The sequence below is a fragment of the Acinetobacter pittii genome, from assembly GCF_022449185.1.
Classification (GTDB): domain Bacteria; phylum Pseudomonadota; class Gammaproteobacteria; order Pseudomonadales; family Moraxellaceae; genus Acinetobacter; species Acinetobacter pittii_I.
In genome coordinates, this window is sequence record NZ_JAKUKO010000001.1 from 461,372 (window position 1) to 1,296,104 (window position 834,733).

An 834,733-nucleotide genomic window follows, 5' to 3' on the forward strand; every position below is an offset into this window, starting at 1 on the left:
GCACTGTTAGGGACAGCTTTTACAATGGAGCAAGATTTTTATAAAGCTCGATTGCAGGATTATGGAATTGATGTGATTATTCCAAATGAAGAAGATCGAAAGACAGTCCATCGCATTATTTATGAAGAACTTTGTTTAGGTGTGATTAACCCCGATTCTCAGCAAAAGTACATTGCTATTGTAGAGAGGTTTATTGCTGAAGGAGCTCAAGGAATTATCTTAGGTTGTACTGAAATTTGTATGTTAATTGGTGAGCTTAAATTCTCGGTTCCTTTATTTGATACGACTGCCATTCATGCAAAAGAGGCGGTAAGTTTTGCTTTAACTTAAGAAGATAAATTAGAAACAATAAATTGTTAGGAATTAATTTTAAAGATGGAGGATAAATTTTGAAATTTAGATCAAAAATTGATTGGTGGCTTTTATTAATATTTGTTGTGATCACTGCCAATATCGTTATGAAAATTTATGAAGCAAATTATCATTATTCTTTAGCTTCAAATTTTCCGCACTTTATCATTTATAGTTTAGTCATTCTGGTTATTTGGCTTCCCATCTTTAATACCTATTATCTAGTAGAAAACAACACTTTAACTATTAGGAGTTTAGTGTTTCGATGGAAAATTAATATTGATGATATTACTCGCATAGAACCTACTCATAATCCACTTTCCTCTCCAGCATTATCGCTAGATCGGCTTAAAATTTATTATATGAAAGATGGCAGAGTGGCTACAGTAATGATCTCGCCAAAAGATAAAGAGGGTTTCTTAAATATGCTACGCAATAATCCTAACGCTAAGTATTAATGTGTCGTTGATAAATAGAGTCTTTTAAATATCTAGAAAACACTAGTTATGTATTAAAATTTTGAAAATATAGACGGTAATCCTTAGTTTTGTTAAATAAATAAACTATAAGTCTCTCTTCTAAAGCATTAATCTGTGCTTATTGCGAAAAAATAAGAAATGGAGATAAAAGATGCTTACACGTTTTTTAATGCCAATTTTAGGCACTACAGTTGTAGTTCTTGTTGCAGGATGTGCTTCATCCTCTCAATATCCAATTACTGATAGTTATGGGCCAGACCCAAAACTTCCTGAACCTAAATCAAGCCTATTACCAACTGTTAATATAGCTCCAGCAGAAGGCTGGCCGAGTGGGGTAATGCCAAAACCAGCAGAAGGTTTAAAGGTCAAAGCATTTGCCAAAGGACTTGAGCACCCGCGTTGGCTTTATGTGTTACCAAATGGCGATGTATTGGTTGCTGAAACAGATGCTCCGCCTAAACCGGAAGACAGCAAAGGCATTAAAGGTAAAATCATGACCTTTGTAATGAGACGGGCAGGGTCGTCTCATCCGAGTGCCAACCGTATTACTTTACTTCGTGACATCAATGGAGATGGCGTCGCTGATAAGAAAATGGTATTTCTTCAAAACTTAAATTCCCCGTTTGGTATGGCACTGGTCGATAATAACCTATATATCGCCAATACGGATGCACTGGTGCGTTTTCCTTATCAAGAAGGAGAAACTCAAATTACAGCCAGTGGAACCAAAGTATTGGACTTACCGGGTGGTCCTTTAAATCACCATTGGACCAAAAATGTGATTGCTAACCCAGCTGGAACCAAGCTGTACATTACCGTTGGTTCTAACAGTAACGTTGCTGAAAATGGTTTAGATCAAGAAAAAGGTCGAGCACAAATTACAGAGTTTGACATCGCAAGTGGTCAGTCACGCCCATTTGCAACCGGCCTACGTAATCCAAATGGTATGGCTTGGCAGCCTCAAAGTGGAAAACTTTGGACGGTGGTTAATGAGCGCGATGAAATCGGGAGTGACCTAGTACCCGATTATATGACCTCAGTTCAAGACGGTGCTTTTTATGGCTGGCCTTATAGCTACTATGGTCAACATGTAGATGTGCGAGTAAAACCGCAAAATCCTGAAATGGTTGCTCGTGCAATTAAACCCGACTATGCGCTAGGTAACCATACGGCTTCTTTAGGCCTTGCATTTTATGCAGCCGAACTCATGCCACAATTTAGAGGAGGGGCATTGATCGGTCAGCATGGTTCTTGGAACCGTAAACCTCACAGTGGTTATAAAGTCATTTTTGTACCATTTAGAAGTGGCCAACCCTCAGGTCCACCGCAAGATATTTTGACTGGATTCCTCAGTGATAAAGGTAAAGCGTATGGACGCCCTGTAGGTGTAGCAATTGATTTCTCAGGTGCCGTGTTAGTTGCAGATGATGTGGGCAATACGATTTGGCGTATTTCGCCAGTTGCTGAAACAACATATGAGACTCCATATAAAAAATAAATGGTCTGAATCTCATTTTAAGACTTCATTATTTTTATCTTATTTCAACAGTATGAGATAAATAAATATTTTAAAATAACTAACTAATTTGCCTAAATTGTGGTGAATTAGTTAGTTTTCTTTATCTATCTATTTTTAGTCTGAGTTAAATCTGGTTCTTTTTACAATTTATTATTAAATTTTGATAGCATTCGCGTTATACACAATAAGAACTGTATATGAATTATGACCGATCAATTAAGAGCAAAATTTGAGAATTTAGAACTGAACGCAGGTTTAGGAAAAATTAGCGCCTTTATTTCAATGTCACTCAGCTTACTTTGCTTATTTGGTGCATTATGTTTTTTATTTCCCAGTGTATTAACCACCCCAGAACTCCGTCCTATTTACGCAAAACACTATAATCTTTTTTATTATGGCCTCATCACAGGCATTATTGTTAGTGCAGGTTTTGGAGCGTTTAGTGCCATTATCCGTCAAAACCGATATGGATTTTACGGGCTATGTTTTTCACTTGTAGCAGCAGTTTTGGGCTGTGGTGTAATTGAAGCACCCGTTTTGCCAAGTGTACCGTTTTATGCAGGTATCGATTATTTTGTACTAACTTTATTTATTTTAGCGTTCATTTTTATTCCTCTTGAAGGTTTTTTTGCTAAAAATCCTGAACAAAAAATATTAAGGGTAGGATGGGTGACCGATATGAAATATTTCATGGTCAGCCATATTGGGATTCAATTATTCAGCTTTTTAACGGTTATGCCAATTCAATATTGGATTACACACCTGCCTGACAACCCAATTGTACCTTATGTACAAGCTCAGCCGATTTGGCTGCAATTTATCGAATTGCTCATCGTGGTTGATTTTACGGTATATTGGTTACATCGTGCCATGCATGAGGTTAATTTCTTATGGCGCTTTCACGCGATTCATCATTCGACTGAATATATGGATTGGTTAGCATCTTCTCGTTTGCATGTCATTGAAGTGCTCATGACTCGTTTTATTGCGACTTTACCGATTTTCCTGTTAGGTTTTCATACTTCAGCTGTTTTTGCTTATTTAATCTTTATTTCATTTCACGCTATTTTTATTCATTCCAATGTGCGTTTTCGTTTTCCATATTTGCGCTGGATTATCGCTACACCAGAATTCCACCATTGGCATCACTCTTCAGAAAAACCTGCCATTGATAAAAATTACGCTGCTTTTATCCCTCTATATGATGTCATCTTCAAAAGTGTATATATGCCAAATCATTTGGCAAGCGTGTATGGCACGGTAGGTTATAAAATTCCAAATAGTTTTATAAAACAATTTACATGGCCATTTAAAAAGTATGTAAAGCGGTTTTTAAAACCTTGGCGTGACCAATGAAATAAAAAATAGCCTCAATAGAGGCTATTTTTTATAGGCTTATTTACTTTTAAAGTTTTTAAAAATCAGAAGAAGGGCAACAAGCGATAGTAAGATAATAAAACAAATATAACTATTTGCTGTATGCATGAGTCCAACTTTTCCAACAAAATAGCCAGCTAAAATTGCAGGAATACTAAATGCCAAGTAACTTTCAACAAAAAATGCAGCCATAAGACCTGCACGTTCTTCTGGTAAAGCTAGAGGCATTACTGTGCGGATTGCGCCCATAAAAGCTGTACCAAAACCAACTCCGGTAATAATAGAACCGAGAAATAAAACTACTGCACTTGTAAGATTAATTGCTAAAAATAAAACAGTTGAACCAATAGCAATTGAAAGAGTACCTGTTAATAAAATACGGTAATTTGTCGACTTCCTAAGCGTTAATATACCGGCTGCACCTGAGAGTGCTAGCGCCATGAAGGTGATTCCGTTTAACCACGCTGAAGATGTCTCGAAAATTTTTGCCAGTAAAGAGGGCATAAGTGATAAGAAGAAACCACTGACCATCCAAAGAGCAATATTAATCGGACTAATACTCAATAAAGCGCTTTTTGTTTGTGGCGGAATAGCCATATTGGGTTTTAAAGAGGCAAGTGCACCCGATCTTTTCTGGGCTGTCTCTGGAGTAAAAAAACTTAAAATGAGTTCACAAATAAGAAGAAGACACAAGAATTCAAAAACAAGCTGTAATGGTTGGGCAGAGAATTGCAAAATAGAACAAGTTAGAAATATACCAACAGCCATGCCGACCATTGGTGCGATACTATTAATAAGCGAACCCTGAAGCTTACTAAAATCTAAAATTGCTGCGCCTATAGCCGAGACAGCAAGCCCAGTTGCAATTCCTTGTAAGCCCCGTGCAATAAATAACATCGAAACATCTGAAGCAAATAAGAAAAAGCTCATCGAAATAATTTGCAGAAAAATGGCTGCAATAATGACAGGACGGCGTCCAATATAGTCAGACAAAGAACCAATAATCAGTAATGAACCCAGCAGAGTAAAAGCATAAGTTGCAAAAATTAAAGTCAAAGTGACAGGTGTAAATTGCCAAAGCTGTTGGTATAGACGATAAAGTGGAGTCGGTGCACTAGACGCCGCCATAAAAGTCATGAGCGTGACTGTATTAAGTGTCAATGCACTTGCACTATCTAACTGAAAAACCGATCCAGACCGTTTTGAACTTGAATTGTTCATATAAGATGAATAACATAAAAGCGAATATTTAGCTTTTATACATTATTTTTACACTAAAGCAAATCCTTAGCTTTAGTGTATTTTGTATATAAATATAAATATTTATAAATTTTTTGATTCCTTTTACAGAGTTTATAAATGGCAAAAGTTGTTACTGGCTTACGTCCTGGCGGTCGTAGTGAAAGAATTCAAACTGCGGTGCATCAAGCGGTAAAAGAGCTTCAAAAAACCTTAGAGCAGACCCAAATTACCATACCTATGATCGCTCATGAGGCAGGGGTAACACCTTCGACAATTTACCGCCGTTGGGGCGATATTAATCAGCTATTTTCAGATGTAGCCCTAAATGAACTTAAACCTGATATGGAACCAAAAGATTTAGGTTCATTTCAGCTAGATATCACTGCATGGATTGAACAATATTTTGAGGAGTATTCTTCTGAAGTTGGTCAAACATTATTGCGTGATGTGCTATATACAGCCGACTCTTCAAATGCAAGAAAATGTGAAACCTTAATTATTCAACAACTTGATATTATTCAAGCCAGAGCTAAATCGCGTAATGAACTCACTATAAATAATGAAGAAATTATCGAAGCTGTTATTGCTCCTATGCTATTTCGCATTTTATTTACTGAACGTACCTTAAGCTTAGATTACGTCCACATTTTATTGGAACGGTTATTTAACGCTCCCTAATTTGAATTAATTTATTAAAGCCTCTTAGTGGGATTTTTTTAACAAGAACGAGACACTTTATCTTGTTAAAAAATTATATATCAATTTTTCTTATTATTTTTAAACTAAATTTTCATAATTTATAATTTACATGTTTTTTATAAAATCATTTATTTAATAAATGTTGTGCTGGTATAAAACAATTAAACTTCTACAGCCATTTTTGTGCATGTTTTTACTTAAAATATTAAGATTAAATAATGCTTTATATCGAATTTTGGTTGTTTTTTTATTTTTTAAAACTAGAAAATTAAAATGATTTTATATAATTTATTGCATGATTATTGAATTTGACATTTTTTAAATTTATAACACAGGCCGTTTTTTATTCTTTACAATGGCTTTTCCTTGATAAAGCAGCTTGTGGTGCACGCTTTATATTTTATTTTTTTATCCCCATCGAAAAGGTATTTAGATAATGGATTTCAATACCCTTGACCAAGAAACGGTACAGAAAAAACAGAAGTTTCACCAAATTTTGTATGTACAGGTCATCTTTGCAATTATTTTGGGCATTTTAATTGGTCATTTTTACCCAGAACTTGGCGAAAGTTTAAAACCGCTTGGTGATGCATTCATCAAGATCGTTAAAATGATTATTGCTCCCGTCATCTTTTTAACCGTTGTTACAGGCATTGCCAGTATGACAAACATGAGCCGAGTTGGTCGTGTAACTGGTAAAGCGATGCTTTATTTCCTTACCTTCTCAAGCTTGGCGCTTGTGGTTGGTATGATTGTGGCAAATATTATCCAACCAGGTAAAGGTCTTAATATTGACCCTGCTACCTTAGTCAACGACAAAGTAAATACTTACGTTGAAAAGGCGCATGCAACAAATATTACTGACTTCTTCATGAATATTATCCCGCAAACTCTAGTTAGCCCTCTGGCAGGTGGCGAGATTTTGCAGGTTCTATTTGTGGCAGTATTATTTGGTATTTCTTTGGCTGCATTGGGTGACCGTGCACGTCCAATTACCGACTTCTTAAATAACTTAACAGCGCCTGTTTTCTACCTTGTTGGTATGTTAATGAAGCTTGCTCCAATCGGTGCTTTTGGTGCAATGGCTTTTACCATCGGTGCGTATGGAATCGAATCAATTGGTAATTTATTACTATTAATTATGACGTTCTATATTACAGCGGTATTGTTTGTCATAGTGATTTTAGGAGCCGTAGCCCGTTACAATGGCTTCTCAATTATTCATTTAATCCGTTATATCAAAGATGAACTTTGGCTGGTTTTAGGAACAAGTTCTTCTGAAGCAGCTTTACCATCTTTAATGGATAAAATGCAAAAAGCAGGTTGTGAAAAATCGGTAGTCGGTTTGGTGATTCCAACAGGGTATTCATTTAACCTTGATGGTACAAATATCTATATGACTATGGCTGCTCTGTTTATTGCCCAAGCGTGTAACGTAGACTTATCCATTAGTGAACAAATTGCCTTGCTTCTTGTGGCAATGGTAAGTTCTAAAGGTGCAGCAGGGGTGACTGGTGCAGGCTTTATTACTCTGGCTGCAACTCTATCGGTTGTACCGGCGGTTCCTGTAGCAGGTATGGCTTTAATTCTTGGTATTGACCGTTTTATGTCGGAGTGCCGTGCATTAACAAATTTAGTTGGTAATGCTTGCGCAACAATTGTTGTAGCACGATGGGATAAAGCTTTAGATAAAGATCTCTTAGACAAAGCTTTAAAGAACCCTAAAGCACAATAATCTTATAAAAAAATCTGTAGCAGAGGGCAATTTGGGAGAGTAGCCCCGCTACAGATTTTTTGTTTAATATCTAACAATATATTTTAATTAAACCATTCTAAAGTTCTGCAATATTACTTATCTTTCAAAAAGACAATACTGTAATTAAAATCGAGTCGTAAAAAATTATGCTTTTAAGTGATCCTCAAACTCTTCACCTAATTGCATCGCTAATGAATTACCTGCTAAATCACAGGTCACTAAACCATATTCTTTTTTAAAACTAAAAGTAAAACCTTTTCCATCAGCAAGATTTTTAACTGAATACCCTAACTTTTCTAACCAAATACGAAACGCAATCAAATTTTTAGCTTTAACAACCTTTTTCACGTGAGAACTCCTTCTATCCGTGGCATTACATCTTATTTATTAATAGGGTTTTAATTAGATTTTTTAAAGGGGGAAAACTTTGTTTTATTTTGCAACTTGTAAAAAAAGTAAGATAGAGAAAGAACAGTTTTCATTTTTATAAAAATATGGAGGTGTTATGTAACTAAAAAATAAAAACTTTTTATTTAATTGGTTGTTTGTTGATGTGTTTTTAAAAAAAATAAATTCGAGAGAATTTTTAAAAAGATGAATAAATATGAAGATAGTAAATGTAAAAAATAATTACGATCAACGTGCGCTATGCAAAAAGATACAGTTCATAAAATGAAACTGTATCTCTTAAAAGGAGAAGCTTTAACTTTAAAAATTATCTTTAAGTGCACGTAAATGAGCAAAGTCTTCAGCACTTTCTGCACGAAGAAAAGGATTGGTTTCTAATTCGAGTTCAATCGTACTCGGAAGGGTGATTGATCCTTTCTTGCGTAATTCACGGACTTCTTCAGCTCGTTCAGATAAGGCATGGTTATGCGGTTCTATCGTTAAAGCAAATTCGGCATTTGAAAGCGTGTATTCATGCGTACAATAAACTTTGGTTTGAGTTGGTAGGGCTGCTAGACGGCTCAGTGAGTGATACATTTGTTCAGCCGTACCTTCAAATAATCGACCACATCCCATTGCGAACAACGTGTCGCCGCAGAATACAGCATCTAATTCCTCAATAAAATACACAATGTGTCCTAAGGTGTGACCTGGAGTCGCGATAATTTCTACTTTTAAATCATTAAATTTTAGATGGTCGTCATGTTGTAAGGGATGAGTAATTCCCGGAATCTTTGTAAGCTCATCACGTGGACCATAGACAGTAATATTCTGAGCTGTTGTCAGATCTGCTACACCACCGATATGGTCTTTATGCCAATGAGTGAGCCAGATTTGTTTTAAAGTGAGTTGATGATTTTGACAAAATTGAGTCACAAGATCAGCTTCTGTTGGATCAACTGCAACAGCCTCTTGGGTTTCAGTATCTTCTAAAATCCAGATATAGTTTTGGAGGGCATTCTGTACATCAATAAAATGAATTCTATAACGCATTGTTTTATCCTAAAACCAAATCCAAAGAGTAAATAATCACTGTTTTTGATAATAACAGAAAATGGTATTAAGCCACTCACTCAACCTTTTAACGAAAATGACTTATATAAAACAAAAAAGCCCCCATTTAGGGAGCTCTTTATATGAATAATTTAACGGATCGTAGAGAGCCAGTTACCTAGCGTCTGTACAATCTGTACTAAGAGCAATAGAACAATTACTGTTAAAATTACAACGCTTGTATCAAAACGTTGATAACCATAAGAGATTGCTAAGTCACCAATACCACCTGCGCCAACAGCACCAGCCATTGCTGTTGCACCAATCAAACTGATTGTCGCTGTTGTGAGGTTTAAAATGAGTGAACTGCGTGCTTCTGGCAAAATAAAGCGATAAATAATTTGCCAAGGTGTAGCACCCATCGCCTGAGCAGATTCAATAATTCCTTCATTTACTTCGAGTAGGGAAGTTTCAATCAGACGTCCCATATATGGACCAACGTAAATTGTTAAAGGAACAATCGCTGCCCATGTACCAATTGAAGTACCTACCAACAACTTGGTAAGAGGAATCACTGCAATAAGTAAAATAATAAATGGGAGAGAGCGTAACGCATTTACAATTGGGTTGAGTAAATGATAGACAAATCTATTCGGCAAAATACCTTCTGGGCGAGTTACAAGCAGGATAACCCCTTGAATGAAACCCCAAATACCACCAAATAACAGCGCAAAAAACACCATGTGAAATGTTTCTTGTAGAGCTGTTACAAACTGGTCAATTGAAAGAGAACTGTGCCAGAAAGGTTGAGTAAGTTCAGTTAACCACTGTACGATTAAGTCTCTCATACTTGATCTCCTGATTGAACTACACTCACTTCATTTTTTTCTAAAAACTCGATTGCCTGCTTAATCAACTGAGGCTCACCTAGAAGCTGTACAAACATTTGACCAATGACAGTACCGTTAATTTCAGTCATGTTGGCGAATAAGATATTTAAACTAATATCAAATTGTTTAATTAGTGACTGAATCACAGGTTCCTGAGCAGAACGGCCCAAAAACTGTAAACAGTAGATGCTATGGTGATGCTGATTTTCGAGTTGATTTAAAATATTCACAGGCAACTGTTGATGTAAAACAGTTTGTATAAAGTTTTTAGTCGTCGGATGTTGGGGATTACTAAATATATCAATCGTTGAACCTTGTTCAATGACTTTTCCAGCTTCCATCACAGCTACATGATCACAAACAGTTTCAATGACATCCATTTCATGGGTCACCATAACGATTGTGATTTTTTGCTCTTGATTGATTTTCTTAAGTAACTCTAAAACAGACTTGGTTGTTTGCGGGTCTAGGGCAGAGGTTGCTTCATCACACAAAAGAATTTTTGGATGATTTGCCAAAGCACGAGCAATACCAACACGTTGCTTTTGGCCGCCAGAAAGTTCATCAGGATAAGCATCTTTTTTATGCCTAAGATCAATGAACTCCAATAACTCATTTAAGCGCTTTTCACGTTCTGCCTTATTGTAATTCAGCAGACGCATTGGCATTTCGATATTTTCAGCAACCGTCTTGGTTTGTAGCAAATTGAAGTGCTGAAAAATCATACCAATATTTGCACGTTCCTGACGTAATGAACGCGCATCCAAAGCAGTGAAGTCCTTTTGATTAATGATAACCTGACCTTCATTTGGTCGTTCAAGTAAGTTAATCAGGCGGATTAAAGTACTTTTACCTGCACCACTATAGCCAATAATACCAAAAATACTCCCTTCAGGAATTTCCAAATTAATTTGGTCCAGAGCTCGTATGGTTTGGCCTTTAAGCTGATAGTGCTTTGAAATGTTTTTAAATTGAATCATGTCGTCAAAAACTATGCTGAAAAGAAAAAACAGGCAAAGAGTTTTTGCCTGTTTCGCGTTGCAGCTATTATATTACTATTTAGCTTCTGAGAGATAGCTGATTGGTTTGTCTACGTCAACTTTTGTTCCATCAAAGTGTTCTTCAATATATTTTTTAACAGCTGCAGTGTGGTAAAGCTTACCAACTTTTTGCAAGACAGGATCATTTTTACGTGATTCAGCAGTTGCTAGAACGTTGACACTAAGTTTTGTGATTTGATCAATAGGTTCAAAGAACAAAGAATCTTTGAGTACGTTTAAACCTCCCTCGAGTGCTAAGGTATTATTTAATACAACTGCATCAAATTCATTTTTAAGACGTAATACAGTTTCCATTTTGATTGGTTTGATGTTGATCTTTTTAGGATTTTCGATAACATCAATTGGACTGCCCTGAATAGGATTAAAGTCAGCTTTAAGCTTGATTAAGCCAGCAGTTTGTAACAAGAGTAGCGCACGAGATTCGCTGGCAGCATCATCTGGGATTGCAATAATTGCACCTTCAGGAAGCTCTTCAATTTTTTTGTATTTACTAGAATAGATCCCCATTGGCTCAATATAAGTGGTAGAAACCGCTGCAATCTTATCCGGGTTTGAATTATTATATGCAGTAAGATAAGAATAAGCTTGGAATGCGTTCAAATCTACTTCTTTATTTGCAATTGCTGTATTCATTGAAACGGAGTCTGAGAAGTTTTTTACTTCTAACTTCAGTCCAGCAGCTTGGGTTTCAGGTAAAGATGCGATATAACGCCAAATGTCAGCATCCGAACCTGTAGAGGCAATTACTACCTTTTGTACTTTGGTACTATCATTGTTTTGTTCGGCTTGTTGAGCATTTTCTTGTTTGCTACATGCTGTCAATAATACTACTGACATGCTTAAAAAAAGGCTGATCAGCTTTTTCATTTAAAAAAGTCCTGATTAAGATATAGAACAATAACGATTGATCTATATCAATATGAAAAGAGAGGAGTTGGAATTACAACTAGTCTAAACTCTGTGATCTTTTTCTGGGGTTCCATAATTTGCTTGCATATTTAGGCTATAACAGAGGGTAATTGTTTAATAAACAAAAACTGTTTCCCCAAACAGTTCATCCCCAACAGTAGCCAAACGAGCATTCATAAATTTAGAATATTAAAAAACTCTCTACAGGCATAATTTGTAGAGCAAGTCTTTATGGAAATTATTAAAACAGCAGTGTCTGATGACAGTTACAACTATGTACTAATGATAGCAATAAAAATGTAGTTGATATAGAGGGCTTTTTTCTATTTGTTGATATCTTAATAAATCTTATAAAAAATTTATATTATTTTCTTATGCTGGGGGTACAAAATAAAAAAAGCTTCCTAAGTAGGAAGCTTTTTTTATTAACTTTTATTCAGCTTTTTCACGAGCAATTGCGCGATAGCCAATGTCACTACGATATTGCATACCTGTAAAGGTCACTTGGCCGCATACTTCAAGTGCATTAATTTGTGCTTCAAGCACGCTGTCGCCTAGCGCAGTTACACAAAGAACTCGACCACCAGAAGTTACGATGTGACCATCTTCACGAGTTGCAGTGCCTGCGTGGAAAATTTTAGTATCTTCAGGTGATTGTCCAATACCTGAAATTACATCGCCTTTGCGTACGCTATCAGGATAGCCTTCGGCTGCAAGTACGATACCAATTGACTTACGCTCATCCCATTCAGCTTCTTTTGGTAAATTACCAGCAATACCAGCTTCTACCAATTCAACAAGAGATGACTTTAAGCGCATCATGATTGGCTGAGTTTCAGGATCCCCAAAACGACAGTTGAACTCGATCACACGTGGTTGACCTTGTTCATCAATCATTAAGCCAGCATATAAGAAACCAGTGTAGACATGTCCGTCAGCAGCCATACCTTCAACAGTTGGACGCATGATTTCAGTCATAACTCGTTCGAAAATTTCAGAAGTTACCACCGGAGCAGGAGAGTAAGCACCCATACCGCCAGTGTTAGGACCTTGATCGCCTTCAAAAATACGCTTGTGATCTTGTGAAGTTGCCATTGGTAATATGTTTTTACCATCAATCATACAAATGAAAGAAGCTTCTTCACCTGCTAGGAACTGTTCAATTACAACACGTGAACCAGCATCACCAAATTTGTTGCCTGCAAGCATGTCATCAATTGCTGCAAAAGCTTCTTCGTTAGTCATTGCAACGATTACACCTTTACCAGCAGCAAGACCATCTGCCTTAATTACAATTGGTGCACCATTTTTTTCAACATAAGCTTTAGCTGCATCAACTTCCGTAAATACTTCGTAAAAAGCAGTTGGAATGTTATGACGCTTTAAAAAATGTTTAGCAAATGCTTTTGAGCCTTCAAGCTGCGCAGCATATTGAGTTGGTCCCCAAATTTTTAGACCTGCTTCGCGAGCAGCATCTACCACACCATTAACTAAAGGTGCTTCTGGGCCAACAATAATAAGTTCAACATTATTTTCTTTAGCAAAAGCGATAATTGCAGGGTTGTCTAAAATATCAAGCTGAACATTAACGCATTTGTCTTCAGTTGCAGTTCCCGCATTTCCCGGTGCAACGAAAACTTGAGTAACTTTGGTATCTTGCGCGATTTTCCATGCCAAAGCATGTTCACGACCACCACTACCTAAAACTAAAATATTCATTTTTAATTTGTTCCTTAACTTTAATCCTTTTCATCCCCCTCTATTCCTCAAGGTGGAGTTTAGCTCCATTATTGTGGAAAACCCTCCTGAATAAAAGGAGGGTTAGGGAGGACTAAATTTAAATTAATGGCGGAAATGGCGCATACCAGTGAACACCATTGCAATACCAGCTTCATCTGCTGCAGCGATTACTTCTTCATCACGCATAGAACCACCTGGTTGAATGATGCATTTAATGCCAGCTTTAGCAGCATTATCAATACCGTCACGGAACGGGAAGAATGCATCAGAAGCCATTACAGCACCTTCAACAACCAAACCAGCATGTTCAGCTTTAATGGCAGCAATACGCGCTGAGTTAACGCGGCTCATTTGACCTGCACCTACACCAATAGTTTGGCGGTTTTTAGCATAAACAATTGCGTTTGATTTTACATATTTTGCAACTTTCCAAGCAAAGATAAGATCATCAATTTCTTGTTCAGTTGGCGCACGCTTCGTAACTACTTTAAGATCATCTTTAGTGATCATGCCCAAGTCTTGATCTTGAACAAGTAAGCCACCATTTACGCGTTTATAGTCAAGTTGCGGTGCCCGTGCATCAATAGCAGGTAACTCGCCACATACTAAAACACGTACATTTTTCTTAGCGCCAGTTATTTCAAGTACGCCATCAGCAATACTTGGAGCAATAATTACTTCAACGAATTGACGCTCTACAATTGCTTGAGCAGTTGCAACATCTAACTCGCGGTTAAATGCAATAATACCGCCAAAAGCAGATTCTGGATCAGTTGCATAAGCTAAATCATAAGCAGCTTTAATGCCGTCTAAAGAAACTGCAACACCACAAGGGTTAGCATGTTTCACGATGACACAAGCAGGTTTTGCGAATGATTTAACACATTCAAGTGCTGCATCTGTATCTGCAATGTTGTTATAAGACAATTCTTTGCCTTGTAACTGTTTTGCAGTAGAAACTGATGCTTCTTTTGCATTTGCTTCAACATAGAAAGCAGCAGATTGATGTGGGTTTTCACCGTAACGTAAATCTTGTGCTTTATTCAATTGAGTATTGAATGTACGAGGGAATAAGTCAGCTTCACCTTCGGTCTTACCAACGCGAGCGCCTAAGTAAGAAGCAATCATGCCGTCGTATTGAGCTGTATGTTCAAATGCTTTAACTGCTAAATCAAAACGTGTTTCATAAGAAAGTGAACCAGCAGTTTTTAATTCATTAATTACAGTGTCGTAATCAGAAGCATTAACTACAATACCTACTGAAGCATGGTTTTTAGCAGCTGCACGAACCATTGTAGGACCACCGATGTCGATATTTTCGATTGCATCAGGAAGAGTACAGTCAGGTTTTGCAACAGTTGCAGCAAATGGATAAAGGTTTACAACAACAAGATCAATCGGATCAATGTTGTGTTCTTCCATAACTGCTTCATCTAAACCACGACGAGCAAGAATACCGCCATGAATTTTTGGATGTAAGGTCTTAACACGACCATCCATCATTTCAGGGAAGCCAGTATGTTCAGATACTTCTACAACCGCGATATTATTATCTTTAAGCAACTTATATGTGCCGCCTGTAGATAATAGTTCTACCCCTAGAGCTGCAAGGTTTTGAGCAAATTCGACAATTCCTGTCTTATCAGATACAGAAATCAAAGCACGTTTAATAGTCATGATGTTTAATTCAACAATTTCAAGTCTACGGATTAAAACCAATAAGCATAAAAAAATGCCCACGACGTCGTGAGCATTTTATCATTTATTCACTCATTAAACCGTGAGCTTTTAACTTTTTACGTAAAGTGCCACGGTTGAGTCCAAGAATTTCTGCAGCACGTGTTTGATTACCACGTGTATATTCAAGAACTACAGATAAAAGAGGTTTCTCCATTTCTGCTAGCACCATGTCATATACCTGAGATGGTTGCTCACCTTGCAATTGTGCAAAATAATGGCGAACTGCGCGATCCACGTGGATGCGAAGAGCAACATCAGATTGTGCAGTAAAAATAGGAGATTTGCTATTCATGCGAGTTAATCCGAAAATCAAATACTAGCTTGGGTAAAGTAGTATATAAATGTGGTCTAAAAATACGGAGTCCTGTTTTAGATCCTAAAACAGTGACTCTAAAACATAAGAACAATTAGCTTGCCATATTTCTTCGTATTGAATAAAAAATAAGCGTAACAATAATTAAATATTTGTTACAGCCCCCTCAAAAACAAAAAAAGTTAGGCTATGCGCTTAAAGTAGAAAAGCACACATGCTTAACAGTATTTTTTTTGGATTGAGAGCGAGGAGTATATGAGTCAAAGCTTTCGTGGCGCGTATCATACCATTGTCTAGGAAAAAGTGAGCAAATTAACTGCATTTTTTTTTATTTTTTTTTCACTTTTTTTACATTTTAGGGGTGGACAATTTCTAATCGATAATTTACTAGCCTTTTTTTGCTTTTGTTTAGCTCAAATTGGAATCGGAAAGGAGTGTTTGATGGAATGCGTTGAATACCACGTAGGTTTTCAACTAGATATTGTTGAGGAGTTAATATGATTTCCTCTGTTTTGTCTGGTTCTGTTGCAAAAATCAACTTTAGGTTAGGAAGCTCAATACTTTTATCATTCTGGTTGAGCAATATGCCTGAGAACTGGGTATGGTTCGCATCGATCTTGCGGACTTTTAATTTTTCTATATAGATAAGTTGATAAAGTTCTGCTGATTTGTTGCAGTGCAGTATTTGGCAAACGTAATTAAAAGCATGGCTAACGGTTGGGCTTGCATGCATGAGCTTAGGGTTAAACCAGAGAATTTGAAAAGTAAAAACTAAAATTAAAATAAGGTTGGCAGAGCTCCAGAGCGTATAGTAAAGCCAACTATGCTTTTTATTGTTGTCTTGTTCTTGTGGGGATGCCTGCTCAGCTAAATTAAGGTTTGGTAGAGCATTAATAGGTTCATTGTGAAAGTAATTTAAGTTGTTGAGGTAAGTTAAAAGATCAATATTAGAGTTTTCTACTTTTTGGTCAAAGATATCTAATACGTGAGAATGCGTCATATATCTCGTCTGCATTGAACCATTAGCTAAAGTCGTTGAATTGACCATAACTGGCTGTTCAATATTGATTAGATGGGTTAAGGCATTAAAGCTTGAATTACATTTAGGGCAACAAACCATACCCTGAGCAACAGTCAATTGAGTAAGAGATACTTTATAAACTGTTAAACACTTAGGGCAGCGGGTTTGTTTTTCATTCATGAGTTAAAAATCTCAATTTATTGTTTTACGTTTTCCTGAAATGCGACACCAGTTTTCTTCGCGCTTTTCGACATCTAATATATCAAAAAATTCAGAATAAACACGTGAAACATCAGCAACTTGCTCTTCAATCACACCAGCAAGTGCGAACTCGCCCTCAGATTTGATTAAATTTGCAAATTCAGGCGCAAGCATCATTAAAGGTCCTGCTAAAATGTTTGCAACTAAAACATCGGCTTGTTTAGGTGTGAATTCTTGATCAAACTCTTCAGGAAGACCTACATATAGTCGATCTAATACACCATTAAGCTCTGCATTTTGTTTCGTTGCTAAAACAGCTTGCGGGTCAATATCTGTGGCATATACTTTTTTAGCGCCTAGTAATAAAGCGGCTACACCTAAAATGCCTGAACCACAGCCATAATCAATCACGATTTTATCTTTAACGTCAGTTTTACCCAGCCATTGTAAGCATAGGAAAGTACTTGCGTGATTACCTGTACCAAATGCAAGACCCGGGTCTAACTTAATGTTAGTTGCGTTCGCTTCTGGTGGCTCTAGCCATTCAGGCACGATCCAGAACTTTTCCCCAATCTGAATTGGCTCATAGTAATCCATCCATGCGCGTTCCCACACTTGATCTTCAAGTTCTTCATGACGCATAGGAACATCTGGAAGTTGAGCTTTTAAGAAAGCTTCTAAAGTGTCGACATCAATTGGGTCTTGTTCGTCTTGTTGATAGATGCCTGTCACAATAACTTTATTCCATAAAGGTGTTTCACCCGGTAATGGTTCAAGTAAAGCCTGATCTTCAGCATCATCCAGCGTTACGCTTACCGCACCTAGAGACATTAAAAGTGTTTCTGTGAACTCAACTTGTTCTTGATCAACGGTAATGTGTATTTGTAACCACTTCACGAAAAGGACCTAAAAATTTTATTTAAAGGCGTATTGTAGCGGACTAGACCATTTTAAAAAAGAAAGCGGCCCATCTTTAATGGACCGTCTTTGAAAATACTGATGAGATATAGCGGAAAATAAATGACTTCTTCTATACCTATGTCAAAACAGATTAAGGAGCAGGAGCCTTAAATTGTAACTTGCCATTTTCATTTGGTTGGCAAGTACCGTTAAAGGTTACACCGTTGTGATTGTATGAAACCCATTCACCTTGCTGTTTTTTTGCACAGACTCGAATTTGTTTTTGCATTTCGGCTTTGCTCGTGTCAGCAGCATGGGTAAAAGTTACGCCTGAAAAACAAATTAGAGATGCAGTTAAGATTTTTAACATGGTCGTTTTCATTTTGTATTCCTTCTCGTTGCGTTAATTTTAAAGTCATAGAAGTGCTGTACATTTTTTATTCTAAGATGAATTAATTTTAAAAACATTCACTTTGTATTGAATTCATGAAACAAAATGTCAAATCATGTGGCATAGCGTAAATTATGTGAAGACAATTTTGTAATTATGTACATCAATAAGCAGATAATTTTGCTATAATGTTCCGTCTTTTTTTTCTGGTGTTTTTGTACTCATGCACTATCCTAAAGTTTATGATGTTATCGTTATCGGTGGCGGTCACGCAGGTACGGAAGCGGCCCTTGCTGCTGCGCGTATGGGACGACAGACTTTGCTTTTGACCCATAACATTGAGACTTTGGGCCAAATGAGTTGTAACCCAGCAATTGGTGGTATTGGTAAGTCTCACTTAGTCCGTGAAATTGATGCGCTTGGCGGTGCAATGGCTCTGGCTGCCGATAAAGGTGGTATTCAGTTCCGTATTTTAAATTCGCGTAAAGGTGCAGCTGTGCGTGCAACACGTGCTCAAGCTGACCGTGTTCGTTACAAAGCTGCCATCCGTGATATTTTGGAAAATCAAGCAAATCTTGACATTTTCCAGCAAGCAGCTGATGACCTGATTGTTGAAGGCGATACTGTTAAAGGTGTTGTTACCCAAATGGGTATTCGCTTTGATTCTAAAACTGTTGTGTTGACTACAGGTACATTCTTGGGTGGTGTAATTCACGTTGGTTTAGAAAAATCAAGCGGTGGTCGTGCGGGAGATCCTCCTTCTATTGCACTTGCTCAGCGTTTACGTGAATTAAAATTACCAGTAGGACGTTTAAAAACTGGTACTCCGCCACGTATTGATGCACGTTCAGTTGATTTTTCAGTCATGATTCCGCAGCCGGGTGATTTCCCATCTCCAGTCATGTCATTCATGGGTGATGCTTCTATGCATCCTGAACAAGTAAACTGTTATATCACTCATACAAATGAAAAAACCCACGACATTATTCGCGGTGGTTTAGATCGTTCACCAATGTATACGGGTGTTATTGAGGGGGTAGGTCCACGTTACTGCCCATCAATCGAAGATAAAATTCACCGTTTCGCTGATAAAGACTCACATCAAGTATTCTTGGAGCCAGAAGGTCTAGATACACATGAGCTTTATCCAAATGGTATTTCGACTTCTTTACCGTTCGATGTTCAGTTCGAGCTTGTACGCTCAATTCGTGGTATGGAAAACGCTCATATCTTACGTCCGGGATATGCAATTGAATATGATTATTTCAACCCGCAAGCTTTGAAATTTACACTTGAAACTAAAGCGATTAATGGCTTGTATTTCGCTGGTCAAATTAATGGTACAACAGGTTACGAAGAAGCTGGCGCTCAAGGTTTACTTGCAGGTTTAAATGCTGCACGCCGTGCGTGGGAGCAAGAAGAATGGACCCCTAAACGTGACCAAGCTTACATGGGTGTGTTGGTTGATGACCTCATCACGTTAGGTACTAAAGAACCGTACCGTATGTTTACCTCACGTGCTGAATATCGTTTGATGTTACGTGAAGATAATGCGGATCAGCGCTTGACTTCTATTGGTCGTGAACTTGGTTTGGTTGATGATGTTCGTTGGGCTGCTTATTGCGAAAAAATGGAAGCGGTTGAGCGTGAAACCTCTCGTTTACAACATTTATGGGCAGCACCAAATAACCCGATGGGTAAAAAGTTCGTTGAAATGACGGGTGCTGATTTGAGTAAGGAATGTAGTGCGATTGATTTGCTTAAGCGCCCTAATATCACCTTCGGTCAAATTGCTGAACTTACTGGTTCTGAAGTTTCAGAACAAGTGGGTGAGCAAATTGAAATTGCTGTGAAATATGAAGGTTACATTAACCGTCAGCATGAAGATGTTGCTCAATTAAAGCGTCTTGAAGAAACCAAAATTCCTGCCGATTTTGATTATGACGTAGTGTCTGGTTTATCACGTGAAATCACGCAGAAGTTAAAAACAGTTCTTCCAGAAACTTTAGCTCAAGCAAGCCGTATTCCTGGTGTTACACCAGCAGCAGTGCAGCTTGTAATGATCACAATTCGTAAAAACAATATGATTAAGAAAACAGCTTAATCATTTAAATGTACAAAAAGCCCAGTTGAGACTGGGCTTTTTTATTTTCTATTCAAAAAATATATGGAAACTTCCTAAGGAAGAAAAGAGATTTCGCTTCCTCTTTTTCTTATTTCACATATTTTAAGTCGCCAGTTATATTGAATTCACGTTCAAACAAGAGGGCTTTAATCATGACAATGAAATCAATTCGCTACAATGGATATGAAATGGCATGCCAATGCTCATGTTTAAAATAGCGCAAAAGAAAGAGCAGATCAGTTTTGGTGGGGGAGAACACATTGATCTGAAAACAAGTAAAAATATAAGAACAATATAAAATTAAGAAAATTATAATTCAAAATCTAAAGAGAACCTGATGGTTCTCTTTTTTATATCTACTTACTATCAGTTTCAATTTCTCGCACAGCATTATGTACTTGTACTGGCTCAATATGCAGTAATTTCTTACCAAAACTACGTAGCCACCATACTAGTTGAGATGTAAAAGGTACAGTCGCTGAAACTTCTACAATATTTTCTTCAAGTGGAGTAATCGTTTGGTCTTTACTTAACTGACTTTCATAAAAGGTTTTCGCAGTTTGCTCTGTCATGGTTAAGGTGAGCTGAATTGATTCAGTTGGTTGGTTATAGTCCACTCTAAAGCCTAAAGCCCCTGAATCAATATAATGATCAATATCAAAATTAACTGGGTGCAGTGCTCGGCTGTCTAATACTTTTGCTGATTTAAAACGGTGCAGAGCAAATGTTTGCACTTCAGTTTTGTCATGTCGTGTGCAAATTAAATAAATGACTGCACCTTTTTGTACCAAAGCCAAAGGATTTAACACATAAGTTCTGTCTTCACCCTGATTGACTCGTGCCCGATAAACACATTCTATTTGCTTGTCTTGGAGCAAGCCTTCATAAATTGCTTGTTGAGCATTTCGGTCAACTACAGGCGGAATTAACGGTTGGCTTGCCGGAACAATACGTACACGGTTAATCCACTGTCTCACATTATTTTGTGTAGAGAGGCTACGTTTGGCCAAATCGAACCATGGTCCCATCTCATCAAGCAGGCTCGGAGGAAGGAGGTGTTTAAGGTGCTCCTCAACCATCATAAAGGTTACCGCTTGAGAGCTTGTCATGTGAGGTAAGCTTTGAATAGGTGCATCGGATTGCCACCGCCAGCCTTGAGGTACGGCTTTATTGCTCTCTATTGGAAAACGCTGAGCAATTTGATTTAAATCACGCTGAATTGTCCTTAAACTAATTTCAATACCTTCACGCTCAAGCATTTCTTGCAATTCTCGAGTTCCGATCCATTTACCGGTCGGTAGGCGAGACAAGATCTGCCATTGGCGATATAAACTATTCGAAGTTTCTTTTTCTATTACAGACATAAGCGTAATACATCTATATCCAATTGCTTTGGTGTCAACACAATAAAAAATCTTTACAGATTTAGCAAGTTTGTCAGATTCGGTTTATAGCCCGTTGGGCAAACGATGTTAATATTTAGAAGAAAGTTAGAACAATAATGCCGTAAAAGTACTATAGATATATAAGTGGCACTGAAATTGCTTATTTAAAAATGAAATATAGATAAATGATAAGACGAGGTGGTTATGTCAGAACAAGAGCACGAATTACATATTGATAATGATTTTTTTATACAAGAGCAGACAACAACGGCACTCATTGACCCAACCTCTTTTTTAGAACATATTTCTGTGCAAACTAATCTCTTTGAGCAACTCAAATCACAGTTCTTTAATGAGATGCTTGATGATGTAACGTCAAATGGTGCAGCTTCTAAAAAAATTGAACAATGGTTGAGCATCCGTACTTTAGATGAGCTAAAGGAGCTAAATACCCAAGCAAAACAGCATTTTCTTTATCATGGGATTACTTTTAATGTTTATGGTGATAAAGAAGGAACGGAGCGCACTATTCCTTTTGATTTAATTCCAAGAGTAATCGAGAAAAAACAATGGGAAAAAATTACCTCAGGCTGTGCACAGCGTGTTAAAGCATTAAATTATTTCCTAGATGATATTTATCATGGACAACATATTTTAAAAGAACAAATCATTCCCGAAGAACAAATTATGGGAAATGATGCTTTCCAGCCCCATATGCTTAAACATTCTTTAAAAGGAAAAATTTATTCACAAATTAGTGGGATCGATATTATCCGTGATGGTGAAGGGGAGTTTTTTGTATTAGAAGATAATTTGAGAACACCTTCTGGGGTGTCTTATATGATTGAGAGCCGAAATATTAGCCAGAAATTAATGCCTGAGCTATGTACAGCCAATAATTTACAGGGGATTGAGCATTATCCAAAACTTTTAAAAGAAATATTGCAAGAAAATTCTTCTGCAGATCAACCATTTATTGTGGTGCTAACACCAGGGCGTTTTAACAGTGCTTATTATGAACACGCTTTTCTAGCGCGTGAAATGGATGTGCCATTGGTTACAAATCGGGATTTATTTGTAGAAAATGATCAAGTATTTGTCAAAACTATTCGGGGGCGTCAAAAAGTAGACGTAATTTACCGCCGTTTAGATGATGACTTTCTAGATCCTTTAGCATTTCGACCAGACAGTGCTTTAGGCGTAGCAGGTCTTATGTCTGCTTATTTACAAAAAAATGTCGTGATTGCAAATGCACCTGGAACAGGCGTGGCTGATGATAAATCTATCTATCCTTATGTAGATCAAATGATTCAATATTATTTGGATGAAACACCAATTCTAAAAAATGTACCCACTTATCAGTGCCGTAAAGAAGAACACTTAGACTATGTACTTTCTAATCTTGATCAATTAGTCGTTAAGGAAGCACAAGGTTCGGGCGGATATGGCATGTTGATTGGACCCAAAGCAAGCTCATGTGAAATTGATGACTTTAGAAAAAAATTGATTGCGATGCCACATATGTATATTGCGCAGCCTACCTTGGCTTTATCTGTCGCTCCAACTTTAACGACAGGCGGGGTGGCTGAGCGTCATATTGACTTGCGTCCATTTGTATTGAGTTCACCTTATCGTACAGAGATTGTGCCTGGAGGCTTAACACGTGTGGCCATGCAGGCGGGTTCTTTAGTTGTAAATTCGTCTCAAGGTGGCGGTATAAAAGATACATGGGTTGTTGAAACATTACATTCCTGATTGTGGGTTAAAGAGGAACTTTATGGTTTTACTCAATTCGAGTGCGCATCAAATATATTGGTTGGGTCGATATTTGATGCGAGTTAAATTTGCAGCCTCTCATTTACCCTTTATAGAAGATGAGAAAGCAACAAGATTTGCAGCAGCATTTGGTTTGGTCATAGAAAATGCTGAATTACTAAATCACTATATGTTAGACAAGAAGCAAACATTTTCATTACTGAACCAGCTCATTATTGCTAAAGATAATATTCAGGAACTAAGAGGTATTTTGTCATCACATGCTTATGCAGAATTAAATAATTTGATTAATAGGCTTCAAGCTCAACCTGATGCATTGAGTAAAGTAGTCGAACAATGCACGCAAATACTAGAAGCGGAACATGAAGATGTTCGTTTATTTTTGCATTTAGGCCAAAAAATAGAGCAATTTGATATAGAACTGCGTTTTGGAGAAGATTTATCTGTTCTCATATCAGAGCTAAATATTGTGGTGCAACAGCTCGCTAATTTGAATTGGGAAAATATAGATGAAAATTGGCAAGCACTAAAGCAGCAACTTACGTGGGACGCTTACTATACTTTTACACAGCAGTTGGAAAATATGTTTGAGGGCTGATTATGAAATTGATGGTTAATCATCAAACGCATTATAGCTATACTGAAACTGCTCGGAACAGCATTCAGTATATTAAAATGATGCCTCAAACATCGCCTCACCAACATGTTATGAATTGGGCAATTAGCGTGCCGGGTGATAAAACAATAAAGAGAGATATATTTAACAATGTATGGATGACGGCTAGTCAGCGTTATCCATACCAACATCTTACATTTATGGCCCAAGGAATTGTTGAGCTTCAAAATGTAGAACTAGGTTGTGTAGATCTCTCTACACCTACAAATTTGTTTTTGCAGATGACAGGTGCAACTCGATGTGATTCGGAAATGTTGGACTTTGCCAAAAATATTGTAGTGGTTAAGGATCGACAGCATATTGCTTTATTAAGCGAATATATCTTGCAAAAAATACTTTATCAGCCTGAAAGTACTTCGGTTCAGACAACTGCGATCGAAGCATTTCATGCAGGTCAAGGTGTATGCCAAGATCATGCTCATATTTTAATTGCGATGTGTCGTGCGCTACAATTACCTGCACGTTATGTCTCTGGTTATCTATTTGATCAAAACTATCCGCACCTGGCCAGTCACGCTTGGGCGGAGGTATTTTTAGAAAATCAGTGGTATTGTTTTGATGTAAGCAATCAGTTGTTTACACCCAAGCATCACATTTACCTTGCAGTAGGACGTGACTATCTCGATGTGGCACCTATTCGTGGCGTAAGAGAGCAAGGTGGAGTTGAGAACATGATGTCTGTGGTTCAAGTGTTGGCATGTTGAATGTAAAGAGAATGAAATGACCTATTGTTGTGCGTTAAGATTGGAACAAGGTTTGGTGTTTATTAGTGACACAAGAACCAATGCAGGAGTTGACCATATTTCTGTGTTCCGAAAACTGCATACTTTCGGCATTACCGGAGAACGTTTTATTGCCTTGCAAACTGCAGGTAACTTAGCAACAACGCAAGCTGTTATAGGTCATTTACAAAATGCCCTGACTTTGCAGCAAGAGCCTAATTTATATAGTGTTAATACGATGTTTGAGGCGGCTGAACTAATTGGTAAAACCTTAAAAACTGTTTTAGAGGATATTAGTTCGGACACCCAAGAACAAATGAATTATGCCTGTAGTATTTTGGTGGGTGGGCAGATTAAGGGTGGTGACATGCAACTTTATAATGTTTATCCACAAGGCAATTTCATTTGCGCAACTACAGATACACCTTATTTTCAAATAGGTGAAAGTAAATATGGAAAGCCTATTCTGGATCGAGCTTTATATTATGCAATGCCATTAGACGATGCAATACGTTGTAGCCTGATTTCTTTTGATTCGACTTTGCGTTCAAATGTTTCTGTTGGCTTACCACTTGATGCATTGGTCTACATTAAAGATAGCTTTGTTATCCCCATGGGAAAACGAATAACCGAAGATGATCCTTATTTCTCACAGATTAGTAAACAATGGTCAGATACTCTTCGTCGGGGATTACAGGAAATGCCAAAGCCTACAGATGATTACTGGCGATAAATTTTGAATGTTTAAATAAAAAAAATCCAAGCATGCTTGGATTTTTTTTATATTTTATTATTTAAGTGCTTTTACGAGTGGGGCGATTGCTTAATCGACAGAGTAATTCATATCCTATCGTTCCATTTGCATCCGCAACATCATCAACTAAGCGATGTGGACCCCAGAGTTCAACTGGAGTGCCTAATTTTACTTGCATGCCTGTCACGTCGATTGCAATCATATCCATGCTTACTCGTCCTACAACCGCACAGAGCTGTTTATCGATAGCGACATAATTTGGTTTAATATAAGCCCGTGGATAACCATCACCGTAACCTATAGAAACAATCGCGATATCCATTGCTTGCGTGGCACAGAAAGTAGAGCCATAACCGACATGTTCATTAGTTTGAATATGATTGAGTGCAATCACTTCTGCTGAAAAAGTCATCACTGGTTTTAAGTCAAGATCATGAACTGTTTGATCTGCAAAAGGCGAGGCGCCGTAAAGCATGATACCCGGACGAACATAGTCAAAATGTAACTCTGGCCATTTATAAATAGCAGCAGAGTTACAGCAAGAAGCTAAAACTGGATCACAAGCTTGTTTAACTTGTAGAAATTGTTGTTTTTGTTGCTCATTAAGTGGATGGTCTACATCTGCATTTGCGAAATGCATCGCAAGTACACAAATAAATCCTTCAGATTTTAAAGTTTTAATAACTTCAATAATTTCTGGGGTTTTAAAACCTAACCGATTCATCCCGCTGTTAAGTTTAATCCAGACTTTTAAACCTTGGCTGATATATGCTTGTTTGTGTTTAATTAACCATTCAAACTGTTGTTGATGGTGAATGACACATTCAAATTTTTGTTTAATTGCAATTGGCATTTCATCTTCAGAAAATACCCCTTCAATTAAAGTAACAGGCTGCTGAAATCCGAGTTCACGAATTTCTAAACCTTCTTGTAGGCAGGCGACACCAAAGGCATCTGATGCATTTAAGGCTGCTAAACAGTCTTTGATTCCATGTCCATAAGCATTGGCTTTTACCATACTTACAATTTTTGAATTTGTTGCGAGTTGTTTGACACGGTTTAAGTTATATTGAATTGCATTGCGGTCAATATAAACTGTTGCTTGGCGCACCCTTATTTACTCCTTTGGGTAGAGATAGAGCTTATTCTTCATCATCATATTGGCTGTAATACTCAGGAGAGAGATTACTAAATCGAGTATATTGACCTTCAAAAGCAAGACGAACTGAACCAATTGGACCGTTACGCTGCTTACCAATAATAATTTCTGCAGTGCCGGCTTCTTTTGATTCTTTGTTATAAACCTCATCACGGTAAATAAACATAATTAAGTCGGCATCCTGCTCAATCGCACCGGATTCACGTAAGTCGGACATTACAGGGCGTTTATTTGGACGGTTTTCCAGACTTCGGTTAAGCTGAGAAAGTGCGATAACAGGGCATTGCATTTCTTTCGCTAACGCTTTTAAACTACGCGAAATTTCTGAAATCTCGCCTACACGGTTATCACCCATGCCTGGGACTTTCATGAGCTGTAAGTAATCGACCATGATACAACCGATTTTACCATCATGCATTTTGGCAACACGACGAGCACGGGCACGAAGTTCGGTTGGAGGTAGAGCAGATGAGTCATCAATATACAAATGCATTTGTTGAAGCTGCAAAATTGTGCCAGTCACCTTGGTCCATTCATCTGCATCGAGGTTACCAGAGCGTAAATGTCCTTGATGGACTTTACCCATTGCGGAAATAAGACGCATCGCAATCGAGTCTGCTGGCATCTCCATTGAAAAGACCAGAGCAGGTAACTTGTTATATTGCAAAACACTCTCAACCAGATTCATGGCAAAAGTAGTTTTACCCATGGAGGGACGTGCAGCAACAATAATTAAGTCACCAGGTTGCATACCAGATGTTTTGTTATCAAGTTCTAAGAAGCCAGTCGTTAAACCTGTAATATTGCCATCTAATTTTGAAAGCTCATCAAGCTTACTAATTACGTCTGCGGTAACAGAACTAATAGATTTAGGACCAGCATCTTTTTTATTGTTATTGTGCTGTTCTGCTAATGAGAAAATACTTGTTTCAGCTAAGTCTAAAATTTCACTAACACCGCGGCCTTTCGTGTCATAAGCATTTTGTAAAATTTCAGTACTAACTTTAATCATGCTACGAAGCGTAGAAAATTCTTTAATTTTAGTGGCATAAGTTTCTAAGTTATAGAAACTTGAAGGTGAGTCAGCCATGAGCTGCATTAAATATTCTTCGCCACCGATAGCATCAAGTAAATTTTGTTTTAAGAGCCAGTCACTTACTAAGACAGCATCATAAGGTGAGTTTTCTTGTGCTAATTTCTCGATTGCACGAAAAATATATTTATGACGAGTCGCGTAAAAATCATTTTCTTTGAGTACATCATTAACTTGTTCGAAAGATTCGGCAACTGTCATCAGGGCTGCTAAAACAGCTTGTTCAATAGCTAAATTGTGTGGGGGAGTGCGAAACTCTTTAAGTTGGCCTGATTCACTCGTTTTATTTTCTGTTGGAGATGAAAGCGCTAAAGAAGTGGCATTCGCCTGAGACATAATTAGACCTGATGATAAAGAAAGGTGTACACAAGGAGGCTATAAAGCCGAGAACTATCTTAAAACAAAATTAAATAAACTACCTAATTAAAAAACCAATTAAACTGAAGAACTGATCAGGAATTAATATATCTTATTTTAAAATTTGAAACATAAAAAAAGAGCATGCAAAAGCATGCTCTTTTTTTGATGAGAAATTACTCAGATACGATAGTAACGAGAACTTCTGCAACAACATCATGGTGCAATTGGATTGCGATGTTGAATTCACCAGTGTGACGAAGCGCGCCATTTGGTAAACGAACTTCTGCACGGTCAACTGTAAGACCAGCATTCGTTAATGCGTCAGCGATGTCACGAGTACCGATAGAACCGAAGAGTTTACCTTCGTCACCAGCTTTAGCAGTGATAACGATGTTAACTTCATTCAATTGTTCAGCACGTGCTTGAGCAGCAGCTAAAACTTCAGCTTCTTGCTTCTCAAGTTCAGCACGACGAGCTTCAAAAGCAGCAGTGTTAGCTTCAGTAGCTGCAACTGCTTTACCTTGAGGGATAAGGAAGTTACGGCCGTAACCAGCTTTAACTGATACTTTATCGCCTAATTTACCAAGGTTCTTAATGCGTTGTAATAAGATAACGTCCACAGATCACCTCACTTATGGTTGTCAGTGTACGGAATCAAAGACAAATAGCGAGCTTGTTTGATAGCAAGTGCTAATTGACGTTGATAACGAGCTTTAGTACCAGTGATACGGCTAGGAACAATCTTGCCGTTTTCAGTGATGTACTGTTTTAAAGTGTCGATATCTTTGTAGTCGATGTACGCAACATTCTCAGCTGTAAAGCGGCAGAACTTGCGACGACGGTAAAAACGTGCCATTGATGTTCTCCTTATTCAGCTTCTTGAGCAACTTGCTGTGCTTCTTCGCGTTGAGCTTTACGCGCACGCTTTTCTTCAGCACTCTTAGCAAGCAATGACTCTTCAGTGATTGCGTGTTCACGACGGATGATAAGGTTACGAATGATCGCGTCGTTATAACGGAATAATTCTTCTAACTCATCAAGCGTAGTTTGACCACATTCAACATTCATAAGAATGTAGTGCGCTTTGTGAATTTTGTTAATTGGGTAAGCCAATTGACGACGGCCCCAATCTTCTAAACGGTGAATTTGACCTTCAGCTTCTTTGATCTGAGAGATATAGCGTTCAACCATACCTACAACTTGATCGCTTTGGTCTGGGTGTACCAAAAGTACGATTTCGTAATGACGCATTGTCAGCTCCTTACGGTTTAAACAGCCCCTAATAAAAAAAATTAGAAGCAAGGAGTCATAACTTAATAAGTTATGTCGCAAAATTTGCGAAGGCTGAATTATAGGTAAAAGTTCGACTAAAAACAAATCTTTTGATTAGAAAAGTAAAACTTCTTTACTATAAAGAGGAAATCCTCTCTTGTTTAAAAGAGAGGAAGATTTGGAGCAGGGGATTGATAGGTAAAGCTAAAGCTCAAACTTAACAGGGTAATTAATATGACCGAGTACAGGAAAAAACGTTTAGCCCACAATTGATCATTTTCGGCTTTAAATCCAATAACTGATAAATATAACCAATATGCAGTCAAAGCATTAAAGGTAATTAAAAAGAATATATTGGTATAGCCAAAACAATATAACCCATTCAAAACAGCTGCAAATAATAGGATATAGATTACACATTCAATTTTCGTACGGTAAATAGAACGTGCTACAGGCAAAATTGGAATTCCCGCATTTTTGTAATCATCAAAACGATAAATTGCAATTGCCCAAGAGTGAGGCATTTGCCATAAAGCGTATGCTAAAAACAAAAGCAAGGCTGCCACATCAAATTGATGAGTTACTGCTGTATAACCAATAACAGGAGGGCTCGCTCCGGAGATACTACCAATGACGGTTTGATGGATTGAAGTACGTTTGGTCCACAAGCTATAAAAACCGACATAGACAATAAAACCAATCATTGCAAACAAAAATGCATAACCATTTACACCGAACCACAAAATGCTAAAACCAATTACTCCAAGCACTAATGCATATATCAGCGCAACAGTAGGAGAGATTGTTTTTTTAACTAGTGCGCGGTTTTGTGTGCGCTGCATCTTTGTATCAATATCTTGATCTATAACATTATTAACCACACAACCAGAAGCCACAACTAAAGTTGTTCCAAGTAGGGTGAGAAGTAATAATAAGATGTCTATAGAGCCTTGGGCGGCTAAGAAAAAGCCGCCCAAGGTGGTAATGAAATTACCGAAGAGAATTCCTGGTTTAGTCAGGAATAGATATTTTCTCAACATGACAATCAGTTTAGATCATCATATTGTAGTGAAGGTAATTCATAATCCACACAGAACCGATTAAAAGTACGGCGATACATAGGATTGTGTAGATGAATGCAATCATATTCCAACGTTGTTCAGATGATGTATTCATGTGTAGGAAATACACAAGTTGTACAAGAACCTGAGCAACCGCAGTGATTGCAATCACTGTAACTAAAAGCCCACGACTGAAACCACCGGCCATCACCATCCCGAAAGGGATGATGGTGAGGATAACAGAAAGGATAAATCCAACAGTGTATTGCTTAAAGTTACCGTGTGACGCACCAGCAGCATTATGCTCATGACTACTCATTAGAGAACTCCCAGTAAGTAAACGACGCTGAATACACAGATCCAAACGATGTCAAGGAAGTGCCAGAACAAGCTTAAGCAAGCAAGACGACGTGTATTCGGTAAAGTCAAACCTTTAGTTTTGATTTGATACATTAATACAAGCATCCACACTAAACCAGAAGTTACGTGGATACCGTGTGTACCAACCAAAGTAAAGAACGATGATAAGAATGCACTGTGAGTTGGACCGTGGCCTTCATGTACAAGGTGATGGAATTCATAGACTTCCATTCCAATGAACGATGCACCAAAAAGGAATGTAATAAATAACCAAGTGATCACTTGATTTACATTCTTTTTATAAGATGCAAGTACAGCAAAACCAAAGGTTACTGATGAAATCAATAAGGCAAATGTTTCAGTTAACACGAAGCCTAATGAGTCATGGAATAGGTCATATGCGCTTGGAGTGCCTGCTGGAACATGACTGCTTAATACAGCGAACGCAATGAAGAGTGATCCGAAAAGAATCAAGTCACTCATCAAGTATGTCCAGAAACCAAAAACCGTTAAATCAGTATCATCATGTTCATGATGACCATCATGGCCGTGGTTGTCGTGATGAAGTACTTCAGCCATTTCCTTAGTCCTTCTTCAAGTGTTTTTCAAGTAAAGCATAGCGTTCGTTTTCAATACGCTCAACTTCAGCAGCAGGAACGTAGTAATCAACATTCTTAGTGAATGAGCTTACGATCAAGCTAACAACAGCTGCAACGAATGAAACAACAACGAGCCACCAAATATGCCAGATGAGTGCAAAGCCAAGAAGTGTAATGAACATTGCAATGACAAAACCAGCAGCACGATCAGTCGGCATGTGGATGTCTTCATATTTAGTATTACGTGCGTATGCTACACCATTTTCTTTGTCAGTCCAGAAACGGTCAACACCGCTTGCATCTGGTTCATGTGCAAAGTTATAGAATGGAGCAGGGGAAGAAGTTGCCCACTCAAGCGTACGAGCATCCCATGGATCGCCTGTAAGGTCCATGTTGTCTTTGCGCTGTAAGAAACCAACGATGATTTGCATTAAGAAACATGCAATACCAATAGCAACAAGAACAGCACCAAATAATGCAATCGCAAGGTATGGGTCCCACTCTGGGTTATCATATGTATTCAAACGACGAGTCATACCCATGAAACCAAGGATATAAAGTGGCATGAATGCAAAATAGAAACCAAAGAACCAGAACCAGAACGCAGCTTTACCCCATGCTTCATTGAGCTTCCAACCAAACATTTTTGGCCAGTAGTAAATGATGCCGGCAAACATACCAAACACCACACCACCGATAATTACGTTATGGAAGTGAGCGATCAAGAATAATGAGTTGTGTACTAAGAAGTCCGCAGGTGGAACAGCCATAAGTACACCAGTTAAACCACCGATACCGAATGTTACAAGGAAGCCAAGCGTCCATAACATTGGAGTAGTAAAGGTGATGCGACCTTTATACATGGTGAATAACCAAGAGAAGATTTTCACACCAGTAGGAATCGCAATAACCATGGTCATGATACCGAAGAACGCGTTAACGTTCGCACCAGCACCCATGGTGAAGAAGTGGTGAAGCCATACAACGAACGCAAGAACAGTAATCGCGATAGTTGCATACACCATAGACTTGTAACCGAACAACGCTTTACGAGAGAAGGTTGCAACGATTTCTGAGTATAGACCAAATGCTGGTAATACCAAGATATATACTTCAGGGTGACCCCATGTCCAGATCAAGTTCACATAAAGCATTGGGCTACCGCCAAGCTCATTTGTGAAGAAATGGAAGCCGAAGTAACGGTCGAGAGTAAGCATTGCAAGTGTACCTGTTAATACAGGGAATGATGCAATGATTAATACAGCCGTACAAAGTGAAGTCCACGTGAAAATAGGCATGTCCATTAATTTCATGCCAGGTGCACGCATTTTAATGATGGTAACGAAGAAGTTAACACCAGATAAAAGTGTACCTAGACCAGAAACCTGAAGTGCCCAGATATAGTAGTCAACACCTACACCAGGAGAATATTGAATGCCAGATAGAGGAGGGTAAGCCATCCAACCAGTCGCAGCAAATTCACCTAATACAAGTGAAAGCATCATTAAACCAGCAGCACCAGCGAATAACCAGAAGCTTAAAGAGTTTAATAATGGGAAAGCAACGTCACGAGCACCAATCTGTAAAGGTACAGAGATGTTCATCATACCTACAACGAGACCCATTGCTACGAAGAAGATCATGATTACACCGTGTGCGGTGAAGATCTGGTCGTAGTGGTCAGGATGTAAATAACCTTCGCCGCCGCCTTTAGCGAGGAAAAGTTGTAAACGCATCATGATCGCATCGGCGAAACCACGCAAAAGCATGACAACAGATACGATGATATACATGATACCAATCTTTTTATGGTCTACTGTAATAAACCACTCATTCCACAAATATCCCCATTTTTTGAAATAGGTGATACCGCCAAGCACTGCAATTGCACCAATTGCCATAAGGACCATGGTGACAAGTACGATTGGCTCTGTCGGGATAGAGTCCCAACCCAGTTTACCAAAAATCATATCCATGTCTTATTCCCCTTGAGCAGCGTGTTCAGCTGCAGCATGAGTGTCAGCTGTTGCATGTTCAGCAGAGTGGTCAACACCATGATAGTTACTCATATAATGGTTGATAACTGTTTCAAACAGTTTTGGTTCAACTGCAGAGTAATAAGTCACAGGGTGTGGCTTAGTCGGGAACGGTTTCATCGCTTCTGCTTTAGCAAGCGCTTCTTGATCACCAGCAGCTTTAGCACGATTTACTAAATGCTCGATTTGGTGCTTAGAACGATCGCCATCACGTAAGGTTGCCAATTCAGCTTGGTCAAGCGTAGTTTTTTGAACTGCTTCTGGGTTAATGGTTGAACCATTACCTGCTTTAACCGCTGCTACCCATTCGTTGAATTGTTGCTCTGTAACACTATGCGCCTTGAAACGCATTTGAGAGAAACCGTAACCAGAGTAGTTAGAAGAGAAACCACGATATACACCAGTTTCATTTGCTAACAAATGAAGGTGAGTTTGCATACCTGCCATTGCATAAATCTGGCCGCCTAACTGTGGAATGAAGAATGAGTTCATTGTAAAGTTAGAAGTGATTTTAAAGCTTAACGGAGTTTTTTCAGGGAAACGTACTTCGTTAACTGTTGCAATGTTTTGTTCAGGATAAATAAAGATCCACTTAAACTGTTCAGCAATAACTTGAATAGTTAAAGGTGCTTTATCTGATTCTAAAGGACGGTATGGGTCATACTTGTGGGAACCCCACCAAGTTAACCAAGCTAAAATACCAATAATAATGACAGGGATACCCCATACTACAACTTCAATTGCAGTTGAGTGTGCCCATGTAGGTTTATAGTCTGCATCTTTATTTGACGCGCGATATTTCCAACCAAACCATAATGCCATGATGATTGAAGGAATCACCACAAGTAACATTAAATAGATCGCAGTCATCATAAGGTCACTTTGACCTTGACCAACTGGACCTTTAGAGTTTAGAAGTACCATATCACCACCACACCCAGTCAAAAGTGCGGCAAGCGTTGATAAAGACAATACAGCTAAAATCGTTTGTCTCATTTTACAACCTCGGTGAAGAGTCCCATTCCCTAATTAAATATGGGATAGCGATTAAAGTGTCGCATGATTGAGAACGCTAATCCTTAAATTTAGACTTCTCAATTATATGACACCGCTACGTTGTAGGGCATTATGCCTCATATCGACAAACTAAGCTATACATAAAGTAGGCTGAAATAATTGTTTTAAAACCCGATTTTTTTTGTAGGGTATCTAATTTCAAAAGAGCTTTTATTTAAATATCAACTCACTATAGAAAAAAGGAGGCGGGGTGCCTCCTCTTTTTTTAGACATTAAATCAATGAGTCATTCACTATCATTTGATCACTTTTGTTCTTGCAATTTTGTCATGTAAAGCTTGTCGCTTTTGTCCTAATGCAAAAGCGTAGTCAATAATTGTACTGATCGGCATAAACAGTAAGTTTAATATGATAAAAACAATACTTCTTAATAAGAAGATACGAGTTAAATTAACCTTGCTATTGTCCTCAGCATCTACAATTTTAATTCCAACGATTTTCTTGCCTATACTCTGACCAAACTTTGTCAAAAGAACAGCTTGAATTGCAAGCATAATTACGACGTAAAGAAGCATTGAATGCCAAGCTTCTATTGGAATTAAAGTAAAAAGTTGCTGTTGCAATTCGGCAGCTTTAGTCGATGCGACTTCGGCAGATTGCATCTGTTTTTGTAGCTCGAATAATTGCTTATATTGAGCTTCATTAAAGAAAAAAGAAGGAATTGCAGCGATTGGTAACCAAAGCAATAAATCAATAATTTTTGCTAAAGCCCGAGCTGGAATAGATGCAAGTTCATGAACTTTAGGTTCTACACGAATTTGACGAATTGTTTCATTAGTTGATGTATTCGTATTTATTGTAGGTACAGAATAACCGATAGGTTGATATACAAGTTTACCTTGGGTTAATTCTCCTAAAGCTTTCCATTCTGTCATGCCTTCATGCCAAGCTAAATCAGTTAACAAAATTTGTTGACTAGCCAACATTTGATTTACTTGTTCTAAAGTATAAGGCCCAGCTTGTTGATTATTACGTGCCAAGTAAATTTGCATAAATAAAAATTCTCTATTCTAAAGATGAAAAAAGACCCACGGATGGGCCTTTTTTTATAACATATTAGATTTGCTTGATTTTTTCTTCAGCAAGGAAGAACCATGTATCTAACACTGAGTCTGGGTTAAGAGAGACAGATTCAATACCTTGTTCCATTAACCATTTTGCAAGATCTGGATGGTCTGAAGGACCCTGACCACAGATACCTACATATTTACCTGCTTTACGGCAGGCATGGATTGCCATTGAAAGAAGTGCTTTAACAGCTGCATCACGTTCATCAAATAAGTGTGAAACAATACCTGAGTCACGGTCAAGACCTAACGTTAACTGTGTTAAGTCATTAGAACCAATAGAGAAACCATCGAAGTGCTCTAAGAATTGCTCAGCTAACAGAGCGTTAGTTGGTAATTCACACATCATGATTACTTTTAAGCCGTTCTCACCACGTTTCAAACCATTTTGTGCCAGTAATTCAATAACGCGTTTCGCTTCAGATACTGTACGTACAAAAGGAATCATGATTTGAATATTGGTGAGACCCATTTCATCACGAACTTTCTTAAGTGCGCGACATTCTAATTCGAAACAATCACGGAAGTTATCAGATACATAACGGCTTGCACCACGGAAACCCAGCATCGGGTTTTCTTCTTCAGGCTCGTATAACTTACCACCAATTAAGTTTGCGTATTCGTTTGACTTGAAGTCAGACATACGAACGATCACTGGCTTGTCTCCAAATGCAGCAGCAAGAGTCGCAATACCTTCAACCAATTTTTCAACATAGAAATCTACAGGTGAAGCATAACCCGCTGTACGAGTTAAAACCGCAGCACGAGTTTCACGAGGTAGGCTGTCAATGTTAAGTAGGGCTTTAGGATGCACACCGATCATACGGTTAATGATGAACTCAAGACGAGCAAGGCCAATACCTTCGTTTGGAATTTGAGCAAAGTCAAATGCACGGTCAGGGTTACCTACGTTCATCATAATTTTGAACGAAAGCTTAGGCATAGATTCAATTGAGTTGCGTTGAACTTCGAAATCTAAAGCACCTTCGTAAATGAAACCTGTATCACCTTCAGCACAAGAAACAGTTACTTCTTGTCCGTCAGTTAATACTTCTGTTGCGTTACCACAACCTACAATCGCTGGTACACCAAGCTCACGTGCAATAATTGCTGCGTGACATGTACGACCACCACGGTTAGTGATAATTGCAGCAGCACGTTTCATTACCGGTTCCCAGTCAGGATCGGTCATATCTGATACAAGAACGTCGCCTTCTTGAACTTTGTCCATTTCTTTAATTGAGTTAACGATACGGACTTTACCAGAACCAATACGTTGACCAATTGAACGACCTTCACAAAGAACAGTACCTCTTTGTTTGAGAAGGTAGCGTTCCATAGTGCCTACATTTTGGCGGCTTTTTACAGTTTCAGGGCGAGCTTGAACAATATAAATTTGACCGTCATCACCGTCTTTTGCCCATTCGATATCCATTGGAGCACCGTAATGCTGCTCAATGATAAGCGCTTGTTTAGCTAACTCTTGTAACTCATGGTCATTTAAAGCGAATTGTTGACGGTCTTGTTTTTCAACATCAACAACAACAACAGATTTACCCGCAGAACCTTCTTCACCATAAATCATTTTTTGGTGTTTAGAGCCAAGGTTGCGACGTAAAACAGAATGTCTTCCTGCATTTAATAATGGTTTAGATAAGTAAAACTCATCTGGGTTAACGGCACCTTGTACAACCATTTCACCTAAACCGTAAGATGCAGTGATAAATACAACATCACGGAAACCAGATTCTGTATCAAGTGTAAACATTACACCCGCAGCGCCAGTTTCAGAACGAACCATACGCTGAACACCCGCTGAAAGTGCAACGATGTCATGATCAAAACCTTGATGCACACGGTAAGAAATTGCACGGTCATTATATAAAGAAGCAAACACTTCTTTAATCGCAATAAGTACGTTATCAATACCGCGAATATTCAAGAAAGTTTCTTGTTGACCCGCGAAAGAAGCATCTGGTAAATCTTCAGCAGTTGCAGATGAACGAACGGCAACCGCGATATCAGGGTTGCCGTTAGAAAGTGCTGTAAAAGCGGCGCGAATTTCTTGTTCTAAGGTTGCAGTGAGTGGAGTCTCTACAATCCATTGACGAATTTTTGCGCCTGTTTCTGCAAGAGCATTTACGTCATCGACGTTGAGTTGAGCAAGTTCTGCTTGAATTCGAGCGTTAAGACCACTTTGGTCTAAGAACTCACGATAGGCAGCAGCAGTAGTTGCAAAACCACCAGGTACCGATACACCAGCATTTGATAAATGGCTGATCATTTCACCCAAAGATGAGTTTTTCCCACCTACGAGTTCGACATCGTGTTTCCCTAATTTTTCTAGACCGATTACGCGCGCTTCCAAAGTTTTCACTCCACTTTTGCAGTATTAATGTCTATCTTGGCATGAAATTAAAAAAATAAAGTGCTTAGTTGAGAATTATACTAAGCGACAGTCATGTAAGATCAGTTTACTATAAAGATTATATAGCACTAAGACAAATGTTTAAGGAGAATTTTAATGTCAGAAAGTAAACAATTTAAGCGGAGTGTTTTTTTTATTTCTGATGGAACTGCAATTACTGCCGAGACTCTTGGACATTCGTTATTAGCACAATTCCCCAATGTAGATTTTGATATTCACATCATGCCGTATATTACAACTGAAGAGGCGGCAATGGATGTGGTGGTTGAGATTAATCGATGCCAAACCAAAGACGGTTGCCTACCTTTAGTATTTGATACTTTAGTCGATCCGCATGTGCGAGAGATTATTAATACGGCTAAAGCGGTTAATCTGGATGTGTTTGAAGGTTTAATTAGTAAACTTGAACAAGAGCTTGGAACACCGCCAACAACATTGGTTGGGCAGACTCATGCGGTAACCGATTCTGAATATTATAAAGCCCGTATCGATGCTGTTCATTTTGCGCTTGATAATGATGATGGGGCACGTACTCGTCATTATGACAAAGCGGATTTAATCTTAATTGGAGTTTCCCGTTCGGGTAAAACACCGACTTCTATTTACTTATCTCTTCAATTCGGTATTCGTGTTGCGAACTACCCATTAACTGAAGAAGATTTAGATGATAACCGTTTACCAGCAGTATTAAGAGCTCATCGTAATAAATTATTTGGTTTGATGATTGATGCTGAGCGTTTGGTCGCAATTCGTAGTGAACGTAAAGCGAATAGCCGTTATGCAAGTTTTAGCCAATGCCAAATGGAGCTAAGAGCAATTGAAGGGATTTATATTTCAGAAGGCATTAAATATTTAAACGTAACCGAAATGTCGATTGAAGAGATTTCAACTCGTATTTTACAAATGACGGGATTAAAACGTCGTATTGGTTAATTTAATCAAACGTTTATTTTTAACCATTCAATTTATATATCTCATAATGAGTAAATTGAATGGTTATAAATAGCACAGAAAAGTTTTAAATATAAAACAAAATATTATTTAATAGTTTTTATTGGTTACAAGCCTGTATTTCTTTTGAAACCCATTTGTAAAGTTAAATAACACTATTGAAAAGAAGTGTATGTATTTTATTATGCTGAAAAATAGTAATTATTTAATTTTGCTAACTATTTTAGTGAACTGTTTAAAAAAATATCAAATAATAAAAAATGTGAAATAAGTCACAATATTTTTTCTTTGTGTGATTGATTTTTTATTTTAATTATAATTTCCCACCTCGATATGGGACTATCCGATTATCAAAATGCTAAAAAAATGTGTTTTTTCATTGGTATATATCTTGCCTCTAAATTTATATGCCGCTCAAGTGGATGAATTGCGAGAGCAAGCTATTCACACTTACAAAACTGGACAAACTCAACAAGCAATATTGCAACTAGAACAATTGCTAAATAAGTATCCGCATGACCAAAAATTACTAGCTGATTATTTAGTTGTCATGTCAAGTGAAAAAAGAGATTTATTAATTTTTTCTCAGCATTTAGCAAATATTAATTATGTGACTTTTCCAGAATATGGACAATTCCCATTAATACGTAATTTGCGTGATTTTAAACACTTTAAAGATGCAATTGAGTGGTCGAATAAATTTAGTATTCAAAAGACATCTGACGGACAGATTTTATTAGCGGTTCTATATGCTGAGGCTAAAGACTCTGTAAATGCTAAGGTGCATTTATCTGGTATTAAGAGTAAAAATCTTACAGCCGATCAATTTGTTCAAATTGCTTATGCATATCGACTTATTAATTCACCTGTAGATGCTTTATCTGCAATCGAGCAAGCTTATCAACAACAACCAAAATCTTTTGCGGTTTTGCAAGAATATAGTTATGACTTGGCGGCTGTAGGCGCTTATAAAAAAGCTCAGCAGTTGCTGCTTGCCAGCGATAAAAATACGCAAACAGAATCGTTACAGCACTGGTTAAAAGTCAGCGAGTTTTCTCAACGTGTAAATAACGCAATTACTCGCTATAAATATTTGAATCGGGAAGGCATATCGGACAGTGAAGGCTTTGCTGAGCTTGATGCTGTGTTGAAACAAGGTGAGCAAATACAGCCTTTGATTCAACGCTCAGACCCTAATTATTTAAGATTTCATTATGACTATTTATATGCTTTGGACTTTCGTGGGCGTAGCCGTACGGTATTAGATGAATTTACTAAATTAAATGTACCGTTAGAAAAGCTACCGGCTTATGTTCGTCATGCGATTGCGGATAGTTATTTAGCTGAAAGACAACCTAAGCAGGCTGAACTCGCGTTTAAAACTTTACTTACCGAAAAAAACTACTCAGATATGACGGTATATACGGGGCTTTATTATTCTTATATTGAACAAGAAAAATATAAGCAAGCTGAACAACTTTTAAGTGAGGTTGATCGTTTAATCCCTACGTATAAATATAGCCAAGCCAAGGGAGTAGATAAATCAAGCCATCCTGATCGTGATGATTATATTGCTTTACAAGGCATGCATTTAGCTTATGCAAATCATTTGGATAAATCAGAAAAGCATTTTCAAAAACAAGTAGATCTTGCACCTGCTAATGAAGGTTTAATTAACAACCTTGCTCGTGTTGAGCGCTGGAGAGATAAACCGTTACAGGCAAAGCAAACAATTGCTCGTTTAAATGGTTTAACACCCGTTGCTAAAGATACGCGTATTAACCAAATGCAAAATGCTCAGGCTTTAGGAGATATTCCTGAGTGGCGCAAAAGTACAGAAAGTCTTTTGCAATATTATCCTGAAGATAGCGGTGTAGTTAAAAGTCGAAAAGAGTTGGATGATCGTGATAGAGCAACCATCTCGCACTCAACGACTTGGGGCCAGAGTAAAGCAGAAAATAGCGATTCTGTGAGTGGGCAAAATGGCTTAAAAGATCGAGAAATGGAAACTCGTATTAATAGCCCTTGGATTAAAGATAATTATCGTCTATTTGCTTGGCATCAAGATCGTTACGGTGAATACCGTTTTGGTGATGTGCATGACCAACGTTATGGTGTCGGTGCTGAGTGGCAAGCAAATCGTAAGGCATTGTCGGCTATCTTGTCGCAAAGTACAGATGGTGGACAAGCAGGTGTTCGTCTTGATTGGTCACAATGGCTAAACGACCACTGGCAATATCAATTGCAATATGACAGTCAGGCTAATATTCCATTACAAGCAATTGATGCTGATAAGGATGGACAAGCTTACCGTGCTGCTTTGACATGGCAAAAAGATGAGTCACGCCAAATTGGGGCAAGTTATGGCTTAACCGATATAAGCGACGGTAATAAACAACAAGAATTTTCGACTTTTTGGCGCGAGCGGTTATTTGATGCGCCTCATCATATTACCTATGGAACGGTACGTGGATTTTATGGCAGCAATAGCCAAGATGAGACCGCTTACTTTAGCCCAAGTAATCATTACAGTGCTGAGTTGAATTTAAGCCATGACTGGGTCACTTGGCGAGAGTACGAACGCTCATTTAAACAACATTTTGAAGCTGGAGTTGGGCTTTATAAACAAGCAGATTACTCAGCTCGACCAACATATTCTTTGCAATATCAACATCAATGGCAGCTCTCACGGACTTGGCAACTTAATTATGGAGTTGGTTGGCAATACCATCCATATGATGGTCATGATGAACAACATACCTACGGTATTTTTGGATTTGAAGGGCGTTTTTAATGAATAATATGATGTCAAAAATGTTGAGCTGTGTGTTTGCCTCAACATTATTACCCGTACAATTTGCCTATGCCCGCATTGAAACTGAACTACCAAAAAACCATACGGTTTCGTTAACTTTTCATGATGTGCGAGATGACGTACTCAAGGAAGGTGACCGCGATGTTTATGCGATTCAGACCAATAATCTGGCACAGTTTCTCGATTGGCTTAGCCAGTCGGACTGGAAACCGATTCGTCTAAAAGACATTGAAGAGGCGCGTAAGCAAGGTAAAGAATTACCTCATAACTCTATTCTACTGACCTTTGATGATGGTGCTTTAAGTAGCTATAGCCGAGTATTTCCTTTACTGAAGCAATATAAAATTCCAGCAGTTTTTGCTCTTCCAACAAGTTGGTTAAATGGTAATACAAAAGCGGGTTATGAAGCCTATGGTCAAGGTAACTTGGTGAACTGGGCTCAAGTTCGTGAAATGCAAGCATCTGGGTTAGCCGAGTTTGCAAGCCATAGCGATGATTTACATCATGGTGTATTAGCCAATCCTCAAGGTAATGAGCAACCTGCTGCGACTTCTTATGCCTATTTAAAATCGCAATCACGCTATGAAACCGATGCGGAATATCAACAACGCATTTTGCAGGATTTAAAAAAATCGTATGCAGTTTTAAAAAAAGAAGTTGGGGTTAATCCTAAAGCAATTATTTGGCCATATGGCGCCGTGAATGAGCAGTTAGAGAAGCTAGCACAACAGGCGGGTTTCCAGTTTTCATTCAGTTTGGGACGTGATGGCATGAATCGCGTGAGTGACTCAACTTTCAAACGTAGCTTAGTCATTAATAACCCTACAGCCGAACAACTTACAGAAGGCATGTTAAATATTCTGAACTTTGAAGAGTCAGATTTATTTAAGCAGCCACGTCATTTTGTGAGTATGGATTTAAAGCAGTTAGCAGCGCAGCACAATACTCAAACTGATGGAAAACTTGGGCAGTTGTTATCAAAACTCTATAGCTTAAAAAACAATGCTTTAATCTTAAAGCCTTTGGAAGACAAAGATGGAGATGGGCAATATGATGTCGCTTATTTCCCTACAAATAAAATGTCTGTTCAACAAGATATTTTAAACCGTAGTTTATGGCAGGCTCAAACTCGTGCAGGTCAATCTGTAATATTAGAGTTGCCTGCTTATCCGCAAAAAGATAAACCATTTTTAGCTGTAGATTTGGCTAAAGATATTGCACGTTTCAATAGTAATTTAAGCGGTGTTCAGCTTAATGCAGGATCATCTTTAAATTGCGCAATGCAAAAAACAACCGTGCAAGAAAGCAGTTGCATTGAACAATCAAAACAGCTCGAACAACTGAGTGAACTGACTAAGGAAGCGGTCAAACCTTATTTAAATATGAGTAATCAGGCACAGTTTAGTTTATTGCTTACACCTGATTTAGACCATATTGAAAATCTACCTGAGCTTATAAAAACGCTTTTAATGCAACATGATCTAGTCAATTTGAAGTTTGATGTGATTAGTAAGAAAAAACAATTTAATCACTTGTTAACGCTCTTAAATACACTTGATGAAAATGATAAGCAAAGAATAATGCTGACTTTAGTATTACCAGAAAATTCGCAAAAAAATGCTTGGGAAGAGGTTCAGAAAGGACTCTTTTCTATTCAGCGAGTAGGAATCCAGAAATTCGGTATAGATGGCTATGATTTTGAAAAATCAAAAGATGTTCATCAATATTTATATAATCCGCTTAGCCGGAATGCTAGCCCTGTGATGTATCAGCCTTTTGCTGGATTGGTAGAGGGGAAAAAGTAATGAGGGTATTACTTGATATTCTGTTTGCTTTTGCCTTTTTATATCCCTTACTGATGGCTTGGACATGGATGGTAGGGGGACTTTGGTTTTTCTTTAAAAGAGAATACCGCGAACAAGCGCTTCCTGAACCTACAGGTGAAGGATGCAGTATCATCATTCCGTGTTTTAACGAAGAAGCTCAGGTTCGTCAAACAATTCGTTATGCGTTACAAACCAAATATCCTAATTTTGAAGTCATTGCTGTTAATGACGGAAGTAGTGATGGGACCGCCGAAATTCTAGATGAATTGTCAGCGCAAGATTCACGACTTCGGGTTGTACACTTAGCAGAAAATCAGGGTAAGGCTGTAGCTTTAAGATCGGGAGTACTGGTTAGTAAATACGAATATCTTGTGTGTATTGATGGAGATGCGTTGTTACATCCGCATGCGGTACTTTGGTTAATGCAGCCATTTATTAACTTCCCGCGAATTGGTGCTGTAACAGGTAATCCACGAATTTTAAATCGATCTAGTATTTTGGGAAAATTACAGGTTGGTGAGTTTTCTTCGATTATTGGCTTGATTAAACGTGCACAACGTACATATGGTCGTATTTTTACCGTATCTGGTGTGATTGCAGCATTTCGTAAAACTGCACTTGTTCGAGTCGGGTTTTGGTCTGACGATAAAATTACCGAAGATATTGATATTTCATGGAAGTTACAACTCGACCATTGGGATATTCAGTATATTCCACAAGCGCTTTGTTATATCTATATGCCTGAGACATTTAAAGGCCTATGGAAACAGCGTCTTCGCTGGGCGCAAGGTGGAGTAGAGGTTCTTATAGAATATATTCCACAAATGTTCAAACTGCGTGTTCGCAGAATGTGGCCGGTCATGATTGAGGCGCTAGTCAGTATTATCTGGTCTTATGTGATGATCATGATCTTCACGTTATTTTTTGTGGGATTGTTTATTGAGCTGCCTCAGCAATGGCAGATCAAAACGCTTATGCCACAGTGGTACGGTGTAATACTAGGCGGAACATGTTTGATCCAGTTTTTAGTGAGTTTGTGGATTGATCATCGTTATGACCGAGGGCGTTTTTTTAGAAATTACTTTTGGGTGATTTGGTACCCGTTATTTTTCTGGCTACTGACTTTGTTCACAAGTGTCGTTGCGGTACCAAAAACTTTATTTAACACAAAAAAACGTGCCCGTTGGGTAAGTCCAGATCGAGGCTTCCGTGGAGATAACCCATGAAACTTGAGGAAAATAAGGATATAGAGACTTTAGATATCCCTGAATATATTGATCAGCCGAAATATGTCAAAAATAAAACAGCAAACTATACATTACAAACCATTGGCTGGATTTGTTTAATGTGGCTACTTTTCCCATTGGTTTCACTGTTTTTATGGATTTTTGAAGGTCACTTAATTTATGATTACGTCTGGGTAGACCACTTATCAGAAGTTAAGACCTTATTACATTTAGCATTAATGATCGGGATTAGCGCGCTTATTTTAATTTTATGGGCAAGTTATAACTGGATTAGGTTTAGGGGCGAGGACCGACGTGCTAAGGCACCTAATAGTTCTGTAGAATTATTAGCGGCCCAATTTTCAGTTACTTCCGGCATGCTAAATGATTTGCAAGAAAAACAGCGCATCATTTTGTATTACGATGATCATGGTAATTTGCAAAAATATGAGTAAATAAAAAAGCATGGTCTAAAACCATGCTTTTTTACTTTTATGGGATTGCTCTGATAATAATATCAATGGGTTGTTCTATACCATCCATGCTGTGAATAGATCTATTGGTAATTTTAACAATTGGCCATGTTTGCAATTTACAGTTGGGTTTTTGAAGTGCTGCATAATAACTGTCGGATTTAAAAAATACTTTTTTCGTGGTTGCAGTATTGGGAGTCAAAAGACGCTTAAGCCACGGTTCATTTACTTGAGTTTCTAGAAACCGTAATGCCAGTATGCTTTTAACACGATTGTTAAATAATCTGCGGTTTTTGATAATAAGTGGGTGAGTAATTAACTTATGTGTACCCATCTGACTATGGGGTAAAATAAAATGAGGGGTGATTTGGAAGACAGTCACAAATTTTGCTTGCTGACAGATTTTTTCAAGATGGGTCACGCTATCTTGATTTGTACCAATAATCGCGACAGATGAATGTGAAAAGTCAAACTCTTTAATTGATGTTGATGAAATCACTTGACCAGTAAAATCTTCGAAATCTTGAGAGATATTCTGAAAAATCACTGATTTTGAAGTGTTATTTTTAATATTAATACTCATTTTCCAAAAGTCCTTTTGGTTTTTTAAATCATGATGTTTTTATCGTTTTAATATAAATAACCAAGCAGGAAGTTGGGGTAAAGTCTTTTCAGATAGATGGTCATCCCATACTCGAAATCAATTCAAGTATGGGAGCTTGAAGTAAAATTTAATGTTCTGTTTTTACATTCATGAGTTGTGTAAAGCTTTCTAAACGTTTAGCTGTATCGTATACATCACATGTAAAAATAAATTCATCAACATCGTATGTCGCTAACAGCTTTTGTAAGCCAGAGCGAACCGTATCTACACAACCAATTTGCGCCATTGCATAGAAGTTTTCGACAGAAAGTTGTTCTGCTGTATTCCATAATCCCTGCATTGATTCAACTGGTGGTTTCAGCTTCAAGCTTTCACCACGGATTAAACCTAATACACGTTGGTAAGCACTAGTTGCTAAAAATTGTGCTTCCTCATCTGTATCTGCAACAACAACAGGCACACCCATTGAAACATACGGTTTATCTAGGTACTCAGAAGGTTCAAAGTTCTCCCGATAAAGTTGAATCGCTTGACCTAACATACGTGGTGCAAAATGTGATGCAAATGAGTAGGGAAGTCCAAGTTTTGCCGCGAGTTGTGCACTAAATAGGCTAGATCCAAGTAACCAAACAGGAACATGGGTGCTTTGCCCTGGTGTTGCAATAATTTTTTGTCCTGCTTGAGGTACATCGAAATATTTTAAGATTTCGACAACATCTCTAGGAAACTGATCTTCTGTTTCTTGATGGCCACGACGTAAAGCTCGCATGGTGAGTTGATCTGTACCGGGAGCACGGCCTAAACCAAGTTCAATACGATTTGGATATAAAGTAGCAAGCGTCCCGAACTGTTCTGCGACAACTAAAGGGGCATGGTTAGGAAGCATAATTCCGCCTGAACCTAAGCGAATATGCTGTGTATGTGCTGCAATAAAACCGAGTAAGACAGCGGTAGCTGAACTTGCGATACCATCCATGTTGTGATGTTCAGCAAGCCAGAAACGTTCATAGCCTAATTTTTCTGCATGTTGTGCCAATTCTAATGCGTGACGTAATGAGAATTCGATGGTTTTATCATTACGAATAGGAGCAAGTTCTAAGATAGAGAACTTGGTATCTTGAAGTGATCGCATGCGATATTCTCGAATAAGGATATATCGAAATAATACGATATATAGGGTATGATGTATATCGTTTTTTTTCGATATTAAATTTTATCTATCAATAAAAAAGCACCCGGAGGTGCTCTTTTGATTCATATATGAATTATCGGTTTTTGTACCAACCACGGTGTAAGCCATTGTCATGGCGACGGCTACCGCCTTTATAATAACGACGGTCACCATCGTAATATCTACGGTCATCACGATCGTAACGTCCGCGGTCATAACGGTCATCGTAGTTACGATCTTCAGCAACTTTACGACCTAATGCAGAACCACCAGCGGCACCTACTGCTGCACCGATGTATCCACCGTTGGTACCGCCCATATTTTTGCCGACTGTATAACCAGCACCACCACCTAAAGCACCACCAATTGCAGCTTCTGTACGATTACGACGATCACTTGCTGCTGCTGCGCCACCAGCACCACCTAAAGCAGCACCGATTGTTGCGCCTGAGGTACCACCAATACTTTTACCGATTGCAGTACCCACTACACTACCTAAAGCAGAGGTTGCAGCAACACGTGTGCCATTGTCCGCATGTGCAACTGTTACCATAGAAGATGTTGCAATTAATGCACTAGCCAACCAAATATTCATTTTCATCGTAGAACTCCATGTCCTTTTTTACTGGAAGGACAGTTATCTTTATCTTGGGGTAAATGTAATAAAAAATTTCGTGATAATTATGGAGATGCCAAACGGAGATACGAGTGTTTTGTGTCGGTTTGTAGTGTTTGTATTAATTTGTGGATAAACCATGAGCATACGGAATATGAGCGTATAGCTTCATCACAATAAAAAAGCACCCGAAGGTGCTTAAATATCTGTTTGTCAAATTTGATTAGTGATGACGACGGTGTTTTTTCTTCCAGTGTTTAGAAGATTTAGTTGTATAGCGGTCTTTAGAAATTTTATTACCTAAAGCAGAACCACCCGCAGCACCTAAAGCAGCACCGACATAACCGCCGTTTGTACCACCCATGCTTTTACCAACGGTGTAACCGGCACCACCACCTAAAGCACCGCCAATCGCAGATTCAGTACGGTTACGACGGTCGCTCGCAACAGCTGCACCACCAGCACCGCCTAAAGCAGCACCAATTGTTGCGCCAGATGTACCGCCCATACTTTTACCAATTGCAGTACCAGCTACACTACCCAAAGCAGACGCAGCTGCTACATGTGTTGTATTGTCAGCATGTGCCACACTAACCATTGAAGTTGCTAGAACAGCGCTACATAACCAAGCATTTAATTTCATTTTTGACTCCGCGTCCCCAGTTGCAGGACCCTATATCTTTTGTTACGGCAAATGTAACAAAACACTTCTCCCCAAATATGGAGAACCATCTTTTGATTATTGCAGTTTAGTGTTTGGTTTGTATGTTTTCTATTAAAAACGAATGTAAAACCACCAATCTCATTGAAAATCTAGCTCATAGAATGATCGAAAATAAGTATTAAGCATTTGATAGGAACAATATATAAATTAACGTGTTTATAGATAATGAGAAGGCTGTTCTAAAGTTCAAGGAATTAAAGGATTATATATGTCATTTAATCGGCATAATCTGTAAACTATGCGCTATTTTTATGATTTGGCTTATCTTCTTATATTTATCTAGATAAGTTTTTTGGACTTTTGAGATATTTCCTCTTATGAAAGCGTCACTCCGTTTACGACTTGATCAACTCTGTGATCGACATGAAGAACTTACTGCATTGCTTGCAGATGCTGAAGTGATCTCCGATAACAAACGTTTCCGTAAATTGTCTCGTGAACATAGTGATTTATCTGAAATTACCGAAGTTTGGGGCAAATATCGTCAAGCAGAAGAAGATATTGAAACTGCTGAAATGATGAAGTCGGACCCAGACTTTAAAGATATGGCAGAAGAAGAAATTCAGGCCAATAAAGCATTGCTTGAAGAATTAGAAAGCCAGCTCAACATTTTGATGATTCCAAAAGATCCAAATGACTCTAATGCTGCGTATTTAGAAATTCGTGCCGGGACGGGCGGTGATGAAGCTGCGATTTTCTCTGGTGATTTATTCCGCATGTACAGCAAATATGCCGAGGCACAAGGCTGGCGTATTGAAGTCCTTTCTGAAAATGAAGGCGAGCATGGTGGTTTTAAAGAAGTTATTTGCCGTGTAGATGGTGATGGAGTGTATGGTCGCTTGAAGTTTGAAAGTGGTGCTCACCGTGTGCAACGTGTTCCAGCCACTGAATCACAAGGCCGTGTGCATACTTCAGCTTGTACAGTCGCGATCTTGCCTGAAATTGATGTTGATACCAACGTTGAAATTAATCCGGCAGATTTACGTATTGATACTTACCGTGCATCAGGTGCGGGTGGTCAGCACATTAACAAAACCGATTCGGCCGTGCGTATTACTCACATTCCAACCGGTACAGTAGTTGAGTGTCAAGAAGAGCGTTCACAGCATAAGAACAAAGCTAAAGCGATGGCATTGTTAGTATCGCGTTTAGAAAATGCTAAACGTGCAGCAGCAGATGCAGCAACTTCTGAAATGCGCCGTGATTTGGTTGGTTCTGGTGACCGTTCTGAACGTATCCGTACTTATAACTATCCGCAAGGTCGTATGACAGACCATCGTATTAACCTAACTTTATATAAGTTGGATGCGATTATGGAAGGTGATTTAACTGAATTGCTCGATAGTTTACATCGCGAATATCAGGCAGATCAGCTTGCGATGCTTGCACAGGAAAATGGCGGCTAATGAATATTGCTCAAGCGCTTGCAATTCGTGGCGAGCCTGACAGTTATGAACGACAAGAAAATGCTTGGTTACTTGAGCATTTTCTAAAAATCAATTCGCTTGAATTAAAGTTTAGACTTGAGCAAGAGTTAACAGCCCAACAAGAGCAAGATTATTTGGCTGGCCTTGAACGTATTCAAAAAGGTGAACCTTTAGCTTATGTAACGGGTTCACAGCCATTTTGGACCCTCGATTTAAAAGTAACATCTGATACTTTAGTACCTCGTCCAGATACTGAGGTTTTAGTTGAAACTGTTTTAAATCTAAATTTGCCCAAGAATGCAAATATTGTTGATTTGGGAACGGGAACAGGTGCAATTGCGCTTGCATTAGCAAATGAACGTCCAGATTGGCAAGTCACGGCAACTGATATTTATGCGCCTACTCTAGAAGTTGCAAAAGAAAACGCTCAAACACATGCCTTACATCATGTGAAATTTGCTTGCGGTGCTTGGTTTGAGGCACTTGAACCACAACAATTTGATTTAATTGTTTCTAATCCGCCGTATATTGACCCTGAAGATGAGCACATGCAAGCTTTGGCAACAGAACCACGCCGTGCATTGGTTTCAGACCGTCAGGGATTAGCTGATATTGAAATTATTATTTCCCAAGGTAAAAACTGGCTAAAACCACAAGGTTGGATTGCACTAGAGCATGGTTATGACCAAGGGCAGGCGGTTCGAAATATATTTGCTGAGCATGGTTTTAGTCAGATTAAAACCATTCAAGACTATGGCCAAAATGATCGAGTCACGTTGGCATCATTATAAGTAAAGTGGGAGCTATTTAATTTTTGGAGCGAAGAGTAGCTTCTCGATACGCACCTGGGCTAACACCTGTCCATTTTTTAAAAGCACGGTGAAATGCACTTGGGTCATGAAAATTTAGATCTTCACTAATATCTTGAATTGAGTCATTCGTTTTACTTAAGCGTTCAACAGCAATATCACAGCGGATTTCATTTTTAATTTGTTGATAGCTTACACCTTCATGTTTCAGTCTACGTTGAACGGTGGCTTCTGAAATATTGAGTTGGTGAGCTACATCTTTGAGTTCAGGCCATTGTGCAGGGTGGAGTTTCAATAAATGGCGACGAATAAGTACACTCAGGGCATTTTCATTTTTAAAGCGAACTAAAAGATTTTGCGGAGTTTGCTCTAAAAAATCATAAAGCGCTTTTTTATCTTTCTTAATTTTAATATCTAAATAGTGGGCATCGAACTCAACTCGATTTATCTCAGCATTAAATTGAATATCTTCACCAAAACGAACTAAATAGTCCTGAATATCGTTCGGTTTAGCACAACGTACCATAATAGTATTTAAACCAATTCGCTGATCAACTAACCAACACATAAGCCCATGTACTAATATTAAAAAGGTTGCGTAAGTAAACATACGTTTAGGTTGTTCTTGATCATGAATCACTAAATATGCGTTTTGCTGGTCGCGGATGAGTTCTCCATGCATGTCATCTAGAACAAAGTTAAAAAACTTCAAAATATCGTAGAGCGCTTTTTCTAAAGTTTCAGCCGTACTGACGAGTTTAGTCAGTAATTTATAGCTTCCACGACGCATGGGGTGGCTATCCATCCCAAAAAACTCATCGTTCATGGCATTTGCAAGCTCTATCCATAATTGGGCATATGTCGTAACAGGCACACGAGCCTTTGGGGATATCAGCAATTCAGCGGGGATACCTGCTTTATTTAGAATTATTTGTGTATTTAGGCCTTTGGCATAAGCCGCACTCAGTGCTTCATGTACTAGTGCAATCGAAATTGTGCCTTTACTTAAAGAAGATTGGACAACCATGTCAAAGACTCATATTTTCTTTATATATTTCAAGTGAAATACTACATATTTAAAATTTGGATTGATCAAAAGCTGCAAACATTTTGAGGCTTTTTGAAATTGTATCGGAAAACAACAACTTTTACTCTCACTACTAAGTTTAAAGAACATTTCTATAGGACATTACATAATGAAAATTCAAGGGAAACATTTCGTCATTACAGGTGGTGGCTCAGGTTTGGGTGCTGCAACAGCTGAGTATTTGGTCCAGCAAGGTGCTTCAGTTACCTTGGTAGACATGAATGTAGACGCAGGCGAGCAACAAGCGAAACAGTTGGGGCCAAAAGCTGACTTTGTAAGACTTGATGTAACCGATGAAGCTGCTGCTGAACAGTTCTTTAAAGATGTGTTGGTCAAACATGGTCATTTGCATGGTTTGGTTAACTGTGCGGGTATTGGCCCTTCTGCAAAAGTGGTTGGTCGTGAAGGCGTACATGATTTGGCATTATTTTCAAAAACGCTGCAAATTAATGTTACAGGTACATTTAACATGCTGCGTTTTGCAGCAGATGTAATGAGTAAAAACACGGTTGAAGAAGGTGAAGAAGACCGTGGTGTGATTGTAAACACTGCGTCTGTGGCTGCATTTGACGGCCAAATTGGTCAGGCAGCTTATTCAGCTTCTAAAGGCGCTATTGTGGCGATGACATTGCCGATTGCTCGTGAGCTTGCGCGACATGCCATTCGTATTATGACCATTGCACCGGGAATTATGGAAACCCCAATGCTTAAGGGGATGCCACAGAATGTACAGGATGCTTTGGGACAAATGGTGCCATATCCATCTCGTTTAGGAAAACCAGAAGAGTTTGCCCGTTTGGTGGCACATATTGCTGAAAACTCTTACTTAAATGGTGAAGTCATCCGTCTAGATGGTGCAATTCGTATGGCAGCAAAATAATAAAAATAAGGATGCGGAAATGATCTTAAATGCTGAGCAAAGTATGGTTCAGGAGATGATGCGTAACTATGCGCAAAATCAGTTAAAACCAACAGCTGCACATCGTGATAAAACCCATGAATTTCCTGCTCAGGAATTAAAAGATTTAGGTGCACTAGGTGCTATGGGGATGACCGTGCCCGATGAATGGGGCGGTGCCGGAATGGACTATGTATCTTTAGTGCTTGCAATTGAGGAAATTGCCGCAGGCGATGGTGCTATTTCGACAATTGTAAGCGTACAAAACTCTTTGATTTGCGGTATTACACTGGCATACGGTTCAGAGCAGCAAAAACAAACCTATTTGCCAAAATTTGCCTCTGGCGAATGGCTAGGATGCTTTTGTTTAACTGAACCACATGTAGGTTCTGACGCAAGTGCGATTTTATGTAAAGCTGAGCGCGATGGCGACCATTGGGTTTTGAATGGCGTAAAACAATTTATCACCAGTGGTAAAAATGCCCAAGTGGCTTTGGTGTTTGCGGTCACCGATAAACAAGCTGGCAAAAAAGGCATTTCATGTTTCCTTGTACCGACCAATACACAAGGTTACTTAGTCACTCGTATTGAAGACAAAATGGGTCAACATGCTTCGGACACCGCAACCATTACGTTAGAGGACTGCCGGATTCCTTTAGAAAATTTGGTGGGACAAGAAGGTGAAGGTTATAAAATTGCGCTATCAAATTTAGCGGCTGGTCGTATTGGTATTGCGGCTCAATCTGTTGGTATGGCAAGAGCTGCTTTTGATGCGGCTGTCCAATACGCAAATGAACGTAAGGCCTTCGGTGTAGAGCTGGTTCAGCATCAGGCGGTTGGTTTTCGCTTAGCCGATATGGCAACCCAAATTGAAGCGGCACATCAGTTGGTTTTACATGCTGCGACTTTAAAAGATGCAGAGCTACCTTGTTTAAAAGAAGCCTCAATGGCGAAACTCTTTGCATCAACTATGGCTGAGCACGTATGTTCGGATGCAATCCAGATTCATGGTGGTTATGGCTATGTGAGTGATTTCCCAGTTGAGAGAATTTATCGTGATGTTCGTGTAAGCCAGATTTATGAAGGGGCTTCGGATATTCAACGTTTGGTGATCGCTCGTGAAGTTGCTCAAGTTTAAATATGAAATTTTAAAAAATAGTCACTGACTGCAAAAGACCGCAATTGTTATGCGGTCTTTAGCCATTGAGTAGAAATTTTCTAGTTTGAACTCAATTCGATGAAATTCAGAAAGTTAAGTAAAGCCAGTTTTTTTGTTGATTAAAGCTGAGCTTTGACTTCCTCACCAATCAAATAAAAAGTTCCACCTGCAATATAGTGCAGGCTACGAAGTTCTTTTGGTGCATCTTGAAAATGCCAGTGCCCATCTCTAAAAACGCGGCTATCTGCCCATGCACCTACAACAGAACCAATAAATAAATCATGAGCTGACTGATTATGGGGTTCTGGAATAAGTTTACACACAAGCCATGCAATGCAATCTGATACAAGCGGGCTCGTAAGACCTTCTTGATAGAATAACTCAACACCACAATGCTCAAGTTTTTCTGGATCATCCAACTTACTAATTGTGCCAAGTTGATGAGTTAGATCGAGCTGTGCATAGCAAGGAACTTGTAAGGTGAAATAACCACTTTGCTCAACGAGCTGTCGGGTTTTAGTACTTTTATCAAGAACCACGGACACTTTGGCTGGCTTGAATTCTAAGGCACATGCCCATGCGGCAGCCATTACATTGCGATCATCACCATGTTGCGCGGAAACAAGGACAGTAGGACCATGATTTAACAAACGATAAGCTTTTTCTAACTCTACAGGTGCAATATATGATTGCGTCATATTTAGCCTAAGTAATAAAGAAAATAGATATTTCTATTGTTGCAGAAAGCTTCATAGATGCAATGTTGGTAAATAAGCTTTATTAGAATAAAAAAGTTGTTTCTATTTTATAGCTTTCATAATAACGAACTTAGTCATAAAATCACTTGGCTTCTAAGTGAAAGGATTAACGTGTGACCGAGCTTCAAGATATCGATTTTGTAGAGTTAAGTGATGAAGAAATGCATCTCTATAGCCGTCAGATTTTACTTGATGGATGGGATATTGAAGCTCAGGAAAAACTCAAACTTGCTAATGTGCTGATTGTAGGTGCTGGCGGAATAGGCTGTAGCAGTGCGGAGTTACTAGCGCGAGCAGGGGTTGGGAAAATTACACTGATTGATGCAGATACGATCGAGATAAGTAACTTACAACGACAAATCGCATTTGGTCATGAAGATATTGGACGTTATAAAGCTGAAGTTTTAGCTAAACGTTTACAGAAAATTAACCCTTATATCTGTGTTGAATACTATAACGAACGGTTAGACGAACATAACATTGATAGACTTGTTGAACACCAAGATGTGGTTTTAGATGGCTGTGATAATTTTACAACTCGTTATTTGGTAAATGCAGCATGTAAGAAACATCAGGTCGCATTAATTAGTGCTTCAGCAATTGGTTTTCAGGCACAAATGTTTATGGTTGAAGGTGATTCAGCTTGTTATGAATGCCTTTTCCCAAAAGAACAACATGCCAATGATGGACTGCGCTGTGCAGAGTCAGGGGTACTTGCAACTACTCCTGTAATGATAGCGTCATTACAAGCACATCACACATTGCTGTATTTAGGTTTAAATCGTACACCTTTAAAGCAGAAACTATTATTGTGGGATGGTTTAAATATGACACAACGTATTGTTAGTTTTGATAAAGATGTAAATTGTCCACTTTGTCAGGCAAGCTAATCAGTAAATGAAACAAAATTTGCTACACTCAACCTGAATGATTTGGTTTTGAAGAAATATGAAAAAAAATATTTTGTTTGATGGGCTGCGTTCAGTTGCCCGCATTGGTGAAACAGCAGTGGTTGCGGCCAAAGCTGGAATTAAATACGCAACTGAAAAACCAAGTAATGCCAAACTCATGCGGGAGACTTTTGAGTCACTTGGTTCAACTTATATTAAGCTTGGTCAGTTTATTGCGAGTACGCCATCGCTTTTCCCACGTGAATATGTAGAAGAATTTCAAGGTTGTTTAGACCAGACCCCAACACTCCCATTTAGTTATATTCAAGGTGTGCTTGCATCTGAGTTTGAAGGACGTGATTTAAGCCAGATTTTTAGCTATATCGATGAAAAACCATTAGCTTCTGCGTCAATTGCTCAGGTTCATGCAGCTAAGCTGACCACAGGTGAAGATGTTGTTATTAAAGTACAAAAGCCTGGTGTTGAAACTATTTTATATACAGACTTAAGTGTGGTGCATTGGGCTGCCAAGCTACTTGAACGTGCAGTACCAAAGATCAAATTTGCTGCTCTTTCTGAAATTGTTGATGAAATTAAAAGTCGTATGGTTCGTGAAGTCGATTTCATTGAAGAAGCACAAAACTTAGATGATTTTGTGGAATATCTTAATATTTCACAAAATAAAGCAGCGACAGCACCTAAAGTTTATCATCAGTTTTCTACACGTCGTGTCTTAACTATGCAGCGTTTATACGGTGTGTCTTTGACTGACTTTAGTGTCGTAAAACAATATGCTAAAGATCCATCGCAAGTACTGATTACTGCCATGAATACATGGTTTGGTAGTCTCATGCTATGTAAGAGTTTCCATGCCGACTTACATGCTGGGAACCTAATGTTGCTTGAAGATGGGCGTATTGGTTTTATTGATTTTGGCATCGTCGGTCAGTTAAAACCTGAAGTTTGGACTGCATGTATTGCATTTATGGATGCCTTACAAAAAACTGATTATCAGGCAATGGCTGAAAATATGCTGAAAATGGGTATGACCCATAACAAAATTGACGTTCAGGTGTTGGCTCAAGATCTAGAGCGTTTGTTTAATGGTGTATTAATGGCCGATCCGCAACAGATATTGTCTTCAAATCCAGCCGATTTAAATGACATCATGATGGATATGGTAGGTGTAGGCGAACGCCACGGGATTAAATTCCCACGTGATTTTGCTTTATTATTTAAGCAAATGCTTTATTTTGATCGTTTTATGCGCGTACTCGCACCATATACTGATATTTATGCAGACCAGCGTTTGAAAATGGTTCAAAATATGGAACCTGCTTCGTTATTAAAGCACTAAGGTCAGTTTAAATTTATGGATGCCATTATTATTGAAGGCTTGAAAGTTGAGACAGTGATTGGCTGTTTCAACTGGGAAAGACAAATCATTCAACCTTTAATGTTGGATTTAACCATCCATAATGATTTGAGCCGAGCAGCAGAGTCTGACAAGCTTGAGGACACTCTCAACTATGCGCAGATTTGTGAGTTATCGGCTCAAACCATTCAACAAGCTAAACCTGAATTAATTGAACATGCAGCACATTTGGTTTTACAATGTTTGTTTGAAACCTTTCCATCAATTGAAAAAATTACCATAACCATCCGTAAGCCAGCCATCATTGCAGAAGCAAATGCTGTAGGAATTCGTCTTGAACGCACCAGAAACAATTTTTGCGCTCGCCCTAGCGAGTAATTTAGACGCAGATCAGCACTTTACTTTTGCTTATACGCAATTGGCAACATTGGGGAAAGTGCAGTTTTCATCTGTTTATCAAATTCCATGCCGAGATGGTATTGGAGATGATTATTGGAATTCAGCATGTCTATTAAAAAGCACTTTATCGTGTGACCAAATTGAATCTTTTCTAAAGAAACTTGAGTCAGATTCGGGGCGTGTTCGACCATCGCATCATATTTCTTTAGATGTAGATTTGATCGCATGGGGAAGTGATCTGGACCATATGCAATTTAATTCTAAAAAGCTACCTTTGGCACTCGATGTAAAAATTCCTTTATATGAACTTTGGCATTGTAAAACCTTAAAGGTTGATAGCATGATTTATCCAGTCGTTAATTTTAAAGTTTAATACCTTCAAACTAAATTTTACGCAAACTTTACGCAGGCTTTGACTTCCTCAATAGAGAATTTACGGGCATTTTATCGATACTGAAATTCACTAAATTAGTGTTATTTCAGGACAATAAAGATGCTTATAAATTCTCAAATGCGCATCTTGCATCAGTCTGGCATTGTCTTATGCGGACTTAAAACAAATGATATTTCTCCATCTTTCCTTATTTCCAGTTTGGCAAATCAAGCCAAGGGGTACAGAGGAGAATAGCCATGTTAGAACTTATACTTGTTTTATTTATTGCTATTTTTCTAGCATGGTGCCTCAGTAAATATCTATCGAAAGTGATGGCAAATCAGCCGATGTGGGGTGATGGATTATTTCGTTGGATTGAAAATCCTGTATACCGCTTATTAGGTGTATCTCCACAACAACAAATGAATTGGAAACAATATTCTCTAGCATTTGTTGTGAGCTGTATTTTTCTTGCAGTGGCTATTCTTACTATTTTTATGACGCAAGCATGGCTACCATTAAACCCTAACCATGCACTAAATATGAGTTGGGATTTAGCGTTACATACGGTTATTTCATTTTTAACAAACACCAACCAACAGCATTATTCTGGTCAGGCTCAGTTATCTTATTTGTCGCAAATGACAGGTATTGTAGGTTTGCAAGTCATTACTCCAATGATGGGGCTGGCTTTGGTTGTTGCGACCTTAAGAGCTTTCTTTTATCAACGTCCTAGCCATATTGCGGCTGATGTTGCCGAACAGCCAGATCAAATTTTAATTGGTAACTATTGGGCAGATGTAATACGCCCTACAGTCCGTTTCTTGCTTCCTCTCTGTTTTGTTTGGTCATTGTTGCTTAACAGCCAAGGCGTACCAGCAACTTTTAAGGGTGGGCCGGAAATACAGCTTATTGATAAAGCCAATACAGTTCAAACCCAAAAAATTCCATTAGGTCCAGTTGCACCCATGGTTGCTGTTAAGCAATTGGGTAGTAACGGTGGTGGCTGGTATGGTCCAAATAGTAGTGTGCCTTTAGAAAATCCAACACCACTTTCTAATTTATTAGAAATGATTGCGATTCTACTCATTCCACTTACCGTGATTTTTATGGTTGGACATTTTACTCGACGTAAAAAATTTGCCTACTTTGTGTTTGGTAGCATGCTTTTAATGTCAGTTATTTCAGGTGCAGCAGCTGTCTGGTCTGAAAGTATGTCATCGACCGCATCTCAAATTGCTGTAATGGAAGGTAAAGAGCAACGATTTGGACCCGCAGCATCGGCAGTTTGGGCTGCACTGACCACACAAGTGAATAACGGTTCGGTCAATATGATGCATGATTCTTCTGCGCCGCTTACTGGGCTGGTTGAACTCATCAACATGTTGATTAATGCGATTTGGGGTGGTGTGGGCTGTGGTCTGCAACAGTTTATGATTTATCTGTTACTTGCGGTATTTATTGCAGGCTTAATGACAGGTCGTACACCTGAGTTGTTTGGACGCAAAATTGAAGCAGCAGAGATCAAGTTACTTGCGATTATTATCTTAATTCAGCCTCTTATTATTCTGGCTTTTACAGCCTTGAGTCTTAGTATTCCGGGATTATCAGGTATCACAAACCCTGGACCACACGGTATTAGCCAAGTGTTCTATGAATATGTCTCTGCATTTGCCAACAATGGTTCAGGTTTTGAAGGCCTTGGAGACAACACGGTATGGTGGAATGTCACATGTAGTCTTGCTCTTCTTTTAGGACGCTTCCCGACCTTAATTTTGCCATTAATGATTGCGACACGTTTAGCAGCAAAAAGAAAAGCACCCGAAACAACAGGTAGTCTTCAGGTTGAAACTCCAACTTTTGCCTTAACGCTGATTACGATTGTTGTGCTGCTTACCTTATTACAATTTATGCCAGTTCTTGTCCTTGGACCAATTGCCGATCAACTTTTGTTGGTTAAAGGCTAAGGAGGCGAGTGAAAATGAATACACAAACTCATGTAAATAGCCATAAAAAAACCATGGCAGTACCAAGTTTTGAAGTTTGGAAAAATGCATTTGTGAAACTGCTACCGCAGCATGCAATTAAAAACCCTGTGATGGCAATTGTATGGCTTGGAACAGTGGTTACATGCATTAGTACAATCTTAGGTTACACCACGCTGTTATTTGGTTTAGTGGTTACAGCAATTCTGTTTATTACCATTTTATTTGCTAACTATGCCGAGGCTGTTGCTGAGGCTAGAGGTCGTGGGCAGGCATCTTCACTACGTGCAGCAAGAGAAAATTTAACGGCTCGAAGACTCAACTCTTTGACAGACCGTCAAGCGACTCAAGTTGCAGCGACTGAACTTCATTTAAATGATTTCATTGAAGTACATGCAGGTGAGCTTGTTCCAGCCGACGGAGAGATTGTAGAAGGCTTTGCAACTATTAACGAATCGGCTGTTACAGGTGAGTCTGCACCTGTGCTACGTGAAGCTGGAACAGACCGTTCAAGTGTTATTGGCGGAACCAAAGTTCTTACAGATCGTATTGTTGTGCAAGTGACTGCTGAATCTGGTCAAAGTTTCCTAGACCGTATGATTGCTTTGGTTGAAGGCTCAAATCGCCAGAAAACTCCCAATGAGATTGCGCTTGGCTTCTTATTAATGGTGATGACAATCACGTTTTTAATTGTCGTGATTAGCTTGCCATTTATTGCCAAGTATTTGCATATTGAACTTGATCCTGTTGTGCTTGTGGCATTATTGGTCTGCTTGATTCCTACAACCATTGGTGGCTTGTTACCTGCGATTGGTATTGCGGGGATGAACCGCGCCCTCAAAGCCAATGTTTTGGCGAAATCAGGTAAAGCGGTAGAAGTCGCGGGTGACATTGATGTGCTTTTACTCGATAAAACAGGAACCATTACTTATGGTGACCGTCAAGCGACTTCTTTTTATCCTTTAACTTCGGTAACCGAGTCTGAGTTGAGAGCCGCTGCTTGGGTAAGTTCACTTGCCGACCCAACACCAGAAGGAAAATCGATTGTTAAGTTAGCAAAAGAGCATGGTCTAAAACAGCAAGAACCTGAGCAAGCCGAATTTATCTCTTTTAGTGCTTCGACTCGAATTTCCGGTGTGAATTTACCGAATGGTGAGCAAATTCGTAAAGGTGCTTTAGATGCGATCTTGAAATTTGTAGATGAAGATTATTCTCAAGATTTAGAGTTAAAAGCACGTGTTGAACAAGTTGCCAAAAAAGGTGCAACACCATTGGTTGTCGCAAATCAACATCATGTATTAGGTGTGATTGAACTCTCTGATGTAATTAAACACGGCATTAAAGAACGTTTTGCACGCTTAAGAGAAATGGGCATCAAAACCGTTATGGTTACAGGTGATAACCCATTAACTGCGGCTGCGATTGCTGCTGAAGCTGGTGTAGATGACTATATTGCCGAAGCAAAACCAGAAGACAAATTGGCTTGTATTCGCACCGAACAACAACAAGGTCGTTTAGTTGCGATGGTTGGTGATGGAACCAACGATGCACCTGCATTAGCACAAGCTGATATTGGTTTAGCTATGAACTCAGGTACGCAAGCTGCAAAAGAAGCCGGCAATATGGTTGATTTAGACTCAGACCCAACCAAACTACTCGCTGTGGTTGAGATTGGGAAACAGCAGCTGATTACTCGTGGTGCTTTAACAACGTTTTCATTAGCAAATGACGTATCTAAATACTTTGCCATCTTGCCTGCATTGTTTGCTGCTGCGATTCCACAAATGCAAGTATTGAATGTAATGCATTTAGCAAGTCCAAACAGCGCGATTTTATCTGCACTAATTTTTAACGCGATTATTATTCCGCTATTAATTCCAATCGCACTACGAGGCGTCAAGTTTAAACCTTCAACGGCAACTCAGTTATTACGTCGAAATATGTTGATTTATGGAGTAGGCGGTGTGGTTCTGCCATTCCTTGCCATTAAAGCGATTGATGTAGTGATTGTTCAATTATTTGGTTTGTAATCTGGAGTTTGAAATGAAAACTTATGTACAAAATTCAGAAGCAAATTTGGGTCAGACCTTAAGAGCATCTTTAGGATTATTAATTTTTACTCTAGTGGGGTACGGTGCTGTTTACAGTGCTATCGCTACTGGCGCCGGACAGGTTTTATTTAACAATCAGGCCAATGGTAGTTTGATCGAAATAGATCAGAAAGTTGTTGGGTCAACTTTAGTGGCTCAGCCATTTGTCGGGAATGAATATTTTCATCCACGCCCTTCGGCAGCAAATTATGAGCCTATGGCAATGGCGGGTACAAACTTGGCTCGTACTAATCCTGAGTTACAAAAGCAAATCGATGCTCAGATACTCGCAGTGAAAAAACAAGATCACCCAGGCAATGCACCTATTCCAAGTGATTTGGTGACTAAATCTGGCAGTGGTATCGATCCGCATATTAGTCCCGAAGCCGCTAAGTTACAGGTGGCTCGAGTGGCTCAAGCTCGTCATTTAGACCCTAAGGTTGTGGAAGAGCTTTTGCAAAAGCATATTGAACCGATGCAGTTTGGTGTATTGGGGCAAGCCCGTGTTAATGTATTACAGCTCAATATTGCTTTAGATCAATTACAATCTACACATTAACTTAAAAATAAAGTTGTTAGTTTACCGGATGATATCAAGTGCAAAGCAATCGCGAAAATCAGGCTGAGGCCTTATTAAATCATGTCAACAGATATCAAGCCGGTCGACTAACGGTCTTTCTTGGTGCGGCACCTGGTGTAGGAAAAACTTATGCCATGCTTGCCCGCGCCAAAGAATTATTTCAACAGGGCACAGATGTTGTTGTTGGTATTGTTGAAACCCATGGAAGAATTGAAACTCTAAAAATTTTGGAAGGGTTGCCTCAGATTGCTAGAAAAGAAATGCAATATCAGGGGCATATTTTAGAAGAAATGGACTTGGATGCTATTTTACTTAGGCATCCAGAAATTATTTTGGTTGATGAATTGGCTCATCGCAACGTCCCAAATAGTCGTCATGAACGACGGTGGCAAGATATTAATGAGTTGCTAGACGCAGGTATTGATGTATTCACCACCATAAATATTCAACATTTAGAAAGCCTGAATGATGTGGTCTACCAAATTACGGGCATTCGAGTAAATGAAACGGTACCAGATCGGGTATTTGATCGTATTCGAGACATTCGCTTAATTGATTTACCCGTTAGTGAGCTTATTGAAAGGCTTCATCAAGGGAAAGTCTATGTACCAGAGCAAGCAAATTTGGCATTACAAGGCTTTTTTAGCATTTCAAATTTAACAGCATTACGTGAACTGGCAATGCAATGCGTTGCTGAGCATGTCGATTCAGACTTAAAAGAGAGTTATGCCTCAAAGGGCTTGAAATCTATATCGTTGCAAAATGAATTGATGATTGCGATAGATGGGCAAGGCTCTTCTGAATATTTAGTGCGAGCAGGCTGCCGTTTAGCAGAACGTAATGGTGCTACATGGACTGTAGTGAATGTTGCTAGAAGTTTGGACTTTGGGCAGAGTTCAGTGAGCTCCTATAAAAAAGAATACATCGAGATTGACCGTGCGTTTGAGTTGGCTCGACAACTCGGTGGTCGAACCGAGGTTTTATATGGGCATCGAGTTGCGTCAGTGTTAATGGATGCCGCCGTTGATCGAGGTGTTTCCAATCTAGTCATTGGCAAAAGTATTTCACCGTGGTGGTTAAAGTTATTTAAGAAAAATTTAGCTCAGCAATTATTGAATCAAGAAAACTCGATTGCTTTAACGATATTGCATCCAGAACAAGGCACTAAAAAGATTAATCAGCTCGAAAAACCTTCATTTTTATCATTAAAAGAAAGCATTTTTGTTTTAGCTGTGACGTGCGGTAGCATTTTTCTAGCTCACTTCGCCGAAGTTCTATTTGGTATTGAAGATTTCTCTGTCATCTTTATTATTTCAGTTTTAATTGTAGCAACCAAAACTAGAATGCTCGCTGCTGTAGTGGCAGCCTTAATATGTTTCTTAGCCTATAATTTTTTCTTTATTGCACCGCGTTATACCTTTCAGATTTCAGCACACCAAGGGGTGGTCACCGTTGTTGCTTTTTTTGCAGCAGCTTTAATTGCCGGGCGTTTGGCTTCTCAGTTACGCCAGCAAGTTTTATCTTTAAAAGCTGCCAATGCCTACACTACCGTGATGCAAGACTTGGCGCGTAAGCTTTCTAGTGCTGTCAACCTTGAAGAAGTTATGCAAACAGGACGTATGACTTTAGAAACACAACTTCAAACTAAAGTGTGGATTTCTATTCGAGATAAGGTAATTTCTTCTGATATTGAGCTAAATGATAAAGAAAAAGTAGCCGCAGAATGGTGTTTGAAACACAAGCAGCCGTGTGGGCGTTTTACCGATACTCTGAGTCAGTCAAATTGGTGGTTTTTACCTCTTTTAGAACAAAAAAATAGCTTAGGTATTGTGGGAATTTACTTTAAGGATGAAGTGGTTTCCTTAAATTTTGAGCAAAAGAAACTGACTGAAAGTGTAATTGAATACATTGCACAAGCAGTACTTCGAACCCAATTGGTAAATGAGCTTGAACAAGCAAAAGTCACCAGTGAAACAGAGCGCTTACGTTCTGCTTTATTATCTTCGGTATCGCATGATTTACGCTCGCCACTCGCTTCTATTATTGGGGCAGCAGACACACTTGCCAATTTTAAAGCTGAAATGACAGAACAAGACCAACAAGATCTGCTTGAAACAATTCATTTAGAAGGTGAGCGCTTAGACCGTTATATTCAAAACTTGCTTGATATGACCCGTTTGGGGCATGAAGGTCTAACTTTAAAAAGAGACTGGATTGGGGTAGATGAATTAATTGGTTCGGCAACCCGCCGTTTAAAGCGTTATAAACCAGATACACAAGTGGTCGTTCAGTTACCTGAGCAACCGATTAGTTTATATGTTCACCCAGCACTGGTAGAACAAGCTATTTTTAATGTTTTAGAAAATGCCGCAAACTTTTCACCTCCAGATGAATCAGTCATGATTCGTGCTCATCTTGTGTCAGAAGATGAGGTGAAAATAGAAATTGAAGATAAAGGTGCAGGAATCCCTGAAGACGAAAGACACCGCATTTTCGATATGTTTTATACTATGGAGCGTGGAGACCGTGGAAAATTCGGTACAGGTTTAGGGCTAACAATTGTAAAAGCGATTATTGGTGCTCATATGGGTACAATAGAAGCATTTTCAGGGCACCAAAATAAAGGTACTTTAATTCAAATCAAATTACCCATTCATCCAGTAAAAGAATAAGTTGTAAATTCATGATAAGTTCAGAAACATCACCTGTAGAAACACGTATTGTGATTATTGATGATGAGCCTCAAATCCGTAAATTTCTAGACATTGCTTTAAGAACTCAAAAATACAAAACCACGCTCTGTGAAACGGGTTACAAAGGCCTAGAGGCATTGGCAAGCCAAGGGGCTGATTTGGTTATTTTAGACTTAGGTTTACCCGATTTAGACGGAAAAGAAGTGCTTCAAGAATTACGTAGCTGGTCGAATGTACCAGTTATTGTGCTATCTGTACGTGCTGATGAATATGAAAAAGTTGCTTTGCTAGATGCTGGCGCAAACGATTACATGACCAAGCCTTTTAGTGTGCAAGAGCTTTTGGCGCGCATACGTGTCATTTTAAGAAATCAACCGATTCAACAAGAAGCCCATGTATATGACGATGGTTATCTCAAGGTTGATGTCATGCAACGATTAGTTTGGATCGAGCAACAGCCAATTACGTTAACTCGAAAAGAGTTTCAACTTTTGACGTTATTAATGCGCTATCAAGGGCAGCTTTTAACACAGCCTCAGCTTTTAAAAGAGCTATGGGGACCCACCCATCAGGAAGATACGCACTATTTACGTATTTTAGTGGGCAAGTTACGCAGTAAACTGAGGGATAACGCAATTCAGCCACGTTATATTGCTACTGAACCAGGTGTTGGGTTACGTTTTTTAGCTAAACAGAAAAATCATTAATTAGATATAAAAAAAACCTTAGGGTATTTCTCCCTAAGGGTTTGCAAAGTGGTTTATAGTTTTTTTGCTCTTTTTATTTATATATCCCAATGTTGTTCTGCTTCAGTCATTTGACTATAAATACTTTGATATTCAGCCTGTTTAACCGTGTACCAATGTTCGACGAAGTCTGCCCCTAAATACCCTTTTAAAATAAGACTTCCTTTAAATATTTTTAAGGCTTCCGGCTGATTGTTGGCTAATAAAATGTGCTCGTCTGGAAATTTTAAAAGATGTGCAGGTTTTGGCAGTGGTAATTTATGAGATAAGCCATAAGATACGCCCGCTAAAATAGTCGCTGTAACCAGATAGGGATTACAGTCCGCTCCAGCAACACGATATTCTAAGCGTTGATTTTGTACATCTGAGCATGGAATTCGGATTGCAACATTACGATTATTGGTATCCCAATTGGCTTCTAATGGCACATGATGACCAATTTTAAAACGTCTATAAGAATTAATATTAGGCGCTAAAATCGCCATAGATGCAGGCATTAACTCAATTAGGCCACTAATCGCGCTCAATAATTTGACTGAAAGCTCATCTTTTTCTACTTTTGAACTAAATATATTTTCATGGTATTGATTAAGCATGCTCATATGAAAATGCATACCACTACCAGCCTTTGATAAGTTCGGTTTCGCCATGAAACAGGCAGTTAGGTCATGCTTTCTTGCAACTTGTTTTACAATTCTTTTTAAGGCATTAATTTGATCACAAAGCTTCAAGATGTCATGGCTGTGTTGAAGATTTAATTCGTATTGTCCAGGGGATGATTCCGCAACAATAGCGGTAATTTCAATTGATTGTAGTAAGGCTGCTTTTTCAACTTCATCTAGGACTTGTTGGTAGTTATTTGGTGCATCTATATCAAAACATTGGTTTTCTAAACATGTCTCAGATTGTTGCTGAGGTGAGAAAAGGTAAAACTCTAGCTCGGCAGCCATGACAGGGAAATAATTATTAGCATGTAACTGATTTAATAATTTTTTTAATATATTACGTGGTTCATAGCGACATTCTGAACCATCTTCTTCTTGCATTGATAGGTAAAGCTGAGCATTTAATTCTGGGGATAAGGCACTGGGTTGCAAGCTACCTAAAATGGGCAGACAAAGTCTATCTGGTTCACCAATATATTTTCCTAGGCCTGTTTCTTCAATCACTTTTCCATCAAGGCTCATGGCATAAACAGAAAGCGGAAAATAGCATCCATTCGATAGATTTTTCAGGCTCTTAACGTCAATACGTTTGCCACGAATATGCCCGTTTAAGTCATGTAGACAAATATCAATGTGCTGAGTGTGTGGATATAAACTTAAATATTCATCAACTTCTTTTAAAAAAAGATCTGATTGGAAACTACCAGATTGTGTCGGAGGAATAAAATTATCTGATATTTTAAATGCCTTAAAGTGAGGATCTTTTAAGTTTAAATTTGGGTAAATAAGTGTACTCATTATAAAAAACCTTGGTGGTTATTTAGCTAAAATGCTAACGTAGCCTTTGAAGTTAATCTCGTAAAAAAAGAGTAAAATGATGAAAGGTTTTTTCATGGGGTTTATTATTTTTATTTATTAATAATCAATGTTTTGAGTCTAATTTTTATAATAAATTTTTAAAGTAAAATTAGCGTATAAGACCAGTCAGCGCATTACAAAATTCTACGGATTTCTCTTTTTTAAATTAAACAAAGCTAAAAATTTAAGCTACTCATTTGGTGAGATGGTCAAACTGCTTTAAACTTAAATGCTTATCCAGTTAAACATTTATTTATAAATCTTGAATTGAGCAAGGCTTATAAAGCACATGTACTGGAATTTTATTTTTTGCGTTTTTTTAATTTTTATTTTTGAGTTCTCTTAATATGAAAAATATCGGTTTAGCCATTTTAGCAATCAGCCTTTCAGGTTGTGCTGCAATGAGCGTAGAAGAATGTAAGACTGCGAATTGGTCATTAGTGGGTGAGAAAGATGGTTCGAAAGGTTCTTCGCCACGTTTAGATCAATATTACAAAGCATGTGGAAAAGCCAATATTGTTCCAGATCAAAAGTCATATGAACGTGGGTATAAAGAAGGCCTAGGTTATTATTGCCAGCCATCAAATATTTTTTATAACGCTTTAGAAGGTAACGGTAATATTAATGTATGCCCAGTTGAGCAGCGTAATCGTTTAAGACCTTATTATCGAGCAGCTTCCGATTACTACAATGCAAAAAATGAATATGACCGTTATGATGAAAAGTTTAAGCAATATTCTGATAATGCTTACAACGAAAAATTAAAGCCAGAAGAGCGCGAACGCTATCGTAAACTTTTAAGAGAATTACAAATTGATCGTGACCGTATTAACAGAAACTATTGGAACTCAATTCGAGATATCGAACGTTTCAAATATGATCACGGCTTAAAATAATATTTTAAAAAAGGATTGATCTGGATGAGATCAATCCTTTGTTTTTTTAAAGATAATAACTGGTTTTTGTCATTAACTTTGAAATAGCCGTCATCGTAATTTTTACTGCATATGGTAATTCAACACCGCCTGCTTCAAGTGCAGTATGACGGTGATGCAATTCATCTTCATTCATTTGCTCTAAAATTTTACGAGAGCGTTCATCTTGAGCAGGTAACTGGTTTAAGTGATCTTGCAAATGCAGACTAACCTGACGTTCAGTTTCAGCAACAAAACCTAAGCTATATTTATCGCCAGCAATACCGGCAAGGGCACCCATGCCATATGACAACCCATACCAGATAGGGTTTAACAAACTTGTATGACTGTTTAATTCTTTTAAACGGTCTTCGCACCAAGCTAAATGATCTTGTTCTTCAATCGCTGCTTGTTGCATTTCTTGGCGTACATTTGGCAATTTCGCCGTTAATGCTTGCCCATGGTAAAGTGCTTGAGCACATACTTCACCACTGTGGTTAACACGCATTAAACCTGCGACATGGCGAGCATCTTCCACACCAAGTTTTGTTTCTACTGTTTCAGCTGGATTTTGACGCTGTGCTGCTGTTGCACCCGGAACAAGACTACGCAATGCCTGATCAAATGAGTTAATAAGTTGATCAATTCCAGTATAGTGGCGCATAAATTAGTCCTCTAAAGAAAGGTGGGCTGTGGCAAGCATTGGTTTTAGTCTAGCGAGAAGCCAGATACTAAAGATTGCACTAAGTACAGCTGTAATAATAAATAGTATTTTAATATCAATTTTTAAAACACTTAAGATCAAGATTGAAAAAATTGCAGAAGAAACCATAAAAACGGCATTTAGGATGTTATTCGCTGCAACAACACGTGCACGATGTGAACGTGGTGAATAAGCCTGCATCATGGCATATAGGGGAACAATATAAAAACCGCCACTAATCCCCAATAAAGTCACAGCAATCATGACATGATAGTAAACCCAGCCTTGGGTGAAAACGTCTTTTAAGGTAAGTAATGCACCGGTTCTTTCTGGTACAAAAGCTAAACTGGCAGCAAGGTAAAGCGCAAAAACAGTAAGGCCAACTGCACCAATCGGCACCATTTTAATATTAATTTCTGAACCACCAATTTTACGGCAAAGAAGAGAACCCACACCAATACCGACTGAAAAGAAAGTCAGTAACAAACTAACGACATTTTCTGATGCATGAAGGTTTTGCTGGGTAAGCTGCGGAATTTGAGTTAAATAAGTCGCGCCATAAAACCAGTACCATGAGTTGCCTAGCAAAATTGTAAATACTAACGGTAAGCTTTTGGCATATTTAATGGTTTGAAAGCTTGTACGGATAAAATTCCAGTCAATATTTAAGTCAGGTGCAGCAACTTTTTGCGGCAAAATGAAGCGACTAAATAAATAGCCTATGCAAGCAATAGCCACTACGGTGATACTAATCCACAATAAATTACCATCTGATGAGGCAATTACGGCACCACCTAAGATCATACCGAACAAGATCGCCATAGATGTACCAGATTGAAATAGCGCATTACCCGACATTAATTCGTTCGGTTTTAAGATTTCAGGCAAAATTGCGTATTTAATCGGGCCAAAGAAAGTCGAATGCGTACCCATCAAAAATAAAGCAAAAAGAAGTAGCCATAAGTTTCCTAACAGGAAACCCGCAGTACCGATGAGCATAATGATGATTTCTAAAATTTTAATACCACGGACGAGTTGAGATCGTTCGTATTTGTCGGCAATTTGTCCAGCTGTGGCTGAAAAAAAGAAATATGGCAGAATAAACAAGAGGGCTGCTAAATTATTAAGAGTACTTACGGGAGCAGATTGTTGCTGAATCCATCCATAAGTAATCACCAATAATAAAGATTGCTTAAAAACGTTATCATTTAATGCGCCAAAAAACTGGGTAAAAAACATCGGTACAAACCGACGTGAGGTCATCAGGTGCTCATCTTGTTTCATCATGTGCAAACTTCATTGTGTTTTATAAAAAAATGTGACCGAGTGTTAATTTGCATCGAAAACCATGTATGATATTTTTAACGCTTGATTAAATGAAAAATCAATGGTTTTGAGTGAGTTTTACACTCACATTGGTGCGTTTTATTAAAAAATAAGTTTAGAGTTTTCTATGCCTTCTAAAATTAAGTTTAAACAGTCAACTCTCACACATTCTATGCATTTAATTTTAAAAATGCAGGGCATTCCTAAACTTATTTGTAGCAGCTTGTTGTTAAGCGTTTGCGTAACGCCAAGTTTTGCTCAAACTTCTGTTGATAATAGTTCATCAACAACTTTAAATCAGACAGTATCTGATGAGTCAACTGAACAGTCAGCTCAGGTTAATGAGCAATATACTGCTCCAGTTACAGATATCGCTACACTTGTAACCCTAGCTCAGCAGCAACAAGATAGCTTGGCTATATTGCAACAACAAGAACAATTTCCAAATCAAATTGATGAATTTAAGCCGATTACTCTTGATAATCTTGAAGATTTACCCGACTTGCCTGTTGATCAAAACATGGCAAATGAAATTTATAGGGTAGCCGAAGAAGCTAAAAATGAAGCGCAGAACTTTCAAAATGGGACTCAAAAGCAGCCTGAAGTTACTGTAAGTGATGCAACGCAGTCTGAAATACAGGAAATTAAACAGGCACCTGTAAATATTGATCAGCTTATGCAAGAGATTAAGTCTGATAGTAAGATTGTAGTTGAAGCCAATGAGACTGGAAAAACACTGCCTGAATTGACACCAGAAGTCGCAGAACCACCTGAGCAAGCTGGTTTCTTTAAGCGTATTTTAAATAAAGTACGTCCGCCGCGTGCAATTCCGATGGAACAAGTGCCGCGTATTAGCGCAGAGGTAGAAGGCGCTTCAGATGTGTTAGCTAAAAATATTAAAGGTAAGCTTTCAACATTTACTCAAGAATCATTTGAAGACTTCAATGCTGCTTTACCTCAGCTTAGAACATTAAGTAATCAGGCTGCTCAAGCTGTTGGCTACTATAATGCTGAGTTCCGATTTGAAAAATTAAGTCCGAGTCGTGTTCGTGTCAGAGTGACACCAAATGAACCAGTACGAATTAATGAGCAAAATATTGAGTTTACAGGTCCAGGCGAAAAGCAGCCACAATTTCAAGTTATTCGTTTAGTTCCCGATCAAGATGTGGGCGATATCTTTAATCACGGTTTATATGAAACTACTAAAAGCCGTATAGTCGATGCTGCATCTGATAACGGTTATTTTGATGCCTATTGGCGATTGCATGATGTAAAAGTAAGTCAGCCAGAAAATAAAGCCGATATCAATTTGCGCTATGAGACAGGTGAGCGTTATAAATTAGATAAGGTCGAGTTTCGTATGAGCGATCCCTCGAAACCTTTGCCATTAAATCAAAATATCTTAGAAAGTATGGCGCCTTGGAAAGAAGGCGATGACTATGCTTTCTGGCGTGTAAATCTACTAGCAAATAATCTAACTAACTCACGTTATTTTAATTACACTTTGGTTGACAGCATCAAACCAGATCCAATTGAAAAGCAACTTGAGCTACCGCCAGATTTACAAGCTTTGGTCGATGAGCAAAATATTGATGTTGATGAGTCTAATTTACTTTCACCAGAACAACGACAACTTGCGAAGGCACGACAATTAGCGACATCCAATCAAGAAGTTACGCAAAACGTAGTCGATGAAAAACAGTTTGCGGGAACACAAAATTCAAAAGAGACAGAGCCTCAAACAGCGATGTTACAAAGTGCCTCAGTTCAACAAGATGAACAAGAAACTGAGCAGGATCGTTTACAAGCCCAAGCACGTGAAACAAAAAGAATTCCGGTTATTGTGACTTTAAATGCTGACAAGCTAAATAGTTTGGAAACTGGTATCGGTTATGGAACTGATACGGGCGCACGTTTACGTAGTCAGTATCGCCGCGCTATTGTAAATAAATATGGCCATTCTTTTGATGCCAACTTAGAGGTTTCGGAAATTCGTCAATCGATTGATGGACGGTATAGTATTCCCTATAAACATCCGTTAAATGACTATTTCAATATCGTCGGCGGTTATGAGCGTGAAACACGGGATGATATCGGACCGGATGTAAGTTTGTTAACTGAATCAGCGGTTGTTGGTGGTGAACGTGTAATCAAACGTCCATTAGGAAATTGGCAACATACGATTGGTGTTCGTTATCGTTTAGACCGCCTGACTCAAAAAGGTGATGTTGATATTTCGGAATTACCAGACGCGTTTAAAACGGCTGCATCTGAGCAAGAAGCATTATTATTTAGTTATGAAACATCTAAAACCTCAAGTAATACACGTTTAAACCCAACTAAAGCTTTTAAACAAACTTATAAATTAGAACTAGGTAGCGAGAGTTTATTGTCAGATGCCAATATGGCAATTGCGAGTGCAGGCTGGAGATTTATTTATTCTCTAGGTGAAAATGATGATCACCAATTCGTCGGAAGATTTGACCTTAGCTATATCTTTACAGATGACTTTGACAAAGTTCCATACAATCTTAGATTCTTTACGGGTGGTGATCAAACAATTCGTGGATTTGACTATAAAAGTCTTTCTCCAGAAGTAGATGGATATAAAATTGGGGGCCAAGCTTTAGCTGTAGGCTCTTTAGAATATAACTATCAGTTCAAAGACGGATGGCGAGCAGCTGTTTTCTCTGACTTTGGTAATGCTTACGATAAAGATTTCAGTAATCCAGCAGCTTATAGCGTTGGGGTCGGAATTCGCTGGAAGTCTCCAATTGGACCAATTCGTTTAGATGTCGCTTCGGGTATTTCAGATGAAAACCATCCGATTCGTTTACATTTCTTTATAGGCCCACAACTTTAAAAATAAAATTTCATTAGGTTTATTTTATGGCGGAAGTAGAACAGCAGCCCACTTCGGCACCAAGCTCTCCTAAGAAGAAGCGTCGCATTTTGCGTAGCTTCTTGCTGACGATATTGATCATATTGTTATTATTGGCTTCTTCGTTAGTCATCATGATGTCAACGGATCGTGGAAGCCGTTTTTTATTAGATCGGGTTTTAGAAGCTCAGAAAATAATTAAATATGAATACGAAGGCGGAAACTTATTACGAGGCATTATTCTTAAAAATGTGTTGGTGCAATTAAAAGACGTTGATGTTTCATTAGATCGAGCTGATGTAGGCTTAGGATGGCGCTCTTTATTATTAGAAAAAGAAGTACATTTAAGCCATGCAGATGTACGCAACTTGCGAATTATTAATAAAACTCCGCCTTCTGGTAAACCGTTTGAATTTAAACCAATCAAATTGCCATTTGTTTTACGTATAGATGAAGCGGATGTTGATTATTTAGAGCTTAAAATGTCAAGCTCAGATGTAAGTTTTCATGATGTCCATTTGCAAGATGCACTCTGGTCAGAGACCAAACTGGAATTTGAAAAATCTAGTATGGATATGGGTTATCTTTCAGTTAACAACGCAACTGGTAAAATAGATTTCAGTGGTAAATATCCGTTAGATGCCACGGCAGATTTAAGAATCCCATCTTTAAAAAGTTTAAATATTCAAAATATTAAAGTGGCTGCTCGGGGAAGTTTAGATACTATAAAAGCTGGGGTTGCAACCACAACTCCTGATCTATTAACAGGTTGGGTAATATTGCATCCTGTTCGCGATGAAGTTCCAATGCAAGGTGAATTATTACTAAAAAACTATCATTTACCTTTGCTACAAGAACAAAAACTATTTGCAAAAAATGGCGTGATCAAGTTTCAAGGTGATATTAAACAGCTTAATTTGGCACTTGATACAGATTTAAAGGGTGAAAATTTACCTGAAGGTCAGTACAACGCTTTAATGAATACTGATTTAGTTCATCAGCTTAATATTACCGATTTCAACGGCCAAGTTATGAAAGGTGCCGTTAATCTTAAAGGTCTGGTAAATTGGAAAGATCATGTTACTTGGGATATTAAAGGCCGTTTAGATCGCATTAATCCTAAGGACAAAGCAATTCCTCAGGTGGTGCAAGACTTTTTACCACCAAGTTTAGATGCTGCTATTGCTTCAACTGGTTCTTTAGAAAAAGGTACAGAAGTATTTGCTAACGTTGATTTTGACCGTTACGAGTCTTGGAAACTCAAGCTTAATCAGGCACCTGAAAAAAATAATAAACCTCAGCCAATGCTCATGAATGTGGCGTGGGCGAATATAGACCGTGCAATGCCTTATATTGGATGGTTAAGTAGTGACAATGGTCAAGTCGATTTAACATTACGTGATGGTCAACAAGATATTAAGGTTGCTACAAAAGTATATCAGCATGAAAAAACTTTATTGCCAGCAGGACAATATCTAGCCAACCTGAATGTTAAAGATAATATCTTAAATGTTCCTAATTTTAGTTTTGCTGCTGAAAAAGGTAGCTTAACAGGTCAGGCTAAAGTTTTATTACCTACTGAAAAACGTCAGCTCGCTTGGAATGCTTTATTAAATGCAAAAGATTTTAATCCGCAAAGTATTCAAGCAGCAGCGCCGGTCAATCTGTTAAACGGTTCGATTAAGGCAAATGGTTTTGCTAAACCAAACCAGCAAATTATTCAGTTTGAGAAAATTGATTTAACGGGTCGATTGGCTCAAGCCGGTCAAGAGACTGTTAGTTTGGGTGGGAAAAGTACCGCAGCATTATTATTTCATGATGTTAAAGCTGGTGGCGGTTTTAAAGGCTTTGCGGTTAATTATGACGGATCTTTAAAAGCCTTAAAACAGGCAAATGGTTTATTGAAGTTTTCTATAGCGGGCACGCCAGATTTTATTCGAATTAACCAGCTACAGCATGATGGTGTTGCTGGGAAAATCTATGCAACAGGTTCTGTAAATTTAAAAGACCGCATTGCATGGGATATTAATAGTTCATTAGTACGCTTTAAGCCTCAATATTTTGCTTCAACTATTAAAGGCGAAATTTCAGGAAACCTGAAAACTCAAGGGGTTTGGTCTGATCACTTGAAGCGAATTAATATTCAACAATTGAATCTTGCAGGGTTTCTAAATAATAAACCTGTTCGAGGTAAAGGTAATCTATCTCTATTGATGGACTCTAATCAAAATGGCTTTTTACCTCAGCAATTTGAAGCGAATAACTTATTTTTAGTGTATGGACAGAACCAGCTACAAGCTACTGGCAATGCACAAAATCTAAAAATTAAGCTGAATGCGCCAGCACTCTATGAATTATATCCAGGGCTGCGTGGTCGAGCTTATGGTGATTTGAATGTTCAATCACAACCACGTTTAAAAGCAACAGCCAATATTGCCGTAGATGATTTTGCTTTTAATACACTTGTAAGTGTGAAGAGATTGAGTATTCAGGGTGAGCTTCCAACATCGGAAACAACACCGACTCAATTAACCGCAAAGTTAAATAATTTGCGTAGCGGAAATAGACAAATCCAGTCCGCTGAAGTGAATTTGACAGGAACAAGGAAAGCACATTTATTGAAAGTACTCGGCAATAATAGTGTTTCTAAATTCTATGTTCAGTTGGCAGGCGGATTTAATCAAAAGAATGATTGGTTAGGTCAAATCCAGAAAGGAAGTTTTGATTCACGACGAATTCGTCTGGCACAAAATCAAAATGCGCCGGTAATTTTTTCATCGGCGAAATCTGAGCTATATGTGGGTCAACATTGCTGGCAAAGTACTAATAGTCAGCTCTGTTTTGATCAGCCTGTAAGAGTGAGTAAAGCACGAGGTAATGTTTCATTTGTAACTCAGAACATGGATTTAAGCGACTTCGCGGCATTTATGCCAGAAGGCTTAGCGATGACTGGACAATTAAATGGTTACGCTAAGGCATCGTGGGTAAATGGTGGTAATCCAAAACTTGATGCACGTTTAATTACACGTAAAGGTGAAATCGGTTTAGCTGCTGAAGATCCACAAGATCCTGCAACTACTCTGGCTTATGATGAGTTAGGGGTGGTTGCAAAAAGTGTATCAGAGGGTCTGTTATTCCGTGTTGATGTGAAAACACCGGATATTGGTACGGGTTACGCGAACGTTATTATCAACCCATTCCAGTCGTCAATGCCAATGCATGGTGAAGTGGCCTTTAATGATGTTCAATTAAAAGTCTTAAAACCATTTATTCAAGATGTTCGCTCAATGAGTGGGACGCTAGCCTTGGCTGGTAAAGTCAACGGTACATTAACTCAACCTCAGTTTACTGGTGAAATGCGTCTGAAAAATGGTGCGATCAGCATGATTTCTTTGCCAGTAAATCTAACCAATGTGCAGGTGTATTCATCAATTCGACAGGATATGGCAACAATTGATGGAGCGTTTAATAGTGGGCAAGGTGTAGGCTTGCTTAAAGGTAGTTTTGAGTGGAAAGATGCGCCGCGCCTTCAATTAAATCTGAAAGGTGATAATTTACTGGTACGTCAAGCGCCATTAATTACCGCAATTGCCAACCCGAATCTGACACTTGATATGTATCCTTTTGATAAGCGGTTAAGCTTAAAAGGATCTGTAGATGTTCCTCGTGCACGTATATCAATGCCAGAAACAACTGCGCCAGTGATTAATACCTCATCAGATGTTCGCATCGTGCGCCAAGGTCAAGACCCACTTGCAATTTTACGGGCCGCTAAACCTTGGGATATTCGAGCTGACATTTCTGTTAATATTGGAAAACAAGTTATCTTCCAAGGCTTTAACAGTAATATTCCGTTAGTTGGTCGTCTCAACTTAAGCCAACGTGGCTATGAGACTGCAATGAGAGCTAACGGGGCGATTGGTGTCAGCCAAAAAGTGAAAATCGAAGCCTATGGACAAAGTCTAGACTTGAACCGAGCAATTGCCCGTTTTAATGGACCATTGGCTAACCCGACTTTAGATATCGATGCAAATAAAAATGTTCAGGGTAGTATGGTTGGGGTACGTGTTACAGGTACTGCAACATCGCCAAACATTCAGGTCTATAACGATGCAGGTTTATCTGAGCAAGAAGCATTGAATGCGCTTGTGACTGGTCGTATTAATGAAGGTTCGAGTGGCTTGAGTAATGCAGAAGGGTTTAAATCTGATGTAAACAACACCATTGCTGCTGCGGGTATTAGTATGGGCTTGGGTGGTACACGTGCTTTAACTAACCAGATTGGACGTACGTTTGGTTTGAGCGGCCTAGCTTTAGATGCACAAGGTACAGGTGATGATACGCAAGTGAGTTTAACGGGTTATATCACACCAGATCTGTTTATTCGCTATGGTGTTGGGGTGTTTACTCCTGTAAATAAACTCACATTACGTTATCAAATGAATCGACGTTTATACCTAGAAGCAAGTCAGTCTTTAGAAAGAGCGATCGACTTATTCTACAATTGGCGCTTTTAGTTGATTGAAACCAATAATGAATGAATTAAAAGCTCACTATTGTGGGCTTTTAATTTAATAACACCTTCATAACATTTAAAAAAGTTGAGTATTTATCATCTAAAGTATCGTTTATCTTAAATGTAAAGAAACCTTGGATAGGTATTGATTAAAGAAAATTCACTTGAAAATCGCTGTTTTATAAATTAGGTTTCAGAAAGATTAAATGAAATTAGATTGATATACCTTGTTGATAAATACAAATAAGGTGGGTTTTTTCAAGGATATAGTAGTGAATATAAATACTTATGTTGAAATTAAAAATGGCAAGGAAAACGATATCAATGTTAAATATCGTGGCCTAATTCAAAAATTAACAGCAACATTGTCATTGACGCTTTTGTCATTTGGATGGTGCTCCACCGTAAATGCTGCACAACAACAAATTGCTTTAGTAGGAACATGGACATCAATTCCTAATGCACCGCTTGCGCAAAAACCAAAACAAGCTAGTGAAGGCTTATACCAGCTTCAAGTGAATAGCGATGGAACTTTAACTCCTGTTAAAGTGTTGAAAATGAAAAGTCCTTCTTGGATTGTGAAATCGAAAGATGGCCGTTTTGCATATACCACTAATGAAGAAAACGAAGGTGCGGTGACTGCATTATCTATTCAAAAAGGAAAGGTGGAAGTGTTGAACACTGTGGATAGTCATGGTGGACATCCAACACATGCAACAATCAGTTTAGATGGTAAGTTCCTGTTTGTGTCGAACTATTCAGCGTTCGATAAAGGCCGTGGTGGTGTGGCTGTTTTGCCAATTTTACCAAATGGCCATTTGGGTGAAAAAGTACAAAATATTGTTTTTGAGGAAGGTTCTGGCCACGTCAAAGGCCGCCAAGAAAGTGGACATGCTCATTCCACAACTTTCAGTCCAGATGGGAAGTATCTATATGCTAGCGATCTTGGAAATGACAAAGTCTATGCGTTTCGTTATAACCCGAACAAGGCTCAGCCACTTGAAGCGGATACTAACCGCGATGTAACTTTTAAGCATGGTTCTGGCCCGCGTCATATGGTCTTTTCACCAAATGGCAAACATGCGTATGTTACCGCAGAAATGCGAAGTGAAATTGTGACATTTAACGTGCAAGATGGTCATTTGAAAAAAGTGGCTGAGCTAAAACTGATCCACGAAGACAAAACACCTGAATTTAAGAGTGCGAGTGGAATTATCCTTAGCCCAAATGGTAAATACGTGATTGCTGCCAATCGAGGCGCAGACAACAAACTCTTAGTATTTAAAATCCAACAGAATGGATTGCTAGCTAAGCCAGTTGTTTATAAGGCGAATGGTATTGAACCACGTGCTTTCTCATTTGATGCATCTGGTAAATATCTATATGTAACCAATGTTTATAGTAACAATATTAGTTTATTCCGTTTTGACGCAAAAAATGGCACCTTAAAACCAGTTGGTGATGCAGCAAAAATATCAACCCCTACGGATATCAAATTCTTTAATTAATTCAAATCATGAAACAGGCATGTCTAATGCTTAATGCAAAAAACCGAGATTTTGTTATCTCGGTTTTTTATAGCAGTTTTGGCAAAAACGATGATTTTCCGTATGATATGGACAGCAATAATTAGTGTAGTGAAATGATGAAAAAGATTTTATTGATTGCAATGAGTTTGCTCTTTGTGGGTTGTTCAGAAAAGAAACCATTAACACCAGAAGAGCAGTGGCATGGCTTTTGTACTAGCGTAGGAAATGCTGCAAGAAGTATTGTTTTTGATCGTCAACAAGCAATTGAAAAAACTCAGGCAGTTGAGCATGCAAATAAGATTGAAGATGAGATAACCAAAAAATTCATTCTTAATATTATTGAAAAAGTTTATGCAATTCCAAAAGAGGAACTGACAAAAGATCCTCAAGTAATCCAAGAAAAAGTTAGAAAGCAAATGATGGATGAATGTTTGGCAACCCCTCATGACAAAATGCCAAAATATAAATCATTTTAATTGTGGATGAGGTTATTGAATTTTCATCTGGCTGAAGCTCTTTTTGCTTAAAAATAGCTCAATTTTACCCAATATGCTCATTATTTGAACACAGGTATTTAGATACAAAATAATGGGCATCACGGAGAAACACCCCGCGCTCATTAACTTTTACCTTGAACTCTAGTAAACTTTTGTAGTCCATATTACTTGTGAAGCTTTTAAGAAAGCTGGAATTTGCAAGTAATTTTTCAAAAAAAGAGGAATGAACACCGTGCTAGAAGCTTACCGCCAACACGTTGAAGAACGTGCCGCACTCGGAGTCCCACCGAAGCCACTTGATGACGCTCAAACAGCTCAGCTTGTTGAACTATTAAAAAATCCACCAGCAGGCGAAGAAGCGTTCTTGGTAGATTTGCTTGAAAACCGTGTTCCTGCAGGTGTTGACCAAGCAGCTTACGTAAAGGCAGCATTCTTGGCAGCGATTGCTAAAGGCGAAGCAACTTCACCACTCGTTTCTAAAGAACGTGCAGTTTACTTACTTGGCACTATGCTGGGTGGTTATAACGTAGCACCACTTGTTGAACTTCTTGACAATGCAGAACTTGCGGGCTTAGCTGCTGAAGCATTAAAGAAAACTCTTCTTGTATTTGATGCATTCCATGACGTAGCAGATAAAGCAAAAGCTGGTAATGAAGCCGCTAAAGCTGTTTTACAATCTTGGGCTGAAGCAGAATGGTTCACCAGCCGTCCTGACGTTCCGGAAGAAATCAAAATCACTGTGTTCAAAGTAACTGGTGAAACAAATACTGATGACTTGTCTCCAGCTCAAGATGCTTGGAGCCGTCCAGACATCCCATTACATGCAAATGCAATGTTGAAAAACGAGCGTGATGGTATCAACCCTGAAAAACCAGGTGAAGTTGGTCCATTAAGCCAAATTAAAGAACTTATCGCGAAAGGCAATCAAGTTGCTTACGTTGGTGATGTTGTTGGTACAGGTTCAAGCCGTAAGTCTGCAACTAACTCTGTACTTTGGTTCTTTGGTGATGAACTTCCACACATTCCTAACAAAAAAGACGGTGGTGTGTGCTTAGGTTCTAAGATTGCTCCAATTTTCTTCAATACTATGGAAGATGCAGGTGCATTACCTGTAGAAATCGACGTTGCTAACATGAACATGGGCGACGAAGTAGTATTGAAAATTGACCATGCTGCTGCAAAAGTAACTGCTTTTAAAGATGGTGCTCAAATCGCAGAAGCTGACCTTAAAACTCCAGTACTTTTAGACGAAGTACGTGCTGGTGGTCGTATTAACTTGATCATTGGTCGTGGTTTAACTGCTAAAGCACGTGAAGAATTAGGTCTTGCACCTTCTACATTATTCCGTACTCCAGTACAACCTGCTGACACTGGCAAAGGTTTTACACAAGCTCAAAAAATGGTTGGCCGCGCATGTGGTTTACCAGAAGGTCAAGGTATCCGTCCAGGAACTTACTGTGAACCTAAAATGACTACAGTTGGTTCTCAAGATACGACAGGTCCAATGACTCGTGACGAGTTAAAAGACTTAGCATGCTTGGGCTTCTCATCTGACTTAGTGATGCAGTCTTTCTGTCACACTGCTGCGTATCCAAAACCAGTTGACGTAACAACTCACCATACATTACCTGACTTCATCATGAACCGTGGTGGTGTATCTTTACGTCCAGGTGACGGTATTATCCACTCTTGGTTAAACCGTATGTTACTTCCAGATACAGTAGGTACTGGTGGTGACTCACATACTCGTTTCCCAATCGGTATTTCATTCCCGGCGGGTTCTGGTCTTGTTGCGTTCGCAGCAGCAACTGGTGTTATGCCACTTGATATGCCTGAGTCTGTACTTGTTAAGTTCAAAGGTAAAATGCAACCTGGTATCACTTTACGTGACCTTGTACATGCAATTCCTTACTACGCAATTCAAGCGGGTGATTTAACTGTAGAGAAGAAAGGTAAGAAAAACATCTTCTCTGGTCGTATCCTTGAGATCGATTTATCAGAAATGGAAAATGACTTGACTGTTGAGCAAGCATTCGAACTTTCTGATGCTTCTGCTGAACGTTCTGCTGCTGGCTGTTCAATCACACTTTCTGAAGAGAAAGTTGCTGAATACTTACGTTCTAACATCACGATGTTGAAGTGGATGATCGCAGAAGGTTATGGCGATGCACGTACACTTGCGCGTCGTGCTGAAAACATGCAGAAGTGGTTAGATAACCCAAGCTTGTTAAAAGCTGATGCTGATGCTGAATACTTAAAAGTTTACGAAATCGATCTAGCTGATATCAAAGAACCAATTCTTTGCTGCCCGAACGATCCAGATGACGCGAAACTTCTTTCTGACGTTCAAGGCGACAAGATTGATGAAGTATTCATCGGTTCTTGTATGACTAACATTGGTCACTTCCGTGCAGCTGGTCAGTTGCTTGACAAAGTACCAGGTGGTTCATTGTCTACTCGTTTATGGTTGGCTCCACCGACTCGTATGGACGAGCACCAATTAATGGAAGAAGGCTTGTATAACATCTATGGCCGTGCTGGTGCACGTACAGAGATGCCGGGCTGTTCATTATGTATGGGTAACCAAGCGCGTGTAGCTCCGAACACAACTTGTGTATCGACTTCTACTCGTAACTTCCCGAACCGTTTAGGTCAAGGTGCAAACGTTTACTTAGCATCTGCTGAGCTTGCATCTGTAGCTGCGGTTCTTGGTAAATTACCAAGCCCAGAAGAATATCAACAGTACGCGTCGCAAATCGACAGCGCTTCTGCTGACATCTACAAATACTTAAATTTCGACAAGATGAGCGAATATACTAAAGAAGCTGATCAAGTTGATACTAAGAAAATCCAAGCTGCTCAATTGACTTAATACGTCAATTTAGTACAAAAAAGGAGCTGATTATTCAGCTCCTTTTTTATTTAAATGAGACTTTATACTTAATAAGACTTGAAAAATAATAAATAGATCAAATTTTATTTAATGAAAGTGTAAAAATAAATATTACTCTAGATATTAAAACGTTTTTTGCTTTAAAATAATTGCACGAACTTAATAATAATTAAAAAAAATACGAGTATTTTATATAGGGAACTTAAGAATGCTAAAGACAATTGTTGAATTTAAATTTGATGATTATCAATTATATGATCGAAAAGTGTATGCTGGTGAAGGCGGTATTTTAGTTCAAAAAACTGAAGATATTGCTCAGTATATTTTTAGTATATTAAAGAGTAGATATCATTTAAATGTAGAGCTATATAGTGAAAACTGGGGGTGGCAAATTGAGATACCATTACCTGAATTAACAATGTATCTTGGAATTAGTGTTTATGAAGAATATAGCAATGGTTTTGCAATTTTTATTTCTCCGAATACACCTATTTTAAGAAAGTTCCTATTTAGAAAAATTGATATTACTCATCATATTATGTTGCTGCAAAACTATATAAATATTATTTTAAAATCACATCCAGGTATCTACGATGTGATGTGGTGGGAAGAAAATGAATTCCGATGTGCAGAAGTGAATTGAGAAAAAATTGAAAATTTAAGGCCTTAAATGTAGAAGTAAGTGAAACAAAAATTATTAAAGACTATATTGGTGAATAGAAACTAAGAGCTTACTATAGCTACAATATCAAGTGGTCAGATCAATATGCAGAATTCAGCTTGGAAGAGATTGCGTAAGTTCTTTTATAATAATCTTCACAATCATGACTATGAAACGACGGTAAGCAAATGTATTAACTACTTCTTAGTTGCTTTAATTATTGGTAATGTTGCTGCGGTTTTATTAGAAACAGTAAATGATTTGTACTTGAATTATCGTATTTGGTTTGACTACTTTGAGAACATTTCAATCGCAATTTTTAGTATTGAATATTTGTTAAGATTATGGAGTGTTGCTGATCGAGATACGACACAATCCTCATGGAAAACCCGCTTGAACTGGATGAAAAGTGGGGAAGCAATTATTGATTTGATGGCTATTTTGCCAGCTTACCTCAATTTCTTTGTACGAATCGATCTTCGTATGCTTAGAATTTTACGTTTACTTCGTTTATTAAAATTAACACGCTATTTCATTTCACTACAGATATTGTTATGCGTGATTAAACGTGAAAAAGGATCTTTCCAAGCGGTTATTTTTATTTTAATTATCATGATTATTATGACTGCTTCTGGAATTTACATGGTTGAAAACAAGGCTCAGCCAGAAGCTTTTAGTTCAATACCTAAATCTATGTGGTGGGCTGTAGTTACATTAACTACAGTTGGATATGGTGATGTTACCCCAGTAACTAACCTAGGAAAGTTGTTAGGAGCTCTTATCACTATCTTGGGTGTTGGTATTGCGGCTTTACCAGCTGGTATTTTGGCGTCTGGGCTTGCAAATGAACTTAATCAACGTAATCAAAGATTAGAACAAGAGTTTCGAGAATTACTTCAAGCACGAGGCATTGATATTTTACATGATGAAATTGAAATAGAACGTATCCGTCAAAAAGTAGGACTGCCAAAAGAACAGGCGCATAATCTAATTATTCAAATTATGCGTGAAAAAGTATTAGAGGAAGAAGAGTCGATCCGAGAGAAAAAATGTTATTGCCCGCATTGTGGTGGAAAACTAACTGATTAGAAATAATAAGTTAGCCTTTTCTTTAATTAAGCTTTTTTGCTGGCTTTTTCTATTGCAAATGCGATAAGTAAAATGATCAGACCACAGAGACTTAAAACAAAACCTACCCAGATTGGAGCGATCCAGCCCATTTGGTGACTGAGTACCCAGCCACCTAAAAATGTACCTAATGCATTGGCTATATTAAAGGCAGAGTGGTTAAGTGAGGCAGCTAAAGTTTGGGCATCACCTGCGACATCCATTAGACGAGTCTGTAATGCTCCGCCTAACCCCATGACTGTGAGACCAATTAAGAATAAAGATGCGATGGCAGTATAGATATTACTCATTAAAAAACTAGCGACAACAAAAGCGATTGCTGAACTAATTAATACACCCACTATAGTTTTGTTGAGGTTCTTATCTGCAAGCCATCCTGCCACTAAACCTCCAATAACCATACCAATACCCCAGATAGCTAAAGCGAGAGGAACGATTTGGATATTAACTTGTGTGTATTCAGTCAAAATTGGTGAGACATAGCTATAAACAGAAAACATGCCTCCAAAACCGATTGCACCCACTGCTAGTGTTAACCACATGTTGATATTTTTAAGGCCAGCGAATTCAGTTTTTATACTGGCAGTAGCTTGAACTGGGATATTGGGTACAAAGAAGCCAACAGCAATTAAAGTGACGAATGCAATAGTTGCTGAAAACTCAAAACCTGCTCTCCAACCAAAGTTTTGGCCTAGCCACGTTGCTAGAGGAACACCAATTACAGTTGCTACTGTAAGGCCCATCATCATTTGGGCAACCGCAGAAGCTCTTCTTGATGGACCCGCTAGTTCAGCTGCAACTAATGCGCCGACTCCAAAATATGCCCCGTGTGGTAGACCTGCAATGAAACGTGAGACTAAAACAGTTTCAGGTGTATGAGCTAAAGCAGTACAGGCATTTGCAACACCATAAAACAGCATTAATCCAAGCAATAAAGTTTTTCTAGGTATCTTTGCTCCAAGAATAGCGATGATAGGGGCACCAATAACAACCCCTAATGCGTAGGCACTAATAAAGTGACCAGCTTCAGGTACTGTAATATTTAAATTACTTGCAATTTCCTGAATTAGTCCCATTGCGACGAATTCAGTGGTTCCAATACAAAAACCACCTACAGCGAGTGAGAAAATTGCTAAAAAGAGAGAGTAATGTTGAGGTGTGGAAAGAGGAGATTGCGGGGACGCCATAATAAGTTAAGGGAAGACACAAAAAAGAGAAGTATAAGGGAAAAGCGAACAGAATAATAAAAAACTAAAATATTGAGAGAAGGATTACATATTTCTTTTGATATTAAAATTAATTTATTAATGATAATAAGAATTATTTTTATTTATGTATACTGTATCTGCTTATAGTTTGTCTGAATTTTTTAACTTTTTATACAACAGGATTTTGTAATAATGAATAGATTTCTAATGACGTCACTTGCATTGATATGTACAACTGGCTTTGCTCACGAACCTTATGTAGCACCTGTAGCTTATAAAACTGAACAGACTCAAGTACCTGTACTTGCTGGTTATGCGGAAGAAGCATTAAATAGTGAATATGCTTTAAAGGATGCTAAGCTTACTGTAATTACACCTAAAAATGAGCTTAAAACCGTCAATTCAGAAGCCCTGCATAAGTCTGCTACTGTTTTTGATGTAGATCTACCTGAAGAAGGCACATACATTGTTCAAACTCAGGCAAGTTATCCTTTGAAATATGTATACGACCAAAAAGCATGGCATTTATTTTTTGATATGCCCGCTGATAAAGCTCCACCGAAAGCAGAACGTGAATATTTGATTCCGACTGACCTTAAAACCAAAACAATCAAAACAGAACAAGTAACACGTGAGTGGATATTGCAGAGTTATCTTTCTAAAGGAAAAGTTTCAGATATTCAACTTCCGAATACACCGATTAAAGTTAGTTTCTCTGTACATCCTAACCAGATTAAAGCTGCTCAACCTGTTAAATTAACCATAACTGAAAAAGGACAACCTTTAGCTTATGCTGAAGTGAATTTAAGAGAAAAGGGTGCAACTGACAAGCAAGCACAGCAGTTTAAGGCAGGAAGCAACGGTCAAGTTGAGCTTAGATTTCCAAAAGCTGGAGAGTATTTAGTAGAAGTAACAGCTCCTCTAAATTTGAAATTAAAACCCAAAGATCAGAGCTATACGATTATTAGCTTAAATGTAGCACAATAGTTTTTAGAGTTTTAAAAAATAGGCCTTTATTAGGTCTATTTTTAGTTTTAATCTTCTCACTCATTAAAAAATTTAATTTCTCTTAGATACTGATGAAACAAAAATTCATCGCAAATAAAAATAGTGAAATAAAATTCATGTTGAGACAAACTAACTAATTTTATGTTAAAGTGAATAAAATTCATTAATAAAGATTTATCGAAAGTTTTATGGAAAAGCAAATATGAGCTTTTTCCATTTATAGATAAATCTGTTTTTTAGGCATGGGCCCATGTTAGAAATACGCCACCTTAAAACTTTAGTTGCTTTACGTGAGCATGGTTCATTAGTTTCAGCAGCTAATGACCTTTGTTTAACGCCATCTGCTATTTCCCATCAATTAAAAGAATTAGATCATTGGTATGGGGTAGAAGTAGTTAATCGTCGAAGTAGACCTGTTAGTTTTTCTAATGTTGGACAGCGCTTATTAAAATTGGCTGATGATGTTTTACCACAAATCCAGATTACACATAGTGATATCACACGTATTGTGCATGGACAAACAGGTAGAATTATTTTTTCATCGGAATGCCATAGTTGCTTTGACTGGTTAATGCCTTTATTAAATCAGTATCGTCAGCAATACCCAGATGTCGATTTAGACTTCGCTTCAGGTTTTGAAGCCAATCCGCATGAACTTTTACAAAATGCGGAATTTGATTTGCTGATTACAGCAGACCCAATTGCATTAAAAGGAATTGAGTATTTTCCGATTTTTGAATATGAGTCACGGTTAGTCTTATCAAATACTCACCCTTTGGTGCGGGCTGAAAATATTACAGTTCAAGAGTTGGCTGAAGAAGTTTTAATTACTTATCCTGTTGATAAGCACCGTTTAGATATTATGTCTAAACTTTTCATCCCCGCGAATATTCAGCCTAAACAAATACGAACAACAGATTTAACCCAAATGCTTATTCAACTCGTTGCAAGTGGACGTGGTATTGCTGCTTTACCTGATTGGGTAGTGAATGAATATGAACAAAAAGGATGGGTTACTAGTCGTCGTTTAGATTGTGTTTCAACAACAGGTTTAAGACGAACTCTATATGCGGGCTACCGAACTGAAGAAAAAGAGAAAAGTTATTTTGAAGGCTTTTTAAAGCAGTTAGAAAAGTTCTCATTAAAACGAAACGCTTATTATTCTGGCTAAAAAATAATTTAGCCTAAGTGTTAAAAAGGTGCTTTATTGCACCTTTTTCATGTCGATTTCTTATTTGCCAATAAATAAAGAGAGTAAGCCTGCTGCAATTAGAGGACCGACTGGTACACCACGGAGTAAGGCGACACCAGCAACTGTACCAATGAGTAAACCTGCAACTACGTCAGGTTGGCTCGACATTAGTTTTACTCCGCGACCACCTAGCCAGGCGACTAATAGACCAATTGCGATAGCCATAATAGACTTAACACTAATAAAGGATTTTAAAATACTCTCACCACTGAGTTTCCCACTGGCAATTGGAGTGAGTACACCAATGGTTAAAATAAGAATTCCTAAATTAAGACCATGAGCTTGAATATAAGGAAAAAACTCATTTAATGGCGTGATTTTAACGACAATCAACACACCTGCTGCAATAGTTACAGCTGCATTTTGACTTAATAAGCCACAGACAAGCAGAACAAGTAGAACAACTAAATTAACATCAAATTGGGCAAGCATGGCGAGCGGAGGGCATTATAAATAAATGGAATTGTATAATATTTAAGAGTTGGAATGCGAAAGCTTTAAAAGATACAGCTGATTTCAGCTCTTCTTAATTAAAAATTAAGTGTATATCTCTCAATGAGAAGGAGTTTTAATTTTTGGTTACGCTTGGACACAATGTTATATAAATTAACAAGTTAAAAATTATAGCGTTTAAAAAATTATGATATAAAAATAGTCATTACTCATGAGTACAGGATATTTTTATGGACATTATAGATATCAAGATCAAAGATCAGTTTGACCGTATTTATGATGCAAAAGCACAACTAAAGAAAAATTTAGTGGAACATGAAAATGAATCTTTAAAACTAAGCCAACGAATTGAGCATATTATTGTTAATAATGAAATTATTTTGCCTACTACAGAATTATTATTTGAAAGCGAACAGAACGAAAATATTTATCGAGTCATTGAAGAGTAAGGGGCGAGTTGATTTAAGTAGATGAAAACAGTAGCGAGTAGTGTTTAGTAAAAAATGGAAACTACGTTAAAATAACAGCTTAGTTCTAATGAGAAAACTTCATGCTGCTGGAAAAAATTTTACAATCACAAGGGTTTGGTTCACGTAAATATTGTCAGCAGTTAATAAAAAATGGATCTGTAAGTATTGATGGAGAGGTTGTAAGTGACCTTAAGAAGCAATTCTCTCCAGAAAATTTAGAATTTTCTCTTTTTGGGGAAACTTATCAATATCGAGAAAAAGTTTATCTTGCTTTAAAAAAACCAAAAGGTTTTGAATGTTCACACCAGCCTCACCATCATCAAAGCGTATTTAGCCTTTTACCCGAAATCATGATTCAACGTGGTGTGCAAGCCATTGGCCGTCTAGATCAAGATACAACAGGCTTACTTTTACTTACTGATGATGGTAAATATCTTCAAGCTTTAACTCATCCCCGTAAGCATGTTCCAAAGGTTTATCATGTTACGACTATAGATCCAGTTACACCTGAGCAAATTGAAATGCTGAGCAAAGGTGTGAGCCTACATCAAGAAAAAGGTATTTTCGCTGCAACGGATGTAGCGATATTAGAAACGCATCAATTAACCATGACGATTCATCAAGGTGTTTATCATCAAGTAAAAAGAATGATTGCAGCTGTGGGAAATAAGGTAGAAACATTACATCGCTATCAAGTAGGGCAATTGGTTTTACCTGAACTTGAAGATGGAGAATGGGTTTATTTATCTGAACAACAAAAACAGCTCGCTCAAAATATCATTTGAGAAAACAATGGAAGGTTTGGAACTCACTATCTCGAATAAATCCCATTTGTTCATATAAGCGATGAGATTCGTGGTTGCTGCTTTGAGTTTCCAAACTAATCCGTAAAGCATTCTCTTGTTTTGCAAATAAGATTGCTGTATCGATTAGCTGTTTAGCAGAACCTTGACGACGAAAAACGGGCGTAACATAGACATCATCTAAGATATAGTAAGTTGAACAAGCAACTGAAGAAAAACCTAAATAGAGTAAAATAAAACCCGTAATTTTATCGTCTTTAATATGAATGAAGAACACACTTTCTCTATTGTTAAAACGTTGTTTAAGGAAGTGAAGGGATTCATTAAAATTAGAAGAGGCCCCATAAAATTGGCGGTATTCATCAAATAAAACGGCGAGTTGCTCTAAATCTTCAAAAGTCGCTCGTCTAACGATCATTTGACACTCCTTATAACTTATCATTATGTTTTTACAAAGAGAGCATAACGAAAAAAAGAGCTTACTAACGTTAAAACTTGTTTATAAATGCAACAGTGTTAAGTTTTGTCACTCTCACCAAGAAGTGCATTAAGCTCTTCAAATAAATCTTCATGATCATCATCTTCAGTTAAGGTTGATGAATTTTGGTTTAATGAAGACGCTTTTGCTTTTCTCAGTTTTAATAATTGTTCCATATTAATATTCTGATTTTCGATCGCAAAAGGAATAGATTTAGTGAGTACAACTTGTTTAAAAAAAAGTCGTACCGCTTGGGCAGGGGTAATTCCAAGTTGTTTAAAAACAGCAAAAGCCTGCTTTTTTTCTTGGGAGTCAAGTCGAACCTGATAAACTTCTGTTTTTCGCATGAATAACAAAACCAAATGATTTTTAATTTTTAGGAATTTATTTTAAACCATCGCAATGTAATTTCAATGTTTTTTGGCATAAAAAATAATCTTTTTGTCATTACGGTTACATTACAATGTCAATTCAAACTCAGAATTGAAAGACATTCTCTCTTTGGTGAGAGGATCTGTAAATGAAATATGCTTAGCCAGAAGCTGTAATGGTTCCGAGAAGTCATCTTCAGCTTTGTGCTGAACTATGGGATAAAATGGATCATTTTTAATCGGAATTTCTAAGTAATTAAGGTGCACCCGAAGTTGGTGCTGTTTGCCCGTTGTAGGGGTTAAACGATATTTTGCCCAAAACTGATTATGCTCGATAAGTTCAATATAGGTCTCGGTATTTGTTTTTGCATTTTCTATAACCTGCATGGTGTAAAAAGGATGGCCTTTATCTAAATGCAAATATAATGTTTGAGGAAAATTTAAATCTTTTTTATAAGGTGCAATAGCGTGATAAATTTTATTGACTTGGCGCTCTGCAAATAATTGTTGGTAAATACCACGCGACTCAACCCGTTTGCAAAATAGAACAACACCTGCGGTTTCGCGGTCTAAGCGATGAATAGGGGTTAAAAATTCATTTCCTGTTTGTTTTTTTAGCCGCACTAAAAGCGTTTCTTGAACATATTGTCCAGTCGGGCTAATAGTTAAAAAATGGGGTTTATCGACCACTAATAAATCATCATTCTCAAATAAAATCCGATGTTCAAATGGAACGTGGACTTCATAAGCAAGAAAGCGATAATAAAAAATATGGGTGTTGCCGACATATGGACTGGTTACAGTTAATTTATCCCCATTTGCTGCATATATAAGATCGTCTTGAAATCTTTGTTCCCATTCTTCAGTTTTAATGTGTGGAAAGTGACCACAGAGATACTCATAAATAGTTTGAGCATCTGTTCGCATAGGAAGATAGACTTGACTCGCACTTACTCCATCAATCATGGGCGGCAGAAATTCGTTTGGACTAGACATAAGAAAGTGTGAATATTTAAGAAAATTGATATAAAAAAAGCCAACTTCTAGGGCTTAAGTAGGCTTTTAAGGCAGGGCAATGTTATCATATCGATTATTTTGAATCATGTTATGTGTGCTATGTCGTATTCATTGAAATTGGTCTTAAATCATGAAGAAGATACTGAGCGTCTAGCTCTAGCTTTGGCGCAGCATGTTCAGTCGGGTGTAATTTATTTAATTGGGGACCTAGGTGCGGGTAAAACCACACTTACGCGCTATTTCTTACAGGCTTTGGGTCATAAAGGTTCTGTTAAAAGCCCAACTTATACGCTTGTTGAGCCGTATAAAATTAATGATAAAGAAATTTTTCATTTTGACTTATATCGTCTGAATGATCCGTACGAACTTGAATTAATGGGAATCCGTGACTATTTAGATATCACTGATGCGTTATTTTTGTTTGAATGGCCCTCTAAAGGTGGTGATGAAATTCCACAAGCGAATTTCATCATTGACATTCAAAAGTCAGATGATGAGTTGAGCCGGTTCGTAACGTTAACTTTACCAACAGAAAATTTGTACCAGACTTTGCAGGAACAGCTTCATGACTGATGAAAAGCTAACACAACGTCGTATTCATACATTAGACGCAGCGTTAGCGAACCAGATTGCAGCAGGTGAGGTAATTGAGCGACCTTCTTCTGTGGTCAAAGAATTATTAGAAAACTCAATTGATGCAGGTGCAACTGAGCTGATTGTACGGATTGCTCAAGGTGGTTCGACTTTAATCGAAATCATTGATAATGGGCATGGTATTCATCCGGATGATTTAGCCCTTGCTGTCATGCGTCATGCCACAAGTAAGATTAAAACTGCTGAAGATTTACATGCGATTGTGAGTTTGGGCTTCCGTGGGGAAGCTTTAGCTTCGATTGCTGCGGTTTCAAGATTGACTTTGACCAGTAGCCAAGATGAAAGTGGTATTGGTCATCAAGTTGAAGTAAACGGTACAGCATTTGATCATCAAGAAGTACAAGCTGTTGCTGCTCAAAAGGGAACCCATATACGTGTTCAGGACTTATTTTTTAATGTTCCTGCACGCCGTAAATTCTTAAAAAAACCAACCACTGAATTTGGGCATATCGAAGAGATTGTTCGCCGTTTGGCTCTAACGCATTTCGATATACGTTTTGTGCTTGAGCATAATGATAATATAAGAATTAATTTACCTATAGCGGATAGCGGAGAGCTACGTTTTCAGCGAGTTCAGCAATTATTAGGCTCGCAATTTGTACAAAATGCATATTGGATTGATGCTGAAAGTATTAGCATGCGTTTATCAGGTTGGCTTGGTCATCCTTCAGATGCACGTGCACAGGCTGATATGCAATATGTCTATGTAAATGGTCGTATTGTCAAAGATAAAACGATTTCGCATGCGCTACGCATGGCCTATGATGGTATTTTACATGGTCATCAACATTCATCTTATTTACTTTTTTTAGAAGTCGACCCTGAAAATATTGATGTCAATGTCCATCCTACTAAACATGAGATTCGATTTTTAAATCAAAGAGAAGTGCATGAGTTTGTAAGACATTATGCAAAAGAAACTCTCGCACAATTTCAGACAGCGAGTGCTGATCTAGCTCAAGCGATGAAAGCAGATGAAAGCTCAGATTATTCAGTGCAGCCACAGCCCAAATATCAAGAACAATTTTCATTGCACCGCGCAAATGAAACTTTAAATTCAGACAGTGACGCACGAACTCAGCATGCACCGACAGAATTATTAACCGATTTTAACGCTAGTCGTCCGCAAGCTGTTCACTATGCAGATCAAACACCAAAATATAATGGTTCTGCTCAATTAAATAATGCTTTAAAAACTTATTTAGCTCCACTTCGCGACCAACCTGCTAGTTTTTCGGTAAATGAGGATGTTGAGCCAGTTGCTAAAGTAGATGAATTTCCATTAGGTATCGCAATTGCTCAACTGCATGGAATTTATATTCTAGCTCAGAATACAGAAGGGCTTATTATTGTTGATATGCATGCGGCCCATGAACGTATTTTATTACAGCAAATGAAAAATGCTTGGGATAAACCTGAATTTTGGACATCTCAGCAGTTACTTATACCTAAAGTGATTTCCATTAGCCGTATGCAAGCTGTTAGGGTAGAGGAGTTAAAACCTCAGCTTGAGCGCTTAGGTCTGGAAATTGATTTATATGGTGATGAGCAAGTTATTGTTCGGGGTGTGCCTGCCATATTACAAAAAGCTGATTTTGAAAATCTTATTCCAGAGCTTTTGAATGATTTAGATCCAAATGATGAAGCACAAGGATTACTTCAAAAAAGAGATGAGTTGTTAGCTGGAATGGCATGTCATGGAGCAGTACGTGCACACCGACAACTCAGTCTTTCAGAAATGAATGCTTTACTTCGTCAAATGGAACAAACCGAATTTGCGAGCCAATGTAACCATGGGCGGCCAACTTGGCGTGCATTCCCATTATCTCAATTAGATAAATTATTTGCTCGAGGAGAGTAGTTTTACATGTCAAATCAATTGCCCGTCATCAATTTAATGGGACCAACTGCGAGCGGAAAAACCGCTTTGGCATGTGAATTATACGAGCGTGGAAATTTTGAGCTAATTTCTGTTGATTCCGCTCTTGTCTATAAAGATATGGATATTGGCACGGCTAAACCAACTCGTGAAGAGCAAGAACTCTATCCTCATTATTTGATTGATATTATTACTCCTCTGGAAGTCTATTCAGCTGCTCAGTTTGTTGAAGATGCATGTAAATTGATTGATGAAATGCATTCACGTGGCAAAACTCCTATTTTAGTAGGAGGGACAATGTTATATTTCAAGGCATTGTTAGAAGGATTATCTGGTAATCTACCAAGTGCTGATGCTCAAGTTAGAGCTGCAATTGAAGAAAAAGCTCTAAATGAAGGATGGCAAGCAGTTTATGATGAGTTGGTTTCTGTAGACCCTGCTGCCGCTATAAAGTTTAATGTAACTGATAAGCAAAGAATTATTCGGGCACTGGAAGTTTATAAAATTACCGGTGAACCAATTACTAAATTGCAGGCAGAACAACCAAAAAACGTACCATATCGATACATATTTCATAACTACGCTTTACTTCCAGATCGGGTAGAATTACATCAACGCATTGAGCAAAGATTAAGCAAAATGTGGGATATCGGTTTTTTGAGTGAAGTTGAAGCTCTAATTGAAAAATACGATTTAGATGAAAATTTACCCTCAATGCGTTCGGTGGGTTATCGACAAGCACTAGAATTTCTACTAAAAAGTGACCTAGGTCTCAAAAGTAAACGTGAAATGGAGGATAAAGCTTTATTTGCAACACGACAACTTGCCAAACGTCAATATACGTGGTTACGTTCTTTGCAAGAAATACACGATTTTAAAACTTACTTGACGATAAAGCAGGCGAAAGAAGACTTGCGAAACTCTTATGGATAAAGCAAAATTTGCACACTGTCTTTTTATAATTTTTAGTTGAAAAATAAAGATAGTTTTTTTGCGCTGATTTAAAAATTTTTTTTGGAGTTAAAAATGTCTAAAGGTCAAACTTTACAAGATCCGTTCTTAAATTCTCTCCGTAAAGAACGTATCCCTGTTTCTATTTTCCTTGTGAACGGTATTAAATTACAGGGTCATATTGAATCTTTTGACCAATATGTTGTTTTATTAAAAAATACTGTAAGTCAAATGGTTTACAAACACGCGATTTCAACTGTTGTTCCAGCACGTAACCCTCGTCCAGCAGGCGCACAAGGTACAGGCTTCCCAGCACAAGGCGGCACTCAAGGCGGTTTTGGTGGTCAAGGTAGCGGCTTTGGCGGCGGTCAAGGCGGTGGCTTTGGTGGCGCTCAAGGCGGCTTCGGTGGCGCTCAAGGTGGCTTCGGTGGTCAAGGCGGCTTCGGTGGTCAAGGTGGCTTCGGTGGTCAAGGTGGCTTCGGTGGTCAAGGCGGTTTCGGTGGTCAAGGTGGTTTCGGTGGTCATCAAGGTGGTTTTGACAACGATTCTAAATTTGAAGATGGTCAAGACGACGAAAATAATCGTTAATTGAAATCTAAAAAAGAAACCAGTCAGATAATGACTGGTTTTTTTATGTGTATTTAAAAGTTTATTCCAAATATTTAACTGGTCATAGGTAATGATTTGAACATGATAGTTAGTATATTTAAATAAATAGGGCTTTAATAAATGATATTAATATTAGCTGCTGCTTTAAGCAGTGTCTTGGTGTCTATCCTATTAAAAAATTTAAAGAAAAAAGGTTATCAACCACTACAAATGATTGCATGGAACTATGCAAGCGCAAGCCTTCTTTGCTTTTGGTGGTTTCAGCCCGATATTCAACATGTTTCAATACAACATACGCCTTGGTGGCTAATTGTTGCTTTAGGAATAATTTTACCTAGTATTTTTTTATGTCTTGCTAAATCACTAGAATATGCAGGAATTGTTAAGACGGAACTTGCACAGCGTCTTTCAGTTGTTCTTTCTTTACTTGCAGCATATTTCTTTTTTCATGAACAATTTAATGCATTAAAACTGTGGGGTATAGGTCTAGGAATTTTTGCAGTCTTACTTGTATTATTTGGGCAAATCAATTCTTCAGTAAATCACCAATCTCGAAAAGCGATCTTTGCTCTTTTAAGTGTATGGTGTGGTTATGCAGCAGTAGATATTCTCTTGAAATATACAAGTAGTTTAGGTCTGCAGTTTACACTCACTTTAAATCTTATTTTTATTACTGCATTTATATTATCGATTTCATATTTATTGCTACAGAAGACTCAAAAGTGGCAGTTTAAAAGTATGATAGCTGGGTTAATATTAGGAATACTCAATTTTTCAAATATTGCTTTATATGTAAAAGCTCATATTCTTTTAAAAAATTCTCCTGCTATTGTTTTTGCAAGCATGAATATTCTTGTTGTGTTACTGGGAATTTTAAGCGGAGTGATTTTATATAAAGAAAAATTAAAATGGCCTACTATTTTGGGGATTCTTTTAGGAATAAGTGGGGTAGTTTGTTTAGCTAGCGCAATGGCTTGATAGTTCAAGAGAATAGAACCTCTTGAACTATAGAGATTTTTATAAATAAGTGAAAATCACTTCATCTGGCAGACGTGATTTAGGAAGCTTAGCATTAAAGTCATTTTCACTGCGGTAGCCTAGAGAAACAATCACAGAGCTTCGTAAGCCTTTTTCAGTTAACCCGAGCTCAGTATTTAGAACTTCTTCATCAAATCCACCCATTGGAGTTGCATCGATGCCTTCTAAGCCAGCAGCAAAGAGTAGCTGTCCTAAAGCAATGAATGTTTGATTTTCCATCCACCCGAATAAATTTTTCTGTTCATTTCGGTAGAACTCGACGTAGCCATGGCGAGTATCTTTTTGACCTAATTTTGCTTTTTCATCTTTAAAACGGCCACTTAAATCATCTTGCTCAAGTAGTTGATTTAAGTACTCAGATGTAATATCCGTTTTTGTACAGAATACAAGTGTATGTGATGACTCAAGTACTTTAGGAGCATTGTAAGCATACTTTCCTGTTAATGCTTTTGCGATTCGTTCTTTAGCTGCAAGATTGTCTGCAACTACAAAGTGCCAAGGCTGAATATTTACTGAAGAAGGCGTAAAACGTAAAATTTCTAATAATTTATTAATTTTTTCTTGAGGAATTTTCTTTTCAGAATCATATGCTTTTGTTGTATAGCGGCTTTTAACAGAATTCAATAAGTCCATAGGTATGCTCCATATCAATCTTATGGCAATTGAGAGAATTTAATCTTTGCCATCATACGCTATTTTATTCAAAAACATTTCATATGTAGTTTGATAAAGAAATATAATGTTTATATAAAGTTTGAGTAATCTATTGAAAATGATTGATTTAATACCAACAGATGCGAAGAGTAAGTTGCGGGAAATTAGAATTGTGAAAGCTTTTATCATTTTTGCATTTGTTTTGAGTCTTTTGATTTTATACATCGAGTATCAAAAGTATGAATATATAAACTGGAAATTTGTATTCATTACCTGTCTATGTATGATTTGGGATTTTGATTTAAATAACAAAATTAAAGAATTGAAAGCTCAAATAAAAACTGACTAATTTTTAGTTAATAATTCCAGATAACCAATTCAAGCTGTTGTGTATTTGAAGATGGATCAATTTCCAAAATATAAGCTTGATCTTCACGCCAATCGCCAAGAACAATTCGTTGTTTAGCTTCTACCTGATGAATTGAAGGGCGATGGGTATGCCCATGAATCAGTATATCTGCATCTTCTAAAGCAGAAAGTACAGCTTGCTCATTTACATCCATAATTTCATAGCTTTTTTGCTGTTTATCTGCAGAGCTTCTTTTTCGAAAGCCATTAACCAGTTTGGTGCGAAAACTCAGGGGTGTACGGCGTAAAAAAGCCACTAAAAGTGGATTTCGAATAATTTTTCTAAATCTTTGATAGGAAACGTCATCTGTACATAGTGCATCACCGTGTTCTAAGCGGTACTGATGTCCAGCAATAGTGAGATAATAAATATCGGGTAGTAATACACCATTAAATTTATTGAGGAATACTTGATTTAAAGCAAAATCACGGTTGCCTACTTGAAAGTAAACCCGATTTCCTTTTTTGTTAAAGTCTTGTAATGCCTCAACAATTTCATCGAGCCATGGTGCTGAGTAATCATCGCCAATCCAAGCGTTAAACCAGTCACCTAAAATATAAAGCTGTGTTTGTTTATTTTGATAATGCACCAATAAATCTAAAAACCCTCGAACGAGTCGAGGGTGTTCAGGTGACAAGTGTAGATCTGAAATAAACAGATAAGTCACAGCTTATTCCTAAAATTATTCAGAAATAATTTTAGCAGATTCGATTACAACGTTTTCTAAAGGAACGTCAGCGTGGTAACCACGGTTGCCAGTGCGAACACCTTTGATCGCATCAACAACATCCATACCTTCAACAACTTTACCAAATACAGCATAACCCCAACCTTGAGCAGTTTTAGAGGTATGGTTTAAGAAAGAGTTGTTTTTTACGTTAATGAAGAACTGTGCAGAAGCAGAGTGAGGTGCTTGAGTACGTGCCATAGCAATCGTACCAACGTCATTGCTTAAACCGTTATCAGCTTCGTTTTCAATAGAATCACGAGTTGCTTTTTCTTTGAAGTTTTCATCCATCCCGCCACCTTGGATCATGAAGCCATCAATGACACGGTGGAAAATAACGCCGTCATAAAAACCGTCACGTACATATTCTAAAAAGTTTGCTACTGTTTTTGGTGCTTTTTCAGTATTTAGTTCAAGAACAATACGACCTTTATTGGTGTTTAATTCGACTTGAGGAAAACTCATTACATTAATCTCCTAAACATGGGCTTATGACCATGGGTTTTTGGTTGAGAGAAGCATAAGCAAACTGTAAACTACAAGGCAAGTAAAAAACGTTAAAATCTTTGTGAAAAATGAAGATAGCGTTTAAATTTTTCGAAATTTATCTACAAAGAAGTGATTGATACACTATGAAGCCTAATGATGTTGTCTCGAACCTGCCAAATAACCCGACACCGAATACTCATGCCTCTGTCGATTCTGCGCAGCAAGAACAACAGGCTGGCTTAGATTTTGTTCGCCAAGTCATTACTGATGATTTGGCTACGGGACGTGCAAAGCAGATCGTAACGCGTTTTCCACCAGAACCAAATGGTTATTTACATATTGGCCATGTAAAAGCGATTTGCTTGAACTTTGGTGTGGCAGAAGAGTTTGATGGTTTGTGTAATTTGCGTTTTGACGATACAAACCCTGATGCTGAAGAACAAGAATATGTTGACGGTATTGCTAACGATGTGAAATGGCTTGGTTTTAACTGGAATGGTGAACCACGCTATGCATCGGGTTATTTTGATCAATTATATGCATGGGCAGTTCAACTTATTGAACAAGGCGATGCCTATGTAGATTTACAATCTCCAGAAGAAATTAAGTTAAACCGCGGTAGCTTTGTTGAGCCAGGTAAAAACTCTCCATACCGTGATGCATCTATTGAAGAGAATCTTGCTCGCTTTGAAAAAATGCGTAGCGGTGAGTTTAAAGAGGGTGAAGCGGTTTTACGTGCCAAGATTGATATGGCAAGTACAAATGTCCATATGCGTGATCCGATTTTATATCGCGTATTGCATTCAGAGCATCACCAAACTGGCGATAAATGGAAAATCTATCCAATGTATGACTACGCTCATCCATTGTCTGATGCCATTGAAGGGATTACCCATTCGCTTTGTACATTAGAATTCCAAGACCACCGTCCGTTTTATGACTGGATTGTAGAAAAAGTAAAATCTAAAGCTGTTCCACATCAATATGAATCTTCACGTTTAAACGTGGACTACACCATTACATCAAAACGTAAATTACGTAAATTGGTGGAAGGTGGCTATGTAAATGGTTGGGATGACCCACGTATGCCGACTGTGGTAGGGATGCGCCGTCGTGGTTTTACTCCTGAAGGCTTACGTGATTTCTGTAAGCGTGTAGGCGTGTCAAAAACTGACGGTATTGTTGATGTTGCAATGCTCGAGTTCTGTATTCGTCAATCTTTAGAAAATACTGCTGCGCGTGGTATGGCTGTTTTAAGCCCACTTAAAGTGACTTTAACTAATTTACCAGAAGATATGGATCTTACGCATGCTCGCCATCCTAATGTGGATATGGGCGATCGTGTGATTCCTTTAACTAAGGAAATCTATATTGAACGTAAAGATTTTGAAGAAGTACCGCCAAAAGGCTTTAAACGTTTAATTCCTGACGGTGAAGTGCGTTTACGCCATGCTTACGTGATTAAATGTGATGAAGTCATTAAAGATGCAAATGGTGAAGTGATTGAACTGAAATGTTCAATTGACCCTGAAACTCTAGGAAAGAATCCTGAAGGCCGTAAAGTTAAAGGTGTGATTCACTGGGTATCTGCCACTAAAGGGATTCCTGCTGAAGTGCGTATTTACGATCGTTTGTTTACTGAAGCCGCACCTGATGCAGATGATGACTTCTTGGCAAATCTTAATCCTGAATCATTAAAAGTGGTACAAGCTGTCATTGAGCCAGCTTTGGCACAAGCAAATCCTGAAGATCGTTTCCAATTTGAGCGTGAAGGCTATTTTGTCGCTGATCAATATGATCATTCACCAGAGAAACCGGTTTTCAACCGTATTCTTGATTTGAAAGATAGTTTCAAGCCTGAGAAAAAATAAGACGAACAACATGTTGTGAGTAAACAACAGATTTAAAAAAGCCCAACTCAGTTGGGCTTTTTTATTTAGATTTCTTCTCATATTTTCTTTTTCTTTATGATTAATATCCTTGGCAAATTCGCTTAGGTTGGATTAATCACATAAAAATAAAGAACAATAATGATAAGAAGAATAGACGCGAGCGATAAATAGGTATTTACCGTATTAAAGCTTTTAATAAATTTCAGGATTTCCATAATGATTTAACTATTTATATTTGTGAAGAAAAGTATACTGAAGCAGTAGGTTTAATTTAATATAAAATGTCCCAAAAGATAGGTTGTTAGGCTACCTTTTGGTTAATAAAAAAGCATTTAAAATTATTTGTAGTCATAAAAAAGCGATTAACCACTATATCCAATACGTTTTAGAAATTTTTGAATAACCTCAAATGCAGCATGTTCAAGTGCTTGAGCATATTCTAAATTTTCTTCTCGAAGTTTTGGAATAGAAATATTGGCATTACGGAGTTCACATGTATGACCAATTAACCATTTCTCAAAATTTTCTTCTGTTGTTTCAATATGAAACTGCAACGCGAGAATATTATCTCCAACTTCAAATGCTTGATTGGTATAAATCTCTGAACTAGCTAATAACACCGCGTTTTCAGGGAGGTCGAAAGTGTCACCATGCCAATGCAGAACATGGACATTATTAAGCAAAGCAGATAATACCTGATTAGGACGTAAACTTAAGCTTAGTGGACCCCAGCCAATTTCTTTTTGATGCCCTGCATATACTTTTGCACCAAGCGCATGAGCAATCAGCTGTGCACCCAAACAAATACCAAGTGTAGGTTTATCTGCTGCTAGACGTTGTTTAAGTAAAGCAATTTCGTCTTTTAAAAACGGATAATCTTCAGTTTTATAAACCCCGATTGGGCCACCTAAAATAATAGTTAATCCATCGTGTGCAAAAGCAGCAGTTAAATCATCTACACCTGCTTCAAAATAACGGACGCGAAATCCGAGTTGATAAAAGACATCTTCTAATGAACCTAAGTCTTCGAAAGCAAGATGCTGAATGGCATAAATAGTTTTAGGGAAGGCGTTTGTTGTGCTCATACAAATGATTCATAGAAGATCAATAGGTGGAGTATAGCGATAAATATAAAGAAGAAAATATCTGTATAAATCGTCAATACCTGAAAATTGATATTTTTCGTTAAGATAATATTGTTATGCAAAGGATTATCTATTTTTCAATAAATCTCTTTACATATTCCATTGCTTAAAATAATAGCTTTTGAGTTGCCTCAAGACCTATATCTGAAAGTTGATGTTCATCTTTTAAATTAACTCCTGAAAAGCCGAGCTGTTTTGATTTTTCCATTAATGTCATTAAACGTTGTACCGCAACTGGAATACTTAAGCCTGCTGAGCGAACATTAGAAATACAATTACGTTTGGCATCGAGGCAGCCTGAATATGCATTCCATGTGTAGTAAATTCCCATACTGTCAGGAGAGCTTAAACCAGGGCGCTCACCGATTAGCATCACAAGCATGGATGCTTTAAAGATTTCTGCGACTTCATCACCTAATGCAACCCGACTGCCTGTCGCAATTGCAATTGGTGCAAGGCTCCAGTTTTCTTGCTGAATTTGTTCATTCAGCGTCGTAATGAATGGGATAGCATTCGCTTCAATCGCTCTTGCAGAGAGTCCATCACCGACCACAATACAAACATCGTATTGTTGAAGGTCTTCTGTATACCTCTTAATTAACACATCTTTTGATTGATCTGAGAGCTGACGACCTAAATCTGGACGTTTAAGATAAATTTCTTTATTAGGGACATTACTCTGTATATGAATACTTTGCAGCTGCCGTTGTGCTAATTGCTCCGAGAGGTAGGAAACATCCATCTCTTGATAAACCGCATCTTTTGCCTGTGCGTGAGACAACTGGAACTCAAGTAAGGCACGTGTTGGGATGCTACAACCAGCGCGTCCTAATGCAATGCGGGCATCAGTAAATTGTTTAAGTTTTTCCCACTGATCTTGATGGGTGGAGGAAGGGTATTGAATATCACGATTAAGTTTCATAACGTTCTCCCTAATTCATCAGTAGACGAGAGAATTGGTCGGGCATGTGGTCTGCCCAACAGATTTGAGAGTCTTGCTGTTTAAAAATACCTTGCTGTTCAAGCCAAGCGGAAAACTCAGGAGCGGGTTTTAAACCGAGGAGTTGTCTTAAATAGAGGGCATCATGGAACGAGGTGGTTTGATAGTTGAGCATGACATCATCTGAACCCGGAATTCCCATAATAAAATTAATGCCCGCGGCGCCAAATAGAGTAAGGAGAACATCCATATCATTTTGGTCAGCATCAGCATGGTTGGTGTAACAAATATCGCAGCCCATCGGCACACCAAGCAACTTACCGCAGAAATGATCTTCTAAGCCTGCACGTATAATTTGTTTGCCGTTAAAGAGGTATTCGGGGCCAATAAAACCGACGACAGTATTCACTAAAAGCGGGTTATATTTACGGGCCACGGCATAGGCACGCGTTTCTAATGTTTGCTGATCAACACCGTGATGTGCATTGCTTGATAAAGCGCTGCCTTGACCAGTTTCAAAGTACATAACGTTTTGTCCAATGGTTCCGCGCTTGAGTGCAAGTGTGGCTTCATATCCTTCTTGTAGTAAATCGAGTGAAATTCCAAAACCTTCATTAGCTAGTTGGGTGCCGGCGATTGATTGAAACATTAAATCAATCGGCACATTTTTTTCAGCCAGTTGAATACCTGAGCTGATATGGGTGAGTACACAAGATTGTGTTGGAATTTGATATTCCTGAATGACATGATCAAGCAATTTTAGTAGCTCTGACAAATTATGAAGGTTATCTGTGGCGGGGTTAATGCCAATCACAGCATCGCCATTGCCATACATCAAACCATCTAAAATACTGGCAGAAATACCGAGCACATCATCGGTCGGGTGGTTCGGTTGTAAACGGGTAGAAAGATGGCCTTTTAAACCAATCGTGTTACGAAATTGAGTGACTACCTCACATTTACTGGCAACATAAATCAAATCTTGATTGCGCATAATTTTGCTGACAGCAGCTACCATTTCTGGAGTTAAACCTGATGCTAAGGCTTTTAAGCTTTGGGCATTTGCTTCTTCTCCCAGTAACCAATTTCGAAAATCGCCTACTGTAAAGTGTGAAATAGGGGCAAAAGCTGCCAGATCATGTTCATCAATAATCAGTCGTGTAATTTCATCGGTTTCGTAATCGACCACAACCTCATTTAAAAAGGTTTTTAGTGGCACATCGGCCAAAGTCATTTGTGCCGCAACATGTTCGGTTGCATCTCTGGCCGCTACACCTGCTAATTCATCTCCTGAACGTAATGGCGTTGCTTTGCCCATTAAAGTTTTTAGGTCAGCAAAGTGATACTGTTGATTGGCGACAATATTGCGATAACTCATAGTTGCATCCTTTTTTATAGTTCTTGTTCTGCGGCTTTAATATTTGCAAACTCTTCTTCTGGTGTACCTTTCACTAAATGATAACGGCTATAGAATAAAAAGTAAGCAACAAATACGACATAAATAGCGGCAGCAATAAACCAAACTTTCGGATTAACAACAAAGCCAGCAACTACAGCAGCGACTGCTAGAACTAAGGCAATAGTTGAAGTAACGATTCCTCCAGGAGTTTTATAAGGACGAGGCATGTCGGGTTTAGATAGGCGTAGTTTGATGTGGGATAAAAGAATCAACACATAGGAAATGGTGGCACCAAAAACCGCGATTAAAATCAATGAATCGCCTTCTTTGGTCAGTGAAAGCAAGAACCCAATAATACCCGGAATAATAATTGCCAGATAAGGGGCTTTATTTTTATTGGTTAAAGAGAGTGAAGTAGGTAAGTAACCAGCACGAGAGAGTGCAAAAATTTGACGCGAATAGGCATAGATAATTGAAAAGAAACTCGCGATTAAACCTGCTAAACCAACAAAGTTAACAAAAGTCGCAAGCCAAGTGTTGGTGCCATACACTTTAACCAGAGCATCGACGAGGGGAGCGCCAGAATTTTGTAAAGTACTTGCACCTGCTGCGCCTGCACCCAAGAATAAAATGAGCATAGCAAATGCCGTTAAGATGAGCATTGCTCCGATTAAACCGCGTGGAAGAGATTTAGCTGGATCTTTTGCTTCTTCGGCTGCTAAAGGTACACCTTCAACTGCAAGGAAAAACCAAATTGCAAAAGGAACCGCTGCCCAGATACCTAAATAGCCATGAGGTAGAAAACTGCTTGCGCCTATACCTGTACCAACTGGAATATCAAATAAATTTTGTGCATTAAAGTGTGGAATCATTGCCACAATAAATACAACAAGAGCAACAGCAGCGACAAGGGTAATTGCGAACATGATTTTTAAAGCTTCACCGGCACCTTTCAGATGTATGCCCATAAAAATGGCGTAGCAGGCGAGATAAATTATCCAGCCATTAATGCCAAATAGAGATTCGCAATAACCACCAATAAATACAGCAATTGCCGCAGGGGCAATTGCGTATTCAATTAAAATGGCTGTTCCTGTTAAATAGCCCCCAAAAGGACCAAAGGCAGCACGTGCAAAACTATAACCGCCACCTGCTGTCGGCATCATGGTAGACATTTCCGACATAGAAAGACACAGACATAAGTACATAAGCGCAGCGAGTGCAGTGGCAATAAACATTCCGCCCCAACCACCTTGAGCAATACCAAAGTTCCAGCCAGCAAAATCACCCGATATCACATAAGCTACGCCTAAACCAATCAGGAGTAACCAACCAACCGTACCTTGTTTGAGTTGACGCTGAGCAAAATATTCTGCTGATGAGACTTCTGTGCTTGAAGAAATGACGGAAGCTGTTTCTGGTTGATTCATACAATACTCCTGCGAGTGGATTTGTATGAATCAATGCAAAAGCAATGCCTAAATGAAGCTCTTCAGAGAGTAGATGGAGCTTTTTTATTCTAAATGATAAAAATTCAAGCTTAACAACCGTAAATAAAGAAGCCAGCAATCTAAATTACTGGCTTCTTATATAATTAGTCATCTTACTTCTTTCTAGTGTTGATAGTTTGGTATCAACTTGGTGCGAAACTTAGAAGAAGCCCATTGGTTTAGTTGAATAACTCACCAACAAGTTTTTAGTTTGTTGATAATGATCTAGCATCATCTTATGGTTTTCGCGGCCAATACCAGACTTCTTGTAACCACCAAATGCAGCATGTGCAGGGTAGATGTTGTAGCAGTTTGTCCAAACACGGCCAGCTTCAATAGCACGACCAGCTCGATAAGAAATGTGAGCTGAACGTGACCATACACCTGCACCTAAACCATACATGGTGTCATTGGCAATTTTAATTGCATCGTCAAAGTCTTTGAATGTTGTCACAGCAAGTACAGGTCCAAAAATTTCTTCTTGGAAAACTTGCATGCCGTTGTGACCTTTAAAAATAGTCGGATCGACATAGTAACCTTCGCCTACTTCTTTACGGCCGCTACCGCCAAGTAAGAGCTCTGCACCTTCTTCACGACCAGTGTTAATACAACGCAAGATTTTCTCTTGTTGTTGTAGAGATGCTTGAGCACCAATCATCGTTTCAGTATCAAGTGGATGACCAGTTTTAATACGTTTTACACGTTCAACGGCTAACTCTAAAAATTGATCAGCAATACTTTCTTGTACTAAAGCACGAGAAGGACAGGTACATACTTCACCTTGGTTTAAGGCAAACATGGCGAAACCTTCAAGCGTTTTTTCTAAGAAGTCATCTTCTTTATCCATGATATCTTCAAAGAAAAGGTTCGGTGACTTACCGCCAAGTTCTAAGGTAACTGGAATAATATTTTCAGTCGCATATTGCATCACCATTTGTCCAGTTTGAGTTGAACCTGTGAAAGCGATTTTTGCAATACGTGGGTTTGTTGCTAACGGACGGCCAACTTCTGAACCGAAACCATTGACAATATTAAGGACACCGGGCGGTAAAATGTCTTGGATGAGTTCAGCTACTAACAAAATACCCACCGGCGTTTGCTCAGCTGGCTTAATCACGACACAGTTACCAGCAGCTAAAGCAGGTGCCAGTTTCCATGCTGCCATTAAAATCGGGAAGTTCCATGGAATGATTTGACCAACTACACCGAGTGGTTCGTGGAAATGATACGCAATGGTATCTTCATCAATTTCAGAGATGCCGCCTTCTTGAGCACGAATACATCCAGCGAAATATCGGAAATGGTCGATCGCGAGCGGAAGGTCAGCTGCTAAAGTTTCACGTACTGCTTTACCGTTATCCCAAGTTTCAGCAACAGCAAGCATTTCAAGATTTGCTTCTAAACGATCAGCAATTTTTAAAAGTATATTTGAGCGTACCGTCGGTGATGCCTTATTCCATGTTGCTTTCGCTTTGTGTGCTGCATCTAGAGCGAGCTCAATATCTTCGGCACTAGAGCGGGGAATACGTGTGAAAGCTTTTCCATCAACAGGAGATACATTATCAAAATATGCACCCTTTAAAGGTGCCACCCATTCACCGCCAATAAAATTTTCATATTGTGATTTGAATTGAACTTTTGAGCCTGGTTGATTTGGATCGATATAGCGCATATAAATATTCCTTTGCTTTTTTAGGACTAAAGACTAACAAGAACCCTGTCAGTAGGTACTTTCGTACTTTGTATAATTAGGATATAAAGAAGAAGGTTGGAGAAAGGTTGGAATAGAAATGTGGATATATAAGGAATTTACAAATGTTCACAAAAAAGGATTTATTGCAGCAACGGACGTTGATTGATCAACTGCGCACGCAAAATAGTCTCTCTCCTCAGAACGCTGCCAAACTCGGCCAAAGTATTGCAAGCTCGTGGGAACGATCGGCTTCTGCCGCGATTCCTAAAGAGCGTTTTGCTGCTCCATTAGTCGAGAAAAAAACTGCTTCACAAAATGCTTTAGATATGGCTTTAAGCCAATGTGCCGACGACTTACGTCATATTGCAGAGCAATCTTCAATGGTGATTGCTGTCGGTGATATCGGCAGTACGATTATCTGGACGGCACCAAGTGCTCAAATGCAAAGTGCTGCTGAGCGTGTACATTTTGTACAAGGTGGTCAGTGGCGTGAAGAATTTGTGGGCACCAATGCCTTGGCTTTATCTTTAAAAACTCAACAATCAAGCTGTGTTTTTTCAAACGAACATTACATGGAGTCGATTCATGATTGGGTGTGTTATGCCGCGCCGATTATCGATCCATATTCAAAACAAACCCTTGGTGTTGTTGATTTATCAACCACGTGGAAGAACCATAATAGTTTAGGAATTCTGGCTGCTGAACGTTGTGCATCCATTATTCAATCTGCTTTGCTAGAGCAGCAGCGCCAGCAATTACATATCCGTGCATTTTCGACGCCGCAAGTTAAATTTAACGGCAAAAGTTTATTATTAACGCCGCGTCAAATTGAAATTTTAACCATATTGGCACTATGTCCGCATGGTTTAACTTTAGAGCATCTTTATCAGGCGCTCTATGGCGAACGTAAAGTCAGTATGGGTACGCTTAAAGCTGAAATGTCTCAACTACGAGATATTTTGGGTGGTTTACTTGGTTCACGTCCATATCGTTTGCTGGTGCATGTTGAAGCCGATTTTTTACAAGCTGAACAAGCGCTCGATGCGGGATATGCAGCCTCGGCTTTGCAGCTTTACACAGGTGTATTTCTGGCAAAAACTGAAAGTCCATTTTTATGCGCATGGCGCGATTGCCTTGAGTCACGCTTGAGTGATGCAATTTTTAAAACACAAGAAACAGATTTATTACTTAAGCATTTAGCTCATTTCCCTGAAGCAATTGATGCGGTAGAACGCCTTATGGAGCTTTTACCAAGTGAACATCCTGCGCATCAACTGCTGGTGAAATACCTTGACTCACCTAAGCTTAGTTAAGTAATTTTTTGATCCAGCCACTGGAACAATTGTTGATAGACTTGTTCTCGTACTGGCTGGGCCGAAAGGACTAAGTCATGCAATCCATTGTGAATAGAGACAACCGAGACATCACCTTTAATTTTTTTACCATGTTTTTCAATGTCTTTAACGTCTAAAATTACATCGCTTTGAGTTGCATCTGGTCCCCATTTTTTTGGGTTTTTAGTTTGATGCGAATGCATAATCAGTGCGGGAACGTTTAGTTTAACCCCGCGGTGAATCTCTTTTTGTGCCGTATGAATCGCATGTACAAAGCTGAGTTGAACTGTAGGGGCAGAGGTTGGTTTCCAGTCAAGATTAAAGTCCCATTCACCTTTGAGCTGCTTATGAAGGCTGGTGGTGTACCATTTGTTTAATTGGCTTGGGAATTTAACTTTTGGTAGATATTTTCCTACTCGACTTAGCATTGGAATACCAAACTTCTTTTCGACTAGACTTAAATTAAAGTCGTAAAACGGACTATTTGCCCATAGCGCTTTAATAAGAGGATGATCTGGATGATGAGTAGCATAAAGCGTTGCTGTCAAACCACCAGTTGAATGGCCTGCGAGTAAAACATGAGTGTGTTGCTCTTCGCCAATAATCTGTAATGCTTGAGTAATTTCGGCGTTGTATTCATTTAAATCAAGCACGTTATAGAAAATTTGATGAGGCAGCTTTGAGCGGCCATATTTTCTTAAATCAAGTGCATAGAAGTCATAACCATGAGCATTGAATTGCTCAGCCATTTCGGTTTGAAAGAAATAATCTAAAAAACCATGGATATATAGTACGGCTTTTTGAGTAGATTGAGCGGCTTTTTTACGCACTAAGGTTGCTACAACTTTCCCTTCATAATCATCAGGAAAACTAAGTGTGAGCTGTTCGTAACCCGTGCCTAAAATATCTGGAACATAAGTTTGATTAGCTAAAGATGTATTCATTTTTATCGAGCTATTGTAATTAAGACATGCAGAGTATCCTTCAATGAAATGGGCGAATTGTCAATTAGGTTTGGAAAAGGTTGGAGTATAGATTCTAAAAAAAGGGAATACCGCTGGAGCTAAGTATTCCCCAAAAAAGTAAGTCAACGGTCGGAGGGATTTGACTTACTAGAGGGATATGCCATTACATCGGTATTAAAGTGCTGCTTTGAAAATCTCCACAACTTGTGCATGATTTGCTTTACGAGGGTTGGTGAGCATACATGCATCTTTTTGAGCATTATCTGCCATCACTGCAAGGTCTTCAGTTTTTACACCAAGCTCGGTTAAGCCAGATGGAATACCAATTGATGAAGACAGTTTACGAATAGCCTCAATTGCAGCATACGCAGCTTCTGTTACGGTGAGTCCGTGAGTTTTTACACCCATTAACTCTGCGATTTTTGCGTAGCGATCTGGGCAAGCAATTAAGTTAAATTCACATACGTGTGGCAACAAGATTGCATTACATACGCCGTGAGGTAGGTTGTAGAAACCGCCTAACTGGTGCGCCATTGCGTGAACATAACCTAAAGATGCGTTGTTAAATGCCATGCCAGCCAAATATTGTGCATAGCTCATTGCATCACGTGCTTCGATGTTTTCACCATTTGCGACAGCAGGTTGTAACCACTGGCTAATCATCGTAATCGCTTTTTCTGCACAGGCATCAGTAATTGGGTTTGCCGCCGTAGAAACATATGCTTCAACCGCATGTGTTAGCGCATCCATACCTGTTGCAGCCGTTAAACCTGCCGGTTTTGCAATCATGAGTTTCGGGTCATCAATCGCAATGAGTGGAGTACAACGCCAGTCAACGATTGCCATTTTTACGTGAGTATCGGTATTGGTGATAATACAGAAACGAGTCATTTCAGATGCAGTACCAGCCGTTGTATTGACTGCAATCAATGGGGTCATCGGTACTTTACTTTTATCGATGCCTTCGTAGTCACGAATATGACCACCACCCGCAGTGACTAAACCAATCCCTTTTGCACAGTCGTGAGATGAACCGCCACCTAAAGACACAATAAAGTCACAGCCATTGTCGTTATAGGCATTTACGCCATTATGAACATTAATATCGGTTGGGTTAGGTTCTGCGCCTGGGAATATATGGCTTGCAACGCCTGCTTCAGTTAAATAGTTTGCGATAAGATCTGCAACACCAAATTTAAATAAGCCTTCATCGGTCACAATTAATGCTTTTTTTGCGCCGAGGTTTTGTGCCTTTGTACCAATTTCTTTAGCACATCCTGGTCCAAAGAGTGATACGCATGGAATATAAAAACCGTTTGTTTGATCTGCAATATTTTTAAAAGCCATGGAGTGATTCCTTCTTCCATAAATCCATTGTTTGTTATTACAGGTGAGCCTCACCATGGCCTTAGTATTGTGATGTGAAGTTTATTTTCCTACCTACCAAAAACCTACCAAATATTATTTTGTTTTTAATTATTGATTTATATGTGCTTTTTAGAAAGTTTGGCACATTCATTTAAATTTTTCGGGAAAATCGTTAAGCTATGGGCTGTTGAAGATGTACATATGAGATTATGAAACAGGAAACTGCGCTTAAACTGCTTAAAGCAGGTGAAAATGTCTTTTTAACCGGTTCGGCTGGTGCAGGGAAAACCTATACACTTAATCAGTACATCCAATACTTAAAAGCACGTAAAGTGCCTGTGGCAATTACGGCATCTACAGGTATTGCAGCAACACATATGAACGGTATGACCATTCATACATGGGCTGGCATTGGCATTAAAGATCTGTTAACTGACGACGATCTAAAACGCATGAAAGAGCGTAAATATCTCAAGGAACATCTTGAAAATGCGCAAGTTCTTGTGATTGATGAAATCTCAATGTTACACGCGAAACAGCTTAATCTGGTCAATCAAGTTCTAAAATATTTTAAAGAAAGCGACGAAGCATTCGGTGGTATTCAAGTCATTGTGGCTGGAGATTTCTTCCAGTTGCCGCCTGTAGGACGTAATGGTGAAGCCAATCGTGACAAGTTCTGCTTTATGTCAGATGCATGGGTCGAAGCCAAATTCCGCGTATGTTATTTAACAGAACAACACCGTCAAGATGATGAAATTCTGAATCAGATTTTAAACGCTATTCGCGCGCAAAATATTCAAGCAGATCATTTGCAAGCACTGCGTCAATCACGAGCACATGATATTGGTGAGACCTTTACTCGTCTTTATACACACAATATGGATGTCGATAACATCAACTATCAGCACTTAAATGAAATTGATAATGAAGGGCATCAATTCAATGCTGTTTTAGATGGTAATGAAAAGTTATTAGAAACTTTAAAATCTTCAGTGCGTGCGCCAGAAGAACTCACACTTAAAAAGCATGCCAAAGTCATGTTTGTAAAAAATAACTTTGATATGGGCTATATCAACGGAAGTTTGGGTGAAGTCATCGGCTTTGAGGAAGATGACGAAAATGGCTTACTGCCGAAAGTAAAACTGACTGATGGCACGACTTTGCTGGTTGCTCCTGAAACTTGGTCCGTTGAAAATGAAGCAGGCAAAGTGATTGCAAGTTTTCAGCAAATTCCGCTTCGTTTAGCGTGGGCGATTACTATTCATAAAAGCCAAGGGATGACTTTAGAAGCCGCTGAAATTAACCTCATGAACACCTTTGAAAAAGGTCAGGGTTATGTTGCATTGTCGCGCTTAAAATCTTTAACTGGGTTAAAGCTATTAGGGATTAACGAGCAAGCTTTAGAGTTAGATAGTTTAGCTGTCAAAGCCGATCGCCGTTTCCAAGAGCTTTCAAAAGAAGCCGAAGATAACTTTGCAGATGTAGATTTAACGGCTCAACATAAAGCATTTATTCGTCACTGTGGCGGCACCTTGAATGAAACCGAGATCTCTCGTAATGAGAAGAAACTCGCAAAAGGTGGAAAGCAAAATTATGCTACGGCAACTTTAGATGAGACACGTGTGCTGTTTGAAGAAGGCTATGAGATTGAAGACATCGCGCATGAACGTGGTTTAACCCCAGCGACGATTATTAATCATTTGGCTCGACTGCATAAAGAGCAAAAGCTGGATATTTCAGTTGCCCATCCGGGTGAAGAGGTGGTCGAAGAAATTCGTAAAATTTATAAGAAGCTGAAAAAGCGTCAAAATCCAGATCATTTTTCTGATGATGGTTCGATCAAACTAAGACCAATTGTTGAAGCAACCAGCCCTCGAATGGGATATGATCAGGTCCGATTAGCTTTATTATTTATTGAATAAAGTTTAATTCGCTTAATGACTTATTATATAAATTGAGGTGGCTATGCCGCACGTTGTAGTTGATTATTCAGAAAATTTAACTGGATTAAACGCAAAACAATTACTTGAAGAAATTAATACCACACTGATTGAAACAGAGCTATTTAGTCCAGAAGACATTAAAAGCCGTGCGCGTAAAGATGATGTTTTCCTCATAGGTTTGGGAGCGGAGCAGGCTTATATTCATGCAAAGGTCTATATTTTGTCGGGAAGAACGGCTGAACAAAAACAGCTTATGGGTGAGCAGTTATTAGCGGCGCTTAGTAATAAAAAATATCTACAACAAGAGTTTAATAAAGAAATTCAATTGTGCGTTGAGCTTGTCGATATGCCAAGAGAAGATTATTTCAAGCAAGTTGTATAACATTAAAAAGCGCAATTTCAATTAAGAATAGAGATTCGCACTATGTAAAGTAGTGCTATCGAATGAACAGACATCTACTTACTTTTAAAGTGAGTCTAGCGTGATACAGGTATAACCTAGATTATGCCTGTATCTCTAAAAGCTTAATATCTGCATATTGCTCAATCAAGTTGTCATCTAGCATGTGGATGTAATCCATAAAGAGGGTGCTAAAACTTCCCATGGTTTGAGCTTGATTTGCAGCAAGTTTACCTGCAATCGCAAAATGAACATGAGCTGAAAGAGCAGCAATTGTTGGCGTCGTCACAGCGCTATATGCTGCGATTAGAGCACCCAAAGCACAACCAGTTGCTGTGATTTTGGGCTGTAAAGGACTTCCGCCGTTTACTTGAATCACAATGTCTAATTCTTTAGACAAAATATAATCTGACTCACCTGAAATAGCGATACAGTCCGCATGTGCTAATAGTGTATAAGCCTGTTGATAGGCTTGATCACTGCTTAAAGTACTATCGACACCTTTAGATTGAACTTGGTTGCCAGCAAGCGTACTAATTTCTGAGGCATTACCACGAATAACGCTTGGCTTGAACTGTAAAAGCTCGTCTGTCATTTGACTACGCCAAGCTAAAATTGGTCCATAGCCGACTGGATCAAGCACCCATGGAATGCCATTGAGCTGTGTAGTCTTGGCAGAGATTTGCATAGCTTGCATTTGCTCTGAGGTTGGCGTACCCAAGTTAATGCTCAAAGCCGATGAAATTTTGGTAAAACTTTCTGCTTCATAAGGATTATCAATCATGGCAGGTGAAGCACCAGAAGCAAGTAAGACATTGGCTGTATAGTTGGCTGCAACGCTATTAGTAATGCATTGCACAAGAGGTGTTTTTGCCTGCATGTTTTGCCAAGCGTCAATTACCTGCTCAATCAAAGTCGATGCTGATGTCATGTTATTATCCTTATTAAGCCAAAGTGATTGTAGATTTAATGAGTAAAATAATGATCTTGATGCTTACATCTTTGACAAATCAAAGAAACATAATCTGCTGCATCATAATCAACACTTAAATCATTTGAACCACAATGCATACAGCGTTTAACTGAATAAAAGTTTAATCGAGGTTCAATTTTCCGCCATGCTTTCCAGACAGGTTGTACAAAGATCTGTTCGTCGTAACCTAAGAAGCGGTTAAGTAAAATATAACTCATTTTACTGTAGGGAATATTGTGAGGGCGAGGCAACACTGAGGTTTCCCACTTTTCAGCTAAGGCTCTCTCGCGATATTGCTCTAAGGTTTTCTTTAACAAATTGGTGTTAATAAATTTTTCATTACGCGGCTGTAGGGCTTTCTGTTTATAAAGATACTCAAGTGCGGTTTGAATTAAATAATAAATCTGACCAATTGCCAATGAATCCATTAAACGATAGCAAAAAGTTTGAAAATTAGAGCTTCCTGCAATTTGAATGCCCCAAGTTCGGCAATAGAACTGCATAAACTGAATAATCTCTTGATAGAGCACCTGAAAAAGTACGTCTTTTACTTCATCAGCACTACGAAACGGAATACCAAGACTTAAATTTTCATAAAACCAGTAGCGTAATTGCTGGGCAACACTAAATAAACTTGGGTCACTATAACCGTCCAAGCGAATGTTTAAATAAAAGCACTGAGGTTCATCAGCTTGATCTTGGGCGTTTAAAATTCCATCTTTATGGAGTTGCTTAATCAGATAGTTTTGAAAAATCCAGTTTGGTGTAATGGACTGATATTTAATTTTGTCCCAGTGAATGTATTCGTCATGAGCAATATCGTCTCGTGCATAGTCGTCGAGCAGGCTAAGTAAAAAAAGTTTATGCAAAAAACTGAGCTGTTCCAGACTACGTTGAGGTTGCTCTTTTGACTTAAACTGGCGTTGTTCTTGTAGGCGTGTTTGCTGTAAAAGCTTTTTTCGTTGTTTTGTGCATGTTTCACAATGGCAAGTCATTTTCATGTCTTTAAAAACACGGTGCTGACAATGACTGCATTCATGAAACTGAATGTCTTGCTCAAATTGCTCGGCATCTACCCAGTACATTGAAGCTTGGCAGAGAGGACAATGGCTACTTTCATCTAGCTGTTTCTGTAGAATTTGTAAGACCATTTTGCTCCGAACATTTAAAACTATCATGACTGACTTATTATACACAGCCGCATTGCCGATAGCTGAGATTGTCTTTTTGTTTGGTGCAAAAATAGAAAACCTAAAGTCTTTGTTTTAACTTTAGGTTTTCATAAGGGGTTAAAATTTAAAATTAAACAGGGCACGGCAAGCTCTCATCATTCTGTCCAAGCTTTTTGGCATTGATAAGTGCCTGCACTTTTTTACTTGGTAATTTTACTTTACCTAAAGCATCATAAGTATTAACGATAGAGGTCACCTCCTGAGCTGTAATAGAAATACCTTCCGCAGATAAAAACACCGCAATCACATGGTGATCGAGTCCTGCTGCATCTAGATCATGAATCGCTTTAATATTTTCTAAACGATGAAAATGTGCTTTTAATTCCATACTGACACCTCTTGTTCTGATTGAAATATTTATATTGGTGTATTAATGAAGGCAAGAACCATGCCCAAAATGTAAGCTGACTCTAAAAAATGTTAAAAGCTGAAGTTGTTTTATTTTTATTGTATAGATTGATTATATAAGCAACGATTATCGTAATTTTGGTCTAATCTGTGCTAATAAAAGACGATTCTAATTTGAAATGTATAAATGAAGTCCCATTAATTTTATAAAGGTAAACAAACACGGTATGTATGAATGTGTATGATCAAGTTCATAAAATTCGTACAACGGTTTCCGAAAAGTATATAAGGAATAAAGATGAATATTGCGGCACAGCCTCCAGTTCAGGCAGATCAAACAGTTTATTTAAAAGATTATCAAAAACCTTCGTTCTTGGTTGAATCCATTAATCTTGATATTCAAGTATATGATGACAAAACAATTGTTGATTCAACATTAGTCATGCAGCGTCAAACTGCTGGAGACTTGGTGTTATTGGGCCGTGATCTTGAGTTGCAATCTATTCAGCTCAATGGTCAAGATCTTACTCCTGCACAATATTCACTCGACAGTGAACAACTGGTGATCACTGATGCACCAGATGAAGTCATTTTACAAACTCAAGTCATTATTCACCCTGAAACCAACACTCAGCTTGAAGGTTTATATAAAGCAGATGAGTTGTTTGTAACCCAGAATGAACCTGAAGGCTTCCGTAAAATCACGTTCTATCCAGACCGTCCAGATGTACTTTCAGTCTTTACGACACGCGTAGAAGCAGACAAAAAATATCCAGTGTTACTTGCCAATGGTAATTTGCTTGAAACAGGTGAGGTAGGTGAAAACCGCCACTTTGCGATCTGGCAAGACCCGACTAAAAAACCAAGCTATTTGTTTGCTTGTGTCATTGGTGATTTAACTGTTCTTAAAGATCGTTATACGACGTCTGAAGGACGTGATGTTGCTCTAGAAATCTATGCTATTGAGAAAGACATTCCAAAATGCCATATCGCGATGGAAGCATTAAAGCATTCAATGCGTTGGGATGAAGAACACTACGGCCGTGCTTATGACCTCGACAACTATATGATTGTTGCGGTGAGCCAGTTCAACATGGGTGCCATGGAAAATAAAGGTTTAAACATCTTTAATACTTCATGTGTGCTTGCTGATGAAGAATATACGACTGATGCAGCGATTATGCGTGTGCAGTCTGTGATTGCCCATGAATATTTCCATAACTGGACAGGGAACCGCATCACTTGCCGTGACTGGTTCCAGTTATGCTTAAAAGAAGGTTTAACCGTATTCCGTGACCAGTCTTTCTCTGAAGATTTACAATCTGCTGCGGTTCAACGTATTGATGATGTCGCTGTACTTAAATCGCATCAATTCCCTGAAGATGCTGGTCCATTGTCGCATCCACCACGTCCAGATCACTTTGTAGAAATTAATAACTTCTACACAGCGACAGTCTATGAAAAAGGTGCGGAAATTAACCGCATGATGTCGACCTTACTTGGTAAAGAAAAATACCGTAAGGGGACAGATGAATACTTCCGCCGTCATGATGGACAAGCTGTAACGGTAGAAGACTGGGTTGCTGCATTATCTGCAGGTTCAGGTGTCGATTTATCTGCATTTTTAACTTGGTACAACCAACCAGGTACGCCAAAGCTTGAAGCAAAAGGTGAGTACGATGCCGCATCACAAACTTACCGTTTAAGCTTTAAACAAAGCTTAAAAGCACACCCTAAATATCCAAATTTAAAAGCTGTTCCAATTCCTGTTGCTTTAGCGCTCTTTAACGCTAAAACAGGTGAACAATATACATTGCACAGTAACAGTCTATTCGTAAATGATGTTAAAGATGGCGTGTATTTATTTGACCAAGATGAGGCAACCATTGAATTTACAGGTGTGACTGAGCAACCAGTTGTGTCATTGCTGCGTAATTTCTCAGCTCCGGTAAATCTTGTATTTGATTACAGTAATGAAGAATTAGCATTCTTAATTCAACACGAAACCAACGGCTTTAACCAATGGCAAGCAACACAAACCTTGCTCGAGCGTATTTTGCTAGAAGACCATTCTGCAGATGCGTACATTCAAGCTATTCAGAGCACTTTGCCTGAGTTGGTTGGCCGTGACCCACTTTTAGCATCACGTTTGTTTGATGTACCAAGTGAAGGTTATTTGGGTAGTCGTATTGATCAGAACTATGCACCAGCAGATATTCATGTAAAACGTGAAGCCTTGCTTAATCGTTTAGCACAAGAGTTGGGTTCATTCTGGAAAGATACTTATCTTACCCTTGACCCAGATTTGCAAAAAGAATTCTCGTTAGCCATGGGCGTTCGTGCATTAAAAAATATCATGTTGATGATGATGGCTCGTCAAGGCGATCAAACTGCATTTGAATTAGCACATGTGCAATATCAAAACACAGGCAATATGTCGGAGCGTTTAGGTGCGTTACGTGTATTGGTTTGGCAAAATGCACCTCAAGCTCAAGAGGCACTTGCTGATTTCTATGACCGTTTTAAAGATGAAGCCTTGTCTTTAGATCAGTGGTTTATGATTCAAGCTGCAAACCCAAATGCGACAACAGAAACAATTGAGTACCTTACTCAACATCCAGACTATGATTTAACAACTCCAAATCGTATTCGTGCGGTAAGTGGTGGCTTGTCAAATAATCCTGAAAATACTTGGGGCTTTGGTGTCGCTCACTTTATTAATCTTGCAGAGTATCTAGACGAGAAAAACCCGATTTTAGGTTCACGCCTGTTACAGGTGTTATCTCGCTGGTATACGCTTGCAGAGCCTCAGCGTACTCAAGTACAACAAGCTTTACAAGCATTGCAGCCTAAAGTGAAATCTAAAAATGTTTCTGAAACTTTAAATAGCATGCTGAGCGTTTAATTATTTAAAATTACTAAATAAAGGTCTCTAAAGAGGCCTTTATTTTTTTATATCTCATAGCTGTTCAATATTTAAAATAAACAAAACTATCTTTGTCATAATTCATCTGTAGATCAAGTTTTATCATTTTATTTTTATATAAATTATAATCTCTAATAGTTTTCTGAAGGTGCACTTTTAAGAAATAATATAAAATGAAAATTAAAGAGATAAATAATATAAAAATAAATTGGCTCTTGAAAATTATTTAATTTTTTAAAGTTAGCTAAATTTTGAAATATTTATTTAAATTTATCTTAATATTTTTTCTAGTGTTTTTATTAAAATTATTTAAATCAAATATTTATATTTTGTAAATATTGTTTTTTTGTATCCGTAAGATAGGTTTAGGTAAATTTGTTTTATTGATTAGAAATTAAAATAATAACGTGAACATGCATTTTATTTATTTTTATGTATTATGTTGGAAAGTAGGATAAAAAAATAAGCTTTAAAAGAGCAGTCAAATAAAAATGATTGTAAGAATAAGGGTTAAATTTTTTATATCTATTAATTCGACAATTTAGTTTAAAAGGTTTTGGCCATGAAAAAGACTTTTATTTATTTATCAGCAGTTGTTGCAGGAGTATTTTCTCTCAATGCGGCAAATGCAGCTACAGCAACAGGTACATTAACTGTTAGAGCAACAGTAACGAATAGTTGTGTATTGAATACCTCTGCAACTGGCACGACAACAAATGCCGTTTTAGATTTTGGTACATTAAGTTCACTTGCTGGCAATGTTGATGCAGATACCACAACGACTGGTGGTACCTCAATTAAAGTCCTTTGTAATAATACTGTGCCATGGACTTTGTCATTTGATGGTGGTCAGAATGTTTTATCAACCCAACGTCGCATGATCGGTGGGGCGACTAGCAATGAATATATTCCTTATAATCTTTTCTCTGACACAGGACGTGCCACAGCAATTGGTATTGCAACGACAGCCTACAGTGGGACCGGAACGGGTAATGTTCAAACTGTAAATGTGTATGGTCGTATTCCTGCAGGAACAACTTTACCAAGTGCTGGTAGCTATGTTGATAGTGTGACTGTCACGGTAACTTATTAATTTGCATAAATTAGAATTACGTTAGCCCTTTTGAAAGGGCTAATACATTAAAAAAGTTATATTTGAGCAAATCATGAAAAAAAATATTTTTATTATTACGGGATTATTCTTATCTTTATCTAGCTCTATTAACGCCGCAACAATCCGTCTTTCACCTGTAAATGTAGAAATATTAAGTAATCAAAATGCTGCTTCAATTAGTTTATATAACCAGTCAAATGAAAGTGCTGATTTGCAGGTGCGTGTATTTGAATGGAGACAAAATGCTGGTCAAGATCAGTTAATCCCTACGGATGAAATTGTAGTTAGTCCACCATTTTTAAAACTACAACCTAGTGACTCTTATAACTTACGTGTAGTTAGAATTAACCCAGAACCTGTTTCGGGTGAAAAAACTTATCGTATTATTATTGATGAGTTACCCAAGCCAATTGATAGCCGTAAAGCAGCTCAGGGAGTAAATGTATTACTTCGCTCATCATTACCTGTATTTGTAGTGAATAAAGATGCGATTACCAAACTGAGTTGGAAAATTGATGTTAACCAGAACACACCTTCTTTAAATATTAGCAATATAGGTAACCGACATGCGCTGTTAAATAGTCTAACGCTTGTTGATACAACTGCGAATAAAAGTTATCCCATTAAAGTAAATACTGTGAATGGTTATATTCTTGCGGAGAAGTCGAAAAGTTACTCGATTAGTAACTTTACCTACCAACCAAATCATAAATACAGCGTATCTCTAACAGTTAATGGTAAGAAAACCACACTTTAAGAGGCTTATATGAAATACATTATAGGTGTCTTATGTGTTGCGTATTTTCCTGCATATTCTTTTGCCGAACAGTTACTAGATTATACGAATACTGCAGTTCCCAGTGTTCCTAAATCTCTAGCTAACGATAGTAAATATACACAAGTAGGAACGAATGAGCAGGAGCAAGATCTTAATTTCATTCATCTATTTTTAAATATTTCGATTAACTCAAATGCTTCTGAAGATTTGGTTGCTGTAAAGCAATCTAAGGATGGGGAACTATATATTCGATCTGGTACTTTAAAAAAATTAAGAATAAAAATGGATGAAGATATCCCAGATAACCAGTGGGTATGTATTAATGATCTAAACGGAATCCAGTTTAAATATCTCGAAAATGAGCAGTCTTTAAACTTAAAAGTTCCGTCGAACATGTTAACGGGTTACTCAGTTGACTTAAGTGGCCAGCAGATCACTAGTCCTCAGTTACTGAAAATGAAACCCTTAAACGCGGCTATTTTGAACTACAGTCTGTATAACACCATAACCAATGATGAGAATGTTTTCTCAGGTACGGCAGAAGGGATCTTTAACAGTGCAATTGGTAACTTTTCATCAGGGGTTTTATATAACGGTAGTAATAAAACTAGCTATAGCCATGAAAAATGGGTGCGCCTAGAAAGTAAGTGGCAGTACGTAGACCCTGAAAAGATCAGGATATATACCCTAGGGGACTTTATTTCTAATAGCCCAGACTGGGGAAGCAGTGTCCGTCTTGCCGGTTTTCAGTGGTCGAGTGCTTATAGCCAACGTGGAGATATTGTCACTTCGGCGCTCCCGCAATTTTCAGGCTCGGCAGCATTGCCTTCAACACTGGATTTATACGTCAACCAGCAAAAGATTTATTCAGGGTTAGTCCCATCTGGTCCATTTGATATTAAACAGCTTCCGTTTATTTCAGGAAACGAAGTCACCCTTGTGACCACCGATGCAACGGGACAGCAGAGCATTACCAAAAAGCCGTACTATTTTTCCTCCAAGATTCTGGCAAAAGGCATAAATGAGTTTTCAGTAGATGTGGGGGTTCCACGTTATAACTATGGGCTGTATTCAAACGATTATGATGATGCCACTTTTGCCTCAGGTGCGATCCGATACGGCTACAGTAACTCACTGACCTTAAGTGGCGGTGCAGAAGCTTCGACAGATGGGTTGTCGAACCTCGGCACAGGATTTGCAAAAAATATTTTGGGTATTGGCGTGATGAATGCCGATATTGCAGCGAGCCAGTATAAAGATGAAAACGGCTATTCTGCCTTGCTGGGTTTGGAAGGGCGGATCAGTAAGAATATTTCATTTAACACCAGTTACCGCAAAGTATTTGATAACTACTTTGACCTTGCTCGTGTATCTCAAGTGAGATATTTAAAAGAGAACCAGATCAATGCCGAGTCACAGAACTACCTGAACTACAGCGCACTGGCAGATGAGATTTTCAGGGCAGGGATTAATTATAACTTTTATGCAGGCTATGGGATTTATCTGGGCTATAACCAGATCAAATATAGTGACAACTCCTATAAATTACTGTCTACCAATTTAAGTGGAAGTCTGGACAAGAACTGGGGCTTTTATGCATCAGCGTATAAAGATTATGAAAACCACAAGGACTATGGCATTTACTTTGCGCTGCGATATACACCGTCCAGTAAAGTGAATGCGATCACGAGTGTATCTAGTGACAGCGGTAGCCTACGGTACCGCCAAGAAATATTCGGATTATCAGAACCGCAAATTGGTTCATTTGGCTGGGGCGGTTATGTTGAGCTCGATCAGGATGCCAATGAAAACAATGCATCGGTCTATGCGTCTTACCGTGCCCGAGCAGCTTACCTGACAGGACGCTATAACCGATTTGGGGATAATGATCAGGTTGCAGTTTCGGCGACGGGTTCATTGGTTGCGGCGGCGGGACGTATCTTTGCGGCCAATGAAATTGGAGACGGCTACGCAGTTGTGACCAATGCCGGACCACAAAGCCAAATTATAAATGGTGGGGTCAATTTGGGAGAAACTGACAAGTCTGGAAGATTTCTGATTCCTAGTCTCATGCCATATCAAGTGAACCATATTTATTTAGATCCATCGTATCTCCCTCTGAATTGGAATGTTAAATCTACAGATCAAAAAACAGTCGTGGGTTACCGTCAAGGAACTTTGGTTGACTTCGGTGCTCATCAGGTTATTTCAGGGTTGGTGAAACTTGTTGATCAAAAAAATTCACCGTTAATGCCGGGTTATACCGTTCGAATTAATGGTCAGCAAGATGGGATGATTGGATATGACGGTGAAGTATTTATTCCAAACCTGTTAAAACAAAACAAACTTGAAGTCGATCTTCTAGATCATGGTTCATGCCAAGTTGACTTCACCTATAACAGTAATCAGTACTCAACTAAAAAATTGGGACCTTATGTATGTCATTAAATATTATGAATAAGGCTCAAATAGAGAGCTATAAGTTTTTTCCATTGTCTTTAAAATACTTTGTAGGCATTTGCTTATTTTATCTCGTTTATGCATTTTTTAGTCCGGCGCATGCAGCTTGTACGGTAAGTGGGACCACGAATAATACGTTTACCTACACAGCAGCAAATATAAATAGTGATGCAACCGTAAATCTTTCAGGAACAATTACTTGTACGAATTTAGGACTTCCCCAGATTTCTAATTTCATGTGTATGAAAACCGTATTTACGGGAACCACAAATACAATTAACAGTGTTTCATTACCGTATACGGTTACTGCAACTGTAGGTGGAGCTGGGTCTTCTATCACAAACCAAACCTCCAATGTGTGGTATGGCCCAGTACCAACAGTCGCATCAAATAATATTGTGAGCTACTCTGTAAATATAAAAGTACCAGCTCGAACGGGGTCGCTCATTGCATACCCTCAAGGAACATATACGGCTTCGGTTCGGTTGTATTGGGATATGGATCTTTTGGGTTTGTCATGTGGTGATTTACTCGGTGGTTGGGATTCAGGCGATACATTGCTAACAGCGAACTTTGTGGTACCAAGTCTGTGCCAATTAAACTCAACCTCAACTGTAGATTTCGGCAATATTAATGATGTTGGTACGACTAAGCGTGATTACACAGCGCAAGGGGCAGTGAATACAACCTGTAATTTTGGAACGCCATATAGTATCTATTTGGGGGACGGGAATAACCGTATAGCTGGAGGCTTTAGGCGTATGAGCAATAGTAATAATGAATTTATTCCCTATCAGCTATATAAAGATTCTAACTATAGTACGGTATGGGATGCCACGGGAGGCGTAACCAATGTTGGGGGAACAGGGGGGATCTCAAAAACAGGTACAGGAAGCGCTCAAACGACTACTGTGTATGGAAAGATTCCGCAAGGCACTGCCATCGCAAGTAGACCTGGTGTCTATTCTGATAGTGTTGTCGTTACGGTGACTTATTAATCTTTCAAATTTATATGTGGAGCTCTTTTTATAGCAGAGCTCCCTATAATTCAAAGTATATTGCTTAAAAATTGTTAAGATATAAATAATAAAAATCAAATAATTCTTAGCTTTTGGAACTTGTTCGTCATCAAAAACAGTTTGACTTAAAAAAGCATTCTGTATATTTATTGATTAGTTCTAAAAAAGAACTAGATAAAAGGCAATTAAAAATAAGGGTGAATAAATGTCGAATATTATTTTGCATCAATGGGAAATTTCTCCTTTTTGTCAAAAAATTTCAAGAGTTCTGAAATTTAAAGGAATTCCATTTGACATAGTTAACTACAACGGCATTCTTGGAGCGAAAGTTCCTCTGCTAAGTAAGGTGGGCAAAGTACCTGTCATTGATCATAACGGGCAACGGATTCAAGACAGTACTCGAATCGCGCGCTATCTAGATGAAGCATTTCCAGACACACCTCGGCTTTACCCTGAAGATCCAAATCAAAAAGCTCTTGCTGAACTTTGGGAAGATTGGGCAGATGAGTCTCTTTATTTTTATGAAGTCTATTTACGCGTAAATGACTCAGAAGCTTTAGAAGAAGCAATTCGCATTAGTAGTATTGGTCGTCCAGCTTATGAAAAGCCCATGGTAAAAGGTTTTATTTTAGCCGAGTTAAAAACGCAGCTATTCTTTCAAGGCTTAGGACGAATTAAAGCTGAAAATGTTGAAGAAGAATTTATACGACACCTCGACCGTATTGAGCAGGTTTTATCGCAAAGTGAATGGTTAGTTGGAAACAGCCAAACCATTGCAGACATTGCTGTGGTTGCTCAACTCGGTGAAGTGATCCGTACCAGTAAAAAATTTAGTAAAGAAATTTTGAATCGCCCGTTTATTGCATTATGGTATAAAAAACAAACAGGGTGAAACGTCTATGACATCAGCAACACTAGATAAAAAACAAGATTGTGCGGTTGTTATTGGCGTCGGGGCATCACAAGGTATTGGTGCAGCGGTGTGTCGTCTTTTCGCCAAAGAAGGCTTAAAAGTCTATGTTGCTGGACGTACTTTCCAGAAAATTGAAGCAGTGGCTGCCCAAATTCATTCCAATGGTGGAGATGCTGTAGCGTTTCGTTTAGATGCAGAAGATATACACCAAGTACAAGCCCTATTTGACACCATTACAAGTCAAAATGAACGCATTACTGCTGTAATTCATAATGTGGGAGGGAATATTCCTTCCATCTTTTTACGCAGTCCATTGTCGTTTTTTACTCAAATGTGGCAATCCACTTTTCTATCGGCCTATTTAGTTTCTCAAAGCTGTCTAAAAATTTTTAAAGATCAAAATCACGGTACGCTTATTTTTACAGGTGCGAGTGCGTCTCTACGCGGCAAACCTTTTTTCGCAGCTTTTACGATGGGAAAATCTGCCTTAAGAGCTTATGCCTTAAATCTAGCCCAAATCTATAAATCACAAGGCATCCATATTGCTCATGTGATTATTGATGGCATGGTCGATGGCGATAGAGTGAATAAAGCATTATTTGGTCTGGGGCGGTTAGCTCGTCTTACGCGTGGCACTGGCGGACTTAATATTGATGCAATTGCAGAAAATTATTGGATGCTTTACCAACAAACACCTCAGCTCTGGACACATGAGTTGGATTTACGCCCTTATCAAGAAAAATTTTGAGAGACTAAAATGCTAAAAAAAATATTTCAAAAATTTCAAAAAAAGCAGGGCTGTGTTGTAGTGGCTGGTCATGACCTTCAACTGATTGAGCGTGATTTTGTAATTCTAGATAAAAACGCACATTTTCCATTACATCTTTATCAAGTTGTGCATGATTCAACCGCGCAAAAGATGAAAATACATTCTATAAATGATGGCGTGACAGCAGTACATTTAAATTTAGTGAATGCAGATCACTTAAAATGCTTATTGCGTTATATTTCACAACACGGGCATACCATTGAACTCTGTGTATTTCAGCCGAGTTTTTCATCTTCGCCCAATATTGAAGCTTTATCTTTAGAAGAGATTGAACACAGTTGGCAGACCACAGGTTTAAGTGCAGTAAGTGTCGCTCAAGCTGTGATTAAACCTATGCTTAAACAACAGCGGGGCACCGTTATTTTTCTTGGCGCACCCTCTAATCACTCGACCCATTACGATGTGTTAAGCCAAAGCATGTTTGCTAGCATTCGAGCTTTATCGCAGTCATTGGCGAGAGAGTTTCAACCCAAAGGCATTCATGTTAGTTATTGCATGATTGAAAAATGGGAAGGGCAAAACCAGCACTTTACCTCATCTCTCAAGCAAGTATGCCAACACATCTATCAGCAACCTGATTCTGCATGGAGCCAAGAACTTAGCCTATCTTGAAGTTTTACTTTTACATATTGTTAAAATACAGTACTGATCTGAAATGATCATAGAACAATAATTTCGGTAGGTTTTTAAATGGTGAATATAAAGAGTTTTCAGCGAACGGTTCAAGTAGTGTCGACCTTGGCAGCTTTTATGTGTTTTTCTTCACTCGCGCAAGCTTCACAATACACTCAAACTGCTCGTTTAGTTAACGAACGCTTATCTTATATGAAGGATGTTGCAGGTTATAAAGCAGAGCAGCATTTACCTATTGAAGATTTAACTCAAGAAAAGAAAGTTCTGGATCAATCACTTTCTGAAGCCGAATCTTTTGGTTTAAATAGCGAAACAGTAAAGCCATTTATTGTGACGCAAATGAATGTTGCCAAGGCCATTCAGTATCGCTATCGCGCAGATTGGTTATCGAGTCCAGAAAGCAATTGGAAGCCACAAGATTTAGCAGAAGTACGTTTAAAAATTAGTTCTTTGAACACTGAACTTCTAAAAAATATTGCCGATGAACTCAAGAGAAATCATAACAAAGCGCCTCATGGCTGTAGTTATATGTGGCCTGTTCAGCATCCTCAACTTAAAGAAGCCGACAAAAAAGCTTTATGTATGACATTAAATAAAATTAAGTTAAGAAAGCAGTAAAACTTTTACATTTGAAACTTAAGTCTTCATCTTCCACTTGTCTGATTTCATAATTAACATTTTCCCATTGATTTTTGTGCTTTTCGATAAGTAAGCAGGGGAATTGTTGAAAATTATGTCTAAAACTATCATTCATACTTAAGTCTGAAATATGGTTAAAGCATACATTGAATTTAGGGGCGGAAGGATCATGTAAATCTTTAGATAGAATCAAAACAAGGTTGTAGCAATTCATTATATGGTCGTGTTCTATTTTGAATGTGTCTACTTGATCAAAATTAAAAAAATTTCCATTCATTTCGTCTAGGTCTAACATAATTATCCTTATTTTAAAGTAGTGATGAAAATCTATAATTAAGTTGTCGTTCATATTAACTAAAGACAAGCTAATAACGAATTTTTAACCAAGTAATTAAATATTCTAATTCGATGAAAAACAATAATTATTTAACTGTTTTCTAGCCAATATCACATTGACACCCAAAATCTCTCCGATTATCCTTTGCCTGCTGGCCACATTGCCAGCCGACTTTGACAGGTCGGATAGCCAACGCACACGAAAAAGTCTCTCTCTTTTTTGTGGGCATCCCTGCGTGCCCCCTCTGCGGTGGAACGGGAGGGGGACACCTCCGGGTGTGCTGATCTTTTGGCTATCAGTCTGTCAACCTTCTCTCGTTTCACCACCATTATTTGACAGTAATGCGGTGAAATTTCTTTATAGCCAAAGGAGTTCGCTCATGCGTACTATTTCTTCTTTATTTGTCTTTGCCAAAATCTCTCTATTCATTCCACTTAAACAGTCTTTCAAACGGTTTAATCGACTCTAGGTTTTCTACATCTTAAGAATCGTTACGACTAAAAAATCATAGCAACAATAAACCTGAGATAGGCGAGCACACCTTTTTTGTGCCGCTTTTGCATGCCTGTTTTTAGCGCTCAATTTAAGAGTGACAGCATTTCTATCTCATTTACTTACAACAAAAAATTATTTTATACGGTATAAAAATGCCAAATTTAGAAGCATCATTTAGAGCACTTCGCGTGCTACATGCGGCAAGAGATCTGTTTAAACAATATGGGTTTTACATCGGGATTGACCGAATTATTACTGATGCCAAAATTCCCAAAGCCACTTTTTATAACTACTTTCACTCCAAAGAAAGGCTCATTCAGATGAGCTTAACTTTTCAAACAGACGCATTAAAACATGAGGTGTTTTCTATTATTCATTCGTACCGCGAACTCATGGCCTTCGATAAACTCAAGAAAATCTATTTTTTACATACAAACTTAGAGGGCTTTTATCGTTTACCATTTAAAGCCATTTTTGAAATTGAAAAGCTTTATCCTGCGGCCTATAAAAACGTAATTGACTACCGAAACTGGTTCATTAAAGAAATTCATAAATTCCTTTTAACTGTAAAAGTTAACGCTACAGTTGCAGATGCCTACATGTTTTTGTTTGTGATTGATGGGGCAATGGTCCAGCTTTTAAGTGCAAATAAGATCGATGAAAGAGATAAGTTATTAGAATATTTTATGTCGATACTTACTTAAATTGGCGAAGACTTTAATACTTAAAGAAAAGCCCTCCGAAGAGGGCTTTTTATTCAATTTGGTTTAGCTTTAAAAATCAAAAGATGTTTGTAGATAGAACGTACGTGGCAGTCCTACATACTTACCGCCAGTAGAGTCTGTTGAGCGAGTAAAATATTGCTTATCAAAGACGTTTTTGATTCCACCCGCGATTTTTAAACCTTTAACTTGTGAACTTAAGTCATAAGAGGTACGTAGCGCAAAAGTGGTATAACCCGGAATATCTCCATATTTACCATCAGCAGTTTCTTCTGTTTGATAGACATTACTATCTGGAAGATCTGGTGAATGCTGCTTTGACTGCGCAAACATATCCGCATTTAAAGACCATTTATCTACTGTGTAACCTAACCCAACATTACCGACATGACGTGAGTAAAACGGTAGGTCTTTATCTTTAAATTGACCTGCTTCAGCGACTGCTTTGGTGAAAGTATAGTTGCCATATACTTTTAAGCCTTCCAGTGCATCGGATAATTGACCGAAATCATAGCTAATACCTGTTTCGACACCTTTGTGACTGGTTGCCCCTAAGTCTGTCCAAATCCCGTTATTACCAGCATCGCGAACCAATGAAAGCTCTTTATCAAAGTCTAAATAGAACACGGTAAATTCGGCATTTAAACCATTACCGAGATATTTTGTTCCAATTTCATAGTTATTGGATTTTTCAGGATGTAAACCTTCGGTTGTAGCCGTTGCAGTTGTTCCTTCAAGACGTGCTAATTGGCTGTATTGCTGTGGACCGAAAGATACACCAGCGTTTGCAAATATATTCCAATTTTCATTTGCTGAGTACATTACAGACAAACTTGGTAAAAATTCGTCTGAATCAATTTTTGGATAAACAGTATTAGCTTGTCCTTTGTTATAACCCGTGAAGTTATTATGGGTTTCAATTGATTCAAAACGGACACCTGGTGTGATGGTCCAACGGCCGAGTTCCATACGGTTGTCGATATATACCGCATGCGCTTTAGTACCGCCTTCGCTGCTACTACGCGGAGCAAAATCTGGCACTGATGAACCTGCTGCATAAGATGCAGTACGTCCAGCAAATTCAGAACTCTCTTCTTTTAAGTAGCGATAGCCAACCGTCACTTCGTTTTGAGTATTACCTAGTTCATAAATACGAGAGTAACGCGGTTCAATTGCATAGACTTTATAATCGCGTGGAGCAGAATCAAGGCGTTTTTGCCCATTCGCTAGTGTTGTCTCAAGATTACTAGTACGGAAAGAGTCGATGTAGTAACTCAAAACTTCGAAGTTATTTTTTTCATCTTTATGGTTATAACGTAAAGAGACATCTGTACGTCGACCTGCAAAATAGTTCTTTTCACCAGAAGATTGATACGGGTTTTCAGCATATTGCGCCTGAGTTAAGCCCTCTGGCATTTCGCCGCGACCTTCATAATGATGCAGATTTAAAGCAACTGAGTCTTTATCATTAAATTGATAAGCAGACTTTAGCATTACGTCATCGATATCAATCTTGTTATTTGCTTCCCGATAACCGTTTCCTTTAGTCCCTGAATATAGAAGGGCAAGGCCTAAACCATTATCTAAAGTTCCACCCACAAATAGATTAGGGCTCAGTTTTACTTGGTCAGTACCAGAAGCATATTCTGAAGTTAGGCTAACGGTTCCGCTAAAATCTTGAGGAATTGATCGAGTAGCAAAGTTAATAATTCCGCCTACGTTTTGAGGCCCAAAACGAACTGATCCCGCACCACGTACAATGTCAACTGACTCAATATTACCAATTGAAACAGGTGCCAAAGATAACTGTGGCTGACCATACGGTGCAAATGAAAGAGGAACACCATCGACTAGAACTGTTGAGCGAGGTGATAGGCGAGATGCTAAACCACGAACCCCAATATTGAGAGAAACATCACTACCACCTGTTCCACTACTGTCTTGAGCCTGAACTCCAGGAACTTGCTTTAGAGCTTCGCGCAGTGAAGTTGCCGCCGTTTCATCTAAACGCTTACGGTCAACAATAGTTCGAGCGCCAGCATGCTTGTGAACAGTTTCAGCATTTGCTTCTTCTAGCCAGTTACCTTGTGCCTTAATGGTAATAGTCGGTAAAGCACTAGCAGTTGTATCTTCAGCATGTACAGGAAGTGCGAGATAAGTACAAGCAATTCCGATTGCATAGCTAAGCGTAGAAACTTTGAACTTAAAATTTGGTAGTGAAAGAGGGGTTGAGCGGTCCATGTTTATGTATCGAAATCCTAAACGATAATTATAATCATTATAGCGAAAAAGTAACAAAATTTTATAAATGTAATTTAATTTTTTTAGAAAAACTAAACATAGCTTTTCACTAATCATTTTCATAGAACAGCCCTCCGAAGAGGGCTTCAAATTTATTTAAAGTTAGGTTGATTTAAGATTTTGTAGACCTTTTCTTTATATACATCATTAGAAATAACACCTTTATCTCGCTGTTGTTTTAGCGATTTAAACTGTTGGCCACGAATTTCTCTTTGAATACCCACATTATCATGATGTCTAATGTAGTAAAGACTACGCTCATGATCGCTCATATTCACTGTTTCATCAGTAAACGAAGAAGGCTTAGCTTCATTTTCTTGATATTGTTTTGCAATTTCAAAAAAATCTACGTTTTGAGAATGAGGAGAATTAAATGAATTTTGTTGTTCAGTCAGCTGATGGTTCTGAGTGTTAGCATTTACTTCAAGCATACTTTTATGCTGGTTAAATCTAGGGCGGTTATATTCTTGTTTCGTTTGAAATGTGTTTGTTTCAGCAAAGATGGAAGAAGAAAAAAGCCCAATATTTAAAGATAAAAAAGTTAATAAAAATCTATTCATTTCTTTGGGAGTCCAATTGAAATTGAGTAAATCACTGTATTGTAACATTAAAATTTAATTTTTGAAGGTTTGACTTCAAGAGTGCTTGATCAACTGGTAAATAATAAGATCTGTAGCGGAGCGTAAAAGCCAATTTAAAAAGGCTTTTTACACTCATTTTTTTAAGATCGTTTTGAATATTCTTCTTTCAATTTATCCAGAAAAATAAACAGGTTTTGATTCATTCCTTGATAGTCGTGCTTCCTTAATTCTTCACGAGTATTCACAAATTTATAATTGTGAGCATCATTTAACTCGACTTCTGAATGTTGAATCAGCAATTCAACTACTTCTGAAGTTAATTCCATATGACATTGTAGGCCATAAACTAATTTGGAATATTCAATAATCTGTCTTGGGCACCCTGCACTAAAAGCAATAATTTTTGCGTTGGGAGTTAAGCCTGGCATGTCGTTATGCCAATGGCCAACTTCGGTCATTTTTCCTAAGTGAGAAAATTTAGAATGTGTTATTCCGTATTCTGTAAGCATAATTGGAAACTTACCAATTTCTCGCTCAGGGCTGTGTTCAAATTTGGCCCCTAAAGCTTCACCGATCAATTGAGACCCTAGGCATACCCCAATAACCACTTTATTTGCTTCAATTGCTTTTTTAATCATTGCTTGTTCAGCTAATGAATTAAAGTGAGGGCACATATCTAATGTAGTATCGGGACTTTGTGGGCCACCCATTACAATAAGAAAGTCGATATCTTCAACAGAAGTTGGCAAAACTTCATTTAAATACACTCTTGAATAGGTAATTTTGAAGTTATTCATTTTGCCCCAAATTTCATATGCGCCGGGCGCTTCAAAATCTTCATGAATAATAAAATGTAGCCGCATAACAATCCTTAAAATCTAAACGTAAATAGGTAGATCATTGGTTAAAAATCAAGGAAATATTAAAAGTAGAATAGGGCCTTTAATACATCCAGTTTTGAAAACTTATATGGGCCAGATTTATTTGTTTTTTATAGAAGTCGAAATTGATTATTTCTTTTTAAAATACATTCGATATATTTATTGTTAAGTTAAACTAAATTATTCTGGTGTGACAATAGCAGTTCAATTTGTTAAATTGTGTAGCTTTTATCAAAGTGGACAAAATTTATGAAGACATTTTTAGTTATATCTTTATTGGGTTTTGGGCTGATTGGTTGTGCTTCATCACCATATAATTCTCAAGAAAATTATTTGAATAAATCTCCAATAGTTCCAGAGAATAAAGCTTTTAATAGTTTTAAAACACCTGAACATGGGATTTTTACTGATCGAGATGTCTATAATATAAATATATCAGAAAATTCGAATCTAAATTTTCGTTATGAAGTCCCTTTTTAATGAAAATAAAATATTAACTAAAAAAGGGAAGAGCAAAGGTGGCTTCACACCTTTGCTAACTCATAATAATTAATGATTAATACAACCTTTTGGGTGGTTTTTTAAATTCTAAACTGTTAAATTTTAGTTATTGAAAACAAGGTATTTTAAATGAAAAACTTCACTATTGTTGCTTCTTTATTTTTGTTAGTTGGGTGTGCCACAGGTCACAAACAAGTCACTCCTATGCCAGTGGCTGATAATAAAATTATTTCAGAGGCTGAAAAATATAAAAAACAATATCAAAAGAAAATTTATAGAACATGGGATATTCCCAAGTCTTCTACAGGTATGAGTGCAAGCGTTAAAGTCTTTTTAACGGAGACTGGTGAAATTGAGCAAATTATCTTTTTAGATAAAGAAGAGCAAAAATTTAAAACAAGTATTGAAAAAGCTATCTGGCGTTCAAGTCCATTTGTTTTACCATCTAATCCGGAAGTAAGAAAACAAGCAAGAAAATTCAATATTAAATTTCAGGTAAAATAAAATAAGATCTTACTAAACATGAGGAGCGGATTTAAAGGATTTTCATTTATTTATATTAAATTCGCCCCTTTGTTATAAATATCTTTAATACTATTTACTTTAAAATTTTGAGGTTACAGAAATATTAAATATACTAATTAATATTTTTTGATAAACAAAATATAAAAATTAATAACATTTTTATCAAAAAGTTAAAGAAATAAAACTTTAAATACATAGCGAATTAATATAAAAGAATATGTAAATCTAGAAGTTTATCAAGAAAAATTATGAGTGAAGTGAAGAAATCTTTTAAAGAAAGTAAGACTACATCAGTTGTAGCATGGGTTGTGATTTTGTTTGGAATTGTCTTAGGCTTGGCTTTTATTTTGTCATACGGGCAAGTTGAAACTCGAAATGATAATTTAGATATTATTCAAGTATGGTCTAAAGAAATGGTGACTGTTGGTCTTTTTATTATATTTAATGGACTACTTTTCGGTTACTTATTTTTAAAAATCAGTAGTATTTTGAATCACCTTGAAAACAATAAAAATTAAAAAATATCTTAGTAAATTAATATCTTGTATAAGTATATTTCATCTTAAATGGATGCTAAATTAGTATTGGAAGTATTGCTCATCTATAAAAATAAATTGAAAGAAAATTTTTCAAAATCTTCTTTTATTTTGGTTTTTTATGTTGCATGTTTCACATTTTTTAATGTTTTTGATGTGTGCTTTGCTATTAAATTTCAAAAACCTTGTATTTCTTACATTTAGTTTATGAGTTTTACCCCATCTTACATAAAAAAATAATAATTTAAAGAAGTATATAAATATACACATGAGAAGATAGGAGGTTCCGATGCCAAAATATCTAGCAATAGCAGATAAGGTTTATAAAAAAATTAAAAATGACAACTTGTTTTCTGATGATGTAATAGAAAATTTAAATTGTTTGGTTGGGCTTATTCGTAATGCGATAAAAGGGACTGAATTCAAATTAAAGTATAATTTTATTAATTTTGAAGACTGCTTAACCAAGCCCATTGAGCAATGCTCGGTAAAAATTGATTTTAGTCTTATGCCTAAGTTTGATAATGAAGGTGAGTTTATTTTATGGCTTGCAGGATTTATTGAAAGAATCACTGAAGGAGGTAAACCTAAATTTCCTCCTATTTCTCAGTTGGTCCCTCAAGGCTTTAGTATGGTAAATGAAAATATTCCAGTAACTACTTTACCTGTAAAAGAAGAAAATGCAGAAATGATTGTTAATTATTTTAAATCAGATGATTATATTAAAAATAATAAACTACCTTCTTAAAATATATAAAAGTTATAAGCCAATTATCTCTAACAATTTAGAGCTTATGAGCCGCCTTTGAGGGCGGTTTTCTTTGCTATATGTATCTTAAAGTGTTTGTTACATAAATGATGATTGTTTCATGTTGAATGTATCTATTAATTATTTGAGCATGGAATGACACAAGTGAAGTAAAGGATAAATCTCATGATAGATGAAGAAAAACCCTTAAATTTTGACGATGATGAAGAACCTCTTGATTTTGCAGATGAAGAATTTATCGATGATAAAAAAGAGGATGAGTTGTATAATAGCATTACCAAAGATGGCTCTAGTGTCGATCCGGCAGATGATGGTGAGCGGCATATTCGACCTGAAGATGGCGATCCCATAGAAGTCGAAGAATAATCTATAGCCCAATTTTATATTGGGCATTTTAATTTCTAGCGTATTTGGTTGAACAACAACAAACCCTAAATGTTATTCAAAAATTATCCTTAATTACTTAAAAAACATGAAAGTTAAGCAATGAGTCTAGAGATATGAGGCTATATATTTATTAAATTCTTATTCGCAGCCAGAAGTAAAACTATGAGTAATTATATTTATAAATTTGCCAACCAAATCAAACATAACGCTGTACCACCAATTAACGACGTTTTGCTCGCTTTTAAAACATTGAAAGCAATACCAGGTGGATTAACGTTGTTGTCAAAAGTTGTTAGCCGTGTTGCTCCATATTTTCAAACAGTAAATCCAATTATTCAAAAACTAGATGCTGACGTGTGTGAAGCTTTCATCAAAAAGAATAAATCAGTCGAAAATCACATAGGAACAGTTCACGTTATTGCCATATGTAATGGATTAGAATTTGTTATGGGTGTACTAACCGAAGCATCTATTCCTCAACATTTAAGATGGCTACCTAAAGGCATGAGCGTAAATTATGTCGCCAAAGGCGATTCTGATATTAAAGTCGTCGCAACAATTGATGAAGAATGGAAAGTTGGCGATATGCAAATAAAAGTAAATGCCTATAGAGCAGATGGACAGCCTGTAGTTCAAGGGTATATTACACTTTGGGTTACAGAGAAAAAGTAAGATGACAGAGGATTAGATGCAAAAAATATTGGATTATCTTTGCAAGCTTTTTACTACTCAGTCTCGGTTACGTGCCGCTACAAATAGCTCGATTGCTACAGCAACAGACAATGGCGATCAGGAAATTGGTTTTGCGGTAGATGGGATGTCTCTGAGTCAGGAAGGGGTAAACCATATTTGTAATTTTGAAGGATTAAGACTCAGTGCTTATGATGATGGCGTAGGTGTCTGGAGCATTGGTTATGGCACAACCAGATACCCAAATGGTTTGAGCGTTCAAAAAGGCGACACATGTACTCTTGAGCAGGCCAAAGTATATATGCAGCATGATTTGAAAATATTTGAGCGTGCAGTCAATGGCGCTGTAAAAGTTCCTTTAAAGCAAAATCAATTCGACGCATTAGTCTCACTAAGTTATAACATCGGGGCAGGAGCCTTTAAAAAATCGACCTTATTAAAAAAATTAAATTCAGGTGATTACAAAGGGGCCGCAAACCAATTTGATGTATGGGTAAACGCAGGCGGTAAACGTTTGGCTGGATTGGTTAGACGCCGCGCTATTGAAAAGAAATTGTTTTTAGAATCGTAGAGTCTTTTTAATTTTTATAGGCTTTTATCAGAAAAGCCGTTCCGATCTTTAATAAAATCTAGGCATAAAAAAAAGCCTGATGCTACGAATCAGGCTTCAGTATTCATCGACAATAGGAGTTGATGAACAAGACCAATCTAACAGACCTGTTCAGTAAAGGCAAACCGAGGCTTGAATTGCTGAGTCAGATCAAAGTAATTTTTCCAAATTACACGCATTAAAAAAGCCCTTGCTCGAAAGCGAAGGGCTTAGTCATTCATTGATCTACCAATGAACTATATAAGGCTCATCTCATACTAAGAACAGTATAACTGAATTTAAGGGAGCAGAGAAGAAAACCTTATAAATAGCTTTTTCATTCTATTTAAAATTAATTTATTTGAGCGTATAGCAAGTTACATCATTGGTAAATCAATACACAAAACTTGCACTTTGCATTTTTAAGGGTGTGGTATTTGTGTAGGCTCTGATTGGCTTAGGAAATAAAACAATAGCTATCTTTTAACGGTTCAATATAAAGTTTGAACATGTTGAAGACATCAGAAGCTAGATATAAGCAAGGAAGTAAATATGAACTTAATTAGATTAGAAGAACTTTCATTGATGAGTAATGCGGTTTTAACACCTCAATTAAACAATTGGCCATGTATACAATCATCAAATACGGATACTACATATGCTAATAAGAATACAGACAGTTTTTCTGAACAATCTGATAAAAAATTTCATAAAGAATGGCGAAAACAACAAAAGAAAATACTTAAAAATATTCCGAGTAATGCTGTTTTACTCAGCATTAAAGAGATTGTGTAGTTAGATACGAGACAAGTTTATAAAGATATAAATTACAAGGATAAGCTGTTAGCTAAATAACTTTACGTAGGTACACTTGTTAGTCATAACTTATTCTAGAGATATTAATAATAAGCAAATTACATAAGGTAAGACAAACAAATAGAAAATAATAAAAAGGGCAATTCTGTAGAGGTAATTTTTATGGTTAATCTTCATCAGAAATCACTTTTTGATGTTCTGACTCAACATCAAGCTTATCTATACCGAGCATCTTCAAGATCGGTCAATGAACTTCTTAATTTATTTAATTCCGAAACAGTTAATATGCTTACCAAACTAAGTAAGCTGTTAGATGAGCTAAATGAAAAGGAAAAAACCGCATTGGCGGGTGGGCTTTACTCAACAGCCCCATTAAAAGAGATACGTGCACTGATTTCTCAGTGGTTTAATACCACTAACGATGTGCTCATTGAAACTTTTACCATCTCTGCTGTGGCATTGGCTGTCTATGAAGTCAGATATATGTCAAAAATTTTTGGTGGTAAACATAACGAGTTAAAAGGTGAACAGCTCTATAAAGCTGCTAAACGTGTTCCTTTAGCAGGTGGAGCATTGGTGAATGAGTTACTTTCTACAATTGCCGAGGTAGCCCGTCAAAGAGTTGAGTATGCAATTCGGGATGGCCTCAATACTGGAGCGACGAATCAACAAATTATTCAAAGGATTCTAGGGACTAAACGCCTTAAATATGAAGATGGACTACTAAATAGCTCTAAGATTGATATTGAACGAACTGTGCGTACGATTCGAAGTCATATATCCAATCAGGCCTATTTAAACAGCTATAAACAGTTAAAGTTTGAATATGTCAGATTTGTAAGTGTTCTTGATGGCAGAACCTCAAAAATATGTGCAGCCCTTGATAGTCGTGTGTGGGATATCAATGATCCTACAAAAAAAGTTCCGCCTTTGCATCCTCATTGCCGCAGTATTCTAGTTCCAACTCATGAAGATGGTCAGCTAGTTGGTAGCCGAGCCTTCATTATGGATGAAAGAAAATTTAGGGATATTCCTAAAAATGAACGTGAACAGTTAATTGGCCAATTAGATGCAAATATGTCATTTAAAGAATTTTTTAAACTAACAGATGATTTCTTTCAAAAAGAGTGGTTAGGGCCTAAAAGATATCAACTATATAAAGAAGGGGAATTTGATTTTGATAAGTTTTTTGATCCAGAAGGACGGTTATATACACTTGAGGAGCTTAAAGAACTTGATGAACGAGCTTTTAAAGTATTGGGATTGTGAGAGAGAGAGTAGAAGTACTAGAAATAGGATTTTTAGCTTAAATAACTTTTTAGTTTTAACTAAATATACACACTTAAACAATTAGTTGAAAAAAGTTTCAATAATCTAGCCAGATAGCATGTTAATTTTTTCTCAATCATAAAAATTTAGAAAGGATCAAAACATGAAATTTTCCTACCAAGATCTTGCTGGAAATAATATTGAAGTGGAATGTGAAAGTTATATTCATATTCCATCAGGAGCAGCTGTAAAATCTACAGAAGCCGGCAATTACCATATTACTGAAAATTTCAGCTTCTATAAAAAAACTCAAGCTGATTCTGTGCCCATCTATCGATTTGCTATTGATCGTAATTGTAATGTTTTTAATAGCGATGAACTGCCAGCATTAGCTCAAATTGGTAAAGATTGGAAAAGTTTAGACTAGTCTTTAACTCAGCATAAAGCCCTCAGTCGAGGGTTTTATAATGTACCTTAAATGAGTTATTTCTTTTTAAATACAAGTGTTAAGCCTATTAAAATCGCAATCATTCCTATTAAGCCTGCAAGCGGCAGCTTATTTTTTAAAATTAAAAAATCTAAAAGTGCAGTAACAACAGGGACTAAATAAAATAGGCTTGTCACATTTACAAGATTGCCCTGATTTAGAAGACGGTAAAGTAAAAGTTGAGCAACCACAGAAATTAAAATTCCAAGAAATAAAACCGAAATAATGAGTTGTGAATTCCACGTTATTTCAAAATGTTCAAATGGAACTATAAATAAACAAACTAGAAGGCTAACTATATATTGGAGCGGTAAAACATCTGTAGGGGCTTGTTGAATGTTTTTTTGCATGATGGCACCAAAAGTGATACAGATCAGTGCTGCTAAGGCAAAGAATATTCCGATTGGAGCGATAAAAGACATAGTTAAGCTTTTCCACACTAAAAGGATGAGTCCGGCTAAAGCAATCAATAGACCTAATAATCTCTCTTTTTGTAAATTCTTTTCTAAAAGACAAAGCGTCAAGATTGGCTGTATTCCCATGATTGTGGCCATTAAACCAGGGGTGACTCCGTGAGCCATGGCTTTAAAATAACAAATTGAATAACCTGCAATAATCAGTAGTCCAGTTAATAAAACTTGCTTTCGAGATCCATACTTAGGTAAAAGTCTTTTTCTAAAAATAGCAATTAACAACAGAACAAACAAAGCTGTGGCAAAGCGTAGAATTAATAATGCTATAGGTGAGGCACTGTCGAGTCCCCATCGAGTAAAAATCGCAGCACTCCCCCAAAGTAAAACGAAAGTGGATGTCGCACTTTGTGACACAAGCATCTGTTTATTTAGGCGCATAAAACCTCCTCCTAGTGCGTAATACCTGAGAAATACGAAGTGATAAAATTGTGAGTAAGGACAGTGATTAACGAGTTATTCAGTTGTTAATCAATTCACCGTTAGCGACGTTAAAAATGAATTGTTTTAACTTCTTATAAGCTCAGTATGAGAGAGACAATAAATAAAGAAAAGCGCATAATTCTTTTATATACTATTTGAAAATCGAATAGATAAATTCTAATGACTTTAAAAAATTTACAGATTGATTGGCTAAAGTGTTTTGTCACTGTAGTAGATACGGGCTCTTTATCAAATGCAGCACCTGAGTTATATCGATCACAGTCAGCGGTTAGTATGCAATTAAAAAAACTTGAAGAAGCTCTACATTGCCAACTTTTAATACGAACGCACCGACAAATTGAATTAACGTCTCAAGGACAGCTACTTTTAGGTTATGCGCGTCGTATTCTTGACTTACATGCAGAAGCCCAAATGGCATTTCACGGAGATGAGCTGAAGGGGCGTATACGCCTTGGGGTGCCCGATGATTATGCTGCAAAATATTTAACGCCCGTACTGAAGCGTTTTGCTCCACGTTATGGAGGTGTTGAAATTGAATTAATTTGTGAGCAGTCTACTTCGTTAATACCACGGGTAGAAACTGGGGATATAGACTTGGCATTAATTTCGAGAGATAACGCTCGTCAAGGAACACTTTTATTTCATGAACCAATGGTGTGGGTAGGCTCTCCACAGTTTGAACTCTGGCGAGAAGATCCACTCCCAATTGCAGTTTATGAAAGTACCTGTCAAGCCAAAAAAAGCGCTATTAATTCCTTAGCATTACAAGGACGCCGTTATCGGGTGGTATACAACAGTTCAAGTTTAGCTGGTCAAATTGCAGCAGTGGAAAGTGGTTTAGCAATTGCCGTGTTCACACAGTGTAGTGCGCCTGAGCATTTAACTATTTTAAGTGCTGATCATGGCTTAGGACCTTTAGAACCTATGGAGGCCGCTGTTTATCGGAGTCGAGCATCTTTGGAGTCTAAAGCTGTAGATCACTTATATGACTTACTCCTCAAAACGCTCAGGCATTCAGTTAATATTTAATTTAAGTTTATTTTAGGTGCTCGGCTTTGAATTTGTTGAGTTAAATTCAAATGAGCACTTAAAGTCAAAACTAAATAGTTTTACATTTTTGCGCTAAATCTACAAAAAAGCCTAGAAACCTATGCTGATCGTAAAACTAATAAAAAGTATTTATTAACTCATCAATCTGAACAATTCATGAGGTGAAACATGACAAAAATTATAGCGACCTTGGGTTTAGCCGCCTTTATTTCTTTGAGTGTGAGTGCTTGCCAAGGTGAAAACGACACAAAACAGCAAGATAAAACCACAACTCCTCATTCAATGGATAAAGATTCATAATCTAGTTGAATGCCTAAAGCCCATCGTAAGATGGGTTTTTTTATATCTTTTTATTTTTCTTAAAGTGTGATTTGCAACTCAAAATATTTATTTTTAATGGCGCCGTTCAAAATATGTTGACTAATACACTTGGTTTTAAATATATTTAAACTCGACACTAATTATTTTAAATAGAACTCTATATTTAAAGTAAATTGGTTCAAATATCCTCAGATCAGAAATTTAACCTTTAAGTTTGATTATAAAAATATTAACTAATCAAGGAGGTAGGTATGGACGCTAAATTTCATTCTGAAAATGAATATGGTTTTATTTTAAATATATTGAACAACTATGTTGTTATAAAGAAGACATTAAAAGATGATCATTATCCTTATGATTCATTCGGTTATCTTCTTGCTCTTTATCAACCACTAAAAGTCTATATCCCTCAGCTTCCACATCCAAAAATTTATATTGAGGTTGGTGGAATTTCTTATGACAGAATGATTGTTATGCAAACCGATGACGAGGCAAAAGCCATAAATATTTTATTGAGTTTAGGACAACTTGTTGCTTAACAATGAAGTGATATTTAAATGCTGAGTTTAATTTACTTAAGAAAAAGCTTTCTTAAGTAAATTCAAGACAAACCAAAGGCTATAAAATGGTTGTTGGAAAAGAGAACTTAAAGAAATTTTTTAATGTTACTATTTATTCTCATTAAACAAAAATCCTAATAAGATACAAAAAGCCACAAAAGCTAAATCTATAACTTTAAAAGAATTTGTTTATATAACTAAGAATATTAAAAAGTAGGTAATCGTCATGAAAAAAATACTTTTAACAGCATTGGCTGGATTTGCTTTATTAGGAAGTAGTGCCGTGATGGCTAAACCAGATGCAGCTTTATTAAAAGAAGCAACAAAAAATGTAGTCACTGTGGCTAAAGTAAAAAATTTGGCTGATGAATCTGGAGTAACTTTAACTGGTACGATCGTAAAGCATATTGGTGGGGATCATTTTGAGTTTAAAGATGCTACGGGTTCAATCATAATTGATATCGATGATGACTTATGGAAACCTCTTGCACTAAAAGCAGGGGATAAAGTACGTGTTGTTGGTGAGGTAGATAAGCATAGAGTTAAGCCGACTGATATTGAAGTTTTCCAAATTGAGCGTGTTAAATAAAAGCTGATATTTTAAGTAAATATTATTCAAAACCAGTGAAAAAGAAACTCCTATTTTTAGGAGTTTTCTTTTGAAGATAGTAATTTTTATTATTGCGTCGCATTAAAAGCCTCATGGTATTTGACATTCGCTTTTGGAATATTGCCCGAGAAAGTTAGAGCCTGAAAATATTCACTCGGTACATCGGGCAAAATTAGCTCAGGATAATTTTTAAAACCAAATCGGCTGTAATAATTCGGATCACCTAATAAAACACATCCTTGAGCGGCAAGTTGTTTTAATTTTTCTAGTGATTTATTGATGAGAAGAGAGCCAACACCGCATCCTTGTTTATTTGGATGAACTGAGATAGGACCTAAACCATACCAACCTATTTTGCCTGAGCTAATCTCAACCGGAGAAATAGCAATATGTCCAATAATAGACTCATCTTCAATTGCAACTAGAGAAATAGTAAGTTGTCCGTGATCTCTTAGACTATTAACAATAAAATGCTCGGTATGACTTGTGTGCTCAGCATTTTTAAAAGCTGCTTTTGTCAATTCTTCAATGGCTTCAATATCTTCGGCTTGCTCATCACGAATAATAATATTCATTAAAAATTCTTCCAGATTTATGGATTAACCATACGCTTTAACTTTTAAATTCTTATTCTAAAAGAGAAAGGTAATTTAGATTTTCAACATACTTTATTTTTTACTGGTTATAAAAAGCAACTATTACTCATCAAACTCATACATAAAGTAAATTTTTATAAAATTAATTTTAATATAATAATTTAAAGTTAATTCTGAGGGCTGGAAATTGAAAAAAATCATTAAAACAATATTACTATCTACACTAATTTCGACTGTACCATTCGCTGTTATTGCAAAAAATGTAGAGCAAAAAGTTAATTTCTTACAAGGTTCACCACATACCACCTTAACTGGAAAATTTCAGGGCTACGATGATGTAAGGTATAGAGTTTATGCGAACAAAGGCCAAATATTAAAATTTGATATCAATAGTCTGGGGAATTTAGCCTACATTAATATTTTTGCACCTGGTAAGAAGCCAGGTAAAGATAACGCATTATTAATTGGCTCAACTATAGGTTTTAATGGAGAGCTTACTTTACCAGTTGACGGCGATTATATTATTCAAGTTTATCAAATGCGTAATAGTGCTCGTAAAAATAAAACTGTGAAATATACTTTAGACCTCGAGTTATTAAACAAAGTGAAAAAATAATAACTGATGGAATTTACTAGCTCTCAAATGAGAACTAGTAAATTTGAAAATTGGTATATTACTAACGATTATATTAAAGAAAATGACTCATGAATGCCCGAGCTTTCAACAAACAGTTGATCGTGTGAAACGAGCAATACCGCACCTTCATAACTCTGAATAGCATTAGCAAGTAGCTCTCTAGATTCAATATCCAAATGATTTTCTGGTTCATCTAATAACAGAAGTTCAGGTGCAGGGTTTAACTGGCTAAGAGCCAATAAAGCTACTTTTAATTTTTCACCACCACTTAACTGAGACAATAGTTGGGTACCTTTATCCCCACGAATTCGAAGTTGACCTAGCAAATTTCTCCATTCGAGTTCTGAAAGTTCATTATTCATGTGAGATAAATTTTCAATAACAGTCATTTCATCACACAAAAAGCTAAAGTTCTGGTCGAGATAGAAACACTCTACAGATAAGTGAATGTTGTCACAGGGTTGATTGTTCTCTGCATGAATTGCCTTAAGTAAAGTTGATTTTCCAATACCATTTTCTCCTGCTATGCGAATTTTTTGAGCTGCTTGTACAGCTAGATCAATGGGTTTTTGAGTACCATGTTTCAGTTTCAATTTTTTAATCCGCAGAATTTCACCAGATTTCTTTTGAAAAGACGGGAAGACAAACTGTTGAGGTTTAACAGTTTCGAGAAACAATTTCTTATCTTTTAAATCATTTTGACTGTTCGAAATCTGACGTTGGTGTTGAGACTGTATAGCAGCAATGCTTTGGCCTGCTTGTTCCTTTTTAAAGTCGAGCAAAATCTTGGCTTGAGAATTTGATTCTCTTAATTTATTGCCAGCACGCTCTCGTTTTTGAGCTTTCATTAATACATCATGTTGCTTTTGCTTCATGTGCTTAACTTCACGTTGGCTCTGTTGAATAGATTGCTCTAGAGCTGCAATATTGGTTTGATACTGCCCATAAAATTTTTCATAGTTTCCGGTGGTGTGATGTAGACCATGTTCATTTAAATGATAAATATGGTCGACTTCATTTAATAAAGTCCGATCATGGCTAATGATAAGACTACCTGCTGGGTGTTTTTTTAAATGATCGATTAACCATTGTCTAGATTCCTGATCTAGATGATTACTAGGCTCATCAAGTAATAGATAGTGGTCTGATTTTAAAAATAAACAGCTTAGAGCCAATTTGGTTTTTTGACCGTCACTTAAATTTTTAACTGGGAAATCTAAATCTGTTGGTAGACCGGCAGATTCTAAGAGGTTGTTCCATAAAGTGGGCAGGTCCCATTTACCTTCCAATAAATCATAATCATCGAAGTCGGCATTACCTTGTTCAACTCTTTTAAAAGTGTCGTAAATATCTAAGATATCTAAGGCTTCAGCAATCGTCAGTGCCGTCAAACGATGCAATTGAGGTAAATACGCATGTTTTACATGCCAGGAGATTTGCCCTGATGTAACAACTGAATCTAATGCAAGCGTCTCATTTAACAATTGCATAAGCAAAGATTTGCCTTGGCCATTACGACCAATTAGGGCAGAGACCTGATTCGATTCAAGACTAAAATTTAGATGCTTAAACATTACCTTTGAAGGGAACTCTAAGGTAAGTTGCGATATTACACATGCCTGCTGAGTCATAAAAAACCTCATAAATACAGGATGTACAAAATAGGAGAATGATAATTTTTAATAGAGACAGTAAATCACAAAAAATAGTCTATTTTGCACATCAAAAAAAGAAAAAATTGATGAGAAAAAAGACTTACTTCATTGGCGTGACTCACGAAATTGATGGAATAGTGAACTATTCTATAGGGTTTTTTAGTGGGTGTAAAATTTCTATAAGTTATTTTATTAAAAAACCCAATCATAGGATTGGGTTTTTATCTTTAAAGAATTTTACTCTTTTACAACTAAAACTTGAATCTTGGTGCTATTTAAAACATCTTGAGCAAAGCTACCCAAAATTAGTTTTTGGAAACCTTTACGACCGTGCGAACCAATCACAATTAAATCAGAACCTAAGTCTTCTACGGCTTTCAAAATACCATCTGAAGAAATTTCACCTTGGATGATTTGAGTCTCTGCATCAATGCCTTCTTCAGCACATAAAGCTTTAACTTTTGCGAGAGTTTTTTCTGCGTTGGCGCGTGCTTCAACAAAATAATCTTTTACAACAGGTGAGATGTAATAAAAATCTACGCCACTAAAAGGATCTACCGCAACCAAACTAATGGCGGTCAATTTACTACCAAATGCTTTTGCAATGTGAGCTGCTTGTCGAGCTGCTGCTAAAGAAATCTCAGAACCATCTACTGGTACAATAATATGTTGGTAATTCATGATGTTATTCCTCTTATTTACAGTTGTTATATGTATGAAGCTTTTATTAATTAAAGATTAACATATTTCATTCTATGGAGACATCTATTCAATTAAAAGTAATTAAAATTAAACAAAATAAATATAAATCAAATAGTTGAATTGATTTCTTTGCTGGTTTTGAACTGATAAGTATGCTGTAGACCAATAATTGTTAATATTTACATGAAAATTACAAAAAATTACGGTTCATATTTCTGTCATAAAGACGCCGTATAACAAAATAGTAAATTAAAGGGGGGCTAAGAAAGATGGCAGATTTAACAGCAAAGAAAGTCAATAAACTCATTGAAGAGTTTAGTCAAACAGGTAAAGAACCTCAAAAGTTAATCATTGGCTACAAAACTTATGCAAGACTGATGACTGAAGATAAATTTGCAGAAAAAGTTGTTCCTTCACTAGAAGACTCAAAAGAACGCTTATATAAAAACTTAAAAATTAAACTTGTGACTGAAAAGCATTACTTTGAAATCAAATAAAACTTATGTGAATTCCATCACTGTTTATTAAACTAAAGTAACATTAAATAAGTTTAATAACATGATTATTGTATGAAGATACAAATTCATAGTGTAATCAACATTTGAAAACAGCAATCGTTTATAAACTCGATAGAATAAATTGCTTTTATTTTAAGTAGTGGAATAAATTGAAATGCCAACATTCAGTGTAATTATATTTTATATTTTAGCTATATTAGGCGGTATAACAATTGTTTATGGATTAATCAGTTTAAGTGTTTTTTTAATTACAATCGGATTGGCTCTATTATTTGCAGCACTTTTATTAAAAAAAGAGTTTAAAATAGATATTTTATTTTGGCAATAAATATAATATTTATTTGTAATTTAATTTATTTATAAACGTATTTCGATATAACTGACATAAAAAATGTCAGTTTTTTAAAAGATTAAATTAAGTTTTTGTAGAAATATGTGGTTAATGATATTTTTTGATCAAAATAATTAAAATAAAATATAAAAGTAAGAAATTTAAAATTTATTTAAGTATTTAAAAATAAAAAAGTTTCATTTAGGATAAAAGTAAAGTAGTAAGACCATTTTAGCTATTAAACAATAACAAAGTGAGGTAGGCATGACTTATAAGTATGAGTATGCAGGGTTCTGGTTAAGATTTGGCGCAATGATTATTGATAGTCTTATTCTTTGTTTAGCAATTATTCTAGCCGCATGGATTTTTTATCGGGGAGATTACGACCTAGTATTTGTTACAGGCTTAAGTAGTAAGCCACAAAATTATTGGTTTGATCTGATTGTGAACTACGCATTTCCTTTCTTGTATTCAGTTTTATGTTGGTTGTATTTTGCAGGTACACCCGGCAAACGTTTGATGCGATTAAAAGTTTTAGATGAAAAAACAGGTAATAAGCTCACAGTCATGCAGAGCATTATTCGATATATTGGCTATATTCCATCAATTTTAGTATTTGGTATTGGTCTTTTTTGGGTGGCATTTGACGCTAAAAAACAAGGCTGGCACGACAAAATGGCAAAATCAGTCGTAGTAAGAGAGTTATAAGAAACTACACTAAAAAGCGTTCATAGCATTGAAAATAGGGAGCTATGAACGCTTTTTTTATTCGCTTTTTTTGGCTTTAAATTTGAGCACAACAAATACAATAATTCCGACCACCAATCCCCAAAATGCTGAGCCGATCCCGAAGAATTGAATACCCGAAGCGCTACATAAAAAGGTAAATAATGCAGCTTCACGTTCTTCAATTTGAGCAAAAGCAATCGCAATGTTGTGGCTGATCGTACCAAGTAATGCAATACCCGCTAAAGCTACAATAAAAATATGGGGGAAAGACATCAATAAACTTGTGAGTGTTGCAGCAAACAAACCCATTAAGATGTAGAAAAAACCACAGCTTATACCTGCAATATAGCGTTTGCTTGGGTCAGAATGAACTTGGTCGTCTAAGCTTACGGCAGCACTAATCGCAGCAATATTGACGCTATAACAGCCAAACGGTGCAAGCACCACTTGGGTTAAACCTGTCCAGCCAATGAGTTGATTTACATGTGGTTTGTAGCCATAACTTTTGATCATGGCAATACCCGGTAAATATTGAGAAGCCATACTAATTACAAATAATGGTAGTGCTAAACCCAAAAGTGCTGACCAGCTAAAGTCAGGACTAATCCAAACAGGTTTTGCTAAAGACCACTGAATTGTAGGCATATGAAATTCTAAAAAGATAGGGCATAGGGCAATACCAGCAATTACGGTAAATACAATGCTATAACGCGGCCATAATCTTTTTGTAATGACATAAATGCCAAGTAAGGATAAAACAAATGCCCAATCATTTTGTAAACTTGCAAAAAGTGAAATACCAAATTTGAGTAGGACGCCTGCCAGCATGGCACTTGTTAGACTTTGAGGAATGTATGACAGCGCTTTTTGAAAAATACCTGAGAAGCCTAAAATAGCTGTTAGTAAACCACCAACTAAAAAAGCACCAATCGCTTCATTTAAACTATATCCACTACCTGTTGCCATAATTAAAGCAAGACCTGCGGTTGACCACGCCGTCGCTACAGGATATTTAAATTTCCAAGAAAGAATGAGTCCTGATAAGCCAATACCCAAACCCAAAGCCCAAAACCATGAAGTGATTTGTGCAGGTGAAGCACCTAAAGCTTGAGCTGCCTGAATCACTAAAACGGCCGAAACACTAATACCAATGAGAAAGGTAATAAAACCAGCAAATACTGCTGGAATTGAAAAATCTTGAAGAATTTTTTGCATGATACGTGTTCTAAATCCAAGAAAAATTAATAGGCTTCTGCCATTGCTTCCAGTTGGGGTGAATTTAACAATTTTTTTTAAGAAGGTGCTTTCTATCTTTAGGTTAAAAAATAAATAATGTTTTTAAATTATTAAATAATGCTATTATTTGTTTCATAAATAACAATGAATCAAGAATATTATTTTATGGATGAGAAAGCTGAAAATTTAACTCCATTAGAACTGAAAATTATGCGTGCCTTACAGGAAAATGGGCGTTTAAGTAATGCTGAATTGGCAAAACTTGTAGGTATTAGTACATCATCTTGTTGGAATCATACTCAGCGTCTTTTTAAGATTGGAGCAATCTTGGATGTCCGTGCTCGGATCAATCCTAATACGGTTCAACGTGGTACTGTGGTGTTAGTCGGTGTAGTTTTGGATCGTTCAACCCCTGATAGCTTTCAAGCATTTGAACAAGCGTCGGGTGATTTGGAAAATGTTTTAGAGTGTTATCTGGTGGCGGGAGAAGTCGATTATTTCCTAAAAATTCGTGTTAAAGATTTAGCAGCGTTTAACCGATTTCATAGTGAAAAGATTATTGCCTTACCCGGAGTAAGACAAGTCAGAACTTTTTTTGTACTTAATGAAGTTAAAACAGATGGCATGCTGGACTTTTAGCAGTTCATTATGTTTTAACTTTCTAATGCAAAAGTTATTAGATTAAAATAATTAAATCGTTGAGGTTGCTAGTTTTAAACCAAATCCAAAAAATAGAATTCCTACTAAAAAGATTCCGCTTGCAGCAATTTTATGGTTTTCTTTAAAAAATGCCGAGAGTTTAATTCCAGAGAAGATTAATGCAGTTAAATAACTAAAGCTAATGATCTGTAAAATAATTGCTAAAATTAAAAAGCTCAGAGCAGGATAAGCATAATCTGGTTCAACAAATTGAACAAAGAAAGAGAGGAAAAATAAAATCGCTTTAGGGTTGAGTAAACTAATACTGAGTGCTGTTTTATAAGGATGAACTTTATCTAAAGCAGGTAAATCAGCCATTTCTGGTTGAGTTTGATTACGTTGTTTCCAGCGTTGAATACTGCCTTGCAACAGTTTAAAACCTAAATAAGATAAATAAAGTGCACCTGTTAATTTAAGAATGACAAATACCCATGGGAATGCCTTAAGAAGAGACGCAGCTCCGAGTACTGTACATAGCATTAAAATAAGGTCACCGGTGAAAATACCGAATGCACCCATATATCCGGTTTTAATACCATAGCGCGAAGCGATTGACATCACATAAAGAGAATTGGGCCCCGGCAATAACACAATTAGGAATGTACCAATAATATATGTTGTTAAATCTGTTATGCCGAACACGAGAAACCCAATAAAAAACCGATTTTTATCATGATAACAAAAATCGGCAATTTTGTATGAAAAGTGCAGTTTTTTAAGATTTTATTTCCGCATCAATTCCAAAAGACTGACGTAACAAAAGGCTTAATTGGTCACGTGCTTTAATGAATCCATCAACACCGCCTTGTAGAAGCTGGAATGCCATTAAGTCATGGTTAAGTTCATCTTTAAAACTTTGCTCATCTTGAGCTGGTCTAACAATCGCTTCTGCTTGTTTTGCTTGAGATGCATCAAGTGCTGCATCGACTGTACGGTTATCTTGTTCAAGCTGGGTAAGTAAGCTTGGTGAGATGGTTAGCAAATCACATCCAGCTAGACCAAGCACTTGATCTATACTACGGAAGCTCGCACCCATCACTTGAGTTGGAATATTTTGCTGCTTGTAGTAAGTGTAGATTTTCTTAACTGAAACTACGCCTGGGTCTTTTTCGATTGGGTAAGCGTCTACACCTTCAGCTTTTTTGTACCAGTCTAAGATACGGCCTACAAATGGTGAGATTAAAGTCACTTTTGCATCTGCACACGCTTGGGCTTGATGCAAACCGAAAAGGAGAGTGAGGTTACAAGCAATTCCTTCAGCTTCGAGCACTTTGGCAGCTTGAATACCTTCCCAAGTCGATGCGATTTTAATCAGAATGCGAGACTGATCAATACCATAACCTTTGTAAAGTTCACATAATTCATGGGCTTTTTGAATGGTTGCGTCAGTGTCATATGAAAGAGCAGCATCAACTTCAGTTGAAACACGGCCTTCAATCAGTTTTAAAATTTCTACACCAAATTTTACGGTTAAAATATCAATGGTTCTTTCGATTAACTCATCGTTGCTATAGCCTTCTTCTTTGGCTTGATAATAAGCATCTTCAATGAGCTCTTTACTTTCTGGTTGTTCTGCTGCTGCCGTAATCAATGAAGGATTAGTCGTTGCGTCTAATGGACGGAATTTACGAATTGCATCAAGGTCACTACTGTCGGCAACAACGGTCGTTAATGTTTTTAATTGGTCAAGTGCTGTATGAGTCATTGATATTCAACATCTTCAGTAATAAATCTTATGTTTTCTTTATAGCACAAAGTCTATTCATGCTGTCGATATATCAATTGTTATATTTCAAAGAAAAACGTTTAGGTTCTGCATCTAATTTGAAATATTTTTAAGGCAGTGGTTGCATTCGTTGCTTACGGATATGTTCAATCAAAAATCTAGCAGCGGCACCAAGCTCACTTTCTCGACTCCATACCAAGTCGACATAATATTCAAATCGGGGAGTGAAATCTAATAAATCCAATACTTTAAGTTTATTTTTTAATTCAGGATTTTCTTTAAACATTTCTTGAGGAAGTACACCCCAACCCAAATTGCGCAAGATCATTAAACAAGCGGAGTGGTGGTTATCGGTGCGCCAATAATGTTTCGAAAAAAGTAATTCTGGTTTTAAAGTCTCATCTCGGCTTGCAACTACAATTTGTCGTGTAGTGAGGATCTGCTCATAAGAAACCTGATTTTGGCTTGCTAAAGGATGGTTGTTTGAAATAACTGGAATTAAGGCCTCACGTTTAAGCTCTACAAATTGTTCTCTGTTATCTAGGTGCTCGCGTTCAAACATCAGTGCAAGTTGGGCAGACCCGTCTAATAACATTTGCAGTGCATCTTCTTGAGGGGCAGACACAATATTAATTTGTAAGTCTGGAAAACGACTCTCTAAAAGACAAATATAGTCGGTCCAATTAGTGTGTAAAAGTTCCGACACAATCACAAGAGTTAAATTAGCCTCTAACCCTGTACTTAAGGCGCGAGCATGCTGTTTCCATTGATTCATCTCAATCAAAAGCTGAGATGTCTTTTCGTATAAGACCCGAGCCTCGTCAGTAGGGATGGGTTCACGGCCTTTACGGTCAAATAATGTTAAGTTCAGATCAATTTCTAAGTTGGCAATAGACATGCTTACAGCCGAAGGAACTTTGCCAAGTTTACGGGCTGCTGCAGAAAAAGAGCCGGTCTCAATCACGGCTTGAAACATGAGTAGTTGTTCTTGATTAATATTCATCTGTCAAAAAAACTGAAAGAACCTGATTGGATTAATCAATATTATAAAAATAAAATACACATTATCCAAGTAATTATTGAGTATTTAAAAATGTTGATTTCCAAGAGAAGACTCATTCATGCAATCAGTTATGAAGGAATTTTATTGGTCATCATTGCGATTGCATTAAGTTTTATTTTTGATATGCCGATGGACGTAACAGGAACACTCGGTGTGTTTATGGCAGTGGTTTCAGTTTTCTGGAACATGATTTTTAACCACTATTTTGAAAAAGTAGAGCATAAATATAATTGGGAAAGAACGATCCCTGTACGGATTTTACATGCGATTGGTTTTGAAGGTGGGTTATTGCTTGCAACAGTACCGATGATTGCCTATATGCTCCAGATGAGTGTCATTGATGCACTTATTTTAGATATTGGCTTAACTTTATGTATTTTGGTTTATACCTTTATTTTCCAGTGGTGCTATGACCATATTGAAGATAAGTTTTTCCCAAATGCTAAAGCAGCATCACTTCATTAATTCACATAGATTGAAATGAAATAAGCACCCAGATGGGTGCTTATTTTTTTGGTCGATAAATAGAAATTATTTTTCTACAATCGCAACCACACCTTCACCACCTGCTGTACAGATCGAGATTAATGCGCGGCCTGATCCTTTTTGATTAATCAATTTAGCAGCAGTTGCTAAGATACGACCACCAGTTGCAGCAAATGGGTGACCTGCACCTAAAGATGAACCATTTACGTTCAGTTTAGAACGGTCAATTGAACCTAAAGGTGCATCTAAACCAAGACGTTCTTTACAGAATTTTTCATCTTCCCAAGCTTTCAAAGTAGACAACACTTGAGATGCGAATGCTTCATGGATTTCGTAGAAATCGAAATCTTGAAGTTTAAGGTTAGCACGCTTAAGCATACGAGGTACTGCATAAGCAGGAGCCATTAATAAACCTTCTTTAGGACCATTTTTGCCAATGAAGTCAACAGCTGCTGTTTCAGAGAAAGAAAGATAAGCTAAAACTTCATGCCCATTTTCTTTTGCCCATTCTTCAGAAGCAAGCAATACCACAGAAGCACCATCAGTCAACGGAGTTGAGTTACCCGCTGTCATTGTTGCAGTTTCGCCTTTACCGAAAACTGGCTTCAATTTAGCAAGTTTTTCAACTGTGCTGTCTGCGCGTAAGTTGTTGTCACGGTTAAGACCTAAGAATGGAGTCATTAAGTCATCAAAGAAACCACGCTCATAAGCAGCAGCAAGTTTTTGATGGCTGCTTGCAGCGAGTTCGTCTTGAGCTTCGCGAGTAATACCCCATTCCAATGCAGTAATTGCTTGGTGCTCGCCCATTGAAAGGCCAGTACGTGGTTCACCATTGCTTGGCGCATCAAGAAGCTTTTTAAAATCAATTTTTGTTAAGGCTTTAAGGCGGTCTTTACCCGTTTTAGCTACATTGAGCTCAAGTAAAACTTTACGTAAACCATCACCCACAGCGATCGGAGCGTCAGAAGTTGTGTCTACACCACCTGCAATACCTACGTCGATTTGACCAAGCGCAATTTTGTTTGCAACTACAAACGCTGCTTGTAAACCTGTACCACAAGCAATTTGAATGTCATAAGCAGGAGTTTCAGGAGCAAGATCTGTGCTCAATACAACTTCGCGAGTCATATTAAAGTCACGGCTGTGTTTTAAAACAGCACCAGCAACGACTTCACCAATACGCTTACCTTGTAAGTTAAAGCGTTCAACCAAACCATTCAATGCTGCTGTCAGCATGTCAGAATTTGACGCTTTGAAATAAGCAGTATTTGAACGTGCAAATGGAATACGGTTGCCACCAATAATTGCAACGCGGCGAACAGTGTTTTGGCTCATGGTTTTATCCTGTTGAACAGAAGTTTTGGTTTTTGTTGCTTTTGGTGCTGCAGCTACATTTGAAGATGTAGACGAGGTTTCTGAAGCAGCGCTCTTGGTACGAGGGCTACGTGCAGGTGCAGTCGTTGAACGAGTACGTGTCGTTTTTGATGTATTAGTTGCTGCTTTAGGAGTAGTGCTGTTACGCTTAGCCGTGTTAGAAGCCGACTTTGATGTATTTGACACTTTTTCCTGAGCAGAATTCTCGACTGCTGGATTTTCTTGAGTTGTTTTGCTCATAAGGCTTTTCCAAGCATAATAACGATATTCTTGTAAGCTACCTTAACACAATTCAAATAGGCCTGTATTGACTAGAATGACATTGTAGATAGCATTCAGGTCAAGACATCCAAAGATGAAGTCAAGTATGATTTGGAGTAACTCTAATGAACGACTGCTTTCATATTGTTTCTATCCATCTCATAACATAATGAAGCCTGTCGTAGAAAATTCATTTCTTTGAGAGATAATAATCATGACTGATCAATACCAAGCATTTACACAATCTCCTATTGGTAAATTCGTTGTTAAAAATCTGGGTTTACCATCGCCAGTTGTATTAGAGCGTTTTGAAAGTGCTCAGCCAGTAGTGAATGGTGCAGTATTGGTTGGCGCAGCGCCGTCAAGTGTTTTGTCTGGTGCGATTGCACAAGTACTTAGCAATGTTCATGCAGATAGCTATGTAGGCAATAATGTTGCTTTGCAACAAGAAGCTGCAAAAGTTGGTTTAAATTTACGTCCATTCAATGCAGGCGATAAAGAATCAAAATTCAAAGCAGTTGTATTTGATGCATCTGGTATTCAAAACTCAGAACAGTTAAATGAACTTTATAAATTCTTTAATCCGATTGCACGTCAAGTTGCGACTTCTGGTCGAGTGATTGTGATTGGTACAACTCCTGAAACTGCAAAAACTGTAAAACAAGCGATTGCTCAGCGTGCACTTGAAGGCTTTATCAAATCTGTAGGTAAAGAATTTAAAAAGGGTATTACTGCTCAAGTTGTCTATGTTGATGAAGGTGCTGCTGCAAACCTTGAATCAACTTTACGTTTCTTGCTTTCTCCACGTTCAGCTTATGTATCTGGTCAAGTGATTCGTGTTTCTAAAGCAGATGTAGTTGATGTTGATTGGGCAAAACCGCTTGCTGGTAAAACTGCGTTAGTAACTGGTGCAAGCCGTGGTATTGGTGAGGCGATTGCACATGTGTTGGCGCGTGACGGTGCGCATGTTATTTGTCTAGACGTACCACAACAACAAGCTGACCTTGACCGTGTAGCAGCTGACATTGGCGGTTCTACATTGGCAATTGACATTACGGCTGCTGATGCGGGCGAAAAAATTAAAGCTGCTGCAGCAAAACAAGGCGGTTTAGATATTATTGTTCATAACGCAGGTATTACACGTGACAAAACTTTGGCAAACATGAAGCCAGAGCTTTGGGACTTGGTCATTAACATTAACTTGTCTGCTGCTGAACGCGTAAATGACTACTTGTTAGAAAACGATGGTCTAAATGCAAATGGCCGAATCGTTTGTGTATCATCAATTAGCGGTATTGCTGGTAACCTTGGTCAAACCAACTATGCTGCATCGAAAGCGGGTGTAATTGGCCTAGTGAAATTTACTGCGCCTATTCTAAAAAATGGTATTACCATTAACGCAGTAGCACCTGGCTTTATCGAAACTCAAATGACCGCGGCAATTCCATTTGCAATTCGTGAAGCTGGTCGCCGTATGAACTCAATGCAACAAGGTGGTTTACCTGTTGATGTAGCAGAAACGATTGCATGGTTTGCATCAACTGCTTCTACAGGGGTAAATGGCAACGTTGTGCGTGTATGTGGTCAAAGCTTGTTGGGCGCTTAAGCACTTTTAGCTAAATAGGGGTGCTTGTGCATCCCTTTTTTATTCAAGAATCTATAAATTATAAAAGGTTAGGTATGAATACTCGTCATTTTAGCCAGCTACCAAAAGCGGCATTGGCTTATCCAAAAGTAGTGCAAGGTTTAATTTTTAAAAAGCCGAAAGGTCCAAAAATATTACCGCAAGTTGAATATGTGGTAGATAGCCTAGAAATTGATCAAAGCCATCTCAAAGCTTATAACGAAGTATGTGGCTTTCAAAATAATGGCTTTGTACCGGCAATTTATTTAGCGGTACTTTCTCAAAGTTTGCAAATGCACATGATGACGGCAGAAGCCTTTCCATTTCCAATTTTAGGTTTAGTGCATATCCGTAACCAGATTAAACAGACCAGACCGATTGGCGTAACTGAAAAACTCACTTTGTCATGTAAATTTGGGGAACTAAAACCGCATGATAAAGGTGTTCAGTTTGACTTTATTACCACAGCAAAAGTTGGCAATGAAGTGGTGATGGAAGGTTTAACGACTTATTTATCTCGCCAAAAAGTCGAGAAAAGAGTAGGTGAGAAAGCCAAAGAAGAACAAGCACCAGCTTATGTTCCAAAGGCAGAGTGGAATATTTTAGAAAACACAGGTCGCCGTTATGCGAAAGTGTCTGGTGATTTTAATTTAATTCACATTCATGCCATTACTGCAAAAGCATTTGGCTTTAAGCAAGCCATTGCGCATGGTATGTGGAGCAAAGCTAAAGCATTAGCAAACCTTGAATTACCAGATGCTTATGAAGCAGATGTATGGTTTAAGCTGCCAATGTTCTTACCGTCAAAAGTTGAGTTTTTAACTGCCAATGTAGATAAAAAGACTGATTTCTTGATTCGTAATGCGAAATCACAAAAACCGCATGTTGCAGGAACAGTAAAAGCATTATAAAAATATCAGCAGCCTGAACAGAGGTTTGGGCTGCTTTTGAGCAAAATAACAAAAAATGCAAGGAAATTCATGTGATTAAAGAAATTTTACTGGCCGATACCCATAACTATCACGGTATTTTAGATGAACGTTTTATTGATTTAGCTCACCAGTTTAGCCGTCTTCAAGATGCTAGAACAGGACAAGGTGGAGCTGCTTTAGCGGTTTATTTTAGAGGTCAGAAAGTTGTAGATATCTACACCGGTCTAAAATCACAAACCGAAGCTTGGCAACCTGACACATTGGCAGTCTGCTATTCTACAGGTAAGGGCATACTTGCAACTTTAGCGCATATTTTAGTAAGTGAATGTTTTTTAGAATACGACAAACCGATTGCGACTTATTGGCCTGAGTTTGCTCAAAATGGAAAAGAGCAAATGACATTGCGTCATGTGCTAAGCCATCAAAGTGGCATGTTTGATGTGCGAAATATCATCGAAAGTGCGCGAGAAATGCTCGACTGGTCACACATGTTAGATGTGGTCGCGGCGACTAAGCCAAGATTCCTTGCAGGAGAGGGTAATGCTTATCAAGCTTTAACATTTGGTTGGCTTGTGGGTGGTGTACTTGAAAAAGCAACTGGCCAATCTTTAGATCAGCTCATGCAAAAATATCTTGTTGAACCGTTGCAGTTAGACGGCGCTTATTTTGGTACGCCTGCAAATGAGTTGGATCGTGTAGCACGTTTAATTATTCAACCAAAACCAGAAAAACCAGCGTCTACTCAAGTTGAAAAACCTAAAAAGCCACAGACGCGCAAGAGTTCACTCTCTGAAAAAATGATTACATGGACGGGTCAAGACCCGCAAGACTTTCAAGATGCCATGATTCCAAAAGGAATGAAACATCTTAGTTTCTTTAGTGACGAGGGATTGCAAGCAGTCATTCCAGCGGCGAACGGCACTTTTACTGCAAATAGTCTTGCTAAAATTTATGCGATGCTGGCAAATCAAGGTGAATGGGACGGACAGCAAATTATTCGCCCAGAAGTATTTAAAGAGCTCAGCACCATCCAAAGTTATGCACGTGATCGTGTTATGCCAATTCCGATGAATTGGCGCTTAGGATATCACCGCATTATTACCATGGGTAAACGCGCTAAAAATGGATTTGGGCATATTGGCTACAATGGTTCAGGTGCATGGTGCGATCCTGAGCGTGACCTCAGCTTTGCTTATACTCATAACTTCCAGATTGGTTCAATCACAGGCGATTATCGTTTGTGGGGACTGACTCAAGAAGCCTTACGTTGCACAGACCAAATTTTAAAAGGCCGTAAAGGCTGGTTCTAATTTTAGTATTTTAAAGCTGGTATTTTTAAGCAATGCCAGCTCAACATTTATAATAATTCTAGGCGAATAATTGCTTCGGTATGACGCTTAAAATCTTCTTCAGCTAAACCTTGTAAACCAAGTTTATAAATCCCTTCTAATCCGCAAACAAAGGCAATGAGTCGCCATGCAATATCTGTGGAATTAGACCTATTTTTAAATTCGCTTTCTTTTTGACCGCATTCGATCGATTGCACAATAGCTTGATGCCAACTTTGCATGGCGAGATTATACGCTTTTTGTATTTCAATATCTTGTTCAATTAAGAGTTCAGCTTCATTCCATAAACGTAAGTAGGGCTGAAGCCTGTCTATATTTTCTGCACCTAATAAGATGAAGAGTCTTTGAAATTGGCTAGTTGTTTGGAGAGTTTGTTCAATTTCATCAAGCTGTTCCATCAGCTTTAAAAAAGCTTCAGCTTTTAAGTGAGATGCCGAAGAAAAATGATGATGGACTTGTCCGGTAGAGGTTTGTGCTTCTGTTGCGATTCGGCGTACCGTCATGGCTGTAAAACCTTCAGCCAAAGCAATTTGCATGGCAGCTTGCAGAATCATTTCTCTGCGTTGATCGCGATTAAGATAGGCCATGTTTCTTACACCTGACTGAATTCGACACAAACTACATTAAAATTTAAAGTTGGACAAGTGTCCAATTGTGTATATAATAACCGCAATTTGAACACATGTCCAAGTTTTGGATATCGAAGAGCGTTATGCAAAAAAAATGGTTAATCCTCACAATTATCGTCCTCATTTATTTACCTGTTACGATTGATGCAACGGTGATGCATGTTGCAACACCGTCTTTAAGTGCAGCATTGAATTTAACTGCCAATCAGCTTTTATGGGTCATTGATATTTATTCACTGATTATGGCGGGTTTGATTTTACCGATGGGTGCACTCGGTGATCGTATTGGCTTTAAAAAATTATTATTTATTGGAACCGCAGTTTTTGGTGTTGGTTCGTTAGCTGCAGCTTTTTCTCCAACAGCTTACGCGCTAATAGCTTCTCGTGCTGTCTTAGGGCTAGGGGCAGCGATGCTTATTCCTGCCACTTTATCCGGCATCCGTAATGCCTTTACCGAAGAAAAGCAGAGAAATTTTGCACTTGGTCTTTGGTCTACAGTGGGTGGTGGTGGAGCAGCTTTTGGTCCATTAGTCGGTGGTTTTGTACTAGAACACTTCCATTGGGGAGCAGTATTCCTCATTAACATTCCGATTATTTTAGTGGTTCTGGTCATGATTGTGATGATTATCCCTAAACAACAAGAGAAGACTGATCAGCCAATTAATTTAGGACAAGCTTTAGTTTTGGTGGTAGCCATTTTAAGCCTGATCTATTCAATCAAATCGGCGATGTATAACTTCTCGGTACTTACAGTCGTGATGTTTGTGGTAGGCATAAGTACTTTAATCCACTTCATTCGAAGCCAAAAAAGAGCTACAACGCCAATGATTGATCTGGAATTGTTTAAACATCCAGTGATTTCTACCAGTATTGTTATGGCCGTGGTTTCCATGATTGCTTTGGTTGGCTTTGAATTACTCTTGTCTCAAGAGTTGCAGTTTGTGCATGGGTTTTCACCATTACAGGCAGCCATGTTTATTATTCCATTCATGATCGCGATTAGTTTAGGTGGTCCATTAGCTGGAATCTGTTTAAATAAATGGGGACTTAGACTTGTATCTACTGTTGGTATTTTAATAAGTGGATTTAGTCTATGGGGACTTGCCCAGCTTAACTTTTCAACTGACCACTTTTTAGCATGGACGTGTATGGTCTTTTTAGGCTTTAGCATTGAGATTGCCTTACTTGCTTCAACTGCTGCGATTATGTCATCTGTACCTCCGCAAAAGGCGAGTGCAGCAGGTGCCATTGAAGGGATGGCTTACGAGCTTGGGGCTGGTTTGGGCGTTACTATATTTGGGTTAATGTTATCTTGGTTTTATAGCCGTTCAATTGTTTTGCCAGAACAGCTCCCAACGGACTTAATTGAAAAAGCGAGTATCTCGATTGGTGAAACCATGCAATTAGCGTCTAACCTTGAAAATCCTTTGGGAGGACAATTAATTGCAGTTGCGCAGCAAGCTTTTAGCTATGCCCATAGTTGGGTGCTTACCATTTCAGCTATTTGTTTCTTCCTTTTAACTGTATTTGTTTGGTTGAGTTTTCCAAAGAAAGTAAGTTAATGATCTAAACAAGCTTAACAGTTGTGGAAAAAGAGAGAGAAATTTCTCTCTTTTTCTTGTTATAAATATAATTTTTAAATACACATAAATTGATAAAGCTTTCTTCATCTCAGAATATTATTAGTTATTTAGTTCTCATAAAAAGATTATTCTTTAATAAATTTCATATTTTTATTTTAAAATGATTTAGTGGTCATGTAATTGAAATTTAATAAAAAATTAATTGATCAAAAATTGACTATAAAAAACTGGTTTGTTAATCTGCTATTCGAAAAATCTAAAAACAAATAAAAGAGGCTGCTGTGAATTTTAAATTAAAAACATCACTCATTATTGGAGCAATTGTTGCATCTTCACTTGTATATGCCGCAACTGTACTTTCACCAAATCAGAATAATAATAGTGGATCAATTCCATCCGGTTATTCAGATTTAGAATTTAATCTAGCAAATGGGAATTGGGTCAAAAACCTCACTTTACCCACAAGCGCTAATAATTTGGACAAAATTACAATTCGTTCTAGTGCTGCCTATAGTAGCTATTTAGATACTTCTAATACGAATATTCCGTTAGAGGTTTTAAAGATAAATAGTGGAGATGTTTACCAATTCATCTTTAATAGTAGTCAAAATAAATGGATCGCTCAGTTAGCGACAGTGAGTCCTACCAATGGTGCGACCTATGAAGTTGTTCCATTAACAACTGCATCAATGCAAAAAGTACTTATTCAAAATGACAAATGGGCACAAACCATAGCATTACCGAGTGATGTACGTGATGGAACAACCGTACAAGTTGTTTCTACAGCAAGTGCAAGTTCGGACATTGATAAAACAAATTTACTATTCCCGAGCAGTTTTATATTAAAAAATGGATCTGAATATTGGTTTAAATATTATTCTGCTTTAGGAAAATGGGTTCCAGAATATATAAAACCACAGAAGCTAAATGTTCAGCAAATCGGAACATCTTTAGCCGCGGTAAGTAGCCCGCTAACGGAAGTTTCATTTGGAGATGGAAATTGGGTTTCCAATTTCACTCTACCTGCGACTGCAAGTGATCGTGATAGAATTATTATCAAGTCTACAGCGACTTGGTCTGCAAAAATTAATAACACCAATATTAATAGCCAAGCGACTTTAACGCTTAAAACAGGCGATCAATATGAGTTTATGTATGTAAGTGACAAAGGCTATTGGCAGTTGATCTCTTCACCAACAAAGGTGATTGATTCAACGGCAACAATCCCTGCAACTTTACCGAATATGACTCAGCCCACTTTAAAGGTGAAACTGTCTACATTAAATTGGCAGCCGACCTTGCAACTACCTGCTAAAGCTCAAGTCGGAGATAAAGTTGTTATTGTATCAAATGCATCGGCAGACACCTATATTAATGCTGCTAATGGTTTGTCGACAGCAATTAAAAATGGTGAAAATCGCCGTTTTATTTACACCGCTCAAGGCTGGACAGTAGATAGTTATACAATTGATATGTTGTTGGTTTCTAGCCCAGAGGTAAACTCAATTTTAGGAGAAAGCGCTGCAAAACTTAGAATGATTGAAGGCGTAAATTTAACGAATTTAACTGCTGAAAATTCGAATGCGCGTTTTTACTTAAGAGATGTAGGTTACCTAACTTACAAAATTCCTGCTGCCACGTTAAAAGAAGCAATCTCTATTGGACGAGATGACACGACGGTACAAAATGAGCGAAAACGTGTATTGGCAGACGGTGTCTATTATCAAGGTAATGAACCAGGTGATGGCGGTTGTGGTTGGGCTTGGATTAATGCTTCTGCATATAACATGATTGGCGCAAATGATATTGCAGGTTGTTCTTTCGCGGCCATGCGTCATGAAGTCGGGCACAATCTTGGTCTGTACCATAATGGTTCAACTAATATTGGCTCAGGTTTTGCCCATCCGTTAGGAAGTACTGCAATGGGTGGCAATAATATTAATTTCTATTCGAGTCCATATCTATACAACCCGAAATATGGTGTACGTTTAGGTGTAGAAGGAAAAATTGATGCGGTCAGTGTTATTAACCTGAATGCACTGAAAATTTCTCTATATAACTAATTTCTATTTTTAGCTGTAAATAATGAAGAAAAATAAATTGTTAATAGGAACTGCTATCGCTTGTGTGGCGTTAGCAGTTTTAATCTGGTTTGCCTTTTCACAGCAAAGCTCTTCTGCTTTAACGTCGTCTTCAGAAAATGGGCAAGGGACTGGGCAAAAACTGGCAGATAATCAGAATGAATTTGCTCGTCAAAATATACTGAATTTGAGTCCGTCCGAAAAAGAAAGATTGTCTCAGCAACAGATTGTTTTTAATGAAATAGAAAAGGATCAACTACCTTCTAATGTTAATTTTCCACTAATTAAAAATGCAGAAGGTATGGTCATTAAATATGATCCAAGTGTGATTGAACTGAAAAAAGTGGGTGACACTGTTAAGTTCCAAATGTTGGAATATGGCATTAATCGCACTGGCAAAATTGTAGAGATCGAACCTATTGACCAAGATATTGTTCGGTGGACCGGTAAATTTGATCAGGGCGATCCGAATCAGAATTTCTTTACCATTACTCAAAGTCAAAAAGACCACTATACAATCATGCAAATTTTTACCGAGAAGGGGAATTATTCGGCTGAAATTAAGGATGGTGTGGGGCTCGTGCAAACGATGGATGAGGGTGTTACAGATCAGGAGTTACACCATGATCATCCTTAGACAAATAAACGGTTCTGGTAGAGAAAAGAAGCCAGTTCGCAGTTTATCTGTACGGATATGAGCTTTATGCGTTCACACTCTTTTAAAAACAAAGTATGCTTATGCCTGTAACAAGGAGCATACATGTATCAAGTACTTGCTAGAAAATACCGTCCACGTAATTTCAATGAGTTAGTGGGGCAAAACCACGTTTCTCGTGCATTAAGCAGTGCATTGGAACGCGGTCGTCTTCACCATGCTTATTTATTTACAGGAACGCGTGGTGTAGGTAAAACTACAATTGCACGTATTTTAGCCAAGTGTTTGAACTGCGAAACGGGTGTGACTTCTACACCATGTGAAGTCTGTGCAACGTGTAAGGCAGTAAATGAAGGCCGTTTTATTGACCTGATCGAAATCGATGCGGCTTCAAGAACAAAAGTAGAAGATACACGTGAACTTTTAGACAACGTTCCGTATGCGCCAACGCAAGGACGTTTTAAGGTTTACCTGATTGACGAAGTACATATGCTATCAACGCATTCTTTTAATGCGTTATTAAAAACACTAGAAGAACCACCAGAACACGTTAAGTTTCTGTTTGCAACGACTGACCCACAAAAGCTACCGATTACGGTCATTTCACGTTGTTTACAATTTACTCTACGACCTTTAGCCGTTGATGAAATTACCAAGCATCTTGGCGCTATTCTTGAAAAAGAGCAAATTAATGCTGATCAGGATGCAATTTGGCAAATTGCAGAATCTGCCCAAGGTTCACTGCGTGATGCATTATCTTTAACTGACCAAGCCATTGCTTACGGGCAGGGTTCTGTACATCACCAAGATGTTAAAGAAATGCTTGGTCTAATCGACCGTACGATCATTTATGATTTGATTTTAGCGATTCATCAAAATCAACGTGAGAAAGTTAGTCAGCTTTTATTGCAATTTAGACATCAGGCGTTAGACGTTTCACTTGTGCTTGACCAGCTCATTTCGACATTGCATGAATTGGCAATTTTGCAATATCTACCTGATTTGAGTTTGAAATATAGCGATGAAATCAATCGCAAGATCATGCAACTGTCTAAGCTGATTTCTGCTCAAGATTTACAGCTATATTACCAAATCGCATGTAAAGGTCGTTCAGACTTGCAACTTGCCGTGACGCAAGAGCAAGGTTTTGAAATGTGTGTTTTACGTTTGTTGGCATTCCGTCCTTTAGCACCAAATGAAATTGTGGTGTCAGAGCCTGTTCAACAAAATGGACAAGCAGAAGTAGGTCTAAATTCACAAGCTCAGCCAACGGTCCAAGAGATTACTCCAGTAAATACGGTTCAACCTGTTGAAGTTATTAACCAGCCCGCTATGGTTGAACCTGAACCTGAACCTGAACCTGAACCTGAACCTGAACCTGAACCTGAACCTGAACCTGAACCTGAACCTGAACCTGAACCTGAACCTGAACCTGAACCTGAACCTGAACCTGAACCTCAGTCTAATCAGGATTTAATGGTATTTGACCCAAATCATCATGAGTTGATTGGGCTTGAGTCAGCAGTTGTTCAAGAGACTGTTAGTGTTCTGGAAGAAGATTTCATTCCGGTACCAGAACAAAAGTTAGTACAAGCTCAGGCAGAAACCCAAACAAAACAAATTGAACCAGAACCAGCTTTTGCTACTGAGCCTCAAGGTTTGTTTGAGACATCTAGCGCTGAATTTTCTCTTGATCAAGATGCGCCTATAACTCCTGATTTGTCTTCTGAACCTGTTATTGAGCAGCAGTCATTGGTGCAGTCTGAAGTTATTGTTGAAACAGTTGCCGTTGTAAAAGAGTCTAGTGCAACTGATCACGGTCAGTTGATGCCTCAAGATATCTTGAAGCTTTCTCCTCAAGTTTTGGAAGGTGAGTGGACACTCGAAAAGTGGGAATATTGGTTTAGAAATAGTCAGCTTTCTCCAGCCGTTCAAGAACTTGCTCAACATGGTGTGATGACTGGTGAAATTGGTGGCAATACTATTTTCCATATTCCTCAAGAATATGAAAATATGCTGACCCAATTACAACAAGGCCTTATTGATGCATTAAATGAGCAATGGCCGAATACTCAGTTTACAGTTGAATATGGTGCTTTGAATACATCTACTCCCTATACCATTCAAAGTGCACGTAAAGAAAAAGCCTTTCATAGAGCAGCTGAGCTATTACAGCAACAGCCAGTGATTAAGAGTCTCATAGAAACTTTTGATGGCGAACTACAAAATATTCAATTAAAGCCTTAAATTCATCTGATTTTTGATCTGGTGCAGAATATGAAAATAATAGACTTTTCATATTTTTCACTGGATTGAAATATTTGGGTCATGTCACTGTCATTGTACTTTTCTATGTTAGCCATTTTAGATTTTAAATGGACTATATATCGTCATGAAAAGGCAATGCACTGGAATAAATTGTTTTAAATATTCATATTTTTTATTAATCGGCGCGATTCTGCTGAGTGGTTGTAACGACTCGGCAAATGATAATTCAAATACACCAGATACAGGTAAAAAGCCTGTAATGCGCTGTGCTCCATAAACTTAAATAATAAAAAGAACCTGATCATGATTACACGTCGTAAATTTTTAAATTACTCTTTAAATATGGGTTTTGGTGCTGCGGCATTGGCAACTTTCCCATCTAGTATTCAAAAAGCTTTAGCAATTCCTGCAAATAATAAAACTGGAACCATTCAGGATGTCGAGCACGTTATTATTTTAATGCAGGAAAACCGATCTTTTGACCATTACTTCGGAACATTAAAAGGCGTTCGAGGATTTGCTGATCGTTTTACGATTCCTTTGCCAAGTGGCCGTCGTGTTTGGGAGCAGCTTAGAAGTAATGGGCAAGTTTTAACGCCTTTTCACTTAGATGGTACAGCCAATAATGCACAGCGTGCAGATGGTACGCCACATACTTGGAACGACAGTCAGCTGGCTTGGGACAATGGGCGTATGGCGAATTGGCCAGCTCATAAAACTGATATATCCATGGGTTATTTTAAAGAAAAAGAAATTCCATATCAGTTTGCGCTTGCGAATGCTTTTACGATTTGTGATGCCTACCATTGCTCTATGCACACTGGAACAGATGCAAACCGTTCTTATCATTTAACGGGTACAAATGGTGCAACACCGACCAAGCGTTCATTTGTAAACAATGAGTGGGACTGGATTGATGGTAACTCAGCGACGGCAGACCGCGGTTATACATGGAAAACTTACGCTGAGCGTTTAGAAGAAGCAGGGGTAAGTTGGATTTGTTATCAAAATATGCCAGATGAATGGGGCGATAATATGTTGGGTGCATTTCGTTCGTTTAGAAAGGCCAACATTGCATCTGGCTATCCTGTTTCAAGTGGCGGCGAACCGAATAAACCATATGCGGATACGGGTCAAAAACTACCTTATAAAGCCTATGATGCTGCGACCGATAATGCCAAAAATCCACTTTATAAGGGCATTGCAAATACGCTACCGGGCAATAAACCAGAAGAATATCTTGACACTTTTAAACGCGACATTCGGGAAGGTAAATTACCTCAAGTGTCTTGGATTAATGCACCATCAATTTATTGTGAACATCCAGACCCTTCAAGCCCAGTTCAAGGAGCTTGGTTTATTCAAGAAATTATTGACGCTTTAACTGCTGTACCAGAGGTTTGGAGTAAAACAGCACTACTTATTAACTTTGATGAAAATGATGGTTACTTTGACCACGTACCGTCACCATCAGCTCCATCTCGACTCAAAAATGGCCAGTACGCAGGTAAATCGACACTAAGCAATGCGGATATGCAGGACGAATATTTCGATCATGCTGCACCTGAAGGAAGCCATTCTCAACCTACACCTGATGGACGCGTTTATGGTCCAGGTCCTCGTGTTCCGTTATATGTGATTTCCCCATGGAGCCGTGGTGGCTGGGTGAACTCGCAAGTGTTTGATCATACGTCTGTGCTTATGTTTTTAGAAAAACGTTTTGGTGTAAAAGAGCCGAATATCAGTGCGTACCGCCGTGCAGTGTGTGGTGATTTAACTAGTGCATTTAACTTTAAAACACCAAATGCAGATATTTTACCGCAGCTGAATGGTAAACAAACACGTGTGCAAGCAGATGAGTTAAGAGAAAATCAAGAAGCTTTACCAGCTGTACCTGTACCCACGGATACAAAGTTACCGATTCAGCAAAGTGGTATACGTCTTTCACGTGCGTTACCTTACGAGCTACACACAAGCGCACGCTGTAATACTGATGGAAAAGTGCAATTGATTTTCTCTAATACGGGTACGCAAGCAGCGGTTTTTCATGTTTATGACAAGCTCAACTTGGAGCGTATTCCAAAGCGTTATATTGTCGAGCCGAATAAGACTCTAGATGATGTATGGGACGCTTTAAAAGATAATTTAGGTCGTTATGACCTATGGGTACTTGGTCCAAATGGCTACCATCGTCATTTCAAAGGGGATACTCAACGTATTGTTGATAGTAGTATTAAACCTGAAATTCGAGTGTGCTATGACATTGCGAACGGTGATGTTTATGTCGAACTTATGAATGATGGTACTAAGGATGCAATATTGACGGTAAAACCTTGTGCATATCGACAAGATGCGCCATTACAACTTACCGTAAAAGCGGGACAGGTTGTTAAACAACATTGGGCGTTGGCTGACGTGGGACATTGGTATGATTTTGAAATCACGAGTCAGAGTGATCCTTATTATTACCGACGTTTTGCTGGCCGAGTTGAAACGGGTGAAGACTCTTTTAGTGATCCCGCAATGATGTAAGTTTAGGTGGGCAAAAAGAAAAGATCATTTTCTTTTTGCCCCATTTTTTATAATAAATAACTTTTTAAAGTTTCACGAACTGACTCAGAAATTGGCACAGTCTTACGCGTTTCTCGATCAACAAACACATGCACAAAATGTCCTTGAGCTGAGGCTTGGTCCTGACCTTGTTTAAAAATTGCCAATTCATAGCGCAATGAAGTCGTACCGATTTTACCAATCGCAACACCTACTTGAATAATTTCTGGAAATGATAATTCCTGAAGAAAACTACAAGCTGAATCAACCACTAAGCCAATTGATTTTGCTTTATGAATATCAAAACCTGTTTTTTGAATAAGCAATGCATTGGCGGCTGTATCGAAGTAGCTATAGTAAGTCACATTATTCACATGACCATAGATGTCGTTATCTGCCCAACGCGTTTGAATGTCTAAAAAGAACTTAAATTGATCACGAGTTTTTAAAACTGGTTTAGTCATTAATGTATTGCCTGATAAATTGCCAAAGCAGCGGCTTCTGTCATGTCACGTGGGTTATTTTGTAGTAAACGGGTTTGCAACATGGCATCTTGAGCAAGTCGAGGTAAGCTGGACTCGTCAATACCCAAATCACTAAGTCTTAAAGTCAAACCACTACGGTCTAAATGGTTCTGCATATGGTCAATAAACAGATCACATAAACCATCGGTGCTGCCATTACTATATGGGTCGAGCCATTGCATAAGCTCTGCATAGTATTTTTTTGCATTTGGTGCATTAAATTTTAATACTTCAACCAGTACTAAAGCATTGGTATGTCCATGCGACAAATGAAAATGACCGCCCAATGGGTAAGCTAAAGCGTGAACAGCAGCAACGGGTGAGTTTGCAAACGCTTGTCCCGCGAGCATTGAACCAAAAAGCATGTTTTGACGTGCTTCTAAATCATTACCATCTTTAAGAACTTTCGGTAAGTTATGGTTTAACAATTTCAAAGCATGCTTGGCTAAAATATCTGTATAAATATTTTTTTTATGTTTAGAGGTATATGCCTCAATAGCATGTACCATCGCATCAATACCTGTTGCAGCGGTAATATGTGCTGGAAGATTTTGAGTGAAAGTAGCATCAAGAATCGCAGTGTCGGCGTATAGTACTGGAGAGACAATCCCCATCTTTGTCGTCTCACCTGTAGTGACAATTGAGATTGGCGTTACTTCTGAGCCTGTACCGGCTGTAGTAGGAATCAAAATAAGCGGAAGGCGAGCTGTAGTGACCTGATTCACGCCGTACATCTCTTGCAAACTTTGGGTTTGGTTAGGGTGGGCGAGTAAAGCAATAATTTTTGCAACATCTAGCGAACTACCACCACCAAAACCAATAATGACATCAACATTTTGCTGTTTTGCATAATTGGCTGCATCTAGTACTACTTGTTCTGGTGGGTCAGCCTGTACATCTGCATAAATGTCATATTCAATATTGAGCGTATCTAAAATTTGAAGAATGGGTAGATGTAATTGATTTTTGATCATGCCTGCATCGGTGACCAGTAATAACTTACGGTAAGCTTTTGATGACAAAACATTTTGTAATTCTTGTATAGAGCCTAAGCCAGAGATGATGTTTGGAACAGTTTGAAATTGAAAATGGCTCATATACGTTATTTCCTTATTCTTGAAAATTATTGTTGAACGGTTCTATAAGATTCAATCTTTAAATAACTTAGCATAAGACACTTTAAAATAAAGTAGTTCTGGGGCAATTATATTGAGTGGTGTATAAGATGAGCACTGTTTTTATGTGCTCTAAATCGGATATTCAGGCGATGCACAAGTTATTTAAGAAGCCATTGAACGGTGGGCTTTTTGTTATTTATACTGTTTGGTAGATTTTCTGGTAAGCTTCTAATTCATATAATGCCTTAACAATTTATAATTTTATCGGTTCTAAAAAGTGAAAATTTCTAAAACTTTTCTTAGTATTATGGGATGTACGTGTTTGATGCTTAGCTCGGCTGCAATCGCGAAAACCAGCTCTAGTGTATATTCGCCTACAAAAGGTGTAATTTGTGACAAATATATTTGTGCTGACAAAAAAGGTGTTTCTAAAAAGCTTACAGCTAAATATTTAGGCACTTATAAAGCGAATAAAGCCTTCTCTCAAGGTGATTTTGATACTTCAGCGTTTACGCTCTCAAACGGTATGTTCTGTGATACTAAAACAAAACTATGTCATGTTGATCGATACTTTGAGAATGGGCATCGCAGTAAAATTGATAGAACTATGACAGATAAGCTTTTTAAAAATAAATAATTTTTCTATTGCAGAAATGAGGTAAATATCTCTGATAGATGAGTCTATCAAAGTAGAATTAAATCGCAAAAGACCCCGCTAACTATCGACTAATGGCGGGGTTTTTTATTATTAAGTATTTCTGTAATATCAATTTAATAGTATAGGGTGAAAAAATACTAAATGATCAGGGTTAATAATTAATAAGGGAGGGTTTAGTTTTCGGTGGGATCTTTCTGATTGGGAAGGGAAAAAGGATCTTTTTATTATTAAGAAAAAACATAATTTTTAGGTGGAATTTAAATAGTGATGTACACAATTAGATATGTTCATCGGAACAACACTTACTATATTGCTTCGAACAATGAAGGAAATTTTATTATTCTTGAGTCACTTGATTCAGAGTTTCGTATGGGCCATCAAATTTCATATGATGGTGAAAAAGTATTTAACCTGACACTAAATGATGAAACGGATGCAGTCATTAAACTTGAGAGTAACGAAAAAGGAGCCTATGAGTACTTACATTCAGTTAAGTAAATAAGCTTTTTTATTCTTAAGTATTTCTGTAAGATCCTTCCGTTGCTTTAAACAACAATAAACCTGAATGATCAGCGCAAAAGTCATAAGGGGAAAGCCTACTTGAAAGAGTAGGCTTTTTTTATTTCTTTATAAAAGCATACTGAGGACTTTATGATCAGGGTAGCTGAGTTATAAAAATTTATTTTTTGCTATGAATGAGCTTAAGTTCCAAATTCTTAAAATCTATAACTTGATTAGAAGAATCAACAAGTTTTAATTTAAGTTCATCATCAGTACTCTTATTAAAAACTTTCACCACATCTTTACCAGATTCAATGAAATTACCGCCAGATTCAAGCATGGCCAGTAAAACAATATTTAGACTTTTGCCTTTTTTAGTGAGTAAGTATTCTTTACGTTCCCGTACTCCAACTTCTTTATAAATTGATAATTCAAATATTTCTAATTGGATGAGATGCTTTAGACGATTAGATAAAATTTGCTTTGATATGCCTGTATTTTCTAAAAAATCATTAAATTTTGTTACCCCATAGAAGGCTTCTCTTAACAAGAGAATCGTCCATCTGTCATTCAATATTTCTGTAATTTTGAAGATCCCGCATACATCTACTGGAAATTTATGATCTGGAATAATTTGATTTGACATCAGAGGGAGCTCCAATTATTATGAGTCTATAATTTAGACCTAGCATTAATTCAGGTAGCATTATGCCATTTATAAATATACAAACTATAGAAGGTTTACTAGATAAAGATAGTAAGGCTGAGCTTTTCAAGCGAATAACGGATTTATTTGTAGAAATAGAAGGAAAGGGAAATCCTGCTTTTCGAGAACATGTCTGGATAAGAATTGATGAGCATCCTCCTGAGCATTGGCAATTAGGCAGCTTAAGGCCTACGAAGGAAATGATTGAATTAATCACTGCATCAAAGTGATGTTTGTAAAGCCCTATAAATTAGGGCTTTATTTTTATTTAATTACTACAAGAAGTACAAGATTAGCTAATTTATCGCCTGATTTATCAACTTTTAATCTATTGATAAACATTATTTTCCTTTTCAACCCAAGTGAGTTTTGACAAAATGCAACAAGTCACAATGGTCAATTCGGTTCTCGCAAGCTTATAGTCTGTTAAGATTGTGCATGACCCTTTTTATTTTTATGTAATTCAAATGTTTGGAAGTAGTTTCTAATGGAAACACAATATAAGGTGTTATGTGTCTGTTTAGGAAATATTTGCCGTTCTCCCACGGCTGAGGTGGTTTTCAGACATTATTGTGACGCACATCAACTCAATGTCATTGTCGATTCAGCTGGAACGAGTAATTATCATCCAAATAAATCGCCAGATCAGCGTAGTCAGTTGCATGCTCAGAAAAGGGGCTATGACCTATCATCTTTACGTGCAAGACAACTTTCAACCCAAGACTTTTTAGAGTTTGATTTGATTTTGGCAATGGATCATCAAAATTTTGAAGATATACATGACGTGTTGCAAAGAGCCGTTTCTCAATATGGCGCACACCAAATTCGTGCAAAAGTAGCTTTAATGAGTGAGCATGATCCTGAATACCCACAACAAGCGTTGCCTGATCCTTATTATGGCGGTGCTGATGGTTTTGAACGTGTACTCAATCAATGTGAGTCCAGTAGTTTGGCGTGGGTTAATATTTTAAAAAAACAATTGAATGTTTAAGAATAGGTTTTTCAATACAATGCAAATTCAAAATCAAGTACAGCTTAAGCCATTCAATACTCTAAGTTTAGATGCAACTGTTTCTCACTATACTAAAGTTGGCAATATTCAAGATATTGAAGCAGCTTTAGAGTTTGCTGAGCAGCATCAGTTAAATGTACTTGTATTATCGGGCGGTAGTAATATGTTATTGCCGCAGCAGATCAACGCTTTAGTGATCCATCTTGATATTCAGGGAATTGAAGTTTTATCAAACAATCATGATTTTGTGCGGGTTAAAGTAGGCGCAGGCCAAGTCTGGCATGATTTTGTTTTATACAGCACTGAACAGAACTGGTTTGGTTTGCAAAATTTAGCTCTTATTCCGGGCTTAGTTGGTGCTTCACCGGTACAAAACATTGGGGCGTATGGGGTAGAAGTAGGCGAGTTTATTGAGTCAGTACAAGTGTATGACCGTAAATTGAAGCAAACTCAGACAATTTTAGCGGCCGACTGCCATTTCGCCTACCGCCATAGTATTTTTAAAGATGATCCGAACCGTTACATTATCACGCATGTCACTTTTAAATTGCTTAAACAGCCGCATTTAAAACTTAACTACGGCGACTTGAAACAAGCAGTTGGAGACAATCAGACTGCCGAAAATTTACAAAATCAGGTCATCCATATTCGTCAAAGTAAACTTCCTGATCCAAAAGAGTATCCAAATGTCGGGAGTTTCTTTAAAAATCCGATTGTTAAACCTCAAGAGTTTGAACGTTTAGTCACACAATTCTCAACAATTCCACATTATCCTCAAGCTAACGGAAACGTTAAAATTGCAGCAGGATGGTTAATTGATCAGGCGGGTTGGAAAGGGAAGCAACTCGATATGGTAGGGATGTTCCATAAACAGGCATTAGTTCTGGTGAATTATGCCAATGCATCTCTAGCTGATGTAAGGAAAACTTATCAGGCTGTACAACATGATGTTGATCAGCTTTTCCATATTATGTTAGAACCAGAGCCTGTTCTTTATAACAGTTTAGGTTTAATTGAAAATCATACGGAATAGTTTTATGCCAAAAGTACACTTAATGGTACGTTTAGTACAAGTAGTCACCGTGCTATTTGTACTTTTAGGCTGTTTCGTGGTTTTTTTATATTCGCCATTTTATTCAAAACTTATTGTAGCTGGGCTTAACTATTTTGTACCTGTTGATGTTAATCAAGTCGCTGCTGAGAGCCAGAGACAGGCTGCATTAAGTGAGCATGATAATTTAGAGCCAGGTTCGAATTTATGGATCGCTCGTCAGGCCTATTTAAAACTGACGGAGCAAGCGTTACGTGAAAAAAGAACATCTGATCTGACCTATATTCAAGAGAATTATAAAGCCTTGCAGCAAATTATTCTTTTAGAAGAAAAGGAGGCGGATTCGGAAGAGCAAGCAGCATCTGTAACGGTTCCTTTAGTCGCTAAAAACTCAGAAATTGACGCCGCAGATGAGGCGAGTAGTCCTGTTGACGAAGCACTTTTTATTAATAGTTCTGAAAATAAAGCGCTTACTGAGCAATATACAGAGTTTTTAGCAAGAAAACCTGTGGTGCCAGAGCATCAAAAAGCTGTCAGTGAACCTGAACAAAAAGTCGAGTATGTGCGTAAAAATCCATTACCAGTACAACCTAAAAAGTTATCAGAACCTTATGCAATTGTTGTGTTGGGGGGCGGATTAACCTTAGATAAAAATGGTAAGGATATTGTTGTTAATGGCTATACACGATTGCGATTAGAAAAAACTTTAGAAGTTGAAAAACAAAATCATCTGCCTATTGTGCTTAGCGGTGTAGAAGCACCTTATATGCAATCTTGGTTAAAAGAGCGCGGTGTTGATGCAAAGCTATTAGAAAAGCGTAGTATGAATACATGTGAAAATACCCGTTTTAGCTCTTTATTGCTTCAGAAAAAAGGCGGGGCACCAACAGTCATGTTGGTTACAGATGAATATCATATGCCGCGTACACGCCGACTGTTTGCTTTAAATGGTATAGAAACTATTCCTGTTGTAGCTCCAATGCCAACTCCACTGACACGTTGGCAACCAAGTGTGCAAAATTACGATCATAGCCGCCGTGCAAATTATGAATTACTTGCGACAATTCGCGACATGTTGTTTGGCTCAAGTGATTGTCGAGAGGTTCCTTAATGTCAGATATTCCATTTCTCAATCCTGCCGTATTAAAACAATTAGATTTACCGGTTCCTAATCGTGATCTTACGCCACAGGTTTTGAGTCCACTTAACTTAAATACATTAGAAGAACCTTCTCGTGATTTGCTGGCCTACCGCAAATTGTATGGTTTACATTTACTTGAATGTGACCATTGGCAAGGTTATGTTCAAATGCCTTTATTCCGTTTGCATGTGCAAGTTTTCAAACCTAAAGTAGAAAAAATACAAGGTACAGTTTGTCTATTGCATGGCTATCTTGAGCATAGCGGTATTTACCAGCCAATTATTCGTGAAATTCTTGAGCAGGGCTTTAGTATCATTACTTATGATTTGCCGGGGCATGGATTAAGTGATGGTTCACCAGCCAGCATTAAAAACTTTGATCATTACCAGCAAGTTTTGATGGCTGTTTATCAATATGTGAAACATGCAGATCAGTTACCTAAACCATGGGTCGGTATTGGTCAAAGTACGGGTGGAGCAATTTGGATGCATCACTTATTAGAATATGCTGAAAAACGCCAAGATCCGATTGTAGATCGAGTACTTTTACTTTCTCCGCTAATTCGCCCCGCAAAAACCGCATGGTGGCATAACCCCGTTGGATTAGGCATTATTCGCCGTATTAAACGTCAAGTGCCAAGGCATTTTAGACGTAATAATCATAATCCTGAATTTTTGCGTTTTATTCGTTTAAAGGATCCTTTGCAACCCCGAATGATGGGCATGGACTGGATTTTAGCAATGTCAAAATGGATGCAGGAAATGGAAGAGCGACCTGCTTGCCGTATCCCAGTCTGGCTTGCACAAGGTGCTCTCGATCAGACTGTTGATTGGCGATACAACATTGAATTTATTCGTCGTAAATTTAGACTCCAAACGTTGTTAATGCTTGAAGAAGGCTCTCATCAATTAATTAATGAACGTGCAGATATACGTGCGGCATTAACAGGATTGATTCCAGCCTTTTTGCATGCAAAGCCAAAACATTTTTATTATTAGAAAAATAATGCATCTATCCAAAATTCTAGATAGATGCATTATTTAATCTTTGTAGTTTATTTTGAATTTTGATAAAGCTGCATAAAGTTTTTATAAACCGAAGACTGCTTTTGTGGACTATACATATTGCGCTCGATTGTTCCTTTATCTGTTTTGATTAAAACATTCACATTTTGAGCATTTTTAAATTCTTGTAGGAATTGACTTGGAATAACAAAGTAAGTGGTTGAATGTTTAGGTACTAATCGGCTCACATTTGTCTTTTCAGTGGCTTGAGCTGGTTCGTAATTGAATCGTTTGCCATCAATATCAAAAGTCAAAGCGTTAATATCGTAAAAGTTATAACTACTACTTAAATGAACATCTACTCGAAGCTGATTTTTTTGATTTTCGTTCCATTTAACCAATAAGCTTGGGCATAGTTCAGTTGGTGAGCAGTTTAGTTGACCAGCTGTCTTTACCTCTTTAGGAGCTGGTGTACTAACCTGTGTGGTGCTACACGCTGCAGTAAGTAGACATGAACCCAATAAGAGTAGAGATTTCTTCATCATATAAATTCCAAGATCGTATGTTTAATATTATTTATGTTAAGAGTAATAAATTTTGACATAATTTAACGCGTAGTTGGACCTAAAAATACAAATGGTTTTGCAATTTTAAAGGAAGAGGTGGCATCACCTGCATAGATATGGCTTTGATCAGGTCCTAAATCAAGTCTACGTGTTTTACCATCTTTAAAGTTAATCTTTTTTAAGTCAACCCAAAATACATTTGGTGAAAGAGCGGATTCAAAAAAGTAGAGCATCTGTTTGTGATCGGCAACAGTTCGCCAGCGAGTCGAAGAGATATTAGGTTCTTCTTGAGTATTTAATCCATAGGGAACAGATGCATTGCGAATCACACTAAATACAGATGCTTGTGCTTGTTTTGTATTATCATTTTTAGGAATAGCATTAATGTAAAATGATGCACGTGCAAAGCGATCAGATGCTCTGTTAGTACCGGGAAGCATAATCGTTCCGCCAATTTGCTTCCAATATTCAACAAGTGCAAGTTGTTTATCGAAAGTAGGTGAATTGGTCATGACTTGATAGCTTCGGCTATGGTGAATCACTTGTTTTCCACCAATATATTCAATAATTGCGCTATCACCTGTTTTATCAGAAATAGATAAATGTAAGGTGGTGAGCCGTGTTTCACCGGGAACATTGTCTGTAATAATAGTATAGGGTTCTTTTTCTAAGGCCTTAACGGCTTCATCTACAGTTGCAAAATTATCGAGTACATATTGAGCCCATGCTGCAATACTTAATAAAGGCTTATCTGTCTTTTTTGCATCTGGGTATTCAGACTCTACTAACCATAAAATATTAGCAACCAAACCTGCTTCATTCATTCCATCTGTTGTGGAAACTTCATAACCTGTAGCAATTACACTTCCATATTTCGACGTCCATTTTATTGAGTTGGGACCAGCACTACCGTCACGGCTAACCCCGCTTGGCATAATCCATAAGTTGGTACCTGTATCAACCTTCCAGTCCATTGAGCGAGCAGTAATAATATGTTGATTATTACCTAAATATACGGCACGTGTACAAGCAACAGCATAGCTACTTAAGCCTACAGCGATTGCAACAAAAGAAGAGATGAATGTTTTTTTCAACATGATGAGGTACCTTCTTGTTATAAGCATTAAAAAATTTTTATTAAATAAAATTAAAATGTGTACGTTATTTATACTTTTATATTAGGTGAAAAATCTATTAAATACAAATTAAAAGGGGAATAAAATTTAAGCAAAAATCACATATTAGTTTTAAATATGGAAGAGCATCACACTATAAAGGTGATGCTCAACTTATAAAAATTAATATAAATTAAAAATGATTGGCATCAGCCATATTCCACATTCGATAGTAGAAATTATCATCGTCATTATTAAGTTCAGATTGTAAAAGTTCACCTTCTTTTAAGAAAAAATGCAACTGAGCATAGTTCTTAATTTCACGGTCATTTACTCGCTGAGCCAAATGATGAGCTTTAATATCAGAAGGATGGCGTAAACCTGCTGCAGCAATCATTTCTGATAATGCATGCAAGGTATTTTTATGAAAATTAAATACTCGTTCTGCTTTGGTTGGTACATCAATTGCTTTTTGACGATCTTTGTCTTGAGTCGCTACACCCACAGGGCATTGGTTGGTGTGGCAGCTTTGTGCCTGAATACATCCAACTGCAAACATGAAACCACGTGCTGAATTAACCCAGTCTGCACCGAGTGCAAAAGTGCTAGCGATATCAAAAGCACTAATGATTTTACCACTTGCGCCAATTTTAACTTGATCTCTTAGTCCTGCACCCACAAGAGTGTTATGCACAAAGCGTAAGCCCTCTCGTAATGGGGTACCAATATTGTCACTAAACTCAATTGGTGCTGCACCAGTACCACCTTCAGAACCATCTACAACAATAAAGTCAGGAACAATTTTTGTTTCAAGCATTGCTTTAACAATACTCATGAATTGCCAAGGTTGGCCAATACACAGTTTAAAACCAACTGGCTTGCCACTAGATAATGTTCGCAGCTTCTGTAAGAAATGCATCATTTCAATTGGGGTAGAAAAACTAGAATGCTTAGCAGGAGAAATACAATCATGATCGCGTGAAACGCCACGGATTTGGGCAATTTCTTCGGTAATTTTATGCTTAGGTAAGATACCACCATGGCCCGGTTTTGCACCTTGTGAAAGCTTTAATTCGATCATTTTGATCTGTGGCAATTGAGATTGTTTAGCAAATTTTTGCTCGTCAAATTTTCCATCTAGGGTACGACAACCAAAATAACCACTGGCAATTTGCCAAACAATATCTCCACCATTTTCGAGATGATAAGGGCTTAAGCTACCTTCACCAGTATCGTGATAAAACCCACCTAATTGCGCTCCTTTATTGAGTGCTCGAATTGCATTGGCACTTAAACTACCAAAGCTCATGGCAGAGATATTCATAATGGATGCACTATAGGGTTGAAGGCATTGTGCATTACCCACCTGAATGCGGAAGCTCTTTGGATCAGCTGGTGGGCAAGGGCTTATTGAGTGGACAATAAAGCGGTAATTTTCTTGATAGACATCAATGATTGAACCAAAAGGTTTATCTGCATTTTCGTTTTTAGCACGTTGATAAACTAAGCTTCGTTGCATGCGAGAAAAAGGTAGAGCATCTTGATCCGCTTCAATAAAGTATTGACGAATTTCGGGGCGTATATCTTCAAACAAAAAACGAAAATGTCCCATAATTGGGTAATTTTTTAAAATAGAATGTTTATTCTGCAAAACATCATAGAGGCCTAATAGGCTTAAAGCGCCTGTAACTACCCATAAACCATTAAGGAGAGTATCAGAAATAAAATAATAGATACTATGAGGGGTATAGACGGTTCGAAACCATGTGATGCTGAGCGCAGTAAAAATACATAAAAACCAGAGAGAATGGCGCGAAAAGAATGTATTGAGAAATTTATGTCGAATGATTTGTGCTGGACTCGCCATATTGGAACAAATTCCTAATGTTTTACTGATACATACCTTGCCAAGAAGGAGCTAAAACCACAAGTATGGAATTGTTAGCTTAAGGACGGTATAACAAAATCCAAAGATTATTGGGTTTGATTTTTCATTTAATTTTTAGAAATATTTAAGCTAGTAATACATAATTTTCTTGGTGAAGTCTTATCTTTAATCACTGAAATTTCTAAAAAAGTTTAAAGATTTAATAAAATACTTAGATTTATTATTTATAAATTATTAATTTCTTATTCTTTTTAAATATATAGAGCAATCAGATGCTTACCTTTTGTTCTTAATTTTTTTGACCAAAGATTAAAAAAATATAAAATGCTAAAAGTGATGGTAAACTTTAACTAATGAAAATTTATAATTTTTTTAGAAAAACTAACAAAATTTCAATGAAAGTATCAAAAATTAATATAAAAGCGTGATAAAGCATGAAAAAGTTTATAATTGAGAAATTCATCAAAAGTGGAATTATTAATTGATATTTAGAATGAAAGCTTTGTTAGTGTTTTTGTTGTTTTTTTGTATTATGCGCCGTAAGTAGAGTAAAAAAAATAATGCTTTGAAAAATCAATCAGAAAAATTAATGATTGTGATGGGGAAGGCGAGTTTTTACATCTATTAATTTTATTGGCGTAATGTAAAAAGGTTTTTAACCATGAATAAGTCTCTCATTTGTTTATCAGCAATTGCTATGGGGTTAACGTCTATCAATGTTGCAAATGCAGCTAACGCAACCGGTACACTAACTGTTAAAGCAACGATTACAAACAGTTGTGTTCTCAATACTTCTGCAACAGGTACTACGTCAAATGCAATTTTAGATTTTGGCACTTTAAATTCGCTTGCGAGCAATGTAGATGCGGACACTACAACGACAGGTGGGACTGCAATTAAAGTTTTATGTAACAACACTGTACCATGGACTTTGGCTTTTGATGGCGGTAAAAACGCTCAATCTACTCAACGTAACATGATTGGTGGGGCGACTAGCAACGAATATATTCCTTACAACCTTTTCTCAGACACAGGACGTGCCACCGCAATTGGTATTTCAACAACTGCTTATAGTGGAACAGGAACTGGTAATGTTCAGACAGTGAACGTTTATGGCCGTATTCCTGCTGGCACTACTTTGCCAAGTGCGGGCAGCTATGTTGACACTGTGACTGTAACAGTGACTTATTAATTTTTAATAAGTTTGCTTATGTCATTGCTAGCTCTTTGTAAGAGAGCTAGCTCAATCTGAGAAAAGTAGTTCTGGGCAAATCATGAAAAAAAATATCTTTGTTGTTACAAGTTTATTGTTATTTTTGCCTAGTATGCTAAATGCAGCATCAATTCGCCTTTCACCTGTTAGTGTTGAAATATTGAGTGATCAGGCTGCATCTTCCATTAGTTTATATAACCAGTCAAATGAAAGCGCTAATTTACAGGTGCGTGTATTTGAGTGGAGACAAAATGCTGGTCAAGATCAACTCATTCCTACGGATGAGATTGTAATCAGTCCACCATTTCTAAAACTACAACCTAGTGACTCTTATAACTTGCGTGTCGTTAGAATTAACCCAGAACCTATGTCTGGTGAAAAAACCTATCGTATTATTATTGATGAGTTACCAAAACCAGTTGATAGCCGTAAAGCTGATCAAGGGGTTAACGTACTACTACGTTCGTCATTACCTGTATTTGTAGTCAATAAAGATGCGATTACTAAAATAAGTTGGTCAATACAACAAGAACAAAATAGCGCTTATCTCACCATAAGTAATGTTGGTAATCGACATGCGCTTTTAAATAACTTAATACTTGTAGATACAACAGCAAATAAAAGCTATCCCATTAAAGTAAACACCGTGAATGGTTATATTCTTGCCGGGAAAGCGAGAAATTTTAATATTAGTCCTGATTTTAAATTTCAAGCAGATCATAAATATAATATTTCATTAAATATTAACGGTAAGCAAACATCTCTTTAAAGAGGCACATATGAAATATATCGTAAGTGCCTTATGTGTTATGTACTTGCCGATTCATGCTGCTGCTGAATCATTACAAGATAGTACCAATGCTGTCTTACCAACTATTCCAGAAGTTGTGAATTCTGCTCATCAGGCCTTTGGTTCTGATCAGGGATATATACAGCTATTTTTAAATATTTCTGTTAACTCAAATGTTTCAAAAGACTTAATATCTGTACGGCAAGATCAAGATAGAAAATTATATATCCGCTTTCGTGACTTAAGAACTTTAAGAATAAAAATGGATGAACATATCCTAGATAACCAGTGGGTGTGTATTAATGATTTAAACGGAATTCAGTTTAAATATCTCGAGAATGAGCAGTCTCTAAACCTAAAAGTTCCATCGAATATGTTAACGGGTTACTCAGTCGACTTAAGTGGCCAGCAGGTCACTAGCCCCAATTTGCTAAAGATGAAACCTTTAAACGCAGCTATTTTGAATTACAGCCTGTATAACACCATAACCAATGATGAGAATGTTTTCTCAGGTACGGCAGAAGGGATTTTTAACAGTGCAATCGGTAACTTTTCTTCAGGGGTTTTATATAACGGTAATAATGAAAATAGTTATAGCCATGAAAAATGGGTACGACTGGAAAGTAAGTGGCAATATGTCGACCCTGAGAAGATCAGGATATATACCCTAGGGGACTTTATTTCCAATAGCCCGGATTGGGGAAGTAGTGTCCGTCTTGCTGGTTTTCAGTGGTCGAGTGCTTATAGTCAACGCGGTGATATTGTCACCTCGGCACTCCCGCAATTTTCCGGCTCGGCAGCATTGCCTTCAACACTGGATTTATATGTCAACCAGCAAAAGATTTATTCAGGGTTAGTGCCTTCAGGCCCATTTGATATTAAACAGCTTCCATTTATTTCAGGAAATGAAGTCACCCTTGTGACTACCGATGCAACCGGACAGCAGAGCATTACCAAAAAGCCGTACTATTTTTCATCGAAGATTCTGGCAAAAGGCATTAATGAGTTTTCAGTAGATGTGGGGGTTCCACGCTACAACTATGGACTCTATTCAAACGATTATGACGATGCCACTTTTGCCTCAGGTGCGATCCGATACGGCTACAGTAACTCACTGACTTTAAGCGGTGGGGCAGAAGCTTCAACAGATGGCCTGTCGAACCTCGGTACAGGATTTGCCAAGAATATTTTTGGTATTGGGGTGATCAATGCTGACATTGCAGCGAGCCAGTATAAAGATGAAAACGGTTATTCTGCCTTGCTGGGTTTAGAAGGGCGCATCAGTAAGAACATTTCATTTAACACCAGTTACCGCAAAGTATTTGATAACTATTTTGACCTTGCCCGTGTGTCTCAAGTGAGATATTTAAAAGATAACCAGATTAATCCTGAGTCACAGAATTACCTGAACTACAGCGCACTGGCCGATGAGATTTTTAGGGCAGGCATTAACTATAACTTTTATGCAGGCTATGGGGTTTATCTGGGCTATAACCAGATCAAATATAGCGATAACTCCTATAAGTTACTGTCTACCAATCTAAGCGGAAGTCTGGACAAGAACTGGGGTTTTTATGCATCAGTGTATAAAGATTATGAAAACCATAAGGACTATGGCATTTACATTGCGCTGCGATATACCCCATCTAGTAAAGTGAATGCGATCACGAGTGTATCTAGTGACAGCGGTAGCCTACGGTATCGCCAAGAAATATTCGGTTTGTCAGAACCAAAAATTGGTTCATTTGGCTGGGGCGGTTATGTTGAGCACGATAAGGATGCGAATGAAAACAATGCCTCGGTCTATGCGTCTTACCGAGCACGGGCAGCTTACCTGACAGGGCGCTATAACCGATTTGGGGATAATGATCAGATTGCACTTTCAGCGACGGGTTCATTGGTTGCGGCGGCGGGACGTATCTTTGCGGCCAATGAAATTGGAGACGGCTATGCGGTCGTGACTAATGCTGGGCCAAAGAGTCAAATTTTAAATGGTGGTGCTAACTTAGGCGAAACTGACAAATCTGGCCGATTCTTAATTGCGAATTTAAGACCCTACATGTCTCATCATATCTATCTAGACCCATCATATTTACCTTTAGAGTGGGAAGTTAGCTCTACGAATCAGACAGCGTTTGTAGGTTACCGTCAAGGAACTTTGGTTGACTTCGGTGCTCATCAGGTCATTTCAGGATTAGTGAAACTGATTGATCAAAATAATTCACCGTTGATGCCAGGTTATGCTGTTCGAATTAATGGTCAGCAAAATGGGCTGGTTGGCTACGATGGTGAAGTATTTATTCCAAACCTGTTAAAGCAAAACAAACTTGAAGTTGATCTTCTAGATCATGGTTCATGCCAAGTTGATTTTGTGTATGAAAAAAAGCAATACAGTGCTAAAAAATTGGGGCCTTATGTATGTCGATGAATATTGCTAGCTTTAACCAGCCGACAACTTTGAAAGCTCTTTCATTTATCCTGAAATATTTTTGCGGAATGAGTTTGTTAAGCCTGATCTTTATATTTTTTAACTCTGCACATGCAAGTTGTAACGTTACAGGGACAACTTCTGGTACATACACATACACTGCTGCAACAATTAACAATGATGCAATTCTGACATACACAGGGACAATACGTTGTTATGGAGGACGTTCAACACCAGAAATTTCAGGTTATATGTGTATGAAAACCGTCTTCAATGGAACAACGAGTAGCAATAATAGTGTTTCATTGCCTTATACGGTCACTGCTACTGTGGGTGGGGCTGGGTCGTCGACTACCAATCAAACTTCGAATGTCTGGTATGGGCCTGTGAAAACAGTTTCTTCTAATAATAATGTTATTAGTTACTCAGTGAATATAAAAGTACCCGCCCGTAGTGGTTCACTCATGGCATATCCTAAAGGAACCTATACTGGTACAGTTCAGCTATTTTGGGATATGCAAGCAGGCTCTAGCACAGTGTGCGAAGGTGATGGTGGCGGAGGTTGGGACTCAGGTAATACCACTCTAACTGCTAATTATGTTGTGCCAAGTTTATGCCAAATAGATTCAACATCAAATGTTGATTTTGGAAATATTAATGATATAGGTAAGACCAGTCGAGATTATACAGCTCAAGGGGTGGTGAATACGACTTGTAATACTGGATTGCCATACAGTATTTATTTAGGGGATGGAAATAACCGTATTGCTGGTGGCTTTAGGCAGATGACAAATGGTAGTGGTCAATATATCCCGTATCAGTTATATCAGAACTCGAATTATAGTGCGGTATGGGATACTACTGGTGGTGTAAGCGCAGTTGGAGGTTCTGGAGGTGTTTTTAAAACAGGTTCGGGCAATTCTCAGGGTACAAATGTCTATGGAAAAATTCCGCAAGGTACCACTATTGCAACAGCTCCGGGTAATTACTCAGATACGATCGTTGTTACAGTAACTTATTAAGAGTTTTTTGATTCTAAGATTGGATATTTTGCCAATGTTTTGATTGGCGGAGATGAATAATAATTAGTTTTTAAAATTGATATTTAAGCTAAGCTTGACTTAAAGGTATAGTTTAAAAAGGGCTTTTATTTATAAAATTTGGTGTTTAATTGTTCTAATTTAAAAGAGACAGATAGGTTTTTTTAAACAATAGGTAGGGGTGATAGGTAGTTAGCGGTAATGTTGTTTCAGGATGAGTAAAAACAGAAAAAGACAAATTAAAAAAATAAGAAAAAACATCTGATAAATATATACCTTATGAATATTAAATGTATTTTTACACAAGTTAACAGATTGTACAAATTAAATTACAGTTCTCTTTTCTTTCTTTATTTTTTCTTATCAATAAAAAATACTTATAGAGATAAGTCGATTCTCAATAATTTAATGATTTGTATTGGAAAACAAAGTGTTAAAATTGAGAGGCTGAGATGCTCTGATATGTTTAATTGTATTTTATTCGGTGAATCTACGAATTGAAATTTGTGGATGCTTAGTAGTACTAAAGACAAATGGCTACATGCGTGACAGCTATCCCGAATTTTAACCTCATGAAAATACAAAGGTTTATAAATTGTTTCAACCACTTACTATCCAAACTCGACTTGGTGGATTCTACTTCTTTTACTATTCCATCGTGGGCACATTCATGCCTTATTGGAATTTATATCTTCAAGATCAGGGATTTAATTATCAAGAAATTGGTGTTTTATCCTCAATTGCGATTGTAACGCGTTTTTTTGCACCTTTAGTTTGGGGTTGGATTGCTGATAAATCTGGTAAGCGGATGTTACTTGTTCGGATAGCAACTTGGATGGAATCTTGTATATGGTTAGCTATTTTTATAGTGCCAAATACTTTTCAATCAGTTGCTTTGCTTATGCTTATTTTTAGTTTCTTTCAAAATGCGATTTTAGCTCAATTTGAAGGGGTGACTTTATTTTGGTTGGGTGATCAAAAAGCTAAACTTTACGGCAAAATTCGTAAGTGGGGATCGGTTGGGTTTATTGTTGGGGTATTCACTATTGGGGCAATTTTAGAAATAGTGCATATTTCAATGCTCCCAATTTTACTATTAATTATCGCGTCGCTGGCGTTTATTTGGTCTTTCACAATCCGCGAACCTGATAGCGCGCCTACTTCCCAAAAACATTTAGAACCTTTACTTCCTGTACTTAAACGCCCAACAGTGGCTGCATTTTTTGCAATTGAATTTATTCTACTTTTTTCACACGCGCCTTTTTATAGTTTCTATAGTAATTTTCTGAAATCTTTGAATTTCAGTACGACTGAAATTGGATTTTTATGGGCCATGGGCGTTTTTGCTGAAATTTTTATGTTTTCAATTGCCTCAAAGATTTTTCAATGCTTTTCGTGGCGCAGTTTAGTCATTGTGTGTCTGCTGGTGACGAGTATACGTTGGATGCTAGTTGCAGTATTTTCACATTATTTTATTGGTCAACTTTTTGCGCAGTGTTTACATGCCTTTAGTTTTGGTTTATTTCACTTGATTGCAATGAGAGTTATTTTTCAAAACTTCTCTGCTGGACAGCAAGGGCGTGGACAAGCACTTTATAGCACCATGTGGGGGTTAGGTGTAGCTTTTGGTAGTGTTCTGGCTGGGCATTTCTGGAAAACTTTTTCTGGTGAACTCATCTTTATGTGTGCCAGCGTGGTTGTGCTCTTAGGTTTGTGCTTTGTAAAGTGGCTTCCGAAACAAGTCGATTCTTCAACCGCCTAAGTTTGAGATAATGCAAAATAAAGAATTTATATTGAAAAAAGCAAGTAAATATAAAATTGTTTGATGACTTGTTGTGACACGTTACAGTTGAAAAATATTGTTTTTATATGGTTATGGAGCAATGATTTTCTAAAAAAATATGCTAACTTAACTCCATGCGTTTAATGATTAATAAATCTATGAAAAATATTTATATTATTGGATTATTGTGGGCTTGTTCTGGTTTGGCTGTGGCAGAAACAGTGACAGGGCAGCCAGTCGAACAACCCGTTCGGACTGCAAGTAATCCTAATGCTATACGTATTGTTACGCGATCTGAAATTATGGGATTATGGGGGATGGAAATTCCAAATAATAAAAAATGTGTAGAATATTATAACTTTCGTAGTAGTAATGATGTAGTGATCAAAAGTGGTCAGGAATGGTCTTATGGTATTTATGAATATCAACCATCTGATGACCCTAAAGAGCAGCTAGCCGCTTTAGTAATGCAAATTAAATTTGACAATAATAAAGTAGATTGTTCTGGTCAGAAACAAGACCAAACAGGTGATGTCTCACAATATTTTGTACAATGGAAAAACGACCATACAATCAATTTTTGCTCGACAGCTAAAGGTGAGCAGTGCTTTGCGACTTTACGTCGGGTATTACCATAAAATTATAGATATTAAAAAAGCCTCTTAAAAATAAGAGGCTTTTTTTATTATGCAGTTTCAGCTTTCTTTTCTTCGACTTGTTTTAACAAGTGTTTTTCAAGGTAATGGATATCCATTGCTTGAGAGCAGAAACTCTTATCTTGCAAAATTAGATCTTTATGTAGAGGAATATTTGTTTTAATTCCCGTAAGGATCATTTCATCTAGTGCTTGACGCATACGAGCAATTGAAGTTTCACGGTCTTTACCATGAGAAATCAATTTAGCAATCATAGAGTCATAGTAAGGTGGAATGCTGTATTCTGGGTAGATATGAGAATCTAAACGAATACCAGCACCGCCTGGTGCGTAGAAACTTTCAATTTTACCAGGTGAAGGTAAGAAGGTTGTTGGATCTTCTGCATTGATACGGCATTCAATTGCATGTCCTTGAACTTTGATATCTTCTTGTTGAAGCTCTAGTCCTAGGCCACCAGCAATACGTAACTGCTGTTCAATAATATCGACACCAGTAACCATTTCAGTTACAGGGTGCTCAACCTGAACACGAGTATTCATTTCAATAAAGAAGAATTCACCGTCTTCAAATAAGAATTCAAACGTACCAGCACCACGATACTGCATCAACTGACATGCATGAACACAAGCTTCTAAAATATCAGCTCGAGCTTGCTCTGGTAGGTTTGGTGCAGGTGCTTCTTCTAGTACTTTTTGATGGCGACGTTGTAATGAACAGTCACGGTCATATAAATGGATTGCATGACCATTACCATCACCAAGAACTTGAACTTCGACATGGCGAGGTTTTTGTAAGAAGCGTTCCATGTAAACGGTATCATCACCGAACCACATTTCTGCATCGCGCTGCGCTGCTTGAACTGATTCAAGTAGTGTATCTACACGCTCAACAATACGCATACCACGACCACCACCACCAGAAGCCGCTTTAACAATAAGCGGGAAGCCGATTTCTTTCGCTTCTGCCAAGGCATTGTGGATGGTTACTGCGTGGTCACAACCTGGTACAGTAGGTACGCCAGCTTTTTTCATGGCAACAATCGCAGAAACTTTATTCCCCATAAGGCGGATATGTTCTGGACGTGGACCAATAAAAGTGAAGCCTGAGCTTTCTACAATTTCAGCAAACTCAGCATTTTCTGAGAGGAAACCATAACCCGGGTGAATAGCATCAGCACCGGTAATTTCTGCAGCAGTAATAATTGCCGGGATATTTAAATAGCTATCACTACTTGCGCCCGGACCAATACATACTGCTTCATCAACAAAACGTAAATGCATCAAATCCTTGTCGGCATCTGAATAGATACCAACAGTCTTGATTCCTAATGTTTTACAAGCCCGGGTAATACGTAAAGCGATTTCACCACGGTTTGCAATTAAAACTTTTTGCAACATAGACGTCCCCGGGGTAATTACGCGCGATAACGGAATAAAGGTTGACCGAATTGGATAACTTCACCATTTTTCACTAAAATTTCTTCAATCACGCCACTTTGAGTTGCTTCAATTGGGTTCATGATTTTCATTGCTTCAATAATACCCAAAGTTTCACCAGCAGATACTGTTTGACCTACTTTAACAAATGGTGCTTCACCTGGGCTTGGAGCAGCGTAGAACACGCCAACCATTGGAGAAGTTTCAACTGCTCCACGCGGTGTTTTTGCAACTGGTGCTTCTGCAACAGGAGCAGCCGGAAGTGCTACACCAGCCGCAGCAACGACAGGATTGCGACGAGTTAAAGCGATTGATTGATCACCTTCTTTAACTTCGATCGCTTGCAAGTCAGACTCAATCATTAAATCGATGAGTTTCTTAATTTTGCGGATATCCATGGGCGACTATTCCTAAACTAGTTTGGGTTAGATGGTTGAATTTTTTCAATAGCGTAATCGAGTGCAAAACGATAGCCTTTTGCACCTAAACCACAAATCACGCCAATTGCTTTATCAGATAAATAAGAATGATGTCGGAATGCCTCTCTTGCGTGGACATTCGACAAATGTACTTCAATAAATGGAATGGCAACGCCAAGTAGGGCATCGCGTAGAGCAACAGATGTATGGGTGAGGGCTGCAGGGTTAATAATAATAAATTCTACGCCTTCAGTTTGTGCTTGATGAATACGATCAACAATGGCACCTTCCCAGTTGCTTTGAAAAGTATCTAATGTGAGTGAAGCTTGTTGAGCTTGGCTAATAAGTTGTTGGTTAATATCATCTAAAGTAAGATGACCATATACTTCTGGTTCGCGTTTTCCCAGCAAATTCAAATTCGGTCCATGAATCACCAAAATGGTCGAACTCATTCAGATTGCTCCAGCTCTAAAGTTGCAAATATTCTTTGCAAGATGTCTGCAAAGTTTGCTTATTATGGCATATGTTTCTACAATTTTTTTATAATTTGTTTTCATCGTCGCAGAAAGGGTATACCAAATTCGGCTTATATATTGTAAATTTTGCGATGATTTAGCAATGTTAAAAAATGACAAAATTTCAAGTAATTTAATGGAGCTTATTTTAAACTGAATTGACAAAAACAGTTCATGTATTTTGTGTAACGGCTATAGAGTTCTCTCCAATCACTAATAGCTCATTCCATCGAGTTAGATAATTTTTTGAACGGTGAAATTGTTTCATGTGCCAAGATGGATTACGGGAATGATAACCGACTTGTAAATAGTGACTGCCAAATCGGTTACGAACTGTGCTGAGTGTTCGCATTAATTGTTGTCTTTGCTGAATCAACTCAAGAGGTTGCCATAAATCATCAATGTGATGTTGACGGGGATGCAAACCACAAAATAAAACTCCAATCTTAATGTATTTTTTATTTTCTTTATATAAAACATCTATTTGCTGCATAGCTGCTTTTGTTAATATGCATAAATCATCTGTTGCATAATTTAAGCCTATCGCTTGAGAAGACGCTTTTTTATAAGGTGGTTTATCTATTTTTTCATAAAGCATGACTTGAACGCAGACACAGAGCTGTTCTTGTTTCATTAAACGGCGATGAGCTCGGTTAAGATGAAAAATAAGTGCTTGCTTAATAATTTCAATACTGGATAAAGCTTGAGCAAAACTACGTGATGCTAAAATTCGTTTGGTGACAATTGCAGGATCGTCGAGTTGAATACAGGATTGGCCTTTTAGCTCACGAATGGTACGCGCCATAACCACAGAAAAAGCTTTTGCTAGATGATGCTCATTGGCAAAAGTTAAGTCTAAGCATGAATGAATCTCATAACTCCGTAATTGTTTGACTAATTGATAGCCAATTCCCCAGACTTCTTTGACTGAAGTGTGTTGCATGAGGTCTTCAAGAAGCAAAGGGTCTAAAGTAGTGAAATTACAAATTTTATTAAAGCTTGGAATCTTTTTAGCATAGTGATTGGCTAATTTTGCTTGAGTTTTTGAATATCCGATGCCAATACAGCAAGGTAAGCTTAACCAATTTTCTAGAGTTTCTACGACTTTGGCACAGTAAGAATGGATATCTAGAGATTGAAGGTAGGGGGTAAGGCGAATAAAGCATTCATCAATAGAATAAGCTTCTAAATCATCGGGCGAGAAAAACTCACCAAGAACTGAAAAAAAGCGACGTGACATTTCAGCATATAAAGTGTAGTTGCTTGAATAGACCTGTACACCTGCTTGAAGAGCTTCTTGTTCGATTTGATACCATGGGATACCCATTTTGATACCCATATTTTTTGCTTCTTCACTACGTGATACAACACATCCGTCATTATTAGAAAGTACTACGACTGGTAGGCCAATAAGTTTGGGATTAAATAGTCGCTCACAACTCACATAACAATTATTAATGTCTACGAGCGCGTAAATTTCGCGGTGTGAGATTTCCATTATGATTCGCCCCCTTAAAAATATTGGTAAAACTACATATTGATATTGTTTTCATAAACACAGTGATGGGGAGTGTAGGATGAAAAAGTTGTATCTTGAATATGTAACAAAATCAAGTTAACAAAATTTTTAGCAGAATGCTAGGGTGGTTCTGTGGGGTTGCCTCAGGTTAATAATGGAAAAAATAGATAAGAAATTAATATTTTTAATAAAAAAGGAGATCGCATGGATCTCCTTTTTGTGACACATTCAATGTCAGTTTTTGATTACCATTTATGGCTATAAGAAACTTTCAGCGTTGCGCCATTTGCCACTAAATGGCTAGTGTTATTACCAGATCTTAATAATTGGCTATAGAGAGGGTAGTACTTGCGGTTAAACATGTTCTCTAAACCAATCGTCACAGTGTCTTTTTTGTTAAGCGCAAAGCTACTGATTAAATCTGCTGTTGTATAAGTTTTTACATCATAGCGACCAAAACTATTTTTGCCATTTAAGCGGTAGTCTTCTGAACCGAAATAAGTGGCTTGTAGGCGGTTGGTCCAAGTTTCAGTTGGGCTATAAGAAATGTAAGCTGTGAGTTTTAATGGTGGAATACGGAAGCCTGTCATGTCTTGTTCGGTACCGTTTTGCGGTTTTTCACGGCCTTTCATCCACGTAACGCTACCACCAGTTCCCCAAACATTAGCATCATCAAGATAATCAAAAGTTGCTTCAACACCAGTGACTTTTTCTTTGGTTCTAGCAAGTACTAAACCATTGTTGAACGATTGCACAGCACCTAGGTCGGAAGTGGAGTGGAAGACCGCTAAACTTGAAGAGAAGTTATTGAAGTTTCCTTTCCAGCCTAACTCGTAGTTATCTACTTTTACGGGTTCTAAGAATGACGAACCAAGGTTAAAACCTTCACCAGCATTACGAATAATCAAACCAACATCAGGTAATTGGAAACCTTGGTTAAAAGATGCATAAATCGAGTGTTGGTCATTTGGAGAGAAAGTCACGTTAGCATTGTACAACCATGCATCAGCTTTCACTTTTCCGCCCTCAACGGTGTAAGGGTTGGGCTTACCTAATTGTGATAAAGGAACAAAGCTATCAATTTGGGCATAGCTGTCTTCATAACGCGTACCAGCTTCTGCTGACCATTGGTCATTAAAGCGGTGTTTTAACTGTATAAAACCACCTATACTTTGCGTGGTGAGTTCAGGTAAATAAATAAGTTTGCCAATTTTTACAAACTCTAAGCCACCAGATTGATCATAAATGTCAGGATCGAAAATATCTAAAGGCATTTCGCTTTTTTCGCGGCTAAAGTCACCACCCCAAACCAGTGAGGTGTCACCTAAAAACTCAAGTGGTGTAGTAACAGTTAAGCGGCTACCGAGTACATTATTTTCTTGATAAATCTGATCGACTTGCTTACCACGATTCGCATTTCCACGCGCATCAAACGGTGAAAAACGTGTAAAGAAGTCGCGGTAATAAATTTGAGCATCAACCTTATTGCCAAAAAAATCTTTATGGTTGTAAGTCAAATTGTATATTTGGTTTTCATTTTTATTTTGGTCTTTAAGCTTTAAGCCTTTAATTGCTTTTGCTGGTACAGTTCCAGCAGCGGCATTCTTAACACTTGGATCAGATGCATAGTCTGAATCTTGCTCCGCATTATAGTAGTTTGCAGCGAATTGTAGGTATTGGTTGTCATCAATATGATAACCAAGTTTACCACCTACGCTGTAAGCATCGGCATCATATAAATCGCCTTGACTTGGTTCCGGTGCAACACGGTCACCACTTGCATCGTACGGACTACCAATACGTTGGTAACCAAAGTCGAGCGCATAGTCAAAAGCGTTAAAGCTGCCTGTGAAATATTGATGAATATTGCCACTTAAAGCATTAGAACGGAAATTCGTTAATGGCGTTTGTAGTCCAATAACGGTTTTTGCTGTAGGTTCACCACCAGCCGCTTTCGTAGTAATTGAAATAATACCGCCCGCAGCACCGCCACCATAAATTGCGTTACTGCCGCGAATTACTTCAATGTTCGCAATACTTTCAGGATCAATTGCTGAAAGTCCGCGTGATGTGTCACGTGTAAGGTTCATCGGCACGCCATCGACCAAGATCAGGGCATTACGACCACGTAAAGTTTGACCATAATCGGTAATAGTTCGGCTTGAGTCGGAAAGGCCCGGTACGGCTTTTGCTAAAACGGTTGCAATACTGCCAGATGAACCATTTTTTAAAAGCTCAATTTGTTTTTCATCTAGCTTAGTCACTTGCTTGGCAGAGGTAGAAAGTTCATCTGCGCGTGAAGCAGTAATTGTAATTGTCGGGAGTGCTTCAGGCTTTTTTTCAACATCTGTTGTCTCAGAGGCTGAGGCTGCAAAGGCCGAGTTTGAGAGAAAGATGGCCCCACCAAGTGAAAGGACTGGAATGATATTTTTAACTTCAGATTTCCTCGTAAAAAGCTTATTACTCTTCTTATTTCCCATTGTCTCGCCCTGAGAGTGATTTTAAATTGTCAGGATTATAAATGAGAATCATTGTAATTAACAATATTGTTCATTGCTATAAAATAATATATTTGAAATTTATTCAATCAATTAGGGGAATTGGTATTTATTCCCCTAGAAGGGTTTGAACAGTGATTAGATTTCTTTAAAAGTATTGAGGTGATTTTGATGGGCACGGCGAATAATGCTTCGGTCATCACCAAGTACAAAAAGCTGAACGGATTGTTGTTTCCATGCCACAATATCTTCAGGTTGTCGGGGAATAGCACAGAAATGCTTTTGACTATTTTTAGTCTTTAAATACATCTCTTGAACTTTTTCTTTCACTTTTGGATGGCTAGATTGCCATGGCATTCCCATCGATTGAGAAAGGTCGGCAGCACCTTCTAGAATAATATCAATACCTTCAACTTTTAATATTTCATCTAGTTGTTCTAGTCCTTCCAAGCTTTCAATCATGGCAACGACAGCCGTTTCGTTTGCTGCGTGTTGAACAAAACTAGCTAAATCATCCATGCCGTATCGATTTAACCTTGTCGAGTTGAGTCCTCTTTGACCAAGCGGCATATAATGACAATAGTTCACGGCTTCTTGTGCCTGCTGAGCATTTTCTATACGCGGAAAAACAATACCCGTTACTCCTGCATCGAGCAGAGGTAGAACTAAATGGTTGGCGTTTAACGGCACTCTTACAAACACATCAAGACTCATAGCTCTAGCGGCTAAAATCATGGTCTCGACTTGAGACGTACTAAATAAAGTATGTTCCAAGTCGATAATAATAAAATCATAGCCCGCAAGTGCCAGTTGCTCGACATTAATCGGAGAAGCTACGGAACAAAATATTCCATAGAGCGTCTCACTATTTGCTATTCGTTTCTTAAAAGAAATCGAATGCTTATTCATATTCAATTTCCTTAATTAGGCTGAGTGGGTTTGGCGTGGTTTGTACTCTTAAACGAATTTCCGGAAGAAAACGACGGCTTGCGAGCTGTTCAATATCGATGGTGTCATCTGTAAAGTTAAACAATTCATATCGTTCCGCAAACTCTGGGTGAGCTTCTTTATGCTGATTAATAATGCTTCTTAACATGGTCCAGAATTTGATTTCATCGAAGTCATAATGTTCATTTAAGAAAATCGCTAACTCAGCCAGATTTACAAACCAAAGCGCATCTTGGGTAAAGTCTCTTAACTCATTTGGAGAATGGGTTTCCAAGAATGAGTTCGGGTTAATCTTGGCATGTTCTTTTGGAGCATCTTGTAAGTTAGGTAAAAGCTCGGGCTCACGTAAAAGATGACGACTAAAACGAATTCCATCGTGGAAATCTTTCAAGGCAGCTTTAACGGGTAAACCATTTTTATGAATCAGTACCATGTTTTGTGCATGTGACTCTAAAGCGAGGCCGTGGCACCATAAAATATGCATGATTGGTAAATAAGCATTGGTGAGTAATTTTTCTAACCAGAACTCGATACCGTACTCTTGGATCCACTCATCGATTAGAGGTTTTTGGTCTGTATCAACTTGCATTAAACCTGTTACTGGAGTGGCAGATTCACCTTCTTTTAAGTAGCTGTAAATACTTTCGCGCCAAATGCAGGCGAGTGCGCCGTATTGAACAGGTAAAGCAATCGGCTGGTTAACTGAAAGACCGCCAATCTCTCTTAAAATAACAGGCTTGCGCTGTTTTTCTAAAATAGGGTCTTGCTCAACAATGTTATAAAGCCAGTCACTCATTCTTGCCGCATTTTGAACGGTATGCGGTGCCAATACACGAGAGGTAGAAGTATTGACCAGGTTCATTGCCAATTTAAGAGAAAGCGCTGAGATGTCGCTAATATTCGATAAAGTTCGAATCGATTGCTGTGGCAAGTAAGTCGGACCTTCAATATCTAACGGGATGATCAGTTGGTTGCTAATCGCATCTTGATAATATAATTCAATAATTTTATCCCACTGCCACGGGTGAATTGGGGTGAGGATATAATCTTTAAAATCTACATTTTGCTCTTTCAACTGATCATTAATGGCTTGTAGATCTTTTTCTGAAAAATGCTGTTTATAAAGCTGCTCTAAGTTAATGGTTTCACTTAAAACCAGTTTGCATAAACTGTTATGAGTTGCCACCCATTGAACCGTAAAGCCTTCAGAAAGCTCAGGTGCATATTTTTGATTTTCTTTTAAATCAAAGCCGATACGTGACTTAAAGCTTGGGTGATATAAATGTGCATTAGTAATCCGTGCTTCTTGTTCTAAATAAGGCAAGGTTCTTAAAGGTTGAGCTGGGGCTTGGCTCAAAGTTTGCGCATGTTTAACGTAAGTTAAATTGAGCTCATCATTAAAGTTTTGCCATTTAACAGGGTCTGCTTCAATAATATTTTTTAAATCGGCAAGTAGCGTTTTTAAGCTAGGACGAGTTTCAGCATCTAAAGTAATATTAGAACGGACTAAGCTTGAAGGATCTAACTTAATTCGTTTAAAACTAAAATGTCGTTTGGCCGCGCAAGTATAAAAAACGGTATCGGAAATATAAAACTTGATCTGACCTTTAGAAAACTCGTATTTAAAAGTATTTTCAAAAATGAGTGCTTCTAATAATTGACTCATTACGCGATTTTCCGCGAGGGTTTTATAATTGGTTTGTTGTGTTGGTTGAAGAGGGCAAAGTGCTTCTGCGCCGCGATATTTATAAATAGGGTTTTCAACTTCAATCCAGATTGGATTGCCACCACTGTGGTAGAGCGTATTTAACATATTTGCCTTAATTGGTAATGTGAGTGAATTAATTAATAAATCGCGGTACTGCTGACCTTTGGTGCTAAAATTTTCTTGTGTGAGCGTAAGGCGGGTAGCTTGCCAAAGTTCAGATTCTTCAATGGCCGTAACGCGTGCAATTGCACTGATGAGATGAGCAATGTGATTGATCACGAGGTAGTATTTTAAAAAGATCCATGCATCTTTCTGAGAGAACCAAACGGTACTATCTTCAGAAATAGATGAGTCGTCTTCTATCATTTCTGGAACAATGCTAATACCTTCCATATCTCGAAGAATAAGACGATGTGGATAGCCATTTTTAAATTCCATTAAACTGTTTTGCATGTGCGCTTCTACGCTAATGCCTTTGTTTGCAAACAACTCAATTAATGGAATGAGTGAAACTTTAACGTACTGTTTCCACCAGAAAGTAATGAAGTCTTTCGCGTCTTTCGATTGTAGATTTTGGTTGGGTGCCGCTTGCTGAATAATGCTTAAAAGCGGGATTTCATGGTTTTCATTTTCTTCAACCAAGCCACCTAGCATTCTGGTATTTTCTAATACCTCTGGCGTGAGTCCTGCTCTATAAAGAATGCCAAATGAACTTTCAAGCTCTGGAATTTTGACTGTTTTTGCCTCTAATTCCGGCAGAATCACAAGGTCTGGATATTGCTCATTAATCTTGTGATTAATAATAATTTTGCTCGCATCAATCGCGCGTTCCATCTCATCCATTGGGTTATTACGAATGAAACTGGTAATTCGTACATCAATTGAAAGCTTTAGGAACAGGTTCGATTGAGGTAACCACACGGTACGAACAGATGAGGTTGGCCATACGGTTTGACCTAAAGCTCCCAGATAGATCACGTCTTGGTTATCTAAATATTTCTTTAAAGATGGATGTTGAAGTAAAAAGTTGGCTTGCCAAGGGTGGGTTGGCATTAGCTCGTAATTTGCTATGTTTTCTTGCAAACGCTCTTTTGCAGTTTCTAAAACTTCATCTTCAATACGATGAGAAGACTGTTCTTCACTTACAAGCTTTTGGATTAAAGAAGAATGAATTGCAAAGTAATGAAGTTGGAAACTTGCGCCTAACTCAGGGCTATACTTTTTCATGTCTTCTTTAGAGAAACCTAAATTGGCTTTAGAGGTCACATGAAAAGGGTGACCATATAACATGCCTTGTTCGGTTGCCTGAAAACCACTTAACGCTTTAGTTACTGTTTGGGAAGGCCTATTTTCTAAAAAGAATTTTGTATTTTCGATACTATTTACAATATCGGAGTACAAATTCTTATTTTGGTTTTTATCTTTAAATAAGCTATTCAGTTCATCTGTAATCAGCTTCACTAATTTTTTAGGGTCGATTAGCGAGTCAAATGTATTGTCGCTTAAATTTTGCAGGGTAAAACCACGTTGATATCTATGATAACCAGTGGTGGATAGATACTGAACTGCACCATAAACAATCGTATTAGATGCATTAAAAGTATAAGCAAAATACAGGGTGTCTGGGCGCTCTGCATACAGTGTGAATAAAGGAGAATCTTGAGCTGGGATAATATGCTTTTCAAGATTTACTTTGAGTTCACGAAAGAAAGTATTCAGGTACTGTTCGAAAAGTTTATAAGACCATGCATCGGTTGTAATAATTGAGTTCATTCTTGTGCCTCTTCTAAAATTGTATCCATTAAGAATCTGTTCAAAATCACCACTAATCCTGCACCGATAAAAAATAGTGAGGTGCAGATTAATGCAGCAGTAATATTGAAAAATGAGTAGGTGAGCGTGATGGTGATTGGGCCAATAAGTTGTCCTAAGACAAAGGCACTGTTAGAAATACCAATCACTTTTCCTTGGCTTTGAGTGCCGGCTTTTAGAGAAATTGTGTGTAAGATCGAAGGAATAAGGGCTGCAAAGCAGAAGCCTTGTATGAGTCGTAATACAAGAATCAGCCAGAGATTAGAAACCCATATCAATGCGAATATCGTGATGCCGCAAATTAAAGATGCGTAAATGAAGTTATTAAAAGAGTCTCCTTTATCATCATTTCTTTTCCCCCAATAGGTTGCAGCAATAAAGGCTGCTCCCCATGAAAGCGCATGAATGGTTCCCGTTAAACTCGCAGCAGATAACGATGAGTGAGTGCTTTGGCTTATTTCACTAATATACAGAACGAAGCAAGACACCAAACCAAAGCCACCGGCTTGAACCAAAATGCCGGCGCTTAACCATGAAAAAATCGTTCTATCAAAGAAAGCTGGAAGCTTAGATTTCTCTTTAGGTTTTGAAGCCTCGGTTTTAACGGGATTAGTTAATACAAATGACGCGATCACAATGAGTGTCATCACAACAAATGCTGTCGCGTTGAGTAATACTTCAACCCGCCATTGATCCATAAATATTCCGCCGAGCACGGGACCACATAAGCAAGCGAGCGCTACGCTACTTTGTAGTTGCCCAAAAGCGGCGCCTCGTTGTTGCTCATTGGAAAGATATGAAACGTAAGCATTTAAAATGACTGAGAGACCGCAAAACCCGAGTAAAATTCGCGCGAAAATAAACAGGTATAAATGCTGGGCGCTCGCCATGAGTAGTATTGAAATACAGAAACCAGCCAGAGAAAATAACAAGGCTTTTTTATGGCCGAATGTGTCGGATAGGTGACCCACAATCGGTGCTGTAAATAAACTGCCAATAGCCGGAGCCGCGAGTGCCAAACCTGCCCAGATAGTGGGAGCACTCATATGCGCAGTCAGTTTTTCCATATAGAGCGGCATGATCGGAATAAGCACCATAAGCCCGAAAGTGGAAAAAAACTGACAGAGCAGAATAATGAAATGATCTAGGCGAGATGAGCGCATGATTTAGATATCCATGGTCTCATAGCTAGAAACAGATAAGCTGTGATAAGGGTTTGGCGTAGTTCCAATTTTACTTGGCATGCCTGTTGAGTCGCTTTCTTGCGCAAGTAAAGGCGTAAGTAGCTGTTTGAATGGCCAAGTTTTATTGTCAAAAAGATAGGTTTGAATTTGCGATTTTGTTTGTTCTGAAATAGGTTGGGTTTCTACAAAATCTTGAATAATATCTTGAACCATCTCCCAAAAATCACTTTCTGTACGATCCGTATATTTCAAGGTAGCTAAAGCAATTGGGTAGAGATTAATTTGAATCCCTAAGGTAATGAAGTAATTAAATAATTCCTCATTTTTAGTAAAGATAAGATTGTTTGGTGTGCTGGTATCGATGGTATAAATCGGAGGAGTAAAACCACTTTCTTCAATGGCTGTGGTACATATTCTTAAGGTATCGTGGTCACGCAAAACAAAGAATTTAAACTTATTATTTTCATAACACACCATGGTGTTTTGCCCGTGGCATTCAGGCATGATTCCTTTTGCCCAAAGGGTTAAGAATGTTTGAATAAAATGAACACTTAAGTCTTTTAGTAATGACCATTTGTCACCTTCAATGCCTAAAGTTTCCCAAGGGTCGACATACGTACAGCTTAAAGCTGACATGGTGATTGGCGTGACATTTTTGTCTTGGCAAAAGTCGGGTAAATGTCTGACTTGGCAGCCGATTACACCTAAATTCTTTACAATAGGCTCTTGTTTACCGAGCACCCACCAATGTGTTTCATTGCTCAAAAAGAGGCGATTTTTTATTAAAGCAGTTTCATTAATGACTTCATTTAAAAAATCATAAGCCGTATGCCCATTCATTAAATAACGCCCTGGCATAGAGCGGATTGCACCTAATGTTTTGGCATTGGTCGAGAGTTTTAAATGCAGAGTAGGGTTTGCGTTGTGAATAAGGGTTCTTAAAGAAGAAGTCGGTAAACCAATTCTGGTGACATGGTTTAGGTCAATACCGTCGTACTTATTTTCTTCAAGCTTTAAATAGCGGTGTTGAGTCTTTAACAAAGGTAGGGCTAAGTAATCATCTGAAAGCTCAGCCATTTTGTCAGCAATAAGACTTTCCTCAACTTCTGTTAACAGAAGCTCTTTATGAGGAATCGACTCCATATTATTGATTACGTCATTTTTCTTAAATGCCCACCAATACACCTCAATTTCTTTTTGAGTTATGAGTGGGGCAAGTTCACCTTTTGAGTGAGCGAACGGATGAAATGGACGATCAGCTACCAGTGATAGCAATTCACTGGTCATTAAAGGCGAAGAAAATGAAAGGGCTGACTGTAAAATTTGAGGAATTTTTTCAGCCGTTACTAAGTTATCTAGCCAATAATCAATCGCTTTTTGATGGTGTGGAGATGGCCACCAAGTTGCTTTGGTTAAATAGTTAAAAACTTCAGAAATAGAAATTTTAGAAGTTGTATTGCTCAACACGTTATGAAGCAAAACTTCGGGTTGGGTAACATAGAAAGGATTTACACCATCTACTTTTAAACAGCTGAAATAGAGTTCCAACTCATCATTGAGAGTAATTGCCAGATAAGGCTTTTTATAGGAAATATGATCTCTAAAATCTCCATAATTCTCCATGTAGAGTGCATCTATCGTTTTTTGTAGTTGTGCTGTGTAAATCCGATCTAACATTTTAGTTATTCCTATTCTTATAAAAGCGGTAGAACCGTGCCAACGTTTTGTTCTTGTGCAGCATTGAAGAACCATTTAGCGCAGACAATATCGTCAATCGCCATGCCCATTGGGTTGAGCAAAATGATTTCATCTTCGTGTTCGCGGCCGTTTTTATGACCAATAATGATGTCGCCAAGTTCAGCATGTAGTTTTTCACGGCTGAATAAGCCATCTTCAACTAGCACATTGATGACTTTCTTTTCTCGGTTTGATTGGTCCCAGTCATCTACAATCACTTTGTCGACTTTTAAGAAGACTTCAGGCTCGATATCCATAATTGAAATATTTGAAACAAAGCAGCCTTTTTTTAGCCACTCAAATGGAATGTAAGGTTTATCTGAAACTGTGCAGGTAATCAGCACATCTGCTTGCTCAATTGCAGACTTAGCGCTGTCATGAATTTCAATTTCTAATTGCGGATATTCCGATAAGAACAACGCTTTGAGTTTTTCAGCCGCTTCAGGGTTTACATCAAATAAATGGATTTTTTTCACTTGAGCATATTGTTCAAGCACAGTCTTAATCTGCATTTGAGCAATCGGTCCGCAGCCAATTACAGTAATGTCTGAAAAGTCTTTTTTTGCTAAATATTTAATTGAGACACCAGTAATTGCCGCAGTTCGCATGGCACTGATGAGGCTGCCTTCCATCACTGCAACTGGATAATTTGTTTCTGAGTCATTTAAAACAATTAATGCACTAGCACGCGGAATATTGAATTTTTTAGGGTTATGTTGTCTTGAACCAATCCATTTGATTCCAGCAATCGGGTCGTTGCCGCCTAAATAACAAGGCATTGCAATAATACGGTCGGCAATATGGTCTGCACCTTGCCAACGAAGGTACGGTTTTAAGGGTTGTACAAACTGTTTATTTGCATGCAGGGTTAAACCTTCAGTAATCGCTTCAATAAATGAATTACTATGATTTGCGCCAAGATTTAATAAATCTGATTGACTTAAATAGCGAAGGGTAGCCAAATTGCTCATGAATATTTCCTATGGAGAAGGTTAAACAATATTTTGTAAAGTAAGATTTTCTTGGCGTCGTAAGTTTCGATTGAAGTGACGCTTCTTGATCATTTCGAACCATTCATCTTCATAAACCAGATCGAGATAACGATCGCCACGATCGGGCAACAGTGTTAAGACGCATGAACCTTCTGGAATGGTTGGAATCAGCTTTTTGATGGCTGAAATAGATGAGCCGCTCGAGCCACCTGCAAAGATTCCTTCATGTTCAAGAAGTTCTCTGCAACCCAGTGCCGATTCATAGTCATCTACATAAATGACATCATCAATTTCATCGGGAGAGAGGAGAGCCGGAACAGTGCTTGCTCCAATGCCAGGAATTTCGCGTGGACCAGATGTACCACCAAATAAGACAGAGCCAACAATATCGACAGCGATGACTTTTAATTCGGGGAACTTTTCTTTAAGGCGACGAGATACGCCCATAATCGTGCCGGAGGTACTTGCTCCAATCACGAGGTAATCAATCTTGCGATCAATTTGATTTAGGATTTCTTCTGCTTCACCAAAATAATGGCTTTTCCAGTTATTTGGATTTGCATACTGATTAATCCAAACAGCATTAGGAAGCTGTTGGCAGAGTCGTTTTACAGTGTCAATTCTGGTTTTTAAATAACCGCCGTTTTGGTCTTTTTCAGAGACCATTTCGATATTGGCCTTGTAGAGCTTCAACATTTGTAAGTTTGCTGAGGCAATTTTCGGGTCAATAACGGCAGTAAATTTTAATCCATATATTTTGCAAGCCATTGCAAGCGCAATCGCTAAGTTCCCTGATGAACTTTCAACAATATGACTATCTTTATTAATAACTCCAGATTTCAGGCCTTCCTGTAGCATGAATAATGCTGGACGGTCTTTAATGCTTCCTCCTGGATTTAACAATTCCATTTTCGCAATCACTGAGATCGATTGATGCGTGAATAGCCTTGATAATTGTAGTAGTGGCGTTTTACCTATGCAGTCGAGAATATTTTCATGGATCATGGTAGATCTTCTCAGGTTTTTATGTGGTGTGAATGATAATGATTATTAATTTAATTATTATTACCATTTGTGCCATGATTGTTGCGGTTTGTAACTCAAAACAGGAGCGACTTAGAGGATTTTTCACTAATTTTTTTTATCTAATTATTTGAATCGTAATATTTAAGTTTTACAAAAGGATTAATAAATAAATCTTTTTAAATATAATGACATAGGCAATAAATTACTTTAGAGCTAAAAAAATTAATTTAATTAAGACAGATGCGAGAAATTATTTTGAAGAAATAAAATGAAATTTATGACCTCACCCGCGTAATTGATGCATCACTATTCTGTAGTGAGCATGGGTAGATTTAAGGCTTAAAGAAGAGATAAATATTTAAAGACTGACTTAAGATGCTTTGAATAATGAACTGAAATTGATCAAGTGGCAGTTATTGATATGAAAATGTCTGAAAATGATACGCTTAGATAGATATGATCATTTCCATAAGCGCTATATTTTCAATGGATGAGTTGAGCCTAGAAAATATAGTAATGCGTGTTTCGCATTTTGTCTTATGGGTCTTTCAAGCTGTCTTTGTCATAAAAGACAGCTTTTTTTTATGGCGATTTGATAAGTAGAAAAGTTATGAACGATAGCGTTGTTTAGCTTGTTCATAAGCCTCAAGATTAATGCATTGAGCACCCAAGCTTGTGATTTGTGCTTGGTCGAGTTGAAGTTCATCCCATTTTTGCATTTGCTCGAGCAGCCAATAAAAGTCTTCTACTTTTGGAAGTGCACTTTCTTTTACTAAATGACGGACAATATCCTGAATCATATAATATTTGTCGACATGGACTTCTTCTGAACAATGGAAGCGAACAATTCCAAACTCGACCAATAATTTTAAAATTGGAGCAAAGTCTTCTAACTCACTCAATTCTTGTTGAGCTTTCATAATTGCTGTGGTGAGTGCAACTAGTGTTTGTGGATGCTGTTCAGCCCATTCTTGAGTTACTGCTAAAACCTTGTCAGCCACAGGTGGAATAATGTTTTGACTTGAGCAAATCATTTTACTTAAACCTAAAAGCTCACCTTGAGTATTCCAAGGTTCTCCGACACAAAAACCATCAATCACATGTTTGTCTAATGCTTCGACCATATAAGGTGGCGGTAATGTTTTAAGCTGGATAGATTGTGCAAGTTCAGGGTTTGCTAAGGCGAGCCACTCTCTTAAACAATAATGATGAATAGAATGCTTAAATACATGAGCTAAAGAAATGGAGTGACCTTGTTCGAGATAATCTGCCACTTTTTGCGCTGTTACTTGAGCCGTATCATTTTTTTGAATTGCAAGTTGATGAGTAAGTTTTTGGCTTAAGCTAATAAAAGCACGGTTTTCACTTAAAACGAGTGATGTTTGTAGTGGCGTGCCAATTTGATCTGTGCCTACTGCCGCTGCAGGTAACATTGCAGATAAGCAATGCGCTGCATCTAATAGACCAAAAGCAAGACGGTCTCGAAGACTTGCCCATGATGCTTCTTTAACTAAAGTGACATCTAAACCCACCTCTTCAAAGAAGCCTCTTTGTTTTGCCCAAAGCAATGCAAGACAATCAAGCAAAGGAATATAGCCGAGTTGTAATTGAGTCTTTTCTAATGTGCTCATTTATTCATCCTTTAGTTGATTGTTGAGTAATTTTTGGGCATCAAGTAACCGCCGTGCCATTTCTCCAATCGTTATACGGTGACTCATAGCATTTTTTCTGAGAAGTTGGAAAGCTGTATCTTCAGGCAGACCGTGGAGTTGCATGAGTAACACTTTGGCCTTTTCAACATCTTTACGATCAGCCAGTTTTGTTTGAGCCTCTTTTAAGTCACCTTCGAGTTTTTTGTGTTTTTTATATTGCTCAATCGAGATTTCTAAAATGGTATGTAAGCGGGCAGGATCTATGCCATCTACAATATAAGCAGTTACTCCCGCATCGATGGCTTGTTTGATGGTGTCTTTATCTGAATTTTTAGTGAACAGGACAGTCGGTAGGTCATAGCTACTCACACAACTTTCAATAATGTCACGATGAGGATGATCCATATCGAGCAAGATCACATCGGCTTGTAAATGCTCGAGACGAAAAATATTTAAATGGTCCAAAGTAAGGCAAGCGACCACTTCAAAATCATTTTCAAGCAGACTTTTTCTTATATAGTCTGCTCGCGCATGATCATCATCAATAAGGGCTATTTTGAGTTTTGGCATAAGTTCAGAAAATCAGGCTAAGAAAATGCGCCAATTCGACGCGTTTTTTGTTATCAGGTTTTAAGCAAGATTAGTGCCATCCAAAAATCAACAAAAAATTCAGTTTAAGTGGCATTTCAGCAAGCTAAACAATGAATGTGGTCAGTCTTGGTGCAAAAATACGATTCATTTTGTGGCAAGACATATTTTTATTTCAACTATGTAAGTGTACAGCGATGGGGCAAATAGAATAAGACATTATTTTTATAAGATAGCTGGGTGAATTATATCTATTTGAAATTAAATATAAAAAATTAATAAATTAAATTTATATAAGAATTGGCATGCAAAATGCTTACTTAATTACAGGTCGAAGACGACCATAAGTTTTAAAGACGGCCAACGATGTCCGTTCTGATCGAATTTGTGAGTGCAACTGTGCACACAAAGAATTTACGTTCAGTCGGAGTGAAGGCCATGTCTTTATTTTTATTGCATAAAAAAGTTACATCTGAATTATCTAATTTTTCAGTTCCAGCGATGCGAGCCTTCTCTATGAGGGGGCTCGCTTTTTTTATTTCTTTTTATGACTTTGCTGTGCATTGGGTGTCATTAACGAGTGGGAAAAATGGATTCCAAGCAGCTACATGCTTTGTGAGATTGATTTGCTTCTCGGTAGAACACAAGGCAAAAAAACAACGTCTATTTGAGAACGCAATAACGCAGCTTAAAAGCAACGTGATTTGAGGAGAAACACTATGAAATTGGTAATGATTGGTCATGGTATGGTGGGCCACAAATTCATCGAAGCCATTTTAGAAAAAGCAGATGATGAACTGGAAATCACGATTCTCGCGGAAGAACCTCGTATCGCATATGACCGTGTACATTTGACAGAATATTTCTCTGGGAAATCAGCAAAAGATTTATCTTTAGCACGTTTTGACTTTGCTGATGCTCATGGCATTGACTTACGTCTAAATACCAAAGCAACTGCAATTGATACAGCTGCACAAACAGTCACAACCAATCATGGTGATGTCATCAGCTATGACAAATTGGTGTTGGCAACAGGTTCGTATGCATTCGTTCCACCAATTCCAGGGAATGACCGTGAAAACTGCTTTGTTTACCGTACCATTGAAGACTTAGATGCGATTCGTGCAGCGAGTCTCAATGCAAAAACAGGTGTAGTGATTGGTGGTGGTTTACTTGGACTTGAAGCTGCAAAAGCTTTACGTGATTTAGATCTAGAAACGCACGTTGTTGAGTTTGCGCCACGTTTAATGGCAGTTCAAATTGATGATTTGGGCGGTAAAGTTTTACGCCGTAAAATTGAAGACCTTGGTGTAAAAGTTCATACACAAAAAGCGACTCAATCTATTGAATGCGGTGACAGCACAACTCATGTAATGAAATTTGCAGATGGTAGCGAGCTTGAAGCAGATGTGATTTTATTCTCTGCAGGGATCCGTCCACGTGATGAACTTGCACGTAACAGTGGTCTCGCGATTGGTGAGCGTGGCGGTATTGTCATTAATGATTACTGCCAAACTTCAGATAACAATATTTATGCCATTGGTGAATGTGCGCTTTGGCAAAATAAAATTTATGGTTTGGTTGCACCGGGCTATGACATGGCGCGTATTGCAGCAAAACACATTTTAGATGAAGAGTGTCATTGCTTCGCTGGTGCAGACATGAGCACTAAGTTGAAGTTGATGGGTGTGGACGTTGCCTCTGTCGGTGATGCGCATGCCATGACGCCGGGTGCATTAAGCTATTTCTATGCAGATGAGCATGCACTGGTTTATAAAAAGATTGTTGTAAATGCAGATAAAACCAAATTGCTGGGCGCGGTTTTGGTGGGCGATGCCAAAGAGTACAACGATCTTTTACAAATGATGTTAAACGGTCTGGCTTTACCGGAAGTTCCTGAAAGCTTAATTATGCCGGGATTTGAGCAGTCGGCAGGAAAATCTGGTGGTAGCGGTGTAGATTTACTTCCAGACAGCGCAACCATTTGTTCATGTAACAACGTATCAAAAGCAGACATCTGTCAAGCAATTAGCGATGGTTCGACCTCTTTAGGTGCATTAAAGAAATGCACCAAAGCAGCAACAGCCTGTGGTGGCTGTGCACCATTAGTGACACAAGTGTTGAAGTCAGAGTTACAACGTCAAGGTGTGACTGTAAATAACCACATTTGCGAACACTTCCCGTACTCGCGTCAAGAGTTGTATCACTTGGTTCGTGTCAATGAAATCAAAACTTTTGATGATTTGATTCATCAACATGGTCATGGTTTAGGGTGCGATATCTGTAAACCTGCTGCGGCAAACATTTTAGCCTCTTGCTGGAATGATTTTGTACTTGAGCCAAGCCATGCAGGCTTACAAGACAGTAATGACTACTATTTGGGTAACATCCAAAAAGACGGTTCTTACTCGGTTGTACCGCGTATGGCAGGTGGTGAGGTGACTCCAGATGGTTTAATCGCGATTGGTCAAATTGCGAAGAAATATAACTTGTACACCAAAATTACTGGCGGTCAACGTGTTGACATGTTCGGGGCGCAAGTTCATGAGCTTCCATTCATTTGGGAAGAGCTGAATGCTGCGGGCTTCGAGTCTGGTCATGCTTACGGTAAATCATTGCGTACCGTGAAATCTTGTGTGGGTAGCACATGGTGCCGTTACGGGGTAGACAACTCGGTTGGTTTAGCGATCGAGCTTGAAAACCGCTACAAAGGTTTACGTTCACCGCATAAATTAAAAATGGCAGTGTCTGGCTGTACTCGTGAGTGTGCGGAAGCGCAAGGTAAAGATGTAGGTATTATCGCGACCGAAAAAGGGTGGAACCTTTATGTCTGTGGTAACGGTGGTATGAAACCACGTCATGCCGAGTTACTTGCATCTGACCTTGATAAAGCAACGCTCATCCGTTACATCGACCGTTTCTATATGTTCTACATCCAAACAGCAGACCGTTTACAACGTACGAGTGTATGGCGCGACAACATGGAAGGTGGCTTAGATTACCTTAAATCTGTAGTTGTGGATGATTCACTTGGTTTGGCTGCCGAGCTTGAACGCCGTATGGAACACATTATTGGCACATATCAAGACGAATGGCGTACTGCGGTGGAAAATCCTGAAGTTCGCAAACGCTTCCAAACGTATATCAACGCAGGAGCAAATGAACAGGCTGATCCACACATTCAATTTACAACTGAACGTGGTCAAATCCGTCCATTAACCGAAGCTGAACGTTCAGAAGACCGCATTCCAATGGTTGAAGCATAAAGGAGAACTTATATGAATATTGTACAAGACAAAAATATGCTTCCTGATGATCAATGGATTGATGTGTGTGCACTCGATGATTTAACCCCAAACACGGGTGCAGGAGCGCTAGTGGGCGGCCAAGCGGTAGCAATCTTCCGTGTAGGACATGAAAAACGTGTTTACGTGCTGAGTAATAAAGATCCATTTAGCCAAGCGAATGTGATGAGCCGTGGGATTATTGGTGATTTACAAGGTGAGCGTGTCATTGCATCGCCAATCTATAAACAACATTTTAGTTTGGCAACGGGCCGTTGTTTAGAAGATAAAGACCAAAAATTGGCGGTTTACCCGAGCAAAATTGTTGATGGTCGTGTTTGGGTCAATGCGGTGCCGCAGAAAACTTATATTACCAATACAGGTGTATCACAAGACAAACTTAAACTGGTGCTGATCGGGAATGGCTTGGCAGGGATGCGTTGTCTAGAAGATTTACTTGATATGGCACCAGACCGTTATGAAGTTACGGTGATTGGTGAAGAACCATGGGGGAACTATAACCGTATTATGTTGTCTCCGGTTTTATCGGGTGAAAAAACCATTGAAGACATTATGTTGCATCCACCAAAGTGGTACGACGATAAAGGCATTAAATTTATTGCCGGTGATAAAGCCGTAAAAATTGATCGTCCGCGTAAAGTGGTTTACACCGAAAAAGGCCAGACAGTTGATTATGACCGTTTGATTCTGGCAACAGGTTCGGCACCATTTATTCCACCAGTTCAAGGTGTCGACTTAAAGGGCGTGTTAACTTTCCGCGATATTTATGACGTTAACACCATGATTGAATACTGCGGTTCAAAAACCAACGCCGTGGTGATTGGCGGTGGTTTACTTGGTTTAGAAGCGGCGTATGGTTTAAAGCAACGCGGTATGAATGTCACAGTCTTGCATTTGATGGACCGTATTATGGAGCGTCAACTTGATGGGCGTGCAAGTCAGTTATTACGTCATAGCATTGAGCAAAAAGGCATTCAAATCATTACCGAAGCCAATACCGAAGCGTTAATTGGTGATGAAAACGGTCATGTCAAACAAATCCGATTGAAAGATGGCACAGTTTTAGATACAGACCTTGTGGTGTTCGCTGTAGGTATCCGTCCGAATATTGCTTTGGCGCAAAGTGCAGGATTACGTTGTAATCGTGGTGTATTAGTGAATGACACCATGCAAACATTTGACCCAAGTATTTATGCCGTGGGTGAGTGTATCGAACATCGTGGTCAAACTTTCGGTTTGGTTGAACCATTGTGGGGGCAAGCTTTTATTTGCGCGACCCATTTAGCAGAGCATGGTAGCTTAACCTTTAAAGCACCTACAGTACCGACTCAGTTGAAAGTCAGTGGTGTCGATGTATTCTCGGCTGGTAATTTTGAGCCGAAAGATGATTATGAAGATATTATCCTGAACGATGAAAAACGCCAGATTTATAAGCGTATTATCATTCAAAGTGATCGGGTAATCGGTGCAGTATTGTTTGGTGATACTGAAGATGGTATGTGGTATGCAGAGTTAATTGCAGATCAAACCCCTGTTTCTTCATTTAGAAATAAACTGCTATTTGGTCGAGATTTTGCATTAAAAAATGCAGGCTAAATAGGGAAAGGAGCAGTTATGAATAGTATTCCAAGCGTTGAAGTTGATAGCTCCGATCATGTTGCAAAAACAATCAAAACAACATGTCCATATTGTGGGGTGGGTTGCGGTGTTAGCGTAAACGTCCAACAAAAACCTCAAGGACCTCTGGTACAAGTTGAGGGGGATGCTGAGCATCCTTCCAACTTTGGACGCTTATGTATTAAAGGTAGCCGTCTTGCGGATACTTTGGGGTTAGAAACACGTGTTTTACAACCAATGATGGGGCGCAAAGCTGATCGGATGGTAACGACATGGGATGCGGCAATCAATAAAATTGCCGATAAATTCCAATCTTGTATCGACCAATATGGCCGTGACAGCATTGCATTTTATGTTTCAGGTCAGCTTTTGACTGAAGATTATTATGTAGTAAATAAGTTTGTAAAAGGCTATTTGGGCACAGCAAATATCGACACCAACTCGCGCCTTTGCATGTCATCTGCGGTGGCAGGTCACAAACGTAGTTTCGGTGAAGATATTGTGCCTGCAAGTTATGAAGATTTTGAACATGCAGATATAGTGGTTTTGGTCGGTTCTAATACCGCATGGTGCCATCCTGTGCTGTATCAGCGGATTATGCAGGCTAAAAGCCACAATCCCGATATGTTTGTGGTGGTAATTGACCCACGTTTTACCAGTACTTGTGAGCAAGCGGATTTACATTTACCGATTTTACCGGGCCAAGATGTCGCATTGTTCAATGGCCTATTCCAATATCTATATCAAAATGGTCATGCCGATCAGGCATTTGTAGAGGCTTATACCGAAGGTCTGCAAGATGTTTTGGCAAGCAGCCACCCAGAAGCCGATATTGAATATGTGGCAAAGCGTACAGGTATTGCACTCGATAAATTACAGCAGTTCTTTGAGAAATTTGCTCAAACTGAAAAAGTAATTACCCTATTTTCAATGGGTGTGAATCAATCAAGTCAGGGTGTGAATAAGGCCAACAGTATTATTAATTGTCATTTACTAACAGGCAAAATTGGTAAGCTTGGTGCTGCACCATTTTCGATGACAGGTCAGCCCAATGCGATGGGTGGTCGAGAAGTGGGTGGCTTAGCCAATATGTTGGCTGCACACATGGATCTGGATAATCCATTACATCAAAAAGTAGTGCAAACCTTTTGGGATAGCCCATTTATTGCAACTCAAGCTGGCTTAAAAGCAGTTGATTTATTTAATGCGGTTGAAGCCGGAAAAATTAAAGCCATCTGGATTATGGCAACTAATCCAGTGGTGAGTTTACCAGATGCCGATCAGGTGAAACGTGCTTTAGAGAAATGCGAATTGGTCGTTGTGTCAGATATCTGTGCCGATACGGATACTACAGCTTACGCCGATGTGTTACTTCCAGCTTTAGGTTGGGGTGAAAAAGATGGCACAGTGACGAATTCTGAGCGTCGTATTTCACGTCAACGTGCTTTTTTACCTGCGCCGGGCGAAGCGAAAGCAGATTGGTGGTCTGTTAGCCAAGTCGCGAAAAAATTGGGCTTTAAAGGTTTTGACTTTGCGAGTGCAAGTGACATCTTTAATGAGCATGCAGCGTTATCTGCACAAGACAATGCAGACATGGATTTGCGAGAAGAGAGTAATAATTTTCGTTATTTCAACCTGAAAGGTTTAATGAATCTGAATGCTGATGAGTACGATGCTCTACAACCAGTGCAATGGCCAGTATGGGATAAAAACCAAGATGCTAAAGCCGTTCAACAACTGTTTGGTAAGGGCCAGTTTAGTCACAAAAACACCAAGGCAAAATTGATTCCGACTGTTGCAATTAATCCCGTACATGCAATTTCAGAAGATTATCCGCTCATTTTGAATACGGGGCGTATCCGTGACCAATGGCACACCATGACTCGTACTGGTTTGTCACCAAATTTGACCAGTCACCGCGCTGAACCATTCTGTGAGATTCATCCAAGTGATGCTTTGAAGTTTGGCGTACGTGATCAAGGCTTAGTAGAAGTTCGTTCGAAATGGGGCAGTTGTGTACTACGTGTGACCTTCTCATCGGGGGTACGTCGTGGGCAAATTTTTGCACCGATTCACTGGACTGAACAGGTTGCATCCGACGCCCGCATTGGTAAAGTCGTTAATCCAGAAGTTGATGCAATTTCAGGTGAACCTGAGTTCAAACATACGCCTGTAACTATTCAGCCGTTCTATACCACTTGGCAGGGCGTGCTCTATATTCGTGAAGGATACGATTCGCATATTCAAGAATCGCTACATCACTGTGCATGGTGGACCAAGGTCAAAATGGTTAAAACCAATCGTTATGAACTTGCAGACCGCCAAACTTTTCATGATACTCAAAAGAATCTGAAAAGCTTTTTACCATTTGCCGACGAAACCTTTGAATGGTTAAGCATAGAAGATATTTCTTCACAACTGAGCCATAGCGTTATTTTGAAAGATGGCATTGTAATTGCAAGTCTATATATTGCACCGCCAGATTTATTGCCAGACCGTGACTGGGTAGCAAGTCTGTTTAAACGAGAACGTTTGAGCGCCTTGCACCGAAAAGCTTTACTAGCGGGTATGCCAATGTCGGCTACTAATAATGATGGGCCTTTAGTGTGTAGTTGTTTTAAAGTAGGTAAGAATAAAATTATCGACGTGATAAAAACACAAAACATTACCCATGAAAAACAGGTTACTGCATGTTTAAAAGCAGGTGGGAACTGTGGTTCATGTTTACCTGAAATTCGTGGCTTGATTAAAGCTTGCCAACAAGAGGTGGAAGTGTGAATAAGGGATATCCCGTAACTGATTTAGTCATTTTGGCGGGTGGACAAGCCCGCCGTATGAATGGTTTAAATAAGCTGTTGCAGCAATTTGATGGCGATACGCAACTACTCAAAATTCATCAAAAACTAAAGTCATCTGTATCTGAAATCTGGGTGAATAGTCATCGTGATTATTCGATTTATCAAAGTATTGTGCCTGATATTAAGTGTTTTCAAGATGATGCAGCAGGTTTTTTTGGCCCGCTTATGGGTATGAAAAGCGCCTGGTCACATGTAAAAGCAGATTATGTTTTGTTTATTCCTTGTGATGTGACGTATATACCTACACAAGTCGTTGCGAAATTACACAGCGCACTACGCAAAAATAAACAAGCTCAGGCAGCCTATGTTTCAATTAATGGGGATGCTTTATACCCATTTTGCTTATTAAAGCGTGAAAGCCTGATCACGATAAGAGAGCAAATTAACAAACAACGATTAAGTTTAAAAGAGTGCTTTAAGCTTTTACATGCACAAGTCGCCGTATTTCAAAAACAAAACTTATTTTTTCATAGCATTAACTCTTTGGATGAGCTTCAACAATATAAACAAATCAATGCTTTTAAAGAGATATTTACAGCGAGTTAAACATTAGATTCTATCAATTTACAAACTAAAGTGATGTTATAAACAAATTTTAGAATGATGCGTTCTTGACTATCTAATATATAAGTTCTATTTTGGAACTTGTTATTTTCATTCTAGCCAGATGTATAAAAATAAATGGAGCCAGAAAAATGATGGACGCAGCTCAGCAAAGTAAAACAGATGTGACTGCATGTATCTTATGTTCTAGAAATTGTGGTTTAAGTGTTGAAATTAAAGATAACCAGTTTGTCAAAATTAAAGGTGATCCCGAACATCCTTTTTCTCAAGGTTACGTTTGCCAAAAAGCTGCCAGATTACAGCATTACCAGCAACACGCAGACCGTTTGACTACACCTTTAAAACGTCAACCTGATGGATCATTTCAAGAAGTGAGTTGGGATGTAGCCATAGAAGAAATTGCTGATTGTTTAGTTCAGATTAGAGATGATTTTGGCGGGACTGCTTTTGCTTCTGTTGGGGGCGGCGGTCAGGGTAACCACCTCGGCGCAGCGTATGGCCGACAGCTTTTGCTGGCCATGAAAAGTTATTATGCTTATAACTCTCTTGCTCAAGAAAAAACGGGTGATTTCTGGCTCAATGGCCGCCTATTCGGTAGTCAGGCTTGCCATACCACAGAAGATGTTGAACACGCAGATTATGTACTTTTCATTGGGACAAATCCTTTTCAGGCCCATGGCATTCCTAACGCGCGAGACACACTAAAACATATTAAGAAAGATCCGAATCGAACCATAGTGGTGTTTGACCCGCGTGTTACCGAAACGGCCAAACAAGCAGATATTCATGTGCAGCTAAAACCAGGGACTGATGCTTTTTTAATATCGGCCATGATTGCGATCATTATTAAAGAAAAGCTTTATGATGCAGCGTTTGTTGAGCAACATACGCACGGTTTTGAAGACGTAAAAACAGCATTTAGCCGTGTGCCGATTGAAGACTATATTGCCAAAGCAGATGTTCCAGTCGATTTGATTTACCAAGTCGTTCGAGATTTTGCCAAGGCGAAAAAAGGCTGTATACGTATTGATTTAGGCATTCAACATACTTTAAATACTACATTAAACGGATATTTAGAAAAACTACTGTACTTACTGACTGGAAACTTTGGAAAGCAAGGTACCAATAATCTGCATACCATGTTTATTCCAATCTTAAGCGATACAGATGAAAGAAAGCCTAAATATCGACGTAGTGTTTACCATAAAATGTTCCCCATTTCTGGGTTCTTCCCGCCTAATATTTTACCCGATGAAATTTTAAAAGCAGGGGAAAAGCGAATTCGTGCTGTGTTTGTAGATAGTTGTAACCCGTTATTAACTTATCCTGATACACCAGCTTATGAGGAAGCATTTAAAGCATTAGATTTGTTGGTTGTGGTGGATGTTGCTATGACAGAAACAGCGAGACTTGCAGACTACATTTTGCCTGCTCACACTCAGTTTGAAAAATGGGAATTTACGGGCTTTAATCTTGAGTTTCCTAAGAATGGCTTTCACCTAAGACATCCGGTATTGGCTGCTCAAGCAAATACTTTACCGGAAGCCGAAATTTATACTCGATTACTGGAAGCTATGAATGCTATACCGAAGAATTTTCCAATTTTAGAAAAAATAGCTTCAGTCGACTCGAAAAAAACAGCCTATTTACCGTATTTGTCGGCATTAGGACTCACTTTTGCACGACACAAAAAATATATTCCTTTTGCAGCTTCAATTATCTATCGTACTTTAGGTAAGCAGTTAGAAAACTCAGCTGGTTCAGTTGCTTTTTTATTGCCACTTTCTATTCAATATGCTGTGTTACACACCAAAGCGGTAAGTCGTGCAGGTTATAAAGGTAATCCGTTAACACAAGGTGTCAAACTATTTGAACAGATATTAAAGCAACGTTCAGCTATGGTGTTATCGCAACATGAATATGATGAAGTCTGGAAACTGGTAGCTTATAAAGATAAGAAAATACGTCTAGCTATTCCCGAGATGTTAAATGAGCTCGCAAGCTTGAAAAGCCATAACGTTAATGTTGAAGAGTTTCCTTTCATTCTTTTGTCGGGTGAGCGACGTAGTTATAACGCCAACCAAATTTACCGTGACCCAGCATGGCGAAAAGTAGATGCTGAAGGGGCTTTACGAATTCATCCTGAAGATGCAGGGGCCTTAAATGTAGCTATGGGTGATCAAATCAAATGTATCTCACAACATGGAGAAATTCAGGTTACTGTAGATTTTGATGAGGGAATGCGAAAAGGAGTTGTTTCGCTTCCACATGGTTATGGCATGCGCTTTCAAGGTGGGGAACCAATTGGACCACAATTAAACATGCTCATTTCTGGTGAGCATTGTGATCCTTTGTCTAAAACGCCGTACCATAAATATGTACCCATCCGTTTAGAAAAGTGTTAGAAATAAAGTAGGGGATATAACAGGTTGACGCCGCACTGATTTTGTAAAGCTTTAAAGTTTGAGCTAAAACGGTACGGCTGAAATTTCAATTACAACCCGAAAAGTTATGGACGATAAATAGAATTGGAACAAATTTTGCAATAAAGACCAAAGCACTACTAAGGCGCAATTTTAAAAGTTTAATTGCTCATAATCAGTGCTTGCAATATTTGAACTGTTCTCGATATGAGTGCAAATAATGAAACAATATCACTCTGAAACTGCGCCAATGCTTTTGCAAGATCAATATGGGCGTATCAAGCGAAAGTTACGTATTTCAGTAACTGATCGCTGTAATTTTAAGTGTGTGTATTGCATGCCTGAACATCCTGAATGGCTAAATAAACAAGATTTGCTTAGTTTTGAGGCGCTCTTTCAGTTTTGCAGTTTTATGGTGCAACAAGGTATTGAAAGCATCCGTATTACGGGTGGTGAACCATTAATGCGTCAAGGTATTGTTCATTTCGTTCGCGATTTACAAGCTTTAAAAGCATTAGGTTTAAAGCGTATTTCAATGACCACCAATGGACATTATCTTGCAAAATACGCTCAGCAATTAAAAGATGCTGGACTAGATGATTTAAATATTAGTCTAGATAGCCTAGATCCAATTCAATTTAAAGAGCTCACTAAGAAAAAGTTAGAACCAGTTCTTGAGGGTATTCAAGCTGCAAAAGATGCAGGGCTACCTTTTAAAATAAACTGCGTGTTAATGAAAAATAAAAATGACGATCAAATCCTACCTATGGTGAGATGGTCAATTGCTAATCATATTCCGCTACGTTTTATTGAGTTTATGCCGCTTGATGGTGATGCACTCTGGTCAAATAAAGATGTGGTGAGTGAAGCAGAAATTTTACAGACATTACAACCGGATTATTCGGTACAAGTCATCGAGCAGCAACATGAGCCAGCGCGTCAATATCTGCTTAATAATAGCTACGCTCTAGGCATCATTTCTACAATTACTCATTCATTTTGCCACCAATGTGACCGTATACGACTAACTGCACAAGGTGAGCTATATAACTGTCTATTTGCACAGCAGGGTTTAAATATTAAGCCGCAGCTTCAAGCATTGGTAAGTAAACAACATACGCCAGAATTCGATATGTATATCCAAAATTTAAAGAATTTGGTCCATCCATATATTTGGCATAAAGCTAAAGGTTTTCATGCCTTACAACATCAACAAACCCGTAAAATCAGTATGCATATGCTTGGGGGATAAATGCAGCAATCTATCCAAATTAAAATCGAATCATTTGGTGCAATTGAAAAATTGCTTCCACAAAATCTTTCGATCGTTTGTCCTACCAATATTTTAGTGAAAGATGTCTTAGATCAAATTGTGACTTTACATCCGGAATGTACACAGGCCATGGAAAAATGTGCATGTGCGATAGAGGATAACGTTATAACCAGACAATCTGCCTTAAGTGAGCCGTGTACTTTGGTTTTATTATCACCAGTTGCAGGAGGCTAAGCTATGCGAGATTTTGCACGTATACAAGAGCAGGCTTTAAGCCTAGATATTTTTGATCCTATTGAATCATTTCCTGAATGCGGTGGAATTGATATTTTTATGGGTACGGTTCGTAATCACCACGAAGGTAAAGCGGTTAAGGCCTTGAAATATACCTCGTATAAACCGCTTTCTGAAAAAATGATACGTGAAATTGAACTGGAAATTGAGAAAAAGTATCAGGTATCTTATGTGCGAGTGGTTCACCGGATTGGACATTTAGATGTCGGTGAAACAGCGATTATTGCAATTGCTTATGCAGCCCACCGCCGTGAAGCTTTTCAAGCATGCGAAGAAGCGGTTGAGCGAGTAAAACATGAAGTGCCTGTGTTTAAAGAAGAGTTCTTTACAGATGGCACGAGTCATTATGTAGAGGGCTGCTGTATTCGTAAGGATGCACCGCACGAACACAAGCATCACCATCATGCCGGCCATGAACACTCACATTGAAATAAGCAAGACTAGGATAAATAATGAAAAACGTAGGAATGAAGCCGGAAAGTTATCGTGTTGCTGAAGCACAAGCAATTTTATATGCACCACCGCACTGTATTGAATTATTAAGACAAGGGAATACGGAAAAAGGTGATGCATTAAAAACCGCACGTGTTGCAGGAATTTTGGCAGCAAAACGAACTGATGAGCTGATTCCTTTATGTCATCCACTGCCGATTTATCGGGCAGATGTTGAATATGAACTAGAACATGATTTTGTAAAGATCGTTGCCGTAGTTGAAACCATTGGTCCAACTGGCGTAGAGATGGAGGCCCTAACGGCTGCAAGTCTCGCAGGTTTAACCATTTACGATATGTTAAAACCACATTGTGAACCAGAAGAACTCTGGATGGACCAATGTAAATTGCTTAAGAAAAAAGGCGGTAAATCACACTTTAAGCGAGTTCTTCGTCAGCCTGTTTCGGCTGCGGTTATTGTGTTGTCAGACACCGTAGCAGCGGGTAGAAAGCCCGATACTGCCGGAAAATCTGTGGTTGAAACTTTAACCGAAGCAGGATTCGATCCAATTCATTACCAAATTTTGCCAGATGAAGCGGATACTTTAAAAAACTTAGTGCTTGAGTTGAGCAAATCATATGCTTGCATTATGACGGTTGGTGGAACAGGAATTGGTAAGCGTGACATTACAGTTGATACGCTAGAACCACTTTTAGAACGAAAGCTAGATGGCTTAATGGAAGCTGCTCGTTCATTTGGACAAAAACGCACGCCATATGCTGCAATGTCGCGTGGCGTAGCTGGTTTTATTGATCGTTCTTTAGTGGTGACTTTACCGGGAAGCCGTGGTGGAGCAAGCGAATCAATGGCAGCTATCTTGCCAGCATTAGTGCATATCTTTGATGTTTGCCGTGATTTACCACATCCGGGAGGCTATGAGTAATGACTGGTTGTGGTGCAGAACGTGGGTTGATTAGCGTAGATGAAGCAATTGAGCTGATTAGTAACCGACCTAAAAAATTAGGTTCAATTCAGCAACCTCTTCAAAATAGCCTAAGTAGGTATCTTGCTAAAGAAATTTATTCAGAAATTAACCTACCAAGCTTTTCTCAAAGTGCTGTGGATGGCTATGTACTTTGTTGTCATGCTGAAGATTTAAATAATCAAAAGTTTCAGGTTACTGGCGAGATTCGTGCCGGAAGCGAAAGTCATGACACTCTGAGTGAAGGTCAAGCGATTCGCATATTTACGGGCGGTAAAATTCCTGAAGGGACAACGCATGTAGCGAGGCAAGAAATCGTATCGGTTGTTTCGCCTCAAGAGATTTGTTTAACGGAGCATATACGTCCCCAAGCTGATATTCGTTTTACTGGCGAAGAAATCCAGCAAGGGCAGTTACTTGCACAAATTGGACAATTTTTGAATATTGGAAGTTTGGCTGCCTTAAGTATGGCGGGTGTACAAACGGTTGACGTTTACCGTGCGCCGAAAGTTGCTGTTTTGATCACGGGTGATGAAGTTGCCGAAACAGCAGAAGATCTAGCTGAAGGTAAAATCTTTGATGCAAATGGTCCATTACTAAAAGCTTGGTTTGAAGATTATGGTTTAGATGTTGAACTCATTCATGTGGCAGATGAGGCAGCACAGGTCACACAATATTTCGACCAATTAAAAGATAGCCATGATGTGGTTATAACCACAGGTGGAGTCTCTGTAGGCGACTATGATTTTGTTCGGCCATGTGCTCTTGAAGTTGGTTTTGAACAGATATTTTGGAAAGTAAAACAAAAGCCAGGTAAGCCACTCTTTTTTGCTGAATATTTTCATCCAGAATCAGATCACCACTGTTATTTACTTGGGTTGCCCGGTAATCCTGCTGCGGTCTATGTGTCTATGCAGGTTTACGGTAAAGCATTGCTTGACACTTTACAGGGAAACTCGGCAGGACCAGATTGGTTTAGTGCGATTTTAGATCACGATTTAAAAGAAGATGGGCGGGAACGGTTTCTAAGAATGCATGCCTATTTTGACAATGGACAACTCAAAGTTAAAAGTCTGGCAAAACAGCAATCACATATGCTCAGTAATTTAATGCAAGCCAATTGTCTGGTCCGAATTCCGGCAAGTGCAAAATTGGAAGCGGGTTATATATTGAAGGGCATATCTATTTCAAATTAATAACCAGTAATGATAAATATAACTCACTATATAACTGAGTGAGTTATATTTATTAAGCAATTTTAAATAATAACTTTTAATTTTTTATAATGAAAATTCTTTCATAAGCTTGATAAGAAGTTATTTTAATAATGAATCTTGCATAAATCGTGCTAAGTGGTTTAGGGTATAAACAATAGGGCCATTAGGCTAGGAAATATCGAGGAACGCATAAAGATGAAATGGGACGACATCGGTGATCAACCTTGTTCGGTTGCTCGTATGCTATCAGTGATTGGCGATCGATGGACGATGCTAATATTACGTAATGCTTTTATGGGAATACACCGTTTTGACGATTTTCAAAAATCATTAGGCGTAACTCGTCATGTCCTTTCGGATCGTTTAAAGCGTTTGGTTGAATATGAAATTTTAGTCAAAGCCCCTTATTTTGATCGTCAGGAACGCTTTGAATATAAATTGACTGATAAAGGTTTTGAACTTTATCCAATTATTTTGTCTATGGCGAATTGGGCTGATAAATGGATGGATCAAGGTTTAGGCAAACCTTTAGAATATCGTCATAAAACGTGTGGTCATAAATTTGAACCAGTCATGGTATGTTCGGTTTGCCGTGAACCTTTACATGCAAAACAAGTTCAGGTTTCAGCAGGGCCGGGTTATTTTGCATATATGCAGCAAAAACAGAAACAAGCTTAATTTCTTTTACTACCAATTATAAAGACTCTTGTTGAATCGCATCAGCTAGAGTCTTATAGATATGGTCATGATCTGACTGGGTTACATTAAAGCGTATGAATTGACCAGCATTGGAAGCTTGGCTAAACGCATTTCCTGGTGCAAGAATAACCTGATGATTAATACAATATTTTGCAATTTCTGAAGCTTCAACTCCCTTTGGCAAATGACACCAAACAAAAATTCCAGCTTGAGGCTTAATCCACGGTTTTATACCCAAAGGTTCTAACTGCGTAATGGTATCGTGCATCGCTTTTGCTAATCGGACCTTTAATAATTCTATATGTTTACGGTAAGATCCATCTGTTAAAGCACTTAATAAAACTTCAGCCGATACACCATTGTGAGAAAAGCTTGTGGCAATTTTCAGGTCAGTGAGCTGATCAATCCATTCTGGTTTAGCAATAATATAGCCACAACGAATAGATGCTGATAACGTTTTAGAAAAACTTCCAATAAAGATTACACGTGAAAGATTATCCAAAGCAGCAAGCCGAGGAGCAGGGCTATATTCAAAATCTGAGAAAATATCATCCTCAACAACAATCAAATTTGATTGTTCAATAAGTTTTAATAATTGATGCGCCGTAGAAAGAGAAAGTACTGCACCAGTTGGATTGTGAATTCCTGAGTTGGTGATATAAAGACGTGGATTGTAAGTCCCAATTGCTTCTTTAAATGCCTCTAAGTCAGGACCTGTTGGTGTGTAGGGAATACCAATAACCTTGACTTGATGAACTTTAAGTAATGCATGAAAGTTAAAATAACAAGGATCATCAATGAGAACGACATCATCGGGCTTTAATAAAAATCGGCAAACCAAATCAATGGCTTGAGTTCCTGAGTCTGTTAAAAGTACTTGATTAAGATTTGCATTGATACCTTTTGCTTGAGCACGTCTTGCCAGTAAATCACGTAGAGCTGGTAATCCTAATGGCGTTGAATAACCCATCAAACAATCATCTGGGCTTCTTGCAGCCGACCTTAATGCTTTACGAATACTATCTAATGGCATCCAGTCATCAGGTAACCAACCGCAGCCGGGTTTAAAAACATCTGATTTTGCTTCTAAAGATTGACGTGAAATCCATAATGGATCGACTGAGCGATCTAATTTAGGACCTAATTCGCTTAAAGAAAGAGGGGCAAGCGGACCAACAATATAAAAACCAGATCCAGTTCTTGATTCGATTTTGCCTAGAGCAATTAATCTTTCATAGGCTTCTACAACCGTTGATACAGAAAATCCAAGGTTATTTGCTAACTTACGAACGGAGGGTAAGCGTGCTCCAGGCATTAAAGACCGATTTTTTATTTGCTGTTCAATCTCTGAAATGACAATTTCAATTTTGGTTTTGTTCTGGTTCATTGACTTATAATCCGAACTGTACTGGTTATTAATACATAACAGTTCTTTAAAATTGTACTGCTTTGTATCTGGTTTATTCACCTTAGCACAGCTTAAATTCTTCGTATAGTGACGGAGAAAATTATGAATAGGTTTATGAATGGCTGGGTGAATGGTTTTATTGGCGTGGCTATTTTTGCGGGATCACTACCAGCTACACGCGTAGCCGTAATGGGTTTCGATCCTGGTTTTCTAACTGCGGCACGTGCGGCAATCGCAGGTATTTTAGGTCTTATTCTTATTTTGGTTTTAAAACAAAAAAAACCAGCCAAGCAAGATTGGTGGCCTCTTGCCATCGTTTCTTTAGGCGTGGTGATAGGTTTTCCTCTATTTACAGCGCTTGCTCTGCAATACATGAATGCGGCTCATTCAATCGTTTTTGTTAGCCTTTTACCCCTCGCAACTGCAATATTTGCTGTGTTAAGAGGCGGCGAAAAACCTAATCAATTTTTCTGGATATTTGCAGTCTTAGGGAGTGCGGTTGTCTTCACTTATATGTTTTTGATTTCTGGTGATACCTCACTTGGGATAGGAGACTTTTATATGTTGATGGCGATCATTTTTTGTGGCTTTGGCTATGCAGAAGGCGGTGTACTTTCAAAAAAAATTGGTGGATGGCAGGTTATTTGTTGGGCGCTTATTTTGTCACTACCTTTTATGCTATTTTTGACTATTTTCTATATGCCAGCTTCATTTCAGAACATATCTACATCAGCTTTAGTAGGTCTTATTTATGTGTCTTTATTTAGTATGCTGATTGGTTTCTTCTTTTGGTACAAAGGGCTTGCGCAAGGAGGAATTGCTGCGATTAGCCAACTACAACTCTTGCAACCTTTAATGGGATTAGGTATTGCTGCAGTCTTGTTACACGAACAAGTAAGTTGGTCAATGTTGGTGGTTACAGCAGCAACGATTTTATGCGTCGCTGCCGCCAAAAAGTTTACCTAATTTTATAAGCAATTTGCTGGTTTAGGGATCCCTGCTAAACGACTTAAGTGACGCGCCACTAAACCAGTATTGAATTGTTGCTGTAAAACTGCATTATTAATATCTGGACTAACTGTTTTCATTAAGAATTTAATGAGAGGACGAGTTGCTGGAGAGTGTCCAAACTGTTGATAAAACTGACGTACAGCTGCTAAAACTTCAAAATGCCAATCGGTGAGTTCAAGATCAAGCGATTTGGCAAGTTCTTGCGCAACTTCAGGATTCCAGATTGTGTAATCAACCAAATGACCATCTTGGTCTAATTCTAAATTCATGAAACCAGCCTAAATATATTATTTAAGAGAAATACAGCGATTAAACGTTAAAACCAGATCAGCAAATTGATCGTAATCTAATACATTTATCTGAGCTAAAGTATCCGTATCGATTAAATTTTTTTCGATGCTTAAACATGAAACAGATTCAAATGGTTGAATCATTTCAGCAGAAAGGTGTGCAGTTGCATCACCCATAAAAACAACTTGATCACCTACCTGAAAAAGATTGCGTAATTCATCAATAATCTTCGGCGTAGAATGGTAAGAAGATTGCACAAGATAAAGTGTTGACGGATTCATTAAACTTACACCTTTATCTACCAATATAGAACATGATCAAAAGATTGAATAAACTCAGCATTCAACTGAACGAATTCAATCTCTTGTTCGGTTTTTTGTACAAGAGGATGCTGCTGATTTTTACTTTCAATCAGAATTGGGCTCAAGTCGTAGAACTCAAAACTTTCGACCATATTTGAGGCCACTTTGAAAGCCTGACGAAACTGATCAAAGCTTAAATCATTTTGCAAAAGACTAAGAGCAGCATCTTTCAATAATACTTTGACTGGTGAGCCAAAGGTTGCTAAAACCATAGTAGCGGAAAGGCTTTCATTGATTTGAAGACTGGTTAAATTGGCTTGACTTAAAATGACGAGTACAGATTTCACACAATATACCTTTTAAAAGCAACAATCTAAGCAAACAAAGTAACTTAAAATTGAATAAGACGAGATGCTGACTGTACTGCATCAGCAAGTTCACCTAACCCGACAAGTTCAAAGTCTTTGGCAAGGTTGTGATGAGTAAGGTGATGGCGACTGGCATTTTCTGCATCTGTAATACCACGAGCGAGGGCAGCACTCACACAAACAGGAAGACGAATAGCAAGCTTTTGCCATTCATGCGTTAAATTACGCTGGTCGTCAGGAACCCATTGAAAATCATTAGCAACCTGCACGCCATCTTGGTAAAAGAATACACGGAAGTCTTCATTTTTACTTTTGAGTGCCTGAGCAAGTCCTAACGCATGCCAAGCATGAATGGAAGTAGGAGCAGAGGTAATTAGTAGTAATGTACTCATTGAGAATTCACTATGGTCATACGTCTAAATGGGCGTAGATACATTAAGAGAAAGGTAAGTATACAATGATTTTAGTGACAGGTGGTTTAGGCTTTATCGGTTCACACATTGCGTTGAGTCTAATGGCTCAAGGGCAAGAGGTGGTAATCGTCGATAATTTGGCTAATTCAACCTTGCAAACTTTGGAACGGCTAGAGTTTATTTCTGGTATGTACGTTCCATTTGTCAAACTTGATGTACGCAATACACCAGCGCTGAATAAGGTGTTTGAGCAATATTCAATTGATGCAGTTATTCATACTGCCGGATTCAAATCAATTGAAGAATCTAACCTTAAACCTCTTGAATATTATAATGATAATGTTAGTTGCATTATGAGCTTGCTTCGTGCCATGCAACGTACGGGTGTTCGTCACTTCATTCATCTGTCTAGCCTTGCAGCTTATGGGAAATCTGGCTTGCAATTGAGTGAAACAGAAGAATTTAATTATGCTTATCCTAATCCCTACATTAAGTCTCAACAGATGATTGAAGAAATTATCCGTGATACTTATAAAATTGACCATGAGTGGAAAATTGCGATCTTACGATTGTCTAATATCGTAGGTGCATTTGAACATGGGGTACTCGGAGAGTATGTCGCTCAGCTCCCTAAAAATATTGTTCCGCTTGCGATGCAAGTCGCAGCAATGCAACGTGATTTAATTGAATTACAAGATCAAGCTGAAACGTCAGATCATACGACTGAACGCAGTTTTTTACATGTTTTAGATTTATGTGAAGCAGTCATTGCGAGCTTACATTGGCTGCGTGAACAAACGCATTGTTGCGAAGCATTTAATATTGCACATGAGCAAGTTCATTCAATTCGTCAATTACTCGATGAAATTTCACAAGTTACTCAAGCTGAAGTTCCTACACAATCAGCAATTTATAAACATGTTGAGTTAGATCAAGTTGGGGCTAATATTGGGAAAGCAAAAACACTATTGCAATGGACACCGAAACGCCCATTAAAACAAATGATCGAAGATGAATGGCGCTTTTATCAAAATACTTTAAATGGAAGATAGGAAATGATTCTTATTTACAATACTGGTATGCTTGAGTACGATATTCAAAATTAACTAGCCAGAGCAAACACTTGCTTCAGCCCGTGAGTTCTTTATTGAAATAACCGAGGTTTCTATGCAAACACGAATTGAACATGACACTATGGGTGAGGTTGAAGTTCCAAATGAAGCATTGTGGGGGGCACAGACTCAACGCAGCTTACAGAACTTTAAAATCGGGCAGGAACGATTACCCCGTGCCATGATTCGAGCGATGGGTTTGGTAAAAAAGGCTGCTGCAATAACCAATGCTGAACTTGAACAACTACCACAAGATTTGAGCCAATATATTGTGGGCGCGGCTGAAGAAGTCATTGATGGTAAATGGGATTCACAGTTTCCTTTAGTGGTCTGGCAGACGGGTTCTGGTACACAAAGTAACATGAACTGCAATGAAGTGATTGCCAATATTGCAAATCAGAAATTAGGGCAAGCCTTAGGTGCTCAAAAGCCAGTACATCCAAACGATCATGTCAATCGTGCTCAATCAACAAATGACTCATTTCCAACGGCCATTCACGTGGCAGCAAGTTTGCAAATTAATGAATTACTCATCCCTGCTGTAGAGCAGCTCAAAGCGACTTTGCAAAAAAAGTCAGATGAGTTTCAGGATATTGTCAAAATTGGCCGTACCCATTTGCAAGATGCTACTCCATTAACCTTAGGTCAAGAATTTAGTGGCTATGTATCACAGCTTGAGCATGGACTGGTTCGACTACAACAAGCTTTGAGGGGTTTATATGAGTTGCCATTAGGTGGCACAGCGGTAGGTACAGGCTTAAATGCACATCCTGACTATGCAGTAAAAGCTGCAGCTCAGCTTGCATTACTTACAGGTTTACCTTTTGTAACCGCGCCTAATAAATTTGAAGCATTAGCAGGGCGGGATGCTGCTGTTTTTGCATCAGGTGCATTAAAAACTTTGGCTGTAAGCTTAAACAAAATCGCGAATGATATTCGTTGGTTGGCAAGTGGACCACGTTGCGGTTTTGGTGAAATCCGTATTCCAGAAAATGAGCCTGGTTCAAGCATTATGCCTGGGAAAGTAAACCCAACACAAAGTGAAGCAATGACCATGGTTGTTGCACAAGTGCTTGGAAATGATACGACCATTAACGTAGCAGGTGCTTCAGGTAACTTCGAATTAAACGTCTTTATGCCAGTGATTGCTTATAACTTATTGCAATCTATTCAGTTACTTGGTGATGCATGTAATAGCTTTAATGATCACTGCGCGGTGGGAATTGAGCCTAATCGCGATAAGATTGATCACTTCTTGCATAATTCTCTGATGCTAGTTACAGCTTTAAATCCAGTAATCGGCTATGAAAATTCTGCAAAAGTTGCAAAGACTGCTTATAAAGAAAATAAAACTTTGAAACAGGTAGCTGTTGAGCTTGGTTTGGTCACAGCAGAGCAATTTGACGAAGTAGTTAAACCTGAAAAGATGGTTTCACCAAATAGTAAGTAATCTATCTAAAAATAACGATATTTTTAGAAACTCAATCAATAAAAAGGCACTTTTGAGCTATTTCAAAAGTGCCTTTTTATTTTAGTAATTCGAAATACTTAACTCCTATGAAAACTTGGGTTTTGATAATCTTATAGTTCAGGATAAAAGTTCAGCCGTTCTCATAGTGTTTAAAAAATTGAGAAATATAGTGAGAGGAAGCTATGTTAAGTAATCTTTGGAACATTTTCGGCTTCTCGTATTTCTTTTGAATGTTTTTTGACTCAGCTCAATTTATTACTTTTGTGTTAAAAAGTGCTTTTAATCACAAAATTTATCTTAAAATCCGTAGTTTTACTAATTAGATTCTGGTTTCTCTATGGGAAATTTAACAATTTTAGGTGAAGCACTAGAAAGTGCAGAAATCTTGAAAAATGTTCAATATCATATTAAGGACAACAGATTACCTATATCATTAAAAGATGATTTGAATAAGCAAGTTATTGAAGTTGAAAATTATTTTGGAGAAGATGATTTTGAAAAACTAGAAGTTAAGAAAAATAAAATCAATATATGGACAGGAGTTCTTGCGGTTCCAATATTGATTTATTGTATTGCATTATTCTTAAGTCGATATGTACATAACTTTGGTATCAATATTGATGTAGATGTCATAAATCATATGTTATTCGATAACATATTTAAATATATGTGGATTGTCATAATTTATGCAGTCATATTCTTTGGATTGATTGGATACTTTTATATACTTAACAACCAAAGCAAAAAATTAATTGAAAAGAATGTGAATAAACTTCTTAGCTAAATATGTTTAAAATCTTTAAGCATACAATATGCTGTGCATTCGGTTATCTGTTTGTACAGATAAACCATTAATAAAAGTGTACGAGCTAATATTTATATAAAAGCCCTCAAATGAGGGCTCTTTTGTGGTGGAAGGATTTAGCATGTATCTTGAAATTGGAAAATATCAAAGTAAGCCGTCTATGTATTCCCAACCATGAGATTTCATAGCTTCAAACTTCTTTTTTAGCTCTTCTTTTTCGTACTCATGTATATCGCGTGCTAAAAGAACATGATATGAGTTAGATTCTGGTTCTATAGTCACTTCAATAATCTCTACTGGTTCAATCACTCCACTCTCAGTTAAACCAGAGTCTATAAAACACATTCCTTTTACAGGAATAACAGTACAATCATACTCCTTGGAAATAAAATAATTATTTGCTGAAGCGGAATACGTACGTGATGCTCTAACTTTCATATGTACCTCCTTCAAGCGTAGAAAGGGAATGTTTTAGTCTGGCGTGCTTCTATAGTTATTTCTGTTTAATTTATATAGTGATTTTATTTTTTACTTCAATATTCTAATTATAGTTTTTTTTATTAGCATAAAATGCTGTTAGCTATAATTTACAAGTAAGGTATTAAAAAACTTATGAATCAAAAGCCACTCTCAGTAGTTTTAATTCCTGGTTATATGCTTGATGAATCTCTGTGGAATGAAGTCATAAATGAGATGCCTAAAGAGTGGAGTATATCTCGAGCTACTTTAAAACAAGGGCGAACCATAAGGGAAATTGCTCAAAATATTGCTGAACATGCGCCAGAAAGCTTTGTACTGATTGGATTCTCACTTGGAGGATATGTCGCTAGATCTATAGTGGAGCAATTTCCTGAAAAAGTTAAGGCACTTATTTTAATTGCCTCTTCACTACGCTCAGATACAGAAGAGCAGAAAAATCAAAAGTTAACGGCGATTAAGCTTAACTCGGGGAAAAATTTCCATGGACTAAGTTCAATATCGATTGAAAAAACACTTCATCCATCAAATGTTCAGAATCGTGCTCTCGTAAAAAGAATCCAAGAGATGGGCAGGATCCTAGGTTATGAAGAGTTCGTAAAACAATCGATGTTAGATAGAAGCTCTTATGATATGAGTAAGATCGCATGTCCAACTTTAATTATTTCTGGTGCTGAGGACCAGCTCCGCTCCAAGGAAGAAGCCATAGAATTATTAGATCAATTGCCACATGCAAAGCTTGAGATAATTAAAAATACGGGCCATATGATTCCGATTGAACAGCCGAAAGCATTGGTTTTAGTGATTTTAACTTGGTTAAGTACTTATCTTTCATGAGGGCCTAACTTTCGTTTTCTTCGTCAGAATCTTGATAATCTTGAAAACTTGATTGCCAAGTTTGATTTTTTGATGAACAGTTGCATGATCAAGCTCATCCCATAACTCAAATGGGAAAAACTCCGAACTATGATCAAATATCCATAACCATTGATAGCTATTGTTAAGGGTATTCTTATCAAAACGAACATCTTGAACTTTGACAATTTTAAACTGTTTATGATGTTCATCTTGAAGAATAACTTCATGATTCTCCATTAGACATCCACGCATTAAAAACAATTTTCAAGTGTACTAAAATTAATAGTGTCTGATTAACTTGTTAAGTTGGCATTAATTTACAAAAGATTTCGGGTTGTTAAAGTTTGTCATTTTCAAAAAGAAAATAATCTTTACTTTTGAAATACAAGGTTTTAATTAGGTTACATTGTAAGAAATGTGTGCAAATGTCAGAATGTACAGTGAAATCTATCTTCGAGTATCGCTATGAGTTTAATAGGCTTTATGTATGCAAGTAAAACCAATAGTGAACATAGTCAAATAAAACAAGATTTAATTGATATTCTCACTGAAGCAGTCAAATTCAACTCACATAATGATATTACAGGAGTACTTTACTATGGTAATGGATACTTCTTACAGTATTTAGAAGGTGAGAAAGAACAAGTCGAATCGCTATTTTATAAATTAATTTTGAAAGATTCGAGACATCAGAACTGTGAAATCATCTTTTCAGAACCATCCGAACAACGTCTATTTAAACATTGGAGTATGAAATTTGCTCCCATTAACACGAAAATAAAAGAATTCTTTCATCATCATCATGTTGATGAGTTTAATCCTTATCTGCTTAACACTACATCTATTCCATCTTTTATTGAATTGCTTGTAGATCAACCAAACCATAAAGTTGATCAATATCAAGGTTAATCAAAATCAGGAATTGCAGTAGATTTTTAATTATCCTATGTAAAATTAAGCTCTCTTCGGAGAGCTTTTTATCACGAAGGTTGAAACTTTCACTAATTAATGGCGAATTGGCGTTGAATAAGCCGTCATAATTGTTAAAATGCCCACCTTGTCCTGTTTTTATATTGTTTTTTGTTTTGCATTTATTTCGCAAAGTTAGAGATAAAATTATTAAAAACAGCTGCTTAGTTAAGGATTTTTGAATGCTCTCTATTTATTTGACAGATACCCAACAACACGTGCAATTTAATGATTATCCTAGTGATCAGCCGGTTAAGTTTCTGTTAAATCTTAAAAAGATTTTCCCAAGTACAGCGGATTTATTATTACCAGTTTTACCTGAAGATAATGATTTAGAAAACGTAACGTGGGAATCAACCTCAAAAGATTTTGAAGTCTTTAAAAAGCTATTAGCGGGATGGGGTGTGATTGAGCTTCGTTTAAATGCAATCACTGCTTATAAAGATAAAAACTTTGCAAATGAGCTAGTGAAACAAGCACAGGTAAAACGTAAGAAAACAGCGCAAAAAAATCATCAGCTTTCTTTAGTTGCTTTGGATTATATTTTTATGCACGAAGTTCATGCATTGATTGATGCTGAGCTGGTCACTATTGGTGAAAAATTCTACTTACCAACCTTGCGTGAGCAATGGAAGGGTACGGTTTCAGACCAAGTGCTCAACGGAAAACTCTAATTTTAGTGCAAAAGGTGAATTTATAAAAATTCACCTTTTTTATTGTTAATTAAATCAATAGCTTATATTTTTAAGATTGCTTATACAAAAGTTTACAAGAAAAGAATGCGTTTTTTCTAATGTGGCAGATACATTGCTTATATAAATACAAAATTATTGCGGGAGAGAGGTTCATTAAGAACCCGCCGAAGGAGCAACAAGCCCGGAAACTCTCAGGCAAAAGGACTGTAATAATTAAAAAATCTGGAGAGAAGCTTAGATTTATAAGAATGGAAAACAATAACTTATAAATTATAAACTCACCGAAGGGGAAGATCTAAACGTTAAAAGGTAACGTTGGGGTCGAAACTCTCAGGTACCAATGACAGATGGGCTGTACTGATGAAATGTTCTTACATTTCTGAGGAGTCTGTTATGCCACATGTTATTGTGATAGGTGCGGGAATCACAGGGGTTACCTCTGCTTATGAATTATCGCAACTGGGTTATCAAGTCACAGTGATTGATCGACATTTATATCCTGCAATGGAAACATCATTTGCCAATGGAGGGCAATTATCGGCCTGTAACGCCGAAGTATGGAACCAAAAAGCCACCGTGATTAAAGGCTTTAAATGGATGAGACAAAAAGATGCTCCTCTATTGTTGAACCCTTCATTTAGTTTGCATAAGTATAGTTGGCTAGTTGAATTTCTATCACATATTAAAAACTATGAAGCGAATACAATTGAGACGGTCCGTTTGGCATTGCTAGCTCGTAAGCGTTTGTTTGAAGTTGCTGAAAAAGAGCAGCTTGAGTTTGATTTGGAAAAACGTGGAATCCTCCATATGTATCACAGTAAGGCTGACTACGAGATTGCTAAACAAGTTAATAACGTATTGAACAAAGGTACATTGGAACGCTATTCGGTTTCACCTGATGAAATGAAAACAATAGAACCATCTTTGACGGGTGACTATTTCGGTGGCTATTACACACCAAGTGATGCGACGGGTGATATTCATAAATATTCAACCTCTTTAGCTGAGAAGACTAAAGAATATGGCGTTCAATATAAGTTCGGCCTAGAAGTTATGGATATTAAGTGCAGCGCAGACAAAGTAGTCGTAACTTGTCAGCCAAGTGCGGAGCATCCTTATCTAGTTGAGTCCGATAACATTCAGCTGGAAGGTGATGTACTTGTGGTTTGTGGTGGTGTAGGGAGTTATCAACTTGCCGATATGATTGGTGAGCGAGTAAATGTGTATCCAGTAAAAGGTTACTCAATTACAGTGCAATTAAAGGATGAGCACAGTGTAAAGAATGCTCCTTGGGTGAGTTTGCTAGATGAAAGTGCAAAAATTGTGACTTCTCGTTTAGGTAAAGATCGACTACGTGTGGCAGGGACTGCTGAGTTTAATGGCTATAACCGCGACATAAGGGCTGATCGTATTCAACCATTAGTGAATTGGGTTAATCGTAACTTTGATATTTCAACAGAGCATGTGGTGCCTTGGGCAGGGTTGAGACCTATGATGCCGAATATGCTGCCTGTTGTTAAGCAATCTAAACAACCTCGTGTTTTTTATAATACAGGGCATGGGCATTTAGGTTGGACTTTGTCTGCGGCAACCGCAGTTTTAGTCAGTCAGGATATTGCACAAAAATATCCTGTGTAGGAACTAAAAAGCCAGTGTTTAAGCACTGGCTTTTATTTTAAGCATTAATCATATAAGCGGTAGATTCCTATGAAACGCTCACAGCCTTTTTGCTGAGTTTTTACCTTCAGTAAAGCTTTTTGAAAATTAAACTGATATTTACAGTTGTGCTCATTGTCTAAAATTTCACTTTTTTGTTCAGGTGAACTATAGGCCATCAATGAGACCGTTTGGGTTTCTTTGCGGTTATTTGGATTGCGGTATGCTATCCCTTCAATCTTAATTTTATCTTTCGCGAGCTGATGGACTTGAATGTGTACAGGCTGATTTGCTATATGTCCATTCTCAAATTTAAGATAATGCTGGGTAAGCGTTTGCTTAAGCGATGCATAAAAATTTAAGTCATCAGTACGTAAATCAAACTGTTGTTGAATACATGTATTACTCTTACATTGCTGAGTATGTTTAGACCATAACTTTTGTGTATCCTGTAAGAGCTGTAAGGGGGCATCAGTAACTAAATATGCAGAAAGATATTTATTATTGAGTTCTTTTCTTGATTCACTAAATGTTTTTGAGCAGATTTTAAGCTTAGCTCCAGTATTAGAGCAGTCTATTGATTCTGCAAAGACAAAAGGTGAACATAAACAACTCAGTGTCACGACAAAACTTAATCTTTTCAATTGATTCATATCAGTATTAGACAGCATGATCGCTTATACTTTCAGTCTACTTTGCTAGGTGTACTATAGCGAAACAGAACGTCTGAATACAAGATTTCTTAAGTTTTTATGGAAGGTAATAATTTAATGGTTGCTCAGATTCGTATTGGACAAGGAATGGATGTACATGCTTTTGAAGAGGGGAACTTCGTTACATTGGCGGGTATTCAAATTCCACATACACATGGTTTGAAAGCACACTCTGACGGTGACGTTGTACTTCATGCGCTATGTGATGCTTTATTAGGTGCTTTAGCGCTTGGAGATATTGGACAACATTTTCCTGATACTGACCCAGAATACAAAGGCGCAGATAGCCGAGTATTGTTAAAGCATGTTTATCAATTAATCTTAGACCGTGGTTATCAGTTAAATAATGCTGATATTACGGTGGCTTGCGAGCGTCCAAAATTAGCTAAGCATAATCTAGAAATGCGTCAAAGCATTGCTGATGTTCTAAATGTAGATATTAATCAAATTAGCATTAAAGCAACGACAACCGAAAAACTTGGATTTACCGGTCGTCAAGAAGGTATTTTGGCTACAGCGACTGTTTTAGTCTCTCATCACACCAAGTGATCGGCCTGCTGCAAAGACTGTTGAAGTTCTAAAGTTGCCTTACGGCCTTGTAGCTGTAAGGTAATACTATGGATGAGTCCAGTCCAAGTCTCATTAGGTTCCCAAATTTCGTGTAATAAATCCTGAGAAGTCGGCATATCCATATTCATATGAAACTGTCTATAGACATACATGAGGCAACTTACGCGTTTATTTTTGGCGCAATGTAACCAAACAATTTCATTTTGCACTAAATGATCAATCAAATCTAAAACTAATAAGCACTGCTCAGCAGAAGGCATCTCCCAATCAATTGGAATATGAATATAATTTAAACCTAGGTCTAAACAAATGCGGTCTTCATTTTCAAGATGATTTGAAGCATTAGTTAAAGCAAGGTTAATGACTGTGCTACAACCAAACTCTTTAATCAATTTTAGTTGTTCAGCAGAAGGCTGGGCCGAGCTAAATAAATGTTCATGAATAATCGAAAATGCGGGAATTTGAGATAATGATTGTTCAAGGGTTGTCATGATCGCACTCTACAAGAGTAGGCTTAGCTTATTGTGTAGAATGTTATACACGATTCTAGAGAATAGTTGAAATACAGCCTGCTTATATATTCGGCAACGTTATCAAATTTTTAAAAATAATTAACTGGAAAAGTACAAGTCTTATAAAATAAAAAACAGCATTATTAAGATGCTGTTTTTTTAACTCAAAATTTAAGCTTTTTTTAGATTTTCATTCAATAAAAATTCGACTAAAGCTTTTTGAGCATGGAGACGGTTTTCTGCTTCATCCCATACGACTGCATTTTTATAATCGAGCATGGTTTCAGAAATTTCTTCGCCGCGATGAGCAGGTAAGCAGTGCATGAATAAACAATCTGGGTGAGCAAGGCTCATTAATTTTTCGTTAACCTGAAAATCAGCAAAAGCTTTTTCACGAAGTTTTTGCTCTTCTTCTTGGCCCATGCTTGCCCATACATCAGTCACAATAAGGTCAGCATTTACTGCTGCATCTTCTGCATTATCATAAAGCTCAACGCAATGACCAAACTCGGCTAAAAATTCAGGTTTAGGTTCATATCCTTTTGGCGATGCAATTTTGAGTTTGAAGCCCATCATGTGCGCAGCTTCAATATATGAATTACACATATTGTTGCCATCACCAATCCAAGCAACGGTTTTGCCTTCAATGCTGCCGCGATGTTCAATATAAGTTTGTAAGTCAGCAAGTAACTGGCATGGATGATGATCATCAGTTAGGCCGTTAATTACAGGAACTTTTGAATAAGATGCAAAACGTTCAACAATGTCATGACCGAAAGTACGAATCATCACAATATCAAGCATACTTGAAATTACACGTGCTGAATCTTCGATCGGTTCACCGCGGCCTAATTGTGTGTCACGAGGCGATAAAAAAATCGCACTACCGCCAAATTGGTTAATACCTGCTTCAAAGGAGATACGTGTACGTGTACTAGATTTCTCAAAAATCATTCCCAATACTTTACCGACAAAAGGTTGGTAGACCTTATTATCATGTTGCATCTTTTTAAGCTCGCTTGCGCGTTCTAAAATGCGATTAAGTTCTAGAGTGGATAGATCACGTAAAGTCAGGAAATGTCTTAGAGCCATGTAGCTACTCCATAATAATTGTTTTGAAATATAACAATTATCTGTTGTTGGCTGGGTGGATGTGGGAAAAAGAAGTCTACTATACTATAAGCATTTTAAAATGCAAAAGAATTAGACTTTATGATGGCCCTTTAAGAAAATATCTACACAATAATTAATATAATCAATAACTTCCTTCTCATTAGGTGGAAGTGGCATTCCCATAATCATTCGCCATTCGATGTCACGTAAAATTCCAAAATACATTAAAGAGGAATAATCAGGCGATTCACAAAAAATTTCTTCGGCTTGGTGAGAGATCAGAAGTGCCTGAGCAATAGTATTTTGTACGTCTAGAGCGCACTTTTCATATAGATACTTGCTCAAAGTTGCATTGCATTGTGTTTGCTCAATAACTAGACGCAAAAAAGCGATGTGTTCAGGTTGAATAATATGAGTATAAAAGCGGATCAGGGTTTGAACTAAATAATCGCGTAGAGAGGCTTGCGAAGGCTGAAATGGTACGCAAATATCTTTAAAGAACATTTCGCGGCGATAATCGCAAATTGCTGTGAATAAACCATCTTTATTGCCAAAATATTTATATATTGAAGCTTTTGAACCGCCCGCATGATTAACAATGTCATCAAGAGAAACAGCATCATATCCTTTATCCAAAAACAACTCGGTTGCACTTAGCAATAGAGCTAAACGACGTTCAATACCGCGACGTGTTTGGGGTTTGTCACATATTGAATGATGTGACTCAAGGACTGGATCATGCATATAATTTCATAACAACGTTTAACTTTGCTTATCTAGTATAGCAAAACTATCTTTAGTGATGGTCATAACCATTTTTTTAGATCATATGCTGAACAGTAAGTAATTAATTCAAAAAATAAACTAATAGAAAATATACGCTTAGTGTGGGTTGTATAAGGGTTTAATGATGTAATCTTATGTTTTATATTATATTTTAATAAAAAATTGCTAATAAAAACAAAGCGGCTAAGAAAGACTTAACCGCTCTGAAGTTAAATAATGAGATTTCTAGGCTTCGGTTTGAGTAACCTTGTGCTCATCTTCTTCGTCATCATCTGCAGAATCCATCCCAAGTTCTTTTAACTTGCGTGTTAAGGTATTGCGGCCCCAACCCAATAATTCCGCTGCGTGACGTTTGCGTCCACGTGTTTGTTGCAAGGCTGCGTTAATCAACGTGCGTTCAAACATGGGGGTAGCAATATCCAAAATTTTCATTTCACCATTTTTAAGCTTTTGAATAGCCCATTGATTCAGTAACTCATCCCAGTGGTGTAGAGAAATACGCTCAAAAGAAGGTGCTGGTTGACTAGAATCATTATTCTTTTGCAATGGAACTTGTTTGAGCTCAGAAGGTAAATCTTCCGGATAAACTTCACGGCCAGTAATCATTACAGTTAACCAGCGACACGTGTTTTCAAGTTGTCGTACGTTACCGGGCCACGGTAACTGTTGCATATAGTCCGTTGTTTCAGTGCGTAGGATTTTTGGACTTACGCCAAGCTCTTTACCAGCACGCGCAAGGAAATGCTGCGCAAGCATGGGAATATCTTCACTACGGTGGGCAAGCTTAGGAATGTGAATACGAATCACATTTAAGCGGTGATATAAGTCTTCACGGAAGCGGCCTTCGTTTACTAGCTTTTCTAAATCTTGATGTGTTGCTGCCACGATTCGAACATCAACTTTAACTGGAATGTGTCCACCTACACGATAGAACTCACCGTCAGCGAGTACGCGAAGCAATCGAGTCTGAGTTTCAAATGGCATATCACCAATTTCATCAAGGAAGAGTGTTCCGCCATTTGCCTGTTCAAAGCGGCCTTGATGCTGAGTATTCGCCCCTGTGAAAGCGCCTTTTTCATGACCAAATAACTCGGTTTCAATCAAGTCTTTTGGTATCGCAGCCATATTTAAAGCAATAAAAGGCTTAGCACGGCGTGGGGAGTGCTTGTGTAAAGCGTGAGCAACTAATTCTTTACCTGTACCAGATTCACCATTAATTAAAACAGTAATATGAGATTGAGATAAACGGCCGATAGCACGGAAAACTTCCTGCATTGCCGGAGATTCACCAATAATTTCTGTTGATTGAAGAGGTGAGGCTGTTTTTGTAGCTTCTTGCTGTTGTAGTTTATTAATATGCAGGATCGCGCGATTGACTAAAGCTAAAGCTTCATCAATATCAAAAGGCTTTGGTAAATATTCAAACGCGCCTGTTTGATAGCTTGACACAGCAGACTCTAAGTCAGAATGTGCTGTCATAATAATGACAGGTAAATCTGGATGAGTGTTTTTGACTTTAGATAAAAAAGTTAAACCATCAATTCCAGGCATGCGGATGTCAGTTAAGATGACATCGGGAGCATCATGGTGCAAACGTTCAAGCGCAGTTTGAGCTTCTTCAAAATTGGTAACATCAAAACCTTCCTCTTTAAAGGTCTTTTCCAATACCCATCGCATGGCGCGATCATCATCAATAACCCATATTTTATTTCGCGACACGGTCTGACTCCCAAGGTAAATATAAGCTAAAAATTGTTTTTCCAGGAACAGATTGGCATTCAATCATTCCGTTATGTTGATGCATAATATTCTGTGCAATACTCAGGCCAAGCCCAGTACCTTTTGCTCGTCCAGTAACCAATGGATAGAATACTGACTCCAAAATACTTTCAGGAATGCCTGGTCCATTGTCCTCTATATCGACTCGCACTGTAGATCGATTTAGTACACCGTTAATCGTGACAAGACGTTGTATACGTGTACGTAGAATTAACTCCGGTTCGTGATCGATAAAAAATGCTTTGTTTTCTGTTATGGCTTGAATTGCATTTACACTAATGTTGAGCATGACTTGTATTAACTGATCACGATCGGCATTAACATCGGGTAAAGACAAATCATAATCCCGTATAATTTTAATTTTCTTCTTTGTCTGGTTGGCGATAAGTGAACGTACTCGCTCCAAAGGCTCGTGTACGTTAACATTTTCATAACTTGGGAGTTGTCTAGAACCCAACATGGTATCTGCCAAGTTAGTTAAACGATCTACTTCATTAATAATGACATCTGTAAATTCAGCATAACTCTTATCGTTTAAACTGCGAGCGAGTAATTGAGTTGCACCACGAATACCTGCAAGTGGGTTTTTAATTTCGTGCGCAACGCCACGTACAAGCTGCCTAGCGACCTGATGTTGTTGTACCAGATTTTCTTCTTTAGAAATCTTTAACATACGATCAATCGGGTTGAGCTCAATCAAGAGTAATGGATGATAACTTTTACCTGCATTTAATTGAGACACTGTGTAATCAACATGAAGGTCTTTAAAGTTGACATTAATAACCGCTTCTCGACGAGTATAAGGTTGACCCGTTTTTATGGTGTTTAATAAAGCTTCATGTGTATTAAAAGTATCATCTGGTGCATGAAGTAAGTTCAAAACCGGCTGTCCTGAAGCTCGAAGCAAACTAATATCAAAAAGTGCTTCGCAGGCAGAATTTAAGTAAAAAATATTCAAGTTACTATCGATCAATAAAATCGCAGTAGTTAAGTTGTCTACCAATAGGCGATAGTCGATAGGGTTGTGTTGATCCATTAGCGAATCGTTCCTGTCTTAAAATAGCGCAATGGCATCTTCATTGGTTATCGGATTTTCACCGTTATAGAACATGAACGATGCAAAATATACGCCAACTTTGTTTATGGGTTATTTTAAAGTTTTAAAGTATTTAAAAACGCGCTGAAATCGGTCTTTATATCGGTTGATCAAAACTGATGGCTTGAATATAGATAATAACATGATCCAACTTGGTGCAAAGATGAGTTTTGGTGCAAATGTTGGTCGTATTTTGGTGCATTACACAAAGAGTAGGCTTTCCACCTATGCTTGAGACAAGAAAAGACATACAATACGCGCATTCAAGTGGAGCGCAGATTCATGAAGACCCCCAAAGTCGGTTTTGTTTCTTTAGGTTGTCCTAAGGCATTGGTAGATTCTGAACGAATTTTAACTCAGTTAAAGACTGAAGGTTATCAAGTTGCATCAGATTATGATGGTGCTGATTTAGTTGTTGTTAATACCTGTGGTTTTATCGAATCTGCGGTACAAGAGTCGCTAGATGCAATTGGCGAGGCCATGAGTGAAAATGGTCGAGTAATCGTTACTGGATGCTTAGGTAAAGACGAAGAAAAAATTCGTCAAATGCATCCAAACGTTTTAAAGGTTACTGGTGCGGCAGCTTATCAAGATGTAATGGAAGCTGTACATGAATATGTACCAGCGCCACCTAAACACAACCCGTTTATTGATCTTGTTCCTGAGCAAGGTATCCGTTTAACACCAAAGCATTATGCTTATTTAAAAATATCTGAAGGCTGTAACCACCGTTGTACCTTCTGTATTATCCCAAGCATGCGTGGTGATTTAGTATCACGTCCAGTTGGTAGCGTATTAGAAGAAGCGGCTGCATTAAAACGCGCAGGTGTGAAAGAAATTTTAGTTATTTCACAAGATACTTCAGCTTATGGTGTAGATACTAAATATAAGCTGGACTTCTGGAATGGCCAGCCTGTTAAAACAAAATTCTTTGATATGTGTGAAGCACTAGGTCAACTTGGTATCTGGGTGCGCTTACATTATGTTTATCCATATCCACATGTTGATGCGGTTATTGACTTAATGGCACAAGGTAAAATTTTGCCATATCTTGATATTCCATTCCAACATGCAAGCCCGCGTATTCTTAAGTTAATGAAGCGTCCGGCTCACAGTGAAAATACACTCGAAAAAATTAAATTATGGCGTGAAAAATGCCCGGATCTTGTGATTCGCTCTACGTTTGTAGTGGGTTTCCCAGGCGAAACTGAAGAAGATTTTCAAATATTGCTCGATTGGTTAGTTGAAGCTGAACTTGATCGTGTTGGCTGCTTTACCTACTCACCAGTAGAAGGCGCTACGGCAAATGACTTACCCGATCATGTGCCTGAAGAAATTAAGCAAGAGCGTTACGAGCGCTTTATGCAAGTGCAGCAACAAATTTCTGCTGCTAAGTTGCAAAAACGTATTGGTCAAACGATGACTGTATTAGTCGATAGTTTGGAAGATGAATATCCTGTTGCTGTTGCACGTTCTTATGCCGATGCTCCGGAAATTGACGGTAATGTCTTTGTAGAAGATATCGATAAGAGCACTATTCAACCAGGCGATATGTTGGAAGTCGAAATCACCGATGCGGATGAATACGACTTATTTGCAAAGTTAATTAAAATTAAGTCGGTCTAATCGATAACGATTCAAAAAAGCATTCAGTTTAAGAGGTTTTGGAGCAAACTCATGGCGGAAACAATTAGCCCCCGTTATTCACGCATTTTATTAAAACTATCTGGTGAAGCATTATCAGGTAACAAAGACATGGGTATTGATGCCCAAGTTCTTGATCAAATGTCCCTTTCAATTGCTCACTTGGTTGGCTTAGGTGTGCAAGTGGGTATCGTTGTTGGTGGCGGTAACTTGTATCGTGGTAGTCAGTTGCAAAAGGATGGTTTGGTTGGTCGTGTAACAGGCGATCAAATGGGTATGCTTGCAACTGTAATGAATGGCTTGGCTATGCGTGATGCATTGGTTCGCCGTAATATCAGAACTCGCCTTATGTCTGCATTACCAATTGGTACAGTAGTAGAGTCTTATTCAAGTCGTGATGCTATCCGTCACTTGAGTCAGGGTGAAGTTTGTGTTTTTGTTGCTGGTACGGGAAATCCATTCTTTACGACTGATACGGCAGCTTGCTTACGCGGAATTGAAATTGAAGCAAATTTAATTCTAAAAGCGACCAAAGTAGATGGCGTATATAATAAAGATCCAAGTAAATACGAAGATGCTGTTAAATATGATCATTTAACCTTTGATCAGGTATTAGATGAAAAACTTGGTGTTATGGATTTGACAGCTATTTGTTTATGTCGTGACCATAATGTGCCATTACAAGTTTTTGATATGAATAAATCAGGTGCGCTATTGTCAGTAGTCATGGGCGAAAAAGAAGGTACACGCGTTACTAAATAATGTACGTGTTGACGAAAGCTCTTTATACTAGCGCTAAATTAAATTTGTTAAAACATCCTTGAATAAATAAGTAAGGTAGATCATATGATTAACGATCTGAAAAAAGACAGCGAACAGCGTATGTTGAAAACTCTTGAGTCTTTGGAACTCGGGTTTGCGAAAGTTCGTACCGGCCGTGCACACCCATCAATTTTAAATGGGGTAATGGTTCCTTACTACGGTTCTGATGTGCCTTTAAATCAAGTGGCAAACGTTGGGGTTGAAGATTCTCGTACACTTCTTGTTCAGCCATTTGAGCGTACAATGGTTTCAGCTATTGATAAGGCAATTCGTGAGAGTGATCTTGGTTTAAACCCGATTACAGCGGATGCAATTCGTGTACCTTTACCTGCATTAACTGAAGAAACACGTCGTGATATGCAAAAAATTGCGCGTAGTGAAGCTGAAAATGCAAAAGTTGCAATTCGTAATATTCGTCGTGATGTATTAGGTGATATCAAAGCATTATTAAAAGAGAAAGAAATCTCTGAAGATGATGAGCGTCGTGCAGGTGACGATATCCAGAAAATCACTGACAAATATGTTGCAGAAGTAGACAAGCGTCTTGCAGCGAAAGAAGCAGAATTAATGAAGGTCTAAATTTTATGACCGATTCAGAAGAGTATCATCTTCCTAAGCATGTTGCCATCATCATGGATGGCAACAACCGCTTTGCAAAAAAAAATCAAATGCAAAAAGGTGATGGACATCGAGAGGGTAAAAATGTTCTTGATCCTATCGTTGAACATTGTAAAAAAACAGGTATTCATGCTTTAACGGTTTTTGCATTTTCAAGTGAAAACTGGAATCGACCACAATTTGAAGTCGATCTGCTTATGAAGCTTCTTGAAGAAACTATTCATGAGCAAATACCTCGCATGAAGAAATTTAATATTGCTTTGCGTTTCATCGGTGATCGTTCCAGATTACCGTCACACCTAGTTGCCTTAATGGAAGATGCAGAGCAACAGACAGCACACCATAATACTATGACCTTAACTATTGCAGTGAGCTATGGTGGGATGTGGGATATTGCAAATGCAGCAAAACAAGTTGCTGAGGCAGTTTCCCGTGGTGAATTTGGTGCTGATCAAATAAATGTTGATTTGTTCGGAAAATATGTCAGTCTAAACGATCTGCCAGCTGTGGATTTATTGATCCGTACAGGTGGAGATTATCGCATATCTAATTTCTTGTTATGGCAAGCAGCGTATGCGGAACTGTATTTTACTGATACTTTATGGCCAGAATTTACAGTAAAAGAATTCGATCATGCATTGAATGTTTTTTCAGGGCGTGAACGTCGTTTTGGCAAAACCTCTGAACAAATTCAGCAAGAGAAAATAGAGAACTTATAATGTTAGAGCGGATTGTTACCGCATTGGTACTTGTCGCAGTTGTTTTAGGCTGTATGTTTGCTACGCAATCACATTATCCAATGTTGGTTCTTATGATTGTAGCAGCAGGGGTTGCGGGGTATGAATGGTATAAATTAATGCCCCATGAAACTGTAAATGCTGTAAAACCAAAAGCTTGGTGCTACGGTCTGCTTGTTGCATTCGTTTCAGGCGTTGCTCTATTTTTCCATGATATTGCATTACTGTTGTGGTCAGCTTCAATTTTGACTTGGCTTGTAAGCGTTTATTGGGTCAAATCCTTTCCTGAATTTGATGGGTGGTATAACGCTACTCTATATGTAATTGGCATTATTTTAGTTTGTGCTGCGGTAACTTCAATTTTTGTTGTTTGGCAAAGTTCCCCATGGTGGTTAATGTATCTGTTCTTGCTTGTGTGGGGTGCAGATAGTGGTGCTTACTTTGTCGGCCGTAAATTTGGTAAAAGAAAATTAGCTCCAACCGTTAGTCCGAACAAATCAGTAGAAGGCTTGTATGGTGGTATTATCACGACCATACTGGTAATGTTGGTTGTGCAATACCAATACCTAAATTTAACTTTAATTCAGCAAATTTTGTTTCTTATCTTGTCACTGATTACAGTATTCGGTTCAGTTTTAGGTGATTTATTTGAGTCGATGATTAAACGTCGTGCTGGTATTAAAGATTCTGGACGTGTGCTACCTGGTCATGGTGGTGTTTTAGATCGTATTGATTCTTTACTTGCTGCAGCCCCGATCTTTGCAACGGGAATGTATATATTAAAACTTATTGGTGTAGATTTATAAATGACACAATCTGTTTGCATATTGGGTGTAACCGGTTCCATTGGGCAAAGTACCTTAAAAATTTTAAATCAACATCCTGATAAGTATTCAGTATTTGCAATTTCAGCTCATAGTCGAATTTCTGAATTGGTTGATATATGTAAACAATTCCAACCAAAAGTTGTAGTTGTTCCAAAGCAAAAAGTTGACGAATTAGCAGCTTTATTTGTAAAGAATGAATTACAAAATATTGAAATTCTGACTGATCAGGAAGGGTTGGTAAGTATCGCATCTCATCCAGATGTTGATGTAGTTATGGCCGCAATTGTTGGAGCAGCTGGTTTATTACCAACATTAGCGGCTGTAAAAGCTGGTAAACGTGTATTGCTTGCTAATAAAGAAGCTTTGGTCATGTCTGGTGAAATCATGATGCAAGCAGCACGTGATCATCAGGCATTATTATTACCAGTAGATTCAGAACACAACGCTATTTTTCAGTCATTACCTCATAACTATTTAGAAGCTGAAAGAAATGGACAACCGCAACAGGGTGTATCAAGAATCTTATTGACCGCTTCAGGTGGACCATTTTTAAACCATTCGTTAGAACAATTAGAAAAAGTTACTCCTGCCCAGGCTTGTAAGCATCCCAACTGGTCTATGGGACAGAAAATCTCAGTTGACTCAGCTACTCTTATGAATAAAGGGTTGGAGTTGATCGAGGCGTGTCATTTGTTTTCAATATCTGAACATTTTGTTACAGTTGTCATTCATCCACAAAGTATTATTCATTCTATGGTGCAATATGTTGACGGTTCAACATTGGCTCAAATGGGTAATCCAGACATGTGTACACCGATTGCCCATGCATTAGCATGGCCAGAACGTTTACAGACTAATGTTCCCGCTTTAGATTTATTTGAATATTCTCAGCTTAATTTTCAAGCACCGGATATCAAGAAATTTCCAGCACTGGATTTAGCCCGTCAGGCAATGCGTGCGGGAGGGCTGGCACCTACTATTTTAAATGCTGCAAATGAGGTTGCCGTTGCTGCATTTTTAAAGGAACAGATTGGATTTACAAATATCCCACAAGTGGTAGAGCATACTTTGCAAAAATTGGAAAACTCAGTTGCTGATAATATCGAGTCTATTTTGAATAAAGATGAAGTAGCACGACATATAGCACAGCAGTATATATCAAGTATAGGAGGCTGAAATGAGCACATTATTTATGATTGCAGCAGCAGCTCTCTTGCTCGGTCCATTAATTGCAATTCATGAGTTCGGTCATTATTGGGTGGCACGAAAACTTGGTGTTAAAGTTCTAGTTTATTCCATCGGTTTTGGTCCGACATTACTTAAATGGACATCAAAAAAATCTGGAATTAAGTACCAACTTTCAGCTTTACCTTTAGGTGGTTATGTAAAAATGCTCGATGAGCGCGAAGGTAATGTTGCAGAGCAAGATTTACCTTATGCATTTAACCGTCAAAAACCATGGAAGCGTATAGCAATTGTTGCGGCTGGACCTTTAATTAACTTGATTTTTGCTATTTTACTTTTCTGGATTTTATTTTTACCAGCACAGGAACAACTAAATACAAGAGTGGGTAAAGTTATACCCAACTCGCCGGCTGCAATAGCTCAACTACAAGTAGGTGACAAGATTATTGCTGTTGACGGAAAGGAAACGCAAACTTGGGAAAAACTTAACTTTGCTTTGATTGATCGTGTAGGTGAAACTGGTAGCTTGAATATCGATGTAGATCGTGCAGGTACTGAGAAAAATATTGTTTTACCAATTAAAGACTTTTTAAAAAATCAGAATGAATCAGCTCTAGATGTATTAGGCTTTTTACCATATCGTCCCGTTATTCCCGCTGTTGTAACTGAGTTGACTGCAGATGGGGCAGCGATTCGTCAAGGCATGAAAGTCGGTGATCGTATTGTTTCAATTAATGGTCAAGTAATGAAAGACTGGTTTGATGTTGTGGAAGTTGTGCAACATTCACCAGAAAAATTACTTAATATTGATGTGCTGCGTAATGGTCAACTCGTTCATTTGCAAGTCATGCCTCAAGGAAAGCGTGACAATATGGGGCAAGTGAGCGGTGTCTTAGGTGTAAAAAGTGATGCAGGAAAAATTACAATTCCTGACGAATATAAGCAAACAATTCAATATACTCCATTACAAGCTTTCCAGATGTCACTAGAGAAAACTGGTCAAATCTCTAGCATGATATTGAGTTCAATAGTAAAAATGGTTAAGGGATTGATTGGTCTAGAGAATCTTTCCGGACCAATTACAATCGCAAAGGTAGCGGGACAAAGTGCAGAAATGGGATGGCAGACTTTTATCTCATTTATGGCTTTAATGAGTGTAAGTCTTGGAATTTTAAATTTATTGCCAATTCCAATGCTTGATGGTGGACATCTTGTTTATTACATTATTGAAGCTATTCGTGGCAAGCCTGTTTCTGAACAAATACAAATGTTTGGTCTAAAAATTGGTATGGTACTGCTCGGTAGTATGATGCTTTTAGCTTTATTTAACGATTTTATGCGTTTGTAAACGTATATGGATTTATAACTTACTGGAAAAACTGGCATGCGGCACACACATTTTTTAATGCCTTTGGCACTTGTTAGCGCTATGGCAGCGGTACAACAAGCATATGCAGCTGATGATTTCGTTGTTCGAGATATTCGTATAGATGGTTTGGTTCGTCTTACTCCTGCAAATGTTTCTACCATGTTGCCAATCAACAGTGGCGATCGCGTTAATGAACCGATGATCGCAGAAGCAATTCGAACATTGTATGCCACTGGACTTTTTGACGATATTAAAGCATCAAGAGATAACGATACTTTAGTTTTTAATGTTGTAGAGCGCCCAATTATTTCAAAACTTGAATTTAAGGGTAACAAACTTATTCCTAAAGAGGCGTTAGAGCAAGGTCTCAAAAAAATGGGTATTGCTGAAGGAGAAGTTTTTAAGAAGTCAGCTTTACAAACAATTGAAACCGAATTAGAGCAGCAATATACTCAGCAAGGCCGTTATGATGCTGATGTAACTGTTGATACGATAGCTCGCCCAAATAACCGTGTTGAACTTAAATTAAATTTTAATGAAGGTACGGCAGCTAAAGTTTTTAATATCAATATTATTGGTAATACTGTTTTTAAAGACAGTGAAATTAAACAAGCTTTCGCAGTTAAAGAAAGTGGATGGGCTTCAGTTGTAACTCGTAATGACCGTTATGCTAGAGAGAAAATGGCAGCGAGCCTTGAAGCTTTGCGTGCGATGTATCTGAATAAGGGTTATATCAATTTTCATATCAATAACTCACAGCTTAATATTAGTGAAGATAAAAAGAATATCTTTATTGAAGTTGCTGTTGAGGAAGGTAGTCAGTTCAAATTTGGTCAAACCAAGTTCTTAGGTGACGCACTTTATAAACCTGAAGAGTTACAAGCTTTAAAAATCTATAAAGATGGCGATACTTATTCTCAAGAAAAAGTAAATGCTGTTAAGCAATTGTTATTGCGTAAATATGGTAATGCTGGTTATTACTTTGCAGATGTGAATGTTGTTCCGCAAATTAATAACGAAACGGGGGTTGTTGACTTAAACTATTATGTAAACCCAGGTCAGCAAGTAACCGTACGTCGTATTAACTTTACAGGTAACAGTAAAACTGCCGATGAAGTATTACGTCGTGAAATGCGTCAAATGGAAGGCGCTTTAGCGAGTAATGAAAAAATCGATTTATCGAAGGTTCGTTTAGAGCGTACAGGATTCTTCAAGACTGTTGATATTAAACCAGCTCGTATTCCAAACTCACCAGATCAGGTGGATTTAAACGTAAATGTTGAAGAACAGCACTCGGGAACTACAACATTAGCGGTAGGTTACTCACAAAGTGGTGGTATCACATTCCAGGCAGGTTTGAGCCAAACTAACTTTATGGGAACGGGTAACCGTGTTGCGATCGATTTATCTCGTTCTGAAACTCAAGATTACTATAACTTAAGTGTTACCGACCCTTACTTTACAATTGATGGGGTGAGCCGAGGTTATAACGTTTACTATCGTAAAACGAAACTAAATGATGACTATAACGTTAATAACTATGTTACCGATAGTTTTGGTGGTAGTTTAAGTTTTGGTTATCCAATTGATGAAAACCAAAGTTTAAGTGCTTCGCTTGGTGTTGATAATACTAAAGTAACGACTGGTCCTTATGTCTCTACTTATGTCCGTGACTATTTGTTGGCAAATGGTGGCAAACCAACTGGTAAGTCGACTTGGTGTCCAAGTGGTAAGAATGAGACTGATCCTAGCACACAGAAACCAATACCGGATACATGTGAAGGTGGGTTTGAAGACTATAATAGTGCTTTCGAAAGTGAATTTTTTACCTATAACTTAAACTTAGGTTGGTCATATAACACCTTAAATAGGCCAATTTTCCCAACTTCAGGTATGTCACATCGTGTTGGTCTAGAAATTGGTTTACCTGGTAGTGATGTGGACTATCAAAAGTTGACTTATGATACCCAGGCATTCTTACCAATTGGTAAATCAGGATTCGTACTTCGTGGTTATGGTAAGCTTGGTTATGGTAATGATTTACCATTCTATAAAAACTTTTATGCGGGTGGTTATGGCTCAGTTCGAGGATATGATAACAGTACACTTGGACCAAAATACGCAAGCGTAAATTTACAAGAAACCAGGCAAAATGATAGTTCACCAGAAGAAGTGGGTGGTAATGCTTTAGTTCAGTTTGGTACAGAGCTTGCATTACCATTACCATTCAAAGGTGATTGGACTCGTCAAGTGCGTCCGGTTTTATTTGCTGAAGGTGGTCAAGTTTTTGATACTAAATGTGATATTAATAATACTGCCTACGGAACTAAAGGCATGAAGATTAATGGTCAGCAAATTGATGATGTTAGAAAATATTGTGAAGATAACTATGGTTTTGATTTAGGCAATATGCGCTATAGCGTAGGTGTTGGCTTCACATGGATCACCATGATCGGACCATTATCTCTTAGCTATGCATTCCCTCTAAATGATAAGCCTGGTGATGAAACTAAAGAGATCCAGTTTGAAATCGGTCGTACTTTCTAAGTACGACTTGACTAAACATGCAATAAGGACACAAATTTAAATGAAAAAATTAAATATATTAATGTTAGGATTAGGTTTGACAGTTTCTGCCATGACTAATGCTGCCGGTTATGGCGTCATTGATCTTGCTAAAGTTGTTGAAAGCAGTACTTATTTGAAACAACAAAATGCAAGTTTAAATCAATCAGTTAAGCCAACCACAACTCGTCTTGAGCAGTTAGGTAAAGAATTAGAAGGTCTTCAACGTCAAGCCCAAACTCAAGGGCAAAAAATGAAAGAAGATGATATCAAAAAGCTTCAGGCGCAATATCAAACAAAACTCAATGAATTTAACTCAACTCAACAAGGTTTGCAGTCTAAAGTTCAAACTAGCTTGCAAGGAATGAACTCAACTTTCGAGAGTCGTGTGAAGCAAGCAGCTGAACAATTACGAAAAGAAAATAATCTTGACTTTATTTTGAATAAAAATTCGACTGTTGCCTATGACGCTAAATATGATTTAACTGATAAAATGATACAAAAGGTTAATTCAATGAAATAAATTAATGAAAGTGCAACATTATCGTTTAGATGAACTAGCTCACCTAGTGAATGGTGAGTTAGTCGGTGCGGGTAGTCTTCAATTCATAAACCTAGCAAGTTTAGAAAATGCTGAACCTTCTCATATTACTTTCGTAAATGGCGAAAAGTATATTGATCAAGCAAAGGCTAGCCGTGCGGGTGCGTACATTGTTACAAGCTCTATTAAAGAACAGCTTACTGATAAACAAAATTTTATTATTGTTGATAATCCATATTTAGCTTTTGCCATACTTACGCATGTTTTTGATAAAAAGATCACATCAATAGGTATTGAAAGTACTGCTCAAATTCATCCTTCTGCAATTATTTCTGAAAAAGCATATATTGGTCATTACGTTGTAATTGGTGAAAATTGTGTAGTAGGAGAGAACACGATTATTCAGTCTCATACTCGTCTGGATGATAATGTAGAAATTGGCAAGGATTGTTTTATCGATTCTCATGTCACCATTACTGGTGGTTCTAAATTACTTGATCGTGTTCGAGTTCATGCGAGTACTGTAATTGGTAGTGAAGGCTTTGGCTTTGCACCGTATCAAGGTAAATGGCATCGTATTGCACAATTAGGTTCAGTTATCATTGGTAATGATGTCCGCATTGGATCAAATTGTAGTATTGATCGAGGGGCACTAGATAATACAATTTTGGAAGATGGGGTAATTATTGATAATCTTGTGCAAATCGCACACAACGTTCATATTGGTTCCAATACAGCTATTGCTGCTAAATGTGGAATTGCTGGAAGCACTAAAATTGGCAAAAACTGTATTCTTGCAGGCGCCTGTGGTGTGTCTGGTCACCTTTCAATCACTGATAATGTGACTTTAACTGGAATGTCAATGGTCACAAAAAATATTTCTGAAGCAGGTACCTATTCTTCAGGAATTGGATTGTTTGAAAATAGTCATTGGAAAAAGACAATTGTACGCTTACGACAATTAGCAGATGTGCCATTGACCCAAATCACTAAACGACTTGATCATATACAAGCTCAAATAGAGTCTCTTGAATCAACTTTTAATTTGCGTAAATAGAATATTATGACCGAGTCAACTACACCTAAATTTGCCATCCCTGAATTACCAATGCAGATTCAAACGATTCGTCAATATTTGCCGCATCGTTATCCATTCTTATTGGTTGATCGTGTGACTGAAGTTACTGACAATAGTATTGTTGGTTATAAAAATGTTTCTATTAATGAAGAGTTTCTGCAAGGACATTTTCCAGAATACCCAATTATGCCGGGTGTTCTAATTGTAGAAGCATTAGCTCAAGTTTCGGGCGTTCTAGGTTTTATCATGAACAATGAGACGCCAAAACCAGGTTCTTTATTCCTCTTTGCTGGTGCAGAAAAGGTAAGATTTAAAAAACAAGTAGTTGCTGGCGACCAACTTGTATTAAAATCTGAATTAGTAATGCAAAAACGCGGTATCTACAAATATAACTGTACGGCTACCGTTGACGGTATAGTAGCAACAACCGCTGAAATTATGATTTCACACCAAAAAACAGAGCAGGCATGAGCAATCACGATTTAATTCATTCTACGGCCATTATTGATCCATCTGCAGTGATTGCTACAGATGTTCAGATAGGACCTTATTGTATTATTGGTCCGAATGTGACGATTGGCGCTGGCACTAAATTACATTCACATGTTGTAGTTGGTGGTTTTACCAAAATTGGCCAAAATAATGAGATTTTCCAGTTTGCAAGTGTTGGTGAAGTTTGCCAAGATTTGAAATATCAAGGTGAAGAAACTTGGTTAGAGATTGGAGATCATAATCTAATTCGTGAGCATTGCAGTTTACATAGAGGAACTGTACAAGATAATGCTTTAACTAAAATAGGTAGTCATAACTTATTGATGGTTAATACGCATATTGCACATGACTGTGTTGTTGGTGATCATAATATTTTCGCAAATAATGTCGGTGTTGCTGGACACGTCCATGTCGGTGATCATGTCATTATTGGTGGTAATTCGGGAATTCATCAATTCTGTAAAATCGATTCTTACAGTATGGTTGGTGGAGCATCTTTAATTTTAAAAGATGTACCAGCTTATGTTATGGCATCTGGTAATCCAGCACATGCGTTTGGTATTAATATAGAAGGTATGCGCCGAAAGGGTTGGTCTAAAGATACAATTCAAGGGCTTAGAGAAGCTTATAAATTGATTTTTAAATCAGGACTGACTTCTGTTCAAGCCGTTGAGCAGATTAAAAATGATATTCTTCCGAATGTTCCAGAAGCTCAATTATTAATTGACTCTGTTGAGCAATCAGAACGTGGTATTGTGCGTTAAGCTGAGATATTCAAAAAAAGACACCGCAATCTGCGGTGTCTTTTTTCTTAAAAACTTTTATTTATTAAAAAATTTGGCTTCTTCAGAGTTTGGATACTGACTTAAGATTTTGGTTTTATATTGATTTGCTGAAACAGTATTTTTATCTACATCCTTAGCAATACTGTAGAGTTGATAAAGTGCGCGAGAAGCTTTACTAGAATTTGGGTATTGGGTAGCGACTACATTGTAGTTCTTTTTAGCTTCATTATAATTTACTGGATCAGTTGCTAAATTAAACTCAGCTAACCAAAAATAGGCATTTCCTGTGTAGATGCTATTAGGATGATTTCTGATAAAGTTCTGCATTGGAGCAATCGCTTTTTTTGCTCCACCTTGTTTGTAGGCATCCAAAGCAACAGTATAAGCTGCTTTTTCAAGTTCTAGAGGGTTTGACTGATTTTGCGTAGCAGGCGGTGAAGCTGGTTGCGTTACTTGCGTTTGTGAAGGGGAAGTAACTTGACTTGCAGAAGCTGTAGTACTTACTGCTTTATTGTCGGTAGGTGGAGCTTCTGAGCTTCCAGTAACTGTAGCATTACTATTTGCTGTATTGTCTGATGTTGCACTTTCTGGATCTACTTTTTGATTAAGTAATTCCAAACGTTGGTCTAAATCAGTATAGCGATTAGATAAATCTTTTTTCAATTGTTCAATATCATTCGATTGTTCTTCTAACTGACCGCGTAAAGTACGTATATCATTTTCTAATTGTTGGTTTTTTTGCATCAATTCCCAATTTAAATTACTAGGGACTGAAGCGTTATTCGATGAGGTGTTAGTTGAACTACCACCACTTTGACTTAAACCGCGCGATTCAATTGGAATATTGGCATAGAGAGAAGTAGTGCTCATTAAGGCAATAAATAATAAAGAATGCTTCATCAATCGCATGAGTATAGGTCCATAATTTTATGTAAAAGCTAACTTGAGAAGGGAATATGTAAACTATTCACATTAGCTATCTAAGGTTTTAATTGATCATTGCAATTAAAACAGCTAACAATATAAATGCAAGAATAGTTTACAATCTTCAAGCATATTTTATTCAAAATAAGTATCAAGAAAGAATATAAGATAAGAGATTCTAGGAATTTATATGTTTTTGACGATGAATTAATCAATTGAAACATAAACTTGCTTAAAATTGAGAAGAAGGCTTGCAACTCTTTTAAAAATCTCTATACTCTGTTTTGCAATGGTAGCCCCGCTGGTGGCTTCGCAATTGTACTCTGTGAACCCCGCCAGGACCGGAAGGTAGCAACGGTAGCAGATCTATGATGTGCCGAAGTTTTGCTAGTGGGGTTGCCACCATCTTCTAATCCGATCTCCGTTGGATTGCCTTCATAATTACATCTAAATCAAATCCTCTATATTGCAAAAACCGCATCTGTTTTGCTTTAAGTTTAGGATCTTTTTCTACTTCTTCACCAAACTTTTTCACTTTAAGTTGATAAGCCTGTTCCACCCAATCAATGTTATGAATTTCATCTGCAATTAAATCATTTTCAATTTGTTTAGTTTTTAAAGCTTGTTTGATGCGTTTTGGTCCTTTGCCTTTACGAATTTGGCTAGCCAATGTTAGTTCTGCAACGCGTTGGTCACTTTGATAATTTTGCTCAGATAACTCTTCAACAAGTTGCTTAACCTCTTCAGGATTTTGTGCGTAACGATTCAACTTCTCGATAAGTTCTGCTTTCGAGTAATCTCGACGAGTCAATAACGCAAAAGCATATGAGCGCAAACGTTGACCTGTAAGCAAAGCGCGTTGTTGGGGCTGTTCTTCTGTTCTTTTGAACATATTTAATATTTCCTTGTAAAAAACGCCCCGAAGGGCGTTTTAAGACGTATAAGCGGTAATTAAGACTCTAATAGAAGATCTTCTTCTTCATCTTCCACCTGTACAGCACCATTAGTACCCGTAGTTAGCAGTTGTTCACGGATAATCTTTTCAATTTCTCCAGCCATTTGAGGATTTTCTTCAAAGTGGCGGATAACATTGTTTTTACCTTGGCCAATTTTATTGCCTTGATACGAATACCAAGCACCTGCTTTTTGCACGATATCTTGTTGTACAGCTAAATCTACAAGTTCGCCAAGCTGGTTTGTACCTTTACCGTATAAGATTTGGAAAATAGCTTCTTTAAAAGGAGGAGCCATTTTGTTTTTAACAACTTTAACTCGAGTTTCAGAGCCGATGATTTCATCACCTTCTTTGACCTGACCAATACGGCGGATATCTAAACGTACAGAAGCATAAAACTTCAATGCGTTACCACCAGTCGTAGTCTCAGGGCTACCAAACATTACACCAATTTTCATACGGATCTGGTTAATGAAAATAACCATACAGTTCGAGCGTTTAGCGTTACCCGTAATTTTACGTAATGCCTGACTCATTAAACGAGCTTGTAAGCCCATGTGAGAGTCACCCATTTCGCCTTCAATTTCTGCTTTAGGAGTAAGAGCCGCAACTGAGTCGACAACGATTAAATCAATTGCACCAGAGCGAACTAGCATGTCTGCAATCTCAAGTGCTTGTTCACCGTTATCAGGTTGCGATACAAGTAGATTATCAATGTCCACGCCCAGCTTACGTGCATATTGTGGATCTAATGCGTGTTCTGCATCGATAAATGCACAAGTACCACCAGCTTTTTGACATTGTGCAATCGCTTGGAGAGTCATTGTGGTTTTACCAGAAGATTCTGGACCATAAATTTCAACGATACGACCTTTCGGTAAACCGCCAATCCCCAATGCAATATCTAACGTCAAAGAACCTGTAGATACAGCTTCAACTGCTTGAACAGTGTTGTCACCGAGACGCATCACCGTATTTTTGCCAAATTGCTTCTCAATTTGACTTAGCGCGGCTTGTAATGCTTTGCTTTTATTCTCATCCATCTCAAAAACCTCAATACTCTAAGTTCATCACGTTTAACCCAAGTGGATGCATTGAATCTCAACTTGTTTCACAGGGCTAATAGTGACAGATTTTTTCTATAGCTTCTATGTGTTGTCTGTGTGTGTGCGACACAACTCGACGTTTTTATTCATCACCATACGACCAGTGTTGATCATTGTCCTGTTTAAACCGATTAATCTGTCTACGATCCTTTTTACTCGGTCTATGATCAGGTCGAGCAAGATTATGCAATTTTCGTTGGGATGCAATCAACTCCCGTCTAGCAATACTTACTTCTGTTTCTTCATAAAGTTGCTGGGCAACTGGTGCTGGACCACGTGTGTTCGAAAGCGCTTTTACGACAACGATTTTTTTATCAAAACCTTGTTGAATAATCAGTTCCATTCCAACACGAATTTCTTTGGAAACTTTTACACGCTCATTATTGTGATGTACTTTACCTCCTTCGATTGCTGCTTTAGCAATTGAACGAGTTTTAAAAAAACGAGCAGCCCATAACCATTTGTCGATACGCATGGTCTCTACAGCATCGTTTTCAAGCGATTTTGACATCATTATCCTTTCTATCAATTTGATTCAATATAGACAGCAATTCTGTAAGTCGATCTAGTGCTTTATATTCTAAATCTTCATGCTTTCTTGCATTCTTTAGACTTGAGGGCTGCAAGATAGTAAACAAGTGCTTGATACCAAATTTTTCAGCTGTTTTTAGTACAGGAGCTGTATCATCAATAAAAATGGTTACGTCTGGGTCAAAAGGGTGTAATTTTTGCAGCTCTTGCCAAAAATGAATATCTTCTTTTGCATAACCAATTTGTTCACTCGAAACAATTACGTCAAAGAAGTGTTCAATTGCAATATTATCGAGCTTTAGGCGCAAGCTTGCACGGTCAGCATTTGTAACTAACCAACAACTATATCCTTGTTCTTTCAGTTCTTGCAGAAGCTCAATACAACCAGACCGAGCTTGAATTTTTGTCTGAAATTCTTGCTGTAATTTGAGTACATCAACGCCTACAGTTTTGGTCCAATAAGCTGATGAATACCAAACAAGCGTATGTCTATGTGATTGATAAAACTGATATAGTGTTTTTTGGCTCTGGGTGAGCGGAAGTTGATGTATCTCTGCATGTCGCTTAGGAAGACAATCATTCCAAATGAAATCATCAAAAGCGAGATCTAATAGCGTACCATCCATGTCAAACATTACGATTTTAGACATATCTAAATATCTCCAAAATCATTTAAAGCAAATTTTTTAAGACACATTTACCATATATCCTTTTAAAATCATTAATTAAAGAAACTTCGAGATATAAAATTAATTTAAAACTCCACCCATTAATTCTTTCAAAAGGTATTTTGATTAATGTGATGGGTAGGGAGGATAAATGATTTGAAAATTATAGCGTGTAATTTTGCAAAACAGGAAACAATAATAAGTGCTTTTTAGTGGATAATTTTCCTATGTTTGAAGTAAAAATAATGAGGTAAAGTTTTATAATTAAGAAATCTTAAAAGTCATCTATATTTATGGTTAATTTTGCTTACATAGGATACGTATTGACATACATTTTATAAATTGAAGGATACTTGTTTAAAGTTATATTTAAAATTAACCCTAATAAGAATTTAGAGAAAGCAATGAAAATTGGATTTATTGGCGGAGCCAATGACGGTATTGTAATCAATGCTGCTGATGGCCTTGATACTTATAAGCTTGAATGGCATTACAAAGCAGAAAAGCACTGTGAAGCACAGCCAACATTAGGTCTTAATGGGCCTGAGTATGATTACTACAACCTCTTAATACTAAGAAAAAATAAAGAGGCTAAACTCTTTTATGTACTCACTACAATGGGAAAAGATGATATCGCGAGTAAAATCCATGAGTATTGGGAGTGCTCTACATCTGTTGGCTATGATTTCGATGATTAAGAAAATTTTTATTAATAATTTAAAATTTTGACTTTAATCAAAAATTAAATGAAGAGCTCGTAATTTCATATAACACATGTGCTTTTAGGTGGTGATGGAGAGGAACCTTGGGATGATCAAAGTTTTTAACTTTGTGCATCCCAAGTCTTTCCATGACAGCTTGAGAGGGTGTATTTATATTAGCGGTAAATGAAACGATCTTATCTAAATTCAGTATATTAAAACCATAGTCTAAAGCCGCTTTTGCTCCTTCAGTTGCATAACCTTGTTTCCAGAATTCTTTTGCAAGTCGCCACCCGATTTCCACACAAGGAGAAAAGTCAAATTGTTCAGGTTGGCTATGTAAACCAATAAACCCGATAAATTGATGGGTTTCTTTTAATTCTACTGCCCAGAAGCCCCAACCATTTTCATTAATGAGAGATGAAATTTTTTGGATTAAATTAAGGCTTTCTTGGGGTGTTAATAGAGTTGGGAAAAATTGCATAACATCTTGATCTAAGCCCATTGTTATAAAAGGCTCAACATCACTTTCTTCCCACTGTCTTAAAATTAAACGCTGAGTTTCGATCATGACATGTCTCTTTAATTAAAAATAAGGGATCAAAGTGGTTTTTGCACAATCTTTTGTAAAATGATCTTGGAATTGATGCTCACTACACCTTTTATTTTATTTAAGGTATTAATGACGAAATGAGAAAAAGAACTCAAATCTTTGGTCGCAACGTGTAAAACATAATTAGATTCGCCAGTAATAATATATGCATTAATGACTTCATCAAAATTTTTGATCTGACTTAAAAAGAAGTTGTGATCATTTTCTGTAAGTTGGGCAAGCTTTATTTCGACAATTGCCTCAATTTTTATACCTAGTTTTTCATAATTAACTTTCGCTTGATATTTTTCAATTACACCATTGCTTTCTAAAATTTTAACTCGCCGATGACAAGCTGAAGCCGAAAGGTTAACGAGATCGGCCAGTTCTTGGTTACTTAACCGAGCGTTATCTTGTAAATATTTTAAAATTTTAAGATCGATTGTATCTACATTCATTTTCGAATTTCATCCATGTTTTTTAATTTTAATTCGAATTTTATACGAAAATAGTAAATTTTAATCAAATATTATCGAATAAATCGAAAGAATTAGCGTGATAAAATTCAAATACAAAGGAAATGTTGAAAATAGGTGAAATAACAAATGATTACTCACGAACAATGCCTCTATTGGGATCAGGAAGATGAACTCAAAAAGTTTAAAGACGAATTTGCACTGCCAGAAAATGTCATTTATTTAGATGGTAATTCTTTAGGCGCAAGACCAAAAAAATCATTAGAGGTTGCTCAGCATATTATTGCAAAAGAGTGGGGTGAGGACCTCATTAATAGTTGGAATAAAGCAGATTGGTGGGGACTACCGACTAGACTCGGAGATAAAGTCGCGCAGCTTATCGGTGCTGAAAAAGGTGAAGTGGTTATTTCAGACTCAACGACCCTAAATTTATTCAAAGTTTTATCAGCAGCGGTAAAAATTCAAGCTGAAAAATTTCCGGAACGTAAAATTATTGTTGCAGAAAAAGATGCCTTTCCAACCGATATTTATATTATTGAAGGCTTTATCGATTTGATTCATCAGGGTTATCAAGTTGAATTGATTGATGGCACCGATGATTTATCTCGTGTTCTAGCAAAAGATGTTGCGGTAGTTGTTCTTTCTCATGTGAATTATCGGACTGGATATTTCTATGATATGGAGTCTATTAATCAACAAATTCACGCTAAAGATGCTTTGATTATTTGGGATTTATGTCACTCGGTTGGTGCAGTGCCTATGGATCTTAATCAGAGCAATAGTGATTTTGCGATTGGTTGTACTTATAAATATTTAAATGGTGGCCCAGGTTCTCCAGCGTTGTTATGGGTAAATCGAAAGCATCGTGATCAGTTCTGGCAACCTCTCTCAGGCTGGTGGAGCCATAAGAAACCTTTTGATATGGCTCAGCACTATGAACCAGCTAACAGTATTCGCCGTTACTTGTGCGGAACTCAACCCATTATTTCTATGAGTCTAATCGAATGTGGTGTCGATATTTACTTACAAGCTGATATGCAACAAATACGTGAGAAATCACTCAAATTAACTGATTTGTTTATTCAACTTGTTCAACAAGAATGTGCACAGTTTGGTTTTGAACTGATTACACCTTTAAATCATAAATATCGTGGTAGTCATGTCAGTTATAGGCATGAGTTTGGCTATGAAATTATTCAGGCGCTTATTGCTCGTGGTGTGATTGGGGATTATCGAGAGCCGGAAGTATTACGTTTTGGAATTACACCTTTATATCTAGGATTTGAAGATATTTGGAATGCCGTACAACAACTTAAGCAGATCATGCTGAATAGTGAATGGAAAAATGAGCGTTATCTGGTGCGTAGTGAAGTGACCTGATCGTTAAAGATCAATATTAGAAAATGGCTAGGAGGGCCTATGAGCAGTTTTGATGAAATACAAAATCGAGAAGCGGGTTTACATAAAAAATTATCCGCAAAACAGATGGGAATGATTGCAATTGGTGGAGCGATTGGTACAGGGCTGTTCATGGGAAGTAAGTTCGCAATTAGCTTTGCTGGCCCTGCCGTCATTGTGAGTTATGCCATTGGTGGTTTAATCGCATTTGCTATTATGGCTTGTTTGGCTGAGATGACGGTTCAGCATCCTACATCAGGCTCATTTGGGGCATATGCTGAGCATTATGTAAGTCCGCTTGCTGGGTTTTTAGTCCGTTATTGTTATTGGGCATGTATTGTATTAGCGGTTGGTACAGAAATTACAGCAGTTGCGGATTATATGAAATTATGGTTTCCACATGTAGATTCTTGGGTCTGGATTGCCTTTTTCTCGCTAACCTTACTTGTTGTTAATGCCTATAGCGTTAAAGCTTTTGGATTAGTTGAATATTGGTTTTCGACCATAAAAGTCTTTGCAATTATAGTATTTATTCTTTTAGCAGTTGGTATTTTGACCCAAAGTCATGGAGGAACAGCTCAGGTTCTCTCTAATTTAACCGAGCATGGAGGCTTTTTTCCTCATGGTTTTAGTGGAGTCTGGATTGGTGTAATCATTTCAATATTTAGTTATTTAAGTATTGAAATGATCGCTGTTGCAGCAGGTGAGGCTAAAGATCCGGAAAGAGCTGTTAAGAAAGCTTTTAAAAGTACTGCAATTCGCTTAATCCTATTTTATCTACTGTCTTTATTTCTCATTGTGGCACTTGTTCCTTGGACAACTTTAATTGGAGCCGATGCGACCAGCCCTTTTGTGATGGTAATGAAAATTGTAGGCATTCCATATGCGGACAGTATTTTAAATTTTATTGTAATTGTCGCGGCCTTATCAGCCATGAATAGTATGTTGTATATCTCAACACGTATGCTATTTAGCTTGTCACGAGCAGGAGATGCACCAAAACTATTTGGCCGTATTAGTCATAATGGCGTACCAATTAATGCGTTGTTATTGTCAGCAGTAGGTATTGGAGTCGCGAGTATTGTTTATACGATTAACCCAGCTTCTGCTTTTCCGATCATGATTGCTTTATCTATGTTCGGTGCACTGTTCACTTGGGGCAGTATTTTTGTTACCCATATGTTTTTTAGAAGGAATATGGCACGAAAAGGAGAACAGTTAAAATTTAAGGTTCCAGCGAGCCAGTTAATTTCACTGTTGGGATTAATCGCAATTTTAAGTATTACGATCACAACGTGGTTTACCAATGAATTTAAGTCAACTTTACAGTTTGGAGTCCCATTAGTTGTTGTTCTTACATTTTTCTATTATTTAAAACGTTCATCAGCCAAGCTTGCTTTAAATGCTCATGAAGAATCGTTGAAGTGAGAGACCTATGCGATCATATGATAATTCTAGAACCGTAGCGAATGAACATGAAATATTGGTAGAATTTAAAAGAACAAGCTTGTTGAGCTATCAAAAATTTACCCATATCGCAGATATTCAATATGGGACGCACCCAAGGTCAACTTTAGATTTATTCCCATTAGGGCAAGCCAAAAAAACTGTTATTTTTATTCATGGTGGTTATTGGCAATGGTGTGATAAATCAGATTTTGCATTCATCGTACCGTATGTTCTAGCCAAGGGGGCACAGTGTATTCTTTTAGAATATGATCTAGCCCCACAAAGCAAAATTTCAGATATTGCTTCTCAAGTTAATCAAGCTCTCGATTTTATTCGAGAGCAAGACTGGAGAACTGATGAGGTAGTTTTGGTTGGGCATTCGGCAGGGGCGCATCTGGCTGCTTTGTCATTAGGTCATCCACTGATATCTGAGATGGTTTTGTTAAGTGGAATTTATGATCTGGAGCCTATACAAAGTACACATTTAAATCATGCACTCAATCTTTCAAACGAAGATATCTTAAAATATAGCCCTGTTCATCAGTCAAAACCTATTACTACTCCATGTTCAATTTTCTGTGGTGAACTCGAACTTGACGAGTTGAAATGGCAAAGCCAAAATTATTTTGAAATGAAGAAAAGGCAAGATCAGCATTTTGTTTCTTTCAAGCTTATTCCTGAAATTAACCATTATTCTATTTTAAATCACTACTTTAATAATATTTTAATTTAAGTGCTTGAAATAGAATGTAATTGAGTAAAGAAAAACAGATTAAACTTATTAGAATATAAAATGTGAGATAAATCACAACTCAACCTAATTTTTATAAAAATTAAGTATCCTTATTGACCTGACTATAGAACTTAATTAGATTAAAAAGATAGTGCTTTCTCACTAAGCGGCAAAATGTTTAGCTGTTGTTTAGTTGAGTTTCAAGTCCGTAGCTTCCCAAGATGCGGACTTTTTTATTTGATTTTTAAAAACAATTAGATAAATCGAATTTTGTTCTTGGATATGGCGATAATATCTATTTAATGATTAATATGAGTTAATCACATAGCTCTCTGCTAAATAAGAAACAAATTAGTATTTGCTTTTCATTATTTAACTGGAATTATCATTTAATTAATGGATTATATAAAATATATTTTACCAAACTGACAGAGTGTGAGATTACGCTCGGAACTTCATGAATTTGTCATATAGGTTAGATAAATTAAAAACAGAAAAATAAAAGAGAGAAGGCTATAGCACATAATTTAATAATATATAGCATCTTTAAATAAATGGTTTAGTCGGCTCTTATGAGTTGGCTTTTTTATTTTTAAAGGAGTGTTAATGAAAGTACAGTATTTTGAAGGATGCATGTATAAACATATGTGTCCTGCTTGCGGATATCTTCATTATATTCCTGTACATTATCCTTTCTCTAATGGTAACCAATGGTTTTTTAATGGTAATTTGGAAAAACCGACATTTGATCCCATCATAAGTATAAATGAATACTGTAACTACTTTATTAAAGATGGCTTTATCGAATATAGCGTTAATTGTAGGCATCATTTAGCTGGTTGTAAGATTGAGCTGCCAGAACTAAAATTAAAAAACTATAGAATATAATTGATTTTGGTATTTATTAACTATGACCATTTAAAGGACTGCACATTTCCTTAATTATCACATATTTTTGCAATATATCTTTACATATTTGATACTGAATATATATAGTTTAAAAAATTGTAAATCTATTTTAGTTGAAGGCTATATTATAATTTGCAAGAATTTTCATAACTTACTGTTTTTTTATTTTTATTTATGGATATCTTGAAGTTTTTAAAAAGCTTTAATACAACTGGAACATATCTTATTATTTCTACATTTATATTGTTTTTAATGATTATATATTTTTACATTGTACAGCCTACCTAAATTAAATTATAAATAAAATAATCATTTATTCTAAAATATTTTAAGTGTTAATTTATTTGAATTGGTTCTCACTTTTAATTTAAAAAAGATAATAGCATTGTGTGAATCCAAGTTTTATGAAAACATGACGTGGTCATAATATATGGAGAACATAATAAAAATTCCTTTCTAAAGATGTTAATCCCTAAATATAAAGACTGTACTGATCATAACAATGATGTCTAAAGTAAAAAATATGGAGATTTTCTATGAAGTTTTGCCAAGTTTCGACATTTCTTTTAGCAATAGCGCTGTGCCATTTAACCTATGCTGCACCAGCTACACCAAATTCTGTATTAAGCTCGTCTGAAGCAAAAGGAATTATTAAAAATCAATATATTGTTATTCTTAATAAGGATGTGGGTTCTTCTAACGAGTTTGCACAAGGTATTGCGAAACAACATGGTGGGAAGGTATTACAGACCTATGATGCTGTACTTAAGGGATTTGCAATTTATTTACCCGATGTTGCCGGTACTGCTTTTGTTGAAGCAATGAAAAAAAATCCGAAAGTCGTTTCTGTTGAAAATGACACAATCATGAAAATTGACGCGACTACCCAAAGCAACCCAGATTGGGGACTAGATCGTATTGACCAAAAAAACTTACCTCTAGATTCAGCCTATTCGTACTTACAAACAGGTTCAGGTACAACCGCTTATATTGTTGATACAGGAATATTGTCTACACATCAACAGTTCTCTGGACGGGTATTAAGTGGCTATACCGCGATATCTGATGGTAATGGCACAAGCGACTGTCATGGTCATGGTACACATGTGGCAGGAACAGTTGGTGGTAGTACCTATGGGGTTGCCAAGAATGTAAGCTTAGTACCCATTCGGATTTTAGGATGTGATGGGTCTGGTGCTTCGAGTAACGTGATTGCTGGTTTAGATTGGATATTGAAAAATGGTAAAAAGCCAGCTGTAGTGAATATGTCTTTAGGCGGTGATGCGAACACATCCCTAGATAGCGCAGTAGAAAATTTATTTAATAATGGTTATGTGATGGTTGTCGCTGCTGGAAACTCGAATACAGATGCTTGTAGTACTTCACCTGCCAGAGTAAGTAAGGCAATTACTGTTGCGGCTACAGATAGTACAGATACTCGAGCTAGTTATTCTAATTATGGAAGTTGTGTTGATATTTTTGCGCCTGGAAGCCAGATTAACTCTTCTTGGATTGGGAGTAATACAGCAACTAAAGTTTTGAATGGAACTTCAATGGCAACTCCACATGTTGTCGGTGTCGTAGCTGAAATGTTGCAAAGTACGCCTACCGCAACACCTCAGACAATCTCGAACAATCTTTTAAACCAAGCAAGTAATAATGTAGTAAAAAATCCTTCAGGTAGCCCAAATCGGTTGCTATATAAATCTCCTCAGTAAAAGCAGTTATTTAAATTAGAAAAGGTCCCGAAGGACCTTTTTTAGATTTTTGCATGAGTACCATATTTATCAATCATGATTGAGCTGGCTTCATTTAGACCGCGAACCGTTACCTTCACATCGTTCTTTTGAAATTTATTCACAACTGAATCTAACATGGCAACTGAAGTCACATCCCAAATATGTGAGTGGGTAAGATCAATAATGATTTCTTTAACATCTTCTTTAAAGTTAAAACTTTGCATAAATTTTTCAGATGAACTAAAAAATATTTGACCTCTTAACTCGTATAGACGAGCTTGTTCTTCGAATGAAGTTTCTATACGAATATCATTTTCAAGTTTATTTGCTAAGAAAAGAGCTGAAAGTAATACGCCAGTTAATACACCTAGCGCTAAGTTATGTGTAGCAACCACTACAATAACCGTAGCGATCATAACGACATTACTACTTTTAGGATTATTTTTAAATTGAGTCAGAGAGCTCCATTCAAAAGTACTAATCGACACCATAATCATGACAGCAACCAGAGCAGCCATAGGAATCACTTTTAACCAATCACTTAAAAACACAACTAGAATAAGTAAGAATATTCCCGCGCAAAAAGTGGATAAACGTGTACGACCACCAGATTTTACATTAATCATTGATTGACCAATCATGGCACAACCAGCCATGCCGCCCATAAAACCTGAAGCGATATTAGCAATACCTTGACCCTTACATTCTTGAAATTTATCACTAGATGTATCTGTCATTTCATCAACGATTGTTGCAGTCATCATCGATTCAAGTAAGCCAACCGCGGCAAGGGCTAAAGAATATGGAAGAATAATAAGGAGGGTTTCTAAATTTAAAGGAATATTCGGAATCAGAAATATTGGCAAAGTGTCTGGTAATGATCCCATATCACTCACTGTTCGAACGTCAAATCCTAAAAAAATAGCGAGGAATGTGACTACTACAATACAAATAAGAGGTGACGGAAAGAACTTTCCAATTTTTGGAATATACGGGAAAAGATAAATAATTCCCAAACCAATAGCTACTAGTAAGTAGACATACCATGTCACGCTTATTAATTCTGGTAATTGAGCCATAAAGATGAGTATGGCAAGGGCATTAACAAATCCAATGACCACCGATTTGGAAACAAAGCGCATCAGTTTGGCAAGTTTAAAATATCCGGCCAAAATCTGTATGACACCAGTTAATACTGTCGCAGCGAATAAGTATTGAAGCCCGTGTTCCTTTACGAGCGTTGTCATAACCAAAGCCATGGCACCCGTAGCTGCCGAAATCATAGCTGGACGACCGCCTACGAAAGAAATAATAACGGCAATACAAAAAGAGGCATATAAACCAACTTTTGGATCTACACCCGCAATAATTGAAAATGCAATTGCTTCTGGAATTAGAGCAAGACCAACAACAAGACCAGAAAGAATATCTGCACGGACATTAGAGAACCATTGTTCTCGGACATTCGATAACATGAGAAATAGCCTAAGTTTTAAAATTTTGAAAAGGCTAGTGATGTGATATACCAACACAAGCGACTACACCACATCACTAAACAGTGATGAGTTATTTACAATGATCAAGGGTAAATAAACTTAAGGTGGCGTAAGTGTCATAGGTATAGAAATTTGAGGCATTTAAAAGTGCCCGAAGAATAGCATAAGTTTTTAAGCTTGACTAATCTAAGCCTGCCAGAACGAATTAATCATATTTTTTTCATTTCAGATTTTGGCATTGAAGTAAATTTATTCGAAGGCATATCTAAGAAAAATTCTTTTGCTTCAGAATGAGGGCAGTTGAGCCAATCATTTCTAAGATCATCAGGTATTACAATAACTGAGCGTTTTTCGTCATCAGGTTTATGAAATTGTTTCATGAAAGGGTGGTGATCAGCATTAATTGTTAATAGTGACATTGACCTAACTTTCTGTTCATCTATGAGCGTTTCCTCAAAGATTGCAGCAAGTGTAAAAGGTTGCCCATCTTGGCGGAAAATACCATACCTATGTGCTTTCCCATTGATATATTTAGGTTCATAAATAGCTTCAACAGGAATAAGCGCAAACTGGTCATTTAACCAAGCATGTTTAAAAGAGCGCTTTTGTTCTACTGTTTCTGTTCTGGCATTATACGTTGCATATTTGAATGCGATTTCTTTGGCATAAGGGGGAAGCATTCCAAATTTAGCTTTTCTCCACTCAAGCTTATTTTGATGAGATAAAATGATTGGACAATCATCACTCGGAAAAATATCCATCTTATATTCAAAGATTGGCTCGAATAAATCTAATTGATGGGCGTGTGTTTTCTTAATAGGTTTAAAATTTGCACACATAAGATATCCTTGGTTATAAAGTTTTTCTTTAATTACAGCTTCTAACTTTTATCTTTTACTGATGTATGTTTTTATAATTAGAATTGTCTCTTTAAGTATTAATTTTTAACTATCAATAACTTCGTTAATAAGTGTTTATCTAACTGATGTCTATTTCAAAAAAATCTAGATATAAAATAGATAAACCATAAAGTTAAGTTGCTCATCTTATAGAGAGTTTATTCAGTTTTAATAGCTACTTTTATGCAACAGAGCCTTTCAGAAATTTAGATTTTAATAGATTTGTTATTCATCATAATACAAAACATATAGAGAACTTGTACAAACCGTTGGGCAAACGTTTAGAAAATCTCGGAAAATTTTGACAATTTATAAGGTGGACATATGAATAAACATTTACTGGCAAGAATTGCTTTATTAGGCGCTGTTCAGCTAGTTACACTCTCAGCATTTGCTGATGTTCCTCTAACTCCATCTCAATTTGCTAAAGCGAAATCAGAGAACTTTGACAAGAAAGTTATTCTATCTAATTTAAATAAGCCGCATGCTTTGTTATGGGGACCAGATAATCAAATTTGGTTAACTGAGCGCGCAACAGGTAAGATTCTAAGAGTTAATCCAGAGTCGGGCAGTGTAAAAACAGTTTTTCAGGTACCAGAGATTGTCAATGATGCTGATGGGCAGAATGGTTTACTAGGCTTTGCCTTCCATCCTGACTTTAAAAATAATCCTTATATCTATATTTCAGGCACATTTAAAAATCCGAAATCTACAGATAAAGAATTACCGAACCAAACGATTATTCGTCGTTATACCTATAATAAATCAACAGATACGCTCGAGAAGCCAGTAGATTTATTGGCAGGATTACCATCATCGAAAGACCATCAGTCTGGTCGTCTTGTGATTGGCCCAGATCAAAAGATTTATTATACGATTGGTGACCAAGGGCGTAACCAGCTTGCTTATTTGTTCTTGCCAAATCAAGCACAACACACGCCAACTCAACAAGAATTGAATGGCAAAGACTATCACACCTACATGGGTAAAGTACTACGCTTAAATCTTGATGGAAGTATTCCAAAAGATAATCCAAGTTTTAACGGGGTGGTTAGCCATATTTATACGCTCGGACATCGTAATCCGCAGGGCTTAGCATTCACTCCAAATGGTAAATTGTTGCAGTCTGAACAAGGCCCAAACTCTGACGATGAAATTAACCTCATTTTCAAAGGTGGCAACTATGGTTGGCCGAATGTAGCAGGTTATAAAGATGATAGTGGCTATACTTATGCTAATTATTCAGCTGCTGCCAATAAGTCAATTAAGGATTTAGCTCAGAATGGAGTAAAAGTAGCCGCAGGAGTTCCTGTGATGAAAGAATCTAAATGGACTGGTAAAAATTTTGTCCCACCATTAAAAACTTTATATACCGTACAAGATACCTACAACTATAACGATCCAACTTGTGGAGAGATGACCTATATTTGTTGGCCAACAGTTGCGCCGTCATCTGCTTATGTCTATAAGGGCGGTAAAAAAGCAATTACTGGTTGGGAAAATACATTATTGGTTCCTTCTTTAAAACGTGGCGTTATTTTCCGTATCAAGCTAGATCCAACCTACAGTACGACTTATGATGATGCTGTACCAATGTTTAAAAGCAACAACCGTTATCGTGATGTGATTGCAAGTCCAGATGGGAATGTTTTATATGTGTTAACTGATACAGCTGGAAACGTTCAAAAAGATGATGGCTCAGTAACAAATACATTAGAAAATCCAGGATCTCTCATTAAGTTTACATATAAGGCTAAGTAATACAGGCCATTAAAAAACCGATCTATTAAAGATCGGTTTTTTAGCTTTAGAAAACTATTCAGTTACGACTAATACCGGTAAATGAATTTCTCCTAAAAGGGCTTGAGTCACACTTCCTAAGAAGAACTTTTTAAACCCTTTTCGCCCATGCGAACCAATCACTAATAAATCTGCTTTTAGCTCATTAGCTGCTTTAATAATTTCTGTATGGATTGTTTGACCCTCAACAATTTTTGTTTCAACAGAAATTCCATGTTGGTTAAATTGTTCTTTAGCTTGGTCTAAAATACTCTGAATCGATGCTCTAGCTTTATTAAAATAATCCTGTGCTAATTCTGTACTATCGATGAACTCTACAGAAATGAAAGGATCTATGGTAAGTGCATATACTAGAGTCACTTTACTGCCAAAGGCCTTAGCAATTGCTGTTGCATGATTGACGGCAATAAGTGAAGTAGGAGAACCATCGACTGGAACCAAGATATGGTGATAACTCATATATTGCTCCTTATTGTCCTGTGACAATGTATGGTGCGGAAACACCGAAATTATTGTCTTTATGCCTATATTATGAACAGTTTTTTTAAAATTATTGTTTATTTTTAGTATGAATAAAAACTAAAAGGTTTATTAAACATCTTATTTTCAAAGATTGTAATGACTTTCTAAGTAAGGCTGATTTTGTTTAAGTATGGAAATAACCTGAGTAGCATCTATAGCAGATTCAAACAAGAACCCTTGGCCTATGCTATAACCAAATTGTCGAAGCAGTTGTTCTTGTTCTGGAGTTTCAATTCCTTCAGCGATAAGCCCAAGTGATAAATTTGGAGCGAGTAAACCAATTGCTTGGACAATCGCATAAATTGATGGGTCATGTTGCATCTTTTGGATAAAGCTGCAATCTACTTTTAAACTGTCAATCGGGTAATCGCGAATATGAGTTAGCGATGAAAAACCAGTACCAAAGTCATCAAGTGCAATACGTACCCCATGCTGTTTTAATTTATTAAGTGCACGGATCACATATTCCGAGCCTCGGTCACCTAGCATGTGTTCGGTGACTTCCACTTCAATATAATGCATCGGTATTTGAAATTGATTAATCTTTTTCAAAAGTCTCTCAGCATAATTATCTCTTAAAAATTCAACTGGTGCGGCATTTAGTGAAACAGGGAGAGGGGTAATACCAAGATTTATCCATTTGGCGATATCACGTAAAACTTGGTGTTGCATCGTTTCACCGATCTTACTCGCTAAATTATAATCTTTAAACGCTTCCGCAATTTGTGCAGGGTAGCCTCTTTGAGCTGAGGTTGTATGCCATCTTAATAAAGCTTCAAACCCCACTACACGATGGGTTCTTAAATCTACTTTAGGTTGATAATATGGCTGGATGGTATGATGACGAATTAGTTGACGAGCTAAATTAAGCTGAGAGGCGACTGTTTCAGTCATTTGCATCATGCATGGATCATACATGCGAATACCGCCACGACCACGTGCTTTTAAATCATGCAATGCCATATCGGCACAACTGAGCAGACCTGACTGATCTACGGCATCTTGCGGATAAATTGCGCAGCCAATGCTCATCCCACCATTTAAGACATTTCCTAAATAGGTAATCGGCTGATTTAACTGTTGAAGTAAAATGGCTGCTAACTCTCGGACATCGTTTTCAGAATTGAGATTATTAATAATAACCGCAAATTCGTCTCCACCTAACCGCGCGACAAAGCACTTTTCATTATCTACACAATGACTAAAGCGCTTGGAGAGAACTTTTAATAGATGATCGCCCGCGCTATGCCCTAAAGTATCATTAATATGTTTAAAGTGGTCGAGGTCAATTAAAAGTAACCCTACACTTGTTTGAGTGTCTTTTGAATATGAGAGAGTACGCTTAAGTTGAAATTTAAATGAACGCCGATTATATAATCCGGTCAGTTCATCTCTCTCACTCATATTCCTAAGCTGGTTTTCTGCCAAATGTTGTTGAGTAACATTGCGTGAGACACAAAGGATTTGTCCAATTTCACCATTTTCCCGATGAATCGGGGTAAGCATATTATCCCAATACTCAGGATTGTGATCTGGTAAGCAGCTCATTCCTGCAAATCTAGCAACTTTACCTTGAAGAGCTTTTTTCAAAGCGACTCGACCGCGTTTACGAATATGCGGTGGTAATAGTTCGAGCCATTTCATTCCAAATTCTGTTTCATCAACAGGTACACCTAAAGCGAGGCATCCTGATTTGTTCATGTGAGAAAGTGTGCCGTCTACGTTCAGAACTTTAATGCAATCTACACTGATATCTAACATCTGATTTTGTATTTCAATATTCTTCAGTAAATTTTGTTGTTCTTGTATATCGTGGTCTATATCTAAAAAGCTGACATACCATTCATTATTTTGAGATGAGCTACGGTATTTAGATGCTTGGATCGATAGTTTGCACCATCTATGTTGGTTTCCAGTTTCTAAAAGTCGACATTTAAATTCTGCTCTTTTTTGTAGGCGAATTGCTTCGAGCCATCTATTTTTGACTTCATCTAAATCAGCAGGATATATATAATCTAGCCATCGCTGTGGCAATGGAGAAAAAATATCCAGCCAATATTCTTTACACTCTACATTGCAATATAATATCAAGCCATTTTCATCACTAACCCAAGTTGGTAATGGAATTTGCTCAACAATAAAATGCTTTTGGGTGTTGTTCGACATTGAAGTCATAACATGCCTAGAATGATTGCAAGCTGGTTAATCTCTTTATTAGCCCTTATTGTAATCTTTCTGTAGTAAGCAAAACAGTAATAAATAAACTTTGTGTGTATTTTTTTTGAACTAAAATTGAGTTAATAAAATACAAATATACTCAGTATTTAATTTATGTTTTTGTTATTTATTGATTTTTATTAAGCCTTTACTCAAAAATACTTATGATTTTTTTTGTAAAAAGACTTATTAAAACATGGGCTTATAAAAATTTTAATGTATTTGTCTTAATAAAAATCAACTTAATAAGGAATAGGAGTAAAAAATAAGAATAAAAAAGTTATTGAATCAAATTTTATTCATATTGAGTAAAGAAAAAAATTCTAACGGATTTTAAATAAATACAATAATCACTATTAAGTTTACAAAATTAACATAAAATAATGACTTATATTATCGTAAAATTCTCTCTGTCAAAAAGGATATATATTTCCTTTTTGTGCATTTTATAGCCTACATTTTCCCCAAGATGTAGGTTTTTTTTATGCATAATTTTTATAGATTTTAATTATTAAAAATAAAAAAAGCCAAAATGGCTTTTTATACAGTTTCTGGTTTTTTCAACTGTTGTTGAATGTAGAGATTCATATAGTACTGTTCGATATAATCATCAGCGTAGTTGTTTGCTAAGGTTTTTGTTGCGACTTGCTCATGTTTTAAATAGCAGTTTGATTCAAGATCTTTCTCGAGTACCCACCAGCTACGGTTAATGCGACGTACCTGAAATTTGTCACTTTTGTATTTTCTTTTAGCCATTTTCCGAAATTTGCTATTCAGTTATTGAAAGAGAATTTCTACTGGAGTTAAGAGCTCAAGTCAACAGATGGAAGGTTAATTGATTATTTTATGTAGGATGCTATTTCTCTTAATATCAAAGTAGAGACATTAAAATAGTTAAGCTCTCATTATGAGAGCTTAACTATATGTGTATAAATAGATTCTTATTTCATCTTAGCGAGAAAGGTTCTTTAAAAGTAATTTTAAACTTTCCATCATTTTTTCTAACTGCAAGGGAGTAATACCTTCAAAAGACTGCTCAAGTACTACACTTGTTAGATCATTAATCTTGTTGATCATTTCAGTCCCTTTTTCGGTAAGTACTACACGAGTAATACGACCATCAGTTTGGCAAGAGTAAGTTTCAACCAAACCTTCATCTTTCAAACGATAAACAATTTTTGTAGTAGTCGACATTTTTGAAATAATCATATCTGAAAGTTCAGAAACACTCGCATGGGGCTTGCTGCTTAAAGCCAACATGATGCGTCGACGTGAGTTATCTAAACCATATTTTTTTAAAGCATTATCAATGTTTTGTACATATTGAGCATGTACTTGAGTAATCCAATAATATGGAAAATCTTCAAGAGTAAAAGATTCTGTTGTAGGTAAAAAACGCGCATACTTCTTTGTCATTGACTTTTCCCCATACCTTGGTGGATCGCATTCCTGGTGAACTATCTTTAATAGTTGAAAAATATAGTTTCATCAAGCAAGTTATAGCAGGACTTTACTTGATGAGCAAAAGTTATATAGCTTCATTTAACAATGACATGGTTCAATTGTCCTTATCTTTATAAAGCGTTCCTATAACTTTGCGAACTTTAAATACTCTTCAGCTATAATCAAAGATTATTAAAGATAAAAACTGCTTAGCAGGGCTGTACCTAAAACTCTTTGAGTAGATATGTAAGACTGCATCTAAGCTTGCTTGATCGTTAATTGAACGATATTGCTTGCAAGGGCATCGTAGAAAAAAAATTATGATTTGACCGTGGCATTGAACGAGAAAGTTTTTGTCTCTAAAGTCATAACTATGAAAAATTAAGATATTTAAATATAAAATATTTATATAGATCAATATTTTATATTGTTTTAATATTGGCAAAATTTACCATACATTTAACATGAAACATCTATTATTTAATAAAATAAAATTGGTTTTTTATTTTAAATAATTGATTTTTATTAATAAATTTTAAACTTAATTTAAGGTAATAAGTTTTTAAAAGGGAGTTTTTTTGTCTATAAATTATATTTCAGTAAGTGATTAATTGTTAAACTAAAGAATTGTATTTTAATTGTTATTTTTTGTTTCATTTATTATAGTGCATATTCCAATAAATATTGATAACTCTTTTGGTTAATGATGAAAAAATTATTACTTACTTCGTTTATTGCTTTAACTTTAGGAATTAATGGTTGCGCAACTATTGTTTCTGGTTCTTCGCAAACACTTACTTTCACTAGTGTTCCTGAGTCTGCAACAATTGAGATTAAAAATCGTAAAGGAATAAAAATCCATACAGGACAAACTCCAGCAACCGTAAGTTTGAAAAAGGGAGCAGGTTATTTCAAACCAGAAAGTTATCAGGTTACTTTTAGCAAAGCAGGTTACCAAAGCAAGACTGTAGAAGTTACTGGGACATTGAGTGGTTGGTATTTTGGTAATATTATTTTTGGCGGATTAATTGGTATTTTAATTGTAGACCCTGCAACAGGTGCGATGTTTAAATTAGCCCCTAAAGATGTGAGTGCTGTTTTAGAATCTCAGAATTTATCTGCTAAATCGCAAAAAGAACCAACTTTAACTGTAATGTTGGCAGAAGATGTGCCAGCACAGATTATGGCAAGAGCTATTCAGATTCAATGATTTACGTCTTAGAAAATTAATATTAAATAGTTTTCGATTTAAGTTTCATTTGTTGAAGCTTCAATGAAAAAAGGGAGAATTAATTTTCTCCCTTTTTTCATTATGCAGTAGTCACAATTTTTTCTTCTATTTTTTTCTTAACAATCGCATAGCTTATCCCTGTAACAATACTACCTGCTGCAATAGCAGCAAGATATAACCAAGCATGATTAATCGCATTAGGAATTAAAAGAACAAATACACCGCCGTGAGGAGTAACCAACTCACAATGGAATAGGGCAACGAGTGCTCCAGTCACAGCTCCACCTAAAATACATGTTGGGATTACACGCATTGGGTCTTTTGCTGCAAACGGAATAGCACCTTCAGAAATAAAACATAAACCTAAAACGAAAGCTGCTTTTCCGGCATCTTTCTCTCCTGTACTAAATTTATTTTTAGCAATGAAAGTCGCAATAGCCATACCAATAGCAGGAACCATGCCGCCAGCCATTGTAGCTGCCATAGGCATATACGTGTTTGTTGTCAGCAGCCCAACAGTAAAAGCGTAGGCTGCTTTATTGATTGGACCACCCAAATCAATACACATCATGCTTGCTAATATAATTCCCATTAACACAGCATTTGTTGTGCCCATATTATTTAAGAAATCTTTCATTAACTCGAAAATATGTGCTACAGGTTGTCCAACCACATAGAACATAATCAGACCAACAAATAATGTACCTAATAATGGGATAATTAAAATCGGTTTAAGTGCCTCTAAACTTGTAGGGAGTTTAAGTTTTTTAGCAATAAATAGTGCGATATAACCCGCAAGAAAACCTGAAACAATACCGCCTAAAAAACCTGCTTGTAACTGAGAAGCAAGTAAGCCGCCAATTAAACCAGGTGCGAGGCCAGGACGATCAGCAATCGAGTAGGCAATATAGCCAGATAACATTGGAACCATAAGCATAAATGCTGCGGCCCCAATTTGTTTTAATATAGCTGGTAAGCTGCCTGCTTGCTCCGCTGCATTGAGACCAAAGCATAAAGAGAGAGCAATTAAAAGACCTCCTGCCACCACCATAGGTAACATATAAGAGACACCAGTTAAGAGATGTTTATATACGCCAACTTTTTCGGTTTTATCTTTGTTTTCTGCAGAAGTTTGTTGCTTACCTTGTTCTAAAACTTGAGCAGTGCTGATTGCCTCAGCAAAAGCTTTATCTGTTTGCTTTAGAGCAAAACCTGTACTACATCGATAAACACGTTTACCTACAAAACGGTCTGTATTAACTTCAATGTCAGTCGCAAGAATGACGATGTCCGCATCAGCAATAGCTTGAGGTGATAAGATATTTTTTGCGCCAACGGAACCTTGAGTTTCTACTTCAATCTCATAACCGAGCTTTTCTGCGCCTTGCTGTAAAGCTTCGGCTGCCATAAAAGTATGCGCGACACCCGTAGGACACGCAGTGATCGCAACAAATTTTTTAGCTGTAGTTGCTGATAAGCTATTATCATTTTGCCAGTCTTGAGCAGATTTAAAATGATCTAAAGCAGTTTGAAGAGCTGAATCAGTATCACTTTTGATCTCTTCAATGTTAATGAAAGATAAAGGGTGTGTACCAAAAATATTAAGATTTTTCGGGCGTTGTCCAACAACGATAACTTGGTCAAAGCTTTCATTCACCTCGAATTCATCAAGCGAAATAATGCTGTTTTGATAACCCTGTTGAGACGCGACTTGTGCAAGCTTCCGAGCTAAAATCAAAGCATTGACTTGCTGTTGCGGACTATTAATAACAAATAATAAACGTTTAGCAATTGGCATCAGATTCACTCAATGAATTGATTATTGTTTGGGCTTTTAATTGGTTTAGCTTTTCAGTATTAGGAATACGAAAGCCTATTTGTGTTACAGCGTGGCTTGCAATTGCGGTAGCAGTCTTTAATGTTTCTTCGGCAGAGAAGCCACCCAATAAGCCATGAATCATCCCTGCTAAAAGAGAGTCACCCGCACCAACTGTACTTTTAACTATCACTTTAGGTGCTGTGGCATGAAGTGGGTGAGTGTCATTTAACCAGTTTACACCGTCTTCACCCATCGAAATAACGACATGCTTAATTTTAGCTAAGTTTGCAAAAAGTTTTTTTTGTTCAGCATAGGTTGTAGCAGGAAGCTGATAACTTTCTACTAACTCATCTGTATTTGGTTTAATCATCCAAGGTTGACATTCAATTGCAGCAACCAACGCTTTACCACTTGTATCAAGTGCAACTTTTTTTCCTTGCTGTTGAATGAGCTTAATAAGTTGCTGTAACTCATCAACACTAAAACCTTGTGGAAGGCTCCCGGCAATGGCAACCACATCTACCAGAGGCAAAATCATTTCAATTTTTTGGAAGAGGTGCTTCTTATCTAGTTCAGATACGAAAAAACCTTTTCCATTTAAATCCGTCATTCGTCCTGAATGTTCAGCAATTTTTATATTTTGGCGAGTTTCACCTTCAATATAAATAAATTCAGATTGAAATTGAGCTTCTTTAAAATGGTCATCGAAAATCTGTCTATTTGTTGCTCCTAGAAAACCAGAAACAACAACTTCATGCCCCAAATCTTTTAAAACTTGTGCAATATTTAAACCTTTGCCTGCCGCATGTATTTCTACAGATTCTTGGCGGTTTACTTGACCTATCTGTAACTCTTTGAGTTGTATAGTCACATCAATTGCAGGATTTAAAGTAATTGTTAAAACTTTAGCCATTACCATTCCTAATCTTTACATTTCTTGTTCGGATAACTGACGTACAGCAGTAGCGCTATCACATTCAAGTGCACGCTTTGCAAGCACTTGAGCTTGACTGTAGTTAAGTGTACGAATTTGGGCTTTAACCAAAGGAATACTATTCGGTGACATACTAAGCTCATCCACTCCTAAGCCCATCAGAATGGGTACAGCTTTTGGATCGGCTGCGAGTTCACCACATATACCAACCCATTTACCATACTTATGTGCAGCTTTTACAGTTTGATCAATCAATTGCAAAATACTTGGGTGGAGGCCATCTGCTTCAGCCGAGAGGATAGGGTGACCACGGTCAATAGCTAAAGTATATTGAGTTAAGTCATTTGTTCCGATACTGAAAAAGTCCACTTCTTGCGCGAGAATAGGTGCAAGTAAAGCAGCAGAAGGAACTTCTATCATAATACCAACTTGTAAGTTAGCGCATGGATGTTCAGCTTTAACCTCATCAAGAATAGCTTTTGCAGCACGCCATTCTTCCACACGGCCAATCATTGGAAACATGATTCTTAGAGGGCGATCATCTGCAGCTTTAAGCAAAGCAATAAGTTGTTGACGCAACAGATCTGGCTGTCTTAGCGTTAAACGGATACCTCTTAGACCTAAAAATGGATTTTCTTCTTCAGCAATTGGAAGGTAAGGGAGTGGTTTGTCACCACCTACATCTAGCGTACGTACTACGAGTGTTCGGCCCGCTAGAGCATCTAAAACAATACGATAATCTGCTTCTTGGGTAGCTTCGCTCGGAGCGCTACTATGCGCCATAAAAACAAGCTCAGTCCTGAGTAGGCCAATGGCTTCAGCGCCACATTCTACCGCATGGGCTGTTGCTTGAACTTTTCCTAAATTGGCAGCAATTTCGATTTGATGTTGATCTAAAGTAATTGCAGGTTCTTGGCTATGACGTTCAGCTTCTTCACGAATTTTTTTCTGAAGCTCTCGTTCTTGTTTTGCTTGTTCGATTTGTTGAGCATTGGGATTTAAGATAAAAGCTCCAGTATCTCCATTAATTAAAAGAGAACTTTTTTGCTCAATATCTAGTACTTGATCACCAGCCCCAACAATTGCAGGGATACCTAAAGCACGAGCAACAATAGCACTATGTGCACTTGCACCACCTACAGCTGTCAAAATACCTGCTACACGATCTTTATTAAGTCGGGCTACATCACTTGGTCCTACGTCATACATGATCAGTATATAAGGTTCTTTAGGTTCTTCGATGATGACCTCACCGCAAAGTTGAGCCAAAACGCGATCACCAATATCACGTAAATCTGTAGCACGTTCAGCTAGTAATCGATCTGGTAAAGCTGCTTGCTCTTTGGCTGCTGCTTCAATATGTTCATGCCATGCAGCAGGGGCTGAAAGATTTAAGTTAATCTTTTGATAAACACCATTAATCAGATCTGGGTCGTCAAGCATTTCCAAATGTGCTTGGAAGATTTGCTTAATCTCAGCCACTTCAGATTTTGCAATAACTTGGTGAATATTGTTTTTAACAGCGTGAAGAGCAATATCAAGTTTTTCTTTTTCTACTTTGACACTTAAACCCATACGTTCATATTGGTAAACCTTAGGTTTAATTACATGTACAGGGCCAAAAGCTAAACCGCTTGAAGCAGCAATTCCTGTATTTGTGCTAAGTGGTTTTGAATGGCTTGGGATTTCACTAGATTGCTCTATTTTGATGTCTGGAGATTGTATAGGTTCAACTTCTTCACCTAAGCCTTGTTGCACTGCCAGAATAACTTTATCTAAAGCTTCAACAGCATCTGTTTCTGGCTCGGCAATGAAACGTAAAGTTTGGCCACGTTTACATCCCAAAGCCAAGAGGCGCGTCAAACTTTTGGCAGAAACAAAATTACCTTCGTCCACTGCGACTTGAATATCACCTTGAAAACTTTTTGTTAAGTTCACTAAATGAGTCGCTGGTCGAGCATGTAATCCATGGGCATTAGCGAGTACAACCGAACGATGAGGCCAATCTGGAATAGCATCTGCACCAATGATTTTAGCAATTTCATTTGGTGCTTGTGTTTGGTCTAATTGTGCAACTTGCTCTGGATTAAATAGAATATCAATCAGTCGATTAAATCTCTGACTATCTAATTGCTCATTGGCAGCTATACACACTAGCGTGTTTAATTTTTTTCCGTTTAACTCTAAAGCATGGCGAGGTTTTACAATGCTGATCGCTGGTTGTTGAACAAACTTATTACTTGAAATAGACCAGATTTGATCTTGTAGTTGAATAACTTGATCAGGATCAAGTGAACTTAGAAAACCGCACTTTACGAAATTGTGCTTTTTTAGAATCTGAGATGCAGACCAAAATAAATCTTCAATATCTTGAGATTCAATTTCAGTTTGAATTAAATTCTCATGCAAAGTTAAAGATAATGGTTGAGCTTGTAAGATTTCAATAATTTGTTCAGGTTTTTTAGCATTTTTTACCTGTTCACTTACATCATGCATTAAAGCTCGAGTTAATATTTGTAGAACTTGTAAATGTTCATCAGATTTTGCTGCAATAACAACAGCTAAATAAATTCTGTTTTCACCATCCCATATAATTCCTTCTGGAAAATGAGCTAAACGGATACCTGTTTCTAGAATAAATTCGCGCGATTGGGGTGTGCCGTGGGGAATAGCAATGCCTTGACCTAAATAGGTGGCACTTTGTTGTTCCCGATTGATGAGTCCTGTAATGTAGTCAGGTGTAACTAACTCATCTTTTACCAATATATCTACTAGACACTGTAATGCATGCTTTTTATCAACAGCATGTTGATTCATATGAATATGTCGAGGCTCTAGTGCTAGCATACTTATCCTTGAACAATTTCTTTGGTTTAGCTAAACAGAAAAAAAGAAGCTGTTTGTATTAAAAATAGGTTAGTTTAACCGTTTTTAAACAACAGCTTCGTATAAATAACGATAGCAGAACTTTAAAGCTATATCGACGTATTTACGTAAATAATGCTTGTTTTTAATACAAAGGAATAGGTGAGTAATATATTTTGATTTCTTATGATAATTATTAGGTTAATAAACTAACTTTATAAAAGAAGTGGGTATTAATATTAAAAAAACCTCTATACCGGATTACGGGTATAGAGGCAAAAGTAAAAGATCAATAGATTAGTGTTGGATTTCCTGTTCTAAAAGTGACCACAAGTTTTGATGTGATTTTTTAAACATTAGCATGTGCCCAATTGATTTATGCCCAAGTTTCATGGGATCTAGCTCTAGCATTTTTGTAGGTGCATTAGGATAAAGTTTTAATAAATCTTCAACGTTACGCTCGGTTGCAATTTCATCGTCACTTGCCCAAATTGAAGTAATAGGGCAGATAATTTCACTATGAAAATCATGATGGATTGTTTTACCTATAGCATTTTTCACATAGCCAGGATGGCTGCAAAATTCTCGCCATTGTTGAGCGACTTTTTTTGGTAAGTTTTCTCCCATTCCAATAAATTGAGTTGCACCATAACCTTTAAAAGCACTAGAAATTGGAAAGATGACATTGAACATTACCGGTGCTAAAAACTTGGTTTTACCTTTAAGACCTTTTACATGGCCAGTGGAACCTGCAACCGCGATAACTTTTGCTACTTTATGAAAATTAGGAACAATTCCTAATAACTGCCCACCAGCACTGTGGCCAAGAAGGGTAACTTGTTCTGCTTTAGTTTTTTCTAATAACGTATCAATCGCACAAGGAATATCGAGAACTCCCCAATCATTAATACTTGCTGTACTTTGCTTCAAAGACCCGTGTAAGGAGCCTCCAATTCCACGGAAATCAAAGCTTAATACGTCATATCCTTGTTCGCTTAACCATGTAGCAAAAGAATGATAGAAGTTTTTAGTAATACCTGTTGCAGGACAGATCAACACGGGATTTGCTGATTTTGGGGATTGAGCTGGATAAAAATGTGCAGCAAGTTGATAACCATCTTTACAGGTCATCCAAAATGATTCAAAAGTGTTATCCATAATAGTTCGTAGTGATTGGTTTATTGATATCTTTAATTTACACGAGTTCTGAAATGAAACTTGATTAAAATGTGACTATAAAGTCAATATTTATGTTATATAGCTCATTAAATTTGAATAAAACAAATAATTGGAAAAATATGGATTTACCGAAAGCTGTACAGCTCGCAATTGTATTTAGTGGCATATTTTTATGGATAGGGATGTTAACCGGGGTATGGAAATATTGGCAAATACGCCGTTCAGAATTAAGTCGTGCTCATTATTATGTGGATATAGCTCATCGAAGTAGTTTGTTATATGCAGCTGCTAGCCTAATTTTAGCTGTGTTAAGCTATTTTACTGTTTTAAATGAAAATATTACTTTATGGTGTGTGTTCGCAAATATTCTATTTTTTAGTTTTTCAATTCTGGTTTATATCATACATGGCTATTTACAGGACACAACAAATCAATTCAAACGTCCTCACAAGCTAGGTCGTTTTAGCTTACCTTCATGGATGATGTCTTTAATGATGGTGGGATTAATTGTGACTGAATTGGTAGCTACAGCTATTTTAGTTATCGGAACAATTTTTTTATTTTTAGGTGCATAAAAATGGATGATTACTCATCCATTTTTTAAGTATTCGAGTTTTGTTGACTAAGACGTCTTTTAGCTAGTTTTCGCATCTTATGGTCGACAAAGGCCCACACACAAAATATGAAAGAAACAACCATCGCATACATAAAGTATTCGGGTTTCAGATTTCCTTTAATCATACCTTGAAACAGTAAAGTCAGCATAAGAGCAAGCGGTGTTACTCCATAAACAACTGAATCTTTGCTGTTCAGAGTGTTAATGAAGACTTGTTTGTTGAAATGTAATGATAACATCTCCATCCCTCCTTGTGGTTGCGCTAAAACCGAATGTTTTAGTCAAGAATAAGTTTAATGTTGTACTTCTATTTTTAATTCAATTCAATAGTGAATAGAAAATTTTTTGAACAGTTTTATAAAAAACTCTATGTTTATAAAAGGTTAAGGTATTAAAAAAGTAAATATTAAATATTTTTATATAAAATACTTAATATTTTAGAAAAGAGAAAATATTTTAATGAAAAGTGTAATAATTTCTCTTTTCTATCATTTCAGGTTAGCTGTTTTGTTTTTTTAAAAATTTATCAATCGCATGTTGAGCAATTTCTGCATCTTCAAAAGATTGGACACCAGAAACGCCAATCGCCCCTAAAATTTGTCCGTCATAAATAATGGGTTTTCCACCTTCTAACATTCCTTGAGCACTAGGCATACTTAAAAAACCTAAGCGTCCACTTTGCAAAAGTTCTTCATAAAATTTTGAAGGTCTACCTGATATTGAAGAGCATTTTGCTTTTTCTAAACATAAATGTGAGGATAAAGGTGAAGCACCATCTAAACGCTTCATCAACAGTAGAGAACTTGTTTCATCAACAATAGCGATACTGACTTTAAAGTTGTGTTCAATTGCATATTTTTGAGCTTCTTCCATTAAAAACTCTGCATCTGCTTGTGTTAGGTAATATTTACTTTTCATTGTTGCTCTTCTTTCCTAGTAAGCTAAAAATTATTTTAGTGTAATTTTACAGTAAAAACTGATTATATCTATAGTTGATTTGTCATTGAAAGTAGTGTGGAAATAAAATGCCGGTTGGGTAAACTCAGCATTTTATTCAATATATAAAATCATGTTTGGGTAAAACTCGATTTCAAAAAAGACACTAGATTAAATGTTTTTAAATTTAACTTTGTCGATAATTACGGTAATTGCTAGAACAACTAAAGATGGGATCAACCAAGCTAAATTTTGTTCATTTAAAGGTAAATGTTGAAGAAAATTAGGTAAATAATCACCAAAACCAGCAACTTTAATACCGTCAATAATACCGAAAATTAAAGCAATACTTGTTACTGAACCAACAATAAAAGAAGGTTTGTGCCAAAATTTCCAAAAGAAGCTCAGCATAATCACAACAATTGCTGGTGGATAAATTGCGCTTAAAACAGGTACTGATACAGCAATAAGTTTGGTTAATCCAAGATTAGAAATAATGAAAGAGAAACCAACTAAAATGAATACTAAAAGTTTGTAAGGCAATTTAGTTAGCTGAGCAAAATACTCACCGCAAGCACAAGTTAAGCCAATCGCTGTCACCATACATGCTAGAAAAATTAGTCCAGTTAAGAATAATGAACCCATATTTCCAAAAGCATGTTGAACATATGCATGTAAAATTACTGCACCATTTGCTGCATTTGGTGCTACTTCATGACTACCTACACCTAATTTGAATAAGCTTAAATAGACTAAAGTAAGACCCGCACCAGAAATAAGACTAGCAATAATCGCATACTTAGTGACCAGTTTTTTATCGGTAACACCACGCGAATAAATCGCTTGAATAATTACGATACCGAATACTAATGCGCCTAAAGTATCCATAGTGAGATAACCATTTACGAAACCTTCTGAAACTGGAGATTCAACGTAATGGTTGATTGGAGCAGGGACGTAACCCGCTGGGATCATCACTGCTGCAATGCCTAAAATTGCTAAAGCAATAATTTTTAGCGGAGCAAGCACATGGCCCACGGTATCCAATAACTTGTTTGGATAAAGTGAAACTACAGTTACAAATGAAAAATAAATTGCGCTATAAATTAAAAGGCTACTACTTGATGTTCCAAAATAAGATGAAAAACCAATTTCATAAGAAACAGTAGCTGTACGTGGAGTAGCAAATAAAGGGCCTACTGATAAATAACAGACAACAGTTAAAATCAGACTTGCTACTCGACCAAGAGGAGAGCTAATAATTTCAATGGAACCCTGCATACGAGAGAGTGCCATGATGGTAATTACAGGTAGACCAACTGCAGTAATCAAAAAGCCTATAGCGGCTAGCCATACATGATCACCGGCTTGTTGAGCGACAATGGGAGGAAAGATAATATTGCCAGCCCCAATAAAAAGAGCAAAGGTCATAAAACCTAGGGCAATAATATCTCCAGTACGAAGATGTTGCATAAATTAAAATTAATAAAAAAAGAAGGAATTTTAGAGCAAACGAGAGCATGATCAAGCGGTATTTTATGTGAAAAAGATTTTTTTTAGAGCATGAAAACCTTTAATAGATATTAAAAATATCAATTGGTTAAGGTATGTATTTGAAAAACCATTGAAAGAAATTAGGAAATCATTTTTTGTCTCTGACTTTTTAAAGAAACTATGCAAAAATAAAAGTATGAATTTCTATTATGAATGTTGAATATTTGGGCATTTAATGCTTCCAGCCTATCCTATATCCGTTCTAGAATATTCTAAATTAACTTACATTTTTGTAGGCGTGGTAAAAAGCAGTGTCTACGAGGATAAAACTGAATGAGAGCTTCTACTGTTACAATAAAAACTGAACAAGATCTGGAAAAGTTAAGAGTTTCTGGACGCTTGGCTGCACAAGTTTTAGAAATGATAGGGGCATATATTAAACCGGGTGTATCTACTGAATATTTAGATAACCTGTGTAATGACTATATTGTAAATACTCTAAAAGTTATTCCTGCGAATGTGGGATATCATGGTTTTACTAAAACAATATGTACATCAGTAAATGAAGTAGTTTGCCATGGAATTCCGTCACCGAATAAGATTTTAAAAGATGGCGATATTATTAATATTGATGTCGCAATTATTAAAGATGGCTATTTTGGTGATACGAGCCGCATGTATTTTGTGGGTGATGTAAACCCGCAAGCAAAAAAACTGGTTGATACAACTTATGAAGCAATGGTTGCTGGGATTCATGCTGTTAAGCCAGGAGCTACACTAGGCGATATTGGTTATGCTATTCAGTCGGTTGCTCATCGAGAAGGCTATAGTATTGTTCGAGAATATTGTGGTCATGGGATTGGTAAGGTTTATCATGAACAACCCAATGTTCTACATTATGGACAGCGTGGCCAAGGATTAGTATTAAAAAAAGGTATGGTCTTTACGATTGAACCGATGATTAATGCGGGTAGACCACAGGTTAAAGAGTTAAATGACGGATGGACAGTTATTACTCAAGATCTTTCGTTATCTGCGCAATGGGAACACATGGTTGCTGTAACTGATACTGGCTTTGAACTCTTAACACCTTGGCCTGAAGGTGTAGGAAACTATCCTGCAATTTAAAAATAAAAAAGTTCGATAATTATCGAACTTTTTTATTTTAATTCATTTTAATGCTCAGAAAGATGTTCTACCAAATAATCAATAAACACGCGTACAGCAGGTAGTAACCCTCGGCGTGATGGATATACGGCATGTAATATACCGTGAGGAGCTTTCCATTCCGGTAAAATTTGTACAAGCTGTCCAGATTTTAGAAAATCTTCTGCTGCGCTCTCAGGTAGTAAAGCGATTCCACAGTTTTGACTCGCTAATTGCGCCAACATATGGATATTTGTACCCATTACGATAGGGCTGACTTTGATTTTCTTTTGCTGATTGTCCGGTCCATGCAAAAGGAATTGCTGATCAAGATGTTCTTCAGATAAGCTTAAAATGCGATGTTCGCTCAGCTGTTCAGGCGTTTTTATATCTCCAAATTCATTTATATATGCCTGGCTTGCGAATAGGCTTTGTTCTATAAGAGCAAATTGTCGAAGAACTAAACTTGGGTCATCATCTAGTTTTGAGCGAACACGTAAAGCAATATCAATTCCTTCATTAATGACATCTACTCGACGATTGCTGACCATAAGTTGCAAACGAATTTCTGGATATTTTTTTAAGAAAGCAGGCAAAATTTTAGGCAGTTGATTTTGAGCAATATCAACAGGAACACTAACCTTTACAACACCTCTAGGTTGAATACTTAAATGATCAACCAAATCATGAGCAGCCTGTGCAGCATTCATCATGACTTGAGCATGTCTATAAATATCCATCCCAATATCTGTAACAGCAAAATGACGAGAGCTGCGTTGAATCAGGCGAACACCTAAGTTTTCTTCTAGGCTATATACACGACGACTTAGTTTTGATTTTGGTATATCCGTTACACGCTCAGCGGCACTAAAACCACCATGCTCAACGACGAGAGCAAAACAATAAAAATCATCAAGATCAGTGAGCATTAAAATATCCTATTTCTGCAACAACCATGATTTTACCTTATTATTTTTGCAACGATAATTCTTAAACTAAATTTTTTGTAATTAAAACATATACTAATATATTTCCTTTAACTGAGAATTTGAAATTATATTGTCATTACAATGTAATTTTATTGTATGTTTTTTGATGAGTGGTTCTAGCCTTTTCTAGAACTTTCAATTAATTTCTTTTACACTACAATTTTCTATTCTTTTCAAATCTAATGCACTATCAATTAATTGAACTTAACCATGCTTCTGCGAATATTGAATGTCCATTTTGCAAACAAGCAATAATTGATTGGGCGCAAGAACAATATCTTCAGCCATGTGAACATACTTTATTTATTGCTATGGATTTGGGGTTTGAATTTATTGCTGATCGATTTGAAGAGTGTATGGATCAAAATGTGGATGAGTTGCACGAAGATCCGAATATGAATATTTTTGAAGCTCTCACGACAACAACTTATGAAAATCTAATTATTTTAAAATCTGATTTAGGTGTGGAAAATTTATTTCGCTACGTCGGGGTAAGTGATCGTTAAAATTGAGAATATAAAAAAGCCAATCTATTGATTGGCTTTTTCATTATTTACGCTTCTGGCGCTGCGCTGTATTGTTCAACTAATGGTTTTAATTCGCCATTTTGGAACATTTCGAGCATGATATCGCTACCGCCAATAAGTTCGCCATTTACCCAAAGTTGCGGGAATGTAGGCCAGTTCGCAATTTTTGGTAATGTTGCACGAATATCAGGGTTTTCCAAAATATTTACATATGCAAATGGACGACCAATTTGACTGAGCGCCTCTACAGCACGTGCAGAGAAACCACATTGTGGAAACTGTGGAGTGCCTTTCATGTAAAGTAAAACGGGATGCTTCGCAATTTGATCGCGGATTAACGCTTCAGTATCACGTGCTTGTTCAGTCATAAAGAGATCCTCAACTAATCTAGCAGCATTATAGGGGGTGTTTACATCGCTTTGCAAACCACCTGATTACTTAAAGTTGCATTGAATATTCAATATTTTATTGTATAAACCGAAGCGATAGCAAAAAGCGGACGAAATTTTAGATAAATGAGTGATGAGACTTTTCATTAGAGCAAGTTTTTGCTTATATAAACCCTTCTTAAAACCTCATACAGACAGAGTTCGTTATGAATGATATTACCCTAGCTCCAATACAACCTGATCAACCATCACATTTAATGGCTACTTATGGTCGCCAAGCGATCAGTTTTGTACGAGGCCGAGGGGCATATCTATATACCGAAGATGGTACAGAGTATTTAGATGCTTTAACTGGTATTGCTGTATGTGGTTTAGGTCATGCGCATCCAGTCATTGCAGAAGCAATTGCTGAACAAGCTGCAACACTTGTGCATACCAGTAACTTATTTGAGATTCCTTGGCAAACGGCTGCTGCTCAGAAGCTTGCTGAAGTTTCGGGAATGGAAGAGATCTTCTTTTCAAACAGTGGCGCTGAGTCAAATGAAGGCGCCATTAAAATTGCTCGTAAATTTGGTACTCAACAAGGTGTAAGCTCCCCAAAGATTATTGTGGCAGAGCAATCATTTCATGGTCGTACCTTAGCAACACTTTCAGCTACTGGTAATAAAAAAGTACAAGATGGTTTTGCTCCTTTAACCAATGATTTTATTCGTGTGCCATTTGGTGATGTGGAAGCAATTCAAGAAGCTGCTTTGCAGCACCCAGATATTGTTGCGATTTTGATTGAACCTATTCAAGGTGAGGGTGGTATTAATACAGCACCTCAAGGCTTTAGCTATCTTGAAGAAGTCCGCACCATATGTAATCAACATAACTGGCTAATGATGCTAGATGAAATTCAAACAGGTAACGGCCGTACCGGTAAGTATTTTGCTTATCAGCATACTAACATTGTGCCCGATGTTCTTACCACTGCGAAAGGCCTTGGTAATGGCTTTCCAGTAGGTGCTGTAATGACACAAGGTAAAGCTGTTGGCTTATTAGGACCTGGTAGCCATGGGTCTACTTATGGTGGTACAGTGCTAGGTTCTCGTGTGATTTATACAGTAATTGATACAATCCAAAAAGAGAATGCTGTAGAAAATGCGGCAGTTGTTGGAGGTTATATTGTTGATCAATTACGTGCGCAGTTGGCACATAAAGATGTGCAAGTACGTGGCTTTGGTATGATGATTGGTATTCAATTGCCTAGAGACTGCGCTGAGCTCGTTGCAATAGCTCGAGATCAACATAAACTTATTATTAATGTTACAGCTGGTTCAGTAGTGCGTTTATTACCACCAATTAACATGACTCAAGCACAGGCTGATGACTTGCTAGAGCGTTTAGTTACTTTAATTAATAACTATCTTTAAGTTTTTACAACAATAAAAAATGGGCATATATATGCCCATTTTTTATATGAAATAATTAACCTGAGATGTACTGTTTTAATTGTTCAATGAGGTTTTTCTGATCTTCCATCGCAGCTTTTACTAAGTCGCCAATAGAGATAAAACCAACTAGTTTTTCATTGTCTAATACAGGTAAGTGGCGTAAGTGACGATCTGTCATAAGCTGTAAGCACTCTTCAACTGTATTGTTTAGGCTTACTGTAAGTACTTTAGATGTCATAATTTCAGCAACTGTAGTGCTATATGATGAACGTTCCATAAGCGTCACTTTTCGCGTGTAGTCACGTTCAGATAAAATTCCGACAACTTTTTCGCCCTCAGCTACGACGAGTGCACCAATTCCTTTATCCGCCATAATCTTAATTGCTTCAAGGACAGTGGCTTCTGGAGAAATTGTAAAAATATCTTGCTCTGCTTTGTTCTTGATTACTTGTGCAACGATTGTCATTTCTTCTGTCCTGTGTTTTATCATTTTGTTTTAAATTAGCTTGATTTTATAAAAATGCAAAGACTTGATAGTCATTCAAATACAAGTTTTACACTCAAGCGTTCAAAAAGCATTCTAATAGAGATTAAGAACCTAAAGAAAATTTTACGCTCCTTGCCAATTCGGATGTTTGAAAAAGAAATGCTGCATTTGCTGTGTAGATAACTTTAATTTTCTATGAGATGAATTAAACAGAGCAGGAGTAACGTTGAGTCGAGTTAAAGTTGGTAGCAAAGACTCATGGAAATCTTTAGGTGTAATTCTTCTTGGTTTGTAATGAGGCCAATGCTCTTTTGCGTAGCGATGTGCTTGCAAACCATTAAGCCAAAAAGGAAAAATAAAGTCTTCCTGATCTGATTTAATTGCCCATCCTTGATGAAATAATCCCCAAAGAACCCCGCAATACATCATGGTTCTTAAAATATAAATCTTAATCATCAAGTCTCTTGAAACCGGTTGTAGATTACTTAAACTTTTCATTGTGAATTTAAAGGTTCTAACTTGTCTTGCTTATTATAAAAAAATCAGATGACATTTCAGTTTAAACAGGTATCAAATCGTAAACAAATATTCCAACTGTGAAATTCATGTCCTTTACTTAAAGCGGCTAAAGCCTGTGGTGTAACTTGATACAAACCAAGTCCGTAGTGAATTATATTTAGAGAAATTTTTATACAGGCATAAAAAACGCCACCTGAGCCACGACTGAAGTGGCGAAGTAAAGCTTTAGATAAATTGCTAGTTTTACTTATTTCCAGACGTAAAAAAAACGCCACCTAAGTGACGTTTCTTTATGCTTGCATTGTGGCTAACTTTTGCCAATATTGTGCTTTAAGTGAGTCACGTTCAACACGGAAACCTTGATAATACAATTCTGCTAAAAACAGAGCAGCTTTACCGTGCCCAGCGCGAGCAACTTCTTCTAACTGTGCAACTGCATCCTGAAAATTCATTTGAGAGTGAATTGTGTTTACTGCAGTTGCGTACACATGTTCTAAATCATGATGAGAGATACGTTGAATCATAGAAAACTCCTTATTGTAATTATGATTACTTTTTCTAAAGGCCACTGCCTTTAAATTAATTTAACTTAGAATTATTAAACTAATATTACAAATTAATGGATTTGTCAACTATTGGTGCATACCAGTTAATTCACTATTAGGATACATGATTAAACATTATTCACAAATAATTTTGAGTAAAATCAATATGAGAATAAAAGACAAGGAGAATAAAATATGACAAATACTATCGATGGCTTTGTTTTTGATACTCCACCTAGAGAGGAACAAATCATAGAACTAGCCCATTATCATCGTAAACTATTAGATGAAGCGATCTTTCATCAAGAGATCCATTTAGGGGATTATTGTCTTGCTCAGCGCAAAAGAGTATTTGACTTTGCACGGCATTTGGAACCTGCACAAAAAAACTGGTTTTATCAAGTTTATGATGGTGAACTGAGAAAAATTGCCGACGAAGACGAATTGCATCCAGCCGATGCTGAAGAAGGGTTAAGTATTTTTGCGATGTTTTTAGTCTTGGTGATTATTGCAGCAATTTTATACTTTTCCGTCATTCGTTCACTAATAAGCTAAGTATTATTATCCAGTAAGGTACGATTCTTGGCCTTACTGGATGTTTGATCTTGTGCTTATGAGTATTGAACCCTACACTACACTAATTCGAGGTAGGTCATGCTCATATTCAAACAAAATTTTCTTAAATTAAAGTCTGAGTTAAAAGTTGATCAATGTTTTAACCTATTTGTGGTTATTGTCATTGGCTGTATTTTTGTGCTGTCATATTTAGCATTACTTCGGCCTATTAGTCCGGAACAATATCAACGAATTATACAACTCTCTCATCAGGCTACTTATCCTAAAACTCAGGATATGGCTGAGCTGCTAATAGCTCAATCAGAAATTCATAGAGCAGAGTATTTAAAGTTAATGCATGCATATCAATTTGAAGGTGCTCATATTAGACAATATCCAGCACTTGCTCAGGAAGATACTCAGTAAATGGGTTAATCAGGCTAAATCTTGGTTTCCAAAGCTTTTTGAGCACTATTGTGGCAGGCAAAATTTAGAATTTATGCTAAACTTTATCTTTTTAAACGCGCTGCTTTTCAAGGAATCCGCATGGAGCAACAATCGAATATGCAAAATAAATTCTTGATAGATGCTGAGATCGGTGATGACGATGTCACATTACCTAATTTACCTGCTATCGATGTTCCCATCGTTGAATCTCCTGCTAAATCACAAGAAAATATTGAAGTAGCCAAAGACGAAGTAGCTTCTACAGAAACAGCGGCTGAACAACCAAAAACTGGTTTTTTTGGCCGGATGAAAGAAGGCTTAACCAAAACTCGTCGTAATTTCGCTGATGGTATGGTCAATATCTTGATTGGTGGAAAGGAAATTGACGATGAGTTACTTGAAGAAGTCGAAGAGCAATTATTGGTTGCAGACATTGGTGTTGAAGCAACTAAAACCATCATTACCAATTTAACAGAGCGTACAGCTCGTGGTGATTTGATCTATTCCCACTCTTTATATAAAGCGTTACAAGAAGAGTTAGTTGCTTTGTTGACTCCACGTGTTAAGCCATTACATATTGACCCTAATAAATCACCGTATGTGATTTTGATGGTTGGGGTAAATGGAGTAGGTAAAACTACAACTATTGGTAAATTGGCTAAACGTTTACAAGGTGAAGGTAAAAAAGTGATGTTGGCTGCTGGTGATACATTCCGCGCCGCAGCAACTGAGCAATTACAGATCTGGGGTGAACGTAACGATATCTCTGTAGTAGCGCAAGGTCATGGAGCTGATAGTGCTTCTGTTATTTTTGATGCCTTTGAAAGTGCTCGTGCTAAAGGAATTGACGTATTAATTGCGGATACGGCAGGTCGTTTACATAATAAGAGTAACTTGATGGAAGAGCTCAAAAAAGTTAAACGTGTTATGCAAAAAATTGATGCAACTGCACCTCATGAAATTATGTTGGTAGTAGATGCAGGAACAGGTCAAAACGCGATTAACCAAGTACAAGAGTTTGATCAAGCTGTAGGTTTAACGGGTATTACCATTACCAAGTTGGATGGAACAGCTAAAGGTGGTGTACTCTTTAATATTGCAAGCCGCACCCATGTGCCAATCCGTTTTATTGGTGTAGGTGAAAAAATTGATGATTTAAGACCATTCTCGGCTAAATCTTTTGTTGCTGCGCTGTTTGAAACTGATAAGTAAATTGCTTGGTAACCCTAAAAAGCTTCACTAAATCGTGAAGCTTTTTTTATATGTATATCTTTTATTATTGTTGCGAAAATAAAACGAACTGTCATATTTTTAATGCTGATTATGAAAAATGACTTTAATACACTGTACTCATTCCCAAACAACGACCCTTGGTCAAATCAATAGGTAGGAAATAACAAAATGTCTACTTTCTTAGATAAAATTAAAAACCGTCGTACAATTTATGCAATTGGTAAAAACGTTGCATTAGATCGCACTAAAATTGAAGAAACTATCCGTGAAGCAGTTAAACATAGTCCTTCAGCTTTTAACTCACAATCTTCACGTGTAGTGACACTATACGGTGAATCTCATGCTAAATTCTGGAATTTAGTTCGTGAAGCGTTGCGTAAAATTGTTCCTGCAGAAGCTTTTGCTGGTACAAATGCAAAAATTGATAGCTTTGTAGCTGGTGTTGGTACGGTTTTATTTTATGAAGACCAAGCTGTTGTTAAAAGCTTACAAGAGCAATTCGAACTATATGCAGATAATTTCCCAGTATGGTCTGAACACTCAAGTGCAATTGCTCAATTTGCAACTTGGACTGCGCTTTCAGAGCTTGGTTTAGGTGCATCTTTACAGCACTATAACCCAATTGTCGATGCAGACGCAGCTGAAGCATTTGATGTTCCTGCAACTTGGAAATTACGTGCTCAATTAGTATTTGGTTCGGTTGAAGCACCAGCAGGTGAAAAAGCATTTATTAATGATGCTGATCGTTTCAAAACTTTCAATTAATTTAATTGAAATTAAAAAAAAGCACCTATTTTAGGTGCTTTTTTTATGTTTTTAGAATGAATAGGAAGAATACATAAAACGAAAATTTATGAAATTCAAATGCATATTTCAAAATAATAAATCAAGAAATTAGTCGATAACTGCTTTGTCATAAAATAGTCACAATCATATTGCATATTGCTCATGATTTAATAGCTTATCAAACACAGAGAAAGAGACAGATGACTTTAAGATTAGGTGTTGCTGCAATTGGTTTATTACTAAGCGGTTCGGTATTTTCAGCAGTTACAATTACAGCACCAGAGGAAATTGTAATCCTTGCGGTGAATGGTCAGGAAGTCAACTCTGGGTTATTTCGTTCATCTAAAAATAATTATAAAGTTGATGCTGGTGAAACAAGTTTAAGTGTGCGCTACCAAGAATACTTTGAACATTTAAGCGGGGAGCATGACATTGTTAAATCAGGAGTAGTCACAATTCAAACTCCAGCACTCAAAGATGGGCAAACTTATAAGCTCAGAATGGTAGATGCACCAAAGCAATTTGAACAAGCGAAGAAATATGCTGAGCAACCAACGGTGGCTTTGTACAGCGCAAATAATGAATTAATCGTACAACAAACTGGTGCAAACAATGAGGCAAAACCATGGTTTGCAACTGGCTTGTTGGGTAAAGTCACTGACTTTACGACTAAATCATCTAAATCGCAGCCTGAAGCAGTGTATGCCTCTGCTAAACCTACTTCTGCTCAGGTGGCTGTACCAGCTCCAACATCTATGCCTGTAACAGGCGTAGCACAAACGAATGATCAACGTTTAGTTGAAACCTGGCAGAAAGCTTCTAAAGCTGAGCGTCAAAAATTTATGGCATGGTTAGCTGAACAATCAAATTAATTAATTGCTATTTAAAATAAAGCCGATTTAATATCGGCTTTATTTTTAGAATTTTTACAAATAGCCTAAGTATATTTTATGAATAATTTAAATTTCCGTTTAGCTCAATTTTCTGATATTCCACAACTGGTAGCTTTAATTAATAAGTCCTATCGAGAACAACAAGATAGAAGTTGGACAACAGAGCTAGAGTGGGTAGAAGGGCGACGTATTACAGAGCATCAATTAGAAGAACAACTACAACTTAGGGATTCAACATTAGTGGTAGCGGAAACTTCTGCTTCTAGGCTTATTGCTTGTATTGGGCTTACATTTGAAAATAATCAGGTTGAGATTGGAACATTTTGTACTGATCCTCAAGTTCAAAATATGCGAGTGGGTCGATCTGTTTTAGAATATGCAGAGCAATATGCATTGAAAAAAAATCCCCATCTGACCAGCGCCGTAATGTATGTGCTAGATGTCCGTTTTGAATTAATCGCTTATTATGAAAGACGTGGATATATTAAAACGGGTAATAAGCAGCCATATCCGGTTGAAGCAAATGTAGGGGTGCCAAGGGTCCCTATTAAATTGGTTGAAATGAAAAAAGACCTCAGATGAGGTCTTTTTGATTTAGGTTAGAAACCAGATGTAATAACCTAAAAGCATGAGAGGCCAAGCTACCCATGGGCTAAATAGCCATTTCCATAACCAGAAGTTGGGTACGAAACCCACTCCGTAAATAAATCCACCAGAAATACCAATCATGACCAGCATAAGCTGGCTATGATTGTAGTGTCCATTAGCATCTAGCATGAGTGAAGGATAAACCAACAAAATTGCAGCAAGGGGCAATGCCAACAGAAAAGAAAGGGCCATTGCAAATGCTTGAGCTTTTCGATGATTTGATGCTGTCATTGCTTTTGCCATCATTTATTCCTCATCTAAATCTTGATGATGTTCGATATAAAGCGCGCTGAGTACACCCGCAAAACATGCCATCAAAATGCCTAGGATCCATGCGAAATACCACATAGTCTTCTCCTTAATACAAGCTATGCGAGTTTGACTCGATATGTTTGTTAGTGATGACTCCCCACATTTTGTAATAAGACCAACTGGTATAGATCAAAATAAGAGGAACAAAAATGCAGGCAGCAACCGTCATAACGCCTAAAGTAAGGTGACTTGATACAGCATCCCACATTGTCAAGCTAGAGTTAGGATTGATACTAGATGGAAGTAGGAATGGGAATAGGGCAAAACCGGCAGTTAAAATTGCTCCTACAATCATTAAACTTGTACCAGTAAAACTTAAGCCCGCTTTTGCTTTTGAAGATGCAACAATTGCAATGATTGCGCCTAAGATGGCAAGAACAGGGGCAACTTTAGTAATTGGATAGGTGCTGTAATTGTTCATCCAACCTGGATTGCTATTGGTGATCACCTCTTTAGCTAAAGGGTTGAGCGCAGCATTTGGATCTATAGCAACAGCATAGCTATAACCTGGCACTTGCCCGAAATACAGCCATGCTCCAATTACAAGGAAACAAATTAAAAAGATAATTGCCATAATTTGAGTAGCTTTAGCAGAGCGTTGCTTTAAAGCTTCATCAGTACGTAGCATGAGCCATGCACCGCCATGTGCACACAGCATAGACAGACTTACCACACCGCAAACTAAAGCAAAGGGATTAAGAAGGGCAAAAAAGCTGCCTGTATATTCAGAGCGTAAAGTGCTATCTAAACTGAAAGGAATACCTAAAAACAAATTACCGAAGGCCACACCAAACACAAGCGCTGGAACAGCACCACCGATGCATAGACCCCAGTCCCACGAATTACGCCATTTGGTATTTTCAAGTTTAGAGCGATAATCGAAACCTACTGGCCTTAGGAAAAGGGCAAATAGAACTAACAAGAGTGCCCAGTACATGCCTGAGAAAGCGACTGAGTAAACCATTGGCCATGCAGCAAATAGTGCACCACCCGCTGTAATAAACCACACCTGATTACCATCCCAGTGTGGGGCAATCGTGTTGATTGCAGCACGGCGCTCACTATCGGTTTTTCCAACGAAAGGCATGAGAGCCATAGACCCCATATCAAAGCCATCAGTCAGAGCGAAGCCGATCAGAAGTACGCCAACTAACACCCACCAAATGATTTTCAATAATTCATATTCAATCATGATAAGGCCTCCCCATTAACCGCTGCTTTCGGTTCTTGCTTTTCAAAATGATATTTGCCAGTGTGTAGAGAGCTTGGTCCTAAGCGAGCAAATTTGATCATTAAATACATTTCAATAATCAAAAGAGCAGTGTAGAACGCTGCTAGGGCAATAATCGAACCCCATACATCACCAGTACTTAAGCTAGAAGTAGAGAGATGGGTCGGTAAAATTTCACCAATTGACCATGGTTGACGACCGCCTTCAGCTACATACCAACCAGTTTGTGCAGCAATCCAAGGAAGTGGCAGTGCAAACAATGCGTATTTAAGTAACCAAGGTTTGTTTTCAGCATTTCTTTTTGCTACAGCCCAAGTCGCTAAAATGAAAAGTAATAGCATTAAGAAGCCAGAGGCAACCATTGCGCGGAAAGAGAAAAATAGCGCTGTAACATTTGGAACAGTATCTTTTACAGCAGCTTTAATATTTTGCTCGCTTGCATCAACTACATTGGGTGCATATTTCTTAAGAAGTAGACCATAACCTAGATCTTTTTGATTTTTTTCAAAAGACGCTAATAACTCTGGTGAGCGATCGCCTGCACGTAATTTTTCAAGTTCAGCATAGGCAAGCATACCGTTACGAATACGGACTTCATGCTGCTGCATAAGGTCTTTAAGACCAGTAACTTCTTTGGTTATTGAACGAGTTGCAATTAAACCCAATGCATATGGAATTTTAACTGCGTAATCTGTCCGCATCTCTTCATGGTTTGGTATACCAAACAAAGTAAATGGAGCAGGAGCAGGATGAGTATCCCATTCGGCTTCGATCGCAGCGAGTTTAGTTTTTTGAACATCACCGAGCTCATAGCCAGATTCATCACCTAACAAAATCACAGAAAGTGTAGATGCAAGGCCGAAAATGGCAGCAATTGCGAATGAGCGGCGTGCGAAAGGAAGATCACGTTTTTTAAGTAAATAATAGCTTGAGATGGCGAGTACAAAAATCGCACCAGTTACATAACCCGCAGATACAGTGTGGACGAATTTCACCTGAGCTACAGGGTTAAAGATAAGCGCGCTGAAATCAACTAATTCCATACGCATTGTTTCGAAGTTAAATGCAGCACCTACAGGGTTTTGCATCCAACCATTCGCCACTAAAATCCAAAGCGCTGACATGTTGGATCCGAGAGCGACTAACCATGTTACACCTAGATGCTGAACCTTACTTAAACGATCCCAGCCGAAGAAAAATAAACCAATAAATGTAGACTCAAGAAAGAATGCCATTAGGCCTTCAATTGCTAACGGAGCACCAAAAATATCACCTACATAGTGTGAGTAATAAGCCCAGTTTGTTCCAAATTGGAACTCCATGGTTAAACCAGTTGTTACCCCTAAAGCAAAGTTAATACCAAATAACTTTCCCCAAAATTTAGTCATATCCTTGTAAATTTCTTTACCGGAAATGACATAAGTGGTTTCCATGATGGCAAGGATAAATGCCAAACCTAGAGTTAAAGGGACGAAAAGAAAGTGATACATTGCGGTCATCGCAAATTGAAACCGCGAAAGATCAACCACGCTTTCAGAAATCATCAACGTGTCTCCTTAATATGGGAAATGTTATCGCCGGCAATATGCTCGGCGACCTGATTGTCAAAATTTTTGGGGATGGTGGGAGCATCAAACCAAATATGTTTGATCGTTAAGAGAAGCACTATTTTTATTATTAGAATAATAGTGATTTCTTTAACTAAACGACCATTAAGATTTTTAAAATTAAGGCTCATAAATTAAACCTCATTTGATAATAATTTTATTATTAATCAAAATATAATAAAAATAAACATTAAATATATTTAAAATGAATATTTAAATAATTAGTTTATGTAAAACAATGGCTTATTATTTTAAAATAAATATCATACTAAAATAGTTTGAATTAATTATTAATTCCTACTAAAACACTTGTAAATAAAAATATAAAGTTTATTAAAACAGTTTGTTTTTATTTAATACCAACTAAAATAGTTGTATATAATATTTATTAACTTTATTTCAAACTAAAATGGTTGGAATAATAAATAATTAATTAAAAAGAGAATAATAAAATATAGGCGTAATGAAGCCTGCAAAAAGCAGTAAGTAAATAGAATAGTAGTGAGAATTTAATCGGGGGCGAAAAGATCGTTTGATACAGAAATTTTCTTGGCTACATAATGGCTTTTATGCACTCTTACAAGGATAACTTGAGAGTATAATTCGAGTTCGCCGTATTCTGGTTCGACTTGAACGTAATGAAGCTGGCCGAATTCATCACGCACTCGCGCTTGGGCAGAAAATCCAGGTCTAGCATTATCACTGGAAACCGTCGCTAATCGTCCTAAAAGATTATAGTTTGTATGAGTAAGCTTTGGTTTAATTACTTGGTCAAGGCAGTGAATCATGAATACAGTAAAAAAGATTGCGATAACAAGAGCTGGAACGATTAAATAAAATGGTGAAATAAAATAATGCTGGATTGCAAAGAAAGAGAGCTGTAAAAAATAACCCGCAAAACTAAAATTGATAAGTAAAAAAACGAAAATTAAAGCTTTAGAAAATTTAACGTTAAGTAGGGGTGAGTTAGAAAGCCAAACAGGCGCAATTTTTTTGAGTAATTGACTTGGACGAAGTCCAATATACATACCAATGGTTTCTACCACGCTGAGTAATATCAAAGCCACTACACTTAAGTGAAATGGCATAAGATAATAATTGAAAAAGAAATCAGCCATGGCAGAAACTCTAATGTTGATCGCTTCAGTCTACGATATAGATACCGCCATCTGAATGTACTTTAATCTCAACTTTATTTAAAAAATCACCTAAACATGGTCCTGAGATACATTCGCCTGTTTCCACGGTAAATAAAGCACCATGGGTAGAACATTGAATATATTCTTGGTCTTGATCAAGAAATTGATTTTCTAAATATTCAAGCTCTGTTTGCAAGTGAGGGCATAAGTTTTGATAAGCATAGAATGCGCCATCACGTTGCGTAATGAAAATAGTCGTTCCTTGTAAAGTGTCAAAAGCTCTAGCTTCACGCTCAGGAACTTCTTCCGTCATACAGATCCTTTCCATTTCAAGCACATTCCTTCTGAAAATTTTCAAGAAGTTTAGCATAATCATTAATTGCTAAACGTGGGCCAAACTGAGAAACAACCTCACTAGAAATCAAGACAGCCAACTGTGCAGCAGCATTCAAATCTTGATGATGGTTTAGGGCGTATAGGAATGCGCCTGCAAATGCATCACCCGCACCATTGGTATCAACGGCTTCTACATGACGGCCTGCCACATGGAAATGTTGAGTAGAGTTAGAAACTAAAGCACCTTTAGCACTTTGTGTAATGACTACTGTATGATTTTTAAAACGTAATTGAGCAAGAGCATCTTCAACAGTTGCTGTATCTGTATACATTAAGGCTTCTTGTTCATTACAAAATAGTAAATCTACGCCATCATCCATGAGCTCTTCTAAGCCTTCGCGAGCGTATTGCACCATGGCAGGATCTGAAAGAGATAAAGCAATCTTAACGCCATTTGCTTTTGCAATTTCTCTGGCTTGCTTTACAGCTTTGCGCGCTGTTTCACTTGTAGAAAGATAACCTTCAATATAAAGCCATTTTGCTGTTTTTAACGGTTCAAAGTCGATTTGATCTTTAGAAAGTTCAGCTGTGATGCCCAAATAAGTATGCATTGTACGTTCAGAGTCAGGGCTAATGAGTACCATGCAGGTACCTGTCACGCCTTCACTGATTGATTTTGGAGTGGTTTGGATGCCAGCTTCATTTAAACCTTGCAGATAAATTGAACCTAAATCATCGTTACCAACGCGGCAACCATAAAAAGCAGTTCCACCTAATGCACTAAAGGCTACAGTCGTATTCGCAGCAGAACCACCACTTGCTTGACCTTTATAATCTTGATGCTGTTTTAACTCTGCATAAAGAGCAGACTGAGTGTCGCCATCGGACAACTGCATGGTGCCTTTTTGCAAACCTTGTTGACTAAGAAAATCATCAGACACTTTAAATTCTTGGTCGATTAATGCATTACCAATTGCAAAAAGATCTACAGTTGCCATATGTGTTGTCACAAAATAAAAAAATCAGGTTGCTAAGTTTACACCATTGCTTGGATTTGCTGTAGTTTGTTGAATAAAATTCAGTTAAATCAAAAATTAGTGGAAAAATATTGTTGTGTAAATATTCTCTAGATTCGAAAATAGCTCGTTGAAATAAAATTGATCAGCTTTTTTATTCAATGTCTATCATATACATAGAATTAAAAGCTTTTGTTCTGTTAGGATAAAACATTCATGGCTATGTGCTTGATATCAAAGCTGTGCCAATGAAAACTAATACTCAACAAAAACATAGTATTTTACTTGGCTTTTGTTCGTCAATCTTAAGCTGACTCAGGCTATAATGAGACTTATTCACTTATCCGATATGTTAGGAGATCACATGACTGTAGATGTCACTGAAACCATTTCTCAAACTGTTCACCCTGCGTTTCAGTTGCTACGTCAGCACCATGTAGAAGCATTAGATATTTTAGTGTCTGAATATAAGCATAAAGTCACAGGTGCGGTGCATTATCACTTGGCAACTGATTATGATGAAAATGTATTTCTTGTTGCTTTTAGAACCCAGCCTATGGACTCTAAAGGCACGGCACACATTTTAGAACATACGGCTTTGTGTGGATCTGAAAAGTTTCCGGTACGTGATCCATTCTTTTTAATGATTCGTCGTTCTTTAAATACTTTTATGAACGCGTTTACAGCAGCAGATTGGACTGCTTATCCATTCGCTACTCAAAACAAAAAAGATTTCCAAAACTTACTTTCTGTTTATCTTGATGCGGCATTTGCTGCAAATTTGAATCCACTTGATTTTGCTCAAGAAGGTATTCGTATTGAACTGGAAAATGGTCAACCTGTATATAAAGGTGTTGTTTTTAATGAAATGAAAGGTGCAATGAGTGCGCCGTCTGATCAACTTTATCATCAGTTGGCCCATCATTTATTCCCTGAAACCACCTATCATTACAACTCAGGTGGTGACCCGAAAGATATTCCTGATTTAACGTATGAGCAGTTAGTCGATTTTTATAAAGTACATTACCACCCAAGCAATGCTGTATTCATGACCTTTGGTAATCAGACAGCATATGAACTACAAGAGCAGTTTGAAAAACTAGCTCTACACAAGTTTTCTGCGGGAACAACTTTATACTCTAAGCCTGAAAAACGTTTAGCTGCACCAATTGAAGTAACAGAGAACTACGGTGTTGATAGTGATGATTTAAAAGATAAAACTTATCATGTTCTATCTTGGTTATTACCAGAAGCAAATGACATTAAATTGCGTTTAGGAATGCGTTTAGTCGAAGGGATTTTATTAGAAAATTCGGCTTCGCCACTTCGTCATTACTTAGAAACTTGTGGTTATGCTCAATCAACAGGTCCATTAATGGGCGTAGACGATAGTAATTTTGAAATGACTTTCTACTGTGGTGTTCAAGGTTCAAACCCAGAACATGCACAAAGCTTTAGAGAGGGTGTTTTAAATATTCTGCGTGAGGTTGCTGCAAAACCAATTGATAGTAATTTAGTCGATGCAATTTTGCATCAAATCGAGTTACATCAACGTGAAATTAATGGTGATGGTACACCATATGGTTTAAGTCTAATCTTAAATGGTTTAAGTGGTGCGATTCACCATAATGATCCAATTCAAATTTGGGATGTCGACAGCGCAATTGCACAGGTTAAAGAAGAGTTGAAAGACCCAATGTGGCTATCAAATCTGATTCAAACACATTTGCTCGACAACCCTCATCGCGTACAGATGACTTTAGTTCCAGACCCAACCAAGTCTGTAAAAGAGCAAGAAGCGGAAAAAGCTCGTTTAGCGGCTATTGGTGAAAAGCTAACAGATGCTGATAAGGCTGAAATCATTGCTAAAACTAAGGCCCTAGAGGAACGTCAGGACACTCCTGATAATCTTGAGTTATTGCCAAAAGTAGGTTTGGAAGATGTACCTGCTGACTTGCATATTGTACAAGGTCAGTTACGCGAAATTATTTGTAATCGTATGGATATGCCGTTGAACTTGTACCATGCGGGTACTAACGGCATTTACTATCAACAAGTACTTATCCAGATCCCTGAAGATATTGTGAAGTCACCTTACTTCAATTTGCTTTCTATTTTGATGGGTGAAGTAGGTGCAGGCGAATATGGCTATCTTGAACTACAAAACTTGCAAACCGCTGTAAGTGGTGGTTTAGGAATGGGCGCTTCTTTACGTAGTAAAGTTGACGATAAAGATAAAATTAGTGCTTGGTTGACTTTAACGACTAAATCGTTGACTCAGAAATTTGATGCAATTCATTTATTAAAATTAGCATTTGAACAGCTTCGATTTGATGAGAAAGAACGAATTATCGAATTACTGCAACAACGAAAAACACGTTGGCAATCTCGTCTTTCTGGATCAGGTCACAGCTATGCGATGCAGATTGCTTCTCGTAACATGAGTGCCCTGGCTCAACGTGACTATCAAAACACGGGTTTAGGTGCATTGAACTGGTTGGGTGAGCTTGTTACTAAAATTACCCAAGATGATGTCGCTTACGATGAGCTGATTGCAGAATTAAAACGTATTCATAGTAAGTTGTTGCAAGCACCTAAACAGTTCTTACTTGTGTGTGAAGAACATCAATCTGAACGTTTGGTTGAAGAAATCCAGAATGTTTGGGATAAGTTGAATGTTGATACAGCTACAACCGAGTTAACTCAAGTAGAACAAGCTAATGATAATAATCATGAAGCATGGTTAATTCAGGCCAATGTTCAATTCTGTGCTTCTGCATATCAAGCCGTAGAAGTATCGCATCCAGATGCAGCTCCATTAATGGTATTGGCAGCTTATTTACGTAACGGATTCTTGCACAGTGCTATCCGTGAAAAAGGTGGTGCTTATGGCGGCGGTGCTAGTTATGATGGAAATGCATGCTCATTCCGTTTCTTTAGCTATCGTGACCCACGTTTAGCAGAGACGTTTAAAGACTTTGAAGCAAGCGTGCAATGGTTATTAAATACAGAGCAACAACCTCATCAGCTTGAAGAAGCAATTCTTGGTTTAGTGGCAAGTATGGATAAACCAGGCTCTCCAGCAGGTGAAGCGATTACAGCATGTTATGCATTGTTGCATGCGAGAACACCAGCTTTCCGCCGTACTTTGCGTGAAAGATTGTTGCATGTAACATTGGATGATTTAAAACGTGTTGCTCGTCAATATTTAGTAGAGCAAACTCCTGTAAAAGCTGTAGTTGCGCCATTTGCTAAACGTGATGAATTGCAGCAATTAGGTTTTACCATTCAACAAGTTAATTAAAATAAAAATGGAGATTGAACATGGCGTTCAAACAATTTGAACGCACATCTTTACAGCTAAGCATGGGAATCGTGCTTAGCTGTTTATGTGCGTCTGTAACATATGCTGATACCTTAGCTCCAGCAAACCCTGCCACAGTTGATGCATGTGTTGCTCTTGCTTCGAATGCCGATCGTCTGGCTTGTTACGACTCTGTATTTAAACCAGCAGCTCTACCTGTTGTGCAAGCCGCGGTAGTACCTGAGCCTGTTAAAAAAATCGATCAGCCCGCTGTTCAACCAGAAACATTTAAAGAGAAGGTGGTAGATACGGTTAGTAATATTAAAGTGATTGGTAAAGCGCCTACACTTGAACCTACTACTTCTTTGCTAGATCAACGTTGGGAGTTATCTGAAAAAAGTAAACTCGGTGTTTGGAATATTCGTGCTTATCAGCCAGTCTATTTACTACCTGTATTTTGGACCAGTGACAAGAATGAATTACCTACTAGTCCAAATCCAAACAATGTAGAAAATACAGCTCAAAATTTGAAATCGACCGAAAGTAAGTTTCAGCTTTCTTTGAAAACCAAAGCTTGGGAAAATATTTTTGGAAATAATGGTGATTTATGGGTGGGTTATACTCAATCTTCACGTTGGCAGACGTTCAATGCTGAAGAATCTCGCCCATTCCGTGAAACGAACTATGAGCCAGAAGCAAGTTTAATGTTTAGAACGAACTACGAGTTGCTTGGTTTAGATGGGCGTTTGCTCGGGGTTACCTTAAATCATCAGTCAAATGGTCGTTCAGATCCATTATCTCGTAGCTGGAACCGTGTCATCTTTAATGTTGGATTAGAGCGTGGTAACTTTGCTTTAATGCTTCGTCCATGGATTCGTCTTGAAGAAGATAGTAAAGACGATAATAACCCAGATATTGAAGATTACGTTGGTCGTGGTGATTTAACAGCGTTTTATAAGTGGAAGCAGAATGACTTCTCTCTCATGCTGCGTCATTCGTTGAAAGGTGGTGATGACTCTCATGGTGCTGTGCAATTTGATTGGGCTTTTCCAATCAGTGGCAAGTTACGCGGACATTTCCAGTTGTTTAATGGTTATGGTGAAAGCCTAATTGATTATAACCATCGAGCAACTTATGCCGGTCTGGGTGTATCGCTCTTGAATTGGTATTAAGACTCTATAAAAAGCCGCTTTTAAAGCGGCTTTTTTATTATCCGATTTGAATGTTGGCTTGAGGGTGTTTGAGTCGACTCTTTTTAGGAGTGGCAATTAAGTAGGCGAGTGTTAATGGTCCAAGTCGTCCAGCAAACATGAGTAGGCTTAAAATGAATAAACTACCATTATGTAAATCTGGCGTGATTCCACGAGAAAGACCCACTGTACATGCGGCCGAAACAACCTCAAAAAGCAAATTCATAAAATCTGCTTTAGGCTCTAAAAGCAAAAGAATAAAGAAGCCCATAAAAATTAGTATACTCGTAATAGCAGTTACCGCTAATGCTTTATAGGTTGTTTCATGAGAAACAGAATGATTAAATATTCTAATTTCATCTGTACGGCGTAAAAATGAAATTACACTCAGCACTAAGATGACAAAGGTTCCAACTTTGATTCCACCCGCTGTACTCAGTGAACCACCACCAATAAACATTAGTAACATCATCAGTAGTGAGCTACTGTTGGTCATTGCACCTGTATCAATAGTATTAAACCCTGAGGACCGTGGAACTGTTGCTTGAAACCAAGCATTTAGTGCTTGTTCACCTGAGTTTAACATCCCTAACGTTGCCGGATTTTGAGCTTCTAAAGCCCAGATTAAAATAAAGGCAACTAAGTTAATAATTGCAATGGTTATCAGAATAAGCTTGCTATTTGGTGTTAGTTTTTTCCATCTTTTATTTTGCTTAATGTCCATGAGTACTAAAAAGCCAAGACCACCCAGGGTATAAAGGATGCTAATAGTTATACAAATAATATAGTTACTTTGAAAATTCATTAAACTATTGGAAAATAGTGAAAAACCCGCATTATTGAATGAGGAAATGCTGTAAAAAACTGCATAATATAAACCACGTGCAAACCCGTATGTTGGGGTAAAAGCGGCGGTAAGAATAACTGTACCAATTAGCTCAAAAATAAGAGTATAGGCAACCACTCCTTTAGCAACAAAGGTAACTTTAGATAGGCTCGTTTGCCCAAGACTATCTTGAGCCATCATTTGCTGTTTAAGACCAACTTTGGGGGACAAGCTTAATGCGGCTAATATTGCAAAAGTCATAAATCCCAAACCGCCAGACTGGATCAGCAATAGAATGATAGTTTGCCCAAAGAGAGTAAAAGACTCATGAATATTTAAAACGGATAGGCCAGTAATTGTAACCGCTGAGGTGGCTGTAAAAAGCGCATCCATCCAGCTAACATTACCAGTGTGTGCAAATGGCAATTTAAGCAATAAAGTGCCAAAAGTAATAAAGCCTAAAAACCCTAACGCTAAAAGTGAAGGCGGGCTTAAATTTAACGTTTTATGGGGCTTGGGATATATAGACATATTCTTGAGTTCGTTTTCTTATATGAAGCAGTTAGAAAGTTTCTTTAACTGAGGTAGGTGACCTTCTAAAATAAGAATATCATGTGTTTGCAAAGTGAAATTTTCTTCAGTCTCAAACAAAATCTGTTGCTGTCTTTTCACGAGCAATGTTTTGACTTGAGGCGCTTGCTGCATAATGCCATATAAATTGATGCCATTAAGTTTATCTGGGATCTCAATTTTTATAATGTAATGGTCATCTTCTAAAGACATATAGCGACTTACCATTGGGTAATTCAGAGCTTGAGCAACTCTCACCCCCATATCTTCTTCAGGGTGAATAATTTTATTGATATTGAGGTGTGACAAAATGGTGTGATGAGCTTTGGTTTTTGCTTTCACCCAAATTTTATCAATGCCGAGATTTTTTAAGTTCAGCACACACAAAATACTGGCTTCAATATCTTCACCAATTGCAACAACGACCGCATCACAATTTTGAATATTCAATTCGTCAAGCACATGTTCATCGGTAGCGTCAGCAATGACGGCATGAGTTAAAACGTCAGCAAGATTTTCGACATTCTTTTTTACCGTATCAATGCCAATAACATCATGATTTAATTTTGTGAGTTCTTGAGCTACCGTTGCTCCAAAACTACCTAAGCCAATGACTGCGAACTGTGCCATGTTGGTCCTTTTTTCCGAGTTAGATCATTATTTTTAAGGATATTTTCTTTAAGATAAAGAGAAGCAATGTAAAGATGCCAGAAATATAAAAAGAATTGTATAAAAAAGCCGACAACTATGTCGGCTTTTTATCAAAACTAAAGATTATTTTAAGAAACGTTTATAGCCGACGTTATCAGTAATTTCTGCATACGGATAATTAATCTGCTCGAGTGTTTCAATCAATCCATCAGGGTTTTGTTTCGCATCAGTTGCTTGTAAGCCCACTAACACACGTCCTTCTGCCGCACCATGGTTACGGTAATGGAAGAGGGTAATGTTGTGGGTTGGACCTAAACGAGTTAAGAAGGTTAAGAGCGCACCCGGACGTTCAGGGAATTCAACACGGAACAATCTTTCATCATCTAGATTTGCGTGACCGCCAATTAAATAACGAATATGTAATTTTGCAACTTCATCGTCAGAAAGGTCATCAACTACATAGTTTTGCTGTTTAAGCTGCTCTAAAATTTCATGACGTTCTGCATCTCCACCTTTTAAACTAATACCGACGAATACTTGCGCTTCGTCTGTATTGTTTGCGCGGTAGTTAAACTCAGTGATATTGCGACCTTGTAAAGCACGACAGAAGCCTAAGAATGCGCCTTTTTCTTCAGATAAGGTAACTGCATAAATCGCTTCACGTTGCTCACCTAACTCGGTGCGTTCGGCAATATAGCGTAGGCGGTCAAAATTCATATTGGCGCCGCAAACAATCGACACCATATTTTTATTACTGATTTTATGCTCGTGAATATATTTTTTGATACCCGCTAAAGCCATTGCTCCAGAAGGTTCAACAATGCTGCGGTTTTCATCAAATGTGTCTTTAATTGCTGCACAGATTTCATCTGTATTCACAGTGACAATATCAGGATCAACAATCGGTCCTGAATTATCAGATTTGCGCAAACGAATAATATCAAATGGTAAAGCACCAATTTGTGCAACAGCTGTACCATCTGCAAATAGGCCTACATGTGGCAAAATGACACGTTCATTTGCTTCTAAAGCTGCTTTTAAACAAGCAGACTCTTCATATTCAACGCCAATAACTTTTACGTGCGGTGCAACTTCACCAAGGTAAGCAGCTACGCCTGAGATAAGGCCACCACCACCTACAGCAACAAACACGTATTCTACATCACGCCATTGACGTAAAATTTCATTGGCAATTGTGCCTTGACCTGCAATGACAAGTTCATCGTCATAAGGTGGAATAAATACAAGACCTTCAACTTCTGCACGTTGTTGAGCATATTTATTTGCGATATCAAAGCTATCGCCATGTAATACGACTTGACCACCTAAGCGTTTAACCGCTTGAACTTTAATATCAGGTGTTGTACTTGGCATAACAATAATAGCGGGAATTCCTAGTCTTTGACCTGACAACGCTACGCCTTGAGCATGATTGCCAGCAGAGGCACAAATCACCCCGCGTTCAAGTTGTTCTTTAGGTAATTGACTAATACGGTTATAGGCACCGCGTAATTTAAAAGAAAAAACAGGCTGTAAATCTTCGCGCTTAAAACGAATTGTATTATTTAATTTTTGACTAATTCGTGGAGCTGCTTCGAGAGGTGTTTCAATTGCAACATCATAAACCGTTGCTTGTAAAATTTGTCGTACCACACGAGACAGCATGTTCATCTTCCCTATAACAGTTTAAAATAGGAAATTATTGTAGCAAACCCTTGTGCATTTGCGCCGTTTATTGGCGCATAAATGTCAAAAAATAGTTGAGTGATGTAATGAGCCTATATGCAACCCAAGATGAAAAGAAACAAGCTGCTGCGAAAGCTGCTTTAAAACACTTACCCAAAGGTGGCATTTTGGGTGTTGGGACTGGAAGTACCGTAAACTTTCTAATTGATTTACTCCCTGAATTACAATTAGAAGCAGCTGTGGCAAGTTCTCAAGCAACTGCTGATCGTCTTAAAAAACTTGGTATTGAAGTGGTTGATATGAACCATGTAGGTAGCCTAGATGCTTATGTTGATGGTGCAGATGAGATTGATCGCCATATGCATATGATTAAAGGTGGTGGTGCTGCATTAACACGTGAGAAAATCGTTGCATCAATCGCTAAGAAATTTGTGTGTATTGTTGATGATTCAAAATGGGTTGATCAACTTGGACGTGATTTTCCATTACCAGTAGAAGTTATTCCAATGGCGCGTTCGGCTGTAGCTCGTAAATTGGTAAGTTTAGGTGGTGATCCGGTTTATCGTGAAGGTGTAGTTACAGATAACGGTAATGTTATTTTGGATGTTTTCAATCTTAATATCTTAAATGCTATTGAGCTGGAAAAAACAATTAACAATATTCCTGGTGTGGTAACTAACGGTATCTTCGCCTTAAATCCAGCAACAATTGCTATTGTTGCAACAAATAATGGTATTGAAGAGCGTACAGCACAGTAATGTCTGCAAAAATGCCAGAGATTAAAATCGTTCGACACGTAAGAGCAAGAAAATTGCGCTTACGTGTTGAGCCTGCTTCAATCCGTCTTACGGTTCCTTTATTTTGTAGTAAGAAGCAAATTCAGCATTTTTTAGCGCAATCTGAACAATGGTTAACCGAAACGTGGAATAAGCAACAAAACGTTCAATCGGCATCCATTGATATTCCTTCAGAAATTTATTTCTTTAATAAAGAACAGCCATTTCAAGTGATTGTTCAAAAGCAGCATCGTGTTTTTCAATTCGACTGGGAAAACAATTCTTTATTTATTAAAGACACACAGCCATATTTGGCATTGCAAAGCGCAGTTATTGCTTATGCAAAACAAGAATTACCAGAGCTTTTGAAAGAATTAAGTGAGCATACTCATTTGGCTTATAGGGAATGCACAATTCGCCGTCCGAAAACTCGGTGGGGAAGTTGTAGTAGTCAGCATAATATAATGTTGCATGCAGGATTGGTGTTGATGCGACACGAAATTGCTCGCTATGTGGCTATTCATGAGTTGGCGCATACTAAACATTTTGACCATAGTCCTGCATTTTGGGCAGAAGTTGAAAAATACGATCCATATTTTCAAAAACACCGCAGACAACTTAAATCAAATCCATTGCCTGCATGGTGGTATGTTTCAGCTTAATTAAAGGCACATTCTAGTTGCGGTGTTTGTAAGCTATCGGGTGCTTTCCGGCTATCTAAACCTGCTGTAGCACTAATAATCTTATTTGCTTCAATAGATAATTGGATAAAGTTGTATTGTTGCGTCGAGTTATTTGGTTCGGCTGAACTTGAATTGAGTAAATAACTTGAGCTGGCAGCATCTGTTTGCAATAAATTATCGGTACTATCAGCACTTAAAGCAGCACGATAAATTTGTGAACCTTTACTTAAGTCGATTTGACCGTTCGCACGAAAATTAAGCTGACATCCCGTTGAGGTGTCTTCATAGTGGCCCACTAAATAGTCTGTAGCTGGTAGGTTTGGATCTGATAGGTTGATGCTAGTTAAGCCTTGTTTGCATGGATAGCTTGATCCATTACACGTCGCTGTGGTGGTAAACCCAACAGCTCTACGGTAATCTCCAGCACCGTCAATACGAATGAATGTTGTTGAATTTACAGTAGGAACAATTCCTGTATATTGTTTTTTTTGTAGAAGTTCATAACCCGTCTGATCTAAAGACTGTTGTGAATTAGCCTGAGCCAATTGCAAAGTAGATGCTTTTAGGTTGGTTCCAAAGTAATCGCGCGTTACTTTTTGATTAGCTGCAATATCTAACAGCGTATTTTTTAGTGGATCAATATTATCTGGAGCAGGTGTGAAAATAGGAGTGAAGGATGTTTGATCCCCATGAAGTTTTTTCCCATCCAAAAAGCCATCTTTTAAATCAGTTGCTAAACTTTTAACAAGTTCTTGGTAGGTGTTTGCTCCGCCATGAATCGTTGACCAATATTGTAAGTAACCAAAGCTAAGATAACTATCTACATATGTACTAGGTTTAGTAGTTGAGTATCGCAACAAAGTTAAATTCAGAAGGGAATTAGCTGGACTTAAACTTGGAATGTCACCATCCTTAAACGCATTCATTAACGATTTGTAGACATCTTGAGAAGCTAAATCCACATGTAATTGCTCAATACGGGTTGGGTCAACCGTTTCTTGAGGGAGTTGTCCCGAACGTATGACAGCTCGTTGATAAACTGCTTCGCTGCTTGGGCTAATGAATTGGATTCTGCCACTTACACTGTTTGGTGTAATAAATGCATGATAAATACCTGACAAATTTTGGTATTGCGGAGTAATTGGGTCAAACACTTGAGATGAGCTTTGAGTTGTAATTTCTACGCGATATAAACGATTCAATTTTGCGGTAGGAATTTTGACATTAAAGCTGTTTAAACTCGCAATTGGAGTATCCACTAAAATAGCATTATTGGTGTTGTCATATACTTTAAGCTGGATATTACGCATTTCTACAGGCGTTTTTAAAGTGACCTCAGTTGTTGCTTCAGGTGTAGGGTCAACGGGTGTTGGTGTAGTGGGTGAACTGCCTCCACTACTACCTCCACCTCCGCAACCAATAAGGGCTACACTTAAAATGAATGTGCTCAAGCCAAGGTATGTGCGTAATTTTGTTTCTTTTGATTGATGAAGCATCCTAGCTCTCCAAAAATTAATCTGGTATTTATTTGCTGATATTTATGTGGTTATGACAGTCCAGTAAGTGCTATCTGATTGTCGCTAAAATTAAAAAAATTAAAATTACCAAGCATGAAATGGTTTTGTAAGCTTGGACATCCTGTCATACTACTGCCCAAGTATAGATTCAAAAATTGAGGTAATGCACGTGATTTCTGTCGGAATTGTTGGTGGAACGGGTTATACAGGCGTTGAACTATTACGTATTTTATTACGACATCCTAAAGCGCAGGTTCGAGTTCTTACTTCACGTACAGAAGCGGGCAAACCAGTTGCAGATATGTTCCCTAATTTACGTGGACATACAGATCTTCAATTTTCAGATTTAAACATTGATGCATTAAAAGAGTGTGATGTTGTATTTTTTGCAACGCCACATGGTGTTGCCATGCAGCATGCCAAAGATTTAATTGTAGCTGGAACTAAAGTCATTGATTTAGCCGCGGACTTTCGCTTACAAGATCTTAAACAATTTGAAAAATGGTATGGCATGGAGCATGCTTGTCCAGATGTACTAAAAGATTCTGTATATGGTCTAACTGAGTTAAACCGCGAAAAAATTAAACAAGCTCAAGTTATCGGTAACCCTGGTTGCTATCCGACGACTGTTCAATTAGGTTTAGCGCCACTATTAAAATCAGCACAAGCATTGATTGAAACCAAAAATATTATTATTGATGCCAAGTCTGGTGTTTCTGGTGCTGGGCGTAAAGCAAGCTTGGGCATGATTTATAGTGAAAACGCTGATAACTTTAAAGCATATGGTGTTGCAGGTCATCGTCACCATCCAGAAATTGTAGAAGCCTTAGAAAATATTGCAGGACAAAAGGGTGGATTTGATGGACTCTTATTTGTTCCGCATCTAGTACCTATGATTCGCGGTATGCTGAGCACAATTTATGTAGACTTGACAGAAGCTGGTAAGCAGACAGACTTACAAGCTTTGTATGAAAACTTCTATGCTAATGAGAAATTCGTAGATGTTATGCCTGCAAATAGTTCACCTGAAACACGTAGTGTACGTGGTGCGAATGAACTTCGTATTGCATTATACAAACCACAACCAAATAAACTGATTATTTTGGCGGCTCAAGATAACCTTGTAAAAGGTGCATCTGGTCAGGCTGTACAAAATATGAACCTTATGTTTGGCTTTAATGAAGATGAAGGCTTACAAGGGATTGGTTTATTACCATAAAAAACTCTTTTTTGCTTCACACACATTTAAATTTCGATTTAAATGTGTGTCTTGACTCTGATCTTGAACACTGAGATGACGATGCAAAACTCTGGACAGACGACTTCAGCAGAAAGTTCGTTGCAAAAGAAAAAATTTTTAAACACCAACAAGCCTTTGTTTATTGGTGCTACCATTTTAATGAGTGGTTGTTTTGCGCTCGGCTATACAATTGGACACCGTCAAGGTTTAACTGTTGTTGGTTACGATGCAGATGCGGAGCAATTGGTTGAAGTGGTGCAAAAGCAAAAAACAGCTTTAGACGCAGTTAACAAAAGCCTTAATGCAGCAGTGCAAGAGCGTGATGTGGCTGTGACAAATGCAAATGATCTGTTTGAAGCGCTTAATCAAGCAAACGCCGAGAAGACTCAGCAAGAGGGTATGAGTAATATCTATCGTGAGATTTTGAGACAGCGCGGTGGTTTAAGCTTAACGATTCAAAATCTGGCAATTAAGCCCTTGCCTGAAAATGCTTATGAATATCAGTTAGATTTAGTCCAAGTTAGTCCAAGTAAGCGTCGTGCTTTGGGATCGGTTGAAATCAGATTGATCAAAGATAGTGAAGTTTTAGTCGTGCCGGTTGAAGCGAAGAACTTTAACTTTACTGACTTTGAGCGTTTAACAGGTCGTTGGACAATGCCTAAAGGTTTCACGCCTCAATTTATTGAAGTGCGTTTAACAGGTAGCTCTGATACACCTGTCATTAAACGTTTTAGTTGGCAGCGTGGTAAACCTGTCGAAACATCTTCTGCTTTCGTGGCAGAAATTCCTCAAGCTGAAGCAAATTCACAATAGTAACATCCTATGCGAACAAATAAGCGTCAAACAAACTTAAAAGATATCAAGGCTTCTTTCCAGCAGTCTGGCTATGTCGATTGGCACTTCCACCCACGCTTAAGTGATTCGCAAAACGAAGATCATGATGGTGAAGTTGTTGTACAAACAGCTCCTCCTGAACTCAAGCGTCCCCCATTATATGCAGTCGTATTAATGAATGACGATTACACTCCAATGGACTTTGTAATTGAAATTTTACAACAATACTTTGCAATGAATCTTGACCAAGCAACTCAAGTAATGCTAACAGTACACTATGAAGGTAAAGGTATTGCCGGAGTCTATCCAAGAGACATCGCGGAAACTAAGGCAAACCTTGTTAATAATTACGCTCGATCGCAAGGTCATCCATTACTTTGCCAGATTGAGCCTAAAGCATAAGGGGGTTACATGCTCAGTCGTCAATTAGAAGTATCATTACGTTTGGCTGTTAGCATGGCTCGTCAAAAGAGACATGAGTTTCTTACAGTCGAACACTTATTATTAGCACTACTCGACAACGATTCAGCCGTGAATGCATTAAAAGCATGCGGGGCTGATATAGTTTCTTTGCGTAAAGAATTAGAAGAATATGTAGAACAACATACTCCTAAGCTTGGCGAAAATAGCGAGCAAGCTCCTCATCCAACAGAAAGTTTTGACCGCATTTTGCAACGTGCTATTTTCCACGTGCAATCAAGTGGTGGCGATCGTACGGTTGAAGGTGCAGATGTTTTGGTCGCAATGTATTCAGAGCGTGATTCTTTTGCTGTGTATTTACTTAAACGTCATCAAATCAATCGTTTGACATTGACTCAATACTTGTCTCATGGGACACGTAAAGACGAAGTACAAGTTGAAGAAGAAGTTGAAGATATTGAGGGTGAAACTAGCGCAAGCAATGCGGGGCCACTTGAGCTTTATACGCTGAATCTAAATGTTGAAGCGCAAAAAGGCAAAACGGACCCACTGATTGGTCGTGAAAAAGAAATTGAGCGTACAGCACAAATTCTGTGCCGCCGTCGCAAAAACAATCCATTGCTTGTAGGTGATCCAGGTGTAGGTAAAACCTCGATTGCCGAAGGTTTAGCATGGTTAATTGTGAATGGTAAGGCACCTAAACCTTTAAGTCAGGCTGAAATTTATAGTCTAGATATTGGTGCATTAGTTGCTGGAACGAAATATCGCGGTGACTTTGAAAAACGTTTAAAACAATTGCTTAATGCATTGAAGAAAAATCCAAATGCGATTTTATTCATTGATGAGATTCATATGATCATTGGTGCGGGCTCAAGTATGGGCAGCACGATGGATGCATCAAATCTTATTAAGCCAGCTTTAGCTAATGGTACTTTACGTTGTATTGGTTCAACGACTTTCCAAGAATATCGTCAGGTTTTTGAAAAAGACCATGCATTATCACGTCGTTTTCAAAAGATTGATGTCAATGAGCCAAGTATTGCTGAAACGATTGATATTTTACGTGGATTGAAAACTAAGTTTGAAGATTTCCACCACGTACAATATGACGATAAAGCTTTGGTATCAGCTGTAGAGCTTTCTGCTAAATTCATTAATGATCGTTTCTTGCCAGATAAGGCAATTGATGTCATCGATGAAGCAGGTGCTCAACGCCGTTTGAAAGCTGAAAGTGATGATAGCTTGATTACTGTAGAGAATATCGAAGATATCGTTTCTAAGATTGCTCGTATTCCACCAAAAACTGTGTCTAAAGATGATAAGTCAGTGCTTGAAAATCTTGAGCGTGATTTGAAACGTGTGGTGTTTGGTCAAGACGAAGCAATTACTGCATTAGGCTCAGCGATCAAGTTATCTCGTGCTGGATTAAAATCACCAGATAAACCAGTGGGTAGTTTTGTTTTTGCTGGCCCAACTGGTGTAGGTAAAACTGAGGTTACAAAGCAACTCGCTAAATTATTGGGTGTAGAGCTTGTACGTTTCGATATGTCTGAATATATGGAACGTCATGCAGTTTCACGCTTAATTGGTGCACCTCCAGGGTATGTGGGTTATGACCAAGGTGGTTTGCTTACTGATGCGATTCACAAAAATCCGCATTGTGTCTTGTTGCTTGATGAAATTGAAAAAGCACATCCAGATGTGTTTAATCTATTGCTACAAATCATGGATCATGGCGCTTTAACGGATAACAATGGACGTAAGTCAGACTTTAGAAATGTGATTATTGTTCTGACTACGAATATTGGAGCAGAAAGTATTTCTCGCGCGAGCATTGGTTTCACGGAACAAGATCATAGTTCTGATAACCAAGAAGCGATGAAACGTGCTTTCTCTCCAGAGTTCCGTAACCGTTTAGATGGTGTTATTCAATTCAAAGCATTGCCAACAACTGTGATTGAGTCTGTAGTCGACAAATTCTTGACAGAATTACAAGCGCAATTGGATGAAAAACAAGTTGTTCTTGATGTTGATCAAAGTGCACGAGATTGGTTAGCTACAAATGGTTATGATCGTTTGATGGGCGCTCGTCCAATGCAACGTCTCATTCAAGAACACTTGAAGAAACCACTCGCTGAAATGATTCTGTTTGGTGAACTTGCAGATCATGGTGGTAACGTGGCTGTATCGGTGAAAAAAGAAGATGGCAAAGCTGTCGGCTTAAAACTTGAAGTGTTTGAAGATCATCATACGGCAGAACCAGCATAACTTATGTTAATTGATAGTCTTGCTATAACCCGAATACTCAGTGTATTCGGGTTATTTATTATCACGGCAATTGCTGAAATTCTTGGTTGTTATTTTCCTTATCTGATTTTAAAAGAGGATAAGTCGGCTTGGTTATGGCTACCTACTATTTTAAGCTTGGCGGTCTTTGTATGGTTGTTGACTTTACATCCGGCAGCTTCTGGGCGCATTTATGCGGCCTATGGCGGTATCTATATTTTTACTGCGCTTATGTGGCTACGCTTTGTTGATCAGGTGGGATTAACAAGATGGGATATATTAGGTGGTCTAATTGTGCTTTGTGGAGCTGGTTTAATTATTTTGCAACCTCAAGGATTGATTCGTTAATGCATCATTGAATCAAATCTTAAGCGAGAAAATAAGAAGTTTTTTCCAAAAAAAGACTTGTCAAACTCATCAACAATGCGTATTTTAGATTTAAGGAACATTTTTTAATATTTGAGATAAAGATGTTAAATCAATCTGTGAACACTAACGCTTATTATTACTTTTGGCAATTTAGATAGTTGCCTGAGCGTATTCGGGCATGAGAAAGTTGCCCATCACAGTTAATACCTGATCGGCAACCCCGATCAGGTTTTTTTATGCTTTATCTTTTTAGAATCGAGGAACTTAAAATGAACAACATGACTTATTCGTACTTTAGCAACTTTTATTGGTTTTACTTTTGCTTACCTTTACCAACGAATAGATCCAAAACGCTCAAATAAATGATCGGACTGAGTAGATTGCAGTCCCAAGGAAAAAACCAATGAATGCCCTAAATACTTTACTGACTCAAACCAATACAAAAGAAACACCAGTTAGTTTACCTATCCAGTTAAAAGCGAAATACCCGCTTGCACACTCTTTCGCACGTCAAATTGCCGAACACCGCCAAATTATTCAAAATATTCTTAACGGCAACGATCATCGTCTAATGGTAATTACAGGGCCTTGTTCAATTCATGATCCAGTTGCAGTACTTGAATACGCTGAAAAACTGCAAAAATTACAAGAAAAAGTTAAAGATCAGATTTTTATCGTGATGCGTACATACATTGAAAAACCACGTACCACTGTTGGTTGGAAGGGGTTCATGTATGATCCGAATTTAGATGGCTCATCAAACTTACAACTTGGTTTAGAAAAATCTCGTGAACTCTACCTGCAAATCATTGAAAAGGGTTTGCCAATTGCGAGTGAAATTTTAAGCCCAATGGCAACTGGCTATTTTGATGATTTATTGGCTTGGGGTGCAATTGGGGCTCGTACAAGCGAATCTCAGATTCACCGTGAAATCTCAAGTCATATGCCATACAGTATTGGTTTCAAGAATGGTACTGATGGTTCTATTCAGATTGCATTAGATGCGATTCAGTCCGCGCAAAACGAACATCAATTTTTAGGAATGAATCAACAAGGCTTGCCTTCAGTGATTCAGAGTGCTGGAAATCCATTACCTCACTTGATCTTGCGGGGCGCAAATCATGGGCCAAATTACGATTTAGCTTCAATTCAGGCGATACGCGAAAAGTACAATCAAAATTTACCTGCACTGGTGATTGATTGTAGTCATGGTAACAGCGGTAAGGATCCATTGCGTCAGCCAGAAGTTTTACAGCAAATCGTTGCTGAACGTTTAAAAACACAAGTTCGAGGTGTCATGATTGAAAGTCATTTGGTTGATGGTAACCAAAAGATTTCTTGTGATATGACTTATGGCCAGTCAGTAACTGATGGTTGTTTAGGATGGGGAAAAACAGAGCAGCTTTTGTTAAGTGTTTCGGAGCAATTAAAAGCGAAAGAGCTAGCTCACTCCGCTTAATTATTTATGGGCTTTAAAAAGGGATCTATAAATAGATCCCTTTATTTTTTAAGAAGCATGTTTGAGTTCGGATAGGAATGTATTGATTTCATGTCCAAACTTTTTAGGCTCTGTTAATAAAGGTGTATGGCCTGAACGTTCAAAATATATTGCTTTTGCATGCTCAACGCTATGTGCAATCAGTGTCTGACCAGTTTCTGGATAAAGTGTAGAATTGCGACCAATAAAGAAGGTGGTAGGACATGCTAACTGCTGAATTGCTTCTCGATAATCTTCATTGTGATAAAGATAATTTTCAACATACCAAAACAAGTAATCCAAACGTTGAATAGGTAATAAATATTTTTGTAGAAAAGGCTGTTTTAAAGCTGTTTTAAAAACTAGCGGGCTAAAAGGATTGCTACTTTGCAATTCAATAAAATCTACCCATAGACGGACTAGTTCTTGTCGATCTGGAAGTGAGAGCTCATAAAGATATTTGGCATTTTTATGCTTTAACAATAATTGATAAATATCATTTAATAATTGTTTGAATTGGGTGTGAAGAGGGCCGAATAAACCATATTCCCAAGTTGAATCTACTGATATTTTTGGTGTCTGATCAATATGTAAATAGGCTTTTAACTGCTGTGCCAGTTGCGCATGTTTCATGCCATGCATGGCAGTTGTTGCGCCCATTGAATAACCCATTAAGATAAAGTTATTAAGTTTTAATTGATCTATTAAATGAGCAACATCTTGCCAATGGCTAGAAATGGCATCTTGTTCAGGGATTGCACAGTTCTTTGATCCCCCAAAACCACGCCAATCTGGAATAATAAACTCATAATCTTTACGGTTTGCATAAATAAACGGTAGCCACTGCCAACTTTGCATGCCAAGGCCAGATAAAACCAAAACAGGCTCACCACGACCAACACGGCGTACAAATAAATTTTCCCGATCGGGCATGGTGTAATACGGCATGGTTATTCTCCAGATGGATTATCTTGGGCAAAGCGTTTTAATTGAGGGATGACTTGTTCCAACCATTTGATCCATTCACTTTCCATCGTAATTCCAAGTTCTAAGATCATTTTGTGGATGTATAACACGCGGTCATTTAGATCATCACTGTCTTTAAAATCTTTATCATAAATACTTTGATAAAGTTTGAGCTTCTCTTGATGTAAACCAAGATGCCTTAACAGTTCAGGTAATATCTGATTATTGCTCAATTGTGCTTCAGCACGCAATCTAACCATTAAATCATCACGAAGCTGCGCAGGTTCACTTTGTTGCGTCATCCATGAGGCTAGTTCTATACGACCTAGTTGTTCGACCTGATAGGTTTTTTTTCGGCCATTATCCATTTCATTTTCTAAAGTGGAAACCCAGCCTTTTTTAAGCATGTTATTGAGTTCACGATAAATTTGCTGGTGAGTGGCATTCCAGAAAAAGCCCATTGAGCGGTCAAAGCGGCGGGCGAGTTCAAACCCTGTACTTGGACGTTCAAGCAAGCTGGTCAATAAAACATGAGGAAGTGACATGGCAATCCAGTTTGTAAGCAAAAGTAAAGTGTGACTCATGAGATTATGCAACATGTTGCATAAAAGTCAAAATTTGATTATAAATTTATGCAACAAGTTGCATTAGCAAGCTTATTGCTAGCCATAGGAGAAAATATGTCAGCTTATCCACATTTATTAAAGCCACTTGATTTAGGCTTTACTACTTTAAAAAACCGTGTGCTTATGGGGTCGATGCACATTGGATTAGAAGAAGCACCACAAGGATATGAGCGCATGGCTGCGTTTTATGCTGAGCGTGCAAAAGGTGATGTGGGATTAATTGTAACTGGCGGTGTTTCTCCAAATGATGATGGTGTTGTATTTAGCCACGGGACCAAACTAGATACAGTTGAAGAAGCTGAAAAACACAAAGTGATTACCCAAGCTGTCCATGAAGCTGGGGGTAAAATTGCTATGCAGATTTTACATACGGGTCGTTATTCTTATCAGGCAAATAATGTTGCACCTTCAGCAATTCAAGCACCGATTAACCCGATTAAGCCTAAAGCTTTAAGTTCTGCCGAAGTACAACAAACCATTGATGACTTTGCCAACTGTGCCAAACTTGCCCAGTATGCGGGCTATGATGGCGTAGAGATCATGGGCTCTGAAGGTTATTTGATTAATGAGTTTATTGCAGCTCGTACGAATCATCGTGATGATGAATGGGGTGGTAGTTACGAAAATCGTATCCGCTTTCCAATTGAAATTGTAAAGCGCACACGTGCTTTAGTTGGTGAAAATTTTATCATCATTTATCGCCTATCTATGCTTGATTTAGTTGAAGGCGGTTCAAGTTTTGATGAGGTGATTCAGCTTGCAAAAGAAATTGAAAAAGCAGGCGCAACAATTATCAATACAGGTATTGGCTGGCATGAGGCGCGTATTCCTACAATTGCAACCAAAGTTCCCCGTGCTGCATTTACTTGGGTGACTGAAAAACTTAAAGGTGACGTCTCTATCCCTTTAATTACTTCTAACCGAATCAATACGCCTGAAATGGCTGAACATGTATTGGCATCTGGTCATGCTGATATGGTGTCTATGGCACGGCCAATGTTAGCGGATGCTGAATTTGTCTTGAAGGCAAGTGAAGGCCGCAGTGATGAAATTAATACGTGTATTGGGTGCAACCAAGCTTGTTTAGATCATATTTTCTCAATGAAAATTGCAACTTGTTTAGTAAACCCGCGTGCATGTTATGAAACTGAACTGATCTTTAAAGAAGCTCAGGTGAAAAAGAGTATCGCTGTTATTGGCGCAGGTCCGGCAGGTTTAAGTTTTGCAGTATATGCAGCTGATCGCGGACATCAAGTTAAAATTTTTGAAGCAAGTTATCAAATTGGTGGTCAGTTTAATATTGCAAAAACAGTTCCTGGAAAAGAAGAGTTCTACGAAACTTTACGCTACTTTAGTCGTCAAATTGAATTGCGACCAAACATTGAACTTGTGTTAAACCATCAAGCAACTTACGAAGAATTAAGCCAAGCAAATTTTGATGAAATTGTGGTTGCAACAGGTGTAACACCTCGTCAATTACAGTTTGAGGGAATTGATCATCCTAAAGTACTGAGTTATTTACAGGTTTTAAAAGAGCGTGTGCCAGTAGGTCAACGTGTTGCCATTATTGGAGCGGGTGGTATTGGTTTCGACACAGCTGAATATCTTACTCATGAAGGTGAAAGTGGCAGTTTAAATCCAGAAAAGTTCTATGAAGAATGGGGAATCGATACTCAATATGAGCATGTTGGTGGTTTAAAACAGCCAAAAGTTGAGGCATCTGAACGAGAAATTTATTTACTACAACGTAAAACTGCTGCTGTAGGCGCTGGTTTAGGTAAAACAACAGGCTGGATTCATCGCACAGGACTAAAAAATCGTCAGGTCAAAATGTTTGCAGGTGTGCAATATGACAAGGTAGACGATCAAGGTTTACATATTACTGTGGATGGGAAACCAAGTGTACTTGAGGTTGACAATGTGGTGATTTGTGCGGGCCAAGAGTCATTTACTGCAATGTATGATCAATTAAAAACAGATGGAAAAAATGTTCATTTAATTGGCGGGGCTAAAGAGGCGGGTGAACTAGATGCAAAACGTGCAATACGCCAAGGTGCTGAATTAGCGGCAATAATCTAAATTTTATATGGGCATTTCTTTTAAACAGAAATGCCCATTACTTCTTTGTTAAATTATAGGATATAAAAACAATGACACTCGAAATAACAAAACAGTCTTTAGAAAAATGGCATGAAATGGTTCAGGCTGGTAACTTATCCGATCTAAATGACTTGCTGGCGGATGAAGTGGTTTTTCGCTCACCAGTTGCCTACAAACCTTATGAAGGAAAGCAGGTCGTTTTCTTCATTCTTACCAATGTGATTCAGGTGTTCGAAGACTTTACCTATCATCGTGAGTTCTATACAGAAGACGGTGAAAATGTAGTGCTTGAGTTCAGTGCCAATGTTAGTGGTAAATCATTAAAAGGTATTGATATGATTCGTTTTAATGAACAAGGCAAAATTATTGATTTTGAAGTAATGATACGTCCAATGAGTGGCTTAGCTGCATTGGCTGAACAAATGGGTATAAGAATTGCTAAGTTTCAACCTCAATAATTTTAGTAAATAGCCTAGTAAGATAGAGATCAATAAAATGTGGTTAAAGCTTTCAACTCTAGCATTGCTTCCTGTACTGTTTGTACAGGGATCAAAGGTTCGTAAGAATACACCACGCTTGCTAGAAGCCAGTGGTGAGAGACAAGGCATCGTTGGTAAGGGAAGACCTCTATCATTACTTATTTTAGGAGATTCTGCCGCAGCAGGTGTTGGGGTAGAAACCCAAAAAGATGCTTTATCGGGTGCGATTATTTCTGAGTTGCAAGATCAATATTCGATACGCTGGAAACTGCATGCAAAAACAGGTGATACAACTAAGCAGGTTTTTCAAGCAGTACAGCATTTAGAGCAACAAAATTACGATGTGGTGGTTACGTCGATTGGTGTTAATGATGTCACGAAACTAACCTCAGCAAGTTCATGGATAAAACAACAAAAACAATTATTTCAATACATACAGGCACGTTTTCAGCCTAAGCTCATTATTGTTTCTGGTGTTCCGCCAATGCAGCATTTTCCAGTGTTACCAAATCCATTGGCTTGGTTGTTTGGAAAATATGCGGAACAAATGAATCAGGTACTAGATAAATGGTTAGAATCACAAAACCAATTTAAGTTCATTCAATATGATATTGAGCATTTTCAAGCGATGAATCTGCCTATGGCAAGTGATGGTTTTCATCCGAGTAAGGAAATTTATGCAATTTGGGGACAACAGGTTGCAGCCTTAGTGCGGCAATCATTTAACTCATAATCAGAGGTAGTGATTGGAAATGGGCATATCTACTTTAAATAAAATTAAAGCTTTCGGTTCAGAATTGTTCGATTCGGTATTAGGTGCCGAGCAACCAAAAATCTATTATGACCCAAATGGGAAAATAAAAGATATTCTTGAGAAACTGCCCCAGCTCAAGCAAAAATATCGGCCCACACCGTGGTTGAGCAACAATCACGTTCATCTTTTGTATTTTGATATTATTAGAAAAAAAACCATTAAGCTTGAATATGATCGTATTGATCAGCTCATCATGAAAGATGGTGGCGTAACTGCGATCGCGTGGTATGGCTATGATCTTCCTCCAGATACTCCAACAGTTGTCATTATGCATACCATTACAGGAACACCTGAAAGTATGCGTGAACTTGTGAAAGACATACATCATTATACGGGATGGAGAATAGCACTATGCTTACGCCGTGGGCATGCTGGCTTACCTATGCCTGTGCCACAGATTTCTCTTTTTGGATCAACAAGCGACCTTAAAGAGCAACTTGAGCATATTCAAAAATTATTCTCTAAAACGGATTTATACGCAGTAGGTTCCTCTGCCGGGACAGGGCTACTAGTTCGTTACTTAGGAGAGCAAGGTACTGACACGCCATTTAAAGCTGCTTTTGCAATGTGTCCGGGCTACAACACAGAGATTGGCTTTAAAAATGTTCATCCGTTTTATAGCAAAATGATGACCAAAAAGTTATTCAAGTATTTTATTCATCCTTATCAAAGTACTTGGAACCAGATTGCTTCTTTAGAAAAGGTTCTTGCAACGACAAGTCTGGAAGAGTTTGAGAAAGAATATTTTGAAATGGCTGGCTTTGATGATTATCAAAGCTATTGCCAAGCCATTAATCCAATTTATGTATTTGAGAATGTCAAAATACCATTAATGATTCTTAATGCTGAGGATGATCCAGTCTGTTCTATTAAAAATTTGGAACCTTACAAAGAAACGATTCAGCAAATGAGTAATATTGCGGTAATCACCACAAAAAAAGGAAGTCACTGTGGCTTTTACGAAGGATGGAAAAGTACCTCATGGGCGGCCAAATTAATATCAAATTATTTTTTGGTCGAACATAAGCAATAACTGTAATTTCGCAATAAGTTAAATAAAGCCCATTCAACAGATGGGCTTTATAATTTTATTAGATCAAGATAAAAGCAATTTAGGATCTTTTAGTCCAATTTTGATTTTTGTGCTAGCTACGAGGTCTTTTTCATCTGTTTGGTTGGGATGAAAGTCAAATCGATAATAATCAAAAAATTGAGGGATCAATGTTCTATATTGTTTATTCGCAAAACTAAAGAACTTACGCCATGATTTGAAATTTAAGAGTTGATGATCCCGTTTCATAAGAACAAATTGATAAATTGTTGAAAAACCGGTAATCAAAAATAGACTTAAAGTAAAAACTGTAATGCGAGGAAGGTATGCGCTTAAGCCGCTTCCATATAAATGTTGGTAGAGATCAAAAGCCACAGCTTTATGTTCAGTTTCTTCAATACTATGCCATAGCCATAAATTGCGAATAGTTGAGTCTGTCATCAATTCATTAACGGATTGCATCATGCTAACCACAAGTACTGCTGTGTAGTGTTCTAGACCTACTGTTACAAGCAAATTCCATTTTTTACTAAAAACTTTTTCAATCGTTTTTAAAACGATACCAGTTACTTTTTCTAAAGATTGAGGATCTAAACCATATTGCTGTGCACTTACATGGAAAGCATGATGTTCTTTAGAGTGCATTGCTTCTTGGCCAATAAAAGCACTAATTTCCCGATCTAAAATTTCATTCGACTTTGCTTTGGCGCGTAAAGCTCGAACAGAGCGAACAAAATATGACTCACCTTCAGGGAACAATGTAGATAAACCAGTAAAATAATGTGTAAAAGTAGGCTCGTTATTACACCAGTAGCGAGGTACATTTTCAAAATTATAGTCCATACGACGGACTGGAAATGAGGCGGGGACACGATTTGATACTGTATTCATTCTAGGCTCCAATCTTCTTTTAATTGAAGTTCCAAAAAGGAACTTGATAAAAAACTACATCGCCCTATATCTAGCGTCAATACTTTTTTAGGCAGAAAAAGTAGATTGTCCCTAATTGATAACTAGGAAAACTTTAAAGATAAATAGAAAGAAAATTAAAACTTATTATTGTGTTGATAACTTAAATAATATTTAAAAAGCCCAAACTGATGGTTCAATTTGGGCATATTCGCATACGAACTTAGTTCTTAAGCGCTGGAGTAGCAGCCGCAATTGCAGCCGCAACAGCGTCATCTTCGCTTTGAGCTGGTTCAGCTGGCTTAGATGGTTTTGGCTCTGCTTTTGGTTCAGGCTTAGGTTCAGGTTTTGGCTTTGGTTCTGCTTTAGGTTGCTCAGAAACATTTGTTTGTGAATTTTGCTCAGCTTGCGCAGGGCGAGTTTCACGGCGAATTTCAGTTGTCGTATTTGCTGTTTCTTCGTGATGCACCTCAACTTGCGTTGGTTCCTGAGTTTGAGCTTCTTCAGTTTGAACACTTTCTAGAGACTCAAATTTTGCAGGTTCAGCAGGTGTAGGTTCTGAAACAGCAGTTTCAACCTTTTCTTGCTCTTCTTCTTTAGGTGTTTCTTTTTTGACACATGCGGTTAACAATAGTCCAGCAGCAATTGCAGCACAGATTAAAAGTTTTTTATTTGCCATTGTCCTAAACAACATTTAATTGAGGAGCTGGCATTATAACAGCAAAAGAGAATGAAAAAATCATGTGAGATTGACCTAAATTTTTATTAAAAATGCTGATAGAATAGCCAGTTGTTTAATGATCTTTGAATTGATGCGGTTTGACTTTGCTTTATAGGGGCAGAGTACAGTAAAATTGCCAAACATTGTAGGCCGATTTCGGCTTGATTGTACGAGAAACTTAATGACCCATTTTATTTTTGTCACTGGTGGTGTAGTTTCATCGCTAGGTAAAGGTATTTCTGCTGCTTCAGTTGCTGCACTTTTGGAAGCCCGTGGCTTAAAAGTCACAATGGTTAAAATGGATCCATACATTAATGTCGATCCAGGGACAATGAGCCCTTTCCAACATGGTGAAGTTTTTGTCACAGAGGATGGTGCCGAAACTGATCTAGACTTGGGTTATTACGAACGTTTCTTACGTCGTGCGAAAATGACCAAACTTAATAACTTTACCAGTGGTCGTGTATATCAGGACGTTTTAAATAAAGAACGTCGTGGTGACTACCTTGGTGGTACAGTTCAAGTTATTCCTCATATTACTGACAACATTAAAGAACGCGTACTTCGCGCGGGTGAAGGCTACGATGTTGCTATCGTAGAAATTGGCGGTACGGTAGGTGATATCGAATCACTTCCATTTATGGAGTCAGTTCGTCAGTTAATGGTTGAGCTTGGCCATAAAAGAACCATGCTTATGCATTTAACTTTGTTGCCATATATCAAATCTGCAGCAGAGCTTAAGACAAAACCAACTCAACATTCTGTAAAAGAGTTGCTTTCGATTGGTATTCAGCCAGATATTCTTATCTGCCGTACTGAATACGATGTGGATGTTGACACTAAACGCAAAATTGCATTGTTCACGAACGTAGAAGCGCGTGCTGTAGTGGTATGTAAAGATGCGAAAACGATTTATCAAATTCCACGTACATTCTATGAACAAAACGTTGATGATTTGATCTGTGAGCGCTTTGGATTTAATGATCTTCCAGAAGCAAATCTAGAAGATTGGGATAATGTAGTCGAAGCATTACTAAATCCTGAATACACTTTACGTGTCGCTATGGTTGGTAAATATGTTGAATTACCAGATGCTTATAAGTCTGTGAATGAAGCGTTATTACACGCAGGTATTAAAAATCGCGTAAAAGTACAAATTGATTATGTCAACGCTGAAGAACTTGAAAGCCAAGACGTATCTATTTTAAGTACAGCTGACGCAATTTTAGTTCCGGGTGGTTTTGGTGAACGTGGTACTGAAGGCAAAATGAAAGCTATTCAATACGCACGTGAAAACAAAATCCCATTCTTGGGTATTTGTTTAGGTATGCAATTGGCTGTTATTGAATACGCTCGCCATGTTGCAGGTATGCCAGAAGCTTCTTCTACAGAATTTAACCGCTCTACAAAATATCCACTCATTGGTTTAATTACTGAATGGTTAGATGAGCGCGGTGAATTACAACAACGCAGCCTTGAGTCAGACCTAGGTGGAACTATGCGTTTAGGTGCTCAAAAATCTGAATTGGTTGAAGGCACAAAAACACGTGAAGTCTACGGTAAAGCTGAAATCACTGAGCGTCATCGTCACCGTTATGAAATGAATAACCGTTTCATCGAGTCGATTGAACAAGCTGGTATGAAGATTTCAGGTTACTCTTCAGCACAACATTTAGTTGAAACTGTAGAAATTCCTGAACATCCTTGGTTTATTGCTGTACAATTCCACCCGGAATTTACAAGTTCACCACGTGATGGACATCCATTATTTGCTAGTTTTATTGACGCTGCAAAAACACAGCATCAAAAAAGTAAATAATGCGATTTTAAATAAACTGGGAAAGTTTAAATGTCACAATTAAAACCACAAGAAGTTGTACGTTTAGGCGATATACAAATGGCAAATCATTTGCCATTTGTATTATTTGGCGGAATGAACGTACTTGAATCAAAAGATTTAGCTTTTGAAATTGCAGAAACGTATGTTGATATTTGCAAACGCTTAGATATTCCTTATGTATTTAAAGCGAGTTTCGATAAAGCAAATCGTTCTAGTCTGCATTCATTCCGTGGCCCTGGACTTGAAAAAGGAATCGAATGGTTAGGTGATATTAAAAAACATTTTAATGTTCCTATCATTACTGATGTGCATGAGCCATATCAGGCTGCGCCGGTCGCAGAAGTAGCCGATATTATTCAATTACCTGCTTTCTTAAGTCGTCAGACTGATCTTGTCGAGGCGATGGCGAAAACACAGGCTATTATTAATATTAAGAAAGCCCAGTTTTTAGCACCTCATGAAATGCGTCATATCCTGCATAAATGTTTAGAAGCAGGAAACGACAAACTTATTCTTTGTGAACGTGGTTCAGCATTTGGTTATAACAATCTTGTTGTAGATATGCTTGGCTTTGACACAATGAAAGAAATGAATGTGCCAGTTTTCTTTGATGTGACACATGCGTTGCAAACCCCTGGTGGTCGTGCTGACTCAGCAGGTGGTCGTCGTGCTCAAATTACAACTTTAGCACGCGCTGGAATGGCAACTGGTTTGGCTGGATTGTTCTTGGAAGGACACCCAGACCCAGAACATGCAAAATGTGATGGACCTTGTGCATTACGTATGTCACAACTTGAACCGTTCTTGGCACAAATAAAAGAATTGGATACTTTAGTTAAAGGATTCAAAAAGTTAGACACCCATTGAGTTGTTTTATAACCCTTACGCTGCTTTAACCGCAGCTCATATTCATTCAAAGAGGAATTGTTCATGAGCCAAATCGTTGACATTCGTGCACGTGAAATTTTGGACTCTCGTGGTAACCCAACCATCGAAGCAGACGTAATTTTAGAATCTGGGGTTGTTGGTCGTGCATGTGCACCATCTGGTGCTTCAACTGGTTCTCGTGAAGCTTTAGAACTACGTGACGGTGATAAATCGCGTTACTTAGGTAAAGGCGTTCGTACAGCAGTTAATAACGTTAATACGTTGATTCGTGATGCTTTGTTGGGTAAATCAGTTTTTGAGCAAAAAGACATTGATAATACAATGATCGCGCTTGACGGTACTGAAAACAAAGAGAAATTAGGTGCTAACGCAACTTTAGCTGTGTCATTGGCTGCTGCGCGCGCTGCTGCTGAAGAAAAGAAACTTCCTCTTTTCCAATACATCGCAGATCTTCGTGGTCAAACAATTTTGACAATGCCTGTACCGATGATGAACATCTTAAATGGTGGTGAGCATGCGGACAACACTGTTGATATTCAAGAGTTCATGATTGAGCCTGTAGGTTTCACTTCATTTGCTGAAGCTTTACGTGCTGGTGCTGAAGTATTCCATTCTTTAAAATCAGTTTTAAAGAAACAAGGTTTGAATACTGCGGTAGGTGATGAAGGTGGTTTTGCTCCTAACTTACGTTCTAACGAAGAAGCAATTCAAATCATTTTACAAGCAATTGAATTGACTGGTTACAAAGCTGGTTCAGACATGATGCTTGCACTTGACTGCGCATCTTCAGAATTCTACAAAAACGGTCAATACGTTTTAGAAGGCGAAGGCAACCGTGCATTTACAAGCCATCAGTTTGCAGATTATTTAGCTGGCCTTGTAAATCAATATCCAATTATCTCGATCGAAGATGGTCTTGATGAGTCTGATTGGGAAGGCTGGAGCTACTTGACTTCAATCCTTGGTGATAAAATCCAATTGGTTGGTGATGACTTGTTCGTAACTAATCCTAAGATTTTACAACGTGGTATTGATGAAAAAGTTGGTAACTCAATCTTAATCAAATACAACCAGATCGGTACTTTGACTGAAACTTTAGATGCAATCTATCTTGCTAAAGCAAATGGTTATTCGACTGTTATTTCTCACCGTTCTGGTGAAACAGAAGATTCTACTATTGCTGACTTAGCAGTAGGTACAGCTGCTGGTCAAATCAAGACTGGTTCACTTTGCCGTTCTGACCGTGTGTCTAAGTACAACCAATTACTTCGTATTGAAGAATTGACTAAAGCTGCTTACCGCGGTAAAGCTGAGTTTAAAGGTTTAAACTAATCTTTAAATAAAAAGTTAAAATTAATTTTTTAACATTTGAAGGTGCTATTTCCTTTTTTTAATAGGAAATAGCACCTTTTTTTATTATCCTAATCGGCGTGTTTTTAAAGACTCAGCCCAACTGTGATGTTTACAGCGGCTACATTCTTGATCGATTTTATTTAAAATTTTAGTTTCACCACACTTCATACATGAATAAAAAGTATTAAGTTTCAGTACTTCAGCTTTGCGGTAGGCGTCAGGGAATAATGGCAAGCCCCATTTTACATCTACATCTTCAAAATAAAGCAAACTGAGAATACCGTCTGACTCCAACAAAGCTGTTCTGACTTGTCCAAGGTGTTCAACATTTTGTTGACGCATTTCAGAGAAAAACTCATCATGAGAATATGATTGTTTTTGGAAATCTTTGTAAACTACAAGGCCATCCTTAACAATACAAAGTGCTTTTCCTTCAAGCAAATCTTCAATTTTTTTATGCTTCACCATACTCCATGTAGCAAGTCGATAAAGAAAAAGAATAACGATAAACACAACAAAAGCATGGGCAATAGGTAAGTCCTCGGTAAACATCGGATCACCAGCGGCTGAACCTAAACATAAAATAATTGCGAGTTCAAAAAGGGAGAGCTGACGGACACCTCGTTTACCAGATAATCTTAAGAAACTAATAATGATGATGAACATCACGGTACATCGGATCAACATTTCTAAAACAAATTTCCAAGTCGTGTCACCAATGAAAATATTAAAAAAATCCATTTTTTTCTCCTTATTAAAATAGTTAGAAGAGATCCTTATAAATTCTTAACAAAGTAAAAAATAAATAAATATACTTTTTAGGTAGTTATTGGTTAAAAACTCGAAATATATGTGACTTTTTATAAGTTTATTCCAAATAATTCCCTATGAATGAGCTTGCTGTTGATAGGGGGGGGGCAAGCTGATTTATTGCAAAGTAGATCTATTAAAAAGGTACTTTAAATTTATATGGGCTTGTATTTATATGAGTGATAAAAAATATAAAAGATATACTTTGTGGATGCTTTCTTATTATTAAATAAACTCTCCTTAAGAAAGATATGACTATGAATATGATTAATAATCAAAAATTCATTATATTTAATAAGATAATTTAACGACAATTAGAGGTATAGGGGATGGCATCTAAACGTTTTTGAAAAGCATGAGGATCCATAATATTTTTATACATTTGTTGATAAGTTTTTTTATGATCTTCAATATTATGATAGTCGATAATTTCTTGGAGTTTGTCTTTGTATTCTATATGGCCAGCATTGAACATCGCTGCATAGTGTCCCCATAAAGCATATTGATATCGTAAAGCAGCTTTGGGGATCAAATTTATCTCGGTTAAATAACTATTAGCAGTTTTTTCATAGCATTCTTTTATTTGATAAGGATCTCTTTTCATTTTGCTTAAAAAAATACATTGCATCTCTTGTAGCTTTGAACTATCTGTTTTAGCTAGTATTTTTTCAGTAACACTATATGCTTCATTAAGACAACCTAAATGTACAAGTATTTTGCGTTTAGTTTTTAAAATATTTAGATTGTTCTCGTTAGAAGGTATCTTTTTCAATAAGTTTTTAAATCTTAAGTGAGCAGTTGTTTGGTCTTGTTCTGTATTTAATTTATAAATAATTTGATTATATTCATATATATAAGTATTAATTTTTTCATGTTGCTTATGGTTATCCTTCATATTAATTATTTTTGAAGGACTATCATCAGTATGGTTATTACAAGCGCTCAAACCTAAGCTTACTAAAGAAAATGCTAAAACTTTATGCACTACAACTTGTACCTTTTATTCTCTCTTAAGAGGTTTGAGAAGAATAATAAAATATAAAAGAAAATACTGTTTAGTTTGTTATTTTTTGAGTGAATCATAAAACTATTGCATAACATTTTATTGGCTAATTAAAAGAGCAATAAATTTAAAAGATGTGATGACCAAACAAGGTTTGAAGAGAGTGAAAATATATAAGTGATTAGAACTATTGATAATTTAATTTAAACAAATAGGAATAATTATTAATATATTGTTGATAACAATTATCATTCATGTTAATTTTTGTGCCGACTTTTGCTGCTGTGTAACAAGGACTAAAGTAGCAAAAGGCTAAGGAATCTCGCACAGCACATTGGTTATTATGGAATTTTCTTATGTACACTCCGCCCTTTAGAAAAGCGTTTACATCTCATCCCTTAGCACTTGCTATGGCTTTAATTGCTCCTTCAATTGTTTATGCAGATGAGACAAATGGAACAGCCACTTTAGAAACGATAAAAGTGCAAGCAGAAGAAGATTCCGCTGTTACCGAAGGTTCGGGCAGCTATACAGCAAAAAGTACAAATACTTCTACAAAATTAAATTTATCTCTTCGTGAAACACCACAGTCGGTGAAGGTTTTAACCCGTGAGTATTTAGATGATCGGAAAATCGATTCTTTTCAAGATTTAATGAACAATATTACGGGTGTTTCGACCTCACGTACTGATGAGCGCCAGAAAGTTTATGCACGTGGTTTTGAGGTAGATTATTACTTAATCGATGGAATACCGAGCACGATTAATTTAGGTACAGGGGACCTTGATTTAGATATTTATGATCGCGTCGAGGTGGTGAAAGGTGCTAATGGTTTAACCACAGGTGCGGGAAATCCAGCGATGGCGCTGAACATGATTCGTAAACATGCAAACTCAAAAGAACTTAGTGGTAATGTTAGTACATCATTAGGCTCATGGAACTCTTGGAGTAGTTCGGCAGATATTTCTACACCGCTTAATGCTGATGGTTCATTGCGTGGACGTATGTTTGTGAAGCATTCTGATGAAAATTCATTTATGGATTTTTATGAGAAAGAACGGAATGTATTTTATGGTGCCCTTGATTATGATCTGAGCGATAAAACAAGTATGTCGCTTGGAGCTACTTATCAAGAATTGCATCGTGACGGTATCCGCTGGGGTGGTACACCTGCTTTTTATACTGATGGGACCCGTACCAATTTTTCTAGAAGCTTAACAGTAAGTGCACCTTGGACTTACTGGGATGTGAATACAACGGCAGTGTTTGCGAACTTAAAACAGAATTTATTTAATGATGTCAATTTAAATGTTGCTTATACTTTCCGCAAAGAAGATACGGACTCTATGTTGTTATATACAGCTGGAAAAGTAGATAAGGCAACCAACACCAGTCCACTAAAAAATATAGATGATAATAAAAAGGATAATGTTTCTGTATATGGCGCCAAAGCTGCGAGTGAAGAAAACAATATTGATGTTTTTATCAATGCCCCATTTACGCTTTTTAATCGTCCACAAGAAATCATTATTGGCGGATCTTGGAATAAGAATGAAAAGACAAAAGATATTTTTGGTGGATCTAACAAAAACCAAGACATTGAAAAATATTTAGGTGGTCCGCTTAACTATAATGATATAGCTCAAGAGTTGCTTCAGCCTGTTGTTTTAAACGGCAAAAATGCGCTGAATGAAACCACACAAACTGCTGCATATATTGCGGGTAAATTTCAAATTCTCGATCCTTTGAAAATTATTGCTGGTGCACGTTTATCTAACTGGGAATACAAGTCTGAAAATGATAAAGGTAACCGTGAATTTAACAATGAATTAGCACCATATATTGGCGCTATTTATGATTTTGCCCAAGATCATTCTGTCTATGCGAGTTATACAGAAATTTTCAAACCTCAAGATCGTAAAGATGTAAATGATCAATATATTGACCCGATTACAGGTAAGAGTTATGAGGCTGGCTTAAAAAGTGAGTGGTTTGGAGGGCGTTTAAATACAGCATTGTCAGTATTTCGAATAGAACAGTCTAATTTTGCTGAATTGATACCGGGAGTATTTATTGTCCGTAATGGCACGCAAACTACAGAACAGGCCTATCGTGCTGTAGATGGTGTTGAAAGTAAAGGTTTTGAGTTTGAAGCTGAGGGTGAGATTAACGACAATTGGGGGATTAACTTTGGTATTGCTAATTTTGAAGCAAAAGATGCAAAAGGCACCAAGGTTAATACGACAAACTCTCGAACAACTTCAAATTTATTTGTTAAGTACAAAGTTAATCAGTGGAGTGCAGGACTTGGCTTAAATTATAAGAGTAAATACTATACGGGTAGTGGAAGCTCTCGCATTGAGCAAGATGCTTATGTTTTAGCAAGTGCGATGCTTGGCTATCAGTTAGATAAAAATATCAAACTTCAATTTAACATCGATAATATTTTTGATGAGAAATATTATGAAGGTATTGGTGCTAACTCAATGAATTGGGGTACACCAAGAAATGCAACAGTAAGTGTTCGTTATAATTTTTGATACAGACATACTCACATAAGTAACCGATTTATAAAAGCTCTCCAAAGAGGGCTTTTTTGTGCGTAGATTGATTTATAAACAGTTGTACTTATAAATATTATTTCCCTTTCAAATTCCATTCATTTTTGACAAAATGAAACATGTCACAATGGTCAATTAAAGTAATATGCCCATTAATAATTTTGCTTAAATTTTTGCAGGAATTTCGCATGCTACTTCTTAATTACTATACAATACAATCTCTTAACGAAAGTTTTTAATTAAAAATCTTAATGATATGTTAGAAGTATTTCGATCCACTTCAAGCAAACTGATATTGCTACTGGTTATTGTTTTAGTAGCCATACTGCAATATCAATTTTGGTTAGGTGAGGGTGGCTATCTCCCTCATCAAGCTCTCATGCAACAAATTCAGCAACAAGCTGAAGTAAATGAAGAGCTTAAAGAACGAAACCGTATTTTGGCAGCAGAGGTTTTTGACCTGAAAAATGGTACAGAAGCAATAGAAGAACATGCTCGCCTTGATCTTGGTTTGGTTAAACCACATGAGACATTTGTTCAAATGAGTACTATCAGTACCCATTACAAGCCTATTTATATTGACCCGAACGCTAAAGTTGATTTGGAAACGAATGAGACACCTGCATCCCCAGATATCCCAGACTAAATTGTGGGCAGTAATTCCAGCTGCAGGATCAGGAAGTCGATTTTCTAAAACTGAATTGAAACAGTATCAATATATTCAGAATACGACTGTTTTAGAACATACTGTTCGGCGCATAAGTCAACTTCCATTAAATGGTTATGTTCTGGCCATTGGCACCCAAGATACCTTTGCTCAGACTCTCGCATTTCAAGATATGGATAAGGCCCATTTTTGTATGGGTGGGGCAGAACGAGTCCATTCAGTATTAAACGCATTAAATCATCTTTTAACTTTTGCTGATGAAAATGATTGGGTACTTGTCCATGATGCAGCACGACCTTGTGTAACAATTGAATGTTTAAATGCGCTTGTCGAACAAGCAATTGAATCAAATCATAGTGCTATCTTAGCAATTCCTGTTCGTGACACGTTAAAGCAGGTTAAGTCAGGCAATCAAATTGATAAAACAGTCAGCCGAGATTTATTATGGCAAGCTCAAACGCCTCAAATTGCTAAAATTGGGAAGCTCAAAAAAGCAATTGAATACGCTTTAGAAAATAATATTGCTATTACCGATGAGGCAAGTGCACTTGAATATATGGGTGAAACTGTGCAAGTTGTAATGGGGCGTTCTGATAATATTAAAATTACCTATCCAGATGATTTAGAGCTTGCACGTTTAATTTTACAATCACAGTCTTAAGATAAAAATTGAATAATAGGTTGTAGTTTTAATTGTAAAATAGCCTAAGCAAATATTTCATTTCTACATATCTATTTATAAGAATTAATGTTTTTTACATCCCAAGTCTATAAGATTAGTTGAGTAATTTACTTAGATAATGTTCGATCATCGAACAAAATATATTTATACCGAACAAAACTGTATCTAGCTTACTAGATCAAAATACGAAAATTATCAAAAATGTTTAAAAGGGAAATCTAAGGGAAACACTCGGGATTGAGTGAAATATTTATCTATTCTTCTCGCCTCAGTGTGCCTAACTCTCTTATCTCTCTCTTCTTCAATGAGCACAATGGAGTTGTCTAATGATTGACAAAAGTAAGTCCTCTCTTAGCGAGGTACTATCGCAGATTAAAGATGGTGCAACCATTCTGATTGGTGGTTTCGGTACCGCAGGACAACCCGCTGAACTCATTGACGGTCTTATTGAACTCGGTGTTAAAGGCTTAACCATTGTCAGCAACAATGCCGGTAATGGCGATTATGGTCTGGCGAAACTGCTTAAGGCTGGTTCAGTTAAAAAAGTGATTTGCTCTTTCCCACGTCAGTCAGATTCTTATGTGTTTGATGAACTTTATCGTGCTGGAAAAGTCGAGCTTGAAGTGGTACCACAAGGTAATCTGGCGTGTCGTATTCAGGCTGCCGGTATGGGTTTAGGTGCTGTATTTACTCCAACAGGCTTTGGAACACTTTTGGCCGAAGGTAAAGAAACCCGTCAGATCGATGGTAAAGATTACGTACTTGAATATCCGATCAAGGCTGACTTTGCCTTGATTAAAGCTTACAAGGGCGACCGCTGGGGTAATTTGGTTTACCGTAAATCTGCACGTAACTTTGGCCCGATTATGGCCATGGCTGCGGATGTCACCATTGCTCAGGTTTCTGAAGTGGTGGAGCTGGGGGGATTAGACCCGGAGCACATCATCACCCCGGGTATTTTTGTACAGCACGTTGTACAAGTAGCACCAGCACAATAAGCAATAAGGAGAAATAACATGAGCTACCAGAAACTCAGCCGTGACCAGATTGCACAACGTGTGGCGCAAGATATTCCCGATGGTGCCTATGTGAACTTGGGCATTGGCTTACCGACTAAAATTGCCAGCTACTTACCTAACGATAAAGATATTTTCCTTCATTCTGAAAATGGACTATTGGCATTTGGCCCACCGCCAGCGGCAGGTGAAGAAGACCCTGAACTGATTAATGCGGGTAAAGAGTTTGTGACCATGCTAGAAGGCGGCAGCTTTTTCCACCATGGCGACTCGTTTGCCATGATGCGTGGTGGTCACCTTGATATCGCTGTGCTTGGCGCATTTCAGGTTGCTGCGAATGGTGACTTGGCCAACTGGCACACGGGCGCACCGGATGCAATTCCTGCCGTAGGTGGTGCGATGGATTTGGCGGTAGGTGCCAAGAAAGTATTTATCACCACAGACCACGTCACCAAACAAGGTGAACCAAAGATTGTCGCTGAGCTGACTTATCCGGTAACGGGTAAACATTGTGTTGACCGTATTTACACTGACCTGTGTGTGATTGACGTGACCAAAGACGGTTTAAAAGTAATTGAGAAAGTTGAAGGTCTTAGCTTTGATGAGTTGCAGGCTTTAACGGGTGCGACTTTGATTGATGCGACTCAAGGGTAAGGAAGTAGGGAAATGACATTAAAAAATGCTTATATCATCGATGCCATTCGTACTCCATTCGGCCGTTATGCCGGTGGCCTTGCACCTGTCCGTGCCGATGACCTTGGTGCTGTACCCATTAAAGCCCTCATGCAGCGTAACCCAAGTGTAGATTGGGAACAGGTCGATGATGTGATTTATGGCTGTGCCAACCAAGCCGGTGAAGACAACCGTAATGTTGGCCGTATGTCAGCACTGCTTGCTGGGTTACCTTATCAGGTGCCGGCAACCACCATTAACCGTTTATGCGGTTCATCACTCGATGCGATTGCTATTGCTGCCCGTGCCATTAAAGCAGGTGAAGCGAACTTGGTGATTGCAGGTGGTGTGGAAAGCATGAGCCGTGCGCCCTATGTGATGGGTAAGTCTGACAGTGCCTTTGGCCGTAGCCAGAAGATTGAAGACACCACCATGGGCTGGCGTTTCATTAACCCGAAACTTAAAGAATTGTATGGTGTAGACACCATGCCCCAGACTGCCGAAAACGTGGCTGAACAGTTTAACGTCAATCGTGCAGATCAGGACCAGTTTGCCTTGGTGAGCCAACAACGCACCGCAAGCGCGCAAGCCAAAGGCTTTTTTTCTAAAGAAATCGTGGCAGTTGAAATCCCTCAGCGTAAGGGGGATGCTGTTATGATTGATACTGATGAACATCCACGTGCATCAACCACACTTGAAGGTTTAAGCAAACTTAAACCTGTGGTGAAAGCAGATGGCACGGTTACTGCGGGGAATGCTTCAGGTATTAATGATGGTGCAGCAGCATTGCTGATAGCATCTGATGAGGCAGTTCAAGCTTACAACCTAAAACCACGTGCCAAGATCATTGCTTCAACAGCGGTGGGTATAGAACCACGCATTATGGGCTTTGCTCCAGCACCAGCCATTAAAAAATTACTTAAACAAGCCAACCTGACTTTAGATCAGATGGATGTGATTGAGCTCAATGAAGCCTTTGCTGCACAGGCTTTGGCAGTGACCCGTGATTTAGGTTTGCCAGATGATTCTGACAAGGTAAATCCAAACGGTGGTGCCATTGCTTTAGGCCATCCACTTGGTGCGTCGGGTGCACGTCTCGTGACCACAGCCCTAAACCAGCTTGAACAAACAGGTGGTCGCTACGCTTTGTGTTCAATGTGTATTGGTGTAGGTCAAGGCATCGCATTGATTATTGAGAGAGTCTAATCATGAGCCAGTTATATGCCAGCTTGTTTTACCAAAAAGACGTCACTGACATCTTTAGTGACTCATCTTTAATCACATACATGATTCAGGTTGAAGTTGCCTTAGCTCAAGCACAGGCACAAGTTGGTGTGATTCCTCAAAATGCGGCGAATACCATTGTCCAAGTAGCTGAGCAGGCATTAGACAAGTTTGATTTTTCCGCTTTGGCTGTAGCAACAGGCTTAGCTGGAAATATCGCAATTCCATTTGTAAAACAGCTTACGGCAATTGTTAAAGATGTTGATGAAGATGCTTCACGTTATGTGCATTGGGGTGCAACAAGTCAGGATATTTTAGACACAGCTTGTATTTTGCAATGCCGTGATGCGTTGAACCTTGTGGAAGATCAACTTCAACAATGCTATGCGACTGCATTACAGCAAGCTAAGAAATATCGCCATCAAGTCATGATTGGGCGTACATGGTTACAGCAAGCTTTACCAATTACCTTGGGGCATAAACTTGCTCGTTGGGCTTCTGCATTTAAACGGGATTTAGAGCGCATACAAGCGATGAAATCACGTGTGTTCACTGCTCAGTTAGGCGGTGCTGTGGGTTCATTAGCTTCTTTGCAAGACCAAGGTTCGCTTGTGGTCAGCGCATTTGCGAAGCAACTGAATCTGACTGTACCCACAAGTACATGGCATGGTGAGCGTGATCGTATTGTAGAAATTGCAAGTGTGCTTGGCATGATTGTCGGGAATACGGGCAAGATGGCACGGGATTGGTCACTCATGATGCAAACTGAAATTGCAGAGTTGTTTGAACCAACTGCGAAAGGTCGTGGTGGTTCATCAACTATGCCGCATAAGCGTAATCCAGTGGCAGCAGCTTCAGTACTTGCAGCAGCAAATCGTGTACCAGCACTTATGTCTAGCATTTATCAAAGCATGGTACAGGAACATGAGCGTAGCTTAGGCGCGTGGCATGCAGAATGGTTAGCGGTTCCAGAAATCTTTCAGCTTTGTGCTGGATCATTAAGTCGTACTGGTGAAGTTTTACAAGGTTTTGAAGTTAATACTGAGCATATGCAACAGAACCTTGAGTGTACGAATGGATTGATTATGGCAGAAGCTGTAATGATGGCACTTGCTCCAAAAATTGGTCGTTTAAATGCTCATCATTTAGTTGAAGCCGCATGTAAAACAGCCGTGGCTCAAAACCAGCATTTGTTTGATGTTGTTAGCCAACTAGACGAAGTGAAAGGACAGTTTAGCCAAGCAGAAATACAAGATATTTTCAAACCAGAAAACTATTTAGGCAATATTCAGCAACAGATTGATGCAGTTTTGCAAGAAGCACAAGGAGAGCCAAAGTGAAACAGCTTATAACCAATCGCCAAGGAAAACAGCTAGCTGTTTATACCGACGGCTTAAAAGACGCTCCTGTGCTTGTATTTTCTAATTCATTAGGCACAGATCATGGTATGTGGCAATCACAGGTGAGTGAATTAAAAAGTCATTTTAATGTCATTACATACGACACACGTGGTCATGGTGAAAGTGATGTAATTAGTGACACCACATTGCAAAACTTAGCTGAAGATGTGGTTGATATTTTAGATGCTTTGAGTGTTGAAAAAGCTCATTTTTGTGGCATTTCAATGGGTGGAATTACTGGGCTTTGGTTGGGTATTCATCATCCAGAGCGCTTTTTAAGTATTACTGTTGCGAACTCGGCAGCCAAAATTGGTCAGGCGGAGGCTTGGTTGAGTCGCGCAGAATCAGTAGAACAAAATGGACTGGCTGAATTGGTTAAAACCACGCATACCCGCTGGTTTAGTGAAAACTTCGACTATCAACATAATGTTGTTGCGCAGACGACGATTCAAAGTCTTGCAAACACACCGGCACAAGGTTATGCAAATGCATGTCGTGCTTTAGCGTATGCCGATTTAAGAGATGAAATCGCACAAATCCAAATTCCGGTACTGCTGGTTGCGGGAACAGAAGATCCAGTAACTACAGTAGCAGATGCTGAGTTTATGCAGCGCGCTATCAACAATAGTCAGATTGCTAAATTGGAAGCATCTCATCTTTCTAATATTGAGCAACCGCAAAGATTTACTCAGGAATTGACTAGGTTTATTCAGCAAATCTAATAGCTTAGTGATTTAAAAGGAATTGGCCTTAAGGAGGCAAATATGGCGTCTCAGGATTACGCTGCACCAAATAAAAGTATCGATGCTCAAGCATTAATTAATGATGCTCCACTCAGTAAGTATCAATGGATGATCGCAATCATCTGTTTCTTAATTATTTTTACTGATGGTATTGATACTGCTGCAATGGGTTTTATTGCACCAGCTTTGGCACAAGACTGGGGAGTTGATCGCTCTCAGTTAGGACCAGTGATGAGTGCTGCACTTGGTGGAATGATTATTGGAGCCTTGGTTTCTGGTCCGACAGCTGACCGTTTTGGTCGCAAAATCGTACTGGCTTTTTCGATGCTTGTATTTGGTGGGTTCACCTTGGCATCTGCTTATGCAACCAACTTAGATAGCCTTGTCGTTTTACGCTTTTTGACAGGTATTGGGCTTGGTGCAGCGATGCCAAATGCTACCACATTATTTTCTGAATACTGCCCAACACGTATTCGTTCATTACTCGTGACCTGTATGTTCTGTGGTTATAACTTAGGTATGGCAACAGGTGGTTTTATCAGTAGCTGGCTTATCCCGACTTATGGTTGGCACAGTCTATTTTTACTTGGTGGCTGGTCACCTTTGATCTTAATGATTTTAGTGATTTTAGTTTTACCTGAGTCTTACCGCTTTTTAATTGTGAAAGGTAAGAATCCTGAAAAAGTACGCAAAATCTTAAATCATATTGCACCAACTCAAGTTCAAAATGCGACTGCATTTCACGTACCTGAAGAGAAAACCGAGACAGCTCAAAAGAAAAATGTCTTTGGAATTATGTTTTCTAAACCATATGCGAAAGGAACACTTTTACTTTGGTTGACCTATTTCATGGGACTCGTGGTTGTTTACTTGCTTACAAGCTGGTTGCCAACGCTTATGCGTGAAACAGGTGCCTCAATGGAGCGTGCTGCATTTATCGGTGGATTGTTCCAGTTCGGTGGTGTGGTAAGTGCCTTATTTATTGGTTGGGCGATGGACAAATTCAACCCGAACCGAGTCATTGCCATTTTCTACTTTGCTGCGGGTCTATTTGCGATTGCTGTTGGTCAAAGCTTAGGAAACTCAACACTACTTGCAGTATTGGTGCTTTGTGCGGGTATCGCAATTAACGGTGCGCAATCTTCAATGCCAGCGTTAAGCGCTCGTTTTTACCCAACGCAGTGCCGTGCAACTGGTGTGTCTTGGATGACGGGTATTGGACGCTTCGGTGCAGTATTTGGCGCTTGGATTGGTGCTGTATTACTCGGCAATGATTGGTCGTTTACCGCCATTCTTAGTTTATTACTAATTCCAGCGACTGCTGCGGCTGTTGCTGTATTTGTTAAATCAATTGTTGCGCATACCGATGCAACTTAATAGAGGTCTATCACAATGAATGATGAACAACGCTATAAACAAGGCATTGAAGTGCGGACTGAAGTTTTGGGTGAAAAGCATGTTGGTCGGTCTTTGCAAAACTTAAATGACTTTAACCAAGATTTTCAAAACTTTATTAGCCGTTACGCATGGGGTGAGGTGTGGTCTCGTCCAGGCCTACCGCGTCATACACGTAGTTTAGTGACGATCGCAATTTTATTGGCGCTGGGCCGTGAAGATGAACTACGTATGCATTTACGTGCTTGCTTTAACAATGGCGTAACTAAAGAAGATTTAAAAGAGTTGATCTTACATAGCTCACTCTATGCAGGTTTACCTGCTGCAAATGCTGCAATGCATATGGCCGAAGAAGTCTTTAAAGAGTTGGGAATAGAAGTCAACTCAGTTGCAGCAAAAGAACAGGATTAAGGAGATAAAGATGTCACAACATAGCTGGGGTGCTTACGCCCAACGTAATACAGATGATCATCCACCAGCGTATACACCAGGTTATAAAACAAGTGTATTACGTTCGCCAAAAAATGCATTGATCTCAATTAATGAGACTTTAACTGAAGTTACTGCACCGCATTTTTCTTCAAATCTGTTTGGCCCAAAAGATAACGATTTGATTTTGAACTATGCCAAAGATGGTTTGCCAATTGGTGAGCGTGTCATTGTTCATGGCTATGTTCGTGACCAATTTGGTCGTCCTGTAAAAAATGCACTTCTAGAAGTATGGCAGGCTAACGCTTCTGGTCGTTACCGGCATCCAAACGACAAGTTTATTGGTGCAATGGACCCTAACTTTGGTGGTTGTGGTCGTACCTTAACTGATGAAAACGGTTTTTATATTTTCCGTACGATTAAACCGGGTCCGTACCCATGGCGTAACCGCATTAATGAATGGCGTCCTGCACATATTCATTTCTCTTTAATTGCTGATGGTTGGGCTCAGCGCCTAATTTCGCAGTTTTATTTTGAAGGCGATACGCTCATTGACACTTGCCCAATCTTAAAAACGATTCCTTCTGAAGATCAACGTCGTGCCTTGATTGCACTAGAAGATAAAAACAACTTTATCGAAGCTGATAGCCGTTGTTACCGTTTTGACATCACTTTACGTGGCCGTCGAGCGACTTACTTCGAAAACGAATTGACTTAATCGGGAGCACTAGCATGAATAACTGGAATTTTCAGGAACTAAAAGAAACTCCATCTCAAACAGGTGGTCCTTACGTTCACATTGGTTTATTGCCACAACAAGCAAATATTGAAGTGTTTGAAAACAACTTTAATAACCAGTTAGTACAAGACCAAACCAAAGGCGAGCGTATTCGTCTTGAAGGTCAAGTGTTTGACGGATTAGGTTTACCGCTACGCGATGTGCTGATTGAAATTTGGCAGGCTGATGCAAATGGTATTTACCCAAGTCAGGCAGATACACGTGAGCAAAAAGCTGATCCAGCATTTCAAGGTTGGGGCCGTACAGGTGCGGACTTTGAAACGGGTGTTTGGAGCTTTAATACAATTAAGCCAGGTGCGACAGCAGGTCGCAAAGGTTCAACTCAAGCACCTCATATTGCATTAGTCATTTTCGCTCGTGGTATTAACTTGGGTCTTCATACACGAGTTTATTTTGACGATGAAGCTGAAGCAAATGCTAACGATCCAATTCTAAATAGCATTGAATGGGCACCACGTCGCCAAACACTTATTGCAAAACGTTTTGAAGAAAATGGTGAAGTTGTTTACCGCTTTGATATTCGTATTCAAGGTGATGACGAAACTGTATTTTTTGATATTTAAGAAACACCTAAGGCTACACCTGATTATTCAAGGATGCGTGTAGCCTTTTTAAGGATGAACGATATGAACATGAAAACATTATTAAGCCTAAGTTTGCTTGCACTCCCATTTTTTACTGCACAGGTGAATGCTGAACCTGTTGCTTTAGCCGCTCAAACACAACCTGTCGCTACAGCCGTTAAAACGATTGTTCCGATTACCGCAAAAACCAAAGAACAAGCTTTGGCACAAGCTCAGGTCATTGCAAATACAGCAGATGCTGATTTGGCAGAGTTTCGTATCGATTTACTCAGTTTTGCGAGTGATACAAAACAAGTGATTGCCTTGGGTCATGAGTTAAAAAAGATTTTAGGCAATAAGCCAATGATCGCCACAATTCGTACCAAAAACGAAGGTGGCCAGCTTGAAATTAGTGATGTGGATTATGGTAAGACTTATCAGGCTTACTTAAAGAATCCGTTCATGGACTGGTTAGATGTTGAAATGTTCCGTGATCAAAAAGTAGTTTTAGACATTGTTCAAAAAGCACATCAAAAGAAAGTGCTCGTTGTCATGTCTAATCATGACTTCCAAAAAACACCAAGCCAAGATGAAATTGAAAAACGCTTATTAAAACAAGATCAAATGGGTGCAGATATTCTCAAAATTGCCGTAATGCCAAAATCTAAACAAGATGTTTTCACTTTAATGAACGCAACTTTAAAGGTAAGCCAGCAAACCACTAAACCTTTATTGACGATGTCAATGGGGCAATTAGGTACGATTTCTCGTGTTGCGACTGCCAATATGGGCGGAAGTTATAGCTTTGGCATGATTGGTCAGGCTTCTGCACCGGGTCAAATTGATGTGACCAAGCTCAAACAGATTTTACAAACCGTTCAACCAACAAACCCATAAATCATAAGGATATGATGAAATGACTACATTACGTTTAACTACTCTTGCATTAGGTTTGATGGTTTCAGGAGTAGCGGCAGCACAAACTTATGTTGTTGATCGTTATCAAGACGATAGCAATAAAGGCTCTTTACGCTGGGCCATTGAACAAGCCAATGCAAACCAAAGCGAAGCTAGCGACATTTTGATTCAAGCAGTAGGCAAAGCGCCTTATGCGATTAAATTAAATAGTGCACTTCCTGAAATTAAAGTACCTGTCAAAATTATTGGTACACAGTGGGATAAAACTGGTGAATACATCGCAATTGATGGTTCAAATTATATTAAAGGCGAAGGTGCAAAAGCTTGTCCCGGTGCAAACCCTGAGCAGTACGGCACTAATGTACGTACTATGACTTTACCGGGGTTGGTACTACGTGACGTCAACAATGTCACTTTAAAAGGTTTAGACATTCATCGCTTCTGTATTGGTGTTTTGGTTAACCGTTCAAGCAATAACCTCATCCAACATAACCGTATTAGCAATAACTACGGTGGTGCTGGTGTCATGCTTACTGGTGATGATGGGCAAGGTAACCCAACGGCAACCACGACCAATAACAATAAAGTTTTAGACAACATCTTCCAAGATAATGGCGATGGTTTAGAACTAACCCGCGGTGCTGCTTTTAACCTGATTGCAAATAACCATTTTGTTTCAACTAAAGCAAACCCAGAGCCATCACAAGGTATTGAAATTTTGTGGGGTAATGACAATGCCGTAGTCGGTAATAAATTCGAAAACTATTCGGATGGCTTACAGATTAACTGGGGTAAGCGTAACTATATTGCCTACAACGAAATGACCAATAACTCGATTGGTTTTAACATGACTGGCGATGGCAACATTCTCGATAGCAACAGAGTGCATGGTAACCGTATTGGTGTCGCGATTCGTTCGGAAAAAGATGCAAATGCAAAAATTACATTGACTAAAAACCTGATTTGGGACAATGGTAAAGATATTAAGCGCTGTGAAGCGGGTGGTTCATGTGTACCGAATCAGCGTTTAGGTGCAATTGTATTTGGTGTACCTGCACTTGAGCATGAAGGATTCGTAGGTTCTCGTGGTGGTGGTGTGGTTGTTGATCCATCTAAACAACAAAAAACATGTACTCAACCAAATGAACAAGGCTGTAATGCTCAACCTAATCAGGGCATTAAAGCGCCGAAGTTAACTGCGAATAAGGGTTCAGTTGCGGTAGAAGTTAATGGTTTACCAAATCAACGTTACCAAGTTGAATTTTTTGGTAATCAAAATGCGGCATCAAAAGAAGCTGAGCAATATTTAGGGGCAATAACAGTTGCTACAGATGCACAAGGAATTGCAAAAGCGAATTGGAAGCCAACTATAAAAGTTGCCTCAATTACAGCGAATATCACTGATCGTTTTGGTGCAACTTCTGAGCTTGGTTTTACAAGTGTTAAATAACAATAAGGAAAGCGCCTCAAACTGAGGCGCAGCATAGAAATATAGAAATGATAAAAGGGACTTAAGATGCCGAATTTAATGAAACTGAGTGTATTAACAATCGCTGTATTAGGCAGCCAATTTGCGCTTGCGAATGAGCCGTGGTCACAAGACCGTCAATGGTTGCTTGGCGACTGGAATGGAAAACGCCAGCAATTAGAGCAGCAGGGCTATAAATTTACAGCTTCTATTATGAGCCAAAGTGCTACAAATTTAGATGGTGGTTACAACGACAGCAATACTTTTAAAAATGCTGCACAACTTTCTTTAGGTGCAAACCTAGATTTAGAAAAAATTGCTGGATGGAAAGATACAACAGCGAGTCTAGTCGTAACCAAACGTGACGGAAATGCGCTTACTTTGGAGCGTATTAAAGACCCACGTTCTAGCCAATTGGGCAATGCTCAAGAAATTTATGGTCGCGGTAAAATCTGGCGTTTATCTCAAGCATGGGTGAAGAAGGGTTTCATCGATAATACTGTACAGGTCAAATTTGGTCGTATGGGAATGTCAGAGGATTTTAATAGTTCTCAATGTGAGTTTCAGAACTTATTGCTTTGTGGTGGGCAGTTAGGAAAATCAATTGGTTCAATTTGGTATAACTCACCAGTTGGTATTTGGGGTACAAACGTTAAATATCAGTTTGCACCTGAATGGACTTTGGGATTGGGTGTGTATGAAGTAAATCCAGAAAACATTAAAACCGAATCAAATAGTGATGGTTTTAATCTGGATATGAACAATGTGAAGGGCGCAACCATACCGGTTGAGCTGGCATGGAAACCAAAACTTGCTGCCTTTAATGGCTTGCCGGGTGAATATAAAGTAGGTGCACTGTATTCAACCGCAGAAGCAAATGATGTTAAAACTGCGGGTAAAGTTCATGACGGAAAACAAAGCTTCTGGATTAATGCACAGCAACAACTGACGAATAATGGCGAAGATCCGAAACGCGGTTTATATGTAACTTTTAATGGCGTTGTAAATGATAAAGCAACGACTTTTGTTCAAAGTACTCAACAACTTGCACTTTTGTATAAAGGACCATTTGACAGCCGTCCAAATGATTCGATTGGTTTTGGTATCGCTAATTATGTCGTTAATGACCGTGCTAAAGATAAACAGATCGCAACAAATGAAAGTCGTGGATATTACAGCTATGATCCGATTGCATCTGACTATATTCCAATTCAAGACGACGAGCTAAACGTCGAGTTGAACTATACCTATCAATGGTCTCGGGCCGTCATGTTACGTCCAAACATTCAATATATTCATCAACCTGCTGGTGTAAAAGAGGTTGATGATGCTTGGGTGGCTGGTCTTAGTGTGAAAGTCAATTTTTAACAATATTGATGGCTGGTTAGACATAGTTTAACTGGCCCCAAATGCTTGAACTATTCGGGTTCAGTATATGTGGAGTAGGATCTATGTCTGAGTCAGATTCTAAGTTTCATATCTTATTCAAAATATGGTGTTTTATATTAGGTCTAGTTTTATTGGCTACTGGTGTTTTTTACATCGTAGGTGGTGGAAAACTAGTATCACTCGGCGGTTCTTGGTATTTCCTTATCTCAGGACTGTTTATAACCATTTCGGCAATTAGTATTTTCCGTAAAAAAGCACTGGGTGTCTGGATTTTTGCGGCTGTTTTTGTTGGTACCGTAATTTGGTCATTTGTTGATGCTGGATGGGAATTCTGGCCGTTATTTTCGCGCTTAATGTTTCCTGCTGGTCTTTTTGCTGCCTTGCTATTTACTTTGCCTTCAATTCGACGTTACCAATTTCAAACGAGCTTGGCATCTTCATCCTATGCGGTAGGAGGATTAGTTGTTGTAGGTATGTTGATTGCGCTCTATCAAATGTTCCAACCGCATCCAACAGTAGCAAGTTCAGGTGAAAAACTACCTTTAGTGCCAGTTGACCCATCTAAAAAACAGGTAAATTGGGAAAATTATGGTAATGATGCAGGTGGTAGCCGCTTTGTTGCTCTCGATCAAATTAACCGAGATAACGTTCATAAGCTAAAAGAAGCATGGCGCTTTAGAACAGGTGATTTTACAACGGGTAGCGGTAATGGTGCTGAAGACCAAATGACCCCGCTACAAGTTGGAAATAAAGTGTTTTTATGTACACCACATAACAACATTTTTGCGATAGATGCTGACTCAGGTAAACAGCTCTGGAAAGCTGAAGTGAACTCTAAAGCCGATGCGTGGGAGCGTTGCCGTGGTGTTGCATACTTTGATTCAACAAAAGCACTTGTACAACCAACATTAGCTGGCGCAACTCCGGTAACTACTGTTGCGGGTAACACAACATGTCCACGCCGTGTATATACCAATACACCAGATGCTCGTTTAATTGCAGTCAATGCAGATACTGGTGAGCGTTGTGCTGACTTTGGGGTGAATGGAACGGTTAATCTACTCGAAGGCTTAGGCGATGGAACAAAAGCTCCACGTTTTGAAGTGACTTCTGCACCAACTATTGCGGGTACAACTATTGTAGTGGGTAGCCGTATTGCTGATAACGTAGCAGCGGATATGCCGGGTGGTGTAATCCGTGGTTATGACGTGATTACAGGTAAACTCCGCTGGGCATTTGACCCACGTAATCCTGATCCTAACCATGTTCTAAAACCGGGCGAAACTTATAAACGTAGTTCGGCAAACTCTTGGGCCGCCATGTCGTATGACCCACAAATGAATACAGTGTTCTTACCTATGGGGAGTTCATCTGTTGATATTTGGGGTGGTAACCGTAATCCGTTAGATCATAAGTACAACACTTCTGTTTTAGCACTTGATGCAACAACAGGTAAAGAGAAGTGGGTATATCAAACTGTTCATAACGATTTATGGGACTTTGACTTACCAATGCAACCAAGTCTAGTCGACTTCCCATTAAAAGATGGTACGACTAAACCGGCTGTTGTGATTGGAACCAAATCAGGCCAATTCTTTGTTCTTGATCGTGTAACGGGTAAACCGCTAACTAAAGTGATTGAACAGCCAGTTAAACCTGCCAATATTCCGGGTGAACAATACAGCTTAACTCAACCTCGTTCAGTTGAAATGCCTCAAATTGGTAATCAGACTTTAACTGAGTCGGATATGTGGGGTGCAACGCCGTTCGATCAACTGATGTGTCGTATTAACTTCAAGTCAATGCGTTACGAAGGCCTATTTACTGCACCGGGTACTGATGTATCATTAAGCTTCCCAGGTTCTTTAGGTGGCATGAACTGGGGTAGTATTGCTTTTGACCCGACACATCGTTACATGTTCGTAAACGATATGCGTCTTGGTTTATGGGTTCAACTCATTAAACAAACACCTGAAGACATTAAGATTCAGGCGAATGGTGGCGAAAAAGTAAATACAGGTATGGGTGCTGTACCAATGAAAGGTACACCATATAAAGTGAATAAAAACCGCTTTATGTCTGCTTTAAGTATTCCTTGTCAAAAACCACCATTTGGTACCATGACAGCAATTGACATGAAAACTCGTCAGGTTGCATGGCAAGTACCACTTGGCACAGTTGAAGACACTGGACCACTTGGTATTAAGATGGGCTTGAAAGCACCAATCGGTATGCCAACAATTGGCGGGCCGATGGCAACTCAAGGTGGCTTGGTTTTCTTTGCTGCAACACAAGATTACTACTTACGTGCATTTGATTCATCTACAGGTAAGGAACTGTGGAAATCACGCATGCCAGTAGGTAGCCAAGGAACACCAATAAGCTATGTTTCACCTAAAACAGGTAAACAGTATGTGGTTGTTACCGCAGGTGGAGCACGTCAATCACCTGATCATGGTGATTATGTGATCGCTTATAGTTTAGAGCCATAATTAAATGGGGCAGAAGAGAAAATTCTCTTTTGCCTTTATTTTTAATATATTTTTTATATAAATAAATGTAAGTAGATTCTATACTTTCAATAAGATATCTTTACCAAGTAGTAAAAAAATGCTTGATGTTGTTGCTAAACTTAAAATATTCTACTAGCGATTTCATCCTGAACGCTAGGTATAGTCTAATGATTGACCATTTTCTTATAATGTTTTACCTATAAATAAAAACTTAACTTTTATTAAGTTTTGTTTAACTTAAGATTGTGAATTTTAATTAGAAATAAACATTATTAGGTTTTTAATCTTAAAAATTAGGTTTTTTTTGTAGGAAAAACGAGCATAAATATATATTTATATTATATTTATATAATTTATTAGGTTGAGCTAGAATGATCGACGCAGATTATTACTATCCAGTAATAATTTGTATTTCAGGAATTTAAGCTCTTATTAGCTTAAGGCTCATCGAAAGATGGGCCTTTTTTTATGGGGGAAACAAAATGATTTTTTAATTCTGCTCAATAGCCTAAGCAAAATTAAAAGTTAAATAATGAATAAAGTCACAAAAAATAGTCTTTAATGACAAGAAGTGTATGATTTGATAAATTAAAGCCACTTGATAATAATAGGTGATGTAATGAAATTTTTGGTTCTTGCAACTTTATCTGGTTTAGCTTTGATGGGTTGTGCTTCTGTTCAGCAAGCACCGAATACACAAGAAACCATTCGTTATGCTTCTAGCCCATGCTTTGGTGCATGTCCGATTTATTCTGTAGAAGTAACACCTACCGGTTTAATTCGCTTTGAAGGTAAGCAATATACAAAAGCAATTGGTGTTAAAGAAATACAAGGTAGCGTAAAAGATTATCAAAAACTTGCAAAGGATTTAAAAACTTATCGTCCTCAAACAGGAACTCAATCAAAAACTGCAGGTTGCCAGCAAACAGCGACTGATATGTCTAGCTATTACATTTCATGGATTCAACCAAATGGTACAGAGACTAAATTAAGTCATTACACAGGTTGTATTTCTCCAGCAAATACTAGATTGAATAAAGTCATGGAAAAATTACCTGAACAATTAGGCATTAAAGATCTAATTTAATAATAAAAGCCCCAAAATCTTGGGGCTTTTTCTTGTTAAGAATATTTATAGACTTAAGAGTTTTATTTTAAGTATTTCTAAAGGAATAAGCGTATAATACATATTATAAAAACATATATTGTTTGGATAAGTACATGTCAAATATTGTTTATGCCTTCTTAGGTGGTTTACTACTGGGCATCGCAACAGTCGGTTATTTATATATAAATGGTCGCATAGCTGGAATTAGTGGTTTGCTTGCTCAAGTCATCAATCCTACTAAAGATACCCTTAGGAGTTCGGCATTCTGGTTTATTGCGGGACTCGTGATTACACCTTTCATATATGGCTATTTTTTTCAACCTGAAATTGAAATTAAAGCTAATACATTTGCACTTATTTTAGCAGGTGTACTTGTAGGCTTTGGAACACGGTTAGGGGCGGGTTGTACAAGCGGTCATGGTATTTGTGGTATGAGCAGGCTCTCAAAACGCTCGATGATAGCGACGGCAGTTTTTATGTTTGCTGGCATGTTAACGGTTTATATCATTCGTCATGTTTTGGGGTAATGTCATGAAAAATATTTTGGCTTTTATATTTGGTAGTTTGTTCTCTTTAGGTTTAATGATTTCTGGTATGTCTAATCCAGAAAAGGTGTTAGGTTTTTTAGATATTTTTGGGCAGTGGGATATTAGCTTAATGTTTGTAATGTTAGGTGCTATTGCTGTAGCATTTATTCCATTTCAAAAGGCTATAAAAAGTCCTAAAACACTCTTTAATGAACAAATTCAATTACCAACAAATACACAGATTGACCAAAGGTTAATTGTGGGCGCTTTTATTTTCGGGATAGGCTGGGGAATAGCTGGAATATGTCCAGCGCCAGCTTTAACGCTTATTGGGTTAGGACATTTTGAAGCGCTTTATTTTATTGTGGCCATGTTATTAGGAATGTTTATTTACCGAGTCTTAAATAAAGGAAATTAAACCTATGCAACAACCTCTAGTAAAAGATTTTTTTGATGAAAACACCAATACTTTTAGCTATGTTGTTGCAGATTTAGCGACTCGTCAATGCGCAATTATTGATAGTGTGCTTGACTACGACGCAGCTTCAGCAACTACAAAAACAACCAATGCTGATCTGATTATCGATTATGTCTTGGCACAAAACTTTAAAGTGCAATGGATTTTAGAAACTCACGTCCACGCCGACCATATGACTGCTGCCCAATATTTAAAATCTAAATTGGGTGGTGATATTGCAATTAGCCAGAAGATTTCAATCGTACAAGAAACATTTTCCGCTATTTATAATTTTGATTTTAAGAAATTCAATGAAAATCAACCTTTTGATTATTTATTTGAAGATCATGAACATTTCAAAATAGGGGATATAGAAGCCTATAACATTCCTACACCAGGGCATACACCCGCTTGCTTGAGCTATGTGATTGCCGATGCTGTTTTTGTAGGTGATACTTTATTTATGCCCGATTATGGCTCAGCGAGATGCGATTTTCCTAAAGGAAGTGCGGCTGCACTTTATGATTCAGTACAAAAGCTTTATACACTTCCTGACAACATGCGCATGTTTTTATGTCATGACTATAAGCCCGAAGGTCGTGATGAATATGTCTGTCAAACAGATATTAGAACTCAAAAGCAAAGCAATATTCATTTAAATCGACGCGTTTCCAAAGAATCATTCATAAAAATGCGCCAAGAACGAGATGCAACTCTGGCAATGCCAAAATTAATTTTGCCTTCAATTCAAATCAATATGAATGGTGGGAATTTTCCAGAACCAGAATCAAACGGCATTCGTTATTTGAAAATTCCTTTTAACTACTTCTAAAAATAGCCTAAGCATTTATTTTGGATATTTTCATGTTCTAAATAGCCTAAGTAGGATTTAAAGAACTTGTCTTAAGTCCCGCGAAGTCTCTTGCAATAAAGGCAAAATGTGTTGAACTAAATATTCTTCGGTTGTTTTCATGGTCGGAGAGACAATATTTAAAGCTGCAACAACTTTAAAGTCTTGTCCATAAATGGGTACGGCAAGCGCATGAACGCCTAATTCGTGTTCTTCACGTGAATAACACCAGTCTTGTTCTCGAATCTCTTGTAGTAACTCTAAAAATTTATCATTTTCAACATGTGTATATTTGGTTAGACGTTGAAGAGGATATTTTTGGAGCCAATCTAATTGTTCTTCTTGGCTTAAATGTGCCAGTAAAATTTTACCCGCCGATGTCGCGTGAGCAGGTAAGCGGTTACCCAAATGCAAGCCATATGGATTTACACGATCGGTTTGTTGGTGGGCAGCACTACGAGCAATGGTAATGGCTTCATAACCATCAAGTACCATCACTGAATAAATAAGTGAAGTTTGGTTAGTTAACAGATTTAATAAAGGCTGAGACACTTTTGGAAGCTGAGCTGCGCCCAAATAAGCTCCTGAAAATTTAAGAACTTTCGGAGTTAAATAGTAATAGTGGCCATCTGACTCAAGATAACCTAAATATTCTAAAGTTAATAAATGACGTCTTGCTGCCGCTCGGGTGAGTCCGGTTTTTTCAGCAGCCATAGAAATGTTTAAACGATGTTGATTACTACTAAAGCTATCTAAAATCGCCATACCTTTACCAATACCAGCAATGTAATCTTCATGACGAATCGTTTTTTTGTTGTCCTGATTCTGGATTATCCGTTCATCTTTACTCATTACTGATCCTTGTACGATAGAAGCTTAGTAGATCAATTTACTTTACTGAAAAAGTTTAATAATTTCATGTCGCAGAAATTGATGTCTTAAATTATCCCTTAAATCTTCGTGCCAAAACATACCCATTTTAATATTGGTTATCTCAAAAGGCAGAGAATGTAAGCAAATTTCAGGACTATAAGACAAATGCTGCAAAATCATTCGGGGCATAGTGAGTATTGCGTCGGCTTGAGCTCCTAAAACTTGTAATGCCGTTGAATAGTTTTGACAGCGCATAAATACATTTCTAGAGATTTTTTGGTGTTGGTTTAAATAAATATCTTCAAGTAAAGCGCCCGTACGGCGTGACGAAACACCAATGTGCCGACCACTGATATAACTAGCTAAATCGACTTCTTTAAGTTGGCTGCAAATGACAAACTCATCTGTTACCAAATGATCAAAGGTAATTTTGGGTGATAAGTATTGTTCTAGGTCAATCACGAAATCGAGCTGCTGTGTCGCCAAGTCCGCCATAATATGTTTTCGATCTAGCTTCATACTGACAAACTGCAAATCTAAATTAAGATTTTGAAAATGTTGAGCTAGTCTTGGAAGAATAATCGGCTCTATTTCATCATGCACGGCGATTTTTAAGTTTTTTAAGCTTGTTGGATCGAACACATGCTTCTGCTGGCTAATATTTTGAATGGTTAAAAGTGCTTGCTTCACAATTGGGTAAATCTGCTCGGCAAAAGGAGTAGCAGACATTTTATTGCCTACTCGTATAAATACATCATCTTCAAGTTGCTGGCGTAAACGCTGCAAAGCATGACTTGCTGCTGACTGCGTAATATTGAGACTACTTGCAGCATTCGAAATACTTTTTTGCTCATAAATTGCGATAAAAAGCGGATATAAGTTGATATCAATTCGGTGAAAAAAACTTAGGTCTAGACCATGTAAGTTATGAATATTATTCATGAGATGTTATTTAATAAAATCATTTCATTCATATTAAGTTTCAAGTTATGTTGATGTAAAGACAAGATAATGATGTAAAGGAAAAATAATGTTTGAACTCTCAAAGAAAGCTCAAGATTTTGTCGAGCGAACAAGAAGATTTATTCAAGAAGAAATTGAACCTGTTGAAGCAAAATTTTGGGAAGAAGTTCATGAGCTAAATCCGGATGGAAACTGGAAAAAATGGCAATGGCCCGAACTTCTAGAAACGCTGAAATCTAAAGCGAAGCAAGCTGGCCTTTGGAATATGTTTTTACCCGATGAAAAGCTGGGTGCTGGGTTATCAGTTCAAGAGTATGCGCATATTGCTGAATTGACTGGCCGCAGTTTATTGGCACCAACCGTTTTTAACTGTAATGCACCAGATACAGGAAATATGGAGGTGTTATGGCGCTATGGCAGTGAGCAGCAAAAACAGCAATGGTTACAGCCTTTACTAGACGGAAAAATTCGTTCGGTTTTTTGTATGACTGAACCCGATGTTGCGTCAAGCGATGCAACCAATATGCAAGCGACTGCACTCATCGACGGTAATGAAATTGTTTTAAATGGCAAAAAATGGTGGTCTTCTGGTTTAGGTGACCCAAATGCTAAAGTCATTATTTTTATGGCACATACTCCAGATGAAACTAAAGACCGCCATCATCAACACTCTATGGTTTTAGTACCGATTGATACGGCGGGTGTTGAAATTCAGCGTATGTTACCTGTGTTTGGTGACTACGATGCACCACATGGACACGGTGAGGTTCATTTTAATAATGTTCGAGTGCCTCTTGAAAACTTTATTGGTGGTGCAGGTCAAGGTTTTGAAATTGCTCAAGGCCGTTTAGGGCCTGGGCGTATTCACCATTGCATGCGCTGTATTGGAGCTGCTGAAAAAGCTTTAGAACTGATGATTGACCGTGGTATGTCTAGAACGGCGTTTGGCAAAGAAATTTTAAAACTCGGTGGGAACCTCGAACGGGTAGCTGATGCACGGGTGGCGATAGATCAAGCTCGGCTTTTAACCTTGTATGCAGCCTATAAAATGGATACTTTAGGAAATATGGCTGCTTTAACAGAAATATCTGCAATTAAAGTGGTGGCTCCAAGTGTTTTAGAAAAAGTAGTCGACATGGCGATTCAGCTACATGGTGGTGCGGGCGTTTCAAGAGATACACCATTAACAGGTTTCTTTGCTCAAGCACGTAGTTTACGTTTAGCTGATGGTCCAGATGAAGTACATAAAGGCATGATTGCCAAATTAGAGTTGGCCAAACGTGGTTATGGTCGTTATAAGAAAGTATAAGTTTAAAGGAAGTGAATATATGTCGGTAATTGATGTAGGCGGTGAAGTACGTGAAGGTGAAGAACTTGATATTGGGGCAGTTGAAAACTGGTTAAAAAACCAAGGTGTTGAGTTGGTTGGCCCAGCAGTTGTTACTCAATATACGGGAGGGGCGTCGAATTGGACTTATCGTTTAAAATATGAAAATACCGATTTAATTTTACGGCGTCCCCCAAAAGGAACAAAAGCGAAGTCGGCCCACGATATGGCCCGTGAATATATGGTGCAAAAAAATCTTGCACCGTATTATCCCGTGCTTCCTAAAATGGTTGCACTTTGTCAGGATGAATCGGTCATTGGCTGTGATTTTTATGTCATGGAACGCATTGAAGGCATTATTCCTCGTGCAAAATTACCGCCTGAGCTTGGCTTTAATGAAGAAAATGTTCATCAACTTTGTGTAAACGTTATTGATAAATTGATTGAGTTACATCAAGTTCCTTATGAGAACACGCCTTTAGCTGAACTAGGCAAAGGTACGGGATATTGCCGTAGACAAGTTGAAGGTTGGGATAAACGTTATGAAAAAGTCCGTACTATTAACGTTCCTTCATTTAAATATGTTCGAAAATGGTTAAACGATAATATCCCTCAAGACTCTACGACTTGTATTATTCACAATGATTGGCGTTTTGATAATGTGATTTTAGATCCAGAGCACCCAACAGAAGTGATTGGTGTATTGGATTGGGAAATGGCGACTTTAGGTGATCCATTAATGGATTTGGGTAGCGCTTTGGCCTATTGGGTCGAACCTACGGATAATATGATTTTTAGATCGACGCGCCGTCAGCCTACTCATCTAAAGGGAATGTTCTCTCGTAAAGAAGTCGTTGAATATTATTTGCAAAAAACAGGTCTGGAGCCTCAAAACTGGGCTTTTTATGAAGTGTTTGGTGTATTCCGTTTAGCAGTGATTGCCCAGCAAATCTATTATCGCTATTACCATAAACAAACTCGAAATCCTGCTTTTAAAGATTTCTGGATTGTCATTCATGCGCTACATATTCGAGCTTTAAAACTTATTGCGCAACAAAAACTGCAAGAATCTGAATTTGCTCAGCAATCTCTACAGAAAATACAGTGTATTTTAAGAAAATGACCACAATTTATCTGGTAAGACATGGGCAGGCATCATTTGGTAAAAGTAACTATGATGAACTGTCTGAAAATGGTGAGGCTCAAGCGACTTTATTAGGACAATATTTTAAGCAAATATTGAAAGAACAACCTTACGTGGTTGCAGGAACCATGCAGCGTCATGAACAAACCGCACAACTTGCACTTAATGAATGCTTCCCAGATACAGTAATTCATCATAATAATTTATGGAATGAGTTTAACCACCAACAGGTTTTTGCACGTTATGAGCCACGTTTTGAACAGCCTGAGTTGTTAAAAGCTGACGTAGCACAAGAACAGAATCCTCGCGCTTATCTCGCCAAAATATTTGAAGGTGCCATTGGGCGATGGACCGATGGTGATTTTCATCATGAGTATGATGAGTCTTGGCCGCATTTTAAAGAAAGAGTCGAAACAGCATTGCAGCAACTTTGTGATGAGTTAGCAAAAACCAAACCTCGTTATGCAATTGTTTTTACATCTGGTGGTGTGATTTCTGTAGCAATTGGCAAACTGCTTGAACTGAGCCCCAATCGAACTTTTGCGTTGAATTGGACAATTGCTAATACAAGTCTCACGACTTTGCGGTTGGTTGGAAATGAAGCTCAGGTTTTAAGTTTAAATGAACATCATTTTATAAAAGCTGAGCGTCCGGATTTACTGACATGGATTTAAAATAAGGATAAAAGCATGGCAAAGACAATTTTAATTACAGGTGCAAGTTCTGGTTTAGGCGCAGGTATGGCGCATGAATTTGCAGCCAAAGGTTATAACTTGGCGATTTGTGCACGCCGTTTAGACAGATTGGAAGATTTAAAAACTGAACTTGAAAATGAGTACGGTGTAAAAGTCATTGCAAAAAGTCTGGATGTGACTCATTACGATCAGGTTTTTGAAGCATTTCGCGCTTTTAAACAAGAATTTGGCTATTTAGACCGAATTATTGTAAATGCGGGAGTCGGCAATGGCCGCCGTATTGGTAAAGGTAATTTTGAAATTAACAGAGCCACGGCTGAAACAAACTTTATCTCTGCTTTAGCACAGTGTGAGGCAGCGATTGAAATTTTTAGAGCGCAAAATGCCGGTCACTTGGTGGTGATGTCATCCATGAGTGCGATGCGTGGATTACCAAAACATTTATCGACCTATGCAGCAAGTAAAGCTGCGGTCGCTCACTTGGCCGAAGGTATTCGTGCTGAATTACTGGATACACCAATTAAAGTCTCAACCATTTTCCCAGGTTACATTCGCACTGAAATGAATGAAGGTGCTAAACATTTACCTTTTGAAGTAGATGCCAAAACAGGATGTAAAGCTTTGGTCAAAGCGATCGAAAAGCAACCTGTAAAAGCTTATGTGCCACAGTGGCCGTGGTTACCCATGAGTATTGCCATGAAGGTTTTACCTTTAAAGTTGGTCAATAAATTAGGATAAAAAATACCCCCTAAAATTAGGGGGTAATTTTTATTTAGAATTTTTTAGTGTAATTAACGAATAAACGGTCTTCGCCAAAGTCATTGCCATGTTTTACATTGTAATCAATACGAATGTATTGCAGGGCCACGCCTTTTAGGAAAGGTTGCTGAAAGGCATAGTTCAGAATGACATTGGACTCAGTTTCGTGGTTTTTCTCGCCATTAGCTGCTTTAAAGTCATGACCATAAACATATTTCACCATTGCGTTTAAGCCCGGAACGTAATCTTTAAAGTCATAGCCATATATGACATGGTAAGACTTTTCGTCTTCTTTAAAGAAACCTGTAGCATTCCAGTTAATGAAATAGGTTTCTGGTAAGAAGCCATCTGGTAGCGGGTAAGCTGATTCACCAATAATTTGCTGATAACCTAAACCAAAGGTATGGTTTTTTACTTTAACGGTTTCAAGTAATCCGATGTTCTGCGCATCAATGTCAAAAGTGCTGCCATCATCTTTCGCATTAAAGTACTTAAACTTAGAGGTCAGAGCAAAACTTGGCTGTTTCCACGTATGTTCAAGTCCTACATAGTGTTTGTTATACAGATCTTCTAAATTACCAAAGTAATATTCGCCCTTCAACGACGGCGTAAACTGATATCGCAGATCAATATAATTTAAGCCATCAGATTCTTTGGTAATTCCATTTGATGTAAAAGAAAACTTTTTAAAATCCTCTTCATTTCGGGGAGATACTTTTTCAACTCGGCCAATTTCGGCATAAAGCTGATCTGAAAGTTGTGACTTTAAATTGGTTCCCCAATACGAAGTGAGCAGCTGACGACTAGCATCGACAGCCGTTACAGGTAAATCTAACCAGAGTTCACCGACACTTAATAAAGTTTTGTCATAACCTAGCTTTAAAGTCGCGCCGTATTTTAGATAGTCTGAAGCCTGAGATTGCGTTTCTTTATTAAAAGGCAAAACTGTATCCGCAACATGTTTGTCTGAACTCAAGCGCACGGCGTATTGAACGGAAGCATCGGCCCCAATCGTGATAGGTTTATCTGCTATGACTAATGGAGTGTCATGCATTTTCGACTTATAAAATAGCGATGCTGCCTGAGACCAACTGCCAGTATCTTTAAGTGCATCATTATCAAAATCACGGTTGATATAGGCATTTTTTAAAGTGAATTTCCATTCATCTTCAGTTTGCTGATTTGGATTTGCAGCCCATGAGTTGCTGCACATCAGTAATAAAGTAGCAACAGCTAAAGTGTGTGGTTGAAAGCGGTGAAATAATTCCATAATCCATTTCCCAAATGTATGCCTGTCCTCGGCACTAAATAATTTCTAATATTTCGGTATTCTCTAAGCGTTTAGTTAGAGAGTACATTTTTGCAATTGGTGAGACCTATTAATTTAATTTTTCAAGCTTCATGCTTTCACTAAAGAATTTGCAGCCTTTAAAAAGTAGAATTAAAGCCAGTACACAAGACAAACCACCCACGATAGATAAAGAAGAACCCACCATTAATGGGCTACCAAAAACTTTATCTGTAATAATGGCTACCAGTGTTGTGCCAATACCGAGTCCAATTAAGTTACTCACCAAAAGGAAGAGGGCAGAAAGGCGTGCTCTAAACTGGTTTGGGGCTAACATTTGCAAAGCAGTTGCTGAAATCACTAGAGGGAAAGATGCAAAGAACATTGCAGGAATCAGTAAGCTAACTGAAAGCCAAAGCTGATCTGTTTGGGTAAAAAATGCAATTGGAATAATCAGGCCAACAATACCAATTACACCCGTGAACATCGGCGCATCTTGGCGACCTTTTTTAATAAACCAGTCATTTAGCCAGCCTGCACAAAATACGCCTAATGTATTTGCGACTAACAGAATAGTACCAAGCATATAGCCTGTTTCAGTCGGCGCGAGTTGAAACTTACGAATATAAAATGCAGGTGTCCAGCTAGTTAGGCTATAGAGTGCCATTGCATAAAAGGTAAAACCTAAATAATGACAAGCAAATGTTTTCGAATGTTTTTTAATAAACTGAAGACATTGTGTGAATTTAACTTGGTCAACTTGTCCATTTTGGTTGAGTTGTTGGCCTTTACGTGCAGGGTCTTTAACGGTCAAAATAAACAGCAAACCAATAATGATGCCAGGTAAACCCACCACTAAAAAGGCAATTTGCCATGCTTTAAGGGCCCCTAATAAAGGAACTTCAATGAGTGTCACGCCTTTAAGCAGGTTAATCACATAACCGCCAACTAAGAAGGCAATACCTCCACCCAAAAAAGCGCCAATTGAATAAATCCCGACAGCACGTCCTAGTTTGTCCTTACTAAACATATCGCTGAACATTGAATAAGCGGCTGGAGATAACGCAGCTTCACCGACACCTACTGCCATACGGCTTAAGAACAGTTGAATAAAGTTTTTACTTAAACCACAAGTTGCCGTTGCTAGACTCCAAACAATAATCCCGATTGAAATCAGTTTTGGTCGTGAAAAACGATCGGCAATATAGGCTAAGGGTAAACCCATAACGGCGTAAAACAGTGAGAAGGCGAGGCCATGTAATAAGCTAAATTGAGTATCTGAAAGTTGGAGATCTGCTTTGATGGGTTCAATCATCAGCGCCAGAATTTGGCGGTCAATAAATGAAAATATATATGCCAACATACAAAGTATGACCACATACCATGCATAAGCATTGCTTTTCTTTTGTGTCCTTTCAACAGCGATATTACTTTGGTTCATACACTTAATCCTTATGTATAAAACGCTTAAAGAAATTGATATCTAACTTTTATTATTCCTCTAAAGTTTTCGATATTTCCCCCTTTTAGATAAGAATAATAAATAGGCTAGAAATGAGTAATTCGGTCTCGTACAGACCAGAAGAGTGCGTCTAAACCCAATTCGGAATTAATGGGATTTTTAAGATCATGGAATTATTATTTTCTTTTTATATGTAAAATTCCATTACTTATTGAGTATGTTAGAATACCTAAAAAGTATGTTAAGTAATTATATACAGATAAGCTTGGGATATAAAAAATTGATTTTATTTATTTTTATTGTTTTAACGAAAGAGCAGTTATAGAAAAAGAAATTTTTAACTGCTCTAAGAAAGCTAATTTATCATAATGAGAAATATTTAACTGGATGGCATCAGGTCAAATAATTTCTTTAACTGGTGATTTAAATTGTGAAGCTCGTCTTCTGAAAAAGCGTTAAGGATGCCTGCCAAGGTGACCACACTAATCTGATTAATCTGTTCAACTAGATCAACACCTTTGGCCGTTAATTTCACCATCGAGATCCGTTCATCAGAAGTAGAAGAGTAGACCTCAACAATTCCATCTTCTACCAAGCGATATACAGCTTTTGTGGCCGTCGTTAACTTTAAAGTAGAAAGATTGGCAATGTCGGTAATACTGGCTTCCCCAAGGGCATTAGTGCTTAAAATAATTTTACGGCGTGTATTATCAATACCTAGCTTTTTTATTGATTTTTCAATCAGTTGTGAATACTTTCCATTCACTTGGGAAACCCAAAAAAAAGGGAAATTTTGAATACTCGACGGTTCTTTATTAGGAAGAAATTGTTCTAAATGATCAAGCATAGCTAAGCAATAACTTAGTGAAAAAAGGGTAATCCTATTATAAACAAAATTTTGCATATTTCCTTGAGAACAAATTATAAAAAATACTTGACAATTCCATTAAATTTTCCCATATTTTGATTAATGAATAAAAATACATGGAAAAGTGAATGAATATTGTTAGCCAAAGCGTGCACAAAGGAAGTGGCAAGCTCAAGGTGATGGTCAAGGACACAATTGATATTCAAGGTCTGAAAACCATAGCTGGTAGTCGAGCTTTATTAAATGTTGAACCTGCTCAAGATGATGCTGAGGTGGTTAAAAACATTTTAAAAGCAGACTGTGAAATTCTTGCGAAAACAAATTTGCACGAATTGGCTTTCGGTATTACAGGCATTAACCATGCTTTTGGTACACCCATCAACCCTAAATATCCTGAACTTATTCCAGGTGGCTCTTCGAGTGGTTCGGCTGCGGCAGTTGCTGCTAAACAAGCTGACTTTACTCTAGGTACCGACACTGGCGGCTCTATCCGTATGCCCGCTGCGTGCTGCGGAGTTTTTGGTTTAAAACCAACTTTTGGTCGTGTGAGCAGAAAAGGCGTATATCCGCCGTCAAGTTCTTTAGATTGTGTTGGCCCTTTTGCAAATTCAGTCGAGATGATTGAAAAGGCCATGCAAATTATTGATCCAACTTTCAAACCTATTCAATGTACTAGCGCACCAAAAATTGCTGTTCTCGATGTAAAAGCAGATGAGGTTGTTTGGAACTGTATTCATCAAGCACTTCAAAAAGCCAATTTACAGACCACTTTAGAAAAAGTTGAACATTTTGAAGCTGCTTATGATGCAGGCATGCAGATTATTAATTATGAAAATTGGCAAGCTTTTGGTGAATTAACTCAAACGGGCTTAATTGGTTCTGATGTAAATGGTCGTTTATTAAAAGCGGCACACACCACTTTAGAGCAAGTAAAACAAGCAGAAGTTGTGAGAGCACAGCTGACCCAAGAACTCGATGCTTTATTAGAAAAATATGATGCATTGGTTCTACCGACACTTCCGCAAATTCCACCAAAAGTTTCTGAAGCTGAAAACACGGTCGCTTTTTTGAATCTTACAGCTTTAGTTCGACCATTTAATTTATCAGGACATCCTGTCATTTCAGTGCCACTTGAAACCAGTGAAGCGTTACCCGTGGGCCTACAGATCGTATCAAAGCATCAAAAAGATGAGCAATTATGCGCTATAGCTAAATTTTGTTTTGATGCAATGCAATAAATTACAAGGAGTTAGATGATGAATAAGTTGTCTAAAATGGAGTTTGCTTCTCAAGACAAAGCAGTTGACTTAGATGCTTTGTGCCAAGAAATTCGTGAGCGTGCCTGTGCAGGTGAGTTTGATAATCAGGCCTACGTGAGCCAAGACATTATCGAAAAACTTAAACAGATTGGTGTTTATCGTGCCTTGGTGCCTAAACGTTTTGGCGGTGAAGAATGGTCTCCTCGGCAATTTTGTGAGTTGATCGAGACTTTATCTAAAGCTGATGGTTCAGTGGGTTGGGTGGCAAGTTTCGGTATGAGCCCTGCGTATTTAGGAAGTTTGCCAGAAGAAACGCTTAAAGAGTTATACCAAAACGGGCCAGATGTGGTGTTTGCCGGAGGTATTTTTCCACCCCAACCTGCCGAAATTACCGATGAAGGTGTGGTGGTGCGTGGAAGATGGAAATTTTCCAGCGGTTGTATGGGAGCTGACATTGTTGGCGTGGGGATTTCACCGCTTAAAAATAATGAAATGCAAGGCTTACCTCGCATGGCAGTGATGCCTGCGAAAAAAGCCAAAATTGAAATGACTTGGGACACAGTTGGCCTAAAAGGTACGGGAAGTCATGATTTAGTCGTTGAAGATATATTGGTCGAAAAGAAATGGACCTTTGTTCGGGGTGAACCTTCAAAACTAAGCGAGCCTTTTTTTAAATATCCGTCCCTGTCTTTAGCGACTCAAGTATTAACCGTGGTGGGTATTGGGGTTGCAGCTGCCGCATTAGAAGAATTTGAAAAACTGGCGCCGGGTAAAGCATCCATTACAGGCGGTTCAGAAATTGCCAACCGCCCCGTGACTCAATATGAGTTTGCTCAGGCTGATGCAGAGTTTCAGGCTGCAAAGTCTTGGTTTTATCAAACCATGGACATTGTTTGGAATGAAATTATTGCTGGTCGTGAAGCAACTGCTGAACAAATTAGCGATATGCGTCTGGCATGTACCCATGCAGCTCGAGTTTGCGCCAAAGTCACCCGAAAAATGCAAATGCTTGCGGGCATGACAGCAATTTATACCAACAATCCATTTAGCCGTTTTGTGAATGACACCAACGTGGTGACTCAGCATGCCTTTATGGGTGATGCAACTTTACAAAATGCAGGCTCAATCAGTTTCGGGTTAAAACCAACCCCAGGTTATTTATAAGTTTAATTTTTAAAAGGATATTGAAATGGAAGCTAAAAAATCATTACGCGTTTTGTTCTGCATGGGTATTAACCAAAACTTTTTTGATGCAGAACCTGCTGAAGCGAAAGCAGTTTGGGCCGCGTTTGGTGAAATGTGGAATGGCATTCATGACTTACCGGGCGTACATGTTTTTGGAAATCTTGATGATGACCAAAGTATGGTTGGCCCAAGTGCAGGTTGGCCTTGGACTACGTACTTGCTTGCAGATGTTCCGGATATTGAAACAGTACATGCCGCTTGTAACTTGTTTAGAACGACCGTGGTGGGCGAAGGGCCATACAAACTTTGGAAATATTGCAAAGTTGAAGCTCGTGTTGGGCGCGAATTGATTATCCAACGTTAAGGCGATGGCAATGAATGACAAAGTGAATTTTGCAGAAATCTTAGAGCGACTAGAACATTTAGAAGCGCACAACGCCATTCGTAATTGTCTGAACCGTTATATGGAAATCTGTGACGAGCTTAATGCAAATACAGACCTTGATGAGCTGATGAATCTTTTTGATCAGGACTGTATTTGGGAAGGTGTTGGCGAGAAATATGCCAAATCCTTTGGCCGTTATGATTCTTGGCAGTCGATTTACGACATGTTTAAAAGCTATACCCAAAAAGAATCTCACTTTGTTATGAATGCACACTTTGTAAATTCAGAACAAATTTATGTAAATCAAAATGATGCAAATGCTTCATGGCTGATGTTGCAGACTTCAACGTTTAAAGATGGCCGTAGCCACTTAAATGCAGCAAAGCTCAATGTGAAGTTTCAAAAGCAAGTAGATGGAACATGGAAAATTAAACATTTCCAAACACAGAATATTTTCAGTCGTCCCGTATCGCATTGGCACAGTGAAGCCGAATTGCCAGTACCTTCTCAGGAATGACCCAGGACATATTTAAAAGGACTATTGATATGAACAGTATTATCCCGACGCATAACATTGGCACTGATTACGATGCTTTGGTTCAAAGTGACCGTGCCCATACCTCTCTTTATAAAGATGAACGCATTTTTGATGAAGAGATGGAGAAAATCTTTTATAGCACTTGGGTGTGGGTTGCGCATGCTAGCGAAATTCCAGAAAGCGGAAGCTATAAAACGATTAACATCGGTAAACAGCCTGTGGTTGTGGTACGTGACCGTAAAAAGAAAGTCCATGTACTTTTAAACCGTTGTCGTCACCGTGCAGCAACCGTATGCGAACATAAAAAAGGAAAAACTAATAGTTTTGTATGTCCGTACCACGGTTGGAGTTATGCACTTGACGGTAGTTTACGTGGTGTACCATCTCCGGAAAGCTACGGCGATTGTTTAGATAAATCAGAATTACCGTTGGTGAGTCTACGTGCAGAAGAATATAACGGCATGATCTTCGCTTCATTTAAAGAAGATATTCAGCCTCTTGAAGAGTTCCTTGGACCTGCAAAAAAATGGATTGACCTGTTTATGAAACAAGGCGCGGGTTATCCAATTAAAGTGTTGGGCGAACACCGTTTCCGCTTCCCGGGTAACTGGAAAATCCAGCTTGAAAATACCACCGATGCATATCACTTCCCGTTGGTACATAAGTCATTCTTAAGTTCTGTCGATGAAAAAACAGAAGAACTCTTTAACTTCGAAAACCAACCGGGCTTTGTTGAAGACTTAGGTAATGGTCACAGTGTTATGGTGATGATTCCTGAACTGGTTGATCTAGACGAAGAGCTTATGGAGCGACCAATTCAAGAGCGCTTTGAAGACTTGGCTCAAGCTTTGCGTGACGAAGGCCATGAAGAGTTAGAAGTACGCCGTATTGTTCGTGCAGTCGGTGGTTCTGGCTTTAACTTAAATTTATTCCCAAATATTGCATGTTCGATGGCGTTCTTCCGTGTGTTACAGCCAATTTCAGTTGCTGAAACAGAAATTCATCACTCGGTAATTACGATGGATGGTGGCCCGCAAATTGCCAACCAATATCGCTTACGTTTGCATGAACATTTCCAAGGTCCATTTGGTTTTGGTACGCCAGATGACTCAGAAGCTTGGGAGCGCGTACAACATGGTGCCAATGCCGGTAATGATTTATGGATCATGCTCAACCGCGGTTTACCGGGTGAAGTCAAAACTGAAGATGGCTTAAAAAGTGATGTCAGTGCTGAAACTGGTATGCGTGCAGCATATCAGCAGTGGAAAAAGATGATGAAGGCTTAAGGAGAGAGCAATGAATATGAATCTGCAATTATTAAATGAAGTCACTGCTTTCATCTGGGCCGAAGCAGATATGTTAGACCACAGTGAATACCGTGAATGGCTCAATTTATGGAATGAAAAGGGTGTCTATATCATTCCGATTGACCCAAACCTCACTGACTACGAAAACAACTTAAATTATGCCTATGACGATAATCATATGCGTACTTTACGTGTAGAACGTCTGGAAAATGGTGAAGCGATTTCTACAGCACCTAAAGCAAATACCGTGCGTAGCATTTCTCGTGTACGAGTGATTCAAGATCAGGATGATGAAATCGTTTTACGCTGTGCTCAAAACTTACGTGAGTTTCGTAAAGAAAACCTCAAGCATTACACCGCAGATATTACTTACCATTTGACGCGTGATGCGGCTACAGGCTTTAAGATTAACCGTAAAATCATTAACTTGGTTAACTCAACCGATACCTTAGCTGGTATTAGCTACATTCTTTAGGAGCGGTAACATGAAACAAGTTGTTTTAGTGACAGGTGCTGCTTCTGGACTCGGTAATGTGATTGCTGAATATTTTGCGAGCCAAGGCCATCAAGTGATTTTGTCAGCAAGTACGCTTGAAAAAGCCGAAAATGCCAAGGTACAAAGTCAATATGCACAAAATATGTTTCCCTTGAAATTAGATATTTCGGTTGAAGCAGATTTTCATGCTGCGGTGCAATGGATTGAAGAGAAATTTTCTAAACTTGATGTGTTAATTAACAATGCCACCGTTACCAAAGCAACGCCCGTATTAGAAATTACTGCAGCCGATTTTGATTGGGTGACCCAAGTTAACCAACGCGGCACCTTTCAAGCTTGTCAAATTATTGGTCAATATATGGCTAAAAAAGGCTATGGACGCATCATTAATATGGCCTCGTTAGCAGGACAAAATGGCGGTACTGCAACGGGTGCACACTATGCGGCAACAAAAGGTGCGATTGTGACGTTAACCAAAATTTTTGCCAAAGAATTTGCGGCAAAAGGGGTGACGGTTAATGCGGTTGCACCAGGACCGATGGAATCTCCAATCGTTCATAGTGTGGTGTCTGACGAGAAAATGGAACAGTTCATCCAGAATATTCCAGTTAATACCTTAGGAAGTATGCATTTTATTGCTGAAACTTGTGGGTTGCTTGCGAGTCCAAATGCGGGGTTTGTGACTGGTGCAACATGGGATATTAACGGTGGTTTATTCATGCGTTAAGCCAATCGCTTAACCATGAAAAGGGAGTTAAATCATGACTACACTTTATGATGTTGTCGTTAAAAATCGCCATGTGGAAGGTGGAAATATTGCAGTCATGGAATTTGAATCTGCAACTTCTGCTGCATTACCAAAGGTTGAACCCGGTGCGCATATTGATGTGCACTTACCGAATGGTATGGTGCGCCAATATTCGCTTTGCCAAAATCCAAATGACGAAGGAAAGTTTCGCCTTGGAATTTTACGTGACCCTGAATCACGTGGCGGCTCGATTTCTGCATTTGATGAAATTAAAGATGGCATGCAAATTCAGATCAGTGAGCCGAAAAACTTATTCCCACTTTTAAAAGCTAAACACAGTGTATTGATTGGCGGTGGAATCGGGATTACGCCATTAATTACGATGGCATATCAACTTGCACATGAAGGTGCATCATTTGAGCTTCACTACTGTGGTGCTAGCCCTGAAAAATGTGCTTTTGTTGATGAAATTAAAAATGGTGAGTTAGCACAATACACAACGTTCCATTTTAAATCTGAAGGCGCAAGCCACAGAGCATTTTTTGAATCTGCCATTAAAGATATTGACCCTGAAAGTCATATTTATACCTGTGGTCCAGTCGGTTTTATGGATTGGGTGATTAATCTCGCCACGACTCACGATTTTCCTGAGCAGCAAATCCACAAAGAGTATTTCCAAGTCGAAACAGACACGTCAGGAGATTCATTTGAGGTGGTGGCTGAGCGAACTGGAAAAATCATTATGGTTGAAGCTGGTGAAACCATTTTGCAGGCTTTGGCTAAAGAAGGCATCGAGATTGAGATGTCATGCGAGCAAGGCGTATGTGGAACCTGCATGTGCGATGTGATTGAAGGCGAACCAGATCACAGAGATGTTTATTTTACTGACGAAGAAAAGGCCAGCAATGAGCAAATATTAGTGTGCTGTTCACGCTCTAAAACACCGAGATTAGTTTTAGATATCTAATGCTCTCGCGATTTATATGGATGTAAGAGAAGGTTTAGGAGAAAGATGATGAATGTATTACAACAAATAGATGAGTTTACGGTCGATCCACTACAGTTTCGACGAGCATTAGGAAATTTTGCAACAGGCGTTACCATTGTTACTGCACAAAATGCACAAGGTGAGAAAGTCGGTGTAACCGCAAATAGTTTTAACTCGGTATCACTCGATCCACCACTTATTTTGTGGAGTATTGATAAAAAATCGTCAAGTTTTTCAGTATTTGAAGAAGCAACACATTTTGCAGTCAATATTTTATCGGGCACGCAAATTGAGCTGTCTAATAAGTTTTCGAGACGCAATATTGATAAATTTGCCGACACCAATTTTCAACTTGGTGCAGGATGCGCACCTATTTTAGAAAATTGTTCTGCGGTGTTTGAGTGCGAACGTTATCAAGTGATTGAAGGTGGTGATCACTGGATTATTATTGGCAAAGTGGTTCGTTTCCATGACCAAGGCCGAAGCCCGTTGGTCTACCATCAAGGCGCATATTCTTGTGTCATGCCGCATCCGAGCCTTCAAGTTAAACAGACTGAACAGAACGGCGTAGACCAGACACATTATGGGCACTTATATAATAATGTATGTTACTTAATGAGTCGTGCTTTTAAAGCTTATCAAACCGACTATATCCCTAAGCAAATGGCTTCGGGTTTCCGTACCAGTGAATCACGTCTTTTGCTCGTTTTAGCCAGTGGTACTGCTTCAAGTAAGGAAGATTTACCGCGTGATATTGCTATGCCAATGCAAGAAGTTGAAAGGTCGGCTGAAATCTTAAAATTTGAAGGGTTATTGGTTGACCACGATAATTTGTATGCATTGACCGAGAAGGGTAAACAAACAGCGCAGTATTTATTTGATATTGCCGACAGCCACCAAAATGAGGTGTTTAAAAAGTATTCTGAGGAACAAAAGGATATTTTTATTACCATGCTACGAGATTTTGCAGGAGTAGCATAAGTCCAATTAAGCTGATAAATTGAATTGATTTATCAGCTTCTTTACATCTAGCTGACTATCAGCAAAACAATTCCAAGGATAAGGAATTTTTGGCACACAATTTGTTTATCAATAAAACAAGATTGTAAAAAGCCATGACAGTGCACCACCACAAACGCAAAATTTTGAGCGGTGGTACATGTATAGAGAGGTAAGGGATGAACCAATATGTAAGCGATGCATTACTCACATGGACGCACCATATTAAAAGTGTGTGCGGCAATTTTGAAACCGATTTTGACGGGACCCGTAATTTATTCATTGGTGAAGTTCAGTGCTTTTTATTGGGCGATACCGAAATTGCTTTTATCAAAAACAATGCCAATAAAATTGTCCGAAAAGCCGATGAAATCGATCGAGTGAATAATCGTTTTTGTTTTTTGATTTTGCAGTATTCGGGAAAAATGTTGCTCGAATATAAAAATGAAACCTTAAGCCTGAATGAAGGCGATATTGTGTTGGTAGACCCAGTCGAAACAATTTCGATGTACCCGCAAGGTTTGGTAAGCCAGATTTCAGTGCACCTGTCGCGTGAAAAATTACTGAAAGAAAATATTAGTACCGAATATTTTGGAAAGCTCATTACGCAAAATATGAGTGGTTTTTTACTCAAGAATATTTTGAAAAATATGTCTGCTGAAAACATCAAACTTTGGTACGCAACCGAGGATGGCAATGCTTTTGAAGATGCGCTGATCGCCTTAATCAAACCCACAATCAATTATAAAAATATAAATAGCTCAAATAATCTAATGGAAAAAGCTGAGCGTTATATTATAGAAAACTTAGCAAAACCAGATTTAACCCCTAAATTAATTGCAGAGCATATTGGGGTGTCGCTACGTCATCTCTACCGTTTATTTCTTCAAGAAAATTTATCTATTAACAAATATATACAGCTCAAACGCCTAGAAAAAGTCAAAGCAGATTTGCTTGATAAAAAGAACAAACAAAGCTCGATTACTCAAATTGCCTTGAAGTGGGGTTTTTGGGATGGCGCTCATTTCTCAAAAATCTTTAAAAAGACTTATGGTATCTCTCCTAAAGAATTTAGAGAGGGTATGTCGGTTTAAATCTTTCATCTCTCAATGTCATTTTTAAACAAATTCGACGTCATTCTTGAACAAGCTAGCCCTATGTAACTGTGTTGAAATTAAATTCATTAGAGCAGGTTAGATAAGCTTAATAACCATAAAACTATTAAGTTGGTCTAATGAATTTTACTCACAGGAAGTGCATTTTAACTGTCTGATTCAGATAGTTCAGGGATAGATGAAAAGGATGAAACCAATGCGTAAACAACGATTATTGAATGACATACAAAAAATACTGGCACTTAACTTATCAATCGCTGCAAGCTTTTGGGGACTCAATACTCAAGCGTTTGCTCATGGTGGAAAGGCCGAAATGGTCTCACTTTATCAAAATATGAGTGAGCAAGGTGCTAAAGTTGTCAAAGACGATTTTACTAATACTTATATGATCACCAAAGGTTCTATGGTGGTTCGAGCTAAACCCAATTCAGATCAGGTTTTGATAAATGGCAAACCTTTCAAGCTCAGTGTGCCTTTATTAATTAAGGATGGTAAGCCTGTTATTGGAAAAGATTTTTTTAATGAAGTATTCCAGTCTGGGTTAGATCAAACTTTTAAAATTGAAAATACGTTTCACCCACTCAATAGCCTAAACTCTGACGAAATTAAAAAGACATTTGATGTGATTAACCGCTCGAAATACGCCTATAAAAATATGCGTTTTGCCGAGTTAAAGCTTAAAGAGCCTGAAAAAGCCAAAGTCTGGGATTACTTTATTAATCACAAAGAATTTAAAGAAGATCGTATTGCCTCATTTATTTTGTTAAAGGGGAGTCAAGCGATTGAAGGTGAAGTGAATCTTAACACTCAACAAGTCACAAAATGGAATGTACTGAAAGACACTCATGGAATGGTGTTGCTCGATAATTTTGAAGCTGTACAACGCGTAATTGAGACAAGTAAAGAATATCAGGAAGCTTTACGGAAACGCGGCATTACCGATGTGAAGAAAGTGATTGCTACTCCACTAACTGTTGGATATTTTGGCGGTAAAGATGGTTTGGACAAACAACTCAATATATTAAAAGTCGTCGCTTACCTCGATGTAGGCGATGGTAATTATTGGGCGCATCCAATTGAAAATTTAGTTGCTGTAGTGGATTTAGATAAAGAAAAAATTATTAAGATTGAAGAAGGCGCAATCATTCCTGTGCCAATGGCAAATCGACCTTATATGTCGAATAAGCCCGTAGCAAGTAAGCTAAAACCACTCAATATTACTGAACCTGAGGGCAAAAACTTTAGCATTACAGGCCAAACCATACATTGGGGGAACTGGTGTTTGCATGTGGCCTTAGACTCTCGTGTTGGCTTACAGCTTTCAACCGTGACTTACAAAGATAAAGGCGTAAAGCGTAAAGTCATGTATGAAGGTAACTTGGGTGGAATGGTGGTTCCATATGGTGACCCTGATATTGGTTGGTACTTCAAATCTTATTTAGACTCTGGCGAATATGGTATGGGAACACTTACCTCATCTATTCTTCCTGGAACAGATGCACCTGACAACGCTGTTTTACTTGATGCCGTGATTGCAGACTATAAAGGCCAGCCACAAGTGATTCCAAATGCCATTGCTGTGTTTGAACGTTATGCAGGACCTGAATATAAACATCACGAAATTTTTGGTAACCAAGATGCCAGTGAAGCCCGCCGTGAACTTGTTGTGCGCTGGATTAGTACAGTGGGGAACTATGATTACATGTTTGACTGGGTATTTGCCCAAAATGGTGTAATTGGAATTAATGCGGGTGCAACCGGTATTGAAGCTGTTAAAGGTGTTAAATCACGCACCATGCATGACAGTACCGCCAAAGAAGATACCAAATATGGAACTTTAATTGACCATAATATTGTCGGTACAACGCATCAGCACATCTATAACTTCCGTTTAGATATGGACGTAGATGGGGAAAACAACAGCTTTATGCATATGGACCCTGTGGTGAAAACCAATGACAAAGGTGGTGTTCGTACAAGCTCAATGCAAATTGACAGTAAAGTCATTACGAATGAGCAAAATGCAGCTGAAAAATTTGATCCATCCACCATTCGTTTACTCACGAATTTCAACAAAGAAAATAAATTAGGCAATCCGGTTTCTTACCAACTCATTCCATTTGCAGGTGGAACACACCCTGTGGCAAAAGGAGCCAATTTCTCTAAAGATGAATGGTTATTTAAACGTTTGAACTTTATGGATAAGCAAATTTGGGTGACTCAGTACAATCCAGACGAACGCTATCCTGAAGGGAAATATTCAAACCGTTCAACTCATGACACAGGGTTAGGACAGTTCATTGGCAACAATGAAAATATTGAAAATAAAGACCTTGTAGTGTGGATGACAACAGGTACAACCCATGTGGCACGTGCTGAAGAATGGCCAATCATGCCGACAGAGTGGGTGAATACGCTCATCAAACCTTGGAACTTCTTTGACAGCACACCGACTTTAAACTTGGGTGAAGACGAGCAAAGCACACGGCACGACCATCACTAAAGATCAACATGAACGAGGGTGGGTAACGAATAAGTTGCCCATACCTGAGCACTGTTAGGCCGTTCGCAAAAAAGGAATTTCTCAATGAAAAATTTATTTTCTCAGGTTGTGAGAGGGACTCTCTTTGTCTCATTTTTTTCAACTGTGCATGCTGGTGAGCTTGAAATTAAGCCAACTTTTGAAGCAACTTTTGGGGCCTTTAGTAGCGGTAAAAGCTATAACGGTGAAAACCTAGAGGATGAAAGAATCAATTGGCAAGAAGGTCATCTTAAATATGGTGCGAAAGGACAATACACCTTTAAAAACAATCAGCTCTATGCAAGCTTGAGCGGTATTAGCTCGGCAACATTTGGTGATGGTGACGCAGGCCAAAATAGTAATGGCAAAGAACGTAAAACAGATGTGAATGAATGGATCATTGGTTTTAAAGACGGCACCAATAAAGATGAGTTAACGACCTATGATTTAAGTATCGGTCGACAAAATATCATGATTGGTGATGGGTTCTTCATTGCGGGTGATGCATTAAATCTTGGTAAAGCGCCTGCGGATGGCACACTAGATCGTGGTGGAGCATATTATTTGGCAGCTCGTCGAAGCTTTGATTTTACAAGTTTGCTGCAATATAAACCGCAAGAGAATACAACGCTAAAACTGGCTTATCTAAAGTCAGACAATAAAGCACAATTTTCCCCAGAACTCTTTGTGGCTGATCTGATGTATCAGCTTAAAGATAAAGGTGTTGGGTTCACTTACTTAAATGTATTAGATCTTGAAGATGCTGAACACGTTTCAGGGCGCGAAGATCTTAAAAATTATGCTTTACGCTTGAATTATCAACCTTTACCAGAGATAGAAGTTAAAACTGAGTTTGTAGTTCAAGATAAAAAAGATCGCCACGAAAATGCTGGCTACTTAGCGCTGAACTATAACTTTTTATCTTCAAAATATACACCCTTATTAGGCTACCGTTTTAGCCATTTTTCAGACCAATACGACACCATGTTTTATGGAAATACTGTCGGCTTTGGCACATGGTTTCAGGGCGAAGTTGCCGGAAATTATGCTGGGCCATTCAATAAAAATGCAGATATTCATCAAGTTTCTTACAGCATGAATCTAAAAGAAAATTTTATGTTGGGTGCTTTGGCCTATAAGTTCAAAACAGTAAATAAGTCATTAACCAATGTAGACGGACATGAGCTGGATGTATTTTCGGTGTGGTCAGTGAATAAAAAATTCAACGTTATTCCTTTAGTGGGACTCTATAAACCAAAACACGATATCCATAGTGGTGGTACTCAAAACTACGATGACAAGACTAATGTATATGCGCAGTTGATTCTGCAATACATCTATTAATAGATCCTTTTAAATGAATTGAGAGAAATAAAAAATGAGTGAAGTTCAGATTTTACAAAGCGTGCAGGAATTTATGACACGTCAACATGGACACTTTATTGATGGAAAATTAGTTGCTGCCGAGCTTTTAGAGAAAGTAGATATTGTAAATCCATCGACTGAACAAGTTGTTGCTCAAATTAGTATAGGTAGTCAACAAGATGTCGTAAGCGCCGTTAAAAGTGCTGAACATGCTTTTCAAAATGCTTGGGCTGAAACTACGCCATATGAACGTGGCGTTAAACTAAATAAGTTGGCAGATTTAATTGAGCAACATGGTGAAGAACTTGCTCAGCTTGAGTCGTTGTCTACTGGAAAACTTATCAATATTTCAAGACATCTTGAAGTCGCACAATCTGTTATTTTCTTAAGATATTTTGCAGGGTGGGCAACCAAAATTAATGGTCAAACTATGCAACCCTCTATTCCTTCTATGCAAGGTGAGAAATATACGGCCTTTACTTTAAGGCAACCAGTGGGGGTAGTTGCAGGGATTGTGCCTTGGAATTTTTCACTGATGATTGGTGTTTGGAAAATCGGTTCAGCTTTAACAACGGGCTGTACCATTGTGCTTAAACCAAGTGAGTTTGCCAGCTTATCTTTATTGCGTTTAGCCGAACTTGCGATTGAGGCAGGTATTCCAGAGGGTGTAATTAATGTAGTGACAGGTAAGGGGGAGACAGGACAATATTTAATTGAGTCCCCGCTCGTTAAGAAAGTCTCGTTTACAGGTTCAGTACCAACAGGTATTGCCATCGGTAAACTTGCAATGAGTAGTGATTTAACTCGGGTAAGTCTGGAGCTAGGTGGTAAAAATGCAATAGCCGTTTTGGCCGATGCAAATATTGATGAGATTTTACCGACTTTGTTGCAAGCAACTTTTGTGCATCAAGGTCAAGTTTGTGCATCCCCAGAGCGTTTTTTTGTACACCATACAAAACATGATGAACTAGTCGAGAAGCTCTCTAAAGCACTCTCTAGTTTCAAAATTGGATCGGCTATGGATGAAGGAAGTATGTTTGGTCCACTCTCTAATCAGCCACATTTTAATAAAGTAAAACATTATTTAGATATGGCTAAAGCCAACAACCAGATTATTGCAGGGGGTAAGGCTCTAGATCAGATAGGGTATTTTGTACAGCCAACTTTAATTTCCTTTAAAAATACCGATGATCCTTTATTTTCAGAGGAAACTTTTGGTCCAGTGGTCGGAGTAATGCCATTCGAAACTGATGAAGAGCTTATTCAGCTTATGAATCAGTCGCGCTTTGGTTTAACCGCAAGTATTTGGACAAATGATTTATCTAAAGCATTGCGTTTGATTCCTAAAATTGAAGCAGGGACCTTGTGGGTCAATATGCATACGTTCTTAGATCCATCAGTTCCATTTGGCGGGGTAAAAGCTTCAGGAATTGGCAGAGAGTTTTCAGATGCTTTTATTGAAGATTACACTGAATTAAAATCGGTGATGATTCGGTATTAAGTTCAAAGATTCTACGAGATATAAAAATGGCCTATAAAGGCCATTTTTTTTTGAATCATTAAATTAACCTAATAAAAAATCCTTTAGGATTTTATTAAAAGCTTCTGGTTGCTCTACATTGGAAATATGAGAGGCATCTATTTCTGCAAGTTTTGATTGTGGAATGCGTTGCTGCATAAACTCACCATCTGCAACAGTCGTTACAGGGTCTTGAGTTCCAGCAATCACCAATACAGGAATTTTGATGTCTTTTAACTGCTCACGGACATCCGCTTTAGCCAAAGCCTCACAACAATTGGCATAACCCATTGCGCTGCCAGCACTTAAGTCGTTACATAGGTTGTTGACAATTGAAGCATGACTTTGGATAAAGGGATCTGTAAACCATCGCGAAGCTGCTGTGGCTGCGATTGGCTGTAAACCTTGCTGACGTACTAATTTTGCACGGTCAAGCCATGCCTGTTCTTGTCCAATTTTAGCGGCAGTATTTGCCACAACCACATGACTAAAACGGTCAGGGTAATGAATCGCCAGCCATTGACCGGTTAAACCACCCATAGAAATACCACAAAAAGCAGCTTTGCTAATATTCAGATGATCCAGTAAACGAACAACATCTTCACCTAATTGCTCTACAGTATATGGACCGTCAGGCGTAGATGATGAACCGTGACCACGAGTGTCATAGCAGATCACAAAAAATTGATCTTTTAACTGATTAAACTGTTTTTGCCACATACCATAATTGGTGCCCAAAGAATTGGAAAACACCAGAGCAGGGGACGACGGTTCGCCAAAAGTTTGATAGTTAATTTGTGCATCGGCAGATTGAAAAGATGGCATTTGTTTCTCCTTAAAGTGCTTCAACACGTTCAATAATTAATGCGATACCTTGACCTACACCAATACACATTGAACACATAGCGTAACGACCACCTGTTTGCTCAAGCTGGTTTAGGGCTGTAATTACGAGGCGTGCACCTGATGCACCAAGTGGATGACCCAAAGCAATTGCACCACCGTTTGGATTTACCTTGTCAGAATCATCTGGCAAACCTAAATCACGGGTCACTGCCAAAGCTTGTGCAGCAAAAGCTTCATTGAGCTCAATTACATCCATCTGATCTAAAGTCAGGTTGGCTTGTTTAAGTAATTTCTTAATCGCTGGTGCCGGAGCAAAGCCCATAATGCGTGGTTCTACACCCACTGCTGTTGAAGCAATGATCTTGGCACGTGGTTTTAGATTGTAAGCTTGAACTGCCTCATCAGAAGCAATCAGTAGAGCTGCTGCACCATCATTAATGCCTGAAGCATTACCCGCAGTGACTGTGCCATCTGCTTTAACAACCGGTTTAAGTTTGCTTAAACCTTCAAGGGTGGTTGATGCACGAGGATGTTCATCGGTATCAATCACAACAGCATCACCCTTACGCTGAGGGATTTCAACTGGCACGATTTCTTTAGAAAAAAAGCCTTTGGCTTGCGCGCTTGCGGTGCGTTGTTGGCTCACCAAGGCAAACTGGTCCTGATCTGCACGATTGACGTTAAACTGTTCAGCCACGTTTTCGGCAGTCTGGGGCATGGTGTCTACACCATACAATTCTTTAAGTTTCGGGTTAATGAAACGCCAGCCCATGGTGGTGTCTTCAATCTTCTGGCTACGGCCAAAAGCACTGTCAGACTTACCCATCACATAGGGTGCACGGCTCATGCTTTCTACACCCCCAGCAATCACCAAATTCGCTTCACCTGCTTTAATGGCACGGGCAGCAATGGCAATCGCATCAAGTGATGAACCACACAAACGGTTAATAGTGGTTGCTGGTACTTGATATGGTAAACCTGCAAGCAGTGCTGACATACGACCAACATTACGGTTGTCTTCACCGGCTTGGTTGGCACAGCCATAGATCACATCATCGACCTGTTCCCAATCTACATTCGGGTTACGTTGGATTAAGGCTTTAATCGGCACAGCCCCCAGGTCATCGGCACGGACAGGAGCAAGGCCACCAGCATAACGGCCGAATGGAGTACGGATGGCATCGATGATATAAGCGGTTTTCATTCTAACTTTTGTCCTTTACTTCAGGCCTTTTAGCCATTCTCCGTAGGTATTTCGCGGTGGCGACATGGATGTCGCCTCGTTGCTCAGCACAACAGGGATGTTGTGTCTGAGTAACAAAGGTTTTTGGTTACTTTTTTAAAAAAGTGACACGAATTAGCTGGTGGTATCTGGCTTAAACAGGTAAGCCTCCGTTGTGATGATTTATAAATTTTCATATCAACGGATAACATCACGGCTGTAATTTACTGTGATATCCATAGGTCTATTGCATAAGCGATACCTTACTTTTGAAAGGTCAAAAGTAACAAAAACCTTTGTTGAACAGAGGAGGCTTCCTTGCCTCCCTGTCCAACGGGCGACATCCATGTCGCCTGTCACGATAGTTACTGCTGTTTAAACTTACCCTTGAGTCGCATCAATCAAAGTTGCACCCGTTAAAGCCTGTAAATCATCAAAGCTAAGACCTTCAACTTTCTCAATCACCTTCAAACCATCTTGGGTCACATCAATCACACAAAGATCAGTGTAAATACGGTCAACACATTTTTTACCCGTTACTGGATAAGTTAGCTCAGCCACAATCTTCGGTTCACCTTGTTTGGTTACATGGTTTGTGGTGATAAATACTTTCTTAGCCCCTACAGCTAAATCCATCGCACCACCTACCGCTGGAATCGCATCGGGTGCTCCCGTGTGCCAGTTCGCCAAGTCACCATTCGCGGCAACCTGAAATGCACCGAGTACTGCAATATCAAGGTGACCACCACGCATCATCGCAAATGAGTCGCCATGGTGGAAAAAGCTGCCGCCTTCAAGCATGGTCACAAATTCTTTACCCGCATTAATCAGTTCAGGGTCTTCTTCACCTGCCGCTGGCGGTGGGCCAAAAGCCAACAGGCCATTTTCAGAATGAAGAAAAATATCTTTATCGTTAGGTAGGTAGCTGGCAATTTTGGTTGGTAGGCCAATACCCAAGTTCACATAGGCGCCATCTGGAATATCTTGTGCCACACGTTGTGCAATCTGGTCACGGCTGAGTTTCTGGTAGCTCATGTTATTTCTCCTTATTGCTTACTGTGCGGGTGCGACTTGTACAACATGCTGTACAAAGATACCTGGGGTGATGATGTGCTCTGGATCTAATCCACCTAGCTCAACCACCTCAGAAACCTGAACAATGGTCACATCAGCAGCCATGGCCATAATTGGGCCAAAGTTACGTGCAGATTTACGGTAAACCAGATTGCCCCAACGGTCGCCCTTGTAGGCTTTAATCAAGGCGAAGTCAGCTTTAATCGGATACTCAAGTACATAGTCTTTACCATCAATTTCGCGGGTTTCTTTGCCTTCAGCTAAAAGTGTTCCAAAGCCTGTTGGGGTAAATACCGCCCCAAGCCCCATACCTGCTGCCTGAATACGGCACGCCAGATTACCTTGTGGAACTACTTCAAGCTCAACCTTTCCGGCACGGTACAGTTCATCAAACACATAAGAGTCTGACTGACGTGGGAAAGAACAGATTACTTTTTTAACCGAACCGGCTTTCAGCAATTTCGCCAGACCATAATCACCATTACCGGCATTGTTACTGACGATGGTTAAATCTTTAACACCCAGTTCAATCAGTCCGTCAATGAGTTCAGCGGGTTGTCCTGCGGTACCGAAACCACCAATCAGAATGGTTGCACCATCTTTAATCTGCGATAGAACCTCGCTTAGTGAGGACTTACTTTTGTCAATCATGTGAGAAACCTTAGAGCATGAGGTAACGTGATGTTATTACTACCGCTAAAAATTTATTTAAATTCTTAATGGTAGTAATAAAGGGAATAAATTTTGTGAGTCAAAAGCGAACTTTTAACTCACATATACTTTCAATTAAGCACTAGCGCGACGACGTTCAACTTCAGTTGAAGGAGCAGCAGCGGCATCTTTAACAAGTTCAATGTTAAATGTGATGTGTTTGAAAGCGTGATCTAAACCACGGCGTTGAATTTCAGCTGGGTCAGTTACATCAACTGCTGTTGCAACTAAGCCGTCACGAGTTGCGAAAGCAAAGTCATCCCATAAGTACTCATCACCCTCAATGTTGAATTGAGTAGTTAGCTTGCGATAACCCGGTGCAGAAACGAAGTAATGAACGTGAGATGGACGGTTACCATGACGGCCTAATTTGTTAAGAAGAGCCTGAGTTGTACCTTCTGGCGGGCAACCATAACCTACAGGCATCGTCGTTAATGCAACATACTTACCATCAGCATCAGTCAAGATAGTACGACGTAAGTTGAAGTCAGATTGAGACTTATCAAAGAATGAGTAGTTACCCAAACTGTTGGCATGCCATACTTCAACTTTGGCATTTTCAATGATATTTCCATCAGTATCAGTTACGGTACCTTCAATAATTAAGGTATCGATTTTGCCAGATTCTGTCCCATCATCCATACGCGCAAAACCAACAGATTCAGGCGCGCCAGCTACATAAAGTGGGCCTTCGATAGTACGTGGTGTGCCACCCGTAACACCAGCTTTGGCATCAGCTTCATCTGCACGTAAATCAAGATAATGCTCTAAACCTAAGCCAGCTGCCAAAAGACCAAGTTCGTTTGCTTGACCAGCATCGGTAAAATATTCCAAACCTTTCCATACTTCTGAAGGTTGAATATCTAAATCTTCAATGGCTTGAAATAAATCCCCGAGAAGGCGCACTACAATTTGTTGAACACGTGCATCAACTTCGCCTTTTGCAGTGTCGACATTCATTTGTTTTACAAGCGCATCAATTTGTTGACGGTTCATACTAAAACTCCTTAAGTATGCAATACGGTTTTGGGTGGCAGCGCTGCGGGCATTTTGTTTTGCTAGCGAATAAGTGCCGCCACGTTCCTTGTTACCTTCTGAATAATCTGCTTGGTTTTTAAATGGACTTCAGAGATCACATTTAAAAAATTCTTTTGGTTTACGAATCATCATCACGAACAGAAGAAGGGTGGCGATTCATTGCCATAACTTCAATGTTCATATAAGGATAGAGAGGTAAACCCTGTAAAATATTGTGCAATTCTTCATTGCTCTCGACATCAAAAATACTGATGTTTGAGTACTGACCTGTAATACGCCAGATATGACGCCATTTACCTTGACGTTGTAAATCTTGCGAATAAGCTTTTTCAACGGCCTTAATTTCATTTGCTTTGTCGGCTGGCATATCAAGTGGAATATGCACATCCATACGTACATGAAATAACATGGGAAACTCCTTATCCTGTTGCCTTAACGACGTAACTTCTCGACTTTATCTTCATCAATTTCAATGCCTAAGCCGGGAGCCGTTGGCAAGTGCAATTCAAAGTTTTCATAACGTAGCGGTTCTTTCAAAATTTCTTCGGTAAGTAATAACGGACCAAATAATTCAGTACCAAACGCTAATGTTTCAAAAGTTGCAAACGCATGAGCAGAAGCCATGCTACCTACAGGGCCTTCAAGCATAGTGCCGCCATAAAGATCGATTCCAGCCAAACCTGCAACCTTTGCAACTTCACATGCCTCGATCAGACCACCAGATTGTTCAATCTTTACGGCAAATACATCGGCACCATGACTTTTTGCAATACGGTATGCGCTGTCAGGGCCAGTTAAAGCTTCATCTGCCATAATTGCGACATCAAAACGCTGTGTTAGGCGCGCAAGAGCTTCAGTGTTCTGAATAGCACAAGGCTGCTCAATTAAATCAATCCCGCCATCTTGCAGCTGTTGAATACCTTGAATACATTCCAGCTCTGACCATGCACGATTTACATCGACACGTACACTAATATCTGCACCTAGTGCTTTTTTAATTGCAATCACATGATCAACATCGTGTTGCAAAGGGCGTGAGCCGATTTTGAGTTTGAACGTGTTATGACGTTTTAACTCAATCATTTTTCGAGCTTCAGCAATATCTTTTTCTGTGTCACCAGACGCGAGCGTCCAAAGTACAGGTAAACTATTACGCAGACGGCCACCTAAAACTTCACTTAATGGCACGCCTAAACGTTTTGCCTGAATATCAAGTAGAGCAGTCTGAATGGCACATTTCGCGAAACGGTTACCATTAATATTCTTACGAATCAGTTTTAGTGTTTGAGCAACATTTAAATCTTTAACTGATGCGAGTAATGGTGCAAAGTAAGTATCAATATTGGCTTTGACACTTTCAGGACTTTCTTCACCATAGTTCAGTCCACCAATGGTGGTCGCTTCACCCCAACCTACAATACCATCCGTGGTCGTAATTTTAACGAGCACCAAAGTCTGAGTACGCATGGTAGTCACAGACAGCTGGTGAGGACGGATAGTTGGAATATCCACAAGTATGGTTTCTATGGTTCTATACATGAAGTTTCAACTATTTCAAACTTGTTTACATACCATAGAAGAATGTAATAGCCTAAAATAGATATAGAACGGTATTTTAAGATACTAAAAAGGTATATTAATGGAATTAAGACATCTACGTTATTTTGTTACCGTTGTGGAAGAACAAAGTCTGACTAAAGCCGCAGAAAAGCTTTTTATTGCTCAGCCACCACTCACGCGTCAAATTAAAAAACTAGAGGAAGAGTTAGGAATTGATCTGTTCGTGAAAGGCTCACGTCCATTAAAAGTGACAGAAGCAGGGCTGTTTTTTTACCAACATGCTGTTCAGATTTTAACGCATACGGCTCAAGCAGCTTCTATGGCAAAAAAAATGAAGCTGGTTGAGAATGTTGTTAAAGTTGGCTATGTGAGTTCGCTTCTTTATGGGCGATTACCACAGGTCATTTATCTATTTAGACAAAAAAATCCAGACATTCATGTCGAGCTTATTGAATGTGGTACACGAGATCAGGTCGAAGCTTTAAAGTTAGGCAAAATCGATTTAGGTTTTGGTCGGTTGCCGATTAGCGATCCTGCCATTAAGCGACTTCTACTTAGAAAAGAAAAATTAAAACTCGCGATTCATAAAAAACATCCTTTAAGTGAGTTCCAAGAATCAGGAATTTATTTATCTCAAATTATCAATGAAACAATTTTTTCTTATCCCACAACACCTAAACCAAATTTTTCGACCACTATTCAAGCTTTATTTACCAAATTAGGTCTTGTTCCTGCCAAACTGACTGAAGTCCGCGAAATTCATATGGCACTTGGCTTGGTGGCATCTGGAGAGGGTATTTGTATTATTCCAGAAAGTGCCTGTGATATTGGAATGAAGAATCTAACTTATTTAAATATCTTAGACTTAGAAGCCTATAGTCCCATTTCTCTATCGATGCGTAACATGGACCAAAGTTCATATATTCCTAAAATTTTAGACTGTATTGAAGAGATCTATAGTCAAGAAGAAGTGTCGAGAAATCTAAATTTATAACTTTTTAATACGTTTTAAATTGAATTATCATGTTATTTTAAAACTTTAAACCTATAGGTAATATTTAAAAGGATTATTGGATGAGAAAAATTTTAGGGATAGCTTCTCTTATTATGTCTACTGGTGTTGTACATGCTGAGCAAATAAATGAACAAGAACAAATTTCTCCATACAGTGCTAATGTAACCTTCGCAAGTCAATATATATCACGTGGTTTTCAACAAACTTGGGGCAAGCCTGCATTACAAATTGGTCTAGATTATGCAAATCCGAATGGATTATTTGTGGGGACTTGGGCTTCAAATGTAAGTTCTAACTATCTTCGAAATGCTTCAGTTGAGTGGGATTTTTACACAGGTTATATAAGAAATTTTGATAAGTTTTCAGCTGGAATGACGGTTTTTTATTACTATTATCCAGAATCCAAAAGTACGCCTGAAACAGGAAGTACCAGTTATAACTATGGTGAAATTGTGCCTCAAATTGGTTATGGGCCTTTGACTCTTAAATATTATATTACCTATACCCCAGATTATGCAGGCTATAACTCCGATACGATGGGTGGCCCAACAGGTAAACGTTCACGAGGAACAACTTATTTAGACTTAACTTTTACTCAGCCTATCAATGAGTCTTGGACTTTTGGCGCTCACTATGGCTATGAAAAAATTAAAAATTTTTCGGAAGCTAACTTTCAAGATATGAAAATCGAGCTGATTAAAGATTTAGGTGATGGCTGGACTACTGGCTTAGCCTATACTAAAGCCTGGGATAAAGATGGATTTTATAAAAAGTATAGTAATGGTGAACTAGATGCGCCAATTTCAAATCCGATTGATTCCACATTTACTGTCTCAGTTAAAAAGGTATTCTAAGTTAAGTTTATTAATATTGTCTGATTAACTACGCTTGAAAGATATTAGTAAATCCAAACTTTCAAACGTAGTTAAGATGGGCTTTTTTTATGTTTTAAAATGAATTGCAGTAGGTAAATTAAGAACTACTTAATCATTTTCAACGATAACTAAACGTAAGATTATCTAGTGTAATATATAAAATTTGAAAATTAGTATTTTTCTAACCTCTAAAAAAATATATTGATTAATAAAACTATTATAGTTACTTAGCATTAAATTTTTAAACAGCATTTTGGGGCTGATTATAAATAAAAACTATTATATGAAACAAAATAAGTATTGGCATTTAATTAGGGATTTTCCCATTCTTAAGCTGTGTTTTATATGTACGTTCCCGTAGGTAGCTGTCTCGGAAAATACAAGGGATTTGTTGTTTCTAACTTTGCCTGAACTTCGTATTCCGTTCTATACCTTTCGTACGCAGTAAACATTCAATTTTGCAGTTTAAGGAAATATTGATGTCAAATTCTGCTGTTGTCGATTCAGTTGCTTTGGCTTTAAGGCAGGCTGAACTATCACAAACTGCGATTGTTCCAATACGTGCTGAACTCGGTGGTGAACAGGCAAGTGTGGATATCGCTTATGCAGTACAGGAAATCAATACTGTACGTGCATTATCTGAAGGACGCCGTTTAGTAGGTCGTAAAATTGGTTTGACTTCAAAAGCCGTACAAGCTCAGCTTGGGGTGGATCAGCCTGATTTTGGAATGCTATTTGCCGATATGGCATACGGTGATGGTGATGTAATTCCAATAAGTAAATTAATTCAGCCAAAAGTTGAAGCTGAAATTGCGCTTGTACTCAAACATGATTTAACCCAAACCAGACATACATATGCAGACATTATTAGTGCTACAGATTATGCCTTGCCTGCTATTGAAGTCGTCGATAGCCGTATTGAGAACTGGAAAATCTCATTAATTGACACTGTTGCTGACAACGCTTCTAGTGCAGCTTTTGTTTTAGGTTCGCGTCCAGTACAGCTTGATCAACTTGATTTAGTGAACTGCAAAATGGTCATGACTCGTAGTAGTGAAATTGTCTCAGAGGGCATGGGTAAAGCTTGTTTGGCCAACCCGTTGAATGCAGCTATTTGGTTGGCCGATGAAATGGTACGTCGCGGGCGCCCGTTACAGGCTGGAGATATTGTTTTAACAGGGGCATTGGGTCCAATGGTTGTAGCTCAAGCCGGAGATGAGTTCGTAGTAAAAATTGAAGGCTTCGACTCAGTTACCGCATGCTTTGCTACTGAATAAAGGATAGGGAAATGAATAAGATCAAATGTGCCTTAATCGGTCCGGGAAATATTGGAACAGATTTGTTGTATAAATTACAGCGTAGTGAAGTGCTAGAACCTGTATGGATGATAGGGATTGATCCTACTTCTGAAGGCTTGGCCCGTGCTGCAAAAATGGGATTAAAGACTACTTCGGATGGAGTTGATGGTTTATTACCTCATGTACTTGAAGATGATATCAAAATTGCTTTTGATGCGACTTCTGCTTACGTACATGCAGAGAATAGCCGTAAGCTTAATGAGCTTGGCGTGTTAATGATTGATTTAACGCCTGCGGCAATTGGTCCATTTTGTGTGCCGCCAGTGAACTTAGAAGCTCTGCTAGACGCGGGTGAAGTACCCAATGTCAATATGGTGACTTGCGGTGGGCAAGCAACTATTCCAATGGTCGCAGCGATTTCAAGAGTACAGACAGTTAACTATGCTGAAATCATTGCGACTGTATCAACAAAATCGGTTGGCCCAGGTACGCGTAAAAATATTGATGAATTTACTCGTACTACGGCTGGTGCAATTGAAAAGGTTGGTGGTGCCAAACAAGGTAAAGCCATCATTATTATTAACCCAGCTGAACCACCATTAATGATGCGTGACACAGTACATTGTTTAGTTGAAGGAGAGCCTGACCAAGTTGCAATTACGGAATCAGTCAATGCCATGATCAAAGATGTCCAAAAATATGTTCCGGGCTATAAGTTAGTTAATGGCCCTGTATTTGATGGTAATCGTGTTTCTATATTTCTTGAAGTAGAAGGCCTAGGCGATTATTTGCCGAAATATGCAGGTAATCTTGACATTATGACTGCGGCAGCTGCACGTACTGCAGAAATGTTTGCAGAACGTGTTTTATCTAATCAAAAAGCTGAAGTTGTTTAAGGAGAAACCGTATGTCTAAGATTATTGTGCATGATATGACTTTACGTGATGGTATGCATCCTCAACGCCATCAAACTACAGTTGAGCAAATGATTGCCATTTCAACCGCGTTAGACGAAGCGGGTGTGCCATTAATTGAAGTAACTCATGGTGATGGCTTAGGGGGGAGTTCCGTTAACTATGGTTTCGCCGCTGCAACAGATGAAGAGTATTTATCTGCTGTTGTGCCACGCATGAAAAATGCCAAGGTATCTGCACTTTTATTACCGGGTATTGGAACAGTTGATCATTTGAAAATGGCACATGAGATTGGTGTTTCAACCATTCGTGTTGCAACACACTGTACAGAAGCTGATGTGTCTGAGCAGCATATTACTGCTGCCCGTAAATTGGGAATGGACACAGTAGGCTTTTTAATGTTAGCTCATATGGCATCGCCACAACATTTGCTACAAGAAGCAAAAAAAATGGTGTCTTACGGTGCTAACTGTATTTATGTTACAGACTCTGCTGGGTACATGTTGCCACAAGATGTTACCGATCGGATTGGGTTACTCCGCCAAGAACTTGATAGCAATATTGAGTTAGGTTTCCATGGTCACCATAACTTGGGTATGGGCGTTGCCAATACTGTTGCTGCGGTTGAAGCAGGTGTAAGCCGAGTTGATTTAGCGGCCGCAGGATTGGGAGCAGGAGCAGGCAATACGCCGCTTGAATTATTTATTGCGGTTGCAAATCGTATGCAAATAGAAACAGGCGTAGACTTGTTTAAAGTACAAGATATTGCAGAAGATCTTGTGATACCAATGATGCTAAATCCAATTCGTGCCGATCGTGATGCAGCAACATTAGGTTATGCAGGTGTATATTCTTCTTTCTTGTTGTTTGCAAAACGTGCTGAAGCTAAATATGGTGTCTCTGCACGTGAAATTTTATTAGAGCTTGGTCGCCGTGGTACGGTTGGGGGACAGGAGGATATGATTGAAGATCTTGCCTTGACCATGTCAAAAGCGAAAGTAATGAGCGCATAAGTTTTTTTACAAATGAAAAAGAGCACTCCACGAGAGTGCTTTTTTACATCTAATGATTTGATCTAGATGAAATAACTTGGATATAAGTGTTATTTTCTATAAATGGATGGACATCATTTTTGATTGGATGAGTTTCTATTTAAATAAAAAAACGATTAGAAAATTAAAAATAGCAAATTTAAATAAAGATATTTTAATAAAAAATAGATATATAACAAATATTTATTCTGGTTTTTAGGTAATGATTAATCGTTTTTAATGATCTGTTAAAAATCCTCATTACTGGAAAAGTAATATTTTTTTAAAGCATTGAGTTTAAAAAGAAAAATATCTTAATACTCTAGTCGAATTTTTCATAAAAATAGAGTTGAGCATGATAGGGCTTGGTTTCATGGATTGATTGAAAGGAAGTACGCAATGCGTCGTCAAACGTTATGGATCGCAATGGCTTGCGCAATAGCAACAATAGGGGCTACTGGCACATATGCAGGCTTTGTTGAAGATAGTCAGGTTCAGCTGAAATTTAAAAACTTCTATTTAGATCGTCAGTATGATGATACCCCTGCAAAAAATTGGGGTAGTTGGTCACAAGCTGCGACACTGGATGCAAAATCGGGTTATGCAGAGTTTGGGGCATTACAACTTGGTGTTGATGTGTTGGCACAGTATGCTGTGCGTCTGGATGGTCGTGACCGTAATGCTGATTGGGTTCTGCCGTATAGTGGAATTTCTGGTACAGGCACAGGAAAACAAGAGCGTCAGTTTGGAAAAATAGGAGCAACTTTTAAAGCGAAAATCAGCCAAACTGAATTACGAATTGGTGAAATTTTACCTGTAACACCAGTAATTCATTTTGACCCATCTCGTCAATTATTGACCACTTACAATGGTATATGGCTAGAGTCAAAAGATATTAAAAACACCAAATTAACGTTAGGTTATTTGGATAGTATCAATGCCCGTTATGAAAATCAGCCAATGGATTTTGGTCTATGGCCTAAAGCATTAAATAATGATGGTAAAACTGATGGGATGTATGTTGCAGGCATAGATTACCAATTAAATAAAAACTGGTCTGCAAGTTACTTTTATGGCGATGTGACGAATATCTATCGTCAAAATTACTTGGGTGTGAACTATAAAAATAATTATGACAAGTTAAAAGTCGATTCACATGTGCGTTTTTTTGACAATGCAGAGTCGGGAGATGCCTTGTATGGTGATATTGATAATCGGGCATTATCAATAGGATCAACCTTAACTTACGGTCCACATAGTTTGGGGCTATCTTATCAGCAGATGTTTGGCGACTATGGTAGTAATCCGAGCGCAGCAACAGGAGCTCCATATTTTCCAACTATTGCTGGCTGGGTACCTCAGCCTTATTTGGATAACTGGTCAGTTGCGAGCTTTATCCGTAAAGATGAGAAATCGGTGGGTGTGGCTTATAGCTATGATTTCAGTGATCTTGGCATTAAAGGTTTAAAAACCACTGCCAAATATTGGCATGGCTGGGGTGTCGATTCAGCATATGAATCAAGTGCATTAACAGGCAAAGGCAAAGAAGATGAATTTAACTTTATTCTGAATTACGTTGTGCCAGAAGGGAAGTTAAAAGGCTTAGGTTTTCAGTGGATGTATATCGATGTGAACTTCGACAATATTGCAGGCCAAGCAAGCGATTTGCAGGAACATCGTATTGCAACGACATACACCTATAAATTTTAAATGCTTTTAAATATTTATTTAAATAACAAATGGTTATTAATATTTTTTTTGTATCACCTCATCGTAAACAAGTATCAGTTTAGGCGCTGTGAACAGGTAAGATGGGTGAGTAAAACATTTAAAATTTGGCCTACTAAAAGCAGCTTAATCTTGAGTTGAGCTGTATAAATTGTAAGAGGAATAAGATGGGAACAGTACAAATCCCCGAATATAAAACAGATCCATTTTTTGGTTTGGAAGATAAATGGATTGAAACAGCAGCAGGCGAGCTTACTCATTATCATGAACTTGGAAAAGGTACTCCAATTTTATTTTTACATGGTTCTGGTACGGGCGTGTCAGCAGCAGCAAACTGGTGGTTGAACTTACCACAAATTGCTGAGCAAGGACGTTGTATCGCAATTGATTCAATTGGTTATGGCCAAACTGTTGTTGCAGAAGGAACTGTTTATGGTATTCGTGAGTGGGTAGATCACGCGGTTCGAGTACTAGATGCACTGGGTATTGAAAAAACTTGGTTGGTTGGTAATTCTTTAGGGGGATGGTTAGCATTCCAGTTTGTATTAGATTATCCAGAGCGTGTACTGGGTATTGTATCAATGGGAACGGGTGGTGCTAAGCAGACAGCAGCACTTAAAGCACATGCTAATCCTGAATTAACAGAAGCTGGTATCCGTAAAACTTTAGAAATGTTTGTAGTGGATAAGTCTTTAGTTACTGATGAATTGGTTAAAGTTCGTTTTGAGGCCGCTAAAAATGACTATGCATCAGATCGATTAATGGAAGTGGTTGGGGCTCGAGACCGTGACCGATTCGAGTTTCCTCTCGATTTCGATAAAATGAAAAATATTCAGATTCCTGTGTTACTTATTCATGGTGTGCAAGATGTAGTTATTCCTGTATCACGTACTTGGGATATTTTGAATATTGTACCGAATGCTGATGCTCATATATTTAGTCAATGTGGGCATTGGTCGCAAGTTGAAAAAGCTGATGAGTTTAACCAGATCATTAAACAATATTTAGCATTGCATGATGTTAAATAAAAGATAGAAAGAAGAGTAGGAGAACTAACAGATTTCTCCTCCTCTTAAATTATAAATTTGTTTTTGTTGAATATTTTTAAATCATCTTAGACTTTTGTATTAACTTAAGGATTTTAAGACCGATTAATATTTAAGTAAAAAACTTTACTCAATAAATCGATAAACTCTTTAACACCCGAAGACTCAGCATCTTTTCTATAGCTGACATATAAATCTAAAAAAGGTAGATCAACATCTAAGGGGCGAGTGACAATATTATTTAAAGTTAATGGTTCTATATAACTAGGTAAAATGCCACAGCCTAACCCCATTCCTATTGAGTTAATATTAAATAAAATATTATGTGCAGTCTGAACAATATTAAATTTAATATTGTGTATTTCGGCAAAATTAAGAATTGTATGATGTAAAATTGAAGACTGTTCTGAAGATGGAATAATAAAGTCAATATTGTTTAAAAGCCTGACGGGTATACGTTCGTATTGTGCAAGTGGGTGATTTCGAGGAAGCAATAGCATTAGCGGTTCACGTAATACGAACTGGCTTTGTATTTCATCGTTATTTAAGTTATCCCTCATAAATGCAATATCAATGACTCCATTCTTTAATGCCTCCATTTGTTCGGTATTATTCATACTGCGTAATTCAATTTTGAGGTTTGGATTTTGTACCCGTAAACTTGGAAGAACAGATGGAAAAACTTTCATTTCTACTACTGGAACAAAACCAATCGTCAGTTGTTGTTTTTTAAATTTCGAAACTTGACGAGCCATTGCAATCGCTTTATCTGCTTGAGCTAACGTTAAACGCGCTTGCTCAAGAAATACACTTCCTTCTTCGGTGAGTTCAACTTTACGTTTAGTACGATATAATAGTTTTACGCCAACCTCATCTTCGAGGTCTTTAATTTGTTGGCTAAGAGAGGGTTGGGCCGTGTAAAGACGAAGCGCCGCTTTACTAAAGTTAAGCTCTTCTGCGACCATGATAAAATAGCGTAAATGACGTAATTCCATATCAGTTGTGATCCAAAAATCCTCTTATTAACTTTAGCGGTTAATAAAGTATGCTAAATGGTTGAAAACCATAAATCCGTTTATAAAAAACTGCTGATTAGTATCAGGCAAAATTAATTTTAATATTTAAAACCTATAATGAATAATTCATAAAAAGTCTAATTTAAAACAAATAAAATATTTCACTTAAAACATTTAAAAAATCATTATCCATTCAAACTGAATTTTATGTTGTGCTTTTTTGGCGGCAGCAGGAGTGCTTCTCATGAATGGAAAAATTGATGTGTGCGAAATCGATGCGTTAGTCGATGCACAAAATGGACGTATCTCGCCATCTATTTACACAGACCCACAATTATACGAATTGGAGTTAGAACGTATTTTTGGACGTTGCTGGCTATTTCTTTGCCACGAAAGCCAAATTCCAAAATCAGGGGACTTTTTCAACACATATATGGGTGAAGATCCCATTATTGTTACTCGCCAAAAAGATGGTTCTATCAAGGCGTTATTAAATCAATGTCGTCATCGTTCTATGCGAGTCAGCTACGCCGATTGTGGTAATACACGTGCATTTACTTGTCCATATCATGGCTGGTCTTATGGGATTGATGGTGCGCTTAAAGATATTCCATTAGAAGGTCTTGCCTTCCCACATGGTGCTTGTAAAGAAAAATGGGGATTGCAAGAAGTTCCACGTGTTGCTAGCTACAAAGGTTTGGTTTTTGGATGCTGGGCTGATGACACACCTGAATTACTCGACTATATGGGTGATATTGCTTGGTATCTCGATGCAATGATTGACCGCCGTGAAGGTGGTTCAGAAGTTATTGGTGGCATTCATAAATGGGAGATTAACTGTAACTGGAAATTTGCAGCAGAACAGTTTGCTTCTGATCAATACCACGCGCCGTACTCGCATGCCTCAGCAGTACAAGTTCTAGGTGGTAAACCAAATGATGATGCATCTAAAGCATTAGGTAGCGCACAAACTGCACGACCAGTTTGGGAAACAGCAGAAAGCTGTGTGCAATATGGACAACGCGGTCATGGTTCCGGTTTCTTCCTGACTGAAAAACCAGATGCTAATTTCTGGGTAGATGGCCAAGTAGCAGATTACTTCCGTGAAACCTATGAAGAAACCAAAGAGCGTTTGGGCGACACACGTGCTTTACGCTTGGCTGGACATAACACCATGTTCCCAACTTTGTCTTGGTTGAATGGTATGACGACGATGCGTATTTGGCATCCACGTGGACCAGATAAAACCGAAGTTTGGGCTTTTTGTATTACAGATAAAGCAGCACCACAGCACATCAAAGAAGCGATGGAGTTGAATGCTTGTCGAGCATTTGGCCCAGCTGGTTTTGCTGAAGCAGATGATGGTGAAAACTGGATTGAGATCCAGAAAGTGTTACGTGGTTATAAAGCGCGTAAAAGCAAGCTTATTATGGAAATGGGTCTTGGCAACGAAAAATACCGTGAGGATGGTATTCCGGGTATTACCAATCATGTTTTCTCTGAAACAGCAGCGCGTGGCATGTATCGCCACTGGGCAAACCTATTGATGCATGAAAAATGGGAAGACGTGCAACGTGCAGATGAGGCTTATGAACAAGAACTTTTGAAAAAAGCAGTTAAAAAAGACAAGAAGGAGCTTGTGAAATGAACCAGATCGTTGACTCATTGAAGCCACAGCCAGTATGGCGTTCTATCGGATTAGAACTGCATCACGACATTAGTCAGTTTTTATATGCAGAAGCACAATTGTTAGATGATTGGAAGTTTCGAGATTGGTTGGATATTTTAAGCGAAGATATTTTATATACGCTTAAAACAACGACAAATGCGCAAACTCGCGATCGTCGTAAATGTATTGCACCACCGTCTACGTGGATTTATCACGATGACAAATTTGTATTAGAGCGCCGTGTAGCAAAATTAGAAACAGGGATGTCGTGGTCCGAAGAACCTCCATCACGTACTCGTCACTTGATTACTAATATTCGAGTTGAAGCAACTGAGCAAGCAAATGAATATCAGGTTTTTAGCAATTATTTGCTTTATCGCTCGCAGAAAGAAAAAGATGTGTTGATTTATGTCGGTAAACGGGTTGATCTGATTCAGAAAGACGATAGCAGTAGCTTAGGCTGGAAAATTGCTAAACGCGATATCACCCTCGATCAAGCAACTTTGACTTCCCACAATATTACGGTGTTTTTCTAATGAGTAAGATTTTCGTTTGTCAGATTGATGAGTTAGATGAAGGCGAAGCCCTAAAAGTTGATTGTAATGTCGGGGATATTTCAGCAGTTGCAGTGTTTAACTTTAACGGTGAGTTCTTTGCCATGAATGATAAATGCAGTCATGGTAATGCCTCCATGTCTGAAGGCTACTTAGAAGATGATGGTACGGTTGAATGCCCACTCCATGCATCACGCTTTTGTTTAAAAACAGGCGTACCGCAATGTGTACCAGCGACCGATCCAATTCAGACATTTCCAGTGGTAATTGAAGACGGCGCACTTTATGTTGAAATGATGGGAGCGTAATGATGGGCTGGCTAGAGGGTGAAGTTGCACTGATTACTGGTGGTGGTTCGGGACTAGGACTTGCATTGGTTGAGCGCTTTTTACAAGAGGGTGCCCATGTGGGTGTATTGCAACGGTCTCAATCAAAAGTAGATGAATTGATCGCACGCTATGGTGACAAAATTGTAGCAGTGACAGGAGATGTGGCTAGTTTTGAAGATAACGTTCGTGCCGTGCAAGCTACCGTAGAACGCTTTGGAAAACTAGACTGTTTCATTGGGAACGCCGGTATTTGGGATCATTATGCCGACATCGTCAACATGAGCGGTGAACAGTTAAATACTGCTTTTGATGAAATTATGGGCATCAATACAAAAGGTTATTTGTTGGGTGCCAAAGCTGCTTTAGACGAGCTACTTAAAACCGAAGGTTCGATGATTTTTACCTTATCTAACTCAGCGTTTTATTCATCTGGTGGTGGTCCAATTTATACTGCCTCAAAACATGCTGGTGTAGGTTTAGTGCGTGAACTGGCCTATGAATTAGCACCTAAAATCCGCGTGAATGCGGTTTCTCCCTCTGGTATGAATGTCAATGTAAAGGGCGCTGTTTCGCTTGGGCAAGAAAATCTAGGACTCCTTGATGCACGCGATTCCCAAAAAATTGGGCAAGGCATGCCACTGAAATTTTTACCAGAACCTGAAGATATGACGGGCTCTTATGTATTACTCGCATCTCGTCAAAATAACCGACCATTATCGGGTGTTTTTATAAATGCTGACTGTGGTTTGGGTATTCGTGGCTTACGCCAAGCGAATGCTGGCTTTTTTGATGCTTAATTTTAATCCGATATTAATGGACTAATAAGACAGCTAAAACTGTCTTATTTCGGAGCTAATCATGACTGTTAAACTTATTTGCGCTTCTCATAGCCCGCTAATGGAATTTGCGTCTCCAGCAGAACAACACCAAGAACAAACGGTACGTAAGACGTTTGAAAAGCTCGCTGCAGAGGTCAAAGCATACGACCCAACTTTAATAATTGCCTTTGGACCAGATCATTTTAACGGCTTCTTTTATGATCTAATGCCGAGTTTCTGTGTGGGTGTCCGTGCAACAGCAGCAGGTGACTGGAATTATGGTCCCGGTGAGCTTAATGTGCCTGAAAACACAGCATTAAATTTAATTCGAAAAGTCCTTGATGAAGGTGTAGATGTTGCATATTCATATCGTATGCAAGCGGATCATGGTGTAACCCAACCGCTGCATTTTTTATGTGATGGTCAACCTAATCGTTATCCAACCATTCCAGTATTTATTAATGGTGCTGCCGCACCAATGCCTACGACAAAACGAACGATTGCTTTAGGACGAGCGGTTGGGGCTTTCATCAACTCAATTAATCTAGAAAATGAACGTATATTAATTTTGGGCACAGGTGGACTTTCACACGATCCACCAACCCCTCAAATGGGCTCTGCACCACCAGAAGTTGAGGAGTTTCTAATTGCCGGACGTAACCCAACTGTTGAAGCTCGTAATACACGTCAGGCCAAAATCATTTCAGTTGGACAGCGTTTAGCGGCAGGTGACAAGAGCGTATCTGTTCCACTTAATCCAGAGTGGGACGAACAGTTATTGGAAAAATTCAAAAATGCAGACTTTGCTGCGCTTGAAGCGATGACTGAAGATGAAATTCGCCGTGAAGGTGGGCGCGGGGGACAAGAAGTCCGAACTTGGATGGCTGCTTTTGCTGCACTACACACAGTGGGTGATTATGAAATGACCTTACATTGCTATGAACCAATCAGTGAATGGATTGCTGGTTTTGGCATAGTCTCTGCCGAGCTGAAATAAAGGGTAAGCAATGAATATTCAAACTATTGTCATTATTGGTGCCGGGCAAGCTGGTGCAAGTGCTATTTTAGAATTACGTGCTAACAAATATGAAGGTCGAATTATTTTAATAGGTGATGAACCCCATTTACCTTATGAGCGTCCGCCTTTGTCTAAAGATATGATTCTCAGACCTGAACAGACTAAAATTGAGATTCTGTCTCAACAGAAACTAGAAGACCTAGGTGTTGAGTTTATTAAAGGTAATGCCGTTGTAAAGATTGTACCTGAACAATATCAAGTGATTTTGGAAAATGGTGAACATGTCTATTATGATAAGTTATTATTGGCAACTGGTGGTTCACCTCGCCGTCTTCCGGTTTTGGATGGGTTGGGTAAAAAGGTTTATACCCTACGGAATCTAGACGATTCACAAGCTTTAATTCCAGTTTTTCAGCCAAAGAATCGGATTGTATTGGTGGGCGGTGGAGTTATTGGTTTAGAGTTAGCGTCTAGTGCTCGTTTTAGAGACAGTCATGTAACTGTGCTAGAACAAAGCCCAATGATTATGGGGCGCTCGCCAGCCATAATTAGTGAATTTTTACTTGATCAGCACCGTAGTCGAGGTGTTGATATTCGACTCAACGTGAAAATCGCTGATACCGAACTGCGCGGCGAAGAAATTGTCATTCTATTGGAAAGTGGTGAAGAGCTGATTGCCGATGCTGTTGTTTATGGCATTGGGATTGTACCGAATGCTCAATTGGCCATAGATGCTGGTTTAGACGTCGATTTTGCTATTAAAGTGAATGAAAATTGTCAGACTTCCCATCCAGATATTTATGCTGCTGGTGATGTAGCAACACAACTACGTACTAATGGTCATTATATTCGTATAGAAACTTGGGAAAATGCTAATAACCAAGCGGGTATTTTTGCTCGTCATGTTATGCAGGTAGAGCATCCTAAAGTAAATCCATCATGGTTTTGGACCGACCAATATGACCTGAACTTTCAATTTGTTGGAGATATGTCGGCAAAAGAGTGGCATATTCGAGGCAATATGAATCCGCAAGAAAATCAAAAAGTGGGATTTACCTTATTTGGATTAGATCAAGGCATTGTTGTTGCTGGTATTGCAGTTAATCAGGCACGAGATGTTCGGTATTTGAAAAAAATAGTTTCTAGTTCTATCGCCTTTGATAAAGAGAAATTGCTAGATGTCTCAATTGAATTGCGAAAATTAATTTAAATAAAATCGTTATACTAAAGACCTATTTAACGTTGAAAAGAAAAACCGTCATGATTATATGGCGGTTTTTTTATGTCTGATTATAGATATCACATAAAAATTGAAAGCATTAATACTTAATTTGAACTGTATAATAACTTTTAACTATTGAAAAAGCAGTTTTGTTTCATCGAGATTAATCTGTTTTTTAGATATATAAATTTAAAAAGCTTGCTAATTTATTCATAAGTAACTGAAATTTAATTTAATTTTTATTCTTAACTATAAATGAATTGTCTAAGAATAAAATATATTAAAGAAAATACAATTTTTTTATTTTTTGTTTTTACGAATAAATAAAACTTAAGGCTAATGTCGAAATCAAAGTGATTAATAAATGATGTGCTGTGATTTTTCAAACTGATAGAAAAGGATTTTTCTATGAACCGTGCAGGAAATAAGCACTCTATTATTACGATCGCCATTTGTTTTCTAATCGCTGTGATTGAGGGAATTGATATACAGGCAGCTGGTATTGCGGCTGTTGGTATTCGAGAATCCTTTGGTTTAAATAGCTCTCAACTCGGTATTTTTTTTAGTGCAGGAATATTGGGTTTACTACCAGGCGCGTTAATTGGTGGACGTTATGCCGATCGTATTGGTCGTAAGATGGTATTGATCGGAGCTGTGGCTATTTTTGCTGTATTTACCCTTTTTACAGTCTGGGTAAATACTTTCTATACTTTGCTATTGGTACGCTTTCTTGCTGGAGCAGGTTTAGGAGCTGCAATGCCGAATTTGATTGCTCTTGTTTCAGAAGCTGTTTCTAACGAAAATCGTGGTCGTGCCGTTGGCCTAATGTATTGTGGTATGCCAATAGGAGCTATCTTAGTATCTTTGCTAGCAGCCTATGATGTAAGCGGTCACTGGCAAACGATTTTCTATGTAGGAGGAATTGTTCCATTGCTTGTGATTCCTCTTATGGTCAAATTTTTACCAGAATCTCGAGAGTTTTTACAAACGAGATTTCAAGATAAATCGATTACACATATACAAAGCTCTTTTAAAAACCTTTTTCAAAATAATTATGCTTCGCAGACCTTATTACTGTGGGCAAGCTATTTCTTTACCTTGATGGTTGTTTACATCATGTTGAGTTGGTTACCGTCTCTATTTATGGAGTTAGGATTCTCTCGTCAACAGGGCAGCTTAGCTCAAGTATTTTTCCAAATGGGAGCTGCCATTGGTACAGTTGTATTGGGTATTTTGATTGACCGTTGGAATAAAGCTTATGTGATTATACTTATGTATATAGGTATTTTAGCTGGTTTATTTAGTTTAAATGGAGCTGGAAATTTAACTGCAATGTATGCAGCCGCAGCCTTAATGGGAACATTTACCATTGGTGGTCAAGGCGTTTTATATGCTTTTGGAAGTATTGTGTACCCGACTGAAATCCGGGCAACTGGAGTAGGTAGTGCAGCAGCAGTTGGCCGTATTGGTGCAATGTTGGGTCCCGCAATTGCTGGTCAGTTACTTGCTATGGGAAGTGGTGCTACAGGTGTTATTTCCGCTGCTATTCCTGGAATTGTCATTTCAGCATTACTGATGCTTTTGGTGATTCGTCGATTACATCAGACTAAATAACTCATATAGAACAATGAAAAAAGCTCATATTTTCGGAGCTTTTTTCATTTATGAAACTATTCAAGAAACCTTAAACCTATTCACTGCAAGCTTAGAACAAATCAATCATTGTAAATGTCAGCTGAATTTACTTCGTGTTTTAAAAAGAACCTTAATTGAGTAAGAGAAATGTACCCAGCTGCCCAGCAAAAGCTTTGGAATCGTTCATTTATCCTTTGTGTATTAAACAACCTTTTTTTATTCATTTATTACTATGCTTTGCTCACCATATTACCCCTTTATATTTTAAAAGAATTATCTGGTTTAATTGGTCAGGCAGGTTTGGCATTAACTTTATTTCTGATTTCATCGATTGCCATTCGTCCTTTTGCTGGTTTGATCATTGAACGTTTCGGCGAAAAAACAGTGTTGCGAGGTTCAGCATTACTGTTTGCATTTTTGGCCCTTGGTTATTTATGTGTAAATCAACTATGGATATTACTGATGATCCGATTCGTGCATGGAATCTGGTTTAGTATTTTAACTACGGTCACCGTACCTATTGTGAATGAATTCATCCCAGAGCAGAGGAAAGGCGAAGGCATGGGATATTTCGTCATGTCTACAAATTTAGCGGTTGTATTTGGGCCAATGATTGCACTAACTACTCTACGTTACACTAGTTTTTATAACCTATTTATTCTTCTCACTTTAATTGTATGTATGGGTTTAGTTTTTTGCTTTCTTATACCGGTGACATCGTTAAAAGATAGGCAGTGGGTACAAGCAAAGAAGAAAATTAGTTTAAACGATATTATTGAAAGAAAAGTAATTCCTATTGGTTTGATTGCATTATTCGTTGCAATGGCTTATTCAAGCATCATGAGCTTTATAAGTATCTATAGTGAAACTAAAAACTTACTCCCTGCAACAAGTGAATTTTTTATTGTTTTTGCAATATCAATGATTATGGCGCGTCCTTGGGTTGGCTATTCATACGATAAAAGAGGGGCTAACTCAGTCGTTTATCCTTCGTTTATTCTTTTTTCGGTAGGATTGTTCTTGGTGAGTCAAATGCAAACCCAGTGGGAATATTGGTTTGCTGCTGCTTTAATCGGTGCGGGGTATGGCTCACTTTTTCCTGTTTTTCAAACCATGGCTATACAAACGGTCGAGAAAAACAGAATTGGGTATGCGGTTTCAACCTTTTTTACTTTATTTGATTTAGGGATGGCGATTGGTTCGGTTATGGTAGGGTTTATTATTGCCTATATAGGCTATGAGAAAACTTACCAGTTATGTGCATGGCTAACGATAATGACTTTATTTTTATATCGTTGGCTATGTAATCGAGATACAAACACAAAAATTGGGATATGACATGGAATTACGTCACTTACGCTATTTTGTTGCGGTCGCTGAAGAGCTAAATTTTACGAAAGCAGCATTACGAATGCATACGGTACAGCCTTCGCTCAGTCAGCAGATTAAAGACTTAGAAGATGAAGTTGGTGTTCAGCTTTTTATACGCAGCAAACGAAAAGTCGAGCTTACAAAAGCAGGGGAAGTTTTTTTTAAAGAAGCGCTTATTATTTTAGAACACACCGAGAAAGCCATTAGCTTGGCTAGACAAACTGCAAAAGTTGAACAAGAACAATTAAATATTGGCTTTGTTCCAGTCGCTGAAATGAAAGTTTTTCCTTATATCATGCCGAATATTCGAGCGCATTTCCCAGAGCTTAAAATTGATTTTCAAAGTTTAACTGATGATGCCCAACTACAGGCACTGAAGAAGGGGGAAATAGATATTGCTTTTACGCGTTATGGGGCAAATACAGATGAACTAGTTTCTATTCAAATCTTCCAAGAGCCACTCACTTTAATTATTCCCAAAAACTCGCCAGAAGCACAGCAAGAACGCATTAGTATAAAAAGTTTTGAGCATCATAATTTTGTGATGTGTAATGAAGAAGCTTCACCTGAGCTTTATCGAATTATTGATGGTTTTTTTAAAAAATCTAAACTGAATGTTAATATTGTGCAGCATTCAACCAACATTTTACTCAATGTTAATTTAGTGGGAATGGAAATTGGTTGGAGTCTCGTTCCTCAGTATGTTATTCCATTGTTAGGGGATAAAATTGTAGTTAAAAAGACGGTAGAACCTTTACCAATGATAGGTCTACACGTTTCTTATCGCAAAGACCATGTAAACAAAGCTATAGATTTAATTTTGGATGTACTTAAAAAACAGTTTCATCTAAATTTTGCATTTTAAAAAAGCCATTCTAAAGAATGGCTTAATTATATTTAGTTGATCAAATACATTTTTTGGAACAGCTCTTCACTTATACTATTTACAGTTTGAGGAATAGCGAGCCCTGCAATAAAACGGTCAGGTCTTAAAATCACCATAGATTGATTTGTTTGGCTAAACCAAGAGCGAATTTCAGTGTCTACATCACCAATAGTAATTATATGTTCGTCAGAAGGTCGATTTGGAGCGTCTAACTGAATCGCAGGTATGACTTGAATAAATTTAATACCTAATTTAGCCCATTTTTTCATACTATTTGGTGAGATCCCCCAAGTAGGATTAACTCCCCAAGCAAGAATGGCAAAGTTATTACCAATCACTTCGTCGAGTAAAACTTTGTCTTTATTTTCAAGCTGAACATGAGGCTGGATGAACATCTTGCCGACAGGTGTATTCTTTTCTGGAAAAGGTGCCAATATGCCTTGATGATATTTCGGCATGGGTTTAAAACGCATTTCTAACAAATAACGTTTTATCGGTTGTATGTAATTTAATACATAAGCAATACCGTCACGAACAACTCCTTGCCATTTCTTTGGTGGAGCAAGAACATGTCCTGCCAAAACAGATAAATTAATCATGGCCTGAGCGTGTTCTTTTCTTTCTAGTTGGTAACTGTCTAGAATCTCTGGCTTTGCAATTTTTTTAATGACTAATGCCATTTTCCAAGCAAGATTAAAAGCATCACGCATGCCACTATTGTAACCTTGACCTTGCCATACAGGCATAATATGTGCTGCATCTCCAGCTAATAAAATACGGTCTACACGAAAACGGTCTGCAATGCGTGCATTGTGTGTATAAACACGCTGACGTATCACTTCGATATTGTCCGTATGAGGTAAAACTTTACTCAATAAACGATTAATATTTTCGGGTTTACTCAATTCTTCCTGAGTCTCTCCAGGCATTACCATAAACTCAAAACGACGAATACCATGTGGTAAAGCAGCCGATACATAAGGACGTACTGGATCACAGCATAAATATACATGAGGCGTCGCTAGTGGATCGTTAGCAAGGTCAATAACAATCCATTGGTTTGGAGCAGTTTCACCCTCAAAATTAATGTTAAGTGTACGGCGTACAAATGAATTTCCACCATCGCAAGCGATTAAATACTGCGCTTGAACAGTTTCCTGCTTTTGATCTTTAGTCGTTAAATTTAACGTTACATAGTCTTTGTCTTGAGAGAAGCTATTTAATTGACGTGAAAAACGCACCTCTGTGGTTGGATAGGCTGCTAAACCTTCCAGTAAAACACGGTCAACTTGGGGTTGGATAAATGCATTACGACGTGGCCAGCCAAATTCGCGAGTCATAGGCTGAATATCCGCAAAACAGCGACCTTTAGGAGTCAAAAACCGCATAGCATGATTAGGGGTAGTGTGCGGTAAAACTTGTTTGATTAAACCTACTGACTGAATCGTGCGTAATGATTCATCATCAATACCAATCGCTCTTGGATAATCAATGAGTTGGTCTAGTTGTTCAATAACAGTAACTTGTACACCTTGTTTACTTAAATAATTTGCAATTGTTAACCCAACTGGGCCTGCGCCTAAAATTGCAACTTCCGTGGTGTGATGTTGAGTCTGATTCACAGTAAATATCCCTTACTATCAAGTTTTCTTATTAATATCAAAATTGAAACAAAGCTAAATTTAATCAATAGTTTAATAAGACGATTTTTTGAAGGGTAATGTATGCCTTATTGATTTTAATGTATTGTATTTAAAGAATTTTTAAATATTTTGTAATAGGTTTTTTTAATTCAATCATTGTTTTAAATTATATATAATTGTATGGAAGTTGGAACGACGTTTAATCAACCTTTTCATTCGCCATTATTTTCTTAGCTATTTTCACGAAAGTAAAAAACTCAGTACTAGAATAGATATCAACCGAAAAAAATTACTTTTACATTAATTGACTGAGTAATTACTGTTGCTCATATCAGAGCATGTTAATTTATGTGCAACATTGTTATTAGAACATCAAAGCTCATTTTAACTGAGTATAAATATTCAAGCCTTTATAACGAATCAGCAAGCAGTTTTTCATTAGGAGAACAAAGATGGGATATGTAACCACAAAAGATGGCGTAGAAATTTTCTATAAAGATTGGGGACCAAGCGATGCCCAAGTTTTATTTTTTCATCACGGTTGGCCTTTAAGTTCAGATGATTGGGACACACAATTGCTTTTTTTCCTTAAAGAAGGTTTTCGTGTAGTTGCTCATGATAGACGGGGACATGGACGTTCGAGTCAGGTGTGGGATGGTCACGATATGGACCACTACGCAGATGATGTCGCAGAAGTGGTTAAACATCTGAACATTAAAAATGCAATCCACATTGGCCACTCAACAGGTGGCGGTGAGGTGGTTCGCTACATCGCACGTCATGGCCAAGACAATGTTAAGAAAGCTGTACTTGTTAGTGCGGTTCCGCCACTGATGGTTAAAACTGAAAATAATCCTGACGGTTTACCAAAAGAAGTCTTTGATGACCTGCAAAATCAGGTTCTCACCAACCGTGCACAATTTTTCCGCGACTTGCCATCTGGCCCATTCTATGGTTTTAACCGACCAGATGCGAAACTATCTGAAGGCATCATTTCTAACTGGTGGCGTCAGGGTATGACGGGCAGTGCAAAAGCACATTACGATGGTATTGTGGCGTTCTCACAAACTGACTTTACCGAAGATTTAAAGAAAATCACCATTCCTGTTTTGGTGTTGCATGGTGACGACGACCAAATCGTGCCTTATAAAACGTCTGGTGTGAAATCTGCTGAGTTGCTTCAAAATAGCCAACTTAAAATCTATCCGGGTTTTTCTCACGGTATGTTAACCGTTAACCATGAGGTGGTTAATGCGGACTTATTGGCGTTTATTCGTGAATAATTTAAAGCTTTAAACTTTAAAAAAGAGGCCTATTAAGTGCCTCTTTTTTATTTGTAAGTAAATGAAATTGAAAGTAATAAATATAGAAATGCTAAAAGGTATTGACATTAAAGTTAGCTTTAATCTTAAAGTAAAGCCATACTGAATGAGGTCATTCCAATGAAAGTGTTCGAAAAATTAGTATTCCCAAATGGCTCATATGTTCCTAACCGTATTGCTAAAGCAGCAATGGAAGAAAATATGGCTGATTTAAACCATGCACCATCAGAAGAATTAATGCGTTTATATCAGGCTTGGGCAAATGGTGGCGTAGGTCTAATCATTACTGGAAATGTAATGGTAGACCGCCGAGCGATGACTGGACCGGGCGGTGTAGTGCTTGAAGATGAAAAGCATCTGGATACTTTCAAAAAATGGGCACAAATTAGCCGTTCCAAAGATGCTCAGGTTTGGCTTCAAATTAACCATCCGGGTCGACAAATGCAGTCAAATTTAGGGCAACAAACATGGGCGCCTTCTGCTGTTGCTTTAGATTTAGGAAAAATGTCAAATCGCTTTAATACGCCAATCGAAATGACTGAATCCATGATTGCAGAAGTGATTCAGCGTTTTGCAAACACGGCACGTTTAGGTGAAAAAGCAGGATTTACTGGTGTGGAAATTCATGCAGCGCATGGGTATTTATTAAGCCAGTTTCTTTCTCCACTCAGCAATAAACGCCAAGATCGTTGGGGTGGTTCTTTAGAAAACCGCGCTCTTATTTTAATTGAGATTGTTGAAGCAGTTCGTAAAGTAGTTTCACCACAGTTTACGGTTGCAGTGAAACTAAATTCAGCCGATTTCCAGCGTGGCGGTTTTAGCGCTGAAGATGCTCAGCAAGTGGTTAAAATGCTAAATGAACATGCAGTTGATTTGGTTGAACTTTCAGGCGGTAGCTATGAGGCGCCAGCCATGCAAGGCCAAGCACGTGATGGTCGCACACTTGCACGTGAAGCTTACTTTTTAGAGTTTGCACAAGAAATTCGAAAAGTTGCCAAAATGCCTGTTATGGTGACAGGTGGCATACGCCGTAAACAGGTAGCAGAGCAAGTGGTTGAAAGTGGTGTAGATATGGTTGGTATTGCTACTGCTTTAGCGATTGAACCTAATTTGCCAAATGCTTGGAAACAAGGCAAAAATGTTTCACCTGAACTCAAGCCAATTACATGGGAAAATAAAACATTCGCTTCACTTGCCAATATGGCGGTGGTCAAATTCCAGTTACGTAATTTAAGCGCTGGTAAAAAAACAAAACCAAATGTTTCACCAGCTTGGGCTTTAATTTTGCAACAATCAGCGATGTCATGCCGTACCCGCCAATACAAAAAAGGCATGCGAGACTATTCATTTGCTTCTTAATAAGTGAGTTGTGTTATGACAAATCCTAACGATTTAAACTGGATAATTTATGGAGCAAATGGCTACACGGGCGAGTTAATCGCTCGTATTGTCACAGTACCGTAAATGGCTCACTGACAGTAATAAATTATTTACTCAAAAATACCGTTAAAGGCAGTACATATACACCAGCAAAACTGATGGGTTATAAGCTAGTGACTGAGCTGCCAGATTCTGGTTCGCTGATCGTTATTTAATAGAGGAATGAAAATAATGAGAAAATTAATTCTGTTTTTACACGCATCGCTTGACGGTTTTGTTGAAGGTCCAAATGGGGCAATGGATATAGGGTGGATTGCTTATGATGCCGATTTGGCAAAACATGCAAGAGAAATTTTGAGCACTGTCGATACGGTGATTTGGGGACGTGCGACTTACCAGATGATGCATAATTATTGGCCAACCATGCTTTCAAATCCAGAAGCTTCGGAACATGAGCGAAATCATGCTGAATGGATTGAAAAGACAGAGAAAATCGTTTTTTCAACAACCTTAGATAAAGTTGAGTGGAATCATTCCAGACTTGTAAAAGATCATGTTGAAGATGAAATTAATAAGCTCAAACAGCAATCTGGCAAGGATATGATTATTTTGGGGAGCCCTCGATTTGCACACTATTTCATGCAACTTGGTTTAATTGATGAATACAAAATTACGATTTCGCCTGTATTGATTGGTGAAGGCCTGCAACTATTTCAAGGTGTTCATGAAAAGACTAATCTTAAACTCATTGAAAATAAAACTTTTGCTTCTGGTGCAATAGGTCTTCACTATCAAAAGATAGTCTAGTGTTTTCTATATTATTTATATAAAAAAACTTCTATTTGAAGTTAAAAACTACTGAGTGTTTACTTTGTCGAAATAGAGATTCATGAGTCGCTCTGCATTTTGTTCGCAGGTAATCTCATTGGGTTTGTTATTAATCGCTTCAACCATAGTACGCAAATTTTGTTTACTTACTTTTAATTTTTCTTCTAGCAGCTCTATTTCCTGAATTTTTGATTCAAGTGTCTGGATGAGTGCGTTATGGTCCCAAGTAGCAACTTTTGAAGGCAAAAAAGCTTTAATTTCTGCTAAAGAAAAACCGACTTGCTGAGCTTGCTGGATTAAAGAAAGCTGTTTTAAATCATTATCGGTATATTCACGATAGCCATTCGATTTTCTTTTTGCTTTAGGTAAGAGTTTGATTTGCTCGTAATAACGAATTGTAGGGGTGCTTAAGCCGCTTAATTTAGATAACTCGCTAATATTCATAGCTATAGACTCTATTGACATTAAAGTTAACTTTAGACTTATAGTAATGTAAAAGCAAGGTTCATAACTTTACCAAGCGCACACTTTCAGTAACAGCTTTCTATGCTTTGATAGATGTAAGAATAGAATTATAAATATGGAAATGAGGTGAAAAAATGTCTAAACGCATATTACATGTCGTGACCAATGTTTCACGCTATAAAGATGTCGATGAACCCACAGGACTATGGTTAGGCGAGCTCACCCATGCCTATGATGAGTTTGAAAAAAAAGGCTATATCCAAGATATTGTGAGCCCAAATGGTGGTAAAACTCCGATCGAGCCTAAATCGCTTGCGCCTTTGGTTGCAGATAAATCAGTTAAAGACCGAGAAAAAGATCAATCCTTTATCACGCTACTAGCGAATACCTTTAAGCCTTCTGATATTAATTGGCAAGATTATGACGTGATTTATTACACAGGTGGTCACGGTGTCATGTGGGATTTTTTAGATAACCCAGAACTGCAAGAAATCACCAAAAATATTTATGAAAAAGGCGGCATTGTTTCGAGTGTTTGTCATGGCTATTGTGGGTTACTTAATGTACGACTTTCAAATGGCGAAAGACTTATAAAAGATAAGAAGTTAACTGGCTTTGCATGGAGTGAAGAAGTTTTGGCAGGGGTTGCAAAAAAAGTGCCGTACAATGCCGAAGAATTAGCGAAAGAATACGGCGCACATTACGAGAAAGCTTTTATTCCGTTTGCACCACATGTAGTTCAAGATGGCAATTTAATTACAGGTCAAAACCCGTTTTCAGCTAAAAAGACGGCTTTAGCGATTATAGAAACACTTGAAAAGAGTGCTTCGTGAAAATCACTCAAAGTTATAAATAAGATAAGCCGAATACTGCAAATGAGCATTCGGCTTATTTTTATCAAACTATGAACGCCACCAATAATTTTCGACATTTGGTTCGTTTAAGTTTAAGAGTTCACCCATTTGCGGTGTGCTAATCGCTAACTCATTTTGTTGAGCCAAAGCCACGATACGTTCAAAAGGGTCGTCCCACGCATGAAGCGCCAAGTCAAAAGTACCATTGTGCACAGGCAACAAATGGCGACCTTTTAAATCGATATGTGCTTGCAAAGTTTGCTCTGGTTGCATGTGAACATCGGGCCATTCGGGGTCGTAAGCACCCGTTTCTAACATGGTTAGATCGAAAGGGCCATAACGATGTCCAATCTCTTTAAACCCATCAAAATATCCCGTGTCACCGCTAAAAAATACCCGTAAGTCATTATCAATAATTACCCACGAAGCCCAAAGTGTCGCATTGCTATCTCCCATACCTCGGCCTGAAAAATGATGGGCAGGGGTAGCAACTAATTTTAGTCCATTCACATGAGTAGTATCCCACCAATCAAGTTGTTGAACCTTTTCTGCTGGAATTCCCCATTTAATGAGTGTGTCACCCACACCAAGCGGTGTTAAGAAATGCTCAACTTTATCGTTAAGTTGCATGACTGCATGGTAGTCGAGATGGTCGTAGTGGTTATGCGACAAAATCACGCCTTTAATGGGTGGTAATTCGGCAATGCTAATTGGGGGCTGATGGAAACGTTTTGGTCCAAGCCATTGAAAAGGTGAGGCACGCTCCGAAAAAACTGGGTCGGTTAACCAAAACTCATCTTGCAGTTTTAACAAAATGGTTGAGTGGCCCAAACGAAATAGAGAGCGGTCAGGTGCACTTAAAAGCTGTTCTTTTGACAAACTTAAAACAGGAATTTCTTTGTTCGGAACTGTGTCTTTTGGTTTGTTAAATAGAAACTTCCACATAAGTTGAAGCGTTTTGCCAAAAGAAGGCTGGTGTTGGTTCGGACGCGTATTTCTAAATTTGCCATTGTGTTGCTGTGATGGCATTAAGGGAGCAGGCAAGTCTGTTGTGTTTGAAATCGTCATTTTGTTTTTCCTTATTGGAACAAACCTATATATGCAAATAAGAACTTGGGCTAAGTACTTATTTTAATTTATTTAAATGAGTATTTGCTCACTCATTAATTGGTTTTAAAATAAGGACGCCGTGCATCCTTACTTTTATCTAAATTGAAACTGCATGCCAAAACGCTTCAAAACCTGATTTGCGATAACGTTCGGCTTGAGAAGGGTCTTGGGCAATAGAATTAAGAGTAACTTCTGCAAGCGCACCTAAAATTGAAGCAATAAATAACGGTGGATAATCTCTTAATTTGCCATCGTTAATACGTTCTTGGATGTTTTGAGTCAGGTCACAAAAGGTTTGCATGCCAATTTGTTTGCTTTGTTCAGTAATTTGTTCCGAGGTCGAAAGCTGCGCCATGACTTTTCGTTTAAGAGGAGCTTCTAAACTCCAGTCTAAATAGCTTTGCCAGATATGTGACATTTGTGTTTGTAGGTCAGCGTTAGTCGGGTAACTAAGCATCATGACCTGACGCAGTTCGGCCTTGAGTGAAAGATATAACTGATTCAGCAGTTCCTCTTTATTACTAAAATAGGTAAATAAAGTACCTTCTGCCACGCCAGCAACTTTGGCAATTTTTGAGGTAGACGCACGCTCGCCAAGCTCTGCTAATGTTTCAATAGCAGCGCTTAAAATTGCATTACGTTTATCTTCACTACGAGGACGAGCCATATACAAACATGTTAATTGAGTGATTACTCAATCATATATGAAAAATGAAAGAGAGCAAGTTATCTTTTATGTAGAAGTAAAAAATTATTCACAATTTTTAAAAACAATGAAGATGAGAGCCGAAGATTGCTGAATATATTAAAAAAAATATGCTATTTTTCACAGCACTTTGGTGAGACTAATTTTTCATGTATCGGTTTGGGCTTTTAATCGGCTTACTAGCAATATTGCTACAGAACCTCGTGTTCTGGCAAAGCCTATTACCCAGCGAAATGCATCAGCAAATGGTATGTGAACAAATTAGTGAAATGATGAATCATTCAAGTATGCAGTCTGAACCACATTTATCTCACCATATAAAAAATGATTCTCATAAAAAGCTCTTAAACAAAAACGTTCAGCACGACTCAAGCTTAAGCTGTCATTTTTGTTATCTCTATAGCCACATTGTGACTATTGATGGTTTCAAGTTAACCTTGTTTGCAATTGGTGTCGTTGTTCGCTTCATTATGCTGGCAACGCTAAGTTATATATTATTTTATTTAAGACGCTTATTTCTTTCACCGCAAGGGCGAGCTCCTCCTAAACAACTTTGTTTTGCTTAATTTATTACTAGGTACGTATCTGTTCCTATTTAATTACTAAACAGAGTTTGTCATGTCTAAATTTTTATTTCATCCACTCGCGTGGAGCATTTTATTTGCTCAATTTTCTATGTCAGCCATGGCACAAAGCCAACCTGAAAACCAGATTACCGAGTTAGAAAAAATTACGGTTAAGGCCCAAGAGAGCAGCGAAAATTCTAATTCTTCAATAGCATTAACCCAATTTGGCCATAGTTTGTTAGATGTTCCATTTACTAAGTCTCATGTATCGGCTCAAGATATTAAAAATAATAATATTCAACGTGTGAGTGATGCATTAGCTTTAGTTAATGGTGTGGTGTATCAAGACAGTTATGGTGGTGGTTTTTGGGATAACTATTCATTTCGTGGTTTTAGTACTGACCCCAACATGGGAACAAACTATTTACGTAATGGTTTGAGTTCTTTAAGTGGTATTCATACTGCAAGAGATATGGTGAATGTTCAGGCAATTGATTTTTTAAAAGGACCTATGGCAGCCATGTATGGGCAAGGAGCTATAGGTGGCATTATGAACATTACCACCAAACAACCAGAATGGACGCCAAAAAATGAAGTAAGCTTAAGTGGTAGTACATTAGAAGAATATCGAGCTTCATTAGATAGCACAGGCGCATTAAATGATGCTGTCGCCTATAGGCTTGGACTGGCTTATGAAAATAATCAGAGTTTCAGAGACCATGTCGACAGTCAGCATTATTTTATTGCCCCACAACTTGCATGGAAAATTTCGGATCAGACGCAGCTTAATTTAGATACAGAATTTTCTGAACATCAAGGCGTGTTTGATCGTGGTGTTCCAATGGTAAACGGGGCATTTGTTGTCAACAAAAAGACCTTTTTGGGTGAGCCTTCAGATGGAGACATTAAGGTTAAAGACCAACTGTACCAGTTAAGGTTAAATCATCAATTTAATGAAAATTGGAATAACACGACAGCTTTAAGCTATGGTCATGGCGAACGGGAAGGAACCTCTACTGAGATTTCGAGTATTTCAGCAGATGGTCAAACTGCAAACCGATTTAGACGTTACCGACAATTTGAAACTGATACATTTCAGTTCCAGTCGATTTTACGCGGGAAACTAAATACAGGAACAATTAGGCACGAAGTAGTCGCAAACATTGAAGCTGGGCACTATACCATTGACCAAATTCAGCTTCGTAATGCAGTCGGTACATCTAGCCCGATTAATATTTATAATCCAGTTTACGGACAAAATATTTTAGCGCTGAGCAGAATAACCAAAAATACCAAAGAAATTCAAAATATGCTGGGACTGAACTTACAAGACCAGATTTTTTTGAATGATCAATGGAATTTGTTGCTTGGAGGGCGTTTTAATCGCCTTGAGCAACAAATTGATGACTACAGAACAGGAATATCGGCTCAGCAAAAATTTACACCCTTGAGTCCACGTGTTGGATTGAACTATCAACCTACAACAAAGCTTTCTTTCTATAGTAATTGGGGGAAATCTTTTGAGTTAAATACAGGTCTTAATAAAGAGAATCAACTGTATGACCCAGAGAAAACCAAGAGCTGGGAAATTGGTACAAAATACCAATTTTTACCGCAAAGCTGGTTTGGTCTAACTTATTTTGATTTAGATAAACAACACTTACTGACTGAAGGTATAACCGACAGTTATGTAGATAGTGGTCGCGTCCAAAGTCATGGTGTTGAAATTGAGTTAAAGCACAAGTTTAGCGATCATTTGAATGTGGGCGCGAATTATACTTTAACGAAAGCTTCTGTTTTAGAAAGTGAAGTCGATGCGAAAGGTGCTCGCCTAAAAAATATTCCTAAGCACACTGCAAACTTAAACGCAAATTATCAGTTTGAATTATTTGGAAGGGCAGCTGGCTTAGTAGGCAACATCAATTACTTTGGTAAACGTAGTGCCAACTATATCGATAATGGAACAAGTTTGCCTGAGTTTACAGTGGTTAATGTCGGTGGATATATGCAAGTACGCCCAGATTTAAGGATGCAGTTAAATGTTGATAATGTCTTTGATAAAGATTATTACGTTTCAAGTTATACAGATGAATGGGTACAACCTGGTGAACCTTTAAAGGCAACTTTATCTATGACTTGGAATTTTTAAATAAAAAATTAGTAAATAGAAAGGTTTAACCAAAATGGGGCATATTGACAGGCCCCATTTTGCAAAGCGCTGTTCAGTATTACTGTATAAGTTGTTTAGTTAAAGTATCTAATACTATGAAAAACAATAATTAATTAAATAATTTCTAGCCAATTTCACATTGACACCTCAAATATTGAAGATTACCATTTGAGGGCTGGCCTACATTGCCAGTCGGTTTTGACGGACCGAGTTTGTAAGACCACATCAGAGCTATTCCTTCTGAGGGATACTCATATGTGCACACCCCGTTCCCTCCCGTAGCGGTAGGACGGGAGTGGGACACCTTCGGGTGTGCTGGAGTCTTACCCAGTCCGTCAACCTGCTTCCGTTCTGCCACCATAATTTATAATGCTTTGGCAGAACTCCCAAAAGAAGGAGTTGGCTATGCACATTCATAAATTATTGGCAGTCACTGTCAAGATCTATCTCGACACAACTTAAAATTTTAAAGCAGTTTGATTGCCTATAGGCTTTTCAGGCTTTAAATCATTACGTCTAAAACTTAGCAACAATAAAACTTGAGATGTGCCAAGCACAGTCTTTACGGCTTTGCTGTGCCTTTTTTTCTCCCAGAAAAGGTACAGGCTTTTTTATCTCTTTTAGCAATAACAAGAATTTATAACGGTAAAACGATGCCAACTTTAAAAAGATCTTCCAAAAAACTACAGGTTATTCATACTGCAATAGAGCTGTTCAATCTCTATGGATTTCACAATGCGGGTGTGGACTTAATCGTCAAAAAATCCAAAATTCCTAAAGCCACTTTTTATAACTACTTTCACTCAAAACAGCGGCTTATTGAAGTGTGCCTATCCTTTCAAAAAAGCAAACTTAAAGAAGAAGTGCTGGCAATTATCTACTCAAGCCGTTACCGAACCTCAAGCGATAAACTCAAAGAGATTATTGTTTTACATGTCAATTTTAATAGCTTGTACTATCTATTACTTAAAGCCATTTTTGAAACTAAACAGATTCACCGAGAGGCCTATCGCATAGCGCTTGAATATAGAAAATGGCTGCTTAAAGAACTTTTTGATTTGGTTTTTTCTTTAGAGAACTGCCCGCTAAAACCAGATGCCCATATGGTTTTAAACTTAATTGATGGCTTAATGTTCCAGATTTTAAGCTCAAATAGTTTGGATGAAAGGGATGTGGTGGTGGGGAGGTTTTTTGGGATAATATTTGATAATGCTTAATTCTAAATTTTACTCACTAAAGGTTAGAGATAAATTTAAAGTTATAACTGTAGACCATGAAAACTAAACAAATAATTGAAGGGGTTTTAATGCAAGATGTGAGGGAAGGTTTATTAATACTTGAAAATAAAGAAGTTGAGAATATTGCTGAAGTATATTCTTTTGAACAAATTAGAGAAATACTTATTTTTGCTCTATCTGATAGTACTTCAGAATATTGGACAATATTAGCTCTGAACCTATTGAGTAAAAAATCCGAGTATATTTCTGATGAAATAATCTTAATACTTAAAGAAATAGCAGGCATGCCAAAAAAATATACACAAAAAACCAGACATGAAGCATTAAAAATATTTAAGCAACAAAAGTGGAAATACTAATTAGAGGAATTGTATGAATTGAATTTTCCAAAGAATATAGTAGTTAATTTAACATAGGAGTGGCTATGTATAGATGGGGTATACCGCAGTGAAAAGTATGAATGAAAACTACGTTAATCTTTTCATAGTGTTGGAGTTTTATTGTGCAGAATATTAAAATGAAAGATGACTCATGTCATTTTTTTACTGAGCAAGATATTACAAGTAAGCAAGTTATTAAAGTTTGCTTTGATATATCTGATTTTGAAGAAATTCAAGAAGTTTATGATTTTTTTGGTGATAAAATCTATGGAAATAATCGAGAATATTTGAATGACATTCATCCAAATACAAAACAGTTTGGAAGGAATTTGTCTGCATTTCATGACTATTTAAGAGGGTATTTGATCGGTATTTTTTCAGAAAAAAGAAATGAAATTTTATCAATAACTATAACCAATAACAGCAATAAAAATGTTGATGATGATTGGTTGGATTTCTTCAGTATAATTATGCAAACATTTTTTGATGCACATAAAAATATAAAATATGGAATTTATATGGACTTGAATTTTTCAAGAAGTATCATGGCTAATATGATGGATTATTTTGGTTTTTTAATTTCTGATTATCATAATAGACCAAAAGACGAGCTGGATGAGAATGGTAATTATGTGTAAAAGTTTTTAATTTGGTATACTAAGTTATGAATATTTATAGATCTATTCTAAGGCTTCCCAATCTATAAGGTACTTTATATGAGTAATTTGGTGACTATGCTTTCTTCTATTAAAGCTGAAAAAAATTATTTTATTGAAAAATTAGAAAGGGTTAATGGATATTCAGAACAAGAAGTCGCTGAAATTGAGAAATTAAATAATATTTCTGTGCATGGTCAATTGAAAGAGTTGCTAACAACTATGGGTAAATGTTCAGGAGGATTGATTTTTGGTGATGATTTTTATATATACAGATATTATAGAAATGCGGGATTTAATATACAAAGGCAAAAAAATTTAATGGTTGATGAAGAACTTGCTATCAATTATAGAGAGAGTGGTGAGAAATTAGATTTAGCTGAAGAACAATATTTTGAGATTTGTGGTGAGAATGAACATGCTAATATTTTCTTCATGTATACAAAGGATATTAATGATATTGTTTATGAGTGGGATGAAAATAGCAATACAGTAAAAAGATTTGGAACACTATTTGAGTACTTAATTCGATACAGAAAGAGATTAGGTTCATATTCGTCGCAAGGCACAATTCGAGGTGATGAAGATCCTACTTTATTCGACGAGTTAACAACAGGAAGATTATTGCTTTCTAGCTAAATAGAAATAAAACAACTTTATTTGTAAAAAGTTTTGCAAGCTATATATTAAAACTATCTTATGAATTTTAAATTATTTTATTCCGAAATATTGGTTTTTAAATTTATAATCATTAAGTTAACTATTCTTAAGGAATATTTTCTTATATTGTGAAAACTATTGAGATTGCCTGATGAAAGAAATAAGAGAGTTAAATAAATTATTAAAAGCTTATAAAACATATAGTATTGAAAATTTGGCGTATTCGTTTAAATTTGATCAAAAACACATACTAGATACCTTAGATGGGGAAGATATACTTTTTCCTCATCATATAGTTAGTATGTCTATATCTTATGCCCAATTGGCATTCTTAAAAATTGAAAATAATAAGGCAGATATGGATGCTTTAAATAGTTTAAATCTTGCCTTGATGTATGCAGAGGTGGGAAGAGAATCACAATTAAAAGATTTTAAAATAAAACCTTTAGATAAAATGAATGTGCATGAGTTGAAGAAGTATTTTTCAGAATTTTCTGCACTACTTTTTTGGGCAATTCTATTAAATAATAAAAATTTAGCAAAGAAATTAGCGCGCCAAGTGGAGTTTTGTTTACAACAAAAATTTCTATCTGATTTTCCTTTAAGTTATGACTATTTTTCATTATGGGCTTATTACAAATGGATTAATGAAGAATTTACATTAGAATCAAAGATAGATGGAAAATTTAAAGATTTGATAAATAATTGGTCATGTGACACAGTATTTTTAGAACCATTACTCATAGATATAGCAAATTTACACTGCGAAGAATTAATAGATAATGATTTACGTAAGTATCCTCCAAAATTCATTAACCCTCCATTCACTTTATTGCCACTTGAAATTCATGTGATTAATAAATTACGTGCATTAGATAAATTAGATGAAATATCTTTAAATCATCCTTTAATGAACACTCATTCAGCAAAAATTAAAGAGTTTGAAGTGATAAGTGATGATTTGCTTGAAACGATACAGATAAATTTTTTGTAGCTGAATCAACCTACTCAAAAGTTTGGTTGCAAACAGATGGGGGTACAGGAGAGTACAATGGTACGAATTTATATATCTATCGAATATATTGATAAATTTGAATTAATTATAGTCATTACTTAGAAATGACTATGTATAGATGGGATATACCGCAGTGCAAATTATGATTGAGCAATCAGTTCTTAGAACCAAATCTCCATTTTTTATTATTGCTAAAAATTTCTTTATTTTTGGATTGCTTTGGATTTTATCTTCATTCTTGTATGGTGTTTTTGACTATGAGTCATATTCTTCCATATTTATTTATCTAATTAGTTTCTATGCTACTTATTTTTTTGGATATTTAATATCTAAACCTATTGTTTTAGATCTTGACTCTAATACTTTTAATCGAGTTAAGTTTTTAAGCCTTATATTTTTTGCTCTTTATTATGTAATAATACCTCTACGGTTCTTTCTATTTGATATTAATAATGAGTTATATGGTTTTAGAGTTGGATTTGGGTTCGTTTTTCCGTTCTGGACACTAACCCCAATTTTTATCACTAATCTGAAGAATAAGTTTTATATTTATTTATGTGTCTTGCTATGTGCTCTAGAAGTAATTTTTTGGATATTGTTTTTTTAAATGAGTGGGTCTGAATTTTACAAGAGACCTTCATTTGTTGCTATGTTCACAAGTTCTCTTGTATTCGCCTTAACTTTTCCTTGGTATTTATCCTGGCTAAGAGAAATAGACATCAATAAATGGGTTTTACCATTCTTTTTTAAAGAGTATAGATTTACATCTAAACTAATATCATGGATAGCAATAGGACTTGGTAGTTTATTTATGTTTTTATTCTATCTTTTCTTCTAAAAAAGAATTCTAAAAAGGAGTACCTATGAGATCTTTATATCAGGTAGCAGCTAGTCAATTGGGTATAGGAGTATGGTACCAGAAAGGATTTGAACAAAATGGTATTTTGTTTATTCGACCAAATCATTACCACCCATCGGAGGCTATGGGGGCGCAATGTGCAAATTGTAATACGATTGTTTGGATAACTGGACGTAATGATCCTATTTTAAATGAGGAGTTGCCAGAATATGCTGTTAATGGTGGTCCTCTTTATCGTAATTATATTGAGAATAATACTAAAAGGTTTTTAAACTCTTTACCTTCATGTCCACATTGCTATCAACAAGCCTATGATTTATTTATAAATAGTACAATTATGCCGAGATATCAAAATGGGGACTACTATTCATTAGAAAGTGATCTAGGTCCTAATGAAGAAATGTCAGCTAAAGTCAAAGATATACCAGTGTGGTGGTATGGTGATGAAGCCGAGGCTAAAAGATTGAGTTTGAAATTGTTATAATATTTTTAAATATACGCTTGATAATCAATAAACTATTACTTATGAAGATTTTGCACATACTTGAATTAAAGGTTTTTTGTAAAACCAGAGGCACAATGACGTGAATTTATATCCGATACCTACTGATTTTATCAATCAAAAGGTGAACCTTTCATGGTGTGATATCAAATGGGGCTATGAAAATAATCTGATTACTTCGGAACTGCCAATCAAAAAAGCCGAAAATATTGTATTAACGGAGATCTATACTAAGGCCGAGCTTGAGTTGTCATTCCTTATACCGAATCAATCAAATGATATCTTTCCCTTTTTGAATGAATTATGTTCAGAGACTAATGAAGATTAGATGATTAGAGAAAAATGGCTTTATATACTTCTTAGCTGGCTTTGGATTAAACGAGAAAGATTTGAAGATCCTTTAGATGAAGTAGAAAGTATTTATACAGATTTTGATTGTCCAGTCGAAATGGATAGTTTTATTAAATATATGCCTCCCACAGATGGATACGATCCCTCATTGTATTCTTATGCAGAAAATATTAATCGCTTAATGAAGAATTGGGAGAGCTATTTGCAAAAGAGTGCTGAAAAGTATAAGTGAAGCACTATGCGATTTATGAAGCTTAAGAATATTAGGCAAATTTTTTTAAATACTGGAGTACCATCAAATGCTACAAGATATTGGGGATCAGTATCCAAATGGCGCAATTAATAAAGAAATTATTGAAAATTTTGCAGCTACCTTAAAGGTAACATTTCCACCTGAATATGTTGAACTTATTTCTCAACATGATGGAATTTATCCTGAAATTTCTAGCTTTGACTATGTTGACACTGATGGTGAACTAAATATCAGTACAATAGAGTTAGGAGGATACTTGCATGAACCTCGAATAGAAGGAATGCAATTTCCCGAAGGTGATGATGACTATGAGGGAAAATTGATAGGATTTGGTTCTACACCTGGTGGAAATTTCATTTGTTTCGATTACAGATTCCCTTGGATCAAAGATCAACCTAAGATTGTGCTTGTTTTACACGATGAATTCTATGATTTTGGAATAAATGAGGGTAAAAGAAAGATTTTATATCTAGCTGATAACTTTGCACATTTTATAAATTCATTACATGAATTTATTGAGTATTAGCAATCTACAATAGTTTTTTAATTTTTAAATAAAGCTTTATTTAACAGTACTCAATGCTTGAAAAATAACAGTTTGAAGACAGCGTGAATGTTAAAGGTTACTAATGATTTTATATGTCTGTAGTTATGTAATAAGAACCCCTTTTTTATCAGAGACAAGAATTGATATAAAAGAAATGGGTTTGGAGAAATTATCAAATATAGTCAAGAATGTTTATGCTGTTGGTGGGAGTCTCATTATTCATAAAACAGATGCTGATTATTCTGAAGAGAGTGGGCGATTGGCATATAGTGATATTGATAGTTACACCATGATTTGTGATTCAAAATATGGTTATTTGTTTGGATGTAGTATTAGCGAAAATGAAGAATATCCTGAAGGTACTTATTTGCGTCTTGTGAACAGAGAAGCTAAATATCCTGATAAATTTTATATATTTGAGTCACATGAAGATGAGTGGCAAGCGAAATATGTGAATCAAGATTTAGACTTAGTCTTAAATTTATTTAAAGATATTTATAAATATGGCGAATTATCATTCGAGTCAAAAATTATGTTTGATTAGTCAATTAGAGTTTTACTCAATATTTAATAGTTAAAAAATTAGCTCCTTGATGGAAAAATCAACCTTTATGAATAGTATTAAAAATAAGGAAGCCTATCAAAAAGCATTAGCTCATGTAATTCAACATGCTGAATTTAGTGAAAATACAGTTAGTTTGATTGACTATATTACTAATAATAAAGGTGATGTACCATTTTGTATAGGAATGTTAGGGAATTACGCTGAAGCTAATGCAATGGTATCTTGGTTTCGTGACAATGACTTAATTGGTTTTAAGCAATGGTGTTTTATTGCTGCTAAACTGAATCGTATGGTATTTCAGTTTGATGCTATAGAATGGTTTCCTGCTTATAAACATTTATATGCTTTATTATCAGATAAAGAGGAAATCATTTCTTGGTATGGTCAGCACCGAGTCTCGTATGATCGACAAGGCTCAATTAAAGACCACGACAATCCACGTAAGCCAGATTTTCATGGATATCAGTTGATATTAGCTCTTAATGATGAGTGGGATCAATTACGTGAACGTTGTGAACTCATTTTACAAACTGATTTAAAAAAGGATAAAAAGTATTTAATTGACCATCGTTTTTATCTTGCCTTAGCCAATGGTGATAAGAGTGAAATGGAAAATGTTTTGACTGAGTTAACTAGTCCAAAAATTGCCAAAGTCCGTAATTCTGAATTTGCATTTACTTTTACTGAGCATTTTATTGCGACTCATGCTGTAATTTATAGCAAATTAGCATGGAGAAATGGATATCAGATAAATATAGATACACCTTGGATACCTAAAGAATGGTTGTCTGTAGAGCCTTTACCTGAATATCCCGAACCTTGGGAATTTATGCGTGAATTTGATATTTTCACTCCTTTTGACGGTGAATGGAAAGATTGGTCACCTTAAAGAAATAATACATAAGCGCTGAAAATTTGGCGATGTCCAATAGAAATAGTGGACTAAGCATCAGTAAATTTCACTATTGTTCTAAAAGAAAGCTCATCGATAGGTGAGCTTTTTTATTACACATTGCTTGAAAAATATACACAAACCTCTTTAAAACGAGTTGGAACGCTACAAACGCGGATGCTAATTTGAATTCCACTCTTCCCAATAAGTGAGGTGAGCAATGAAATTGTTAGCTTTGATTAGCATGGGAGTTGCAGCAAGTTATTGGTATAAAACTATAAAAGATAGCAAGCCAGCTCTTCTGAAACCAACTTTTGATGAAATAGTAAAAAACTTTGTATTAGCAGAATTTAAAGTCTAATGCATATTCTTAAATTTAGTTAAATAAAAAGCTCATCGGAAGATGGGCTTTTTTTATTGTAGTAGTGTTTATTTATTTTATTGTTGACTATTAAAATTTAAAAATATATTTTGCCGTTTTTGTTTTTCAATTCAACGAACTAAGAAATTATGAATAAATATCTTATGCTAACTCTTCTTACAACATCTACTCTTTCTTTGACAGGTTGTGCGCAAATGTTTCCTGCTCAAGCTACCAAACTTGAAAATGGAAATTATATGATTCAAACCACTTCTAATATTTTAGGTTCTAATGAAGCAATGGAAAACAAAGTAAACAAAAAGGCTGAAACCGTTTGTGCTGGTAAAGGCTTTAGTGAAATAAATAATAATCATCAAACTCATAGCCAACAAGTTTATACAGCTCAAGTAATTACAACAGGCACATATAAGACCTTCAATAAGACGATTAAATGTAATTAACCACTTTTATTGATAGCAATTGAACCCACTTTGGTGGGTTTTTTTAAAGGTGGTTTTTAATTTGTAGAAAGTGTTATAAATTTGAACCCGACTAAATAAAGATTATTAGTGGGATTTTTATTTTATAAAGTAGATGGCTTCTAAGTCCTTCTTAAAAAAAACAATAATCCAAAACAAAATATAAATACAATATACCAAGTGTCTCTTACGAGTTGATAGTCGCCTATACTTTGTAGTATTTCAAATATAGGTCCACATGCAAATATTGATACCCGTACATATCCTGCAAGTGTAATGCCCCAGTCATCAAAGTCAAGTTTACGTTCTGGTTTTTGACCAGTTGATTTTCTTTTGATCCATTTTAAGAATGACTTATAGTAAAAATATAAAGCTCCCATCCCCACAATCATTAGTATAAGTGTGTCGAGGGGACCACTATAAGAGGAGCTTCCCATTCTTGGGCTTATATGTATTGCAGCTAATCCATGTAGTGATGTAGACAATAATATTAATAATGCACTTAATTTTTTTATAGTAGTAAATATAACTTAACTCAACATAGATTTTAGGAAATTAAAGGAAAAGATTAATTTATGTAAAAGTGAACCAGTATTGTAAGTGCTTTGCTAGAGGTTTTACAGAGTAAAAAGCTTACTTTAGTTTGGTATTGGCGGAGTTTCTTTTTTTGAAAATTCATATTTATAATTGATAAATTTTGAGATATTTAAATTTATCATAGTGTTAATATAAGTAGGTTTAATATTAATCAAGTGTAATATGTATTATATGAATAAATTGTATAAGAATGAATCTCCAGAAATGATTCTAGCTTTTGAGAGTGCCATAGGTACATTTAAATACTTTTGGCGTGAACTTTATTGGGAATATCGGCGAATTGTTCCTGCTCTAGAACTGGCTTATGTGAAGTGTGCATTTATCCAAGAAAACCTTGAAGATAAAAATGAACCTTTAATTGAGTATATGTGGATTGATCAAGTTGATTTTGATGGCTGTACAATTTCAGGAACTTTGTTAAACGAACCTTATATTATTGATAATGTGCAAGCTGGTGAAACAGTAAGGCTTCAATTTGAGTCTATAGTTGATTGGATGTTTTTATCTAATGGCACTGTTCATGGTGGGTTTACGATTCAAGAATATCGTAAGACTTTAAATGCATCAGATCGTAAAGAATATGACGAGGCGTGGGGGATTGATTTTGGTAATCCTGATGAAATTTTTCTAGTTTATGACCAGAAAAATTGTCCCGAAAATCTAGAAGAGCATCCTATGTGTAGGAGTATTTTGGATCAGTTCATAAATATTATGAAGACAGACCCTACAATCATTACCGAAAAAGACGAAAGTGGTAATCAATTATTACATCGTGAAGTTATAGCGGGTAATTATTTATTTGTTCAAGAGCTTTTAAGATTGAATACGAATAAGTTGGAAATAAATAAACAATCAATGACTCCTTTAGATTTGGCTCATAAGTTGGGTTGGAACAATATTGTAAGTTTACTTAAGTAGCTTTGAGCAGGCCCTCTAATGGAGGGCTTTTTAATGAGTGAAATTTATGAAAAATAAAATTAGCTTTCAAATACTAATAATGATTAAGTAAATTCTTAAAAATTATTAGGCTAAAATTAATATAAGTTGTTGAAATTTTGATAAAATGCTTTTTCTTAAAGATTGATAAAAATACATGTTTATAGAATTTAAAGATTTAAAGAAAAAACGGTACATTGCTTTACTAACTATAGTTTTTCTTATTTTTAGTGGTGGGTATTTAGTTGTTAACAATAAGGGAAATATTCAAAGAGTTGAATCAGTGATATATACAGATAAAGCTATAAGCGAGAAATTTGGAGAAATTAAAAGTTATAGTATCCGTAGTTTTGGGTCGGACCATTATTCTAGTCCTAAGCGTCCAGCTTACTCTTATAAGGTTGATATAACTGGTGAGAAAGCTGATGGGATAGTTGAAATTGATATGAGAAAAGATCAAGAACAGCTTAAATATCTATATACAATTAAAATTAGGGATGTAAGTCCTCATAGTTTTCGTATAAGAATAGGAAAACATTGATACATCTTAGCCGATATAGATTTGTTATAAATGAAAAAAAAGGCCATTAACTAGTCTCTTTTTAACCCCCAATAACCCGCTTCTCAAGCATCTCCATAAAGGTTTTTAAAATAATATTGTGATTTTTGCCCTTGTGAGTAATTAAACAAATAGGTGTGCTGTAATGCATTTTTTCTTTTGAAACAGCTTGCATAAAACCATCTTCAACCCATTTTTTTGCGTAGTGGTCGGGTAAAAAACCTAAAAATTTTCCAGTTAAAATCAGAAATGCGATGCCTTCACGGTCACTTGCTGTCGCCTTACAGTCTAAAAGCTGATGCAACTTTGCCGCTTCTGGTGTAATAGCATAATTAGGGAGAACCGCTTGCCATGTTTTCAACTCATCTAGATTCATATTGCTGCACTGGCTAAACAAGGGATGATTTTTGCCACAGTACAAAAATGAACTTTCACTATATAAATTGAAATAGTCTAGACCAGACAAAGGCGTCACAAGGGGGATAACGCCTGCGTGTAAACGGTTATCGAGCACACGGCATTCAATATCTGACAGAGTACTCATACTAATGTTAATAATAACTTCAGCATGTTCCTCTGCAAGTTGGGTCAACGTATTGGTGATATAGCCTCTAGGCATAGTCACAAGGTTGTTAATAATGCCGATATTAAACTCACCCTTAAGACGGTTATGCATTTGGTTAACTTTAGAACGGAAGTCTTCAATCGCTGCCGTGAGTACTTCAATATATTCTAAAATTTCCCGTCCTTCATCGGTCAGGGCAAAGCCTGCGCGACCACGTTGACATAACCGAATGCCCAGACGATTTTCTAAATCACTCATATGCAAACTAATCGCAGAACGGCTAATGCCAAGAATACTTTCGGCAGACGTAAAGCTGTGACAGTCACAAACCGTTTTAAATATTTTAAGTAATTTAATATCAAAATCAGTGACTTGATTTAATTTTTTAGGTTTCATTTAGTTTTGTTTTTTTAAATCTAAACTCAAGATAATTTGAATTTATCAAAACTATATAGCTCTGTACACTCAAAAAATAACCTCAAAACAAGAAGAGTGATTATGTTTGATATCGACAAATTAACTGATGGCAATTCTGCATCGGAAACCGTTCAATCAAATGCTCAGGCGAGCTTAAATTATCAAGCGCATTGGATGCCTTTTTCCGCAAATCGTAATTTCCATAAAGATCCGCGCATGATTGTCAGTGCTAAAGGGTCTTATTTAATTGATAGCGCAGGCCGCGAAGTCTACGACTCTTTGTCGGGCCTGTGGACTTGTGGAGCTGGGCATACGCTTCCTGAAATTCAGCAGGCTGTAAGTACTCAGTTGTCAAAGCTGGATTACTCACCAGCATTTCAGTTTGGCCATCCATTGTCGTTTCAATTGGCCGAACGAATTATTCAACATATGCCTGAAAAATTGCAGCATGTGTTTTTTACTGACTCAGGTTCAGAGTCCGCAGACACCGCAATTAAAATGGCGCGTGCCTATTGGCGAATTAAAGGCAAACCAAGCAAAACCAAGCTGATTGGGCGCGCGCGTGGCTACCATGGTGTAAACGTTGCAGGGACTAGTCTTGGTGGTATCGGTGGTAACCGAAAAATGTTTGGTCAGCTTATGGATGTAGACCACTTACCGCATACCTTACAGCCCGATTTAACTTTTACCAAAGGCTGTGCTGAAACTGGTGGTGTAGAACTTGCAAATGAGATGCTTAAGTTAATTGAACTACACGATGCTTCAAATATTGCTGCCGTTATTGTAGAGCCAGTTTCAGGTTCGGCAGGATGTATTGTGCCACCGACTGGTTATTTAAAACGCTTAAGAGAAATCTGCGATCAACACGATATCTTGCTGATTTTTGATGAAGTCATTACTGGTTTTGGACGAATGGGTAAATGGACAGCTTCAGAATATTTTGATGTCACACCAGATATTTTAAATTTTGCCAAACAAATTACCAACGGCGCTATTCCACTGGGTGGCGTGGTGGCAAGCCACGAAATTTATGATGCCTTTATGCAGCAAGATTTACCAGAACATGCGGTTGAGTTTACCCATGGCTATACCTATTCGGCGCATCCGGTGGCTTGTGCGGCGGCTTTAGCAACACTCGATGTTTTAGAAAAGAAAAATTTAATTCATCTATCGGCTACTTTGGCTCCAAGTTTTGAAAAACTTTTACATGAGTTAAAAGGTGCTCCAAATATTATTGATATACGTAACTGCGGGCTGATTGGTGCTGTGCAATTGGCACCTCGTGATGGTGATGCGACGATTCGTGGTTTTGAAATTGGCATGCAACTCTGGAAAGCGGGTTTTTATGTGCGCTTTGGTGGAGATACGCTTCAGTTTGGTCCGATGTTTAATAGCACAGAGACTGAGTTACAGCGGCTCATGAACGCCGTGGGTGAGGCAATTTATCAAGTGAAATAACACTGATCGACTTAGAACTTAACTGGAAAAGATGAATAGACACAAGGAATAAAGATGAATACTTCAGAGAATTTTGATAGTCACACGGTTGCCAACACAGAAACAGATTCAAGCCAACCAACCATTAAAGTGATAGGGCATTTTATTGATGGTGGACTCGTCACGAAAACAACCAGGAAACAACCTGTTTATAACCCAGCGACTGGCGAGAGTACAAAAGAAGTTGCACTTGCAGATGCAGAGTTGGTCAATCAAGTGGTTCAAATTGCAGAGCAGGCTTTTCCAGCATGGCGTGATACACCAGTGATTAAACGCGCACGTGTGATGTTTAAATTTAAGCAGTTACTCGAAGAAAATGCTGACAAGCTTTGCCAGCTGATTGGTGAAGAACACGGAAAAATTTGCCACGATGCTAAAGGTGAATTACAACGTGGCATTGAAAACGTTGAATATGCATGTGGTGCGCCTGAGTTTTTAAAAGGCGAATATTCAAAAAATGTGGGCCCAGATATTGATTCATGGAGTGAGTTTCAACCGCTAGGTGTAGTTGCAGGTATTACACCGTTTAACTTTCCTGCAATGGTTCCGTTGTGGATGTTCCCGATGGCAATTGTTTGCGGTAATTGTTTTATTTTAAAACCTTCGGAAAAAGCGCCTTCTGCCGCTTTATTTTTAGCGGAGCTATTAAAACAGGCTGGATTGCCTGATGGTGTTTTTAGTGTTGTAAACGGCGATAAAGAGGCAGTTGATACGTTGCTACATCATCCTAAAATTCAAGCGGTTAGTTTTGTCGGCTCAACGCCTATTGCAGAGTACATATACCGTACGGCAACGGCGAGTGGTAAGCGTTGCCAAGCTTTAGGGGGAGCAAAAAATCATGCGATTATTATGCCTGATGCCGATATTGATAATGTTGTGACTTCTTTGTTGGGTGCTGCATTTGGTTCATCTGGCGAACGTTGTATGGCGTTATCAGTTGCAGTTGCTATTGGCGATGAAGTTGCCGATATTGTGATTGAAAAATTAAAACAAGAAATGAAACAATTGAAATTTGGACACTATGCAGATGAGCGTAATGACTTCGGACCGCTCATTACGCAAGCACATAAAGATAAAGTGCAAGCTTTTATTCAAAGTGCAGAGCAACAAGGTGCTAAAATTGTTGTAGATGGTCGTGATGCAAAACCAACAGGTTATGAAAACGGTTTTTTTGTTGGGCCAACTTTAATTGACCAAGTTTCACAAGACATGACAAGTTACCAGCAAGAAATATTTGGTCCTGTTTTACAGGTCATTCGTGTCCAAACCATGCAAGATGCAATGCAACTCATTAATGACCATGAATATGGCAATGGAACGTGTATTTACACTCGTGATGGTGAAGCTGCACGTTATTTTACCAGCAATATTCAAGTCGGTATGGTTGGGGTCAATGTGCCATTACCTGTACCAGTTGCATATCATAGTTTTGGTGGTTGGAAACGTTCATTGTTTGGTGATTTATATGCTTATGGGCCAGATGGTGTACGTTTTTATACACGCCGTAAAACCATTACCCAGCGCTGGCCTTCAACACAGGTCCGTGAAGCAAAACAATTTGCTATGCCTACATTGAATTAATCAATAAAAAGGGAAAACTCTGATTTTCCCTTTTTTGTTTCGTACAAGTTGGAGAAGTACATTTTAAAACGGTTTTAAAATCAGTTTGTCAATTTGAAGGAATCGAATATGAACAATGATAAAACAACAAAATTAGGTGAAGGACTTTCTAATCGACATATCACCATGATTAGCATAGGTGGTGTTATTGGTGCAGGTTTATTTGTAGGCTCTTCTGCGGCAATTGCAAAAGCAGGCCCAGCCGCTGTACTCGCTTATATAATTACAAGTATTTTAGTTTTTCTGGTCATGCGCATGCTCGGTGAAATGGCGGTCGCGCAACCAGACACTGGTTCATTTTCTACATATGCCCGTAAAGCAATTGGCCCTTGGGCAGGGTTTACCATCGGATGGCTATATTGGTGGTTTTGGGTGCTGGTGATTCCAATTGAAGCCATTGCAGGTGCTGAAATTTTACACGCATGGTTCCCGCAAATCTCAAGTGCTGTTTATGCGCTTGCTTTTATTATTTTACTTAGCCTGGCGAATTTTTTTAGTACCAAAAGTTTTGGTGAGTTTGAGTTCTGGTTTGCACTCATTAAAGTTATTGCGATTATCGTGTTTATTATCATTGGAGCAATGGCTGTCTTTGGAATTTGGCCTTTAGCAACAAATGTCAGTGGTGTCGGCAATCTATTTTCAAATGGTGGTTTTATGCCACATGGTATGGGCGGTGTTTTATCGGCAATTTTAATCTCAGCATTTTCATTTTTTGGAATAGAAATTCTTTCTATTGCTGCGGCAGAATCTAAAAATCCAGAAGAAAAAATTAAACGTGCAACGAATTTAGTGCTTTATCGAATTATTTTATTCTTTGTTGTGTCGATTTTTCTTGCAGTTGCTTTAGTAGACTGGCGTTCTCCAGACTTACAAAAATTTGGTACTTTTCAGTTTGTGTTAATGAGTTTGAATGTGCCCGAAACTAAACTGATAATGGATGCCGTCGTTTTCATTGCTGTTGCAAGCTGTATGAATGCTGCGGTTTATACCTCTTCTCGAATGTTATTTGCTTTAGGTACACGTCAGGAAGCACCGAGGGTTGTGACAAAAATTAATAGAGCAGGCGTACCGACTTCTGCTGTGTTTTTATCTACTTTGATTGGTGTGGTCTGCTGTGCTGTAAACTACATGTTTCCGGGACAAGTCTTTGGATTCTTGCTATCTACCACAGGCTCAATTGCTTTACTGGTTTACCTTGTGATCGCATTTTCACAACTACGTTTAAGACATAAATGGGAAAAAGAGGGCACAGCGGTATCTTTTAAAATGTGGATGTTCCCTTGGTTAACTTGGTTTGTGATTTTAGTGATTATGACTGTTTTAGGTTATATGTTCTTATCACCAGCCTATAGTTATGAAACTACTTTATCTTTAGGCGTAACTTTGTTGGTGGTCATTTGTGGGTTGTTTGTCACGCGAAAGCGTAAAGCAACCAGATCGGTTGCTATGAACTTAGATTAATCATTCAATAAAATTAAATTGTATATAAATTAAAAAAGAGACCGTAAAAGGTCTCTTTTTTCTCTCATATTCCAAGATTTAGATAACTATTTAGTCGTATCAATAGAGACTAAAACAGATAAACCAGGACGTAATAATTTAACATCTTTTTGATTTTCAATGAGCTTGATTCGTAAAGGAAGGCGCTGGACAATCTTAGTAAAGTTACCTGTTGCGTTGGTTGCCGAGATAGGAGAGAAAAATGCGCCAGTAGATGGAGAGAAGCTGTCTACCACACCTTTTAGTTCAACGTTATAAGCATCTACATAGACATTAACTGGTTGTCCGATCTTGATCTTTTTTAATTCAATTTCACGGAAGTTGGCTTCTACATAAACTTGATCTAAAGGAACAACCACCATGAGTGGATTACCAGCACTCACAAAGTTACCTACGTTAGCTGACTTTTGACCAATCATACCATCAATAGGGGCACGAACTTCCGTATAGCTCAAATTCAGTTTTGCTTTATCAAGTGCCGCTTGTGCTTGTTTAAGAGCAGCTTGTTTGGCTTGTACCTGAATCTTGTATTGGTTGAGCTGATACTGTGCATCAATCACTTTTTCTTTACTGCTGTCTAAGTCAGCATATTGTTCAGTCAAAGTCGTCTTAGATTGCTGTGTAATTAATCTAGATTCTGCTCCAAGTGCCTGTAATTGCTCATAACGCGCCGTATTATCTTTTGTGAGTTTAATGCCGGCTTCTACTTTTCTCAGCTGTGCTTCTGTTTCTCGAATAACAGTCGGTTGTCTTTCAACTGCCAGCATTGCTTCATTCAGGTCAGCTTGTGCTTTTGCATAATTAGATTCAGCTTCAGCCAAAGCAGCTTGATAATCACGTGCATCAATCCGCGCTAAAAGTTGGCCTTTTTTTACGGTCTGGTGATCTTTAATGTAAATTTCCTCAATATTGCCAGATACTTTAGGGGCAATAGTTGAGTACTCTACATCTACACGTGCATCGTCTGTTTCAACAACCGAAGAGGGTAAAAATATAAGTTTTAAAACCCACAAAATAGATGCTAAGACAATAATAAACGCAATAGCCATAACCCAATGCTTTTTGAGAAATTGCACCTTGGTTAACTTGGGTGGTTCGGTATGGGTGGTGTCTTGGGCTTCGAGAGTACTCATAAAGATTTTCCTGAGTTATGACTATTCATTAACTTAATGAGAGCAATACGTGGCGGATAAGTTCGAACTGGCAAAATCAACATCACGATGAATAAAATAGCGGTAAGGCCAGCTAAGATGAGATATTGATCGCTAATAACTAAAACTGATTGTTGTGCCTGAATCGCAGAATTTAGGGCAGATAAACCACCTGAAACACGATCTGCACCATTTGCGGTGAGCACAGGGGGAGTAAGTGGGTTAATAACAGGGCCTTGAATATTTTGGAAAACATGTTGGGCGGTATTTTCAATTAGCCGGGTTGAATGGTATTCACCGCGCACTCGATTGATCCAGTCTAAAATACAAACACCCAGTACACCGCTAATAGCGCGAGGAGTATTAATCATTGGTGATGCATAAATTGCCATGGTTGGGTGAACACTGTTTGTCCCCATCATTAAGAGCGAGAGTACGACACAGGTTTGCCCCAGACATGAGATTGCATGCCAAAAATAAAACTGATCTTGGTTCCATGTGGTATCAAGTTGACTTGCGCCTAGGCAACCCGCAATGACCAGAAGTAAACCAAATCCGTGTACATATCGGCTATCCACCCAAGCTTGATTTAAAAGCTTCACAACAATAGGAATATAGATAAATTGCAATGCCGCAATTTGTAAGCCAATCCACATGGTCTGAGTGGGTTTATAGCCATGCACAGCACTTAAGTAATTCAGTGGTAATGTGCTAGTAGACATACCAATAATGACAAAGCAAAAGAGTGCGAAAACAGCATAAGCAAAATTTCGGATTTCGAGCATTTGCGGTTTAATTAATGGGCTTGGATAGCGCCATTCATGTATGAAAAACCAAGGTAAAGTAATCGCACTAATTAAGGCCAATACACAAATTAATTGAGAATGGAACCAATCTAAATGATTGCCATGCAAAAGCAGGGTGCTCAGGCTCGCTAAGCTAATAATCGCTAAAATGGCACCCATCCAATCGTAAGTTTTTATTCTTGAATAATTCAATGGATCTTGGGGAATACCAAAATACACCAGAGCAGCACTTAGCGCACAAAAAGGAATGGTTTGGAAAAATATCATTTTCCAGCCAATCACATCTAAATAAAACGCAGAGAGTGCAGCACTTAAGTTGGGAAAGAACGTCGCAGTTAATGCATAGCAGGCTAAGCCCCATAGTCGAATATCAGGTCCTAAAAATCTAAGCGCACAGGCCATGAGCAAAGGAATGGTTAAACCATTGGCGAGCCCTTGTAAGCCACGTAACAGATAAAAGATTTCGATATTTGGACTAAAAGGAATTAATACGCTAGAGAAGAGGCAAAGTCCTATGGCAAAAAGAAGAACTCTGCGCATAGAAAAAATGACTGCCCAACTCGTAGACAGGATCATTCCAATAATCATTGCACTTGCATAAATACTGTTAACCCAATAACCCGAGTCGACACTAATGCCCATTGCACCTCGAATGTCGACTAAAGTAATGCTGGTAATTCGGTTATTAAATTCAACAGTCATTGCAGCAAATATTGCACCTGCTAAACCGATGAGTGGCTTTGTATTCATCTTTTACCTTAAATCTTAAACATCAATTCATTGCACGGAGTAGATATTTACTGTACTGTACCGATCGGTACTCTACTCTTTAATTAAATTTCCGTCAATTCTCGATTTTGAACTTTTCGATGAGTTACACTTAGAACGAAATCGCTAAAATTTTTACAAGGTCAATATGTCTGGTTTAACGAAAGCTCATGAAAAAGATCAAAAAATTCTGGATGCAGCAACAAAGTTTTTTTTGATCCACGGCTTTAGTGGCACAACGACCGACATGATCCAAAAGGAAGCGGGGGTTTCAAAAGCAACAATGTATGGTTGCTATAAGAATAAAGAAGCGATGTTTGCAGCGGTGATTGAACGCCAATGTACCAACATGCAAAAACAAATTATTTTAGTTGAGACAAAAGCTGACAATTTACGCTCAGCTCTAACTGAAATTGGGAAGACCTATCTGTGTTTTATATTATCGCATTCAGGCTTGGCTTTTTTTAGGGTCTGTATTGCAGAAGCTGTAAGATTCCCTGAGTTATCTGAAAAATTCTTTGAATTGGGGCCAAAGCGTCTGGCAAATATCATTGCAGGATATCTAGAAAAATCCGTTAAACAGGGCGAAATTGAATTAAGCTCTTCTTCAGAAGTTGCTGCGAATATATTTTTATCGCTATTAAGAAGTGATGCTCATCTAAAATGTTTGACACATCCTGATTATTTAATATCAGAGAATGAAATTAGTACTTGGGTTGAGTATGCGGTTGATTTATTTTTAAAAAATATTAAGTATTATCAGAGTTAATTTCTTTATTAAATAATTTAAAAGATGAATACTTTAAAAATTATTTTATTCTTGAGAAATTTCGAGATTAGTAAAATCTTTACTTAGAAATTTTTTACTTAAAAAGGAGTTGAATTGAAACCAAACTCCTTTTTAGCAAGATTTACTGTTTAGATGGAATATATTTACGCATAGTAAAAATAGATAGCGTAAATAAAATACTAAAACCAAAAATAGGTAAGCTTAGCCCTAACACGAGACCCACCAAGATTAACCCTGTTTTTTGTGAGCCAGTTGCACGGTTCCAAACTGATAAGCTTTGACCAACAAAGTGAGTTGTCATGAGTTTTAAATTTGAGTTTTTAAATGCAGCCTTATATGCATAAATAATCATCGTACAAAGCGCAAGCGCATAAAGTGCGAGAACTAATTGATTTATCCAGCCAAATAAAACGCCAATATGCGCATCAACTCCCCAACGAGTTAATTTAGCTACTAAAGAGTAGTCTTTAAACGCAAGTTGATCGATAACTTTGTGTTGTTCCACATCAATGGCGATACTGTCTGCTTGAGTAGGCCATTTGCGCTGAATTTCGGCTACAGTCCAAGCTTGATTTCCACTAGTCGGTGGCTTGATTTGTATTTGCGCTGCATCAATGCCATGTGCTCTGGCGATTGAAAGAGCAGTATCGTACTCAGTAGAGACAATATTTAAATTAAGATTTTCACTATGAGGCATCTCGTGATGTTCATGGTGCATCACTGTAGGTAAATTATGTGTTTGAAGGGACGTTGCTAATGTTGGGGTTTGCCAGTTAAGCCACTGACGAGCAACTCGAATATTATCTCCAGCCCACTGGGACCATGTAAGACCCGTAATGGCAATTAATAATAAAAGTGGAAATAAAGTTAAACCCAACGTGCTATGCCATCTTAATAATCTATTTTTTTGTGTTTGCCTAATTTTAAGATTTTGACGGCGTTTCCACCAATTATAAAGTCCAGTTAAAATCAAAATGGTTAACCAGCTTGCAGCAAGTTCACTATAAAAGCGCCCCCATTTTCCTAGTAATAAATTGCTATGTAACTGGTCGAGCATAGTTCGAAATGGCAGAACCCCACTGGTACCATAAACCGCTAGATGGCCTTTGGCTTTAAGTGTAAAAGGATCAATAAAAACGGCTTCACTTGTAAAATCATGTATTGGGTCTGAAAAAATTACGCGTGTTGTCTGATCAGAGCTTGGAGCTGGTCTAACTTCAATTACTTGTGCAGACTTAGGCATTTCTTGCTTTGCGGCTTCAATTTGCTGGCTCAGCTTATGTGGTGTTTGATTCAGTGGCTCAACATATAGAACATCTTTATAAATGGCTTGTTCAAGTTGTGGTGTAATTGCATAGAGTAAACCAGTGATTGCAGCGACTAAGATAAATGGTGCAATAAAAATACCAGCATAAATATGAATCAAACGGAAAAGACTACGCCAGAAAGATGATTGAGTCAGCATCGGAAGATAATGTCTAGCAGATTTTAGACTGGATTATAACGAGTTATTTATTTTAATGTTGATTGTGCAGTAACCACTATTAAATTATTTGAGTAGCTCTGATGTGCACTTTTTAGGCCAATAATTAAATGTTTTTTATTGCTTGGTAAATTTTATACCTTTTTCTATTTACTATTTAAGACCTTATTTGATAACTCTACAATTTATAATTCAAACTGTTTTGCTCCCTTATTAGTATTAAAAAACCGCTTATTTTAGGATAAGCGGTTTTATTAGAATAAAGTTTTACTGCAGTCCAGAACTAGTGATGGCCTTGTGAAACTCCACCATTTCCATCAGGAAGACTAATTCGAATATTTTGCATCATGCCTTGATCTTCATGATCCAAAATATGGCAGTGCAACACAAAGTCACCGATGTAGCGTTGGTACTTGGTTCTTACAATGACTTTATAACTGGCTCCTTGTACGTTTTTAACCCAGATTGTATCTTTCCATGTCCCTTTTAGCCCACGATATTGTGGATCAGGGGCAGCCGTTTTGTCATAGTCATCCACGGCATTTATATCACTGACATCTTTACCGTTAGGGTCATATACTGCTACGACTTGAAATGGGTTTACATGAATATGAAAAGGATGGCTAGCTAATTTAGAGGTGAGTATCCATTCATCGGTTTTGCCTAATTCGAGCGTACGATCAATTCGATCTGGTTGATATGGTTTTCCATTCACCTGAAACTGAACTGGATCAGCAGTTGTATCAATATTAAATTCTAAAAATTGTTTATACGGTGTAGCTGGTAAGTCCTGATGAGGAACAAAATGACTAAGCTTCAGATTTTGTTGTAAATCTTGAAGAACTGCGGGACGCATATCTGGGGCAATATTTCGGTATGCATTATTGCTTAACACTGTTGTTAAAGACTGAGGTGCTGAAGTGGATTTATTGACTTGAATAATCCCAAGTAATCGTCTCTCAGAAGATGTACGGTCTACGTTAGCCGAAGCTGATGCCGCTTCATCAATTAAACAATAACGACCTTCTTGTGGGAATTGTATTAATGCATCATAACGGTAACCCGGTTGAAAAACGGTAACAGTTTTGTCCATAACTTGTTTGAGAGTTAGACCGTCGGCTGCGATGATGTGTTGACTCACAGTAGGTCCTGTACAACTTTCACTTAATAATTTCTTTTCACCCATTGGTGTCAAATTGAGTTTGGATGGGATATTTTGCATCTGACGAACGCTTAAGTTGATACTGTCGCGGACACCTGCATGTACCATTCGCCAACGCTCAACTTGTCCTGCAACCGCTTGAGTGATGAAGGGTTGAACTTCTCCATTGATGCTCGTATATCGTCCTGATTTTCCCCAATCGCCAGGGCCAAAACCCTGATAATCTCTAATTTCACCAATTTGATTGTTTTGGCAAATATAGTTGCCATTTTGATCGGTTTCGATTTTTCCGTTAGCATCGTAGCAAGCATATTGGATTTGCTGAAAAACCAGAGTTCTTTCTTTAAAACCATAAGTGAGTAAATCTAAATCACCTGACTTATTTGGGGTAGGCTGGCGATATCCACGAATAATTAACGCACCCGCCATACCACTTGCAACTTGAATCGCGGTTGAGCCATGTCGATGCGGATGATACCAAAATGTTCCGGCTGGATGATCGGATGGAATGTTGTATTCATATTGGAAATTAACACCCGGATTAATCGAAATTAAAACGTTATCACTATTTCCTGCAGGGTTAATCCATAAACCGTGAGTGTGCATGTTAGTGCCATCAAAACAATGGGATTTATTCACATCAAAATGATCGCCAGTACAACTTGGGTCTTTAGGAAATTTTTTGTGAGTAATCGGGTCTGTATCAAGTTGATTATCTAAGTTTGCTCGTACAGTTTCTCCCGGAAATACTTCAATCGTCGGAGCAATATAAGGTGTATTGGGCTGCGTATTTGTACCTTGATAACTACGTAAAAGGACTTCGTCATAACGATTTGTCGCTGGGTTCCAAAGTCTGTTCCTCGTTTTTTTAACTTCCCATGTAAACAATGCTTCATTTGAAGATTGCATTTGTGGAACGTTTGTTGGTGACGTAGTAGATTTAGGTTTTGCAATTAATGCGACATGATTACGCGCAACAGCCATATCGGGTGGGTCTTCTAATATACGTTCAGAAGTATCATTTGCTGATACACACCAACTCACTAAGATTAGAGGTGTGCATAATATTAAATGAGCTATTTTCATAATGAATATAGGCCTGAAAAAATCAGGCCTCTCCCTTAATTATTATTTTGACGTTTCTAAGCGAACTTGAGAAATACTCAAGCCTTGAGAGCTTACTTTTTCTTTCACTTGATCAAGCGTTAAATCAGTAGCAACAAACTGAACTTCTAAGTCTTCAGCAGCCATACCTAACTGCTTAACTTGATCGCTGACCTGATAGACCAATTGAGGGGTGTCCGCCGTGGTCATGATCTAACACACCGAAGTAATTAATTGTGGCAACATAAATTTTTTGGTCAGGTTTATTTTTTGGAGATAGATAAATCTTATAAGTTAGATTTGGATTACCAATCATTTGAACATTATCTAATATTAAATAAGTTTGTCCTGATGAGAGCTTTGTTTGAGTAAGTTGACTTGAGTTTTCTAGGAAACTTGCAGTTTGAGGGGCTAAAGCTACTTTTTGAGTTACACCCATAAGCTTAATGCTTTTATTACTGCTGACTGGTTTATGATTCATTTTAAATAGGTTTGCTTTTTCAGCACCTTTACTATTCATAACAGGTGCTTCAACTTTACAAGCATTTTCATTGGTATATCGCACTGGAATTTTACCGGGGGTGAATACATCAGCAATGGTCATAGTGACTTTGTTGCCGTTTTCATCTGCAAAGGTATATCGGGTGTCATACCAACTATCTGGCATACCTAAATTTTTCTTAGCCCATTCAAGCGTAATTGGTTGTCCATTTGCTTTTTTATTTAACCAGCATTGCCACAAGCGGTCGATATTTGCATGGTGCATATAAAATACGGGGTCTAAGCCTGCAATAGGTACAAATCCCATATCCGGTAGCACACAGTTTTTACCGACTGCACAGTGCATGACACCATGGGGTTGAGACTGTAATTGGTTAGAGAAGTCTGTGAAGTTATCCCATTTAAATGCTTGAGCAGCGCTGGCATTATCTGGATCTATGGCGCTGATATTTGTATTTAAACCCGGTGTTCGGAACTGATCATATAAAGTACCTGCTTGTTTACCTCGGACCAGTTTAGGCAGTGCTAAGCCTTTACCATTAGCAGCTTTTTCTTGGTAATAATCCCAATAAGGAAGAGAGTAATCTTGCCCAACATATTTACGTACTGTTCGCTCATAAAAATAAAGCATCATACGGTGCCAAGGTAAGAAATTTAGATTGCCATGTTGGCATGTACCCCAAACGTCATCGGTAAAGCCATCATTTGGGACTGGTGAATTTTGAATATGCTTATAGTAACTGTCACATACTGCTTTACTATATATCTCTAAACACTGTGGCATACGGTATTGATTAACATAATAATCTTTGTCTGTTGCATGTTTACCTGTACCAAAATAGCCATGTGTATTGGCCCAGTAATTAAAGCTTGTACGAAACTCCGGTGATAAAGGGGGTGCATTATTATTTGCTCGCATTTTTTCCAGACCCTTTTGTAATGCGCTTACTTTGGCTGGATCTTTTGCAAACTCCGTGGCACTTATTCGTAGTGAGTCAGCATGAGTCGTTAAGCTCATACCACACAATAGAGTTCCTAAAATATAATAATTTCTCTTCATGATTTTAAATCCTTGTTATGTTTAATATTCTTATATTTGATTATTAGTAATGTATGAATTTACCCTTGGTTTGGGTAATTCTTAATCTAATCTAGCATATAAAGAAGTTTTTATTAAAGGTTTATATTTAATATTAATAATGAAAAAGTTTAATTTTAAATCCTGTAATTTTTTAGAAAAACTTAATTATTTAGTATATTGTTTTTAATGTGCTTTTATTAATAATTAAAAGATTTTTAAAATAAAAATAATTATATTTTTACTTAATGTGTTTTGTTTTTTTAAATTTATGGGTTTGAAGTCTCATTATTAATTGAAATGTTAGATATGAAAATTTTTGATTCAAATTAAATATTAAAAATTATTTTATTTGAATGGTTAGCATGCATGCTCTAAAGGTTTTGTATAGAGCTATCTATATTTTGAGTTTTAAAATACAAATTACAATTGCATGATTATTAAGTTTATTTTGTAATTTTGGCATTTTTATTGCTTAATTACTTTTATCTTTAGTACAACATTTGATTTACTAACTTATAAATGATGATTCAACCCATCTTGCTCTCTTATGGTGTCTTTTTCATATGAAAAATGCACTAAATAGGCACGTATTTTTATTTTGCACTATATTTGTGCGTTGGATGCTGTAATGAAGTCATTGGTTTCAATACTCACTTTACTCATTCTATGTGGATGCTCTTCATCTGAACAAAGTGGTAAAGCGCAGGAAAAGTTAGTGGTCCATTCGATATGTGTTTTTGATAGTACAAATACAAAAGTCTGTGTCGATAAACCAGCCCAAAGAATTGTGTCTTTGTTTGAGTCGGGTTTAGATGGCTTATATATGCTAGGGCAAGGTCATAAAGTGATTGGCATACCAGCCGAAGTATACATCCAGCCTTTATTATTTAATGCCTATTCAAAAATAGATAAGCGTATTGCCAATAAACAGCTTGCGGCGCCTTCACAAGGGGCAAATGCCACCAATATTGAAAGTCTTGTGTTGTTGAAACCCGATCTGGTGATTTTGGGGAGCGGGCAGACCCAAACGATCGCATTATTACGACAGTTTGGCATTGCTGTATATGTGATGGAGTCAGGTACTTACCAGCAAGTAAAAGAAGAGTTATCAGAAATTGCCGTTTTGAGCGGTGCCCAAAAGCGTGCTCAAGAAATTTTAAATTTCTCTGATGAAATTATGGCAGAAGTTGCAGCCAAAACAGCACGTCAGTCAAATAAGCAATCGATTTACTATGCGTGGTCAGGTGGGCGAATTTTTTCCACTTCGGGACGGGAGTCAATTACCAATGACTTTATTGAGCTGGCAGGTGCTTACAACATTGTTCAGACCAATGCTAACCAACCTAATGTAAATCCCGAGACTCTCATTGAATGGAATCCTGACAATATTGTGCTTTGGAATACCAACCCAAAACTGATTTATGAACGCAAAGAATTACAAGGCTTAAGTGCCGTACAAAACCGTAAGGTATTTAATTTGAGCCCTGCATTTATTTATAACCCCCATACCATCAAAATCATTATTACGGCGATTTATTTGAACCACAGCATTTACCCTGAACAGTCCGATTTACCAGTAAGTGCCTTACAACAGCGTATTTTAACCAAGTTGTATGGTGAGCACCTTGCCAAAGCGTTGGTGTCATGAATATGGAAAAGCTCAAATATTATTGGTTTTACCCTTTACCTTTCTTCATGATTTTTATCTCGTTGCTCATTGGGCCTACGCAAACCTTGAGTGCATGGGACTATTTGCGGTGGGGTGTGCAAGCAGTCTTTGGTACGCCATATTTTGATGCTGAACAATTTAGGCTGATGCAAAACATACTAGTCAATGTCAGATTACCCAGAATTTTACTGACCTTTATGGTGGGAGCTGCATTAGCAACAGCGGGTAACGGTTTACAGGCATTGTTTCGTAACCCTTTGGTTGACTCGTATGTACTTGGTATTTCTTCTGGTGCCGCGTTTGGTGCAGCTTTGGCACTTTCTCTAAGTTGGCTTTCACCAAATCTATCCGCCTTTATTTTTGGTGTTTGTGCTGTTGCTTTAACGTATTTATTTGCACATCAAAAACATGAAAGCCAGACGTCTTTAGTGATGGTAATTTTATCCGGCATGATTGTTTCGGGGCTGTTTTTGGCAGGACTTACAGTTATTCAATACTTAAGTGATCCATTTAAATTACAAGCCATTGTGCAATGGACGATGGGCAACTTACATCAGGCGTCTTGGCAAAAGGTTCAATACGCCGTGCTACCGATTTTTATTGGCCTTGTCGGATTATTTGCAATGCGTTGGCGCTTAAACTTAATGGCACTTGGTGCTGAAGAAGCGCAGGCGGTGGGGGTTAATCCACGTTGGGAGCAGCTTCTTTTAATTGTACTAGTGACTGTATGTACATCAACCTCTGTGGCTGCTGCTGGCATTATTAGTTTATATGGACTGTTTATGCCGCATATTGTGAGAATGTTGGTGGGGCCAGATCACCGCTACAGTATTCCAGCCAACATGGTGTTGGGCGGTAGTTTTCTACTCATGATTGATAACTTTTCTCGGGTTTTACTAACCTTTGAAATACCGATTGGCATTTTTACCATGCTACTAGGTGCGCCATTTTTCTTATTATTAATGAAAACACAGAGGACTCATTGGGCATGATTCAAATTGATCAGTTAAATTATGCCTATGGGCATAAACAGGTTCTTAAAAATATTCATCTGGAGTTTCCTGAAAATCAGTTTTCCGTCATTTTAGGACGTAATGGCTGCGGCAAATCGACACTTTTTAAGCTAATGGCGGGCTTAGAGTCCGTAAAAGATGGATTAATCCGTTACTCTGGAAAACCATTATCGGACTTTAAAGGTAAAGATCGGGCTGCATTACTCGGCTTTTTACCGCAGTTTCATAAAACCGTATTTCCATTTCTGGTTAAAGATGTAGTGATTACAGGACGTGCCGCTTTCAGCAGATATCGTCCTTCAAAGTCAGACTGGGAGCGTGTAGATCAAGCTTTGCTTGATTTAGACATCGAGCATTTGCGTGACTGTTCTTATACCGAGTTATCGGGTGGCGAAAGACAATTGGTTATGATTGCCCGCATTTTAGTGCAAGCACCGAAAGTCATTTTGCTCGATGAGCCAACCAATCATCTCGATGTTTATTACCAGTCTTATTTAATGAAAAAGTTGCGTCAGTTATCGCGGCAAAATTTTACGGTGATTGCGATTATGCATGATCCCAATTTAGCTTTTTTATTTGCAGACCATTTGTTTTTTATGCGCCAACACGAAGTGGTTAAGCCTGAGTCAAAAACACGAATAACTGATCCAAAGTTTTTAAAAAGTGTCTACGATGTTGAGTTCCATGAAGCTATGATTCAAGACAAAACGATTGTGATACCTGATCATTCTTGGCTATGAATATGTTGAATTATCAGTTAGTGGGCAAAGTAGACTATGAGTCTGCGGTAGAGTTTGCACTTTATACAAGACAGTTGTTATTCCCAGAAATCTATCATGGGCAAGTTCCCAAAGATTTACAAAATTTTGAGCAACATTATGTCCATGACCCATTGGGCTGCTTTATTACGGTAAAAGATCAAAACCGCATTATTGGCACCATTGCATATCGAGCTTATGACCATCGTTTTGATCTAAATTTGCCGTCCAATACGGCTGAAGTGGTTAAGTTATTTGTATTGCCTGAATACCGCCGTAATGGCATTGCAACTCAGCTATGCAACATGTTGTTTAGCCATGCAAAAAAGAATGGAATTGCCACTTTGTATTTGCACACTCATCCATTTTTACCTGCGGCTGAAGAGTTTTGGCGGTTACAAGGCTTTGAGGTTATTAAGCGAGAATGGATCGAGACGTATGACACCATTCACATGAGTAAATCTTTATAGTGTTTCATTCTGAGTATGAAATCTTTTTAGAAAATGGGTAGGCGGATAGCCCATAATTTTACTGAACATTGCTGTAAAAGCTGCCGAGTGTTCATAGCCCAAACTAAAAGCAATTTCAGTAATTGAGATATTTTCTTTTAACGCATTTAAAGCGTAGATGATGCAGACTCGATTACGCCAAGCTTGAAAGGACAAGCCAGTTTCAGACTTAAACCAGCGATGAAAAGTTCGTTCACTTTTATTGTGGTCATGTGCCCAATCTTTGGGGCTACTATGAATATCGGGACGCTCCATAAACTCAGCACATTGTTGAGATAGTAATGTGTTGTGAGGAAGAGGAATAAACAGAGGCAGGGCTGGTGCAACTTCTAACTCATATAACAATAAATCGATAAGAGCGCCGTCACGGCCTGCACGTTGGTAGTCAATAGGTAGCTGATTTGCTTGAATGAGCAGTTGATGTAACAAAGGCGAAACTTGAATAACCTCGCAATAGTTTGCTTGTCTTGGGGCATTACTCACTTCTATATACAAACTATAAGTACTGACTTTAGATAGCCATACCTGATGTGGTTTACCTGCAGGTATCCATACACCGCTGTATGGCAACACGAGCCATTGTCCATCTTCAGTTTCAACTTTCATGAGACCTTCGGGTGCATATAAGAACTGTGCACGGCGATGGCTATGTGTATCTAACAAGGTATCAGCAGGATAGTCTGACCCTAACGCTAGAACCGCTTGCGGTAGATGGTCTACATCGTTAATTGGAATATTACGCATATATTTTTGTCTGAAACAAATAAAAAAATGGCTTTTCTACGTTAGTTTGCCATAAGGCTATTTTATATCATGCCTCTATAAACGTGAGGAAGATGATGATGCTATATGAGCTATTTTTATTTGGACTACTTTCAGGCATAACCACTTGGTTATTTGGTTTTGGCGGCGGTTTTGTGGCTGTACCTTTGCTTTATACAGTCATTATTCAAAAGTGGGGCAATGAAAGCAGTGTCGGCATAAATGCCATGCAAATTGCAGTTGCCACCTCGGCATTTGTAATGTTGTGCTCGGCAAGTTTTGCAACCTTTCGACACTACCGGTCTGGACATATAGATTGGCAAAAAATCCGCTTTTTATGGGGTGGTATTGCACTTGGTGGAATTGTCGGTGCGGTCATGGCCTCATTCTTTAATGGCAGCTGGCTTCGCTGGATATTTATGGGTTATGTGTTCGTAACGATTATTGATTGTTATTACCGACCAGGGTTTATGGTGATATCAAGGCAAAAGCAACACTATGGTCAAAACAGTGAACTCATTAAAGGGGGAATTATTGGTTGGGTTGCAGCACTTTTAGGTGTTGGAGGAAGTGTAATGACGGTTCCTTTATTACGGCGGCGGGGTAGTTCTATGGTAGAGGCTGCGGCTATTGCAAACATTCTCACGCTGCCTTTGTCTTTAACTGCAACACTGACCTATTGTGTATTGTCACTTTGGCAATCTACATCCAACGGATTTATCGGCCTAATCTGGTTTGAAGCTGCTTTATTCTTGGTTGCAGGGACATGGATCGGGCTATATTTTTCAGAAAAATTTATTTCAAAACTACCTGATTTATGGCGGGCAAAGTTGTATCCGCTACTTTTAATAATAGTTCTACTCGTCATGCTTTTTGTAAATTAATTTTTTATTTCAATTAATTGAAGAATAATTTCTCTGAAATATCGAATCACTAAATGCTCTAAAACTGTAAATTTTATGTCTTAAAGGGCTTTGAAAAAAGTTTGAAAATTAGACTTGAAATATATAGTGGCCTTATGCCACTATATATTCATCGAAGGTCATCAGACAAAAAGAGGATGATATGGCTATCCAGCTTTTAGATGCGGCAAGAAATGAAATTCCAGTGAAATTCACGCAGTTTTCTGGTGGCGAGCGTCATGTTCAAATTGATGAGAAAACATTGAATTCACTATCTGGCAAGGTATTGATCCGTGCAAAGATGGCCTCAAGTCACGATGTGATGGACTATTTGTTACTTGAAAATATATTGCTGACTCAGGGTTTAACCATTGACCTAGAAGTTCCATATTTTCCATATGCACGTCAGGACCGTATTTGTGCAGTAGGCCAAGCGTTCTCGCTTGATGTGATGACCAAGTTACTCAACATCAATGCAGATAAAAAAGCGGGCAAACAAGGCAAGATCACTGTTTGGGACTGTCATAGTGAAGTAACGACAGCCTTACTCGCTGCCAATACTTCTTTTAGCGAAGTTGTAAACATCAGTTCAGTCGACATCATCGCAAAGAGTGTAGCGCTAAGCACATTGTTAAAAGATGAAAAAACAGTGCTGGTTTGCCCAGACAAAGGCGCGAAAGCACGTACACAAATGGTTGCAGATGCTTCTAATGGCGAGCGAAAACAACCCATCGCTATTGTTCAGTGTGATAAAAAACGTGACCCAGTGACTGGCAAAATTTTAGGTACACATGTACATGCAACGGATTTATCAGGCCTAACAGCGGTCATTACCGATGACATTTGTGATGGCGGTGCAACCTTTATTGGTATTGCTAAAGAACTCCGTCGCCTCAATTGCCATAAGGTCGTTCTATATGTGACCCACGGTATTTTTAGTAAAGGTATAGAGGTTTTTGATGGACTGCTAGATCAACTATTTACCTCAGACAGCTTTCCACAACAACCATCAGACAAAATTTCAGTAATTGCTTTTGCAGCAAAATAAAGAGAACAAAGATGACGATTAAACTTAATCCATTAAACGCTATCGATTTTTATAAAGCTGATCACAGACGTCAGTATCCAGCAGGTACGGAGTACGTGTATGCCAACTTTACGCCGCGTTCATCTCGACTCGCTAAAATGTTGCCTGACTTTGACGATAAAGTGGTGTTCTTTGGTCTTCAGGGTTTTATCAAACACTTTTTAATCGATACATGGAATGAAGGCTTTTTCAAACAACCTAAAGACAAAGTCGTGGCTACTTATAAACGCCGTATGGATAGTTCACTAGGTGAAGGTGCTGTACCAGTTGATCACATTGAAGCATTACACGACTTGGGTTATTTACCATTACGCATTAAAGCCTTGCCAGAAGGCAGCCGCGTCAATATGCGCGTACCTGTGCTCACCGTTATTAATACTGACCCACGTTTCTTTTGGTTAACTAACTATATCGAAACCGTGTTAAGTGCTGAGCTTTGGAAAAGCTGTACTACGGCCACAATTGCCTACGAATACAAACGTTTATTAACGCAATATGCTGTAAAAACTGGCGCACCACTCGATTTTGTACCTGTGCAAGGGCACGATTTTAGTAGCCGTGGTATGAGCGGAATTTATGATGCTGCACAATCAGGAGTAGGCCACTTAACCAGTTTTATTGGAACAGATTCGGTTGCTTCAATTGACTACGCAGAAGAATATTACAATGCCACAGGGGTGATTGGGGTATCTGTACCAGCGACCGAACATAGTGTGATGTGTATGGGTACAGAAAACAGTGAACTTGAAACATTTAAGCGTTTAATTTGTGAGCTTTATCCGTCGGGTGTTGTCAGTGTTGTATCTGACACTTGGGACTTTTGGCGAGTCATTACAGAATTTACAGTGGCTTTAAAACCTGAAATTCTGGCAAGACAACCGAATGCTTTAGGTTTGGCGAAATTGGTTTTCCGACCAGACTCTGGTGACCCAGTCAAAATTATTTGTGGTGACCTAGATGCTGAAGTCGGCAGCCCAGCCTACAAAGGTGCGGTTGAATGTTTATGGGAAGTGTTTGGCGGTACAACAACTGACCAAGGCTATAAAGTACTTAATGAACGTGTCGGTTTAATTTACGGCGACTCGATTACTCTAGAGCGTGCACAGCGTATTTTAGAAGGGTTAGAAGCCAAAGGTTTTGCTTCAAACAACTTGGTGTTTGGGATTGGCAGTTTTACCTATAACTACTTAACTCGCGATACTTTTGGATTTGCTGTGAAAGCGACTTGGGGACAAGTGAATGGTGTAGGCCGTGAGTTGTTTAAAGACCCAATTACTGACTCAGGTGTGAAAAAATCTGCGAAAGGTCTGTTACGCATCGAAGAAAGTGAAAATGGCTTTACCTTGTTTGATCAGCAAACAGCCGAGCAAGAACAAGGTGGAGCACTAAAAACCGTCTTTGAAAATGGTAAACTTCAATATGAGTGTACTTTGGATCAAATTCGTGAGCGTTTATCCATCGCATAACTGAGTTTAGTTGAGCCGTTGCGTGTGTATCGGCTCATCATTTTTATTGAGAGGCTGAACGTGACTATTCAAACTGAACAAGAATTCCTTGCCAGTTATGATCGCCGAGATTATGACGCACCTTTACTCACGGTCGATATGGCTATTTTCTCGGTATTTAATGGTCAGTTGCAGGTATTACTCATTAAGCGACCCAACTTTCCAGCCAAAGACCAATGGGCTTTACCCGGCGGTTTTGCCGATTTAACCCAGGACCAAGACTTGATGGCCACGGCTTATCGTAAGCTAGTGGAAAAAACAGGAATTAGTTCACCTTATTTGGAACAAGTTGCCTCTGTGGGTAATGCCAAACGTGACCCGCGTGGTTGGGCCGTAACCATTTTGTATTTTGCATTAATTGATTTTAATGCATATCAACATCAAGCATTAGCTGAATACAGCGAATGGGTGCCTGTAGCAAAAGCACAAGATTTCGCATTGGCGTTTGATCATAATGAATTGCTTAACTTGGCATTAGAGCGTTTAACCAATAAAACTCGCTATACCGCATTGCCAGCTAGTCTAATGCCCGAGTTATTTACACTGACCGAGCTACAAACTATTTATGAAATTATTCTTGGGCAATCTTTAGATAAAAAAGCATTCAGGCGCCGTATGATAGAAGCAGGCGCAGTTGAAGAAACTAGTCAAAGTAAAATTGTAGGCAAACGACCAGCTCAGCTTTACCGTTATGCACTCGATTCTTTTGATTTTATATTCCCACGTTCACTCGAATTACCCAGAAATAAAGAGAGTGAAGATAAGCAAAACAATGAGCTTTCTGACTAGCGCATCTTAATGCACTTTGATTTATAATGCCGCGCTTATGATTGATGTCATGTTTTGATAAGCACTTTGCCTATGTCACACGTTTCTCCCTGCTTCCAACAAAATCAGTTTTTTGTGTTGGTGGAATATCTCACTTCACTGCATGAAATTTATCCTGTGAAACATGAGTTTGCAGGATATCCGGCTGTAATGACATTGGCAGATCGCGTACATTCAGATCATGATATCGCGCCACTTGAAGCCAGCAAAAGTTACCCAGACTCAATTGATAAAGTCTTACACTTTTCAGGTAAGGCGCGAGACATACAAGACTTTGAGCAATTTTTAGAACAAGCTCAAGCAGCCAATATTCAAAACTTGTTATTGCTTACAGGTGATAAACTCAAAGAGCATCATAATGGTCGAGATGGGCAGCCTCGTAGCCGTTACCTAGAGTCGGTAAACGCCGTAATGGCTGCCAAGCAACACGGCGGGTTTCGCATTGGAGTTGCTTTTAACCCATTTAAATATGTCGAAGCTGAGCGTGATGCACAGTACTTAAAACTGCATAAGAAGATTAAAGCAGGTGCAGACTTTATCATTACCCAATTAGGCTATGACATTGAAGCCTTAAAACAAGCCAAATCATTTTTAACTAAGAACAATTATTCGCAGCAAATACTGGCTTGTGTAATGCCTCTAACTTTGGGCCGAGCCAATTTTATGGTGAAGCATAAAGTCGCGGGTATTGTGATTACTCCGCACATGTTAAAAGTCTTGGCAGATGAAAAACAGGCAGGGCATACAGACCGCGTTTATTTACGCTGTGCTTTGCAAATTTTGATATGTAAACACTTAGGATTTGCAGGAATTCATTTATCTGCTTGCCATAAGCCAGAAGAGCAAATGTTGCTTGAAAGCTACATCGAGCAATATAGACATTTGGAGCTTAATGCCTTAGAAGAGCTTTGGAATTCACTTTGGCAAGTCACGTCAGGCAAAGAGTTTTCGCCTGAAATTGCTCGGTTTTCGCGTCAGCCAACCTCTAAACAATTAATTAAATATCGCCAGCTACATGTTATGCATGAAGCAATGTTTGGATCAAAAATTGCCAAGGGGCTTGGACGCTTTATTTTTAAAGCATCTTTTTGGGAAAATTCCTTAGTCGCCAAGGTATTAATTAAAACAGAAGTGCTGAGTAAACATAGCTTAGTCGGTTGCGAAAGCTGTGGTCAGTGTCGCCTAAGCGATACTTTATATATTTGCCCTGAAACGTGTCCAAAAGGTTTAGCCAACGGCCCTTGTGGCGGTACAACTTTAGACCGCTGTGAATTTGGTGACCGTGAATGTATTCATTCAGTCAAAGCAAGACTAGCCAAAGCGGTTGAACAAACCGAAATATTAAAAGAGAAACTGATTCCAACTGTGCCTCTTGAAACTAGAGGAACCAGTTCTTGGAAAAACTGGTATTTAGCGACTTAGGCTTAAGTTTTGTATTAACCGTTGATTTGATCTTGCTAAAAAAATCAAATGATAGGCTAAAGCACGGCGATAATTTAAAAATAACAATTGTTTGCCTTAATTATGTCCAATCAAAACGGCTATCGAGGAGTATACTTAAAGCAAATCTTTTGCGTTAAAGGAAAGGCTGTCTCAATGAAAAAATTGGTTGCTGTACTTACTGTAATTGTTGTTTTAACTGGATGCGTTTACGACCCTGTTAATTACAACAAAATACACGACCAAGAGTTCCAAGATCACCTCAGGCAAAACGGTTAGTAATAAAAAGCCCACTCAATGAGTGGGTTTTCATTTGGAATAACTTTAGAAGAAATTTTTAAGGGTTTATATAAGTAAAAGATCACTTAAACCACTATTTTTAAAGGTTTGTTCGGCTTTTAAATAAAGAGTTTGAAATTATTTTTATCTGGAAAATATAAGTTATTTTAGTCATCAGGATGGCTTATTTATCAAAAATATCGTTTATTTGTTTTATGGATATTGTTATTTTTGAAAAATATAATATTTATAACTTATATATATTTTATATTTATAAGTATAACAACTTTGATTGTTAACTCATTTTTAAATTAAATATTGTTTTAATTAATAATACTTAATGATTACACAATAAAACTTATTCTTAATATTAGTGAAATAAATCACTCTATTCAAACATATGTCTCTATTTATTACTATTCTTGTAAATTGTTTATTAACAAATACTTATCTTTGTTTTTTGTGATTTTTTTAACCAAAAATCTCCAAAAATTAGAATTACATAATTTTCAAACATAGTTTATATAACTTGCTTTATTGACATAAATAGAAAAAATATCTGGCAAAGAGGTCAATGATATTTAATTCACTTAAGAACCATAATTTGCACCAAATTTTACGATGTCACGATTCATTGAATAAAACCAAGTGAAAAGTTACGTAAAAAAGAAATCAATAGTTTTATTGACTTAAATAAAAAATCGAATATTACAAATAAGCGGAATGAATATGGATAACGTAGCTCAGCTAGAAACTGATACTAATTTCCAAAGTCGAAAGAAAATAACTTGGGGTGTTTTTAGTGTCCTACTGCTATTTTTAGTTGCTGGCATATTATATTATTTTTTTATATATCGATTCTATCAATCTACGGATAATGCTTATGTGCAAGCCGATGTCACTTGGGTGATGCCAAAGATTTCAGGTGAAGTGATGGAGTTATTAATTAACGATAATCAGGTAGTAAAAAAAGGGGAAACTTTAGCAGTATTAGATCACCGCGATTATCAAGCTCGTTATGATCAAGCTCGTTCAGTAGTTAGCTTGAAAGAGGCTGCACTGGGTGTACAGCAACAAAATGAAAAGTCTGCCAAGTCTTCAATTATTGAAGCTAATAGTGGCGTAGTGGCAGCACAAGCTGATTTAACTCGTTTAAGAAAAGAGTTTGAGCGTTATCAAGATTTATTAAAAGATGGCGTGATTACCCGACAAAACTTTGAAGGGGTTCAGTCTCAATATTTAACGGCTCAAGCTCAACTCAGCAAAGCGCAAGCCGCCGTCAATGCCGCAGAAGCTCAGTTGGGGAGTTTACAAGCGAGTCGAGCGCAGCTTCTAGCAGATATTCAAAGTGCCAATGCAAACTTAAACCTGTATCAGGTTGATTTGGCTTCATCAAAGGTGGTCAGCCCTGTAAACGGTAAGATCGGTAGCCTTGCAATCCAGAAAGGTTCACGTGTTTCTCCGCAAACTCGCTTAATGGCGATCATTCCTGAAAATAGTTTGTATGTACAAGCGAACTTCAAAGAAACTCAAATTGAAAAAATGCATATTGGTCAGAAAGTTAAATTAAAACTTGATGCCTACCCAAGCCTGACCTATAGCGGAAAAATTGAAAGCTTTTCACCAGCTTCAGGCGCAACTTTTTCACTCATGCCACCAGACAATGCCACTGGAAACTTTAACAAGGTTGTTCAGCGTATTCCTGTGCGTATTGCCATAGATTCAAGCCCACATATTGATTTGATAAAACCTGGAATGTCGGTGAGTGCCACCGTTGACCTAAGAACTGAATAATAAAATTTTAGGTAATAACCAATGAATAAGCACCTTGAGGCCGAGTGGAGATTCCCAGCAAAAACTGCATGGGCAATTTTTGCTGCCATGATTTTTGGCAACTTCATGGCGATTCTTGATATTCAGATTGTGGCGAGTTCTCTAAACGAAGTTCAAGCTGGTATGAGTGCAAGTCGTTATGAAGTCACTTGGGTGCAAACGGTTTATTTAATTGCCGAGATTATTGCAATTCCCATGTCGAGTATTGTCTCGCGGGTACTTTCAACACGGGTGTATTACACCATATGTGCAATTGGTTTTACGGTGAGTTCTTTACTTTGTGCCTTGGCATGGAACTTAGAAAGTTTATTAGTGTTCCGTGGCATACAAGGTTTTATGGGCGGCGGCATGATTCCGACTTCCATGACTGCGTTGTACTTACTTTTCCCAGAACCAAAACGCTCATTGCCTTTGGTGATGTTTGGAATGATCAGTACCTTAGGGCCTGCGATTGGCCCAACCATTGGCGGTTGGCTCACTAATAATTTCTCATGGCACTGGATGTTCCTGATCAATATTATTCCGGGCATCATCATTGCTACGGTCATTTACTCAGGCCCTAATATCGACCGTGCCAACTACTCACTCATTAAAAGCATGGACTGGTTTAGCCTCGTTGGTATGGCGATGTTTTTAGGTGGACTTGAATATTTCCTTGATGAAGGTGCACGGCATGACTGGCTCGCAGACACAGGTGTTCGGATTGCGTTTATGATCTGCATTGTGGGCGGCATGATTTTCTTCTCTAGAAGTTTTACCCAGCCTAAGCCTTTGCTCGATTTGTCTGTATTTAAAAACAAAAACTTTACCTTAAGTGCCATCACCACTTTTGTGATTGGCATGGCGCTCTATGGCTTGGGTTACATGATTCCCGTGTTTCTTGGGCAAGTCCGTGAAATGAACAGTAGCCAAATTGGTCACGTCATGATGGTGACAGGTATTGTCATGTTCTGCTTTGCGCCGTTTCTTGCGTGGCTTATTCCCAATTTTGATACCCGAAAAACGGTATTTGTTGGAATGATTCTGGCTGGCTTTGGTGTTTGGCTTAATTCACACCTCAGCATTCATAGCGATTACGACTTTATGTTTTGGCCGCAAATTTACCGTGGTATTGGTCTCATGATCTGCCTGATTGTGGTGTCGCATTTAGCCATGAGTACTTTGCCGCTGAGTAAAGTGGCTGATGCCAGCGGTATTTATAACCTGATGCGTAATATTGGCGGCGCGGTTGGACTAGCTCTCATTAACTCATCTTTAGATTGGCTCACTGCGCTTCATGTCACCCAGATTAATCAGGGGATGACACCGCAAAACTGGATTTTTACAGAAAGACTCGACCAACTCACGGCGCAGTATCAAGAAGTCGGCTCAAATGCCCAGCAAATCGCGCTCAGTGTGATTTATCGCGACATTCATTTTCAAGCACTGACATCGAGTTTTAATGATCTATTACGCATGCTCGCAATCATTATGTTTGTGACCGCTTTTTTAACCATCTTTATGGATCGGGGGAAGAAAATGAATATGTAGATATTTAAAAATAAAGACAGCTTTCAAAGAATGAAAAACAATAGGGCATATCAAAACGTATCCCTTCATAGAAAAAGAACATTGATCTGAGTTTTCTAAAAATCGGTTGATGAGATCGGGGAACTCACAAATTAGAGGTGGAAGGTTAAAGGATTATGATTAATACAACGTATAAACTAATTTCAAAATTGAACCTGAAAAACACGACTTATGGTCAATATTTTGAAAAAGAGCAAATCGATACTGAGCGATTAAAAGTGATGTATTCCATTTACGAACAGTATTATGAAAATACCAGATTTTCTATTTTCGTAGATGATTTCCAAAATAAAAGCGGTGCGATCTTAATTTTTGATTCGGAAACAGATGAGATTGTGGGTTTCTCGACTGTGGTGGTACAGCACTTCTACTTAAACGGTAAAGACTACACCGTACTCTTTAGCGGTGATACGGTTATTTTGAAGAAGTTTTGGGGTACGCGTAGTCTGCAAAGTACCATGCTCAAACTTATGATTAAGCTTCGAATCAAATATCCATTTAACGAACTCTATTGGCTCCTCATTTCTAAGGGCTATAAGACCTATCTCTTACTTGCCAATAACTACTATGTCTATTACCCAAATATTAAAGACGAAAACCAGCATCTTTCCGAAGTCGTTGAGCACTACTGTGAAAAATTCTTTGGTGAATACTACGACCGCGAAGCGGGCCTTTTAAATTTTGGCGATGACTATCAACCATTAAAAGGCGAAGTTGCACCGATTACTGCCGAAATGAGAGAAAAGAACCCAAATATTCATTTCTTTGAGCAGAAAAATCCGACATGGAAAGCCGGTACAGAACTACCGTGTATTGGCCGTCTTGGTTGGAAAGACATAGCTCGTTTCCCTGTGAAACTAATGACTAAACCGACCAGTAAAGGAAAGTTTGAAGCATGCGTAACCCATAAAACAAAACGTAGAGAGGCCATCCAATGAAATCTAATGAATGGCTAACTCGTGGTTCGCATCTGATTTTAAAAAAATGGTGTGATGCATCTGACCGTAATTTTCAAAAACAATTTAATGCCTTAGAGACCACACAACGTCAAATTTTGCATTCGATATTACAGACTTCGACCTTTGCCCAAGATAAGAAAGTTCAAAACTATGAGCAGTTTGTAAAAGCTTTTCCAGCGACACGTTACGGTGCATGGCGAGAAGACATTCAGCGTTACCGTGAACAAAAGCTTTCACTGTCGAGCAGTAAACTGGTTCGTTTCCAGCCAACCAGTGGTTCGAGTGAGCAAATCAAGTTTATTCCATATACCAAACTTTTTTTAGATGAACTTGACCATGCGATTGCGCCGTGGATGGCAAGTTTATACCGTAAATGCCCACAGCTCAGCTCGGGTACACATTACTGGTCGGTGTCATGGTTACCTGAAAGTCAGCGTGAAGTTTTGAAAGACAAAAACCTAAATGATGACAGTGCATTACTGGGTGTAGGTAAGCGTATTTTGTCTAAGTTTACCCAAGCTGTTCCAAGTAATGTTGCCTTTGCAGCAAATGCTGACGATGCACTCTTTGCCACTATTTGTTATTTGGTCGCAAACCGTAATTTAGCCATGATTTCGGTATGGAGCCCAACGTTTGCGCTGCAATTGCTTGAGCGTTTGGAGTTGCTACAACAAGACGTGCTTGAGGTTTTACAAAGTGGTTCATGGGGTAACCGTCAGGCTTCATTAAAGGAAGTCACTGCACCGCGTAGCTCTGAAAGTGCTCAAGCCTTAATTGCAAGTTCAAACGGCACACAGATCGACTTTAAAAAGCTCTGGCCAAAGTTAAGTCTGGTGTCGAGTTGGGATACCGCAGGTTCAAAAGCTTGGGCCGAAAAATTAAAAGAGAAATTACCCAATGTTCAGTTTGAAGGTAAAGGACTATGGGCGACGGAAGGTGTAGTGACTATTCCCTACAACGACCAATACCCGCTGGCCTACCAAAGTCACTTCTATGAATTTGAATATTTAGAGGGTGAGAAACAAGGACAAATCATTCCGTCGTGGCAGCTTAAACAAGGGGATGTGGTCAGCCCGCTGATTACCTCGGGTAATGGCTTGCTTCGTTACTGTCTGGATGATTGCTTACGCGTCACTGGCTTTATAGAGCAAATTCCGTGTTTTGAGTTCCAAGGCCGCCGTTTTGGGGTCGATCTGGTAGGTGAAAAACTTGCACCTGAAACAGCTCAACAGTTGTTGTCTCAATTAAATGAAACCGAATCGAAAGCGATTTCTTTACTGGCGATTGATACGCAGCAACAGGTTAAACCATTTTATTGCGTGCTTTTTGAAGGTGAAATTCACGACAGCATTAGTAATGAATATATCGACAGTATTTTGCGTCAAAACTTCCACTATGAACTTGCACGAAACTTAGGGCAGCTCGACCAGCCACAAATTCGCCAAGCCAATAATGGCTGGAATGCGTACAAGAAACTAGTCATGTTGGATGGCATTATCGAAGGCAATATCAAGCCTGAGCCACTTAAAAAAGTCACCCTCAATAGTTTGGAACAACTATGAAAGGGATGAAGCCATTTAATACTCGGTTTTTAACACTTCGACACGCCTTGTATTTAGGCGTGTTGGTTGTGTCGAACACACACGCCATGACTTTAGATGAGGCTTTGTCAGCTAGTTTAAGGCATGAAAGCCAGCTTGAAGTCAGCCGTTTAAGTGTGAACCAGTCCACCGCTATGCTTGAACAGGCTAAACAGCGTGATGGACTCAAAGTTAATTTAGTCGGGCAACTGGATTATGAAAGAATAAATACGCCTTCACACGTCTTGTTTCCAACCGAAGGAAACCGTAAAGGCCGAAGTTTGCAATTGCAGGCAGATTATCCGATTTATACGTCTGGACGACACCGTTTAGGAATTGATGTTGCCGAAAGTCAGCTTTCTGCACAAAACCAAGGTTTATCAGATCAAAGATCGGAAACCATTTTAAATACTGTGATGGTCTATACCGATGTATTAAAGAAGAAAGCCATTTTAGAGCTTAGACAAAAGACTATGGCAAACCTGCAACGGTCTTTATATGAGTCAAAGCGCCGTTTTGATGTAGGAATGATTACCCGTGCAGACTTGGCTCAGGTTTTGGCGCAAGTTGCTCAAGGCCAAGCCGATATCACACAGGCCCAATCTAACTTAACCGTAAGTGAGGCACAGTTTTATCAAGTAACGGGTACAACACCTGACAACCTTGTTGCCATTAAACAGCTACCCGCTATTCCCGCGAGCTTGGATGAAATCTTGGCGCAAACCAAAAACCATCCAGCTTTAATGCGTAGCAAATACGAAAAGCAGGCCGCAGAAAAGCAATATGCTCTCACTAAACGGGAACTGTGGCCAACGGTTATGCTCACCAGTCGTGCCGGAAAGCAAGATGAAGCGAGCTATATTGGCTCTGAAAGTAATAACTATATGGTTGGGGTGCAGTTGAATGTACCGCTCTATGACGACGGCTTAAATCGCGCTAACGTCAAAAAAGCACAGGCCGATATTGATTTGGCTCACCAGAAAATACGAAGTCTTGAACTAGACTTAAATAAGCGTACCCGTACAACCTATGCGCAGCTTCAAACCATTCGACAAAATAAAGAAGCACTGGCAAATGCCATTGAGGCCGCGTCTATTGCCTTTGTCTACACACGTAAAGAGTTTGATGTGGGCACCAAAACGACATTTGATTTGCTCAATACCGAGCAAAAGCTACTCGATGTACAAACCCAAAAAACCGTGAATGACCAAGACGAAGTGGTGTTTGTCTATCAGCTACTCGACCAAATGGGCCGTTTAAATAACTTGGTTCCTACACAGGCCGTACAACAGGTGAATAATGAATAAAACAAATCCACCACTTACTGACAATACGCTGATTACCCGTGAAGCAACTTTGGCTGATGATCAGGCTTTAAGAGACTTAATCGCCGTACCCATGACCACCAAAGGCATACAAATTAGCTTTCAGCGCGAACCGAGTTATTTTAGAGCGTCTGACATTGTCTATCGGCATAAACTGCATGTTGTAATTGAAGATACTGAAAGCCAAAAGAATGTCGCTTGTTATAGCAATGGTTACCGTCCGTGTTATGTCGATCGGAACATTCAAAACTTACGCTATGCGGGTGATTTACGTGTAGATCATAGTTATCGGGGTAAATCACTGGTGAAGGTATTAGCCAAGCATGTAAAACAGACCATGCACGCACCGAACTTTAGCCAAATGATTATTTTTGATGATAACCATGCCGCACGCGCTGCCATCCAAACGGGCAAAACGGGAATGCCTGATTATTATGACGAAGGGCTTATAGAGACATTAAGCCTGACCAGTACTGGCGCAAAACGGAAAATCACGGCTTTTTTAAAGCAAGTTGATAAACAGAGTGATATTCAAGAGATCCGTACATGTGTTGCTGAAGCTCAGCATGTAGAAGCCATGAACCAGTTTATTGCCGATATGGCAGAGTTTTATAACTTTATTCCTGCCTATAACTTTGAAGAACTTGCCCAAGGACATCAGTATTTTTCAGGCATAAAACTCTCAGACTTTTCACTTTACTTTAAAGATGAAAAGCTGGTGGGTATGTTTGGTTTGTGGGATCAGCATAGTATTAAGCAAACTAAGATTCTAAATTATAGCTCGGCCATAGCTGTGCTTAGACCCGTTTATAACTTGTTGACTCCAATTACTAAGGGCATGCGTTTGCCTAAACTCGGTGATTCTATTCAGTACCATGTGTTACATACGCTTATGTGCCATCCCGAAGATTTGGCTTTGCATCATAAAATGCTCGAAGATGCATATCACAAGTCAAAACAGCAGGGCGTTGGTGTGGTCAGCTTTACGCTTTCACATAAAGACCCGCGCTATCAGCTAAACCAGTTTTATAAAGGTGAGCGTTTAACGGGAATGCATGGTTTTATTAGTTATGAAGGCGATCCACGACCAAATTTTGATAAAAACCTGATTCCATACTTAGAAGTTGGGCGTATTTAACCCTTAGATAATTTCGCCGTAGATCATTAATGCGCAAAAATTTGCTCAATTCTTAGGAATGTTAAATAGGATTGAGCAAATATATGTGCAAAATGGTGAATGTCAGCTAGAGCAAGAGTCTTTTCTCATGGTGATTTTGATTAAGTTACAAAATCAAGATAAAACGTTTTGGATTTAATGAACCTAGTGAATTTGACCCTTTAGCCCAACCTATCTTGCGCCGTTGAAACAATTAGCATGGTTTGAAGATAATAATCTACACGTGAGTGATTATTGTCCTTATGTGAGTTATGCGCATTAAAGGCTGCATCATGAAGTTTTACAACTCGAGCGATTGGATTCAAGCTACAACGAATTAAATATTCTTCGCGTGTTTCAGTTTCCCGTTTAGTTAATGCATCAACGGCATCGCGGACTTCTTTTCCGAATAAACTTTCGATTTTGTCTAGGGTAAGAGGTGTGTCTTCAACGCTATCGTGTAGAAGAGCAGTAATAATATAGACTTCTGAAAATTGGTGCTCAATTAATGAATTGACCACACCTTTAATATGGTACTCAAAGTAATCATGAGGGCCATACTTTTGACCTTGATGCGATTCTTTTGATAATTTCTCTGCGAGTTCAACTTTATTTTGAGTCATTTTTTGCTCTTATCACTTTAAGTATATGACGCGGCCTAATTTGTGAGATAGGTCGCTTAGGTCATAATTTTATACTGGATAGCGACTCTTAAAAACATCTCTTAATAACAGTAGTGTCTCTTTTTATTTATTCATTTTTAGTTGAAATAGGACAATTCAGACTTTAAGTTTTTGAAATTTTAAACTTTAACTTAATGATATAAGGGTAGATTAAAAATATTACTTAAGAATTTCCTTAATTATGTAATTAAATGAAAAACAATAATTATTTAAATATTTTCTAGCCAATTTCACATTGACACTTCAAATATTGGAGATTACCATTTGCGGGCTGGCCTACATCGCCAGTCGGTTTTAGCAGACCGTTTTAAGACCGCATCAGGATTATTTCTTCTGAGGAATAGTTTTGTGCGTGCACATCTCGTTCCCTCCCGTAGCGGTAGGACGGGAGTGGGACACCTACGGGTGTGCTGGATGTCTTAACCAGTCTGCTAACCCACTTCCGTTCTGCCACCATAATTCTAATGTCTTGGCAGAACTCCATAAATAAGGAGTTGGCTTTGCACATCCATTATTTCTTGGCAGTCATTGCCAAAAGCTATAACAACACAGCTTAAAACATTTAAGCAGCTTGATCGCCGTAAGGCTTATTCAGGCTTTAGCTCGTTATTACTTAAAACTTAGACAATTAAAACTTGAGATGTGCTGCGCACAGTCTTTACGGCTTTGCTATGCCTTTTTTTCTCTCAAAAGGCCGCAGTTTTTACATCTCATTTATATACAACAATAATTTTTATAACGGTAAAAATATGCCAAAAATAGTTCTCCCAACACGTGCAGTACAAGTCGTAAATAAATCTATTGAGTTATTTCACTACAACGGATTTCATCTGGTCGGCATCGACAGGCTTGTGAAAGAGTGTGAAGTAACCAAAGCGACTTTTTATAACTACTTTCACTCAAAAGAACGGTTGATTGAAATCTGCCTGATTGTGCAAAAAGAGCGCCTAAAAGAAAAAGTGGTTTCAGTGGTTGAATATGACCACGGCACAAGTGCAATGGATAAACTCAAAAAGCTCTATCTTTTACATGCAGATCTAGACGGGCTGTACTACTTATTATTTAAAGCCATTTTTGAAACAAAACTGACTCATCCCAAAGCGTACATAACCGCCGTGCGATATAGAACATGGCTCACCAATGAAATCTATAGCCTGCTTAGAACACTTAACAGTGATGCTTCCTTTGCCAATGCCAAACTATTTTTATATATGATCGAAGGCGCCATTATTCAGCGTTTAAGTTTGGGTGAGGTTGATGGGAGGATGGTTGAGGTGTTTTTGAGGGGGATGGGGTGAGGGTATTTAGGTAATTAAGATTTATGCTGTAGAGCAGTTTTAGATATTTTTGATAAAACACTGTATAAAACTTAAAACAGTAGATAGATTAATTTCTCTGATTATCAAGTCTTACTTAAGTGGCCAAATAATACAGTAACTTATGGTGAAAAAGATACCCCACAAATGTCCCAATTTGAGGTATATTAAAGATATATAAATTTATTGTCGATGGTTAAAATAAGTGGGTAACGAGTTAAATTTTTTATCAATTAAACAAGCTAAAGACTTGTTGAGTCAGATTTTAAATACCGAAATCGATGATAAAGAGTTTTTTACTTACTGCTTTGAAAATAGTATTCCTATTGTCAAGAAAGCATTGACAGAGTTTTCTGTAATTAAAGGATTTGAAATAACTCAATTTGAAGCAGATGAATTTTATCGATTAACAGATTATGAAAGACCTTCTGATCCCAAAGAGCCCGAATGTATTTATCAGAATTGTAATTTTAGTGAACGGGTAGAGCGGATAAGGTCTCGCATTTATTACAAAATGCGAAAAGAAGAATATAAACTTAAAAAAGAAAAAATATTTAATGAGTTGAAGTATTCACAATATACTCATGAAGAGAAAGTAAAAATTGTCGAAAAAGAAATCAGAACTTATATAGATATGAAAGATCATATAGAAGATATGATGAATACAGATAGTGAATATCTTGATCTCATCAGTAAAAAGGAAGAATTAAATAGATTAAATATGATAAAAGAGTCTATTCTAGTTAAACATATTAATGGAAAAAATTATGCATTTTCTGATAAAAAAATTAAAATATTTTCAAGCGGAATTTATAAGTTTCTAGATGAGGATTTGACCTCTGATTATGAAATTTTATGTAAAATCCAAGGTGATTTTGGCCTATCAATACCTAATAAAATATTAAATTTTTTAGTTGATGATGATGGAATTTATCTAAAATATGGAAAAAAGAGAAATGAAATATTTAATACGGATCCTTCGTTAATTGAGGGAATTTTACATGAAGGTTTCTTAAGAAAAGATATAGAAAATAAAGTTAATATTAATAAAAATAATGTGCGGAAAAGTTCAGACAATCATATAGAACAAATCGAAAATAAATATTTATGTATTATTGGTGCTCTTTTAGAAGAAAGGAAAAGAGCAGTAGGAGGAAAGAGAGTTCAATCTTTAGTAGCTCAGAATATTGAAGATATGACGAAAAATACTGATGCAATGTTATCAAAAAGTACCCTGGAAAAAATTTTCTCATCCGCAAATAAAATATTTAAACCTTTTAATAACAATGAAATAGATAAATAATTTTTGCATAAATATAATTGTTTTTTGCAAATGAAATGAACTATATGTCTAAAAAAGTGAAACTAGCCTCATCCCCATGATGAGGCTTTTTTATGAGTATTACAGTTTTAAAAAATGATTCATTAATAAATTACTTTTCTGATGACGCGGTAGCAACAGGACAAATTCAACCGACCGATCCAATGCAATTACTAGCAGATCCAAATATTTTACGTAATGCTTTACTGACCTATTCAGAAAAAGTGATTGAACTAGAATATAAAGTTGAAGTTATGCAACCTACAGTGGAAGCATTTGACCGTATTGCTACTGCGGAGGGTAGTATGTGCCTAACTGATGCTGCTAAAGCTCTACAACAAGAACCGCAAAAATTTAATAAGTGGCTTCACATGAATAGCTGGATTTACAAACGTCATGGCAGCAAACATTGGGTTGCTTATCAAGAGAAAATTAAAGCGGGATATTTAGAACATAAAGTAAAGGTTATCCAGCTGCCCGATGGGACGATTAAAATCACGGAGCAGGTGAGAGTAACACCAAAGGGATTAACCAAGCTTTCAAAGCTTCTAGGAAACAACAATACATAATTTAGGCAATAAAAAAGCCCTGAATATTCGGGGCTTTTCATTTAAATTTTACTTTAATGATTCTGGTACATAATTTGGTGAATCAGTACCATAAAATGATTCAACATCTGCATCATATAAAGATTTATATCTATCTTTTGATGCGACATCCTTAGTTTCCTCAATAAATTTCTGTATTTTAGCTTTATAGTCAGTGTGACCAGCTTTATACATTTCAGTTAAATATACAAATTCGGCATCTCGGTACTGAGGGTCATTTTTGCTAGTCGATTTACTCAATTCGGTTTGTATGAGTTGGGCAGAAGCTTCGTGACACTGTTGAATTTTTGCTTTGGCTTCATTTAATTTTTCAAGCAATGTACATCTAAACATTATCCGCTGAGGCAAGGGTTTCTCTTTGATCTGTTGCTCATTTAACTCATAAGCCTCTTTGTACATACCAGACAGCATATAAATATTCATCAATGCCATTTCTCTTTGTTTTTTGGCAGTAACTTTCTTAATTTCAGGTATTAAAGGTGCTAAAGATTGTTTTATCTTTTCATCTTCACCAGAAGTCACAACTTCATTTGTGATTGTTTCATATCTATCTAAAATCGCTTTATCACTTGCTGATAATTCCGTTTTTACGTTTTGAGAACTGCTTTTCGCAGTAGTATCTACCTTTGTTTGTTCATTTGATGCCTTGCTACAAGCAGTAACTCCAAATACAGAAATGAGAACAATAGTACTGATTAATTTTCTATTCATGATTTACGTCTTGATGCTGAATTTAAAGTAAAAGAGAAGCGAGTGTGAGGTGGGTTTGGTCGAACAGTACCGCCATCAAATTTTGCGGTGTAACCCATAGTTAAAGTTGCTTCTATAGTTGATAAATCAGGTTTAGGTAGAGTTACCTTACACTGACCTACAGGCTCCTTAGAGTTTTCTGTTGACCAAACGCCTTTTCCCTTTTCCAAACGTGTTTTTCCTAAACTCTGATTGTTATGTACAAGATCAAGTGTTGCGTATGGAAAAATTGTAGCATCACCGCTTAATGTTGGAGGAAGCATAGAAACTGTCACGAAAAGTTCTTGCCCTTTTAGAATATAAGTAACTATGAAAGTACATACACCTGAAACAGCCTGACTAATTGCCCCAAAAATATTTTTCTTATCTTCATCGTACGGGAAAATACCATTTGTAAATTTTACATATTTCGTTGTGTTTTGCTCGATGTAGTAGTTCTCATATTCATCTTTTACTAAGCTGTTTGTGATTGGCTGTTTTTGTGCCATTGGAGCGGACGAGGATTTTGCAGCTGATGATGACGCTCCACCGCCATTATCCTGAACAACTAAGTTTTGCTTAGGCAGTAATTTGCAACCGCATGAAAGTGAATCATTTACTCGAGCAGCAGCTTTCCCAAAGATTTGCATGCATGGATCGCCTGAGACAATTGTCGCAACGACTTTATGAGTTGGGCATGTAGCTTTATCACCGACACAGGCAACGGCAATACCGTCAATAAGGAACATACTGTTCCCCGAAATTACTTGGCCACCACCTGAAGTTGGGCAGCCTATTGTTATATATGGTGTTGCCAAATCTATTCCTTCTTATTTTCATGAAGTAGTGGAATGATAGCAAAGAGGGGTAGACAGTGCTGTATAGTTTTATTTAAGCAACTTCATGAAGATAGACGGTAAAAATGAAGTCATTTTTACATTCAAAGTCTTTTCAAATAAATATTCAGTTAAAAATTTCTAGCTGAGAGGGTCATTATCTTTAATCTTTTGCGCTGATTTTAGAAAGGAAACAACTCTCAACTAGACTAGAAAATTTAGTCAGAACGTATTTGAGTTTATAAGGTGCTCATATCAATCACAAAACGATACCGCACGTCAGAACGCTCTAGGCGCTCAAATGCCTCATTAATTTGATCCATACGAATCATTTCACAGTCAGGTAAAATATTTTGACGGGCGCAGAAATTCAACATTTCCTGAGTTTCAGCGATACCGCCAATCATAGAACCTGCAATTCGACGGCGGCCCATAATCATTGGAACAGTAAACGGCTCTTCGAGTAATCCTAATTGTCCAACCACCACAAAAGTTCCATCAATATCTAATAATGGAATATAAGGGTTAATATCATGTTTTACTGGCACTGTATCCAAAATCACATCAAAGCCATTCAATGCTTGTTGCATGGCAGCCTCATCTGAAGTATCTAATAAATGATGTGCGCCCAATTGCAAAGCATCCGCTTCTTTATTTTTTGAACGGCTAAGTACCGTGACATCTGCACCTAAGCCTACAGCAAGTTTTACGGCCATATGACCCAAACCACCAAGCCCGATAATACCTACACGAATACCGGGGCCAACGTTCCAAGTACGTAGAGGAGAATAGGTAGTAATGCCTGCACATAGTAAAGGTGCTGCACGAGAGATATCTAAACGGTCCGGAATGCTTAGAACAAAATGTTCTTTCACGACAATATGCTTGGCGTATCCACCATAGGTATTTTCACCTGTGACCCGATCCTGACCATTGTAGGTTTGGGTCAGGATTTCACGGCACATGTGCTCTTCACCTTTTTGACATTGATCGCAAGCCATACAGCTATCAATAAAAGTTCCCACGGCGACATGGTCACCAATTTTAAACTTAGTCACATCTCGACCAATGGCAATTACTTTGCCAACAATTTCATGGCCGGGAACCAGTGGGTAGACCGTGCGTCCCCAGTCGTTTTTTGCCATGTGCAAATCTGAGTGGCAGACGCCTGAATATAAAATCTCGATTGTCACGTCATCGCCATTTGATTCGCGACGTTCAAATGTGAATGGCACAAGGGGTGTGCCTTGCTCTACAGCAGCATAGCCATAAGTTTTCATCTTTAAATCTCAATTTTGAAGTTATGAGCCAAGAACTACTCGAGGGTAAATAAGATCTTTGAGATCGAAGCCATTTTGCTCATTAACAATGCCAACCACTTTGTCGCTTTGATACAGTTGGTAGGCATAATCCGCTAATTGTTCGGCGCTAATAAATGCTTCTGGACTAAATAGGTGGTCGCCATCTATGCCACCATTAACAGAAGCTTGGCCTACAAATTCGGTTGCCGTTGCACCCGGTGCCAAGACTTTAACTCGCATTTTTTTGCCTTGAGACTGCATAGCTAAAGCTAGACCTTCGGTAAACGAGGCAACATAAAACTTAGTGGCACAATAGGTGACTGCAATATCAAATTGGGCGTATCCACCAATGGACGCGGTATTGATTAAGGTTGAATCTTTGTCTGCATAATCTTTTACATACAGCAAAGATAAATCCGTCAAAGCCTTAATATTCAGGTTAATCATATCGTTGGCTTTCTCAAGGTTAACATCCCATGGAAAACCATAATCACCAAAGCCTGCATTGTTAATGAGAACATCAATCTGAAAAGAATTTAGCTTTTCATAAAGTTGTTTTGCACTGCCATCTTTACTTAAGTCGGCAGTTTCAATATGTACTTTAATGGCAGGATATTTCGATTCAATATCTTGTTTGATTTGCTCAAGTGCCTCAATGCGGCGGGCAACAATAATTAAATTAAAACCTTCAGCCGCAAATTTATAGCTCAGCGCTTTACCGATACCCGAGCTGGCACCAGTGATAAGAACAGTTTTCATAGATATATTCAGCTTATAAAGAGAGGGTGAAACACGAGGTGAAGGGAGTGGAAAGTTTCCCTGCTTGAGAAACTTTCCAATTTATGAATTAAAGATGTTTTTGAAAAAATGGAATAATTTTTTCTAGGGCTTGAGCAACAGGTTCAGGTTGATCATATAAGTCATAGTGGCTTGCATCTTTAACCACAAAGAGGTTTTTATCTTTAGAAGCCGCTTTGCTATATAGCTCATAACCGTCACGATATGAACCGAAGCCTCCCGGAATTCCACCAATCACAATTTGTAAGGGTTGAGTGAGTAGGTGATCTGCCAAATGAAACGCATCAAACCCAACAGCAGCCGCTAAACCTGAAAAGCGAAGTTTATTTGGTGAACCTTCTGCCTGACCGCGCGGGGTTTTGTAGTAATCCACAGCTTCTTTAATATCAATATCATGAATGCCAGCTTGTTCACGCTCTTGTTGTGAGTTTGGAATGTACTGGGTAATAAATGGTTCGGCACCACGAGCTTCCGCAGTACGCTGTGCTGCAATGGCTTCTAAAGTTTTAATCGCAGCTTCAGGTGTTTGGTCACCTTCACGCATTAAACGACCATAGTTTGCTGCAACCACAGTTGCGACTGCTTTAAAACGGCGTTCAGTCATAGCAGCATTAACAGCATAACCACCGCCACCACATACGCCTAATACACCAATACGGTTTTCATCAACATAAGCAAGCGTTGTTAAATAGTCGGCTGCACAGCGGAAATCTTCTACACGTGTTGCAGGGTCTTCAAGGAAACGAGGTTCGCCACCGCTAGCACCTTGATAAGATGCATCAAATGCTAAAGTAATAAACCCAGCTTCAGTGAGTTTTTCACCATAGATTGCACCGGCAGTTTGTTCTTTACAGCTACTAATTGGATGGGCGCATACAATCGCCGCATATTTTTTGTTTTCATCAAAATCTTTTGGAAAACGTATAGTTGCAGAAACATCAATATCTTTATTTTTAAAAGTTACAGTTTTCATCATTTTTCTCCAAGAGAAGAACTATCTCGATGAAACCAATATACCCCTAGTGATTCATTATGATAATCCACTATAATGAGATAGCACTTATATTGAATACTTATAAATAATGAAAGAAAATCTGAATGATTTGCATACATTTATTGTGGTTGCACAGGAGCGAAGCTTCACTCGTGCGGCTGCAAAACTTAGAACTTCACAATCAGCCATTAGCCAAACGCTCCGTAATTTAGAGGACCGAATTGGTATAAAGCTATTATCAAGAACTACCAGAAGTGTCGCACCGACAGAAGCAGGTGAATATCTGCTTAGCTTGATTCAACCTGCCATCGAAGAAATAGAACATGGCATGAATCAGCTTAGCGCTTTAAAAAATGATCCGGCAGGAACATTACGTATTAGTGCCGATGAATATGGAATCCAGACTGTTCTATGGCCCGCTGTTGAAAAAGTTATACAACAATTTCCAAAAATTTCAGTCGAAATTACCTCTGATTATGGTCTGGTCGATATTGTAGATGGTCGTTTTGATGCAGGGCTGCGAAGAGGCGGTTTGGTTTCTAAAGATATGATCGCTTTACAAATTAGTGATCCTATACAAATGCTGACAGTGGCTACCAAAGAATATTTAGAACGTTACGGCCATCCTAAGCAGCCAAAAGATTTAGTTGAACATCAATGTATCAATTTAAGGTTACCCACACATGGTGAACTTTATCGTTGGCAATTTACCAAAGGAAATAAAACGCAGAGTGTTAATGTTAACGCTAAAATTGTTTTTACAACTTTATCTCCCGTGCTTCAAGCAGTAAGAAGTGGAGTAGGCATCGCTTATCTACCTATTGATATGGTTCAGCCTTATATTGAAAGTGGTGAACTGGAAGAAACACTAAAGGACTGGCGACATAGCTATGAACCGTATCACTTGTATTATCCGCATAGACGGGAGCAAGCACCTTTATTAAATATCTTAATCAATGCATTAAAAGAAAATTTTAATAAAAAATAGCTGCGCATAAGACTTATGGTTTGAGTCAATGATTAGAATTTTGCTGCTAATTAAATAAACACGGATATCTCAAAACATCCGTGTAAGAAAATTAGGTAAGGTTAATGATGTAAGGGAAAAGCTGCATTAGTCACTATTCATCGTTTAACGCACATTCAAAATTACTTGGGTTTTCTTTACATCTTACTTTTTTCAAAAAATTCATCATTTTAGGGTCATAAATACCTGCTTTTGTTAGCTGTATACGTGCCTCGCGCATCATTTTCATATAGTTTAATTGTTCATTTTTAGGAATATCCATCCAGTATTTTGAAGGAATATCACTTTCATATTTAGCAATAATGCCAAAGGTTCTATTTAGTTGGCTGGCTACCCAAGTTCGTGACTTTTGCCCAAAACCTGCCGGAAATTGGTCTTTACGAATAATGAAGTTTGCCGAAATTTGAGTTAAAGGAAAACGAACAATTGCTCCTTTTTCACCTAAACCTTTGTGTAATTCAAAAGGTTTAAATGCCACAATAGGAGCGGGCACAATGTCAATTTCATGATTATTAAATTTTGAACCAGCATTGGTGACGTCTACAGATACAGCCTGACCGCCAACATGTTGAACAAGCCTTGGTTGGGCTTCATCATATTTAAATACCCCAATTTTTTTTCCAGCAGCTTTTGCAAGTGTATTGATACTTCTATCATTTATGAACAAATATGCAGGACCAATTGTGCCTAAACCTGCAATTTCGTAAGGACCTACCACCATGTTTTTTGCGGCAATTGGTGAAGACAACAGCTTATAGGCATTAATTGCCGTTTTCATATTTGTTAATGCGCCAACTGCATCTAAGGATCCTGTATATTTATTAAACTGACGGCCACGTAAACCACTAATAATAGCACCATCACATTTTCCGACTTTTAAATCTTCAGCCGCAATGCGTTCATCAACATATGCTTTTAAAGATAAATCAGCTCCCCAATTTTTGGCTTCAAGCGCATAATCTTTGGCCAAAGCAAAAGCATCTCCCGATTTACCAATTGGGTCATACACACAAACGACTTGTTGTTTCGCATAAAGAGTTGTTGTTAAACAAGTACTTGTAATAAGTAAAATAACTTTCAAACGATCCATATTTAATTATCCATTATTTAAATTATAAAAATTATTGTATGAATCTTGCTTAGATTAGATATGACATTTAAATAAGAATTTAAAGAGAAAAAGTCAAAAGAGAGCATTGTTTAGATAATTTGAGATCTACAAGTAGGCTAAATTCAAAGAATAGCTGCACACACGTACTATATCAGTTTTTAAGAGCATGTAAAGAGAGTTTTTTAAAATATTTACTTAAATTTCAATGGGATATATATCTTTTTATGTATTGCAGTTTAGCCTAAGCAAATTAATAACTTTAGTAGCCAAAAGGCGATCTAGTAAAAGAAATTTTTATGGTAGCTAGTAACCAGAATACAGATCGTCAATTTAGAATGTAGTGAATCGCTCAGCTTGCTAGGGCAAATTAAAAATGTAATTACACTTTGTAGAAGGCTGCCTAGAGAATTAATCTGGCTAAAAATAGAAATAGGGTTAGTCAGTTTAAGTCGTTAAGCGCGCTAAGGGCTAGTAAGTTGCCTGAGCAACAGATTGCGAATTTACCGTAGTAAAGAATAAACGGCGTAGTAGCAATGCAGAGTAGCCAGCATCATATATAGGTAGGTTTCTACATATCTTATTTAACTTATGTTCACCTAAAATCTAGTTCACAAGGTAATTTTAAAAATAGATGAATAATAATAATAAGTTATGATTTTTATTTTTAATTTTAGATATTGATGGTTCATGAAGTAGAGATTTTTGTTCAAATAAAATTCTAAAACAAGTAATTTCAATATTTTTGGGGTTAGATCAATTTTTCTAAATTTTTATCAAATTTACGTAAAGTTATATTTATAAAAAGCTATTTGTTATAGCTCTCTTACGTTCAATCATCAGACAATAATAAATGATGGCATCAAAATAAGTTTAATTTAATTCAATATGCTCAACTAATTTGAGCATATTGAATTAATTTTAATAACTTAATTAAAAAAGCCTACAGCTATCATTTATAATGACAACAATCACTACTACTTTACAGAAGTATATTTTCTGTTGTAATAAATTAGTGGATTGTAGCTAACGTATTCATTTATATCACTATTAATTACTTCGCAAATATAAATATTATGAGAACCTATAGGACTAATTGATCTAATTTGTGCAAAAATATCAACAATTGAATCTTTTAAAAATAATCTTTCATTATTAGACTCATCCAGAGTAAACAGATCTTTATAAGCATCTACATCACGCTTGTTCGAGAATATTTCCGCGATATATTGCTGCTTACTATTAAGAAAATGTATATTAATCAAACTTTTTACATCAAGATGATTGTTCACCTTAAGGTTCTGGTTTAGGCAGAATAAAAAACAATTAGGTTCAGTCGAGACACTCATAAAAGAAGTAATAGTTGTACCTAATATATGGTTGTCTCGAGGTTTAATGCTAAATAAAGAAACCCCATGAGAGGAAAAACTCATGGTGTCCTTAAATTTTTGAAAATTACTCATATACTGTTTGTTGAACGTAATAGGGTCAAAAGAGATTTGATAGCTTTTCCTTGTGGAAATGCAATATATTCATAATCAATTATCTGTGGTCGCCAGCTCATTTTATATTGCCGTTGTGAACGAGCAGGATAGACAACACCACCTTTACTTTCCATAAATTTCATTATCTTATGAAAAGTAGGGGAGGAATTAAAGTTCAAATTTGGCTGTAGTTCTACCAAAGGTGTAAAACCAAAATTCAGATAATCTAAATCCTCTAATTCATTGAGTGCTTTCTGATTGATTAACTGCATTACTCCATCTTGAGTATCTGGGGCTTTACGAGTTATGTTGTGAAACCACCCCTTAAACTTACCAAAGTTTTTACTATATATAATATATGCGATGACCTCATTTTCCTTATTAGCTGTATAGAGCTTATGAAGTCCGGAATCTAAATTTAAGGTTTCAAAATCAGTAACCAAATTCGTTAAGTGTTTAGCCTTTTTGCCTTTTAACCAAGATTTATTGATTTCTTTAAGTCTAGGTTTAAGGATTTCAAAATTAGCCTGATCATCAATTCTTTCTACTGAAACACCACTTTTTTTTGCTTTATTAATTTTATTACGCAGCTGCTGGAACTTTTTTCCTTCAAGTGAGTAGTTTTTAATATCAATTGTATAAGATGCTCCTAATTGATTAATCAATAATGAGTTGTTTTCGAAAACTGGAATATCCTCTTTAGGAAAATGTAGAAAAAGATATTGGTATTTCTTGTCTTTACAGTACTTCAAAAAGTCTTTGAGTGTTTGTTCTTTATCATTTTGACTTGCTAGGATTCCACCCACGCTAATCAAAGTATTTTTATACTGAAAAAAAGCTATAGCGGATTTATCAGATATAAACCAAGTGAGATTCTTTTCAAAAAGTAGAGGAGATACAGAACTTCCGCAAAGGTCTAGAAGTTCTGTACCAATTAATTCATTAGTATGTAAGGATCTAATAGAAAACATAGTTAACTCTTATTCTACGTTGTAGTTTACAGACTTAAAGCCTTGCTTTTTAGCAATATTTAAAATGTTGCTTGCTTTTTTGAAATCTATACTTTTCCCAATACTTTGATGTTCTTCTGTATTATCCAAAGCCAATGCAATAGTTTCTGATAAACAAGCTAAATTAATCCCAGCTGGGGCTTTTACCATATTGCAGTCACTATAAAATACTTCATTAGGCTGTCTCACTAGACCACCTTCATAGATTTTGAAATCATCATCATTTACAAAGTCAAATGGTCTGGCAGCGTCAAATACTAAAGCCGATTTTTTTAGATATTTAGTATTGAGGAAGCCTTTTCCTTCACTTGTCGCTGAAATGACTGCATCTGCTTTCGAGAAAGCAATTTGATAATCGACCTCCAGAGAGAGTCCTAACTCAAGAAAATCATCAACTAATTTATCAAAATTGATCTTCTTATAATCAGTAGTACTTAGGTAAGAACTCAATTTGTCAAAAAAGGAATTTTTTGAAATTTGATAATCTGTAGTTAGACAGCTTTGTATTAAATAAGGAATAATTTCTTGCTGAATTTTTAATTCACTTCCTGGCCGGCCTACTAATATTAAATTGCCATATTTGTGAGCCACTCCTGAAACAGCTATTTTCCCTACGGATCCTCTTGCTCCTACAATGACCGCGCATGCATCTTCTACATTTTTATCTTCAATTAGTGAAAATAAGCTCTCTACTGTGGAAAGAGCAGTAAGTGAATTCCCATTAGTAACTGTAAGGTTATTGGCATGAGGTAAAATGCTAGTCCCACCATTAGCGATTACAGATGTGTATGCGCCTAGTCCTACCAGCTCAGCACCATTTTCTTCAGCGACTTGTAGGTATTCAAGCATTAAGTCTAGTTTCTCTTTTTCATTCAGCCGCATCATATCTTTTGGGCTAAGTGGGGAAAAGATAAACATTCCATTTGCATATGTCTTATCGTTGTATACACTAAAAAAAGCGCCTACATCTGGGCTATAATCGATTCGAGCAATATCCAGAATTTCATCTGCAAGCTGCCGCAGTTGATTATCATTAAAATTTTGTTTAATCGAATAAGGGAATGTATTTACTAGATCTTCAGCGGAAGTAGCATGAATGAAGAAAGCAAATGTTTTACCTGCATTTAAATTTTTATCTACAGTTTTATAGTTAATTTCGGCTATTTTAGTGTCATCTACATAAGAAACTGGGAATGAAATACTCAAATCTGGTAAAGAATCTTTATCTATATCTATCAAATTTCCAAACAGTACATCATAACGTCCATTCTTAATTATTTTGCAAATTTCTTCCAAGGCATTAATAAAACGATCAATATCATGAGAATTAATGTTTAAAGGAGGTTCAAATCGAATTGAGCATGGTTGGGATAATAGAGGCATTACAAATATATTATGGTTCTTCAAAAGAAAACCACAAATGATATAAGCTAGGCTGCCATTATTTTGACAGAAATTAATCAATATATTTTGTTGAGCCTCTTTATTATAAAACTCAAAAGCACGCATTAATCCCTGACCAGTAAAATTAATGATATCTGAATGTTGATCTGTAAGGTTTCTTATGCGCTCATCTAGATATTTACTTAAATTGTTCACATTTTCATATATTTTGTTCTCAGTATTATTCAAATGATTAATAACATTTAGAGCAACTGTTGCAGAAAGGGAGTTGTTAGCAAATGTAGAGCTATGTTTCTTATCAAAATTAAAATCATAGAATTGTTCTTTATAAATTACAGCACCAATAGGTACAATTCCTCCTCCTAATGCCTTTGAAAATAAAATACAATCTGGGAATATTTTATATTTCTTTGCTGCACAAATATCACCTAACCGTCCCAAGCCAGTTTGAATTTCATCAAAAATGGACATAGTCCCATGTTTCTCGCAGAGTTCAACAGCCAGTTTTAAAAACTCACATGTAGCTGGAAGCATTCCTCCTTCACCTAATACTGGTTCAACAATAAAAGCAGCAAATTCATTCGTGCTTAATTTGTTGATCAAGGCATCTGTATCATTTAAATTCACATATTCATAACTATCACTGTCATGAATATAAGGCATTTTGAAGCGATTTGATCCACTCGCAGATAAGGCTGCAAATGTTTTACCATGGAAGCCCTTAAAAATACCAAGGACCTTACGTCTACCAGTTTTAATACGAGCCAGCTTCAGTGCAGCCTCAACTGTTTCAGCTCCGCTGTTCGTGGTTATACATCTGGAATATAGATTGGAATTAACTGACTCAATTAAAGTTGTAGCAAACTCCTCAACTTTAGGATGAATATTAGGTTGTATGAAATTAGCCTGGTTAGAAGAAAAATAATTTTGAATGGCTTCTTTTAAAAATTCTGGATTATGACCAAAAGGTACAGCCCCGTATTGCGCTAAATAATCATAAGCAATCTGACCATTAGACAAGTAAAAAATATTGTCTTTAGCTGATTGAGGGTTAAGGCTAATTTTAAATTTATTTAGAAGATTTTGGCGATATTCATTAATTTTATACATTTTTTATCTCTTTTAAACGAATTGCTTATAAAATTGAAATTTACCTGTTGGATGATATTTAAGCATTTCAATATGATTAACTAATTTTAAAATTGATGGGTTTTTCATTACATTTATTCCACCAATATTTTGAAGAACAAAAGATTTAATATTATCTAAATTTTGTTCTACCAAATATCTCAAATTTAGAACTTCACTTAAGCTCTGCTCGGTAAGAATACTTTCAGAGCAGATATTGTTTATTTGAGATAAGAGGGTAGTATTCAAATTAGTAAATTCAACTAATCTTATTTTTATATTTGGAATATTAGATAAATTTTCTGGAATATTATTCATTAATTCTTCAGCTATGCCAATATATGCACTTACTGCAAAATAATTAAATAAAGATAACCCATAAATTAAACACAGTGATAATTCATCATCTTGTAGAGAGGAAAGCTCTTCTTCTTGTAAACTTACATTTTCAAATATTACTGCTTGGTTATCACAATATTTGAAAACATCTAAGTTCCAAAAAGATTGTACTGAAATTCCCTCTCTTTTAGAGGGTAAGTTAATTAATTTAAGTTTATTGTCTAATGCTGTTGATAAGACATAAAAGTCAGAGATACTTGATAAAGTACAAGGTTTCTTTTGACCATTTAAGATGAAAGAGTCATTGGTGATAGTGATTTCAGAAGAAGGATTAAAGACATCTACGCCAGCATTTCCTTCTGCAAAAGCAGAGGCGACCAATGCTTCATTTTGAATCACTTCTTTCAATATCTGAGATGCATTTCTGAATATCTTTGGATATTTAGCTAAAACTAAAACAATATGGTGATGCATAGTTAAAGCTATTCCCAAACTTGGCTCTAATGCCGCATTTTTACGAATAAGGTCAGAAAGGGACTTTAAAGACTCATTTGACTCATTTGCCTTAGTATTTAAAGAAACAGATAAAAGTTTATTGTTTTGCAGATATTCTTTTAAACTTACTTTATCTTTAACTACTATGTGGTCAGAATTATTTTCTTGCATTATATTCATTTATATCACCATGCTTTTTCTAAGATTTCAATAACTTCATGCCTTGTAGGCTTTACGGGGTTATAAATTATGGAGCCATCAACCAAGGCTTTTTTTGCAATAAAATTAAAATCATCTAATTGCACTTTATTGGTTGATCTAAGCTTAGAAGGAAGTTTAGACATTTCTTCTAACTCTTGTTTTAATTGACTGATTTTCTTGATTAAGAGTTCTACACGGTTTTGTTTGCTGCTGGATTTATACTCATTTTCTGTTAGAAAAAGTAAAGAGAGTTCACTTAACTCATCTAAAATATAATTTTTATTGAACTCTAAGACATGTGGTAGAAAAATACTGCAACACAAACCATGAGGGACTTTAAAATTAACACCTAATGCATGTGCTAAAGAATGTGTTAAACCAACCATTGAATTAGAAAATGCCATTCCTGCCATAGTAGATGCTTCTGCTAGAGCCAATCTTGATTCAAGATTTTGAGAGTCCTTCATTACTATAGGTAGGTTAAGTAATATCTTTTTTATGGCTGAGAAGGCAAGTTCAGATGAAATCGGATTTCTGCCGTTGCAAGTATATGCCTCGATGCAATGTGTTAAAGCATCCATTGCTGTCATTGCTGTAATATACAACGGTAAATTTAGCGTCATTAGCGGATCAAGTAGGGCATAATCAGCCATTAAATATGGTGAGTTAAAAATCAGCTTCTTATGTTTATCTGCAACAACTGCAACAGCAGTAACTTCTGAACCAGTACCAGCAGTTGTGGGAATGATGATAGACGGTTTTAATCTATGTGGAAGATTATTTACACCTAGATATTTCTCGAGATCACCCGGTAAAGTGACTGCAATATTTAATGCCTTAGAAGTGTCAATTACAGATCCACCCCCAATGGCAATGATCAAATTACATCTATGCTTTTCATACAGTTCACGTGCACTGTAGACTGCATTAACACTACCATCTGGTGGAATATCATCGAATATCACAAATGGAATAGTATTTTCATTCAAGACATTTATTACAGGCTCATGCGCATTCGCTGCTGAAATTCCTTTATCTGTCATGATGAAAACACTAGATCCATCAAGCTTATGAATGATTTCTGGTAAGCATTTAAGCGTTGCTATTCCTGATAGAATTCGTACAGGGCTAAAAAATTCATAGTTATTAAACATTATTTATATCTCAGATAATTAAATTTTTTATAAAATTAATTTTTCCACTTATTGGAATATGCTCATGCTTAGCAACAATATTTTTAGCAATAAATGAAGGTAAGAGATTGGCTTCAACAATTTCTAGACAATTGATAAAACGTATAGCTAACGAAGCATCACCGCTTGTTAAGAATCTATTATTTGCTACAGCTACTGTATTGCTCTCTTGGAGAGTTAATATTTTAAACGCCAGAATGGGGTGCTTAACTATGATCGCCAAGTCGTAATCAGTAATAGATTTCTCATCTTCGTTAATAAGATGAAAAGAGTTATTCCAGACCTGTAAAACAATATATCCATTTTTTAAATAATTAATTTTAAATAAAATTCTAGCCCCATCTCTGAAATCTTCAATTTGCTCTTTAAGTGCATAGTTTTCTTTACTGGCTTTATCTAAAATATTACCAATAATTCTCAAACTACTATTTAAATATAAATGGACAATATGAGTAGAAGCTCTATTAACTAATTTATTTTTAATCATTAAGTTAAATCCCTATATACTCGAGTCGTGATTTTTGCATTTGATGAACCATTGAGTTTGAAATTTCAAGACGCATCTCAGGGGTTGTATCTTTAAGTAATATTCCATCAACTAAATAATAATCTTCGATTAAGTGTTGATTTTCTTCTATCCCTTGCTGATAAAGAGATTCCCTTTGTAAAATAATTTTTTGAATATTAGAGGTATTCCAGATATTTAACCCTTCATGGATGCATTCTTGAAGACCATTTTTAATTTCTGGATTAGTATTTACTTTTGATTTAAGAATTTCGGCACATATGGTTAAATGCCTAACCTCATCAACATTGGCATATCTCTGAATTTCAGATGCTTTTTTATAAAACGGAAGCCATTTAACCTCACTTAATTCTGCTGTTGGTGCAAGGATCCCCTCCAAAATAATTGTAATAATACTAATACCCGCATAAAAATCGTTTTTATCAACTACCCATTTTTTAATAAAATCCTGGAAAGGAATCACAACTTGTTGATGAGAATGGTTTAGTACTTCAGCCATCTCTTCTAAAGGATTTGTAAGGGCTAATAAGCCATTATCTTTAAGATAAGTTCTAAAAAGATAACTATGGTGAGTTTCATCAATTAATAGGGTGTTTAAAAAATCATATTCTTTTAATGAGGGTGCTATTTTCACAATATCTAGAATTGCTTTAGAAGCATAAAATTCTGTTAATGATTTAAAGCTAAGTTCTTGTTTTAGAGAATTTTCTAAATATTTGTTATTTAATTGGATATCTTCCTTAAAAGTACCTATCTTATTTTCAGTACTTTTAGTAGTAAACCAATCATTCAAAATATTACTTTCAACTTTTGCTTTCATATTAGTAGCTTCTAATAAAAAACCAGGTAAATTCATAGTAACTCAATCCACTAGATTAATTGTTGGGGTTTTAAATGTATCTTTTTCTTCCTTCGGGAAATTACCAAGTAAACCTCTATCAAGAAATAAATGCGTATATAGAGCAATAAAACTATAATCATTCTTGACGAAATAAAGCCAAATGAGGCTGATAATTGTTATGGTGGCAAAGTTGTGACATAGATTATAAAGTTTATAGAATATTTTTGCGGTATCATTGTCACCCTTTAATAAATTCCATATTCTACCTGGTATATATCCGATTAAATCAATCAATAAAAAAAAGACTAGATAATAAATAATATTTATTTGGTTAAATAAAATTATTGTTAAAATGATTGAAATAAAAAAAAGATAAAAACTCTCTTTTTTAAGGAAATGAATTTTGTTTAGCATAACTCACCTATATTTGTTTTAATTCCCTTCACTATTTGTTGGGGATCTTTAAGCCAGCTACTATGTTTATTTCCTTTAATATTTTCTCCTAAATCAATACTTTCAAGTTTATAATTATTAAACATTTCGGCTAGTTTTTTTGTTGACTGCAGGGGGGCAAAATCATCACCTTTAATATTAATAAAATAAGCCTTGGCTTCGGATAAACTATCATTATTTAAATAGTAGCTATAATTACCTGTAAGGGCAGTGTGGCACCAATCTTTAATTAAAGTCTTAGCTTCTTTAACTCCAAATCCAATCTTATAGCCTGGTAGGTAACCATATAAATTTGTTAAAATTTTAAATAAGCCGACAGCTTTCAGAATAGTGAGTTTCCCCAGGCCATCCCAATTTTTATAATGAATATTACCGGTTGCAATTCCTATGACAGGTATTGTTTTATCGATCGCATATAAAGTTGCTAAATGCCCACCAAGACTGTGTCCAAGTAAGATAATATTTTTTGTATCAGCAGAACTGATTAAATGAGGCACAAAATCCTTTACTAAATCCGCATATCCGTAGTCTTTGCCTTTTTCAATGTGAGGTTGATTTTCTCCACAACAAGGATAGTCTGCAGTAACTACGTTAAATCCATAGCTATTTAGTTCAGCTATAAAATTTTGATATTTTTTAATTGGTACACCAATTGCAGGCAATAATATAAAAGTTATATTTTCAGATGTAGATTTACCTGCTTCGAATTTTTTTACTGTAACAGGGAACTTATTATTAAAAAGAAAATTTTCATTCATGGCTTTATTCCCCAAATGGATTCATGGAAATCATCACTGGTAGACCTAATTGTGATAAGAATTTTGTTCGTGAGCTTTTAACAGTTTTTCGTTCTTCTGCTAATAATTTTTTGAATTCTGAGTTAAATCTCAGACGTGGATATTTCTCTAGAACTTCCGTTCTATAATCCTTTGATAAGGTAAATAATTTATCCCCGACTACATCACAGGATGCACCTTGTTGAAGAAGAATTACTTCAGATTCATTGTCTTCAGCAATATGACCATTCATATGCATGCATATAGCATCTTTGACAGTTTTGATTTTGTTTTCGTCATAATTTAAGAGCTTTGCTTTTTTTTCAAATTGCATTGAGCTTTCATATGTAAAACATCTACAACCTTTTGATTCTTTATGATTATCTGTAAGACCGATGTCATGATACAAAGAAGCTACCAATAAAACTTCAGGATCATATTTTCTTTGATCCTGAAGGCCTATCGCAGCACCCCAAAAATAAGTTCTCCATGAATGATTGATAAGAGTACCTGGAGCTTTTTCATTCAGCTCATTTATCGCTTCTACAATAATCTTAGTATCAGGAACTTTTATATCTTTTAAATTTATATTGCTTTTTGAACTCCCAATATGAAGTTGAGACTTCATAACACCCAGCATACTAGGCAAAAGAATTTCATTTAGAAGTTTAAGTTTTTCTTTAGTGGTGAGATGACCATCTGTTGATTGCATCCATTCAAAGCTACCAATTTTTTTTATAGACATTCTTTTTTCCAATTTAGAGCATTTACTCTAAATTAATTCATACAGATCTGTCTGTCAATATTGTCTATTAAATATACTTAAATTTGATAACTGTTCTCATCATTCTTTATCTTAAATACCTAATATTGCTAAAAAATTTAAAATTAATTTCTTATATATAAGTAAAATGACATGAGTACCGTATAAGGTAATTTATTTAGTTTGGCTACATTATAGTTGTTGATTCTAAATATTTTTTACACATTTAAAGAACGTATATTTTTTATTATTTAGATAATAATTAGTATTTTGGCTTTTAGCAGGGAATGCATTAAGGCTACTATTAATAACGGATCTAATCATTTCTTGTACAACCAAAGTAGCTTTGTTTTTAGAGATGTTTTTCTACATGAAAGAGCCATTGGATAGGTCGGTATCGAAATTGGACATTTTGTATAAATTAGTGAGGCTACAATTTTAGAATTTTTTCTTAGCAACACTTTTACGTGAAATACCTGTGTCTTGGAAGTTTTCGTTAGGCTCTGTTGTTCCATAATCAATTTCATCTATTACCATAGATTCTGTTATCAATATAATCAAATAACTTCACCACCTTGACTAAGAGCAGGTCGAGGTTTAATGTATATCAAAAATAATGAACAAAATGATAGGTGTTATTTATTTAACTTATGTTTACCTAAATTCCAGTTTTTAAGTGAAATTATTAATATCTTTATAAAATTTAATCTATTACAAAGTATTTTAATTTAAATTAAAAAAATGGTTCATGAAATTGTAGGATTTAGTCATTTTAGACAACACATAGCCATATCATGCGACAGAATATGTCGCAATCAACATCATTCCTATAGAATAAGATTTTCACTCTATTTTTATTTAGATCACATTGAGCAGATTATTTGCCTTATAGTCTGTAATGATCTTTCTATCCATGATTATGATACTAGTCTCACGTCGTATCGCTAAATTGGTCTGCGTGGTATTCTGAGTTTCATACCATTTGTAGTATGCGTTAGAAAGCCAATTCCAACTGCCAATCACTAATAATCGATCATCTACCAGTAGAACCTTCTCATGAGTGCCTTGTGGAATACGGATAACATTATCTGAACCGAGTGCTTTGATGTACTCTTGGACCAACTGTTGATCATTGTCATCTTTTTGATTTATTTCTAAGTTGCTGTAACCATAATAAATCGTCACCTTGATACCTCGTTTCTTAGCTGCTTTGATTAGATCCAATTGTTTTTGGACTCGTACGTTGTGTGGTTTACGAATCCATGGAACTACAATCACAACAGATTTCTCCGCTTTATCAAGGTAGTACTCAAATGCTTTGATATGTTGAGCATCATAGATGTTCTTTTCTACAGCAAAGCTTATTGAAAGATCATGGTAACTTGGGCTCTGGCTACCAAGCTCTAGATAGAAATCTGAAGACGTGCGTTCAGCGACTATTTTTAATGGACCATTTGTTTGCTTAAGCTTGTGGTAGTTACCAACCACAATAAACTGCTGTTTTGCACGAGATACGGCTACGTTAAGCATGTTTGGACGTATGTTTTGAAAAGATGGACTGTCCAATTCCTCAAAGATCACTGGGCTATAAATAATCACGTCAAAGCCAGTACCTTGGAATTGATGTACTGTACCGATACGAGTTTCAAATTCACATCCAAGGCGTTTACCATAAGCATTCAACAATAAGCGTTTTTGATCCGCATACGGTGTAATAATACCGACATCAGCCTTCAGGTTGTAACCAGCCTTTTCTAGTTGATTTAATAATTCACCAATGGCACGAACTTCATCTAGGTTTGTCTTTCCAATCGACCTTGAACCATCGACATGGTAGAACATCAAATGATGCCCACCAAATGCATTGAAGGCTTTTTCGATTGATTCCTTAGGCTTGAAAGTAGTGACACTGAGATCTTTATATTCAGCAATATCAATAAACAATTTCGCGATCGGAGCTTGACATCGTCTATGCTCATCTAAAATGATCCCATCACCTATATCGCTGATTTCACCAGTTAAGGTTCCAGCTGCTCGGTGATATGCTGTAACCTGACCGGGACCAAGCATTTTGTATTCCTCGTCATGATTAAGGAAATACTCATTGTAGATTTTTTGAATAGATGGTTTTGAGATTGTGCGGATTGGCTCTAGTTGTAAGGGGTCACCAACGATCATCGCTGTATTACTACGTGACAATACTGGAACTAGATTTTCTACTGAAACCATCCCAGCCTCATCGACTAATACCAAGTTCCAAGGTTTTATGCCTTTAAGATGATCAAGTTTCTTATAACCAGACATTTTGTGTGCTGAAGCTAATGTAGACGCAACAACTGGGTACGCCAATGAAGTGAGATTATAAAAATTTTTACTTTGCTTGATGAATTTACCAAAATTAGGAGTAGGGGTATTTCCACCAAGTAACATGGCTGACCAATGAGATAATGCCTCAATGAGTTCAGGTTTACGCTTCAATTGCTCTTGGTAAAGGAATTGTACAGAATCCTCAAACATCTTGCGATTTAACTCAACCGCCTTTAAACGTAATGCATCTGATAAGTCCTGACATCCTTTAAAGCTTTCATTAAATTGCTTATGAGCGTTTATAAAAGCATTAAAATTGATTGATGTCTGGTGAAGTATATTCAATATTTTAAGTTGCTCAGTTCCATGGTTGAGTTTTCTTTCAAATTCACTTAACTCATCATATCGACTCAATACTTCACAAGAGGCTAAAAGATTAATTCTAGCTGGAGAAAACATTGTAACCAGTTTTAAAAATTGAAGTTTGAAGAAGTCACCAAAAGATAATGTGAACTTACCACGTACTTTTTTATTCAGCATCCAATCTGCGAATTGTGAAGGTGAGAATTTTTTTGGCCAATATGCCAATAAGTTTTTTACACACTCCATAGCAACATTGATTTCATCAATTTGTTCAGACAATTTTTTATTTTCAAAACTAAGTTGATTTTGGCGCTGTTCAAGTATTGCATCTGAATATCCTTTATCTTTTAATTCAGTATCTAACTTTTCACCAAGCTCCATCTGATATTTACTCAAGTCCTCACGAAGTGCTGTGGGATCTAAGTCGCTATTAGGATTAATGAATGGAACAGATGCTTTTTTTTCTTGGAGCAACTGATAATCTTTTTGAAATTGGTTGGCAATCTTATTAATTTCGATGCTACCGGCAATAATTTTCGCTTTAAGAGAATCATATTTATTTTGATCAAACTCATTCGCTTCAAGATGCGAAATATAGGGCTCTAATCGGTTTTTGACTTCATTTTCTATTTTTTGCTTTGAACCGCCATGAAACCAAAGCCAACTTAATTCTTTTGTGAATTCATCTGCTCTTAGATCGGCAATGACGTTATCTACAGCTTTAATCGCTGTAGAGCATACCAACATATTATGATTTTTATCTTCACCACTAATAATTGAAAGTGCACGAGCAGTAATTTGCTGAGCAATTAAGGATTTGAATAGAGTGGTTTTACCAGTACCAGGAGCACCTTGAACTGCAATCAATGGTAATTCAGGTTTTATATTGGCTGCTTGTATTGATTGAAACTGTCCACGTCCTAATGAGTATTCATGCTCAAATAGGCCATAAATTTTGGTCTCATGCACTGGACAGCTTTTGATAATCGATTGGTTCTTGTTAGTTTTACTTAAATAGATATTTAGTAATGGATAATTTTTTGACACATAGTTTTCGCTACTTTGATCAGTTTTTTCTATTTCTGATAATAAATATTTAAAGTCCTCGAGATCGCGGTTACTGCTTAAATCATCATTAATAACTGAAAAGATTAGTCCACTTGTATTTGGAGCCAAAAAGATTTGATTGAAGTTATTGTTCTTCATTTGCAGGCGCTCATTTGCCCAACTTAAGAAACCTTCATATACTGATTTAAAGTCTGAGTGTTTGGTATCGCATAGTAAATTAATCATATCAATGAAATTACGAGTTTCATCAATTTGATCTATATCAACATCAAAATAATTCAGCAGTACAGAGATATTCACCTTAATGCTATCGGGTAGATTTGAAGATATATCAAACCCAGTGAATCCATCTCTCACCAAAAAATCCGAAGGAAGTTCTACGATGAATAAGGGAAGATAAAATGTCTCGCGGTTCTTGTGCATCGTAAGCAAAGGAAATGCAAAAGAAAGTTGGTCTCGAATGACCTCTGCATTTAGATCTTCATCAAAAGTTACATATTTTTCTTTGAGATGTGCAATTTGCATTGGATGCAATTCAATAAATACACCATGGCTGTCAACATTCTCAATTAAATCAGAGTCCTTAAAAATAATATTTTGGCAGTTATTAACACCGATCACAGGAATTTTGGACTTTTCACAACCTGTAATCTCTATGAAACGTTGCCAAGCTTTAAGTAAATTTTCCTGATCTAAACTCATTGCTAACTCAAATTATTATTTAAATAAATACTATCATATAGATAAGATTTTATTAGGCACTACGTAATATACATGTCTGTTATATCTACATTTGACGAAATATTTTGTCTTTTACAAAGTGTGGAAAATGGGTATATTCATTGCAATTACCTAATTAAAACATAAGTAAATATCATGTAAGATATATTTTGACTGCGATATAGAGTAAAATTCATCATAGATCAGAATTAATGAATTGAATATCATTTACTATTTATTTAATTTATGTTCACCTGACGTCTAATTTATAATTCTTGTTAAATTTTATGTATATAAAACAAAGTGTTACCAATCATATAAAAGTATAATGTAAAAAACTTCATCAACTTCATTTAAAATTGATTCCATTTTTAATATAAATTGATAAAATGTTTATAAATCATTATTTTATACAAATATTAAATGTTAAAAATTCATGTAATAGATGCGACTCATGGAGATTGTCTTCTTCTTGATTTTGATCATTCAAAAATTTTGATCGATTGTGGTCCAAAATTATTCAAAGCTCGTAGAGATGTACTAGCTAATATAGAAAACATTATAGGTGGAAATAGTGTTGTTGATATAGCAATAGTCACTCATAATGATGATGACCACATCGGTGGATTTGAATTTTTGCTTGATACTTCTATTAAAATTAACACTATTATTTTTAATAGCCTCCAAGATATTCCTGACATTATAAAAAGCTCACAGAAACAAATCTCATATAACCAAGATAATATTCTTAGACAAAAATTATTGGAAGAACGTGGAATTCAAATTCAATGTTTGACCAGAAATTCTACTCCTTTAATATTTAAAGATATTAAGTTAACTGCAATAACACCAACAGCTGAAATCCTAGAGCGAATGTTAAAGGACGCTGATGCTAAAAAAGAAAGAGAAGAAGAAAAGAAAAGGCAAAAACAAATTTCAAGTTCGAAAACTGAAGAAATAAAACTTGCAGAAGCTTTACAAAAAATACAATCTGGTCAAGATAGTTTTGTAAAAGATACATCTATTACAAATAGATCAAGTATAGGATTAATCATTGAATATGGAAACTTCTCGGGGCTTTTTCTAGGGGATGCTCATGCTAAAGATGTTATAGAAGGTTTAAATATCGCAGGTTTTATAAAACATCGATTTGATGTGGTAAAGATTTCACATCATGGTAGTGAACATAATACAAATATCGATTTACTAGAGCTTATTGGAAAAACTGAATATATCTTGTGTGCAGATAATGAAACAAAAAATAAGCATCCTAATAACATTACCTTAGCTAGAATTCTAAGTTTCGATAATAATCCAACTATTCATTTAAGCTCAAATAGCTCTGATCTATTAGTAAAAATTGAAGAGTGTAAAAGTCTAGGTTTTAGTATTAATGAAACATATCCGACTAATGGAGTGAATACACTTTATTATGAATACAAGTAATCTAATACAAGTTAAAGTACTCCAAAATGAATCTAGTGGATATTTTTTCAAATCCTATGATGACAATAAATCATTTGTCATCACATCAAAGCATAGTATTTGCGAGTTCAGAAGTACTTGTGATCTTATTGAGAGTTCAGTTAAAGATTGTTGCAGAACGTGTCCACTAGAGTTTGATACTCAAAAAATTCAATTACTTAGTAATGGTAATGATGTTTCTCTTCACATAGAAAAAATCTATTATGAGAAAGCAAAAGATTTAGTAATTATACATGTTATTGAAACTGCTACCAATAAACTAATAGTTAATGAAAAAAGTTGTAGCAATCTCTATTTAGCTTCTGGATTTAATAACTTAGAATCAGGGGTGACCAACTTAATATTGGATACGCCTAGAAGCATTAATACGCTTATATATTATAATTTACATTCAAATCCAACACCAAATTTGATAGAAAAAGAAAGAAATTTTCAGGGAATTTCGGGTTCTGTAGTTTTTACACATCATAAAAATTACCCAACAGCAAAAGCACTAATCGTCCATAATGAAAATCATAATGATTTTGGAGCAGAATGTCTTGATACTTTAAATTTCAGTGAAATCAATCAATTTTTTGAATGCAAGGTTTTTGATCAAAGATTTTACATTTCAGAAATACAGAAAATTAAAGATATTAGTCGACAAAGTTTAGAATTAATTCCGAAGATAATTGATGGGGTGGAGTTATCTAGACCTGCATTACATAAAGAGTTTGAAGATAAATTAAATTTAGGCAGATTTATACAAATTACAGGTTTGTCAGGTACAGGTAAATCAGTTCTACTAAGACAAATCGCAGAGTCAAAAGCTAATAATCTACCATCTTTATTCATTAAATCAGATCAACTTACGGGAAGTAATACTTGGTTGGAATATCTATCTAGAGTTGGACTACCTAGTTTTTCAATTTCAGAGTGGCTAATAAGTTTGGAAGCCGTTGGGGGAGTTCCTATTGTCTTTATTGATGGTATAGACAGAATTAGTGAAAATAGTAAACCAATCATTGAAGAGTTAATTACTACAATTTTTAATAATCACGATTTAACCAATTGGAAAATCGTTACTACGTTAAGAGACACTGGACTTGAACCATTAAAACTATGGGTCGGTGCTCTATTGAAGAATATAGCTATCCAAACCTTAAACGTAGATCTTTTAAGTGATGATGATTGTTATACATTAGCTCAACAAATTCCTGGCATTCAGAAGCTATTATTCAGTGATAGTAAAGTCAGAGAGATCATTAGACGTCCTTTTTTTGCTAAAGTTTTAACCAGTTTAAAAGCCAATAATTTTGAACCTGAGTCAGAACTAGAATTAATAGATGCATGGTGGGAACGAGGCGGATTTAATGAAACTGGTCAATCTACTTATAATCGACAAGATTTTTTAAAAACACTTTCTGAACTTAAATCTCAAAGCCTTAGTAAGAGTGTCAAGCGTAGAGAGATTCAGCCTATTGATGTTTTAGATAGCTTGGTTGTTGACGGGATAGTTCATGTAAATTCTAAAAGTTCTACTGTTGATTTTACACATGACATATTTTATGAATGGTCATTACTTTATCTTCTTTTAGAAGAAGAACAAGACTGGTTGAATAAAATAGAAAGCTTTGGACAACCTCCTTATATAAGTAGGGTTGTAGAATTGCTTGCTCAACGAGAATTTATTGACGATCAGTGGATTAGTCATTTAGAAAACCCAAAATTTAAAGAGCTAAGATCACAATGGTTAAGAGCATGGGTGATTGGACCAATAGGATACCCAAAGTTCATTGAGTTGAGTATTGGATATACACAAGTCTTACTCGAAAATGATTTTGATCTCTTTAATAAGTTATTGACATGGTTTCAAGCAGAGAAGACTAAAGCAAATCCTGTATTATTAATACAGTCTGATAAACTAGAGATGGCTATTCAATATCCTTGGCCATCTGATGCTTCACTATGGCGAACACTTTTAGAATATATTTTTAAGCTAATCCCAAGCATACCTCCCAAAGTATATCCTCAAATACTGAAGATTTTTGAAGTTTGGCAATATTTAGGTATTCATATACCCTCAAATCAAATGTCTAAAATGCTTTTGGATGTATCAATTCACTGGCTTTTAGAAATTTCTCAAAAAGAAAGATCTAACGACTGGGGACAAATAGTTAACTTAAAAGATTTTAAGTTGGGTCTAATTAACTTAATTTTGGTTTCAATACATTCAAATCCATCCTATATGGAAAAATATTTAAATTTTCTACTTTTGGAAAATGAAGTTTCTAGAGATACTTATGCACATATAGTAGGTGCTTCATCCCTTATTTCACAACATCATCCAAAATTACTTGCTGATTTAACGCTAAAATTTTTATTAGATGAACTGCCTAAAACACGTATAGAACGTGAGGAAAGAAGCTATCAAAGAACAAAGCAATATTATCAAGAGTTACTGGCTAAACCTGAAGAAGAAAGATCAAAAGAAGAACAATTAATGATTGATCGTCGTGCCTTATTTTTTCATCAAGCACCATATCAACAAATTCAGAGAAAGGATTGGGAAAATTTATCAATTAAATATGAATCTAAATACTTTTATCCTAGCTCACCTTTAAAGGAGCCATTTTTTTCACTATTGAAGCATTCAGAAGATAATGCATTACAGCTCATACGTGATCTATCTAACCATGCTATTAAAGCATGGAAACAACTATGTGAAATTTCTGAACAAGCACCTATACCAACTACTATTGAATTTCCTTGGGGAGTACAAGAATTTTGGGGAAATGAAAAGCAATATATCTGGAAAAAAACTGTTTGGATAAATAATGCGATTTCATCGGCCTTTATGGTCTTAGAGAACTGGTGCTTTGAACAGCTAGAACAAGGGCGAGATTTTGATGAACTCATTCATAAAATTACATCAGGAAATGAGTCCGTTGGAATTCTCGGTGTAGTAAGTGTTTTAGCTCTTAATAAGCAAGTGGTTTCTAATTCTATATTGCCAGTTGTTACTAATTTTAAAATTTTAGAATTAGATAAATATCGTTTTCAGCAATGCTTACAAGAACCTAGTACAACTTTATTCTCTCTTCAAGATAAATCAAAATATCAAAATGATATTGAAGCTGTCAGACACAACTTCAATAGACAAGGCCATAAATTAAATTTAGAGTTTTTATTAAAATATTATTTTATAAATTCTGAGTTCAGGGAACTTACAAAAGATAAGTTATCTAATTTAAAAGTTGATCTTCCTTTTAATTTTGAACATCAGAAGGTAGATGAATCAATAATTAATTTTTTAGAACAGCGAGCTGCTTATTACGCTGAATATGGCAATTTCGAAAATTACTTTTCTCAAAAAATAGATGAGAATCAAATAGGTATTTTCTTTAATCATCCTCAGTATAGAAAGCAATCTGAATCGAAAGAGTATAAACAACTGAATGAGTTTGCCACATATTTTGGAGTAGCATATTGGGCTGAAAAATCATTAGAAGCTAATGCAATTCAAAATAATTACACCATAGATTCAGTCATTAAGTTATTCAAAGATTTAGAAGAAAAAGACTTATTTGAAGATGCTTGTGATGTGCAAGAAAGCTCATCTACGCATAAAAGTATGAAACAAAATGCTTTTAGTGCATTAGCTACGATGATCTTAGTCTTTAGAGCAAATAGTAAAGAAGACGATCTAGAGTGGGCTCGTGATATTTTAAATCAAGCAGTCCAACTACCTTATAGTTCTTATGAAGTAGGGTGTCCACAAGCTTCCTTAACTTTTCATCCGAAGAAGTTTCTTGCTCAGGCTTTAGCAAGTGAAATTATTCATAACACTATGAATAATTTCACTTTTATGAATCTTCTAGATATTGTAGTGAGCCCATGTCATGAAATTTCATTAATCTCTCTAAAAGAATGTCTGAAATTATTTGATATAAATCCTAAATTCACTTGGACAGCAATTTATTTTTCATTTGCTCTATGTAAGAATAATTTAAAATATCGATTTTATCGATTGGATAAGTATCCCGAAGCAAAACAAGAAGTAGATCAAGTATATGAACATCTGAAAAACTACTTAAAATCAGAAAATGATTGGTGTGTACTACCAATACCTGATGCTCCTTGGGTAGAACTGGATGAACAAACAATTCAAAACAAAAGAGAAAGAGATAAAAGAATTACTGATATAATAAATAAGCAAAGAGTGGGCTATAAGCCTAGATTAGGTCTTCATAAAAATTATTCAAAGTGGGTAAAATCAGATAATCAATGGGATTATCAGTTCTCAGAAAAAATTATTCACTTACTACCTGAGAAACTACTTCATGATACCTCTCGAACCTATATTCTCAATTTTTTAAAAAGTTGCTTAGAATGGACTATAGAAAAACAGGAACCTTCTTGGCTTGAAGAAAATCAAAGGGTTGATGACAAAGATATTATTCATGAATGGAATCATAGCATATCTAGAGCTTTAGTAAGAGTTGTTGGAATATTGCCTACAGAAGAAATCAACTCACAATTCCTTATACCAATTCTTAATCTTAGAACAGATACTTGTTGGGAGTTGCTTAATCCATTCATTAGTAATTATATTTGTCGCTATATTTATGATGCACAGAACATTCCTCACAATGCGTTAGATGTTTTAGATTTATGTTTGGATCGTTTTTTAAAAGTATCGTGTTTTGATAAAAAAAGTTATAGAAGTGGAAAAATTTCAGGACTCGACTTATCTGAAATCGCAAAATCACTGATGTTTGTGTCACTAGATCAAGATGCGCCTTTAGCCAATAGATTCGTAAATGGTGATTGGACTGAAATTGGTACAATTTTACCTTTAGTTGATAAGTATGTTAGAGCAGTAGGTTGGATTAAAGATGTTATTCTTCTATTCTTGAAATTGTGCGAACGATCAATCCAAAATTATCCATCATATTTATATGCTGATCAAATTTTAGGATTAATCTCTTCAGGTGAAGTATTAAATTGGGACGACTACGTATATCAAAGGATATCTAGCCTTATCCAAATTTTTATAGATAAGGAACAAATGATGCCAATAGAATTACGACAAAAATTTTTAAGAATTATTGATTGGCTAGTTGATCATGGTGATCGAAAAAGTGCAGCCCTTCAACAAAGTAACTTTTTCCAAAAAGTAAAAAGTTGCTGAGCAATTAATTTTTATCAAATATTTATCTAGTTGAATATACTATGAATCAAGAGAGCTTAATCAAAGTTGAAACACTAGAGGCAGAATCTACAGGGTATCTTTTTTTATCACATGATGAGAAAAAATCATTTGTCATAACATCTAAACATAGTATTTGTGACCAAAAAGATAATTGTGACCCTTACAAAAATAAAGAAGATGGCTGTTGTAGAACCTGCCCCAAAGAGTTCACTATGGAAAATATTCATTTATTACAGGAAGGGAGTCAAGAAAAACTAAGTATTAGTAAAATATTTTGTGATAAAAATAAAGATCTTACGATTATTGAGGTTAATGAAAGGGCTACTGATAAATTAATCATCAATGAAGAAATTTATACCGACTCATATATTGCAAGAGGTTTCAATGAGAAGGATAACGATTGGATTAATTTAGATTTAGATAAACCTAAAGATTTCGGATCTCTGATTTTTTATCGCCATTCAAGTTCAAATCCAAATTTAGTAGAAAAAAAAGATAATTTTAAAGGAATATCTGGTTCAGTCGTTTTCACTTATCATCAAGATCATTCTCAACAAATTGCAAAAGCAATAATTATTCATAATGAAAACCATAACGATTTTGGTGCAGAGAATCTTGAAAAACTAGACTTCGATTACATTAATACTTTTTTTGAATGTCATGTTTTTCATAGAAAAAAAGATATAGAAGTAGATGAACTAAGGTGTCTATTACAAAAGAACCAAGAATGGTTATTAGAATCATTTTCCAATAACAAAGCAGCAAAACATAGTTTTGGTCAATCTTTAGCTCCTAATGATCCAAATTTACCGAAATTATTACCTCGTGAAAGCCTAATTAATACAATTCATCATAATTTATTTTCAGAAGATATTAATTTCATACTAGGAAAAGAAGGTGTAGGTAAATCATGGGTTACTGCACAAAGTTGGTTACTTCTTGAGGATAAACCCTTACATGTTTTTTTGACTGCTCAAGATTTTAGCCAATTAAGCAAGAATGATTTAGAATCTTTTTTAATAAAAAAGATTCTTGAACAAACAAATGATGAAGAAAGTGAAATCGCCTTTAAAAAATGGTCAGAGAGGTTCAAAAGGTGGGAAATTGATTCAAATAAAACTGATATAAATCTATTAGTTACTATTGATGGAATAAACCAAAAACCTAATGTAGATTGGCCTCTTATTATCAATAAAATTTCGCATTTATTTGAAAAAAAGAAAGTAAAAATTTTAGTTACATCAAGGACCATTTTTTTTAATGAAAAAGTCAAAAGAAAAATTATAAATAATTATGGAACAGTAATAGTAACAGATTGGTCTGAAGACGAAAGAAACGAGATTTTAATCTCAAAGGGAATAAATCCTAGTTTACTTACAGATAGTGTAGCAGATTCTTTATTGAATCCCAGATTATTAAATATTTCTCTAAGTTTATTCGAAAAACAAAAAATTCAGAAAATTGATGAATTGGATGTCAATAGAATATTACTAGAACACATTAGACAAATGGAATCAGAGAATTATGAAGAAATATCATATTCTGAATTTTTAAAAAGCCTTCAAAATCACGCACAACAAATTATAAACAGATTGGTCAAGGATGAAAAAGATGATCTGAATCATTTCGAAGGAAATCTCAATGCTGTTGCTGAAGGTCGTTTTTTTGAAGTTGTGGAAGATGATCTTGATTCATATAAGTTAAGAGATGAAGGTTTATGTTTTTCACTAGGATTAGAAATCATTCTTCAACTAAATAGAATGAAGCGAAATGGTAAAAATCTGGATGATGGTTTAGCTAAAATTATTGAACCGATAAATGCATTAGATAAGACATCAGATATTATTATTTCTAGTCTTACAATATTGATATTTGAACCTAATTATTACTCTAGAGAGGTTCTTACGGCTTTAGTTTCATGTTTTGTTTCTCTGCAAAATACCGATGAGTCATACCTTGGTTATTTTGCTACGATTGTTGAAAGGAAAATTTCTGATTTTATAAATATTTTAGAAGAGTTATGTTTGAATGGTGGCAATCAACCAAATTACAATTGGATTGAAAAGTCGATTATTTGTATCCCACATACTTCACAATCTTGGCCATGTATCGAAGAGCAGATACAGAAATGGTTGAAATATTACTCATTATCACCAGAAAAAAAACTTTCATATTTTTCAAAAAAAGATGCTAATGATCGCCTAATTGCATTTGAAAAATATAAGATCGAAATTTCAGAGAAATTAAACAGACTATCAACAACTGAAAAAAGACTAATTACTCAATTAACTGAAAATGAAAAAGATATTGATACATTAGTTATTACGGCATTCCATATCTTAGCGGGAAAACCTTTAGCCAAATTTGCACCAGAATTTATTAAATGGAGCTTTAGTTGCAGTTTAAATTCAAGTTATAGCTCTCCAAATAAAGAATTTATTAATTTAATTCGATACAACCTTGTTGATTGGGAGAATACAAGGACTCAATTATTAAATGAAGCACAGATTTTAAACTCTTCAGATACTTCAGATATCGCAAAATGGGCTTATATTAGAGTGCTTTATTCAACAGGGGATTCTGAAGATGAAAATATTGCTGAAGAGATTATAAATAAACTTAGGCCTAATGCTCACTCAGGAGGATGGCGAAGAATTGAAGATTATTGTTCTACTGATCCGTGTGACCCGGAGTCATTTGAACCAGAAAATATTGTAAATACAACTAAAAAATGTGAAGAACTTGATGTTAATCAAATTTGGAATGATCTAAATCAGACTTCAGAAAGTCTTCTACTACATGATATTGAAACCGGGATGGCACGTTTTAGATCATCAGAAATTATATCTAAATATAGAAAACTGATTACTAATATTTTATGTCGAAAACAATATCCTTTACGATGTGGAGTAATAAATATAGATCAGCATAATGTTTTATTTACTAAAGAGCATATCGATAAATTATTAAATTTTCATAAATTAAATAAAGGGTTTGATATAATTGATGAACTATCTGAAAATGATAAAAATTTTGTTAACCAATTTTTAGTCATGATGTGTTTACCATATATTAAACCAATTCATCAGCTTGAAATTTTGTTGAATTTCAAAAAAGAAAATATGGTATTTATCAATCTTATAGAAATTATGACAGCTGTATCATCGAAAGAATTTAATCTTGTTCTTGATAGAAAATTATCAGAAAATCAAATTTTTAATTTACTTTGCTATGTAAACATTAAAAAATTAAAATTAAATATTAAGTTTCGGGAGATTTTAAAAGAAAATATACTGAGTCATAATTCATTTATAAGAACTGAGGTTTTTAAATCAATATTATTATATGAAGATATTGAATTGTTAAATATTTTTATTAATACTAATTGGTCAGTTAGTTCAACAGATAATAATCATGAATTATTTTATGGGTCATCATTATGGCTATTGTCAGCAAAGAACAATTTAATTGCTGAAGAAACTGCTATAATAAATATTGATCCTTGTGTATTCGGAGTTGCTAATAAATATCTTTCTAAGACAGGACTTAGAAAATTATCTTATACCATTGATTATATATTTAAAAGCATAATTGATACGAAAATTAATTTTCCAATTTTAGAAATATTTGAAAACTTATCATTACATGAAAGAAATGCTTCGATATTTTTAATTGATAGAAGAGAAAATAAAATTAACTTAGAAGAACACTTAAAGTTACTTTCTGAATCTGCTGGAGAGTTCGAAAAAAGACAGGAAGATCAAAAGTTAGAATTTAAAAATTATATAGATTATCTAAAATCTGAAGGTGCTAACATTCTCTTAAATGGCATGTTACCAGAAGAGTTTTCAACTATACTAAATTCAGCGCCAGAATTGAAAAATCAATGGTTTAATATTTTTTATAATTTATCAAAAAATTATATACCGCAATTTTATAACTTTATTTTACTACTAGCATCTGCTTATTCAAATAGTGATCCTCACAAATCTCAATTACTTTGGGATAAAATCAAAAATAGTGAATCTATTATAAATATAATAGTAGGTCCGGAAAAAATTCCACTAAAACAAATGTCAATTTGGGGTAGTAAAAATCAAGGTTTAAACTTATATCGATTTAGAATACTTGATCAAGCGCTTTCAGATGAAGAAATATATAGTCATGTTTTGGCAGCAATAGTAAATCATAATGAAGCTATTATTTATGATTATATTAATATTAAAATTAATTGCGTAGAACCATCTCAAATTGCTAGAGGAGTTCTAGTTGCTGGATGTTTAGATGAAAATTCTTTATCTCAAGAAATATTTGATAAATATAAGGATTATAAGGGGCTAATTGGGGAGGCTTACAACGCATCTTTATATATGTACGAAAGAAACATCTGGTCTAAATATTGGTTTAAACAAATGGTATCTACAGAAAATAATGAAGAATTTTGGAAAAATATGATTTTATTTACAAAAATTGTAGACTCTAGATTTTATACATGGAATGAATCTATTTTAAATAAAAATATTCTTTTCGATAGTTTTTATCAAAGTTTTACTAATGACATTAAAAACCGTTGTAAAAAATGGCAAAAAGAAAGAAGCAAAAAACTATTTGGTAGTGAACCTCCAAACTCTATCTACATTTATTCTGAATAGCCAGAATTTATAGTTTTTATTTAAAAATTATCCATAAATTACTAAATTTAAAAGATTTTTTAAATTGCTCTACTCATTGGTCAGTTCCGAACATATGTTTATCAAAGTTTAATTCATGTTGACAAACATCAAAAAACAAATAAAATTTTAATAATTTATCCTGAAATTAAATAAGATCATATGGGAGAGATTTTAAATATGTTAGAAAATGAAAAAAGAGAAGAACTTGGTAAACAAATGGTAGAAGATCTTATAGAGATTGCAAGATTGGAGCAAAGTCCAATTAAGCACTTTAAAGCTGATCAAAATGGAGTTTTTTGTGTGGTAGGAGTAGATTCTATAAGTCATGTTATTTTTAGAAAATAAGTCTCTTTTAATCAATTTTTTATATTTATTTGCTCAAATCTGAGCTGAATTTGTCTATCCTACAATATACTGAATATGGCAATCACTAGCTCTTATACGTACCATATAAGTCAGGTTTCAAGGGGGCAGGTCTAACAATATAGCTAATCATACAAAGCTTGGACAGTCCAATTTAAAATTATTATTTAATCAGCTCATTTTTAATTGTTTTACCTGTTTCGATGTGAGCAATTGGGTCACGCAATCTTTTTGCATTCTTAGGACTTTTAAGTAAATGTAAAGTTTCTTCATAGGCATTGAAATCATCTAAGCTAATCAATACAGCCGTTTGCTTATTCTGTCTAGTGACAAGTACTGGGGTATGGTCATCAATAACACTATCTAGTAAATGTTCTAGATTCTTCCGTAAATCATAATAGGTAACAACCTTCATTTATACACCTAAATTAATTAAGAATATTTGTACTTAATTAATTACAGAAAAGAGGTTTCATCAAAGTCTTTGGATACTATTTAATATATAGATTTAGTAAGAATGACTAGTACATTACTGAAATATGTAGTCAGCCCAAATGAAGTATCCCTTTATTTAGGGTGAAACATACATCTTTGTTTTGCTGACTAGTTTTTTAAACCATTACACACAGACTAGTGTTCGAGAAGTATAGGAGTCTTATGTCTACTCTCTATTAAGAGTAATAGCTCTTGCACCTCAATTTTGTATTGGTTACTTTTAAAACCTAATTTCAACATGAATTTTTGACAGTCTTTATTAGGACATTCAATGCTTAGAAAAGAATAACCAAACTTCTTGCCAAAGATGCACAACTCTTTGATTAATTTCGTACCAAAACCTTTTCTAGGAGTTTTAAATCCTAATCTTGCAACTATAATTGCTTTGTTTTGACTATTTTCATCGAAGTATCCTAACCTAAAGTAAAAATCATTATTAGGGTTGTGTACGGTAACTTTAATATTTACGCATTTACTTTCAGATGCAATGCCACTTATTCTTATAGATTTAGGTGCTAATCGTAGTACATTAACCATAAATTCTTTTAATAAATCTTCAAATGCAAGCATTTCATCCTTTTTTATAACAAGAGTCTCAGCATAATTTAGCATTAAAGTTTCCTTGGGTAGTAAATCTATTTAAATGAAAGGTATTTTTTGAGGAGGTGAGGAGCTAATAGATGATCTACTTTCAAATTCGTTCTTAGTTTTACTTCTTCAATGATATCTATAAGTGTTTCTGTATTCTGATGAAGTTGTGATTCCAAATCATCAATTTGTATGCGTAGATTTTTATTCGTATCAGTAAGAGCCTGTCTAGTTTTTTTATTCACATAAAGTTGTTGTTCCTTATTCTTTAGATTTAGTGGTGAAATCTGCTCAGATACATACAAAGATATAAGCTTCCTCCGTTCAGCAGAACTCAAAGTACTTAGCCCACCTGATATATACCCCTTAGCCGTTAGCCGACTATGAAGAGCCTTGTGCGAAATGGGAGATTTCTCAAAACCTTCAACCAACATAATTTGTAATTCTTGTTCGATGACTTCATCCAGTTGTTTACCACGTAACATATCAGGCTCCCTTAGACTCAATTTTTTGTTGTTCAATAGCGAAAAGTTCACTTAATGTGCTTGGTAATTTAGAGATCGCATCTCCATAATGAAAAATGGGAATAGGAGTTAAACTATTTTGCCTATTAAATGCTTTAGTTTTTAAGTCAGTTAAATAGAGTATTTTTTGACGTAAATTTTCATGCATTTCTTTATAGGATAAATCTTGGACAACAGTTTGTTCTATATGTGCAAACTCATCGTGTAATTTATTCAGAATGTATTCTAGAGCTTCTAATTCACCTTTCCGTCCAGTTAAAGCAAAGTTTCCACATTGTTCACCTGATTGACATGCAAGACGCTTAGGGCAATCGTGTACAGCGACTTCACGCATACAACCACCGAAAGGTAAAGGATGCAAACAAGCATGGCGTTGAACTAATGCGTTGGCTAATGATTGATCTTCTTTAACTAATTCATTAAATGATTCTGCGATATCTTGAAAATATTCATCAAAGAAAGATTCCTTTACATAACTCGCTACTTCATTTTTCGAGTCAAATGTTTGTAAATTCATCTTTAAATTATTTTCTAGATCCAATTTTTCTGAAAAGTACATTAATCCATCATGTTTAATAGAATCAATTGGATAGTCTAGCTTGAGTTCTTGTTTATCATTCTCATAAAGTACCAATTCATGTTTTTCCAGCAAACTAGCTGTGGCTTTACGTTGCTTTAATGCTAAATGTTGATAATACTGATTTTGCTTAATGTCTATACGTCCCATCAGCATTGCTTGTAAATGTTCAGATAATCCGCTTAAAGCAAGGAAAGTATTAATATTATGCCGTGGTAGATGGCTTGTTAATGATGTATGTTCTTTATCATTTTCCATTAAATTATATTTAACAAATACAGAAATATTCGAACTTTTACCATTTCTCGAACCTAAAAAATTATTTAAAATAACCACAGATAAAGGAATAATATTTGTAATATGAGAAAAATTTCTTTTTAGTGTAGTTGATTTATACTCATGAATGAATAATAAATCCTCGTATTTCAAATTCTCCATCTTGCCTTCATAGTTAAATATATGGGAGAGTGGACAATCTGAAGAATAATTGGGTGTTAGTGATATAATAAAATTATTAATATCTTTTTTTAAATAAAATGTTTTTATTCTTTCTTCCTTAACTCTCTTAAAAATAGGTACTTTATTTAATGAGGTTAGAACTACAAAACGCTGTGCCGCTATACCACTTTTCTCAGTATACCCACTGTATTCATTTTTAGCCCTTAATCTAAAAACCGTTCCTATTAAATCATCTAATTCAATATAATCGGCTCCAATCTCATCTATTGCCTTGGGTAAAAAATTAATACATTTTTTTGATCTTAAATATCTAATATATTCTCTGTATTCTTTTGTAAGTTCTAAAACAGATTGAAATATTTTTTCTACCAAATTTACAGCCAAAGGCTCAACCCAATGAATCCGGAAACCTGAGCCTTTTGCACCATGATATTGAATACCGAGAGTATATTGTTTAATGCCATCTAGAGTTACATGTTTTTTAGTTACTGGATCAATTATAGGTTGTTTGATTAAAGCATCAGTTTTTAGAAGTAGTGCTTCTGTTGAGCGTAAACCTGTTATAATAAGTAAAAGTAAAAGATTCAGTACAATTTTTTCACCATTTGTTTCACATAAATTGATTAGCGAAACAATATTTAAAAAAGTCTGAATAGAAATCAACTTTTCTTTGTTTAATTCATCTTCATCTAGTTCTAATTGTTCTATTAGGGCCTTTGTTTTTCTAGCATTAGGGGTTCTATTTTGTGGGTTTAAGTATAAAAATTTTTTAGAGAATTCTAATGGTTTTTCAGTAAAACCATAATGGTTTAGCATTTGCTGTAATCTAAGATATGTACCCGCATGGTCGGGAAGATTCGTTTTACTTGAATTTTCAGCTAATATTTTAAATGATTTTTCTAACGTGAGCGTTGATAAATAGCAGGGATGGGGGTTTTCTATATTGTTTTCATATAATATATTATACCAACGCTTAAGAATAAGAACCTCTGCATATAATTTCTGTGGTGATGTTTGTGAGTTAGCTTTTCTATAACTAAGAACCATCACTGCTTTCATAAATTCTTGATATTTTATATCTATTGAAAAGTCATCTATTCCTTTCAATCTTTTCCCTGTCGGAAAGGAAAATCTTGTTTTTCCACTTCGTGAAAGCAACCACCCTGAACCAATTTCTCCTCCGGACCATTCAGGGTCATCCCATGACCATTTAAAGTTTTTTTGAATATTTTCATCAAAAAATTTTTTCTGTTCGTTTATAAAAGTCTTATACTTTTCAAGATTCATCAAATGCCATCCTTCTGTATTTTACAACGAACAATTACTGATTCAATTTCAAATTTTGTTGATTCATGGACTCTAATTAATGGATTTCTTGAAACGCCTATACCATCGGATAATCTAATCAGATCATTAATTTCACATTGAATACTTTCTAAAACATTAGTGTGGTTAGCATCAATAAAAGGGTGAAAATATATACATCCATAGCAGTTGCGCACAGGTTGAAATAGGCATTTATCATTGTAAGAACAGCCACCGATGTCATAATGAATTTTATGGCCAATATTGCCCATTACTTTTTTGTGTTTCCATTCTTGTTTATAAACCAAACGTCCAGTAAGTAACATAGCAATCATGTGTTTATATAAAGAATTTCTACCTAAAGCTTGGGCCCTAATTTGTGCTAATTGGGGTGTAGAGAAAATATAATGCCTTGCTGTCACGACTGATGAGTGACCTAAGATATATGCTATTTCTTCAGCTGAAGAGCCAGCCATAGCTAGACTATAACCAACATGATGTCTAAAGTCTGAAAATGAGTATTTTTGTCTAATCATTTCTCCAGCTAAAACAGCATCTCGATATGATTTTGGCGAAAAAGCAAATAATTGAGTGTTAATAGCCTTCGAGCAGAAACGAGCTGCATTTTCGCCCATATCAAATAATTTTTCATCTGGATATAAGTTAAACCTTTCTATATATGAAAGAATAATTTCAGCAATTTCTTCTGGTAGCTTTACAGCTATTTTCTCATGTACATATCTTGCTTGTTTTGCATAGGGAATTAGTACACTATAGCGATGGAATTGATCTATCGTACGTGTAGTGTCTACTTTTATATCTTGTACCGATAATTTAGTTAATTGAACAGGTCTAAGACCAGTTACATACACTAAACCAAGTATTGATGAGTAAAGTAGTTCTTGATTATCAATACTTTGAAAATTATCTTTAATACCTTGGTTTAACTTAATAAAACCTTGTTGAATCATTGAAATTAAAGGGTAATCTATCGTATCTTCATATTCCTGATAGAATAAATTTGAATTAAAAGATTTAGGTCTAGGAATAAACTCAAGTTCAAAATCATCTTCAATATCAAAGTTAGGAAAGTCTTCTAAAATTAAAAGTCTCAGCAAAAATTTTATATGAGCATAAGTATTCTGATGATTTTCTTGGAGGGCAATTTCTATCAATAATTTTTTTAAATTTTCATAATTTAAATGTAAATTTCTATTTTTTAGATAATTAATTAAAAAGTTAAAAGAATAGATTTTTCTACTCAAAAAAGATGGTGTATTTTTTTGAACAAAGGCTATCAGAAAAAATTTAGCTAAAGTTGTTTCATTTTCAGAAAAAATTGAGAAATCTAATTTTTCTGTCTGACCAGAATAATAAAATTTCCAAATATTATTTGTAGAATTGATGAACTTATCGTCAAATTTATCTGCAATTAAAAATTTAACAACTTTTGGTATTTTTTTATCTAGATCCTGAAGAGCTATCATCTGACGATCATTAAAAACCGATACAGAATGTTGTTCTTGAGAATCTTCAAAAAGGTCAAATTGCTCCATTACTTATTATTCCCATAATTCTTGTGATATACGTTGTAAATTTATAAAATTGGCACTATCAACAATGAATCGTTTTGCATAGTAATTTGGCATTATACTGTTAGCACTCCAACCACCCAAGACACGTAGATCTTCTAGTGCTTTTTGCATAATTTCATCATTACTTTGATTTAAGGTATATTTACTGTCGTTTCGATATTTTTTTACAGCAAAAGCCAAAGTCATATATGCCCATGTATGACGACATACATGTGGGGTTAACTTCTGAATCGAATCGATATTTATATCATCAAAATATATAGGATGTAAGGTCCTAAAGGTTTGTTCTATTATATTAAAAATTGCGTTAATGGATGAGTAGCTCAGTGGAGAGTAGGGAGGTTTCAGTGATGTAAACAAGATATCTGAATCATTAAAATTCCTTATTTTTTCTATGTACAGCCTCAAAAACTTATAATCCATACAATCTAGTTTTATAACTCTATAAGATTGCTCGTTTTTTATGCTAGGTTTTCTCTGTCTGGAATCATGTTCATCATCCGTATTAGTTATTATGAGACTATATGAGTCAGAATTAAGGGATTTTTTTATTGATCTTTTTGTGAGAAGCATTAGTTCACCAACCCGTAAACCGTAGTTCATCATAAGATGAACAATGAGAAAATTACGAAGTTGATGTGATTTTGTTGAGAATGGATTATCTAGATTAATATTAGTAGCCTGGTCTGGACGAATAATTTTATAAAGCATAACCGCCATTTCTTGGGTTAAACTTTTAAAGCTATGATTAATTTCACTTTTTACAGTTATACTACGTTTAGAAAACTTACTAAAATTCCTTTTTTTATTAAGTAAAAACAAATCTATTTTTTTTCTACGATTAGTTAACTCTTTGATTGTAATATCTTGATAGCGTACATTCCAATATTCATCTAAAAGATATGTGAAATACTTAAACAATGACCTCAAACGTTGTGTAATAGTCATATAGTTAACATCAATATTTGATCGTAATCGAATCAAATTTACTTCTAACTTTTTATTATTTTCTAAGAAAACAATGAAGTTATCAATTTCATTCAAAAAAATTTCAGGCTCATACTGGGACGATAAAAATGTTTCACAAAAAGAAGTCGAATATTTCTGATACCAAAATTCATACCAAAATTTTAGTGCCAGCAGATCCGACTGTTGTGTCGCAAAACTTTGAAATCTCAATACTACCGTAGAATAGAGTAAAGGATAGAGGCAAGGCAATGTTGTTGAAGTATCAAACAACAGAACTATACGATTTTGATTTGAATACTTTTTTGAAAGTTTAATTGTTTTTACGACAAACATTCTCAGTACCAAGAACTTTATGAAGTAAATAGAATATAAACATAAGTTAGATGAATGTGAAATATTATTTTATATAAGTGTTTGATTTTAGGTTAAGTAAAGAGGTCTATGAACTTAAAGTATCTTGAACTCAATTTAACATAATATACATTATGCGTCATGCTTCATATTTAAGCATTTGATAATATTAAGATTTTGATTATGGTGTTTTCTTTTCTTCTAACTGTAACGCCTTACCATCACCACTAGTACGATAAAAAATGTTACTGTCCATTGATGACAACGTCACTGGAATAAAGATTTTTTTATTCAAATAACACTTATAAAACTCAACTAAATGATGATGTTCTTCATCAAATTTAACTGCCTGTGAACATGGCACCATTTGCTCAAGTCCACGACTAAACTTCTTTAACTCTAAAGCTAAACGAATATTCATTATGCCTTTATCTCAAATACATGTGCTTCTTTAAATAATTTTTAATGATGTCGCGTTTAAACACTGCTACGCTTTTCTCTAACTCATATCTCTAATTAATATTGTTCTGTCTTAAAAAGTCGGACATATTTAAATTGTAGTTAGAAAAATACATTTCACTCCTCAATATATTAGAAAAGTGTGATGAGTTTCAATATATTTGCGGTGCGTAATAATTTTTAATAAATAAAGCGTAATTAATTTATAATAAAGTTAAATTAGTCACATTTTAAATAAAATTGGTATCTTATTACTCTGTAGTAATTTTGCAATATAAATATTAGAGGTAAAATAATAAATTACATATTTATTAAATATTTAATCATATATCATATGATGTTTTTATGTTACTCTGTTTTTTTGTTAATCTTTTATTTTTAAAATTATATAAATATCAATAAGTTGTATTAATTATATTTGTTTTTAAATAATTAAAGGATTAATGTTATTTAAGAATTCTAACTATTACATTATTTAAAATGGTTAATGTGATTTATATCACATGAAAATTAATAATTTTTCTTGATTTAAACTTAATGATTGTTTTTGAATTAAAAATATTGTATCAAATATATATAAACTATTTTATAAATAGGTATATAAAATGAAAAATAATATTTTTAAACTTTTTATTCTGATGGTGCTTTCCACTTCCCCATTATTTTGTTATGCAAATAACACAATAATGATAAGAGGAAATATTGTTGAAGATACATGCTCAACACAGCATAGCGAGATAGAATGTGTTGATGTAAACAATTTAAATATTAAACTTGATAGTGAATATTTAAATAAAAATAGTCTTTCTAACCTAGCTCAACATACTGAGAAAATGGACACTAGCATTGAAAGTATAGGTTCTAATCGCAAAGTGGTGGTTATTAATTATCACTAATATCCAAACTTATTATTGAAATAAGTTTGAGAAAGAGTGATTTGTCGAATTCATCGCATGTTTTGATGAATTGATTGATGAATCACTCTTTTTTCATAAAAAATGACTATTTTTATGTTTTTTCTGTATGCATATACAGAATTTATTCTATATAATTGTATTCTAAGAATTTAAGCTTATTTTTCACATAATTTGTTTAATTCTTTTCTACTTACATCGTATTCTTATGTAAATTGCTTCTGTTCATAGCTTTTCTTTTTCTCTTTTTCATAAAACAAAAAAACTTTCAAAAACAATGATGTGTGTTATTAATGGGTGGTCTGTGTCCCAAATAAAAAGCATGGATCAATTAAAATTATTAAAAAATAATGTGATCTGGTTTGCATTTTGTTTGAGAAGTGTTAATATCGCCGCATTACTTTTCAAGATGTCAAACACTGGAAAAGTAAGGAAATAAACTTTTATCCAGACTTTTGAGAAAACACTATGAAAAAACTTGCTTTGATCGCTGCTCTTTCGGTTGTAGGGATTGCGAATGCTCAAGCTGCTGATGGTACAATTACAATTAATGGTTTAGTTACAGACAAAACTTGTGACATCGTTACTCCAGCTGGTAAAGACTTCACAGTTACTCTTCCAACTGTTTCTAAGCAAACTTTAGCTGTTGCTGGGGATGTTGCTGGTCGTACTCCTTTCCAAATTAAATTAGCTAACTGTTCTGAAGGTAAAGTAGCTACTTACTTCGAACCAGGTGCTAACGTTGACTTTAATACTGGTCGCTTACTTAACAAAGACGCTACTGGTGCTAAAAACGTTAACGTTCAACTTTTAGGTAGCAACAACAACTTCATCCCAGTTCTTGCTGCTGGTGCGAACGGTGCTCAAGCTAACTCACAATGGGTTGACGTAGCTGCAGCTGGTAGCGCAGACCTTAACTACTATGCTGAATACTATGCAACTGGCGCTTCTACTGCTGGTAAAGTAAATACTTCTGTTCAATACACAATTATCTATCAATAATTAATTGATGGTGGGGTTTCTGTGTTCGCATAGAAGCCCTCTTTTTGTGGTGCTTTCCCGAATCTTTCTTGGTTGTGAATTCTGAAATGAAATTGAACAGTTATAATTTTTTGTTAGGTTTGACACTTACTTCAGCAATTGTTGCACCTGTTACGCAAGCAGAAATTGTAATTCATGGCACTCGTGTAATTTATCCTTCGGATGCTCGCGAAGTTACACTACAAGTTAGTAATAACGGTTCAAAACCAGCACTTGTCCAAGCATGGCTTGATGAAGGCGACTCAAAAAGCACACCGGATCAATCAAAAGTTCCTTTTATGATTGCTCCTCCTATTTCTCGTGTTGAAGCAACAAAAAGTCAGACGCTTCGTATTACTGCTTTGCCAACGGCTTCTCAGCTAAATCAAAAGCAAGAAACAGTTTTGTGGTTGAATGTTTTGGATATTCCTCCAAGACCAACATCAAAAGGCGAAAATGCGACTCCTGATAATTTTCTGCAATTAGCAATTCGTTCACGAATTAAATTCTTCTATCGCCCAGCTTCAATTAAAGAAGATGCGAATTTAGCAGCTGATAAGCTTCAATGGGTTAAATCTGGTCAAAATTTAAAGGTAAAAAATCCAACACCTTTTCATATCACAATGACTTCTGTTTATCAGAAGGTTGGTGATAAAAAAGTTGATTTATTACCTCAAGGTTTAATGATTAAACCTTTTTCTGAAGAGTCTGTTCAGCTTAAGAATGGCAATCTTCAAGATATGAGTTTTATGAATGTCAATGACTACGGTGGTCGAGTCGAACACCAAATAAAACTTCAGTAATCAGATTTATCTTTTTAATAAATTTAAGCACCTATTATGTGAGTAGGCGGACTTAGTTATGCCAAAAAAAAGGCAAGAATCTTATAAATTATTAAAACGCCATATTTGTTATTACTTGGCTTCTGGTGTTGTCACAATGACAATGCCTGTATTCGTGCATGCTGAAGAAACAGCCGCGAGTGCACCAGTGGAAGCTGAATTTGATTCTGCTTTTTTAATTGGTGATGCACAAAAAGTTGATATTTCTCGGTTTAAATATGGTAATCCTGTTTTACCGGGCGAATATAACGTTGACGTTTATGTAAATGGCCAATGGTTTGGCAAACGTCGCATGTTTTTTAAAGCATTAGATCCAAATAAAAATGCTGTAACGTGTTTTACTGGAAATAATCTTCTTGAATATGGTGTAAAACAAGAAGTTCTATCGCAGCACACTACCCTTCAAAAAGAAAATAGTAGTTGTTATAAAATTGAAGAATGGGTTGAAAATGCATTTTATGAGTTTGATACCTCTCGTTTACGTGTAGATATTTCTATTCCACAAGTTGCTTTGCAAAAAAATGCGCAAGGCTATGTCGATCCAAGTGTATGGGATCGTGGTATTAATGCTGGATTTTTATCTTATAACGGTAGTGCATATAAGACTTTTAATCAATCTGGCGATATACGAGAAACTTCAAATGCGTTTATGGGAGTGACTGCTGGGCTAAATTTAGCTGGATGGCAATTACGTCATAATGGCCAGTGGCAATGGCAAGATACCCCTGCCGAAAATCAATCTAAATCAAGCTACGAAGAAACAAGTACTTACTTACAGCGAGCATTCCCTAAATACCGTGGTGTTTTAACGCTAGGCGATAGTTTTACAAACGGCGAAATATTTGATTCATATGGTTATCGTGGTATCGATTTCTCAAGTGATGACCGAATGTTGCCAAATAGTATGGTGGGTTATGCTCCGCGTATTCGTGGTAATGCTAAAACCAATGCAAAAGTTGAAGTTCGTCAACAAGGTCAACTTATTTATCAAACAACGGTAGCACCAGGTAACTTTGAAATTAATGACCTTTACCCTACTGGTTTTGGTGGCGAGATTGAAGTTTCTGTTATTGAAGCGAATGGTGAAATACAAAAGTTTGCTGTGCCTTACGCATCTGTTGTGCAGATGCTGCGCCCTGGCATGAATCGTTATGCTTTAACTATCGGGCAGTTCCGCGATTCAGACATTGATATTGATCCTTGGGTTGTTCAAGGTAAATATCAACAAGGGATTAATAATTACCTAACAGGTTATACAGGCATACAAGCAACTGAAAATTATGCCGCTATACTGTTGGGTGCCGCTTTTGCTACACCAATTGGTGCCGTGGCATTAGATATTACCCACTCTGAAGCTGAATTTGAAAAACAGTCTTCACAGTCAGGACAAAGTTTCCGTTTAAGTTATAGTAAGTTGATTACTCCAACCAACACAAACTTAACACTAGCAGCTTATCGTTACTCAACAGAAAACTTCTATAAATTACGTGATGCTCTACAGATTCGCGATTTTGAAGAAAAAGGTATTAATACCTACTCTGCTGGTCGCCAACGTAGCGAATTCCAAATTACCTTAAACCAAGGGTTACCTGAAGGTTGGGGTAACTTCTATGTAGTAGGTTCATGGGTTGATTATTGGAACCGTAGTGAAAGTACTAAACAATATCAGGTTGGTTACAGTAATAATTTCCATGGTTTAACTTATGGTTTATCTGCAATTAACCGTAAAGTTGAATATGGCTCAACCAATCAAACACACGATACTGAATATTTAATGACATTATCGTTCCCGATTGATTTCAAAAAGAATTCAGTCAACGTTAACGTTACTGCTTCTGAAGACAGTCGTACTATTGGTGCAAGTGGTATGGTTGGAGATCGCTTTAGTTACGGCGCTTCAATGTCACATCAGGACTATTCAAATCCATCATTTAACGTAAATGGACGTTATCGTACCAACTATACAACTGTTGGTGGATCTTATAGTGTGGCTGATTCTTACCAACAAGCGATGGTTAGCTTAACTGGTAGTGTAGTTGCACATTCAGAAGGTGTTTTATTTGGACCTGAACAAGGTCAAACAATGGTACTTGTGCATGCACCAGAAGCTGCTGGAGCAAAAGTTAATAATGCTGTTGGTTTGAGCGTGAACAAAGCGGGTTATGCAGTAGTTCCTTATGTTACTCCGTATCGTCTTAATGACATTACCCTTGACCCACAAGAAATGTCGAGCCAAGTAGAGCTTGAAGAAACTAGTCAACGTATTGCGCCTTTTGCTGGTGCAATTGCTAAAGTAGATTTTGCAACCAAAACAGGTTATGCAGTTTACATTAATAGTAAAACTGCTGATGGCAACAGTTTACCGTTTGCTGCTCAAGTCTTTAATCAGAAAGATGAAGCTGTCGGTATTGTTGCTCAAGGTAGTATGATTTACTTACGTACCCCACTTGCTCAAGATAGTCTCTATGTAAAATGGGGTGACGAAAGCAATGAACGTTGTTCAGTTGAGTACAACATTAGTAATCAGTTGCAAAATAAGCAACAAAGCATGGTAATGACTGAGGCTGTCTGCAAATGAAAAGAATATTATTAACGAGTGCTCTATTTACGGCTGGCCTTGGTGTTTATGGTGAGACTAATGCTTCATGTATAATGGTTGACTATAAAGACAATGATGTTCTTATGGCTGTGGGCCGTGTCGTTGTGCGCCCTAGCGATCAAGTTGGTGCAGTTTTAAGAAAAGCGACTTTTCCTATCAGTAGTAGTGGTACCCAAGCGAAGTATTGTGACTATAGTGACTCAGTAATTGCTGAATTAACTCAAGCTTATCCATTAAGTTCATTAGGCAATAGCATTTATACCACTAATATTCCCGGCATTGGTATTCGTCTATATCGCGAAGCCGAAAATAATACTAATTTTTCTGGCTATTATCCTTATGTACGTAGTGGAATATCTGGCAATCGTACTTTAGCACCAGGTTACTTTGTTGTGGAAATCATTAAAATTGCCCCACAAACAGGTTCAGGAACCTTAGTACCAGGCAGATATAGTAGTTATTATATCCGTGGTTATCCAAATAAACCTTTCCTAACAAGTACTGTTAATGCTAATGCAATTACCATTGCTTCATCTTCATGTGAAATCCAAGGTAATATCAATAAAGTTGTACAGTTGCCAACAGTAACAAAAGCAGGATTTAAAGGTGTTGGCTCAACTCAAGGCGAACAAACCTTTGATATGAACCTCTTATGTAATGGTGGTACAAGCCCAGTGGGCTATGAACAGAAAAACACTATTAGTTTAAGTTACGACTTTACCCAAGACGGCACAAATACCCAGGTATTGGCAAATACGGCTGCCACTTCTGAAAAAGCCAATGGTGTTGGTGTGCAGTTACTTTGGAATTATCAAAATAAAAATCAAGTCATTAAAAAAGGCGATAAATTAGCTTTAGGTTCGTTGTCTTCTAATCAAATACTTCAATATAACGTACCGATGACTGCCCGCTACTATCAAACTGCAGCAAATGTTACGCCTGGTAAAGTTCGCGCCATGGCTACTGTAACTATTGAATATGATTAATCATATTCAATAGTTTATAAACCAAATAATTTCAAATATTAATAATAAATTTTACTTTAAACACTACTTTCTAAAAATTTAACAGTTAACTCGATAGGAATATTTATGAAAAAAATAGGTATAGTTGCTGTTAGTGCAGTGACATTATGTTGGGCTATGTATGAGGTATCTTCTGATAATACAACTACCGTATCGCAGAATGAATCTAGCCAAAAAGTAGTATCTAAAAGCATTTCACCAACTGCAAAGAATGAAAAGTTAGCGCCTCAAATGTTTTTGGCTCAAACTACCTCCCTTAATTCCTCTGCCCCAGTCTGCAAATATAATTTTGATGCGACCCAAGAAGATTTTGATGTATGGAATAATGAATACCCTGATTTTCCTACGAAAATATTCCCATCGATAAATGGTCAAAAATTTAGTTTTAAAGTGGAACCTAGGCCAGAAAGTGAGTATGGCTACGTAGATTATGTAGCTACAAGTAAAGCTAGTTTTAATTCTACTAATGAAATTGGTGATTTAACGATACCTCACACAGGTATTATTGCATTTGAAATGGAACTTAAAATTCCAACATCAACTCTTGGGAGTTCATCACTTGGAAATTCTACTTATTACTCCTCTAGCATTAGATTTAGTGGTGTAACAAATAATGGTTATACAATTAGATCCAACTATTGGTTTGATATGGGGGGGTATGATCCAGATTTTGGTGAGAATCCTGCTAGATTAAAATATTATGTAGCATACAGACTTAGTGACGACAGTGGCCCTGACAGTCCATACTATAAGGGTCAAAACATGACAAATAATTCAAATGAATATCAAAGATTAGGGGTGTATATTAATCAGAACACTAAGCAGATTGGCTTTATTGTAAATGGTGTTGATCAGGGATATAAATCTACTTTACCTGCTCCACTAGAGAATATACGTTTTTCTGTCTCAAGTAGTATAGGAATATATTCTAATCAATTATTTGGACAAGAGTTGTCTAATGAACTCATTACTGACCGTAATGCATTACAGTTCAACTACCCTCAGGGCACAACAGATATGTGTGGTAATGCCATTTAAGATATAAAACTATAAGTGGTAAAAAAGGGCTGAATCACAGCCCTTTTTATTTCATTTAGAAATGAATGACAGTACGAATTGATTTACCTTCGTGCATTAAATCAAAAGCAGTATTAATGTCTTGTAGAGGCATGGTGTGAGTTACAAAAGGTTCAAGTTGAATCTCACCTTTCATAGCATCTTCGACCATTTTAGGAAGTTGTGAACGGCCTTTTACCCCACCAAAAGCAGTACCTAACCATTTACGGCCTGTCACTAGCTGGAATGGACGAGTCGAAATTTCTTGACCGGCACCAGCAACACCAATAATAACGGATTGTCCCCAACCACGATGTGCACACTCTAGAGCCGAGCGCATAACATTGACGTTACCAATACATTCAAATGAATGATCTACGCCCCAACCTGTCATTTCTACAATCACTTGCTGAATAGGTTGATCATAATCTTTTGGATTTAAGAAATCTGTAGCGCCAAACTGTTTAGCAAGTTCAAATTTATCTGGGTTTGTATCTACGACAATAATGCGTCCTGCTTTCGCTTGACGTGCACCTTGTACAACAGCTAAACCAATACCGCCTAGACCAAATACGGCAACTGAATCACCTTCTTGTACTTTTGCTGTGTTATGCACGGCGCCAATACCAGTAGTCACCCCACATCCCAGTAAACAAACTTGTTCGTGATTCGCTTCAGGATTGATTTTTGCTAAAGATACTTCTGCAACTACCGTATATTCACTAAAGGTTGAACAACCCATGTAATGGTAAATCGGTTCGCCGTTATATGAAAAACGTGTGGTACCATCTGGCATTACACCTTTACCTTGAGTAGCACGTACCGCAACACATAAGTTGGTTTTTCCAGATTTACAGAATAAGCACTCTTTACATTCAGCCGTATAAAGTGGAATCACATGGTCACCAGGTTTAACGCTTGTTACGCCCTCACCCACTTCAACCACAACACCTGCGCCTTCATGACCTAAGATGGCAGGAAAAACACCTTCTGGGTCATCTCCAGATAATGTAAAAGCATCGGTATGACATACCCCTGTATGGGTAATTTTTATTAAAACTTCACCCGCTTGAGGTGGTGCAACATCAACTTCAACAATTTCTAAAGGTTTTCCTGGGGCAAAGGCGACAGCTGCACGAGATTTCATCTTTGGGTTTCCTTTAAATCATTCGGTATTTATAGTTGAGCAAAATAGATTATATATCGGTAATACAAGAGCTTAATTTTGCTTAAATTAAAATTGGCTTTCATGACAATCCATCACAGCATAGCCAGTCAGATACATCTAAGCAAGCCTACATTAAAAAAAGAAGAAAACCTCTTGCTTGAAGAGGTTTCTTATCAAATCATTATCTTAGAAGCAGCTTATTTTTACTTAGAGGTAAATATCTGGTGGATATGGTGTGTTATCACTAATTGGAGAATAAAGCGTATTTTCAACAAAGAAGCCATTGGGGGCTTGAGTGGTATCAATCGTAATTGAATCAAACATAACTTGTGGATATGCCCAGATAAATTGCTTCATTAACCCTAAAGAAACATTGTTTTTCATGTCACCAAAAACTCGTTGCCAAATAGGTGTTCGATATGGCTTGGTTTTATCAAAACCATAGATATAAGCAATAGAGGCATCGGGAACAAAACCAGATAAATAAATGACTTTATTTGCAGGATAGCCTAACCCTTGTATAGGAATTTGGGAAACTGCCTGATGTGCCAAGTCTAAGCGAGCTTCTAGCAACCAGTCATAAGCTTCTGTCATCATGTAATCAAAATTAGGATATGAGTAGTGTTGGCTTGGATAGTTAATATAAGTAGCTAAAGTCTGAATTGGGGACTGAATGGAAGGAAAGAAAATGAGCGGACTAACTTTGGCACTGGAATATTTTGCTTTGATCACAGTACGAATGTTTTGACAGGTTTGTCCTAATTTATTTCTAAGCCATGTTTTAAACTCATCATAAGGCGTTCCTGTTTTATTCATTGCCTCATAAATAGTACCTAAATCTGGCGCATATAATCCTGTATCTGCATTAAAAGCCAATTTTGTTGGATAGTCATACACACAAGGTAGATTCGTGTCAGTGTTATACCACCACCAAGGTTCACCAATCTGCATATTTACATCGCATCCACCCACTACCATTGTATCCGCGAACTCAATAAACACTTTATTTAGATATGCCAAAGCATTCTGATGACTTAAACTAAAAAAGTAGCTCGGTGGTTGGTAGCCTGTTTTACCTAAATTACTGTTCCAGTCACGCTGTGCCCAATATTCATTGGCGCCCAAGGAATACATTTCAAAGCTGACCCCAAAAATGGGTTGCAAACTGGCGTTATGCAAAGCCTGAGCATATTTCTCGTGCCATTTACGGGTACATGAGTTAACGACCGCCTCGCCTGTCACCAACGTATCAGGTATTTGCCATTTATTAATATCGTTTTTCCATGTCATTTCTGGATAATGCGACATTCCACAATAGTGGTTAACGAAACCCTGGTATCCCAAAGCGACCATATTGTTAACTAGGCGCTGCGGGTTTAAATCATAGTGGTCGTCATAGCTGGTGCAGATGCCATAATTGTGCTGAGGGACAACCACACGGCTCAAATTTAACTTTGCATTTGTTCCAGTTACAACAGAGTTAGTGAGGCGAATGTAGCCATCTTTTGGTTGACTTAGAGGTATAGCGGTTTGACCATTATAATCACTAGTAAAGCCAGAAAATGAGATTCGCTGAATATTGGTTACCGGAAAGCTATCTGTAGCAGAGAAGCCTGCTTTTACTGTATCCCAATTAATGTGAATATGCGCCGTTCGCGATGAAGGATTGTTTGCGTAGTTAAATAAGACGACATACGCAATTTTATCTACGCCATTGTCATGATAATACACCGTTAAAGTGGGCGTTAAACTTGGATTGTTAAGCACTGGCATCGTGGCAGATAACTCAATATCGAAGTCCCAAACCACCCCTGCATAGCTATATTTGGTTTCATACGCTAAAAATTTATGATCTTTAGTGTCATAAGAATCCCAAGTAATTCCTACCAAATCATTTGTCATACGTGATCTAAACGATGCTTCAAAACCATTTCCATAGTTTGTAATGGCGAAAGACATCGTTTGTGGGCCGTCTATTCTCCAATAGATAGGGCTAAACCGATCAATAAGTGTATTTTGAGTGATTGGATGAAGTGATGTATTAGTATTATTTTGTACATTTTGTGAGTTAGTTATCATGTCTACATTCTCTTAATGTATTAAGAAGTTTTATATTAAATAATAATTTTCATTTTATTGTTCAGATAAGTAACAATGACGTTTAAATTATTTACAGTTAATATTTTTTATAAAGCTCAAAATATAGATAAACAATTAAACTTAATATTATCCTAAAATATTTTTACACTGAGGAGTTAATAAATGGTAACTTTTATACAGTCTATAAATTTTAAGGGTTTGTTTTTATTTACTCCTCTTGTGTTTGCATTATCAGGTTGTACTGAAACTTTATATTCCAGCACAACATCAACTGCAAAGAGCTTTTCGGAAGGTAATGCTTATCCAGAGATCGATCCATTTTTAGGAGAAAAATTACAGCCTAATGAGGAAGTGCTCGCTCAAAACATAGCTCAAGTCATTGAAAAGTCAATTCGTGAACAATACACGGTAGGAAATGCTTTACGTGATGCACATCCTAAGGCACATGGTTGTGTTCGTGCTGACTTTCATGTCTCAAAAAATATACCTACCCAGTTTGCTAAAGGAATGTTTATTCCAGATCGAAGTTATCAAGCATGGATTCGATTTTCTAATGCTTCAAATGATGCCTCTAATGCCGACATTAAAAAAGATGCACGTGGTGGCATAGCAATAAAAATTTTAGGTGTGTCTGGACAGAAAATTTTAGAAAGTGAAAAGCAAGCGACCACTCAAGATTTTATTATGATTAATCATCCAGTCTTTTTTGCGAATGATGCTAAACGATATCTTTCTTTTATGAATGATGTGAATAGCAATAATATGATCAGAAAACTTCACATTCCATTTGCCTTAGGTTTTAAGGGAACAAAGAATGCTCTTGAAGCACGTAATTCACAAATTGCAAATCCATTATATGCACGTTATTGGTCTATGGTTCCCTATCAATTAGGACTTAGCAATGATCGACAAGCAGTTAAATATTCAGTACGTGCTTGTTCAATGCAGCCAAATAATCTACCGAAGAATCCTAGTCATGATTTTTTAAGAGAAGCTTTAAAAAATACTTTACAAAGTACAGATGCGTGTATGGAATTTCTTATTCAGCCACGAACTTCAAATCAAATGTTGGTAGAAGACTCAATGACAGAGTGGAATGAAAAAGCAGCTCCTTTCTATCAAGTAGCAACTATTCATATTCCCAAGCAGAACTTTGACACACCAGAACAAAATAAGTTTTGTGAGAATCTGTCTTTTACACCGTGGCATGCCCTACCTGAGCATAAACCATTAGGCGCAGTAAACCGAATGCGTAAAGTCATTTATGAAAACATCAGCAGAGTTCGACATGATATGAATTCAGCTCCTAGACTAGAACCTTAAAGACTTTATTCATCGTAGTTTGGTATAAAAATTTTTTTAAAGATAAGAGTTTGCAATTGCTTCTTTTTAAGGGAGATTTTTGCTTGTATCGATAGTGATTCGGTCAATGAAATCTGCCAACCATAAAATAAAGTCATCTTCGCTTTTATGCTTTGGAACCAAACTCATATCTAGCTTAATAGGAAGTTCATTTTTTACACTAATAACAACACCTTCGAAGTTCACAAAGTTATATAAAAACTTTAGTTCAGTGCCAGCAATAGCTTTTTTTATTTCTACGATAAGATTGTTTAAATTTCTAAAATGGTTGTTTGAATAAGAACTTTTAATATTTTTATTAATTTTTTCTGCTAATAGTAAGTATTTTGGCATTTCTATCTCCTTATTAATTATTTGTAAAATAGAAGTATAAGTTGAAAGCTATAAAAATAAGTTTTTAATTTTTATTAAATTGTTTCTGTATTTTTAATTTTAATTGATATGTTATGTGAAATATAACTGTTTTATTGATTTAAAATGTGATTTATTTGGGATTTTATTCTGATTAAATTGGTAGGTATTCTTTAATCTCAGTTAAGGATTAATTAATTAAGTTTTATATTAAATAGGCTCAATATTTAAAATATTAAGTCTATTTAATTTTTAATATTCACTTAAGACTAAAAGTAAAAATTTACATCTTAAGTCAATTTGGGGAAGCTCTTGATTTTATGAATTTTCCCACATTTTCTGCATTCTTTAATTTCGTCATGAGTAATGTCAAAGTCATATTCCCAGACATGAATACAGAAAAGCTGTCTAAGGTTGTGGAGCATAGACACCTCCTTATAAAAAAACCAACTCATTAGTAAGTTCTTTATGAATGCAGTTCGCTTATTTTGATGAGTTTTCCTCTTTAGCTTTATCCTCCTTGTGTTTACAGCAGTAACCGAAAACAGCCCCAGCACCAAAGAAAAACATAGCTTTGAACATACTTATCTCCAAACGATAGTTAAGTAAATTTAAAATTAACATTGAAGGTTGTATTTGTTTTTAGGCCAATCAGACTGATTCTGTGCATTATGCAAACTTTTGTGAAAAGTTATAACAATATATTTTTTATGAATAAGGTGGTTAAAATTAAAAAACCGTCCCAGTAGGCGGTTGCTGAATTTACGAAGTATGATAGATGTCATGTTTTCTAATGTAATTGTTGTACTGCCAATTTTAATTAGTGTGTTTTTGTGAAACCTGCAAGCATAACCATCGGAAAAAACTAAATTTAATGCAAAGCTAGTCTCATTTTTGAAAAATTCTTTAGTCAAATAATATGTTTAGTTCATTCAGAGTTGGAAGTTCATCGTAAGATTCATCTGCATCTACTGTGTTTACCCAGTTTGACTTTGAAACTAAACAAAAATTAAGCTTTTTTAGCACAACAATATCTTGGTCTAATAAGCCTAATGGAATCCACATAAAATCAGTAGTGCCTACCAAGTTAGGTAGTGGTGATCCACATTGACTGCAAAATGAAGATGTGAAACCTGTTTCTTTTTTATAGGTGCGGACAAGTTCTAAACCTGATAACCACTCAAATTTATCCTTATTTACTAATGTTGCTGCGTTTGCCCCCGTTCCAGTTTGTTTACGGCAGAGACTACAGTGGCAATGATAGACCGTGTTTATTTCATTAGTAACTGAGAATTTGATTTCACTGCATAGACAAGAACCCATGTGACTCATCTCAAGCATCCTTAAAAAATAATATTGAATATAGCATTAGGCATAAAAGGGTTAAATTTAACTTTATATTTTTTAATGGATATATTTTTAAGAAGTGCCAATAAATATAAGAAATTGCTAGAGTTGAGGCTTGGCAGAATGCCTTTATAACGTTTAATATGAATTTTGACATATAAATTGAATATAAAAATGCTGTGATGTGCTTATCTTGGATGCGACTAAAAAGCTTACATGATTAATCAAATTTATCAGCAGTACAGTAGTATGGCATTAAATGCTTGGGGCTTTACAAATACACCTTCGTATAACGGTACATACGACCCTGATGAGAATGATACAGTGACGAATAGCTTTAATTGGTTGAATGATGATCAAGCTACAGAAAAAACTAAACAAGGCCTGACTGCTTTTGTGGCATTAGATGATGCCTTTATCAGTATCGCTTCTCGTATGTATCTGATTAGAAACGCAAAAGAAAAAATCGATTTACAATATTATATTTGGACAAATGATTTTGTTGGAAACTTAATGCTGCACGAGTTACTAACGGCGGCAGATCGTGGCGTAAAAATCCGCCTACTTATTGATGATCAAAATGGAGTAAAGTTGGATGGAGTTCTTAGAAGCCTTCTCCACCATCCCAATTTTGAAATTCGACTATTCAATCCCTACAAGTTCAGATATTTAAGAATTTTAGACTATATTTTTCGGCTCAAAAAAGTAAACCATCGCATGCATAATAAGTTAATTATTGCGGATGGCGTGATTGCTGTAACAGGCGGTCGAAATATTAGTAGTGAATATTTTGACGCAAGTAGTAAGTTTCAGTTTACAGATCTAGATATTTTATTTTATGGACATACTGTACAACATGCACAGTCTGTCTTTAATGATTTTTGGCAAAGTGATTTAAGTCAAAATGCTACTGAGCTGGTGGGAACATGTGCTGTTCACCATTTGCAAACACTAAGGCAGCACTACCATGATTTAATTCATGAAAGTGAAAATCATACTCAAACTGAAGATAAGCTTTATGATGCTCAAAGCTATTTAAAAGAACTTTTAGAGCACTATCCAATCCAGTGGTCAAAAGCATATTTTGTTGCTGATTCACCTAAAAAAATCTTAGGACTGGCCGCTAAAGAAGAAATGCTGTATGGGCAAGTCCTGAAGATTATGGGTGAACCAAAGCAGCATATTGAATTAGCTTCTGCTTATTTTGTTCCTACTCAACAAGGCACTTACTATTTAAAACAACTCAAGGTGCAAGGTGTTAAAGTTAGGGTTTTAACCAACTCTTTTGCTGCAAATGATGTAGCAATTGTGCATGCCTTTTATAGTCAATATCGAGTTGAGATGCTCAAAAGTGGTGTAGAACTATTTGAGTTTAAGCCCTTTTTAGAACGCAGACGCAGAACTTGGTATGAAGTGGTGACTGGAAGTGTGATCCCTGCAAAAGGTAAAAATAAATCGAGCTTACATGCCAAGTTTTTTGATGTAGACGGTAAAGTATTTATTGGTTCGTTTAACTTCGATCCACGTTCGACTTACTTAAATACTGAGGTCGGTCTGGTTATTGAGTCGAGTCAATTACAAGCGCAAATTTCGGTCATGCTCGATCAGCACTTACCTCAAGTTGCTTACCAGCTTAAGTTAAATAGTGAAGGAAAGATCATTTGGTTAGATTATCAGTCGGATGGAAAGATTGTTGAATATGAAAAAGACCCAGATACGAGCCTTTTCCAACGTACCATGATTAAAGCTGTTTCATATCTACCAGTTGAATGGATGATGTAACAGCATTTCAAGTTTACTTATAAAATGCCTATCTCTTTAAAGAATTTTTGATAAACCTCTGCTTTCTTCTCTAGCGCTAATGGATATGCTCTAGAAGAAGATGGTAGACGATATAAATTAATATTTCGTCCAGCAAAGTAAGTCGAGGTAGACATTCCTATAAGCGGTTTTTCGGTGTGCTCTGGTAAAACTGAAATTAAAGTATCAGTCGCTTTATCGCCTGTGGTCATAATGGTTTGACATAGAGGAATCTGCTGAAGTAAAACTGCAAGATCTGTTGGTGTTACTATTTCAAGAAATTTATCTGCGGCATTCCCTTTCAACCGCTTAATTTGATAAGCGGTATCAAAGATTGCAATACCAGTTTCAATTAAGAAGTTTCGAATACGTTCTTCATTAAAATTTTTTTGGCTTTCACTTAAAAAGTAAGTTTTGTCTTGGAAAAAAATCAAACCGAAAATACGCCACATATCATTTTGGAAATTGGGATAGTAAAAATCCATCTTCCATTTATTACGTGGCGGTGGAAAACTGCCTAACATTAATAAACGGGCATTTTCAGGTAAAAATGGCTCAAGTGGATGGGTTTCTATCTCAATTATCATAAAAAAAATCAGTATTTACTTAAAAATTTTATATACAAATTATCCTATTTTTTAGTTAATCACGAGTCATGAAATGCAATTTCTCTTGATTAAAGCGTTAAAGGTTGTACAAAAGCGATCATTATTGAGGAATGCTTATTCTAAAAATACTATGTGAATGTTGATTTAAATAATCGACTTGACCTTTATGGGCAATGACAAGGGCTTGTACAACCGAAAGACCTAACCCAGTGCCGCCTAACTCTTTATTTCTTGATTGTTCTAACCTGAAAAAAGGGTTAAATAAATCTTTGCGATGCTCAGCTGAAATGCCAGGTCCTTCATCTTCTATTTCAAGAATCCAGCTAGTTTGTTCTTGTCTTGTTGAAACAATTAACTTTCCCGGATTTGCATAACGTGTAGCGTTATCCAGTAAAGCAATTAAAATCTGTTCAATTCGCCGTTGATCACACTCAACTTTTGGCGCTTCAATATCGAAAATGACTTTAAGCTGAGCTTTTTCTAATTTTTCTTCAAACATGTGCACGACTTTATGAGCAGTTTCATTAAAACAAATCGTTTCGAGGTTAAGTCTAAGCTGTTGGTTTTCAAAAAGACTCAATGTACGTAAATCTTCGACTAGGTTTGAAAGACCTTCTACTTGATTCAGTAAGTTTTTAAATAAAATAGGGTCAGCTTCAAAAACACCATCAATAATTCCCTGCAACCTACCTTGCAAAATGGTGACTGGCGTTCTTAACTCATGTGCAATTGCGGCATTCCAGACATGAGCATTTTCAACTGAGGTCTCTAGTTTTTGAGCCATATCATTAAAATTATCCATAAGCTCACCAATTTCAGAAGAATGATGTATTGGTTTTTCAACTCGTGCGCTTAAATCCCCATGACTAATTTTCTTAGCTGCATCGGCTAATAGATTAATAGGCACAATAAAACGTTGAGCAAGCTTAATGCCTAAAATAATTGATAATGCTGTGCCAAATAGAAGCACGGCGAATAACCATATACCATCTAGATAGTGGAAGAACTCATCACTTTCTTTCAGCTTTTCGAGAGATATAAGCCCTACTTCAATTGCAACATAGTAGGTGCCATAACCTAAAATTAGCGAACTCAGCGTAACACTTAGGCTGGTAAAACTCAGTGCAATAATCAGTTGTTTACTAATGCCCGTTTTATTTTTCATGTGGATGATCCAACCTGTAGCCTACACCACGAACATTGATGAGCATATTTCGTAAACCCAGATCTTCTATTTTCTTTCGTAGCTTACTGACATGACTATCGACCGTACGTTCTAATGCATCTCGATCTGGTAGACACTGATTCATGAGCTCTGAACGGGTAAAGACTTTATGAGGATGCGGTAACATCAGTAATAAAATTTTGTACTCAGTTAGAGTTAAATTAAGTGTTTGTTTTTGATCGCCCGAATGGATGTAAGCAGTATGAATTTCGGTATTCACCTCAATATTTTTATAAATCAGATTTCGGTTAGGAGTTTGCTGGTTTTGTTGAGTACGTCTTAGAACTGCTTGTACACGTGCGACCACTTCATTTGGGTTAAAGGGTTTTACGACAAAGTCGTCTGCTCCAATTCTTAAAGCCATGACTTTATCAATTTCTTGATCTAAAACCGTAAGCATAATGACTGGTGTCGCTGCTTTTTGCCGAATTTTATTCAGTACTTCCCACCCGCTAAGTTCCGGCATTTTTATATCGAGAATCACCAGATCAATAGGCTGCGCTGCGTGTATTTCAATTGCCTGCTTACCATTCATGGCCCGTACAACACGCATACCTTCACGCTTAAGATAATGTTCAATAATATCGCCAATATCATATTCATCTTCTACAACAAGAATAAGCTTATCCTGACAATTAAACGTAAAGGTTGACTCGAACATAGCAATAAGACGCGGGAAAATTTGATTTATCATACGCGTATTTTTTGATAGATCTCCACACTTTTTCCACATATTCGTGATTTTGGTTACACACACATCAAAAATAATGCCAGCATCTAGAAGTCCATTAGGTGTTATAAAAGTGCAAAAGCATTTTTTAGTTCCATTCGTTTTATCTTTCGGTCTTGTATTACATGGCTGTGGCAATGAACAAGTAAGTGATCAAACACAGGTATCTACGGCTAAGGTTACCGTTATTTCAATTCAACCGCAGTCTATTAACTTTAGTGAAAATCTACCGGCGCGCGTTCAAGCTTTCAGAACTGCCGAAATTCGTCCTCAAGTTGGCGGTATTATCGAAAAAGTTTTATTCGCTCAAGGTAGTGAAGTTAAAGCTGGACAACCTCTATACAAAATAAACTCAGAAACATTTGAGGCTGATGTAAATAGTAATCGAGCGGGTTTAAATAAAGCTGAAGCAGAAGTAAACCGCTTAAAAATACAACTTGAGCGTTATCAGCAACTTTTACCAAGTAATGCGATTAGTAAACAAGAAGTAAGTAATGCCGAAGCGCAATATCGACAGGCGATTGCAGATGTTGCTCAAATGAAAGCATTATTAGCTCGACAAAATCTTAATTTACAGTATGCGACAGTGCGAGCACCGATTTCCGGACGTATTGGTAAATCATTCGTAACAGAAGGTGCTTTAGTTAGTCAGGCTGATAGCAATACTATGGCGACTATTCAACAAATTGACCGGGTTTATGTCGATGTAAAGCAGTCTATTGGAGAATATGAGCGCCTACAGGCGGCTCTACAAAGTGGTGAGTTATCTGCCAACAATCAAAAAGCTGTACAGATTTTGAATAGTTTGGGACAGCCCTATAACGTTGCAGCAAAAATGCTGTTTGAAGATATAAATGTTGACCCTGAAACTGGGGATGTCACCATTCGTATTGAAGTGACCAATCCTGAAAGAAAATTACTGCCGGGTATGTATGTCCGCGTTAATATTGAGCGTGCTTCGGTTCCTCAGGCCTTACTCGTGCCAGAACAAGCTATTCAGCGCAATATGAATGGCGATCCTCAAGTATATGTAGTGAATGCCAAAGGTGGCGCAGATGTTCGCTCAATAGAGTTAGGGCAACAATATGAGCAGTTTTATCTCATCAATAAAGGGCTGAAAGCAGGCGACAAAGTTGTTGTTGAAGGCATAGAGCGTATCCAACCCAACCAAAAACTGGCAATTTCAGCATGGAAAGCAGCCTCAACAAAAAATACGGTGAAGCAAGGAGATGCTAAATGATGTCTCAATTCTTTATTCGCCGTCCTGTTTTTGCATGGGTAATTGCAATTTTTATTATTCTATTTGGTGTACTGAGTATTCCAAAGTTACCCATTGCACGCTTTCCGAGTGTTGCACCACCCGAAGTGAACATTACAGCAAGTTATCCTGGCGCTACTCCCAAAACGATTAATGATAGTGTAATTACCCTTATTGAACGGGAAATGTCAGGAGTAAAAAACTTACTCTACTATAGTGCTACAACAGATTCGTCAGGAACCGCTGAAATTACCGCGACGTTTAAACCCGGTACTAATGTGGATATGGCACAAGTCGACGTACAAAACAAAATTAAAGCGGTTGAAGCACGCTTACCCCAAGTCGTCCGCCAACAAGGCTTAGCTGTAGAGGCATCGTCCTCAGGCTTTTTAATGCTTGTCGGTTTAAACTCACCTAACCATCGTTATTCAGAAGTCGATTTAAGCGATTATCTGGTTCGTAATGTGGTCGAAGAGCTTAAACGTGTTGACGGTGTCGGAAAAATTCAGTCCTTTGGTGCCGAAAAAGCGATGCGAATTTGGGTAGACCCAAATAAATTAGTTTCTTATGGTCTATCGATTAGTGATGTAAATAATGCAATTCGTAACAATAATATCGATATTGCACCAGGACGACTTGGTGACCGTCCTCTCGTTAATGGTCAATTAATTACTATACCTTTATCCGCTCAAGGACAGCTTGAAAATGTAGAGCAGTTCAAAAATATTAGTCTAAAGAGCAATATTAGTGGTGCCACTATTAAGTTGTCGGATGTAGCCGACGTAGAAATGGGAGCTCAGTCATATAATTTTGCGATTTTAGAAAATGGTAAACCTGCAACAGCTGCGGCCATTCAGTTGAGCCCTGGTGCAAATGCAGTAAAAACAGCAGATGCGGTAAAACAGAAACTCGAAGAACTAAAAGTAAATTTACCTGAAGGCATGCAATTTAGCGTTCCTTACGATACTGCACCTTTTGTTAAAATTTCGATAGAAAAAGTAGTTCATACATTAATTGAAGCCATGGTTTTGGTCTTCATTGTGATGTATCTATTTCTTCATAATGTTCGCTATACCTTAATTCCTGCGATTGTCGCTCCAATTGCCCTGCTTGGTACGTTTACCATCATGCTTTTAACAGGTTACTCAATTAATGTGTTAACCATGTTCGGTATGGTGCTTGCGATCGGGATTATCGTCGATGACGCGATTGTAGTCGTTGAGAATGTAGAACGAATTATGGCAACCGAAGGTCTATCGCCTAAAGAAGCGACTTCAAAAGCCATGACAGAGATTACCAGCCCGATTATTGGTATTACTTTGGTACTGGCAGCCGTATTTTTACCAATGGCCTTAGCAAGTGGTTCAGTCGGTATTATTTACCGCCAATTTACCATTACGATGTCAGTCTCAATTTTATTCTCGGCATTTTTAGCTTTAACACTCACCCCTGCACTTTGTGCAACCTTATTAAAACCAGTTGATGCAAATCATCAAAAGAAAGGTTTTTATGCATGGTTTGATCGTAGCTTTGATAAAGTCACAAAAAAATATGAAGCGATTTTACTTAAAGTCGTTAAACATACTATTCCGACTTTAATTATTTTTGTGGTGATTACAGGTTTAACTTTTGCAGGTATGAAATATTGGCCAACTGCTTTTATGCCCGAGGAAGATCAAGGCTGGTTTTTAACGTCGTTCCAATTACCTTCAGATGCGACTGCTGAACGTACGACAAAAATTGTGAAAGATTTTGAAAACCATTTAAATGAGCAGTCGGATGTTAAAAGCAATATTTCAATTATGGGTTGGGGTTTTAGTGGCGCTGGCCAAAACGTTGCACTCGCTTTTACAACCTTAAAAGATTTTGGTGAGCGTGATAAATCTACTACTGACTATACCAACTTCATAAATGCAGAAATGGCAAATAGTAAAGAAGGTACAACTATGTCTGTACTTCCTCCAGCAATTGATGAATTGGGTACATCTTCAGGCTTTAGTTTGCGTTTACAAGACAAAGCAAATTTAGGAATGCCTGCTTTAATTTCGGCCCAAGAAAAGCTTATGGAAATGGCGGCACAAAACAAAAAGTTTTACATGGTTTACCCAGAAGGTTTACCTCAAGGTGACAATATTAGCTTGAAAATCGACCGCGAGAAATTAAACACTCTAGGAGTTAGCTTTGCTTCTGTTTCGGATATTATTTCGACTTCAATGGGATCGATGTATATCAATGATTTTCCAAATCAAGGCAGAATGCAGCAAGTTATTGTTCAAGCCAATGCAAAATCACGAATGCATTTAAAAGATATTTTGAACTTGAAGGTTGCAGGCGCAAACGGACAACTGGTGTCTTTATCTGAGGTCGTGATTCCTCAGTGGAATAAGTTGCCACAGCAATATAACCGCTACAATGGCCGACCATCATTAAGTATCGCTGGAGTGCCTAACATAGGGGTATCTTCAGGTGATGCGATGCGAGAAATGGAAAAGCTAATTGCTAAACTTCCTCAAGGTATTGGTTATGAGTGGACAGGTATTTCACTACAAGAAAAGCAATCTGAATCTCAAATGGTATTCCTTATTGCTTTATCAATGTTAGTCGTGTTTTTAGTCTTAGCTGCACTTTATGAAAGTTGGTCAATTCCATTATCTGTCATGCTTGTTGTTCCCTTAGGAATCTTTGGTGCAATATTAGCCATTATATTAAGAGGAATGCCAAACGATATTTTCTTCAAAATTGGTCTCATCACTATTATTGGTTTATCTGCCAAAAATGCGATTTTAATTGTTGAGTTCGCAAAGATGCTCAAAGAAGAAGGCATGACTTTAATTGAAGCAGCCGTTGCAGCAGCAAAGTTACGCCTCCGCCCAATTTTGATGACTTCCCTTGCCTTTACTTGTGGTGTTATCCCATTGGTCATTGCAACTGGAGCAAGTTCGGAAACTCAGCATGCATTAGGTACCGGAGTATTTGGAGGCATGATATCTGCCACCATCTTGGCCATCTTTTTTGTTCCTGTGTTCTTTATTTTTGTCTTGGGAGCCGCAGAAAAACTGTTTGCAAAAAAGAAAGTTAATTCTTAGTTAAATGGATTGAGGCGAAACATAGATACGTTTCGCCTCAATGACCTAGAAATATGAAAAATGTACTGACAGGAAAACGATTAAGAATTAAGGACTTTAAAAACTTTACCTGTTCTTGGGTGAGCAAAGCTATTATCTGGATCTAAGTTGATGACTTTATCCGAAATCACAATTTTAGAAAGTGGTAACCAGCTCTGTTCCAGTTCAACGTCTACAAAGTTTTTTTCATTGATATTTTCATAAATTTGTTCGACAACGATTTCCATACCACACATACTTTTAGCATTCACTTCTTTTAAGATATGGCGTTTTGACATACTAGTCTCCATTTTTTTATTATCCGTATCGACAATAATAAAGATTGCACTGATACAATATGTAAATTTTAATAATGAAAGTGTTTTCTTTGTTTTAATCATATTTTTGTAATAATTAAATGAATAGTTGAGTGATTATTTAATTTAAATATTATTTTTAAGTTAATCTATTTAATGTAAATATTACTTATTAAAAAATTTACTTTTAATCAAAATTAAAGGGTTCGTTAACTGAACCCTTTTTATTTAATTCTAAACTTGTACTGCGTTATCCAGCGAACCATCATCTTTATTTTTAGCAGTGTCTTTACTAATCAATGAGTCTGTATCGCTATCTGTGGTAAAGCTTTTGCTATTTTTCTGCTTTTTCTTGTACATGCACATCCCAATCGCGATACCTGTTCCCAATACTATAATTGACTTTAACATTTTGCACCTCTTCGATTAACGGAGTAACTTTTGAGAAATTAGCTTAAATTAATAGCATAAAATTTGTTATTTAACGGCTTTGATTTGCTCCGCTTTTGTAAGGTGTTTATTTTTTATGTTAATTGAAGAGTAAAATAATCCCGAAAAATAAATTTTGATACAAAGCAAAAAGCCTATTCTAAAAAAGAATAGGCTTTTCACTGTATTTCAGGATTAAGCAGTATTATGAATCGCTTTAGGCAATCTTATTATCTTTAAAAATACATTACAAATGTATTTAATGCTGAACTTTTAGTCAAGATGGGATTGAGGGTTTTTACCAATAATTAGCGATTATTGTGATGACTGTCACGTTTATATAATTAGGATAAGAAAAAACCCATTTCTACTTCTCATAAAGAAATGGGTGATGTGAAAACCACAAAAGACCTGAAATACCAAATGTTCTTACATTCAGTAAGGTTGAGTGTAGTGAATATACCGAATGGTTGACAATTAAACTATTTGTATTTTTTTTAGTCATTTCGGCCAATAAAAAAATAGTTATGATTCTGTAGATTAACTCTGTTTAGTCATTCATTATTGACCAACAATTCTATAAAGCACCTTCACCCAATTATTAAGACATATATTTTCAATCAGTGTTTTTGAATAACCACGCTGTTGCATACGTTCAATTAAGCGATGTATGCCTGTCACATCTTCAAGTTCAGTACCTATAAGTGCACCGTCAAAGTCCGAACCAAAGCCCACATGTTCTTCGCCCAAATGATCCATTAAATATTCTAAATGTTCCAAAATTACATCAATCGATGTATCTGCATTGCGTTGTCCATCCGACCGTAAAAAAGCGACATCGAAATTTACCCCCACCATACCCTTACTTTCTCGGATTACTTTAAGCTGTGGGTCAGTTAAGTTGCGAGCTTGAGGGCATAAAGCATGTGAATTAGAGTGTGTTGCTACAATTGGCTGCTGCAATATATCTACAGTATTCCAAAAAGCTTTCTCATTCATATGTGAAACATCAATCACCATCTTTTTATTGGCACAGCGTTTTATAAAGTCTTTGCCATCACTCGTGAGACCTGCTCCAGTGTCAGGTGAGTGAGGAAACGTAGCATTTAAACCATGTCCAAAACGACTAGGTCTATTCCAGAGTGGACCAATACTACGCAGGCCTCTTTCATAAAACACATCGAGTAAATCAGGGTTATGTTGTAAAGCCTCTGCACCTTCCATATGCAATAAAATTGCTAGCTTTTGCTCTGCTAAACAATCCTGAATATTTTGAACCGAGCTGCAGATTTTAATATTTTTAGAATACTGAGTAAGTTGGTGAGCTAAATCGAGTTGTTCTAAACAAATTTGTTCAATTTGCTGTTGCGTAAAATCAGAAGCATTCGGATCAAATAATTTATTGGGATGATGCTGCTTAACATAGCTAAATGGAGGTAAAAAAATCGCAAACATTCCCCCCATAAAACCAGCTTCTTGACAGCGTTTTAAGTCCAGATGGCCTACTAAACGTTCATGAATAAAAGCATGTACAGGATCTGGATGATCACTTAGCCATAAGCGTGTTAATGCATCATTATGTCCATCAAAAACTGGAATATGGCGAGGCTTCATGAGTATTCCTGTTAATTGCTATATGTCTGTAATTGTGTGGACTGGAATATTTTGGGTGGTGCTTAAAGATTTAGAGTTTCTACTATTACGGAAGACTAAATTTTGTAGAGGTGCAACCAACTGACTTTCTGCCCGTGCTTGTTCAATCATTTGATGATACGGCGATTTCCCACATACAGGATCGGCATTAGCCGCATCTCCAGTTAACATATAGGCCTGACAACGACATCCGCCAAAGTCACGTTCTTTATCGGGACAGCTACGGCACCCTTCTGGCATCCATGCATCGCCACGGAAATGATTAAATCCAGTTGATTTGTACCAAATATCTGACAATTTATGTTTGCGGACGTTTGGAAACGAAATGGGCAGTTGTCGTGCTGCATGGCAAGGTAGCGCCATACCATCTGGAGCAACCGTAAAGAAGATTTTACCCCAGCCATTCATACAGGCTTTTGGTCGTTCTTCATAATAATCAGGCATTACAAAAATGAGTTTGCAAGGGTGATTTTGCGCTTTTAATTTTTCTCGATATTCATTGGTAATCCGTTCAGCTCGTGTCAGTTGCTCTTGTGTGGGTAATAAACCTTGGCGGTTTAAAAAAGCCCAGCCGTAAAACTGACAAATTGCCAACTCGACTGTATCTGCATTGAGCTCAAGGCAAAGTTCAATAATTTGTTCAATCTGGTCAATGTTATGTCGATGAATAACAAAGTTAAGCACCATTGGGTAATCGTATTTCTTAACCAATCGGCACATTTCATACTTTTGTTCAAAAGCATGCTTTGAACCTGCCAAGGCATCGTTTACCACAGGGTCGCTCGCTTGGAAGCTCACTTGAATGTGGTCTAGACCCGCTTGTTTTAGATCGGCAATACGTTGTTCGGTAAGGCCCATACCAGAGGTAATGAGGTTGGTATAAAACCCTTGTTGATGAGCATGTGCAACGAGTTGTTCTAAATCTTGACGTACCAGTGGTTCACCACCAGAGAAACCGAGTTGAACAGCACCCATCTGACGTGCCTGATCAAAAACGTCAAACCACTCTTGGGTGGTTAGCTCATTTTTATGCTGAGCGTAGTCTAATGGGTTTGAGCAATACGGGCATTGTAGCGGACAACGATAAGTTAACTCCGCTAATAACCATAAAGGCAGGCCAACACCTTCTGTCATATTAAATCAATCCAGTGCTGCTGCTTTGCGACCAGCATGTAATCCACTACATCCTGATCAATCTCAGCAATATCACCAAACTTTTGCTTTAACTGAGCAATAATTGCAGAAACATTTTGCTGCCCATCAATATATTGTCCAATTGCCCCTGCACTTTCATTTAATTTGATCATGCCTTCAGGATATAAAATCACAAAACCATTTTGAGCTGGCTCGAACTGAAAACGGTAACCTTGTCTCCAAGTTGGCACAAGGTTTAAATCAAACTGCTCTTTATTCATTTAAATAGTCCTTTGTGCCAAACTCGTTTGCTCGTCACAGTGTGATATGGTGCTTCATTGTGAACATATGCGAGTGTTAAAGCATCTAAAATGCTCCATAAAATATCCAGCTTAAACTGCAATATTTCAAGCATTCTTTGTTGTTGTTCATGAGTTGTAAATGAATCAAGCGTAATCGTTAAACCATGTTCAACATCACGGCGTGCCTGACTTAAACGAGAACGAAAATACTCATAGCCTTTATCATCAATCCATGGGTAGTGTTGTGGCCATGAATCAAGACGTGATTGATGAATCTGTGGGGCAAAAAGTTCAGTTAAAGAACTGCTTGCTGCTTCACGCCATGAAGCACGGCGTGCAAAGTTTACATAGGCATCTACCGCAAAACGAACACCTGGTAATACCAGTTCTTCAGAAATCACTTGTTCACGACTCAAGCCCACAGCTTCAGCTAAGCGTAGCCATGCTTCTCGACCACCGCCATCTGGATATTCACCATCTTGATCGATCATGCGTTGAATCCATTCTTGACGGACTCGTTGATCAGGGCAATTTGCCATAATCGCCGCATCTTTAAGAGGAATATTAATTTGATAGTAATAGCGGTTTGCAACCCAAGCCTGAATTTGTTGCTGGGTGGCTTTACCTTCATACATCATCACGTGGAATGGATGATAGATATGATAGTACTGGCCTTTATCGATAATGGCTTGTTTGAATTGTTCAGTCGTTAAAGCTTCAGGTGTTTGAGTCATATTTCACCTTAGAGTTCAATCTGCATGCCATCATAGGCAACTTCTACACCATTTGCCTTAAGCTCGGCAAACTGGCTAGAGTTTTCATTTAAAATTGGATTGGTATTGTTAATATGAATCAGCACTTTTTTAGGTGTACTCAGTTGGTTTAAATAAGACAGTGAACCACCTTCGCCACTAATATATAAATGCCCCATTTCTCGGCCAGTTTTAGTTCCAACCCCAGTTTGCTGCATTTCATCGTCTGTCCAAAGCGTACCATCAATCATGACGCAGTCTGAACTCTGCATAATCTGCATGATTTGATCGTCAATTTTTCCAAGACCCGGCGCATAGAACAACTGTTTTTGTGTCTTATGATCTTTGATAATTAAAGCGATATTGTCGCCATCATGTGGGTCATTTCGATGCGGTGAATATGGTGGCGCAGCACTTTTAATAATTAAAGGCAAAAATTCTAAATTTTCGAAACCATCAATTTTAAAAGCTTGTTTAGGGTTAATCTCATTATATTGAAGACCACCATTCCAGTGTTTGAGCATATTAAATACTGGAAAGCCGCTCGTTAAATCTTGATGGACCATTTCTGTACACCATACATTCATTGGGCAACCTTCACGTAAGGTTAAAAGCCCAGTCGTATGGTCTAACTGACTGTCCATTAAAATAACGCTTGTTATTCCTGTATCACGCAATTTACGCGCTGGTTGAGCTGCTTTAAAATCAAATAATTGCTGACGGATATCAGGTGATGCGTTTAATAAAACCCAGTCTGTTCCATTTTCAGAAACAGCAATTGATGATTGAGTACGGGCTTTGGCTTGGATTGAACCTGTTCGTACACCATGACAATTCGGGCAATTACAATTCCACTGCGGGAACCCGCCTCCGGCAGCTGAACCTAAAACATAAATATACATAAAATTAATATCTTATTAGAAAGAGATAAGCCCTAGAACAAGACTAGGGCTTATGACATATTTGATGAAACTGATTAACGTGCTTCAAAGTACATTGTAACTTCAAAACCAATGCGTAAATCAGTAAAAGCTGGTTTAGTCCATTGCATAAATTATCTCCGGTTCATATTAATCTTATGAAATGAATCACTTGATTAAGATTTATAAGGCAATTAAAAATTTATTCTAAATAAAAAAATTGGGTTTGTAGACCACCCCTAGTTAAGATATTGTTCGATAATTGTGTTTTTTGTCCAAATTTTAATATTTCAAACATATTTGCTTATTAGATCTTTCATCAAACATTCATACTAAAAGCGTATTTTTTATCCGTCTTAATTGATCAAATGATAAAAAAATGAAAAATTTAACAATACTTTTTAAAGTAACAACACTTTCTCTGGCTGTAGCATTATTGGTGGGATGTAATGACGATGATGATAATGACCCAGCACCACCTGCTCAAAGAAGCAATCAAACCGTAAATATTTTAGCTTTTAATGACTTTCACGGAAATCTTGAGCCACCTAAACGTTATGCCGAGGCACCAAATCCAAATGATGCTGCTCAATCTGTTCGTATTCCTGTAGGAGGAGTGAGTTACTTCGCCGATGCGATTAAAAAACTTAAAGCAGAAAATCCAAATAATGCTGTGGTTTCGGCAGGCGATTTAATTAGCGCCTCTCCTCTCACCTCTTCTTTATTTTTAGATGAACCAACCATTGAAGTCATGAATGATATTCAAATTGACTTTAATGCTGTAGGTAACCATGAATTTGATCGTGGTACAGACGAATTACGCCGTTTAAAAAATGGTGGATGTCAGCAATATACCAGTACTGCACCTTGTCAAATTAATAAAAATTTTAGTGGTGCAAAATTTGATTTCCTTGCTGCTAACGTAGCAATGAAAAATGACGCCAGTAAAACAATCTTCCCAGCCTATAAAGTCAAAAGTTATGGTGGAATTCCAGTTGCATTTATTGGTTTAACTCTTAAAGCGACGCCAAGTATTGTTTCTGCGGCAGGTATTAAAGACGTTGAGTTCCGTGATGAAGCAGATACCGTAAATGCGTTGATTCCTGAATTAAAAAAACAAGGAATTGAAGCGATTGTAGTCGTTGTCCATGAAGGTGCGGCGCCAAGTACGAAGCTCAATCAAAAAACATGTGATGGTTTAAGTGGTCCGATTTTAGGAATTTTGGATAAGCTTAATCCAGCAGTTGATATTGTTGTGTCAGGTCACACACATCAATCTTATATTTGTGACTATGCGACAAAAAATCCAGCTAAACCATTCTTACTTACTTCAGCTGGACAATATGGCACGCTCATTACTGACATCAAGATTGAATTAGATGGTAAAACTGGTGATGTAATCAAAAAAGATGCGAAACAGGTTCCTGTACAAAGTGAAGCCTATACATCCGGTACAACCGCTGTAAGCCTGACAGACCTCTATCAAAAATTTAGTAAAACCCCAAGCATTGAAGCAATTTTAGATAAATATCGTCAAGCTGTGACCACCATTTCAAGTCGTGTGGTTGGTACATCTACTGCCGTTGTGAGCCGTACTCAAGTCGAAAGTGGTGAAAGTCCGCTAGGTATTATGATTGCCGATGCTCAGCAAGCGACTGCTTTAAAAGCAAGTAATCAAGGCTCAGACTTTACGCTAATGAACCCGGGCGGTGTGCGTGCGGATCTACTTATTAATAGTAGTAACCAGATTACCTTTGGTGATGTTTTTGCGGTTCAACCTTTTGGTAACTCTATTGTGACGTTGAGCTTAACCGGTAAACAGATTAGAGATGTGCTTGAACAGCAATGGTCTGGTGCAAATGCAAATTCACCTAGAATTTTACAGCCATCTAAAGAGTTGAGTTACCAATATGCAGCAAATACATCTGTTTCACCACGAGCAAGTAACATCATAGTTGCTGGTTCTCCGTTGGTTGACAGTAAAGTATATCGCGTGACGGTAAATAGCTTCTTGGCAGATGGTGGTGACAACTTTACGGTATTAAAAGATGGCCAAAACCGTGTAGGCGGTGGTCAAGATATTGATGCCCTTGAAAGCTATGTCGCTAAGAATTCACCTTTAATTATTCCAGCGACTACTCGAATTAAAGTCATCAAATAGCAAATTTAATAAAAAAAGGACAGTTTAGACTGTCCTTTTTTCTATCTAAACTTTTTATTCTGTATAGAGATTAAGTTCAATACTGCTGATATTAGTCCCTGTATTCGCAAAAATAATCTCCATAACTTCATGAAGTAATTCATTAACTTTCTCATGCTCAAAGTTAGAGGCTTCTGCCGTTTTTAGGCAAATCAAGTTACAGCTCATTTTATCTTTTCTAAGCTTATAAATACTTTTACTCTTCCCAAGGAACACTCTTTTAATAAGCTTGCGATTTTCAAACTCAGATAGAATTCGATAAATCGTTCCGAGCGTAATTTTATGTTCATTTTTAATTTGCGCATAAATACTCACCGCGCTTAAGCCTTGTGGATTTTGATTTAAAATTTCAAAAACCTGTATTCTCGATTTTTTTATTGGTAGTCCATTTAATAATGATTTTGAAGTTGCCGTCATGATTAATTAGCCTTAATGTGAAAAGTATAGAAATTCTTAAAATTATTTTGTCTATACTGGTTTGAAAATTATGGATATTTGTTTAATAAAAAACAAAGCCTATTCCCCTACGAATAGGCTTTGTACTTAGTTTTAACTTAGAAACTATAAGTCGCTTTTACAAAGTAATTGCGGCCATAAAGTTTGGTGTTAAAGGTTTTGTTTTTATCTTCCAGATCAACATCAGTCAGGTTTTTTACGCCATAGTCCAATGTTAAGCGTGGTGAAAGTGGTGAAGTAAATGTCACATCATAAGTGGTATAGGCTGGTAACTCTTTAGTTGCAGAGTACATTTGTTTACCAACGTAGCTTACGCCTGCATTTACACGGAAGTCTTCAACTAGTGCCCAAGAAACTGAACCATTAGCCAGCCATTCTGGTCGTTCAGTTAAATCTTTACCTGTGGTTTTATTTTTTGCATCTAAGTAAGTGGCATTTGCCTTAACACCTAGATTATCCGTGAAGTCGTAACCACCTGTAAGCTCAACTCCTTTAAGTTCTGCACGGCTTACATTAGTCCAGATTTTTCTAAAATCACCCACTAAACGCGGATCTCCATCACTTAAGGTAATGGCTTCAATCAGGTTTTTCACATCATTTTGGAAAATGGTAACACCAGCATTCCAGTTTGGACGGGTTACAATTAATGATGCTTCATAGTTGGTGCTTTCTTCTGGTTCTAGGTCTGGATTACCTCGAATGTGGCAACTACCACCACATGAAATCATTGAGTAGTTAATGTCTAACTGTGCTGGGGACGGAACTTTATAAGCTTGACCAACACCACCTTTTAAGACAACACCTTCAGCAAGTTGATAAGCTAAATAGGCTTTACCGGTCGATTTACCATCAAAGTCATCAAAGTCGTCGTAACGGCCACCTAGAGTTAATGTCAGTGCATCATTGATATGGGTATCGTTTTGAACAAATACACCGTAACTTTTTTGTTGGTTTTTCCCTGTGCCGATATAACTCACAACATCCGTAATTTTCTGATCTTTATAATCAAAACCAGCGGTGCTGTTATTTATGAGCCAGTCAAAGTTAGCGAAAGCACGACCAATTAAATTTTCTTGCTTATAATTACGACTTTGTGGTGCATCATATTCGCTGTCGTAGTCATAAATTTTAGCGGTTTCTTTGCCAATATAAGCTTCTGTTTTCCCCCAGCCCCATTTTCCGCGATGAGCAATTCCTACATTGGTGCGCTTCATTTCCGATTCTTGAATTGAGGTCGCAGCATCTTGAGTAAGTGGCCGTTTATCGTTGTTATAGCCCAAATCTAGGTCTAAAGTTTGTTGGTCATTAATATTCCAACTTAATGTACCGTTTACGTTTTTAGTATCTTTTTCTACAAAGTAAGCCCCCTCTGGATCTGGTTTGCCATTTCGGTACCATGCATCACGGTTATAGGCATCTCCTGCCAAAGTAAAACTTAGATTGTCGGTTAAACCGCCGTATAAGTTAAATCCGTAACGGAATTGATCTTTACCATTCCCACGATCTGCTCGGTTATATTGCCCAAAGACCGAACCATGAAGCTGCCCGTCTTCGGCTTTTTTAGTAATAATATTGATTACACCACCCATGGCATCTGCTCCATAGAGAGATGACATCGGTCCGCGAATAACTTCAACACGTTCAATACTATTTAAAGGAACTGCACTCCAGTCAAAGTCATTACCACGCCACATGGCACCATTAGATGACATGCGTTTGCCATTAAGTAGAATGAGTGTGTAGTTACCTGATGTATTTAGCATTCCCCGTATAACGATTTTATCTTGACCGCTGTTATAGTTATAAACCCCAGCTTGCTTTTGTAAAACATCAGCAAGGCTCAGCGCTGCGCTGCGTTCAATCTCTTCACTCGTGATCACACTAATGGATGCAGGTGCTTTATCTACGTCTTGTTCTTTTAATGCGGCAGAAACCACAATAGTTTTAAGTTTTTGAACTGGTTCACTATTACCCTGCTGTTCAATATCTGTATTTGCTTGAACGGCGAAAGGAAGCAGTGTTGAGATGGCGACCACCAGCGCCTTTTTCGTTAACGTCATTTCTCGGCCCTTATTCTGGATAATGATTACCACATGATAATTATTATCATTTATGATGTGCCGAGCATCATATACTCATGACTTTTACTGATCAAGATAAAAATAATTATTAGTTATATAATGATAATCATTATTGTTTGTGCTTTAAAAAAGCGTTACCATTACACTTTCGTGCGCCTAAAAACCTATTTAAAACAATCTTAAAGTAGACATAACAATGCTCTCTCGATTTTTTATCTATCACCCTATTTTTGTTTCTGTCGTTGCAATCACTATTCTTATTTTTGGTTTTCTTGCCACTTTAGCAATGCCTGTCGAACGCTATCCTAACCTTGCTCCACCGGGTGTTACGGTTGTTGCGAACTATCGTGGTGCAGCTGCTGACACAGTCGAAGAAAGTGTGACCCAAATTTTAGAACAACAAATAAAAGGTCTGGATAATTTGCTTTACTTTACGTCCTATAGTGAATCATCAGGAACGAGTAGCATTGATATTCATTTTAAAATTGGCACAGATATTGATAAAGCACAGCTCCAAGTACAAAACCGAATTAATGGTGCATTAAACCGTTTACCTGAGGAAGTTCAAAGACAAGGCGTAAACATATGGAAAACCACGGGCGATATGCTACTTATTGTGGGGCTATATGATGAAACAGGTAAAACCAGCAATATTGATTTGTCTGATTATATGGTGAATCACTTTGAACAACCTTTAAGTCAGTTGCAAGGTATTGGTGAAGTTGATGTTTTTGGTTCAAGCTATGCCATGCGTATTTGGTTAAATCCAAATCAACTTAGAAATTATCAACTTGTGCCGAGTGATATTGAAAAGGCCCTAGAAGATTATAACACCCAGATTGCTGCGGGTTCGATTGGTGCAATGCCCTCTGCTTCTGATCAAAATATTTATGCAAAAGTAAAAGCTGGTTCACGTTTAAAAACAATAGATGATTTTAAATCGGTAGTCGTTAAAGCAAATGTTGACGGTAGCCTTGTTTATTTAAAAGATGTCGCGAGAGTCGAATTAGGGGCAGAAAATTACGAAAGCATTAATACACTTAATGGCTACCCATCAGCAGGTTTAGGAATATCTCTCAGCCCCGATGCCAATGCAATTGAGACTTCTGCTCTCATTAAAGAAAAAATGGCTCAACTTAGCCAGCATTTACCAGCTGGATATAAAGTCGTTTATCCACGAGACAACACACCATTTATTGAAGAGTCAATTAAGCAGGTCATGATCACTTTGCTTGAAGCAATCGTGCTTGTGGTTATTGTGATGTATCTCTTTTTACAAAATTGGCGTGCTACTCTTATTCCAACCATTACGGTTCCCATCGTCATTAGTGGCACATTTGTGGTGTTGTATTTATTTGGGATGAGCATTAACACACTTACGCTATTTGCTCTAGTTTTAGCGATTGGATTATTGGTTGATGATACGATTGTAGTCGTGGAAAATGTTGAACGGCTTATGCACGAACAACAACTAAGTGTACGTGAAGCTTGTTTAATGTCGATGCAAGAGATTAGCGGTGCATTGGTGGGTATTACGCTGGTCTTAACCGCGGTATTTATTCCAATGGCCTTTTTTAGTGGTTCGACGGGTATGATTTACCGTCAGTTTTCTATTACATTAGCAGCAGCCATGTTGTTATCACTATTTGTAGCCATGACCATCACGCCAGCAATGTGCGCAGTTCTATTAAAAAAACATAATAAAAAACCAAAATGGGGACAAACACTTGAGCTTGCTCTACAAAAAGTCAGATCAGCTTTTAGTTTTTTATCTGTTCGTTTAATCCAGTTTAAAGTATTTTCCAGTCTGTTGGTTGTGGGCATTGCGATTATTCTATTTATGATTTACCGCAGTTTGCCGACCAGCTTTATTCCAAATGAAGATCAAGGATTACTTGCTGTTCCCTATAGCTTGCATAACAGTGCTTCAATGAGCCAAACCGAAGAAATTGGAAGACTCGTCAATAATTATTTCTTTGAACATGAAGGTAAAAATATTAATACCGTACTGGTCGTGAATGGACAAAACTTTTCAGGAAGCGGTCCAAATTTAGGTATGGCTTTTGTTTCGCTTAAACATTGGAATGAGCGTAAAGGAGAAGCCAATACGGCGAGTGCTATTCGTGAACGTGCCCAAGCATATTTACAGAAAAACTTGCCCGCTAAAGTCATGGTAGGAATGCCGCCAAGTGTATCTGGTTTAGGTCAATCTGATGCTTTAGAACTTTGGCTTAGAGATGTAAATGGTCAAGGGCGCGATGAATTAATTAAACAATATAAAGCCTTAGAAAAAGAATCTCGAAATTATTCGGCCTTTGAAAATCTAAACCCTCTTGTGAGTGAAGATAAAGCCGAAGTATTTATTCAACTCGATCAAAATAAAGCCAAAATGTTAGGAGTTGACCAACAAGCAATTCGTTCAACACTATCGACTGCTTGGGGCGGAAACTATGTTGGTGATTTTGTCGAACGAGGTCGAATTAAGAGAATCATTATGCAAGGTGATTCAGAGTTTCGTTCTAAACCCGAAGATTTAGCGTATTGGCATGTACGCAATAACTCAGGTGGAATGCTTTCCCTTGCCCATTTTGCACAAAGTCAGTGGACAGGTGGCCCAGAAGCTCTTACCCGATTTATGGGACTGGCTGCTATTCAACTTGAAGCAAATGTAAGTTCTGGCTTTAGCTCAGGCCAGGCAATGCAACAGTTAAGTGATATGGTCAGTAAACAGTCTGGTATAGATGTCGCATGGAGTGGTCTTTCTTTACAAGAGCAACAATCTAGCCGCCAAGCGATCTATTTATATCTCATTTCTATTCTATTTATTTTCTTATGTTTGGCTGCCTTATATGAAAGCTGGAAAGTTCCTTTTATTATTTTATTAGGGCTGCCTCTAGGCATTACAGGTACTATTGTTTTTGCGTGGATTTTTAAGTTACCGAACGATGTTTACTTTCAAATTGCCCTTTTAACAGGTATTGGCTTATCTTGTAAAAATGCAATTCTCATTGTGGAGTTTGCGACTCAATCACTCAAACAAGGGAAAAGTAAAATTGATGCGGCAAGCGAAGCGTTAAAGCTGCGCTTACGCCCAATTTTGATGACATCTCTTGCCTTTGGTGCGGGTGTGGTTCCTTTAATTTTTGCAACTGGTGCAGGTGCTGCGAGCAGATATGAAATTGGAATGAGCGTATTTGGTAGTGTCGTGTTTGGTACCTTACTGGTGCCGCTATTTACAGTATTCTTCTTTGTTGTGGTTCATAGTTTGCCGAGTTTTCAGTGGTCAATGAGTAAACTATGGTTGAGTCGAACTTTAAGATTTAATAGCCGTATTAAAAAGGACAATACATCCTTTTAAAGGTTGAAATAAAAAATGGCAGATTTAATATCTGCCATTTTTTATTCTTTAAATTTAAGCTACGAGCTTATCAATCCACACTTCAAGTGTTGGTTGTTCAGCTAAATCTTCAAAGCTCACTTGTGCGCCGTAAGCTTGCCATTTACCTACTAATGTCATGAGTCGTACAGAATCAAGTCCAAGCATGAGTAAATCATCATTTAACTGAATGTCTGATGCAGGAATCTGAAGTTGTTCACTCACTGCCAAAACAATACCTTCTTCAGTAAGTGGTGAGACTGCTTGTTCAAGCGCCCAAGCTCGTGTGACTTGCTGAGTTGTCATAACTTGCCCACAACGTGTACTTGTATATTTTAAAGCCATATCGTGTTCTTCACGGCTAAAGTCAGCAAGTGCATCTCCGCATAAAAACGGCTGAATATTTAGCATAAAGGCTTCTGCCGCACTCATGAGGCAACCAATATGAGCATAAACACCACAAATAATGAGCTGGTCGCGGTTTGACTCACGCATGAGTTGTTCAAGTGGAGAAAATTTAAAAGCGCTATAACGCCACTTTGTTAAGACAGTATCATTTTTATCAGGCGTAATTTCTGGCAAAATTTGAGTAATTTTAGGGTCATCTTTTAGGCCAGTTCCCCAAAAGTCAGTTAATAACTGGCGATGTTCAGGTGTCTGGTTACCGGGCTGTGCCGTATAGACCACAGGAATATTAAACTTACGCGCAGTTTCAATCAGTTCTTTAGTATTTTTAATAAGCTCTGGAATAGGCGCTTGAGTTTGATCATAAAAATCTAAAAAATATTGCTGCATATCATGTACTAATAAAACAGCGCGATTGGTATGCAACTGCCAATGTGTTTTATTCGCTGTAAACTCGTGCGCTTGTGGCATGCTGTAACTAGCAATTTTAGGAATACTCATCAAATTTTTCCTTTTTTATCTTTAAGCAAGAACATTGGTGTTGGTTTCAAGTTGTTGACGTAATCTTTTTTTGTCGATTTTTCCAAAGGCTGTATATGGAAATTGCTCGATAAATTCGACTCGATCGGGAATTTTGTAGGTAGCAAGTCCATAGTCTTTCAGATGTTGACGGACTGACATTGCAAGGCGAATTTGGCTTGGATCATCGTTTTGTGATTGCCATGCAATAAAGGCACAGCTCTTTTCACCCATGATCTCATCTGGCATAGCAACCAGTGCTGCTAAACGGATTTGTGGGTGAGTTAATAAAGCTTGTTCAACCTCTTCAGTCGCAATTTTTTCACCAGCGCGATTGATTTGTTCTTTTGAACGCCCTTCTACAACAATGCAGCCATCCTCTCGAATACGGACTAAATCACCTGTGCGATAAAAACCATCCGGTGTAAAAGAACGTGCATTGTGCTCTGGTGCTTGATAATAGCCACGAATGGTATAAGGGCCGCGAGTCAACAAATGCCCTACCTCTCCAGCATCTACTGGCTGATCGTTATCATCTAGCACTAAAATTTCATCATCTAGTGAGATTTTTAAACCTTGGGTATGGATAATCTGTTCTTTCGTCATGTCAAAATGGGTGTAATTCACTAGCCCTTCAGCCATTCCAAAGACTTGTTGTAAGTTAACTTGGAACTCATCAATCAAGCGTGAGGCAACTGCATCGGGTAAACGTGCCCCTCCGACTTGCAAGCAACGTAGAGCTGATAATATTGGATCTTGATCTTTCGCTGCTTTATCCATCCAAGGTCGAACCAAAGCTGGAACCAAACAAGCATCAGTTACACCATGTTTTTTAATCAATGAAAAAGCTGTTTCAGGGCTTGGATCAGTACCTAAAACAACAGCTCCACCTGAATAAAAAATACCTAAAGAACCGGCCGAGCTCATTGAAAAGTTATGTGCCGCGGGTAAAACCATCAGTAAACGTGATGCCTGATTGAGGCGGCAGATTTTCGCACTCTCACGTACGCTATATAGATAGTCATCATGGGTACGTGGAATCAGTTTAGGAACACCGGTACTTCCACCTGAAAGTTGTAAGAAAGCAACCTGATCTGCCGAAGATGGCGAGATGGCTTCATCTAAAATATTGGTTTCTTTTAATAGATCTTCAATGGCTACAAACTTATCGGCATTTCCAAGTACAAATACATGTTGTAGGCAAGGAGCAGTTTGCTGAAGCTTTTCCGCAAGCTCTCGGTAGTCAAATTTTTGTGCACCAAAATCAGCACAGAAATAAGCTTTTGCTTGGGTTTGTTTGAAAAAACTACTGAGTTCTGCATAGCGATGTGCTGGTAAAGACATCACAGGTAAAGCACCAAGCCGAATCAATGCAAAAAATAAAACATAGAACTGATAGTGATTCGGCATTTGTACAACTGCTTTATCACCCGCTCTTAGTCCATGTTGATATAAGTGGCTTGTACAGTAATCAACTAAATGATCAAACTCAGCATAACTAACGGCTTTATCACCATCATATACTGCTATGTTTTGCGGGTATTTTTGAACACTTTCACGCAAGAAATCACTCAAGTTTTGTCCAAGCCAATAACTTTTTTTACGGTAAATCTCAGCAAATTCTGCTGGATATGGCACGGCGCCATCCAGATAAACCTGTGTTGTCATGTGTTTGGTCCTTGTATTGGCAATTGATTGGGTGAAATCTGGAATCCGTCCAGTACTGTACGAAATTTAGCGGCAGTTTCAGCATGTTCGGCTTGTGGACGAGATGCTTCCACAATCCCTGCACCAGCAAATAAACGAGCAATGTTCTGATAAATTCGGGCACAGCGGACAGTCACCGACCATTCACCATTACCTTGTTCATCTGCCCAGCCCATAGTTCCTGCAAATAATTCACGGTTAAATGGTTCAAGTTGCTGAATTAATTCTTTAGCAATTGGACTAGGCTCTCCACAAATTGCGGGTGTTGGGTGTAAACGTTCAATTAAGTCAAAAACATGAATATCGGCTTGCTTAAGTTCGCCAGTAATATGGGATGCCAAGTGCCAGAGGCGTTTGGTACGAATGAGCGATGGTTGTTTAGGTACTTTTAACTGCTTACAGAAAGGTGCGAGTTCATCGGCAATCATTTCGATGACGAGTGCATGCTCATGTTGATCTTTTTGTGAAGCAAGTAATGCTCTAGCATTATTTTGGTCTAGGGTTGGATCGTCATCACGAGCCAATGTGCCAGCAACTGGTTTACTCCAGATTTTTGTATTTTGCTTTGCAATTAAGAGTTCGGGGCTTGCACCGACAAACCATCCTTCACTTTGAAGATGCCTCGCGACTGCATAGTTATAGCCTTCGGGATTATGCTTGGCTAAGTTATAAAATAAGTCTGAGACAGGAATATTTTGTTCAAATTCAAGTTGTAAAATACGAGCAAGTACGGCTTTATCGAGTTTTTTTGCTTGCATTTGCTGAACTAAATATTCAACTTGCTGTTGGTAATGTTCACCTAAAGGGAAATAATCAGCCTTTTTTAAAGATAGAGAACCAAAATCAATATCAGATTGTGCATAGAGTACTTTCTGATAGATCTTTGCATTTTGCATAAGCATTAAATTGACATCGGCTGCCGAGCAAAATGGTAAACCACCCATAATTTTGACGTCTTTATAACCGTCATTCATTGCAAGTTCTAATTGAGCTCTTGCTTCATCTAACCAATCTTTTAAAAGGCTATTTTTAGTAACCTGAATATCTCTTAATTTTTGATGACTATTGATGGTGTATTCTGGCGTTGTGAAAATAAAACCTGCGTCATTTCCACAATTTAAAATTTCTTGTGCTAATGCAACGCGGCTTTCAGTAAAATTTTCTCGTTGGATAAAATACGGATGCTGTGCCGACATCTCGCAACTCCTTATACAGTTATTTTGTTGTAATGAATGGATGTTTAAACGCCTAAAGTGGCTCCTCCATCAACCACAATTTCTTGCATGGTAATTTGTGCAGCCTGATCAGAAAGTAAAAAGCTGACCGTATTGGCAATATCTTCAGGTTGGGCTAATTTTCTTAAGGGAATGCCTGTACGGTATTGGTTTAAATCTCCATCGATTACCGCAGGCGGAGGTGTATTATCTGTCCAAAGCTGCTGTTGCATTTGAGTTAGCGTAGAGCCTGGTGAAACAATATTAAGCCGCACTTGATGAGGTGCGATTTCAAGCGCAAGATTACGGCAGTAATGGCTCAATGCAGCTTTTGTCGTTGCATACATGCCAAGTTGTATACGTGGCATCCGTGAACTATTCGAGCTAATCGTGACAATACTTCCCTGCTTTTTTTCACAAAAATGCTTGGCCAGTTGTTGACTAATCGCAATAGGTGCCATGACATTTACAGCAAAAAGTGTTTGCCAATCTTCTGTTTTTGCTTCAAGCATAGAACGCATAATCAAAACGCCCGCTGCATTCACTAAACCCGTTACGCTATGTTTGTTTAAAATATTGTTAATGAGCTTTGCTGTTGTTTCTTGATCAGTAATATCTTGTTGAAAGCCTTGCCAACGCGATATTTCACTGCTTTCTATCTTTTGTGTGATTTCCCATTGTTCAGGATTTTCCTGTCGGTCGATGCCGATGACTTGATACCCTTGCTGCAATAATTTTTTTGTAATAGCAGCTCCAATACCTCTTGCAGCACCTGTGACTACGATGGTAGAGCTCATGTTTTACTCCAGTTTGACACGAATATTAAATTTCGCCACATAATTGCAAATAATTATCATTATTATCAAGTGCGATAAATATCAAACATAAGATTACAATCTAAATCAAGTTATTTATTAACCAAGAATCCTCCTTATTTAATTGATTTTTAATAATTTTAAGAAAACCGATATTTTTTTATTGATTATAATGATAATTGTTTTCATTTACTAATGAGAATCATTTTGTTAATTTGACCGCGCTTTCTTGTCGAGATGGACTCAAAATGAAGCCATTTTCTCAACCCTTACATCCCCTATTTCAACAATTCAATGTTGGAAGTGAAGTCTGGTGGAATGCCGTTAAAAAAATAGGTAGTCCACTGGTAAGCCTACAAAAAAATAAAGCGCTATGTACCTTTGTTTGGCGTAGTCTTGAGCCTAAAGAAAGTATCTTTGTCTATATTGATATTTATTCACAAAGCCCTTCTATCTATCAAAAGTGGAATCGTTTTAGCCCTATAGCTGGGACAGATGTGTACTTCTTTGAAATAGAGCTGCCCTTAGCTTGGACTGGTAGTTATGTTGTAGTTACGGCTAGTGAAGAAGCGCCAGAAACAGATTGTGCGGCAACACGACGCTCATGGTGGCAAAAGGAGCTTAAACAAAATTCTCAAATCGACTCATTTAATCAACATCAGTTTTATACGGGACATCTGGCCCGATACATCAATCAAATTCAACTCGAAAACACAAAATCTTTAATAAGCAATTGCCCAATTACAAAGACATTCCAATGGTCAAGTCGCTTATGCCAACAAGATTATTTGGTCGACATTTTTATTAGTCATCAATCAGCTCAAGAAGACTTGCCACTCATCATTTTGCTTGATGGCCAAATATGGAGCCGAGAGCTTTCGATTATTCCCGAACTTCAGCATTTAACTGTTGCAGATAAGATTCGCCCAGCAGTTTATGTCTTTGTTCATAGTTTAAATAGTCAACAACGCCAACGAGATTATGGTTGCCATGATGCATTTAGTCGGGCGTTGGTTGATGAACTTATTGAAATAATCTTAAAAGAATATTCTTTTATTTCTAAAACAGACATTACGTTATGTGGTCAAAGTTTAGGTGGATTATGCGCTTTATATAGCACCTTGTTATTCCCGACCATTTTTACTTCCCTGATTTTGCAATCTGGATCTTATTGGTGGTCAGATTTTTCAAACAGTACGTTAGGACAAAAACACAAAGGTAATATTTTAGAACTGCTTCAAAACTTATCTCATCAATTAGCAAAAACAACTCAAATTTATATCAGTGCCGGCACGTATGAAACCGATATGCGGGACGATGCCCTTCAGCTTTATCAACAATTGCAATCATTCAATCAAGTGAGTTTTCACACTTTTCAGGGCGGACATGATGCCGTGAATTGGCGTACTGACTTGCTTAAAGCATTGCAAAAAACTCTTTCACTATAACCATTTGTTTCATCAAGGATAAAAATATCATGAGCAACTTACAGGAAAACTATATTAATCCTTTCGATAATGAAAGTTTGTCTTTTCAGGTTTTAAAAAATCAACAAGGTGAGTTCAGTTTATGGCCTGCTCAACATCAGGTGCCATCGGGGTGGGATGTTCAGCATGGGCCGGATACGCGGGCTTCGTGTATTGCATATGTGGAAAAACACTGGGTTGCGATTAACCCCTTTCAACAAGCGTAAAGGAGTATTGTCATGAATCAGGCATTAAACAATGAATTTACTCCAGACCTTTCTCAACCCGCTCGCTTTGAATTGGCATCTACTCAGCTTGGTATTTTCCTTGCCGATCATTTAAGTTCAATTGAAGATTTATATACCATTGCACATTGTTTGGAACTACCAAAAACTGTCGATATCCCAACCTTTAAAAAAGCGATTCAGATTGGTTTAAATGAAGCCGATACGGTCATTGCTTCATATTCATCTGACCCGTCTCAACCGTTTATTGAGCTTAATAACCAAGTTCAGTTTCAAATTGAAGAATTTGATTTTTGTCATTTAACGCCTAAAAAAGCTCAGCAACGCTTATGGGACTGGATGCCATCAGACCGTCAATGTGCTAAATCACTTAAAGCCGGTGAATCTCAGCTATTCCGTCAGGTGTTATTTACAACGCATGACAAAGTGTATTGGTATCAACGCTATCACCACATCATGCTTGATGGTTTTAGCATGATTAACCTAACCAAACGTATTGTTGAACTTTATCAACAATTACAAGAAAAAAAAGACCTTTCAGTTTCTCCGTTCATTGGCGTGAATGAAGTTATTTCGGAACGTCAGGCTTATGAAAATAGCCATCAATTTAAAATAGACCAAGCTTTCTGGAAAGCTTACTGTGAAGATTTACCAAGTCCAATTAGTTTGAGTACTCATCATTTAGCGGCGAAAACCACAGCAACATTTATTAAACATCAGCTTCGTTTTTCTCAAGGAATTTTAGAGCAAATTCAAGCTTTAGCTGCGCAATGCAAGCTAGCTTTAAATGACATGATGATGTCATTGTCATTACATTATATTTACAAAATGACCGATAAAGCTGATTTGGTTAATGGTATTCCATTTATGCGCCGTTTAGGCTCAAAAGCGATTCGCTCAACCTTACCTACAGTCAATGTCTTGCCTGTGAAGTTTAAAGTTGATGAAAAAGACAGTTGGGTGAGCTTGGCTCAACATGTACAAGGGCAATTACGACAAATTCGCCCACATCAAAAATACGATGCAGAACAAATATTAAGAGATTTAAATAGTATAGATATTCATGAACGAATGTACGGTCCTATTTTAAATTATAAAGCTTTTGATCAAGACCTAGTGTTAGACGGTGAAAAGGTCAAAACACACCACATTTCTACAGGACCAATTGATGATTTTGAGTTTTCTTTTATTGTTCAAGATCATGAACTCATTATCGAACTACGTGCAGATTCGCAGCGTTATACACAAGATGAGCTATTTAACCATGGTCAACGCTTAACTTTATTGCTTGAACAAGCTCTAATTCGTCCAGAACATGCATGTAGCAATTTTAATATTACGACACCACAAGAGCTTGCTGCCCTGACTCAAAGTGGTATTGGTCCACGTGTTAGCCATCCTGAACAATATAATAATGTTTTAGATATTTTTTATGAGCAAGTGAAAAAATATCCTGAACGTACCGCCATTGTGAGTGGTGAACGTCCAAACCTTCAGCATCTCAGTTTTGCTGAGCTTGCAGTAAAAGTGAATCAACTGACTCGTTTTTTACAAGAAAATGGAGCTAAAAAGCAAACTGTCATTGCTGGAGCTATTCCTCGTTCGATTGACTCAGTTGTGGTGATGTTATCCGTATTAAATTCTGGTGCAAGTTTCTTGCCTCTCGATTTAGATTATCCAATCGATCGTATGCAGATGATGTGTGAAGATGCCAATCCATTATTTGTATTAACGACACAAGCACTTGCACAGCAACTACCACAAAATATTCAGCAGTTATATCTTGATCATGAAGATTTTCAGACACAAATTCGAAAGCAAGATGCGAGTGATATTCCTGCTGAAAATCGTAAATTTGATTTCCAAGACGTCGCTTATGTAATTTTTACCTCAGGAAGTACGGGCCGTCCTAAAGGAGTAATGAACACACATGGTTCTTTACTCAACCTCATTTTGTCGCATAAACCAACCATTTATTGGCCAGTATTAGAAGCGGTAAATCAGCGTTTCCCTGACCGTCCGTTACGTGCAGCGCATACACACTCTTTCTCGTTTGACTCATCTTGGTTGCAAGTTTTCTGGATGTTATGGGGCCAAGAGCTACATATTTTTGATGAAAACATGCGTCGTGATGCATTTGGCTTAGTGCAAGAAATTCAGCAACGACAAATTGATACACTCGATCTACCGCCATCTTTTTGTGCACAAATGATGACGAATGGTTTATTTGCTGAAAATCAACATCATCCAAGTCTTATTTTGATTGGTGGTGAAGCTGCACCTCTAGCCTTATGGCAACAGCTCAATGCTCAGCCAGCGCTTTTTGCTCATAACTTATATGGTCCAACAGAATATACGGTTGATACTTTCCGAGCAGAATTAAAGCAGACAGCTCGCCCTGTCATTGGTAACCCTATTGGTAATACACAGGCCTACGTACTAGATCGCCACTTACAACGATGCCCGACTGGCGTTATTGGTGAGCTTTATATTTCTGGCTTTGGGATCGCCAATGGTTATTTAGGTCGCGCTGACTTAAGTGCTGCCCGCTTTGTAGCGAATCCATTTGAACATGGACAGCGCATGTACCGTACAGGTGATTTAGTCCGCTGGAATAGCACAGGTAAACTTGAATTTATGGGCCGCTGTGATGACCAGATTAAAATCCGTGGTTATCGTGTTGAGATTGGCGAAGTCGAAAATGCGCTTTCGATTTTAGCCAATGTTGAAAGCGCAGTCGTGATTGCAGAACCGATTAATAACAGTCATCGTTTACTCGGTTATTGTGTGGTCAAAGACATTGAACTTGATGAAAAAAACCGTGAACAACTAAGTCAGCAATATTTAAGTCAGTTACGTCAAAACTTACCTGAATATATGGTGCCTTCTGCCCTGACTGTTATGTCCGAATTTCCACGAAATGTAAGTGGAAAAGTTGATAAAAAAGCACTACCAAAGCCTCAAATTCGTACCCATAGCCGAATGGCCGAAACACCTGAGCAACAGCTTTTATGCCAAATTACTGCATCTGTTCTTAAGTTTGATGCTATTGGGATTGATGACGACTTCTTTATGACAGGTGGCGATAGTATTTCTGCCATTATGCTTTGTACTCAATTGCGCCAACGTGGTTATGGTTTAAGACCAAGTGATGTATTCCAATTTAAAACAGTGGCCGCTATGGCACCGCAACTCACCCGTTTAGATGAGCAACAAGCAGCCATTTCAAAACCATTATTTTCAGCAGAACTAGAACAAAAAGTTCAAGAAAAATATGGCAAAAACAGCACTATTTTACCTTTGCTTCCTTTGCAAAAAGGCATGCTGTTCTTATCTCAAGTAGAAAATCAATCGAACTATAATGCCTTTACTCGTCTAAGTCTAAATGGAGACATTGATCCGGTACGTTTACAGCAAGCGTTGATTACCGTATTAAAACGTCACCCTCAATTAGGTGGACATTTTGATAGCGAATTAGCTGAAGAACCTGTTTTTATCTATTCATTACACCCTACTCAAGCTTGGCCAGTTCAGTTTTGCTCAGTTACTTCCGATCTGCTTGAGCAAACCATTCAAGAAGCATTGCAGCAACCAATTCATCTTGACCAACCCTACGGCTTAATTCGGGCAACTTTAATTCAACATGCTCCTGAACAGTCAGAACTATTGATTATGGTGCATCATCTGTTAACAGATGGCTGGTCAACTCCTCTGTTTTTACAAGACTTTATTAAGGCATATCAGCAGACTAACCAACCACTGCCAGTGCTTGAACATAGTTATGAAACAGTGATTAAAGCTTTATCTGCACGTGACCATGAAACCTCAAAAGTTATATGGCAACGTGACTTAGCTGATTTGCAGCCACTTATTTTGTTTAATCAAGCACAGCAAGCCGTGCAGGAAACTTCATATCGTTTAAGTGCTGAGTTAGGTGCAAAGCTTCAACACAAATTACGCCAGCAAGGCATCACGCTCAATGTCTTCATGCAAATGATTTGGGCAATGACTTTAAATATTTATGCTCATCGTGAAGATATTGTATTTGGTACACCTGTTTCTGGGCGTTCAGCACCTATTAATGGTTTAGAGCAGCAAATCGGATTGTTTTTAAATACGATTCCGGTGCGTGTAAAACTCAACATGCAGCAAACGCTTTGGGAACAATTGACTCAGTTGCAGAAATTGCATGTTGAACATTTAGAGCACGATGGTTTAGGACTAAGTGCAATTCAGCAACTAGTGGGACAAGGCAATCTTTTCGATAGTTTGTTAGTCGTAGAAAACTACCCAGATAACCAGTATTTACAGCAAAAACTTGGTGATGCGGAGATTTCTAAACTCACAAATCGTGGTTATAGCCATTATCCACTTGCTTTATTGGTTATTCCTGATCATCAAATCGAGCTATTACTCGAGCAGCGTGGTGTAATTGATCAGCCTGAGCATTTCCTCGAGCGAATGGTTCAATTGATTGAAATTGCATTAAATGAACCAGAGACTCCTCTAGCTCATTATCGCTTGCAGCTGGCTGAAGAGCACGATTTAATCCAGAAAACGAATCAAACCCAATACTATGTTCGCCAGAGCACATTACAGCAATTACTCAGAGAACAAGCTCGAATTACGCCTGAACAAACGGCGTTATCTGATGAACATCATCAGCTCAGTTTCAGTGAAGTACGTTTGCAAGTTTGTGCTTTAGCACAGCAATTGCAAAGCGCGGGTGTGCAGGCTGGAGATATTATTGCGGTTGCCCTACCAAGATCAGTCAAACTGAGTATTGCTATTTTAGCTGTGATTGAAGCAGGTGCAGCTTATTTACCTATTGATTTACAACATCCGACTGAACGCATCAAATTTATGTTGCAAGATGCCAAATCTAAACTTGTGATTGGTGAACAAAAATATCTAGCTGCTATTGCTCATCCATCAATAGCTACCTTTGCTTTTAATGAATTGTTTGATGAAACAAAGGTTGATTTAAGTAGCTATAAAACAACAGTGATTACCCCCCAGTATCCAGCATATTTAATCTATACATCTGGTACAACAGGTCAGCCAAAAGGCGTCATGGTTTCGCACCAAGCTATTGTGAACCGTATTTTATGGATGCAATCAGAGTATCCACTGTCAGCCAACGATACAATTTTACAAAAAACACCATGTACTTTTGATGTTTCTGTATGGGAGTTTTTCTGGTCATATTTAGTGGGTGCACGATTGGTTATGGCACCTGTAGATGCACACCGTGACCCATTGGCATTGTTAAGCCTCATTCAAAAATATCAGGTAACAACATTACATTTTGTACCTTCAATGCTGGCTGTGTTTGAAAATGCTGCTACCGAAATTTTGTCATCTGCTCAGCGTCAAAGTTTACCCATCCGCCGAGTGTTCTGTAGTGGTGAGGCATTACCAACGGCTTTAGCAAAATCATTTACCGAGCACTTTAGCTGTGAGCTACATAACTTATATGGCCCAACGGAAGCTGCGGTAGATGTGAGTTATATGGATGCAACACTGGGATTACATCCAGAAGAAAGTAGCGTTGCAATTGGATATCCGGTCTGGAATACCCAGCTTTATATTTTAGATCAATACTTACGCCCTGTTCCTGTTGGAGTGGACGGTGAGCTTTATTTGGCAGGCCATCAACTCGCCATGGGTTATTTGCACCGAGCGGACTTAACAGCAACACGTTTTGTGGCAAACCCATTCGCAGCGGGTCAACGCATGTATCGCACTGGTGATATTGCCCGTTGGCATGCAGATGGCAGTATTCAATATGTGGGCCGTGCTGATGACCAGTTAAAAATACGTGGGCAACGTATTGAACTAGGTGAAATTGAACAGCAATTACGCTCACTCAGTGGTCTTGATGTGGTTGTACATCCTATCGTTACTGAACAAAATAAAGCTAATGTTCAGTTGGTTGCTTACTTGCAAACAACAACGCCTGTGGACATTGAGCAGCTAAAGAAACAATTGGCAAAACAGCTTCCTGCATATATGGTGCCAACGCACTACATATTGGTCGAGCAATTCCCATTAAGTCATAATGGTAAGCTGGACCGTAAAGCACTGCCGCAACCGCAGCTTGATTCTTCAAATACAGAAAAACAGTACGCTACTACTGCTTTTGAACATGAACTGACACGTATATTCCAGCAAGTTTTAAATACAGATCAAAATATTGGTGTGAACGAAGATTTCTTTGCTATTGGTGGACATTCCATTTTGGTGATGAAGCTCGCAATTGAAATCCGAAAAGTATTTAAGCGGACCATTCCAATTGGTCAGTTGATGAGTCATGTCACCATTCAACGTTTAGCAGCTCTACTTCTTACACAAGAACGTTTGGAAGAAGTTGAACAAACTGGCATGCAACCTATTTTACCAATCCGTTCTGGCTCAGGGCATCCATTGTTCTGTTTCTTCCCAGGTTCTGGTTCAGCATGGCAATATACTGTTCTGAATCGTTATTTACATTCTGATTTACCTATTATTGGATTGCAGTCTCCTCGCCCAGATGGGCTATTGGCAAATAGTACTGATATGGACGAATTGGTTGAAAAACAACTTGAGATTATTCGCAAGCATCAACCAATAGGACCTTATACGTTACTAGGTTATTCACTTGGTGGCACGGTGGCTTATGCAGTTGCAGCGAAGTTAACTGAACAAGGTGAAAAAGTTGATTATCTCGGTTTGTTAGACACTTACCCTGCTGAAATTCATCAGTGGTTAGATTTGTCGATAGAGGAAATGAATGCTGAAGCCGAACAAGAACAGCTTCAATTCTTCAATGATATTTTAGCTGATGCAGATACGGTATTAAGTGAAGAAACCCGCCGTTTACAAGAAGATATTTTCGCAAACTATCGCGATGCCGTCCGTTTATTAAAACCTTATAAGATGCCGCACTTTGATGGTGAACTACACTTAGTTGTCGCTGAAAAAGACTTGCTGCCGTATATCCAACCAGAACAACAATGGTCACCTTTAGTTAAAAAACTCAACATTGTTCGACTAAATGAAGCGGACCATACCGATATATTATCTCCGCAGCAACTTGAAACACTTGGCCCGATTTTAAACCGCATGATTTGTCAGGCGCGCGGTTTAGAGGAGCACACGCTATGAGTTTCAAATCTATACTGACCGATTTTAGTCTTTTAAAACGTAATGCTCATTTCCGACATGTATTTATTGCTCGCACATTGTCATTGTTAACCATTGGCATGTTAGTCGTGGCTATTCCAAAACAAGTCTATGACATTACAGGTAACTCGCTTAACGTTGCCGTCGCAATGGCCTTTGAAGGCATCGCCATGTTTATTGGTTTATTACTTGGCGGTTTACTTTCAGACCGCAAAGATCGAAAATGGCTGATTCTATTAGCACGTGGTGTGTGTGGTTTAGGCTTTGCTGGCCTCGCCATCAACGCCATGTTTGAGCACCCGTCGCTCTATGCCATTTATTTTCTATCAGCATGGGACGGCTTCTTTGGTGCACTGGGTGTAACAGCGATGATGGCGATCATGCCTGTGATTGTAGGGCGCGAAAATATTGTACAAGCCCGTGCAATCAGTATGGTATCCGTACGCCTTGCAACCGTGATTTCACCAGCAATCGGCGGTATATTAATTGCTGCTAGTGGTGTTGCAACCGTATATTGGGTTTCAACCGTGGGTACTTTACTTACTGTATTTTTATTGATGGGACTACCTGCGCTTAAACCGCAACATGTATCAAATGGCGAGAGCCCTCTTCGCCAATTAGTTCAAGGCTTTAAATTCGTCTTTAGAAATAAAGTTGTCGGTAGCACGATTTTAATTGGAACATTGCTTAGTTTTAGCAGTGCTATTCGAATTATTTTTCCGCAAATGGCAGATGAAATTTTTCACGGCGGCGCATTTGAACTCGGACTTATGTATTCAGCTGTTCCATTAGGCTCGACTTTAGGTGCCTTACTCAGTGGTTGGACAACAAAGCTACTCAAACCCGGCTTAGTCATGCTCTATACGTGTTTAGGTGTTTTTAGCTGCATGATTATGATTGGGCTTTCACCTTGGCTCATCGTGACTTTACCAGTTTTATGTTTGTTTGGATATTTGATGTCGATTGCCAACTTGCTTCAATACAGCATTGTGCAAGGACATACACCTGATGAATATCTAGGGCGTATTAATGCAATCTGGCTCGCGCAAGATGCCTTAGGAGATTCGGTTGCCACCACAACTTTAGGTATTTTAACTCGGTTTTTACCAATATCAGGAAGTATCCTCTTTTTTGGCATATTAAGCTTTGCTGTAGGATTTATGTTTTTATTCAACTCTCAAGATATACGCGAAACTGGATTCCAAGATCCTAAACTACAAGAAAATTAAACCCTAAATACAAAAGAAGGCAATTCATTGCCTTCTTTTCTTTAAGAAGAATGATGTGCCTGAAAAACCCAAGTCATAATATGGTCTTGTTCTACGACCCAACCACCTTGATATTGTTCTAAGAGTTGGTAGCGATCCTGAGTTTCTGGACAGAAACTTAGCATTAATATTTGATTTTCAAAATTAATATCGACTATAGATGCTTCTAAGAAATCGATATATTGCTTTGCAGTGGGATAAACCGCTTTATATAGACTTTCTTTTACAGAGAAAATTAAGCTCACATAACGGGCAAAATCAAAAAACTCTGCCGCTTTACCTTTCCATAAATCAAACTCAGATGGCGTTAAAATAAGATGTGCACTCTCTTGAGCAAATTCTGAGGTCACCCAGTGCTCGATATCAATTCCCAAATAAACCGCATGGCTAGATAACGCAACAATTAACTTATTTTGTGAATGACTAATGCTCCCCAAAACATGGGATGGCCAAATGGGCAAAGGTTCATGTATCGAAGTTATTGGCTGATCTAAACCGAAATGATGATTTAAAACAGCCTGAGCTAATACCCTGCCACATAAGTATTCATTTTTACGTTCGACACACGCTTGAGCAATTTTTAGTGGATGCTCTAATTGTTGGTCTATATGCAAATGCTTTGTTTGTGATAAATCTAGCCCATAACAAAATAGCTTTGATGTAAAAAAAATAGGGTTCGAAATTTCATAAATTGATGTACTGATTTGTTCAGGAATGTATAGATAATGACCCACTGTATTCGACTTCAAAATAAATATTTTTAATGAGTAATCTCCTATCTTAACTTACTCGCTGCAAACATATAAATAATTATATTTATCATTTGATAATAATTATTATTTACTTATACTGTTGAGTAAATTTTGACTTTAATTTACTTATAAACATCGATTATGAAACTTGTAGGACTTTTTTTGACCCTGTTGGGAGCGGTCAGTATCTATTGTAGTCATAGCAACCAAAATCTGTTGTCCCAACATCTGCCTGCTTTATTTAAGTATTTGGGTCTAGTGCTATTAGGCATTGGATTTATTGCGCTCTTTGCAAGCTTACCAAAAGTGGTTGCCGCTTTTTGTTGGTTCATGCTCATCATTTTTGCGTGGTCGTTTCTTCCTTTTATGGCGCTTTTTAAACGGAAACTAGTTTCATGAAAGCTAAAATTCAGTCTCCGATCCAGCCAGACTGGTGGAGTAAAACTTTTGCAGGTGGAGTTTTTGGTCTAAGTCTTTCTATCGCGATTGGTAATTTGATTGTTTTATTAGGCCAACCTTATGTTGCCATGGATTTATTAGTGCAAGTGGGAATGTGGAGTGTTCCTTGGTTTTGGATGCCTATTATGTTTGGCAGTTATTTTTTTACGACTGGACGAAAAGTGCTTATCTATTTATTCATTGCTAATGCCGTAGCGTATAGCTGTATTTTTGTCTTACGGGGTTCAACATGAAAGTACGTTCAGACATCATGAAATTAGCAAAAAGCATGCATACTTGGGTGGGTGTATGTGCAGGAATTTTGCTTTTCATCTGTTTCTTTGCCGGTGGGCTCAGCATGTTTCAGCACCATATTAGTAAGTGGGCTACGCCAACACAGCAAGTTTTACCGAAAGTCTCACCCGACCAATATAATGAACTCATTCAAAAAGTACAGACTGCCTATCCTGCTGCACAAAAGAACTTCACACTAAATTTATCGTCTAATGAATTTCACTATGCGCCCATTACTTGGAGTGAACATGAACGTGGAGATGGCTTTAATGCTGCTCAGTCTACATGGATGGCTAGCTTAGATGATAAAGGTCAGTTAATCGTTGCCCAAGAAAACTTATCTAAAGCTGGCTGGTTAATCGAACAGTTGCATGAAACAGCAGGCATACCGGGCATGGCAGGACATCACGGATTAGGTCTCTATGTGATGGGCGTGGTTTCTATTTTATATTTTCTTGCCCTGCTTTCAGGCGTCATTATTCTTTTACCGACCTTAGTAAAGGATTACTTTGTTATTCGCCCTGGAAAAAATAAAAAGCGATTTTGGTTAGATGCGCATAATGTTATTGGAATTACGAGCTTACCTTTTCACATCATTATTAGCATTAGCGTTATTGTCTTTGCTTTTCATGACTTTTTTTATGATGCGATTGGGCAACTTGCACTCAAAGGACAGCCTGTTTTTCAGCGTTCCCCCCCAGCCCTTATTCAGCCTAAACAAACACAGATTGATGTGCAGCAAATATTAGCTCAAGCTAAAAAAGTAGCACCTGAATATTCAGTTGACTATATTCAGTTCAGTGGCCTAGACAAACCTGAAAAAGCCAATGCACGTATTGCCCTGTATAGCTCAGATCAGATGTTGCGCGGTGCGAATCATGACTTTATGCGTATGAACCCATATGCAGTTGAGCACTTTAATCATAAAGGCATTAACACACAGACTGATGCTGGAAATAAGTTAATCAACGCCATGTTTAGCCTACATTTTGGAAGTTTTGGTGGTACGGGCGTACGCTGGATTTATTTTGTTTTAGGTGTCGGTGGCGCTTTCCTATTTTACACAGGGAACATTCTTTGGGTTGAAACTCGCGCACGTAAGCAAAAGCGTGCTGAAGATCCTGTTCCTGTTCAACGTAAAGATGTAGTGTTCCTTGCGAACTTAACGATAGGTGCATGTTTAGGGTGTGTTTTAGCTGTCGTAGGTACAATGTTAGTTAGTCGGTGGCTCTTCGCAGCACTTAATATTGAAAGCATAAATCACCTCTTTATGTATGGTTATTATGCGATTTTCCTACTGACTATGATTTACACCTTTGTAATTGGCTATGCAAAAGCTTTACCACAATTGTTGTTAACCTTGGTTTTTGTGCTATTTGCTATTCCGCTTACATCCCTTTTAGCCTACTTCATTCCTCAAAGTGGCTTATGGGTACATGGCGGAGAAATCTTAGTGGTTGATTTCTTAGCTATCATTTTTGCTTTCGCATTCTGGCGTTTTTATCAACAAGCCCAAGATCGCCTAAAATCTGCTCCAACGGGCAGTTTATGGGCTAGCTAGCAACCATGGACTAACTAGACTGAAATAATGCGTGAAATATGAAAAATTATAAAATCCACATTGTTTCAGTCAGTTGTTTAATTTCTTGAATATCATGACTCACATAAATCATTGGAATTTTTATTTCCTGTTTTACTTTTTGAAAAAAAGGAATAATTTCAGCTTTATGATTCGCATCTAGTGCTGATAATGGCTCATCAAGTAGTAACAGCTTAGGTGAATATAGCAATGCTCGACCTAGTGCCACGCGCTGTTTTTCCCCTCCTGATAGTTTGATAGGCATACGTTGTAATAAGTGGTCTAACTTTAATAACTCAATAATATAATCTGCTTCAAAGTGACGTTCTTGTTGGGAAAGATGCTGAAAACCAAATAATAAATTTTGCTTGACTGTTTTATGCGGAAAAAGCTGAGCATCTTGAAAAACCAATCCAACATGCCGTTTTTGCGTGCTGACATTAATTTTTTGATTTGAATCAAACCACGTTTGATCCTGTATTTTAATGAGCCCACTACGCGGAGTGTTCAGCCCTGCAATGGCATGTAAAATGGACGTTTTACCTGACCCAGAGGCACCAAATAGCCCAATAACAGAAGCATCTGACAGGAAACTAGGTTCAATATGAAACTGACCCATGTGTAGCTGAAAACGGCATTCAATCAACATAATTTTACCGTCCTAACCGCTTCTTTTGATAACGATGAAACCACTGGGCAAACCATAGCGCTAAAAAAGCTACACTTAACGATAAAACAATAAGCCTTTGAATAGCAGCTTCTGTATCGGGTTGTTGCATTAAGCTATACATGGCTAGAGGCAAAGTCCGTGTTTCATTTGAAATATTACCCACAAAAGTAATGGTGGCCCCAAACTCCCCTAAACTGCGGCAAAAACATAAAATAGCACCAATTAAAATGCCACTGCTGGCAAGAGGCAAAGTGACATGAAAAAATGCCCCTAAAGATGAAGCTCCTAATGTCTTTGCTGCCATTTCTAAACGCTGATCGACCAACTCAATTGCTAAACGAATAGATTGTACCAATAGCGGAAAACCCATTACTGCTGAAGCAAGAATGGCGCCTTTCCAGTTAAATGCAAAATCAATTCCGAGTGGCGCCAAATATTGCCCAATAATGCCGCGGCTCCCAAATACCTGTAATAGCAAATAACCAGGTACAACTGGCGGTAGCACTAAAGGTAAAAACACCAATGTTTCAATAAATGACTTACCCCAAAACTCTTTACGTGCCAAAAACCATCCCACACAAATTGCAGGAATAATACTGACCACAAGACAACTTGCTGCAACCTTACAAGAAAGTTGCAGAACGCTGAGTTCTTCTGGAGTTAAAGAAAGCATCATGGTTTAACTGAAGCCAACACACTAAAGCCATACTTTTTAAAGACAGCTTTGGCTTGGTTGCTTTGTAGAAATTGATAGAACTTTATTGAATTCAGATTTTTTTTAATCAACCCTACAGGATAAATAATTGGCGAATGCGTATTTTCCGGAAATACACCAGCTACTTTTACGTCTTTGCTAATCGCTGCATCGGTTGCATAGACAATACCAACCTGACATTCACCACGTGCAACAAAGTTTAATGCAGCTCGAACATCTTCTGTTTCGACTAGTTTTGGCTCAATACGACTCCACCAACCTAAATTAGTAAAAGCTTGTTTAGCATATTTTCCTACAGGCACACTTTTGGTATCCCCTGTACAAACCTTTCCTGTAAACACTTTATTAGGATCGGTGGTTTTATCTAGTTTTATGTTTAATGACTGCCCTTTTGGGGTAATTAACACCAAACGATTACCTAATAAATTTATACGGTCATTTGCTGCAACTCGTTTTTTGTTTTGTAGATAATCCATCCACTGGGTATCTGCTGAAATAAAAATATCAGCTGGTGCTCCAGCTTCAATTTGTTTAGCTAAGGTTGATGAACCAGCATACGAAGTTTTAACTTCTACTTTATTCTGTTTTTCATAAATTTTTTTTAAATCGTTAATTGCATTCGTTAAGCTCGCTGCTGCATAAACGGTAACCGATTCAGCCTTAGCGGGAACATTAAAGACCAATCCTATGCTGAGCATTGAACAAGCTAAAGCCAATTTTTTTATCTTCGTATCACTTACCATTATTTTTACCTTTTTGTCGTTTTTGCAGCGATATATACCCAAGAATATAGCGCTACATAAAGATTATGAAAAGTATAATTCGTCAAATATAGATGATCGGAATGAAGGTAAATAGCGCAATTTGTATTTAGAACTTCATTTTGGTGCACTCGGTAGTGAGTACTAACCATTTAAGAACACTATATAAAACTTATTTTCTTTTAAATTTTAGTGAATAATTTAATTGGTTTTATAGTTATCCCTATGCCAAAAAACACATAGAGATAACCATAAAGATCAGTCGTTTATGCCAGCTACTTTTTTAGATACGCAATAAAAACGCCTATCCCAAACCATCTTTTACGATAGTGCAGAATAGACGCAATTGTCTGTGTAACTGAAAATTGCAGCAGTGCTTTTTCAGCGTGCAATTTATATTAAGCAAAAGCTATACCAAATTAAAAGATTTCGTCGTTATGCAATCTTTTATCTTAACCTTTTAAATAGGTACTCATGATTTGATAATCATGTTCTAAGGCTTGTCGAGCATTGATTTCCATTTGGCGGTAATGCTGTAAGACTTTCTGGCCAAAAGCTGTAACGGCTGCCCCACCACCATGTGTTCCACCTGTTTGAGTTTCAACCAAAGCTGTTTCAAAGCACTGATTCATTGTATCGACCAACTGCCACGCACGGCGGTAACTCATATTCATAGATTTTGCGGCTTGTGAGATTGAACCAGTTTTCTCAATTGCTTCAAGTAAGTCTGCCTTACCCGGACCAAACGCAATGTTTTGCTCTAAAAGAATTCTAATTTGTAATTTTAAGTTTTGTTCTTTCATAGACTTAGTTCACAAAATTTCATTTTATGCTTCTTAACATTATAGGGAACTTTGATAGGTTAAAACACATACAAATTTAAGCCTCTACTCTTTCATAAAAAGAGTTCATTTAAAAAATCAAAACTGCACAAAGTGGATAAAGATCTGGAAAAAACGGATAGAGGCAAAGGCTTAATCGCGGTTCAATCAGTTAAAAGCTGATTGATTGGAGGATTGAGCAATGACCTCATCTAATTTAAAACAATGGAATGATTTTATAGATGGATGTATCGACTTCCGTCCTAATGATGGCGTGTTTCGTATTGCACGTAATATGTTTACCGAGCCTGAGCTATTTGACTTGGAAATGGAACTTATTTTTGAAAAGGTTTGGATTTATGCATGTCACGAAAGTGAAATTCCAAATAATCATGATTTCCTAACCGTTCAAATTGGGCGTCAGCCGATTATTGTGAGCCGTGATGGTAAGGGCGAATTACACGCGATGGTGAATGCTTGTGAGCACCGCGGTGCGACCTTAACACGCGTTGCCAAAGGCAACCAGTCAACCTTTACATGTCCGTTCCATGCTTGGTGTTATAAGTCAGATGGCCGCTTGGTGAAAGTCAAAGCACCTGGTGAATATTGTGAAGATTTTGATAAATCAAGCCGAGGCTTAAAACAAGGCCGTATTGCCAGCTATCGTGGATTTGTATTTGTAAGCCTTGATACTCAAGCAACAGATTCTCTAGAAGACTTTTTGGGCGATGCAAAACTGTTCCTTGATTTAATGGTTAACCAGTCCCCAACCGGTGAACTCGAAGTATTACAAGGCAAGTCATCTTATACTTTTGCAGGTAACTGGAAGCTACAAAATGAAAATGGCTTAGATGGCTACCATGTCAGTACTGTTCATTATAACTACGTCTCTACAGTCCAACACCGCCAACAAGTCAATGCATCAAAAGGCGAAGAACTCGATACGCTTGACTACAGCAAGTTAGGTGCCGGTGACTCAGAAACTGACGATGGTTGGTTTAGCTTTAAAAATGGCCATAGCGTATTGTTTAGTGATATGCCGAACCCAACAGTTCGTCCGGGTTACAGCACGGTTATGCCATATATGGTCGAAAAATATGGCGCCAAATATGCTGAATGGGCAATGCATCGTTTAAGAAACTTAAACTTGTACCCTAGCCTATTCTTTATGGACCAAATTAGTTCACAGCTTCGTATTGTTCGCCCTGTGGCATGGAATAAAACTGAAGTCATTAGCCAATGTATTGGTGTGAAAGGTGAATCTGCTGAAGCGCGCCGTAACCGTATTCGCCAGTTTGAAGATTTCTTTAACGTATCAGGCCTTGGTACACCAGACGATTTAGTTGAATTCCGTGAGCAACAAAAAGGTTTTCAGGCACGACTTGAACGTTGGAGCGATATTTCTCGTGGCTGTCAGTCTTGGGAATATGGCGCGACCAAAAACTCACAAGATTTAGGCATTCAACCCGTTATTACTGGCCGTGAATTTACCCATGAAGGACTCTATGTAAACCAGCATGGACATTGGCAACGTCTAATGCTCGATGGCTTAAACAAGAAAGCATTGAAAATGCAGGATATTACTTTTGAAAACAATGCCGTAATGGATGAGGTGTAACCATGTCACAAGAACTACATTTTGCTGTATCTCAGTTTTTGTACAAAAAGGCAGAGCTTTGCGATGCTTATGACTGGGATGCCTATCTAGAGCTTTACGACGAAGATAGTGAATATCATATTCCACAGTGGATTGATGACCATAACTATGTTCAAGATCCAAATCAGGGCTTGTCTTATATTTATTATGCGGACCGTACTGGACTCGAAGACCGTGTATTCCGTATTCGTACAGGTAAAGCAGCATCTGCAACTCCGTTACCACGTACTTTGCATAGCATAAACAACATCCGAGTTAAAACATTGGATGATGGATTAATTGAAGCAAAAGTTGCATGGCAAACGCTTTATAACCGTCAAGGTTTAGAAGGCTGTTTTTACGGACACGCTACTTATCTTTTACGCCAAACAGCAGATGGTTTCCGCATTCGTCGTCAGCATAGCATTTTGCTGAATGACAAAATTGATTCCGTTTTAGACTTCTATCACGTTTAAGGGGAATGAAAATGGGACATTCAGTTGCACTTAATTTTGCCGATGGCAAAACCTTTTTCATTTCGGTAAATAACGACGAATTGCTGCTTGATGCAGCAGTTCGCCAAGGAATTAACCTCCCGCTAGACTGCCGTGAAGGTGTTTGTGGTACCTGTCAGGGACAGTGTGAAACCGGTATTTATGAACAAGAATATGTTGATGAAGATGCATTAAGTGAACGTGATTTGGCTGAGCGTAAAATGTTAGCTTGCCAGACGCGTGTGAAATCCGATGCAGCTTTTTATTTCGATCATGATTCTGCTATCTGTAACGCTGGTGATACCTTAAAAATTGAAACCAAAGTGACTGCGGTTGAGCTGGTTTCTGAAACGACAGCAATCTTACATCTTGATGCAAGCAGTCACGCTGAACAACTTCAGTTTTTACCGGGTCAATATGCTCGTTTGCAAATACCAGATACTGAAGATTGGCGTTCATATTCTTTTGCAAACAGACCAAATGCAACCAATCAATTGCAATTTCTAATTCGTCTCTTGCCAGACGGTGTGATGAGTAATTATTTGCGTGATCGTTGTCAGGTTGGACAAAGCTTACTTATTGAAGCACCGCTTGGTAGTTTCTATTTACGTGAAGTACAGCGACCACTGGTTTTTGTGGCAGGTGGAACAGGGTTATCTGCTTTCTTGGGAATGCTTGATAACTTGGTGGATCAACCGAACTCACCTGCGGTTCAGTTATATTACGGCGTAAATAGTGAAACCGACTTATGCGAACAACAGCGTTTACATGCCTATGCTGAACAGCTACCCAACTTTAGTTATCACCCGATTGTGACTAAAGCAACGGAAGCTTGGCAAGGTAAAGCAGGTTATATTCATGAGCACTTAAATAAAGATCAACTGGCCGAGCAGGCTTTTGATATGTATTTATGTGGCCCACCACCAATGATTGAAGCCGTTAAAAATTGGTTGGATGAGCAAGCTCTGCAAAATTATCGTATTTACAGCGAGAAGTTTTTACAAAGCAATACATCACGTTAAAGTATAAATAGCTTAAAAACCACTAAACCTGAAATTATTCAATATACTCTTATAAGGGGTATATTGATTTTTTGCATTTAAATTAAAAGTTTTTATATATCAATAATATAAAATAATTAATTCCGACAAAATAAATTGACCAGTTCGCTCGGATTTGCTATAAATTTTGATAGATCTTAAGGAATAAGATCATGATGAGATTAACTTATAGCACCTTTTATATCCCCCGATTCTATTTCTCGAATGTATTAAATTGATGGACAAAATCCGATGTAAAAGTTTGAGAAAATCACATTAATTAGCGGTTAAATTGGTCTGTATTTTGCTTATATCTCATTGTAATTTGCGAGTAACTTAATTTTTTTAAGTGCCGTATTTACGTGTTGCAAAGCTAAGGTTTCACATATTTTGCACAGTAAATACAGGAGTGAGCCAAAAGGGATAAATATGAACCAAGCCAACTCCCACGAACTCAATGGACGTCATTTTCAAAATGAGTCTATCTTTACCAATCATAATCTGGTGTTTGATCACCACGATTTAAGCGAAACCTGCCGAAATGTCGGGCAGATTTTTAAACCGCATGATCTTAAAATCTCTCATCAAAAGCGAGATTTCAGTGCAACCATGCACCATGTTAAAACAGGCGCACTATCTATTAGTCGCTTGGAATATGGTGCGGATGTCATTATTGAACCAGATCACCTTGATAACTTTTACTTAATTCAAATTCCAACTCAAGGCTACGCAGAAATCGAGTTTGGTTCACAAAAGTTTATTTCTTATTCTCAAGTTGCTTCTCTTATTTCTCCTCAGCAATCTTTACGTATGCGCTGGCACGCGAACTCACCACAGCTCATTTTAAAAGTTTCAAAGGATGATTTTACTTACCATTGCCGTCAACATATTGCCGATTCAGAAAACAACTTACTTGTTTTTGACCCAAAATTAGACTTTGCTACACAAAGTGGAGCCTACTTTTTACAGCTCGTTAGAACATTGATGGATGCTTTGGCCTGTGAACAACATCCACTCCATCATCCTTTAGCCTTTAAACAGTTTGAGTCAAATCTATTTAATGCGCTCATTTATGGTCAACCTAATAATGCGTTACATAAAATTGATCAGTATAAAGAAAAAACAGTCTCTCCTTATTTTGTGAAGCGTACAGAAGCCTACATAAAAGAACATTTACACGAGCCGCTTAACGTCGAAATTCTGGCCGAGCATGCAGGCGTGAGCGTAAGAACCCTATTTACTGGTTTTAAAAACTATTTGGGTACTACCCCAATGTCTTATTTAAAAGAATTACGCTTTGAACAAGCTCATTTAGAGCTGATGCACAATGAAAATCTGTCGGTTACTGACGTTGCATTTAAATGGGGATTTACTCATTTAGGTCGTTTTTCTCAAGAATATAAACGCCGTTATGGTGAGTTACCTTCGTCTACTCGCCGTTCTGGTCACATTGAAGGTTCAGGCTTAATTACTTCAATTTTTTCGTAAACTAAAAATAGATAAAAGCCTTTTATATTGATTGATATAAAAGGCTTTTTTTATGATTTAAAAATGATGGACATAACGAACTTGTAGTCGTGTTCCCTCTGGACGGTTTTCAGCATCCTGCTCAAAATAAGCATTTGCAACTAAATGGTCATTTTTAGAAAAACTATACATCGCACCGGGGCCAATCGCCCATACTTGTTCACGTCGGCCTTTGACTTTTTCACCATCGACTTCGGTATCAGTGACTTGTTTTAGCCAATAGCCATTTAGTCCTAAGCGGAATTGTTCGGTAATGGCATAGTCTGTTGCGAAGTTTGCATGAATTGCTTGCCCTGCCTGCATATCATTTGCTCCAATAAATGCATAGCTTGGGTCATTATTCTTAAAGTTATAGAGGTAATGGATACGCGTTGAAGCTGTCCATTTTGGATTAAACCAATATGTTGCAGCCCAATAAGGGTCAAATGAAACAGCGTTATTACCTGGATTAATATCTTTTTGTTGATCGTATTCGCCAGTAGGTAAATTCACCTGAAACTCAAAACGATGTACAAACTTCGGCCCTTGTGCACCCATGACTGGATCAAACTGAATAAAAGGTCCGATCATGATGTCCCCAAAGCCACTTTGGGCTTTAATGGCAGCATTATTCAAGCCATCATCCATGTCCATTTTACTGACAAAAGGAATTAGAAAATTCATACCTAGACTGGCTTTATCTTTTACTCGGATATTCGATAAATAACTAATCTGTTCAACCAGTACTTGATAGTTTAAATCAGTTTTAGGTAAACCGAGTTTTTGCCCCTCGCGATCAACCAATTTATTGCTATCGTAATTTTGAAAATAGGTTTGAGCATACCAGCCGGGGCCTGCGGGTAATCCGCCATCGAGAAAGCTGGTCATGCCTAAATTCACAGTCGGTAAATCATAGGCATGTGTAACCAATGGCAAACCCAACAATGTCCCTGCTAAAAATCCATGTTTAATTAAAGTGCTTTTCATCTTCTTATTTCCTATAAAAAAATCACGACCGGATTGATCGTGATTGTGGTGAATTAATGGGCTAATTCTGGATGCTCAGCAGCAATCCGATACTTTCCTGCGTGGAATACCAAAGGCTCACCTTGGCGTTGTTGGTACTGTTCAATTTGGCCAATAAAAATCAGGTGATCTCCGCCTTCATACTGATTTACATTACGGCAAACCAAGGTTGCGAGTGCATCAGTCAAAATTGGAACGCCAGCATTGCATTGTTGATGGGCAATGCCTGCAAATTTGTCTTCGGCACCTCGAGCAAAATGCCCCGAAAGCTGATGATGCTCTTGTGCCAACATGTGAATGGCAAAATATTCAGCTTCTATAAAATCAGACAAACTTGGTGCCGTTTTTGAAAGGTTCCACAAAATTAATGGCGGATCTAAAGACAGAGATGAAAATGAATTGGCTGTCATACCTATTTTCCGCCCATCTTTTCCACGAGTTGTAATCACGGTAACGCCAGTTGCAAACTGACCAAGCAAGTTACGAATTTCTCTTGGGTTTTCAGTATTAATCGCTTGCAAAGCTAAAGTTTCAATTTTGTCCATTTTTAAATCTCCCTTTGATATTTTGACCTTAAGCGACTTTTGCTGCGGTTTTTGAAGCCAAGAATGCTTGAGCCTGATCTGCATCAAACCACCAAGGAGCAAAAGCGCGCGGGTCATCAAAGTTATTGGCCATAATTGAAGCAATGCTTTGGTTTTGGCTTGCAGCTGCTAATAGTTCAACGATATGAGGCTCTGGTGGTAACAACAAGCTATTGGTCCAAGCCACGACTTTTTCTGCATAAGCCCAATAGCGTTCAAAAGTTTGAACCATCCATTGTTCGCTAAAGCTTTGATTATCATTGGCTAAAATGGCATCGAAATAGATCTTGCTACACTTAGCCGCATTGTTTGAACCTTGACCAGTAATCGGATCATTGACCACTAAGGCATCTGCCATGCCAAAAATCTTCTTACCAGACGGTAAGGTTAAAACGGGTTTGCGTACGGTCGGCGGGAAACGCCCTGCTAAATATCCACCAGCATCTGTTAACTCAACATTTGTGCAGCGTTCATATTCCCATGGCACAAATTTCTTGAGTAAGTCCAGACTGCATTGCAGGTGCTGTTCAGGTGTTTTGACATCTTGCCAACAGTCCATTGGCCCATTTGGAATACCTTCAAACACCATGATGTCGCAAGGCCCATTCACGGTAAGTGCCGGAAATGAAAAGTACTCACCGACTTCGGGAATAATGTTAAAAGTCACACGAGAGTATGGTGAAATTGGCTTCATATTTTTGACATAGGTCAAAGCCAAAGCGCGCTGCGGTTTATCAAAAACACTGCGTGCATCATCACGCTCAAACTGTTTAACGACTTCACCTTTACCAGCGGCGAGTAATACAAGCTCGTAGTCGTTTGCGAGTTGTTCTAACTCTTCTATTCCAACATCCTGAATTACCAATCGACCACCACGGCGTTCAAATTCTTCCATCCAATATGGCATTTTGACGCGTTGATCGACCGATTGAGCGTAACGCTCAAGACGAGCACTCCATTCAAATGCTTTACCACCATTTTCAGGGTTCACTAAAGCTAGCCCAATGCCTTCTACCGCTGGACATTGTTCTTCCCAAAAATTTAGTCCCAAGTCACGTTCAGTTTGTAAAGCTGTATGAAACATACACTGGCTTGACATGACTTTACCTTGACGGATTTCATTGGCAGTTCGGTTGGTGATCATTGTCACGTCATAGCCTGTATCTAATAACCCCAAACCAAGCTGTAAACCAGACTGTCCTGCTCCAACAATTGCAATACGGCGCATAATCTTCTCCATAATTTTCTAAATTTGCTTTTAAAACGATGTGCTATTCGGCTAAACGAGGAATAGCGGGCTGTGATCCTTCAGGGCCCATTACTGAATAGCCACCGTCGACTGCGTAATTTGCTCCGGTCACAAAGCTCGCAGCAGGTGACAATAAAAACAAAACAACATTGGCAACTTCTTCGGGATGACCCAATCGGCCTAGCAAGTGATAATCGGCTGCTACACTGTCGGCTTTCTCACGGTTATTGCCACTGACTTCTGCAATGACACGAGACCATGTCCAACCCGGTGAAACTGAATTGACGCGGATACCATCGGCAGCAAAATCCATTGCCATGCTTTGTGTGAGTTGACGTATTGCGGCTTTGGAAACTGGATATAACCAGCGCCCTGTTTGCGCCACTTTGGCCGAGATTGAAGTAAAATTAACGATTGAACCTTGTTGCTTTTTTAGGTCATGGTATAAAGCACGGCTCAGCTCAACGGTAGAGACCAAATTGATATCGAGTGCTTGTAACCAGTCCTGACGTGAAGATTTAAAACCGTCATCTAAGTAGGTACATGCTAGATTGACCAAGTAACTCACTTCACCTAAATGTTGGTGAATATCCGCCACAGCTTGTTGAATAGCCGCATCGCTGGTTAAATCGGTTTGAATAAACATCACATCATGGTTAAAGCTTTCTGCAATTGCCTTGCCTTTGGCATCAATATCTAAGATAGCGACATGAGCACCAGCACACACCAAAGCTTGTACAACAGCTTTACCAATCAGTGTTGCGCCGCCGCTCACCACAGCGACTTTTCCTTTTAAATCTATATTCATTGCAGATCCTCCTTAATTGACTGGCTTGCCTTCACTACTTGACCAAGATGGCATCAAAGTATTTGAAGGAAGATCTTCATCAAGAAGTTTTCGAGCGGTCTCTACACCTGCAACTGGTAAGCCTGTTGGGTCGAGTAAACTAATTTGAACGAGCACCGACGCTTGGTCCCAATAAATATGCTCATGACACAGCTTTGAACCTCTGAACTGAATTACACCCAACATTGGAATTTCGACGTATTTACCGGTTGGTTTTACACCTGGTAATAACCAGTCAATTTCAGCGTCGTGGGTAAAGCTCATAATGAATTCGTCCACCACTTGCGTTGAGCCAACCGTACGAGAGATCGAGGTAATCTTCATATCTTTCGGATTTTGATGAACAAAGTGATATTGATAAAAACGGGCAAGCTGGCTTTGGCCTACACCACCAGTTAAGGTTGGAATATGATTGACATAAGGTTCTGCGACCATCGTTGCCATGGTTGCTGGTACGTCACGTGTATCGAACTCATGACGTATATGCTCTTCCCATAAGGCAACTAAGTCATATTTCGGCCCAATGGTTTCATGTAGAGCGGTTACTGTACGCTCGTGAGCAAAGCGTGCTGAAGGTTTGTGGTAATGATTGCTTTTTGGTCGTGCAAAAGCATGATCAACACCTTCGTAAACATAGGCTTGTACATTTGAATATTGGTTAGCTGCATCGACAATCGCTTGTCTCGCATCTGACGGTGTAAATTGGTCTAGTTCTGCAATATGTAAAACCAAACGCCCTTTTACGTTAGCTAACTCATCTAATGCTTTTTCGATTCCTACACCGTAATAACCTACGGCACATGCCACGTCAGAAAGTCGGCAGCCTGCTAGATAAGCAAGCTTTCCACCTAAACAATAGCCCACCACGCCGAGGCCTGTAGAAGTGTCACATTCTGGTCGAGTCTTTAAAAAAGATAAGCTGTCTTGAATATCTTCAACACCTAGGTTTTCATCATATTGCTGATAAAGTTCAAAAGCTTTTTGAAAAGCTTCTGGTGTATAACTCAGTTCAATATTAGGTGCTACACGCCAAAATAAATCAGGAACTAAAACGGTATAGCCTTCTTCCGCAAGAAAATCCGCTTTTTCCCGCATGGCGGCATTCACTCCAAAGATTTCCTGACAAAGCACCACTCCAGGTCCTTTTCCTGTTTCTGGTGTCGCTAGATATGCACTGAACTGCTTTCCAGATGCTGTTTTAATTTGAACGGTTTGACCAGCCATAGTGTCAACTCCTGACATTGTTATGGCTTTATCTTCTATCCGAATATTTTTTTAGGCTGTCCAAAAGCTGCAAGCACTATCCAATCTCTGCGCAATTATCAAAATCAATAAAAATGGATAAAACACAAAAAATAGGAAAACTAATAAATTTCATAACTTTAAATTAAAAAATTAAATTAATACTTTTTATCTCATTTGGAAAAAATGGATGAAGATTAGGACTTATTGGATAGTGACGATTGGCTAAAAATAGTTCAATCAAGTCATGTAATTAATTTGATTACATAAAAAAGCCCAGTCATTTTCTAAATTAAGGCGTTTATTTATGCATCGACCATGGCCAATTTATGGACAACAAAAAACGTTAATGCTCATCAATATTTTATGTTGTAGTGCATTTTCTACTCAGGCTTATTCAGCGGATGAAGAATGGAAATTTACATCAAAAAATGCATATATAGACAGAAACTATGACAATCCAGATGTAAAGGACACAGGTAGCTGGTCACAATCAGTTTCTCTATTTTACAACTCAAGTATGCATGATACGCCGTTAGAAATTGGTGGAACCCCAATTCAAATTGGCGCAAATGCTTCAGCACAATATGCAGTTCGTTTAAGCCAAGATAAACATGTTGCAGATACGGTATTGCCTTTTGATAAAACCACGCAGTCCCAAGCACCTGATTATCTAAAATATGGTGCGACCTTAAAGTTAGGCTATAACAAAACGCTACTCAGCATTGGTGAATTATGGCTGGATTTACCCGTAACCACTGTAGATGCAAGCCGGCAACTCCTGACGTCTTATTGGGGAACTAATCTTAAGAGCCAGCTAAACGACAAACTTTTTGCTGAAATTGGCCGTATTGAAAAAGTATCACCACGAAATGAAGAAGATTTCCATCGATTTTCTTTTACTTCAAAAGGTGTGACTGGCTACTCCGATGGACTTAACTACATAGATCTTCGCTATCAATTTACGCCTACGTTGAAGGGTGAATATTACTTTGGAAATATGGAGGATTTATATAACAAACATTATGTCGGCATTGACCACCTATGGAAAAACGCTAATTTTTCAGTTAATTCAAAATTCAAATATTTCAATGCCAAAGATAATGGACACCTTTTTGACATCGATGCGCAAAATGTAGGGTTACTAGAAACACTTAAAGTAAAAAATCACAGCTTTGGTGTGGGTTATCAGCAAATTATCGGTGAGTCTGCCTACCCACTACCTGATGGTTTCTTGCCTGAAACTTATTTTATTAACTGGAACACGACTGGTTTCTTCAAACAAGATGAAAAGTCTTATCACTTCATTTATGGCTATGACTTTAAAGATCATGTGCCGGGCCTAAATACCACTTTGAAGTATGTATACGGCGATCACTTCAAAACAGCAGATGGCTTAAAAAACAAAGAAAGTGAAACAAACGTTATTGTCAATTATGCCCTTCAACAGCCTTTTCTCAAAGGTTTAGCTCTTCAGTGCATCTTCATCAATTACGACGTTAAGCATGGAAATGATTTCTCAGAAAACCGTTTCTTCGTCAATTACAGCAAAAAATTTTAATGAATAAGGAATACATATGAAAACGATAGATGCAAACACGATTATCAATCGCGAAAAACTGTCTCCATTACAGTGGATGGTTTTTATCCTAGGCTTTTTTGTCTTCTTCTGTGATGGTCTAGATACAGGAATTATTGGTTTTGTTGCTCCAGCATTGCTCGATGATTGGGGAATTACCAAGCCTCAGCTTGCTCCAGTTTTAAGTGCTGCTTTAGTCGGTATGTCGATTGGTGCAATTATTTCTGGGCCTTTGTCCGATAAGTTTGGCCGTAAAGGCGTTATTGTTGTTACAAGCCTTTTATTTTCCATATTTACGATATTGTGTGGCTTTGCTAATTCAACCCAAGACTTAATGATTTATCGCTTTATTACAGGTATTGGTTTAGGCGCAGCCATGCCCAACATCAGTACGATTGTTTCTGAGTATATGCCTGTAAAACGTAAAGCATTCCTTACAGGCCTTGCTGGCTGTGGATTTATGCTGGGTATTTCTTGTGGCGGTGTGCTGTCAGCTTATCTGTTAGAAAGCTATGGCTGGGCAAAAGTGATTATTGTTGGCGGAAGCATTCCCCTAATTTTAGTGGTTGCTTTATTGCTTAAACTACCTGAATCAACTCAATACTTAATTACACGTCATCAACAAAGCAAAGCGCAGCGTATTTTAGAAAATATTCAAGGTCATTCTTTTCAAGAGCCGGTAAAACTCGTTTTAACTCAGGCTGAAACTGCTTCAGATGAAAATCCAGTTAAAGTGGTTCTAGGAAAATATCTGTGGGGTTCAAGCATGCTTTGGCTCTGCTGCTTTACTAGCCTTTTGGTATTCTATCTTTTAACAAGCTGGATGCCAACGATTTTAAAAACAGCAGGTTTTAGTACTCAACAGTTTAGTTTAATTGCTGCGATTTTCCCTTTTGGTGGTGTGATTGGCGCAACCATAATGGGGTGGTATATGGATAAACTGAATCCAACCACAGTCATTAAATATTCATATCTGATTGCCTTCAGCCTATTCATTGTTGCAGGTCTAGTAAGCTCAAATATTTTCTTATTAGGTCTTACTATTTTCTTAATTGGTGCATTACTCGCAGGCGCTCAATCTTCATTACTGCCACTTGCAGCTATGTTCTATCCAGCAGTGTGTCGTGCAGTTGGTGTTTCATGGATGCATGGTATTGGTCGTATCGGTGCAATTTTAGGCGCTTTCTTTGGCTCGCTCATTTTCACTTTTAACTTAAGCTTAAGCGGTATTTTCTTTATTCTCGCACTACCAACCTTCGTCTCATTTATCGCACTTAGCCTGAAAGTGATTTATGAGAAATCTAAAAACAAACAAGTGTTAAAGCTAGAAGAAAGTCTATAAATATTAATCAATAAATAAAAAAACTGATTTAGGCAACTAAATCAGTTTTTTTATTTGGGAAAATTAAATATCAGAAAATTTTGCCTTTGGTCTCGCTTGGATTTTCACCGAACTCTTCACGATATTCTTGAGAAAAACGACTTAAATGGTTAAAGCCCCAGTCATAGGCAAGCTTTGAAATAGAAACCTTTCTATCTGCTCCTGTAGTGCTCAAGATTTTATAAATTTGTTGGAGACGATATTTTTTTAAATACGACATTGGACTGGTGCCGTAGTGCTGTTGAAATTCGTCATACAATTTTGATTTTGAAACCCCAGCCAGACGTTGCAAATCTTCTGCACAGATTTCTTCGTGCGCATGTTCAATAATAAAATTACGAACCTTACGGATATAAGCTGGCTCATCCTGATGTGAGAGTAACTTTAAGGCTTCAGAGTAGTTATTTTCTTGAGACAACAATAACGCTTTAATTACAAAATTTTCATAGTCTTCAGATAGCATTTGCAAACCATAAAAATTGCTATATTGCGATTTTAACTGTACAAAATTTTGAATGTTCTTCCACCATGCACCAATAAGTTGCTCAGAGTCTAAGTGCATTTCAGGGTTAAAAATAATGGGAGCTTCTATGGGTTTATTAAGTAAATCCGCAAGCACAATCTGCATACTCCGTTCAGGAATAACCACCTGAAATTTTCTGCAATCTTTATCGATAATCAAATCTTGCTGATCGTTATTTGAAACAATAAGGCCCCTGTTTTCATCAGATTGATAATGAGCACCGCGAATGTTGAGAGCTTGTCGACCTTGTATCGGCAAACTAATGCTATACGCTTTTAAATTTGAGATGTTAATAGCAACGTTTGCACCATAACTGATTGTACCGATTGCCATTTTTTTATTAGGCAAACGCATTCCGTCATAGTGAAAATCGAGAGTATCTTTGTAAATTGTATCTAGACGGTGTTCACCACAAATCGTGGACATCAAATTCTGCGCAAATTCAGCTTTGCGTGAATAATGATTGAGTTCCGTCTGTTGGCTGAGTGATATCATATCCTTTTCACCTAGCTAAATAACTTATTGCTTAAAAAGCAACTTGTATGCCAATTAATATCCTTTAATTGACGAGTTTCCCTGAAAAATATCGAATCAAGAAAGAGAGTAAAGATTACTTTCTCATACTCTATTAAATTTTAAAAATAGAAATAAGTTAAATACCTTTAAAGTATAACTTCATACTTTAACAAACTTATTTTATTAGATTTTTTATAAGCAAATAGAGTAGAGATAAATCATTATTTTGAACAGGAGACTATCGTAAATTTTTAACGAATAAAAAGCCGCCTATTTTAAATAAGCGGCTTTTATAAAATACTTAAATTATTGGGCGGTGTAACCACCATCCATAACAACAGCTTGGCCTGTTACCCCACCTGCTTTGCTACTCGCAAGGAAAATCGCATAGTCAGCAATTTCTTCAACAGATAGCAGACGCTTTTGAGGAACCATTGCCAAAATTACATCTTCAAGTGCGCTGTCTAAACTCACATTACGGGTTTTAGCCAAATCTGCAATTTGACCACGGACCAATGGTGTATCTACATACCCCGGACATAAAGCATTTACCGTAATACCATCACGTGCACATTCCAAAGCTGCAACTTTTGTTAGGCCAATCACGCCATGTTTCGCGCTGTTATAACCTGCCTTTCCAGCAAAACCAATCAAGCCATTAATTGAAGCCATATTAATAATACGACCATATTTTTGAGCCTTCATGATTGGAAAAACGTGTTTAATACCAATAAATACCCCTGTTAACATGACCTGAACTAGCTTTTGAAAAACAGCCGTTGGAAACTCTTCAATAGGCGCAACATGTTGAAAGCCAGCATTATTAATTAAGATATCAACGGTACCAAAGGTCTTTTGAGTCAGCTCAATGGCTTGTTTATAAGCATCTTCATCGGTCACATCACAAGGTGCAGATAGTGCATCAAAACCTTGCTCTTTAAGAGAGTTCGCCGTTTCTTGGCACTTTTCGGCATTCATGTCAGAAATGACAACTTTGGCACCTTCTTGAGCAAATTTCTTAGCAATCTCTAGACCGATACCACTTGCAGAACCTGTAATAAAAGCGACCTTATCGTCTAAAAGTTTAGTCATCTATTTACTCCTTAATACTTATAACGTGCTGACTTAAACAATACCCGTTACGGTAAAGACCGTAATCACCACAAATACAGCTAATGTCTTAATTACTGTGACTGCAAAAATATCTTTATACGATTGTTTATGGGTTAATCCAGTAACAGCGAGTAAAGTAATTACCGCGCCGTTATGCGGTAAGGTATCCATACCGCCTGAGGCCATCGCAACCACACGGTGCATGACTTCTGGTGGAATACCCGCAGCTAAAATCGCGGCGTTATATTGTTCAGCCATCGCACTTAAAGCGATACTCATACCACCTGAAGCTGAACCGGTAATACCTGCTAAAACGGTTGTGGTCACAGCGCCATTTACTAAAGGATTTGTGAAGGTACTGCTCATTGCATGGCTAATCAGAGCAAAGCCCGGTAATGACGCAATAATTGCACCGAAACCATACTCAGATGCGGTATTCATCACTGCTAAAAGTGAGCCACCAATACTGGCATTAATGCCTTCTTTGAAGTTCGTCACTACACGTTGGTAATCAAACAAAATTGCGGAAATAATCCCAACAATCAGCGCAAGACCAACTGCCCAGATCGCACCGGTTTTTGCAACATCTACGGTGTAATCCGCTAGACCGATAGTGGCAAAATCAAAACCATTTGGATACCACTCTTTGATTGCTTTAGACAAATATTTGTTCATTACGGCAACAAGAATAAGGGGTACAAACGCTAAAAACTGACGAGCCGCACTTCCATTATTTTGCAAGTTCATATCGGCTTCAATTTCTTGAGACGGCGTATCGTCTACACCAAAACCAGAGTACCCTTCGCCAGCTTTTGCAGCAGCACGTCGACGCCACTCTAAGTAAGCCAACCCCATGCATAGAACAAAAATTGCACCAATAATTCCTAGGAATGGTGCGGCATAAATATTGGTGCCAAAGAATGTGGTTGGAATTACGTTTTGGATTTGCGGGGTACCAGGCAACGCATCCATGGTAAATGTAAATGCACCAAGCGCGATGGTTCCCGGAATTAAACGTTTTGGAATATTGGCTTGTCTAAATAGCTGGTTTGCAAAAGGATAAATTGCAAATACAGCAACAAATAAACTTACACCGCTATAGGTTAAAATTGCACCTAGTAATACGACCGTTAAAATTGCTTTTTTTGCCCCAATCCATCTTACAATGGTTCGAGCAATAGACTCAGCAATTCCTGACATTTCAACGACTTTACCGAAAATTGCCCCGAGCAAAAATACAAGAAAGTAATCTTTAATAAAGTTCACCATTTTGGGCATAAATACACCCGAATAAAACGGTAAGACATTGGCAGGGTTAATGAGTAGAACAGCAAGTAAGGCACAAATTGGTGCCATGAGAATGACAGAAAAGCCCTTGTAAGCTGTATACATTAACAGCCCAAGCGAAAGTAGAATTATAAATAATTCCCACATATATTCTTTCTCCCTAAAGAATAGATATTAGGTTCAATAAAATTACCAAAAGATATTTAGGTTATCCAAAACCTACAATGATAAAAATCACAACATCTATGATTGGTAATAGGTAAATAAGCTTAAAAATAAAATATCATTAAAATATTTAAAAACAATGTAATTTGTTTAAATTTTAAAATACCAATTAAATACAATCACTTACTTTATTTGTACGGTAAAATACCATCATTTAAAAGCTTTTATTTTTTAATAAAACTTATTAATTGTTGAGTAAATTAAATTAATATCTCTATATTATTTAATAAACACAATTGAATAATATATTTTTTAAATTAATTTGATAAATATTTTATTAGTTCAGATCACTAGTTTTTTTATAAGAAATAAAAAATAGATAGCGGTAATTTTTTATCTATTTAAAGATTTTCTACTATGTAATTTTAATATTTAATTTCTACTATAATAATATAAACAATATAAATTAATATATAGATTAGCGCTGCTAGTACCCCACCGATTACCAGTGCGATCTCCATTGAATTAGAGGGATTATTTTCTGGTTTTCTAGCGAAAATTACAGGATATTTCGCGCTCTTAATTTTTTCTTCAGCAATTCGATAATGCTTTTTACCTATTCTTATAAAAATAAGGATACAAATAGTAGGTAAAATAAATGATGAGTAATAAACTAATGAATCTACTGACAATTTGTTATTGATTGCATCATCACATTTATAAAAATACTTTTGATCTTCTTTACTTAATTTACTAATTTTTCCAGGAGTAATTTGACTAAAATCAAAATCATTACGACAACCAGATATAAAGACATCTTTGGCATCTCTAGAACTACTTGATCCACTACTTGTATGCCGCATATGCACTGTCGTATAAGACATATATATTATTAGAAAATAAAAAAACGATTTTATTAGATTAAAAATAATTAGCAACCTAAACCTTCCTTAGCTGATATTTCCAAATAGTAGCGGCTGGATCCTACGTTTCATCATACTTTGCTAAAAACACTGATTAATTCAGCTAGAAAAATTTACTAAAGTAATTCAGCACATTGAGCTCTACTTGCTTTTTCATAATTTTTTGTCAAAAAACATCATATTAGGCAAATTTTCGTATAAATTACTCTTCTAGATAAGTTGAGTAATTTAAAGGAAAGAAATGACGCTTAAACAACTAAAAGCTTTTTTGGCCCTTGCGCGTACACTCAACTATGCCAATGCTTCTTTAGAGTTACATCTCAGCCAATCTGCTTTAAGTCTCACCATCAAAAGCTTAGAGGAAGAATTAGGCGGAAAGCTCTTTAACCGTAATACTCGCCGTGTTGAACTTACACAAGAAGGTAAATCCCTCATTCCCTATGCAAAAAAATTACTCGCCAATTGGGATGAAATGGAAAACGATGTTAAACAACGTTTTAAGCTTAATCGTGGAACCTTAAGCATCGCTTCAATGCCCTTTGTGACTCATGCAATTCTGCCTGAAGTAATTCACCAGTTTTTAGAACTTCATCCCAATCTCAACTTTTCAATTCACGATATCCCTAACGAGACCATTATAGAAAAAGTACAAGATGGTATTTTCGAGCTTGGCATCTGCTTCGAACCGGATCTCATCGAAGGCTTAGAGTTCAAACCATTATTTGAAGAAGATTTCTTAGCTTTATTACCAAAAACTCATCCACTCGCTCTATCATCTTCTATTACATGGCAAGAGCTTTGTTCAAATCCATTCGTGACCTTACAAAAACCTTCAATTGTTCGATATTTAGTTGAGCAGAACTGTTTACGAAATAATATAACGCTCGATTTAAAAGTTGAATGTCATCAAATTTCATCACTTTCAAGTTTCGTGGCTTATGGAATTGGGGTAAGTGCAATTCCAAGGCATTTTGCTAAACACATTGATAAAGAACATAACGTACTCATTGAGTTAAAGGATGAATCTATTCATAAGACTGTGGGAATTGTTTATAAAAAGAACTTTGAAATTTCAAATATTTCGACTCAATTTATTGAGGCTTTGGTTCAATATAAATTTTAAAAAATTAAAGACTGCTTTTTAGGATGAGCTAAGCATACACTTAAGCTAAAATTATTAATTATTATAATTTTCAATGATATGAGGTTATTTTTTAAAGTATTTTGCTTTATGTTCGTCTGATCTTTTGTAGACGATTTAAAACCATTCATTGATTATACTTATTAATCATTTAAAAAAATTAACTTCTATAACACAAAATGTGATGCTAAAACTAAGATTACTAAGGGATATAGGATAACAATAGAATGAATAAAGTTTATGCCAATGCAGAGGCAGCACTAAAAGACGTTATTGCAGATAATCAAACACTTGCCGTAGGCGGTTTTGGTCTATGTGGAATTCCTGAAAAACTAATTGTCGCAGTTAAGCAAAGCGGTGTGACTGGTCTCACATGTATTTCAAATAACGCTGGTGTAGATGATTTCGGTTTAGGTATTTTACTTCAAACCAAACAGATCAAAAAAATGATCTCTTCTTATGTTGGTGAAAACAAAGAATTTGAGCGCCAATATTTAAATGGTGAACTTGATGTAGAACTTACCCCACAAGGTACATTAGCAGAAAAGTTACGTGCTGGCGGTGCTGGAATTCCAGCGTTTTATACACAAACCGGTGTTGGTACACTCATTGCCGAAGGTAAAGAAGAACGCACCTTTAATGGCAAAAACTACATTTTAGAAGAATCTTTAACAGCAGATGTTGCTCTTGTTAAAGCCTATAAAGCAGATAAAGCGGGTAATTTGGTATTCCGTAAAACTGCTCAAAACTTTAATCCTGAATGTGCGATGGCTGGCAAAATCACAATCGCAGAAGTTGAACAGGTTGTTGAAATTGGTGAATTAGATCCAGATGAGATCCATTTAGCGGGTATTTACGTAAACCGCATTGTACTGAATGCATCACCTGAAAAACGTATTGAGCATAAAACTTTAAGCACGGAGGCAGTATAAAATGGCTTGGTCACGAAATGAAATGGCACAACGTGCTGCAAAAGAACTTGAAGACGGTTTTTATGTCAATTTAGGTATTGGCTTACCTACTCTAGTTGCTAATTATATTCCTGAAAATATTAATGTTTGGCTTCAATCTGAAAATGGTCTATTAGGCATTGGTGAGTTCCCAACTGAAGAAACTGTTGATGCTGATTTAATTAATGCTGGTAAACAAACGGTTACTGCCCGCCCTGGTGCAGCATTTTTCTCAAGCTCAGAATCTTTTGCCATGATCCGTGGTGGCCATGTCAACATTGCAATTTTGGGCGCAATGGAAGTTTCTGAAAATGGTGACTTGGCTAACTGGATGATTCCAGGTAAGAAAGTTAAAGGTATGGGCGGCGCAATGGACTTGGTTGTTGGCGTACAAAAAGTTGTAGTGCTTATGGAACACTGCGCAAAAGATGGTACGCCAAAAATTGTGAAAAACTGTAGTTTGCCTTTAACAGGTAAAGGTGTGGTTCATCGCGTCATTACTGACTTAGGTGTAATGGACATTACACCACAAGGCGTAGAGCTGATTGAACTTGCTAAAGATGTCACGCTTGAACAGATTCAAGCTGCTACTGGCGTTGAGTTTTATAAAACCTTAGTCGCGTAAATTCTAAGATTTAGTTAGCTGTAAAAGACTCAAGTTAGTAAGTGAGCTTGAGTCTTAGCCCTTTAAAGCACTGGATGTGCTGTCTATAAATAAGAATGAGAAGGATTTTTTCAGCTATGGAAAAACAGCAAGGAATTTTTGAAAGATTTGCTCTTCGGATTAGTGACTGGTCTGAAAAATGGTTTCCTGATTCATATATTTTTGCTCTGCTTGGCGTCATTATCGTGTCAGTTGCCGCTTTGGGTATTGGTGCGCCTATTCACGATGTTGCGACTTCCTTCGGTAACGGTTTCTGGAGTCTTATTCCCTTTACCCTGCAAATGACGATGCTCATTATTGTAGGTTATGTCGTTTCCGTATCTAAGCCCGTAAAGTTCCTCATTCAAAAAATGGCACGTATTCCAAATTCTGGACGTGGTGCTATTGTTTTAGTTGCAACCGTCAGCTTGTTAATTTCACTGGTCAATTGGGCAGTAAGCACGATTCTTACTGCACTTTTAGTGATTGCATTAGCAAAACGTAAAGAGCTGAACATGGATTACCGTGCAGCGGCTGCGGCAGCAATCATTGGTATGGGTGCAACTTGGGCACTGGGAATTAGCTCTTCGGCAGCACAGCTTCAAGCGAATAAAACTAGTTTACCTGAGTCAATTTACAACCTAACTGGCGTTATTCCATTTACTGAAACGATTTTCCTTTGGCAATCAATTGCGATGACCATTATTTTGGTGATTGTTTCAATCGCAATCGCGTATTGGTCAGCTCCAAAAGGTAATAATGTTAAAACGATTGATAGTTTTGATGTGCAGTTTGAAGAAGACAAACCACATGAGGAAAAATCGACGCGCCCAGGTGACTGGTTAGAAAACTCGCCTATCTTAACGATTATTGTGGTGGCATTAGGCTTAATCTGGATGTTTTTTGAATTTTCAAAAAGTAATCCTATCATTGCTATTTCGAGTTTAAACACATACAACTTTGTGTTTCTAATGCTTGGTCTAGCATTGCATGGCACACCACGAAACTTTTTAAATGCTGTTTCAAAGGCAGTTCCAGCTGTATCAGGAATCTTAATTCAGTTTCCACTTTACGGAAGCATCGCTTTTATTATGACGCAAGCTTTAAACAGTCAAGATTTATCGCTGTCGCATTATATAGCTGAGTTTTTCGTTTCAATCGCCTCAAAAGAAACCTTTGCAATTGTGATGGGAATTTACTCTGCCATCCTTGGGTTCTTTGTGCCATCTGGCGGTGGAAAATGGATTATTGAAGCCCCATATGTCATGCAAGCAGCAAATGATTTAAAAGTTCATTTAGGCTGGTCTGTACAAATTTATAATGCAGCAGAAGCTTTACCGAACTTAATCAATCCATTCTTTATGCTTCCAATGTTAGGCATTTTAAAACTAAAAGCAAAAGATGTGATTGGTTTTACAGTCACTCAGCTCGTTGTGCATTTTCCTTTAGTTTTATTCTTGCTGTGGTTCTTTGGTAGAACGCTCAGCTATACCCCACCTACTTTTTAATTTACTGGCGCCTTTAGTTTCGGCTAAAGGCAAATTTAGCAAATACATCAATAAGAGATATTAAGATGAGTTCAATTGTTATAGTTTCAGGCAGCCGTACTGCAATGGGCGGCTTTCAAGGCAGCCTATCGGCTTTAACTGCACCAGAACTTGGCGCTGCTGTTATCCGTGAATCGATCCAACGTGCAGGTGTTAAACCTGAACAAGTAGATGAAGTTATTTTTGGTTGCGTATTAAGTGCGGGTATTGGCCAAGGTCCTGCTCGTCAGGCGATGCGTAAAGCTGGTGTACCTGATCATGTTGGCGCTGTCACCATTAATAAACTTTGTGGCTCTGCCATGAAAGCGGTATTAATGGCATCAGATACTCTAAAAGCAGGCAGTGCCAATATTATTGTTGCTGGCGGTATGGAATCTATGACCAATGCACCTTATATTTTACCTAAAGCTCGCGGTGGTTACCGTATGGGTCACGGTGAAATTAAGGACCATATGTTTTTAGATGGTCTTGAAGATGCTGAAACAGGCCGTTTAATGGGTTCGTTTGCGCAAGACATGGCAAATACCAAAGGCTTTACCCGTGAGCAAATGGATAACTTTGCGATTTCTTCACTTAAAAAAGCGCAAACTGCCATTACCGAAGGTTACTTCAAAGAAGAAATTGTTCCTGTTGAAGTAAAAACACGTAAAGGTGTTGAAGTTATTGATCAAGATGAGCAACCATTAAAAGCTAATCTTGAGAAGATTCCAACTTTACGCCCTGCTTTTAGCAAGGACGGTACAATTACAGCTGCAAACTCAAGCTCAATTTCTGATGGTGCTGCTGCGTTAGTACTTACCACTGAAGAATATGCTCAAAGTCATGGTTTAAATACTTTGGCGAAAATTATTGCAACTTCTACGCACTCGCAGCATCCAAGCGAATTTACCATTGCTCCAATTAGTGCAATTCAAAAAGTACTTGAACGTGCTGGCTGGTCTGTTGATGAGGTAGATGCTTGGGAAATTAATGAGGCTTTTGCAATGGTAGCAATGGCGCCAATTCATGAACTCGGCATTGATGAGGCAAAAGTAAACGTCCATGGTGGTGCTTGTGCTTTAGGCCACCCAATTGGCGCAACTGGTTCAAGAATTATTCTTTCTCTTATCTATGCTTTAAAACGCCTTGGTAAGAAGAAAGGTATTGCTGCATTATGTATTGGTGGTGGTGAAGCTACAGCTGTTGCAATTGAAATCTAAAAATTAAAGTGCACGGAAGATGTAAGAATTTTTCTTACATCTTCTTTTTTTAGACTTTAAAAAGTTCATAACAGGTTTGACGGAACCATTTATGGCTACTTTTATGATGGCATGACATATGCCAATGTTGTTTTACATCATAAGTTGGAAAGTCTAGAGGTGCTGGTAAAATCTGTAAATTTTCTCTCACCAATAAGACTTGGCTTAAATAATACGGTACCGTTGCGATCGCATCTGTTTCTTGAACGACTAATCCCACTCCAAGATAGCTTGGTAATCGAATTAAAATATTTCGATCCAATCCTTTGTTCTGCAATTCATTTTTAATATGGTAGTGCCCGATTCCCGCATCAATATCGATATGATACTCGCGCATATAATCATCTAAAGTAAAGTTATTTGGATCTAAACGAGGATGGCTCTTAGAGCTAATCACCACATAATGCTGTTTAAAAAACTTTTGTTGATAAAAGCCTTCTTCTAATTGGGGTAAAAAGCCAATTGCAAGATCAATCTCACCATTTGCCATTTGATAGCTGGTTTCTGGTGTAATCGGCCTAATATTCAAGCGAATTAAGGGGGCTTTCTCTTTTAAATAGTTTGTTAATTGCGGTAATAAAACCAGATGAGATACATCTGTCATTGCAATTGTAAAAAGCTGATCTGAAGTTAGCGGATCAAAGTTCACACTAAAGTTATTAATGCTTTCCACTTTATCAATAACTTCACTAATGAGCGGAAAAATCTCCTTTGCTAATTCGGTTGGGATCATCTCATTCCCAACACGAATAAAAAGTGGATCATTAAAATGCTGACGGATTTTGTTCAGTCCATTACTAACGCTCGGTTGTGTAAGGCCAATAGCATCAGCAGCCATTGAAACACTTTTAAACCGATAAATATGATAAAAAATATTTAGTAATCTACTATCTAGATCAAACAAAATTGTCTCCGTCTGGATCAAATAATCCATTCAAAAGGAATGAAATCAGGTACAGCATATATAAAAATGCCCACTAAATTTCTGAATTATTGATATATGGTCTAAATTAACAAAGAATCTAGACCATGAGCAATGCTTTATAAAGCCTTTCATCACAAAGACAAAGGTGTGAGCTCTTTAATTGATTACTTTGTATGTAAATATCTTGAAGACATCACATATCATTATAAATTTTAATCATGCTGAGTTTGGAAGCCCTTCCAGATTTGCTGAACAGATTTGTTATCACTCAAGTTATTTTTAAAAATATAAATATCCTGTGGCAGGCAGTATTCGTTATGGTCCAACATGACCAATTTTCCGGTAGCGAGATCTTCCTCTACATTAATTTTTGGAATCCATGCTACACCTAAACCTTGTAATACAAGCTCTTTCAAGTTGGTGGCATTGTCAGTTTCATATAAGGTTTTGTAGATCAGTTTACCTTCAATTAATTGATCGACCAATTTGCGCAAATAAGCATGTTTACTATAAGCAAGTAATGAAAAATTACTCTGAATTGTATGCTTAGGCGTATGATCTGCTTCGGTAGCTGACACTGGAACAATCTCTGTTTCAGCGATCTTAATACCACTTAAAATATCATCGCCAACTCGATTGATATTAGATCGATCTGCATAGCAAATCATAAAATCGCAAGCACCTTCTTTTAAAAGAGATAAGCCTTCACCACTATTCGTTGCAACAATTTCGATTTTTAAATCGCGCATAAATGTTGGGAATTTTTTTAAAAAAGTGGTTAAAAAACCCGATGCTAATGAGTGGACAACACAGAAACGAATCGTAGATTCGGTTTCATTTTTGATGTTTTTAATCAGCTTTGCTGTTTCTTCGACCTGCTTCTCAATATTTTTAGACATCACCAGCATAATCCGCCCAATGTCTGTAAATTCAATATTATTTTTATTATTTCGAATAATAACTTCAGCTCCGATCATCTCTTCTATTTGCTGAATTCTACGCGTAAACGCAGATTGACTAATAAATCGTTTTTCGGCTGCTTTTGAAATAGAACGCTCACGCTCAAGTGTCAAAAGGTCTTCTACCCAACGTACTTCTAAGTTCATTTTATGCATTCCCTTTTTATATTTATGTCCTTAATCTGTCTGGTTGGGAAGCTGAATAAATAGCTGAATAGATGAATAAAAACTATAAAACATGGGAGTACCTGCAAAAATGCGATGGAGGATTGGCAAAGCCAAACAATAAAAGTAAGTATTTAAATAATTCTGACATAGAAAAGAGCGTAAGAGAATAAAAAGACTTTGATTTAACTCAACAACTCATACAAATATATAATTATTACTCTAAAAGTTATTTTAAATCAAAAAGTAAGACATATATAACTCAAGTAAATAATAAATCTTAAGTTAATAAAAAATAGAAATAATCCTATGCTTTACTCATGTTTTATTTTTATAAAAAAAGTCCGCACCTTGGGGAAGAATACGGACTGTAAAACTGAAAAAGACTATCTTGCTTATTTCAGGAATTAAGCCCTCTGACTCAATAAATTCATTTAAATCAGAAGATATGCTTTCAGTATAGCTCAGTCCATAAAACCTGACTATTCTACTAAAGTATTTAACTTAAGATTGATAAAAACGTATTCTTAATATTCACCAATGAGGTAATATAACTTTCTTGAAATTTCAACCATCATATTAGAAGTATATTGAGTAATTTCAAAAACTTGCTTTTTCTGGGGATTGAACACCATATTGTCATTTTCATCACTAAAAAAGATATAAGTGGTGTATTTATCCATATGGTGGATATGCTCTTTTAAGCTTAATTTTTCCCCAGAATTGGGATCATAGGCGATAAACTTCATTCTCATGAATTTTGTCTCTATACATACAGTCTTTTACCCAAATTTTAAGAAAATTTAGATAAAACAATATTTTGATGGATAATATGAAATGGTTAACCTAAGAGCTGAGGCTACTTGTAAGATATGGGCACAATACTATTAGCCTTGTTTACAGAGGTTTCAGCAGAAGCAATAGATTGCTCTGCTTCTTTAAGCAGACGAGAAGTTTTAGACTCACTTTTCTCTTCACCGTGGAAAAGCACATAGTATGTAAAACTTCCCAAAATAATTAATGCGGCTGTGACTTTTAACATAAACTTAAAACTAAGATTTTTTCGTATTATAGTGTTTTTTATGTGAAATGCATCACATTTTTATATTAATTTGTTAGATAAGCTACACTTTAGAAGCTAATAATAAAGATAATTAAGTTGATATTTCACTTAAATTAATCAGTCTTAATGGTTGCAATGGGTTTCTTTCAAAAAGTAGATGACCATTCACTGCATCAAGCAAATTTTGAAATTAACTTCATCTCAATATTAACTTCTTAATTTATATAGTTAAATTAATAATTGAAAATGAACTCTCCTAGTTAGTTCACTATGAAATTAAAAAAATGATATGCAAAAAATGCATAATCAACTTGATAAATGCATTAGAAGTGAAGCATTTCGAAATCTAATATGAATTATCTTCTTTACTAATTCGAAGTTTAATGATGAACGCTGAAATTACCACCCGTATTGAGAAGGATCTTATTGGTTATAGAGAGATCAATAATAACGACTACTACGGAGTTCAAACATTACGTGCTCTAGAAAACTTTAATTTAACTCAAAGCAAGGTCGGAAATTTCCCTCACCTTATTAAAGCCTTAGCAATGGTAAAGCTTGCTTGTGCTGAAGCGAACTATAATCTTAAAAGCTTAGATCAGACTAAATTTGAAGCGATTGAATACAGCTGTAATCAACTTATTCGTGGTAATTTTCACGATCAGTTCCCGATTGATATGATGCAAGGCGGTGCGGGTACTTCAACCAATATGAATGCAAATGAAGTATTAGCAAACGTCGCTTTAGAATATATGGGACATTCAAAAGGCCAATATCAATATTTGCATCCTAATAACGACATTAACATGTCACAGTCAACAAATGATGTGTACCCTACTGCGATTCGCTTAGGTTTGTTATTAAGCTTAGATGAACTAAATCTTCCTTTTAACAACTTAATCTTAAGTTTCCGTAATAAATCTCAAGAATTTGCTCACATCCTAAAAATGGGCCGTACACAGTTACAAGACGCTGTGCCAATGACATTAGGTCAAGAGTTTGGTGCTTTTGCAGTAACTTTACAAAAAGACCTTGAGCAAATTAATACGCTTATTCCAAATGTTTTAGCGTATATGAACCTTGGTGGTACGGCGATTGGCACGGGAATTACTACTGAATATAGTTACCGTGAACTCGCTATTCAAGCACTTGCAAAAATTTCTGGTAAGAAAATTAAGTCTGCTCCTGATCTAATCGAAGCAACTTCAGATATGGGTGACTTTGTTCTTTTATCTGGTTTATTAAAGCGTACCGCAACTAAACTTTCAAAAATTGCCAATGACTTACGTTTACTTTCAAGTGGTCCACGTACTGGCATTAATGAAATTAATTTAGAAGCTCGCCAACCGGGTAGCTCGATCATGCCGGGTAAAGTAAACCCAGTTATACCTGAAGCAATGAACCTTGCTTGTTTCCAGATCATTGCAAATGACTTGGCTGTAACTTTAGCTGCTGAAGCGGGTCAATTACAGTTAAATGCAATGGAACCACTTATTGCATTCAAACTATTTGAATCTATGGATTTGCTTGGTAAGGCAATGGCAATGTTCCAAAGTAAGTGTATTGATACAATTACGGCGAACCCTGAGCATTGTAAGGCTTTGGTTGAAAACTCGATTGGTATCGTGACTGCACTTAACCCATATCTAGGTTATGAAACTACAACTCGTATTGCTAAAACTGCAAACGAAACTGGACAAAGCGTATTGGCTTTAGTTCAAAATGAAGGTTTATTATCGGCACAAGTGCTTGATGATATCTTGTCGATTAATAATATGGTTAAACCAAAAATGTCGGCTTAATTCCTGAAATAAAAAAGGAGCTTTTAAAGCTCCTTTTTTATTTGTTCCATAACTTTTAAAAGCTAAATGTTGTAGAAAATTGAGCTGTGCGAGGATTACCTAAGAATAAATAGTCATCTCCCATAAATGCCCCTACATCACGCCAATACTTCTTATTAAATAAGTTATCAATATTAAATCTAAAAGTTGTGTCATGCCCAGCAAAATTTGTTTTATAGGCAGCACCAATATTAAAGACGCTATAGCCGCCTACTTTTGTAGTTCCCTCTTTGTTTGCATATTTACTGCTACTGTATTGCATGCCACTCAATAATCTTAACCCTTCAACTGAAGGTACTTTATAAGATAACTGTGCAGTTGCACGTACTTTTGGTACATTTTGAGTTTGATGACCTTTGTAGCTGTCATTATCAATATCAACTAGACGAGATTTGGTATAGGTAATACCTGAACTTACATCGAGTGTATCGGTTAAAGCGCCCGTTAAACCTAATTCAATACCTTGATTATGTTGTTCGCCTTGTTCCACAAACTCTAACTTCCCTTCAGAATTTGCAGTCGTATATTGATTATCTTGCTTTAAATCAAAAATAGCTGCTGTTACTAAGAAATTGCGTATTTGTTGCTTAACACCAAGTTCATATTGTTCAGAATTTCTAGGTGATAGGACTTGATAAGCATTCGCTTCTGCATACCATGGAGCTTCACCACCATCGGATAAACCTTTGGCATATGAAGCATAAAGATTGGTCTTGGAAGTTGGGCTATACATGAGTGCTAATTGTGGCAAGAACTTGTTTAAATCGGTATCTCGGCTTTGCTGGCCATTTGGATCATAAGCTTGCTCATCAAGATGAATAAGTTTCCCACCGAGTAGAGTTGACCATTGATCATTAAATTGAACTCGGTCAGTTATAGTAAATGCAGTCTGATCACTTTCTAGAGCTTTATAGTAATTTCTTAAGTCAATCTGAGCTGGGTCATAATCCTTTGTTTCCTCATAGATATTACCTAATCCTATAGGGGCAAGCTCCATTGAGTTAGAGTTGTAGCGCTTCAATGTTTTATAAGTATGTTGTATTTCAAAAGCGATTTGATGCTGAATATTGCCAGTATTGAATTGTCCATTTAACCCAGCAGAAAACTGGTTGGTAATACGTGTATCGTCTGGACTACGAAAATCGTAAATACCGTAATTACCATCTTTATCAAAAGTATTATTTTGGCAAACTCCGTCGCTATAACAAGCCCATGGAAAAGCGCTGTAATCATCAATCACAACACGGCTTTGCGATGCACTTAAGCTAGCATTCCATTGATCATTAAATGCATATTGATATTTCAAACTTGCATTTATACTGTTATTTACAACAGGTTTACTCCAAGATTGGTAACCCAATAAACGGTCTTGATCTACATTTGTTGGTACTTCTTGCCCATCAAGCAGTTGATAACCGGGTACTGAACGTTGGCTTTGATGCTGGGCTTCAATGTCAAACAGTAGTTTAGAACGCTCATTAATTTTCCAGTCTAAAGCAACTGAGCCAAACTCTCGTTTACCATTTGCGTGATCAACACTTGGATGGATGCTTTCATGAGCTAAATTGATCCGATAACCAAAACTATCATTAACAAAGCCGCCAACATCTGTTGCCAGTGTATAGCCGCCTTCTGAATTTGCATCTACAGTAATGTTTTTAACATCGGCTGGTCTTTTGGTGACATAGTTAACAACACCACCTGGTGTCGACATTCCACTTTGAATTGCAGAAATGCCTTTTAAGATTTCAACTTGTTCTTTATTTTCTAAAGCCACGTTTTGTTCGCCACGTATAGTATGGCCGTTAATGAGATAACTTGAGCCTAAATCAAGCGCAAAACCACGTGCTACAAAATTTGGATAATAGCCAATTGCAGCGTAGCCATCCCCTAATGATGAATCATTTTTAATAACATCAGTTAAAGTTTTTGCGTGTTGATCTGCTATACGCTCAGAGGTAATGGTGGTAATAGATGCAGGAACTTTCTTTACATCACCAGTTTGAAAACCAGATAAATTAACTTTTTTAGATGTATATAGTGCATCATTATTTTGTGTAGCGTTCACAGTAATGGTTGGGAGCTGCGAAACCTCCGCTTCATTTGCATAGACGACAGATGTTATGAGTGCAATAGATGAAGCCAATGCTGTTTTAGAGCATGTCATGAAGTGAAGATTTAACGAACGTCTTTCCATTGAATAACTACCTGCCATACCGTGCATAATTCTAAAGCGCTAGAAATGAGTGCGGAGTCTATTTTTAGCCACGCAAGAATACAGCTACATATATTGAGAAACAACACATTCTGTACTTTTTCGATTAAGTGAATGTGATACAACTTTTATGAACTTATCATTATATAAATTTCATTTATTTTCTTAGGAATCGACGTTATAACTTTTTAAGTATTACCAAATATTCAAAATAAATTTAAGCTCGAAATGAAACTTAAAAGGAGAAATAAAATAGAAAAGTACCGTTGTAAATTAGCTCACTGATTTTAAATAGAATTAATTATTAAGTTAAATGAAAGGAAGTGTTCGATCATTGGTAAAAATCTCTTTAAATCGAACAAAAGGACATAATCTCACTAGAATAGAATTTTAAAATTAGAAAAAATGAATGGTTAGGAATTTAAGGAAGTGCTCAGGATTGAGTGATATTTAAAGTTTCATTCTATTTTCTATCTAGCATATCTGAAAATTCCTCATTTTTGTCTGCAAAATGATGGAAGAAATATGACATACACTCAGGAAGAAAAACGTAGCAGAATACGTGGGATTGTAGGCGCAGCCTCTGGTAATTTAGTTGAATGGTTCGACTTTTATATCTATGCAGTGTTTGCTGCCTACTTTACTCAAGCACTAACAGCGCCTGATATGGATAGTACGACTAAATCTATCTATGTGTGGGGCGTATTCGCTGCAAGCTTTTTTATGCGTCCTATTGGTAGTTGGGTATTTGGACGAATTGCAGACCGGCATGGTCGAAAAAAGTCGATGGTCATCTCAATTTGTCTGATGGCTTTGAGTTCTTTTCTATTTGCAGCCCTACCTACTTATGACCAAGTTGGCTTATTTGCCCCTTTCCTTTTATTGGTAGTGCGCTTACTTCAAGGCTTATCGGTTGGTGGTGAATATGGCGCCGTAGCAACCTATATGAGTGAATTAGGCTTAAAAGGTCAACGTGGTTTTTATGCATCTTTTCAATACGTCACACTCTCTGGTGGTCAATTACTCGCAAGCTTATTGGGTGTTATTTTGTTGACGTTCTTAAGTGAACAACAATTGCTTGATGGTGGATGGCGTATTCCGTTTGTTATTGGTGGTATTGCAGCAATTTTTTCTTTGCTTGCACGGAGTCGCTTAGAAGAAACACTTTCTCATCAAGACAGCGAACGTAAAGAGTCTGGTAGCTTAAGAGAACTCTTTAAGAAACATTGGAAAACCTTTTTATTAGTGGTTGGATATACTTCTGCTGGTTCATTAACGTTTTATGTAGAGACTGTTTATTCAAAAACCTATTTAACCAATTTAGGGATGGATGGAAAAACCGTTGGTTATATCATGACCTTCGCTCTATTTGTCTATATGTGTGCTCAACCTGTATTTGGTGCAATTTCCGACCGTATTGGACGACGCTCTTCAATGTTGGCATTTAGCTTATTGTCTGCGATTTTTATCTATCCAGTCATGGTGATCGGAATGCGTCACTATATTGACTCACCGATCATTATCGCTTTACTGCTTATTTTTATGATGATGATACTCAGCTTCTATACTTCTATTAGTGGTCTGGTCAAAGCTGAAATGTTCCCACCGCATGTTCGCGCTTTAGGTGTAGGATTTTCTTATGCAGTAGGTAATGCGCTATTTGGTGGTTCTGCGCCTTCAGTTGCCTTACAGTTTAAAGCTGCGGGAATTGAAAACACCTTCTTTATTTACGTCATTGTCATGCTGATTATCTGTTTCTTGTGTAGCCTTGCGCTTCCCAAAAAACCAGATTATTTAGGACATGATCATTAGAAAGTAAAAGATAGATATTCTTCTAGAATTTTTTAGAAGAATATCTTTTTTAAATAATAAGAAAGTCATTTTTGTTCTGTATGCTATAGCTGCCTAGCACATCTCACTGATTCAATTAACTAAAAGTTACTAGTTTTTGATGTTCTTGATCCGTATGAATCAATTTTTTGATGGGATAAAAAAATGGAAAACGAACAATCCCCTTTACCTGAAAGTATTATTCAAGTCACCTTCTGGCAAGCCTTTTTATTCTGGCTTAAGCTTGGTTTTATTAGCTTTGGTGGGCCAGCTGGACAAATCGCGGTGATGCATCAGGAACTGGTTGAACAAAAGCGCTGGATATCCGAAAAAAGATTTTTGCATGCACTGAACTACTGCATGCTGTTACCAGGTCCTGAAGCACAGCAATTGGCAACCTATATTGGTTGGCTCATGCACAGAACTGCTGGTGGCTTAGTTGCAGGTATTCTATTTGTATTACCCTCCTTATTTATTTTAATTGGGCTGTCTTGGGTTTATATAAAATTTGGAGATGTGCCGATTATTGCGGGTATTTTTTATGGAATTAAGCCTGCCGTCACTGCTATTGTCTTCCATGCAACTTATCGTATAGGCAGCCGTTCGCTTAAAAATAAGTTTTTATGGTTCGTCGCAATTGCAGCATTTTTCGCCATTTTTGTATTAAAGCTTCCTTTCCCTCTTATTGTTTTATCAGCAGGCGTTGCTGGTTATTTGGTAAGTAAAAAATACCCAAAATTATTTTCTTCAGCAGTTGGTCATAAGGCTAGCCAAAAAGATTATGGCCCTGCATTTATTGATGATGAGACTCCTACACCTCCTCATGCTAAATTTTATTGGCCACGCTTATTAAAAATTATTCTAGTTGCTATTAGTTTGTGGTTATTACCAATTGTAGCTTTAGGTTTATATTTCGGATGGCATCATCCATATACTCAAATGGCATGGTTTTTTACTAAAGCTGCATTGCTCACTTTTGGTGGGGCTTACGCGGTTTTACCTTATGTCTATCAAGGCGCTGTAAATCATTTTGGATGGCTTTCACCTACCCAAATGATTGATGGATTGGCACTTGGGGAAACAACACCCGGTCCACTTATTATGGTGGTTGCCTTTGTGGGATTTTTAGGTGGTGTCAATCATTCTTTACTTGGCTCTGAGCATTTATTTTTTGCTGGGGCACTCGGCGCCGTTATTGTCACTTGGTTTACCTTTCTCTTTTCATTTGTATTTATTTTTGCGGGTGCGCCCATTATTGAATCTACCCATAATGAAATTAAGTTTACTGCGCCACTCACTGCAATTACCGCGGCTGTGGTCGGTGTCATTTTAAATCTGGCATTATTTTTTAGTTATCACGTGTTATGGCCACAAGGCTTTTCAGGGCATTTTGACATTGTTGCAGCCTTCATTACTGTTGGTGCATTTAGTGCTTTATTCCGCTTTAACGTGAACGTGTTATATGTGATTTTTGCATCAGCACTTATTGGCTTAATTATTTATCTTTTATAAAAAATTAAAGGTGGGTCCTTTAACGTAACTGTGAAGGACTCATACCATAAAACTGTTTAAAGCGATGACTTAAATGGCTTGCTGAACTAAACCCACAAACTAGGGCAATATGTTGTAAAGAAAGCTGCGATGACTGGATTAGCCCTTTTGCCTTAGTTAAACGTCTTTGCATGACATATTGGTGAGGCGCCATATTCATGGACTGTTTAAACATATGAGCAAAATGGTATTCGCTTAAGTTCACAACATTTGCTAAATCAGACAAAGCGAGTGCTTGGTCTAAATGCCCTTCAATCCATTCTTGAATATATTTGAGTTTATGAGGTGCCAACCCACCTTTAATGGCAGGCTGTTGCCATTGAACACTACTGTATCTTCGAATTAAATGATTCAACAATAAACTTGCTGTTGTACTCATTTGTAAATGGTTTGAAGAATCTTGCCAATCACAATCTAGTAAGAAGAACTGATAAAGTGCTCGAATTCGTTCATCATCACTAAATGCAACTTCGTTTAGTTGAATTTGATTAGGCTCTTTGTCCCATATTTTTTCGGCAACATCACGCAAATGTTGATCTGTATAATATAAGTGAACGAATTTAAGCCCACCACGTATATCCCAAGTCGACTCCTGATGTTCAGGCAATAAGCAAAAACGCCCCGGCCCACCGCCGTTTTTCCAGCCTGCAGGGGTTTTTTGATAGCTTTCATAGCCATCTTGAATATAGAGACTTAAAGTGTGGTGATCGCTACAGACACTTACACGATCTTGCTGATTAGACCAAAATGCAAGTTGCATATTCTCATCAAGCACCACAGTTTCGTGAAGCTTGGCTTTAGATTGCTGTAGCTGTTCTAAAGTTTGATAGGCCATGCAAAATTAAAATGAATATCATTGAGCTTAAGTTAACCATATTCAGTAAAATTCAGCTAGTTTAGATCTATAAAAAACGCAAGATCTTGCATGTACAACACAAGAATATATACGTGAAAAATGAAGCATTCCTAGATACTTAAGCTTGGTAATCGAGGATGAAGTTATGAATATTTTGCTCTATGTTGCGGTGGTGTTGATTTGGGGAACAACATGGATTGGAATTGCCGTTCAGAGCCATTATGCAACACCCGTTGTCGCAATTTTATGGCGTTTTGCCATTTCAGCCTTATTACTGTGGGTTGTTTTACTATTTTCAGGAAAATTACAGCGAATTGCTTTAAAAGATCACTTGTTTTGTATGCTGCAAGGCCTTTGCGTTTTCGGCCTAAACTTTATTTGTTTTTATACTGCGGTTAAATATGTAAATAGCGGTTTAGAGTCTGTCATTTTTTCGATGGCTGTTTTCTTTAATGCCATTAATGCACTTATCTTTTTTAAGCAAAAACCATCGCCAAACTTTGCCCCAGCTGCACTTTTGGGCCTAAGCGGTATTGTTCTCCTGTTTTGGCATGACCTGATTAATAGTCAGTTTAATGCACAGTTATTGATGGGTATTGGGCTATGTGCAGTAGGCACTTACGGTTTTTCTTTAGGAAATATGATTAGTGTTAGACATCAAAAACGTGGCCTAAATATCTTTTCAACAAACTGTTATGCCATGACTTATGGTGCATTGGTGATGCTAAGTCTAGCTTTATTTACTGGACAAGATTTAATGCCGCCGATGAATTTCCCATTTTTAAGCTCGGTACTATACTTAGCTGTATTTGGCACAGTTATTGGGTTCTCTGCTTATTTTTCTTTAGTTGGACGAATTGGCGCAGCCAAAGCAGCCTATAGCACGTTGCTCTTTCCTTTAGTTGCTTTAACAGTTTCTACTTTCTTTGAAGGATATGAGTGGACTTTAAATGCTGTATTTGGAATTTTGCTAATTTTACTTGGTAATTACTTAATGTTTAGTAAGTTTGAAATTGGAAAGAAGTTATTTAGCAGTCAAAAAAATTGTGAGAAGCAGGCTTAAAGCCTGCTTTTTTATAAATCATAATTAATTTTAGCAGCCTGTTTTTAGCATCAACTCGAAATCTTTTAAAGCTGCGGCTGCTGTGGCTAAGGGCGCAGATGCCCCTCCACTGACCACAAATTCACCCATTTCTTGTGTTAACACCCGAATGCATTTTTGAGAACCTTGCAGATGAGCAAACGGATGATTTGCTGGGACTAACCTTAATTCAACACCTGTTTCAATTTTCTGATTTTTAATATGAATAAAACCGACTAGACGAGGAATTACATTTTCTTTTTTCCAATTAAGTATATGATCGGCAGTCACGTGACTGATTCCTTGTCTTGGAATATCTTGAATTTTTATATCAGCCCCCAAAACAGTGTTGGCTAATATGGTAATTTTAGCCGCGGTATCCCATCCATCTACATCGAAAGAACTGTCAGGTTCCACAATACCTTTTGCTTGAGCTTTCTCAAGAGATTCTGCAAATGCGCATTCGTGTTGCGACATATCATTTAAAATAAAATTCGTGGTGCCTGTAAACACACCTTCTATTTCTAAAATTTGGCAACCAGCCAAGTTATATTCAAACAAATCAACAGTTGGTAAGGCGGCAGCCGTCGCACCGCTAAAAAATAATTTTTTATTGTGTTGATGTGCCAAGTTAACTAATTTTTTACCTTCTACAACTAAAGCACCTTTAGATACCGCAATCGCATGCGTGTTATGTGTTAAAGCATAATTTAAATAAAATAGGCCTTTCCCACCTGTCACATAGTCACTTGGGCCAGTTTCAATAATGACATCTGCTTGAACCTGTTGTAAAAACTTTTGTTCAGTGAGACCTGCTTGATATTGTGCTTTATCTAGCCATTTTGAAGCTTGTAAACCATCTTGGTCAATTAAACCTGAAGATGAGTTACACACACCGACTAAGCGGGCATCAATTTGATATTTTTGTTGATAGTATGTCGATCGATTTAAAAGAAGCTCTGCAATTTGTTGCCCAATCCGTCCAAAACCACAAATTGCCACGTTAACTCGCTTCATATCGCTTTCTCAAAAATTTATATGATTTAAATCAAAAAGTTTCCATAGACAATTTCAATGCATCATCTCTGGAAACTTTATATTTATATAGATAAGTTAAAATACTATATCGCTCAGATATTTGTTAGATTAACAATCTTAATAACCATATAAATTGCGACAGCAAAAACCATTAAAGCAAAGACTTTTTGTACAATCGTAGGTGGAATAAAGCGAATAGCTCGACGACCTAATAGCATGCCTGCTACACATGCAAGAGCAAACGCACTGGTAATGCCTACTGGATAGTGAAAACCTTCTGCAATATGCATCACAATACTTATGCCACTAATGAGAAAAATAATCATAAGTGAAGTTGCAACAATGCTATGCATATCCAAATTTGTGACTTTTCTAAGCGCTGGCACAATTACAAAGCCGCCACCAACACCGAGCATGCCAGTTAAAAGCCCCGCAATAATCCCGATACTGGCAAGAACGCTTCCCGTTTTAAAATTCCAGATAAAGCGTCCCGTACTTGGATTGATCTGACACGGCGGGTTATGAAAGTCTGATACTCGATTACTAATGAGTCGATAACCCACTGTAAACATGACTAAGCTAAACATTAACATGAGCCAGACAGGTGAAATCATGTTAGCTATTAAAATGCCGATATGTGCCATAGGAGCACCAATTAAAGCAATCCAAATAGCAGCACGATAACGAACTATCTTTTTAAATAAGCCTTCAATGGTTCCAATGAGTGTAGATAGCGCAACTGCCAACAACCCAATCGGTGCAGCTTGCGCCACGCTCCAGCCTTGACTGGCCATTAGCGCGGGTACAGCGAGAATACCGCCACCCGCACCAGTAAGACCAAGTAAAAAGCCAATCACAATGCCTTCAACGACAAGTAGTAACATATCAAAAGCCTAAAATTGCATATATTTCATTTGCTGCGAGCTGCCATTTGATGAGTAAGCAATTTCTCATCTTCTTGCGAAGCTTTAATCGCTTCTCAGGATAAAGCGTTGCTTTGTTTAACCTCTTAACTCGAGCACAGCTTTCGTCTTCTTGCGAAGCTTCAGTCGCTTCTCAGGGTAAAGCGTTGCTTTACTTATCCTCTTCCACTCGAGCACAGCTCTCATCTTCTTGCGAAGCTTCAGTCGCTTCTCAGGGTAAAGCGTTGCTTTACTTATCCTCTTCCACTCGAGCACAGCTCTCATCTTGCGCTCGGACAAAGCGTTGCTTTGTTTATCCTCGCTCAGGTTTGACCATCCACTCTCGGCCTTTGAGCATGCCTTGCCAGTAAATCGGTGGCAAAATCTGTTCTTTAAGTAACCATGCCAAACGAGATGGTTTTTGTCCATCAATCACCCATTTTGGAAAACTAGGAAGCAATTTACCGCCGTAACCAAACTCGGCCAGAACGATTTTTCCACGCTCTACTGTGAGTGGACATGAGCCGTATCCATTGTATTCACAGAAGTTTTTTTCACCCTTGAGTTGCATTATCACATTCACAGCGACGATCGGAGCTTGTGCGCGTGCCGCAGCAGCTGTTTTGGCATTAGGCGCATTCATCACATCACCTAAAGCGAAAATATTGTTATGTTGTGTGTGTTGTAGAGTTTGAGGATTCACACTCACCCATCCTGCATCATCAGTGAGAGTACTTGCACGAATAAAATCTGGGGCTTGTTGTGGTGGAACAACATGCAACATATCGAAATCAGTCTCGACCAATGCTGCATTTTCATCATTCACTACCTTAAACCATGCTTTTTTTGCAGGCCCATCTACTTTGACCAGTTGATGATTAAAATGAAGTTCAGAGCCATATTTTTCGACGTATTGCATTAGTGCAGGCACATATTCTTTCACGCCAAATAAAACAACACCGGTGTTATAAAAATGGATAGAGATATCTTTAAGCTTGCCTTGCTTTAACCAGTAGTCGGCTGAAAGGTACATTGCTTTTTGAGGAGCACCGGCACACTTAATCGGCATAGGTGGTTGAGTAAAGATTGCCTTTCCACCGTTTAGCTGTTGCACCAAGTCCCATGTATACGGCGCTAAATCATAACGGTAGTTAGACGTTACCCCATTTTTACCTAAGGTTTCGACTAAACCTTCAATTCCATGCCAATTCAGTTTTAAACCGGGACAGATGACTAAGGCTTTATATTGAATGGGCTGACATCCTTCCAAAATAACCTGATTATGCTCAGGGTCGAATCCAGCAACAGCAGCTTTCATCCATTTCACTTTTGAAGGAATCACACTTGTCATTGAGCGTGCTGTTACTTGGGGTTTAAAAATACCACCACCCACCATAGTCCAACCTGGTTGATAGTAATGGGTGTCTGCGGGATCAATAATGACAATATCTAAATGAGGTTCACGACATAAAAGACTAGACGCTACAGAAATTCCTGCTGCTCCAGCGCCCACAATCACAACGCTATAACAAGGAATTGTGGCTGGTTCATGATCACGTTTTAAAATACGTGGCACTAAGCCTTTTAAGTCAAAACCAAGTTTGTTACCTGCTTCTACTAACAGTGCTGCATCTTTTGGAGCAACTTCGGCCAAAGCCCATAAACTGATTGCACACATACCAGAGCGACAATATGCTAAAACGGGCTTCTGAGCATTCTGATAAAACTGCTTAAACTCGGTAACTTGTTGATCGGTAATTTTACCACTGATAACAGGTTGATAAATTACCTTTAGGCCATATCGCTGAGCTGCTTCTTCAATTTCAATCACATTGGGTTGGTCTGCACCTTCTCCATCCGGGCGGTTACATATCAGAGTCTTTACTCCCTGATCTGCAATTTTTGTGACATCATCAGCGGTGATTTGAGCAGCAACATAAAATTCTTGATTAACTCGTTTAATTTCCATATTGCCACCTTATGATTGTGAAATTGAGCCGCAGGCCTGATTAGCAGGAAGTGCTTTATCGATCTGCTTTGGATATGGAAGATTCAAATTATTCATTAATTTAATAAAATCTTCACGCGAGCGATTCTGACCCAGACGTGAGTTATTTAAACGTTCATTACCAATGGTTGAAGATAACCGACCTTTATAGTCGTGTCCTGGGTACACAATAGTCTCGTCAGGTAGGCTGAAAAGTTGTTTATGAATACTGTCATAAAGTGTGCCTGCATTACCTTGTTGGAAGTCAGTTCGACCGCATCCATCAATTAATAATGCATCACCCGTGAAAACCATGTTTCCAACTAGGTAACTCGTACAAGCATTGGTATGACCTGGTGTATAGCGCGCTTCAATACTGAGGTTGCCAACTTTAAGCATGCAACCATCAGTAATTAAAATATCTCCGCAACTTACATCTGAATTACGGTGTAAAACCGATTTACAATGGAAACGTTCACGCAGTAAATTTGCAGCAGTAATATGATCTGCATGAACATGTGTATCTAAGGTATAGATGAGCGTAAATTGATGCTTTTCTAATTCTTTTGCATAGATTTCTATATCTGATGCAACTGGGTCAATTAAAACAGCCTCTCGTGTTTCTTCACATCCAAGCATATATGTATAAGTCGAACTTTCTTGTTCAAAAAATTGCTTAAAGAACATGATTTATACCCCGATAATTTATTTCTATCCTATATTTTGCAAATACAATGCCAATTATTTTTATTTAAATAATAAGTTTAAAAATCATATAGTTAATTGAAAATTTAAAATTAGAATCAGAATATAAACTTTTCTTGATGTTTCTGTGAAACTCAAGTATGTTTCAATGAAACGATTGTGAAACATATGAAATGGCAAAGCTAAATTTTGAGTCAGAACAAGATTTTTATATTTTATTTGAGCAACTTAAGGCTTTATTCCCAAATGCGAGTCTGTTTTTAGCAGACACAACGACTCACGCAATTCACTATAAATTTAACACAGATGACATTTCTGTTGAGAGCATGGCAGCGCTTACTCAAGATCATCACAATCAATATCTCGAAATTAATACTCCTAAAGTTAGAAAGCGATTTATCTATCAAGAACATGATATTTATATTGCCGAGCATCGGATTATTGGGAAGCTACATATTTTACAGCCGATAAGCAATGAAAATGACATTACAGAACCGTTAGAAATAACAGAACAATTGCAAGACTTGGCTAAAGTTTTTAATAGTTGTTCACCAGAAATGGCCCGTATGTTTTCAATCATTCAAAGAGTGGCAATTACTGAGTTTCCTGTGCTTGTCCGCGGTGAATCTGGTAGCGGTAAAGAATTGGTAGCAAAAGCCATTCACGATTATAGCCAACGTAAAAATAAGGTTTTTGTAGCGATTAACTGTGCAGCTTTAAATTCTAATATTTTAGAAAGTGAACTCTTTGGACATGTGAAAGGTGCTTTTACGGGAGCAATTCGTGACCATAAAGGTGTGTTTGAACGTGCCGCTGGTGGAACACTATTTCTGGATGAAATTGCCGAGATTCCTTTAGAGCTTCAAGCTAAATTATTACGGGTATTAGAAACAGGTGAATTTACTCCTGTAGGTGGTGAAAAACCGATTCAAGCCAATGTCCGAATTATTACCGCAACACATAAAGCTTTACGTGAAGAAGCTAAGGCTGGGCGTTTCCGTCATGATTTACTCTACCGTTTGCGTGTCATTCCAATTTTTATACCACCGCTCAGAGAACGAAAAGTCGATATTCCACTCATTGTCGATCAGATTTTAAAAGAAAGCTCTACTCAACTCGACACGATGCCTCGTCACGTCAATCAAAAAGCCATGCAGATTTTATTGAACTATGACTGGCCTGGGAATGTTCGTGAGCTTAAAAACACCCTGCTTTATGCGTTAACCATGGCAAATGGTAAGGATGAAATTGAAGTCGAAGACTTACCAAATGAACTCTTAAATGCTGAAGATTACGTTAAATTGCCTGAGACAAATACAGAACTTAGTCCGGAAAATGTGCAAGCTGCTTTAGAAAAATATAACCATAACTTAAATATGGTCGCGAATATTTTTGGAATTAGCCGCACTACTCTTTGGCGATACAGACAAAAGCACAAGCTTTAGCTATGTATTTAACTCATCTAAGGCGTATCATATTGCAGTTGGTTAGGTCCGTTAGTTCAAAGGCTTTCTATGATTGTTCGCGATAAAAGCAGCGTTTTTAAACTCTTATTTGCATGGAAAGGAACTGTTCTACCCAAGGTTTTGCCAGCATTAAGTTTTGTTGTACTTATTTCAGCATGTGTGGTCTGGCTCTCTTATTATCATTGGATTCAAATTCCTACTGTACCCGCGATTGGATTTACTATCTTTGGCGTGATTCTTTCCATTTGTACGGGTTTTCGAAATAATGCCTGTTATGATCGATGGTGGGAAGGTCGCAAACTTTGGGGCGCATTAATTGCCAATGCCAGACACATTGTTAGAGAAAGCCATGTTTTATCCAATGAACAACGTGAACATTTAATTCATCAGGTCTTAATTTTTAGCAATTTATTGCGTGATCGCTTACGTCAACAAACCGCCGAACCAACCAAATTTCTTGAACATGCGTATTTAAATAACTCTTCACTCGATTATTTAAATGAGCATATTAATGCACCACAATTTGTACTCGAAAATATTCAAAAAGATTTAGTCAAATCTCTAAAAGACGGCGAAATTAGTGACATTATCTATAGCACTCTGACGCGTCATATTGTTGAGCTAGGCAATATTCAAGCGGGTTGTGACCGTATTGCCGGTACACCTTTACCCTACTCATATTCAGTACTTTTACATCGTGCTGTTTACTGTTTTTGTTTTATTTTACCGTTCAGCCTTGAAGCAGCTTTAGGTATTTGGACACCGCTTATTGTGGGTTTAATTGCTTATATGTTTTTAGGCTTAGATGCTTTAAGTGCTCAAATTGAAGAACCTTTTGGTTTACAGGAAAATGATTTACCGCTTGATTCAATTGTACGTTTGATTGAGCGAGAGTCTTTAAGCTCTTTAGGACAGCCATTACCTCCTATTATTGAAGCCAAAAACAACAATTTACTTTAAAAAAAAGAGCGAATCATCGCTCTTTTTATAGGCTTAAGTACCTATTTATGGATGTACAATAATCTTAACGGCTGACTCATTGTTATGAATTAAGGTTTCAAAACCTTGTGAAATCAAATCATCAAGTTGAATGCGCTGCGTAATAAAAGGTTCCAGATTTATTTTACCTTCTTCGACCAGTTTAATAGTTTCTTGATGGTCATTTACGTAGGCAATTGTGCCTCTTACATCGAGCTCTTTCATCACCACACTATGCACATTAATTGATGCTGGATGGCTCCAAATCGAAACAATAACGATAACGCCTGTTGGTTTCACTGCCGCAACCAAAGTATCTAATACCTTGTTAACGCTACTACATTCAAATGCAACATCAACACCATCGCCATTAGTAATTTTCATAACCTCAGAAACAACATCAACTTCTGACGGGTCTAAAATATAATCTGCAACACCCGACTCTTTGGCTTTTTCTTTACGTTTTGCACTTAGCTCGGTAATGATGACCTTAAGACCTTTCGCTTTTAAAATTGCCGAAAGCAATAAACCAATTGGACCTGCACCGCCAACCAGTGCAATGTCACCAGCCTTTGCACCACTGCGCACATAGGCATGATGACCTACCGATAACGGTTCAATTAAGGCCGCCTGATCCAGTGGAATTTTATTGGAAATTGGATGCACCCAACGGCGTTTAACCGCAATTTTTTCCGATAAACCACCGCCACGGCCGCCTAAACCAATAAAGTTCATATTTTTGGAAAGATGATAATTATCGCCCGGTCCAGTCGGCACATCATCGGCCACAATATAAGGCTCTACGACGACATGCTGACCAATTTCAATATCATCAACACCTTCACCTACGGCATAGACCACACCTGAAAATTCATGTCCCATGGTAATCGGCGCAGATTCGCCTGAAATAGGATGAGGATGTCCACATGGTGGAATAAAAATCGGTCCTTCCATAAACTCATGTAAATCTGTACCACAGATTCCACACCAAGCCACCTTGATACCTACAGTGCCAGGAGTGACTTCTGGTTCAGGGATATCTTCAATACGAATATCGCCTCTGTCATAAAAACGCGCTGCTTTCATTATTATCTCCCTCAAATCAGGATGTTGTTTTAGCGATAGACTATTCCGCCGTCTGTTAAAATAGATTGACCCGTAATATAGTCCGAATCTTCACTTGCCAGAAAAGCAACTAATGCGGCTACATCGTCTGGTGTTTGAGCTCTACCTAAAGCAATGCCTTCCACATATTTTTTATAAGTTTCACCGATTGCTGCACCGGTAATTTCAGCAAAACGTTTATCGATTTCAACCCACATGTCAGTTCCGACAATTCCAGGGCAATATCCATTTACCGTAATACCGTGACTGGCATATTCTTTTGCCGCAGCTTGGGTAAGTGCACGTACTGCAAATTTGGTTGCCGAGTAAATACCGAGTAAAGCAAACCCATCATGGCCTGCAATTGAGCAGGCATTAATGATTTTACCTTTATGTTGGCGTTGCTTAAATTTTGCAGCAGCGGCCTGTATTCCCCACAGCACTCCACCAATATTGATATCAACAATTTTTTGAAATTCATCCGGTGTGATATCAGCAATCGCTTGAACTTGTGCAATTCCAGCGTTATTAATCATGACATCAAACCCGCCAAGTGTCTGCTCAGCATGATTTATAGCAGCATACACTTGCTCGCGGTCACTTGCATTAGCAATAAATGTGCTCACATTTACACCTAAAGCCTGAATTTCCTGCTGCACATCGTTCAGTCGATCTTGTTTCATATCAACTAATGCAATATGTGCTCCTTCTTGCGCCAAGCGCAGGGCAATCCCACGGCCAATGCCTTGAGCTGCCCCAGTCACTAAAACGACTTTATTTTTTAATCCCTTAACCATGTTCAACTCCTGTAAATGTAGAATTTCTACATATGAATCGCTCGTTGCATTGAGGCCAAAATGGACTCATGCATGGCTTCTGATAAGGTTGGATGTGGGAAAATCACTTGAGCTAAACTTTCATCAGTTGCTTCTAGATATTTGGCAATCGCAAAGCCTTGAATATGTTCGGTCACTTCATGACCCACCATATGTGCACCAAGTAATTCACCCGTTTCTGCATGTATCACCGTTTTAACGAAACCTGACGCATCTCCAATTGCTAAAGCTTTACCATTTGCAGTTAAAGAAAACTTACCGATTCGTATAGGTAGATTCTTAGCTTTTGCTGCATTTTCCGTTAAACCAATACTCGCTACTTGTGGATGAGTAAAAATACAACCCGGAATCTGGCTACGATCGAGTGAATGCACATTAGCTACACCAGCAATTTTCTCAACACATATCATGGCTTCATGGCTTGCTTTATGCGCAAGACATGGTGCTCCAGCCACATCACCAATGGCATAAAGCCCTACTACATTGGTTTTACAATAGTCATCAATTGCCACAAAACCTTGTGGATTGAGTTCTACACCTAAACGTTCTATTCCTAGCCCCGTGGTATTAGGCTGTACACCAATTGCCGAAAGCACGCGATCAAAAACAAGCGTTTGAACATCATTTGCCGTTTCAACCACACAGTGGACTTGCTCATTTTCAATCTGAATACTTTGAACGACAGCATCGGTTAAGACTTTCATACCTTTTTGTTCAAATTGTTTTCTGACAAATTGGGCAACTTCCGCATCTTCAGTTGGTAAAATCTGCTTGGCTAAATCAATTAATGTCACCTGACAACCCAAATCTTGATAAAGGCTAGCAAACTCACTACCAATTGCACCTGAACCTACAACCAGTAAACTTTTCGGTAACTGCTCTGGAACAAGCGCTTCTTTATAGCTCCAGACATATGTTCCATCGACAGGAAGCTGAGGAACATGTCGAGCTTTAGCTCCAGTTGCCAAAATGATATGTGGTGCACTCAAATCCTGACTGTTACCTTGAGCATCTGTCACTTCAAGTTTTTCTTTTGCCGTAAGCTGAGCACGACCATTAAAAACCGTCACCAGATTCTTTTTCAGTAAGTAATCGATGCCTTGTACTAACTGAGCTGACACTTGTCGGCTATGCTGCACAAGCTTTTGAATATCAAAATCGAGTTGAGATACTTGAAAACCAAACTGTCCGGCATGTTTAAACTGGTTTGCAAGCTCTGCCCCTGCAAGCAAAGCTTTAGTTGGAATACAGCCCCAATTTAGACAAATTCCGCCTAAATGTTGCTCTTCTACAATTGCGGTTTTTAACCCGAGCTGGGCTGCACGAATTGCAGCCACATACCCACCCGGTCCCGCGCCAATCACAATTAAATCAAATTGAGCTTCTGACATGCGGGTTCTCCTACACCAAAATTAAAGCAGGGTTTTCAACAAACTGCTTAAAGCTGGCCAAGAATTTCGCCCCAACTGCGCCATCAATAACTCGGTGATCGCAAGACAACGTCGCTGTGACAATCTCACGAACCACTATATTGCCATTTTCAACAACAGCGCGAGATTCAGAAGCGCCTAATGCCATAATTGCACCTTGCGGTGGATTAATAATGGCATCGAACTGTTTAATGCCTAACATTCCTAAATTTGAAATGCTAAAGCTACCGCCCTGAAACTCGTCAGGTTGTAACTTGCCCGTCTTAGCACGCGTTGCCAAATCACGCATGTCATCGGAAATCTGTGCTAAAGACTTCTGATTTGCTGCTTTTACAATTGGTGTAATTAAACCGTTTGGAATCGCTACGGCCACCGAAATATCCGCTTGAGAGAACTGTAAAATTGATTGAGTCGCCTCATCAAATTGAACGTTTACCTCAGGTACTTTAATCAGTGCCGCCGCCGCTGCCTTAATTAGCATGTCATTAATAGAAAGTTTCACTTGTGGAACAGTCTCATTAATCTGCTTACGTAGTTTTTGCAAAGCCTCTACGTTAAGATCGATCACTAAGCGGAAATGCGGTGCGTTACGTTTTGCAGCCTGTAACCGTGAAGCAATTGCTTTCCGCATCCCATTCATCGCCACAGTCGTAACGGTTGATTGTGGTTGAGCAGCACATTGAGCAGATTGTTCATTTACCGAGGTTGGATTATTACGGTAATAAACCGCTTCAACATCTTCTTTACAGACACGGCCACGAGTACCTGAAACACGGCAGTCATTTAGATTAATGCCCCAGTGTTTTGCCAAACGACGTGCCACAGGTGTCGCTAAAACTTGGCTATCATCGGCTGTAGATTTAACCACTTTAGCTTGAATTTGCTGCTTAACATCAGGCCATTGACCACCAGCAGCTTGTACAGCCTTCTGGATGTCTTGAACACTAATACGTCCTTCACGACCAGAACCAGTGACTTTTGCCAAGTTTACATTGTGCTTTTCTGCAAGCTTTAACGCATGCGGTGTTGCAAACAAATCATCAGGCGTTTGATAGCCTTGTAATGACTCTGGTACAGCGTAGTCACCTTTAGCTACCTTTATAGGAACTGGAGCACTAGCTGTTGAAGTCTGTGGCTGTTCTGCTTTTTCAGTAACAGGTGCAGATGTTTCTGCTTTACTTTGCTCCGAAGGTGCTTCATGGGCTTTAGCAGCTGAACCACCTAATGACGCAATAAACTTTTCAATTTCTGCATCAGAAACTTGGCTTTCAGCACATACAGCAATAAGACCACCAACAGGTAAAGTATCACCATCTTTCGCTAAAATTTTACGGAGCGTTCCAGCAAAAGGTGCTTCCAATACATTAACAATTTTTGTGGTTTCAATTTCACAAATTTCATCGCCCTTATTAAAGCTATCACCCTCTTTAATCAACCATTGGGCGATCGTGCCTTCTTCCATAGATAATCCCCATTTCGGGATCTCCAGCGTTTTAATTTCGCTCATCCTAAGCCTCCAATGTTTTTCGCACAGCTTGCTCAATACGCTCTACACTTGGAATCCATTCTTTTTCTAAAACTGGAGAGAATGGAACAGGCGTATGTGGTGGCGTTACGAGTTCAACAGGTGCTTTCAAATAGTGGAAACCTTTTTGAGCAATCAGTGCAGCCACATCATGACCAAAACCACAGCGTGCTGCTGATTCATCCACAATGACCACGCGTCCAGTTGATGCAACAGACTCTAAAATTCCTTCTTCATCAAGAGGTGAAATCGTACGAGGGTCTACCACTTCAACCGAAATACCATCTTTTGCCAATTTGTCTGCCACCTCATTGGCGCGGTGTACCATCAGGCCTAAAGCAATAATGGTCACGTCTGTGCCTTCGCGGGTGTAATTTGCTACACCAAAAGGAATGGTATAGGCATCATCTGGAACTTCACCTTTAATGTCATATAGCATTTTATGTTCGCAGAACACCACAGGGTCATCATCACGAATAGCCTGAATTAACAGCCCTTTCACATCATATGGGCTAGATGGAACCACAACTTTTAAGCCTGGAACCGCGGCAAATACGTTATATGGTGACTGAGAATGCTGAGCTGCCGCAGAAAAACCTGCGCCAATCATGCCACGTACAACCATGGGTGCTTTTGCTTTTCCGCCAAACATATAACGGAATTTAGCGGCTTGGTTATAGAGCATGTCATGACACACGCCATAGAAGTCCATAAACATTAAATCAGCAACAGGACGTAAACCTGTTGCAGCCGCACCGGCGGCCATACCGATAATTGCAGACTCGGTAATTGGTGTATCAATCACACGTTCCGAACCAAACTCTGTCCATAAACCTTTGGTTACGCCGAGTACACCACCGAAACCTTCCAACTGGTTGTCTTCAGTGTTCTTACCGCCGTGCCCACCGCGAACATCTTCACCAACAACAAATACAGTTGGGTCACGACGCATTTCTGATTCAATGGCTTCTTTAATTGCATTACGAAAACTTTTATTTGGCATCTTTACTATTCCTTTAGTAAGAGACATAGACGTCAGTAAGGAGTTGTTCTGGTTTTGGGTATGCCGCAGCACGGGCTTTAGCAACGGCATCATCAACATTTGCCTTTGAAGCTGCATCAATCTCGTCTAGTTTGGCTTCATCAATTTTGCCTTTGACTTTCTCACGGAAAATTTTCAAAGGATCTTTATTTTCTTTAATGAACTCGACTTCTTCTTTAGAACGAATCAAGCCAGGGTCACCTTCGAAGTGGCCATAAAAACGGTTTGTAATGGTTTCAATCACGCTTGGACCTTCACCACGGCGCGCGCGTTCAATGGCAGTTTGAGCAGCTTCATAGACGGCAAAGAAATCAGTACCGTCAACTTTAACTGCCGGTAAACCGAACCCTGCTGCACGGCCAGCAATGTCTTTGCTTCCTACTGCATAATCATGACCAGTACCTTCGCCAAAACCGTTATTTTCAAAAACGAAAATGACTGGAAGTTTAAGCACAACAGCCATATTCATCGCTTCAAAGGTAAGGCCTTGGTTTGAGCCACCATCACCTGTAAAAGACAGTCCGACACCACCAGTCTTTAAGGTTTTCGCTGTCAACGCCGCACCAATGGCTAAAGGAGGTCCACCACCCACAATCCCGTTGGCACCGAGCATACCTTTATCTAAATCGGCAATATGCATAGAACCGCCTTTTCCACGGCATAGTCCGTCATCTTTACCGAAAATTTCCAGCATCATGGCGTGAATGTCACAGCCTTTTGCAATACAGTGTCCATGTCCACGGTGTGTTGAAGTGATATAGTCTTTGTCGGTTAAGTTTTCGCAAATCCCGACTGCTACAGCTTCTTCACCACTATATAAGTGAATAAAACCTGGAATATCACCATTGGTATTTTCTTCGTGAAGTCGATCCTCAAATTCACGAATATCACGCATGCGTTTATATGCTGCGAGTAATTGCTCTTCCGTTAATTGCATATCCTTTTCCTTTATTATCTTGATTATTAAAAATCAACCAAGTTTCAGCGAGAGTTATATATTTCGCTATAAATAATAAAGCTCAATTTAATTTAATATGCTATTAGACTAAAAATTTTTAAATGATTTTTATGGATATAATTTTTTATTTTTCAAAAACTTGTAAAGCAAAAATAAAATAAAAAAAATTTTAATATATTTCATTGGCTTGTGAAACAAACCTTTAACCAACCTTTATTAATTTATAATATTAGCTGTGTACTACGCTCATTAATAAACTCCATATCCTTTATTTAAATTATAAGGATTTTTATTATATAGAGTCTAGTTAAAAGTTATTTAATATAAAATGGAATTTTATATATGGACTTAAAAAGGCAAATAGAAACTGGTATTAAATTAAGAGGAGCGGATAAAGTTGCTCGCATTCCGATTAAAATTTTACCTACAGAAGAGTTACCGACTAAACCTGACTGGATTAGAGCCAAAATAACCGATTTTGAAGAAATTAACCGCATAAAAAATTTGCTACGCCAACAGAAGTTACACAGTGTTTGCGAAGAAGCGGCGTGTCCAAATTTACCGGAATGTTTTGGTGGAGGTACGGCAACATTTATGATTATGGGCGATATCTGCACTCGTCGCTGCCCATTTTGTGATGTCGCTCATGGTCGTCCAAAACCGCTAGATGAAGATGAACCTAAGCATCTGGCAGAAACAGTCGCAAATCTAAACTTAAAGTATGTCGTGATTACCTCTGTAGACCGCGATGATCTACATGATGGCGGCGCTGCACATTTTGTAAAGTGTATTGAAGAAATTAGAAAACGTTGTCCAGAAACATTGATTGAGATTTTAGTACCAGATTTTCGCGGTCGTTTAGAGACAGCGCTTTCGACTTTGAGCTTATCGCCTCCAGATGTGTTTAATCATAATATTGAGACCGTTCCTCGTTTATATAAAGCGATGCGCCCCGGTTCAGATTATCAACATTCGCTTGAGTTACTTAAACGCTTTAAAGCATATTGTCCCGATATCAAAACCAAGTCTGGCCTGATGGTTGGATTAGGAGAAATAGAGGCTGAAGTGCTTGCCCTACTCAACGATTTAAAAGACTATCAAGTCGATCTTGTCACGATTGGTCAATATCTTCAGCCTTCAAAATCACATGCGCCTATTCATCGGTTTGTAAATTTACAAGAATTTGAACGATATACTCGACACGGTAAGCGATTAGGTTTTAATAGTATTTGGAGTGCACCTATGGTTCGTTCTAGCTATTTTGCTGATCGACAATATTTCGGAGAAGAAGTGCCAAAGCCTTTCAGCCGACAAGATGTCTTATCTTAATGATTAGGCAATTAACAAAACTTATCCAATAGGATAATGGTCAAGACTTATAAAATTATTTAAGGTAAGGAGATAACTAGGAAATAGTCACAATAAGAAAGTTATAGATGTTGAGCGGCTACGGATACGCCATTTCAATGATAAAGGAATTTCGATATGGATATGTCAGAACAATTATCATCGCCTTTAATAGATACTACCCCGTCCTTATTTCGGCCGGAATTCTCATCTCATTCTAAACAATTAGGAAAAAAACCATCACTTGACCTTGAGGCAGCACCTTTGTTTGATCTGGGTGAGGAATGGGAACATTCATTATTTGGTCGTTCGATTCATGAATGCCACCGTAACTTGATGCATATTGCCGAAGATGCCGATATGGCCATTGGTGTGACTGATCCTCATGGTACTCTACTTTGGACATGGAGTAGTCATCCTATGCGCTCATCGGCAGAGCAAGTACACTTTGTCGAAGGTGGACAATGGTCTACACAGGCAGTAGGTCAAAATGCCATTGGTCTAGCATTAAATACACATTCTGCAAGCTGTGTTTACTCTCACGAAAACCAAATGAATAGTGTCAGAGACTGGGTCTGTTATGCAGCACCGATTACCGATGCGAATACAGGTCAGTTTTATGGAATTATGAATTTATCGACCAAATATCAAAAACATAATTCACTTGGAGTTTTAGCAGTAGAGCGTTGTGCTGACATTGTTAAACAAGCAATTCAGCTTCATCAAAAAAATATCTTATATATTAAAGCCTTCGGTACTCCTAAAGTTCAATATAACCAACACAGCCTTACATTAACTCAACGTCAAATTGAGATTCTATGTATTTTAACTCTTTGTCCGGAAGGGATTAATCTTGAAGAACTTCACTATGCTTTATATGGTGATCGGCCTGTAAGTACCACCACTTTAAAAGCAGAACTTTCTCAACTCAGAAACTTAATACCCGACGTTATCGAGTCACGACCATATAGACTTAACTGCGAAATTCAATGTGATTTTTTAATGGCCGAACAAGCATTAAACCTAGGCTTCACATCAACTACGCTTACACTCTATAGAGGAAGTTTCTTAGCTAAATCAGAAAGTCCTTTTTTATGTGCATGGAGAGATTGTTTTGACGCTCGTTTGAGTCATGTGATTTATCAAATTGAAGATATTGATCAATTATTACGTGTAGTCAGTCGTGTACCAGACCGTGTAGATGCTGTGGAACGTTTACTTGAATTATTACCCGAAGAAACACCTTATCGAACTAAACTCTTAAAGTTGCTCGAATAAAATAAAAGGGAGAATATCCATACGATATTCTCCCTTTTTAAGGCTAGATCAAGCAGAGGCTTGAAGCTGTATCCTATAGCAGTCGTCCAAAGCTAATTCATAATATCGCAGCCCTTCTTCAGCAGCATGAAATGCTTTTTGCTGCCAGTCAGGACGATCATTGCATAAGCGTTTAATCAACTCCATAGCTTCATATGGATGAAGATCATCGTAATGTGCATGAGCGCGCAACCAAGCTAAAGAACGTTTATCAATCGTTACTTCAGGATGATCTGTATAAGTATGAATCCCTTTATACACTTGAATAGACCAATCTCCAGTTGCCCATTCAATTGCCAAATTTGTTGCAGCCAGACATTCTGCCAAATTGCCTCGATGACTCATATTCCATAGAAAATGGTTTACCGCGTTCATAGCAGCTGGTGGACGTACGCGATCAAGTTCTTCAACTGTTAAACCAAAACCTCCAGCCCAATCGCGATACCATTTTAAGTGTCGCTCTTCTACCTTAATATTTTGGATTAACCAATCTCGCGCTTCGGTAACTCCCGGTTCAGAAAATCCTGTCGCTTTCCCCAACGCTCCAGCCATATATGATGGAAAATGGGCGACTAATGGATAGAAATTAAGTAGAGCATAACGAAAACTATCTAGGCTCAATCCCCCATTGGCCATTTCCGTAAAAAACGGATGTTTACTCACCCGTTCTTTAGCTGGTAACAGGTCATCCCAGAACCGTTGTGACCATCCACTATGCGGCGTAATTTCTAAATTCATTCCATATTGATTTAGAGCAGTCATTGCTAATTTTCCTATTTATATGACAGCAATCATCTGTGTTTCACGCTATAAGTCTATCCGAAAATGATAAAGATACAATCGGTAATAGACCATTTGTAACTTTTTTCGACGGATTGCGGCTCTTTAGATAATTGTTGCGCTAATCATTGAAATGTCGTGATTTTTATCACACTTAACATAGATAAAAATCATTACTTTTTTAAAAAATCTGTATTATTATTTTGAATAAACCACACATTATATAATCAATATTTTTAGATGGAACTTTACTTAAAATAAGTCTCATTTTATGACAACTTCCAATATAGAGAGCATTAATTATGAAGTTGCAGGGTTCCAATATATTGGGACAGGAACAAATAGATTTATTAACCACACGAGGATTAAACTTCGTATGGTTTCCAAAGCAGCTTGAAACGATTTATCGTTTTCAATATCAAAATGGCGCTGCCTATGAGTTCCGCTATAGAGCACCTATTATTTTAATATTATATATATTTTTAAGCTTTGGTATATATCAAGTTTTACCAAGTGAGCAAGTTTTATCCTGGTTTAGCTATTATTCTTGGGTAGGTGTAATTGTTCTTATCGCTTGGATTTTATCATTTATTAAAAAATTAAATCAGTATTTTGATTATTATGTAGGAATTGGCTCGGCTTTAGCGGTAGCAATTACTTTTATTTTAATTAATGTTATTGAGAATGGACAAGATAATGTTCTTTTTCATGCTGCGATGATGTATGCAATCGTTATTATTTATGGTGCAGTAGGTATGCGCTTCTATACCGCCATATTTGCTGGATGGACCGGAGGGCTAGTTGGAATTTTAGTAAGCAACCACTTAAATGGTGTGATCGACTGGACCTTTTTGAACCGAACTTATACCTTCAGTAGCTTTTTGGGAATGACTCTTGCCTATGCAACTGACCGTCAACATCGAGAAAACTACTTACAAAACTGTATGATTGAGCTAAACCGCATTGAACTTATGCAACAAGCGCAGCAGTTATCATTACTTTCGCAGCAAGATGCACTTACTGGTTTAGCCAATCGACGTTATCTAGATGAAACCTTGGATAATGAATGGCGCCGTGCATTACGACATGAAACTCCACTCACTATTATGATGGTCGATATCGATTATTTTAAAGCATACAATGACACGCTAGGGCATCTCAAAGGTGATGAATGTTTGAAAGAAATCTCAATCGCTATTTCTTCCATTGCTGCTCGTAGTGGAGATTTAGTTGCTCGTTATGGTGGTGAAGAGTTCTTACTACTATTTCCAATGACAAATTCTCAGCAAGCTTTGATACAAGTCGAACGTTTAATGAGTGCGATTAATAAAATTGCAATTAAACATCCATGTAGTGATGTTTCACCACATGTCACTATTAGTGTAGGAGTCGCGACCACAATTCCACGTCTAAACGATTCTATTTCTGCTTTTGTTGCACGAGCTGACCATGCATTATATAAAGCAAAAACCAATGGACGTAATCAATATAAGATTGCTTTAAATGAAGAACAAATTGTAGATCTGACGTAGAAAGTCAGACCGTTATTCAAAATGATTTTTGAATAAGTATGATCTTTTATAGCTTCCCTTTTCAAATTAAAATGTCTAGAAATAATCAATTAGCTTTTCCAATTCGCTGGAAAAGCTAACATGTAATTTAAATCTAGTATAGATCCAAAATTTCTTAAATTTAGTCCTAAAATATCCTACTAAAAATAAGTCATATAAACCATATGGTAAATTTATATCATTTATATGTGTAAAATATTTTAAATATTGACCTTTTAAATGAGTATTCAACTACTCTAATTTAAAAATACGCCAGTTCATTAAATTTTTTAATTTTAACTTATTCCAGAGTTTATTGATAAAATTAAGCAATAAACTTTGCTGTATTCTTTGTGGTACAACAGGAATAGTCTCACTTGAAAATGGCAGTATTGAAACAATGTTTTCATGTATCGTTTCATAGTTTGGATAAGCTTCTTTTTTAATAATTTCTATAATTTTATGTATTTCATCTACAGATAAGTTTAAAAACTTCTTAATCTCTTGAACTGTTTTTGATTCAATAGATAATAAAGCACAAACTCTAGTTACATTAACGATTTGTTCGTCATGAATGTTCTTGAAATTTGGATAACAAACCAGTTTATATGAAATTTTTGTTTCCAAAGAATCTTTGTTAGTTATATTTTTATTATTTGTTATACGCTCTTGATGAGTCTTTTGAAAATATTCGTTGTTTTCTATTTCTTTTAAAATACTTAAAAGTTCTGGATAGCGTATTGGTCTTTTCAGCCTATATTGGTAGCCTCTTAAAAGTTCGGGATTATTACTTAATACGATTTTAATTTTTTTAGGAAGAAGAATATTGGTATAACCACTATCTAAATCAATAATATGTATATCTGGATTATCATCATTATACACCCAGTTTTCAGATAACTGAGATGACAAAGACAAGTCATGAATAACTTTTATCATTGCCCGTAAATTTTTAGGCAATAGCTTATCCTTTGACATACAGCCAATTCTATATGTGCATTGATTCATTGATATTTCCCCAATTTCAATGATGACTTAGAAGATTTGTTACTTAAAATAATAAAATGTAAATATGTAATAGATTAAAATAGAAGCAATTCATTAAAATTACCTTCTATAAATAAATATAGATATCAGATGTACTAAGTAAATTAATAAAACATTAATTTCTAAAGTCAAAAGATAAATATATTCAAAAATAAATCGCCGGTATTATATTTATATAAAGATTATAAGACAAGAAAATAATTTAAAATTTAATAAAGCCGAATGTTATAAAAAATTAAAGCCCCCAAGTTTAAGTTAAATATGGAGGCTTAATTTACTATAGTCAAAATTATAACTATGGTTCAATTGGTGCAAACGGTGGAACAACATCTGCATTTTGTGCACGATGGCGTAGGAAGTGATCCATTAGGACAATAGCCAACATTGCTTCTGCAATTGGAGTTGCTCGTACACCTACACATGGGTCATGACGACCTTTAGTTAACACATCCGTATCTTCACGACTTAAATTAATCGTTTTACCTGGTGTTGTAATACTTGCAGTAGGTTTTAATGCAATGGCAACTCGAATCGTCTGACCACTCGAAATACCGCCTAAAATACCCCCTGCATGGTTCGCTAAGAAGCCTTTACTCGTCAACTCATCACGTGTTTCATGACCAAATTGCCCAGCAACTGCGAACCCATCACCGATTTCTACACCTTTTACCGCATTAATACTCATCATGGCATGAGCAATGTCAGCATCTAGGCGGTCAAAAACAGGTTCACCCCAGCCTACAGGAACTTTTTCAGCTAAAATTTCTAGCTTAGCCCCGCAGCTTGTACCTTGTTCACGTAAAGACGTAACTAATGCTTCAAAACGAAGAACAGCATCTACATCGCCACAGAAAAACGGATTATTTGGAACTTCATTCCAATCCAGTTTTTCGGCAACTTCATTACCAATTTGTGTGACGTGACCGCGAATCAATACACCAAATTTTTCTGCTAAATATTTTTTAGCAATAGCACCCGCTGCAACACGCATCGCAGTTTCACGTGCACTCGAACGACCGCCACCACGGTAATCACGGAAACCATACTTTTGTGTATAGGTGTAGTCCGCATGACCCGGTCTAAAAGTCTGAGCAATATTGCCGTAATCTTTCGATTTTTGGTCAGTATTACGAATGAGTAAACCAATTGGCGTACCAGTAGTTTTACCTTCAAACACACCAGAAATAATTTCAACCTGATCAGGTTCTTTGCGCTGAGTCGCAAATTTTGATGTACCCGGCTTACGGCGGTCCAGATCTTTTTGTAGATCTTCTTCGGTTAACTCAAGACCAGGTGGCACGCCATCAACAATTGCCATTAAGCCAACGCCATGAGACTCACCACATGTCGTTACACGAAAGAGTTGTCCAATACTGTTCCCTGCCATATGTACAACTCCTTATGCTTGTTGCTGTTCAAATAGTTTTCTATAACGACGACATTGTTCTGCGGTTAAAGCAAAAATGCCAGAACCACCTTTTTGGAAAGTAAGCCAGTTGAAATCAATAGTATTGAAGTTTTGGCGCATAGCCCATTCAGAATTACCCACTTCAATGACAATTAAACCATCTTCAGTTAAATAATCTGCTGCTTGAGCAAGCATTTTACGCACGAGGTCTAAACCATCTTGGCCTGCTGCCAATGCAAGCTCAGGTTCGTGTAAAAACTCTTCCGGTAAGTCAGCCATATCTTCGGCATCAACATACGGAGGGTTACTTACAATTAAATCGTACTGGTTTTCAGCTGGAATCTTGGCAAATAGGTCTGATTCAAGTAACGCAACTTGATATTGCTTATTGTGGTGTTCAACATTAATCGATGCTACTTCTAAGGCTTCTTTAGAGATGTCCGTTGCATCCACTTCCGCATCTGGGTAAGCATAAGCCAAAGCTACAGCAATACAACCAGAACCTGTACACATATCTAAAATACGCTGTGGAGTTTTAGGTTTTGCATTTTCTGGCAGGTTGTTAAGTGCTTCACGCATTTGACCATTTTCATCTAAGCAATATGGTGCAAAACGTTGCTCAATTAACTCTGCAATTGGTGAACGAGGAATAAGTACACGCTCATCGACATAAAATGGCTTATTAAAGAAGTAAGCTAAATTTAATAAATAAGATGTGGGAATACGGTCATTAATACGACGTTCTAACAAACTTAAGAATTCTGCTTTTTCACTTGGCAAAAGCTTAGCATCTAGAATTTCTGCGTCTGCTGACCATTCAAGAGATAAGGTTTGTAAAACTAATGCAGAACTTTCTGCAAAATAATCTTCAGTACCTTGTCCTAAATGTGCATCATGTTGACGTAATGCTGATACCCCAAAGCGAATAAAATCTCGAATTGTAGATAAATTTTCAGCAGCTTCCTGTAAATGTTCAGGGCTAATCGTCGGTCGCTCCACTTAGGCGTCTCCAAAGGCAAATTTTGCAAAGTGACTATTCTACTGAGTGAGACAAAGCAACGCAACGCTTTGCCTTGTGAAGCAGTGTTTTACACACCTATCTCTAACAATCACAGCTTAAAATCAGAATACTTTGTTTTAATTAAGAAATAATGAACTTTTAACAAAGGATAGATTTCGTCTATGAAATAAAAAAGCGGTCTTTAAATATTGACCGCTTTTTGTGTTTAGTTGGTTTAAAGCTTAAGTTTTTCTGCCACATAATCCGAATCTTTGTCTCCACGACCAGAAAGATTAACCACAATCATGGTTTCTTTCGACAGCTTTGGTGCTTCTCGTATTGCCCATGCGACAGCGTGTGAGCTTTCAAGCGCAGGAACAATTCCTTCTACACGAGATAAGGTCATAAAAGCATCTAAACATTCTTGGTCAGTTGCAGTGCTATATTCCACACGGCCTAAATCTTTTAAGAAACTATGCTGTGGCCCAACACCAGGATAGTCCAATCCTGAAGCAATAGAATGCACGGGTAACGGTTCACCAGCTTCATTTTCAAGCACGTAACACGCCATACCATGAATTTGACTTGGTTTACCTAAGGTTAAAGTTGCCGAATGCATGTGAGTTTCTAAACCATGTCCTGCTGGTTCAACCCCAACCAATTTCACATCCGAATCATTTAGAAATGCTGTAAAGGCACCGATTGCATTTGAACCGCCACCAACACATGCGACAACATAATCTGGGTTTTTACCAAAACGATGATGCGTCTGCTCTTTAATTTCATTACCAATAATCGATTGAAAATCTCGAACCATTTTTGGAAATGGATGTGGTCCAACCACAGAACCAATTGCATAAATAAAGTTTTTAGGGTCTTTTAAATATTCTTCAAAAGCGCTATCAACTGCATCTTTTAAGGTTGCTGTACCACGTGTTACTGAAACTAAATGAGCACCCAAAATTTTCATTTTGACCACATTAGGGTGTTCTTTTTCAATATCTACTTGACCCATGTGAATTTCACATGGAATACCAACTAAAGCACAAGCCGTTGCTAAAGCAACGCCATGCTGTCCCGCACCAGTCTCGGCAATGACTTTCTCTTTGCCCATATATTTGGCAAGTAGAGCCTCACCTAAACAGTGATTAATTTTATGGGCACCCGTGTGATTTAAGTCTTCACGTTTTAAATAAATTTGTGCACCGCCTAACTGCTCAGAAAGACGTTTTGCGTGAAATAAAGGACTTGGACGACCTACATAATTTGAAAAGAGGTCCGATAATTCATTTTGAAATTCTGGTGTATGTCGAATTTCTTCATAAGCAACATTAATTTCATCCATTGCTTCTTTTAAATGCGGAGGAATAAATTGGCCTCCATATTCACCAAAAAATCCCTGTTCATTTGGCAAAGCAATACCATTAATTTGATGTTGCATATCATCCCTCTTTTTAAATTATTAAAGTTATCAAGTTTATCGAGAAAGGTAGCGTGTTAAGTCCTCAATGCCTTTTAAGGTCATTGGATACATATGGTTTTCAAAAATCTCTTTAATCCAACCAATGGTTTGAGTGTAATGCCAATACCCTTCAGTTTCAGGGTTTAACCATGCTGTTTTATCAAAATGTTGACGTAGGCGACGTAACCAAACCTCACCTGTTTCATCATTCATATATTCAACCGAGCCACCTACCGATTTCAGCTCATACGGTGCCATACTGGCATCACCCACCACAATTACACGATAGTCGCGTCCGTAAGTATGGAACAGATCCCATGTATTGATGCGGGTTGCTGTTCTTCGGTAGTTATCTTTCCAAACATAGTCATAAAGACAGTTATGGAAATAAAAGTATTCAAGCGTTTTGAATTCGGTTTTAGCTGCGCTGAAAAGCTTTTCACATTGGGCAATGTGTGCATCCATCGAACCACCCACATCAAACAACATGAGTACTTTGATTCGATTGCGACGCTCTGGCACCATCTGAACATCCAAGATACCTTGTTTGGCTGTTTCTCGAATAGTTCCATCAACGTCTAACTCTTCAGCTGCGCCTTGGCGAGCAAATTTGCGTAAACGTCGTAACGCAATTTGCATCTGACGAGTTCCAAGAACTTGGTCATCATCTAGATTTTGGTATTTCCGCTGTTCCCAGACTTTAACCGCCGAACGTTTACGCCCCGGCCCACCAATTCTGACGCCTTCTGGATGGTCACCAAAAGTTCCAAAAGGTGAAGTTCCACCTGTGCCAACCATACGGTTACCACCTTGGTGTTTCTTATGCTGTTCGCGTAAACGCTCTTCTAGCATTTTCATCAGTTCTTCTAAAGAACCTGCTTTTTGAAGTTCAGCTCTTTGCTCTGGTGTTAAATGCTTTTCGAGAAGTTCTAAATCGAACCAGTCTTTTGGTAATTTATGAACTTGCTTAAGCAACTCATCGATATCAAAAGTTTCAATGCCATCAAAATAATCTTTCATGGCACGATCAAACTTATCAAAAAATCGCTCATCTTTAACTAAAATAGTTTTAGCAAGCTGATAGAACTCTTCTTGGTCAGCAAAAACCAAACCTTCACTCACCGCACGGTTTAGATCAATGAGTTCACGAGTGGTAACTGGAACACCATATTTACGTAAGGTGTAAAATAACCGCACAAACATGGGTTACTCCCTCCCTTAACGTCGAGACATGAAAGCCAAGCGTTCGAGAAGTTGTACATCTTGCTCGTTTTTGATGAGAGCACCATATAAAGGTGGAATAGCTTTAGAGGTATCTCGATTACGTAATACATCTTCAGGCATATCATCTGCCATGAGTAAGCTTAACCAATCAATTAACTCAGAGGTTGATGGTGGTTTCTTTAAATTAGGAATTTCACGTAGTTTAAAGAAAACCTGTAAAGCTTCGTTTACTAGTGTTGCAGAGATATTTGGGAAATGAACCGCAATGATTTCTCGCATTGTGGCTTCATCTGGAAACTCAATATAGTGGAAGAAGCAACGACGCAAGAATGCATCCGGTAATTCTTTTTCATTATTTGAAGTAATAATTACAATTGGGCGTTGCGTTGCCGTAATTGTTTCACTCGTTTCATAAACATAAAAAGACATTTTATCGAGTTCATGCAACAAGTCATTTGGAAACTCGATATCGGCCTTATCAATTTCATCAATTAATAATACGCAACGCTCTTCACTGGTGAAAGCTTCCCACAATTTACCGGGTTTAATGTAGTTCTTAATATCGTAAACTCGGTCATCACCTAACTGGCTGTCTCTTAAACGAGAAACTGCATCATATTCATACAACCCTTGCTGCGCTTTAGTTGTAGATTTGATATGCCAAGTAATCAGTTTTAAACCTAAACTTTCGGCTACTTGTTCAGCAAGTAAAGTTTTACCCGTGCCCGGTTCACCCTTAATCAGTAAAGGCTTTTGCAAAGCACGAGCTGCTTTTACAGCAAGCTTAAGACTATCAGTCGCGATATATTGATCTGTACCGGTAAAATGTTGGGTATCAGCAGACATGTAAAGACCTTATTTTTCTATTTCAATGGTTAGATGGAACGCATGCTTTTGTTTGTTGAATATTTTGACCAACAATATCCAATTACCAAACCGAGACCAACTACAAACAGAATTAAAGATAAATTTGACCAAATCAACGGACTATCTTTAGTTAAAACACCAAAAAGGAGTCCAAAAATAGCAGGTGCTACAGATGCATTCGGTCCTTCAGACACTGTTGGTGTAACTAAAATAGCAAATACAATCAGCCAGCTAATTGCACCAAAGGTGGTAGGAAGACGGCGCATTAATCGCCACCAACACCACAAAGCAATAATAGCGCCTATTCCATAAGCTGTTAAAGCAATAACACCTTCAGGAATAACATCCAAAAAAGAGAATAATTGATTCATTATTCCAGTTTGATCTTCACGCACCACGTAAGCCCTCTGGTTCAACTGCATTCGGGTTAATTAACCCTTCTGGCGGCATCTGAATAAAGAAACCTTTTGTTTGTAATGAGTCTAAAACATGTAAAACATTAACACGCGCCAATTTACGTGTTGGAGCCAACTCTAAATGCATGACAAACGTTGCACGACCAAACGCTTGTAAAACAGCTTCAGGAACATTTTCAAACGGATCAGCTTGTTCCGTATTGTCAGGATAGTTTGGACGAGCAATATACATGTACATTTCATCTTTTTTGCTCGATCTATAAATATCACAGTGCATTTCAAATCAACTCTTGAACTAAGGACAGCATACATGAAAAAAAACGACACACACACGTAGGTTTGTTTACGCATCAGTCGTTTTTTTAATTCTTGAGAAATATTAACCTACAACATTGATTAAGGTCGATAATAACTTTGTTCCAAACAGGTGTTAGCTTTTGTAAAAACAATATAAGTTTCTGATTTTAAATATTAAAATTCAAAATCTATTTTATTAAAATAAAACCAGTTTTAGGACTTTTAAAAAAGTATTCATCATCAAATACTTGATAATAGTAGTCTTGCAAGATTTATACTTAAGCTATCAAAAATAATAAATTTCTTTTTCACCTATTTAAGAATACACACTTGAGTAAAACTTTTAACTACTTCACTACACATCATCAGACGTTAATTAACTCATTTAATAGCGAGATATGTTTCAATAATAAGCATGTTGTTCATAGATATGGAGGATGAAATTATGCCTCGTGGTGATAAAACTGCTTATACAGCAAAGCAAAAACGTCAGGCCAAACATATTGTTGAGAGTGAAGTAGATAGAGGCCATTCTCAAGAAGAAGCCGAACGAATTGCATGGTCTACCGTCAACAAACAAGATGGTGGCGGCAAGAAAAAGTCCCATTAATATATAAAAAGAAATACTTCTTTAGCCCAAACTAAAGAAGTATTTCTTATTTAATAACGTGTTAATTTTTTTTAGAAGACGCGAGAGCTTTTTATATAATCATCGCTTACTTGGTTTAAGGCACTCAAAATAGCGCTATCATCTTGACTTAATAGAGCCTCATTAAGACTTTCCATATAAGCGATGAGTTGGGTTTTAGAAGTATGGGCAAATTCGGTCGTTACAGCTTCATCTTCATATAAGATTACGTAACTACGTGCGAAACCGTAGATTAGGTAAACTGCTGCTTTTTCTTTTGTATCTTGAGATTCTTTAAGAGACTGCTCACACGCATTTTTTAAGTCTTTAAATGCATCTGTACCAGTAGATTGATTTTTGAAAGAGAAAAGTATTGTTTGGAAGTTCATATCCATATTCCACTTAAAAAGTAAAGCTACAGAAGAAGATAGAACCTGTCAAATAAAATCCTGATTAATATAAATTTAATTGTAAATAAATTTATATTTAACTTCATTTAAATCACGGAAAAACATACAGTAAAAAACCACTCTTTTTTAAGAGTGGTTTAGTTAAAACAATCATTCATTAGAAGCTTATTTCAAGTGTGATTGTGGTACCAGAGTGCTCAATATCAGTTGAGATATTAAAACCTCTGCTTCTAAGCTCCTCTTCAACCAGTGTAAGATGATCAGGGCTTATAGCATCAACAGGAAACCAGAAAGTTGCTTTTCGTTTCCCCTCCTTAGATTCAGACTCAGTACCAGTTAAAATTTTTTCCAATATGACGTCTTGATTTATTTTAAAGTTTTTAGCGTTTTGACGAGCTTGTTCAGCATTAAAGTTGTTAAGCATACTTATCTCTCTAATTATTAATTTATCTAATTTTATATCATAAAAAGGCTATATAAGTTTGAGTGTTGTGTAGTTGTGTCTAAACAACTTACGGATTCATTTAGATAACGTCTGTAGATTTTTAAATTTAAAAAAAATTAAGACATTTCAACTAAGCTATATCACTAAAAAATAAAAAAGCCTACCCAATTGGGTAGGCTTTTTATTTCTGTACCGAAACAAACTTATAGTTATATATTATATAAATTGAAGTTGTTTTTCTTAAATCCAAGAATATACAGACCTGTATGTTTAATCAATTGAATTTTTCTCACTATTGAAGTTAATTTAATTCATTATTGAAATTTCAAATTATATTTACTTTATTACATAATTTTATGAATTTTTATCATATGATATAATTATTTAGATAAACTACATAAAATCCATTTTTTGTATACTTGGATATTATAATTAGCTCACTTTAAATAATAATGAATTAAAAATTTAATAGAATGATTATGCCTTAGTTAAAAAGGCTCATCGTATGATGAACCTTTAAGTTTCTAATTATTTATTCATTTTAAATAGATAAACTTTGTTTTTCTTCTTGAAATAACTGGATTAATGGTTGAGTTAATAACTCATAACGCCATCCTAACAGATAGCTAGGTAAATCCTGTTCATCCCCTTGAGACAGAACATGTTGATGAATGGCGTTTAACCATTTTTTTCTCAACAACACTTCCTTAGGAATGGAGGTCTCATTTATTGCATGAGCAAGCACCATATCCATTTTATTTAAAGTTTCTTTAGACGTAATCTTAAATGGTTTTGCAATCTTTGATGGCCATTTGCTTTCGACTGGTAAATCTTTAAGAAGTTCTAAAATCGTTTTGCCATACTCGCGAACCACATTTGGACGAATATCTTTCACTTGCGATAGTTGAAAGTTATTGCGAGGGTTCTTTTCAACCATATCAATCATGGTTGAATTTCTAAGAATAAAACTGCGTGGCTGATTCGTTGCTTTTACAATGTATTCACGCCACTCACTTAAATTTTGTAATTGCATTAACTGACGACGTGAATGACGATAATTTCCCACATCGCTATATAGTAATTCGTTAGGGGTTTCACTAATGATTTCTTTAGTTAGGCTACTACAGTCTTCAAGAACATAGTTATAAAGCCCTTTCTGCTTAAGCTGTTCTTGAATATGACTAGCTAACTTCATTAGATACAAAACATCATTAGCAGCATAACAAAGTTGCTGAGGTGATAAAGGTCTAGCTAACCAATCAGATCTGGTTTGATCTTTTTCAATATCAATATCAAGACAAAGTTTTAAAGCACCTTGATAACTCACTTGCAGGCCGTGACCTAAAAAAGAAAGACCCACTTGGGTATCAAACACATTAAGCAAATCTTCTTGATCAGCATAATGATAGATTAAATCAATATCTTCTCCACATGCATGAAAAATATTTTGCTGTGCGAGGAAGATCTTTTTCCAAAACTGACTTAGATCTAATGAAACACCATCCAACAGATAGACATCACCATTTACATTGACTTGGCATACTCCAAGTTTAGGCCAGAGTGTGTCAACCTTAATAAATTCTGTATCAAGTCCATATATTGAACATTGATCCATTTTTTGAAGAACATCAACCAATTCGGTTTGCTGTTGGATAAACTGAAACATGCTTTCTCAAGTATTGCAAAGAGTGCTTTAAACTCTGGTATATATAACATAGAAGCAGAAAAATGCCACTTAAACCTTTATGAATACTCTATTTTTGAACAATTTTTCGAAAATAGATAATTTTTTGATCTTTTATTTGTACTTTTTAAATTTATCTCCAAATGTTCTTTATTTAAAATTTATAAGATCTTTTTCATGCTTATATTCATATTTTATTTAAACTATCTTTAATAATAAAAGACAAAATAATATTTATGTTTAATAACTGAATTTAATTAATAAATTTAATCAAATTGATATTGCATTCATTAATGAAATAAGCATCGGAATGCTTATTTCATTCTCATGCGGTTATGCACTGCCTGACTTAAAGTATGGCTATCTACGTATTCGAGTTCTCCACCTTGAGGGACACCTTGAGCAATACGTGTCATGTGAATAGGTAAATGCTTCGTCGCCTCAACCAAATAGTGTGCTGTCGCCTGACCTTCTACTGTAGCATTAGTTGCCAAAATGACTTCTTCAATAGTACCTTGGCTTAGACGCTGAATCAGATAAGGAATACCAATTTCTTCTGGACCAATACCATCTAATGGAGAAAGATGGCCACCTAAAACATGGTATTTTCCACGAAAGCTACCGCTTTGCTCAATCGCCATCACATCCGCTGGTGATTCAACCACACACAATAACTGATCATCTCTGTCAGTTGAGGCGCAAATATCACAAATTTCATGTTCAGTCAGAGAATGGCAGACACTACATTCATGTATATAACTTGAAGCCTCATGTAAAGCATGCGCTAATACAAATGCCCCTTCTCGGTTTTTCATCAAAAGATGTAAAGCCATACGTTGAGCCGACTTCGGACCAACGCTTGGCAATATACGTAAAGCTTGAACGAGTTGTTCAAATCTATCGCTAAACACTGAATTTCCTTAGAACATGCCCGCTAAGCCAGGTGGTAAACCCATACCAGAATTTGCTTTTTGCATTTTTTCTTCAGAAATCACTTCTGCTTGACGCACAGCATCATTTACTGCAGCAGCAATTAAGTCTTCAATCATGTCTGGTTCATCTTGAAGTAATTCTGGATTAATTTCGATACGTTTTACGATATAACGGCCAGTCATTGTAACTTTAACTAAACCACCGCCCGCTTCAGCGTGTACTTCAGTTTGAGCAAGCTCTTCTTTAGCCTTTTTTATATTTGATTCCATATCTTTTTGCATGCGCTGCGCTTGCTGCATAAGCATATTGATATTCATAAACCTAACTCCGTATCTCTATCAAATATTTCAAGTAATATTGATAGTCACATAACACTGCAAAACTTAAACTCTTTCTACTTCCCTTATAGATCATCAAGATCATTGAGGTTAGTACGTTTAAATCAAAATTAATCCGTAATTCTGACACAATAAATCAATGTTTTCTATTGGTATCTATGAAACTATTTTCTATGGTCAATCCACTATAAAGCTTTTATATAAAAAAACTTTTGTTGAATAGAAAAAAGTAAAATTTAGAAAAGTTACTGTGCAGCCTGTAGACTTTTATTGTTTGTTTTATATTCACTTAAGGGAACATTCTTGAAAGAAGTATTGGCTTTTTCTATTGAAAGATCAGCATCTTGAACAGATTTGTTTGCATCATTAATTAATAATACAGTTTCACTGATCTGTGTTGGTTCATCTTTTTGGGCAAATACTCTATATCCAACCAGACCAATTGCCCCTATCGCAACTAAAATAATTATTGGTTTAAGCATGACTAAAGACTCTCTTTGTTATTTTTATTAAATTTAGAGCTTTTATACGTTGAAATTTTAGACTGTTTTACAACAAAACGTAGACTTTTTATTGCTATTGTTGCTTATAAGTAACAAAAAAAAGCCACATTAAAATGTATGTGGCTTTTCCATAACAAACATAACTTAATTAGATTAAATCTAACCCACGCGAGATATCGCCAATAATGTCATTAATATCTTCTAGACCAACAGAAACACGAATTAGACCTTCTTGAATACCAGCTGCTTCTTTTGCTTCAACAGAAAGTTTGCCATGAGTTGTGGTTGCTGGATGGGTAATCGTCGATTTCACATCACCTAGATTACCTGTAATCGAGATAAACTTAGTATTATCAATAACCTTCCACGCACCTTCACGCTCGCCTTTAACAACGAAGGATACAATACCGCCAAAGCCATTTTGCTGTTTAGCAGCAAGTTCATGACCTTCATGGGCTGGTAAACCAGCGTAGTAAACCTTCTCTACCTTTTCATGAGTAGATAACCATTCTGCAAGAATTTGAGCACTCTCACAGTGTGCTTTCATACGTAAACGTAAAGTTTCTAGACCTTTTAAAAAAACCCAAGCATTAAATGGACTCATTGATGGTCCAAGCGTACGAACAACACCAAACACTTCTTCTAATAACTGATGATTACCAACAACAGCACCGCCTAATGCTCGGCCTTGGCCATCTAAGTATTTAGTCGCAGAGTAAATCACAAGATCCGCACCAAACTTGAGTGGTTGCTGCAAAACAGGTGTACAGAAACTGTTATCAACCGCAAGTAATGCTTCATTCGCATGGGCGATATCTGCTAGCGCTTGTATATCTGCAATCTCAGCTAAAGGATTAGACGGTGACTCAACAAAGAAAAGTTTGGTTTCAGGACGTACAGCATTTTTCCATTCGTCTAAATCACATAAATCAACAAATGTAATGTCTACACCAAACTTGGCAATATATTTTTCAAACAAAGCAACAACTGAACCAAAAACTGCTCTTGAGCAAATAACATGATCACCCGCTTTTAGGTATGCCATAGCAACTGACAAAATCGCGCCCATTCCAGAGCTCGTCGCTACAGCTCGTTCAGCACCGTCCAAAGCTGCTAAGCGTTTTTCGAACATCGATACAGTCGGATTAGTAAAACGAGAATAGATATTTCCTTGAACCTGACCAGAAAATTTTGCTGCAGCTTCAGCCGCATTTTCATATACAAATGATGAAGTCAAAAAAATCGGTTCGCCATGTTCGCCTTCAAAACTACGAGTATGTCCGGTACGAATGGCTAAAGTATCAAGTTGGTATTCTAAATCATCAGACTGGTTCATTAAATGTTCGCCTTTACTGGTCATGTACTAAAAAACTATCATCATTTTGAGTGTCTAGGGTATTTAAGGTCAAGGTAAACCTTAAAATTATCGCTTAGACTTTATTCAACTTTAGTAAATAGTTGGTAAAAGCAAGATGAAACGCTTAAAGTCCCTTGTCTCTGAACAAAGTCAAATCAAGCACCTCTCTACCCGACTATTTCGCCCAAAAACATTGGTTTTGTCACAAAGCACTCCTTATGAAGTGATTGGTGAATTCAATCAAACTCGTATTCGTTATTACGCAGCTACTCAAAAACAATTTAAAGAACCGTTAGTATTTGTTGCACCACTCGCTATTAATATGGCGATATATGATTTATATCCATATCGCTCTCTTATTAAATACTTCCAAAATGCAGGTTTTGACGTATATCTTGTGGATTGGGGCCGCTTAAATTTTAAAGATAGACATCTTAATTTTTTATCATTTATTGAAGGGTTTATTCCTCAAGCAATACAACTTGTCCGAACACATTCAGGAAGTGAACAAATCTCACTTCATGGCTGGAGTATGGCTGGCATATTTGTCACTTTATATACCGCTTTAAATCAACCCAATTATGTTAAAAACCTTATCGTACTTGGTAGTCCAATAGACAGTTATGCTTCTGGCTATATTGGAAAACTCTACCGAGCCATAAACAACGCGATTGGTCGCAATAAAAAAATTCAAGACCGTATTTACTCTGGACTACCAAAACGTTTGATTCATAGTCCTGGAATTTTAAACTCTTTAGGTTTCAAAATTCTTGATCCTAAAGGCTGGTTTGATGGACATATTCAACTACTAAAGAATCTTGATGACCTACAATTTGTGCAAGAGCATGCCACTTTAAGTAACTTTTTAAATAATATGATTGATTACCCGGGCGGAATTAATCAGGACATGTTGTTCAATGTTTGGTTGCAAAATCCATTGAAGCGCGGCTTTATCCAATTAAAAGATAAAAAAATTGAATTAAAAAATATCGACTGCTCTCTCTTAGTGGGCGCGGGTCGTAGTGATCAATTGGTTACTGCTGATGCAGCTCAACCATTAAGCCAGTTAACCAGTAGCCAAGATGTTACGTTTACTCTCATCCCTGGCGGACATTTGGGCCTCATGTCGAGTCAGGCAAGTGCATTGGAGTTCTGGCCACAACTAGCAAAATGGCTCACCGAACGATCAACGCAAATTTAAGAATAAGGTTATGATTCAATCTATTGCTTTTATTCGCTTGGGTGGAATAAACCCTCGTATAACAGTGCATTTACCAATAATATTATTGTTTTAATAGAAAATTATTATTTTCACTATGAAGGCACTTTATTAACTTTTTTATAATCGGATGTTTTAAAGTAATTTACAATCATCTGTGCACTTTTTTCAGAAGAGGCCTTGGCCTGCTCCAGTTTTGTTACATAAGGATTAGTCACTATACAGCTCGGAAGTAAACTATTTGTAAGCGGTGGAAACTTTTCTCTTCCACCTAGAGTAATTTTTTCGATAAAACTCGCTAACCACATAATGTACTCACTTTTATTCTTATAAATTGGCATTAAGCTGATATCGAGTTTAACTGTACATTCCTTTGCAGGCTTATTTAAACATTCTTCAAAATCAATAAAGTTATATTTTAGTTTATATGAAGTGTCTTTTATCTCTAGTCGAATAATACTAACTAAGCTATTCAAATGTTCAATCATATCCTCTGAGAAAAGCTTTTGCTCTTTGAACTTTTTATAAACTCTTTCAGCAATTAGTAAAAATTGTGGCATCACTCACCTATTCCTTTAATATTTAGTCTTAACGAATGACTAGATCCTTTAAGAAAGTATGATGGATATACTATTACTATATGTAAGGGTATGAGACTAGAAAGTAACTACCAGAGCAATTGTGAAAGTGATCCATCTATATGATCACAAAACTAAAATATAATGTATTATGATTATCATTATAAACCGTTTATTTTTCATGATTTGAAATAACTTTAATAAAAAAAGCCTATTTCATTTGGAGAAATAGGCTATAAAAACAAAAAACTATCAAACGCAGCAATTAAGGGCCATATAATAGAAGCTATAATATGTAAAATCAATACATCTTTCAGTTGAATTGTAAACTAAAATAAAAGACGAGAAAATTTTATATGTGTTTCAATAAGAGAAGCCCATTTCCGTCTAAAATAAATGGGCCTAGTGAATTCCACTAAATCCTAAAATACAAAATGTGATAATTATCACGCTTTGTTTTTTGATCATGGCATTAATATCTTTCTTTTCCATTGACCAAAATTCAAGCTACAAATGTCTTTTCAGCCAAAGATGATTCATGAATATGGCTTTTCTACGAACTTTTTGATTTTTTATTTAATAGAAGCAAGCTCCCTATTCATTCATTATGAGCAATTACAAGGTATTAGATAGTAGTTAAATTATGGAAAAATATATAAAAATTTAGTTAAGTTTTTGTTTTTACTATTTATTTTTAAGTCATTGATATATAAATATTTTATTCATTTTTTGCCCAAAATGCAAACCAAAATGACACTTGAGTAATTAATAGTCATTGAAATATTGGTAAGAAACCTTATATTGAGTACAGGTTCATACCTTTAACTGAGGAAAAGCTCATGAATAAATTTATGGTTGCAGTCTTTACTGGCATGGTGAGCATTGCTAGTTTAGGCGTACAAGCTGCAACACCTGAGCAAGAATGTCAAAAATTGCAAGATGATTACAATTTGATTTATGCGTCAAAAGGCTTTTGTTTTAAAGATCCTGATGCTAAAGAAAAATATGGTAATGAAAACTGTCATACGACAAAACCAAAGTTTTCTGACAAAGAGCAACAACGTCTTGACGCTATTAAAGAACGTCAAAAAGAATTGAAATGTAAATAACTTTAAAGGAATAATACATGGCATATGATGATCAAAATATCTTCGCAAAAATTTTACGTGGAGAACTTCCAGCGATAAAAGTCTATGAAGATGATCAAGTTCTAGCTTTTATGGATATTATGCCTCAAGCCGATGGTCATACATTAGTTATTCCAAAAACACCTGCTGTAACACTGCTGGACTTACCTGCTGAAGCAGCAGCCTATACTATACAAATTGTTCAAAAGATTGCTAAGGCAATGGAAAAAGCGCTCAATTTGGAAGGCATTGTGTTGATGCAACTTTCTGGAGCAGCAGCAGGACAAACTGTTCCACATGTTCACTTTCACCTAATTCCAACAAATGTGCATCATCTTGGACGCCATGCTGTTGAGTTAGGAGATCAAGAAAAGATTAAAGAGTTAGCGGAAAAAATTAAAGCAGTTCTTTGATTTTTAAATGGTTAAAGCGGAGTTTCGACTCCGCTTTTTTTCGTCTAAAAACTATAAAAAATGAAAATAACTAATTTATTTCTAAATTTTAAGCGTCATAAAACTGTCATTTATTCTTCACTTCTTTGTCACAAAATTTACCGATACTGCTTAGCAAGTTGGTGAGCTTTTGTAACTTTTTGTACATAAGTCAACTACAAAATAAATAGTTAGCTAGGCATACGCCATTTTTAAATACCTTTTGGAGAAATCTCAATGAAGAAATTGCTACTCGCTGCCGCAGTTGCAACTTTGAGCGTAAACGCGGTGCAAGCAGCGCCAACTTTGTATGGCAAACTAAATGTTTCTATTAACCAAGTTGATAATAAAAATTTCGATGGTAAAAGTGACGTTACCGAAGTTAACTCAAACTCTTCTCGTATTGGGGTAAAAGGCGAAGAGAAATTAACTGACAAGTTATCTGCTGTTTATTTAGCTGAATGGGCAATTTCTACTGATGGTTCAGGTTCTGATACTGACCTCAGTGCTCGTAACCGTTTTATCGGTTTAAAAACTGAAGGTGTTGGTACACTAAAAGTAGGTAAGTATGATTCTTACTTTAAAACAGCTGCTGGTGGTAACCAAGATATTTTTAATGACGATACACGTTTAGATATTACTAATATCATGTACGGTGAAAACCGTTTAGACAACGTGATCGGTTTTGAATTAGACCCTAAATTATTAGCTGGTTTAAAGTTCAACATCATGGCTCAGACTGGTGAAAGCACTTCTGATAGCAAAAAAGGCGAAACTGGTAAAGACAGCAAAAATGATAGCTTCGATTCAGTTTCGACTTCTCTAGGTTATGAAAATAAAGACTTAGGTTTAGCAATCGCTGCTGCTGGTGACTTCGGTATCAAAGGTAAATATGCTGCTTACGGTTTGAAAGATGTCTATACAGATGCTTATCGTGTAACTGGTTCTTATGATATTGCTAAATCTGGTTTTGTAGTAGGTGCTTTATGGCAACATGCTGAACCTACTGATGACTTAACTGCATATGGTCAAACATATAAATCAGATGGTTCAATCGATAAAGCTGGTAAAGCTTACCGTGGTTTAGAAGAAGAAGCATATGCAGTAACAGCTGCTTATAAAATTCCTAATACAAAACTTAAAGTGAAAGCAGAATATGCTTCAGCTGAAACACAAGTAAATGGTCAATCAGATCGTAAAATCGACTTGTACGGTTTAGGTCTTGATTACCAAATCAACAAACAAGCTCGCTTCTACGGTATCGTTGCTCAACAAAAACGCGACTGGTTGAACGATGACGACAAACAAACTGTGGTAGGTACTGGTATCGAATATAACTTCTAATCAGTTATGTTTGATTCAGATCTAAAATAAAAGGGCTTATGCCCTTTTATTTTTTGTCCTGAGTAAAAAAAGCCGATATAAAAGTTATCGGCTTTTTTAAGATTTATATCTTATTTTAAAAAACCACTTACAAGATTCATGACATTTTGAATATCTTGGTTTGCTTCTTGATGATCTGTACTCTCACCTTGAGGTGTTAAAGAATCAATGACTTGGGGTAAGACTGAAGCAATTGCACCATAAACTTGCTCTTTTGGAGCTTGAGCTTGCGCAGCAACTTGCTCAATGTCAGCTGGATTAAATAAACTCTGCAATTGTTGGGTAGGAACTTCGCTATTACTTTGATTTGGATCAACCCAGCTTTGAACTTGGTTACCTAAACCTGCACCTTTTAACTTTTCTAAAGCAGCCTGTAAACCTCCTTGTTGTTGAACCCAACCTAAGATTAAAGGTACAACTGCAATTAATAAACTTTGTACGCCACCACCTGCTTGAGGTGCGTTATTATTATTTCCAGTCACTTGACCTAATACAGAACCTAGTACGCCTCCAAGACCACCTTGTGCGCCCGAAGAAGGATTACCCCCCATTTGTCCTAGTACTGAACCTAAAATTCCACCTAAACCACCTTGACTTGATGCTTGCTGATTCCCACCTAAGGCCTGCTTAGCCAAAACTTCTACAATATTGCTTAAATTAGTCATGTGTAACTCTTATGTATGGTTTATACATGAGCATACGCGGATTCTTGTTAAGACAGCAAAAGCCAAATTGTTAAATTTTGAAAGAGATTTAGGGCTCTTTTACCAGCGGAATTTATTCCAGTTTTCCGGGTTCGCCCAGAACTTTGAATTAAACCAGTCAGGAACATGTTTATAAGTCAAAATATTAAATTGCCATAAAGCAAAATCACTATCATGCGAAGTTTTATCAATAAGTTGAGTAAAACCTAAAGAACGTAATAATTGCTCATCACTGCGCTTGCTCACGACAACAATACGTTTTGCTAATAAATCTCTTAGCTTTACTAATAATTGTGATTTTTGCACATCGCTGATGTTCTGCATTTCGTCAGTATCAAACAATACAAAACCCAAGTCATAACGCTGAGTAAAAGGCAGACTTAAAAGCTCAGTTACGGTAAAATAGTGCCATTGAATTGCGTTATTCTGGTCAATTTTCTGGCCAATACAAAGTGCAGTATGAATGGGCTGTTCATTTGATAAATCGTCTAGCATAGAAGTGATGACATTTTGTTCAGCCATAACTGCAACCCTTAATTGAAAGATGTGAGTTTAAACTTTATGGAACTACAAGGCATTTGCCATAAAATGCATGCAGGCCTAAAAGATGCTAGTGTAACTGATCAACAGACAACCAAGGCAAATGTTGAATACAAATTTGTATTAGACCGTTCAGAAATTGATCTTCCTTTTAATTTAGGACAAGAACTAGAAATCGAATGGACAGGTAATATCTATTGCACTTCTTGTGGCACTAAAACACCAAAGTCTTATTCTCAAGGCCACTGCTTTAAATGTTTTAAAACCAAAGCAGAATGTGACCTTTGCATTATGAAACCTGAAACATGTCACTATCACTTAGGTACATGTCGTGAAGATGACTTTGCCCATAGCGTTTGTTTCCAACCACATATTGTATATTTGGCAAACTCTAGTGCTTTAAAAGTGGGTATTACTCGTGTTAGCCATATGCCAGGTCGTTGGTTAGATCAAGGTGCAACTCAGGCTTTACCTATTTTAAAAGTTGGATCACGCCGTTTATCTGGTCAGCTTGAAACCATGTTTGGTTCTTTAATTGCTGATAAAACAGATTGGCGAAAACTCCTCAAGGGTGAAGCTGAACCTTTAAATATGGTTGAACAACGTGATCAATTAATCGAAGAGTTCGCCCCTAAAATTCAAACTATTCGTGAAGAATTTAGTCAAAACCTTGAATTTAACGAAACGGTTGAACTACTAGAAAATGAATTGCCACGTGAGTTTGTTTATCCAGTTGAACAATATCCTGAAAAAATTAAGTCTCTAAACCTAGATAAAACACCCAAAATTCGTGGTGTATTACAAGGTATTAAAGGACAATATTTAATCTTTGATATCGGTGTTATCAACATTCGTAAATATACGGGTTACGAGCTGATCGTACGTGCTTAAGTAAGTTTTAAAGCCCCTAAAACGGGGCTTTTTAATTAAGATAATCTGTTTCTAAATAGCCAAGCTGCCAAAGGCAAAGTAACTAGTCCAAGTATGATCATTGGAATAAAGTTAAATTTGACTTGTGCAAAGCCTGCACCTTCCAAATAAACTCGTTGTACCAAGTTAATCCCGAACCTTAAAGGATTTGCGTACGTTGCTATTTGCAATGCTTCGGGCATGTTTTCTACAGGAGTTAATAAACCTGAAAGCAACATTAAAGGCATAATCAATAAAAAAGTAAAAAGCATGGCTTGTTGCATATTTAAAGATAATGCTGAAATTGATAAGCCCACACCGACTACAGCTATGTTAAAACTCAATAAACCAAAGTAAAGCAGTCCAATAGAGCCATTCATAGGAATTTTAAACCAGAACAAAATAATCAATAAAATAATGGTTGATTGCATCAGCCCTACAAAAATGGGCGGTAAGGCCTTACCAATCATAATTTGTAATGGAGTGTACGGTGTTACTAATAACTGATCAAATGTACCCTGCTCACGTTCACGCGCGACTGATAAAGCAGATAAAAGTAATGTCTGGATCATACTTAATGCTGCAATTAATGAAGGCATTAAGCTCCATCGAGATTCTTGATTTGGGTTGTACCAAGTTCGTGTTTCAAGACTAATTGGTAAAGCTGAATTAAACTTTTGCTGATTGAACTGACCAACAATTTTATTTAGATATGACATTGCGACCATAGCTGTAGATGAATTTCTACCATCAACAATCGCCTGTATGGGAGAGTTTTGGTTATTATTTAATTTACTCTCAAAGTCAGACGGAATCGTTATTACAAGTAATGCCTGACGACTATCAATGACCTGTTTGATTTGACCAGTATATTCAAGTGTTGCAACACGCTTAAAAATACCAGAGCCATCTAGTTTTGAGATGAGTTCATGTGAGACCTGCCCATTGCTCTGGTCTAAAATTGCATAATCCACACGGTTAACATCATAAGTTGCAGCATAACCAAATAAAAGTGCTTGCATGAGGGCTGGTACAAATAGAATAGCCCTATTTGCAGGATCACTAAAAATGGTTAAGAATTCTTTTTTGACTAAAAAACTTAAGTGTTTCAGCCATGTGATTAATTGCTGCCACATAACTTTATCTCAACCGTTTTTTCAATGAAAAGTTCACAGCACATATCAAAACAACGATATAACCCAATAAAATACCGCACTCTTTAAACCATAGCTTCCAATCATCACCTCCCATAAATAAAGTTTTAATTAAAATCATAAAATGCGTAGCTGGAAGCAACTGGCTAATAATTTGCACCACTAAAGGTAAGTTGCGGGTATCGAAAACAAATCCGGAAAGCATCAGTGCGGGCATAAAACTTGCCAATAAGGCAATTTGACTTGCCTGAAACTGACTTTGAGCAAAACCGGATATAGTTAAACCAAGTAATAAAGAAACAACTAAATAGAGAAATGAAGCCGATAAAATTGAGAATAATGAACCGCGCATGGGCACTTCAAAAATAAAATAGGCAGCAATAATACAAATCACGATATCAATCATGCCAACCACAACATAAGGAATGAGCTTTGCTAATACAATTTCAAATGGCCGTACAGGTGTGACAAATAAAGCTTCTAGAGTTCCCCGTTCCCTTTCACGGGCAATAAGCAGCCCCGTTAAAAATGCGCCAATTAAAGTCAAAATGAGTACCATTAAGCCAGGGACTAAAAACCAAGTACTGTTACCAGATTCGTTAAACCATATTCGTTGTTCAATATTAACGGCGCTTGACGTTGCTAATATTTGACCACGGTCAACTTGTATGGACGGCGCGGTAGCTAAAGCACCTACAACATAACCTTCTAAGGCTGTTGCTATGGTAGTGGATGTACCATTTAATAATAGTTGAACCTTGGCATTACCTTGCTGCGCCTGACTGGCAAAATCTGAAGGAAAATGCAAAATGGCATCAATTTTGCCATCTCGAATGGCCTGTTCTGCTTCAGGCAAATTATGAAATTCTAGGCTGGTTAAATATCGCGATCCATTTAAGCCAGCTAAGACCTGATTGACCTGCGGTGAGGACTGATCAACCACAACACCAACTCGTGCTTGGTTCAAGTCAAAAGAAAGCCCATAACCAAACAGTAAAATTAGGATAACAGGCAAAACTAGGCCAATTCCTAGACTGCTTTTGTCACGAATGAGCTGTTTAGTTTCTTTACGAACTAATGCGATCAATCGATTCCAAAACCCTAAGCTCATTGCAGGCCTCCTAAACAGCATGCCTTAATGTACGTGCTTGTTCCACAATTGCTATAAAAGCCTCATTCATATCAACAATATGTTTATCTTTACTTGCCAGTTTACGGACTTGTTGGGGTGAGCCTAAGGCTAATAACTTTCCGGCATCTTGTATAGCAATGCGGTCGCAATACTCTGCTTCCTCCATAAAGTGCGTCGTAATAATGATGGTAATGCCTTGATTTGCCAGTTCACCAATGCTGTACCAAAATGAACGCCGTGCAAGCGGGTCAATTCCGCTCGTGGGTTCGTCTAAAAATAAAATTTCTGGTTCATGTAATAGTGCAGCAGCCATAGATAGTCGTTGTTTATACCCACCCGGTAAATCACCACTTTTACTATGAGGTTTTAAATCATATTGCTGTAAGGCTTTATCAATTTGTTGATTTAGTTTTTTGCCAGATAACCCATATGCTCCACCAAAAAACTTCAAGTTTTCTAAGACAGTTAAATTACTATAAAGCGCAAATTTTTGAGAGACATACCCCACTTTGGCTCTGGCCTCAGCACGAGCTGTACGTAAGTTTTTCCCAGCAACTTCCAAATACCCGCTACTTGCTGGTAGCAATCCACACAACATTCGAAAAGTTGTCGTTTTACCCGCGCCATTGGGCCCAAGTAATCCAAATATTTGGCCACGTTGAACATCAAATGATGTATTGGCAACGGCAGTAAAATCTCCAAAAGTTCGGACTAAATCCTTAACTACAATGATAGGTTGCTCTGACTTGGAATTATTGTTTTGTTCTAATTGAAATGTTTGCGCAGAAATAGAGATTTGCTTTGGTTGATTTTGAGTCTGCTGTAACAGCATCATAAAAGCATCTTCAAGTTCAGATGGTCGCGTATTTGCTTTTAACCCTGCAGGTAAAGTATCGGCTGATAGCTCTTTTTGATGACTAATAAAGTTGACTTGTTCACCCTTTGGAACAGCATCAATAATATCTACATGGTTATCAAGTAACTGGGCTTGTAAAGTCCGGGCCTTAATCTGCTCTGGAGGTTTTATATTCCATGTTTGTCCAAGTGCTATTTCTTTTAATTGTGCAGGTGAACCTTGTTTTAAAATTTTGCCATCATACATGATATACACATAGTCACACTTTTCTGCTTCATCCATATAAGCAGTACTTATAATTACGCTTAAGTTTTCTTCTTCAACAAGTTGTTCAATAATAGTCCATAAATCTCGTCTTGATAAAGGGTCTACTCCAACACTAGGCTCGTCAAGTAAGAGCAATTCTGGGGACCGAACTAAAGTACATGCCAGCCCTAGTTTTTGTTTCATCCCACCAGAAAGTTGCCCAGCTAGGCGTTGAGTAAACTGAGTAAGATCGGTTATTTCCAATAACCGTTTAAACCTTTGCTCCCGTACATCCTTTGAAACGCCGTGTAAGTCAGCATATAAATCTAAATTTTCCTGTACGCTTAAATCCTCATAGAGTCCAAAGCGTTGTGGCATATAGCTAATACGGTCTTGTACAGCTTGCGGATTTTTACTTACGTCAATTCCAAGTACATTTAATGAACCCGAAGTGGCTTTATATAGTCCTGCAATTAATCTTAATAAAGTTGTTTTTCCTGAACCATCTGGGCCAACTAAAGCAGTAAGCTCACCTTTTTTGATTTGCATATTCAAATCATTAATTGCCTTAATTTCTGCTGATTTTTTATTTTCAGCTTTAAAAGCCATAGATAAATTATGAGCTTGAACCACTACATTATTATCAGTCATGAGCTTTCTCACCTGAAACAAGTGGTACTTTTACAGTCACGGGTTGACCCATTTTCAATTGATCATTCGGATCATTTACATAAACCCGAACTTCATAAACTAGAGTTGTTCTTATCTCATCAGTCTGTACAGTTTTAGGAGTGAACTCAGCCACAGAAGATATATAGCCAATTTTTCCATTGATAGGCTGATTGGGATAAGCATCACGAATGACTCGAGCCGTGCCTCCCATTTTAATTGAACTTAAATCTTGTTCATTTACATACACACGAATCCATTTTGGGTCGGTCAAAGCCAATGTATAAACGGCCTTTTGCGCAGTTGTCATATCACCAACTTCTTGTAACCGCGCTCGTACCACTGCATTTGCAGGAGACTTTAGTTCTGCTTGAGTAAGGTTATAGTTAATTAGATCTAAATTAGCTTTGGTTACTTCATACTGTGCTCTGGTTGCTTCCCGATCCTCTTGTCTAGCCCCTTTAATGATCAATTCTAAATTAGCTTGTCTTTCACGGACTGCTGCTTCAGCACTATGTTGATTGCTTTTGGCATAGTCGAGCTCTTGTTGGCTTATTGCCCGACCATCGGTACTGTTCACCAATATTTGCAACCTTTGCAAGTTTTTGCTGGCTTTATCTAAGTCAGCCTGTGTAGAAGAAAGTTGTGCTTTTGCTTGACTAATTTCTTCTGGCCGAGCTCCAACTTGTTGTTTAACAATCGCTTCTTGCTGAACTTTAAGTTGTGCTTGAGCTTGCTTAGCCTGAATTTCTAAAGAATTGGTATTCAGGGTCGCCAGTACTTGACCTGCTTTAACTTTATCGCCTTCTTGAACTAACAGTTTCTCTATACGGCCAGACTGTTCAAATGCGAGTGAAACTTGGCGAATATCCACGTTTCCATATAGAGTCAAATCATTATCTTTTTGATTCTTATTATTATATTTCCATACCCATAAGCTGATGATAACCAGAGCTATAATAACTACGACTATGGCAATCACTTTTTTATTCATCTTATTATCCTTCTTATTAAATTCAAATTCTCTTAGTTTAAATTCAATTTAAATTTAAATTACCTTAATCTTTGAATAAAAGATATACTTTTATGATGAAATAAAATTAGGTTTAAACATGTCCAGATCTAGACGAAGTGATGGTGACTTAACCAAGTCTAAAATTATTGAGGCTGCAGGACCACTAATTGCCCAATATGGTTTTGCACAAACAGCAAACAAAACAATTGCTAATGCTGCAAATGTCGATTTAGCTGCCATTAATTATCACTTTGATGGTCGAGATGGACTATATCAAGCTGTTTTAGTTGAAGCTCATGCTCACTATCTAGATGAAAAATATTTATTAGAACTTGTTGAAAGTACTCACTCACCAGAAGAAAAATTAAGCTTATTACTTGGAACTTTACTGCATAAATTAATAGAAAAAGATGTTTGGCATGGCAAAGTCTTTGTTCGTGAACTGTTTTCACCTTCTGAGCATTTATTAAATTTTATTGAATTTGCAGGTATGAGAAAATTTTTTCTTATTCGTAAGCTCATTAGTCAAGTTGCTGGTTTAGATGAAAATGATCCGGCTGTTTTGCCTTGTATTTTAAGCGTGATGACACCTTGCATGATGCTCATTATTGCTGGACCAAATGCTCAAGCACCTGAGCCGCTTAAAAATATTGCCCAGATGCCATTACACGATTTAGTTGAACATTTTAAAAAATTTTCATTAGCTGGATTAAAAGCAATTCGCCAATCAAATCTTAAAAATTAGCTATTTAAACATTTCAAAATGACTTGAACTGGGTCTTCTGTATTTCCAGAAATAAGTTGTTTATGCATGGTTAAATGTTGCATTACTTGAATTTGAGCTGTTTCAACATTCATTAGTTTTTCTATTTCAGTGGCTAAATTTTCGGGTGTGGCATCAGCCTGAATCAGCTCTTCAATTACTTTTTTACCCGCAATAATATTAGGCAAAGAATAATAAGGAATTTTTACCAAGAATTTAGCAATTAAATAAGTTAACCAGTGCAATTTATAGAAAGCGACCATTGGTCTATGCATTAACATTGCTTCTAATGTTGCAGTCCCAGAAGCTAAAGCAATAACGTCACTCGCGTTCATGACCATACGGCCAATTTTAGATTCACTATCCGTATTTTCTAAAATATGAATTCTTGCTTTTAATTGAGGCGCTAATTGTTCAACACCCTGCTCAATCTGTTGTTTTCGTGCATCGTTAATTGCGGGAATTAAAAATTGAATATCTGGATGTTTGGTATGCAAAATATTGGCAGCACCCAACAGCATAGGAAGAAGTCTTTCTACTTCACCCTTTCGGCTACCTGGCAACAAGGCAATATATTTTTGATTTTCATTAAGACCTAATTGCTGTTTGGCAATTTGGATTGGATTTTCAAGTGGCAATTGTTTGGCTAATGGATGACCTACAAATGCGGCTGGAACTTCATATCGTTCATAAAAAACTTTTTCAAAAGGAAATAAGCAAAGTACTAAATCTATACTCTGTTTAATGCCATGAACACGTCCTTGACGCCATGCCCAAACTGAAGGACTGACATATTGAACTGTTTTTACTGGGAGATTCTTTTCTTTGATACTTTTCGAAAGTCTGAGGTTAAAATCCGGTGCATCAATGCCAATAAAAATATCAACTGGATTTTGAGTCCATTGGTTAATTAGACCATCCCGCACGGCGAATAATTTTTTTAAGTCTTTTAAGACCTCAACAATCCCCATCACAGATAGAGTTTCCATTGGGTAATAACTGTTAAAACCTTCAGCAATCATTTGAGGACCACCGATTCCCTCAAATTCGGCATCGATTCCCTGTTCTCGAAAACTACGCATAAGTTTCACACCAAGCGTATCTCCAGAAACTTCCCCAACTACAATGCCTATTTTAAGTTTTCGGTTTGCCAAGGCGATTTACCCAAGAATTTGAAATAATGCATTCTAGCATAGAGGTTTATCAATCTTGAACTTGATCTATATGTACTTACCAAGAGCAGCCACAGCACAAGCTATCTAAAATTACACTCATTCACTATCTTTTAATCTAAATTAACAATGCAATTTGAATTGTAGCTTACATTCACAAACAATAAAATAAATGATAATTATTTACATTATCTTTAGTCTTATGAATATCCCACCTCGACCATTTAAGCTTACCGTAATCGCTTGCGCAATTTGTTATGCAAACCTCTCTTATGCTCAAGACTCAGAGGTACAAGCTTTACAGACGATTCAAGTTAAAGCATCAAATGCTGAGCAGTCTTCTGAACAAACCAAAGCATATAATGTTAAGAACTCGAGTAGCGCAACCAAGCTTAATATTGAGGCTAAAGAAACTCCTCAAACCATTAACGTCGTTACTCGTCAGCAAATTGAAGATTTCGGACTTAATAGTACCCGAGATGTTTTAAAAAATACCCCAGGTGTAACCGTATCTAATCAAGAAACTGAGCGAACTACTTATATGGCTCGCGGCTTTGAGATTTCAAATATATTAACTGACGGCGTGGGTTTTCCCCTCTCAGGTTATAACTATAACAATACGAATCCTGATACTTATTTCTATGATCGTGTAGAAGTTGTTAAAGGTGCTGATTCTTTAACTAACGCCTTCGGTGATCCAAGTGCAACAATCAACAATATTAGAAAACGCCCGACTCAAGAATTCCAAGCAAGTGGTGGTGTAAGTTATGGCTCTTGGGATACGCAGCGTTATGAAGCTGATGTCTCTGGCGCAATTATACCGAGTGGAAAAGTACGTGGCCGTATTATGGGCTATGAACAAACTGGTGATTCTTACCTTGATCGGTATTCTTCTGAGAAAAATGGTTTCGCAGGTATTATTGAAGCTGATTTGACAGATAGCACTTTACTTACAGCAGGTTATAGCCAAGAACAGAATAAACCTAATGCAAATAACTGGGGTTCTCTGCCTTTGTTAGATGCCAATGGTAAACAGATTTCATATGATCGCTCATATAATCCAAACCCTGACTGGGCGCACTGGGATAATGAGACACAAAATGCTTTTGTTGAATTAAAACAAAAAATTAATGACCTATGGACGGCTAAACTGACTTATAACTATCTTGATACCAAGCATAATAGTCGTCTTCTTTATTATTATGGATATCCCAAAGCTGATGGTTCTGATGTTGCTTTAACAGCTTGGGGAGGACAAGAACATCAAGAAAAACATGCTGTCGATTTTAATCTTGAAGGGAGCTATAAGCTTTTTAACCAAGAACATGAGGCAACTTTAGGCTACAGCTACGTACGTAACCATCAGCAAGATAAACAATCTTCAGGTTTTATTAACGATGCTAATATTTTGAATGATTACTCTCAAGGATATTTACGCCAGCTCACGACAAATTGGGAAAGCTGGACACCGCAATCTATAACTTGGTCAGATTTTACAGAAGCTGCAAACTATAAACAGAATATTAACTCCATCTATGCTGCGACGCGCTTACATCTTAATGAAGATTTAAAACTTTTACTTGGTGCAAACTATGTACAGGCTGAAAGTAAAGGTGAAAGTTATGGTTCTCCAATGTCATATAGTGAGAGTCAAGTCTCACCATATGTTGGACTAACCTATAACTTTACACCTGAATATACAGGTTATATGAGTTATACCTCAATTTTCCGTCCTCAAACTGGTATTGATAAAGATACCAATCAAGCTTTAAAACCTATTGATGGTAAAAGCTATGAAATGGGCATAAAAAGTTCATGGTTAGATGACCGTTTAACAGGAACACTTTCAGTATTTAAAACTGAACAAAATAATTACCCTCTACGCAGCTCTGATGGAAATCCACTTAATCGAAAAGTACCAACCAGTGATTTAGAATCACAAGGTGTAGAAGTCGGTCTATCAGGTCAAATCACAAACAATGTGAATCTTTCTTTCGGCTATGCTCAATTTAGTATTAAAGATATTAAGAATGGCGGCGAGGCAAGAACTTATAATCCAAACCAGACACTTAACTTGCTAGCCACCTACACGCCACCAGTTTTACCTAAGCTGAAAGTTGGTGCAGGCTTACAATGGCAAGATGGGATAAAGTTATATGATTCAAATGTAAACAGTACGATCAAACAAGATGCATATGCTTTAGTCAATTTAATGGCGAGCTATGAAGTCAATGATCATATTACGCTTCAAGCAAATGGTAATAATATTTTTGACAAGAAATATTTAAATAGTTTCCCCGATGGGCAAGCTTTTTATGGCGCTCCAGCCAACTATACAGTTGCTGTAAAGTTTAAATATTAATACCGTAGCCAATCCCAATTTAGAGATTGGCTTTACTTATTATTCTTTGTTTATGTGTCAGTAAAGATGTCCAAAACTGTAAATCTCCCTGTGTCATATCGTATAAAAGTTTTCTATCGATTCTTGCTAGTTTTCGGTATGGGCTTTGCCTGTATGGCGTGTTTAAGTCTTGGACTCACTGGAATTTTCCTTTTGAATCTGGACAAAGCTGAGGCTATCTATCTTTCAGCATTTATAGCGATTTTATTTTACGTCATCTTTGTGATTGTTGGTTTCTGCATTCAATCATTAGTGCGACTGACCATTTTATCAATCGCACTATTTGCCCTTTTCTTTATTGTGACACGGACGGTGGGTTATGCATAAAGGTATACGTCAATCTATGGCATGGCTACACTCATGGACTGGCTTAATTTTTGGATGGCTCGTGTTTGCCATTTTCTTAATGGGAAGTTTGTCTTATTACCGCCATGAAATTAATTTATGGATGCAGCCTGCACTTGCACAATATGAAGTAAAACAAGATATTGCTATTAAAACAGCATATCAATATTTACAAGAAAACGCTCCAGATGCCAAATCTTGGTATTTAACTGTGGCTACACCAGAAAGTCCCGTCAACACTATGTATTGGGAAAAAGCTGACGGCGGTTATGGCAATGCCACACTTGATGCTAACACGGGAAAAGAACTTCAACTTTCGGCAACTCTAGGCGGCGATTTTTTTTACCGCTTCCATTACCAGCTTTTTGGCATTCCAATAATAGTTGGCCGATTAGTCGTATGTCTTGCCGCATTTATTATGCTGATTGCTTTGGTTTCAGGCATTATCACCCATAAAAAAATATTTACCGACTTTTTTACTTTACGTACATTTAAGTCTCAGCGTTCGTGGCTAGACTTTCACAATATTTCTTCAGTCGTTGCACTGCCCTTCTTTTTAACCATTACATTTACAGGCTTAGCTATTTTCTTTTATTTATATCTGCCTTGGGGAATGCAAAAGATTTACCCTGAAAACCCTTATCAATATTTTACCGAAATACGTACAAAGACTGTACTTGAGAATCAATCGATTCAACCTGCTCAAGACTTAGCGATTGAGAAACTGCTGAGCCAAGTTCAACAAAGTTGGGGCAACCAACCCTTATCAACAATGAGTGTAAAAAATCCAAATACCAATCAAGCTCAAATTACATTTATTCAAAAAGAAGATCGCACTATTACTCGTAATCAACCTCAAATTACATTAAATGCTTCAACTGGCAAAGTCTTGGCAGATACACGTAATCATAGTCCTATTGCCACGCTAAATGCGGGTGTTTATGGCCTGCACATGGCAACATTTGCTCAGCCTTTACTTCGTTTAGGATTCTTTTTCTCAGGCATTTTAGGCTGTGTAATGATTTCCTCTGGTTTGTTACTCTGGAGTCTTAAACGACAAATTCAAAATAAGAATAGTAAGTTTCATTTTGGGCACTACTTAGTTGATCGATTAAATGTTGCAGCGTTTGTGGGATTACCTTCTGCAACTGTCGCCTATTTAAGCGCCAATCGATTATTTACAGTCACTTCAACCACAATCAATTATGAAATTTATAGCTTTTTCTTGGTTTGGTTAATTAGCTTAATCATTGCATTAATCACTAAAAAACAGCATTTATGGCGAACTCAACTTAGCGTTTTTATTATGCTCTGTATTGCACTTCCAATCTTAAATCTAAGTTATTTACTTAAACATGAGTATATTGAAAGCCTCAGGGATTATTGGATGTTTGCACGTGTAGATGTATTTTTATGGATCTTTGCAGCTTTAGCATTTTTTATATTCTGCAAAATTCAACCTATTCAACATAAAGCTGTCGCAAAAATTCAAAAAAAGCTGAATAAACTAAATACTGAGGTGAGCTCATGATTCTTATAGCTTTTCTCTTAATTTTATTAGGTATGTATTTGTTATTTATCTCGAGCGAAAAATATCGATCACCGAAATCAACAGGTCATTTCAAATCATTAGCTCAAAAGTTTTACCGATATTTCAAAATAGCCGCATTCATATTATTTGGTTTATGTGCCTTTATTCTTATTCACGAATATAAATTTTCAATTAGTTTTGTTAGTTGGTGGATCTTTGCAACGCCATTAACTTTTCTTCTTATACTTTTGATTAACCCACTAAAGTCACCCAAATAATCATTTTCTTTAAAAAATGATGAAAAATAGTACAAGCTAAGCAAAATTTTGATTGCTTAGCTTTTTTTTGCATAAGTAAATCATTATTCATGACAACTGTTTATCTCTAAAAGGAATAAGATATCTGCGTTTCGTGATAAGTGGCGATAAAGATGTCTGGTGCTTTTGAATTTATCTTAGCGGGTATGTTAGTGGGTTTCTGTGTAGGGATTACAGGAGTTGGTGGTGGATCATTAATGACACCAATTTTAATTAGCCTTTTTAGAATTGAACCTCATATCGCAATTGGTACTGATTTACTTTATGCCGCAATCTCAAAATTTTGTGGATCAATGGTTCACGCTCGAAAGCTCAATATTGTTTGGCCAATTGTTTTATGGCTAGCAGTAGGGAGTATCCCTGCATCTTTCATTACTTCATGGGTACTTGAGCATTATTTAAGCCAGTCAACACACTATAAAGCTGTATTAACCATGGTATTGGGCTTTATGTTGACCTTAACAGGTGTTTCCATCATTTTCCGTACGCGTATTGAGAAATTCTTTAATAAATTCAGATCTAAAGAAGTTACCCAAACTGAAAATGAGCAGTTGGCAATCCATAAAAAACGTAGCTTTATCGTAATTATGGGCATCATTTTAGGTGTATTCGTAACCCTTTCATCAGTTGGTGCGGGTGCATTTGGAATCATGGCTCTGGTGATTATGTTCCCGAACTTGCCAATGATCCGAATTATTGGGTCGGATGTTGTACATGCAGTATTGCTTACCTTGGTGGCTGGCCTTGGACACATGAGTGCTGGTAACGTCGACTTTACACTTCTGATGTGGTTATTGGTGGGTTCAATTCCGGCAATTATTATTGGAACATTAATTAGCTCTCGTATGCCTGAACGTTTAATCCGAAAAATTCTAGGGATTACCCTATTTGCCCTCGGTGTTAACTTTATGGTTCATCCAGTCAAAGCAAAACCGAAAGCACCTGTGGTACAACAACAAGCAGTAGTTGCTGAAAAAACAGGCAACTCGACTGAAAGATAGTAAAATCAATAGGATTTTTCCAATCTGAAATACCATGAGATGTAGTATTTTCATAATTATTTCATGGTATATTCAGTACACAAAACAACCTTTAGTATGATCGAACCAGTGACAGCAATGACTACACATTCAAATTCCGTTTCAAAGCCAGATATCGACGACGTTAATATTAAAAGCATTCAAACTCTTGTAACTCCAAATGAGCTTAAGTCAGAACTTCCTTTATCTGATGTTGCTTCACAAACTGTTCTAAAAGGCCGCGAAACTATTCGTAATATTTTAGATGGTTCAGATAAACGTTTGTTTGTCGTTATCGGTCCTTGCTCTATTCATGATCCAAAAGCTGCTCACGAATATGCTGATCGCTTAAAAGCGTTAAGCGAAAAGGTTAAAGATACTCTTTATCTAGTTATGCGTGTTTATTTTGAAAAACCACGTACAACAATTGGTTGGAAAGGTCTAATCAATGACCCAGATATGAATGACTCATTTAACATCGAAAAAGGTTTACGTATTGGTCGTAAGCTGTTGCTTGAATTAAATGAAAAAGGTTTACCATGCGCAACTGAAGCACTTGACCCTAACTCACCACAGTACTATCAAGACTTAATTTCATGGTCTGCGATTGGTGCACGTACAACCGAAAGTCAAACTCACCGTGAAATGTCTTCTGGTCTATCTTCACCGGTCGGTTTTAAAAATGGTACAGATGGTGGTTTAACTGTTGCAACCAATGCGATGCAGTCTGTTAAATATGGCCATAGTTTCTTAGGCCTAAATGAAGACGGTCAGGTTTCAATTATTAATACAAATGGTAATCCTTATGCACACGTTGTATTACGTGGTGGTAATGGTAAACCGAACTATGACGCAGGTTCAGTTGCAGAAGCAGAAAACGCTTTAGCGAAAGCAAAAGTGAGCAACAAAATCATGATTGATGCGAGCCATGCTAACTCAAATAAAGACCCGTATTTACAACCACTTGTCCTTAAAAATATTACCGAACAAATTTTAGATGGTAACAAGTCAATCGTAGGTATTATGGTTGAAAGTCATTTAAAAGGCGGCCGCCAAGATATTCCTGAAAATCTTTGTGACCTTGAATATGGTAAATCAGTAACTGATGGCTGTATTGACTGGGAAACTACTGAAAAGACATTGCTTGAAATGCATGAAACTTTAAAAGATGTTTTACCAAACCGTTAATTCATCTTTTTAAGATTAAAATTAAGCCCTCATTTTTTGAGGGCTTTTTTATTTTGTATGGGTGAAATTCAATATCAAACTAAATAAAAATAACTTATGACAAAAATAAAAAGTAGCACGGTTTCACTTAGTTCAATCGCTGCACCAACTGTATCCCCCGTAATACCCCCAATTCTTTTAATAAACAGATATCTTAAATAAACGAGACTTATTAAAAAACTAATGATGGCAATAAGCCCTTGCCATTCCCAATATAAAGCCAATAACAAAACTACCGCAGCTATTATCCATGAAGCAGTTTTGGGTAAGTGATCTGTCAAAGAACGCCCTAACCCTTTTTCACGTACATATGGTGTAGTTAAGAATAAAATAGATGGCACCACACGTCCAAGTACGGGAACAAAGACCAAAAATAACGTTTGATGTTGTTCAATCAACACGTAAATCAGTGCAAATTTGAGCAAACATATGATAACTAAGCTGAGAACTCCAATTGGGCCACAACTTGGATCCTTCATGATTTGTAAGGTACGTAGTTTGTCTCCAAAACCGCCTACCCACGCATCTGCCGTATCTGCTAGCCCGTCTAAATGTAATCCCCCTGTCAGCCAAATCCATAAAGTCATTATGATGGCAGCAAGTAAAAGAACGGGTAATTTAACTAAAAGACACGAGATAAGAAAAAGAATGCCACCAATAATCAGTCCAACAAATGGATAAAACAAAATAGCTCGACCATTTTGTTGAGCCGTAGGCATTGTCTTTAGCTCAATAGGCAGAACAGTTAAAAATTGCAATGCAATCCAAAAAGGTGTCATATCCAAGTCTCTAACTGATCTATATTTAAAAGCAAATTGGATTATGAATAAATAAAAATGGGAATAGCAATCCCTATTCCCATTAAAGACTCCAAAAACTGAAAATCTATTGCATTTGATAGCACTGTTTCAATTTGATGTAGTCGTAGTAAAAGCTAGTTGGCGTATAACGTGCATAGTTACATGCAGATTTGAACAAAGTTTCTTTTTCGTTATAAAGCATTTTAACCAAAGTAGAGCCTTGGCTATTTTGGTAAATATCCCATTGGACATTTGCTGCCATAGGTGAAACTACTTCACCGCGCCATGTGCTTGTTGAGTAATTATAAGTCTGGCGAAGCGGTAAAGGCTGCATCATATTATGTAAATCTAGACTGGTTGCTAGAGGAATAATAATTTCAGCATGGGCAAAACGTAAAACTGCTTTGTATGGTTGGGCTTTATTTACAACCGCATCAACTTGTTGGAAAAAGTCCTGTTTGAGTCCTTGAGCAATTTCACTTGTGATTTGATTTGACTCTGTAAAACTTGGACCTTTTTCGTAAAAATCGTTTGCATCATTAAATTCAGCGTAGAATTTTGCAGCATCTAACGGCATATATTTATCAAAATCAATACCTTTCAGCTCATCTTTCATGCCACCAGAAATTGAATAGAGCTCATAAATATAAGCTGCTGCATCAACTGCACTGGTAATTGTATTTTTACCCTTACCTTTTTCTGTAATTTGCTCACCTTTTGGTGAAGTTACCGTAAAGGATCCGGTATTGCTAAAGTTATAACCTGTTGTACCCAATTTTTTAATAAAGTCTGCTTTAAAAATCGGATTAAGTACAGTTTGGGCAGTTTTTTCAGCTGCTGTATTTTTTGATAACTCATCTAACTTTTGTGCTAAATCTTTATTATTTTCTTCAAAATCTTGATAGGCCTGACTAGCATCATAAATTTTTTGTTGGCTAGCACTCAAGGGTTGAGCTAAGTCTTCGTCTGCATTCAAACTATGAAAATAGAGTTTGAAACGATCAACGCCACCATCTTCAACACTTGGCACGCTTTCACTTGATAAATTGGTATAAGACAATGGAACAATTTTATCTTTCAGTGGCGGTCGTTGTTTGATGAGTTCAGCAGTAAAGAATTTTGCACTATCTACAGCACGATCTACTCCAGAACTTTGTACCAATATAGATGCTTGCGAATTTAAAAGAGTTGGTAAGCGCTGTAATAAGCGATCGGCAATGCCGCGGTGTTCTAAAATACCAGTCATGGTTTCATTCCCATAACCATACTGGCGGATCCCTTCCACACCATAACCTAATAAGATATTTGCTTTCATCATGGCTTCTAAATCAGCACCTAATTGCTCACCTAATGGTGTTAAGGCATTTTCTGATTTTGCCTGTTTCCATAAATTATAAAGTGCTAAATCATATTTCAGACTTGAGAGACCTCTTGAACCGTGACGTGCCACTAGCTCTGTAAAAACTGGCTGGAATCCATTTGGTGCTTGTTCATAGTTTTTTATTTCTTGTTGAGGTTGATAAGGTGTTTTTGTCTGATAATATTTTGATGAGTTTGTAGAAGGTGTAGTTTGAGCTTCTTGATCATCATTATTGTTACACGCAACAAGTAATAGTGATGCAGCGAGCATAGTTGTTTTAAATAAAATATTCATAAGCCAGATGTGTGATTAATAAGAAATGCCAATAGCTTAGATAGTAGCAATGACAATTCTATTACACAGGCTAAAATAATATTTTAAAAATAATAACTTACAAGTGTATAAAAATATAAAACTACTATCTTAACTTAAAAGTTATTTGACCATCTGTTTCATAAAATTCGAGTGAATATAATTTTCCAAGCTCTGCTGGCATTTTAAGTAAGTCGTCTAAAGGTTGTTGTCTGGCTAAACAAGCCAATAGCTTAATCACACCGCCATGAGTAACAACTAAAGCATGCTGTAAGTTTTGCTTTTGCATATGCTTCAGCAAATCCTGAAAACCTTTAAGAACCCTTGTTTGAAACTGGTTTAATGTTTCTGCGCGAGGTGGACAATATTGACTCGGTTTTTGCCAAAAATTTGCAAGTAATTCGGGTGAAGTTTCATAAATTTGCTGAGTTGAGACGCCTTCCCAATCACCAAAATACATTTCCTTTAAGTCATGATTTAACAGTAAAGGCAGTTCAGTTGTCTTTGCAAGTCGCTCAGCAAAACAAGCACAACGCTTTAATGATGAACTTATAATGATATCCCATGGCTGATTAGCCACTTGCTCAAGGGTTGACTGCATTTGCTGCCAACCCTTTGCTGTTAACTCATCATCCAAATGCCCACGCAAAGTATGGCTATACTGGCTTTCGCCATGCCTGAGCAAATCAATCCTAAATTTAGCCAATTTTATCCCCGCTTACGGCAGCTTGAGCAAAGGTAGCCATTTGGTTGTGTAATACACATGCCATTTTAACCAATGCCAAAGCAGCACCAGCACCACTACCTTCACCTAAACGTAAATTCATTTTTAAAATCGGCTCAGCATTGAGTTCTTGTAAAATACGGCGATGACCGTATTCAGCCGATTGATGGCCAAATAACATCCAGTCACGTACTTTAGGGTTCATTCGTACCGCACATAAAGCAGCTACTGAACTAATAAAACCATCTACAATGATAGGTAAACCCACTTGTGCACATCGAATGTAAGCACCCGTAATTGCCGCAATTTCCAAACCACCTACGGCGCATAATGTTTTGAAGACATCACCGACAACATGTTTATGGTGAAGTTCAATTGCCTTTTCAATCACTTCAATTTTATGTCTTAACTGATCGGCACCAATTCCTGTACCAACTCCAGTTAATTGCTCGGCAGTATCATTTAATAAAAGACATGCTAAGGCAGAAGCAGAACAGGTATTTCCTATACCCATTTCACCAGCAATATAAATATCTGTACCTTTAGATTTGGCCGTGTCTACACTGTTTTTACCTAACTCTAAAGCAGCACGACATTCATCTGCATTCATTGCAGCTTGTTTGGCAAAATTTGCTGTGCCGGCACGAATACAATGACGTTCAACACCTGCATATTCGTATGCTTCGCCTACTGTGCCACAGTCAATCACTTGCAAATGAGCTTGATGATATTTAGCAATGACACTAATTGCGGCACCGCCAGTTGTGAAGTTTTGCAACATTTGACGGGTAACAGCTTGGGGATATGCAGAAATATTTTCTTCAACCACGCCATGATCGCCAGCAAAAACTGTAATCCATGGATGACTAACTTGCGGATGTGCATTTGACTGTAAACTAGCAAGTTTAACTGCTATCAGTTCTAGATCACCTAAGGCTCCAGTAGGTTTAGTGAGTTGAAGCTGGTGTTGCTCAGCTTGTTGTTTTACGTCCACATCAGGTTGCTGTACAGATTGTAACCACCAGTTCATTTTATTTCTCACCTTTTAAAATCATTGGAAAACCAGCCACACAAAACACAACCTTATCTGCAATTTGCCCTAAACTCTGATGCAGTCTGCCGGCTTCATCGACAAATCGACGGCTTATCTCACCGAGTGGTACAACACCAAGACCAGTTTCATTACTTACTAAAATAATTTCTGACTGAAGCGTGGGTAAAATTTTTAACAGCTGCTCACATTCAAATTGTTGAACGTTTTGATCTTCTAAAAGTAACAAATTGGTTAGCCAAAGTGTTAAACAATCCACAAGAATAATTTGATTAGGTCGATCAATTTTTTGCAGAATCTTTGCTAAATATAAAGGTTCTTCAACCAAAGACCAGTGAGAAGGACGCTGATTTTGATGATGTGTTATTCTGCTTTGCATTTCAAAATCTAGCGCTTGCGCCGTTGCAACATAAGTGACAGCTAATTGCCTATCTATTGCCGTTTGTTCAGCCAGTCGGCTTTTGCCGGAACGAGCTCCACCCAAAATCAGTTGCAACATGCATCACCTAAAAACAAATGCTGATACGGATATAACTTACCTTGTAAAGTTTGAGCTTGATAATAACCAAATGTTAAATGCTCAACTTTAAGGTCAAATTCAGCCTGTTTATATTGTACAGGTAATTCAGAAATTTTTTGTAAAATCAAATCACTACTATAGTCTGTTTTATACAACCCCAAAGTGATGTGTGGGCAATAATCTAAAGCCGCAATTTCATTAGAAACTAAACCTAACTTTTGGCGTATCTGAAATAAGATATTTTCAGTGTCTCCTATTTCTACAAATAGAGCACTACTAAAGCTATCGATTGAACCAATTTTTAGTTGGAATGAGGAAAAATTCTCTTTACTAAAAATTTGCCTATGTTGCTCAAATTCATTAAAACTAAAGTCATCACTGTAAATTTTAGTTTCGTGAGTTAAGAATCCACATATAAATAATGTGACATGATATTGGCGATGATTAGGTTCTACTAAAAATTCTGAAAAATGTGCACGCAAGGCATCTAAATAATCAACTATTTTTTGATCATTAATTTCTAAATACCACAATGCATAATTTTGCCGTCCAAGATGCCATTCGGGATAATCACGTATAGATGTTGGCACCATGAACGTCGAGGGTTTTAGCAACACAGCTTTAATTCAAAATCATTCAATTTTTGTATTAAAGCATGTTTGCCTTTCAGTTGTAGAGCATAATTAAAAGAATTTAGGCATATTGGGTAGGCGCATTTTTTGAATTGGTAATATTCATGTTTAAAGGCTGTTTACCTTGTTCAGAAAATAAATATTCAATTAATTGCGTTAACTCAACTTCAAGTTGTGCTTTTTGAGCAGCACTCATATCCAGTTTTTTAACTTGCTCGTGTAAATGTTTAATTGCATCAGTCCCTTCAATTTCTAAAAATTGAATCGCATAGGCATAACCTAAAGCAGCACCTTTTAATAGGTTTTTATAAGGTAAATTATGTGCAATATTTACCTCAATTGATGCGATTACTCTTTCATTATGAGTTAATTTGCGAAGTGGATCTCTTGCCACTCTTTGACAAGGGTCTTTAAATGCATATTCACATGAGTCTAGAAAACTTTGTGCCATGCGGTCCAGATCTTTTGCATAATTAGGTAATACAATTGCAAGCCCTTGCTTTACTTCTCTAATTAAGTTCTCTGCAAATACTTTAACTGAATGATCCCCCATGGCAACACCAATAGACTCATAACCTAGTAAAGATGCGTACCAAGCAAGCATGGCATGCACGCCATTCCATAGTCGGTTTTTGATTAATTGAATGTCTGTAATCTGATTCACCAAGACAACTTGACGCAACTTTTCAAGTAAAGGGCTGCCTTTTTCTACATAAATTGGTATATCCGTTTCGCTATGAAACAGAATTAGATCCATGCTTTGTAATATATGGCCTGGCTGAAAATTACGGCGCATGTTATCAACATATAAAGATGCCTGATTTTGCTGATCTTGAGTCAATTTATTACAGTCTTCAATTTCGATTTGTTCCTCGTTTTCCACATCTTCTAAATGCTGTTCAAGAAAATTATGCTTAATACGAAGTTGGCGATATAAATTTTGATTAGATAGCTTTGAAACCATGCGGTTTACAACGGTGTCGCAAAAGTAATGTTCTTTTAAAATATGCTCAGTCACATCTTCATCGTTGGTCAACTCTAGTAGAGCTTCTCTAAGAAACTTCATAACTAAATATTTCGCGCCGACTTTATTTAAAATAATTAGAAAAGTTAACGGTTCAATACATGTTTCAAGTGGCGAGTTAAAGCGAGCATATAATCCTTTTGCGATTATTTTTGCTTCAGCTTCGATGGCCTGTTCGGGTAAACACAGTGCGATCAAACTTGAATGGGTATACATCTCTAACATTTGTTGTTCATTTTCAGAATCAACAATCGTCATATTCTCAATACGTTCATCATAAGAAAATTGCCCATAGCGAATGCTGTATGTTCCAAATGCATTTACAGCTTCGCGAAAAAGACTATTACGTGTTGAAGCAATAATTCTTTTGGGTTTTGTGTATCCATCCCAATGTGACAAGATTTGCGCTACGTAACCACCGCCAATAGCACCAAAACCATGTATCCCAACAGTAAGCTGATTAAGACTTTGTGGAAAAGGTTCTTGTATTTCCGGCATATCCATAATAGGAATGAACTGGTCAAGATCGGTTAAAAAGTCATACATCTGATCATAATAAAAATGCGCTTTTTCCAGCATTTCATCATTTGGTTCTTTAATATCTTTTAATAAAATCGTTAAACCTTTTGAAGTGTGAGCTGAAGTTAAACCATTTTCAGAATCTTCAAACATAAGACACTGATTAGCATCCAAGTGAAGTTGACTAGCAGCTTTTAAAAAAATTTCTGGATGCGGCTTTCCTTGCTCTACTTCATCACCACAGGTAATCACATCAAAAAATTTATAAACATTCGCATTAATTAAATATTCTTCGGCAATTGCCCTACGGCTTGAAGTCGCGACAGCCATTCTTAAACCCGATTTTCGTAAACGTTCTAAAACCTGAACTAAACCCTTTTTGATAGGTACGCCGTGTTTTCGAATATATTCGAGTTCCATCTCATCAGCTTTTTTTCGAATTTCTTTATATGGAACATTTACCCCATATAACCGTTGCGCCAATTGCTCAGCAGTAGTTGCACTTAAACCTAAACATTGCATTAAATATTCGTGTGAAAACTCCTGTCCAATGAGTTCTTGAGATGCCTGTTGCAATGTTTGAAACCGCAACCTCTCAGTATCAAACATTGTCCCATCCATATCAAAGATAGCTCCATGAACAGGTTTTCCATGAAAAATAAGCACGTTTTTACCTCTTTTTTGATCATGTTTTATTCAGGGTATACAAAAAAATGGCTAAAAAGGCAGGATGTTAATAAATGAAACATTAGTGGTTATTTTTTAATCAAAAATATAATCAATCTGTTACTTTGTAGAGTTAAATATCCAAAAGAGTTGAAATGTATAAATAACTATGAAATGAACTTTAACTACAAAAGCAGCAGGCCATCCTCGCCTACTGCTTTTGGTTAGTTCTTTTTGTTGCGCTGATAATGTTTATTTTTCTTTGTTCCATTTACCGCTAGTAGAACCTGCCTATTCTTATAATATCCTGCAGGCGCTCACATACCAGAAATCAACTCATCTTTTTTAACACCATTGTTATTGGAGTCTCTGGTATAACTTTAAATCGCCTAAAACTTAGCATTAAAGTAGTAGACGTTAAACTTAATTACTAGAACATTCCTCAATTTTCAATATGCATAATGATAATCATTTGCATTTAATAATTCAAGTTTATTTTATTCTTTTTTTTAATTTATTAAGGAATACCTATGATTTATAGATATTCCCTATCTCACTTCATATTAATAATTAAATGTATAACTGAGGCCGTAAGTACGTCCTTCAGCTGGTATACTTTCTACAAGACCATATACTTTTTCTGCTTGTTGACTATAGACAGTTCGATAGTCTCTATTCCAAACATTATATACACCAAAATCTATACGTCCTTTCCAAGCTGGAAAATGAGCCAAAACATCCATCGTGCTATAGCCTTTAATTTTTACAGCTGAAAGTGAACCATCTTTTACTGCTTCATTTGTACCTTTTATAGCAAGAATTTGCATACGAGCACCATATCCCTCATCACTGTTCCACTCGGCAAAAACAGTACCTTTGATTGGTGAGACTTGAAAAGCATTCAACTCTTTCCATTTACCATCCGTATCTTTATATTGACCTCGCGTATAACCCAGTGTTCCCCCAACTTTAAACTCTTCCATAAATGGGTAGGTCGCCGTTAGTTCAGCACCATATACACGTTGGTCTTTGTCCATAACCTCAGCAACAGTTTCTTTATTACTGTTCTTGTAGAATTGAACAACTTTATCTGAGGTATTATAGAAACCCGTTATACCTAGATTTAGGCTTTGCTCCCCTTGTAAACGCCAGCCTAGTTCATAGCTGTTTACACTAATAGGTTGGATATTCGCTGTTGAGATATTAAATGCATCACGCATCATCCGTTGTACATCTGGAAAGCTAAAACCTTGAGAGAAATTAGCAAATATTTGCTGCTCATCTGTTAATTTATATATCGCTCCCAAATTGAATAAAACAGCATCGTCATTTACAGATCCGCTTGGCTGTATGCCATTTTTAGTCGAGTACTGTTCTGTTTCAGCTTTGATATATTGGTAACGAGTACCAGCCTGGACATTCATACGGTCTGTTAAAGCGTAATCACCTTGTATAAAAATGCCAGCACTTTGAATTGTTGTATTTGGACCGGCATCGGAAGTTTTACCTGTAGGTTTATAGGTCAAACCTGTATTAAACGCTGTGAAATGCTCATAATGTTGATGATCTTTTTCATGTTCATAATCTAAACCATAAGTTAGATTAAGATCACGATTCATAATATTTAAATCACTTTGTACTGTTGAACGCAGACCAGCTACTTCGATTTCAGATTGAGATTGCTTTGCTTCTGTACCTTCCCCTCCTAAAAAGACTGGAAAGAAACGAGCATCTTCTTTACGGTAATATCCTTCTAAATTTAAGACCTGACCTAAAATATCTTTATTTTGGTATTGAGTGTTGAATACATAGCGCTCTGTAAAAGGCTGATTAGATATTTCTAAACCCTTTTTCCCAATATATGAGTTAGGCGCTCCTCCATAAATATAATTTTTCCCATAATCAGGACCATAATTCGTATCTTGTTCATCCTTATAATACTGTGCACCCAAACTTAGTGATTGGTTATCAGTTAAATCTATATTTATACGACTATTAATATCAATTGTATCAGTATCAGGACGGCTACCTTGCATAGGTGCTATAGCAATACTATCACCATGGCTATCGAACTGAGATCCGCGACTAGTGAAATTAGCCCCTAAGAAACCATTTATATTATCTTTATTAAATGAAATAGATTGGCCAATTTCATAAGCTAGACTATCACTTCGAAATGTATCGGAAGACGTAATACCAAGTTTAGTTTCAAAACTTACTGGTTTAGTCGAATCAGCACGTTTCGTAATAATATTAATAATCCCGCCGGTAGAACCTGATCCATAAATACTTGTAGCTCCTGAAAGAACTTCAATACGTTCAATCATGCCTGGACTAATACTATTTAGCTGCCGAGCAACATCGCGTGATCCATTTTGTGATACGCCGTCAATCATAATCATGACATCACGACCACGCATTGTTTGCCCATAGTTGGTAGTCGTTCCACTACTTACCCCAAGTGATGGAACCAACTGAGCCAGTATATCGGCAATTTTTCGTCCAGCAGTTGCCTGTTGTTCAATTTGCTGCTTTTCAATCGTTTGAACTGTGCCTGCAATTTCAGCAATATTTTTGGGCGTCCTTGTCGCCGTCACTATAATTTTTTGCAATTGAGCTACAGGCTTTTGTGTCGGTTGATTATTAAGGGCTGCCTTTTCAATATTTGTATTTGCATAAATTTGCTGCGCAAATATTGCTGCTAGAGCAATACAACAAGGTTTTAATTTAAAATACCGTGATTCAGCACACATCAGATGATTTGAGTTAGCCCCAACCTTTTTGTATTGATGCATTTTCCCTTTCTCCAAACCCAAAAGTTATTAGATAGTTATAAGGCTCGGAATAATACTAAATATAAATAATAATGAGAATTGTTTTTATTAAAAAACTTGATTTAATACTACCTATCTTAAAATTAGTTAATTTAATGAGATAAGAAAAAGATTTATTTTACTCATCAAGTACATCAACAAATTGAGCATTTAAGAGTTGTGCTAGATCTTTCGGGTTTAAGCCAATATCTAGTCCCCGTTTTCCTCCACTCACATAGATTTTGCTGAACTCTTGTGCAGATGCATCAATAACGGTTTTTAAGCGCTTCTTTTGACCTAACGGACTAATCCCTCCGACCAAATATCCTGTTAAACGTTCAGCGTCTTTAGGATTAGCCATTTGCAATTTTTTACAGCCAAACGCCATAGCTACTTTTTTTAAATTTAATTGGTGATTAACTGGCAATACTGCAACAAAAAAATTCTTATCATCGCTAACCATCAATGTTTTGAATACTTCCCTTACATCTAAATTTAGTTTTTCTGCTGCTTCTAATCCAAAACTTTTAGCATTTGAATCATGTTCATATTCATGAATAGAAAATTCGATTTTATTACTTTTTAACAGTCTACATGCAGGAGTCATAATAAGTAGTGTTATAGATGAAATTATTTGGATTATAGTTTTTTTAGAAAATTTTTTAAATTTGCTTAGGCTATTTACAAGAATTACATAAAAAATCAAACAGCAACTGAATAAAAAATAATCTCAACTTGATATTCATGGCTCGACTCCATATATTTTATTTAGATTTAAGTCTGAGCTGACAATTTTATGAGTTATAAACACAACAATCTGATGGCTATGCGTCACCGTTTTTGGGATGAATCTTCAGATTATGTCTTAAATGAAAAGCAGTTTTTACAGCAGACGTTAATTGAACAAGGCATCTTTAATAACGCAACACTCGAGGATGTTAAGTATTTTTTCTATACCTTACCCAGCATTATTATTGTAAAAGCTCATGCACTTGGTTTTATGCATGATTCAGTCAAACAAATGTTATTACAGCATATTCAGTCCAATCGCTTTCACTTAATGCAGAAGTCTGAATTGAAGATCCAATTTAAAATGTAATTTAAGTTTTTGTGAAAGATCCGTTTTTACCCTAGTTTTACTCACCTGAACGCTGTAAGTTTCTTAAATTTTAAAATTGCTTAGGCTATTTTAAAGTTAATGAAATAAAGATAGCCATTTCGACTGATCATTCAGTCTGAGAGAACTATTTTAATACGCTCAAAACATGTAATATTCGTTACAATTTTAGATCACCAGCGTTTGGCTGCATGATGCGCATAGGATTCTATTTTCATGTCAAATCAGAAAGATAAGCTTAAGAGTTTAAAAACTTCTTCCATGGATCGACGCTTATCAATCGCGAAAGCTTCTTTACTTGCAGGAACACGTTGGGCAACTGCAAGTGCCTCTTCTTTATTTTCTAATGAGGAAGAAAAAGAAAAGAAACGCAAAAAAGCGATGAGCGAGCAAGCTAATTATCTGGTTTCTGAAATAGGTAAACTTAAGGGTTCTATTGTTAAGATTGGCCAAATGATGGCCCTTTATGGTGAACATTTTTTACCTGAAGAAATTACACAAGCATTAAACACCTTAAATAACCAGACAGTTGCTTTAGATTGGCCTGCAATTAAGCCACACCTTCAAGAGCAATTGGGCGCTAAATTAAATGATTTAACAATTGATCATGAGCCAATTGGTACGGCCTCTCTCGCGCAAGTACACCGTGCAACGCGTAAATCAGATGGCTTAGAGTTAGTTTTAAAAATTCAATATCCGGGCGTTGCAAATGCTATTGACTCCGATATGAGCTTGTTTAAAAACATGCTTAAACTGACACGTATGGTTCCACAAACCCGTGAATTTGATCAGTGGTTTGATGAAGTACGTGAAATGATGCATCGTGAAGTTGACTATGATGTTGAAGCTGCCACTACTCGTCGCTTTGGTGAACGCTTAAAAGATGATGAGCGCTATATTGTTCCTACAATTGTAGATGAATATTGCACAAATCAAGTGCTCTGCATGACTTTTGAACGTGGTGTGCCAATTAATAGCCCTGTGATGTTGTCATTACCTCAAGAACGTCGTAATCAACTCGGTGAAGCGTCATTAGAGATTGCGGTTCGTGAAATTTTTGAATGGGGTGAAATGCAAACTGACCCTAACTTTGGTAATTACCTTGTTCGTTTAGGTAATGGCCAAGACATTCAAGACAAAATTGTATTATTAGATTTTGGTGCTATTCGCCAGTTTGATGAACACTTGCTATCAGTTGCCCGTCAACTCATTCAGGCAGGTTATCAACATAATAAAGATGCAATGGTCAAAGCCATGACTGGTTACGAGTTCTTTGATGCGATGCCTGAAAGTATTAAACCAGGTATGGCTGATGTCTTTTTACTTGCAACAGAAGCATTCAGTACTCCTGCAAATAACCCAGATATGCCCGCTGGTCTTATGGATGAACACGAACGTTATGACTGGAAGAAAAGCCAGCTTCATAGCCGTGTTATGCAACAAGCTAGTAAATCAATGGCTTCACGTTATTTTTCAGTTCCGCCAAAAGAGTTTATGTTTATTAGCCGTAAATTCATTGGAGCCTACACATTTATGACGGTTATTGATGCAAAAACCAATGTGCGACGTATGATTCGTAACTTTGCTTGATTTAATGAAAGACTAGAATGATTCCATGTCATTCTAGTCAATCCTTCTCGGCTCCCCAACATTACAATTATTTTAAATAAATAAAATCAAAAACTTATAATTTTCTTATTTTCTATTTACCATTTATCTACTCATTTTTCGAATGTCAGTAACGACATAGTTTTTTAATATAAGGCGTGTCAGCATAAAACAATAACAATGTGTTAGGACACCATAATCATGACAAGTATGATCAATAAAGCTCAGGGTTTGGGTTTATCGCTGATCACAAGATTGGCTGGAAGCGATGTACTTGATCAACTCAAGTTGCGTAAATTTGTTGAAAAATCTCTTTATCAAGGTTCAAAAGCTGGCTTTAGAGCATTAACGCAGACTCAAAAAGCATTTAAGCCCAAGCAAATCTCTCAACAACGTTTACCTCGCCAACAAAAAAATTTATTTGATTTAAGTTTAACCGAAGAACAACAAATGACTTCTGAAGCAATGTCTCAATTTGCTCAAGAGGTTTTATTGGGGTTAGCTCATGATGCCGATCAGGAAGCTCAGTTTCCTGAAACTCTTTGGCAATATGTTGAAGATTTAGGACTTAACTATTATGCACTTCCAGAAGCACTCGGTGGAGTAGCAGCCGAACAAAATATCGTTAGTAACTTATTAATTGCTGAAAAACTAGCTGAAGGTGATTTTAGTCTTACAGCAGGATTACTCAGTACATTTAGCGTTATTAATGCAATCACACGTTGGGGTTCTGCTGAAGTTCAGTCGATGTACCTACCATGTTTTGCAGAAGACTCAGACATTACAGCAACTTTTGCTGTTCAAGAAACAACTCCAGCATTTAATCCTTATGTTTTAAAAACAAAAGCATCACTTGAAAACGATCAATATTTTATCGATGGTGAAAAAACATTAGTGATTTTAGGCGATTTAGCTGATGTATTTTTAGTAAGTGCAGACTTTAACGGCAAGCCAGACGTATTCGTCGTGCAGTGTAATGAAACAATTTCAATAAAAAATACTCCGGCCATGGGTCTTAAAGCGACAGAAACAGCAACTCTTCGCTTTAATCACACTCCTGCTCTACGTTTAGGTGCAACAGATTTTGATTACACAGCCTTTGTAGATTTAGGCAACTTAATGTGGTGTGCAATGGCTGTGGGTACATGTGAAGCTGTAAAAGCTTACTGTATTAAATATGCCAATGAACGAACTGCATTCGGTGAACCTATTTCACATCGTCAAAGTGTCGCTTTCATGATTGCAGATATGGCAATTGAAATTGATGCAATGCGTATGTTGATTTTAAATGCAGCAAGCCTTGCAGAGTCAGGCAAGCCATTTCACCGCGAAGCTTACTTAGCTCATCTACTTTGTGCTGAAAAATCCATGAAAATTGGTACAGACGGTGTGCAAATTCTTGGTGGACATGGTTTCACAAAAGAACATCCCGTTGAACGTTGGTACCGCGATTTACGGGCTACTGCAATTTTACAATCTGGCTTACATGCTTAAAAGATCAATCAGAGGATACTTTAATGAATTTACAAAATCCTAAAAAATTCAAAATGATGATTGATCAGGCACATGATGTTGCGATCAATGTTTTACGCCCTATTTCTCGCAAATATGATAAAGCTGAACATGCATATCCAAAAGAACTTGATATGCTTGCCTCCCTCGTTGATGGCATGAATGAAGGTGGTGAAGGAATTAATGCGGGTGCTGCGGGTGCTGGAAAACGTGGTGATACAGACAATGAAGGTGTTCGTAACGGAACCAACATGTCGACCGCTCTTGGAATTATTGAGATGTGTTATGGCGATACAGGCTTATTACTGAGTATGCCTCGTCAGGGTCTTGGAAACTCGGCAATTGCTGCTGTCGCAAATGATGAGCAATTAGAACGGTTCAAAGGAACATGGGCAGCAATGGCCATCACCGAACCGGGTTGTGGCTCCGACTCTGCCGCTATCCGTACCACGGCAACCAAAGATGGCAATGACTATATTCTAAATGGTGAAAAGATTTTTGTGACCTCAGGTGAACGAGCAGACTCAGTCGTGGTTTGGGCTACACTTGATCGCAAACTTGGCCGTGCAGCAATTAAATCATTTGTCGTACCTAAAGGTACGCCTGGCATGAAGGTCGAACGCCTCGAACATAAATTGGGAATTAAAGCTTCAGATACAGCCGTGATTAGTTTTATTGACTGCCGTGTACCAGCAGAGAACCTTTTGGGTAATGCCGAAGTGGATGTTGCTAAAGGTTTCGCTGGAGTAATGGAAACTTTTGACAATACACGCCCTCTAGTTGCAGCAATGGCAATCGGTTGTGCGAAAGCTTCACTAGAGCGTATTAAAGAGATTTTTAAAGATCAGCTTGATCCTGACTACTCGACTCCCTATTTGCATGCTTCTAACCTTGCAGCACAAATCTACCGTATGGAGGCTGAATGGGAAGCTGCTCGTCTGCTCATGTTAAAAGCAACATGGATGGCTGATAACAAAAAGCCAAATTCTAAAGAAGCTTCTATTGCAAAAGCAAAAGCAGGTCGTGTTGGTAACGAGATCACTTTAAAATGTGTCGAGTTAGCAGCAAGTGTTGGCTATAACGAAGATGAACTACTTGAGAAATGGGCACGTGATTCAAAGATTCTTGATATTTTTGAAGGTACTCAGCAAATTCAACAATTAATTATTGCGCGTCGTGAGCTTGGTAAATCTTCCAGTGAATTAAAATAAAAAAGACGCAAGAGAATCTAAACTCTCTTGCTTCATAACTCTAAGATTTATCTAAAAGATAAAACCCTCTAATCACATGATTAGAGGGTTTGGTATTTCAGGAATATATATTATTTATTCAATTTTTATGCTTCTAATGATTTATCTACTGCACCAAATTTTTTGAAGATTTTTGCACGTCGTTTTGGTGAAATATTCGCTTTGTTCAAATCACCTTTATAGTGATCAAAAACTCGCTTATCCATTATTTTGAACCACAACGAAGGAATTAACGCAGGTAATAACATACTTGCATAACCACTTGGTAATTCTGGCGCCTCATCAAAATGACGTAATGCTTGGAATGGACGAGTCGGATAAGCATGATGATCTGAGTGACGCTGCAACTGGTACAGAAATAAGTTTGTTACTACGTTGTTATTGTTCCAGCTATGCTCTGGCATTGTGCGCTCATATTGACCATTTTCTTTTTTCTGACGCAGTAAGCCATAATGTTCAATATAGTTAATAATTTCAAAAAGACTAATGCCATAAAATGCTTGTGTCGCTAAATATGGAATTGTACTTTTACCAAAAATTCCCACCATAGAAGCATGAAAAGCAGCACTCATTCCCCAGCCTTGTAATAATTCATTATCTGCTGACCAGAACTCTTTTCCTTTACGTTTTAAACGATTTTTCTCGATTTCAATTGCAGACTTAAAAGAACCTACAACTGTACGTGGCCAGAACTCATAAAATGTTTCGCCCATACGTGAAGAAGCTGGATCTTCAGGAGTTGCTGCACGTTTATGGTGTCCATAAGGATGTTCGATACGGAAATGGTTATAACCTGTAGGAACTAAAGCAAGATGAGATAAAATATGATCAATACGATCATGCTTATGACTTAATTCATGGGCTGTATTAATCGCAATACCATTAATCGCCCCCATTGAAACACCGAGCAAAATTTTATCAATGAATGACGTAGTTTTACGGCTTGTTAAATAACATGCATAAACATTTGCAGCATATTGTAATGGGATAAAGCTCTTCACTAACCGTGAATAATACGGATCTTTTTCAAGAAGCTTAATTTCTTCGTCGGTTGGATTACGTGCATCTTTACCAATAATCGTATCAATTGCAGGAATCACAACGTGTAATAAAAGTGGGCCACCTAAAGCAAATACTTTCTTTAATGGGCGTGGACCAAAATGGTATCCAGCTAAAATACCTAAACCAATTACAGGTAGAGCCGGACTAATCATCCATAAATAGCGCTTACGATCTATCTCACGCATAGACGCTGGCACTGGCATAAGTTCTTGCTGAACATTTACTGGTGCATTCATAGTCATATTTCCTTTTTCTATATATCTATATAGTTAAAGAAATAGTACTTACTTAACAGTAGTAACCGTCCAAAAAACCTATTTCAAAGTCTTTGGCATTTTCTTCCACTTTTTTGTCCTAAAAACACATGTTGATCTATTCTTATAGCTCACTATAATTTTATTAAAATAATGATTGATCATTTAAAGATGGATGCACTAAGTAAATTTTTTGATGATATTCACCTTAATAAGTCTGAATACATCTATTTAAAAGCACAAGGAGAATGGGCTTTTAAAACACAAGATCAATCTGCTTTACTTGCCTATATTGTTTTAACTGGTTCAGTATATATTCAACTTAATGCGTCAGAAAAAATAATTGCGACAGCTGGTGATATTATTTTAATTCCTTCTGGAAAGGCACATAATGCCACCGACTCAAAATCAACAGCAACTAAATTAGTAGATTCATTAGATATTACTTCGCTTTTTAACGGTCATAGACAAGACGCAATTGAATTTGGTACCTCCTCTCCTAATAAAACCTTATTACTGTGTTTGCGCTGTCAGATTGATACTCATATGGCAGGCCCTTTGATTAATGCATTGCCTTCGATCATGCATATTCAACACGAAAATCAAACCAACCCACCAGAATGGCTACAAATTGGGCTTTATTTTTTAGCAATTGAAACTCAAAAAATCAGGCCGGGACATGACAAAATTATTGATCATTTAGTCAGTATTCTTCTCATTGAGTGCATCCGTGATCACGTTCAACAAATGACAGATCAACAAAACTGGCTAAGTGCGTTAACCCATCCTGAATTAAGTAATGCCCTATCTGCTATTCACAGCCAACCAGAAGTCGCTTGGACAGTTGAGTCTTTAGCAGAACAATGCTGTATGTCACGGTCCAAATTCGCAAATCTATTTAATAGTATTATTGGGGAACCACCTCTAACTTATTTGCAACATTACCGTTTTCGTTTAGCAAGTCAGTACTTACGCACAAGTAATTTTTCAATTCAGCAAATATCAAACAAAGTCGGCTATTCATCCGAGACTGCTTTTAGTCAGGCCTTTAAAAGAATTTTTGATTTATCACCTAAACAATATCGACAGCAATATATCGAACATCATCTCGATTAATAGAAAATAAAAAAAGCGCCGAAGCGCTTTTTTTATTTGATCAAATTATTATTTAATTTTTGCATGTGATTTTAAATATTGGCTGTAATCTTCCAATATTTGTTGACCACGAGATTGACGATAAAGTTGTTTTAGCTGTTGTAATTGATCAGCAGGAATAGCATTAGCGGCTGATGAATTTACATTTGAAACTGCAACGACTACCAGTTCATTTGGCAAGTTTGCTGTTGTAACAGACCACATACCCGGTTTAGGGGTAGCTAAGCTAAATGCAGCACGTTCAATTTCGCGTTTTAAACCTTGTGATCGAGTAAACACACCAGCTGACTCAAATGCGACTTTGTTTTTAGCAACCACTTGGTCTGCTGGTTGAGTTTTAAACTCAGTCAACATAGTAGCAATTTTTGCTTGAGCTGCTTTACGCGCTTTTGCATCGATAACTTTGGCTTTTGCTTCATTCATCGCTTGCGCTAATGGTTTTACACCAGCTGCGTGGTAATCACGCACTTTAACCCATACCGTATCACCATTTGCTAATTGGATATTAGATGATGCATTACGGTCACCATTTTTCACATCATCATTAAATAGCTTAATTTTGACACTTGGATCACTTAAATATGGGTTTTGAGTTGCTAAAGTTACACCATTCAATGATTCAACTTTTGCACCTTTTACTTCTTGTACCACAGCTTCTAAAGAATCATTACCAACAATAGTTTCATTCAAACTGTTTACGGCATCTGAATAAACAGTAGCAACTTTATTCTTTTCAACCTCAGCCGTTAAACGCGCTTTCTCAGCTTCAAATGAAGGGATTTGGTTAGCTTGAGTTTCTGCTTCAATAATATGATAACCATATTGTGTTTTTACTGGCTGCGAAACTTGTCCATTCTTCAAACTTAAAACAGTTTTATCAAATGCATCCGAGAAAACACCTGGTGCATATGCTTCAACTAAACCACCTTTTGCTTTTGAACTAGGATCTTCAGAGAATTGCGATGCAGCTTGTGCAAACGAAAGACCACCCTGAATTTTCGCATAAACTTCTTTTGCAAGTTTTTGAGCGGCTGCATCATCACGAGCATCAGTAGTAATTAAAATATGCTTTACAGTTCGTTTAGCATCTTTTTTCTGAGTTTCAACAAACTTTGCATAAGCTTGCTGAAGTTCAGCTTCAGTTGCAGGAGCTGGTTTAGCCATCATTGATGGAGATAAGACAACATAATCAACATCAACCGAAGCCTGTTGCTTAAATTCATTTTGATGCTTGTTATAGTAATCTGTAGCTTCTTGATTAGATGCAGTTAAACCTGTTTTGTAAGCATCTAATTTAATACTAGCTAAATGTAACGTACGTTGTTCAGTTTGCAAATTCGCAATTTGCATTAGATCAACTTTGCTTACTAAAGAGTAATCAGCAAAGGTTGACGTTAACATTTTCAAAGCATGATCTTGACGTAGGCTTGCTATTAAACCCTGACTCGTCATACCAATAGAACGTAAGTAATTTTCATAAAGTTTTTGTGAGAATTGACCATTCTCTTGCAAACTAGGCTGCTGAGCTAACATTTGCTCAATTTGAGCATCACTCAAAGAGATACCTAATTTTTCTGCTTGCTGTATTAATAGATTACGTGACACTAAAATATCGAGTGCCTTAGCCTGAATGACAGGCAAGTTAAGTAAACTTTCATCCCCTTTAACAGCAGCTAAATATTGTTCTTTGTAAGACTGAGTTAAAGTTTCAAGGTCTTTTTTAGATATTTCTTGGCCGTTTACTGTCTTTGCAACATCAGCCTTGTTTCCCCTATTAAAATATCCTTCAATACCTACAAGTGCTAAAGGGGTCAAAAACAAAATTAGAAGGACTTTGCCAAGCCAACCCTTAATGACTGTACGAAACGATTCCATAAGTATTCCAATATTTTATTTCGAGGAGAATTTTAACTGAAAAACCACAATCAATGAATGAGCAATATTGGTCAATTCAGATTTTTAATAAAAAACGCGCCTATATTGGCGCGTTTATTCATCTTAAGAGATTAAGCTACTGAATCTTTAAGACCTTTACCAGCTTTGAAGCTTGGTACTTTAGTTGCTTTAATTTGAAGCTCTTCACCAGTTTTTGGATTACGGCCAGTACGTGCAGCACGCTCTTTAACACTGAAAGTACCAAAACCTACTAAAGTTACTGTGTCACCTTTTTTTAGTGCTTCAGTAATTGACGCAATTGTCGCATCGAGTGCCTTGCCTGCATCAGTCTTAGATACTCCCCCTTTTTCAGCAATTGCATCGATTAATTCTGATTTATTCATGAATAAAACATCCTCTTAATATCGTTTGTTTAAGGTCCAAGGCTATAGTTTAAAAGGCCATGACGCCTTTATAGCAATGCTTTAGGGGAAAACGCAATACTAGAGCAGGGCTTTTAGCAAAAATAAATGCTAAAAAACTGTTATATATTTGCTAAATCCCAACATTTTTTTACTTTTTATTCAATTTTGCTTTCAACTGTTGATTTTCTTCTATTAAAGCATCCACCTTAATATGTAGTTGCACGAGCAACTGTTCAATGTGCTGCAAATCCTTCGGCGTCACCAATCCAATACGGTTTAAAGAGTGATTAACACTCGTATCAAGAATCTTTTCTACTCTATCTTTTGTTTCAGATACAGATTCTTTTGCTTTTTCTGTGACCCTGCCAACAGTATTGTCTGCCAAGTCTCCAGTTTTTGATTCTAGCTCCTCACCCACTTTAACCAAAGAATCAAAGAGCTTATTTCCCTCTTCTTCCGCACGTGAAAAAGCACCAAGTCCTGCTAGCCAAATTTGCTTAGTATACTTCCTAAAATCTAAAGCTGATTTTCTTGAACTTTTTGATTTTAATTTATTTTTTTCTTCCGACTCTTCTATCTGGGTATCTATATTTGCATTATCCATTAATCTAAACTCCTAATCAGATGAGAGAAATGATGACTGATTTGACCACAAAATATTTCTATAATATCAAAGTAAAGACTTGATCCATTTACAAAACTGTTCTACAAAGCAAATAAGTCTTGTAAATATATTTAACACGACATTGTGTTAAGTTTGGGATAGGATGTCCCATTCTTCGGTTAATTGCTATTTCTAAGGATAAACTTTTATGAGTGAAACGCAACAAAGACAAAAACATCCGCGTCTGTTGCTGAATATTGTTCTAATTATTTTAGAAACTTTTTTTTCATTTATTCTCACCCACGATGGTGCCCTTCGCTTGCAAGCGAAAAAGTTTATTTTGAACAAAACAACGATTCGTATTAATAGCTATTTACCTTTCTTTGACTTTTATGTTCAATTTACAGAAAAGGGTTTGTTGTTCGATATCCATTCTTTTGACCGACGTATTGATCTTGAGATCAATAGTACGCTTATCGATTTAATTAAAATTTTTGGCTTTTCTAACCAACGCAGTCTTAAAAATATGCGTATTGATGGTGATGAGGAAACGAAAAAGGAACTTCTAGATTTAATTTCTCATTTAACTCTTCCAAAATTGCTAGTTGACTGGAAACAGTGGTTTAACACTTCAGATGATGAAGCTGAAACCCTTGCTTCACGTAAACGGATCGCTCCATTACTTGAGAAAATTGATCAACAAAGATCAGAGATCAACTCCCTTCACGTGGAAATTAAACAGTATCAAAATCGAATTACTCGCTTACAACGACGTCAACGAAATATTAACTTCTCCTTTGGTATAATTAGCCTAATATTTATTGTTTATTTCATATATAATTTGTGGGTTGCCTAATTTATTTTTCTATTTTGTTCCTACACTTGAATTAAAAATAAAAAAACTTGACTATTTTAGTCGGGATTCATAAAATCCTATTATCTAGTCTTAACATGTGTATCGAATCATGCGCCTTACAACTCGCGGTCGCTACGCAGTGACTGCTCTACTTGATTTAGCTTTGCAGCCAACTGAACAAACGATCACGCTCGCCGAAATTGCCGCACGCCAATCCATTTCAGTTGCTTATTTAGAACAGTTATTCGCAAAACTTAAGCGTCATGGGTTAGTTTCTAGTGTTCGTGGTGCAAATGGTGGTTATCATTTGGCTCGAAATGCTGATGAAATTACTGTGTTAGAAATTATCGAAGCTGTAAATGAAACGGTTGATGCAACACGTTGTGACCATAAAGGTAACTGCCAAAATGGTGCAATGTGTCTCACTCATGATTTATGGCAAGAACTCTCTCATCATATTGCCGACTATTTAGCAAAAATCTCTCTTGCCGACCTCATTAGCCGAGACAACGTTCAAACTGTTGCATTACGCCAAAATGTGACTGGCACAGATTCAGCTCTTTTATCGGGTACAGGTATTTGATATGAAACGTCCAATTTATCTTGATTACGCAGCAACCACTCCAGTAGATCCGCAAGTTGCAGAACGTATGATGGAGTGTTTAACTTTCGACGGTACCTTTGGTAATGCTGCGTCTCGTTCGCACGCTTATGGCTGGCAGGCAGAAGAAAAAGTTGAATATGCACGTGAGCAAGTAGCAAATTTAATTAAAGCTGATCCACGTGAAATCGTTTGGACTTCTGGTGCAACTGAATCAGATAACCTTGCCCTTAAAGGTGTAGCTCAATTCTATGCATCTAAAGGCAAACATATCATTACAAGTAAAATTGAACACAAAGCTGTTCTAGATCCTTGTCGTGAATTAGAAGAACAAGGCTTTGAAATTACTTATTTAGAGCCAGAACCACAAACAGGTTTAATCACTCCTGAAATGGTTAAGGCTGCCCTTCGCCCAGATACTATTCTTGTTTCTCTTATGATGGTAAACAATGAAATTGGTACAGTTACAGATGTAGCAGCGATTGGTGAATTAACACGTGCCAACAAAACATTTTTCCACGTAGATGCAGCGCAAGCAGCTGGTAAAGTTGATATCGACTTATCTACGATGAAAATTGACCTTATGAGTTTCTCTGCTCATAAAATTTATGGTCCAAAAGGTATCGGCGCATTATATGTACGTCGTAGCCCGCGTGTTCGTCTAAAAGCACAAATTCATGGTGGTGGTCATGAGCGTGGTATGCGTTCTGGTACTTTGGCTACTCACCAAATCGTTGGTATGGGTGAAGCTTTTGAAATTGCAGGCAAAACAATGCATGCAGAACAAGAGCGTCTCCGTAAACTTCGTGACAAACTTTGGAACGGTTTACAAGATCTTGAACAAGTGTTCTTAAATGGTCACCCAACTCAAAACGTTGCAAACTATTTAAATGTTAGCTTCAACTTTGTTGAAGGTGAATCTTTAATGATGTCGCTTAAAGATGCTGCAGTATCAAGTGGTTCTGCTTGTACTTCTGCAACTTTAGAGCCTTCATATGTTCTTCGCGCATTAGGTTTATCTGATGAGCTAGCACACAGTTCAATCCGCTTTAGTTTTGGTAAATACACAACTGAAGAAGACATTGACCACGTGCTTACAATTACCAAAGCCGCTGTTGAGAAATTACGTGAACTTTCTCCGCTTTGGGATATGTACAAAGAAGGTATCGATCTTTCTACAGTTGAATGGGCAGAACACTAATTATTGAAATTAGTGTTTTAACCCTCATATTAATATTAGGCTGACCCCGAGGTTTGGAGAAGCGAAATGGCTTATAGCGAAAAGGTAATTGATCATTACGAAAACCCACGTAATGTTGGTGTTTTAGATAAAAACTCTGAAAATGTTGGTACAGGCATGGTGGGTGCACCTGCATGTGGCGACGTGATGCGTTTGCAAATTCAGGTAAATGATAGTGGTGTGATTGAAGAAGCACGCTTCAAAACTTATGGTTGTGGTTCTGCAATTGCATCAAGCTCACTTGTAACTGAATGGTTAAAAGGTAAGACTCTTGATGAAGCTCAAGCGATTAAAAATATTGATATCGCAACTGAGCTTGCTCTTCCTCCAGTAAAAGTTCACTGCTCTGTACTAGCTGAAGATGCAATTAAAGCTGCGATTGATGATTACCGCAGTAAAAAATCTAAAGCTTAATTTGTTACCATTGTAAACGTTGGAGTTTTCATGATTCATTTAACTGAAAATGCTGCGACTCATATTAGCAATTACCTTAAAAATCGAGGTAAGGGTGAAGGCATTCGCGTGGGTGTGAAAACTTCTGGTTGTTCTGGGTTGGCTTATGTTCTCGAATTTGTTGATTCTGTCGATGAACATGACCAAGTTTTCGAACAATTTGGCGTTAAGGTTTTTGTAGATCCAAAAAGTCTTGTCTATTTAGAAGGCTTAGAAATGGACTACGTAAAGAATGGCCTTAACGAAGGGTTCGAATTTAACAATCCCAACAAAAAAGGTGAATGTGGTTGCGGTGAGTCTTTCACTGTATAACTCCCTCTTCTCCTTCCATCCTTTTCATTAAAACAGTGACTTTTTATAGCACTGTTTTAATGTATTTAATTAACGTGGACCTCCTTTCTAATGAATCATTTTGAGTTGTTCAATTTACCCGTAGAACTCGATATCGATTTGGCGAGCTTAAAATCTAGTTTCTTAAGTTTGCAACAGCAATATCACCCAGATAAAGCAGAAGATAAAGATCAGGCATTGATCAAATCAAGTGAAATCAATCAAGCTTTTAAAGTACTTTCGCAAGTAGATAGCCGCGCCGCTTATCTATTAGCGTTAAAAAAGCAAGATCACCACCTTGATCAGTCCATTAGCGATTTTGAGTTCCTACAATCAGCTCTAGAGCTTCGTGAGCAACTTGATGAAGCAACTTCACAAGAGCATTTAAGCACTCTTAAACAAGAAGTTTTTCAGTGGATTGAGGGCTTAGTTCGCGAATTTAAAATTGACTACTCAGATGAAGATTGGGGTGAAGCTCGAGATACTGTACGTAAATTACGTTTCTTTCAGCGCGTTCTTAACGATATTGAAAAAGCAGAAGATCAACTGTTGGATGATGAAGACAACTTTGATTTAGACGATGATTTTTAATTTGCTTTTTCCAATTTATATTCAAAGGATTTAACTCATGGCACTTTTGCAAATTGCTGAACCGGGTCAATCCAGTGCCCCACATGAACACCGCATTGCGATTGGTATCGACCTAGGAACAACACATTCTTTAGTTGCGACAGTGTTATCAGGCAAACCAAAAGTCCTTAACGACGAAAAAGAAAGAAGACTTCTTCCTTCTATTGTGCATTATGGAAATGATGTCACTCATTATGGTGAAGAAGCAAAACCTTTCATTATTGCTGATCCAAAAAATACAATTGTTTCTGTAAAGCGCTTCATGGGACGTTCAAAAGCAGATATTAAATTTCAACACCCGTATGAATTAGTGGGTTCTGAAAATGAGATGCCAGCTTTCGAGACACGTTCTGGCCGCAAAACACCTGTTGAAATTTCAGCTGAAATTTTAAAACAACTAAAAGAACGTGCTGAATCTAGCTTACAAAACCCAGTAAATGGAGCCGTAATTACTGTTCCAGCTTATTTTGATGAAGCACAACGCCAAGCAACCCGCGATGCTGCACAACTGGCTGGTTTGAATGTATTACGTCTATTAAATGAGCCAACTGCTGCTGCTGTGGCTTATGGTTTAGATCAAGAAACGAATTTAGCTACAGATCATAACTATGTGATTTATGATCTAGGTGGTGGTACTTTCGACGTATCAATCCTACGTTTTTCACAAGGTGTCTTTGAAGTATTAGCTACAGGTGGTCATACTGCTTTAGGCGGTGATGATTTAGATCGTCTCATTGTTAAGTGGGCTAAAAAACAATTAAATATTGATACGCTAAGTGATGAAAACTATGCAGTATTTATTGTTGCTGCTCGCCAAGCAAAAGAACAACTCTCTACACAAGAATCCGTTCAGTTAAAACTACTTGAAAATGTACTAACACTTGATCGCTCAACCTTTGAGAGCATTATTCAAGTTGCTTTAGATAAAACAATCAGTGTTTGCAAACGCGTTTTACGTGATGCAAAACTTGAGTTATCAGATATTCAAAATGTTGTTTTAGTAGGTGGTTCTACCCGTTCGTATGCTGTTCAGCAAGCAGTTCGCAATGTATTTAACCAAGAACCACTTTGCACAATTAATCCTGATGAAGTAGTAGCGGTTGGTGCTTCTATTACAGCCAATCAATTAATTGGAAACAGCCAAGACGGCTCACTACTTTTAGATGTTACTCCTCTTTCTCTTGGCTTAGAAACCATGGGTGGATTAGTAGAGCGTCTTATTTCACGTAATACTGCTATTCCAGTTGCTCGCCGCCAAGAGTTTACTACTTATCAAGATGGCCAAACTGCCATGCTGATTCATGTAGTTCAAGGTGAAAGAGATTTAGTCGAACACTGTCGATCATTAGGAAGATTCGTTCTTCATGGCATTCCTCCAATGACTGCTGGTCAAGCACGTATTGAAGTTACCTTTCAGGTAGATGCAGACGGCTTGCTTACTGTTTCAGCTCGTGAAACAACTTCAGGCGTACAAGCTCAAATTGATATTAAACCATCTTATGGTTTATCAGAGTCTGACACTGAACGCTTGCTAATTGAAGGTTTCCAACATGCAGAAGAAGACAAAAATCTGCGTCATTTAAAAGAAACCAAAGTTGAGGCACAACGCGAGCTTGAAGCATTAGAACAAGCTTTGAAAGTGGATGCTGATTTACTCAATAATGAACAGCTCGAAGCACTTAAAGCCGCTGAAAACTCGCTTAAAGTACAACTTGAAGACAATGATATTCAAGCAATTGAAAAAGCTGTAGAACAACTTAAAGTACATAGTGATGCTTTTGCTGCACTACGTATGAATCGACATATTGACCACGCCTTAAAAGGTACAAAACTTGAAGATTGGTCAAATTCAAACTAAAGGTATAGGTGATCAATATGCCCCGCATTAAAGTACTTCCTCACGCTCAATTTTGTCCTGAAGGTGCAGAATTTGAAGTTGAACAAAATGCAAATCTTTGCCAAAGTTTGCTTGATCGAGGAATTAAAATCGAACACGCATGTGATATGTCATGTGCTTGCACTACCTGTCACGTAGTAGTTCGTAAAGGTTTTGATAGCTTAGAAGAAATGGATGATGTTGAAGCAGATCTTTTAGATCGCGCTTGGGGTCTTGAACCAGATTCTCGCCTTTCATGCCAAGTAAAAGTTGTGAATGAAGATTTAGAAATCGAGATTCCTAAATATACAATTAACCATGCTTCAGAAAATCATTAATCGTGTTAATAAAAAAGCTGCTTTTAAAGCAGCTTTTTTTATATTTTATAAACTCTAAACTTGATCTTGCTGGTCTATTTCTAAAGGCTTAACTTCATCTTCAAGTCTTAACTGCGCTATACCTTGAGTATTCACTAAAGTTTGTTGAACTTTAATTCGTTGAATCATTTTCTCAAGCACTTCTACTAATTCAGGATATTCATAGTTTTGTACTTCTTCTAGGTTAAGTACCAAGTGAAAGCCTTTATACTCATAATCAAACCATTGCTGATGATCCGATTTATTGCCTGTATATTTCTCCATCACTTGCCATGTCTTTACGGCACCTTGAATACCTTTTAGATAAATCGGTGTTTTAGGTGCGCACAGGAAATCACTTTTGATTAATTGATAAGTATCATCTGAAATTAAGATTTCATCTATTTCAGCAGCATATTGCAGACGAGCCGCTAAATTCACATCACGACCTACAATCGTATAAGCCATACGATGTGTTGCCCCATAATTTCCTACGTGGCAATAACCAGTACTAATGCCCATTCGGATATGCAATGCTGAGTAACCCATTTTTTTCCAACGCTCGCGCAACAATTTCATTTGCTGACGCATAGCGATTGCCATTTCTACACAGGCTTTGGCATCAATTCGGATCACCAAAAAATATGAGGATGGCATCACCCATAAATTTATCGACTGTGGCTTCATACTGTTTAGCGATTTCCGTCATATGACTTAAATAATCATTAAGCAAGAATGCTAAATCATCTGGAATTAAAGTTTCTGATAACTCTGTAAAACCCTGAATATCAGAAAAAAACACAGTCATTTTTTTACGCTTATATTCAATCTTTGCTTCAGCCTCACCGCGCATAATAGATTGCCATAACTGTAATGGCGCATAACGACTTAATTGATTAGCAAAAGCAATATAGCGGGTCATTTGATCATAGTAATGTTGACGCTGCTGACTGATTTTTTTAACCCAACGATGCTGGTAGTAGTTTCCAATGGTAATAAACATAACCAAGCCAAGAAGTGTAATTACAGTCAACTCTTGGCTAGTAGGCTCAAAATATGTATAAAAACCAAATAAAAAGAAAGTACTTAAATAAAAAATAATCACGCCTAACAAGCTAGTCAAACAAATGACTGCGAAAGAAATACGACTATTAATTGCTGAATAAAATAATGCAAAAAGTGCAATAAATGTAGGCACCAAATTAAGATGCAGACCTGCTAAGGTAACTGCTACAACAATTGCATCGATTGCAAAGAAAACACTTTTTTGAGTTTTTTTATCGAACTGGTACTGAAGCCAGTGTTCTAACTTCGAACTAATAAAAAGCAGAAATAGGAAAAAAGGTGGAACATAGATCTGATAATTTGTATTAGGTGAGGTAAAAGCATAGATCACTAAAATTAATGACAGAATTGAATATCCCATCAAACGATGAAAATATGCAAACTGCTTAGGCTCTCTATCGATAAACCTCTCTAATTGCACCCTATCCTCCACACCTCAATGTAGCCACATTCATATAAATGTGGCATTGCATTGATTTAGTCCATGCGCCAATCAAATGGCATATCACCTTGACCACGTAACGCAAGCATAAGAGTTTGACGCATATGAGCCAGCACATCATTTGTATAAGGAACCGCAGGTGTCCCCCATACTGGTTTAGGCCATGCAACATCATTTTGATAACGTACAACATGATGGAAATGCAATTGAGGGACCATATTCCCCAAAGCGGCAACATTCATTTTATCAGCACGGAATACGCGAGATAACTGGCTAGATAACCAACTTGATTCACGTAAAAACTGTTCTTGGTCAGCTTGGCTCAACTCATATAATTCTGTGATTCCCGGCACACGAGGGATTAAAATCAGCCAAGGGAATTGCATATCATTCATTAAACGACATGTTGAAAGCGGAAAATCGCCTACAAAAAAAGTATCTTGAGCAAGTTGTGGATGCAAACTAAACATATCTTTTATAAATGACAATAAACAATAATGGCTAATACTATCACATCAGTTTTGATGTGAGTATTGCTAGTGTCTGGTTTGATTACAAATAACAATGATTTTATGCACTTATTCCCCCAATAGACCGAGAAATCGTGCATAAAATTCTGTTATCAACATACAAAGGATTTGTATAGAATAAAAATCACTTTAAAACACTATTTAAGCATGTAATTCATTCAATAATTTCGCTAATAAATCATTAATAAATTGGATTCGTTTTTCCTGCTCTTCAAGCTGAACCATAACCTTTAAACGTTGACCACCTTCCATACGATAATAGGTTGGATGCTTTTGCATGAGTTGAATAATACTGATGGCCTGAACAGGTGTATCAGGCGAGAATTCAATATTGCCGCCTTGAGTATTAATATCGATTTTAGTAATCCCTAACTGTTCAGCTTTCAGTCGAATTTGGTGAACACTAAATAAGTGTTTAACTGATTGCGGTGGAACCCCAAAACGGTCAATAAGCTCCATACGGATGTTGTCGAGCTTTTCTTGGGTATCTGTATTACTAATACGCTTATAGAATAATAAACGCTGATGCACGTCACCTAGGTACTCATCTGGAATAAGAGCAGGTATGTGTAAATTAATTTCTGCTGTTAATGATAAAGGTGCATCAAAATTCGGCGTTTTCCCTTGCTGAATCGCTTTAGTAGCTTTTTCCAGCATTTCCATATATAGGCTATATCCAATTGCCTGCATTGAACCACTTTGCTGCTCACCTAAAAGCTCACCGGCACCTCGAATTTCTAAATCTTCTGTAGCCAGCATGAAACCAGCACCAAGAGTTGAAGCACGTTGGATTGCATCAAGGCGTTTTTCAGCATCACCTTTTAAATGCTTTATCGAAGAAACCAATAAGTAGGCATAAGCTTGGTGGTGTGAGCGCCCTACACGGCCACGTAATTGGTGTAATTGAGCTAAACCAAGTTTGTCAGCCCTTTCTATTAAAATAGTGTTGGCATTTGGAACATCAATTCCAGTTTCAATAATGGTTGAACATACCAATACATTGTATTCTTTGTGATAGAATTGTTGCATGACTTGCTCAAGTTCTCTTTCCCTCATTTGTCCGTGTGCGACTGCTACACGAGCTTCAGGAACAAGCACGCGAATATTTTCAGCTGCTCTCTCAATCGTATCAACTTCATTGTGTAAGAAATATACTTGGCCACCACGTAGTAACTCACGCAAGATCGCTTCTTTAATAGACGCTTCGGTATGTTCTTGTACAAAGGTTTTAACAGCTAAACGACGGGCTGGCGGTGTAGCAATGATAGATAAATCACGCATTCCCGAAAAAGCCATATTAAGCGTACGAGGAATTGGTGTAGCTGTAAGCGTTAACATATCTACATCTGCACGTAATGCTTTAATACGCTCTTTATCACGCACCCCAAAACGGTGTTCTTCATCGACCACCATTAAGCCTAGATCTTTAAACTGCACATTTTCTTGTAAAAGTTTATGGGTGCCCACCACAATATCGACTTTACCTTCAGCAAGATCTTCAATATTTTTCGTATGGGTTTTATTTGAACCAAAGCGTGATAATACTTCAATACGAACAGGCCAGTCAGCAAAGCGGTCTTTAAAAGACTCATAATGCTGTTGAGCAAGCAATGTCGTCGGTACTAAAACAGCGACCTGTTTGCCATTTTGCACCGCAACAAATGCTGCTCGCATTGCAACTTCTGTTTTACCAAAACCAACGTCCCCACAAACAAGTCGATCCATCGGTTTAGCTTGTTGCATATCATAAAGTGTCGCTTCAATAGCATTGGCTTGATCAAGTGTTTCTTCATACGCAAATCCACTCGCAAATTGCATATAAAGTGACTGATCGACTTCAAAACCAAAGCCAGGTTTTGACTGACGACGTGCTTGTATATGTAGCAACTCTGCTGCAACATCATGAATTTGTTCTAAAGCTTTACGTTTAGCCTTACTCCACGCGTCAGTTCCAATTTTATGTAATGGTGCTAAATCTGGATCTCCGCCACTATAGCGACTAATGAGATGCAAGTTAGTCACAGGCACGTAAACTTTTGCCTCTTCAGCATAGTCTAGTTGCAAGAATTCATAATCTTGCCCTTCAATTGCCAAAGTAATTAATCCAGCATAACGCCCGACACCATGATCGATATGAACAACAGGAGCACCTATGCTTAATTCGGTCAAACTACGAATTAGGAATTCTTCTGAAACTTCTTGCTGACGTTTACGACGACGTTGGACTACCCGATGCTCATACAACTGATTTTCTGAAATAACAGACAATTGATCGGTTAAAAGCAACCCACGGTCTAATGGTGCATTCGTAATAGCAATCGCAAACTGACTTTTCTGGAATTGCTCAAAACTATCTACGCTAGGAATATCTCCCAGACTAGCACGCAAGCCATCTCTTAAACTTTCACGTCGACCAGCACTTTCTGCAACCAATAAAACAGGATGATTTGCTTCATCAATATATTTTTTAACTACGGCAAATGGTTTGTCTTTTTTCGGATCAACTGGCAACTTAGGTGGTTGCTCAACCTTAAGATTTAGAGCCCCAGCTTTTTCTTCAACTGCTTCAGCGCTCACAAGCATACGTGGGAACTGATTTAAAGCACTTAGTAAGTTATTTGGTGCAATAAATAACTCATCAGGTGGGAGAATTGGCTGGTCTGCGTTATGGCGTCTATCTTCATAGCGACGAAAAACTTCTTTCCAAAAACTGGTTAAATCAATATCTATATCATTATTTGTAATTACAATGCAATTCTTTGGAAAGTACGTTGTAAGTGTACTTTGAGATTGCATGTGAGTTTTATCAAAAAATAACGGTAAATAAAACTCAATTCCCGGAGATGCGATCCCATCAAGAACATCTTGGTAAATTGGGTTTTTCTTAGGATTTGCGGTGGGAAAAAGTTCAGAATAACGGTCTCTAAAAATTGAACGAGCTTCTTTTAATGGGAACTCTTTTGCTGGTAAGACGGTAAAACTTTTTAAAGTAGTTGTTGTTCTTTGTGTTTCTGGATCAAAGAATTTTAAAGTATCAATTTCATCATCAAATAGGTCAATACGGATAGGTGCATCCTGACCAGATGCAAAAATATCCATAATGCTGCCACGTACAGCAAACTCACCATGGTCGTAAACTGTGTCTACTAAATGATATCCAGCTTGTACTAAACGTAGCTTCTGTTGTTCTAAATCAAATTTTTGCCCCACACGTATATCGAAATGCTCACCTAAAACCCAAGAATATGGTGCAACTCTTTGAGCTAAAGTGCTTGCTGAAATGAGCAATACACCTTTTTGCGGCATATTGGATAATATCGCGAGTCGTTCTGAAACAATATCTTGATGAGGTGACAAGCGGTCATACGGCAAAATTTCCCAATCAGGGAAAATTGTCGGTTTTATGCCATAAAATTCAAGTTCACTTTCTAACTGAGCAACATGTTGGTTATTTCGAGCCACCACCACGAGCAAAGATGAATGCTGAACAGCAATTTCTTTGAATAATAATGCAGCAGATGAACCTAATAACGACCCTACCCAACGCTTTTCACCGGCTTTGAGCTGTTGTAAATTCAATTGAGAGATTTCTTGTTGAAACATGTATATGGCTTTTATCAGCTAATAAGATATGGGCTCAATAGTAGCATGATGTTTTTAGTGAAATGAGTTATTTTTTTGAAAATCAAACTACTAGTTGGCCCTACTTTTTATATTTTTTAATCAATCAACTATGATTATTTATCACGCAAAAACAAAACGTAATATTGATTTAAAATTTGTATAATCGCTTTAAGTTGAAGTAGCTTTTCTTGAGTATTTTCCAATCTTGCAACATAGCGCTGTGTTGCGATTTCTAAATCTATCTTTTCATTAATTTGTGGCGTAATTTGAAATAACTTTTGAAGATTATCAAAATTCTGTAATTTACGGTTTGAGAAATATTCCAGATGCTCTGACCATTTCTGATTAATCAATACATCATTAATAATAGGCCCACGTTCAGAATCAAATTTTAATTGGTTCTCTTGCAAGTAAATTTGTTCAGGTGTCTCTTTCGAGCCTTGAAAAAGCTGCGTTATCTTTTTAAACATTTCATCACATCATATTTATTTCAATTTAAATGATGGAAGTAACCTAGTCACTTCCATCATTTAAGTCTTCTAAATTAATGACTATTCATCGCCCAAATCATCAAGAAAATCTACAGTCGGTACAAAAAATAAAGTACCTGTTTGAGCAGTACTAAAGTCAAGTAACCGATCTAGGTTACCATGCTCGTTGCCTAAAAACATGTTCTCAAGCATTTGTCGGGTTGTACTAAATTTACGCGAGTAGCCAATAAAGAATGTGCCATATTCATTTCTAGAAGGATTTGAAAAAGGCATATTAGCTCGCATAATTTTAAGTTCATTACCTTCCGCATCATGAGCTTTACTAACCACATTATGAGCAGTTAAAGGTTTTTCATCATCACCGAGCTCAACATCATTGAACTTTTTACGGCCAATCACTTTTTCTTGCTCTTCGTCAGTTAATGAACGCCATTTGTCCATATCGTGTGTATATTTCTGGATAAAAGCATAACTTCCCCCGATAAAATCAGGATCTTCATCGCCTACTAACGCCCACTGCGCAGCAATAACTGGTTCAGGGTTCTCAGTCCCATCCACAAAGCCAATAATTGCACGCCCGTCAAAATAACGAAAACCATGAACTTCATCAATTGGATAAGTTACCTTACCAAGCTGTTGATTAATTATATTGCCCAACTCGTAACATAAGGCCTGACGATCAGCACGAATATGAAAAAATAAATCACCTGGAGTTGAGACAGCCGTGTATTTCGGACCTCTAATTTCTTGAAATGGTTGTAACTCTTGAGGCTTGGATTGCTCTGGAAACAATATATCCCATGCATTGGAGCTAAAACCTAAAGTAGCATTAAATTTACTATCTGGATAACGGTTAGTTAGACTTCTGGTTAGTGCTGAAAAATTAGCAGCAAAATCTTTTACTTTTTCTATTACAGAATCACCTTGAGCTAGTCCCAATACAATAAATAATGCATTTTCACCAGGAGCACTCGTTACAGGTTGAATTCTCATACATTCCATAAAATATGCCTTTTTAGGTATTTAAGTTTATTAATTTAGCATACTCATATTTTTTTCATACAACCTGTTAAGAAATCTGATGTTAATAAGAGTTTAATTAAAACGCCTTAAACTCTTACTCAAATTAGCCTTAATTAACGCCCATATTGCTTTTTTAAATACTTTACGATTTGAGCAGACTCAAACATCTTCACTCCCGTATTTGGATCTACCAAATAAGGCACCTGCATTTTATCCTGCATAATCGGCAATAGCTTTTCCCTTTTTCCACCTTCTAAAGGTATGTATTTACCCGGTTTTAAGCGAAGAATAGCAGGTCCCATATCTTGCCATCTCTCTTTTGCCACATTATGCAAAACATATGGAAGCTCAAGTTCAGAGAGTAGACTTCTTACAATTCGTGAATACGGACTTGCTTCAAAACTCCATAACTCAAGTTTTTGTTCAGGCGCAGCTCTATTAACAATTTTTTTATTTATCCATATTCCACGAGCTCCATTTAATATAGTTCCTGCAACTGCAACATAAGGCATGTTTGGGTAACTCGAAAATTTCTGCGGTGTTTTCCCGGTCTTACCATAATGTTTAAATAAATGATGAATAATATCCTGTGATTCATATAGCTGATCGCCAGTATTTTCATCAATTAAAAATGGAAACTGTAATTTACCACCTTTTTCTTTTACAACTGAACGATACTTTGTTCCACCTTTAGGACATGGATAAATTTCAACGTCCAGATTCAAAAGTGTAATCACTTCACGAACGCGACGACAAAATGGTGAACCTTCAAATTCATATAATTTCAAAGCTTTTACAGGTTGTTGTGGAAATGCTGTTCCTGAAACACCTCTCCCACCTTCAGCAATTGCAGATATAACTGCTTGAAGTACTTTAATTTGATGAATCACCATCATGCCTTCCTTTATATTAGAGAATTAGACTAATTTTTCTTTTGCTATCACAATCCCATTATTATCAGCATAGATAAAATCACCAGATTGAATTGTGACTCCACCAAAATACAAATTAATATCTACCTCACCAATGCCCTTACGATTACTTTTTTGCGGAATTGCAGCCAATGCATGTACTCCCAAATCTAAGGTCGCAATTGCATCAACGTCTCGTACACAACCGTAAATCACTACACCATTCCAGTTGTTTTTAACTGCTGACTCAGCAATTAAGTCCCCCATGAGTGCACAGCGCATAGATGCACCACCATCCACAACTAATACTTTACCTGTACCATCTGTTGCCAATAACTCTTTTACACGTGAGTTATCTTCAAAGCACTTTACTGTTACAACCTGCCCCCCAAAAGTTTTACGTGCTCCATAACTTTGAAAGAACTTGCCATCCATTGATGGGATTACAACCTGTAAGTCTTTTTCAGGGTTATCATCTAATAAATCACATGTTACAAACGGTACTGTCGACACTTTAATACTCCCTTATCGAGTTTGTTGTATGCTCAGATTATCATATCGTTTAAAGGCTTCAATTTGCGTTAGCGCCGCTACGACCATCGTATGAGCCAATTGCTCCGCAGTTACTGGCTTATATTTGAATGGCTTTTGAAATTTATTCTCGATAAGTTTAAATAGACTTTGTCCTAAGTCTTCAATAAACCGTACATCGCTGCGTTTACCAATCAGTAAAGACGGTCTAAAAATTGATAGTTTTTCGAGTTCTAAACTCTCAATATAATCTTCTAATTGTCCTTTCACTTTATTATAGAAAATTGGAGAGTTTGCATTTGCTCCAAGGGCACTCACTAGCAATAGATGAATATGTTTATCTTGTACTAAATCTGCTAAATGAGCATTGATTTCATAATCCACAGCGTAAAAAGCCTGTTTTGAGCCTGCCAATTTTAATGTTGTTCCAAGACAGCTAAATGCATGGGTATGGCCATTCACATCTTCATCATTGAGTAATAAAAAATCCTCTATAATGAGTTGAGTAACTTTTTTATATGTATTAAGTAGTTGTGATTCTTTTCTCACCACAACAGTAATCGCTTCAAATTCTGGTGTTTGCTCAAGCTGTTCGACAAGCGCTAAACCCACAAGTCCCGTAGCACCTATCACAATTGCTTTTTTAGTACTTATAGTCATTTTTTATTCAACCCTCTTTAAGTTTGTATCAAATTTAACCTTTTCTTACCGTTTTAGCAGCCCCTAAAACCGCTTAAAATGCTCGCAAGGCTTGACTTCACGGTGTTGATTCATCACAATATGGCACTTGTTTACGGGCTGGTGATGGTTACACCAGTTTACTGAATTGACCACAGCCCGCCCAGACCAACTTATTTTCAAGGAGTGCAAGAGTGGCAAACTCTGCTCAAGCTAAAAAACGTGCGCGTCAAAACGTTACAGCGCGTAAACACAACGCAAGCTTGCGTTCTATGGTTCGTACCTACATCAAACGTACTTTAAGTGCAATCGCTGGTGGTGATTATGCTGTTGCTACAGAAGCTTACAAAAAAGCTGTTCCTGTAATCGACCGCATGGCTGATAAAGGCATCATCCACAAAAATAAAGCTGCTCGTCATAAGAGCCGTTTAAATGCTCAAGTTAAAGCGTTAGCTAACTAATTTGAACATGTAAAAAAAGCCCAATAGGGCTTTTTTTATTATCTATCGTTTTTGAGCTTATAGCACTTTATGAAATTTAGCTACATTCAGCTCATAGGCCTTTCCTCTCCAAATCCACTTTAATTTACAATTTGGAAACTCTTCACCTTCAAACCAGACAAATAATCCTTCCATCATTTCCGGCCAGTCTTCTTTCTTAATTTTATTCTCGCCAGAAATTACAGCAACAATTGCTGCAATAATCGTGTCATGACTCACAGCTAAACTAAGACCGCCTTTTGTTTTTGGATGAGTCCGGTAAATAAGCTCTAGTACATCTAAAACACCTGTAATGGGATGTTTCATACCAGGTAATGCATTATTTACAAAACTATTAATAAAACCTAAAGCACCCTGCTTTTTAAAATAAGGAGCAGCTTGTTGTATATCCAACACAAAGCTACCTGGTTCAACAAGTAGCCCTTGCTCAATAATTTCAATCGTATGAGTATTTGATTGAGGAATTACATCGTCAGCCCCTTCAATCATGAGTGCCGCCGTATCGACACAGCGTTGTATTGGACTTGAAATACAATGCTGAATAACACGATCTGTATTTTTGATTAAGTAATTACCCCATGCCTGCGCAAGCTCACGTCCTTGAGGAGTAAGTTGGAGATCATAACCAGCCAAGCCCTGCCCATCTACAAGTTCTCTTAAAGAATGGCGCGTAAATAAGGTTACAGGAGTTGAAGCATCGGGCAATAAATCAATTGCTTCAAACATACTTTTAGGCAATAAATCGAGTGCCATCTTTATCTTGTCATCTTTTTTCAATACTTTGCCACTATAACATGTCTGGCATAACTCTCAATCGATAACACCTGATTGGGCTAATGCTTCAAATGCTATTTTTTTGCTTTCCTGATCACGAAAAGCGATAAAGCCCTTATTTAAAACTGTGTTTCTTTGGTTATATTCAAAAGGTTTTCCATCCAAAGTAAGTAAACCACCGCCTATACTTTCTAAGAGACCTTGACCAGAACTGGTATCCCATTCAGAAGTAGGATGAAAGCGTGGGTAAATATCTATTTCACCTTCTAACATCATGCAAAACTTATAGGCACTTCCTGCTTCTCGTCGAATAATGCGATGTTCTTTTTCAATAGGTTGAATAAATTTTTGGTATTTTGGATTTTTACTACCGTGACTAAGTCCTATTTGTATAGGTGCATCTAGCGAAGTTGAACTAACCTGATATTGATACCATTGTTGTTGGCTAAAGCTATATTTAAAAGGTAAAGCTTGCAGATATCCTAAGTACACAACTTGTTCACATGGCACGGCAATAACTGAGAAAACTGTTTCTTTGCCATTGATCAAGCTTAGATTGATCGTAAATTCATCACGTTCATGTATAAATTCTTTGGTTCCATCAAGTGGATCTAACATCCAACAAGTAGACCAGTCATGACGGGCACTATAATCACTTTCTTCAGACAATACAGGCAACTCTGGAGTAATCTCTGCAAGATGCTTTAATAAAAATCTATTTACCTTTAGATCTGCTTGGGTTACAGGTGAATCATCTTGCTTTTCATGAATAGTAAACTCATAACCCGCTGAATAGTTTTGATATTCTTCTAGTAAAATCTGACTCGCCTGTTCCAAAATCGGCAGAAGTTGATTAATTAAATTATCTTGTGGGCGCGTAGTTGTTATAAACATAAATATGCTCTACATAGTTTCATTTCTATTATAGGTGAATTATGAACAATTCTATATTCGCCAACAGTTTGATTTACTAAAATAGTCATTTATCTTAATCATTAGAATCATTGCTTTCAGCCTATACTATTTAGGTAATATGAATAATTTTAATATTTATAAAAGTCTTTATTCCGTACAAAAAACAATCTATAAGTTATGAAAAATAAACAACTTAAATCAAATTTATCCATTTCCTTTTCATATATTTCTTGGTATGTTCAAGGACACAATAACAAGATGGAAGAAAGTGCACATGATGCTATATGGATATCATTTCTCGACAATAGAACATAACTGGGAAGACCTTAAGCCCTTAAATGAGTTTCTACAAACATTTGCAGATGATGATGGTGATGTTTCAACACGAGATAAAGAATCTCTCAAAGAAATCATAGCGAAATCTGATACAGCTTTAGCTCTCGCTAGAGAAATGGGTTGGGATGGTAGTTATACAGGCTGTCCTTATCTATTCTGGTTACCAAACAAAAGTAGCCAGTCTTTTGAATATGGTTTTGTATTTAAACAGACCTCAGATAATACAACTTTTGTTATTTCACCCATTGAATTAAGTTATCTAGCTCAGGATTCTGAAGTACAAACATTAAGTAAGAATATTGAATAAACAGTATAGGTTGTTGATTCAGAGTTGATATCAATAACCTGATCTTATTTTAGATAGATTAGTCAAACATGTTTAACTGTGGTGTCGGTTTTATAACTTTTTCTTTTGGTACATGAGAGCATTCAAACTCTTCAACTGGAAAACCTTCGATAAAGCTGGAAATATCAGGTGATTCTAAACTTAACCATTCATCTAGTCGTTCATGTGGAATTACAATAACTGATCTTTTGACATCGCCTGGTTCGTGAAAGTCTTTCATCATGGGATGGTCGATGGCATCCATGGTTAACATGCTTGCAGAACGAATAACCGTCTCATTAATTTTGCAAATTTCATAGATTGCTGCGATGAAAAAAGCCTGTCCATCTTTACGGCGAACACCCCACCGCTCAGGTTTATCATTTATATACTTACTTTCATAAAATTCGGTCACTGGAATCACACCGAATTTACATTTAAGTGCGGCTTCTTGAAAACTCGGTTTTTGGAAAATAGTCTCATGACGGGCATTGTAGGTATGTTTTGCTATATTTGTATCTTCAGCCCATTTAGGAACCAATCCAAACATCACTTCGCGCCATTCAAACCCTTGTGATGATTTGAATAATAGTGGCATTGTTCCTGCAGGATAAACCTCTTCGGCATAGCTAAAGCCGACCACAGGCAACTGAAGTTGCTGTAGTTGTGCAAGAGTTAAAGGTTTAAAATTGGCGCACATAGCAAGAATAAAATACTCTACATTTACTTCTCTTATTTTATAAGCATTTACTACATAAACCAAATAAAAAGGCACTCGAAAGTGCCCTTAACGACATAACTTTACGCTCATGAAACGTGTTGAATCCCTTGAGGAATCGCCTTTAATAGTCGTTTAGTATAATCATGTTGAGGATGTGCATAGAGTTCATCTGAATTGGCTATTTCCACAACCTCGCCATGATTCATGACCATGACCTGATCAGAGATATATTTCACAACCGATAAGTCATGTGAAATAAAGATATAACTCAACCCAAACTCATCTTGTAAATCTTGTAATAAGTTAAGTACTTGTGCCTGTACAGATACATCAAGTGCAGAAACAGACTCATCACAAATTAGAATTTCAGGCTTTAGCGTTAAGCAGCGCGCAATCGCAATACGTTGGCGTTGACCACCCGAAAACTCATGCGGATATCGGTAGTAAGCTTGTTCAGGCAAATTCACTCGCTCAAGTAAACCAAGTGCAATTTGTTTACGCTCTGCATCATCTTTACCGATTTTATGAATTTGCATAGGCTCTAATAAAATCTGCCCAATTGTAAAGCGTGGATTAAGAGACGCATAGGGATTTTGAAAGATGATCTGGATTTTCCGTTGATATTTAGCAAACTCTTTTTCAGTTAATGAAAGAATATCTTTACCTTCGATGAAAGCCTGCCCACCAGATGCCTGATGTAAACGCATGAGTAATAGCCCAACAGTCGTTTTACCTGAACCTGATTCACCGACTAAACCTAAGGTTTTTCCTTTAGCAAGTTTAAAAGAAACGCCTTTAACGGCCTGAAACTCTTCTTTGCCAAATAGACCCTTACGGCTATAAAAGCTTTTTTTCAGGTCTTTTACTTCCAAGATGATTTTCTCATCACCAATTAAGCCACGTTTGCGCTCGGGAATTTCTGAAGCATCAAAACTTTGTTCGACCAATACATCGTCTTCTTGACGCATAAAATCGCTGGTCACTGGTAAACGATAAGGTCGTTGTGACATTTGCGGGCGGCAATATAACAAAGCTCTCGTATATACATCTTTAGGCTGTTCAAGGACCTGATCAGCAGCACCTTGCTCTCTAATCTCGCCATGACGCATTACAATGACTTTATCTGCAATTTCACCAACCAATGCTAAATCGTGGGTAATAAAAAGCATCGACATTTGACGGCGCTTACGCAATGACTCGAGCAAATCAATAATTTGCTTTTGAATCGTAACATCAAGTGCAGTGGTAGGCTCATCAGCAATGAGCAGTTTAGGCTCACATGCAATCGCCATAGCAATCATGACACGTTGCTGTTGACCACCCGAAAGTTGATTTGGATAGGCATCAATTTTAGTTTCAGGTGAAGGAATACCTACTTCTTTAAGCAACTCTAAAACACGTTGTCGAGCCTGTTTACGGCTCAACCCCATGTGTAAACACAACACTTCTGCAATTTGATTGCCAACCGTAAAAACAGGATTTAATGATGACATCGGCTCCTGAAAAATCATCGCAATATCTTTGCCACAAATTTTACGCATCTCTTTACGAGATAAGCTTAGTAAATCTTTGCCTTCAAATATAATTTTACTTTGCTCATCAATTTTACTCTGACCTACAGGCAGCAATCCCATAGTTGCCAAAGAAGTAACCGATTTACCACTACCCGACTCACCAACTAAAGCAACCGTGGTGTTTTCTGGAATGCCAAAGCTAATTCCTTTTACGGTTTCAATATATTGCTTATCTTCACCTTTAAAACTTACTCGTAAATTTTTAACATGCAGTAACGGCGCATTCTTATTTTCTTGTCCTAACATTTGACCTTCCTCTTATTTTAATTTTGGATCTAATGCATCACGAAGTGCATCAGTAAACATTGAAAATGCCGTTACCAAAACAGCCATTGCGACAGAGGCTGCGACAAGCTGCCACCACTTACCTAAAAGAAGTTCACTTTGTGCTTCATTTAACATGCTTCCCCAAGACACTACGCCCACTGGTACACCAAAGCCCAAGAAACTCAAAATAACTTCAGATTTAATAAAAGAAACCACCAAAATTGACATCTGGACTAAAGCAATATGGCTGACATTTGGAAAAATATGAATGAACATACGGCGGAAGTGACCAACACCAATTGCTTTGGCAGCAAGAACGTACTCACGTGCAGTGTGTTTCATATATTCCGCACGTATTAATCGATAAACACCTGTCCAGCCCGTTAAACCCAAAATCAGAACAATAGATAGAATGCCTTTTTGTTGAAGTACGGCAGCAATCGCGAGAACTAATAATAAATATGGAATTGAGGTAAAAATGTTATAAAACCAGTTGAGAATATCATCAACCCAACCACCGAAATATCCAGAAATTGCGCCTAAAAGTGTACCAATCCCTACTGCGAGTAAAGCCGATATCACCCCAACAATAATTGAAGTTTCAGCACCTTTAATAGTTTTCGTTAAAACGTCCTGTCCCCATTTATCAGCTCCAAACACAAGGGTACTTTTCAGTTTTGCTTGTTGATCAAGTAAATGTCCTCCAAGTTGCTGATCGATCGCTTTCATATCATCGGCTAATGGGTCAACTACACCATAATAATCAATTGCCCTTCCAGAGCTCTTTTCTTGTTTAATTTCAGCCTTAAGCTTATCAATTACATCTTTTAAAGGATCGACTGGATTTTCTGGTAACTCTTCTTCAATCGCTGCCGCCTTTTGCCCTGCATCTGTTGTCTTATCTGCCCCTATAAATGTAGGCGGTGCATAACTTACGGCTACCTCTTTATTCCAGTCAGATGCAATCACGCCCGTCATTGATAGAACCAAGATAATAAAATAAAGCAATACAATCACTAGCGATGACATTGCGATCTTGTCGGCCCGAAGACGACGCATGGCAAGTTTCCACAGGCCAGATGAATGAGCTTCGGCTTTTGTTTGTTGTTTTCTTTTTGATAAAACGCTCAGCATAGCCCACCTACTTCAACTGTACACGTGGATCAACCACTTTGTAGACCAAATCGGCAATCAGGTTAAAAATCATGGTTGCAGCTGCGATGTAAACTGTAATTGCTTTAATAACAGGAAAATCACTCCGCTCAACTGCAATAATCACCTCTCGACCAATCCCGGGAATACCAAAAAAACGTTCAATTAAAAATGCGCCTATGAGCAATGCAGGTAAAGTTGACATCACATCGGTAATAATAGGAATTGAAGCGTTCCGCAGTACATGTACACCTAAAATTCGGCTTTCACCTACACCTTTAGCACGTGCTGTTCGAACATAGTCCTGATTGATTTCATCAAGCACAAAGCTACGATATAAACGTAAAGTCGGTGCAATACTCACCACCAACATGATTAGAATTGGTAGTAAGGCAAACTTAAATAAATTATCAGTAAAGGTGTCGCTCCAGCCTTGCACAGGAAACCAACTTAGCTGATACGCCAGAACATATTGAAAAACGATAATGTAAACTAAGATACTGATCGACATGCCAATAGTACATAGCATCATGACCATACGGTCGGTTAGAGAGCCCCGTACCGCAGCAACAGCTAATGCCAAAATAATTGAAATAACCGTCTGTAAAATAGTCAGTGGGATTAAAAGCGTAAGCGAGGGTCCTAATCGGGTTAAAATAATTTGAGAAACGGGTTCGCCAGTACTCCAACTTGCACCATAGTCAAAAGTCAGTATCTGTTTAATGAAAATCCAGAGCTGAACGTAATAAGGTTGATCTACACCTAGCTGCTTACGAATGTTTTCAATCTGCTCAGGATTAGACATCTTGCCCGCTAAAATATAAGCAGGATCGCCACCTACCCAGTTAAAAAGAATAAAAATAAGTAAGACTACCCCCAACATGGTTGGAATTATCTGCCATAAACGCCGAATAACATATGCCAGCATAGTGATAATTCCTTATTTAACCCGTTGTCCGGTAATTTCGTTAAAGAATGCTTTATTGTCAGGATCACGGCCAAGGAAATCTTTAACTAATTCAGCCGCTGGTTTTTGGCTACCTTGTGACAAAATGGTTTGACGGTAACGCTGTCCAACTTGCGGATTATTAAGATTGTCCCCATAAGCAGAAAGCATGTCTAAAGCTAAAACCTCAGACCACATATAGCCGTAATAACCAGCTTGATATCCTCCCATCAAATGCCCAAACTGCCCCGGAAATTCGGTTGTTGGTACATAACCTAAAGCTGTAGCAGCTTCCATTTTTTGCCAATTTTCTAAAGGTTTTACTTTTAATGCATCAGCAGTATGCAATGACATATCGTACTGTGCATAAAGAGTTTGACGCGCATAACGCAAGCCACGACCATAGTTATGTACAGCTTTTAAACGGGCAATTAACTCATCGTCAACACGTGGGCAGGCTGGATCGCAATAATCGGCCACTTTAGATAAGGTTTCTTTACGGCGTGCCCACTCCTCATACATTTGAGATGGTGCCTCTACGAAATCACGCTCTACAGAGGTTCCAGACTGACTGGCATAACGTGTATTTGACAAAATACCGTGTAGAGCATGACCAAACTCATGAACAAAAGTTTCAAGCTCATCGCTATTTAGCCCTTTACGATTAAAGTTCGTGACTAGTGCTGAAACTGGTAAGCGGTTTGTTAATGTACTACCACCATATACTCCCCAAACGGCAGCATGGCCATACTTCCCTTCACGAGGGAATTTATCCATATATAAGCCACCAAGAAGCTTTCCTGTTTTTTTGTCAACTACATCGTAATATTCAACTTCATCCTGCCATGCTTTAACTTTGGCAGGTTTAAAATCAATACCATAAAGGTCAGATGAAATAGCAAACAACCATTTTTGAGCAGCTAAAGTTGGGAAATAATCACGAAGTTTTTCCTGATCGATCTGATATTTACTCTTACGAAGTTTTTCACTCCAATACGCTTCACTCCAACGTGTGATCTCGGTTTTTTCTAATGGTGTTTTTAATGTTTGTGCTTTAAATTCACGGAGTTCTTCTACTTCTTTACGTTCAAGTGGCGCTACTGTTTTCTGGACTTCTGCTAAAAATTGATTTACAGCCTCAGGCGTTTTAGCCATACGGTCTTTTAAAACCCAATCTGCATAACTTGCTTTTCCAAATAACTGCGCAAGCTCATAACGTAAATCAATTGCCTGTTTGAGTAGTTTTAAATTTTGCTCAGTACCTCGTCGAGTAAAAGCAATTTGATATCTTTTTCGGGCATCATCATTATCTGCCAACTCCATAAAAGGACGATATTCCGGATATTCAAAACCTAATAAATAATTGCCTTTAGCATTTTTCTTTAATGCTGAAATATAACTTTGAGGTAAGCCTTTCATCTCTTCAGGAGTAAACTCAAGTTTCTCTGGATTATCACGGACGTTACGGGCATATTCTTGTTCGAGTTTGGTCAACTCATCCAGAATGGCTTTCATTCGTGCACGTTTGACTGGCTCAAGTTGAACACCTGTGTCTTCAAACTGATCTAAGATATCTTGACGGCATTTTTGGTCTATCGGATCAGTAGCTTTTGTATTCTTAATAACGTTATATAATTTTGAATTTTGGAATATATCAGTATGAAACTGATTAATTTTGATTTCACAGTCTTCTGCTGCCTTACGTAACTTTGCATCTGGGTCTACGTTACTATATAGACTTATAGGACCTGAGAAATCTTCAAAATGCGCAAAAATTTTATCCCACTTTGCCAATATAGGCGCCGCTGCTGCATTATCTTTCACAGGCGTTTTTTCAAAATTTGAAATCTCTTTCTGAATCTTTTTTAAATTCGCATCACACCATGCTGGAAGTTGTTGTGCTTTAAGTAATGGTAAAGTAGGACGTGTTGTCTCTGCCGTTGCAAATTGACTTATACCCATGGTCAACACACATAAGGTTGTCATTTTCAGTGCGTTATTTTTCATCGTATCTCCAATTTTTTTCATTTAATGATTAGATTTAGTATTTGTATCAATATCGAAATACATCCACTCTGCATGTAAAATTGGATGCTTCTTATATCCAATGATTTTTGGTTGAGCCAGCATATTCCGGTAGCGTGCATAAGAGATTTGGACAGGCATATACACTTCTAACAACCGTGTCATTTTTCGATAAAGTGCATCTCTCTCAGGACCTGCTTGCATTTGTTGCGTTTGGCGATACAACTGATCAAACTCTGGAATAGAACCACAAGACCAGTTCGTCATATGTGTATTAGGTCCATAAAAATTCTGCATAAAATTATCACCATCTGGATAATCGGCTATCCATGCAGAAGACCCGAACATACCGTCGCATTGTTTTTGCGCACGAATAAGATCTGCAAAGAGCATGGGTTTAAAGACCATACGGATATTCAAACTATCAAAATTTTTCTTCCAGAGTTCAGCGCTTTGCTGCCCAATACTGTCATTGCGCGCCATATATTCAATAACAAGAGGCTTACCGTCTGGTTGAGTACGCCAACCTGAGGCATCTTTTTTATAGTGATATCTATCTAATAGTAAATTTGCTGCTTTCACCGAATATGGGGTACTGGTTCTGTATTGAGTGTCATTACCCACTACACCTGGTGGAATCGGAAAATGCAGACGCTCGGCATCATCATTTCTTACTAGTTTAATTTCTTGATCTATCGAACGAGACATCGCAATCGCACGGCGTAAAGCAATTTTTTCTTTACTCATTCCCCCAACAACTGGATTTTTAAGATTCCAATAAATATAGCTAATTTCGGGGTCAACAATGCGAGATAACTGCACACCATCTTTAGCAAGTTCAGGTCTTAGTTTGCCGTCTTTAATCGCTTTTGCGACCAATTGACCTTCAAGCTGAAATATATCAACCTCACCACGCTGAAATGCTAGCCATCGTGATTGGTTTTCTTCCATCACCTGAATATCAATTGTGCCGATTTGAGGCATTTTTTTACCTTTAAGCCGTTTTACTATTGCCTGATCTTCAGGACTGCTGGCATTAAAGTTCCAAGTAAAGCCGCGATAATCAGGATTCGCTTTTAAAACAATACGCGATGCTGGTACCCACTTGCTCAGCACATAAGGACCTGTACCTACAGGGTGGCCCATTACATAACCTGCTTTATCTTTATATTTTTCGATGACTTCACGTGCCACTGCACCTGTCGGGTCATGTGCCAGTAACAAAGGAAAGTTATAATCTGGCTTAACTAAACGAATCACCAAAGTGTATTTATCAGGTGTTTGTAAACCAATTAGCTTTTCGTCATAGTTAAATTTTCCAGTTTTATTGGCTGCGTTTATTAATGCATCCATACCTTCAATTTTGTTCTCTAGCAACCAGCTATTTGGAGAACGTAAATTCGGGTCCAATAAGCGCTTAAAAGAGTACGCATAATCATTGGCTGTTAATTCTCGTGGTTTACCTTTAAAAACAGGGTCCGGTGTAAAATAAATTCCCTTTTTAATGTGAATGGTATAGGTCAAACCATCAGCACTGACTTCTGGCATAGCGGTTGCTATTTGCGGAATAAGCTTTGCCGGCCTTGCTAAATAATCATAGGTATATAGAGTTTCAAATATCGATGTGGTTACATGCGCAGAATATAAATCATGGATATAAGCCGGGTCGAAACCTGTCTCAGCTGTTGGAAATACATAACGTAAAACTTTATTCGGATCGGCTGGGCTTTTCGCAAAAATACTTGTAGATCCCGTTAAGGCCATACTAGCGAATAGCAAGCTGATACTACAGTGCTTGAGCTTTTGTTTTAAATTTTCAGTCATCATGATCTTTATCTAAAATTATTTTTTAATAGGAGTAATATCAAGATATTGCCAGTTTGTATTCATCATAGGATGGGGCTTAAAACCCTGAACTTGTGGCCGTACTAACCAGTTACGAATTCGAGTTACATGAACAATCCATGGGTTATCAGCTTCAATCTGGCGATTGAGCTTTTCATAATATGGTAGACGTTGTTGCGGTGGTAAATGAATGGCCTGAGTATAAAGAGCGTCATATGTTTTAGACTGATAACAAGCATGGTTTCCCTGTCCAGCATTTGGTCCGTATAATAATTGTGCAAAATTATCTCCTTCAGGATAGTCAGCAATCCATGCCCCACTCCAAATCATATATTTACATTGAGTTGCGGCTTTTAAGTTATCTGCAAAATTACTTACCTTAAAGTCAGCTCGAATGCCAATCGCATCAAGATTCTTTTTCCAGAGTTCTGAGTGGATAACTGAGGCGGAGCTATTTTCTGTATTGATTTTTAAAATTAAAGGTTTCCCATTTGGCTGGGTTCTATAACCATCAGCACCTTTTTTATAACCATAATAATCAAGTAATTTATTTGCTAGCAACGGGTTGTACGCTACGCTACTTTTATATTTCGGGTTATAGCCATTTACACCTTCAGGTATAAACATTTCAGCCCGAACAGCTTGCCCTTTATAAGCCTGTTTTATACTTTCTTTTTGGTTATACGACAAAGTAATTGCTCTACGAAGAGCGATCTTTTCTGGGCTAAAACCACCAATCACCGGATCACGCATGTTCATCATCGTATACGTAATTTCAGGTTCCTTGTATGGGAAGTGTTTAATTCCTCTTTTTTTAAAAGAAGCTTTAAGCTGATTTCCATCTAAAGCTTGAGGAACAGCATCTGCTGTAAGTTTGTCAAAATCTAATTGACCCGACTGAAAAGCTAACCATCTTGACTGTTGTTCTTCAATAATACTGACCACCACCTTTCCAATTTGTGGCATTTTCTTACCGCTCATTTCTTTAACAAGCTGGTTATCCCAAGGTGTTCCTGTCGACTTAAAGTTCCAGACAAAACCACGATAATCAGGATTAGCAATCAACTCGACCTTACTTCTTGGTACATATTTACTTAACATGTAAGGGCCTGTACCTACGGGATGCATACCAATACGGTCACCGTAATAATCAACAACCTCTTTAGCAACTCCGCCAAAAGTAATATAGGCAAGAATATAAGGAAAATTATAGTCTTGGCGAGTTAAGGTAAATTGTAGAGTATATCGATCAAGCGCTTTAACTCCTGCAATTGGAGCAGCATAATCAAATTTTCCAGTTTTCTTTGCTTGGGCTACAACAGCATCGGCACCTAGTAACTTACCATCAATGAATGAAACAGACGGTGCTCTATTTTTCGGGTCTAAAATACGTTTAACCGCATAGACGTAGTCTTCGGCTACTAGCTCACGGCGTTTACCTTTGAAAGCAGGATCACTAGTAAAATAGATACCTGGCTTAATTTTAAAAGTATAAACTTTACCGTCTTGTTCCACTTTGGGCAGGCTCTCTACTGTATAGGGAGCTAACTGTAATGGACGTGCTAGATAGTCATATTTGAGTAAAGGCTCAAAAATTGCCTCAGCAATATTAGCGCTATAGAAATTGGTGGTTTTAACCATATCGAAGCCATCATCTGGAGCTTCATAGGCAACATGCAAAATTTTGTTTGGTTGCGCTGGCGTAATTGCGTAAGCACAAGGAACTGATGTAATAGCCAGACTTAAAATGGCGAGCTTAAAAAATTTTAATTTCAAGTTCATACCCACGTAATTAGTTTTTTAAAAGATATTATCCTTTTGAGTAACATCTAAATCTGCATAAGAAAAGTTCTTTTTCAACAGATAAGCCTATTTGGGCTTAATTCTTTACTTTTCCATGAGCCTTTTTATTTGAACAAATGGAAAAATAAAGTCAGAAACCCAATCTTTTATAACTACTGAAAATAAAGCGAATTTCATGCCATTTATTAATATTCATCACAAAATAATTAATAATATTAGAAATTCATATTTTTATTAGGTACTTAAAATGGTTTGAACTATATAAATAAAAGTAACTTTTTGCCAAATATTATATTTGTATATGTTAATCATCTAATACCTTAAATGCACAAATAAAATACATTAATGACGCATTATGATTCATATTGAGACAAATCAAATTAACAAATAGTTATAAAATAAATAATTGATTTAAAATAGAAAATACAACAAAAATCGGCATCATAAATAGTATAACATTACATATAAAAAGGTTCTAAAACGATACATTTTTATTTATTAAGCATGTGAAGAGTCCAGCAATGTATGTTTTTTATACAAAAAAATTTGAAACTTTTAGCCAGCGTTAAAAAATTTTCCAAACGGAAAATTTATTTTTGTTTAATGACAGATGAACCTTCGTGCTGAACCATAATAAAATCAATATATATCAATATTTTGCATAAACTAAAAAAAGAAAAATATATAGTTGGCACTTGCTTTGCTTAAAAACTTTCCAGCAATATCGCTAACGACAACAAAAAGGGATCAAATCCACGATGAAAAAAAAATACAATGTTCGATCTCAGGCAACCCCCAAGATCAGCAAAACAATTCTTAAATTAAGCACCCTTAGTTTAAGTATGATGTGTCTTACCCTGACACAGGCAGCAGAAACTGAACAATCAAGTAGTGATGAAAAACCAACAAAAGTCGTAAAAGTTGCCGTTACAGGTTCTTCAATCAAAGGAGTTGCAGCACAAAGTGCTTCCCCCATTACCATCGTAAAAGTTGATGAAATCTTAAAACAAGGGGTAACAACAACTGAAGAAGCTTTAGCAAAGATCAGCGCAAACCAGTCTAATTTTGTTACTGCCAGCAACGTAGGTACAAGTAAAACAGCTGGCTCGGCAGCAAACCTTAGAGCCTTGGGTGCCAATAAGACACTTGTTTTACTTAATGGCCGTCGATTAGCTGCAAATGCATATGACAGTGGCGTTACCAACTTAAATATTATTCCACTCGCAATGTTAGACCGTATTGAGGTTTTACGAGATGGTGCCTCTTCCATTTATGGGACTGATGCAATTGGCGGGGTAATTAACTTCATTACCAAAAAGCAGTTTACAGGACTTAATCTGACTGCTGGCTATCAAAAACCAGAACAAAAAGGCGGCGAGCAGCAAGACTACAGCATTTTTGGCGGTTTTGGTGATTTAGACGAAAATGGCTATAACGTTTTTGGTGTTGTGGACTATCGCAAAGGTGATGATGTCATGGCCAAAGACCGTAAAGTTAGTCGGCGTGGAGGGATATTACCCGAATTAGGTGTCAATAGAACCAGTAGTGGTTCATTCCCTGCCAATGTCCCTGGTTTAGGTAACCCTTACGCATCCACTGGTTGTGGTAATAATCCTCTTAATAGTAACGATGATGGAACTTGTCGATACAACAGCCAAGCTGTGATTGGAATTGTTCCTAAAACAGAAGACATCTCAGCTATGGGCCGAGCTACTTTTAAATTAAATGATAATTTTAACGCGATTGCAGAATATTTATATGCAAGAAGCGAAGTCACTACTTCAGTTGCGCCTGACGTATTTTTTGATCTGACGCTTGACCCTAGTAGTAAATATTATCCGGGTAAAGGTATTACTCCAGCTTTAGCAGGCGCTACTGGAACTATCCCTCTATATCTGCGTTCACAATCAGGTAATCGTGTAAGTAATAGTATTAACCAGTCACATAGAATATTTGCTGGTATTGAGGGCGAAACTCATGGTTGGGACATTAACTCCGGTGTTACCTATGCACATAGTAGTGCATCGGATGCTCTCGTAAGTGGCTACTTAAATTATGATAAAACTCAAGAAGCTTTAAATAATGGTATTTTAAACCCATTCGGACCACAAAACCCTGAGGATGCCAATGCTTGGAATGAGTTAGGAGTTGAAGGTAAATATTTAAAAGCTAATCTAAATGCGACTACTGTCGATTTCACTGCAAGTAGACCTATATTTAAATTACCAGCAGGAGACGTGGCTTTTGCAGTTGGGGCAAGCTATCGCTATGAAGATTGGACTTCAAAAGTTATGGCTGATATTGCCCGTGTAGCTCCAAGTGCAGGTAGCGATCCAGATGAGCCAGAAAATAATGGTGATCGTAATATTAAATCGGTATTTACTGAATTTCATATCCCCCTTCATAAAACTTTAGAAGCTCAAATCGCTGCTCGTTATGATGACTACAATGATTTTGGTGATACTTTTAATCCAAAATTTGCACTTCGTTGGGAACCTATTAAACAGTTAATGTTCCGTACAACTTATAGTACAGGTTTCAGAGCCCCAACACTTTGGGAGGTGAATGGTCCAAATTCGATAACTAATACAGGTGCATCATATGATGATCCATTACTTTGCACAGGTGGCGAAGTACAACCAGGAGGAAAAAAAGAACGCGATTGTAATATGCAATTCGACAGACAAAATGGCGGGAATAAAACTCTAGATCCAGAAGAATCAAAGTCTTTTACAGCTGGCTTAGTGTTTGAACCAATTAAAAATTTAGCGTTTACTCTCGATTACTTCAATATTGAAGTCGACAAGCAAATTGCTACACTTTCGGAAACTGCTATTTTTAATGACCCTGTGAAATATGCAGACAAATTTGTACGTAATCCTGATGGTTCATTAGATTATATTATTACAACACAACAAAATTTAGGTGGAATTAAAACTTCAGGTTTCGACGTCGGTTTAAGTTGGGTTTCTCCAATGACTGCTACCGGTCGCTTTGGTTTCAATATTGATGGTACATATATAACAGATTACAAATATCAAGCCGAACCAAATGGTGAGTGGATAGGTGTTGCTGGATCATATAGCGGCTTAGACTATCAATCCATTATTCTGCGATGGAAACATACTGCAAACCTAAATTGGAATTATGAAAACTGGGCTTTAAACCTACAACAAAACTTCTCTCGCGGGTACCAAGATCAAAACTCCAATGACCAAAACCATAGAGTCAGTGACTATACAACCTATAATATTTCAGGCACATACAAAGGTTTTAAAAATCTAGAAGTTACGGCGGGCATTAAGAATATCTTTGATGAAGACCCTCCTGCTTCTAATGTAATTGATAACTTCCAAATGGGATATGACCCACGTTATGCCGATCCTTTAGGACGTACTTACTTTGTACGAGGTACTTATAAGTTCTAAATGGTTGTTCTGCAAATGTAGCTTACAACAGTTAGTTTGCAGAACAAATACTCATTCTTAGCCAAACAGTCATTTTAAAAATTGTTTGTCTACAGTTTCAGGAGTAACTATGGGCATGACTTTTACAGACATAGAAAATAAATCTGCCAAACGCCTAATTGGTATTGCTGCAGTCATTTTTCTGCATCTTCTTGTTGCCTATATTCTGATGTCAGGTTTAGCAAACAATATTCAAAAACCAGCAGAAAAACCTGTGGAATTACAAATTATTCAGGATATTAAGCCGCCTCCTCCACCAAAGCCGGAAGAGCCAAAACCTAAGGAAAAACCACCTGAACCACCAAAAATGGTAGAAAAAGTTGCCAAGGTTCCTGAGCCAGTGAAACAGGTCGAAAAAGTTACACCTGTACAAAAAACGACGCCGGTGACTCAACCAACGAAAGTGGCTACCCCGGCTCCTGCTGCACCTAGTACCCCATCGCCAAGCCCTGTTGCTACACCTGCTCCAGTGGCTGCTGCGCCGGCACCAAAACCAGCTGGGGTGAGTCGTGGTGTTTCAGAGGGTTCAGCTGGCTGTGAAAAACCAGAATATCCACGCGAAGCACTTATGAATGAAGAACAAGGGACAGTGCGAATACGTGTTCTGGTTGATACATCCGGCAAAGTTATTGATGCCAAAGTAAAAAAATCGAGTGGTAGCAAAATTTTAGATAAAGCGGCCACTAAAGCTTACAGCTTATGTACGTTTAAACCAGCAATGAAAGATGGCGTACCTCAGCAAGACTGGTATGAAATTGAATATCCATTTGTAATTGAATAAACAATTGAATTAGCAAGAAATTAAAAAATATTGGAGATATATGATGAAAAAATCAACTCAACCCTTAGTTCGTTTCGCTTCTGCAAGTTTAATCGCAGCATGCTCGTTACTTCCATTAAGCTCGGTTTTTGCAGAAGAAACAAGCCGTACTCCTGTGGTCACAGCAACTACTGAAGCTACATCAAATACAAATACCCCAACTCCACCACCGAAACCCGCAACGAGTGAAACTGTTAAAAACCCTTATGGCCTAGAAGCCCTTTGGCGCGAAGGTGATTTAGTTGCTAAGTCTACCTTATTTATATTAGTACTCATGTCGATTGGAACTTGGTACATCATCATCTCTAAACTATTGCAGCAAGGTAAAGTTAAACGCCAAGGTAAAGAAGCTGAAAAACACTTTTGGGAAGCGACTTCCCTTGATAATGCTGCAGAAGGTTTAGAACAAAGTAGCGCTTATCGCTTTATTGCAGAAAAAGGCATTAATTCAACTAAATCACATGGCGGTTCTTTACTTGAACGAATCGATTTTAATACATGGGTGAGCATTTCAATTCAACGCGCAATTGAGAAAATACAAAATCATTTAGGTGGTGGTTTAGCCTTTTTAGCAACGGTAGGTTCTACTGCACCATTTGTTGGTCTTTTTGGTACTGTTTGGGGAATTTATCACGCATTAACAGCCATTGGTATCTCAGGTCAAGCATCTATCGATAAAGTTGCAGGCCCCGTTGGTGAAGCTCTCATTATGACAGCGATTGGTCTTGCAGTCGCAGTACCTGCTGTACTTGGTTATAACTGGCTTACACGCCGCAATAAAGCAGTTATGGAAAATGTCCGTTCATTTGGTTCAGATTTACACGCAGTTTTATTAAGTGGAGAAATTAATACCAATAATTCAGTTAATCGCAGTATTAAATAATTAGGAGCAAACATTATGGGTATGAGTGTTGGTTCTGAAGATGATGACGAAATGATTGGCACAATTAACACGACACCTCTGGTTGATGTCATGTTGGTTTTACTTATTATTTTTCTTATTACTATTCCGGTAGTCACACATACGGTTCCAGTGAAACTACCAGAAGAAAAAAATACTCCATATGCAACCACGCCTGAAAATATTCAACTGTCAGTAAATAAGAAAGGTGATATTTTCTGGAACGAAAGTTATGTGCCTAGTAAAGAGATATTACTGGCAAAACTTCAAGCAGTGGCACAAAAACGACCTCAGCCAGAAGTTCATATCCGGGGTGATCAGCTTACCCATTTTGAAGCGATAGATCAGGTCATTAGTACGACCAAAGAAGCTGGTATTGGCAAAATTGCTTTTGTTACTACCCCTCCAGCCTCCCCGTAATTAACTTAAGGAGAATTTTATGGGTATGAATGTCGGTTCAAATAATGATGACGATGTGATGTTGGAAGTCAACATGACACCTCTTATTGATGTCATGTTGGTACTCATTATTATGTTTATTATTACCATACCTGCACCAAACAACGCGATTAATATTAATTTGCCAAATGGCACACCGCCACCAACAAATGAAAAACCACCTGAAGTGATTGATGTAAGAATTGATGCAGTAGGCAAAGTATTTTGGAATAACCAAGAGGTTTCTGACCGAAAGGCACTAGAGACTTTATTTCAAGGTGTTGTTGCTAAAAAAGATCAAGACCAAATCAAACTCAAACCAGACCAGATGGCTGAATATAAGAATGTAGCGATGGTCATGGCTACAGCACAACGTTTAGGTGTCACTAAAATTGGAATTGTGAGCAGTAACTAATATTGCTTTTCAATATATTTAATTCTATTAACTCCTGCGCTAACTTGAATCTTCAGTTAGCGTTTTTTTTAATTAGAAATATTCAACTCTAAAATAATATCTCCACACTCATCATATTCTCCAGTTTCTTGAAAACCCTTTTTTTTCATAAAGTTTTCCAGCCACATAGTTGGATGATTTATACATTGTTCGAATACGCTTAGCTCCTTTTGCAGCCATTTCATCAATCGCTATTTGCAATGCAATGGTACCACAACCTTTAGCCTGATTATTTGCATCAATCATAAAACGAAACAACCAAAATAATGTCTCATCAGGTGGATCAACTTCGATACAATACATTAAGAATCCAATGACTTTATCATCCGAAAAAATCACTCTTGGACAATAATGTGCTTCCACTTTAGACTCAGCAATAGAATATACATTTGGTGCAACATAATCTTTTTGAGATTCATCCAACGATAATCTCGCACATAGAATCCAATTCTCACGATCAAGATCTTTTAGACTAATCAAATTCAAAACCTTTTAGCTATAAATTCCCTTTCTATAAGCACAAAATATACCGAAAATAAAAAAGCCTCCGAAGAGGCTTTTTTTCAAAACAGGATGAAATTAATCACCTGTATAACCTTTTAACTTCAAACGAGCCGCATGAAGTAAAGGCTCAGTATAACCAGAAGGCTGTTCACAACCTTTGAAGATAAGATCAGAAGCTGCTTGGAAAGCAATATTTGTTTCAAAGTTAGCTGCCATTGGTTTATACAATGGGTCATTCGCGTTTTGCTCATCAACAATTTTTGCCATGCGTTTAAGCACTTCTTCAACTTGTTCACGAGTCACAATACCGTGACGTAACCAGTTAGCAACGTGTTGAGAAGAAATACGTAATGTTGCACGGTCTTCCATTAAGCCCACGTTGTTAATATCAGGAACTTTCGAACAACCCACACCTAAGTCAACCCAACGAACAACATAACCCAAGATACCTTGGCAGTTATTTTCAAGTTCATTGTTAATCTCTTCCGCTGACCAGTTTGTATCAGGTGCAAATGGAGGTGTTAACAAGTCATCTAATGATAACATTTCTTCAGCTTTTAACTGATCTTGACGTGCTTTTACATTCACTTGATGGTAATGCATGGCGTGAAGTACCGCACCAGTTGGAGATGGAACCCAAGCACATGAAGCACCAGCATTTGGATGTGCAGCTTTAGTTGCTAACATATCTTTCATGCTATCTGGTTTTGGCCACATGCCTTTACCAATCTGTGCTTTACCTTGTAAACCACATTTCAAACCAATTGCAACGTTACGGTTTTCGTAAGCAGCAATCCATTTTTGTGTTTTAACCGCTTCTTTACGAACAACTGGCGCAGCTTCCATAGAAGTATGGATTTCGTCACCCGTACGGTCCATAAAGCCAGTATTAATAAAGATCGTACGGTCTTTAGCAGCAGCAATACAGTTTTTCAAGTTTACAGACGTACGGCGCTCTTCATCCATAATACCGATTTTTAACGATTTAGGTGGTAATCCAATCGCCTGTTCAGCACGCTCAAATAACTCTACAGCAAACGCAACTTCTTCAGGACCATGCATTTTTGGCTTAACAATATACATAGAACCTTTACGAGAGTTTTTATTTTCGTTTGTACTACGGATATCAGCAATTGATAACAATGGAGTTACCAATGCATCCATAATACCTTCAAAAATTTCTTCGCCGTCTACCAAAATAGCTGGGTTAGTCATTAAGTGACCTACGTTACGAAGTAACATAAGTGAACGACCATGAAGTTTTGTTGTACCACCAATTAAGTTTTTAATTTCGCGGTCTTTATTCAAATCACGAACAATCGTTTTACCGTTCTTTTCGATAGATTCTTGAAGTGTACCCTTCATTAAACCTAACCAGTTACGGTAACCTTCAACTTTTTCTTCTGCATCCACAGCCGCAACAGAGTCTTCCAAATCTTGAATTGTGGTTACTGCCGCTTCAAATGTTAAATCTTTAACACCCGCTGGATCAGTTTGTCCAATTGGGCTATTTGCATCAATTTCGATAATGACATGAAGACCATTACTTAAAAGTACAACTTCTGAAGGATTTGCTTCTTCACCGTTGAAACCAACGAACTGAGCTTCATGGGCTAAACCTGTTTTTGAACCATCTTTTAAAGTTACAACAAGTTTATTTTGCTCAATTGCATATTTTGTTGCATCTGCATGTGAACCTTGAGCAAGCGGGAAAACTTCATTTAAGAAATTCTTAGCGAACTCAATAACTTTTGCACCACGAACAGGATTATATCCTTTACCTTTTTCAGCTCCACCTTCTTCAGAAATTACATCGAAGCCGTAAAGTGCATCATATAAAGAACCCCAACGGGCATTTGCTGCATTTAAGCAATAACGTGCATTACGTACAGGTACAACTAACTGTGGTCCTGCCAACAACGCAATTTCTTCATCTACATTTTCAGTAGTGATTTGAAAATCTTCAACTTCTGGTAATAAATAACCAATTTCAGTTAAGAACGCTTTATAAGCACCTAATTCAAATTTGTTGTTACGGTGCCACTCATCAATTTTTGCTTGTAATTCATCACGCTTAGCCAATAATGCTTTATTTTTTGGGCTAAGATCGACAACAACTTGCTCAAAGTTCTTCCAGTAAGTTTCACTATCTAAACCAGAACCTGGTAAAGCTTCATTTTCGATAAAATCGTAAAGTTCTTTAGCAATCGCTAACTTGCCTTTTTGAATACGTGCAGTCATTGTCTTTCCTGAAGTTGCTACTTTTTATACCAAGAGAATCCTAGTATACCGATTTAAATTAAGCTGAATACTAATATCACATTCCTAAATAGTAAGCATTTTCCCTTGCAAAACTATTGACAAAGATAAATTTTTCTATAAAGGAAATATTAAAATTCTAACTAAGATTCCCATCAATTTATTCAATATTTAAAGATACTGAAACTAGACTTTTTGTTAACAGACAAAAAGTTTCACTATCTTGTTTTTCTAAAGCGTATTTAGTTATATCAAACTTTGCTGCGTGAAAAAGCACTATTTAATTAAATTTATCTATTTTTTGTTATAAAAAAGCGCTCAATCTAGAGCGCTTTTCATATCTACTTTACTTAAGAGGTTTTTGTAGCATCAATATGTCGGTGTTCAGAATGTAAATATTCATCAGACTGCATTTCTAGCAAACGTGAACGCGTACGTTCAATTTCAAATGCTAACTTTTCACCTTGATATATATCAATAATACTATCTTGAGACGTTAAAAGTAATTTCACACCTCGATCGTAAAACTCATCGACTAGATAAATAAAGCGACGAGTACCTTCTGACAAGAAATCTGTCAAATGAGGAACATTACTCACTAGAACCGTATTATAAATATTCGCAATTTCAATAAAATCTGCTGGGCTACGTGGTTTAAAGCAGAGTTCAGAAAACTCACACCACAACACATCTTCTGTATGTCCCAAAGTCTCGACAACACGATTATTAATCACAATCGGCTCTTGAGAATGAGCTTGTGTATGAGTTAAAGCACTAAAACGTTCAGCCATCCAGCTTTGAGCTTCATTCGTTAATGGCGATTTAAATAATTGAGCTTGTTTTAGTACACGCAAACGATAGTCCACACCTGCATCTACATTTAAAACAGCACAGTTCTTTTTAACCATTTCAATGGTTGGCAAGAAACGATCACGGTGAATACCGTTTTTATATAAGCCATCTGGTGCAATGTTTGATGTTGCGATTAATGTCACACCACGAACAAACAATTTTTGGAATAAATCGCTTAAGATCATTGCATCTGTTACGTTTGATACAAAGAACTCATCGAAACAGATAACGACAGCATCTTTATAGATTTGGTCAGCTACGATTTCAAGTGGATTACGTTGGCCAGAAAGCTTATTTAGCTCTTTATGAACATGTTGCATGAAATGATGAAAATGCATACGCGTTTTACGGCGAAATGGCACAGATTCATAAAATTGATCCATCAGCCAAGTTTTTCCACGGCCTACTCCGCCCCACATATATACACCTTTAGGTGAAGTTTGGCGACGGAAACGACGGAAAGCTTTTTTTGAGGCTTTATAACGGTTTAAAAGTTCTTTCCATACGCGATCTAATTCTTGCACTGCCTGTGCTTGCGCTTCATCTGCCATAAATTGACCTGAAGCTAAAGCCTCAGCATAGCGTTCTGCTGGGGAAGAAGGTGTGAATGCAGTACTATGAGAAGATTTTAAATTTAACATATCGTTTTATTTCAATTTTAACTGATGAGAGTATAGCGAACATTTTGTTCAACCACATTAGCTTTTAGCATCAAGAGTTACGACGATGACTCTTTTGCATATTGTCGAGGACTCTGTCCAAACCATCGTTTAAATGCATGATTAAATGCCGCCGGTTCAGAATAGCCGAGTAATTCAGCAACAACTTCTATTGAGTATTCCCTATATTCCATAAGCTTCAATGCCTTATTCTTGATAATTTGTTCACGAATTTGCTTATAACTCGTATTTAGCTGTTGCAGTTGATGCCTTAATGTCCTTTCAGGCATTTTCAATGCAAAAGCTGTTTCCGCCATGCTCGGGATAATTCCTTGTTGCAGTTCAAGATAATCTTGCACACATTGTATGATATGTGGAGTGTGATGATCTTGTTGATTTAATCTTGTTATTTCTGCAATACATTTTGATTCATAAATACGATGTGTAATGATATCGGCAGAAGGAATCTTGATTTCAAGTACATCCTTACTTAGGCTAAATGCCGCATATTTACCATTAAAATGCACATCTTCGCCATAATATGCAAAATAGCGTGACAAAGTATCGATATCAGTAGGCTTTTCAAATGGAAGTTCTATACGCATCGCAGGCATTTGCAATCCCATCATCGTATAAATATCTTGAATAAACTTATAAGTTCCTGAGACTTCACATTGTGCCCGTAACTGCCCAATTTCCGTTCTTAAATCAACAGGCAAATAATTTAAAATGGTCCGCTCATCAGTTTCATATAAAGCTAAGCTACCAAATAAATGTGTAAGCTTTTGATATTTTATACCTTTATTTAAAGCAGTTTGAATATCATTACTTGTAACAAGTAACATAAGCAATGGGCCGTAACCCGCTAAAGCGTAATGCTGTCCAATAAATAAACCCTTTTCAGGCTCTACATTTTTACTAATTATTTGTTGAATGTCCCATTCAAGACGATCATGAATTGTGGAACTCGGGTCTAGAGCATCGACTTTAATACCTATATCGGCCAAACGTGAGTCGACATCAATGCCAGCATTGCGCATTCCTTGAATTAAATAGATTAAACCAAGTATCGACCGTTTCATTCTTCTATCAATTTCCCTAGACTGAAATGTTTTACTATAAAGAAGCAAGAAAATTAATTGCCGAATCTATCAATTTTCACGTCGATACAATCATGTTTAAACTGATTAAAAAACGTTAGTCTTGCGTGCAATCCTCTTTTCAACTTATGCAGGGTTTCCAATGCTAAACGCAAAGCAAGATGCTATTCAAAAAACTAAAATCGCTATTATTGGTGCTGGCTTTGGTGGCCTAGCAATGGCAATCCGTTTACTACAAAATCAACAGCAAGACTTTGTTATTTTAGAAAAATCAAACGATGTCGGTGGAACTTGGCGAGAAAATCGTTATCCAGGTGCAGCATGTGATGTTCAATCTCATATGTATTCATTGTCTTTTGCACCCAAAACAGATTGGACAAAACGCTATGCTGAGGGACCAGAGATCTTTAATTATATTCAAGACATTACACAGAAATATAAAATTAAAGATTACTGTAAGTTTAACCATGACGTAACTCATGTCCAATATGATGAAACACGTCATGTGTGGACTCTAGATTTTAAGAACCAACCTTCTATAGAAGCGCAATTTGTAGTTTTTGCATCTGGGCCCCTACACATCCCACAAATTCCTGCTATTAAGGGGATCGAGAAATTCAAAGGAAAAGTGTTTCATTCCTCAAAATGGGAACATGACTATGATTTAAACGGGAAGTCAGTCGCATCTATTGGTACAGGTGGTAGCGCAATTCAATATATTCCTGAAATAGCCAAAGATGTTAAACAGCTCTATGTATTTCAAAGAACAGCTGCATGGGTAATACCACGAGATGAGCGCAAATATTCAAGCTTAAGTAAAGCATTATTCAAATCTTCTAATATTTATCGCCAGATTCATCGTAGTCGTCTTTACTGGAGTAATGAATCTCGCGTTGTGCCCATTGTTCAACCTCAAATCATGAAGTATGGCCAAAAATTGGCAGAAGCATTCATCCGTTTTCAAGTTAAAGATAAAGAGTTAGCAAAAAAACTCACACCTGACTTCGTTATGGGGTGTAAACGTATTCTTATCTCCAATAAATACTTTCCTACCTTTAACCGAAAAAATGTAGAGCTAGTAACCGATAGCATTCAAGAGATCAAAGAAAATAGTATTGTTACTAAAGATGGTCGAGAACGACCTATTGATTGTTTAATTTACGGTACAGGTTTTATTACTGACCCACGTATTTATTTAAAACATTTCACATGTATCGGACGTAATCAAATCGAGTTAAAACAAGCATGGAAAGATGGTGCTGAAAGCTATTACGGCATTATGACTAAAAACTTTCCCAACCTATTCCAATTGGTAGGTCCTAATACAGTTCTAGGTCATAATTCGATTATTTTTATGATTGAATCTCAAGTAAATTACATTTTACAGCTTATTCAGTTAGTAGAAGAGTCTGGTCAAAAAGCAATTGAGATCAAGCCTGAAATTCAAGACGCCTTTAATGAACGTGTCCAAAAGCAGCTGCAGGGAACCGTATGGCAAGCTGGTGGCTGTAGTAGTTGGTATCAATCTGCCGATGGTAGAAACTTTTCACTATGGCCAACTTACACATGGAAGTATTGGTTAGAAACACGTAAAGTTAAGCCCAAAGACTACTTACTTTTAAATAAAAGCTCACAAAGCTATGCAGTTTAAAATGTTCAAGACATAATAGGTAGGTTGATAACAATCTATCTATTATATGCAATCTTTTTATCTCATCATTCAAATTTTTTTAGCACTGGCTTTCGGTTATTTCCTAGCACCCAAACTATCTCTAAATATCCGACAATTTATATTTAAAATACTGCCCTATTTTTCTTATATTCTTTTAGCTAGTGTAGCTTTTGAATTAACCTTGGCCCTTGACCAAATTGAGAATCCTTCTGCCATACTCCCACCCGCTATTATCATTGCTCTTACCACGTCTTTTGGTTCGTTCTTTACGTGTTTATTTGCTTATACAATTTTTGATAAACAAAGTGTTAAAGGCAAAATTTCCCTACAACTTTTTGTAAATGCTTTAAAGAATATTGCGAAGGCTTTTCTTGCACTAGGTGTCGGTGTTTTATTCGGCGCGATCATTACTCAATTCACCTCACATATCGCATTTAATAGCTGGTATTTGTTATTACTTTTTATTTTTTTAATTGGTATCGAACTTGCCTTCACCCACTTTAACCGCACATGGTTAAGCTGGAAAATTTTAATTGTCCCCTTAGCTGCTTTTATAGGGTCCTGTATAGCAGGCTTTTTGAATTACTATTTACTTCTCAAGCATTTTACACTTAATGAAACTTTAGCTTTAGCACAAGGCTATGGCTGGTATTCAATGTCAGGGATCTTATTTACGCAATTACATTCGGCAGAGTTGGGTGGTATCGCCTTATTAACCGACTTATTTAGAGAAATTGTTGCTATTTTTCTAATGTATACCATGGGTTGGCGTTTTCCACGCCCTGCTATCTCAAGTGCTGGAGCAACATCCATGGATGTTACCTTAGCAATGGTAAAACAGTCATGTGGTACACATTATGTACCACATGCCATGATGAGCGGCTTATTACTAAGCCTACTTGCCCCGTTATTAATTAGCTTATTCCTAAATTTTTAGGCAATCGAAGCAAGAATAGATTTCAACATTTCTGTTGGCTGTTCTGCTTTAGTAATCGGTCGACCAATTACCAGATGCGTAGAGCCATCAAGCATAGCTTGCTTTGGAGTTACAATACGTTTTTGGTCGTCTGCATTAGAACCTTCTGGACGAATACCAGGTGTTACTAAAGAGAAGTCTTGCCCAATTAATTCACGAAGAATCTTAGCTTCTTGAGCTGAACAAACCACTCCATCCAAGCCACTTTCTTTCGTTAAATTAGCCAAGCGCTTTACATGCTCTACTGGCTCAACATCTAAACCAATATCTTTTAAATCTTCACGACCCATTGATGTGAGTACTGTCACAGCAATAAGTTGGGTTTGATAGTTACCTGCTTTTAAACGTTCCACACAAGTTTCCATCATTTTACGGCCACCTGAAGCGTGAACATTTACCATCCATACACCTAAATCAGCCGCTGCACATACTGCTTGAGCTGTAGTATTTGGAATATCATGAAATTTAAGATCAAGAAAAACTTCAAAATTTTGTTCTTGTAGTTTTTTTACAACAGATGGGCCTTCATGAGTAAAAAGCTCTTTACCTACTTTTACGCGGCATAAAGCAGGGTCAAGCTGTTCAACAATTTTTAAAGCGTCATATTGGCTTTTTGCATCTAACGCAACAATGATACTCAAGAGACTTTCTTCCATCATATAAAATCAGCGTTATTATAATAGACAAATCATGAATGAATAAAGGAATGTAGAGAGCTGCTTTCCAAAATTAAAGCGATAAGAACAAAAGCGTTTATATTTAGAAGAATAAAAGAAGAGATAAAATTTAGAGAGATACTACTCTTTACTCATTAATAAAGAGTAGTACGGGGATTATAGCGGAGTAGAATTTTTATCTTGCGGATAAATATCTACAACGGTTTTTTCATGTCTTACATTTGCAGCTGCTTCAGCCGCTGCTAATTGAGCACTTTGGATTTGTTCTTTTCTTAAATGGTCAATATCTTTACGCAGGCGTTTAATTTCCCAACCTTTTTGGAATACTCTGAAAACCTGTACACCAAGTAAAAGACCGACCACTGTTCCTAGTACTAATGTGAGTAGCAATAATAAGCCTAAACGCATAGCTGGAACTTGGGTAAATAACAAATCAACAGAAAGTTCTGTTGGATTCTGCAAAACAAGTGCTAAAGAATAGCCAAATACAACAATAAGCAATGCAATTAAAATATAACGCATAGGCACCCCGACTTATAAATTTTATTTATTTCCCAGATTCGTTTACTGCGTCACGAAGGGCTTTTCCGGGTTTAAAATGTGGAACAGCTTTAGCTGCAACTTCAACTGATTTTCCTGTTTTAGGATTGCGACCAACTCTTGGATCACGGTGGTGTAAAGCAAAGCTACCAAACCCACGGATTTCAATTCGATTATCAGTTGATAGTGCTTCTATCATTTGATCAATCATAATTTTAACCGCCTCTTCCACCAAAGGTTCAGCTAAGTGTGGGTTTTTTAGCGCAATGCGTTCAATCAAATCAGACTTATTAAGAGCTTCAGTAGTCATCTACGACCTCGTTATTTATTGCTACTCTATGTCGTTCGATAATAACCTGTTTAAATACAAAACGGTAGCGCAGTATGTTGAATACTAGGCTACCGTTTACAGTAATTTGTATAAAAAGTACAATTCCGTTACATGAAACTGTACTTTGTTAACTTATTACTTCATTTGTGCTTTGATCAAGTCACCAATAGTCTTAGGACCATTGTCTTGACTTGTAGTTGCTGTACGCAAGCTAGCAACTGCTTCTTTTTCTTCAGCTTCGTCTTTCGCTTTGATAGACAAGTTGATAGAGCGAGATTTACGATCAACGTTGATGATCTTCGCTTCAACTTCTTGACCAACTTCTAAGAATTTAGTCGCATCTTCTACGCGGTCACGGTTGATTTCAGAAGCTTTAAGAGTTGCTTCAACTTCGTCAGCTAACTTAACAGTTGCGCCACGAGCATCAACTGCAGTTACAGTACCTTTAACTAAAGCACCACGTTCGTTAGCAGCTAAGAAGTCATTGAACGGATCGCTGTTCAATTGCTTGATACCAAGGCTGATACGGTTACCTTCAGCGTCTACAGACAAGATAACAGCTTCAACAGTGTCACCTTTCTTGTAACGACGAATAGCTTCTTCACCTTGCTCGTTCCAAGAAATATCAGACAAGTGTACTAAACCGTCGATACCGCCGTTCAAGCCAATGAAGATACCAAAGTCAGTGATAGACTTGATAGTACCAGATACTTTTTCGCCTTTCTCATGAGCTTTAGCAAACTCTTCCCATGGGTTAGCACGAGTTTGTTTGATACCGAGGCTAATACGACGACGTTCTTCATCAACTTCAAGAACCATAACATCAACTTCATCACCAATCTGAACAACTTTAGATGGGTGGATGTTTTTGTTAGTGTGGTCCATTTCAGAAACGTGAACTAAACCTTCAACGCCTTCAGCGATTTCAGCGAAACAACCGTAGTCAGTTAAGTTAGTTACGCGAGCTTTAACGATAGAACCTTTAGGGTAACGGCTCATGATCGCTAACCATGGATCTTCGCCTAATTGTTTAAGGCCTAAAGATACGCGGTTACGTTCACGGTCAAATTTAAGTACTTTAACAGTAACTTCTTGACCAACTTCAACAACTTCTGAAGGGTGCTTGATACGCTTCCAAGCCATATCTGTGATATGTAGAAGACCATCAATACCGCCAAGATCAACGAATGCACCGTAATCAGTAAGGTTTTTGATGGTACCTGTAACTGTTTGACCTTCTTCAAGTTGAGCAAGTAATGCTTCACGGTCAGCAGAAGATTCAGCTTCCATAACAGCACGACGAGATACAACAACGTTATTACGTTTAGCATCAAGTTTGATTACTTTGAACTCTAACTCTTTACCTTCAAGGTGAGTAGTGTCACGGATAGGACGAGTGTCAACTAATGAACCTGGTAAGAATGCACGAACAGGACCGATGTCAACAGTGAAACCGCCTTTAACTTTACCAGAGATAACACCAGTAACGATTTCGCCATCTTCAAAGATTTTTTCAAGTTTAGTCCAAGTTTCAGCACGCTTAGCTTTTTCACGTGATAAAACTGTTTGACCCATACCGTTGTCAAGAGCTTCAACAACTACGTCAACAGTATCACCAACCTGAACTTCAAGTTCACGTTGTTCATTTAAAAATTCAGCACGGTCAACAATGCCTTCAGACTTTAGGCCAGTGTCAACAGTTACCCAGTCGCTATCGATGTTTACAACAACACCTTGGATGACTGCACCCTTTTCAACGTTGAGGTTTAATTCACTTTCTTCAAAGAGGGCTGCAAAAGATTCGGTCATGATATACCTGATAAATTCAGCGGTCTTGGATCAGACAAGGCCGGTTTAGTTAAGTATCAACATAGTCTTTATAGACTGATCAAGCTATGCTTCAACTGATAATTCTATTTACTAAATAGTACGGCTATCGACATAATCAACCATTAACTTAAATACCTGATCGATCGTTAATTCCGAACTATCAATGATATAAGCATCTTTGGCTGGCTTGAGCGGAGCAACTTCTCGCTCCATATCTCTTTTGTCTCGTGCCTGTATATTAGCTAAAATGTCGTTTATTTTAGCATCTAGCCCCATACCCTGCAACTGTTTTACTCTTCGCTCAGCGCGTGACTCTGCCGAAGCTGTCAGATAAATTTTGGCATTGGCTTCTGGAAAGATAGATGTTGCCATATCACGACCATCTGCAACTAAACCAGGACTTTGCGCAAAAGATCTTTGTCTTTCAAATAGTGCTTGTCTAAGCTCTGGAACCACTGCAACTTTTGATGCGTACTCACCAACTCGCTCTGTACGGATTGTTTGAGATACATCTTCTCCATCCAAGAAGACCAAAATCCCTGAGGTAGACGTTTCAAATTTAATGTCCAGTTGACGTGCATATTGAATACATTCATCAAGCTGACTGTCTAATTTCTCTAATAAATCGTGTTTATGTAATGACAACCCTAATAAACGATATAAGGCACCCGAATCGAGTAAATGATATTGATAATGTGCTGCAAGTTTTGCGGCCAATGTTCCTTTACCCGAACCACTCGGACCATCAATAGTAATAATTTGAACTGTCATTGAACTCTCACTAAGAAGCAAATGCTTTAGCTAATCTCGAAAAGCCTAGTGTAATGGCTAGTTTTAACTGTGCAAGGATTAATTTACTGACCACTGGCGCTTTTGCCGTTAACTCGATGCGGTATGTAACTAAAGTAATGTATGGAGTAATCTCAGAAAACTCGATTCTACCTAAATGGTGTTTAATCAAAGGATTGTCTATTAATTTATACTCAATACTTTTATTTTCTTCCAACAATGTAATTTCTTCTTTAAGTGGCTTAATTGGACCAAATCCCATACGTCGAATTGAGCCTAAACCATCAGGTCTTTTAGAATCTGCGGAGTCTTTAACACGCACAACTTGTAAAGGTGCAAAAGCAGTATTGTAAGTTGAATGCTTAGAGAGCAAATTAAATACATCAGTAAGAGGAGCATTAAATTCTTTTTCTACGGTAATTACATTACGCATTGGATCATCCTTATTAAATAGAATCATGACATTAAAACCGCGTTAGTTTGCCATAAGAGTATGTTAATTTTTAATCATTTAAGGACGTTTTTTGTTGTTTCTCTTGTTTCTTTTGCTCACGTCTTTGTTTAAAAAAATGGCTAAGCTGTTGTGCACATTTTTCTTGTAGACAGCCATTCTGAAATGTAAATCTATGATTATAATAGCCTTGCTGTAATAACTGACGCGCACTCACCAAAGAGCCTGCTTTAGGTTCTGGCGTACCAAAAACCACATGTTTAATTCTTGCATGTACGAGCGCACCTACACACATAGTACATGGCTCAAGAGTGACATATAAAGTCGTATCTTCAGGTAATCGATAATTTTCTAAAGAGGAACACGCTGCACGGATAGCTTGAATTTCTGCATGTGCAGTTGGATCTAATAAAGTAATTGGAGCATTATAACCAGATCCAATTACTCGATTTTGGCTCACCAGAACCGCTCCAACAGGTATCTCACCCTGCTGGGCGGCTAATTCAGCTTGCTCGTAAGCAAGCTGCATCCAGTATTCATCACTATATTCAGTCATTTATTTTAGGTGATCACACCGTGTTGTCTAAGTAAGGCATTCCAGCTATCAATTGAAGTTACTGGTGGACAATCAGCCAATATACCTCTCAAGCTTAGATCGTCACATGGTTTCCATTCAGGTGATAAATCTTTATCAACTAAGCGTGCGCGAACACCTTCCACAAAGTCAGGATGACGGATTTTCCACTCAGAAATCTGAGCCTCTAGATCAAAGACCTCATCCCATGAGTGGATTTGTTTGCCCCATTGCCACAGTAACCAAGTAATTGCCGCGGTACTAGGAGATCCTTTTTGCAAATTCTCACTCGCTTGACGTAACCAATCACTGCTCGCATCACGTAAGCTAACAATAGCTTGATAGTCTTGTTCAAAATTAAAACCACGGCAAACACTATGAATTACATCAAGTGAGTTTTGCAATGGACCTGCCGCAACAGGACGGTGTAAACTATTTAAAGTATCATCAATTGCTCGGAAATCCCCTGCAGGATAATGAGCCCAATTAATATTTAAAACTTTTTGCAAAACATTATCACGCTGAGCTTCACAAATATGTGTTGCCCAACCGATGCTATACGCCCCAGCAGCAGTCATGATTGAACCGGTTAAGCCCGTAAACAAACCTATTGGACCACGATCTGCCAAGAAACGGCTCGCACCAACGTCAGGATATAAACCAATATTAATTTCAGGCATTGCTAAACGTGAATATGGTGTCACTAGACGGAATGGTGCAGCCATAAACAAGCCTAAACCACCGCCCATTACGTAACCTTCTCCCCAAACCACAACCGGTTTAGCATAATTATGTAAAAGTAGATCTAAAGCATATTCCTGCTGGAAGAACTTATTTGCGGTATCGACTTCTTGATTTATAACAAGTTGGCGTAATTTTCTAACATCACCACCTGCACAAAAAGCTTTTGGTGTAGTTGAGTCTAACCAAATTGCTTTAACCTGTTCATCGTCACGGAAATCTTCAAATACACGCAATAATGCCGTTACGATTGATTCGTCTAAAGCATGTAACGATTTAGGACGATTCAAACGTACTATACGCCAGCCGTTTTTTGCTTCTTCAACCACCAAGTCCGGGTGATAGTTATTTACATTGGGAGAGTTCATCATGCGTCCAATTGCCAGTCTATGGGCTCAATGCCATGTTGTTTCAAATATTGATTTGTTTTTGAAAACACTTTGCATCCAAAAAATCCCCCTCTATTTGCAGCAAGAGGTGATGGATGTGCGGCTGTTAAAACCAAGTGTTTATCTCTATTTATACGTTGTCCTTTGCGCTGTGCATAAGCACCCCACAAAATAAATACTATATGTTGTCTCTGTTCATTTAGAACATCAATAACTTCATCAGTAAATGCTTCCCAACCTTGCTTTTGATGTGAGGTTGGCTGTCCAGCTTCAACAGTAAGCACGCTGTTCAGTAAAAGTACGCCTTGCGTAGCCCATTTTGTTAAGTCACCATGGCGAGGAGCTGGAATACCCAAATCTGTATGTAATTCATGAAAAATATTACGTAAAGATGGTGGTAATGCAATACCTTTTTGAACAGAGAAACTTAATCCATTTGCTTGGTTTGGTCCATGATATGGATCTTGTCCAAGAATAACGACCTTCACATCACCCAATGGTGTCGTATTTAGAGCACTAAAGATCTGTTTACTAGGCGGATATATTATTTTCTGAGCTTGTTTCTGTTGAAATAAGAAATCGCGCAAACTATCCATCTGAGGACTTAATAGAAAAGGTGCTAAAGATCTTTTCCAACTTTCTTCTAATTGAACTTTACTGAGTTTATCTTGCTGTTGCTCAGTTAATTGCATTAATGTCATCCTAGATCAATTTTCAATTCTACAAATAAAATAAGTAATTCGATTTATACTTCGACTTGCAAATCAACTTGAGGATTATTAAATTTAATCCCTTTTTTCAAGTCTTCATACATTTGTGGATTTGCCCACTCTATCTGAATTTGTTCTGAAAAAACAATTCCATCAAGACTTAAAATACCCATTTGTTCGTTTTGAATATCTTCAATAAAGCTCTGAGCATATCCAGTATCAGTCTCATGAACAATAACAGAATATACTTCAACATCACCTTCCCCATTTTGAGTGACTGTTGATTGTAAAACTTGCTGAGCTAGATAAAAGAAAATACGTGAAAACTGTTCAGCCGACGGTGAAACAGGTAAAGAAATCCAACGAGCACTAAAAGTCTGACATGCATCAATATATTGAGAATCATCTTTTTCCCAAAAACAGATTGCGTGATCAAAGCTGTCGAATAGGTCTTTTATTACTCCTTTTAGGAGTCCAAAATCATAAACCATTTGCCCATGATCTAATTTCGAAGCTTTAAGCAATAACTCAACTTTATAGCTATGTCCATGAATTGATCGCTTACAACGATCCGATGTACAGTTACGTACAACATGTGCATTTTCAAACTTAAATAACTTACGAATTAACATGTGCCAAATCGATCATTCCTTCTAAGAACATTATTATAAAGCAAAAGACGAAAATTTCGCACCACTTTTCAATTAGAAACAATTAGCGAAAAGTATGATAAGACTTGTGAAGAAATATTAAAGATAAATATATAGAAAATTTATCTTCATTTTATTTTGTCATTAGAGAAGTTTCTAAATATGACTTTTTAACAACATGATAAAAACAAATAAACCAAAATTTTTCAATCAGTTAAATGGTGACATGTTTCTAGAATAAACATAAACCTGCTTATCATTACGCATTAGTGCACTTGTAAATTGTCTTTTCCGATTATTTAGCACCACCTCAATTTGTGCTTGAAAAAAACTCGACTTTACATCTAACAAGCTATTCACTTCAGTTCTCTTTTGAGTATCGACTGTTGAAAAAGCATTCAATTGCCATAATTCATCAACATTTTGAAAGAATTTTAAATTTTGTTGGCGCATCTGAAGCTCTTTTTCTACCGCCCCTAAATCTAATTTTGGATCAATACTCGCCAAAACTAATGGCGAGGCGGTATTAATATTTACTTTTGTATTCTCAGGTAATGCAGAAATATAAGGAGCAATTAAATCATATTTCTTACCGTCAAACCCTCTTACTAATTTTAGTTCTTCAATACGATGAAATTTAGCATTTGAAGCTAAATAGCTAGGATCAAGACCTTCATAATAACTGCTTTCAGCACCCATAGGCCCAGATGGTTCGTCATCTGGATCTTGCCAATCGATGACTGCTTGACTTAATTCTGCTGGCAAGCCTACACATACAAGTAATCGCTCAAACCAATTTTTAGCAGCTTCGTTTACCTTACCTTCATTCGTCGTCAAATTGTTTAGGTTAAATTTGCCTGACTCATCCAATAAACGCCCTGATACTGATCCATCTTCTATTGGAAAAGGTGGCATCGGCTGTGCCCATGTTTCTTTTAAATGATCAACACCACCAGCATTATTTGCATCTTGAATTAATAATTCAGAAAAAAAGGCCTCTGCACTTTTTGCATAGAGTAATGACTGATTTTGACGCATCAAATAGCCAGTATTTTCCATCGTATTGGTTTGATGCTTTGCAATAGAGGCAGCCAAAATTGTAGCCAAAGCAACCATAATTAGAATGGTGAGCAAAGCAACGCCTTGCTGGCTTTTTTTATAATGCAACATACTATCCCACTCCTTTATTAGAGAGCGATAAATCACCTTGATTTAAGCTATAAATCCACTCATAACTCACACCGGCAACTGTGAGTTGTATTTTTATTCCTTTCGGCAACTTTCTAAATTCTTCAGGTTTTGTGGGATCAATATTAATTTCTGGCCACTTTGTCACTTCTTGAGGCGTTAGCACCATAATCTGAAATTGTTCAACTTGGCTCAACAGCGTACTTGATAGTGGTTGCTCTCTGTTTGAAGTATTTAAATTACTATATTTAAGACGATAAAGCTTTTTTTGATCAGGATCATATCGATATTCAATACGCTCAAAAGGTGATAACCCTTGTTTTAAGGGATCAGTAACACCAGCCTTACTAAAATGAAGAACTTGATTATCAAGTTCTAAGGCTGGACGTAATTGCCCGCCTTGATTAGCTGATAAAGGTATAATTTGCAAAGTATCACGTAAAATTTGTTGATAAGCATCTTGTAATTCAAATAACTGTACTTCGTGTTGTGCATTACGATCACGGACTTTTAATAAATAATCAAAAATCTTCCAACCTAACAAAGATAGAACAGCAAAAATTGCAATTGCGACTAAAAGCTCAACTAAAGTAAATCCTGAGGCACGAGTTAATCGAGCACTGCTCGATCGTGCCGTAAGACGAGAAACTGTGTTTCGAGTGTGAGAGTATTTAAAGCCACGCTTTGTCTGAGCGCAAGACGAAGAGCTTTGCTCGGAGTAACCCCTTATCATCTGCTCCGATCGTGCAGCAAGACGAGAAACTAGACTTCTCGAGCGAAGATATTTATTTTTTATCATTATTTTGCTTTCATTGGATAATTAAAAAATACCAAGTGGGTAATACCATTTTGAACTTTCCCTTTATCAGAATCATATAAGCTAATTTGCAAATCTACTTTCTGAACATTCGGGCTGACTGTAGCTTCAGCAGATTTATCAATCTGCCAAGTTTCACCTTGAGAAGTAACTTGCTTACTTTGAGTACCTTGAAGCCATTCTTGATTTATCTCCATTAAGGCAACTTCATTCATTGCTATAAACTGAGCTTTTGTTCTAAGAATTGCATTTGAGGTAGATTGGGTATATTGCATGGCCACTTTAGTTAACGCGACGGCAGCTACAGCAAAAATTGCTAAAGCTACCATTACCTCTAATAGAGTAAAGCCTTTAGATTTCATTTATTTTACCCAAATGATCAATCTGTATTTCTGAACCAATTGGTTTTTGTTCAAAGTAAAACTGTATTTTAACTGTTTTAGCTTCACCATTTCCAAACCAGATTAACTGCGGAGCCTGCCCGCCAATTAAATCTGTATTGGTAGCTTTTGAATAAGTTTGACCATCTAGAGGTTGTACTGTAAACGATACATGTTTAGGCAATTGGCGCGTAGTAAATTCTGGGTATTTCTGCCAACGGTTTTTTAAATCTTGGACCTGTAGTTTACTCTGATCGTGGTATTCATACAGCTCATAAGAAAATGGAGAAACATCAGTTTCACTCATAGTAGATAGGGCTAAAACACGAGACTGGTCAAGTGACTCTTTACCAATTTTATGTGCATCAAGCAAAAACAACTCTCTTGCTTGCATCGCTTTCTTTTGGTCAACGCCACCTATATTAAGTACCACAAGAGAGGTCATAATCGTCATAATAACAATCACCACCATCACTTCAATGAGGGTGAAACCTTTTTGTGATTTAGGCGGTGATTGAGATTTCATATCGACCTATTAAGCATATTGCTCAGCAGTTTGTTTAGGTAAGGCTAATGCCTGATCAATATAAGCCACTCTTAAGGTGTCCCGTGAACCTAAATAGCGTTGGTAAAAACTTGAGTTGAGAATAGCTGCTGCACCATGAGTTAACGACCAAATAGAAGCCAGATAATCTCGAGTTGTCATATTGCTTTGAATCGATTCTAAATAGTGATCTGTCATGCGAATGATAATTCGTAATCGCTGTTTACGCACTTGATAAAGCTCATTAAAAAGGTGATGCACACCTTGAGCTGTAATCGAAAGTTTTTCCTCAATTTGATGAAATAAAACTGTCCGTTCAGGATGGTGTAAATGATGCAGCATAAAAAAGGCCAAATGCTCTGGAAAGGCTTTTTCAGTATCTTGAACCATTTCAAGTAACATACGCTCATTACGAATAATCAACAGCATGTACAACTCATCTTTACTTTGAAAGTGTTTGTACAAAGTTCCTTTTGCTAAATCAAGCTCAGCAGCCAAGACATCGAGTGTCATTCCGGCTTCGCCATTTTCTAGCAATAATTGTTCCGCAACCTGAAATATTAATACTTCTCTTGCTCGGAACTGAGCCTGACGATCCATCTTCACGCAATTACTCTCTTATATAGTTTCTATAACCTAAATCGCTTTTAGCAAGTTCTCAAAATTTTGTGAGGTGATCATTGCAATTTCCTCAACCGATTTATCATATACATCACTGAGCGCTTTGGCTACATAAGGCACATATTTTGGTTCATTTGTTTTACCACGATATGGGACAGGTGCTAAATATGGGCTATCTGTTTCAATTAAAAGGCGATCTAGTGGGACCTGTTTAGCTACATCGCGCAAATCCTGTGCATTCTTAAATGACACAATACCTGAAAAAGAAATGTAATAACCACAATCAAGCACAGCTTTAGCAGTTTCCCAATCTTCAGTAAAACAATGCAGAATCCCATGTGTTGAGTGTTCTGCACGGATAATATCTACCGTATCATGCTTTGCTGATCGGGTATGAACGACAACCGGTTTTTTTACAATTTTTGAAGCTTGGATATGTCTTGCAAAACACATCTTTTGCTCTTCAATAAAATCTGTACTGTGATAATAGTCCAGTCCTGTTTCACCTAAAGCCCACACTTTTTCTGATTGAGCCAACTCAACCAAATATTCAGTTGTTGCACGTGCCATTGTGTCCACATCCTCACAAGGGTGTACACCTACCGTATAACCAACATCTGCATGTTTATTTGCAATTTCAGCTAGTATAATATGGTCATCAAGATCAACGGAAATTGCCATAAACTTAGACACTCCTTCTGCTCGCGCCGCTGCAAGCGCAAGATCCAGATCACCGTTGTAAGGTGTCAAATCTAACATCGTTAAATGGCAATGCGTATCAACAAACACTTTTCTTTCCTATTTAATTACATGGTATAACTTGGACGGTCTAGAGACATACTACCAGCCAAAACTCGTTCTGCCTCAGTTTTATAGTAAATTCCTTTATCCCCACTTAACTGAATAGCAAAACCTTGAGGTTTAAATCCACTTTGCTTATGGGAAATCCAGATTACTTTACCTGTTAAAGGAATTTTTTGAGATTGCTCAGGCAAAGTCGCTAAAATGAAAATTTCTTGTCCCATTTTCACCTTTTGTTTTGATGGTACGAATAGGCCTCCACCTTGCACATATCCCATATAGCTTGCTTGCAAAGTAGCTTTATCAGGAATATTTACCTGAATAATCCCCCCCATTTGCGGCTGCATAGTTTTCCCCTTAAATATTCATTAACGTTATAAATAATTGATCTATAATAAGTTGGCTTTGTACATTTTGCTCAACAAGCTTTTTTGCTTGTTGTAGTTCACTATAAATATTAAATAAGCTTTCCAAATCATAATATGGGCTTAACTGATCAAAATCTAAATCAGTATTTTTCTGTGGCTGGTTTAGCTTGACACAAATTAAATCACCCAACAAGTATTCAAAAAGCATTATAAAATCATTAAAACTTAATTCTTTTTGCCATTTGCCTGAGAAAAATAAGGGCATATTTTTTTGAGCAACGATTTTAAGCCAATCATTTAAGAAAATTTGCCTTTTCGCAAACCAGTCACTTTGAGCAATTTCTATTGCTTGTAAAGGCATATCATTAGATAAGCCAAGCAGTAAATCAGGCTGCACTTCTGCAAGTTCAGATAAATGCTCATTCAAATAAGATGTAGCTTGCTCATATGAAATACGATCTAAAGCGAAATGTTGTAATCGGCTACGAATAGTGGCTGGTAATTTAAGATAGTGATCAGCTAATAAAATTAAAACAACACGCTCGCCTGGTTCTTCTAAAGTCTTTAGCAAAGCATTTGAAGAAGCCAAATTAAGTGCTTCAGCAGGCTCAATCACAATAACGCGCCAACCTTCTCCCGTTTGTTGTACGAAAGGTAGTAAGTCACGGATCTTTTCTATTTTAATTTTTGCATTCTGTTTTTTATTTTCTTCGTCCGTTGTGATATGAACATAATTGGGATGGGTGTCTGATTTTAACCATTGACAACTACTACATTCACCACAAGCACCCTGCGGCTGCTTATTTAAACAAAGTACCCATGCCAAAAACTGCTTAGCAAAAGCATGTTTCCCACAACCTTGCTTGCCGTAAAACAAGAGACCATGTCCAATATTGGGAAACCTTGTTGTCAAGGTATCCCATGTTGTTTGCTGCCAAGGATAAACCTTTGAAGTTACATTCGGATTCATTAAAAATTAACGCTTATTCAAAGGATTCAATAGGCATATTATTTAAGCGATCAAGATCAGCTTGTGTATCCACACCCGGTGGCAAATTGGCTTCGGCTACCGCAATTGCAATTCGATGACCATTTTCTAAAACACGTAATTGTTCAAGGCTCTCCAGCTTTTCAAGCTTACCCATATCCCATGTTACATATTCTTGTAATAAGTTCACTCGGTAAGCATACAAACCTAAATGGCGAAATGCTTGTGTATGTAAAGTCGGTTCATCATGCTTAGCCCCATCTCGATCATAAGGAATAGTAGCCCGACTAAAATATAAAGCTTCATTTTGTTTAGACATGACTACTTTTACAATACTGTCACGCTGAAACTCATCTAAGGTATGAATCGGCTCACACAACGTAGACATTGAACAATTTGGTTTATCTACCAAAAGTTTTGCAACTTGCTGGACAAGTTGAGCTGGCAATAAAGGTTCATCACCTTGAACATTTACAATAATATCGTCTGCATCCCAACCTTTAATACGAGCCACCTCACTTAAACGGTCTGTACCTGAAGGATGATCAGCACTGGTAAGAACTACATCAATTCCATCTGCACGACAAATCTCAGCAATACGTTCATCATCTGTCGCCACACACAGATCATCAAAACCCTCGACTTTTTTTGCCTGATCCACTACACGTAAAATCATAGGACGGTCATGAATAAGCAACAATGGTTTACCTGGCAAACGCGAACTTGAGAAGCGTGCTGGAATAACGATGTGTTTCATTTTTTCTTCCTAAGATAATTGAATATCAAGTTCTTGCAATTGCATTTTTAAAACCTGATAACACTGTGTAGACAGGACAGCTTTAACAGGAACTACCCAAATAGATTGTTTAAATTCAGGATGTTTTTCAAGTAACGGTAATAGTTTAACTGCATCTTTTTCAGTTGTAATAAGTGGCAGCTCATCATTAAAAATTAAATCATTGATTGTGTAATCATGATGATCGCGAAATGCATGCTCTTGGAATTGCTTCAACCCTAGATCTTTAAGTGTTTGATAAAACCGTTGAGGAAAACCAATACCAACTACAGCGTGATAATTATTCTCAAGATTAAAGATTGGTTTAGAATTAGATAAAGGGTTAAGTAAATATGGCTGTCCTGTCTCGAGATGCATGTTTAATTCTGTAGCAGGTTTATGAGTATGTTCAATCACTGTTCCTGTTTCTAAACGCTCAACAGGCTCCCGCAGATAGCCTTCAGGTAATTGTTTCTTATTCCCTAAACCACGATTTTGATCCAGCACAATCCACTCGATCTGTCGATCTAATGCCCAATGCTGCAACCCATCATCACTAATAATCAAATCTATTTCTGATGACTCAAGCAATAACTCTATTGCAGCCTGCCTATTAGGACCTACCGCCATTGGTACACTTGTAGCCTGAACAATTAATGCTGGCTCATCCCCAGCTTGAGCTACTTGACCGCCCGAGGTAACCAGCATTGGAAAAGGACCATTACCCCCATATCCCCGACTAATTACCCCTACTTTTACATTATGCTGCTGTAGATAATTCACCAGTTGTATTAGCAACGGAGTTTTTCCACTTCCACCTACTGTAATATTACCTATAACCATCACAGGTACGGGCGCTTTATAAACTTGTTTAAAACCTGAATTATAAAGATTACGATTTAATAAAAACCCAGCCCGATACAAACAAGACAATGGACGTAAAGCAATCAACCAACTCGATTGTTTATTCCATGCATTCTGGATCAGCTGGGCTAATGACATGCTTAGTTATCCTCGAAATTACGCTGATGTAATTGATAATAAGCCCCCTGTTTTGCGAGGAGTTCTTGATGAGTACCTTGTTCAACAATTTGTCCTTGATCCATCACTACAATACGGTCAGCATTCTCAATTGTTGATAAACGGTGAGCAATGACAATGGTTGTGCGGTCTTGCATCGCTTCATCAAATGCTTGCTGAATAAAATGTTCAGATTCATTATCAAGAGCACTTGTAGCTTCATCTAAAATTAATATTGGAGCATTCTTTAAAATTGCTCGAGCAATAGCAATTCGCTGACGCTGACCACCAGATAAGTTTAGGCCCTGTGCCCCTAAAACAGTATCATAACCATTTGGTAAGTTCATAATGAAGTCATGTGCATATGCAGCTTTTGCAGCAGCATGAATTTCCTCATCTGAGGCACCTTGCAACTGACCATACGCAATGTTTTCACGAACAGTACGGTTAAATAATACAACTTGCTGATTTACCATTGCGATTTGTGTACGCAGACAAGAAAGATCAATGTCATCAATTGGCAAGCCATCTAAATAAATTTGCCCACTTGATACTTCTTGGAAACGTACCAACATATTAACTAATGAGCTTTTACCAGCGCCTGAACGCCCAACTAATGCTACAGTTTGACCAGGAAGAATATCTAAAGAAAAATCTTTAATAGCCTGTACGCCATCAGCATAATTTAATGCCACATGATCAAAACGAATCGCACCATTTAATTTAGGTTTCAAATGACCATTATTTTGCTCTTCAGGCAAATCTAATAATTCAAAAACAGAATGAGCTGCCGCTAAACCGCGTTGTAACTTCTCATTAACATCAGTCAAATTTTTAACTGGCTTTGCTAACAAACCAGCTGCTGTAATGTAAGCTACAAACTCACCAGCACTGGTATTACCTAAAATCTGTGGTCGTAAAGCTAACCATACAATAAGAGCCATCGCACAAGCCATCACTACCTGAACCACAGGGCTATTCAGGTTTTGTACAATTACCATTTTTAAACCACGTTTTAAGTTTTCTTCCGATGACTTATAGAATCGCGCTTGTTCAGACTCCTCACCAGCAAAACTTTTTACTATCGCATTCCCATTAATACTTTCTTGGACAACATGATTCACATCACCCATCGTATCTTGGACTTGTAAAGAAAGCTTGCGCATACGTTTTGAAGCTTTACGTACCAATACACCAATTACAGGTAAAAATACAAAAATACAAAGAGTAAGACGCCAATTGGTATAAAACAAATAACCTAATAATCCCAGAGTAATCATCCCATCTCTAACGATGGTTCTTAATGACTCAGAAGAAGCTGCAGTTAACTGCTCAACGTTATACATAATTTTGGCAGTAATATGGCCAGATGAATTATCTAGGTAATATTGTGCCGGTAGTCTTAAAAGTTTGGCATAAACTTCTTGGCGAATACTAAAAACCAAACTACGTGAAATCACCGCAGTATAGTAACCGCCCATAAAAAGGCCTAAACCACGGAAAAAAACCAATAAAATGATTAATAATGGGAACCAATCCAAATCAGCTCTACTGCTATTTTGGATTGCATCAATAATAAATTTAATCAATTTAGCAACGGAGACTTCTGTTGCTGAGTTAATACCGAACCCGATAAGAACTAATAAGGCCACGCCCCAATAAGGTTTTAAATAGGCTATGAGACGCAAATAAACCTTAAAATCTTGATTCACTCAGAAAAACCTCTAGAAGGAACTTTGGTACTAATATTGATGTTAACAAAACCGAGTTGTCCTGCTACATCCATAACGCGAATTACATCCTGATGAGACGCTTTGGCATCCGCAGCAATGATAAACATAAAATCACGGCGCTCTTGAGCAACTTGCTTAATCGCAGTACTCAGATCAGCAACCTCTTTAGACGAAAGTGCCTGACCATTTACAGCATAATGACCAGAAGAGTCTACCACGACTTCAATTTTGTGATCGTACTGTTTTGGTGGAACACCTTGTGCATCTGGTAACGTTAAATTGAGGCGACTTGGCTGATTAAAAGTAGTCGTTAGTAATAAAAAAACCAAAATGAACAACAAACAGTCAATCATAGGCGTTAAATTGATATGGATGTCTTCAACCTGAGAACGTTTAAATTTCATCTGGCTATTCACCCATCACCCAACACGACGATGTTCTGCTATAGACGAGGAACGTTTATAGAACAATGAGGCATGAAATAAAGTCGATTGCTGTTCTAGTTCAGCAATATAATCTTGTACTAATCTTTGGAAATAGCGATAAGCAACTAAAGCCGGAATCGCAATTAACATTCCCACAGCTGTAGTAATAAGTGCTTTAGAAATACCTGGAATCATTAAACTTGGACTACCTGCCGATCCAAAATCAATCACAAGGAATGACTCAATAATCCCGACTACTGTACCAAGCAGCCCTAATAGAGGTGCCACAGCACTCAAAGTCCCCAAGAAATTAATATTTTTCTCTAAATAAGAAATTTCTTGAGAAGCGGCTACTTCCATTTGCGCACGTGCAAATTGCTCACCATGCTCACGATGATTGAAACCTGCTTTTAAAATATGAGCCAATGCGCTGTTTTGCACTTCTACATTTTGTTCCAAATTTTCCACAATATCTTCAGTTCTTAAGGAACTATTATCAATTAATGCTTTGGGTAGAACTTGTGAACGTCTTAACCGAACAAAACGCTCAATACTGATCGCAACAGTTAAAATCGAGCATAGAATTAAAGGCAGCATCAACCAGCCACCCGCTCTCACAAGTTCCCACATATCTTCTTCCCCAAGAATATAAAATTAGAAATATATGACCTAAATACAAATTAATCAGGTAAACAAATATTTAAGATACCATCTAACTCATCTAAGGTATGGTAATGAATAACAAGCTTACCCTTACCTTTTTGATTATGATCAATTTTTACATTAGCGCCAAAACGCTCTGATAGTTTTTGCGTCAATTGCTCAATATCTGGTGCTACAGGTGCTTTTTCCTTCTCCTGCTTTGGCTCACTTCTATCACGCACCAATTGCTCTGTTTGACGAACAGATAGTCCTTTTTCAATTACGATTTTAGCAACGTCTAATTGATCTTTACCCTTTAACGTCAAGATAGCTCGAGCATGCCCCATATCAAGCTGGCCTTGCTGCATGAAATCTTTAATTTCATCCGCCAAACTCAACAAACGAAGTAAATTACTTACGGTAGTACGTGCTTTCCCTACTGTGTCAGCAATTTCTTGATGACTCAAACCGAATTCATCATGAAAACGCTGCAAGGCTAAAGCCTGATCAATCGGATTTAAATCTTGACGCTGAATATTCTCAATAAGCGCCAGTGCAATAGCAACCTGATCATTTAAATCACGAACAATTGCAGGAATTTCAGTTAAACCCGCAAGCTGCGCTGCACGCCAGCGTCGTTCACCCGCAATGATTTCGTATGGATGTGATTCATCATCAACTGGACGAATTACAATAGGTTGCATCACTCCATGTTTTTCAATAGAAGATGCTAACTCTTGCAAATCATGCTCATGAATAAAGCGACGTGGTTGATATTCACCACGTTTTAATAAATTTACATCAATTTGTTTCAACTGACCGTGGTCAAGTGCCTGTGCTTCCAGTTGTAATTTTTCTTTTTGAATTGAACCAAGTAATGCATCTAAACCACGTCCTTTAGCCAATCCGCGTTTTTTGATGCTCATACTTTACTTCCTTTCTTCACTTTACTTTTCTTCAACATCTCAGCTGCAAGATTTAAGTATGCAACTGCACCTTTAGAACTTTTCTCAAAATAGATAACAGGCAAACCATGTGCTGGTGCTTCTGCTAAGCGAACATTACGTGGAATGACAGTATCATAAAGTTTTTTACCGAAATACTGTTCTAACTCAGCAGATACATCACGTGTTAAAGCATTTCGTGCATCGTACATTGTACGTAATACACCAATAATCTCTAAATCAGGATTTAATGCCTTTTGAATACGATCAATAGTCTGGGTTAAATCAGCTAAACCTTCTAGCGCATAATATTCGCATTGCATTGGAATGATTACACTATCTACAGCTGCCAAAGCATTGACAGTAATCAAACTCAAGCTTGGCGCACAATCTACAATGATAAAATCAAATGAGTTTCGGATTTCATTCAAAGCATTTTTTAGAATGAATTCACGGCCCTCTTGTTCTGCAATAGCAAGCTCAACACCGGAAAGTTCACGATTAGATCCTAAAACTTTATATCCGACTTCTGCTTTTTGAATGGCCGTTTCAATTGGTACTTCACCAAGTAGAACATCTGTAATGGAATACAAAAGATCGTTCTTTTGAATACCAGACCCCATCGTAGCATTACCTTGTGAATCCATATCTACAAGTAATACACGTTTCTTTAATACAGCTAGAGACGCTGCAAGATTTACTGCAGTCGTTGTTTTACCAACACCACCCTTTTGGTTTGCAATCGCAATAATTTGAGCCATGGTAACCCTAATACTTTTTATTTAAATACGTTGAAGTAAAAGTAAATGACGTTGTTCATCAAGTCTTGGTACGCGCAGTTCAATCACTTTACATGAAAAGTCCTGCTTAAGTTGCTCAATTTCCTCAACTGGCACAACTCCTTTCATTGCTGCAATTATACTGCTTTGATGCAAGTATGGCTGAGCTGCATCCACAAAATCCGTTAAAGAAGCAAAAGCGCGACTTGTAATCACATCAAATTGACCAAGCTCATCAATTGTATCTTGATTTTCAACACGTGTTTGCACGGCTACTACGTTTTTTAACTTAAGGTCAGCAATAAACTGTTTCAAAAAACGAATTTTCTTACCATTTGAATCAAGTAATACACATGAGCGTTCCGGCTGACATAAAGCAATGATCATGCCCGGCATACCACCACCTGTACCTACATCAAGCAAACGGCCTGTTGGCAAATCTTTCAAAATACTTAGGCTATCTAACAAATGCTTCACTAACATTTCTTTCGGATCACGAATCGCTGTTAGATTATAAGCTTTGTTCCAAAGTACCAAAGCGTCTTGATACTTCAACAATAATGTCAAAGCTTCATCGCTAAGCGATAAACCTAATTTTTGACTACCCTGTTGTAACTCTTGAAAAAACGGATGCATAAACAGATAACATCTAAGTAAAATTTAAAACAAAGTATACCCATTTATGCATCGTGGAACACTAGTTAACGATTAGGGATTACACACTTAATCGTAGAAGCCTTCACGAATTTGCAAATCCAGCTCCATTAAACGCTCAGGCGTTCCCACATCTACCCATGCACCTTTAAGCTTTTCAGCAGATATTTTTTGATTGTGCATCGCTTGCTTCAATAGTGGGGCTAAAGGACGCTTACCCGCTTCCAATCCGTCAAAAAGTTTAGGATGAATAACAGATAGACCACTAAAAGTGAGGTTTTCGCCCGTCACATCTTGATCGAATGTAAAAGCGCGCCCATCCAATAATGTAAAGTCACCTTCAGGATGCTGCTTAGGATTATCAACCAACACAAGATGTGCTAAATCATCATTTAGCTTAATATGGCGCAGACTTTCAAAATCCATTGTGGTCCATACATCTCCATTCACCAGAATGAAAGGCTCTGTTCCAAGCAGTGGCAAAGCATTAATAATTCCGCCGGCTGTTTCCAGACCTTCTTCCTCTCGTGTCCAACGGATATCAACACCAAATTGGGAACCATCCCCTAAGCTACCGATGAGCTTATCGGCCAACCATGCAGAATTGATGACTATTTCAGTCACACCAATTTTCTTAAGTTTTTCAATATGCCACACAATAAGGGGTTTACCACCCACCTCGAGCAAAGGTTTTGGTGTATATAGCGTAAGTGGTCGCATACGATTGCCCAAGCCAGCAGCAAGAATCATTGCTTTCATTATGCTGCTACCTCATAGCTACCATATTTCTCGATAAATTTAGGCATCACGATATTATTTATAAATGCCATAAACTCTTCAAGCTCAGCGTAACCACGACTTTCTTCGAGCAAATACCACATGACACGTGGTAAATCCTTCAAATAACCTGACTTACCATCGCGTTCAAACAAGCGAACAAAAATGCCTAGAATTTTAATATGGCGTTGAATCGCCATTAAATCTGCATCACGTTTAAATTGATCAAAGCTACGGTTTTGTTTAGTCGACGCTGGCAACAGGTCATAAAACACTTTAAACCATTGATAAACACGATCAGCGCTCCATTGAACATATGCATCACGAGTAATCGAAATTAGGTCATATGTATCAGCACCAATAACGGCATCTTGGAAGTCGATTACCCCCAACTCTTGCTCATCACTAATTTTCATCAAATTTCGACTATGAAAATCTCGATGTACAATAACTTGCGGTTGGGCTAATGCAGCATGAGCCAAGAAATCAAATGCATTATCAATCGTTTTTTTCTGTTCAGCAGTCGGCTGAATAGAAAGCGACGGCAACATCCAGTCTGTGAGTAGCTGCATTTCCGATATTAATTTTTCGTAAGAATAAACCGGGAACTGATTAGTCCCGTCAATAGACTGCAAATGAATAAGTTGTTTAAAACTTTGTTCGTAGTATTTATCAACAGTTTCATTAGTTAATAATGTTGACAAAAGCACATCACCAAAGTCCTCTAACAATAGAAAACCTTGAGCCAGATCTTTCGCGACGATCTGAGGCACGCGTACGCCATGGCTCGCAAAAAACTCGTCAATGGTCACAAATGGAACACAGTCTTCTTTTTCTGGAGGGGCATCCATGAGCATATACGTTTTATTTTGTAACTCGATACGCGCATAACGGCGGAAGCTTGCATCACCTGCTAAAAAAGCGATCTTAAATTGATCATTTTCAAGAACAGATGTAAGCCATGTATATATCAATTGTTCACGTTGTGTATTCATTTGCAATAAAATCTAAAACAAGCTGAGATTTTTGAAGGGTTAAGTGTAGCCACTTATAAACTTTTTCTCTATGATGCGACAATAATTAATTGTGAATTAGCATACTTGGTTAATGAGACAATGAAGCATCAGTTTAAATTTAATCCTTTAGCGACAGCTATTTTTACGCTCTTATGTGGCTCCATACAATCAAGTTATGCTGAGTCAACTGATGTTGTCTCCAATATAGACAATAATCAACTTAAAGCGAGCATTAAGGAAGCTTACCCAGGTCAAGAATTCTTTCAGCAATATTATGTTGATAAATCTGCACCTGAAGCCCAGCTTCGTGACAATAAATATTTAAGCTCGGCATTTTGCCAAGGCACATGGGTTACACCGATTAACCCTGAGACCAAAGCTTTAGATGCCGACAAAGCAACTTCTGTCGTTACTGCTAACTACGGACATTACAACCCAGCGGGTGATTCTGTTTTAGAAGGTGATGTCGTTATTGATCAGGAAGGACGCACAGTTCGTGCTGACAAAGTAACGATTGATAAGACCCAAACCTTTGCACATGCACAAGGTCGAGTTCAGTTAGCTCAAGGCGGGTTACTTTCACAGAGTGATGAAATTAATTACAACCTAAAAACCCAAACCGGGAATTTAGACAATAGTTTTTATATTTCTGAACAGCAACATGCCCATGGTCATGCAGGAAAAATCGAAAGAACCTCACCAAATGTTATGGTTCTTAATGATGCAACCTATACCACTTGTCCCCCAGGCCAAAAACCTGGTTGGAAAATCCAAGCCAATAAAATTGAGTTAAATCAGGAAACTGGGCGCGGCGTAACTCGTGGAACAAAATTATATGTTAAGGACGTTCCTGTTCTAGCTGTTCCCTATTTTAACTTCCCGATTGACGACCGCCGTACTACAGGTATTCTTAACCCACAATTTGGCTTCTCAAACGATGGTGGTGTTGAGCTTTCTGTTCCAGTTTATTTAAATCTTGCACCTAACTATGATTTGACACTTACTCCGCGATATTTAGCAGACCGCGGTGCAATGCTAAAAGGCGAGTTTAGATATTTAACCGATGGCTTTGGTGCTGGGGAAATGTGGGGTGGCATCTTGCCATCTGACAAAGGTTATGATGACAAAGATCGTAAAGATTTCCATTTTTTACATAATTGGGATATCAACGATCAATGGTCTACTAACCTCGAATATAACTATGCATCAGATAAAGATTATTTCTCTGACCTAGATAGCAGTCCTAACTCTAAAACAGATCTTAACTTACGTAGAGCTTGGGAACTTAACTATCAACATGGTATTCCGGGTTTAAAAGCACAGCTTAAGGTCGAAGATTTCCAGACACTTGATCCTGAAGTTGCAGATGCAGATAAACCATACGCGCGTTTACCACAATTCTTATTAAATTACGTCACAGGTAATCCACTAGGACTACAATACGAATTTAATAACGACACTGCTTACTTTAAGAAATCAATTAATGATGATTCTGCTCAAGAAAGTAGTGGTACACGTATTTATAACCAGTTCGCAACGCGTTATAATTACCGTACACCAGCAGCTTTTGTGATTCCTGAAGTCTCTGTACGTTCTATTCAAACGTTTTATGATAAAGACAGTATCGCATCTCAAAATCTAGATGGTGGTTCCGAAAATAAATCAGTCGTTGTACCTCAGTTTACTTTAGACACTGGGCTAAACTTTGAACGTGATGGTAAGTATTTACAAACACTTACACCACGTGCTTTCTACGCATATGCGCCATACAAAAATCAAGATGGTTACCCTAACTTTGACTCAACCACTGCGTCAGTAAGTTATGATCAATTATTTAACCCTTACCGTTTTTATGGTCATGACCGCCTTGAAGACAACAACTTTTTATCATTAGGTGTAAGTTATAGTCTTTTTGACACAGTAGGTTTAGAGCGTTTACGTGCAAGCGTAGGCCAAAGTTACTATTTCGAAGATCGTCGTGTCACCTTACAACGACAACAAGATGAAATTGATACTGAACGCAACACAGGTCCTGTTGTGAGCCTATCAAGCCAGCTTAATCAGAACTTCACCATCGCTGCTAACTCAGCTTGGATGTCAAATGGTGACAATGCTCAACGTGACTTCCAACTTTACTATACCGGTGATAAAGGAAATCTATATAACTTAGGCTATTTCTATCGTAAAGAAATTACCGGTCGTCAAGATACTTATGACCAAGTTGTTGCATCGTTCATACAACCAATTAAAGACAGTTGGCGTATTATGGGCCACGTACAATATGACATGGACAATGATGTTGCCCGTGAACTCTTGCTAGGAGTTAACTATGAGTCATGTTGCTGGGGTATTTCTGTCTATGGTCGTTCATACTATAACGATCTAGACGATCCAAAATCTCCAGATGTTAGTGAAAAGCGCGCGATCATGGCTGAAATTACACTAAAAGGTTTAGGTGGTTTAAACAATAAACTCGCGTCTTTACTTGAAAATCGCGTTTTAGGTTTTAACAAAATTAATCAATCTTGGACACAACGTTAATGAAGACAAAGCATCTTAAACAGTTTTTTAAAGCAACTACACTTGCTGCCCTAATCTCTTCATCAATGCATAGTTTTGCCCAACCCGCTGATGAAGTTGTGGCAATTGTGGACAATAGCGTAATTTTAAAAAGCGATCTTCAACAAGGTATGGCTGAAGCAGCTCATGAACTGCAAGCTCAAAAGAAAGAAGTGCCACCTCAGCAATACTTACAGTTTCAGGTATTGGATCAGTTAATTTTGCGTCAAGCTCAACTTGAACAAGTTAAAAAATATGGCATTAAACCTGATGAAAAGAGCTTAAATGAAGCTGTACTTAAAGTAGCAAGTCAATCTGGCTCTAAAAGTTTAGAAGCTTTCCAGCAAAAATTAGATGCTATGGCTCCGGGAACTTATGAAAGTTTGCGCAATCGAATCGCTGAAGATTTAGCGATTAGCCGTTTGCGCCAACAACAAGTGATGTCTCGTATTAAAATTAGTGATCAAGATGTAGAAAACTTCTTAAAATCACCTCAGGGACAAGCTGCGTTAGGTAATCAAGCACATGTAATTCATATGCGCATTTCTGGTGACAATGCACAGGAAGTTCAATCTGTAGCTCAAGAAGTACGTTCAAAGCTTGCACAAAGTAATGATATAAATGCTTTGAAAAAACTTTCAACTGCAAATGTAAAAGTTGAAGGTGCTGACATGGGTTTCCGCCCACTGTCTGATATTCCTGCTGAACTTGCGGCTCGTATTACACCATTACAAGATGGTCAAACGACTGACTTAGTTTCAGTACGTGATGGTGTACATGTTTTAAAGCTTCTTGAACGCAAACAAAATGAGCAAAAAGCTTTAGTACCTCAATTTCAAACTCGCCACATTCTCATTCAGCCATCTGAAGTAGTTACTCTTGAGAATGCCAAGCAAATTATTGATAACATCTATAAACGCTTAAAAGCTGGTGCAGATTTTGCAACACTTGCAGCGACTTATTCCAACGACACAGGTTCAGCGCGTGATGGCGGAAGTCTAGGTTGGGTAACCCCGGGAATGATGGTGCCTGAATTTGACAAAAAAATGCAGGAAATTCCCGTAGGTGAAATCAGCGAACCTTTCCAAACTCAATTCGGCTGGCATATCTTACAAGTGACTGAGAAACGTGAAAAAGATATGACACACGAATATCAAGAACGTATGGCACGTCAAATTTTAGGTGAACGCCAATTTAACACCGAGATTGATAGCTGGTTGCGTGAAGTGCGTGCAAATGCATATGTAGAAATTAAAGATCCAAGTCTAGACAAAAAGAACTTACAAAAGTAAGTCTTTTTGTCTTTATCAAAACCTGTGTTTATCACAGGTTTTTTTATGAATGAAATTTACATAATAAAAAACCGGTTATATAAATAACCGGTTTCTATAAATTAAACCCTAGCGGGAATTATTTATAACGATCAACCATTTTCTCTAAAGAAATTGGACGGATCTTGTCAGCATTACCAGCTGTACCAAACGCTTCATAACGATCAATACAAATTTGCTTCATTGAATCTACAGTTTTAGCAAAGTATTTACGTGGATCGAACTCAGATGGGTTTTCAGCCATAAACTGACGAATTGCACCAGTAGATGCTAAACGCAAGTCTGTATCGATATTAATCTTACGTACACCATGTTTGATTGCTTCTACAAGCTGTTCAACAGGTACACCATAAGTCTCTTTAATATCACCGCCAAACTCATTGATTACTTTCAACCACTCTTGCGGCACAGAACTTGAGCCATGCATAACAAGATGAGTATTTGGTAACGCCGCATGAATTTCTTTAATACGGTCAATCGCCAAGATATCGCCTGTAGGTGGACGAGTGAATTTGTAAGCACCATGTGAAGTACCTACAGCAATCGCCAATGCATCTACATTAGTATCGGCAACAAACTGAGTTGCTTCTTCAACAGAAGTAAGAAGTTGTGAGTGATCAAGGACACCTTCAGCACCAACACCGTCTTCTTCGCCAGCCATACCAGTTTCAAGGCTACCTAAACAGCCAATCTCACCTTCGACAGAAACACCACATGCATGTGCTAAAGCAACAACATTACGAGTTACATCAACATTGTATTCGTAAGAAGTAGGTGTTTTACCATCTGTACCTAATGAACCGTCCATCATCACTGAGCTAAAGCCAAGCTGAATTGAACGCTGACAGATATCAGGGCTTGTTCCATGGTCTTGATGCATTACCACTGGAATATGTGGCCATTCTTCAATTGCAGCCAAAATAAGATGGCGTAAGAATGGAGCGCCTGCATATTTGCGAGCTCCAGCTGATGCTTGAACAATTACAGGTGAATTGGTTGCATCCGCGGCAAGCATAATTGCACGCATTTGTTCTAAGTTATTTACGTTAAATGCTGGTACGCCGTAGTTATGTTCAGCAGCGTGATCCAAGAGCTGGCGCATTGAAATGAGTGCCATAATATCCTCCCAGGTAGTGCGGCTTATTCTACCCTGTCATTTATTTCAATTCAGCAACAAATCACAGTATTTCAAAAAAAATCCCTGCATTTGCAGGGATTTTTTAACAAAAAACAACAAATTAATGTGTTTCTGAAGCAGCAGCCTCACTTGGGGTACTACCTTCAACCACATCTGTATTCTTTTCATCTAGAACTGGCTTATCAATCGCATCAATTGCTGCTTGTTGCTCAGGCGTTACTTTTTCAGAAACAGCAGTAGATGCAGCTGATTCTTGGCTCGCTTGAGATGCTTCATCTTTTTTAGCACAAGCAGTTAACATCATCGGCACAATTAATACAGCAGCAAGTGTAAGCTTTAAATTCATCACTATTTTCCACAGTTGGTGATTTAATACTCGACATTTTATTGCAAATATATGACAGTTTCATGACTTATCAATGAAAAAGGGATTGGTTACCCAATCCCTTCTTATTTCTATATAACAGTATTAAGCACGTTCAAGCAAAACAGCAACTGCTGGCAATGTTTTTCCTTCAACAAACTCAAGGAATGCGCCACCACCTGTAGAAATATAACCAATTTGATCAGCGACGTTATATTTATCAATCGCAGCCAATGTATCTCCACCACCAGCGATTGAGAAACCTTCAGACTGAGCAACAGCAAGAGAAAGAGCTTTGGTACCCTCTCCAAATTGATCTACTTCAAATACGCCAACTGGACCGTTCCAAAGAATCGTTTTTGATGTTGTTAAAATATCAGCAAATGCTTTAGCAGTTTCCGGACCAACGTCTAAAATCATGTCATTCGCAGTCACATCTTCTACTTTCTTCACTACAGCTTGAGCTGCTGCTAAAGAACCTAAGAAATCTTCAAAATTAATTTGCGATGCATCAGCAACTACAACATCTGTAGGAAGTGGAACACTTACTTTAGCAGCAATTTGTTTAGCAGTTTCAACCAAGTCAGCTTCATATAATGATTTACCAACGTTAAAACCAGCAGCTGCCAAGAATGTATTTGCAATACCGCCACCAACGATCAGTTGATCACAGATACTAGAAAGTGAGTTTAAAACATCGAGTTTAGTTGAAACTTTAGAACCAGCAACAATTGCAACCATTGGTTTTTCAGGAGTTTGCATTGCACGGCCTAGTGCATCTAACTCAGCAGCCAACAAAGGACCAGCAGCAGCAACTGGAGCGAAACGAGCTACACCTTCAGTAGATGCTTCTGCACGATGAGCAGTACCAAATGCATCCATAACAAATACGTCACATAGTGCAGCATATTTTTGAGCGAGCTCTGGATTATTTTTCTTTTCGCCATGGTTAAAGCGTACATTTTCAAGCAATACAACTTGACCAGCTTCAACTTCAACGCCTTCTAGATAATCTGTTAATAATTTAACTTCTTGGCCCAATACTTCTGTTAAATAAGCAGCGACTGGTGCAAGTGATTGTTCTGGCTTTGGTTCACCTTCAACAGGACGACCTAGATGTGAACATACCATCACTGCTGCGCCTTTATCTAAAGCAGCTTTAATAGTTGGTAATGCTGCGCGTAAGCGAGCATCGCTAGTAATCACACCATTTTTGACAGGAACGTTTAAATCTTCACGAATAAGGACACGTTTGCCTGTTAAGTTAAGGTCAGTCATACGCTGAAAATTCATGTAAAGCTCTCTTTATGATTTTAAAAACGCGCCAATTTTAAATGATTACATCAAAAAAGGTTAGTTTTTTTGCATAAAAGCTGTAGAAAGCCCCAGTTTTGATTATGATAGAGGTAGTTATTTGATATTTCACCCATTATGTCTATTCATCCAGATCCACAAATCAATCGCTTAAATGTTTTAGGTGAACCTTTAGCAAGTTGTTGCTTTGACCCTATTACAGGCTATTTTAGAAATGGTTTCTGCCACACAGCAGTAACAGACCTTGGTCAGCACACCGTATGTGCACAAATGACCTCTGATTTCTTAAATTTCTCTCAGAAAATTGGTAATGATCTTATTACTCCTTTGCCAGAAGTAGGTTTCCCTGGTCTGAAACCAGGTGATTTCTGGTGTATCTGCGTAACTCGCTGGGTAGAGGCTTATCAAGCGGGTGAAGCACCTCCTATTAAAATACATGCATGTCATCAAGCTGTATTAAGCTATGTACCTTTAGATGTATTAATGGAATTTGCAGTGTAATGGTTCAGCCACAAATTATTTTGGCTTCGAGTAGTCAAACTCGCAAAGGCTTAATGGACCGTCTTGGAATTAATTATATTTGTATTAGTCCCGATATTGATGAAAGTCCTCGCGATGAAACCCATGCCGATGAACTTGCAAAAAGGCTCGCTTTCACAAAAGCTCAGGTGATTGCTGAACAGAACCCATCAGCCATCGTTATTGGTTCAGATCAAGTTGCTTGGCGAGAACACGCTCCGCATGACTTTATTGGCAAACCGATGACTATTGAAAATGCTAAAGCACAACTAGCAGATAATTCTGGTCGAACTGTTTTTTTTAGTACAGCGCTTAGCGTGCAATGGCTCGATAGAAACTTTGAACAAACGCTCGTTGAACATTATCAAGTTAAATTTCGAAACCTGAATCAAACTGAAATTGAACGATACGTTTTATTAGATCAGCCACTACATTGCGCAGGTAGCTTTAAGTGTGAAAGTTTAGGAATTAGCTTGTTTGAAAAAATGAGAGGCCAAGATCAGACCACACTTATGGGTCTTCCTATGATTCAACTTTGCCATATTTTAAGGCAACTTGATCTACAAATTCCTTAATTCTAGATATTTTATAAATAGGTTATTTCCATGACAGAATCTTTAGCAGTTTTAGGCGGTATTACTGCCGAGCAATTTTTAGCAGAGTATTGGCAGAAAAAACCTTTACTGGTGCGTAACGGATTGCCAGAGATTATAGGTCTTTTACAACCCCAAGATGTGCAAGAACTTGCCTTGGAAGAACATGCAAGTGCCAGACTGATTCGCCAAAAAGATAAAAATCCAAATGAATGGCACGTAAAGTCTTCACCTTTAACCAAAGGCGACTTTCAAAAGTTACCAAAATTATGGTCAATTTTAGTACAGGCAGTAGATCACTACTCTTTTGATCTTTCTGAACTTTGGAAAAAATTTCCTTTTATTCCTCAATGGCGCCGCGACGATATTATGGTGTCTTATGCGCCTAAGGGTGGTTCAGTTGGGAAACATTTCGATTTCTATGATGTGTTTTTAGTTCAGGGTCATGGTCATCGTCGCTGGCAGCTAGGTCAAATGTGCGATGTAAATACTGCATTTGTACCCAATCAACCATTAAAACTTTTGCCAGAAATAGATGTGCAATTTGATGAGGTTTTAGCACCAGGTGATTTACTCTATGTTCCACCTGGAATGGCCCATTATGGGGTTGCCGAAGATGACTGCTTAACATTCTCATTTGGCTTTCGCATGCCAAACGTTGCAGGAATGATGGAACGTATTAGCGATCAATTTTCAGCTAATACTTTACTTCAAAATCCTGTTGTAGATATCGCACGCAAACAAATGAGTCAAATTGGTGAAATTAACTCAACTGAACTAAGTTATCTAAAAGACCTAGTTTTAGCTCAGTTGCAAGATTCTGCAGCACTTGATGCCGCAATCATGTCATATATGAGCGAACCTAAATATCCAGATAATATCCCAGAACCTGACGAGATCGAAGCCGATGATCTTCAAGAGATCTTACATGAAGGCTATGAAGTTCTATTAGAACCTGCCTCTCGCCTACTTTATACAGAAAATAACGGAATTCTGAGCTTCTGGGGAAATGGCGAAGCGCTATGTATAGCTGAAACTTTCGCACCAAAATTAAAAGCTATTGCAGATGGAGAAAGCCTAGCTTTCGATAGCGAATTTAATGAGCCTGAAATCCTTGAGAATGTTGCTTACTTACTCAATGAATCTATTCTGATGCTTTTGCCTCCTTCAGAGTAAGAAACTTTAATAAAAGTGGACTTTTCAAAGCAACGGGAAGTCCACTTTTAAATTGGCCGACAAACTCAAAAATAAATTTGTTTTTGGGTTGATTTATTTCCCTTTTTAAATATTAAAGCAACCAATGGCAAAAATATTGAAGTTAAAAAATTTTGAAAAAGAAGTGTAATTATTTAAATATATAGCCTAGAACCCTTTACCTTTCCTTTAAAAGTAAAACTTCAGCGTTTAAAAAAATAATATCTTTTTTCTATCAATAACAAACAATACCTTGTAAAATTAAATTATCTAGATTCTCATTGATAAAGATCACCGTTCAAGCTAATAGCAATTCATTTGTGAGAGGCTAAAGTATGTCGAAAAAAGATGACATTATTAACACCGCATTAAGACTGTTTAACTCGTATAGCTATAATTCTATAGGTGTAGATCGCATCATTAATGAATCTGGCGTTGCAAAAATGACTTTCTATAAGCATTTTCCATCAAAAGAAAAATTAATTGAAGAATGTCTACTTCTTCGAAATACGCTTCTACAAAATTCTCTTACTTCTGCCTTATCAAAACATGATGAGTTAGACCCTCTTGCCAGAATTAAAGCAGTATTTTTATGGTATTCCGACTGGTTCAATAGCGAAGATTTTAATGGCTGTATGTTTCAAAAAGCCTTGGAAGAGGTTTTAAAACAATATCCTTCAACACATCAACCTGCCACTTTGTATAAAGCTTGGTTGACCCAACTCATGCAAAATCTTCTCAATCAATATGATGTAAAAGAGCCAGTTCCCCTATCTTTACTACTCGTTAATATTTTGGAAGGCATGACCATACAAGCTCAAGTCGAACATGGTTCAATAAAAATTAATGATTACTGGACTCGAGTAGAAAAACTAATCGATTTCGAACGAGCTGCGTAAAAAATAAAGCGTGATATTCTTCTTCTTATATTTAATGATTCTTCTTATGTATCACGCTGCGTCTGAAAGTCATTTTGGTTCACAATTAGACGTTTTTTTCGACCTTACCAAACCAAAATATACAGACCTGTCTGTACAAAACAGATTATATATTTAAAAAATAAAAACTCAATCTTTTTTTATAAATTGCTTGAAGATAAATTAGATTTAGCTATTTGTTAGAAGTAGTCTGGAAACTTTCTGGATTAATTTAAATTCACCTATACTTAACAATTACACTTATAACACAATGCAACACTTTGGACACAAAAGAAATACAAACGGTTGTTTTCAATTAGAAATAGTATCTATTTATCAGTTCACCTTATATTGCTTTTCAACAAAAACAATTGGATTGATTAGTTTTGCTACATTCATTTCCTTAAGATCAATCTATACTATGCCCGCTATATTGATATAGGTATAAAGTATGAAAGATGGACTCCAAATTGAAGAAATGAAAAATGCGGCTGACTCAGTCGTTGGAATTCTCAAATCTTTGGCTAATACAGATCGTTTATTAATTTTATGTCATTTAGCTTATGAGGAGTTAAATGTTTCCCAAATTGAAGAGAAGACCCAAATTACCCAACCTACTCTTTCACAACAGCTCATGATGCTACGTAAAAGTGATGTAGTATCAACTCGTCGTGATGGTAAGCAAATTTTTTACTCTATTAAGGATGACAATATGCATTCAATTTTAAATACACTTCATCAGTTGTACTGTGTAAGTAAATAATATTTTTAAATTATAATAATAGTAGTAATTTCCTGAAATATGCGATTTTTCAGCTTGAAAGCCTAGAGTTTAGTCGAAGCACAGAGTTTTGAAAATTCGCGTAGCTTTTCCCAGTTTTCAATTATATTTAATCTTTCATCCGTCTATTCCTATTTACTCTTTACGGTACTTTCTCATCTTTTCAATATAACGAGTTTCTTTATTGTGCAATTAACAGACAAAATCACTAATCCTAAAAATCAAAATTTTAAATTAATTAAAACAAAAACAATATTTTAATATTACCAATAATTATAAAAACTTATAGTTGTTATAAAAAAGCTTAAGATTCACATCACTTAAGTATAAAATACTCGGCTTGTTCAACCTTTAGCCATGATTAGGTTAATAAGGCCTTTATATGCTTGCATTCTTTTCTCGATTAAGCTTAGTCACTAAGATTATTATCGCCATTATTCTAGGGATAGGCGTTGCATTACTATTTCCGAACGTTACGCCTTACTTAAGTTTATTTGGTGAGCTTTTCATTAAAGCCTTAAAATCGGTTGCTCCTATTTTAGTTTTTGTATTGGTGCTTTCTTCTATTGCCAACTTCCAAGTAGGCCATAGTGCAAATTTACGCCCAGTCGTATTACTGTACGTTATAGGTATGTTACTAGCCGCTTTTAGTGCTGTTATTGCAAGTTTATCTTTCCCAAGCACTCTTTATCTCAACACGGTTTCTCATAATAATTTACAAGCGCCTGGTAGTCTCGCAGATATATTAAAAAACTTGCTATTAAGCTTTATTGCAAACCCTGTTCAAGCAATTAGTGAAGCTAATTTTATTGGTATCTTGGCTTGGGCGATTGGTTTAGGTTTAGCTATGCGCCATAGTTCAGATACTACTAAACAAGTAATGCAAGATGTTTCGCATGCTGTAAGTACTATTATTCATAAAGTAATTGCTTTTGCGCCAGTCGGTATTTTTGGTCTAGTTGCCGTAACATTTGCTGATGCCGGACTTGCAACGCTTGAGAGCTATGCACGCTTATTAATGGTATTAATAGGAACAATGTTATTTGTTGCTCTCGTAGTGAACCCAATTTTGGTGGGTTTAACTATCCGCAGCAATCCATACCCGTTAGTTTTTAAGTGTTTAAAAGAAAGTGGGATCACCGCTTTCTTTACACGAAGCTCAGCGGCAAACATTCCAGTTAACCTGGATTTGGCTGAACGTTTAGGTGTTAATCCATCGACAGCTAGTGTATCTATTCCATTAGGTGCAACTGTAAATATGGCTGGTGCAGCAGTGACAATTACTGTTCTCACCCTAGCAACTGTACACACACTTGGTATTCATGTTGATTTTGCAACAATGCTTATCCTATCAATTGTTGCTGCAGTTTCGGCATGTGGTGCTTCTGGTGTGGCAGGTGGTTCTTTACTTCTGATTCCGGTAGCTTGTAGTCTATTTGGTATTTCAACAGAGATTGCTATGCAAGTTGTAGCGGTTGGTATGATTATCAGTGTATTGCAAGACTCTACAGAAACAGCCCTTAACTCATCTACAGATGTATTATTTACCGCAGCTGTAGATATTCGCTCTAAGCAAGCGTCTTAAGAAAATGCCATTTCAACGTCTACCAAACTGGTTCCAACTTGGAGCCTTTTTGCTGGCATTTAATGCCGGAATGATTAATGTATTAGGGTTAATTACTCTTTTACATCAATCTATTTCACATATGACTGGCAACGTTAGTATGCTGGCTATGAGTTTGGTAGAGTGGCAACCAGAACATATCATTTTTTTACTTCTGGTGATTATTTGTTATGTTTGTGGTTCATTTTATAGTGGTTTTATTTTAGGTAGCAGTCATTTTCGACTAGGTCGTCGTTATGGCTTACCTTTGAGCCTTGTTGCCTTATTCATTTTCCTTTGCTGGCTATTGCTTCCTTATTTTCCACGCTATGGATTATTATGGGCTTGTACGGCAATGGGTTTACAAAACGCGATGGTAAGCCACTACAAAGGAACCATCATTCGAACTACCCATCTATCTGGCGTGCTGACTGATATTGGTTTAGCACTTGGATATAAAGCCAGAGGCTTAATTGTAGAAAATCGACGTATTGTTTTACATTTACTTATTCTTGCTGGCTTCCTGCTGGGTGGAATTCTTGCCGCTTCAGTACATCCATATTTGAAACTACAATCATTTTTATTGCCAGCAATTCTAAGCTTAGCCTTAAGTATTTCTTACTGGATAGTTTATCTCTATAGTACTTCAACTTCACACAAGGACTAAGACATGGTTAAAAATGCCTTACAAGCACAGCTATTAAAAGCTGGTTTAGTTGATAATAAAAAAGCAAAAAAATTAACAAAGCAAGCTCATCACGAACAACGTCTTGGGCTAAGCAATGAAGCTGAAATCAAAGCAAATATTGAAAAAGCTCAACAAGAAAAGTTAGCTAAAGATCAGGCTTTAAATTTAGAAAAACAGAAACAGCTTGAAGAAAAAGCACTTAAAGCGTCAATCATTCAGATGATTAAACAACATAAAATTACTGATTTTGCTGGTGATGTGGCTTATCAGTTTATTGATGAAAATAAAATCAAAAAAGTGTATCTATCTCAGCAAGTTTATAATGCACTTGTTGCAGGTAGCCTAGTTATTGCTAAAGATCAAGATCAATACGCCTATCTTCCAAAAGCTTTAGGTGAAAAAATTGATCAAAAAATGCAAGGCTTCATTTTGATTAATAATGCTGAGAAAAACGAACAAGCCACTGATGAGGAAGATCCATATGCAGCATATGTTATTCCAGACGACCTAATGTGGTAATACAATACTTAGGCCTTTATGACCCAAATCTAAAGGCCTTTTCTAATATGTGTAGCTGTAATAATTTAACAAATGTTCAAAATACTAAGAAAAAATACTTAAAGAATAAATTCCTTCACCCTTTATCTATTAATCTCGATATAATGAATAATACTTTTAGTCCTCGCGACGTTCTTGAAGGTTTCTTCAAGTCTCCTTTTTTGCGTCATATATTAATTTAAGACGTACAACATTATCAGTTCATGTGTATTTGCATATATTCACAAGATCGAAACCCTAAGTGATATTGATCTAACTGACTTTTTGCAAATTAAATTGCAAAGATTTAATTAAGTGGCTTTTGTCTCAAAGGTAGTAATTCATGCTGAAGTGGTTTGAAAAACTTGTAGACCCCTACCCAACTAAAGGTTTAGATGAACCTTTACCAACTCGTTTTTTCCCATTTGTTTGGCAAGCTACGGAAGGCCTACGCCCTTACTTATTCTTACTTATTCTTTTTACAGCAGGTGCTGCAAGCTTTGAAGCCTTACTTTTTTCAAAGATTGGACAACTCGTAGACTGGTTAAGTAAAAGTCATCCAGAAAGCTTTTTAAGTCAGCATGCTACTGATTTACTAATTTTGATTGCAGTCTTATTTACCAACATCTTTTTTGTAAATATTCAATCTATTATCAAACATCAAATTTTATATAGTACCTTCCCAATGCGTTTGCGCTGGCGCTTCCATAATCTTTTATTGAAACAAAGCTTGGACTTTTTCCATAATGACTTTGCAGGACGACTTTCTGCCAAAGTTATGCAAACAGCACTAGCAATCCGTGAGTTCTGGATTATTTTGGGTGACATGTTGGCCTACGTCAGCATTTACTTCATTACGGTCAGCATTGTTCTTGGCGCAATTTCACCAATTTTACTTATTCCACTTTTAGTTTGGTTAAGTCTTTTCTTATTAAGTGCATGGTTCTTCATCCCCCGCTTAAGTAAAGTTTCTCAACAACAAGCCGATGCTAGAGCGATCATGACGGGCCGCGTAACAGATGCATACACCAATATCCAAACAGTAAAACTATTTGCCCATGCTGGGCGCGAAAGCCAATACGCAAAAGCATCTATGAAAGAGTTTATGACTACAGTCTATGCTCAAATGCGTTTAGGCACCCTCTTTGAAGTCAGCATCAATATGTTGTCTGCTGTTTTGTTTGTAGGTGTAATTGGTACTTCTGTTTGGCTATGGACCCAAGGTTTAGCAGCATTAGGTGTAATCGCAGCAACTACTGCAATGATTTTAAAACTTAATAGTATGGCTGAATTTATGATGTGGCATATGTCAGCCTTATTTGAAAATGTTGGAACCATTCAAGATGGTATGCAAACATTAGGTAAAAAAATCAATATTCAAGACAAACCAGATGCGAAACCACTTAAAGTCACCAAAGGTGAGATTGTATTTAAAGATGTAAGCTTTGCTTATAACAATAAAAATGTGATTGATCACTTCAACTTGCATATTAAAGCAGGTGAAAAAATAGGAATTGTGGGCCGTTCTGGCGCAGGAAAGTCGACACTGATTCAGTTGCTTTTACATTTTTACCATCTTAAGCAAGGTGCCATTTTAATTGATGGCCAAAACATCGAAGATGTAACTCAAGATAGTTTAAGAGCTAATATTGCTTTAGTTACTCAAGATACATCTTTATTACATCGCTCAGTTGCAGAAAATATTAAATATGGTCGCCCTGATGCATCTGATGCAGATATGGAGAATGCTGTAAATAAAGCCAAAGCTGCTGAATTTATTCCGCAATTAGTTGATTTAAAAGGACGTAGTGGTTATAACGCTCAAGTAGGTGAACGTGGTGTTAAGCTTTCTGGCGGTCAAAGACAGCGTATTGCCATTGCACGTGTATTCTTAAAAGATGCTCCTATTCTTATTTTAGATGAAGCAACTAGTGCATTAGACTCAGAAGTTGAAGCAGCAATCCAGTCAAGTTTAAATGACCTGATGGTTGATAAAACCGTTATTGCAATTGCACACCGTTTATCTACTATTGCACAAATGGACCGTTTAATCGTTCTTGATGAAGGTCGAATTGCTGAGCAAGGAACTCATGAAGAGTTAATTGCGCAAAATGGTATATACGCACAGTTATGGAAACGTCAAACAGGCGGTTTCCTAATTGAACAAAAAGTATTACAGGGTCAAGATTAATGCTTTATTTAGAAGATTTGAAAATTGGTGATCGTTTCATTAGCCGTGAATATGAAATTACCTTAGATGAAATCAAAAAATTCGCAAGCTCCTATGACCCTCAACCCTTCCATATAGATGAAGAACAAGCTAAGCACGATCCAATTTTTCAAGGAATTGCTGCTAGCGGTTGGCATACTTCTGCAATTACTATGCGGTTATGGACGGAGTGTATGCCGATTCATGGCGGCCTAATTGGTTCAGAGTCTAGCTTACGGTGGCCACGCCCTACTCGACCAGGTGATAAAGTTCATGTGGAAGCAGAAATTTCAGCAATCACACCATCCAAAACAAAATTAGATCGTGGTATTGTAAGTTACGTTACGCAAGCCTTAAATCAAAATGGCGACGTATTACTTATTTCAACAACAAAAATTGTTGTCTTTAAAAAGAATGTTTAAAACATGGTTAATATGATTGTCTAACAGTTTTTATAAACTCAGATTATATTTCATGACAAGATGTGTAAGAAATGCATGTGACAAATTGATGAGAGCAATGGAACGCATATGAAAATTACCTCAGCTCGTCAAGATCAAGGTATTCCGGGTGTCTATGGCTTATTGCTATTAGATGTTGTTTCACGTTGGGGATATAACGATGAAACATTATTTGCTCCATTTCATCTTACTAGTGAGCAACTGGCCGATCCTGATTATCGTATTTCTACACCTGTAGCAAACGAACTGGTTAAACACGCGCTTAATTTAACTGGTGAAACTACGTTGGGTTACCACCTTGGTACTCAAATGCGTATTTCGATTCATGGCTTCATTGGCTATGCAATTATGACAGCCAAAGATATTACAGAAGCAATTGCTCTTGCAGCACGCTTTATTCAACTACGTCTACCTTTTTTACAACTCTATTTTTCAACGTTTGGGCCAAAAGCTACCCTACAATTACAGTGTGACATCGAACTAGAGCCTCTAAGAACAGAAATCGTTTTAGGTTTGACCATTGGTATTATGAGTATGGCCAAAGCGATTACGGGTATCGAAGATTTAGCTGGTGATGTAGATTTGGACTTTCCTGAACCAGAAGGCTTTGAAAAGTATAGAAATAAACTAAGCAGCACAATTCGCTTCAACCAGCCTCATTTGATTTCAAGTTTTGATAAAAAATACTTAGGAATTAAATTAGTTAATGCTGATCCTATCGCAAGTCAGGTTGCAATTAATCAGTGCGAAGCCGAACTGTCCGCTTTAGGTGAGCGCCGTCGCTTAGCAATGCGAGTTCGTGATATTTTAAGTAATTCTGAACAACATTATTTAAGCATTGAAAATGTAGCTGAATGTCTACACATGTCAGACCGCACACTAAAGCGCCAATTAGCGGCTGAAGGAACTTCATTTTCCACATTGGTTGATGAAGTACGTTATCGACATGCAACATCTTTACTTTCACGTACAGATTACAGTCTTGAACAAATTGCTGATGAACTTGGCTATTCGGACGTTGCAAATTTTAGCCGCGCTTTTAAACGCTGGAGTGGTCGCAGTCCGAGCAACTGGCGTAAAGACCCATACTTATAATGTTTAAAACTATTGGACACAAGCTTAAGGAGTTACCATGAATCATCCTTCTGAACTGAAGTATGCACGTACACATGAGTGGGTAAAGATTGAGGGTGATCTTGTTATTACAGGGATTACCGATCATGCACAAGATGAACTCGGCGATTTGGTTTACGTTGAAACTCCGGAAGTTGGGAGTAAAGTTACTGCTGGCGAACAAGCTGGTGTGGTTGAATCAGTAAAAACTGCTTCTGACATCCATGCTCCTGTTTCAGGCACTGTAGTAGAAGTAAATACTGACCTTGAAGATGATCCTGATTTTGTAAATGACGATCCATATGGAAAAGGCTGGATTTATAAAATCAAACCAGACAATATTGCAGATGTTGAAAAACTTTTAACAAATGCAGAATATGAAGCTGGCTTATAAAAGATAGCTATAGCTTTTCATATTTAATAAAAACCAGTTTAGTCTTAAACTGGTTTTTTCTTTATCTATTCAAAATCTATTCAAATTTAGTTTTACGAATCGGTGACTTCTATGACAAAGCTTGTTGTATTCTCTGGCGCTGGCATGAGTGCTGAAAGTGGAATTAGCACTTTTCGTGACAGTAATGGTCTATGGGAAAATTACGACATCCAACAAGTTGCCACACCTGAAGCATGGCAAAGGGATCCAGCCTTAGTTCAACGCTTTTATAATGAGCGACGTAAAAATATTTTAGAGGCTGAACCTAACGAAGCTCATCAATATATTGCCAAACTACAAGACTACTTTGACGTACAAGTGATTACTCAAAATATTGATGATTTACATGAACGGGCTGGAAGTTCCAAAGTTTTACATTTGCATGGAAATATTCGTTTAGCGAAAAGCTCTGGCCCGAATGCTCAATTTACAACTCGGTTTTACGATATTAATGGCTGGAAGCTAGATTTAGAACAAGACTTTTGCCCAGATGGCTATCCGCTGCGTCCACATGTAGTCTGGTTCGGTGAAGCTGTACCTGCCTATGAAGAAGCAATTCAATTAGTACAGAGTGCAGATATTTTTATTGTGATCGGCTCGACATTAAGCGTATATCCTGTTGCGGCTTTAGTACATGAAATTTCAGATCAATGTAAAGCCTACTATATAGATCCAAATGCGGATCATCTGCGTGTTCCTCATCAATATGAATTATTAAAAATGTCAGCGACCCAAGGAATGCATAAACTTTTTGAAAATTTAATCGGCTAATTGCTATTTTTAGACACTAAATAAGCCCAACGTACATAAAAAAAATTATTAATTGAACAAAAAATTGTCGATTTTTTTTAACTTTATTTTAAATTTCTATAAATTTTTTTTGACCAATAACCTATTTATAACCCTACATGAATTTAGTTTTTTTCAGAATGGCGTTTTTTTGCAGAAAAAATTTAAAAAATAAATATTAAAAAATTATAAGTTAATGATTAATATTATAATTTTATATCTATAAAATCAATTTATTTTAAGTTACACAATGATACAAAAGTACAATATAAAAATAACAGTGCAAAAAAAATCTTTTGTGGTTGAATCTCAACCTCTTGGATGCCGTACAAGAAAACAGCGACCTGGATTAGGTTACAATCACGGATTATGGATATAAGGACACACATCCATTATGAGTTATTTTGATCCCACCCTCATCATGTTTATGGTGTACATCGTAGCAATGGTACTTATTGGCTTATTTGCCTACCGTGCTACAAGCGACTTCTCAGATTATATTCTCGGTGGTCGTAGTTTAGGCAGTTTCGTAACTGCATTATCCGCAGGCGCATCAGACATGAGTGGTTGGCTGCTCATGGGTTTACCAGGCGCAATTTATCTTTCTGGTTTATCTGAAGCGTGGATTGCAATTGGTCTCATTATCGGTGCTTGGCTTAACTGGCTACTGGTTGCTGGTCGATTACGCGTTCATACTGAAATTCAAAATAATGCACTGACTTTGCCAGATTATTTTACAAGCCGTTTTGACGATCAGAAAAAAGTACTTCGTATTTTCTCTGCCGTTATCATCTTGGTTTTCTTTGCAATTTACTGTGCTTCAGGCATGGTAGCAGGCGCCCGTCTATTTGAAAATTTATTCGGCATGTCGTATACAGCTGCAATCTGGCTTAGCGCAATTGCGACCATCAGTTATGTTTGTATTGGTGGATTCTTAGCAATTAGCTGGACCGATACGTTCCAAGCTGGCTTAATGATTTTTGCACTCTTGCTTACTCCAATTGTGACTTACCTTGCGATTGGCGATACAACGCAGTTTGTGACACTCATTGAAACTGCTCGCCCACATGCGTTTAACATCATTTCCGATTTGAGTGTTGTGGCGGTTCTCTCCTCCATGGCATGGGGCTTAGGTTACTTTGGCCAGCCACATATTCTTGTGCGCTTCATGGCAGCTGACTCTGTAAAATCAATTCCTGCTGCTCGTCGCATTGGTATGACTTGGATGATTTTATGCCTAATCGGCGCTGTAGGTGCTGGTTTCTTCGGTATTGCTTACTTCCAACAACACCCTGAATTAGCAGCAGTTGTAAGTAAAAATCCTGAAACTGTATTTATGGAATTGACTAAAATCTTATTCAATCCATGGATTGTAGGTATCATTCTGGCTGCGATTTTAGCTGCTGTGATGAGTACATTGAGCTGCCAACTTTTGGTATGTTCAAGTGCACTAACAGAAGATTTGTACAAAGGCTTTATTCGTAAGAATGCATCTCAAAAAGAGCTTGTATGGGTTGGACGACTCATGGTTCTTGCGATTGCTCTTCTTGCGATTGTTCTTGCTGGTAATCCAGACAGTAAAGTTCTTGGTCTTGTTGCCTATGCATGGGCTGGCTTCGGTGCTGCATTCGGTCCGCTTATCATCTTGTCATTGTTCTGGAAACGTATGAATTTACAAGGTGCTTTAGCGGGTATGATCGTTGGTGCAGTTGTAGTCATTGGCTGGAAAAATCTTTTCGCAGACACTGGTGTTTACGAAATTATCCCAGGCTTTATCCTTGCATTTATCAGCATCATTGTAGTGAGTCTTTTAACTAAAGCGCCAAATACAACAGTAACTGGCCGCTTTGAAAAAGCAGATGAACTCTACAAAGAAAGTGTATAAGTTATTGAAATAAATAAAGGGGCTTCGGCCCCTTTATTTATTTTTAGTTTTGATTTTAATTTTTGAAGTATCTTTTACAACTTGCATAACTGGATAACTACGAGTCTCTTTTACCCCTGGTAATTGCCACAGTACCTGCCCTGCAATTCGTCTAAACTCTTCCATGCTGCCACTTCGTAATTTAATTAAAAAATCAAAGCCACCGCTCACCATATGACATTCAACAATTTCTGGATAGTGAACCACAGCATCAATAAACTCATCTAAAACATTAGGTGTGGTTTTATCTAGTAACACTTCTACGAACACCAAAAAATTTGCGTTTAACTTAACCGGATTTAATTTAGCTTCATATCCTAAGATGAATTCATCTTTCGTTAATTTTTGAACTCGGGCCATCACTGCTGTTGGAGACAAGTTAACAAGTTCCGCCAATTTACTATTAGAAATTCGCCCATCTGTTTGAAGAATATCCAAAATTTTTAAATCAGTGCGGTCAAGGCTTAAAATTGGGCCATTCATCTGAATTTTCCTCTAAAAAATTGGCTAAATATAGTGAGTTATTCGGTGTTTCTTCTGTAATGATAAATTATCTAAACCTCTCTACTCAAGATGAGTTTACGAGAGCTGGTTGGCGGAAACAGATATGAACACAATGGATACTTTTCATCAAATGGATAAATCTCACCAAGGCTATATCACCGAATTCAACGATAAAAGTGAGTTTGAACAACGCATCAATACAGCTTGGCGACGTGCTGAACCAGAAGCTGTAGAAGAGCTATTACAAGCTGCCGCGGTATCTGATGATTTAGATCATAAAATTTATGATCTTGCTTTTAATCTTGCCAATAATTTACGTGAACGTAAGACCTCTTCGGGTAAAGCAGGTATTGTTCAAGGGTTATTACAAGAATTCTCTCTTTCTTCACAAGAAGGCGTGGCGCTCATGTGTCTTGCCGAAGCTTTGCTTCGTATTCCAGACTCAGCAACACGTGATTTGCTTATTCGAGATAAAATCAATCAAGGTAACTGGAAAGAACATGTTGGCCAAAGCAGCTTAATGTTTGTAAATGCTGCAGCATGGGGACTCATGTTAACTGGTAAGCTCATGGAAACTCCTAAGCAAACCAGTCTTTCAAGTGTACTTACTGGCCTTTTAGCTCGTAGTGGACGTGGCATTATTCGTAAAGCTGTTGACGTTGCAATGCGTATGATGGGTGAACAGTTTGTGACTGGTGAAACCATTGAAGAAGCTGTAGACCATGCGAAAGTACTCGAAGACAAAGGTTTCCGCTATTCTTACGATATGTTAGGTGAAGCAGCCTTAACCGAACATGATGCTGAACGTTACTTTAACGATTATACGCAAGCCATTCATGCAATTGGTAAAGCATCTAATGGTAAAGGCGTTTATGATGGCCCGGGCATTTCAATTAAGCTTTCTGCTTTACACCCTCGTTATCAACGCGCGCAAATTGAACGTGTTCATCAAGAACTTTACGGCAAAGTATTTGAACTCGCTCGTTTGGCTAAAAAGTACAATATTGGCTTAAATATCGATGCTGAAGAATCAGAACGTTTAGAAATTTCTCTTGAGTTACTAGAACGCCTTTGCTTCGAGCCAGAACTTGCAAACTGGAAAGGTATTGGCTTCGTTATTCAAGCTTACCAAAAACGCTGTTTCTTCGTGGTTGATTATATTATTGACCTTGCTAAACGCAGCCAAAAGCGTCTCATGATTCGCCTTGTGAAAGGTGCGTACTGGGATAGCGAGATTAAGAAAGCGCAAATCGAAGGCATGGATGACTATCCTGTCTTTACTCGTAAAGTACATACAGACTTATCTTATATCGCTTGTGCTAAAAAATTACTTGCAGCACCTGAGTTTATCTATCCGCAATTTGCAACTCATAATGCTCAAACATTGGCAACGATCTACCATTTAGCGGATCCAAGCAAATATTATGCTGGTCAATATGAATTCCAATGCTTACATGGCATGGGCGAACCGCTTTATGAACAAGTTGTTGGTCCACGCGAGCAAAATAAATTAGGCGTACCATGCCGTATTTATGCTCCTGTTGGTAACCACGAAACGTTGTTAGCTTATTTGGTACGTCGTTTACTCGAAAATGGCGCGAATACTTCATTCGTTAACCGTATTGCCGATAAAACACTTAAAGTTGAAGATCTGATTCAGTCTCCAATTTATGATATTCGCGCTGCAGCTAAGCTCGAAGGTTCAGTTGGTTTAAAACATCCATCTATTCCACTACCTTTAGATATGTACGGAACGCTTCGTAAAAACTCTAAAGGCTATGATTTAGCAAATGACACGCCACTTGCAGCCTTAGATAACACAGCTCAAGAATTACGTAATCGTATTTGGCAAAGTCATCCATTATTAGCAAACAGTGATTTGTTAGAACAAAGTCATTCTGTTGCAATTACAAACCCAGCACAAAATGATGAAATTGTTGGGTATGTACAAGAAGCTGATCTTAAACATGTAGAAATTGCGCTTAACGCAGCTGAACAAGCACAATCAGAATGGTCAAATACGCCTAAAGAGCAACGTGCTCAATATTTAAAACGTGCAGCTGACCTGATGGAAAGTCGCATTCAAGAATTGATGGTTTTACTTTGCCGTGAAAGCGGTAAAACTTATGCAAACGCGATTGCAGAAGTTCGTGAAGCTGTAGATTTCTTACGTTACTACGCAACTCAAGTTGAGAATCTTGCTGCAAATACAGTTATTCAGCCTTTAGGTACTGTACTTTGTATTAGCCCATGGAACTTCCCTCTTGCAATTTTCTCAGGCCAAATTGCTGCAGCATTAGTCAGTGGTAACTGCGTTATTGCTAAACCTGCTGAACAAACCCCATTAATCGCAGCTCAAGCAGTTCAGATTTTATGGGAAGCTGGTATTCCACATGGTGCTGTACAGTTACTTCCTGGCCGCGGTGAGACAGTCGGTGCTCAGCTTAGCCAAGATAGCCGTATCGATGGCATTATGTTTACTGGCTCGACTGAAGTTGCAAAAATTTTACAGAAAACTGTTGCGAAACGTTTATCTGAAAATGGTCAATCTATTCCTCTCATTGCAGAGACTGGCGGTCAAAACGCAATGATTGTGGACTCATCAGCATTAACTGAACAAGTCGTACTCGATGTTGTAAGTTCTGCTTTTGATAGCGCGGGTCAACGTTGCTCTGCTTTACGTATTTTATGTGTGCAAGAAGACAGTGCTGCAACCGTTATTAAAATGCTTAAAGGCGCAATGCAACAGTTGATCGTAGGTAACCCTGCGATTTTAAAAACTGACATTGGTCCTGTTATTGATGACGAAGCAAAACAGACGATTGATCAACACATCCAGAAAATGAAGTCGAAAGGCTATCCAGTACATCAGTTGATGTTTGGTGCAACAAGTCAGAATGAACTAGATAAAGGAACCTTTGTTGTACCAACAGCAATTGAACTCCCTAACCTTGATGACTTGCAGCGCGAAGTTTTTGGTCCAGTTCTACACATCATTACCTATAAGTATGGTGAGCTTGAGCAGTTGATCTCACGCATTAATGCCAAAGGTTATGGTTTAACAATGGGTCTGCATACCCGTATTGATGAGACCATCCAAACTGTCATTCAACATGCTGAAGTTGGTAACCTTTATATTAACCGTAATATTGTTGGTGCTGTCGTTGGTGTACAGCCATTCGGTGGTGAAGGTCTATCTGGTACAGGCCCGAAAGCTGGTGGTCCACTTTATATGTACCGCTTAATGCAGCATTGTTCTAACAAAGTATTAGCAACACCATTTGCTATGAAGAATGAGCAAACTGCTTTTGAAGGCTTTAACCGAGAGATTTATCAGAGCTTACAAAATTGGGCGAAACAGCATTTACCGCAAGCAAATCGTGAGATTGAACCATTTGGTGTAGGTAAATTCTATGAGTTACAAGGCCCTACTGGGGAAAGTAACCAATATATTATTTTGCCGCGTCATCGTGTACTTTCTATCGCAGATACAGAACAAAATCAGTTGCATCAGTTACTCGCAATTTTTGCAGTGGGTAGCCAAGCGGCCGTAATGCCAAATAGTCCGTTATTGGCAAAATACAAACAAACATTGCCAAAAGATGTGCTTGCTGCAATTACTACAGTTAAAAATATCGCATCAGATGATTTTGATGCAGTTTTACATCATGGTAATCGCGAAGAGATCTTCTCATTACAGCAAGAGATTGCTACTCGCTCTGGTGCAATTGTCGGTATTACCCATGTTGAGCCGAATGAAACTATTCCACTTGAACGTTTAGTGATTGAACGTGCAATTAGTGTGAATACAGCTGCAGCTGGTGGTAACGCAAGCTTAATGACAATGACTGATTAATCGATAATTTTCAAAAAAAGCCCGAATCTCAGTATTTGGGCTTTTTTATTTAATAAAGTAATCTATTCTTAACTATTTAATTTTTATCAAATTGAGATTCTAATAATGGTCTTTTTAGAACCAGAACAATATCAACAAAGATGCACTCAACTTTTTAATTCATATCAAAAAGACATTTCCACACTTCTACCATTTGCCAAAATTGAGCATATTGGTTCATCTGCAATACCGAATGCAATTTCAAAAGGTGATTTAGATATTTATATTGAAGTTATACCTGAGCAATTCGAATTCGCAATAGAACAATTAAAAACACTTAACTTTATCGAAAAACAAAATACATTAAGACCACATGAGCTTTGTATGCTCGAATCACTCAACAATGATGATGTAGCATTTCAAATTGTAGTCACGGATTCAATATTCACATTTTTCTTAACCTTTAAAAATAAGCTTATAAGCTCACCCAAGTTGGTTAATGAATATAATGAATTAAAATTACAGTGTAGCCATTTAGACCCCGATCAATATAGAACAATAAAATCAGATTTTATTAATCGCATTTTAAATCATCTCTAGTTTAGGTACCTCTTTTCTCTTATGTATATCTGGTTAAAATTGGCTCCTGTAAGCTCAATTTTTTTGATACCATTCACTATTTGATTCTGTCTAAATTTTCTTTGTCTATGACCTCTTCTTATCGTCAACAACTTCAAGCTAAAATTGAACGCATTACTACTCAATTTTCTGAATTTACACCACCTACATTAGAAGTGTTTGAATCACCTGAACAACATTTCCGTATGCGTGCTGAATTTCGTATCTGGCATACAGAAAATGATATGTTCTATGCCATGTTTGAGCGTAACGATGACGACAAGCAAAAAACCGTTGTACGCATTGATGAGTTTCCAATTGCAGATCAAAGTATCAATGATTTAATGCCAAAACTTTTGGAAGAACTTAAGGCTGAGTCTAAGCTTTCTAATCGTTTATTTGAAGCTGATTTCCTCGCAACACTTAGCGGAGAAATGTTGGTTACCCTCATTTATCACCGTAAACTGGATCAAGAATGGGAACAAGCCGCTAAAGCGCTTGCCGATAAATTAGATATTAAAATTATGGGCCGTAGTCGTGGCCAGAAAATTGTTATTGGCGATGATTTCGTCGTTGAAGAATTCGAACTTTTAAATCGTTCATTTAAATACAAGCAAATCGAAAGTAGCTTTACCCAGCCTAATGCACAAGTTTGCAAAAAAATGCTGCAATGGGCATGTGATGCAGCTGAAGGATCAAAGAAACACTTGTTAGAACTCTATTGTGGTAATGGTAATTTTACGCTTCCACTCTCTTTAAAGTTCGAACGAGTGCTTGCTACTGAGCTTGCAAAATCATCTGTTTATGCTGCTCAATGGAACATAGAACAAAACCAAATTGATAATATTCAAGTAGCACGTCTCTCGGCTGAAGAGTTTACTCAAGCTTATCAAGGTGAGCGTGAATTCCGCCGTCTACATGAAGCGAATATTGATATTCAGAGTTATGACTTTGACACCGTATTTGTAGATCCACCGCGTGCAGGAATTGATGATGAGACTTTAAAACTTCTACAAGGCTTTGAACGTATTATCTACATTTCATGTAATCCTGACACGTTATATGAAAATTTAAAGACACTCAGTCAAACTCATCGAGTGACTAAATTCGCCTTATTTGATCAGTTCCCTTATACGCATCATGTCGAGTCTGGTGTTTTACTTGAGAAGATTTAAACAAAATCTTTCATTGTAAATTTTTAAGTAAGGAGGTTACATACCTCCTTATTTTTTAATGATTTATTAGTTAAGTATTTAAATTTTCAAAAAATATCAAGTCATCTATTCGTCATAATTTCGTTTAACTCAAGCATTCCCATCGAAAATTCTCGAGTTCAATTGGTGGATTTATCACTTATGGAGTCTTGTATTTTATTTTAAATTGGCTATATTTCGAGCTATGTTAGGTTGTATATGAAGGCTCTATGAGTTTTTGGCAAAAGCTGTTCTTGGCAGATCAACAGCATAACGAGCATAAAAACCAAACTGCTTGTGTTGAAAATGACTGCTCATGTAAAACTAATGAACAACTTCTAAGTGCACTTGCACAAGCAACAGATGAAGATGTCATTAAGGGAATTAAAAAAGTTCTTATTTCCCGTGGTTATAGCCGAAAAGAGTTAAATGAACTCACTGAAAAACCATCTATTCATTAATTAAAAAGCCAGTCTTGTACTGGCTTTTTTATATTTCACTTTAATGCACAACTGGACTCGCCTACCCAACCGACCATTGGTCCCATTTGAAATTGCTGATCATTCCGTCTGTTCTTTTGCAGATATAAACTAGAAATAGAACCATCGAGATATAAGGCCTGCTCTACTTTAAGATTTCCTTGAAAAAACTTGGCAAAATTATAGAAATTCACCCTATTTTTCGATATTACAAAGTAAAGTTTATTATCCCGTATACCGACTCCATTACGAATTTTCTTTGATTGAGAGTCTGGTAAAAAAAGAGAATTTATCTTTCCATCAATAACTAACATTGGCCCAGATTGGGTTGCATAATCAACTTTCAAATTTTGTCGGCTATATTTTTGCGTAGTTAAAACAAAGGCCTGTTTTTTATTCCAAGCTAATACACCATTCGGCTGTAAAAAGAAATTTCCCAATCCTTTATGCTCATTTAAGGGTTGAATTATCTTAGCCTTTTCAACATATAGCCCTACGGGAGAAAATCCTATATGAAACATCCCTGCATTCATTGCAAAGTTAAGTTGCTCGCACTGCTTTAATTGCTCCTGAATATTGTTAAAGCTTTTGTAATATTGTTGATTATGAGGATTTCTTAAAAACAGGCGCAATGCTTTAAAATCGCTGATAGAGACCACATCGTATTGATCACCTTCTACTGTTTTAACTTGCTGATGTTCTATAGCATATGCAGACTGAAATAAAAACCAATACAAAGCTAAGCACCCGACGACCCATTTCATTTAACATCACCTGACATGACATTTTTCCTTCATATTAAATTCTTAAATTATATACAAGAAATATGAATAGATTGGATATGCATCAAACTCATTCATCCGACGTAATCAATACACTCCAAATTGCTGATATTGGTTATAATGTTTAGCAGCTTTTCAATAAAAGCCATTTACACTTTATTGGATCAGCGTAAGCATGCAACAACCGAATAAACACTACCCTTTAGGGGCTCACCTCATCGTAAAGCATCTCGGCTATAGCCATCATGGTATATATGCAGGGAGAGGTCGAGTTATCCATTATTCCGGCTTAGCTCATTTCATCAAAAAACGCCCGATTGAAATCACCTCAATAGATGCGTTCTCACATGGCAAAAAAATACACGTTCGTTCTTATGACAGACCTCGTTATAAAGGAAAGATTGTCGTTCGCCGAATGCGCTCACGTATGCATGAAAATCACTATCATTTGATTATTAATAATTGCGAACATCTATGTAGTTGGGCAATTACTGGTATTGAAAGTAGCACCCAAGTTGAACGTATGATGCACCGCTTAACAACCATTGGTTATGTAAGCTCAATCATGAGCTATATGAATGGTATGATGCTCACCGTTGCAACCACATGTTTTGCTCTGGTTCTTTATATTAAAAAGAAACTGCGCGATCAGGCCAAAAGAAAAGTCCCTACTTACCAGTTCCTAAGAGAAAAATCTCAGAAAAGAAATATTGCCCCTTCAGCACCCCTTGTATTTATAGATCCAGATAAAAAAGAGCCTGTCTAAATAAAAAAGCCCTCATTTTTGAGGACTTTCTTAGAAAACTTATAACTTATTTTTTAGCTGCATTAGCGGCAGTTGCTTCAGTCGTAATGTTTACAGTGATCTTATCACCAACGTTCGGCACATAGTTACCTAAACCAAAGTCAGAACGCTTGAATGAAGTTGTAGCATTAAAACCAATCGCTGGCACTTTAGCCATTGGATGCTCGCCTTGCTTGTTTAAAACAGCGTCAAGTACAACAGGTTTAGTTACACCTTTGACAGTTAAGTCACCAGTAATTTTAAAGTGCTTTTTGTCTTTGGTTTCAACTTTAGTACTTTTAAACGTAATATTTGGATATTTAGCAGCATTAAACCAAGCTTCTTCTTGGAACTCTTTATCTAAAGCAGGTACATTTGTATTTACGCTGCTTAAAGGAATCGTCACATTGACAGATGAGTTTGCTGGTTTAGCATTATCAACTTTAATTACACCTTGGATATCCGAGAAGTTAGCGCTTGGAGTAGAGAAACCAAAGTGATTCCATGAGAAAACAGTAGCTGTATGTGTTGGGTCAATTTTGTAGTCTACTGGTGCAGCTAAAGTAACTGAACTAGCCAATGCTACTGCCAAACCAAAGCTTAATGTTTTAAGATGCATGTTTCGTATCCTTTATTGATATAGTCGTTAGTGTATACATCAAGTAATTTAATTCACTATTCTTTATAAAACGATATGTTTCATCCGTGCAACAATAAAAGCGTTACAGTTGTTATTCAAAAACCATATTATAAAGTAAAGATATTCTTCTATTCGAAGCTTCAGATTTATTAATTTTTCTTGCGATTTTATTGATGAATAACAAGGTAAAACATGGTTAATACAGCCCAAGCACAAAGTACTTCTACCCCATATCGAGTAACTCTCACCGATCCTTCAGGTCATCAATGGTTTGCAGATGAACCGACTGATAAAGGTGGACAAGATACAGCTCCGAACCCAGTTCAGCTTTTATTAGCCGCTTTAGGAGCTTGCACTACAATTACATTAGAAATGTATGCGAATCTTAAAGGTATTAAGCTTGATCATGTTCAAGTGGATTTAGCATTAAACCCAAATGGCGAACCAGAGAAAGGCCAAAACAATATTGAACGGAAAATTATACTCAAAGGTGAATTTACTGAAGACCAGCATAAGCGATTATTAAAAGTTGCAGAGAATTGCCCTATTCACAAGTTATTAACCTCTCAGATTAATATCCAAACAGAACTCACTATTTAACTTCTCAAATAAAAAAAGCGCTCTAGATAGAGCGCTTTTTACACTACTTTTAATATTTAAGCAGTTAATTCTTTTACGGCTGCAACAACAGCTTCAGTCGTAATACCAAAGAATTGGAACAAATCTTTTGCTGGTGCAGACTCACCATAAGTTGTCATACCAATTACTTTGCCATCAAGACCAACGAACTTCCACCAATAGTCAACATGAGCTGCTTCGACAGCAACACGCGCACGGATATGGGCTGGTAATACTGCTTCACGGTATGCAGCATCTTGCTTCATAAACTCTTCTGCACATGGCATAGAAACTACACGCACACCTTCAAGTTGTGCATAAGCTTCCATTGCTAAAGAAATTTCAGAACCTGTTGCAATAATAATTGCTTTTAATTCGCCTTTTTCTTGAGCAAGTACATAACCACCTTTTGCAGCGTTTTGAATTTGTTCTTCAGAACGTGTTTGGAACGGCAAGTTTTGACGAGAGAAAATAAGTGCTGTAGGGCCATCTTTGCGTTCTAAAGCAGACTTCCAAGCAATTGCAGTTTCTACAGTATCCGCAGGACGCCATGTATTTAAGTTAGGTGTACCACGTAATGAAGCAATTTGTTCAATTGGTTGGTGAGTTGGACCATCTTCACCCAGACCGATTGAGTCATGTGTATAAACATGAATTACACGTTGTTTCATTAACGCAGACATACGTACTGCATTACGTGCATATTCCATAAACATTAAGAATGTTGCAACGTAAGGAACGAAACCGCCATGTAATGCAACGCCATTAGCGATTGCAGTCATACCGAACTCACGTACGCCATAATATACGTAGTTACCAGCTGGGTTTTCTTGAACACCTTGACAACCTTTCCAAAGTGTTAGGTTAGAACCTGCTAAGTCAGCAGAACCACCTAACAATTCAGGTAATAAAGGACCAAATGCTTGTAATGTATTTTGGCTTGCTTTACGTGTTGCGATTGTCTCGCCTTTCGCATTTGTTTCACGAATGAAAGCATCTGCTTGCGTTGCAAATTCTGCTGGTAAGTCACCACTGATACGACGAAGTAACTCAGCTGCTTCAGTTGGATATTTTGCTTGATATTGTGCAAATACCGCATTCCAAGCTGCTTCAGACTCACTACCTTTTGCTTTTGCATCCCATGCAGCATATACGTCAGCAGGAATAACAAATGCTTCTTCGTTCCAGCCTAATGCTTCACGAGTTAAAGTAATTTCATCTTTACCTAATGGAGCACCATGACAGTCTTCTTTACCCTGCTTATTTGGTGAACCTAAACCAATAATCGTTTTACACATAATGATTGTTGGTTTCTGAGTTTCAGCTTTTGCTTCAATTGTCGCTTGACGAATCGCATCGGCATCATGACCATCTACACGAAGAACTTGCCAACCATAGGCTTTGAAACGCTCTTCTGTATCGTCGCTGAACCAGCCTTCTACTTCACCATCAATTGAAATACCATTATCATCATAATAAGCAATCAATTTACCAAGTTGTAATGTGCCAGCTAAAGAACATACTTCGTGAGAAATACCTTCCATTAAGCAGCCATCACCTAAGAAACAGTAAGTGAAATGGTCAACAACTTTTAAATCATCTTTATTAAATTGAGCAGCCAATGTTTTTTCTGCTAAAGCAAAACCAACAGCATTAGCAATACCTTGACCTAAAGGACCAGTTGTCGTCTCTACACCCGGTGCATAGCCATATTCAGGATGACCAGGAGTTCTAGAATGCAATTGACGGAACTGTTTTAAATCTTCAATTGAAAGATCATAACCTGTTAAATGAAGCAAAGCGTATTGTAACATTGAGCCATGGCCATTTGATAAAACGAAACGGTCACGGTTTGCCCATTGTGGATTTGTTGGGTTGTGATTTAAAAACTCACGCCAGACGACGTCAGCAATATCTGCCATCCCCATTGGAGCACCTGGATGCCCTGAGTTTGCTTGTTGCACAGCATCCATTGCCAATACACGAATTGCATTTGCAATACGACGTTCGTTTAAAGGGGTCGTCATAGATCAGAATCCAATTTTAATAGATTGATGAAAAGAAGAAGATGAATAACCATTCAATGCCGCTATATTGTCTTAAAAAAAAGGCTTAGGGTAAACCCCAACACGGTATATTTCTTTATTTTTAACCGTTTCTTGGTTACACAAAAAACATTTGAATCTTTAAGTTATACAAAACAGTGTTCATTTTTCTGCACAACAACCAAATGTAAGAACATTTATCTGGTTAGCTTTTGATATATAAATAAAATAATTAACCAATCTTGTATGTGTTGATCATGTTTCTTTACTTTAAAATTCAAATTCTGATATTTAAGATTTTTATTAAGTTATATGTTTAAAAAACACACTAGCAACAAGTTGTTAAAATATAAATACTTTAAATTAAAGCTTTCTATATCAATTTTACTAATACACTTATCAATTAAAACACACTATAAATGAAATAAATTCATGCTTTTTAGTCAGTATGAACTGGTCCTCAAGCTCAAGTCGATGTAACATATTATGTCTTTTGAAATAACCAAGATAGGACTTTCATGCGCGAGTACGCTGTTTTTACCTCGGAATCTGTAAGCGAAGGTCATCCCGATAAAATGGCCGACCAAATTAGCGACGCTATTTTGGATGCAATCTTAAAAGAAGACCCATACGCACGTGTTGCTTGTGAAACACTGGTAAAAACAGGCGCTGTTGTACTTGCTGGTGAAGTAACAACGACTGCTAATATTGATGTTGAAGCTGTTGTTCGTAATACTGTTAACGGTATTGGTTATCACCACTCTGATCTTGGCTTTGATGGATCAACGTGTGCTGTAATCAATATGATTGGTAAACAATCACCGGAAATTGCTCAAGGTGTAGACCGTCAAAAACCAGAAGATCAAGGTGCTGGTGACCAAGGCCTAATGTTCGGTTATGCAAGCCGTGAAACAGACGTGCTTATGCCTGCGCCGATTTCTTATGCTCACCGCCTAATGGAGCGTCAAGCTGAACTTCGTCGTTCAGGTGCCCTTCCATGGTTACGCCCAGATGCAAAGAGCCAAGTTACTTTTGCCTATGAAAATGGCAAGCCTGTACGTCTAGATGCTGTTGTTTTATCTACTCAGCACGATCCTGAAATTTCTCAAAGCCAGCTTAAAGAAGCAGTTATTGAAGAAATTATCAAACCGATCATCCCTACTGAAATGTTCCATGCAGCTACTAAGTTCCACATTAACCCAACAGGTATGTTCGTTATTGGCGGCCCTGTAGGTGACTGTGGTTTAACGGGTCGTAAAATTATTGTTGATACATACGGCGGTATGGCTCGTCACGGCGGTGGTGCTTTCTCTGGTAAAGATCCATCTAAAGTTGACCGTTCTGCTGCTTATGCTGGTCGTTATGTTGCAAAAAATATTGTAGCTGCTGGTCTTGCTGACAAATGTGAAATTCAAGTGAGTTACGCAATTGGTGTAGCAGAACCTACTTCGATTTCAATTAATACCTTTGGTACAGCAAAAGTTTCTGATGAGTTGATTATTCAACTTGTACGTGATCATTTCGATTTAAGACCGTTTGGTATTACTCGTATGTTGGATCTTCTTCAACCAATGTACAAACAAACTGCGGCTTATGGTCATTTTGGTCGCGAAGGTTCTGACTCTGCATTTACTTGGGAAAAAACTGATAAAGTTGATGCCCTTAAAGATGCTGCTGGCCTCTAATAAAATAAAATCGTAAAAAAGCCCGCCATTGAGCGGGCTTTTTTTATTTATAGTTCAAATTTTATGGTATGTAGGGTTTAATCTTCTAGCAATCATCCTTGACGCCATATCATTTGTAGCTGTAATCAAAATCTATTGTCTTGTCGTTTTATCATCCTGATTTAATACATCCAGTAAAGTTGACTGCGTTGGAGTATCTTGATGGTTCTGGATATAAATATGGACAACTTTAAATACAACGACAACAGCTAGACAAGCCATCACACAAAACATCCATAAGCCATACGGGCTTCGAATATGTTGTGAACCACAATATGGACATGATTTATCAGTCGATGCCACAACTTTGTCGCAACACGCACAATGGTATTGATATAGCATAGGTAACCCTCCTTCCCTCATTTCAACCGTTGTTGTTTTAATAGGTTTGCTACATTTTTTAATTTATACATCCTTTATATTTATCCTATGTGAAATGAATAGATAATTCAATCTGGATGAACAATTGAGTCAATTAAAAAATATTAATTAAAAACATATATATAAGTTAAATATTGTTTTTATAGGACTATTTTTCTTATTTTGATATTTTGCCAAATTTGTTAAAATAAGCGAATAATCTCACATTTTAGGCAAATGCATGTCACATACAAAGCTCATTAATAAAGGTGGCTTTCGCGAACGAGCCAACCGAAGCCGAGGTTATCAACAATCTGAAAATAAGCAAACAGCCTTAGCTTCAAACAAATACCAACCTCAAACAAAACCACAAGAAAGCCCAACTGAAGTGGCTCAAACAGATTCTGTTGTGACTGAACATCTAACTAAATAATTTGTATCTTTTTAAAATAAAAAAGGCCTAAACTTTAGAGGTTTAGGCCTTTAGATAAGGTATTTATTAATCCTTATTTTTATGTTCAATTTTCTTGTGATCTGGAGTGACTTCTCGCGCTTCTCCGTCAATAATGCTTGAATCACGGTATTGACCTTGACTACCACCACCTTGTTGATTCTGCATATCTTGCATTTGGCGCATTAGATCAGCAAATGGATTTTGCCCACCCATATTACCGCCCATACCACCCATCATTTTATCCATCATAGCTTGTTGGCGTTTTGCAAGAGTTCTCATGGCTATATTACGGAAAGCAGTTTGAACACCGGGGATCAAAATTAAAACCGCTAACACATCAGAAACAAGGCCTGGCAACATTAATAAGAAACCTGCAAAAGCATAAGCAAGTTTTTTAGTTACTGTTGGGTCATTACCGAGTTGGCCAGTCATCTGCATTTGCTGTAATTGAGGCATAATACCAGCAGTACTTCTGCGAATAAGCCCCAAACCAATAAAGAAAGCAAGAATGAACCAAAAGAACACATACCATCCACTGATGAACTGTGCTACGCCAATCCATACGGCAATTTCAACAATCGCGCCCAGAACTACAATAAGAAGTAAATTCATGTAAAACTTTATCTATCTCAAAAAGAAAATTCATTGCAGTTTATTTGCCCCAACCCTATCGAAACAGCCAGAGTCTGCAATACTAGAGTACATTTGATTTTAACTCGATAAAAACAAACATGCTTTATTATTAATGAGTGCTGTATCAAGTTTATCAAGTGCGACTTCAATTAGATTTTAATTTTTTACTCTAGTTAAACGGAAAGTCCTTCAAAAAAGCAGCTTTTTAGTCTAGTTGAAAACTTAGATTCTTAGAAAAATTGGATATATTTCTTTTATATAGTCGTTTTATAAAATTTTAAAAAGTAGTACATAGATATAGAATTTCGTTAATAACTTACATTTTTTCTATCTAAAAGGACTTCTATTCAAGTTAAATTAAAGAATAACTCTTTTAAACCCACATAGACTCATGACTAAAAAAGCTCTTTTCTTTGCCATTGGTACGATGTTTTTATCGGCATGTTCTTTTAATACGGTAGAACAGCATCAAATACAATCAATTTCTACCAATAAAAACTCAGAGAAAATTAAATCGTTGTTTGATCAAGCACAAACTGAAGGTGTTTTAGTTATAAAACGTGGACAAACAGAGGAAGTCTATGGCAATGATCTTAAAAGAGCATCAACCGAATATGTTCCCGCCTCTACCTTTAAAATGTTAAATGCTTTGATCGGCCTTGAGCATCATAAAGCAACACCAACTGAAGTGTTTAAATGGGATGGGCAAAAGCGTTTATTTCCCGATTGGGAAAAAGACATGACATTAGGCGATGCTATGAAAGCTTCTGCTATTCCAGTTTATCAGGAACTAGCTCGACGAATTGGCCTTGATCTTATGTCTAAAGAGGTAAAGCGTATTGATTTCGGTAATGCTGATATTGGTTCAAAAATAGATAATTTTTGGCTTGTTGGCCCACTTAAAATTACACCTCAACAAGAAGTACAGTTTGCTTATAAATTAGCCCACAAAACGCTTCCCTTTAGCAAAAATGTGCAAGAACAAGTTCAATCTATGTTGTTCATAGAAGAAAAAAATGGACGAAAAATTTATGCTAAAAGTGGTTGGGGATGGGATGTTGAACCACAAGTTGGTTGGTTTACAGGCTGGGTGGTTCAACCACAAGGAGAAATTGTAGCGTTCGCACTTAATTTAGAAATGAAAAAAGGAATACCTAGTTCTATTCGAAAAGAAATTGCTTATAAAGGATTAGAACAATTAGGTATTTTATAATTTAGACCCTATAGCCCAATTTAATTTCATCATCATGAACTGGGCTATTTGCCTAAAATTTGAAAGCTTTATTATTTATCCATCAACTGGCTGCTGCGGTGTATTTAAATTTAACTGATAAAAAGCAGCATCCAGCCACTGTCCAAACTTAAAACCGACTTGCTTAAAAGTACCTGCATGGATAAAGCCCATTTTTTCATGTAAACCAATACTTGCTTGATTGGTTGCATCGATACAGCCTATCAATACATGCAAATCTGCCTCTTGAGCACGCTTAATCAATTCATGCATTAAAATTTTGCTTAATCCGCCACCACGATGTTCATGATGAATGTAAATACTATGTTCGACCGTATATTTAAAGGCAGGAAAAGCTCTAAAGGTTCCCCAGCTTGCAAAACCTAATAACTTATTTGTCTCATCTACAATACCAATGACAGGAAAACCATTTTCTCTTTTAACTGCAAACCAACTTTTCATTGACTCTTCAGAGCGCGGCAAATAGTCATACAAAGCGGTAGAATTGATAATTGCTTCATTCAAAATATCTAATATAGCCTTTGCATGTGTAGCTTCATGACAATCAATTAAACGTAAATTTGGATTAAGATTTTTAATCATGAAGATTCCTTAAGAACAGAGACGAGCTCATTACATACAACTAAAATATAGCGAGCGGTTTTAGAAGAAGGATTGCTGTATATGATCGGTTGACCTAATTGCATCGCCAAACAATCACCCTCTTGTAAAGCATAAAAGTTTTCACCCAATTGAATATCGATTTGCCCCTCAATTACCCAAATCTGCTGTAATACAACCTTAGAATTTACACTTGTTTCATACGTAACTCGAGACTGAGCAGGAAATTCAATTTCAACGATTTGAAATGGAGATTTCCAATTTGGAGGGGAAACTTGACGGCGAATGTACCCTGTTTCTGGATCTTTCCATTGTGATTGTTGATTACGTCGTACCATAGGTTGAGGCGATTGAGTATTCTGTGGGCTATCAAATAGCTGAGTCAAAGGCACCCCTAAACCATTTGCCAGCTTTTCAAGGACAACAGCTGTAGGACTCGCTTCTCCTCTTTCAATGAGTGAAATTGCAGAACGGCTTACCTGACATCGACTAGCAAGAACATCTAGGGTATATCCACGCGCTAGACGTATTTCACGCACTTGCTGCGCAATGCGGATATTAATATCTTCCATTTACCGATAAAATTTAATTCCAAAATTATAGATAAGTATTCCACTAAAATAGAATTACATCAAATTATTTTAAAGATATAAATTAGTCCGATAAAAACCGAAAAATAACCATTCATTGCAGCATTCTTTAAATTACGCATGCAGAACCTTTTTGGCTATGTAACAATACTCTCTAAACTATTTATATAAGTCTTCACATGGCACTGATTATTGGTATTGACCCGGGTTCACGCTTAACAGGTTATGGAATCATTGAAAAAGATGGTAGTAAACTGCGTTTTGTTGATGCCGGTACAATCCGAACAGAAACTCAAGAAATGCCAGAACGCTTAAAACGTATTTTTGCAGGCGTTGAGCGAATTGTGAAATTTCATGGCCCAACTGAAGCTGCGGTTGAGCAAGTCTTTATGGCTCAAAACCCAGACTCTGCTTTAAAACTAGGACAAGCGCGTGGTGCTGCCATAGCCGCATTAGTGAATTTAGATTTACAAGTTGCAGAATATACTGCCCGTCAAATTAAACAGTCTGTGGTTGGTTATGGCGCTGCCGATAAAGAACAAGTCCAAATGATGGTGATGCGATTACTTAATTTGACCATTAAACCTCAATCCGACGCAGCCGATGCCCTTGCTGCTGCTATCTGCCATGCTCATGCATCGGGAAGTATGAGCAAACTTTCTGTTTTAAATGCTTTAGGTGGTATGGCACGTGGGCGAAGTCGGTCTAGCAGTCGCAGACGTTAAAACTTATTGATTTACGACCTGAGTAATGGTTTGATTCATTTGGTAGGCCTGTAAGCCACGCATACCTTGTTTTGCAAGTTGATCACCTGCTTGAGCATGCAGAGTCACTATCTCATGTAATGTAATACCTTTGTGAAATTGGGCTTTTAAGCTCGCAATCATTCCTGCTAACACATCTCCCATTCCACCAGTTCCCATACCAGCATTACCTTGCGTGCAGATATACAAATTATCTTCTAAAATTAAGCTACCTGCTCCTTTAAGTACCCACTGGCCTGCATATTTTTGCTGTAAGGCATAAATTGCAGCAATTCGGTCATTTTCAATTTGCGCTGTAGAGCAACCAACTAAAGTAGCAGCTTCACCAGAATGAGGTGTGGCATAAATATGTGTATTTAACTTTTCAGGCTGTTTAGCCAGAAACCATAAAGCATCTGCATCTAAAACAACTTCTAGGCGTGTACTCTGATTTAACAGATTAAACCATTGCTGATAAATTTGCTTTGCCCAATCGTCACGGCCTAATCCCATTCCAAAGCATACTGCATCGACCTGAGATAGAATCTCTTTAATATTGTTTTCATCTAAAGCATTAATATCACGAAGCATAATATTAGGTGTCCGCGACAAAATGGCCTGATGATGGTTGCGATGACAAACCACCGTCACTTTGCCTGCACCTGCATGAAAGGCAGCTTCAGCAGCCATAATGACAGCGCCACCCATTTGCTCATGTCCACCAACAACTAAGACATGACCATAGCTCCCTTTATGACCAAAAGCCAAACGCTTAGGAAGCTTAATACTTGTCGGTGTCAAATAAGCTAATGGTTTCAGCTCTTGATCTACCGGAATTAAATTAACTAAATGAACTTGCCCCACATATTCTTTACCTTGTCCTGTAAACAATCCTGCTTTAAGACCTAAAACAGTGAAGGTATGATCAGCTCTCACTGCGCAAGGTAAGACTTGCCCTGTATTTGCTTGTAAGCCACTCGGTATATCAACTGAAATTTTTAGGCCCACTTGTTCATTAAACTTTTGAATTACTTGTTGCCAATCTATATTTAATTCTCGGTTTAAACCTATGCCAAATAAAGCATCAATATGACAATCAAATGTTCTTTTAATATCAAAATTTGGATGAATTTGGGCTTTCATTTCTCTAGCAAATTGCGCTGCACAATGTAAATCGGTTGACTCACCCAATTGAGCTGCAAAGATTTCAACATGAAATCCAGCTTGTTTCAGATAAGTTGTTATAAAGTAACCATCACCTGCGTTATTGCCTTGTCCGCACCAAATAGCAATATTCTTAATAGCCCGATCGTTAAAAAGCTCAATAAGTTGCTGGGCAATTGACCAAGCCGCTTGCTGCATTAAACCTAATGAGGAGTTTTGCGCAGCAAACCAGCGCCGCTCCCATGCTCGAATATCATCGCTATGGTAAACTACCGCCTGCATATTATTATCCTCTTGCATTTTGGTTTATGACATCTTCCGACACATCACGCATTGCAGTGCAACAAATTGATCCACATGAATTAAAAGCATGGATCAAAGCTCAAGCATTAGACTTGGGTTTTGCTGATTGTGTCATCGCAAAACCAGATGCTCAAGAGCAAATGCCACGTTTTTTAGAGTATCTTGAACGTGGTTATCATGCAGACATGACCTATTTAGAAGAAAATCTAGAAAAGCGAGCTGATCCAACACTATTAGTGCCTGGCACAAAAAGTATTATTTGTGTCCGCATGAATTATCTTGTGGAATCGCCAAAACCACGATATGTGCCTTTAGAGCCTAATTCTGCCATTATCGCCCGCTATGCACGTGGCCGTGATTACCATAAAGTCATGCGTGGTAGATTGAAAACGCTCGCAACAAGAATACGTGAAAAAGTTGGTGACTTTGAATCTCGCCCTTTTGCGGATTCGGCGCCTATTTTTGAAAAATCATTAGCTGAAAGTGCTGGAATGGGTTGGACAGGTAAACATACTTTGCTCATTCATAAAAAGTCAGGTTCTTTTTTCGTATTAGGTGAGTTATTTACATCACTCGAGCTACCTTTCGACGAGCCTGCAACAGCACATTGTGGTTCTTGTACTGCTTGTATTGATATTTGCCCGACGCAAGCAATTGTCGAGCCTTACATGCTAGATGCAAGACGTTGTATTGCTTATTTAACTATCGAATATAAAGGAATTATTGCTGAAGAATTACGTGCAGGTATTGGAAACCGAATATTTGGTTGTGATGACTGCCAGTTAATTTGTCCTTGGAATAGCTTTGCCAAAACAGCATCTATTACTGATTTCAATCCTAGACATGGCTTAGATAATATTAGTCTGCTTGATATCTGGCAGTGGGATGAAGCCACTTTTTTAGCCAATACGGAAGGTAGCCCTATCCGCCGGACAGGTTATCAATCATTTAAACGTAATATTGCAATCGGATTAGGAAATGCTCCTTATTCAAAAGAAATTGTAGATCAACTACAAAATGGCAAAAATTTACATGACGAGATCGTCAATGTGCATATTGATTGGGCAATTGAACAGCAACTTAATCAACTTCAGCTATCAAATTAAAAAAATGATGTTTTTTGCCCTATAGCTTTAATACGAATTCTGTATGATTATGTATAGTGAATTAATGCCATCATCATGGATATGACAATGACTCTACGTAATGATTGGAATCGTGAAGAAATCCAAGCTTTATATGAACAACCTTTTTTGGATTTAGTTTTCAAGGCTCAACAAGTACATCGTGAGCACTTCACTGCCAATTCAATTCAGGTCAGTACCCTTTTATCTATTAAAACGGGTAAATGTCCTGAAGATTGTAAATACTGCTCACAATCGGCACATTACGAATCAAAACTAGAAGCAGAAAAACGTATTGCTGTTGAAAAAGTGATTAGTGAAGCAAAAGCTGCAAAAGATTCAGGTTCTTCACGTTTTTGTATGGGTGCTGCTTGGCGTAACCCACATGAGCGCGATATGCCTTATGTTTTAGAAATGGTACGTGAAGTTAAAGCATTAGGTATGGAAACCTGTATGACTTTAGGCATGCTTAACCAATCTCAAGCAGAACGCCTAAAAGTTGCTGGTTTAGATTACTATAACCACAATTTAGATACATCTCGTGAGTATTATTCTCACATCATTAGTACTCGTACTTTTGATGACCGTTTAAATACCCTTGATTATGTTCGTCAAGCTGGTATGAAAGTTTGTAGTGGCGGTATTGTAGGTTTAGGCGAAAGTCGTGAAGACCGAATTGGTTTATTACATGAACTCGCTACCCTACCAATTCATCCTGAATCTGTGCCAATCAATATGCTTGTTCCTATTGAAGGAACACCTTTAGCTGATGTTGAAAAGCTTGATGTTATTGAGTGGATTCGTACTATTGCTGTGGCGCGTATTATCATGCCGCATAGTTATATCCGTCTCTCTGCGGGCCGCGAATCATTAAGTGATTCAGATCAAGCATTAGCATTTATGGCAGGCGCAAACTCATTATTCTCGGGTGATAAACTACTAACCACACCAAATGCTGGTGAAGGTAAAGACCAAGCTTTATTTAATAAACTAGGTTTAACGGCTGAAAAACCAAAGCCAACAGTTGCTGACTTATCAGTAGATGCAATGAGTGCTTAACTCAAATTAAAAAATTTAAAAGCCCTGATCATTCAGGGCTTTTTTCATTTATATAGAAGTTACTAATATTCCGTAAGTAGCATTCAGAAAGGTTCCCACTCGAATAATATCCTTTCCTGCTGCATGTGTTACTGTGAATTCTTGGCTCAACACATCAAAATTAAAAGAATCAAAAACATCTTGATGGTGTAAAAGCCAAGTCACTGTATCTGCTACATTCTCATCCGCAATATAAGTTAAGGCCTTGAAGTCTTTACTCATAAATAACTCTTAAAAATAAATTTTATGAATTTTATATGAGTTCACTCTACCTTAAAAGAAAATCTAAGCTGCTTTAGGATTTACTAACGAATGACCTGATAACAGACTTGCCAAGGCTTGAGGTGTAAATTCTAAAGAAAGCACATGATTTTTGAGATTGACTGAATGCTTACTAATTAATGGAAGTAAGCCATCTTCTGTTTCAAAGACATATTCATCTGCAATATTTAAGATACCTTCAAGGTTTGTCGTACTTGAAGCAAGATCATGGCTAAAGATGTCATAAATCGTTTGCAAGTTAAACGTTGTTTGCTGCTCCGTCGGATGCTTAATGAGATAATCCTTTAAAAATAAAACTAATTTATGAGCAAAGAAAAAGTAATTAGGTTTATAGCTATACTTCATAGTATTCATGGAACTGAACTCCAGATTATCTTTTATTGAATTACAACTAAAACAGTAGGAATTGAACCTTAAAAAATTCTTAAAAAATTAAATATATTTATAAGATATACACAAAACAATTTTATCATTCAAAAACAAGAACTTAATCAAAAATATTAGATATATATTATCTTAAATATTTTAAAATTTCATTAATTTAATAAAATACAATTACTTAGATATTACTAATTTTTAAATTTTATTTTAAATAAAAACCAACCAATTATTTTACCAACTAATAAAAAATAATTCTTTAATTTTTATTAATAAAAAAATTGATCAAAATATATATAAATATAATGTTTTTCTTGTTTTTTGATTGAAAAGTGATATATTTTCTTCGCCTTACTTAATCAGAATAAACTTACTGAAAAGTAATGGATTTTATTTTAAAAAGCTATTCTGGGGATTTTATGAAAAAATTTATTTTAGTGGCGGCAGTTTCTCTTTTAAATATAGCAAATGCACAAGCAGCAGATGGCACAATTACTATTAATGGTCTTGTCACGGATAATACTTGTACTATTGATACTGGAGATAAAAATTTAACAATCAATTTGCCTACTGTTTCATCTCAAACCTTAAAAAATGCTGGTGATGTGGCTGGTCGCACACCTTTTCAAATTAATTTAACGAACTGTGCCGCTGCAGGTAAAGTCGCAACTTATTTTGAACCAGGCGCAACCGTTGACTTTAATACGGGTCGTTTATTAAACCAAGCAACTTCTGGTGCAGCAACAAATGTAAATATTCAGTTACTTGGCAGTAATAACGCTGTAATTCCTGTACTTGCTACAAGCACAAATGAAACTCAAACGAATTCACAATGGGTAAATATTTCAGCAGGCGGTAGTGCTGATCTTAACTATTATGCTGAATATTATGCTACAGGTGCTTCTACTGCTGGTACGGTAACATCGCAAGTAAAATACACGATCATTTATCAATAAACTTAAAATTGAAGCTTCTATTCATGAATAGAAGCTATCTCCTTCCTATTATTTGTTATTGAGAATATGACTGATGCTTTTTCGTGGTCGTAAATTTTTTTGGGGATTAGTTTGTCTGCAAGTAGCGCTCACTACTACAGGTCATGCTGAAATTGTTTTACATGGTACTCGTGTCATTTATCCTTCAAATGCCCGTGAGATCACATTACAACTGAGTAATAACGGCACGGCCCCGTCTCTTGTTCAAGCATGGATCGATGATGGAAATGCAAAGTCAACACCAGATGAAACAAATGTACCTTTCATTATTACTCCACCAATTTCAAGAGTAGAAGCAACCAAAGGGCAAACATTAAGAATTACAGCTTTACCTACTACATCTCAACTAAGCCAACAACAAGAATCTATTTTTTGGCTTAATGTTTTAGATATACCTCCTAAACCTGAACGGACAACTCAACAAGGTCAAACCACAACAACCTCTAACAATTTTTTGCAACTCGCTGTTCGTTCGCGAATTAAATTTTTTTACCGCCCTATAGATCTAAAAGAAAATATTGATCAACTAAGTGACAAAGTCGAGTGGAAAATAAATGATCAATATCTAATGATAAAAAATCCGACACCTTTTTTTCTTACTATTACCTCCATTTTTCAAGGAAGTGAAGGCCATAAAACAGACTTATTGCAACAAGGCTTAATGATTGCCCCTTATTCAGAGGATAAAATTAAACTAAAAAATAAAAACTTAGCCGATATGAGCTTTGTGTATATCAATGATTACGGTGGACGAGTTGAGCACCCAATAAAATTCTAACCTCATTGTATTACTTAAAAAAATTTAAAACCTATCATGAATAGGCTCTAGAACTATGTCTAAATGGTTTATACCTTATATATGTTTAAAAAGCCCCTTTACTTGGTATGTCGTCTCAAGTATTACGCTATTCATGCCTGTGGCTATATATGCTGAAAATAATACTGACGTTCCACATTTTACAAAGGCTGAATTTGATAGCAATTTCTTAGTAGGTAATGCACAAAAAATTGATATAGCTCGCTTCAAATACGGAAACCCAATCTTGCCTGGTGAATATAGCTTAGATGTTTATATTAATGGTCAATGGCTGGGTAAACGGCGTATGCGATTTACTGCCTCAGCTCCTAACACAAATGCTGAAACATGTTTTACAGAAGCCACGTTGCTTGAATATGGCGTAAAAGCTGATGTTCTAAGTCAACATGACTCTAATTCATCTCTTTCATGTAAAGCTCTCGCTTCATGGATAGATAGTGCTTTTTATGTATTTGATAGTTCCCGTTTAAGAATTGATATTTCGATCCCGCAAGTTGTCTTAGAAAAAAATCCGCAAGGTTATATCGATCCACATTTGTGGGATCGCGGTATTAATGCAGCTTTTTTAAGCTATAACGCCACAGCATATCGAATAGTCAATGAACAACATGAAAATAGTTATGCTTTTATGGGAACCAATCTTGGAGCAAATTTAGCAAGTTGGCAGTTTCGCCATAATGGACAATGGAAATGGCAAAGCCAATCTAATTCTCAATCTAATAATTCTTCTTATACCTCGACAAATACATATGTACAAAAGGCATTTCCAGATATCCATGGTGTTGTGACTTTAGGAGATTATTTTACTAATAGCGATTTTATTGACTCTTTGCCCTATCGTGGAATGAATATTTCAAGTGATGACCGAATGCTTCCAAATAGTATGCTCGGTTATGCTCCAAGAGCTCGAGGTTATGCCAAAACCAATGCAAAAGTCGAAGTTAGACAACAAGGTAATTTAATTTACCAAACCACAGTCCCACCAGGGAACTTTGAAATTAATGATCTCTATCCCACAGGATTTGGAGGTGAGTTACAAGTTTCGGTACTTGAATCTAATGGAGTAGTTCAAAAATATTCTATTCCATATGCTTCTGTCATTGAAATGCTACGTCCTCAAATGAGCCGATATTCATTCACGTTAGGACAATTTCGAGACCCAAACATTAAGTTAACTCCATGGTTAATACAGGGTAAATATCAACGCGGAATCAACAATTACCTTACAACTTATAGCGCAATTCAAGGAACACAGCAGTATTTCTCTGTATTGTTAGGTACAGCTTTTTCAACGCCTATTGGCGCTATTTCTTTTGATACAACTCAGTCAAATGCCAGTTTTTCCCATTCAACTAAAATGACAGGGCAAAGTTATCGTCTAAGTTACAATAAGTTATTTGCTTCAACGCATACTAACCTAACACTAGCAACTTATCGTTATTCAACACAAAACTATCTCAAACTACGTGATGCAATTTTAATTCGGGACTTACAAGAGCAAAACATTGATAGTTTTTCGGTAGGTAAGCAAAAAAGTGAATTCCAGATTAATTTAAATCAAACTCTTCCAAATCAATGGGGAAATTTCTATTTAGTAGGTTCTTGGACAAACTATTGGAACCAGTCTACTACTAATAAGCAATTCCAATTAGGTTATAGCAATCAATTTAAAGATTTAACTTATAGTTTCTCTGCAATTAATAGTGAAACTATTGAAGCTGGTGGGCGAGCTGACCAAGATACTCAATACCTCATTTCTCTATCCTTCCCCTTAGATTTTAAGAAAAGCTCTTTAAATTTTAATAGTCTTATAAGTGAAGATAGCCAAATTCTGAGTTTTAGCGGTTTTACAGGAAACCGGTTGAATTACGGCGCATCAATTTCCAGTCAAAACCATGGTCAAACGAATCTCAATATCAATGGCAACTATAAGACAAACTACACAACATTAGGTGCTTCATTCAGTTACGCTGACTCATATCAACAAGAAATGCTTAACTTGAGTGGCAATATCGTTGCCCACGCCCAAGGAATTCTGTTTGGTCCAGATCAACCTCAAACAATGGTTTTAGTTTATGCACCAGATGCAACAGGAGCACAAGTCGGTAATACACCAGGCCTCAGCATAAACAAAAAGGGATATGCAGTTATCCCCTATGTTACGCCTTACCATATGAATGACATTAGTCTTGATCCACAAAACATGTCTACACAGGTTGAGCTAGCTGAAAGTAGCTTACGTATTGCTCCCTATGCAGGCTCAATCACTAAAGTTCAATTCTCAACAAAAAAAGGTTATGCACTTTTTATCAGCCCAACCACTTTAGATGGCTCACATTTGCCTTTTGCCGCACAGGTATATAACCAGAATAACGAAGTAATAGGTATTGTTGCGCAAGGCAGCCGTATTTATTTACGAACCCCCTTAACCCATGACCGTTTATATGTGAAATGGGGAGAAAGGAATACTGAAAAATGCGAACTTGAATACGATATAACGGATCAAATAAAGCACAACAATCAATCAATTATTATGACAAAGGCAGTCTGTAAATGAATAAGATTTTAAAAAAAATTGGATTTTTGGCAGTGAGTCTATTTGCTTATAGCCATACAAATGCAAATTGTAATTTAAGTAAGGGATTTACTACCGTCGATATTCCGATGAACATTGGTAAAATCGTCGTAAAACCGACTGACCCGATAGGGACTATATTACAAAGGAATACTTTTACAATTTCTCCCAATAACTCCACTGCAACATGTAGTCGTGCTAGTGATCAAATTATTGCAGCTCTCCCCTTAAATTATCCGGTTAGCCCAATAGGTAATAATGTTTATGCAACCAATATTCCCGGTATTGGTATTCGTCTTTATCGTGAAGCAGCAGATGCTTCAGATTTTTCTGGATATTATCCCTATAGACGTAATTTAACGCCAAATACTGCATATACCCTTTCACCGGGATATTTTGTTATGGAAGTCATTAAAACATCTATGACTACAGGTTCAGGAGCATTAGTAGCAGGACGTTACAGCACCTATTATGTATCAGGTCAACAAAACCGACCATTTTTAACTACTACAGTATTAAGTAATGCTCCTATTCTGATCGCGTCTTCATCGTGTGAAATTCAAAATGGTGTAGATATACCCATTCAACTCCCGACTGTTACAAAGTCAGGTTTTAAAGCAATTGGTTCAACACAAGGCGAGCAGAGTTTTAATCTATCGATTTTATGTAACGGCGGCGAAAACAACTCTGGTATAGCGACAAGTAACACCATTAGTTTAAGTTTTGACTATAATTCTGACCCCACAAATAATCAGGTTATTAATAATAGTGCAGCAAACTCAACCAAAGCTAATGGTGTGGGTGTAGAACTATTATGGAATATGAATGGTGCCAATAACCCAATTCAAAAAACAATCAAACAAAATATAGGCACAGTCAGCTCTAATCAGACTATAGAGTACGATATCCCCTTAACTGCTCGTTACTATCAAACAGCGGCTAATGTAAGCGCAGGTGAGGTTAAAGCTACAGCGACGGTGACTATTCAATATGATTAATTTATCTCTTACAATTTATTAAAAATAATTAAGCTTAGCTCAGCTAAATAATCTTGAAATTTAACATTTCAAAAATTTTGTAGTTATATTAAAAAGTCACATAAAAAAATGCTCATAAGCAAAAAAAGCAAATGAGCATTAGTGATAACCACTTAACCTGAAATACAAATTGTGGGAAATAGATCACAATTTGCATAACTATAATTCCAAAATTTAGCTTAAAAATCAAGTCTTTTTTTTAACAAAAATTTAAATAATCAAAGTAAATTATTGTTTTATATAAATTAAAAAATTAAATTTATTTTCACAATCCTATTTTATAGTGTTTCTAAAGAATTATCATTCTATTAATTAATAAAAACTTAATTTTAAGAAAAAAATGAAAGAAATTGATTCATATAACCTAAAAATAATTTATTTTATTTTCATAAGCTTAATAAAAAACGAATTTTATAAAATTATAAAGAATTACATAATCTATAATAAAAAAAACATAAATAAATTTAGAAATCCCCTTCAATTACAAACAATATTCTTAGGCTTTTATCAGAACGTAACATGCTCATTTTTTGGAAAATATTATGTATTGTTTTACTAAGTCTAGGAGCTACAAGTATAGGTTACGCGATCAGTAAAATTGATCTTTTTCTTTTCCTCATAGGCCTACTTTTATTAATATCTTTTATTTTAGCTTTAAAACAGGCACGTGAAGATGCAGGTTTTTTTTCTGATAACTAAATGAAACCACTTTGGTATAACTATCTATATTCACCTTGTTTATTAAAGAAAATTTATATTTTGAAAGGTTCGAAGCAGCTTACTAGAAAATCCATTACTGCACGTATTGCAGGGCTATGCCGTAAATCTTCGTGTGTGACTAACCATATTTCAGCACTCTTCGGGTAATCATCTTGTAATCTGACCAAATTGCTAATAGCTCCTAAAAAATCAGGTAAGACCGCTAAACCAATTTCTCCACATGCAGCTCTCCACTGTAACTCGGGGTTATTGGTAACCATTATAGGTTCTTTATGATTTAACCTTTCTTTTAACTTTTGCTGTTTTTGACCATGTACTCCCCCCACTTCTACACTAATCCAATCATAATTTTCAGGATCTGTTGAAGCTAAATAATTTGGACCTGCATATATTCCAAAAGGTATTTCCCCTACTTTGCGAGCAACTAAATTTTCATCTTTGGGACGTCCAAATCGTACTGCAATATCAGCCTCACTATGCTGTAAAGAAACATAATGAACATCACCGAGCACCCGCAATTTTAACTGCGGATAATGGCGATAAAATTTACTCAAATGAGGCATGATGAGATGTGCAGCAGTTAAAGGAGGCATACTAATAGAAACACTTCCCATTACCTCTTGCTGACCTGCTTGTGTTAAACGTTCAATAGAAAAAGTTTCTTCCATCATACGAGCAACTACTTGTGCAAGACGTTCTCCGTCAGGAGTTAGAATGTATGTCCGTGGCCTACGATCAACTAATTTAAGTTTTAAATTTTGTTCTAGCTGGGCAATTCTTCTAGACACAGTTGCATGATCTACTCCCAATTTTCTGGCAGCAGCAGAAAGTGACTTTTCGTCGGTAAAAACTGAAAAGTAATGCAAATTTTCCCAATCAATCATTGTGCAAATTTTCACATTAGAAGTGTATTAATATGGAATTGTACACCTTTATAGATTTGTCGAGAATAAAACCTTTCTTAATGGGAGCCTGTCCATGAACAGAACGGTGGCTTATGCCTATGCTGGTGTTGTCTTAACGATGTTTTTTTGGGGATCAGCATTTAATGCAATGTCTTATATTATTCAACATATGCCCCCGTTATCTGCTGCGTCTGAACGTTTTTTTATTGCAAGTCTAGGCTTACTCTTAATCTTTTCAGTAACAGGCCAGCTTAGATGGACAGCATTAAGACAGAATCTAGTTATCTATTTGATTATTGGTATTATCGGAATTGCGGGATTTAACATTGGCTGTTTTTATGGACTTCAAACCACCTCAGCTGTTAACGGTGCTTTGATTATGGCAACTACACCATTATTGACTCTATTAATGACAATCCTTTTAGATGGAGAAAAACTTACCACTAATAAATTCTTAGGCGTTTTATTTGGCTTAAGTGGTGTGTTACTGGTGATTAGTCAGGGACATATGACAACTTTACTGCATCTTAAAATAGACATTGGGGATCTATTTATATTATTGGGCGCATTTGGATTTTGCTTAGCAAATGTACTGTCTCGCCGTTATGTAAAAAATGCTACTCCGCTAGAAACAACAACTTTTTCTATGCTGTTCGGGGCAATAACACTTGGTTTGTTGAGTGTGATATTTGAAGATCCTCTTACAGCAATTGCGTCTGCCCCTATAAATGCGCACTTAGCCATGGGATATGTTGTTATCTGCTCTACCATGATTGCTTATTTATTCTGGTTTAATGGTATACAAAAGTTAGGTGCTGGTCGTGCTTCTGTCTTTTTTAACTTTGTACCAGTGTTCAGTATGATAATTGCTCTACTTACGGGACAAGCCCTCAATGTCTGGCAGTTGGTAGGAACAGTTTTAGTGATGCTTGGTGTAATGAGTAGCGGAGGATTTTTTAAAATTAAAAGGACTCCACTTATGGCAAAACATTGTACAAAATAAGAAATGTGCTGCTACATTAAAAATCTATCCTTAATATGTAGCAGCATTTTCAAATATAAAAATTATTCCTCAACAATTTCTCTAAATTCTTATATTTTCAAAATATTTTTTTACAATTGTGATGGTTTATACAAAAGCTCATCTTAATTATTCCGTTGTAACAAATACTGTATGTTTCTTTAAAACTTAATAAAAGATTGCCATATATAGTTTTAAAACTACCAAAGGAGATATTAAAATGAAGCTGGATTTTACAACAATTGAAAAGCAAGCTAAATTGCTACAAGAAGAGCAAGAAAAGATCGAGCAACGAGATCATGAATTTCAAGTTGCCTTAGATAAACACAGAGAATCCCTAAAGAATTTATTTAAAGATCTTTTCTCCGACCGAGAAATTAAGACTGAAAATGGAGGTCACTTCTGTGTAACCTTCGGAGATTTCAAAATTTCCTTATTGATTGAAACTGCTAAATTTGAAAATGGTGTTCCTGTAAAATTAAACTCTGTAAATCCTGTTATTATTAAATGCAAGAAAGATAAGCCGATTGCAAAAGCACAGTTTACAGATGCAACCCAATATCTAGATAACCATTTAGACACTCCAAATTATCAGTATTATTTTAAGCAAGAAGATAAGACCCAACTGGTACAATTTTCTGAACTTCCCACTTATTTTCAACTAGTTTTAGACGCAAACGCATAAAATCGAGCCCTCTTCAGAGGGCTTTTTTTATATATTATTTTTTTCATCATTTAACTTTTTAAAAATAAAATCAGTCAAATACTTTTTCTATTTATCTATGAATTATTTAACTCAATTTTAACGTCCAATACTTCAAAAATATTTGATTCTTCTTAAAATTACTTGTATATACATGTTTATATTTGATTATACAAATGTGAATAAATAAGAATAGGATGGCTCTTAAAGGATAAGGAGAGTGAAATGGACTCATCGGCTGGGAAACCTAATAGTAGTTTTATTGAAAACCGAAGCATCGACTTTATTCCTGAAAATGAAAGACATGGTGGAGTATTTGCCCAATTCACCCTATGGTTTGGTGCTAACTTACAAATCACAGCCATTGTGACAGGCGCGCTAGCCGTTGTGTTAGGCGGAGATGTTTTTTGGTCTATTATCGGCTTATTAGTAGGACAATGTTTTGGTGCTGCCGTCATGGCACTACATGCTGCCCAAGGTCCTAAACTTGGCCTCCCTCAAATGATTTCGAGCCGTGTGCAATTTGGGGTTTATGGCGCGTGCATTCCAATCATACTTGTTTGCCTTATGTATATTGGCTTTACCGCAACTGGAGAGGTATTAGCGGGTAAAGCAATTGCACATTTAGCACATGTCAGCAATACAACTGGTATATTAATTTATGCAAGTTTAATCATTTTATTCGCAACGATTGGATACCGTTTAATCCATTTGGTAGGCAAAGTAGCTAGTATTATTGGTTTGATTGCTTTTGTGATTATTTTGACTCAGATCTTCACACTTTCTGATTTTTCTGAACTCTTAGCAGTACGTCATTTCAGCTGGTCTTCATTCTTGTTAGCAGTTTCCCTTTCTGCTTCTTGGCAAATCTCTTTTGGTCCCTATGTTGCAGACTATTCTCGATATCTTCCAACTAAAACATCTTCATCTCGTGTTTTTTGGGCAGTCGGCTTAGGTTCTTTAATTGGTTCACAAATTTCTATGAGCTTAGGCGTTTTAATCGCTCAGGTTGCAAACGGCAATTTTGTCGGAAATGAAGTTCAATATGTTGTGGGTATGAACCCAATTGCCCTTGTCGTAACCTTTCTATATTTTAGTATCGCTTTTGGGAAAGTTACTCTAACGACCTTAAATGCCTATGGCAGTTTTATGTGTATTGCTACGATTTGGAATAGTTTCAAATCGACAAATCAAATCTCAAAAATAACAAGATTAATGATTGTTCTTGCTATGGTTGTAGTCTCAACCTTTATTGCAATTATAGGTGAACATACTTTTTTAAGCGCCTTTAAAGCATTTATTTTGTTTTTACTCACCTTTTTTATTCCGTGGAGTGCCATTAATCTTGTTGATTATTACTTTATCTCTAAAGAAGAATGTGATGTAGATGCACTCTATGATCCAAATGGTAAGTATGGCCGTTGGAATCGGATTGGAATTACCTGCTACTTTCTAGGTATTTTGATTCAACTGCCATTTATTGATAGTAAATTTTATACGGGTCAAATTGCGGCAATGCTAGGAGGAATCGATTTATCGTGGCTCGTAGGTCTTATCTCTACTGCTTTAATTTATTATATTTTCGCCAAGAAAGCTCAATTAAAGTTTTCAAAACAGTTAGCTATTGATCAAATCAAATAATGAAACTAGATAAGCTATCAAAGTCGATCACCTTGATAGCTTATAAAATAATTTTACGGTTATTCTGATAGCGCTTTAACCTGTGCCGAAATAGGCAATCCAAATAACTTATCGAAACTCCAATTAAATATAAAAGTATAGATAGGAATAATGATAATAAAGGCCACATCTAACCAAAAAGCAGCAATCAGGGAAATATCCATCCACCATGAAATAAGAGGAATTAAAAACAGAACCAAAGTAAGCTGAAAACCGATGGCATGCCCAACTCTACGCTTAACTGTACGGATATGACTGCTTTGTCTAGCTTCCCATTTCTCATATAAAATATTGTAGATAAAATTCCAAGTTACAGCGATGGTCGTAATCATGACGGATAATGGTCCAGTATGTTCAACACTATCACCTGCCAAAATCGCTAACCCTACTGATGAAATAATCATTCCGATTATTTCATAGGAAGAAACATATACAATTCGACGCTTTATACCTTGCATAATCACTAAACTCTGCTTAATTCCTTATATTTTAATTTCAGTCAAAATCATATATAAAGTTAATAGCTTTCAGTTCAGCTGATATCAAAATGAATTTTAACAGTGAAAATATTGAACTTTTCATAACCGTACTCGATACGGGTTCTTTCTCTGCGGCTGCTCGTAAACTCAATCGAGTCCCCTCAGCAGTAAGTATGGCCGTTGCTAATTTAGAAGCAGAATTGGGTTATATATTATTTGAACGGACACCTCGAAAGGTCATTCCTACCGCTACAGCATTAGCCTTGGAACCTCAAGCACGGATCATTTCTGAACAACTTAGGCTATTTAGCACTCATGCACATGAACTTTCTTTAGGACTTGAAAGTAAATTGCGTATTGGCGTTGTTTCCGATGTAAATACAAAATTATTATTCCATTCAATAAAGAAACTAGCCGATAAATTCCCTTTACTAAAGATAGAAGTTATTACTGCTCCCCAAGACGACATTGTTAATTTACTTTATACGGAGCAAATCAGTCTTTGCTTAGCGGGTTCAGACCTCAATATAAAAATGCGCGAGAATCTACAATTGGTAATGACTGAAACAGTGGCGGCTACGATTTCTTCTAATCACGCTCTTCTACAAGATAGAACAAAGCAGTTTTCTATTGAAGAATTAATTAATATTAGACAAATTGTTGTGGCGAGTAGTGAACATGAAATGAAAGATCCCCGTTCAATTATTGGTGCAATGTACTGGAAAACCAATAGTCTACAAACAGCAATTAATATGGTTGAAGCTGGACTTGGTTGGGGAAATTTTCCGTTATCACTAGTACAAGATAAAATTGATCAAGGTCACCTAGTCCTTTTAGATTTTAAAAATACAAAAAATCATTTACCTCTATCTATTTATTTAATTTGGCTCCAAGACCGCCCTTTACCTAAAGCAGCTAGAGAGTTAATTCAAATTATTCAAGAAAATTTATAGGTTAGTTCTGAAAGTCTAAGGATTTTTTATAATTTTAATTCTTTTTAAATCTAGTTATTTAAAGCTTAAGCTTATTACTCTGTACTCTATATCTAAATACTACTAAAAACAAAAAGCCTACGTAGAAAGTAGGCCTCTTGTTGTATTTCAGGATTAAGCAATAATATTTTATTTTGTAAAAAATACACTTATACTTTATTAAAACCAAGTGTTTTAGTCAAGTATAAAGTTTATAAGATACAAACATTTGTATTCTTGTGAAGACAATCACAATTTAGGTTTTATATAGAAAATATTTTAGAGAAAGAAAGATAGTTTAATGATAAAAATTTCTATTACCTCTCTTAACAGCTTTTTTAGCAAAACACAATAAATACTTTAAGAAAAAGTATTATATTTCGTTTAAATCTATTTAGCTCAAAAAACATTAAATCGCTTGAATTTGCTAATTTTATGTTTCATTATTAAAGTTACTAACTTTATAGCTTAATGTTTGCTTTTTAATAAGTTGAGTTTAAATTTTAACCTATTATAAAAATTAATAATACTTGCTTCAGTAATTTGAACCTAATAGTTTATATTTTCTTTACTACCTATAGGCTAGAATCTTATTAAGAGAATTATTGCAACTATTATTTTTCGAAAGAGATAATTAAAAGACGATTTATTATATATCTAAAGCTTAATTACAGTATAAAAATATAGAAAATTTTATATAGTATTTTTAACCTCCATTTATATTTATCTTAAGTAAGTTTTTCTCACTCCAGTCTTTCAAAACATTCAAACAATGCACCCACACTTACCGCTCACATTTTAAATAAAATTTATTCTATATAAATTGATGTCTCAAATTACAAATACAATTAAGTCATCGTCACAATAGATTGTTGGAATAAATTCTAATTGATCGATAAATAACTTCTTCTACTTTACTCTTGAAGTACACATAAGTTAGAATCACTATCGCTTGAAATATTAACCAATATGCCACAAATTTTTTGGGTTTAGTTTACGTCTAGTTCAGAAAATAACTTGTGTTTAATTAAAAAATTGATTAGTATTGCACGCACTGAAAAGCATTGAGATTAAAAGCTTTTCTGACTTATAGGGCCTATAGCTCAGTTGGTTAGAGCAGCGGACTCATAATCCGTTGGTCCACAGTTCAAGTCTGTGTGGGCCCACCAAATACCAAACCTCATAAACAAAAAGTTTATGGGGTTTTTTAATATACATCCAAATAGAATATGCTTTACTCTTATAAAAATACTCAAAATTTAAAGTTTATTTTATTCCTAAATTTTAGATGTTTTAAAATACACTGACGTTCCGTACTAAATATTCATCTTTAATCTATTAAGCTAAGATTTGCTTTCGTATGGGCTCAGAATTCTCTAATTGTGTATCCCAGAACTTTTCCCATAAATCACAATATTCTAAGCATAATTTTTCAATATAGTTATAGTCTTCTTCTGTACAAGCTTGCATCAAGACATACCATAAATCTTCTTCATGATCGTCATCTGCTGCTTCGGCACTTTCATCTTCAGAGATGCCATGTACATGATAATAACCGCCACCCTCCACATCTAGACCAACTGCTTTAGTCGCTCTACGTAAAGGTGGACTATACAGAATGACTTCTTCCTCTGCGACTGCCAATAAGGCTGAAACAGCTTTATAGTCATCATAAGCATTTTCTAAAAACACTCTCACCTGATCTGCAATTTCAGTCGGATGATAAGTTAGCCGATCTTGTTCTGTAATACCGAAATCATTCAATATATCTTCAAATAAAGGATAATGAGCATATTCAGGATTTCCCTGATAGTAACCATCTTTATCTAATCCTGGACGAAATCCAAACTCATCAAAAATATTTAAACTCAACAGAAAACGCGGAAACATTTTTGCCCCAGCATGCAATCTAGGTTCTAATTGTTTTGTTTGAAATTGGGCCATGAGCAAAGCATCAGTAAAAGTTTGCACAATTGCATGACGATATTCTAAATGAATTTTTTTTAAATCATCTTTATTAATTTCGCCATTATTTAAAGTATCGATTGCAGGATGATGAGATACAGGATGTTTTGAAATTTTTGCTCTTAAACGAGTCAAAAAATTTGAATTTTTTTCCCAGAGTTCAGCTGAAACGCTTTGCTTCATCCCTGTGAGTGCTTTCTTTCTAGGATTATTAAAATTCTCAAATTTCTTAGGCATATCCGTTCTCGTTAAAGTTATTTAAAGCAAGGTTAATTTTTACATATTTTATTATAAAACAAAGACTTAAACCAATATTCAAACATCTTCCGTCATTAATTAATATTAGAGTTAAAATTATACAAAATCAAATAAAAATTTTTAAAAAATCTCAATTAATGATAATCATTATCACAATCTAAACTTGAATCAAATCCAGTTTTTCATTATCATAATTTGTATTAAAAATTTAATATTTTAGATTAAGTTATAATTAGTTTTAACTATATGGAAAAGTAATGTCAAAAAAAGAAGATATTATAAATACTGCTTTAAATTTATTTAATCAGATTGGGTACAATGCTACTGGTGTCGACCGTATTATTGCTGAATCAAATGTTGCAAAAATGACTTTCTATAAATATTTCCCGTCGAAGGAAAATTTAATTATGGAGTGTTTGCAACATCGAAACATAAATATTCAAAACTCGATCAATGAACAATTAAGTTTACATCAAGATGCTAGTCCTCTTGAGCAAATTCATATTATTTTCAATTGGTATATTGAATGGATCAATAGTGAAACTTTTAATGGATGTTTATTCAAGAAGGCATTTATTGAAGTATCTAAACAATATACTTCAATTCGTGAACCATTTTATGAATATACAAAATGGTTGACTAACTTATTACATGAAAAGCTTACTCAATTAGGTATAAAAAACCCAACACCACTTGTTCATATCATAATTTCTATTATTGATGGAATGATTATTGATGGTACAACAGACAAGAATCTTATTAATCCTGAGAAAATATGGAAATATATTGAATATTTAATTAATGAAGAGATACCAGAACAGGCATCTTAATTTTAAAATTATCTAAGTTTATTATTCTATAACTTAGATAACCTTTAACTTTTGTGGTCTACTTTAGCTTTCATAATTTTTCTAGGCTTTTTTACAAACTCATATTAGAATCCTGAAAATTTGTCACCTTGCACTGATGTATGAAAAAATTCCTAGGTAATTCTATCTTTAAAGCCGTTGGTTGGACTTACAATGTAGACCCTCAAATTCTTGAGAAAAAACAAGTTATTATTGGCTTTGAACATACCTCAAATCTAGATGCAGTGCTATCGATTGCCCTCTTCCAAATGTTAGACATTAAGATTCATACCTTAATAAAGAAAGAACTTTTCAAAGGCCCACTTAAGCCAATTTTAGAAAAATTGGGTGGCATTCCTGTTGACCGTAAAGCAAGTAAAGATATCGTTTCGCAAATGGTTGAACAATTTCAAACCCATGAAACATTTAACTTAGTGATTGCTCCAGAAGCTACACGTGCTAAAGATGGCTCTGAACGAAAGCCTATCCGTACAGGTTTTTGGCATATTGCCAAAGCAGCCAATGTTCCTATTGTTTTAATGTATGCCAATGCTCGAAGTAAACAAGGTGGGATTTTAGGTAAAATTTACCCGACTGATTTACAAAAAGACTTGGAAACCATTAAAGAGTTATATGCTCAATTTGACATAGATGTAAAAATTAACTAAATCAAATTGGACTTGATTTGACCTAATCTCACTCATTAGGTCTTAAGCTTATTGTTCTTATTCAATTGGCTAACAAAACGCAGGGCAACAGTTTTCAACAAAACCAAGCCTATGCTAATATTCCAGCACTTTTGCATTTTCTTTTTTTGGAGTTCACGTCCATGGCGGGTCATTCTAAATGGGCCAATATTAAGCATCGTAAAGCTAAACAAGATGCAAGTCGCGGTAAAGTTTTTACTAAATATATTCGTGAAATTGTGACTGCTGCCAAACTTGGTGGTGGAGATCCTGCTAGCAACCCTCGTCTGCGTGCAGTAGTTGAAAAAGCTCTCTCAGTTAATATGACACGTGACACCATTAACCGTGCTATCCAACGTGGTGCTGGTGGTGAAGATAATGATGATCTAAAAGAAGTAACTTATGAAGGTTATGGTGTTGGCGGGGTTGCTGTTCTTGTTGAAACAATGACAGATAACTTAAACCGTACAGTACCAGACGTACGTCACTGTTTTAGTAAAACAAATGGTAACTTAGGAACTGCGGGTTCTGTATCTTATCTATTTACTAAACGTGGTGAGATTACTTTTGAAGATGTTTCTTTAGAAGATAAAATCATGGAAGTAGCTTTAGAAGCTGGCGCTGAAGATATTGAAGTTTCAGAAGATGAAATTTTGGTAATCACTTCACCAGAAACTTTCGGTGAAGTACAAGATGCCCTTACTGCCGCTGGTTTAAAATCTGATAACGCAGAAGTTGTGATGAGTCCATCTACAAAAGCTGAAATTACAGATGTTGACCAAGCAAAACAAATTCTTAAAATGATTGATATGTTTGAAGATCTTGACGATGTACAAAACGTTTATACTAACGTTGAATTCTCGGATGAGGTTTTGGCTCAACTTGATGCTTAAATCAAACATTTGAATCAAAGAAAACGCACCATTTGGTGCGTTTTTTATAGCTTGTTGAGCAAGTTATAGCAATTAAACACATTATATTCTTTAATGACAAAGCTAGAATGCAAAGCAACTACATTGTCGATTTTTCCAATACGTCTTAATAAAATTTCACTGTAGTCATCCATGTTGCGTGCCACAAGCTCTAAAATAAAATCGGCACTCTGTCCAGTTACCAAGAATGCGTTTGTTACTTCTGGAATTGCTTCTATTTCAGACAAAAACTTATCAAATGTTTCACTATCATGCTTGCTCAATGATACTTGCAATAAAATATGTAAAGTAAAACCAAGCTTACTAAAATTAATTTCCCTTTTGAGCTGCCCCATGATGTTGGCTTCAATCAGGTGCTTGATACGTCGATGCACAGAACTGACTGACAGATTGATCCGTTCTGAAAGTTCATTCAAATTTAAGTCTTCATGAGACAAAATTTCTAGAATTTGTTTATCAAAACGATCTAACTCCACTCTTATCTCCAGCCAGAATTTCACAGTAAAGACAGTATAACCCTATACCACCACCTCTGCATTGAAAATACAAAGGTTTATAGACAGTAAAACTCTTTTTCCTTTATAGAGCCTAATTCTTTTATGCCTTTTAAACGTGCAAGTAGTGTCAGGGGCGATTCATTTTAGAGAGTTAACTTTATACTTTAATCTGATTTATCAATGCAAAATCCTTTTTCTTACTATTATTTGAAGCTAGAAAGGAAGTAATCGTCAAAATTTGGCTTTTTTTCAAGTTCCTTAAAGTTGGCATCATTTTTGTTATGTATTTGCAGGAAAATTTTTATCCATGTCGGGGGAGTTCCTGTGAATAAGATCAAAACACTAGTGTTAGCAATGAGTTCTTTAGGTGCAATGAGCGTGACGATGCCTGTGCATGCCGCTACAGATGCTGAAGTTAAAGCCTTACGTGATGAAGTAAAGGAGTTAAAACAACTCGTCCAGAAACTATCTGATCAACAAAAAACAGCTTTAACTGTCACTGCTCCAGCAACAATTCCCGCAGCACCTGCCACCCCTACACCTCCTGCATCAAAACCAGGTTGGATGGCTATGGCCGATGGGCAAACTCAAGTCAAGCTTTATGGTAGTGTTCGCGCAGATGCAACCTATGACTTTAAAGGTTCAAATGGCAGTATTTCAAATGGTGCCAATTATCCACTCAATAAAGATGATCCAAAACAAGACTCACTCAATGTATCTGCAGCAACTTCACGAATTGGCTTAGATATTACTCGTCCAACTCAATATGGAGATTTAACAGGTAAAATTGAAGCCGACTTTATGGGTGGCAATGGAGATAATGGGAATGGTACTTTCCGTGTTCGTCATGCCTATATGTCTTTAGGAAAATGGTTAGCTGGTCAAACAACCTCACCCTTTGTAAACACAGATACATCACCAGAAACAGTAGATTTTAATGGCGCTATTGGTACAGGTACTACACGTACAGTACAAGTTAGATACACCCAGCCAATTAATGCACAACAAAAAATATTAGTTGCCTTAGAGGGTGGCGATGTTGAAAAAGCTGGTAATGCTGCCGGTGGAAGCCGTTTTCCTACTTTAACAGCTCGATATGATTTCAAAACTACGGATAACAAAGGCCTATTACAGTTACATGGTCTTGCCCATGAAAACCGTGTGGCTCCAAAAGATAGCACTTCTGAAGAGAAATTTGGCTGGGGTGTCGGTGTTGGTGGTAAATATGATTTAACGCCTCAAGATAGCGTGGTTGCTAATTACTATCATGTTAAAGGTGATGGCCGTTATTTACTTTATAGCAATTCGGCTTATAACTATGACACAACAACACAAGATATTAATTTAGGAGAATTCGATAGCGCAGTAATTGGATATCAGCGGAAATGGAGCCCTATCCTCCGCTCTACTTTTGCTGTAGGTGGTATTCAATATAAAGATGATAATGTCTATGCTAATAGCAATTTAACCAATACCAGCTATAACAAAGAAATTTATAACGCTTTAGTCAATTTAATCTGGAACCCAGTTAAAAATATTGATTTAGGAGCAGAATATACTTACGGTCAACGTGAAACTTTTGCAGGTGACAAGGGTGATTATTCACGTATCAACCTGCTAGCAAAATATAGTTTCTAAAAATTAGATATAAAAAAAGAGCCTTTAATGGCTCTTTTTTTATTAGGGTTATTAGTGCATCGCCTGAATTTTTTCTAAGAAAAGTTTAGCACGCTCATGACGAGCTTCTAAATTATCAAAGAATTCATGGGTTGGGCAGTCTTCTAAAATTTTACCTTCATCCATAAAAATTAAACGGTTAGATACTCTTTTAGCAAAGCCCATTTCATGCGTAACACACATCATGGTCATGCCTTCATGTGCGAGCTGTACCATAACTTCAAGAACCTCACCGACCATTTCAGGATCAAGTGCAGAAGTTGGTTCATCAAACAACATACAGATTGGGTCCATAGACAAGCCACGTGCAATCGCTACACGTTGCTGCTGACCACCCGACAACTGCCCCGGAAATTTATCTTTATGCGCAAGTAAGCCTACACGCTCTAAATATTTCAAACCTTTTTCGCGAGCATCTGCAACTGAACGCTTTAACACTTTAACTTGAGCAATGGTTAAATTTTCCAAAACAGTCATGTGCGGAAAAAGTTCAAAGTGTTGAAAGACCATTCCCACTCGTGAACGGAATTTAGCAAGATCTGTTTTTGGATCTTTAAGCGAAATCCCATCGACAATAATGTCACCTTGTTGAAATGGTTCCAAAGCATTTACTGTTTTAATGAGTGTTGATTTTCCTGAACCAGATGGTCCACAAACAACAACGACATCACCTTTTTCAATACTCGTCGTGCAATCTGTTAAAACTTGAAAATCACCATACCATTTAGAGATATGTTGGATGTCTATCATTGGCATTTAAAATCTCCAATTAGCGAATGATGGCAATTTTTTGCTGTAAGCGTTTGACTAATTGCGACAGCACAAACGAGCTACAGAAATACACCACAGCGACGATTAAATAGAATGTTGCTTTCGTTTCAGGTCCATAAGTATTAGCTAATGTATCTGCACGACCTAAAAAGTCTGGCGCACTAATCACATAAACTAACGATACATCCTGAAACAGAATAATGGTTTGAGTTAACAATACCGGAAGCATGTTGCGAAAGGCTTGAGGTAAAACCACGTAGCGCATTGATTGACCATAAGTGAAACCAAGCGCGTAGCCTGCATGTACCTGACCTTTTGAAATAGACTGAATTCCAGAACGTACAATTTCCGAGAAAAAAGCTGCTTCAAAAATGGCAAAAGTTACAACGCTCGAAAATAGCGGCCCCCAATAGGTATCAGATTGAAACTCAAATATTTTCGGCAACAAAAAGTAGAAGATAAAAATTACCTGAATCAGTGGAATACCACGAAACAGATCAACATAAAATTTTGCAAAATTACTTGCGATGGCATTGTTAGATAAACGCATCATTGCCAATGGGGTTCCAATGAGGATACCGCCCATCATTGCTAATACCGTTACGGTAAGCGTAAAAATGAGACCTTCTTTGAGTGCCGCGATCACATCAGGGTTTTGTAATAAAGAAAAATCCATAATTACTTCCCTCCTGAACCTAAGCCAGGTACAGCCATTCGCTTCTCAATCCATGCCATTACAAACTTAATGCTATAAGTAATAATTAAATAAACAGGTGTAGAGAGAATAAGAATGATAATGTCCTGAGAAGTTTCTTCACGCATGGTTTTCGTGTAAGCAAAGAAATTCAACACACTTAACGCATATAAAACAGCTGAGTTTTTAAAAACATTCATTGCCTCAGATGTAATCGTTGGCCATACGGTACGATATGCAACCGGTAAAATGACATAACGATAGCTTTGTGCTGTCGTAAAACCCATAGCGGAAGCTGCAAACTTCTGTCCACGAGAAACGGTATTAATTCCGGCACGTATGTGCTCAGATACACGGGCGGCCGTGTAGAGACCTAATGCAAAAACACCAATAACCGCAGGTTGCTGATTTAAAATATTTTTCCACCAACCACCAGCAACTACATCCCCACTACCTGCACTTAAGCTGTCCGGTAAAAACTCGGGAAAAACAAAAGCCCAGAAGAATAGTTGCACAATAAGTGGAATATTACGGAAAATTTCAACGTAACAATTGCCGATAAATGCGAGAGGTTTATTGGGTAATGTACGAATTACGCCGAGGAGAGAACCTAATAAAAATGCGATAAGAAAGGCTATAATAGCTGTCCAAACCATAGTGAACACGCCTGAACCTAACATTTGTAACCATGTGGGTGCCTCAGCATAAGCATTGTAGCTTGAGCTACCAATAGCTTTACAAACTGATTCTGCCCATGCGGCTTTATCGACACCATATTCATTAGACTCCGCACAGAATATAGTCCAGTTTAGCGAGCCGACTGACATGTTTGCCCCTTAAATTAATATCTTTAGAAAATAGACCACTTGTGCAAATGAATCTTTACACTTACACAAGTAAATTTAGGACAAAAAGATCCAGTTAGATTCCTGCATCTGTTGGGTTAGCTTTTAATTTCTTATAAGATGAACTTTGTTGCATGTTCAAATTCGTGTTTTTTGGTGGAATTGGAGATAAGAACCACTTCTTATATAAAGCGTCCATTTGACCAGTTTTCCATAAATTATTTACAGTACGGTCTGCAATCGCTTTAAATTTTGGATCATCTTTAGCAAGCATAATTCCGTAAGGTTCAGATGAAAGTACCGGACCAACTATGGCGAAAGCTTTAGGTGTAGAAGACTTAGCAATCAAGCCTGCTAAAATATTATCATCCATTACAAATGCAGCAGCACGGCCAGATGCCATCATGGCAAAAGAATCAGCATGATCTTTACCATAAATGTTTTGAACATTAATTGACTGACCTTTTTCATTCATCTTGATGTATTTGTCAGATGTGGTGCCTTGAGTGGTAACAACTGCTTTACCATTTAAGTCTGCTAAACTTTTAATGCCAGAGTTTGCTTTAACAGCCATACGTACTTCTGTCGCATAGTAGTTAGTAGAGAAACCAACTTGTTGCTGACGTTGTTTAGAGTTTGTAGTGGTACCACATTCCATATCGATATTGCCAGCCAAAAGCTCAGGAATACGTGTTGAAGAAGTTACAGCCTTGTACTCAACTTTTAAACCAGGCATTTTCAATTCTTTTTTAATGTCATTTGCAAACTGGTTACAGATATCGACTGCATAACCTACTGGTTTACCTGCAACAACATATGAGATTGGATCTGAGGATTCTCGATGACCAATTACGATTTTTCCGGTACTTTTAATTTTAGCTAATGTATCTGCTGCTTGAATTTGAGAAGTAGCGCCAACCGTACAAAGCATAACTGTTGAAATAATGAGAGAGGTTGCAGAACGTTTCATAAGAACTCCTTGATGATCATTCTCTCTATTTATCTATAGAATCATTCATATAGAGCAATAGAGTGATTTTTTATTAAATTGCAATTATCGAGCCAACTTTTTCAAGCAGAACTCATCCATTTGCTTCACTTATTTTATTCAATCTGTTTTGCAGAATTAATACCTTTAAAACTGCTCACATGTTTCTACTTTAATCTATGTTTTAATCTTCTGTCTATTATTAAGCTCATCTAATTACACTTAAATGTGGCAATTATTGATTACAATGTAAACACACGCACAATAAAGTCGCTTAACTTTGGCTAAAAATGGTATTTAGAAAATTGTATTCTCCAAAAAATTATAAAAATTAAAGTTATTAGTCATTTAGATAGAATTAAATTTATATAGTAAAAAGTAATTTTGGCATCAAAATAATATAAACAAATGGCTTAATAAAAATCATTTAGAAAATTGATAGTAATTTCTATATTAATAAGTTAATTAGTAAAAATACAAATAAGCCCCGATTTTCTCAGGGCATTTTATAATTTTAAATTCCGCGCCAATCTACTCGCGCATTACGCTCAGTTTGATATATTCTTAAAACATACTGACCTAGAGGTAAATTAAGTAAATTTTGCTGATAATTATTCCATTCTTCCGAAACTCCTTCAGCTTCTTCCCGCTCCCACGGCGTACCCTTTATTTCTAATAAAGGAGCAAGCATAGAACATACAGAAATATCAGCAAGACTTAATCGATCGCCCACCATATAACGTGCCTGATTTTCGATTAAACAGTTATTTAGTTGATTTATGAGTTCATCCATGCGCTCTTTTGACTGGTTGACTAACTCTTCTTCAAGTTTATAATTCTTCTTTACCAGTGTTTTGAGGAATGGTTTCGATATTTTTTCAAACTGGCGTAAATAGCCTTGTTCACCCATCATAATCTCTAAAGCATGGTCTCCATGGGCTAAAGTACGGGCAAGTGCCCAACGACGTACATGCACACCAAGTTCATCTGCCAAACTATCTATTTTTAATGTTTGCTGCCTTAATTGTTCATCACGACGTAACAGTGAATGCTCTGGATAAGTATCATCCAGATAAAGTGCAATTTTAGTCGATTCAGCAATCCATTGATGATCATCTTTCAAAATTGGCAAAAAGTTTTGGCCTGTCTTGAGTTGTGCAAAAGCGCGATGAAACCCTGGAATTAAGTTATGAGCCACATAATCAAGTTCTTTATGGTCTAACAACCAGCGAGCTTTTTCACAATAATGGGACAAAGGAAACTGATACAAAACCCGCATAAAATCTCCACGTTTATTTTTATTTGACTATTTGTACAAAAATGGTCGATGGTAAGTAGATACTTTAGAAGCTATTTTTAGTTAAAACAATGGATATTGTGCTCATTTTTCACTGACACTTAAGTCTATTTTTTATATCTTTTTTTACCGTACTTATTGCTCTTTTTCATATTAAAACCAATTCTATTATTATTTGTCCGAGTAACAAATTTAAAGTATTGTTTTTTATAAATTTTCAATATCTTTATTTTTTCATTAAAAAGCAAAAAAAATGCTTTGCACTTTATTTCATAAGCTGAGCATAAGTCCTCGTTTAGTGGAAAAATATTTCTTTTGTAAGGTAATGACAGCAATACAAGGTGTCATTATGTCTAATTCTCTATCAAAAAAGACTGCATACGTCCAAATCATTCAAAATGATCAACAAGCGATTAATGCTGCTTATCAAGTGGCGGATTATGCTTTAGAGGGTCGTAATACACGTGATCAACAACGCTTATTACCGCATGAGCAAATCGAAAGCTTTAGCCAAAAAGGCTTAGGCGGAATTCGCATTGCAAAAAAATACGGCGGTGCTTTTGTTTCCAATAAAACTTTGGCTCAAGTTTTCCGTATTTTGAGTAAAGGTGATGCGAATGTTGGTCAGATTCCACAAAATCAGATTAGTCTGTTAAACCTGATCGAAATCATGGGCACAGAACAACAAAAACAATTTATTTTTTCAGAAATATTAGCAGGTAAACGTCTTGCCAACGGTGGGCCAGAACGTAATACCCATGATTCAAAAACCTTAAAAACCAATCTTACTCTTGAGAACGGCAAATATATTTTAAACGGCGAAAAGTTTTATTCGACGGGAACAAGTTTTGCGCATTGGCTCGCGATTAAAGCAATTCATCCTGATGGTCATGTGGTTTTAGTCATTGTGAATCGAGAGGCTCAAGGCATTGAAGTCATTAATGACTGGAATGGATTTGGTCAACGTACTACAGCGAGCGGTACAGTTAAATTAAATCAAGTTGAAGTTAATCCTGAACTTATTTTTGATGAGCGATTATTGACCCAAACCCCAACCTATCGCGGTGCTTATTCTCAGTTATTACAAGTTGCCATTGATGTAGGCATCGCTGAAGCTGCTTTTGAAGATACTTTATCAACCATACACAAAGCACGTCCAATTATTGATGCAAAGGTTGAAAAAGCAAGCTTTGAACATTACACCCTACAAGAGGTAGGTAAATTAAATATTTTGCTGGACGCTGCAATTTTACTGCTTGATGAAGCTGCTGAATATTTAGATGAACTTGACCAACTTCAAACGGTGACTGATGAACAAGTAGCTAAAGCTTCAATTTTGGTTGCAGAAGCGAAAGTCTACGCCAATGATGCTGCCCTACAAATCTCTGAAAAACTACTAGAGCTGGGCGGTAGTCGTTCAAGCTTAAGCCAACATAATTTAGATCAACATTGGCGAAATGCCCGTGTACATACCTTACACGATCCTGTTCGCTGGAAATTACATGCCATTGGCAATTATTACCTTAATGGTCATTTCCCTGCCCGCCATGCTTGGATTTAAGGAGAAATTGTCATGACTTCATATCAATCGGTTCAAACCAAACAAACGTCGGCATCTAGCCAAGCGCACATTATTCAAAGTGATGCTGAAGCATTAGAAGTTGCCAAACAGTTTGCTGAGCAATTTAAAAAAACCGCAGTTGAGCGAGACGCTAAACGAATTTTACCGTATACCGAAATCGATGCTTTGAGCCAATCTGGTCTTTGGGCAATTACAGTGCCAAAGCAACATGGTGGTGCCGAAGTTTCAAGTCATACAGTTGCTAAAGTGATTGCACTTTTAAGTGGTGCAGATGGTTCAATCGGACAAATTCCACAAAACCATTTTTACGCTTTAGAAGTCTTGCGCAATACAGGTACAGAAGCTCAAAAACAACGTTTATATAGCGAAGTATTAAATGGCACTCGCTTTGGTAATGCACTTGCTGAGTTTAAAACTAAAACTTCAACCCATAAACAAACCAACATTCGTCCTCACGAAAATGGATATCTCATTCAGGGTGAAAAGTTTTACTGCACAGGAAGTTTATTTGCTCACCGTATTCCAACCTTAGTTCTAGACGATGCAGGTCGAGAATATCTAGCCTTTGTAAAAAGTGGTTCACAAGGATTGAAACTAGTTGATGACTGGTCTGGTTTTGGACAGAAAACCACAGGCAGCGGAACGGTTAAATTTGATCAGGTTTTTGTAGATGCAGATGATGTTATTCCTTTTGATACTGCATTTTTACAACCAACCTTAGTGGGCCCTTTTGCGCAAATTATGCATGCATCAATTGAGGTAGGCATTGCACGCGCAGCCTTTGAAGAAAGCTTGCAAAGAGTGCATCAAGCGCGCCCATGGATTGATTCAAATGTAGAAACTGCAAACCAAGATCCTTTGACAATTTATGAGCTAGGACGCATTGCTGTCGATGTACGAGCTAGTGAAGTGTTATTAAAACAGGCTGCTCAATCAATTGATGCCGCAAAAATTGAAACTACACCTGAAAGCATTGCAAAAGCTTCAATTGATGTGGCCAAAGTGCGTGCTCATAGTAGCGATACCGCACTAAAAGCTTCGTCTAAGCTGATTGAACTTGCAGGAAGCCGTGGTAGTCAGTCACAAGATGGTCTAGACCGTTTCTGGCGCAATGCGCGTGTACATACGTTGCATGATGCCGCACGATGGAAATATTACTTTATTGGGAACTATGTGCTTAACGGTGTTCTACCACCTCGACGGGGGACATTGTAATGACAGACTTCAAAGCGAAAGAAATTTTACTAAATGCTTTTGATATGAACTGTGTTGGGCATATCAATCATGGCTTATGGACACATCCACGTGATGAATCACACCGCTTTAATGAACTGAGCTATTGGACAGAACAAGCCAAAACTCTAGAAAGTGGTTTATTTGATGGTTTGTTTATTGCAGACATTACAGGTGTCTATGACGTCTATCAAAATGGTATAGATCTGACTTTAAAAGAGTCCATTCAGCTTCCGAGCCATGACCCATCTACACTTATTTCAGCTATGGCGGCAGTTACACAAAACTTAAGTTTTGGTGTCACTGTGAATTTGAGCTATGAGCATCCATATCAGTTTGCACGCCGCTTTGCGAGTCTCGACCATTTAACTCAAGGTCGTATTGGCTGGAATATCGTGACAGGTTATTTAGATAGTGCCGAACGCTTAATTGGTCAAAAAGGTTTAAAAGACCACGATGCCCGCTATGAACAAGCCGAAGAGTTTTTAGAGCTCTGCTACAAATATTGGGAAGGGTCATGGGAAAACGACGCAGTTAAAAAAGATAAAGCACGGCGTGTTTTTACAGACCCATCTAAGGTGCATACCATTCACCACCATGGAAAGTATTACCAGAGTGAAGGTGTGTTTCAGGTGTCTCCTTCTGTGCAACGCACTCCAACCCTATTTCAAGCAGGTGCTTCACCTAAAGGTATGCAGTTTGCGACTCGTCATGCTGAGTGTGTATTTATTGGCGGCGACAAACCGGAAAAAATACGCGAACAAGTGAAAAAGATTCGTGCTCTTGCAGAACAGCAAGGCCGTTCAGCGGATGATATTAAAGTCTTTGTCGGCATAACTGTTGTTGTGGCCGAAACACATGATCTGGCTGTACAAAAACTTAATGAATATCGTCAGTATGCGAGCCCTGAAGCAGGCTTAGCGCATTATGCGAGTTCAACTGGCATCGACTTAAGTAAGTTTGCCGACGATGAAGCGATTCCTTACCAAAAAAGTAACAGTATTGTTTCGATTACCGAAAAATTTAAAGAGCAACAAATCACGAAAAATGACTTAAAAGCTCAGCATGTTTTAGGTGGTCGTTATCCCCTCATCGTAGGTAGTGGCGAAGAAGTTGCTGAATACCTAATTCATCTTTTAGATGAGACAGATATTGATGGCTTTAATTTGACGCGTACAGTTGCACCTGAGTCTCACCACGACTTTATTCGCTTGGTCATTCCTGAGCTACAACAACGTGGTCGCTATAAAACTGCATATAAAACGGGTTCACTGCGGAACAAAATTTTTAATCGGGGTGACCAATTACCAGAACAACACCCTGTTCAAGCGTTCCGATGTAGTCCCTATAACAACAGCAAAAACCTAACAACAATTGAAGAAATAACCGCTTAAATTTGGAGATAGACATGGCTCAAACAGCCTCAAAAAAATGGCTAGGCGTAGGCTTAGTCGTTGTAGTCCTTATTGTTGCTTTATTTTTATGGAATAAACATCGTCAAAGTGGCTCAAATGAACTTGTGATTGGCATTAGTCCTCCATTTGCAAAAACTTTGCAAGCTGCTGCCGATGAAGCAAAGAAACAGGGGTTAAATGTTAAACTGGTCGAATTTTCTGACTGGAATACACCAAACATTACTTTAAATCATGGGGATATTGATGCGAACTTTTTCCAGCATCAACCTTTCTTAGACAATGCAATTAAAGAAACTGGCTTTAAATTAAAGGCATTTGCAGTGGGTGCAGCATCACATGTGGGACTTTATTCAAAGAAGTACAAAAGCTTAGATGAATTGCCACAAAACGCGCGCGTAGTCATTCCAAATGATCCGGTGAATCAAGGTCGTGCCCTGCTACTCTTACAGCAAGCTAAATTAATTACGCTTAAAGATTCAAATAATCATTTATCTGCACTTAAAGATGTAGTTTCAAACCCTAAAAATTTGCAATTTATTGAGGTTGAAGGACCACAGACTGCTCGTGCAATTGATGATGTTGACTTGGCTTTTGGCTATCCGCATTACCTACGCTTAGCAAAAACAGCTAACCCTGAAAGTGCACTTTTACTTGATGACAATACCAATAAACGTTATGCAATTTTGTTTGTAGTGCGTGATGACTACCAAGATAAGGGCGACAAATTAAAGAAATTTGTTGAGATCTATCAAAATTCGCCAAAAGTTAAAGCTGTGTTAGATGCTGAGATTGGGCCAACACTTTGGTTCCCTGGCTGGAAGTAATGACGGAAAGATTATGGCGATTCAGTTCAAACAGCATAAACCTTGGTTACTCGGAATTACGATTTTAATCGTAGTTCTGGGCCTCGTAGGTTACCGTTATATTAAAAATAAACAAGCCGATGATGTTTTAACGATTGGCATTAGCCCGCCTTATGCTGAGCTATTACAAAGCGTTGCCAATGAAGTAGAAAAGCAAGGTGCTCATGTCAAACTCGTTGAATTTTCTGACTGGCGAGCACCCAATGTTGCCGTACAAAACGGTGATATTGATGCAAACTTTTTCCAGCAAAGCGTATTTCTACGTAATGCTGTTAAAGAAACGGGTTATGACTTACATGCATTTGCCGTGGGCTCAGGAAGTCATGTCGGTTTATATTCAAAAAAATATAAATCACTTAAAGACTTACCTTCAAATGCACGTGTTGCTATTCCAAACGATCCCGTCAATTTAGCTCGCGCTTTAATTTTATTGCACCGTGCAGGTTTAATTCAGCTTAAAGACATTAATAATGAACTTTCAACCACTCAAGACATTATTGCTAATCCTAAACAGTTGAGCTTCGTTGAAGTTGAAGGCCCACAGACAGCACATGCCTATAACGATGTCGATTTAATTTTCGGCTTCCCTCACTACTTAAAAATGGCAAAGGTAACCGACCCACATAGCGCGTTATTTTTAGATCCAATCGATAAAAAATATGCAATTTTGTTTGTGACCCGTCGCGATTACCAAGACAAAAACCAAAAACTTGCAACCTTTGTTAAAGCATTCCAGAACTCAAAACAAGCACAAGATATTCTGGATAAAGACTTTGGCCAAGGTATGTGGTTTCAAGGCTGGAAATAAGGAGAATGACAATGGTGAGTTTTGGATCACAAGTTGATTTTTCTCTACCTCATATCAAAATTCGCGGTTTAAATAAGTTTTACCAATCGCAAGGTCAAAAACTGCATGCTTTAAAAGAGATTAATCTTGATATTCCTCAAGGTAAGATTTTAGGCATTATTGGTAAAAGTGGTGCAGGAAAATCTTCCTTACTCCGCACTTTAAATGGCTTAGAACAAGTTAATACAGGCAGTATTCATATTCATCAACAAAACATTGCTGAATTGAGCCATTCCGAGCTTATTCAAACCCGTCAAAGAATTGGAATGATTTTTCAACATTTCAATTTAATGTCTGCAAAAACGGTCTGGGAAAATGTGGCATTGCCCTTAAAAGTTTCCAATTACAACAAAGCAGATATCGACCAACGTGTAAATGAAGTTCTAGCACTCGTCGGTCTTGCCGATAAGTCTGGCTACTATCCATCGCAACTTTCAGGCGGACAAAAGCAACGTGTCGGTATTGCACGTGCACTTGTTCACCATCCTGAAATTTTACTTTGCGATGAAGCCACCTCGGCACTTGACCCTGAAAGTACCGCCACTATTTTGGCTTTACTTAAAAAGATTAATCAGGAGCTGGGTCTTACTATTGTATTAATTACTCATGAAATGCAGGTCATTCGAGAAATTTGTGATCAAGTGGTGGTGATTGATCAAGGTGAAATTGTAGAGGCTGGGCAAGTCTGGACTGTATTTTCACGACCAGAGCAACAAATTACTCAAGAATTGCTGAATCTTGAACAGATCACTCTGCCTTTTAAAATCAGTCCTCTACCCGATGAAGATTCGACTCATATTATTGTAAAACTAAAATATGAGGCTGAAGCACATCAGGTTCCCGATATTCAAGAACTACTTGCCAAATTTAAAGCGCCCGTCAATTTATATCAAAGTCAGGTCGATACCATTCAAGGGCATATTATTGGTTCACTTTTAGTCGGTATTCCTAACGTAGAAATTGATATTTCATCTATACGACAAGACGCATTAACTGCAATTGCACAATTTGAGGTACTTGGCTATGCACGACCAGCTCATTGATTTATTAATTACTGGAACTGTAGACACCTTACTCATGGTAGGTGCATCTGCATTTATTGCTTTTTTAATTGGCTTACCCATTGCCGTTGTTTTAGTCAGCACCTCCGAGCATGGCATTCACCCATCACAAAAGATTAATCAAGCTTTGGGTTGGGTAATCAACATTACTCGCTCTGTACCCTTTCTTATTTTAATGGTTGCGCTTATTCCGCTTACTCGCTGGATTGTGGGTACAAGTTATGGCGTTTGGGCAGCCGTTGTTCCGCTGACTATTGCGGCGATTCCCTTCTTTGCGCGTATTGCAGAAGTCAGCTTACGTGAAGTCGATCAAGGCTTAATTGAAGCTGCACAAGCCATGGGGTGTAACCGTAAACAAATTATCTGGCATGTACTTTTACCAGAGGCTTTGCCGGGTATTGTGGCGGGTTTTACCGTGAATATTGTGACTATGATTAACTCCTCTGCGATTGCTGGTGCTATTGGTGCAGGTGGTCTAGGAGATATTGCTTATCGTTATGGCTATCAACGTTTTGATATGCAAATTATGGTGGCTGTCATTTTAGTATTGATTGTTTTAGTCATGTTAGTACAAGCGGCTGGCGATGCATTAGCCCAGCAACTTGATAAACGTAAAGTTTAAACGCAATACAACCCTGCTCTAGCCATGACTTTGTCATGGCTTTCATGTAAAATCAGCGACAATTTTTAATTTACACATTTGTGAGTGGTTTTCATGGGTTTTAATTGCGGTATTGTTGGTCTGCCAAACGTAGGGAAATCTACCCTTTTCAATGCATTAACGAAAGCAGCGATTGCAGCGGAAAACTTCCCTTTCTGTACCATTGAACCAAACACAGGTATTGTTCCTGTACCAGATCCACGTTTAGACAAACTTGCTGCGATTGTTAAACCACAGCGTATTTTGCCAACTACAATGGAATTTGTGGACATTGCAGGTCTTGTTGCTGGTGCATCAAAAGGTGAAGGCTTAGGCAACCAATTCCTTGCTAACATTCGTGAAACTGATGCAATTGCACACGTTGTACGTTGTTTCGAAGACGAAAACGTAATTCACGTAAATGGTAAAATTGATCCATTAGACGACATCGCAACTATTAATACTGAACTTGCGCTTGCCGATCTTGAAACTGTTGCTAAAGCAATTTTACGTTTAACTAAAGTTGCTAAAGGCGGTGACAAAGAAGCTGTAGCAACTAAAGCAGTTTTAGAAAAAATCCAACCGTTACTTGACGAAGGTAAACCAGCTCGTGCAGCTGATTTGTCTGATGACGAACGTAAATTAGTTCGTGGTTTTGGTTTAATGACTTTAAAACCAACGATGTATATTGCAAACGTTGCAGAAGATGGTTTTGAAAACAACCCGCACTTAGAAGCAGTTAAAAAACTTGCTGCTGAGGAAAACGCAATTGTTGTTCCTCTTTGCAACCAAATCGAAGCTGAAATTTCATTATTAGAAGATGAAGATCGTGCTGAGTTTTTAGAAGCAATGGGCATGGAAGAACCAGGTTTAAATGTGGTTATTCGTGCAGGTTATGCGCTTTTAGGTTTACAGACTTATTTCACTGCTGGTGTACAAGAAGTTCGTGCATGGACAGTAAAAGTTGGTGCAACCGCTCCTCAAGCCGCTGGTGTGATTCATACCGACTTCGAAAAAGGCTTCATCCGTGCTGAAGTTGTTGCATATGATGACTTCGTACAATACAACGGTGAAAACGGCGCTAAAGAAGCTGGTAAATGGCGTTTAGAAGGTAAAACTTACGTTGTTCAAGACGGCGATGTAATGCACTTCCGTTTTAACGTTTAAGTTAAAGCTAAAAAAGCCCCAATATGTTGGGGCTTTTTTATATTTAATGACTTAAATCCATCGTCTCTCGTTTACTACGCGCCTCTTGTAAAATACGCTCATGCAGGGACTTTCTAAAACCTAGCATAAAAATAAATTCTGCCAATACAAATAATGGTCCTATCGCAAGTCCAATTACGTCATCAACAAAAGCTGGTTTTTTCTTTTCAAAATAATGTCCCACAAACTGAAAGACCCAACCCACCACAAAGAAACCAATACTTGCCGCTAACCATTCTCCAAAAGATAACTGTGCAATTTGGCTCGTCAGTGGATACACAGCAGCTAAAAGAACGAGCATGAGTAAGCCAAATACTTTATCTAAAATAAAATAATAGATCGTACTAGCTGCAATCAGGACTATGGGTAAAGTCAGTTTAAAACTACCAATATCGACTCCAGCTCTTGCGGTTAAACACAAAATTGAAAACACGATGAGCGGAATACCGATAAAGTGCGTCAAAATATTTTTATGATTTAAGTGGTAAGCCGCATATTTGCTAAGCTCTTGCTCCAGATTTGACATGAGTTATTCCCTATTCACTTACATATAGTCATACTGTACATATAAGGAAAACTTAAAGTTGTCAGCTATTTGACAAAGTAATGAATTTTTTCATGGATGACCGAATATTGGACCTAATTTATATTAATCGACTAAAAGAAAACACATGGTTTAGTGTGCTTCCAGAAACATTCCAAAATTTTATTTTAGAACATGGCAAGCAAATCACCTTTGAGAAAAATAGCTATGTTTTCCATGCTCAAGATCTATTTGATGGCATTTATACCGTACTTGAAGGCTCAATTAGCTTAGGTTATGTCGATGTAAATGGTAATGAAGCACTTTCTGCTATTGCTGAGCCAATTATGTGGTTTGGTGAAATATCGCTGATTGATCATGAACCGCGCTCACACGATGCGATTGCCTTGAAAAAAAGCACAGTTCTACATATTCCTGCAAAACCATTAAATGATCTACTCAAGGAAAATCCATATTATTGGTATTTTTTCGCACGTTTAACCAGTCAAAAACTTAGATACGTTTTCTTAGAACAGATTGCGATACAAACACGCAGTATTTCTCAACGGCTTGCTCAGCGTCTTCTATTCATTTTAGAAGGATATGGGAATCATATTCTTATTCAAGATCGTCAAATTCATATTTCTCAAGAACAGTTGGCAAATATGCTGACCACATCTAGACAGACGATCAATCATGAGCTGAGCCTGCTCGAAAAACAGAAAATCATCAGAATTGCTTTTAGAAAAATTGAGATTCTAGATATTGAGAAATTGAAAATAGTTGCTCAAGCGCAATCCTAATTTTTTAAAAGCGGCTAAATAATAAAAACTTAAAATTAAATTAAAAATTAGATAACACTGCAAAACAACACATTGTTCAAACTCTATTTCCACAAAATAAATGTGTTAAAGCAAATATTTTCACCCTACACTCAAACTGAGCAATAATACTCAACAAGGCGCTGATTAACATGAAAAAATTATCAACAATTCTTACAGCAGGCGTATTGGCTATGTTAAGTGTTTCGGCATTTGCATGTCCAAAAGGGACTCAACTACAAGGCGGTACAGGACCGAATCACAAAGGTGGAAAATGTGTAGCGGTACATGGAAAAGCTACCGCTCAAAAAGCCAAGAAAGAGGCAACTAAAACTAAACAGGATTTTAAAAAAGACTTAAGCATTCAAAAACATGATGCAATGAACAGCGCGACACATGCTCAACATGAATCACAGCAAATGACTCATCAAATGAAACAAGATGCTGTGAAAACTGCAAACACCGCTAAAGCTGCCACGAAACCGTAATTCACATTCACTCATTATCGTTTAAAAGCAAAAAAAGCGAGATTGATCATCTCGCTTTTTTACATTCATTAGTTTTATTTTGGCGAAGTATTTCCAAGATTTGGCGTATCGATCGCATCCTTACATTGAGCCTTATCTCGCTCATAGTCCGCTTGCTTTTGGGCAACTGAACTGTTGTTTTCTAGTGTTTCGCGTGCCCATATATCTAAACTTGTCAGGGCCTTACGACAGAGTGCATATTTCCCTTCTGTCACTGAATCCGTCATTTTTACATTAATGCGCCAGTCTGTACTCAATTGGCGTAAAGGTTTACGAACTTTGTCATCAATTTGGCTGAGTTGTTTTTCATAAACTAAATGCTCAACCGTATTAATCAATGTCCATGCTTTTTGAGCATAAACAGTTGCATCATTGGTTAGTTTCGGTGCTGGCTTAATTTCTACTTTTTTTTCTGCACCCTGATTACCATTATCACAGCCCTGCAATGTAAAAATACCTGCACTTATCATGGCGATATAAACTAAACGAATCTTTGCCTTGAACATATCAAACTGCCGATTAAACATTTCGGCACTATGCTATTAAATTCGGCTACAATACTCAATCTTTCAAGTATTTTTATCATTTGGTTTATTGCCAAGGTGTATTGTGTCTGAACAACAATTGATGCCTGCCCAAACAGCAACTTTTTGGCAAGGCGCCAAAGATAGCCAAGCTATCGTACTCACTTATTTACCCGTTTCTTTTGCCTTTGGCGTTTCTGCATCTCAGTTTGGTTTTACACCATGGGAAGCCTTTTTTCTATCTTGTTCAATGTATGCCGGCGCTAGCCAATTTTTGGTTGTTGCGCTTTTAGCTAGCGGTTCATCCATTTGGCTAACAGCATTAACAGTCATTGCACTAGATATTCGCCATGTCCTTTATGGACCTGCTCTATACAACCTGATTCCAAACAAATTAAATCTTAAGAAAACGGCGGTATGGGCTTGGGGCTTAACGGATGAAGTTTTTGCCAGTGGAATGATCCAACTTTCACAGCGCAGACAACAATGGTCCGAGTCTTGGATGCTTGGCCTAAGTCTATTTAGTTGGATGGCTTGGGCAAGTGGCTCTTTGTTAGGCGGATTATTTGCCGATCAAGTAGCTCATTTACCAAAGTTTTTACAAGCAGCTTTAGACTTCTTATTACCTGCTTTATTTTTAAGTTTTTTATTAGCGGCATTTGAGCGAAAGCATAGCCTTGTAGTTGCTGTATCTTTAGTAGTTTCAGCTTTGGCGTGTTATTGGATTAACTTATCAGCCGCTATTTTTATAGGTATTTTTTCAGGCATTTTAGCTGGTCTATTTAAACATTATGTGCTGAAACAGCATGATGAGGTTGAGGCTTAATATGAACCTAGAAATTATTCTGGTCGGTATTATTGTGGGTATAGCCAATTTTGCTTCACGCTTTGGACCTTTTTTCGTAATACAAAAATTACAGGGTTCACAGCAAAGACGTGGCTCAATCTGGATCAAAATTGCCTTAGGAAGTATTGGAATATCTGCAATTAGTGCCATGCTTGTAGTTGCTACCCTTCCACCTCTCCTTGAAACTCCCAATAAGAGTTTCGCAATGCTTATCGGTTTTTTAGTTTTAGCAGGTCTTTATTTTAAATTTAAGAAAATCGTACCAGCAACTTTAACTGCCGCAATTGTTTATGGTCTGATCTATACTTATTTACCTTTATAAATAGATAAACTTATCTTCCTTATATAAAATAAAACCTAGCCAGAAGTGTTTAAGATTAAAACTTCTGGCTTGGAAAATTTAATTTTTGAATTGATTAAAAAGATAACCTTAGCTACTTAATAGAGATAAAAATGTCACAAGTTAAAATTTATGCAAATGAACAAACCATTATGCAGTACCGAGAATTGCTTTCTCATGCAATCCATCAGGCGCTTATTGAAGAACTGAAATATCCTGTTGAGAAGAAGTTTCAACGTTTTATTAGCCTTAAACCAGGAAATTTCATTTACCCTTCTGACAGAAGCCAGCATTACATTATTATTGAACTTTCAATGTTTGCAGGCCGCAGTGCAGCCACTAAAAAGCAGCTTATTCAAACCTTATTCCGTAATATTCAAGAACAATGCAAAATTTCTCCACAAGACATTGAAATTACTATTTTTGAAACACCTAAAGAAAATTGGGGCATCCGTGGTAAAAATGCGGATGAATTGCTTTTAAACTATCAGGTTAATATCTAAAAACCACTTTTTTAATTGTTCGACAAAATTACTTTTTTATGCATGATAAGGCTTAACTCCACCATAAGTTCTGCTATGCTTAAAAAAATAATTTTGTCAGGATGATTCGCATGAGCGTGACACTCGGTACCCCACTTCAATCTTCTGCATTTAAAGTTTTATTGTTAGGTTCAGGAGAGCTTGGCAAAGAAGTTGTAATTTCCTTACAACGCCTTGGTGTAGAAGTACATGCAGCCGACCGTTATGATCACGCACCAGCAATGCAAGTTGCACATTTTTCTTATGTATTAAACATGGCAGATCCTGCCCAATTAAAACAACTCATCGAGAAAATTAAACCAAATTTAATTGTTCCAGAAATTGAAGCAATTGCGACAGAAGTTTTACTTGAAATTGAAGCGAGCAAAACAGCAACTGTCATCCCTTCTGCTAAAGCTGTAAACCTCACAATGAACCGTGAAGGCATCCGCCGTCTTGCGGCTGAAGAACTTGGCCTACCTACTTCTGCATATCGCTTTGCTGATACGCTCGAAAGCTTCCGTGCTGCTTGCGATGATATTGGTTATCCAAACTTTGTAAAACCGGTCATGTCTTCTTCAGGTAAAGGTCAGTCTCGTGTAAAAAGTTTCGATGAAGTCGATGCTGCATGGGAATATGCAATGCAAGGTGGCCGTGTTAACCAAGGCACAGTCATTATTGAATCTCAAATTGATTTTGATTTTGAAATTACATTACTTACCGTTCGTGCTAAAAACCCTGAAACTGGTGAAATCGAAACTCATTATTGTGACCCAATTGGTCACTGCCAAGATGCCGGTGATTATGTAGAAAGCTGGCAACCTCAACCAATGAGTGCGGCGGCACTCGAAGAAGCAAAACGTATTGCGAATAAAGTGACAACTGCACTTGGTGGCTGTGGTATTTTTGGTGTAGAACTGTTTATTAAAGGCGACAAGGTGTGGTTCAGTGAAGTCTCACCTCGCCCACACGATACAGGACTCGTAACTTTAGCATCTCAGTTTCAAAGTGAATTTGAACTGCATGCACGTGCAATTTTAGGTTTACCTGTAAACACAGCACGCCACAGTGTTGCAGCAAGTGCAGTAATTTATGCTGGAGTTGATTCCAGCAATTTAAGTTATAGCAATCTCAATGTAGCTTTAACACACCCAGACACCGATTTACGCCTGTTTGGCAAACCAGAAGGTTTCAAACGTCGTCGTATGGGTGTAGCAACCGCTCGTGCTGAAAATACTGATCTTGCTCGTACTTTAGCGAAAGAAACCGCTGATCAAGTAAGCGTTCAAACAAACTCTTAATTTTTACTTATTGGTAGACCCATTTTCATGATCAATATATCGCCATTGTTGAACTATGTCTCAAGTCATCATGATATTAAAGCCATTAATCAGTGGCGAACGGATGTAGAAAAACAGTTGCAAGATTCATATGAAAATGGGCAATCTATTCGTGAAATCATTAAAGCCCGTTCAGATTTAGTAGATGAAGCACTGATCTTTTTATGGAAACATGCTGAACTCGATCAGACAGAACTGGGCCTTTTTGCTGTAGGCGGTTATGGGCGCCGTGAAATGTTGCCCTATTCCGATGTCGATATCATGATCCTATCGGAGCATGAAATTAACGAAGAAAACGAAAAACGTATCTCTACATTTATTTCTTCTTTATGGGACGTTGGAAACTTTAAACCTGGCATTAGTGTTCGCACGATTCAAAGCTGTGTTGAACAGGCCGCTACCGATTTAACCGTTGCAACAACTTTAATTGAGGCGCGGTTAATTACTGGCAATAGTCAGCTTGCGAAATGGCCTCGCCGTATTGTTTCGCAGACATGGACAGATAAAACATTTTATGACGCAAAAATGGCCGAACAAGCCAAGCGTTATCACCAACACAACAATACTGAAAGTAATTTAGAACCCGACATTAAAAATGCACCGGGCGGTATCCGTGACATTAACCAAATTGGCTGGATTGCCAAACGGCATTTTCGCGTAAACCGTATTTATGACTTAGTGCATTTAGGTTTCATTTCAGAGTTTGAATTGGCAGTTTTAGAAGAAGCTGAAAGTTTTCTTTGGGAAATTCGACATCATTTACACCGTTTAGCTAAACGTGATGAAAACCGTTTACTCTTTGATCATCAAAGGGAAATTGCCGCCAAATTTGGATATGTGCGTCAAGAAGGCCAACCTGTAAATTATGGTGTTGAGCAGTTCATGAAACGCTACTATCGTACGGCGCAGCAAGTTTCAACACTCAATGAAATGTTGCTGGCGTATTTTAGCGAGTCAGTGATTACTCCTCGACTCCCCAACTATGAACGCAAAATTGAAGTTGTTAACGATCACTTTAAAATTGTCGATAATAAACTTGCCGTACAGCATCATAAAATATTCGCCGAGCATCCAAGCGCAATTTTAGAATTGTTCTATATTCTAGCCAATCGACCAGATATTGAAGGTATTCGCGCTCGGACTTTACGCTTACTTATTCTTGCCGCAAAACGAATCAACCAAAGTTATCGCGATAATCCAGAGCATCAAGCACTGTTTATGTCGATTATTCGTTCACCATATCGTTTATACGATACCTTGGTTGCGATGAAACGTTATGGGGTTTTAGGAAACTATATTCCTGCTTTTGGCCAAATTATGGGCCTTATGCAATATGACCTATTCCATATCTATACGGTCGATGCTCATACATTATTATTGCTGCGTAATTTAAATCGTTTTAGAGAACCTGAATTTGCCAAAGAATTCCCTGTAGTAAGTTCAGTTTTCCAACGTCTTGCTCGTCAAGATATTGTCTTTATTGCTGCTTTATTCCATGACATTGCAAAAGGTCGCGGTGGTGACCACAGCGAACTCGGCGCAGAAGATGCAATTGAGTTTGGCCGTGCACATGGCTTTACAGAACGTGAATGCAAATTAATTGCATGGCTTATTCAAAACCATTTGCTCATGTCACTCACAGCTCAGAAAAAAGATATTTCCGATCCAGATGTCGTGAAAGATTTTGCAGAAAAACTGGGCGATATGGAGCATCTTGATTATCTATATACCTTAACGGTTGCCGATATTAACGCGACAAATCCAAAACTATGGAACACATGGCGCGCTTCTCTCATGCGTCAACTTTATACGCATGCCCGTGATGTAATCCGTACAGGTTTAGGGCGTCCTGTTGACTACCAAATGCTGATTGAAGACACCAAGTTTGCAGCAAGTGAATTATTGGTAAATAACTTTGCATTGGCAGATGTCGAAAAAGTATGGCAAGAACTAGGTGATGAATACTTCATTAAAGAATCAGCAGATGAAATTGCGTGGCATACACAAGCAATTTTAAAACACGGTGATAATCCAGAGCCATTAGTCCTCTTGCGTGCTCACCGTAAAGCAGCTCAAGATGCGGTGCAAATCTTTATTTATACGCGCGATCAACCTAACCTATTTGCCACGACTGTTGCCGTTTTAGACCGAATGAACTTAGACGTTCAGGACGCAAAAATTATCACGGCAAGTACAGCATTTAGCTTAGACACTTATGTTGTACTTGATCGTTTCGGGACATTGCTTACCGACCCAGAACGTGAAGAAACCGTTAAAAACGCATTAGTGAAGGCGCTTAGCCAACCAGACCAGTACCCGGGACTCATGCAACGTCGTATTCCACGTCAATTACGTCACTTCGATATTGAAAATACAGTCGACGTAACATTAAATGAAGCCTTACAGCAAAATATGGTCGAAATTTCAACACTCGATCACCCCGGCCTACTTGCACGCGTGGGTGGTTTATTTATGATGCAAGGTTTAGACATCCATTCAGCCCGAATCGCAACTTTAGGTGAACGTGCCGAAGATATTTTCTTTGTCACCAAAAAAGATGGCAAACCGCTGAATCACGAAGAGGTCAAACTCTTCTCGGAAAAACTGAAAGCTGCATTAGATGAAGCATCTAATCAAATTTGTCAGCACTGAAACTCAACTACTTGGTAACCGTTTAATGAACTCTAGCTTGTCGTTATTACACCCGTATCCATTTGAAAAGTTAAACCAACTTTTTAAGGATACTACTCCTGCTAACCTTCCCTTGATTCCTCTATCAATTGGCGAACCTAAGCATCCAGCACCAGAGTTTGTTAAACAGGCTATTATTGATAACTTTAACCATTTATCAACTTATCCAAATAGTAAAGGCTTACCAGAGCTGCGCCAAAGCATTGCAGATTGGTTAACTAAGCGCTTTAAACTTAACAACATTAGTGCTGAAAACCACATCTTGCCTGTCTCTGGTACACGTGAAGGCATTTTCTCTTTTGTACAGGCATTAATTAATCGTGAAGATGCACCTTATGTGGTGATGCCAAATCCGTTTTATCAAATTTATGAAGGTGCGGCTTTACTTGCGGGTGCAAAGCCGTACTTCATTAATTGCACAGAAGAAAATGGCTATTTAGGTGATTTTGATGCTGTACCAGCAGAAGTTTGGGAAAAGACAGCCCTTCTTTTTGTATGTACACCGGGTAACCCAACAGGTACTGTGCTTTCTAAAGAACAATTTAAAAAGCTAATTGCCTTATCTGATCAATATAATTTTGTTATTGCTTCTGATGAATGCTATTCAGAGCTTTGGTTTGATCAAGCACCTACTGGTCTATTAGAAGTTTGTGCTGAGCTTGGTCGTGATGACTACAAAAACTGTATCGTATTTCATTCACTTTCAAAACGCTCAAACTTGCCCGGTTTGCGCTCAGGTTTTGTAGCGGGTGATGCCGATCTGTTAAAGCCATATTTGCAATACCGCACATATCACGGCGCTGCAATGCCAGTACAACACCAGCTTGCTTCAATCGCAGCGTGGAACGATGAAAACCATGTTGAAGAAAACCGTAAGCAATATCGTGCAAAATTTGATTTATTCCAATCTGAGCTAGGCCATCTGCTCCCACTACAAAAACCTGATGCTGGTTTTTATTACTGGTTAAAAGTAGATAATGATGAAACTTTTGCCAAAATGCTGATGGAAAAAGCACATATTAAAGTTTTACCGGGCCGTTACCTATCTCGTGATACCGAACAAGGTAACCCTGGTGCCAACCATGTGCGTATGGCTTTAGTAGCAGATTTGGCAAAATGTGAAGAAGTCGTTAAACGTTTAAAAGCGATTCTTTAAACCCAGCAAAATTGCATAGCTTTCAGTATTATTTAGGAGGCTATGCAATCTTCATTAACTATAGACAACCAATAACACTGCGAAAAAAATGAAAGCCAGACTAGAGCAATAATATATTCCTCTAGCAGAACGTTTAATCTGTGCTAATACCCGCTCTTGACGCAATAAACGAATTAATAATAAATTCCAGCCAAAAACCACTCCTGTCATCCATATACTCATTAGTAATTTTTGAAATAAGCTAAATTCCTGTTGAACTAGTAGCATTAAACTACTATAAAACATAATATTTTTAGGATTAAGAAGACTGGATTGCAAACCCAAAGCTAAGCTTTTAACTTTACTCTTATAACTAGACTCTTGTTCAACCAAACTATTTTCAGTAACAGTAATATTAAAGTTTGTTCCTTGAGTGGCTCTAAAACAAAGAAAGCTCAAATAAGCTAAATATCCAGCCCCGAGCCATTTAAGCACTAAAAGAATCGTTGTACTTAAATTGCCAAGCACCATAAATCCGAATATACACACCATTAAGATAAGAGCATTACCCAAAGTAATTCCGAGAATAACGCCATAGGTATAACGCGCTCCTTTTTGCAAAAGACTGGTCAGAATAAGAAAAAAATCTGGTCCCGGAGATAGTAGTGCTAAAAAGTGAGTAAAGGCGATAACCAAAAAAACTTCCATAACGATTTCATCTTTAAAATTGTATGGAGTAGCTTAAAAATAGAGAAAAATCATTTCTTGTAAATTATTGCGCGGCTGCAAGTTGAAACTGCCGAGGAGTAATTCCTGTATGTGCTTTAAAAGCTTTATGAAAATGACTTTGATCACTAAAGCCTAAATTGACAGCTAGCTCTGCGAGTGAAATCCCTTGCTTTAATTGAGCTCTGGCCTGATTAATCTTTAAATTAATTTGAAATGCATGTGGAGTTAAACCAACATTGGCCTTGAATAAACGAATGATTGCATATCGACTAAGACCAACCTGCTCTGCAAGCTCTTCAAGAGAAATAAATTGTTCTGACGATTTAATAATATGAATTAAGTCCAAAAAATCTTCATATAAATATTCAGTTTTTTGTATTTCTTCTAATACGAAATGAGGGAGTAACAGCTGAGTAAGGCAATAGATCAGCGACTGTTCTTTTTCAATAATTAATCTTTCAGGATCAAATAAAGTTTCATTCATATCAGAAAAAGCCTGATATAAAGTTTCTTCTTTTATTATGAGCGGCTTATGCTGAGGCAGATGCAAATTCAGACCTTGCTCTCGAAATTCTGAATACAGCTGATTTAACCACCTTATATCCAAATGTAGCATCTGGTAGCTCCAAGCCTGATCTGGCAAAGGGTTACATGAATGCTCAATATGTGCGGGTACGATCACCAAAGTACCAGCATCAATCTTTTGGGGCGTACCAAATGAACTTTGAAAAACGCTATTCCCCTCGTCTATAGCCCCGATAGAAAACGTTGGATGACTATGAGACTTATAGCATGTTCGGCTAAAACAGGATCTTCTGGTTTCAACATACGGCATTCGCCCATCTTGCCAAAACTCAAAAGCTTGAGGAATAGCGTTCATTTAATCGATTAACTCGCTAATGCTTTTTCAATATCAGCTTCTAAAGCTTCTGGCTTAGTCGTAGGTGCATAGCGATTTAAAACAGCACCATCTTTGCCTACCAAAAATTTGGTAAAGTTCCATTTAATGCTACTACTACCTAAAATACCTTTAGCTTCACGTGTTAAATATCTAAAAATTACATGGGCTTCTGGGCCTTTTACATCAACTTTAGCAAACATGGGAAATTTCACCCCATAGTTACGCTGACAGAAGCTACCAATTTCTTTATTGCTTCCTGGATCTTGCCCACCAAACTGGTTGCAGGGAAAACCTAAAACTTCTAATCCTTGATCTTTATATTTTTCATAAAGTTTTTCGAGGCCAGCAAATTGTGGTGTAAAACCACATTTACTGGCAGTGTTTACAATTAGTAAAACTTTACCTTTGTAATCAGCCAATTGCTTAACTTCACCCTCTAACAGCTCAGCTTCAAACTGATAAATATTACTCATGGATAGGTTTCCTCATCATTTTTTTCTTCTGTTTTCAGTTGTAATGATGCCGAGTTTACACAGTAGCGCAAACCAGTCGGCTGTGGTCCATCTTCAAATACATGCCCTAAATGAGCTTCGCAATCATGACAAACTATTTCAGTTCTGACCATACCATGCGTTAAATCTTCATGTTCATCAATGACAGCACCATTGATCGGACGGAAGAAACTTGGCCAACCGCAACCGCTATCATATTTGGTATCTGATGAGAACAACTCTGCGCCGCAGCAACGGCAAACATAGGTACCATGTTGCTTAGTATTCCAGTATTGCCCCGTAAATGCAGGTTCAGTGCCCTTTTGTCGTGTAATCCGATACTCTTCTGGTGATAACTCTCTTTGCCATTCCCGGTCTGTTTTATTGACTTTTCCCATGACATACACCTTTTATTCTGAAGTAAACATTTCTGATGATCGAGTTTTATATTTACGCCATTCATCACAAAAACACTAGTCTCTGAACGTAAAATTTGTTGGAATTTAAACATATAAAGAACAAAAAGCAAAAAGTAAGCAAAATAGAAAATCAAAAGTAAGCAAATTTATTACCAATCTTCTTTAAAGCAAGCAAACATAGTGCTATTCTAAATGCGCACGGTTGTATAGGACAGAACATGTCTCAGAAAAAAAGTGTGGTTTTCCAACAACTACTACCAATTATCAAACAATATCAACAATCGGGTTTTACCCATGAAAAAATTGTTGAACTATTGAAAGATCAACATGATCTAAATTTGGTAACAGTTAAAACGTTTAAAAGTTATTTATACCGATATGCAAAAGTGAATCCCGTTATGTCTAAAAATACTGCTACCATCCATTCCATGCCATCTACTCGAGAAATCAAAAAATCATCGAAGCTTGAGCATGTTTGTTATGACATCCGTGGGCCAGTTTTACGAGCCGCCAATGAAATGGAAGAGCAAGGACATAAAATCATTAAGCTGAATATCGGCAACCCTGCTCCATTTGGTTTTGAAGCGCCACAAGAAATTATTAATGATGTTGCTTTAAACTTACCAAATGCAATTGGTTATGTTGACTCAAAAGGTATCTTCCCTGCTCGTAAAGCAATTTGTCAGTATTACCAGCAAAAAGGAATTCTCAATATGCATGTCAATGACGTGTATATTGGTAATGGCGTATCTGAACTCATCGTAATGGCTATGCAAGGCCTATTAGATGACGGAGACGAAATGCTGATTCCAATGCCGGACTATCCGCTTTGGACAGCAGCAGTTAATCTTTCAGGCGGCACAGCAATTCATTATAAATGTGATGAAGAAAATAGCTGGTATCCAGATATTGCTGATATTGAAAGTAAGATTACTCCGAATACTCGCGGTATTGTCATCATTAACCCGAACAATCCTACGGGTTCGGTATATCCACGCCACATTCTTGAACAGATTGTAGCGATTGCAAAAAAATATGATCTAATTTTATTTGCTGATGAAATTTACGACAAAATTATTTATGACGGTATTGAACATGTTTCAGTAGCATCATTAGCTGGCGACCAGCTTTGTGTATCTTTTAATGGTTTATCAAAAGCTTATCGTATTGCAGGCTTCCGTTCAGGTTGGATGGCAATTACGGGTGATAAAAGCCGTGCTGCTGACTATATCGAAGGATTAGACATGTTGGCATCAATGCGCCTATGTGCAAACGTTCAAGCTCAATATGCGATTCAAACTGCCCTAGGCGGTTATCAATCAATTAATGACTTGATTCGTCCTGGTGGCCGTTTATATGAACAGCGTAATATTGCTTGGGAAATGCTTAATGAAATTCCAGGCGTAAGTTGTGTAAAACCAGATGGAGCAATGTACTGTTTCCCGCGCCTTGACCCGAACATCTACCCAATTGAAGATGATGAAAAGTTAATGCTTGATTTGCTACGTGCAGAAAAAGTTTTATTGGTACAAGGTACAGGCTTCAACTGGCCAACACCTGATCATTTCCGCGTGGTTTTCTTACCTGCTGAAAATGAATTACGTGAAGCTATTACCCGTCTAGGTCGTTTCTTAGCCAATCGTCGTTAAAAAAATGCATAACAAAAAAGGCATCTCTAAATAGGTGCCTTTTTTATAATTCTATTTTATTCATTTTTATAAAAGAAGAATCTCCCAACCACACAACCACCTTATCTCCACAGAATAAATAATTAAAATTTAAGTAATTTTTATTAGATTTACACTTATTTCAACTATTAAAATTAGTTAATTTTTTGATTTATATATTTTTTACCATACGTTTAAAATCACTTGATTCTCTTAAATCTACTCAAACTATATTATGCAAAAAATGCATGGATCAATATTTTTTTGCATTTCACACCGCATCAAAATCGAGCAACAATCCATCTCCATAACAACATCACCATATTCGATTCGGTTAAAACAGATACAGATCTTGGAAGATAACATCGTTAGAACGACCGAACTGAACTAACAAGGAAAGCTTTCAATCATCCAAATCCCATCAAAGGATGATTGAATCAAATGGATAGAGGTTCATATGAAGCAAAAGAAATTGCTCAAGTATATTGTTGTTGCTATTTTACTTGGCATACTGACGGGTTGGATTTGTCACCACTTTTTTAATGAGGGTGAACAATTGAAGCAAATCGCTTCTTATCTCAACATACCTACAGATATCTTTTTACGCCTTATCAAAATGATTATTGCTCCATTGGTATTTGCCACTATTGTTTCAGGCATTGTATCAATGGGCAAATCTACATCAATCGGCAGTATCACCCTTAAATCAATGACTTGGTTTATTACTGCTTCGTTCGTATCGCTTGCTATCGGTATGGGTTTGGCAAACTTTTTCCAACCTGGCGCAGCTTTAGATTTAGTATTACCAACTGCACAACAACTGAGTAGCTCTTCTGCTCCAGCGACTACAGGCTTCACTCTACAATCATTTTTAAGCCATGTTTTCCCACGCAGTATTGCTGAAGCAATGGCAAACAATGATATCTTACAAGTCCTTGTTTTTTCTATTTTCTTTGGCTCAGCCCTTGCTTTTGTAAACCAAGGCAAAGAAAAAGATTCGGTTATCATTCGTTTAACTGATGAACTCAGCAAAATCATGTTCCGTATTACTGATTACGTCATGATGTTTGCACCTGTTGCAGTATTTGCAGCAATCGCTTCAGCAATTACAGTACAAGGTTTAGGCTTGATTGTTGACTATGGCATTTTAATCGCAGAGTTTTACTTCGGTCTTTTATTACTATGGATCATCTTATTCTCTGTAGGTGCAATCGTACTTAAAAAAGATATTTTCCGCTTAGGTAAATTAATTCGTGAACCTGTAACGCTTGCTTTTGCTACAGCTTCAAGTGAATCAGCTTACCCTAAAGTAATGGATGCCCTAAATAAATTTGGTGTACCTAAAAAAGTAACAAGCTTTGTATTACCTTTAGGTTATTCATTCAACCTTGATGGTTCAATGATGTACACCACATTTGCAGTACTCTTTATTGCTCAGGCCTACAATATTGATCTTAGTTTCACTCAACAAATCTTAATTTTGTTAACGCTAATGGTGACAAGTAAAGGTATTGCAGGTGTTTCACGAGCTTCTATTGTAGTTATTTCAGCGACGCTCACTATGTTCCATTTACCTGAAGCTGGCATCCTTTTACTACTCGGCATCGATCAGTTCCTTGATATGGGCCGTACTGCAACAAACGTAGTAGGAAACAGTATTGCTACCGCAGTTGTTGCCAAGCTTGAAGGCGATAAGGTGACCGATACTGAAGAACTACCAGAGCCAGCATTGATTAAATCAACTCAAGAACAAACAACTGCTTAAGTTTCTCTTTTCTCCCACTCTCCCAACTTAAGAGCAATTTTATACGACCTTATAAAATTGCTCTTTTTTTTAATTTAAAATTAAATGATAAAGACTCACCAATATTTTTATACTAAATAATAAGTTTTAACTACTATTAAATTTTTTCAAATAAAACCTTAAAAACAGAATAAAAATCCTCCAAACAAAATTAATATTCTTAAGAATAAACACCAATTGATTAAATTTTAATTCACTTTACTATAACCAAATTAATGAAATTATTATTCAACTTCGAACAGAGAATTTAAAATCATTTTTATATTAAATTATAACAATAAAAATCAAACACATAAAAATATTAAATAGTAAAAAAGTACTTAAACACACCTATTATTTTTTTATTTTATAAAGATAAAAAAACATTTGGTTTATTTATATTAAAAAGTAAACAAATTAAGATAAATTAGAAAAACTTAATAGATTTTTTATTTTACTTATGTTATTAATTAACGCTAAATAAAAGCAATGACTAAGCAATTGTTGATGAAACAAAATGCTATTCAAGGATGCTTCTTATTCAAACAAGTTATGAATATGTTTTACATAGAATGTATTTTGCTTAGGAAAAGCAGACATATTCAATGAACTTTTACTTCGTCACTTCATAAGGATATTTTCGATGTTGACTAAAACTGTTAAATCTTTAGGTTTAGCGATGGGCTTATTAGCCTGCTCTCTCCCACTTTATGCAAAAAATAATGTTGTTGTTGTTGCGACTGGCGGCACTATCGCTGGTGCTGGTGCAAGCTCGGCAAATAGTGCAACTTATACTGCTGCAAAAGTTCCTGTTGATACGCTAATTAACGCAGTTCCACAAATCAAAGATTTGGCAAACGTAACTGGTATCCAAGCATTACAAATCGCTTCTGAAAGTATTACTGACAAGGAATTATTGGAAATTGCTCGTCAAGTTAATGAGCTTGTTAAAAAGCCATCTGTTAATGGTGTTGTAATTACACACGGTACAGATACTTTAGAAGAAACAGCATTTTTCTTAAATTTAGTTGTTCATACTGATAAACCGATTGTACTTGTTGGCTCAATGCGCCCTTCAACTGCTCTTTCAGCGGATGGTCCACTTAACCTTTACAGTGCAGTTGCTTTAGCAGCTTCAGATGATGCAAAAAATAAAGGGGTTATGGTTCTCATGAACGACTCTATTTTTGCTGCACGTGATGTAACTAAAGGCATTAACATTCATACAAATGCTTTTGTTAGCCAATGGGGCGCTTTAGGTACATTAGTTGAAGGCAAACCATACTGGTTCAGACAGTCTGTAAAGCGTCATACGAATGCGTCAGAATTTAATATTGAAAATATTAAAGGCGATGCACTTCCAACTGTACAGATCGTTTATGGTTCGGACTCTATGCTTCCAGATGCATATGAAGCATATGCAAAAGCTGGTGTTAAAGCGATTATTAATGCAGGTACTGGTAACGGTTCTGTACCAAAATATATCGTACCAACCTTACAAAATCTTCACGACAAAAACGGTATTCAAGTTATCCGTTCATCACGTGTCGCACAAGGTTTCGTATTACGTGATGCAGAACAACCTGACTCTAAATATGGCTGGGTAGCAGCACATGATTTAAACCCTCAAAAAGCGCGTCTTCTTGCAGCTTTAGCTCTTACTAAAACTAATGACACGAAAGAAATTCAGCGCATGTTCTGGCAGTACTAAGTTTTTCAACCAGCCCAAACACAAAGTTTGGGTTGGTCCTATTTCTTAAAAATAAGCTCTTTTATATTAAATCTGTACAATAGATATTCAAATCATTCTTCTTAAATAATAAAATCCTTAACAGTTTGCCAAAATATTAAGCATTTCGTTTTAACTTTGCGTGCTAAACTATGCTGCAGTCGTATTAAGGATTGGTTTATGCAGTTTGTTCATCTCGGTATTTATACAGAATTTTCGATTACAGAGTCGATAGTTCGCATACCTGACTTGGTCAACGCTGCGGTTAAAGACCAAATGCCTGCGCTGGCATTAACCGATCTATCAAACCTCCATGCAGCAGTAAAATTCTATAACTCTTGTTTAAAAAAAGGAATTAAACCGCTTTTAGGTAGCACAATTCGCCTTGACGATGCTCAACATCGTGCAACTTTACTTGCAATGAGTAATGTAGGCTGGAAAAGTCTAACCGAAATCGTTTCACGCGGTTTTATTGAAGGGCAACAACTTAGTATTCCATGTGTACAAAAAGAATGGGTACTTGAACAACATCAAGATATTATTGTTTTACTTGGCCAACATAGTGATGTGGGTCAGATGCTTTGCTCATCTAATCCTCAAAAAGCAGCTCCACTTTTAGAAGCATGGATCGAAAAATTTGGTAACCGTGTTTATCTGGCTTTAACACGTACCGATCGTCCCGGTGAAGAAGACTTTATTCAAGAAGCCGCTAAACTTGCTGCCCAATATAATATCGGTGTAGTTGCGCATAATGATGTGCACTTTGTAGAAAAAGAAGATTTTGAGGCTCACGAAGCCCGTGTTTGTATTGCTGATGGCTATGTATTAGCAGATGATCGTCGTCCACGCTTATATAGTCCTGAGCAACATTTTAAAACCTCGAACGAAATGATTGAGTTGTTTTCAGATATCCCAAGTGCTATCGAAAACACCTACAATATAGCAAAACGCTGTAATGTTAGCCTACAACTAGGCACCTACTTTTTACCTGACTATCCAATTCCAGATGGCTTTACCATCGACACCTACTTTGAGCATTTGTCAAAAGTAGGTTTAGAAGAACGTTTAGATTATCTCTACCCTGTCGAAAAACGTGGTGAAGACTGGCCTGAGATTCGTAAACCTTACGATGAACGAATTGATTACGAAGTCGGCATTATCCTCAAAATGGGATTCCCGGGTTATTTCCTTATTGTCATGGACTTCATCCAGTGGGCAAAAAATAATGGCGTTCCTGTAGGACCTGGCCGTGGTTCAGGTGCGGGTTCACTCGTTGCATATAGCTTAAAAATTACCGACCTTGATCCTCTTCGTTACGATCTACTTTTCGAACGTTTCTTAAACCCAGAACGTGTCTCGATGCCCGACTTTGACGTCGACTTCTGTATTGCCGGACGTGACCGCGTCATTGATTATGTTTCACGTACTTATGGCCGTGAAGCCGTGTCGCAAATTGCAACTTTCGGTACGATGGCGGCAAAAGGTGCAATTCGCGACGTTGCCCGTGTATTAGGTAAATCTTACGGTTTAGCTGACCGTATCTCAAAAATGGTACCTACTAAACCGCTCGGTGTGGACTTAGCCACTGCTATCGAGATGGAACCTCAGCTTAAAGATATCGTTACCAATCCATCTAACCCAGATAATGATGATGCGAGTGAAATCTGGGAAATGGCTTTAAAATTGGAAGGTATCACTCGAAATACTGGTAAACATGCCGGCGGTGTTGTTATTGCACCAGGTAAGATTACCGATTTCTCGGCTGTGCTTTGTGATGAAGATGGAACTAGCCGTGTTGCTCAATATGATAAAGACGATGTAGAAGCAGCAGGTCTCGTCAAATTCGACTTCTTGGGTTTACGTAACTTAACCGTTATTGAAGACGCAATTCAAAATATTAATAAAAATCGCGATAGTAATGATCCGCTCATTATTTCGCATGTTCCACTTGATGATGCTAAAGCATATTCTGTCTTTGCCGATGCAAATACAACAGCGGTATTCCAGTTTGAATCCGTCGGCATGAAACGAATGCTCAAAGAAGCACGTCCAAGTAAATTTGAAGAGATTATTGCGTTCGTATCATTGTACCGTCCTGGTCCAATGGATCTTATTCCTGACTTTATTCACCGTATGCATGGTGGAGATTTTGAATATCTTCACCCACTTCTTGAAGGTGTATTAGAGCCAACTTACGGGATTATGGTTTACCAAGAACAGGTGATGCAGACCGCACAGATCTGTGCGGGTTATACGCTCGGTGGCGCGGACTTACTACGTCGTGCAATGGGCAAAAAGAAACCTGAGGAGATGGTTAAGCAGCGCCAAATTTTCTTGGCAGGTGCTGCAGAAAAAGGGATTGATGAAAGTACAGCCAACCATATCTTTGACTATATGGAAAAGTTCGCAGGCTATGGTTTCAACAAATCTCACGCCGCAGCTTATGCCCTCGTTGCCTACCATACTGCATGGTTAAAAGCACATTATCCTGCTGAGTTTATGGCAGCAGTAATGTCATCGGAAATGCAGAACACCGACAGTGTTGTATTTTTAATTGATGACTGCCGAAATAATGGCCTAGAAGTTTTACCACCATCAGTCAATATGTCGACTTATCATTTCCATGCGAGCGATGATAAAACTATTGTGTATGGTTTAGGTGCAATTAAAGGCGTTGGCGAACAAGCGATGCAGTCAGTTATTGACTCTCGTCGACAATTTGGTCCTTATACAGATCTATTCGATTTTTGCCATCGTATTGATTTGAAGAAAATCAATAAGCGTACTCTTGAAGCTTTAATTCGTGCAGGTGCACTCGATTGCTTAGGAATTGAACGCGCAAGCTTAATGGCTCAATTGCCTGAAGCTGTTCAAGCCGCTGAACAAGCTCGAAGTAACCGTGAAAGCGGAATTATGGATTTATTTGGTGAGGTTGAAGAAGTTCAGCGTAAGCCAGCTAAACCTGTTAAACCGTGGAGTGACGAGGTTCGCTTAAAAGGCGAAAAAGACACGCTTGGGTTATATTTAACGGGCCATCCAATTGATGTTTACCGCCAAGAGCTTAAAGCTTTTATTCCGGTAAAACTTAATGAAATTACGGCTACACGTCGTGGTGTTACAACCGTGTATGCAGGTTTAGTCATTGACGTCGCAAACTTCCCAAATCGGGTAGTTATTGTACTAGATGACGGTACAGCTCGTATTGAAGTAAGTTGCAACCATGAACGTTTCCAACGTTTTAAAGATATTATCCAAGTTGAGCGTGTTGTCGTCTTTGAAGGCGAAATATATGAAAGAGAAGGCTTTGAACGTCCAATGGGCCGTTTAACTAAGGCTTTTACTTTAAATGAAATACGACAAAAACGTGCTAATAGCATTCAGATCAAATTAACAGAAGAGTTTATGCAAGCCACTTTGGCAAAAGATTTACAAAATATCATCTTGCCATTTTGCAATGTAGATATGCATCAACATATCACTCTACAGCTACAGATAGATCAACCTTATGCTCAAGCTGAGCTTCAACTTGGTCCGCAATGGAAAGTTGCTCCTCTCGATGAATTACTTGCTAAACTCAGAGATTATTTTGGTAAAGATAATATTTATATTGAATATCAAGTAAAGTCGAAAGCAGCTAAAGCAGCAGAACCTGCTCGTCCGCAAACAGTTGCTTCCCCTCCAGCGGACATGACTATGGACGATGCATTGGATTTATACCAAAGCGAAGTTTCTCAATATTCGTAATTTCTGGAAATCTTATGAGTTCGTTTGATTACAACACTGTGTCAAAACAATTAGCACAAGTGCGTATTGTCATGGTGAACACTACCTTGCCTGCCAATATTGGCAGTGCGTTACGTGCTATGAAAACAATGGGGCTAATTAAATTAGTTCTTGTTGCGCCTAAAACATATCCCCACCCAGACATACAAGCGCTTGCAGCTGGTGCCCAAGATTTATTTGAACATCTTGAGATTGTCGATACTTTAGAAGATGCTATTAAAGATTGCCATTTAGTATTTGGAACAAGTGCACGTAGCCGTACTATTCCTTGGCCTTTACTTGACGTGCGACCTGCTGCCAAAGAAGCTATTCAGGCCACTACTCAAGGACAACAAATTGCGATTGTTTTTGGCCGTGAAGATCGTGGTTTAACCAACGAAGAATTAGCACTAGCAAATTATCATTTAACGATTCCAGTCAATCCAGACTATGGCGTATTAAATGTTGCGCAAGCGATTCAAGTCGTATGTTACGAGCTTCGCATGTCTGCTCTAGAACAACAAAACGTGGATCAAGATGCAGAAGAAATGCCATTAGTCCAAGGCCAAAGCATGCAATGGGATGAGCCTTTGGTTACTCAGCAACAAATGGAAGAGTTTTATCCTCATTTAGAGAAAATGCTGACTGAAATTGAATTTTTAGATCCAGATAATCCACGTTTGTTACCTTTACGCTTGCGTCGTTTATTTGGTCGTATACAATTAGATCGTATGGAATATCATTTACTTCGCGGTATTTTTAGTCGAGTACAAGCCCTAACCAGTGGTAAATGGAAAAAGACATTATCTGACAAGGAGGATCAACCCAATGCTTAAACAGCTGAAAGAAGATATAAAGGCTGTATTTGCGCGAGATCCTGCTGCCCGCAATACTCTCGAAGTTCTCACGACCTACCCAGGCATTCATGCGATTATGATGCATCGTGTTGCTCATGAATTATGGCAAAAAGATTGTAAAGGTGCTGCTCGCCTTCTTTCTTCATTTAGTCGTTTTGCAACAGGCATTGAAATTCACCCAGGTGCCAAAATCGGTAAACGTTTTTTTATTGATCATGGCATGGGTGTTGTGATTGGTGAAACTGCTGAAATTGGCGATGATGTTACGCTTTATCATGGTGTTACCCTAGGTGGAACAACATGGAAGACCGGCAAACGTCACCCAACTTTAGAAGATGGTGTGGTGGTTGGTGCAGGTGCAAAAATTTTAGGTCCATTTACCATAGGCAAAGGCGCTAAAGTCGGTTCAAATGCTGTGGTGACTAAAGCTGTTCCTGCTGGCGTGACCGCTGTAGGAAACCCTGCTCGCTATATTTATAAAGATGCACCCGACAAGAATAAAGATGAAGAACGTCGCCGTGATTATGCGCAAAGTATTGGTTTCGCTCCATATGCGACAACTGCTGATCAGTCAGACCCTATTTTAGAAGGTATGCGCGTTTTACTTGATCGTATTCAGCATAATGAAACGCGTATGAATAATTTATGCCAACGTTTATCAGAGCTAGACCCGAGCTTCAAAAAAGAAAGTCAGGATGAACAGCCTTTTAGTGATGAAGAACTAAAAATTATTGAAGAAGTTCGTCGTGAATGCGGTGCGCAAGATAAGACATCAAAAACGTAATATTCTTGATTCATACTGTAACACGCTTACCCTTGCATGTCTGTTTAGCTTTTTCTAGACTTACCTGTACCAAATCTGACTTTACTAAAATGAACGGAAGATCCTATGAATTTTAAGCCTTTGGCATATATAATCCTTGCGACCTCAAGTTTAACCGCTTGTACAATGGCCTCCCTAAAAGAACAAAAAATTGAGCCTTTTGTTTTCAAGGAACCAGAGCTTACTCCTCCTTTTTATGCGCTAAACCCTTTTAACTATGATCAGCCACCAGCATTTGAAGTTGCATTAAAAGACGCTGCTGCACAGCCTGTAACGAAAATGGTCGTTAATCGTCAAGATGACCCAACTAAACAGCTTACTCTCGACGTCAATAAGCTGATCGTTCCGACTGTCAATAATTCACAACGTTCAATGAAATATGCAGTTTTAGCTGGTGAGAATGAAATTGACGTAACGTCTATTGATGACTTTTTGCAGTTAGTAGAAGGCAAAGCACGTCACTATCCACCTCGCTTTACCGACCGTCAAGAACGTAAAGGCTTTGAAAGTAAACTTAAAGAAGTAACACAACAACTTGATACACTTGCTGCAAATCCAAACGCATCATTTGATATTTTAATTCGTGCTTTTAAAGCAAGTGTTCTTGCACGTAACCTTGATTTAGGTACTGTTCATACCACTAAATCTTTAGAATATGCTCAAAGACTTTTAAAAATTAATCCAAATGATGCCGAAACAAATTTCTGGTTCGGTTTTGGTTTATCTGAAGGTGGCGGTCAACGTGAAGCGATTCCATACTTAGACAAAGCCATTAAAGGTAATGTTCAAGAAGCATATTTAGCTGCTGCAAATAACTATATTGCGATGGAGCAAAAGAAAAACGCAATCCAGACGCTGAAGAACTATAAAGTTAAATATCCAGATGAAGCAGAAATTGCTGACCGTTTAATTCAAGAAATTGAAAAACAAGGTCGTTGGAACGTATGGCAAGTTTTAACTAATCCAGCAATGTCAGCAACTACCCCTGCTGCATCTAAAAAATAAACTTAATTCTATAAAAAAGGGCTGTTTTGACAGCCCTTTTTTATATTTGATCATTTGAAAAATATTTTAAAATTTGTATGATCTACCTACCATTGAGCCACTATATTTTGACCATAATGTTTTCAATAAAAAGAAGCAAAACACTGTTGAAGGTCATACTACTCGGTTCAATTCTGAGTGGTTGTCAGGTCGTAAATGTTAAACAGCAAGCTTTGAATGTAACGATTGCAAATGAACGTAATAGTATTCTTACCCAAGATAAACTCAGCGAAGCGAGTCTGAATGTTTTATCAATGTCTGGTCAGGAAGCTAAAGTTTGTACAGATACACCTGAAACCTGTGTAAATCAACTCAAAAACCTTCCTCAAATTTTAGATGAACAGTTCTTATCAGCAGCAAGCGAGATGTATCTCGCAAAAGCAATGGCTTTATCAGATACGTCTGACTGTAAAGTAAGTAGATTTACTAAACATAAATCTGAAGAAGAACAAAAGAATATTCTGAATAGATATGATGATTGCTTAGACCAGCAATTGAGTCTATTAGATAAAAGTATTCGCTATAGCTATGCATATCTATTTTCAACAAAACGTAAGCCTAACGACCGTATTTTTGATAATAGACAAGTTCAAATTCGCGATTTCTATAATCAAGCAATCGCCAAAATGGTCGGTGTTTATGACTTAAGACATCCAAAGAAAAATGTTGTTGAACCACAAATTCATATTGGTAAAAGTATTTATTCAATCGATTTTGAATTTCATAAACAATTAACTGGCCAAAAACTAGAAAAATTAATTTCAAGTTATAATCTGAATTTTTCAGGTTTAAGAACCATTAACCGCCGCGATGGTTTTGGCTCAGAATTTGTGGCTGTTTTTCCGAGTTCAGGAAATGAAGATATTAATGAATATATTCTAGACCCGCTTAAATATAATTATAAAAATGGTGTTAATCCAAATATTCATCATGCACGCTACTTGGCTGCGACTATTGTAGCTGAACCTAAACACGCGACCACCGTCGAAGAAATCATTAATAATCCAGAATTCGTGATTCGAGTTTATGACCCATATCGGACAGATAATATTAATGTAGCGGGGAAACAATATCCTCTAGCTGCTAACTTTTCTGCGCCTTACGGTCTATGGTTGGCCGAAAATAATTTAGGGGTCGCAGCTTATTTAACTCTGATTGACCGCGATCAGCATTTAACTATGCCGCATCTCTATATGCTTGAACCTTATAATCCGAACAAAAAAATTATCGTGTTGGTACATGGTTTAGCAAGTAGCCCCGAGGCATGGATTGCACTGACCAATGATGTTATGGGTGATACGGTTTTAAGAGACAATTACCAAGTTTGGCAAGTTTTCTATTCGACCAACATGCCAATTTTGGAAAGTCGTTTTCAGATTTATGCATTGCTTAAACAAGCTTTTAGTTCATTAAAACCAAGTGATCCTGCCGCACATGATGCTGTTCTTGTTGGACATAGTATGGGAGGTATTATCAGCCGTTTATTGGTCAGTGATGGAGATATTACTAAACCTGCTCTAGAGTTGATGACAATCCGTCAGCAAAACCGCTTTAAAAAACATCCAATGGTTACTGAACGATTGCAAATGCATTCAATCAATAATTTTGATCGCGCAATTTTCTTGGCTTCCCCTCATCGCGGTACAGATTATGCGGATCGTTGGTTTACCTTGGCAGCACGTAAAATCATTCGTTTACCCGGTGCATTCTTATCAGCTGTAGCGACTTCACTAACAACCGAAAATTTAGATGTTAAAGATTTCTTGAGTAATATTGATAATGGTTTGATTCAAAATGGACCAAGTGATCTAAGTCATCAATCTAAATTTATGGAGCTGACTAAAAATATTAATCCACATCAAGGATTAGTTTTCCATTCAATTATGGGAAATATTACTAAGAGTGATGATCCAAATTTGATTACCGATGGCATCGTTCCGTACAAAAGTGCTCACTTAGATGGAGCAAAGTCTGAGAAAGTTCTTCCAGGTGGTCATTCAATTCAACTGACACCGCAAGCTGTATTAGAGTTACGTCGTATTTTACGAGAACATTTAGTCGAACATGGTTTATATAAACCATGAAAATAAAAAAGAGCCAAAGGATATCCTTTGGCTCTTTCTTTTTGGACTTAAATTTTACTGCCCAGAACGGATGATGTAATCAAACGCAGAGAGCGATGCTTTAGCACCTTCACCTGTAGCAATAATGATTTGCTTGTAAGGTACAGTGGTACAGTCACCCGCAGCAAATACACCTTGCACATTGGTTTCGTTGCGGTCATTGACAATAATCTCGCCACGGTTGGTTAACTCAACTTCACTGTCTTTCAAGAAGTCAGTATTTGGCAGTAAACCAATCTGTACAAAGATACCTGTAAGCTCGACTACATGCTCTTCATCAGTCGCACGGTCTTTATATTTAAGACCAGTCACTTGTGATCC

Annotated in this window: 769 protein-coding genes, 1 tRNA gene, 1 other RNA gene, 7 pseudogenes and 1 riboswitch (1 of these 779 only partly in view); of the genes and pseudogenes, 418 read left to right on the forward strand and 360 right to left on the reverse strand. The window is 37.4% G+C overall.

Translation table 11 applies throughout. The annotated features are described in order from the left end of the window. The 4 genes from racD to MKX14_RS02175 all read left to right on the forward strand — a co-directional run. On the forward strand, positions 1 to 330 hold the 3' end of the coding sequence (gene racD, locus MKX14_RS02160; protein WP_240281639.1) for an aspartate/glutamate racemase family protein. Its footprint begins 360 nt before the window's first position; only the last 330 of its 690 coding nucleotides appear in the window; the start codon falls outside the window, past its left edge; its stop codon occupies positions 328 to 330. A 59-nt stretch (positions 331 to 389) separates the two neighbouring features. Then, positions 390 to 809, forward strand: a complete 420-nt coding sequence (locus tag MKX14_RS02165; RefSeq protein WP_240281640.1) for a PH domain-containing protein — start codon at positions 390 to 392, stop codon at positions 807 to 809. 172 nt (positions 810 to 981) lie between these two features. Further along, positions 982 to 2,328 (forward strand): PQQ-dependent sugar dehydrogenase, encoded by a 1,347-nt coding sequence (locus tag MKX14_RS02170; protein ID WP_240281641.1) that lies wholly within the window; start codon positions 982 to 984, stop codon positions 2,326 to 2,328. 225 nt (positions 2,329 to 2,553) lie between these two features. Beyond that, positions 2,554 to 3,705: a sterol desaturase family protein gene (locus MKX14_RS02175; RefSeq protein WP_240281642.1), complete on the forward strand. Its 1,152-nt coding sequence runs from the start codon at positions 2,554 to 2,556 to the stop codon at positions 3,703 to 3,705. A gap of 39 nt (positions 3,706 to 3,744) precedes the next feature. Here the strand turns inward: MKX14_RS02175 and MKX14_RS02180 are convergent, their stop codons facing one another. Further along, complete coding sequence (locus MKX14_RS02180; RefSeq protein WP_240281643.1) at positions 3,745 to 4,947, reverse strand: MFS transporter; 1,203 nt, start codon at positions 4,945 to 4,947, stop codon at positions 3,745 to 3,747. Positions 4,948 to 5,085: 138 nt separating this feature from the next. Here MKX14_RS02180 and MKX14_RS02185 point away from each other — a divergent pair, with 138 nt between their 5' ends. Both MKX14_RS02185 and MKX14_RS02190 read left to right on the forward strand, forming a co-directional pair. Continuing rightward, positions 5,086 to 5,646, forward strand: coding sequence for a TetR/AcrR family transcriptional regulator (locus MKX14_RS02185; protein WP_133480774.1), 561 nt, complete (start codon positions 5,086 to 5,088; stop codon positions 5,644 to 5,646). Between the two features lie 457 nt (positions 5,647 to 6,103). Further along, a complete protein-coding gene (locus MKX14_RS02190; RefSeq protein ID WP_046811946.1) occupies positions 6,104 to 7,402 on the forward strand; it encodes a dicarboxylate/amino acid:cation symporter in 1,299 nt (432 codons plus the stop codon). A 165-nt stretch (positions 7,403 to 7,567) separates the two neighbouring features. Here MKX14_RS02190 and MKX14_RS02195 read toward each other — a convergent pair whose 3' ends face one another. From MKX14_RS02195 to MKX14_RS02245, 11 genes are all read right to left on the reverse strand, one after another. Then, positions 7,568 to 7,771, reverse strand: coding sequence for a hypothetical protein (locus MKX14_RS02195; protein ID WP_002119766.1), 204 nt, complete (start codon positions 7,769 to 7,771; stop codon positions 7,568 to 7,570). 360 nt (positions 7,772 to 8,131) lie between these two features. Next, positions 8,132 to 8,863, reverse strand: coding sequence for a hydroxyacylglutathione hydrolase (gloB, locus tag MKX14_RS02200; RefSeq protein ID WP_240281644.1), 732 nt, complete (start codon positions 8,861 to 8,863; stop codon positions 8,132 to 8,134). 152 nt (positions 8,864 to 9,015) lie between these two features. Further along, positions 9,016 to 9,711 (reverse strand): methionine ABC transporter permease, encoded by a 696-nt coding sequence (gene metN, locus MKX14_RS02205; RefSeq protein ID WP_046811948.1) that lies wholly within the window; start codon positions 9,709 to 9,711, stop codon positions 9,016 to 9,018. After that, on the reverse strand, positions 9,708 to 10,733 hold the full coding sequence (locus MKX14_RS02210) for a methionine ABC transporter ATP-binding protein (protein ID WP_240281645.1): 1,026 nt from the start codon (positions 10,731 to 10,733) through the stop codon (positions 9,708 to 9,710). The genes metN and MKX14_RS02210 overlap by 4 nt, the downstream gene beginning before the upstream one ends. A 75-nt stretch (positions 10,734 to 10,808) precedes the next feature. Continuing rightward, positions 10,809 to 11,681 (reverse strand): MetQ/NlpA family ABC transporter substrate-binding protein, encoded by an 873-nt coding sequence (locus MKX14_RS02215; RefSeq protein ID WP_046811949.1) that lies wholly within the window; start codon positions 11,679 to 11,681, stop codon positions 10,809 to 10,811. 474 nt (positions 11,682 to 12,155) lie between these two features. Further along, on the reverse strand, positions 12,156 to 13,442 hold the full coding sequence (gene purD / locus MKX14_RS02220) for a phosphoribosylamine--glycine ligase (protein ID WP_005073571.1): 1,287 nt from the start codon (positions 13,440 to 13,442) through the stop codon (positions 12,156 to 12,158). Positions 13,443 to 13,565: 123 nt separating this feature from the next. Then, positions 13,566 to 15,140 carry a bifunctional phosphoribosylaminoimidazolecarboxamide formyltransferase/IMP cyclohydrolase gene (gene purH / locus MKX14_RS02225; protein WP_068529963.1) on the reverse strand — a complete coding sequence of 525 codons (1,575 nt, stop codon included), beginning with the start codon at positions 15,138 to 15,140 and terminating at the stop codon, positions 13,566 to 13,568. A gap of 85 nt (positions 15,141 to 15,225) precedes the next feature. Continuing rightward, on the reverse strand, positions 15,226 to 15,495 hold the full coding sequence (gene fis, locus MKX14_RS02230; protein WP_001086304.1) for a DNA-binding transcriptional regulator Fis: 270 nt from the start codon (positions 15,493 to 15,495) through the stop codon (positions 15,226 to 15,228). Between the two features lie 376 nt (positions 15,496 to 15,871). Continuing rightward, on the reverse strand, positions 15,872 to 16,717 hold the full coding sequence (locus MKX14_RS02235) for a zinc-ribbon and DUF3426 domain-containing protein (protein WP_005073576.1): 846 nt from the start codon (positions 16,715 to 16,717) through the stop codon (positions 15,872 to 15,874). Positions 16,718 to 16,729: 12 nt separating this feature from the next. Next, entirely contained in the window at positions 16,730 to 17,635 is a 906-nt protein-coding gene (prmA, locus tag MKX14_RS02240; protein WP_019767589.1) for a 50S ribosomal protein L11 methyltransferase, read from the reverse strand. Between the two features lie 154 nt (positions 17,636 to 17,789). Next, positions 17,790 to 18,020 (reverse strand): hypothetical protein, encoded by a 231-nt coding sequence (locus tag MKX14_RS02245; RefSeq protein ID WP_002119672.1) that lies wholly within the window; start codon positions 18,018 to 18,020, stop codon positions 17,790 to 17,792. 232 nt (positions 18,021 to 18,252) lie between these two features. Between MKX14_RS02245 and mnmG the strand changes: the two genes are divergently transcribed. After that, positions 18,253 to 20,133: a tRNA uridine-5-carboxymethylaminomethyl(34) synthesis enzyme MnmG gene (gene mnmG / locus MKX14_RS02250; RefSeq protein ID WP_240281646.1), complete on the forward strand. Its 1,881-nt coding sequence runs from the start codon at positions 18,253 to 18,255 to the stop codon at positions 20,131 to 20,133. Between the two features lie 377 nt (positions 20,134 to 20,510). On the opposite strand, the gene MKX14_RS02255 is transcribed toward mnmG, so the two are convergent. Beyond that, positions 20,511 to 21,518, reverse strand: a complete 1,008-nt coding sequence (locus MKX14_RS02255; protein WP_214285053.1) for a helix-turn-helix transcriptional regulator — start codon at positions 21,516 to 21,518, stop codon at positions 20,511 to 20,513. Between the two features lie 225 nt (positions 21,519 to 21,743). Here MKX14_RS02255 and MKX14_RS02260 point away from each other — a divergent pair, with 225 nt between their 5' ends. From MKX14_RS02260 to MKX14_RS02275, 4 genes are read left to right on the forward strand one after another with little or no spacing between them, the layout of a single operon-like run. Continuing rightward, a complete protein-coding gene (locus MKX14_RS02260) occupies positions 21,744 to 23,294 on the forward strand; it encodes a circularly permuted type 2 ATP-grasp protein (RefSeq protein WP_174755897.1) in 1,551 nt (516 codons plus the stop codon). Positions 23,295 to 23,316: 22 nt separating this feature from the next. Continuing rightward, entirely contained in the window at positions 23,317 to 23,913 is a 597-nt protein-coding gene (locus tag MKX14_RS02265) for an alpha-E domain-containing protein (RefSeq protein ID WP_174755898.1), read from the forward strand. A 2-nt stretch (positions 23,914 to 23,915) separates the two neighbouring features. Further along, on the forward strand, positions 23,916 to 24,695 hold the full coding sequence (locus tag MKX14_RS02270; protein WP_046811955.1) for a transglutaminase family protein: 780 nt from the start codon (positions 23,916 to 23,918) through the stop codon (positions 24,693 to 24,695). Positions 24,696 to 24,711: 16 nt separating this feature from the next. Beyond that, entirely contained in the window at positions 24,712 to 25,446 is a 735-nt protein-coding gene (locus tag MKX14_RS02275; RefSeq protein WP_174755899.1) for a proteasome-type protease, read from the forward strand. Between the two features lie 61 nt (positions 25,447 to 25,507). Here MKX14_RS02275 and alr read toward each other — a convergent pair whose 3' ends face one another. From alr to ppsA, 12 genes are all read right to left on the reverse strand, one after another. After that, the gene (alr, locus tag MKX14_RS02280; RefSeq protein WP_240281647.1) at positions 25,508 to 26,578 is read right to left on the reverse strand and encodes an alanine racemase; all 1,071 of its coding nucleotides are present in this window, start codon (positions 26,576 to 26,578) and stop codon (positions 25,508 to 25,510) included. A gap of 31 nt (positions 26,579 to 26,609) precedes the next feature. Further along, positions 26,610 to 28,055, reverse strand: a complete 1,446-nt coding sequence (dnaB, locus tag MKX14_RS02285; protein WP_002119718.1) for a replicative DNA helicase — start codon at positions 28,053 to 28,055, stop codon at positions 26,610 to 26,612. Positions 28,056 to 28,252: 197 nt separating this feature from the next. Next, positions 28,253 to 28,699, reverse strand: coding sequence for a 50S ribosomal protein L9 (gene rplI, locus MKX14_RS02290; RefSeq protein ID WP_000382591.1), 447 nt, complete (start codon positions 28,697 to 28,699; stop codon positions 28,253 to 28,255). Between the two features lie 8 nt (positions 28,700 to 28,707). Next, the gene (gene rpsR, locus MKX14_RS02295) at positions 28,708 to 28,935 is read right to left on the reverse strand and encodes a 30S ribosomal protein S18 (RefSeq protein ID WP_000090661.1); all 228 of its coding nucleotides are present in this window, start codon (positions 28,933 to 28,935) and stop codon (positions 28,708 to 28,710) included. 11 nt (positions 28,936 to 28,946) lie between these two features. Then, entirely contained in the window at positions 28,947 to 29,330 is a 384-nt protein-coding gene (gene rpsF / locus MKX14_RS02300) for a 30S ribosomal protein S6 (protein ID WP_002119610.1), read from the reverse strand. Positions 29,331 to 29,512: 182 nt separating this feature from the next. Next, positions 29,513 to 30,391: a heme o synthase gene (cyoE, locus tag MKX14_RS02305; RefSeq protein WP_046811957.1), complete on the reverse strand. Its 879-nt coding sequence runs from the start codon at positions 30,389 to 30,391 to the stop codon at positions 29,513 to 29,515. A 10-nt stretch (positions 30,392 to 30,401) separates the two neighbouring features. Continuing rightward, the gene (gene cyoD, locus MKX14_RS02310) at positions 30,402 to 30,731 is read right to left on the reverse strand and encodes a cytochrome o ubiquinol oxidase subunit IV (RefSeq protein WP_000094534.1); all 330 of its coding nucleotides are present in this window, start codon (positions 30,729 to 30,731) and stop codon (positions 30,402 to 30,404) included. After that, positions 30,731 to 31,351 carry a cytochrome o ubiquinol oxidase subunit III gene (gene cyoC / locus MKX14_RS02315; RefSeq protein WP_002119759.1) on the reverse strand — a complete coding sequence of 207 codons (621 nt, stop codon included), beginning with the start codon at positions 31,349 to 31,351 and terminating at the stop codon, positions 30,731 to 30,733. Before cyoC ends, cyoD begins: the two co-directional genes overlap by 1 nt. 4 nt (positions 31,352 to 31,355) lie before the next feature. Continuing rightward, positions 31,356 to 33,347 carry a cytochrome o ubiquinol oxidase subunit I gene (gene cyoB / locus MKX14_RS02320; protein WP_046811958.1) on the reverse strand — a complete coding sequence of 664 codons (1,992 nt, stop codon included), beginning with the start codon at positions 33,345 to 33,347 and terminating at the stop codon, positions 31,356 to 31,358. A gap of 3 nt (positions 33,348 to 33,350) precedes the next feature. Next, positions 33,351 to 34,403 (reverse strand): ubiquinol oxidase subunit II, encoded by a 1,053-nt coding sequence (gene cyoA / locus MKX14_RS02325; protein WP_046811959.1) that lies wholly within the window; start codon positions 34,401 to 34,403, stop codon positions 33,351 to 33,353. Positions 34,404 to 34,719: 316 nt separating this feature from the next. Next, complete coding sequence (locus tag MKX14_RS02330; protein ID WP_002119677.1) at positions 34,720 to 35,475, reverse strand: RDD family protein; 756 nt, start codon at positions 35,473 to 35,475, stop codon at positions 34,720 to 34,722. Positions 35,476 to 35,539: 64 nt separating this feature from the next. Further along, the gene (gene ppsA, locus MKX14_RS02335; RefSeq protein WP_005803576.1) at positions 35,540 to 37,927 is read right to left on the reverse strand and encodes a phosphoenolpyruvate synthase; all 2,388 of its coding nucleotides are present in this window, start codon (positions 37,925 to 37,927) and stop codon (positions 35,540 to 35,542) included. A gap of 147 nt (positions 37,928 to 38,074) precedes the next feature. Here ppsA and ppsR point away from each other — a divergent pair, with 147 nt between their 5' ends. The 5 genes from ppsR to pgaD all read left to right on the forward strand — a co-directional run bounded on the left by ppsR (position 38,075) and on the right by pgaD (position 45,251). After that, complete coding sequence (gene ppsR, locus MKX14_RS02340; protein ID WP_016145814.1) at positions 38,075 to 38,911, forward strand: posphoenolpyruvate synthetase regulatory kinase/phosphorylase PpsR; 837 nt, start codon at positions 38,075 to 38,077, stop codon at positions 38,909 to 38,911. Between the two features lie 373 nt (positions 38,912 to 39,284). Next, the gene (pgaA, locus tag MKX14_RS02345) at positions 39,285 to 41,723 is read left to right on the forward strand and encodes a poly-beta-1,6 N-acetyl-D-glucosamine export porin PgaA (protein ID WP_240281648.1); all 2,439 of its coding nucleotides are present in this window, start codon (positions 39,285 to 39,287) and stop codon (positions 41,721 to 41,723) included. Further along, entirely contained in the window at positions 41,723 to 43,549 is a 1,827-nt protein-coding gene (gene pgaB, locus MKX14_RS02350) for a poly-beta-1,6-N-acetyl-D-glucosamine N-deacetylase PgaB (RefSeq protein ID WP_240281649.1), read from the forward strand. The genes pgaA and pgaB overlap by 1 nt, the downstream gene beginning before the upstream one ends. Then, a complete protein-coding gene (gene pgaC, locus MKX14_RS02355; protein ID WP_133480765.1) occupies positions 43,549 to 44,796 on the forward strand; it encodes a poly-beta-1,6-N-acetyl-D-glucosamine synthase in 1,248 nt (415 codons plus the stop codon). The genes pgaB and pgaC overlap by 1 nt, the downstream gene beginning before the upstream one ends. Continuing rightward, positions 44,793 to 45,251 (forward strand): poly-beta-1,6-N-acetyl-D-glucosamine biosynthesis protein PgaD, encoded by a 459-nt coding sequence (pgaD, locus tag MKX14_RS02360; protein ID WP_240281650.1) that lies wholly within the window; start codon positions 44,793 to 44,795, stop codon positions 45,249 to 45,251. The genes pgaC and pgaD overlap by 4 nt, the downstream gene beginning before the upstream one ends. A gap of 37 nt (positions 45,252 to 45,288) precedes the next feature. On the opposite strand, the gene MKX14_RS02365 is transcribed toward pgaD, so the two are convergent. From MKX14_RS02365 to MKX14_RS02380, 4 genes are all read right to left on the reverse strand, one after another. Beyond that, entirely contained in the window at positions 45,289 to 45,852 is a 564-nt protein-coding gene (locus tag MKX14_RS02365; protein WP_108011065.1) for a flavoprotein, read from the reverse strand. Positions 45,853 to 46,000: 148 nt separating this feature from the next. Beyond that, a complete protein-coding gene (yhbW, locus tag MKX14_RS02370) occupies positions 46,001 to 47,005 on the reverse strand; it encodes an LLM class flavin-dependent oxidoreductase (protein ID WP_240281651.1) in 1,005 nt (334 codons plus the stop codon). Between the two features lie 133 nt (positions 47,006 to 47,138). Beyond that, positions 47,139 to 47,645: a hypothetical protein gene (locus tag MKX14_RS02375; protein WP_017480838.1), complete on the reverse strand. Its 507-nt coding sequence runs from the start codon at positions 47,643 to 47,645 to the stop codon at positions 47,139 to 47,141. Positions 47,646 to 47,883: 238 nt separating this feature from the next. Further along, on the reverse strand, positions 47,884 to 48,303 hold the full coding sequence (locus tag MKX14_RS02380) for a glycine zipper domain-containing protein (protein WP_240281652.1): 420 nt from the start codon (positions 48,301 to 48,303) through the stop codon (positions 47,884 to 47,886). Positions 48,304 to 48,701: 398 nt separating this feature from the next. Between MKX14_RS02380 and prfA the strand changes: the two genes are divergently transcribed. After that, positions 48,702 to 49,790 carry a peptide chain release factor 1 gene (gene prfA, locus MKX14_RS02385; RefSeq protein WP_108011061.1) on the forward strand — a complete coding sequence of 363 codons (1,089 nt, stop codon included), beginning with the start codon at positions 48,702 to 48,704 and terminating at the stop codon, positions 49,788 to 49,790. After that, complete coding sequence (gene prmC, locus MKX14_RS02390; protein WP_108011059.1) at positions 49,790 to 50,602, forward strand: peptide chain release factor N(5)-glutamine methyltransferase; 813 nt, start codon at positions 49,790 to 49,792, stop codon at positions 50,600 to 50,602. The genes prfA and prmC overlap by 1 nt, the downstream gene beginning before the upstream one ends. Before the next feature lie 16 nt (positions 50,603 to 50,618). Here prmC and MKX14_RS02395 read toward each other — a convergent pair whose 3' ends face one another. Beyond that, positions 50,619 to 51,647 (reverse strand): AraC family transcriptional regulator, encoded by a 1,029-nt coding sequence (locus MKX14_RS02395; RefSeq protein WP_108011057.1) that lies wholly within the window; start codon positions 51,645 to 51,647, stop codon positions 50,619 to 50,621. A 169-nt stretch (positions 51,648 to 51,816) separates the two neighbouring features. On the opposite strand from MKX14_RS02395, the gene MKX14_RS02400 reads away from it, so the two are divergent. Next, positions 51,817 to 52,587: a 3-hydroxyacyl-CoA dehydrogenase gene (locus MKX14_RS02400; protein ID WP_199991907.1), complete on the forward strand. Its 771-nt coding sequence runs from the start codon at positions 51,817 to 51,819 to the stop codon at positions 52,585 to 52,587. Between the two features lie 19 nt (positions 52,588 to 52,606). After that, complete coding sequence (gene acads, locus MKX14_RS02405) at positions 52,607 to 53,743, forward strand: acyl-CoA dehydrogenase family protein (protein WP_240281653.1); 1,137 nt, start codon at positions 52,607 to 52,609, stop codon at positions 53,741 to 53,743. Positions 53,744 to 53,883: 140 nt separating this feature from the next. On the opposite strand, the gene MKX14_RS02410 is transcribed toward acads, so the two are convergent. Beyond that, on the reverse strand, positions 53,884 to 54,462 hold the full coding sequence (locus tag MKX14_RS02410) for a flavin reductase family protein (protein ID WP_240281654.1): 579 nt from the start codon (positions 54,460 to 54,462) through the stop codon (positions 53,884 to 53,886). A gap of 173 nt (positions 54,463 to 54,635) precedes the next feature. Between MKX14_RS02410 and moeB the strand changes: the two genes are divergently transcribed. From moeB to kdpE, 9 genes are all read left to right on the forward strand, one after another. Then, positions 54,636 to 55,412 (forward strand): HesA/MoeB/ThiF family protein, encoded by a 777-nt coding sequence (moeB, locus tag MKX14_RS02415; protein WP_240281655.1) that lies wholly within the window; start codon positions 54,636 to 54,638, stop codon positions 55,410 to 55,412. A 58-nt stretch (positions 55,413 to 55,470) separates the two neighbouring features. Further along, the gene (locus MKX14_RS02420) at positions 55,471 to 56,769 is read left to right on the forward strand and encodes an ABC1 kinase family protein (protein WP_002119658.1); all 1,299 of its coding nucleotides are present in this window, start codon (positions 55,471 to 55,473) and stop codon (positions 56,767 to 56,769) included. Positions 56,770 to 56,784: 15 nt separating this feature from the next. Further along, the gene (gene folB / locus MKX14_RS02425; protein WP_000338783.1) at positions 56,785 to 57,165 is read left to right on the forward strand and encodes a dihydroneopterin aldolase; all 381 of its coding nucleotides are present in this window, start codon (positions 56,785 to 56,787) and stop codon (positions 57,163 to 57,165) included. Then, positions 57,122 to 57,559, forward strand: a complete 438-nt coding sequence (locus MKX14_RS02430; RefSeq protein ID WP_240281656.1) for a 2-amino-4-hydroxy-6-hydroxymethyldihydropteridine diphosphokinase — start codon at positions 57,122 to 57,124, stop codon at positions 57,557 to 57,559. The genes folB and MKX14_RS02430 overlap by 44 nt, the downstream gene beginning before the upstream one ends. 257 nt (positions 57,560 to 57,816) lie before the next feature. Beyond that, a complete protein-coding gene (gene kdpA, locus MKX14_RS02435) occupies positions 57,817 to 59,526 on the forward strand; it encodes a potassium-transporting ATPase subunit KdpA (protein WP_240281657.1) in 1,710 nt (569 codons plus the stop codon). A gap of 8 nt (positions 59,527 to 59,534) precedes the next feature. Continuing rightward, positions 59,535 to 61,574, forward strand: coding sequence for a potassium-transporting ATPase subunit KdpB (gene kdpB / locus MKX14_RS02440; RefSeq protein WP_240281658.1), 2,040 nt, complete (start codon positions 59,535 to 59,537; stop codon positions 61,572 to 61,574). Positions 61,575 to 61,587: 13 nt separating this feature from the next. Then, entirely contained in the window at positions 61,588 to 62,193 is a 606-nt protein-coding gene (gene kdpC / locus MKX14_RS02445; RefSeq protein WP_240281659.1) for a potassium-transporting ATPase subunit KdpC, read from the forward strand. A gap of 38 nt (positions 62,194 to 62,231) precedes the next feature. Further along, complete coding sequence (gene kdpD, locus MKX14_RS02450) at positions 62,232 to 64,886, forward strand: sensor histidine kinase (protein ID WP_046811977.1); 2,655 nt, start codon at positions 62,232 to 62,234, stop codon at positions 64,884 to 64,886. An 11-nt stretch (positions 64,887 to 64,897) separates the two neighbouring features. Beyond that, a complete protein-coding gene (gene kdpE / locus MKX14_RS02455) occupies positions 64,898 to 65,614 on the forward strand; it encodes a response regulator (RefSeq protein ID WP_057061898.1) in 717 nt (238 codons plus the stop codon). 77 nt (positions 65,615 to 65,691) lie between these two features. On the opposite strand, the gene puuA is transcribed toward kdpE, so the two are convergent. After that, a complete protein-coding gene (gene puuA, locus MKX14_RS02460) occupies positions 65,692 to 67,116 on the reverse strand; it encodes a glutamine synthetase family protein (protein ID WP_057077076.1) in 1,425 nt (474 codons plus the stop codon). A gap of 407 nt (positions 67,117 to 67,523) precedes the next feature. Between puuA and MKX14_RS02465 the strand changes: the two genes are divergently transcribed. Then, complete coding sequence (locus MKX14_RS02465; RefSeq protein ID WP_057061896.1) at positions 67,524 to 68,072, forward strand: DUF2799 domain-containing protein; 549 nt, start codon at positions 67,524 to 67,526, stop codon at positions 68,070 to 68,072. 46 nt (positions 68,073 to 68,118) lie between these two features. On the opposite strand, the gene coq7 is transcribed toward MKX14_RS02465, so the two are convergent. Then, the gene (coq7, locus tag MKX14_RS02470) at positions 68,119 to 68,754 is read right to left on the reverse strand and encodes a 2-polyprenyl-3-methyl-6-methoxy-1,4-benzoquinone monooxygenase (protein ID WP_002119684.1); all 636 of its coding nucleotides are present in this window, start codon (positions 68,752 to 68,754) and stop codon (positions 68,119 to 68,121) included. A 3-nt stretch (positions 68,755 to 68,757) separates the two neighbouring features. Continuing rightward, entirely contained in the window at positions 68,758 to 70,080 is a 1,323-nt protein-coding gene (lplT, locus tag MKX14_RS02475; protein ID WP_240281660.1) for an MFS transporter, read from the reverse strand. Between the two features lie 166 nt (positions 70,081 to 70,246). On the opposite strand from lplT, the gene ytfM reads away from it, so the two are divergent. From ytfM to MKX14_RS02510, 7 genes are all read left to right on the forward strand, one after another. Continuing rightward, a complete protein-coding gene (gene ytfM, locus MKX14_RS02480) occupies positions 70,247 to 72,982 on the forward strand; it encodes an autotransporter assembly complex protein TamA (protein WP_240281661.1) in 2,736 nt (911 codons plus the stop codon). Between the two features lie 26 nt (positions 72,983 to 73,008). Next, positions 73,009 to 77,517, forward strand: coding sequence for a translocation/assembly module TamB domain-containing protein (locus MKX14_RS02485; protein ID WP_240281662.1), 4,509 nt, complete (start codon positions 73,009 to 73,011; stop codon positions 77,515 to 77,517). A gap of 271 nt (positions 77,518 to 77,788) precedes the next feature. Then, on the forward strand, positions 77,789 to 79,024 hold the full coding sequence (gene ykgB, locus MKX14_RS02490) for a lactonase family protein (RefSeq protein ID WP_240281663.1): 1,236 nt from the start codon (positions 77,789 to 77,791) through the stop codon (positions 79,022 to 79,024). Positions 79,025 to 79,158: 134 nt separating this feature from the next. Further along, entirely contained in the window at positions 79,159 to 79,521 is a 363-nt protein-coding gene (locus MKX14_RS02495; protein ID WP_080947657.1) for a hypothetical protein, read from the forward strand. A 253-nt stretch (positions 79,522 to 79,774) separates the two neighbouring features. Next, positions 79,775 to 82,414 (forward strand): bifunctional aconitate hydratase 2/2-methylisocitrate dehydratase, encoded by a 2,640-nt coding sequence (acnB, locus tag MKX14_RS02500; protein ID WP_033848021.1) that lies wholly within the window; start codon positions 79,775 to 79,777, stop codon positions 82,412 to 82,414. 229 nt (positions 82,415 to 82,643) lie between these two features. Further along, the gene (locus tag MKX14_RS02505; RefSeq protein WP_240281664.1) at positions 82,644 to 83,078 is read left to right on the forward strand and encodes a hypothetical protein; all 435 of its coding nucleotides are present in this window, start codon (positions 82,644 to 82,646) and stop codon (positions 83,076 to 83,078) included. Positions 83,079 to 83,201: 123 nt separating this feature from the next. Beyond that, entirely contained in the window at positions 83,202 to 84,185 is a 984-nt protein-coding gene (locus MKX14_RS02510; RefSeq protein ID WP_240281665.1) for an ion transporter, read from the forward strand. A 26-nt stretch (positions 84,186 to 84,211) separates the two neighbouring features. Here MKX14_RS02510 and MKX14_RS02515 read toward each other — a convergent pair whose 3' ends face one another. Beyond that, complete coding sequence (locus tag MKX14_RS02515) at positions 84,212 to 85,411, reverse strand: MFS transporter (RefSeq protein WP_240281666.1); 1,200 nt, start codon at positions 85,409 to 85,411, stop codon at positions 84,212 to 84,214. Between the two features lie 213 nt (positions 85,412 to 85,624). Here MKX14_RS02515 and MKX14_RS02520 point away from each other — a divergent pair, with 213 nt between their 5' ends. Together MKX14_RS02520 and metR are read left to right on the forward strand one after the other, a co-directional pair. Then, a complete protein-coding gene (locus MKX14_RS02520; protein ID WP_240281667.1) occupies positions 85,625 to 86,419 on the forward strand; it encodes a DUF4198 domain-containing protein in 795 nt (264 codons plus the stop codon). A gap of 271 nt (positions 86,420 to 86,690) precedes the next feature. Further along, the gene (gene metR / locus MKX14_RS02525) at positions 86,691 to 87,611 is read left to right on the forward strand and encodes a LysR family transcriptional regulator (protein WP_108011022.1); all 921 of its coding nucleotides are present in this window, start codon (positions 86,691 to 86,693) and stop codon (positions 87,609 to 87,611) included. Between the two features lie 60 nt (positions 87,612 to 87,671). Here metR and MKX14_RS02530 read toward each other — a convergent pair whose 3' ends face one another. After that, positions 87,672 to 88,124, reverse strand: coding sequence for a DUF441 domain-containing protein (locus MKX14_RS02530; RefSeq protein ID WP_017480868.1), 453 nt, complete (start codon positions 88,122 to 88,124; stop codon positions 87,672 to 87,674). A 251-nt stretch (positions 88,125 to 88,375) separates the two neighbouring features. Between MKX14_RS02530 and MKX14_RS02535 the strand changes: the two genes are divergently transcribed. Together MKX14_RS02535 and rsuA are read left to right on the forward strand one after the other, a co-directional pair. Next, entirely contained in the window at positions 88,376 to 88,594 is a 219-nt protein-coding gene (locus MKX14_RS02535) for a hypothetical protein (protein ID WP_240281668.1), read from the forward strand. Between the two features lie 101 nt (positions 88,595 to 88,695). Then, entirely contained in the window at positions 88,696 to 89,400 is a 705-nt protein-coding gene (gene rsuA, locus MKX14_RS02540) for a pseudouridine synthase (protein WP_240281669.1), read from the forward strand. Here rsuA and MKX14_RS02545 read toward each other — a convergent pair. From MKX14_RS02545 to MKX14_RS02555, 3 genes are all read right to left on the reverse strand, one after another. Next, entirely contained in the window at positions 89,393 to 89,836 is a 444-nt protein-coding gene (locus MKX14_RS02545) for a GNAT family N-acetyltransferase (RefSeq protein ID WP_046811994.1), read from the reverse strand. The genes rsuA and MKX14_RS02545 overlap by 8 nt on opposite strands. Positions 89,837 to 89,934: 98 nt before the next feature. Then, positions 89,935 to 90,243: a type II toxin-antitoxin system RelB/DinJ family antitoxin gene (locus MKX14_RS02550; protein WP_046811995.1), complete on the reverse strand. Its 309-nt coding sequence runs from the start codon at positions 90,241 to 90,243 to the stop codon at positions 89,935 to 89,937. A 111-nt stretch (positions 90,244 to 90,354) separates the two neighbouring features. Further along, a complete protein-coding gene (locus MKX14_RS02555) occupies positions 90,355 to 91,263 on the reverse strand; it encodes a pseudouridine synthase (protein WP_240281670.1) in 909 nt (302 codons plus the stop codon). Positions 91,264 to 91,383: 120 nt separating this feature from the next. On the opposite strand from MKX14_RS02555, the gene tsaE reads away from it, so the two are divergent. The 5 genes from tsaE to MKX14_RS02580 all read left to right on the forward strand — a co-directional run bounded on the left by tsaE (position 91,384) and on the right by MKX14_RS02580 (position 96,355). Then, a complete protein-coding gene (tsaE, locus tag MKX14_RS02560) occupies positions 91,384 to 91,857 on the forward strand; it encodes a tRNA (adenosine(37)-N6)-threonylcarbamoyltransferase complex ATPase subunit type 1 TsaE (protein ID WP_240281671.1) in 474 nt (157 codons plus the stop codon). Then, positions 91,850 to 93,799: a DNA mismatch repair endonuclease MutL gene (gene mutL, locus MKX14_RS02565; RefSeq protein WP_046811997.1), complete on the forward strand. Its 1,950-nt coding sequence runs from the start codon at positions 91,850 to 91,852 to the stop codon at positions 93,797 to 93,799. The genes tsaE and mutL overlap by 8 nt, the downstream gene beginning before the upstream one ends. Positions 93,800 to 93,805: 6 nt before the next feature. Then, complete coding sequence (gene miaA / locus MKX14_RS02570) at positions 93,806 to 94,750, forward strand: tRNA (adenosine(37)-N6)-dimethylallyltransferase MiaA (protein WP_240281672.1); 945 nt, start codon at positions 93,806 to 93,808, stop codon at positions 94,748 to 94,750. Positions 94,751 to 94,843: 93 nt separating this feature from the next. After that, positions 94,844 to 95,356: an RNA chaperone Hfq gene (gene hfq / locus MKX14_RS02575; RefSeq protein WP_002122267.1), complete on the forward strand. Its 513-nt coding sequence runs from the start codon at positions 94,844 to 94,846 to the stop codon at positions 95,354 to 95,356. Positions 95,357 to 95,497: 141 nt separating this feature from the next. Further along, complete coding sequence (locus MKX14_RS02580) at positions 95,498 to 96,355, forward strand: DMT family transporter (protein WP_240281673.1); 858 nt, start codon at positions 95,498 to 95,500, stop codon at positions 96,353 to 96,355. Positions 96,356 to 96,394: 39 nt separating this feature from the next. Here MKX14_RS02580 and nfsB read toward each other — a convergent pair whose 3' ends face one another. Then, positions 96,395 to 97,048: an oxygen-insensitive NAD(P)H nitroreductase gene (nfsB, locus tag MKX14_RS02585; RefSeq protein WP_017480875.1), complete on the reverse strand. Its 654-nt coding sequence runs from the start codon at positions 97,046 to 97,048 to the stop codon at positions 96,395 to 96,397. 139 nt (positions 97,049 to 97,187) lie between these two features. Between nfsB and MKX14_RS02590 the strand changes: the two genes are divergently transcribed. Next, positions 97,188 to 97,418: a hypothetical protein gene (locus tag MKX14_RS02590; protein ID WP_240282007.1), complete on the forward strand. Its 231-nt coding sequence runs from the start codon at positions 97,188 to 97,190 to the stop codon at positions 97,416 to 97,418. Positions 97,419 to 97,425: 7 nt separating this feature from the next. Here the strand turns inward: MKX14_RS02590 and lpxH are convergent, their stop codons facing one another. Further along, complete coding sequence (lpxH, locus tag MKX14_RS02595) at positions 97,426 to 98,145, reverse strand: UDP-2,3-diacylglucosamine diphosphatase (protein ID WP_240281674.1); 720 nt, start codon at positions 98,143 to 98,145, stop codon at positions 97,426 to 97,428. A gap of 15 nt (positions 98,146 to 98,160) precedes the next feature. Beyond that, positions 98,161 to 98,670 (reverse strand): peptidylprolyl isomerase, encoded by a 510-nt coding sequence (ppiB, locus tag MKX14_RS02600; protein ID WP_016145770.1) that lies wholly within the window; start codon positions 98,668 to 98,670, stop codon positions 98,161 to 98,163. 167 nt (positions 98,671 to 98,837) lie between these two features. Here ppiB and MKX14_RS02605 point away from each other — a divergent pair, with 167 nt between their 5' ends. Then, positions 98,838 to 100,565 (forward strand): glutamine--tRNA ligase/YqeY domain fusion protein, encoded by a 1,728-nt coding sequence (locus MKX14_RS02605; RefSeq protein ID WP_240281675.1) that lies wholly within the window; start codon positions 98,838 to 98,840, stop codon positions 100,563 to 100,565. Positions 100,566 to 100,687: 122 nt separating this feature from the next. Here MKX14_RS02605 and MKX14_RS18305 read toward each other — a convergent pair whose 3' ends face one another. From MKX14_RS18305 to exaC, 6 genes are all read right to left on the reverse strand, one after another. Further along, positions 100,688 to 100,801: a hypothetical protein gene (locus tag MKX14_RS18305; RefSeq protein WP_080947660.1), complete on the reverse strand. Its 114-nt coding sequence runs from the start codon at positions 100,799 to 100,801 to the stop codon at positions 100,688 to 100,690. 147 nt (positions 100,802 to 100,948) lie between these two features. After that, on the reverse strand, positions 100,949 to 101,671 hold the full coding sequence (locus MKX14_RS02610) for a glutamine amidotransferase (RefSeq protein ID WP_240281676.1): 723 nt from the start codon (positions 101,669 to 101,671) through the stop codon (positions 100,949 to 100,951). A 166-nt stretch (positions 101,672 to 101,837) separates the two neighbouring features. After that, positions 101,838 to 102,653: an ethanolamine ammonia-lyase subunit EutC gene (gene eutC, locus MKX14_RS02615; RefSeq protein ID WP_240281677.1), complete on the reverse strand. Its 816-nt coding sequence runs from the start codon at positions 102,651 to 102,653 to the stop codon at positions 101,838 to 101,840. Positions 102,654 to 102,663: 10 nt separating this feature from the next. After that, complete coding sequence (gene eutB, locus MKX14_RS02620; RefSeq protein WP_240281678.1) at positions 102,664 to 104,049, reverse strand: ethanolamine ammonia-lyase subunit EutB; 1,386 nt, start codon at positions 104,047 to 104,049, stop codon at positions 102,664 to 102,666. A 14-nt stretch (positions 104,050 to 104,063) separates the two neighbouring features. Further along, complete coding sequence (eat, locus tag MKX14_RS02625; RefSeq protein WP_240281679.1) at positions 104,064 to 105,500, reverse strand: ethanolamine permease; 1,437 nt, start codon at positions 105,498 to 105,500, stop codon at positions 104,064 to 104,066. Between the two features lie 220 nt (positions 105,501 to 105,720). Continuing rightward, positions 105,721 to 107,232 carry an acetaldehyde dehydrogenase ExaC gene (gene exaC, locus MKX14_RS02630; protein ID WP_240281680.1) on the reverse strand — a complete coding sequence of 504 codons (1,512 nt, stop codon included), beginning with the start codon at positions 107,230 to 107,232 and terminating at the stop codon, positions 105,721 to 105,723. Positions 107,233 to 107,375: 143 nt separating this feature from the next. On the opposite strand from exaC, the gene MKX14_RS02635 reads away from it, so the two are divergent. Next, positions 107,376 to 108,566, forward strand: coding sequence for a helix-turn-helix domain-containing protein (locus MKX14_RS02635; protein WP_005068630.1), 1,191 nt, complete (start codon positions 107,376 to 107,378; stop codon positions 108,564 to 108,566). On the opposite strand, the gene MKX14_RS02640 is transcribed toward MKX14_RS02635, so the two are convergent. Both MKX14_RS02640 and mdh read right to left on the reverse strand, forming a co-directional pair. Further along, entirely contained in the window at positions 108,563 to 109,531 is a 969-nt protein-coding gene (locus tag MKX14_RS02640) for an alpha/beta hydrolase (RefSeq protein ID WP_240281681.1), read from the reverse strand. The genes MKX14_RS02635 and MKX14_RS02640 overlap by 4 nt on opposite strands. A 195-nt stretch (positions 109,532 to 109,726) precedes the next feature. Further along, positions 109,727 to 110,899, reverse strand: a complete 1,173-nt coding sequence (gene mdh / locus MKX14_RS02645) for an iron-dependent methanol dehydrogenase (protein WP_069037203.1) — start codon at positions 110,897 to 110,899, stop codon at positions 109,727 to 109,729. A gap of 230 nt (positions 110,900 to 111,129) precedes the next feature. Between mdh and MKX14_RS02650 the strand changes: the two genes are divergently transcribed. Both MKX14_RS02650 and MKX14_RS02655 read left to right on the forward strand, forming a co-directional pair. Beyond that, on the forward strand, positions 111,130 to 112,842 hold the full coding sequence (locus MKX14_RS02650) for an AAA family ATPase (protein ID WP_005073697.1): 1,713 nt from the start codon (positions 111,130 to 111,132) through the stop codon (positions 112,840 to 112,842). A gap of 43 nt (positions 112,843 to 112,885) precedes the next feature. Then, positions 112,886 to 113,245: a 5-carboxymethyl-2-hydroxymuconate Delta-isomerase gene (locus MKX14_RS02655; protein WP_057062398.1), complete on the forward strand. Its 360-nt coding sequence runs from the start codon at positions 112,886 to 112,888 to the stop codon at positions 113,243 to 113,245. Positions 113,246 to 113,366: 121 nt separating this feature from the next. On the opposite strand, the gene thiM is transcribed toward MKX14_RS02655, so the two are convergent. The 3 genes from thiM to MKX14_RS02670 form a co-directional block, all read right to left on the reverse strand. Then, on the reverse strand, positions 113,367 to 114,194 hold the full coding sequence (gene thiM, locus MKX14_RS02660; RefSeq protein ID WP_240281682.1) for a hydroxyethylthiazole kinase: 828 nt from the start codon (positions 114,192 to 114,194) through the stop codon (positions 113,367 to 113,369). A 35-nt stretch (positions 114,195 to 114,229) separates the two neighbouring features. Continuing rightward, positions 114,230 to 115,387: a hypothetical protein gene (locus MKX14_RS02665; RefSeq protein ID WP_240281683.1), complete on the reverse strand. Its 1,158-nt coding sequence runs from the start codon at positions 115,385 to 115,387 to the stop codon at positions 114,230 to 114,232. A 151-nt stretch (positions 115,388 to 115,538) separates the two neighbouring features. Further along, entirely contained in the window at positions 115,539 to 115,796 is a 258-nt protein-coding gene (locus MKX14_RS02670) for a hypothetical protein (protein ID WP_005068647.1), read from the reverse strand. Between the two features lie 318 nt (positions 115,797 to 116,114). Here MKX14_RS02670 and pepN point away from each other — a divergent pair, with 318 nt between their 5' ends. The 9 genes from pepN to MKX14_RS02715 all read left to right on the forward strand — a co-directional run bounded on the left by pepN (position 116,115) and on the right by MKX14_RS02715 (position 127,106). Beyond that, positions 116,115 to 118,721 carry an aminopeptidase N gene (gene pepN / locus MKX14_RS02675; protein WP_240281684.1) on the forward strand — a complete coding sequence of 869 codons (2,607 nt, stop codon included), beginning with the start codon at positions 116,115 to 116,117 and terminating at the stop codon, positions 118,719 to 118,721. Positions 118,722 to 119,304: 583 nt separating this feature from the next. Beyond that, entirely contained in the window at positions 119,305 to 119,835 is a 531-nt protein-coding gene (locus tag MKX14_RS02680) for a Csu type fimbrial protein (RefSeq protein ID WP_017385393.1), read from the forward strand. Between the two features lie 73 nt (positions 119,836 to 119,908). Continuing rightward, entirely contained in the window at positions 119,909 to 120,613 is a 705-nt protein-coding gene (locus MKX14_RS02685; RefSeq protein ID WP_086394922.1) for a fimbrial biogenesis chaperone, read from the forward strand. Positions 120,614 to 120,622: 9 nt separating this feature from the next. Further along, a complete protein-coding gene (locus tag MKX14_RS02690) occupies positions 120,623 to 123,082 on the forward strand; it encodes a fimbria/pilus outer membrane usher protein (RefSeq protein ID WP_240281685.1) in 2,460 nt (819 codons plus the stop codon). After that, positions 123,073 to 124,092, forward strand: a complete 1,020-nt coding sequence (locus MKX14_RS02695; protein ID WP_240281686.1) for a Csu type fimbrial protein — start codon at positions 123,073 to 123,075, stop codon at positions 124,090 to 124,092. Before MKX14_RS02690 ends, MKX14_RS02695 begins: the two co-directional genes overlap by 10 nt. Before the next feature lie 226 nt (positions 124,093 to 124,318). After that, a complete protein-coding gene (locus tag MKX14_RS02700; protein WP_240281687.1) occupies positions 124,319 to 125,005 on the forward strand; it encodes a glutathione S-transferase family protein in 687 nt (228 codons plus the stop codon). A 7-nt stretch (positions 125,006 to 125,012) separates the two neighbouring features. Then, entirely contained in the window at positions 125,013 to 125,774 is a 762-nt protein-coding gene (locus tag MKX14_RS02705; protein ID WP_063099120.1) for an SDR family NAD(P)-dependent oxidoreductase, read from the forward strand. Positions 125,775 to 125,783: 9 nt separating this feature from the next. After that, positions 125,784 to 126,467 (forward strand): SDR family NAD(P)-dependent oxidoreductase, encoded by a 684-nt coding sequence (locus MKX14_RS02710; protein ID WP_057076854.1) that lies wholly within the window; start codon positions 125,784 to 125,786, stop codon positions 126,465 to 126,467. Between the two features lie 78 nt (positions 126,468 to 126,545). Next, positions 126,546 to 127,106, forward strand: coding sequence for a chorismate mutase (locus MKX14_RS02715; protein ID WP_240281688.1), 561 nt, complete (start codon positions 126,546 to 126,548; stop codon positions 127,104 to 127,106). Here MKX14_RS02715 and MKX14_RS02720 read toward each other — a convergent pair. Beyond that, positions 127,087 to 127,422, reverse strand: coding sequence for a hypothetical protein (locus MKX14_RS02720; protein ID WP_086399543.1), 336 nt, complete (start codon positions 127,420 to 127,422; stop codon positions 127,087 to 127,089). The two genes, MKX14_RS02715 and MKX14_RS02720, sit on opposite strands and share 20 nt — an antisense overlap. Before the next feature lie 689 nt (positions 127,423 to 128,111). Here MKX14_RS02720 and MKX14_RS02725 point away from each other — a divergent pair. Further along, positions 128,112 to 128,663: a TetR/AcrR family transcriptional regulator gene (locus tag MKX14_RS02725; protein WP_240281689.1), complete on the forward strand. Its 552-nt coding sequence runs from the start codon at positions 128,112 to 128,114 to the stop codon at positions 128,661 to 128,663. 69 nt (positions 128,664 to 128,732) lie between these two features. Here MKX14_RS02725 and MKX14_RS02730 read toward each other — a convergent pair whose 3' ends face one another. The 3 genes from MKX14_RS02730 to MKX14_RS02740 form a co-directional block, all read right to left on the reverse strand. Next, on the reverse strand, positions 128,733 to 130,922 hold the full coding sequence (locus tag MKX14_RS02730; protein ID WP_240281690.1) for a TonB-dependent receptor family protein: 2,190 nt from the start codon (positions 130,920 to 130,922) through the stop codon (positions 128,733 to 128,735). Between the two features lie 152 nt (positions 130,923 to 131,074). Then, positions 131,075 to 131,590, reverse strand: coding sequence for a hypothetical protein (locus tag MKX14_RS02735; protein WP_075384151.1), 516 nt, complete (start codon positions 131,588 to 131,590; stop codon positions 131,075 to 131,077). 113 nt (positions 131,591 to 131,703) lie between these two features. Next, positions 131,704 to 132,426 carry a type 1 glutamine amidotransferase gene (locus tag MKX14_RS02740; RefSeq protein ID WP_240281691.1) on the reverse strand — a complete coding sequence of 241 codons (723 nt, stop codon included), beginning with the start codon at positions 132,424 to 132,426 and terminating at the stop codon, positions 131,704 to 131,706. Positions 132,427 to 132,693: 267 nt separating this feature from the next. On the opposite strand from MKX14_RS02740, the gene MKX14_RS02745 reads away from it, so the two are divergent. The 10 genes from MKX14_RS02745 (at position 132,694) to MKX14_RS02790 (ending at position 138,953) form a co-directional block, all read left to right on the forward strand. Further along, a complete protein-coding gene (locus MKX14_RS02745; RefSeq protein ID WP_032063425.1) occupies positions 132,694 to 132,924 on the forward strand; it encodes a hypothetical protein in 231 nt (76 codons plus the stop codon). Between the two features lie 150 nt (positions 132,925 to 133,074). Continuing rightward, the gene (gene tolA, locus MKX14_RS02750; protein WP_240281692.1) at positions 133,075 to 133,449 is read left to right on the forward strand and encodes a TonB C-terminal domain-containing protein; all 375 of its coding nucleotides are present in this window, start codon (positions 133,075 to 133,077) and stop codon (positions 133,447 to 133,449) included. A 269-nt stretch (positions 133,450 to 133,718) separates the two neighbouring features. Then, the gene (locus MKX14_RS02755) at positions 133,719 to 133,988 is read left to right on the forward strand and encodes a hypothetical protein (protein ID WP_017386729.1); all 270 of its coding nucleotides are present in this window, start codon (positions 133,719 to 133,721) and stop codon (positions 133,986 to 133,988) included. Positions 133,989 to 134,295: 307 nt separating this feature from the next. Further along, entirely contained in the window at positions 134,296 to 134,754 is a 459-nt protein-coding gene (locus tag MKX14_RS02760; RefSeq protein ID WP_240281693.1) for a hypothetical protein, read from the forward strand. Positions 134,755 to 134,940: 186 nt separating this feature from the next. Then, the gene (locus tag MKX14_RS02765; RefSeq protein ID WP_002114613.1) at positions 134,941 to 135,141 is read left to right on the forward strand and encodes a hypothetical protein; all 201 of its coding nucleotides are present in this window, start codon (positions 134,941 to 134,943) and stop codon (positions 135,139 to 135,141) included. A 183-nt stretch (positions 135,142 to 135,324) separates the two neighbouring features. Next, a complete protein-coding gene (locus tag MKX14_RS02770; protein WP_108010965.1) occupies positions 135,325 to 135,834 on the forward strand; it encodes a hotdog fold domain-containing protein in 510 nt (169 codons plus the stop codon). Between the two features lie 16 nt (positions 135,835 to 135,850). Continuing rightward, positions 135,851 to 136,423, forward strand: a complete 573-nt coding sequence (locus MKX14_RS02775) for a lysozyme (RefSeq protein WP_240281694.1) — start codon at positions 135,851 to 135,853, stop codon at positions 136,421 to 136,423. 570 nt (positions 136,424 to 136,993) lie between these two features. Continuing rightward, positions 136,994 to 137,236: a hypothetical protein gene (locus MKX14_RS02780; RefSeq protein ID WP_240281695.1), complete on the forward strand. Its 243-nt coding sequence runs from the start codon at positions 136,994 to 136,996 to the stop codon at positions 137,234 to 137,236. Between the two features lie 183 nt (positions 137,237 to 137,419). Continuing rightward, positions 137,420 to 138,526, forward strand: coding sequence for a minor capsid protein (locus MKX14_RS02785; RefSeq protein ID WP_240281696.1), 1,107 nt, complete (start codon positions 137,420 to 137,422; stop codon positions 138,524 to 138,526). Positions 138,527 to 138,689: 163 nt separating this feature from the next. Continuing rightward, positions 138,690 to 138,953 (forward strand): hypothetical protein, encoded by a 264-nt coding sequence (locus MKX14_RS02790; protein ID WP_240281697.1) that lies wholly within the window; start codon positions 138,690 to 138,692, stop codon positions 138,951 to 138,953. A gap of 56 nt (positions 138,954 to 139,009) precedes the next feature. On the opposite strand, the gene MKX14_RS02795 is transcribed toward MKX14_RS02790, so the two are convergent. Further along, on the reverse strand, positions 139,010 to 139,864 hold the full coding sequence (locus MKX14_RS02795) for a DMT family transporter (protein WP_240281698.1): 855 nt from the start codon (positions 139,862 to 139,864) through the stop codon (positions 139,010 to 139,012). Positions 139,865 to 140,086: 222 nt separating this feature from the next. Here MKX14_RS02795 and dgdR point away from each other — a divergent pair, with 222 nt between their 5' ends. The 4 genes from dgdR (at position 140,087) to MKX14_RS02815 (ending at position 142,447) form a co-directional block, all read left to right on the forward strand. Then, positions 140,087 to 140,956, forward strand: coding sequence for a LysR family transcriptional regulator (gene dgdR / locus MKX14_RS02800; protein WP_240281699.1), 870 nt, complete (start codon positions 140,087 to 140,089; stop codon positions 140,954 to 140,956). 189 nt (positions 140,957 to 141,145) lie between these two features. Then, complete coding sequence (locus tag MKX14_RS02805) at positions 141,146 to 141,277, forward strand: hypothetical protein (protein ID WP_002114618.1); 132 nt, start codon at positions 141,146 to 141,148, stop codon at positions 141,275 to 141,277. Between the two features lie 272 nt (positions 141,278 to 141,549). Then, the gene (locus MKX14_RS02810; protein WP_046813029.1) at positions 141,550 to 141,837 is read left to right on the forward strand and encodes a hypothetical protein; all 288 of its coding nucleotides are present in this window, start codon (positions 141,550 to 141,552) and stop codon (positions 141,835 to 141,837) included. Between the two features lie 247 nt (positions 141,838 to 142,084). After that, complete coding sequence (locus tag MKX14_RS02815) at positions 142,085 to 142,447, forward strand: NirD/YgiW/YdeI family stress tolerance protein (protein ID WP_240281700.1); 363 nt, start codon at positions 142,085 to 142,087, stop codon at positions 142,445 to 142,447. Between the two features lie 89 nt (positions 142,448 to 142,536). Here the strand turns inward: MKX14_RS02815 and yhbS are convergent, their stop codons facing one another. After that, positions 142,537 to 143,043 (reverse strand): GNAT family N-acetyltransferase, encoded by a 507-nt coding sequence (gene yhbS / locus MKX14_RS02820; protein ID WP_046813031.1) that lies wholly within the window; start codon positions 143,041 to 143,043, stop codon positions 142,537 to 142,539. Positions 143,044 to 143,097: 54 nt separating this feature from the next. Here yhbS and MKX14_RS02825 point away from each other — a divergent pair, with 54 nt between their 5' ends. Further along, entirely contained in the window at positions 143,098 to 143,229 is a 132-nt protein-coding gene (locus MKX14_RS02825; RefSeq protein ID WP_108011697.1) for a hypothetical protein, read from the forward strand. 22 nt (positions 143,230 to 143,251) lie between these two features. Next, positions 143,252 to 143,680, forward strand: a complete 429-nt coding sequence (locus MKX14_RS02830; RefSeq protein ID WP_240281701.1) for a PPC domain-containing protein — start codon at positions 143,252 to 143,254, stop codon at positions 143,678 to 143,680. A gap of 68 nt (positions 143,681 to 143,748) precedes the next feature. Here MKX14_RS02830 and ydiF read toward each other — a convergent pair whose 3' ends face one another. Both ydiF and MKX14_RS02840 read right to left on the reverse strand, forming a co-directional pair. Beyond that, on the reverse strand, positions 143,749 to 145,332 hold the full coding sequence (ydiF, locus tag MKX14_RS02835) for an ATP-binding cassette domain-containing protein (RefSeq protein ID WP_240281702.1): 1,584 nt from the start codon (positions 145,330 to 145,332) through the stop codon (positions 143,749 to 143,751). Between the two features lie 261 nt (positions 145,333 to 145,593). Next, positions 145,594 to 146,037, reverse strand: coding sequence for a universal stress protein (locus MKX14_RS02840; protein ID WP_002115225.1), 444 nt, complete (start codon positions 146,035 to 146,037; stop codon positions 145,594 to 145,596). Between the two features lie 290 nt (positions 146,038 to 146,327). Here MKX14_RS02840 and MKX14_RS02845 point away from each other — a divergent pair, with 290 nt between their 5' ends. The 3 genes from MKX14_RS02845 (at position 146,328) to MKX14_RS02855 (ending at position 147,615) form a co-directional block, all read left to right on the forward strand. Continuing rightward, the gene (locus MKX14_RS02845; RefSeq protein ID WP_002115208.1) at positions 146,328 to 146,555 is read left to right on the forward strand and encodes a hypothetical protein; all 228 of its coding nucleotides are present in this window, start codon (positions 146,328 to 146,330) and stop codon (positions 146,553 to 146,555) included. 175 nt (positions 146,556 to 146,730) lie between these two features. Then, positions 146,731 to 146,904: a hypothetical protein gene (locus tag MKX14_RS02850; protein WP_240281703.1), complete on the forward strand. Its 174-nt coding sequence runs from the start codon at positions 146,731 to 146,733 to the stop codon at positions 146,902 to 146,904. A gap of 267 nt (positions 146,905 to 147,171) precedes the next feature. After that, positions 147,172 to 147,615, forward strand: a complete 444-nt coding sequence (locus MKX14_RS02855; RefSeq protein WP_240281704.1) for an RDD family protein — start codon at positions 147,172 to 147,174, stop codon at positions 147,613 to 147,615. Positions 147,616 to 147,672: 57 nt separating this feature from the next. On the opposite strand, the gene MKX14_RS02860 is transcribed toward MKX14_RS02855, so the two are convergent. Then, entirely contained in the window at positions 147,673 to 148,851 is a 1,179-nt protein-coding gene (locus MKX14_RS02860; protein ID WP_240281705.1) for a benzoate/H(+) symporter BenE family transporter, read from the reverse strand. A gap of 186 nt (positions 148,852 to 149,037) precedes the next feature. On the opposite strand from MKX14_RS02860, the gene MKX14_RS02865 reads away from it, so the two are divergent. After that, positions 149,038 to 149,511 carry an Lrp/AsnC family transcriptional regulator gene (locus MKX14_RS02865; RefSeq protein WP_002115169.1) on the forward strand — a complete coding sequence of 158 codons (474 nt, stop codon included), beginning with the start codon at positions 149,038 to 149,040 and terminating at the stop codon, positions 149,509 to 149,511. A gap of 51 nt (positions 149,512 to 149,562) precedes the next feature. Here MKX14_RS02865 and leuE read toward each other — a convergent pair whose 3' ends face one another. The 3 genes from leuE to yahB form a co-directional block, all read right to left on the reverse strand. Further along, positions 149,563 to 150,213: a leucine efflux protein LeuE gene (leuE, locus tag MKX14_RS02870; protein ID WP_016803130.1), complete on the reverse strand. Its 651-nt coding sequence runs from the start codon at positions 150,211 to 150,213 to the stop codon at positions 149,563 to 149,565. A gap of 73 nt (positions 150,214 to 150,286) precedes the next feature. Then, the gene (gene tal / locus MKX14_RS02875) at positions 150,287 to 151,276 is read right to left on the reverse strand and encodes a transaldolase (RefSeq protein WP_162285091.1); all 990 of its coding nucleotides are present in this window, start codon (positions 151,274 to 151,276) and stop codon (positions 150,287 to 150,289) included. Positions 151,277 to 151,406: 130 nt separating this feature from the next. Next, entirely contained in the window at positions 151,407 to 152,300 is an 894-nt protein-coding gene (gene yahB / locus MKX14_RS02880) for a LysR family transcriptional regulator (protein ID WP_240281706.1), read from the reverse strand. A gap of 90 nt (positions 152,301 to 152,390) precedes the next feature. On the opposite strand from yahB, the gene aceI reads away from it, so the two are divergent. Next, positions 152,391 to 152,825: a chlorhexidine efflux PACE transporter AceI gene (aceI, locus tag MKX14_RS02885; protein ID WP_240281707.1), complete on the forward strand. Its 435-nt coding sequence runs from the start codon at positions 152,391 to 152,393 to the stop codon at positions 152,823 to 152,825. 66 nt (positions 152,826 to 152,891) lie between these two features. Here aceI and fadI read toward each other — a convergent pair whose 3' ends face one another. After that, a complete protein-coding gene (fadI, locus tag MKX14_RS02890; protein WP_057062874.1) occupies positions 152,892 to 154,460 on the reverse strand; it encodes an acetyl-CoA C-acetyltransferase in 1,569 nt (522 codons plus the stop codon). 235 nt (positions 154,461 to 154,695) lie between these two features. Here fadI and MKX14_RS02895 point away from each other — a divergent pair, with 235 nt between their 5' ends. The 3 genes from MKX14_RS02895 (at position 154,696) to lipL (ending at position 158,347) form a co-directional block, all read left to right on the forward strand. Next, positions 154,696 to 156,087, forward strand: coding sequence for a 3-oxoacyl-ACP reductase (locus MKX14_RS02895; protein ID WP_016145715.1), 1,392 nt, complete (start codon positions 154,696 to 154,698; stop codon positions 156,085 to 156,087). A 74-nt stretch (positions 156,088 to 156,161) separates the two neighbouring features. Next, positions 156,162 to 157,016 (forward strand): MaoC/PaaZ C-terminal domain-containing protein, encoded by an 855-nt coding sequence (locus MKX14_RS02900; RefSeq protein ID WP_240281708.1) that lies wholly within the window; start codon positions 156,162 to 156,164, stop codon positions 157,014 to 157,016. Positions 157,017 to 157,087: 71 nt separating this feature from the next. Next, on the forward strand, positions 157,088 to 158,347 hold the full coding sequence (lipL, locus tag MKX14_RS02905) for a serine hydrolase domain-containing protein (protein ID WP_014207044.1): 1,260 nt from the start codon (positions 157,088 to 157,090) through the stop codon (positions 158,345 to 158,347). Positions 158,348 to 158,394: 47 nt separating this feature from the next. Here lipL and MKX14_RS02910 read toward each other — a convergent pair whose 3' ends face one another. Next, positions 158,395 to 158,973 (reverse strand): TetR family transcriptional regulator, encoded by a 579-nt coding sequence (locus MKX14_RS02910; protein WP_240281709.1) that lies wholly within the window; start codon positions 158,971 to 158,973, stop codon positions 158,395 to 158,397. A 125-nt stretch (positions 158,974 to 159,098) separates the two neighbouring features. Here MKX14_RS02910 and amvA point away from each other — a divergent pair, with 125 nt between their 5' ends. The 6 genes from amvA to MKX14_RS02940 all read left to right on the forward strand — a co-directional run bounded on the left by amvA (position 159,099) and on the right by MKX14_RS02940 (position 168,134). Continuing rightward, entirely contained in the window at positions 159,099 to 160,577 is a 1,479-nt protein-coding gene (amvA, locus tag MKX14_RS02915) for a multidrug efflux MFS transporter AmvA (protein WP_240281710.1), read from the forward strand. A gap of 302 nt (positions 160,578 to 160,879) precedes the next feature. Beyond that, a complete protein-coding gene (cpaA, locus tag MKX14_RS02920) occupies positions 160,880 to 162,661 on the forward strand; it encodes a metalloendopeptidase CpaA (protein ID WP_240281711.1) in 1,782 nt (593 codons plus the stop codon). 22 nt (positions 162,662 to 162,683) lie between these two features. Then, positions 162,684 to 163,316 carry a metalloprotease secretion chaperone CpaB gene (cpaB, locus tag MKX14_RS02925; protein ID WP_240281712.1) on the forward strand — a complete coding sequence of 211 codons (633 nt, stop codon included), beginning with the start codon at positions 162,684 to 162,686 and terminating at the stop codon, positions 163,314 to 163,316. Positions 163,317 to 163,439: 123 nt separating this feature from the next. Further along, on the forward strand, positions 163,440 to 165,581 hold the full coding sequence (gene dnaX / locus MKX14_RS02930) for a DNA polymerase III subunit gamma/tau (protein ID WP_240281713.1): 2,142 nt from the start codon (positions 163,440 to 163,442) through the stop codon (positions 165,579 to 165,581). Positions 165,582 to 165,726: 145 nt separating this feature from the next. Continuing rightward, positions 165,727 to 165,879, forward strand: a complete 153-nt coding sequence (locus MKX14_RS02935; RefSeq protein WP_155393323.1) for a hypothetical protein — start codon at positions 165,727 to 165,729, stop codon at positions 165,877 to 165,879. 26 nt (positions 165,880 to 165,905) lie between these two features. Further along, a complete protein-coding gene (locus MKX14_RS02940) occupies positions 165,906 to 168,134 on the forward strand; it encodes a phosphocholine-specific phospholipase C (RefSeq protein ID WP_240281714.1) in 2,229 nt (742 codons plus the stop codon). A gap of 47 nt (positions 168,135 to 168,181) precedes the next feature. On the opposite strand, the gene MKX14_RS02945 is transcribed toward MKX14_RS02940, so the two are convergent. Continuing rightward, positions 168,182 to 168,616 (reverse strand): acyl-CoA thioesterase, encoded by a 435-nt coding sequence (locus MKX14_RS02945; RefSeq protein WP_240281715.1) that lies wholly within the window; start codon positions 168,614 to 168,616, stop codon positions 168,182 to 168,184. After that, positions 168,616 to 169,773, reverse strand: coding sequence for an iron-containing alcohol dehydrogenase (gene gbsB, locus MKX14_RS02950; protein ID WP_240281716.1), 1,158 nt, complete (start codon positions 169,771 to 169,773; stop codon positions 168,616 to 168,618). The genes MKX14_RS02945 and gbsB overlap by 1 nt, the downstream gene beginning before the upstream one ends. A gap of 328 nt (positions 169,774 to 170,101) precedes the next feature. On the opposite strand from gbsB, the gene MKX14_RS02955 reads away from it, so the two are divergent. After that, complete coding sequence (locus MKX14_RS02955; RefSeq protein WP_240282008.1) at positions 170,102 to 170,431, forward strand: YcgJ family protein; 330 nt, start codon at positions 170,102 to 170,104, stop codon at positions 170,429 to 170,431. 288 nt (positions 170,432 to 170,719) lie between these two features. Then, positions 170,720 to 170,950, forward strand: coding sequence for a hypothetical protein (locus tag MKX14_RS02960; RefSeq protein WP_005068773.1), 231 nt, complete (start codon positions 170,720 to 170,722; stop codon positions 170,948 to 170,950). 181 nt (positions 170,951 to 171,131) lie between these two features. Here MKX14_RS02960 and MKX14_RS02965 read toward each other — a convergent pair whose 3' ends face one another. After that, the gene (locus MKX14_RS02965; protein ID WP_240281717.1) at positions 171,132 to 171,599 is read right to left on the reverse strand and encodes a winged helix-turn-helix transcriptional regulator; all 468 of its coding nucleotides are present in this window, start codon (positions 171,597 to 171,599) and stop codon (positions 171,132 to 171,134) included. 62 nt (positions 171,600 to 171,661) lie between these two features. Here MKX14_RS02965 and MKX14_RS02970 point away from each other — a divergent pair, with 62 nt between their 5' ends. The 5 genes from MKX14_RS02970 to pldB all read left to right on the forward strand — a co-directional run bounded on the left by MKX14_RS02970 (position 171,662) and on the right by pldB (position 175,861). Continuing rightward, positions 171,662 to 171,889: a tautomerase family protein gene (locus tag MKX14_RS02970; RefSeq protein ID WP_002115197.1), complete on the forward strand. Its 228-nt coding sequence runs from the start codon at positions 171,662 to 171,664 to the stop codon at positions 171,887 to 171,889. Between the two features lie 257 nt (positions 171,890 to 172,146). Continuing rightward, positions 172,147 to 172,650 carry a low molecular weight protein-tyrosine-phosphatase gene (locus MKX14_RS02975; RefSeq protein ID WP_240281718.1) on the forward strand — a complete coding sequence of 168 codons (504 nt, stop codon included), beginning with the start codon at positions 172,147 to 172,149 and terminating at the stop codon, positions 172,648 to 172,650. Positions 172,651 to 172,669: 19 nt separating this feature from the next. Beyond that, positions 172,670 to 173,704 carry a UDP-N-acetylmuramate dehydrogenase gene (murB, locus tag MKX14_RS02980; RefSeq protein WP_046813054.1) on the forward strand — a complete coding sequence of 345 codons (1,035 nt, stop codon included), beginning with the start codon at positions 172,670 to 172,672 and terminating at the stop codon, positions 173,702 to 173,704. 4 nt (positions 173,705 to 173,708) lie between these two features. Then, a complete protein-coding gene (locus MKX14_RS02985; RefSeq protein ID WP_108010915.1) occupies positions 173,709 to 174,833 on the forward strand; it encodes a YdcF family protein in 1,125 nt (374 codons plus the stop codon). Further along, on the forward strand, positions 174,833 to 175,861 hold the full coding sequence (gene pldB, locus MKX14_RS02990; protein WP_002115207.1) for an alpha/beta hydrolase: 1,029 nt from the start codon (positions 174,833 to 174,835) through the stop codon (positions 175,859 to 175,861). Before MKX14_RS02985 ends, pldB begins: the two co-directional genes overlap by 1 nt. 56 nt (positions 175,862 to 175,917) lie before the next feature. Here pldB and MKX14_RS02995 read toward each other — a convergent pair whose 3' ends face one another. The 3 genes from MKX14_RS02995 to MKX14_RS03005 form a co-directional block, all read right to left on the reverse strand. Then, on the reverse strand, positions 175,918 to 176,412 hold the full coding sequence (locus MKX14_RS02995) for a hypothetical protein (RefSeq protein WP_002115218.1): 495 nt from the start codon (positions 176,410 to 176,412) through the stop codon (positions 175,918 to 175,920). Between the two features lie 62 nt (positions 176,413 to 176,474). Then, positions 176,475 to 177,530 carry a linear amide C-N hydrolase gene (gene cbh, locus MKX14_RS03000; RefSeq protein ID WP_017387349.1) on the reverse strand — a complete coding sequence of 352 codons (1,056 nt, stop codon included), beginning with the start codon at positions 177,528 to 177,530 and terminating at the stop codon, positions 176,475 to 176,477. A gap of 211 nt (positions 177,531 to 177,741) precedes the next feature. Beyond that, positions 177,742 to 179,415 (reverse strand): FMN-binding glutamate synthase family protein, encoded by a 1,674-nt coding sequence (locus MKX14_RS03005; RefSeq protein WP_240281719.1) that lies wholly within the window; start codon positions 179,413 to 179,415, stop codon positions 177,742 to 177,744. A gap of 682 nt (positions 179,416 to 180,097) precedes the next feature. On the opposite strand from MKX14_RS03005, the gene pru reads away from it, so the two are divergent. The 6 genes from pru (at position 180,098) to MKX14_RS03035 (ending at position 187,328) form a co-directional block, all read left to right on the forward strand. Then, complete coding sequence (pru, locus tag MKX14_RS03010; RefSeq protein ID WP_068563029.1) at positions 180,098 to 180,628, forward strand: Csu type fimbrial protein; 531 nt, start codon at positions 180,098 to 180,100, stop codon at positions 180,626 to 180,628. Positions 180,629 to 180,710: 82 nt separating this feature from the next. Beyond that, positions 180,711 to 181,418, forward strand: coding sequence for a fimbrial biogenesis chaperone (locus MKX14_RS03015; protein ID WP_108010909.1), 708 nt, complete (start codon positions 180,711 to 180,713; stop codon positions 181,416 to 181,418). A gap of 40 nt (positions 181,419 to 181,458) precedes the next feature. Beyond that, positions 181,459 to 183,867 (forward strand): fimbria/pilus outer membrane usher protein, encoded by a 2,409-nt coding sequence (locus tag MKX14_RS03020; RefSeq protein WP_240282009.1) that lies wholly within the window; start codon positions 181,459 to 181,461, stop codon positions 183,865 to 183,867. Next, a complete protein-coding gene (locus tag MKX14_RS03025; protein WP_046812312.1) occupies positions 183,858 to 184,889 on the forward strand; it encodes a Csu type fimbrial protein in 1,032 nt (343 codons plus the stop codon). The genes MKX14_RS03020 and MKX14_RS03025 overlap by 10 nt, the downstream gene beginning before the upstream one ends. Positions 184,890 to 185,502: 613 nt before the next feature. Then, entirely contained in the window at positions 185,503 to 186,669 is a 1,167-nt protein-coding gene (gene hcaT / locus MKX14_RS03030) for an MFS transporter (RefSeq protein ID WP_240281720.1), read from the forward strand. Positions 186,670 to 186,824: 155 nt separating this feature from the next. Continuing rightward, the gene (locus MKX14_RS03035) at positions 186,825 to 187,328 is read left to right on the forward strand and encodes a hypothetical protein (RefSeq protein ID WP_240281721.1); all 504 of its coding nucleotides are present in this window, start codon (positions 186,825 to 186,827) and stop codon (positions 187,326 to 187,328) included. Positions 187,329 to 187,375: 47 nt separating this feature from the next. On the opposite strand, the gene accC is transcribed toward MKX14_RS03035, so the two are convergent. The 11 genes from accC to sbnA all read right to left on the reverse strand — a co-directional run bounded on the left by accC (position 187,376) and on the right by sbnA (position 203,119). After that, positions 187,376 to 188,743 (reverse strand): acetyl-CoA carboxylase biotin carboxylase subunit, encoded by a 1,368-nt coding sequence (gene accC, locus MKX14_RS03040; RefSeq protein WP_002115704.1) that lies wholly within the window; start codon positions 188,741 to 188,743, stop codon positions 187,376 to 187,378. A 17-nt stretch (positions 188,744 to 188,760) separates the two neighbouring features. Then, positions 188,761 to 189,180: an acetyl-CoA carboxylase biotin carboxyl carrier protein gene (accB, locus tag MKX14_RS03045; protein WP_000354611.1), complete on the reverse strand. Its 420-nt coding sequence runs from the start codon at positions 189,178 to 189,180 to the stop codon at positions 188,761 to 188,763. Between the two features lie 17 nt (positions 189,181 to 189,197). Continuing rightward, complete coding sequence (gene aroQ, locus MKX14_RS03050) at positions 189,198 to 189,653, reverse strand: type II 3-dehydroquinate dehydratase (RefSeq protein WP_068563124.1); 456 nt, start codon at positions 189,651 to 189,653, stop codon at positions 189,198 to 189,200. Positions 189,654 to 189,888: 235 nt separating this feature from the next. Continuing rightward, positions 189,889 to 191,214 carry a Y-family DNA polymerase gene (gene impB, locus MKX14_RS03055; protein WP_240281722.1) on the reverse strand — a complete coding sequence of 442 codons (1,326 nt, stop codon included), beginning with the start codon at positions 191,212 to 191,214 and terminating at the stop codon, positions 189,889 to 189,891. A gap of 266 nt (positions 191,215 to 191,480) precedes the next feature. After that, on the reverse strand, positions 191,481 to 193,715 hold the full coding sequence (locus MKX14_RS03060) for a TonB-dependent receptor (protein ID WP_240281723.1): 2,235 nt from the start codon (positions 193,713 to 193,715) through the stop codon (positions 191,481 to 191,483). A gap of 156 nt (positions 193,716 to 193,871) precedes the next feature. Further along, positions 193,872 to 194,642 carry an HpcH/HpaI aldolase family protein gene (locus tag MKX14_RS03065; protein WP_240281724.1) on the reverse strand — a complete coding sequence of 257 codons (771 nt, stop codon included), beginning with the start codon at positions 194,640 to 194,642 and terminating at the stop codon, positions 193,872 to 193,874. Beyond that, positions 194,635 to 198,162, reverse strand: coding sequence for an IucA/IucC family protein (locus MKX14_RS03070; protein ID WP_240281725.1), 3,528 nt, complete (start codon positions 198,160 to 198,162; stop codon positions 194,635 to 194,637). Before MKX14_RS03070 ends, MKX14_RS03065 begins: the two co-directional genes overlap by 8 nt. Continuing rightward, on the reverse strand, positions 198,159 to 199,364 hold the full coding sequence (gene yuxJ, locus MKX14_RS03075) for an MFS transporter (RefSeq protein WP_240281726.1): 1,206 nt from the start codon (positions 199,362 to 199,364) through the stop codon (positions 198,159 to 198,161). The genes MKX14_RS03070 and yuxJ overlap by 4 nt, the downstream gene beginning before the upstream one ends. A 3-nt stretch (positions 199,365 to 199,367) precedes the next feature. Then, the gene (locus tag MKX14_RS03080) at positions 199,368 to 201,008 is read right to left on the reverse strand and encodes an IucA/IucC family protein (protein WP_240282010.1); all 1,641 of its coding nucleotides are present in this window, start codon (positions 201,006 to 201,008) and stop codon (positions 199,368 to 199,370) included. A 71-nt stretch (positions 201,009 to 201,079) separates the two neighbouring features. Then, positions 201,080 to 202,093 carry a 2,3-diaminopropionate biosynthesis protein SbnB gene (gene sbnB, locus MKX14_RS03085; protein ID WP_046812303.1) on the reverse strand — a complete coding sequence of 338 codons (1,014 nt, stop codon included), beginning with the start codon at positions 202,091 to 202,093 and terminating at the stop codon, positions 201,080 to 201,082. A 21-nt stretch (positions 202,094 to 202,114) separates the two neighbouring features. Next, a complete protein-coding gene (sbnA, locus tag MKX14_RS03090; protein WP_240281727.1) occupies positions 202,115 to 203,119 on the reverse strand; it encodes a 2,3-diaminopropionate biosynthesis protein SbnA in 1,005 nt (334 codons plus the stop codon). 507 nt (positions 203,120 to 203,626) lie between these two features. On the opposite strand from sbnA, the gene MKX14_RS03095 reads away from it, so the two are divergent. Continuing rightward, complete coding sequence (locus tag MKX14_RS03095) at positions 203,627 to 203,743, forward strand: hypothetical protein (protein WP_240281729.1); 117 nt, start codon at positions 203,627 to 203,629, stop codon at positions 203,741 to 203,743. Positions 203,744 to 203,748: 5 nt separating this feature from the next. On the opposite strand, the gene nasF is transcribed toward MKX14_RS03095, so the two are convergent. Both nasF and nasT read right to left on the reverse strand, forming a co-directional pair. Then, the gene (nasF, locus tag MKX14_RS03100) at positions 203,749 to 204,771 is read right to left on the reverse strand and encodes an ABC transporter substrate-binding protein (protein ID WP_108010891.1); all 1,023 of its coding nucleotides are present in this window, start codon (positions 204,769 to 204,771) and stop codon (positions 203,749 to 203,751) included. Next, positions 204,772 to 205,362 carry an ANTAR domain-containing response regulator gene (gene nasT, locus MKX14_RS03105; RefSeq protein WP_002115726.1) on the reverse strand — a complete coding sequence of 197 codons (591 nt, stop codon included), beginning with the start codon at positions 205,360 to 205,362 and terminating at the stop codon, positions 204,772 to 204,774. A gap of 384 nt (positions 205,363 to 205,746) precedes the next feature. On the opposite strand from nasT, the gene MKX14_RS03110 reads away from it, so the two are divergent. From MKX14_RS03110 to MKX14_RS03165, 12 genes are all read left to right on the forward strand, one after another. Further along, the gene (locus MKX14_RS03110) at positions 205,747 to 206,088 is read left to right on the forward strand and encodes a hypothetical protein (RefSeq protein ID WP_240281730.1); all 342 of its coding nucleotides are present in this window, start codon (positions 205,747 to 205,749) and stop codon (positions 206,086 to 206,088) included. Between the two features lie 11 nt (positions 206,089 to 206,099). Next, on the forward strand, positions 206,100 to 208,646 hold the full coding sequence (gene nirB, locus MKX14_RS03115) for a nitrite reductase large subunit NirB (RefSeq protein ID WP_240281732.1): 2,547 nt from the start codon (positions 206,100 to 206,102) through the stop codon (positions 208,644 to 208,646). A 12-nt stretch (positions 208,647 to 208,658) separates the two neighbouring features. Beyond that, on the forward strand, positions 208,659 to 210,281 hold the full coding sequence (gene nirD, locus MKX14_RS03120; RefSeq protein WP_240281734.1) for a nitrite reductase small subunit NirD: 1,623 nt from the start codon (positions 208,659 to 208,661) through the stop codon (positions 210,279 to 210,281). Positions 210,282 to 210,299: 18 nt separating this feature from the next. Beyond that, a complete protein-coding gene (gene nasA / locus MKX14_RS03125; RefSeq protein ID WP_240281735.1) occupies positions 210,300 to 213,080 on the forward strand; it encodes a nitrate reductase in 2,781 nt (926 codons plus the stop codon). After that, positions 213,077 to 213,706 carry a molybdenum cofactor guanylyltransferase gene (gene mobA, locus MKX14_RS03130; protein ID WP_240281736.1) on the forward strand — a complete coding sequence of 210 codons (630 nt, stop codon included), beginning with the start codon at positions 213,077 to 213,079 and terminating at the stop codon, positions 213,704 to 213,706. The genes nasA and mobA overlap by 4 nt, the downstream gene beginning before the upstream one ends. A 149-nt stretch (positions 213,707 to 213,855) precedes the next feature. After that, on the forward strand, positions 213,856 to 216,129 hold the full coding sequence (gene fdhA / locus MKX14_RS03135; RefSeq protein WP_240281737.1) for a molybdopterin-dependent oxidoreductase: 2,274 nt from the start codon (positions 213,856 to 213,858) through the stop codon (positions 216,127 to 216,129). Positions 216,130 to 216,358: 229 nt separating this feature from the next. Continuing rightward, the gene (moaA, locus tag MKX14_RS03140) at positions 216,359 to 217,399 is read left to right on the forward strand and encodes a GTP 3',8-cyclase MoaA (RefSeq protein WP_240281739.1); all 1,041 of its coding nucleotides are present in this window, start codon (positions 216,359 to 216,361) and stop codon (positions 217,397 to 217,399) included. Beyond that, on the forward strand, positions 217,400 to 217,654 hold the full coding sequence (locus tag MKX14_RS03145) for a MoaD/ThiS family protein (protein WP_031962498.1): 255 nt from the start codon (positions 217,400 to 217,402) through the stop codon (positions 217,652 to 217,654). It abuts the gene before it with no gap. 3 nt (positions 217,655 to 217,657) lie between these two features. After that, positions 217,658 to 218,143 (forward strand): molybdenum cofactor biosynthesis protein MoaE, encoded by a 486-nt coding sequence (gene moaE / locus MKX14_RS03150; RefSeq protein ID WP_108010874.1) that lies wholly within the window; start codon positions 217,658 to 217,660, stop codon positions 218,141 to 218,143. Between the two features lie 23 nt (positions 218,144 to 218,166). Then, complete coding sequence (gene moaCB / locus MKX14_RS03155) at positions 218,167 to 219,090, forward strand: bifunctional molybdenum cofactor biosynthesis protein MoaC/MoaB (protein ID WP_000799987.1); 924 nt, start codon at positions 218,167 to 218,169, stop codon at positions 219,088 to 219,090. Continuing rightward, on the forward strand, positions 219,090 to 220,325 hold the full coding sequence (gene moeA / locus MKX14_RS03160) for a molybdopterin molybdotransferase MoeA (RefSeq protein WP_240281740.1): 1,236 nt from the start codon (positions 219,090 to 219,092) through the stop codon (positions 220,323 to 220,325). The genes moaCB and moeA overlap by 1 nt, the downstream gene beginning before the upstream one ends. A gap of 216 nt (positions 220,326 to 220,541) precedes the next feature. Then, positions 220,542 to 221,024, forward strand: a complete 483-nt coding sequence (locus MKX14_RS03165) for a winged helix-turn-helix transcriptional regulator (protein WP_240281741.1) — start codon at positions 220,542 to 220,544, stop codon at positions 221,022 to 221,024. A 16-nt stretch (positions 221,025 to 221,040) separates the two neighbouring features. On the opposite strand, the gene MKX14_RS03170 is transcribed toward MKX14_RS03165, so the two are convergent. Beyond that, on the reverse strand, positions 221,041 to 222,432 hold the full coding sequence (locus tag MKX14_RS03170; RefSeq protein ID WP_240281742.1) for a PLP-dependent aminotransferase family protein: 1,392 nt from the start codon (positions 222,430 to 222,432) through the stop codon (positions 221,041 to 221,043). A gap of 123 nt (positions 222,433 to 222,555) precedes the next feature. On the opposite strand from MKX14_RS03170, the gene MKX14_RS03175 reads away from it, so the two are divergent. Beyond that, positions 222,556 to 223,419, forward strand: coding sequence for a DMT family transporter (locus MKX14_RS03175; RefSeq protein WP_033847330.1), 864 nt, complete (start codon positions 222,556 to 222,558; stop codon positions 223,417 to 223,419). Between the two features lie 2 nt (positions 223,420 to 223,421). Here MKX14_RS03175 and tusE read toward each other — a convergent pair whose 3' ends face one another. From tusE to tusD, 4 genes are read right to left on the reverse strand one after another with little or no spacing between them, the layout of a single operon-like run. Beyond that, positions 223,422 to 223,733 carry a TusE/DsrC/DsvC family sulfur relay protein gene (gene tusE, locus MKX14_RS03180; RefSeq protein ID WP_005046608.1) on the reverse strand — a complete coding sequence of 104 codons (312 nt, stop codon included), beginning with the start codon at positions 223,731 to 223,733 and terminating at the stop codon, positions 223,422 to 223,424. Positions 223,734 to 223,751: 18 nt separating this feature from the next. Then, on the reverse strand, positions 223,752 to 224,036 hold the full coding sequence (locus MKX14_RS03185; RefSeq protein ID WP_240281743.1) for a DsrH like protein: 285 nt from the start codon (positions 224,034 to 224,036) through the stop codon (positions 223,752 to 223,754). Positions 224,037 to 224,053: 17 nt separating this feature from the next. Beyond that, the gene (locus MKX14_RS03190) at positions 224,054 to 224,404 is read right to left on the reverse strand and encodes a hypothetical protein (RefSeq protein WP_017385985.1); all 351 of its coding nucleotides are present in this window, start codon (positions 224,402 to 224,404) and stop codon (positions 224,054 to 224,056) included. Positions 224,405 to 224,448: 44 nt separating this feature from the next. Continuing rightward, positions 224,449 to 224,817 carry a sulfurtransferase complex subunit TusD gene (tusD, locus tag MKX14_RS03195; protein WP_002115623.1) on the reverse strand — a complete coding sequence of 123 codons (369 nt, stop codon included), beginning with the start codon at positions 224,815 to 224,817 and terminating at the stop codon, positions 224,449 to 224,451. 65 nt (positions 224,818 to 224,882) lie between these two features. Between tusD and galE the strand changes: the two genes are divergently transcribed. From galE to MKX14_RS03210, 3 genes are all read left to right on the forward strand, one after another. Next, entirely contained in the window at positions 224,883 to 225,890 is a 1,008-nt protein-coding gene (galE, locus tag MKX14_RS03200; RefSeq protein WP_032062776.1) for a UDP-glucose 4-epimerase GalE, read from the forward strand. Positions 225,891 to 226,005: 115 nt separating this feature from the next. Continuing rightward, complete coding sequence (gene fumC / locus MKX14_RS03205; protein ID WP_240281744.1) at positions 226,006 to 227,400, forward strand: class II fumarate hydratase; 1,395 nt, start codon at positions 226,006 to 226,008, stop codon at positions 227,398 to 227,400. A 358-nt stretch (positions 227,401 to 227,758) separates the two neighbouring features. Further along, the gene (locus MKX14_RS03210; protein WP_046812287.1) at positions 227,759 to 228,205 is read left to right on the forward strand and encodes a DUF6097 family protein; all 447 of its coding nucleotides are present in this window, start codon (positions 227,759 to 227,761) and stop codon (positions 228,203 to 228,205) included. Between the two features lie 165 nt (positions 228,206 to 228,370). Here MKX14_RS03210 and MKX14_RS03215 read toward each other — a convergent pair whose 3' ends face one another. Continuing rightward, complete coding sequence (locus MKX14_RS03215) at positions 228,371 to 228,664, reverse strand: hypothetical protein (protein WP_002115649.1); 294 nt, start codon at positions 228,662 to 228,664, stop codon at positions 228,371 to 228,373. 174 nt (positions 228,665 to 228,838) lie between these two features. Between MKX14_RS03215 and MKX14_RS03220 the strand changes: the two genes are divergently transcribed. Beyond that, complete coding sequence (locus tag MKX14_RS03220) at positions 228,839 to 229,540, forward strand: alpha/beta fold hydrolase (protein WP_240281745.1); 702 nt, start codon at positions 228,839 to 228,841, stop codon at positions 229,538 to 229,540. Here MKX14_RS03220 and MKX14_RS03225 read toward each other — a convergent pair. Then, positions 229,535 to 229,798 (reverse strand): hypothetical protein, encoded by a 264-nt coding sequence (locus MKX14_RS03225; protein WP_002115584.1) that lies wholly within the window; start codon positions 229,796 to 229,798, stop codon positions 229,535 to 229,537. The genes MKX14_RS03220 and MKX14_RS03225 overlap by 6 nt on opposite strands. Before the next feature lie 228 nt (positions 229,799 to 230,026). Here MKX14_RS03225 and MKX14_RS03230 point away from each other — a divergent pair, with 228 nt between their 5' ends. From MKX14_RS03230 to MKX14_RS03240, 3 genes are all read left to right on the forward strand, one after another. Next, positions 230,027 to 230,470 carry a BLUF domain-containing protein gene (locus MKX14_RS03230; protein WP_005073889.1) on the forward strand — a complete coding sequence of 148 codons (444 nt, stop codon included), beginning with the start codon at positions 230,027 to 230,029 and terminating at the stop codon, positions 230,468 to 230,470. 242 nt (positions 230,471 to 230,712) lie between these two features. Further along, a complete protein-coding gene (locus MKX14_RS03235) occupies positions 230,713 to 231,204 on the forward strand; it encodes a hypothetical protein (RefSeq protein WP_002115670.1) in 492 nt (163 codons plus the stop codon). Between the two features lie 149 nt (positions 231,205 to 231,353). Then, a riboswitch (glycine riboswitch) is annotated at positions 231,354 to 231,442 on the forward strand. Between the two features lie 176 nt (positions 231,443 to 231,618). Continuing rightward, positions 231,619 to 232,863 carry a D-amino acid dehydrogenase gene (locus MKX14_RS03240; RefSeq protein WP_046812284.1) on the forward strand — a complete coding sequence of 415 codons (1,245 nt, stop codon included), beginning with the start codon at positions 231,619 to 231,621 and terminating at the stop codon, positions 232,861 to 232,863. A gap of 44 nt (positions 232,864 to 232,907) precedes the next feature. Here the strand turns inward: MKX14_RS03240 and MKX14_RS03245 are convergent, their stop codons facing one another. Then, entirely contained in the window at positions 232,908 to 233,552 is a 645-nt protein-coding gene (locus MKX14_RS03245) for an A1S_1983 family putative colistin resistance protein (RefSeq protein WP_240281746.1), read from the reverse strand. A gap of 99 nt (positions 233,553 to 233,651) precedes the next feature. Between MKX14_RS03245 and ispF the strand changes: the two genes are divergently transcribed. Next, positions 233,652 to 234,143 (forward strand): 2-C-methyl-D-erythritol 2,4-cyclodiphosphate synthase, encoded by a 492-nt coding sequence (gene ispF / locus MKX14_RS03250; protein ID WP_002115651.1) that lies wholly within the window; start codon positions 233,652 to 233,654, stop codon positions 234,141 to 234,143. Here ispF and MKX14_RS03255 read toward each other — a convergent pair. From MKX14_RS03255 to glnL, 5 genes are all read right to left on the reverse strand, one after another. After that, on the reverse strand, positions 234,131 to 234,655 hold the full coding sequence (locus tag MKX14_RS03255) for a protein tyrosine phosphatase family protein (protein ID WP_046812282.1): 525 nt from the start codon (positions 234,653 to 234,655) through the stop codon (positions 234,131 to 234,133). The two genes, ispF and MKX14_RS03255, sit on opposite strands and share 13 nt — an antisense overlap. A 192-nt stretch (positions 234,656 to 234,847) precedes the next feature. Next, positions 234,848 to 235,768, reverse strand: a complete 921-nt coding sequence (gene argF / locus MKX14_RS03260; protein ID WP_005068890.1) for an ornithine carbamoyltransferase — start codon at positions 235,766 to 235,768, stop codon at positions 234,848 to 234,850. A gap of 111 nt (positions 235,769 to 235,879) precedes the next feature. Next, on the reverse strand, positions 235,880 to 236,533 hold the full coding sequence (gene adeN / locus MKX14_RS03265; protein WP_240281747.1) for a multidrug efflux transcriptional repressor AdeN: 654 nt from the start codon (positions 236,531 to 236,533) through the stop codon (positions 235,880 to 235,882). Between the two features lie 267 nt (positions 236,534 to 236,800). After that, positions 236,801 to 238,294, reverse strand: a complete 1,494-nt coding sequence (gene glnG, locus MKX14_RS03270) for a nitrogen regulation protein NR(I) (RefSeq protein ID WP_017385992.1) — start codon at positions 238,292 to 238,294, stop codon at positions 236,801 to 236,803. Then, positions 238,281 to 239,390: a nitrogen regulation protein NR(II) gene (glnL, locus tag MKX14_RS03275; protein ID WP_002115631.1), complete on the reverse strand. Its 1,110-nt coding sequence runs from the start codon at positions 239,388 to 239,390 to the stop codon at positions 238,281 to 238,283. Before glnL ends, glnG begins: the two co-directional genes overlap by 14 nt. A gap of 342 nt (positions 239,391 to 239,732) precedes the next feature. Here glnL and rimO point away from each other — a divergent pair, with 342 nt between their 5' ends. The 12 genes from rimO to lpxA all read left to right on the forward strand — a co-directional run bounded on the left by rimO (position 239,733) and on the right by lpxA (position 252,092). After that, positions 239,733 to 241,076, forward strand: a complete 1,344-nt coding sequence (rimO, locus tag MKX14_RS03285) for a 30S ribosomal protein S12 methylthiotransferase RimO (RefSeq protein ID WP_046812280.1) — start codon at positions 239,733 to 239,735, stop codon at positions 241,074 to 241,076. A 51-nt stretch (positions 241,077 to 241,127) separates the two neighbouring features. Next, entirely contained in the window at positions 241,128 to 241,856 is a 729-nt protein-coding gene (gene pyrH / locus MKX14_RS03290) for a UMP kinase (protein WP_000852257.1), read from the forward strand. A gap of 84 nt (positions 241,857 to 241,940) precedes the next feature. Beyond that, entirely contained in the window at positions 241,941 to 242,495 is a 555-nt protein-coding gene (gene frr / locus MKX14_RS03295; protein ID WP_002115638.1) for a ribosome recycling factor, read from the forward strand. Between the two features lie 5 nt (positions 242,496 to 242,500). Continuing rightward, entirely contained in the window at positions 242,501 to 243,253 is a 753-nt protein-coding gene (gene uppS / locus MKX14_RS03300; RefSeq protein WP_046812279.1) for a polyprenyl diphosphate synthase, read from the forward strand. Further along, complete coding sequence (gene cdsA, locus MKX14_RS03305; protein ID WP_017385994.1) at positions 243,253 to 244,077, forward strand: phosphatidate cytidylyltransferase; 825 nt, start codon at positions 243,253 to 243,255, stop codon at positions 244,075 to 244,077. Before uppS ends, cdsA begins: the two co-directional genes overlap by 1 nt. Further along, a complete protein-coding gene (gene ispC / locus MKX14_RS03310; protein ID WP_240281748.1) occupies positions 244,078 to 245,274 on the forward strand; it encodes a 1-deoxy-D-xylulose-5-phosphate reductoisomerase in 1,197 nt (398 codons plus the stop codon). 1 nt (position 245,275) lies between these two features. Beyond that, entirely contained in the window at positions 245,276 to 246,631 is a 1,356-nt protein-coding gene (gene rseP / locus MKX14_RS03315) for an RIP metalloprotease RseP (protein ID WP_240281749.1), read from the forward strand. A 36-nt stretch (positions 246,632 to 246,667) separates the two neighbouring features. Further along, positions 246,668 to 249,199, forward strand: coding sequence for an outer membrane protein assembly factor BamA (bamA, locus tag MKX14_RS03320; protein WP_240281750.1), 2,532 nt, complete (start codon positions 246,668 to 246,670; stop codon positions 249,197 to 249,199). 40 nt (positions 249,200 to 249,239) lie between these two features. After that, positions 249,240 to 249,740: an OmpH family outer membrane protein gene (gene ompH / locus MKX14_RS03325; RefSeq protein WP_108010848.1), complete on the forward strand. Its 501-nt coding sequence runs from the start codon at positions 249,240 to 249,242 to the stop codon at positions 249,738 to 249,740. 4 nt (positions 249,741 to 249,744) lie between these two features. Continuing rightward, on the forward strand, positions 249,745 to 250,815 hold the full coding sequence (gene lpxD / locus MKX14_RS03330) for a UDP-3-O-(3-hydroxymyristoyl)glucosamine N-acyltransferase (RefSeq protein ID WP_046812275.1): 1,071 nt from the start codon (positions 249,745 to 249,747) through the stop codon (positions 250,813 to 250,815). Positions 250,816 to 250,821: 6 nt separating this feature from the next. Further along, positions 250,822 to 251,307: a 3-hydroxyacyl-ACP dehydratase FabZ gene (gene fabZ / locus MKX14_RS03335; protein ID WP_002115603.1), complete on the forward strand. Its 486-nt coding sequence runs from the start codon at positions 250,822 to 250,824 to the stop codon at positions 251,305 to 251,307. Continuing rightward, complete coding sequence (gene lpxA / locus MKX14_RS03340) at positions 251,304 to 252,092, forward strand: acyl-ACP--UDP-N-acetylglucosamine O-acyltransferase (protein WP_046812274.1); 789 nt, start codon at positions 251,304 to 251,306, stop codon at positions 252,090 to 252,092. The genes fabZ and lpxA overlap by 4 nt, the downstream gene beginning before the upstream one ends. Before the next feature lie 57 nt (positions 252,093 to 252,149). Here the strand turns inward: lpxA and MKX14_RS03345 are convergent, their stop codons facing one another. Beyond that, positions 252,150 to 253,022 carry a YbgF trimerization domain-containing protein gene (locus MKX14_RS03345; protein ID WP_108010844.1) on the reverse strand — a complete coding sequence of 291 codons (873 nt, stop codon included), beginning with the start codon at positions 253,020 to 253,022 and terminating at the stop codon, positions 252,150 to 252,152. A gap of 314 nt (positions 253,023 to 253,336) precedes the next feature. Between MKX14_RS03345 and ffs the strand changes: the two genes are divergently transcribed. Further along, an RNA gene (gene ffs / locus MKX14_RS03350) (signal recognition particle sRNA small type) lies at positions 253,337 to 253,433 on the forward strand. 13 nt (positions 253,434 to 253,446) lie between these two features. On the opposite strand, the gene recX is transcribed toward ffs, so the two are convergent. From recX to yrfG, 4 genes are all read right to left on the reverse strand, one after another. After that, on the reverse strand, positions 253,447 to 253,929 hold the full coding sequence (recX, locus tag MKX14_RS03355; protein WP_005068912.1) for a regulatory protein RecX: 483 nt from the start codon (positions 253,927 to 253,929) through the stop codon (positions 253,447 to 253,449). Positions 253,930 to 253,988: 59 nt separating this feature from the next. Then, on the reverse strand, positions 253,989 to 255,035 hold the full coding sequence (gene recA / locus MKX14_RS03360; RefSeq protein WP_002115680.1) for a recombinase RecA: 1,047 nt from the start codon (positions 255,033 to 255,035) through the stop codon (positions 253,989 to 253,991). A gap of 145 nt (positions 255,036 to 255,180) precedes the next feature. After that, a complete protein-coding gene (gene hslR / locus MKX14_RS03365; RefSeq protein WP_130172488.1) occupies positions 255,181 to 255,609 on the reverse strand; it encodes an RNA-binding S4 domain-containing protein in 429 nt (142 codons plus the stop codon). After that, positions 255,593 to 256,279 carry an HAD-IA family hydrolase gene (yrfG, locus tag MKX14_RS03370; RefSeq protein ID WP_240281751.1) on the reverse strand — a complete coding sequence of 229 codons (687 nt, stop codon included), beginning with the start codon at positions 256,277 to 256,279 and terminating at the stop codon, positions 255,593 to 255,595. Before yrfG ends, hslR begins: the two co-directional genes overlap by 17 nt. A 422-nt stretch (positions 256,280 to 256,701) precedes the next feature. Here yrfG and MKX14_RS03375 point away from each other — a divergent pair, with 422 nt between their 5' ends. Further along, positions 256,702 to 256,995 (forward strand): hypothetical protein, encoded by a 294-nt coding sequence (locus MKX14_RS03375; RefSeq protein ID WP_023187860.1) that lies wholly within the window; start codon positions 256,702 to 256,704, stop codon positions 256,993 to 256,995. Between the two features lie 37 nt (positions 256,996 to 257,032). On the opposite strand, the gene MKX14_RS03380 is transcribed toward MKX14_RS03375, so the two are convergent. After that, positions 257,033 to 257,569 carry a GNAT family N-acetyltransferase gene (locus tag MKX14_RS03380; RefSeq protein WP_240281752.1) on the reverse strand — a complete coding sequence of 179 codons (537 nt, stop codon included), beginning with the start codon at positions 257,567 to 257,569 and terminating at the stop codon, positions 257,033 to 257,035. A 29-nt stretch (positions 257,570 to 257,598) separates the two neighbouring features. Then, positions 257,599 to 258,048, reverse strand: a complete 450-nt coding sequence (gigD, locus tag MKX14_RS03385; RefSeq protein WP_151283051.1) for an Lrp/AsnC family transcriptional regulator GigD — start codon at positions 258,046 to 258,048, stop codon at positions 257,599 to 257,601. 147 nt (positions 258,049 to 258,195) lie between these two features. Between gigD and kynU the strand changes: the two genes are divergently transcribed. The 6 genes from kynU to aprA all read left to right on the forward strand — a co-directional run bounded on the left by kynU (position 258,196) and on the right by aprA (position 264,273). Beyond that, the gene (gene kynU, locus MKX14_RS03390; protein ID WP_240281753.1) at positions 258,196 to 259,446 is read left to right on the forward strand and encodes a kynureninase; all 1,251 of its coding nucleotides are present in this window, start codon (positions 258,196 to 258,198) and stop codon (positions 259,444 to 259,446) included. A 39-nt stretch (positions 259,447 to 259,485) separates the two neighbouring features. Then, positions 259,486 to 260,892, forward strand: a complete 1,407-nt coding sequence (gene pheP, locus MKX14_RS03395) for an amino acid permease (protein WP_240281754.1) — start codon at positions 259,486 to 259,488, stop codon at positions 260,890 to 260,892. A 7-nt stretch (positions 260,893 to 260,899) separates the two neighbouring features. Beyond that, on the forward strand, positions 260,900 to 261,646 hold the full coding sequence (gene afmid, locus MKX14_RS03400) for an alpha/beta hydrolase (protein ID WP_240281755.1): 747 nt from the start codon (positions 260,900 to 260,902) through the stop codon (positions 261,644 to 261,646). A 606-nt stretch (positions 261,647 to 262,252) separates the two neighbouring features. Beyond that, on the forward strand, positions 262,253 to 262,534 hold the full coding sequence (locus MKX14_RS03405) for a DUF6527 family protein (RefSeq protein WP_240281756.1): 282 nt from the start codon (positions 262,253 to 262,255) through the stop codon (positions 262,532 to 262,534). Between the two features lie 195 nt (positions 262,535 to 262,729). Continuing rightward, complete coding sequence (locus tag MKX14_RS03410) at positions 262,730 to 262,843, forward strand: hypothetical protein (RefSeq protein WP_240281757.1); 114 nt, start codon at positions 262,730 to 262,732, stop codon at positions 262,841 to 262,843. A 248-nt stretch (positions 262,844 to 263,091) separates the two neighbouring features. Next, positions 263,092 to 264,273 (forward strand): S8 family peptidase, encoded by a 1,182-nt coding sequence (gene aprA / locus MKX14_RS03415; protein ID WP_240281758.1) that lies wholly within the window; start codon positions 263,092 to 263,094, stop codon positions 264,271 to 264,273. A 41-nt stretch (positions 264,274 to 264,314) separates the two neighbouring features. Here the strand turns inward: aprA and ybaR are convergent, their stop codons facing one another. After that, on the reverse strand, positions 264,315 to 265,769 hold the full coding sequence (gene ybaR / locus MKX14_RS03420; RefSeq protein ID WP_240281759.1) for a SulP family inorganic anion transporter: 1,455 nt from the start codon (positions 265,767 to 265,769) through the stop codon (positions 264,315 to 264,317). Between the two features lie 230 nt (positions 265,770 to 265,999). Continuing rightward, complete coding sequence (locus tag MKX14_RS03425) at positions 266,000 to 266,629, reverse strand: SOS response-associated peptidase family protein (protein ID WP_240281760.1); 630 nt, start codon at positions 266,627 to 266,629, stop codon at positions 266,000 to 266,002. A 384-nt stretch (positions 266,630 to 267,013) separates the two neighbouring features. On the opposite strand from MKX14_RS03425, the gene gdhB reads away from it, so the two are divergent. Then, positions 267,014 to 268,450 carry a glucose/sorbosone family PQQ-dependent dehydrogenase gene (gene gdhB / locus MKX14_RS03430; RefSeq protein WP_240281761.1) on the forward strand — a complete coding sequence of 479 codons (1,437 nt, stop codon included), beginning with the start codon at positions 267,014 to 267,016 and terminating at the stop codon, positions 268,448 to 268,450. Positions 268,451 to 268,504: 54 nt separating this feature from the next. Here the strand turns inward: gdhB and uspA are convergent, their stop codons facing one another. The 4 genes from uspA to MKX14_RS03450 form a co-directional block, all read right to left on the reverse strand. Further along, complete coding sequence (gene uspA, locus MKX14_RS03435; RefSeq protein ID WP_057068276.1) at positions 268,505 to 268,948, reverse strand: universal stress protein; 444 nt, start codon at positions 268,946 to 268,948, stop codon at positions 268,505 to 268,507. A gap of 147 nt (positions 268,949 to 269,095) precedes the next feature. Then, positions 269,096 to 271,186, reverse strand: coding sequence for a sensor domain-containing protein (gene ykoW, locus MKX14_RS03440; RefSeq protein ID WP_240281762.1), 2,091 nt, complete (start codon positions 271,184 to 271,186; stop codon positions 269,096 to 269,098). Between the two features lie 582 nt (positions 271,187 to 271,768). Further along, positions 271,769 to 271,984 carry a hypothetical protein gene (locus MKX14_RS03445; protein ID WP_017480975.1) on the reverse strand — a complete coding sequence of 72 codons (216 nt, stop codon included), beginning with the start codon at positions 271,982 to 271,984 and terminating at the stop codon, positions 271,769 to 271,771. A 195-nt stretch (positions 271,985 to 272,179) separates the two neighbouring features. Continuing rightward, on the reverse strand, positions 272,180 to 272,644 hold the full coding sequence (locus tag MKX14_RS03450; RefSeq protein WP_002121027.1) for a MarR family winged helix-turn-helix transcriptional regulator: 465 nt from the start codon (positions 272,642 to 272,644) through the stop codon (positions 272,180 to 272,182). A gap of 733 nt (positions 272,645 to 273,377) precedes the next feature. Here MKX14_RS03450 and MKX14_RS03455 point away from each other — a divergent pair. Continuing rightward, a complete protein-coding gene (locus MKX14_RS03455) occupies positions 273,378 to 273,881 on the forward strand; it encodes a hypothetical protein (RefSeq protein ID WP_046813636.1) in 504 nt (167 codons plus the stop codon). A gap of 100 nt (positions 273,882 to 273,981) precedes the next feature. On the opposite strand, the gene fruA is transcribed toward MKX14_RS03455, so the two are convergent. The 4 genes from fruA to MKX14_RS03475 all read right to left on the reverse strand — a co-directional run bounded on the left by fruA (position 273,982) and on the right by MKX14_RS03475 (position 280,678). Next, positions 273,982 to 275,700 carry a fructose-specific PTS transporter subunit EIIC gene (gene fruA / locus MKX14_RS03460; RefSeq protein ID WP_240281763.1) on the reverse strand — a complete coding sequence of 573 codons (1,719 nt, stop codon included), beginning with the start codon at positions 275,698 to 275,700 and terminating at the stop codon, positions 273,982 to 273,984. Next, the gene (gene pfkB, locus MKX14_RS03465; RefSeq protein ID WP_240281764.1) at positions 275,687 to 276,634 is read right to left on the reverse strand and encodes a 1-phosphofructokinase; all 948 of its coding nucleotides are present in this window, start codon (positions 276,632 to 276,634) and stop codon (positions 275,687 to 275,689) included. The genes fruA and pfkB overlap by 14 nt, the downstream gene beginning before the upstream one ends. Positions 276,635 to 276,649: 15 nt before the next feature. Further along, a complete protein-coding gene (ptsP, locus tag MKX14_RS03470; protein ID WP_240281765.1) occupies positions 276,650 to 279,502 on the reverse strand; it encodes a phosphoenolpyruvate--protein phosphotransferase in 2,853 nt (950 codons plus the stop codon). Positions 279,503 to 279,817: 315 nt separating this feature from the next. Further along, positions 279,818 to 280,678: an alpha/beta hydrolase family protein gene (locus MKX14_RS03475; protein ID WP_240281766.1), complete on the reverse strand. Its 861-nt coding sequence runs from the start codon at positions 280,676 to 280,678 to the stop codon at positions 279,818 to 279,820. A 140-nt stretch (positions 280,679 to 280,818) separates the two neighbouring features. On the opposite strand from MKX14_RS03475, the gene MKX14_RS03480 reads away from it, so the two are divergent. After that, positions 280,819 to 281,274, forward strand: a complete 456-nt coding sequence (locus MKX14_RS03480; RefSeq protein ID WP_046813671.1) for a hypothetical protein — start codon at positions 280,819 to 280,821, stop codon at positions 281,272 to 281,274. Positions 281,275 to 281,299: 25 nt separating this feature from the next. Here MKX14_RS03480 and MKX14_RS03485 read toward each other — a convergent pair whose 3' ends face one another. From MKX14_RS03485 to brnQ, 3 genes are all read right to left on the reverse strand, one after another. Continuing rightward, positions 281,300 to 281,554, reverse strand: coding sequence for a hypothetical protein (locus MKX14_RS03485; RefSeq protein WP_005068965.1), 255 nt, complete (start codon positions 281,552 to 281,554; stop codon positions 281,300 to 281,302). A 259-nt stretch (positions 281,555 to 281,813) separates the two neighbouring features. Further along, positions 281,814 to 282,233, reverse strand: a complete 420-nt coding sequence (locus MKX14_RS03490; protein WP_240281767.1) for a GlcG/HbpS family heme-binding protein — start codon at positions 282,231 to 282,233, stop codon at positions 281,814 to 281,816. 189 nt (positions 282,234 to 282,422) lie between these two features. Next, entirely contained in the window at positions 282,423 to 283,724 is a 1,302-nt protein-coding gene (gene brnQ, locus MKX14_RS03495; RefSeq protein WP_002120935.1) for a branched-chain amino acid transport system II carrier protein, read from the reverse strand. Between the two features lie 354 nt (positions 283,725 to 284,078). Between brnQ and map the strand changes: the two genes are divergently transcribed. Continuing rightward, positions 284,079 to 284,873, forward strand: coding sequence for a type I methionyl aminopeptidase (gene map, locus MKX14_RS03500; RefSeq protein WP_032003794.1), 795 nt, complete (start codon positions 284,079 to 284,081; stop codon positions 284,871 to 284,873). Positions 284,874 to 284,920: 47 nt separating this feature from the next. Here the strand turns inward: map and ltrA are convergent, their stop codons facing one another. After that, the gene (gene ltrA, locus MKX14_RS03505) at positions 284,921 to 285,820 is read right to left on the reverse strand and encodes a LysR family transcriptional regulator (protein ID WP_240281768.1); all 900 of its coding nucleotides are present in this window, start codon (positions 285,818 to 285,820) and stop codon (positions 284,921 to 284,923) included. Positions 285,821 to 286,062: 242 nt separating this feature from the next. On the opposite strand from ltrA, the gene MKX14_RS03510 reads away from it, so the two are divergent. Next, positions 286,063 to 286,386, forward strand: a complete 324-nt coding sequence (locus MKX14_RS03510; RefSeq protein ID WP_240281769.1) for a hypothetical protein — start codon at positions 286,063 to 286,065, stop codon at positions 286,384 to 286,386. Positions 286,387 to 286,433: 47 nt separating this feature from the next. On the opposite strand, the gene grxD is transcribed toward MKX14_RS03510, so the two are convergent. Next, the gene (gene grxD / locus MKX14_RS03515) at positions 286,434 to 286,775 is read right to left on the reverse strand and encodes a Grx4 family monothiol glutaredoxin (protein ID WP_002120913.1); all 342 of its coding nucleotides are present in this window, start codon (positions 286,773 to 286,775) and stop codon (positions 286,434 to 286,436) included. A 227-nt stretch (positions 286,776 to 287,002) separates the two neighbouring features. Between grxD and argD the strand changes: the two genes are divergently transcribed. After that, a complete protein-coding gene (argD, locus tag MKX14_RS03520; RefSeq protein ID WP_019767696.1) occupies positions 287,003 to 288,211 on the forward strand; it encodes an aspartate aminotransferase family protein in 1,209 nt (402 codons plus the stop codon). Positions 288,212 to 288,266: 55 nt separating this feature from the next. Here argD and MKX14_RS03525 read toward each other — a convergent pair whose 3' ends face one another. The 3 genes from MKX14_RS03525 to MKX14_RS03535 form a co-directional block, all read right to left on the reverse strand. Beyond that, positions 288,267 to 288,698 (reverse strand): CBS domain-containing protein, encoded by a 432-nt coding sequence (locus MKX14_RS03525; RefSeq protein ID WP_002121094.1) that lies wholly within the window; start codon positions 288,696 to 288,698, stop codon positions 288,267 to 288,269. A gap of 144 nt (positions 288,699 to 288,842) precedes the next feature. Continuing rightward, a complete protein-coding gene (locus MKX14_RS03530; protein ID WP_005802084.1) occupies positions 288,843 to 289,217 on the reverse strand; it encodes a DUF2750 domain-containing protein in 375 nt (124 codons plus the stop codon). A 311-nt stretch (positions 289,218 to 289,528) separates the two neighbouring features. Beyond that, complete coding sequence (locus tag MKX14_RS03535) at positions 289,529 to 289,762, reverse strand: hypothetical protein (protein WP_002121063.1); 234 nt, start codon at positions 289,760 to 289,762, stop codon at positions 289,529 to 289,531. 216 nt (positions 289,763 to 289,978) lie between these two features. Here MKX14_RS03535 and MKX14_RS03540 point away from each other — a divergent pair, with 216 nt between their 5' ends. The 6 genes from MKX14_RS03540 (at position 289,979) to MKX14_RS03565 (ending at position 294,279) form a co-directional block, all read left to right on the forward strand. Continuing rightward, complete coding sequence (locus MKX14_RS03540) at positions 289,979 to 290,338, forward strand: hypothetical protein (protein ID WP_002120892.1); 360 nt, start codon at positions 289,979 to 289,981, stop codon at positions 290,336 to 290,338. A gap of 99 nt (positions 290,339 to 290,437) precedes the next feature. Continuing rightward, positions 290,438 to 290,764, forward strand: a complete 327-nt coding sequence (locus MKX14_RS03545; RefSeq protein WP_002120920.1) for a hypothetical protein — start codon at positions 290,438 to 290,440, stop codon at positions 290,762 to 290,764. Positions 290,765 to 290,884: 120 nt separating this feature from the next. After that, the gene (gene ftsY / locus MKX14_RS03550) at positions 290,885 to 291,997 is read left to right on the forward strand and encodes a signal recognition particle-docking protein FtsY (RefSeq protein WP_240281770.1); all 1,113 of its coding nucleotides are present in this window, start codon (positions 290,885 to 290,887) and stop codon (positions 291,995 to 291,997) included. A gap of 189 nt (positions 291,998 to 292,186) precedes the next feature. Then, a complete protein-coding gene (locus MKX14_RS03555) occupies positions 292,187 to 292,783 on the forward strand; it encodes a nitroreductase family protein (protein ID WP_002121011.1) in 597 nt (198 codons plus the stop codon). 221 nt (positions 292,784 to 293,004) lie between these two features. After that, complete coding sequence (locus tag MKX14_RS03560) at positions 293,005 to 293,676, forward strand: YccT family protein (protein ID WP_064784795.1); 672 nt, start codon at positions 293,005 to 293,007, stop codon at positions 293,674 to 293,676. Positions 293,677 to 293,754: 78 nt separating this feature from the next. Then, positions 293,755 to 294,279, forward strand: coding sequence for a GNAT family N-acetyltransferase (locus tag MKX14_RS03565; RefSeq protein WP_046812747.1), 525 nt, complete (start codon positions 293,755 to 293,757; stop codon positions 294,277 to 294,279). A 12-nt stretch (positions 294,280 to 294,291) separates the two neighbouring features. Here the strand turns inward: MKX14_RS03565 and MKX14_RS03570 are convergent, their stop codons facing one another. From MKX14_RS03570 to MKX14_RS03605, 8 genes are all read right to left on the reverse strand, one after another. Then, positions 294,292 to 294,591: a cyd operon YbgE family protein gene (locus tag MKX14_RS03570; protein ID WP_004791954.1), complete on the reverse strand. Its 300-nt coding sequence runs from the start codon at positions 294,589 to 294,591 to the stop codon at positions 294,292 to 294,294. Further along, a complete protein-coding gene (gene cydX / locus MKX14_RS03575; protein WP_002120988.1) occupies positions 294,592 to 294,693 on the reverse strand; it encodes a cytochrome bd-I oxidase subunit CydX in 102 nt (33 codons plus the stop codon). A 10-nt stretch (positions 294,694 to 294,703) separates the two neighbouring features. Next, the gene (gene cydB, locus MKX14_RS03580) at positions 294,704 to 295,849 is read right to left on the reverse strand and encodes a cytochrome d ubiquinol oxidase subunit II (protein ID WP_240281771.1); all 1,146 of its coding nucleotides are present in this window, start codon (positions 295,847 to 295,849) and stop codon (positions 294,704 to 294,706) included. Next, on the reverse strand, positions 295,846 to 297,432 hold the full coding sequence (gene cydA, locus MKX14_RS03585) for a cytochrome ubiquinol oxidase subunit I (protein WP_240281772.1): 1,587 nt from the start codon (positions 297,430 to 297,432) through the stop codon (positions 295,846 to 295,848). The genes cydB and cydA overlap by 4 nt, the downstream gene beginning before the upstream one ends. Further along, positions 297,432 to 297,626, reverse strand: coding sequence for a cytochrome oxidase putative small subunit CydP (gene cydP, locus MKX14_RS03590; RefSeq protein ID WP_005073962.1), 195 nt, complete (start codon positions 297,624 to 297,626; stop codon positions 297,432 to 297,434). Before cydP ends, cydA begins: the two co-directional genes overlap by 1 nt. Before the next feature lie 378 nt (positions 297,627 to 298,004). Beyond that, a complete protein-coding gene (locus MKX14_RS03595) occupies positions 298,005 to 298,613 on the reverse strand; it encodes an OB-fold-containig protein (protein WP_240281773.1) in 609 nt (202 codons plus the stop codon). 25 nt (positions 298,614 to 298,638) lie between these two features. Beyond that, positions 298,639 to 298,947 (reverse strand): Rieske (2Fe-2S) protein, encoded by a 309-nt coding sequence (locus MKX14_RS03600; protein WP_002121079.1) that lies wholly within the window; start codon positions 298,945 to 298,947, stop codon positions 298,639 to 298,641. A 16-nt stretch (positions 298,948 to 298,963) separates the two neighbouring features. Continuing rightward, a complete protein-coding gene (locus tag MKX14_RS03605; protein ID WP_133480716.1) occupies positions 298,964 to 299,968 on the reverse strand; it encodes an adenosine kinase in 1,005 nt (334 codons plus the stop codon). 382 nt (positions 299,969 to 300,350) lie between these two features. Here MKX14_RS03605 and MKX14_RS03610 point away from each other — a divergent pair, with 382 nt between their 5' ends. Further along, the gene (locus MKX14_RS03610) at positions 300,351 to 303,290 is read left to right on the forward strand and encodes an insulinase family protein (protein WP_240281774.1); all 2,940 of its coding nucleotides are present in this window, start codon (positions 300,351 to 300,353) and stop codon (positions 303,288 to 303,290) included. A 20-nt stretch (positions 303,291 to 303,310) separates the two neighbouring features. Further along, entirely contained in the window at positions 303,311 to 304,462 is a 1,152-nt protein-coding gene (gene pldA, locus MKX14_RS03615) for a phospholipase A (RefSeq protein ID WP_046812753.1), read from the forward strand. 37 nt (positions 304,463 to 304,499) lie between these two features. Here the strand turns inward: pldA and ntpJ are convergent, their stop codons facing one another. The 3 genes from ntpJ to ilvA all read right to left on the reverse strand — a co-directional run bounded on the left by ntpJ (position 304,500) and on the right by ilvA (position 308,198). Further along, positions 304,500 to 305,837, reverse strand: coding sequence for a TrkH family potassium uptake protein (ntpJ, locus tag MKX14_RS03620; RefSeq protein ID WP_133480715.1), 1,338 nt, complete (start codon positions 305,835 to 305,837; stop codon positions 304,500 to 304,502). An 18-nt stretch (positions 305,838 to 305,855) separates the two neighbouring features. Continuing rightward, positions 305,856 to 306,506, reverse strand: coding sequence for a potassium channel family protein (gene trkA, locus MKX14_RS03625; RefSeq protein ID WP_240281775.1), 651 nt, complete (start codon positions 306,504 to 306,506; stop codon positions 305,856 to 305,858). Between the two features lie 144 nt (positions 306,507 to 306,650). Then, positions 306,651 to 308,198, reverse strand: coding sequence for a threonine ammonia-lyase, biosynthetic (ilvA, locus tag MKX14_RS03630; RefSeq protein WP_170814121.1), 1,548 nt, complete (start codon positions 308,196 to 308,198; stop codon positions 306,651 to 306,653). Positions 308,199 to 308,299: 101 nt separating this feature from the next. Between ilvA and rpiA the strand changes: the two genes are divergently transcribed. Together rpiA and MKX14_RS03640 are read left to right on the forward strand one after the other, a co-directional pair. Next, entirely contained in the window at positions 308,300 to 308,971 is a 672-nt protein-coding gene (rpiA, locus tag MKX14_RS03635) for a ribose-5-phosphate isomerase RpiA (protein ID WP_002046900.1), read from the forward strand. Further along, positions 308,971 to 309,651, forward strand: coding sequence for a SprT family zinc-dependent metalloprotease (locus MKX14_RS03640; RefSeq protein WP_240281776.1), 681 nt, complete (start codon positions 308,971 to 308,973; stop codon positions 309,649 to 309,651). Before rpiA ends, MKX14_RS03640 begins: the two co-directional genes overlap by 1 nt. On the opposite strand, the gene MKX14_RS03645 is transcribed toward MKX14_RS03640, so the two are convergent. Next, a complete protein-coding gene (locus MKX14_RS03645) occupies positions 309,648 to 311,168 on the reverse strand; it encodes a hypothetical protein (protein WP_240281777.1) in 1,521 nt (506 codons plus the stop codon). The genes MKX14_RS03640 and MKX14_RS03645 overlap by 4 nt on opposite strands. Positions 311,169 to 311,352: 184 nt before the next feature. Between MKX14_RS03645 and argC the strand changes: the two genes are divergently transcribed. The 6 genes from argC (at position 311,353) to aroF (ending at position 317,797) form a co-directional block, all read left to right on the forward strand. Further along, the gene (gene argC, locus MKX14_RS03650) at positions 311,353 to 312,408 is read left to right on the forward strand and encodes an N-acetyl-gamma-glutamyl-phosphate reductase (protein ID WP_240282011.1); all 1,056 of its coding nucleotides are present in this window, start codon (positions 311,353 to 311,355) and stop codon (positions 312,406 to 312,408) included. A 75-nt stretch (positions 312,409 to 312,483) separates the two neighbouring features. After that, complete coding sequence (locus MKX14_RS03655) at positions 312,484 to 313,242, forward strand: DUF6776 family protein (protein WP_240281778.1); 759 nt, start codon at positions 312,484 to 312,486, stop codon at positions 313,240 to 313,242. Positions 313,243 to 313,251: 9 nt separating this feature from the next. Further along, positions 313,252 to 313,665: an ATP-dependent Clp protease adapter ClpS gene (gene clpS, locus MKX14_RS03660; protein WP_002121129.1), complete on the forward strand. Its 414-nt coding sequence runs from the start codon at positions 313,252 to 313,254 to the stop codon at positions 313,663 to 313,665. A 9-nt stretch (positions 313,666 to 313,674) separates the two neighbouring features. Beyond that, positions 313,675 to 315,951 carry an ATP-dependent Clp protease ATP-binding subunit ClpA gene (gene clpA, locus MKX14_RS03665; protein WP_017400370.1) on the forward strand — a complete coding sequence of 759 codons (2,277 nt, stop codon included), beginning with the start codon at positions 313,675 to 313,677 and terminating at the stop codon, positions 315,949 to 315,951. A 3-nt stretch (positions 315,952 to 315,954) separates the two neighbouring features. Next, positions 315,955 to 316,317, forward strand: a complete 363-nt coding sequence (locus MKX14_RS03670; RefSeq protein WP_240281779.1) for a YnfA family protein — start codon at positions 315,955 to 315,957, stop codon at positions 316,315 to 316,317. A gap of 424 nt (positions 316,318 to 316,741) precedes the next feature. Then, positions 316,742 to 317,797, forward strand: a complete 1,056-nt coding sequence (gene aroF, locus MKX14_RS03675; RefSeq protein WP_240281780.1) for a 3-deoxy-7-phosphoheptulonate synthase — start codon at positions 316,742 to 316,744, stop codon at positions 317,795 to 317,797. 48 nt (positions 317,798 to 317,845) lie between these two features. Here aroF and MKX14_RS03680 read toward each other — a convergent pair whose 3' ends face one another. Further along, entirely contained in the window at positions 317,846 to 318,763 is a 918-nt protein-coding gene (locus tag MKX14_RS03680) for an alpha/beta fold hydrolase (protein WP_240281781.1), read from the reverse strand. 2 nt (positions 318,764 to 318,765) lie between these two features. After that, positions 318,766 to 319,326: a PadR family transcriptional regulator gene (locus tag MKX14_RS03685; protein WP_005069032.1), complete on the reverse strand. Its 561-nt coding sequence runs from the start codon at positions 319,324 to 319,326 to the stop codon at positions 318,766 to 318,768. 135 nt (positions 319,327 to 319,461) lie between these two features. Between MKX14_RS03685 and MKX14_RS03690 the strand changes: the two genes are divergently transcribed. From MKX14_RS03690 to MKX14_RS03705, 4 genes are all read left to right on the forward strand, one after another. After that, positions 319,462 to 321,486, forward strand: a complete 2,025-nt coding sequence (locus MKX14_RS03690; RefSeq protein WP_240281782.1) for an NADPH-dependent 2,4-dienoyl-CoA reductase — start codon at positions 319,462 to 319,464, stop codon at positions 321,484 to 321,486. A gap of 71 nt (positions 321,487 to 321,557) precedes the next feature. Beyond that, positions 321,558 to 321,965: a nuclear transport factor 2 family protein gene (locus MKX14_RS03695; RefSeq protein ID WP_240281783.1), complete on the forward strand. Its 408-nt coding sequence runs from the start codon at positions 321,558 to 321,560 to the stop codon at positions 321,963 to 321,965. A gap of 37 nt (positions 321,966 to 322,002) precedes the next feature. After that, entirely contained in the window at positions 322,003 to 322,719 is a 717-nt protein-coding gene (locus tag MKX14_RS03700; protein WP_240281784.1) for an SGNH/GDSL hydrolase family protein, read from the forward strand. Between the two features lie 19 nt (positions 322,720 to 322,738). Further along, positions 322,739 to 323,833, forward strand: a complete 1,095-nt coding sequence (locus tag MKX14_RS03705; RefSeq protein ID WP_240281785.1) for a YheT family hydrolase — start codon at positions 322,739 to 322,741, stop codon at positions 323,831 to 323,833. Positions 323,834 to 323,896: 63 nt separating this feature from the next. Here the strand turns inward: MKX14_RS03705 and MKX14_RS03710 are convergent, their stop codons facing one another. Next, positions 323,897 to 324,742, reverse strand: coding sequence for a metal-dependent hydrolase (locus MKX14_RS03710; protein ID WP_025468387.1), 846 nt, complete (start codon positions 324,740 to 324,742; stop codon positions 323,897 to 323,899). Between the two features lie 241 nt (positions 324,743 to 324,983). Beyond that, positions 324,984 to 325,439: a hypothetical protein gene (locus MKX14_RS03715; protein ID WP_002121076.1), complete on the reverse strand. Its 456-nt coding sequence runs from the start codon at positions 325,437 to 325,439 to the stop codon at positions 324,984 to 324,986. A 223-nt stretch (positions 325,440 to 325,662) separates the two neighbouring features. Between MKX14_RS03715 and pyrG the strand changes: the two genes are divergently transcribed. The 3 genes from pyrG (at position 325,663) to eno (ending at position 329,541) form a co-directional block, all read left to right on the forward strand. After that, positions 325,663 to 327,300: a CTP synthase gene (pyrG, locus tag MKX14_RS03720; protein ID WP_002121060.1), complete on the forward strand. Its 1,638-nt coding sequence runs from the start codon at positions 325,663 to 325,665 to the stop codon at positions 327,298 to 327,300. Between the two features lie 30 nt (positions 327,301 to 327,330). Beyond that, positions 327,331 to 328,188 (forward strand): 3-deoxy-8-phosphooctulonate synthase, encoded by an 858-nt coding sequence (kdsA, locus tag MKX14_RS03725; protein ID WP_017400378.1) that lies wholly within the window; start codon positions 327,331 to 327,333, stop codon positions 328,186 to 328,188. 63 nt (positions 328,189 to 328,251) lie between these two features. Next, complete coding sequence (gene eno / locus MKX14_RS03730; RefSeq protein WP_002121066.1) at positions 328,252 to 329,541, forward strand: phosphopyruvate hydratase; 1,290 nt, start codon at positions 328,252 to 328,254, stop codon at positions 329,539 to 329,541. Between the two features lie 84 nt (positions 329,542 to 329,625). On the opposite strand, the gene MKX14_RS03735 is transcribed toward eno, so the two are convergent. Beyond that, entirely contained in the window at positions 329,626 to 330,303 is a 678-nt protein-coding gene (locus MKX14_RS03735) for a DUF421 domain-containing protein (RefSeq protein WP_046812764.1), read from the reverse strand. Between the two features lie 373 nt (positions 330,304 to 330,676). Further along, on the reverse strand, positions 330,677 to 331,357 hold the full coding sequence (locus MKX14_RS03740) for a hypothetical protein (RefSeq protein ID WP_046812765.1): 681 nt from the start codon (positions 331,355 to 331,357) through the stop codon (positions 330,677 to 330,679). Between the two features lie 374 nt (positions 331,358 to 331,731). Here MKX14_RS03740 and chuA point away from each other — a divergent pair, with 374 nt between their 5' ends. The 20 genes from chuA to MKX14_RS03840 all read left to right on the forward strand — a co-directional run bounded on the left by chuA (position 331,732) and on the right by MKX14_RS03840 (position 352,738). Further along, a complete protein-coding gene (gene chuA / locus MKX14_RS03745) occupies positions 331,732 to 333,915 on the forward strand; it encodes a TonB-dependent siderophore receptor (RefSeq protein WP_345892602.1) in 2,184 nt (727 codons plus the stop codon). 277 nt (positions 333,916 to 334,192) lie between these two features. Next, positions 334,193 to 334,582 (forward strand): cell division protein FtsB, encoded by a 390-nt coding sequence (gene ftsB / locus MKX14_RS03750; protein ID WP_005069056.1) that lies wholly within the window; start codon positions 334,193 to 334,195, stop codon positions 334,580 to 334,582. After that, entirely contained in the window at positions 334,548 to 335,264 is a 717-nt protein-coding gene (ispD, locus tag MKX14_RS03755; RefSeq protein WP_046812767.1) for a 2-C-methyl-D-erythritol 4-phosphate cytidylyltransferase, read from the forward strand. Before ftsB ends, ispD begins: the two co-directional genes overlap by 35 nt. 347 nt (positions 335,265 to 335,611) lie before the next feature. Beyond that, entirely contained in the window at positions 335,612 to 336,283 is a 672-nt protein-coding gene (locus MKX14_RS03760; protein ID WP_240281786.1) for a 3-oxoacid CoA-transferase subunit A, read from the forward strand. An 18-nt stretch (positions 336,284 to 336,301) separates the two neighbouring features. Beyond that, positions 336,302 to 336,955, forward strand: a complete 654-nt coding sequence (pcaJ, locus tag MKX14_RS03765) for a 3-oxoacid CoA-transferase subunit B (RefSeq protein WP_004886986.1) — start codon at positions 336,302 to 336,304, stop codon at positions 336,953 to 336,955. A 12-nt stretch (positions 336,956 to 336,967) separates the two neighbouring features. Next, positions 336,968 to 338,179 (forward strand): 3-oxoadipyl-CoA thiolase, encoded by a 1,212-nt coding sequence (pcaF, locus tag MKX14_RS03770; protein ID WP_240281787.1) that lies wholly within the window; start codon positions 336,968 to 336,970, stop codon positions 338,177 to 338,179. Between the two features lie 2 nt (positions 338,180 to 338,181). Then, positions 338,182 to 339,537, forward strand: a complete 1,356-nt coding sequence (gene pcaB, locus MKX14_RS03775; RefSeq protein WP_240281788.1) for a 3-carboxy-cis,cis-muconate cycloisomerase — start codon at positions 338,182 to 338,184, stop codon at positions 339,535 to 339,537. After that, positions 339,534 to 340,319, forward strand: a complete 786-nt coding sequence (gene pcaD, locus MKX14_RS03780) for a 3-oxoadipate enol-lactonase (protein ID WP_240281789.1) — start codon at positions 339,534 to 339,536, stop codon at positions 340,317 to 340,319. Before pcaB ends, pcaD (MKX14_RS03780) begins: the two co-directional genes overlap by 4 nt. Positions 340,320 to 340,361: 42 nt before the next feature. Continuing rightward, positions 340,362 to 341,717 carry an MFS transporter gene (gene pcaK / locus MKX14_RS03785; protein ID WP_005069068.1) on the forward strand — a complete coding sequence of 452 codons (1,356 nt, stop codon included), beginning with the start codon at positions 340,362 to 340,364 and terminating at the stop codon, positions 341,715 to 341,717. 15 nt (positions 341,718 to 341,732) lie between these two features. Next, positions 341,733 to 342,146, forward strand: coding sequence for a 4-carboxymuconolactone decarboxylase (pcaC, locus tag MKX14_RS03790; protein ID WP_005306044.1), 414 nt, complete (start codon positions 341,733 to 341,735; stop codon positions 342,144 to 342,146). Between the two features lie 10 nt (positions 342,147 to 342,156). Beyond that, on the forward strand, positions 342,157 to 342,882 hold the full coding sequence (gene pcaH, locus MKX14_RS03795; RefSeq protein ID WP_000077913.1) for a protocatechuate 3,4-dioxygenase subunit beta: 726 nt from the start codon (positions 342,157 to 342,159) through the stop codon (positions 342,880 to 342,882). A gap of 14 nt (positions 342,883 to 342,896) precedes the next feature. Continuing rightward, positions 342,897 to 343,526, forward strand: a complete 630-nt coding sequence (gene pcaG, locus MKX14_RS03800) for a protocatechuate 3,4-dioxygenase subunit alpha (RefSeq protein ID WP_002121089.1) — start codon at positions 342,897 to 342,899, stop codon at positions 343,524 to 343,526. 69 nt (positions 343,527 to 343,595) lie between these two features. After that, on the forward strand, positions 343,596 to 344,423 hold the full coding sequence (gene aroD, locus MKX14_RS03805; protein WP_240282013.1) for a type I 3-dehydroquinate dehydratase: 828 nt from the start codon (positions 343,596 to 343,598) through the stop codon (positions 344,421 to 344,423). A 19-nt stretch (positions 344,424 to 344,442) separates the two neighbouring features. Continuing rightward, positions 344,443 to 345,894, forward strand: a complete 1,452-nt coding sequence (quiC, locus tag MKX14_RS03810) for a right-handed parallel beta-helix repeat-containing protein (RefSeq protein WP_240281790.1) — start codon at positions 344,443 to 344,445, stop codon at positions 345,892 to 345,894. A 66-nt stretch (positions 345,895 to 345,960) separates the two neighbouring features. Further along, the gene (gene quiX / locus MKX14_RS03815; protein WP_240281791.1) at positions 345,961 to 347,280 is read left to right on the forward strand and encodes a carbohydrate porin; all 1,320 of its coding nucleotides are present in this window, start codon (positions 345,961 to 345,963) and stop codon (positions 347,278 to 347,280) included. A gap of 83 nt (positions 347,281 to 347,363) precedes the next feature. Next, positions 347,364 to 349,793: a glucose/quinate/shikimate family membrane-bound PQQ-dependent dehydrogenase gene (gene quiA / locus MKX14_RS03820; RefSeq protein WP_240281792.1), complete on the forward strand. Its 2,430-nt coding sequence runs from the start codon at positions 347,364 to 347,366 to the stop codon at positions 349,791 to 349,793. 649 nt (positions 349,794 to 350,442) lie between these two features. Next, complete coding sequence (locus MKX14_RS03825) at positions 350,443 to 350,901, forward strand: DUF6438 domain-containing protein (RefSeq protein WP_108011677.1); 459 nt, start codon at positions 350,443 to 350,445, stop codon at positions 350,899 to 350,901. Between the two features lie 134 nt (positions 350,902 to 351,035). Next, complete coding sequence (locus tag MKX14_RS03830) at positions 351,036 to 351,449, forward strand: YeeE/YedE family protein (protein WP_240281793.1); 414 nt, start codon at positions 351,036 to 351,038, stop codon at positions 351,447 to 351,449. Between the two features lie 4 nt (positions 351,450 to 351,453). Further along, complete coding sequence (locus tag MKX14_RS03835; RefSeq protein ID WP_240281794.1) at positions 351,454 to 351,867, forward strand: YeeE/YedE family protein; 414 nt, start codon at positions 351,454 to 351,456, stop codon at positions 351,865 to 351,867. 4 nt (positions 351,868 to 351,871) lie between these two features. Continuing rightward, positions 351,872 to 352,738: an MBL fold metallo-hydrolase gene (locus tag MKX14_RS03840; protein WP_240281795.1), complete on the forward strand. Its 867-nt coding sequence runs from the start codon at positions 351,872 to 351,874 to the stop codon at positions 352,736 to 352,738. 57 nt (positions 352,739 to 352,795) lie between these two features. Here MKX14_RS03840 and pcaU read toward each other — a convergent pair whose 3' ends face one another. Both pcaU and leuO read right to left on the reverse strand, forming a co-directional pair. After that, positions 352,796 to 353,608 carry an IclR family transcriptional regulator PcaU gene (pcaU, locus tag MKX14_RS03845; protein ID WP_000030964.1) on the reverse strand — a complete coding sequence of 271 codons (813 nt, stop codon included), beginning with the start codon at positions 353,606 to 353,608 and terminating at the stop codon, positions 352,796 to 352,798. Between the two features lie 42 nt (positions 353,609 to 353,650). After that, the gene (leuO, locus tag MKX14_RS03850; RefSeq protein WP_240281796.1) at positions 353,651 to 354,571 is read right to left on the reverse strand and encodes a LysR family transcriptional regulator; all 921 of its coding nucleotides are present in this window, start codon (positions 354,569 to 354,571) and stop codon (positions 353,651 to 353,653) included. Between the two features lie 88 nt (positions 354,572 to 354,659). On the opposite strand from leuO, the gene MKX14_RS03855 reads away from it, so the two are divergent. The 4 genes from MKX14_RS03855 to MKX14_RS03870 are packed head-to-tail and all read left to right on the forward strand — an operon-like array spanning position 354,660 to position 358,496. Beyond that, complete coding sequence (locus MKX14_RS03855) at positions 354,660 to 355,901, forward strand: acyl-CoA dehydrogenase family protein (RefSeq protein ID WP_240281797.1); 1,242 nt, start codon at positions 354,660 to 354,662, stop codon at positions 355,899 to 355,901. A gap of 19 nt (positions 355,902 to 355,920) precedes the next feature. After that, complete coding sequence (locus tag MKX14_RS03860) at positions 355,921 to 357,042, forward strand: phosphotransferase family protein (protein ID WP_240281798.1); 1,122 nt, start codon at positions 355,921 to 355,923, stop codon at positions 357,040 to 357,042. Beyond that, entirely contained in the window at positions 357,039 to 357,737 is a 699-nt protein-coding gene (locus MKX14_RS03865; protein ID WP_240281799.1) for a histidine phosphatase family protein, read from the forward strand. Before MKX14_RS03860 ends, MKX14_RS03865 begins: the two co-directional genes overlap by 4 nt. 15 nt (positions 357,738 to 357,752) lie before the next feature. Beyond that, positions 357,753 to 358,496 (forward strand): SDR family oxidoreductase, encoded by a 744-nt coding sequence (locus tag MKX14_RS03870; protein ID WP_240281800.1) that lies wholly within the window; start codon positions 357,753 to 357,755, stop codon positions 358,494 to 358,496. 34 nt (positions 358,497 to 358,530) lie between these two features. Here MKX14_RS03870 and MKX14_RS03875 read toward each other — a convergent pair whose 3' ends face one another. The 3 genes from MKX14_RS03875 to MKX14_RS03885 form a co-directional block, all read right to left on the reverse strand. After that, entirely contained in the window at positions 358,531 to 359,787 is a 1,257-nt protein-coding gene (locus MKX14_RS03875) for an OprD family outer membrane porin (protein WP_240281801.1), read from the reverse strand. 109 nt (positions 359,788 to 359,896) lie between these two features. Beyond that, positions 359,897 to 361,246, reverse strand: coding sequence for a spinster family MFS transporter (locus MKX14_RS03880; protein WP_017399597.1), 1,350 nt, complete (start codon positions 361,244 to 361,246; stop codon positions 359,897 to 359,899). 400 nt (positions 361,247 to 361,646) lie between these two features. Next, complete coding sequence (locus MKX14_RS03885; protein ID WP_240282014.1) at positions 361,647 to 362,114, reverse strand: MarR family winged helix-turn-helix transcriptional regulator; 468 nt, start codon at positions 362,112 to 362,114, stop codon at positions 361,647 to 361,649. 149 nt (positions 362,115 to 362,263) lie between these two features. Here MKX14_RS03885 and MKX14_RS03890 point away from each other — a divergent pair, with 149 nt between their 5' ends. From MKX14_RS03890 to pad, 13 genes are all read left to right on the forward strand, one after another. After that, positions 362,264 to 363,373: an amidase gene (locus tag MKX14_RS03890; RefSeq protein WP_240281802.1), complete on the forward strand. Its 1,110-nt coding sequence runs from the start codon at positions 362,264 to 362,266 to the stop codon at positions 363,371 to 363,373. Between the two features lie 36 nt (positions 363,374 to 363,409). Beyond that, positions 363,410 to 364,558, forward strand: coding sequence for an acyl-CoA dehydrogenase family protein (locus MKX14_RS03895; RefSeq protein WP_240282015.1), 1,149 nt, complete (start codon positions 363,410 to 363,412; stop codon positions 364,556 to 364,558). Between the two features lie 25 nt (positions 364,559 to 364,583). Further along, positions 364,584 to 364,943, forward strand: coding sequence for a hypothetical protein (locus MKX14_RS03900; RefSeq protein WP_000387554.1), 360 nt, complete (start codon positions 364,584 to 364,586; stop codon positions 364,941 to 364,943). A 4-nt stretch (positions 364,944 to 364,947) separates the two neighbouring features. Beyond that, positions 364,948 to 365,481: a nuclear transport factor 2 family protein gene (locus MKX14_RS03905; protein ID WP_240281803.1), complete on the forward strand. Its 534-nt coding sequence runs from the start codon at positions 364,948 to 364,950 to the stop codon at positions 365,479 to 365,481. A 29-nt stretch (positions 365,482 to 365,510) separates the two neighbouring features. Beyond that, entirely contained in the window at positions 365,511 to 366,788 is a 1,278-nt protein-coding gene (locus tag MKX14_RS03910; protein WP_240281804.1) for an aromatic ring-hydroxylating oxygenase subunit alpha, read from the forward strand. Between the two features lie 10 nt (positions 366,789 to 366,798). Next, positions 366,799 to 367,284 (forward strand): aromatic-ring-hydroxylating dioxygenase subunit beta, encoded by a 486-nt coding sequence (locus MKX14_RS03915; RefSeq protein WP_004701406.1) that lies wholly within the window; start codon positions 366,799 to 366,801, stop codon positions 367,282 to 367,284. A 10-nt stretch (positions 367,285 to 367,294) separates the two neighbouring features. Continuing rightward, positions 367,295 to 368,032 (forward strand): SDR family NAD(P)-dependent oxidoreductase, encoded by a 738-nt coding sequence (locus MKX14_RS03920; RefSeq protein WP_240281805.1) that lies wholly within the window; start codon positions 367,295 to 367,297, stop codon positions 368,030 to 368,032. Between the two features lie 34 nt (positions 368,033 to 368,066). Further along, positions 368,067 to 369,020, forward strand: a complete 954-nt coding sequence (locus MKX14_RS03925; protein ID WP_240281806.1) for a PDR/VanB family oxidoreductase — start codon at positions 368,067 to 368,069, stop codon at positions 369,018 to 369,020. A 45-nt stretch (positions 369,021 to 369,065) separates the two neighbouring features. After that, on the forward strand, positions 369,066 to 370,022 hold the full coding sequence (locus MKX14_RS03930) for a p-hydroxyphenylacetate 3-hydroxylase reductase component (protein ID WP_002121008.1): 957 nt from the start codon (positions 369,066 to 369,068) through the stop codon (positions 370,020 to 370,022). A 197-nt stretch (positions 370,023 to 370,219) separates the two neighbouring features. Then, a complete protein-coding gene (feaR, locus tag MKX14_RS03935) occupies positions 370,220 to 371,134 on the forward strand; it encodes a transcriptional regulator FeaR (protein WP_001077876.1) in 915 nt (304 codons plus the stop codon). Positions 371,135 to 371,342: 208 nt separating this feature from the next. Beyond that, on the forward strand, positions 371,343 to 373,658 hold the full coding sequence (tynA, locus tag MKX14_RS03940; RefSeq protein WP_240281807.1) for a primary-amine oxidase: 2,316 nt from the start codon (positions 371,343 to 371,345) through the stop codon (positions 373,656 to 373,658). 144 nt (positions 373,659 to 373,802) lie between these two features. Continuing rightward, positions 373,803 to 375,020, forward strand: coding sequence for a hypothetical protein (locus tag MKX14_RS03945; RefSeq protein ID WP_240282016.1), 1,218 nt, complete (start codon positions 373,803 to 373,805; stop codon positions 375,018 to 375,020). Between the two features lie 34 nt (positions 375,021 to 375,054). Next, positions 375,055 to 376,542, forward strand: coding sequence for an NAD-dependent phenylacetaldehyde dehydrogenase (pad, locus tag MKX14_RS03950; protein ID WP_240281808.1), 1,488 nt, complete (start codon positions 375,055 to 375,057; stop codon positions 376,540 to 376,542). Between the two features lie 63 nt (positions 376,543 to 376,605). Here the strand turns inward: pad and pcaD (MKX14_RS03955) are convergent, their stop codons facing one another. From pcaD (MKX14_RS03955) to catB, 7 genes are all read right to left on the reverse strand, one after another. Further along, positions 376,606 to 377,385, reverse strand: a complete 780-nt coding sequence (pcaD, locus tag MKX14_RS03955) for a 3-oxoadipate enol-lactonase (RefSeq protein WP_240281809.1) — start codon at positions 377,383 to 377,385, stop codon at positions 376,606 to 376,608. 10 nt (positions 377,386 to 377,395) lie between these two features. Further along, positions 377,396 to 378,610 carry a 3-oxoadipyl-CoA thiolase gene (gene pcaF, locus MKX14_RS03960; RefSeq protein ID WP_240281810.1) on the reverse strand — a complete coding sequence of 405 codons (1,215 nt, stop codon included), beginning with the start codon at positions 378,608 to 378,610 and terminating at the stop codon, positions 377,396 to 377,398. A 399-nt stretch (positions 378,611 to 379,009) separates the two neighbouring features. Further along, complete coding sequence (gene catJ / locus MKX14_RS03965; RefSeq protein WP_240281811.1) at positions 379,010 to 379,663, reverse strand: 3-oxoacid CoA-transferase subunit B; 654 nt, start codon at positions 379,661 to 379,663, stop codon at positions 379,010 to 379,012. Positions 379,664 to 379,681: 18 nt separating this feature from the next. Beyond that, positions 379,682 to 380,353 carry a 3-oxoacid CoA-transferase subunit A gene (gene catI, locus MKX14_RS03970; protein ID WP_009392076.1) on the reverse strand — a complete coding sequence of 224 codons (672 nt, stop codon included), beginning with the start codon at positions 380,351 to 380,353 and terminating at the stop codon, positions 379,682 to 379,684. A gap of 135 nt (positions 380,354 to 380,488) precedes the next feature. Further along, positions 380,489 to 381,409, reverse strand: a complete 921-nt coding sequence (gene catA, locus MKX14_RS03975; protein WP_002113693.1) for a catechol 1,2-dioxygenase — start codon at positions 381,407 to 381,409, stop codon at positions 380,489 to 380,491. 160 nt (positions 381,410 to 381,569) lie between these two features. Further along, positions 381,570 to 381,860: a muconolactone Delta-isomerase gene (catC, locus tag MKX14_RS03980; protein ID WP_005069136.1), complete on the reverse strand. Its 291-nt coding sequence runs from the start codon at positions 381,858 to 381,860 to the stop codon at positions 381,570 to 381,572. A gap of 23 nt (positions 381,861 to 381,883) precedes the next feature. Further along, positions 381,884 to 382,990 (reverse strand): muconate/chloromuconate family cycloisomerase, encoded by a 1,107-nt coding sequence (gene catB, locus MKX14_RS03985; RefSeq protein WP_025467469.1) that lies wholly within the window; start codon positions 382,988 to 382,990, stop codon positions 381,884 to 381,886. 100 nt (positions 382,991 to 383,090) lie between these two features. Here catB and catM point away from each other — a divergent pair, with 100 nt between their 5' ends. The 7 genes from catM (at position 383,091) to MKX14_RS04020 (ending at position 390,900) form a co-directional block, all read left to right on the forward strand. Further along, positions 383,091 to 384,005 (forward strand): LysR family transcriptional regulator, encoded by a 915-nt coding sequence (catM, locus tag MKX14_RS03990; protein ID WP_016140852.1) that lies wholly within the window; start codon positions 383,091 to 383,093, stop codon positions 384,003 to 384,005. A gap of 80 nt (positions 384,006 to 384,085) precedes the next feature. Further along, positions 384,086 to 384,880, forward strand: coding sequence for a TorF family putative porin (locus tag MKX14_RS03995; RefSeq protein ID WP_240281812.1), 795 nt, complete (start codon positions 384,086 to 384,088; stop codon positions 384,878 to 384,880). Between the two features lie 500 nt (positions 384,881 to 385,380). Next, positions 385,381 to 386,178, forward strand: a complete 798-nt coding sequence (locus MKX14_RS04000; RefSeq protein WP_240281813.1) for a 2-keto-4-pentenoate hydratase — start codon at positions 385,381 to 385,383, stop codon at positions 386,176 to 386,178. Between the two features lie 11 nt (positions 386,179 to 386,189). Then, positions 386,190 to 387,095 (forward strand): acetaldehyde dehydrogenase (acetylating), encoded by a 906-nt coding sequence (locus tag MKX14_RS04005; protein WP_240281814.1) that lies wholly within the window; start codon positions 386,190 to 386,192, stop codon positions 387,093 to 387,095. Between the two features lie 11 nt (positions 387,096 to 387,106). Next, positions 387,107 to 388,126 (forward strand): 4-hydroxy-2-oxovalerate aldolase, encoded by a 1,020-nt coding sequence (dmpG, locus tag MKX14_RS04010; RefSeq protein WP_240281815.1) that lies wholly within the window; start codon positions 387,107 to 387,109, stop codon positions 388,124 to 388,126. 417 nt (positions 388,127 to 388,543) lie between these two features. Further along, complete coding sequence (locus MKX14_RS04015; protein ID WP_240281816.1) at positions 388,544 to 389,854, forward strand: OprD family outer membrane porin; 1,311 nt, start codon at positions 388,544 to 388,546, stop codon at positions 389,852 to 389,854. Between the two features lie 185 nt (positions 389,855 to 390,039). Next, complete coding sequence (locus tag MKX14_RS04020) at positions 390,040 to 390,900, forward strand: alpha/beta fold hydrolase (protein ID WP_133482359.1); 861 nt, start codon at positions 390,040 to 390,042, stop codon at positions 390,898 to 390,900. 113 nt (positions 390,901 to 391,013) lie between these two features. On the opposite strand, the gene hcaR is transcribed toward MKX14_RS04020, so the two are convergent. Continuing rightward, positions 391,014 to 391,913: a DNA-binding transcriptional regulator HcaR gene (gene hcaR / locus MKX14_RS04025; protein WP_108010706.1), complete on the reverse strand. Its 900-nt coding sequence runs from the start codon at positions 391,911 to 391,913 to the stop codon at positions 391,014 to 391,016. A gap of 265 nt (positions 391,914 to 392,178) precedes the next feature. Between hcaR and hcaE the strand changes: the two genes are divergently transcribed. The 9 genes from hcaE to MKX14_RS04070 all read left to right on the forward strand — a co-directional run bounded on the left by hcaE (position 392,179) and on the right by MKX14_RS04070 (position 401,415). Then, the gene (hcaE, locus tag MKX14_RS04030) at positions 392,179 to 393,582 is read left to right on the forward strand and encodes a 3-phenylpropionate/cinnamic acid dioxygenase subunit alpha (protein WP_240281817.1); all 1,404 of its coding nucleotides are present in this window, start codon (positions 392,179 to 392,181) and stop codon (positions 393,580 to 393,582) included. After that, the gene (hcaF, locus tag MKX14_RS04035; RefSeq protein ID WP_063098922.1) at positions 393,579 to 394,139 is read left to right on the forward strand and encodes a 3-phenylpropionate/cinnamic acid dioxygenase subunit beta; all 561 of its coding nucleotides are present in this window, start codon (positions 393,579 to 393,581) and stop codon (positions 394,137 to 394,139) included. The genes hcaE and hcaF overlap by 4 nt, the downstream gene beginning before the upstream one ends. After that, positions 394,139 to 394,465, forward strand: coding sequence for a 3-phenylpropionate/cinnamic acid dioxygenase ferredoxin subunit (hcaC, locus tag MKX14_RS04040; RefSeq protein ID WP_063098921.1), 327 nt, complete (start codon positions 394,139 to 394,141; stop codon positions 394,463 to 394,465). Before hcaF ends, hcaC begins: the two co-directional genes overlap by 1 nt. A gap of 2 nt (positions 394,466 to 394,467) precedes the next feature. Next, entirely contained in the window at positions 394,468 to 395,283 is an 816-nt protein-coding gene (gene hcaB, locus MKX14_RS04045) for a 3-phenylpropionate-dihydrodiol/cinnamic acid-dihydrodiol dehydrogenase (RefSeq protein ID WP_240282017.1), read from the forward strand. Between the two features lie 61 nt (positions 395,284 to 395,344). Then, positions 395,345 to 396,301 carry a 3-carboxyethylcatechol 2,3-dioxygenase gene (locus MKX14_RS04050; protein WP_240281818.1) on the forward strand — a complete coding sequence of 319 codons (957 nt, stop codon included), beginning with the start codon at positions 395,345 to 395,347 and terminating at the stop codon, positions 396,299 to 396,301. A gap of 10 nt (positions 396,302 to 396,311) precedes the next feature. Continuing rightward, the gene (gene hcaD, locus MKX14_RS04055) at positions 396,312 to 397,532 is read left to right on the forward strand and encodes a 3-phenylpropionate/cinnamic acid dioxygenase ferredoxin--NAD(+) reductase subunit (RefSeq protein WP_240281819.1); all 1,221 of its coding nucleotides are present in this window, start codon (positions 396,312 to 396,314) and stop codon (positions 397,530 to 397,532) included. A gap of 420 nt (positions 397,533 to 397,952) precedes the next feature. Next, positions 397,953 to 399,158 (forward strand): 3-(3-hydroxy-phenyl)propionate transporter MhpT, encoded by a 1,206-nt coding sequence (gene mhpT, locus MKX14_RS04060; protein ID WP_240281820.1) that lies wholly within the window; start codon positions 397,953 to 397,955, stop codon positions 399,156 to 399,158. A 168-nt stretch (positions 399,159 to 399,326) separates the two neighbouring features. After that, complete coding sequence (locus MKX14_RS04065; RefSeq protein ID WP_240281821.1) at positions 399,327 to 400,517, forward strand: MFS transporter; 1,191 nt, start codon at positions 399,327 to 399,329, stop codon at positions 400,515 to 400,517. 1 nt (position 400,518) lies between these two features. Beyond that, positions 400,519 to 401,415, forward strand: coding sequence for a LysR substrate-binding domain-containing protein (locus MKX14_RS04070; protein ID WP_240281822.1), 897 nt, complete (start codon positions 400,519 to 400,521; stop codon positions 401,413 to 401,415). Between the two features lie 32 nt (positions 401,416 to 401,447). On the opposite strand, the gene MKX14_RS04075 is transcribed toward MKX14_RS04070, so the two are convergent. Beyond that, positions 401,448 to 403,058 (reverse strand): bifunctional 3-(3-hydroxy-phenyl)propionate/3-hydroxycinnamic acid hydroxylase, encoded by a 1,611-nt coding sequence (locus MKX14_RS04075; protein WP_240281823.1) that lies wholly within the window; start codon positions 403,056 to 403,058, stop codon positions 401,448 to 401,450. Between the two features lie 473 nt (positions 403,059 to 403,531). On the opposite strand from MKX14_RS04075, the gene cpo reads away from it, so the two are divergent. The 4 genes and pseudogenes from cpo (at position 403,532) to MKX14_RS04095 (ending at position 406,588) form a co-directional block, all read left to right on the forward strand. Further along, on the forward strand, positions 403,532 to 404,362 hold the full coding sequence (cpo, locus tag MKX14_RS04080; RefSeq protein WP_240281824.1) for an alpha/beta fold hydrolase: 831 nt from the start codon (positions 403,532 to 403,534) through the stop codon (positions 404,360 to 404,362). Positions 404,363 to 404,521: 159 nt separating this feature from the next. Continuing rightward, on the forward strand, positions 404,522 to 405,760 hold the full coding sequence (locus MKX14_RS04085; RefSeq protein ID WP_240281825.1) for an NADH:flavin oxidoreductase/NADH oxidase family protein: 1,239 nt from the start codon (positions 404,522 to 404,524) through the stop codon (positions 405,758 to 405,760). Between the two features lie 98 nt (positions 405,761 to 405,858). Beyond that, a pseudogene (locus MKX14_RS04090) lies at positions 405,859 to 405,996 on the forward strand (hypothetical protein); the annotation flags it as partial. 16 nt (positions 405,997 to 406,012) lie between these two features. Further along, positions 406,013 to 406,588, forward strand: a complete 576-nt coding sequence (locus tag MKX14_RS04095; protein WP_240281826.1) for a dihydrofolate reductase family protein — start codon at positions 406,013 to 406,015, stop codon at positions 406,586 to 406,588. A 48-nt stretch (positions 406,589 to 406,636) separates the two neighbouring features. Here MKX14_RS04095 and MKX14_RS04100 read toward each other — a convergent pair whose 3' ends face one another. Then, positions 406,637 to 407,053 carry a MerR family transcriptional regulator gene (locus tag MKX14_RS04100; protein ID WP_240281827.1) on the reverse strand — a complete coding sequence of 139 codons (417 nt, stop codon included), beginning with the start codon at positions 407,051 to 407,053 and terminating at the stop codon, positions 406,637 to 406,639. Between the two features lie 155 nt (positions 407,054 to 407,208). Here MKX14_RS04100 and MKX14_RS04105 point away from each other — a divergent pair, with 155 nt between their 5' ends. Next, the gene (locus MKX14_RS04105; RefSeq protein ID WP_240281828.1) at positions 407,209 to 407,907 is read left to right on the forward strand and encodes a type 1 glutamine amidotransferase domain-containing protein; all 699 of its coding nucleotides are present in this window, start codon (positions 407,209 to 407,211) and stop codon (positions 407,905 to 407,907) included. A gap of 69 nt (positions 407,908 to 407,976) precedes the next feature. Here the strand turns inward: MKX14_RS04105 and MKX14_RS04110 are convergent, their stop codons facing one another. Next, positions 407,977 to 408,996: an MBL fold metallo-hydrolase gene (locus MKX14_RS04110; protein ID WP_240281829.1), complete on the reverse strand. Its 1,020-nt coding sequence runs from the start codon at positions 408,994 to 408,996 to the stop codon at positions 407,977 to 407,979. A 139-nt stretch (positions 408,997 to 409,135) separates the two neighbouring features. Beyond that, positions 409,136 to 409,705 (reverse strand): TetR/AcrR family transcriptional regulator, encoded by a 570-nt coding sequence (gene yhgD, locus MKX14_RS04115; protein WP_240281830.1) that lies wholly within the window; start codon positions 409,703 to 409,705, stop codon positions 409,136 to 409,138. A 188-nt stretch (positions 409,706 to 409,893) separates the two neighbouring features. On the opposite strand from yhgD, the gene MKX14_RS04120 reads away from it, so the two are divergent. The 15 genes and pseudogenes from MKX14_RS04120 to MKX14_RS04185 all read left to right on the forward strand — a co-directional run bounded on the left by MKX14_RS04120 (position 409,894) and on the right by MKX14_RS04185 (position 421,220). Then, entirely contained in the window at positions 409,894 to 410,310 is a 417-nt protein-coding gene (locus MKX14_RS04120; protein ID WP_133482385.1) for a DUF2946 domain-containing protein, read from the forward strand. A gap of 52 nt (positions 410,311 to 410,362) precedes the next feature. Further along, a complete protein-coding gene (locus MKX14_RS04125) occupies positions 410,363 to 412,459 on the forward strand; it encodes a TonB-dependent receptor (protein ID WP_240281831.1) in 2,097 nt (698 codons plus the stop codon). 674 nt (positions 412,460 to 413,133) lie between these two features. Next, positions 413,134 to 413,697: a TetR/AcrR family transcriptional regulator gene (locus tag MKX14_RS04130; protein WP_240282018.1), complete on the forward strand. Its 564-nt coding sequence runs from the start codon at positions 413,134 to 413,136 to the stop codon at positions 413,695 to 413,697. Between the two features lie 56 nt (positions 413,698 to 413,753). Next, complete coding sequence (locus MKX14_RS04135; protein ID WP_228261850.1) at positions 413,754 to 414,077, forward strand: hypothetical protein; 324 nt, start codon at positions 413,754 to 413,756, stop codon at positions 414,075 to 414,077. Between the two features lie 143 nt (positions 414,078 to 414,220). Then, the gene (locus tag MKX14_RS04140; RefSeq protein WP_240281832.1) at positions 414,221 to 414,736 is read left to right on the forward strand and encodes a hypothetical protein; all 516 of its coding nucleotides are present in this window, start codon (positions 414,221 to 414,223) and stop codon (positions 414,734 to 414,736) included. A 78-nt stretch (positions 414,737 to 414,814) separates the two neighbouring features. Further along, on the forward strand, positions 414,815 to 415,393 hold the full coding sequence (locus MKX14_RS04145) for a hypothetical protein (protein ID WP_240281833.1): 579 nt from the start codon (positions 414,815 to 414,817) through the stop codon (positions 415,391 to 415,393). Positions 415,394 to 415,565: 172 nt separating this feature from the next. Next, a complete protein-coding gene (locus MKX14_RS04150) occupies positions 415,566 to 416,408 on the forward strand; it encodes a hypothetical protein (protein ID WP_240281834.1) in 843 nt (280 codons plus the stop codon). 163 nt (positions 416,409 to 416,571) lie between these two features. Continuing rightward, positions 416,572 to 417,267 (forward strand): annotated as a pseudogene (locus MKX14_RS18270) (hypothetical protein). 25 nt (positions 417,268 to 417,292) lie between these two features. Beyond that, positions 417,293 to 417,772: a hypothetical protein gene (locus MKX14_RS04155; RefSeq protein ID WP_240281835.1), complete on the forward strand. Its 480-nt coding sequence runs from the start codon at positions 417,293 to 417,295 to the stop codon at positions 417,770 to 417,772. A 100-nt stretch (positions 417,773 to 417,872) separates the two neighbouring features. After that, positions 417,873 to 418,373: pseudogene (locus MKX14_RS04160) on the forward strand (DUF2247 family protein). 67 nt (positions 418,374 to 418,440) lie between these two features. Then, on the forward strand, positions 418,441 to 418,920 hold the full coding sequence (locus tag MKX14_RS04165) for an SMI1/KNR4 family protein (protein WP_240281836.1): 480 nt from the start codon (positions 418,441 to 418,443) through the stop codon (positions 418,918 to 418,920). A 103-nt stretch (positions 418,921 to 419,023) separates the two neighbouring features. Then, positions 419,024 to 419,485, forward strand: coding sequence for a hypothetical protein (locus MKX14_RS04170; protein ID WP_108010655.1), 462 nt, complete (start codon positions 419,024 to 419,026; stop codon positions 419,483 to 419,485). A gap of 67 nt (positions 419,486 to 419,552) precedes the next feature. Further along, on the forward strand, positions 419,553 to 420,395 hold the full coding sequence (locus MKX14_RS04175; RefSeq protein ID WP_240281837.1) for an Imm49 family immunity protein: 843 nt from the start codon (positions 419,553 to 419,555) through the stop codon (positions 420,393 to 420,395). Between the two features lie 223 nt (positions 420,396 to 420,618). Beyond that, entirely contained in the window at positions 420,619 to 420,759 is a 141-nt protein-coding gene (locus MKX14_RS04180; RefSeq protein WP_039252089.1) for a hypothetical protein, read from the forward strand. A gap of 149 nt (positions 420,760 to 420,908) precedes the next feature. Beyond that, positions 420,909 to 421,220 carry a hypothetical protein gene (locus MKX14_RS04185; protein WP_240281838.1) on the forward strand — a complete coding sequence of 104 codons (312 nt, stop codon included), beginning with the start codon at positions 420,909 to 420,911 and terminating at the stop codon, positions 421,218 to 421,220. 140 nt (positions 421,221 to 421,360) lie between these two features. On the opposite strand, the gene MKX14_RS04190 is transcribed toward MKX14_RS04185, so the two are convergent. Continuing rightward, positions 421,361 to 421,765, reverse strand: a complete 405-nt coding sequence (locus tag MKX14_RS04190) for a putative four-helix membrane protein (RefSeq protein ID WP_345892607.1) — start codon at positions 421,763 to 421,765, stop codon at positions 421,361 to 421,363. 274 nt (positions 421,766 to 422,039) lie between these two features. Here MKX14_RS04190 and MKX14_RS04195 point away from each other — a divergent pair, with 274 nt between their 5' ends. Together MKX14_RS04195 and MKX14_RS04200 are read left to right on the forward strand one after the other, a co-directional pair. After that, positions 422,040 to 422,753, forward strand: a complete 714-nt coding sequence (locus MKX14_RS04195) for a DUF2314 domain-containing protein (RefSeq protein ID WP_240282020.1) — start codon at positions 422,040 to 422,042, stop codon at positions 422,751 to 422,753. Between the two features lie 175 nt (positions 422,754 to 422,928). Next, the gene (locus MKX14_RS04200) at positions 422,929 to 423,312 is read left to right on the forward strand and encodes a hypothetical protein (protein WP_240281839.1); all 384 of its coding nucleotides are present in this window, start codon (positions 422,929 to 422,931) and stop codon (positions 423,310 to 423,312) included. Positions 423,313 to 423,373: 61 nt separating this feature from the next. Here MKX14_RS04200 and MKX14_RS04205 read toward each other — a convergent pair whose 3' ends face one another. Next, positions 423,374 to 424,291 carry a LysR family transcriptional regulator gene (locus tag MKX14_RS04205; protein ID WP_240281840.1) on the reverse strand — a complete coding sequence of 306 codons (918 nt, stop codon included), beginning with the start codon at positions 424,289 to 424,291 and terminating at the stop codon, positions 423,374 to 423,376. Between the two features lie 96 nt (positions 424,292 to 424,387). Here MKX14_RS04205 and MKX14_RS04210 point away from each other — a divergent pair, with 96 nt between their 5' ends. The 3 genes from MKX14_RS04210 (at position 424,388) to MKX14_RS04220 (ending at position 428,890) form a co-directional block, all read left to right on the forward strand. Beyond that, positions 424,388 to 425,770, forward strand: a complete 1,383-nt coding sequence (locus MKX14_RS04210) for an aspartate aminotransferase family protein (protein ID WP_240281841.1) — start codon at positions 424,388 to 424,390, stop codon at positions 425,768 to 425,770. Positions 425,771 to 425,824: 54 nt separating this feature from the next. Beyond that, on the forward strand, positions 425,825 to 427,390 hold the full coding sequence (locus MKX14_RS04215) for a CoA-acylating methylmalonate-semialdehyde dehydrogenase (RefSeq protein ID WP_240281842.1): 1,566 nt from the start codon (positions 425,825 to 425,827) through the stop codon (positions 427,388 to 427,390). Positions 427,391 to 427,498: 108 nt separating this feature from the next. After that, positions 427,499 to 428,890, forward strand: coding sequence for an amino acid permease (locus MKX14_RS04220; RefSeq protein WP_108010633.1), 1,392 nt, complete (start codon positions 427,499 to 427,501; stop codon positions 428,888 to 428,890). Between the two features lie 86 nt (positions 428,891 to 428,976). Here MKX14_RS04220 and MKX14_RS04225 read toward each other — a convergent pair whose 3' ends face one another. Next, positions 428,977 to 430,062 carry an HlyD family secretion protein gene (locus MKX14_RS04225; RefSeq protein ID WP_240281843.1) on the reverse strand — a complete coding sequence of 362 codons (1,086 nt, stop codon included), beginning with the start codon at positions 430,060 to 430,062 and terminating at the stop codon, positions 428,977 to 428,979. Beyond that, positions 430,059 to 431,636 carry an MFS transporter gene (gene yhcA / locus MKX14_RS04230; protein ID WP_133480332.1) on the reverse strand — a complete coding sequence of 526 codons (1,578 nt, stop codon included), beginning with the start codon at positions 431,634 to 431,636 and terminating at the stop codon, positions 430,059 to 430,061. The genes MKX14_RS04225 and yhcA overlap by 4 nt, the downstream gene beginning before the upstream one ends. Before the next feature lie 166 nt (positions 431,637 to 431,802). Here yhcA and MKX14_RS04235 point away from each other — a divergent pair, with 166 nt between their 5' ends. Further along, positions 431,803 to 432,423, forward strand: coding sequence for a TetR/AcrR family transcriptional regulator (locus MKX14_RS04235; protein ID WP_240281844.1), 621 nt, complete (start codon positions 431,803 to 431,805; stop codon positions 432,421 to 432,423). Positions 432,424 to 432,565: 142 nt separating this feature from the next. Here the strand turns inward: MKX14_RS04235 and MKX14_RS04240 are convergent, their stop codons facing one another. The 3 genes and pseudogenes from MKX14_RS04240 to MKX14_RS04255 form a co-directional block, all read right to left on the reverse strand. After that, on the reverse strand, positions 432,566 to 433,909 hold the full coding sequence (locus MKX14_RS04240; protein ID WP_240281845.1) for a PepSY-associated TM helix domain-containing protein: 1,344 nt from the start codon (positions 433,907 to 433,909) through the stop codon (positions 432,566 to 432,568). Positions 433,910 to 434,210: 301 nt separating this feature from the next. Further along, complete coding sequence (locus tag MKX14_RS04245) at positions 434,211 to 436,175, reverse strand: multicopper oxidase family protein (protein ID WP_240281846.1); 1,965 nt, start codon at positions 436,173 to 436,175, stop codon at positions 434,211 to 434,213. Positions 436,176 to 436,217: 42 nt separating this feature from the next. Then, a pseudogene (locus MKX14_RS04255) lies at positions 436,218 to 437,754 on the reverse strand (tyrosinase family protein). Positions 437,755 to 438,403: 649 nt separating this feature from the next. On the opposite strand from MKX14_RS04255, the gene MKX14_RS04260 reads away from it, so the two are divergent. The 4 genes from MKX14_RS04260 to MKX14_RS04275 are packed head-to-tail and all read left to right on the forward strand — an operon-like array spanning position 438,404 to position 441,685. Next, a complete protein-coding gene (locus tag MKX14_RS04260) occupies positions 438,404 to 439,423 on the forward strand; it encodes an ABC transporter substrate-binding protein (protein WP_240281849.1) in 1,020 nt (339 codons plus the stop codon). A gap of 2 nt (positions 439,424 to 439,425) precedes the next feature. Beyond that, positions 439,426 to 440,436: a FecCD family ABC transporter permease gene (locus MKX14_RS04265; RefSeq protein ID WP_240281850.1), complete on the forward strand. Its 1,011-nt coding sequence runs from the start codon at positions 439,426 to 439,428 to the stop codon at positions 440,434 to 440,436. After that, complete coding sequence (locus MKX14_RS04270; protein WP_240281851.1) at positions 440,433 to 441,197, forward strand: ABC transporter ATP-binding protein; 765 nt, start codon at positions 440,433 to 440,435, stop codon at positions 441,195 to 441,197. The genes MKX14_RS04265 and MKX14_RS04270 overlap by 4 nt, the downstream gene beginning before the upstream one ends. Beyond that, positions 441,194 to 441,685, forward strand: coding sequence for a GNAT family N-acetyltransferase (locus MKX14_RS04275; RefSeq protein WP_240281852.1), 492 nt, complete (start codon positions 441,194 to 441,196; stop codon positions 441,683 to 441,685). Before MKX14_RS04270 ends, MKX14_RS04275 begins: the two co-directional genes overlap by 4 nt. Here the strand turns inward: MKX14_RS04275 and MKX14_RS04280 are convergent. Continuing rightward, positions 441,680 to 442,468 carry an AraC family transcriptional regulator gene (locus MKX14_RS04280; protein WP_240281853.1) on the reverse strand — a complete coding sequence of 263 codons (789 nt, stop codon included), beginning with the start codon at positions 442,466 to 442,468 and terminating at the stop codon, positions 441,680 to 441,682. The two genes, MKX14_RS04275 and MKX14_RS04280, sit on opposite strands and share 6 nt — an antisense overlap. A 98-nt stretch (positions 442,469 to 442,566) precedes the next feature. Here MKX14_RS04280 and MKX14_RS04285 point away from each other — a divergent pair, with 98 nt between their 5' ends. The 12 genes from MKX14_RS04285 to MKX14_RS04335 all read left to right on the forward strand — a co-directional run bounded on the left by MKX14_RS04285 (position 442,567) and on the right by MKX14_RS04335 (position 456,931). Then, the gene (locus MKX14_RS04285) at positions 442,567 to 443,370 is read left to right on the forward strand and encodes a sulfite exporter TauE/SafE family protein (RefSeq protein WP_240282021.1); all 804 of its coding nucleotides are present in this window, start codon (positions 442,567 to 442,569) and stop codon (positions 443,368 to 443,370) included. 181 nt (positions 443,371 to 443,551) lie between these two features. Further along, a complete protein-coding gene (locus MKX14_RS04290) occupies positions 443,552 to 444,436 on the forward strand; it encodes a phosphoribosyltransferase family protein (protein ID WP_240281854.1) in 885 nt (294 codons plus the stop codon). A gap of 11 nt (positions 444,437 to 444,447) precedes the next feature. Then, positions 444,448 to 445,941 carry a nicotinate phosphoribosyltransferase gene (locus MKX14_RS04295; protein ID WP_240281855.1) on the forward strand — a complete coding sequence of 498 codons (1,494 nt, stop codon included), beginning with the start codon at positions 444,448 to 444,450 and terminating at the stop codon, positions 445,939 to 445,941. Positions 445,942 to 446,001: 60 nt separating this feature from the next. Next, positions 446,002 to 446,769, forward strand: coding sequence for an ADPR responsive transcriptional repressor NtrR (gene ntrR / locus MKX14_RS04300; RefSeq protein WP_240281856.1), 768 nt, complete (start codon positions 446,002 to 446,004; stop codon positions 446,767 to 446,769). Positions 446,770 to 446,841: 72 nt separating this feature from the next. Then, positions 446,842 to 448,230 carry a methylenetetrahydrofolate reductase C-terminal domain-containing protein gene (locus MKX14_RS04305; protein ID WP_240281857.1) on the forward strand — a complete coding sequence of 463 codons (1,389 nt, stop codon included), beginning with the start codon at positions 446,842 to 446,844 and terminating at the stop codon, positions 448,228 to 448,230. 174 nt (positions 448,231 to 448,404) lie between these two features. Then, positions 448,405 to 448,527 carry a hypothetical protein gene (locus tag MKX14_RS18235; RefSeq protein ID WP_000737387.1) on the forward strand — a complete coding sequence of 41 codons (123 nt, stop codon included), beginning with the start codon at positions 448,405 to 448,407 and terminating at the stop codon, positions 448,525 to 448,527. Positions 448,528 to 449,256: 729 nt separating this feature from the next. After that, entirely contained in the window at positions 449,257 to 450,321 is a 1,065-nt protein-coding gene (locus MKX14_RS04310) for an HlyD family secretion protein (RefSeq protein ID WP_240281858.1), read from the forward strand. Between the two features lie 21 nt (positions 450,322 to 450,342). Then, positions 450,343 to 451,890: a DHA2 family efflux MFS transporter permease subunit gene (gene emrY, locus MKX14_RS04315; RefSeq protein WP_240281859.1), complete on the forward strand. Its 1,548-nt coding sequence runs from the start codon at positions 450,343 to 450,345 to the stop codon at positions 451,888 to 451,890. Between the two features lie 188 nt (positions 451,891 to 452,078). Next, complete coding sequence (locus tag MKX14_RS04320; RefSeq protein ID WP_170248859.1) at positions 452,079 to 452,867, forward strand: hypothetical protein; 789 nt, start codon at positions 452,079 to 452,081, stop codon at positions 452,865 to 452,867. Further along, positions 452,864 to 454,450, forward strand: coding sequence for a GH3 family domain-containing protein (locus MKX14_RS04325; protein WP_240281860.1), 1,587 nt, complete (start codon positions 452,864 to 452,866; stop codon positions 454,448 to 454,450). The genes MKX14_RS04320 and MKX14_RS04325 overlap by 4 nt, the downstream gene beginning before the upstream one ends. Continuing rightward, positions 454,447 to 455,775 (forward strand): TolC family protein, encoded by a 1,329-nt coding sequence (tolC, locus tag MKX14_RS04330; RefSeq protein ID WP_240281861.1) that lies wholly within the window; start codon positions 454,447 to 454,449, stop codon positions 455,773 to 455,775. The genes MKX14_RS04325 and tolC overlap by 4 nt, the downstream gene beginning before the upstream one ends. Then, positions 455,768 to 456,931 carry a hypothetical protein gene (locus MKX14_RS04335; protein ID WP_240281862.1) on the forward strand — a complete coding sequence of 388 codons (1,164 nt, stop codon included), beginning with the start codon at positions 455,768 to 455,770 and terminating at the stop codon, positions 456,929 to 456,931. The genes tolC and MKX14_RS04335 overlap by 8 nt, the downstream gene beginning before the upstream one ends. A gap of 200 nt (positions 456,932 to 457,131) precedes the next feature. On the opposite strand, the gene MKX14_RS04340 is transcribed toward MKX14_RS04335, so the two are convergent. After that, a complete protein-coding gene (locus tag MKX14_RS04340; protein ID WP_108010593.1) occupies positions 457,132 to 457,572 on the reverse strand; it encodes an HD domain-containing protein in 441 nt (146 codons plus the stop codon). Positions 457,573 to 458,381: 809 nt separating this feature from the next. On the opposite strand from MKX14_RS04340, the gene MKX14_RS04345 reads away from it, so the two are divergent. The 3 genes from MKX14_RS04345 (at position 458,382) to MKX14_RS04355 (ending at position 460,838) form a co-directional block, all read left to right on the forward strand. Further along, a complete protein-coding gene (locus tag MKX14_RS04345) occupies positions 458,382 to 458,930 on the forward strand; it encodes a TetR/AcrR family transcriptional regulator (protein WP_240281863.1) in 549 nt (182 codons plus the stop codon). A gap of 223 nt (positions 458,931 to 459,153) precedes the next feature. Then, on the forward strand, positions 459,154 to 460,251 hold the full coding sequence (locus MKX14_RS04350) for a hypothetical protein (RefSeq protein WP_240281864.1): 1,098 nt from the start codon (positions 459,154 to 459,156) through the stop codon (positions 460,249 to 460,251). Positions 460,252 to 460,343: 92 nt separating this feature from the next. Further along, positions 460,344 to 460,838 carry a phage antirepressor KilAC domain-containing protein gene (locus tag MKX14_RS04355; RefSeq protein ID WP_240281865.1) on the forward strand — a complete coding sequence of 165 codons (495 nt, stop codon included), beginning with the start codon at positions 460,344 to 460,346 and terminating at the stop codon, positions 460,836 to 460,838. 48 nt (positions 460,839 to 460,886) lie between these two features. On the opposite strand, the gene MKX14_RS04360 is transcribed toward MKX14_RS04355, so the two are convergent. The 5 genes from MKX14_RS04360 to MKX14_RS04380 form a co-directional block, all read right to left on the reverse strand. Then, complete coding sequence (locus tag MKX14_RS04360; protein WP_240281866.1) at positions 460,887 to 461,588, reverse strand: hypothetical protein; 702 nt, start codon at positions 461,586 to 461,588, stop codon at positions 460,887 to 460,889. Continuing rightward, the gene (locus tag MKX14_RS04365; RefSeq protein ID WP_240281867.1) at positions 461,585 to 462,424 is read right to left on the reverse strand and encodes a PAAR domain-containing protein; all 840 of its coding nucleotides are present in this window, start codon (positions 462,422 to 462,424) and stop codon (positions 461,585 to 461,587) included. Before MKX14_RS04365 ends, MKX14_RS04360 begins: the two co-directional genes overlap by 4 nt. A gap of 257 nt (positions 462,425 to 462,681) precedes the next feature. Beyond that, positions 462,682 to 463,722 (reverse strand): NAD(P)-dependent alcohol dehydrogenase, encoded by a 1,041-nt coding sequence (locus MKX14_RS04370; protein WP_240281868.1) that lies wholly within the window; start codon positions 463,720 to 463,722, stop codon positions 462,682 to 462,684. A gap of 21 nt (positions 463,723 to 463,743) precedes the next feature. Beyond that, entirely contained in the window at positions 463,744 to 464,502 is a 759-nt protein-coding gene (locus MKX14_RS04375) for an SDR family NAD(P)-dependent oxidoreductase (RefSeq protein WP_004887188.1), read from the reverse strand. 88 nt (positions 464,503 to 464,590) lie between these two features. Further along, positions 464,591 to 465,514, reverse strand: coding sequence for an alpha/beta hydrolase (locus tag MKX14_RS04380; protein WP_171334266.1), 924 nt, complete (start codon positions 465,512 to 465,514; stop codon positions 464,591 to 464,593). Positions 465,515 to 465,623: 109 nt separating this feature from the next. On the opposite strand from MKX14_RS04380, the gene MKX14_RS04385 reads away from it, so the two are divergent. Then, on the forward strand, positions 465,624 to 466,523 hold the full coding sequence (locus tag MKX14_RS04385) for a LysR family transcriptional regulator (protein WP_240281869.1): 900 nt from the start codon (positions 465,624 to 465,626) through the stop codon (positions 466,521 to 466,523). Positions 466,524 to 466,656: 133 nt separating this feature from the next. Here the strand turns inward: MKX14_RS04385 and adeT1 are convergent, their stop codons facing one another. From adeT1 to MKX14_RS04435, 11 genes are all read right to left on the reverse strand, one after another. Further along, complete coding sequence (gene adeT1 / locus MKX14_RS04390) at positions 466,657 to 467,652, reverse strand: putative multidrug efflux protein AdeT1 (protein ID WP_240281870.1); 996 nt, start codon at positions 467,650 to 467,652, stop codon at positions 466,657 to 466,659. Between the two features lie 995 nt (positions 467,653 to 468,647). Continuing rightward, entirely contained in the window at positions 468,648 to 469,133 is a 486-nt protein-coding gene (locus MKX14_RS18310; protein ID WP_216076452.1) for a flavin reductase family protein, read from the reverse strand. Beyond that, positions 469,130 to 470,125, reverse strand: coding sequence for a DUF2156 domain-containing protein (locus MKX14_RS04395; RefSeq protein ID WP_169329345.1), 996 nt, complete (start codon positions 470,123 to 470,125; stop codon positions 469,130 to 469,132). The genes MKX14_RS18310 and MKX14_RS04395 overlap by 4 nt, the downstream gene beginning before the upstream one ends. A gap of 9 nt (positions 470,126 to 470,134) precedes the next feature. Then, positions 470,135 to 472,678 (reverse strand): aminotransferase class III-fold pyridoxal phosphate-dependent enzyme, encoded by a 2,544-nt coding sequence (locus MKX14_RS04400; protein ID WP_169329346.1) that lies wholly within the window; start codon positions 472,676 to 472,678, stop codon positions 470,135 to 470,137. Between the two features lie 12 nt (positions 472,679 to 472,690). Continuing rightward, positions 472,691 to 473,710, reverse strand: a complete 1,020-nt coding sequence (locus MKX14_RS04405) for an acyl-CoA/acyl-ACP dehydrogenase (RefSeq protein WP_125698729.1) — start codon at positions 473,708 to 473,710, stop codon at positions 472,691 to 472,693. 5 nt (positions 473,711 to 473,715) lie between these two features. Beyond that, complete coding sequence (locus MKX14_RS04410; RefSeq protein WP_125698730.1) at positions 473,716 to 474,885, reverse strand: iron-containing alcohol dehydrogenase; 1,170 nt, start codon at positions 474,883 to 474,885, stop codon at positions 473,716 to 473,718. A 10-nt stretch (positions 474,886 to 474,895) separates the two neighbouring features. After that, positions 474,896 to 475,411 (reverse strand): hypothetical protein, encoded by a 516-nt coding sequence (locus tag MKX14_RS04415; RefSeq protein ID WP_169329348.1) that lies wholly within the window; start codon positions 475,409 to 475,411, stop codon positions 474,896 to 474,898. A gap of 4 nt (positions 475,412 to 475,415) precedes the next feature. Beyond that, positions 475,416 to 476,306: a hypothetical protein gene (locus MKX14_RS04420; RefSeq protein ID WP_169329349.1), complete on the reverse strand. Its 891-nt coding sequence runs from the start codon at positions 476,304 to 476,306 to the stop codon at positions 475,416 to 475,418. A gap of 392 nt (positions 476,307 to 476,698) precedes the next feature. Next, positions 476,699 to 477,502, reverse strand: coding sequence for an alpha/beta fold hydrolase (locus tag MKX14_RS04425; RefSeq protein WP_169329350.1), 804 nt, complete (start codon positions 477,500 to 477,502; stop codon positions 476,699 to 476,701). A 4-nt stretch (positions 477,503 to 477,506) separates the two neighbouring features. Beyond that, positions 477,507 to 478,265 carry an HD domain-containing protein gene (locus tag MKX14_RS04430; protein WP_169329351.1) on the reverse strand — a complete coding sequence of 253 codons (759 nt, stop codon included), beginning with the start codon at positions 478,263 to 478,265 and terminating at the stop codon, positions 477,507 to 477,509. 876 nt (positions 478,266 to 479,141) lie between these two features. Further along, complete coding sequence (locus MKX14_RS04435; RefSeq protein WP_240281871.1) at positions 479,142 to 482,723, reverse strand: AAA domain-containing protein; 3,582 nt, start codon at positions 482,721 to 482,723, stop codon at positions 479,142 to 479,144. A 441-nt stretch (positions 482,724 to 483,164) separates the two neighbouring features. Between MKX14_RS04435 and MKX14_RS04440 the strand changes: the two genes are divergently transcribed. From MKX14_RS04440 to MKX14_RS04455, 4 genes are all read left to right on the forward strand, one after another. Continuing rightward, positions 483,165 to 484,187, forward strand: coding sequence for a ComEC/Rec2 family competence protein (locus MKX14_RS04440; protein ID WP_119056960.1), 1,023 nt, complete (start codon positions 483,165 to 483,167; stop codon positions 484,185 to 484,187). Then, positions 484,174 to 489,399: an ATP-binding protein gene (locus tag MKX14_RS04445; RefSeq protein ID WP_240281872.1), complete on the forward strand. Its 5,226-nt coding sequence runs from the start codon at positions 484,174 to 484,176 to the stop codon at positions 489,397 to 489,399. The genes MKX14_RS04440 and MKX14_RS04445 overlap by 14 nt, the downstream gene beginning before the upstream one ends. A gap of 41 nt (positions 489,400 to 489,440) precedes the next feature. Next, positions 489,441 to 494,072 (forward strand): hypothetical protein, encoded by a 4,632-nt coding sequence (locus MKX14_RS04450; protein WP_169329353.1) that lies wholly within the window; start codon positions 489,441 to 489,443, stop codon positions 494,070 to 494,072. Positions 494,073 to 494,270: 198 nt separating this feature from the next. Next, positions 494,271 to 494,438 carry a hypothetical protein gene (locus MKX14_RS04455; RefSeq protein WP_162897182.1) on the forward strand — a complete coding sequence of 56 codons (168 nt, stop codon included), beginning with the start codon at positions 494,271 to 494,273 and terminating at the stop codon, positions 494,436 to 494,438. 181 nt (positions 494,439 to 494,619) lie between these two features. Here MKX14_RS04455 and MKX14_RS04460 read toward each other — a convergent pair whose 3' ends face one another. The 7 genes from MKX14_RS04460 to MKX14_RS04490 all read right to left on the reverse strand — a co-directional run bounded on the left by MKX14_RS04460 (position 494,620) and on the right by MKX14_RS04490 (position 501,740). Continuing rightward, entirely contained in the window at positions 494,620 to 494,871 is a 252-nt protein-coding gene (locus tag MKX14_RS04460; RefSeq protein ID WP_086384379.1) for a type II toxin-antitoxin system Phd/YefM family antitoxin, read from the reverse strand. Positions 494,872 to 495,086: 215 nt separating this feature from the next. Further along, entirely contained in the window at positions 495,087 to 495,563 is a 477-nt protein-coding gene (locus MKX14_RS04465; RefSeq protein WP_086384380.1) for a GNAT family N-acetyltransferase, read from the reverse strand. Positions 495,564 to 495,586: 23 nt separating this feature from the next. Beyond that, on the reverse strand, positions 495,587 to 496,024 hold the full coding sequence (locus tag MKX14_RS04470) for a hypothetical protein (RefSeq protein WP_017897999.1): 438 nt from the start codon (positions 496,022 to 496,024) through the stop codon (positions 495,587 to 495,589). Between the two features lies 1 nt (position 496,025). Continuing rightward, on the reverse strand, positions 496,026 to 498,386 hold the full coding sequence (locus tag MKX14_RS04475) for a hypothetical protein (RefSeq protein ID WP_169329354.1): 2,361 nt from the start codon (positions 498,384 to 498,386) through the stop codon (positions 496,026 to 496,028). After that, entirely contained in the window at positions 498,386 to 499,960 is a 1,575-nt protein-coding gene (locus MKX14_RS04480; protein WP_169329355.1) for a site-specific integrase, read from the reverse strand. Before MKX14_RS04480 ends, MKX14_RS04475 begins: the two co-directional genes overlap by 1 nt. A gap of 6 nt (positions 499,961 to 499,966) precedes the next feature. Beyond that, positions 499,967 to 501,301, reverse strand: coding sequence for a site-specific integrase (locus tag MKX14_RS04485; protein ID WP_169329356.1), 1,335 nt, complete (start codon positions 501,299 to 501,301; stop codon positions 499,967 to 499,969). Positions 501,302 to 501,500: 199 nt separating this feature from the next. Beyond that, on the reverse strand, positions 501,501 to 501,740 hold the full coding sequence (locus MKX14_RS04490) for a hypothetical protein (protein ID WP_240281873.1): 240 nt from the start codon (positions 501,738 to 501,740) through the stop codon (positions 501,501 to 501,503). A 643-nt stretch (positions 501,741 to 502,383) separates the two neighbouring features. Here MKX14_RS04490 and MKX14_RS04495 point away from each other — a divergent pair. The 6 genes from MKX14_RS04495 to MKX14_RS04520 all read left to right on the forward strand — a co-directional run bounded on the left by MKX14_RS04495 (position 502,384) and on the right by MKX14_RS04520 (position 509,216). Next, complete coding sequence (locus tag MKX14_RS04495) at positions 502,384 to 502,674, forward strand: hypothetical protein (protein WP_046813622.1); 291 nt, start codon at positions 502,384 to 502,386, stop codon at positions 502,672 to 502,674. 486 nt (positions 502,675 to 503,160) lie between these two features. Then, positions 503,161 to 503,694 carry a fimbrial protein gene (pilin, locus tag MKX14_RS04500; protein ID WP_000731817.1) on the forward strand — a complete coding sequence of 178 codons (534 nt, stop codon included), beginning with the start codon at positions 503,161 to 503,163 and terminating at the stop codon, positions 503,692 to 503,694. An 86-nt stretch (positions 503,695 to 503,780) separates the two neighbouring features. Continuing rightward, positions 503,781 to 504,515 (forward strand): fimbrial biogenesis chaperone, encoded by a 735-nt coding sequence (locus tag MKX14_RS04505; RefSeq protein WP_046813621.1) that lies wholly within the window; start codon positions 503,781 to 503,783, stop codon positions 504,513 to 504,515. A gap of 58 nt (positions 504,516 to 504,573) precedes the next feature. Next, positions 504,574 to 507,132 (forward strand): fimbria/pilus outer membrane usher protein, encoded by a 2,559-nt coding sequence (locus MKX14_RS04510; RefSeq protein WP_240281874.1) that lies wholly within the window; start codon positions 504,574 to 504,576, stop codon positions 507,130 to 507,132. Then, positions 507,129 to 508,139 (forward strand): fimbrial protein, encoded by a 1,011-nt coding sequence (locus MKX14_RS04515; RefSeq protein WP_240281875.1) that lies wholly within the window; start codon positions 507,129 to 507,131, stop codon positions 508,137 to 508,139. Before MKX14_RS04510 ends, MKX14_RS04515 begins: the two co-directional genes overlap by 4 nt. 105 nt (positions 508,140 to 508,244) lie before the next feature. Further along, positions 508,245 to 509,216, forward strand: a complete 972-nt coding sequence (locus MKX14_RS04520) for a DUF4882 family protein (RefSeq protein WP_240281876.1) — start codon at positions 508,245 to 508,247, stop codon at positions 509,214 to 509,216. Positions 509,217 to 509,271: 55 nt separating this feature from the next. Here MKX14_RS04520 and adhC read toward each other — a convergent pair whose 3' ends face one another. Together adhC and MKX14_RS04530 are read right to left on the reverse strand one after the other, a co-directional pair. Further along, positions 509,272 to 510,381, reverse strand: coding sequence for an S-(hydroxymethyl)glutathione dehydrogenase/class III alcohol dehydrogenase (gene adhC / locus MKX14_RS04525; RefSeq protein ID WP_068565842.1), 1,110 nt, complete (start codon positions 510,379 to 510,381; stop codon positions 509,272 to 509,274). 228 nt (positions 510,382 to 510,609) lie between these two features. Then, positions 510,610 to 512,481, reverse strand: a complete 1,872-nt coding sequence (locus MKX14_RS04530; RefSeq protein ID WP_240281877.1) for a non-contractile tail sheath protein — start codon at positions 512,479 to 512,481, stop codon at positions 510,610 to 510,612. 183 nt (positions 512,482 to 512,664) lie between these two features. Here MKX14_RS04530 and MKX14_RS04535 point away from each other — a divergent pair, with 183 nt between their 5' ends. Then, positions 512,665 to 513,825, forward strand: coding sequence for a catalase family protein (locus tag MKX14_RS04535; RefSeq protein WP_240281878.1), 1,161 nt, complete (start codon positions 512,665 to 512,667; stop codon positions 513,823 to 513,825). A gap of 66 nt (positions 513,826 to 513,891) precedes the next feature. Here MKX14_RS04535 and MKX14_RS04540 read toward each other — a convergent pair whose 3' ends face one another. Next, on the reverse strand, positions 513,892 to 514,197 hold the full coding sequence (locus MKX14_RS04540) for a hypothetical protein (protein WP_108010571.1): 306 nt from the start codon (positions 514,195 to 514,197) through the stop codon (positions 513,892 to 513,894). Between the two features lie 924 nt (positions 514,198 to 515,121). Continuing rightward, complete coding sequence (locus MKX14_RS04545) at positions 515,122 to 515,556, reverse strand: GFA family protein (protein ID WP_240281879.1); 435 nt, start codon at positions 515,554 to 515,556, stop codon at positions 515,122 to 515,124. Positions 515,557 to 515,778: 222 nt separating this feature from the next. Between MKX14_RS04545 and MKX14_RS04550 the strand changes: the two genes are divergently transcribed. After that, positions 515,779 to 517,344: a phospholipase D family protein gene (locus tag MKX14_RS04550; RefSeq protein WP_240281880.1), complete on the forward strand. Its 1,566-nt coding sequence runs from the start codon at positions 515,779 to 515,781 to the stop codon at positions 517,342 to 517,344. Between the two features lie 17 nt (positions 517,345 to 517,361). Here MKX14_RS04550 and MKX14_RS04555 read toward each other — a convergent pair whose 3' ends face one another. The 3 genes from MKX14_RS04555 to adeR all read right to left on the reverse strand — a co-directional run bounded on the left by MKX14_RS04555 (position 517,362) and on the right by adeR (position 519,856). Beyond that, positions 517,362 to 517,949 carry a uracil-DNA glycosylase family protein gene (locus MKX14_RS04555; RefSeq protein WP_240281881.1) on the reverse strand — a complete coding sequence of 196 codons (588 nt, stop codon included), beginning with the start codon at positions 517,947 to 517,949 and terminating at the stop codon, positions 517,362 to 517,364. A 121-nt stretch (positions 517,950 to 518,070) separates the two neighbouring features. After that, entirely contained in the window at positions 518,071 to 519,135 is a 1,065-nt protein-coding gene (gene adeS, locus MKX14_RS04560) for a two-component sensor histidine kinase AdeS (protein WP_240281882.1), read from the reverse strand. Next, positions 519,125 to 519,856, reverse strand: coding sequence for an efflux system response regulator transcription factor AdeR (adeR, locus tag MKX14_RS04565; protein WP_240282022.1), 732 nt, complete (start codon positions 519,854 to 519,856; stop codon positions 519,125 to 519,127). The genes adeS and adeR overlap by 11 nt, the downstream gene beginning before the upstream one ends. Before the next feature lie 142 nt (positions 519,857 to 519,998). On the opposite strand from adeR, the gene acrE reads away from it, so the two are divergent. Further along, positions 519,999 to 521,165 (forward strand): efflux RND transporter periplasmic adaptor subunit, encoded by a 1,167-nt coding sequence (gene acrE / locus MKX14_RS04570; RefSeq protein WP_240281883.1) that lies wholly within the window; start codon positions 519,999 to 520,001, stop codon positions 521,163 to 521,165. Beyond that, positions 521,162 to 524,269 (forward strand): efflux RND transporter permease subunit, encoded by a 3,108-nt coding sequence (locus MKX14_RS04575; protein WP_240281884.1) that lies wholly within the window; start codon positions 521,162 to 521,164, stop codon positions 524,267 to 524,269. Before acrE ends, MKX14_RS04575 begins: the two co-directional genes overlap by 4 nt. An 80-nt stretch (positions 524,270 to 524,349) precedes the next feature. Here MKX14_RS04575 and MKX14_RS04580 read toward each other — a convergent pair whose 3' ends face one another. The 8 genes from MKX14_RS04580 to pqqA form a co-directional block, all read right to left on the reverse strand. Then, entirely contained in the window at positions 524,350 to 524,586 is a 237-nt protein-coding gene (locus MKX14_RS04580) for a hypothetical protein (protein ID WP_017481147.1), read from the reverse strand. A 252-nt stretch (positions 524,587 to 524,838) separates the two neighbouring features. After that, positions 524,839 to 525,015 (reverse strand): hypothetical protein, encoded by a 177-nt coding sequence (locus tag MKX14_RS04585; RefSeq protein WP_002113575.1) that lies wholly within the window; start codon positions 525,013 to 525,015, stop codon positions 524,839 to 524,841. A 579-nt stretch (positions 525,016 to 525,594) separates the two neighbouring features. After that, positions 525,595 to 526,647: a dipeptidase gene (locus MKX14_RS04590; protein WP_240281885.1), complete on the reverse strand. Its 1,053-nt coding sequence runs from the start codon at positions 526,645 to 526,647 to the stop codon at positions 525,595 to 525,597. A gap of 18 nt (positions 526,648 to 526,665) precedes the next feature. After that, positions 526,666 to 527,820: a pyrroloquinoline quinone biosynthesis protein PqqE gene (pqqE, locus tag MKX14_RS04595; protein ID WP_240281886.1), complete on the reverse strand. Its 1,155-nt coding sequence runs from the start codon at positions 527,818 to 527,820 to the stop codon at positions 526,666 to 526,668. Beyond that, on the reverse strand, positions 527,817 to 528,101 hold the full coding sequence (gene pqqD, locus MKX14_RS04600) for a pyrroloquinoline quinone biosynthesis peptide chaperone PqqD (protein ID WP_068565827.1): 285 nt from the start codon (positions 528,099 to 528,101) through the stop codon (positions 527,817 to 527,819). The genes pqqE and pqqD overlap by 4 nt, the downstream gene beginning before the upstream one ends. Continuing rightward, a complete protein-coding gene (pqqC, locus tag MKX14_RS04605; RefSeq protein ID WP_240281887.1) occupies positions 528,098 to 528,856 on the reverse strand; it encodes a pyrroloquinoline-quinone synthase PqqC in 759 nt (252 codons plus the stop codon). The genes pqqD and pqqC overlap by 4 nt, the downstream gene beginning before the upstream one ends. 8 nt (positions 528,857 to 528,864) lie before the next feature. Then, positions 528,865 to 529,776, reverse strand: coding sequence for a pyrroloquinoline quinone biosynthesis protein PqqB (pqqB, locus tag MKX14_RS04610; protein WP_240281888.1), 912 nt, complete (start codon positions 529,774 to 529,776; stop codon positions 528,865 to 528,867). A gap of 74 nt (positions 529,777 to 529,850) precedes the next feature. Further along, complete coding sequence (gene pqqA / locus MKX14_RS04615) at positions 529,851 to 529,925, reverse strand: pyrroloquinoline quinone precursor peptide PqqA (protein ID WP_001982218.1); 75 nt, start codon at positions 529,923 to 529,925, stop codon at positions 529,851 to 529,853. A gap of 248 nt (positions 529,926 to 530,173) precedes the next feature. Between pqqA and MKX14_RS04620 the strand changes: the two genes are divergently transcribed. Next, positions 530,174 to 531,955 (forward strand): bifunctional metallophosphatase/5'-nucleotidase, encoded by a 1,782-nt coding sequence (locus MKX14_RS04620; RefSeq protein WP_240281889.1) that lies wholly within the window; start codon positions 530,174 to 530,176, stop codon positions 531,953 to 531,955. A 54-nt stretch (positions 531,956 to 532,009) separates the two neighbouring features. On the opposite strand, the gene MKX14_RS04625 is transcribed toward MKX14_RS04620, so the two are convergent. Further along, positions 532,010 to 532,411 (reverse strand): transcriptional repressor, encoded by a 402-nt coding sequence (locus MKX14_RS04625; protein WP_240281890.1) that lies wholly within the window; start codon positions 532,409 to 532,411, stop codon positions 532,010 to 532,012. Positions 532,412 to 532,548: 137 nt separating this feature from the next. Beyond that, positions 532,549 to 534,510 carry a TonB-dependent receptor plug domain-containing protein gene (locus tag MKX14_RS04630; protein WP_240281891.1) on the reverse strand — a complete coding sequence of 654 codons (1,962 nt, stop codon included), beginning with the start codon at positions 534,508 to 534,510 and terminating at the stop codon, positions 532,549 to 532,551. A 217-nt stretch (positions 534,511 to 534,727) separates the two neighbouring features. Between MKX14_RS04630 and MKX14_RS04635 the strand changes: the two genes are divergently transcribed. Further along, positions 534,728 to 537,889, forward strand: coding sequence for a multidrug efflux RND transporter permease subunit (locus MKX14_RS04635; RefSeq protein WP_240281892.1), 3,162 nt, complete (start codon positions 534,728 to 534,730; stop codon positions 537,887 to 537,889). 54 nt (positions 537,890 to 537,943) lie between these two features. Here the strand turns inward: MKX14_RS04635 and MKX14_RS04640 are convergent, their stop codons facing one another. The 5 genes and pseudogenes from MKX14_RS04640 to MKX14_RS04660 all read right to left on the reverse strand — a co-directional run bounded on the left by MKX14_RS04640 (position 537,944) and on the right by MKX14_RS04660 (position 542,549). Beyond that, complete coding sequence (locus MKX14_RS04640) at positions 537,944 to 538,132, reverse strand: phosphopantetheine-binding protein (RefSeq protein ID WP_235823111.1); 189 nt, start codon at positions 538,130 to 538,132, stop codon at positions 537,944 to 537,946. A 30-nt stretch (positions 538,133 to 538,162) separates the two neighbouring features. Then, a pseudogene (locus MKX14_RS04645) lies at positions 538,163 to 538,813 on the reverse strand (isochorismatase family protein); the annotation flags it as partial. Positions 538,814 to 538,834: 21 nt separating this feature from the next. Then, positions 538,835 to 540,499 (reverse strand): (2,3-dihydroxybenzoyl)adenylate synthase, encoded by a 1,665-nt coding sequence (locus tag MKX14_RS04650; RefSeq protein WP_240281893.1) that lies wholly within the window; start codon positions 540,497 to 540,499, stop codon positions 538,835 to 538,837. Continuing rightward, positions 540,496 to 541,734, reverse strand: coding sequence for an isochorismate synthase (locus MKX14_RS04655; protein WP_240281894.1), 1,239 nt, complete (start codon positions 541,732 to 541,734; stop codon positions 540,496 to 540,498). Before MKX14_RS04655 ends, MKX14_RS04650 begins: the two co-directional genes overlap by 4 nt. A gap of 44 nt (positions 541,735 to 541,778) precedes the next feature. Then, positions 541,779 to 542,549 carry an SDR family oxidoreductase gene (locus tag MKX14_RS04660; protein WP_240281895.1) on the reverse strand — a complete coding sequence of 257 codons (771 nt, stop codon included), beginning with the start codon at positions 542,547 to 542,549 and terminating at the stop codon, positions 541,779 to 541,781. Between the two features lie 266 nt (positions 542,550 to 542,815). On the opposite strand from MKX14_RS04660, the gene fes reads away from it, so the two are divergent. The 4 genes from fes to entS are packed head-to-tail and all read left to right on the forward strand — an operon-like array spanning position 542,816 to position 552,671. After that, positions 542,816 to 544,015 (forward strand): enterochelin esterase, encoded by a 1,200-nt coding sequence (gene fes, locus MKX14_RS04665; RefSeq protein WP_240281896.1) that lies wholly within the window; start codon positions 542,816 to 542,818, stop codon positions 544,013 to 544,015. Positions 544,016 to 544,044: 29 nt separating this feature from the next. After that, a complete protein-coding gene (locus MKX14_RS04670) occupies positions 544,045 to 544,260 on the forward strand; it encodes an MbtH family protein (protein WP_003651732.1) in 216 nt (71 codons plus the stop codon). 12 nt (positions 544,261 to 544,272) lie between these two features. After that, a complete protein-coding gene (locus MKX14_RS04675) occupies positions 544,273 to 551,424 on the forward strand; it encodes a non-ribosomal peptide synthetase (protein WP_240281897.1) in 7,152 nt (2,383 codons plus the stop codon). Beyond that, positions 551,421 to 552,671 carry an enterobactin transporter EntS gene (gene entS, locus MKX14_RS04680; protein WP_240281898.1) on the forward strand — a complete coding sequence of 417 codons (1,251 nt, stop codon included), beginning with the start codon at positions 551,421 to 551,423 and terminating at the stop codon, positions 552,669 to 552,671. Before MKX14_RS04675 ends, entS begins: the two co-directional genes overlap by 4 nt. A 41-nt stretch (positions 552,672 to 552,712) precedes the next feature. Here entS and MKX14_RS04685 read toward each other — a convergent pair whose 3' ends face one another. Next, on the reverse strand, positions 552,713 to 553,444 hold the full coding sequence (locus MKX14_RS04685; RefSeq protein ID WP_240281899.1) for a 4'-phosphopantetheinyl transferase family protein: 732 nt from the start codon (positions 553,442 to 553,444) through the stop codon (positions 552,713 to 552,715). A 413-nt stretch (positions 553,445 to 553,857) separates the two neighbouring features. Here MKX14_RS04685 and MKX14_RS04690 point away from each other — a divergent pair, with 413 nt between their 5' ends. Together MKX14_RS04690 and MKX14_RS04695 are read left to right on the forward strand one after the other, a co-directional pair. Further along, entirely contained in the window at positions 553,858 to 554,154 is a 297-nt protein-coding gene (locus MKX14_RS04690; RefSeq protein ID WP_240281900.1) for a hypothetical protein, read from the forward strand. Then, positions 554,151 to 555,755 (forward strand): PepSY-associated TM helix domain-containing protein, encoded by a 1,605-nt coding sequence (locus MKX14_RS04695; RefSeq protein ID WP_240281901.1) that lies wholly within the window; start codon positions 554,151 to 554,153, stop codon positions 555,753 to 555,755. The genes MKX14_RS04690 and MKX14_RS04695 overlap by 4 nt, the downstream gene beginning before the upstream one ends. A 46-nt stretch (positions 555,756 to 555,801) precedes the next feature. On the opposite strand, the gene modC is transcribed toward MKX14_RS04695, so the two are convergent. The 4 genes from modC to modE all read right to left on the reverse strand — a co-directional run bounded on the left by modC (position 555,802) and on the right by modE (position 558,722). Continuing rightward, the gene (gene modC, locus MKX14_RS04700) at positions 555,802 to 556,422 is read right to left on the reverse strand and encodes an ATP-binding cassette domain-containing protein (RefSeq protein WP_240281902.1); all 621 of its coding nucleotides are present in this window, start codon (positions 556,420 to 556,422) and stop codon (positions 555,802 to 555,804) included. Positions 556,423 to 556,426: 4 nt separating this feature from the next. After that, the gene (modB, locus tag MKX14_RS04705) at positions 556,427 to 557,119 is read right to left on the reverse strand and encodes a molybdate ABC transporter permease subunit (protein ID WP_240281903.1); all 693 of its coding nucleotides are present in this window, start codon (positions 557,117 to 557,119) and stop codon (positions 556,427 to 556,429) included. Continuing rightward, positions 557,116 to 557,901, reverse strand: coding sequence for a molybdate ABC transporter substrate-binding protein (gene modA / locus MKX14_RS04710; RefSeq protein WP_240281904.1), 786 nt, complete (start codon positions 557,899 to 557,901; stop codon positions 557,116 to 557,118). The genes modB and modA overlap by 4 nt, the downstream gene beginning before the upstream one ends. A gap of 470 nt (positions 557,902 to 558,371) precedes the next feature. Then, positions 558,372 to 558,722: a winged helix-turn-helix domain-containing protein gene (gene modE, locus MKX14_RS04715; RefSeq protein ID WP_108010520.1), complete on the reverse strand. Its 351-nt coding sequence runs from the start codon at positions 558,720 to 558,722 to the stop codon at positions 558,372 to 558,374. A 220-nt stretch (positions 558,723 to 558,942) separates the two neighbouring features. Here modE and antA point away from each other — a divergent pair, with 220 nt between their 5' ends. The 4 genes from antA (at position 558,943) to eutR (ending at position 563,398) form a co-directional block, all read left to right on the forward strand. Continuing rightward, positions 558,943 to 560,358 carry an anthranilate 1,2-dioxygenase large subunit gene (gene antA / locus MKX14_RS04720; protein ID WP_108010518.1) on the forward strand — a complete coding sequence of 472 codons (1,416 nt, stop codon included), beginning with the start codon at positions 558,943 to 558,945 and terminating at the stop codon, positions 560,356 to 560,358. Positions 560,359 to 560,360: 2 nt separating this feature from the next. After that, positions 560,361 to 560,852 carry an anthranilate 1,2-dioxygenase small subunit gene (gene antB, locus MKX14_RS04725; protein ID WP_000076809.1) on the forward strand — a complete coding sequence of 164 codons (492 nt, stop codon included), beginning with the start codon at positions 560,361 to 560,363 and terminating at the stop codon, positions 560,850 to 560,852. A 5-nt stretch (positions 560,853 to 560,857) separates the two neighbouring features. Further along, positions 560,858 to 561,892 (forward strand): anthranilate 1,2-dioxygenase electron transfer component AntC, encoded by a 1,035-nt coding sequence (antC, locus tag MKX14_RS04730; RefSeq protein WP_081399511.1) that lies wholly within the window; start codon positions 560,858 to 560,860, stop codon positions 561,890 to 561,892. Positions 561,893 to 562,339: 447 nt separating this feature from the next. After that, positions 562,340 to 563,398: an AraC family transcriptional regulator gene (gene eutR / locus MKX14_RS04735; protein WP_240281905.1), complete on the forward strand. Its 1,059-nt coding sequence runs from the start codon at positions 562,340 to 562,342 to the stop codon at positions 563,396 to 563,398. 57 nt (positions 563,399 to 563,455) lie between these two features. On the opposite strand, the gene MKX14_RS04740 is transcribed toward eutR, so the two are convergent. The 5 genes from MKX14_RS04740 to tcbE are packed head-to-tail and all read right to left on the reverse strand — an operon-like array spanning position 563,456 to position 568,346. Next, positions 563,456 to 564,403 (reverse strand): SphA family protein, encoded by a 948-nt coding sequence (locus tag MKX14_RS04740; protein WP_240281906.1) that lies wholly within the window; start codon positions 564,401 to 564,403, stop codon positions 563,456 to 563,458. Positions 564,404 to 564,456: 53 nt separating this feature from the next. Continuing rightward, the gene (ntaB, locus tag MKX14_RS04745; RefSeq protein WP_240281907.1) at positions 564,457 to 564,987 is read right to left on the reverse strand and encodes a flavin reductase family protein; all 531 of its coding nucleotides are present in this window, start codon (positions 564,985 to 564,987) and stop codon (positions 564,457 to 564,459) included. A gap of 28 nt (positions 564,988 to 565,015) precedes the next feature. Next, positions 565,016 to 566,254 (reverse strand): styrene monooxygenase/indole monooxygenase family protein, encoded by a 1,239-nt coding sequence (locus MKX14_RS04750; protein ID WP_240281908.1) that lies wholly within the window; start codon positions 566,252 to 566,254, stop codon positions 565,016 to 565,018. A 43-nt stretch (positions 566,255 to 566,297) separates the two neighbouring features. Next, positions 566,298 to 567,083 carry an SDR family oxidoreductase gene (bacC, locus tag MKX14_RS04755; protein WP_240281909.1) on the reverse strand — a complete coding sequence of 262 codons (786 nt, stop codon included), beginning with the start codon at positions 567,081 to 567,083 and terminating at the stop codon, positions 566,298 to 566,300. A gap of 12 nt (positions 567,084 to 567,095) precedes the next feature. Further along, positions 567,096 to 568,346, reverse strand: a complete 1,251-nt coding sequence (tcbE, locus tag MKX14_RS04760; protein WP_240281910.1) for a dienelactone hydrolase family protein — start codon at positions 568,344 to 568,346, stop codon at positions 567,096 to 567,098. Between the two features lie 367 nt (positions 568,347 to 568,713). Here tcbE and MKX14_RS04765 point away from each other — a divergent pair, with 367 nt between their 5' ends. Together MKX14_RS04765 and MKX14_RS04770 are read left to right on the forward strand one after the other, a co-directional pair. Then, the gene (locus tag MKX14_RS04765) at positions 568,714 to 569,925 is read left to right on the forward strand and encodes an OprD family outer membrane porin (RefSeq protein ID WP_430622872.1); all 1,212 of its coding nucleotides are present in this window, start codon (positions 568,714 to 568,716) and stop codon (positions 569,923 to 569,925) included. A gap of 16 nt (positions 569,926 to 569,941) precedes the next feature. Beyond that, positions 569,942 to 571,285, forward strand: coding sequence for an MFS transporter (locus MKX14_RS04770; protein ID WP_240281912.1), 1,344 nt, complete (start codon positions 569,942 to 569,944; stop codon positions 571,283 to 571,285). A 70-nt stretch (positions 571,286 to 571,355) separates the two neighbouring features. Here the strand turns inward: MKX14_RS04770 and MKX14_RS04775 are convergent, their stop codons facing one another. The 4 genes from MKX14_RS04775 to MKX14_RS04790 all read right to left on the reverse strand — a co-directional run bounded on the left by MKX14_RS04775 (position 571,356) and on the right by MKX14_RS04790 (position 575,866). Beyond that, positions 571,356 to 572,342 (reverse strand): AraC family transcriptional regulator, encoded by a 987-nt coding sequence (locus MKX14_RS04775; RefSeq protein ID WP_240281913.1) that lies wholly within the window; start codon positions 572,340 to 572,342, stop codon positions 571,356 to 571,358. Between the two features lie 327 nt (positions 572,343 to 572,669). Beyond that, positions 572,670 to 573,455 carry a 3-hydroxybutyrate dehydrogenase gene (bdhA, locus tag MKX14_RS04780; protein WP_240281914.1) on the reverse strand — a complete coding sequence of 262 codons (786 nt, stop codon included), beginning with the start codon at positions 573,453 to 573,455 and terminating at the stop codon, positions 572,670 to 572,672. A 33-nt stretch (positions 573,456 to 573,488) separates the two neighbouring features. Beyond that, a complete protein-coding gene (locus MKX14_RS04785) occupies positions 573,489 to 574,910 on the reverse strand; it encodes a GntP family permease (RefSeq protein WP_046812774.1) in 1,422 nt (473 codons plus the stop codon). Positions 574,911 to 575,353: 443 nt separating this feature from the next. Next, entirely contained in the window at positions 575,354 to 575,866 is a 513-nt protein-coding gene (locus tag MKX14_RS04790; protein WP_108010502.1) for a hypothetical protein, read from the reverse strand. 226 nt (positions 575,867 to 576,092) lie between these two features. Here MKX14_RS04790 and MKX14_RS04795 point away from each other — a divergent pair, with 226 nt between their 5' ends. The 5 genes from MKX14_RS04795 (at position 576,093) to MKX14_RS04815 (ending at position 581,331) form a co-directional block, all read left to right on the forward strand. Further along, entirely contained in the window at positions 576,093 to 576,974 is an 882-nt protein-coding gene (locus MKX14_RS04795) for a LysR family transcriptional regulator (RefSeq protein ID WP_108010500.1), read from the forward strand. Between the two features lie 245 nt (positions 576,975 to 577,219). Then, positions 577,220 to 577,924 carry a CoA transferase subunit A gene (gene atoD / locus MKX14_RS04800; protein ID WP_002113873.1) on the forward strand — a complete coding sequence of 235 codons (705 nt, stop codon included), beginning with the start codon at positions 577,220 to 577,222 and terminating at the stop codon, positions 577,922 to 577,924. 1 nt (position 577,925) lies between these two features. Next, positions 577,926 to 578,567: a 3-oxoacid CoA-transferase subunit B gene (gene atoA / locus MKX14_RS04805; RefSeq protein ID WP_014206696.1), complete on the forward strand. Its 642-nt coding sequence runs from the start codon at positions 577,926 to 577,928 to the stop codon at positions 578,565 to 578,567. Positions 578,568 to 578,683: 116 nt separating this feature from the next. Further along, positions 578,684 to 580,093, forward strand: coding sequence for a short-chain fatty acid transporter (gene atoE, locus MKX14_RS04810; RefSeq protein ID WP_046813340.1), 1,410 nt, complete (start codon positions 578,684 to 578,686; stop codon positions 580,091 to 580,093). Positions 580,094 to 580,158: 65 nt separating this feature from the next. After that, the gene (locus tag MKX14_RS04815) at positions 580,159 to 581,331 is read left to right on the forward strand and encodes a thiolase family protein (protein ID WP_240281915.1); all 1,173 of its coding nucleotides are present in this window, start codon (positions 580,159 to 580,161) and stop codon (positions 581,329 to 581,331) included. 49 nt (positions 581,332 to 581,380) lie between these two features. Here the strand turns inward: MKX14_RS04815 and MKX14_RS04820 are convergent, their stop codons facing one another. The 4 genes from MKX14_RS04820 to MKX14_RS04835 all read right to left on the reverse strand — a co-directional run bounded on the left by MKX14_RS04820 (position 581,381) and on the right by MKX14_RS04835 (position 584,461). Further along, the gene (locus tag MKX14_RS04820) at positions 581,381 to 582,274 is read right to left on the reverse strand and encodes a LysR family transcriptional regulator (RefSeq protein ID WP_003651675.1); all 894 of its coding nucleotides are present in this window, start codon (positions 582,272 to 582,274) and stop codon (positions 581,381 to 581,383) included. A 233-nt stretch (positions 582,275 to 582,507) separates the two neighbouring features. Continuing rightward, positions 582,508 to 583,401: a LysR substrate-binding domain-containing protein gene (gene yjiE / locus MKX14_RS04825; RefSeq protein ID WP_002113716.1), complete on the reverse strand. Its 894-nt coding sequence runs from the start codon at positions 583,399 to 583,401 to the stop codon at positions 582,508 to 582,510. 545 nt (positions 583,402 to 583,946) lie between these two features. Then, positions 583,947 to 584,168: a hypothetical protein gene (locus MKX14_RS04830; protein WP_014206692.1), complete on the reverse strand. Its 222-nt coding sequence runs from the start codon at positions 584,166 to 584,168 to the stop codon at positions 583,947 to 583,949. Between the two features lie 110 nt (positions 584,169 to 584,278). Further along, entirely contained in the window at positions 584,279 to 584,461 is a 183-nt protein-coding gene (locus tag MKX14_RS04835) for a hypothetical protein (RefSeq protein ID WP_002113649.1), read from the reverse strand. Between the two features lie 404 nt (positions 584,462 to 584,865). Here MKX14_RS04835 and aspA point away from each other — a divergent pair, with 404 nt between their 5' ends. Continuing rightward, entirely contained in the window at positions 584,866 to 586,284 is a 1,419-nt protein-coding gene (gene aspA, locus MKX14_RS04840; RefSeq protein WP_025470306.1) for an aspartate ammonia-lyase, read from the forward strand. A gap of 55 nt (positions 586,285 to 586,339) precedes the next feature. Here aspA and fatA read toward each other — a convergent pair whose 3' ends face one another. Beyond that, on the reverse strand, positions 586,340 to 588,547 hold the full coding sequence (gene fatA, locus MKX14_RS04845) for a TonB-dependent siderophore receptor (protein ID WP_240281916.1): 2,208 nt from the start codon (positions 588,545 to 588,547) through the stop codon (positions 586,340 to 586,342). 516 nt (positions 588,548 to 589,063) lie between these two features. On the opposite strand from fatA, the gene pcaT reads away from it, so the two are divergent. Together pcaT and chrA are read left to right on the forward strand one after the other, a co-directional pair. Further along, positions 589,064 to 590,350: an MFS transporter gene (gene pcaT, locus MKX14_RS04850; protein WP_240281917.1), complete on the forward strand. Its 1,287-nt coding sequence runs from the start codon at positions 589,064 to 589,066 to the stop codon at positions 590,348 to 590,350. Between the two features lie 183 nt (positions 590,351 to 590,533). Beyond that, positions 590,534 to 591,880 (forward strand): chromate efflux transporter, encoded by a 1,347-nt coding sequence (gene chrA / locus MKX14_RS04855; RefSeq protein ID WP_240281918.1) that lies wholly within the window; start codon positions 590,534 to 590,536, stop codon positions 591,878 to 591,880. Between the two features lie 19 nt (positions 591,881 to 591,899). Here the strand turns inward: chrA and lumQ are convergent, their stop codons facing one another. Continuing rightward, on the reverse strand, positions 591,900 to 592,754 hold the full coding sequence (lumQ, locus tag MKX14_RS04860) for a helix-turn-helix domain-containing protein (protein WP_108010490.1): 855 nt from the start codon (positions 592,752 to 592,754) through the stop codon (positions 591,900 to 591,902). Between the two features lie 166 nt (positions 592,755 to 592,920). Between lumQ and MKX14_RS04865 the strand changes: the two genes are divergently transcribed. Further along, positions 592,921 to 593,838, forward strand: coding sequence for a DMT family transporter (locus MKX14_RS04865; protein WP_240281919.1), 918 nt, complete (start codon positions 592,921 to 592,923; stop codon positions 593,836 to 593,838). A 30-nt stretch (positions 593,839 to 593,868) separates the two neighbouring features. On the opposite strand, the gene MKX14_RS04870 is transcribed toward MKX14_RS04865, so the two are convergent. From MKX14_RS04870 to MKX14_RS04890, 4 genes are all read right to left on the reverse strand, one after another. Further along, positions 593,869 to 594,873 carry a homoserine dehydrogenase gene (locus tag MKX14_RS04870; RefSeq protein ID WP_240281920.1) on the reverse strand — a complete coding sequence of 335 codons (1,005 nt, stop codon included), beginning with the start codon at positions 594,871 to 594,873 and terminating at the stop codon, positions 593,869 to 593,871. A gap of 113 nt (positions 594,874 to 594,986) precedes the next feature. Beyond that, positions 594,987 to 595,778: a sulfite exporter TauE/SafE family protein gene (locus tag MKX14_RS04875; protein WP_108010484.1), complete on the reverse strand. Its 792-nt coding sequence runs from the start codon at positions 595,776 to 595,778 to the stop codon at positions 594,987 to 594,989. A gap of 331 nt (positions 595,779 to 596,109) precedes the next feature. After that, positions 596,110 to 597,765: a TIGR01244 family sulfur transferase gene (locus tag MKX14_RS04880; protein WP_345892606.1), complete on the reverse strand. Its 1,656-nt coding sequence runs from the start codon at positions 597,763 to 597,765 to the stop codon at positions 596,110 to 596,112. 9 nt (positions 597,766 to 597,774) lie between these two features. Beyond that, a complete protein-coding gene (locus MKX14_RS04890) occupies positions 597,775 to 598,470 on the reverse strand; it encodes an MBL fold metallo-hydrolase (RefSeq protein WP_108010480.1) in 696 nt (231 codons plus the stop codon). Between the two features lie 191 nt (positions 598,471 to 598,661). Between MKX14_RS04890 and ntrC the strand changes: the two genes are divergently transcribed. Both ntrC and MKX14_RS04900 read left to right on the forward strand, forming a co-directional pair. Beyond that, positions 598,662 to 599,933 (forward strand): sigma-54 interaction domain-containing protein, encoded by a 1,272-nt coding sequence (gene ntrC / locus MKX14_RS04895; RefSeq protein WP_240281921.1) that lies wholly within the window; start codon positions 598,662 to 598,664, stop codon positions 599,931 to 599,933. A gap of 69 nt (positions 599,934 to 600,002) precedes the next feature. Beyond that, positions 600,003 to 600,914 carry a bestrophin family protein gene (locus tag MKX14_RS04900; protein WP_240281922.1) on the forward strand — a complete coding sequence of 304 codons (912 nt, stop codon included), beginning with the start codon at positions 600,003 to 600,005 and terminating at the stop codon, positions 600,912 to 600,914. Positions 600,915 to 600,959: 45 nt separating this feature from the next. On the opposite strand, the gene MKX14_RS04905 is transcribed toward MKX14_RS04900, so the two are convergent. Genes MKX14_RS04905 through acoA form a run of 6 tightly spaced genes read right to left on the reverse strand, consistent with a single transcriptional unit; the run spans position 600,960 to position 607,806 of the window. Next, positions 600,960 to 602,018, reverse strand: a complete 1,059-nt coding sequence (locus tag MKX14_RS04905; protein ID WP_000642319.1) for a 2,3-butanediol dehydrogenase — start codon at positions 602,016 to 602,018, stop codon at positions 600,960 to 600,962. A gap of 29 nt (positions 602,019 to 602,047) precedes the next feature. Then, positions 602,048 to 602,833, reverse strand: a complete 786-nt coding sequence (budC, locus tag MKX14_RS04910; protein ID WP_240281923.1) for an acetoin reductase — start codon at positions 602,831 to 602,833, stop codon at positions 602,048 to 602,050. Between the two features lie 26 nt (positions 602,834 to 602,859). Beyond that, the gene (gene lpdA / locus MKX14_RS04915) at positions 602,860 to 604,263 is read right to left on the reverse strand and encodes a dihydrolipoyl dehydrogenase (RefSeq protein ID WP_108010474.1); all 1,404 of its coding nucleotides are present in this window, start codon (positions 604,261 to 604,263) and stop codon (positions 602,860 to 602,862) included. Between the two features lie 10 nt (positions 604,264 to 604,273). Continuing rightward, positions 604,274 to 605,809, reverse strand: a complete 1,536-nt coding sequence (gene acoC / locus MKX14_RS04920) for a 2-oxo acid dehydrogenase subunit E2 (protein WP_240281924.1) — start codon at positions 605,807 to 605,809, stop codon at positions 604,274 to 604,276. 1 nt (position 605,810) lies between these two features. Further along, on the reverse strand, positions 605,811 to 606,830 hold the full coding sequence (gene acoB / locus MKX14_RS04925) for an alpha-ketoacid dehydrogenase subunit beta (protein ID WP_077163966.1): 1,020 nt from the start codon (positions 606,828 to 606,830) through the stop codon (positions 605,811 to 605,813). Positions 606,831 to 606,843: 13 nt separating this feature from the next. After that, a complete protein-coding gene (gene acoA, locus MKX14_RS04930) occupies positions 606,844 to 607,806 on the reverse strand; it encodes a thiamine pyrophosphate-dependent dehydrogenase E1 component subunit alpha (RefSeq protein WP_001177517.1) in 963 nt (320 codons plus the stop codon). Positions 607,807 to 608,169: 363 nt separating this feature from the next. Here acoA and lipA point away from each other — a divergent pair, with 363 nt between their 5' ends. Both lipA and MKX14_RS04940 read left to right on the forward strand, forming a co-directional pair. After that, positions 608,170 to 609,156, forward strand: a complete 987-nt coding sequence (gene lipA, locus MKX14_RS04935; RefSeq protein ID WP_240281925.1) for a lipoyl synthase — start codon at positions 608,170 to 608,172, stop codon at positions 609,154 to 609,156. A 156-nt stretch (positions 609,157 to 609,312) separates the two neighbouring features. Beyond that, positions 609,313 to 610,452, forward strand: a complete 1,140-nt coding sequence (locus MKX14_RS04940; RefSeq protein ID WP_133480406.1) for a transcriptional regulator — start codon at positions 609,313 to 609,315, stop codon at positions 610,450 to 610,452. A 48-nt stretch (positions 610,453 to 610,500) separates the two neighbouring features. Here MKX14_RS04940 and MKX14_RS04945 read toward each other — a convergent pair whose 3' ends face one another. Beyond that, positions 610,501 to 611,253, reverse strand: a complete 753-nt coding sequence (locus MKX14_RS04945) for a TenA family transcriptional regulator (RefSeq protein WP_044103210.1) — start codon at positions 611,251 to 611,253, stop codon at positions 610,501 to 610,503. A 320-nt stretch (positions 611,254 to 611,573) separates the two neighbouring features. Here MKX14_RS04945 and MKX14_RS04950 point away from each other — a divergent pair, with 320 nt between their 5' ends. Then, positions 611,574 to 612,803: a GGDEF domain-containing protein gene (locus tag MKX14_RS04950; protein ID WP_108010470.1), complete on the forward strand. Its 1,230-nt coding sequence runs from the start codon at positions 611,574 to 611,576 to the stop codon at positions 612,801 to 612,803. Positions 612,804 to 613,073: 270 nt separating this feature from the next. On the opposite strand, the gene MKX14_RS04955 is transcribed toward MKX14_RS04950, so the two are convergent. From MKX14_RS04955 to MKX14_RS04990, 8 genes are all read right to left on the reverse strand, one after another. Next, positions 613,074 to 613,829, reverse strand: coding sequence for a hypothetical protein (locus tag MKX14_RS04955; protein WP_108010468.1), 756 nt, complete (start codon positions 613,827 to 613,829; stop codon positions 613,074 to 613,076). A gap of 334 nt (positions 613,830 to 614,163) precedes the next feature. Further along, the gene (gene aroC, locus MKX14_RS04960) at positions 614,164 to 615,255 is read right to left on the reverse strand and encodes a chorismate synthase (protein WP_240281926.1); all 1,092 of its coding nucleotides are present in this window, start codon (positions 615,253 to 615,255) and stop codon (positions 614,164 to 614,166) included. Between the two features lie 12 nt (positions 615,256 to 615,267). Next, positions 615,268 to 616,275 (reverse strand): 50S ribosomal protein L3 N(5)-glutamine methyltransferase, encoded by a 1,008-nt coding sequence (gene prmB / locus MKX14_RS04965; protein WP_016141110.1) that lies wholly within the window; start codon positions 616,273 to 616,275, stop codon positions 615,268 to 615,270. 236 nt (positions 616,276 to 616,511) lie between these two features. Next, a complete protein-coding gene (gene trpB, locus MKX14_RS04970; RefSeq protein WP_069123227.1) occupies positions 616,512 to 617,717 on the reverse strand; it encodes a tryptophan synthase subunit beta in 1,206 nt (401 codons plus the stop codon). Between the two features lie 36 nt (positions 617,718 to 617,753). After that, positions 617,754 to 618,941 (reverse strand): vWA domain-containing protein, encoded by a 1,188-nt coding sequence (locus MKX14_RS04975; protein ID WP_240281927.1) that lies wholly within the window; start codon positions 618,939 to 618,941, stop codon positions 617,754 to 617,756. Between the two features lie 15 nt (positions 618,942 to 618,956). Further along, a complete protein-coding gene (locus tag MKX14_RS04980; protein WP_174750052.1) occupies positions 618,957 to 619,808 on the reverse strand; it encodes an AAA family ATPase in 852 nt (283 codons plus the stop codon). A gap of 29 nt (positions 619,809 to 619,837) precedes the next feature. Continuing rightward, on the reverse strand, positions 619,838 to 620,224 hold the full coding sequence (locus MKX14_RS04985; protein WP_002113949.1) for a hypothetical protein: 387 nt from the start codon (positions 620,222 to 620,224) through the stop codon (positions 619,838 to 619,840). Further along, entirely contained in the window at positions 620,217 to 620,522 is a 306-nt protein-coding gene (locus MKX14_RS04990) for a YcgL domain-containing protein (RefSeq protein ID WP_005069366.1), read from the reverse strand. The genes MKX14_RS04985 and MKX14_RS04990 overlap by 8 nt, the downstream gene beginning before the upstream one ends. A 465-nt stretch (positions 620,523 to 620,987) precedes the next feature. Between MKX14_RS04990 and MKX14_RS04995 the strand changes: the two genes are divergently transcribed. After that, positions 620,988 to 621,152, forward strand: a complete 165-nt coding sequence (locus MKX14_RS04995) for a hypothetical protein (RefSeq protein ID WP_002113596.1) — start codon at positions 620,988 to 620,990, stop codon at positions 621,150 to 621,152. 71 nt (positions 621,153 to 621,223) lie between these two features. Here the strand turns inward: MKX14_RS04995 and MKX14_RS05000 are convergent, their stop codons facing one another. The 7 genes from MKX14_RS05000 to metZ form a co-directional block, all read right to left on the reverse strand. Continuing rightward, positions 621,224 to 621,559, reverse strand: coding sequence for a hypothetical protein (locus MKX14_RS05000; protein ID WP_240281928.1), 336 nt, complete (start codon positions 621,557 to 621,559; stop codon positions 621,224 to 621,226). 178 nt (positions 621,560 to 621,737) lie between these two features. Further along, positions 621,738 to 622,004, reverse strand: coding sequence for a hypothetical protein (locus MKX14_RS05005; protein ID WP_108010464.1), 267 nt, complete (start codon positions 622,002 to 622,004; stop codon positions 621,738 to 621,740). A gap of 562 nt (positions 622,005 to 622,566) precedes the next feature. After that, entirely contained in the window at positions 622,567 to 623,691 is a 1,125-nt protein-coding gene (rnd, locus tag MKX14_RS05010) for a ribonuclease D (RefSeq protein ID WP_240281929.1), read from the reverse strand. 332 nt (positions 623,692 to 624,023) lie between these two features. After that, positions 624,024 to 624,620: a recombination mediator RecR gene (gene recR / locus MKX14_RS05015; RefSeq protein WP_240281930.1), complete on the reverse strand. Its 597-nt coding sequence runs from the start codon at positions 624,618 to 624,620 to the stop codon at positions 624,024 to 624,026. 9 nt (positions 624,621 to 624,629) lie between these two features. Continuing rightward, complete coding sequence (locus MKX14_RS05020) at positions 624,630 to 624,959, reverse strand: YbaB/EbfC family nucleoid-associated protein (RefSeq protein ID WP_002113538.1); 330 nt, start codon at positions 624,957 to 624,959, stop codon at positions 624,630 to 624,632. A 266-nt stretch (positions 624,960 to 625,225) separates the two neighbouring features. Continuing rightward, positions 625,226 to 625,462 (reverse strand): hypothetical protein, encoded by a 237-nt coding sequence (locus MKX14_RS05025; RefSeq protein WP_032057492.1) that lies wholly within the window; start codon positions 625,460 to 625,462, stop codon positions 625,226 to 625,228. 169 nt (positions 625,463 to 625,631) lie between these two features. Beyond that, positions 625,632 to 626,819 (reverse strand): O-succinylhomoserine sulfhydrylase, encoded by a 1,188-nt coding sequence (gene metZ, locus MKX14_RS05030; protein WP_240281931.1) that lies wholly within the window; start codon positions 626,817 to 626,819, stop codon positions 625,632 to 625,634. Between the two features lie 136 nt (positions 626,820 to 626,955). Here metZ and MKX14_RS05035 point away from each other — a divergent pair, with 136 nt between their 5' ends. Then, complete coding sequence (locus tag MKX14_RS05035) at positions 626,956 to 628,041, forward strand: alpha/beta fold hydrolase (RefSeq protein ID WP_240281932.1); 1,086 nt, start codon at positions 626,956 to 626,958, stop codon at positions 628,039 to 628,041. 113 nt (positions 628,042 to 628,154) lie between these two features. Here MKX14_RS05035 and MKX14_RS05040 read toward each other — a convergent pair whose 3' ends face one another. Continuing rightward, positions 628,155 to 628,619, reverse strand: a complete 465-nt coding sequence (locus MKX14_RS05040) for a hypothetical protein (protein ID WP_240281933.1) — start codon at positions 628,617 to 628,619, stop codon at positions 628,155 to 628,157. Between the two features lie 857 nt (positions 628,620 to 629,476). Between MKX14_RS05040 and MKX14_RS05045 the strand changes: the two genes are divergently transcribed. From MKX14_RS05045 to porB, 3 genes are all read left to right on the forward strand, one after another. Beyond that, on the forward strand, positions 629,477 to 629,746 hold the full coding sequence (locus MKX14_RS05045) for a YARHG domain-containing protein (RefSeq protein ID WP_002122146.1): 270 nt from the start codon (positions 629,477 to 629,479) through the stop codon (positions 629,744 to 629,746). 17 nt (positions 629,747 to 629,763) lie between these two features. Then, a complete protein-coding gene (locus MKX14_RS05050; RefSeq protein ID WP_044102616.1) occupies positions 629,764 to 630,177 on the forward strand; it encodes an HIT family protein in 414 nt (137 codons plus the stop codon). A 255-nt stretch (positions 630,178 to 630,432) separates the two neighbouring features. Continuing rightward, positions 630,433 to 631,539 carry a porin gene (gene porB / locus MKX14_RS05055; RefSeq protein ID WP_046812651.1) on the forward strand — a complete coding sequence of 369 codons (1,107 nt, stop codon included), beginning with the start codon at positions 630,433 to 630,435 and terminating at the stop codon, positions 631,537 to 631,539. A 110-nt stretch (positions 631,540 to 631,649) separates the two neighbouring features. Here the strand turns inward: porB and MKX14_RS05060 are convergent, their stop codons facing one another. Next, a complete protein-coding gene (locus MKX14_RS05060; protein WP_046812650.1) occupies positions 631,650 to 632,243 on the reverse strand; it encodes a YidB family protein in 594 nt (197 codons plus the stop codon). A gap of 99 nt (positions 632,244 to 632,342) precedes the next feature. Next, positions 632,343 to 632,804: a DUF6231 family protein gene (locus MKX14_RS05065; RefSeq protein ID WP_005069394.1), complete on the reverse strand. Its 462-nt coding sequence runs from the start codon at positions 632,802 to 632,804 to the stop codon at positions 632,343 to 632,345. Between the two features lie 39 nt (positions 632,805 to 632,843). Here MKX14_RS05065 and MKX14_RS05070 point away from each other — a divergent pair, with 39 nt between their 5' ends. Continuing rightward, complete coding sequence (locus tag MKX14_RS05070) at positions 632,844 to 633,713, forward strand: DUF2797 domain-containing protein (RefSeq protein ID WP_004708933.1); 870 nt, start codon at positions 632,844 to 632,846, stop codon at positions 633,711 to 633,713. 35 nt (positions 633,714 to 633,748) lie between these two features. Here the strand turns inward: MKX14_RS05070 and MKX14_RS05075 are convergent, their stop codons facing one another. Genes MKX14_RS05075 through MKX14_RS05090 form a run of 4 tightly spaced genes read right to left on the reverse strand, consistent with a single transcriptional unit; the run spans position 633,749 to position 638,782 of the window. Then, positions 633,749 to 634,867 (reverse strand): ABC transporter permease, encoded by a 1,119-nt coding sequence (locus MKX14_RS05075; protein WP_240281934.1) that lies wholly within the window; start codon positions 634,865 to 634,867, stop codon positions 633,749 to 633,751. A gap of 4 nt (positions 634,868 to 634,871) precedes the next feature. After that, positions 634,872 to 635,996: an ABC transporter permease gene (locus tag MKX14_RS05080; RefSeq protein ID WP_240281935.1), complete on the reverse strand. Its 1,125-nt coding sequence runs from the start codon at positions 635,994 to 635,996 to the stop codon at positions 634,872 to 634,874. 10 nt (positions 635,997 to 636,006) lie between these two features. Next, entirely contained in the window at positions 636,007 to 637,770 is a 1,764-nt protein-coding gene (locus tag MKX14_RS05085; protein ID WP_240281936.1) for an ATP-binding cassette domain-containing protein, read from the reverse strand. Further along, positions 637,763 to 638,782, reverse strand: a complete 1,020-nt coding sequence (locus MKX14_RS05090; protein WP_240281937.1) for an HlyD family efflux transporter periplasmic adaptor subunit — start codon at positions 638,780 to 638,782, stop codon at positions 637,763 to 637,765. The genes MKX14_RS05085 and MKX14_RS05090 overlap by 8 nt, the downstream gene beginning before the upstream one ends. A gap of 118 nt (positions 638,783 to 638,900) precedes the next feature. Between MKX14_RS05090 and MKX14_RS05095 the strand changes: the two genes are divergently transcribed. After that, on the forward strand, positions 638,901 to 639,548 hold the full coding sequence (locus MKX14_RS05095; protein ID WP_240281938.1) for a TetR/AcrR family transcriptional regulator: 648 nt from the start codon (positions 638,901 to 638,903) through the stop codon (positions 639,546 to 639,548). Here MKX14_RS05095 and lpxB read toward each other — a convergent pair. Next, positions 639,545 to 640,720 (reverse strand): lipid-A-disaccharide synthase, encoded by a 1,176-nt coding sequence (gene lpxB, locus MKX14_RS05100; protein WP_240281939.1) that lies wholly within the window; start codon positions 640,718 to 640,720, stop codon positions 639,545 to 639,547. The genes MKX14_RS05095 and lpxB overlap by 4 nt on opposite strands. A gap of 220 nt (positions 640,721 to 640,940) precedes the next feature. Here lpxB and MKX14_RS05105 point away from each other — a divergent pair, with 220 nt between their 5' ends. From MKX14_RS05105 to MKX14_RS05120, 4 genes are all read left to right on the forward strand, one after another. Further along, on the forward strand, positions 640,941 to 643,100 hold the full coding sequence (locus MKX14_RS05105; protein WP_240281940.1) for a TonB-dependent siderophore receptor: 2,160 nt from the start codon (positions 640,941 to 640,943) through the stop codon (positions 643,098 to 643,100). A gap of 66 nt (positions 643,101 to 643,166) precedes the next feature. Continuing rightward, a complete protein-coding gene (locus MKX14_RS05110; protein ID WP_046812642.1) occupies positions 643,167 to 643,466 on the forward strand; it encodes a hypothetical protein in 300 nt (99 codons plus the stop codon). Beyond that, positions 643,459 to 645,015: a PepSY-associated TM helix domain-containing protein gene (locus tag MKX14_RS05115; RefSeq protein WP_240281941.1), complete on the forward strand. Its 1,557-nt coding sequence runs from the start codon at positions 643,459 to 643,461 to the stop codon at positions 645,013 to 645,015. Before MKX14_RS05110 ends, MKX14_RS05115 begins: the two co-directional genes overlap by 8 nt. After that, entirely contained in the window at positions 645,012 to 645,293 is a 282-nt protein-coding gene (locus MKX14_RS05120; protein WP_240281942.1) for a DUF1634 domain-containing protein, read from the forward strand. Before MKX14_RS05115 ends, MKX14_RS05120 begins: the two co-directional genes overlap by 4 nt. Here MKX14_RS05120 and MKX14_RS05125 read toward each other — a convergent pair. Further along, on the reverse strand, positions 645,268 to 645,384 hold the full coding sequence (locus MKX14_RS05125; RefSeq protein WP_081312007.1) for a hypothetical protein: 117 nt from the start codon (positions 645,382 to 645,384) through the stop codon (positions 645,268 to 645,270). The two genes, MKX14_RS05120 and MKX14_RS05125, sit on opposite strands and share 26 nt — an antisense overlap. Positions 645,385 to 645,445: 61 nt before the next feature. On the opposite strand from MKX14_RS05125, the gene MKX14_RS05130 reads away from it, so the two are divergent. Both MKX14_RS05130 and MKX14_RS05135 read left to right on the forward strand, forming a co-directional pair. Beyond that, complete coding sequence (locus MKX14_RS05130) at positions 645,446 to 646,333, forward strand: sulfite exporter TauE/SafE family protein (protein WP_014206645.1); 888 nt, start codon at positions 645,446 to 645,448, stop codon at positions 646,331 to 646,333. Between the two features lie 96 nt (positions 646,334 to 646,429). Then, entirely contained in the window at positions 646,430 to 647,539 is a 1,110-nt protein-coding gene (locus MKX14_RS05135; protein ID WP_108010444.1) for a 3-deoxy-7-phosphoheptulonate synthase, read from the forward strand. A gap of 74 nt (positions 647,540 to 647,613) precedes the next feature. On the opposite strand, the gene cobS is transcribed toward MKX14_RS05135, so the two are convergent. The 9 genes from cobS to ybaK form a co-directional block, all read right to left on the reverse strand. Further along, a complete protein-coding gene (gene cobS, locus MKX14_RS05140; protein ID WP_240281943.1) occupies positions 647,614 to 648,357 on the reverse strand; it encodes an adenosylcobinamide-GDP ribazoletransferase in 744 nt (247 codons plus the stop codon). 106 nt (positions 648,358 to 648,463) lie between these two features. After that, positions 648,464 to 650,032, reverse strand: coding sequence for a histidine-type phosphatase (locus MKX14_RS05145; protein WP_240281944.1), 1,569 nt, complete (start codon positions 650,030 to 650,032; stop codon positions 648,464 to 648,466). A gap of 124 nt (positions 650,033 to 650,156) precedes the next feature. Beyond that, entirely contained in the window at positions 650,157 to 650,756 is a 600-nt protein-coding gene (gene cobC, locus MKX14_RS05150) for a histidine phosphatase family protein (protein ID WP_046812636.1), read from the reverse strand. Further along, on the reverse strand, positions 650,749 to 651,804 hold the full coding sequence (gene cobT, locus MKX14_RS05155; protein ID WP_240281945.1) for a nicotinate-nucleotide--dimethylbenzimidazole phosphoribosyltransferase: 1,056 nt from the start codon (positions 651,802 to 651,804) through the stop codon (positions 650,749 to 650,751). The genes cobC and cobT overlap by 8 nt, the downstream gene beginning before the upstream one ends. A 1-nt stretch (position 651,805) precedes the next feature. After that, positions 651,806 to 652,324: a bifunctional adenosylcobinamide kinase/adenosylcobinamide-phosphate guanylyltransferase gene (cobU, locus tag MKX14_RS05160; RefSeq protein WP_240281946.1), complete on the reverse strand. Its 519-nt coding sequence runs from the start codon at positions 652,322 to 652,324 to the stop codon at positions 651,806 to 651,808. Then, the gene (locus MKX14_RS05165) at positions 652,312 to 652,938 is read right to left on the reverse strand and encodes a 2'-5' RNA ligase family protein (RefSeq protein ID WP_240281947.1); all 627 of its coding nucleotides are present in this window, start codon (positions 652,936 to 652,938) and stop codon (positions 652,312 to 652,314) included. The genes cobU and MKX14_RS05165 overlap by 13 nt, the downstream gene beginning before the upstream one ends. A gap of 100 nt (positions 652,939 to 653,038) precedes the next feature. Continuing rightward, entirely contained in the window at positions 653,039 to 655,186 is a 2,148-nt protein-coding gene (mtlD, locus tag MKX14_RS05170; RefSeq protein ID WP_240281948.1) for a bifunctional mannitol-1-phosphate dehydrogenase/phosphatase, read from the reverse strand. Between the two features lie 563 nt (positions 655,187 to 655,749). Then, complete coding sequence (locus MKX14_RS05175) at positions 655,750 to 657,981, reverse strand: TonB-dependent receptor (RefSeq protein ID WP_240281949.1); 2,232 nt, start codon at positions 657,979 to 657,981, stop codon at positions 655,750 to 655,752. A 157-nt stretch (positions 657,982 to 658,138) separates the two neighbouring features. Next, positions 658,139 to 658,606, reverse strand: coding sequence for a Cys-tRNA(Pro) deacylase (ybaK, locus tag MKX14_RS05180; protein ID WP_005069426.1), 468 nt, complete (start codon positions 658,604 to 658,606; stop codon positions 658,139 to 658,141). 189 nt (positions 658,607 to 658,795) lie between these two features. Between ybaK and MKX14_RS05185 the strand changes: the two genes are divergently transcribed. The 4 genes from MKX14_RS05185 (at position 658,796) to acadM (ending at position 663,447) form a co-directional block, all read left to right on the forward strand. Further along, positions 658,796 to 659,098, forward strand: coding sequence for a hypothetical protein (locus MKX14_RS05185; RefSeq protein ID WP_057070759.1), 303 nt, complete (start codon positions 658,796 to 658,798; stop codon positions 659,096 to 659,098). A 234-nt stretch (positions 659,099 to 659,332) separates the two neighbouring features. After that, the gene (locus MKX14_RS05190; protein WP_017386866.1) at positions 659,333 to 660,706 is read left to right on the forward strand and encodes an ABC1 kinase family protein; all 1,374 of its coding nucleotides are present in this window, start codon (positions 659,333 to 659,335) and stop codon (positions 660,704 to 660,706) included. Between the two features lie 228 nt (positions 660,707 to 660,934). Further along, a complete protein-coding gene (locus MKX14_RS05195) occupies positions 660,935 to 662,218 on the forward strand; it encodes an acyl-CoA dehydrogenase family protein (protein WP_240282024.1) in 1,284 nt (427 codons plus the stop codon). Positions 662,219 to 662,241: 23 nt separating this feature from the next. Further along, entirely contained in the window at positions 662,242 to 663,447 is a 1,206-nt protein-coding gene (gene acadM, locus MKX14_RS05200) for an acyl-CoA dehydrogenase family protein (protein ID WP_240281950.1), read from the forward strand. Between the two features lie 125 nt (positions 663,448 to 663,572). On the opposite strand, the gene alkM is transcribed toward acadM, so the two are convergent. Next, positions 663,573 to 664,784, reverse strand: coding sequence for an alkane 1-monooxygenase (gene alkM / locus MKX14_RS05205; protein ID WP_005076204.1), 1,212 nt, complete (start codon positions 664,782 to 664,784; stop codon positions 663,573 to 663,575). Between the two features lie 189 nt (positions 664,785 to 664,973). Here alkM and araC point away from each other — a divergent pair, with 189 nt between their 5' ends. Continuing rightward, on the forward strand, positions 664,974 to 665,918 hold the full coding sequence (gene araC, locus MKX14_RS05210; protein WP_025469672.1) for an AraC family transcriptional regulator: 945 nt from the start codon (positions 664,974 to 664,976) through the stop codon (positions 665,916 to 665,918). A 48-nt stretch (positions 665,919 to 665,966) separates the two neighbouring features. On the opposite strand, the gene ppiD is transcribed toward araC, so the two are convergent. The 3 genes from ppiD to MKX14_RS05225 form a co-directional block, all read right to left on the reverse strand. Continuing rightward, positions 665,967 to 667,832: a SurA N-terminal domain-containing protein gene (ppiD, locus tag MKX14_RS05215; protein WP_240281951.1), complete on the reverse strand. Its 1,866-nt coding sequence runs from the start codon at positions 667,830 to 667,832 to the stop codon at positions 665,967 to 665,969. Between the two features lie 131 nt (positions 667,833 to 667,963). Next, positions 667,964 to 668,236 (reverse strand): HU family DNA-binding protein, encoded by a 273-nt coding sequence (gene hup, locus MKX14_RS05220; protein ID WP_001043034.1) that lies wholly within the window; start codon positions 668,234 to 668,236, stop codon positions 667,964 to 667,966. Positions 668,237 to 668,405: 169 nt separating this feature from the next. Next, positions 668,406 to 668,861 (reverse strand): phasin family protein, encoded by a 456-nt coding sequence (locus MKX14_RS05225; RefSeq protein WP_046812624.1) that lies wholly within the window; start codon positions 668,859 to 668,861, stop codon positions 668,406 to 668,408. Positions 668,862 to 669,069: 208 nt separating this feature from the next. Between MKX14_RS05225 and MKX14_RS05230 the strand changes: the two genes are divergently transcribed. From MKX14_RS05230 to fdx, 8 genes are all read left to right on the forward strand, one after another. Then, positions 669,070 to 669,717 (forward strand): hypothetical protein, encoded by a 648-nt coding sequence (locus MKX14_RS05230; protein WP_005076210.1) that lies wholly within the window; start codon positions 669,070 to 669,072, stop codon positions 669,715 to 669,717. Between the two features lie 109 nt (positions 669,718 to 669,826). Continuing rightward, a complete protein-coding gene (locus MKX14_RS05235) occupies positions 669,827 to 670,300 on the forward strand; it encodes an Rrf2 family transcriptional regulator (protein ID WP_002117915.1) in 474 nt (157 codons plus the stop codon). 1 nt (position 670,301) lies between these two features. Next, the gene (iscS, locus tag MKX14_RS05240) at positions 670,302 to 671,519 is read left to right on the forward strand and encodes an IscS subfamily cysteine desulfurase (protein ID WP_002117998.1); all 1,218 of its coding nucleotides are present in this window, start codon (positions 670,302 to 670,304) and stop codon (positions 671,517 to 671,519) included. 66 nt (positions 671,520 to 671,585) lie between these two features. Then, positions 671,586 to 671,972 carry a Fe-S cluster assembly scaffold IscU gene (iscU, locus tag MKX14_RS05245; RefSeq protein ID WP_002117907.1) on the forward strand — a complete coding sequence of 129 codons (387 nt, stop codon included), beginning with the start codon at positions 671,586 to 671,588 and terminating at the stop codon, positions 671,970 to 671,972. A 30-nt stretch (positions 671,973 to 672,002) separates the two neighbouring features. After that, a complete protein-coding gene (iscA, locus tag MKX14_RS05250) occupies positions 672,003 to 672,323 on the forward strand; it encodes an iron-sulfur cluster assembly protein IscA (RefSeq protein ID WP_002117986.1) in 321 nt (106 codons plus the stop codon). A gap of 90 nt (positions 672,324 to 672,413) precedes the next feature. Then, positions 672,414 to 672,932 (forward strand): Fe-S protein assembly co-chaperone HscB, encoded by a 519-nt coding sequence (hscB, locus tag MKX14_RS05255; protein WP_005076214.1) that lies wholly within the window; start codon positions 672,414 to 672,416, stop codon positions 672,930 to 672,932. A 37-nt stretch (positions 672,933 to 672,969) separates the two neighbouring features. Further along, positions 672,970 to 674,829 carry a Fe-S protein assembly chaperone HscA gene (gene hscA, locus MKX14_RS05260; protein WP_240281952.1) on the forward strand — a complete coding sequence of 620 codons (1,860 nt, stop codon included), beginning with the start codon at positions 672,970 to 672,972 and terminating at the stop codon, positions 674,827 to 674,829. 17 nt (positions 674,830 to 674,846) lie between these two features. Beyond that, on the forward strand, positions 674,847 to 675,185 hold the full coding sequence (fdx, locus tag MKX14_RS05265; protein ID WP_075382904.1) for an ISC system 2Fe-2S type ferredoxin: 339 nt from the start codon (positions 674,847 to 674,849) through the stop codon (positions 675,183 to 675,185). 54 nt (positions 675,186 to 675,239) lie between these two features. On the opposite strand, the pseudogene cyaA reads toward fdx, so the two are convergent. The 8 genes and pseudogenes from cyaA to yraR all read right to left on the reverse strand — a co-directional run bounded on the left by cyaA (position 675,240) and on the right by yraR (position 684,480). Further along, positions 675,240 to 676,689 (reverse strand): annotated as a pseudogene (gene cyaA, locus MKX14_RS05270) (adenylate/guanylate cyclase domain-containing protein). A gap of 56 nt (positions 676,690 to 676,745) precedes the next feature. Beyond that, the gene (locus tag MKX14_RS05275) at positions 676,746 to 677,180 is read right to left on the reverse strand and encodes an HIT domain-containing protein (RefSeq protein WP_002117900.1); all 435 of its coding nucleotides are present in this window, start codon (positions 677,178 to 677,180) and stop codon (positions 676,746 to 676,748) included. Positions 677,181 to 677,381: 201 nt separating this feature from the next. Beyond that, positions 677,382 to 680,843, reverse strand: a complete 3,462-nt coding sequence (gene mfd, locus MKX14_RS05280) for a transcription-repair coupling factor (RefSeq protein WP_240281953.1) — start codon at positions 680,841 to 680,843, stop codon at positions 677,382 to 677,384. A gap of 134 nt (positions 680,844 to 680,977) precedes the next feature. After that, a complete protein-coding gene (locus MKX14_RS05285) occupies positions 680,978 to 681,334 on the reverse strand; it encodes a hypothetical protein (RefSeq protein ID WP_086264580.1) in 357 nt (118 codons plus the stop codon). Positions 681,335 to 681,415: 81 nt separating this feature from the next. Then, entirely contained in the window at positions 681,416 to 682,348 is a 933-nt protein-coding gene (locus MKX14_RS05290; protein ID WP_086264705.1) for a Dyp-type peroxidase, read from the reverse strand. A 143-nt stretch (positions 682,349 to 682,491) separates the two neighbouring features. Next, complete coding sequence (locus MKX14_RS05295) at positions 682,492 to 683,274, reverse strand: glutathione S-transferase N-terminal domain-containing protein (RefSeq protein ID WP_240281954.1); 783 nt, start codon at positions 683,272 to 683,274, stop codon at positions 682,492 to 682,494. Positions 683,275 to 683,295: 21 nt separating this feature from the next. Then, positions 683,296 to 683,802, reverse strand: coding sequence for a ribonuclease E activity regulator RraA (gene rraA, locus MKX14_RS05300; protein ID WP_060465720.1), 507 nt, complete (start codon positions 683,800 to 683,802; stop codon positions 683,296 to 683,298). A gap of 12 nt (positions 683,803 to 683,814) precedes the next feature. After that, positions 683,815 to 684,480, reverse strand: a complete 666-nt coding sequence (gene yraR, locus MKX14_RS05305; protein ID WP_060465721.1) for an NAD(P)H-binding protein — start codon at positions 684,478 to 684,480, stop codon at positions 683,815 to 683,817. 212 nt (positions 684,481 to 684,692) lie between these two features. On the opposite strand from yraR, the gene rpsT reads away from it, so the two are divergent. After that, the gene (gene rpsT, locus MKX14_RS05310; protein WP_002117906.1) at positions 684,693 to 684,959 is read left to right on the forward strand and encodes a 30S ribosomal protein S20; all 267 of its coding nucleotides are present in this window, start codon (positions 684,693 to 684,695) and stop codon (positions 684,957 to 684,959) included. Between the two features lie 57 nt (positions 684,960 to 685,016). Here rpsT and MKX14_RS05315 read toward each other — a convergent pair whose 3' ends face one another. Both MKX14_RS05315 and cysQ read right to left on the reverse strand, forming a co-directional pair. Then, the gene (locus tag MKX14_RS05315; protein ID WP_240281955.1) at positions 685,017 to 685,751 is read right to left on the reverse strand and encodes a histidine phosphatase family protein; all 735 of its coding nucleotides are present in this window, start codon (positions 685,749 to 685,751) and stop codon (positions 685,017 to 685,019) included. 57 nt (positions 685,752 to 685,808) lie between these two features. Further along, positions 685,809 to 686,666: a 3'(2'),5'-bisphosphate nucleotidase CysQ family protein gene (gene cysQ, locus MKX14_RS05320; protein WP_240281956.1), complete on the reverse strand. Its 858-nt coding sequence runs from the start codon at positions 686,664 to 686,666 to the stop codon at positions 685,809 to 685,811. Between the two features lie 295 nt (positions 686,667 to 686,961). Between cysQ and MKX14_RS05325 the strand changes: the two genes are divergently transcribed. Further along, positions 686,962 to 687,330 carry a hypothetical protein gene (locus MKX14_RS05325; protein WP_046811477.1) on the forward strand — a complete coding sequence of 123 codons (369 nt, stop codon included), beginning with the start codon at positions 686,962 to 686,964 and terminating at the stop codon, positions 687,328 to 687,330. A 58-nt stretch (positions 687,331 to 687,388) separates the two neighbouring features. On the opposite strand, the gene MKX14_RS05330 is transcribed toward MKX14_RS05325, so the two are convergent. The 7 genes from MKX14_RS05330 to hbpA form a co-directional block, all read right to left on the reverse strand. After that, positions 687,389 to 688,048 carry an SOS response-associated peptidase family protein gene (locus MKX14_RS05330; RefSeq protein WP_046811568.1) on the reverse strand — a complete coding sequence of 220 codons (660 nt, stop codon included), beginning with the start codon at positions 688,046 to 688,048 and terminating at the stop codon, positions 687,389 to 687,391. Positions 688,049 to 688,155: 107 nt separating this feature from the next. Next, the gene (gene gsiA, locus MKX14_RS05335; protein WP_046811478.1) at positions 688,156 to 689,889 is read right to left on the reverse strand and encodes an ABC transporter ATP-binding protein; all 1,734 of its coding nucleotides are present in this window, start codon (positions 689,887 to 689,889) and stop codon (positions 688,156 to 688,158) included. 12 nt (positions 689,890 to 689,901) lie between these two features. Continuing rightward, entirely contained in the window at positions 689,902 to 691,044 is a 1,143-nt protein-coding gene (gene appC, locus MKX14_RS05340) for an ABC transporter permease (protein WP_240281957.1), read from the reverse strand. 7 nt (positions 691,045 to 691,051) lie between these two features. Beyond that, positions 691,052 to 691,990 (reverse strand): ABC transporter permease, encoded by a 939-nt coding sequence (gene gsiC / locus MKX14_RS05345; protein ID WP_240281958.1) that lies wholly within the window; start codon positions 691,988 to 691,990, stop codon positions 691,052 to 691,054. Positions 691,991 to 692,002: 12 nt separating this feature from the next. Then, positions 692,003 to 694,036: a M3 family metallopeptidase gene (locus MKX14_RS05350; protein ID WP_240281959.1), complete on the reverse strand. Its 2,034-nt coding sequence runs from the start codon at positions 694,034 to 694,036 to the stop codon at positions 692,003 to 692,005. Then, positions 694,037 to 695,860 (reverse strand): ABC transporter substrate-binding protein, encoded by a 1,824-nt coding sequence (gene oppA / locus MKX14_RS05355; RefSeq protein ID WP_240281960.1) that lies wholly within the window; start codon positions 695,858 to 695,860, stop codon positions 694,037 to 694,039. Between the two features lie 15 nt (positions 695,861 to 695,875). Then, on the reverse strand, positions 695,876 to 697,666 hold the full coding sequence (gene hbpA, locus MKX14_RS05360) for an ABC transporter substrate-binding protein (protein WP_240281961.1): 1,791 nt from the start codon (positions 697,664 to 697,666) through the stop codon (positions 695,876 to 695,878). A 139-nt stretch (positions 697,667 to 697,805) separates the two neighbouring features. Here hbpA and MKX14_RS05365 point away from each other — a divergent pair, with 139 nt between their 5' ends. The 6 genes from MKX14_RS05365 to MKX14_RS05390 all read left to right on the forward strand — a co-directional run bounded on the left by MKX14_RS05365 (position 697,806) and on the right by MKX14_RS05390 (position 703,722). Further along, the gene (locus MKX14_RS05365; protein ID WP_108011651.1) at positions 697,806 to 697,919 is read left to right on the forward strand and encodes a hypothetical protein; all 114 of its coding nucleotides are present in this window, start codon (positions 697,806 to 697,808) and stop codon (positions 697,917 to 697,919) included. A gap of 520 nt (positions 697,920 to 698,439) precedes the next feature. Next, the gene (locus MKX14_RS05370) at positions 698,440 to 701,109 is read left to right on the forward strand and encodes a TonB-dependent receptor (protein ID WP_240281962.1); all 2,670 of its coding nucleotides are present in this window, start codon (positions 698,440 to 698,442) and stop codon (positions 701,107 to 701,109) included. Positions 701,110 to 701,218: 109 nt separating this feature from the next. Then, complete coding sequence (locus tag MKX14_RS05375; protein WP_046811484.1) at positions 701,219 to 701,929, forward strand: energy transducer TonB; 711 nt, start codon at positions 701,219 to 701,221, stop codon at positions 701,927 to 701,929. 40 nt (positions 701,930 to 701,969) lie between these two features. Continuing rightward, entirely contained in the window at positions 701,970 to 702,851 is an 882-nt protein-coding gene (locus tag MKX14_RS05380; protein WP_080947581.1) for a MotA/TolQ/ExbB proton channel family protein, read from the forward strand. A 15-nt stretch (positions 702,852 to 702,866) separates the two neighbouring features. Beyond that, on the forward strand, positions 702,867 to 703,289 hold the full coding sequence (locus tag MKX14_RS05385; protein ID WP_002118000.1) for an ExbD/TolR family protein: 423 nt from the start codon (positions 702,867 to 702,869) through the stop codon (positions 703,287 to 703,289). Positions 703,290 to 703,308: 19 nt separating this feature from the next. Continuing rightward, positions 703,309 to 703,722 carry an ExbD/TolR family protein gene (locus MKX14_RS05390; RefSeq protein WP_002117898.1) on the forward strand — a complete coding sequence of 138 codons (414 nt, stop codon included), beginning with the start codon at positions 703,309 to 703,311 and terminating at the stop codon, positions 703,720 to 703,722. A gap of 68 nt (positions 703,723 to 703,790) precedes the next feature. On the opposite strand, the pseudogene MKX14_RS05395 reads toward MKX14_RS05390, so the two are convergent. The 4 genes and pseudogenes from MKX14_RS05395 to MKX14_RS05410 form a co-directional block, all read right to left on the reverse strand. Further along, positions 703,791 to 704,241, reverse strand: a pseudogene (locus tag MKX14_RS05395) (GNAT family N-acetyltransferase). Positions 704,242 to 704,340: 99 nt separating this feature from the next. Next, the gene (glcB, locus tag MKX14_RS05400) at positions 704,341 to 706,506 is read right to left on the reverse strand and encodes a malate synthase G (RefSeq protein WP_002117981.1); all 2,166 of its coding nucleotides are present in this window, start codon (positions 706,504 to 706,506) and stop codon (positions 704,341 to 704,343) included. Positions 706,507 to 706,874: 368 nt separating this feature from the next. Then, the gene (zapE, locus tag MKX14_RS05405) at positions 706,875 to 708,017 is read right to left on the reverse strand and encodes a cell division protein ZapE (RefSeq protein ID WP_002117902.1); all 1,143 of its coding nucleotides are present in this window, start codon (positions 708,015 to 708,017) and stop codon (positions 706,875 to 706,877) included. 77 nt (positions 708,018 to 708,094) lie between these two features. Next, on the reverse strand, positions 708,095 to 709,117 hold the full coding sequence (locus MKX14_RS05410) for an AraC family transcriptional regulator (protein WP_046811486.1): 1,023 nt from the start codon (positions 709,115 to 709,117) through the stop codon (positions 708,095 to 708,097). Between the two features lie 121 nt (positions 709,118 to 709,238). Between MKX14_RS05410 and MKX14_RS05415 the strand changes: the two genes are divergently transcribed. Both MKX14_RS05415 and MKX14_RS05420 read left to right on the forward strand, forming a co-directional pair. After that, positions 709,239 to 710,786, forward strand: a complete 1,548-nt coding sequence (locus MKX14_RS05415; protein ID WP_080947582.1) for a flavin-containing monooxygenase — start codon at positions 709,239 to 709,241, stop codon at positions 710,784 to 710,786. Between the two features lie 46 nt (positions 710,787 to 710,832). After that, positions 710,833 to 711,744 (forward strand): lysine exporter LysO family protein, encoded by a 912-nt coding sequence (locus tag MKX14_RS05420; protein ID WP_046811488.1) that lies wholly within the window; start codon positions 710,833 to 710,835, stop codon positions 711,742 to 711,744. Here the strand turns inward: MKX14_RS05420 and pyrF are convergent. From pyrF to MKX14_RS05560, 28 genes are all read right to left on the reverse strand, one after another. Further along, positions 711,741 to 712,439, reverse strand: coding sequence for an orotidine-5'-phosphate decarboxylase (pyrF, locus tag MKX14_RS05425; RefSeq protein WP_240282025.1), 699 nt, complete (start codon positions 712,437 to 712,439; stop codon positions 711,741 to 711,743). The two genes, MKX14_RS05420 and pyrF, sit on opposite strands and share 4 nt — an antisense overlap. A 177-nt stretch (positions 712,440 to 712,616) precedes the next feature. Then, the gene (locus tag MKX14_RS05430; protein ID WP_002121360.1) at positions 712,617 to 712,982 is read right to left on the reverse strand and encodes a lipopolysaccharide assembly protein LapA domain-containing protein; all 366 of its coding nucleotides are present in this window, start codon (positions 712,980 to 712,982) and stop codon (positions 712,617 to 712,619) included. 25 nt (positions 712,983 to 713,007) lie between these two features. Next, the gene (himD, locus tag MKX14_RS05435; protein WP_002121337.1) at positions 713,008 to 713,310 is read right to left on the reverse strand and encodes an integration host factor subunit beta; all 303 of its coding nucleotides are present in this window, start codon (positions 713,308 to 713,310) and stop codon (positions 713,008 to 713,010) included. A 156-nt stretch (positions 713,311 to 713,466) separates the two neighbouring features. After that, positions 713,467 to 715,140 (reverse strand): 30S ribosomal protein S1, encoded by a 1,674-nt coding sequence (gene rpsA / locus MKX14_RS05440; RefSeq protein WP_002121348.1) that lies wholly within the window; start codon positions 715,138 to 715,140, stop codon positions 713,467 to 713,469. Positions 715,141 to 715,251: 111 nt separating this feature from the next. Further along, on the reverse strand, positions 715,252 to 715,932 hold the full coding sequence (gene cmk / locus MKX14_RS05445; RefSeq protein WP_130119105.1) for a (d)CMP kinase: 681 nt from the start codon (positions 715,930 to 715,932) through the stop codon (positions 715,252 to 715,254). A gap of 10 nt (positions 715,933 to 715,942) precedes the next feature. Next, complete coding sequence (locus MKX14_RS05450) at positions 715,943 to 716,383, reverse strand: SRPBCC family protein (RefSeq protein ID WP_014206600.1); 441 nt, start codon at positions 716,381 to 716,383, stop codon at positions 715,943 to 715,945. A 70-nt stretch (positions 716,384 to 716,453) separates the two neighbouring features. Then, positions 716,454 to 716,957, reverse strand: a complete 504-nt coding sequence (gene tadA / locus MKX14_RS05455; RefSeq protein WP_002121378.1) for a tRNA adenosine(34) deaminase TadA — start codon at positions 716,955 to 716,957, stop codon at positions 716,454 to 716,456. 5 nt (positions 716,958 to 716,962) lie between these two features. Beyond that, on the reverse strand, positions 716,963 to 718,087 hold the full coding sequence (gene hibch, locus MKX14_RS05460; protein ID WP_014206599.1) for an enoyl-CoA hydratase/isomerase family protein: 1,125 nt from the start codon (positions 718,085 to 718,087) through the stop codon (positions 716,963 to 716,965). Beyond that, positions 718,084 to 718,797 carry a uracil-DNA glycosylase gene (gene ung / locus MKX14_RS05465; protein WP_240281964.1) on the reverse strand — a complete coding sequence of 238 codons (714 nt, stop codon included), beginning with the start codon at positions 718,795 to 718,797 and terminating at the stop codon, positions 718,084 to 718,086. The genes hibch and ung overlap by 4 nt, the downstream gene beginning before the upstream one ends. Positions 718,798 to 718,850: 53 nt before the next feature. Beyond that, the gene (locus MKX14_RS05470; RefSeq protein WP_002121363.1) at positions 718,851 to 719,447 is read right to left on the reverse strand and encodes a 6-pyruvoyl trahydropterin synthase family protein; all 597 of its coding nucleotides are present in this window, start codon (positions 719,445 to 719,447) and stop codon (positions 718,851 to 718,853) included. Between the two features lie 228 nt (positions 719,448 to 719,675). Further along, positions 719,676 to 720,635 (reverse strand): type II secretion system minor pseudopilin GspK, encoded by a 960-nt coding sequence (gspK, locus tag MKX14_RS05475; protein ID WP_240281965.1) that lies wholly within the window; start codon positions 720,633 to 720,635, stop codon positions 719,676 to 719,678. Position 720,636: 1 nt separating this feature from the next. Then, positions 720,637 to 721,452, reverse strand: coding sequence for a type II secretion system minor pseudopilin GspJ (gene gspJ / locus MKX14_RS05480; protein WP_240281966.1), 816 nt, complete (start codon positions 721,450 to 721,452; stop codon positions 720,637 to 720,639). After that, positions 721,452 to 721,832, reverse strand: coding sequence for a type II secretion system minor pseudopilin GspI (gene gspI, locus MKX14_RS05485; protein ID WP_240281967.1), 381 nt, complete (start codon positions 721,830 to 721,832; stop codon positions 721,452 to 721,454). The genes gspJ and gspI overlap by 1 nt, the downstream gene beginning before the upstream one ends. Continuing rightward, positions 721,822 to 722,376 (reverse strand): type II secretion system protein, encoded by a 555-nt coding sequence (locus MKX14_RS05490; RefSeq protein WP_005304714.1) that lies wholly within the window; start codon positions 722,374 to 722,376, stop codon positions 721,822 to 721,824. The genes gspI and MKX14_RS05490 overlap by 11 nt, the downstream gene beginning before the upstream one ends. 9 nt (positions 722,377 to 722,385) lie before the next feature. Continuing rightward, positions 722,386 to 722,994, reverse strand: a complete 609-nt coding sequence (locus MKX14_RS05495; protein WP_013198082.1) for a TetR/AcrR family transcriptional regulator — start codon at positions 722,992 to 722,994, stop codon at positions 722,386 to 722,388. 36 nt (positions 722,995 to 723,030) lie between these two features. Beyond that, entirely contained in the window at positions 723,031 to 723,804 is a 774-nt protein-coding gene (ycfH, locus tag MKX14_RS05500) for a TatD family hydrolase (protein WP_240281968.1), read from the reverse strand. A 17-nt stretch (positions 723,805 to 723,821) separates the two neighbouring features. Further along, positions 723,822 to 724,163, reverse strand: coding sequence for a PilZ domain-containing protein (pilZ, locus tag MKX14_RS05505; protein ID WP_002121335.1), 342 nt, complete (start codon positions 724,161 to 724,163; stop codon positions 723,822 to 723,824). A gap of 10 nt (positions 724,164 to 724,173) precedes the next feature. Next, positions 724,174 to 725,154: a hypothetical protein gene (gene holB / locus MKX14_RS05510; RefSeq protein ID WP_078220747.1), complete on the reverse strand. Its 981-nt coding sequence runs from the start codon at positions 725,152 to 725,154 to the stop codon at positions 724,174 to 724,176. 13 nt (positions 725,155 to 725,167) lie between these two features. Next, positions 725,168 to 725,929 (reverse strand): 3-deoxy-manno-octulosonate cytidylyltransferase, encoded by a 762-nt coding sequence (kdsB, locus tag MKX14_RS05515; protein ID WP_240281969.1) that lies wholly within the window; start codon positions 725,927 to 725,929, stop codon positions 725,168 to 725,170. Between the two features lie 9 nt (positions 725,930 to 725,938). Next, positions 725,939 to 726,949 carry a tetraacyldisaccharide 4'-kinase gene (gene lpxK, locus MKX14_RS05520; protein WP_240281970.1) on the reverse strand — a complete coding sequence of 337 codons (1,011 nt, stop codon included), beginning with the start codon at positions 726,947 to 726,949 and terminating at the stop codon, positions 725,939 to 725,941. Positions 726,950 to 726,951: 2 nt separating this feature from the next. Continuing rightward, positions 726,952 to 728,679, reverse strand: a complete 1,728-nt coding sequence (msbA, locus tag MKX14_RS05525; RefSeq protein WP_240281971.1) for a lipid A export permease/ATP-binding protein MsbA — start codon at positions 728,677 to 728,679, stop codon at positions 726,952 to 726,954. Continuing rightward, on the reverse strand, positions 728,676 to 729,104 hold the full coding sequence (gene exbD / locus MKX14_RS05530; protein WP_046811502.1) for an ExbD/TolR family protein: 429 nt from the start codon (positions 729,102 to 729,104) through the stop codon (positions 728,676 to 728,678). The genes msbA and exbD overlap by 4 nt, the downstream gene beginning before the upstream one ends. 15 nt (positions 729,105 to 729,119) lie before the next feature. Next, complete coding sequence (locus MKX14_RS05535; RefSeq protein WP_046811503.1) at positions 729,120 to 729,755, reverse strand: MotA/TolQ/ExbB proton channel family protein; 636 nt, start codon at positions 729,753 to 729,755, stop codon at positions 729,120 to 729,122. Positions 729,756 to 729,805: 50 nt separating this feature from the next. Beyond that, positions 729,806 to 730,693, reverse strand: a complete 888-nt coding sequence (spoOJ, locus tag MKX14_RS05540) for a ParB/RepB/Spo0J family partition protein (RefSeq protein WP_046811504.1) — start codon at positions 730,691 to 730,693, stop codon at positions 729,806 to 729,808. Beyond that, positions 730,690 to 731,472 carry a ParA family protein gene (gene soj / locus MKX14_RS05545; RefSeq protein WP_046811505.1) on the reverse strand — a complete coding sequence of 261 codons (783 nt, stop codon included), beginning with the start codon at positions 731,470 to 731,472 and terminating at the stop codon, positions 730,690 to 730,692. Before soj ends, spoOJ begins: the two co-directional genes overlap by 4 nt. A gap of 21 nt (positions 731,473 to 731,493) precedes the next feature. Beyond that, positions 731,494 to 732,126, reverse strand: a complete 633-nt coding sequence (gene rsmG / locus MKX14_RS05550) for a 16S rRNA (guanine(527)-N(7))-methyltransferase RsmG (protein WP_002121443.1) — start codon at positions 732,124 to 732,126, stop codon at positions 731,494 to 731,496. Positions 732,127 to 732,213: 87 nt separating this feature from the next. Further along, entirely contained in the window at positions 732,214 to 732,903 is a 690-nt protein-coding gene (gene murU, locus MKX14_RS05555; protein WP_046811506.1) for an N-acetylmuramate alpha-1-phosphate uridylyltransferase MurU, read from the reverse strand. Then, positions 732,903 to 733,916, reverse strand: coding sequence for an aminoglycoside phosphotransferase family protein (locus MKX14_RS05560; protein WP_046811507.1), 1,014 nt, complete (start codon positions 733,914 to 733,916; stop codon positions 732,903 to 732,905). The genes murU and MKX14_RS05560 overlap by 1 nt, the downstream gene beginning before the upstream one ends. A gap of 120 nt (positions 733,917 to 734,036) precedes the next feature. Here MKX14_RS05560 and ostA point away from each other — a divergent pair, with 120 nt between their 5' ends. Further along, a complete protein-coding gene (ostA, locus tag MKX14_RS05565) occupies positions 734,037 to 736,478 on the forward strand; it encodes an LPS-assembly protein LptD (RefSeq protein WP_240281972.1) in 2,442 nt (813 codons plus the stop codon). Then, on the forward strand, positions 736,478 to 737,788 hold the full coding sequence (gene surA, locus MKX14_RS05570) for a peptidylprolyl isomerase (protein ID WP_086264554.1): 1,311 nt from the start codon (positions 736,478 to 736,480) through the stop codon (positions 737,786 to 737,788). The genes ostA and surA overlap by 1 nt, the downstream gene beginning before the upstream one ends. A gap of 118 nt (positions 737,789 to 737,906) precedes the next feature. Here surA and fba read toward each other — a convergent pair whose 3' ends face one another. The 3 genes from fba to pgk all read right to left on the reverse strand — a co-directional run bounded on the left by fba (position 737,907) and on the right by pgk (position 740,622). Then, positions 737,907 to 738,944: a class II fructose-bisphosphate aldolase gene (gene fba, locus MKX14_RS05575; protein WP_016145083.1), complete on the reverse strand. Its 1,038-nt coding sequence runs from the start codon at positions 738,942 to 738,944 to the stop codon at positions 737,907 to 737,909. A gap of 121 nt (positions 738,945 to 739,065) precedes the next feature. Continuing rightward, positions 739,066 to 739,311 carry a hypothetical protein gene (locus MKX14_RS05580; RefSeq protein WP_046811510.1) on the reverse strand — a complete coding sequence of 82 codons (246 nt, stop codon included), beginning with the start codon at positions 739,309 to 739,311 and terminating at the stop codon, positions 739,066 to 739,068. A 123-nt stretch (positions 739,312 to 739,434) separates the two neighbouring features. Next, positions 739,435 to 740,622 carry a phosphoglycerate kinase gene (gene pgk / locus MKX14_RS05585; RefSeq protein WP_057070728.1) on the reverse strand — a complete coding sequence of 396 codons (1,188 nt, stop codon included), beginning with the start codon at positions 740,620 to 740,622 and terminating at the stop codon, positions 739,435 to 739,437. 138 nt (positions 740,623 to 740,760) lie between these two features. Between pgk and MKX14_RS05590 the strand changes: the two genes are divergently transcribed. The 14 genes from MKX14_RS05590 to putP all read left to right on the forward strand — a co-directional run bounded on the left by MKX14_RS05590 (position 740,761) and on the right by putP (position 754,365). Continuing rightward, positions 740,761 to 741,144: a DUF2237 family protein gene (locus tag MKX14_RS05590; RefSeq protein WP_002121396.1), complete on the forward strand. Its 384-nt coding sequence runs from the start codon at positions 740,761 to 740,763 to the stop codon at positions 741,142 to 741,144. After that, the gene (gene maf / locus MKX14_RS05595; RefSeq protein ID WP_046811512.1) at positions 741,144 to 741,737 is read left to right on the forward strand and encodes a Maf family protein; all 594 of its coding nucleotides are present in this window, start codon (positions 741,144 to 741,146) and stop codon (positions 741,735 to 741,737) included. The genes MKX14_RS05590 and maf overlap by 1 nt, the downstream gene beginning before the upstream one ends. Positions 741,738 to 741,767: 30 nt before the next feature. After that, complete coding sequence (locus tag MKX14_RS05600) at positions 741,768 to 742,931, forward strand: cupin domain-containing protein (protein WP_046811513.1); 1,164 nt, start codon at positions 741,768 to 741,770, stop codon at positions 742,929 to 742,931. Positions 742,932 to 743,284: 353 nt separating this feature from the next. After that, the gene (locus tag MKX14_RS05605; protein WP_002121343.1) at positions 743,285 to 743,848 is read left to right on the forward strand and encodes a TetR/AcrR family transcriptional regulator; all 564 of its coding nucleotides are present in this window, start codon (positions 743,285 to 743,287) and stop codon (positions 743,846 to 743,848) included. Between the two features lie 469 nt (positions 743,849 to 744,317). Beyond that, positions 744,318 to 744,629, forward strand: coding sequence for an ArsR/SmtB family transcription factor (gene arsR / locus MKX14_RS05610; protein ID WP_046811514.1), 312 nt, complete (start codon positions 744,318 to 744,320; stop codon positions 744,627 to 744,629). 400 nt (positions 744,630 to 745,029) lie between these two features. Then, positions 745,030 to 746,232 carry a serine/threonine transporter SstT gene (gene sstT / locus MKX14_RS05615; protein WP_046811515.1) on the forward strand — a complete coding sequence of 401 codons (1,203 nt, stop codon included), beginning with the start codon at positions 745,030 to 745,032 and terminating at the stop codon, positions 746,230 to 746,232. Between the two features lie 4 nt (positions 746,233 to 746,236). Then, positions 746,237 to 746,917, forward strand: coding sequence for a YoaK family protein (locus tag MKX14_RS05620; RefSeq protein WP_033849841.1), 681 nt, complete (start codon positions 746,237 to 746,239; stop codon positions 746,915 to 746,917). Positions 746,918 to 746,920: 3 nt separating this feature from the next. Further along, positions 746,921 to 747,457, forward strand: coding sequence for a DUF2058 domain-containing protein (yaiL, locus tag MKX14_RS05625; RefSeq protein ID WP_002121466.1), 537 nt, complete (start codon positions 746,921 to 746,923; stop codon positions 747,455 to 747,457). A 361-nt stretch (positions 747,458 to 747,818) separates the two neighbouring features. Continuing rightward, a complete protein-coding gene (locus MKX14_RS05630; protein WP_240281973.1) occupies positions 747,819 to 749,666 on the forward strand; it encodes an ABC transporter ATP-binding protein in 1,848 nt (615 codons plus the stop codon). Next, a complete protein-coding gene (locus MKX14_RS05635; protein WP_240281974.1) occupies positions 749,666 to 750,106 on the forward strand; it encodes a MaoC family dehydratase in 441 nt (146 codons plus the stop codon). Before MKX14_RS05630 ends, MKX14_RS05635 begins: the two co-directional genes overlap by 1 nt. Positions 750,107 to 750,214: 108 nt before the next feature. After that, entirely contained in the window at positions 750,215 to 751,240 is a 1,026-nt protein-coding gene (gene appY, locus MKX14_RS05640) for an AraC family transcriptional regulator (protein ID WP_002121430.1), read from the forward strand. 37 nt (positions 751,241 to 751,277) lie between these two features. Further along, positions 751,278 to 751,652, forward strand: a complete 375-nt coding sequence (gene gcvH, locus MKX14_RS05645) for a glycine cleavage system protein GcvH (protein ID WP_005069578.1) — start codon at positions 751,278 to 751,280, stop codon at positions 751,650 to 751,652. A gap of 102 nt (positions 751,653 to 751,754) precedes the next feature. Next, positions 751,755 to 752,462: an SIR2 family NAD-dependent protein deacylase gene (npdA, locus tag MKX14_RS05650; RefSeq protein ID WP_240281975.1), complete on the forward strand. Its 708-nt coding sequence runs from the start codon at positions 751,755 to 751,757 to the stop codon at positions 752,460 to 752,462. Between the two features lie 412 nt (positions 752,463 to 752,874). After that, positions 752,875 to 754,365 (forward strand): sodium/proline symporter PutP, encoded by a 1,491-nt coding sequence (gene putP / locus MKX14_RS05655; protein ID WP_108010357.1) that lies wholly within the window; start codon positions 752,875 to 752,877, stop codon positions 754,363 to 754,365. 33 nt (positions 754,366 to 754,398) lie between these two features. Here putP and MKX14_RS05660 read toward each other — a convergent pair whose 3' ends face one another. After that, positions 754,399 to 754,887, reverse strand: a complete 489-nt coding sequence (locus MKX14_RS05660) for an Lrp/AsnC ligand binding domain-containing protein (protein ID WP_004792785.1) — start codon at positions 754,885 to 754,887, stop codon at positions 754,399 to 754,401. Between the two features lie 124 nt (positions 754,888 to 755,011). On the opposite strand from MKX14_RS05660, the gene putA reads away from it, so the two are divergent. The 4 genes from putA (at position 755,012) to MKX14_RS05680 (ending at position 761,015) form a co-directional block, all read left to right on the forward strand. After that, the gene (gene putA / locus MKX14_RS05665) at positions 755,012 to 758,764 is read left to right on the forward strand and encodes a trifunctional transcriptional regulator/proline dehydrogenase/L-glutamate gamma-semialdehyde dehydrogenase (protein WP_240281976.1); all 3,753 of its coding nucleotides are present in this window, start codon (positions 755,012 to 755,014) and stop codon (positions 758,762 to 758,764) included. 105 nt (positions 758,765 to 758,869) lie between these two features. Beyond that, on the forward strand, positions 758,870 to 759,343 hold the full coding sequence (locus MKX14_RS05670) for a GrpB family protein (RefSeq protein WP_240281977.1): 474 nt from the start codon (positions 758,870 to 758,872) through the stop codon (positions 759,341 to 759,343). Between the two features lie 107 nt (positions 759,344 to 759,450). Beyond that, positions 759,451 to 760,536, forward strand: coding sequence for a tRNA (uridine(54)-C5)-methyltransferase TrmA (trmA, locus tag MKX14_RS05675; RefSeq protein WP_240281978.1), 1,086 nt, complete (start codon positions 759,451 to 759,453; stop codon positions 760,534 to 760,536). Between the two features lie 248 nt (positions 760,537 to 760,784). Beyond that, positions 760,785 to 761,015 carry a hypothetical protein gene (locus MKX14_RS05680; RefSeq protein ID WP_240281979.1) on the forward strand — a complete coding sequence of 77 codons (231 nt, stop codon included), beginning with the start codon at positions 760,785 to 760,787 and terminating at the stop codon, positions 761,013 to 761,015. Positions 761,016 to 761,050: 35 nt separating this feature from the next. Here the strand turns inward: MKX14_RS05680 and MKX14_RS05685 are convergent, their stop codons facing one another. Then, positions 761,051 to 761,797: a phosphodiester glycosidase family protein gene (locus tag MKX14_RS05685; protein ID WP_240281980.1), complete on the reverse strand. Its 747-nt coding sequence runs from the start codon at positions 761,795 to 761,797 to the stop codon at positions 761,051 to 761,053. Positions 761,798 to 761,990: 193 nt separating this feature from the next. On the opposite strand from MKX14_RS05685, the gene MKX14_RS05690 reads away from it, so the two are divergent. Continuing rightward, positions 761,991 to 762,581, forward strand: coding sequence for a lecithin retinol acyltransferase family protein (locus tag MKX14_RS05690; RefSeq protein ID WP_240281981.1), 591 nt, complete (start codon positions 761,991 to 761,993; stop codon positions 762,579 to 762,581). A gap of 46 nt (positions 762,582 to 762,627) precedes the next feature. Here MKX14_RS05690 and yceI read toward each other — a convergent pair whose 3' ends face one another. Then, positions 762,628 to 763,218 carry a YceI family protein gene (yceI, locus tag MKX14_RS05695; protein WP_061875498.1) on the reverse strand — a complete coding sequence of 197 codons (591 nt, stop codon included), beginning with the start codon at positions 763,216 to 763,218 and terminating at the stop codon, positions 762,628 to 762,630. Between the two features lie 213 nt (positions 763,219 to 763,431). Here yceI and MKX14_RS05700 point away from each other — a divergent pair, with 213 nt between their 5' ends. Continuing rightward, the gene (locus MKX14_RS05700) at positions 763,432 to 763,839 is read left to right on the forward strand and encodes an OsmC family protein (RefSeq protein ID WP_108010349.1); all 408 of its coding nucleotides are present in this window, start codon (positions 763,432 to 763,434) and stop codon (positions 763,837 to 763,839) included. Between the two features lie 56 nt (positions 763,840 to 763,895). On the opposite strand, the gene tkt is transcribed toward MKX14_RS05700, so the two are convergent. After that, positions 763,896 to 765,884 carry a transketolase gene (gene tkt / locus MKX14_RS05705; protein ID WP_046811525.1) on the reverse strand — a complete coding sequence of 663 codons (1,989 nt, stop codon included), beginning with the start codon at positions 765,882 to 765,884 and terminating at the stop codon, positions 763,896 to 763,898. A 536-nt stretch (positions 765,885 to 766,420) separates the two neighbouring features. Between tkt and metK the strand changes: the two genes are divergently transcribed. Then, positions 766,421 to 767,587 carry a methionine adenosyltransferase gene (gene metK / locus MKX14_RS05710; protein ID WP_240281982.1) on the forward strand — a complete coding sequence of 389 codons (1,167 nt, stop codon included), beginning with the start codon at positions 766,421 to 766,423 and terminating at the stop codon, positions 767,585 to 767,587. A 132-nt stretch (positions 767,588 to 767,719) separates the two neighbouring features. Here metK and MKX14_RS05715 read toward each other — a convergent pair whose 3' ends face one another. Then, positions 767,720 to 767,968, reverse strand: a complete 249-nt coding sequence (locus tag MKX14_RS05715) for a hypothetical protein (protein ID WP_002121448.1) — start codon at positions 767,966 to 767,968, stop codon at positions 767,720 to 767,722. Between the two features lie 259 nt (positions 767,969 to 768,227). Between MKX14_RS05715 and MKX14_RS05720 the strand changes: the two genes are divergently transcribed. Then, positions 768,228 to 768,419, forward strand: a complete 192-nt coding sequence (locus tag MKX14_RS05720; RefSeq protein ID WP_032034812.1) for a hypothetical protein — start codon at positions 768,228 to 768,230, stop codon at positions 768,417 to 768,419. A 66-nt stretch (positions 768,420 to 768,485) separates the two neighbouring features. Here the strand turns inward: MKX14_RS05720 and fxsA are convergent, their stop codons facing one another. Further along, on the reverse strand, positions 768,486 to 769,052 hold the full coding sequence (gene fxsA / locus MKX14_RS05725; protein ID WP_002121432.1) for an FxsA family protein: 567 nt from the start codon (positions 769,050 to 769,052) through the stop codon (positions 768,486 to 768,488). Between the two features lie 412 nt (positions 769,053 to 769,464). Between fxsA and blaOXA the strand changes: the two genes are divergently transcribed. After that, the gene (gene blaOXA, locus MKX14_RS05730; RefSeq protein WP_240281983.1) at positions 769,465 to 770,286 is read left to right on the forward strand and encodes an OXA-213 family carbapenem-hydrolyzing class D beta-lactamase; all 822 of its coding nucleotides are present in this window, start codon (positions 769,465 to 769,467) and stop codon (positions 770,284 to 770,286) included. A gap of 75 nt (positions 770,287 to 770,361) precedes the next feature. On the opposite strand, the gene yncA is transcribed toward blaOXA, so the two are convergent. Both yncA and MKX14_RS05740 read right to left on the reverse strand, forming a co-directional pair. After that, entirely contained in the window at positions 770,362 to 770,907 is a 546-nt protein-coding gene (gene yncA / locus MKX14_RS05735; RefSeq protein ID WP_199976694.1) for a GNAT family N-acetyltransferase, read from the reverse strand. After that, positions 770,904 to 771,497 carry a helix-turn-helix domain-containing protein gene (locus MKX14_RS05740; protein ID WP_017386796.1) on the reverse strand — a complete coding sequence of 198 codons (594 nt, stop codon included), beginning with the start codon at positions 771,495 to 771,497 and terminating at the stop codon, positions 770,904 to 770,906. Before MKX14_RS05740 ends, yncA begins: the two co-directional genes overlap by 4 nt. A gap of 197 nt (positions 771,498 to 771,694) precedes the next feature. Between MKX14_RS05740 and ruvC the strand changes: the two genes are divergently transcribed. Then, entirely contained in the window at positions 771,695 to 772,240 is a 546-nt protein-coding gene (gene ruvC, locus MKX14_RS05745) for a crossover junction endodeoxyribonuclease RuvC (RefSeq protein WP_002121356.1), read from the forward strand. A gap of 3 nt (positions 772,241 to 772,243) precedes the next feature. Here ruvC and MKX14_RS05750 read toward each other — a convergent pair whose 3' ends face one another. Next, positions 772,244 to 773,704: an NAD(P)H-hydrate dehydratase gene (locus MKX14_RS05750; RefSeq protein ID WP_240281984.1), complete on the reverse strand. Its 1,461-nt coding sequence runs from the start codon at positions 773,702 to 773,704 to the stop codon at positions 772,244 to 772,246. 26 nt (positions 773,705 to 773,730) lie between these two features. On the opposite strand from MKX14_RS05750, the gene queG reads away from it, so the two are divergent. Both queG and bioB read left to right on the forward strand, forming a co-directional pair. Next, a complete protein-coding gene (gene queG, locus MKX14_RS05755) occupies positions 773,731 to 774,831 on the forward strand; it encodes a tRNA epoxyqueuosine(34) reductase QueG (RefSeq protein WP_213067358.1) in 1,101 nt (366 codons plus the stop codon). An 87-nt stretch (positions 774,832 to 774,918) separates the two neighbouring features. After that, complete coding sequence (gene bioB, locus MKX14_RS05760) at positions 774,919 to 775,908, forward strand: biotin synthase BioB (RefSeq protein WP_005069622.1); 990 nt, start codon at positions 774,919 to 774,921, stop codon at positions 775,906 to 775,908. A 48-nt stretch (positions 775,909 to 775,956) separates the two neighbouring features. On the opposite strand, the gene MKX14_RS05765 is transcribed toward bioB, so the two are convergent. Both MKX14_RS05765 and MKX14_RS05770 read right to left on the reverse strand, forming a co-directional pair. Further along, entirely contained in the window at positions 775,957 to 776,169 is a 213-nt protein-coding gene (locus MKX14_RS05765; protein WP_002121471.1) for a hypothetical protein, read from the reverse strand. A 63-nt stretch (positions 776,170 to 776,232) separates the two neighbouring features. Then, the gene (locus MKX14_RS05770; protein WP_017386793.1) at positions 776,233 to 776,583 is read right to left on the reverse strand and encodes a hypothetical protein; all 351 of its coding nucleotides are present in this window, start codon (positions 776,581 to 776,583) and stop codon (positions 776,233 to 776,235) included. Between the two features lie 443 nt (positions 776,584 to 777,026). On the opposite strand from MKX14_RS05770, the gene MKX14_RS05775 reads away from it, so the two are divergent. The 5 genes from MKX14_RS05775 (at position 777,027) to MKX14_RS05795 (ending at position 782,730) form a co-directional block, all read left to right on the forward strand. Further along, positions 777,027 to 777,563, forward strand: a complete 537-nt coding sequence (locus tag MKX14_RS05775; protein ID WP_430622871.1) for a fimbrial protein — start codon at positions 777,027 to 777,029, stop codon at positions 777,561 to 777,563. 73 nt (positions 777,564 to 777,636) lie between these two features. Beyond that, the gene (gene mrkB, locus MKX14_RS05780) at positions 777,637 to 778,380 is read left to right on the forward strand and encodes a fimbrial biogenesis chaperone (RefSeq protein ID WP_108010343.1); all 744 of its coding nucleotides are present in this window, start codon (positions 777,637 to 777,639) and stop codon (positions 778,378 to 778,380) included. A gap of 139 nt (positions 778,381 to 778,519) precedes the next feature. Beyond that, on the forward strand, positions 778,520 to 780,976 hold the full coding sequence (gene mrkC / locus MKX14_RS05785) for a fimbria/pilus outer membrane usher protein (protein ID WP_240282026.1): 2,457 nt from the start codon (positions 778,520 to 778,522) through the stop codon (positions 780,974 to 780,976). Further along, a complete protein-coding gene (papC, locus tag MKX14_RS05790; RefSeq protein ID WP_133480444.1) occupies positions 780,973 to 781,992 on the forward strand; it encodes a fimbrial protein in 1,020 nt (339 codons plus the stop codon). The genes mrkC and papC overlap by 4 nt, the downstream gene beginning before the upstream one ends. Positions 781,993 to 782,550: 558 nt before the next feature. Further along, on the forward strand, positions 782,551 to 782,730 hold the full coding sequence (locus MKX14_RS05795; protein WP_031948130.1) for a hypothetical protein: 180 nt from the start codon (positions 782,551 to 782,553) through the stop codon (positions 782,728 to 782,730). A gap of 53 nt (positions 782,731 to 782,783) precedes the next feature. On the opposite strand, the gene hvrB is transcribed toward MKX14_RS05795, so the two are convergent. Then, positions 782,784 to 783,635, reverse strand: coding sequence for a LysR family transcriptional regulator (hvrB, locus tag MKX14_RS05800; protein ID WP_240282027.1), 852 nt, complete (start codon positions 783,633 to 783,635; stop codon positions 782,784 to 782,786). A gap of 94 nt (positions 783,636 to 783,729) precedes the next feature. Here hvrB and yyaM point away from each other — a divergent pair, with 94 nt between their 5' ends. The 3 genes from yyaM (at position 783,730) to MKX14_RS05815 (ending at position 787,021) form a co-directional block, all read left to right on the forward strand. Then, positions 783,730 to 784,659, forward strand: a complete 930-nt coding sequence (gene yyaM / locus MKX14_RS05805; protein ID WP_240281985.1) for a DMT family transporter — start codon at positions 783,730 to 783,732, stop codon at positions 784,657 to 784,659. A 238-nt stretch (positions 784,660 to 784,897) separates the two neighbouring features. After that, positions 784,898 to 785,362, forward strand: a complete 465-nt coding sequence (locus MKX14_RS05810; RefSeq protein ID WP_014206549.1) for a hypothetical protein — start codon at positions 784,898 to 784,900, stop codon at positions 785,360 to 785,362. A gap of 243 nt (positions 785,363 to 785,605) precedes the next feature. Further along, on the forward strand, positions 785,606 to 787,021 hold the full coding sequence (locus MKX14_RS05815) for a purine-cytosine permease family protein (RefSeq protein WP_240281986.1): 1,416 nt from the start codon (positions 785,606 to 785,608) through the stop codon (positions 787,019 to 787,021). A gap of 59 nt (positions 787,022 to 787,080) precedes the next feature. On the opposite strand, the gene MKX14_RS05820 is transcribed toward MKX14_RS05815, so the two are convergent. Beyond that, positions 787,081 to 787,518 (reverse strand): PACE efflux transporter, encoded by a 438-nt coding sequence (locus MKX14_RS05820; protein WP_240282028.1) that lies wholly within the window; start codon positions 787,516 to 787,518, stop codon positions 787,081 to 787,083. An 89-nt stretch (positions 787,519 to 787,607) separates the two neighbouring features. Here MKX14_RS05820 and MKX14_RS05825 point away from each other — a divergent pair, with 89 nt between their 5' ends. After that, on the forward strand, positions 787,608 to 788,492 hold the full coding sequence (locus MKX14_RS05825) for a LysR family transcriptional regulator (protein ID WP_240281987.1): 885 nt from the start codon (positions 787,608 to 787,610) through the stop codon (positions 788,490 to 788,492). A gap of 1,110 nt (positions 788,493 to 789,602) precedes the next feature. Continuing rightward, positions 789,603 to 789,679: transfer RNA gene (locus tag MKX14_RS05830), tRNA-Ile, on the forward strand. A gap of 169 nt (positions 789,680 to 789,848) precedes the next feature. On the opposite strand, the gene MKX14_RS05835 is transcribed toward MKX14_RS05830, so the two are convergent. After that, positions 789,849 to 790,712: an iron-containing redox enzyme family protein gene (locus MKX14_RS05835; protein ID WP_046811541.1), complete on the reverse strand. Its 864-nt coding sequence runs from the start codon at positions 790,710 to 790,712 to the stop codon at positions 789,849 to 789,851. Positions 790,713 to 790,990: 278 nt separating this feature from the next. On the opposite strand from MKX14_RS05835, the gene MKX14_RS05840 reads away from it, so the two are divergent. The 3 genes from MKX14_RS05840 to MKX14_RS05850 all read left to right on the forward strand — a co-directional run bounded on the left by MKX14_RS05840 (position 790,991) and on the right by MKX14_RS05850 (position 793,160). Continuing rightward, positions 790,991 to 791,563, forward strand: coding sequence for a TetR/AcrR family transcriptional regulator (locus tag MKX14_RS05840; protein ID WP_046811542.1), 573 nt, complete (start codon positions 790,991 to 790,993; stop codon positions 791,561 to 791,563). A gap of 140 nt (positions 791,564 to 791,703) precedes the next feature. Further along, complete coding sequence (locus MKX14_RS05845; RefSeq protein ID WP_017386783.1) at positions 791,704 to 792,249, forward strand: 1-acyl-sn-glycerol-3-phosphate acyltransferase; 546 nt, start codon at positions 791,704 to 791,706, stop codon at positions 792,247 to 792,249. Positions 792,250 to 792,410: 161 nt separating this feature from the next. After that, the gene (locus MKX14_RS05850) at positions 792,411 to 793,160 is read left to right on the forward strand and encodes a YebC/PmpR family DNA-binding transcriptional regulator (RefSeq protein ID WP_002114471.1); all 750 of its coding nucleotides are present in this window, start codon (positions 792,411 to 792,413) and stop codon (positions 793,158 to 793,160) included. A gap of 44 nt (positions 793,161 to 793,204) precedes the next feature. Here MKX14_RS05850 and MKX14_RS05855 read toward each other — a convergent pair whose 3' ends face one another. After that, complete coding sequence (locus tag MKX14_RS05855; protein WP_002050132.1) at positions 793,205 to 793,675, reverse strand: Lrp/AsnC family transcriptional regulator; 471 nt, start codon at positions 793,673 to 793,675, stop codon at positions 793,205 to 793,207. 345 nt (positions 793,676 to 794,020) lie between these two features. Between MKX14_RS05855 and MKX14_RS05860 the strand changes: the two genes are divergently transcribed. Beyond that, positions 794,021 to 795,334, forward strand: coding sequence for a DcaP family trimeric outer membrane transporter (locus MKX14_RS05860; RefSeq protein WP_213067317.1), 1,314 nt, complete (start codon positions 794,021 to 794,023; stop codon positions 795,332 to 795,334). A 51-nt stretch (positions 795,335 to 795,385) separates the two neighbouring features. On the opposite strand, the gene gltL is transcribed toward MKX14_RS05860, so the two are convergent. The 5 genes from gltL to MKX14_RS05885 all read right to left on the reverse strand — a co-directional run bounded on the left by gltL (position 795,386) and on the right by MKX14_RS05885 (position 799,950). After that, positions 795,386 to 796,129, reverse strand: coding sequence for an amino acid ABC transporter ATP-binding protein (gltL, locus tag MKX14_RS05865; protein WP_032062408.1), 744 nt, complete (start codon positions 796,127 to 796,129; stop codon positions 795,386 to 795,388). A 13-nt stretch (positions 796,130 to 796,142) separates the two neighbouring features. Beyond that, on the reverse strand, positions 796,143 to 796,820 hold the full coding sequence (gltK, locus tag MKX14_RS05870; protein ID WP_046811543.1) for an amino acid ABC transporter permease: 678 nt from the start codon (positions 796,818 to 796,820) through the stop codon (positions 796,143 to 796,145). A gap of 2 nt (positions 796,821 to 796,822) precedes the next feature. After that, positions 796,823 to 797,665 (reverse strand): amino acid ABC transporter permease, encoded by an 843-nt coding sequence (gltJ, locus tag MKX14_RS05875; RefSeq protein ID WP_002114400.1) that lies wholly within the window; start codon positions 797,663 to 797,665, stop codon positions 796,823 to 796,825. 94 nt (positions 797,666 to 797,759) lie between these two features. Continuing rightward, a complete protein-coding gene (gene gltI / locus MKX14_RS05880) occupies positions 797,760 to 798,653 on the reverse strand; it encodes an amino acid ABC transporter substrate-binding protein (protein ID WP_108010331.1) in 894 nt (297 codons plus the stop codon). Between the two features lie 532 nt (positions 798,654 to 799,185). Next, entirely contained in the window at positions 799,186 to 799,950 is a 765-nt protein-coding gene (locus tag MKX14_RS05885; RefSeq protein ID WP_046811546.1) for a glutathione S-transferase family protein, read from the reverse strand. A gap of 343 nt (positions 799,951 to 800,293) precedes the next feature. On the opposite strand from MKX14_RS05885, the gene MKX14_RS05890 reads away from it, so the two are divergent. The 8 genes from MKX14_RS05890 (at position 800,294) to ychF (ending at position 808,776) form a co-directional block, all read left to right on the forward strand. After that, complete coding sequence (locus tag MKX14_RS05890) at positions 800,294 to 801,529, forward strand: SfnB family sulfur acquisition oxidoreductase (RefSeq protein WP_240281988.1); 1,236 nt, start codon at positions 800,294 to 800,296, stop codon at positions 801,527 to 801,529. A 12-nt stretch (positions 801,530 to 801,541) separates the two neighbouring features. Further along, positions 801,542 to 802,765 carry an SfnB family sulfur acquisition oxidoreductase gene (locus MKX14_RS05895; protein WP_240281989.1) on the forward strand — a complete coding sequence of 408 codons (1,224 nt, stop codon included), beginning with the start codon at positions 801,542 to 801,544 and terminating at the stop codon, positions 802,763 to 802,765. Further along, on the forward strand, positions 802,765 to 804,177 hold the full coding sequence (gene soxA, locus MKX14_RS05900; RefSeq protein ID WP_239976744.1) for an LLM class flavin-dependent oxidoreductase: 1,413 nt from the start codon (positions 802,765 to 802,767) through the stop codon (positions 804,175 to 804,177). Before MKX14_RS05895 ends, soxA begins: the two co-directional genes overlap by 1 nt. Positions 804,178 to 804,191: 14 nt before the next feature. Continuing rightward, positions 804,192 to 805,022, forward strand: a complete 831-nt coding sequence (locus MKX14_RS05905) for a MetQ/NlpA family ABC transporter substrate-binding protein (protein ID WP_240281990.1) — start codon at positions 804,192 to 804,194, stop codon at positions 805,020 to 805,022. A 13-nt stretch (positions 805,023 to 805,035) separates the two neighbouring features. Continuing rightward, entirely contained in the window at positions 805,036 to 805,869 is an 834-nt protein-coding gene (gene metQ / locus MKX14_RS05910) for a MetQ/NlpA family ABC transporter substrate-binding protein (protein WP_240282029.1), read from the forward strand. Between the two features lie 5 nt (positions 805,870 to 805,874). Further along, entirely contained in the window at positions 805,875 to 806,951 is a 1,077-nt protein-coding gene (locus tag MKX14_RS05915) for a methionine ABC transporter ATP-binding protein (RefSeq protein WP_240281991.1), read from the forward strand. Next, complete coding sequence (gene metI, locus MKX14_RS05920; protein ID WP_240281992.1) at positions 806,932 to 807,591, forward strand: methionine ABC transporter permease; 660 nt, start codon at positions 806,932 to 806,934, stop codon at positions 807,589 to 807,591. The genes MKX14_RS05915 and metI overlap by 20 nt, the downstream gene beginning before the upstream one ends. Positions 807,592 to 807,684: 93 nt before the next feature. Continuing rightward, entirely contained in the window at positions 807,685 to 808,776 is a 1,092-nt protein-coding gene (ychF, locus tag MKX14_RS05925) for a redox-regulated ATPase YchF (RefSeq protein ID WP_002050104.1), read from the forward strand. A 43-nt stretch (positions 808,777 to 808,819) separates the two neighbouring features. On the opposite strand, the gene MKX14_RS05930 is transcribed toward ychF, so the two are convergent. Then, positions 808,820 to 809,341 carry a DUF962 domain-containing protein gene (locus tag MKX14_RS05930; RefSeq protein ID WP_240281993.1) on the reverse strand — a complete coding sequence of 174 codons (522 nt, stop codon included), beginning with the start codon at positions 809,339 to 809,341 and terminating at the stop codon, positions 808,820 to 808,822. 92 nt (positions 809,342 to 809,433) lie between these two features. Here MKX14_RS05930 and ntcA point away from each other — a divergent pair, with 92 nt between their 5' ends. Next, positions 809,434 to 810,141, forward strand: coding sequence for a Crp/Fnr family transcriptional regulator (gene ntcA, locus MKX14_RS05935; protein WP_240282030.1), 708 nt, complete (start codon positions 809,434 to 809,436; stop codon positions 810,139 to 810,141). Positions 810,142 to 810,311: 170 nt separating this feature from the next. Then, positions 810,312 to 810,647 (forward strand): hypothetical protein, encoded by a 336-nt coding sequence (locus MKX14_RS05940; protein WP_240281994.1) that lies wholly within the window; start codon positions 810,312 to 810,314, stop codon positions 810,645 to 810,647. A 74-nt stretch (positions 810,648 to 810,721) separates the two neighbouring features. Here MKX14_RS05940 and MKX14_RS05945 read toward each other — a convergent pair whose 3' ends face one another. Then, a complete protein-coding gene (locus MKX14_RS05945; protein WP_025469827.1) occupies positions 810,722 to 811,192 on the reverse strand; it encodes a hypothetical protein in 471 nt (156 codons plus the stop codon). Between the two features lie 121 nt (positions 811,193 to 811,313). Between MKX14_RS05945 and MKX14_RS05950 the strand changes: the two genes are divergently transcribed. The 6 genes from MKX14_RS05950 (at position 811,314) to dapC (ending at position 818,105) form a co-directional block, all read left to right on the forward strand. Beyond that, the gene (locus MKX14_RS05950; RefSeq protein WP_063098679.1) at positions 811,314 to 812,036 is read left to right on the forward strand and encodes an AzlC family ABC transporter permease; all 723 of its coding nucleotides are present in this window, start codon (positions 811,314 to 811,316) and stop codon (positions 812,034 to 812,036) included. Between the two features lies 1 nt (position 812,037). Beyond that, complete coding sequence (ygaH, locus tag MKX14_RS05955) at positions 812,038 to 812,379, forward strand: L-valine transporter subunit YgaH (protein ID WP_002133404.1); 342 nt, start codon at positions 812,038 to 812,040, stop codon at positions 812,377 to 812,379. Positions 812,380 to 812,510: 131 nt separating this feature from the next. Then, on the forward strand, positions 812,511 to 812,900 hold the full coding sequence (locus MKX14_RS05960) for a tautomerase family protein (RefSeq protein ID WP_057076080.1): 390 nt from the start codon (positions 812,511 to 812,513) through the stop codon (positions 812,898 to 812,900). A 101-nt stretch (positions 812,901 to 813,001) separates the two neighbouring features. Further along, the gene (purT, locus tag MKX14_RS05965) at positions 813,002 to 814,219 is read left to right on the forward strand and encodes a formate-dependent phosphoribosylglycinamide formyltransferase (RefSeq protein ID WP_240281995.1); all 1,218 of its coding nucleotides are present in this window, start codon (positions 813,002 to 813,004) and stop codon (positions 814,217 to 814,219) included. A gap of 27 nt (positions 814,220 to 814,246) precedes the next feature. After that, the gene (gene glnD, locus MKX14_RS05970) at positions 814,247 to 816,910 is read left to right on the forward strand and encodes a [protein-PII] uridylyltransferase (protein WP_000608323.1); all 2,664 of its coding nucleotides are present in this window, start codon (positions 814,247 to 814,249) and stop codon (positions 816,908 to 816,910) included. Between the two features lie 25 nt (positions 816,911 to 816,935). Further along, positions 816,936 to 818,105: a succinyldiaminopimelate transaminase gene (dapC, locus tag MKX14_RS05975; protein WP_240282031.1), complete on the forward strand. Its 1,170-nt coding sequence runs from the start codon at positions 816,936 to 816,938 to the stop codon at positions 818,103 to 818,105. Between the two features lie 54 nt (positions 818,106 to 818,159). Here the strand turns inward: dapC and MKX14_RS05980 are convergent, their stop codons facing one another. The 4 genes from MKX14_RS05980 to msrB all read right to left on the reverse strand — a co-directional run bounded on the left by MKX14_RS05980 (position 818,160) and on the right by msrB (position 820,603). Further along, the gene (locus MKX14_RS05980) at positions 818,160 to 818,792 is read right to left on the reverse strand and encodes a LysE family translocator (RefSeq protein ID WP_240281996.1); all 633 of its coding nucleotides are present in this window, start codon (positions 818,790 to 818,792) and stop codon (positions 818,160 to 818,162) included. Positions 818,793 to 818,856: 64 nt separating this feature from the next. Next, positions 818,857 to 819,693 carry an AraC family transcriptional regulator gene (locus MKX14_RS05985; protein WP_240281997.1) on the reverse strand — a complete coding sequence of 279 codons (837 nt, stop codon included), beginning with the start codon at positions 819,691 to 819,693 and terminating at the stop codon, positions 818,857 to 818,859. 8 nt (positions 819,694 to 819,701) lie between these two features. Further along, positions 819,702 to 820,187: a glutathione peroxidase gene (gpo, locus tag MKX14_RS05990; protein WP_002114194.1), complete on the reverse strand. Its 486-nt coding sequence runs from the start codon at positions 820,185 to 820,187 to the stop codon at positions 819,702 to 819,704. Continuing rightward, positions 820,184 to 820,603 (reverse strand): peptide-methionine (R)-S-oxide reductase MsrB, encoded by a 420-nt coding sequence (msrB, locus tag MKX14_RS05995; protein ID WP_002114184.1) that lies wholly within the window; start codon positions 820,601 to 820,603, stop codon positions 820,184 to 820,186. The genes gpo and msrB overlap by 4 nt, the downstream gene beginning before the upstream one ends. A 239-nt stretch (positions 820,604 to 820,842) precedes the next feature. Here msrB and MKX14_RS06000 point away from each other — a divergent pair, with 239 nt between their 5' ends. The 8 genes from MKX14_RS06000 to MKX14_RS06035 all read left to right on the forward strand — a co-directional run bounded on the left by MKX14_RS06000 (position 820,843) and on the right by MKX14_RS06035 (position 834,373). Then, positions 820,843 to 822,273: a pyridoxal phosphate-dependent aminotransferase gene (locus MKX14_RS06000; RefSeq protein ID WP_014206525.1), complete on the forward strand. Its 1,431-nt coding sequence runs from the start codon at positions 820,843 to 820,845 to the stop codon at positions 822,271 to 822,273. A 475-nt stretch (positions 822,274 to 822,748) separates the two neighbouring features. After that, positions 822,749 to 824,056 carry a dicarboxylate/amino acid:cation symporter gene (locus tag MKX14_RS06005; RefSeq protein ID WP_133480453.1) on the forward strand — a complete coding sequence of 436 codons (1,308 nt, stop codon included), beginning with the start codon at positions 822,749 to 822,751 and terminating at the stop codon, positions 824,054 to 824,056. A gap of 661 nt (positions 824,057 to 824,717) precedes the next feature. Beyond that, a complete protein-coding gene (aspQ, locus tag MKX14_RS06010) occupies positions 824,718 to 825,785 on the forward strand; it encodes a type II asparaginase (RefSeq protein ID WP_108010297.1) in 1,068 nt (355 codons plus the stop codon). Positions 825,786 to 825,983: 198 nt separating this feature from the next. Next, the gene (dnaE, locus tag MKX14_RS06015; protein WP_240281998.1) at positions 825,984 to 829,547 is read left to right on the forward strand and encodes a DNA polymerase III subunit alpha; all 3,564 of its coding nucleotides are present in this window, start codon (positions 825,984 to 825,986) and stop codon (positions 829,545 to 829,547) included. A gap of 14 nt (positions 829,548 to 829,561) precedes the next feature. Further along, complete coding sequence (gene trmJ / locus MKX14_RS06020; protein ID WP_068565901.1) at positions 829,562 to 830,401, forward strand: RNA methyltransferase; 840 nt, start codon at positions 829,562 to 829,564, stop codon at positions 830,399 to 830,401. Further along, positions 830,394 to 831,206: a serine O-acetyltransferase gene (gene cysE, locus MKX14_RS06025; protein WP_014206521.1), complete on the forward strand. Its 813-nt coding sequence runs from the start codon at positions 830,394 to 830,396 to the stop codon at positions 831,204 to 831,206. The genes trmJ and cysE overlap by 8 nt, the downstream gene beginning before the upstream one ends. 105 nt (positions 831,207 to 831,311) lie before the next feature. Then, positions 831,312 to 832,250, forward strand: coding sequence for an ABUW_2363 family tetratricopeptide repeat lipoprotein (locus MKX14_RS06030; RefSeq protein WP_240281999.1), 939 nt, complete (start codon positions 831,312 to 831,314; stop codon positions 832,248 to 832,250). 116 nt (positions 832,251 to 832,366) lie between these two features. Continuing rightward, positions 832,367 to 834,373 (forward strand): esterase/lipase family protein, encoded by a 2,007-nt coding sequence (locus tag MKX14_RS06035; protein WP_240282000.1) that lies wholly within the window; start codon positions 832,367 to 832,369, stop codon positions 834,371 to 834,373. Positions 834,374 to 834,427: 54 nt separating this feature from the next. On the opposite strand, the gene MKX14_RS06040 is transcribed toward MKX14_RS06035, so the two are convergent. Further along, on the reverse strand, positions 834,428 to 834,733 hold a 306-nt coding region (locus MKX14_RS06040; protein WP_240282001.1), incomplete at its 5' end, for an FAD-dependent oxidoreductase.

What these genes read in the sequence shown, in the direction of transcription:
- MKX14_RS02170 (WP_240281641.1), top strand. Translation starts at nt 982, where the DNA reads ATGCTTACACGTTTTTTAATGCCAATTTTAGGCACTACAGTTGTAGTT.
- MKX14_RS02175 (WP_240281642.1), top strand. Translation starts at nt 2,554, where the DNA reads ATGACCGATCAATTAAGAGCAAAATTTGAGAATTTAGAACTGAACGCA.
- MKX14_RS02180 (WP_240281643.1), bottom strand. Translation starts at nt 4,947, where the DNA reads ATGAACAATTCAAGTTCAAAACGGTCTGGATCGGTTTTTCAGTTAGAT.
- MKX14_RS02185 (WP_133480774.1), top strand. Translation starts at nt 5,086, where the DNA reads ATGGCAAAAGTTGTTACTGGCTTACGTCCTGGCGGTCGTAGTGAAAGA.
- MKX14_RS02190 (WP_046811946.1), top strand. Translation starts at nt 6,104, where the DNA reads ATGGATTTCAATACCCTTGACCAAGAAACGGTACAGAAAAAACAGAAG.
- gloB (WP_240281644.1), bottom strand. Translation starts at nt 8,863, where the DNA reads ATGCGTTATAGAATTCATTTTATTGATGTACAGAATGCCCTCCAAAAC.
- metN (WP_046811948.1), bottom strand. Translation starts at nt 9,711, where the DNA reads ATGAGAGACTTAATCGTACAGTGGTTAACTGAACTTACTCAACCTTTC.
- MKX14_RS02210 (WP_240281645.1), bottom strand. Translation starts at nt 10,733, where the DNA reads ATGATTCAATTTAAAAACATTTCAAAGCACTATCAGCTTAAAGGCCAA.
- MKX14_RS02215 (WP_046811949.1), bottom strand. Translation starts at nt 11,681, where the DNA reads ATGAAAAAGCTGATCAGCCTTTTTTTAAGCATGTCAGTAGTATTATTG.
- purD (WP_005073571.1), bottom strand. Translation starts at nt 13,442, where the DNA reads ATGAATATTTTAGTTTTAGGTAGTGGTGGTCGTGAACATGCTTTGGCA.
- purH (WP_068529963.1), bottom strand. Translation starts at nt 15,140, where the DNA reads ATGACTATTAAACGTGCTTTGATTTCTGTATCTGATAAGACAGGAATT.
- fis (WP_001086304.1), bottom strand. Translation starts at nt 15,495, where the DNA reads ATGAATAGCAAATCTCCTATTTTTACTGCACAATCTGATGTTGCTCTT.
- MKX14_RS02235 (WP_005073576.1), bottom strand. Translation starts at nt 16,717, where the DNA reads ATGAATGAAAAACAAACCCGCTGCCCTAAGTGTTTAACAGTTTATAAA.
- MKX14_RS02245 (WP_002119672.1), bottom strand. Translation starts at nt 18,020, where the DNA reads ATGAAAACGACCATGTTAAAAATCTTAACTGCATCTCTAATTTGTTTT.
- mnmG (WP_240281646.1), top strand. Translation starts at nt 18,253, where the DNA reads ATGCACTATCCTAAAGTTTATGATGTTATCGTTATCGGTGGCGGTCAC.
- MKX14_RS02255 (WP_214285053.1), bottom strand. Translation starts at nt 21,518, where the DNA reads ATGTCTGTAATAGAAAAAGAAACTTCGAATAGTTTATATCGCCAATGG.
- MKX14_RS02260 (WP_174755897.1), top strand. Translation starts at nt 21,744, where the DNA reads ATGTCAGAACAAGAGCACGAATTACATATTGATAATGATTTTTTTATA.
- MKX14_RS02265 (WP_174755898.1), top strand. Translation starts at nt 23,317, where the DNA reads ATGGTTTTACTCAATTCGAGTGCGCATCAAATATATTGGTTGGGTCGA.
- MKX14_RS02270 (WP_046811955.1), top strand. Translation starts at nt 23,916, where the DNA reads ATGAAATTGATGGTTAATCATCAAACGCATTATAGCTATACTGAAACT.
- MKX14_RS02275 (WP_174755899.1), top strand. Translation starts at nt 24,712, where the DNA reads ATGACCTATTGTTGTGCGTTAAGATTGGAACAAGGTTTGGTGTTTATT.
- dnaB (WP_002119718.1), bottom strand. Translation starts at nt 28,055, where the DNA reads ATGTCTCAGGCGAATGCCACTTCTTTAGCGCTTTCATCTCCAACAGAA.
- rpsR (WP_000090661.1), bottom strand. Translation starts at nt 28,935, where the DNA reads ATGGCACGTTTTTACCGTCGTCGCAAGTTCTGCCGCTTTACAGCTGAG.
- rpsF (WP_002119610.1), bottom strand. Translation starts at nt 29,330, where the DNA reads ATGCGTCATTACGAAATCGTACTTTTGGTACACCCAGACCAAAGCGAT.
- cyoE (WP_046811957.1), bottom strand. Translation starts at nt 30,391, where the DNA reads ATGTTGAGAAAATATCTATTCCTGACTAAACCAGGAATTCTCTTCGGT.
- cyoD (WP_000094534.1), bottom strand. Translation starts at nt 30,731, where the DNA reads ATGAGTAGTCATGAGCATAATGCTGCTGGTGCGTCACACGGTAACTTT.
- cyoC (WP_002119759.1), bottom strand. Translation starts at nt 31,351, where the DNA reads ATGGCTGAAGTACTTCATCACGACAACCACGGCCATGATGGTCATCAT.
- cyoB (WP_046811958.1), bottom strand. Translation starts at nt 33,347, where the DNA reads ATGGATATGATTTTTGGTAAACTGGGTTGGGACTCTATCCCGACAGAG.
- cyoA (WP_046811959.1), bottom strand. Translation starts at nt 34,403, where the DNA reads ATGAGACAAACGATTTTAGCTGTATTGTCTTTATCAACGCTTGCCGCA.
- MKX14_RS02330 (WP_002119677.1), bottom strand. Translation starts at nt 35,475, where the DNA reads ATGCAAATTTACTTGGCACGTAATAATCAACAAGCTGGGCCTTATACT.
- ppsR (WP_016145814.1), top strand. Translation starts at nt 38,075, where the DNA reads ATGTCAGAAAGTAAACAATTTAAGCGGAGTGTTTTTTTTATTTCTGAT.
- pgaA (WP_240281648.1), top strand. Translation starts at nt 39,285, where the DNA reads ATGCTAAAAAAATGTGTTTTTTCATTGGTATATATCTTGCCTCTAAAT.
- pgaB (WP_240281649.1), top strand. Translation starts at nt 41,723, where the DNA reads ATGAATAATATGATGTCAAAAATGTTGAGCTGTGTGTTTGCCTCAACA.
- pgaC (WP_133480765.1), top strand. Translation starts at nt 43,549, where the DNA reads ATGAGGGTATTACTTGATATTCTGTTTGCTTTTGCCTTTTTATATCCC.
- pgaD (WP_240281650.1), top strand. Translation starts at nt 44,793, where the DNA reads ATGAAACTTGAGGAAAATAAGGATATAGAGACTTTAGATATCCCTGAA.
- MKX14_RS02365 (WP_108011065.1), bottom strand. Translation starts at nt 45,852, where the DNA reads ATGAGTATTAATATTAAAAATAACACTTCAAAATCAGTGATTTTTCAG.
- yhbW (WP_240281651.1), bottom strand. Translation starts at nt 47,005, where the DNA reads ATGCGATCACTTCAAGATACCAAGTTCTCTATCTTAGAACTTGCTCCT.
- MKX14_RS02375 (WP_017480838.1), bottom strand. Translation starts at nt 47,645, where the DNA reads ATGAAAATGAATATTTGGTTGGCTAGTGCATTAATTGCAACATCTTCT.
- MKX14_RS02380 (WP_240281652.1), bottom strand. Translation starts at nt 48,303, where the DNA reads ATGAAATTAAATGCTTGGTTATGTAGCGCTGTTCTAGCAACTTCAATG.
- prfA (WP_108011061.1), top strand. Translation starts at nt 48,702, where the DNA reads ATGAAAGCGTCACTCCGTTTACGACTTGATCAACTCTGTGATCGACAT.
- prmC (WP_108011059.1), top strand. Translation starts at nt 49,790, where the DNA reads ATGAATATTGCTCAAGCGCTTGCAATTCGTGGCGAGCCTGACAGTTAT.
- MKX14_RS02395 (WP_108011057.1), bottom strand. Translation starts at nt 51,647, where the DNA reads ATGGTTGTCCAATCTTCTTTAAGTAAAGGCACAATTTCGATTGCACTA.
- MKX14_RS02400 (WP_199991907.1), top strand. Translation starts at nt 51,817, where the DNA reads ATGAAAATTCAAGGGAAACATTTCGTCATTACAGGTGGTGGCTCAGGT.
- acads (WP_240281653.1), top strand. Translation starts at nt 52,607, where the DNA reads ATGATCTTAAATGCTGAGCAAAGTATGGTTCAGGAGATGATGCGTAAC.
- MKX14_RS02410 (WP_240281654.1), bottom strand. Translation starts at nt 54,462, where the DNA reads ATGACGCAATCATATATTGCACCTGTAGAGTTAGAAAAAGCTTATCGT.
- MKX14_RS02420 (WP_002119658.1), top strand. Translation starts at nt 55,471, where the DNA reads ATGAAAAAAAATATTTTGTTTGATGGGCTGCGTTCAGTTGCCCGCATT.
- folB (WP_000338783.1), top strand. Translation starts at nt 56,785, where the DNA reads ATGGATGCCATTATTATTGAAGGCTTGAAAGTTGAGACAGTGATTGGC.
- kdpA (WP_240281657.1), top strand. Translation starts at nt 57,817, where the DNA reads ATGTTAGAACTTATACTTGTTTTATTTATTGCTATTTTTCTAGCATGG.
- kdpC (WP_240281659.1), top strand. Translation starts at nt 61,588, where the DNA reads ATGAAAACTTATGTACAAAATTCAGAAGCAAATTTGGGTCAGACCTTA.
- kdpE (WP_057061898.1), top strand. Translation starts at nt 64,898, where the DNA reads ATGATAAGTTCAGAAACATCACCTGTAGAAACACGTATTGTGATTATT.
- puuA (WP_057077076.1), bottom strand. Translation starts at nt 67,116, where the DNA reads ATGAGTACACTTATTTACCCAAATTTAAACTTAAAAGATCCTCACTTT.
- MKX14_RS02465 (WP_057061896.1), top strand. Translation starts at nt 67,524, where the DNA reads ATGAAAAATATCGGTTTAGCCATTTTAGCAATCAGCCTTTCAGGTTGT.
- coq7 (WP_002119684.1), bottom strand. Translation starts at nt 68,754, where the DNA reads ATGCGCCACTATACTGGAATTGATCAACTTATTAACTCATTTGATCAG.
- lplT (WP_240281660.1), bottom strand. Translation starts at nt 70,080, where the DNA reads ATGATGAAACAAGATGAGCACCTGATGACCTCACGTCGGTTTGTACCG.
- ytfM (WP_240281661.1), top strand. Translation starts at nt 70,247, where the DNA reads ATGCCTTCTAAAATTAAGTTTAAACAGTCAACTCTCACACATTCTATG.
- MKX14_RS02485 (WP_240281662.1), top strand. Translation starts at nt 73,009, where the DNA reads ATGGCGGAAGTAGAACAGCAGCCCACTTCGGCACCAAGCTCTCCTAAG.
- MKX14_RS02495 (WP_080947657.1), top strand. Translation starts at nt 79,159, where the DNA reads ATGATGAAAAAGATTTTATTGATTGCAATGAGTTTGCTCTTTGTGGGT.
- MKX14_RS02505 (WP_240281664.1), top strand. Translation starts at nt 82,644, where the DNA reads ATGCTAAAGACAATTGTTGAATTTAAATTTGATGATTATCAATTATAT.
- MKX14_RS02510 (WP_240281665.1), top strand. Translation starts at nt 83,202, where the DNA reads ATGCAGAATTCAGCTTGGAAGAGATTGCGTAAGTTCTTTTATAATAAT.
- MKX14_RS02515 (WP_240281666.1), bottom strand. Translation starts at nt 85,411, where the DNA reads ATGGCGTCCCCGCAATCTCCTCTTTCCACACCTCAACATTACTCTCTC.
- MKX14_RS02520 (WP_240281667.1), top strand. Translation starts at nt 85,625, where the DNA reads ATGAATAGATTTCTAATGACGTCACTTGCATTGATATGTACAACTGGC.
- metR (WP_108011022.1), top strand. Translation starts at nt 86,691, where the DNA reads ATGTTAGAAATACGCCACCTTAAAACTTTAGTTGCTTTACGTGAGCAT.
- MKX14_RS02530 (WP_017480868.1), bottom strand. Translation starts at nt 88,124, where the DNA reads ATGCTTGCCCAATTTGATGTTAATTTAGTTGTTCTACTTGTTCTGCTT.
- MKX14_RS02535 (WP_240281668.1), top strand. Translation starts at nt 88,376, where the DNA reads ATGGACATTATAGATATCAAGATCAAAGATCAGTTTGACCGTATTTAT.
- rsuA (WP_240281669.1), top strand. Translation starts at nt 88,696, where the DNA reads ATGCTGCTGGAAAAAATTTTACAATCACAAGGGTTTGGTTCACGTAAA.
- MKX14_RS02545 (WP_046811994.1), bottom strand. Translation starts at nt 89,836, where the DNA reads ATGATCGTTAGACGAGCGACTTTTGAAGATTTAGAGCAACTCGCCGTT.
- MKX14_RS02550 (WP_046811995.1), bottom strand. Translation starts at nt 90,243, where the DNA reads ATGCGAAAAACAGAAGTTTATCAGGTTCGACTTGACTCCCAAGAAAAA.
- MKX14_RS02555 (WP_240281670.1), bottom strand. Translation starts at nt 91,263, where the DNA reads ATGTCTAGTCCAAACGAATTTCTGCCGCCCATGATTGATGGAGTAAGT.
- tsaE (WP_240281671.1), top strand. Translation starts at nt 91,384, where the DNA reads ATGTCGTATTCATTGAAATTGGTCTTAAATCATGAAGAAGATACTGAG.
- mutL (WP_046811997.1), top strand. Translation starts at nt 91,850, where the DNA reads ATGACTGATGAAAAGCTAACACAACGTCGTATTCATACATTAGACGCA.
- miaA (WP_240281672.1), top strand. Translation starts at nt 93,806, where the DNA reads ATGTCAAATCAATTGCCCGTCATCAATTTAATGGGACCAACTGCGAGC.
- hfq (WP_002122267.1), top strand. Translation starts at nt 94,844, where the DNA reads ATGTCTAAAGGTCAAACTTTACAAGATCCGTTCTTAAATTCTCTCCGT.
- MKX14_RS02580 (WP_240281673.1), top strand. Translation starts at nt 95,498, where the DNA reads ATGATATTAATATTAGCTGCTGCTTTAAGCAGTGTCTTGGTGTCTATC.
- nfsB (WP_017480875.1), bottom strand. Translation starts at nt 97,048, where the DNA reads ATGGACTTATTGAATTCTGTTAAAAGCCGCTATACAACAAAAGCATAT.
- MKX14_RS02590 (WP_240282007.1), top strand. Translation starts at nt 97,188, where the DNA reads ATGATTGATTTAATACCAACAGATGCGAAGAGTAAGTTGCGGGAAATT.
- ppiB (WP_016145770.1), bottom strand. Translation starts at nt 98,670, where the DNA reads ATGAGTTTTCCTCAAGTCGAATTAAACACCAATAAAGGTCGTATTGTT.
- MKX14_RS02605 (WP_240281675.1), top strand. Translation starts at nt 98,838, where the DNA reads ATGAAGCCTAATGATGTTGTCTCGAACCTGCCAAATAACCCGACACCG.
- MKX14_RS18305 (WP_080947660.1), bottom strand. Translation starts at nt 100,801, where the DNA reads ATGGAAATCCTGAAATTTATTAAAAGCTTTAATACGGTAAATACCTAT.
- MKX14_RS02610 (WP_240281676.1), bottom strand. Translation starts at nt 101,671, where the DNA reads ATGAGCACAACAAACGCCTTCCCTAAAACTATTTATGCCATTCAGCAT.
- eutC (WP_240281677.1), bottom strand. Translation starts at nt 102,653, where the DNA reads ATGAAACTTAATCGTGATATTCAATACCCTTCCTCCACCCATCAAGAT.
- eutB (WP_240281678.1), bottom strand. Translation starts at nt 104,049, where the DNA reads ATGAGTTATCGCAATATTGTCGCCAATCAACAGTATCACTTTGCTGAC.
- eat (WP_240281679.1), bottom strand. Translation starts at nt 105,500, where the DNA reads ATGAATCAACCAGAAACAGCTTCCGTCATTTCTTCAAGCACAGAAGTC.
- exaC (WP_240281680.1), bottom strand. Translation starts at nt 107,232, where the DNA reads ATGCGCTATATCGATCCAAATCAACCAGGCTCAAAAGTTCAATTCAAA.
- MKX14_RS02635 (WP_005068630.1), top strand. Translation starts at nt 107,376, where the DNA reads ATGTTCACAAAAAAGGATTTATTGCAGCAACGGACGTTGATTGATCAA.
- MKX14_RS02640 (WP_240281681.1), bottom strand. Translation starts at nt 109,531, where the DNA reads ATGAATACATCTTTAGCTAATCAAACTTATGTTCCAGATATTTTAGGC.
- mdh (WP_069037203.1), bottom strand. Translation starts at nt 110,899, where the DNA reads ATGGCTTTTAAAAATATTGCAGATCAAACAAACGGTTTTTATATTCCA.
- MKX14_RS02650 (WP_005073697.1), top strand. Translation starts at nt 111,130, where the DNA reads ATGAAACAGGAAACTGCGCTTAAACTGCTTAAAGCAGGTGAAAATGTC.
- MKX14_RS02655 (WP_057062398.1), top strand. Translation starts at nt 112,886, where the DNA reads ATGCCGCACGTTGTAGTTGATTATTCAGAAAATTTAACTGGATTAAAC.
- thiM (WP_240281682.1), bottom strand. Translation starts at nt 114,194, where the DNA reads ATGACATCAGCATCGACTTTGATTGAGCAGGTAATTGACGCTTGGCAA.
- MKX14_RS02665 (WP_240281683.1), bottom strand. Translation starts at nt 115,387, where the DNA reads ATGGTCTTACAAATTCTACAGAAACAGCTAGATGAAAGTAGCCATTGT.
- MKX14_RS02670 (WP_005068647.1), bottom strand. Translation starts at nt 115,796, where the DNA reads ATGGAATTAAAAGCACATTTTCATCGTTTAGAAAATATTAAAGCGATT.
- pepN (WP_240281684.1), top strand. Translation starts at nt 116,115, where the DNA reads ATGAATATTGCGGCACAGCCTCCAGTTCAGGCAGATCAAACAGTTTAT.
- MKX14_RS02680 (WP_017385393.1), top strand. Translation starts at nt 119,305, where the DNA reads ATGAAAAAGACTTTTATTTATTTATCAGCAGTTGTTGCAGGAGTATTT.
- MKX14_RS02685 (WP_086394922.1), top strand. Translation starts at nt 119,909, where the DNA reads ATGAAAAAAAATATTTTTATTATTACGGGATTATTCTTATCTTTATCT.
- MKX14_RS02690 (WP_240281685.1), top strand. Translation starts at nt 120,623, where the DNA reads ATGAAATACATTATAGGTGTCTTATGTGTTGCGTATTTTCCTGCATAT.
- MKX14_RS02695 (WP_240281686.1), top strand. Translation starts at nt 123,073, where the DNA reads ATGTCATTAAATATTATGAATAAGGCTCAAATAGAGAGCTATAAGTTT.
- MKX14_RS02700 (WP_240281687.1), top strand. Translation starts at nt 124,319, where the DNA reads ATGTCGAATATTATTTTGCATCAATGGGAAATTTCTCCTTTTTGTCAA.
- MKX14_RS02705 (WP_063099120.1), top strand. Translation starts at nt 125,013, where the DNA reads ATGACATCAGCAACACTAGATAAAAAACAAGATTGTGCGGTTGTTATT.
- MKX14_RS02710 (WP_057076854.1), top strand. Translation starts at nt 125,784, where the DNA reads ATGCTAAAAAAAATATTTCAAAAATTTCAAAAAAAGCAGGGCTGTGTT.
- MKX14_RS02715 (WP_240281688.1), top strand. Translation starts at nt 126,546, where the DNA reads ATGGTGAATATAAAGAGTTTTCAGCGAACGGTTCAAGTAGTGTCGACC.
- MKX14_RS02720 (WP_086399543.1), bottom strand. Translation starts at nt 127,422, where the DNA reads ATGTTAGACCTAGACGAAATGAATGGAAATTTTTTTAATTTTGATCAA.
- MKX14_RS02725 (WP_240281689.1), top strand. Translation starts at nt 128,112, where the DNA reads ATGCCAAATTTAGAAGCATCATTTAGAGCACTTCGCGTGCTACATGCG.
- MKX14_RS02730 (WP_240281690.1), bottom strand. Translation starts at nt 130,922, where the DNA reads ATGGACCGCTCAACCCCTCTTTCACTACCAAATTTTAAGTTCAAAGTT.
- MKX14_RS02735 (WP_075384151.1), bottom strand. Translation starts at nt 131,590, where the DNA reads ATGTTACAATACAGTGATTTACTCAATTTCAATTGGACTCCCAAAGAA.
- MKX14_RS02740 (WP_240281691.1), bottom strand. Translation starts at nt 132,426, where the DNA reads ATGCGGCTACATTTTATTATTCATGAAGATTTTGAAGCGCCCGGCGCA.
- MKX14_RS02745 (WP_032063425.1), top strand. Translation starts at nt 132,694, where the DNA reads ATGAAGACATTTTTAGTTATATCTTTATTGGGTTTTGGGCTGATTGGT.
- tolA (WP_240281692.1), top strand. Translation starts at nt 133,075, where the DNA reads ATGAAAAACTTCACTATTGTTGCTTCTTTATTTTTGTTAGTTGGGTGT.
- MKX14_RS02755 (WP_017386729.1), top strand. Translation starts at nt 133,719, where the DNA reads ATGAGTGAAGTGAAGAAATCTTTTAAAGAAAGTAAGACTACATCAGTT.
- MKX14_RS02760 (WP_240281693.1), top strand. Translation starts at nt 134,296, where the DNA reads ATGCCAAAATATCTAGCAATAGCAGATAAGGTTTATAAAAAAATTAAA.
- MKX14_RS02765 (WP_002114613.1), top strand. Translation starts at nt 134,941, where the DNA reads ATGATAGATGAAGAAAAACCCTTAAATTTTGACGATGATGAAGAACCT.
- MKX14_RS02770 (WP_108010965.1), top strand. Translation starts at nt 135,325, where the DNA reads ATGAGTAATTATATTTATAAATTTGCCAACCAAATCAAACATAACGCT.
- MKX14_RS02775 (WP_240281694.1), top strand. Translation starts at nt 135,851, where the DNA reads ATGCAAAAAATATTGGATTATCTTTGCAAGCTTTTTACTACTCAGTCT.
- MKX14_RS02780 (WP_240281695.1), top strand. Translation starts at nt 136,994, where the DNA reads ATGAACTTAATTAGATTAGAAGAACTTTCATTGATGAGTAATGCGGTT.
- MKX14_RS02785 (WP_240281696.1), top strand. Translation starts at nt 137,420, where the DNA reads ATGGTTAATCTTCATCAGAAATCACTTTTTGATGTTCTGACTCAACAT.
- MKX14_RS02790 (WP_240281697.1), top strand. Translation starts at nt 138,690, where the DNA reads ATGAAATTTTCCTACCAAGATCTTGCTGGAAATAATATTGAAGTGGAA.
- MKX14_RS02795 (WP_240281698.1), bottom strand. Translation starts at nt 139,864, where the DNA reads ATGCGCCTAAATAAACAGATGCTTGTGTCACAAAGTGCGACATCCACT.
- dgdR (WP_240281699.1), top strand. Translation starts at nt 140,087, where the DNA reads ATGACTTTAAAAAATTTACAGATTGATTGGCTAAAGTGTTTTGTCACT.
- MKX14_RS02805 (WP_002114618.1), top strand. Translation starts at nt 141,146, where the DNA reads ATGACAAAAATTATAGCGACCTTGGGTTTAGCCGCCTTTATTTCTTTG.
- MKX14_RS02810 (WP_046813029.1), top strand. Translation starts at nt 141,550, where the DNA reads ATGGACGCTAAATTTCATTCTGAAAATGAATATGGTTTTATTTTAAAT.
- MKX14_RS02815 (WP_240281700.1), top strand. Translation starts at nt 142,085, where the DNA reads ATGAAAAAAATACTTTTAACAGCATTGGCTGGATTTGCTTTATTAGGA.
- yhbS (WP_046813031.1), bottom strand. Translation starts at nt 143,043, where the DNA reads ATGAATATTATTATTCGTGATGAGCAAGCCGAAGATATTGAAGCCATT.
- ydiF (WP_240281702.1), bottom strand. Translation starts at nt 145,332, where the DNA reads ATGACTCAGCAGGCATGTGTAATATCGCAACTTACCTTAGAGTTCCCT.
- MKX14_RS02840 (WP_002115225.1), bottom strand. Translation starts at nt 146,037, where the DNA reads ATGAATTACCAACATATTATTGTACCAGTAGATGGTTCTGAGATTTCT.
- MKX14_RS02845 (WP_002115208.1), top strand. Translation starts at nt 146,328, where the DNA reads ATGGCAGATTTAACAGCAAAGAAAGTCAATAAACTCATTGAAGAGTTT.
- MKX14_RS02850 (WP_240281703.1), top strand. Translation starts at nt 146,731, where the DNA reads ATGCCAACATTCAGTGTAATTATATTTTATATTTTAGCTATATTAGGC.
- MKX14_RS02855 (WP_240281704.1), top strand. Translation starts at nt 147,172, where the DNA reads ATGACTTATAAGTATGAGTATGCAGGGTTCTGGTTAAGATTTGGCGCA.
- MKX14_RS02860 (WP_240281705.1), bottom strand. Translation starts at nt 148,851, where the DNA reads ATGCAAAAAATTCTTCAAGATTTTTCAATTCCAGCAGTATTTGCTGGT.
- MKX14_RS02865 (WP_002115169.1), top strand. Translation starts at nt 149,038, where the DNA reads ATGGATGAGAAAGCTGAAAATTTAACTCCATTAGAACTGAAAATTATG.
- tal (WP_162285091.1), bottom strand. Translation starts at nt 151,276, where the DNA reads ATGACTCATACAGCACTTGACCAATTAAAAACATTAACGACCGTTGTT.
- yahB (WP_240281706.1), bottom strand. Translation starts at nt 152,300, where the DNA reads ATGAATATTAATCAAGAACAACTACTCATGTTTCAAGCCGTGATTGAG.
- aceI (WP_240281707.1), top strand. Translation starts at nt 152,391, where the DNA reads ATGTTGATTTCCAAGAGAAGACTCATTCATGCAATCAGTTATGAAGGA.
- fadI (WP_057062874.1), bottom strand. Translation starts at nt 154,460, where the DNA reads ATGAGCAAAACAACTCAAGAAAATCCAGCAGTCGAGAATTCTGCTCAG.
- MKX14_RS02895 (WP_016145715.1), top strand. Translation starts at nt 154,696, where the DNA reads ATGACTGATCAATACCAAGCATTTACACAATCTCCTATTGGTAAATTC.
- MKX14_RS02900 (WP_240281708.1), top strand. Translation starts at nt 156,162, where the DNA reads ATGAATACTCGTCATTTTAGCCAGCTACCAAAAGCGGCATTGGCTTAT.
- MKX14_RS02910 (WP_240281709.1), bottom strand. Translation starts at nt 158,973, where the DNA reads ATGGCCTATCTTAATCGCGATCAACGCAGAGAAATGATTCTGCAAGCT.
- amvA (WP_240281710.1), top strand. Translation starts at nt 159,099, where the DNA reads ATGCAAAAAAAATGGTTAATCCTCACAATTATCGTCCTCATTTATTTA.
- cpaB (WP_240281712.1), top strand. Translation starts at nt 162,684, where the DNA reads ATGAAGAAAAATAAATTGTTAATAGGAACTGCTATCGCTTGTGTGGCG.
- dnaX (WP_240281713.1), top strand. Translation starts at nt 163,440, where the DNA reads ATGTATCAAGTACTTGCTAGAAAATACCGTCCACGTAATTTCAATGAG.
- MKX14_RS02935 (WP_155393323.1), top strand. Translation starts at nt 165,727, where the DNA reads ATGAAAAGGCAATGCACTGGAATAAATTGTTTTAAATATTCATATTTT.
- MKX14_RS02940 (WP_240281714.1), top strand. Translation starts at nt 165,906, where the DNA reads ATGATTACACGTCGTAAATTTTTAAATTACTCTTTAAATATGGGTTTT.
- MKX14_RS02945 (WP_240281715.1), bottom strand. Translation starts at nt 168,616, where the DNA reads ATGACTAAACCAGTTTTAAAAACTCGTGATCAATTTAAGTTCTTTTTA.
- gbsB (WP_240281716.1), bottom strand. Translation starts at nt 169,773, where the DNA reads ATGAGCCATTTTCAATTTCAAACTGTTCCAAACATCATCTCTGGCTTA.
- MKX14_RS02955 (WP_240282008.1), top strand. Translation starts at nt 170,102, where the DNA reads ATGGGATGTACGTGTTTGATGCTTAGCTCGGCTGCAATCGCGAAAACC.
- MKX14_RS02960 (WP_005068773.1), top strand. Translation starts at nt 170,720, where the DNA reads ATGTACACAATTAGATATGTTCATCGGAACAACACTTACTATATTGCT.
- MKX14_RS02965 (WP_240281717.1), bottom strand. Translation starts at nt 171,599, where the DNA reads ATGTCAAATCAAATTATTCCAGATCATAAATTTCCAGTAGATGTATGC.
- MKX14_RS02970 (WP_002115197.1), top strand. Translation starts at nt 171,662, where the DNA reads ATGCCATTTATAAATATACAAACTATAGAAGGTTTACTAGATAAAGAT.
- MKX14_RS02975 (WP_240281718.1), top strand. Translation starts at nt 172,147, where the DNA reads ATGGAAACACAATATAAGGTGTTATGTGTCTGTTTAGGAAATATTTGC.
- murB (WP_046813054.1), top strand. Translation starts at nt 172,670, where the DNA reads ATGCAAATTCAAAATCAAGTACAGCTTAAGCCATTCAATACTCTAAGT.
- MKX14_RS02985 (WP_108010915.1), top strand. Translation starts at nt 173,709, where the DNA reads ATGCCAAAAGTACACTTAATGGTACGTTTAGTACAAGTAGTCACCGTG.
- pldB (WP_002115207.1), top strand. Translation starts at nt 174,833, where the DNA reads ATGTCAGATATTCCATTTCTCAATCCTGCCGTATTAAAACAATTAGAT.
- MKX14_RS02995 (WP_002115218.1), bottom strand. Translation starts at nt 176,412, where the DNA reads ATGATGAAGAAATCTCTACTCTTATTGGGTTCATGTCTACTTACTGCA.
- cbh (WP_017387349.1), bottom strand. Translation starts at nt 177,530, where the DNA reads ATGTTGAAAAAAACATTCATCTCTTCTTTTGTTGCAATCGCTGTAGGC.
- MKX14_RS03005 (WP_240281719.1), bottom strand. Translation starts at nt 179,415, where the DNA reads ATGGCGAGTCCAGCACAAATCATTCGACATAAATTTCTCAATACATTC.
- pru (WP_068563029.1), top strand. Translation starts at nt 180,098, where the DNA reads ATGAATAAGTCTCTCATTTGTTTATCAGCAATTGCTATGGGGTTAACG.
- MKX14_RS03015 (WP_108010909.1), top strand. Translation starts at nt 180,711, where the DNA reads ATGAAAAAAAATATCTTTGTTGTTACAAGTTTATTGTTATTTTTGCCT.
- MKX14_RS03020 (WP_240282009.1), top strand. Translation starts at nt 181,459, where the DNA reads ATGTACTTGCCGATTCATGCTGCTGCTGAATCATTACAAGATAGTACC.
- MKX14_RS03025 (WP_046812312.1), top strand. Translation starts at nt 183,858, where the DNA reads ATGTCGATGAATATTGCTAGCTTTAACCAGCCGACAACTTTGAAAGCT.
- MKX14_RS03035 (WP_240281721.1), top strand. Translation starts at nt 186,825, where the DNA reads ATGCGTTTAATGATTAATAAATCTATGAAAAATATTTATATTATTGGA.
- accC (WP_002115704.1), bottom strand. Translation starts at nt 188,743, where the DNA reads ATGTTGCAAAAAGTTTTAATTGCAAACCGTGGTGAAATCGCTTTACGT.
- accB (WP_000354611.1), bottom strand. Translation starts at nt 189,180, where the DNA reads ATGGATATCCGCAAAATTAAGAAACTCATCGATTTAATGATTGAGTCT.
- aroQ (WP_068563124.1), bottom strand. Translation starts at nt 189,653, where the DNA reads ATGAGTTCGACCATTTTGGTGATTCATGGACCGAATTTGAATTTGCTG.
- impB (WP_240281722.1), bottom strand. Translation starts at nt 191,214, where the DNA reads ATGGAAATCTCACACCGCGAAATTTACGCGCTCGTAGACATTAATAAT.
- MKX14_RS03060 (WP_240281723.1), bottom strand. Translation starts at nt 193,715, where the DNA reads ATGGGAAATAAGAAGAGTAATAAGCTTTTTACGAGGAAATCTGAAGTT.
- MKX14_RS03065 (WP_240281724.1), bottom strand. Translation starts at nt 194,642, where the DNA reads ATGAATAAGCATTCGATTTCTTTTAAGAAACGAATAGCAAATAGTGAG.
- MKX14_RS03070 (WP_240281725.1), bottom strand. Translation starts at nt 198,162, where the DNA reads ATGAACTCAATTATTACAACCGATGCATGGTCTTATAAACTTTTCGAA.
- yuxJ (WP_240281726.1), bottom strand. Translation starts at nt 199,364, where the DNA reads ATGCGCTCATCTCGCCTAGATCATTTCATTATTCTGCTCTGTCAGTTT.
- MKX14_RS03080 (WP_240282010.1), bottom strand. Translation starts at nt 201,008, where the DNA reads ATGGAGAATTATGGAGATTTTAGAGATCATATTTCCTATAAAAAGCCT.
- sbnB (WP_046812303.1), bottom strand. Translation starts at nt 202,093, where the DNA reads ATGAGCAATTTGGCTACCCTTCGCTATTTAAGTCAATCAGATTTATTA.
- sbnA (WP_240281727.1), bottom strand. Translation starts at nt 203,119, where the DNA reads ATGATCCATGAAAATATTCTCGACTGCATAGGTAAAACGCCACTACTA.
- MKX14_RS03095 (WP_240281729.1), top strand. Translation starts at nt 203,627, where the DNA reads ATGGATGAGTTGAGCCTAGAAAATATAGTAATGCGTGTTTCGCATTTT.
- nasF (WP_108010891.1), bottom strand. Translation starts at nt 204,771, where the DNA reads ATGAGCACATTAGAAAAGACTCAATTACAACTCGGCTATATTCCTTTG.
- nasT (WP_002115726.1), bottom strand. Translation starts at nt 205,362, where the DNA reads ATGCCAAAACTCAAAATAGCCCTTATTGATGATGATCATGCGCGAGCA.
- MKX14_RS03110 (WP_240281730.1), top strand. Translation starts at nt 205,747, where the DNA reads ATGTCCGTTCTGATCGAATTTGTGAGTGCAACTGTGCACACAAAGAAT.
- nirB (WP_240281732.1), top strand. Translation starts at nt 206,100, where the DNA reads ATGAAATTGGTAATGATTGGTCATGGTATGGTGGGCCACAAATTCATC.
- nirD (WP_240281734.1), top strand. Translation starts at nt 208,659, where the DNA reads ATGAATATTGTACAAGACAAAAATATGCTTCCTGATGATCAATGGATT.
- nasA (WP_240281735.1), top strand. Translation starts at nt 210,300, where the DNA reads ATGAATAGTATTCCAAGCGTTGAAGTTGATAGCTCCGATCATGTTGCA.
- fdhA (WP_240281737.1), top strand. Translation starts at nt 213,856, where the DNA reads ATGATGGACGCAGCTCAGCAAAGTAAAACAGATGTGACTGCATGTATC.
- MKX14_RS03145 (WP_031962498.1), top strand. Translation starts at nt 217,400, where the DNA reads ATGCAGCAATCTATCCAAATTAAAATCGAATCATTTGGTGCAATTGAA.
- moaE (WP_108010874.1), top strand. Translation starts at nt 217,658, where the DNA reads ATGCGAGATTTTGCACGTATACAAGAGCAGGCTTTAAGCCTAGATATT.
- moaCB (WP_000799987.1), top strand. Translation starts at nt 218,167, where the DNA reads ATGAAAAACGTAGGAATGAAGCCGGAAAGTTATCGTGTTGCTGAAGCA.
- moeA (WP_240281740.1), top strand. Translation starts at nt 219,090, where the DNA reads ATGACTGGTTGTGGTGCAGAACGTGGGTTGATTAGCGTAGATGAAGCA.
- MKX14_RS03165 (WP_240281741.1), top strand. Translation starts at nt 220,542, where the DNA reads ATGAAATGGGACGACATCGGTGATCAACCTTGTTCGGTTGCTCGTATG.
- MKX14_RS03170 (WP_240281742.1), bottom strand. Translation starts at nt 222,432, where the DNA reads ATGAACCAGAACAAAACCAAAATTGAAATTGTCATTTCAGAGATTGAA.
- MKX14_RS03175 (WP_033847330.1), top strand. Translation starts at nt 222,556, where the DNA reads ATGAATAGGTTTATGAATGGCTGGGTGAATGGTTTTATTGGCGTGGCT.
- tusE (WP_005046608.1), bottom strand. Translation starts at nt 223,733, where the DNA reads ATGAATTTAGAATTAGACCAAGATGGTCATTTGGTTGATTACACAATC.
- MKX14_RS03185 (WP_240281743.1), bottom strand. Translation starts at nt 224,036, where the DNA reads ATGAATCCGTCAACACTTTATCTTGTGCAATCTTCTTACCATTCTACG.
- tusD (WP_002115623.1), bottom strand. Translation starts at nt 224,817, where the DNA reads ATGAGTACATTACTACTAATTACCTCTGCTCCTACTTCCATTCATGCT.
- galE (WP_032062776.1), top strand. Translation starts at nt 224,883, where the DNA reads ATGATTTTAGTGACAGGTGGTTTAGGCTTTATCGGTTCACACATTGCG.
- fumC (WP_240281744.1), top strand. Translation starts at nt 226,006, where the DNA reads ATGCAAACACGAATTGAACATGACACTATGGGTGAGGTTGAAGTTCCA.
- MKX14_RS03210 (WP_046812287.1), top strand. Translation starts at nt 227,759, where the DNA reads ATGGGAAATTTAACAATTTTAGGTGAAGCACTAGAAAGTGCAGAAATC.
- MKX14_RS03215 (WP_002115649.1), bottom strand. Translation starts at nt 228,664, where the DNA reads ATGAAAGTTAGAGCATCACGTACGTATTCCGCTTCAGCAAATAATTAT.
- MKX14_RS03220 (WP_240281745.1), top strand. Translation starts at nt 228,839, where the DNA reads ATGAATCAAAAGCCACTCTCAGTAGTTTTAATTCCTGGTTATATGCTT.
- MKX14_RS03225 (WP_002115584.1), bottom strand. Translation starts at nt 229,798, where the DNA reads ATGGAGAATCATGAAGTTATTCTTCAAGATGAACATCATAAACAGTTT.
- MKX14_RS03230 (WP_005073889.1), top strand. Translation starts at nt 230,027, where the DNA reads ATGAGTTTAATAGGCTTTATGTATGCAAGTAAAACCAATAGTGAACAT.
- MKX14_RS03235 (WP_002115670.1), top strand. Translation starts at nt 230,713, where the DNA reads ATGCTCTCTATTTATTTGACAGATACCCAACAACACGTGCAATTTAAT.
- MKX14_RS03240 (WP_046812284.1), top strand. Translation starts at nt 231,619, where the DNA reads ATGCCACATGTTATTGTGATAGGTGCGGGAATCACAGGGGTTACCTCT.
- MKX14_RS03245 (WP_240281746.1), bottom strand. Translation starts at nt 233,552, where the DNA reads ATGCTGTCTAATACTGATATGAATCAATTGAAAAGATTAAGTTTTGTC.
- ispF (WP_002115651.1), top strand. Translation starts at nt 233,652, where the DNA reads ATGGTTGCTCAGATTCGTATTGGACAAGGAATGGATGTACATGCTTTT.
- MKX14_RS03255 (WP_046812282.1), bottom strand. Translation starts at nt 234,655, where the DNA reads ATGACAACCCTTGAACAATCATTATCTCAAATTCCCGCATTTTCGATT.
- argF (WP_005068890.1), bottom strand. Translation starts at nt 235,768, where the DNA reads ATGGCTCTAAGACATTTCCTGACTTTACGTGATCTATCCACTCTAGAA.
- adeN (WP_240281747.1), bottom strand. Translation starts at nt 236,533, where the DNA reads ATGCATGATCCAGTCCTTGAGTCACATCATTCAATATGTGACAAACCC.
- glnL (WP_002115631.1), bottom strand. Translation starts at nt 239,390, where the DNA reads ATGGATCAACACAACCCTATCGACTATCGCCTATTGGTAGACAACTTA.
- rimO (WP_046812280.1), top strand. Translation starts at nt 239,733, where the DNA reads ATGAAGACCCCCAAAGTCGGTTTTGTTTCTTTAGGTTGTCCTAAGGCA.
- pyrH (WP_000852257.1), top strand. Translation starts at nt 241,128, where the DNA reads ATGGCGGAAACAATTAGCCCCCGTTATTCACGCATTTTATTAAAACTA.
- frr (WP_002115638.1), top strand. Translation starts at nt 241,941, where the DNA reads ATGATTAACGATCTGAAAAAAGACAGCGAACAGCGTATGTTGAAAACT.
- uppS (WP_046812279.1), top strand. Translation starts at nt 242,501, where the DNA reads ATGACCGATTCAGAAGAGTATCATCTTCCTAAGCATGTTGCCATCATC.
- cdsA (WP_017385994.1), top strand. Translation starts at nt 243,253, where the DNA reads ATGTTAGAGCGGATTGTTACCGCATTGGTACTTGTCGCAGTTGTTTTA.
- ispC (WP_240281748.1), top strand. Translation starts at nt 244,078, where the DNA reads ATGACACAATCTGTTTGCATATTGGGTGTAACCGGTTCCATTGGGCAA.
- rseP (WP_240281749.1), top strand. Translation starts at nt 245,276, where the DNA reads ATGAGCACATTATTTATGATTGCAGCAGCAGCTCTCTTGCTCGGTCCA.
- bamA (WP_240281750.1), top strand. Translation starts at nt 246,668, where the DNA reads ATGCGGCACACACATTTTTTAATGCCTTTGGCACTTGTTAGCGCTATG.
- ompH (WP_108010848.1), top strand. Translation starts at nt 249,240, where the DNA reads ATGAAAAAATTAAATATATTAATGTTAGGATTAGGTTTGACAGTTTCT.
- lpxD (WP_046812275.1), top strand. Translation starts at nt 249,745, where the DNA reads ATGAAAGTGCAACATTATCGTTTAGATGAACTAGCTCACCTAGTGAAT.
- fabZ (WP_002115603.1), top strand. Translation starts at nt 250,822, where the DNA reads ATGACCGAGTCAACTACACCTAAATTTGCCATCCCTGAATTACCAATG.
- lpxA (WP_046812274.1), top strand. Translation starts at nt 251,304, where the DNA reads ATGAGCAATCACGATTTAATTCATTCTACGGCCATTATTGATCCATCT.
- MKX14_RS03345 (WP_108010844.1), bottom strand. Translation starts at nt 253,022, where the DNA reads ATGCGATTGATGAAGCATTCTTTATTATTTATTGCCTTAATGAGCACT.
- recX (WP_005068912.1), bottom strand. Translation starts at nt 253,929, where the DNA reads ATGTTCAAAAGAACAGAAGAACAGCCCCAACAACGCGCTTTGCTTACA.
- recA (WP_002115680.1), bottom strand. Translation starts at nt 255,035, where the DNA reads ATGGATGAGAATAAAAGCAAAGCATTACAAGCCGCGCTAAGTCAAATT.
- hslR (WP_130172488.1), bottom strand. Translation starts at nt 255,609, where the DNA reads ATGTCAAAATCGCTTGAAAACGATGCTGTAGAGACCATGCGTATCGAC.
- yrfG (WP_240281751.1), bottom strand. Translation starts at nt 256,279, where the DNA reads ATGTCTAAAATCGTAATGTTTGACATGGATGGTACGCTATTAGATCTC.
- MKX14_RS03375 (WP_023187860.1), top strand. Translation starts at nt 256,702, where the DNA reads ATGAAAATTGGATTTATTGGCGGAGCCAATGACGGTATTGTAATCAAT.
- MKX14_RS03380 (WP_240281752.1), bottom strand. Translation starts at nt 257,569, where the DNA reads ATGATCGAAACTCAGCGTTTAATTTTAAGACAGTGGGAAGAAAGTGAT.
- gigD (WP_151283051.1), bottom strand. Translation starts at nt 258,048, where the DNA reads ATGAATGTAGATACAATCGATCTTAAAATTTTAAAATATTTACAAGAT.
- kynU (WP_240281753.1), top strand. Translation starts at nt 258,196, where the DNA reads ATGATTACTCACGAACAATGCCTCTATTGGGATCAGGAAGATGAACTC.
- pheP (WP_240281754.1), top strand. Translation starts at nt 259,486, where the DNA reads ATGAGCAGTTTTGATGAAATACAAAATCGAGAAGCGGGTTTACATAAA.
- afmid (WP_240281755.1), top strand. Translation starts at nt 260,900, where the DNA reads ATGCGATCATATGATAATTCTAGAACCGTAGCGAATGAACATGAAATA.
- MKX14_RS03405 (WP_240281756.1), top strand. Translation starts at nt 262,253, where the DNA reads ATGAAAGTACAGTATTTTGAAGGATGCATGTATAAACATATGTGTCCT.
- MKX14_RS03410 (WP_240281757.1), top strand. Translation starts at nt 262,730, where the DNA reads ATGGATATCTTGAAGTTTTTAAAAAGCTTTAATACAACTGGAACATAT.
- aprA (WP_240281758.1), top strand. Translation starts at nt 263,092, where the DNA reads ATGAAGTTTTGCCAAGTTTCGACATTTCTTTTAGCAATAGCGCTGTGC.
- ybaR (WP_240281759.1), bottom strand. Translation starts at nt 265,769, where the DNA reads ATGTTATCGAATGTCCGAGAACAATGGTTCTCTAATGTCCGTGCAGAT.
- MKX14_RS03425 (WP_240281760.1), bottom strand. Translation starts at nt 266,629, where the DNA reads ATGTGTGCAAATTTTAAACCTATTAAGAAAACACACGCCCATCAATTA.
- gdhB (WP_240281761.1), top strand. Translation starts at nt 267,014, where the DNA reads ATGAATAAACATTTACTGGCAAGAATTGCTTTATTAGGCGCTGTTCAG.
- uspA (WP_057068276.1), bottom strand. Translation starts at nt 268,948, where the DNA reads ATGAGTTATCACCATATCTTGGTTCCAGTCGATGGTTCTCCTACTTCA.
- ykoW (WP_240281762.1), bottom strand. Translation starts at nt 271,186, where the DNA reads ATGACTTCAATGTCGAACAACACCCAAAAGCATTTTATTGTTGAGCAA.
- MKX14_RS03445 (WP_017480975.1), bottom strand. Translation starts at nt 271,984, where the DNA reads ATGGCTAAAAGAAAATACAAAAGTGACAAATTTCAGGTACGTCGCATT.
- MKX14_RS03450 (WP_002121027.1), bottom strand. Translation starts at nt 272,644, where the DNA reads ATGACAAAGAAGTATGCGCGTTTTTTACCTACAACAGAATCTTTTACT.
- MKX14_RS03455 (WP_046813636.1), top strand. Translation starts at nt 273,378, where the DNA reads ATGAAAAAATTATTACTTACTTCGTTTATTGCTTTAACTTTAGGAATT.
- fruA (WP_240281763.1), bottom strand. Translation starts at nt 275,700, where the DNA reads ATGCCAATTGCTAAACGTTTATTATTTGTTATTAATAGTCCGCAACAG.
- pfkB (WP_240281764.1), bottom strand. Translation starts at nt 276,634, where the DNA reads ATGGCTAAAGTTTTAACAATTACTTTAAATCCTGCAATTGATGTGACT.
- ptsP (WP_240281765.1), bottom strand. Translation starts at nt 279,502, where the DNA reads ATGCTAGCACTAGAGCCTCGACATATTCATATGAATCAACATGCTGTT.
- MKX14_RS03475 (WP_240281766.1), bottom strand. Translation starts at nt 280,678, where the DNA reads ATGGATAACACTTTTGAATCATTTTGGATGACCTGTAAAGATGGTTAT.
- MKX14_RS03480 (WP_046813671.1), top strand. Translation starts at nt 280,819, where the DNA reads ATGGATTTACCGAAAGCTGTACAGCTCGCAATTGTATTTAGTGGCATA.
- MKX14_RS03485 (WP_005068965.1), bottom strand. Translation starts at nt 281,554, where the DNA reads ATGTTATCATTACATTTCAACAAACAAGTCTTCATTAACACTCTGAAC.
- MKX14_RS03490 (WP_240281767.1), bottom strand. Translation starts at nt 282,233, where the DNA reads ATGAAAAGTAAATATTACCTAACACAAGCAGATGCAGAGTTTTTAATG.
- brnQ (WP_002120935.1), bottom strand. Translation starts at nt 283,724, where the DNA reads ATGCAACATCTTCGTACTGGAGATATTATTGCCCTAGGTTTTATGACC.
- map (WP_032003794.1), top strand. Translation starts at nt 284,079, where the DNA reads ATGAGAGCTTCTACTGTTACAATAAAAACTGAACAAGATCTGGAAAAG.
- ltrA (WP_240281768.1), bottom strand. Translation starts at nt 285,820, where the DNA reads ATGCTCACTGATCTTGATGATTTTTATTGTTTTGCTCTCGTCGTTGAG.
- MKX14_RS03510 (WP_240281769.1), top strand. Translation starts at nt 286,063, where the DNA reads ATGCACTATCAATTAATTGAACTTAACCATGCTTCTGCGAATATTGAA.
- grxD (WP_002120913.1), bottom strand. Translation starts at nt 286,775, where the DNA reads ATGACTGAACAAGCACGTGATACTGAAGCGTTAATCCGCGATCAAATT.
- argD (WP_019767696.1), top strand. Translation starts at nt 287,003, where the DNA reads ATGAATGATATTACCCTAGCTCCAATACAACCTGATCAACCATCACAT.
- MKX14_RS03525 (WP_002121094.1), bottom strand. Translation starts at nt 288,698, where the DNA reads ATGACAATCGTTGCACAAGTAATCAAGAACAAAGCAGAGCAAGATATT.
- MKX14_RS03530 (WP_005802084.1), bottom strand. Translation starts at nt 289,217, where the DNA reads ATGAAAAGTTTAAGTAATCTACAACCGGTTTCAAGAGACTTGATGATT.
- MKX14_RS03535 (WP_002121063.1), bottom strand. Translation starts at nt 289,762, where the DNA reads ATGATTCAACGTATCTCTCATCATGATTTAGAACATGTGTACGCAACT.
- MKX14_RS03540 (WP_002120892.1), top strand. Translation starts at nt 289,979, where the DNA reads ATGACAAATACTATCGATGGCTTTGTTTTTGATACTCCACCTAGAGAG.
- MKX14_RS03545 (WP_002120920.1), top strand. Translation starts at nt 290,438, where the DNA reads ATGCTCATATTCAAACAAAATTTTCTTAAATTAAAGTCTGAGTTAAAA.
- ftsY (WP_240281770.1), top strand. Translation starts at nt 290,885, where the DNA reads ATGGAGCAACAATCGAATATGCAAAATAAATTCTTGATAGATGCTGAG.
- MKX14_RS03555 (WP_002121011.1), top strand. Translation starts at nt 292,187, where the DNA reads ATGTCTACTTTCTTAGATAAAATTAAAAACCGTCGTACAATTTATGCA.
- MKX14_RS03560 (WP_064784795.1), top strand. Translation starts at nt 293,005, where the DNA reads ATGACTTTAAGATTAGGTGTTGCTGCAATTGGTTTATTACTAAGCGGT.
- MKX14_RS03565 (WP_046812747.1), top strand. Translation starts at nt 293,755, where the DNA reads ATGAATAATTTAAATTTCCGTTTAGCTCAATTTTCTGATATTCCACAA.
- MKX14_RS03570 (WP_004791954.1), bottom strand. Translation starts at nt 294,591, where the DNA reads ATGATGGCAAAAGCAATGACAGCATCAAATCATCGAAAAGCTCAAGCA.
- cydX (WP_002120988.1), bottom strand. Translation starts at nt 294,693, where the DNA reads ATGTGGTATTTCGCATGGATCCTAGGCATTTTGATGGCATGTTTTGCG.
- cydB (WP_240281771.1), bottom strand. Translation starts at nt 295,849, where the DNA reads ATGATTGAATATGAATTATTGAAAATCATTTGGTGGGTGTTAGTTGGC.
- cydA (WP_240281772.1), bottom strand. Translation starts at nt 297,432, where the DNA reads ATGATTTCTGAAAGCGTGGTTGATCTTTCGCGGTTTCAATTTGCGATG.
- cydP (WP_005073962.1), bottom strand. Translation starts at nt 297,626, where the DNA reads ATGAGCCTTAATTTTAAAAATCTTAATGGTCGTTTAGTTAAAGAAATC.
- MKX14_RS03595 (WP_240281773.1), bottom strand. Translation starts at nt 298,613, where the DNA reads ATGGCTGATTTCTTTTTCAATTATTATCTTATGCCATTTCACTTAAGT.
- MKX14_RS03600 (WP_002121079.1), bottom strand. Translation starts at nt 298,947, where the DNA reads ATGACGGAAGAAGTTCCTGAGCGTGAAGCTAGAGCTTTTGACACTTTA.
- MKX14_RS03605 (WP_133480716.1), bottom strand. Translation starts at nt 299,968, where the DNA reads ATGGCAACTGTAGATCTTTTTGCAATTGGTAATGCATTAATCGACCAA.
- MKX14_RS03610 (WP_240281774.1), top strand. Translation starts at nt 300,351, where the DNA reads ATGACTGTAGATGTCACTGAAACCATTTCTCAAACTGTTCACCCTGCG.
- pldA (WP_046812753.1), top strand. Translation starts at nt 303,311, where the DNA reads ATGGCGTTCAAACAATTTGAACGCACATCTTTACAGCTAAGCATGGGA.
- ntpJ (WP_133480715.1), bottom strand. Translation starts at nt 305,837, where the DNA reads ATGTCTATATATCCCAAGCCCCATAAAACGTTAAATTTAAGCCCGCCT.
- trkA (WP_240281775.1), bottom strand. Translation starts at nt 306,506, where the DNA reads ATGGCACAGTTCGCAGTCATTGGCTTAGGTAGTTTTGGAGCAACGGTA.
- ilvA (WP_170814121.1), bottom strand. Translation starts at nt 308,198, where the DNA reads ATGAACATGCTGTCTCGTGTGGTACGACAAATTTTACAAGCAACGGTT.
- rpiA (WP_002046900.1), top strand. Translation starts at nt 308,300, where the DNA reads ATGAGCCTATATGCAACCCAAGATGAAAAGAAACAAGCTGCTGCGAAA.
- MKX14_RS03640 (WP_240281776.1), top strand. Translation starts at nt 308,971, where the DNA reads ATGTCTGCAAAAATGCCAGAGATTAAAATCGTTCGACACGTAAGAGCA.
- MKX14_RS03645 (WP_240281777.1), bottom strand. Translation starts at nt 311,168, where the DNA reads ATGCTTCATCAATCAAAAGAAACAAAATTACGCACATACCTTGGCTTG.
- argC (WP_240282011.1), top strand. Translation starts at nt 311,353, where the DNA reads ATGCACGTGATTTCTGTCGGAATTGTTGGTGGAACGGGTTATACAGGC.
- MKX14_RS03655 (WP_240281778.1), top strand. Translation starts at nt 312,484, where the DNA reads ATGACGATGCAAAACTCTGGACAGACGACTTCAGCAGAAAGTTCGTTG.
- clpS (WP_002121129.1), top strand. Translation starts at nt 313,252, where the DNA reads ATGCGAACAAATAAGCGTCAAACAAACTTAAAAGATATCAAGGCTTCT.
- clpA (WP_017400370.1), top strand. Translation starts at nt 313,675, where the DNA reads ATGCTCAGTCGTCAATTAGAAGTATCATTACGTTTGGCTGTTAGCATG.
- MKX14_RS03670 (WP_240281779.1), top strand. Translation starts at nt 315,955, where the DNA reads ATGTTAATTGATAGTCTTGCTATAACCCGAATACTCAGTGTATTCGGG.
- aroF (WP_240281780.1), top strand. Translation starts at nt 316,742, where the DNA reads ATGAATGCCCTAAATACTTTACTGACTCAAACCAATACAAAAGAAACA.
- MKX14_RS03680 (WP_240281781.1), bottom strand. Translation starts at nt 318,763, where the DNA reads ATGCCGTATTACACCATGCCCGATCGGGAAAATTTATTTGTACGCCGT.
- MKX14_RS03685 (WP_005069032.1), bottom strand. Translation starts at nt 319,326, where the DNA reads ATGTCACTTCCTCATGTTTTATTGACCAGCTTGCTTGAACGTCCAAGT.
- MKX14_RS03690 (WP_240281782.1), top strand. Translation starts at nt 319,462, where the DNA reads ATGTCAGCTTATCCACATTTATTAAAGCCACTTGATTTAGGCTTTACT.
- MKX14_RS03695 (WP_240281783.1), top strand. Translation starts at nt 321,558, where the DNA reads ATGACACTCGAAATAACAAAACAGTCTTTAGAAAAATGGCATGAAATG.
- MKX14_RS03700 (WP_240281784.1), top strand. Translation starts at nt 322,003, where the DNA reads ATGTGGTTAAAGCTTTCAACTCTAGCATTGCTTCCTGTACTGTTTGTA.
- MKX14_RS03705 (WP_240281785.1), top strand. Translation starts at nt 322,739, where the DNA reads ATGGGCATATCTACTTTAAATAAAATTAAAGCTTTCGGTTCAGAATTG.
- MKX14_RS03710 (WP_025468387.1), bottom strand. Translation starts at nt 324,742, where the DNA reads ATGAATACAGTATCAAATCGTGTCCCCGCCTCATTTCCAGTCCGTCGT.
- MKX14_RS03715 (WP_002121076.1), bottom strand. Translation starts at nt 325,439, where the DNA reads ATGGCAAATAAAAAACTTTTAATCTGTGCTGCAATTGCTGCTGGACTA.
- pyrG (WP_002121060.1), top strand. Translation starts at nt 325,663, where the DNA reads ATGACCCATTTTATTTTTGTCACTGGTGGTGTAGTTTCATCGCTAGGT.
- kdsA (WP_017400378.1), top strand. Translation starts at nt 327,331, where the DNA reads ATGTCACAATTAAAACCACAAGAAGTTGTACGTTTAGGCGATATACAA.
- eno (WP_002121066.1), top strand. Translation starts at nt 328,252, where the DNA reads ATGAGCCAAATCGTTGACATTCGTGCACGTGAAATTTTGGACTCTCGT.
- MKX14_RS03735 (WP_046812764.1), bottom strand. Translation starts at nt 330,303, where the DNA reads ATGGATTTTTTTAATATTTTCATTGGTGACACGACTTGGAAATTTGTT.
- chuA (WP_345892602.1), top strand. Translation starts at nt 331,732, where the DNA reads ATGTACACTCCGCCCTTTAGAAAAGCGTTTACATCTCATCCCTTAGCA.
- ftsB (WP_005069056.1), top strand. Translation starts at nt 334,193, where the DNA reads ATGTTAGAAGTATTTCGATCCACTTCAAGCAAACTGATATTGCTACTG.
- ispD (WP_046812767.1), top strand. Translation starts at nt 334,548, where the DNA reads ATGAGACACCTGCATCCCCAGATATCCCAGACTAAATTGTGGGCAGTA.
- MKX14_RS03760 (WP_240281786.1), top strand. Translation starts at nt 335,612, where the DNA reads ATGATTGACAAAAGTAAGTCCTCTCTTAGCGAGGTACTATCGCAGATT.
- pcaJ (WP_004886986.1), top strand. Translation starts at nt 336,302, where the DNA reads ATGAGCTACCAGAAACTCAGCCGTGACCAGATTGCACAACGTGTGGCG.
- pcaF (WP_240281787.1), top strand. Translation starts at nt 336,968, where the DNA reads ATGACATTAAAAAATGCTTATATCATCGATGCCATTCGTACTCCATTC.
- pcaB (WP_240281788.1), top strand. Translation starts at nt 338,182, where the DNA reads ATGAGCCAGTTATATGCCAGCTTGTTTTACCAAAAAGACGTCACTGAC.
- pcaK (WP_005069068.1), top strand. Translation starts at nt 340,362, where the DNA reads ATGGCGTCTCAGGATTACGCTGCACCAAATAAAAGTATCGATGCTCAA.
- pcaC (WP_005306044.1), top strand. Translation starts at nt 341,733, where the DNA reads ATGAATGATGAACAACGCTATAAACAAGGCATTGAAGTGCGGACTGAA.
- pcaH (WP_000077913.1), top strand. Translation starts at nt 342,157, where the DNA reads ATGTCACAACATAGCTGGGGTGCTTACGCCCAACGTAATACAGATGAT.
- pcaG (WP_002121089.1), top strand. Translation starts at nt 342,897, where the DNA reads ATGAATAACTGGAATTTTCAGGAACTAAAAGAAACTCCATCTCAAACA.
- aroD (WP_240282013.1), top strand. Translation starts at nt 343,596, where the DNA reads ATGAAAACATTATTAAGCCTAAGTTTGCTTGCACTCCCATTTTTTACT.
- quiC (WP_240281790.1), top strand. Translation starts at nt 344,443, where the DNA reads ATGACTACATTACGTTTAACTACTCTTGCATTAGGTTTGATGGTTTCA.
- quiX (WP_240281791.1), top strand. Translation starts at nt 345,961, where the DNA reads ATGCCGAATTTAATGAAACTGAGTGTATTAACAATCGCTGTATTAGGC.
- quiA (WP_240281792.1), top strand. Translation starts at nt 347,364, where the DNA reads ATGTCTGAGTCAGATTCTAAGTTTCATATCTTATTCAAAATATGGTGT.
- MKX14_RS03830 (WP_240281793.1), top strand. Translation starts at nt 351,036, where the DNA reads ATGTCAAATATTGTTTATGCCTTCTTAGGTGGTTTACTACTGGGCATC.
- MKX14_RS03835 (WP_240281794.1), top strand. Translation starts at nt 351,454, where the DNA reads ATGAAAAATATTTTGGCTTTTATATTTGGTAGTTTGTTCTCTTTAGGT.
- MKX14_RS03840 (WP_240281795.1), top strand. Translation starts at nt 351,872, where the DNA reads ATGCAACAACCTCTAGTAAAAGATTTTTTTGATGAAAACACCAATACT.
- pcaU (WP_000030964.1), bottom strand. Translation starts at nt 353,608, where the DNA reads ATGAGTAAAGATGAACGGATAATCCAGAATCAGGACAACAAAAAAACG.
- leuO (WP_240281796.1), bottom strand. Translation starts at nt 354,571, where the DNA reads ATGAATAATATTCATAACTTACATGGTCTAGACCTAAGTTTTTTTCAC.
- MKX14_RS03855 (WP_240281797.1), top strand. Translation starts at nt 354,660, where the DNA reads ATGTTTGAACTCTCAAAGAAAGCTCAAGATTTTGTCGAGCGAACAAGA.
- MKX14_RS03860 (WP_240281798.1), top strand. Translation starts at nt 355,921, where the DNA reads ATGTCGGTAATTGATGTAGGCGGTGAAGTACGTGAAGGTGAAGAACTT.
- MKX14_RS03865 (WP_240281799.1), top strand. Translation starts at nt 357,039, where the DNA reads ATGACCACAATTTATCTGGTAAGACATGGGCAGGCATCATTTGGTAAA.
- MKX14_RS03870 (WP_240281800.1), top strand. Translation starts at nt 357,753, where the DNA reads ATGGCAAAGACAATTTTAATTACAGGTGCAAGTTCTGGTTTAGGCGCA.
- MKX14_RS03875 (WP_240281801.1), bottom strand. Translation starts at nt 359,787, where the DNA reads ATGGAATTATTTCACCGCTTTCAACCACACACTTTAGCTGTTGCTACT.
- MKX14_RS03880 (WP_017399597.1), bottom strand. Translation starts at nt 361,246, where the DNA reads ATGAACCAAAGTAATATCGCTGTTGAAAGGACACAAAAGAAAAGCAAT.
- MKX14_RS03885 (WP_240282014.1), bottom strand. Translation starts at nt 362,114, where the DNA reads ATGCTTGATCATTTAGAACAATTTCTTCCTAATAAAGAACCGTCGAGT.
- MKX14_RS03890 (WP_240281802.1), top strand. Translation starts at nt 362,264, where the DNA reads ATGAATATTGTTAGCCAAAGCGTGCACAAAGGAAGTGGCAAGCTCAAG.
- MKX14_RS03895 (WP_240282015.1), top strand. Translation starts at nt 363,410, where the DNA reads ATGGAGTTTGCTTCTCAAGACAAAGCAGTTGACTTAGATGCTTTGTGC.
- MKX14_RS03900 (WP_000387554.1), top strand. Translation starts at nt 364,584, where the DNA reads ATGGAAGCTAAAAAATCATTACGCGTTTTGTTCTGCATGGGTATTAAC.
- MKX14_RS03905 (WP_240281803.1), top strand. Translation starts at nt 364,948, where the DNA reads ATGGCAATGAATGACAAAGTGAATTTTGCAGAAATCTTAGAGCGACTA.
- MKX14_RS03910 (WP_240281804.1), top strand. Translation starts at nt 365,511, where the DNA reads ATGAACAGTATTATCCCGACGCATAACATTGGCACTGATTACGATGCT.
- MKX14_RS03915 (WP_004701406.1), top strand. Translation starts at nt 366,799, where the DNA reads ATGAATATGAATCTGCAATTATTAAATGAAGTCACTGCTTTCATCTGG.
- MKX14_RS03920 (WP_240281805.1), top strand. Translation starts at nt 367,295, where the DNA reads ATGAAACAAGTTGTTTTAGTGACAGGTGCTGCTTCTGGACTCGGTAAT.
- MKX14_RS03925 (WP_240281806.1), top strand. Translation starts at nt 368,067, where the DNA reads ATGACTACACTTTATGATGTTGTCGTTAAAAATCGCCATGTGGAAGGT.
- MKX14_RS03930 (WP_002121008.1), top strand. Translation starts at nt 369,066, where the DNA reads ATGATGAATGTATTACAACAAATAGATGAGTTTACGGTCGATCCACTA.
- feaR (WP_001077876.1), top strand. Translation starts at nt 370,220, where the DNA reads ATGAACCAATATGTAAGCGATGCATTACTCACATGGACGCACCATATT.
- tynA (WP_240281807.1), top strand. Translation starts at nt 371,343, where the DNA reads ATGAAACCAATGCGTAAACAACGATTATTGAATGACATACAAAAAATA.
- pad (WP_240281808.1), top strand. Translation starts at nt 375,055, where the DNA reads ATGAGTGAAGTTCAGATTTTACAAAGCGTGCAGGAATTTATGACACGT.
- pcaD (WP_240281809.1), bottom strand. Translation starts at nt 377,385, where the DNA reads ATGCCATCTTTTCAATCTGCCGATGCACAAATTAACTATCAAACTTTT.
- pcaF (WP_240281810.1), bottom strand. Translation starts at nt 378,610, where the DNA reads ATGAAAACCGCTTATATCATCGATGCCATCCGTACTCCATTCGGCCGT.
- catJ (WP_240281811.1), bottom strand. Translation starts at nt 379,663, where the DNA reads ATGAGCTACCAGAAACTCAGCCGTGACCAGATTGCACAACGTGTGGCA.
- catI (WP_009392076.1), bottom strand. Translation starts at nt 380,353, where the DNA reads ATGATTGACAAAAGTAAGTCCTCACTAAGCGAGGTTCTATCGCAGATT.
- catA (WP_002113693.1), bottom strand. Translation starts at nt 381,409, where the DNA reads ATGAACCGTCAACAAATTGATGCGCTTGTAAAACAAATGAATGTCGAC.
- catC (WP_005069136.1), bottom strand. Translation starts at nt 381,860, where the DNA reads ATGTTATTTCATGTACGTATGGATGTGCATATTCCACTTGATATGCCA.
- catB (WP_025467469.1), bottom strand. Translation starts at nt 382,990, where the DNA reads ATGTATAGAACCATAGAAACCATACTTGTGGATATTCCAACTATCCGT.
- catM (WP_016140852.1), top strand. Translation starts at nt 383,091, where the DNA reads ATGGAATTAAGACATCTACGTTATTTTGTTACCGTTGTGGAAGAACAA.
- MKX14_RS03995 (WP_240281812.1), top strand. Translation starts at nt 384,086, where the DNA reads ATGAGAAAAATTTTAGGGATAGCTTCTCTTATTATGTCTACTGGTGTT.
- MKX14_RS04000 (WP_240281813.1), top strand. Translation starts at nt 385,381, where the DNA reads ATGTCAAATTCTGCTGTTGTCGATTCAGTTGCTTTGGCTTTAAGGCAG.
- MKX14_RS04005 (WP_240281814.1), top strand. Translation starts at nt 386,190, where the DNA reads ATGAATAAGATCAAATGTGCCTTAATCGGTCCGGGAAATATTGGAACA.
- dmpG (WP_240281815.1), top strand. Translation starts at nt 387,107, where the DNA reads ATGTCTAAGATTATTGTGCATGATATGACTTTACGTGATGGTATGCAT.
- MKX14_RS04015 (WP_240281816.1), top strand. Translation starts at nt 388,544, where the DNA reads ATGCGTCGTCAAACGTTATGGATCGCAATGGCTTGCGCAATAGCAACA.
- MKX14_RS04020 (WP_133482359.1), top strand. Translation starts at nt 390,040, where the DNA reads ATGGGAACAGTACAAATCCCCGAATATAAAACAGATCCATTTTTTGGT.
- hcaR (WP_108010706.1), bottom strand. Translation starts at nt 391,913, where the DNA reads ATGGAATTACGTCATTTACGCTATTTTATCATGGTCGCAGAAGAGCTT.
- hcaE (WP_240281817.1), top strand. Translation starts at nt 392,179, where the DNA reads ATGAATGGAAAAATTGATGTGTGCGAAATCGATGCGTTAGTCGATGCA.
- hcaF (WP_063098922.1), top strand. Translation starts at nt 393,579, where the DNA reads ATGAACCAGATCGTTGACTCATTGAAGCCACAGCCAGTATGGCGTTCT.
- hcaC (WP_063098921.1), top strand. Translation starts at nt 394,139, where the DNA reads ATGAGTAAGATTTTCGTTTGTCAGATTGATGAGTTAGATGAAGGCGAA.
- hcaB (WP_240282017.1), top strand. Translation starts at nt 394,468, where the DNA reads ATGGGCTGGCTAGAGGGTGAAGTTGCACTGATTACTGGTGGTGGTTCG.
- MKX14_RS04050 (WP_240281818.1), top strand. Translation starts at nt 395,345, where the DNA reads ATGACTGTTAAACTTATTTGCGCTTCTCATAGCCCGCTAATGGAATTT.
- hcaD (WP_240281819.1), top strand. Translation starts at nt 396,312, where the DNA reads ATGAATATTCAAACTATTGTCATTATTGGTGCCGGGCAAGCTGGTGCA.
- mhpT (WP_240281820.1), top strand. Translation starts at nt 397,953, where the DNA reads ATGAACCGTGCAGGAAATAAGCACTCTATTATTACGATCGCCATTTGT.
- MKX14_RS04065 (WP_240281821.1), top strand. Translation starts at nt 399,327, where the DNA reads ATGTACCCAGCTGCCCAGCAAAAGCTTTGGAATCGTTCATTTATCCTT.
- MKX14_RS04070 (WP_240281822.1), top strand. Translation starts at nt 400,519, where the DNA reads ATGGAATTACGTCACTTACGCTATTTTGTTGCGGTCGCTGAAGAGCTA.
- cpo (WP_240281824.1), top strand. Translation starts at nt 403,532, where the DNA reads ATGGGATATGTAACCACAAAAGATGGCGTAGAAATTTTCTATAAAGAT.
- MKX14_RS04085 (WP_240281825.1), top strand. Translation starts at nt 404,522, where the DNA reads ATGAAAGTGTTCGAAAAATTAGTATTCCCAAATGGCTCATATGTTCCT.
- MKX14_RS04095 (WP_240281826.1), top strand. Translation starts at nt 406,013, where the DNA reads ATGAGAAAATTAATTCTGTTTTTACACGCATCGCTTGACGGTTTTGTT.
- MKX14_RS04100 (WP_240281827.1), bottom strand. Translation starts at nt 407,053, where the DNA reads ATGAATATTAGCGAGTTATCTAAATTAAGCGGCTTAAGCACCCCTACA.
- MKX14_RS04105 (WP_240281828.1), top strand. Translation starts at nt 407,209, where the DNA reads ATGTCTAAACGCATATTACATGTCGTGACCAATGTTTCACGCTATAAA.
- MKX14_RS04110 (WP_240281829.1), bottom strand. Translation starts at nt 408,996, where the DNA reads ATGACGATTTCAAACACAACAGACTTGCCTGCTCCCTTAATGCCATCA.
- yhgD (WP_240281830.1), bottom strand. Translation starts at nt 409,705, where the DNA reads ATGGCTCGTCCTCGTAGTGAAGATAAACGTAATGCAATTTTAAGCGCT.
- MKX14_RS04120 (WP_133482385.1), top strand. Translation starts at nt 409,894, where the DNA reads ATGTATCGGTTTGGGCTTTTAATCGGCTTACTAGCAATATTGCTACAG.
- MKX14_RS04125 (WP_240281831.1), top strand. Translation starts at nt 410,363, where the DNA reads ATGTCTAAATTTTTATTTCATCCACTCGCGTGGAGCATTTTATTTGCT.
- MKX14_RS04130 (WP_240282018.1), top strand. Translation starts at nt 413,134, where the DNA reads ATGCCAACTTTAAAAAGATCTTCCAAAAAACTACAGGTTATTCATACT.
- MKX14_RS04135 (WP_228261850.1), top strand. Translation starts at nt 413,754, where the DNA reads ATGAAAACTAAACAAATAATTGAAGGGGTTTTAATGCAAGATGTGAGG.
- MKX14_RS04145 (WP_240281833.1), top strand. Translation starts at nt 414,815, where the DNA reads ATGAGTAATTTGGTGACTATGCTTTCTTCTATTAAAGCTGAAAAAAAT.
- MKX14_RS04150 (WP_240281834.1), top strand. Translation starts at nt 415,566, where the DNA reads ATGAAAGAAATAAGAGAGTTAAATAAATTATTAAAAGCTTATAAAACA.
- MKX14_RS04155 (WP_240281835.1), top strand. Translation starts at nt 417,293, where the DNA reads ATGAGATCTTTATATCAGGTAGCAGCTAGTCAATTGGGTATAGGAGTA.
- MKX14_RS04165 (WP_240281836.1), top strand. Translation starts at nt 418,441, where the DNA reads ATGCTACAAGATATTGGGGATCAGTATCCAAATGGCGCAATTAATAAA.
- MKX14_RS04170 (WP_108010655.1), top strand. Translation starts at nt 419,024, where the DNA reads ATGATTTTATATGTCTGTAGTTATGTAATAAGAACCCCTTTTTTATCA.
- MKX14_RS04175 (WP_240281837.1), top strand. Translation starts at nt 419,553, where the DNA reads ATGAATAGTATTAAAAATAAGGAAGCCTATCAAAAAGCATTAGCTCAT.
- MKX14_RS04180 (WP_039252089.1), top strand. Translation starts at nt 420,619, where the DNA reads ATGAAATTGTTAGCTTTGATTAGCATGGGAGTTGCAGCAAGTTATTGG.
- MKX14_RS04185 (WP_240281838.1), top strand. Translation starts at nt 420,909, where the DNA reads ATGAATAAATATCTTATGCTAACTCTTCTTACAACATCTACTCTTTCT.
- MKX14_RS04195 (WP_240282020.1), top strand. Translation starts at nt 422,040, where the DNA reads ATGATTCTAGCTTTTGAGAGTGCCATAGGTACATTTAAATACTTTTGG.
- MKX14_RS04200 (WP_240281839.1), top strand. Translation starts at nt 422,929, where the DNA reads ATGTTTATAGAATTTAAAGATTTAAAGAAAAAACGGTACATTGCTTTA.
- MKX14_RS04205 (WP_240281840.1), bottom strand. Translation starts at nt 424,291, where the DNA reads ATGAAACCTAAAAAATTAAATCAAGTCACTGATTTTGATATTAAATTA.
- MKX14_RS04215 (WP_240281842.1), top strand. Translation starts at nt 425,825, where the DNA reads ATGAATACTTCAGAGAATTTTGATAGTCACACGGTTGCCAACACAGAA.
- MKX14_RS04220 (WP_108010633.1), top strand. Translation starts at nt 427,499, where the DNA reads ATGAACAATGATAAAACAACAAAATTAGGTGAAGGACTTTCTAATCGA.
- MKX14_RS04225 (WP_240281843.1), bottom strand. Translation starts at nt 430,062, where the DNA reads ATGAGTACTCTCGAAGCCCAAGACACCACCCATACCGAACCACCCAAG.
- yhcA (WP_133480332.1), bottom strand. Translation starts at nt 431,636, where the DNA reads ATGAATACAAAGCCACTCATCGGTTTAGCAGGTGCAATATTTGCTGCA.
- MKX14_RS04235 (WP_240281844.1), top strand. Translation starts at nt 431,803, where the DNA reads ATGTCTGGTTTAACGAAAGCTCATGAAAAAGATCAAAAAATTCTGGAT.
- MKX14_RS04240 (WP_240281845.1), bottom strand. Translation starts at nt 433,909, where the DNA reads ATGCTGACTCAATCATCTTTCTGGCGTAGTCTTTTCCGTTTGATTCAT.
- MKX14_RS04245 (WP_240281846.1), bottom strand. Translation starts at nt 436,175, where the DNA reads ATGAAAATAGCTCATTTAATATTATGCACACCTCTAATCTTAGTGAGT.
- MKX14_RS04260 (WP_240281849.1), top strand. Translation starts at nt 438,404, where the DNA reads ATGAAGTCATTGGTTTCAATACTCACTTTACTCATTCTATGTGGATGC.
- MKX14_RS04265 (WP_240281850.1), top strand. Translation starts at nt 439,426, where the DNA reads ATGGAAAAGCTCAAATATTATTGGTTTTACCCTTTACCTTTCTTCATG.
- MKX14_RS04270 (WP_240281851.1), top strand. Translation starts at nt 440,433, where the DNA reads ATGATTCAAATTGATCAGTTAAATTATGCCTATGGGCATAAACAGGTT.
- MKX14_RS04275 (WP_240281852.1), top strand. Translation starts at nt 441,194, where the DNA reads ATGAATATGTTGAATTATCAGTTAGTGGGCAAAGTAGACTATGAGTCT.
- MKX14_RS04280 (WP_240281853.1), bottom strand. Translation starts at nt 442,468, where the DNA reads ATGCGTAATATTCCAATTAACGATGTAGACCATCTACCGCAAGCGGTT.
- MKX14_RS04285 (WP_240282021.1), top strand. Translation starts at nt 442,567, where the DNA reads ATGCTATATGAGCTATTTTTATTTGGACTACTTTCAGGCATAACCACT.
- MKX14_RS04290 (WP_240281854.1), top strand. Translation starts at nt 443,552, where the DNA reads ATGGCTATCCAGCTTTTAGATGCGGCAAGAAATGAAATTCCAGTGAAA.
- MKX14_RS04295 (WP_240281855.1), top strand. Translation starts at nt 444,448, where the DNA reads ATGACGATTAAACTTAATCCATTAAACGCTATCGATTTTTATAAAGCT.
- MKX14_RS04305 (WP_240281857.1), top strand. Translation starts at nt 446,842, where the DNA reads ATGTCACACGTTTCTCCCTGCTTCCAACAAAATCAGTTTTTTGTGTTG.
- MKX14_RS18235 (WP_000737387.1), top strand. Translation starts at nt 448,405, where the DNA reads ATGAAAAAATTGGTTGCTGTACTTACTGTAATTGTTGTTTTAACTGGA.
- MKX14_RS04310 (WP_240281858.1), top strand. Translation starts at nt 449,257, where the DNA reads ATGGATAACGTAGCTCAGCTAGAAACTGATACTAATTTCCAAAGTCGA.
- emrY (WP_240281859.1), top strand. Translation starts at nt 450,343, where the DNA reads ATGAATAAGCACCTTGAGGCCGAGTGGAGATTCCCAGCAAAAACTGCA.
- MKX14_RS04325 (WP_240281860.1), top strand. Translation starts at nt 452,864, where the DNA reads ATGAAATCTAATGAATGGCTAACTCGTGGTTCGCATCTGATTTTAAAA.
- tolC (WP_240281861.1), top strand. Translation starts at nt 454,447, where the DNA reads ATGAAAGGGATGAAGCCATTTAATACTCGGTTTTTAACACTTCGACAC.
- MKX14_RS04335 (WP_240281862.1), top strand. Translation starts at nt 455,768, where the DNA reads ATGAATAAAACAAATCCACCACTTACTGACAATACGCTGATTACCCGT.
- MKX14_RS04340 (WP_108010593.1), bottom strand. Translation starts at nt 457,572, where the DNA reads ATGACTCAAAATAAAGTTGAACTCGCAGAGAAATTATCAAAAGAATCG.
- MKX14_RS04345 (WP_240281863.1), top strand. Translation starts at nt 458,382, where the DNA reads ATGCCAAAAATAGTTCTCCCAACACGTGCAGTACAAGTCGTAAATAAA.
- MKX14_RS04355 (WP_240281865.1), top strand. Translation starts at nt 460,344, where the DNA reads ATGAGTATTACAGTTTTAAAAAATGATTCATTAATAAATTACTTTTCT.
- MKX14_RS04360 (WP_240281866.1), bottom strand. Translation starts at nt 461,588, where the DNA reads ATGAATAGAAAATTAATCAGTACTATTGTTCTCATTTCTGTATTTGGA.
- MKX14_RS04370 (WP_240281868.1), bottom strand. Translation starts at nt 463,722, where the DNA reads ATGAAAACTTATGGCTATGCTGCTGTAGAGCAAGGCACACCCCTTGTG.
- MKX14_RS04375 (WP_004887188.1), bottom strand. Translation starts at nt 464,502, where the DNA reads ATGAAAACTGTTCTTATCACTGGTGCCAGCTCGGGTATCGGTAAAGCG.
- MKX14_RS04380 (WP_171334266.1), bottom strand. Translation starts at nt 465,514, where the DNA reads ATGAAAACTGTAACTTTTAAAAATAAAGATATTGATGTTTCTGCAACT.
- MKX14_RS04385 (WP_240281869.1), top strand. Translation starts at nt 465,624, where the DNA reads ATGAAAGAAAATCTGAATGATTTGCATACATTTATTGTGGTTGCACAG.
- adeT1 (WP_240281870.1), bottom strand. Translation starts at nt 467,652, where the DNA reads ATGGATCGTTTGAAAGTTATTTTACTTATTACAAGTACTTGTTTAACA.
- MKX14_RS18310 (WP_216076452.1), bottom strand. Translation starts at nt 469,133, where the DNA reads ATGAGTAATTTTCAAAAATTTAAGGACACCATGAGTTTTTCCTCTCAT.
- MKX14_RS04395 (WP_169329345.1), bottom strand. Translation starts at nt 470,125, where the DNA reads ATGTTTTCTATTAGATCCTTACATACTAATGAATTAATTGGTACAGAA.
- MKX14_RS04400 (WP_169329346.1), bottom strand. Translation starts at nt 472,678, where the DNA reads ATGTATAAAATTAATGAATATCGCCAAAATCTTCTAAATAAATTTAAA.
- MKX14_RS04405 (WP_125698729.1), bottom strand. Translation starts at nt 473,710, where the DNA reads ATGAATATAATGCAAGAAAATAATTCTGACCACATAGTAGTTAAAGAT.
- MKX14_RS04410 (WP_125698730.1), bottom strand. Translation starts at nt 474,885, where the DNA reads ATGTTTAATAACTATGAATTTTTTAGCCCTGTACGAATTCTATCAGGA.
- MKX14_RS04415 (WP_169329348.1), bottom strand. Translation starts at nt 475,411, where the DNA reads ATGATTAAAAATAAATTAGTTAATAGAGCTTCTACTCATATTGTCCAT.
- MKX14_RS04420 (WP_169329349.1), bottom strand. Translation starts at nt 476,306, where the DNA reads ATGAATTTACCTGGTTTTTTATTAGAAGCTACTAATATGAAAGCAAAA.
- MKX14_RS04425 (WP_169329350.1), bottom strand. Translation starts at nt 477,502, where the DNA reads ATGAATGAAAATTTTCTTTTTAATAATAAGTTCCCTGTTACAGTAAAA.
- MKX14_RS04430 (WP_169329351.1), bottom strand. Translation starts at nt 478,265, where the DNA reads ATGTCTATAAAAAAAATTGGTAGCTTTGAATGGATGCAATCAACAGAT.
- MKX14_RS04435 (WP_240281871.1), bottom strand. Translation starts at nt 482,723, where the DNA reads ATGAGTTTAGATCAGGAAAATTTACTTAAAGCTTGGCAACGTTTCATA.
- MKX14_RS04440 (WP_119056960.1), top strand. Translation starts at nt 483,165, where the DNA reads ATGTTAAAAATTCATGTAATAGATGCGACTCATGGAGATTGTCTTCTT.
- MKX14_RS04445 (WP_240281872.1), top strand. Translation starts at nt 484,174, where the DNA reads ATGAATACAAGTAATCTAATACAAGTTAAAGTACTCCAAAATGAATCT.
- MKX14_RS04450 (WP_169329353.1), top strand. Translation starts at nt 489,441, where the DNA reads ATGAATCAAGAGAGCTTAATCAAAGTTGAAACACTAGAGGCAGAATCT.
- MKX14_RS04455 (WP_162897182.1), top strand. Translation starts at nt 494,271, where the DNA reads ATGTTAGAAAATGAAAAAAGAGAAGAACTTGGTAAACAAATGGTAGAA.
- MKX14_RS04460 (WP_086384379.1), bottom strand. Translation starts at nt 494,871, where the DNA reads ATGAAGGTTGTTACCTATTATGATTTACGGAAGAATCTAGAACATTTA.
- MKX14_RS04465 (WP_086384380.1), bottom strand. Translation starts at nt 495,563, where the DNA reads ATGCTAAATTATGCTGAGACTCTTGTTATAAAAAAGGATGAAATGCTT.
- MKX14_RS04470 (WP_017897999.1), bottom strand. Translation starts at nt 496,024, where the DNA reads ATGTTACGTGGTAAACAACTGGATGAAGTCATCGAACAAGAATTACAA.
- MKX14_RS04475 (WP_169329354.1), bottom strand. Translation starts at nt 498,386, where the DNA reads ATGAATCTTGAAAAGTATAAGACTTTTATAAACGAACAGAAAAAATTT.
- MKX14_RS04480 (WP_169329355.1), bottom strand. Translation starts at nt 499,960, where the DNA reads ATGGAGCAATTTGACCTTTTTGAAGATTCTCAAGAACAACATTCTGTA.
- MKX14_RS04485 (WP_169329356.1), bottom strand. Translation starts at nt 501,301, where the DNA reads ATGTTTGTCGTAAAAACAATTAAACTTTCAAAAAAGTATTCAAATCAA.
- MKX14_RS04490 (WP_240281873.1), bottom strand. Translation starts at nt 501,740, where the DNA reads ATGAATATTCGTTTAGCTTTAGAGTTAAAGAAGTTTAGTCGTGGACTT.
- MKX14_RS04495 (WP_046813622.1), top strand. Translation starts at nt 502,384, where the DNA reads ATGAAAAATAATATTTTTAAACTTTTTATTCTGATGGTGCTTTCCACT.
- pilin (WP_000731817.1), top strand. Translation starts at nt 503,161, where the DNA reads ATGAAAAAACTTGCTTTGATCGCTGCTCTTTCGGTTGTAGGGATTGCG.
- MKX14_RS04505 (WP_046813621.1), top strand. Translation starts at nt 503,781, where the DNA reads ATGAAATTGAACAGTTATAATTTTTTGTTAGGTTTGACACTTACTTCA.
- MKX14_RS04510 (WP_240281874.1), top strand. Translation starts at nt 504,574, where the DNA reads ATGCCAAAAAAAAGGCAAGAATCTTATAAATTATTAAAACGCCATATT.
- MKX14_RS04515 (WP_240281875.1), top strand. Translation starts at nt 507,129, where the DNA reads ATGAAAAGAATATTATTAACGAGTGCTCTATTTACGGCTGGCCTTGGT.
- MKX14_RS04520 (WP_240281876.1), top strand. Translation starts at nt 508,245, where the DNA reads ATGAAAAAAATAGGTATAGTTGCTGTTAGTGCAGTGACATTATGTTGG.
- adhC (WP_068565842.1), bottom strand. Translation starts at nt 510,381, where the DNA reads ATGAAATCTCGTGCAGCTGTCGCCTTTGCCCCAGGAAAACCTTTAGAA.
- MKX14_RS04530 (WP_240281877.1), bottom strand. Translation starts at nt 512,481, where the DNA reads ATGATAACTAACTCACAAAATGTACAAAATAATACTAATACATCACTT.
- MKX14_RS04535 (WP_240281878.1), top strand. Translation starts at nt 512,665, where the DNA reads ATGGTAACTTTTATACAGTCTATAAATTTTAAGGGTTTGTTTTTATTT.
- MKX14_RS04540 (WP_108010571.1), bottom strand. Translation starts at nt 514,197, where the DNA reads ATGCCAAAATACTTACTATTAGCAGAAAAAATTAATAAAAATATTAAA.
- MKX14_RS04545 (WP_240281879.1), bottom strand. Translation starts at nt 515,556, where the DNA reads ATGCTTGAGATGAGTCACATGGGTTCTTGTCTATGCAGTGAAATCAAA.
- MKX14_RS04550 (WP_240281880.1), top strand. Translation starts at nt 515,779, where the DNA reads ATGATTAATCAAATTTATCAGCAGTACAGTAGTATGGCATTAAATGCT.
- MKX14_RS04555 (WP_240281881.1), bottom strand. Translation starts at nt 517,949, where the DNA reads ATGATAATTGAGATAGAAACCCATCCACTTGAGCCATTTTTACCTGAA.
- adeS (WP_240281882.1), bottom strand. Translation starts at nt 519,135, where the DNA reads ATGAAAAATAAAACGGGCATTAGTAAACAACTGATTATTGCACTGAGT.
- adeR (WP_240282022.1), bottom strand. Translation starts at nt 519,856, where the DNA reads ATGTTCGAGTCAACCTTTACGTTTAATTGTCAGGATAAGCTTATTCTT.
- MKX14_RS04575 (WP_240281884.1), top strand. Translation starts at nt 521,162, where the DNA reads ATGATGTCTCAATTCTTTATTCGCCGTCCTGTTTTTGCATGGGTAATT.
- MKX14_RS04580 (WP_017481147.1), bottom strand. Translation starts at nt 524,586, where the DNA reads ATGTCAAAACGCCATATCTTAAAAGAAGTGAATGCTAAAAGTATGTGT.
- MKX14_RS04585 (WP_002113575.1), bottom strand. Translation starts at nt 525,015, where the DNA reads ATGTTAAAGTCAATTATAGTATTGGGAACAGGTATCGCGATTGGGATG.
- MKX14_RS04590 (WP_240281885.1), bottom strand. Translation starts at nt 526,647, where the DNA reads ATGAAGCCTCGCCATATTCCAGTTTTTGATGGACATAATGATGCATTA.
- pqqE (WP_240281886.1), bottom strand. Translation starts at nt 527,820, where the DNA reads ATGACAGAAGGTGTTGGCCTGCCTTTATGGTTATTAGCGGAGTTAACT.
- pqqD (WP_068565827.1), bottom strand. Translation starts at nt 528,101, where the DNA reads ATGAATAAAGAGCAGTTTGATTTAAACCTTGTGCCAACTTGGAGACAA.
- pqqC (WP_240281887.1), bottom strand. Translation starts at nt 528,856, where the DNA reads ATGACTCAAACACCTGAAGCTTTAACGACTGAACAATTCAAACAAGCC.
- pqqB (WP_240281888.1), bottom strand. Translation starts at nt 529,776, where the DNA reads ATGTATATTTATGTTTTAGGTTCAGCTGCCGGAGGCGGGTTCCCGCAG.
- MKX14_RS04620 (WP_240281889.1), top strand. Translation starts at nt 530,174, where the DNA reads ATGAAAAATTTAACAATACTTTTTAAAGTAACAACACTTTCTCTGGCT.
- MKX14_RS04625 (WP_240281890.1), bottom strand. Translation starts at nt 532,411, where the DNA reads ATGACGGCAACTTCAAAATCATTATTAAATGGACTACCAATAAAAAAA.
- MKX14_RS04630 (WP_240281891.1), bottom strand. Translation starts at nt 534,510, where the DNA reads ATGACGTTAACGAAAAAGGCGCTGGTGGTCGCCATCTCAACACTGCTT.
- MKX14_RS04635 (WP_240281892.1), top strand. Translation starts at nt 534,728, where the DNA reads ATGCTCTCTCGATTTTTTATCTATCACCCTATTTTTGTTTCTGTCGTT.
- MKX14_RS04650 (WP_240281893.1), bottom strand. Translation starts at nt 540,499, where the DNA reads ATGACAACACAGGTTTATCTGGATGGCGCCGTGCCATATCCAGCAGAA.
- MKX14_RS04655 (WP_240281894.1), bottom strand. Translation starts at nt 541,734, where the DNA reads ATGTCGGCACAGCATCCGTATTTTATCCAACGAGAAAATTTTACTGAA.
- MKX14_RS04660 (WP_240281895.1), bottom strand. Translation starts at nt 542,549, where the DNA reads ATGAGCTCTACCATCGTAGTCACAGGTGCTGCAAGAGGTATTGGAGCT.
- fes (WP_240281896.1), top strand. Translation starts at nt 542,816, where the DNA reads ATGAAGCCATTTTCTCAACCCTTACATCCCCTATTTCAACAATTCAAT.
- MKX14_RS04670 (WP_003651732.1), top strand. Translation starts at nt 544,045, where the DNA reads ATGAGCAACTTACAGGAAAACTATATTAATCCTTTCGATAATGAAAGT.
- MKX14_RS04675 (WP_240281897.1), top strand. Translation starts at nt 544,273, where the DNA reads ATGAATCAGGCATTAAACAATGAATTTACTCCAGACCTTTCTCAACCC.
- entS (WP_240281898.1), top strand. Translation starts at nt 551,421, where the DNA reads ATGAGTTTCAAATCTATACTGACCGATTTTAGTCTTTTAAAACGTAAT.
- MKX14_RS04690 (WP_240281900.1), top strand. Translation starts at nt 553,858, where the DNA reads ATGAAAGCTAAAATTCAGTCTCCGATCCAGCCAGACTGGTGGAGTAAA.
- MKX14_RS04695 (WP_240281901.1), top strand. Translation starts at nt 554,151, where the DNA reads ATGAAAGTACGTTCAGACATCATGAAATTAGCAAAAAGCATGCATACT.
- modC (WP_240281902.1), bottom strand. Translation starts at nt 556,422, where the DNA reads ATGTTGATTGAATGCCGTTTTCAGCTACACATGGGTCAGTTTCATATT.
- modB (WP_240281903.1), bottom strand. Translation starts at nt 557,119, where the DNA reads ATGATGCTTTCTTTAACTCCAGAAGAACTCAGCGTTCTGCAACTTTCT.
- modA (WP_240281904.1), bottom strand. Translation starts at nt 557,901, where the DNA reads ATGGTAAGTGATACGAAGATAAAAAAATTGGCTTTAGCTTGTTCAATG.
- modE (WP_108010520.1), bottom strand. Translation starts at nt 558,722, where the DNA reads ATGAAAGAACAAAACTTAAAATTACAAATTAGAATTCTTTTAGAGCAA.
- antA (WP_108010518.1), top strand. Translation starts at nt 558,943, where the DNA reads ATGACCTCATCTAATTTAAAACAATGGAATGATTTTATAGATGGATGT.
- antB (WP_000076809.1), top strand. Translation starts at nt 560,361, where the DNA reads ATGTCACAAGAACTACATTTTGCTGTATCTCAGTTTTTGTACAAAAAG.
- antC (WP_081399511.1), top strand. Translation starts at nt 560,858, where the DNA reads ATGAAAATGGGACATTCAGTTGCACTTAATTTTGCCGATGGCAAAACC.
- eutR (WP_240281905.1), top strand. Translation starts at nt 562,340, where the DNA reads ATGAACCAAGCCAACTCCCACGAACTCAATGGACGTCATTTTCAAAAT.
- MKX14_RS04740 (WP_240281906.1), bottom strand. Translation starts at nt 564,403, where the DNA reads ATGAAAAGCACTTTAATTAAACATGGATTTTTAGCAGGGACATTGTTG.
- ntaB (WP_240281907.1), bottom strand. Translation starts at nt 564,987, where the DNA reads ATGGACAAAATTGAAACTTTAGCTTTGCAAGCGATTAATACTGAAAAC.
- MKX14_RS04750 (WP_240281908.1), bottom strand. Translation starts at nt 566,254, where the DNA reads ATGCGCCGTATTGCAATTGTTGGAGCAGGACAGTCTGGTTTACAGCTT.
- bacC (WP_240281909.1), bottom strand. Translation starts at nt 567,083, where the DNA reads ATGAATATAGATTTAAAAGGAAAAGTCGCTGTGGTGAGCGGCGGCGCA.
- tcbE (WP_240281910.1), bottom strand. Translation starts at nt 568,346, where the DNA reads ATGGCTGGTCAAACCGTTCAAATTAAAACAGCATCTGGAAAGCAGTTC.
- MKX14_RS04765 (WP_430622872.1), top strand. Translation starts at nt 568,714, where the DNA reads ATGCTCATCAATATTTTATGTTGTAGTGCATTTTCTACTCAGGCTTAT.
- MKX14_RS04770 (WP_240281912.1), top strand. Translation starts at nt 569,942, where the DNA reads ATGAAAACGATAGATGCAAACACGATTATCAATCGCGAAAAACTGTCT.
- MKX14_RS04775 (WP_240281913.1), bottom strand. Translation starts at nt 572,342, where the DNA reads ATGATATCACTCAGCCAACAGACGGAACTCAATCATTATTCACGCAAA.
- bdhA (WP_240281914.1), bottom strand. Translation starts at nt 573,455, where the DNA reads ATGACTAAACTTTTAGACGATAAGGTCGCTTTTATTACAGGTTCTGCA.
- MKX14_RS04785 (WP_046812774.1), bottom strand. Translation starts at nt 574,910, where the DNA reads ATGTGGGAATTATTTATAATTCTACTTTCGCTTGGGCTGTTAATGTAT.
- MKX14_RS04795 (WP_108010500.1), top strand. Translation starts at nt 576,093, where the DNA reads ATGACGCTTAAACAACTAAAAGCTTTTTTGGCCCTTGCGCGTACACTC.
- atoD (WP_002113873.1), top strand. Translation starts at nt 577,220, where the DNA reads ATGAATAAAGTTTATGCCAATGCAGAGGCAGCACTAAAAGACGTTATT.
- atoA (WP_014206696.1), top strand. Translation starts at nt 577,926, where the DNA reads ATGGCTTGGTCACGAAATGAAATGGCACAACGTGCTGCAAAAGAACTT.
- atoE (WP_046813340.1), top strand. Translation starts at nt 578,684, where the DNA reads ATGGAAAAACAGCAAGGAATTTTTGAAAGATTTGCTCTTCGGATTAGT.
- MKX14_RS04815 (WP_240281915.1), top strand. Translation starts at nt 580,159, where the DNA reads ATGAGTTCAATTGTTATAGTTTCAGGCAGCCGTACTGCAATGGGCGGC.
- yjiE (WP_002113716.1), bottom strand. Translation starts at nt 583,401, where the DNA reads ATGAACTTAGAAGTACGTTGGGTAGAAGACCTTTTGACACTTGAGCGT.
- MKX14_RS04830 (WP_014206692.1), bottom strand. Translation starts at nt 584,168, where the DNA reads ATGAAGTTTATCGCCTATGATCCCAATTCTGGGGAAAAATTAAGCTTA.
- MKX14_RS04835 (WP_002113649.1), bottom strand. Translation starts at nt 584,461, where the DNA reads ATGTTAAAAGTCACAGCCGCATTAATTATTTTGGGAAGTTTTACATAC.
- aspA (WP_025470306.1), top strand. Translation starts at nt 584,866, where the DNA reads ATGATGAACGCTGAAATTACCACCCGTATTGAGAAGGATCTTATTGGT.
- fatA (WP_240281916.1), bottom strand. Translation starts at nt 588,547, where the DNA reads ATGCACGGTATGGCAGGTAGTTATTCAATGGAAAGACGTTCGTTAAAT.
- pcaT (WP_240281917.1), top strand. Translation starts at nt 589,064, where the DNA reads ATGACATACACTCAGGAAGAAAAACGTAGCAGAATACGTGGGATTGTA.
- chrA (WP_240281918.1), top strand. Translation starts at nt 590,534, where the DNA reads ATGGAAAACGAACAATCCCCTTTACCTGAAAGTATTATTCAAGTCACC.
- lumQ (WP_108010490.1), bottom strand. Translation starts at nt 592,754, where the DNA reads ATGGCCTATCAAACTTTAGAACAGCTACAGCAATCTAAAGCCAAGCTT.
- MKX14_RS04865 (WP_240281919.1), top strand. Translation starts at nt 592,921, where the DNA reads ATGAATATTTTGCTCTATGTTGCGGTGGTGTTGATTTGGGGAACAACA.
- MKX14_RS04870 (WP_240281920.1), bottom strand. Translation starts at nt 594,873, where the DNA reads ATGAAGCGAGTTAACGTGGCAATTTGTGGTTTTGGACGGATTGGGCAA.
- MKX14_RS04875 (WP_108010484.1), bottom strand. Translation starts at nt 595,778, where the DNA reads ATGTTACTACTTGTCGTTGAAGGCATTGTGATTGGCTTTTTACTTGGT.
- MKX14_RS04880 (WP_345892606.1), bottom strand. Translation starts at nt 597,765, where the DNA reads ATGGAAATTAAACGAGTTAATCAAGAATTTTATGTTGCTGCTCAAATC.
- MKX14_RS04890 (WP_108010480.1), bottom strand. Translation starts at nt 598,470, where the DNA reads ATGTTCTTTAAGCAATTTTTTGAACAAGAAAGTTCGACTTATACATAT.
- ntrC (WP_240281921.1), top strand. Translation starts at nt 598,662, where the DNA reads ATGGCAAAGCTAAATTTTGAGTCAGAACAAGATTTTTATATTTTATTT.
- MKX14_RS04900 (WP_240281922.1), top strand. Translation starts at nt 600,003, where the DNA reads ATGATTGTTCGCGATAAAAGCAGCGTTTTTAAACTCTTATTTGCATGG.
- MKX14_RS04905 (WP_000642319.1), bottom strand. Translation starts at nt 602,018, where the DNA reads ATGAAAGCAGCGCGTTTTTATGACAGAGGCGATATTCGTATTGAAGAT.
- budC (WP_240281923.1), bottom strand. Translation starts at nt 602,833, where the DNA reads ATGGTTAAGGGATTAAAAAATAAAGTCGTTTTAGTGACTGGGGCAGCT.
- lpdA (WP_108010474.1), bottom strand. Translation starts at nt 604,263, where the DNA reads ATGTCAGAAGCTCAATTTGATTTAATTGTGATTGGCGCGGGACCGGGT.
- acoC (WP_240281924.1), bottom strand. Translation starts at nt 605,809, where the DNA reads ATGAGCGAAATTAAAACGCTGGAGATCCCGAAATGGGGATTATCTATG.
- acoB (WP_077163966.1), bottom strand. Translation starts at nt 606,830, where the DNA reads ATGCCAAATAAAAGTTTTCGTAATGCAATTAAAGAAGCCATTGAATCA.
- acoA (WP_001177517.1), bottom strand. Translation starts at nt 607,806, where the DNA reads ATGCAATTAACGGAAGAGCAATTACTCGCAGCATATAAACGCATGCGT.
- lipA (WP_240281925.1), top strand. Translation starts at nt 608,170, where the DNA reads ATGGACTTAAAAAGGCAAATAGAAACTGGTATTAAATTAAGAGGAGCG.
- MKX14_RS04940 (WP_133480406.1), top strand. Translation starts at nt 609,313, where the DNA reads ATGGATATGTCAGAACAATTATCATCGCCTTTAATAGATACTACCCCG.
- MKX14_RS04945 (WP_044103210.1), bottom strand. Translation starts at nt 611,253, where the DNA reads ATGACTGCTCTAAATCAATATGGAATGAATTTAGAAATTACGCCGCAT.
- MKX14_RS04950 (WP_108010470.1), top strand. Translation starts at nt 611,574, where the DNA reads ATGAAGTTGCAGGGTTCCAATATATTGGGACAGGAACAAATAGATTTA.
- MKX14_RS04955 (WP_108010468.1), bottom strand. Translation starts at nt 613,829, where the DNA reads ATGAATCAATGCACATATAGAATTGGCTGTATGTCAAAGGATAAGCTA.
- aroC (WP_240281926.1), bottom strand. Translation starts at nt 615,255, where the DNA reads ATGGCAGGGAACAGTATTGGACAACTCTTTCGTGTAACGACATGTGGT.
- trpB (WP_069123227.1), bottom strand. Translation starts at nt 617,717, where the DNA reads ATGCAACATCAAATTAATGGTATTGCTTTGCCAAATGAACAGGGATTT.
- MKX14_RS04975 (WP_240281927.1), bottom strand. Translation starts at nt 618,941, where the DNA reads ATGTTTGTGCGGTTATTTTACACCTTACGTAAATATGGTGTTCCAGTT.
- MKX14_RS04980 (WP_174750052.1), bottom strand. Translation starts at nt 619,808, where the DNA reads ATGTCTGCTGATACCCAACATTTTACCGGTACAGATCAATATATCGCG.
- MKX14_RS04990 (WP_005069366.1), bottom strand. Translation starts at nt 620,522, where the DNA reads ATGCACTGTGATATTTATAGATCGAGCAAAAAAGATGAAATGTACATG.
- MKX14_RS04995 (WP_002113596.1), top strand. Translation starts at nt 620,988, where the DNA reads ATGCCTCGTGGTGATAAAACTGCTTATACAGCAAAGCAAAAACGTCAG.
- MKX14_RS05000 (WP_240281928.1), bottom strand. Translation starts at nt 621,559, where the DNA reads ATGAACTTCCAAACAATACTTTTCTCTTTCAAAAATCAATCTACTGGT.
- MKX14_RS05005 (WP_108010464.1), bottom strand. Translation starts at nt 622,004, where the DNA reads ATGCTTAACAACTTTAATGCTGAACAAGCTCGTCAAAACGCTAAAAAC.
- rnd (WP_240281929.1), bottom strand. Translation starts at nt 623,691, where the DNA reads ATGTTTCAGTTTATCCAACAGCAAACCGAATTGGTTGATGTTCTTCAA.
- MKX14_RS05020 (WP_002113538.1), bottom strand. Translation starts at nt 624,959, where the DNA reads ATGAATATCAATATGCTTATGCAGCAAGCGCAGCGCATGCAAAAAGAT.
- MKX14_RS05025 (WP_032057492.1), bottom strand. Translation starts at nt 625,462, where the DNA reads ATGCTTAAACCAATAATTATTTTAGTTGCGATAGGGGCAATTGGTCTG.
- metZ (WP_240281931.1), bottom strand. Translation starts at nt 626,819, where the DNA reads ATGAACCAGTCTGATGATTTAGAATACCAACTTGATACTTTAGCCATT.
- MKX14_RS05035 (WP_240281932.1), top strand. Translation starts at nt 626,956, where the DNA reads ATGAAACGCTTAAAGTCCCTTGTCTCTGAACAAAGTCAAATCAAGCAC.
- MKX14_RS05040 (WP_240281933.1), bottom strand. Translation starts at nt 628,619, where the DNA reads ATGCCACAATTTTTACTAATTGCTGAAAGAGTTTATAAAAAGTTCAAA.
- MKX14_RS05045 (WP_002122146.1), top strand. Translation starts at nt 629,477, where the DNA reads ATGAATAAATTTATGGTTGCAGTCTTTACTGGCATGGTGAGCATTGCT.
- MKX14_RS05050 (WP_044102616.1), top strand. Translation starts at nt 629,764, where the DNA reads ATGGCATATGATGATCAAAATATCTTCGCAAAAATTTTACGTGGAGAA.
- porB (WP_046812651.1), top strand. Translation starts at nt 630,433, where the DNA reads ATGAAGAAATTGCTACTCGCTGCCGCAGTTGCAACTTTGAGCGTAAAC.
- MKX14_RS05060 (WP_046812650.1), bottom strand. Translation starts at nt 632,243, where the DNA reads ATGACTAATTTAAGCAATATTGTAGAAGTTTTGGCTAAGCAGGCCTTA.
- MKX14_RS05065 (WP_005069394.1), bottom strand. Translation starts at nt 632,804, where the DNA reads ATGGCTGAACAAAATGTCATCACTTCTATGCTAGACGATTTATCAAAT.
- MKX14_RS05070 (WP_004708933.1), top strand. Translation starts at nt 632,844, where the DNA reads ATGGAACTACAAGGCATTTGCCATAAAATGCATGCAGGCCTAAAAGAT.
- MKX14_RS05075 (WP_240281934.1), bottom strand. Translation starts at nt 634,867, where the DNA reads ATGTGGCAGCAATTAATCACATGGCTGAAACACTTAAGTTTTTTAGTC.
- MKX14_RS05080 (WP_240281935.1), bottom strand. Translation starts at nt 635,996, where the DNA reads ATGAGCTTAGGGTTTTGGAATCGATTGATCGCATTAGTTCGTAAAGAA.
- MKX14_RS05085 (WP_240281936.1), bottom strand. Translation starts at nt 637,770, where the DNA reads ATGACTGATAATAATGTAGTGGTTCAAGCTCATAATTTATCTATGGCT.
- MKX14_RS05090 (WP_240281937.1), bottom strand. Translation starts at nt 638,782, where the DNA reads ATGAATAAAAAAGTGATTGCCATAGTCGTAGTTATTATAGCTCTGGTT.
- MKX14_RS05095 (WP_240281938.1), top strand. Translation starts at nt 638,901, where the DNA reads ATGTCCAGATCTAGACGAAGTGATGGTGACTTAACCAAGTCTAAAATT.
- MKX14_RS05105 (WP_240281940.1), top strand. Translation starts at nt 640,941, where the DNA reads ATGAATATCCCACCTCGACCATTTAAGCTTACCGTAATCGCTTGCGCA.
- MKX14_RS05110 (WP_046812642.1), top strand. Translation starts at nt 643,167, where the DNA reads ATGTCCAAAACTGTAAATCTCCCTGTGTCATATCGTATAAAAGTTTTC.
- MKX14_RS05115 (WP_240281941.1), top strand. Translation starts at nt 643,459, where the DNA reads ATGCATAAAGGTATACGTCAATCTATGGCATGGCTACACTCATGGACT.
- MKX14_RS05120 (WP_240281942.1), top strand. Translation starts at nt 645,012, where the DNA reads ATGATTCTTATAGCTTTTCTCTTAATTTTATTAGGTATGTATTTGTTA.
- MKX14_RS05125 (WP_081312007.1), bottom strand. Translation starts at nt 645,384, where the DNA reads ATGAATAATGATTTACTTATGCAAAAAAAAGCTAAGCAATCAAAATTT.
- MKX14_RS05130 (WP_014206645.1), top strand. Translation starts at nt 645,446, where the DNA reads ATGTCTGGTGCTTTTGAATTTATCTTAGCGGGTATGTTAGTGGGTTTC.
- MKX14_RS05135 (WP_108010444.1), top strand. Translation starts at nt 646,430, where the DNA reads ATGATCGAACCAGTGACAGCAATGACTACACATTCAAATTCCGTTTCA.
- cobS (WP_240281943.1), bottom strand. Translation starts at nt 648,357, where the DNA reads ATGACACCTTTTTGGATTGCATTGCAATTTTTAACTGTTCTGCCTATT.
- MKX14_RS05145 (WP_240281944.1), bottom strand. Translation starts at nt 650,032, where the DNA reads ATGAATATTTTATTTAAAACAACTATGCTCGCTGCATCACTATTACTT.
- cobT (WP_240281945.1), bottom strand. Translation starts at nt 651,804, where the DNA reads ATGAACTGGTGGTTACAATCTGTACAGCAACCTGATGTGGACGTAAAA.
- cobU (WP_240281946.1), bottom strand. Translation starts at nt 652,324, where the DNA reads ATGTTGCAACTGATTTTGGGTGGAGCTCGTTCCGGCAAAAGCCGACTG.
- MKX14_RS05165 (WP_240281947.1), bottom strand. Translation starts at nt 652,938, where the DNA reads ATGGTGCCAACATCTATACGTGATTATCCCGAATGGCATCTTGGACGG.
- MKX14_RS05175 (WP_240281949.1), bottom strand. Translation starts at nt 657,981, where the DNA reads ATGCATCAATACAAAAAGGTTGGGGCTAACTCAAATCATCTGATGTGT.
- ybaK (WP_005069426.1), bottom strand. Translation starts at nt 658,606, where the DNA reads ATGACTCCTGCATGTAGACTGTTAAAAAGTAATAAAATCGAATTTTCT.
- MKX14_RS05185 (WP_057070759.1), top strand. Translation starts at nt 658,796, where the DNA reads ATGAGTTATAAACACAACAATCTGATGGCTATGCGTCACCGTTTTTGG.
- MKX14_RS05190 (WP_017386866.1), top strand. Translation starts at nt 659,333, where the DNA reads ATGTCAAATCAGAAAGATAAGCTTAAGAGTTTAAAAACTTCTTCCATG.
- MKX14_RS05195 (WP_240282024.1), top strand. Translation starts at nt 660,935, where the DNA reads ATGATCAATAAAGCTCAGGGTTTGGGTTTATCGCTGATCACAAGATTG.
- acadM (WP_240281950.1), top strand. Translation starts at nt 662,242, where the DNA reads ATGAATTTACAAAATCCTAAAAAATTCAAAATGATGATTGATCAGGCA.
- alkM (WP_005076204.1), bottom strand. Translation starts at nt 664,784, where the DNA reads ATGAATGCACCAGTAAATGTTCAGCAAGAACTTATGCCAGTGCCAGCG.
- araC (WP_025469672.1), top strand. Translation starts at nt 664,974, where the DNA reads ATGGATGCACTAAGTAAATTTTTTGATGATATTCACCTTAATAAGTCT.
- ppiD (WP_240281951.1), bottom strand. Translation starts at nt 667,832, where the DNA reads ATGGAATCGTTTCGTACAGTCATTAAGGGTTGGCTTGGCAAAGTCCTT.
- hup (WP_001043034.1), bottom strand. Translation starts at nt 668,236, where the DNA reads ATGAATAAATCAGAATTAATCGATGCAATTGCTGAAAAAGGGGGAGTA.
- MKX14_RS05225 (WP_046812624.1), bottom strand. Translation starts at nt 668,861, where the DNA reads ATGGATAATGCAAATATAGATACCCAGATAGAAGAGTCGGAAGAAAAA.
- MKX14_RS05230 (WP_005076210.1), top strand. Translation starts at nt 669,070, where the DNA reads ATGAGTGAAACGCAACAAAGACAAAAACATCCGCGTCTGTTGCTGAAT.
- MKX14_RS05235 (WP_002117915.1), top strand. Translation starts at nt 669,827, where the DNA reads ATGCGCCTTACAACTCGCGGTCGCTACGCAGTGACTGCTCTACTTGAT.
- iscS (WP_002117998.1), top strand. Translation starts at nt 670,302, where the DNA reads ATGAAACGTCCAATTTATCTTGATTACGCAGCAACCACTCCAGTAGAT.
- iscU (WP_002117907.1), top strand. Translation starts at nt 671,586, where the DNA reads ATGGCTTATAGCGAAAAGGTAATTGATCATTACGAAAACCCACGTAAT.
- iscA (WP_002117986.1), top strand. Translation starts at nt 672,003, where the DNA reads ATGATTCATTTAACTGAAAATGCTGCGACTCATATTAGCAATTACCTT.
- hscB (WP_005076214.1), top strand. Translation starts at nt 672,414, where the DNA reads ATGAATCATTTTGAGTTGTTCAATTTACCCGTAGAACTCGATATCGAT.
- hscA (WP_240281952.1), top strand. Translation starts at nt 672,970, where the DNA reads ATGGCACTTTTGCAAATTGCTGAACCGGGTCAATCCAGTGCCCCACAT.
- fdx (WP_075382904.1), top strand. Translation starts at nt 674,847, where the DNA reads ATGCCCCGCATTAAAGTACTTCCTCACGCTCAATTTTGTCCTGAAGGT.
- MKX14_RS05275 (WP_002117900.1), bottom strand. Translation starts at nt 677,180, where the DNA reads ATGTTTAGTTTGCATCCACAACTTGCTCAAGATACTTTTTTTGTAGGC.
- mfd (WP_240281953.1), bottom strand. Translation starts at nt 680,843, where the DNA reads ATGTTTCAACAAGAAATCTCTCAATTGAATTTACAACAGCTCAAAGCC.
- MKX14_RS05285 (WP_086264580.1), bottom strand. Translation starts at nt 681,334, where the DNA reads ATGTTTAAAAAGATAACGCAGCTTTTTCAAGGCTCGAAAGAGACACCT.
- MKX14_RS05290 (WP_086264705.1), bottom strand. Translation starts at nt 682,348, where the DNA reads ATGAGAATTCAACCTGTAACGAGTGCTCCTGGTGAAAATGCATTATTT.
- MKX14_RS05295 (WP_240281954.1), bottom strand. Translation starts at nt 683,274, where the DNA reads ATGATGGTGATTCATCAAATTAAAGTACTTCAAGCAGTTATATCTGCA.
- yraR (WP_060465721.1), bottom strand. Translation starts at nt 684,480, where the DNA reads ATGACTATAAGTACTAAAAAAGCAATTGTGATAGGTGCTACGGGACTT.
- MKX14_RS05315 (WP_240281955.1), bottom strand. Translation starts at nt 685,751, where the DNA reads ATGGCACTCGATTTATTGCCTAAAAGTATGTTTGAAGCAATTGATTTA.
- cysQ (WP_240281956.1), bottom strand. Translation starts at nt 686,666, where the DNA reads ATGTTTATAACAACTACGCGCCCACAAGATAATTTAATTAATCAACTT.
- MKX14_RS05325 (WP_046811477.1), top strand. Translation starts at nt 686,962, where the DNA reads ATGATGCTATATGGATATCATTTCTCGACAATAGAACATAACTGGGAA.
- MKX14_RS05330 (WP_046811568.1), bottom strand. Translation starts at nt 688,048, where the DNA reads ATGTGCGCCAATTTTAAACCTTTAACTCTTGCACAACTACAGCAACTT.
- gsiA (WP_046811478.1), bottom strand. Translation starts at nt 689,889, where the DNA reads ATGTTAGGACAAGAAAATAAGAATGCGCCGTTACTGCATGTTAAAAAT.
- appC (WP_240281957.1), bottom strand. Translation starts at nt 691,044, where the DNA reads ATGCTGAGCGTTTTATCAAAAAGAAAACAACAAACAAAAGCCGAAGCT.
- gsiC (WP_240281958.1), bottom strand. Translation starts at nt 691,990, where the DNA reads ATGCTGGCATATGTTATTCGGCGTTTATGGCAGATAATTCCAACCATG.
- MKX14_RS05350 (WP_240281959.1), bottom strand. Translation starts at nt 694,036, where the DNA reads ATGAAAAAAATTGGAGATACGATGAAAAATAACGCACTGAAAATGACA.
- oppA (WP_240281960.1), bottom strand. Translation starts at nt 695,860, where the DNA reads ATGATGACTGAAAATTTAAAACAAAAGCTCAAGCACTGTAGTATCAGC.
- MKX14_RS05370 (WP_240281962.1), top strand. Translation starts at nt 698,440, where the DNA reads ATGAAAAAAAAATACAATGTTCGATCTCAGGCAACCCCCAAGATCAGC.
- MKX14_RS05375 (WP_046811484.1), top strand. Translation starts at nt 701,219, where the DNA reads ATGGGCATGACTTTTACAGACATAGAAAATAAATCTGCCAAACGCCTA.
- MKX14_RS05380 (WP_080947581.1), top strand. Translation starts at nt 701,970, where the DNA reads ATGATGAAAAAATCAACTCAACCCTTAGTTCGTTTCGCTTCTGCAAGT.
- MKX14_RS05385 (WP_002118000.1), top strand. Translation starts at nt 702,867, where the DNA reads ATGGGTATGAGTGTTGGTTCTGAAGATGATGACGAAATGATTGGCACA.
- MKX14_RS05390 (WP_002117898.1), top strand. Translation starts at nt 703,309, where the DNA reads ATGGGTATGAATGTCGGTTCAAATAATGATGACGATGTGATGTTGGAA.
- glcB (WP_002117981.1), bottom strand. Translation starts at nt 706,506, where the DNA reads ATGACTGCACGTATTCAAAAAGGCAAGTTAGCGATTGCTAAAGAACTT.
- zapE (WP_002117902.1), bottom strand. Translation starts at nt 708,017, where the DNA reads ATGTTAAATTTAAAATCTTCTCATAGTACTGCATTCACACCTTCTTCC.
- MKX14_RS05410 (WP_046811486.1), bottom strand. Translation starts at nt 709,117, where the DNA reads ATGAAACGGTCGATACTTGGTTTAATCTATTTAATTCAAGGAATGCGC.
- MKX14_RS05420 (WP_046811488.1), top strand. Translation starts at nt 710,833, where the DNA reads ATGCAATCTTTTTATCTCATCATTCAAATTTTTTTAGCACTGGCTTTC.
- pyrF (WP_240282025.1), bottom strand. Translation starts at nt 712,439, where the DNA reads ATGGAAGAAAGTCTCTTGAGTATCATTGTTGCGTTAGATGCAAAAAGC.
- MKX14_RS05430 (WP_002121360.1), bottom strand. Translation starts at nt 712,982, where the DNA reads ATGCGTTATATTTTAATTGCATTGCTTATTGTTGTATTTGGCTATTCT.
- himD (WP_002121337.1), bottom strand. Translation starts at nt 713,310, where the DNA reads ATGACTACTGAAGCTCTTAATAAGTCTGATTTGATTGAACGCATTGCG.
- rpsA (WP_002121348.1), bottom strand. Translation starts at nt 715,140, where the DNA reads ATGACCGAATCTTTTGCAGCCCTCTTTGAAGAAAGTGAATTAAACCTC.
- cmk (WP_130119105.1), bottom strand. Translation starts at nt 715,932, where the DNA reads ATGACAGTTCAAATTATTACTATTGATGGTCCGAGTGGTTCGGGTAAA.
- MKX14_RS05450 (WP_014206600.1), bottom strand. Translation starts at nt 716,383, where the DNA reads ATGCGTAATGTAATTACCGTAGAAAAAGAATTTAATGCTCCTCTTACT.
- tadA (WP_002121378.1), bottom strand. Translation starts at nt 716,957, where the DNA reads ATGACTGAATATAGTGATGAATACTGGATGCAGCTTGCTTACGAGCAA.
- hibch (WP_014206599.1), bottom strand. Translation starts at nt 718,087, where the DNA reads ATGATGAACTCTCCCAATGTAAATAACTATCACCCGGACTTGGTGGTT.
- ung (WP_240281964.1), bottom strand. Translation starts at nt 718,797, where the DNA reads ATGCAATTAACTGAGCAACAGCAAGATAAACTCAGTAAAGTTCAATTA.
- MKX14_RS05470 (WP_002121363.1), bottom strand. Translation starts at nt 719,447, where the DNA reads ATGTTAATTCGTAAGTTATTTAAGTTTGAAAATGCACATGTTGTACGT.
- gspK (WP_240281965.1), bottom strand. Translation starts at nt 720,635, where the DNA reads ATGTTGCATTATAAAAAAAGCCAGCAAGGCGTTGCTTTGCTCACCATT.
- gspJ (WP_240281966.1), bottom strand. Translation starts at nt 721,452, where the DNA reads ATGATAAAAAATAAATATCTTCGCTCGAGAAGTCTAGTTTCTCGTCTT.
- gspI (WP_240281967.1), bottom strand. Translation starts at nt 721,832, where the DNA reads ATGAAATCTAAAGGCTTTACTCTATTAGAGGTAATGGTAGCTTTAGCA.
- MKX14_RS05490 (WP_005304714.1), bottom strand. Translation starts at nt 722,376, where the DNA reads ATGAAATCTCAATCACCGCCTAAATCACAAAAAGGTTTCACCCTCATT.
- MKX14_RS05495 (WP_013198082.1), bottom strand. Translation starts at nt 722,994, where the DNA reads ATGGATCGTCAGGCTCAGTTCCGAGCAAGAGAAGTATTAATATTTCAG.
- pilZ (WP_002121335.1), bottom strand. Translation starts at nt 724,163, where the DNA reads ATGCAGCCGCAAATGGGGGGGATTATTCAGGTAAATATTCCTGATAAA.
- holB (WP_078220747.1), bottom strand. Translation starts at nt 725,154, where the DNA reads ATGAATCCGAATGTAACTTCAAAGGTTTATCCTTGGCAGCAAACAACA.
- kdsB (WP_240281969.1), bottom strand. Translation starts at nt 725,929, where the DNA reads ATGAAACACATCGTTATTCCAGCACGCTTCTCAAGTTCGCGTTTGCCA.
- lpxK (WP_240281970.1), bottom strand. Translation starts at nt 726,949, where the DNA reads ATGTCATTAGCCCAGCTGATCCAGAATGCATGGAATAAACAATCGAGT.
- exbD (WP_046811502.1), bottom strand. Translation starts at nt 729,104, where the DNA reads ATGAAATTTAAACGTTCTCAGGTTGAAGACATCCATATCAATTTAACG.
- MKX14_RS05535 (WP_046811503.1), bottom strand. Translation starts at nt 729,755, where the DNA reads ATGTGGGAACTTGTGAGAGCGGGTGGCTGGTTGATGCTGCCTTTAATT.
- spoOJ (WP_046811504.1), bottom strand. Translation starts at nt 730,693, where the DNA reads ATGAGCATCAAAAAACGCGGATTGGCTAAAGGACGTGGTTTAGATGCA.
- soj (WP_046811505.1), bottom strand. Translation starts at nt 731,472, where the DNA reads ATGGCTCAAATTATTGCGATTGCAAACCAAAAGGGTGGTGTTGGTAAA.
- rsmG (WP_002121443.1), bottom strand. Translation starts at nt 732,126, where the DNA reads ATGCATCCGTTTTTTCAAGAGTTACAACAGGGTAGTCAAAAATTAGGT.
- murU (WP_046811506.1), bottom strand. Translation starts at nt 732,903, where the DNA reads ATGAAAGCAATGATTCTTGCTGCTGGCTTGGGCAATCGTATGCGACCA.
- MKX14_RS05560 (WP_046811507.1), bottom strand. Translation starts at nt 733,916, where the DNA reads ATGAATACACAACGTGAACAATTGATATATACATGGCTTACATCTGTT.
- ostA (WP_240281972.1), top strand. Translation starts at nt 734,037, where the DNA reads ATGAAGCATCAGTTTAAATTTAATCCTTTAGCGACAGCTATTTTTACG.
- surA (WP_086264554.1), top strand. Translation starts at nt 736,478, where the DNA reads ATGAAGACAAAGCATCTTAAACAGTTTTTTAAAGCAACTACACTTGCT.
- fba (WP_016145083.1), bottom strand. Translation starts at nt 738,944, where the DNA reads ATGGCACTCATTTCAATGCGCCAGCTCTTGGATCACGCTGCTGAACAT.
- MKX14_RS05580 (WP_046811510.1), bottom strand. Translation starts at nt 739,311, where the DNA reads ATGAATTTAAAGCTTACACTTGCTGCTGTATTAATTGTGCCGATGATG.
- pgk (WP_057070728.1), bottom strand. Translation starts at nt 740,622, where the DNA reads ATGAATTTTCAGCGTATGACTGACCTTAACTTAACAGGCAAACGTGTC.
- MKX14_RS05590 (WP_002121396.1), top strand. Translation starts at nt 740,761, where the DNA reads ATGTCTATTCATCCAGATCCACAAATCAATCGCTTAAATGTTTTAGGT.
- maf (WP_046811512.1), top strand. Translation starts at nt 741,144, where the DNA reads ATGGTTCAGCCACAAATTATTTTGGCTTCGAGTAGTCAAACTCGCAAA.
- MKX14_RS05600 (WP_046811513.1), top strand. Translation starts at nt 741,768, where the DNA reads ATGACAGAATCTTTAGCAGTTTTAGGCGGTATTACTGCCGAGCAATTT.
- MKX14_RS05605 (WP_002121343.1), top strand. Translation starts at nt 743,285, where the DNA reads ATGTCGAAAAAAGATGACATTATTAACACCGCATTAAGACTGTTTAAC.
- arsR (WP_046811514.1), top strand. Translation starts at nt 744,318, where the DNA reads ATGAAAGATGGACTCCAAATTGAAGAAATGAAAAATGCGGCTGACTCA.
- sstT (WP_046811515.1), top strand. Translation starts at nt 745,030, where the DNA reads ATGCTTGCATTCTTTTCTCGATTAAGCTTAGTCACTAAGATTATTATC.
- MKX14_RS05620 (WP_033849841.1), top strand. Translation starts at nt 746,237, where the DNA reads ATGCCATTTCAACGTCTACCAAACTGGTTCCAACTTGGAGCCTTTTTG.
- yaiL (WP_002121466.1), top strand. Translation starts at nt 746,921, where the DNA reads ATGGTTAAAAATGCCTTACAAGCACAGCTATTAAAAGCTGGTTTAGTT.
- MKX14_RS05630 (WP_240281973.1), top strand. Translation starts at nt 747,819, where the DNA reads ATGCTGAAGTGGTTTGAAAAACTTGTAGACCCCTACCCAACTAAAGGT.
- MKX14_RS05635 (WP_240281974.1), top strand. Translation starts at nt 749,666, where the DNA reads ATGCTTTATTTAGAAGATTTGAAAATTGGTGATCGTTTCATTAGCCGT.
- appY (WP_002121430.1), top strand. Translation starts at nt 750,215, where the DNA reads ATGAAAATTACCTCAGCTCGTCAAGATCAAGGTATTCCGGGTGTCTAT.
- gcvH (WP_005069578.1), top strand. Translation starts at nt 751,278, where the DNA reads ATGAATCATCCTTCTGAACTGAAGTATGCACGTACACATGAGTGGGTA.
- putP (WP_108010357.1), top strand. Translation starts at nt 752,875, where the DNA reads ATGAGTTATTTTGATCCCACCCTCATCATGTTTATGGTGTACATCGTA.
- MKX14_RS05660 (WP_004792785.1), bottom strand. Translation starts at nt 754,887, where the DNA reads ATGAATGGCCCAATTTTAAGCCTTGACCGCACTGATTTAAAAATTTTG.
- putA (WP_240281976.1), top strand. Translation starts at nt 755,012, where the DNA reads ATGAACACAATGGATACTTTTCATCAAATGGATAAATCTCACCAAGGC.
- MKX14_RS05670 (WP_240281977.1), top strand. Translation starts at nt 758,870, where the DNA reads ATGGTCTTTTTAGAACCAGAACAATATCAACAAAGATGCACTCAACTT.
- trmA (WP_240281978.1), top strand. Translation starts at nt 759,451, where the DNA reads ATGACCTCTTCTTATCGTCAACAACTTCAAGCTAAAATTGAACGCATT.
- MKX14_RS05680 (WP_240281979.1), top strand. Translation starts at nt 760,785, where the DNA reads ATGAGTTTTTGGCAAAAGCTGTTCTTGGCAGATCAACAGCATAACGAG.
- MKX14_RS05685 (WP_240281980.1), bottom strand. Translation starts at nt 761,797, where the DNA reads ATGAAATGGGTCGTCGGGTGCTTAGCTTTGTATTGGTTTTTATTTCAG.
- MKX14_RS05690 (WP_240281981.1), top strand. Translation starts at nt 761,991, where the DNA reads ATGCAACAACCGAATAAACACTACCCTTTAGGGGCTCACCTCATCGTA.
- yceI (WP_061875498.1), bottom strand. Translation starts at nt 763,218, where the DNA reads ATGCATCTTAAAACATTAAGCTTTGGTTTGGCAGTAGCATTGGCTAGT.
- MKX14_RS05700 (WP_108010349.1), top strand. Translation starts at nt 763,432, where the DNA reads ATGGTTAATACAGCCCAAGCACAAAGTACTTCTACCCCATATCGAGTA.
- tkt (WP_046811525.1), bottom strand. Translation starts at nt 765,884, where the DNA reads ATGACGACCCCTTTAAACGAACGTCGTATTGCAAATGCAATTCGTGTA.
- metK (WP_240281982.1), top strand. Translation starts at nt 766,421, where the DNA reads ATGCGCGAGTACGCTGTTTTTACCTCGGAATCTGTAAGCGAAGGTCAT.
- MKX14_RS05715 (WP_002121448.1), bottom strand. Translation starts at nt 767,968, where the DNA reads ATGCTATATCAATACCATTGTGCGTGTTGCGACAAAGTTGTGGCATCG.
- MKX14_RS05720 (WP_032034812.1), top strand. Translation starts at nt 768,228, where the DNA reads ATGTCACATACAAAGCTCATTAATAAAGGTGGCTTTCGCGAACGAGCC.
- fxsA (WP_002121432.1), bottom strand. Translation starts at nt 769,052, where the DNA reads ATGAATTTACTTCTTATTGTAGTTCTGGGCGCGATTGTTGAAATTGCC.
- blaOXA (WP_240281983.1), top strand. Translation starts at nt 769,465, where the DNA reads ATGACTAAAAAAGCTCTTTTCTTTGCCATTGGTACGATGTTTTTATCG.
- yncA (WP_199976694.1), bottom strand. Translation starts at nt 770,907, where the DNA reads ATGATTAAAAATCTTAATCCAAATTTACGTTTAATTGATTGTCATGAA.
- MKX14_RS05740 (WP_017386796.1), bottom strand. Translation starts at nt 771,497, where the DNA reads ATGGAAGATATTAATATCCGCATTGCGCAGCAAGTGCGTGAAATACGT.
- ruvC (WP_002121356.1), top strand. Translation starts at nt 771,695, where the DNA reads ATGGCACTGATTATTGGTATTGACCCGGGTTCACGCTTAACAGGTTAT.
- MKX14_RS05750 (WP_240281984.1), bottom strand. Translation starts at nt 773,704, where the DNA reads ATGCAGGCGGTAGTTTACCATAGCGATGATATTCGAGCATGGGAGCGG.
- queG (WP_213067358.1), top strand. Translation starts at nt 773,731, where the DNA reads ATGACATCTTCCGACACATCACGCATTGCAGTGCAACAAATTGATCCA.
- bioB (WP_005069622.1), top strand. Translation starts at nt 774,919, where the DNA reads ATGACTCTACGTAATGATTGGAATCGTGAAGAAATCCAAGCTTTATAT.
- MKX14_RS05765 (WP_002121471.1), bottom strand. Translation starts at nt 776,169, where the DNA reads ATGAGTAAAGACTTCAAGGCCTTAACTTATATTGCGGATGAGAATGTA.
- MKX14_RS05770 (WP_017386793.1), bottom strand. Translation starts at nt 776,583, where the DNA reads ATGAATACTATGAAGTATAGCTATAAACCTAATTACTTTTTCTTTGCT.
- MKX14_RS05775 (WP_430622871.1), top strand. Translation starts at nt 777,027, where the DNA reads ATGAAAAAATTTATTTTAGTGGCGGCAGTTTCTCTTTTAAATATAGCA.
- mrkB (WP_108010343.1), top strand. Translation starts at nt 777,637, where the DNA reads ATGCTTTTTCGTGGTCGTAAATTTTTTTGGGGATTAGTTTGTCTGCAA.
- papC (WP_133480444.1), top strand. Translation starts at nt 780,973, where the DNA reads ATGAATAAGATTTTAAAAAAAATTGGATTTTTGGCAGTGAGTCTATTT.
- MKX14_RS05795 (WP_031948130.1), top strand. Translation starts at nt 782,551, where the DNA reads ATGCTCATTTTTTGGAAAATATTATGTATTGTTTTACTAAGTCTAGGA.
- hvrB (WP_240282027.1), bottom strand. Translation starts at nt 783,635, where the DNA reads ATGATTGATTGGGAAAATTTGCATTACTTTTCAGTTTTTACCGACGAA.
- yyaM (WP_240281985.1), top strand. Translation starts at nt 783,730, where the DNA reads ATGAACAGAACGGTGGCTTATGCCTATGCTGGTGTTGTCTTAACGATG.
- MKX14_RS05810 (WP_014206549.1), top strand. Translation starts at nt 784,898, where the DNA reads ATGAAGCTGGATTTTACAACAATTGAAAAGCAAGCTAAATTGCTACAA.
- MKX14_RS05815 (WP_240281986.1), top strand. Translation starts at nt 785,606, where the DNA reads ATGGACTCATCGGCTGGGAAACCTAATAGTAGTTTTATTGAAAACCGA.
- MKX14_RS05820 (WP_240282028.1), bottom strand. Translation starts at nt 787,518, where the DNA reads ATGCAAGGTATAAAGCGTCGAATTGTATATGTTTCTTCCTATGAAATA.
- MKX14_RS05825 (WP_240281987.1), top strand. Translation starts at nt 787,608, where the DNA reads ATGAATTTTAACAGTGAAAATATTGAACTTTTCATAACCGTACTCGAT.
- MKX14_RS05835 (WP_046811541.1), bottom strand. Translation starts at nt 790,712, where the DNA reads ATGCCTAAGAAATTTGAGAATTTTAATAATCCTAGAAAGAAAGCACTC.
- MKX14_RS05840 (WP_046811542.1), top strand. Translation starts at nt 790,991, where the DNA reads ATGTCAAAAAAAGAAGATATTATAAATACTGCTTTAAATTTATTTAAT.
- MKX14_RS05845 (WP_017386783.1), top strand. Translation starts at nt 791,704, where the DNA reads ATGAAAAAATTCCTAGGTAATTCTATCTTTAAAGCCGTTGGTTGGACT.
- MKX14_RS05850 (WP_002114471.1), top strand. Translation starts at nt 792,411, where the DNA reads ATGGCGGGTCATTCTAAATGGGCCAATATTAAGCATCGTAAAGCTAAA.
- gltL (WP_032062408.1), bottom strand. Translation starts at nt 796,129, where the DNA reads ATGCCAATGATAGACATCCAACATATCTCTAAATGGTATGGTGATTTT.
- gltK (WP_046811543.1), bottom strand. Translation starts at nt 796,820, where the DNA reads ATGGATTTTTCTTTATTACAAAACCCTGATGTGATCGCGGCACTCAAA.
- gltJ (WP_002114400.1), bottom strand. Translation starts at nt 797,665, where the DNA reads ATGTCAGTCGGCTCGCTAAACTGGACTATATTCTGTGCGGAGTCTAAT.
- gltI (WP_108010331.1), bottom strand. Translation starts at nt 798,653, where the DNA reads ATGAAACGTTCTGCAACCTCTCTCATTATTTCAACAGTTATGCTTTGT.
- MKX14_RS05885 (WP_046811546.1), bottom strand. Translation starts at nt 799,950, where the DNA reads ATGCGGGTTTTGTATCAGTTTCCTTTGTCCCATTATTGTGAAAAAGCT.
- MKX14_RS05890 (WP_240281988.1), top strand. Translation starts at nt 800,294, where the DNA reads ATGACAGCAATACAAGGTGTCATTATGTCTAATTCTCTATCAAAAAAG.
- MKX14_RS05895 (WP_240281989.1), top strand. Translation starts at nt 801,542, where the DNA reads ATGACTTCATATCAATCGGTTCAAACCAAACAAACGTCGGCATCTAGC.
- soxA (WP_239976744.1), top strand. Translation starts at nt 802,765, where the DNA reads ATGACAGACTTCAAAGCGAAAGAAATTTTACTAAATGCTTTTGATATG.
- MKX14_RS05905 (WP_240281990.1), top strand. Translation starts at nt 804,192, where the DNA reads ATGGCTCAAACAGCCTCAAAAAAATGGCTAGGCGTAGGCTTAGTCGTT.
- metQ (WP_240282029.1), top strand. Translation starts at nt 805,036, where the DNA reads ATGGCGATTCAGTTCAAACAGCATAAACCTTGGTTACTCGGAATTACG.
- MKX14_RS05915 (WP_240281991.1), top strand. Translation starts at nt 805,875, where the DNA reads ATGACAATGGTGAGTTTTGGATCACAAGTTGATTTTTCTCTACCTCAT.
- metI (WP_240281992.1), top strand. Translation starts at nt 806,932, where the DNA reads ATGCACGACCAGCTCATTGATTTATTAATTACTGGAACTGTAGACACC.
- ychF (WP_002050104.1), top strand. Translation starts at nt 807,685, where the DNA reads ATGGGTTTTAATTGCGGTATTGTTGGTCTGCCAAACGTAGGGAAATCT.
- MKX14_RS05930 (WP_240281993.1), bottom strand. Translation starts at nt 809,341, where the DNA reads ATGTCAAATCTGGAGCAAGAGCTTAGCAAATATGCGGCTTACCACTTA.
- ntcA (WP_240282030.1), top strand. Translation starts at nt 809,434, where the DNA reads ATGGATGACCGAATATTGGACCTAATTTATATTAATCGACTAAAAGAA.
- MKX14_RS05940 (WP_240281994.1), top strand. Translation starts at nt 810,312, where the DNA reads ATGAAAAAATTATCAACAATTCTTACAGCAGGCGTATTGGCTATGTTA.
- MKX14_RS05945 (WP_025469827.1), bottom strand. Translation starts at nt 811,192, where the DNA reads ATGTTCAAGGCAAAGATTCGTTTAGTTTATATCGCCATGATAAGTGCA.
- MKX14_RS05950 (WP_063098679.1), top strand. Translation starts at nt 811,314, where the DNA reads ATGCCTGCCCAAACAGCAACTTTTTGGCAAGGCGCCAAAGATAGCCAA.
- ygaH (WP_002133404.1), top strand. Translation starts at nt 812,038, where the DNA reads ATGAACCTAGAAATTATTCTGGTCGGTATTATTGTGGGTATAGCCAAT.
- MKX14_RS05960 (WP_057076080.1), top strand. Translation starts at nt 812,511, where the DNA reads ATGTCACAAGTTAAAATTTATGCAAATGAACAAACCATTATGCAGTAC.
- purT (WP_240281995.1), top strand. Translation starts at nt 813,002, where the DNA reads ATGATTCGCATGAGCGTGACACTCGGTACCCCACTTCAATCTTCTGCA.
- glnD (WP_000608323.1), top strand. Translation starts at nt 814,247, where the DNA reads ATGATCAATATATCGCCATTGTTGAACTATGTCTCAAGTCATCATGAT.
- dapC (WP_240282031.1), top strand. Translation starts at nt 816,936, where the DNA reads ATGAACTCTAGCTTGTCGTTATTACACCCGTATCCATTTGAAAAGTTA.
- MKX14_RS05980 (WP_240281996.1), bottom strand. Translation starts at nt 818,792, where the DNA reads ATGGAAGTTTTTTTGGTTATCGCCTTTACTCACTTTTTAGCACTACTA.
- MKX14_RS05985 (WP_240281997.1), bottom strand. Translation starts at nt 819,693, where the DNA reads ATGAACGCTATTCCTCAAGCTTTTGAGTTTTGGCAAGATGGGCGAATG.
- gpo (WP_002114194.1), bottom strand. Translation starts at nt 820,187, where the DNA reads ATGAGTAATATTTATCAGTTTGAAGCTGAGCTGTTAGAGGGTGAAGTT.
- msrB (WP_002114184.1), bottom strand. Translation starts at nt 820,603, where the DNA reads ATGGGAAAAGTCAATAAAACAGACCGGGAATGGCAAAGAGAGTTATCA.
- MKX14_RS06000 (WP_014206525.1), top strand. Translation starts at nt 820,843, where the DNA reads ATGTCTCAGAAAAAAAGTGTGGTTTTCCAACAACTACTACCAATTATC.
- MKX14_RS06005 (WP_133480453.1), top strand. Translation starts at nt 822,749, where the DNA reads ATGAAGCAAAAGAAATTGCTCAAGTATATTGTTGTTGCTATTTTACTT.
- aspQ (WP_108010297.1), top strand. Translation starts at nt 824,718, where the DNA reads ATGTTGACTAAAACTGTTAAATCTTTAGGTTTAGCGATGGGCTTATTA.
- dnaE (WP_240281998.1), top strand. Translation starts at nt 825,984, where the DNA reads ATGCAGTTTGTTCATCTCGGTATTTATACAGAATTTTCGATTACAGAG.
- trmJ (WP_068565901.1), top strand. Translation starts at nt 829,562, where the DNA reads ATGAGTTCGTTTGATTACAACACTGTGTCAAAACAATTAGCACAAGTG.
- cysE (WP_014206521.1), top strand. Translation starts at nt 830,394, where the DNA reads ATGCTTAAACAGCTGAAAGAAGATATAAAGGCTGTATTTGCGCGAGAT.
- MKX14_RS06030 (WP_240281999.1), top strand. Translation starts at nt 831,312, where the DNA reads ATGAATTTTAAGCCTTTGGCATATATAATCCTTGCGACCTCAAGTTTA.
- MKX14_RS06035 (WP_240282000.1), top strand. Translation starts at nt 832,367, where the DNA reads ATGTTTTCAATAAAAAGAAGCAAAACACTGTTGAAGGTCATACTACTC.